Annotated in this window: 748 protein-coding genes, 1 tRNA gene, 1 other RNA gene and 13 pseudogenes (2 of these 763 running past the window's edge); 359 read left to right on the plus strand and 404 right to left on the minus strand. The window is 58.3% G+C overall.

Translation table 11 applies throughout. From position 1 onward, the window contains the following. Together C3938_RS04345 and pstS are read left to right on the plus strand one after the other, a co-directional pair. Nucleotides 1–1,478: the 3' portion of a PhoX family protein gene (locus C3938_RS04345; protein ID WP_105101994.1), read on the plus strand. The gene continues 475 nt to the left of window position 1, outside the view; the window shows 1,478 of its 1,953 coding nt (coding positions 476–1,953); the start codon falls outside the window, past its left edge; its stop codon occupies nt 1,476–1,478. An 84-nt stretch (nt 1,479–1,562) separates the two neighbouring features. Further along, nucleotides 1,563–2,690, plus strand: a complete 1,128-nt coding sequence (pstS, locus tag C3938_RS04350; protein WP_199775484.1) for a phosphate ABC transporter substrate-binding protein PstS — start codon at nt 1,563–1,565, stop codon at nt 2,688–2,690. Between the two features lie 137 nt (nt 2,691–2,827). Here the strand turns inward: pstS and C3938_RS04355 are convergent, their stop codons facing one another. Next, nucleotides 2,828–3,439 carry a protein-methionine-sulfoxide reductase heme-binding subunit MsrQ gene (locus C3938_RS04355; RefSeq protein WP_105101996.1) on the minus strand — a complete coding sequence of 204 codons (612 nt, stop codon included), beginning with the start codon at nt 3,437–3,439 and terminating at the stop codon, nt 2,828–2,830. Next, nucleotides 3,439–4,449: a protein-methionine-sulfoxide reductase catalytic subunit MsrP gene (gene msrP / locus C3938_RS04360; protein ID WP_105101997.1), complete on the minus strand. Its 1,011-nt coding sequence runs from the start codon at nt 4,447–4,449 to the stop codon at nt 3,439–3,441. Before msrP ends, C3938_RS04355 begins: the two co-directional genes overlap by 1 nt. 243 nt (nt 4,450–4,692) lie before the next feature. On the opposite strand from msrP, the gene C3938_RS04365 reads away from it, so the two are divergent. After that, nucleotides 4,693–4,839, plus strand: coding sequence for a lmo0937 family membrane protein (locus C3938_RS04365; RefSeq protein WP_105101998.1), 147 nt, complete (start codon nt 4,693–4,695; stop codon nt 4,837–4,839). A 167-nt stretch (nt 4,840–5,006) separates the two neighbouring features. On the opposite strand, the gene ybaL is transcribed toward C3938_RS04365, so the two are convergent. Next, complete coding sequence (ybaL, locus tag C3938_RS04370) at nt 5,007–6,725, minus strand: YbaL family putative K(+) efflux transporter (protein WP_105101999.1); 1,719 nt, start codon at nt 6,723–6,725, stop codon at nt 5,007–5,009. Nucleotides 6,726–6,839: 114 nt separating this feature from the next. Further along, nucleotides 6,840–7,448 (minus strand): MarC family protein, encoded by a 609-nt coding sequence (locus C3938_RS04375; RefSeq protein ID WP_105102000.1) that lies wholly within the window; start codon nt 7,446–7,448, stop codon nt 6,840–6,842. Between the two features lie 69 nt (nt 7,449–7,517). On the opposite strand from C3938_RS04375, the gene aceK reads away from it, so the two are divergent. Together aceK and C3938_RS04385 are read left to right on the plus strand one after the other, a co-directional pair. Then, entirely contained in the window at nt 7,518–9,281 is a 1,764-nt protein-coding gene (gene aceK, locus C3938_RS04380; RefSeq protein WP_105102001.1) for a bifunctional isocitrate dehydrogenase kinase/phosphatase, read from the plus strand. Nucleotides 9,282–9,394: 113 nt separating this feature from the next. Beyond that, on the plus strand, nt 9,395–9,904 hold the full coding sequence (locus C3938_RS04385; RefSeq protein ID WP_158681557.1) for a hypothetical protein: 510 nt from the start codon (nt 9,395–9,397) through the stop codon (nt 9,902–9,904). Nucleotides 9,905–9,981: 77 nt separating this feature from the next. Here the strand turns inward: C3938_RS04385 and ppk1 are convergent, their stop codons facing one another. Continuing rightward, complete coding sequence (gene ppk1 / locus C3938_RS04390; protein ID WP_105103218.1) at nt 9,982–12,030, minus strand: polyphosphate kinase 1; 2,049 nt, start codon at nt 12,028–12,030, stop codon at nt 9,982–9,984. Nucleotides 12,031–12,204: 174 nt separating this feature from the next. On the opposite strand from ppk1, the gene C3938_RS04395 reads away from it, so the two are divergent. Continuing rightward, nucleotides 12,205–13,695: a Ppx/GppA phosphatase family protein gene (locus C3938_RS04395; protein ID WP_105102003.1), complete on the plus strand. Its 1,491-nt coding sequence runs from the start codon at nt 12,205–12,207 to the stop codon at nt 13,693–13,695. After that, nucleotides 13,692–15,176, plus strand: a complete 1,485-nt coding sequence (locus tag C3938_RS04400; protein WP_105102004.1) for a protein adenylyltransferase SelO — start codon at nt 13,692–13,694, stop codon at nt 15,174–15,176. Before C3938_RS04395 ends, C3938_RS04400 begins: the two co-directional genes overlap by 4 nt. 372 nt (nt 15,177–15,548) lie before the next feature. Here the strand turns inward: C3938_RS04400 and C3938_RS04405 are convergent, their stop codons facing one another. Continuing rightward, on the minus strand, nt 15,549–16,748 hold the full coding sequence (locus tag C3938_RS04405) for an endo-1,4-beta-xylanase (protein ID WP_199775485.1): 1,200 nt from the start codon (nt 16,746–16,748) through the stop codon (nt 15,549–15,551). Nucleotides 16,749–16,934: 186 nt separating this feature from the next. On the opposite strand from C3938_RS04405, the gene C3938_RS04410 reads away from it, so the two are divergent. Both C3938_RS04410 and C3938_RS04415 read left to right on the plus strand, forming a co-directional pair. Further along, nucleotides 16,935–18,326 (plus strand): glycoside-pentoside-hexuronide (GPH):cation symporter, encoded by a 1,392-nt coding sequence (locus C3938_RS04410; RefSeq protein WP_105102005.1) that lies wholly within the window; start codon nt 16,935–16,937, stop codon nt 18,324–18,326. Between the two features lie 35 nt (nt 18,327–18,361). Next, nucleotides 18,362–19,966, plus strand: coding sequence for a glycoside hydrolase family 43 protein (locus C3938_RS04415; protein ID WP_105102006.1), 1,605 nt, complete (start codon nt 18,362–18,364; stop codon nt 19,964–19,966). Nucleotides 19,967–20,083: 117 nt separating this feature from the next. Here C3938_RS04415 and C3938_RS04420 read toward each other — a convergent pair whose 3' ends face one another. Further along, nucleotides 20,084–20,761, minus strand: a complete 678-nt coding sequence (locus tag C3938_RS04420; RefSeq protein WP_105103220.1) for an NUDIX hydrolase — start codon at nt 20,759–20,761, stop codon at nt 20,084–20,086. 237 nt (nt 20,762–20,998) lie between these two features. Between C3938_RS04420 and C3938_RS04425 the strand changes: the two genes are divergently transcribed. Continuing rightward, the gene (locus C3938_RS04425) at nt 20,999–21,424 is read left to right on the plus strand and encodes a DUF2147 domain-containing protein (protein ID WP_105102007.1); all 426 of its coding nucleotides are present in this window, start codon (nt 20,999–21,001) and stop codon (nt 21,422–21,424) included. A gap of 148 nt (nt 21,425–21,572) precedes the next feature. On the opposite strand, the gene C3938_RS04430 is transcribed toward C3938_RS04425, so the two are convergent. From C3938_RS04430 to C3938_RS04460, 7 genes are all read right to left on the minus strand, one after another. Next, a complete protein-coding gene (locus C3938_RS04430) occupies nt 21,573–23,093 on the minus strand; it encodes a DHA2 family efflux MFS transporter permease subunit (protein ID WP_233998643.1) in 1,521 nt (506 codons plus the stop codon). A 15-nt stretch (nt 23,094–23,108) separates the two neighbouring features. Beyond that, entirely contained in the window at nt 23,109–24,191 is a 1,083-nt protein-coding gene (locus tag C3938_RS04435) for an HlyD family secretion protein (protein WP_199775486.1), read from the minus strand. Beyond that, nucleotides 24,188–24,634, minus strand: coding sequence for a MarR family winged helix-turn-helix transcriptional regulator (locus C3938_RS04440; RefSeq protein WP_105102009.1), 447 nt, complete (start codon nt 24,632–24,634; stop codon nt 24,188–24,190). Before C3938_RS04440 ends, C3938_RS04435 begins: the two co-directional genes overlap by 4 nt. A 152-nt stretch (nt 24,635–24,786) precedes the next feature. Further along, the gene (gene parC, locus C3938_RS04445) at nt 24,787–27,036 is read right to left on the minus strand and encodes a DNA topoisomerase IV subunit A (RefSeq protein WP_105102010.1); all 2,250 of its coding nucleotides are present in this window, start codon (nt 27,034–27,036) and stop codon (nt 24,787–24,789) included. Nucleotides 27,037–27,198: 162 nt separating this feature from the next. Further along, nucleotides 27,199–29,181 carry an Ig-like domain-containing protein gene (locus C3938_RS04450; RefSeq protein WP_158681558.1) on the minus strand — a complete coding sequence of 661 codons (1,983 nt, stop codon included), beginning with the start codon at nt 29,179–29,181 and terminating at the stop codon, nt 27,199–27,201. A gap of 354 nt (nt 29,182–29,535) precedes the next feature. Beyond that, nucleotides 29,536–32,190 (minus strand): protein kinase domain-containing protein, encoded by a 2,655-nt coding sequence (locus tag C3938_RS04455; protein ID WP_105102012.1) that lies wholly within the window; start codon nt 32,188–32,190, stop codon nt 29,536–29,538. Between the two features lie 7 nt (nt 32,191–32,197). Next, nucleotides 32,198–32,740, minus strand: coding sequence for an ECF-type sigma factor (locus tag C3938_RS04460; RefSeq protein WP_105102013.1), 543 nt, complete (start codon nt 32,738–32,740; stop codon nt 32,198–32,200). Nucleotides 32,741–33,450: 710 nt separating this feature from the next. Here C3938_RS04460 and C3938_RS04465 point away from each other — a divergent pair. The 3 genes from C3938_RS04465 to C3938_RS04475 are packed head-to-tail and all read left to right on the plus strand — an operon-like array spanning nt 33,451 to nt 36,492. Continuing rightward, nucleotides 33,451–34,050 (plus strand): ABC transporter ATP-binding protein, encoded by a 600-nt coding sequence (locus tag C3938_RS04465; protein WP_105102014.1) that lies wholly within the window; start codon nt 33,451–33,453, stop codon nt 34,048–34,050. Beyond that, nucleotides 34,047–34,853, plus strand: coding sequence for an ABC transporter permease (locus tag C3938_RS04470; protein ID WP_105102015.1), 807 nt, complete (start codon nt 34,047–34,049; stop codon nt 34,851–34,853). The genes C3938_RS04465 and C3938_RS04470 overlap by 4 nt, the downstream gene beginning before the upstream one ends. Next, nucleotides 34,783–36,492 (plus strand): phytoene desaturase family protein, encoded by a 1,710-nt coding sequence (locus C3938_RS04475; RefSeq protein WP_267893017.1) that lies wholly within the window; start codon nt 34,783–34,785, stop codon nt 36,490–36,492. Before C3938_RS04470 ends, C3938_RS04475 begins: the two co-directional genes overlap by 71 nt. Before the next feature lie 101 nt (nt 36,493–36,593). On the opposite strand, the gene C3938_RS04480 is transcribed toward C3938_RS04475, so the two are convergent. From C3938_RS04480 to C3938_RS04490, 3 genes are all read right to left on the minus strand, one after another. Further along, nucleotides 36,594–37,196: a DUF899 family protein gene (locus tag C3938_RS04480; RefSeq protein WP_105102017.1), complete on the minus strand. Its 603-nt coding sequence runs from the start codon at nt 37,194–37,196 to the stop codon at nt 36,594–36,596. A gap of 29 nt (nt 37,197–37,225) precedes the next feature. Next, nucleotides 37,226–39,169 (minus strand): aconitate hydratase, encoded by a 1,944-nt coding sequence (locus C3938_RS04485; RefSeq protein ID WP_105102018.1) that lies wholly within the window; start codon nt 39,167–39,169, stop codon nt 37,226–37,228. A gap of 96 nt (nt 39,170–39,265) precedes the next feature. Continuing rightward, nucleotides 39,266–44,692 (minus strand): DUF748 domain-containing protein, encoded by a 5,427-nt coding sequence (locus C3938_RS04490; protein ID WP_105102019.1) that lies wholly within the window; start codon nt 44,690–44,692, stop codon nt 39,266–39,268. A 287-nt stretch (nt 44,693–44,979) separates the two neighbouring features. Between C3938_RS04490 and selD the strand changes: the two genes are divergently transcribed. After that, a complete protein-coding gene (gene selD, locus C3938_RS04495; protein WP_105102020.1) occupies nt 44,980–47,346 on the plus strand; it encodes a selenide, water dikinase SelD in 2,367 nt (788 codons plus the stop codon). A 271-nt stretch (nt 47,347–47,617) separates the two neighbouring features. Further along, nucleotides 47,618–48,928, plus strand: coding sequence for an NAD(P)/FAD-dependent oxidoreductase (locus C3938_RS04500; RefSeq protein WP_105102021.1), 1,311 nt, complete (start codon nt 47,618–47,620; stop codon nt 48,926–48,928). 199 nt (nt 48,929–49,127) lie between these two features. Here the strand turns inward: C3938_RS04500 and C3938_RS04505 are convergent, their stop codons facing one another. Together C3938_RS04505 and C3938_RS04510 are read right to left on the minus strand one after the other, a co-directional pair. Then, on the minus strand, nt 49,128–51,206 hold the full coding sequence (locus C3938_RS04505; protein WP_158681559.1) for a hypothetical protein: 2,079 nt from the start codon (nt 51,204–51,206) through the stop codon (nt 49,128–49,130). 240 nt (nt 51,207–51,446) lie between these two features. Continuing rightward, complete coding sequence (locus C3938_RS04510) at nt 51,447–51,929, minus strand: hypothetical protein (RefSeq protein WP_105102023.1); 483 nt, start codon at nt 51,927–51,929, stop codon at nt 51,447–51,449. Nucleotides 51,930–52,715: 786 nt separating this feature from the next. On the opposite strand from C3938_RS04510, the gene C3938_RS04515 reads away from it, so the two are divergent. Beyond that, on the plus strand, nt 52,716–53,162 hold the full coding sequence (locus C3938_RS04515; protein WP_233998645.1) for a CBS domain-containing protein: 447 nt from the start codon (nt 52,716–52,718) through the stop codon (nt 53,160–53,162). 142 nt (nt 53,163–53,304) lie between these two features. Here the strand turns inward: C3938_RS04515 and C3938_RS04520 are convergent, their stop codons facing one another. After that, nucleotides 53,305–55,326, minus strand: coding sequence for an SLC13 family permease (locus tag C3938_RS04520; RefSeq protein WP_105102024.1), 2,022 nt, complete (start codon nt 55,324–55,326; stop codon nt 53,305–53,307). 211 nt (nt 55,327–55,537) lie between these two features. Between C3938_RS04520 and mepA the strand changes: the two genes are divergently transcribed. Together mepA and C3938_RS04530 are read left to right on the plus strand one after the other, a co-directional pair. Then, nucleotides 55,538–56,425 carry a penicillin-insensitive murein endopeptidase gene (gene mepA / locus C3938_RS04525; RefSeq protein WP_105102025.1) on the plus strand — a complete coding sequence of 296 codons (888 nt, stop codon included), beginning with the start codon at nt 55,538–55,540 and terminating at the stop codon, nt 56,423–56,425. A 49-nt stretch (nt 56,426–56,474) separates the two neighbouring features. Then, the gene (locus C3938_RS04530) at nt 56,475–57,479 is read left to right on the plus strand and encodes a D-alanine--D-alanine ligase (RefSeq protein WP_105102026.1); all 1,005 of its coding nucleotides are present in this window, start codon (nt 56,475–56,477) and stop codon (nt 57,477–57,479) included. A gap of 11 nt (nt 57,480–57,490) precedes the next feature. On the opposite strand, the gene C3938_RS04535 is transcribed toward C3938_RS04530, so the two are convergent. Further along, the gene (locus C3938_RS04535; protein WP_105102027.1) at nt 57,491–58,081 is read right to left on the minus strand and encodes an HNH endonuclease; all 591 of its coding nucleotides are present in this window, start codon (nt 58,079–58,081) and stop codon (nt 57,491–57,493) included. 899 nt (nt 58,082–58,980) lie between these two features. Between C3938_RS04535 and C3938_RS04540 the strand changes: the two genes are divergently transcribed. Next, nucleotides 58,981–60,483, plus strand: a complete 1,503-nt coding sequence (locus C3938_RS04540) for a PQQ-dependent sugar dehydrogenase (protein ID WP_233998647.1) — start codon at nt 58,981–58,983, stop codon at nt 60,481–60,483. Between the two features lie 67 nt (nt 60,484–60,550). Here C3938_RS04540 and C3938_RS04545 read toward each other — a convergent pair whose 3' ends face one another. The 4 genes from C3938_RS04545 to C3938_RS04560 are packed head-to-tail and all read right to left on the minus strand — an operon-like array spanning nt 60,551 to nt 66,073. Then, nucleotides 60,551–61,099: a response regulator transcription factor gene (locus tag C3938_RS04545; RefSeq protein ID WP_105102028.1), complete on the minus strand. Its 549-nt coding sequence runs from the start codon at nt 61,097–61,099 to the stop codon at nt 60,551–60,553. Further along, on the minus strand, nt 61,096–62,379 hold the full coding sequence (locus C3938_RS04550) for a sensor histidine kinase (protein ID WP_105102029.1): 1,284 nt from the start codon (nt 62,377–62,379) through the stop codon (nt 61,096–61,098). Before C3938_RS04550 ends, C3938_RS04545 begins: the two co-directional genes overlap by 4 nt. A gap of 32 nt (nt 62,380–62,411) precedes the next feature. Continuing rightward, nucleotides 62,412–63,935, minus strand: coding sequence for a PepSY domain-containing protein (locus tag C3938_RS04555; RefSeq protein ID WP_105102030.1), 1,524 nt, complete (start codon nt 63,933–63,935; stop codon nt 62,412–62,414). A gap of 26 nt (nt 63,936–63,961) precedes the next feature. Next, nucleotides 63,962–66,073 (minus strand): TonB-dependent receptor, encoded by a 2,112-nt coding sequence (locus C3938_RS04560; RefSeq protein ID WP_105102031.1) that lies wholly within the window; start codon nt 66,071–66,073, stop codon nt 63,962–63,964. A 187-nt stretch (nt 66,074–66,260) separates the two neighbouring features. On the opposite strand from C3938_RS04560, the gene C3938_RS04565 reads away from it, so the two are divergent. From C3938_RS04565 to C3938_RS04580, 4 genes are all read left to right on the plus strand, one after another. Further along, a complete protein-coding gene (locus tag C3938_RS04565) occupies nt 66,261–66,521 on the plus strand; it encodes an exodeoxyribonuclease VII small subunit (protein ID WP_105102032.1) in 261 nt (86 codons plus the stop codon). Between the two features lie 36 nt (nt 66,522–66,557). After that, nucleotides 66,558–67,445, plus strand: a complete 888-nt coding sequence (locus C3938_RS04570; RefSeq protein ID WP_105103224.1) for a polyprenyl synthetase family protein — start codon at nt 66,558–66,560, stop codon at nt 67,443–67,445. 356 nt (nt 67,446–67,801) lie between these two features. After that, entirely contained in the window at nt 67,802–69,715 is a 1,914-nt protein-coding gene (gene dxs, locus C3938_RS04575; protein WP_105102033.1) for a 1-deoxy-D-xylulose-5-phosphate synthase, read from the plus strand. Nucleotides 69,716–70,117: 402 nt separating this feature from the next. After that, nucleotides 70,118–72,001 carry a DUF885 domain-containing protein gene (locus C3938_RS04580; RefSeq protein WP_233998649.1) on the plus strand — a complete coding sequence of 628 codons (1,884 nt, stop codon included), beginning with the start codon at nt 70,118–70,120 and terminating at the stop codon, nt 71,999–72,001. A gap of 196 nt (nt 72,002–72,197) precedes the next feature. Here C3938_RS04580 and rsgA read toward each other — a convergent pair whose 3' ends face one another. The 19 genes from rsgA to C3938_RS04680 all read right to left on the minus strand — a co-directional run bounded on the left by rsgA (nt 72,198) and on the right by C3938_RS04680 (nt 89,313). Beyond that, complete coding sequence (gene rsgA / locus C3938_RS04585) at nt 72,198–73,328, minus strand: ribosome small subunit-dependent GTPase A (RefSeq protein WP_105102034.1); 1,131 nt, start codon at nt 73,326–73,328, stop codon at nt 72,198–72,200. Nucleotides 73,329–73,990: 662 nt separating this feature from the next. After that, nucleotides 73,991–74,599: a GTP cyclohydrolase II gene (gene ribA / locus C3938_RS04590; protein WP_105102035.1), complete on the minus strand. Its 609-nt coding sequence runs from the start codon at nt 74,597–74,599 to the stop codon at nt 73,991–73,993. Between the two features lie 32 nt (nt 74,600–74,631). Then, on the minus strand, nt 74,632–75,273 hold the full coding sequence (locus tag C3938_RS04595) for a retropepsin-like aspartic protease family protein (RefSeq protein WP_233998651.1): 642 nt from the start codon (nt 75,271–75,273) through the stop codon (nt 74,632–74,634). A 12-nt stretch (nt 75,274–75,285) separates the two neighbouring features. After that, nucleotides 75,286–75,768 carry a phosphatidylglycerophosphatase A gene (locus tag C3938_RS04600; RefSeq protein ID WP_105102037.1) on the minus strand — a complete coding sequence of 161 codons (483 nt, stop codon included), beginning with the start codon at nt 75,766–75,768 and terminating at the stop codon, nt 75,286–75,288. A 20-nt stretch (nt 75,769–75,788) separates the two neighbouring features. Further along, entirely contained in the window at nt 75,789–76,766 is a 978-nt protein-coding gene (gene thiL, locus C3938_RS04605) for a thiamine-phosphate kinase (protein ID WP_105102038.1), read from the minus strand. Between the two features lie 8 nt (nt 76,767–76,774). After that, nucleotides 76,775–77,215 (minus strand): transcription antitermination factor NusB, encoded by a 441-nt coding sequence (nusB, locus tag C3938_RS04610; protein WP_105102039.1) that lies wholly within the window; start codon nt 77,213–77,215, stop codon nt 76,775–76,777. Between the two features lie 16 nt (nt 77,216–77,231). After that, nucleotides 77,232–77,702: a 6,7-dimethyl-8-ribityllumazine synthase gene (ribE, locus tag C3938_RS04615; RefSeq protein ID WP_105102040.1), complete on the minus strand. Its 471-nt coding sequence runs from the start codon at nt 77,700–77,702 to the stop codon at nt 77,232–77,234. 222 nt (nt 77,703–77,924) lie between these two features. After that, nucleotides 77,925–79,040: a bifunctional 3,4-dihydroxy-2-butanone-4-phosphate synthase/GTP cyclohydrolase II gene (ribBA, locus tag C3938_RS04620; RefSeq protein WP_105102041.1), complete on the minus strand. Its 1,116-nt coding sequence runs from the start codon at nt 79,038–79,040 to the stop codon at nt 77,925–77,927. Between the two features lie 223 nt (nt 79,041–79,263). Next, nucleotides 79,264–79,926, minus strand: coding sequence for a riboflavin synthase (locus C3938_RS04625; RefSeq protein ID WP_105102042.1), 663 nt, complete (start codon nt 79,924–79,926; stop codon nt 79,264–79,266). Next, nucleotides 79,926–81,035: a bifunctional diaminohydroxyphosphoribosylaminopyrimidine deaminase/5-amino-6-(5-phosphoribosylamino)uracil reductase RibD gene (gene ribD, locus C3938_RS04630; protein WP_105103226.1), complete on the minus strand. Its 1,110-nt coding sequence runs from the start codon at nt 81,033–81,035 to the stop codon at nt 79,926–79,928. The genes C3938_RS04625 and ribD overlap by 1 nt, the downstream gene beginning before the upstream one ends. 50 nt (nt 81,036–81,085) lie before the next feature. Beyond that, nucleotides 81,086–81,562, minus strand: a complete 477-nt coding sequence (nrdR, locus tag C3938_RS04635) for a transcriptional regulator NrdR (RefSeq protein WP_105102043.1) — start codon at nt 81,560–81,562, stop codon at nt 81,086–81,088. Between the two features lie 99 nt (nt 81,563–81,661). Then, complete coding sequence (locus C3938_RS04640) at nt 81,662–82,771, minus strand: extracellular solute-binding protein (protein ID WP_105102044.1); 1,110 nt, start codon at nt 82,769–82,771, stop codon at nt 81,662–81,664. Nucleotides 82,772–83,141: 370 nt separating this feature from the next. After that, nucleotides 83,142–84,404 (minus strand): serine hydroxymethyltransferase, encoded by a 1,263-nt coding sequence (gene glyA, locus C3938_RS04645; RefSeq protein WP_105102045.1) that lies wholly within the window; start codon nt 84,402–84,404, stop codon nt 83,142–83,144. Between the two features lie 229 nt (nt 84,405–84,633). After that, complete coding sequence (locus C3938_RS04655) at nt 84,634–85,416, minus strand: heme ABC transporter ATP-binding protein (protein ID WP_105102047.1); 783 nt, start codon at nt 85,414–85,416, stop codon at nt 84,634–84,636. A 10-nt stretch (nt 85,417–85,426) separates the two neighbouring features. After that, a complete protein-coding gene (locus C3938_RS04660) occupies nt 85,427–86,482 on the minus strand; it encodes a FecCD family ABC transporter permease (RefSeq protein WP_105102048.1) in 1,056 nt (351 codons plus the stop codon). 18 nt (nt 86,483–86,500) lie between these two features. After that, nucleotides 86,501–87,367 carry a heme/hemin ABC transporter substrate-binding protein gene (locus tag C3938_RS04665; protein ID WP_105102049.1) on the minus strand — a complete coding sequence of 289 codons (867 nt, stop codon included), beginning with the start codon at nt 87,365–87,367 and terminating at the stop codon, nt 86,501–86,503. A gap of 45 nt (nt 87,368–87,412) precedes the next feature. Beyond that, the gene (locus tag C3938_RS04670; protein ID WP_158681560.1) at nt 87,413–87,847 is read right to left on the minus strand and encodes an ExbD/TolR family protein; all 435 of its coding nucleotides are present in this window, start codon (nt 87,845–87,847) and stop codon (nt 87,413–87,415) included. Then, nucleotides 87,844–88,533, minus strand: coding sequence for a MotA/TolQ/ExbB proton channel family protein (locus C3938_RS04675; protein ID WP_105102051.1), 690 nt, complete (start codon nt 88,531–88,533; stop codon nt 87,844–87,846). The genes C3938_RS04670 and C3938_RS04675 overlap by 4 nt, the downstream gene beginning before the upstream one ends. A 66-nt stretch (nt 88,534–88,599) precedes the next feature. Beyond that, on the minus strand, nt 88,600–89,313 hold the full coding sequence (locus tag C3938_RS04680; RefSeq protein ID WP_105102052.1) for an energy transducer TonB: 714 nt from the start codon (nt 89,311–89,313) through the stop codon (nt 88,600–88,602). 224 nt (nt 89,314–89,537) lie between these two features. On the opposite strand from C3938_RS04680, the gene C3938_RS04685 reads away from it, so the two are divergent. The 3 genes from C3938_RS04685 (at nt 89,538) to C3938_RS04695 (ending at nt 92,813) form a co-directional block, all read left to right on the plus strand. Beyond that, nucleotides 89,538–91,574 carry a TonB-dependent hemoglobin/transferrin/lactoferrin family receptor gene (locus C3938_RS04685; RefSeq protein ID WP_105102053.1) on the plus strand — a complete coding sequence of 679 codons (2,037 nt, stop codon included), beginning with the start codon at nt 89,538–89,540 and terminating at the stop codon, nt 91,572–91,574. A 151-nt stretch (nt 91,575–91,725) separates the two neighbouring features. After that, nucleotides 91,726–92,238, plus strand: a complete 513-nt coding sequence (hutX, locus tag C3938_RS04690; protein WP_233998653.1) for a heme utilization cystosolic carrier protein HutX — start codon at nt 91,726–91,728, stop codon at nt 92,236–92,238. Nucleotides 92,239–92,252: 14 nt separating this feature from the next. Then, nucleotides 92,253–92,813 carry a HugZ family protein gene (locus tag C3938_RS04695; protein WP_105102054.1) on the plus strand — a complete coding sequence of 187 codons (561 nt, stop codon included), beginning with the start codon at nt 92,253–92,255 and terminating at the stop codon, nt 92,811–92,813. Nucleotides 92,814–92,893: 80 nt separating this feature from the next. On the opposite strand, the gene C3938_RS04700 is transcribed toward C3938_RS04695, so the two are convergent. Beyond that, nucleotides 92,894–93,583 carry an OmpW/AlkL family protein gene (locus C3938_RS04700; RefSeq protein WP_158681561.1) on the minus strand — a complete coding sequence of 230 codons (690 nt, stop codon included), beginning with the start codon at nt 93,581–93,583 and terminating at the stop codon, nt 92,894–92,896. 342 nt (nt 93,584–93,925) lie between these two features. On the opposite strand from C3938_RS04700, the gene C3938_RS04705 reads away from it, so the two are divergent. Then, nucleotides 93,926–94,330, plus strand: coding sequence for a hypothetical protein (locus tag C3938_RS04705; RefSeq protein WP_105102056.1), 405 nt, complete (start codon nt 93,926–93,928; stop codon nt 94,328–94,330). A gap of 56 nt (nt 94,331–94,386) precedes the next feature. Here the strand turns inward: C3938_RS04705 and mmsB are convergent, their stop codons facing one another. Further along, a complete protein-coding gene (gene mmsB / locus C3938_RS04710; protein WP_267893036.1) occupies nt 94,387–95,307 on the minus strand; it encodes a 3-hydroxyisobutyrate dehydrogenase in 921 nt (306 codons plus the stop codon). A gap of 534 nt (nt 95,308–95,841) precedes the next feature. On the opposite strand from mmsB, the gene C3938_RS04715 reads away from it, so the two are divergent. Next, nucleotides 95,842–98,505 carry an alpha-amylase family glycosyl hydrolase gene (locus C3938_RS04715; protein WP_105102058.1) on the plus strand — a complete coding sequence of 888 codons (2,664 nt, stop codon included), beginning with the start codon at nt 95,842–95,844 and terminating at the stop codon, nt 98,503–98,505. Nucleotides 98,506–98,590: 85 nt separating this feature from the next. Beyond that, nucleotides 98,591–101,110, plus strand: coding sequence for a type I pullulanase (pulA, locus tag C3938_RS04720; RefSeq protein ID WP_105102059.1), 2,520 nt, complete (start codon nt 98,591–98,593; stop codon nt 101,108–101,110). Between the two features lie 63 nt (nt 101,111–101,173). On the opposite strand, the gene C3938_RS04725 is transcribed toward pulA, so the two are convergent. The 4 genes and pseudogenes from C3938_RS04725 to C3938_RS04740 form a co-directional block, all read right to left on the minus strand. After that, a complete protein-coding gene (locus C3938_RS04725; protein ID WP_105102060.1) occupies nt 101,174–102,277 on the minus strand; it encodes an enoyl-CoA hydratase/isomerase family protein in 1,104 nt (367 codons plus the stop codon). A gap of 693 nt (nt 102,278–102,970) precedes the next feature. Then, nucleotides 102,971–103,692 (minus strand): annotated as a pseudogene (locus C3938_RS04730) (IS3 family transposase); the annotation flags it as partial. Between the two features lie 97 nt (nt 103,693–103,789). Then, nucleotides 103,790–113,578, minus strand: coding sequence for a hemagglutinin repeat-containing protein (locus C3938_RS04735; protein ID WP_105102061.1), 9,789 nt, complete (start codon nt 113,576–113,578; stop codon nt 103,790–103,792). 343 nt (nt 113,579–113,921) lie between these two features. Continuing rightward, entirely contained in the window at nt 113,922–115,682 is a 1,761-nt protein-coding gene (locus C3938_RS04740) for a ShlB/FhaC/HecB family hemolysin secretion/activation protein (protein WP_105102062.1), read from the minus strand. Nucleotides 115,683–116,314: 632 nt separating this feature from the next. Between C3938_RS04740 and C3938_RS18040 the strand changes: the two are divergent. Continuing rightward, nucleotides 116,315–116,526: pseudogene (locus C3938_RS18040) on the plus strand (IS3 family transposase); the annotation flags it as partial. A 217-nt stretch (nt 116,527–116,743) separates the two neighbouring features. Here the strand turns inward: C3938_RS18040 and C3938_RS04750 are convergent. The 12 genes from C3938_RS04750 to C3938_RS04805 form a co-directional block, all read right to left on the minus strand. Next, nucleotides 116,744–117,409: a response regulator transcription factor gene (locus C3938_RS04750; protein ID WP_105102063.1), complete on the minus strand. Its 666-nt coding sequence runs from the start codon at nt 117,407–117,409 to the stop codon at nt 116,744–116,746. A gap of 53 nt (nt 117,410–117,462) precedes the next feature. After that, complete coding sequence (locus tag C3938_RS04755) at nt 117,463–120,102, minus strand: ATP-binding protein (RefSeq protein WP_158681562.1); 2,640 nt, start codon at nt 120,100–120,102, stop codon at nt 117,463–117,465. Nucleotides 120,103–120,104: 2 nt separating this feature from the next. After that, nucleotides 120,105–121,529, minus strand: coding sequence for a TolC family protein (locus C3938_RS04760; RefSeq protein WP_105102065.1), 1,425 nt, complete (start codon nt 121,527–121,529; stop codon nt 120,105–120,107). After that, the gene (locus tag C3938_RS04765; protein WP_105102066.1) at nt 121,519–122,766 is read right to left on the minus strand and encodes an HlyD family type I secretion periplasmic adaptor subunit; all 1,248 of its coding nucleotides are present in this window, start codon (nt 122,764–122,766) and stop codon (nt 121,519–121,521) included. The genes C3938_RS04760 and C3938_RS04765 overlap by 11 nt, the downstream gene beginning before the upstream one ends. Nucleotides 122,767–122,972: 206 nt before the next feature. Continuing rightward, complete coding sequence (locus C3938_RS04770; RefSeq protein WP_199775487.1) at nt 122,973–125,264, minus strand: type I secretion system permease/ATPase; 2,292 nt, start codon at nt 125,262–125,264, stop codon at nt 122,973–122,975. 372 nt (nt 125,265–125,636) lie between these two features. Further along, nucleotides 125,637–126,761, minus strand: a complete 1,125-nt coding sequence (locus C3938_RS04775) for an OmpA family protein (protein WP_105102068.1) — start codon at nt 126,759–126,761, stop codon at nt 125,637–125,639. An 82-nt stretch (nt 126,762–126,843) separates the two neighbouring features. Beyond that, a complete protein-coding gene (locus tag C3938_RS04780; RefSeq protein WP_105102069.1) occupies nt 126,844–127,092 on the minus strand; it encodes a GlsB/YeaQ/YmgE family stress response membrane protein in 249 nt (82 codons plus the stop codon). 25 nt (nt 127,093–127,117) lie between these two features. Further along, nucleotides 127,118–127,846, minus strand: coding sequence for an aquaporin Z (gene aqpZ, locus C3938_RS04785; RefSeq protein ID WP_105102070.1), 729 nt, complete (start codon nt 127,844–127,846; stop codon nt 127,118–127,120). A 76-nt stretch (nt 127,847–127,922) separates the two neighbouring features. Continuing rightward, nucleotides 127,923–128,144, minus strand: coding sequence for a helix-turn-helix domain-containing protein (locus C3938_RS18365; protein WP_105102071.1), 222 nt, complete (start codon nt 128,142–128,144; stop codon nt 127,923–127,925). A gap of 256 nt (nt 128,145–128,400) precedes the next feature. Further along, nucleotides 128,401–135,276: an Ig-like domain-containing protein gene (locus C3938_RS04795; RefSeq protein WP_158681564.1), complete on the minus strand. Its 6,876-nt coding sequence runs from the start codon at nt 135,274–135,276 to the stop codon at nt 128,401–128,403. A 1,159-nt stretch (nt 135,277–136,435) separates the two neighbouring features. Next, nucleotides 136,436–143,404 carry an Ig-like domain-containing protein gene (locus tag C3938_RS04800; protein WP_158681565.1) on the minus strand — a complete coding sequence of 2,323 codons (6,969 nt, stop codon included), beginning with the start codon at nt 143,402–143,404 and terminating at the stop codon, nt 136,436–136,438. Between the two features lie 1,145 nt (nt 143,405–144,549). Then, nucleotides 144,550–145,188 carry a response regulator transcription factor gene (locus C3938_RS04805; RefSeq protein ID WP_105102074.1) on the minus strand — a complete coding sequence of 213 codons (639 nt, stop codon included), beginning with the start codon at nt 145,186–145,188 and terminating at the stop codon, nt 144,550–144,552. Between the two features lie 523 nt (nt 145,189–145,711). On the opposite strand from C3938_RS04805, the gene C3938_RS04810 reads away from it, so the two are divergent. From C3938_RS04810 to C3938_RS04830, 6 genes and pseudogenes are all read left to right on the plus strand, one after another. Continuing rightward, the gene (locus C3938_RS04810) at nt 145,712–148,642 is read left to right on the plus strand and encodes a response regulator (protein WP_418903570.1); all 2,931 of its coding nucleotides are present in this window, start codon (nt 145,712–145,714) and stop codon (nt 148,640–148,642) included. 643 nt (nt 148,643–149,285) lie between these two features. Next, a complete protein-coding gene (locus tag C3938_RS04815) occupies nt 149,286–150,137 on the plus strand; it encodes a formylglycine-generating enzyme family protein (protein ID WP_105102076.1) in 852 nt (283 codons plus the stop codon). 158 nt (nt 150,138–150,295) lie between these two features. Then, nucleotides 150,296–150,686, plus strand: a pseudogene (locus C3938_RS18045) (integrase core domain-containing protein); the annotation flags it as partial. An 827-nt stretch (nt 150,687–151,513) separates the two neighbouring features. Beyond that, a pseudogene (locus tag C3938_RS18370) lies at nt 151,514–151,652 on the plus strand (IS256 family transposase); the annotation flags it as partial. A 698-nt stretch (nt 151,653–152,350) separates the two neighbouring features. Further along, complete coding sequence (locus tag C3938_RS04825; protein ID WP_105102077.1) at nt 152,351–152,569, plus strand: DUF6500 family protein; 219 nt, start codon at nt 152,351–152,353, stop codon at nt 152,567–152,569. A 143-nt stretch (nt 152,570–152,712) separates the two neighbouring features. Beyond that, on the plus strand, nt 152,713–153,300 hold the full coding sequence (locus C3938_RS04830; protein WP_105102078.1) for a hypothetical protein: 588 nt from the start codon (nt 152,713–152,715) through the stop codon (nt 153,298–153,300). Between the two features lie 683 nt (nt 153,301–153,983). On the opposite strand, the gene C3938_RS04835 is transcribed toward C3938_RS04830, so the two are convergent. After that, nucleotides 153,984–154,943: a ricin-type beta-trefoil lectin domain protein gene (locus C3938_RS04835; protein ID WP_158681566.1), complete on the minus strand. Its 960-nt coding sequence runs from the start codon at nt 154,941–154,943 to the stop codon at nt 153,984–153,986. A 96-nt stretch (nt 154,944–155,039) separates the two neighbouring features. Further along, a pseudogene (locus C3938_RS18180) lies at nt 155,040–155,691 on the minus strand (transposase); the annotation flags it as partial. 1,678 nt (nt 155,692–157,369) lie between these two features. Between C3938_RS18180 and C3938_RS17760 the strand changes: the two are divergent. Beyond that, entirely contained in the window at nt 157,370–158,632 is a 1,263-nt protein-coding gene (locus C3938_RS17760; RefSeq protein ID WP_158681567.1) for a calcium-binding protein, read from the plus strand. Between the two features lie 232 nt (nt 158,633–158,864). On the opposite strand, the pseudogene C3938_RS18185 reads toward C3938_RS17760, so the two are convergent. From C3938_RS18185 to C3938_RS04865, 6 genes and pseudogenes are all read right to left on the minus strand, one after another. Next, nucleotides 158,865–159,347: pseudogene (locus C3938_RS18185) on the minus strand (integrase core domain-containing protein); the annotation flags it as partial. A 344-nt stretch (nt 159,348–159,691) separates the two neighbouring features. Further along, a complete protein-coding gene (locus tag C3938_RS04850; RefSeq protein ID WP_199775488.1) occupies nt 159,692–160,714 on the minus strand; it encodes a PPC domain-containing protein in 1,023 nt (340 codons plus the stop codon). Nucleotides 160,715–161,413: 699 nt separating this feature from the next. Beyond that, nucleotides 161,414–161,893, minus strand: coding sequence for an META domain-containing protein (locus C3938_RS04855; protein ID WP_105102083.1), 480 nt, complete (start codon nt 161,891–161,893; stop codon nt 161,414–161,416). Nucleotides 161,894–163,545: 1,652 nt separating this feature from the next. After that, complete coding sequence (locus C3938_RS04860; protein ID WP_233998654.1) at nt 163,546–164,190, minus strand: peroxiredoxin; 645 nt, start codon at nt 164,188–164,190, stop codon at nt 163,546–163,548. A gap of 937 nt (nt 164,191–165,127) precedes the next feature. Continuing rightward, the gene (locus C3938_RS17770) at nt 165,128–165,286 is read right to left on the minus strand and encodes a hypothetical protein (RefSeq protein ID WP_158681568.1); all 159 of its coding nucleotides are present in this window, start codon (nt 165,284–165,286) and stop codon (nt 165,128–165,130) included. An 86-nt stretch (nt 165,287–165,372) separates the two neighbouring features. Beyond that, nucleotides 165,373–165,558 carry an RHS repeat protein gene (locus C3938_RS04865; RefSeq protein WP_105102084.1) on the minus strand — a complete coding sequence of 62 codons (186 nt, stop codon included), beginning with the start codon at nt 165,556–165,558 and terminating at the stop codon, nt 165,373–165,375. A gap of 213 nt (nt 165,559–165,771) precedes the next feature. On the opposite strand from C3938_RS04865, the pseudogene C3938_RS04870 reads away from it, so the two are divergent. Next, a pseudogene (locus tag C3938_RS04870) lies at nt 165,772–166,671 on the plus strand (IS3 family transposase); the annotation flags it as partial. 533 nt (nt 166,672–167,204) lie between these two features. On the opposite strand, the gene C3938_RS04875 reads toward C3938_RS04870, so the two are convergent. The 6 genes from C3938_RS04875 to C3938_RS04895 all read right to left on the minus strand — a co-directional run bounded on the left by C3938_RS04875 (nt 167,205) and on the right by C3938_RS04895 (nt 171,588). Further along, on the minus strand, nt 167,205–169,241 hold the full coding sequence (locus tag C3938_RS04875; protein ID WP_105102085.1) for an AsmA family protein: 2,037 nt from the start codon (nt 169,239–169,241) through the stop codon (nt 167,205–167,207). Between the two features lie 112 nt (nt 169,242–169,353). Next, nucleotides 169,354–169,665: an integration host factor subunit beta gene (locus C3938_RS04880; protein WP_105102086.1), complete on the minus strand. Its 312-nt coding sequence runs from the start codon at nt 169,663–169,665 to the stop codon at nt 169,354–169,356. A gap of 90 nt (nt 169,666–169,755) precedes the next feature. Then, on the minus strand, nt 169,756–170,031 hold the full coding sequence (locus C3938_RS18050; RefSeq protein ID WP_199775489.1) for a DUF4197 family protein: 276 nt from the start codon (nt 170,029–170,031) through the stop codon (nt 169,756–169,758). After that, nucleotides 169,941–170,351: a M48 family metalloprotease gene (locus C3938_RS18055; RefSeq protein ID WP_199775490.1), complete on the minus strand. Its 411-nt coding sequence runs from the start codon at nt 170,349–170,351 to the stop codon at nt 169,941–169,943. The genes C3938_RS18050 and C3938_RS18055 overlap by 91 nt, the downstream gene beginning before the upstream one ends. Continuing rightward, nucleotides 170,306–170,632, minus strand: coding sequence for a hypothetical protein (locus C3938_RS04890; protein WP_105102087.1), 327 nt, complete (start codon nt 170,630–170,632; stop codon nt 170,306–170,308). Before C3938_RS04890 ends, C3938_RS18055 begins: the two co-directional genes overlap by 46 nt. Before the next feature lie 650 nt (nt 170,633–171,282). Then, nucleotides 171,283–171,588, minus strand: a complete 306-nt coding sequence (locus C3938_RS04895) for a hypothetical protein (protein WP_105102088.1) — start codon at nt 171,586–171,588, stop codon at nt 171,283–171,285. Between the two features lie 1,122 nt (nt 171,589–172,710). On the opposite strand from C3938_RS04895, the gene C3938_RS04900 reads away from it, so the two are divergent. Both C3938_RS04900 and C3938_RS04905 read left to right on the plus strand, forming a co-directional pair. Beyond that, nucleotides 172,711–172,896, plus strand: coding sequence for a DUF3012 domain-containing protein (locus C3938_RS04900; protein ID WP_105102089.1), 186 nt, complete (start codon nt 172,711–172,713; stop codon nt 172,894–172,896). Between the two features lie 220 nt (nt 172,897–173,116). After that, the gene (locus C3938_RS04905; RefSeq protein WP_105102090.1) at nt 173,117–173,665 is read left to right on the plus strand and encodes an SPOR domain-containing protein; all 549 of its coding nucleotides are present in this window, start codon (nt 173,117–173,119) and stop codon (nt 173,663–173,665) included. Nucleotides 173,666–174,717: 1,052 nt separating this feature from the next. Here C3938_RS04905 and C3938_RS17775 read toward each other — a convergent pair. After that, on the minus strand, nt 174,718–175,953 hold the full coding sequence (locus C3938_RS17775; protein WP_158681569.1) for a tetratricopeptide repeat protein: 1,236 nt from the start codon (nt 175,951–175,953) through the stop codon (nt 174,718–174,720). A gap of 153 nt (nt 175,954–176,106) precedes the next feature. On the opposite strand from C3938_RS17775, the pseudogene C3938_RS04920 reads away from it, so the two are divergent. Further along, nucleotides 176,107–176,516: pseudogene (locus tag C3938_RS04920) on the plus strand (integrase core domain-containing protein); the annotation flags it as partial. Between the two features lie 99 nt (nt 176,517–176,615). Here C3938_RS04920 and C3938_RS04925 read toward each other — a convergent pair. Beyond that, on the minus strand, nt 176,616–178,676 hold the full coding sequence (locus C3938_RS04925) for a S8 family peptidase (RefSeq protein WP_105102094.1): 2,061 nt from the start codon (nt 178,674–178,676) through the stop codon (nt 176,616–176,618). 303 nt (nt 178,677–178,979) lie between these two features. Here C3938_RS04925 and C3938_RS04930 point away from each other — a divergent pair. Beyond that, nucleotides 178,980–180,063, plus strand: a pseudogene (locus C3938_RS04930) (IS3 family transposase). 96 nt (nt 180,064–180,159) lie between these two features. Here the strand turns inward: C3938_RS04930 and C3938_RS17780 are convergent. The 11 genes from C3938_RS17780 to C3938_RS04985 form a co-directional block, all read right to left on the minus strand. After that, the gene (locus C3938_RS17780) at nt 180,160–180,465 is read right to left on the minus strand and encodes a hypothetical protein (RefSeq protein ID WP_158681570.1); all 306 of its coding nucleotides are present in this window, start codon (nt 180,463–180,465) and stop codon (nt 180,160–180,162) included. Nucleotides 180,466–180,971: 506 nt separating this feature from the next. Then, nucleotides 180,972–181,799: a calcium-binding protein gene (locus C3938_RS17785; RefSeq protein WP_158681571.1), complete on the minus strand. Its 828-nt coding sequence runs from the start codon at nt 181,797–181,799 to the stop codon at nt 180,972–180,974. Between the two features lie 552 nt (nt 181,800–182,351). Beyond that, the gene (locus C3938_RS18375) at nt 182,352–182,447 is read right to left on the minus strand and encodes a helix-turn-helix domain-containing protein (protein WP_418903572.1); all 96 of its coding nucleotides are present in this window, start codon (nt 182,445–182,447) and stop codon (nt 182,352–182,354) included. Between the two features lie 311 nt (nt 182,448–182,758). Beyond that, nucleotides 182,759–182,998 carry a hypothetical protein gene (locus C3938_RS04945; protein WP_105102096.1) on the minus strand — a complete coding sequence of 80 codons (240 nt, stop codon included), beginning with the start codon at nt 182,996–182,998 and terminating at the stop codon, nt 182,759–182,761. Between the two features lie 13 nt (nt 182,999–183,011). After that, nucleotides 183,012–183,713, minus strand: coding sequence for a L,D-transpeptidase (locus C3938_RS04950; protein WP_105102097.1), 702 nt, complete (start codon nt 183,711–183,713; stop codon nt 183,012–183,014). Beyond that, nucleotides 183,713–184,684: an RHS repeat domain-containing protein gene (locus tag C3938_RS04955; protein WP_105102098.1), complete on the minus strand. Its 972-nt coding sequence runs from the start codon at nt 184,682–184,684 to the stop codon at nt 183,713–183,715. Before C3938_RS04955 ends, C3938_RS04950 begins: the two co-directional genes overlap by 1 nt. Nucleotides 184,685–184,705: 21 nt before the next feature. Further along, nucleotides 184,706–185,173 carry a hypothetical protein gene (locus C3938_RS04960; protein ID WP_105102099.1) on the minus strand — a complete coding sequence of 156 codons (468 nt, stop codon included), beginning with the start codon at nt 185,171–185,173 and terminating at the stop codon, nt 184,706–184,708. Then, nucleotides 185,166–185,645 carry a hypothetical protein gene (locus C3938_RS04965; RefSeq protein ID WP_105102100.1) on the minus strand — a complete coding sequence of 160 codons (480 nt, stop codon included), beginning with the start codon at nt 185,643–185,645 and terminating at the stop codon, nt 185,166–185,168. Before C3938_RS04965 ends, C3938_RS04960 begins: the two co-directional genes overlap by 8 nt. Nucleotides 185,646–186,085: 440 nt before the next feature. Next, nucleotides 186,086–186,565 carry a hypothetical protein gene (locus tag C3938_RS04975; RefSeq protein ID WP_105102102.1) on the minus strand — a complete coding sequence of 160 codons (480 nt, stop codon included), beginning with the start codon at nt 186,563–186,565 and terminating at the stop codon, nt 186,086–186,088. Continuing rightward, complete coding sequence (locus tag C3938_RS04980) at nt 186,562–196,605, minus strand: Ig-like domain-containing protein (RefSeq protein ID WP_105102103.1); 10,044 nt, start codon at nt 196,603–196,605, stop codon at nt 186,562–186,564. The genes C3938_RS04975 and C3938_RS04980 overlap by 4 nt, the downstream gene beginning before the upstream one ends. 169 nt (nt 196,606–196,774) lie before the next feature. Next, the gene (locus C3938_RS04985; protein ID WP_158681572.1) at nt 196,775–197,308 is read right to left on the minus strand and encodes a PQQ-binding-like beta-propeller repeat protein; all 534 of its coding nucleotides are present in this window, start codon (nt 197,306–197,308) and stop codon (nt 196,775–196,777) included. 1,326 nt (nt 197,309–198,634) lie between these two features. Between C3938_RS04985 and C3938_RS04990 the strand changes: the two genes are divergently transcribed. Beyond that, on the plus strand, nt 198,635–198,973 hold the full coding sequence (locus tag C3938_RS04990; RefSeq protein ID WP_105102105.1) for a hypothetical protein: 339 nt from the start codon (nt 198,635–198,637) through the stop codon (nt 198,971–198,973). 477 nt (nt 198,974–199,450) lie between these two features. Here C3938_RS04990 and C3938_RS04995 read toward each other — a convergent pair whose 3' ends face one another. The 7 genes from C3938_RS04995 to C3938_RS05025 form a co-directional block, all read right to left on the minus strand. Next, nucleotides 199,451–200,239, minus strand: coding sequence for a CPBP family intramembrane glutamic endopeptidase (locus tag C3938_RS04995; protein WP_105102106.1), 789 nt, complete (start codon nt 200,237–200,239; stop codon nt 199,451–199,453). Nucleotides 200,240–200,873: 634 nt separating this feature from the next. Beyond that, nucleotides 200,874–201,056: a hypothetical protein gene (locus C3938_RS05000; protein WP_105102107.1), complete on the minus strand. Its 183-nt coding sequence runs from the start codon at nt 201,054–201,056 to the stop codon at nt 200,874–200,876. Nucleotides 201,057–201,089: 33 nt separating this feature from the next. Continuing rightward, complete coding sequence (locus tag C3938_RS05005) at nt 201,090–201,446, minus strand: ATP-binding cassette domain-containing protein (protein ID WP_199775491.1); 357 nt, start codon at nt 201,444–201,446, stop codon at nt 201,090–201,092. Nucleotides 201,447–201,505: 59 nt separating this feature from the next. Then, nucleotides 201,506–201,778 (minus strand): hypothetical protein, encoded by a 273-nt coding sequence (locus tag C3938_RS05010; protein ID WP_105102109.1) that lies wholly within the window; start codon nt 201,776–201,778, stop codon nt 201,506–201,508. A 116-nt stretch (nt 201,779–201,894) separates the two neighbouring features. Continuing rightward, a complete protein-coding gene (locus C3938_RS05015) occupies nt 201,895–202,131 on the minus strand; it encodes a hypothetical protein (protein WP_105102110.1) in 237 nt (78 codons plus the stop codon). Nucleotides 202,132–202,151: 20 nt separating this feature from the next. Continuing rightward, on the minus strand, nt 202,152–204,278 hold the full coding sequence (locus C3938_RS05020; protein ID WP_105102111.1) for a peptidase domain-containing ABC transporter: 2,127 nt from the start codon (nt 204,276–204,278) through the stop codon (nt 202,152–202,154). Further along, nucleotides 204,278–205,525 (minus strand): HlyD family secretion protein, encoded by a 1,248-nt coding sequence (locus C3938_RS05025; RefSeq protein WP_105102112.1) that lies wholly within the window; start codon nt 205,523–205,525, stop codon nt 204,278–204,280. Before C3938_RS05025 ends, C3938_RS05020 begins: the two co-directional genes overlap by 1 nt. A gap of 574 nt (nt 205,526–206,099) precedes the next feature. On the opposite strand from C3938_RS05025, the gene C3938_RS05030 reads away from it, so the two are divergent. Further along, nucleotides 206,100–208,211, plus strand: coding sequence for a S8 family serine peptidase (locus tag C3938_RS05030; RefSeq protein WP_158681573.1), 2,112 nt, complete (start codon nt 206,100–206,102; stop codon nt 208,209–208,211). A 102-nt stretch (nt 208,212–208,313) separates the two neighbouring features. Continuing rightward, the gene (locus tag C3938_RS05035; RefSeq protein ID WP_105102113.1) at nt 208,314–210,299 is read left to right on the plus strand and encodes a tetratricopeptide repeat protein; all 1,986 of its coding nucleotides are present in this window, start codon (nt 208,314–208,316) and stop codon (nt 210,297–210,299) included. Between the two features lie 101 nt (nt 210,300–210,400). On the opposite strand, the gene C3938_RS05040 is transcribed toward C3938_RS05035, so the two are convergent. Then, a complete protein-coding gene (locus C3938_RS05040; protein ID WP_105102114.1) occupies nt 210,401–210,640 on the minus strand; it encodes a hypothetical protein in 240 nt (79 codons plus the stop codon). Between the two features lie 179 nt (nt 210,641–210,819). Between C3938_RS05040 and C3938_RS05045 the strand changes: the two are divergent. The 3 genes and pseudogenes from C3938_RS05045 to C3938_RS05055 all read left to right on the plus strand — a co-directional run. After that, a pseudogene (locus C3938_RS05045) lies at nt 210,820–211,116 on the plus strand (integrase core domain-containing protein); the annotation flags it as partial. Nucleotides 211,117–211,975: 859 nt separating this feature from the next. Further along, complete coding sequence (locus C3938_RS05050) at nt 211,976–214,438, plus strand: hypothetical protein (RefSeq protein WP_158681574.1); 2,463 nt, start codon at nt 211,976–211,978, stop codon at nt 214,436–214,438. 178 nt (nt 214,439–214,616) lie between these two features. Further along, nucleotides 214,617–215,307, plus strand: a pseudogene (locus C3938_RS05055) (integrase core domain-containing protein). Nucleotides 215,308–216,453: 1,146 nt separating this feature from the next. Here C3938_RS05055 and C3938_RS05060 read toward each other — a convergent pair. From C3938_RS05060 to C3938_RS05075, 4 genes are all read right to left on the minus strand, one after another. Beyond that, the gene (locus C3938_RS05060) at nt 216,454–216,933 is read right to left on the minus strand and encodes an META domain-containing protein (protein ID WP_105102083.1); all 480 of its coding nucleotides are present in this window, start codon (nt 216,931–216,933) and stop codon (nt 216,454–216,456) included. A gap of 831 nt (nt 216,934–217,764) precedes the next feature. Beyond that, complete coding sequence (locus C3938_RS05065; protein WP_105102116.1) at nt 217,765–218,442, minus strand: hypothetical protein; 678 nt, start codon at nt 218,440–218,442, stop codon at nt 217,765–217,767. Nucleotides 218,443–219,462: 1,020 nt separating this feature from the next. Next, entirely contained in the window at nt 219,463–219,924 is a 462-nt protein-coding gene (locus C3938_RS18380) for an HAD domain-containing protein (RefSeq protein WP_105102117.1), read from the minus strand. A 46-nt stretch (nt 219,925–219,970) separates the two neighbouring features. Beyond that, nucleotides 219,971–221,443, minus strand: coding sequence for a DEAD/DEAH box helicase (locus tag C3938_RS05075; protein ID WP_105102118.1), 1,473 nt, complete (start codon nt 221,441–221,443; stop codon nt 219,971–219,973). Nucleotides 221,444–222,043: 600 nt separating this feature from the next. On the opposite strand from C3938_RS05075, the gene C3938_RS05085 reads away from it, so the two are divergent. Next, on the plus strand, nt 222,044–222,307 hold the full coding sequence (locus tag C3938_RS05085) for a helix-turn-helix domain-containing protein (RefSeq protein ID WP_158681576.1): 264 nt from the start codon (nt 222,044–222,046) through the stop codon (nt 222,305–222,307). Between the two features lie 115 nt (nt 222,308–222,422). Here C3938_RS05085 and C3938_RS05090 read toward each other — a convergent pair whose 3' ends face one another. The 4 genes from C3938_RS05090 to C3938_RS05105 all read right to left on the minus strand — a co-directional run bounded on the left by C3938_RS05090 (nt 222,423) and on the right by C3938_RS05105 (nt 227,804). Further along, entirely contained in the window at nt 222,423–222,812 is a 390-nt protein-coding gene (locus C3938_RS05090; RefSeq protein ID WP_105102121.1) for a hypothetical protein, read from the minus strand. Between the two features lie 2 nt (nt 222,813–222,814). Next, on the minus strand, nt 222,815–224,995 hold the full coding sequence (locus tag C3938_RS05095) for a hypothetical protein (protein ID WP_105102122.1): 2,181 nt from the start codon (nt 224,993–224,995) through the stop codon (nt 222,815–222,817). After that, nucleotides 224,992–226,404: a hypothetical protein gene (locus C3938_RS05100; protein ID WP_199775492.1), complete on the minus strand. Its 1,413-nt coding sequence runs from the start codon at nt 226,402–226,404 to the stop codon at nt 224,992–224,994. Before C3938_RS05100 ends, C3938_RS05095 begins: the two co-directional genes overlap by 4 nt. A 167-nt stretch (nt 226,405–226,571) precedes the next feature. Continuing rightward, nucleotides 226,572–227,804 (minus strand): site-specific integrase, encoded by a 1,233-nt coding sequence (locus C3938_RS05105; protein ID WP_105102124.1) that lies wholly within the window; start codon nt 227,802–227,804, stop codon nt 226,572–226,574. Nucleotides 227,805–227,965: 161 nt separating this feature from the next. On the opposite strand from C3938_RS05105, the gene ettA reads away from it, so the two are divergent. Then, nucleotides 227,966–229,657 carry an energy-dependent translational throttle protein EttA gene (ettA, locus tag C3938_RS05110; protein WP_105102125.1) on the plus strand — a complete coding sequence of 564 codons (1,692 nt, stop codon included), beginning with the start codon at nt 227,966–227,968 and terminating at the stop codon, nt 229,655–229,657. A 161-nt stretch (nt 229,658–229,818) separates the two neighbouring features. Here ettA and C3938_RS05115 read toward each other — a convergent pair whose 3' ends face one another. Further along, the gene (locus C3938_RS05115) at nt 229,819–232,710 is read right to left on the minus strand and encodes a TonB-dependent receptor (protein WP_105102126.1); all 2,892 of its coding nucleotides are present in this window, start codon (nt 232,708–232,710) and stop codon (nt 229,819–229,821) included. A gap of 1,080 nt (nt 232,711–233,790) precedes the next feature. On the opposite strand from C3938_RS05115, the gene C3938_RS05125 reads away from it, so the two are divergent. After that, nucleotides 233,791–235,623 carry an ATP-binding protein gene (locus C3938_RS05125; RefSeq protein WP_105102128.1) on the plus strand — a complete coding sequence of 611 codons (1,833 nt, stop codon included), beginning with the start codon at nt 233,791–233,793 and terminating at the stop codon, nt 235,621–235,623. Between the two features lie 102 nt (nt 235,624–235,725). Here C3938_RS05125 and katG read toward each other — a convergent pair whose 3' ends face one another. The 5 genes from katG to C3938_RS05145 all read right to left on the minus strand — a co-directional run bounded on the left by katG (nt 235,726) and on the right by C3938_RS05145 (nt 242,141). Further along, nucleotides 235,726–237,948 carry a catalase/peroxidase HPI gene (gene katG / locus C3938_RS05130; protein WP_105102129.1) on the minus strand — a complete coding sequence of 741 codons (2,223 nt, stop codon included), beginning with the start codon at nt 237,946–237,948 and terminating at the stop codon, nt 235,726–235,728. 177 nt (nt 237,949–238,125) lie between these two features. Continuing rightward, on the minus strand, nt 238,126–239,835 hold the full coding sequence (locus C3938_RS05135; protein ID WP_105102130.1) for a diguanylate cyclase: 1,710 nt from the start codon (nt 239,833–239,835) through the stop codon (nt 238,126–238,128). Between the two features lie 105 nt (nt 239,836–239,940). Next, nucleotides 239,941–240,093, minus strand: a complete 153-nt coding sequence (locus tag C3938_RS17790) for a hypothetical protein (protein WP_158681577.1) — start codon at nt 240,091–240,093, stop codon at nt 239,941–239,943. Nucleotides 240,094–240,096: 3 nt separating this feature from the next. Further along, complete coding sequence (locus C3938_RS05140; RefSeq protein WP_105102131.1) at nt 240,097–241,008, minus strand: SMP-30/gluconolactonase/LRE family protein; 912 nt, start codon at nt 241,006–241,008, stop codon at nt 240,097–240,099. Nucleotides 241,009–241,076: 68 nt separating this feature from the next. Beyond that, entirely contained in the window at nt 241,077–242,141 is a 1,065-nt protein-coding gene (locus tag C3938_RS05145) for an aldose epimerase family protein (protein ID WP_105102132.1), read from the minus strand. A 349-nt stretch (nt 242,142–242,490) separates the two neighbouring features. On the opposite strand from C3938_RS05145, the gene C3938_RS05150 reads away from it, so the two are divergent. Together C3938_RS05150 and C3938_RS05155 are read left to right on the plus strand one after the other, a co-directional pair. Next, nucleotides 242,491–243,318 (plus strand): MOSC domain-containing protein, encoded by an 828-nt coding sequence (locus tag C3938_RS05150; RefSeq protein WP_105102133.1) that lies wholly within the window; start codon nt 242,491–242,493, stop codon nt 243,316–243,318. 31 nt (nt 243,319–243,349) lie between these two features. After that, nucleotides 243,350–244,318, plus strand: coding sequence for a questin oxidase family protein (locus C3938_RS05155; protein WP_105102134.1), 969 nt, complete (start codon nt 243,350–243,352; stop codon nt 244,316–244,318). A gap of 47 nt (nt 244,319–244,365) precedes the next feature. Here the strand turns inward: C3938_RS05155 and C3938_RS05160 are convergent, their stop codons facing one another. Next, complete coding sequence (locus C3938_RS05160) at nt 244,366–245,073, minus strand: glutamine amidotransferase-related protein (protein WP_105103229.1); 708 nt, start codon at nt 245,071–245,073, stop codon at nt 244,366–244,368. A 195-nt stretch (nt 245,074–245,268) separates the two neighbouring features. Here C3938_RS05160 and C3938_RS05165 point away from each other — a divergent pair, with 195 nt between their 5' ends. Then, entirely contained in the window at nt 245,269–246,024 is a 756-nt protein-coding gene (locus tag C3938_RS05165) for an OmpW/AlkL family protein (protein ID WP_105102135.1), read from the plus strand. A 120-nt stretch (nt 246,025–246,144) separates the two neighbouring features. On the opposite strand, the gene C3938_RS17795 is transcribed toward C3938_RS05165, so the two are convergent. After that, entirely contained in the window at nt 246,145–246,342 is a 198-nt protein-coding gene (locus C3938_RS17795) for a hypothetical protein (protein ID WP_158681578.1), read from the minus strand. Here C3938_RS17795 and C3938_RS05170 point away from each other — a divergent pair. From C3938_RS05170 to C3938_RS05180, 3 genes are all read left to right on the plus strand, one after another. Further along, nucleotides 246,333–247,934: an AbgT family transporter gene (locus C3938_RS05170; protein ID WP_105102136.1), complete on the plus strand. Its 1,602-nt coding sequence runs from the start codon at nt 246,333–246,335 to the stop codon at nt 247,932–247,934. The two genes, C3938_RS17795 and C3938_RS05170, sit on opposite strands and share 10 nt — an antisense overlap. A 521-nt stretch (nt 247,935–248,455) precedes the next feature. Beyond that, nucleotides 248,456–249,448, plus strand: coding sequence for a family 43 glycosylhydrolase (locus C3938_RS05175; RefSeq protein WP_105102137.1), 993 nt, complete (start codon nt 248,456–248,458; stop codon nt 249,446–249,448). A gap of 61 nt (nt 249,449–249,509) precedes the next feature. Then, complete coding sequence (locus C3938_RS05180; RefSeq protein WP_233998656.1) at nt 249,510–250,829, plus strand: amidohydrolase; 1,320 nt, start codon at nt 249,510–249,512, stop codon at nt 250,827–250,829. Between the two features lie 59 nt (nt 250,830–250,888). Here C3938_RS05180 and C3938_RS05185 read toward each other — a convergent pair whose 3' ends face one another. Then, on the minus strand, nt 250,889–252,352 hold the full coding sequence (locus C3938_RS05185) for a DEAD/DEAH box helicase (RefSeq protein WP_105102138.1): 1,464 nt from the start codon (nt 252,350–252,352) through the stop codon (nt 250,889–250,891). Between the two features lie 480 nt (nt 252,353–252,832). On the opposite strand from C3938_RS05185, the gene C3938_RS05190 reads away from it, so the two are divergent. From C3938_RS05190 to C3938_RS05200, 3 genes are all read left to right on the plus strand, one after another. Beyond that, nucleotides 252,833–253,402 carry a GNAT family N-acetyltransferase gene (locus tag C3938_RS05190; protein ID WP_158681579.1) on the plus strand — a complete coding sequence of 190 codons (570 nt, stop codon included), beginning with the start codon at nt 252,833–252,835 and terminating at the stop codon, nt 253,400–253,402. Nucleotides 253,403–253,588: 186 nt separating this feature from the next. Then, complete coding sequence (locus tag C3938_RS05195) at nt 253,589–254,503, plus strand: bile acid:sodium symporter family protein (RefSeq protein WP_105102140.1); 915 nt, start codon at nt 253,589–253,591, stop codon at nt 254,501–254,503. Between the two features lie 80 nt (nt 254,504–254,583). Continuing rightward, complete coding sequence (locus C3938_RS05200) at nt 254,584–255,651, plus strand: alpha/beta hydrolase (RefSeq protein ID WP_105102141.1); 1,068 nt, start codon at nt 254,584–254,586, stop codon at nt 255,649–255,651. A gap of 18 nt (nt 255,652–255,669) precedes the next feature. Here C3938_RS05200 and C3938_RS05205 read toward each other — a convergent pair whose 3' ends face one another. The 13 genes from C3938_RS05205 to C3938_RS05265 all read right to left on the minus strand — a co-directional run bounded on the left by C3938_RS05205 (nt 255,670) and on the right by C3938_RS05265 (nt 268,842). Further along, nucleotides 255,670–256,206, minus strand: a complete 537-nt coding sequence (locus tag C3938_RS05205; RefSeq protein WP_105102142.1) for a YdeI/OmpD-associated family protein — start codon at nt 256,204–256,206, stop codon at nt 255,670–255,672. Between the two features lie 31 nt (nt 256,207–256,237). After that, nucleotides 256,238–257,953, minus strand: coding sequence for a phytoene desaturase family protein (locus C3938_RS05210; protein WP_233998657.1), 1,716 nt, complete (start codon nt 257,951–257,953; stop codon nt 256,238–256,240). Nucleotides 257,954–258,100: 147 nt separating this feature from the next. Continuing rightward, nucleotides 258,101–259,987: a DNA topoisomerase IV subunit B gene (gene parE / locus C3938_RS05215; protein WP_105102144.1), complete on the minus strand. Its 1,887-nt coding sequence runs from the start codon at nt 259,985–259,987 to the stop codon at nt 258,101–258,103. A 33-nt stretch (nt 259,988–260,020) separates the two neighbouring features. Further along, nucleotides 260,021–260,647 (minus strand): YqiA/YcfP family alpha/beta fold hydrolase, encoded by a 627-nt coding sequence (locus C3938_RS05220; protein WP_105102145.1) that lies wholly within the window; start codon nt 260,645–260,647, stop codon nt 260,021–260,023. 87 nt (nt 260,648–260,734) lie between these two features. After that, entirely contained in the window at nt 260,735–261,397 is a 663-nt protein-coding gene (locus C3938_RS05225) for a hypothetical protein (RefSeq protein ID WP_233998658.1), read from the minus strand. A 203-nt stretch (nt 261,398–261,600) separates the two neighbouring features. After that, entirely contained in the window at nt 261,601–262,404 is an 804-nt protein-coding gene (locus tag C3938_RS05230) for a phosphodiesterase (protein ID WP_233998659.1), read from the minus strand. 52 nt (nt 262,405–262,456) lie between these two features. Further along, nucleotides 262,457–263,029, minus strand: a complete 573-nt coding sequence (locus C3938_RS05235; RefSeq protein ID WP_105102147.1) for a DUF1249 domain-containing protein — start codon at nt 263,027–263,029, stop codon at nt 262,457–262,459. Nucleotides 263,030–263,174: 145 nt separating this feature from the next. Next, nucleotides 263,175–263,801, minus strand: coding sequence for an NUDIX domain-containing protein (locus tag C3938_RS05240; RefSeq protein ID WP_105102148.1), 627 nt, complete (start codon nt 263,799–263,801; stop codon nt 263,175–263,177). A gap of 32 nt (nt 263,802–263,833) precedes the next feature. Then, nucleotides 263,834–264,400: a DUF4136 domain-containing protein gene (locus C3938_RS05245; RefSeq protein ID WP_105102149.1), complete on the minus strand. Its 567-nt coding sequence runs from the start codon at nt 264,398–264,400 to the stop codon at nt 263,834–263,836. Between the two features lie 74 nt (nt 264,401–264,474). After that, the gene (locus tag C3938_RS05250) at nt 264,475–265,050 is read right to left on the minus strand and encodes a DUF4136 domain-containing protein (protein ID WP_105102150.1); all 576 of its coding nucleotides are present in this window, start codon (nt 265,048–265,050) and stop codon (nt 264,475–264,477) included. 62 nt (nt 265,051–265,112) lie between these two features. Continuing rightward, nucleotides 265,113–267,473 carry a PqiB family protein gene (locus tag C3938_RS05255; protein ID WP_105102151.1) on the minus strand — a complete coding sequence of 787 codons (2,361 nt, stop codon included), beginning with the start codon at nt 267,471–267,473 and terminating at the stop codon, nt 265,113–265,115. Next, nucleotides 267,470–268,141: a paraquat-inducible protein A gene (locus tag C3938_RS05260; RefSeq protein WP_233998660.1), complete on the minus strand. Its 672-nt coding sequence runs from the start codon at nt 268,139–268,141 to the stop codon at nt 267,470–267,472. The genes C3938_RS05255 and C3938_RS05260 overlap by 4 nt, the downstream gene beginning before the upstream one ends. Continuing rightward, complete coding sequence (locus tag C3938_RS05265; RefSeq protein ID WP_105102152.1) at nt 268,138–268,842, minus strand: paraquat-inducible protein A; 705 nt, start codon at nt 268,840–268,842, stop codon at nt 268,138–268,140. Before C3938_RS05265 ends, C3938_RS05260 begins: the two co-directional genes overlap by 4 nt. A gap of 451 nt (nt 268,843–269,293) precedes the next feature. Here C3938_RS05265 and C3938_RS05270 point away from each other — a divergent pair, with 451 nt between their 5' ends. Together C3938_RS05270 and C3938_RS05275 are read left to right on the plus strand one after the other, a co-directional pair. Then, the gene (locus C3938_RS05270; RefSeq protein WP_105102153.1) at nt 269,294–270,829 is read left to right on the plus strand and encodes a TolC family outer membrane protein; all 1,536 of its coding nucleotides are present in this window, start codon (nt 269,294–269,296) and stop codon (nt 270,827–270,829) included. 157 nt (nt 270,830–270,986) lie between these two features. Then, nucleotides 270,987–272,009: an NAD-dependent epimerase gene (locus C3938_RS05275; RefSeq protein ID WP_105102154.1), complete on the plus strand. Its 1,023-nt coding sequence runs from the start codon at nt 270,987–270,989 to the stop codon at nt 272,007–272,009. A 35-nt stretch (nt 272,010–272,044) separates the two neighbouring features. Here the strand turns inward: C3938_RS05275 and C3938_RS05280 are convergent, their stop codons facing one another. After that, entirely contained in the window at nt 272,045–272,776 is a 732-nt protein-coding gene (locus C3938_RS05280) for a 3-deoxy-D-manno-octulosonic acid kinase (RefSeq protein WP_105102155.1), read from the minus strand. Between the two features lie 136 nt (nt 272,777–272,912). Continuing rightward, a complete protein-coding gene (locus C3938_RS05285; RefSeq protein ID WP_105102156.1) occupies nt 272,913–273,812 on the minus strand; it encodes a glycosyltransferase family A protein in 900 nt (299 codons plus the stop codon). Between the two features lie 290 nt (nt 273,813–274,102). On the opposite strand from C3938_RS05285, the gene C3938_RS05290 reads away from it, so the two are divergent. Both C3938_RS05290 and C3938_RS05295 read left to right on the plus strand, forming a co-directional pair. Further along, nucleotides 274,103–274,939: a glycosyltransferase family 2 protein gene (locus tag C3938_RS05290; protein ID WP_105102157.1), complete on the plus strand. Its 837-nt coding sequence runs from the start codon at nt 274,103–274,105 to the stop codon at nt 274,937–274,939. A gap of 59 nt (nt 274,940–274,998) precedes the next feature. Then, complete coding sequence (locus C3938_RS05295) at nt 274,999–275,892, plus strand: glycosyltransferase (RefSeq protein ID WP_105102158.1); 894 nt, start codon at nt 274,999–275,001, stop codon at nt 275,890–275,892. A 75-nt stretch (nt 275,893–275,967) separates the two neighbouring features. Here the strand turns inward: C3938_RS05295 and waaA are convergent, their stop codons facing one another. Further along, on the minus strand, nt 275,968–277,305 hold the full coding sequence (waaA, locus tag C3938_RS05300) for a lipid IV(A) 3-deoxy-D-manno-octulosonic acid transferase (protein WP_105102159.1): 1,338 nt from the start codon (nt 277,303–277,305) through the stop codon (nt 275,968–275,970). A 158-nt stretch (nt 277,306–277,463) separates the two neighbouring features. Between waaA and C3938_RS05305 the strand changes: the two genes are divergently transcribed. The 3 genes from C3938_RS05305 to C3938_RS05315 all read left to right on the plus strand — a co-directional run bounded on the left by C3938_RS05305 (nt 277,464) and on the right by C3938_RS05315 (nt 280,737). After that, complete coding sequence (locus tag C3938_RS05305) at nt 277,464–278,885, plus strand: O-antigen ligase family protein (protein WP_158681580.1); 1,422 nt, start codon at nt 277,464–277,466, stop codon at nt 278,883–278,885. A 63-nt stretch (nt 278,886–278,948) separates the two neighbouring features. Next, the gene (locus tag C3938_RS05310) at nt 278,949–280,073 is read left to right on the plus strand and encodes a glycosyltransferase family 4 protein (protein ID WP_105102161.1); all 1,125 of its coding nucleotides are present in this window, start codon (nt 278,949–278,951) and stop codon (nt 280,071–280,073) included. 4 nt (nt 280,074–280,077) lie between these two features. Beyond that, nucleotides 280,078–280,737, plus strand: coding sequence for a YrbL family protein (locus C3938_RS05315; protein ID WP_105102162.1), 660 nt, complete (start codon nt 280,078–280,080; stop codon nt 280,735–280,737). Nucleotides 280,738–280,768: 31 nt separating this feature from the next. Here C3938_RS05315 and C3938_RS05320 read toward each other — a convergent pair whose 3' ends face one another. Together C3938_RS05320 and C3938_RS05325 are read right to left on the minus strand one after the other, a co-directional pair. Further along, nucleotides 280,769–281,869, minus strand: coding sequence for a glycosyltransferase family 4 protein (locus C3938_RS05320; RefSeq protein WP_105102163.1), 1,101 nt, complete (start codon nt 281,867–281,869; stop codon nt 280,769–280,771). Then, nucleotides 281,866–282,789: an ELM1/GtrOC1 family putative glycosyltransferase gene (locus C3938_RS05325; RefSeq protein ID WP_105103233.1), complete on the minus strand. Its 924-nt coding sequence runs from the start codon at nt 282,787–282,789 to the stop codon at nt 281,866–281,868. The genes C3938_RS05320 and C3938_RS05325 overlap by 4 nt, the downstream gene beginning before the upstream one ends. A gap of 217 nt (nt 282,790–283,006) precedes the next feature. Here C3938_RS05325 and C3938_RS05330 point away from each other — a divergent pair, with 217 nt between their 5' ends. Together C3938_RS05330 and C3938_RS05335 are read left to right on the plus strand one after the other, a co-directional pair. Next, complete coding sequence (locus C3938_RS05330; RefSeq protein ID WP_105102164.1) at nt 283,007–284,032, plus strand: glycosyltransferase; 1,026 nt, start codon at nt 283,007–283,009, stop codon at nt 284,030–284,032. 140 nt (nt 284,033–284,172) lie between these two features. Continuing rightward, entirely contained in the window at nt 284,173–285,516 is a 1,344-nt protein-coding gene (locus C3938_RS05335; RefSeq protein WP_105102165.1) for a UDP-glucose dehydrogenase family protein, read from the plus strand. Between the two features lie 51 nt (nt 285,517–285,567). Here the strand turns inward: C3938_RS05335 and C3938_RS05340 are convergent, their stop codons facing one another. The 3 genes from C3938_RS05340 to glnE form a co-directional block, all read right to left on the minus strand. Beyond that, complete coding sequence (locus tag C3938_RS05340) at nt 285,568–286,476, minus strand: hypothetical protein (protein WP_105102166.1); 909 nt, start codon at nt 286,474–286,476, stop codon at nt 285,568–285,570. Nucleotides 286,477–286,673: 197 nt separating this feature from the next. Continuing rightward, nucleotides 286,674–287,633, minus strand: coding sequence for a branched-chain amino acid transaminase (locus C3938_RS05345; RefSeq protein ID WP_105102167.1), 960 nt, complete (start codon nt 287,631–287,633; stop codon nt 286,674–286,676). A 198-nt stretch (nt 287,634–287,831) separates the two neighbouring features. Then, a complete protein-coding gene (gene glnE, locus C3938_RS05350; RefSeq protein WP_105102168.1) occupies nt 287,832–290,705 on the minus strand; it encodes a bifunctional [glutamate--ammonia ligase]-adenylyl-L-tyrosine phosphorylase/[glutamate--ammonia-ligase] adenylyltransferase in 2,874 nt (957 codons plus the stop codon). A 604-nt stretch (nt 290,706–291,309) separates the two neighbouring features. Here glnE and C3938_RS05355 point away from each other — a divergent pair. From C3938_RS05355 to C3938_RS05365, 3 genes are read left to right on the plus strand one after another with little or no spacing between them, the layout of a single operon-like run. Further along, complete coding sequence (locus tag C3938_RS05355) at nt 291,310–292,281, plus strand: ABC transporter ATP-binding protein (protein WP_105102169.1); 972 nt, start codon at nt 291,310–291,312, stop codon at nt 292,279–292,281. Beyond that, complete coding sequence (locus tag C3938_RS05360; protein WP_105102170.1) at nt 292,271–295,195, plus strand: Gldg family protein; 2,925 nt, start codon at nt 292,271–292,273, stop codon at nt 295,193–295,195. The genes C3938_RS05355 and C3938_RS05360 overlap by 11 nt, the downstream gene beginning before the upstream one ends. A gap of 21 nt (nt 295,196–295,216) precedes the next feature. After that, nucleotides 295,217–296,200, plus strand: a complete 984-nt coding sequence (locus C3938_RS05365; RefSeq protein ID WP_105102171.1) for a DUF4340 domain-containing protein — start codon at nt 295,217–295,219, stop codon at nt 296,198–296,200. A gap of 60 nt (nt 296,201–296,260) precedes the next feature. Here the strand turns inward: C3938_RS05365 and C3938_RS05370 are convergent, their stop codons facing one another. Next, entirely contained in the window at nt 296,261–298,063 is a 1,803-nt protein-coding gene (locus C3938_RS05370; protein ID WP_105102172.1) for a GspE/PulE family protein, read from the minus strand. Between the two features lie 211 nt (nt 298,064–298,274). Between C3938_RS05370 and C3938_RS05375 the strand changes: the two genes are divergently transcribed. The 3 genes from C3938_RS05375 to C3938_RS05385 all read left to right on the plus strand — a co-directional run bounded on the left by C3938_RS05375 (nt 298,275) and on the right by C3938_RS05385 (nt 301,169). Then, the gene (locus tag C3938_RS05375) at nt 298,275–298,952 is read left to right on the plus strand and encodes a TIGR00153 family protein (protein ID WP_105103234.1); all 678 of its coding nucleotides are present in this window, start codon (nt 298,275–298,277) and stop codon (nt 298,950–298,952) included. A gap of 12 nt (nt 298,953–298,964) precedes the next feature. After that, nucleotides 298,965–300,242, plus strand: coding sequence for an inorganic phosphate transporter (locus tag C3938_RS05380; protein ID WP_105102173.1), 1,278 nt, complete (start codon nt 298,965–298,967; stop codon nt 300,240–300,242). 129 nt (nt 300,243–300,371) lie between these two features. Then, nucleotides 300,372–301,169: a PhzF family phenazine biosynthesis protein gene (locus C3938_RS05385; protein WP_105102174.1), complete on the plus strand. Its 798-nt coding sequence runs from the start codon at nt 300,372–300,374 to the stop codon at nt 301,167–301,169. A gap of 105 nt (nt 301,170–301,274) precedes the next feature. Here the strand turns inward: C3938_RS05385 and C3938_RS05390 are convergent, their stop codons facing one another. Next, the gene (locus tag C3938_RS05390; protein ID WP_105102175.1) at nt 301,275–301,733 is read right to left on the minus strand and encodes a DUF6314 family protein; all 459 of its coding nucleotides are present in this window, start codon (nt 301,731–301,733) and stop codon (nt 301,275–301,277) included. A gap of 30 nt (nt 301,734–301,763) precedes the next feature. On the opposite strand from C3938_RS05390, the gene C3938_RS05395 reads away from it, so the two are divergent. The 3 genes from C3938_RS05395 to C3938_RS05405 all read left to right on the plus strand — a co-directional run bounded on the left by C3938_RS05395 (nt 301,764) and on the right by C3938_RS05405 (nt 305,589). Further along, the gene (locus C3938_RS05395) at nt 301,764–302,630 is read left to right on the plus strand and encodes a carboxylate/amino acid/amine transporter (protein ID WP_105102176.1); all 867 of its coding nucleotides are present in this window, start codon (nt 301,764–301,766) and stop codon (nt 302,628–302,630) included. Between the two features lie 227 nt (nt 302,631–302,857). Continuing rightward, nucleotides 302,858–304,399, plus strand: coding sequence for a TolC family protein (locus C3938_RS05400; protein ID WP_105102177.1), 1,542 nt, complete (start codon nt 302,858–302,860; stop codon nt 304,397–304,399). Continuing rightward, the gene (locus tag C3938_RS05405; protein ID WP_105102178.1) at nt 304,399–305,589 is read left to right on the plus strand and encodes an HlyD family secretion protein; all 1,191 of its coding nucleotides are present in this window, start codon (nt 304,399–304,401) and stop codon (nt 305,587–305,589) included. Before C3938_RS05400 ends, C3938_RS05405 begins: the two co-directional genes overlap by 1 nt. Nucleotides 305,590–305,599: 10 nt before the next feature. Here the strand turns inward: C3938_RS05405 and C3938_RS05410 are convergent, their stop codons facing one another. After that, on the minus strand, nt 305,600–306,082 hold the full coding sequence (locus C3938_RS05410) for a hypothetical protein (RefSeq protein WP_105102179.1): 483 nt from the start codon (nt 306,080–306,082) through the stop codon (nt 305,600–305,602). 362 nt (nt 306,083–306,444) lie between these two features. Here C3938_RS05410 and guaD point away from each other — a divergent pair, with 362 nt between their 5' ends. From guaD to ilvD, 9 genes are all read left to right on the plus strand, one after another. Further along, the gene (guaD, locus tag C3938_RS05420) at nt 306,445–307,782 is read left to right on the plus strand and encodes a guanine deaminase (RefSeq protein WP_105102181.1); all 1,338 of its coding nucleotides are present in this window, start codon (nt 306,445–306,447) and stop codon (nt 307,780–307,782) included. Between the two features lie 37 nt (nt 307,783–307,819). After that, nucleotides 307,820–309,106, plus strand: a complete 1,287-nt coding sequence (locus C3938_RS05425; protein WP_105102182.1) for an MFS transporter — start codon at nt 307,820–307,822, stop codon at nt 309,104–309,106. A 14-nt stretch (nt 309,107–309,120) separates the two neighbouring features. Further along, nucleotides 309,121–310,401, plus strand: a complete 1,281-nt coding sequence (locus C3938_RS05430; RefSeq protein ID WP_105102183.1) for an MFS transporter — start codon at nt 309,121–309,123, stop codon at nt 310,399–310,401. Between the two features lie 16 nt (nt 310,402–310,417). Further along, nucleotides 310,418–311,530, plus strand: a complete 1,113-nt coding sequence (locus C3938_RS05435) for a DUF2955 domain-containing protein (protein WP_233998661.1) — start codon at nt 310,418–310,420, stop codon at nt 311,528–311,530. Between the two features lie 4 nt (nt 311,531–311,534). Next, nucleotides 311,535–312,608 carry a calcium/proton exchanger gene (cax, locus tag C3938_RS05440; protein WP_105102184.1) on the plus strand — a complete coding sequence of 358 codons (1,074 nt, stop codon included), beginning with the start codon at nt 311,535–311,537 and terminating at the stop codon, nt 312,606–312,608. Further along, nucleotides 312,608–313,060, plus strand: a complete 453-nt coding sequence (locus C3938_RS05445) for a potassium channel family protein (RefSeq protein ID WP_105102185.1) — start codon at nt 312,608–312,610, stop codon at nt 313,058–313,060. The genes cax and C3938_RS05445 overlap by 1 nt, the downstream gene beginning before the upstream one ends. 101 nt (nt 313,061–313,161) lie before the next feature. Next, nucleotides 313,162–314,319, plus strand: coding sequence for an acetylornithine deacetylase (gene argE, locus C3938_RS05450; RefSeq protein WP_105102186.1), 1,158 nt, complete (start codon nt 313,162–313,164; stop codon nt 314,317–314,319). A 69-nt stretch (nt 314,320–314,388) separates the two neighbouring features. Further along, on the plus strand, nt 314,389–315,702 hold the full coding sequence (gene argA, locus C3938_RS05455) for an amino-acid N-acetyltransferase (RefSeq protein WP_105102187.1): 1,314 nt from the start codon (nt 314,389–314,391) through the stop codon (nt 315,700–315,702). A 163-nt stretch (nt 315,703–315,865) separates the two neighbouring features. Next, nucleotides 315,866–317,701: a dihydroxy-acid dehydratase gene (ilvD, locus tag C3938_RS05460; RefSeq protein WP_105102188.1), complete on the plus strand. Its 1,836-nt coding sequence runs from the start codon at nt 315,866–315,868 to the stop codon at nt 317,699–317,701. Between the two features lie 69 nt (nt 317,702–317,770). Here ilvD and C3938_RS05465 read toward each other — a convergent pair whose 3' ends face one another. From C3938_RS05465 to lgt, 10 genes are all read right to left on the minus strand, one after another. Continuing rightward, entirely contained in the window at nt 317,771–318,421 is a 651-nt protein-coding gene (locus tag C3938_RS05465) for an energy transducer TonB (protein WP_105102189.1), read from the minus strand. A gap of 240 nt (nt 318,422–318,661) precedes the next feature. Further along, the gene (locus C3938_RS05470; protein WP_105102190.1) at nt 318,662–319,996 is read right to left on the minus strand and encodes a tetratricopeptide repeat protein; all 1,335 of its coding nucleotides are present in this window, start codon (nt 319,994–319,996) and stop codon (nt 318,662–318,664) included. 12 nt (nt 319,997–320,008) lie between these two features. Further along, nucleotides 320,009–320,632 carry an energy transducer TonB gene (locus tag C3938_RS05475; RefSeq protein WP_105102191.1) on the minus strand — a complete coding sequence of 208 codons (624 nt, stop codon included), beginning with the start codon at nt 320,630–320,632 and terminating at the stop codon, nt 320,009–320,011. A gap of 6 nt (nt 320,633–320,638) precedes the next feature. Next, nucleotides 320,639–321,040 carry an ExbD/TolR family protein gene (locus tag C3938_RS05480; protein WP_105102192.1) on the minus strand — a complete coding sequence of 134 codons (402 nt, stop codon included), beginning with the start codon at nt 321,038–321,040 and terminating at the stop codon, nt 320,639–320,641. 158 nt (nt 321,041–321,198) lie between these two features. Continuing rightward, entirely contained in the window at nt 321,199–321,726 is a 528-nt protein-coding gene (locus tag C3938_RS05485) for a MotA/TolQ/ExbB proton channel family protein (protein WP_105102193.1), read from the minus strand. 14 nt (nt 321,727–321,740) lie between these two features. After that, the gene (locus C3938_RS05490) at nt 321,741–323,108 is read right to left on the minus strand and encodes a MotA/TolQ/ExbB proton channel family protein (protein WP_105102194.1); all 1,368 of its coding nucleotides are present in this window, start codon (nt 323,106–323,108) and stop codon (nt 321,741–321,743) included. After that, the gene (locus C3938_RS05495) at nt 323,105–323,887 is read right to left on the minus strand and encodes a DUF3450 domain-containing protein (protein ID WP_105102195.1); all 783 of its coding nucleotides are present in this window, start codon (nt 323,885–323,887) and stop codon (nt 323,105–323,107) included. Before C3938_RS05495 ends, C3938_RS05490 begins: the two co-directional genes overlap by 4 nt. A 257-nt stretch (nt 323,888–324,144) precedes the next feature. Continuing rightward, nucleotides 324,145–324,678 carry a dihydrofolate reductase gene (locus C3938_RS05500; RefSeq protein ID WP_105102196.1) on the minus strand — a complete coding sequence of 178 codons (534 nt, stop codon included), beginning with the start codon at nt 324,676–324,678 and terminating at the stop codon, nt 324,145–324,147. Beyond that, the gene (locus C3938_RS05505) at nt 324,678–325,511 is read right to left on the minus strand and encodes a thymidylate synthase (protein WP_105102197.1); all 834 of its coding nucleotides are present in this window, start codon (nt 325,509–325,511) and stop codon (nt 324,678–324,680) included. Before C3938_RS05505 ends, C3938_RS05500 begins: the two co-directional genes overlap by 1 nt. Before the next feature lie 26 nt (nt 325,512–325,537). Then, nucleotides 325,538–326,392 (minus strand): prolipoprotein diacylglyceryl transferase, encoded by an 855-nt coding sequence (gene lgt / locus C3938_RS05510; RefSeq protein ID WP_105102198.1) that lies wholly within the window; start codon nt 326,390–326,392, stop codon nt 325,538–325,540. 55 nt (nt 326,393–326,447) lie between these two features. Between lgt and C3938_RS05515 the strand changes: the two genes are divergently transcribed. The 5 genes from C3938_RS05515 (at nt 326,448) to C3938_RS05535 (ending at nt 333,609) form a co-directional block, all read left to right on the plus strand. Next, complete coding sequence (locus tag C3938_RS05515) at nt 326,448–327,275, plus strand: NRDE family protein (protein WP_233998663.1); 828 nt, start codon at nt 326,448–326,450, stop codon at nt 327,273–327,275. 308 nt (nt 327,276–327,583) lie between these two features. Then, entirely contained in the window at nt 327,584–329,533 is a 1,950-nt protein-coding gene (locus tag C3938_RS05520) for a L,D-transpeptidase family protein (RefSeq protein WP_105102200.1), read from the plus strand. 227 nt (nt 329,534–329,760) lie between these two features. Further along, complete coding sequence (locus C3938_RS05525; RefSeq protein ID WP_105102201.1) at nt 329,761–331,092, plus strand: L,D-transpeptidase family protein; 1,332 nt, start codon at nt 329,761–329,763, stop codon at nt 331,090–331,092. A gap of 15 nt (nt 331,093–331,107) precedes the next feature. Beyond that, a complete protein-coding gene (locus tag C3938_RS05530; protein ID WP_233998665.1) occupies nt 331,108–332,583 on the plus strand; it encodes a L,D-transpeptidase family protein in 1,476 nt (491 codons plus the stop codon). 492 nt (nt 332,584–333,075) lie between these two features. After that, entirely contained in the window at nt 333,076–333,609 is a 534-nt protein-coding gene (locus C3938_RS05535) for a DUF882 domain-containing protein (RefSeq protein ID WP_105102202.1), read from the plus strand. Nucleotides 333,610–333,683: 74 nt separating this feature from the next. On the opposite strand, the gene C3938_RS05540 is transcribed toward C3938_RS05535, so the two are convergent. After that, the gene (locus tag C3938_RS05540) at nt 333,684–334,901 is read right to left on the minus strand and encodes an imelysin family protein (RefSeq protein WP_233998667.1); all 1,218 of its coding nucleotides are present in this window, start codon (nt 334,899–334,901) and stop codon (nt 333,684–333,686) included. A gap of 91 nt (nt 334,902–334,992) precedes the next feature. Then, nucleotides 334,993–335,685, minus strand: a complete 693-nt coding sequence (locus tag C3938_RS05545) for an HAD family hydrolase (protein WP_105102203.1) — start codon at nt 335,683–335,685, stop codon at nt 334,993–334,995. 413 nt (nt 335,686–336,098) lie between these two features. Between C3938_RS05545 and C3938_RS05550 the strand changes: the two genes are divergently transcribed. Beyond that, on the plus strand, nt 336,099–336,602 hold the full coding sequence (locus C3938_RS05550; RefSeq protein ID WP_199775557.1) for an RNA pyrophosphohydrolase: 504 nt from the start codon (nt 336,099–336,101) through the stop codon (nt 336,600–336,602). 103 nt (nt 336,603–336,705) lie between these two features. Then, nucleotides 336,706–338,985, plus strand: coding sequence for a phosphoenolpyruvate--protein phosphotransferase (gene ptsP, locus C3938_RS05555; RefSeq protein ID WP_105102205.1), 2,280 nt, complete (start codon nt 336,706–336,708; stop codon nt 338,983–338,985). Between the two features lie 57 nt (nt 338,986–339,042). Here the strand turns inward: ptsP and gcvH are convergent, their stop codons facing one another. Next, nucleotides 339,043–339,432 carry a glycine cleavage system protein GcvH gene (gcvH, locus tag C3938_RS05560; RefSeq protein ID WP_105102206.1) on the minus strand — a complete coding sequence of 130 codons (390 nt, stop codon included), beginning with the start codon at nt 339,430–339,432 and terminating at the stop codon, nt 339,043–339,045. Nucleotides 339,433–339,514: 82 nt separating this feature from the next. Then, nucleotides 339,515–340,603, minus strand: a complete 1,089-nt coding sequence (gcvT, locus tag C3938_RS05565) for a glycine cleavage system aminomethyltransferase GcvT (protein ID WP_105102207.1) — start codon at nt 340,601–340,603, stop codon at nt 339,515–339,517. A gap of 359 nt (nt 340,604–340,962) precedes the next feature. Here gcvT and C3938_RS05570 point away from each other — a divergent pair, with 359 nt between their 5' ends. Beyond that, nucleotides 340,963–342,741 carry an SLC13 family permease gene (locus tag C3938_RS05570; RefSeq protein WP_105102208.1) on the plus strand — a complete coding sequence of 593 codons (1,779 nt, stop codon included), beginning with the start codon at nt 340,963–340,965 and terminating at the stop codon, nt 342,739–342,741. 95 nt (nt 342,742–342,836) lie between these two features. Further along, nucleotides 342,837–343,544: a 2OG-Fe(II) oxygenase gene (locus tag C3938_RS05575; RefSeq protein ID WP_233998669.1), complete on the plus strand. Its 708-nt coding sequence runs from the start codon at nt 342,837–342,839 to the stop codon at nt 343,542–343,544. A 29-nt stretch (nt 343,545–343,573) separates the two neighbouring features. Here C3938_RS05575 and C3938_RS05580 read toward each other — a convergent pair whose 3' ends face one another. From C3938_RS05580 to C3938_RS05615, 8 genes are all read right to left on the minus strand, one after another. Beyond that, nucleotides 343,574–344,140, minus strand: a complete 567-nt coding sequence (locus tag C3938_RS05580) for a CBS domain-containing protein (RefSeq protein ID WP_158681581.1) — start codon at nt 344,138–344,140, stop codon at nt 343,574–343,576. A gap of 169 nt (nt 344,141–344,309) precedes the next feature. Continuing rightward, the gene (locus C3938_RS05585; RefSeq protein ID WP_105102211.1) at nt 344,310–344,600 is read right to left on the minus strand and encodes a hypothetical protein; all 291 of its coding nucleotides are present in this window, start codon (nt 344,598–344,600) and stop codon (nt 344,310–344,312) included. A gap of 172 nt (nt 344,601–344,772) precedes the next feature. After that, the gene (locus C3938_RS05590) at nt 344,773–346,005 is read right to left on the minus strand and encodes a hemolysin family protein (RefSeq protein ID WP_105102212.1); all 1,233 of its coding nucleotides are present in this window, start codon (nt 346,003–346,005) and stop codon (nt 344,773–344,775) included. Nucleotides 346,006–346,029: 24 nt separating this feature from the next. Then, a complete protein-coding gene (locus tag C3938_RS05595; protein ID WP_105102213.1) occupies nt 346,030–347,058 on the minus strand; it encodes a rhomboid family intramembrane serine protease in 1,029 nt (342 codons plus the stop codon). A 146-nt stretch (nt 347,059–347,204) separates the two neighbouring features. Next, nucleotides 347,205–348,440 (minus strand): UbiH/UbiF/VisC/COQ6 family ubiquinone biosynthesis hydroxylase, encoded by a 1,236-nt coding sequence (locus C3938_RS05600; protein WP_233998671.1) that lies wholly within the window; start codon nt 348,438–348,440, stop codon nt 347,205–347,207. Nucleotides 348,441–348,537: 97 nt separating this feature from the next. Then, nucleotides 348,538–349,806 carry an FAD-dependent monooxygenase gene (locus C3938_RS05605; protein WP_233998673.1) on the minus strand — a complete coding sequence of 423 codons (1,269 nt, stop codon included), beginning with the start codon at nt 349,804–349,806 and terminating at the stop codon, nt 348,538–348,540. Next, nucleotides 349,803–351,137, minus strand: coding sequence for a Xaa-Pro aminopeptidase (gene pepP / locus C3938_RS05610; RefSeq protein WP_105102215.1), 1,335 nt, complete (start codon nt 351,135–351,137; stop codon nt 349,803–349,805). Before pepP ends, C3938_RS05605 begins: the two co-directional genes overlap by 4 nt. 13 nt (nt 351,138–351,150) lie before the next feature. Beyond that, the gene (locus C3938_RS05615) at nt 351,151–351,723 is read right to left on the minus strand and encodes a UPF0149 family protein (RefSeq protein WP_105102216.1); all 573 of its coding nucleotides are present in this window, start codon (nt 351,721–351,723) and stop codon (nt 351,151–351,153) included. A gap of 283 nt (nt 351,724–352,006) precedes the next feature. Here C3938_RS05615 and C3938_RS05620 point away from each other — a divergent pair, with 283 nt between their 5' ends. The 4 genes from C3938_RS05620 to C3938_RS05635 all read left to right on the plus strand — a co-directional run bounded on the left by C3938_RS05620 (nt 352,007) and on the right by C3938_RS05635 (nt 353,555). Beyond that, entirely contained in the window at nt 352,007–352,213 is a 207-nt protein-coding gene (locus C3938_RS05620) for a TIGR02449 family protein (protein ID WP_105102217.1), read from the plus strand. Further along, nucleotides 352,210–352,524, plus strand: coding sequence for a cell division protein ZapA (locus tag C3938_RS05625; RefSeq protein WP_105102218.1), 315 nt, complete (start codon nt 352,210–352,212; stop codon nt 352,522–352,524). The genes C3938_RS05620 and C3938_RS05625 overlap by 4 nt, the downstream gene beginning before the upstream one ends. 145 nt (nt 352,525–352,669) lie before the next feature. After that, a non-coding RNA gene (ssrS, locus tag C3938_RS05630) (6S RNA) lies at nt 352,670–352,849 on the plus strand. Between the two features lie 106 nt (nt 352,850–352,955). Continuing rightward, complete coding sequence (locus C3938_RS05635; protein ID WP_105102219.1) at nt 352,956–353,555, plus strand: 5-formyltetrahydrofolate cyclo-ligase; 600 nt, start codon at nt 352,956–352,958, stop codon at nt 353,553–353,555. 95 nt (nt 353,556–353,650) lie between these two features. On the opposite strand, the gene C3938_RS18060 is transcribed toward C3938_RS05635, so the two are convergent. Together C3938_RS18060 and ilvA are read right to left on the minus strand one after the other, a co-directional pair. Then, nucleotides 353,651–353,791, minus strand: a complete 141-nt coding sequence (locus C3938_RS18060; protein WP_166214653.1) for a hypothetical protein — start codon at nt 353,789–353,791, stop codon at nt 353,651–353,653. Nucleotides 353,792–354,140: 349 nt separating this feature from the next. Then, nucleotides 354,141–355,685, minus strand: coding sequence for a threonine ammonia-lyase, biosynthetic (gene ilvA, locus C3938_RS05640; RefSeq protein WP_105102220.1), 1,545 nt, complete (start codon nt 355,683–355,685; stop codon nt 354,141–354,143). 160 nt (nt 355,686–355,845) lie between these two features. On the opposite strand from ilvA, the gene rpiA reads away from it, so the two are divergent. The 3 genes from rpiA (at nt 355,846) to C3938_RS05655 (ending at nt 357,756) form a co-directional block, all read left to right on the plus strand. Then, entirely contained in the window at nt 355,846–356,523 is a 678-nt protein-coding gene (gene rpiA, locus C3938_RS05645) for a ribose-5-phosphate isomerase RpiA (protein WP_105102221.1), read from the plus strand. Between the two features lie 18 nt (nt 356,524–356,541). Beyond that, nucleotides 356,542–357,168, plus strand: coding sequence for a transglycosylase SLT domain-containing protein (locus tag C3938_RS05650; RefSeq protein ID WP_105102222.1), 627 nt, complete (start codon nt 356,542–356,544; stop codon nt 357,166–357,168). A gap of 243 nt (nt 357,169–357,411) precedes the next feature. Next, nucleotides 357,412–357,756, plus strand: coding sequence for a DUF4168 domain-containing protein (locus tag C3938_RS05655; protein WP_105102223.1), 345 nt, complete (start codon nt 357,412–357,414; stop codon nt 357,754–357,756). A gap of 11 nt (nt 357,757–357,767) precedes the next feature. Here the strand turns inward: C3938_RS05655 and C3938_RS05660 are convergent, their stop codons facing one another. Together C3938_RS05660 and C3938_RS05665 are read right to left on the minus strand one after the other, a co-directional pair. Beyond that, a complete protein-coding gene (locus tag C3938_RS05660; RefSeq protein ID WP_105102224.1) occupies nt 357,768–358,094 on the minus strand; it encodes a helix-turn-helix domain-containing protein in 327 nt (108 codons plus the stop codon). A gap of 254 nt (nt 358,095–358,348) precedes the next feature. Next, the gene (locus tag C3938_RS05665) at nt 358,349–360,328 is read right to left on the minus strand and encodes a S8 family peptidase (protein ID WP_105102225.1); all 1,980 of its coding nucleotides are present in this window, start codon (nt 360,326–360,328) and stop codon (nt 358,349–358,351) included. Nucleotides 360,329–360,658: 330 nt separating this feature from the next. On the opposite strand from C3938_RS05665, the gene C3938_RS05670 reads away from it, so the two are divergent. Continuing rightward, entirely contained in the window at nt 360,659–361,711 is a 1,053-nt protein-coding gene (locus tag C3938_RS05670; protein WP_233998674.1) for an AraC family transcriptional regulator, read from the plus strand. 63 nt (nt 361,712–361,774) lie between these two features. Here the strand turns inward: C3938_RS05670 and C3938_RS05675 are convergent, their stop codons facing one another. Continuing rightward, complete coding sequence (locus tag C3938_RS05675) at nt 361,775–363,019, minus strand: OmpA family protein (protein WP_158681582.1); 1,245 nt, start codon at nt 363,017–363,019, stop codon at nt 361,775–361,777. Nucleotides 363,020–363,262: 243 nt separating this feature from the next. Here C3938_RS05675 and C3938_RS05680 point away from each other — a divergent pair, with 243 nt between their 5' ends. Next, complete coding sequence (locus C3938_RS05680) at nt 363,263–363,505, plus strand: VF530 family DNA-binding protein (protein ID WP_105102227.1); 243 nt, start codon at nt 363,263–363,265, stop codon at nt 363,503–363,505. A 40-nt stretch (nt 363,506–363,545) separates the two neighbouring features. On the opposite strand, the gene C3938_RS05685 is transcribed toward C3938_RS05680, so the two are convergent. Then, a complete protein-coding gene (locus tag C3938_RS05685) occupies nt 363,546–366,437 on the minus strand; it encodes a M16 family metallopeptidase (protein ID WP_105102228.1) in 2,892 nt (963 codons plus the stop codon). A 224-nt stretch (nt 366,438–366,661) separates the two neighbouring features. Here C3938_RS05685 and C3938_RS05690 point away from each other — a divergent pair, with 224 nt between their 5' ends. The 4 genes from C3938_RS05690 to C3938_RS05705 all read left to right on the plus strand — a co-directional run bounded on the left by C3938_RS05690 (nt 366,662) and on the right by C3938_RS05705 (nt 369,967). After that, nucleotides 366,662–367,711 (plus strand): NAD(P)-dependent alcohol dehydrogenase, encoded by a 1,050-nt coding sequence (locus C3938_RS05690; protein ID WP_105102229.1) that lies wholly within the window; start codon nt 366,662–366,664, stop codon nt 367,709–367,711. 48 nt (nt 367,712–367,759) lie between these two features. Then, entirely contained in the window at nt 367,760–368,266 is a 507-nt protein-coding gene (locus tag C3938_RS05695; RefSeq protein ID WP_105102230.1) for a GNAT family N-acetyltransferase, read from the plus strand. A 269-nt stretch (nt 368,267–368,535) separates the two neighbouring features. Next, nucleotides 368,536–369,222 (plus strand): GNAT family N-acetyltransferase, encoded by a 687-nt coding sequence (locus C3938_RS05700; RefSeq protein ID WP_105102231.1) that lies wholly within the window; start codon nt 368,536–368,538, stop codon nt 369,220–369,222. Between the two features lie 46 nt (nt 369,223–369,268). Continuing rightward, a complete protein-coding gene (locus C3938_RS05705; RefSeq protein WP_105102232.1) occupies nt 369,269–369,967 on the plus strand; it encodes an aspartate/glutamate racemase family protein in 699 nt (232 codons plus the stop codon). A 29-nt stretch (nt 369,968–369,996) separates the two neighbouring features. Here the strand turns inward: C3938_RS05705 and C3938_RS05710 are convergent, their stop codons facing one another. Continuing rightward, a complete protein-coding gene (locus C3938_RS05710) occupies nt 369,997–370,401 on the minus strand; it encodes a GFA family protein (RefSeq protein WP_105102233.1) in 405 nt (134 codons plus the stop codon). After that, on the minus strand, nt 370,401–371,021 hold the full coding sequence (locus C3938_RS05715) for a glutathione S-transferase family protein (RefSeq protein ID WP_105102234.1): 621 nt from the start codon (nt 371,019–371,021) through the stop codon (nt 370,401–370,403). Before C3938_RS05715 ends, C3938_RS05710 begins: the two co-directional genes overlap by 1 nt. A 132-nt stretch (nt 371,022–371,153) precedes the next feature. Here C3938_RS05715 and C3938_RS05720 point away from each other — a divergent pair, with 132 nt between their 5' ends. The 6 genes from C3938_RS05720 to C3938_RS05745 all read left to right on the plus strand — a co-directional run bounded on the left by C3938_RS05720 (nt 371,154) and on the right by C3938_RS05745 (nt 376,437). After that, nucleotides 371,154–372,119: a helix-turn-helix transcriptional regulator gene (locus C3938_RS05720; RefSeq protein WP_105102235.1), complete on the plus strand. Its 966-nt coding sequence runs from the start codon at nt 371,154–371,156 to the stop codon at nt 372,117–372,119. Between the two features lie 95 nt (nt 372,120–372,214). Then, entirely contained in the window at nt 372,215–373,138 is a 924-nt protein-coding gene (locus C3938_RS05725; RefSeq protein WP_105102236.1) for a hypothetical protein, read from the plus strand. A gap of 118 nt (nt 373,139–373,256) precedes the next feature. Further along, nucleotides 373,257–374,540, plus strand: a complete 1,284-nt coding sequence (locus C3938_RS05730; RefSeq protein ID WP_105102237.1) for a DEAD/DEAH box helicase — start codon at nt 373,257–373,259, stop codon at nt 374,538–374,540. After that, entirely contained in the window at nt 374,537–375,430 is an 894-nt protein-coding gene (locus C3938_RS05735; RefSeq protein ID WP_105102238.1) for a hypothetical protein, read from the plus strand. The genes C3938_RS05730 and C3938_RS05735 overlap by 4 nt, the downstream gene beginning before the upstream one ends. Nucleotides 375,431–375,553: 123 nt before the next feature. After that, a complete protein-coding gene (locus C3938_RS05740) occupies nt 375,554–375,967 on the plus strand; it encodes a VOC family protein (protein ID WP_105102239.1) in 414 nt (137 codons plus the stop codon). A 95-nt stretch (nt 375,968–376,062) separates the two neighbouring features. Continuing rightward, nucleotides 376,063–376,437, plus strand: a complete 375-nt coding sequence (locus C3938_RS05745; protein ID WP_199775494.1) for a DUF1294 domain-containing protein — start codon at nt 376,063–376,065, stop codon at nt 376,435–376,437. 133 nt (nt 376,438–376,570) lie between these two features. On the opposite strand, the gene C3938_RS05750 is transcribed toward C3938_RS05745, so the two are convergent. Continuing rightward, nucleotides 376,571–377,014 carry an SRPBCC family protein gene (locus C3938_RS05750; RefSeq protein WP_105102241.1) on the minus strand — a complete coding sequence of 148 codons (444 nt, stop codon included), beginning with the start codon at nt 377,012–377,014 and terminating at the stop codon, nt 376,571–376,573. A 356-nt stretch (nt 377,015–377,370) separates the two neighbouring features. Between C3938_RS05750 and C3938_RS05755 the strand changes: the two genes are divergently transcribed. After that, on the plus strand, nt 377,371–377,886 hold the full coding sequence (locus tag C3938_RS05755) for a DUF1993 domain-containing protein (protein ID WP_105102242.1): 516 nt from the start codon (nt 377,371–377,373) through the stop codon (nt 377,884–377,886). A 47-nt stretch (nt 377,887–377,933) separates the two neighbouring features. Here the strand turns inward: C3938_RS05755 and C3938_RS05760 are convergent, their stop codons facing one another. Next, nucleotides 377,934–379,712, minus strand: a complete 1,779-nt coding sequence (locus C3938_RS05760) for an ABC transporter transmembrane domain-containing protein (protein WP_233998676.1) — start codon at nt 379,710–379,712, stop codon at nt 377,934–377,936. 380 nt (nt 379,713–380,092) lie between these two features. Between C3938_RS05760 and C3938_RS05765 the strand changes: the two genes are divergently transcribed. From C3938_RS05765 to C3938_RS05775, 3 genes are all read left to right on the plus strand, one after another. Beyond that, complete coding sequence (locus tag C3938_RS05765) at nt 380,093–380,302, plus strand: cold-shock protein (RefSeq protein WP_105102244.1); 210 nt, start codon at nt 380,093–380,095, stop codon at nt 380,300–380,302. Between the two features lie 164 nt (nt 380,303–380,466). Next, nucleotides 380,467–381,681: a DUF3667 domain-containing protein gene (locus C3938_RS05770; RefSeq protein WP_105102245.1), complete on the plus strand. Its 1,215-nt coding sequence runs from the start codon at nt 380,467–380,469 to the stop codon at nt 381,679–381,681. A gap of 155 nt (nt 381,682–381,836) precedes the next feature. Continuing rightward, nucleotides 381,837–383,441: an ABC-F family ATPase gene (locus tag C3938_RS05775; RefSeq protein ID WP_105102246.1), complete on the plus strand. Its 1,605-nt coding sequence runs from the start codon at nt 381,837–381,839 to the stop codon at nt 383,439–383,441. Nucleotides 383,442–383,487: 46 nt separating this feature from the next. Here C3938_RS05775 and C3938_RS05780 read toward each other — a convergent pair whose 3' ends face one another. Next, nucleotides 383,488–383,904, minus strand: a complete 417-nt coding sequence (locus tag C3938_RS05780) for a VOC family protein (RefSeq protein WP_105102247.1) — start codon at nt 383,902–383,904, stop codon at nt 383,488–383,490. 221 nt (nt 383,905–384,125) lie between these two features. Between C3938_RS05780 and C3938_RS05785 the strand changes: the two genes are divergently transcribed. Further along, entirely contained in the window at nt 384,126–384,572 is a 447-nt protein-coding gene (locus C3938_RS05785) for a DUF3574 domain-containing protein (protein ID WP_158681583.1), read from the plus strand. A 25-nt stretch (nt 384,573–384,597) separates the two neighbouring features. On the opposite strand, the gene C3938_RS05790 is transcribed toward C3938_RS05785, so the two are convergent. Genes C3938_RS05790 through C3938_RS05800 form a run of 3 tightly spaced genes read right to left on the minus strand, consistent with a single transcriptional unit; the run spans nt 384,598 to nt 387,362 of the window. Then, nucleotides 384,598–385,509 carry a DUF6999 family protein gene (locus C3938_RS05790; protein WP_105102249.1) on the minus strand — a complete coding sequence of 304 codons (912 nt, stop codon included), beginning with the start codon at nt 385,507–385,509 and terminating at the stop codon, nt 384,598–384,600. 33 nt (nt 385,510–385,542) lie between these two features. Further along, nucleotides 385,543–386,223, minus strand: a complete 681-nt coding sequence (locus tag C3938_RS05795) for an iron-containing redox enzyme family protein (protein ID WP_105102250.1) — start codon at nt 386,221–386,223, stop codon at nt 385,543–385,545. Nucleotides 386,224–386,234: 11 nt separating this feature from the next. Next, a complete protein-coding gene (locus tag C3938_RS05800; protein ID WP_105102251.1) occupies nt 386,235–387,362 on the minus strand; it encodes a StlD/DarB family beta-ketosynthase in 1,128 nt (375 codons plus the stop codon). A 276-nt stretch (nt 387,363–387,638) separates the two neighbouring features. Between C3938_RS05800 and C3938_RS05805 the strand changes: the two genes are divergently transcribed. Beyond that, nucleotides 387,639–388,034, plus strand: a complete 396-nt coding sequence (locus C3938_RS05805) for a hypothetical protein (protein WP_105102252.1) — start codon at nt 387,639–387,641, stop codon at nt 388,032–388,034. A gap of 26 nt (nt 388,035–388,060) precedes the next feature. On the opposite strand, the gene C3938_RS05810 is transcribed toward C3938_RS05805, so the two are convergent. After that, entirely contained in the window at nt 388,061–389,158 is a 1,098-nt protein-coding gene (locus C3938_RS05810; protein ID WP_105102253.1) for an acyltransferase family protein, read from the minus strand. Between the two features lie 65 nt (nt 389,159–389,223). After that, nucleotides 389,224–390,162 carry a LysR family transcriptional regulator gene (locus C3938_RS05815; RefSeq protein ID WP_105102254.1) on the minus strand — a complete coding sequence of 313 codons (939 nt, stop codon included), beginning with the start codon at nt 390,160–390,162 and terminating at the stop codon, nt 389,224–389,226. Nucleotides 390,163–390,344: 182 nt separating this feature from the next. On the opposite strand from C3938_RS05815, the gene C3938_RS05820 reads away from it, so the two are divergent. The 8 genes from C3938_RS05820 to C3938_RS05855 all read left to right on the plus strand — a co-directional run bounded on the left by C3938_RS05820 (nt 390,345) and on the right by C3938_RS05855 (nt 404,287). Next, entirely contained in the window at nt 390,345–391,631 is a 1,287-nt protein-coding gene (locus C3938_RS05820; RefSeq protein ID WP_233998799.1) for an aspartate aminotransferase family protein, read from the plus strand. A 72-nt stretch (nt 391,632–391,703) separates the two neighbouring features. Beyond that, a complete protein-coding gene (locus C3938_RS05825; protein WP_105102256.1) occupies nt 391,704–393,197 on the plus strand; it encodes a CoA-acylating methylmalonate-semialdehyde dehydrogenase in 1,494 nt (497 codons plus the stop codon). 279 nt (nt 393,198–393,476) lie between these two features. After that, nucleotides 393,477–394,361, plus strand: coding sequence for a transglutaminase-like domain-containing protein (locus C3938_RS05830; RefSeq protein ID WP_105102257.1), 885 nt, complete (start codon nt 393,477–393,479; stop codon nt 394,359–394,361). A 267-nt stretch (nt 394,362–394,628) separates the two neighbouring features. Then, nucleotides 394,629–397,319, plus strand: a complete 2,691-nt coding sequence (gene pepN / locus C3938_RS05835; RefSeq protein ID WP_105102258.1) for an aminopeptidase N — start codon at nt 394,629–394,631, stop codon at nt 397,317–397,319. A gap of 105 nt (nt 397,320–397,424) precedes the next feature. Next, on the plus strand, nt 397,425–400,130 hold the full coding sequence (gene pepN / locus C3938_RS05840) for an aminopeptidase N (protein WP_158681584.1): 2,706 nt from the start codon (nt 397,425–397,427) through the stop codon (nt 400,128–400,130). A 153-nt stretch (nt 400,131–400,283) separates the two neighbouring features. Then, complete coding sequence (locus tag C3938_RS05845) at nt 400,284–400,667, plus strand: RidA family protein (protein ID WP_105102260.1); 384 nt, start codon at nt 400,284–400,286, stop codon at nt 400,665–400,667. A 93-nt stretch (nt 400,668–400,760) separates the two neighbouring features. Next, entirely contained in the window at nt 400,761–401,591 is an 831-nt protein-coding gene (locus C3938_RS05850) for an ATP-grasp domain-containing protein (RefSeq protein WP_105102261.1), read from the plus strand. Between the two features lie 182 nt (nt 401,592–401,773). Then, nucleotides 401,774–404,287: a choice-of-anchor D domain-containing protein gene (locus tag C3938_RS05855; protein ID WP_105102262.1), complete on the plus strand. Its 2,514-nt coding sequence runs from the start codon at nt 401,774–401,776 to the stop codon at nt 404,285–404,287. Between the two features lie 74 nt (nt 404,288–404,361). Here C3938_RS05855 and C3938_RS05860 read toward each other — a convergent pair whose 3' ends face one another. The 6 genes from C3938_RS05860 to C3938_RS05885 all read right to left on the minus strand — a co-directional run bounded on the left by C3938_RS05860 (nt 404,362) and on the right by C3938_RS05885 (nt 409,043). After that, the gene (locus C3938_RS05860; protein ID WP_105102263.1) at nt 404,362–405,108 is read right to left on the minus strand and encodes a TerC family protein; all 747 of its coding nucleotides are present in this window, start codon (nt 405,106–405,108) and stop codon (nt 404,362–404,364) included. 82 nt (nt 405,109–405,190) lie between these two features. Then, entirely contained in the window at nt 405,191–405,580 is a 390-nt protein-coding gene (locus C3938_RS05865; protein ID WP_105102264.1) for an STAS/SEC14 domain-containing protein, read from the minus strand. Between the two features lie 108 nt (nt 405,581–405,688). Further along, a complete protein-coding gene (locus tag C3938_RS05870; protein WP_158681585.1) occupies nt 405,689–406,000 on the minus strand; it encodes a hypothetical protein in 312 nt (103 codons plus the stop codon). A gap of 11 nt (nt 406,001–406,011) precedes the next feature. Then, the gene (locus tag C3938_RS05875) at nt 406,012–406,740 is read right to left on the minus strand and encodes an SIMPL domain-containing protein (protein ID WP_233998677.1); all 729 of its coding nucleotides are present in this window, start codon (nt 406,738–406,740) and stop codon (nt 406,012–406,014) included. A 164-nt stretch (nt 406,741–406,904) separates the two neighbouring features. Continuing rightward, nucleotides 406,905–408,422 (minus strand): aldehyde dehydrogenase, encoded by a 1,518-nt coding sequence (locus tag C3938_RS05880; RefSeq protein WP_105102267.1) that lies wholly within the window; start codon nt 408,420–408,422, stop codon nt 406,905–406,907. Nucleotides 408,423–408,518: 96 nt separating this feature from the next. Beyond that, nucleotides 408,519–409,043 carry an asparaginase domain-containing protein gene (locus C3938_RS05885; protein ID WP_105102268.1) on the minus strand — a complete coding sequence of 175 codons (525 nt, stop codon included), beginning with the start codon at nt 409,041–409,043 and terminating at the stop codon, nt 408,519–408,521. Between the two features lie 201 nt (nt 409,044–409,244). On the opposite strand from C3938_RS05885, the gene C3938_RS05890 reads away from it, so the two are divergent. From C3938_RS05890 to C3938_RS18065, 3 genes are all read left to right on the plus strand, one after another. Further along, on the plus strand, nt 409,245–409,883 hold the full coding sequence (locus C3938_RS05890) for a Crp/Fnr family transcriptional regulator (protein WP_105102269.1): 639 nt from the start codon (nt 409,245–409,247) through the stop codon (nt 409,881–409,883). 176 nt (nt 409,884–410,059) lie between these two features. Continuing rightward, the gene (locus tag C3938_RS05895; protein ID WP_105102270.1) at nt 410,060–410,497 is read left to right on the plus strand and encodes a DMT family transporter; all 438 of its coding nucleotides are present in this window, start codon (nt 410,060–410,062) and stop codon (nt 410,495–410,497) included. Nucleotides 410,498–410,500: 3 nt separating this feature from the next. Next, the gene (locus C3938_RS18065; RefSeq protein ID WP_199775495.1) at nt 410,501–411,265 is read left to right on the plus strand and encodes a GNAT family N-acetyltransferase; all 765 of its coding nucleotides are present in this window, start codon (nt 410,501–410,503) and stop codon (nt 411,263–411,265) included. A 10-nt stretch (nt 411,266–411,275) separates the two neighbouring features. On the opposite strand, the gene C3938_RS05905 is transcribed toward C3938_RS18065, so the two are convergent. Next, nucleotides 411,276–411,938: a fumarylacetoacetate hydrolase family protein gene (locus tag C3938_RS05905; protein WP_105102271.1), complete on the minus strand. Its 663-nt coding sequence runs from the start codon at nt 411,936–411,938 to the stop codon at nt 411,276–411,278. 309 nt (nt 411,939–412,247) lie between these two features. Here C3938_RS05905 and serA point away from each other — a divergent pair, with 309 nt between their 5' ends. Both serA and rarD read left to right on the plus strand, forming a co-directional pair. Beyond that, nucleotides 412,248–413,480, plus strand: a complete 1,233-nt coding sequence (gene serA / locus C3938_RS05910) for a phosphoglycerate dehydrogenase (protein WP_105102272.1) — start codon at nt 412,248–412,250, stop codon at nt 413,478–413,480. A 174-nt stretch (nt 413,481–413,654) separates the two neighbouring features. After that, nucleotides 413,655–414,569: an EamA family transporter RarD gene (gene rarD, locus C3938_RS05915; protein ID WP_105102273.1), complete on the plus strand. Its 915-nt coding sequence runs from the start codon at nt 413,655–413,657 to the stop codon at nt 414,567–414,569. Nucleotides 414,570–414,586: 17 nt separating this feature from the next. Here the strand turns inward: rarD and C3938_RS05920 are convergent, their stop codons facing one another. Continuing rightward, a complete protein-coding gene (locus C3938_RS05920; protein ID WP_233998678.1) occupies nt 414,587–415,582 on the minus strand; it encodes an alpha/beta hydrolase in 996 nt (331 codons plus the stop codon). A 105-nt stretch (nt 415,583–415,687) separates the two neighbouring features. Between C3938_RS05920 and C3938_RS05925 the strand changes: the two genes are divergently transcribed. Then, nucleotides 415,688–418,225, plus strand: a complete 2,538-nt coding sequence (locus C3938_RS05925) for a S8 family peptidase (RefSeq protein ID WP_105102274.1) — start codon at nt 415,688–415,690, stop codon at nt 418,223–418,225. Nucleotides 418,226–418,284: 59 nt separating this feature from the next. Here C3938_RS05925 and fba read toward each other — a convergent pair whose 3' ends face one another. Both fba and C3938_RS05935 read right to left on the minus strand, forming a co-directional pair. Further along, entirely contained in the window at nt 418,285–419,349 is a 1,065-nt protein-coding gene (fba, locus tag C3938_RS05930; protein ID WP_105102275.1) for a class II fructose-bisphosphate aldolase, read from the minus strand. A gap of 190 nt (nt 419,350–419,539) precedes the next feature. Next, nucleotides 419,540–420,703, minus strand: a complete 1,164-nt coding sequence (locus tag C3938_RS05935; protein WP_105102276.1) for a phosphoglycerate kinase — start codon at nt 420,701–420,703, stop codon at nt 419,540–419,542. Between the two features lie 326 nt (nt 420,704–421,029). On the opposite strand from C3938_RS05935, the gene C3938_RS05940 reads away from it, so the two are divergent. Continuing rightward, nucleotides 421,030–421,845, plus strand: a complete 816-nt coding sequence (locus tag C3938_RS05940) for an alpha/beta hydrolase (protein WP_105102277.1) — start codon at nt 421,030–421,032, stop codon at nt 421,843–421,845. Then, complete coding sequence (locus C3938_RS05945; RefSeq protein ID WP_105102278.1) at nt 421,842–422,048, plus strand: CPXCG motif-containing cysteine-rich protein; 207 nt, start codon at nt 421,842–421,844, stop codon at nt 422,046–422,048. Before C3938_RS05940 ends, C3938_RS05945 begins: the two co-directional genes overlap by 4 nt. Nucleotides 422,049–422,140: 92 nt before the next feature. Here C3938_RS05945 and C3938_RS05950 read toward each other — a convergent pair whose 3' ends face one another. Next, entirely contained in the window at nt 422,141–423,808 is a 1,668-nt protein-coding gene (locus C3938_RS05950) for a flavin monoamine oxidase family protein (RefSeq protein WP_105102279.1), read from the minus strand. Nucleotides 423,809–424,235: 427 nt separating this feature from the next. On the opposite strand from C3938_RS05950, the gene C3938_RS05955 reads away from it, so the two are divergent. The 8 genes from C3938_RS05955 (at nt 424,236) to cyoE (C3938_RS05995) (ending at nt 434,782) form a co-directional block, all read left to right on the plus strand. Further along, a complete protein-coding gene (locus C3938_RS05955; RefSeq protein WP_105102280.1) occupies nt 424,236–427,058 on the plus strand; it encodes a M16 family metallopeptidase in 2,823 nt (940 codons plus the stop codon). A 454-nt stretch (nt 427,059–427,512) separates the two neighbouring features. After that, nucleotides 427,513–429,090, plus strand: coding sequence for a S8 family serine peptidase (locus C3938_RS05965; protein WP_105102282.1), 1,578 nt, complete (start codon nt 427,513–427,515; stop codon nt 429,088–429,090). 231 nt (nt 429,091–429,321) lie between these two features. Further along, nucleotides 429,322–429,723, plus strand: a complete 402-nt coding sequence (locus tag C3938_RS05970; RefSeq protein WP_158681586.1) for a hypothetical protein — start codon at nt 429,322–429,324, stop codon at nt 429,721–429,723. Nucleotides 429,724–429,912: 189 nt separating this feature from the next. Then, nucleotides 429,913–430,821, plus strand: coding sequence for a ubiquinol oxidase subunit II (gene cyoA, locus C3938_RS05975; protein WP_105103242.1), 909 nt, complete (start codon nt 429,913–429,915; stop codon nt 430,819–430,821). A gap of 2 nt (nt 430,822–430,823) precedes the next feature. Beyond that, nucleotides 430,824–432,884 (plus strand): cytochrome o ubiquinol oxidase subunit I, encoded by a 2,061-nt coding sequence (gene cyoB, locus C3938_RS05980; RefSeq protein WP_105102284.1) that lies wholly within the window; start codon nt 430,824–430,826, stop codon nt 432,882–432,884. After that, on the plus strand, nt 432,881–433,519 hold the full coding sequence (cyoC, locus tag C3938_RS05985) for a cytochrome o ubiquinol oxidase subunit III (RefSeq protein ID WP_105102285.1): 639 nt from the start codon (nt 432,881–432,883) through the stop codon (nt 433,517–433,519). The genes cyoB and cyoC overlap by 4 nt, the downstream gene beginning before the upstream one ends. Then, complete coding sequence (gene cyoD, locus C3938_RS05990; protein WP_105102286.1) at nt 433,519–433,860, plus strand: cytochrome o ubiquinol oxidase subunit IV; 342 nt, start codon at nt 433,519–433,521, stop codon at nt 433,858–433,860. Before cyoC ends, cyoD begins: the two co-directional genes overlap by 1 nt. Nucleotides 433,861–433,885: 25 nt before the next feature. Further along, entirely contained in the window at nt 433,886–434,782 is an 897-nt protein-coding gene (cyoE, locus tag C3938_RS05995) for a heme o synthase (protein WP_105102287.1), read from the plus strand. A gap of 86 nt (nt 434,783–434,868) precedes the next feature. Here the strand turns inward: cyoE (C3938_RS05995) and C3938_RS06000 are convergent, their stop codons facing one another. Then, nucleotides 434,869–435,258, minus strand: a complete 390-nt coding sequence (locus tag C3938_RS06000; protein ID WP_105102288.1) for a hypothetical protein — start codon at nt 435,256–435,258, stop codon at nt 434,869–434,871. 204 nt (nt 435,259–435,462) lie between these two features. Here C3938_RS06000 and C3938_RS06005 point away from each other — a divergent pair, with 204 nt between their 5' ends. After that, entirely contained in the window at nt 435,463–435,702 is a 240-nt protein-coding gene (locus C3938_RS06005) for a DUF350 domain-containing protein (protein WP_233998679.1), read from the plus strand. Nucleotides 435,703–435,714: 12 nt separating this feature from the next. Then, the gene (locus tag C3938_RS06010) at nt 435,715–436,527 is read left to right on the plus strand and encodes a transglutaminase-like domain-containing protein (RefSeq protein WP_105102289.1); all 813 of its coding nucleotides are present in this window, start codon (nt 435,715–435,717) and stop codon (nt 436,525–436,527) included. A 57-nt stretch (nt 436,528–436,584) separates the two neighbouring features. Here the strand turns inward: C3938_RS06010 and C3938_RS06015 are convergent, their stop codons facing one another. After that, nucleotides 436,585–438,975: a zinc-dependent metalloprotease gene (locus tag C3938_RS06015; RefSeq protein ID WP_105102290.1), complete on the minus strand. Its 2,391-nt coding sequence runs from the start codon at nt 438,973–438,975 to the stop codon at nt 436,585–436,587. A 209-nt stretch (nt 438,976–439,184) separates the two neighbouring features. On the opposite strand from C3938_RS06015, the gene C3938_RS06020 reads away from it, so the two are divergent. Both C3938_RS06020 and C3938_RS06025 read left to right on the plus strand, forming a co-directional pair. Continuing rightward, a complete protein-coding gene (locus C3938_RS06020) occupies nt 439,185–440,003 on the plus strand; it encodes a sulfite exporter TauE/SafE family protein (protein ID WP_105102291.1) in 819 nt (272 codons plus the stop codon). Nucleotides 440,004–440,056: 53 nt separating this feature from the next. Beyond that, entirely contained in the window at nt 440,057–441,205 is a 1,149-nt protein-coding gene (locus C3938_RS06025; RefSeq protein ID WP_105102292.1) for a pyridoxal phosphate-dependent aminotransferase, read from the plus strand. Between the two features lie 216 nt (nt 441,206–441,421). Here C3938_RS06025 and C3938_RS06030 read toward each other — a convergent pair whose 3' ends face one another. Beyond that, nucleotides 441,422–443,923 (minus strand): TonB-dependent receptor plug domain-containing protein, encoded by a 2,502-nt coding sequence (locus C3938_RS06030; protein WP_233998681.1) that lies wholly within the window; start codon nt 443,921–443,923, stop codon nt 441,422–441,424. 403 nt (nt 443,924–444,326) lie between these two features. Between C3938_RS06030 and C3938_RS06035 the strand changes: the two genes are divergently transcribed. Further along, complete coding sequence (locus C3938_RS06035; protein WP_105102294.1) at nt 444,327–445,124, plus strand: DUF2884 family protein; 798 nt, start codon at nt 444,327–444,329, stop codon at nt 445,122–445,124. A gap of 66 nt (nt 445,125–445,190) precedes the next feature. Here C3938_RS06035 and C3938_RS06040 read toward each other — a convergent pair whose 3' ends face one another. Then, nucleotides 445,191–445,859: a peroxiredoxin gene (locus C3938_RS06040; protein ID WP_233998683.1), complete on the minus strand. Its 669-nt coding sequence runs from the start codon at nt 445,857–445,859 to the stop codon at nt 445,191–445,193. Nucleotides 445,860–445,968: 109 nt separating this feature from the next. Between C3938_RS06040 and C3938_RS06045 the strand changes: the two genes are divergently transcribed. Beyond that, nucleotides 445,969–447,249 carry a hypothetical protein gene (locus tag C3938_RS06045; RefSeq protein ID WP_158681587.1) on the plus strand — a complete coding sequence of 427 codons (1,281 nt, stop codon included), beginning with the start codon at nt 445,969–445,971 and terminating at the stop codon, nt 447,247–447,249. A 16-nt stretch (nt 447,250–447,265) separates the two neighbouring features. Here C3938_RS06045 and C3938_RS06050 read toward each other — a convergent pair whose 3' ends face one another. The 3 genes from C3938_RS06050 to tkt all read right to left on the minus strand — a co-directional run bounded on the left by C3938_RS06050 (nt 447,266) and on the right by tkt (nt 450,951). Beyond that, the gene (locus C3938_RS06050) at nt 447,266–447,760 is read right to left on the minus strand and encodes a DTW domain-containing protein (RefSeq protein ID WP_105102296.1); all 495 of its coding nucleotides are present in this window, start codon (nt 447,758–447,760) and stop codon (nt 447,266–447,268) included. Between the two features lie 5 nt (nt 447,761–447,765). After that, nucleotides 447,766–448,788: a type I glyceraldehyde-3-phosphate dehydrogenase gene (gap, locus tag C3938_RS06055; RefSeq protein ID WP_105102297.1), complete on the minus strand. Its 1,023-nt coding sequence runs from the start codon at nt 448,786–448,788 to the stop codon at nt 447,766–447,768. Nucleotides 448,789–448,950: 162 nt separating this feature from the next. Further along, nucleotides 448,951–450,951 carry a transketolase gene (gene tkt / locus C3938_RS06060; RefSeq protein ID WP_105102298.1) on the minus strand — a complete coding sequence of 667 codons (2,001 nt, stop codon included), beginning with the start codon at nt 450,949–450,951 and terminating at the stop codon, nt 448,951–448,953. A gap of 328 nt (nt 450,952–451,279) precedes the next feature. Between tkt and C3938_RS06065 the strand changes: the two genes are divergently transcribed. The 5 genes from C3938_RS06065 to C3938_RS06085 all read left to right on the plus strand — a co-directional run bounded on the left by C3938_RS06065 (nt 451,280) and on the right by C3938_RS06085 (nt 458,355). Next, entirely contained in the window at nt 451,280–452,248 is a 969-nt protein-coding gene (locus C3938_RS06065) for a metalloregulator ArsR/SmtB family transcription factor (RefSeq protein ID WP_105102299.1), read from the plus strand. A 424-nt stretch (nt 452,249–452,672) separates the two neighbouring features. Continuing rightward, a complete protein-coding gene (gene metK, locus C3938_RS06070; protein ID WP_105102300.1) occupies nt 452,673–453,893 on the plus strand; it encodes a methionine adenosyltransferase in 1,221 nt (406 codons plus the stop codon). A gap of 71 nt (nt 453,894–453,964) precedes the next feature. After that, nucleotides 453,965–455,350, plus strand: a complete 1,386-nt coding sequence (ahcY, locus tag C3938_RS06075; protein WP_105102301.1) for an adenosylhomocysteinase — start codon at nt 453,965–453,967, stop codon at nt 455,348–455,350. A gap of 69 nt (nt 455,351–455,419) precedes the next feature. Continuing rightward, a complete protein-coding gene (metF, locus tag C3938_RS06080) occupies nt 455,420–456,262 on the plus strand; it encodes a methylenetetrahydrofolate reductase [NAD(P)H] (RefSeq protein ID WP_105102302.1) in 843 nt (280 codons plus the stop codon). Nucleotides 456,263–456,360: 98 nt separating this feature from the next. Further along, entirely contained in the window at nt 456,361–458,355 is a 1,995-nt protein-coding gene (locus tag C3938_RS06085; RefSeq protein ID WP_105102303.1) for an OPT family oligopeptide transporter, read from the plus strand. Here C3938_RS06085 and C3938_RS06090 read toward each other — a convergent pair whose 3' ends face one another. Then, nucleotides 458,356–458,991, minus strand: coding sequence for an OmpA family protein (locus C3938_RS06090; protein WP_105102304.1), 636 nt, complete (start codon nt 458,989–458,991; stop codon nt 458,356–458,358). A 225-nt stretch (nt 458,992–459,216) separates the two neighbouring features. Here C3938_RS06090 and C3938_RS06095 point away from each other — a divergent pair, with 225 nt between their 5' ends. Further along, nucleotides 459,217–459,969 (plus strand): hypothetical protein, encoded by a 753-nt coding sequence (locus tag C3938_RS06095; RefSeq protein WP_105102305.1) that lies wholly within the window; start codon nt 459,217–459,219, stop codon nt 459,967–459,969. A 3-nt stretch (nt 459,970–459,972) separates the two neighbouring features. On the opposite strand, the gene C3938_RS06100 is transcribed toward C3938_RS06095, so the two are convergent. The 5 genes from C3938_RS06100 to C3938_RS06120 all read right to left on the minus strand — a co-directional run bounded on the left by C3938_RS06100 (nt 459,973) and on the right by C3938_RS06120 (nt 466,531). After that, on the minus strand, nt 459,973–460,632 hold the full coding sequence (locus C3938_RS06100) for an HAD family hydrolase (protein WP_105102306.1): 660 nt from the start codon (nt 460,630–460,632) through the stop codon (nt 459,973–459,975). A gap of 33 nt (nt 460,633–460,665) precedes the next feature. Then, nucleotides 460,666–461,028, minus strand: a complete 363-nt coding sequence (locus tag C3938_RS06105) for a hypothetical protein (RefSeq protein WP_105102307.1) — start codon at nt 461,026–461,028, stop codon at nt 460,666–460,668. 12 nt (nt 461,029–461,040) lie between these two features. Next, nucleotides 461,041–461,781, minus strand: coding sequence for a 16S rRNA (uracil(1498)-N(3))-methyltransferase (locus tag C3938_RS06110; RefSeq protein WP_105102308.1), 741 nt, complete (start codon nt 461,779–461,781; stop codon nt 461,041–461,043). 398 nt (nt 461,782–462,179) lie between these two features. Then, nucleotides 462,180–465,314 carry an efflux RND transporter permease subunit gene (locus C3938_RS06115; RefSeq protein ID WP_105102309.1) on the minus strand — a complete coding sequence of 1,045 codons (3,135 nt, stop codon included), beginning with the start codon at nt 465,312–465,314 and terminating at the stop codon, nt 462,180–462,182. Nucleotides 465,315–465,316: 2 nt separating this feature from the next. Next, nucleotides 465,317–466,531, minus strand: coding sequence for an efflux RND transporter periplasmic adaptor subunit (locus C3938_RS06120; RefSeq protein WP_233998684.1), 1,215 nt, complete (start codon nt 466,529–466,531; stop codon nt 465,317–465,319). Nucleotides 466,532–466,925: 394 nt separating this feature from the next. On the opposite strand from C3938_RS06120, the gene C3938_RS06125 reads away from it, so the two are divergent. Then, nucleotides 466,926–469,271 (plus strand): Tex family protein, encoded by a 2,346-nt coding sequence (locus tag C3938_RS06125; protein WP_105102310.1) that lies wholly within the window; start codon nt 466,926–466,928, stop codon nt 469,269–469,271. Nucleotides 469,272–469,362: 91 nt separating this feature from the next. Continuing rightward, the gene (locus tag C3938_RS06130; protein WP_105102311.1) at nt 469,363–470,523 is read left to right on the plus strand and encodes a histidine decarboxylase; all 1,161 of its coding nucleotides are present in this window, start codon (nt 469,363–469,365) and stop codon (nt 470,521–470,523) included. A gap of 352 nt (nt 470,524–470,875) precedes the next feature. Here the strand turns inward: C3938_RS06130 and C3938_RS06135 are convergent, their stop codons facing one another. Beyond that, a complete protein-coding gene (locus C3938_RS06135) occupies nt 470,876–471,568 on the minus strand; it encodes an RluA family pseudouridine synthase (protein WP_105102312.1) in 693 nt (230 codons plus the stop codon). Between the two features lie 168 nt (nt 471,569–471,736). Between C3938_RS06135 and C3938_RS06140 the strand changes: the two genes are divergently transcribed. The 5 genes from C3938_RS06140 to C3938_RS06160 all read left to right on the plus strand — a co-directional run bounded on the left by C3938_RS06140 (nt 471,737) and on the right by C3938_RS06160 (nt 474,402). Beyond that, nucleotides 471,737–471,943: a ParD-like family protein gene (locus C3938_RS06140; protein WP_105102313.1), complete on the plus strand. Its 207-nt coding sequence runs from the start codon at nt 471,737–471,739 to the stop codon at nt 471,941–471,943. After that, nucleotides 471,936–472,715: a type I methionyl aminopeptidase gene (map, locus tag C3938_RS06145; protein ID WP_105102314.1), complete on the plus strand. Its 780-nt coding sequence runs from the start codon at nt 471,936–471,938 to the stop codon at nt 472,713–472,715. The genes C3938_RS06140 and map overlap by 8 nt, the downstream gene beginning before the upstream one ends. A gap of 94 nt (nt 472,716–472,809) precedes the next feature. After that, nucleotides 472,810–473,235, plus strand: coding sequence for a GFA family protein (locus tag C3938_RS18385; RefSeq protein ID WP_105102315.1), 426 nt, complete (start codon nt 472,810–472,812; stop codon nt 473,233–473,235). Nucleotides 473,236–473,288: 53 nt separating this feature from the next. Next, a complete protein-coding gene (locus C3938_RS06155) occupies nt 473,289–473,687 on the plus strand; it encodes a hypothetical protein (protein WP_105102316.1) in 399 nt (132 codons plus the stop codon). A 79-nt stretch (nt 473,688–473,766) separates the two neighbouring features. After that, entirely contained in the window at nt 473,767–474,402 is a 636-nt protein-coding gene (locus C3938_RS06160; protein WP_105102317.1) for a LysE family translocator, read from the plus strand. Nucleotides 474,403–474,456: 54 nt separating this feature from the next. Here the strand turns inward: C3938_RS06160 and C3938_RS06165 are convergent, their stop codons facing one another. From C3938_RS06165 to C3938_RS06190, 6 genes are all read right to left on the minus strand, one after another. Next, the gene (locus C3938_RS06165) at nt 474,457–475,272 is read right to left on the minus strand and encodes a DODA-type extradiol aromatic ring-opening family dioxygenase (protein ID WP_233998686.1); all 816 of its coding nucleotides are present in this window, start codon (nt 475,270–475,272) and stop codon (nt 474,457–474,459) included. A 129-nt stretch (nt 475,273–475,401) separates the two neighbouring features. Next, entirely contained in the window at nt 475,402–475,833 is a 432-nt protein-coding gene (locus C3938_RS06170; protein ID WP_105102318.1) for an acyl-CoA thioesterase, read from the minus strand. A gap of 60 nt (nt 475,834–475,893) precedes the next feature. Next, the gene (locus C3938_RS06175) at nt 475,894–477,057 is read right to left on the minus strand and encodes an iron-containing alcohol dehydrogenase (protein WP_105102319.1); all 1,164 of its coding nucleotides are present in this window, start codon (nt 477,055–477,057) and stop codon (nt 475,894–475,896) included. 102 nt (nt 477,058–477,159) lie between these two features. Continuing rightward, nucleotides 477,160–477,900, minus strand: coding sequence for a TetR/AcrR family transcriptional regulator (locus C3938_RS06180; RefSeq protein ID WP_105102320.1), 741 nt, complete (start codon nt 477,898–477,900; stop codon nt 477,160–477,162). 184 nt (nt 477,901–478,084) lie between these two features. Further along, entirely contained in the window at nt 478,085–479,929 is a 1,845-nt protein-coding gene (locus tag C3938_RS06185; RefSeq protein WP_105102321.1) for a hypothetical protein, read from the minus strand. Continuing rightward, a complete protein-coding gene (locus C3938_RS06190; protein WP_105102322.1) occupies nt 479,926–481,962 on the minus strand; it encodes a DUF3857 domain-containing transglutaminase family protein in 2,037 nt (678 codons plus the stop codon). Before C3938_RS06190 ends, C3938_RS06185 begins: the two co-directional genes overlap by 4 nt. Nucleotides 481,963–482,091: 129 nt before the next feature. Between C3938_RS06190 and C3938_RS06195 the strand changes: the two genes are divergently transcribed. Continuing rightward, complete coding sequence (locus tag C3938_RS06195; protein ID WP_105102323.1) at nt 482,092–482,529, plus strand: GNAT family N-acetyltransferase; 438 nt, start codon at nt 482,092–482,094, stop codon at nt 482,527–482,529. A gap of 88 nt (nt 482,530–482,617) precedes the next feature. Here the strand turns inward: C3938_RS06195 and ampC are convergent, their stop codons facing one another. After that, nucleotides 482,618–483,838, minus strand: a complete 1,221-nt coding sequence (gene ampC / locus C3938_RS06200; protein WP_105102324.1) for a class C beta-lactamase — start codon at nt 483,836–483,838, stop codon at nt 482,618–482,620. 194 nt (nt 483,839–484,032) lie between these two features. Here ampC and C3938_RS06205 point away from each other — a divergent pair, with 194 nt between their 5' ends. Continuing rightward, nucleotides 484,033–484,623, plus strand: coding sequence for an NUDIX hydrolase (locus tag C3938_RS06205; RefSeq protein WP_158681588.1), 591 nt, complete (start codon nt 484,033–484,035; stop codon nt 484,621–484,623). A gap of 122 nt (nt 484,624–484,745) precedes the next feature. On the opposite strand, the gene C3938_RS06210 is transcribed toward C3938_RS06205, so the two are convergent. From C3938_RS06210 to hutI, 3 genes are all read right to left on the minus strand, one after another. Further along, nucleotides 484,746–487,250 (minus strand): TonB-dependent receptor, encoded by a 2,505-nt coding sequence (locus C3938_RS06210; protein WP_105102325.1) that lies wholly within the window; start codon nt 487,248–487,250, stop codon nt 484,746–484,748. A gap of 386 nt (nt 487,251–487,636) precedes the next feature. After that, on the minus strand, nt 487,637–488,590 hold the full coding sequence (gene hutG / locus C3938_RS06215; protein WP_105102326.1) for a formimidoylglutamase: 954 nt from the start codon (nt 488,588–488,590) through the stop codon (nt 487,637–487,639). After that, nucleotides 488,574–489,803, minus strand: coding sequence for an imidazolonepropionase (gene hutI, locus C3938_RS06220; RefSeq protein WP_105102327.1), 1,230 nt, complete (start codon nt 489,801–489,803; stop codon nt 488,574–488,576). The genes hutG and hutI overlap by 17 nt, the downstream gene beginning before the upstream one ends. Nucleotides 489,804–490,052: 249 nt before the next feature. Between hutI and hutC the strand changes: the two genes are divergently transcribed. The 10 genes from hutC (at nt 490,053) to C3938_RS06270 (ending at nt 503,522) form a co-directional block, all read left to right on the plus strand. Continuing rightward, entirely contained in the window at nt 490,053–490,784 is a 732-nt protein-coding gene (gene hutC / locus C3938_RS06225) for a histidine utilization repressor (protein WP_105102328.1), read from the plus strand. 310 nt (nt 490,785–491,094) lie between these two features. Beyond that, on the plus strand, nt 491,095–492,768 hold the full coding sequence (gene hutU / locus C3938_RS06230; RefSeq protein ID WP_105103248.1) for a urocanate hydratase: 1,674 nt from the start codon (nt 491,095–491,097) through the stop codon (nt 492,766–492,768). 96 nt (nt 492,769–492,864) lie between these two features. Beyond that, complete coding sequence (hutH, locus tag C3938_RS06235) at nt 492,865–494,415, plus strand: histidine ammonia-lyase (RefSeq protein WP_105102329.1); 1,551 nt, start codon at nt 492,865–492,867, stop codon at nt 494,413–494,415. Nucleotides 494,416–494,577: 162 nt separating this feature from the next. After that, nucleotides 494,578–494,982, plus strand: a complete 405-nt coding sequence (locus C3938_RS06240; protein ID WP_105102330.1) for a MerR family transcriptional regulator — start codon at nt 494,578–494,580, stop codon at nt 494,980–494,982. Nucleotides 494,983–495,043: 61 nt separating this feature from the next. Next, a complete protein-coding gene (locus C3938_RS06245) occupies nt 495,044–496,213 on the plus strand; it encodes an isovaleryl-CoA dehydrogenase (protein WP_105102331.1) in 1,170 nt (389 codons plus the stop codon). A gap of 175 nt (nt 496,214–496,388) precedes the next feature. Continuing rightward, entirely contained in the window at nt 496,389–497,996 is a 1,608-nt protein-coding gene (locus tag C3938_RS06250) for a carboxyl transferase domain-containing protein (RefSeq protein WP_105102332.1), read from the plus strand. Between the two features lie 195 nt (nt 497,997–498,191). Continuing rightward, nucleotides 498,192–498,989 carry an enoyl-CoA hydratase/isomerase family protein gene (locus tag C3938_RS06255; RefSeq protein WP_105102333.1) on the plus strand — a complete coding sequence of 266 codons (798 nt, stop codon included), beginning with the start codon at nt 498,192–498,194 and terminating at the stop codon, nt 498,987–498,989. 229 nt (nt 498,990–499,218) lie between these two features. Next, a complete protein-coding gene (locus tag C3938_RS06260; RefSeq protein WP_105102334.1) occupies nt 499,219–501,231 on the plus strand; it encodes an acetyl-CoA carboxylase biotin carboxylase subunit in 2,013 nt (670 codons plus the stop codon). Then, entirely contained in the window at nt 501,228–502,148 is a 921-nt protein-coding gene (locus tag C3938_RS06265; RefSeq protein ID WP_105102335.1) for a hydroxymethylglutaryl-CoA lyase, read from the plus strand. The genes C3938_RS06260 and C3938_RS06265 overlap by 4 nt, the downstream gene beginning before the upstream one ends. Before the next feature lie 105 nt (nt 502,149–502,253). Further along, nucleotides 502,254–503,522 carry a DUF945 family protein gene (locus C3938_RS06270; RefSeq protein WP_105102336.1) on the plus strand — a complete coding sequence of 423 codons (1,269 nt, stop codon included), beginning with the start codon at nt 502,254–502,256 and terminating at the stop codon, nt 503,520–503,522. A 127-nt stretch (nt 503,523–503,649) separates the two neighbouring features. Here the strand turns inward: C3938_RS06270 and C3938_RS06275 are convergent, their stop codons facing one another. From C3938_RS06275 to alaE, 3 genes are all read right to left on the minus strand, one after another. Then, on the minus strand, nt 503,650–504,003 hold the full coding sequence (locus tag C3938_RS06275) for a DUF4870 family protein (protein WP_105103249.1): 354 nt from the start codon (nt 504,001–504,003) through the stop codon (nt 503,650–503,652). 99 nt (nt 504,004–504,102) lie between these two features. Then, nucleotides 504,103–505,401 carry a response regulator gene (locus C3938_RS06280; RefSeq protein WP_105102337.1) on the minus strand — a complete coding sequence of 433 codons (1,299 nt, stop codon included), beginning with the start codon at nt 505,399–505,401 and terminating at the stop codon, nt 504,103–504,105. A gap of 448 nt (nt 505,402–505,849) precedes the next feature. Continuing rightward, a complete protein-coding gene (gene alaE / locus C3938_RS06285; RefSeq protein WP_105102338.1) occupies nt 505,850–506,422 on the minus strand; it encodes an L-alanine exporter AlaE in 573 nt (190 codons plus the stop codon). A gap of 390 nt (nt 506,423–506,812) precedes the next feature. On the opposite strand from alaE, the gene C3938_RS06290 reads away from it, so the two are divergent. Next, a complete protein-coding gene (locus C3938_RS06290; RefSeq protein ID WP_158681589.1) occupies nt 506,813–507,379 on the plus strand; it encodes a PadR family transcriptional regulator in 567 nt (188 codons plus the stop codon). 55 nt (nt 507,380–507,434) lie between these two features. Here the strand turns inward: C3938_RS06290 and C3938_RS06295 are convergent, their stop codons facing one another. From C3938_RS06295 to acs, 5 genes are all read right to left on the minus strand, one after another. Then, complete coding sequence (locus C3938_RS06295; RefSeq protein ID WP_105102340.1) at nt 507,435–507,812, minus strand: VOC family protein; 378 nt, start codon at nt 507,810–507,812, stop codon at nt 507,435–507,437. An 88-nt stretch (nt 507,813–507,900) separates the two neighbouring features. Next, the gene (locus C3938_RS06300) at nt 507,901–508,317 is read right to left on the minus strand and encodes a hypothetical protein (RefSeq protein ID WP_105102341.1); all 417 of its coding nucleotides are present in this window, start codon (nt 508,315–508,317) and stop codon (nt 507,901–507,903) included. Nucleotides 508,318–508,341: 24 nt separating this feature from the next. Then, on the minus strand, nt 508,342–508,815 hold the full coding sequence (locus tag C3938_RS06305; RefSeq protein ID WP_105102342.1) for a YciI family protein: 474 nt from the start codon (nt 508,813–508,815) through the stop codon (nt 508,342–508,344). 49 nt (nt 508,816–508,864) lie between these two features. After that, on the minus strand, nt 508,865–509,716 hold the full coding sequence (locus C3938_RS06310; RefSeq protein ID WP_105102343.1) for a universal stress protein: 852 nt from the start codon (nt 509,714–509,716) through the stop codon (nt 508,865–508,867). Nucleotides 509,717–510,098: 382 nt separating this feature from the next. Continuing rightward, a complete protein-coding gene (gene acs, locus C3938_RS06315) occupies nt 510,099–512,036 on the minus strand; it encodes an acetate--CoA ligase (protein WP_105102344.1) in 1,938 nt (645 codons plus the stop codon). A 294-nt stretch (nt 512,037–512,330) separates the two neighbouring features. On the opposite strand from acs, the gene C3938_RS06320 reads away from it, so the two are divergent. Further along, a complete protein-coding gene (locus C3938_RS06320) occupies nt 512,331–512,684 on the plus strand; it encodes a cupin domain-containing protein (RefSeq protein WP_105102345.1) in 354 nt (117 codons plus the stop codon). Nucleotides 512,685–512,880: 196 nt separating this feature from the next. Here the strand turns inward: C3938_RS06320 and C3938_RS06325 are convergent, their stop codons facing one another. The 4 genes from C3938_RS06325 to panC all read right to left on the minus strand — a co-directional run bounded on the left by C3938_RS06325 (nt 512,881) and on the right by panC (nt 517,400). Continuing rightward, complete coding sequence (locus C3938_RS06325; protein WP_233998688.1) at nt 512,881–513,807, minus strand: histone deacetylase family protein; 927 nt, start codon at nt 513,805–513,807, stop codon at nt 512,881–512,883. A 3-nt stretch (nt 513,808–513,810) separates the two neighbouring features. Further along, nucleotides 513,811–515,676 carry a GNAT family N-acetyltransferase gene (locus tag C3938_RS06330; protein WP_105102347.1) on the minus strand — a complete coding sequence of 622 codons (1,866 nt, stop codon included), beginning with the start codon at nt 515,674–515,676 and terminating at the stop codon, nt 513,811–513,813. 452 nt (nt 515,677–516,128) lie between these two features. Beyond that, the gene (panD, locus tag C3938_RS06335) at nt 516,129–516,518 is read right to left on the minus strand and encodes an aspartate 1-decarboxylase (RefSeq protein WP_105102348.1); all 390 of its coding nucleotides are present in this window, start codon (nt 516,516–516,518) and stop codon (nt 516,129–516,131) included. A 33-nt stretch (nt 516,519–516,551) separates the two neighbouring features. Beyond that, nucleotides 516,552–517,400 (minus strand): pantoate--beta-alanine ligase, encoded by an 849-nt coding sequence (gene panC / locus C3938_RS06340; RefSeq protein ID WP_105102349.1) that lies wholly within the window; start codon nt 517,398–517,400, stop codon nt 516,552–516,554. Between the two features lie 226 nt (nt 517,401–517,626). Here panC and C3938_RS06345 point away from each other — a divergent pair, with 226 nt between their 5' ends. The 6 genes from C3938_RS06345 (at nt 517,627) to C3938_RS06370 (ending at nt 525,544) form a co-directional block, all read left to right on the plus strand. Next, on the plus strand, nt 517,627–518,313 hold the full coding sequence (locus tag C3938_RS06345) for a DUF6515 family protein (protein WP_105102350.1): 687 nt from the start codon (nt 517,627–517,629) through the stop codon (nt 518,311–518,313). Between the two features lie 323 nt (nt 518,314–518,636). Beyond that, a complete protein-coding gene (speA, locus tag C3938_RS06350) occupies nt 518,637–520,559 on the plus strand; it encodes a biosynthetic arginine decarboxylase (protein ID WP_105102351.1) in 1,923 nt (640 codons plus the stop codon). Nucleotides 520,560–520,965: 406 nt separating this feature from the next. After that, entirely contained in the window at nt 520,966–522,165 is a 1,200-nt protein-coding gene (locus C3938_RS06355; RefSeq protein ID WP_105102352.1) for a saccharopine dehydrogenase family protein, read from the plus strand. 64 nt (nt 522,166–522,229) lie between these two features. Continuing rightward, a complete protein-coding gene (nspC, locus tag C3938_RS06360; protein ID WP_105102353.1) occupies nt 522,230–523,423 on the plus strand; it encodes a carboxynorspermidine decarboxylase in 1,194 nt (397 codons plus the stop codon). Nucleotides 523,424–523,817: 394 nt separating this feature from the next. Beyond that, complete coding sequence (gene speB / locus C3938_RS06365) at nt 523,818–524,690, plus strand: agmatinase (RefSeq protein WP_105102354.1); 873 nt, start codon at nt 523,818–523,820, stop codon at nt 524,688–524,690. 212 nt (nt 524,691–524,902) lie between these two features. After that, on the plus strand, nt 524,903–525,544 hold the full coding sequence (locus C3938_RS06370; protein WP_105102355.1) for a DUF6515 family protein: 642 nt from the start codon (nt 524,903–524,905) through the stop codon (nt 525,542–525,544). Between the two features lie 15 nt (nt 525,545–525,559). Here C3938_RS06370 and C3938_RS06375 read toward each other — a convergent pair whose 3' ends face one another. Then, on the minus strand, nt 525,560–526,681 hold the full coding sequence (locus C3938_RS06375; RefSeq protein ID WP_105102356.1) for a winged helix-turn-helix domain-containing protein: 1,122 nt from the start codon (nt 526,679–526,681) through the stop codon (nt 525,560–525,562). Nucleotides 526,682–526,801: 120 nt separating this feature from the next. On the opposite strand from C3938_RS06375, the gene C3938_RS06380 reads away from it, so the two are divergent. Next, a complete protein-coding gene (locus C3938_RS06380) occupies nt 526,802–527,605 on the plus strand; it encodes a cyclase family protein (RefSeq protein WP_105102357.1) in 804 nt (267 codons plus the stop codon). A 24-nt stretch (nt 527,606–527,629) separates the two neighbouring features. Here C3938_RS06380 and bioC read toward each other — a convergent pair whose 3' ends face one another. Genes bioC through bioB form a run of 3 tightly spaced genes read right to left on the minus strand, consistent with a single transcriptional unit; the run spans nt 527,630 to nt 531,443 of the window. Then, nucleotides 527,630–529,171: a malonyl-ACP O-methyltransferase BioC gene (bioC, locus tag C3938_RS06385; protein ID WP_105102358.1), complete on the minus strand. Its 1,542-nt coding sequence runs from the start codon at nt 529,169–529,171 to the stop codon at nt 527,630–527,632. Then, a complete protein-coding gene (gene bioF, locus C3938_RS06390) occupies nt 529,168–530,367 on the minus strand; it encodes an 8-amino-7-oxononanoate synthase (RefSeq protein WP_199775561.1) in 1,200 nt (399 codons plus the stop codon). Before bioF ends, bioC begins: the two co-directional genes overlap by 4 nt. 8 nt (nt 530,368–530,375) lie before the next feature. Further along, nucleotides 530,376–531,443 (minus strand): biotin synthase BioB, encoded by a 1,068-nt coding sequence (bioB, locus tag C3938_RS06395; protein WP_105103251.1) that lies wholly within the window; start codon nt 531,441–531,443, stop codon nt 530,376–530,378. Nucleotides 531,444–531,646: 203 nt separating this feature from the next. Here bioB and C3938_RS06400 point away from each other — a divergent pair, with 203 nt between their 5' ends. Next, entirely contained in the window at nt 531,647–532,348 is a 702-nt protein-coding gene (locus C3938_RS06400; RefSeq protein WP_105102359.1) for a ComF family protein, read from the plus strand. Between the two features lie 173 nt (nt 532,349–532,521). Further along, nucleotides 532,522–533,667 carry a beta-ketoacyl-ACP synthase III gene (locus C3938_RS06405; RefSeq protein ID WP_199775562.1) on the plus strand — a complete coding sequence of 382 codons (1,146 nt, stop codon included), beginning with the start codon at nt 532,522–532,524 and terminating at the stop codon, nt 533,665–533,667. Nucleotides 533,668–533,715: 48 nt separating this feature from the next. Here the strand turns inward: C3938_RS06405 and C3938_RS06410 are convergent, their stop codons facing one another. Both C3938_RS06410 and dauA read right to left on the minus strand, forming a co-directional pair. After that, the gene (locus C3938_RS06410) at nt 533,716–533,946 is read right to left on the minus strand and encodes a hypothetical protein (RefSeq protein WP_105102360.1); all 231 of its coding nucleotides are present in this window, start codon (nt 533,944–533,946) and stop codon (nt 533,716–533,718) included. Next, nucleotides 533,915–535,681: a C4-dicarboxylic acid transporter DauA gene (gene dauA / locus C3938_RS06415; protein ID WP_105102361.1), complete on the minus strand. Its 1,767-nt coding sequence runs from the start codon at nt 535,679–535,681 to the stop codon at nt 533,915–533,917. Before dauA ends, C3938_RS06410 begins: the two co-directional genes overlap by 32 nt. A gap of 115 nt (nt 535,682–535,796) precedes the next feature. On the opposite strand from dauA, the gene C3938_RS06420 reads away from it, so the two are divergent. The 4 genes from C3938_RS06420 (at nt 535,797) to C3938_RS06435 (ending at nt 538,850) form a co-directional block, all read left to right on the plus strand. Next, a complete protein-coding gene (locus C3938_RS06420) occupies nt 535,797–535,985 on the plus strand; it encodes a CopG family transcriptional regulator (protein WP_105102362.1) in 189 nt (62 codons plus the stop codon). A 94-nt stretch (nt 535,986–536,079) separates the two neighbouring features. Beyond that, nucleotides 536,080–537,078: a serine/threonine protein kinase gene (locus C3938_RS06425; RefSeq protein ID WP_199775496.1), complete on the plus strand. Its 999-nt coding sequence runs from the start codon at nt 536,080–536,082 to the stop codon at nt 537,076–537,078. A gap of 26 nt (nt 537,079–537,104) precedes the next feature. Then, a complete protein-coding gene (gene cysE, locus C3938_RS06430; protein WP_105102363.1) occupies nt 537,105–537,923 on the plus strand; it encodes a serine O-acetyltransferase in 819 nt (272 codons plus the stop codon). Between the two features lie 63 nt (nt 537,924–537,986). Continuing rightward, on the plus strand, nt 537,987–538,850 hold the full coding sequence (locus tag C3938_RS06435) for a GNAT family N-acetyltransferase (RefSeq protein WP_105102364.1): 864 nt from the start codon (nt 537,987–537,989) through the stop codon (nt 538,848–538,850). Nucleotides 538,851–538,871: 21 nt separating this feature from the next. Here the strand turns inward: C3938_RS06435 and epmA are convergent, their stop codons facing one another. Both epmA and efp read right to left on the minus strand, forming a co-directional pair. Next, nucleotides 538,872–539,828 carry an EF-P lysine aminoacylase EpmA gene (gene epmA, locus C3938_RS06440; protein ID WP_105102365.1) on the minus strand — a complete coding sequence of 319 codons (957 nt, stop codon included), beginning with the start codon at nt 539,826–539,828 and terminating at the stop codon, nt 538,872–538,874. A 304-nt stretch (nt 539,829–540,132) separates the two neighbouring features. Continuing rightward, the gene (gene efp / locus C3938_RS06445) at nt 540,133–540,705 is read right to left on the minus strand and encodes an elongation factor P (protein WP_105102366.1); all 573 of its coding nucleotides are present in this window, start codon (nt 540,703–540,705) and stop codon (nt 540,133–540,135) included. A gap of 130 nt (nt 540,706–540,835) precedes the next feature. Between efp and epmB the strand changes: the two genes are divergently transcribed. From epmB to C3938_RS06480, 7 genes are all read left to right on the plus strand, one after another. Beyond that, nucleotides 540,836–541,885 carry an EF-P beta-lysylation protein EpmB gene (epmB, locus tag C3938_RS06450; protein WP_105102367.1) on the plus strand — a complete coding sequence of 350 codons (1,050 nt, stop codon included), beginning with the start codon at nt 540,836–540,838 and terminating at the stop codon, nt 541,883–541,885. Nucleotides 541,886–542,054: 169 nt separating this feature from the next. After that, entirely contained in the window at nt 542,055–543,821 is a 1,767-nt protein-coding gene (locus C3938_RS06455) for a hypothetical protein (RefSeq protein ID WP_105102368.1), read from the plus strand. Nucleotides 543,822–544,065: 244 nt separating this feature from the next. Further along, nucleotides 544,066–546,153, plus strand: coding sequence for an EAL domain-containing protein (locus C3938_RS06460; protein ID WP_105102369.1), 2,088 nt, complete (start codon nt 544,066–544,068; stop codon nt 546,151–546,153). 401 nt (nt 546,154–546,554) lie between these two features. After that, nucleotides 546,555–548,561 carry a M1 family metallopeptidase gene (locus C3938_RS06465; protein WP_199775497.1) on the plus strand — a complete coding sequence of 669 codons (2,007 nt, stop codon included), beginning with the start codon at nt 546,555–546,557 and terminating at the stop codon, nt 548,559–548,561. Between the two features lie 218 nt (nt 548,562–548,779). Continuing rightward, entirely contained in the window at nt 548,780–549,874 is a 1,095-nt protein-coding gene (locus C3938_RS06470; RefSeq protein ID WP_105102370.1) for an efflux RND transporter periplasmic adaptor subunit, read from the plus strand. Next, nucleotides 549,871–552,990 (plus strand): efflux RND transporter permease subunit, encoded by a 3,120-nt coding sequence (locus C3938_RS06475; RefSeq protein WP_105102371.1) that lies wholly within the window; start codon nt 549,871–549,873, stop codon nt 552,988–552,990. Before C3938_RS06470 ends, C3938_RS06475 begins: the two co-directional genes overlap by 4 nt. A gap of 152 nt (nt 552,991–553,142) precedes the next feature. Beyond that, entirely contained in the window at nt 553,143–553,322 is a 180-nt protein-coding gene (locus C3938_RS06480; protein ID WP_105102372.1) for a hypothetical protein, read from the plus strand. Nucleotides 553,323–553,325: 3 nt separating this feature from the next. Here C3938_RS06480 and serB read toward each other — a convergent pair whose 3' ends face one another. Continuing rightward, entirely contained in the window at nt 553,326–554,351 is a 1,026-nt protein-coding gene (gene serB, locus C3938_RS06485; protein ID WP_105102373.1) for a phosphoserine phosphatase SerB, read from the minus strand. A 172-nt stretch (nt 554,352–554,523) separates the two neighbouring features. Here serB and C3938_RS06490 point away from each other — a divergent pair, with 172 nt between their 5' ends. The 5 genes from C3938_RS06490 to C3938_RS06510 all read left to right on the plus strand — a co-directional run bounded on the left by C3938_RS06490 (nt 554,524) and on the right by C3938_RS06510 (nt 558,150). Further along, a complete protein-coding gene (locus C3938_RS06490) occupies nt 554,524–555,618 on the plus strand; it encodes a hypothetical protein (protein ID WP_105103255.1) in 1,095 nt (364 codons plus the stop codon). Nucleotides 555,619–555,804: 186 nt separating this feature from the next. Next, nucleotides 555,805–556,071 (plus strand): hypothetical protein, encoded by a 267-nt coding sequence (locus tag C3938_RS06495; RefSeq protein WP_158681590.1) that lies wholly within the window; start codon nt 555,805–555,807, stop codon nt 556,069–556,071. An 87-nt stretch (nt 556,072–556,158) separates the two neighbouring features. Next, complete coding sequence (locus C3938_RS06500) at nt 556,159–556,557, plus strand: hypothetical protein (protein ID WP_105102375.1); 399 nt, start codon at nt 556,159–556,161, stop codon at nt 556,555–556,557. A gap of 145 nt (nt 556,558–556,702) precedes the next feature. Further along, the gene (locus C3938_RS06505; RefSeq protein WP_233998690.1) at nt 556,703–557,488 is read left to right on the plus strand and encodes a 3-hydroxybutyrate dehydrogenase; all 786 of its coding nucleotides are present in this window, start codon (nt 556,703–556,705) and stop codon (nt 557,486–557,488) included. 41 nt (nt 557,489–557,529) lie between these two features. Next, nucleotides 557,530–558,150, plus strand: a complete 621-nt coding sequence (locus tag C3938_RS06510) for a response regulator transcription factor (protein WP_199775498.1) — start codon at nt 557,530–557,532, stop codon at nt 558,148–558,150. Nucleotides 558,151–558,587: 437 nt separating this feature from the next. Here the strand turns inward: C3938_RS06510 and C3938_RS06515 are convergent, their stop codons facing one another. The 3 genes from C3938_RS06515 to C3938_RS06525 all read right to left on the minus strand — a co-directional run bounded on the left by C3938_RS06515 (nt 558,588) and on the right by C3938_RS06525 (nt 564,201). Then, on the minus strand, nt 558,588–559,532 hold the full coding sequence (locus tag C3938_RS06515; protein WP_105102378.1) for an alpha/beta hydrolase: 945 nt from the start codon (nt 559,530–559,532) through the stop codon (nt 558,588–558,590). Continuing rightward, a complete protein-coding gene (locus C3938_RS06520; RefSeq protein WP_105102379.1) occupies nt 559,519–560,718 on the minus strand; it encodes an MFS transporter in 1,200 nt (399 codons plus the stop codon). Before C3938_RS06520 ends, C3938_RS06515 begins: the two co-directional genes overlap by 14 nt. A gap of 66 nt (nt 560,719–560,784) precedes the next feature. Beyond that, nucleotides 560,785–564,201: a PAS-domain containing protein gene (locus C3938_RS06525; protein WP_105102380.1), complete on the minus strand. Its 3,417-nt coding sequence runs from the start codon at nt 564,199–564,201 to the stop codon at nt 560,785–560,787. A gap of 168 nt (nt 564,202–564,369) precedes the next feature. Between C3938_RS06525 and C3938_RS06530 the strand changes: the two genes are divergently transcribed. The 4 genes from C3938_RS06530 (at nt 564,370) to C3938_RS06545 (ending at nt 568,326) form a co-directional block, all read left to right on the plus strand. Further along, nucleotides 564,370–566,529: a TonB-dependent receptor gene (locus C3938_RS06530; protein WP_233998691.1), complete on the plus strand. Its 2,160-nt coding sequence runs from the start codon at nt 564,370–564,372 to the stop codon at nt 566,527–566,529. 227 nt (nt 566,530–566,756) lie between these two features. After that, nucleotides 566,757–567,044 carry a hypothetical protein gene (locus C3938_RS06535; RefSeq protein ID WP_158681591.1) on the plus strand — a complete coding sequence of 96 codons (288 nt, stop codon included), beginning with the start codon at nt 566,757–566,759 and terminating at the stop codon, nt 567,042–567,044. A gap of 174 nt (nt 567,045–567,218) precedes the next feature. Then, complete coding sequence (locus C3938_RS06540) at nt 567,219–567,692, plus strand: META domain-containing protein (RefSeq protein WP_105102382.1); 474 nt, start codon at nt 567,219–567,221, stop codon at nt 567,690–567,692. Nucleotides 567,693–567,804: 112 nt separating this feature from the next. Further along, nucleotides 567,805–568,326 carry an META domain-containing protein gene (locus tag C3938_RS06545; protein WP_105102383.1) on the plus strand — a complete coding sequence of 174 codons (522 nt, stop codon included), beginning with the start codon at nt 567,805–567,807 and terminating at the stop codon, nt 568,324–568,326. Nucleotides 568,327–568,657: 331 nt separating this feature from the next. Here the strand turns inward: C3938_RS06545 and smrA are convergent, their stop codons facing one another. The 6 genes from smrA to C3938_RS06575 form a co-directional block, all read right to left on the minus strand. Beyond that, a complete protein-coding gene (gene smrA, locus C3938_RS06550) occupies nt 568,658–569,254 on the minus strand; it encodes a DNA endonuclease SmrA (RefSeq protein WP_267893022.1) in 597 nt (198 codons plus the stop codon). A 39-nt stretch (nt 569,255–569,293) separates the two neighbouring features. Then, on the minus strand, nt 569,294–570,157 hold the full coding sequence (locus C3938_RS06555; protein WP_105102384.1) for an SDR family oxidoreductase: 864 nt from the start codon (nt 570,155–570,157) through the stop codon (nt 569,294–569,296). 49 nt (nt 570,158–570,206) lie between these two features. After that, nucleotides 570,207–570,656: an acyl-CoA thioesterase gene (locus tag C3938_RS06560; RefSeq protein WP_105102385.1), complete on the minus strand. Its 450-nt coding sequence runs from the start codon at nt 570,654–570,656 to the stop codon at nt 570,207–570,209. A 147-nt stretch (nt 570,657–570,803) separates the two neighbouring features. After that, nucleotides 570,804–571,304: a protein-export chaperone SecB gene (secB, locus tag C3938_RS06565; RefSeq protein ID WP_105102386.1), complete on the minus strand. Its 501-nt coding sequence runs from the start codon at nt 571,302–571,304 to the stop codon at nt 570,804–570,806. A gap of 132 nt (nt 571,305–571,436) precedes the next feature. Next, on the minus strand, nt 571,437–571,688 hold the full coding sequence (gene grxC, locus C3938_RS06570) for a glutaredoxin 3 (RefSeq protein ID WP_105102387.1): 252 nt from the start codon (nt 571,686–571,688) through the stop codon (nt 571,437–571,439). 45 nt (nt 571,689–571,733) lie between these two features. Then, nucleotides 571,734–572,144, minus strand: coding sequence for a rhodanese-like domain-containing protein (locus tag C3938_RS06575; protein WP_105103258.1), 411 nt, complete (start codon nt 572,142–572,144; stop codon nt 571,734–571,736). Nucleotides 572,145–572,511: 367 nt separating this feature from the next. Here C3938_RS06575 and gpmI point away from each other — a divergent pair, with 367 nt between their 5' ends. The 4 genes from gpmI (at nt 572,512) to C3938_RS06595 (ending at nt 577,173) form a co-directional block, all read left to right on the plus strand. Then, on the plus strand, nt 572,512–574,056 hold the full coding sequence (gene gpmI, locus C3938_RS06580) for a 2,3-bisphosphoglycerate-independent phosphoglycerate mutase (RefSeq protein ID WP_105102388.1): 1,545 nt from the start codon (nt 572,512–572,514) through the stop codon (nt 574,054–574,056). Nucleotides 574,057–574,086: 30 nt separating this feature from the next. Then, the gene (locus tag C3938_RS06585) at nt 574,087–575,229 is read left to right on the plus strand and encodes a murein hydrolase activator EnvC family protein (RefSeq protein ID WP_105102389.1); all 1,143 of its coding nucleotides are present in this window, start codon (nt 574,087–574,089) and stop codon (nt 575,227–575,229) included. Between the two features lie 179 nt (nt 575,230–575,408). Continuing rightward, complete coding sequence (locus tag C3938_RS06590; protein ID WP_105102390.1) at nt 575,409–576,797, plus strand: S41 family peptidase; 1,389 nt, start codon at nt 575,409–575,411, stop codon at nt 576,795–576,797. Nucleotides 576,798–576,927: 130 nt separating this feature from the next. Beyond that, on the plus strand, nt 576,928–577,173 hold the full coding sequence (locus C3938_RS06595) for a DUF6316 family protein (RefSeq protein WP_105102391.1): 246 nt from the start codon (nt 576,928–576,930) through the stop codon (nt 577,171–577,173). A 309-nt stretch (nt 577,174–577,482) separates the two neighbouring features. On the opposite strand, the gene C3938_RS06605 is transcribed toward C3938_RS06595, so the two are convergent. From C3938_RS06605 to hisB, 5 genes are all read right to left on the minus strand, one after another. Next, entirely contained in the window at nt 577,483–578,448 is a 966-nt protein-coding gene (locus C3938_RS06605) for a helix-turn-helix domain-containing protein (protein WP_105102393.1), read from the minus strand. Between the two features lie 130 nt (nt 578,449–578,578). After that, nucleotides 578,579–579,349: an imidazole glycerol phosphate synthase subunit HisF gene (hisF, locus tag C3938_RS06610; RefSeq protein WP_105102394.1), complete on the minus strand. Its 771-nt coding sequence runs from the start codon at nt 579,347–579,349 to the stop codon at nt 578,579–578,581. Nucleotides 579,350–579,365: 16 nt separating this feature from the next. Beyond that, on the minus strand, nt 579,366–580,109 hold the full coding sequence (gene hisA / locus C3938_RS06615) for a 1-(5-phosphoribosyl)-5-[(5-phosphoribosylamino)methylideneamino]imidazole-4-carboxamide isomerase (protein WP_105102395.1): 744 nt from the start codon (nt 580,107–580,109) through the stop codon (nt 579,366–579,368). A gap of 304 nt (nt 580,110–580,413) precedes the next feature. After that, a complete protein-coding gene (gene hisH / locus C3938_RS06620; protein ID WP_105103259.1) occupies nt 580,414–581,058 on the minus strand; it encodes an imidazole glycerol phosphate synthase subunit HisH in 645 nt (214 codons plus the stop codon). A 9-nt stretch (nt 581,059–581,067) separates the two neighbouring features. Further along, on the minus strand, nt 581,068–581,655 hold the full coding sequence (gene hisB / locus C3938_RS06625; RefSeq protein ID WP_105102396.1) for an imidazoleglycerol-phosphate dehydratase HisB: 588 nt from the start codon (nt 581,653–581,655) through the stop codon (nt 581,068–581,070). 193 nt (nt 581,656–581,848) lie between these two features. On the opposite strand from hisB, the gene C3938_RS06630 reads away from it, so the two are divergent. The 8 genes from C3938_RS06630 to C3938_RS06665 all read left to right on the plus strand — a co-directional run bounded on the left by C3938_RS06630 (nt 581,849) and on the right by C3938_RS06665 (nt 590,012). Beyond that, nucleotides 581,849–582,109 (plus strand): hypothetical protein, encoded by a 261-nt coding sequence (locus tag C3938_RS06630; protein ID WP_105102397.1) that lies wholly within the window; start codon nt 581,849–581,851, stop codon nt 582,107–582,109. 72 nt (nt 582,110–582,181) lie between these two features. Continuing rightward, nucleotides 582,182–584,311, plus strand: a complete 2,130-nt coding sequence (locus C3938_RS06635) for a TonB-dependent receptor (RefSeq protein WP_105102398.1) — start codon at nt 582,182–582,184, stop codon at nt 584,309–584,311. 157 nt (nt 584,312–584,468) lie between these two features. Beyond that, nucleotides 584,469–586,589, plus strand: coding sequence for an AsmA family protein (locus C3938_RS06640; protein ID WP_105102399.1), 2,121 nt, complete (start codon nt 584,469–584,471; stop codon nt 586,587–586,589). Nucleotides 586,590–586,656: 67 nt separating this feature from the next. Next, nucleotides 586,657–587,778, plus strand: coding sequence for an A/G-specific adenine glycosylase (gene mutY, locus C3938_RS06645; RefSeq protein WP_105102400.1), 1,122 nt, complete (start codon nt 586,657–586,659; stop codon nt 587,776–587,778). Nucleotides 587,779–587,795: 17 nt separating this feature from the next. Then, complete coding sequence (locus tag C3938_RS06650; protein ID WP_105103260.1) at nt 587,796–588,077, plus strand: oxidative damage protection protein; 282 nt, start codon at nt 587,796–587,798, stop codon at nt 588,075–588,077. Between the two features lie 122 nt (nt 588,078–588,199). Continuing rightward, nucleotides 588,200–588,275: transfer RNA gene (locus tag C3938_RS06655), tRNA-Phe, on the plus strand. Nucleotides 588,276–588,789: 514 nt separating this feature from the next. Next, nucleotides 588,790–589,392 (plus strand): DUF924 family protein, encoded by a 603-nt coding sequence (locus C3938_RS06660; protein ID WP_105103261.1) that lies wholly within the window; start codon nt 588,790–588,792, stop codon nt 589,390–589,392. Next, the gene (locus tag C3938_RS06665) at nt 589,392–590,012 is read left to right on the plus strand and encodes a LysE family translocator (RefSeq protein ID WP_105102401.1); all 621 of its coding nucleotides are present in this window, start codon (nt 589,392–589,394) and stop codon (nt 590,010–590,012) included. Before C3938_RS06660 ends, C3938_RS06665 begins: the two co-directional genes overlap by 1 nt. A gap of 91 nt (nt 590,013–590,103) precedes the next feature. Here the strand turns inward: C3938_RS06665 and C3938_RS06670 are convergent, their stop codons facing one another. The 10 genes from C3938_RS06670 to C3938_RS06715 all read right to left on the minus strand — a co-directional run bounded on the left by C3938_RS06670 (nt 590,104) and on the right by C3938_RS06715 (nt 601,919). Further along, on the minus strand, nt 590,104–591,144 hold the full coding sequence (locus C3938_RS06670; RefSeq protein ID WP_105102402.1) for a FecR family protein: 1,041 nt from the start codon (nt 591,142–591,144) through the stop codon (nt 590,104–590,106). Beyond that, entirely contained in the window at nt 591,144–591,686 is a 543-nt protein-coding gene (locus C3938_RS06675; RefSeq protein WP_105102403.1) for an RNA polymerase sigma factor, read from the minus strand. The genes C3938_RS06670 and C3938_RS06675 overlap by 1 nt, the downstream gene beginning before the upstream one ends. Before the next feature lie 166 nt (nt 591,687–591,852). After that, complete coding sequence (locus C3938_RS06680) at nt 591,853–594,663, minus strand: TonB-dependent receptor (protein ID WP_105102404.1); 2,811 nt, start codon at nt 594,661–594,663, stop codon at nt 591,853–591,855. A 169-nt stretch (nt 594,664–594,832) separates the two neighbouring features. Further along, nucleotides 594,833–595,672: a 23S rRNA (adenine(2030)-N(6))-methyltransferase RlmJ gene (locus C3938_RS06685; RefSeq protein ID WP_105102405.1), complete on the minus strand. Its 840-nt coding sequence runs from the start codon at nt 595,670–595,672 to the stop codon at nt 594,833–594,835. 147 nt (nt 595,673–595,819) lie between these two features. After that, nucleotides 595,820–596,968, minus strand: a complete 1,149-nt coding sequence (locus C3938_RS06690) for a DUF3570 domain-containing protein (protein WP_233998692.1) — start codon at nt 596,966–596,968, stop codon at nt 595,820–595,822. Then, complete coding sequence (locus C3938_RS06695; RefSeq protein ID WP_105103262.1) at nt 596,955–597,158, minus strand: DUF4266 domain-containing protein; 204 nt, start codon at nt 597,156–597,158, stop codon at nt 596,955–596,957. Before C3938_RS06695 ends, C3938_RS06690 begins: the two co-directional genes overlap by 14 nt. Nucleotides 597,159–597,185: 27 nt before the next feature. After that, a complete protein-coding gene (locus C3938_RS06700; protein WP_105102406.1) occupies nt 597,186–597,671 on the minus strand; it encodes a TlpA family protein disulfide reductase in 486 nt (161 codons plus the stop codon). Nucleotides 597,672–597,714: 43 nt separating this feature from the next. After that, nucleotides 597,715–598,371 carry an outer membrane beta-barrel domain-containing protein gene (locus tag C3938_RS06705; protein WP_105102407.1) on the minus strand — a complete coding sequence of 219 codons (657 nt, stop codon included), beginning with the start codon at nt 598,369–598,371 and terminating at the stop codon, nt 597,715–597,717. Next, complete coding sequence (locus tag C3938_RS06710; protein WP_105102408.1) at nt 598,341–599,192, minus strand: SH3 domain-containing protein; 852 nt, start codon at nt 599,190–599,192, stop codon at nt 598,341–598,343. Before C3938_RS06710 ends, C3938_RS06705 begins: the two co-directional genes overlap by 31 nt. 3 nt (nt 599,193–599,195) lie before the next feature. Beyond that, complete coding sequence (locus C3938_RS06715) at nt 599,196–601,919, minus strand: hypothetical protein (protein ID WP_233998693.1); 2,724 nt, start codon at nt 601,917–601,919, stop codon at nt 599,196–599,198. A gap of 282 nt (nt 601,920–602,201) precedes the next feature. On the opposite strand from C3938_RS06715, the gene C3938_RS06720 reads away from it, so the two are divergent. The 15 genes from C3938_RS06720 (at nt 602,202) to C3938_RS06790 (ending at nt 620,708) form a co-directional block, all read left to right on the plus strand. Continuing rightward, nucleotides 602,202–603,422 (plus strand): hypothetical protein, encoded by a 1,221-nt coding sequence (locus C3938_RS06720; RefSeq protein ID WP_105102409.1) that lies wholly within the window; start codon nt 602,202–602,204, stop codon nt 603,420–603,422. Nucleotides 603,423–603,426: 4 nt separating this feature from the next. Further along, a complete protein-coding gene (locus tag C3938_RS06725) occupies nt 603,427–605,979 on the plus strand; it encodes a LamG domain-containing protein (protein ID WP_105103265.1) in 2,553 nt (850 codons plus the stop codon). Nucleotides 605,980–606,229: 250 nt separating this feature from the next. Continuing rightward, the gene (locus C3938_RS06730) at nt 606,230–607,801 is read left to right on the plus strand and encodes a general secretion pathway protein GspF (RefSeq protein ID WP_105102410.1); all 1,572 of its coding nucleotides are present in this window, start codon (nt 606,230–606,232) and stop codon (nt 607,799–607,801) included. Between the two features lie 6 nt (nt 607,802–607,807). Next, nucleotides 607,808–608,821 (plus strand): FAD:protein FMN transferase, encoded by a 1,014-nt coding sequence (locus tag C3938_RS06735; RefSeq protein WP_199775500.1) that lies wholly within the window; start codon nt 607,808–607,810, stop codon nt 608,819–608,821. Nucleotides 608,822–608,900: 79 nt separating this feature from the next. Continuing rightward, entirely contained in the window at nt 608,901–609,431 is a 531-nt protein-coding gene (locus tag C3938_RS06740; RefSeq protein ID WP_105102411.1) for an AraC family transcriptional regulator, read from the plus strand. A gap of 13 nt (nt 609,432–609,444) precedes the next feature. Then, nucleotides 609,445–611,592, plus strand: coding sequence for a tetratricopeptide repeat protein (locus tag C3938_RS06745; protein WP_105102412.1), 2,148 nt, complete (start codon nt 609,445–609,447; stop codon nt 611,590–611,592). Next, nucleotides 611,589–614,498 carry a tetratricopeptide repeat protein gene (locus C3938_RS06750; RefSeq protein WP_233998694.1) on the plus strand — a complete coding sequence of 970 codons (2,910 nt, stop codon included), beginning with the start codon at nt 611,589–611,591 and terminating at the stop codon, nt 614,496–614,498. Before C3938_RS06745 ends, C3938_RS06750 begins: the two co-directional genes overlap by 4 nt. 1 nt (nt 614,499) lies before the next feature. Continuing rightward, the gene (locus C3938_RS06755) at nt 614,500–615,150 is read left to right on the plus strand and encodes a tetratricopeptide repeat protein (protein WP_105102414.1); all 651 of its coding nucleotides are present in this window, start codon (nt 614,500–614,502) and stop codon (nt 615,148–615,150) included. Between the two features lie 3 nt (nt 615,151–615,153). Further along, nucleotides 615,154–615,432 (plus strand): cell division protein FtsY, encoded by a 279-nt coding sequence (locus C3938_RS06760; RefSeq protein WP_105102415.1) that lies wholly within the window; start codon nt 615,154–615,156, stop codon nt 615,430–615,432. A 424-nt stretch (nt 615,433–615,856) separates the two neighbouring features. Further along, complete coding sequence (locus tag C3938_RS06765) at nt 615,857–616,537, plus strand: MotA/TolQ/ExbB proton channel family protein (RefSeq protein WP_105102416.1); 681 nt, start codon at nt 615,857–615,859, stop codon at nt 616,535–616,537. Nucleotides 616,538–616,568: 31 nt separating this feature from the next. Further along, entirely contained in the window at nt 616,569–617,126 is a 558-nt protein-coding gene (locus C3938_RS06770) for a biopolymer transporter ExbD (protein WP_105102417.1), read from the plus strand. Beyond that, nucleotides 617,123–617,644 carry an ExbD/TolR family protein gene (locus tag C3938_RS06775; protein WP_105102418.1) on the plus strand — a complete coding sequence of 174 codons (522 nt, stop codon included), beginning with the start codon at nt 617,123–617,125 and terminating at the stop codon, nt 617,642–617,644. Before C3938_RS06770 ends, C3938_RS06775 begins: the two co-directional genes overlap by 4 nt. A 16-nt stretch (nt 617,645–617,660) precedes the next feature. Beyond that, nucleotides 617,661–618,665, plus strand: a complete 1,005-nt coding sequence (locus C3938_RS06780) for an AgmX/PglI C-terminal domain-containing protein (protein ID WP_105102419.1) — start codon at nt 617,661–617,663, stop codon at nt 618,663–618,665. A 339-nt stretch (nt 618,666–619,004) separates the two neighbouring features. Then, nucleotides 619,005–619,802, plus strand: coding sequence for a LuxR C-terminal-related transcriptional regulator (locus tag C3938_RS06785; protein WP_158681592.1), 798 nt, complete (start codon nt 619,005–619,007; stop codon nt 619,800–619,802). A 111-nt stretch (nt 619,803–619,913) separates the two neighbouring features. After that, nucleotides 619,914–620,708: a LuxR C-terminal-related transcriptional regulator gene (locus C3938_RS06790; RefSeq protein ID WP_105102421.1), complete on the plus strand. Its 795-nt coding sequence runs from the start codon at nt 619,914–619,916 to the stop codon at nt 620,706–620,708. Between the two features lie 338 nt (nt 620,709–621,046). Here C3938_RS06790 and C3938_RS06795 read toward each other — a convergent pair whose 3' ends face one another. From C3938_RS06795 to cysK, 9 genes are all read right to left on the minus strand, one after another. Continuing rightward, nucleotides 621,047–621,442, minus strand: coding sequence for a DUF2237 family protein (locus C3938_RS06795; RefSeq protein ID WP_233998695.1), 396 nt, complete (start codon nt 621,440–621,442; stop codon nt 621,047–621,049). After that, complete coding sequence (locus C3938_RS06800; protein WP_105102422.1) at nt 621,439–622,029, minus strand: DUF2939 domain-containing protein; 591 nt, start codon at nt 622,027–622,029, stop codon at nt 621,439–621,441. The genes C3938_RS06795 and C3938_RS06800 overlap by 4 nt, the downstream gene beginning before the upstream one ends. 31 nt (nt 622,030–622,060) lie before the next feature. Further along, complete coding sequence (locus C3938_RS06805; RefSeq protein WP_105102423.1) at nt 622,061–623,149, minus strand: M48 family metallopeptidase; 1,089 nt, start codon at nt 623,147–623,149, stop codon at nt 622,061–622,063. Next, nucleotides 623,146–624,579, minus strand: a complete 1,434-nt coding sequence (locus tag C3938_RS06810; RefSeq protein ID WP_105102424.1) for a YjgN family protein — start codon at nt 624,577–624,579, stop codon at nt 623,146–623,148. Before C3938_RS06810 ends, C3938_RS06805 begins: the two co-directional genes overlap by 4 nt. Nucleotides 624,580–624,805: 226 nt before the next feature. Then, nucleotides 624,806–625,396 (minus strand): outer membrane protein, encoded by a 591-nt coding sequence (locus tag C3938_RS06815; RefSeq protein ID WP_105102425.1) that lies wholly within the window; start codon nt 625,394–625,396, stop codon nt 624,806–624,808. Between the two features lie 103 nt (nt 625,397–625,499). Continuing rightward, a complete protein-coding gene (locus C3938_RS06820) occupies nt 625,500–625,775 on the minus strand; it encodes a type II toxin-antitoxin system HicB family antitoxin (protein WP_105102426.1) in 276 nt (91 codons plus the stop codon). Nucleotides 625,776–626,026: 251 nt separating this feature from the next. Further along, complete coding sequence (locus tag C3938_RS06825; RefSeq protein ID WP_105102427.1) at nt 626,027–626,239, minus strand: hypothetical protein; 213 nt, start codon at nt 626,237–626,239, stop codon at nt 626,027–626,029. A gap of 113 nt (nt 626,240–626,352) precedes the next feature. Then, nucleotides 626,353–627,189 (minus strand): 3'(2'),5'-bisphosphate nucleotidase CysQ, encoded by an 837-nt coding sequence (gene cysQ / locus C3938_RS06830; RefSeq protein WP_105102428.1) that lies wholly within the window; start codon nt 627,187–627,189, stop codon nt 626,353–626,355. Between the two features lie 100 nt (nt 627,190–627,289). Beyond that, the gene (cysK, locus tag C3938_RS06835; protein WP_105102429.1) at nt 627,290–628,207 is read right to left on the minus strand and encodes a cysteine synthase A; all 918 of its coding nucleotides are present in this window, start codon (nt 628,205–628,207) and stop codon (nt 627,290–627,292) included. Nucleotides 628,208–628,361: 154 nt separating this feature from the next. Here cysK and C3938_RS06840 point away from each other — a divergent pair, with 154 nt between their 5' ends. From C3938_RS06840 to C3938_RS06885, 10 genes are all read left to right on the plus strand, one after another. Then, nucleotides 628,362–629,060, plus strand: a complete 699-nt coding sequence (locus C3938_RS06840) for a lysoplasmalogenase (RefSeq protein WP_233998696.1) — start codon at nt 628,362–628,364, stop codon at nt 629,058–629,060. A gap of 75 nt (nt 629,061–629,135) precedes the next feature. Next, a complete protein-coding gene (gene yrfG / locus C3938_RS06845) occupies nt 629,136–629,792 on the plus strand; it encodes a GMP/IMP nucleotidase (protein WP_105102430.1) in 657 nt (218 codons plus the stop codon). A gap of 122 nt (nt 629,793–629,914) precedes the next feature. After that, entirely contained in the window at nt 629,915–630,295 is a 381-nt protein-coding gene (locus C3938_RS06850) for an RNA-binding S4 domain-containing protein (protein WP_105102431.1), read from the plus strand. 292 nt (nt 630,296–630,587) lie between these two features. Then, nucleotides 630,588–632,123, plus strand: coding sequence for a S1C family serine protease (locus C3938_RS06855; RefSeq protein ID WP_105102432.1), 1,536 nt, complete (start codon nt 630,588–630,590; stop codon nt 632,121–632,123). A gap of 28 nt (nt 632,124–632,151) precedes the next feature. Then, complete coding sequence (locus C3938_RS06860) at nt 632,152–632,586, plus strand: DUF4124 domain-containing protein (RefSeq protein ID WP_105102433.1); 435 nt, start codon at nt 632,152–632,154, stop codon at nt 632,584–632,586. Between the two features lie 246 nt (nt 632,587–632,832). Beyond that, the gene (gene hslO, locus C3938_RS06865; protein ID WP_105102434.1) at nt 632,833–633,711 is read left to right on the plus strand and encodes an Hsp33 family molecular chaperone HslO; all 879 of its coding nucleotides are present in this window, start codon (nt 632,833–632,835) and stop codon (nt 633,709–633,711) included. Nucleotides 633,712–634,069: 358 nt separating this feature from the next. After that, nucleotides 634,070–635,617 carry a phosphoenolpyruvate carboxykinase gene (locus C3938_RS06870; protein ID WP_105102435.1) on the plus strand — a complete coding sequence of 516 codons (1,548 nt, stop codon included), beginning with the start codon at nt 634,070–634,072 and terminating at the stop codon, nt 635,615–635,617. A 142-nt stretch (nt 635,618–635,759) separates the two neighbouring features. Further along, the gene (locus tag C3938_RS06875; RefSeq protein ID WP_105102436.1) at nt 635,760–636,440 is read left to right on the plus strand and encodes a D-Ala-D-Ala carboxypeptidase family metallohydrolase; all 681 of its coding nucleotides are present in this window, start codon (nt 635,760–635,762) and stop codon (nt 636,438–636,440) included. Between the two features lie 16 nt (nt 636,441–636,456). Continuing rightward, entirely contained in the window at nt 636,457–637,194 is a 738-nt protein-coding gene (locus C3938_RS06880; protein WP_105102437.1) for a D-Ala-D-Ala carboxypeptidase family metallohydrolase, read from the plus strand. Between the two features lie 89 nt (nt 637,195–637,283). Further along, the gene (locus tag C3938_RS06885; RefSeq protein ID WP_105102438.1) at nt 637,284–638,408 is read left to right on the plus strand and encodes an AI-2E family transporter; all 1,125 of its coding nucleotides are present in this window, start codon (nt 637,284–637,286) and stop codon (nt 638,406–638,408) included. Nucleotides 638,409–638,434: 26 nt separating this feature from the next. On the opposite strand, the gene C3938_RS06890 is transcribed toward C3938_RS06885, so the two are convergent. The 6 genes from C3938_RS06890 to glnA form a co-directional block, all read right to left on the minus strand. Further along, a complete protein-coding gene (locus C3938_RS06890; RefSeq protein WP_105102439.1) occupies nt 638,435–639,247 on the minus strand; it encodes a hypothetical protein in 813 nt (270 codons plus the stop codon). An 89-nt stretch (nt 639,248–639,336) separates the two neighbouring features. Further along, nucleotides 639,337–639,675, minus strand: a complete 339-nt coding sequence (locus tag C3938_RS06895; RefSeq protein ID WP_105102440.1) for a zinc ribbon domain-containing protein YjdM — start codon at nt 639,673–639,675, stop codon at nt 639,337–639,339. A 139-nt stretch (nt 639,676–639,814) separates the two neighbouring features. Further along, nucleotides 639,815–641,233, minus strand: coding sequence for a nitrogen regulation protein NR(I) (gene ntrC / locus C3938_RS06900; protein ID WP_105102441.1), 1,419 nt, complete (start codon nt 641,231–641,233; stop codon nt 639,815–639,817). Between the two features lie 62 nt (nt 641,234–641,295). Further along, complete coding sequence (glnL, locus tag C3938_RS06905) at nt 641,296–642,369, minus strand: nitrogen regulation protein NR(II) (RefSeq protein ID WP_105102442.1); 1,074 nt, start codon at nt 642,367–642,369, stop codon at nt 641,296–641,298. 309 nt (nt 642,370–642,678) lie between these two features. After that, entirely contained in the window at nt 642,679–643,359 is a 681-nt protein-coding gene (locus tag C3938_RS06910; protein WP_199775502.1) for a DUF4124 domain-containing protein, read from the minus strand. A 149-nt stretch (nt 643,360–643,508) separates the two neighbouring features. Beyond that, a complete protein-coding gene (gene glnA / locus C3938_RS06915) occupies nt 643,509–644,912 on the minus strand; it encodes a glutamate--ammonia ligase (RefSeq protein ID WP_105102444.1) in 1,404 nt (467 codons plus the stop codon). Nucleotides 644,913–645,287: 375 nt separating this feature from the next. On the opposite strand from glnA, the gene thiI reads away from it, so the two are divergent. The 3 genes from thiI (at nt 645,288) to typA (ending at nt 649,986) form a co-directional block, all read left to right on the plus strand. Further along, nucleotides 645,288–646,754, plus strand: coding sequence for a tRNA uracil 4-sulfurtransferase ThiI (gene thiI, locus C3938_RS06920; protein WP_105102445.1), 1,467 nt, complete (start codon nt 645,288–645,290; stop codon nt 646,752–646,754). Between the two features lie 41 nt (nt 646,755–646,795). Continuing rightward, entirely contained in the window at nt 646,796–648,034 is a 1,239-nt protein-coding gene (locus C3938_RS06925; RefSeq protein ID WP_105102446.1) for a TIGR03862 family flavoprotein, read from the plus strand. Between the two features lie 143 nt (nt 648,035–648,177). Beyond that, on the plus strand, nt 648,178–649,986 hold the full coding sequence (typA, locus tag C3938_RS06930) for a translational GTPase TypA (RefSeq protein WP_105102447.1): 1,809 nt from the start codon (nt 648,178–648,180) through the stop codon (nt 649,984–649,986). Nucleotides 649,987–650,050: 64 nt separating this feature from the next. Here the strand turns inward: typA and C3938_RS06935 are convergent, their stop codons facing one another. The 3 genes from C3938_RS06935 to C3938_RS06945 all read right to left on the minus strand — a co-directional run bounded on the left by C3938_RS06935 (nt 650,051) and on the right by C3938_RS06945 (nt 652,077). Further along, nucleotides 650,051–650,614, minus strand: a complete 564-nt coding sequence (locus C3938_RS06935; RefSeq protein WP_105102448.1) for a glutathione S-transferase family protein — start codon at nt 650,612–650,614, stop codon at nt 650,051–650,053. Nucleotides 650,615–650,752: 138 nt separating this feature from the next. After that, nucleotides 650,753–651,508, minus strand: a complete 756-nt coding sequence (locus C3938_RS06940) for a VIT1/CCC1 transporter family protein (protein ID WP_105103269.1) — start codon at nt 651,506–651,508, stop codon at nt 650,753–650,755. 17 nt (nt 651,509–651,525) lie between these two features. Then, nucleotides 651,526–652,077, minus strand: coding sequence for a macro domain-containing protein (locus C3938_RS06945; protein WP_233998697.1), 552 nt, complete (start codon nt 652,075–652,077; stop codon nt 651,526–651,528). Between the two features lie 98 nt (nt 652,078–652,175). On the opposite strand from C3938_RS06945, the gene C3938_RS06950 reads away from it, so the two are divergent. After that, nucleotides 652,176–653,282 (plus strand): GGDEF domain-containing protein, encoded by a 1,107-nt coding sequence (locus C3938_RS06950; RefSeq protein WP_105102450.1) that lies wholly within the window; start codon nt 652,176–652,178, stop codon nt 653,280–653,282. A gap of 66 nt (nt 653,283–653,348) precedes the next feature. On the opposite strand, the gene C3938_RS06955 is transcribed toward C3938_RS06950, so the two are convergent. Then, the gene (locus C3938_RS06955; protein WP_105101348.1) at nt 653,349–653,738 is read right to left on the minus strand and encodes an acyl-CoA thioesterase; all 390 of its coding nucleotides are present in this window, start codon (nt 653,736–653,738) and stop codon (nt 653,349–653,351) included. 236 nt (nt 653,739–653,974) lie between these two features. Between C3938_RS06955 and C3938_RS06960 the strand changes: the two genes are divergently transcribed. After that, nucleotides 653,975–655,654, plus strand: coding sequence for an NAD-dependent malic enzyme (locus C3938_RS06960; RefSeq protein WP_105101347.1), 1,680 nt, complete (start codon nt 653,975–653,977; stop codon nt 655,652–655,654). A gap of 78 nt (nt 655,655–655,732) precedes the next feature. On the opposite strand, the gene C3938_RS06965 is transcribed toward C3938_RS06960, so the two are convergent. The 5 genes from C3938_RS06965 to C3938_RS06985 form a co-directional block, all read right to left on the minus strand. Continuing rightward, nucleotides 655,733–658,051, minus strand: a complete 2,319-nt coding sequence (locus C3938_RS06965; protein WP_158681593.1) for a PKD domain-containing protein — start codon at nt 658,049–658,051, stop codon at nt 655,733–655,735. 203 nt (nt 658,052–658,254) lie between these two features. Next, entirely contained in the window at nt 658,255–660,147 is a 1,893-nt protein-coding gene (locus C3938_RS06970) for a DUF885 domain-containing protein (protein WP_105102452.1), read from the minus strand. Nucleotides 660,148–660,243: 96 nt separating this feature from the next. Further along, the gene (locus C3938_RS06975) at nt 660,244–661,077 is read right to left on the minus strand and encodes a mechanosensitive ion channel family protein (protein ID WP_105102453.1); all 834 of its coding nucleotides are present in this window, start codon (nt 661,075–661,077) and stop codon (nt 660,244–660,246) included. A gap of 196 nt (nt 661,078–661,273) precedes the next feature. Further along, a complete protein-coding gene (locus tag C3938_RS06980) occupies nt 661,274–662,326 on the minus strand; it encodes an NAD-dependent epimerase/dehydratase family protein (RefSeq protein ID WP_105102454.1) in 1,053 nt (350 codons plus the stop codon). Between the two features lie 3 nt (nt 662,327–662,329). After that, the gene (locus C3938_RS06985; protein WP_105102455.1) at nt 662,330–664,459 is read right to left on the minus strand and encodes a prolyl oligopeptidase family serine peptidase; all 2,130 of its coding nucleotides are present in this window, start codon (nt 664,457–664,459) and stop codon (nt 662,330–662,332) included. 126 nt (nt 664,460–664,585) lie between these two features. On the opposite strand from C3938_RS06985, the gene dtd reads away from it, so the two are divergent. Beyond that, nucleotides 664,586–665,032, plus strand: coding sequence for a D-aminoacyl-tRNA deacylase (gene dtd, locus C3938_RS06990; protein WP_105102456.1), 447 nt, complete (start codon nt 664,586–664,588; stop codon nt 665,030–665,032). On the opposite strand, the gene C3938_RS06995 is transcribed toward dtd, so the two are convergent. Further along, nucleotides 664,963–666,057, minus strand: a complete 1,095-nt coding sequence (locus C3938_RS06995; protein WP_233998699.1) for an aminopeptidase — start codon at nt 666,055–666,057, stop codon at nt 664,963–664,965. The two genes, dtd and C3938_RS06995, sit on opposite strands and share 70 nt — an antisense overlap. Before the next feature lie 79 nt (nt 666,058–666,136). Between C3938_RS06995 and C3938_RS07000 the strand changes: the two genes are divergently transcribed. Further along, nucleotides 666,137–666,373, plus strand: a complete 237-nt coding sequence (locus C3938_RS07000) for a hypothetical protein (RefSeq protein ID WP_105102458.1) — start codon at nt 666,137–666,139, stop codon at nt 666,371–666,373. Between the two features lie 8 nt (nt 666,374–666,381). Here C3938_RS07000 and tatC read toward each other — a convergent pair whose 3' ends face one another. From tatC to ubiE, 8 genes are all read right to left on the minus strand, one after another. Then, complete coding sequence (gene tatC / locus C3938_RS07005; protein ID WP_105102459.1) at nt 666,382–667,125, minus strand: twin-arginine translocase subunit TatC; 744 nt, start codon at nt 667,123–667,125, stop codon at nt 666,382–666,384. 45 nt (nt 667,126–667,170) lie between these two features. Next, nucleotides 667,171–667,833: a Sec-independent protein translocase protein TatB gene (gene tatB / locus C3938_RS07010; protein ID WP_105102460.1), complete on the minus strand. Its 663-nt coding sequence runs from the start codon at nt 667,831–667,833 to the stop codon at nt 667,171–667,173. A gap of 29 nt (nt 667,834–667,862) precedes the next feature. Further along, entirely contained in the window at nt 667,863–668,108 is a 246-nt protein-coding gene (gene tatA / locus C3938_RS07015; RefSeq protein ID WP_105102461.1) for a twin-arginine translocase TatA/TatE family subunit, read from the minus strand. Between the two features lie 60 nt (nt 668,109–668,168). Beyond that, nucleotides 668,169–668,516 carry a phosphoribosyl-ATP diphosphatase gene (locus C3938_RS07020; protein ID WP_105102462.1) on the minus strand — a complete coding sequence of 116 codons (348 nt, stop codon included), beginning with the start codon at nt 668,514–668,516 and terminating at the stop codon, nt 668,169–668,171. A gap of 20 nt (nt 668,517–668,536) precedes the next feature. Further along, nucleotides 668,537–668,935: a phosphoribosyl-AMP cyclohydrolase gene (gene hisI, locus C3938_RS07025; protein ID WP_105102463.1), complete on the minus strand. Its 399-nt coding sequence runs from the start codon at nt 668,933–668,935 to the stop codon at nt 668,537–668,539. A gap of 77 nt (nt 668,936–669,012) precedes the next feature. Continuing rightward, nucleotides 669,013–670,650 carry a ubiquinone biosynthesis regulatory protein kinase UbiB gene (gene ubiB / locus C3938_RS07030; protein ID WP_233998701.1) on the minus strand — a complete coding sequence of 546 codons (1,638 nt, stop codon included), beginning with the start codon at nt 670,648–670,650 and terminating at the stop codon, nt 669,013–669,015. Between the two features lie 4 nt (nt 670,651–670,654). Continuing rightward, nucleotides 670,655–671,329 carry a ubiquinone biosynthesis accessory factor UbiJ gene (locus tag C3938_RS07035; RefSeq protein WP_105102465.1) on the minus strand — a complete coding sequence of 225 codons (675 nt, stop codon included), beginning with the start codon at nt 671,327–671,329 and terminating at the stop codon, nt 670,655–670,657. 181 nt (nt 671,330–671,510) lie between these two features. Further along, nucleotides 671,511–672,260 carry a bifunctional demethylmenaquinone methyltransferase/2-methoxy-6-polyprenyl-1,4-benzoquinol methylase UbiE gene (gene ubiE, locus C3938_RS07040; protein ID WP_105102466.1) on the minus strand — a complete coding sequence of 250 codons (750 nt, stop codon included), beginning with the start codon at nt 672,258–672,260 and terminating at the stop codon, nt 671,511–671,513. 114 nt (nt 672,261–672,374) lie between these two features. Between ubiE and C3938_RS07045 the strand changes: the two genes are divergently transcribed. Beyond that, complete coding sequence (locus C3938_RS07045; protein ID WP_158681594.1) at nt 672,375–673,238, plus strand: CHAD domain-containing protein; 864 nt, start codon at nt 672,375–672,377, stop codon at nt 673,236–673,238. 8 nt (nt 673,239–673,246) lie between these two features. Here the strand turns inward: C3938_RS07045 and C3938_RS07050 are convergent, their stop codons facing one another. The 6 genes from C3938_RS07050 to hslV form a co-directional block, all read right to left on the minus strand. Next, nucleotides 673,247–674,803: an alkaline phosphatase gene (locus C3938_RS07050; protein WP_105102468.1), complete on the minus strand. Its 1,557-nt coding sequence runs from the start codon at nt 674,801–674,803 to the stop codon at nt 673,247–673,249. 222 nt (nt 674,804–675,025) lie between these two features. Then, the gene (locus C3938_RS07055) at nt 675,026–676,681 is read right to left on the minus strand and encodes a hypothetical protein (RefSeq protein WP_199775503.1); all 1,656 of its coding nucleotides are present in this window, start codon (nt 676,679–676,681) and stop codon (nt 675,026–675,028) included. Between the two features lie 79 nt (nt 676,682–676,760). Beyond that, the gene (locus tag C3938_RS07060; protein ID WP_105102470.1) at nt 676,761–678,629 is read right to left on the minus strand and encodes a PhoX family protein; all 1,869 of its coding nucleotides are present in this window, start codon (nt 678,627–678,629) and stop codon (nt 676,761–676,763) included. 153 nt (nt 678,630–678,782) lie between these two features. Beyond that, nucleotides 678,783–679,160 carry a gamma-butyrobetaine hydroxylase-like domain-containing protein gene (locus C3938_RS07065; RefSeq protein ID WP_105102471.1) on the minus strand — a complete coding sequence of 126 codons (378 nt, stop codon included), beginning with the start codon at nt 679,158–679,160 and terminating at the stop codon, nt 678,783–678,785. 181 nt (nt 679,161–679,341) lie between these two features. Beyond that, nucleotides 679,342–680,655 carry an ATP-dependent protease ATPase subunit HslU gene (hslU, locus tag C3938_RS07070; protein ID WP_105102472.1) on the minus strand — a complete coding sequence of 438 codons (1,314 nt, stop codon included), beginning with the start codon at nt 680,653–680,655 and terminating at the stop codon, nt 679,342–679,344. 238 nt (nt 680,656–680,893) lie between these two features. Continuing rightward, nucleotides 680,894–681,433: an ATP-dependent protease subunit HslV gene (gene hslV / locus C3938_RS07075; RefSeq protein ID WP_105102473.1), complete on the minus strand. Its 540-nt coding sequence runs from the start codon at nt 681,431–681,433 to the stop codon at nt 680,894–680,896. 119 nt (nt 681,434–681,552) lie between these two features. Here hslV and C3938_RS07080 point away from each other — a divergent pair, with 119 nt between their 5' ends. Further along, nucleotides 681,553–681,786, plus strand: a complete 234-nt coding sequence (locus C3938_RS07080) for a DUF2798 domain-containing protein (RefSeq protein WP_199775504.1) — start codon at nt 681,553–681,555, stop codon at nt 681,784–681,786. Nucleotides 681,787–681,822: 36 nt separating this feature from the next. Here the strand turns inward: C3938_RS07080 and C3938_RS07085 are convergent, their stop codons facing one another. Next, nucleotides 681,823–682,389: an SPOR domain-containing protein gene (locus C3938_RS07085; protein ID WP_105102474.1), complete on the minus strand. Its 567-nt coding sequence runs from the start codon at nt 682,387–682,389 to the stop codon at nt 681,823–681,825. 131 nt (nt 682,390–682,520) lie between these two features. Then, nucleotides 682,521–684,764 (minus strand): primosomal protein N', encoded by a 2,244-nt coding sequence (locus C3938_RS07090; protein WP_233998801.1) that lies wholly within the window; start codon nt 684,762–684,764, stop codon nt 682,521–682,523. A gap of 318 nt (nt 684,765–685,082) precedes the next feature. On the opposite strand from C3938_RS07090, the gene rpmE reads away from it, so the two are divergent. The 10 genes from rpmE (at nt 685,083) to rsd (ending at nt 693,016) form a co-directional block, all read left to right on the plus strand. Beyond that, entirely contained in the window at nt 685,083–685,295 is a 213-nt protein-coding gene (gene rpmE, locus C3938_RS07095) for a 50S ribosomal protein L31 (protein ID WP_105102475.1), read from the plus strand. Nucleotides 685,296–685,318: 23 nt separating this feature from the next. Continuing rightward, nucleotides 685,319–686,143: a thermonuclease family protein gene (locus C3938_RS07100; protein WP_105102476.1), complete on the plus strand. Its 825-nt coding sequence runs from the start codon at nt 685,319–685,321 to the stop codon at nt 686,141–686,143. Between the two features lie 177 nt (nt 686,144–686,320). Continuing rightward, the gene (locus tag C3938_RS07105) at nt 686,321–687,574 is read left to right on the plus strand and encodes a malic enzyme-like NAD(P)-binding protein (protein ID WP_105102477.1); all 1,254 of its coding nucleotides are present in this window, start codon (nt 686,321–686,323) and stop codon (nt 687,572–687,574) included. 334 nt (nt 687,575–687,908) lie between these two features. Further along, complete coding sequence (locus tag C3938_RS07110) at nt 687,909–688,382, plus strand: hypothetical protein (RefSeq protein ID WP_105102478.1); 474 nt, start codon at nt 687,909–687,911, stop codon at nt 688,380–688,382. A 129-nt stretch (nt 688,383–688,511) separates the two neighbouring features. Continuing rightward, nucleotides 688,512–690,119 carry a glutamate--cysteine ligase gene (gene gshA / locus C3938_RS07115; protein WP_105102479.1) on the plus strand — a complete coding sequence of 536 codons (1,608 nt, stop codon included), beginning with the start codon at nt 688,512–688,514 and terminating at the stop codon, nt 690,117–690,119. 48 nt (nt 690,120–690,167) lie between these two features. Beyond that, nucleotides 690,168–690,776 (plus strand): ACP phosphodiesterase, encoded by a 609-nt coding sequence (locus C3938_RS07120; protein WP_105102480.1) that lies wholly within the window; start codon nt 690,168–690,170, stop codon nt 690,774–690,776. 4 nt (nt 690,777–690,780) lie between these two features. Next, nucleotides 690,781–691,272, plus strand: a complete 492-nt coding sequence (locus tag C3938_RS07125; RefSeq protein ID WP_105102481.1) for a disulfide bond formation protein B — start codon at nt 690,781–690,783, stop codon at nt 691,270–691,272. Between the two features lie 6 nt (nt 691,273–691,278). Beyond that, complete coding sequence (locus tag C3938_RS07130; protein ID WP_158681595.1) at nt 691,279–691,698, plus strand: CidA/LrgA family protein; 420 nt, start codon at nt 691,279–691,281, stop codon at nt 691,696–691,698. Next, a complete protein-coding gene (locus tag C3938_RS07135; RefSeq protein ID WP_105102483.1) occupies nt 691,688–692,434 on the plus strand; it encodes an LrgB family protein in 747 nt (248 codons plus the stop codon). The genes C3938_RS07130 and C3938_RS07135 overlap by 11 nt, the downstream gene beginning before the upstream one ends. 114 nt (nt 692,435–692,548) lie before the next feature. Continuing rightward, on the plus strand, nt 692,549–693,016 hold the full coding sequence (gene rsd, locus C3938_RS07140) for a sigma D regulator (RefSeq protein ID WP_105102484.1): 468 nt from the start codon (nt 692,549–692,551) through the stop codon (nt 693,014–693,016). A gap of 87 nt (nt 693,017–693,103) precedes the next feature. On the opposite strand, the gene C3938_RS07145 is transcribed toward rsd, so the two are convergent. Further along, entirely contained in the window at nt 693,104–693,904 is an 801-nt protein-coding gene (locus tag C3938_RS07145) for an FKBP-type peptidyl-prolyl cis-trans isomerase (RefSeq protein WP_105102485.1), read from the minus strand. A gap of 465 nt (nt 693,905–694,369) precedes the next feature. Here C3938_RS07145 and C3938_RS17800 point away from each other — a divergent pair, with 465 nt between their 5' ends. Next, nucleotides 694,370–695,359 (plus strand): histidine kinase, encoded by a 990-nt coding sequence (locus C3938_RS17800; RefSeq protein ID WP_158681596.1) that lies wholly within the window; start codon nt 694,370–694,372, stop codon nt 695,357–695,359. Between the two features lie 19 nt (nt 695,360–695,378). Here the strand turns inward: C3938_RS17800 and C3938_RS07160 are convergent, their stop codons facing one another. Then, nucleotides 695,379–695,939 carry a TIGR02444 family protein gene (locus C3938_RS07160; RefSeq protein WP_233998703.1) on the minus strand — a complete coding sequence of 187 codons (561 nt, stop codon included), beginning with the start codon at nt 695,937–695,939 and terminating at the stop codon, nt 695,379–695,381. A 92-nt stretch (nt 695,940–696,031) separates the two neighbouring features. Between C3938_RS07160 and C3938_RS07165 the strand changes: the two genes are divergently transcribed. Next, nucleotides 696,032–697,939 carry an ABC-F family ATP-binding cassette domain-containing protein gene (locus C3938_RS07165; RefSeq protein ID WP_105102487.1) on the plus strand — a complete coding sequence of 636 codons (1,908 nt, stop codon included), beginning with the start codon at nt 696,032–696,034 and terminating at the stop codon, nt 697,937–697,939. Between the two features lie 51 nt (nt 697,940–697,990). Here C3938_RS07165 and C3938_RS07170 read toward each other — a convergent pair whose 3' ends face one another. From C3938_RS07170 to ftsY, 7 genes are all read right to left on the minus strand, one after another. Continuing rightward, nucleotides 697,991–698,815, minus strand: coding sequence for an outer membrane beta-barrel protein (locus tag C3938_RS07170; RefSeq protein WP_105102488.1), 825 nt, complete (start codon nt 698,813–698,815; stop codon nt 697,991–697,993). 89 nt (nt 698,816–698,904) lie between these two features. After that, nucleotides 698,905–699,642, minus strand: coding sequence for a tRNA (guanosine(46)-N7)-methyltransferase TrmB (gene trmB / locus C3938_RS07175; RefSeq protein ID WP_105102489.1), 738 nt, complete (start codon nt 699,640–699,642; stop codon nt 698,905–698,907). A 221-nt stretch (nt 699,643–699,863) separates the two neighbouring features. Beyond that, on the minus strand, nt 699,864–700,241 hold the full coding sequence (locus C3938_RS07180) for a DUF423 domain-containing protein (protein WP_105102490.1): 378 nt from the start codon (nt 700,239–700,241) through the stop codon (nt 699,864–699,866). Nucleotides 700,242–700,517: 276 nt separating this feature from the next. After that, a complete protein-coding gene (gene rpoH, locus C3938_RS07185) occupies nt 700,518–701,372 on the minus strand; it encodes an RNA polymerase sigma factor RpoH (RefSeq protein WP_105102491.1) in 855 nt (284 codons plus the stop codon). A 348-nt stretch (nt 701,373–701,720) separates the two neighbouring features. Then, nucleotides 701,721–702,731 carry a permease-like cell division protein FtsX gene (ftsX, locus tag C3938_RS07190; protein WP_233998705.1) on the minus strand — a complete coding sequence of 337 codons (1,011 nt, stop codon included), beginning with the start codon at nt 702,729–702,731 and terminating at the stop codon, nt 701,721–701,723. After that, nucleotides 702,715–703,398 (minus strand): cell division ATP-binding protein FtsE, encoded by a 684-nt coding sequence (gene ftsE, locus C3938_RS07195; protein ID WP_105102492.1) that lies wholly within the window; start codon nt 703,396–703,398, stop codon nt 702,715–702,717. Before ftsE ends, ftsX begins: the two co-directional genes overlap by 17 nt. A 218-nt stretch (nt 703,399–703,616) precedes the next feature. Continuing rightward, a complete protein-coding gene (gene ftsY, locus C3938_RS07200) occupies nt 703,617–704,855 on the minus strand; it encodes a signal recognition particle-docking protein FtsY (protein WP_105103274.1) in 1,239 nt (412 codons plus the stop codon). 147 nt (nt 704,856–705,002) lie between these two features. Here ftsY and rsmD point away from each other — a divergent pair, with 147 nt between their 5' ends. The 4 genes from rsmD (at nt 705,003) to sugE (ending at nt 708,386) form a co-directional block, all read left to right on the plus strand. Continuing rightward, complete coding sequence (gene rsmD / locus C3938_RS07205; protein WP_105102493.1) at nt 705,003–705,593, plus strand: 16S rRNA (guanine(966)-N(2))-methyltransferase RsmD; 591 nt, start codon at nt 705,003–705,005, stop codon at nt 705,591–705,593. A 97-nt stretch (nt 705,594–705,690) separates the two neighbouring features. Then, nucleotides 705,691–706,179: a pantetheine-phosphate adenylyltransferase gene (gene coaD, locus C3938_RS07210; RefSeq protein WP_105103275.1), complete on the plus strand. Its 489-nt coding sequence runs from the start codon at nt 705,691–705,693 to the stop codon at nt 706,177–706,179. Between the two features lie 101 nt (nt 706,180–706,280). Continuing rightward, nucleotides 706,281–708,044 carry a gamma-glutamyltransferase gene (gene ggt / locus C3938_RS07215; RefSeq protein WP_233998707.1) on the plus strand — a complete coding sequence of 588 codons (1,764 nt, stop codon included), beginning with the start codon at nt 706,281–706,283 and terminating at the stop codon, nt 708,042–708,044. Nucleotides 708,045–708,059: 15 nt separating this feature from the next. Beyond that, nucleotides 708,060–708,386 carry a quaternary ammonium compound efflux SMR transporter SugE gene (gene sugE / locus C3938_RS07220; RefSeq protein WP_105102494.1) on the plus strand — a complete coding sequence of 109 codons (327 nt, stop codon included), beginning with the start codon at nt 708,060–708,062 and terminating at the stop codon, nt 708,384–708,386. Between the two features lie 147 nt (nt 708,387–708,533). On the opposite strand, the gene mutM is transcribed toward sugE, so the two are convergent. The 4 genes from mutM to radC form a co-directional block, all read right to left on the minus strand. Next, nucleotides 708,534–709,349: a bifunctional DNA-formamidopyrimidine glycosylase/DNA-(apurinic or apyrimidinic site) lyase gene (gene mutM / locus C3938_RS07225; RefSeq protein WP_105102495.1), complete on the minus strand. Its 816-nt coding sequence runs from the start codon at nt 709,347–709,349 to the stop codon at nt 708,534–708,536. Between the two features lie 139 nt (nt 709,350–709,488). Continuing rightward, a complete protein-coding gene (rpmG, locus tag C3938_RS07230) occupies nt 709,489–709,644 on the minus strand; it encodes a 50S ribosomal protein L33 (RefSeq protein ID WP_105102496.1) in 156 nt (51 codons plus the stop codon). Between the two features lie 33 nt (nt 709,645–709,677). Then, nucleotides 709,678–709,914, minus strand: a complete 237-nt coding sequence (gene rpmB, locus C3938_RS07235; RefSeq protein WP_105102497.1) for a 50S ribosomal protein L28 — start codon at nt 709,912–709,914, stop codon at nt 709,678–709,680. A gap of 401 nt (nt 709,915–710,315) precedes the next feature. Then, the gene (gene radC, locus C3938_RS07240) at nt 710,316–710,990 is read right to left on the minus strand and encodes a RadC family protein (RefSeq protein WP_105102498.1); all 675 of its coding nucleotides are present in this window, start codon (nt 710,988–710,990) and stop codon (nt 710,316–710,318) included. Between the two features lie 129 nt (nt 710,991–711,119). Here radC and coaBC point away from each other — a divergent pair, with 129 nt between their 5' ends. The 4 genes from coaBC (at nt 711,120) to slmA (ending at nt 716,570) form a co-directional block, all read left to right on the plus strand. Next, nucleotides 711,120–712,334: a bifunctional phosphopantothenoylcysteine decarboxylase/phosphopantothenate--cysteine ligase CoaBC gene (gene coaBC / locus C3938_RS07245; protein ID WP_105102499.1), complete on the plus strand. Its 1,215-nt coding sequence runs from the start codon at nt 711,120–711,122 to the stop codon at nt 712,332–712,334. 95 nt (nt 712,335–712,429) lie between these two features. Continuing rightward, nucleotides 712,430–714,769 (plus strand): phosphomannomutase/phosphoglucomutase, encoded by a 2,340-nt coding sequence (locus C3938_RS18190; RefSeq protein WP_105102500.1) that lies wholly within the window; start codon nt 712,430–712,432, stop codon nt 714,767–714,769. 57 nt (nt 714,770–714,826) lie between these two features. After that, complete coding sequence (argB, locus tag C3938_RS07255) at nt 714,827–715,741, plus strand: acetylglutamate kinase (protein ID WP_105102501.1); 915 nt, start codon at nt 714,827–714,829, stop codon at nt 715,739–715,741. A 214-nt stretch (nt 715,742–715,955) separates the two neighbouring features. Then, nucleotides 715,956–716,570: a nucleoid occlusion factor SlmA gene (gene slmA / locus C3938_RS07260; RefSeq protein ID WP_105102502.1), complete on the plus strand. Its 615-nt coding sequence runs from the start codon at nt 715,956–715,958 to the stop codon at nt 716,568–716,570. Between the two features lie 15 nt (nt 716,571–716,585). Here the strand turns inward: slmA and C3938_RS07265 are convergent, their stop codons facing one another. Beyond that, entirely contained in the window at nt 716,586–717,182 is a 597-nt protein-coding gene (locus tag C3938_RS07265) for a hypothetical protein (RefSeq protein ID WP_105102503.1), read from the minus strand. A gap of 92 nt (nt 717,183–717,274) precedes the next feature. Beyond that, on the minus strand, nt 717,275–717,931 hold the full coding sequence (pyrE, locus tag C3938_RS07270) for an orotate phosphoribosyltransferase (protein ID WP_105102504.1): 657 nt from the start codon (nt 717,929–717,931) through the stop codon (nt 717,275–717,277). 122 nt (nt 717,932–718,053) lie between these two features. Between pyrE and C3938_RS07275 the strand changes: the two genes are divergently transcribed. Beyond that, nucleotides 718,054–718,821: an exodeoxyribonuclease III gene (locus C3938_RS07275; RefSeq protein ID WP_105102505.1), complete on the plus strand. Its 768-nt coding sequence runs from the start codon at nt 718,054–718,056 to the stop codon at nt 718,819–718,821. A 70-nt stretch (nt 718,822–718,891) separates the two neighbouring features. Here the strand turns inward: C3938_RS07275 and C3938_RS07280 are convergent, their stop codons facing one another. Both C3938_RS07280 and rph read right to left on the minus strand, forming a co-directional pair. Further along, complete coding sequence (locus tag C3938_RS07280; RefSeq protein WP_199775505.1) at nt 718,892–720,604, minus strand: hypothetical protein; 1,713 nt, start codon at nt 720,602–720,604, stop codon at nt 718,892–718,894. A 117-nt stretch (nt 720,605–720,721) separates the two neighbouring features. Next, nucleotides 720,722–721,441 carry a ribonuclease PH gene (gene rph / locus C3938_RS07285; RefSeq protein ID WP_105102506.1) on the minus strand — a complete coding sequence of 240 codons (720 nt, stop codon included), beginning with the start codon at nt 721,439–721,441 and terminating at the stop codon, nt 720,722–720,724. 207 nt (nt 721,442–721,648) lie between these two features. Between rph and C3938_RS07290 the strand changes: the two genes are divergently transcribed. After that, the gene (locus tag C3938_RS07290; RefSeq protein WP_105102507.1) at nt 721,649–722,518 is read left to right on the plus strand and encodes a YicC/YloC family endoribonuclease; all 870 of its coding nucleotides are present in this window, start codon (nt 721,649–721,651) and stop codon (nt 722,516–722,518) included. Nucleotides 722,519–722,558: 40 nt separating this feature from the next. On the opposite strand, the gene C3938_RS07295 is transcribed toward C3938_RS07290, so the two are convergent. Next, entirely contained in the window at nt 722,559–723,008 is a 450-nt protein-coding gene (locus C3938_RS07295) for a hypothetical protein (protein WP_105102508.1), read from the minus strand. Next, nucleotides 723,002–723,865, minus strand: coding sequence for a hypothetical protein (locus C3938_RS07300; RefSeq protein ID WP_105102509.1), 864 nt, complete (start codon nt 723,863–723,865; stop codon nt 723,002–723,004). Before C3938_RS07300 ends, C3938_RS07295 begins: the two co-directional genes overlap by 7 nt. Before the next feature lie 267 nt (nt 723,866–724,132). On the opposite strand from C3938_RS07300, the pseudogene C3938_RS18390 reads away from it, so the two are divergent. From C3938_RS18390 to C3938_RS07340, 8 genes and pseudogenes are all read left to right on the plus strand, one after another. Further along, nucleotides 724,133–724,267: pseudogene (locus C3938_RS18390) on the plus strand (hypothetical protein); the annotation flags it as partial. Between the two features lie 660 nt (nt 724,268–724,927). Continuing rightward, nucleotides 724,928–726,163, plus strand: a complete 1,236-nt coding sequence (locus tag C3938_RS07310; RefSeq protein WP_105102510.1) for a glycosyltransferase — start codon at nt 724,928–724,930, stop codon at nt 726,161–726,163. A gap of 420 nt (nt 726,164–726,583) precedes the next feature. After that, nucleotides 726,584–728,665 carry a S8 family peptidase gene (locus tag C3938_RS07315; RefSeq protein ID WP_105102511.1) on the plus strand — a complete coding sequence of 694 codons (2,082 nt, stop codon included), beginning with the start codon at nt 726,584–726,586 and terminating at the stop codon, nt 728,663–728,665. Nucleotides 728,666–728,875: 210 nt separating this feature from the next. Beyond that, complete coding sequence (locus C3938_RS07320; protein WP_105102512.1) at nt 728,876–730,120, plus strand: sterol desaturase family protein; 1,245 nt, start codon at nt 728,876–728,878, stop codon at nt 730,118–730,120. Between the two features lie 216 nt (nt 730,121–730,336). Beyond that, nucleotides 730,337–730,957: a guanylate kinase gene (gmk, locus tag C3938_RS07325; RefSeq protein ID WP_105102513.1), complete on the plus strand. Its 621-nt coding sequence runs from the start codon at nt 730,337–730,339 to the stop codon at nt 730,955–730,957. 169 nt (nt 730,958–731,126) lie between these two features. After that, nucleotides 731,127–731,390, plus strand: a complete 264-nt coding sequence (rpoZ, locus tag C3938_RS07330; protein WP_105102514.1) for a DNA-directed RNA polymerase subunit omega — start codon at nt 731,127–731,129, stop codon at nt 731,388–731,390. A 58-nt stretch (nt 731,391–731,448) separates the two neighbouring features. Beyond that, entirely contained in the window at nt 731,449–733,566 is a 2,118-nt protein-coding gene (spoT, locus tag C3938_RS07335) for a bifunctional GTP diphosphokinase/guanosine-3',5'-bis pyrophosphate 3'-pyrophosphohydrolase (protein WP_105102515.1), read from the plus strand. Between the two features lie 508 nt (nt 733,567–734,074). After that, nucleotides 734,075–734,458, plus strand: a complete 384-nt coding sequence (locus tag C3938_RS07340) for a RidA family protein (protein ID WP_105102516.1) — start codon at nt 734,075–734,077, stop codon at nt 734,456–734,458. 72 nt (nt 734,459–734,530) lie between these two features. Here the strand turns inward: C3938_RS07340 and C3938_RS07345 are convergent, their stop codons facing one another. Together C3938_RS07345 and C3938_RS07350 are read right to left on the minus strand one after the other, a co-directional pair. After that, a complete protein-coding gene (locus C3938_RS07345; protein WP_105102517.1) occupies nt 734,531–735,409 on the minus strand; it encodes an NAD-dependent epimerase/dehydratase family protein in 879 nt (292 codons plus the stop codon). Between the two features lie 213 nt (nt 735,410–735,622). Continuing rightward, nucleotides 735,623–735,874 carry a GlsB/YeaQ/YmgE family stress response membrane protein gene (locus C3938_RS07350; RefSeq protein ID WP_105102518.1) on the minus strand — a complete coding sequence of 84 codons (252 nt, stop codon included), beginning with the start codon at nt 735,872–735,874 and terminating at the stop codon, nt 735,623–735,625. A 233-nt stretch (nt 735,875–736,107) separates the two neighbouring features. On the opposite strand from C3938_RS07350, the gene C3938_RS07355 reads away from it, so the two are divergent. The 4 genes from C3938_RS07355 (at nt 736,108) to C3938_RS07370 (ending at nt 741,109) form a co-directional block, all read left to right on the plus strand. Then, the gene (locus C3938_RS07355) at nt 736,108–737,031 is read left to right on the plus strand and encodes a hydrogen peroxide-inducible genes activator (RefSeq protein ID WP_105103278.1); all 924 of its coding nucleotides are present in this window, start codon (nt 736,108–736,110) and stop codon (nt 737,029–737,031) included. Then, nucleotides 737,028–739,160: an ATP-dependent DNA helicase RecG gene (gene recG / locus C3938_RS07360; protein WP_105102519.1), complete on the plus strand. Its 2,133-nt coding sequence runs from the start codon at nt 737,028–737,030 to the stop codon at nt 739,158–739,160. Before C3938_RS07355 ends, recG begins: the two co-directional genes overlap by 4 nt. Before the next feature lie 278 nt (nt 739,161–739,438). After that, the gene (locus C3938_RS07365) at nt 739,439–740,131 is read left to right on the plus strand and encodes a hypothetical protein (protein WP_105102520.1); all 693 of its coding nucleotides are present in this window, start codon (nt 739,439–739,441) and stop codon (nt 740,129–740,131) included. Nucleotides 740,132–740,428: 297 nt separating this feature from the next. Then, complete coding sequence (locus C3938_RS07370) at nt 740,429–741,109, plus strand: hypothetical protein (RefSeq protein WP_105102521.1); 681 nt, start codon at nt 740,429–740,431, stop codon at nt 741,107–741,109. A gap of 83 nt (nt 741,110–741,192) precedes the next feature. Here C3938_RS07370 and C3938_RS07375 read toward each other — a convergent pair whose 3' ends face one another. Next, nucleotides 741,193–742,506, minus strand: a complete 1,314-nt coding sequence (locus tag C3938_RS07375) for a dicarboxylate/amino acid:cation symporter (protein WP_199775506.1) — start codon at nt 742,504–742,506, stop codon at nt 741,193–741,195. Nucleotides 742,507–742,871: 365 nt separating this feature from the next. Between C3938_RS07375 and C3938_RS07380 the strand changes: the two genes are divergently transcribed. The 4 genes from C3938_RS07380 to phoR all read left to right on the plus strand — a co-directional run bounded on the left by C3938_RS07380 (nt 742,872) and on the right by phoR (nt 746,717). Next, nucleotides 742,872–743,444, plus strand: a complete 573-nt coding sequence (locus C3938_RS07380) for a chorismate--pyruvate lyase family protein (protein ID WP_105102523.1) — start codon at nt 742,872–742,874, stop codon at nt 743,442–743,444. A gap of 21 nt (nt 743,445–743,465) precedes the next feature. Continuing rightward, on the plus strand, nt 743,466–744,353 hold the full coding sequence (gene ubiA / locus C3938_RS07385; RefSeq protein ID WP_105102524.1) for a 4-hydroxybenzoate octaprenyltransferase: 888 nt from the start codon (nt 743,466–743,468) through the stop codon (nt 744,351–744,353). A gap of 129 nt (nt 744,354–744,482) precedes the next feature. Continuing rightward, complete coding sequence (gene phoB, locus C3938_RS07390; RefSeq protein WP_105102525.1) at nt 744,483–745,187, plus strand: phosphate regulon transcriptional regulator PhoB; 705 nt, start codon at nt 744,483–744,485, stop codon at nt 745,185–745,187. Between the two features lie 216 nt (nt 745,188–745,403). Next, nucleotides 745,404–746,717, plus strand: a complete 1,314-nt coding sequence (phoR, locus tag C3938_RS07395; RefSeq protein WP_105102526.1) for a phosphate regulon sensor histidine kinase PhoR — start codon at nt 745,404–745,406, stop codon at nt 746,715–746,717. A gap of 48 nt (nt 746,718–746,765) precedes the next feature. Here the strand turns inward: phoR and C3938_RS07400 are convergent, their stop codons facing one another. The 4 genes from C3938_RS07400 to C3938_RS07415 form a co-directional block, all read right to left on the minus strand. Next, nucleotides 746,766–747,125 (minus strand): hypothetical protein, encoded by a 360-nt coding sequence (locus tag C3938_RS07400; RefSeq protein WP_105102527.1) that lies wholly within the window; start codon nt 747,123–747,125, stop codon nt 746,766–746,768. Nucleotides 747,126–747,224: 99 nt separating this feature from the next. Beyond that, on the minus strand, nt 747,225–747,857 hold the full coding sequence (locus tag C3938_RS07405) for a DUF938 domain-containing protein (RefSeq protein WP_105102528.1): 633 nt from the start codon (nt 747,855–747,857) through the stop codon (nt 747,225–747,227). Between the two features lie 2 nt (nt 747,858–747,859). Next, entirely contained in the window at nt 747,860–748,639 is a 780-nt protein-coding gene (yaaA, locus tag C3938_RS07410) for a peroxide stress protein YaaA (protein WP_105102529.1), read from the minus strand. Nucleotides 748,640–748,700: 61 nt separating this feature from the next. Further along, nucleotides 748,701–749,192 (minus strand): DUF4265 domain-containing protein, encoded by a 492-nt coding sequence (locus C3938_RS07415; RefSeq protein WP_105102530.1) that lies wholly within the window; start codon nt 749,190–749,192, stop codon nt 748,701–748,703. A 102-nt stretch (nt 749,193–749,294) separates the two neighbouring features. On the opposite strand from C3938_RS07415, the gene C3938_RS07420 reads away from it, so the two are divergent. Continuing rightward, the gene (locus C3938_RS07420; RefSeq protein ID WP_105102531.1) at nt 749,295–750,587 is read left to right on the plus strand and encodes a M48 family metalloprotease; all 1,293 of its coding nucleotides are present in this window, start codon (nt 749,295–749,297) and stop codon (nt 750,585–750,587) included. 82 nt (nt 750,588–750,669) lie between these two features. Here the strand turns inward: C3938_RS07420 and C3938_RS07425 are convergent, their stop codons facing one another. The 6 genes from C3938_RS07425 to C3938_RS07450 all read right to left on the minus strand — a co-directional run bounded on the left by C3938_RS07425 (nt 750,670) and on the right by C3938_RS07450 (nt 757,426). Then, nucleotides 750,670–751,473: a putative porin gene (locus C3938_RS07425; RefSeq protein ID WP_105102532.1), complete on the minus strand. Its 804-nt coding sequence runs from the start codon at nt 751,471–751,473 to the stop codon at nt 750,670–750,672. 447 nt (nt 751,474–751,920) lie between these two features. Continuing rightward, nucleotides 751,921–752,616, minus strand: coding sequence for a phosphate signaling complex protein PhoU (gene phoU / locus C3938_RS07430; RefSeq protein ID WP_105102533.1), 696 nt, complete (start codon nt 752,614–752,616; stop codon nt 751,921–751,923). 24 nt (nt 752,617–752,640) lie between these two features. Further along, complete coding sequence (gene pstB, locus C3938_RS07435; protein WP_267893037.1) at nt 752,641–753,381, minus strand: phosphate ABC transporter ATP-binding protein PstB; 741 nt, start codon at nt 753,379–753,381, stop codon at nt 752,641–752,643. Between the two features lie 171 nt (nt 753,382–753,552). Next, nucleotides 753,553–754,854 carry a phosphate ABC transporter permease PstA gene (gene pstA, locus C3938_RS07440; RefSeq protein WP_105102535.1) on the minus strand — a complete coding sequence of 434 codons (1,302 nt, stop codon included), beginning with the start codon at nt 754,852–754,854 and terminating at the stop codon, nt 753,553–753,555. Continuing rightward, a complete protein-coding gene (gene pstC / locus C3938_RS07445; protein WP_105102536.1) occupies nt 754,847–756,226 on the minus strand; it encodes a phosphate ABC transporter permease subunit PstC in 1,380 nt (459 codons plus the stop codon). Before pstC ends, pstA begins: the two co-directional genes overlap by 8 nt. A gap of 132 nt (nt 756,227–756,358) precedes the next feature. After that, complete coding sequence (locus C3938_RS07450) at nt 756,359–757,426, minus strand: PstS family phosphate ABC transporter substrate-binding protein (protein WP_233998709.1); 1,068 nt, start codon at nt 757,424–757,426, stop codon at nt 756,359–756,361. A gap of 280 nt (nt 757,427–757,706) precedes the next feature. On the opposite strand from C3938_RS07450, the gene C3938_RS07455 reads away from it, so the two are divergent. From C3938_RS07455 to C3938_RS07465, 3 genes are all read left to right on the plus strand, one after another. Further along, nucleotides 757,707–758,333, plus strand: a complete 627-nt coding sequence (locus tag C3938_RS07455; protein ID WP_105102537.1) for a TRAP transporter small permease subunit — start codon at nt 757,707–757,709, stop codon at nt 758,331–758,333. After that, nucleotides 758,330–759,691 (plus strand): TRAP transporter large permease, encoded by a 1,362-nt coding sequence (locus tag C3938_RS07460; RefSeq protein WP_105102538.1) that lies wholly within the window; start codon nt 758,330–758,332, stop codon nt 759,689–759,691. Before C3938_RS07455 ends, C3938_RS07460 begins: the two co-directional genes overlap by 4 nt. A gap of 187 nt (nt 759,692–759,878) precedes the next feature. Beyond that, nucleotides 759,879–760,268: an acyl-CoA thioesterase gene (locus C3938_RS07465; protein ID WP_105102539.1), complete on the plus strand. Its 390-nt coding sequence runs from the start codon at nt 759,879–759,881 to the stop codon at nt 760,266–760,268. Between the two features lie 137 nt (nt 760,269–760,405). Here C3938_RS07465 and C3938_RS07470 read toward each other — a convergent pair whose 3' ends face one another. Next, on the minus strand, nt 760,406–761,002 hold the full coding sequence (locus C3938_RS07470) for a hypothetical protein (RefSeq protein ID WP_105102540.1): 597 nt from the start codon (nt 761,000–761,002) through the stop codon (nt 760,406–760,408). Between the two features lie 222 nt (nt 761,003–761,224). On the opposite strand from C3938_RS07470, the gene groES reads away from it, so the two are divergent. Together groES and groL are read left to right on the plus strand one after the other, a co-directional pair. After that, nucleotides 761,225–761,551 (plus strand): co-chaperone GroES, encoded by a 327-nt coding sequence (gene groES / locus C3938_RS07475; protein WP_105102541.1) that lies wholly within the window; start codon nt 761,225–761,227, stop codon nt 761,549–761,551. Next, nucleotides 761,548–763,188 carry a chaperonin GroEL gene (gene groL, locus C3938_RS07480; RefSeq protein ID WP_105102542.1) on the plus strand — a complete coding sequence of 547 codons (1,641 nt, stop codon included), beginning with the start codon at nt 761,548–761,550 and terminating at the stop codon, nt 763,186–763,188. The genes groES and groL overlap by 4 nt, the downstream gene beginning before the upstream one ends. Nucleotides 763,189–763,290: 102 nt before the next feature. Here groL and C3938_RS07485 read toward each other — a convergent pair whose 3' ends face one another. From C3938_RS07485 to uvrD, 4 genes are all read right to left on the minus strand, one after another. Further along, the gene (locus C3938_RS07485) at nt 763,291–763,638 is read right to left on the minus strand and encodes a PBPRA1643 family SWIM/SEC-C metal-binding motif protein (protein WP_105103280.1); all 348 of its coding nucleotides are present in this window, start codon (nt 763,636–763,638) and stop codon (nt 763,291–763,293) included. Between the two features lie 127 nt (nt 763,639–763,765). After that, nucleotides 763,766–764,620, minus strand: coding sequence for a PA4780 family RIO1-like protein kinase (locus tag C3938_RS07490; protein WP_105102543.1), 855 nt, complete (start codon nt 764,618–764,620; stop codon nt 763,766–763,768). Between the two features lie 189 nt (nt 764,621–764,809). Next, nucleotides 764,810–765,946 carry a TRAP transporter substrate-binding protein gene (locus C3938_RS07495; RefSeq protein ID WP_105102544.1) on the minus strand — a complete coding sequence of 379 codons (1,137 nt, stop codon included), beginning with the start codon at nt 765,944–765,946 and terminating at the stop codon, nt 764,810–764,812. 101 nt (nt 765,947–766,047) lie between these two features. Next, nucleotides 766,048–768,279: a DNA helicase II gene (gene uvrD, locus C3938_RS07500; protein ID WP_105102545.1), complete on the minus strand. Its 2,232-nt coding sequence runs from the start codon at nt 768,277–768,279 to the stop codon at nt 766,048–766,050. Nucleotides 768,280–768,513: 234 nt separating this feature from the next. On the opposite strand from uvrD, the gene hexR reads away from it, so the two are divergent. The 3 genes from hexR to C3938_RS07515 all read left to right on the plus strand — a co-directional run bounded on the left by hexR (nt 768,514) and on the right by C3938_RS07515 (nt 772,539). Continuing rightward, nucleotides 768,514–769,368, plus strand: coding sequence for a transcriptional regulator HexR (hexR, locus tag C3938_RS07505; RefSeq protein WP_105102546.1), 855 nt, complete (start codon nt 768,514–768,516; stop codon nt 769,366–769,368). A gap of 12 nt (nt 769,369–769,380) precedes the next feature. After that, nucleotides 769,381–771,168: a DUF4153 domain-containing protein gene (locus C3938_RS07510; protein WP_105102547.1), complete on the plus strand. Its 1,788-nt coding sequence runs from the start codon at nt 769,381–769,383 to the stop codon at nt 771,166–771,168. Between the two features lie 126 nt (nt 771,169–771,294). Continuing rightward, nucleotides 771,295–772,539 carry a multidrug effflux MFS transporter gene (locus C3938_RS07515; RefSeq protein WP_105102548.1) on the plus strand — a complete coding sequence of 415 codons (1,245 nt, stop codon included), beginning with the start codon at nt 771,295–771,297 and terminating at the stop codon, nt 772,537–772,539. A 45-nt stretch (nt 772,540–772,584) separates the two neighbouring features. On the opposite strand, the gene gstA is transcribed toward C3938_RS07515, so the two are convergent. From gstA to C3938_RS07540, 5 genes are all read right to left on the minus strand, one after another. After that, the gene (gene gstA, locus C3938_RS07520) at nt 772,585–773,184 is read right to left on the minus strand and encodes a glutathione transferase GstA (protein WP_105102549.1); all 600 of its coding nucleotides are present in this window, start codon (nt 773,182–773,184) and stop codon (nt 772,585–772,587) included. A 33-nt stretch (nt 773,185–773,217) separates the two neighbouring features. Continuing rightward, nucleotides 773,218–774,189: a glutathione S-transferase family protein gene (locus C3938_RS07525; protein WP_105102550.1), complete on the minus strand. Its 972-nt coding sequence runs from the start codon at nt 774,187–774,189 to the stop codon at nt 773,218–773,220. 12 nt (nt 774,190–774,201) lie between these two features. Then, nucleotides 774,202–774,621: a DoxX family protein gene (locus C3938_RS07530; protein ID WP_325027378.1), complete on the minus strand. Its 420-nt coding sequence runs from the start codon at nt 774,619–774,621 to the stop codon at nt 774,202–774,204. 174 nt (nt 774,622–774,795) lie between these two features. Then, complete coding sequence (locus C3938_RS07535; RefSeq protein ID WP_233998711.1) at nt 774,796–775,803, minus strand: Gfo/Idh/MocA family protein; 1,008 nt, start codon at nt 775,801–775,803, stop codon at nt 774,796–774,798. A gap of 48 nt (nt 775,804–775,851) precedes the next feature. Next, on the minus strand, nt 775,852–776,739 hold the full coding sequence (locus C3938_RS07540; RefSeq protein ID WP_105102552.1) for a LysR family transcriptional regulator: 888 nt from the start codon (nt 776,737–776,739) through the stop codon (nt 775,852–775,854). Nucleotides 776,740–776,879: 140 nt separating this feature from the next. Between C3938_RS07540 and C3938_RS07545 the strand changes: the two genes are divergently transcribed. The 3 genes from C3938_RS07545 (at nt 776,880) to C3938_RS07555 (ending at nt 781,145) form a co-directional block, all read left to right on the plus strand. Further along, on the plus strand, nt 776,880–777,797 hold the full coding sequence (locus C3938_RS07545; RefSeq protein WP_199775508.1) for a pirin family protein: 918 nt from the start codon (nt 776,880–776,882) through the stop codon (nt 777,795–777,797). A gap of 92 nt (nt 777,798–777,889) precedes the next feature. Then, entirely contained in the window at nt 777,890–779,185 is a 1,296-nt protein-coding gene (locus C3938_RS07550) for a cation:proton antiporter (protein ID WP_105102553.1), read from the plus strand. A 46-nt stretch (nt 779,186–779,231) separates the two neighbouring features. Next, nucleotides 779,232–781,145 carry a monovalent cation:proton antiporter-2 (CPA2) family protein gene (locus C3938_RS07555; RefSeq protein WP_105102554.1) on the plus strand — a complete coding sequence of 638 codons (1,914 nt, stop codon included), beginning with the start codon at nt 779,232–779,234 and terminating at the stop codon, nt 781,143–781,145. A gap of 50 nt (nt 781,146–781,195) precedes the next feature. On the opposite strand, the gene C3938_RS07560 is transcribed toward C3938_RS07555, so the two are convergent. The 14 genes from C3938_RS07560 to glmU form a co-directional block, all read right to left on the minus strand. Continuing rightward, the gene (locus C3938_RS07560) at nt 781,196–782,515 is read right to left on the minus strand and encodes a c-type cytochrome (RefSeq protein WP_105102555.1); all 1,320 of its coding nucleotides are present in this window, start codon (nt 782,513–782,515) and stop codon (nt 781,196–781,198) included. Beyond that, complete coding sequence (locus C3938_RS07565) at nt 782,512–784,125, minus strand: GMC family oxidoreductase (protein WP_105102556.1); 1,614 nt, start codon at nt 784,123–784,125, stop codon at nt 782,512–782,514. Before C3938_RS07565 ends, C3938_RS07560 begins: the two co-directional genes overlap by 4 nt. A 2-nt stretch (nt 784,126–784,127) precedes the next feature. Further along, nucleotides 784,128–784,682, minus strand: a complete 555-nt coding sequence (locus tag C3938_RS07570; RefSeq protein ID WP_158681597.1) for a sugar dehydrogenase complex small subunit — start codon at nt 784,680–784,682, stop codon at nt 784,128–784,130. A 207-nt stretch (nt 784,683–784,889) separates the two neighbouring features. After that, a complete protein-coding gene (locus C3938_RS07575; RefSeq protein ID WP_199775509.1) occupies nt 784,890–785,492 on the minus strand; it encodes a cysteine hydrolase family protein in 603 nt (200 codons plus the stop codon). Continuing rightward, nucleotides 785,461–785,898, minus strand: a complete 438-nt coding sequence (locus tag C3938_RS07580) for an RHS repeat domain-containing protein (protein ID WP_158681598.1) — start codon at nt 785,896–785,898, stop codon at nt 785,461–785,463. The genes C3938_RS07575 and C3938_RS07580 overlap by 32 nt, the downstream gene beginning before the upstream one ends. A 384-nt stretch (nt 785,899–786,282) precedes the next feature. Then, entirely contained in the window at nt 786,283–786,693 is a 411-nt protein-coding gene (locus C3938_RS17805) for a hypothetical protein (RefSeq protein WP_158681599.1), read from the minus strand. Beyond that, nucleotides 786,690–795,875, minus strand: a complete 9,186-nt coding sequence (locus C3938_RS07585; RefSeq protein WP_158681600.1) for an RHS repeat-associated core domain-containing protein — start codon at nt 795,873–795,875, stop codon at nt 786,690–786,692. The genes C3938_RS17805 and C3938_RS07585 overlap by 4 nt, the downstream gene beginning before the upstream one ends. Nucleotides 795,876–796,990: 1,115 nt before the next feature. After that, nucleotides 796,991–799,378, minus strand: a complete 2,388-nt coding sequence (locus C3938_RS07590; protein WP_105102561.1) for a PQQ-binding-like beta-propeller repeat protein — start codon at nt 799,376–799,378, stop codon at nt 796,991–796,993. A gap of 291 nt (nt 799,379–799,669) precedes the next feature. Further along, on the minus strand, nt 799,670–801,499 hold the full coding sequence (glmS, locus tag C3938_RS07595) for a glutamine--fructose-6-phosphate transaminase (isomerizing) (protein ID WP_105102562.1): 1,830 nt from the start codon (nt 801,497–801,499) through the stop codon (nt 799,670–799,672). A 95-nt stretch (nt 801,500–801,594) separates the two neighbouring features. Next, entirely contained in the window at nt 801,595–802,356 is a 762-nt protein-coding gene (locus C3938_RS07600; RefSeq protein WP_105102563.1) for a DeoR/GlpR family DNA-binding transcription regulator, read from the minus strand. Between the two features lie 93 nt (nt 802,357–802,449). Beyond that, nucleotides 802,450–803,595, minus strand: coding sequence for a dihydrolipoamide acetyltransferase family protein (locus C3938_RS07605; RefSeq protein WP_105102564.1), 1,146 nt, complete (start codon nt 803,593–803,595; stop codon nt 802,450–802,452). Next, nucleotides 803,592–804,599 carry an alpha-ketoacid dehydrogenase subunit beta gene (locus C3938_RS07610; protein WP_105102565.1) on the minus strand — a complete coding sequence of 336 codons (1,008 nt, stop codon included), beginning with the start codon at nt 804,597–804,599 and terminating at the stop codon, nt 803,592–803,594. The genes C3938_RS07605 and C3938_RS07610 overlap by 4 nt, the downstream gene beginning before the upstream one ends. After that, the gene (gene pdhA / locus C3938_RS07615; protein WP_105102566.1) at nt 804,600–805,709 is read right to left on the minus strand and encodes a pyruvate dehydrogenase (acetyl-transferring) E1 component subunit alpha; all 1,110 of its coding nucleotides are present in this window, start codon (nt 805,707–805,709) and stop codon (nt 804,600–804,602) included. 418 nt (nt 805,710–806,127) lie between these two features. After that, complete coding sequence (glmU, locus tag C3938_RS07620) at nt 806,128–807,501, minus strand: bifunctional UDP-N-acetylglucosamine diphosphorylase/glucosamine-1-phosphate N-acetyltransferase GlmU (protein WP_105102567.1); 1,374 nt, start codon at nt 807,499–807,501, stop codon at nt 806,128–806,130. Between the two features lie 122 nt (nt 807,502–807,623). Here glmU and C3938_RS07625 point away from each other — a divergent pair, with 122 nt between their 5' ends. Together C3938_RS07625 and C3938_RS07630 are read left to right on the plus strand one after the other, a co-directional pair. Further along, the gene (locus tag C3938_RS07625) at nt 807,624–808,517 is read left to right on the plus strand and encodes a cation diffusion facilitator family transporter (protein WP_105102568.1); all 894 of its coding nucleotides are present in this window, start codon (nt 807,624–807,626) and stop codon (nt 808,515–808,517) included. A gap of 229 nt (nt 808,518–808,746) precedes the next feature. After that, the gene (locus tag C3938_RS07630; RefSeq protein ID WP_105102569.1) at nt 808,747–812,076 is read left to right on the plus strand and encodes an amidohydrolase family protein; all 3,330 of its coding nucleotides are present in this window, start codon (nt 808,747–808,749) and stop codon (nt 812,074–812,076) included. A 74-nt stretch (nt 812,077–812,150) separates the two neighbouring features. Here C3938_RS07630 and C3938_RS07635 read toward each other — a convergent pair whose 3' ends face one another. The 16 genes from C3938_RS07635 to mnmG all read right to left on the minus strand — a co-directional run bounded on the left by C3938_RS07635 (nt 812,151) and on the right by mnmG (nt 829,154). Beyond that, nucleotides 812,151–813,617, minus strand: a complete 1,467-nt coding sequence (locus tag C3938_RS07635; protein ID WP_105102570.1) for a tetratricopeptide repeat protein — start codon at nt 813,615–813,617, stop codon at nt 812,151–812,153. Between the two features lie 8 nt (nt 813,618–813,625). Next, a complete protein-coding gene (locus C3938_RS07640) occupies nt 813,626–814,654 on the minus strand; it encodes a patatin-like phospholipase family protein (RefSeq protein ID WP_105102571.1) in 1,029 nt (342 codons plus the stop codon). Nucleotides 814,655–814,746: 92 nt separating this feature from the next. Continuing rightward, nucleotides 814,747–816,936: a hypothetical protein gene (locus C3938_RS07645; protein ID WP_105102572.1), complete on the minus strand. Its 2,190-nt coding sequence runs from the start codon at nt 816,934–816,936 to the stop codon at nt 814,747–814,749. Between the two features lie 146 nt (nt 816,937–817,082). Continuing rightward, nucleotides 817,083–817,502 (minus strand): F0F1 ATP synthase subunit epsilon, encoded by a 420-nt coding sequence (locus C3938_RS07650; protein WP_105102573.1) that lies wholly within the window; start codon nt 817,500–817,502, stop codon nt 817,083–817,085. A gap of 67 nt (nt 817,503–817,569) precedes the next feature. Continuing rightward, nucleotides 817,570–818,967: a F0F1 ATP synthase subunit beta gene (gene atpD, locus C3938_RS07655; RefSeq protein ID WP_105102574.1), complete on the minus strand. Its 1,398-nt coding sequence runs from the start codon at nt 818,965–818,967 to the stop codon at nt 817,570–817,572. A gap of 38 nt (nt 818,968–819,005) precedes the next feature. Then, nucleotides 819,006–819,863 (minus strand): F0F1 ATP synthase subunit gamma, encoded by an 858-nt coding sequence (atpG, locus tag C3938_RS07660; RefSeq protein WP_105102575.1) that lies wholly within the window; start codon nt 819,861–819,863, stop codon nt 819,006–819,008. Nucleotides 819,864–819,928: 65 nt separating this feature from the next. Further along, nucleotides 819,929–821,473 (minus strand): F0F1 ATP synthase subunit alpha, encoded by a 1,545-nt coding sequence (gene atpA, locus C3938_RS07665; protein WP_105102576.1) that lies wholly within the window; start codon nt 821,471–821,473, stop codon nt 819,929–819,931. Nucleotides 821,474–821,521: 48 nt separating this feature from the next. Further along, nucleotides 821,522–822,055, minus strand: a complete 534-nt coding sequence (locus C3938_RS07670) for a F0F1 ATP synthase subunit delta (protein WP_105102577.1) — start codon at nt 822,053–822,055, stop codon at nt 821,522–821,524. A gap of 11 nt (nt 822,056–822,066) precedes the next feature. After that, on the minus strand, nt 822,067–822,537 hold the full coding sequence (locus C3938_RS07675) for a F0F1 ATP synthase subunit B (RefSeq protein ID WP_105102578.1): 471 nt from the start codon (nt 822,535–822,537) through the stop codon (nt 822,067–822,069). Between the two features lie 54 nt (nt 822,538–822,591). Next, nucleotides 822,592–822,840 (minus strand): F0F1 ATP synthase subunit C, encoded by a 249-nt coding sequence (gene atpE / locus C3938_RS07680; RefSeq protein WP_010131056.1) that lies wholly within the window; start codon nt 822,838–822,840, stop codon nt 822,592–822,594. A gap of 100 nt (nt 822,841–822,940) precedes the next feature. Further along, a complete protein-coding gene (atpB, locus tag C3938_RS07685; RefSeq protein ID WP_105102579.1) occupies nt 822,941–823,864 on the minus strand; it encodes a F0F1 ATP synthase subunit A in 924 nt (307 codons plus the stop codon). 121 nt (nt 823,865–823,985) lie between these two features. After that, nucleotides 823,986–824,375 carry an ATP synthase subunit I gene (locus tag C3938_RS07690; protein WP_105102580.1) on the minus strand — a complete coding sequence of 130 codons (390 nt, stop codon included), beginning with the start codon at nt 824,373–824,375 and terminating at the stop codon, nt 823,986–823,988. 291 nt (nt 824,376–824,666) lie between these two features. After that, nucleotides 824,667–825,575 (minus strand): ParB/RepB/Spo0J family partition protein, encoded by a 909-nt coding sequence (locus C3938_RS07695; protein WP_105102581.1) that lies wholly within the window; start codon nt 825,573–825,575, stop codon nt 824,667–824,669. Nucleotides 825,576–825,593: 18 nt separating this feature from the next. Beyond that, the gene (locus tag C3938_RS07700; RefSeq protein WP_105102582.1) at nt 825,594–826,409 is read right to left on the minus strand and encodes a ParA family protein; all 816 of its coding nucleotides are present in this window, start codon (nt 826,407–826,409) and stop codon (nt 825,594–825,596) included. Nucleotides 826,410–826,615: 206 nt separating this feature from the next. Continuing rightward, nucleotides 826,616–827,260 carry a 16S rRNA (guanine(527)-N(7))-methyltransferase RsmG gene (gene rsmG / locus C3938_RS07705; RefSeq protein WP_105102583.1) on the minus strand — a complete coding sequence of 215 codons (645 nt, stop codon included), beginning with the start codon at nt 827,258–827,260 and terminating at the stop codon, nt 826,616–826,618. Between the two features lie 4 nt (nt 827,261–827,264). Continuing rightward, complete coding sequence (gene mnmG, locus C3938_RS07710; RefSeq protein WP_105102584.1) at nt 827,265–829,154, minus strand: tRNA uridine-5-carboxymethylaminomethyl(34) synthesis enzyme MnmG; 1,890 nt, start codon at nt 829,152–829,154, stop codon at nt 827,265–827,267. 716 nt (nt 829,155–829,870) lie between these two features. On the opposite strand from mnmG, the gene C3938_RS07715 reads away from it, so the two are divergent. Next, on the plus strand, nt 829,871–831,046 hold the full coding sequence (locus tag C3938_RS07715; RefSeq protein ID WP_105102585.1) for an MFS transporter: 1,176 nt from the start codon (nt 829,871–829,873) through the stop codon (nt 831,044–831,046). 37 nt (nt 831,047–831,083) lie between these two features. On the opposite strand, the gene mnmE is transcribed toward C3938_RS07715, so the two are convergent. From mnmE to rpmH, 5 genes are all read right to left on the minus strand, one after another. After that, nucleotides 831,084–832,457, minus strand: coding sequence for a tRNA uridine-5-carboxymethylaminomethyl(34) synthesis GTPase MnmE (gene mnmE, locus C3938_RS07720; RefSeq protein ID WP_105102586.1), 1,374 nt, complete (start codon nt 832,455–832,457; stop codon nt 831,084–831,086). 158 nt (nt 832,458–832,615) lie between these two features. Next, complete coding sequence (gene yidC, locus C3938_RS07725; protein WP_105102587.1) at nt 832,616–834,280, minus strand: membrane protein insertase YidC; 1,665 nt, start codon at nt 834,278–834,280, stop codon at nt 832,616–832,618. Between the two features lie 7 nt (nt 834,281–834,287). Continuing rightward, the gene (gene yidD / locus C3938_RS07730) at nt 834,288–834,554 is read right to left on the minus strand and encodes a membrane protein insertion efficiency factor YidD (protein ID WP_105102588.1); all 267 of its coding nucleotides are present in this window, start codon (nt 834,552–834,554) and stop codon (nt 834,288–834,290) included. Next, nucleotides 834,551–835,060: a ribonuclease P protein component gene (gene rnpA / locus C3938_RS07735; protein WP_105102589.1), complete on the minus strand. Its 510-nt coding sequence runs from the start codon at nt 835,058–835,060 to the stop codon at nt 834,551–834,553. Before rnpA ends, yidD begins: the two co-directional genes overlap by 4 nt. Before the next feature lie 45 nt (nt 835,061–835,105). Beyond that, nucleotides 835,106–835,240, minus strand: coding sequence for a 50S ribosomal protein L34 (gene rpmH, locus C3938_RS07740; protein WP_105102590.1), 135 nt, complete (start codon nt 835,238–835,240; stop codon nt 835,106–835,108). Nucleotides 835,241–835,948: 708 nt separating this feature from the next. Here rpmH and dnaA point away from each other — a divergent pair. The 4 genes from dnaA (at nt 835,949) to gyrB (ending at nt 842,600) form a co-directional block, all read left to right on the plus strand. Then, entirely contained in the window at nt 835,949–837,643 is a 1,695-nt protein-coding gene (dnaA, locus tag C3938_RS07745; RefSeq protein WP_105102591.1) for a chromosomal replication initiator protein DnaA, read from the plus strand. 44 nt (nt 837,644–837,687) lie between these two features. Then, complete coding sequence (gene dnaN, locus C3938_RS07750) at nt 837,688–838,797, plus strand: DNA polymerase III subunit beta (protein ID WP_105102592.1); 1,110 nt, start codon at nt 837,688–837,690, stop codon at nt 838,795–838,797. 142 nt (nt 838,798–838,939) lie between these two features. Beyond that, entirely contained in the window at nt 838,940–840,046 is a 1,107-nt protein-coding gene (gene recF / locus C3938_RS07755; RefSeq protein ID WP_105102593.1) for a DNA replication/repair protein RecF, read from the plus strand. Between the two features lie 133 nt (nt 840,047–840,179). Next, a complete protein-coding gene (gene gyrB / locus C3938_RS07760; protein WP_105102594.1) occupies nt 840,180–842,600 on the plus strand; it encodes a DNA topoisomerase (ATP-hydrolyzing) subunit B in 2,421 nt (806 codons plus the stop codon). Nucleotides 842,601–842,773: 173 nt separating this feature from the next. On the opposite strand, the gene C3938_RS07765 is transcribed toward gyrB, so the two are convergent. Then, entirely contained in the window at nt 842,774–843,682 is a 909-nt protein-coding gene (locus C3938_RS07765; RefSeq protein ID WP_105102595.1) for a LysR family transcriptional regulator, read from the minus strand. Nucleotides 843,683–843,807: 125 nt separating this feature from the next. On the opposite strand from C3938_RS07765, the gene C3938_RS07770 reads away from it, so the two are divergent. From C3938_RS07770 to C3938_RS07785, 4 genes are all read left to right on the plus strand, one after another. Further along, complete coding sequence (locus C3938_RS07770) at nt 843,808–844,668, plus strand: pirin family protein (RefSeq protein WP_105102596.1); 861 nt, start codon at nt 843,808–843,810, stop codon at nt 844,666–844,668. 67 nt (nt 844,669–844,735) lie between these two features. Then, nucleotides 844,736–845,359 carry an isochorismate family cysteine hydrolase YcaC gene (ycaC, locus tag C3938_RS07775; protein WP_105102597.1) on the plus strand — a complete coding sequence of 208 codons (624 nt, stop codon included), beginning with the start codon at nt 844,736–844,738 and terminating at the stop codon, nt 845,357–845,359. 138 nt (nt 845,360–845,497) lie between these two features. Continuing rightward, on the plus strand, nt 845,498–846,412 hold the full coding sequence (locus C3938_RS07780; RefSeq protein WP_105102598.1) for a pirin family protein: 915 nt from the start codon (nt 845,498–845,500) through the stop codon (nt 846,410–846,412). A gap of 38 nt (nt 846,413–846,450) precedes the next feature. Next, nucleotides 846,451–847,644, plus strand: coding sequence for a low temperature requirement protein A (locus tag C3938_RS07785; protein WP_105102599.1), 1,194 nt, complete (start codon nt 846,451–846,453; stop codon nt 847,642–847,644). 44 nt (nt 847,645–847,688) lie between these two features. On the opposite strand, the gene C3938_RS07790 is transcribed toward C3938_RS07785, so the two are convergent. The 3 genes from C3938_RS07790 to C3938_RS07800 form a co-directional block, all read right to left on the minus strand. After that, nucleotides 847,689–849,095, minus strand: a complete 1,407-nt coding sequence (locus C3938_RS07790; protein WP_199775510.1) for a DUF1254 domain-containing protein — start codon at nt 849,093–849,095, stop codon at nt 847,689–847,691. Between the two features lie 54 nt (nt 849,096–849,149). Continuing rightward, nucleotides 849,150–850,097, minus strand: coding sequence for a SphA family protein (locus tag C3938_RS07795; RefSeq protein ID WP_105102601.1), 948 nt, complete (start codon nt 850,095–850,097; stop codon nt 849,150–849,152). Nucleotides 850,098–850,278: 181 nt separating this feature from the next. Next, the gene (locus C3938_RS07800) at nt 850,279–850,746 is read right to left on the minus strand and encodes a GNAT family N-acetyltransferase (protein ID WP_105102602.1); all 468 of its coding nucleotides are present in this window, start codon (nt 850,744–850,746) and stop codon (nt 850,279–850,281) included. A gap of 215 nt (nt 850,747–850,961) precedes the next feature. On the opposite strand from C3938_RS07800, the gene C3938_RS07805 reads away from it, so the two are divergent. Continuing rightward, the gene (locus C3938_RS07805) at nt 850,962–851,657 is read left to right on the plus strand and encodes a DUF2239 family protein (protein WP_105102603.1); all 696 of its coding nucleotides are present in this window, start codon (nt 850,962–850,964) and stop codon (nt 851,655–851,657) included. A gap of 13 nt (nt 851,658–851,670) precedes the next feature. On the opposite strand, the gene C3938_RS07810 is transcribed toward C3938_RS07805, so the two are convergent. Then, complete coding sequence (locus tag C3938_RS07810) at nt 851,671–852,894, minus strand: class I SAM-dependent rRNA methyltransferase (RefSeq protein WP_105102604.1); 1,224 nt, start codon at nt 852,892–852,894, stop codon at nt 851,671–851,673. 233 nt (nt 852,895–853,127) lie between these two features. Between C3938_RS07810 and rimO the strand changes: the two genes are divergently transcribed. After that, nucleotides 853,128–854,498: a 30S ribosomal protein S12 methylthiotransferase RimO gene (gene rimO, locus C3938_RS07815; RefSeq protein ID WP_105102605.1), complete on the plus strand. Its 1,371-nt coding sequence runs from the start codon at nt 853,128–853,130 to the stop codon at nt 854,496–854,498. 655 nt (nt 854,499–855,153) lie between these two features. Then, entirely contained in the window at nt 855,154–857,193 is a 2,040-nt protein-coding gene (locus C3938_RS07820; RefSeq protein ID WP_158681601.1) for a fibronectin type III domain-containing protein, read from the plus strand. Between the two features lie 26 nt (nt 857,194–857,219). Here the strand turns inward: C3938_RS07820 and gmhB are convergent, their stop codons facing one another. The 3 genes from gmhB to glyQ are packed head-to-tail and all read right to left on the minus strand — an operon-like array spanning nt 857,220 to nt 860,851. After that, entirely contained in the window at nt 857,220–857,768 is a 549-nt protein-coding gene (gmhB, locus tag C3938_RS07825) for a D-glycero-beta-D-manno-heptose 1,7-bisphosphate 7-phosphatase (RefSeq protein ID WP_105102607.1), read from the minus strand. Nucleotides 857,769–857,789: 21 nt separating this feature from the next. After that, the gene (glyS, locus tag C3938_RS07830; protein WP_105102608.1) at nt 857,790–859,871 is read right to left on the minus strand and encodes a glycine--tRNA ligase subunit beta; all 2,082 of its coding nucleotides are present in this window, start codon (nt 859,869–859,871) and stop codon (nt 857,790–857,792) included. Beyond that, the gene (gene glyQ, locus C3938_RS07835) at nt 859,871–860,851 is read right to left on the minus strand and encodes a glycine--tRNA ligase subunit alpha (protein WP_158681602.1); all 981 of its coding nucleotides are present in this window, start codon (nt 860,849–860,851) and stop codon (nt 859,871–859,873) included. The genes glyS and glyQ overlap by 1 nt, the downstream gene beginning before the upstream one ends. Before the next feature lie 79 nt (nt 860,852–860,930). On the opposite strand from glyQ, the gene C3938_RS07840 reads away from it, so the two are divergent. The 3 genes from C3938_RS07840 to C3938_RS07850 all read left to right on the plus strand — a co-directional run bounded on the left by C3938_RS07840 (nt 860,931) and on the right by C3938_RS07850 (nt 864,091). Beyond that, a complete protein-coding gene (locus tag C3938_RS07840; RefSeq protein WP_267893026.1) occupies nt 860,931–861,899 on the plus strand; it encodes a lysophospholipid acyltransferase family protein in 969 nt (322 codons plus the stop codon). 238 nt (nt 861,900–862,137) lie between these two features. Then, complete coding sequence (locus C3938_RS07845) at nt 862,138–862,707, plus strand: DUF2239 family protein (RefSeq protein ID WP_105102610.1); 570 nt, start codon at nt 862,138–862,140, stop codon at nt 862,705–862,707. Further along, nucleotides 862,700–864,091 carry an MATE family efflux transporter gene (locus tag C3938_RS07850; protein WP_105102611.1) on the plus strand — a complete coding sequence of 464 codons (1,392 nt, stop codon included), beginning with the start codon at nt 862,700–862,702 and terminating at the stop codon, nt 864,089–864,091. The genes C3938_RS07845 and C3938_RS07850 overlap by 8 nt, the downstream gene beginning before the upstream one ends. A 62-nt stretch (nt 864,092–864,153) precedes the next feature. Here C3938_RS07850 and C3938_RS07855 read toward each other — a convergent pair whose 3' ends face one another. From C3938_RS07855 to C3938_RS07870, 4 genes are read right to left on the minus strand one after another with little or no spacing between them, the layout of a single operon-like run. Beyond that, a complete protein-coding gene (locus tag C3938_RS07855; RefSeq protein WP_105102612.1) occupies nt 864,154–865,344 on the minus strand; it encodes an ABC transporter permease in 1,191 nt (396 codons plus the stop codon). 4 nt (nt 865,345–865,348) lie between these two features. Next, a complete protein-coding gene (locus C3938_RS07860) occupies nt 865,349–866,506 on the minus strand; it encodes an ABC transporter permease (RefSeq protein ID WP_105102613.1) in 1,158 nt (385 codons plus the stop codon). Then, the gene (locus C3938_RS07865; protein ID WP_233998714.1) at nt 866,503–867,201 is read right to left on the minus strand and encodes an ABC transporter ATP-binding protein; all 699 of its coding nucleotides are present in this window, start codon (nt 867,199–867,201) and stop codon (nt 866,503–866,505) included. The genes C3938_RS07860 and C3938_RS07865 overlap by 4 nt, the downstream gene beginning before the upstream one ends. A 51-nt stretch (nt 867,202–867,252) precedes the next feature. Further along, nucleotides 867,253–868,299 (minus strand): efflux RND transporter periplasmic adaptor subunit, encoded by a 1,047-nt coding sequence (locus C3938_RS07870; protein ID WP_105102614.1) that lies wholly within the window; start codon nt 868,297–868,299, stop codon nt 867,253–867,255. A gap of 237 nt (nt 868,300–868,536) precedes the next feature. Between C3938_RS07870 and C3938_RS07875 the strand changes: the two genes are divergently transcribed. Continuing rightward, nucleotides 868,537–869,178: a CDP-alcohol phosphatidyltransferase family protein gene (locus C3938_RS07875; RefSeq protein ID WP_158681603.1), complete on the plus strand. Its 642-nt coding sequence runs from the start codon at nt 868,537–868,539 to the stop codon at nt 869,176–869,178. A gap of 66 nt (nt 869,179–869,244) precedes the next feature. On the opposite strand, the gene C3938_RS07880 is transcribed toward C3938_RS07875, so the two are convergent. From C3938_RS07880 to def, 5 genes are all read right to left on the minus strand, one after another. Then, on the minus strand, nt 869,245–870,696 hold the full coding sequence (locus tag C3938_RS07880; protein WP_105102616.1) for a TrkH family potassium uptake protein: 1,452 nt from the start codon (nt 870,694–870,696) through the stop codon (nt 869,245–869,247). A gap of 32 nt (nt 870,697–870,728) precedes the next feature. Then, nucleotides 870,729–872,114, minus strand: a complete 1,386-nt coding sequence (gene trkA, locus C3938_RS07885; RefSeq protein ID WP_105102617.1) for a Trk system potassium transporter TrkA — start codon at nt 872,112–872,114, stop codon at nt 870,729–870,731. Nucleotides 872,115–872,362: 248 nt separating this feature from the next. Continuing rightward, nucleotides 872,363–873,676, minus strand: coding sequence for a 16S rRNA (cytosine(967)-C(5))-methyltransferase RsmB (rsmB, locus tag C3938_RS07890; RefSeq protein WP_105102618.1), 1,314 nt, complete (start codon nt 873,674–873,676; stop codon nt 872,363–872,365). Beyond that, on the minus strand, nt 873,669–874,670 hold the full coding sequence (gene fmt, locus C3938_RS07895; RefSeq protein ID WP_105102619.1) for a methionyl-tRNA formyltransferase: 1,002 nt from the start codon (nt 874,668–874,670) through the stop codon (nt 873,669–873,671). The genes rsmB and fmt overlap by 8 nt, the downstream gene beginning before the upstream one ends. Before the next feature lie 217 nt (nt 874,671–874,887). Further along, nucleotides 874,888–875,394, minus strand: coding sequence for a peptide deformylase (def, locus tag C3938_RS07900; RefSeq protein ID WP_105102620.1), 507 nt, complete (start codon nt 875,392–875,394; stop codon nt 874,888–874,890). A 304-nt stretch (nt 875,395–875,698) separates the two neighbouring features. Between def and C3938_RS07905 the strand changes: the two genes are divergently transcribed. The 3 genes from C3938_RS07905 to C3938_RS07915 all read left to right on the plus strand — a co-directional run bounded on the left by C3938_RS07905 (nt 875,699) and on the right by C3938_RS07915 (nt 879,289). Next, a complete protein-coding gene (locus C3938_RS07905) occupies nt 875,699–876,766 on the plus strand; it encodes a LysM peptidoglycan-binding domain-containing protein (protein WP_105102621.1) in 1,068 nt (355 codons plus the stop codon). 88 nt (nt 876,767–876,854) lie between these two features. After that, nucleotides 876,855–878,018 (plus strand): DNA-processing protein DprA, encoded by a 1,164-nt coding sequence (dprA, locus tag C3938_RS07910; protein WP_105102622.1) that lies wholly within the window; start codon nt 876,855–876,857, stop codon nt 878,016–878,018. A gap of 128 nt (nt 878,019–878,146) precedes the next feature. Further along, nucleotides 878,147–879,289 (plus strand): PQQ-dependent sugar dehydrogenase, encoded by a 1,143-nt coding sequence (locus C3938_RS07915; RefSeq protein ID WP_105102623.1) that lies wholly within the window; start codon nt 878,147–878,149, stop codon nt 879,287–879,289. Here the strand turns inward: C3938_RS07915 and rrtA are convergent. Beyond that, on the minus strand, nt 879,277–879,918 hold the full coding sequence (gene rrtA / locus C3938_RS07920; RefSeq protein ID WP_158681604.1) for a rhombosortase: 642 nt from the start codon (nt 879,916–879,918) through the stop codon (nt 879,277–879,279). The two genes, C3938_RS07915 and rrtA, sit on opposite strands and share 13 nt — an antisense overlap. A gap of 237 nt (nt 879,919–880,155) precedes the next feature. Between rrtA and C3938_RS07925 the strand changes: the two genes are divergently transcribed. The 11 genes from C3938_RS07925 to C3938_RS07975 all read left to right on the plus strand — a co-directional run bounded on the left by C3938_RS07925 (nt 880,156) and on the right by C3938_RS07975 (nt 888,554). Beyond that, nucleotides 880,156–880,758 carry an L-threonylcarbamoyladenylate synthase gene (locus C3938_RS07925; RefSeq protein WP_325027380.1) on the plus strand — a complete coding sequence of 201 codons (603 nt, stop codon included), beginning with the start codon at nt 880,156–880,158 and terminating at the stop codon, nt 880,756–880,758. A gap of 68 nt (nt 880,759–880,826) precedes the next feature. Further along, nucleotides 880,827–881,732, plus strand: coding sequence for an oxygen-dependent coproporphyrinogen oxidase (gene hemF, locus C3938_RS07930; RefSeq protein ID WP_105102626.1), 906 nt, complete (start codon nt 880,827–880,829; stop codon nt 881,730–881,732). A gap of 97 nt (nt 881,733–881,829) precedes the next feature. Further along, nucleotides 881,830–882,270, plus strand: a complete 441-nt coding sequence (locus tag C3938_RS07935; protein ID WP_105102627.1) for a hypothetical protein — start codon at nt 881,830–881,832, stop codon at nt 882,268–882,270. Between the two features lie 22 nt (nt 882,271–882,292). Then, the gene (locus C3938_RS07940; RefSeq protein WP_158681605.1) at nt 882,293–882,964 is read left to right on the plus strand and encodes a hypothetical protein; all 672 of its coding nucleotides are present in this window, start codon (nt 882,293–882,295) and stop codon (nt 882,962–882,964) included. 53 nt (nt 882,965–883,017) lie between these two features. Then, the gene (aroE, locus tag C3938_RS07945) at nt 883,018–883,860 is read left to right on the plus strand and encodes a shikimate dehydrogenase (RefSeq protein WP_199775511.1); all 843 of its coding nucleotides are present in this window, start codon (nt 883,018–883,020) and stop codon (nt 883,858–883,860) included. A gap of 437 nt (nt 883,861–884,297) precedes the next feature. Further along, the gene (gene purE, locus C3938_RS07950) at nt 884,298–884,789 is read left to right on the plus strand and encodes a 5-(carboxyamino)imidazole ribonucleotide mutase (protein ID WP_105102629.1); all 492 of its coding nucleotides are present in this window, start codon (nt 884,298–884,300) and stop codon (nt 884,787–884,789) included. Nucleotides 884,790–884,831: 42 nt separating this feature from the next. After that, nucleotides 884,832–885,947 (plus strand): 5-(carboxyamino)imidazole ribonucleotide synthase, encoded by a 1,116-nt coding sequence (locus C3938_RS07955; RefSeq protein WP_105102630.1) that lies wholly within the window; start codon nt 884,832–884,834, stop codon nt 885,945–885,947. Between the two features lie 102 nt (nt 885,948–886,049). Beyond that, entirely contained in the window at nt 886,050–886,451 is a 402-nt protein-coding gene (locus tag C3938_RS07960; protein WP_105103286.1) for a hypothetical protein, read from the plus strand. Nucleotides 886,452–886,480: 29 nt separating this feature from the next. Next, complete coding sequence (locus tag C3938_RS07965; RefSeq protein ID WP_105102631.1) at nt 886,481–887,404, plus strand: LysR family transcriptional regulator; 924 nt, start codon at nt 886,481–886,483, stop codon at nt 887,402–887,404. Nucleotides 887,405–887,510: 106 nt separating this feature from the next. After that, the gene (locus C3938_RS07970; RefSeq protein WP_105102632.1) at nt 887,511–888,005 is read left to right on the plus strand and encodes a DUF2938 domain-containing protein; all 495 of its coding nucleotides are present in this window, start codon (nt 887,511–887,513) and stop codon (nt 888,003–888,005) included. A 30-nt stretch (nt 888,006–888,035) separates the two neighbouring features. Next, nucleotides 888,036–888,554, plus strand: coding sequence for a hypothetical protein (locus C3938_RS07975; protein WP_105102633.1), 519 nt, complete (start codon nt 888,036–888,038; stop codon nt 888,552–888,554). A gap of 15 nt (nt 888,555–888,569) precedes the next feature. Here the strand turns inward: C3938_RS07975 and C3938_RS07980 are convergent, their stop codons facing one another. Next, nucleotides 888,570–889,172: a LysE/ArgO family amino acid transporter gene (locus C3938_RS07980; protein ID WP_105102634.1), complete on the minus strand. Its 603-nt coding sequence runs from the start codon at nt 889,170–889,172 to the stop codon at nt 888,570–888,572. Between the two features lie 99 nt (nt 889,173–889,271). On the opposite strand from C3938_RS07980, the gene C3938_RS07985 reads away from it, so the two are divergent. Beyond that, nucleotides 889,272–890,171, plus strand: coding sequence for a LysR family transcriptional regulator ArgP (locus tag C3938_RS07985; RefSeq protein WP_105102635.1), 900 nt, complete (start codon nt 889,272–889,274; stop codon nt 890,169–890,171). Nucleotides 890,172–890,184: 13 nt separating this feature from the next. Here the strand turns inward: C3938_RS07985 and C3938_RS07990 are convergent, their stop codons facing one another. The 3 genes from C3938_RS07990 to C3938_RS08000 form a co-directional block, all read right to left on the minus strand. Beyond that, nucleotides 890,185–891,096: a dimethylarginine dimethylaminohydrolase family protein gene (locus C3938_RS07990; protein ID WP_105102636.1), complete on the minus strand. Its 912-nt coding sequence runs from the start codon at nt 891,094–891,096 to the stop codon at nt 890,185–890,187. 79 nt (nt 891,097–891,175) lie between these two features. Further along, nucleotides 891,176–892,423 (minus strand): Zn-dependent hydrolase, encoded by a 1,248-nt coding sequence (locus tag C3938_RS07995; protein ID WP_105102637.1) that lies wholly within the window; start codon nt 892,421–892,423, stop codon nt 891,176–891,178. Between the two features lie 183 nt (nt 892,424–892,606). Then, nucleotides 892,607–893,155: a gamma carbonic anhydrase family protein gene (locus C3938_RS08000; RefSeq protein ID WP_105102638.1), complete on the minus strand. Its 549-nt coding sequence runs from the start codon at nt 893,153–893,155 to the stop codon at nt 892,607–892,609. A 101-nt stretch (nt 893,156–893,256) separates the two neighbouring features. On the opposite strand from C3938_RS08000, the gene C3938_RS08005 reads away from it, so the two are divergent. From C3938_RS08005 to C3938_RS08015, 3 genes are read left to right on the plus strand one after another with little or no spacing between them, the layout of a single operon-like run. Then, on the plus strand, nt 893,257–895,305 hold the full coding sequence (locus C3938_RS08005; protein WP_105102639.1) for a M3 family metallopeptidase: 2,049 nt from the start codon (nt 893,257–893,259) through the stop codon (nt 895,303–895,305). 38 nt (nt 895,306–895,343) lie between these two features. Further along, nucleotides 895,344–895,613: a YheV family putative zinc ribbon protein gene (locus C3938_RS08010; RefSeq protein WP_418903576.1), complete on the plus strand. Its 270-nt coding sequence runs from the start codon at nt 895,344–895,346 to the stop codon at nt 895,611–895,613. A gap of 18 nt (nt 895,614–895,631) precedes the next feature. Next, a complete protein-coding gene (locus tag C3938_RS08015; RefSeq protein ID WP_105102640.1) occupies nt 895,632–896,438 on the plus strand; it encodes a hypothetical protein in 807 nt (268 codons plus the stop codon). A gap of 74 nt (nt 896,439–896,512) precedes the next feature. Here C3938_RS08015 and C3938_RS08020 read toward each other — a convergent pair whose 3' ends face one another. The 3 genes and pseudogenes from C3938_RS08020 to C3938_RS18200 form a co-directional block, all read right to left on the minus strand. Further along, entirely contained in the window at nt 896,513–897,172 is a 660-nt protein-coding gene (locus C3938_RS08020; RefSeq protein ID WP_105102641.1) for a hypothetical protein, read from the minus strand. A gap of 135 nt (nt 897,173–897,307) precedes the next feature. Then, complete coding sequence (locus tag C3938_RS18195) at nt 897,308–897,796, minus strand: MATE family efflux transporter (RefSeq protein ID WP_325027381.1); 489 nt, start codon at nt 897,794–897,796, stop codon at nt 897,308–897,310. 61 nt (nt 897,797–897,857) lie between these two features. Continuing rightward, nucleotides 897,858–898,664 (minus strand): annotated as a pseudogene (locus C3938_RS18200) (MATE family efflux transporter); the annotation flags it as partial. Between the two features lie 374 nt (nt 898,665–899,038). Here C3938_RS18200 and coxB point away from each other — a divergent pair. From coxB to C3938_RS08045, 4 genes are read left to right on the plus strand one after another with little or no spacing between them, the layout of a single operon-like run. Further along, nucleotides 899,039–900,223, plus strand: coding sequence for a cytochrome c oxidase subunit II (gene coxB / locus C3938_RS08030; protein ID WP_105102642.1), 1,185 nt, complete (start codon nt 899,039–899,041; stop codon nt 900,221–900,223). 24 nt (nt 900,224–900,247) lie between these two features. Continuing rightward, nucleotides 900,248–901,798 carry a cytochrome c oxidase subunit I gene (ctaD, locus tag C3938_RS08035; RefSeq protein WP_105102643.1) on the plus strand — a complete coding sequence of 517 codons (1,551 nt, stop codon included), beginning with the start codon at nt 900,248–900,250 and terminating at the stop codon, nt 901,796–901,798. Nucleotides 901,799–901,816: 18 nt separating this feature from the next. Continuing rightward, on the plus strand, nt 901,817–902,386 hold the full coding sequence (locus C3938_RS08040) for a cytochrome c oxidase assembly protein (RefSeq protein WP_105102644.1): 570 nt from the start codon (nt 901,817–901,819) through the stop codon (nt 902,384–902,386). A 42-nt stretch (nt 902,387–902,428) separates the two neighbouring features. After that, on the plus strand, nt 902,429–903,319 hold the full coding sequence (locus tag C3938_RS08045; RefSeq protein ID WP_105102645.1) for a cytochrome c oxidase subunit 3: 891 nt from the start codon (nt 902,429–902,431) through the stop codon (nt 903,317–903,319). Nucleotides 903,320–903,376: 57 nt separating this feature from the next. Here C3938_RS08045 and C3938_RS08050 read toward each other — a convergent pair whose 3' ends face one another. Continuing rightward, nucleotides 903,377–903,601, minus strand: a complete 225-nt coding sequence (locus tag C3938_RS08050; RefSeq protein ID WP_105102646.1) for a DUF2909 domain-containing protein — start codon at nt 903,599–903,601, stop codon at nt 903,377–903,379. A gap of 33 nt (nt 903,602–903,634) precedes the next feature. Here C3938_RS08050 and C3938_RS08055 point away from each other — a divergent pair, with 33 nt between their 5' ends. The 6 genes from C3938_RS08055 to C3938_RS08080 all read left to right on the plus strand — a co-directional run bounded on the left by C3938_RS08055 (nt 903,635) and on the right by C3938_RS08080 (nt 908,873). Continuing rightward, nucleotides 903,635–904,468 (plus strand): SURF1 family protein, encoded by an 834-nt coding sequence (locus C3938_RS08055; RefSeq protein ID WP_105102647.1) that lies wholly within the window; start codon nt 903,635–903,637, stop codon nt 904,466–904,468. Nucleotides 904,469–904,568: 100 nt separating this feature from the next. After that, nucleotides 904,569–905,222, plus strand: coding sequence for a hypothetical protein (locus C3938_RS08060; protein WP_105102648.1), 654 nt, complete (start codon nt 904,569–904,571; stop codon nt 905,220–905,222). Between the two features lie 53 nt (nt 905,223–905,275). Next, complete coding sequence (locus C3938_RS08065) at nt 905,276–906,328, plus strand: COX15/CtaA family protein (protein WP_105102649.1); 1,053 nt, start codon at nt 905,276–905,278, stop codon at nt 906,326–906,328. 59 nt (nt 906,329–906,387) lie between these two features. Next, nucleotides 906,388–907,296, plus strand: coding sequence for a heme o synthase (cyoE, locus tag C3938_RS08070; protein ID WP_105103288.1), 909 nt, complete (start codon nt 906,388–906,390; stop codon nt 907,294–907,296). A gap of 2 nt (nt 907,297–907,298) precedes the next feature. After that, nucleotides 907,299–907,967 carry an SCO family protein gene (locus C3938_RS08075; RefSeq protein ID WP_105102650.1) on the plus strand — a complete coding sequence of 223 codons (669 nt, stop codon included), beginning with the start codon at nt 907,299–907,301 and terminating at the stop codon, nt 907,965–907,967. A 114-nt stretch (nt 907,968–908,081) separates the two neighbouring features. After that, nucleotides 908,082–908,873 carry a CPBP family intramembrane glutamic endopeptidase gene (locus C3938_RS08080; protein WP_105102651.1) on the plus strand — a complete coding sequence of 264 codons (792 nt, stop codon included), beginning with the start codon at nt 908,082–908,084 and terminating at the stop codon, nt 908,871–908,873. Nucleotides 908,874–908,886: 13 nt separating this feature from the next. Here C3938_RS08080 and C3938_RS08085 read toward each other — a convergent pair whose 3' ends face one another. Both C3938_RS08085 and znuC read right to left on the minus strand, forming a co-directional pair. Beyond that, nucleotides 908,887–909,696 carry an iron chelate uptake ABC transporter family permease subunit gene (locus C3938_RS08085; protein WP_105102652.1) on the minus strand — a complete coding sequence of 270 codons (810 nt, stop codon included), beginning with the start codon at nt 909,694–909,696 and terminating at the stop codon, nt 908,887–908,889. Then, nucleotides 909,693–910,520, minus strand: a complete 828-nt coding sequence (znuC, locus tag C3938_RS08090) for a zinc ABC transporter ATP-binding protein ZnuC (protein ID WP_105102653.1) — start codon at nt 910,518–910,520, stop codon at nt 909,693–909,695. Before znuC ends, C3938_RS08085 begins: the two co-directional genes overlap by 4 nt. Nucleotides 910,521–910,663: 143 nt before the next feature. Here znuC and C3938_RS08095 point away from each other — a divergent pair, with 143 nt between their 5' ends. Next, entirely contained in the window at nt 910,664–911,611 is a 948-nt protein-coding gene (locus C3938_RS08095) for a metal ABC transporter substrate-binding protein (protein ID WP_105102654.1), read from the plus strand. A 28-nt stretch (nt 911,612–911,639) separates the two neighbouring features. On the opposite strand, the gene C3938_RS08100 is transcribed toward C3938_RS08095, so the two are convergent. Continuing rightward, a complete protein-coding gene (locus tag C3938_RS08100; protein ID WP_105102655.1) occupies nt 911,640–912,065 on the minus strand; it encodes a hypothetical protein in 426 nt (141 codons plus the stop codon). A 200-nt stretch (nt 912,066–912,265) separates the two neighbouring features. Between C3938_RS08100 and polA the strand changes: the two genes are divergently transcribed. After that, nucleotides 912,266–915,010, plus strand: coding sequence for a DNA polymerase I (gene polA / locus C3938_RS08105; protein WP_105103289.1), 2,745 nt, complete (start codon nt 912,266–912,268; stop codon nt 915,008–915,010). A 799-nt stretch (nt 915,011–915,809) separates the two neighbouring features. Next, nucleotides 915,810–916,280 carry a hypothetical protein gene (locus C3938_RS08110; protein WP_105102656.1) on the plus strand — a complete coding sequence of 157 codons (471 nt, stop codon included), beginning with the start codon at nt 915,810–915,812 and terminating at the stop codon, nt 916,278–916,280. On the opposite strand, the gene yihA is transcribed toward C3938_RS08110, so the two are convergent. Beyond that, on the minus strand, nt 916,208–916,882 hold the full coding sequence (gene yihA, locus C3938_RS08115; protein ID WP_105102657.1) for a ribosome biogenesis GTP-binding protein YihA/YsxC: 675 nt from the start codon (nt 916,880–916,882) through the stop codon (nt 916,208–916,210). The two genes, C3938_RS08110 and yihA, sit on opposite strands and share 73 nt — an antisense overlap. 136 nt (nt 916,883–917,018) lie before the next feature. On the opposite strand from yihA, the gene C3938_RS08120 reads away from it, so the two are divergent. The 7 genes from C3938_RS08120 to C3938_RS08150 form a co-directional block, all read left to right on the plus strand. Continuing rightward, a complete protein-coding gene (locus C3938_RS08120; protein ID WP_105102658.1) occupies nt 917,019–917,669 on the plus strand; it encodes a c-type cytochrome in 651 nt (216 codons plus the stop codon). Nucleotides 917,670–917,862: 193 nt separating this feature from the next. Then, nucleotides 917,863–918,540: a thiol:disulfide interchange protein DsbA/DsbL gene (locus C3938_RS08125; RefSeq protein WP_105102659.1), complete on the plus strand. Its 678-nt coding sequence runs from the start codon at nt 917,863–917,865 to the stop codon at nt 918,538–918,540. Between the two features lie 138 nt (nt 918,541–918,678). Beyond that, nucleotides 918,679–919,875 (plus strand): hypothetical protein, encoded by a 1,197-nt coding sequence (locus C3938_RS08130; RefSeq protein ID WP_158681607.1) that lies wholly within the window; start codon nt 918,679–918,681, stop codon nt 919,873–919,875. Between the two features lie 222 nt (nt 919,876–920,097). Next, complete coding sequence (locus C3938_RS08135) at nt 920,098–920,643, plus strand: hypothetical protein (protein WP_105102661.1); 546 nt, start codon at nt 920,098–920,100, stop codon at nt 920,641–920,643. A 155-nt stretch (nt 920,644–920,798) separates the two neighbouring features. Then, complete coding sequence (locus C3938_RS08140) at nt 920,799–921,659, plus strand: hypothetical protein (protein ID WP_105102662.1); 861 nt, start codon at nt 920,799–920,801, stop codon at nt 921,657–921,659. A gap of 36 nt (nt 921,660–921,695) precedes the next feature. After that, complete coding sequence (locus C3938_RS08145; RefSeq protein WP_105102663.1) at nt 921,696–922,106, plus strand: ACT domain-containing protein; 411 nt, start codon at nt 921,696–921,698, stop codon at nt 922,104–922,106. An 85-nt stretch (nt 922,107–922,191) separates the two neighbouring features. Continuing rightward, on the plus strand, nt 922,192–922,746 hold the 5' portion of the coding sequence (locus C3938_RS08150) for a hypothetical protein (RefSeq protein ID WP_105102664.1). Its footprint extends 231 nt past the window's final position; the window shows 555 of its 786 coding nt (coding positions 1–555); its start codon is at nt 922,192–922,194; the stop codon falls past the right edge of the window.

A 922,746-nucleotide genomic window follows, 5' to 3' on the forward strand; every position in this document is an offset into this window, starting at 1 on the left:
CCAGCTCCATTCGCGGCACCAGTGACCACCACATCGCGGTGGAACAACAGGCCTGCGGCCACAGTGTGGTGGAAATTGAAAAAACCGACGAGGGCTGGAAGGCAGTACCCGGCAGCCCCTACAACCGTCGCCTGTCACTCACAACGGAAATGGACATCGTCGGTGCTGCCGCCGGTGATACACGCCTGCAGACCAATGAGGACCCAAGCGGCACCCGGGTATTCGGCACCGTCGGCAACTGTGCTGGCGGAAAAACACCCTGGGGTACCGTGCTGATTGCGGAAGAAGGTTTCGGCGGCGCCTTCCAGGGCGACCCCGACAGCGTGGCGGACGAGGTGGAAGCGCACAATCACCACGCGTTCGGCATCTCCCCGGATAACCGCAACTGGGGTGACTACGACCGCCGCTTCGATATCTCAGTAGAGCCAAACGAACCCAATCGTTTCGGCTGGATGGTGGAGTACGATCCCTACGATCCACAGTCCAAACCACGCAAACTGACCGGCCTCGGCCGCTTCGAACACGAGGGGTTCACCCTCGTAAGCAAACCCGGGCAGCCGATCGTGGCCTACGGCGGCGACGACGATGAGCATCAGTTTGTGTATCGCTTTGTGTCCTCTGGCATCTATCGCCCCGGGGAGTACCCACACAACCGCACACTGCTCACCGAGGGAACACTGTATGCCGGCCAGTTCCGCGAGGATGGCGCCGGGGCGTGGCTGCCTCTGGTGTTCGGCCGCGGACCACTGACGGAAGACAATGGGTTTCGCAATCAGGCGGATGTTCTGATCGACTGCCGGCGTGCCGCAAAGCTGATCGGCGCAACCCCGATGGACCGGCCGGAAGATGTGGAAACGAATCCGGTGAACGATTGCACCTATGTGATGCTGACGAAAAACACCAAACGTGCGGAAGGTGACGAAAACGCCGCGAATCCGCGAGCGCGCAATTCGGCGGGACATGTACTGGAGATTGTGCCCCCCGGGCGCGATGGCGAACGGGATCACGTAAGCGATACATTCCGCTGGAATACTTTTTTGCTGGGAGGAAACCCCAACGCGGAGGACCCGGCGAAGCGCGGCGCTTACGGACAACAGATTCCGGGTGCCATTTCCGCCCACGGCTGGTTTGCGAATCCGGATAATGTCGCCTTCGATACATACGGCAATATGTGGATCGCCACAGATGGCTGCGAGAGTTTCGGTTTTCACGATGGCCTCTGGGCAATGGCCACGGAGGGTGATCTGCGCGCGGCGCCGAAACATTTCTTCGGTTGCCCACAGGGCGGGGAAATCTGTGGACCGGAATTTACCCCGGACGGAACCACGCTGTTTGTTTCCGTCCAGCACCCGGCGGATGCAGAACATTCCACCTTTGATACTCCGCTGCACCGCTGGCCGGACAATGATCCAACGCTGCCGCCGCGACCATCGGTACTGGCCATTCGCCGCAAAGACAACGGGGTGATCGGCAGCTGAGTAGAGACGGCATGCTCCGGGGTTCGCTTCGAGCCCCGATCACCTACGTTTGACACCCAACCGCTCTCACCCCGAGGCCATCCCATGAACCGCAAACCGTCGCCTGCCCCAAGGATCGTCCACTCACTGGCCGCATTCGCGGCGATGATGGCAGTCACCCTGACGATCACGGCCTGCTCCGGAGACAACGTAAACACCGACAGCCCCGCAACGTCGGCGGAAAGCGCCGGAACCAACGTCAGGTTGAACGGCTCCGGCGCGAGTTTTCCTTTTCCGATTTACTCCAGGTGGTTCAAGGATTTTTCAGAAAAACAACGCCGCATCCGCGTGGAGTATCAGGTCAAAGGCAGCGATGCGGGCATCCGGGATTTCATCAATGGAACGGTGGATTTCGCCGCCTCCGATGCCGCCATGGAAGAGGACGAAATAGGCAAGATCAAACGGGGGGCAATCCTGCTGCCAATGACCGCCGGCGAAGTGGTGCTGGCATACCATCTCCCGGGTATCGACACTCTCAGACTTCCACGAAGTGTTTATCCGGAAATATTCCTCGGCAAAATCGATCGCTGGAACGATCCCCAACTTGTCGCGGCCAACCCCGGGATAGACCTCCCGGATACCAAAATCACCGTCGTCACCCGCTCCGATTCGTCAGGCACTACCTTTGTATTCACCGGGCACCTGAGCGCAGTGAATGCCAACTTCAAATCTGCGGTGGGTCAGGCGAAGGCACCCAACTGGCCACCTGCGGCCAATTTCGTCAAGGCGCCGAGAAATGACGGTATCGCAGCACAGATCAGACAAATCCCCGGTGCCATCGGTTACGTGGAATACGGATTCGCCAAACTTACCGGCTTGCCCTCAGCGCAGCTGGAAAACAAGTCCGGCAACTTTATTTCTCCGGGTCCGGAAGCCGGCGCCGCGGCACTGAGCAGTGTGAAATTCCCCGCGCGCACCCTGCCCGGTGGCCAGGTGCCAAATTTGATTGCCTGGGTCTGGGACCCCGGCGACGCGCAGGCTTATCCCATTGCCAGTTTTACCTGGCTGCTGGTTTACGCGGAACAGGACGACCACAAGGCGAATGCCATGCGGAAATTGGTGAATTACATGCTGAGCGACAGTGCCCAGGACCTGGCAGACAGCCTCGGGTATATTCCGCTGCCCAACACGGTACGCAACAAGGTACGCGAGGCGGCCGAGTTTATTCAGTAACATCATCCCGGCGGTGAAGATCCGCGCATACGCGGGGTGGATACGCTGTATTTTCCACCGGGCCATCTCAGGGCCCAGCAAGTACTTACCTGGGTATCCCTTTGCACGAATTCAAATAAGCGCCTGTCGAAAGCAGATCAGCGAAAACTCTTTATCCATCGCCCCAGGGCCTGGCGCCGCCAGACCAGGAGAGCCAGCGCGATCGCACTGTAGATCGCCGGCTCTATCCAGCCACTTTTCACCGACCACCAGAAATGCCAGCAGGCAAGTACCACCACCACATACAACAGGCCGTGTAATTTTTTCCAGCTCTTCCCCATTTTTCGAAGCAGCACCGGCAGAGAAGTTATCGCCAGCGCGAGCAGGATCAACCAGGCGGAGAACCCCAGCAGAATATACGTGCGCTTGACCAGCTCCACACTGATCAGCGACCAGTCGAGCCCGAGATCCAGTGCCAGCCAGGTACTGAAATGCAGCGTTGCCCAGGCAAAGCACCAGAGCCCCAACGGCCGGCGCAGGCGATTGAGCTGACCGTAGTGCAGCGTTTTCGCCAGCGGTGAAACCAGCAATGTAAGCAGTAACAGGCGGATGCTCCCCATTCCCAGGTAATGGATCAGCTCCTTGACCGGATCACCACCCAGGCGGCCGTCGTTGATGGCGTAGAACAACCAGAGCAACGGTAACAATGCCCCGAGGTGCACGCCAATCTGCAACAGGATCGCCGCATATTTTTTCCTGCTCGCGGCCACTAGTAAAACTTCCTCAGATCCATTTTGCTGTAGAGCGAGGCCACTTCCTCACCGTAACCGTTAAATGGCAGGGTCTCCTGGCGCTTGACCGCGAACAGACCGCCGGGACCAATAAAGCGTTCGCTGGCCTGGGACCAGCGCGGGTGATCCACCGCCGGGTTTACATTGGCGTAGAAACCGTATTCATTGGGGGCGAGTTTGTTCCAGCTGGTGCTAGGCATTGTCTCCACCAGCTTGATCTTCACAATGGACTTGATGCCCTTAAAGCCGTATTTCCACGGCACCACCAGCCGGATCGGGGCACCGTTTTGCGGGGGCAGGGTTTTGCCGTAGAGGCCTACAGACAGAATCGTCAGCGGGTGCATGGCTTCGTCCATACGCAGTCCCTCCACGTAGGGATAATCCACACCGCCACCGATATAGCGGTTGCGCTGACCGGGCATCTGCTCCGGATCGTAGAGCGTCTGGAAGGCCACATATTTCGCGCGGCTGGTAGGCTGGAAGCGCTGGAGGAACTTGCCGAGCTCGAAACCGATCCAGGGAATCACCATGGACCAGGCCTCCACACAGCGCATACGGTATATACGCTCTTCCAGGCCAATATCGTTCATCAGCCGCCATACATCCACGGTACCCGGTTTCTCCACCTCGCCTTCTACGGTAAGGGTCCAGGGCTCGATCTTGAGCCCCTGGCTGTTTTCCGCAGGGTCGGTCTTGCCGATGCCGAACTCATAAAAATTGTTGTGGGTGGTGATTTTCGCTTCGGGCGTGAGAGCCAGATCCGGGGCCGGCTGCTGGCGGGAGTAATCCAGCGGTTTGCGCGTGGCCTTGCCGGTGCTCTCCTCGGTATCGCGACCGAACAGATCCCATCCGCTGGCACCGCCCGACAGCAGCAGTCCACCCAGGCCGGCGCCGAGCCCCCGGATCACACTGCGGCGGGAAACATAAGCGGCTTCAGGGGTGGTCTGCGCTTCACTGAGGTCACTGCGCGCTGTTTTTTTGATCAGCATGGCTTAGCTCTCCGCTGGCGGTTTCATCCGATGTGCGTCTTAACACCGGCTCAACGCAATAAGAGCCCGGATTTCGGATTTTGTTCACTTTAGTCTTGTTCAAAATAGTTTCGCGCGAGCTTATACCCAATCGCAATGAAAAATCCTTTTCCTGGTGGAGGAATCAATGACAGATTATTGTTTCTCAATGCAGTCGGCTCACGTGCCGAGCTTCGACTGGTAACCGATATAGAGGTAGCACCGATGCTTGAAACGATCATCGTGATTCTGGTTGTGCTCTGGTTACTGGGGCTGGTGAGCTCCTATACCCTGGGTGGCTTTCTGCACATACTGCTCATCATCGCCGTAATTCTGTTGATCCTGCGACTGGTGCGGGGGCGGGGGCCGTAGCCTCCATCTGCAGAACCGCGCGAGAGGAGGGAGGTCAACCGGGAGCTGCGGGAGATCGCGGGTCGGACACGTCGTTGTGCCAGCGCCGCTTCCCTTGTCGACACTGACACTACATTGCGGATATAGACTGTGGCCCTGTGGCCAGAAGCAACTCAAGGCCCAGCCTGTTACGCACGATGGCATTCGAATAACTCAATGGCACTTTCGGAAATGGCTCGCGCCAGCGCCTGTTCGCGCACGAAAACCCCTGCGGCGCCATCCCGGGCGAGCATACGCGCATCCTCGTCGCCACTGGCTCGCGCCAGAACCTGAATGTCGGGCTTTAGCAGACTCGCGGTCTCAATCATGCGCCGGGCGCGCAGGCTATCCGGAATGGTTACAATCAACAGCCGTGCGCGCGCCACATGCGCCTGAATCAGTACCTCCGGTTCCGCCGCATCGCCGGAGACCGCAGCCAACCCGCGCTCCCGCAATTGTTCGACCAGCTCGCGGCTCTGTTCCGCCACCACTATGGAAATGCCGGCCCGCGCCAGTGAGTTCGACACCCGCGAGCCCACATCGCCGTATCCCACCACTACTGCGTGTCCGGTCAACTTGCGCAGGTCCGTGGTCATTGGTAACTCCGCCAACGGGTCCGACGAGCGCTCCATGAACCGTGCCAGCCTCGAGCGCCCGCGAATCCAGCGCTGCAATGGCTCCACCGCATTGAACAGCAGAGGATTTAGCGTGATGGAAATTAGTGCACCGGCGAGAATCAGGTTTTGCCCCTCCGCCGAGAGCAACCCCAGAGATGCGCCAAGACCCGCGAGGATGAAGGAAAACTCACCGATCTGCGCCAGACTCGCGGACACAGTGAGCGCGGTGTTGAGTGGATAGCGGAATAGCAACACCAGTCCAAACGCCGCCAGAGTCTTGCCGAATACGATGATAGCCACCACCGCCAGTATTTTGGCTGGTGCCTCAAGCAACATCGCAGGATCAAACAGCATACCCACAGAAACGAAGAACAGTACGGCGAATGCATCCCGCAGCGGCAGCGACTCCTCCGCCGCACGGTGGCTGAGCGCCGACTCCCGCAACACCATACCGGCAAAAAAAGCACCAAGCGCAAAGGACACGCCGAAGATAACGGAGGAGAAGTAGGCAATACCCATTGCAGTCGCCACTACCGCCAGAGTAAAGAGTTCCCGAGAACCGGTGCGCGCCACCTGCCACAACAACCAGGGGAACAGGCGGCGGCCACCCACCAACATCAGCGCGACGAAAATCCCGACCTTGCCCAAGGTAACAGCGACAGTGAACGCCAGATTGCCGGCTTCGGTATCCACTAGCGTATGCGGGGAATCCGCCGGTGTGCCGCCCAGCCACCCAGCCAGTGCCGGCAGAATCACCAAGACGAACACCATCACAAGATCTTCCACCACCAACCACCCAACGGCGATGCGCCCGTTAACGGTATCCAGTAATCCACGGACTTCCAAAGCCCGTAACAACACCACTGTGCTCGCAACCGACAAAGCTAGGCCAAACACCAGGCATGCACCAATATCCCAACCCCAGAGACGTGCGACGCTGAAGCCCAGCAGGGTGGCCACGGTAATCTGCGCAAGTGCACCAAGAATGGCAATACGCCGCACCGCCATCAGGTCGGAAAGGGAAAAGTGCAGGCCGACGCCGAACATCAGCAGGATCACGCCAATTTCCGCCAGCTGCTGCGACAGCGCTATATCGGCAACGAAACCCGGCGTGGAAGGGCCTATGATCACGCCGGCAATGATGTAACCGAGCAACGCTGGCAGACGCAGACGCGCCGCCGCGAAACCCAGCACCAGCGCTAACCCCAGCGCCACGGCTATGGTGGTAATCAGAGAAATATCGTGATGCAAAAGTCCCCCTCCGTGCCACTCGCGGATAGTTCAGGCTGAGCGCTCTTTGTGCCCCCAGAAACGCCCCCAAAAGCTTTATTAATAAGGCGGTAGTATGTGCTGGAACGCCGTGAATCACACCATGAAAAACTGCTGGAGCCCCAACAGAACATTGGTGGTCGCCACGGAAGCCAGAATCAACCCCATGACCCGGCTGACGATACTGGCACCGGTATCACCGATCCAGCGGTGGATCCGGTTGGCGGAGAGCAACAAGAGGAGAACGATCGCCAATACCGAAAACATGGCCGTGGCGGTATGGAACTGGTGTATGGGATCAAAACGGTGGTTATCCGTCAGCACCACCGCCGCCAGCATGGCGCCCGGAGAGGCAATGGAGGGAACCGCGAGAGGGAAAATCGCGGTTTCATGCCCGCTCTGGACGATTCCCATTTCCTGCTCGGGCTTACCCTCACCAAAAATCATGGTGAGGGCAAAAAGGAACAGCACTATTCCACCGGCAACCTGAAACGCCGACAGCGGGACACCGATCGCCTCCAGCAAGTACTGCCCGGCCAGCAGAAAGAACAGCAGAATGCCGGTTGCCACCGCTACCGCGATAAACGCAATCCTGCGCCTTTGCCACTCCGCGTGGCGGCTGGTAACAGCAATAAACACCGGCAGTGTGCCTACCGGGTCGATTACCGCAAAGAAAAAGACAAAGCTGCTGATCCAATCGTTCAATTGGCCTCCCGAAAGTCCGTGCTAACATCGGCTACATGGTATGAAAACGGATCCAATTGAGTCTAGTGCATGACCAATCACTCCCCGACCGCCCGCCGCATCGCCAAAACCATCCTCAATGGCTTTGATGCGTACTTCGCGGATTTCCAGAACATCACGCTGGGCGCCAAGGCGCGCTTCGAAACCGCGGCCTGGCCGGGGGTGCACCAGGCCAACAAGGAGCGTATCGACCTCTACAAGGTGAAGGTGAACCAGGTACTGAAACTGGTGCACTCTGTCACCAGTAAAGACACCACCCAACTGGAGCTGTGGGGCCAGGCCAAGGAAACCTACGCGCAGCTGATCGCCAACAACAACAATTACGAGATCGCCGAGACTTTTTTCAATTCGGTGTTCTGCAGCCAGTTCCAGCACGCACACATCCACGACAGCCACATTTTCGTAAAGTCCTCGCGCGCCCCGGATGAAAAACCACTGCGGGATTACAGTATCTATATCAGCTACAGCGGCCGCGACGGTCTGCGGGCGATGATGGAAGACATTCTCGCCGATTACAGCTTCTCTATACCCTGGGAAGACATGCAGCGAGACCTGGACCATATCTGCAGTGCCCTGCGCGACGGGCCGCTGGCGGGCAAACTGGAAACCGAGGACGACGAGCAGCGCCTGCGAGTGGACATGTTGGAGTCGGTGTTCTACCGCAACAAAGCGGCCTATCTGGTGGGGAGGTTGATGTTCAATGGCGAAGTGATTCCCCTGATCCTGCCCTGTCTGAACAATGGTCGCAGCCAGGTGTTTGTGGATACGGTCATCCACGACAACGACTCCGCCAGTATCATTTTCAGTTTCACCCGCTCCTACTTCATGGTGGATGCGCCGATCCCCTCGCGTTTTGTGCGCTTCCTCTCCACCATCATGCCGCTCAAGGAAAAATCGGAACTGTACAACTCCATCGGCTTCCACAAGCATGGCAAGACCGAGTTCTACCGCCATATCCTCGCGCACATGAAGGTGAGCAATGACAAGTTCATCATTGCACCCGGTATCAAGGGCATGGTGATGAGTGTATTTACCCTGCCCTCCTATCCCGTGGTATTCAAGGTAATCAAGGACCGCTTTGATGCGCCGAAAACCGTCACCGAGGAAATCGTCAAGGAGAAGTACAAATTCGTATCCCGCGCCGACCGGGTCGGGCGTATGGCGGATACCCAGGAATACACCAACTTTATTTTTTACCGCAACCGCTTCAGTGAGGAGTTACTGGCGGAACTGCAGAAGCTGGCACCGTCCAAACTTCATATTGACGACAAGTGGATCATCATCAAACACCTGTATGTGGAGCGGCGCATGGAGCCGCTCAATCTGTATCTCGACACCGCCGATGAACAGCAGACGGTTGAGGCCATGGAAGAATACGGCAACGCCATCAAGCAGCTCGCCGCGGCGAATATTTTTCCCGGCGATATGCTACTGAAAAACTTCGGTGTGACCCGTCACGGACGGGTGGTATTTTACGATTACGACGAACTCTGCCCGCTCACCGAGTGCAACTTTCGCAAGATCCCCGAACCGCACACGACAGAGCAGGAACTGGCAGACCGCCCCTGGTACACGGTGGCAGAGGCGGATGTTTTCCCCGAGGAGTTCCGCCTGTTTTTCTCCGGCAATCCCATTGCCCGCAAGGCGTTCGAGGATCAACACAGCGACCTGTACGACTACCGCTACTGGCAACGGTTGCAGGAGCGCATTCGCGCCGGCCGGGTGGAGAGCACCTTTCCCTACCGTCGCAAGGTGCGCTTTCGCCGCCTGCCCATCAAGCGTACGTCGCCGTAAACAGCCTCCGAGGGGTCGAGAGGTCTTGGGCCCAACTATGGCTATAGTTAGGGAAGTGGTTATCCGGTTATTGAATACTACCGGGTCAAGCAGGTACCGATGGAGGTCTGGAAGTGCGGTATTTAGGCGGTGGCGCCCTGTGCGTGGGTCTGGCGTTGTGGAGCGTAGCCTTGAGCGGTTGCGGCTACCTGCCCAGTGAGATGGAGGGCAAGCCCAAGTCCGGCAAGTCAATGCCGCCGGAATCCACTGCGGGTGTGGCAATGCACGCCGCTAGCTGTGAAGTTCGCGCCAAAGGCTACAAGCTACAGACCTTTGACGATCTCTACGAATTTACCGATGACCCCAGGCACCCGTTCCAACCCGCCACCAATCTCCCCGCCAAATACGATGTCCAGGCGTTTGTTTGGGGCTATGACAATTGCCTCGAGCGCGGCACCTGCCAGCACGGAGACCACTATTGGCTGATCAAGCGGGGCCCGGAGGAAGATTTTTCCACCTGGGTGGTCACCCCCCAGTTCCCCCGCATCACCATCGAATCCCGCTGCAAGGAAAACCTGAAAGTGGGCGAGCGCTATCGTTTTTCCTTTGAGGGTGGGAAGCTGGTGGGGTTCAGCAAAAATTAAGTCAAGAATCATTTCTTGACTTAATACTGTCCGAGAAGGTGCCGCTGCCGGGCACAGCCACCTGTGTATTCACCCCATCAAACGTCCCGCTTTTTCAGATACCGGTAAATGGCGTCCTGTGAGCGCACATTGCGCTTGCTGTTGCGGTTGGCAATCCGGCTGTTGCTCTGGTCCGCATCCATCACCCGCGCTTTCTGGTTGTCCTGCCACTGCAACTCAAGAATATCCAGCACGGTTTTGCGGTGTTCCGTTGACAGCAAGGGAAAGGTCACCTCCACCCGATGGTCGAGGTTTCTCGTCATCAGATCTGCGGAAGACAGATACACCTGCTGCTCACCACCATTGTGAAACGCGTAAATCCGGGCGTGTTCGAGGAACTTGTCCACCAGGCTGATGACTTCAATGTTGTCGGAAACGCCCCGGGTCTGGCACACCAGTGCGCACATGCTGCGCACGATGATACGCACCCGCACACCCGCGTCGCCCGCACGGTACAGGCGCTCGATCACTTCCGAATCCACAAGATTGTTGCACTTGATAAAAATATCCGCGGGCTTGCCGGCGACCGCCGCGGAAATTTCGCGATCGATGGCGGCGAGCAGGTTTGGCCGATTGGTGTGAGGAGAAACCCAGATATGGTGGTAATCCGGTTGTAAGTGAGACTGTTTGATGAAGTCGAAGACGCGGTAGGCGTCTTCACCGAGTTTACTGTCGCTGGTCAGCAGGCTGAAGTCGCAGTAAAAGCGCGCGGTGCTTTCGTTGAAATTGCCAGTGCCGAAGTGGCTGTAATAGCGCGCATGGCCATCTTCTTCGCGCACGATGGAAATGAGTTTGCAGTGCACCTTGAGGCCGGGCACTCCGTAGATAACATCCACCCCCGCATCGCTCAGCTCGCTGGACCAGTGCAGGTTGGCCTGCTCATCAAAGCGCGCCTGTAATTCCACCACCGCGGTTACCTGCTTCTGGTTGCGCACCGCGTTGACCAGTGCGGCGACCACACGGGAGTTTTTCGCCACCCGGTACAGGTTGATGCGTATTTCACGCACCTTGGGATCAATGGCGGCGGAGGCCAGCAGCTTGGTGATCACGCGAAAGTCGTGGTAGGGGTAATAGCAGAGGCGATCGCGCTCCCGCAGCCAGGCAAAAATATTGGCGCTGTCCGGCAGCGTCGGCAGCGGACTGATTCGACGATAGGTGTGCTGGCGACTGTCTGCCGGAAAGCTCATGAAGTCTTTTGAGTTGTGGTAGCGGCCACCGGGTGTGAAGCTGTCGTAGCTTCCCATCTTCAGTTTTTTCTTGATCAGCTGAATCAGTGCCTCGGGCATGGTGGAGTCGTACACCAGGCGCACCGGCTCCGCCTGCTTGCGTTTTTTCAGGGATTTCGCCACCCGGTCAACAATGTTCTGCGTCACATGCTCACCGAGTTCCAGCTCCGCATCACGGCTGATCTTGAAGGTGTAGGCAGACGCTTTTGCGATTGGCATGACATAGCGGAACACATCCACCAGACAGGCACGAATTACGTTGTCGAGCACGATGTAGACCTTCTCGTGCTTTTTCTCCCGGTGCGGGATGGCGATGAAACGGGGCAGAATGTCCGTGGGGATTTCCAGCGCCGCAAAGCGCAGCGTGCCGTCTTCCAGTTCAAGATAGATACCGAAGTAAATGCTCGCTTCATTCAACAGCGGCATGGTTTCTCGGTCATCGATGAAAAATGGCTCGAGTTCAGGCAGTACCTCGCGGCGGAAAAACTCCTCGACGTAGGCAAACTGGCCGGGCGTGAGTTGGCGCTCGTTGATCAGGTGGATATTGTGCCGCCCGAGATCCTTGAGGACCTTGCCGTACGCGTTGCCAAAGCGTGCCTGCAACCGCAGCACTTTTTCGTTGATGTTCCCCAGCAGTTCACCAAACTGCTCCTTCTGACTGCTGCCCTTGGCAAAGGTGGCCAGGCGCCGCACATCCGCCACGCGTACGCGGTAGAATTCATCCAGATTGTTGGAAAAGATGCCGAGAAAGCGTACCCGCTCAATAATGGGCACACTCTCGTCTTCCACTTCCTGCAGGACCCGGGCGTTGAACGAGAGCCAGCTCAGCTCTTTGGGGTACAGGGGAATGTCTTTTGCCATACTCTCTGCTGCTTTTTCTGCAAATTGTTCACCATTTCCCGGCATCTGCGGAGAGACGTGGTCAACGAATACTGCGGCTTCTATGGTTTTCAAGTTTATATGGACACACTGGTGGCAATCTGATGGCTGCGCAGTTTGCTACATTTTTGTTTCAGATATTTGACAAGCAAAAACATGACAAGTGATAACAACGCCGACGCCAATCCCCCGCGCTACGCCGCACTGGATCTGGGCTCGAACAGCTTCCACCTATTGTTAGCAGAATTCCGTGACCAACGCATGGTCCGCCTGCATACCGACCGCGCCATGGTAAGACTCGCAGAAGGCCTCGACAGAGAACGCAACCTGGCACCGGAGGTAGCGGAGCGGGCGCTGGAGGCCCTGCGACGGTTTGCGCCGGTGATCCAGGGGCTGCCCGCGGACAATGTGCGCATCGTCGGCACCAATACCCTGCGCCTGGCCAGCACCCAGGCGGATGGATTTCTGGAGGCGGCGGAAGCCATTCTCGGCGCCCCCATCGAGATCATTTCCGGGGTCGAAGAGGCGCGCCTGATCTATTCCGGCGTGATGGCCGCGGCGGAAGGTCCGCCGCGTCTGCGCTGTGTGGTGGATATTGGCGGCGGCTCCACGGAACTGGTGCGCGGTGTGGAGAGCCCCCGCCAGTTGCAGAGCGTGAACATGGGCTGTGTGGCGTTTAACCGCCGTTTTTTCGACGACGGCAAAATCGATGCCGGCAAGCGCAATAATTTCGTGCGCGCCCGTCGCGCCGCCCAGGCAGAACTGCAGGAATTACAACATATTGCCGATGAGGCGCTGGTGATTGGCGCCTCCGGCACCATCAAGTCGGTGGCGCGGGTACTCAACAACGGCGAACTTCTGCCGATTCATCGCAAGGATCTGGACAAGCTCGCGGACCGGGTGGCCGGCTGCAGGACCGTGGACGCCATCGATCTGCCGAATCTCGAGCCGCAGCGCCGCCCGGTGTTTGCCGCCGGCCTCGCAATTCTGCACGGTATATTCCGCGAGCTGGATATTGAGGTCATGCACATATCTCCCTACGCCATCCGCGAAGGTATCGTTCACGACCTGGCCGGCCGCGCCCACGGCGGCGACCGCCGCGCCGACACCGTGGCCAACCTGATGGAGAAAGGGGAAATCGACCGCAATCAGGCCAGGCGCGTCGCCAGCACCGCGCTGCAATTCTTTGCTCAGTTGAACCCGCATTCCATGATGAGCCAGCGCCGCCTTTTGCGCTGGGCCGCGGATCTGCACGAAATCGGTCTCGCCCTCTCACACAGCAGTTTCCGCAAGCTGGGTGCCTTCATGATTGAACACGCAGATATGGCGGGTTTCAGCCGCAGCGAACAGGAAAACCTCGCCTACCTGGTGCGCAATCAGCGTGGGGATATCAAGGCGGTGCAGGAACACTACGGCTTTCACCCCAACAACGATCTGCTGTTGTGCCTGCGCCTGGCCTGCATTGTGCACCGCGACCACGTCGACCGTGGCATTGACGGCCTCACCCTGTCGGCCGACGGTCCGGGCTACCGGCTGGGTATCCCCGGTCAGTGGCTGTACCAGTATCCCGCCATCGAAGACCTGCTGGAGCTGGAAGTCGAATGCTGGGCGGACAAGAACATCAAACTGACACTAGGTAACCCGTGACCAAATCCGATTTCCAGCCCCTGGAGCGGCTGACCCTTAAGCACCACTACGCCGACCTCGGCCCGGTCTTTGGAACCCCGGTCCAGCCTACTCCACTGCAAAACCCGCATACCATCCACGTCAATCCGGCGGTATTGGCACTGCTGGGCATCGCCCCACAGGAGGCACAGAACCCGGACTGGGCGCTGTTGGGCAGCGGGGCCAGGCTGTTCCGGGGCAGCGTGCCCTTCTCCATGAAATATACCGGTCACCAGTTCGGCAGCTACAACCCCGAGCTCGGCGACGGGCGCGCGCTGTTACTGGGGGAAATCGAACGCGACGGCAAACACTGGGATCTGCATCTGAAGGGCGCGGGCCAGACCCCCTACTCCCGCTTCGGTGATGGCCGCGCGGTACTGCGTTCCACCATCCGCGAATATCTCGCCGGCGAGGCTCTGACGGCGCTGGGTATTCGCAGTACCCGCGCGCTGTGCATTGTTGGCAGCCGGGAACCGGTGGCGCGGGAGAAACTGGAAACCGGTGCGGCGCTGATCCGCGTGGCGCGCAGCCATATCCGCTTCGGGCATTTCGAGTACCTGTTTTACACCCGCCAGTTGGATGCGCAGCACAAGCTGGTGGAATTTGTGTGCGCGCAGTTTTTGCCGGAGGTCGCGGATAAGTCGGTGCAGGAGCAGGCGGAGGCGCTGTTGCGGTTTACGGTAAAGCGCAGTGCGGAACTGGTGGCCGGCTGGCAGTCGGTGGGGTTCGCCCATGGCGTTCTGAATACGGACAATATGTCGATCATTGGGGATTCATTTGATTTCGGCCCTTATGGTTTTCTGGACGACTATGAGCCAGGCTTCATCTGCAACCATTCGGATCACACGGGACGCTACGCGTTTGATGCGCAGCCGGGTGTGGTGCTGTGGAATTTGAATGCACTGGCCCATGCATTTTCTTCGCTGCTGGATATCGAGACGCTGAAAGATTGCCTGGGGCAATATCAGCCGTTGCTGATCGAATGTTATGCCGGTCTTATGCGGCGCAAACTCGGGTTGGCCACGGAAGACGACGGCGATCAGCAGTTGTGTGCGGATCTGATGACGTTGCTGGAATCCGGACAGGTGGATTACTCGCTATTTTTTCGTGCACTCAGCCGGTATTTTGGGGAGCGGCCGGCCACTTCACTGGAGGAGCTTGTTTCCCCCTCCCAGCACGGCGCTCTGGGAAACTGGCTTTCGCGCTACGACCAACGGTTACAGAAAGAGCGCCAATCTCCGGAGGAGCGCTGCCGGAATATGTTGCGGACGAACCCCAAGTTTGTGTTGCGGAATTATCTGGCGCAGCGGGTGATTGAGGCGGCTGAGTCTGGAGATTTCCAGCCTTTACATACGTTTTTTGATTTGTTGCAGACGCCTTTTGAGGAGCATCCGGGGTTTGAGACTTGGGCGGCGGCGCCGTCGGAATCGGGCAAACATTTGCCCATCAGTTGTTCGTCTTGAGCCGGGCTTTCGTGGTCCGCTTTATTCTCGGTGTGTGGCGGCGGATCACTGGGCATTGGTTTTCGAAACCGCTGTGAATACATCCCTGTACGCTGCGTCGGCGACGTCCCTGTCGCCGACGCTTTCGAAAACCAATACCCAGCACTCCGCCTTCGCTTTGAAGTTCAGCACTTCGTTAGCAGACAGCGAACGTTCTTTTCGGGTCTTTTAGAAAACTGAACTATCCGATAAGGCGCCGATACCGGGGACAGCCTTGCCAGACCTTCCGCGAGAGGGACCTCGCGGAAGAGCCCCCATGGATGGGTTCACGGCGTGTCTGGCAAGGCTGTCCTCGGTAGCGGTGCTGCCACGAGGTCCGCTACAACGCACTCTTCAACTGGACTTGGAAAAACCCTTTAGTCCAGCAACAGCGTAATAAGCCTTCTTTGGCTCACCTTCCCGATCAAAAATCAGCGGGTAGTTGGTCCGCCCAACCACAGGCCAATCGTTCTTCCACGATTCCGCATCCGTAGTCCCCCACAGTGAAACCCGACGGACCTTGTCCCGGTGCTTCAGGAAAAGCTTGAACAGGGATTCATACCGCGCCGCCAGTTCATCGACGAGTTTTTCCGGCAACTGCTCGGGAAAAGGATTGAGTTCTTCCGAATAGGCAAAGTTGGTAGAGATCTCCGCGCCCATGTAATCGTAGGCCTTGGGCAGTACATCCACATCCAGTTCGGTGATATGCACATTGAGGCCAGCGGCGGCGATGGTCTCTATGCTGGCTTCCACTTCGGCAATGGCGGGTTCGCGCAAGTGAACATGGGCCTGCATACCGACACCGTCTATCGGCATACCCTGCCTGCGAAATTTCGCGATCTGCGCCAAAGCAAAATCCCGCTTCGCCGGGCTTGTCATGTTGTAGTCGTTGTAGAGAAGCTCTGCATTCGGGTCGACTTCGCGGGCGAGATGGAAGGCGCGGGGAAAATAATTTTCACCGAGGGCGTTGTACCAGTGGCTCTCGCGCCACTGGCCATTGTCGGTGACCGCCTCGTTCACCACATCCCACGCCTGAATTTTGCCGCGGTAACGCCCGGCCAGTGTGGCGATATGGGCTTCCATGGCCAGCTCGATCTCTTTGCGTTTGCGCAAACGTCCGTGCGCATCGACGAAGACCGTCTCCGGCATCTGCGAGTGCCATACCAGGGTGTGACCAATGGTGTACATCTGGTGGCGCTGACCAAAGTCCACCAAGTGGTCCGCTCGCTGCCAGTCCCAGGTATCCGCCTGCGGATGGACCTCCTCCCACTTCATCGCGTTTTCCGCGGTGACGGCGCTGAACTCGCGGGCGACCAGTGACTCAAGGCCCGGGTTCTGTGCACGCAGGGTGGTGTTGGAAAGTGCGGTGCCTACCTTAAAGTCTTTGGCAAACAGAGTTCCCAGGCCCGGCGCCGGGGGTTGCGGCTGGCCACTGAGCGCTTCCGCCAGCAGTTGCCGCGGGCTGGCGCTGCCCAAAACCAGGCCGACGCCGGCTGCGGTAAAGGCGCTGCGTAGAAACTGTCTCCGCGCTCCGTTCATCATCGCTTTTTTCATGTTCCCACCTTACTTATTCTTCTGTTTGTTTTTTAACCTGACCAGAACAATACAGTAGCGGGAGCAAAATGCTAGACAGCCCTCGCCGCTGTGTTATAGTCACTCAGACTATTAATATTGCTCGGCGAAAGCCAGTATAAAAAAATCAATATAAAGCCAATAACAATAACGAATGAGAGAAACACCATGCGCACATCCCGCATTGGCATCCGTGAGAAGATCGGTTATGGCCTGGGCGATACCGCCAGCAATATCGTGTTCCAGGTGGTCATCAATTTCCTGCTGGTTTTTTACACCGACGTGTTCGGCATCTCCGCCGCCGCCGCGGGTACCCTGCTGCTGGTGGTGCGGATCTTTGACGGCATCACCGATCCGCTGGTGGGTGGTATGGCAGACCGTACCCGCTCGCGCTGGGGACGCTACCGCCCCTATCTGCTGTTGATGGCTCTGCCCTATGCGGGTCTCGCAGTGCTGGCGTTTACCACCCCGGATCTCGGGGAAAACGGCAAGCTGGTGTATGCCTACATCACCTACACCCTGCTGATGACCGTCTATACCGCCATCAACATCCCCTACTCCGCTCTGGGTGGGGTGATTACCGAAGACACTACCGAGCGCGCGTCTATCCAGTCCTACCGTTTCGCCATGGCCATGGTCGGTGGTGCGCTGGTGTCAGCGCTGACCCTGCCGCTGGTGAACCTGCTCGGTCAGGGCGACAAGGCCTTCGGTTACCAGATGGCGATGGCGGTAATGGCCGCGATTGCCGCACTGTGCTTTTTTATCTGTTTCTGGAGTACCCGCGAGCGGGTTGCGCCTGAAATGGCCACCGAACCCAAGGGCAGCATCGCGAAAAATTTTGCAGCGGATTTTTTCAATCTGTTTCGCAACAGCCAGTGGGCGGTTATTGCCATCGCCACCTTCTTTCTGCTGGTGCTGGTCGCCATGCGCGGCGCGGTCACACCTTTCTACGTGACCTATTACTTCCAGTCGGAAAATCTGGTGAGTCTGTTCGTCACCCTGCCCATGCTGGCCGGCGTGGCGGGTGCGGTGAGCACCAACTTTCTGACCAAGCGTTTCTGCAAGGTGCGCCTGTTCAACTGGTCGATGATTGGAGTAATCCTCACCCATGCCGTGCTGCTGCCGCTGGGGCGCGATCAGGTGTACCTGGCACTGGCCCTCGCCATGGCCGCAAACTTCGTGCACATGATCGCCATTCCACTGATTTTCTCCATGGTGCCCGACACGGTGGACTGGTTTGCCCGCAAGGGACACCCGAAAAAAATGGCCATGGCCTACTCCGGACATCTGATGGCACTGAAGCTCGGCCTCGCCTTCGGTGGCGCCTGCGCCGGCTGGCTGCTGGGCTACTTCGACTATGTACCGAACGCCGAACAGAGCGAGCGCACCCTCGACGGCATCGTACTGATCTACGCCGCGGGCCCGGTAGTGTGCACCCTGATCACGATGGCTGTGTTCCGCTACTACCGGCTCACCAATACTTTTTTGACCACGGGCGCAGGTGAGGATGAACAAAGCGCGGCCGAGGCTACCGCTGCCGTAAATGCGGCCTCCCACTGAACCGATTGCGATTTAAGGATGTGACGAAAGACGTGATGAACAACCCAATTCTGAAAGGCTTCAACCCGGATCCCTCCATCGTGCGGGTGGGCGACGACTATTACATCGCCACCTCCACATTCGAATGGTATCCGGGTGTACAGATTCACCATTCGAAAGACCTGGTGAACTGGCGCCTGGTGAGCCGTCCACTGAACCGGGAGGCGCTGCTGGATATGCGCGGCAACCCGGATTCCTGTGGTATCTGGGCACCGTGCCTGTCGTATTGCGATGGATTATTTTATCTGGTGTACACCGACGTAAAACGTTTCAACGGCAGCTTCAAGGACGCGCACAACTACATCACCACCTGCGCCACCATCGACGGCGAATGGAGCGATCCGGTGTATGTAAACAGCAGTGGTTTCGACCCGTCCCTGTTTCACGATGATGACGGCCGAAAGTGGTTCACCAACATGGTGTGGGATCACCGCACCGGCAAAAACCCCTTCGGTGGTATTCTGCTGCAGGAGTACGATCCTGAAGCGAAGAAACTCGTCGGTCCGATTACCAATATTTTTCGCGGCACCGAGGCCGGCCTTACCGAAGCGCCGCACATCTACAAACGCAACGGCTACTACTATCTGCTCACCGCCGAGGGCGGTACCGGTTACGAGCACCGCATGACGTTTGCGCGCGCACAGAGTATCGAGGGTCCCTACGAACTGGATCCCCAGGGATATTTCCTTACCTCGGCAGACAATCCCGATCTCGTTCTGCAGCGCTCCGGCCACGGCGATATCGTGGAAACACCTCAGGGAGAAGTCTTCGCGGTACACCTGTCCACCCGCCCGCTGCCCGGTATCAAGCGCAGCCCGCTGGGTCGCGAAACGGCGATACAGCGCGCAGTATGGAGTAACGACGGCTGGCTGCGGCTCGCCCACGGCAACAATCAGCCGCAGGCCACCATCGATGCACCGGATCTGCCGCCGCACCCCTGGCCACAGGACGCCACACGGGACGAGTTCGATGCGGCGGAACTGCCGATGCACTATCAATGGCTGCGTACTCCCCATCCGGAACAGTTTTACAGCCTGCGGGATCGCCCCGGATTTCTGCGTCTGTATGGCAAGCAATCCATCGGCAACTGCGTCGAGCAGGCGCTGATAGCCCGCCGCCAACAAGCGTTCTGCTTCACCGCCACCACCAAAGTGGAATTTGTTCCGCACAGTTTTCAGCAGATGGCGGGGCTGACCTGTTACTACAACGGTCAGAAATTCCACTACCTGTATATCTCTTACGACGACGAGCACGGCAAGCACCTCGGTATCATGAGCCACAGCGATGGCGAGGTGACCAGTGTAGAGTTCCCGCTGGGAAATTACGGTTCCGGCTCGGAACAGGTCGTGTCACTGCCGGCAAGCACAGCCATTTTCCTGCGCGCGGAAGTCGCGTTTGAAAAACTGGATTTTCTCTGGTCGGTGGATGGGGAAAACTGGCAGAAGATCGGGGAAACGCTGGACTACAGTATCGTTTCCGATGAGGCGGGACGCGGCGAGGGTGCCAGTTTTACCGGTGCCTTTGTGGGTATGGCCTGCCAGGATATTTCCGGAGCCAACTGCCCTGCGGATTTCGATTTCTTCGAGTATCTGGAGCGGTAGCCCGCAGCTCCGAGACACAATTCCCCACAGAATGTTCCGAAGTTGGAATGGTGAGTAGTCTCTCCCACAATCCTTTGGCCCGGCGTCTTGTACTCCGGGCTTTTTTTATCTCGGCGCTCACACTTCGAACACAAACCCCTGTTCGGTGAGCTCGCGGTAAACCTTCAGATCAAAACGGTACAGGTTGGCGGCGCGGTAGCTGACGCCCGACTGCTTTTCATCCGTAGATATAAGCAGGTTCATTTTCATCATTTTGCGACGAAAGTTGGGTTTGTCGAGAGTAATATCCAGCACCGCTTCGTAGAGCCGTTGCAGCTCCAACAGGGTGAATTTTTCCGGCAGCAGGTTGAAACCTATCGGCTCGTGGCGAACCTTGTGCTTGAGCCGCGCCAGGGCTTTGCTGAGAATGCTGTCGTGGTCAAAAATCAGCGGCGGAGTTTCACGTACATTGACCCAGCGCGCGTCCAGCTCGGTTTTCCCCACGGAAAGCGCGTGGGCATCGGAGCGCACCAGGGCGAAGAACGCCACGGTGATGATACGCTCACCGGGATGGCGTTCCAGCTCGCTGAATGCATGCAGTTGCTCCAGGAAAATATCCCGCACCCCGGTGCGGTCCAGCAGCACCCGGCTGGCGGCCTGCTCCAGGGTTTCCCCCTCCTTCAACCAGTCGCCGGGCAGCCCCCAGTGACCGCGGCTCTCACCCTCGCCATGTTTGACGATCAGTACTTTCAGTTCGCCGTCGTCGAAACCGAAAATGACATTGTCTACGGTGAGTGCGTGCTTTTTGAGGGGCATAATTCGCTGTTTTTCCACGGTCAGTGCCTGGGTGTTTCCCTCACCCCAGCGCCAGATATTTTGCTTTACATTGGAGTTGCGGATTATTCCACAGAACTCGGAGCCCCGCAGTGCCAGTGGCCACCTGCCCAACCGGTGTTGAGAGGCGTACCATCTACACTAAAAGGGACTTCCCAATACGGAGTGTGACCTGAAAAAATGGTATGGTCACATACTGTTTACCTGTGAGATCCCATTATGAAAAAGCTATACCTTGCTATTGCTGCCGTTCTCGCCTCCCTGCTGCTGTCTACCCAGCTGGCATTTGCCGATGTGGTGGGACGCTGGAAAACCATTGACGATGAAACCGGCCAGCCGAAGTCGATCGTGGAGATTTACGAACAGGGCGGGAAATACTACGGCCGTGTGGTGGACCTGCTGATGAAACCGGACGATACCGTGTGCGATGCCTGCCCGGGTGCGTTGAAGGGGCAGAAAATCGTCGGTATGAATGTGATCACCGATATGGTGAAAGCCGGGGATGTGTACGAAGGCGGGAAAATTCTCGACCCGGTGAAGGGCAAGGTATACGACTGCAAGATGTGGGAAGAAGGCGGCAAACTGATGGTGCGTGGTTACCTCGGCTTCTTCTACCGCACCCAGACGTGGTATCCGGCGAACTAGTCCATCTCCAGATTCGAGCGCTCCAGATTCAAGAGGTCCTGGATGGTTTCCGTGGCGGCCCTGTGCAAATGATTGCCGATGAGGTTGTTGAGCACAGGACCACCAAGAGGTGGCCACGCAATTCACTGCCGTACCCCAACGCCCCGCGTTACCCCTTCCTATCCGGATTGGACAGCAAAAACACCAGCGGCATGGCCGCGATATTGATCCACATCAGCATCTGGAAATCATTTACGTAAGCGATCTCCGCCGCCTGCGCGGTGATGGTGCTCATCACTTCCGCAGGCAGTGCGGTGAGCAGATCGGCGGAAGGTAAGTTCACTCCCGATGGCATCTGCACCCGCTCACCCAATTGTTGCTGGTTGATCCAGATATTGCGTGTCAGTGCGGCCATCACAATGGACACGCCAATACTGCTGCCCAGGTTGCGCGACAGGCTGAACAGCGCCGTGGCTTCGCCGCGCAGACGAGGTTCGAGTGTGGCGTAGGCCAGGGTAGAAATCGGTACAAACACCAGCCCCAGCCCCAGCCCCTGCACTACGCCGGTCACGATCAGGTCGTGCTGGCTCACCTGCAGGTTGAATCCGGTCATCTGCCACAGGGACAGGGAAATAAACCCCATGCCCAGCAGGATCAGCGCGCGCGCGTCGAAGTGTTTCATCAGCTTGCTCACCAGCATCATGGAGATCATGGTGCCAATACCCCGAGGCATCAGGACCAGGCCGGTGGTCACTACCGGGTAGCCTTTCCACTGCTGCAGGAAGGAAGGCAGCAGCGCCATGGTGGCCAGCAGGGTGATACCGACCACGAAAATGAACGCGACGCCCGAGGCGTAGTTCCTGTCGCGGAACAGCCCCGGCGACAGGAATGGGTTGCTGGTACTGCGCGAGTGCACGACGAACAGGTACAGCCCCAGCGCAGAGGCGATAGCGTAAAGCTGGATTTCCAGTGCCTCGAACCACTCCACCTGCTCGCCGCGGTCCAGCAGCATCTGCAGCGCGCCGACGGCAAGCGCGAGCATAGCGAAGCCGAAGGCGTCGAAGCGCTGTTTACGGGTTTCAGTTTCCGGCACGAAGAAGTAGATACCGAGCATCGACAGGATGCCGAACGGCAGGTTGATATAGAACACCCAGCGCCAGGAATAGTACTCGGTGAGCCAACCGCCAAGCGTCGGCCCGAGAATAGGTCCGATCATCACCCCCACACCCCAGATGCCCATGGCCGACGCATGTTTCTCTTTCGGGAAGGTGTCGAGCAATGTGGCCTGAGACAGCGGCACCAGGGATGCGCCGAATACGCCCTGCAACAAGCGCCACAGGATCATTTCACTGAGGCTGCCGGCCTGGCCACACAGCATGGAGGTGATGGTGAAACCGCCCACCGACCACAGGAACAACTGGCGGCGGCCGAAGCGCTGGGCGAGATACCCCACCGGTGCCGTCATGATGGCCGCAGCGACGATATAGGAAGTGAGCACCCAGGTGATCTGGTCGCTGCTGGCACCGAGGCTGCCCTGCATGTGCGGCAGTGCCACGTTGGCAATCGTGGTATCGAGCACCTGGATAATCGTGGCCAGCATGACGCTGAGCGCAATCAGCAGCTCACTGCCAACGGCCCTGGCCTGAGGACCCGGCGCCGACATTGCGTCAGGTTGTGCCGTCTGACTCATATCCGCAACGCCCGTTTACAGCACAACACGGCTGTCGCCGCCGTTGGCGGCACGGGCGGAAACCAGCGTTTTGTCCTCGGCGGTGTCGATCACCACTTCCGCGCTCATGCCGGCGCGCAGTACCGGAGCCAGCTGGTCAGCACCGTGGTCCGCCGGCAGCAGGCGCAGGCGTACCGGTACCCGCTGTACCACTTTCACCCAGTTGCCGCTGGCGTTCTGCGCGGGAATCAGCGCGAACTCACTACCAGCGGCACCGCTCAGGCTTTCCACCAGCGCCTGGAATTTTACCCCCGGGTAGGCGTCCACGGTGATTTCCGCCTGCTGCCCCGCGCGTACATGTTCCAGCTGGGTTTCCTTCAGGTTCGCCTCGATCCACATGTCGTCGGTGCCGAGCAGCGTCACCACGGACATGCCGACCACCGCCAGTTCCCCCACCTGCGGGACTTCGTTGGCAATGACGCCGGATACCGGCGCCGTTACCCGGGTGCGGGAGAGCTGATAGCGGGCCTTGTCGAGCTGCGCCTGCGCCACCATCACGTCCGCCTGCTGGTCCAGCGGTACCTGGGAGTTACCGCCCAGCTCCGCGCGCAGACTGGCGAGTTTTTCCGAGTTGATGGCAATTTTCGCGCGCGCCTGATCCAGTTTCTGGCGCGACTCGTCCAGCTGGGATTCCGACAGTGCGACCTTGCCGAGCTTTTCGTTGCGATCCATCTGGCGGCGGTAAAATGCCGCATCTGTCTGCGCCTGCTGCAGTTCCGCTTCCGCCTCCGCGTAATCCGCCTGGCGCGCGTGCACCTGGTTTTTTACCTGCGCCAGGTGCGCTTCCGCTTCCGCTACCGCGAGACGAAAGGGGGTGTCGTCCAGTTGCACCAGCAGATCGCCTTTGTTGACGTGCTGGTTGGCCTTGATGGGCACCTCGGCCACAATGCCGCTCACTTCCAATGCCAGAGAGAGCTTGTCGGCTTTTACATACGCATTATCCGTATGCACACTGCTGCCGCCGCCCCAGATACACCAGGCGGCCACCACACCAGCCACTACCATACCAAGCCCAAGCGCCAGGCCACGGGATTTCGATGTCTCTTTCACCTCCGTCACTCAACAGTCTCCTCTCGGCTCAGGTTTTCACGTACCCGGCTCAGTAAATACATCAGTTGCTGCAGCTCTTCCGCACTGATCCCGGCCAGTGCCTGGGCGCGGGTGTCCCCGGCGAGCAGGTGCAATGTATCCAGCACCGGCGCGGCGGCCTCGGTAAGGAAAATCCGGAAACAGCGCCGGTCCTGGGGGTCGGGCCGGCGCTCCACGAGGCCCTCGGCCTGCAACAGGTCGATCTGGCGGGTCAGGGTAATCGGGGCCACATCCATACGTTCGGCCAATTCCGCCTGCTTCATCCCCTGGTTTCTGTTCAGGATCCAAAGCACCTGCCAGCGGGCACGAGTGAGGCCGTGGGACTTGGCGCGACGGTCAAAATTGCGTTTCAACAGACGTGCGGCGGTATGCAGCTCAAACCCCAGCTGCGCCGCGAGATCAGATTTGTTCATGGATTCCCGGAATGAAATGCGGCCGGTCGCCGCCGGCCTGTAAGTGGAGTTATTGTAAGGATGCTTACTATTTACTCAAGACTGAATCAGGGATTTCATCCACAAAAAAGGCGACTCGAAAGTCGCCTTTTGAGGATGGAGTACACCAGCTACTACTTCCGCTGCACTTCCACCTTGTCCACTTTCTGGAACCCCCGCGGGAGCTTGTTGCCGCGGCGACCCCGCTCACCCTGATAGTGCTCCAGTTCCGTCACCTTGATTTTGGTGTGGCGTTTGCCGGCGTGGATCACCAGCTGGTCGTCGCCTTCCAGAACCGCGATACCGACAAGAATTTCCTCGCGGCTGGCGGCGCGCGCCGACGGGATATTGATGATCTTGTTGCCCTTGCCTTTCGCCAGCTCCGGCAATTCGGAAACCGGGAATACCAGCATACGACCTTCGCTGGACACGGCGGCGAGCAGCGCTTTATCCGGATTTACGATTTCCTGCGGCGGCAGCACGCGCGCGTTCTGCGGCAGGCTCAGCATGGCCTTGCCGGCCTTGTTGCGAGACTGCAGGTCGGCGTACTTGGCGATAAAGCCATAGCCGGCATCGCTCGCCAGCAGTACCTGCTGGTCGTCGTTGCCCATCAACAGGCCTTCAAAAGTAGCCCCCGACGGCGGATTGATACGCCCGGACAACGGTTCGCCCTGGCCCCGAGCCGAAGGCAGCATGTGTGAGGCGATGGAATAACTGCGTCCGGTACTGTCGAGCAACAGCGCCATCTGGTTGCTCTTGCCGTGGGCGGCAAACTTGAAACTGTCGCCGGCCTTGTAGCTCAGTGAGGTGGGGTCGATATCGTGCCCCTTGGCCTGGCGAATCCAGCCCTTGTCGGACAGCACCACGGTGATCGGATCCGAGGTGAGCAGGTCGGTCTCGCTGAAGGCCCTGGCTTCCTCGCGCTCGACGATGGGCGAGCGGCGCTCATCGCCAAACTCGTTCGCCGCTTCCAGCAGTTCCTTCTTGATCAGGGTCTTGAGGCGACGCTCGCTCTCCAGGGTTTTGGTGAGGGTATCGCGCTCTTTTTCCAGCTCCGCCTGTTCGCCGCAGATCTTCATTTCTTCAAGGCGCGCCAACTGGCGCAACTTGGTCTCGAGCACGTATTCCGCCTGCACGTCACTCAGTTCGAAGCGGCGCATCAGCTCCTGCTTCGGTTCGTCGTGGGTGCGGATGATCTCGATTACTTCGTCGATGTTGAGGAAGGCAATCAACAAACCGGCCAACAGGTGCAGGCGCTTCTCGACCTTGTCGAGGCGGAACTGCAGGCGGCGTCGTGTGGTAACGGTGCGGAAGCTCAGCCACTCGGACAGGATCTTGTCCAGAGACTTTACCTGCGGGCGGCCGTCGACACCGATCATGTTCAGGTTGACCCGGTAGCTCTTCTCCAGGTCGGTGGTGGCGAACAGGTGATTCATCACCTGATCCAGGTCCACGCGGTTGGACTTGGGCACGATGACGAGACGGGTGGGGTTCTCGTGATCGGACTCGTCGCGCAGGTCGGTGACCATCGGCAGTTTCTTGGCCTGCATCTGCGCGGCGATCTGTTCCAGCACCTTGGCACCACTGCACTGGTGCGGCAGCGCGGTGATGACGATATCGCCATCCTCTTTGGTCCACAGCGCACGCATCTTCACCGAGCCCTTGCCGGTCTCGTACATTTTCACCAGATCGGACCTGGGGGAGATGATCTCCGCCTCGGTGGGCATATCCGGGCCGTGAATGAATTCGCACAGCTCGGACACCGTCGCCTTGGGGTTTTCCAGCATGTGCACGGTGGCATCCACCACCTCGCGCAGGTTGTGCGGCGGGATGTCGGTGGCCATGCCCACGGCGATACCGGTGGTGCCGTTCAGCAGGATATTCGGAACCCGGGCCGGCAGCACCGCCGGCTCTTCCATGGTGCCGTCGAAGTTCGGCTGCCAGTCCACGGTGCCCTGCCCCAGTTCCGACAGCAGCACCTCGGCGTATTTGCCCATTCGGGATTCGGTGTAGCGCATGGCAGCGAAGGACTTGGGATCGTCCGGCGAGCCCCAGTTGCCCTGGCCATCCACCAGCGGGTAGCGGTAGCTGAACGGCTGCGCCATCAGCACCATCGCCTCGTATACGGCGCTGTCGCCATGCGGGTGGTACTTACCGATCACGTCGCCCACGGTGCGCGCAGACTTCTTGTGCTTGGCGCTGGCCTTCAGCCCCAGCTCGCTCATGGCGTAGACAATACGCCGCTGCACCGGCTTCAGGCCGTCGCCGATATTGGGCAGGGCGCGGTCGAGGATCACGTACATGGAGTAATCCAGGTACGCCTTCTCGGTGTAAGCCGCCAGGTGCTGGCGCTCGGAGGCGTCGTAGACGGAGGGCTCGGTCATACTGCGAAGATCTCGTTATTCTGCTCGAAGGTGCCGATTATGGCGGGAGACGGGAGTCTGTTCAAAGAATTGGGGCAGGCAACAGCCGGAACCCACAAAAAGCGGCGGCGGCCTCCCACCGGAGACCGCCGCCCGGGCACCGCTCAAGCAAACACTGCAGGATCAATACGCAAACACGGCGCCGGTGTCAGTGCCATCGTTACTATCCCAGTCGCCACCGAGACCGGTAGCGCCCCCGTCTTCACCTGCACTCCCCACAAACAGAGTGCTGCCGCTGGCTGACAGAGCCACCGAGGAACCAAAGATATCTTCCATCTCCGTATTCGGCGCCTTCACGTAGCGCGTTTCCTGCCACTGCTCCCGGAATTGATAGACATAGACGGCGCCAGCCGCAACGGCGCTGTCACTGCCGGGATCGCCATTCAGGCCTGTGGAGTCGCTACTCTCATAAGGGGAGCCCACGGCGAGGGTTGTGCCATCCCCCGACATCGACAGGCTGTAGCCAAAGATATCGTCGGCATCAGGATTGGACGCGGTAAGTTGGGCCTGCTGACCCCAACCTGCGCCGTTGCGCCGGTAGACAAAGACAGCGCCGGCATTTGCCGCTGCGGCATCGTGGTAGAGCGCACTCGCCGCCAGCGTGTCGCCGTTGTCAGACAACACCAGGACACTGCCGAGCGCATCTGCATCGCTGGCGGACCCAGTCAGGTTTGCCGCCTCTACATCCCAGCTGCTTCCGTTGTAGGTAAACACATAGATTCCGCCCGGCGCCAGATCGCGCACGGCACCGCTGGCCAGGGTGTTGCCGTCTGAAGACAGGGCAAGTGAATAACCGAGCCCCCGCGCAGCAGTCACATCATTGCCTTTGAGATAGTCGCGCTCCACCCAGCCGGAGCCATCGTTGGCGAACAAATAGATAGCCCCGGAGTCCAGGGTACTGTTATTGCCGGGATCACCATCGCTGTCCTCGCCGTTGGCACCAACAGCCAGCACGGCGCCATTTGCCGAGAGCGCAACGCTCACCCCGAATTGATCCCCCTCTCCCGTATTGGCCCCCTTTATATACGCTTGCTGTGTCCAGTCTCCGGCATTTCTCCTGAATACATAAGCGGCGCCAGCATTGAAGCTGGCGTTGACGTTAATGGAGTCGTCACCATTGATACCCGTTGCACTGCTGTCCTCGTAGCGCGCCCCCACCGCCAGAGTGTTGCCGTCGGCAGACAGTGCCAGCGAACGAAATCCGAAGTAGTCGTTGTCGTCGGCCTCCAGCGGCACTATTTTTTTCTGGAATTGCCAACCCTCTGTATTTTTATAAAAAACGTAAACAGCTCCCCGCCGGTTACTCTCTTCCGCGGCAATAGCCAGCGTCGTGCCATCAGCGGAGAGAGCAGACGAGATACCAAAGTGGTGACTCGGACCAGGAGCCTTGAAGTATCCGATCATTTCCGCCACCGCCACCTGATCCAGCGGAATTTCACCGGAGCGCCCAAGCTCGATACCCGCGCTGTCCAAAGCCACCAGCTGTAAGCGCGCGCTCTCCCACGAGGTCAGGTGTAGTGACATATCGAATTCCAACGACGTCGCACCGCCGGCGATTTCACCGAGCTCGGTATCCGTATATCCAGACACGCCGTCCGGATTGATCTGGATGCGATAGTGGTCTGGTTCCGAGTCCACAGCCCAGGCCAGATGCAACCGTCTGGGGTGGGAGCCATCGCCACCGGCCTCGGCGCTGGCGGAAAGAAAATCGGTAACCGGGTGTACAGTAATGGTCAGTGTAGCGCTGGTGGCATCCCCATCCCGATCGGTAATCTGATAAGTAATCTGATCAGTGCCATTAAAATCGGCTTTCGGCGTATAACGAATTACGTCGTCTGTGAAATCCCCGGGTGTCCCACCGTCCTCTATTTCCGCCACACCGTGTTCCGGTGTCGTCACCAGGGTAAAACTTCCGGCACCGTCGTTACCGAAGTCGTCGTTGGATAGAACCTCTGCGATGATCGACGTATCTTCTTTCACTCCCGCCGTATCATCGGTCGCGGTGGGGAAATCATCCGTGGAGCTGTTGCCACCGCCACCGCTACTTCCACCGCCACCACTGCCACCGCAGGCAGCAACAGCCATCACCGCCAACAGCAGCGACACGATGCGAACCTTTCTAATCGTTGCTGAAAATTGATTTTTTACGCCGTCCATTGTTCCCCCCCCCAAACCTGTTTAGATAATCATCAACACCTGAACCTGGCGGATCGAATCCGGATACCCGGCAGCCGCCACTACATGAGACTCGATGGGTGCCGCCGAAAATCTTGGGGACGCTCAATAAAAAGAGCTGTACGGCAGCACGATCGATTTCTGCTCGGCTGGCGATCTTCTGGCTTAAGAAATACCCCACCGCTACCAGTACATTCGTATTTCGGGCACGAAAACTGACAGCAGCCTGGAAATAAAGTGGGATCGACAGGAAGGACACCGGCTGGCCAGCGCCAGCCGGGCGTATCAGGGAAAGGCGAGACAGCTTGCGGTATCTGAACCATCTGCAGCATCTGCACACTGGGCAATGGTGCTATCACGGCCAAAGGCAACCATCGCCTGTGTCACGCCTTCAGGATTTTCCTGGCTTAGCCGCCGGGCCAGCACCAGTGATAACATCCACGGACGCATCCAGCGCCGCGATGCCTGCTCGGGGGCGTATCTTTCCCGCAGACTGCTCAAGATGCGAGCACTGCGTTCCAGCTCTCCATCGGACAGGTACAGCTCGGCGCGCGCCTGCTCGTAATCCAGCGGAAGCTCATTTGCAGACGCGGCTTCGCGCTGCCCACACTCGTTCAGCACTCCAGCTGCATGAGATTTACGCCCCATGCGCAGTAACACCGACGTCTCCATGCCGCAATTTGCCAACCACTGTGGCGAATCGCCGCGGTCGAGAGAGACAAGCATTTCGCGGCTCTGTGAAAGATCCGCAAGGGCGGCTTGGTATTCCCCCCGGGCCGCACGGGCGTAGGCCCGCCCGCGCAGACAGGACTCCGCGTGCAGATCATTGCGATTCAGAGCTGTATCAACGGCAATACTCTCATCGTAACGCCGAAGCGCTTCCTCAAAATTCCCATCCTGCAGCAACACTGCGGCGTGATTACAAATGGCGACGGCCTTCACCAGATGCGGCGCCCGATATATCCGTTTTGCAACAGCCTCGGCGCGCTCGGCCAATTCGGTCGCCGCCCGGTTGAGCCCCATCTTGCGATAAGTGGGAACCGCGTCCGCCAGGGTATAGGCGTACCAGCCGTTGTCATCGCCATAGAGTTTGCGCGCCACCTCAAAACGCTTTTCGTGAACCGGCAACTGCTCTTCGGCACTGCGGCCCGCCAGGTAAATAACGGTAGAGAGGTGGTTCAGGGTATCCAGATGCAGGTGGGAAACCTCCAGGCCAGCGGCCGCAATATCCTGCAGAGACTGCCGGATCAAAACCTCAGCCTCTTCCACCTTGCCCGCCGCCATCAACGCGGAGCCGAGCGAACTTCTTGCTGCAATTTTTTCTTCCGCCGGCGCAGGCCACCGGCTCATGAGTGCCAGAGATTCCCGGTAGTGCTTGATGGCGCTGTCTATAGGCCCCCGGATCTTGAAGTAGCGACCGAGATTCCAGTGAATTCTCGACAGTTCGCGCGGCTCTCCCCCACCGGCATCTCGCAGCAGCTCCAGAGCCTCCCGCAGGTCTTTTGCGCCCTTATCCATCTGGTTCAGATCGAGGCGGGAGGATCCTGTCAGCAGTAAAATATCCGCCGCGGCCACTGGATCCACGCCGGCGATTTCCTCGCGGGCCCGACGGGCCCCTTCAGTCAACAGCTCGTGTGCGTTCGGCACACGCCCCTCGGCGGGGTCGGTGGACACCATAACAGTTTGCAGAAAATCCCGAACCAGTACTGCCCGACGAGCCTGGGACTGAGCGTTGTTCGCCTCTGACTTGGCCAGCCGGGCCTGCCACAATGTGCCAGTCACTCCCACGACGAGAGCCATCACCAGCGCAAAAGACATGGCCACCGCCGTCCGGTTGCGCTGAACAAATTTCTTCCACAGGTAAAACGGATTCGGCGGTTGCGCCAGTACCGGCTCCCCCTGTAGCCAGCGACGCAGTTCCTCGGCCAGGGCGTCGGCGGAGGCATAGCGACGGCACGGATCCAGATCCAGCGCCTTCTGTAGCACCTTGTCCAGGTCCTGCTTCAATGCCGGGTAGTGGCGCCGGTAACTGGCGCCGGCAGTCAGGGCACGGCCAGATGGAGCAGTCAGAGAAACATGGGTATCCATATCTCGACTGTCGCGCGGCGGACTGCCACACAGCAACCGGTACAGCAGAGCGCCAAGACCGTAGACATCCATGGCCGTGGATATGCCGCTACCGGTAAATTGCTCCGGGGCCGCGTAACCGGGCGTCAGCGCTCGCCACAGCGTCCGGGTAATGTCTTCCCCGTCATCGGCAAAACGTCCAATGCCAAAATCCAGCAGGCGAACATGTCCGCCCTTTTCCACCAACACATTGGAGGGCTTGATATCCCTGTGGACCACCAGAGCGCGATGGGCATAGGCAACGGCATCGCAGAGCTGCAGGAAAATTTTTACCACACTGCGGGTATCGAGCCTTTCGCAGTGACAGTCGATACGCTCGCCCTCTACCAGCTGCATAGCCAGCCAATAGGTGCCGTCGTCGCTAACACCAGAATCAATCAAAGAAGCGATATGAGGATGATTGAGCTTTGCCAGAATTGCCAATTCGCGCCGAAAGCGCTCGGCACCCAGATGGCACAAAGAGGCGAGGGTAAATATTTTGATCGCCGCTCGTTGCTCGACTCCCGGTGCAGAACGCTGCGCGCTGTAGACGACCGCGGACCCTCCGCTACCCAACTGTTTTGAGAGGCGCCAGCCTCCCAGCTCACGACCAGCGAGCGCATTGGACGTCTGGTGGCACGCGGTAAAAGCCGGGCGCTCGAGAAACGCGTCTGGTTGGCGGTGCGCCCGCAAAAGATCGCGGACTTTTTCCATCACTTCCGCAGGTGCGGAAAGCTGCTCCAACGCGGAGTCGCGCTCTGCTTCCGGTAATTCGAGCAACCGCTCAAAAATTTGATCGGCCGCCCGCCAGTGTTCGGTGTCACCGTTATTCATATTCCCCCTACGTCATCTGCACCTGCAGAAAGGCTCTTGCCCTTTCCCACTCGCGGTGCACCGTACGTTCAGCACACCCCAGCAATTCGGCAATTTCGGAGATTTGCAGGCCGGCAAAGTAGCGCAGCTCGACCACCAGGCGCCGCTGTGTACTGAGCTTGTCCAGATCATCCAGACTTTGATGCAGCGCGACAATCTGCTCTGAATAGCGCCGGTCTTCCAGTATTTCCAGAAAATGCGCGTCGACCTTCATTTCACAACCCCGCTTGCCAGCCATCCCTTTTCGCGCGTGATCCACCAGTATCCAGCGCATCGCCTGCGCCGCAGTGGCAAAGAAATGTTTGCGATCCGTTACAGAGGGAATTGCGCCGGAGCTCAGGCGTAAATACAGTTCATGCACCAGCACCGTGGGTGTGAAAGTATGGTCATCAGCTGCCAGCCGCGCGGCCGCCAGTCGACGCAACTTGGGATAGAGAGCGGTAAAGACCATCCCTAACTGCTCCGGTCTGCCGGCGCGGGCCTGAGCCAACAATTGGGTAATTTCGTCCACTTTGCTGCCTCTGAAGTCGCTGCGAATCCATGAAAAGCGCGAGACGAGTACAACGGCCTCCTCAATTTGACCGGCAGCATGGAATATTATTTTAGTAGTTTGCAATATCCGGTAGATCCGAATTATTGCAACGGGAACTACCGCTGTTTATATCACGCCAGTTAGGGGAATTGCGCAAGGAGGGCCATCAGGAATCGGCTACTTTCAGCCCGCATGTGCGCGCCATCAAATCAGAGCCGTGAACCAATCGGAAATTCGTGCATATCTGATATGCCGATGCATTTTTCCCAACCTTACGGCTTCGATCCCCGGCCACGGCTATCACATAGAACGGGTGCGGATGAGGGGAAAACCATCCCGGAGAGCGTGCAAACTGCTGTTCCACGCGCGTACACCGGATATCACCCCAGCGTGTTGCAAATGATGTACATCAATAAAAACACCAGCGACTCTTTCCACAGCAGTGCCTTTCAGACGAAACTAACCCTGTTTTGCACGAGCGGCTTCTGTCCATCTACCTGACGGTACGCACAATTCCCGGGCACCGCCCCCCTTATACGGAGTGGATGACCAAGTGTCAGCAATAGCCTGTGGAAACCGACATACAGAGTTGTAGGGATCAGGCTTATGGCGAGTATTTGCAAACAGCTTTTTATGGAAATCGTGCAAAGATTGGCTGATACCGTGACGACATACAGTGAATAGAAACATTGACGAAGCTAACCCTTGAAAGCGTCTCCGTTGGCAACCTGGAAAATATCGACCTGCAGATAGCTCCGGGAGAAATTGTCTGTCTTTCCGGTCCTTCCGGCGCCGGCAAGAGCCGCCTGCTCAGGGCCGTCGCCGATCTGGAACCCCACGGTGGTTCGGTGTCTCTGGATTCAACGGAGCAGGCTTCCGTGCCCGCCCACCGCTGGCGACGCCAGGTGATGATGGTGCCGGCAGAGAGCGCCTGGTGGTTCGATAGTGTCGGTGAGCACCTGTCCAAACCCGCACCGGAAATGTTGCATGCACTGGGCCTTGCCGACAGGGCCGGCGAATGGCCCGTATCCCGCCTGTCCTCTGGAGAAAAGCAACGCCTGGCCTTGTTGCGGGCGCTGATTTGCGAGCCCAGGGTCCTTCTCTTGGATGAGCCCACCGCCAACCTGGACGAGAGAACCACCCGGCAGGTGGAACACTGGCTGCAGTCCGTGGTCCGCGAGCGCCGCTGCCCCGTACTCTGGGTAGCGCACAGCGAAGAGCAGATTCGGCGTGTGGCGAAGCGGCATTTTCGCATTGAAGGCCCGCGCCTGCTGGAGGTACCGGTGTGAATATCATCGCCCTGTCCTGGTGGCAACTGGCCCTCGCCGCCACACTGGTACTGGCCCTGGCCACCTGCACTCATTTCGCGCGCCTTGGACTGGGCAGGGCGCTGCTGGTAGCCGCGGTACGCACCGCCATTCAACTGGCGCTGATCGGCCTGGTGCTGGAGGCGCTGTTCGCGGTGGATAGCTTTTTCTGGGTGGCGCTGATGGGCCTTGCGATGCTGCTGCTCGCCGGCCGGGAAGTGGCAGCGCGGCAGAAATATCGACTGCGCGGCGGCTGGAGTTTTGCCATAGGCACCCTGTCGATGTTTATCTCCGCCTTCAGCGTCACCATACTGACCCTGATGGCGGTGATCGGTCCCGAACCCTGGTACCAACCCCAATACGCCATCCCGCTTCTCGGAATGCTGCTTGGCAACACCATGACCGGCGTGGCTCTGGGGCTGGACCGCCTCACCGAAAGCGCACGGCGTTCCCGCGATATCATCGAAAACCGGCTGATGCTCGGTGAGACCTGGGTCGATGCCTGTGGCGACTTTCGCCGCGACGCCATGCGCGCCGGCCTGATGCCGATTATTAACGCCATGGCGGCCGCCGGAATCGTCTCGCTTCCGGGTATGATGACCGGCCAGATACTCGCGGGCACTGCACCGGCGCTGGCGGTGAAGTACCAGATCCTCATTATGTTCACCATTGCCGCGGGCACTGGCTTTGGTACTTTTGCGGCAGTGAGCATCTGTGCACGCAGATTATTTGACGGACGCGAGCGATTGCGTCTGGACCGACTGCACCGCGAGGGAAGCCACTAAATCGGCAAAGAGAAAACCAGTAAAGCAATTAGAAAATAAAGAAGTAAAAAGGCAGAAAATAATAATGAACGATTGTTTGATCATCGGCGGCGGCCACAACGGCCTGGTGTGCGCCTGCTACCTGGCGAAGGCCGGCAAGAAAGTCACCATTCTGGAACGCCGCGAACTCGTCGGCGGTGCCGCGGTAACCGAAGAGTTTCACCCCGGGTTCCGCAACTCGGTGGCCAGTTACACCGTCAGCCTGTTGAACCCCAAAATCATTCAGGACCTGAACCTGCACAAGCACGGCCTCAAGGTAAAGCTGCGCCCGCAAAACAATTTCTTCCCGCTGTCCGATGGCAACAGCCTGTCGTTCCATAAAAACCCGCGTGACACCCTCGCGGAAATAGCGCGCTTCTCCGAGAAAGACGCCGCTGCCCTCCCCGCATTTTATGAAATGCTGGAAACCGTGGCGGATGTGCTGAGAGAAGAACTGCTGCGCACGCCGCCCAATGTGGGCGGCGGTCTTGTGGACCTGATCCGCGCCGGCAGCTTCGGTCTGCGCGCCAGAAAACTCAGCATGGCCCAGCGCCGCGACACCCTAGACCTGTTCACCAAAAGTGCCACCGATGTGCTGGACGCCTGGTTTGAAAGCGACGCGGTCAAAGCCGCCTTCGCGTTCGACTCCATCGTCGGCAACTACGCCGCCCCGAGCACACCGGGCTCCGCTTACGTGCTGCTCCACCATGTATTCGGCGAGGTCAACGGTGAGAAAGGGGCCTGGGGTCATGCCATCGGCGGTATGGGCGCCATCACCCAGGCCATGCTGAAGGAAGCCGGGCAACTGGGTGTAGAGGTCATCACCGGCGCCGACGTGGAAGAAGTCTTGATTGAAAACGGCTGGGCCAGGGGCGTGCGCCTCGCCAACGGCGACGTCCACCGGGCGCACAAAATCATCTCCAACGTTGGCCCGAAACTGCTGTTCGGCAAACTGATCGGCGAGCAACACCTGGACCCGGAATTCCAGCGCCGGGTGCGGGGTTTCAAGGTCGGCTCCGGCACCTTCCGCATGAACGTCGCCCTGAAGGAGCTGCCGGACTTTACCTGCCGCCCCGGCACGCACCTACAGCCGCACCACCAGTCGGGCATCGTTATCGGGCCCAGCATGCAGTACCTGGAACAGGCCTACCTGGATGCCAAGCAGTTCGGCTGGTCGAAAAAACCCATTGTGGAAATCCTTATCCCTTCCACCGTGGACAACTCACTGGCACCGGAAGGCCAGCACGTCGCCAGCCTGTTCTGCCAGCAATTCGCCCCCGAACTTCCGGACGGTCGCAGCTGGGACGAAGAGCGCGAGCAGGCCGCCGATACCATCATCGACACCGTCACCGAATACGCCCCCAACTTCCGCGAAGCCATCATCGCCCGCCAGATCCATTCACCACTGGATCTTGAGCGAAAATTCGGACTGGTGGGCGGAGATATTTTTCACGGTGCGCTGGGGCTGGATCAGCTCTGGAGCAACCGGCCGTTTATGGGGTTCAGCGATTACCGCACGCCGATTAACGGGCTGTATATATGCGGTTCAGGAACACACCCCGGTGGTGGGGTGACCGGGGTGCCCGGGCATAATGCAGCGCGGGAGATATTGAAGGACTGAGCAGAGCGCTGGATGTCGACCTGTCCTTTTTAGATGCACGGACCTGCGCACAGTGAACGGGCTTGCAAATAAATCGACAGGTTGATCATCCAGGGACGGGGTTATTCAACGAGATTTTCCCCACCGTCATCCATTTTTCTGGGACGCTGCCAGTAGTTGTATTGCGGCGTCCACGAGTCGGCACCCGAACCCGCCATATTCAGCAGATCCCACATCACGCAGTAATTGTCACCCGGGCCGAAAACGCTGGCATTCTTACGGAAAATTCTGTTTTCCTCACGGACGTAAACTACCGCGCCGGGCATGTTGCCCTCGCCATCCACCACGCTCTGCTCCCGGATGTAATCGCCACCTCCATGACTGGCAAGTCGGAAGCGCCAGCCGCGACTGCTGGAAAAGCGACGCTGCACGTCGGGAGCATCCTTGGAGAGCAGCACCACGGACATGGCGGACTCCAGGTGCGGCAGCAGGCCGTTGAAGCCATCTGCCCAAAGGGTGCAGTAGCGGCAGCCCTGCCCCATGTTGTGAATGGCAAGCAGGGTGTCACTCTCACCAAACAGATTGAGCAGACTGACCTCACCCTGCAGGGTGTTGAAGGTGTAATTCGCCACTTCGACACCACTGGACTTTTTCTGCAATACCGCGAGTTTGTGTTTAAGCTCGCCGATCTGCTGTTGCAGTGCGGTAATTTCCTGCTGACTCATACTTATTCCCTCCGGTAAATGTTTACCTGCTATGGGCCGATATTTTTCACCCTGTTGATCAAACCACCCGCAATCACCGTCGCCACTTCTTCCTCGTTCATATTGTGCGTAACGGTTAGGGTTTTTCCGTCACTGAGTTGCACCACCACATCCCGCCCCTGGTTTAACTGCGCGGGGAAATTGTCCACTGCGAGCACATCGCCCTGTTTCAGACGCGCCAGGTCTGCAGGTTTGGAAAACAGCAACGGCACTATGCCAAAATTGATCAGATTGCGGCGATGGATACGCGCCATGGAAACCGCGATCACTGCGCGCACGCCGAGATAGCGTGGCGCAATCGCGGCGTGTTCACGGCTGGAACCCTGGCCGTAGTTTTCTCCACCAATGACGAAACTGTCACCATTGTGCGTCTTCGCCCGCTGGTAAAAACTGTCGTCGATACGGGAAAAGGTGTAGTGACTGATCGCGGGAATATTCGACCGCAGTGGCAGTATGTCAGTGCCGGCGGGCAGGATTTCATCGGTGGACACATTGTCACCGGTCTTCAGCAGGACAGGACCTGAAACGGTTTCCGCCAAGGCATCAAATTCCGGCAGTGGCTGGATGTTGGGGCCCTTTTCCAATTCGATGGCTACCGGAATTTCGCTGGAGAAGTCTCGCGGTGCCAGCATCAGCGAGCGCATGTCGTTGAGTCTTTCCGGCTCATTGAATACCGGATAGTCCATGTCCATATCCCGCGGGTCGGTAATTTTTCCGCTGAGCGCACTCGCGGTAGCCGTCTCCGGGCTGCACAGGTACACCTGATCTTCCTTGGTACCAGAGCGACCGGGAAAATTACGTGGCACGGTGCGCAGGCTGATACGGCCACTGGCCGGCGCCTGCCCCATGCCGATACAGCCATTGCAACCGGTCTGGTGCAGACGCGCCCCGGCCTGCAGCAAACGGTTCAGGTCGCCATTACGGCTGATTTCCTCCAGTAACTGGCGGCTGCTGGGATTGATATCAAGTGACACTTGCTCGGGAATCCTGCGTCCATCCACCATTTTCGCCGGCACCACGAAATCCCGCAGGCCGGGATTGGCGGATGAACCAATGTAGCTTTGATAAATCGGTTTGCCCGCGACTTCGCGCACGGTGACGACCTTGCCGGGGCTGGACGGACAGGCAATCAGCGGTTCGATAGTGGAGAGATCGAGCTGTTCGCGATGATCATAGCTCGCGCCCTCTTCCGCCTGCAGGGCCACGAAGTCCTGCTCGCGGCCCTGCTGCCGAAGAAAGGCGCGAACATTTTCATCCGCCGGAAATACGCTGGCGGTCGCCCCCATTTCCTGCCCCATATTGGCGATGACATGGCGGTCCATGGCCGTGAGGGTGGCGAGCCCCGGGCCGTAATACTCGAAAATTTTATTCACACCGCCTTTCACATCGTAGCGGCGCAACATTTCCAGGATAACGTCTTTGGCGCTCACCCAGGGCGGCAACCTGCCGGTGACCTCGACACCGACAATCTCCGGCATCACCAGTGAAAATGGCATGCCTGCCATGGCCAGTGCCACCTGCAGACCGCCCGCTCCCATGGCCAGCATCCCCATGGAGCCCCCGGCGCAGGTGTGGCTGTCGGAGCCGAGCAGGGTCTTGCCGGGTACACCAAAGCACGCCATGTGTACCGCATGACTGATGCCGTTGCCCGGGCGTGAGAACCACAGCCCCCATTTGCGCGCGGCACTCTGCAAAAAAAGGTGATCATCGGCATTTTTAAAGTCCGCCTGGATCAGGTTGTGATCCACATACTGCGCCGACACCTCGGTTTTCACACGCTCCAGGCCAAGCGCTTCAAACTCAAGCATGACCATAGTGCCTGTGGCGTCCTGGCACAGGGTCTGGTCAATTTTGAGCTGCACCGCCTCGCCGGCCCGCATGCGGCCACTGACGAGATGTTGTTCAATCAATTGCTGGGTGAGATTTTTGGCCATGGCTGACACTCCATTGAATTCGACACACGCCTTCGTCCCCGCGTCGACAGCATACTGAAACGACAACGCCCGATCGAGTGGGTAACCGGATAATTCTCAGTTGGAAAACTCCACGCGTGGGGCGCCGGAATCGTTCCCGATATAGTCCGGCGCGCACTGGATAAAATCTTCCTGGTCGAGTCCGGCGCCGATGAAAAATTTCTGTACCTGGCGGCTGCGGCGATTGGAAAGTTGCAGCAGCTCTTCGCGCAGCCCCCGCGGCGGATCGCTGTAGAAGTTCTTGCGTTGTTCCCGGCTTCCGTACATGGCGCCCGTTTCATAGGGGAACATTACTTCCATATCCTGCGCCGTTGCCACACCGCAGATTCCGGGTCTCGCTTTGGGGTTATCACGCATTTTTTCAATCATGCCGTTCAGACTGGCCTCGGCATCCGCGCTCAGCACATCGCTCCCGGGGGCGAATTCGATATCCGAAAAACTCACCGCGCGAAAACGCGCCCACGCGAGTTTCGCCAGACTGTAGAACCCCACCGGAGTGAAATAGGCAAACAGCGCTTCGAGGATAGCCCGTTGCAACAGATCACTGAAGATAAAACTGAAGTTGAATTTGGGATCGTAAAGTTCACCGGAGACCGGCATATTGAAATGCACGTCACCATTGCCGTCTTTTAACAACGCCAGCGCCAGACTGAGGGGAATGATGCTTCTTTTTACTTTCAGGTGGTCGGTGTCGCGCACACGGCGCACTTTGATTTTTTCCAGTTTCATTTTTGCCAGGGCATCCACCTGGTTGTCATCCACCTTGATATCCACCAGTGCATCCAACTGACCCTGCAGAATTTTGTAGCCAAGCAGAGCGGCGATATAGGGGGTTGTGGGAATGAGGTTGGCGCCTTCAACATAACCGAGCAGTGAGGCATCCCACTGGTTGTCTTCCAGAAGATTCACCTGCCCGGCCAGGTGCATTTCGCTGAAGCCTCCAGCGCGCCCGTTCAGGATCACCAGTGCCGGCGGGTCCTCGTGATAGTTACTGACACCCCGCAACAGCAGGTTGATACGGCGCAGGGGGAGCTTGGCATCGTAATCACTCGTGCTGTCGAGCCAGAGAAAGCGTCCACGATCAACCGTGATCTGGTTCACCCGGTAGTGGAAGCGATTGGCCTCGCGTGCGATATCTCCCCGCTGGTAGCGGTGGCGGTTCTCCTCCGGGGTCTGGCTGCGTAAGCGTTCCCACTCCCCAAGGTCGCCCTCGCGCCCACGCGCGAGCATGCTGTGGGGACGGATGAGGTCGATGGTGTCGATGTTGAGAATTTTCTCCGGCGGGAAATATTCAAACTGGTTTACCCGCAGCAGTTCGATTTCCGTGTTCCACTGGTGGTTGACGAATTCCTGCGCGCGCTCATCGCGACGAAACAGCTTGCCGCTGGCAATTTCCAGCGCCAGCAGACGAATGACGCCTTTCGCGACCGTCAGTCCCCGGGCGTCTGCGTATTCGGTTTCCAGCACGCGGTCGCCTTCGATACCCAGCACCGTCAACTGGTCCACGCGCGCCTGCGTCAACGCCAGGGTGCGCGTGGCAAAATCGTAGTGCCCGGTGGCGATCAGTTCCTGCACGTTTAAGCAGTGATTGAGATTGTTGATGTATCCGCGCGGCAGACAACTGCTGATATTTTTCAGTCGCAGATTGTCGCTGACCAGTTCGCGGGTACCGAATCCCAGCAACTCCGCGTCCAGGGTTTCAACAAGGAGCAGGTCCGACGGTACACCGGCGGAAAAATCCGCCTGGGTAACACGCAGGCCCTCTACGCGTACATCGCGAAAATAGCGCTGCGCATCTCCACTGCCCAGCGCTCCGAATCTGACCTTGTGCTGGCTGGACACGGAAATACGCCCCACCTCATAACAGGGCGCAAGGGACCTGTCGCCGAGTTGCACCGGACTGAAGCAACCGCTGAGCCCGCTCAGTTCGCCCTGCTCCAGTGCCAGTGCGCCACCGGAAAAGACCAGCCCACTCACCCCCAACCGGGTAAACCCAAGGCGCCGATGCTCTCCCTGGCGCAGGGCAACATCCTCCACCAGCACCTGCCCGTTCAAACGCAGGTCTTCTCCCTGGGCCAGGGTCTGCGACCCCGCTACCTGCAGCCGGCCAATGGCAACGCACAACGGGTCGTGTACCGGCTGGCCCGGCGTCGGCGGCAGACAGCCGGAGAAATCCCGAGCCGCGAGATCCTCCACCTGTATTCGGGCACCACCGGGCCAGTGCAGAGATTGCCACGCGAGTTGCGACAGCTGCAGGATGGGCTTCCGGGTATCCGCGGACATCAGCTTCAGATCCGCCGCCGCCAGCGGCCCGAGCCGGATCCGGCCGTCACCGCGGAGATCCCCGTCAGTACCGCCGCCCAGACGCACCAGATTGTCGCCGCTCAGTTGCAGTCGCCCGGACGACAGGCATCCACCCCAGCGCGCGCCAGCTGCGCTTGTGGCCAGCCAATCGTCAAGGCCGCAGCCATTCACGGCATCCAGACTCAGGTTGTGAAGATTGAGCTGGACCGGGTTGTCGTTGCCTGCGGCTCCGCGCTGCACCACGCCCAGGCTTTCGATGCGCAGCCGCTCAAGGGTCAGTTGCGCCGGATCCGACAGCCTGCGATGCAGCGCCAGCTGCGCGACGGCGACGCCGTCACCTTCCGATGCCACACCGCTACCGCGCACACAGCGAGGCAGGCCTCGATCGGGCGTTCCGCGCTCTGTCGCATCTTTCTGCGGCCAGCAGACCTCAAGTTCTTCGGCCTGCAGCTGTTGCAGTTTCCAGTCGGCGCGGGCACCGGCGATCCGCGGCAGGCTGACCTGGAGGGCGTGGCCGGCAAGCTGGTTTATTTCGACAGAGAACTGATCCTCACCACCGCTCAGTGAGAAATGTGACAGCGCCAGATCATTCATATCCGCATTGAAATGTCCGGGCGCATAATCCAGCGCGAACTGTGCTCCGGTGCGCAGGCTCGCCACATCCACACAGCGCTCGGGGCTCAGGCAGAACTCCGCCTTGTCCAGCGCCGCGCCAGGCAGCTGCAGGCGCGCGCGTGCCGGCTGCGTCTGCACACGAACATCCGCCTTTGGCATCGTGAATTGTGCCACGCGGAGCAGGGCGTCGCCGCTGGCACTGGTGATATCGGCGCTGTCCAGTGACAGGTCTGCGGCAGTAAACCCGAGACGCATGTTGCCGTCCGTTTTTCTCTGCGCTTCAGTACTACTTGCGATCTTCTCCATCCGCAGATGCAGAGGCTGCTGCTGGCGCAATTGGTGCACGGCAAAGCACGCTGGGCGCCGGGTACCACCACTGTTGAGCAGCATTTGCCAGGAGGTGGGCAGACAGCCATCCAGACTGGTGAGGGACAGGGAAGCGAGTTCCAGTTCGGTTTCACGCACACCGAGGGGTGTGCCGATGGCCGCTCTTGCCGCCGCGTCTGCGGACGCGCGTGCTGCCTTCAACTCTTCCGGCGAAAGGCCTTTTTCCGCGCCGTCGACACCCTCGTCCGCGGCCCTTACTTCTTCCCCCCACCAATGCGCGTCACCGCTGGCAAAGTACTCCCCCGGTTGCAGAGACTGCTGGCGCAGACGGAAAAATCCATTGCCGGTTTGCAGTTCGTTGAGGACAAGGCCCTTCTGTTGTGCCGGGTCCGCGCTCAGGTGGTCCGACAGCAGCAGCGTCGCCAGTTGCAGTTCGCCGAGAACCAGATAGGGAAATTCCTGCAGATCGAGAATGAAATCGCCGCGCCCGTCCAGTTTCCACACCCGTGCACACAGGGGGGACAGCCTCTGAGGCAACCAGCCATCCGGCACACATCCCCCCAGTCGCTCCAGCGCGATATCCTCCAGCAGGTAGCGCCGCTCCACCGGGGCGATCTCCGCACGCGCCCAATGGAATCCGCTCAGCAACAGAGTGGATGTATCGACGCTGCCTTCGCCCAACTGAAATTTAGCCAGCTGTAACGGTCCACTTTCCAGCTGCCACGACTGCGCCGGACGATTGCCCGCGGTGGACCTGCGCGGAAACTGCAGCGCAAATTGCTCCGGGAGCTGCAGACTGGCAACAGACACACACTGATCTTTACGCCCCCACAATGCCCCGGGCACACAGCCCGATGCACTGGCGAGGGAAAGCTGCTGCAGTTGCAGGCGGCGACTGCCATTGTGATAGCTGAGGGCACCAAGACGCAGGCTGCGGGTGTTGAGTGCATTGGCGGGCGGATGCGGTGCGTCCATGTCCAGCACCGTGCCCTGATCCAGGCTCGCTTCCGCTATCTCCACGCGGAAGCCGTCGCGCCACTCAAACCGCGTCGGTTGTGGCAGACGCAGACTGCCGGCGCGCAGACAATAGTGGTGCCGTGCACTGCGCAGGCGGCTTGGGCACCAGGAAAATCCGCTCGCCCCGGCGCTCTGCCACTGCAGGGATTTGTCCTCGCGGCGAAAATCAAAATCATTGATGGCGATGGTCGGCGCGTACCAGTTGGGGTGGCGACGGTTGTGGTAACGCACACGCACTTCCTGGCCATTGATTCGGTGCCAGGTAATTTCCGACTGCCTGCCGAAGGTAAAATTCGCGGGGCCCCGGACCTGTAACCGCCGCGCACTGGCGCAGTGACCGATGATGCGCCGGAATCCCGGCACCGCTTCCGCCCAACGCTCGGGAGGACAACCGGCAAACTTCCGCACAAAGGTGTCGGCGACGCTGAGCAGATTCCCCGGGTGTTCAAAGCGGATAGCGTCCGTTTTCAGGCGCACCAGCGCCACCGTGAGATTTTCCCCCGGTGTGCGCATCATGTCTCCCTCACCCGGCTCCTGTGCGCGGGCACCGGTGGACGACGGCGATTTCTTCTGCGGCAACTCGTCCCATGCCAACACGTTATCGAGGGAGAAGCTGTCGGCACCTATGGCAAAGCGCAGCGGCTCCTGCGCTTCGCGGAACCCACTGACAAAAAAGTCCTCCAGTGCCACCTGCCCCATCCGTATACAGGTGGGCGTATCCCACTGAGGCTTATGCTGGTAACAGATCACACCGTGGCGCACTTTGGCGGCAACCAGATCCACACGCCAGTTTTTTGGCGTTTTCTCCCCCTCTCCCAGCCGCCAACCACCGATCTCCCAAACCCGGCCGCGCTCACCCGGTTCGGATTCGAGGTCCAGATAAACACGCTCAAGCTCTGCCAGTTTGACGTGAATCCGACCGCGCAACAGATGCCACCAGCTGAGTCCGAGAGTCGCCTCACCGACCTGGAATCCGCGCTCGGATTTGTTGCGTACCTGCACACCGCGAAGGTGCACACGCAGACGCGGCAGGGAAATATCCAGGTACTCGATCTGAGCTTCCAGACCGCGCTCGTGCAGCCAGCGTTGCACGGCACCGGGAAGTACCGTGGCGACCACGATGTTCAATGCGCCAATCAACAGCAGAAAGAACACCAGCAGCCAAAGCAGCCGACGGGCCCCTCGGAATTCGGCGGAATTTTTATCTGCGGATGTGGACATCTAGCAGCCAGTCGGACTTAGGCGCACAGGAAACTTTGCGCGCGAACCGGGAAGCAACACGGCCCACACGCCTCCTACATTAAAGACCAGCCGCCATTCACCGGTTGGCGCACTTATTTCTATTGCACGATTTTTATCGGACTCCCTGCGCTTGTTCCGTTTTGAACTATTTTTTCAGGCGCCACATACCTCACGAACGGGCATCCCATCCGTGCTAAAGCGCCGCATCCCATTACACTGTTTATATTTCGATCGCAGCGGCGCTGATTAATCAGGAACACCAGATCATGCAGGAGCATCCACACTACCAGGACATAGTGTTGGTCGGCGGCGGCCACAGCCACGCCGTGGTGTTGCAGAAGTGGGCTGAACATCCACTGCCCGGCGCGCGCCTGACACTGGTTTCCCCCCAGGTACAAGGCGCCTACTCAAACATGCTGCCGGGTATGGTGGCGGGTCATTACAGCTTCAACGAGATGCACATCGACCTGCCGCGTCTGTGCCGCGCTGCCGGCGCCCGCTTTATCCAGGCCTGTGCACATCAGATTGACCCCGAGAACAATCGCGTTTCCCTGCTGGGACGGCCGGACCTCGAATTCGACCTGTTGTCGCTGGACGTGGGCGCCACTCCGAGCCGCGCCATCAGCGGCTCGGAACTCGCCATACCGGTAAAGCCCGTCGGCCATTTCCACCGCTACTGGCAGCAGCTGAAACAGCAGATCCAGGCCGTACACGAGCCGCTGCGCATCGGCGTGGTGGGCGGTGGTGCTGGCGGTTGCGAGCTCGCCATGGCCGCTGCCTGGGCGCTGGAGGAGCCGGTCTACAGCGGCCGTGTAGAAATCCATCTGATTCATGCCGGCAACAGGCTGCCCGACGGCTATCCACTGCTGGCACGAAAACTGATCGCGCGGGAACTCGCCCGCCTAAAGGTACAGGTACACCGCAGCTGGCAGGTAGCGGAAATCACCCAGAGTGGTGTGCACAGTGACGAGGGGCAGTTTCTGCCCGTGGACAAGGTGATGCTGTGTACCGAGGCCGCCGCGCCGCCCTGGCTGGCGGAATCAGGACTGATGCTGGACGGAAACGGCTTTGTACAGGTGGATGAGTACCTGCGCACCAATCACCCGCTCATCTTTGCCGCCGGTGACGCCGCCAGTCTGGTACCGGCCCCGCTTCCAAAATCCGCACAGCATGCCCTCGCGCAGGGCGACACCCTGTACCACAACCTGCGCGCCAGCCTGCTGGAACAGCCCCTGCGCCGCTACCAGCCGCGCAGAGAATTCGTCAGCCTGCTCACTTGCGGCGACCGGCGCGCCGTGGCTGCGTGCTGCGGTTTGGCAGCCGCCGGCAATACCCTGTGGCGCTGGAAGAACCGCCGCGACCGGAAATTCACCGCGCGCTTTCGCACACTGTCCACCCTCCCGCAACAGTGGCAACCCGCCTCCCCCCATCGATGGTTGCGCACCGCGGCGCACGGAATCACCCAGCGCAACAGTCACAGCGTGGCCGGTGTGCCCAGCAACGGCTGCGACGCCAATCCGGGAGCGGATATTCTCCAGCGCGCGCTGGCGGACCTGCCTCAGCAGCAGTCCCCCACCCTGCTGCACGGTACAGACGATGACGCCGCCGTGATCAAACTGCCCGCGGGCAAACTGCTGCTGCAGAGCTCTGATCAATTGCGCGCTCCAGTAGCGGATCCCTGGTTGTTCGGACGCCTCGCAGCCCTGCACGCGCTCTCGAACCTGTTCGCCATGCACGCGCAACCCGTTACTGCCCAGGCTCTGGTAACCCTGCCGCGGTCGGCACCGGAACTCACCGCACGCGACCTGCAGCAACTGCTGGACGGCGCCGTGCGCGAACTGAACCAGCACCACTGTGTACTGAGCGGCGGCCATACCGCCGAAGGCGCGGAGTTGCAGCTGGGTCTGACAGTAAACGGCATCGCCGACCCGCAGCAGCTGCTGCACAAAACCAATGTGCGTGCCGGTGATTGCCTGATTCTGACCAAGCCTCTCGGTATCGGCACTCTGTTCGCCGCCGAAGGATTGGGGCGTGCCCGCGCTCGCTGGTTGCAGCAGGCACTGGAAGTGATGCTGCAGAGCAATGCCGTGGCCGCGGATATTTTCGCGCGTAACCATGCCAGCGCACTCACTGACATCACCGGTTTTGGCCTGCTCGGCCACCTGCTGGAGATGCTGCAGTGGCAGGGGAGCAGTCACCCCGGGCAAACAGAAATCTCCAGCGGCCAGTACGCGTCCCGACTCGGCGCCAGCCTGTTCGCCGATGCGCTGCCCCTACTACCCGGGGCCACCTTTTGCGCCGAGCGCGGCCTGCTTTCGAACCTGCACCGACAAAATACCCACGCCTACCACGCACTGCAGAACCTCGCCGCCTGGCAGGCACAGCCGCATCTGCCGCTGTTGGTAGACCCGCAAACCTGTGGCGGCCTGCTGGCCTCGGTGCCCGCGGCACACGCGGACGAGTGCGTCACGTCACTGCACGCCGCCGGCTGCCGTCACGCCGCGGTCGTCGGCTTCGTCGACGAATTGCCGACCACAGACGAACCCTTTACCGGCCCTCAGCAACCGGTCTATCTGGCCCGCAGCGGTGACTGGAAAGCGCTGGCCCGGCGCTATACGGAAGTGGTGTCCTGAGTATCCCCCAGGCGCACCATTCAGGTTTCTATTTTTCAGTCCTCCAGCACCCGTTGCAGTGGATACCTTTTCCACTGTAACCATTCTTTGATTGCGAAATGCCCCCGGCCCGGTGATACTCGCCGCTAGCATGCGCGGCCGCGCCAAAGGCCGTAGGCAGCAACAACACAAACAACGAAAATCAGAACCGCAAGGTCATCACAGAGAACACGCCGCCCGGCGGTGGACGGGAAGAGCACAGAATTTTTTTAGCTCTACAGGAAACTCTGTCATGAAAAAAATCGTCATTGTCGGCGGCGGCGCCGGCGGACTGCAGCTGGCCACCAGTCTCGGTCGCCATTTTTCCTTCAATCGGTTTCACCGCCGTATCAAATCCCCCGCCGTGGAAGTCACCCTGATCGACAGAAACCGCACCCATATCTGGAAACCGCTACTGCACCAGGTAGCCACCGGTGCGCTGGATTCCAGTCTCGACGCACTCAATTACCAGGTACACGCCCGCGCCAATGGATTCCACTTCGAGCTGGGCAGTCTGTGCGGACTTAACCGCACGGAAAAAACCATTCAACTGGAAGAAGTGTGCGGCGAGGATGGCAAGCCATTGGTGCCGGCGCGCGAACTGGAATACGACTACCTGGTAATTGCGCTCGGCAGCCAAAGCAACGACTTTCACACTCCGGGGGTGCGTGACAACTGTCAGTTTCTCGACAGTGCCGAACAGGCGCAGAAATTTCACAACAAACTGCTGGATCGTTTCCTGCAACTGGAAAACCGCGTGCGCGACAAGGTGGAAATCGCCATCGTCGGCGGTGGTGCCACGGGTGTGGAGCTTGCAGCCGAGCTGGTGGACGCTGTACACGAGATGGGCCACTACGGGCGGATCAAGAACGGGGACCTCAAGGTGACTCTGATCGAGGCCGGTCCCCACCTGCTGCCGGCACTGCCGCCGCGTCTCGGCAACAGCTCCGCCAAGGAACTCACCAATCTGGGTGTACGGGTACTCATCGGCACTCAGGTGGCGGAGGCAACCGCAAGCGGGTTTGCCACCAAAGACGGAGAAGTGATTCCCGCGGATATCCGCGTGTGGGCGGCGGGGGTGAAAGCCCCGGATTTTCTCCAGCAACTGGATGGGCTCGCGCTCAACCGCCAGAACCAGATCGAGGTAGAAGCGACCCTGCGCAGCAAAAGCGACCCGGACATTTTCGCCCTCGGTGATTGCGCCGGTTGCGTGGATGCACAGGATCACAAGGTGCCGCCACGGGCTCAGTCGGCCCAGCAGATGGCAAAAACCGCGCGCGATAATCTCATCGCTCTGGTGGAAAAGCCGGACGCGCCGCTGCGGCCTTTTACTTACAAAGACCGCGGTTCCCTGGTATCACTGTCAAAATTCGATGCGGTGGGCAGCCTGATGGGCGGACTGGTAAAAGGCAGCCTTACCATCGAAGGGCGCCTCGCCGGTCTCGCCTACCGCTCGCTGTACCGCATGCATCTGGCCGCACTGCACGGTTGGCCAAAAGCAATGCTGCTGTACCTGATCGGCCAGGCGAACCGCTTCGTCAAACCGCGATTGAAAATGCATTGATGTCCAATGCATAAACTTCATCGCGTTCCACAGCGAAATAAGGAAAGACCTTAGTCGTCACGCGGCGAGCGATATTTCATCGCGGTCGGCAAAGGAAAAACCGATTGCGCCCTTCAGTGCCAGGCATTCATCCGGGAAATTTACCTGCCGGATGCATGCCGCATGTCCGCAACAGGCACTCACGTGACGAAATAGGCGATCAGGGCCGGATCACCACGGGCCCGCCGAGATTCACTCCCGGGGCCTTCCAGCGCTCGCGCCAGTGAAATTTCCACTCCAGCGGCCAGCTTACCGCGCACAGCGTGCCGCCCTCCGCGAAGCGGTAATTGATACACGGCAGATAGATATCGGTGATACCGACTTCCGTGTACGCCGGCTGACGATAGCGGTAGTGATCGATCAGGTAACGCAGGCCATCATCCAGCGGCAGATACTGCCAGTGCAAATGCAGCAGGGTGTTGGTGGTGCCGGTATACCCTTCGCCCTCTCGATACCAGTCCAGTAGTTGTCCGCTGGAGCCATATACGCGGGTAACCGTCAGCAGACTCTGGCGCTCACCGGCGCTGTTAAAGGTGGCGATGGCGGTTTCCCGCAATTGACCGCGGCTGTTGTAGCTATAGTCCGTCACTTCGCTGACATCGACCGCTCCATTGGCATCGCTATCCAGCTCCATCTTGATTTGCGTCAACAGGTCGCCGCTGTTGTAGCGATATGTGAAGGTGCGCCGGGACTCCATGCGCCCGTCTGCATCTACATCGAAGGACCACACCTGCTCGCGCAAACGGCCGCTGCTCAGGTAGGCAAACTCATAGGTGTTTTCGCTGTCTACCCGCCCATCGCCGTCATCGTCGATGCGCTGAACTTCCCGCAGCAGCCGCCCACTGGCACTGTAGCGGTAGTCGACCTCGATGCGGGCATCCACGACGCCATCTACCTCGATGGTTTCGCCGTCATCCAGAGTGTCCAGCTGTTCGAGTAGTAAACCCCCGCTGTTGTAGCCGAATTCGAAACGTCGGCGCCTCTCGAACAGGCCATCCGCGTTGAGGTCAGTCTCCTCTTCCCGCAACGTCAACAGACCGCGGTCGTCGTACAGGCTGCCCACGCGGAAAATGGTATCGACGATGCCATCGACCGCGCCGCCGACGCTGGCGTCAAGATCGCCGTCCTGTTCAAACAGGAACAGGGAATTGTTACCGCCCGCGTCATACTCGAACCGATACCGCCGGCGCTCGCTCACGGAAAACTGGCCGTCTTCCTCCAGGATTTCAACCAGAAACCCACTATTGCTGTAGAAATGCTCGGAGCGGTAGAAAAATTCCACCGTGCCGTTTTCGTCGGTATCGGTTTCCCTCAGCATGAATCTCCGACGTCCCTGGCTGTCGTACTCAAAATACAAACGCTCGCGCCAATAGTCGGTGCTGTCCGGCAGCAGGGAAAAGAAAATCTCCCACGGCAGGCCGAGGCCGTTGTAGCTCCAGCGCACCTCCTGCTCGATACGGCCGTCATCATTGAAATCGCGGGTCTCCCTGATGGGCACCCGCACCGGCACCACAATACCGAGTGCCTCGTAGAGATACAGTAGTGGCGCCTCCAGCGGCACCTGATATTTGATGTCGAACGCACTTGTGATCGCCGACAGGGCGTCCACCCCACGACGATAGGGAAATGCATACAGGTCGTAGGCGAAATCCACGCTGTAACCGACGAGGTCTGTATTCCAGTCGGTGAGGTCGATGCCGTTGTCGGGATCCTGATCCCGGTCGAGGGTGAGCAGCAGTAGCATCCTGTTCGACACGAAGTCCAGCGCATCCACCCGCTGGTGGTCTTCCAGCGCTACCCGCAGGTCCACTTCGGAGGTCAGCGGCGGGCTGCCCGCCAGGTCAAACAGGTCGAGCTCCGGCGCCCCGGGGGCTGTGCCAAACCAGATATCGCCGAGGGAAAAACTCACCTCCTCACCATCCCGGTAGCGAAAGGTTCCACTGGCGTCGGTAAGCCCGGAAAAACTCGGTGTTTCGTAGTACAACCCCTGGATGTCACCGGCAAATGTTCCGGTCAATTCCGGCCCACGGCCTGCCGCACCACCACTGCTCGAAGACGAGCTGGCGCTGCCGCCAGAGCTGCTGCCGCCGCCCAGGGCGCGGTCACTGCCGGACCTGCCAGAGCCACATCCTCCAGCAACCAGCAACAGGCACAGGAGCAGGCCGAATGCCGCGCGCACACGCCGGCGTAAGGGCGGGGAACGGTGGCCGACGGCCGCCAAAGCTAGCCTCACTGGCACAGGGTACTCCTTGTCACACCACAACATGACTCTCACAGTCGGGCACTCGCCGGCTGCAGACCCGAGACTCCCGAAAGTATTGTTGAAATGCCCTGCACGCGTTTGCTGGCTAGCGCCGGAATGCTCCAATTGGCGCACGTTGAGCGACATTGCCGGCTAAACCACCGCCAAACCAATAAAAAAGCCCCCGGTAGCTGGGACTACCGGGGGCTTTTTCGTACTGCCAGTAGGCGGCTGAAATCAGATTTTCCAGCTCTGCACTTTATCCAGGCCGTGCTCGGCAACCCACTGGTTCAACTGCTTGGGATTGCGTTTTTTCTTCTCGATGGTGGCATTGGTGTAGGGGTTGCGGTAGTGACCGGTTTCCAGCTTTGGTTCCGCTGGTTTGGCGGTCGCGGACGCCTTGCGACCGGCACTGCGACGCGGCGCGTCGTTTTCGCGCTTCAGACTGCGGGCCACTCGGGCCTTGAGGGTGCGAATGTAGTCCGGCGCATCCTCATTATTCAGCTGACCAACGAGCCACTCGACGATCTGCTCACCGCGCGCGGTGTACAGTTCTTCCTCGTCCACTTCGTATTCCGCCGCCAGATTGACCAGCGCCTTGTCGAAAGCAATCACGCCCTGCTTCTTGCGCTCGGCGCGCGCCATCTGCTCCTGCAGCTCTTCGATTCTGGCCTGATGCTCGGCAATTTGCTGTTCGATCTGATCGTATTCCTGGAACATATATATTGAGCCTCGATATATATAAAAATTTCTGTTTTTGATAGTGCGTTTTTAACGATGAATCATCGATTTAACGGCATTCATACCCGATAAGCTTCCCATCGAGCGAATTCAGCAGTCTCGATTCCACAGTCGTGAATCAATTACTGGCAATACACCTGAACCAGTGCACATATTCCAAATAAAGATAGACGCAAATGGAATATTCAAGGCGGATTCAAAACCCGATATCCAGTGAGCGGCAAAAAAAACGAGAGCACCGTTAGGCTCGCGAAACTCCAGCGCGTTAAACATCTCTCACATAAAGAATATCAATGAATAAAGTGCGTTCGAGCCGAAACTCACCCCGCCTTTGCACTGCAGACCAATGGCGTTCGGCGATGCCGTATATCTGCTTATCACCGCGACCGTCAAATAAACCAAATACTTTTACTAAATAACACGTATTAAAAGTGGTTCACTCAAATGGCAATGCACAGATATGGCTATAAATAATGCCTGATGTCGGCATTTCAACCCGAGTCCGGATATTAAACCCAAAATCACCCGATAAATGAACCCGATCCCACGGGATATGCAAGAGGGCCCCATGGCCGGGCGCTGCGCATAATACTGACTTGCCGGTAAATAGCCAACAGGGTGAATAACTTTTATTTAACGGGTATTCGCTTTCGCCCGATTCTATTCTTGTAGTGTCTTGACCTAGTAGCGTCTTGAAATGCCATATGCGGCTCCCGGCCACTGCCCGCCGCGCAAAAACCAGCCAATTACGGAGTACCCTGAGGTATGGCCAAAGTACGGGACATCCACCGTATGCCGACACTGGCGGCCCTGATGACGCCGTTCCCCTATCATATCGATATCGACGCCCCCATCGAGGACGCGGAAACCCTGATGGAGGAGCACGGGGTCCATCACCTCCCGGTGACTCGCGACGGCGACCTGGAAACCGTCATCTCGCGCGGAGACATCGAACGCGTGCGCTCTCCGGGCCATCGGCTGGAGGAGCAACAGCTGTACGTGCGCGACGTCTGCGCTCGCCGCCCCTACATCGCCGACATCCATGATCCGCTGGACAAAATCCTGCTGGCCATGGCGGACACCGGGATCGGCTCCGTACTCGTCATGAAGGAAGGAGATCTCGCCGGCATCGTCACGGTCACCGACGCGCTGCGATTCTGCGGTGAGTACCTGGCCGATCTGGCAGAGATACCAGACGACGACGTGGCCTAGCCGTCTGTTGAAAAACAGCCTGCCACACCGGGCCACGAATGATCCGGTCGCAAACCAAGCGCGCAAGAACCCGATTTGTCGTAGAGGGTTTGCGGACATGTGCCGCAACTCCGGGTCTGGGACGGCCTTTCTCAACAACCAGCTAGAGCGGCCAGACCCACAACAGCATGGGGACCGAAACCGCGATTACCAGTAATTCCATCGGCAACCCCATCGGCCAGTAATCGCCAAACCGGAACCCGCCGGGCCCCAGGATCAGCGTATTGTTCTGATGTCCCACCGGCGTCAGGAAAGCGCAGGACGCGCCGATCGCCACCGCCATCAGGAAACTGTCCGGATTCACCTCCAGCTGGCCCGCCACGCTGAGCGCAATCGCGCACATTACCGCCGCCGTGGCGGCGTTGTTCATGAAATCCGACAGTGTCATCGTCACCACCAGAATCAACACCAGCGCCACCACCGGGCTGCCCCGCGCCACCGTATCCAGCATCGACTTGGCCACCACATCCGCCGCACCGGATGACTCCATCACCTGAGCCACCGCAATCAGCGCACCGAGTAACACAACCACCGATCCGTCCACCGCATCGTACATGCTCCTCAACGGCACCACCTTCAGTGCCATGTACGCGAGCACACAGGTGGCAAAGGAGATGGCCGCCGGCAGCAGGCCAAACGCCGCTCCCGCCACCGCCAGCGCCATGGCGATCAGCGCAACATATGCCTTTTCCTTGTTGGGAATGGTGATATCCCGCTGTGCCAGCGGCACGCAGCGCTGCTCATTGGCAAAGTTGCGCAGATTCTCCTCGGTTCCCATCATCAGCAGCGCGTCGCCCCCCATCAGCGGCGTCGAGCGCAGACGCTTGACCGAGCGGCGCCCCTGACGGGACAGGGCCAGCAGGCTGATTTCATAGCGGCCGGCGAGACGCAGGTTCTCGGCGGTGCGCCCGATCAGAAAAGAGTCCGGCAGCACTACCAGCTCCCGCAGTACCAGATCAGGTCGATCCCGCGCGCGCTTTTCCTCCGACTCTTTCCGTTCCTCCTCCCGCTTCTTTTCCTCGTCCCGCTCCAGATTCTGCGCCGCGGTCTCCCCGCTCCGGGACTCAGGAGGAAGAGTGATATCGCCCGCTTCAACACGCTTTTGCGGCAAATCGGTATGGGCTTTCAATTTGGCCGGCGGTCTGTCTGCGGGTGCTTCCGCATCATCTGCCGGCGTGTTTGTATCGCCCGCCCCTTTCCCGGCGTTTTCCTTTTCCGTCTTGTCCTTGTCGCTACTGGGATCCGCCGCCAGCGTCAGCCCGAGGCTCGACAGCACCGCGGAGAGGGATTCCGGCTCGGACTCGATCACCAACAGGTCCCCCGCGCGCACCCTCAGTCCCGGCATGGCGGTGGAAACCCGCGCGTTGTTGTGCACAAGGCCAATAACCTGCGCGTCTTCATCACCGATCATTTTCACCAGCTCCGCCAGTGACTTACCGATGGCCGCACTCTTTTCCCCCACCAGTGCCTCCGTGAGATAGGTGCCGGTTTCAAACGTATTCGCACCCGCTTGTGTGCGCGCAGGCACCAGCCGCCAGCCGATCAAGGCGACAAACAACACCCCCACCAGGGCCACCGCCAGACCCACCGGAGTGAAATCAAACATGCCGAAACTGCCCGCACCAGCGCTGGCGCGGAATCCGGAAACGATAAGGTTGGGAGGTGTGCCAATCAGCGTCGTCATGCCGCCGAGAATGGTGCCGAATGACAGCGGCATCAGTACCCGCCCCGGCGGTAGCTCGTAGCGGTCTGCAAGATCCGTCGCCACCGGCATCAGCAGCGCCATGGCGCCGACATTGTTCATAAAGCCGGACATGCCGGCCCCGAGTGCGGTAAGTGCGGCGATGGCGAGGGTAACGCCCCCCCTCCGGGGAACAACTTTCTGCGCCAGCGCGTCCATGGCCCCGGTACTCTGCAATCCGCGGCTCAGAATCAACACACACGCCACGGTGACAACCGCCGGGTGGCCAAACCCTGTAAACGCGTCCTCGGGTTCAATCAGGCCGGTAAACACACAGGCCAGCAGTGATGCCAGCGCCACCATGTCGTGGCGCCATGGGCCCCAGATAAACAGGCAGATGGTGACGGCGATAATCGCCAGAATAACGATCTGATCGAGAGTCATGGATGAATGACATTCCGCGGCTGGCCCGACCCGAGGAAAATCCACAGGCCAATCACAAACATAGTGGATCGGCCTGAACTCGGCGGGGATATCGGCGGAGCGCGTCATCGCGGGAAAGCCAGAGAAAGAGGAATGTTCCATAGAACCAGCCCGGGGAACTTCTATAATTCTCCGGGCACAAAAAAATTAACCGACACAACCGCAGTACATCATGTCGCTCATTTTTCGATTCTGCTTTCAGTCCGTCATCATTGCGTTGCTGATGAGTACGGCCCTGCCGTCCATCGCCAAAAACCCCTGGGAGACCGTCAAGAAGCCGAGTAACCAGCTTCCTGAAAGCATCGGCGGCTACAGCAACGGCTGTCTCAGCGGCGCCGAGCAGATGCCGCTGCGCGGCGAAGGTTTTCAGCTGGTGCGCACCGGCCGCAACCGTCACTACGGCAACCCCTATCTGGTGGAGTTTCTCAAGGACTTTTCCAACGCGGTGGAAGAACAGCGGCTCGGCCGCCTGCAGATCGGTGACATGTCCATGGCGAGGGGGGGGCCGTTCAGCAGCGGGCACGCCAGCCACCAGATGGGTCTGGACGCCGACATCTGGTTTTCCCAGGATGAGCGGGCCGCCGAGCGCCCACTGACCGCCTGGGAGCGGGACCATATCTCCGCCATCCCTATGGCCGATGACCGCAAACATATCCTGTTGGAGAAAAACTGGGATCCACGTATCCCGGGTATCCTGCGCATTGCCTCCGAAGACCCGCGTGTGGCGCGGATCTTCGTGCACCCAACGATCAAGCGCAAAATGTGCGATATTGCCGGCGACGACAACCAATGGCTGCGCAAAGTGCGCCCTTGGTGGGGACACAACTATCATTTCCATGTGCGCCTGAACTGCCCACCGGAAGACAGCAGCTGCGTGCCCCAGCCCAAAGTGAGTGGAAAACCTTGTGAAGGCGGGCTGGACTGGTGGTTTAGCGATGAGTTTTACGCCATCCTGAACGGCACTGCACCGGCAAAACCCAAACCGGAGAAGCCGCCCAAAAAGCCGGAGATGCCCGCGCAGTGCGCGCAGGTACTCACTGCGCCCGCGGAGCCCAACTGACAGGTTGCCGAGAGACCCGTTCGATAAAAACCGGATTAATGAGAGCCCGATGAGCCAACAGAACAATATTCAGGTACTGCTGATCTGCGGCGGTGGTGGCAGCGAGCACGACGTGTCCCTGCGCACCGCCGATTTTATCCAACGCGAGCTGGCAAAAGCGCCGGACATTCAGCTCACCCGCGTCACCATGAACGACCATGGCCAGTTGCTGGACACCGACGGCACCGTACGCGAGCTGCGTTCAGACAAGCTGCTCTACCATGCCACCGGCAGCGCGCAGCCGGTGGATTACGTCATTCCGGCCATTCACGGTTACCCCGGTGAAACCGGCGACCTGCAATCGCAGCTGGACATTCTCGGTCTGCCCTATTACGGCTGCGGCCCGGAAGCGAGCAAGATCTGCTTCAACAAGATCACCACCAAGCTGTGGCTGACCGCTCTCGGCATCGACAACACACCCTATCAGTTTCTGTGCGCCAACACCGCGGAAGAAACGGCCAAAGCACGCGACGCTCTCCGGCAGTGGGGCGCGGTGTTTGTGAAGGCCTCCAACCAGGGATCGTCGGTTGGATGCTACAAGGTGAGTGACGAGAGTTCGCTGAACCAAGCGCTCGAGGAAGCCTTCACCCTTTCGCCTTATGTGCTGGTGGAGAAGTGTCTGAACGTCCGCGAGCTGGAAGTCGCGGCATACAACTACCAGGGCGCATTGGTGATTACCGCGCCCGGCGAAGTGTGCGCGCCGGCAGATACCTTCTACAGTTACGACGAGAAATACGCGGAGGGTAGCCGCGCACTGACCCACGTGGTAGCGGACGGGCTATCCGAAGGGCAGTTGGGATGGATTCACGAAGCGGCGAAGCGTGCATTTGTCGGCCTGCAGTTGAAAGACCTGTCGCGTATCGACTTCTTTCTCACCGACGACGGGGAAATTTACCTCAACGAGGTGAACACCTTCCCGGGAATGACCCCTATTTCGATGTTCCCGAAAATGTTGCAAAACCACGGCCATGATTTCTGCACCTATCTCACGGCGCTGATTCGAGCCGCGGTTTGAACACGGGGCAATCAACCCGCCTTGGGCAGCCCATCCGTCACTAACCACCCCTCCTGCCGCGGCCGGGAAAACTGGCCGCGGAGAAATTCCATCTGGTCACCGCGAATCCGCACGCTGTTGATGAGCGCCAGATACTCGGCCGCATTCGGCACAAATGGCAGCGCCAGCAATTCCATTTCAATATCCTGCAACAGCCGATTGCCTTTGTGCTGATTACAGCGGCGACAGGCGGTCACCACGTTTTCCCACGCATCGCGCCCGCCCTTTGATACCGGATGTACATGGTCCCGGGTGAGGTCGCGCAGTGGAAACCAGCTGCCGCAGTACAGGCAGGTGTGCTCGTCCCGCGCAAACAACGCGCGGTTGGTAAGTGGAGGACGAGTACGCGGCCGCGCCATGCGATCACCGCCACAGGCGATAATGGCCGCGAGATCCAGCTTTGAGCGCTCACCGCTGCGATTGACCCCGCCGCGCACCGTCTGCACCACGCCGCCAAGCGTCCAGGTGACCAGGTCCCGTACATACAGACAGGCCGCCTCTTCCCAGCTCAGCCACTCCAGCGGCTGTCCGGCGAGATTCAACCTCAGGATTTGTGCTTGCATGTGTTCACCTCCGGTGTTGGCGCACCCCAAGTGCTGTAGAGCCTCGCGGGACAAGCGGCGGGACTGGGATCTTGGAACCTGGGGGCCTGGGATGAAAAAAGACGCGGGAACGCGGAAAGGGATGAAAACAGGGAAAAGCTTGGAGTGTGAGAGTCGGGCCTGGGAATCCGGGGGAATGCGGTGGCGCAGAGAGAACGCGGCCAAATCTGAGGGCGATGAAGGCTCGACCACCAGTGATGCCAGGGTGGCTGCGCAATAAACAGGTACAGCGCTTGATTACTGAATGTATCATCCTCCGCGGCCACAATAATCGGACCGGCATGTGCTGATTAAAGCGGAGGTTTGTTACGATTTCCAGACAGGCTGCGGATTCCCGTGCTGATCTTTAGACGGCGAGCGGGGAAATGTCGGGGAAATGTCGGACCTGCTGAGGGAGGCAGGCAGTATTGAAGAAGAAAACAGGTCAGGAACCGGATTGCCGGGGAAAACGATGAAAATATCCGCGGCCCGAAATGTAAAACACCGCTTGAGCAGTCCGGCTCAAGCGGTGCGTCTCACAGGATGGTGCCCAAATCCTTTCAGGCTGGCAGCGCGGTCTCCAATCCTTGGAAACCAATCCTTGCCGCCGATGCAATCCGTTCTCCGTCCTTGCAATTACATTATGGTCGCTGGGAAAAATTCGGGTAGTGGGAAAGTGCTGAACTTGTTGTAGGAGATGTCTTACAAGCGAGTGACTGTCGTCACATTTCTCTTCAGCAGAATATCGGAGGGGGATATGGCGCGTATCGCAACTGGTACTACTGTGCGACATTTAACTAGCGGCTTACTATAGTTACTTTTGTTACGAGATCAAGACGATTGTGAGAACTCCGTCGAAAAACGCGCTAACTTTTCGGCGTATGGCGCTTATTGTCGCCATTGTCCTGTTTTTACTAGTGATTGCGGTTGCCCTGGGGCTCGTTCCCGGCATCAACCTACCCTGGGGACAATTGCTCGGTTCAAGTACCGACGAGACGACCGTGAAGCGCCAACTGCATCTGGCGCCGGGTTATCGACTGGACCTGTACAGCGACGACGTTCCCAATGCACGATTTATGGCGGTGACACGCAACGGTGATCTACTGGTTTCCCAGCCGAAACTCGGACAGGTGAGCCTGCTGCTGGCGGACCGCAACCGGGACGGCAAAGCCGACGGCCAGCGGATACTGATCGACGGCCTGCAGCGTCCCCATGGCCTGGCCCTGCACGAGGACTGGCTGTACATCGCCGAGAGCAATGGCGTCGGTCGCGCCCTGTTCGACCACTCCGACGGGCGTATCGCCGGCCGCTATCAGAGGGTCGTGAACCATCTCGCGGGCACCGGCAACCACTGGACCAAGACTATTGGCATGGGACCGGACGGCTGGATGTACCTGTCAAGCGGCTCCACCTGCAATGTGTGCGAAGAGGAAGACCCTCACCGCGCCACCATCATGCGCTTCCGTCCGGATGGCAGCCATTTCGAAATTTTTGCCACGGGCCTGCGCAACAGCGTGGGATTCGACTGGTCCCCGAGGGACGGCGCCCTCTACGCCACCGATAACGGTCGCGACTGGCTGGGCAACGATTTCCCTCCCTGCGAGCTGAACCGTATTGTGCGGGGCGGTTTTTACGGCTGGCCCTATGCCAATGGCAATCGGGTTCCGGATCCGGATTTCGGTGAGGGCAAGCACTCGGAAATCCAGCGGAAGATCGCGGCCTCCATCCCCCCGGTGTTCGAATTCCGCGCCCACAATGCACCTCTAGGCATGCGTTTTCTGCGCAGCCCGGAACAACCGGACGCCTATCGGGATGTGGCTCTGGTTGCACTGCACGGCTCGTGGAATCGGGATGTCAAAGATGGCTACAAGGTCGTGGCGCTGCACTGGGATGACCGTGGAGCAATTCATGCGGAAGATTTCCTGTGGGGTTTCCTCGGCGACGACAAGAATACGGTGTATGGGCGCCCGGTGGACATCGTCGAGGACCCGCGCGGCAATATCTACGTGTCCGATGATTATGCCGGCGCGATTTACCGGATTCAGCCGGGTACAACCAACCCGGTCGCTCCCGCGGCACCTGAGAAAAAACGCCCATCCATCACGGCCCCGAAAAAGCCCCTCGCCATCGACGGTGACGCCGCCCGCCAGGGGGCGCAGATATTCGAGCGCCGCAACTGCATCCGCTGCCACGAGCAGCTTCCACTGGAAAACCTGAGCCGCAAGTATTCGCTCAAACAACTGGCGGATTACTTCGACACCCCCACTCCCCCCATGCCCAACTATGGCTTCAGCAACAGCCAGAAACGAGCACTGGCGCACTATCTGATGGAGCGGGAAATTCATCAGGGTGGTGGACGGCAGATTCGGAATTTTTTGCCCTGACGAAGTGACACACCTCGGTGCTCCGCCGCCACCGGGCTCAATGCGAAACGGCACATCGCCGGTGACGTCATTGCCCCTTCGGCCGTTTCTGCAGTTTCCGCTGCAGGGTCCGCCGGTGCATACCCAGTACCCGGGCCGTGGCCGATATATTCCCGTCATTCTCCGCGAGCACGCGCTGAATATGTTCCCAGGCCAGCCGATTGACCGACAGTGGAGTATCGGTAATTTCCGGTAGTGGCGGCTCTTCTCTGGTGGTACCCAGGTCACCGATCAGCGCCGCCACCAGCTGATCTCCGCCCGCCGGCTTACACAGATAATCATCGGCGCCGAGTTTGATCGCCGCCACCGCCGTGGGAATACTCGAATAGCCCGTCAGCAAAACGATCCGCGCGCGCGGATTCGCCGAGCGCAGCGGCGCAATCAGTTCCAGACCACTGTGGTGATGAATTTTCAGATCCAGCAGCGCGCAGTCGAAGGGTTCCCGCGCGATCACACCCTGCGCGTCATCCACATCGGCCACGACCCGAACCTCGAAGCCGCGACGGGTCATGGCCCGCTGCAGCATATCGCGGGTACCGGTATCGTCATCCACGATCAACAGACGCGGTTTGTTCACGGTGGCGAAAGCTCCCTCGGTTTGGCAGAGAGAGGCAACTCAATCGTGGCCACGGTACCAGCCCCCTGCGCCCGCGCCTTGAGAGCCAGGCGCCCACCCAGTTGCGCCAATGCGGTTTTGCTCAGCAACAGGCCGATACCAAAGCCGGAAGAGGCCGGTTTGTCGGTGTCGATGCCCGGTCCGCAATCGGAGATCTGCACATTCAGGCGCTCCCCATCCCACTCCGCGACTATGTCCACCGGGGTATGGTTGCCCGCGGCCAGAGACGCATCGAGCGCGTTATTGAGCAGGTTGATGAGCGTCTGCTCCAGGGTGAGAGGAAGTCGCACCTCCAAGGCTGCCGGACCTCGCTGTTTGAGTGCAAAGCGCGCTTCCGGGCGCAGCAGTTGCCAGCGCTCCAGGCTGCGTTCAAGGAATCTCGCCACCGGCTGGAATTCATCGCGGCCCTCCGGGTCGCGGGCGCGACTTTTAAGCTGCTCCAGCGCCTGTTTGCAGAGCGAAACCTGCTGCTGCAGAAGCGCCAGGTCCTGCTCGGCAACATCGTTGCTGTGCCCGCGTTGCGCCTGTAATTCCTCCACCAGCAATCCGATGGTCTGCAGCGGCGAGGCCAGCTCGTGGGCGGTGCCGGCGGCGAGAGTGCCGAGCGACAGAACCTGATCCCGCCGTGCCTGTTCCTGCCGCAGTTTGTGCAGATGGCGGTCACGACTGCGCAGCGCTTCCGCCATGCTGTTGACGAAACCCGCAATCAGCAGTGCGGAGAAGGTAAACGTCGCCCACATGCCAATCAGATGGCGATAGAACTCGCTGCTGGCGGTCGGCATCTCCTGCGCGGCATGCCCCGTGTGGCCACCATCGACACCGGGAAAAAAAATCATCAGCCCGGTGTAGATGGCAATACTGATGGCGGCCATCAGCCACGCGTATACCCTCGGCTGGGTGGCGGCGGCGATGGTGAGGGGAACCAGCAGATAGGTAACGAACGGGTTGGCAGCACCGCCGCTGAAAGCGAGAAGTGGTGGCAACCACAACCAGTCCATCAGCAGGTGGCCGAAGAATTCGAGACGACCAACGGAAACACTGCCGCGGGCGCGCCAGGCACTCACCAGCGTGGTGAGCACCCCCAGCAACACGAACACCAGCGCGCCGCCACTGAGGACATCCGCCAGCCACAGGCTGACGCCGATATAGGCGCTGAGGGCTATAGCCCGCAGTGCCGTAAGGCGTCGCAGGTTGGTGATGACAGTTCTATCCCCATCGAATGGGGGTACGGCGGCAAACACTGGGCAATTCCGTTCCGGGAGTGATATCGACCCTATTGTGTCGCGGGCGCGGGAATGGGGCCAGCGCCAACAGGCCCCGCGCCCTTATTAACCGCTCGCTTTCTGCGTCCTGCAAGCATCACTCCGCCGATGGCGCCACTGACAAGCAGGATGAGCAGCGTAGCGACGATCAACAGGTCACGCGACTGCCGACCGATCAGCGGTGCCAGGTGGTTCCACTTATGCAGGAGGGAAAAGGACAGCCGCTCTGCGCGGTCGACACCACGGGACTGGTCCACCAGCACCCCGGTCACCGGGTCCACGAACAGCATACGCCGTTCAGCATCAGCGAGGTCGACTCGCCACACCGGCAGGCGCTTGTTGCGAAAATCGTAATCCGGACCATAGCCGGTTACCAGCTGCACGCGTTCAATATCCGTTGCGGAGATGCCCCCGTGGCGCGCGGCCAGTAGCTGCGCCTGCGCGCGATCGCCGAAGCTTTCCTGTATTACACCGCGGCGCGCGTCCACAAATACCGCACCGCTCTCCGATGGACGGCCGTCAAAGCGCTGGTTGCGGCTTGCGGGTGCATTGCCTTCCGCCGGCGCGAGGCCAAGTCGATAGTACGGAACACCCTCGGGACCGGCGATCAGTGACAGGCTGTTGATGGCGCGGCCATCGAGCGCCTGCACCCAGCGGAAGTCGTTACTCAACGGGCCGAATTCTCCGGTGGCGCCCAGTCGCAGCCCCTGAACCTCGTCCACCAGCGACGACTGCAGCAGGTGATAGAAACCACTGGTGGACCAGCCCAGCAGCGGCAGCCACAGGGCGTAGCCGAGAAGGCGGTGATAGCGGCGTTTGCCATCCCGGATCTTGCGGTTCTTCAGGGCGAACACCAGCGCCAGACCAGTGGCGGCAAATGCGGCCAGGGTCAGCATGAACAGCGCGATCAGAATCAGGCGGCCGTATTCCAGATCGTCCAGCCAGGCAAAGGTGTGCAACTGGCGGAAAATACCCTGCAATACAGACTTGCGGCTGTCGCTCATGGACGCCAGCGCGGCGGTTTCGGTGTGGATAAACAGGGTGAGGTTGTCTTGGCCGTGATAGGTCACCCGGTACACCGGCAGCAGGCGGTTGACCGAGGGATAATCGTTGTCGAAGCGGGTCTGCAACTGTACATCGGCAATCCGGTCGCCACCGCGACCGCTGTAATAGCCCGCCAGCCAACGCGCCTGCGCCATATCGCCGTCGATCACTTCACTGCCATCGTTCACGCGGTAGTAGCGGCGCGGGTCGGTTTCACTGTCGGTGACCTGCAGCAGCGGTCCGCTTGCGGACGGCACCACTTTCACCACTTTCGCCCCGGCTATCTTGCCGGAATCGCCGAGCAATTGCGGCAGTCCTGCGAGTTCCGCGGGTTGCAGGTGGATCGACGGAGGGAAGAATTTCGTCGCCTGCGGGCCGAACCAGGCCATCATCGGGTGGCAGATACCAGACAGCGCCCAGATCAAAATACCCGTCAGCGCCCACCAGCCCAGTCGGTTGTGCCACACCAGCCACTGTTTTTTCAGATTCATCGTTTTCTCTTCAGAGTTATTCAGCGTCAGAAGCGGTAGCGCACGCCGGCGAACAGGGAGCGTGGCAGGCCCGGGCGGTAGCTCAGGTCCTCGTCGCCCACCTGGTTGGAGGTGTAGGTGGAATAGCGCTCGTCGGTGAGGTTGGACAGGCGCGCGTACACCGAGAAATCGTCGCTGAAATCATGGGTGGCGCGCAGGTTCAACAGCTCGTGGCCGTCGTATTTCTGGGAGTTGCTTTCGCCGGTGAAGTAGCTGCCCATATGGGACCACTCCAGCTCCATACGCAGGCCCGCGAGCCACGCCGGTGTATAGGCCAGGGTCACGTTACCGAGATTTTCCGGCGCGCCGCTGATGTCGTTGCCGGCGAAGTTCAGATTCTCGCTGACCATACAGAAGCAGCCGCGATCAAACCGGCTGAGGACGTAGGAGAAATCCCGGTACTGCTGGCGCATGACCGCCCAGGAAATACCCAGCTGCCAGGAGTCTCCGATCGGCGCCTGCAGGCTCAACTCCACCCCTTTGTGGCTGGTCTCGCCGGCATTGGTGGTTTTGCGGTCGTTATCCTCGATGTAACTGACAATGTCGTCTTCAGTGGTCATGTCGTACACCGCCAGCTCGTAATTGAGCCGTTCCGCCAACAGACCGCGCAGGCCGATCTCCCGGCTGATACTGGTCACCGGGTCCAATTCGGTGGTGTCCTGGGTGGAACCGGGGCGAAACAGGGTGCCCACGGTGGGGGCACGAAAGGCGTGACGGTAGCTCAGGTAAAGCTGATGGCTGTCGGCAAACTGGTACACCGCCCCCAGCTTCGGGCTGAGGTTACCGTAGTCCCGCGACTGGGAGTCCGGGCGATAGTGGGAGACGTCGGTGTTGGGGGTATCCAGCCGGTCCTCATATTTCACACGGAACAGGTCATAGCGCAGGCCCGCACTCAGGCGCCAGCGATCACTCACTTCCAGTTCACCGTGAAGGTAGGGTGAAATGGAAGTCTGTTCGGCGTCGAAGTGGTAGGTGAGCACGCCGGTGCGCTGATAGTCGGTAAAAATTTCGCCCTCCTGGCGGACCGCAATGCGCTCTTCGGCGTACTCCGAGGGGGTGTAATCCGTATCTATTCCCACGATCATCTCACCGCGATCGAAGTTGCGGCGGTATTTCAGCAGCAGGCCGTAGGAGCTGAACTCGGTATCGCGGATATTCGGGTCATAGGTCACCATCCAGCTCGGCATCATCACCATGCTGTTGTGGCGCAGGAAGGGGGTTGCGGTGATCAGGCTGCGGTCATTCGGCGTGTAGGCGAACTCGGAGGACAGGCGCAGGGCTTCCACTTCACGGTAGCCGATATCACCGTGGTAGAGATTCTTCTCCACATGGTTGCGGTAGTCCTCTTCCTCGAGGCCGGAGACACCACTCTGGTCTATGGAGGACCAGGACAGCACGGTTTTACTCTGTAGCCCCTCCCCCAGTTTGCTGTCGAGACGCCCACTCAGGGACGTGCGGGTGTATTCCGCCTCGTCGCGGAAACCCTCACTCTCGGTGCGGTTGATGTCCACACGCAAGGCACTGCCGCTACCGATTCTGTTGCCGCCGGAAATCAGCGTCCGCCGCCAGCCGTCCGCACCCAGTTCGCCGTTCAGACTCACTTCTGCGGTATCCGGCGCGGCGCGGGTGACCGCGTTGATCACGCCACCAATGGCATCGCTGCCGTACAGCGCGGATGCCGGCCCCTTGGTAACTTCCAACTGCGCACTCTGAGGCACATTGATCTCGTACAGACCGTTGTGATTGAAAAACCCGGTGGGGCGGGTGGGGACGCCGTCTTCCAGAAACAGATAAACCCCGGAGGTGGAAATGGGCTGGCGGATAGACGTCATATGCCCCTCCCCGCCGAGGTTGTTCACATGCACTCCCGCCACCCGGTTCAGTGCATCGGAAGGATGTGCGGGCGCGATCTGTTCAAGCTCCGCTTCACCGATCACACCGACGGACTCCGCCAGCTCAGAGCGAGCCTTGGCCTCGCGGGTGGCCGTGACAATCACCTGTTCCAGGGCATTGTCGGTGTGGCGGTCGGATTCAGCCTGCACCGCCGCAGACATACTCAGGGCGAGAGGGCTGAACAACAGCGCGATCGTAGAGCGCACGGCATCTTCCTTGTGTGGCGTTTATTTTCGACCCGGAAATGCTACCGGAATCCTCCCGGACACAAGTGCGCCAAATTGTCGCAGGGGGCACGCGCACCGACGCTCCTCCCCGCCAATTGACCCTCTACCCCACAGCCGCTAAGGTTGCCCGCAATTGCCTACCCAAGCTATTTATCGGGATCACACCATGGCCGCCAAAAAGAAAGCCGCTACCTTCGAGAGCGCACTGGAAGAACTGGAACAGCTGGTGGAGCGCCTGGAAAGCGGCGACCTGCCGCTGGACGAAGCGCTGGCGGACTTCGAGCGGGGCGTGAAGCTCACGCGCGAATGTCAGCAGAAGCTGGCAAGCGCCGAGCAGAAGGTGAAAGTGCTGATGGAAGAGGAAGGCGGCAAAATTCAGGAACTGCCCTTCGATGCGCACGATGATTACCCTGGAGATGCGGAGTAAGTGAGCACTTCCACTCCTGCCACCCCCGCGGTCGCGATGCCAGCAAAACTCAAAGCCTTCCTGCAATCCTCTGGCCTCCAGGTCGAACAGACGCTGAAAGCTGCGCTGGCCGACCAGTCCAATGCCGATGCCCTGTTCGCCGCCATGAACTACGCCGCCCTCGGCCCCGGCAAACGCCTGCGCCCGGCGCTGGTGTACGCCGCCGCGCAGGCCCTGGGCGGGACGGGATCCGTCGGCCAGAGCCATGAGACCGCGGCCGCCCTGGAATGTGTACACGCGTACTCACTCGTGCACGACGACCTGCCGGCCATGGACGACGACGACCTGCGCCGCGGCCGCCCCACCTGCCATATCCAGTTCAGCGAGGCCACCGCGATCCTCGCCGGTGACGCCCTGCAGTGCCAGGCCTTCGAACTCCTCGGCCGCGCGCCACTGCCCGCGGAACTGCGCATCCGCCTGGTCAGTGAGCTGGCCCACGCCTCCGGCGCCCGCGGCATGGTCGCGGGACAGGCCATCGACCTCGCCGCGGTAGACCAGTCCCTGACACTGGAACAACTGAAGCAGATGCATCGCCTCAAAACCGGCGCCCTGATCTGTGCCAGCGCCAGAATGGGCGCCCTGATTGGCGGCGCCGATGAAACCCAGCTTGCCGCCATCACCCGCTACGCCGAGGCCATCGGCCTCGCCTTTCAGGTGCAGGACGATATTCTCGACGTAACCGCAGATACCGAAACACTGGGCAAAACCCAGGGCGCCGATGCCGCCCGCAACAAGCCAACATACGTCTCCCTGCTCGGTCTCGACGGCGCCCGCGCCAAAGCCGATGAACTCCACCGCGAAGCCAGCGATGCCCTGGCGCAACTGGGCGGCAACACCGCCGTACTGCAGCAGCTGGCGGACTATATAGTCCATCGGGATCACTGACTGCTTGCGCAGTAAAAATTCCCGAATCGAAGCCAGAACGGCGGGCACGGCTTTTTGAAACCGTCGGCGACAGGGCCGCAGGCGCCGTGAATACATGGAACGGCCGGGCCGTCGCCGCCGGAGTGTACATGGATGTATTGAGACGGGGCGCCTAGCCCGATTTCAAAAAGCCGTACCAGTCGATCTGGCGCCACAGTGCAAGTCGAAGCCGCCTTCCATTGGGATGCAATCTCGCGCCCGTGGGCATACAATCCCCTTCCATTATCAGTTGCAATTGATACTTTGGGCCCAATGCCGCCTGCCACTGCCAGGCCGCACCGGAAAACGGGCCCAAATGCCCGAATTCAGGACCCTAGATGTTCGACCAGATACCCCGCCAGCGCCCACACACGCCGCTACTCGACCAGATCGACGATCCGGCCCAGCTGCGCGCCCTGTCGGAAAAACAGCTGCCCCAACTGGCCACCGAGCTACGTGAATACCTGCTCTACTGCGTCGGACAGACCGGCGGCCACTTCGGCGCCGGACTCGGCGTTGTCGAGCTGACCATCGCCCTGCACTACATCTACAACACACCGGAAGACCGCCTGGTCTGGGATGTGGGGCATCAGACGTACCCGCACAAAATTCTCACCGGCCGACGCGAGCAGATGCTCAGCATGCGCCAGCAGGGCGGTCTGTCCGGCTTCCCCAAGCGCAGTGAAAGCCCCTATGACACCTTCGGCGTCGGGCATTCCAGCACCTCCATCAGCGCGGCGCTCGGTATGGCCCTGGGCTCACCGGATGAGCGCAGGGTAGTGGCGGTGATCGGCGACGGCGCGATGACTGCAGGCATGGCCTTCGAGGCTCTGAACCACGCGGCGCACACCGGCCGAGACATGCTGGTGGTACTGAATGACAACCGCATGTCCATTTCCAAGAATGTGGGCGGCCTCGCCACCTACTTCGCCCGCATACTCGCCAGTAAAACCTACCTCAACATGCGCGAGGGCAGCCGCAAAGTGCTGTCGGTGATTCCCAAAGCCTGGCAGCTGGCGCGTCGCGCCGAAGAGCATGTAAAGGGCATGATCACCCCGGGCACGCTGTTCGAGGAACTGGGCTTCAACTATGTAGGGCCGCTCGACGGCCACAACATGCAGGACCTGGTGCACACCCTGCGCAACCTGCGCAATCAGCGCGGCCCGCAGCTGCTGCATATCGTCACCACCAAGGGCAAGGGTTTTGGCCCGGCGGAAGAAGATCCGGTGGGTTACCACGCGCTGAATAAACTCGAGCCGGAACCCAAGGTTCAGGTGGCGGTACCGGAAGTGAAGAAGGGGCCGAAATACCAGGACATTTTCGGGCAGTGGCTGTGTGATGTAGCCGAGCAGGACGACAAACTCATCGCAATCACTCCGGCGATGTGCGAAGGCTCCGGCATGGTGGAGTTCGCCGAACGCTTCCCCGAGCGCTACCACGATGTGGCCATCGCCGAGCAGCACGCGGTCACCCTCGGCGCGGGCCTCGCCTGTGAAGGCCAGAAGCCGGTAGTAGCGATCTACTCCACCTTCCTGCAGCGCGGCTACGACCAGATGGTGCACGACGTCGCCATCCAGGACCTGGATGTGACCTTCGCCATCGACCGCGCCGGCCTCGTCGGCGAAGACGGCCCCACCCATGCGGGCAGCTTCGATCTGACCTTTATGCGCTGCCTGCCGAATATGGTGATCGCCGCCCCCAGTGACGAGAACGAATGCCGCCAGCTGCTCTACACCGCCTACCAGCACAACGGCCCCGCCGCGGTGCGCTATCCGCGCGGTACCGGCCCGGGTGCTGACATCGAAAAAGCCATGCGCGAGCTGCCGATTGGCAAGGGGCGGATAATCCGAGAGGGCGCTAATGTGGCGATCCTGAGCTTCGGCACCCTGCTGACACCGGCGCGCGAGGCGGCGGAAAGACTCGGTGCGACGCTGGTGGATATGCGCTGGGTAAAACCGCTGGACGAGGAGCTGATTGACCGCCTGGCGGACGACCACGATCTGCTGGTCACTCTGGAAGAAAACACGATTGCCGGTGGCGCCGGCAGCTCGGTTTCAGAATATCTCAACCAGAGAATCAGACCTGTTCCACTGTTGCAGCTGGGCCTGCCGGATAAGATCATCGAACACGGCAAACACCAGAAACTACTCGCGGAAATCGGCCTTGATGCCAAAGGTATCGAAGAGCAGATCCGCAAAAGAATCGAAGCCATGGCCAACGACAACTTCAACGGCCAGGCCGCTGCGATCTAAAGCTAAAGCTCACGCAAATACAAAACTAACGAAGCACAAAATCAGAATCGAAGGCCGGGCACCGAGGATGGGTTTTCAGGATCGTCGGCAACAGGGACGTTGCCGACGAAGCGTACAGGGATGTATTCACAGCGGTCCTGAAAACCCATCCTCGGTGACCGGCCGCCACAGCCGCCAGAACGGAGCGCAGTCTCGGTGCTCCGAATAGAGTTCCGTGGCGGCAGATCACAGGGTGGGACATTTGGAAACCGCTGTGAATACATCCCTGTACGCTCCGTCGCAAACATCCCTGTTTGCGACGGTTTCCAAATGCCCCACCCTGCGCTCCGCCTTAACATTTGAGTTAAGCGCTCCGAATTCAAAAATTATTTACAAATAGAACAATCAGAGACAGGAAGTACCATGCTTTTCCCCACTTCTTTCAAAAAAATCCTGAACTCTAGATCCTTCGGATTATCCGCTGCCATCCTGGCCGCGAGCCTCAACGTCCAGGCCATGGATCAGAAATCCTTTGAAAAGGATCTGAACGCACTCCCCAAAAAAGATGCCAGTGAAAAGCTCCGCGCCCTTCAGGACCTGCGCTACCGCTGGATCATGGAAAGCTACCCCGAGTCCGCCACCTACCAGGGTTACCGTGGGGTAGAACATAACTGGACCGACCAGACCATCAAAGGCATAGAACGACGCAAAGGCCAAACCCGCGACCTGCTCGCCGCCAGCCGTCACATCGATGAAAACAAACTTCCGGAAAGCGAAAAACTCGACTACCAGTTACTGTACCAAGACCTGCTACTGCAGGTCCGCGGCTACCAGTTCCCAGAGCACCTGCTGCCGGTAAACCATATGAGCGGCATCCAGCGCAGCGTGCCCGGAGTGCTGAATGCCATGCCCAGACGCAACCCCGCAGACTATGAAAATATTCTCACGCGTTTGGACAAACTTCCGGACCTGATTGAGCAAACTCAGATTCTGATGGAGAAGGGGCTAGGCCAGAACCTGACACCACCGCAGATTACCCTGCGCGACCTGCCCGGCCAAATCCGTGCACTGATCCCCTCCGATCCGCAGCAGAGTCCGCTGTTGAAAGCATTCTATGAAATGCCCGCGAGCATTCCCGCCGCGCATCAGGCGCGCCTGCGTCAACGCGCACTGACTATTTACCAGAAAGCGCTGATCCCGGGATGGCAGGGGTTCGCGGAATTCGTGGAGCGGGAATATATTCCCAAGGCAAATACCGAAACGGCATTTACCAAAAATGAAGATGGCGCGCGCTGGTACGCGCACAAGGTGCGCGAGAAAACCACCACCGAACTGAGTCCGGAAGAAATCCATCGTATCGGACTCATGGAGGTCCGCCGTATTCGCGAAGAGATGAACGCGGTCATCAAGAAGATTGGTTTTGCCGGAGGCCTCAAGGAGTTTAATGAATTCCTGCGCACCGATCCGCGCTTTTACTACGAGAGCAAGGAAGAGTTACTGAAAAATTATCGGGATATCGCCAAACGTATAGATGGTGAGTTACCGGCATTGTTCGGCACCTTGCCCCGCCTGACCTACGGGGTAAAGCCCATCCCCGCCTACTCGGAAAAATCCCAGACCACAGCGTACTACCAACCCGGGTCCGCCGACGCAGGGCGCGCGGGTGTGTTTTATGCGAACACCTATGATCTGAAAAGCCGCCCAATCTGGGAAATGGAGGCGCTGACGGTCCACGAGGCAATGCCGGGACACCATCTGCAGATTGCGCTGGCCCAGGAGCAAAAGGATATTCACCGGTTGCGCCGCCTGAAAACATACACAGGCTTCGTCGAGGGCTGGGGATTGTATTCTGAGAGCCTCGGCTACGATCTCGGATTGTACAAAGATCCGTACAGCGAGTTCGGGGCGCTGACTTACGATATGTGGCGTGCAGTGCGGCTCGTGGTGGATACGGGAATGCATCAGCTGGGCTGGAGCCGGGACGAAGCGATCGCCTATTTCATGGAGAACAGCCCGAAACCGGAGCACGATATTGTGGTGGAAGTGGATCGCTACCTGGTGTGGCCGGGGCAGGCGCTGGCCTACAAACTGGGCCAGTTGAAGATAAAGGAAATCCGCGCGCGCGCGGAGAAGACACTAGGGAACAATTTCGATATCCGTCGTTTCCACGATGTGCTGTTGGGCGCCGGCGCACTGCCTTTGAATGTGCTGGAAACCAGGATGAATAAATGGATTGAATCTCAGGGTGGAGAAATCAGTCAGACGGTTCCCGCGAGTAATCCGACGGGCCAAGCGGCACTCAATTAAATTTTTGGTGGTTTTGAAGCGGGTCCAGTGGCGGCAAGGCACCGTGTATCTGTTTTCAGAACCGCCATGAATACCCGCAAGTGGGCCCGGCCGCTTCAATGCGGCGCCGTCGGCCCTGCTTGCGACGCTCCTGAAACAAAGATACCCGGCACCCTGCCTTCGCACTCAAGAATTACACTTCGACATTAGCGTGCGTTTAGTGGTCTCCATTTTTTCTAGAACGCGCCTGCCCACCCACTTTGCGCACTAACTGACTGAATGCCCGCTCTTCCGCGCGGGTTTCCGCCAACGTCTGGCTATTCCGTTTGACCTCCCGCTCCAGCTTGCGCCAGTTGCGCACCCGTCGCTCGTCCAGCTCATTCGCATCCATCGCCGCGCGCACGGCGCAACCGGGTTCGGTTTCGTGGGCGCAGTCGGCGAAGCGGCACTGGGCGGCGAGTTCGCTGATATCGGAAAACGCCTCTGAGAGACCTTCGCCAATGTCGGCGAGGCCGAGTTCGCGCATACCGGGGCTGTCCAGCAGCAAGCCACCATCGGGTATGGCATAGAGCGCCCGGTGGCGGGTGGTGTGGCGGCCCTTGCTGTCGTCTTCGCGAATGCCGGCAGTGGCAGCGAGTTCCGTTCCGGCGAGGCTGTTCAACAGGGTGGACTTGCCAACACCGGAGGAACCGAGCAGTGCGAGGGTTTCACCGCTGCGGCAGTATTCCCGCAGGGGCTCGACACTTTCGCGGTCCAACGCGTTGACCAGTACCACAGGCAGGTCGCGGTAGCTTTTCAACGCTTCGCGGTACTGCTCGTGCTCGTCCACCAGGTCGGACTTGGTCAGCACCACACAGGCGCGGCAACCGGCCTCTTTCACCAGTGCCAGGTAGCGCTCGATGCGGGACAGATTGAAGTCGTGGTTGCAGGAGGTGACGATCAGTACATTGTCGATATTCGCCGCGATCAACTGTACCTGCTTGGCTCCCGGTGCCATACGCCGGAACAGGCTGCTGCGCTCCAGGCGACGAACAGGTTTGCGACTGTCGCGTTCGAGCAGGAGCCAGTCGCCCACAGTGGGTTTCTCCTGCGCCTCTTCAAACAGCGGGCCGTTGACCAGTATCACTTCGTCACCGTGCTCGCCGGAAACCTCTATCTGGCTGCGGTGTACCGCCATCACCCGCACAGGCTCACAACACACTAATTCGTCCAGCGACAACTGCTGCTGGAAGAACGGTTTCCAGCCGCGGGCGCGCAGAGGTGTTTGTGTGTTGACGGCTTTTTCCTGGCCGCCATTGGAAGCGCCGCGCCGAAATAGCGGGCGGCGTGAAATCAGGGATTTACTCAAGGTTCTGAACCCTCAATGGTGCTCTGCGTTTTCAACCACGCAGGCGCACGTCAATCGTGCCCACTGTCTGGGCAGTATCGGAAAGGGTTTCCAATCTTCGGGGAAACCCGACAAGAAAAATTGCCGGGCAGGAGGCGATGTCAGTCGCGGCTGGCCCGGCGGGGCTTGGATACAATCATCAACAATCCTCCGCTGGTGGAATTTCGCGCAATCTAGCAGGCAACCCCGCCGACCGCAATAGTTTGAACGTAGCAGACGACCAACGAAGTGCATGGCCGTGCAGGTCCGCGCGAGCCGTCAGAAACCCGGCAGAACGACGCTTCTGCGTCGGCGTTTTTTGACGACGTCGGAATTGGAAATGACATGGACGTCATTTTCAATTCCGGCACAGAAAAAACAAAAGCCGGCATATAGCCGGCCTTGATATCGGATCGCTGTGGGTACATCACCTTTCTCGACCTTCAGCGCTCAGATAGATTGAGTATAGACGCACTCTCTGATCCCGCCGTTCCGTACCTGACTGTTTTGCCCTTCCCTGGCAATCCGCGGGATCAGCGCCTTGCTCCAGCACAGAATGGCGTTGAATGGTTTCTCCCGGGTGACGGTTTTGTGAAGGATTTATGACGGCAGCAGGCGCCGCGAGCCCACACCCTTACGGCCCCTTACTGGTCAGAATGTCCGTCATCCTCCAGCAGGTGTCCGAGCTTGCCCTTCTTGGTGGACAGGTAATTCAGGTTATGCGGGTTGCGGCCACTCTGGTGTGGCAACCTTTCGGTGACTTCCACACCCAGATCCTGCAACGCCTTCACCTTGCGCGGATTGTTGGTCATCAGGCGGATGGATTTGATCCCCAGGTGCTCGATCATCGGCTTCAGGATCGAGTAGTCCCGCATATCTGCGCCGAAGCCCAGCTGCTCATTGGCTTCCACCGTATCCGCCCCACAGTCCTGCAGTTTGTAGGCGCGGATCTTGTTCAGCAGACCGATACCACGCCCTTCCTGGCGCAGATAGAAGACCGCGCCGCGCCCCTCGGTGGCAATCCGGTGGAGGGCGTACTGCAGCTGTGCGCCGCAATCGCAGCGCAGGGAAAAGAGCGCATCACCGGTCAGGCACTCGGAGTGAATACGGGCCAGTACCGGCTCATCAGTATCCAGGTCGCCCATGGACAGGACGACATGCTCCTTGCCGGTTTCCACTTCCTCGAAACCGTGCATCTTGAACATGCCCCAGGAAGTGGGCAGCTTGGAGGATTCCACATAGCGAATGGTCAAACCGATACCTCACGATCCATCAATGTATGTCATCAATCGCGCGCGCGCAGCAGTAACAGGCCATCCTGTTGCTGCATATCCACGCGGCTTAAAAAACTGTTACCCAGCAGGGTCACTCGCGGAAAATCATTGCCCAATACTGCCGCGTCCACATTGTGCACGGTGATCCCGCCGATGGTGACGCTGCTCAACTGCAGGCGGTAGGCCCGCTCCACGCCACTGGCCGTGGACACCGCCATGGGTTGCGCCTGGGCAAGATCGAGCCCCAGGTCTTTCGCAGTGGGGTAGTTGAACGCAATACTGGTCGCGCCCGTATCCACCATCACATCCACCCGACGACCATTGATCCACGCCACCGTGTTGTAGTGACCGCGGCTGTCCGGGCTCAAGCGGACTTCCGCCCGCTCCACCGTGGCATAGCTCGCCGCTACCGGCGCCGCCAGCGTCAGCTTCTGCTCGCGCCCGCCAACCGTTACCAGCGCGTAGTCGCTGGTAACCGACAGCAGCTTCACGCCCTCCGGTGAAGTTTTGCCGGCCTTTAACAACCGCTGTCTGCCGTCGATCTCGAACATGGCGCTGGTGCCGAAAATCGCCTGCAGGCGCACGTCCTGAGCAACGGAGAACGGCGATACGGCAACCAGAAGTAACGCGAGCAGCGGCAAATGCAGTTTCATGAGCATCCGGCCTCAGAAAATCGTTAACAGATACGCCGTGCCCTGCAACACCAGCGCGGCATAGATGCCGGCGAGTATATCGTCGAGCATGATCCCCAGACCACCATGTACTCTGCGGTCCGCCCAGCCGATAGGCTGGGGTTTGGCGATATCGAAAATGCGGAACAGCACAAAACCGTACAACGCCCAGAACCAGCCCGCTGGTGCCATGAACATGGTGAGCCAGTAGCCGACAAATTCATCCCACACGATACCGCCGTGGTCGTGCACACCAAGCGTTTTGGAGGCGGCGCCGCACAGGTAGCAGCCCAGTGCGAAGGTAACGACGAGCACGGCCAGATACAGCATCGGCGACAGAAACTGCAACCCGTACCACAGCGGCACCGCAGCCAGAGTACCAAAGGTACCCGGGGCCTTCCTGGCAAGGCCGGAGCCGAACCCGAAGGCGAGGAACAGCACCGGGCTACGCAACAGCTGGGAAAAGGTCGGGGTCATATTCTTTTGTTCTCCACCGCTCAGAAATGCCGGTAACCGGTGCCGCGCGGCAGCCAGGGCTCGTTGTTCAGCAGGCAGCGCACACCCTGCACTGATGTCATACGGCCTACGGCGGTAATCGGCAAATTCAATGCCGCCAGTAACGCCAGATGTTTTTCCGGCACGGTAAAACACAGTTGATAGTCATCACCACCGGTGAGTGCGGTTTCAAGTGCGTCTGTATCTTTAATTTCACCGGCGAGTTTCGCCTGCGGCAATTTTTCCAGAGTCAGCTCTACTCCGAGCTCACTCGCGCTGCAGATATGCGTGATATCACCGAGCAAGCCGTCGGAAATATCCAGTGCGGCACTGGCGTAGTTGCCAATGGCACGGGCGATACCAAATTGCGGCTCGGGAAAATAATACGCGGCATCGGCCAAGCGCTGCTGTTGCTCGCTCCCGTTTATCTGTCCGAGCACGATGGGCAGCGCCGCGGCGGCCGCGCCGAGTTCGTTGGAGACAAATACAATATCTCCCTCACTCGCGCCGTCACGTCGCAGCGGTTTATCACAGGCGCCGGTCACCTGGATGGTGATGGACAAAGGACCTTTGGTGGTGTCACCGCCGACCAGGGTAATGCCAAACAAACGCGCGGTATCCGCAAGTCCGCGCGCAAACGGTTCCAGCCATTCGGCGCTGCTCTCCGGCAGGGTGAGCGCGAGGGTAAACCACAGGGGCTCGGCGTTCATGGCGGCGAGGTCGGAGAGGTTCACTCTCAGTGCGCGGCTGGCGATGCGATAGGGGTCGGCATGTGCGGGAAAGTGCACGTCCGCCACCAGGGTATCCACGCTGGTGGCGAGCAGTTTGCCGGCAGGTGGAATCAGCAGAGCACAGTCATCACCGATGCCGAGTTCAACACCATTTTTGAATGTTGCGCCCGATGAAGCGCTTTCGGCACCAGTTTGAATGCGAGAGGAAAAATACTCCCGAATCAGCTCAAATTCACCGGGCCCGGCCATGGCGGGTGTCAGCCTTTGTCGGCTTTGACTTCGACACTGCGCTCTTTCGCCGCAACCTTGTCGAGGATACCGTTGATGAATTTGAAGGCGTCGGTGGGGCCGAATTTCTTGGCCAGGGCGACGGCTTCGTTAATCACGACCTTGTAGGGCACGTCGATACGGTTTTTCAGCTCGTAGGTGGACATGCGCAGCAGGGCGCGGGACACCGGGTCGAGTTCTTCCACGCTGCGGTCCAGGTACTGGGCGTAGGTGCCTTCGATGTCGTCGAGGTTTTTCGCCACGCCGTGGAACAGCTCGCGAAAGTAGGCCACGTCGGTTTTGCTCATGTCGTTGTCGGCATGGAACTCGGCTTCGATGGCATTGAGGCTGGCGCCGGCCATCTGCCACTGGTAAAGCGCCTGCATGGCGTAGTGGCGGGCCTTGCGGCGGGCGGATGCGGTTACGGTCATTTCAGTCGTTTCTCAATCAGATTTTGCCCAGCAGGGAGACCATCTCGAGGGCGGTTTCCGCGGCTTCGCAGCCTTTGTTGCCGGCTTTGGTGCCGGAGCGTTCGATGGCCTGTTCAATGGAGTCTACGGTGAGTACGCCAAAGGTCACAGGGATGCCGGTGTTCATGGATACCTGGGCGAGACCTTTGGTGCATTCGCCGGCGACGTACTCAAAATGCGGGGTGCCACCGCGGATGACGGCGCCGAGGGCGATCACGGCGTCGAACTTTTTGGTTTCGGCAATTTTTTGCGCGGCCAGCGGGAACTCGAAGGCGCCGGGGGCATAGTAGATGGTGATGTCTTCATCTTTGATGCCTTTGCGACGCAGGGTATCCAGCGCGCCGTCTTTCAGGCTTTCAACTACAAAACTATTCCAGCGGCTTACCAGCAGGGCGAATTTACCGGTGCAGCCTACGAAATCCCCTTCGATGACGTTGATATTGCTCATGATCTTTTCTTCCGTTTTCTAATTTTTTCCCGCTGTCAGATGCTAGTGCTTCGTAGCAGGTGCGGCGGCGGCAGAGCACCGGGGATACGTTTTCAGGACCGCTGTGAACCCATCCCTGGGCGCTGCGGCGCAAACATCCTGTTTGCGACGCTCCTGAAAACGTATCCCCGGCACTCCGCCTTTGATTTGAAGTTTTGAGGTTTTAATTACCCGTCAGATTTATTAAATCTCTTCCGCGTTCAAATATTCTTCCACTTCCAGGTCGAAGCCGGAAATTGCACTGAATTTGAACGGGGCGCTCATCAGGCGCATTTTGCGCACTTTCAGGTCGCGCAGGATCTGCGAGCCGGTGCCGACCTGTTTGTATACGAGGTCCTGGCTCGGGCGCTGTTGCTTACCGCTGATCAACCAGTCGATGCTCTCTTCGATTTCATCGGTGGTTTCGTTGTGGCAGATCACCACGACAACTCCCTTGCCCTCTTCCGCGACTTTTTTCAGCGCGCTGCGGAAGGTCCAGGGGGCGAACTTCTCGTCGCCGCGGCGCAGGCTGAAGACGTCGCGCAGGGTGCTGGCGACGTGCACGCGCACCAGAGTGGGATCTTCCGGTTTGAAGTCACCGAGGCAGAAGGCGAAGTGGCGTTCGCGGCGGGCTTTGTCGAGGTAGGTGCGCAGTCTGAATTCGCCGAATTCGGTGTGCACTTTGCGCTCGTTGACGCACTCGACGGTTTTCTCGTTGAGGGCGCGGTAGTTGATCAGGTCGGCGATGGTGCCGATCTTGAGGTTGTGGGCCTTGGCAAATTTTTCCAGGTCCGGGCGGCGCGCCATGGTGCCGTCTTCGTTCATGATTTCGACGATGGCGGCGGCTGGCTCAAAGCCCGCGAGGCGGGAGAGGTCACAACCGGCTTCGGTGTGGCCGGCGCGGCTCAGTACGCCACCCGGCTGCGCCTTGATCGGGAAGATATGGCCGGGCTGAACGATGTCGGACGGTTTGGCATTGCGGGCGACAGCGGCGCGTATTGTGCGCGCGCGGTCGGCGGCGGAGATGCCGGTGGTAACGCCCTCGGCGGCTTCGATGGAGACGGTGAAGGCGGTGCTGAACTGGGCGCCGTTCTCGCGGGACATCAGCGGCAGGTCGAGCTGCTTGCAGCGCTCGGCACTCAGGGTCAGGCAGATAAGGCCGCGGGCATGGGTGGCCATGAAGTTGATATCTTCTGGGCGGACCTGTTCGGCGGCCATGACGAGGTCGCCTTCATTCTCGCGATCTTCGTCATCCATCAGGATGACCATTTTGCCCTGGCGGATATCGTCGATCAGTTCTTCAACGCTATTGAGTTCCATAAAACCTCTAGTTCACTCGATCTACCGGAAAGGTAAATCTGAAATGTCGCAAGCTGCACCGGAACTTCGTCGAAAGCCCGTGGCGCGGCTGCTGCCGGGTAAAGCTTTGCGAGACACGCCGTGAACCCATCCATGGGGGCTCTTCCGCGAGGTCCCTCTCGCGGAAGGTCTCGCAAAGCTTTACCCGGCATCACCCGCTTCAGTTCAAACTACTTCGTCTTAATCAAGCCTTGTAAAACCCGTGCTGGGCCAGAAATTCCACGGTCAGGCCTTCGCCTTTGGGCTGGGCCGCGGCCCCCCCCAAGAGTAGTCGCTCGAGGTAGCGCGCGATCAGGTCCACTTCCAGGTTCACTTTCGTTCCCGCCCGATAACCACCGATAACGGTTTCCGCGATGGTGTGGGGCACGATGGTGAGTTCGAATTCGGCACCGTCGACCGCATTCACCGTAAGGCTGGTGCCGTCCACGGTGATGGAGCCCTTGTGGGCGATGTATTTGGCCAGTTCATCCGGCGCGCGCAGGCGGAACTGCTCGGCGCGGGCGGTGGTTTTGCGCCACACCACTTCACCGATACCATCCACGTGGCCACTCACCATATGTCCGCCGAGACGGGTCTGGGGCGTCAGCGCTTTTTCCAGATTGACCCGGTCGCCGAGCTTCCAGTTTTTCAGGGTCGCCACCGCCAGGGTCTCGGCGGAAACGTCCGCCCAGTAGCCGTCACCGGGTAAATCCACCACCGTCAGGCACACACCATTGGTGGCAATGCTGTCGCCGAGTTTGACGTCGGTCAGGTCCAGCTTGCCGGTCTGCACCCGCAGGCGCAGGTCGCCGCCTTTCGGTTGCAACCCGGTGATGGTGCCAACAGCTTCAATGATTCCGGTAAACATCAGCGCTCTATGTCGGTTGTCGCGGTGATACGCCAGTCGTGGCCGACCGCGCGCATGTCGGTAATGGTGATGGGCAGCATAGAGCCCATGCGGTCAATCGGCAGCTCAAACAGCGGCCTGGCGCTGGAGCCGAGAATTTTGGGGGCGACGTAGACGATGATCTCGTCCACATGGCCCTGGTACATGAAAGCGCCGGAGAGGGTCGCACCGCTCTCGATCAGCACTTCGTTGCACTCGCGGCGGGCCATCTCCTTCAGCAGCTCGCCCAGGTGCACACGTCCCTCTTTGTCCGCCGGCAGCACCAGCACCTCGGCACCGGCTTTCTGCAGGCGCGTGCGCCGCTCCGGGTCCGACGCCTCGGTAGTGACCACCAATGTGGGGGCGTCCCCCTGCAAAATAAAGGCTTTGGCGGGCGTGCGCAGTTTGCTGTCCACCACCACCCGCAGGGGCTGCTTGTGCGCTGCGGCGGCGGCCTCTTCCGCCGGCAGGCCCATTTCCTCCGGGCGCAGGTTCATGTTGGGGTTGTCGTGGCGGACGGTGTCGACGCCGGTGACGATGGCACAGCTGCGTGCGCGCAGGCGCTGCACATCGGCACGGGCCGCGGGGCCTGTAACCCATTTGGACTCGCCGCTGGCCATGGCGGTACGGCCGTCGATGCTCATGGCGGACTTGCAACGCACCAGCGGCAAGCCGAGGGTCATGCGCTTGATAAACCCGGGGTTCAGCGCGCGGCAGGATTCTTCCAGTAACGGGCCTTCCACTTCAATGCCCGCATCGCGCAGTTTTTGTAACCCTTTGCCGCCGACCTGGGGGTTCGGGTCTTCCATGCCGTACACGACCCTGGACACGCCGGCGGCGATCAGGGCATCGGCACAGGGACCGGTCTTGCCACTGTGACTGCAGGGTTCCAGGGTAACGTAGGCAATATTGCCTCTCGCCTTCTCACCCGCATCCTTTAACGCCTCCACTTCCGCGTGGCCTTCGCCCGCGCGCCGGTGCCAGCCCTCAGCCACAATATTGCCCTGCGCGTCCGCGATCACGCAGCCGACGCGAGGGTTCGGCATGGTGGTGTAGAGACCGCGCTCGGCCAGCTGGATGGCGCGGGCCATCAGTTCTCGGGGAGTCTTCAGCCCATCAGAAGTCTTCAACGCGCGAGAAGTCATTCGCGCCCCTCGCTTTCGGCCTTGCGGGTATTGAGGCGCTCGATCTCGTCGCTGAAGTCGCTGACGTCTTCAAACCGGCGGTAGACGGAAGCAAAGCGCACGAAAGCCACCTGATCCAGCTCCCGCAGCTGCTCCATAACCAGCTCACCGATGTGCATGGCGGGCAGTTCGCGCTCGCCGGTGGCCTGAAGTGCATGCTTGATCTGGGCGACGGCCGCTTCCACCCGCTCGGTGCTGACCGGGCGCTTCTCGACGGCGCGCTGGATGCCGGCGCGAAGCTTGTCTTCGTTGAAGGGCTCGCGATGGCCGTTCTGCTTAACGACCCGTGGCAACAGGAGTTCAGCGGTTTCAAAGGTGGTGAAACGTTCGTGGCACTGCAGACACTCGCGACGACGACGCACCTGGTCGCCATCGGCGACGAGACGGGAGTCTACGACTTTGGTTTCTTCCGCGCTGCAGAATGGACAGTGCATGGGGAGTGGACCCTTTGGAAAATGGGCGGCAGTTTACCACAGGGTGAAAATTTAGGCCTGCAGCGCCAAATCACCCGCCATGCACAGAGGATCTGCCGGTCAGATCTCCTCGCGCTCGATAATCCGCTGCCAAAGTTTGTGGCGCAGGGCCAGCACGCGGTTGTCGGTGGCGGCGGGGATCCAGGTGCGCTCGATTTCTTCGGGGCCGGGGTAAACGATGGGGTTGCCGAGCAATTCCGGGTCCACCAGCTCCTGGGCGGCCATATTGGCGTTGGCGTACTGGGTTTCATTGCTGATATTCGCGATCACGCTGGGCTGCATCAGGTAATTCAGAAACTGATACGCGGCATCCAGGTTCTGCGCATTGGCGGGCACCGATACCACATCGATCCACAGCGGAAAGCCCTCTTTTGGCATCACGTAACGGATGTCGAAATCCTTGCCCGCTTCCTCCGCCATCTGCTGGGCCACCAGCACGTCTCCGCTCCAGGCATGGGCGATGCAGCGCTTGCCACTGGCGAGGTCTTCCACATATTGGCCGGAATCGAAGTCGGTGATGTGCAGGCGCACCCTGGAGAGCAGGTTCGCCACCATGTACTGGTGGGCGGTGCTCATGGAATTGGGATCTTTGTCGAGGTATTTCAGTGCGACATCGAAGATCTCCTCCGGTGAGCGCATCAGGGTGGCGTTGCAATGGTCGAGTTTGGCGAGATTTTCCGGTTCGAACAGCAGGTCCCAGCTGTCTTCCGGCAGTGTGCCGCCGAAGGCTTTTTTCACCGCCTGCACGTTGTAGCCAATGCCCACCGTGCCCCACAGATAGGGAATCGCGTACTGGTTGCCCGGGTCAAACAACGCGATGCGCTGCATGAATTTGGGGTCGTTCTGAGACCAGTTGTCGATGCGGTTGCGGTCCAGCTTCTGCAACTGCCCCGCGGCGATATATTTGGGAATGTTGTCGGAGCCGGGGACGATAACGTCAAAGCGACGCCCCTCTTTCAGCCAGACTTCTTCAAGCTCTTCGATGTCGTCGAACTCGAAATAATGCACCTTGATACCGGTGGCCGCCTCGAAGTCGGCGATGGTGTCTTCGGCAATGGATTCGGACCAGTTGGCGAAGTGCAGCTCTTTGGTCTGCGCACTCGCCTGCGCGCTGAAATTGAGTCCGATAACGGCGGTCAGGGTGACCAATACTCTGGATATTGGACGCATGCTCTACTCTCGATTTGCAGCCTGGCTGCACGGTGGGTTCAGCGCCTTCGCGCGGCAGTCCCGCCACGACCGAAAGCATCGAATCCTGAAACCGCTTGGACCCGAAAGTAGCGACGCGCTCAAACGGGCCGCAGAATGCGCAACACATCCCTGATGCTGCAGTTACCGGGTGCAAAATCCGCGCCCGATACCAAAGCGGACACAAACTTGAAATCCGCTTCGGTTTTTCAAGGCCGCGTATTAAAGCAGAAACCGTGGGGGGATTTACAGGCCACCGCCCCCTTTTTCCTCTTCCGGCAGGGGAAAAAGAAAAAAGGCCCCAAAATGGGGCCTTTTCTAGTGCCGTGTCGCAGAGACGAAGGTCGTGAACTTATTTGTACACGGGGAACTTCGCGCAAATTTCCAGCACCTTGGCTTTCACTTCGGCGATGGTCGCGTCGGCATTGCCTTTCTCCAGTGCGTCCAGCACGTCACAGATCCAGTTGGTGAGCTGCTTGGTCTCTTCCACACCGAAACCGCGAGTGGTGATGGCCGGGGTACCCACACGCAGACCGCTGGTAATGAACGGTGAACGCGGGTCGTTGGGGACGGCGTTCTTGTTCACGGTGATGTTGGCGTTGCCCAGAGCTTCGTCCGCATCCTTACCGGTGTATTCCTTGCCGATCAGGTCCACCAGCATCAGGTGGTCATCGGTGCCGCCGGAAACGATGTTGATACCGCGGTCGAGGAAGGTCTCGGCCATGGCGCGGGCATTCTCTACCACTTTTTTCTGGTAGGCCTTGTACTCGGGGCTCATGGCCTCCTTGAAGGAAACCGCCTTGGCCGCAATCACGTGCATCAGCGGGCCGCCCTGGCCGCCCGGGAATACCGCGCTGTTCAGTTTCTTCTCGATCTCCTCATTGGCCTTGGCCAGGATGATGCCACCGCGGGGGCCCCGCAGGGTCTTGTGGGTGGTGGAGGTCACCACGTCTGCATGGGGGATCGGGGACGGGTAAACGCCAGCGGCCACCAGACCGGCAACGTGGGCCATATCCACCATCAGGTAGGCACCGACTTTATCGGCGATGGTGCGGAACCTGGCCCAGTCCATGATGCGGCTGTAGGCGGAGAAACCGGCGACGATCATCTTCGGCTTGTGCTCCAGCGCCAGGCGCTCCACTTCTTCGTAGTCCACTTCGCCGGTTTCCGGGTTCAGGCCGTACTGCACCGCGTTGTAGATTTTGCCGGAGAAGTTGACCTTGGCACCGTGGGTCAGGTGACCGCCGTGGGCCAGGCTCATGCCGAGCACGGTGTCGCCGGGAGCGCACAGGGCCTGGTAGACCGCGGCGTTGGCCTGGGAGCCGGAGTGCGGCTGGACGTTGGCGTAGTCTGCGCCGAACAGCTCCTTGGCGCGCTCAATGGCCAGCGCTTCTACCTTGTCGACGTACTCACAGCCACCGTAGTAGCGCTTGCCCGGGTAGCCTTCGGCGTACTTGTTGGTGAGGCTGGTGCCCTGGGCTTCCATGACCTGCGGGCTGGTGTAGTTCTCCGAGGCGATCAGCTCAATGTGTTCTTCCTGGCGGCGGTCTTCGTCCTGAATCGCACTCCACAGCTCGGCGTCGTAAGAGGCAAGAGTGACTGATTTATCAAACATGGTATTCCCTCGGATAAGGCGCAGATCGCGCAAGCATAATCTCGGCAAGGGCATTTACCGACCCGCTTGCGACCGGCCCGCCCCAGAAAGCGGCGCATTGTACACCAAGGGGATGGCCGCGGTGCAAAGGGTGCACGTGAAACAAATTCAATTCAGCGCCGGGTTTTATTCAAGTTCGACGGAGCCCGGTCGGTGGTTCAGGTTCGCGACGGTGACGCTACCGGCGGGGTTATAGCAGGGCTCGATAACCGGCAACATCCACCAACCGCCCGCGGTAACCGTAGACACGCTCCACCAGTTCCGGCTGCAACAGTTCCGCAGGCGCGCCGTCGGCCTGAATGCGACCATCGGCCAGCATCACCATGCGATCGGCATAGCGGGCGGCGAGATTGAGATCGTGGAGCACGGCGACCACGGCGGTGCCCTCGCCGGCAACCTCGCGGGCGAGAGACAGCACGTCGTGCTGGTGTTTGAGGTCGAGGGCCGAGGTGGGCTCATCCAGCAGCAGGATCTTGTCGTCACCGGGGTCGGCGAGGCTCAGTTGCGAGAGCACCCGTGCCAGCTGCACCCGCTGTTTTTCACCACCGGAGAGGCTCGGGAAAAGCCGGTCGCGCAGGTGCCAGACATCGGCGCGCTGCATGAAGTGCTCGACACGCTCCCCCTGCTCGGCCCGCGACAGACTGCCGGGGCCGAGCCCGAGCTGCACCACCTCGCGACAGGTGAAGGCAAAATTCAGGTTGGAGTGCTGCGCCAGCAGGCCGTAGCGCCGCGCCAGGGCGCGGTGCTCGCTCTGACTGCGGTACCAGTCCGCCTGCGGGCGGCCGAACAACCGGATATTTCCGCGGTAATCCAGCTCTCCACTGATGGCGCGCAACAGCGATGTCTTGCCGCAACCGTTGGGCCCGAGTAGCGCGGTGACCTCACCGCCGGCAAAGCCGAGGGAAATACGCTCCAGCAGTGATGAAGCCGCGCGAGGATAGCGAATCGAGAGATCGGAAATTTCTAAAAACACCTGCGCCCCCTTAAAAAATCTGCTGACGCTGTTGCCACAGCAGGAACAGAAAGAAGGGCGCTCCCAACAGAGCGGTGAGAATCCCCACGGGCATTTCCGCCGGCGCGAAGACACTGCGCGCGATGGTATCCGCCACCGTCAGCAACAGGCCGCCGAGCAGTGCGCTGTAGGGGATCAGAAAGCGGTGGTCCGGCCCGCGCAGCAGGCGCACGATATGCGGCACCACCAGCCCGACAAAGCCGATGATCCCCGACACGGAGACCGCCGCGCCCACAGCAATACCGTTCAGTACGATGATCTGCCGCTTCAGGCCAATCACGTCCACCCCCAGGTGGCGCGCCTCCGATTCCCCCAGCAGCAATGCATTGAGATCGCGGGCACGGTACCAGAGCAGGCCTGCACTGATGGCGAATATAAGTCCGGTCACCAGCACACTGGTCCAGGTGGCGCCAGACAGGGAACCCAGCTGCCACATGGTCATGTCCCGCAGCGCGGTATCGGTAGCCACATAGGCAAACATGCCAAGGGCTGCGCCTGCCAGCGCGGAAATCGCAATACCCGCCAGCAACATCATCACCACCGAGCGCCCGCGGTCACCGAGTACATACACCAGCCAGGTGGCAAAAATCGCCCCGGTGCTGGCGAAGGCGGGAAGCAGTAACCACTGCGCCCGCTCATGTAATGCACCCATCCACACACTGAGCGCAGAACCAAATACCAGCACGATGCCCGCGCCCACGGCGGCGCCGGAAGAGATACCGATGATCCCCGGCTCGGCGAGTGGATTGCGAAACATGCCCTGCATCACCGCGCCACAAACCCCGAGCGTACCGCCGACAATCAAGCCGAGCAGCAGGCGCGGCAGGCGGATTTCACCGAGCACCAGTGCATATTGCTCCGGCACATCCCGCTCCAGAAAGCCCGGCCAGCTCCACTGCACCAGGCCAGCGAGCACATCCCGCCAGCCGATGGTCACCGCACCCACCGCAAGGGAGATACCGCTTCCCAGCAGCAACAGCGCAACCAGCGCCGGCAGCAGACGTTTATCACTCAGGCGAAATTCCAACGGCGGGTTACCTCTGATTTATTGGCCGGCAAGTTTTTTATTCAGCTTCTTCGCTTCAGTGAGACTCGCGAGACCGATCCCCCCCAACAGCGCATAACCGTCCACCGAATAGAAGGCGCCGCGCTTGCCCGCGGGGGTCAGTTTCAGCAGCGGTTGCCATTCCAGCAGGGCGGTCCCGTCTTGTAACTGCTCCGCCTGGTCACTGGAGAACAGGATCCAGTCCGGGCGCAGCTCCAGCAGCGCCTCGTCCGTCAGCTGCTTGTAGCCGTCAAAGTCCACCGCATTCACACCAGCGGCGAGGCGGATCAGGCTGTCGGGGCTGGTGCCTGTGCCGGCGGCCTTCAATCCCCGCCCCTGCTGCGCACGCACGAACAGAATACGCGGCGGCTGCGCCAGGGCGGTGCGCGCCTGCATCAGCGCCTGCAGCTGTGCCTGAACGGCCTGCTTGATGGCCGCCGCCGGCTTGTCCAGCGCCCGCGCCAGGCGGTCGATATTCGCCAGCAGTGCCTCACCGTTTTCCGCCTCCGGCAATTGCAGAATTTTCACCCCGGAATCCCGCAGCAGCTTCAGGGTGTTCGCGGGTCCCATATGGTCGCCCCCGACCAGCAGTTGCGGGTTCTGGGCCAGCAGTCCCTCCACCGGCAACTGGCGGTAGTAGCCCACCACCGGCAGCGGGCGAAAGTCCGCCGGCAGACGCGTGGAGGAATCCACCGCGATCAGACTGTCGCCGCCGCCCAGCGCCAGCACCAGTTCGGTGATGGAATGCCCGGCGCTGATCACCCGCTCGGGCGTCGCAGCCCCGGCACTGCCAGCCAGCACCAGCGCCGCGGCGGAGAGAACGCGACAGAGTGTGCGCTTCAGCGCCTGGAGGTTGGAAAGGTTCATGGTTCGAATCCCGTCGATAGAAATGGGTTACTGCGGAGTCAGTGACTATTTGCGGCCCGAGGGTTGCAGGGCGATCTCCGCCACTTCCACCCCCTGCTTCTGCAGCAGCGCAAACAGATCCAGCATGCGCTGCACCGGCACGTTGCGGTCGGACGCCAGAGCCACCGGGCGCTCCGGCTCTGCGGCGAGCGCCACCATCAGCGCCTGTTCAAATTCCGCCTGGGTACTGTAGCCACGATCATCGATGCCCCACAGATCGGGGCCGCGATTGGACAGGGAAACCGCGAGCGGGTCCGCCGGCATTGCCGCGGCGACGTGCTCGCTCGCCGGCAGGTCCATCGGCAGCGATGCCAGACGCATGTTCGCGGTGAGCAACAGAAACACCAGCACGATAAAGATGATGTCCAGCAGCGGCGTCAGGTCCGGCGCAAGGGTCTCCAGGGAAAATTCCCGCCGGCTCGGGGGATTGATATTGATCACTGCGCCGGTACCGCCAGGTTGACGGCCTCGCGCGCGCAGGCGTCCGGACGCCTGCAGCAGGGATCCAGGCCTTCGAGCCACAGGTTGCCGCGATTGAACAAGTGCTCTAGGTCCGCCACCACACGGTCACTCCAGATCGCCAGCAGATGCGCGCCGGCGATAGCCGGCAGCGCCACGATCAGACCCGCGGCGGTGGTGCTGAGCGCCATGCCCAGACCGTCCGCCAGCAGCGCCGGGGTCACCGGCTCGCTGCTGCCGGAAAGGCCCGCGAACATGCCGATCAACCCCAGCACCGTGCCCAGAAGCCCCAGCAGTGGACTGATGATCCCGATCACCATCAGCAAACGAAGGCCGCTGTGCAGTTGGCGGCGCTGGTCCTGCAGCCACACCGCGGCAATTTCCTCGCGCTGTGGCTTGCCTGCATTGCGGTGCCGCAGCAGCAGCGCAGTGGCATGGCTCGCCAGCGCGCGTTCACGCTCGCACTGCTGCGCCAGCCGGTCCAAACCGGATGCGTCGGTGCACTGCAGGCGTCTGAAGGAACCGCTGATACCGCGGTGCGCGGTGCTCAGCAGGAGCCACAGACGCTCCCCCAGTAGCGCCAGCGCCAGCGCCGACACCAGCAGCAGCGGCCAGCCCATGGGGCCAAGCTGGGAGAAAAATTCAGACCAGGTTTGATGCTCGAACATATTGCACTCTTGTTTATACGGTCTCGTTTATACGGTCTTTTTTATTCGGGCAACGCCACCGATGCTTTACAGGGAAAAGCGAATCGGCAACCGCACCCTGGAGTGCCGCGCCCGCGCGCCTTCCCGGTAGGGCAGAAACTTCCAGCCCGCAACCGCCTTCAGGGCCGCCTCATCCAGGCTGTCGACACCGGAAGAGTGCAGCAGCCGGCGCACCACCTGCGCGCCGGTGTGATCCAGCTGTACTTCCACCACCACCGTGCCCTGCTGACGGCGTTGGCGCGCGAGTTCCGGGTACACCGGCGCACCGGGTGGACTGGCGAATGCCGGTCGCTCGATCAGTACCGGCGCCTCGCCCACACTCTGTTGCGCACTTCGCGGGGCAGTGGCGACATCGACTGCGTCAACCGCCATCTCGGAATCCGGATGGCGTTCTGCCTTGCGATCGGACGAGGGTGCCAGCGGCGGGTCGGCCGGCACGGATTTCTTCGCCGCTATTTCTTTGGCTGCACCGCGCTCTTTCGCCGGCTCTTTTTCAGCCACTTTTTCAACCGCCGTTGGCGCTGCCGGTGCGTTCGCCAACGCCGGCGGTTCAATCGGACTCGGCTCGGCTGGTGTTTCTCGCGACGGCGCTTCCACAGGCACCGCCGCAAGCTTCAGCGGCCCCAGCTTCAACGCCACCGCACCGGACGGCGCCTGCAACTCCTGTGCTGGCATTGCCCACAGAAGCCATGCGTGCAGCGCAACAGAGCCGATGAGCATCACTGTCAGGCGCAATTTCACGCTCCAACCTCGTTCGCGCCGATCGGCGCCACAGAATTTCTTTGGGGGAACCGGTACGGGCGCCCCACTTAAACCGTTAACGCGGCGAGATTACCAACTTGCAGATTCAATATCAAACGATAATAGTTTGCATTTACAATACGTTCCGCAATAACTATCATTCGGCGCGACCGTACCCGTCGCTATCCATAAACGAACAACTTCCAGACCAAGGGGGCACCGCCATGGGCCAAATCAAGACGCTTACTCTCCATCCTCTGGCTGTCGCTGTAGTTACGCTGAGCGCCAGCAGCGCGCTGGCGCAGACCACCACCAGCCAGCAACCGGTCATCCAGTTCGGCGAAGTGGTGGTAGCCGCCGAGCGCAATCTGGCCGCCACGGAAAAAGACGCGCGCACGGTGGTGGTAACGCGCGTACAACTGGAAGAACAACTGCCGGAGTCCATCGCCCAGGCGCTGAAATACGAGCCTAATGTGCAGGTGGAAGGCGGCCCCCGCTATTCCAACCAGTCTCCCAATATCCGCGGTCTGTCCGGCCTGCGTGTGTTGCAGACCATCGATGGCGCTCGCCAGAACTTCAATTCCGGACATCGCGGCACCTACCAGGTTGATCCGGAATTATTGAAGCAGGTGGAAGTGAAAAAAGGCCCCGCCTCCAGCCTGTGGGGCTCAGGCGCTATCGGTGGCGTGGTGGCGATGACCACCAAACGCGCCTCCGACCTTCTAAACAGCGGCGAGTCTTTTGGCGGTTACCTGAAAGAAGAGCTCGGCAGCAACGGCGACTCCACCGAGACCAGCGCCGCACTCTACGGCCAGTCCGGCCACCTTGATTACCTGGTAAACGGCAGTGTTTCCGACCACGACAACCTGGAGATCGGCGGCGGTGATGAACTCGCCAACAGCGCCAGCGAAAACGCCGCCCTGCTCGCCCGTGCCGGCTTCCAGCTGGGCGACCGCCAGCGCGTGGATCTCTCCATCCGCCACAACAACCGCGAGGAAGACGTCCCCTCCAATCCCAACGCCAATGTAGGCACCAGCTCTCCCCTTGTAGAGCGCGACATTACCGACCAGAACGTAACCACCAACTACTGGGTACAGGCGCTGGAAGGCAAACACACATCCAAATTCACGCTGTACCGCAACGACACCCAGTTCGACGAATTCCGCCCGACCCAGGGTGAGAACGGGCAGCAGGACAACACCGAAGTGCAGACCACCGGTATCGCCATCACCAACGCAACCCGGGGATTCGGCGGCGAGTGGGTGTACGGCCTGGACTGGTACAAAGACGATGTGACCACCGTGCGCGATGGCGACAGCCGTCCAGCCAATCTGAACGCCGACACCGACGTGCTGGGCCTCTACGCCCAGGCGGACTTCACCTTCGGCGACACATTCACCCTCACCCCCGGTGTGCGCTACGACCGCTTTGAGGCCAAGAGCCAGCAACTGACGGATTCCGCCCGCGACGACAGTGCGGTCTCCCCGTCCATTGCCGCCGCTGTCAAGGCCACCGACTGGATGACCCTCACTGCCAGCTACGCCAAGGCCTTCCGCGCGCCAGGTGTCGAAGAGATGTACACCCAGGGCACCCACTTCTGCTACTTCGGCCCTTTCTGCAACACCTTCGTCCCCAACCCCGAGCTGGAAGCGGAGGAAGCCCGCAACACCGAGTTGCGCGCGGATTTCGCGTTCAGCGGTCTTATCAGCAGCAACGACGAGCTGAGTGCGAGCGCATCGGTGTTCCGCAATAAAGTGGACAACTTCATCGAGCAGCTGGTGATAAACCCGCACCCTCAGATGGGTTTCCCCATGAACACCACCTACCTGAACGTGGACGAAGCGGAACTGAAAGGCTTTGAACTCGCGGCGGCCTATCTGGTAAACGACCTGGTGCTCGGCCTCTCCTACGGCCAGACCGAGGGCCGCGATCTCGCCGACGACAGCTACCTGGGCAATATCCCGGCAAACAAGTGGGTGCTGGATCTGGGCTACTACTTCCTGCAGCGCGACCTGAAAGCGGGCCTGCGCACCTCCGTGGTTTCCGCCCAGGACCAGTTGCCGGAATCCGAAACCCGCGAGTTCGACAGCTATACCCTGGCGGATGCCTATGTGACCTGGGAACCGGCCACCGGCAACATGAATGGCCTGAAACTTGGCCTGGCGCTGGACAACCTCGCGGACGAGGAATACCGCGTGGCCTTCCAGGAACTGTATATGCCGGGTCGCAACATTAAACTGTCTGCGAGCTACCGTTTCTAACAATTGCACTTCAACCAGGATCACCCGAATTTGGCTGGGCCTGAGCGCCCCCAGCGGGTGCCACCGCACAAACAACCTGTCGGCAATCGTTTGCGCAATGGCACCCGCCGCTTCGGCAGGGTATGTGGCTGCGGATATTTTGGATTTGCTTATGCAACAACAAGTACAGGAATTACTCGCCAGTGAATCCGGCTACACGCTGGAGCAGATGGCGGGAAAACTCGACACGAGTGTGCGCGAGATCATCGCCAACCTGCCGGCAGAAATGGCCTCGCTGGCGGGTAGCGAAACCGTCTGGCAATTGATCGAAGAACTCCCGAGCTGGGGCAAGCTTACCGCCATCGTGCAGAGCGAGGGTTCGGTGTTCGAGTTCAAGGGCGAGTTCCCAAAGGGGACCATCGCCCACGGTTACTACAACTTCATGCACCACAAAAACCCCTTCCACGGCCATCTGCTGGTGGACGGTATTGTGGAAGTGGCGCTGGTGAGCAAACCACACCGCGGTGCGGAGAGTCACTCCATGGTGTTTCTCGCCCCCAGTGGCAATTGTGTATTCAAGGTATTTCTGGGCCGGGACGCGGAGCGTCAGCTGATTCCGGAACAGGTGGAGCGTTTCAAACAGTTAAAGCAGCAACTGGCGGCGGCCAGTGCCGCGCATTCCTGAGGGGGAATTGAGACATGAGCGAACAGCAGATTTCTCAACAAGATAACCAGTCACCGAAAACGAACGACGGCGCGGATCTGGTGGCGGAGGTGCGCGATTTTATCGCCACGCGCAGGCTGCTGAACCTGGCGAGCCTGACACCGGAGGGGCACCCACATGCCAGCACAGCGCCATTTCTGGCCGCTGATGGCAATTTTTACCTGTTTATTTCCGATCTTTCCGAGCACGCGGCCAATCTGAAAGCGCACAGTAAGGCTTCTGTGATATTTAATGCGGACGAGGCGGATACCAAGCAGGCGTTCGCGCGCTTGCGGGTGACGTTCAATGTGGAGGCGGGAATGATCGGGCGCGAAGTGCCGCTGTGGCAGGAGCGTATCGAGCAGCTGCGCGAGAAGTTCGGGCCGGTGATGGATCACCTGAAAAATCTGGAGGACTTCCACCTGTTTGAATTGAAACCAAGCGCGGGCCGCTACGTGAAAGGCTTCGGTCAGGCGTACGCACTGGAAGGCATGGAAAAGCAGGTAGCCCTGCACTTGAAGGATGGGCACAAGGAAAAAAATAGCGACGCAGCGTAACCACCAGCCTCGCCGCTATCATACATAAGCCCGCAGTGAAGCACCTTCTGCTACTGCGGGCCCGATCTTAAAAGCGCTTGTTAAAAGCGGTAGCCCAGTCCAGCGGCATACACCAGCGGATCAAGTTCCACATTCGCAGTAACCGAACCCACGCCAGGAATGTCGACTGTGGCTTTGGTGTCGATGTCCATCCACCAGACAGCCACGTTAAACAGCCAGCGTTTGTCAGCCCCAAAAGAGAAGTCGACACCAGCTTCTGCGGCTATGCCAGATGAATTCTTCAGTTTGAGATCTGCGGAATCGGTTGCTCCCAAATCAGCGAATATGTCATTGGCGGTACCGCTGATTTTTTCTTCAAAAAAAACGGTGTAATTGAACCCAACCCCTACATAGGGCTGCACGGTGGATGAAGAAGCAAATGGGAAATATTGCAGCATAACGGTGGGAGGAAGGTGCTTCGTCTCGCCAAGGTCAAATGTCTCACCAAGCCCTGAAACTTTCAGATCATGACTGAACGGCGTCGCCGCTATCACCTCGAGCCCCCAGCTCTGGTTTAACATATACGTGCCAATGAGACTTATAGCCGAGCCATTATTCACATCTGCCGCAGTGCCATCGAGCGTTACATCGCCCAGAGCAAGCGCACTGGAATTCACATCGGGACTCACCGTAATTGCGCCGCTCCGCAATAGGAATTCTCCGGATTCATACGCGAGTACCGGCGCGGAAAGCAAAGAAGCGAGAAGGGATCCAAGAACCATTTTTTTCATCGTTATCTCCATATCCTTGATCGGTGTCGAGTGCCTCACCAGCGGAGATATCCCACGGGATACGCTGATACACCTTGAGACTCAACCAGAGTATAGACCGACCGGTCATACCGCAATAAAAATTTTCGCTTATATTTTGAGCTACCACAGTCGCTCTCTCTCAGTCTTCGCGGTCCAAACCAACAAAGGTACAGGTGACGTCATCAACAGATACAGAATCAGCACACCAATTATTTGCCTCAAAAGCAGCACCATCAGGCTTATGCAACGCAACAAAACTGCAACGCTACTGCAATCGTCGTTTGTTACTTTTTAGTAACAAATAACTAAAGAGTAATAAGTATGTTTTTTCGAAAAGGCTTTCTGTTTCCGCTTGTTTTCCTCGCGGGCTGTGCGGCCAATCCGGCGCAGCAGCCGCTGACAGCAACCGGCACACTGATGGAGGAGAACGGCAAGTATTTTCTGATCGGAGAGGAAGACCGGTTTCACCTGAACCGGATGCCACAACTGAACTACGAGAAATATCTCGGCCATAAGCTGGTGATTCAAGGAGAAATTCCCCGCTACTGTCACCAGGCGTGGGAGGATTCTATCGTCAAGGTGCACGGCGGTGCCGAGATGGTGGATCTGAACCGGGTGGACTGGTCCGATTGCCTGGTGGCGAACAAAGTGAGCCTTGTTACCACCGACGGTACCCGTTTGGTGTACGACTGGGAAAAAATAGATCTGGAAGATTACTACTTCTGATTTTCCCAGCCGTTCTCCATTCCCGCCGGTGCCTAGCCATGGCAGGCACCGGCGATTCAATCGCCCGCCGGACGACGAAACAGATTCTGAATACTGGAGAAATCCAGCGCCCGGTTGATGGGATCACCACCGTGCAGCTGATACAGGTTTTTCGCCAGGGCACCCAAGGGTGTAGACGAAGCACTGGCGGCGGCGGTGTCCATCGCCAGTCCAAGGTCTTTCAGCATCAGCGCCACAGAGAAACCACCCTGATAATCCCGCGCCGCCGGTACCTTGTCCATTACCCCCGGATAGGGGTTGTATTTTTCCAGTGACCAGTTGCCACCGGAGCTGGCCCGCATAATATCAGACAGCACCTTCGGGTCGAGGCCGTTATCCACGCCCATCTGCAATGCCTCGGCAGTGCCGATCATATGGATGGCAAGCAGCATGTTGTTGCAGATCTTCGCTACCTGGCCACTGCCAGCGGGGCCCGCGTGGAAAATATTCGCGCCCATGGCGTCGAGCACCGGCTGCGCCCGTTGCAGTGTCGCCTCCTCGCCGCCACACATAAACGACAAGGTACCCGCCGCCGCCGCCGCGGTGCCACCGGAGACCGGTGCATCCATGGCCTGAATACCACGCTCGCCGGCGGCGGCGATGACCTGGCGGGCGTCGTTGGCGGAGATGGTCGAGCATTCGATCAAAAGCGTTCCCGCCGCCATCGACTGCAACAGGCCGTGTACTCCGAGGTACAGTGCGCGCACCGCTTCACCGTGGGGCAACATCGACACCACCACATCCGCGCGATCAATGGCGGCGTGGGCATTCTCTGCTCTCACACAACCAAGCGCCACGGCCTTTTCCAGCATCGGCGCTGACAGGTCGAACGCGGTTACCGAAAATCCCTTTTTCACCAGATTCGCTGCCATCGGACCGCCCATATTGCCGAGACCGATAAATGCAATCTTCTCCATTTTTAACTGCCTTGTATTTATTGTTTAGTTATCTACACCAGCAGAGGTGTACCCTGAATAGTACCGGGCCCGCACGACATATAACAGTTTGGGTCGTGCCGTGCCCTGGTTTCCACGACAGCCATCACTCCGCACCTGTATTTTCTACCTCAACTGACTTTGCCCTCAGATTTCCATTTCGCACAAGATCAAATTTCAATCAAATCTGAAAACACTCCAGATAGCGTCATGTGCAGTGGCGTCGGGGGGCGAATGGACGACCACTACGCCCCAGTGGGGGCGGATGCGCGCGGTTACATCACTCGCTTAGCCTGTATACGCTCGCCGGTATTCAGTACCGCACAGGGCTGACGCCGGGCGCTAAAAATTCGATCAATAAAAAAATAATTAATAACGGTATACAGCGATGATCAAGCCCATATCTGGCGGCCGAACCCGGCTGGCGGCCGAACCCGGCTGTCTGTCATTCCCTGCCTGCTACTTTCTGCTTTTTCCTCTGGCGCATCGGCGGAATGGCATTTTCGCGGCACCCCCAACAACTGGTCGGCGGAAGCGATGACACAAGTCAGCGCCAACGAATTCCACACCTGCCAGAGTTTTGCCAACGGTGACGGCAATGGCGCACCCCGCTTCAAGATCGACCGCTATGGCGACTGGGCAGAAAACTACCCCTCTGCCGACTTCAGCGTAAGCGCAAACACCAATTACGAGATCACTTTTTTCAGCGACAGTCACAGTATTTCCGTCAGCGAAGTGGCCAGTTGCGATGACTCAGGCGGCTACACCGCCAATTTCCCCTCGCTCTATTTCCGCGGCACCCCCAACGCCTGGGGCACCACAGCCCTGCAACTGGTAGCGGACAACACCTGGGAGTTGACGATCGATTTCGACGGCCAGGCGGACCAGCGCTACAAACTCGATCTGTACGGCGACTGGAGCCAGAACTATGGCGACGACGGCGGCGATGGCCTGCTCGACATCGGCGGCGGTGATATCTATACCAGCGTTTCCGGCAGCTATCTGTTGCGGGTCAACGACAGCGACTTTACCTATGAACTGGTGGGTGGCGGTGGAAGCGGTAGTGGGGGAAGCAGTAGCGGCGGGAGCAGCAGCGGTGGCAGTGGCAGTGGCGGCGACAGCTGGTATTTCCGCGGCACCGCAAATGGCTGGGCGGCCACTGAAATGACCAGCAGCGACGGCAGTCACTTCTGCACCGAACAGAGCTTCGCCAGTGGCGATGCCGGCGGCGGGCCGCGCTTCAAGATCGACCACTTTGCCGACTGGACGGAAAGCTACCCCACGGGGGACTACGCGGTAAATGCCAACACGGATTACGCAATCTGCTTTGACGCCACCACACAGGCCATCACCGCCACGGCGCTCGGCGGCTCCTCCTCCGGAGGTTCATCCAGCAGTTCGTCCGGCGGCTCGTCGTCGGGCAGCGGCAGTGATTTCCGTGCGGAAACCATTTACTTCGTACTGACCGCGCGCTTCTACGACGGCGACCCCGGCAACAATTACTACAACCGCGACCGCATTATGCCCGGTGACCCGCAGTGGCGCGGCGACTTTAAGGGCCTGATCCAGCAGCTGGATTACATCAAAGACCTGGGCTTTAGCGCCATCTGGATCACCCCACCGGTGGAAAACCGCAGCGGTCTCGACTACCACGGCTACCACGCCTACGACTGGACCAAGGTTGACCCGCGTCTGGAATCCCCGGATGCCACCTATCAGGATTTCATCAACGCCGCCCACGCAAAAGGTATCAAAGTCATTCAGGACGTGGTGGTGAACCACTCCAGCCAGTACGGCATTCGCAACCAGGTGTGGATCGACCACCTGCCAATCAAGTACTACGTCCCCCAGGGCAGCAGCCAGGGCATGATCAGTAACGACCCCTACTTCGGCCATCTCGGCGACTACCAAAGCGCCTTCCGCGACGACAACGACAACCCGGTAGCGCCGCAGTGGTTCCGCGACCGCCACAACGCTGACCCGGATGGCACAGTGCCGCTCGTCGACCCGAACACCGGTGTCACCGTGCCGCTGGCGGGCTACGACCCCAACCGCTTCTTCGGCATCGATGCGCAAAACCTGGACCCGGCCTGGTATCACCAGGACGGCTTTATGTCCGGCGGCGACTGGGAAAACCCCACCGCCCTGCAGAGCAAACATATGGCCGGCGACACCATCGATCTCGCCACCGGCAACCAGAACGTGAAGGACTATCTGAACAGCGCCATCGAGCAGTATCTGGATATGGGCGTAGACGCCATCCGTGTGGATACGGTCAAACACGTGGAGCGCGATGAACTGCTGAGCTATGTGCACGACTGGCAGGCGCACAAGCCGGGGCTGTTCGTTTTCGGTGAGGCACTGGTGAAAGGTCTGGGCTTTGGCTCGGAACTGGGCAACGACAACGCTTCCGCGGTGATTCGTCCCTGGTGGTACACCCGCACCGGCAGTGACCCGGGAAATCCGCAGGGAGATTCCGATTTCGCAATGATCGACTTCCCGCTGTTCTCTACCTTCCGCGACAACGTCACCCGCGGCAGCTTCGGCGGTATCAAGGGCGCGCTGGATATGGACTGGACCTACGCCGACCCGACAGAACTGGTGACATTCTTTCAGAACCACGACGTGGGCCCGGATAACGACTTTAAATACCGCTTCGGCGGTGCCGAGTCGGATGCGGCCATGACCTACAACCTGCTGTGGACCATTCGCGGTATACCCACCCTCTACTACGGAGAGGAAATCATGTTCCAGGCGGGGCTACCGCAGGATATCCAGTCGTCCAACGATACCATCGACCAGACCGGGCGCGCCTACTACGGCCCGCACCTGGACAACCTGGCGGTCACCCAGAACCACAATCTGTACAAGCATATCCAGCGCCTGAACCAGATCCGACACGCCATTCCCGCATTGCAGAAAGGCCAGATGGAAAAGGTTAACGAGTGGGGCGCGGGCATGAGTTTTGTGCGCAATTACAGTGCCGGCAACTCTTATGCGGTGGTTGGTCTGGCGGCCGGTGGCGACCAGGGCATCAGCGTGTCAGGTATTCCCAATGGCACCTACACCGATGCGGTGACCGGTGCGCAGATCCAGGTGAGTAACGGCAGCATCAGCTTTACCGTCAAAGCCCACTCCGCCGGCGTCTATGTACTGAACGGCCCCGGCAAGATCGGCAGCGACGGCGTCTATTTGCGTTAAAGACCTGCACCAAAAAATATTTCACTACAGGGGCGCGGCTTCGGCCGCCCCCTTTCAACACATAAAAAATAAAGTGAAAAGAGCGATGAAAACAAAACTGATATTTACCGCATTGCTACTTTCCAGCGCGCACGCCAGTGCCGACTGGTATTTCCGCGGCACGCCCAATAGCTGGTCCCCGGAAGCCATGACATTTGTCAGCGGCACCCAATACAAAACCTGCCAACAATTTTCCGGGGGCGACGCCGGCGGCGGCCCCCGCTTCAAGATTGACCGCTACGCCAACTGGCAGGAGGCCTACCCCGCTTCCGATTACACCGTAGGCGCCAATAAAAGTTACGAAATCCTTTTTTACAGCGACAGCAAAACCATGCAGGTCACCGAGGTCGCCAATTGCGACGGCGGCAGCAGCGGCGGCCCCGCCAGCAACTTCCCCGGCCTGTCGTTCCGTGGCACCCCCAACGGCTGGGGCACCAGTGCAATGACCCTGACCGCGGACAACACCTGGCAATTACAGGTCAGCTTCGACGGCCAGGCCAACCAGCGCTTCAAGCTCGATGTGTACGGAGACTGGAGCCAGAACTACGGTGACAACAATAGCGATGGCGCGCTGGAGCTAAGCGGCGGCGATATTTACACGGGTGTCAGCGGCGACTATTTGCTGACGGTGAACGACGCCAACCTCAGCTACACTCTGGAGGCGGTTGCCTGCACGGGAAACTGTGGCGGCAGCGGGGGGAACGCCGAGACACTGGGTGCCCTCTACTCACCGGCGGAAACCACCTTCTCCCTGTGGTCTCCGGATCACAGTAATGTGCAACTGGTGCTGGACGGCCAGAGCCACACCATGAGCAAAGTCCCCGATGGTAATGGTCTCTCCGACGTTTACTCGGTGACCGTCAGCGGCGACTGGAAATTGAAACCCTACTATTTCGTGGTCAATGGCATCGCCGTGCGCGACCCCTACGGCAAAATGGTGGAGCCCAATACCAACAACAATATCGTGCTGGATCTCAGCAATACCGATCTGCCCGGCGGCTGGTCGCCGCGCCCGCAATTCACCGCACGCGAAGACGCGGTGATTTACGAGGTGCACGTGCGCGACTTCACCATCGCGCCAGAGTCCGGCGTCAGCAGCAACAAGCGCGGTAAATTCCTCGGCATGGTGGAAAGCGGCACCCAGTTTAACGGCGTTGCCACCGGCATCGACCACCTCAAGGAGCTGGGTGTTACCCACGTGCAGTTGATGCCCGCATACGATTTCGGTTCCTGCGCGAACCTGGCCGATACCAGCTGCTACAACTGGGGCTACGACCCGCGTAATTACAGCATCCCGGAAGAGCGCTATTCGCAAACGCCGTACGATTACGAAAACCGCGTCCGCGAATTCAAACAGATGGTGGACGAATTTCACAAGGCCGGCATTCGCGTGATTATGGATGTGGTGTACAACCACACCTACGCCAAGGAAATGTTCGAGCCCATTTCCGCCAGCTACTACACGCCCACCGACCTGTCGGGCACCGGTAACAGCATCGATGCCAATGTGCCCATGGTGAGCCGCATGATTCGCGATTCGCTGGAATACTGGGTGGATGAATACAACATCGACGGTTTCCGTTTCGACCTGATCGGTATTTTCGATTACGACGAGGTGGGCGAATGGGGCAGCTACCTGAACAGCAAATTCCCGGATAGAAACCTGCTGATTTACGGTGAGCCCTGGAATGGCTACGCCTCGGACCCGCGGGAACTGGAGCGGGTGCGGCTCGGCACCATCGGCCGTATTCACCAGTCTCACGTGGGCGTGTTCAACCCGAAATTCCGCGAGGCCATCAAGGGCCAGAACGACAACGGCGGCTGCAATTCCGGCGACTGCTTTGCCTTTAACAACAACCCGGATACCTGGCGTATCGAAGTGGGCAGCCGCGGCGCAATCCGGTACAGCAACAACCCCAACACTGCGATCGATTCCTGGGACCCGATGTTCGCCATGGACCCGGAACAGAGCATCAATTATGTCTCCGCCCACGACAACCTGACCCTGCGGGACAAGATCCTGCAGTGGGCGGATTTGAATGGCGTAAGCAGGAGCAGCGGCTACCTGCGCCGCATCCAGATGTTTGCCAATGGTATCGTCCTCACGAGCCAGGGTATTCCATTCCTGCACGGCGGTGTTGAATTGATGCGGGACAAAAAGGAAGACCACAACAGTTACAATTCACCGGATGCGGTCAACCAATACAACTGGCAGTGGAAAGTCGACAACGCCGATGTCTACGCCTACTACCGGGATGTTATCGCCCTGCGCCGCGCCCATCCGGCGTTCCGCATGACCAGCTGGGATGACATCGACCGGCATGTCATCAGCAACCGGCCGCGCTACGGTGTGGTGGTCAATCACATGGATGGCGCTGCGGTGGGGGACAGCTGGAGTGAAATTATCGTGATCTATAACAGCGCCGATAATTACACTTACAACCTGCCGGCGGGAGAGTGGAAGGTGGCGATGGAGAAGTCCGACCCCACTGCCGGCAATGGCCGTATCGTGAGCGATTCCGTAGTGGCCGAGGGTACGGCAGTTACGGTGCTGTACCGCGACTGAGGCGTTGCGCTGTGAACCTGTGGGCGGTATCCCGGTAGAGATACCGCCCTTGTTGTACCTGCCTCACAAATCCCGCAGAGGACTTTCGGACCAGGGCGAAGTAAAAAGGCGCTCCACATCGCCTCTGGAAACCGTCTCCAGGGAGGCGGGCTGCCACCGGGGATTCCGGTCTTTATCAATCAACAGTGCGCGAACCCCTTCCTTTACCTGGCCGCTGCTACACATATTCACCGCCAACGCCAACTCCATCCGCAACACATCGGCCAGCGACATATGCCGCGCGCGACGCAATTGCTCCCATACGATCCACGCCGTCAGCGGACAACCGGCCTTGAGGGTTTTCGCCGCGCGCAGCAGCCATTCATCATTCCCCTGGAAGTTCACGATGTTACGGTACACTTCGGGCAGCGTTGGGGCGTCGGTGAGATTCTGAATTGCGTCGTAGTGGGCGCGCACGTTGGATGGTGGGCGGGCGGGCTCCTCCATTTCCAGCGACTGCACAACGCGACTGACGAGGGTGCGATTGTGTTCCACATCGCTGCCAAACGGCTGTGCCGCGAGCGTCGCGCTCAACGTTTCTTTGCTCTCGCTCGGCAACAGTCTGTCCGCCATGCCGCAGTAGAGGGCATCTGCACCATTGAACTGGGCGCCGGTAAGACCGAGAAACAGGCCTGTGCGACCGGGCATGCGATTCAGAAACCAGCTGCCGCCGACATCGGGAAAAAGGCCGATGGTGATTTCGGGCATGGCCATGCGGGTGGTTTCGGTGACGATGCGGTGGCTGGCGCCGCTCATGATACCTATGCCGCCGCCCATGACGATGCCGCTGCCCCAGACGACAATGGGTTTGGGGTAGGTGTGGATACGGTAGTCGAGGCGGTATTCGCGACTGAAGAATTCCTCTACAAACCGGCTGGCACGCGGCTCCTCATAGCTGCCGGATTCCCGGTGAAGTGCCACTACATCGCCGCCGGCGCACAGGGCTTTGTCCCCTGCCCCGTCGATCCAGATACAGGCGATGGTGTCGTCTTTCTCCCACTCGTCCAGCTGTGCGGTCATCCGGTCGATCATGTCGAGATTGAGGGCATTGAGGGCTTTGGGCAGATTGAGCGTCAATTTGCCGAGAGCGCCCTGGCGTTCAGCGATGACGGGTGCTTCCTGGGTCATACTGGTTCCCGGTTGTCTGGTTTGGGGCAAAGTTAAACACAGATGGGTTGGTGGTGGCATTACCTCCTTCTTCCCTTCAAGTTCAGTGGTCCGTTTTTAAGCTGGCCCGGTGGTGACGAAGCACTGGGGATGGGTTGAGGGGGGCGCCTAGCTCGTGCCTCGCAAGGGGTTTACCGGTAGCAGTGCCGCCACCAAACAATCCAAGAACTTCCGCAGGACCCACGAGCAGAAACACCCCAAAAACCCAGGTTGAAGTTTCTCGCCAACCTGATAACTTGCGCCCAAATTCTGACCGACTGGAATCGAGCTCTAATGGCTGAATATGGGAATCTACCCTATTAAAACTACGTTAAGTATTGAGAAAGCATTGAAATTTCAGTTAAAAATAGGGGTTTTTGTCCCACATATAACTAGTAAAAGCGTAAAAATTGGGAACTCTTAGTATATTTAGTTAACTTTTAGTTATGTTGTATGCCAAAAGTTAACTTTTTAGGAGCTGGAATCCAGCCGTGCCAACAACCAGGTGTTCTAGGGTTTGCAGCCTGATCATGAGGGCGTTTGGTAGGGACATTTCTATATAATAGAACCCTGGTGTCCCCGTCTGAAGATGCCCCCTTGAGCTGGACTGATCGAGTATTGAGGTTTCATGGGGCTGTAATCCCCCCATTTTTAACCGCTCGTATTAGCAGAGAATTAGCCCACCTGTAGCAGTTGGGCTGGAGGTACTCCGCCGATAGCGGGATTCGGCCGCTCATTATTGTATTGCCACAGCCACTGAGTAGCTAATAGCTGGGCATGGGCAACGCTGGTGAATTCGTGCAGATCAAGCCATTCGTGTCTGGCCGTCCGATTGAATCGTTCAATGTAAGCGTTCTGAGTTGGCTTCCCGGGCTGGATATATATCAGCGTTATTCGCTTTTCGTTCGCCCACTCCACCAGTGCCTGAGAGATGTACTCTGGTCCATTATCGCAGCGAAGGGCGGCGGGCTTACCACGCCATTCAACGATCTGATCCAGTGCCCGTATCACCCGTGCCGAGGGCAGCGACAAGTCGACTTCGATGCCCAGCCCCTCGCGGTTATAGTCATCGATGACATTGAACGTACGAAGCGATTTTCCGCTGACGAGCTGATCGCTCATAAAGTCCATTGACCAGACCCGGTTCGGAGCCGTCGGTACATCCAGTTCGCCGGGGTAATCTCGCTTGATCCGCCGTCTTGGCTGGATGCGAAGGTTTAGCTCCAGTTCACGATAGAGGGGTATACGCGTTTGTGATTCCAGCCATAGCCTTTTACGTTACGTAGATACATAGAGCACAGCCCGAATCTCTACCGCTTGTGGGTCTGCGTCAGCTTAAGCAGCCAGTCAGCGATGACGCTGTTCTCGCTTATGCCGTAAACCTCGCAGGCCAGCCGTTTCCGACCAACCGAGGCATACTCGTGTCGCCAGTGCTACCTTGGCCGCGGACCAATCGCGAGCCAAGGCTCCCGGTAAAGATTCAACGCCACTGCTTCACAGTCTGGTCTCTTCCGATGTGGCCGCTTTCCTTTTAGTTGCTGGAGCCTCATCCTGAATGTCCTGCGAGGCTCGAAGCTCAACCTCAAAATCCTCGGGCCGCGGTGCCTGAGCAAACGGATCGGAAGCCACCCGTGTTCGACGCAATTCGAGCATCGCTTCAAATCCGCGCGCAACCGCCTGATCCAACACGGCCTTTGTCTCAGGATCATCCCTGAAGCCATTGATATACGCACTGTAGTCTGACTTGAATTTCGAAATGTCCGGCTCGACCGTCTGATGCCCCGTAAGGACACCGTGATTCAACGTCCCCTCTGTCTGGTTCAGCGTCCACAGCATTTCGTGCAACGAGTGTCCACCATCGTATGTCAGGAACATAGCAGCGCCCAGCATCGCATGATTTAAATCGATACCTGCTCCATTTTTATTCGCCTCATTCACATAGTGGATGATCAAGTTTGTCGACCCTGAAACACCGCTTCCGAAGGGGATGCCGTTTTCAAGTTCCAGCATCGCTTCAGCAGTCGGCTTGTCTGCTTCATTCCTACCAGACAGCTCCGTTAAGCGCTCACTGTCCGGGTAAATCGGTTCATTCCACAATGTAGGTCGCGTTGCTAGGCTCCCGTCTACAGGACCACTGGCCGCCTCTGGTTGATGCCCCAGCGTGAGGCCAGCTGTCCGACTCAAGGGTATTATCTTTGCCCGGGTATCCGGCTTTGCCGCACCTATGTTCGGCTTATGCCGGCCAACGGCAGACTGGAGCACATTCTTGTAGTTGAGATCCGCCTCCTGCACACCAGGCAATTTAATGCCGCCTTTGCGGAAACCGGCGGCCATTTTCACCGCTAGGAAAGGTCGTGCGATCACATCCGCGCCATTCTGTACCGGCCTGTTCAACATTGCCTGCAATAGCTCCTTACCTTGCTCAACGGCCTGCCTTTGCTTATCTGTGTACCCAGCCGGATCTACGTGATTGCCGGGAAATTTTAGTGACATGAACTCCTTGTATTCAGAGTTATTCTTCTCGAATTCGGCATCCCAGAAACGTTGGGCGTCCTTTTCCAGCAGCTCCTGCACAGAGTCCAGCGCCCCCCCCAAATTTTCATTGCTTTCATTATCCGCAATGGACTTCGACAAGGCGGCGCCAAGCTGATCCATGGACTTCTTAACGCCTTCCGGTGGGTTGCGCACTAGATGGTCGACCATCGCCGTCTCGAAAGTACGACCATAGATATTGTCATACAAGCGCGTCGCCGGTGGCTGCTTGTTCGGACCATAGCCGGCAAGTTCGCTGTCCAGGCGCTCGGCCAACCCCTTCAGCTTCTGACTTTGTGCATCATCGACGTTATCCAGTGACGCCACGGCATCCTTCAACATCGACTGCACATCACTGGCCTTCAGATCATGTCGCAGCCACTGGCGTTCGGCACTGTCCAGCAAGCTCTCCAAAGAAGTACGGGTGGGATCGGGCGGCAGCTCAGCGATGGTCTGCTGCAACCCAGCCATCCAATTCGTGGAAACTTCGGTCGGCACCCGGTCCATATCGCGCGGTGCGGGACTCACTGGTCTCTGGGCTTCAGCGACTAGCTTTGAAAGAGTGGCAGCGACCGCTGCCAACTCCTGCCCAGCAACCTTCTGCTGGAACTCTTTCGTCACCAAACCGTCAATCCGTGACTTCAGCGCGTTAAACGTAGTATCACCGGAAAGTGCATTCTCGTATCTGTCGAAAGTCTTGCTCCACACCTGTTCCCAGGCTTTCGCCGTTTTGGGCAACCCTGCCACTGCCTGGAGCTTAATTTCGTCACTAAGTGATTTCCAGTTTTCTTGCAGACTAGCTCTGGCTTCGGCTGTAGGCGCGTTAGCGATGGCAGAAAATGGAGGAGCTTGGGATATTGCACTGGCAATTGCTGTTCTTTCATTTTGTATAGCGAGCTTCTCTAATTTCCCATTCCGAACCTCATCCAAACGCTGCTTCAGCGCCGCAAACTCTGCAGCCGACACGCTTGACTTATTTCGGTCCAATTCATTCTTCACCCACTTGGTCAGTTGTTTAGTATTGTTGCCCGATACGGATGGAGACAATTTATTTTTAGGCAGGGGCCGCAACACCAAACTCACTGTGCTGTCCTCTTCGGGATCAATCTGCACTGTGTTTTCCAGAGAAGTGCCGGCCAAGTTTTCCACAGCCTGTACTGCATTGGCATCGTTAGCTACCTGGACAACTGGCCCATTACCACTCCCGCTTTCAACATCGCTCCCCACGCCGCGTACGGACTCACCTTCCTGACGGCTCCCTCCGGGTACCGGGACAATCCGTGTCCCCTCCTGATCGACTTCTCGCACAGGCGCACCATTCTCACTGTCTAACGCCACATCCACCGAGGTGGAGGGCAATATTGATTCCCTATGACCCGAATCCAGTGGAATGGACGAGTCGCCAGTTTCTTGCCCCGATGCTGTAACCTCCATGTCGTTCGCGGGGGAAAAGTTATCGGATACTCCATACTGTTCTGCCGCCCGCGCACCGTCATCGATGACATCTCCACCATCCGACAGGCCAACAGTGATGGTTTCCGGTTGAACCAAACTCTCGCTGTTACCAGCCATGAACTCCTCGGGCGCTCGCCTCGATGGCGCCGCCTGCTCAGGCTCCCCCCCGGACACCGCCGATGGGGTCACCTCTCCAGGCGAGGGAAGCGTTTGCGTCGGTGCTGGAGGCACATACGCCAAGCTATCACCACCCCGCTGGCTATCTGATACAACGCTGGTTCGCCGCTCCGGCCGATCAATGCTACTGCGCCTCTGGACATTTGCGGTGGGCTGCCCGGATTCTCCTCTACCGAGCTTGCTCTTTACTGTGTTCTTGAGGTCCCTGGCACCGTCTACATCAACGCTCGCCTCGAAACGGGTGCCTGCGATCTTGCGGTCCTCCTGGACTATCACCAACTGATCCTTGTCCTGATTGTATTCACCTACCGTATTGCCCGCGTTGACGCTGCCTACCGCGATGGTGGCATTCTGTTCGGCCTTGTATTTGATCTGATCTACCCGCTCCGCCTGAATGTTGGCTGTGGGCAGACCTGTCTTGCTCACACCGCCGCCGCCGCCGTAGAAGCCACCATCCTTGTCGTGGTAATCCTGCAGCTTCTCGGTGGTCAGCGTGCCATCTACCTCGACACTGCCCGCCCCCGTTTCCGATACGATATGTGCGCCTTTCAAGGTGGCGTCACCGCCTACCTTCAGGTTGAGCAATTCGGAGGCCTTGATACCAGATTGTTTCGCGGTCTTGGCGTAGTTATCCCAGCTCTGGCCGCCGCCGCCATCCGCGCTAATGGTCGGGGCGACGATGGAGGCGGTGGTCACTGCGGCGCCAACGGTGACACCCCAGTTGCCTTTTGTGGTCGTCGAGCGTTGGGTGTCCTGCACACTTTCAACGAGAGTATTGCCGGCGATGTCCACGTCCACAGTCCTGCCCTCGATATTGCCACCTTTGATATCGAGGTCACCCTTGCCCTTTACCACGACGTTGCCGCCAGTAATCGAGCTGTTGGTGTATTTGGTTTCCGTGGTTTCGGTTTTTTCTAGCGATCCGTTGTAGCCTGTGGACAAACCGACACCGGCACCGGTGGGTGCAACGCTTGCGCTCAGAGTCGCCTGGGCCTGGTGGGATTCGCTGGCTTCCGTGGTTACGGTGCTTTCCTTGGCAGCGTTGATCGCTATATCTCCGGCGACGTCCAGAACAACTTCTTTGTCACCCCGTATTTCCACTCCGTTCAGAGTGACGTCACCACTGGTGCCACCATCCTGCCGAGTGCGGAGACTCACGCTGCCGCTGGAGGTGATCGAACTGATGTTTTCCTTGCGGGTACTCACGCCACTGCTGGTCTTGGTGTGTTCACCGCCAACACCCACGGTGGCACTGCCGAGGTCGTTGAACGCCAGGTTGGCGGCATCGGCCGCGGCGCTCAGGGCAGTCAGACCAGCGTCAACTTCCATACCCTCGTGCTTCGCCTTGTAAGCAGTGTCAGCATGTTTGTCCACTACGGTAAGCACTGAGCTGGCACCATCCACAGTCGCACCGATAAAGGTGCTTTCCTCCTTGAATTTATGCGTGATGATATCTTCATATTTGGTGGTGGCAATTTCTCCAGCAACGATATCAATGGCAGCATCCTCGCCACCGGTAACTGCGATATCTGCACCACCGAAGTCGAAGGTTTCACCCACATCCACAACGAGCTTCTCTTCAAAGTTCAGTTGAGCGTTGGTGTAAGTCTTGCTTTCGGTGCTCTCTTCCCGAGTAATACTTTCAAAGCCGACACGGCCACCGATACCGGAGTTCAACGGGGCGCGCCCTTTACGTGGTGGTGCTCCGTTCAGCACCTTGCTGCTTTTGTATTCACCATCGGCATAAACGCCGGCCTCGACACCCGTGGCGCCGCCAACTGTAGCTTCGGCGCCATTGCCCGCCACACCGACATGCCCACCAATTTTAAGCTGGTTGATCTTTGTCTTGGTTTCTTCATGGGCATAGTCCGCCGCAGCCTCGATCGTGAAGTCTCCACCCGCAGTGATTTCACCCTCTTTACCACTGTACTCGCCCCCCACCAAGCGAATATCTTCACTGGCGTCCAATTTTAGCTTGCCACCAGCCTGAATCACGGTGCCAACGGCTGTTGCTGACACCTTGACGGTGTCGGTAACCGCCGAGCCCAGCACGGCAATATTCGCGTCCTGTGTGCGCTCGGCATCCACCACATACAGAGTCTCGCTGGTGATGTTTCCACCCGCCTCCAGGTTGACGTCATTGCCTGCAAGTGCTGTGGCAGAAGTCAGTTCGACGTCGTCACCCGCCGCAATGGAGAGATCGTTGTCAGCAAAGACGCCACCACCCTGAATGGCAATATTGCCGTCTTCGTCGAAACCCGCGATGCCACTGATCGCCACGTCGCCGCTTTCCGCCTCGAGGTTCACATCCCGACCGACGATATTTCCGCCGATATTGCGGATGTCACCGCTTCGGGAAACCAAGTCCACCCGATCATCTTCACCCGCGCCGCCGATGATCAGGGCGTGCTGACCCCCACTGTTGATATCGCCCTCGGCCGTGATTGAGACAGAGCCCACACCACGGATCAGGCCGTTGCTGTTGCGCAGAGAGTCCACGTCCAACTGCACGCTGCCACCCGCGTCTACCGTGGCCACCGCACTGGCATCAGCTTCCAGGGCCGCGAGGGTGTCAGTAGCCAGGTAGACCTTTGGTACCAGCAGGGTCTGGCCATCCACTTCTTCCCACACGTACCAAACGATATCCTGCTGCAAACCAGCCAGCTGTTCGGCACTCGGCTCGGCACCCACCTCAAGGCCCAACTCCGACGATACGATGCCGGCATTCTGGAATAGGTAGGACACCAGGTCCGCGCCCTGAAGGCCTCCACGGGTGAAGTAGCCACCTACCGCAGACTCGACCTGGTCGCTGATCAGCTTGGTGGTGAAGTAGTTATCCCCCAGCACCAACACGGTGAAGTCCGGGTCATAGCCCACCAGTTCGAAGAAATGCTCGGTGCCAAAATATTGGCTCTGATCGATAAATTCGAGCCGGGTCTCATACTTCGGCGCTACCTTGGAGGGGGCGGGATCGCTAAGCAGCAGGAAATCCTGGAACGACGAACTGGGCTCAAACAGGCCGTTGATACCTGCCAACTTCTTAACTCCATCCAATAGGTCGAGGCCGTCGGAAAAATCGCGGCGGTTGAACTCGATATCAACCTGAGGCACGGCGACATCGACTTCCTGATCACCAATATCGACTTTTTGTGTTTCCTGCCGCTCAAGCCAGCTTGAGCTATCCGTAGCGCCTAAATCGAGGCTGCCGCCGGTCTGTATGATATCGCCGCCGGCGATCATTCCAGCACGTTCGCCCGGATAGAATGCAAAGGCCCCACCCACGTTCTGACGTTTGGCCTGCCATGCGGAAACAAGTGCGTCATAGCTCAGGCTTCTCCAATCCGCACCAAATAACTCAGCGAATACCATATTGCTAAACGGACTTTGAACCACCTGCTGCAAAACCGGAGCGATATGGTCAGTGCTTCCCATATATGCCCCCCAAACAGTGTGCTGCTGACGGCCCTCACCGAAAGCAAAGTCCAGGAATTCCCGCAAACTGTTAAACGTAAATTCTTTCTCATACCACGATAACGCGGCCTTCACACCCATTTGAAGTTTGATGGTGGTTGGGCGATCGAGATAACTTGCAAGAGACTCTTCCTTCGAGGCAGTATGGTTTTTTACATTACCATTCACTTTCAAGTCCCGCCCCGCAAGTATCTGCCCCCCGAGGTTATCAACCAGAGGCTTATTATCATCGGTGTACAGCTTTTTCTGATTCAATAGAATATCGCCACCGGCTTGAATTTTCGCTTGTACGGCCGAAAGTTCAGAAGCCAAGGTATCCAGCTTGATGTCCAGTAAATAGCGGTCATTACGACAACAGTTCAGGTTTACCCAAAACTCCCCCAAATTACTCTCGTTACCGTTTTTGGAAATCGAGCCCTGCACTTTCGCCGAATTCGCCAGCCGATCTGTATCAATGCTGAGATCCCCTTCTGCGACTATCTCGCTGGCCACAGCCTCGCCATCACTACCTATGACCACTTGGTTATCAACCAGTTGGGCCTCAATAGATACATCTCCGTGTGCCCAGAGATATCCTCCTTGGTTCAACAGCGATTTGGTATAGACATAGTCACCCGCTTTGATGTCCCCCCCGGCCCAGATCAGCGCACGAAGCTGGTTGGTGATGGATTCAGCCTTCAAGGTGATATCCTTACCGCTGGCCAGCGTGTTCATATTGATCAGGTCTCTAGCGGCGTCTAGCACAATGCTGCCAGCGTTCTGTAGCTCACCTACAATAATGTCAGATGCCGACTTCATCGTCAGAGTGCCCATTGCGAACCAGGTACCCTCATTCTTGCCCTCCTCTTTCAGGTGCAAGGATTGCTCGCTCTCGACCGACACATCGCCATTGTTGCTAGTAACTTTACCGGCATTGTCCACCCACTTCGCTTTGATTCCAGCCAGCTCACCACCGATGAATTCTGCATCCTGTGCATTAGTAAACCCCTCCCCGCTCTCCACCTCGAGTTTGCCCAGGGAGACCATGCTACCGCGGTTCTCTATACTGCCCTTGGCTTTGAGACTCAGCTCTACGCCCGTCTGCCCCAAAATTTCACCCCCGGCGGTATTCACGATACTGCCAGTAGTATCGACATTCAGGGCATTCCAGACGGCCATAGTGCCGGCGTTCTCCAAACCGCCCTCTCTCAAAGCGAGTACCAACTCAAGGAAATCTATATCACCCTCATTGCGTATACCTCTCGCACTCCACGTGCTAGTAGTCCCGCCATAGATCTCTGCCTCATCCAGGATTTCAATAGTTTCAGCGTCAAGATCTAAAGTGCCATTGCTCTGGATCTTCGACTTACCGGCACTCCTCAGCATGCCGCCAGCGCCTAACTCTATACTGCTCCGGGCGGAAAGAAGCGCCTCCCCGAGGTTGTGTATATCCCCGCCTGCATTAAGGTTCAATGCCTCCCGGGCTTGTATTACTCCCTCATCCTGATTGACGATATCTAAACCCGCCGTTATCGTCACGCCACCACGCACACTGTTCAGCTGGCCGGAATTTGTTAGCGCTTCCTCCAGCTGAAGATTGAAGTTATCTTCCGCCTGCAGGTTGCCACCTGCGGCGTTTTCAAGATTCTTTGCTGCTATGTTCAAGGCGCCCATTGATTTCACATTGCCGGCATTTGTTAGATCCGCCCCGGCCTGAACCTGCATTCTTGCGCCCGACTCGATACTTCCACCCTTCGCATTCGAGAGCTTTTTAATATTGAGCAGTACCTCGCCCTCGGCCAAGAGAGCGCCATCGTTGGCTAAGTCGCCCTGCGCTTCCAGAGTCAGAGCCTCTCCGGCACTGACCAACCCTTGATTACCGAAATCTCCACCAGTGTTCAGGTTGACGTCCTGCCCCTGCAACAAACCGGTATTATCCAAGTCGCTGCCTGTGTGCAGAGCAAGATTACCGGAGGTCCGCACAAAGCCATCGACATTGGACAGCTTACCGGTAGTGACGATCTCTATATTACTTCCCGCATCCTGCGCTTGAAAAATCCCAGCGCTTTTCGCCAGCAGCTCCCCCGCTTCTAGCTTTAGGCCACCATCGCTGTACACTTGAGCTGAGGAAATGAGCCGATCGTACGGCTTACTTTTACCTTCTGAATCACGCGCTACATAAACCCCATTTTCCAGCGCAACAGTCACTCCTGGAATCTCATTGCCGGCTGCATCCAACACATAAAGGTGGCCGATAATCTCGTATCGACCCGCCACATCGACATGCAAACTGGAAAGATCCGAAGCCCCGCCCTCACGGCCAGCTACAATATCAGCGTCATCCTGCCGTATTTCCGCAGCCTTTACCGACACCTGCCGCCCCTGCAGATCTCCTTGCACTCGTGCCAGCCCCGAGGCTTCCAGGCTCAACTTGTTTCCTGCCCTGACACCCTGGCTGGAGGAGGTGACATCAACATTGTATCCCTCTAGAAGTGCGTCCCTTCCGGACTGCGCCTTACCCAGAGACAAATCCGCGTCTGCGGAAACTCGTAGGTCCTGACCTGCCAGCACTTGCTGAACATCTATTTGCGCCCCTCTCAGGGCAACATCGCGTTGCGATTGGGCATTAGAAATCGTCAGCTGCCTTTCTGCCGCAATCTGCAGATCCTGCCTCGCTAGTGCCTGATCGACAGCGATCTGCCGCCCCTTCAGCATGACATCGCGTTGCGATTGGGCGTTAGTAATCGTTAGCTGCCCATCTGCTGAAATTTGCAGATCCTGCTGTGACAGCAGCAGCCCCTTGTGGCGCACTCCTATACCAGACTCGGTACTAATCAACTCAATCTTGCCGCCGTACATGGAACCCATCGCAGCGCCATCGATACCAAACTGAGGGGAGGCACCCTGCCCTTGGCCTTTTTGGATATGCGCACGGGTCTGAGGATCGTATTCATTCACCCCCGCCAACACTTTGATATCTGCGTCGCCATTGATTTCAGCGGCCAGCTTAATAGCGCGACCAATCAAATCGAAATGAGAAAGACCTGTGGTATTGACGCCACTGCCTGTAACTTCGATTTCCCCACCGGAAACTAGGAAGCGCAAATCGTCTGCCGCAGACTCCACCCTGCCAGTAGTTAGAGCAAGGGCACCCATATTGACCGCCGAAACACCATTCACCAAGATTCCATTTTCATTGGCTATAAACACATCCGCCTTACCGCCGAATACTTCCATGGCCCCCAGAAGCTTTGTTTTTTCCGCACCGGTCACCTCGTTTAGAATTGCCCTAGCCTCCTTTGTGAGATTTTGATTTCGCAACAACTGACCGGCGAGCTGCGACCTCCCATCCTGCATACTATTGTTGAACACTAGGCCCAGCTCGGATACATTGAAGTCAGTGAACTGATTATGTGACAAGCCTTTTGCGTTTGGATCCACGATTTGTATAACTGGAACACCGTTGGGGCCATTAAGTACACCGGGGGAAGTAGTGCCCGGTGCTGGCCTTAACTTCAAGTCGCTGGCAAGCACCGCCCCAGGAAGAGCAACGGTCAACAGGAGGGCCGCACCGGACCGAGCGGATTTTTTCTTGCCTTTAGCCAATTCAGACGCCACCACCCAAGCTGATATGGCCGTATTCCAGATGATTCGGTAAATTTTATTCACAATAAAGATCTCAGTTATTGGCTCTTTCTCGAAGGGTCCATTTGAAAGCGCGAAAATCTATGGGTATTTCTCTTCCTGATATATTTCTGGATCAGGAGCCTCCGCTATCTGTACCTTTATAGATATAAATCGCCGTTTGACAATGATAGTGGAACCCCCAATACCGTTCTTTCAGTTCCGTGCTGCGATAATTTAGATGGCCACTGATCACTTAAATAGTGGGCTCCGTTAAAGCTCGCGGCGAAAATTGAAAATAGCAGCATCAGCTCTCGACAGCTTGTCAGCACCTGAATCGGCATAGGGCTCTCACGCACGCCATACCTGAAAACTTGCTAGATTCTTCTCAAAAGCTCATACCCACATCCATATACAGAACATATCCGGGATCAAAGTCATTCGGATTACTAACAGGGAAACCAAACGTTGACGAAAATTGGTAATTTGCACCATCAATCTTTAAACCAAGAGTTGCACCAGCAATTTTCCGCACTTCAGCACCTACACTTCCTCTGCGATGCTTTCGCGCCCAGCCAATATCGGCCCCAATAAATGGAGATACTTGATTCAGATATTTTTTACCGACCGGAAGAGAAAAGCTGACGGTATTTGAAAGATATCCGCCGAGATCACCTTCAATAGACATCGACGCCCCCTTAAACCCCCGAACGGTATATTCATCGCCAAGGATAAGACTGTCCTGGGCGAGCAAACGATCCGGAGAATACTGCCAGCCAGCGCTTAGCCTGTACTCAATTGGGGAACGAGCTGCGTTCCACGACCAATTGAAATTACCTTTGTACTTGCGGAAGCCTGCTTGTCCGGAATCATCCTGTCCGCGCCCTACATCAATATCCGCATTAAACCAGGAAGCACCCTGCACAATGGATAGATCGCCGTAGAGAAAGCCTCCTAAGGCCCTACCGACATAACGCCCACCAAGGGATAGATGTGTAAAAGCATTGCTCGAATCATCTAGGATGATTTCGGTATCGTCGTCAATTATGAATATATTTTCAGTACGCTTCTTGTCTATCCCTCCGAATACAGACCACTTTCCCGACTGTCCTCGGCGAAAAACTCGCTCAAGGCCAACTGACAGCTTCTCGGATTCTCCCTCACTGCTATAGTCGCCGACAGGGGTTTGGGTTTTTGAAAAATTACCTTTAAGAGAAAGCTTCCAAAAGCCTACTGGCAGACTGTATCCGAGATCATATATTTCTCTAAGATAAGTATCGCTATCTTTATAGTCTTGCCTAGCCAAATACAAGCTCAAAGTATCATTGACACCCATCGCGTCAGACATGGCCAAGCTAACGTTGTGCTGGTATTCCCCGGTCTCTTTATCGCCCGAATTATCTGCACCAAGGATAAACGCCCATGGCCGCAGCTTCTCCCGCCGCACATTCAGATAGGAATAGCCATCACGTTCCGAAGGAATCACTTTTACATTGACCGACTTGCCTTTCGTACTCAGGTTTTCAACCATTTGATCAACATCATGTATATTGAGCTTCTTCTCCTGGGCCCAAGGATAGGCACTAAAGAGACTAAGCCGGTCCCTTATAAAACTTGGGCTCTCCCCATTAAGCAAAACACCTTCAATCCTTCCCCACGAAACCTCAAGAGTTAAAGTACCAGAAGAAAGATTCTGGGGATTCACCTTGACAAGAGTTGTCGAATAGCCATTTTCAACGTAGTAATTAGTGAGATTTTCTACCAGTGAGAAAATCTCCGATACACCCAACTCAATCCCTACGTACGGAGTAATTATCTTGCTTTCATCCAAAGATAATGGGGTACCATCCCTTACAATCTCGATCTTCCGAATCAAAAATCGGCTTTCGGAAGAGATATCCACATGTCGCCCCTCTGCCACCACTGAGTCATCCTCAATCACTCTTTCGCGTTCACGCCCCTGAAATTCCTCAATTCTTTTTTGCAACTCTCTTTTTTCAAAGAGATCACGCCGCCTCTCGGCCTCACCGACCTGAGCCATCGCATAATCGGAGAAAGCAAAGCATGAAAGAAAAAAGACACGAATGCCTGTGTTACGCACCAAACCCAATGACTCTTGAGAGTTATCCGCAAAGAAGAATTGGCACATGTTTAACCTCACCCAAACTAAATGCCCCCATAACAGTACCGCAGCCTACACTTTCAAACCCGAACACTTCATTTCAACTTCCTGACCGATTCCTTCCAGAAAAGGCCGGCTTGAAGCTACCCAACAATCAGTAATTGACATAAACACGCTCGACACCACCCTCATGCCGATAACAAATAAAACTAAACGTCAAGATTTTTAATCTAAGAAAGCCCAAGAACCACACCACTACCGAAGACTAACGTTCGTCGAGGGAGATAGGTATACCAATGACAAGATCATTAGTAATAGCACTTTTTACAACAGTAAATTAAACGCCAACATTCTTCTGGCACTTCACATTAAAACCTTACTTCTTAGATATTTCTTAAAAGACAGGGTTTAGCAGAATAATTCAGGAGGATACTTGAGGGGAGCAGGAAAATTCTGATATTAATTTCTATTCTCGGTTCGACTTTGTAACAGTCTACTAACCTCGGACAACAACTTCGGTGGTAAGACTGCTACCTTAATTAGCTGTATTGCAATCTCCCCGAAATTTAATCGAGGTTTTGAGCAGAGACTATTAAAATGATCGCCTAAGGAGCGAATAATGAAGAAGTCTCGATTTCTCCGATAGCCAGATTCTGGCGATTCTGAAGCTGAAGCAGACCCACGAGCGGTGGGAATTCGAGCTGCGCTTTATGCATCTACGTCACTAAAAAGGCTATACCAGGAGTCACAAACGCGCATACCGCCTACATCGTGAACTGGAGCTAAACCTTCGCATCCAGCCGAGACGGCGGATCAAGCGAGACTACTCCGGCGAACTAGATGTACCGACGCTCCGAACCTTGTCTGGTCATCAGCTATCGGTCGAGTGCCTCTAACCCGACTGCTACAGATGGGCCAACTCTCTACTCATACGAGCGGTTAAAAATAGGGGAATTACAGTGTACGGGTTTAGTAGACCACTACGAAATTAAGGAACCAACACTTGCCCAAGAAATTGAGGCATAGCCAATCAGATACCAATAACTTTCAACTATTCCATACAAAGGCCATTTTTGGCTCCCAGAAGGTTACCTTGAGGTAATTAAGTGCGAAAATTTAAATAGCTCAGCCTCTGATCGTATACCCAACTTATTTAAAGCAGATTGCTTTTGAGTACTTATTGTCTTACAGCTTCGCGAGTACTTTTTCGCAATCTCCGTCACGGTCATACCACTCACATAACATCGAAGCACTTCGAGCTCTCGAGGAGAGAGATCATTTAATCTAAGTAAATTTTCGCCTTCATTTCCAGCTAGGGAGCTTTGGCTATTTGCATCCACGGCCCACGGGGGTATATATACATTACCTTTCCATAACTTGCGAACAGCTGCAACAAGCTCATCTGGAGATTGAGATTTACCAACAAACCCACTTGCACCCGCTTTTATCGCCAGACGAACAGTCACCGAATCCTCCGCAGAAGAAGATATCAATAATTTCATCAATGGAAACCGGATATGTAAACGCTTAATCAATGCCAAACCATCTAGTTCATCTTTTGAAAGCATGTAATCAAGTATAAGTAAATCCGGACAATTTTCAGAGATTGACGAAAAAAGCTCTTTACTAGAATCGAACACGCCACAGACGTCAAAATCCACTTCCCTATCTAGTCGAGCTGATATAGCTTGGCACATTAGTGGATGATCATCCAAGACCGCCACTCGCAACTTCTTATTAAACACAAAGGTCATAATTGCCTCAGCCTAAAGAATCCGAAACATATATTATTTATTAGAAGAAAAAATTAGAAACTATTCGCACTAAGCTCTCGATCAATCGCCATCATTACAACAACCAACCGCCTAATTAACGTGGTAACATGATCTCTGCCCAATCCTTCAAGGCAAGCATTCTCTAGCTGATCGCAAAGAGAAAACATAGGACTAACATGAATTAACTGCGCCGGACCCTTTAATTTATGCGCCATCTTCGCCAGTTCTTCGAGTTCGATTTCCATCGCGTAGGACTCCAATAACCTGTAAACATCCTCCCAGTTATTAGTACGAACCTCAGCAACTATAGCCTCAGAATCAAAACCTTGTGCGATCAAGCTATTTTTCACGTCAAAAAGTTGATACTCGGGATACGAATTGGAAACATCAAGATCCAAAAAAAGATCATTAAGCGCTTCCGACTTAATCGGCTTAAAAAGAACTTTATCCATTCCGGCAGTTCTACAGACTGAAACCTCGTCACTTAAAGCATTTGCCGTATAACCAACAATAGGCCTCCTTCTAATTCCTAGAATACTTTCGAAGTTGCGTATTTCACGCGCCAGAAAGTAACCATCTCCAATAGGCATACCGCAATCAGTCACAACTAAGTCATATCTCCCTTTCAAAAAGGCACGTAAAGCCAATACACCATTCGCCTCTTCTGATACCTCAAGCCCGAAACTTTCCAACTGCCGCCTTAGTAAAAGAAGGTTAGTCGGGTGATCATCAACAATTAACACCTTGAAAGAAGGGCCCTGATGCCTCACCAGTTTCACGCAATGGGGTTTGGGAATTTTAGTCGTATCGTCGGCCAATTTAAGATTAAATACAGCGCGAGCTTTGGTACCTGAACTAAGGACGCTAGTTAATTCAAGCTCACCGTCCATCAAGCGACATATTTCCCGACATAGAAACAGCCCCAATCCGGCACTAGTTCGCCCATCATTAGAAGACGGAAATGCAGAAAAACGCTCGAAGACCGACTTCATATTATGCTGCGAAATTCCACAGCCCGTATCTCTAACTGAAATAACTACCTCATAAATATTATCACTACATTTCGAGAATTCGACGCTTGTGCTTACATCACCCTCCGCAGTATTCTTCAATGCATTACTCAACAAATTAGCCACGACCTGCTTTACTCGAACAGGGTCGGCCATAAGCAATTTATCAAGTTTACAATTGAAAGACACAGGAAAACTCAGCCCCTTTTTACTTGCAATAGGCATAAAAGATCTGTGTACGGAATGCACCAGCTCAGAAATATTCACACGTTGAAAATCTAAGATTAAGCATCCTTCTTCGACCCGACTTAAATCAAGAACATCACCAATCATTTCTAGCATGTCGGATGCAGAATCTAGTGCTATCGGTAGCAGCTCATCATTATCTACAGTATCTTTAGGTCCTTTTACCAACAGCTCAAGAATTCCATACACCGAATTCATACGAGTTCGAATTTCATGACTAATTACTGAAACAAACTGGCTCTTCGCTCTGTTTGCTTGTTGTGCGATACTTTTTTGCTGCTGCAGAACCTCTTCCGCCTTCCTCCTGAGAATAATTTGCCGACGCAAGTAAATAGCCCACGCCAGCGACGAAAACACCACCAATAATGAAGAGACCAAGACTGGGAGTATCCAGTACCAATTGGCATGAAAAAAGGATTTAAGATCTGAAGGCTCTCTCCACCTCAACGCCATACTATACATATCTTGAGGGCTAATTTTAGTGATTACTGCATTCAATATAGAGAAGAGCTCTTCATCGCCTTTCATCCCAACAAACGACACAGGAAATCTATCTTCACTTAACACTCGAACAACACGCAAATCGTAATATGGAAACTGCCTTATATAGTAATCGGCTGTTGACTGTAACAAAGCCACGCTTTCAACCGATCCATCTAATAGCATTCTAATACCGCGCATTGCACTTTTTGGATATACTAAATCTGCTTCGGGGTATTCTGCGCTAACAACGGACCCTAATGTTTTACCAACTGCTATGGATATATTTTTATACTTTCCTACACCATGAACATTTCGCTGCCAACCATCTCCCCTAGAAACAAGAACAGCATAACCGTGATAGTATGGGACACTATATATAAGGTCACCACCCTTCATACCTAACTCTACACTTCCACTGATTAAATCAACTTCACCAGCACGTAAAGCGGAAAACGCAGCACCATCATTATCTACAACTTTGTATTTAAAACGGATTCCGGTCTTCGCAGAAATAATAGTCAAAACGTCATCACTAATTCCCGTGTATCTCCCACTATCTGAAACATAGCTAAATGGTGCCACCTCCTTTATGAATGCGACATGAATTTCAGGCATTTTTTGTAGCCATTCTTTCTGAGAATCAGAGAATAGAAGATCTTCACTGGCATCTTCGACAGAGATTGATTGACTTTTTTTACCATTTATTTCAGAAACATCTAGATAAGCTAGCGCCTCCTCGTGGTTACAATATAATTTATGTGAAACTTGAGTATTTATATCAGAGATGGGATGAGAAAAATGGGATAGGAAAGATGGACTACTTTGCTCTCTTAAATTGAGACGGGAACTTTCAAGCCCTGCGTCAAGTGAAGGTATATGTATCGAAAAAAATGGAATAAAACCTAGAAGACCATAAATGAAAGTCAATCTCACATTCATTCCTGCGGCTTCTTAATTTCATCAATTGACAACCAGCTTCTAAGTTCTCCAGCAGCAGCATATTGCATAATTATTGCAATATATGCATCAAAGCGCGACTCTATTTCTTTTACTTGATTATCATACAATCCTGTTTCAGCGGTTAAGACATCAAGTAACGTACGTTTTCCTAAATGGTACCATTGCTGATAATAGTCACGTCGCACCTTATCTGTCTCAATAACCAACTCGCGATACAGGTCAGCACGCGACTTTGCCTTCTCACCCTCAAGATTGGCTGACCTAATTCGAAATTCCAAATCTCTCTGTAAAAATTGTGCTTCATATTTTTGAGATTCAGACCTGTGCAGCGCCGCGCGCTTCGCGGAGCGGATAGAGCCACCGCTAAATGCCGCCCAATTTACAGATATATATGTCTGCCATGGCGTTTCATTTGCAAATACATCTTGCTCAGTACTCTTACTAACCTCCCAGGTCAAACTGGGAAGAGTCGAAGCTCGAATTGATTTTGCCTCGAGCATTGCCGCTTCACTACGGGACTTTGCTTGCTTCACCGTCGGGTGTAATGCGATGCTATCCAGAAGAGAATTTAGATCCGGATTCGATATCCCCCAAATACTTTTATTTGGAACATTGATATTTGAATTACCAATATACTTCTGCAAATTAATTGCTTCTTCATTTGATTTTGCTTCTGCAGCATCGCGTTGCCCCCTAGCTCCGAGAAGGCGAGCACGAGCTTGCGTCAATTCACTTGCTCGACCAGTATCAACTGCGACAACGCCAGAGAGCATCGTTACCAGTTCTTGCATGCGGTTGACATATGCTTGGCTAGATTCAACAATTAGCCTGTATCGTGCCAGATTTATTATACTGGAAAGAACGTTAAAGGCTGCATTTTCCCTCTCCGCCTCAACTTGCTCTCCGGCGGCTTCTGCAAGATTTTCCCTGCTCGCTATTGCTGATCGTATAGCACCCCAATCGTACACAGGTGTAACCATGGTAAATAGCCACCCGCCGGAGCTGCGATTATCAATACCTTCACCATATTCTTTTGATTTAGTTTGTGCACCTATATTCACTTGCGGCCAACGCTGCCCCTTAGCTTCTAAAACCTCTTCTTCTGACGCCGATTTATCGGCTAACGCTCTTTTTACCTCAGGGCTTCGCTGAAAAGAAGCGAGTACTGCCTGACGAAACAAGCTTTTTATTTCCTCAGCAGGCACCTCCACATCACTTGTACCATCAATTTCTTTAACTAGTGATGCGTCTAGATGAGAATCCTCCACACCAAATACATTTGACGTGAAACAAAAAAAAATAAAAAAAACAGTAGAAACAAAAACAGGCGACGAGAGCCTGCCAATGCATCCTCGAAAACCCCATACTGTATTACAGTACGCATTAAAATTATCTTTCACGAAATGCCTCTTTCCCTTTCAGTACAGGCTTAAGCAAGTAGTCGAGTATCGTCTTCTCACCGGTTCGAATTTCTACCGTTGCCAGCATTCCTGGAATAATAGGAAGCGACTTACCGCCCTTACTCAATTCGCTACTATCAGTGAGCACGATTACTCGATAGTACGTATCATCTGGCCTCCCTGCTGCAGCTTTCTTTGTATCTTCAAGAGTATCGGGACTAATATGCTGAACCGTTCCCTTTAGTCCCCCATATATACTGTAGTCATATGCTGTTATCTTCACAGTGGCGGGTAAGCCTGGAGAAATAAAAGCTACATCAGATGGTCGAATTTTTGCTTCTACTAAAAGTTGATCCTCAAGTGGAACTATTTCAAGAATCGGTTCACCGGCTTTAATAACACCACCCACGGTTGTAACTCTTACATTCTTGACCGTACCGCGCAGAGGAGCCTTTATCGTTGTACGATCGAGAACATCAGCGCGCCCAACTAGGTTTTCTTTAACTTGCGACAATTCAAGCTCAAGCTGGACTAATTCCGCATTCGCTTCTGCCCTAAACTTGTTAGTCCGCTCAACAATCTGGGACTTAATGTCATTAGCCTGCCTTCGCATTCGTAACAACTCCACCTCAGACATTAGTCCCTGTGCAGCAAGCGGTTCAGCCAACTCAATTTCTTGTATCGATAATACATAGCTTTTCTCCAATGCCGAAACTGCATCACTTAGTGCACGCTTTCTTGATTGATACGCCTTTTCTTCCTTTTGCACAATATCGGGAAACGCTTTTACTGCGTCAGTAAAACTTATGGGTTGATCGTAGGCCTCCGCTCTAAGACGCGAAATACTCGCTTCCAGTCCAATCATTTTTGAGTATGCTTCCCTGTATGTAGCTTTGGCTCTCGTAGGGTCAATTCGAAGCAACACATCACCCTTATCTACAATAGCCCCCTCTCGCACAAGCATTTCTTTTAGGATACCGCCTTCCAAACTCTCAATAACTTGCTCTCGACTTTTTGCAATTACAGTCGCTTCTCCAACAGTTATCTCTTCTACCCGCGCGAAGTATGCCCACACAACGCCAACCAAAAAAACGACGCCGATTAAATATAGAATTAATCGTGATCCCGGCGTTTTCTGCGCAATTAAAGAAGCTCTTAAGTCATCTAGAAACTCTTCATCACCAGATTTCAATCCGCTGTCATCGCGTCTACTTCTTTTAAACAATTTATTAAACATGGTAAGCACGCCTACTAATCACCAATACATCTTATTAATGTGCCATCACTTTCCACATTGACACATTGAAGCACTCGTGCGACTCCCAACTGCCTAATCATAGCAATACCTTTTAGTGCTAAAAGTGAAAATCGAGTCTCTCAAGTAATGAGTAACACAAAATTTAGAACAACAGCGACTAGCTTAGATCATGAATACGTTCTTCTCTATATAGTGGAATTAGTACAGTTTACTTGGCCAGATTTCGACGCTTTACGCATCTTGACACCAAACCCTACCGCCTCACGGTTGGAGCCAACAGTTTTTCCTAACGCTCTCGACTTTATTTGTGCCAGCACGTGGTCTTTTGCGCCATCCATTGCAATTTCGCCATTTTCGACAACTAAAACCCGATCAACCAATTCCAGAATGGACGGACGATGCGTGACAATAACGAGCGTGTGCCCATCAGTCGTCCGTTTCAGGCTAGAGAGAAATTCGCGCTCTGTCTGCATGTCCATGGCGCTTGTAGGCTCATCCAGTAAAAGAAGGTTAGGACGAGCTAATAGACTACGGGCCAGACAAACCAGTTGTCTCTGACCTCCAGATAGACCTTCCCCCATTTCTCCTATAGGCATATTTAAGCCTTCAGGATGTGCGGCTATAACTCTATCGAGACCCGTTAATTTCAGGACTCTTAATAACTCACTTGCGGTTACATCTTGGCAACCGATCATAATATTTTGCTTCAACGTTCCGTAGAAAAGTTTTGAGTCTTGCCCTACATAACTTACCGCTCTACGCCAGTCCGCGGGATCAATTTGCCTAACATCCAGATTTCCGGATAGGAGCTGCCCGCTTGTTGGTGCATATAACCGTGACATCACTCGCAGTAAGGTCGATTTACCACTACCTATACGCCCCAAAATTGCAACTCGCTCACCCGGTTCTACGGTCAAATTTATATTTTTCAAAACCTGCTGTTTTTGACCATCAGATTCACCAGGGTAGGAAAAACAAACTTCTTTTAACGTTAATTGCCCTTTAAGTTCCGGTTTCGCGAGGTAGTTTTGCTCGGAGTCCCGGTCTCGCGGCATTTCCATCAAACGGTTCAGTGTGCTCAGCCCTGCTTTAGCTTGCTGGAAACGTGTCGCCAACCCCATTACTTGCCCCAATGGTGCGCTTGCACGAGCAGCCAACATTACCGTAGCGATGAGCGCGCCCATTGAAAGCTCACCTGCGTCGATCATATACACGCCAATTACCACGAGCACGACAGTCTGCAATTGTTGTAGAAAGGTCATTACGCCTGTCGCCAAGCTATTTATACGATTTATCTTAAGTGATGTAGTAGATGCAAGAGCGCTACATTCATTCCACTTCCGCTGCATAAACGCTTCGCCACCTACGGCTTTCAAGCTTTCCAAACCTTCAACAGATTCTACGAGTATCCCGTGCTTTAATTGTGATTCACGCATGTTCTGCTTCATCACGCGCGCGAGGGGCCATTGAATAAAAATTCCCACCAAAAGAATAATCACTACAAGAGACAGCGATACCCAACCTAGCGCCCCACCCACAAGGAAAATCACGCCGACAAACATAAGAACGAACGGTAAATCCGCGATACTCGCCAGGCTTGCAGACGCAACGAAATCTCGAACAGACTCGAATTCTCGTAATTGACTCGCAAAAGCACCGGGAGAGGAAGGCTTGTGCTCCATACGGATAGATAGCGCTTGTCGATAGAGCATGCTTCCTATCACTAAGTCTGCTTTTTTCCCCGCAGTATCGATCAGATAAGCTCTCACGTACCTGACTATAGCTTCGAAGCAAAGAGCAATTACGACACCAACCGTCAGCGACCATAGAGTTACAAACGCCTGGTTAGGAATAACTCGATCGTAAACATTCATGGTGAAAAATATGCTGGCAAGTGCAAGTGTATTCGCAAGTACGGTGCCAATTGCCGCACTTCGATAGTAGCGGCGATATCGCCACAAAGTATCAAACAACCAACGAGAAGGTGGTTTCTCGAATTCTTCCCCCGAACGATTATCCGGCTCAGTCAAGGGTTTGATCAGGATCGCGTGGTTACCGTATATACCAGCAAACTCTTCCGCTGTAAGCGATACAGAGTCGAGGCTAACTTCAGGTAAAACCACGATATAGGACTCTACATTTCCCTTTTTACTTTTTTTTTCAAGTAGAACACCAGCTCCGCCACCTTTTCTAAGGAAAATCATCGGCATTAGCTGGTTAGGAAGTTTCTCACTCACACGTTCAACAACCCCACCAGATAGACCTGCGTTGTTTAACGCTCCGAGAGCGAGCGTAGGGGATAGCAACCTTCCTTTTGGTAAGCCTACGGTCAGCGCATCATCGGTACGACCAAGGCCATAGTAGTCACACACCCAGGAAACGCTAGCCAGTAGCGTATCTTCTACCTTGACCGATGAACACCGCATTACGGAGTCATCTACCCAAGAGCCGGCGGTATCATCTGGAACCATTTTCATCTTGTTCACCTATCTAGCGTCACAGGACGCACTACCACAATCAATCATGGTTAAATTTTACACAATTTTATTGTAAGAATTTCCCTAAATGGAGACGGGGGAATAATTAGATAGACGTAAGACGTGGCACTAGCCCTCTAGAATTATGACTGTAACAGGTCATGCAGTTTCAGAGAGAACAAGAGGAAATGTTCAGGCAAAAGAACAATCAATAAAACCAGAGTGCAAGATCGCCTCAATTGCATCAGCTGAATTGTGACATGCAATAAAAAAGCCGTGTGGGGCCTCCACACGGCAAGTGCCTGTCAACAGCACGCAGACACCTAAGCAATCTAACATTGATTCACTCAGGTTTTAGCTTGTCAACAAGTGTTATATTTTCACCTTCTCCGAGATTGTGACATCAACACGGCGGTTTGCAGCCCGGCCACTTGCTGTACGGTTGTCCGCTACAGGGCGATCCTCACCATATGCTTCAACTTGAATGCGGTCAGGAGCAATATTAAAGCTGTTGATAAGGAGGCTTGCCACACTCGCCGCTCGCTCTCGAGAGAGCTTGCGGTTGTATGCAGCAGAGCCTACCGAGTCAGTATGCCCCTGAAGTAGCACCTTAGTTCCTGGATACTGACGCATCGCATCAACAATCTTATTTATTTCACTAAAGCTTGTAATCTCGCTGCTATCATTCTCGAAAGCAGTCTGCACTTTTACATATAGTTCTTTCTCGAGCTTCAGAGCACAGCCATAAACATCCACTCTGGCTCCAGCCGGTGTATTCGCACAACGATCCTTCGAGTCCATTACACCATCGCCATCACTATCCATCTCTACCGGGGGCGTAATCACTGTCACTGAACGATCAGATGGTGAACTAGCGCCGCCAAACTTATAGGTAAAGCCAACACCTGCATAGGTGTCGTTATCATGAGTATCCAACCCATGAAAACGACGCACCTCAGCGCGTACGCCTACATCTTTGTAAAGAGCGTAATCAAAACCAACGCCAAGATTCAACTGAACCTGATCATCAAGCTCAAGATCATCGTCCCCCAAAAACTGTCCGGCACCCGCAGAAAGAAAGAATGGACGGCGCCCGTCTTGGCTTCGTGGGCCAAAATGCATAATACCATCTAGATGATATTGATCGGCATCAATGTCCCGGTAACCTACATTCCCATCGAAATCCAAATATCGGTATGTAGCCTCAGCAGAAAATCTCGAGTTAAAGCCATAGCGAACGCTTCCGCCCACAGCCCTATGCGTGTCAGTCTCACGCTCGCTCAGACCAAGACGCTCTTCTCCATGATCATTTTCAAGGAAATAGCGCCCACCAGAGAGGCTAACACTCCAAGGGTCATCTACCTTACCAAAATCCTCTGCAAAACTCGCAAGCGACAACACACCGCAAGTCACACCAATAGCCAATTGCAGTGTTCTGCTCTGCATTTTCATTTCTTGTACCTCAATCACACACTTAGTTAGCATTAGAGTATTCATCGTATATCTCTCAAAAAAATAGCACCTTAAGAATATCCTGATAAATACGTGTTTTTTTCAACAAAGATACGATCGACCCGATTCACTTCCTTTTCACAAGACCGATCAACAGCAATAGCAAAAGCGCCCCCATAAAGGCATGCAGTATTTCTCCAACCAACCCACTACCAAGGGAAACATCCAGCACTTTTGTGATCCAAGATCCCAGGTAGGCACCGAGTACGCCAACAACGATATTGCCTACAACACCAAGCCCCCGCCGCGCCACCACCAATGAAGCTAACCAGCCAGCTACAGCGCCCACTATAAGAATGTAAATTACATCTTCCATTATTTTTTCTCACATATAATTAGTTTTATTGCCTACCACTTCCACCAAACAATCGATACGCGCAGCCACCCAACACTGCGCCAGCAAGCGGCGACAACCAGAATAGCCATAGCTGGTCGAGCACTTCTTCTCCCGCCACCCATGCTACGCCAGTTGAGCGCGCCGGATTTACCGATGTATTGGTTACCGGAATACTTATAAGGTGCACCAACACCAGCGCCAAACCAATCGCGACCGGCGCAACATATCTCAGAGCGCGGTTGTCAGTGACGGCAAGAATGACCCCAACGAACATTGACGTCATCAACACCTCAACCAATATCGCGACTCCCATACTGTATCCACCGGGTGAAAGCTCACCATAGCCATTACTGGCGAAGCTACCCGCCACTCCGGGCTCCAGAGAAAAACCTACGGCCCCCTGTGCGATCCAGTACAAGGTTCCACCCGCCAATATACCTCCCGCCACTTGGGCCAAGATGTATGGCACCAGCTCGCGCGCAGGAAAACGCCCTGCGACCCAAAAGCCAAAACTCACTGCAGGATTAAAATGCCCCCCGGAGATATGCCCAAATGCGTAAATAGCCGACATCAAAGAAAGGCCGAACGCAAAAGAGACACCGAGTAGTCCAACCCCTAGAGGATTGCCCGTACCGCCGAACATCGCCGCAAGCACTGCAGTACCACAACCTCCTATCACCAACCAAAAGGTTCCGAGGAATTCCCCACCCATCCGGTAATATATATTCTTCATAAAATGATTACCCAAAGCTAAACGCCCAACAGAAATAGGTTTTAAAACTTCACTTAAATTAAATTACTATCGAGCCCTACCTCCAGAAGCCAACTTGACTCCCACCCTGATCCGCCACCGCTCGATCCTGAGCCAAAGCGATTGCAACAACACGCGCTGGAATTTGCCTTTCACCTGACAGATAGTAGCGGAGCATCCGCACGGAAATATCAAATATTTCCGCGGCAACCTCCTGGGTCAACTTATGTTTTTCTCGCCATTGATCTAACTGCTCCGGACTCATCGCCACCTCGAACATACCTTGATTATACGATTACGGAATTATCTTTTAGTAAGCGCCCCCTGTAGATTCAGCGTGAAATTATTTAACTATTACACGCAGGCGTCTTCAGGAAATTTCTTAAAATAAGTATTTGTAAATTTGGGGTGTCCGTATTCGCAAAAAAGCCCACGGAACCGAAGCTCACGTGGGCTTTGTAGGCAATCTAAATCTACCTTGACCCTTCCGAAATACCGCCCATACAGGCAAGCATGAAAGCGTCGAAGATGTGATTCTAGAAGTAGCTATTTAAAACAATCTCCTGTTGATCCTGTTGCGCAGTACCCTCCCCACCAGAGGGTGGATGAGGGTCCACTTCTGAAGCAGAAGATATAACTGGATCATGGTTTTCAAGTACGACCTCAATGTCTTTCTGAATCAGCAGCGTTGCATCCTCTCCATCATGATGGAATATATTATAGGTAATGCCATCTTTATCCAGCGTCTCCAAGGCTTGCTCCCAATTGCCACTATCAGAGCCATCAACAAGAAGATCATTCAACACGACCTTATCACCAATCTCTCCGTGAATAGTTAACTCAGTATTTCCATCGTCATCAGAAGACAAGCCCAGAGACAGCAAGTCACCCAGCGAGAGCTCCAGAGCATCACTGCCGCCCCCACTTAAATCGATCTGCTGCATTTGAGCATCATCACCCAGTTCCACCTTGATCATCTCCAGATCGATTACATCCTCACGCTCGAGTAACCAAGACAGTGCCGTTGGCTCTGCCAAAAACTGGGGCGCCACTACATCTGGCTCGGCAAACGAGCTGGAGACAACGGTTGCGGGCTCCCATTGAATTTCACAGAGTTCAACTCCGGAATATCCCCCAACCGTGCCAGTGACATTAAAACGCACACTTTCGAATACCACTCCAGGATCTAACGTGTGAGTATACCTTGAGAGGGGAATTTGTAATGAAGATAATACATTTCCTGCGGAATCCAAAAACTCAATACTTCCTTGGACGCTACTACTATATTGATAGAAGGTAAAAGTCGAAGCTGCCTCCGGCAACTCCAACAACATAGTGCTGCCAACATCAATTTGCATGTATCCGTCTTTCTTTTCATATAGCGAGCTCGGATTTCCGAGCGCCATTTTAGCGAATGCCCCAGAACCAGACTCGAGTGTAATTTGGGTACCCGTCAAAAATTCCAGCTTCTCCCCAACAGAGAGATTATATGCCCCCCCCTGAGGAGCCCAATCCCCTATTAAAAAGTCCACAACTTTAAAATCAATTTCACTGCTTCGCGCACTAACCCGGCCTACATCATCGATAACCTCAGCGGCAAAGCTATGCGACCCGCCGGAAATAGGGGTAACCGGGACAAAGCTCCAATTACCTTGAGAGTCACTTGTGACTCGACCTATTTCCACAGCATTGTCATAGATAACGACCGTACTGTTCGGATCACATTGCCCTTCTAGCGTAGGCGTACGATCATCGGTCTTACCCCCATTGATTTCTTTAAGAGTTTGCCCCCCCTGGTTATACCCCCCGTTATCGTCATAGAGCTTAAGCGCAAATGGCGGGTTAGGAACTACGGTATCAACCACGATGGTCCAGTCGTCGGAACGTGGACTGCTGTTACCCGCAGGGTCAACAAATTCAATGCTGAATTTGTGCTCGCCATCCGCCAGTGCCTGAGGTGGTGTGAAGCTCCACTTGCCATCCTGCCCCACCACTGCTTCACCCAGTTTTTGGCCGTCGTCGTAGATGATGACGGTGTTGCCCGCTTCACCGGTACCAATCAGTTCCGGTTGCGTGTCGTCGGTGGATTCACCGTCCAGAACACTGCCTGTCTTGCTGCCCACATCGTCGTGAATGTCGGTCAGACCATAGGTGTTGCCAGGCAGCGGGTCGGGATTGCCGTCCGGACCGGGGTTGCCGTTTTCATCGGTTTTGTCTTCACCGCTGACTTCCGGTTTGTCCGGGCCTGTCAGGTCAATCACAACCGCGGTAGACAGACTGCGGCCACTTTCGTTACCCGCCTTGTCACGCACCATGTAGTCGATATCAAAGCTGGCATCGCTCGACAGTTCCGCTGCGGGAACCGTGATACGGGCCTCCTGGACGTTCACATCCGCGGCCGTGACGGTGTACTCGATTTCAGTACCATTCCAGTCCAGAACAATGACGTCGCCTTCCGCCATGCCGTCGTAGCCAGGGATACGCACCACGGTGCCGTCCGCGGCTTCGGCTTTGTTGATCACACCATCGTTGTCCATTTCGTCGACGATTGGGGCTGCGAGGTTTTCGTTCACTGGTGTGGTTGAGTCATCGATACCACCACCAGGATTGCCCGGAGCTGCGGTATCAACCACGATGGTCCAGTCATCGGAACGTGGACTGCGGTTACCCGCAGGGTCAACAAATTCAATGCTGAATTTGTGCTCGCCATCCGCCAGTGCCTGAGGTGGTGTGAAGCTCCACTTGCCATCCTGTCCCACCACTGCTTCACCCAGTTTTTGGCCGTCGTCGTAGATGATGACGGTGTTGCCCGCTTCACCGGTACCAATCAGTTCCGGTTGCGTGTCGTCGGTGGATTCGCCGTCCAGAACACTGCCTGTCTTGCTACCCACATCGTCGTGAATGTCGGTCAGACCATAGGTGTTGCCAGGCAGCGGGTCGGGATTGCCGTCCGGACCGGGGTTGCCGTTTTCATCGGTTTTGTCTTCACCGCTGACTTCCGGTTTGTCCGGGGCAGTGGTGTCAACCACGATGGTCCAGTCGTCGGAACGTGGACTGCTGTTACCCGCAGGGTCAACAAATTCAATGCTGAATTTGTGCTCGCCATCCGCCAGTGCCTGAGGTGGTGTGAAGCTCCACTTGCCATCCTGCCCCACCACGGCTTCACCCAGTTTTTGGCCGTCGTCGTAGATGATGACGGTGTTGCCCGCTTCACCGGTACCAATCAGTTCCGGTTGCGTGTCGTCGGTGGATTCACCGTCCAGAACACTGCCTGTCTTGCTGCCCACATCGTCGTGAATGTCGGTCAGACCATAGGTGTTGCCAGGCAGCGGGTCGGGATTGCCGTCCGGACCGGGGTTGCCGTTTTCATCGGTTTTGTCTTCACCGCTGACTTCCGGTTTGTCCGGGCCTGTCAGGTCAATCACAACCGCGGTAGACAGACTGCGGCCACTTTCGTTACCCGCCTTGTCACGCACCATGTAGTCGATATCAAAGCTGGCATCGCTCGACAGTTCCGCTGCGGGAACCGTGATACGGGCCTCCTGGACGTTCACATCCGCGGCCGTGACGGTGTACTCGATTTCAGTACCATTCCAGTCCAGAACAATGACGTCGCCTTCCGCCATGCCGTCGTAGCCAGGGATACGCACCACGGTGCCGTCCGCGGCTTCGGCTTTGTTGATCACACCATCGTTGTCCATTTCGTCGACGATTGGGGCTGCGAGGTTTTCGTTCACTGGTGTGGTTGAGTCATCGATACCACCACCAGGATTGCCCGGAGCTGCGGTATCAACCACGATGGTCCAGTCATCGGAACGTGGACTGCGGTTACCCGCAGGGTCAACAAATTCAATGCTGAATTTGTGCTCGCCATCCGCCAGTGCCTGAGGTGGTGTGAAGCTCCACTTGCCATCCTGTCCCACCACTGCTTCACCCAGTTTTTGGCCGTCGTCGTAGATGATGACGGTGTTGCCCGCTTCACCGGTACCAATCAGTTCCGGTTGCGTGTCGTCGGTGGATTCGCCGTCCAGAACACTGCCTGTCTTGCTACCCACATCGTCGTGAATGTCGGTCAGACCATAGGTGTTGCCAGGCAGCGGGTCGGGATTGCCGTCCGGACCGGGGTTGCCGTTTTCATCGGTTTTGTCTTCACCGCTGACTTCCGGTTTGTCCGGGGCAGTGGTGTCAACCACGATGGTCCAGTCGTCGGAACGTGGACTGCTGTTACCCGCAGGGTCAACAAATTCAATGCTGAATTTGTGCTCGCCATCCGCCAGTGCCTGAGGTGGTGTGAAGCTCCACTTGCCATCCTGCCCCACCACGGCTTCACCCAGTTTTTGGCCGTCGTCGTAGATGATGACGGTGTTGCCCGCTTCACCGGTACCAATCAGTTCCGGTTGCGTGTCGTCGGTGGATTCACCGTCCAGAACACTGCCTGTCTTGCTGCCCACATCGTCGTGAATGTCGGTCAGACCATAGGTGTTGCCAGGCAGCGGGTCGGGATTGCCGTCCGGACCGGGGTTGCCGTTTTCATCGGTTTTGTCTTCACCGCTGACTTCCGGTTTGTCCGGGCCTGTCAGGTCAATCACAACCGCGGTAGACAGACTGCGGCCACTTTCGTTACCCGCCTTGTCACGCACCATGTAGTCGATATCAAAGCTGGCATCGCTCGACAGTTCCGCTGCGGGAACCGTGATACGGGCCTCCTGGACGTTCACATCCGCGGCCGTGACGGTGTACTCGATTTCAGTACCATTCCAGTCCAGAACAATGACGTCGCCTTCCGCCATGCCGTCGTAGCCAGGGATACGCACCACGGTGCCGTCCGCGGCTTCGGCTTTGTTGATCACACCATCGTTGTCCATTTCGTCGACGATTGGGGCTGCGAGGTTTTCGTTCACTGGTGTGGTTGAGTCATCGATACCACCACCAGGATTGCCCGGAGCTGCGGTATCAACCACGATGGTCCAGTCATCGGAACGTGGACTGCGGTTACCCGCAGGGTCAACAAATTCAATGCTGAATTTGTGCTCGCCATCCGCCAGTGCCTGAGGTGGTGTGAAGCTCCACTTGCCATCCTGTCCCACCACTGCTTCACCCAGTTTTTGGCCGTCGTCGTAGATGATGACGGTGTTGCCCGCTTCACCGGTACCAATCAGTTCCGGTTGCGTGTCGTCGGTGGATTCGCCGTCCAGAACACTGCCTGTCTTGCTACCCACATCGTCGTGAATGTCGGTCAGACCATAGGTGTTGCCAGGCAGCGGGTCGGGATTGCCGTCCGGACCGGGGTTGCCGTTTTCATCGGTTTTGTCTTCACCGCTGACTTCCGGTTTGTCCGGGGCAGTGGTGTCAACCACGATGGTCCAGTCGTCGGAACGTGGACTGCTGTTACCCGCAGGGTCAACAAATTCAATGCTGAATTTGTGCTCGCCATCCGCCAGTGCCTGAGGTGGTGTGAAGCTCCACTTGCCATCCTGCCCCACCACGGCTTCACCCAGTTTTTGGCCGTCGTCGTAGATGATGACGGTGTTGCCCGCTTCACCGGTACCAATCAGTTCCGGTTGCGTGTCGTCGGTGGATTCGCCGTCCAGAACACTGCCTGTCTTGCTGCCCACATCGTCGTGAATGTCGGTCAGACCATAGGTGTTGCCAGGCAGCGGGTCGGGATTGCCGTCCGGACCGGGGTTGCCGTTTTCATCGGTTTTGTCTTCACCGCTGACTTCCGGTTTGTCCGGGCCAGCCAGATCAATCACAACCGCGGTAGACGGACTGCGGCCACTTTCGTTACCCGCCTTGTCACGCACCATGTAGTCGATATCAAAGCTGGCATCGCTCGACAGTTCCGCTGCGGGAACCGTGATACGGGCCTCCTGGGCGTTCACATCCGCGGCCGTGACGGTGTACTCGATTTCAGTACCATTCCAGTCCAGAACAATGACGTCGCCTTCCGCCATGCCGTCGTAGCCAGGGATACGCACCACGGTGCCGTCCGCTGCTTCGGCTTTGTTGATCACACCATCGTTGTCCATTTCGTCGACGATTGGGGCTGCGAGGTTTTCGTTCACTGGTGTGGTTGAGTCATCGATACCACCACCAGGATTGCCCGGAGCTGCGGTATCAACCACGATGGTCCAGTCGTCGGAACGTGGGCTGGTGTTGCCCGCCGGATCGACGAACTCAATGCTGAACGCATGATCGCCATCCGTCAGAGGCTGATCCGGAGTAAATGTCCACTCGCCATTTTCATCCACTACCACGCGCCCAATTTCCTGGTCGTTGTCGTAGATGATGACGGTGTTGCCCGCTTCACCGGTACCAATCAGTTCCGGTTGCGTGTCGTCGGTGGATTCACCCTCCAGAACACTGCCTGTCTTGCTGCCCACATCGTCGTGAATGTCGGTCAAACCGTAGGTGTTGTCGGGCAGCGGGTCGGGATTGCCGTCCGGACCGGGGTTGCCGTTTTCATCGGTTTTGTCTTCACCGCTGACTTCCGGTTTGTCCGGGGCAGTGGTGTCAACCACGATGGTCCAGTCGTCGGAACGCTCGCTGGTATTACCATCCGGGTCAACAAATTCAAGGCTGAAGTCGTGCTCACCTTCGCTCAGCGGCTGGTCCGGCGTAAACGTCCACTCGCCATTTTCATCCACCACCACGCGGCCAATTTCCTGGTCATTGTCGTAGATGATAACAGTATCACCCGGCTCACCAGTACCAATCAGCTCGGGTTGACTATCGTCAGTAGCCCGTCCATTTAGAATGCTACCCTGAACATCCCCCACATCATCGAGAATATCAACAAGTCCGTGCGTACCTTCCGGGAGCGGATCCGGTTGACCATCCGGACCCAGGTTACCGCTTCCATCAGTCTTGTCTTCACCGCTGACTTCCGGCTTAGCAGGAGGCAAAGTATCTCCCGGCGACTGTCCAGCATCGCCATCCTTGCCCTTGCTGCTAGAGCTGCCACCGCGCGACAATGCAGCCAGCGCACCAAGTGCACCGATCCCCAAGAGAGCTGGAATAAACAGCGCCCCGAAGTCATCATCACTGCCAACCAACCGGCAAGAGCTATCACTTGCGTCCAGCACCAGCTCGGAGGATTCACCATCCATCAAAAATGGGGCTTCATCACCCTCTTCGCCACTCGCCGCAGCGTATTCATATAGATTACCGTCAGCCGTCATCCCAATGAGTTGACCACCAACTTTATAAAAGTCCTGGATAACTAAATGTGGCTTTACAGAAGAGTCACAACCAAAGGTAACATGCAGATCATCGCCCACTCGCTTGACGATGATATTGTTTGGACCAAGCCCAGCATCACCCTCGGTCAAACGGTAATACGCCCCCTGCACCGCCTGAATTTGCACCGGCGGCTTACCTGCAGAAACATTAATTTCATGCGTTTCAGACACAGAACCGTCTTTGACTACAACGATTCTGTTAGACAAACCTGAACTACTCACAATGACCTAACCTCAATTACTTCACACAAAATTTTCTGATTTGCTTAGATCCGCCACCCACAACACATAGAGAGGGGAGGAAAACCTATAGCGCTGCCGCCAGTGTCTAATTTTTAGCCAGAAAACAACATAGGAAGATTCCCAATATGAAAAGCCCCGCCACCCGAGCAGCCCTATTGCAACCAAATTCAACATGCCAGCAACATCTGAACCAGACACAAGTGGCCACAACCACCATGCGCTACTGAGTGAAGCAGCTTGAACCTGAACGTGGTGGTGAGACGCCAGCCAGCAAGGCCCACACAAATACAAGAAGACAACTGTTGACCAACCGAGTAACCGAACGGGCTTAGTCGCCAGCTCACGCTGGCGCCACCTTGCCACCGCTGTCGACCTATATGCCCAGCGCATCACTGGGGAGCCACCTCAGAACAACCAGATACCGCACTCACGGTAAAAGCGATGGAAATGACATGGGAGAGCCGAATGGCGCCATGCCCCACTCAGACCAAGGTGACCTGCATGCAAGCAGCTTGTTCCGGCAGCGGCTGCGGCGCTATCGGATGACTCAGAGCACGAGTCGTCATGGAATTGTGGGACAATGTCCCAATGGAAAGGCTGTTCCGCAGCTTAAAAAGCGAATAGACACCACTCTCGACTAGGCCTCCATACGGAGTCAAGGCGGGCCATCAGTCATTACTGATGGCCTACTACAACTGGGAATACCCCCATCATTACAACGATGGATTACCGCCTGGAAAGGCGGAAGAAAACCTTAACTTACCACCCGGAAAGAGTCGATCATCACATATGCGACTACTCTTCGCAGGATCAGTGTTTTGCCCTCGGCTCCCCTGGATACGAGGATATGAAAACATCTACTAGAAAGCCCATCGCAGACTTTGCCTTAGCATTATTTAATTATTCCAAACAGGCGACTTCAGGAGATTTCTTAAAATAAGTATTTGTAAATTTGGGGTATCCGTATTCGAAAAAAAAGCCCACGGAACCGAAGCTCACGTGGGCTTTGTAGGCAACCTAAAATCTACCTTGACCCTTCCGCAATACCGCCCACACAGGCAAGCATGAAAGCGTCGAAGATGTGATTCTAGAAGTAGCTATTTAAAACAATCTCCTGTTGATCCTGTTGCGCAGTACCCTCCCCACCAGAGGGCGGATGAGAGCCCTTTTCTGAAGCAGAAGATATAACTGGATCATGGTTTTCAAGTACGACCTCAATGTCTTTCTGAATCAGCAGCGTTGCATCCTCTCCATCATGATGGAATATATTATAGGTAATGCCATCTTTATCCAGCGTCTCCAAGGCTTGCTCCCAATTGCCAGTATCAGAGCCATCAACAAGAAGATCATTCAACACGACCTTATCACCAATCTCTCCGTGAATAGTTAGCTCAGCACTTCCGTCGTCATCCGAAGGCAGACCCATCGACAGCAAGTCACCCAGCGAGAGCTCCAGAGCATCACTGCCGCCCCCACTCAAATCCATCGGCTGCATCTGGGCATCATCACTCAGTTCCGCCTTGATCATCTCCAGATCGATTACATCCTCACGCTCGATCAGCCCAGACAGCGCCACAGGCTCCGCCGCAGACTGCGGGTTGGTTGCGTCCGAATCAACGAATAGGCTCGTTGTCGTGACTACCGAAGAGCTGGGAACCCAACTAAACGTATCTCTGAGCATAATCCAGCTCATATCATTTATACCACCACTAGCCACACCTTCGTCACCATTCTCGAAGCGGATGCTACTAAAACTTTCACCATTCGGAGCATCAAAAGTAAACACCCGGCTATTATCCTTTCCGTCCGCGCGTGGTGCCTGCGGTATTAGTTCCCGAGCCACCACCTGCCCATTCTCGTTCAAGAAAACTGCATAGGTGCTAGTACTGTCCAAAGCATAATATTCAAAGGAAACCCGCGTAGCAGGTCCCGACAGCGTAAAGATTGACACGCCCATCTGACCGCCTGCCCCTCGATCACCGTCTCCATTCGCGTCCGTATCGTGCATCCACATTTCATCTATCGCGCCAATCGGCACATAAATATCACCAGAATACGTAACCTGACTGATGTCGCCACTGCCGGGATTGCCCGGAGCTGCGGTATCAACCACGATGGTCCAGTCGTCGGAACGTGGGCTGCTGTTACCCGCAGGGTCAACAAATTCAATGCTGAATTTGTGCTGGCCATCCGCCAGTGCCTGAGGTGGTGTGAAGCTCCACTTGCCATCCTGCCCCACCACTGCTTCACCCAGTTTTTGGCCGTCGTCGTAGATGATGACGGTGTTGCCCGCTTCACCGGTACCAATCAGTTCCGGTTGCGTGTCGTCGGTGGATTCACCGTCCAGAACACTGCCTGTCTTGCTGCCCACATCGTCGTGAATGTCGGTCAGACCATAGGTGTTGCCAGGCAGCGGGTCGGGATTGCCGTCCGGACCGGGGTTGCCGTTTTCATCGGTTTTGTCTTCACCGCTGACTTCCGGTTTGTCCGGGCCTGTCAGGTCAATCACAACCGCGGTAGACAGACTGCGGCCACTTTCGTTACCCGCCTTGTCACGCACCATGTAGTCGATATCAAAGCTGGCATCGCTCGACAGTTCCGCTGCGGGAACCGTGATACGGGCCTCCTGGACGTTCACATCCGCGGCCGTGACGGTGTACTCGATTTCAGTACCATTCCAGTCCAGAACAATGACGTCGCCTTCCGCCATGCCGTCGTAGCCAGGGATACGCACCACGGTGCCGTCCGCGGCTTCGGCTTTGTTGATCACACCATCGTTGTCCATTTCGTCGACGATTGGGGCTGCGAGGTTTTCGTTCACTGGTGTGGTTGAGTCATCGATACCACCACCAGGATTGCCCGGAGCTGCGGTATCAACCACGATGGTCCAGTCATCGGAACGTGGACTGCGGTTACCCGCAGGGTCAACAAATTCAATGCTGAATTTGTGCTCGCCATCCGCCAGTGCCTGAGGTGGTGTGAAGCTCCACTTGCCATCCTGTCCCACCACTGCTTCACCCAGTTTTTGGCCGTCGTCGTAGATGATGACGGTGTTGCCCGCTTCACCGGTACCAATCAGTTCCGGTTGCGTGTCGTCGGTGGATTCGCCGTCCAGAACACTGCCTGTCTTGCTACCCACATCGTCGTGAATGTCGGTCAGACCATAGGTGTTGCCAGGCAGCGGGTCGGGATTGCCGTCCGGACCGGGGTTGCCGTTTTCATCGGTTTTGTCTTCACCGCTGACTTCCGGTTTGTCCGGGGCAGTGGTGTCAACCACGATGGTCCAGTCGTCGGAACGTGGACTGCTGTTACCCGCAGGGTCAACAAATTCAATGCTGAATTTGTGCTCGCCATCCGCCAGTGCCTGAGGTGGTGTGAAGCTCCACTTGCCATCCTGCCCCACCACGGCTTCACCCAGTTTTTGGCCGTCGTCGTAGATGATGACGGTGTTGCCCGCTTCACCGGTACCAATCAGTTCCGGTTGCGTGTCGTCGGTGGATTCACCGTCCAGAACACTGCCTGTCTTGCTGCCCACATCGTCGTGAATGTCGGTCAGACCATAGGTGTTGCCAGGCAGCGGGTCGGGATTGCCGTCCGGACCGGGGTTGCCGTTTTCATCGGTTTTGTCTTCACCGCTGACTTCCGGTTTGTCCGGGCCTGTCAGGTCAATCACAACCGCGGTAGACAGACTGCGGCCACTTTCGTTACCCGCCTTGTCACGCACCATGTAGTCGATATCAAAGCTGGCATCGCTCGACAGTTCCGCTGCGGGAACCGTGATACGGGCCTCCTGGACGTTCACATCCGCGGCCGTGACGGTGTACTCGATTTCAGTACCATTCCAGTCCAGAACAATGACGTCGCCTTCCGCCATGCCGTCGTAGCCAGGGATACGCACCACGGTGCCGTCCGCGGCTTCGGCTTTGTTGATCACACCATCGTTGTCCATTTCGTCGACGATTGGGGCTGCGAGGTTTTCGTTCACTGGTGTGGTTGAGTCATCGATACCACCACCAGGATTGCCCGGAGCTGCGGTATCAACCACGATGGTCCAGTCATCGGAACGTGGACTGCGGTTACCCGCAGGGTCAACAAATTCAATGCTGAATTTGTGCTCGCCATCCGCCAGTGCCTGAGGTGGTGTGAAGCTCCACTTGCCATCCTGTCCCACCACTGCTTCACCCAGTTTTTGGCCGTCGTCGTAGATGATGACGGTGTTGCCCGCTTCACCGGTACCAATCAGTTCCGGTTGCGTGTCGTCGGTGGATTCGCCGTCCAGAACACTGCCTGTCTTGCTACCCACATCGTCGTGAATGTCGGTCAGACCATAGGTGTTGCCAGGCAGCGGGTCGGGATTGCCGTCCGGACCGGGGTTGCCGTTTTCATCGGTTTTGTCTTCACCGCTGACTTCCGGTTTGTCCGGGGCAGTGGTGTCAACCACGATGGTCCAGTCGTCGGAACGTGGACTGCTGTTACCCGCAGGGTCAACAAATTCAATGCTGAATTTGTGCTCGCCATCCGCCAGTGCCTGAGGTGGTGTGAAGCTCCACTTGCCATCCTGCCCCACCACGGCTTCACCCAGTTTTTGGCCGTCGTCGTAGATGATGACGGTGTTGCCCGCTTCACCGGTACCAATCAGTTCCGGTTGCGTGTCGTCGGTGGATTCACCGTCCAGAACACTGCCTGTCTTGCTGCCCACATCGTCGTGAATGTCGGTCAGACCATAGGTGTTGCCAGGCAGCGGGTCGGGATTGCCGTCCGGACCGGGGTTGCCGTTTTCATCGGTTTTGTCTTCACCGCTGACTTCCGGTTTGTCCGGGCCTGTCAGGTCAATCACAACCGCGGTAGACAGACTGCGGCCACTTTCGTTACCCGCCTTGTCACGCACCATGTAGTCGATATCAAAGCTGGCATCGCTCGACAGTTCCGCTGCGGGAACCGTGATACGGGCCTCCTGGACGTTCACATCCGCGGCCGTGACGGTGTACTCGATTTCAGTACCATTCCAGTCCAGAACAATGACGTCGCCTTCCGCCATGCCGTCGTAGCCAGGGATACGCACCACGGTGCCGTCCGCGGCTTCGGCTTTGTTGATCACACCATCGTTGTCCATTTCGTCGACGATTGGGGCTGCGAGGTTTTCGTTCACTGGTGTGGTTGAGTCATCGATACCACCACCAGGATTGCCCGGAGCTGCGGTATCAACCACGATGGTCCAGTCATCGGAACGTGGACTGCGGTTACCCGCAGGGTCAACAAATTCAATGCTGAATTTGTGCTCGCCATCCGCCAGTGCCTGAGGTGGTGTGAAGCTCCACTTGCCATCCTGTCCCACCACTGCTTCACCCAGTTTTTGGCCGTCGTCGTAGATGATGACGGTGTTGCCCGCTTCACCGGTACCAATCAGTTCCGGTTGCGTGTCGTCGGTGGATTCGCCGTCCAGAACACTGCCTGTCTTGCTACCCACATCGTCGTGAATGTCGGTCAGACCATAGGTGTTGCCAGGCAGCGGGTCGGGATTGCCGTCCGGACCGGGGTTGCCGTTTTCATCGGTTTTGTCTTCACCGCTGACTTCCGGTTTGTCCGGGGCAGTGGTGTCAACCACGATGGTCCAGTCGTCGGAACGTGGACTGCTGTTACCCGCAGGGTCAACAAATTCAATGCTGAATTTGTGCTCGCCATCCGCCAGTGCCTGAGGTGGTGTGAAGCTCCACTTGCCATCCTGCCCCACCACGGCTTCACCCAGTTTTTGGCCGTTGTCGTAGATGATGACGGTGTTGCCCGCTTCACCGGTACCAATCAGTTCCGGTTGTGTGTCGTCGGTGGATTCGCCGTCCAGAACACTGCCTGTCTTGCTGCCCACATCGTCGTGAATGTCGGTCAGACCATAGGTGTTGCCAGGCAGCGGGTCGGGATTGCCGTCCGGACCGGGGTTGCCGTTTTCATCGGTTTTGTCTTCACCGCTGACTTCCGGTTTGTCCGGGCCTGTCAGGTCAATCACAACCGCGGTAGACAGACTGCGGCCACTTTCGTTACCCGCCTTGTCACGCACCATGTAGTCGATATCAAAGCTGGCATCGCTCGACAGTTCCGCTGCGGGAACCGTGATACGGGCCTCCTGGACGTTCACATCCGCGGCCGTGACGGTGTACTCGATTTCAGTACCATTCCAGTCCAGAACAATGACGTCGCCTTCCGCCATGCCGTCGTAGCCAGGGATACGCACCACGGTGCCGTCCGCGGCTTCGGCTTTGTTGATCACACCATCGTTGTCCATTTCGTCGACGATTGGGGCTGCGAGGTTTTCGTTCACTGGTGTGGTTGAGTCATCGATACCACCACCAGGATTGCCCGGAGCTGCGGTATCAACCACGATGGTCCAGTCGTCGGAACGTGGGCTGGTGTTGCCCGCCGGATCGACGAACTCAATGCTGAACGCATGATCGCCATCCGTCAGAGGCTGATCCGGAGTAAATGTCCACTCGCCATTTTCATCCACTACCACGCGCCCAATTTCCTGGTCGTTGTCGTAGATGATGACGGTGTTGCCCGCTTCACCGGTACCAATCAGTTCCGGCTGCGCGTCGTCAGTGGGCTCGCCATCCAGAACACTGCCTGTCTTGCTGCCCACATCGTCGCGAATGTCGGTCAAACCGTAGGTGTTGTCGGGCAGCGGGTCAGGATTACCGTCCGGACCGGGGTTGCCGTTTTCATCGGTTTTGTCTTCACCGCTGACTTCCGGTTTGTCCGGGGCAGTGGTGTCAACCACGATGGTCCAGTCGTCGGAACGCTCGCTGGTATTACCATCCGGGTCAACAAATTCAAGGCTGAAGTCGTGCTCACCTTCGCTTAGCGGCTGGTCTGGAGTAAACGTCCACTCGCCATTTTCATCCACCACCACGCGGCCAATTTCCTGGTCATTGTCATAGATAATGACGGTGTTGCCCGCTTCACCGGTACCAATCAGTTCCGGTTGCGTGTCGTCGGTGGATTCACCCTCCAGAACACTGCCTGTCTTGCTGCCCACATCGTCGTGAATGTCGGTCAAACCGTAGGTGTTGTCGGGCAGCGGGTCGGGATTGCCGTCCGGACCGGGGTTGCCGTTTTCATCGGTTTTGTCTTCACCGCTGACTTCCGGTTTGTCCGGGGCAGTGGTGTCAACCACGATGGTCCAGTCGTCGGAACGCTCGCTGGTATTACCATCCGGGTCAACAAATTCAAGGCTGAAGTCGTGCTCACCTTCGCTCAGCGGCTGGTCCGGCGTAAACGTCCACTCGCCATTTTCATCCACCACCACGCGGCCAATTTCCTGGTCATTGTCGTAGATGATAACAGTATCACCCGGCTCACCAGTACCAATCAGCTCGGGTTGACTATCGTCAGTAGCCCGTCCATTTAGAATGCTACCCTGAACATCCCCCACATCATCGAGAATATCAACAAGTCCGTGCGTACCTTCCGGGAGCGGATCCGGTTGACCATCCGGACCCAGGTTACCGCTTCCATCAGTCTTGTCTTCACCGCTGACTTCCGGCTTAGCAGGAGGCAAAGTATCTCCCGGCGACTGTCCAGCATCGCCATCCTTGCCCTTGCTGCTAGAGCTGCCACCGCGCGACAATGCAGCCAGCGCACCAAGTGCACCGATCCCCAAGAGAGCTGGAATAAACAGCGCCCCGAAGTCATCATCACTGCCAACCAACCGGCAAGAGCTATCACTTGCGTCCAGCACCAGCTCGGAGGATTCACCATCCATCAAAAATGGGGCTTCATCACCCTCTTCGCCACTCGCCGCAGCGTATTCATATAGATTACCGTCAGCCGTCATCCCAATGAGTTGACCACCAACTTTATAAAAGTCCTGGATAACTAAATGTGGCTTTACAGAAGAGTCACAACCAAAGGTAACATGCAGATCATCGCCCACTCGCTTGACGATGATATTGTTTGGACCAAGCCCAGCATCACCCTCGGTCAAACGGTAATACGCCCCCTGCACCGCCTGAATTTGCACCGGCGGCTTACCTGCAGAAACATTAATTTCATGCGTTTCAGACACAGAACCGTCTTTGACTACAACGATTCTGTTAGACAAACCTGAACTACTCACAATGACCTAACCTCAATTACTTCACACAAAATTTTCTGATTTGCTTAGATCCGCCACCCACAACACATAGAGAGGGGAGGAAAACCTATAGCGCTGCCGCCAGTGTCTACTTTTCACACAGGCATCAACATAGGAAAACTCCCAATGTGAGAGCCCCCATAACCCGAGCAGGCCCATTGCCCCATACCTAAGTAGCCATACCCCCAAAGACCCCAAGGCCGAAGCAGCACGGTAAAAACCACAGAATCAACCTACCGAAGAGTAAGTACTGAGAAATTACGAGGAAATATGTTCGCCGAAGAGGCTGATGAAGAATAAGCACTATTCGTAGCAGCTGCAGATACGACCACAACAGGCAACCCGCCGACTTATCAGGCCGCAAGATAGAGAAACCACTAACTCAGGGAAAGGCGGGAACTGAAATAACAGACATGAAAATGCGACACCACCTTAATTCAACCAAATCAAGTTAAACTCCAACCAAGGGCACCGATCAACCGCATAACCCCGCTTCTTATCGCGCCAACAATTATGAGCCCCAGTAATCGACTCGACTCACCAATCCAATGCACTTCCCTGGCCTTTCACCAATATCAACTGACGCATACCTCCACGCACAGAATCATCGAGAAATTCATCTCGAGTCACTGTCATATAAACCTTACAGGGTTCTCACTACTGCCGACCTTATATTCCGAGCAGCTGCTCCCAAGCCCGGCCAAGTCAAACTTTCTTACAATATAAAGGTCCGGCCGCCCCAAACCGGATACAACGCGTACAAATCTTAAAGTTTTTCATTATAGACTGCAGGATCTAGTGGGTAAGAAGATGCCCCAACATTGATGCCTTAGCCGGAAGTACTGAAGGAAAAATTTCGTAAGCGACAAAATTACACGGACTGAACCCACCTATATCTTATAGACACTCCAAAATTTACCGTTTCAGGCTTTCGACCGCCAGCATCCAAACCTTCTCAAAATGCGCCGCATGGTTACACAGAAATAGCACTTAAGGTACCAGCCAGAAAGCGGGCGCGAGAAATAAATCATCAACTCGTAAAAATACCCCAAAAGGCTAATAGTTCTTCAACGTTATCAGAGACCAAGCACTTTTACAGCATCGATCAATTCCGCGATAGTGCGAACTTTCAGCTTTTTCATAAGCCTGGTTTTATACGTACTAATCGTTTTTTCACTCAAAATCATCCTCTTCGCAATCTCTTTATTGGTAGCTCCCTTCGCAAGTTGCGTTGCAACCATTACCTCCCTATTAGAAAGAGAGCTCACAACACCAGAGAAATCCCCTACCGGCACTCCACTTAACGGTCGATTACTCGACGAAGGAAAATAAGATACGCCGGAACAAACTGATAAAACAGCGGATTCCAACTCTTTTAAACTCTGACTTTTTGAAACATACCCTGCTGCACCCGCGCAAGCACAGCGTATAGAAAAATAGCTAGATTCCTGCGCACTAAATACAATTATTTTAGTCGACGGGTCACGCCTAATCATTCGGGATATTACTTCCATGCCATCAAGGTTTGGCATCAACAAATCCATGATGACCAGCCCCGGGCTACACTCCCGATGGAACCTAAGCGAAGTAAGACCATCAGAGGCTTGAAGCACATCCCCAACGCCAAATGCTTCCAACAAGATTGCAACACCTGCTCTAATAACAGGGTGATCATCTGCAACTAAAGCACTTTTAGGAGCAATATCACTAGGCATCGACTCAATCACCTTTCACTTGCAAAGCATGGGCGATTCACTATCGCACGACATCCAAGCCCCCCCCATAGGAATCTCCCTATTCCCACCTACGCCCAGCCACAAAATAGGAAAATACCTACATACACGTTGAGGACCCTTGAATACGGTATAAGTTGTCTTAAAAATAGAACGGGATCGTTATATTAACATGCTTCAGAGAACGAGGATTCAGCCAAGATCATCTCTTGGCAATACCCCCCTATTAGTAGTAATGGCTCTAATATTAGTATTAGTGGCCAATCTAGTGTTGACTCGAGCATCTTATGCGAATGAACCCACCCACAAGCATATAGATTCGAGCAGCGATGCAATCGGTGAAACCAAAAAGCTTCGAGTCGGAATTCCTGCAATAAACTGGCCCCCACTCCAAATCACACACGGGGTAGACAGTTACACTGGCGCAAGTATTGATATAGTAGAAATATTCGCAGGCCAGCTAGGGAGAAAAGCTGAGTTTTTCCTCATACAAAACGATGAGGATATGAAAAAAAAGCTCGATTCAGGCGAAATTGACCTAGCCGTTCGCATACAGAATAGTGAAGAAGCAGTAAACAAAGTAGAAGGCTACATCTATGCTGCTGTAAGTCCAGCTTTCTTGGCGAGGCACGAATTTCGCAATCTCAGCGAATTAAAAAAAGTAGCCTTTCTAAAGGGGCAATACACTAAATTTCAACTTGAAAGGCTATACCCACACATTGATTTTATTGAGGTATCATCGCTGATGCGAGGGTTTTACTGGGTTAAATCAGGCGCACTGGATGCCCTCCTAAGTGATGAAACATATTCAAAATACACTATAAAACAAACCCGTTGGAAAGATGGTCGCTTACTGCAAGCCGAAAAGCTGCCGATCAAAAGACTACGCCTATTAACTAAAGATAGTCGTCTGGAATCTGAGATTGAAAGAATTTCCCAGTCAGAACGTTACATCTCTGACGCTAATACCGTACTCGCGCGCTGGAATATATATAACAGCAGAATAAATCTCAGCAATGAGGAACATCAATGGATTCTTAACAATCCTATCGTGAGGGTAGGGGCCCCCAGAAGCATAGCACCGTACGGGCAAATTTCTAAGCAGGGTGAGTATGAGGGCATAGACAACGACATTTTAAATATTGTACGCCGAGAAACAGGATTAGAATTTGAGTACGTAGAGGAGAGCGACTGGGGTAAAGGCATAGAAAAACTAAAGCTAGGAAAAATAGATCTATTAGGCGCCTCAATCCCTCACAAAAGAGACAGCGATATTATTTTTGGAATTCCCTATAGCTTGGGAATACCAGTAATTTTAGCAAAGAGTGGTTCGCCACTCAAAGACAGCGCATCTAGCCTTCGCAATCCCAGAATAGCCACAAGCAAAACGATATCAGAGCTAGTGCATGAAGACCTGCCTAATGCGCAATTTGTCTACAGCAAAAACTGGGAGAAGGGATTCGAACTACTTATCAGGAATCAGGTTGACGCACTGGTAATGCTTGAGCCCTCAGCAAACTACTACTTGAACTCATCAAAGGATAACGACATTCAGATTGTTGGTGCCGTTGGCGCCACTCCGGTTCACGTCTCATTCTCGACCACAAAAAATAAACGCATTCTTCTATCAATACTAGACAAAGTAATTTCAAACTTATCAGAATTTGAACTAGAACGCTTGGCATTCGCCTGGGAACCGCAAACCACCGAAGATCGTATATCTCGGAGGACATTTATAATAGTTCAAGCCATTGCCGCAGTATCTATAGCACTATTAGCAGCATCCTTCTTTTGGTTGAGATATCTAAATTCGCAAATTGAACGAAGAAAAGCCGCCGAAAAGAAACTAGAGTTTCAAATAGAACGCGAAGAGTCTGCAAACAAGAAAAAAAGCATTTTTTTGGCGACAATGAGCCACGAGATACGCACACGTGTTAGTGCAATCACAGGAATAATTGAACTTCTGTTAAATAGGGCGAGCACCACATCCGGTGATTACAATATGCTTTCCATTGCCCATGCATCATCAACAGATCTTGTCGATCTAATAGGAGATGTGATCGATATCAACAAGATTGATCAGAAAAAATTATCACTAAATGAAAGTCCGCATAGAATCGAAGACATTTTAAACCCCGTACTGAACTCTTTTGCAGTTAGTGCAGCCTCCAAATCGCTGAAGTATGAGGTACACAAATCACAACTACAAATAGAGAACTTTCTTGTCGACAGCGTTAGATTGAAACAGATATTATCAAATATACTAAGCAATTCAGTTAAATATACAAACAGCGGCAGCATAGATATTTACATAGACTACCATTCCATAGAGACCCCGAAGAATGTCCTCGAACTATCAATAATAGTCGAAGACACAGGGGTCGGAATACCGCATGAATTTTTGGGTTCTGAATCTTCTATTCTAGATAGCTCTTACTCAATGGCTCCAAATAGTTCCGGCTTAGGATTGGCTATCACAAATGAGCTATGTAAATTGATGAAAGGCCGGCTACACATCGAACGAATAGGTAAAAATGGTGGAACGCGAGCAAAAATTGACATACCACTAACTCCGTATATAAACGAGCATCCAGAAGAGAAATTTACACGATGCAAATTTAGAAACTCCCTCCCGAACAAAAGACAAGATGAGCTTTCTATACTCATCGTTGACGACCATCCTACAAATAGAATGATTTTGAGGGAACAGCTTTCCACACTTGGACACTCCGTTAGTGCAGCAAACTCCGGCGCCGAAGCAGTCCAAAATTGGGTACGGGGCAAGTTTGATCTGGTCATTACTGACTGCAACATGCCAAGTGGTGACGGCTATTTTCTTGCAGCACAGATGAGAGAGATCGAAGATCTATTGGGGCTTAACAACTGTCATATCATCGGATACACCGCCAATGCACTCAGCGATGAAGAGGGCCGTTGCCTTTCTAGCGGAATGAATCAAGTAATATTCAAACCAATCTCAATTGACGACCTTAATTCCTCAATTACTGTATCGCGGTTAACGAAGTACCCTATTCAGGCTATCGAAGATTCTGCGAACGCTGCACATATCGATCTTCAATTTGACGCATTCATGAAAAACGAAAAATTAGCGGAAATTTTTGGTCAATTAATAGAAACAAATGCCGCTGATATAAATGCTATCATACTGGAAGCCTCCAGCGGCAAATTACCTATGGTGCAAACACCTTCACTTTTACACAGAATTCGTGGCCCAGCCCAAATATTTGGCAATACCCCACTCGTTAACGCGTGTTTAGACTTTCAAAAAGTATGTGAAAATCGCCACTCGAAACATCACGAATTGCAAAAATCGATTGCAAGGCTATTAGTTGAAATAACTGCAATGGAGCTAAATTTAAAGTTAACGTTGCCGCCAGCAAGTAGTTCTCAACATAACGAAATCAGCAGCTTTTAGAATGAGCATCATTACCGTCAATTATATACATTTCAGCTAGAGACCCAGACTAGAAAATCATAAACTAAATCTGACCTAACTGAAAACTGCCTAAATTATTGGCGCTGTTAGGTCAGAAATTTTACGGCATCATCGCCACTACTTGAACTTGACTTTTTTAAACTATAGTTCTCAATGTAAGCACTCAACAAATCCGACCCAAGTCTGAAAGCCCTTCTGGTCACTACGCTCATAGGAAAACTCCCATTTATCCGTAAATGCTGGAGATTTTTCCGCAAACTATTCACCATAGAATCGAGGGCTGAGCACAGATTCAATTAGATTCTGCCTTTCTGTATCAACGAAAGAAGGGTGCTTGCACTAGTTTTACTACGAATACTCAGCAATATTTTATGATTTCGTCTTCGATTTTCCATCAAAATTTCAACCATGATAAGTCCACTTGAAAAGCGGGACCTTGTTAGCACATTGAAACCAGATGCTTCTATTTAAAGAAATAACTCACGATACGTAAATATACAAGCTGCAGAGCTTTCATAATTTCGATATCGATTTCTATTTGACCGACTCTAATCCCCCACAGTATAGGCTTTGAAAGTAGCAGCTGCTGATCAATCTATAAGTTAGCTTCCGGTATGTTTTTATGGTGAGTAGATTCGCATTCTTCTTTTTAACATTAACTGCTGTATTTGCAGGTCAGACATACATCTCTGGGCCATTTATACCAGAAGGAATGGCATATATACCCTCAGGAATTACTAAAATTGGAGAGGACTTTGATAGCGGGCCAAGGGTACATGTTCGGGAGTTTCTATTAGATTCACATCCGGTAACAGTGGGCGATTTCAAGAAATTTGCAAGCGCTACAGGTTATGCCACCCTTGCCGAAGTACGCGGCGGTGCAATGGTTTACGAAGATGAAACCGACACCTGGAAGTTTGTCGAGAATGCAAATTGGTTATGGCCTAGAGGGCCTGATAGGGAACGCGCCATAAGCAGCCACCCAGTTACACAGGTATCATGGTTCGATGCTGAAAAATATGCATCATGGGCTGGAAAGCGCTTACCTACAGAGTTTGAGTGGGAACACGCAGCTAGGAATGGAGAAAACTCTAGAAAGAAGTATTCATGGGGTGATAATTTCTTAGGATACTTCGGTAATTATCGAGGAAATACACGGCATCGAAAATATTTAGATAGTGGTAGGGGCGATGGATACCATTACACTTCACCGGTAGATGCCTTTACAGCGACCTCCCGTGGATTACTAGATATGACCGGCAACGTTCTCGAATGGACCGCAAGCAACTGCACTCCAGGACGAAGCTATGGCGGGTTAGACTGTAACAGGAATTCAGAAATTCGGAAAATTTTAAAAGGCGGGTCGTTTCTTTGTGAAAGAGAAGAATGCCGAATAGCGAAAAGCCACTCATTCCCTCCAGAATCTGTCTATTTTCATGTTGGATTTAGACTTGCTAAGGATATTGATCAATAAATTCATATTAGTTAGCTACATTTACTTCGCTTCACTATAATCCCCCCCGAAAATTAATCGAGGCTTTGAGTAGAGACTTCTACAATGATCGCCTAAGGAACGAATAATAAGATCTTGGCGACTCTGAATCTAACGCAGCCCCACAAACGGTGGGCGTTCGGGCACAGGATCAGATCATTGAATGGCGTGGTAGCCCGGCCGCCCTTCGCTGTAATAATGGACCAGAGTACATCTCTCAGGCACTGGTAGAGTGGCAAACGAAAAGCGAATAACACTGATCTACATCCAGCCCGGGAAGCTAACTCAGAACGCTTACATTAAACGATTCAACTGGACGGCTGACACGAATAGCTGATCTGCACCAATTCACCAGCGTTGCCCATGCTCAGCTATTAATTAACTACTCAGTGGCTGTGGCAATACAATAATGGGCGGCAGAATTCAGCTATCAGTGGAGTGTCTCCAGCCCAACTGTTGCAGATGGCTAACTCTCTACCCATAGGAGCGGTTAAAAATGGGGGGATTACACTCATTACGTCACTGAGATAGCCCTACTGCTAGCCGCAGATCGATCGAAACTTAACAGCACTTGACTTAAAGTGCAGATTCTTATCTACCCAACGCAGGGAACCGCTCTCAGTTCGCTCAATTTTCAAGCTAACTGAAGATTTACCAAGGGGAACAAGATTAATTGAGCCGCCACCATCGAGGTATTGTTCAATTTTTTTACTAATTTCCTGTTGCGCTTTAATACAACGTGAAAGTCTCGCCTCACCGATACACATTTTGCTTCTGAACCTCCATATATCATAGATTTTTATTTCATTAAATTTAGAGCTGTACTATGTAACAAAAGTGTTTGCTCTACTGCCTAACTTTCTCGATATAAGCTCCGTTACCTACCAGAAAAGGGATGAAATACAACTACTAGCTGATTTAAAATTCACTCACTACCTCACTCTATGGCAGCATGCTAGTTACCAATCAATAAGTCATGTTAATGTTGAACATATAGTTCGAGTACATATGTATTCGAAATTTAGACTTCGGCGAATTATATAATTGAAATACCCATTTAAAAGTAGAGGAGCAAAGATTGGGAATTTTCCCAATCTTTCGCACACAACCTTTAAGCGACGATTGGCTAGCTATAGACGAATCCGGAGTTTAAGGGGGGAGAGAAAGCGACGCATCAGGTTGATTTTCTATCGCCAAACAATAATGAAGCCAGCCGAGAGTACTTCGCTATCGATAAGAACACCGTTGTTGATATTTATAGGTCGATAGGAGGCCGCCGACCGATCTGTCGTAAAAGGTGATCAGGGCTGCGCTATCCAAGCTCTATGGATGGATTTGAAGGGTGTCGCCTGTAAGACGGACCGTGCTCAGTCGTTCGCGATGGCTACCTTCTGGAACGCGATATACACGCCGAGATTGGCCCAATCAAAGGTTCGAAGCAAGGCAGGACAGACAGTAACCCTCCGCTCAGCCCTGGTACCGCCGTATGTACGCAAGGCCTGTTCACGGAAGCCTCGCTACCGTAGCAATACCTGAAAGGCATTTAACCGGCTAGATGGAAGAGCCCGTCGTTTTTGGCCCAGAAGCAAAAGGCGCGTCAGCCAGATATCTGGCAGGTAGAGACTCGGGTGGATAAAGAGATGACCTTCGACACCTTTATCAAGACGTACGAGGACAAATTTCCATACATTGCTGCTGTAGAGATCAGACTCACCTGATCTGCTATTTCCAATTATCACGCGGCGAACGTATTATCCAAGCATCGTGTCATAGCGGATATTGACTAGGGCATTTCCACAAGTCATCTGCCGGCCTATCTGCTAAACGCTAATATTGGGCGATTCAACTTAACGGCGAGACGCAAGCGGCTTAATCTGCACGAGTTTAGCGGCATGGTTGTTTGCTGGAAAACTCAGGTGACAACTACCCTGACATATAAGCACCTTTCCCAGACCAATCTCGGTTCGCATATCGCACTCTGGCAGGTGGCGACTGCGGACGACTAAAGCGAGGTCATCGTCCCGACAACGGATCCTAAACCCGGTCAGCAATCCAGTAGCTACCTATCGACCTGGAAACTCAACAACGGTATTCTTATCCATAGTGGCGTACTCTCGGTAGGCTTTATTGTTTGGCGACAACAAATCAACCAGATACACTAATTTCTTTCAAACACCTAATCAAGGAGTAGTGATTTGCGAGTAGAACTTAGAGAAAAGATTATCGAAGTATGTGATCAGAAAATCGAGAAAAAAGGCGCGAGCGTGAGCTTATCCTTTTATGCATTCTTTAAGAGCAAAAACGATCAGCCTGAAGATCTTATGGAGACCGCCCGGTGGTGGATTGAAACTCACAAACTAGACCACTTCGAAAAAGCCAACAAGATTAAAGCTATGATTAAAGCTGGCGTATAGATAGCAACCGCGGAATTAATACCGCAATGAACGTTCTCGCACAGCGATATCAACTACGTGCACCCCATACATCCTGGCGGCGATGATGCCAAGCCAAAAACTGACCTGCCCCCTAAAAGAAGCCGTTATATTTAGGAGTTCAAATGAAAAAAATTTACACTATATTCTTAGTGGTACTTTTTGTATCGGCATGCATCTCATCTCAGAAAGTTTCTGATAACTTGACGCAAGGAGGCCCCCCTCGTGTCCAACCTGAAAAAAAGAAGGAAAGCATATTTTTTGAAACCTACAAAACGGATACAGAAAAATCATTCAAGGTAGAAGTAGAAGGAATTTCTGGTAGTTTGATGATGACAGTGAAAAGTCGGGGGTTCAATTTTAATGAAACCCATCGATTCGAGGGGATAGATCCTATCGAAAGCATATTTCAGAACGATTTGGATCGCGACGGCTTTCAGGAAATTTACATCACTACCCGATCAGAATCGTCCGCGGCAAGCTCTATGATTTATGGTGTGGCATCGAATAAAGATCGATCGACAAGCCGGATTTTTCTAGCTGAACTTGCCCGGGGGGAAGTTATGGGTGAAGGCTTTATCGGGAACAATAGATTTAATTTGGAGAATGGAGTTTTGATTGAAACGTATGGCCAACCTGATAACGAAAAACGTATTAAATACTCGCTTGTTAAGAGGGAGGCGGGATTCACACTAATTCCAATGGAAATATAGCATTGGGTTTTAGACTTTCGATTGAATCTCAAATATACGAAATCACTGACTTCACTGGCAACATTTATTTTTTAAGGCTGTGGATCAATATATGTCACTCATGAGAGCTCCTGTAGTGCAGAGCACACCCAAGATCTTACTAAGGGTTGAGCGGGTTTCAGAGCAGACCCAACAAATGCAAGGCATCCCCCTCGGTACGTACGGCACCGATTAATATGGCAGCTATGACCCACATGAGCCGGACATTGGAAATGTAGCTACTCACCTTGAGCGGCGAATCTTGCGGCAATCAAAAATGTCGCGAATTCAAAGAAACGTATCTATATCAAAGTTCCGGGCTGAGAGAGATTACTGTTATGTGACAAAAGCGACTAGTTTTGTTAATTCTTACGTAAAGAACGATATCGTGGCGCAACGCTCGATGACGACATAGAACGAAATACGGAAGCCCCCTACCGGCGGGACCGAAGGAAAAATCTCCGGTCTAATTTGCATTACCATAACCCCCCTTATATTCAATACCTCTTAGCACTGGACAGATTAAATTGCCAAGATGGCAGCATCCGGTCTGGTACGAATTGATATGACTCTTACGTGACAATGAAGCCCCGAATCTATTCAGCTTTCCCCACCCGTCTTGCGTTAGCACTTAGGGCGGGTTGGTTCACACTGAAGAGGTTTACCTATAGCTGTAACAATCCCCAAGACTGGTTATTCCCTCCGTGGCAAGCCCAAGAGCCTACTAAGCCAATACTATAGGCATCAAGACACTTCCCCGACGCGTGGTTTACTAAGGGCATACCATTGCTGAGCTGGCCCGAAGGAATGTGCCACAACTGACGTGCATCGCTTCGGTCACAGGGAACGGCTTCCGTTGCGTCAAGCGTCGACCCGGCCGCACCGTTCAGATTGGAAAGACAAAGCATATCTTTACCCTGATAAACGGTGATAAACATTTCATCTGTAGATCCTCGGAGCGTCCACATCTGGTTATCGCCACCATAGCATCTATAGTGAACCAAAGCGCTCCCAGGATTTTTTGATTCACGCCCCACATCAAGGCAATTTACGTATTCCAAGTTGACAAGGCTAACCTCCCGCCCCAGCACATCGATGTCAGGTAAGGTATGGATATACCAGTTTGAGCCAAATCGACTTTTAAAGGAAAGGTTAAACGGGTTACAGTTCTCCACCATCTCAAGCCCCCCCTCCTCAGATGTACTCATACATAGCTTTAGATCGTCTGTCGCGATCTCACCGGTCGATTCTACTCGCCATTTGGGGGCACTCTCACAAGACGTCGTAAATATACGCATAGGCTTTACACGTAGATAATCCAAGCATAGCTCTTCAGAGTCGCTATAGACCGCTATTCGAGAACTATTGAAGCTCAGATCTTTTAACCGAAATTTCTGATTACTTCCATTGTGGCATGGCCACATACCAATGCTCGCACCCGATTGTTTTGACTCCGCATGAACATCAACACATTGGCCTCTGGCCGGGCCGTGCTCCTTAGCCAATGCATTATTAACTAGGCGAGTCCACCCATAATATCCTTCTGTATCTACCTTGGCTGATACGAGTTGCGAATGAAACAGACTAATCATGATTAGACTTATAAATGAAACGAGCTTTTTCACAATTATTTTTCCTATCTTATAGGTAAATTTGTCCACCATTAAAATGAAGCAATGATGATTACTGGGATACAGCAATCGTTCTTGATAGTGTGATACTTATTCATGAAAAGAAACTGACAACCAATCAATAGGTAAATTCTTACAAGAAAGAGAGTGCTCAAAACTCTGTATCAGCCAACTAGTCCATAGGCTGATGTGTTTTTTCAAGCGCTCAGAGGCTTTGAGGATACCGGCGTACAAGAGCTTGAGTAAGCCGTTCTCGCTGGCGAAGCTGCCCTTAGCTTTGGTCAACTTGCAGAAGTGCCGGTGAACCGCCTCTACGGCATTGCTGGTGTATATCGAGATACGCACATGTAATCCGGGAATTTAAAGTAGGATGGCCGCGGCTCCCATTCACTGCGGCAAGGCTTGATCACCACCGGATACTTATCGCCCCACTTGCCCTCTGGTTCGTCCAGAGCGCCCTCTTCGGCATTCAGCATAGCCGATTTGTACACGCAGTTGAGATCAGCCATTGATACCCTCGATATTCAAGGCCAGAAGAGTGTAAATGGCCATGCTGACATGGCGGCCATTTCTTTCATTTTATAGTGGATGGGATCAAGCCAGACAATCGGGTAGATTCCCTTGCACACCATGCCTTCAGCTCCGGCAGCAGCTTGCCTGTGAGCGCGCTAATGGTGCCGTTTGGATGCTCCATGTCATACATGCCAGCGACGTGGGCACGAATGTCCCGGTAACTGTTGCCAGAGCGAACGAGGCGCAACCACGCACTCCAGCTCATCGGCAAGATGCGCTTGGCCCTATTTGACGGTCTGCGGCTAGAAAATGCCGGCCCGAAAATACACTCGAAGTTTCCCGCCGGGCTTTTCAGTGCACCATCACGCATTCCTTCCCGCTCTTTACGACTCTCAAGATCTCGCCATCTATGGCATGAAGTACATTCAAATCTTCCTTTGTCACAAATGAAGAAGAAAGGAAGTCCTTATGTAGATATCGGAATTTTCCTGCACAGCGGCAACCTTCTCCTGCGCTACATTGAAATAGGCCCTTCTTTACATGAAGATCCAAAATAAATCTGATAATTAAATTATATGAAAGAACAAAGTACTACTAGTAATGAGTCAGCCACGAGTACTCCGTCACTCGGCCACCGAAGGTTAGTCTTTGGAGTTGGTTCGGTTGCCGGTTCCGCAATAGGAGGAATGACGATAACGGTACAGGTATCGGCGATCTACTTAGATCCATCAACAAATTTCTCGCGGCTTTATATCAACTTGCCTCCTGATGCGTCGCTTTTATACCTGGTGAGGCAAGCTATGAAGCTTTAGCGCGCCATAATAATCACCAATTTTCGGGTGTACGCCCAAAAGCAATTTTACTGCCGGCGACGACCAATGATGTTAAAGCTGCTGTGCATTGGGGCCGCTCCATCGTTATAAACCCGAAGAAGGGATAACTATGTCGAATAGTTGAAATGTAATGGTCATATCTCGGCGACGTCGCGCTTCAAGAGTATTTCAATTGCCTCTAGTTTGAACGGATTGAAGACTGAAAGTTCCGCCATAAACCCGAATGTAGCGACAGTCAAACTCGGATCTGGCATTACAGTTGACGATGTACATCTACCCCTTGAATCGCAGGAATTAATTATTCCAACATGACGATGCCGAACAGCCAGAATTGCCGGCCTCGTACTGGATGGGGGATAGGACTTGCAGATACAACTTTAGGGTTACCATGTGATCGACTTGTATCAACGATTTTGTACTTTCAGATGGATGCACAGTTAGAGCAAGCAACGACAGCGAAATGAATCTATTTTTGAGGCGCAGGTAGTAATTTCGGTGTTCATACCGACTTTAATTTCACCGTGACCGAGTAGAGATATGGATTACGATCTATCAATTTTCCTGGCTTTGGATACGATCCTTGAGGCAATGGCAGAGCTCCAGCATATTTGTGAGGCATACCAATTAAGGTCGTAGACTTAATATTTCAATTCGCATGGGTACTGCCGGCACGGACAAAACTCAAGCCAAGGCTAGCATTACTAGCACTTTGATCATGTGCAGTTTTTTGTGACTACAGATGAATTTTCAAACATATTCGAGGAGGTATTGAGCAAGAGAAGCGAAATAATAGAAGAATCGTAACCGCGACAATACTGAGGAAATTCCAGAGGCAGAAATGAGCAAAAGATTCTGGAAGAAATATTTCGCGAGCAATTTACAGCGGCATTAGTCGTGCTGAAATTAAACCAGCCTATGCCCAAGAATTTTTTTGCATCCGCAAAGTATTGACCCTACTGGTTAACATGACCCCGGATTACCTTGGATTCCAATGGTACCCCACAAATCTAAGTAGACCCATTTATCGCAGCAAAAAGTTTTCCTTATATAAAGTACTCTTTCTGAGGTGAAGACATGAAATTTCTTTTCAAGCATCACACAATTTCGGCAACTCCTATTGTTCTAACTTTCCTATTAGGGGGGGCAATACCTGGGCTAAGCGCTCCTATCACGGGTACAGACGGGGATGACACTTTGATTGGAACTGATTTCGATGATGTATTTATAGGTACTCCAGGTTCTGACTACATTGATGGCGGTGCTCACACATTACTAGGTGATACGATTGACTACTCTGGTTCCAATGCCGCCATTGAATTATATTTTTCCGGAAACGGGGATGCAGTAGGTATTGGAGGGTATGCGGATAGCGATCACATTTCTAATATTGAGAAAGTTATTGGAAGTGAATTTGACGATATCATTTTTGGGGATGACCGCAATTTTTCCTTTTTCTTGCCAAGTAATATATACGAGGGAGGGGGAGGAAATGATTACATAGATGGTCGTGGCGGGAGCGACCTTATTATGGGTAATGACGGACGTGATGTATTAATTGGGGGCGACGGTAATGACACATTGATCGGGGGAAAGGGCGGTGATGCATTGGTTGGGGGAGAAGGTTTTGATACTGTAGATTATTCCGCCTCCGAGGATGGTGTAGTTTTAGCGTTAGAAGCCACAGATTCATATGGAATCGGAAGTCGCTACATGATTGATTCTCCCATTGGAGGTGTGTCAGGTGATGCTGAAGATGATTGGTTTGAATCTATCGAAAAGGTGGTCGGGTCTAGATTCAATGATGCAATCTATGGCGTGGCGGCACCTAATGGTAGCGGTACTTTAGCTTTTCTTGGGGATGGTGATGACATTTTTGATAATCACGAGTTTAGAATTTCTGCTGATGTTATTTGTGGTGGCAATGGAGACGACCACATTTGGACAGGAGATGGTCCTGATGTTATTGAGGGCGGGCCAGGAAATGAAATAATTTACGCGGAAGGAGGGAAGGATGAAATTATTGGCGGGGCCGGAGATGACTTCTTATCTGGTGGTGTCGGAGATGATTTTTTCAGTTACTACTCAACGGGATATGGAAATGATGTGATATCGGATTTCAATAGAGATGGGCACGGATCAGACACACTTTTGTTTAGCAGCAGCATTTTTAAAAATTCGACGGAGGTTTTGGAGGCTGCAAAACAAGTAGGCGGTGATGTTATAATCGTAGATCGCCATCAATCAAGCATCCGGCTTCGCGACTATCTACTTGCCTCTTTCTCTGAGAAAGACATCATCATTATTGGTGGTCAGCCCGCTAGCTCCTGCACACTATAGCTCTTTGGGTATAGAAATTCAGGTGGATGAGTTCAGACTAAATCTGAAATAATTCCTCTGAGCGCCCACCAAGTAGAACAATTCAGCTGTGGATGGGGGCCGTACGGTCGGTTGGGCCGGCGCCGAAACAGACGCACGGTAGCCGCTGTAGTCTCCCCATTTTTAACCATAGCTATGATTAGAGAGTTCACCACCTGTAGCAGTTAGGTTGAAAGCACTCCGCCTATAGCGGCTGAGCAACTAGTAGCTGAGCATGGGCAACAACTGGTGGACTCGTTTAGATCAAGCCATTCGTGTCTGGTCGTCCGCTTGAGTCGTTCAATGTACGCATTCTGATTCGGATTCCCGGGCAGGCTGTATTATCAGTGTTATTCGTTTTTGGGTTGCCCACTCCACCAGAGCAGTGCACTAGAGATATATTATCACAGCGAAGAGAGGAGTCTTTCTTCTCCATTCAATGATCTGACCCAACGCCTGCATTCCCAGTATCGAAGGCGGCGAGAGGTCGACTTCGATGCCCAGTCCGTCGCGATTGTAGTCATCGGAACGTGCTAAGCAATTTTCCGCTGGCGAGTTAGTCGCTCATGAACCCCATTGACCAGACCTGGTTCGGAGCTGTCGGCACATCCAGCTCGCCTAGATGACCTCGCTTACCCCGCCCCTTCGGCTGCGTAGAAAGATTCAGTTCCAGCGGATCGATAATAGCGTTAATTCTTATCCCACAAGCCTAGTTTCGGCCAGTTTCCTGCCTCCTGTGACGGCCTTATACCGCCAATCCGCTGTTGCTGGACGACTGCGTGGCCCGTGCGGGCCTGCAGCTACCAGGCACTCCTTTTCGACCGGGCATACCTTCCTCGTACTGGATCGCGCTCTGAGCCCCATCATGGGTGATGTGGTTAGACTGGCCGTGGCAGCTACCGTACGCCTGATCCTGCGTCGGACCGACCTGGTATCGAATCCATCCGGATTTCTGGAAGCAAGAGTGTCGACAGCAGAGGAAACTGGGAGCCTCATCCATAGTGCGTTGGGCATCCTTGCCCGCCGCAAATCAGTTAAAAGCTAGTAACCGACCTGTACCATTCTTAACTTGGTACCTGAGTACGAATTTCTACCTCGGACACTAACATACCAATGGCCTTCAGGTTTTTCGAAGTTACATTCCGCTACACTATATATCTGACCAGTTGTCGTGTGTGTGCGATGGCAGTCCGAACTATATTCGCTGGGCCATCGCCCCTGACTAACAAACAGGTCAATGTCGCCGTTACCATCCCTCCCCGAAACTTGTATCTTCAGTGCTGACAGCCCCCCCGAGAGAGCTTCAGGAGGAGGAGACAACATAAAGTGCTGCCATGAATCTTGCTCCCCCGACAAGACCTCCTCCCAGACAAACCCATTTTTGTAGTCGATCTCCATGGTTACTTTGTCGAAGTGGCTGGATGTGGACAGGGCGACATTGTAACTACGATTACCGTCATGGTCGAAATCGAAGCAAATTTCCTCTGTACCCGAGAAAGTGGAGGCGCACCGAAGTTCAGCTGTATCAGCAGAATACACGTATAAATCAGCCTCGCCGTAACTGCCTGACTCACCATAGGTGCGGATTACCACGTCCTGGGCACCCTCAGGGATCGAAATGGGCAGGGTTGTACTTTGGCCTAGTTGGCGGTGAAGCTGGCGGGGTGTAGTTGCCATCAAGCTTACCTTAGTGAAAGCTGTATATCCTCGCACCATCACATAATAGATTCCTGGCTCCGCATCACTGAAATAACAGCGTTCCTTGCTACCATTTAGCCATGGCCGACAATCGTAAGTACTGATGTTAGGGGGGGCACCACGGCGAACATATAAGTCCGCGTCACCTGTCGCTGGGCCAAAGGCATAGCTATCGGTTAGCAGGAAGTTTAGTACGGGGGCATCGCTTTCGAGTGTATAAGTAAAATGTAGCTCCTCACCTTGACTTGCAGTTAAGTCAAACTTCATTCCAAACTCATCATCACTCAAAATATTATCTGTCTGCGCCACGACCTGAAAACTGGCAAGCATGACTAGAGCGAATATCATTCTTCTAATATGTATCATTTTTCTCATCCTTAGTTAAGAGTGCCGAGGGTGTTGGGAATTATGGAAATACCTCCTTAGATGTGAATTGATTTATGAGCCATCTTAATTCTTCTTACCTTTGAAGAAGGTGTTAATTGCTGCACTGCACCACATTAATTATTTTTTGTGGCGCAGAGTAAAACTGCAATCCTCGTTCAGCCAACTAGCATACAGTCAAGCGGGACATATTCCTCACACAACAAGGAGCTAGCTAGTGTAATAATGTATTTGCCATCAATCTGACCACAGAGCCCAAATCGAAAACTAACGCTATACGCGCACTGAATACAGAGCACGCGCGTAGGAATCATCTTTAATTTAGCGCCAATCAAGACCCAGTCGACAGAGCATTGCTCGTGCGGAAACATCGCGACCCTTTCCCACAGATGATATAGAGGAAACGAAGAATGCTTCGGCATTAATGCGATGCGCCCACGGCCCACCCAGAACTATGCCAACTGACAATAGGCTCCACCCCTACACCCGCAGGCTCATGAGCAGGAAAAAAAGGCCGCGGATAGAGCGGCCAACAAGCATGGTCTGTATGGGAAAAGGCTCGGCTTCATGACATTGGGGAGACTGAAGCATGAGCGCGGAGGCACTATAAACTAAACATTTCGCGTATATCTATACATGCCTCAAAAATTAAGAAAACCCCCAGACAAAAATAAGACTTTCTCAACGAAGAAGCTCGACGTACTCGATATGGAATTCTCCAGAAGGGTCGCGCAATATCAGGTATGGCTCCCCGGCCCGGACAAAGGCTTCTGTACTGCTGGCCAATGCAAGCAAGTAATTATTTTCCTGCTCCATTAGCGCTTCTGGTCCGGCCATTTTCGTGGACGCAAAGCGGGAGCGATCCCATAGCAGTTGACCGCCATCAATGATTCGCATGGAACCACGGTATTGATTAATGCCACTGTTGCCCAGTACCTCTCCATCACGATTACAGCGAAAGGTGAAGCGACCCATTTCCTCAATACCAATGACATGACCATTGGCCGTGAGCTGATTCAATTCCCACTTCTTACCACAAACAGTATCCATTTCTCCAGCCAACAGAGTCGCGGCCGGATTCTTGACATCCACACCAACACAGCCACTGATCAAAGCCACTCCAAGAGAACAGAGCCCAGCAATATTTCTTAACTTCATCATTAAGCCCTTAACTCCTTTAAATTTTGAGATCCATCATTTCATAACGCTCCTATTTTCGAAAAGCCGTTTAGCATGAACAGGACATTCGCTGACTTTTCCATCGGAAAAATTTGTAGCTATAAACGCAAAATCAGATATCAGGCATCGCAAGGACAGCTCTAAAAAAAAGCCGCACGGTCAGAGTGCGGCAGGAAAGGAGTATTATGAAAATAGAACATTGCGGAGCATTCACAATATTATACATCTATATGATAATTAGATGGCTTGCCAATAGCACTGCCAAAGACATCCTTTCAGAATTTTCTTGCAAGCTGCGCTGTTCATGTAACAGGTGCTATGGGGCCGAGTCCGGACAAAAGAAATACGCGCATAGATACTTGGGACATACTGACAAAGTTAGATCTCTGTAATTACGTCGGTACCCACTCTTCTCATACCCAGGTTCGCAGCGAGATTCAGGCTCTTGATCACTAAGCTGTTGAGCACAAGTGGATACGGCACTATCGGAGCTACGCTGAGTCAGACGCCATTGCATGGCATCCGTGCTGGCGGTGCTGAGCATGCACTCACGGATATAATATTGGTCTGGGGCAGGAATATATCTTCCTGGCTTTGGACATCGTCCTGAAATGGATTGCGGAACAGTCCAAAAGCTTGTGGGCGGTCTGTGATAGTTCACGGCCTCCGGTAGTTGGATTTGTTGATCGGCTATCGGAGCGGCGGTGGTACCCGCGCGCTGTCTTGGCGGATAGAGCGCGACTGATACTGCCCCCCCATCTCAAGCTCGAAGCCTCGGTGATATCTTCTTCTGCGGCACCTTGATCGCGTAGAGTGGCCCCGACTTGCCGCTGTAGCTGGCGCTTTGATGTTCTGACTGGCCAAAGGCCCCGATTGAGCAGTCAGTTGATGATGGATACGCCGGGGCGGGCGTCATTGGCTAGGGTTAGATGATTCGCCAGCTCCGATTGTGAGAGACCTATCACGCTGAGATTCGCTTACACTTCAACGGTGTCGGCTTGTTGAACAAGCGCATCTACCGGGCTTCTACGATTTCTGCGTTTATGTGATTCCCATCACTTTGTTCACGGGTTAAGGTAATTCCCGGTGAATTATAAGAAAATGTAATCATCGTATATTTCAGTAGCTCAAATGTAGTAACCAGTTTATAAAATAAGACGAGTTCGGAGGCGCTATTTACACGGTGTAATTGAGTATATTTTAGTGTTCTGTTGGGGTGAAGATTACACATCACATAGAGATACGCCTATTTCAGGATTACTTCGATACATTCTGTCAGGCTGATCAGCCAAAAGACGTATCAACCTGCCCCGCCGTTGGCGGCCGGATCCCACCTTACTCGATTAACTGTAATTGACCGGAAGCGGGGTTGTAGACTTTCTCAGTGTGAACGCCATTGCACTGATTGATTAGTGATCTGCCCACGAACATCCCTAGCGAGAACGGTGTAGTAGTTCTCCCTGGCTAGGGTCAGGTAGATCTTCTCGCTGCTCATCCCAATGGATAAAGCAGTTGTACCGGCTCACCCTAACCTCTAGCGATGAATTTCCGTAGGTTTTTGAATCTGGGAATCAGGTTAGTATCAATCATGGGGTTTGCCGACATTAATAAAGATATTCGAAATTCGTAAACCACTACACTTCTGGCTGCTTTACGTAGCGCAAATATGGACACTGCTCATCCCACCCCTCAGGAAACAGCTCAGAGGCCTCCTCATCAGAGACACTCGGTAAAATGATACAGCGGTCGCCAAATTCCCAATTTACAGGTGTGGCTACCTTATTGCTGTCTGTAATTTGCAAACTGTCGATAGCACGCAAGATTTCTTTAAAATTTCTCCCCGTGCTTGGTGGATAGCTGATCGTCAAGCGGATTCTTTTCTTAGGATCGATAACAAAAACAGTGCGAACTGTCAGCGCAGTGTTTGCGTTTGGATGCACCATCCCATATTCCTTACTCACCTTTTGATCAGCATCGGCTAGTAACGGGAAGTTCAAGCTGCACTTCTGGGTAGCCTCAATATCTTTCATCCAATATTTATGGTCTTGTAATGAATCCACCGACAGTCCAAGGACTTTGCAGTGACGCCTGTCAAATTCAGGTTTTAGGCGAGACAATTCCCCAAGCTCTGTCGTGCAAACAGGCGTAAAGTCCTTAGGATGAGAAAACAACACACACCAGTCACTGCCCATCCACTGATAAAGAGAAATCGGCCCAATCGTAGATATCTGAGTAAAGTCAGGGGCTATATCGCCCAGTCGTAACGCTGTCGTATTCACCCACACCTCCAATTTCAATCATATTGAATACTTGCCAGCCTAGGGCCTGATTAAATCCCTGTGCAAGAGTCCAAGAATACGTCACAAGCAGGACTTTGACGTGCAGGAAAATTCCCAACCAATTCGAATGGGCAAGCTCAAAAGCTGGCCGGGCAAAGCGCCTTCCGAATTGCAATACATTCCAGATGAAATAAAATCTGGACTTATACATTTAACATTAACTGTCTTAGGATATACACATTCGGCAGGACTCAAAGGTTAACACATGCTCTTATTCACAATATTTTTTATTTTCATTATCTTAGTTAGTGTAGATTTAATTTTGAAAGCGCTTTCCACAAAACGATCCATTTTAGATAGGTCATGGTGCTGCATCGCATCCATCCTAATGTGGTCGGGAATTCTTGGCTGTGCTCACTTTACCTTTTTTCCTTCAGAAGTTTTAGGTCACAATGGCAATCTATCCGGAGAAATGCCCTTAGAGTTTGGGGCTGCTTTTGGGGTTTTCACTCTCGGCCTTATTGGTGCCCTCTCTTTTTATTTTATTTCCTTCTTTAATTTTCTCAGGCGCCGGCCTTGATATGGCCATGAGACGCGAAATCCCCCACATCTTTATAAATAGGACTTTAACCCAATCTAGTGTTTAAAGATTTGAAAGTGAGTTTTGGGTCCGATTATTTTTTCACCATTAAATGAAGCCTACCGAAAACATGAATGCCACTGTTGAGTTCATAGGTTGACAAAAGGCTACTGCCCGCTAACCGACCTGCTACGGGAATTGCTGCAGCGAGTGATTAGGTCGAGCTACCAACCTAAACGGTAAGGTACAAAGACCTCCGCCCGAGTGTCGGATACGGTGTTTGAGGTTGCCGATACTGTCCCACTGGTAGCTAAGGCCCAGGATGTGTGTGAGCCCCAGCACGTGGGCGGCCTGCTGTTACAGCTGCCCGGCGGCGGGATCGTAGACTTTTGCGGTGGTGACGCCGTTGCCACCGACCGATTGGGTGACGTTACCACGGGCGTCCATGGCAAGGACGGTGTAGTAAGTCTCTCCAGGGGCGAGGTTGATGTGCTCGGCGTCGCTGATCTCGGCCATGTAACCATACGCGTTGTAGCGGTGCTGGTTGGCACTGCTTTCCCAGGTGCCATCGACACCGCATCAAAAATCTGGAAAGGACGCTCTTATTGGTCGTAGTTGGCTTTTTCAAAGTGGTCGTCCACTGCGCCGAGGCTGGTAGCGGTTTCACTGGCGCGGCCGAGGGCGTCATATGTATTCTCGACTTTCTGGCCCTTGGCATCGGTCTGCTCGATGAGTTCATTGAACGGGTTATGCACGTTGCGCCAGGTGCCCTTGTCCGGGTCGGACATCTAGGTTTTGCGACCGCGGAGGTCATACACCATCACGGTTTCCAGGTCGCGGCTGCCGTCGCCCTTGTTGATGACCTTGGTGAGGTTGCTCTGGGCGTCGTGCTGGAACTGCTGCACTTTGCCGAGGTTGCCCTGGACCTGGATTGTAATCCCCCGAAAATTAATCGCGGTATTGAGTAGAGACTTTTACAATGATCGCCTAAGGAGCGAATAATGAAGAAGTCTCGATTTTCCGATAACCAAATTCTGACAATTCTGAAACAGCATGAAGCCGGGGTTCCGGTCGCTGACTTATCCCGTGAGCGCAATGTCACTAGCGCGCTGATTTATCAGTAGCGGGCTAAGTTCGATGGTATGGATGCGTCGCTCATGAAGCGCCTAAAGGAGCTGGAGGCTGAAAACGCCTGACTGAAGAAGATGTACGCCGAGGAGCGGCTCAAGCCCGAGCTGCGCCAAGAGACACTTGAGGGAAAGTGTAAGGCCGTCTCAGCGTCGGTAGATGGCCAAGAAAGGCGCTGCATCAGTATTCGATTGGCCTGCGAGATCTACGGCCTAAGCGAGACCTGCTATTGCTACCAGGCAAAGCGCAATGCTGAAAATATCGTCATTGCCGACTGGCTGATGAAGCTGACACAGTCCCATAAGCGCTGGGAATTCGGGCTGCGCTTCATGTGTCTACGCAGCGTAAAAGGCTATGGCTGGAACCACAAACGCGTATACCGCCTCTATCGCGAGTTGTGAACCTTCGCACTCAGCCGAGACGGCGGATTAAGCGAAATTACTCCGGCGAGCTGGATGTACCGGCTCCGAACCAGGTCTGGCCCATGGACTTTATGAGCGACCAGCTCGTCAGCGGAAAAGCGCTTCGTACGCTCAATGTCATCGATGACTATCGCGAGAGGTAGGCATCGAAGTTGACTTGTCACTGCCCTCGACACGGGTGATACGAGCACTGGATCAGATCATTGAGTGGCGCGGTAAACCAGCCACCCTTCGCTGTGATAGCGGACCTGAGTACATCTCTCAGGCGCTGGTGGAATGGGCAAGCAGAAACGAATAACACTGATCTACATCCAGCCTGGGAGGCCGGCCCAGAACACATACATTGAGCGATTAAAAGTGGGGGGATTACAAATACTCGATGAAATTTAAGATATTACGATTTTCGTATATTTCACTGCTTGACATGGACAGTTCAACAAATGGGACGATCCAAGCCGCGAAAGGAAGATCTGCCTGACGCGACTATTGGCCATATTTTGAACTGCGCAGAGTCATACTCAGTGCGGAGAGCCCGTTAGCTGTATATGCAATACTCCCGGTCACCGCACAAAAATCCCTACTGAAGCCTGCCGTAGCACATTCCTAGGAGGGGATGTGCTATGTGGGGTTGCAGGAAAACTAGATAGCGAGCCCATCACATATGCTTGCTCGGCACCTCCTACCCAACACGCCATTTGGCCGTTTGCAGAATGCTATGTAAGTCTTGCTCACAAGGGGATGTCGCAAAACCTGTACGCAAGTGTTAAGGGAGCAAACCCCCGAATTGGTTCTAAATCTCGGTTTTGTCCGCTGCGTAAATTGATGGAGTCGCAGCTGTTACACATTCCTCACAGAGCTTCGTGTGAATTACGCTGAAAAGGGCTTCAGTCGCGCTTGAACAGGTCTTTGAACTTGCTTTTCAGATCATCGACTTTCTCTTCCAACTTTTCGCCGTATTTCTTCTCCACCTTGTACTTGAGTTCGTCGCGCAGCAGGTCGTCGAGGCGGCGACTGTCAGGTTTGCAGCTGGTGGCGCCGGCGTCTGCGAAGCTGTCCTTGCAGCGCAGTGGTAGCGGGCGGTTGCGCCAGCGCTCGTTCCTGACGGTGCAACCGTCGGCGGAGGTGCGCTCCCCTACCAGGGACAGGCCGAGGGCGAAGTCGAATTTGCCCTTGTCTAGGTCGATCTTGCCGTCGCCGGCCATGGCGATGTTCTCCACGCCGGTGAGCACTTCTTTCACCGTGACCTTGTCACCCTCAATGACGATATTGGCGAGCAGGTCCTGCAGGCGGGTGCTCTCAGACCATTCCCGCTCCGGCAGTTCGCTCTTCTCGGCGTAGCTAACCAGTTGGCACATGCCCTTTTCCAGGTTGAAGGGAGCCAAGGCCAGTTGGTTACTGGATATCTGCATTGTGCCGTGCAGATTTTTCTGCAGCTGTGTGATATCGCCGCCGGAAGTCTGTGCGGCCCAAGTGAGATCGGCCCGACCAGAGAAGGTTATCCGCTCGTCAGGGAACAGCGCTTGCTGCACCTTTGAGATTTCCACCATGGTGAGGCCACCGTTAAGTTCCGCCCGCGCGGACTCGCCGCGGGCGTTGAAGCGGCCGTTGCTGCTCAACTGGCCGCCGTAGAAGTCAGCGGCCAGCTTGTGCAGCTGGTAGAGGCCGTTATCCACGGTTAGCTGTATCTGTGGCTGTTCCAACTGCAGATCGATGGCCTTGAGCTGCTCCAGGGACAGATCCAAGTTGGCGGTGAAGCCACGCATGGCGGTGAGCGGCAGAGGTATAGGCATCGCCGGGATCTCCGCTTCTTCTGCCGGCCGCTCCTCCTCCGATGGAGGAGGCAGGTAGTCGTCCAGCACCAAGGTGCCGCCGCGCAGGGCCAGGTCCAGCCCGGGTATTGCGGCGTTGCGCAGCTGGGCGCTTCCAGTGAAGCTGGTGTCGTCCAGTTGCAGCTGCAACGGGGTCAGATCAAGTTTCTTATCGGTGCCCTCGATGTTGGTTTCTAGGATGAATTTCTTCAGCGCGGCGCCGCTCTGGGTGACCAGGTCGGTGCCGGTGACCGCGAGCCATGGGCGCAGCGGCTCGGCGACGGCCTTGGCCTGTAGCTGGATCTGCCACGGTTTGTCGGCGCTGGCACGACTCAGGTTGCCGCGCAGCTGGATTTCGGCCGCGGCCTCACCACTGGATAGCCCCACCTGCAGCGGCTGCAGGCGCAGAACATTGAAGTCTTCGTCCAGGGACAGGCTACTGTGGATGTCGAGCTGCACCGGCTGTGCCAGAGTGCTGCCGCTGATCTGCGCGTTGGCGGAAACCTTACCAGGTTCACCGGACGCCAGGTTTTCGGCGGCCACGCGCAACTGCTCCACGGCGTACTTGGTATTGTTACTGGCGTCACGGTAGCGGATACGGCCGTTCTTGATACGCAGATTCTGCAGCGCAAATTGCAGGTCCTCGCCCGCGGTCCCTTCCCTAGGGGGGGCCAGCTTGGGCGGTTCCTCGGCCTGCAGTTCTTTCTGCGTCTCCATGGCATCCGTGAGCAGCTCCCAGTTGTGGCGGCCCTGTTCGTCCACACTGATATCTATCTGCGGGCCCAGCAGGGTGATTTCCTGCGCTTCCACGCGCTTCTTCAGCAGTGGTATCAGTGCCACGCCGATAGAAATGCTCTCCGCGCGCACCAGCGGCTGGTCCGACAGCGACAGCGGGGCCAACTGCACGCCGTCTAGCCTGAGGGCTATGTTCGGCCACAGCTGCCAGCCGATATCGCCGTCGAGCTTGAGGGCCACGCCCTGTTCCGCCGCCAGCTGTTCCAATTGCGGCTTGTACCTGTTCACATCGAGGCCGACTAGCAGCCAGGCGACAGCGCCGGCGAGTAGCAGGACTATGACGAGCAGGGAGATGAAGGTACGCTTGATCCAGGCCATGGAGAGGAGGTCCTTATTTTTTGTGGAATGGCCTCCGCCCGGGTGGCGTGGAGGCAGGTAAATTGAAGCAGATGTGGCCTAGAAATATAGACCCATACCTTATCCGGAAGCGCTACATGATTTCACCCTCATCGTACAGGTTACGATTGACCCGATCACGTAGCCCTTTGCCCGGCCTGAAGTGGGGCACATATTTGCCCGAAAGGACCACCGTATCCCCAGTCTTGGGGTTACGACCCATACGCGGTACGCGGTAGCGTAGGGAAAAACTGCCAAAATCACGAATTTCGATACGCCCTCTCTGGGACAAAACATCGGTCATGGTGCCCAGTATCACTTTGACTGCTAGCTCAACATCCTTCACTGGCAGTTGATCCAACACAGCCTTCAATGCAATTCTTTCGATCAATTCAGACTTGGTCATAACCCCCACTAAACCCGACTACATCTACTAAGCGTGCTCAGACAAATCCATTGCCCTTGTTTCTCAGACTTAAAATCGCCGCGGAGTAGGCTATTCCCCGCCCCCGAACACCTGTCCGATCAGCACAATGCCCAGAGCGTCATTCACACTCATACCGGTAATGGCCTGCTTGAAGAGCGGTGCCGCTTCGGCCACCGCCTGTTCGGCGCCACGATTCATGGCGGTTTCCAGTGGGTCCACGTAACGGCCAAAGCCAAGTCGACGCAAACTGCTAGTCACCGACAGGGCGGCTTCCGGTAACTGCAATCGGAAAGAGCCGGGCCGCGAAAGCTGCGTACTGGCGCGGTCGGTGCTGGTATGTAGCACCTCCTTGATACTGGTGCGAGCCGCGAATCGGTAGCGTAGCCCGCGTTCTTCGCCACCTGGTTGCTCACATCGACCCAGGGCGCCACGGCTTCCATATTCTGGCAAGCGTCCAGAGCCAGCGCACCGACCAGTACCCAATATTGCTTCATGAAAGTGATGGCGGATCCCTCGATGATGTGACGCAATGTGTGCTGGTGGTGCACGTGGCCCAATTCGTGGCCGAATACCGCAAGTATCTCGTTTTCGTGTTCGGCCCGCGCAATTAATTCGTCGATTAAAATGATGGTGCCGCCTGACAGCGCAAAGGCATTGGTCCCCATGTTGCCACCTGGTAGAAGCGCAGCTTGTCGATCGGATAATCGGGCACAATTCGCTGCATGCCATCTTTGATCTCCTGCTGTCGCTCGGCGCTGAGTTCCGTCCGCTCCAGGGATTCCTCGATCAGCAACAGAGTATCCCTCGCAGCCTGATTGAGCAGGTTGTCGGGCAGCCGCGCCGTGAGCAGCTTACTGCTCGCGGGGACACCCCATACGGAATAAGCGCTGGCACCACAAATCACCAGTAGCGTGCCCATCTCCATCGCCAGCAGGTTCTGTCCCAAGCCGTGCAGGAAGCCCAGCGAGACTTCCGATAGTGCTCCAGAATTTCGTGCAAATGGTATTCGATATCGAGGGTTTGTAGAGGTGAGAAATATCTGAAATTTGAGATCTCATCGGAATCTCAAAGCCTGAACGGCTACATCAACGCAGCATGGGCGCTTATGGAAAAACAACACGCTTACCTTCGATTTTCCTTTCTGTAGCGCTCTTCCTGGTTCCTGCGAAAATTGATCAAATAGGTGCGATTTATCCGGTCGTGTAGCAGGTTGCCTGCCGAGGCAACAATTGATCACCAACCTACCTTGAGCAGGGAGAAGCTCAGCAGAAAACTGGTGATTCGCAAAAGGCCTGCCAGTAGCCAGCGCGCCTAATAGCGGCGATTGGCCACACGATAGCCCAGCAGATATTTGGCAGGAGTCACCTGCCAGCGGGAGTTCTCGGCAACCTAGGCCAGCAGCAGATAGCCCGCGAAATAAATTACCAGCGACTCACATACGCCTCCGTCTCGTGTTTTTTCAGCACCACCAGAATGGTGATACCAACGGCTACATACACTAGGCATAACTCAAGTAGCAAGGCAGTAGTACGAGCTAACAGACCGCCGAAGAAATAGTGATCAGGGGTCGCTCGACGACCGCAGGCTTCTGGTCATTCAGATTTGTTCACCGCGCAGCCCCAGAGCAGGACCCAATGGCCGAGGCTCTTCCTGCAGCGATTCAAAAATGACATTGCACAATATCTTGCTGAACTCACGATAGAGATAGTCGCGATTACCCAACCAACCAAACAATATATCGCCGTATATCAGGATAATGGCTGTGATCTGAGGTCGGCATTTCTGCAGCACTTCGGTATTAAAGCGCGCAAAGCGCTCGAACGCCGCCAACCTCAGATACCAGTTGAATTCATCCTCAAGCAGATAGGAGCACTCGGCGAAACCGCGCCAGTTTTCCTCCATAACGCCCGCACAGGCTTGGAGTCGCGTAGACGCTTTCAAGAATCCGCGCGGGAAAGTCGATTTACTTGAAGCCTGGGATGGGCGGCTATTCGAATACTACCTGCGAAAGTAGCTTCGGCTCGCTTTTTTCTCTTTAACAACTTGCAAAAAAAATCACGGCCAGCCGGTTTCCCGGGGCTTGCTCGCCATGGGAGCACACCCTGCGTGATTATTTTGCGCAGGGAACGGAATTTCCCTCCATTCTCTGGAATTTTTTAGGGTCAGCGCTCGGTTGCTTGCAGATCAGCCCCGTCACGTATCAGTCAGCGTGCATTGAAGCGTCCAATCGTAATTCCCTAGTCATGAAGTAACCCTGTGATTGTTCGCTGCCAGCAGCATATGGCTACGCATGAAAATCTCATTGACCTTGGCTCGGGGCTGAACTCTGAATGCACCAATAACGTTCTTACTATTCTTGTGTTCGTCGTGGCATGACCGAGGCATTTCAAACATTTCACAGACCAATTTGACGGACTCCTGATCCACGACCAAGCGGGTAGCGTCCAGCTTGAGCTCGGGGAAAGGTTCGACGCTGCCTACTCATTGAACATCCCTATCTTAGGCGGCGACTTTACCCCTAAATTGGTGTTCGAGATTAGTATACCAATACAGTTTCTGCGCGCGGACGGAATAACGCCAAAATGCAAGGATTTTCTGATTTTTAGGCGGATCAATGGGCATACCCATTGATCCGCGCTAAGTTGTACTCCTGCTGTAATTAATACTGGCCTGCCATCATAAACGCGACAGAAGGGGGTGACCTAATCTTCCCGAGCCAAGAGCGTGCGCAGAGCTGTTGCGTAAACGACGTCGACTTTGTGTGCTACTGACTGGATGCACAATGGCTACGTCAATATCGGTAGCAAGACAGGGTAAAGTAGATATCCAGCTCCGAGGGCAACTTCCGCATGACCAACGACTTGCTCAAGTGGTGCCAAAGTGAAGTGCTGCGCTTCGCTGAACCTTCTCCCTGAAGCCTTGCAACGGGGAGGAGACCATATATTGGAAAATCGCAGCATGCCCACCGAACTCTGCTCATGGGCACGCTGAACTTCGCTCATCCTACAAAGAATATCGTTCACAATGAAAAAAGTATTTATCCTCACGGTATCTATCGCTGCCCTGGCAACCCTAACCGCCTGCGAACCCGAACGCGGTTCGAAAAAATGGTGCGAGAAACAAGAAGAAACCCCCAAGGGAAAGTGGACTCCGAACGATGCCAGCGACTACACCAAGCAGTGCGTATTCAAGCAGAAGCCCGGGAAATAGGCCCCCCATTTTCCACTGAGGAGCTACCACAAACTCCTGTAAATTCACCTAATTCATCTAGAAGCCTATTTCTATCCCATGCTGGAATAGGCTTCTCTCATACGGACCATTCTGGTTAGCCGCGTATAAATCGCGCGGCTTTTTTCAAATACACGGCTAACACCCGGCAAGGATGCCCATACTGCTAGCAACACTGCTGATCAGGCCCCAAGAGATTCTCATGAACCGCCGCAACGCCAGCCGCAGAAAAAGCCGTTCCCAGAGCAAGCCCATGTGGGCATGGTTTGTGCTCGGCAATTTCGTCGGCGGTTTCTTAGTTTTCGCGATATTCCTGCACAGCCTCAAACAGGACGACAAGCCCGCCGCCGATAAGGAACCGGAGGTGGTGCAGCAAGCAGAGGAGAAGTCCACTTCGCCGCGTTTCGACTTCTATACCCTACTGCAGGAAAACGAGGTTTCAGTGCCGCTCCCGAAAACTCCGAAGCTAGCGCGGCGTGTCCCATCGAAGAAAGAGCTCGCAGCTATAGAAGAGAATTCTGTGTACATACTTCAGGCCGCCTCCTTCAAGAAAGCCAGCGAAGCAGAACGGCTGCGCGCCCAACTCATCCTCGCGAACCTAAACGTAAAGGTGGAAACCGTCAGCGACAGCCGTGGCACTTGGCATCGGGTATTAGCGGGTCCTTACAGCAATCGCTCGCAGGTGGCCAAGGCGCGCGAGGTACTTGTCAACCACAAGCTGATGCCGATGGTGCTGAAGCGCCCACGCTAGTCTGTGATTGGCCATGGGATGCCCTAACAACATCAGATAGCCCGCTTTATGCACCCCTGGCTAGGATTGCTGCAGCGACCATGAAATTTTGGTTGTCGCCTGCACCGCCCAGGCCGAACCGCCACCGATACAGATACAAGACTCAAAGAGTCCTATAATACATGGGGATACGAGGTTCGGTGAACGATTGCCAGAACGGTACCTCCGCACCAATTTCTCTGCGGGCTTGACGCTGCTAATGCTCCGCGCACTCTTGGTTAACCGTCTCAAGCGAGATATTAGGCGGGAAGAGTAGTCATTACGACTAAAATGTAAATGCTACATCTAAAAACCATGAGCTACTTTCAAAGTTGTAAGCAACTGATGCGCACAGGCGCATCCAAATGTCACCATTGCGGCGCCTATATAAATTGTCTCCGGTTCTTGGGAGCCGACGTACTAGTGGCGGGTTTTGTTCTTACTTGGGCGCCAATTTGGCCGCATCCCCAATCAAGGAAATGCTTGAGGTGAAGCGGGCAGATATCAAAGTCTCAATTCTGGAGGGTAGCTTCTCCCACGTGATTTTCATGGTTTCGAACACAGGAAACCAACCCGCAGGAATGGCACAAATTGAATCCAAAGTTAAAGACGGCACAGGATCATGGTACCTCTACAGCGAGCTAGATAAGAAACCAATAGAACGGGCAAAGCGCATATCTTAAAAGCATCAAACGGATCTGTGCTCGCAGCCATTCCACACGGGATTCAAGCAGTATTGGGGAAAAAGATGTTGAAAAAACAATGACCTGCGATCTGGTTATTCAGTACATTCAAACGCGTGGTATGAAGGAATGCTTGTGCCCCCTGTAGTGGCCAACTCGTTTTGGCCACCAAACTCGGAGCATTCCAATATTTTTCCTCCGCCACATTCGGCGGCATTCCATCATTTTTCTGATGGGGTCGTATTGTAGTGGTCTACTAACTCCGGACATCATTTTAGGCGGCAAAGTTATCACCTGAGAAACTTAACCTACTGCCCGGAAACAGTTGACCACTACAATCACTACAGTAGTTTAATCCTGAGCTTTAATACTTACGGTCCAAAGTCCTTTCGACAATTTTTCCGCGTAGGTTGTCGGTAATACTGCTGACCAGTTGCCCTTTTCAACAACGCATTCATACCAACAAACTTGTTCGCCTTCTTCGTCCTTAAGGGTCCATTCTATAACATTGCCATTAGACACAGCTGTTTTCCCGCTCATTGTCACAATGGCATGATTAGCTCCAACATGAGACTCGCCGTCGTTTCTCGAAACAGGAAACTCACTATTCTCGAAAAAATCGAACTTTGAGTCATGTGAAAGTAGAGACTGCATCATCGTCGGCCAAACTTTGTGGCGAAGAAAATGTTGGTCAACATGACTTAGAGAATATTTCCCACTCTTCAGAAAGTTTATTATTTCTAATTTCATGTTAGGGATCACACCATGGCATCCACCCCACATGCCAGCCAAAATAAGTTCGGTATGGCTAAATTCATCACGCATCACATGAAACCACTTGTCCGACTTTACCCATTCGCAAACTGCAGAAGCCTCTCTTCTCCCAATAATCGAATCACAATCTCGAACCATAAATCGTAAAACACTATTATCGTCAGAAACCAAAAAACGCCACATCACTGGCGGGATACTGCACTTTGTCGAATCTATTATCTCTATTTCTGCACCATTTCTCTTTAATCTCGCTATAACCTGAGGAGGTACCGTTTTATCACAGTAAAAACGACACTTCCAGCTTGGTAGAAAGCTTCTCACTGCAGCAACATTCAATAAAGCACCTTCACAATATCGAGGACTACCACCAAAAAGGGAAAATGAAATTATGTTTCCACTCGGATCATTTTCATTGAAAACTGGAGGCATATTTGTAGGTAATGGATATTGAATTTCACCAGAAACAGACTCAAATTTAAGACGTAAGGATATAGACCCATAGTGACGAACTCTCTCGAGATTACCAATAAGGCCGTATAACTCACTCATAACATCGTTAAAATCAATATTATTCTTTAAAGATGTTAGATTTTTGCTGATCGTAATGGCCCGATCCAGCTTTCCAAGCCGAATAAGACATTTCATCTGATTAAGTTTTACAAAGGGGTCACGAGTACGCATGTATAAAACTTTCGAAATATCTAGCGCTTCAATATATTTGCCCTGATGATACAAGCTAAAAAAATAATCGTTTAAGCTTTGTATGCTTCCTCTGACTCTTTCATTACTAACTTTTTCTTTATATTTGCTCATTGTTGCACCTCTGTTAGATATTTACTGCCGCCCCTCTAGCGCCTGTTGATACTAATTTGTCTGTCGGCAATCAGAGAAAAATTAATGAAAAACTTAAAAATAACATCGAGCTTGTCAAAGCGCCTGAAAATCCTTCGAAATCCCTTCAAACGGCGAATCAGTCGGCACATGCGTACGGACTTTGTTCTGGATGTACTGGAGCAGGCCCTGAATGCGCGGCAACCAGCTCCGCACAGGCTTATACACCACAGCGACCGTAGCTCGCAGTATCTGCCCACCCGCTACGGAGAACGTCTCGACGAGGCAGGCATCAAGCCCACAGTTGGCAGTGTAGGTGAAAGCTACGATAACGCCCTAACTGAAACCATCACGGTTTGTACAAGGCCGAACTGGCCCACAAGCACGGACCTAGGAAAACCATAGAGGTGCTGGAATAGGCAACTCAGAACTGGGGGTCCTGCTTCAACCAGCAGCGCCTCCTTGAACCCATCGGCAATATCCCGCCTGCGGAGTTTGAGGCATTATACGAGCAGAGTCAGACCGCTATCCCGCAAGCCGCTTGACTCAAACCAATTAGCCTCCGCGAAATCCGGGGCGGTCCAGTTCAGTGATACTCCGAAAGGCACAAAAGCCAGTGCTGCTCTCTACAGCCTGATTGGCGCTTAATGAACCAAATGAAAATCATAGAAATACACAGGCTCTTCGCTATGATTTGATATACGGAGCGCCCAAACCCCATCTCTTAATTCGTCGGATAAATCAAGTGAACTAAACCCTCTCAAGTAATGAGCATCCATTTCATTTCTGAGAAGATATTCAGTACCATCTGGCGCAATAAGATCTAGCGCAGCGCTACCGCCCCCCCCGAGATGAAAGAAAACTGTAGAAGATGTTGCCGCGTACCCAATCCTTCCTGATACGTTAATTAACGCTTCTTTCGTTTCATTGGGGTCGACCCGGAATAAAGAAATATTTGTATGAGGCCTGTATTCCCGATGATGCTGGGAACCACTATCACTATCCCCCTCAGCTTGATAACTTGCAACCAAAGCTGATGGTAAGTATGTGCCCATGATCGAAGGTTTAATATAGTAGATCCCTTCTAGCGGGTTCTCAAAAGTACAGATATAGTCATTAAAATTTGATCCTGTGGCCTCAATCAGGCAGTCATATTCTTCTACCGTAGGTGTTGAACCATAACGCACATAGAAATTACGAGCGCCAACCCCCCGACCATAAGCCATAATTGACAGGTCTCGTGATCCTTTGGGGACTTCAATACGAAACTCTTCAGTATTGTTATACTCTTGAAGGCTTCTCGAAAATGGATTTCTTGCTACGCCATTGATAAGCGAATTATCTATTGGAGCATATCCGGAAATCAGATTATAGGCATCAAGGATCCCGCCTCCAACTGGATGATTTGGCTGGTCGGAAAATGGTTTAGCTCTATCTTTTAATAATATTTTGGTTTGCGCCGATGAAATAGTTGGATCATGTGCGCGCAACAATGCTATAGCGCCTGACACATGTGGAGCGGCCATTGAGGTTCCACTCATACTAGCGTAGCTTTCCGCTACTGGTTCTCTAGAACCAGTGTTATACGTGGAATAAATGTGTGACCCGGGAGCTGAGATATCTACTACATTTCCGTAGTTTGAGAAGCCGCTAAGAGAGCCTGCTTCCGTTGTGGCTGCAACTGTAATTACATTATTGCAGTTTGCGGGTCGTTGCTGAGAGGCATCTGCTCCGTCGTTTCCTGCTGACGCTACAATTACGGCACCGTTTTTTGTGGCAATATCAATGGCATTTTGCAGTGTTGGTCCGCACGCCCCGATGCCGCCCAGACTCATATTTATCACATCTGCAGGATGCTCATTCACCGGTGCTCCCGGCACAGCGCCGCCAGACGCCCAAATTATGGCATCACTAATATCCGATATGTAGCCTCCGCATTTTCCGAGTACGCGTACAGGTAAGATTCCAGCTTTTGGCGCAACGCCAATTCCCCCTCTATTATTATCTGCGACAGCGGAAATGATGCCAGCTACATGCGTGCCATGCCATGACGAGTTAGTTGGGTAGGCGTTGCATTCTCCAGGGGCACTGAAGTTACCAGGGTCTTCAGGGTTACTATCGCGCCCATCGCCATCATTAGCAACAGTTACGCTGCTGATAAAGTCATACCCCGCCAGCACATTTTTTGCTAAATCACTATGCGAGGTTATACCAGTGTCTAATACTGCGACTATTGAACCTTTACCACTCCCTATATCCCAAGCCCGGTGTGCGTTGATTCCCCCTGGACCATGTATCCCCCACAGATTGGCATAGGATGGATCATTTGGTACAAGGTCAGGTTGGAGCAACAAATCTGGTTCAACATATTCGATAGTCGGGTTGGCGGCTAATTCGCTCATGAAGCTGTCTGCTTCCCTACGAGTAAGTTTTTGATTACTCAGGATAACTTCACCCCCTCCTGATATCGTTTGTATCATCTGCATCTCAACATCTGTACCTAGGCTGCTAGCCCCCATAACAAGAGCTGAGCTCTTATTGGCTGAAAGGGATTCGGGATGATATTTCACAATAAAACGATTGATATATTGCACTTCTTCAGACTGGTCAGTTGCATACACTTTGTAAGTAATTGAAAAGGCTATAAGAAGTTTCAGGCTAAAACATACAATACCAGCGGCGACAGATCTTATAAAATTCGACATATAATCCCTTTGGTTTATTAGTTATTACTGACAAGCCTATTGAAAAATTCCAATTTCACCAAATGGCATCATGTGGGAATTTTCTCAAATAAATTAACTTCCCTATTGTAAATTCCTGCTCAGCTGATTGGCGTTTTTCAAACCGTTAAGGAACCTCTGATTAAATCCAGAATTTCCGGTAAAACAGCCTAAATCCAACTTCGTGCCGAATCCGATGTCTCAATTTGTAATTCTGTAATCCCCCCGAAAATTAATCGAGGTTTTGAGTAGAGACTTTTACAAGGATCGCCTAAGGAGCGAATAATGAAGAAGTCTCGATTTTCCGATAGCCAGATTCTGGCGATTCTGAAGCAGCATGAGGCCGGGGTTCCGGTCGCCGACCTATCCCGTGAGCACAATGTCAGTACCGCGCTGATTTATCAGTGGCGGGCTAAGTTCGGTGGTATGGATGTGTCGTTCATGAAGCGCCTTAAGGAGCTGGAGGCTGAAAACGCCCGACTGAAGAAGATGTATGCCGAGGAGCGGCTCAAGGCCGAGCTGCGCCAAGAGGCGCTTGAGGGAAAGCTGTAAGGCCGTCTCAGCGTCGAGAGATGGCCTGGAAAGGTGTTGCCAAGCATGGCATCAGTGTCCGACTGGCCTGCGAGGTTTACGGCATAAGCGAGACCTGCTATCGCTATCAGGCAAAGCTCAAAGGCGAGAACAACGCCATCGCTGACTGGCCACTGAAGCTGACACAGACCCACAAGCGGTGGGGATTCGGGCTGTGCTTTATGTATCTACGTAACGTAAAAGGCTATGGCTGGAATCACAAACGCGTATACCCCTCTATCGTGAACTGGAGCTAAACCTTCGCATCCAGCCAAGACGGCGGATCAAGCGAGATTACCCCGGCGAACTGGATGTACCGACGGCTCCGAACCGGGTCTGGTCAATGGACTTTATGAGCGATCAGCTCGTCAGCGGAAAATCGCTTCGTACGTTCAATGTCATCGATGACTATAACCGCGAGGGGCTGGGCATCGAAGTCGACTTGTCGCTGCCCTCGGCACGGGTGATACGGGCACTGGATCAGATCGTTGAATGGCGTGGTAAGCCCGCCGCCCTTCGCTGCGATAATGGACCAGAGTACATCTCTCAGGCCCTGGTGGAGTGGGCGAACGAAAAGCGAATAACGCTGATATATATCCAGCCCGGGAAGCCAACTCAGAACGCTTACATTGAACGATTCAATCGGACGGCCAGACACGAATGGCTTGATCTGCACGAATTCACCAGCGTTGCCCATGCCCAGCTATTAGCTACTCAGTGGCTGTGGCAATACAATAATGAGCGGCCGAATCCCGCTATCGGCGGAGTACCTCCAGCCCAACTGCTACAGGTGGGCTAATTATCTGCTAATACGAGCGATTAAAAATGGGGGGATTACATAATTACTCAGTATTTTAATAATCGCCGCGCCGATTTCGACGCAGCGAAAGTCAGGTTAGTTGGCTTGCAGTCTCAAGGGTGTATTAGAAGAGACACCCAATGCACTGCCGGCTCCAATCAAGGAAACGCCGGCAACGGCACTCCTTGCAAATATCCCTACTCCACTACCAATTAACGCTCCGCTTGCGGCACCACTGGCAAAACCGCCCACAAAGCTTCCGCCTCTCATAGCGTTGCCTGTGCGTTGAATCAATCCGCCGATAAACGCACCAGCTGCTATAGTAGCAACTCCACCGTTGACTTGATTAATCTCTTCATCAGAAAGAGAGCGCATTTGGGGAGTAACAGAAGAAGACTTCATATACCTTCCTTTGTATGACTATTTAGAAGTGAGCCGGCCTGATACCACACTGGCCCAATCCCATTGAATCAATGGGTAAGCACAAAAATCTACTGTAAAGCTTTAGCTTAAGATTTTCTTACTTCTGTGGAGTTATAATCGAATCTGGTGTTTGCAGGATTGAAAGAGAACTAAGTGTTCGAGAGTAACCTAGAAAAAAGATAGATTCAGACAGAGTGTATGGCTCTGCCTGAATCTAGGTGGGCATTCGCCCGAAGACAACAAACTTTGCTACGTAGGGACCGCAATGGAATCTATAGTGCAAAACTTCTTGGATTATAGGAACCCACCACCCCAAAGACTCAGAAAATTCTCAACTTGAGTGTTTTAGTGGCCTGACTCATTGAACACCTCTTGATCAACCCAAAAATAGCGTCTTGTTCACCGAAACAATGCCTGCGGTAAAGTGACAGAGTTAGCGCTATCACCAATGCTATAAATGAGGCTTGCGCGAGCAAGTAGATAAATTATCCGGCAAGAAATGCGAAGCTGTCTGCTGTCAACTCGGAAAGTTGGGTATTAATTAATGTAATAGAAGATCCATCATTTGCGAGAATAGAAACATTTGAACCGCTTTGCGTTGCTGCGCTGAGTACAGACTCCATACCACTGAAAATATCGCTATGGAAAATTAGCACATCTGAGCCACTCTGGAAGTCATTGACGGTGTCGGACCCAAAATCAAGGGCGGAAAAAACAAATAGATCATTACCCTCGCCCCCCTCAAGGAAATCATTCCCGCCCCCCCCATTCAGCGCATCATTACCACCCTCTCCTCGAAGAATATCATTACCGGTCCCGCCAAATAATTGGTCGTCACCACGACCCGCCCAAACTCTATCATTACCATCACCGCCATAAATGATGTCAATACCACCAGCGAGTTCGTTGTTATCAAAAATATCGTCGCCATCACCTAGATCGGCGTAAGTACCCAATGAGCTTCCGTAAATGATGTCGTCAAAGCTTGAGCCAACAATTCCCTCAATGGATTCGAACCTATCTCCGTCAGCATCTCCTCCTGTGCCGACAGCATCATTGGACCAGTAGGTTTCAGCTGCCCCATATTGATCTGTAGCCTCCAAGGTGAGAATCACACCGTCAGTGGATGATGAGTAGTCTGCGGTATCAAATCCAGCTCCACCTAGGAGATAATCAGCCCCCGCCCCTCCAACCAAGGTGTCATCTCCGAGGTGGCCAACAAGGTAATCATTCCCCCTAAGACCAAAAATTATATCGTTATTTTTTGTTCCTTCTAGAAAGTCATTTCCATCTGTTCCATTTATATATGACATGGAGCGCCTCAATTTATTAATCACTTTTTGTGGTGCAGAAATAGATATACCTTCTTACATAACAACCAATTTCGGACGCGAATGGAATGTATACCTAACTGCTCGAAGGCTATCTGGGTTGGAATTTACTCTAAGACAACAGCACTTTGCTACTTGGAAACCCTAGCGGGATCCATAGTGTAAGACTTCCAAGCTTATAGGAACCCACCACCTCAATAATTCAGAACCTTCTTAACTTGGTAGCTCAATTCATAGAGTGGATTGATCGGTTTGCGAGGATTGAAGACATACTCTCCTTTGTCATTATGAGCCGCACCATTGTTTTAGATCGGTACACCTGACGCAAGGTCGTAGTTCAGAAGCGATTTTCTCTTGGTACATCAACGGCTTGCAGCCATTTTTCCCGACAAAGATTGACTCTACCAAGATTTTTCCCTTGAGGCACTTTTCCGCCTTGTAGGCGATTTCCCTTAATACAGATACATCAAAGCCCCTGGGCGCCCAGCGGCCGGGGGCTTGTTGGTTTGGGGACTGCGGTGCGGGAGAACTGGCTCAGGCCAGCACGTCCAGGCCCTTGCGATCCACCAGATTCAGCAGCTTCAGAAACGGGCCGTTGGGCTTCTTCCCGCCCTGTTCCCACTTCTGCACCGTGGACTTTACGAGGCCCGGCGCTGGACTCGCGCCGGGTGACTAACAGCAATCAGCAGCTAATCACTATCAAAGCCGCTTCCGCTATCGAAGGCTGTATACCCGCTACCTATCGCGCTGAAGTTTGCATTTCCAAGGAAGAACGTATCAGCAACTTCCTGTTTTAGGTCTTCATAGGCGAGACTAGGTTCATTTTGATTTGTCATGGAGATGATTGAAACAGTGCTACAGCAGGCGTCTTAGCGCCTAAAAAGAAAAGCCCCAGCCATGATGGGCTTGGGGCTTTGGGTGACCACTAAAGAACAAGAGGGTTACTTAACGCGGAGAACAGACACCATGGATGTAAAGAAAGCCGCCAATCCAACAAGCCCTAAAAGACCATTAAAAAGCAAATAATTAACCGTTGAGTTGTATATCCATCCACCCACCTCTGTCCCAAAGACATGCTGACTGGAAGCCGACAATGCATCGTAAATGTCGGTAACTGCGATCAATGTAATGACCAGTCCTAGAAGAATAAAAAATATGTGCACGGCAATTTTTAATCTCATCAGCTATTACTCCCTAATACTTCACGGTCAAAATCATATCCTGCCCATAACTCTGAAATTTCTGGACAAAACTAGGCATCAAGCCACACAAGTCAATACAGCCTGCTGATCCAGGTATTACACCGCCGTGAATACTAAAACCTGATCGATCATAAGTATTTGTATTCCCCAATGGCTCCAACCAAACCCTGTAATCCCCCCAGGAATTGTGCCCTCCTGGCCATGTACCTAAGCCAAACATGCCCTTAAATTCCTGCCATGCGGATTGATCCCTCACCTGAAGACGCTCTTGTCTCACAGCCCAAATTCCTTCTGGTATCGGCCCTTTATCTTCCTGCCCCTGGAATTCGCCAGATTGATAGCCTTCCCGGCCAGACACGGCAGCCCACTCATTAACAACTTTTCCGTTTGCATCCAACCATTGCAGAGATTTTCCATTGAAGCTCAAGCTCTGCGCCTTTTGTGCATTTACACGTCTTTGCTCAGACGTCTCATGATTAAACGCCTGCGAGAAAACACCAGTCGCCGCCCCATTTGCAAACTTCCCACCGGACAACTTGGAGGCCGTACCGCCAATCACCGCAGCGACGATGACCCGCGTTACGCTGTAACCCGCCCCACCAATATGGTTGGAGTTGTTGAAACTAGTCCCCGCCGCTGTAAAGCCCGCGGCTGCGAAACCGTGCCCGAACTTGCCGCACTGTAGCTCCGCCATCACCCCGCCGGTGAGGCTATTTTCAGGGCATAGCCCGTGGTATTCAATCCTCCCGCGGCGGTCCCGTAGTTGGCGTTCAGGTGGCTGCCGATACCCGCAAACGCGGCGACACTGACACCGCCCCAGAGGGCGCCCTCTGCAATATTGCCTCCGTTCGCCGCCGCGCTACTTGCCCCACCGATCGCGCCATAGGAGATGCTTGCCCAGAGACCGCTGCCCCATGGTGCCACCGCAGTCAGACCGATCGCGACGATGGTACCTACCCACTCCCTTAGCCGGAAGTACCCACTGGGATCCGTCGCATTCAGCGGGTTGTTCCACACATACGCATAGCGGTTGTGGGACTGACTGTAGTCCGTGGCCTGGAGGTAGGGGTCTGCCTGCAGGAACCGGGCGAGTTTGGGATCGTAGATACGACCGTTCATATGGATCAGGCCACTTTGATCCAGCATCTCGTGCCCGGTGTAGCCGCGGGTGGTGATACGGGTATCGAAGTTGCTTCGTTCTCTGTGCAGCAGTGCGGTCCACTGGAGGGCGTTGCGCCGCTGGCCCCAAGCGTCGAACGAGAGGGCCTGTTCCACGGTACCGCTGGCATCGGTAATCACGTCGATGCTGCCCAAGTGGTCTTTGTGCAGGTAGCGTCGCTGTTTACCGTTGTTGCTGACGGTGATCAGGGCGCCGCCGGGGAGGTAGCGTTTGATCTCCGTGGTGCCATCGGTTCCGCGGATCTTTTCCACATTGCCGATGGTGCGGGTTTCGGTGCGCTTGCCCTGGGCGTCGATGTCGATATGCAGGTAGCGGGCGCGGTCCGGGCCGTATTTGAACTGGGTGGTGTGGCCGCTCTTTTTGATCTCCGTGGGTTTCTCGAAGGCGCGGTTGAGCTGGCGCACGCTGCGGGTCAGGGTATCAAAGCAGGTGATCTGTTCAGCGCCGCCGCTACTGTGCTCGAGGATCTGGCGCAGGTTTGACACAGAGTTTTGAACACAATCGTACTACCCGTACTTTTTGCAAATGCTCCATACGTAATTTATAACTGAACATTCCATCAGCCCATTGTCGATTATTTCTTTCAAGTACGGTATCAACGATAAACTGTTATATGACTTGATAAAAACAATCGAACTACCGCGGCTTAAAATCCCAGATGACCAATACAGAACTTCGAAGTAATCATCCTCAATATGATATTGAACCCCTGTACCAACATCTAAATCGTTCATTAACAATCGAATATCATTAACCTCCGGAATATGTGCTAAATCAATTGGAAATACTGAGTTATAAGCAACACGAACCAAACCGGACTGCTGCATTATTTCAGCCATCCGATTAAAATCTTTACCTCTCTCTTTAAGTGGTTTGCTCATCGAAAAAAGTGACGGTTCATTGTTCTCATAAAAACACCCCCCTAAAAGCATGACAAAAGAACAAATCATATACACGTATAATTTGCTAATCATTTCTACTCCCTAGCAGAGATTCACGATTTTGGAAATAGTAATTCCCGCCCATCCATATGTGGGCCCCATCTCTCCAGTTATCCCCGTAATTTGTACTTCCAGGATATTTGGCAGTATCACTGAACTCTCCATCCAATGGGTCATACTGCTTGGGCTGGCGATATTGCTGATACCAGCCGGCACCTCTAATCGCGAGATTTATCGAAAGCTTAGGAAATACTGTTGAAAGCCCTCCAGTAGCCCCATCAGCCCAAGCTTGCGCAGTTGAACCGAATGCAAAATTTCCAAACTCTTCGACCCCTGGAAGGGATTTATACTCAGCCCGGTTCTTAAAGTCCCAATCCCCATTGGTCTCAACTTTTTTAATATATGCCTGGTAGTCCCTATCGATCCCTATTTTGTAAGCTTCGGAAATTGATAGCTTGAATTCATCAACCATCTGCTTCCACAAGATTTTTCGGCGTTCATTCATTTCATTATTAAATGCCTGCGAGAAAGCCCCAGTCGCCGCCCCATTTGCAAAGACCGGTACACCTGACGCGAAGTCGTAGTTCAGAAGCGATTTTTCCTTGGCGCATCAACGGCTTGCAGCCATTTTTTCCCGACGAAGATCGACTCTACCAAGATTTTTCCCTTGAGGCACTTTTCCGCTTTGTAGGCGGTTTTCCTTAAAGCAGAGACAACAAGCCCCGGGCGCGCCAGCGACCGGGGCTTGTTGGTTTGGGGGGCTGCGGTGCGGGAGGACTGGATCAGGCCAGCACTTCCAGCCCTTTGCGGTCCACCAGATATCCTGATCCTCAAGTACGCGGCCAACCGGCTCTCGGCGGGGGATGCGGCTTAGCGGCTAAGAGAAAGCCAGAAGCACAAAGCCCCGGCAGATGGCTCTGCAGGGGCTTTGCTTAAAAATAACTTTTAAGGGTCATCTGGAAACTGCAATGCATCAATGCGCTCCGGAGAGAAAGGCTGAGATTTTATAAACTTAAATGCCTCGCCTTCTCGTAAGTAAAGAAGCTCTTCAACAGGTTCACTATAAAAATCGACTTTCGAGTAATCCTCATCTGTGACTTTTAAAAGTGAAAAGCCCTCCCGAAGAGCCTGAACCTCCATATCGGGAGACAGTAAAACCCGGCAAGCTATATATGCTTGATAATCCTTATCCCGCTCTCCAAAGCTCCCACCTTCCCCATGAGTGAAAAGAAGGTCAAGCATATCCACTCGAGCATCAACATAAGCTCGATCAATAGATTCCGGAAAGTCTTTCTGGCTCAACACCGCATACTCAGCTAAACATAGGCTAATTGCCTGTCCGCCGAGTTTCGCCTGATCTTCCTGTGCATTCATCGCACATGCCTGCATCGCAAAAATTGTCAGTAAAAATATAATCGTCTTCATTGAACAACCCGACTTGGCGGAGTACCCAACCTACCTACATGTGAGCAGTTTCCAGGATTACAAATTCCTATTCTTACAGCGCCACCATGCTGAACACCCAAGTAAAGCGGCTTGTTTGCCTTGGCAACCCAGCTAGAGTCACCACCAACAAAGCTCCCTGAAAAGTTATTCGACCTGTTTGAGAACATCAAATCACCACTAGGGTGCGTGTGATACCCGATATGTGTTGTGCTCACACTAACGGATCCTGGACCACCAATTTTTGGCATCGTATAACGCCAACCATTTTTCGACTTCCAAATATTGCCTCCGACTTCAAGGCCATACTTTTCAGACAACGGAGCGGTCACATCTAAAACCTCTGTAGCCGCAGCATCCGCACTATCAAATGCCTTATATGGATTCAGCGTTCTATCTGCAGCCAGTGCATCCAACTCCTCCTGGAAGGCAGCTATATTTTCTGCAGATGCGCTATCTCCATTGGTCGAGTGGACGTCCTGAACATCGTTGCGCCCTATGGAACTCATCGCCATAGCAAAGGCAGCCGTCGCCGCCCCATTTGCAAATTTCCCACCGGACAACTTGGAGGCCGTACCGCCAATCACCGCAGCGACGATGACTCGCGTTACGCTGTAACCCGCCCCACCAATATGGTTGGAGTTGTTGAAGCTTGTCCCCGCCGCGGTAAAGCCCGCAGCTGCAAAACCATGCCCGAACTTGCCCCCTTGCAGCTCCGCCATCACGCCACCGGTGAGGGCATGAGCGCCTATTTTCAGGGCATAGCCCGTGGCATTCAATCCTCCCGCAAAGGTACCGCCGTAGTTGCTACTCAGGTGACTGCCGATACCCGCGAAGGCGGCAGCACTGACACCACCCCAGAGGGCGCCTTCTGCGATATTACCACCGTTCGCTGCTGCACCACTCGCGCCAGAGGCTGCACCCACTAAGGTGTATCCGAGTTTGCTACAACCGGGACCACAGATGTAGGCACCTGCGACAGCGACGATGACGCCTACCCACTCCCTTAGCCGGAAGTACCCACTGGGATCCGTCGCATTCAGAGGGTTGTTCCACACATACGCATAGCGGTTGTGGGACTGACTGTAGTCCGGGGCTTGCAGGTAGGGATCCGCCTGCAGGAACCGGGCGAGTTTGGGGTCGTAGATACGACCGTTCATATGGATCAGGCCACTCTGATCCAGCATCTCGTGCCCGGTGTAGCCGCGGGTGGTGATACGGGTATCGAAGTTGGTCCGTTCGCTGTGCAGCAGTGCGCTCCACTCGAGGGCGTTGCGTCGCTGGCCCCAGGCGTCGAACGAGAGGGCCTGTTCCACGGTGCCACTACCGTCGGTAATCACGTCGATGCTGCCCAGGTGGTCTTTGTGCAGGTAGCGTCGCTGTTTACCGCTGTTGCTGACGGTGATCAGGGCGCCGCCGGGGAGGTAGCGTTTGATCTCCGTGGTGCCATCGGTTCCGCTGATCTTTTCCACATTGCCGATGGTGCGGGTTTCGGTGCGCTTGCCCTGCGCGTCGATGTCGATACGCAGGTAGCGGGCGCGGTCAGGGCCGTATTTGAACTGGGTGGTGTGGCCGCTCTGTTTGATCTCCGTGGGTTTGTCGAAGGTGCTGTATTTGAAGCTTCTACCAGTACCGTCACGGGTCATGTTGCCGTTGGCGTCGTAGTGGTAGGCCACCGTATGGCCGCTGGCGTCCTCGGTGGCACAGACGGCGTGGGGGCCGGCATTTTGGCTAGCGACACAGTCACTGCCGTACCGGTAGTCGCCCACATCGCTCTTGTGGGTGATGTTGCCGAGGTCGTTATAGTGGACGGTCTGGGCGGCTCGGCCCTGGACCTGGGAGCGGGTCAGCCGGTTGAGGCCGTCGTATTCGAAGTCTTCACGCAGGTTTTTGTCGCCACTGCGGTCGATGCGGTGCTCGAGGTTGCCGAGACTGTCCCACTGGTAGCGCTGGTCCTGGATGTTTGTGAGCCCGAGCACATGGGCGGTCTGCTGTTGCAGCCGCCCGGTGGCGGGGTCGTAGACTTTTTCGGTGGTGACGCCGTTGCCACTGACCGATTGGGTGACGTTGCCCCGGGCATCCATGGCGAGGACGGTGTAATAGGTTTCTCCGGGGGCGAGATTGACCTGTTCGGCGTCGCTGACCGCGGCCAGGTAGCCATAGGCGTTGTAGCGGTGCTGGATGGCACTGCTTTCCCAGGAGCCATCGCCACCGGCATCAAACACCTGGAAGGGACGCCCGTACTGGTCGTAGTTGGTTTTCTCAAAGTGGTCGTCCCCTGCGCCGAAGCTGGTGGCGGTTTCACTGGGGCGGCCGAGGCTGTCGTAGGTGTGGACCTTGAGGTAGCCGGACTGGGTTTCTTCCACGCGGGCCAGTGCGCCGGGGGGGACGCCGTTTTGCCAGGTGGTGTCGTTGTTGTAGTGCCAGCGGGTGTCGGCTTCGAGACTGCCGTCTGGGCGGTAGTCGATGCGGCGCTGCAGGCGGCCCAACAGGTCGTAGGTGTTTTCGACTTTCTGGCCCCTGGCGTCGGTCTGTTCGGTGAGCTCGTCGGCGCCGTTATATATATAACGCCAGGTACCCTTGTCGGGATCGGACATCTCGGCTTTGCGACCGCGGAGGTCGTACACCATTACGGTTTCCAGATGACGGCTGCCATCACCCTTGTTAATGACTTTGGTGAGTTTGCCCTGGGCGTCGTGCTGGAACTGCTGCACATTGCCGAGGTTGTCCTGAACCTGGATCTTCTCGCCGAGGACATTTACGGTCTCGCGGTGCACCTGGCCTTTGGGGTTGGTGGTGACGGTGGTGAGGCCGTCGTAGTCGATGGCGGTATCGTAGGGGGTACCATTGCTGCCCTGGATACCGGGCAGGTCGGTACCGATAACGCGGCCAGTGCGGTCGTAGTATTGGGTGCTCCAGTAGCGGGTGCCCCCGGTCTGGTAGGGCTGGGACTGGTGCTTGACCCGGCCGAGGGCGTCGTACTCGGTATCAACGATATTCCAGCTGCCGTCGAAGGCGCGGTTGAGCTGGCGCACGCTGCGGGCCAAGGCATCAAAACAGGTGATCTGTTCAGCGCCGCCGCTACTGCGCTCGGTGTGCTGGTAGGCACTGCCTGCCGGGCACTGGACGCTGGCCTGGGCAAAGAGGCTTACGTTGTGGGCGCCGGTGGCACTGTGCTCGAGGATCTGGCGGCCGAAGGCGTCGTAGGTGTAGGCGGTTTCCACACCCGCCATGTCCTGTACGCGGGTGGGTTGCCCATAGGCGTTGCGGGACAGAACTTTACGAGTGGTTTGGCCGAAGGTGTTTTCCTCTCGCTCGACGAAGCGGCCTCGGTCGTCGTAGTACCAGCGGCTCGTGCGCGATTTCGCAGCCTCCGGGGCGTAGTACGTGTAGACCTTGTTGCCGAAGCGGTCATAAGAGTTGTTGGTGAAAGAGCGCAGGCCTCTGCCCCAGGGGAGGTCACGATCGACGGACTTCTGCCGGAGCAGGCCAGCCTCGTTGCCGCTTAGGTGGTAATAAAAGTGATTTGAGCGTATCGCGGTACTGCTCTGGCCACCTTCCGTGCGGCTGTGGGTGACACGGGTGTAGTAAAGGCGGCCCAGCTCACGGTAGCCAGTGAAGTTGTGCTCCGGGTTCTCGAAGTTGATTCTCTTGCTGTGATACTGATTGAGCGTGTCGGTGCTAAAGGTGTCGCCGTTGGCCGCCTGTGTGGTAACCGTGATACGCGTGGCATTGCCGTGCGCATCCTGCTCGGTACTGGTGGTGACGGTTTTCAGAAGCTCACCGGCTGCCTGCCCGTCATTGCGGAGGGCGTAAACCTTTTCCACGCTCTCGGCGAGGTAGGGTTTGAGCGGGCCGAGGGCGGTGGTGCCATGCTTTGCCTGCGCCGGCCAGTCATCCTGCCAGCCATACAGCTGCCAGGTGTTGTCCGCTTCACTCAGTAGGTGACCCTGGGCGGTGCGCACTTCGGTGTGCGCCGGGCGCCCAATGTAGGGGAAGTCCTGGCGGTAGCGGGTGGTGGTTTCCACCCCGGTTTGCTCGTCCACGGTGCGGATACGATGGAAGCCCAGGTGACCGCGGCCGGCGGCCTGCAGTTGCGCCTGGCCATAGAAGTAGCTCACCGCACTCTTGCCGGTGGTGTCGACCATCCCAGGGGTGTCGTTGGCGGCCGGTGCACTGCTTTCAACGCGGGTGACGAGGAACTGGCCACCGATCTGTTCCAGTACCGGGGAGAGCTTGCCCAGGCTCTGAGGTTCGGACCAGTCGCGGTTGCGCTGACGGAAGAAGTCGCGGTAGTCCGCGGTGAGGTACTGGGTACACCAACGCTCACGGTGGGCGCTCTGGCTCTGGGCCCGCGCGGCATTCTGGCGACAGGCGGCTTCGCCGTTTTGTGTCAGGGCCAGATGGGCGTAGTGACCGGAGTCGAGCATGCCGCCGTAGGTGACGTCGGTACGCGCCCCCAGACCGTTTTCGATACCGTCGATCACGTTGTGCGGAAGATCCCAGCCCCGCGGGCGGTGCCAGCGCAGGTCGCGGTCGTCGAAGCGCAGGTATTCCCGTACGCCGTCGCCGTCGATATCCGCAAACAGATCGGTGCTGTCTTTATCCCCGCCGGTCAACAATAACTGTGGTGCGGTAAAGCGCTGCTTGTCCGGCTGCCACAGGCGCATGTTGAGACGGCCTTCGTCGCGCCAGATGAGGGCGAGCTGACCGTCGCCCTTGAGGTCGGCGTAGAGGCGACGCTCGCCAATCTTGCCGAGTGCATGACGCTCACCAAACCCATTGCCGGTGTTCAGCTGGTAGTAACCCTCTTCACTGTTTTTATTCCGGTAGAGGGCGTCCGGCAGGCCGTCGCTGTTCAGGTCCATCAGGTCCATGGGGACTTTGCGGTCCTGATTGCTGCTCCAGTAGTGGTAGAACTGATATTCCCCCGGGGTGCCGGTGGACACGAACGCGGTCTGCCCACTGCCGGATCCGAAGATCAGGTCGACCTGACCATCGCCGTTGAGGTCAGCGGGCTGGAGGTTGCTGTCGTCCCGGCCGCTCCAGCCGGTGGGGACGTTCCCTGGGGTATACACCAGCCGTATGGCATAGCTTTTCCCAAACTGGTAATAGCTCGCCGCGGCGGGGTCGCCCTTGGGTTCCAACAGCCGGTACTGGTGGGGGGTGACATAGTCCACGAGGCCATCGCCATTGATGTCGAAGAAGCGCGCTTCTTCATCGGTCAGACCGAGATCTCCCCACAGGGTGGACAGTACCCAGCCGTCACCGGACGGGTCCGGCTGGGACTGGTAGCGTTCCCAACGACCATTGCGGAACACGAGCAGGTCACTGCGGCCATCGCCGTTGACGTCGGCCATGTGCCACTTGTAGAAGTCGTTCTTATCGCGGTTATCCCCGTCGTCAAACACGGTGCGCTCTTCACCGAACCCATCGGCTTCCGCCAGGCGGTAACGGATACTTTGGTGGCGGATGGGCTCCTTGGGGTGACTGGTAATACGCGTTTCCATCCACACCAGGTCCTGGCGGCCATCGCCGTTGATGTCTGCGGTCTGCTGCCCGATCAATTCATTGCGTTCTGCCAGGGGCAGTGTCTGCTGCAGCTCGAAGCGGAACTCGGTGCTGGGAAGACGCCAATCGAAGGTGGTGGCCGGACGGCACAGGCCTCCGGCACATTCTTCAATCGATGCAAGGCGGCTCAGGGTGTCCCACTGGCGCGCGAGGTAGTGCAGCTGGTAGTGGCGCAGGGCTTCCCCCTGGCTGCCACGCACGGTCACGGTGGTCAGGCGCTGGGTATTCGCGAGAGGCCAGCCGGCCAGATAGCCGTGCATGGGGTCGGGCCGGGTAGCGTACTCAAATTCGACCGTAGCGCCCGGGGTCGTGGTGGCCCCGAATGCGTAGCCAATGGAGGCGATGCGGTGGCCGTCGCGGTCGTTGCGGTAGTGGAATGCAATACCGTTGCCGGCACTGTCTTCGTAACGATTGATGGCCCAGGTGAAGACCCGGCCGTCCGCCACCGTCTGTTGGGACTGGTTGCCCCGGCCATAGTAGCTGATGGAGCCGTCTTTCCGTTCCACGGTAAAGTAGTCCGGGTGCCCGGCACTGCCGCCACGGGCCGTGACCAGCAGGTACTGATCAATCTCGGTACGGTACTGGCTGCCCGGTGCACCATAGTCGCCATCGACCACGAGCAGGCGCTGGCCGTCGAGGCAGAAGCGGTCTTCGGCGCTCCAGGTGATCGGAGCGGCCTGGCCATCCTGGCTGAGGGTCTGGCGGCAGCGTCCGATGGCGGAGAGGCCACTCAGGCTCCACCCCTGCCCGGCAATGCCATTGCCACTGTGGCTGCTGTAACTCAGCGCGAGCTCTGGGGCTACACCGGCGGTGCCGGCAGGCACACTGATGGGCACGGTGTAACTGATGCCACCGCGTTCGTCCACCCGGAAGCTACCGGCCAATGCACCCAGTTCGGCAGACGCCTGCACCTCTGCCGGGTCCAGTGTGGGGGCGGGCGCTGGCGGTGGCGGTGTATCGGCGATGCCCCCAGAACAACCGGTCGCACAGGGACTCACCTTGCTCCAGAAGGCCTCCTCATTGGTGAGGCCATCGCCATCGGGGTCGTCCTTGGGACCCGAGTCGGTGTTGCCGAGGAACAGGATTTCCCACCAGTCGGGCAGACCGTCCTCGTCACAATCCCGGGTGTAGGCATCGCCGGTGTTGCATGCGGTGACGGCCCACTCGAAGTCCTGCTGATAGAGGTAGTCGAAGCTGTGGCTTAAGAGAGTGCTGGTGGCCTGGGTGTATTCCTGGGACTGGGTCATCAGCAGGGCAATTTGCGCGCGCGCGTGCCCCTCCGCCAGCCGCTGAATAAGCTGTTCCCGGGTATAGGTCACGCTGCCAAAGGTGATCGGCGGGTGGTTTTGATTGGGGAAAAGGCGCGCGTAGAGTACATCAACAAACTGCTGATCGCTCAGCCCCGCGGGGAAGTTGTCACGCCCGGTTTCGGAGGCCAGGAATGCTTCCGTTACCTGGAGGAGATTGGTGTGTCCGCTGAGAAGCTGGTAGGTCCAGAATGTCAGAATGCGCTCACTGAACGGCAATGGCGGCTGCAGCAATCCCCGGAACAGGCGGGCGATCGAGAGAAACTCGGCCTTCTCGGACGGCGCCGGTTGCCTGTTCCTGATGTCTTCCCACAGTTCGTCGTCGACGCTTTCCCACACGAGCTTGCCGGGCCCATCGGTACCCCGGGACAGGGCATACACCTGGCTGCTGCCAATGGTGGTGAAATACAGGTGATCCTCCCCGGCCAGCACCGGCGCTTCGGCAATCCCCGCACCGGCCGGGAAGGTCCACTTGAGGCGGCCGCTCTCGGCGTTCGCCGCATAGAGCACCCCATCCATGGCCCCCACATACAGAATACGCTGCTCATCGACTACCGCCGGCGACACGATCTTGCCTCCGGTTTCCAGACGCCACTTTTGTATGGCGTGTGGGGTGATCGCATACAGGCTGTGATCCAAAGACCCCACGTAAACGGTGCCGTCGAGGCCATCCACTCTCGGGGTGGCCTTAATCAATCCGCCGCTGCGCAGTGTGAACGGCCAGGCGGGTTTTACGCTGCCGTCGGTGGTATCCAGGGCAAACAGTTTGTCATCGGCGCCCACATACAGGGTGCCGTCCGGGCCGAGGGCCGGGCCAGACAGACTTTCACCGACAATCTCCGTGGCGCGATCGCCATACACAATCAGACTGCCGCGCGCGCCGTTCGGGTTTTCGACGGTGGCGCGTACACCCAATTCAAACAGGGCTTTGTACAGGGCACTGTTTTTCACAATCGGGACAGAAACATCCAGCATCGACGCCCACTGGAGTGCCGAGGCGGGGAACGTTTGCTGTGTACCCGGGTGGTGCACGGCGGTGAGTGTGATCTTGGCGGCAGGATCTATAGCCCAGCCCTGAAGGCGCACACAGGTGCCATTGCATTCCAGCGCACCCGCACTCAGTGCCGGCGCAAAAACGCTGACGGACGTTATCGCCCCAGGCTGACTACAGCCGGCCGGATTACAGGCGAGCACCCGATAGCTGTACGTGCCCGGGGACTTGTGGGCCGTGGAGAAGTAGGTACTTTCGCTGGTGGTCTTTATGGTTTTCCAGGTACCGGGCACTTCCGGGAAGCCGGGCTTTTCCTGCAGGCGGTAGGTCGGCGATACCGGACCACCACTGACGGTTCCCCAGCGCAGCACAAAGCGGCCACTGAAGGCCTCCGTCAATGCACTGTACCCCTGCGGAAAGAGGGTTTTCCACGCGGTGTCCGGTTCCGCCGTCAAGGTACTCGGGGCCACCGGGGTTTTCTTGACCACGTCCAGGGCAATTTCCGCACTGGGCGCACTGCAACCGCTCCGGTTACAGGCGTAAGCGCGGAAGCGATAGCGCCTCTCCTCCAGATTAAACAGGGAATGCCCCGGCACCTTATTGTTCGCCAGTGAGAGCGGCTGGAACTTGGTGTCCTTGCCGACCCGTAGCCACTCCAGCTCGTAGTAGTCGGTATTCGCCATGCTGTTCCACGACAGCGCAAATTGACCGCTGGTATTGGCCGGAATTGGCTGGAGTTTATTATCGATCATCAACTGTGAGGGCGCCGCCGGCGGCTTAAGCGCAGCGACCGTCACCGGGAAGGCGTTCGACAGCTTACTGCTCCCTTCGTTGTCGGTCACGCGTACCTTCAACTGGAAACTGCCCCCATGGGCCGGCGTCCAGGATTGCTGATAAGGCGCTTTGGTATCGATACCCAGGCGGCTGTTGTCCAGCAAAAACTCAACGGATTTTACCGAGCCATCCGCATCCTGGGCCTGCGCCGTGAGGGTTACGCTATCGAACTGTTTGATGCTGGTGGGCGGCGACACCAGCCAGCCCGTTGGAGATTTGTTTTCCTGCACCGATACGAAAATGTCGGAAGACGCTTTCTTCGCACCCAAATTATCCGTGGCCTCGGCCCAGATTTTAATCGAACTACTGAGCGGGCTGGACGTCCAGTTCACACGATAGCAGCCAGCGCACTTCGCGGCGTCTAATTTCACCTCACCCAGGGAATATCCTTTGCTGCCTTTCTTTCCATCATTGCGATAGAATTGCACCGACTTAATCCCATCAAGATCGGTGGCTTCGACATACAGCGTCGGCAACTGGTCTGGGCGATAGGAGCCGCTTGGTGGCTCCTCCCAAGTGACCTTCGGCGCCTCATTGGTACGCACCTTCACCGCAACGGCGGAAGTCCAGCCACTGCACTCCAGATCATTGCAGGCCTGGAGTCGGTAGTAGTAGGTATTGCCTTGTGGTTTTTCGTCGGGCTGGTAGGAAGAGGCTGTTGGTGAGGAAAGACGGACGGCTTTATAAGCTCCCGAGTTTTGTTTTTCCTGCAGCTCAAACCGTTTCACACCAGATGGGCGTGTCCAGTTCAGAGCGTATTTACCATCTGCTGCGTCGTTTTCCGTCGGCAAATTGGTAAACTCGGGTTTGCTAATCGGGTTGGCGACTTCGACCGAGTCGTAATCGATAGTGGATGAGGTGGTTTCGAAATAGGCAAAGCACGTGCGCCCGAAAGTGGATGTTTGCACGCTGGCCTCGGCACCTGGCAATGAGTAAGGCACTCCATTACAGGGGTAAGGCTCACGACCGTATCGACGATGCACTTCATACCGAAATCCCCAGGTACCCACCTCCGAGACTTCCAGCGAATAGGTGTTATTACCCAGATACTTGCCAAGGCTGGCCAGACTTCCCTTGCTCTTACCGTCGTGGGTAACCGTCAAACTGGTCCAGGAACTGACACAGCCACCACCATTGCAACCCCCGGTATACGCCTTGGTTTTAATGGTAAGCATACCCGTCGTACTGTTCGCGGGTGTCACGGTCAGATCACTTTCCGCGGCATGAACACCACGAGAGGTCAGCGCAAGTGATAACAGCAGCGCTACAACGAGCCAGGTATAAAAGGGACAGGACAATGACGTGCGATCAGTAGACATACAAACAGCTTCTGGGCAAATAATTTATTGGTTATTTTGGGAGGCAGAATCAGTGGCAGAGTGATTCCCACAGCGCGCCGCGTCTTCACAAGACAGTCTGCGGTAAATAGCGTTGACGATAGCGCGCTGCACATCGATCAAAAGGAAAACTATTAACACGCTGAACAGCCTAAAAATAGGTGGAGTTGGCGCTACCGATACTGCGCTGCCAAAGTATCGACGGGGACTGGGACTGCGCCCCGCCGGCACTTTGCAACACCACCTGTGAGGTATGGGGTGTTTGGAATGCAAAAACCTGATGGCTGTTGGTGTGTACGTAGAGGCTACCCTCGTCGGCACTCAAGACCGGGGCTGCACTGACGCGCTCCCCTTCCGGCAACGGCATACGCCACCGCTGCTCGCCATCTTCAGCGCGAAGGGCGAGCAAAACACCACCATAGGTCGCGACATACACAGTGGACGCATCTGCACTGAGCACCGGGCTGGCAATCACACCGCTCTCGGTGGTGACGCGCCAGCGAATGGCCCCGCTGTTATCCAGCGCCAATACGGAACCGCCCTCCTCGTGCACCGTGCCGACGAACACACGGCCGTCGGAGACGGCGGCCTGATTCATCGCCACGCCCACATTCGGTGACGACCACACCAAAGCACCCTCGGGAGAAAAGCGGTAGTAATTGCCGTTAAAGGCACTGAAGTACAAAGCACCGCTTTCCGTTGCCGTTAACGAGGCTGCGATCGATTCAGGAATCTGAAGAAGAGGCGACGGTCCCCAGGAGTTCGCCGGGGCGAGATTGGCTAATGCCGCGGGTGACAACAAACAGAACGTTAAAAACGTAAGGCATATGCGGCGAGGAAAGTGCGCCCAAAGTGCCTGGACGCGCGCAGAAAAATCATGTGACATTACTCGGGCTCGCTTCATTTTAGTTTTCCTTTTTATGCATCACGTCTTGCGTGTATCACTGCAAAAGCTTCCGCCAGAGATACGCACGCATTACATTCAATAGAGCCTGCATGCACTCTAGCAATGTTTTACTCGTATCAAACCTGCGAATTTGAAGGAATTTTCTGAAGATCACCCTGGAAGGGAAAGAACTAGCCCGGAGAGCGAAAAGCGGCATGAAGGAGATTATTGAGAAGTAACGAAGTGTGATTCAGAACAGAGCGGAAACTCTGCCTGAATCGTGAGAGTGTCCGCCCGACGATCAGGCAGTCTTCGGGATCCACTGAATCTCCAAGGTGCAAAAAAGGCATTCCGCTGGCTGACTACCCCAGCAGCTCCCACAACTGCTCAGATTTTGCTTCATCTGAAAGCCCCACCGCAGTCGCTGGAACGCGACACCCCTATGGTATTACTCACCCACGCTTCGAGAGAAGCATGATACCTATTGAGCATTTACTGACTGAAATCTCCTACCCGTTCAAAACAGGGAAAGCAACGAAAATATGAACCGGCCTGCTCAGTAGTCTTGGCGGGTAAACGTCACTGGCGCACGAAGATCGACAATATTATTGAACAAAAAAAAGCGACGAAAGTCTGGGTCTTTCGTCGCAGCCAAGTAGGAGTAATGAAAATAAAAACCGCTACAGCCGGCACTCAATAAGGTCGCCTGTCTTTAACGATAGATGAAATTTACGCCAAGCCACCCCAACCATCCATAGGAAACCTCTTATAATTTGTACCCTGGAAAACATTCTTTCAGGTCACTGAAAGGCTACTTAAGAGACCCTCTCAGTATTGCCCAGTAACCTCATGCTCTTTTAAAGCCAGCCGTATACGTTTAACGCCTCACAAGGGGGTCAAGCCGTATTTACGGGCCCCTCCGTAAAACTCTCCGTTGCCACATGCGGAATTTAAGATGATTCCGAAAGGGTATTTCCTGCTACACAGTTGAACCTCCCGCAAAAATGCATACCATACGCACAACTTCAAACTGACTACTTTTTGATCAACCCTGTGTTCGCGATCAAAAAGTGAGTTGAGATCCTATACCACACACTCTCTGTAAACATGACTGAAAGGGCTGCAATGATGAGAACTCAATATTGGGAGCCATGGACGCTCGACGACACCCACCGCGATCAAGTAATCGGTAAAGCCTTTGCAGAAGAGGTTCACCTGGTGACCAGCCTCCGGTTGGCGAATGAAGTAACCCGAAAGCTAGAACGTCAGTACAAGCCGGGAATGACATTGGACGCGCTTCGCGCTTTAGAATATCAAGTCCGTAATGTCGCGCTCTACGCCGAGGAGGTCATTAACGGATGTACTCTTCATTGCGAACGCGCTAAAACTCTGATGAATACCCTGGGAAAGCATTTTGAGGAAGCTGCAAACACGGGACCGGCCATAGAAAAGATGGCTGCTTAAATTCGTATCTCCGCAAGCTTGAAAGGCAGAGCATCCGAGTAGTCCACGATTGACTTGTAGGAATTTACCTTTTGAGCTCGCAATAGCTGGTAGCTTTATCTAAAGTGAAGCAATATTTGCGGGCTGCACAATTTTACTCCTAGTAAAGTTGTTGGCTGGGCAAGGATGCCCACTCCTATCACCGCTCTGCTTGGGTATTGTTTGAGCGGGTTCATATTGCCCTGAGGTACTCAGGAGTTTCCCTTTGCTGCTCCCCCGGGCAGCTTTTTTCATTTTGGTGCCTTAACTGGATTGTTGGTTCACCAGCTATACATGTCACCTTCCTATTCGTAACCATTCTTGTGTGCAGGTACTCTAACAAAGATCGCTTGAGGAGCAAGTAATGTAGAAGTTCAACTTTGACTATGCTCTCCGCCGATCCGCCAATGCCATCGCCGATTTTATTCCAGAGATGGCCTCGGCCTAATGAATGAGGCTTTACTGTAACCCCAGATAGATAACCGTTACCGCGCTGGCAAAGTTGTTGAGCGCGTGTAGCAGTATAGGTAGTAGCACAGAACCACTTTTCTCCCGCGCAAAGCCTAGCATCAGAGAAAGCACGAAAACGAAGCTCAAGTGTATCCAGTGATACTGACCGAGGTGCATTGCAGTAAACAGCGCTGAGGTCAACAGGAGAGTTCCGGAGAACCCTAGGCGCGTATGTCGCCAGGCACGAAACAAATAGCCGCGAAATATCAGCTCTTCCAACAAAGGTGCAACAAGCACGAAAACCAGTGCTAGTAGTAGGTGGCGACTACCGGCTATTCCCTGTAGGAATTCGCCTGGTTCAAGCTCTATCATCTGCAGTACAAAGCTCTGCGTGGCGAGAAATGCCAGCAGCAGTAGGACCCAAAGCCACAAGAACTTATAAGCAAAGGTACGCAGGTTCAGAGTATTCCAGTAAGACTGCTCTTTAAAGTTCGCCGCCCATAAGAGCACAGGCAATACCAGAAAAAACTGTGTTATATACATTCCAGCGAATGCAGCTGGCGTTTGTATATGAACGGCAACTTGCGACTGCATGGACGCCGGGTCAAGAACTTCGCCTTGAGCACCCAATTGTGCACCCAGATATCCACCATAACCGGCGATATAGAGAATACTCCCTAGGTTTTGAAAAATAAAAAATAAGCACAGCCATCCGGCAGCTGCCCAAGGTCTGGGTTGCATAGCTAACTGCGTTAAAATCATGGGTGACTGGGCACTACCAGCGGAATTGGATGTCATAATGTGTTACCTCATTTCTATTAACTCTTAGAGGGCAGCGATGCCCGCATGCAAAAATCTTAATAACCAGCAAGTGTACTATTTCTCACGCCTATCGACTTTCATTAAATAAAATATCGCGCAACAAACGAACAAAAATAAAATATATCCTTTTGCTATCTAATTAAAATTAGAAAACATGGTCGCCCCAAATAGGAGAGGAAAGACCATCGAGAATAGATAATAAAAAATCTATCTTTCATGATGTATTATTACAGTGAAAAAATGTAGCTCATAGGAGGTGAGCAAACCATCCTGACCGGCTCTATTTGCACGGCATGAAAACCCTGAGAAATCTCGCTCGATCATGCGGAATGCTTCTTCGTGCGTCGTCGCCAGCTATTGATAAGCTCTAAAGTAGTTACAAAAACAAAAGATAAAAATATAGGGGCAACGAACTCCAATTTCGTCATTTCCACTTTTCTTAAAAGAATGATCAACCACATGCAAAACAAAGGCATTAAGAAAGAGTCTAAGGATTTCATGTCTACTCACCTGCACTATTAACTCGGCAACCCAATAGGTATTCACACCTATTTGATTTCGGGTTGCTCGACGTACAGATCCTGTACACCGAGCAACCCTGGTTTTGCGCTTATTTCAAACTATAGGCTACGATGCCGATGAGGCATCCACCAAGCGCGCCTCCCGCAACACCCCAAGGGCCGAAACCAGCACCTGCGCTCATTCCAAGCCTTCCTACAGCCACACATGATCCAACATGGCCAATAGAGCCACCATTTACCTGTTTGATTTCGGTTGCAGTAAGTTCTTTCATAACTCTATCTCCAGATAGTTACTTAAAAACTGGCTAATCGCCAGCCAAGTTGATCTGCCTCCCTGCAGATTTGACCGTCTCCGGCCTGTGAGCCACCAGCACCCGAGTAAACGTAAACTGCTGGATGTGGTCATTGACCATTGTCTCGTTGTTCACATCGAGGTGACTGGTGGCTTCGTCCATGAATAGGATGCGCGGCGCGCGATACAGGGCACGTGCCAACACGATTCTTTGCTTTTGCCCGCCGCTGAGGCTGGTGCCCATATCTCCCACCAGGGTGTTGTATTGCATGGGCATGCGGAGTATTTCTTCGTGGATGCATGCCAAGTCAGGCCAGCTCAGATCACAATCCGTTGAATACCCATAAAAGCCCGCAATGTTATCCGCCAAAGTCGGCTCATCCTGTATGATTCCGGCGACCTAGCTCTATCTATTGACTGATACTTTGGCTAAAATTTTGAAAAATCCATTTTGGAATAGAGATAGATATGCATGAAGTAGCAACCGAAAATTATTGCGATGTATTTTTCTTGCCCTCCTGAAACGGCATGAAAAAATCCAACTATAAGTGTATACCCCAACAATGCGACAGGAAGGCTCCGAGAAAAGATTACTTTAATATATGCAGCCCTATATGCTCTCTTTGCATCGGATGTACTCAAATGAGACAGCTCCTTTATATCGCGAATTTTCTTCAAAATAAAAAATTCAGGAATTTTCATATCGCACTCCAGATAGATTGACTCTCTTTTCCTTTAAAGAAGCTGAGCTTCCAGTCATCAAGTCTAATAAATCATGTAAGCTCAGCTTAAAATCTTGTTAATACTTAAGCTGGAAACTAGGTTGCATTAATCATGCAGTCTTTATAAACAATACTTCCTACCCGGCCACCAATAAAGCCGCCAATCGACCCGCCGATTATCGAGCCGACACCCCCGAAACTAAACCCCAGAATTCCGCCCATTGCTGCGCCAGTGTACTCGCTAAAATCACGCAGGACTTCGCAAGTTTCCTTACTCGGAGCTGCACCACTAACCACCAGAATTTCATGAGCATTAAGTTCACGAATTTTCATACAACGATCTCCAATAATTACTAAGTTAATGTTATCTGCCGTCCCGCAGATTTGACCGTCTCCGGTCTGTGAGCCACCAGCACCCGAGTAAACGTGAGCTGCTGGATGTGGTCATTGACCATTGTCTCGTTGTTCACATCGAGATGACTGGTGGCTTCGTCCATGAACAGGATGCGCGGCGCGCGATACAGGGCACGTGCCAACACGATTCTTTGCTTTTGACCACCGCTGAGGCTGGTGCCCATATCGCCCACCAGGGTGTTGTATTGCATGGGCATGCGGAGTATTTCTTCGTGGATACATGCCAAACCTGCGCAGTACACAATCCGTTGAATATCCAGCTGGGGTTCAAAGCAGGCGATGTTGTCGGCAATGGTGCCCGCGAGCAGCTGGTCGTCCTGCATGACCCCGGCGATTTGGTTGCGGTAGTAAGGCAGCTGCTTCAGTGGCTGGCCGTCGATCAGGATTTCACCCTCCGTCGGCTCAAGCAGTCCCATGAGGCATTTCAGCAAAGTGGTTTTACCGCAACCACTGGGGCCGACAATAGCGACGGTCTCTCCCGCTTCTATGGTGAAGTTGAGGTTTTGGAAAGATGGGGCTTCCGCTTCTCCATAGCGGAAGCTCAGGTTGCGAACTTCTATTCTGCCCCTGAGTGGCTGGATACTCGGGTCGTTGTGCTCCAACAGTGCACTTTGCGGGTCGATCGACTCCGTTGGTGTGAAGACAATATCGGAGAGCCGGTCCAGGTGCAGGCCGAGCATCTTGAGTTCGATCCATTTGATGATCAGTGCATCCATGGATTCGACGAAGCGGGTCTTGTAGCTCATAAAGGCGTAGAGCATGCCCACACTGAGGATGTTGCCCATGACCGCGGTGGCGGCGAAGTAGGTCACCAGCAGATTTTCCAAACCGAACAGCAGACGGTTGATGGTGTCGTAGCCGATATTCCAGCGGGTGATACGGATTTGCTTGTTCAAGGTGTCGGCAAGGCGGTTGTGCCACTGGCCCTGGCGATCGTTTTCACGCTGGAACAGCTTGATGGTCTGGATGGCGCGCACGGACTCCATAAAGTGGGTGTCGTGCTTCGCCTGGGCGACGATCTGTTCCTCGGTGAGCAGGCGCAACGGGCGGTAGAGAAGCAGACGCAGAACGGCGTAGAGAAGGACTACCAGGATGACGATCAGGGTCAGCTTAACGTCGTAGAAGAACATGGCGGCAAGGGTAATCAGCGCCATGATGCCATCGACTACCGCGGCCACCAGGCCTGTGGTGAGCAGTTCCCGCACCTGATTCACTGAGCCAAAACGGGAGACAACATCGCCCATATGCCGGGTAGAAAAGTAGCTCATGGGGAGGCGAATCAGGTGCCGGAACAGGTTGGCCGCCATCTGCATGTTGAGCCGGCTGGAGATATGCAGGATCACCCAATCGCGCAATGCACTGGTGCCGGTCTGAATGATCAACAACAAACCGAAGCCAAGCGCCAACACCAGCAGCAGGTTGTCATCGCTGCGCAATATGACGTCGTCCACCACGGTCTGCATATAGAACGGCGCCACAATGGCGAACAGTTGCAACAGCAGTGATAACAGCAGGATTTGCACCAGGTTGCGCTTGAGCCCGGTGATGCGGGACCAGAAGTGGCCGAGGGTGAGGCGCTGGCGATCTGCACCGGCTTTAAAGTCGTCGGTAGGTGTCAGCTCCAGAGCGACACCAGTGAAGTGCTGGTCGAACTCCGTTCTCTCCAGTACGCGCTCGCCGATGGCGGGATCATGGATAGTCACCCGCTTGGCCTGCACGGACTTCAGTACGACGAAGTGATTCATGTCCCAGTGCAGTACACAGGGTAGCTGTAGCTCTCCCAGATGCGCCAGCTCAAGGCGCAGGGCGCGTCCCGCCAAGTGCAGGCGTCCAGCCATATCCATCAAGGTCTTGAGATTGGTACCGTGACTGGAAATGTGGAAGCGGCGGCGCAGACTGGCGAGGTCGGTATCATAGCCGTGAAAGCCGGCAATCATGGCCAGGCACACCAGACCGCATTCCGCAGCCTCGGTTTGCAGTATTACGGGCAGGCGACGGCTTGTGGAGAAGTGCAGGAGTTGCTCCGGACGCACCTGCGCGGTGGGCTTCTGCGTGGTTGCTTCCATTACAGGCGCCCTTTCAAGCTGTACAGCGGCTCCAGTAGCCACTGCAAGAGGGTACGCTCCGTCAGTTGCACATCCGCGGAGAGCGTCATGCCGGGCTTCAGGGCGAAGTCCTTGCCGTAGGCTTGTACCGATGGGCGATCAAGTCTGGCGGTAACCCGGTAGGCTGGCTCCCGAATCGCAACCGGGGCCTTGAGTAGCTCATCAGGCAGCAGCAGCGTATCGGAGACTTCCACGACCTCACCCGGGTAGAGGCCAAACTTCTGATAGGGAAAGGCATCATAGCGAATGTTCAGCTTTTGGCCCGGCGCCAGAAAACCAGCAGAGCGTACAGGCACCAGCAACTCCGCATTTAAGCCACTCCCTTCTGGTACCAAAGACAGTACCGGTATATTGGGTTGTGCTTGCTGCCCCTCGCGAATTTGTAAGTTATTTACAATGCCGTCTTTGGGGGCCTTGACAATATATGCGCGCTGTCCGTGGAGCTGAGCAATCTGCTGCGCAAGGTCAGACAGCCGTGTCCGTAGCTGACTAACGCCATTGGCGTGCTCTTCCGGCAACAGTGCTTTCTGACTTTCAACTTGCTGCAGCTGATTGATGAGATTCACCCGATTGCGCTCCAGTGCCTGACGCTGACCTCGCAACGCCAACTCCTGGGCGATGACCGCATCCAGCTCTGCCACCGAAATATGCCCTTCGAGCTTAAGTTCCTGGTGGCGCGCCACTTGCTCCTGCAGCAACTGGTAACGGTGATCTAGCGTCTGCCGTTGTTCCTGCAAAAGAGCAATATCTTCTTTGGTCGAGCTGATACGCTGCTCAATATCTATCAGCTTTCTGGCATGAATGACTTCACTCCGATGAAGCTGGTCTGAAAGCAGCGTTCTCTGACTCTCATATTCGGCTAGGAGCAGGGATTCGAGGTGCTGCCCATCGGATAGGATTCGATCACCGTTGACGACAATGAGCGGTTGATCTTTAACGACTCGCTGACCATCCTCAACTAAAATCTTTTTGATAATGCCAATACGTTCGGCATATACACGAACAACGCCAGAGGTGGGCTCTAACCAGCCTGCGACCGTTTCCTTACGCGCGTAGGAACTCGTGGTTAGCCACATCAATGTGGCGAAGAACCAAGTAAGAAGTGCAATAAGAATTAGTGCATGGGAAAAGCGTGGAAGTAGTAGCACTTCACCGTGAAGGCTATCCGCCTGCCGCTCGATGACTTGACGACGAAATAGCTTAGACATGACAGAGGCGACCGGACATCGTTTCAAGTGAGGCGACCATCGACTACTCCTTACCATGAAACATCTGATGGCAAGCCGAACTCCTAACCCCAAAAATTTAAGGGTTAACAAGTGCATAATCCATCAAACGGGAAGCAGAAATTTACAACTGAGCAGCCTACATATTTAGATCTGCTTCAGTGAAATCTCGAGCATTTAAGTAACCACAGAGCCTGATTCGAAACTTAGCGCTATTTGTTCAGTGAATACAGAGCACGGCGCGTAGGAATTATCTTTAATTTTGCCTCAAAAAATTCCTCGATGAAGAAGTTGATCGGCGCAGTTTAGGTGTGATTTTCGACCGGAGAGGATATTGTAGTGGTCAACTCTTTTTGGCCACTAACTACACGGTTCAAGAACCACAAGCGATCGGCAGTTACGGGCCTTTGGTAAGCATCCGGGAATCAAAACCGCTTTGTAGGAATTATCCTTTTCGTGTAAGGCGGTATACTTAATATATTTCCACGGCTGGATTAACCAATGAAAAGCAAACAATATTCCTAGTGCTCAAGTCAAACAGTAATAAGGAATAACTTTGAATAAAAATATCCGATTATCTAAAAATAGTCTTAAGTACCGAATCCAGACCCTGGCGGCCACTGTAGCCCTGTCTTCAATCTGTGCGAGCGCTACATGGGCGACACCTTCCATCAACGTCAGCGGCCTTCTGGACGATGCTCGATACGACCGTTTCATCGTCAAGTACCGCAGCAACAAAACAGCGACGAACAAGCAGGCCGCAATCGCCAAAGCCGCAAAAAAGGGAGTCGGCGGCAAGGCGGTTGCCCTGCAGGCACTCCGCCAAACCGCGACCGGTGATGATGTTATCGTCAGCAGCCAAAAGCTCGACCGCAGCGAATCCCAAGCGCTGATGCAGCAACTGGCTGCCGATCCCGATGTGGAATATGTCGAGGTGGACGCCCTACTCCAGGCAGGCCTAATCCCAGATGACCCCCAATACCCCTATTTGTGGGGACTACACGAGGAGGTCTCAGGCATTAACGCGCATCACGCCTGGGACAGGGGCAATGGCAAGAGCGCCATCGTGGCCGTATTGGACACGGGCATCACGGAGCACAGTGACCTGGTCGGCAACCTCTTGCCGGGCTACGATTTCATTGCCGAGCCAAACAACGCAAACGATGGCGACGGCCGTGACAGCGATCCCAGCGATCCCGGCGACTACCGCATCGCCGGCGAATGCAGCAATCGCTCGGCGGGCTCCTCCACCTGGCACGGCACCCATGTCGCCGGTACCATCGCAGCGGTTGCCAACAACGAAGCGGGTATCGTGGGGGTTGCCCCAGGCGCCGGGATAGTGCCAGTGAGAGTGTTGGGCAAATGCGGCGGTTACATCTCCGACATCAGCGACGCCATTATCTGGGCCTCCGGCGGCGCGGTGCCCGGAATTCCGGTCAATGAATTTCCAGCGGATGTGATCAACATGAGCCTGGGCGGCCTCGGATCATGCGGCACCACATACCAAAACGCGATCGATACCGCTGTTCAGAACGGAACCGCAATCGTGGTATCGGCGGGCAACGACGATACTGACGCCTCGGAGAAACGGCCGGCGAATTGCAACAACGTCATCGCCGTGGCCGCCACCACCAACATAGGTGCACGTGCCTATTTCTCCAACTACGGAACTGCTGTCGATATCGCCGCCCTCGGAGAATATGTGCTATCGACCCACAACACCGGTACCAACGGGCCCTCTGCGGAAACCTACAGCTACATGTCCGGAACTTCGATGGCGGCACCACACGTCTCGGGCGCCCTGGCACTACTGACCGAGCATTATCCAACCAGCGCCCCGGAACAAAAGGAAAACCTGCTCAAGAGCACAGCCCGTGCAATCCCCGTAACACCTATGCAGCCCATGGGCACCGGTATAGTTGATGCCCATGCCTTAACCACCCGTCTTCCCCAGCAGGAATTACTCAATGGCGTACTTCGCAGGTACAACAAACCCACCACTGATTACGAGAGCTATTGGATAGAGGTACCAGCTGGAGCCAGCACGCTGACCTTCGTGAACAATCCCTTCGGAACTCATTATGTCCAGTATGCCTCGCCACCTACCGACACCGATTACGACTGCAAGTGGGGTCCCGGCACTATCGGGGGAATACCTTCCCTCAAGGAAACTTGTACGCTCGATAATCCGCAGCCCGGCATTTATTACGTTGATACGAAATATTTAACAAGCCAAGGAATGAACGCGAACAACTGGATTATTGGGAGCTACTCTATGCCAAATGGAGGAGGAACTCAGATTTATCAAGACTTCGATGTAAAACCCTTCCCCGCAAGTGGAATACTAGAGCGATCCTTGGCTGTCTTTGGCCGTAACGGCAACGCACCCGTAAATGCATCCATTCACTACCAGGTCTTTCAGGATTACACGAATTCGAGTAAATCCTTGATTGTCGACCTTATTGCCCCCGATGGATCAGTTTACAATCTGAAAGATCAAACCGCAGGATTTTACTCGTGGAATGCGGGGAATGAAGTCAAAACCCTGGATCTTTCCGGCGAACTACTTAACGGCATCTGGACGATTCGGGTAACAGATACAGCAGTAACCGAAGGCAGGGTGGAAGATTCCAACAATTCCTTTGCGGGGTGGCTGCTCGTACTGTGAAAAAACCGTGCCGGCCTCACCTGGGCCTGGTGCACCTCCGCAGGAAAGATCCTTTCCCTTAAAAGCAGCCATTCTCAAACATCAAAATTTTATGGGCTCTCCATGACTCGACGCGAAATTCGCAATACCACTCCCCCCAACTCTCAAGGCTATGATGCCGCGCTTGCGGCCTATAACGGAGGCAAACTATCACGGGCAGAAGCCATTCTGAAAAAACTGCTCTTACGCACTCCACGGCACGCAGATGCGTATCATTTACGCGGGGTCATTTTTTATCAAACCAACCGGCTCCAGGCTGCAGAGAACTCTATTCGAAAAGCACTGGAACTAGGTGCATGTGGAGCCTTTTACGTAAACTTGGCTCTGGTCCTGAAGGCCACTGGCGATACCGACGGAGCGATCGATGCATACAAACATGCTCTCAGGATCGGGCCCGAATCAGCCAAGGCCTGTAATAACCTGGGAAATCTGTTGATGGAACAGAAGTGCTACCCAGAAGCCGAGGCACTGTACAACAGGGCCATCCAAAACAATGCCAACTATACGGTGGCCATCAAAAATCTCGGCGCCCTTCTCTCGAAACTGGGCCGTTATGATGAGGCGGAAAGGACGTTGCGCAGGGTGCTCTCGCTGGCCCCTAATTTTACTGAAGCGCGCCTGATACTCGGCAAGCTCCTGGAAAAAAACGAACGCCTTGACGAGTGTGAACAGGAATACCGCGCTGTGCACGCCTGGGGAAGATTACAATACATGCGCCGAAAAAATGCGGCATGGCACGGTCTGGATAGCATCGATACCGCCACTCTGAAGGCCGAAGAACCCTCCCCCCCTCCACCTTGGACATTACTCAATATTCTCGGCATGGAGCCCACTTGGCATCGCCGAGCGGCAATGAGGTTCGCAATGGCGGAAATCCCCGCGCTTACCAATCCTCGGAAGTTGCTTTCACCGGTACTTAGGCATCCGGGAGAGCCCCTGAAAATAGGCTACCTCTCCGCAGACTTTCATGACCACCCCACTATGCACCTGCTCGCAGGCGTACTTGAGGCACATGATTCAAGTCGGGTTGAAATCCATCTTTTCTCGTATGGCCCGAACAAGGAGGATAATTTTACCCGAAGAATCAACACTGCCGGGTTTGTTCCCACCGACCTCTCAGCCCTGTCAGACCAGCAGTCCGCCGCACGTATTTCCCAAGCTGGTATTCATATCCTGGTTGATCTTAAGGGCTACACGACCGGAGCACGATTGGGTATCAGCGCGCTGCGCCCAGCTCCCATCATCGTCAGTTGGCTGGGCTATCCTGGCTCACTGGGGCACAAGCGATTGGCCGATTATATTATCGGAGACCGAATCGTCACCCCCGCCAATAATGCGGAATCATTCAGTGAAAAAATCGCATTGATGCCGAATTGTTACCAGCCCAATGACAACCAACGCCCCTGGCCGGCATCAATTCCACGTACAAACGCCGGACTACCCGCGGAAGGCCTAGTTTTCTGTTCGTTCAACCAAGTGATAAAGATCAACCCCGCCTGTTTCGACATCTGGTGTCGCCTGCTCACCTCAGTACCCGGCAGCATTCTGTGGCTTCTTGACCCCGGCAAGCCTTTAGCACGTATCAATCTCCTGCGGGAAGCCAAACACAGAGGTGTTGATCCGACTCGTGTCATATTCGCACCTCGCGTGTCGCAACAAGATCATCTTGCGCGCTTAAAGCTCGCCGATATCGCCCTCGATACCTTTCCCTGCAACTCCCACACAACAGCCAGTGACGCTTTGTGGGCCTGTGTTCCACTGGTCACAACACCGGGCCAGGGATTTGCGAGTAAAGTGGCAGCAAGTCTACTAACTACGCACGGCTTTCCCGAGTTGATTGCAGATGATAGCGAAAGCTATTTCACGACTGCGCTTCACCTCGCAACCCAGCCGAAACAATTGGAATCACTGCGGCGGCGCTTACTCTCGGCAAGAGAGACATCGCCACTGTTCGATACCATCCGTTTCACCAGGGACCTCGAAAGCCTCTACGAAGCTATCTGGTCTCACAGTCTGAGGGGCTGTAATAGCTCCCGGGTGATTACGTAGTTTTTTCGGTAGTTAAAAAGCAACAAATAGCCCGCAGGCGAGAGGGTTTGTAATCCCCCCCAAAATTGATCGAGGTTTTGGGGGAATACATCTTAGTGGATTTAGAGGGTCGGCAGAGACTCTGGAAATTTTCGCCAAAAGTCAATCAACATGTTGTTTATAAAGGATTTTTGCGAACTCTTCCTTTCCTGGCTCTCTCCAATTCGTGATTCCCGCCACTCACTGTCGGCTTCGTGAATGAAATCACCCGCTACTTTTATACTTGGATCTTTCTTTGCCTGGACTTCGGGCTTTGCTGCAAGCGCGAAGGCGACCAACTCCGTTGAGGGTAAACCAACCATTTTTGCGCTCCTCCCCATCCCAAACGACCAGTCGGAGTCACCGTATATCTCAAAGCTGGAGAAACGCCGCAGGAGTTTAAAATGCGGACAACCCGGCGCCAGCCCCGCCTTCGCTCGACGGAAAAACTCCTTGAAGGCCTTCTCTAAGCCCGCCGTATCGTCGGCTGGGCGATCTCAGTCAAGGCAGCCAGTATAGGAGTCGCCTGTTCCGGCAGCGGCTGTGGCGCTACCGGATGACGCAGAGTATGAGTCGTCGTGGAAACTGCTGGGACAATGCGTCGATGGAAAGGTTGTTCCGAAGTTTGAAAAGCGAGTGGGTACCGTCTCTTGGATACGACTCAATTGCCGAGGCAAGCCGAGTCATCAGCTACTACCTGATGACTTACTACAACTGGGAACGTCCGCATCAGCAAAACGATGGTTTCCCGCCCGCAAAGGTGGAAGAAAATCTTAACTTACTGTCCGGAAACAGTTGACCACTACAAACCGAGTTTGCCATCGACCTGGCGACACTGGGCTTCTGGGAAGATCCGCCCAGATGCAAGAATCGCGATATGAACTGTAAGTCCACAGGCAAAGCCAGCACTGCAGTTGCTCCCAGCACCTGCGATCCCCTTGCAGGCAACTCTCAGGACTTCGTGAACTGCCAGCTGCAAGTCAGCAAAAAGTCTGGCCAGTCATTCAATTGCTCCCAGTATTCGGCCAACCAAACGCTCTATGACACCTGCTTGGCGCAACATCACAAAAATGGTGCAGCTCATAATGACAGAGGAGAGTATATCTGCGACCCACACAAACCGATCAATCCACTCTAAGAATTGAGCACCCAGATTAAGAAGATTCTGAATTCTTGGGGTGGTGGGTTCCTATAAGCCAGGAAGTTTTGCATTATAGATTTCGTTACAATTCTCACGTAGAAAAGTGTTGTTGTCTTCGGGCGAATGCTCACCTAGATTCAGGCAGAGCCATGCAGTCTGCCCGAATCTGCCTTTTCTTCCGGCTACCCTGAAATCTATACCTGTGATCTTTCAGCGAGACGATGTTACGCTGAGGGACATAGCAGTGTTTCTGCCTTTTCGCCTGGCTACAGTTAACCCATTCGCGCTTCAGAGATTTTAACGTATTGTCCGTTCCCTCGTTGTAAGCTTGGTCATAGAGAAAGAAGAGGAGTGGGTTAAATGAACTGATTTTTACAAATGCGAGAATTTCAAGGCTTTCTGGCGATAAAACGGTGATTAACCAAAAGTTCTGTAAATTTAAAACTTACTCTTCACCTGCCGCACACAGACAACTATTCGTAACACAGCTTTTTCAGTCAACCAAGGATAACATTGAGTGCCATCTTCCTCCTTTAATACTCTCATTTATTTATCGATGATTGTTTTCTCGATGCAGATTTCAGCTTCCGAATTTAGCAGCGTAACTTTTAGAAGTGACATAACAACTCAGAACATGCTTTTGCCAACCTATGAATTAAAAGATAGCGGTCTGTTGAGGGAAAGTGCATTACTGGATCCGACCTCGGGGCATATTCCGGATGATGCTTACACGGGGTTCTATGTAAATGATGTTCAGGTTTCAGCGACTGAGGACGAACTTGTGCGAATCGAAAACTACACGCCGCGTCATTTTTCAGGGATCGCTTTGTATAAAACTGGATTAGCCTTCTATTTGCCTGAGAGCCTACCACCATTCACTTTCGTAGAGTTGAGCATCGCGGATTCTATGGTGTCAGCAGGGGAGGGAGATAAGCTCGCATTCCTAGACCCCAACCCCCAGTTCCGGTCTTCACCCTCGGATTTTCATGCTTCCAACAAGCTGATAGACATAGAGAGCTATCGGTTAATCCTTAATCATATGAAACAGTTCTATGCCAGAAAATCAACCAGGGATGACTTTATGTCCTATTTTAAAGATCATCGAGATGAGACGAGTGCAGGCTCACTGGCGAAATGGCATAAAACTTTGACCTACAGGCTACAAAAGAGTTACCGGGTTAACCAGTCTGGATCTGCAGGAGTTGCGAGCAGTTCCTGGTTATCAATAAACTGGCCGATGTCCTACTTCAACGCAGATAGAAGTTACAACTTCGCCTACTCTAATTTTTCCCATGAAAATGCTCATACAATGGGTTACTCCCATTCGAGCGGGCTGGCATACGGGTGGGATGACTTTGTAAGCCGTGGCATCCCTCAAATGTTCTCTGAGGGGGTAATAGAGCCCGGTGAGACTCCGCATGAATCCGCAAATATCTATATGGCGGCGGACGGTAGAAATAAATCCGTTATTTTGTTTGCCAAGCCAGGATTTTCCGGCAATGTCCGTGAGATTCGAGTCGTTGGAGAAAAATCAGACTTGGAGTATGCGTATGTATCGGGAAGTAGGATTTATTTTGATCTCCTTGACCGGCAGTCACACCAACCGCTAATCATATCCGTAGAGGTCGAGGATAGCGAGAGGTTAGAATATTTGATATTGGAAGACTTCCTTAGCGTCCCCTCCCAGAAAAACCGGACCCCCCACTATCTGCTTCTGAACGAAACATCCACTATTGAGCATGATGTAAATGGAAAGATCTATTTTTATATTCCTTTTCAGGACGGTATTGCGTCGACGGATGGGCTCACCGATGCACACAGGTCGCACTGGAATGGCGTAGCTGGGCATACAAATATTTTGGCTTGGGTACGGAATATCAGTACTGGGAAAAGGTACCAAGTGAAAATAAGAGGTCGCAAGGGGAACTACAAGCTGGAGAACGGTGCTCCCTCGGACCGCCAAATCCGCTTCAACCTAGACCCGGATGAAATTTTGATGTTGCCAGCAGGTCAATACGAAGGAGAGTTTGAAGTGGTTGCGGCCGGCTGGAATGTAACGAGTTACAGAAAATCTATACATGTCAGAATTAGCTTTTCCAGCGACAGGGATCGACTTTTATTAAATGAATGGAGTAAAAATTACAGCCTAGAAACGCCTTCTGGGGATTCCTCCGTCTATTTCTTTACGCCAAGACATCAGGATGTGGAAACCGATGGCCCACAGCGAGAGTCGCGCCATCTTTGGTCGGGAGCCCCAGGAGAAACATCATTGCATATCAAGGTTGTCGGCGATGATGGAAAGTCTTACTCTGTTGACATTAAGGCGCAAAAGTACTTTATGCATGGACGTCGTGTGAAGATTGAGGATGGTGTACAGAGAGGCTACGGCCAAGTGATATTTACCCTCGACAAGGGCTCGGATCGATACTGGCAACTACCGGAAGGCCAGAATTACCGTGGAAGCTTTTATGTAATAGCACAGGGTTGGCACAATACTGGATATTCTAGGGCAATCGATGTATCCGTTGATTTCAGAAAGCCTGATGAGGACCTTTTAAAGCTCGATCAGTGGAGCAGGAACTACAGCCTGGAAACGCCCCAACGTTCTTCGGTTTATTTTTATGCACCGGTGCAACCGGGTCTGTCTACCGATGGCCCTCAGGAGGAATCCCGCGTGCTCTGGGCGGGGCAGCCCGGTAAAACGTCTCTCATTGTCGATGTGGTCGGCGAAGATGGGCAGGTCTATCCCATTGATATGATCGGGCAAAAGTTATTCTTTAATGGCCGCCGTTTGAAAATGGAGGATGGGGTCCAGCGCGGGTTTGGCCAGGTCATGTTCACCGTAGACAAGAACTCGCCTCGCTATCTTGATCTACCAAAGGATCAAGCCTATAGCGGTGCCTTTTATGTGATCGCCCATGGATGGCATGACACAAGTTATATCAAGATGTTAAAAGTTGTCATAGACGGAGCCCTATAGAGGGCGCATTGAACACTATGGGGCGCATTCTCCTCCCAATATAGTTGGGGGGGGAAGCCCCTTTCTGATTCTCGATGCACAGCTTGATCACCGACAGCGGCGCATCACCGTAATCCCCCCGAAAATTAATCGGGGTTTTGAGTAGAGACTTTTACAGTGATCGCCTAAGGAGCGAATAATGAAGAAGTCTCGATTCTCCGATAGCCAGATTCTGGCAATTCTGAAGCTGCATGAGGCCGGGGTTCCGGTCGCTGACCTATCCCGTGAGCACAATGTCAGTACCGCGCTGATTTATCAGTGGCAGGCTAAGTTCGGTGGTATGAATGCGTCGCACATGAAGCGCCTTAAGGAGCTGGAGGCTGAAAACGCCCGACTGAAGAAGATGTATGCCGAGGAGCGGCTCAAGGCCGAGCTGCGCCAAGAGGCGCTTGAGGGAAAGCTGTAAGGCCGTCTCAGCGTCGAGAGAGGGGCTGGACATCGAAGTCGATTTGTCGCTGCCCTCGGCACGGGTGATACGGGCACTGGATCAGATCATTGAATGGCGTGGTAAGCCCGCCGCCCTTCGCTGCGATAATGGACCAGAGTACATCTCTCAGGCACTGGTGGAGTGCGCGAACGAAAAGCGAATAACGCTGATATATATCCAGCCCGGGAAGCCAACTCAGAACGCTTACATTGAACGATTCAATCGGACGGCCAGACACGAATGGCTTGAGCTGCACGAATTCACCAGCGTTGCCCATGCCCAGCTATTAGCTACTCAGTGGCTGTGGCAATACAATAATGAGCGGCCGAATTCAGCTATCGGTGGAGCACCTCCAGCCCAATTGCTACAGGCGGGCCAACTTTCTACTCATGCGAGCGATTAAAAATGGGGGGATTACAAGGATGCGCGGCGCCCGATATAGGGCATGTGCCAGCACGATTCTTGCCTTTGACCGCCGCTGAGGCTGGTGCCCATATCGCCCACCAGGGTGTTGTATTACATGGGCATACGAAGTATTTCTTCGTGGATACATGCCAGGCTAGCGCAGTACAAAATCCGCTGAATATCCAGGTGCGGTTCAAGACAGGCGATGCTGTCGGCAATAGTGCCCGTGAGTTGCTGGTCGCCCTGTATGACCCCGACGATTTGGTTGCGCCAGTAAGGCAGCTGTTACACGAACAATGTCAGAGGTGGCTCCAACCAGCCTGCGACTGTTTCCTTACGCGAGCAGGAACTAGTGGTTCGCCACATAAATGTGGCAATGTGGCGAGGAACCAAATTAGAAGGGAAATAAGAATTAATGCATGAGAAAAGCGAGGAAGAATTAGAACTTCACAATCGAACCTATCCGTCTACCGCCCTGTGACTCGACGACAAAATAGTTTAGAGACGGAAGAAGTCACCGGACATCGTATCGAGTGAGGCGGTCATAAATCACTCCTTACCGTGAAAAATCTTATGGCAATCCGCACCTGCCTTCTCACACAATTAGGAACTCACCAGAGTATCCCCTATCAATCTGGAAGCAGAAATCTACAACTGAGCAGCCTACATATTTAGATCTGCTTCAGTGAAATCTCGAGTCTTTAAGTAAGCACAGAGCTCAAATCGAAAACTAACGCTATACGCGCACTGAATACAGAGCACGCGCGTAGGAATCATCTTTAATTTAGCGCCAATCAAGACCCAGCCGACAGAGCATTGCTCGTGCGGAAACATCGCGACCCTTTCCCGCAGATGATATAGAGGAAACGAAGAATGCTTCGGCATTAATGCGATGCGCCCACGGCCCACCCAGAACTATGCCAACTGACAATAGGCTCCACCCCTACACCCGCAGGCTCATGAGCAGGAAAAAAAGGCCGCGGATAGAGCGGCCAACAAGCATGGTCTGTATGGGAAAAGGCTCGGCTTCATGACATTGGGGAGACTGAAGCATGAGCGCGGAGGCACTATAAACTAAACATTTCGCGTATATCTATACATGCCTCAAAAATTAAGAAAACCCCCAGACAAAAATAAGACTTTCTCAACGAAGAAGCTCGACGTACTCGATATGGAATTCTCCAGAAGGGTCGCGCAATATCAGGTATGGCTCCCCGGCCCGGACAAAGGCTTCTGTACTGCTGGCCAATGCAAGCAAGTAATTATTTTCCTGCTCCATTAGCGCTTCTGGTCCGGCCATTTTCGTGGACGCAAAGCGGGAGCGATCCCATAGCAGTTGACCGCCATCAATGATTCGCATGGAACCACGGTATTGATTAATGCCACTGTTGCCCAGTACCTCTCCATCACGATTACAGCGAAAGGTGAAGCGACCCATTTCCTCAATACCAATGACATGACCATTGGCCGTGAGCTGATTCAATTCCCACTTCTTACCACAAACAGTATCCATTTCTCCAGCCAACAGAGTCGCGGCCGGATTCTTGACATCCACACCAACACAGCCACTGATCAAAGCCACTCCAAGAGAACAGAGCCCAGCAATATTTCTTAACTTCATCATTAAGCCCTTAACTCCTTTAAATTTTGAGATCCATCATTTCATAACGCTCCTATTTTCGAAAAGCCGTTTAGCATGAACAGGACATTCGCTGACTTTTCCATCGGAAAAATTTGTAGCTATAAACGCAAAATCAGATATCAGGCATCGCAAGGACAGCTCTAAAAAAAAGCCGCACGGTCAGAGTGCGGCAGGAAAGGAGTATTATGAAAATAGAACATTGCGGAGCATTCACAATATTATACATCTATATGATAATTAGATGGCTTGCCAATAGCACTGCCAAAGACATCCTTTCAGAATTTTCTTGCAAGCTGCGCTGTTCATGTAACAGGTGCTATGGGGCCGAGTCCGGACAAAAGAAATGCGTGCATAAATACTTGGGACATACTGACAAAGTTAGATCTCTGTAATTACGTCGGCACCCACTCTTCTCATACCCAGGTTCGCAGCGAGATTCAGGCTCTTGATAACTAAGCTGTTGAGCACAAGTGGATACGGCATTATCGGAGCTACGCTGAGTCAGACGCCGTTGCATGGCATCCGTGCTGGCGGTGCTGAGCATGTACTCACGGATATAATATTGGTCTGGGGCAGGAATATATCTTCTGGGCTTTGGACATCGTCCTGAAATGGATTGCGGAACAGTCCAAAAGCTTGTGGGCGGTCTGTGATAGTTCACGGCCTCCGGTAGTTGGATTTGTTGATCGGCTATCGGAGCGGCGGTGGTACCCGCGCGCTGTCTTGGCGGATTGAGCGCGACTGGCACTGCCCCTCATCATCAGGCTCGAATACCACGGTGATCACTTCTTCTTAGGTGCTGAGGGCCTTGTCCTACAGGTAATCAAACGGGTTTACCTTGCCACCGAATGCGGGCTCGCGCCGGACACGGGCTCGGTCCACGTTTTTGAGCATTTCTGCTCCGTGTATTTCTAGCCATCTGCTTGTGGTGACGGTCTGTATCAGTGTCGGGTGGGGCGGCGAAGCTTTCGCCGAAAACCGGGGTATCCACGTAAAAGCACTCTCATCGCAGGTCATCTGCGGCATGCCACGGAAAGGGCCCTGCTCATGAGAGCGCTCAGAGAAGGCTTCCATCAGGAAGTTGAACAGGGTCTGTTGATCTTCGCCCGCTACCTGGTAGTAGTGGACGTTGAAGGCGCCGGAGTAGTGGTCTGAGACCAAATAGAGTAGCACCTGCTGGTTGGCAACGCAGGCGATGTTTTGCGACTTGTTCTTGTCGATGCCTTTTTCGTCCATTACTGCCAGGACGCAAACAGAAACGTCGAACTGCCACACGTGATTGGGATACCGACTGCGCATTATTGTATGAGAGGCTGGCCGACTGATCTGGTCAGAGTGGACGCCGTTCTGACGCATGATATGCAAATAGGCCCCGAGCGGTGTACCGGCACGGACCATCCCCTTTCCCCAAGCGATCTCCAGAGCCGCTTGTGCCGAAAGCAGGCGCTTGCCGTTGGTGCGGGCGCGCTCCACTATAAAGGTGGATACCACCTTTGTATTCTCTAGGGATACCCAGCTCTTGCCGGAATCAACACGCCGCTTGCGGCCGGAGGTCCAACCGACCTTTTCAGGCCGCGATATACACAATCTTTGGAGCAGCCAACAAACGTGGCGATGCGCTGAATCAGGGCACTGCGCTGACCGCGCGGGAGAGCAAGCAGTTTCTCCGCAACCACAGCCAAATACCAAAACTCGTCCACCGAAAATGCCATTCGCATTACTCTGCCGTTTGCATCCAGGAATCGTCGATATCAAGATCGACCGGTTGCAACTGGTAATCGCTCTGGATTTCATCAAGGGCGATTCGCAAGTGGGCAATTACCTAGGCACAGGCGTGGCACGGGTCCCGGGGGCCTCCCAAGCCAAGATCTGCTAAATGATACTGCGCGGCCCGAACAGGGCGCTCTTCACCGTAAACACTTCTTTGTTCAGTCGCTCCGAGAGTGCCCGTTCCCGCTCTTCCCGCGACATGACAGCTTTGCGGTGAAGATCGGTCTCCAGTTCGATAATGTGCTTGATCTTATCCTCGACTACGCGACAGATAGCACCTAGGTCGCTCTGCAGCGGCGCACCTACCGCTCCAGGTCTGCACTTTCCTCAGCGTATCTAGAGACCAGAGCCCCCCTATCCTCTGCCGGTGCGACCCGATACCCAGCAAAAAGGATTTCCCTTCAGGCGTGCATAGGTGACCTTCGGGGTTACGCTCAAGCGATCTGGAAACAGCAGTCACCTCAGAGGCCTCGAGTAGTGACAGACTTTCCAACTACCGCTTTGTCAGTCCGGGCTTTGCGGCAATTCAAAAGCTGCTTCGGTGGGCTGTACTCTACTCATGCGATTAATTCCTTGTCGGGGGCTCGGTAAAACGCATCTTGACCTTCTGCAACCGCGAAAGTGCGCAGCACTCATAGGCATAGGCGATACCCACAATCCGGCTGCTCATCCACCAGCCCCCTGTTTCGTGTCGCCCATGCCCAACAATAGACCCACAGCCTCTATGAACGCCTCACCTCTTCAACCGCCGAGTATGGACAGAGCCAACTCGAAATCTCCCTCGAGGAAACCGGAGCGCGGGTCGGTAATAACAGTTCGAGGGTGGTCCACAGGGAAAAGGCCGGTCTGATCATCGATGATCACATATCTCAATGGCTTATCCTGGTCTGCTAAGAATGCCTGAATTTCCATCCAACGCATTGGCATGCCAGCCGGTATCCGACGCACGAGTGGAGTACAGCCTACTATCAAGTCACCAAATATCGGTTGAAATACCGAGATCGGAAATTCAAGGCGCCAAGTTGAAGTAACTACAATCCGGGCACCGGTCTGTCGACAAAGCGTACGAAGCTGTGCCACCGGCCCCGGGAGGAAAAACTGCACTCCAATTAATGGCTTGACCTGAATCCAGCGGAGAGGCACCACCTGGCCCGCCGGATGTACGACACCATCGAAATCCAAGAAAACAAACCGAGCGCCCATCAACCTGCAGCGTTTTCAGCCACTAGAACACAACGCAAAGATTTTCCTAGCACAATGAATGCCCTAATGGAAGGGACAATAGCTCAGCAGATAACGTTGCACTGGATCCAAAGCCACTATTACTTATCTCTACCAGCTTCTGAGTGAAGCTTCCGGAAACATCGATACTTGCCTCATATGATTGAGCCAGTGTCACCAAGGAATTGCTTGTCCTTAAGGATCCAACCAGCTCATCATCAGAATTAATAGAAATTTCTGCTTCCGACCGCTTATCACATCCTGTCCCATCTAGATCATAGTGAGATGAGTTCGAAACATAGCTTCCCTGGCTGTTCGAGCAAATGGAACTAAACGTTAGAATATTTGATTCTGGAATATCCTCAGATACCCTCCGAGCGTATTCGACTAAAGTCGGCTCGGCAGGCATAAAAAGATAGCCTTTTTCACCTGATTCCTCTGTAGCGCGAAGAATCCGCCCAAGTACTTGGCGAAAATATAGCTCCGTTTTTACACGAGTTAAATAGCAACATACTTTCAGACGTGGTAGGTTCGTGCCTTCGCTGATCATGCCGACAGAGATGATCCACTTATTGCTGCTATTACGGAAATTACGAATAGTCGCTAACGGATTATTATCGACATACGTTGCGATCTCCGCTGTCACATTGAGCTCTCTACGCAGCAAGTGAGCGATTTTTCGCGCGTGACTAACGGAAGTTGCAACGATAAGCCCCCCAGAATTAGGAGATTTAATTCGCAACCTTTCCAGTCTGTCGGCCGCTCTACGAAGCATTTCAGAGATTAGCGTTTCGTTATCAAGAAGATTCTGGTAACTACAGTCTGAGTCCGATAGCAACTCAGAAAAAGAGGAATAGCAATGGGAATCAGGGCCATCTGTAACACATATTTTAGAGTTATCGACCGCGATAATTCTCGGTTCCCTACAAACGCTATCATAGATTGCTTCAGCCAAACCATAACGATAGTCGCAATGTACCTTGCCCGACGCTTTACAGTAATCCGCCAATACAATAGGAATGTTATCCGACCTCCATGGAGTACCCGTCAAAGCAAGTGAATACAGAGCTCTGCCACGGATATTGCGGTGAATAGTTTCTCCCCAGCTATTACTCTTTCCTTCCTGGTCGGCTGCGCAGTGATGGATTTCATCGAAGATCACGAAAACTCGATAGCTGTCTAGGATATCCCAAAAAGAAGTATCCAAAGAGCTCATCGCTTGATAAGTCAGAGAGCAACCGCCAGCACCAATACGTCCACTCAAACTCCTGCCAGTACTGGCCTCAAGCTCTCGACGAAAATCTTCCGCTACCACAATCGCAGGCGAAAAACACAGCACCATGTCGATCATCCCAGCGTCAAACAGCCGTTTAGCGAGAACGGATGCCATTACAGTCTTTCCAGCCCCAGGTGTAGCCAAACACATGAAGTGGCGAAAGCCTGAGCAATACGATCCAAACGCCCGAGAGATACTCTCGGACTGCCAACGTCGTAGGTTCATAGTGATTAAGGGGCCGGGTTGAGGTCTATCAGAGACTCTAAAACTCTCACTTTCCCAAGAGTTTTAGCGTATTCCTCTCGGGTCTGGTCATACTGTCCCTGAATCCTAGATTTCAGGATCGGCTCTGCTTGGACAATAGCCTCATATTCCTCGAGAGCACCCGTTGCAGACAGCATATCTGTACGATATTTGTTCAGCTTTTGTCTGAGGGTACGCACTACCTCAGCAGATAATGACTCTGCCCTCGCTATCGGGGCACCATTTGTGCCAGTACAAGTATTCGTCAGCGACTCCAATCGCGAATGATCTTTTATACAGTACTCGATCGGATGAGGCTGGCCAGTATTGATCCGCTCGACAGCTCCGCACTCTTCAAGCTTACGTAGGTGTCGCTTCACTAGCTGACTGACTACTTTCTTTGGCTTGGAGGTATCGCCAACCAGCTCTTGATATGCATCCCTGAACCGGGGTACAGAAAAGGTCTCAAATCTCCCCGAACGTAGCAGGGAGACAATCTCGGGCTTTACCTTCAAGGCTTTCATAATACATCTACGTGTCTCGAATTTCGCGCCATTGTACTTCGTCTCTAACATCGAGACAATGAAGCGAACCCACTACTCATACGAACACGAGAAGCTCCGCGAATGGCTTAAACAGCAACGGGAGGAGCGGGGTTTGTCTATCCGCGCAGCAGCTGACCTCGTAGGCCGACATCACTCGATCATTGGAAAGATTGAACAGGAGCGGAAGCGGATTGACATCGCGGAATTTGTAGAGTATTGCCTGGTGCTACAGGCAGACCCCCATGAGGGGGTCGATGTTTTGATAGAGGCCCTAACAAAAAGTAGAAGAAAGAAGAGCTAATGCGCCCAGGTGTAGTGGTCGACTCTTTTTGGCCACTGAACTCTGAGTGATCTTCCCCCCGCTTTAACGGACACAGAATTTCTAGTCGATCCTCGCTGCTGAACCATCCCGATTGCTACCTAAGCGATGAAACGGGTTGCTCTAACTTTTCCAGCGACACCCCGTGCATATCCGCATTGGCCTGCCAAATCACAAAACGTTGCAGGAGCTGTTGGTTCACCGCTTGTAGCTGTTGCAGGGCTTTTGACAGCGCCTCAATCTGTTCGTTTGCCTTATGTATATCTTTGATCCAATCCGCCTTTTGAGTCGATTTTCTCAGCGCTGCCTTTCGGTCTTTGTAAGCCATATTAATAGCAGGAACTGCGGCCAGCGCCTGACGAGTGCGGCTGATACTTAGCTTGATCTTGCAGGCTTCCACTAGCGACGGCCAAGTGAGCTTAGAGTCGGACCAGTTGTTGATAATTTTGATGATTTTAACCACGTCTTTGTCAGTTAGGTGCCCCACTGTTAATTCCCAAACCGGTTGTTAAGTGCAATCAATTCATCGAGCGACGGCAAGGCTGTAGATTTTTTCTCAGCCTCGATTGTTTCGACCTCTATCAGGCCTGCCATAACGGCAGCATTATTGGTCAGATTCCAGCCATTGTCTCGGTTCCATACAATAGAGCCGTCCTCAAGCTCAGGGCTTTCCAGCAACGCAATGAGCGCATCACATTTAGCCAGGTCTTCCGCAGACTTCTTGATCCAAATTTCGGCCCCCAGAGCCCCCTCTGATTTCGCTTTTTCGGCCTTTTGGTGGGACTTGTTTATCGCCTCTCGCTCTCGCTTGAGGTTCGACAATTTCACATCATCCCCTTTTACACAGCCCAATAAACCGCAGGTAAGACAAGCGCCCATTTTTGGACAAGGAGACATTGCAAAGGAGTGCGCACATAGCCCAAGGTGAGTCTTGTGAATTAATCTGTCTGAATCGCCTTGCAGTTCGATGACGTCACTTAGCTTAAGTGGCTCGTTGGTTGTGATTTTCTCCAGCAGCTCAGTATTGCTGGTCTTAGTACCAGGGTGGAACTGAGCGACCCGCTGGGTCTTCTCTTCGATCGTCTCATGGTTGTAGACCGAGCCCATGCTGGTGCGCCCTGAAAAAGCGTCGATCAAAAACTGACTCAGCCCGGCACGGTGCATCTGTGTGTTCAGCTCATGGCGAAACGCATGTGAATTTACCGAGATCTCACCATATCCGTGGCGCTCGAAGATGCCTTCGGCACTGCCACGACCCCCAAGCTGTGCAGCCATGCGCGACTGGTTCGCAGCGATCTCCACACCAAAATCTTTTGCCTTGCAGACCGCACTCCTGCTCACAAGCGCCCCTATACGAACGGTGAACAAAGCTTTGCTGAACTTGATGCGCTCCTTGCCGTCTTCGTAAGGCGTCGTGTACGGAAAATGCTTTGGCAGGTAGCGATCACGAACCAGCACGTTGAGCATGCCTAATGTGATTGGGGTGTCGTTAAAGGTTAGCGAGACCAAGCGCCCTTCTGAGAAGTTCCGCCTGCCCTTGCTCGTATCCCAGCCCTGCAAGATTTGATCAAGAATCGCGCAAGCGTTCTCGCTCAAAGTATCGCGCTTCTTATTAAGCCTCTTCAGAAAGTCATTCTTAAATCTGGTTCGCGGAGTCCTCCCAGGTTCAATCTTAAGCGCCTGACATACCTCAGCATAGGTTAAAGGTTGATCGGACTCTTTGCTTGGCACGCCGTCATGTTTAGGAAATTGGTTGGGGTTATCTTCGAGCCACTGCGCGTACTCTCGAGCCTCCTTACAGATCGGCTCTAGCAAGCGCAATGCACGCTCGACTGCGGGCTCCATCCCCCGCACTACTGGCTTATGCATCCTCTTCTGCATCTTTTCGGCATAGCAGTGTAGGAACATGCGCTCATTACCGTCTGCGCCGATCTTGTGAAACACACAGTCGTGAGGCAGATCGGAAAGCTCACCGACGCGACTCGGCGCGCTTAACAACAAAACGCAAGCAGACGTCACAACGATGTCTAAAGGGTTCGTTTGTTTGTTGTTGAAAATCGTCCCCAGTGCTGTCAGAGACTCCCTACTGGGAAGCTTTTTCTCAGCATCTTTCTGCTGTTGCTTTAAGCTGCCTCGCTTAGGCCTCCGAACGGGGGAGACCCAACGAAAGTCTTCTTTGAGGAGCCTCTTTTCCCGCATGAGCGTGACTACCTGCCCTAGCCCAATGCTTGTCATGTAAGCGTTTTTCGGAGCATAGGTTTCGTTAAGGAAATCACAGGCGCGGTTACATACCGCAGCCGAAATCAACGTCGCATCGCATCCGTCGGTAAGCTCAACCAAGGCAGCCTCAAGCGCGCGCGCAGCGCCCAATATCGCATTGACGTTTTTGCGCAGTTGAAAACACTTCCTTCGAACCACAAGCGCCTTCACAAAATCAACAAATTGCGCCTGCATTTCAATGGTTTTTTTTCCAGTGGAGCCCAATGCGGTGAAGGCAGAGCCAGAAATGCCGTGTGCGTGCCAGCTATTAGCCTCCCAAACGATTGTGTCGTAAACCTGACCGGCCTGAATGGCATGATTTATAATCGTTTTTGCCCACTGGATGAACTCGGCCAAATTCACTTGTGCGTCCTTCTGTGATTTAGGACTAAAATCTACAATGTTGCTCACACTTCGCCCTTCCCATCAGACTCCCCAGCTTTAAGCGCCTTGCAATCCAAAATGACCTTTCGGCACGCCAGAATGGCTCGATCCCACAATACACCCGTGATCTTGTCTTCCGATATGGCTTGCGCGCGTCGCCCTTCCAGGTGCTCCAACGCTTCCCGATGGTTTCCGTCCAATAGCGGCTGAAACTTCGGGCAGGAATAACACGAATAGGGCACATCTAAGTGGCACATTGCGTCGGAACCACACACGGCCAAATCCTCGATTTGGCGGTCAGCTTGCTCACCGTTGATCGCCTCGCCCCGATCCCTGACGATACGCCCCGTAAAGGCATTAACCACCACCGCCAGGTGGTCGCTCATTTTCTCGTCGATTAGCTTCATCAGGTCGGCTGACACCTGACGGTACTTTCGGGTGGATCTGCCATCTTTTTGTAGCAGCGCGCTGGCAATCTCATACTCGGTACGCCCCTCGTTAGCGAGATCGGTACCAACCGTGTGGCGAAAGCGGTGTCCTTTGCTGATTATTAGGGGTTCTTTAGTGCGATGTGAAACGGGGAATCCCTCCATTGACTGCATGGATTTCAGCCATTTTATTGTTGTTCCTGCAGCGATGTGAAACCCCGGGCTAGGTGCCGCCTCCAGGTCTTTATGATTCGGTCGGTCAACCAGAACAGGCAGGTTGAAACCGCGTTTCTTATCGCGGTCGCGTTTCCGAGTAAAGATTGGGACATTGCCAATTGCCGTATCCCAATCTGCTGAATCGGGATATTGCTTCTTGAGCGTTTCAAGGGTCACCTTGCGGTAGGCTTGAATGAGGTTGTAGTGCTCCTTGCTTAGGTTGAAAGTCTCCGATTTGCCTCGCCACTGAGCATCCCTATCTTTTTCCTTCGCATAAAATATGCGGATTTTGTGCTTACCGTCTTCCACAAAAAAGTCGTCAAACACCCACATCCGTTGCTGGACACCTCGCTGGCCGTAAATCAGAAGCAACAGTACATAGAGAAAACGCTCGAACGCTAACTCTCCAGCACTAAACTGCTCATGAATCCACTGGTATAGCGTATCAGCTTCGGCCCTTGTCAGCGGGCCCTCTTCTGGATCGAGCCTCGTAATGACATCGCCTGACGACTGCTTTTTCCTGGGTGTATCGGTATACGCCTCCACCAAGGCTCTGCTGGGTTTGGAATCCAAATCCGATTCAGCCCAAAATCGGATGAAGCTTGCCAGGCCTGCAAACTCACTAGGAGTAGAGCGCCCCCTCAGACCGATTAAGTCATTTTGATTCAGCGGGTTCAGCCCGTCCTTTGCTCCGCGAGATAGGCAGTAAGTAAGCAGAACCACTGTGACCTGAGCGCGTTCAGACATGTAAAGCGCGAGTGCCGCCTGTAGCCAAGTCTGCATCTCGGGCATAACGCAAGCCACAGCGGCTTGCCAGTTCACGCTGGGCGCGGTCGGATCAGGCCGCCACATAGCCTCCGCAGGGATGAATGGCTTCCCGCACTTGGCAACTCGGGGCTCGGAGATCCATTGGCTGAACGACTCCTGCGTCGGACTGCAAAGCGCCGTTACCGAGATGCTCATAGGTCGGCCTCATTGATGCTGAATCGTTTAGCACGCCTCTGAATCGCTTTGTCCGCCTCTTCGCGCCAGAACTTCGCGCCATACAGCTCAGGCATCTTTGAATCAGGACTCCAGCCAAACATCCACGTCAATACCTTTTGAACCTTCGTGCTTCGGTCCTCGGGCGTCAAGATGTCCAACTCTTCTTTCATCGATGCCAAGAGGGTGTAAACACAGTCGTGCCGCAAAGTATGTGGGTGCACATCGTTCAATTCTGGCGCCACTGTTTTTACGCGCGCCAGAACTTCGTTAAGCCCGTTTTCACTCAAGGCGACGCCCTCGCTTTTGCCATGAGAAACCAACAAAAACGGGTGTTTGCGCGCTGCCGACGCCTTGCCCTTACGCTCACGATATTTGCTCATGTAGTTCTCGATAGATCGCGCCAATTCATCAGGCATATGAATCTCACGCTCGTGTGTTTTGAATTGCGGCGCTGACGTTCGAGCGTCGATTCTCGGGTCTTCCAGGTCAACAACCTTTAACCTGCTATTCCAGGCGGAGATATCGCTCACCTTCAGCAGAAGCATTTCTGAGCGCCTGAGCCCCATCGTCAGCCCCAACTCCAAGATGATGTAGTTACGCAATTTCAGTGCGTCACTAGAGAAGGGATTATCTGGGCCTTCAGGGTGCATCACCTCACGAATTCGTTTGCGCTGGCTATCAGTCAGCCCTACTGCATCCTGAAGCTTTCGCCGCTTAAAGCTGGGCCGATTCGCGTTGAGTTTTCTTTTCAGACGATTTTTAACATCGTCAATTGCCGAATGCTTGCTATCACGATCACCCGCCTTGTCATACAGAAACTCTATGTAGTTGCACACCACTTCAACACGCTGCTCAAAGTGCTTGCTGCTGACGTATTGATGCGCAGGACGTAACAAGCGGGCGCCCGCGTACTTTTGGGTCAGACTTGATTTCGCCAGCCCCGCATCCGCAACAAATTGGGAAAGCTCCTCATCAGTGAGATAATCAGAACGTGGGCGAGATTGCAGGCGCGCAACCAAGTCGATGCTGTACGCATCAAGAAAATCCTGAAACATCGCCAAGTGTGCCAAGTATTTCGCTTGCGAGGTTACCTTACTCTGTAGTTGTTCCGCGGTAATCCAAAGATTGGGGTAGTAGAGCGGCATTCCATCGCGAACGAGCAACTTACGCCTGCGCTCGTACAGTGGTATTTCGATCACTTGAAGCATCCTATCCCCCCCCTTAAACTCTAAGCTCTAAACTTTACAAGTTCCACTATAGTGGGAAGGCGGCAGGCGTCAAGAGAAACTTTACACTTTAGGATGGTGTGTTTTGAGTCATTACGCTCGCCCTAAATTCCTAAAAAACTGCAACTAAGAGGCCATAGTAGATGGCAAAACACAACGAACCTGGACAATCGGGCGGATACGTCTATACAATGCACCGCCTGGGCAAGGTTGTTCCTCCCAAGCGCGAAATTCTGAAAGATATTTCCCTGTCCTTCTTCCCCGGCGCCAAAATCGGCGTACTGGGCCTGAACGGCGCCGGCAAGTCCACCCTGCTGCGCATCATGGCCGGCGTGGATCAGGACTTTAACGGCGAGGCCCGCGCCATGCCCGGTATCAATGTCGGCTACCTGCCGCAGGAGCCGCAGCTGGATCCCGCCAAGAATGTGCGCGGTAACGTGGAAGACGGTATGCGCGAGGCCATCGATGCCCTCGCCGGCCTGGAGCAGGTCTACGCCGACTACGCCGAGCCCGACGCGGATTTCGATGCGCTGGCGAAGAAGCAGCAGAAATTTGAAGACGTCATCCACGCCTGGGATGCCCATAACCTCGAGCACCGCCTCGAAGTCGCCGCCGACGCCCTGCGCCTGCCCCCGTGGGATGCGGATGTGAACAACCTGTCCGGTGGTGAGAAGCGCCGTGTGGCCCTGTGCCGCCTGCTGCTGTCACGCCCCGACATGCTGCTGTTGGATGAACCGACCAACCATCTGGACGCGGAATCCGTCTATTGGTTAGAACGCTTCCTGCACGACTTCGACGGCACGGTGGTGGCGATCACCCACGACCGCTACTTCCTCGACAACGTCGCCGGCTGGATTCTGGAGCTGGACCGTGGTCAGGGCATTCCCTGGGAGGGTAATTACACCACCTGGCTGGAACAGAAAGAGAAGCGCCTTGAGCAGGAGCAGCGCGGTGAGCAGGCGCGCGCCAAGGCCATGCAAAAAGAACTGGAGTGGGCGCGCCAGAATCCGAAGGGTCGCCAGTCCAAGAGCAAGGCCCGCCTCGCCCGTCTCGAAGAAATGCAGTCCCAGGAATTCCAGGCCCGCAACGAGACCAACGAAATCTACATTCCGCCGGGTGAGCGCCTTGGCGACAACGTGATTGAATTTAACAACGTATCCAAGGGCTTCGGCGATCGCCTGCTGATCGACAACCTGTCGTTCCGCGTGCCCAAGGGCGCGATCGTCGGTATCGTCGGTGGTAACGGCGCGGGTAAATCCACGCTGTTCCGGATGATCAACGGTAAAGAGCAACCGGATTCCGGCGAAATCAAAATCGGTGAAACCGTACAGATCGCCAGCGTCGACCAGAGCCGTGAAAACCTCGACAACAACAAAACCGTGTGGGAATGCATTTCCGACGGCCACGACATTCTGAAGATCAACAACTACGAAGTGGGATCGCGCAACTATATCGGCCGCTTCAACTTCAAGGGCAGTGACCAGCAGAAACGCGTGGGCGAACTCTCCGGTGGTGAGCGCGGCCGCCTGCACCTGGCCTACACCCTGAAACAGGGCGCCAACGTGCTGCTGCTGGACGAACCGTCCAACGACCTGGACATCGAAACCCTGCGCGCCCTGGAAGAAGCCCTGCTGAGCTTCCCCGGCTGCGCCATGGTGATCTCGCACGACCGCTGGTTCCTCGACCGCGTGGCGACCCACATCCTCGCCTACGAGGGCGACAGCAGTGTGGTGTTCTTTGAGGGTAACTACACCGAGTACCACGAGGATTTCGTGAAGCGCAATGGTGAAAATGCTACACCGCACAGGATGCAGTACAAGAAGTTGAAAACCTGATTTTTAATCAGCAAATCAAAAATCAGAGCCCGCATATTGCGGGCGTTCTTTATTCTGGCTTTTGAAAAAAAAGCCAACCCGAAGAGGTTGGCCAAAGTAAGAGAGGCTTTCCGATTGATCAAGCACAGGACTGAGCAATCGGATTTTTTATTTCAGTTAGCTTAATTAAAGTCGTAACGAACACCGAAACGGATGCTACGCGGGGCCTGATACCGGAACGGCAAGCCGTAAGTCTCGCCACTCAGCTCATCTACTTCGGTTACGGTATCATTGTCGAAGATATTGAACACATCCAGAGACAACAACAGTTTCTGGTTGTTGGCGAACGCTAGCGGGTACTGAGCATTCAGATCCAAGTTCCAGTAGTTCTCGCCTGTACCCATGCTCGCACGCGGCACCAACTCTCCATCACAGTAGAAGGACTCTTGACCATAGGCTGCTGCGAAATCGTCATTCGGGTGAACGCCGAAGCAGTTCTGCGGGCGGCCGGTCTGCCACATGAAGTTGGCACCCATGCGAAGTCCCATGTCAAAGGCGTAAGTGCCAAAAGCCTTCACGGTGTGGCGACGGTCGTTCGGCAGATTTCCGTAACCACCATCCAGCAGTCCAGGCTGATCAAAGTTGGTGGTCAGACCAGCATCGTCCTGCCCATTATCGGAGCGCACGTAACCTTCGTTGTTACCCCAGCTATGCCCCCAAGTATACGAGGCATCCATGGACCACTTGCCATCGAACGGGCGCTTGAATGTAAACTCCAGCGCCCCGTACTGGCGCTTAGCTTCCGGATAACGCAGTTGGTCGGCAGACAGCGCCACAAACTCGTCCATTTCCGGGATATAGACGTTCATGTCATTGCCTGGGTTGGTCAGCACATACTGGTGGAAGCCAGTAAATACGTCTTCAACCGTATCGCCATCCACTTTAGACGCATCCCATGAGCCCGTGGAGTTGTAATAATCGATTACTGCAGCATCGATTGCCACATCCTCAATAGAGGTTTCCAGGTTACGGTAGATACCTTTGGCACCTAGGATGTAACCGGCATCCGTGGCAATCTCGTAACCAAGGATGAACTCAGATTGGTACATTGGCTCGATGTTGGTATCTACCAGACTGCGAGTATCTGGTACATCCCCATTGCTGTAGATTTCAGTACCTACCACGGTAGTGCCTACGTTACAGGGAGTTGCGTCAGCATTCTGACATTTTCCGTCCCAGTCGTAGAACTCGTGAATGTAAGTTTCCGCACCGGACATACGAATATTGGTATTGGACGCAATCGGCAGGTAATAGGTACCCCAATTGGCGAAAACCTTCTGGTTACCTGCACCGGTCGGATCCCAAACCACGGACAGGCGCGGCGCCCACTGGTCTTCCACCTTGATGAAGCTGGCACCTTCGGCATTCTTGTTATCGAAAGTTTCGTTACGCAGACCAGCTTGCAGGGTCAGGGTATCAGTAAGATCCCACGTGTCCTGAATATAGAATGCGTTGGATACCGTTTCGAACTCACCTCCCGACATGTAAATACGCTTACGTACGTTCGGGCCATCCGGGCATACTGAGGTTTTCTCACAACTGTAAACGCCGTATGGGTCCAACATCCAGTAAACACCACCGGAGTTAATGGTATCCGCTATAGAGGTATTCACCTCGTTGTCCACCCCTACTTCGATGAAGTGATCATTCAGATCCCAAGAAAAATCCACACGAGTCATCTGCCGCTTGTCTTCACCTGTCTCCACGGTAAAGTTACCCCAATTACCAGTTGCACTCAGCTGTGATTGGTCATTGGAAATATAAACGACAGGAATATCAGCAGTATCTGGAGAGGTTGTGCGGTTTGCTTCGTTTTCTCCGTAGGATACAGACAAAGTCATGGTGTCGGTCAGATTGCCGGTGTAAGTAGCAATCCAGTTTAAGCCACCCTCGGCATAAGTCGTATCACCAATATAATCGCCAACGGTTTCGGTCTCGTGGTCGTATACATAAGCGCTTTCAATTTCATCGCGCTCATCACTGAAAGCGGTCAGCTCCACACGGTGGTTTTCGGTGATATAGCCGTCCAGCTTAACACCCCAGAAGTCAGCTTCTTCCTGAGATTTGTAGCCGCGTGGGCTTAGGATGCCATAGTACTCTTCTTCGACATTCTGGTGGTTATATAGTGCATAAAAGAACAATTTGTCTTTAATGATCGGACCGGACGCGTAGATGTTGTAGTTATCCTGCTGGAACTCGTCTTGGTCGTTGTCCGCGGAAAAGGTATTTGGCGCAGTGGAGACATCCTGATCATAGTAAAAGCTAGACCCGAACTTGAATTCGTTAGTCCCGCTTTTGGTAGTGGAGTTCATTACACCACCAGTGGAACGACCGAATTTAGCCGAATAACCGCCGGTCTTAACCTGAATGCTGTCATAAAACTCGAAGGGCACTTCTGAAAAGCCCAAACCATTGCGGAAGTTAGTGGTGTTTAGACCATTAACGTAACTTACGTTTTCTGCAACGGACGCACCGGCGAAACTGGCATTATTACCGAATGCACTGTCCCCTTTGCTCACACTTGGAGCCAGCATAGTCACAGAGGTCAGGTCACGAGCAACAGGAAGCTCCATCAATTCGTCAGCAGACAATACCATGCCAGACTCAGCGATACCCACGTCTACCTGGGAAATACGCTCACCAGTGACCAGTACCTCTTCCACCCCAGAGCTATCACCCAGATAGATCGTAGTAGTTCCACCAAGGCCGACAACAGCATCCTGGGTATCAATAAGCTCGCCGTTTTCAAAAACCTGCAATTGATACTTACCTGGAGTCAGGTTACCAAAACGGAAACTACCATCCGCAGACGCACTAATTTCTTTGGTGATACCACGAGAGGTATCTGTCAACTTGATAACAGAGCTAGATTCAGCGCCAATAACAGAACCGCGAATGGTACCGGTAGTGTCGTCAGCAAACACAGCCGGAGCACTAGCAAATGCAGCCGTGCCAATGGCAAGTGCCAGAGCGCTTCTAGCGAGGTTGTGGCGCAGATTACGTGTAGAACTCATATGAGCCCCCCAAAGTTCGTCGTTTTATTTAGTTAGTGGTTTCTATGACCGCCCCCCAGCGGTCACAGTCCCAACACATAAGACTTAACGGATAAAACTGTCTATTCCTCAATAGTCAGGTGGTCGCTAATTGCTTATACCGGCTGATATACCGTGCGCCCGACCGGCCATGGCGCGTAAAATTAGAGCTGAGAATTAACAAAAAACTCTTAAAAAACATAAACTTACATAAAGCTTACAAAGTAAGCCGCTACAGCCAGTGCTTTTAGACCCAACTTCGGCCCTCGAAGAAATAAAAGAGGATGAAAAACTTTAAATTAAAGCAAATACTCAAGCCATCAGAATAAAATACACCATTAACATGATATGCGTCCCAAATTTTCATTATTTGCGATAAAATTTTACTAATTTTAATTTTTTGTTAAACATGCTGCATCCATCTCCAACAGGAGGTTAATTTTCATCCAAGAATTTCTTCACAGCGCAAGCTGCTCATAACTCAGGCGCCAGGCGTGCCCAACTTAGCAAAACGATCTCCCGATTCCTTTTAATGGCCTCAATGACGAGTGCAGCTGATACTATCTCCTGGACGCCCAAGCCCGATTTCGTTACTAGAAAACACCGTCTCAGAGTGAGGACCTCCACCGCACTCACTACCTCATAGATGGCGTGTTGCAGAGCCGTGAACAGGTGTCCACTCGAAAGCTGTCCCAATTCCCGCCCTATTTCAGTCCGGCCGTACAATGCAGGGCAAAGCCATTGCCCAATGGATTAAACATGCCTGAGTAACGCACCATTCTTTGGCTGTGGATGCAGGGGTAGGAGCAGGGTACGAAGATGTGTTGCGGATCGAGCCGCCATCATTATGGAAGATCATTATTTTTAGGGGAGGGTATCGCTATGTGCATTTGCAGAAGCAACTCTCTCATATAACCAGCACGCAATAAGTGCTTACCCCAACCCTGTGACCAGATTTTCGCTGTCGGCCACAGAAGCCACGGCAATGGATTACGGAAAGATTGCCGAGATCGCCGTGTTTGATTAGGGTGATGGAATATCGACGCCATTACAGACCTTGCCATGGATCTCTTACACGGGGCGCAATTACCGCTAAACCGCCGCTTTCTTTCTGGCAGCCTTGTAGTTCTGGCTGTATTTGGCGTCTGTGAATGGGGAATCACCCGGTGGGTCGCGCAGGAGTCGCAATTGATCGGCCTGGCGGCGAGGATATCGCTGGCAACCATGCTGGTGGGACTCGCCTGCTACCTCCTGTATCGTCGACAACGACGGCTCAGCAATCATCTGGCGGCCATGCTGGTCCACCAGGAAGATCTCAGCGAACGGTTACAACGGGAGTTGGCCCAACATAAAGCCACCGAGCAGGCACTCGCCGACCAGTTGCAGTTTCTCCAAATCCTGATCGATGCCATTCCTGCCCCGGTTTTCTACAAAGATGCCGAGGGTATTTATACCGGCTGTAATCGCGCATTCGAGGCTTTCCTGGGCAAATCCCGTACGGAAATTGTCGGCCGCTCCGTTTACGGGGTGTCACCCGGGCCACAGGCGCGGATTTATCACGAGAAGGACATCGAACTGATGCGCCAACGAGGGCATCAGGTTTATGAGTCCCAAGTGGTTTATGCGGACGGAACCCTGCACGATGTCGTGTTCAACAAAGCGGCGTATGAACTGGAAGATGGCCGTCTCGGCGGGCTGATCGGTGTGATTCTGGATATTACTGAACGTAAGACTCTGGAGCGGGATCTGGTTCAGGCCAAAGAAAATGCCGAGTTTTACAGCCGCTCCAAAACGCGGTTTCTGACAAACATGAGCCACGAAATCCGCACCCCACTCAATGCGATAGTCGGTTTTAGCCAGGTCCTGAACTACCGCAGTCGCGGATTCGAACTGCCGCAGGACTTTCAGGAGTTTCTGGAAAAAATCGCCATCAGCGGCCAGCAATTGGCTGAGCTGGTTAACGATGTACTGGATATTTCCCGTATCGAGGCCGGCAAGATTGAAGCGATAGATGAGAACGTCCGGCTGAGCGGATTGATTGACTGCATTCTGACGTCCTGTGAACCCCAGGCGATTCGCCAACGTCTGCGGATGAACTGCGACATAGATTCCCGCTTGCCCGATTTTATTCGCATTGATCGCGGCAAGCTTTCTCAGATACTAATCAACCTGATCGGTAATGCCATCAAGTTTTCTCCCGTCAATGAGGCCATTTTCATTCGACTGAAAAAGCAGGAAAGAGACAGTTTTTTGATCGAAATCTCGGACCGAGGGATCGGTATTGCACCGGACCAGCAGGCGATCATTTTTGAGCCCTTCGAACAAGTCGACAAGTCACAGAGAGGGCGGTCACGAGGCTCGGGGCTGGGGCTGCCAATCACTCGCAGCCTGGTGGAACTGCTTGGAGGAACCATCAGTCTGGAGAGCAACGAACACGCCGGTACATGTTTCAAAGTTGTACTGCCGCTTCGAGAAGGTAAGGGTGTAGATCCGCTGGTAGAAAACAACCGGGAAACGGTTCAGATACGAGACGGTATTCGCGTCCTGATCTTCGAAGACAACGCACTGAACCAGACACTGATGCAGGCATTTTGCGACGATCTCAGGCTTGAAGCCGCGTTTGTTGCCGATGGCCGCGAAGGGGTCCTGATGGCACAGGAAATGTGTCCGGACATGATTTTAATGGATGTGCAGCTGCCCGGACTCAGTGGCATCGAAGCGACCACGCAAATACGCCGGAATCCAAAGCTTTGCCACATTCCCATTATCGGCCTGTCTGCCGCCGCCTTCAGCGATCAGCAAAGCGCGGCCCTTGAAGCAGGTATGAACGACTACCTGACGAAACCAGTTGCCTTTCCACAACTGATATCCGTTATCAACAAACATCTGGGCTGACGCGTCGAAATAGAAATTGGGCGGCCGTGGGCCACCCATTTTTATCACATCCACAGACACGACGCCGTTCGCAACGATGTATCCTCTCTGTACACACTCCGATTACTGCAGATCGAAGCGATCCAGCGTCATCACTTTGCTCCACGCCTTGACGAAATCATTCACAAACTTTTCGCCATTGTCGTTAGTGGCGTACATTTCCGCCACCGCGCGCAGTTCAGAGTTGGAGCCGAAGATCAGGTCGACGGGAGTGGCCGTCCACTTCTTTTCTCCGGTCTTACGATCCACGCCTTGGTAGAGGCCATCTTCCTTGAAGGACCTGGACCACTTGGTATCCATGCTCAGTAGGTTTACAAAGAAATCGTTGCTCAAAGTTCCCGGCTTGTCGGTAAGCACACCGTGTGTACTGTTGTCATAGTTGGCACCCAGCGTACGCATTCCGCCCACTAGCACCGTCATTTCCGGAACACTCAACGTCAGCAGGTTGGCGCTGTCGATCAGCATGTCCACCGGCATCATGTGCGCCTCTTCGCTGTAGTAGTTGCGAAAACCATCAGCCTTGCGCTCAAGGAACGCAAAGGACTGCACATCAGTCTGTGCCTGAGTGGCATCGTTGCGGCCCGGTGTGAACGGCACGATAACGTCATAACCAGCCTTCTTCGCGCCCTGCTCGATCGCGGCCGCACCGCCCAGAACAATCAGATCCGCCAGAGAAACCTGTACCCCGCCTTTGGCCTCCCGGTTGAAGTCCTTCTGGATTTTCTCCAGCCGGTCCAGCACTCGGTCCAGCTCTTTCGGGTTGTTTACGGCCCAGTCACGCTGTGGAAGCAAACGTACACGCGCGCCGTTAGCACCACCGCGCATATCAGTACCGCGGAAGGTGGAGGCGGAAGCCCAGGCGGTACGCACCAGTTGTGGCACGGTCAGACCGCTCTTCAGGATTTTGCCCTTCAGTGCTGCGATGTCTTTATCATCGATCAGCTCGTAGTCTACTTCCGGAATCGCGTCCTGCCATATCAATACTTCCGCGGGCACCTCACTACCCAGATAGCGCGCGCGTGGCCCGAGGTCGCGGTGGGTCAGCTTGAACCACGCCTTGGCGAACGCCAGTTGAAACTCTTCCGGATTCTTATGAAAGCGCTCCGCAATTTTCTGGTAGTCGGGGTCAAAGCGCAGAGACAAATCAGTGGTGAACATCATCGGCGCGTGACGCTTGCCTTCAATATGCGCGTCCGGGACAAACTTTACCTGCTCGGCGTTTTTCGGCTCCCACTGCGTTGCACCTGCCGGGCTACTGGTTTTCACCCACTCGAAACCGAACAGGTTGTCCAGAAACTGGGAAGACCAGGCAATGGGGTTTGCGGACCAGGCACCTTCCAAACCGGAGGTGATGGTATCTTCCGAGTGGCCTTTGCCACACTTGTTTGCCCAGCCGAAGCCCTGCTCTTCAATCGCAGCGCCGCCCGGCGCGGCGCCCACACACTCTTCCGGCTTATGCGCGCCATGTGCCTTGCCGAACGTGTGGCCACCGGCGATCAGGGCTACGGTCTCTTCGTCGCTCATGGCCATACGCCCAAAGGTGTCGCGAATTCGCTCTGCCGCAAGTTTCGGGTCTGGATTGCCATTGGGGCCCTCCGGGTTCACATAAATAAGACCCATGTGATCCGCGGCAAGTGGCTTTTCCAGCTTGTCGCCATCGAAGCGTTTGTCGTTACCGACCCATTCACGCTCGGAACCCCAGTAGACCACGTCCGCTTCCCAGTCGTCTTCGCGACCACCAGCAAAACCGAAGGTTTTAAACCCCATGGATTCAAGGGCAACATTACCGGCCAGTACCATCAGATCCGCCCAGGAAATGGCGTTGCCATATTTCTGCTTAACCGGCCACAGCAATCGGCGGGCCTTGTCCAGACTTACGTTATCGGGCCAGCTGTTGAGTGGCTCGAATCGCTGCTGGCCACCACCGGCACCACCCCGGCCGTCGTATACACGGTAAGTGCCGGCACTGTGCCAGGCCATGCGGATGAAGAAGGGCCCGTAATGGCCATAATCTGCCGGCCACCAGTCCTGTGAGGTGGTGAGAACCGTCTCGATGTCGCTCTTGACTGCCGCCAGATCCAGCTGACTGAAGGCTTTCGCATAATCGAAGCCTTCGCCCATGGGATTGGACTTTTCCGCATTCATACGCAGTGGTTGCAGGTCGATACGACTCGGCCACCAGTCCTGATTGGACATCACTTCCGTGGCGGGGGCAGCATGTACATTGATGGCGATGGCTGTTGCCAGCGCCGGCATCAACAGGAGAGGGAAAGCTTTTTTGAGCATGGGATTGTGTTCCTTATTTTCTCATCAATAGGATGAGGAAATCCTATAGGCTCACACAATCACCTTGAAATTAGACGTTGTTATCGTCCTTATTAACAGGATTTATTTATATGGACAAAATAATAAATTTTTCATATCGACCTCATAGGTAGCAGCAATGTGCCGGACAAATGAGTATCAGAGATTTCCGCGGGGAAGTGCTTCACTATTTTCCAATATTTCGGCATCCACCGCGACAACACGGTTGCGCCCATCCCGCTTTGCTTTATAGAGCGCCCGGTCTGCCAGTTCAAAGAACTCAGAGGCCGACACTGCAGCGGCACCTTCCGTACTTGCTACGCCCACACTGATGGTCAGCCTCATGCTACCAAAGTCCATCTGCGCCACTTCCCGTACCAACCGCTCGGCCACCACCTTCGCAGCCTGGCTGGTAGTGCGCGGCAACAGCAGTGCAAACTCCTCGCCACCGTAGCGACAGGCCACCACGGGCTTTCGAACCAGTCGCTGGATCAGGTGCCCAATGGCTTTCAGGGCTTCGTCGCCACGAGCGTGACCGTATTCATCATTGATGGATTTGAAGTGATCGAGATCCAGTACCAACAACGCCAGCGGTGTACCGGTAAGAGTCGAATTTCCCAGCTCCCGCGGCAGCTGCTGATCAAAGTAGCCGCGGTTGTACAGGCCGGTAAGCTGATCGATGTACCCCCGCTTTTGTATTTCGTTGACCCGCGCACCCAGTGCCAGTGACAGCAATACCATCTCCAGTAGAGCACCGAACTGGAAGGCGTTGTGGGTCAGCGCATTGTGGGGCACCAGACCGAAGGTTTTCAGCATATACAGGATCACGCAAATAAGCAGCGTGGCCCACCCCACCAGAAAATAGCGCGCGGATAGAGATCCCCTCAGCAGACTGATCACACCCACCACCAGCAGCAGCACCGCCACCACCATCGTCAGCAATGCCAGACTCAGAATCATGGGGCCATAGCTGACAAATGGAGAAATGGCGGTCAACGGTACAATGGCATACAGCAGACCTCGGGAAACCCGATCGGTACGTGGCGCCAGCATGCGGCTGTTACAAAAGGTCCGGGTAAACTGGATGCCGAACACCAGGGTCATTCCCAGCAGAATCACCAGGCTCTGATTCGCCAACCAAGGATTCCCGGGCCACAGGTACTGGAATGATATGCCGTTATGCACACCGAAATAGAGACCGTAACTGACGGCATATCCCATGTAATAGACATAGGCTCTATCCCGTACGGCAATGAACAGGAAGAGGTTGTACATCACCAGTACCAGAAACCCGCCGTAGTATATCCCCAGCAGCAGTTGCTCCAGCCCCAGCTGTGACAGAAACGCGGTTGGTTCGCTGACGGAGAGCCCGATATTGAGCGCCCCTTCCGTCGCAAAGCGGAAATAGAAGGTGCGGTGACTGTTGGCCGGCAGCGTTACCGGAAAGACAAAATCTCTTAGGTTCAGTACTCGACTTGAAAACAGGCGGCGATAGCCGGTGGCGACCTGCTGCCACTGATCCGACGAGTCTTGAAACCAGAAATCCAGCCGATCAATCAGCGGGTAATCCTGCCGCAAGATAAGATCCCTCGGCACAGGAAGAGGATTATGCAAGGTAACCGCGACCCAGTATGCGGCATTGGTAAATCCGAAGTTGGCAGAGCGCCCGTGGAGAGGCTGTAGTTGTCGCTGATACTCGGCGGAGAGAATATCGTCGAAGTCGAGCTTCTGTTCGGCATCTCGCAACAAGAGCAGGTTATCCGTCAACGCGGATGGCTGCTGTCCCGCACTGATGGGAAATGGTCCCGACTGAGCGATGGAAGTCAGACACAGCAGTAACAGCCCCCAAATCCAGTAAGCAATCCGCATTACCGCACCTTCCTGCCTTTCCTGCAGTTCTTAACCAGGGTTTTCTCTACTCGACGGCGATATTATCACACAGCCGCGCCGGCCAGGCTTGTCATCAAACCGCGCCTAATTCATCGCTGGCTGCAGATACTTGTCGACAAAATCCACTACGGCTTCCACCGTCTGCAAGCGGGTTTCACTGCGAGCGAGATGATGGGTTTCATCTTCCAGCCCGATCAGTTGTACCATCTTTTTTGCCCGCTTGAGTTTCTTGTACATGCTCTACCGCCCAACCATTTCTTCCAGTAACTGAGCGGTGCCGAAGCGGAACCCCATCGCGCCCCGAAACGGTGTCTGAAATACAAAAAGATTACCCGCTTGCCATTCGCGATCCAGGGTCCACTCATTCAGGGATTCTCTGGCACTGGTAACAAACAACAGATCCATGTTCGGGCCGCCGAAAGTCACGCAGGTAGGCTGGCTGACGGGCACTGGTATCGCGCCGGCGAGCTTGCCATCGGGGCTGTAGCGCTGGATGCGGGCTCCACGCCATTGTGCCGACCACAGGTAGCCCTCCGAGTCCACCGTCGCACCATCCGGATAGACCCCGAGCATAGTGCGGGCGAAAATCTCCCGTCGGCCAAGATCCCCGCGCCGGGCGTCAAATTTGTAGCGGTAGATACTGCGATGTGGGGAGTCGGCAAAGTAAAAGTGGCTGGAATTGACGTCCCAGCAGCAGCCGTTGGAGATGTGTACTCCCGTCAGGTGCTCACTGACAACGCCGTTGGCTTCCAGGCAGTAGAGAGCCCCCGACGCTTCCTGTCGGTCGTCCTCCACCATGGTACCGGCCCAGAAGCGCCCCTGGCGATCGACCTTTCCATCGTTGAAACGAACTCCGCAGCCCCGTTCCAACAGGGTCTTTCGCCACAGAATCTCGCCGCGGCGGTAGTCAAACAGGGCGAATCCGGTTTCAAAAGCCGCAGCGATACAGTGTTCACGATCGGTAAAGGCAAACGCACACAGCCGCTCCGGGGTATCGAATACTTCGAGCACCCGCTCAGGCCAGGTGAGGCGATAGAGCTTGCACTCATGAATATCGGTCCACCAGACGCTCTGCTCTCTGTGGTTCCACAGCACACCTTCACCCAGGGTATTACGCACTTCAATAGCATCTATGCGCTGCACTTCCAGCATATGAGCCTCATTATTATCGCCTCGCTTCGATGTTCACATTGCCCCTTATCAAGCAGGGGTTACACCGTTCATTTCGCAGAAAACTGGTAGATGGTCGTCTGCCTGTACTCTTCGCCTTTTTTTAGTATGACGGAGGGAAAATGATGATGGTTGGGCGCATCCGGGAAACCGTGGGTTTCGAGGCACAGTCCCCCATGTTGATTCATGGGGAGGCCGCGTTCCTGATTGCGGCTACCGTCCAGAAAATTTCCGCTGTAGAACTGCACTCCGGCTTCGCTGGAAATTACTTTCACACAGCGCCCGGAGACGGGCTCGCTCAATAACGCGATGGGCTTTAAGCTCTTTTTTGCGCTTTCATCCACGACCCAGTAGTTGTCGTACCCGCCGGGCCACAAGCCAATGTCTCTGCCAATTTTTTTGCGCTTGCGGAAATCCACTGGCGTACCCGCCACCGGCAACAGATCCCCAGTGGGTATCAATGCCTCATCCAGTTGTAGCAACTGTTCCGCATAAATCTCCAGCTCATGTTCCAGAACGTTGTTCCGCCCCGCGAGATTCCAGTAGGCGTGGTTGGTCAAACTCACTGGTGTGTCCGCACTGCTCACCGCCCGGTATTCCAGCGAGAGCGCGTCGTCATCATCCAGGCAGTACCTCAAGGTCACTTCAAGCCGGCCTGGATAACCGCTTTCGCCATTCTCACTCACACAGTGAAATGTCACCGCCTGAAAGTGTGAGCAGGACTCACCGTGCACTATCAACCAGCGTTTGCTGTGCAAACCATGAGGGCCGCCGTGCAGGTGATTTGCCCCATCGTTGGCGGGCAATGGGTAGATATCGCCATTCAGTTTGAAACACGCTCCACCGATCCGGTTGGCCACTCGCCCCGCTGTCACCCCCAGATACCAGTGATTTTCCAGCCAATGCGATGCATCGGCATAGGTAAGCAAAATATTGTCGCTGCGACCGTGCCGGTCGTTGGTGTGAATGGAATACAGCGCGGCCCCCAGATCACACAATGTCACCCGCGTGCCGCGACGGTTCACCAGCGTGACACGCTGCAGCGGATCCTTGTTGCCGCCGGCACAAAGTGGTGAAGTGAGCATGCCTTCGGGCATCGTCGGTTCAGATTGCATTACTAGATTTTCCCGATAGCCTGATAGAGCGGCGTGTGAAATACCGTGATCGCCTATTGCCCGCAGCGCCCGGAGGGATACGCCACCATTCAACAGAGGTTGCCACAATTTCCCGCCCTTGGGGAGCGCATTGGCTGGGGTATACCCCAGCAGCGTCAGCTCACGATTGCCGGCATCCGCGGGCTCCGGTTCGGGAAACGGAGGAAATTTCCGGCGTTCGGCAAACCGGTAGAACCCTGATACGATTTCCAGCCAGTGTCATATCAAGGGTGTATGTTGGCTTCCATCGGGCTGCCGCCTGCCATATTGGCCCTTAGCGCGAGTTCGCATCTGTATACAGGAGCCCGCCGTGGAAATTTCCGCGCTTTATCACTTCCCGGTCAAATCCCTCCAGGGGCACAAGTGCAAGTCCCTGCCATTGGACGCGTTCGGCGCAGTCAATGACCGCCGCTGGATGCTGGTGGACGCCGATAATCAGTTCGTCACGCAGCGCCGCCTGCGCGGCATGGCGCAACTCAAGGCTACCGCCACCAGAGACGGCCTGCGCCTGGAAAACGCCGAGGGTGAACACGTCGAAATCCGCTCGCCGGGCGACGACGCGGAGCGGAAAACCGTGCGCGTATGGAGCGATGACGTAACCGCTCGGGACGCCGGCAACGATGTCGCGCTGTGGTTGAGTGAACAGTTGCAGACCCCGGTGCGCCTTGTGTCGATGGGCAGCGAATTTCACCGCCCCCTTGAAGCCCCCCGCGCTGACCGCCAGGTAAGTTTCGCCGATGCCGCGCCACTGTTACTGGTCAGCCAGGCGTCCCTCGATGACCTCAACAGCCGCCTGCCGGAACCCGTTTCCATGCTGCGCTTTCGCCCCAATCTGGTGGTAAGCGGCTGCGAACCATTCGCCGAAGACGGCTGGAAAACCCTCACCGTCCACACCCATGACGGCCCGCTGGTATTCGATTGCACCCACCCCTGCGCCCGCTGCGCCATTCCCGGCCTGCATCCGTTTACCGGGCGCGCGCAAAGGGAGCCGTTGCGCACGCTGGCCAGCTACCGCCGCCGGGAGGACGGGCAGATCTATTTCGGGATGAACCTGGCACCGACAGCGGCTACTGCCGCGCGGCTTGGGGAAGAGAATTCTCTGAGCATAAACTTGAACGACCGAGTGGAAGCCTGCTGAGGACTGACGATCAACGGCCGGGGGCCATACCATGAGCATCACCCGCGACTGCACACAGCTGCTGGAGGCTGGAAGCCGTTACCATGTGCATTACGGCGACCGCCTGGCCAACCATCTGCCCATGGTCCTGATCGCCCTGGACAGGCTGGGTGCAAGCCCCGCGCAACTCAAGTACGCCTTCGACCGCAGCACCCCACACCTCCACCCCCGCCCCGGCAGCCCCGTGGATGACATCGAAAATCCCGCCAGCCACCGAAACCGGGACGACCGTTTCCCCAGCGTATTGCATTATTACGAACAGCAACTAAAGCAGCACGGCATCGCCAGATGCCTGCAGCAGGAACTGCCCTCACTGCTGCCGTCCATCGCCACCTCCGCTTTCCACGGTCTGATCCGCACCGCCTACGGCGTCGACGCACGACACCTTGAAGAAATCGCCATGGGGTTGAGCTACTGGAATCTCGACTATCACGAGCTGAAAAGCAGTGATCAGCGAGCGCCCATCGCGGCAGCCAATATTCTGCCGCGCCTGGCGCAGCAGTATCCCGATATCGCTGTGGCACCTGGCAATATCGCCGACCACATGCAAGCGGTCACCGGTCAGCCGGGCTGGATGAACACCCCGATACAGCCACAATTACTCGGCCTTGAAGATATTGCCGCGGTCGCAATCAAAGCCTATCTCGGAACAAAGGATTTCACTCTGCTCCACGGTGTAACGGGCTGTCACGGGCTGCGTTTGATATTGCCCTACTGTGATGACAGGGAAGCAGCCCTGCGCTACTTCTGGCGGGGTCTCGTCATCGCGTATCTAAGCACCGGCCCAAAAATCATCAGGCCCGTTGAACAAGAAGAGATCAAAGACATTCCGCAACGACAGGCAGACATCAGGGACCGGGCACTGGACAGTGATGACGACCATGTCACCAAGCTCGCCTACAGTGCCCTGGAGGAGTTCCACTACTACGGAAACCGTGAATACCTGCAGGTATTCACCTAGCGGGCGGTTGAAATACAGCCTGCCAGGCTCTGAAAGAATCGAGCCGGTTACGAAGCGCTCTTCAAGAACGCCAGCATCCAGCGCGCCACCGCACTTGCATGGATATCGTTCTGCAGGGAATCCTTGCCCTTCTCCAGTATCTCCTCACCAAACGCCTCCCGACGCAGCTCCATCAAGCTGTGAGAATAGGGTTTGGTGAATTCCGGGTGCGCCTGCATGGTGAGCATATGCTCCCCCACCTGCAACATTGCATAGGGGCAGAAATCGCTGGACGCAATCACCTTCGTTCCCGGCGGCAGCGCAGTGACCTGGTCCTGATGACTCACCAACAGATTGAACTGCTCCTGTGGCTCCACCATCCACACCGGGGTCTCCTGCACTTCATAACTGTGCACTCCGATACCCCAGCCTTTCTCCGACTTGCGCGCTTCACCACCCAGTGCATGTGCGATCAACTGATGGCCAAAACAGATGCCCAGCGTCGGTTTCTCCCGCCGGTGCAGCTCCCGCACAAACTCCATCAGTGGCGCGATCCAGGGCTTGTCGTCATACACCCCGGTCTTGCTGCCGGTAATCAGATAGGCATCCACCTCGTCGATATCCGCCGGGTACTGACCGTGCTGTACCTCATAGGTTACAAACTGGAGCGACGGCTCCTCCCGCTGCAACAGCGCGGCGAACATCTCGGGATATTCGCCAAACTCCCCCACCAGTTGGGGGCGTACATCGTCGGTCTTGAGAACACCAATTTTCATCTTTTCACCCAGATCGCGGACACCATTGAAAGAGGAACAACGCATGCATTTGTGATCACATTATTGCGCCGGCGCCGTCAGGCCTCAACCCGCCCGGACTGACGCGGGAGAAAACGCAAAAATATTGCGTATTCGTGGTCCCGACTAGAATCAAAGTGTTGCGCCATACCGGCCACAAGTTCAAGGAGCGAACCTATGAAAGCTGCCAAGAAAGCTATCCGCGTGATCGCCGCCGCGCTGATCGCCAGCTTCGGCGCCGGCCAGTGCCTGGCGGATTACGAGCAGGGTGACTTCGTCCTGCGTATCGGTTGGGGCTATGTGGACCCCGATGACGACTCTGACTGGCTGGATATTGACGGGGTGGGCCAGCTGCCGGACACCCGCGTGTATGTAGATAACGGGGACAGCGCCACCTTCACCGCCACCTGGCTATTCGCCGACCACTTCGGCCTCGGCCTGCTGGCAGCACTGCCCTTTGAGCACGACCTGGAAGTGGCCGGCCTGCCCGATCCCCTCAACCCGGGGGGGAGACTCGGCAAGGTGGACCTCGGCAGCCTGGAGCACCTGCCACCGACACTGACCATCCAGTGGTTCCCGGTATGCAAGGAATCCTGGGTACAGCCGTATGTGGGTTTCGGTGTCAACTTCACCACATTTATGGACGAAGACATCAGTAACGTCGCCCAGGAATACTTCGAAGATGTGCTCGGGGCGGTCAGCAACGCGGATCTGAAGCTGGACGACTCCTGGGGCCTTGCCGGCGAGCTGGGTATCGACATCATGTTCGGGCGCGACAGCAATTGGCTGTTCAACGCCGCCGTCTGGTACCTGGACATCGACACCGATGCCAAAATCTATTTCCGCAATGACCAGGGTTACAACACCCGCATCTCCACCGATGTGGACGTAGACCCCTGGGTATATTCCGTCGGTCTCGGCTACAAGTTCTGAGGAATTCTCGCGGGCGCACCGCGCCCGCGCTCCTCTGTCATATCGCGACGCCCGCCGCTCCGCGGCAGGCTTCCAACTGCTGACATCACCAGATCACATATTGCGCACTCCACGACGCTTTCACCGCCAAGGGACTGGCGTCCAGCTCATTCCAAATCTAACAATTGAATCGATCGTTGCTGAAAATTCACGAATTCCAAGAATAAACAGCGGTTCTCCGCCAGCCAAAGGCATCACTGCCATTTTTTGTGTATGATGGCGCGCCAATTGACTATTTTTTGGCCTGCGGGCGACGCACAGGAGAAATAATGACAACATCCGCTTCCCCCGGTGATATCCAGCCCGCCGGCTCCGGTAAGAAAACCGCCTTTACCCGCTTCCTCGACACTGTCGAGTGGCTCGGCAACCTGCTTCCCCACCCGATCACCCTGTTTGCCATGTTCGCTCTGGGTGTAGTGATCCTGAGTGGCATCGCCTCATTCTTCGGTCTCTCCGTCATCGACCCGCGTCCACTCGGCGCCGCCGGGCGCTCCGTCGACGGCGTGATCCATGTGGTGAACCTGCTCTCCGGCGAGGGACTGCGCACCATCGTCACATCCCTCGTCACCAACTTCACCGGTTTTGCGCCGCTCGGTACGGTACTGGTGGCACTGTTGGGTGTAGGCATTGCCGAGCACTCCGGGCTGCTGTCCGCCGCAGTACGCGGCATGGTACTGCAGGCCTCCAAGCGCACGGTTACCGTGATCGTGGTGTTTGCCGGCATCATCTCCAACACCGCCTCCGAGCTCGGCTATGTGGTACTGATCCCCATGGCGGCGATGATCTTCCACTCCCTCGGTCGCCACCCGCTGGCCGGTCTCGCCGCCGCTTTTGCCGGTGTTTCCGGTGGCTACAGCGCCAACCTGTTCCTCGGTACGGTGGACCCGCTGCTGTCCGGCATCACAGAATCCGCCGCGCACATGATCGACCCTGACTATGTTGTCGGCCCCGAGGTGAACTGGTTCTTCATGATTGCCAGCACCTTCCTTATTACCGCCATTGGCAGCTGGGTAACCCTCGCCATCGTGGAGCCCAAACTGGGCAAGTACGACAAAAGCGAAGCTGCGGTCGACCTTTCCCAGGACAAAATGACTGACCTCACCGACACCGAGAAACGCGGCCTGAAATTTGCCGGCCTGGCGGTGCTTGGGGTGTGCGGTTTGCTGGCACTCACCATCGTTCCCGAGTGGGGAGTGCTGCGCAATCAGGCCACCGGCGAAGTGGCAGGCTCGCCGTTTCTGAAAGGCATCGTGGCACTGATCGTGGTGTTCTTTGCCATTCCTGGCTTTGTCTATGGCAAGGTGGTGGGCACCATGAACAACGATCGCGATGTCATCAACGCGATGTCGAAAAGTATGAGCACCATGGGTATGTACATCGTACTGGTGTTCTTCGCGGCGCAGTTCGTGGCGTTTTTCAAGATGACGAATCTCGGCACCATTTTTGCGGTACTGGGGGCGGAGGCGTTGCAGAGCATCGGCCTCACCGGTCCGTTGCTGTTCTTCTTTTTTATCCTGATGTGCGGCGTGGTGAACCTGAGTCTCGGCAGCGCATCTGCGCAGTGGGCGGTGACCGCACCGATCTTTGTGCCAATGCTGATGCTGGTCGGCTACGCCCCGGAGGTGATTCAGGCGGCCTACCGGATCGGGGATTCGGTGACGAATATCATTACGCCGATGATGAGTTACTTTGGCCTGATCGTTTCCTTTGCCACGCGCTACAAGAAAGACCTTGGGATGGGGACGCTGATTGCAACGATGATCCCTTATTCTCTGTTTTTCTTTGTTGGCTGGACGGCACTGTTCTTCTTGTGGGTGTTTGTGGCTGGGCTTCCGGTTGGGCCTGGGGCGGCCACTTACTTCTCGATGTAATTTGGCCCTGCGCTTTCTCGTTGCGCGAACCGGCTAAGCTGGTCCGGTGGCGGGAAATCACTGGGTACTCCTTTTTGAAACCGCCATAAATACATCCCTGTAGGCTGCGTCGGAAACATCCCTGTTTCCGACGCTTTCAAAAAGGGTTACCCAGCACTTTCCCTTCAATTCAGAGAACTGCGCTTCGTTAGCTTTTGGTACCGCAGTTTTTTATCACCCCCTATTCCTTGCCTCTTACCCCTCATTGCTAACGAAGTAATTTGCTCCAAATCGAAGGCAGAGATCCGGGGATGGGTTTTCAAAAGCGTCGGAAACAGGACGTTTCCGACGCAGGCTACAGGGACGTATTCATGCCGGTTTTGAAAACCCATCCCCGGATCTCTGCCGCCACCTCACCAGCTTAGAACCACCTCCAAACCTCAAGCCACAAAGTTACATTTCAAGCTCCGCCAAAGTACAATCCGGCCAGACCAAAAAAATAAATGGCCTGACAGTTACCTGACAGCGATGACGGAGCACCCATGAAAATAAACAAACTAGCCCTACTGGCACTTCTTCTAGGTTCCAGCGCCAGCCAAGCTCAGAACCCACTAGATTTCGGCAGTGACATCAAAACTGCAGATCCCTCCGGCCACGTGTGGCAGGACGGCAAGATGTATCTCTACACCTCACACGACGAAGAGTGTCAGGAAGACTTCTGGATGAAGAACTGGCACGTGTTCTCCTCCGAAGACCTGGTGAACTGGAAAGACCACGGTGCCGTACTGTCGGTGGATGATCTCAGCTGGGCCGACAACTACGCCTGGGCGCCGGACGCGGCGTATAAAAACGGCAAGTACTACCTCGTCTTCCCCGCTGGCACCGGCCACAAAGACCGAGTGAATCCGGAGAAAAGCACCAAATGGATGGGCATCGGCATCGCCGAAAGTGACACCCCCACCGGCCCGTTCAAAGACGTTATCGACGGTCCCCTGTGGCGCACCCCCTACGCCAACGATCCGTCCATGCTTGTAGACGACGATGGCAAGGCCTACCTGTATTTCCATGGCACCAACTTCGATTATTACGTCGTCGAGATGGCCGAGGACATGCGCAGCATCAAAGGCGACTTCCAGAAAATGGATATGGGCGGCTACGAGCCGAAAATGGAAGGTCCGTGGATATTCAAACGCGGTGGCAAGTATTACTTCACCATGCCGGAGAACAACCGCTCCCTCGCCTACTACATGTCCGACTCGCCAAAAGGCCCCTGGGCATACAAAGGGATATTTATGGACGAGGAGCACAATGCCAATAATCACCACTCCATCGTCGAATACAAAGGCCAGTGGATTCTGTTCTACCACCGCTGGCTGGAATCCGACCCGTCCAGCTGCCATAAGCGCCAACGCCATTCTGCCGCGGAATATCTGCACTTTGACGACGACGGTACCATCCGCAAAGTCGAGCGCAGTGAACAGGGCGTTGCCGACTTTGTCGCGCGCGTGAAAGCCGCGAGCACTCACAAGGATTGATTCTTGCAGCAGTGCATGGTTACCTCACTGCTGGCCATGCACTGCAACACAGGAAATCCTTGTGAATAATAATCCGATCCAAAAGGCACTCCTCACACTCGCCATATCCCTCGCCCCTGCATTCGCCGCCATACCCGCGGCTCAGGCTGCCGATGTGGACAAGCAGCTGGCACAGACCGAAAAAAATGTCATCCAATGGCGCCGCCACCTGCACCAGAACCCGGAGCTGGGCAATCGCGAATTTGAAACCGCCAAATACGTCGCCGCGCACCTAAAGTCTCTCGGTATGGAGGTGGATACCGGCATCGCCCACACCGGCGTAATCGGCTTTCTGAAGGGCGGCAAACCCGGCCCGACCGTAGCGCTGCGCGCAGACATGGATGCACTGCCGGTGACCGAGCAGGTGGATATTCCCTTCGCCTCCAAGGCCAAAACCGAATACAACGGCGAGACCGTCGGCGTGATGCACGCCTGCGGCCACGACACCCACGTGGCCATGCTGATGGGTGCAGCGCAGGTGCTGGCGGGTATGCGCGATGAGCTCGCCGGCAATGTCCTGTTTATCTTCCAGCCCGCCGAAGAAGGCGCACCGGACGGCGAGGAGGGCGGCGCGGAGCTGATGCTGAAAGAGGGGTTGTTCAAGAAATATAAGCCAGCCGTGGCATTTGGCCAGCACGTGACTTCGAGCCTGCCCATGGGCGTGATCGGCTACCGCTCCGGCCCGCTGATGGCGAGTTCCGATGAATTCCGTATCAACGTGAAGGGCCGCCAGACCCACGGCTCACGCCCCTGGGGCGGCGTTGATCCGATCACCGCCGCGGCGCAGATCGTCATGGGTACCCAGAACATCGTCAGCCGCCAGATCGACATTACCAAGGAACCTGCGGTGGTTTCCTTCGGCAAGATCGATGGCGGTGTACGCAACAACATCATCCCCGACAGCGTGTTCCTGAACGGCACCATCCGCAATTTCGACATGGACAACCGCCAGGAAATTTTCAAACGCTTGAAAGTGACGGCGGAAAACATCGCCGCAAGCAGCGGCGCCACCGCGGAAGTGGAAATCCTCGAGGGCTACCCGGTAACCGCCAATGATCCCAAACTGACCGAAGCCGCCATTCCCGCACTGCAGGCAGCGGCGGGAAAAGACAAAGTCATGGTGATCCCGAAAATCACCGGCGCCGAGGACTTTTCCTTCTTCGCCAATGAAATTCCCGGTTTCTATTATTTCCTCGGTGTCACCCCGCAAGGCACCGATCCGGCCACAGCGGCTAGCAACCACTCACCGCGTTTTTATGTACAGGAAGACGCCCTGAAAGTGGGAACCAAAGCCATCACGCAGCTGACCCTGGATTACTTTGCCAGCCAGGAAAAGCAGTGACGAAAAACTGACAGAAACAAAAAAGGCGATCAATGATCGCCTTTTTTGTTTCTGGTGATTTACGCCGTTTCCGGACGGCGCTGTGGACGACGTCGACGGTTCTGTTGCGAGCGGTTCTCGCCCTGGCCATCGCTGTTGCGACTGCGGTTTTGTCCGCCGCCATTGCTACCGGAGCCGTTTCCACCACGACGACTTCCACCGCGGCTGTCACCGGCACGCGCCTCGCCGCCACCATTGCCATTGCGACCGCCGGAGCGATTGCCCGTGCGGTTGCCGGACGGACGGCCGTTACCGGAGGCGTTTCCGTTACCAGAGGACTGCGGACGCGAGTTGCCACCGCGGCGCACCTGATTGCCTTTCCCGACCTTGCCGTTGGATTCGGGCAGCTGGTGATCCGGCTCAAAGCCCTCGATTTCCTCGCGCTCGATCGGCTTCTGGATCAGGCGCTCGATATCCCGCAGCTGCTTGAACTCGTCCGCGGACACCAGCGATACCGCCTGGCCACTGGCGCCGGCGCGGCCGGTGCGGCCGATGCGGTGCACGTAATCTTCCGGCACATTCGGCAGGTCGAAGTTCACCACCTGCGGCAGCTGGTCGATGTCGATACCGCGGGCGGCGATATCCGTCGCCACCAGAATCTGTACCTTGCCGCTTTTGAAATCCGCCAGTGCCTTGGTACGCGCATTCTGGCTCTTGTTGCCGTGAATGGCCGCGGCGGTGATGCGGTCTTTTTCCAGCTGCTGTGCTAAGCGGTTGGCACCGTGCTTGGTACGGCTGAACACCAGCGCCTGATGCCAGTTGTTCTCGCGGATCAGGTGGCTGAGCAGCGCGGTCTTGCGCGCTTTGTCCACCGGGTGCAGTTTCTGCTGCACGGTTTTGGTGGTGCTGTTGCGCGGGCTCACATCGATTTCTACCGGGTCCTTCACCAGCCCCTTGGCCAGGGTGCGGATCTCCGGGGAAAAAGTCGCGGAGAACAGCAGGTTCTGGCGCTGTTCCGGCAGCAGCTTCAGGACTTTCTTGATGTCGTGGATAAAGCCCATGTCCAGCATGCGGTCAGCTTCATCCAGTACCAGCGCCTCCAGGCGGTCGAACCGGATCGCACGCTGGTTGTACAGGTCGAGCAGGCGCCCCGGGGTCGCCACCAGAATATCCGCACCACCGCGCAGACGCATCATTTGTGGATTGATCTTCACGCCGCCGAACACACAGGTGTGACGTAGCGGCAGGTATTTGGAATAGCTCTGCACATTGTCGAACACCTGCGCCGCCAGCTCGCGCGTGGGCGTGAGCACCAGCGCACGCACCTGGTTGTTGCGCGCGCGCTCCCCGGTGCACAGACGGTGCAGCAGAGGCAGGGTAAAGCCCGCAGTCTTGCCGGTGCCCGTCTGGGCCGCGGCCATTACATCACCCCCGCGCATCACCACGGGGATGGCCTGCGCCTGGATCGGGGTCGGTTGGGTATAGCCCTGCTCCGCAACGGCGCGGGCAATTTCCGGCACGAGGCCGAGATCTTCAAACAACATAACGTTTCTTCTTACAGATGACCGGTGCCGGACGCCGAATCAGCGTGTGCAGCCGGAAAAAATTCGGATAACTCACGAAACAGAAGCGAAAAACTCCGATGTTCCACGGGTGAGCTCAGGTTGCCGCCAAAGGCTGTGGCCGAAAATTCCAATTCGGCCGGGTGCGGCATTCAGTAGAAAGGATTCAGACACACTGTTGAGTACAGTGTTCCAGAAATGAGCCGGAAAACATTCCAGCCTACAGATGACGCAACTGGCGCTCGCGCCAGCCGCGGCACTATACCACAGTGCAGCAGACTGCCCAGTTTTAACTTCAGTCATGCACCGCCTGCACCTTTTGCCAACGCGCGGTCCCAAATTGCCGTGGAACCTTGGGTGCGCCGTCGTCTCACCATAGTGTTGCAGGCAGACTGCGGAATACGCAGCTCTCAGGGTTTAACCAACGTGACTGCTTTACGTGAAAACGGGGAGGGTAACAGTATGACTGGTACGACGATGCGCGGGCGTTACGAGTCCACATCTGCATCCACATCGCCGTGGGAAGAAAATCACTACACTCTCAGGGATGGTCGCCAGGTTCTCATCCGGCCGGTAAGTCCGTCCGATGGTGACCTGGAAAAAGAGCTGATCGAGCATCTCTCTGCCGACACCAGTCGCATGCGCTTTCTCGGTGGTATCGGGCAGGTCAGTCGCCAATTGATCAGGATACTGACCGACAATGATGCGAACCACGAGGCCTTTATCGCGCTGACCGAATCCGGGGACGAAACCCCGCACGCCGTGGGGGTTGCGAACTTCGCCTGCGACCCTGACGGTCGCACCTGCGAATGCGCAATCGTGGTAGCCGATGACTGGCAGAATACGGAACTGGATAAATATCTGCTGCAGGAACTGGTGGACGCCGCCAAAGTGGATGGCCTGGATGAGATCTACTCCATTGAATCCGCCAGCAACTCCGCGATTGACCATGTAGCGAGAGAACTGGGATTCAACTGCAAATCCGACCCCCGCGACTACACCATGGTGCGCTACAGCCTGAACCTGCATTGATGCCGGTTTGACACAGGGAGATGACGTACGGCGTCATCTCCCTCGGCCCCTCGGCGTGCCGTTCAATCAAACGTAAATCCGTTGACATTCTCGCGCCGTGGGCGTTTCCTAGAATGCGTGAAGCGATGCGCCCACGCTTTGTGGGCTATATACAAGAAGAACAAATAATAACTCCCGGAGCTCCCCATGGAATCCAGCCCCCTGATCTCTATCGGCCTGCCGATCTCGCTGTTCATCATCATGATCGGTATTGGCATGACGCTGACCGCAAGGGACTTTCACCAAGTCACTGTAAAGCCCGCTGCCCTGATCCTCGGCACCGTCACCCAGATACTACTGATGCCCGCGGCGGCCTTTGCCCTGGCCTGGACGCTGCAGTTGCCACCGGCCATGGCCGTGGGTCTTGTGGTCATCGCAGCCTGCCCGGGTGGCACCACATCCAACCTGTTCACCCTGCTGGCGCGCGGCAATGTGGCGCTCTCCATCGTGCTGACGATTTCTGCCAGCCTGATCACCATCATGACGCTGCCGGTGTTTGCCAATTATGCCCTGGGACTGTATTACGGCACCCAGCAGGCGATTGAATTGCCGTTCGTAAAGACGGTATTGATGCTTTCAGTAATCGTACTGCTACCCGTCGCCATCGGCATGCTGATCAAAGCCTTTCGCCCATCCCTGGCGGCACGCGCGGAAGGCATAGTGAGTATTTTCGGTGGACTGGTGCTGGCGGCACTGGTCATCGGTATCGTGTATGGACTCCGCGACCGCTTCCTTGACCTGATGATCCAGGCCGGCCCGGCTACCATCATGCTGAACCTGTTAGGTATCGGACTCGGGCTTTTGAGCGCGAAACTGACAGGCCTCGGCAAACGGGAAGGGGTCGCCATTGCCACCGAGCTCGGTATCAAGAACGGAACCCTGGGCTTGATGGTAACCCTCACCCTGCTGCAATCCGGCGACATGTCGATTCCCTCAGCCATTTACGGCGTGATCATGTTCCCCATCGGGTTCCTGCTGGTTGCCTTCAGTCGCCGCTGGATAAAGGGCGAACAAGTCAGTCCGGACCAGCCAACAGAACGCTCGATGCCAGTCCCGGATTGAAAGTGGCATGCCCGATGACTGGCACCGTCTGACATAGCGCAATACAGTGTGCCTCTTCCATATTCGAGTGAGGCACACTTATGTTCACAGCGGCCAGAAATAGTCTTCTGATATTTTTCCTGGGCGTTTGCGGCCTATCATCTGCCGGTACTGCCCAAACGTCGCCAACACCCTCACTGGATGAGGCCAGCCGTCCCCTCAGAATCCAACGCGACGTACGCTGGACCACCGCGGCGGGAATGCCACTGACTGTGGACATAGTCGCCCCCGAGATTATCGAGAGATCACTGCCGGTCGTCGTGATCTATCACGGTGGCGGCTGGTTGATCAACGACAATCAGATCATGAACTCCACCGCCCGATATCTTGCAAGCCACGGAAATTTCGTTGTGGCAAACATGAACTATCGGCTGCTTGGCGACAATGACAACACCACCACAATGGACGACATCATTGGGGATGCGCTGGGAGGGCTATTATGGGTGAAAGAAAACATTGCACACTACGGCGGTGACCCTACACGTATCGCGGTGACCGGTGACAGCGCCGGCGGACATCTGAGTGCGATGGTATTACTGGCCGCGCGCAGACTCAGCAGCGAGAAATTCTCACCGTCGAATCTCGCCTTCAGGCCGAGCTATATTCCCCCCGGCAAAACCCCGGAGCAGATTGCGAAGGAAGACAGCCTGCGGGTACAGGCTGCAGTACTGAGTTACGGATCCTTCGATATTTTTCAGTCGGCATTGAAGGGATTTGAAAGCCCGAACAATTTTTTCTGGCAAATGGGGAACGCGAAGGCACGGGGAATATTCGGGGAAACTTACCGCGTAGAGAATCAACCGGAACTCTACAAAGCGGTCTCGCCGATCTACCTGGTTCCGGAGTCGGCAGACTACCGGCTACCGCCCGTATTCGCCCACGTTGGCAGCAGGGACACAACCACCCCACCAACCGCGGTAGAAGCCTTTGTCACCCGTCTGCGCGCCGCGGGCCAACCGGTAGAATACAAACTCTACCCGGGAAAGAATCACGCGTTTCTGGATAACGGCTGCAACGAATACCTCGGTACCTGCTTCGATCGGGATGCGCCGGATACCCTGGACGATATGATTGGTTTCCTGCAGCGGACACTCGGTGAGCAGGAGTAACGCTCGCGAGCGCGCAGTCTATTCGTGTTCCGGCGCGCGCAGTGCCTTGCTGTAGAAACCCGAGGTGTCAAAACAGCATACCCGCTTTTTCCCTTCCGCCAGCATGTTGCAGGCATCATTGATCCGCTTCATGCGGGTTTTGTCCTGCTTGGCGGAGACTATCCAGTGTATCCAGTCCATCCGCGCGATCGTGGTCGTCGCCTCCCAGACATTGCGCGCTTCGGGGTTGGCGGCCAGCGCCTGGGCCAGATCCACGGGGAGCTCAGGTTCCGGCTCCTTTTCCAGTGGCCATATTTCAAGTGTGACCGAATCGCCGGCAGCAATGTCCGCCGCGTGCTGCAGCGCCTCACTGACCTTTAGCCAGTGACTCAGTTTTCCGTCAGGCTCAAGTGTCGCCTGAAATTCACAGCCATTGATCGTTCCTCCAACCGTCGTCCTGCCCCGTCTGGGGAGTTTATCGCTGGCATCTTTTGGCAAGAGCACGAATGTCCATGGGCTCCCGCCGGCATTCAATGGGCGAAGCAGCACGGTTTGAAATCTGGATTTATTTTTCATCGGCAGTATCGCAACAGTATTCGAGGATCGACTATACGGGCCGTCTTTGCTCTGCGGGCAACGCATTTGTCGAATCTGGTTTTGTTTGAAAAATCCGGCGCAGCAAGGGTAAGCCACGTCGCCACCCAAGGATACTCTGCGCGGTGACGACACCGGCAAACATTGCACCGGCAACGCCACAGCTCATAATGTCCTGACCGGTAAGGTACAGCCCATCAATCCGGCTTTTCGGTCGCAGCCAGGCTTGGGTAAAGCGCTTGGGATCGTGATCCAGACCATAGATTTCACCACGACCGTAGCGGCAGAAATAGTCGGTGGACAGCGGTGTTGACAGTTCACAATAGTCAATCTTTCCACGCAGTTGTGGAAAGTGTTTGTAGAGGTGCTCCAGCAGGCGCTCACTGAGCTGCCGTTTCAGTGCCTCGTAGTCGTCTCCGCGCTTACCCCAGGGCTGCCCGTGCCACTGGGAAAACCATTCGTATTTTCCCGGCGCGACAATCTCGATGGTGGCCCGCCCAGGGTAACGCTGGGAAAAACTGGGATCTTTGGCTGAAGGAAAGGAAATGTAGACCAGAGGAATTTCTGCCTCGCGATCATTGAGAAAGCGCTGCATATCGCGCTCATACTCGGCACTCGGGTAAAGCCAGTAATTGGTCTTCGGCAGGCCCAATTCCTCGGCGGTATGCCGCAGGCCGATATACAGGCACAGATGAGCCATCGACGGCTTGACGGTTTTCAGATCGCGACTGTAGCCGGCGTATTCACAGGCACTCCGAGGCAGCAGTTTTTCGAACGTATTGAACACGCCCGCACCGGAGACCACCAGCGGCGCCGTGATCTCTGTACCATCGGCCATGCGCACACCGCGTGCGCGATTGCCATCCACGAGGATGGTTTCCACCTCGGCATAGGTGAAAACCTCACCGCCACCGGACTGTATCTGCGGGATAATCGCTTCGGCAATTTTGCTCGCGCCACCCACCGGGTAATAGCCGCCATACAGGTAATGTTTGGCGATCAGTGCGTGAATGATAAAACTGCCGGTCTTGGGCGTCATACCATTGTCGCCCCACTGACCGGTCAGCACCGCGATCAGTTTTTCGTTGTCGGTAAGTTCGCGCAGGGCTTCGTAGGTCGTCTTGTTCAGATAGCCCGGCCAGCGCAGCTTTTTCCACAGGCGTATAAACGGTGCACACCAGGACGGCAGCAATTTTTCCAGCGTGATCAGTGGCATGGCACTGCCCACCGCGGCAATCCGTTTCAGATACCGCTCGATCGCACCGCGTTCCTCCGGAAAGCACCGCGTCAACTCTTCCACAAACGCATCGCGCCCAGCACGCAAGTCAAACGGCTCATCGCCGAGGTAAATACGATCGTAGGTGTCGTCCATTGGCGCCCAGTGCAATGCACCGGCGGAGAGAAAGTCGAACAACTGGCGTGTCATGGTGGGATGCGCACCCACATCACCGATATAGTGCACCCCCACATCCCACTCGTAACCGTTGCGATCGTAGGCGTGGGTAAAACCACCCGCGGTATAGTGCTGCTCCAGAACCAGTACTTTCTTGCCCACGGCACTGAGCAGTGCCGCAGTGGTGAGACCGCCGATACCGGAACCGATCACGATCGCGTCGTAGTGGCCATCCAGCCGGCTTGCACGATAGCGCCTACCGATACGCAAGCGACTGGGTTTGGGGGTATTGCGCTCTTGCGCCTCGATGGAGAGGGTCATGGGGCGGCCTCGCATTTATTGCTTTCGTTATAGCCCTACCATAGCGCCGCCAACCCATATATACAACAAGTTGCATAGCGGGCTGTGGAGACCGGATTCCCGCAGTAACGCGTTATTGCGCTGGAAAAAACAAAGCCCCGTAACCGGGGCTTTGTTTTTCGTTCAACTCACTTCGGCAAGATTGCCTTTCGACTCCAGCCACTGTTTTCTGTCGCCGGCACGTTTTTTCGCGAGCAACATATCCAACAGCTGATTGCTGTCGTCGCCCGCATCGATATACAGCTGTACCAGGCGGCGAGTATTCGGGTCCATGGTTGTTTCACGCAGCTGCAACGGGTTCATTTCGCCGAGACCCTTAAAGCGGGTGACCTGGATCTTGCCTTTCTTTTTCTCCGCGGAGATGCGATCGAGAATCCCCTGGCGTTCGGCGTCGTCCAGCGCGTAGTAGACGTCCTTGCCGATATCGATACGGAACAGCGGTGGCATCGCAACATACACGTGGCCGTTGGTGACCAGTGGGCGGAAGTGACGCAGGAACAGTGCGCACAGCAGGGTCGCAATGTGCAGTCCATCGGAATCGGCGTCGGCGAGGATACAGATCTTGTTGTAGCGCAGACCTTCGAGATTGTCACTGCCGGGATCGACACCGAGGGCGACGGCGATATCGTGTACTTCCTGGCTCGCAAGAATCTCATTGGAATCCACTTCCCAGGTGTTCAGGATTTTTCCGCGCAGCGGCATGATCGCCTGGAATTCGCGGTCGCGGGCCTGCTTGGCGGAGCCGCCGGCGGAGTCCCCTTCCACCAGAAAGAGTTCCGAGCGGCTGGCGTCGCCACTGGAGCAGTCGGCGAGCTTGCCCGGCAGTGCCGGCCCCTGGGTGACCTTTTTGCGCGCGACTTTTTTCGCCGAACGCAGGCGTTTCTGCGCGTTGCTGATACACAGCTCGGCGAGTTTGTCGCCCTCCTCGGTGTGCTGGTTCAGCCACAGACCGAAAGCATCTTTTGCCACGCCGGAAATAAACGCCGTGGCCTCGCGGGAGCTCAGACGCTCCTTGGTCTGACCGGAGAACTGTGGATCGGCGAGTTTGGCAGAGAGCACATACGAGCACTGGTTCCAGATATCCTCCGGCCCGAGTTTGACGCCGCGGGGCAACAGGTTGCGGATCTCACAGTACTCGCGCATGGCATCCAGCAGACCGGCGCGCAGGCCGTTGACATGGGTGCCGCCCTGCGCGGTGGGGATCAGGTTGACGTAGGATTCCGCGGTAATTTCACCGCCTTCCGGCAGCCACTGTACCGCCCAGTCCGCGGCCTCGCTGGTGGCCGCAAAACTGCCGACAAAGGGTTCCGCCGGCAGCACTTCCCAGCCGCTATTGGCCGCCGCTAAATAGTCCTTGAGGCCATCTTCGTAATACCACTGGTCCGATTCCCCATCCTGTTCATTGATGAAGGTGACACTGAGCCCAGGGCAGAGTACGGCTTTCGCGCGCAACAGGTGGCGCAGACGCGGTACGGAGAATTTGTTGGAGTCGAAATACTGTGGATCCGGCAGGAAGCGCACGCTGGTGCCAGTGGTGCGCTTGCCGCACTCGCCGATCACCTCCAGATCCGACGCCTTGTCGCCGTTCTGGAAGCCGATACGATGCACCCGACCTTCCCGTTGGATGGTGACTTCCAGCACCTGGGACAGGGCATTTACCACCGAGATACCCACACCGTGCAGACCTCCGGAGAACTGGTAGTTCTTGTTGGAGAATTTGCCCCCGGCGTGCAGGGTGGAGAGGATGACTTCCACCCCGGGGCGGCCCTGTTCCGGGTGGATGTCCACCGGCATACCGCGACCGTCGTCGGTGACGGTGATGGAATGGTCCTTGTGCAGGATCACTTCAATTTTTTTGGCATGGCCGGCGAGCGCTTCATCGACGCTGTTGTCGATGACTTCCTGGGCCAGGTGATTGGGACGGGTCGTATCGGTGTACATGCCCGGGCGCTTTTTCACCGGGTCGAGCCCCGTCAATACCTCGATGTCTTCTGCGGAGTAATTGGCCATAGAGTTTTTATTCGCCGTACTGCTTTGTGATATTCAGGTCTTGGGAAAAAGGAAATCTACCAGCGCCTCGGTATAGCGGGCAAATCCCTGGAAACTGTGATCGCCACCGTCTTCGATGGTCTGCTGCTGGCCGGTGTAGAACTGCTCGGCGTCGCGACAGTCCAGAGTCTCGTCGCCACGCTGTGCCAGCAACCAGTAGCGGCCCTGCAAATCCGACGGGATCGAGGCCTCCAACTGGCGCATGTTATCCACATCCGCAGTCTGCAGGCGATAGGTGTGCATCTCGCCACTATAGGGCTTCAGATCCTGGTTTACATAGCCCGGCATAAAGCGGGAGGGCTTGATCGCGGGATTGATCACAACCGCTGGCAGTCCATGCTGTTCCGCCAGCCAGGTACACCAGAAGCCCCCCATGGAGCTACCGACAAGACCGATGGGACCGCGGTGATTGCTGCGGAAATCCTCCAGCATCCGACCGAGCGCCAAGGCGGCCTCACCCGGATTGGGCGAGATCTGGGGTGCACAGAATACGACGTGCGGGCGCGACTGTTGCAGCCAGTCTTTCAGCAACTGGCACTTGAAAGACTGCGGGGAGGACAGGAAGCCGTGCAGATAGATCAGCAGCGGGCGCTCACCGGTAGGGGGTTGTTGTTGTGACATGGCGGGGATTATAGCGGTGCCGCCAGTGGATGTACCGGCGGCATTCCCCGAATTGAGCCTGCAATCCCAAACAACCAGCTCAAACAGCTAGCGCAGGGATTCGTCCAGGCTGGCAAAAGCGCGACGCAGGTCCACTTTCATGTCGTGCCAGAAGGTCACACTGGTAAAACGATCCATACGGCCACCGGGCCCGAGACCACTGAAATTGTCGCCGATGTCGCGGCGGTCGCTGAAGCGCATTACCGCATTGCCATTGCTGTCCTGCAGCTCGCCGGACAGTACGCCGTAGGCGCTCTGGTCGGTGTAGACGCGCCACAGCCAGGGCTGCGGATCGAGCGGTGCGCCCACGGCAAAGCGACTGAGATCCATCTGCAGTACATAATCGGCCTCGGCCTTGTCTGCCACCAACTGGCTCTGACGCGGCGCGAGGAAGCGCTCACTCAGGGTTTCCCCCATCAGTTCCTGTAGTCGCGCCAGGTCTTTTTCACTCAGTTCATAGTCTTCCGCGCGCAACGGCGAGCCCGGATTGGGGTAACGCTTGCTGTAAGCGATGCCCACCGGCTCCAGATAGACTTTGGCGCCACTCAGGTCAAAGGCATAGGCGGCGCTGACACTGTCCATTCCGGTCTGGCGCGGCAGCAAGCCGTCTTCCGCGTCCTGCAGACTGAGCGCGGATTGCTGGGCGCAGCCGGCCAGCAGCGCCAGCGATAGCAGCAGTGGTGACAACAACTTGTTTTGGATTGTGTGCATGGTGACCTCACTTCCTGTTTCCGGGAGTTATACAGGCGGCCAACAGATAATCCGGCCGCATTCCAGATCCGCTACCACACATCCGCGGATTGAGATGCCATTCTACAAGTAAAGAACAGGCCGGGAAGTCATGAAAGTCAGGCGGATACACTGAGTCGACGAACGGTCACCCGCCGACCCGGAAGGCGGTCTGATGATTATCGTCAGTAGCCGGAAGACGCCAGATCGACGCTGTACTCAGCAACGGTAACCCGCTCGACACCGGTGTCGTAGGTACCATCGTCACGCAGCTCAAACCAGCGGTAGCCGGGCATCTCGCTGTCGACGGCAAACGGGCCGCTGCCGGGAGTGAACTGCACGGAGGTAGAGGGTGTGGCGTGCAGACCAATCTGCCCCAGCCGGGCATCGAATTGCTGGTGCACATGGCCCCAGCACACGGAGCGGACATTGTCGGAGCGACGGATCAAATCGACGAATGACTCGCGCCCTTCCCGCAACATATGGCCGTCGATCCAGTGGCTGCCAACGGGCACCGGCTGGTGGTGCATCATCAGCATGAGCGGGTGCTCGCGATGGCTGTCGATCAGGTGTTCGATACGCGCCAGTTCCTGCGCATTGAAACCGCCACAAATATGCCCGGGTACGCTGGTATCCAGTAACAACAGGCGCCAGTTGCCGAGCGCCACCACTTCCGGGCGGCGCTTCGGCGCAATTTCATCCATACGCTGAGGATTGTCGTGATTGCCGGGCAACCAGTACCAGGGACAGGAGACCGCCTGCATTTTATGCAGGAAACGGCGATAGGCGGCTTCGGAACCGTTGGCGGAGACATCGCCGGTGACCACCATGAGTTCCGGCGAGATGGGGGCGGCAGCAATTGCACCGAGCACTTCATCGAGAGTGTGGCCGGTATCCAGGCCCAGCAACTGGTAATCCGGCCGGCCGCCAACATGGGGGTCGGTTATCTGGATCAGCCGGTTTGCCGGTTGTACTGCCTCGATTTTCACTTTCTCACCTTGCCGAAACATCCATGTAATCTTTGCGATGCCCGGCGTGCACTCAACGTCGCTGATCACCAAAGGTGAGATCGACGTCAGCGCGGCCATTTGCCAGGCAGTGGGCCAACCATTCACTCAGAAAGCGGTTTACCTGTTGGCGCTCGTCCTCGTTGTGCATTGCCGGATTGGGGTAGCTGAAATTCAGACCATCGCCCCCGACCGGCCCCTGACCATCCACAGCAACCACTTCAGCCATACGCGCATCGTGGTAAAGGCGTACCGTAATAGGAGGTGGCTGCAGCCAGTCGTTACTCTCGCCAGCGTTATCCTTACCTGCGCTGTTTTTGCGGGCAGTGCCCGCAGAGGCCTGCAGGCAGACCTCGGTGGTGTAGCGACTGCGCTCAAGCACCGCAACTTCCAGGGTGCCGCCGGGGACCTGATAGCGCCAACAGTGATTACTCGCGAGCTCAGGCATCAGTTTGCATAAGCGCAGGTAGTTGGCGTCACAATCGGCGTGATAATTGGGCAGGTCGACACGGTAGCGCTCTCGCACACCGTTCTTCACACCCGAGCCCAGAGCCAGATGGGTCTGATCTGCCGTCCTGTTGCGGTCTGTGCCAGCCGGTACCGCCATTATCGACACTCCTGTTGAGTCCGCGCCGTGATTGATCTCTCAAATTGTCCGCGATTCGACGAATTCACGGTACCAACAGGCAAATTGTAGAGCCTGAAGGGGTGTGTGACGCAAATTTCATTTGTACCACCCGCTGATATGACCATCATCCGCCAAGGCGGTCACGGTTCATCTGCAGCCATTGCAGGCTGATGATGGTGGCCGCGTTATCGATGGTGGCATCACCACTATCGACCGCGTCGAGCACGGCCTGCAGAGGAAACACCCGCAGACGGATGTCTTCGTGCTCATCGGCAAGGCCAAAATACCCCTCGATACCCCGCAGATCCGCACAGGCGCAGAACAAGTGCATGCGTTCACAGCTGCCGCCGGGGCTTGGCAGGTAACTGCGGATGAAGTGCAGGTCGCGTACTTCGAGTCCGGCCTCTTCCTGCAGCTCGCGGTGGGCGACCTCCTCGATGGATTCGCCCTCCTCAACCATACCTGCCACCACCTCCAGGCACCAGGGGCCGGCTTCACGTTCCAGCGCACCGATGCGGAATTGCTCCGTCAGAGCTACCAGCTCGTGCTGGGGATCGAACAACAGCACCCCCACAGCATTGCCGCGCACGAACAGTTCGCGTTCCATTTCCGCCCCCCAGCCGCCGCGATACAGGCGGTGGCGCAGGCGCAGCTTGTGCATTTTGAAGAAGCCGTCGTACACCGTTTTGCGGGAGAGGATATCCACCGCGCCGCGGGTGAACTGGGGCTTCAAGTCCGCCTTGTCACTCATGAAATTCCCTCTCGCGTCAGGTCCGCGGCCGCTCAGTCGTAGCCGACATCGTTGTATGGCGGGAAACGCGCGAGGATCATGCCCGCCTCTTCCCGCAGGCGGAACATTTGCTGCTCCGGGGATTCATAGCGCGCCGCTGTGGACGGCATGCTGCCCCGCCACAGCGGCGCCTCTTCCGGCGACAGAACGTCGACAATCAGTGTCGACTCGCGGTATTCACGCACCCGCAGCGGCGCACGCCAGCCAAAACCGAAATAGCGATAGCCGCCGTAGATGCTGAAGGGGTCTTCATACACCGCCACCTTGTCGGCGCTGAACAGCTGCACCCGCACCAGGAAGTCCGCTGTTTCGCGACTGGCGGCGGGGGTGTAACTGCCCTTCAGCATTTCATCGACCGCCTGATTGGCGCGCTTGCTTTCAAACGGCGAAACCGGGCCGTTGGCCAGGGTATCCAGCAGGTAGTAGCTGCGGAGGTTGGCGAATTTGAAACCGGGGTCGTAATCGACCGCCACCGGGTTGGGGGCGGCACAGCCGCCGAGGCCCGCGGTCAGTAACAGGCCGATGGTGGCGACGGAAAAGAATTTGCGCAGTGAAGCCATGTGTTCTCCCGCTATTGCATTGAGAGGACGGCTTCCCTGCCGATCCGTTATTGGAAATATCCGGGCAGACTGTATCAGGCCGCCGGCGGCAAGTCCCTGAGCAGATCGCCGACGGCGTTGTTCAGGATACGCTGACGCTCGTTTTTGTCCTCGGGGCGCACCATCAGCTTGGTGGCGCTGCCGCCCCAGATGGGCATGCCGTTCTGTGGACCAATGCCCACCGAGAGGGTCACCCGCGGCGCACCGGTGCGAGCGGGCAGCTCCACCACACCGCGCTGGGCGTTGCTGTCGAATTGGGCGTCCCAGCTCTCATTCTGAGGGTCGCCGGCGAACTCCTCTTCCACGATCGCGATCTGGTAGTCCACCACCATCTGCGCGTTGTCGGCGCTCGGCACCTGACGGTATCCGCGCGCCAGCATCAGTGCGCCCACCACCTGGCGCAGCTCGCTGTCCAGTTCCACCAGTTGCGCGGGCGCACCGGACTCAGCACTCAGTGCCTCGCTGCCCCAGGCGTAGGTCTGAAAACTCACCGGCGCGCCGCGCGACTGAATCCGCTCTATCTGGGTCGGGGAGCTGCAGGCGGCAAGCCCCAGCGCAAGCAACAGGCTTAGCAGCAGGCCGGTGTTCTTGCGGTTGATTGTATTACGCATCCGTTCTCCCTATCTCGATGGTGAGCATTGATATCCAGTTAGACCTGCGCCCTGTCTGGGCGCTACTTGAAATTATCTTCCGGTGCCGGGAGCAGCTCGATTTTCGGGCTCCACAGCAGCCATTCATTTTCCGGCTTTCCATAGAGTGGATAGTGGCTGCCGGACTCCACTTCAAGCCCCATCTCCGGGTTGTTCGGGGTGGCGAAGGCAATGCCACCGGCGAGCAGCGCCTGGGCGGATTCGGTGTGCACATCCAATCCGGTCACTACGCCAAAATTCACTTCCACTCCGCTCGCATTCCAGAACCTGGAATGTTCCCGCACCAGGGTTCGGTACCCCGGTTCAATATAAACATAGATGTAAACCCGGTCCGCCAGTTCCCCAAGCTGATAGCCGGTTACCTGTCCCACCTGCACCTGACGGTAGTAGACCGGGCTGCCGCGCTTCAACGAGCCCCGCCGCGGCGCATCCAAAATCAGTGTCAGCCCAGGCATCATCATGGTGTCCGCCAGATCCGGCTCCGGCTTTGCCGCCAGCGCCACAAATTCGGTCTGCGGCTCACCGCCGGCACCGGGTTCCAGCTCGAGAAACGGCCCGGTTACCAGCGTATCCAGATGGTCGACACCACCGAGACCAATCTTCGGTCCCACCACCCACATCCGGGTGTCGCTGCGGGCAAAGCGCTCCGCACGCCGGTACAGGCGGGCCCTGGCACGCACGCCATCCAGATCAAGCGTGAGGCGCATGGCGGTGATTTCCCCCACCTGGATACCGCGGTAACGCAGGGGCGCACCTACCTTCAGCCCCTCATCACCGGAGAGGTCGATGTAGATATTGATCCCCTCTTCCATGGCCTCGTCGCGACTGCCATACAAACGAAAACTGTCACCACTGATGGCCTGCCCCGCGCTCTTGCTGTTGTGGGGGCCACTGCCGAAGGCGATGCCACCGCGCACCATCGACAACAGGGAGTCCGTCTCAACTTCAATGCCCTTCAGGCTGGCGCTGGCGCGCAGACCACTCACATTCCAGAAGCGGCTCTCGTTGTTCACCAGATAGGCGTAGGGTGGATCGATGACCACATACACTTCCACCCCGGAGCCGTCCTCTTTCAACGCCATCCCCTGTACGCGCCCCACTTCCATCTGCCGGTAGTAAACCGATGCACCGCGCTGCAGCGATCCTGTATTGCGCGCAGTGAGCGTCAGGTGTAAACCGGGCACCCGCGGATCCCGCGGCGGCGGCGCAGTGTGCGCATCGAATTCGCGCACCGAGCGCTGACCGCGGCGCAGATCCACTTCGATGCGATTTCCCTTGAGCAGATCGTTGACCCCGGAGCTGAAATCGAGGGTGGGCGGCGCCAGCCAGAACTGGGTGTTTTCGCTCAACAGGTCGTCGGTGATGGGGTCCATCAGCACCCTCACCGCCATGCCATCGATATTCTTGTTGGCCTTGACGCTGCTTACCTGCCCTACCTTGATTCCCTGATAGATCACCTGGGTAGAGCCTTCGGAAAGACTCACGCCGCGATCAAAGTTGAGTGTGATAGGAATGCCCGCGTCGGCCTCGGCGAAGTTCTTGTAAAGTTTGAACTCATTGCCATCCACCGCCAGCGGCGAGTGCTGCTGGGCATCGGGGGTGTAGAAACTCACGCCACCGGCGATCAGCGATGCGAGTGACTCGAGCTCTACGGTCACCCCGCTGATACTCCCCTGGATGGACACCCCGGAGGTATTCCAGAAACGACTGCCGCGGTGCACCAGATCCGCGTATTCGCGGCGGATAAACAGGTTGATTTCCACCTCGCTGGCATCTTCCGCCAGGTGATAATTCTCCACCTGCCCAACTTCCAGCTGGCGGTAATACACGGGTGAGCCCCGGCTCAGGGAGGCGAGACGCGGGGATTTGAGGGTGACACGCAGGCCGTCACCGCGCACATAGGCGGGGGGCTCGGTGACGGCGACAAAGTGTCTCTGCGACGGGCCACTCCCGGGTTCCACGGCGATGTAATTGCCGGACACCAGCGTCTCGAGCCCGCGCACACCGGTGAGAGACACTTCGGGGCGAACCACCCAGAACTTGCTCTCCTTGGTCAACAGGTAACCGGCGCTGCGGTTGAACGTGACTTCCGCCAGCACACCGTCCTGGCCATTCAGTTCTTTAGCGCTCTGCACCAGACGGAAATCGTTCACCACCCCGATTTCCACACCGGAGTATTTCACCGCGGTTTTACCCTTCACCAGGCCGTCGCCGCTGGAAAACAGGATGGTCGCGCGGATATCCCCCTGAGTGAAATCCTTGTACAACAACCACACGGCAATCAATGCCGCCACCAGCGGCAGCAGCCATACCAGCGAGAGACCGCGGCTGCGGCGTGCCACGCCCTCCGGTTGCGCGTCGAACTCCACCCGCGGGTCGCTCATACGCGCTCCTCGCCCTGCGCGTTATTGTTTTTTACGTCAGCCGCCATTTTTTCTTCGTAGACATCCCATATCAAACGCGGGTCAAAGGCCTGTACCGCAAACATGGTGACCACCACTACCGTTGCAAACGCCGTGCTGCCGGCACCGGCGGCCACCTCGGCGATGGCGCCCATATCCACCAGCGCCACCAGAATGGAGATCATGAACAGGTCCAGCAGTGACCAGCGACCGATGGCGTTGACCACCCGATAGATTCGCATCGCCTGGCGTGGAGACACTTCCAGCCGCAGCTGCACGATCAGGCACAGAATCACCAGCCCCACCAGTTTCATCACCGGTACCGCGACACTCGCCACAAACACAATCAGGGCAATTCCCCAGAGTCCGTTGTGATACAGCTCCAGGGTGCCCCCGACAATGGTGCTCGGCTCGCCGGAGCCCAGGTAGATCACCGTCATCACCGGCAGGATATTCGCCGGGATCAGCAGCAGTGCGCCGGTGATGGTCAGCGCCCAGGTGAGCATGATGCTACCGTCCACCCGCCCGTGCACGTGCGCGCCACAGCGCGGGCAGAGACAGGACGACACGTTGCGCGGCACCTTCACCAGCAGGCGACAACCCAGACAGGTCCAGAACCCCTGAGACAGGGCCCGCGCCGGCCGGTTCATTGCGCCGCCTCCGGATCACCGTTTTTTTTACCCGCCGTGCGCCGCGCCAGACGCGCCCACACGGTCTCCGCATCAAACGACACGGTGGCGGCACTGGAGATCACCATCATCGCCACAAAACAGTAGAGCCCGGGCTCAACGGTCATCTTGCCGAGATCCGACATTTTCACCAGCGCCACCAGAATGCCGAGCATATACACATCCAGCATCCCCCACTCCTGCAGATGGTGGTACCAGCGCAGCGCGCGCGCCACCGGCTTCGCCATCGAGGCCCAGCCACTGCCCCAACTGATAAACGCCAGCAACAGAAACTTCCCCAGCGGCGCCAGCACACTGCAAAAAAGGACAATGGATGCGAGCCACACATAGCCTGAAGCAAACAGTGCCCGCACACCGTTCAGCAGGGTGTTCTCGGCACCAAAGGAAAACAGAGAGAACTCCAGTAATGGCAGGGTGGCCGAGGGAATAAACAGCAGCAGGCCGCTCAGGCTTAGGGCGGCGGTGTGCGCGACACTCCGCTCCATATTGCGATGCAGGGTAGCGCCACAGCACGGACAGATCAGCCGCTGCCCCACCGGCGCATGGGCCCGGGTGAGCAACAGATCACACTGGTGGCAGGCGCGCTTCCAGAGATGGGGCCGCCCTGATTGCGGCTCACGCTGACGGTGCTGTTCTGTATCCTGCCCGGAGTCCTGCTCCATGTCCCACCGGTTTCCTGCTCGAATGATTATTTCGCCGCGACCGATCCCGGGCTGCATCCGCCAGCGGTCGATGCCGCGTCTCAAAGGTCGGGAAACACCTTGGCGAGCCGGTCAGTGGTTGAAATTTGTTACTGGACGCACATTCGCGTCAGTTTAACGAAGATATACCAATTTGCCGCGACCGTCGCCTCGACGCTCCCGTGGCCTGAAGGTACACTCTCGCGACCGCAGGCCCGGACTCCGTCTCGATTCGATGCGACCAACGGAAACAACAACGCCCCGGGCCAAGCCAGCGACGCCTTCAGAGCACATTACAGACTGGCTCCACTCCTTAACAAAAAGGAAAGCGGGGTTTACAGGAAAGCCGGGGGCAAAGTACCCCCTGAGCCCGGAGCGAAATCATCGCCGCCGGAAACTTGAAGACCGCAGCTGTCACAGGAAATCAACAGTAATGACAAGAAGTGCAAAAGGGCGCCTCGCTCACCAATTTGGCCGTCCGCTCAAATCTCTGCTCGCCGCCGCTGTCATCGGCCTGGGTACCGGTCTCGGCGCGGTGCAGGCCCAGGCGGACACCCTTTGGGAAATCTACCTGCAGGCCCTGGACAACGACCCGCAACTGGCCGCCGATCGCGCCGCCTACCGCGCCGGCCTGGAGGCAAAGAACCTGGGGCGCTCGGCGCTGCTTCCGCAGGTGTACGCCACTGGCGAAATCAGCCGGACCAGAACCGACTTCAACTCCACCGGCACCCAGTTTGATGACACCCTGGGGCTGGTAGAGACCAATAGCGACGGCAGCAGCCGTATCGACACGAAATCCTACGGAGCCAGACTCGACCAGCCGCTGTTCGACCTCCCCGCATGGTTCGGATACAAACAGGGCAAGACTGCCAGCGAGCAGGCCACGGCCGAGTTCAGCGCCAATCAGCAGGACATGATGATCCGCGTCGCCAGCGCCTACTTTGACGTACTGCGCGCGCACGACGTGCTGGAAGCGGCGGTCGCCGAGGAAGAAGCGCTGGCCAAGCAACTGGAGCAGACCCAGCAGCGCTTCGAGGTGGGCCTGACCGCAATTACCGATGTGTACGACTCCCGTTCCGCCTACGACAGCGCCGTCGCCCGTCGCCTCACCGCACAGGACGATCTGTTGAGCCGGTTTGACGCTCTGTCGGTACTCACCGGTGTGAACCACGACGTGGTCGCACCGCTGCAGCAGGGGTTTACCGTAACAGCACCGGATCCTGCGGATCGCGCGGCCTGGGTCGACTTCGCCCTGGTCAACAACAACACGCTGAAAGCCGCGCGTCTGTCCGCAGACGCCGCGCGCTACGGCGCCCGCGCCGCTGCCGCGGAGCATCTGCCCACACTGACGGGCTCCCTGTCGTACCAGAATATCGACGATGAAGGCAATCGCAGCACCACCACCGTGTTGCCCAATGTCATCGATCCAGACACCAACCTGCCGGTCACTTTCGGGTCTTCAATCCCCGCGGACAGCAACACCGAAATCAATGTGGCTTCCATCAACCTGTCGATGCCGCTCTACACCGGCGGCCGCCTCAGCGCCAGCCGCCGCGAAGCGCGCAACCTGGCGTTCCAGGCGGAAGACCTGCGCAATCTGACCGAGCGCAACACCATCCAGAACACTCGCACCCTGCACCGCGCGGTCACCACCGACACCGCGCGCGTAGAAGCTCGCGAGCAGGCGGTGATTTCCGCCAAGAGTGCGCTGGATGCCACCCAGGCCGGTTACGAGGTGGGTACCCGCAATATCGTCGACGTATTGCTCGCCCAGCGCACCCTGGCACTGTCGAAGACAGATTACGCCAACGCGCTGTACGACTACATTCTCAACACTCTGAACCTCAAGCTGACGGCCGGACTGCTGGGGCCGGATGACCTGCAGCAGCTGGACGCGCGCCTGAACCCGTCGATGCCGGTTTCCCGCGCCCATATCCTCGACGCCGGTGCAGCGCCGTTCACCAAGTAAGCGCAACAAAGCGGAAAGTCCGCGCAGAAATCAGAGGCCGGCACTGCTATAGTGCCGGCCTTTTTTATGGGCTGGCTACAATTGCGGGACATCGCCCGGGAAACACCCGGATGCATGTCTGCCATCTCCAACGGCTAACTGCGGTCTGATTCTATCCATGAAGTACCTGATTACCGGCAATGCGGGCTTTATCGGCTTCCATGTGGCAAACACCCTGATGGCGCGGGGCGATGCCGTCGTGGGTATCGACAATGTCAACGACTACTACGACACCGGTCTGAAAGAAGACCGCCTGCGTGCACTGGACAACGTCGCGAAACAGTGTGGCGTCGAGTACGAATTCGTGCGCGCGAATATTGCCGACCGCAGCGCCCTCGACCGCTGCTTCGAAAAACACCGCTTCGACCGCGTGATCCACCTCGCCGCCCAGGCGGGGGTACGCCACTCCATCGACCACCCGGAAGACTATGTGGAGAGCAATCTGGTGGGTTTTTCCAACCTGCTGGAAACCTGCCGTCAGGCCGCCACCCCGCATCTCAGCTACGCCAGTACCAGCAGCGTCTACGGCGGCAACACCAGCATGCCGTTTTGCGAGGATCACGGTGTTGACCATCCGCTGCAGTTCTACGCCGCTACCAAGCGCGCCAACGAACTGATGGCCCACAGCTACAGCCACCTGTTCCGCCTCCCCACCACCGGACTGCGCTTCTTTACCGTGTACGGCCCCTGGGGTCGCCCGGACATGGCACTGTTCAAGTTCACGCGCCTGATACTCGAAGGCAAGCCGATCCCGGTGTTCAACCACGGTCACCACAGCCGGGATTTCACCTATATCGACGACATCGTGCAGGGCGTGATCCAGTCCAGCGACCAGATCGCAACCCCGGACACCGAGTGGTCTGGCGCCGAACCCAATCCCTGTACCAGCAGTGCACCCTACCGTATTTTCAATATCGGCAACGGCGACCCGGCACAGCTGTCGGACTATATCGATGCACTGGAAGAGGCTCTGGGGAAAAAGGCAATCCGTGAGATGCTGCCGATGCAGCCGGGGGATATTCCCGATACCCATGCGGACACCCATCGGCTGCAGCAGGCCATAGGCTACCGCCCGGGCACCGGGGTGCGGGAGGGCGTGCTGAAGTTTGTGGAGTGGTACCGGGACTACTATGCCGTCTGAGACTCCCTCCGGCGGCTACTGGCGGCGGTTACCGGTTAGTCGTCCCCGCTGACCGCACTGCGGTAGGCGCTTTCCAGAGCCTCCCAGTTGTCTTCCTCGAAATGGAAGGCGGGATGCCGTTTTCGCAGCTTGTCGAGGGAGCGATGCAGGCGCGCCACATTGGCCTCCGCATCCTGGCGGGACAGAGAGGCGCGAATGGCCCCCTTGTCGAAATCAATCAGATAGAAGTCACCACACCCGGTGAGCAACACATTGCTGGCATTCAGATCCGCGTGATAGACATTGTCGCGATGGAAGCGCGCAATCAACGCTCCCAACCTCGCCCACAGTCCATTGTCCAGCGGGCGCTTACACAGGGTTTCCGTCAGGGTCCGCGAATCCGGTACCCGTTCGGTAATCAGCGCACCCCGGTAGGCCAGCGGCGGCACACTCACACAGCGCGCCGCCACCGGGCGCGGCACCGGCAGCCCCAGTTCGCGCATGGCACACAGCATGTTGAACTCCCGCCACACCCGGGTGTTGGGCAGACGGCTGTACAGATAAGACTTCTCGACCAGCCGGCCGGCGAGACCACCGCGGTGATACTGCTTGAAGACCAGCTCCCTCCCGCGATACGCGAACATCACCGCCTTGCCCCGTTCCACCAGGGCGCAGCGGCTGTTGGCCACAAGCCAGTCGCGATGAAACAATTTCTCGCAGTCGGAACCCACGACTTCATCGTCATAGATCACTTGGGCGAGTTTGCTTTTGAACTGCCGATACCCCACGAAATATTTACCCTAAGACGTTATCTTCCTGCTTTATATTGCAACCCGGTTCCATTCCAGGCCTTATTTTAGAAATCAAAATCCCGCGCATTCTAACGCTGCGCGTGGGAGCGCCCAATAGCCCCCTGCTTTAATATCAACCAAACAGGCCGCGCAGCTTGCGCTCAAGGCGGTCCAGTAACTTGAGCCAGCCGGCCCCCTGCATGGGGTCGTAAGCCCAGGGCTTTCCGACGTTGCCATGGGTGGTTCTGAGGTATTCCTCCGCCACCGGCAGACGCGCCGGGTCCGCCTGCTGCAGTGCCTGTACCTCCAGCGCCGACATGATCTGCAGCGGGTACAGACCGCAGCGACGCGACCACTCCCCGAAGCGCAACGCCAGGGATTTCTGCTTGCCGCGATAGGCGCGTCCATTGGGCAGCCACATGGAGAAGGGCGCACGCATGCGCGCCATACGGCAGAACAGCGCTGACGCCTTGCGATTGTTTACCGACTCGCCCACCTCAAACTGCCAGTTCACCTGCCGCAAGCGTCGGGGGTCGGCGATCAGCAACGCGGAAAACCAGGTGCCGGTGGAGCGCTTGCGTGGATACCAGAACCAGAAGTTGCGCTCGCGGTCGAAGCGGAAATCCCGATCGGCCTTTTTTCGCAGGGAAAAACCGCGCACGAAAGCCGGGGAGACGAAACCGAGATCCGGTTGCTGCTCGAAACTGTGGCGCAGCCCCTGGATATCGTCGTCGCTGAGCGCGCGCACCATCTGGGTATCGTCCTGCAGGAAGCACATCAACTGGTCGTCCGCGACCATTTCATAGGCCGCCTGCATGTTCGCGTAGAGGCCGCCAAGCTTGTGACCGGAATCCGCAGTCTTGTCGATAACCTGGTGGCGCGTGCCGATGTCCGCCAGTATCTGACGGGTTTCCGGGTCGTCGCTGCCGTCGTCGATCACCGTCAATTTGCACTGCGGCGCGCAGGCCTCGATAGAGCGGACACAGTTGTCCAGAAAGGGACCGCGGTTAAAAGAAAAAACAAAAATATGCATGGGTTCTCGGCTTACACAGTGCTGTTTCGCTAGGCTGGCGCAGCATACCAAAAGCCGCCTGCGGCTGCCGTGACTAATGCCCAGTGGCAGAACCCTCGTCGCGGCAGTGTGACTGCGCCGTATTGCACCGGAATGACATACCCCAGGAATAGCGGGGCACTTGGTGTCCGCGAGATATTCGCAATACCCTTGACGATGGGTTAAATTCCCCCGCCTCGACCCCAGACCCGCCCCCGTTACCGGCCGCGCCGGGCAGCGGCCCGGCAACAGCGAAACCACTCGGAATATTCATGAATCTCTCCGTCATCATGACCACTTACAACTCCCCCGTATGGCTGGAAAAAGTACTGTGGGGTTACAGCTGTCAGACGGAAATGCCGCTGGAAGTGATCGTCGCGGACGATGGCTCCCGCCCGGACACCGGTGCGCTGGTTGCGCGGCTGCGGGAGGAGACCGGGCTGGATATCCGCCATGTCTGGCAGCGAGATGACGGTTTTCGTAAATGCCGGATTCTCAACAAGGCGATCCTTCACGCCCGTGGCGACTATGTCGTTTTCACCGACGGCGACTGTATTCCACGCGCGGATTTCCTCGCCGTGCACAAGCGCCGCGCCGCGCCGGGTTACTTCCTGTCCGGCAGCTACTTCAAGTTGCCGATGACCACCAGCGAAGCCATCACCCGCGACGACATTCTCTCGGGACGCTGCTTCGACTACGCCTGGCTGCGCGCCAACGGCCTGAAAACCCGCCGCAAAACCCTGAAGCTCCGCGCCGGCGAACGCTGGGCCCCGCTGCTCAATAAACTCACCCCCACCGCGTGCAACCTCAAGGGTTCCAATGCTTCCGCATGGAAGGCCGATATTCTGAAAGTAAACGGTTTCGATGAGCGCATGGCCTGGGGGGGACTCGACCGCGAATTCGGCGTGCGCCTGGAGAACGCCGGTATCAAACCGCGCCACGTGCGCTTTGACGCCATCTGCGTGCATCTGGACCACCCGCGCGGCTATGCGGACCGTGAAATCGTTGCCCGCAACAAAGCACTGCGCCTGCGCGTAGCCAAGGAGGGGATCATTGAAACCCCACAGGGTATCCGTCAGCTACTGGAAAGCGGCTACTCTCCCGAATAGTCCACGCCCCGAAAAAACCGATCGCCAAAAGCCCCAGAATTCCACAAATCAGAGCCCCCATGACAAGCCACAAACACTGGTCCGACCCCATTGTCAGTCAGTTCCTGCGCCTCGCCGCCAGCGGCCTGGTGCCGCGATCCCTGTTCCAGAAGCCACTGCCCACGGAATCCCAGCGCGCGGCGCGCAGCGGCGTGCTGGACATCGAGATTGTCAGCCACTGTTGGCAGTACTCCCATTTCCTAATCTACCAGTTGAGCTCCCTGGTACTGTACCCGCCCACCAAGGCGACAGTGACCATGACGGTTTACTACAACAGTGAGGATACCCGCACCGCCGCGGTACTGGAGTTCATCGGTCGCCAGCAGGTGCCGGGGGTAACCTGGAACTGGTGTGAACTGCCGAAGGAGTCACTGTTCCGCCGTGCCATCGGCCGCAACCAGGCGGCGCTCGCCACCAAGGCAGACTGGGTATGGTTCACGGACTGCGACCTGATGTTCCGGGAGAACTGCATCGACCGCCTGGCGGAACTGCTGCAGGGCCGGCGTGACAGCCTGGTGTTCCCCTCCCGCGAGCGCATCACCTCGCTGCTGGAAGACGACGACCCCATGCTGAATTTCGACCCGGCGGAGCTGCGGGTAATCGAGATCGACGACGCGCGCTTTGTCGAGCAGACCCGAGACCGCGCCACCGGTCCACTGCAAATCGCCCACGGCGATGTCGCCCGCGCTGGCGGTTACTGCGACTGCCTCCGCTTTTACCAGAAACCTGCCGACAACTGGTGCAAGGCGCACGAAGATCGCGCCTTCCGCTGGCTATTGGGCACCCAGGGCACGCCACTTGAGGTCCCCGGGGTTTACCGCATCCGCCATATCAGCAAGGGGCGCTACACCGGCAGCAAGCTCAACACCCAGATCCGCAGCAGCGTGCGCAAGGCCACGGACAAGAGCGCCTAGCCCCCAACAAAAAAACCGATCGCATCCGCGACCGGTTTTTTTTATTCGGGGTGACGGCAGTGGAGACACCACGGATCACCTCGGCATTACGGCCTCCACTTCTTGCACCGTGCGGGCCAACGCACCACTGTTCTGCTCCGCCACCGCGCGCCCGCGGGCACCGGCATCACGGCGCCGCGTTTCATCCCGCAGCCACTCCGCCACCTGAGACGCCAGCTGGGTGGCGTCCTCCACCACCACCAGTCCGCCCGCCTCGCGCATCAGACTCGCTACGGTCACAAAATTGTGCAGGTGCGGGCCGCACACCACCGGTACGCCCCAGGCCGCGGGTTCGATCATATTGTGCCCGCCCACGGGCACCAGACTGCCGCCCACAAACGCCACATCGCAGGCGCCGAAAAAGCGCAGAAGTTCACCCATGGTATCGCCCAATAGGACCTGGTCGTCAGCCGCAGGGGCGCGGCCGTCGCTGCGCCGCGTCAGTGTCAGCCCGCGATCCCGGCACAGGCGCGCCACGGCATCGAAGCGCACCGGGTGGCGCGGCACCAATACCAGCAGCAGATCGGGAAACTCCCGCAACAGCACCTGATGCGCCTCCAGAATCAACTCGTCCTCGCCACTGTGGGTACTGGCGGCCAGCCAGACCCGGCGCTTCGAGACACCGCGCCACTGGTGCGACAACACCTGCGCCTCACTCTCCAGTCCGGAACCGATGGTCAGGTCAAACTTGATATTGCCGACGCTGATCACCCGCTCGGGCGGCACTCCGAGGGCAACAAAACGCTCCGCGTCCGCGGGATACTGGGCGACCACCTTGTTGAGGTGATCCATCATGTCCCGGGTCAGTCGTGAGAAATGCCCGTAGCCTTTGGCGGATTTCTCGCTGAGACGGCCGTTAACCAACACCACCGGCATCCCGCGCTTGTCGCAAGCTGCCAGCAGATTCGGCCACAGCTCGGTCTCCATACTCACGAGAATGTTGGGGCGCAACGCGTCCAGAAAGGGCGACAGGCACTCCGGCAAATCGAAGGGAAGGTAATAGTGCAACAGGCGCCCGTTGAGAACGGGTTCAAGGGCATCGTGCACCCGCTGCGAGCCGGTCGGTGTGGTGGTTGTAACCAGCCATTGCCAGCGCGGATGGCGCACAGCCAATTCTCTGATCAGAGGCACCGCCGCGAGAGTCTCACCCACAGACACCGAATGAATCCAGATCAGCGGTGCACGGCTGGCGCGGTCCGGCACCACCCCGAAGCGCTCGCGCCAGCGGCGGCGGGTACCGGGGCGGGAGGGTACCAATCCGAAGCGCTCGCTCCAGCGTTTGCGGTAGGCGGGATCCGCGCGACCGCGCCACCACAGATGCAGCAACATCAGCGGGAGGGTAAGGCGGAAAAACCAGGTGTAGAGGTAACGCATCAAATCGGGAATGAATACTGAATGATTGGGGGCGAAATGGGACGAATTCCGTGGAAATGAGCCCGACGTTTGGTAGCATTCTACCCCATCTCTGCGTCGCGCTGGCGCGACCGAAGTCCCGCAGTGTCGAACTCTGCTGTATCCGAGTCAACCGTTTTATGAGCAATCCCCCACCCCAGTCGGCCTCCCCCGCAGAGGCCATCGGTGCCGCGAGATTCAGCCTTCAGCCTACCCGCTGGTGGGCGCCCAATCGGCTGATGCACCCGCGTCCCTGGCTCCAGACTGCCGGCGTGCTGGCACTGCTGATATACGGCGCTTTTGGAATAAGCCTGGATTCAGTGCCGGACAAGGCCTCCCAGCTCGCCAACCTGTGCGGCCTGGTGATGCTCGCCCTGTACGGAAAACCTGTCGATGGCGTTTCCCTGCGCCGTTCGGGGATCGTATGGCTTGCCGTTGCGGCCATAGGGGTCTCCCTTATTTCCTGGATTGCGTCCTGGATACTGCACCCACAGTGGGCGGAGTCCTCGTTCAAGGTTCACCGGCTGACCAACTGGTTCGCAATGATCCCGGTGGCAGTACTGCTGGGTGGGCAAGCGCGCAATACCTATCTATTGTGGGGGCTGGCGGTGGCGGGACTGCTGCTCTCGCCGTGGATCTCTGGCGGCGGCCTCGCTGAGTGGCAACGGGGCCTTGCCGGCAACCGGGTGGACTTTGGCCTGCACAACGCACAACACACCGCCATGCTGTTTGGTACCGCCGCACTCGGCCTGCTGGCATTCGCGCCGCAGATCCTGCGCAAACGCCGAGGCTGCTGGCTGTATCGCACGGTCTGGGTACTGGCGTTGGCAACCTCCATCACCGCGGTGATCCTGACCCAGACCCGCGGCGTATGGGGCGGTATGCTGATGGCTCTGGCGGTTACCCTGTGCGCAGCCGCGGTGGCCTTGCACAAGCACTTCCGCAACCGCCGGCGCTATATCACCGCGGCCGTAATAACGGTCTGCGGTGTTGCAGTACTGGCCGGCTACCTGAGCGTCGGGGATATCGTCGATCACCGTTTGGACGACGAGCAGAAAACATTTGCACTGCTGGAACAGGGGGACCTGGACAAAATACCCTATACCAGTGTCGGCGTGCGTCTACACACCTGGGCCGAGGCCCTGGACTGGATCGCACAGCGACCGCTGGTCGGCTGGGGCGGCAACGGCCGCAGCCTGATTTTCGATCACTCCACCACACTGCCGGACGAAATAAAACGGAACTTCGGCCACCTGCACAACAGCTATCTGGACCTGGTGGTGAACTTCGGGCTTCTGGGATTGCTGCTGCTCGCGGCCCTGGTTTACTGGCTGCTGAACCGGTGTCTGCGCTTTTACCGCGCCGGCCTGTTGTCCGGCAGCAATCTGGTATTCGCGCTGTCGTTTGCGGTGTTTTTCGGCATCATCAACCTGTTTGAGTCCTACCTTTTCTACGAAAGCGGACGTCTGGCGCTGGCGCTGGTGGGCGGCGGCCTCCTGACCCAGCTGTGGGCGGCGAAGCGCCTACAGGCTGCGGGCGGACTTGTACCCTCGTCCCCATAAGCACCACAAAGTGGCGTGGCAGACCGACGCACATATCAGGGAGAACAATGTGAGGCTCACCCAGTGAGAGTCATTCAACTGCTGCCGGCCCTCAATTCCGGCGGTGTCGAGCGCGGCACACTGGACCTCGCCCGCGCGCTGGTGCACGCCGGTCACGAATCCGTTGTCATCTCCAGCGGCGGCCGCCTGGTACAGCAGCTGGAATCGGAGGGCAGCCGGCATATCACTCTGCCGGTGCACCGAAAGTCCCTTCTCAGTCTGTTGCAGGTGCGACCTCTGCGACGCCTGATCCGCGAACTGCAGCCAGACATCCTGCACGTGCGTTCGCGGGTACCGGCATGGCTTACCTGGCTCGCCTGGAAACCGCTGGATCCTCACGCCCGCCCGCGCCTGGTGAGCACGGCTCACGGCCTCTATTCGGTCAATCGTTACAGCGCCATCATGGCGAAGGCCGAACAGGTCATCGCCATCTCAGACTGCGTCAGGGACTACCTGCTGACAAATTACGCCTCCGATCTCCGCGCGGCCCCGGAGGTGATCTATCGCGGCGTGGACACCGCGGAATTTTCGGTCGACGCGCCCTCCCCGGTGAACTGGCTGGAAACTACTCTGGGAGAGTTTCCCGAGCTGCGCGATCGCCGCTGGCTGCTGTTGCCTGGCCGCCTGAGCCGCTGGAAGGGGCAGGAAGATTTCATCCGCATGATTGCTGCGCTATCACCACAACGGCCGGACATTCAGGGGGTTATTCTCGGCGGAGCGGAAAAAAACAAGGCGCATTTCGCCGAGGAACTGCACGCGCTGGCGGCGGAACTAGGCGTTGCCGACAGAATCACATTTACCGGCCACCGCGGCGATATCCGCGAGTGGTACCGCCACGCAGCCCTGGTGTACAACCTGTCCAAGAAGCCTGAACCCTTCGGGCGCACGGTCATCGAAGCTGCCGCCATGGGGACGCCGATCATCGGCTATGACATCGGTGGGCCGGCGGAGTCTCTGCGCGCCTGCTTCCCACAGGGGCTGGTGGCAAACGGCCATCCGGATCAGCTGCTGGAAAAAACCCGCACCCTGCTCGACCAGCCACAATCTTCGCACCTGGCGCCGGAGTTCACCCTGGATACTCTGGCGCGGCGCACCATGGCGCTGTATGAGCGCCTGCTGGCGCAACGCCCACTGGATAAACCGAGCTGACATTTTGATCGACCTCAACAACAGCCGTCCTTTCGCGTCCGGCGGCAACCGCCACTGTTATCGCCACCCGCAGTTTGCCGGTCGCTGTGTCAAAGTCATGCGTCCCGGGCGCGTCGCCGAACTGCGCCAGCGCGCCCCCTGGTACAAGACGCTGGGAAGCGATGAACAGTTCGACGACAATGCCCGTGAGCTGGCGGGTTACCGGCAGAGGGTTCTGCGCACTGCCGCCGCGGACAGCCCCCTGTGGGCCCACCTGCCGCGCTGGTACGGACTGGAAGAAACGAGTATTGGCATTGGTGCGGTATCGGAGTTGATTCTGGATGAGCGCGGCGAGCCCGCCGTTACACTGGAACAATACCTGCAGCAACACGGACTGGATGAAACCATTCGCGGCGCGCTGGAACGTTTTTCGCAATGGCTGCGCAGCTGCGGTGTACTGACCAAAAACCTGTTGCCGCACAATCTGGTATTGGGCCCTCGCGACGGCACCCCGGAACTGTTCCTGATCGACGGTCTCGGCAATGCGGCCTTCCTGCCACTTCCGGAGTATTTTGCCTTTTTCCGCCGTCGCTACATCGAGCGGCGCATCGAAAAAATGTGGAAGCGCATCCACTGGGAAATTTCTGACCGCGTCATTCCGTGGAAAAAAGCCGAACGGATGTAACAACGGAGAGTGAAAAGGAACAGCCGGATACTCAGCCCGCGTGATGCAGTTCGGCGATAAATCGATCCACCGATTCCGCCCACTGCGCGGGCCCCCGGGCGACGGCCTGCCCCTTTTCGGCGAGCCCTCGCCGGGTCTCATCGTCGCCCAACATATTCAGCAGCTGCGCGCGCACATCCTCCGCATCGGCACCGTCACACAGGCCACCGAGTTCACCGCCCGCCACCGCGTCCACAGCCCCGCCATCGCACCCGGCGAGTACCGGCAGGCCATACCATTGCGCCTCGCGATATACGATGCCGAAACCCTCGACGGAATTACCCTGGCGACGCGCCGGCATCACGAAGATATCCGCCACTTCGTAGAACGCGGGTTTATCACCCTCGTCCACGGGACCGATAAAATGCACGTACTCCGCGACCCCCACTTCCTGCGCAAGCGCTTGCAGGCGCGCCCGATCATGCCCGAGACCCGCCACCATATACGTGGCACCGGGGTATTGCGCACGAATGCTCGGCAGAGCGCGAATCACCATGTCCACCCCCTTGCGGGGCTCAAGGCGCGACAGGGTTGCCAGCACCGGGCTGCCCTCGCCAATCACACCGCGCAGCCGCGCCAGACTCGCGGCGGATGCCGGCGGCTGCGGCCAGATGGGAGGGTTGACCACGGTCAGACGGGTATTGCCCTGCAGATAGGGCGCCACCAGTGTCGCGGTATAAGCGGAATTGGCGATGACGGCGTCCGCCAGTGCCAGCGCCCGACGGATGCGAGCCGCTTTGCGCGGCGAGGGCTGTGCGGGAAACTCCATACCGTGGGCCAGCACCACCAGCGGTGTGTTGAGACGTCCGAGCAGCTCCGCACTTTTCCAGGAATCCGCAAACACCCCCTCGATCTGACCAGCGCGTATCGCATTCTTCACGGCACGCGCCTTGCGCCAACGCCGCAAAGGTTTCCAGCCGCCGAAATGCCGCAGCTCAAACGGCAATGCGTTCGGTATTGCGGCCACATGAGGGATGTCCGCCAGCACCTGCACCGGGCGTCCGCGGGCAGTCAGCGCTTCCGCCAGCCCACCCATCAGGTTTTCGATACCACCACGATCCGGCGGAAAGCACTGGGTGGCGATGAGAATCATATATCGATGTCCTCCGGCAACTGCGCCAGCGACCAGCCACAGCGGCGCAGCAGCGCCCGCGCGCAGCTCACCTGCTGGGAAAAGGGCGCACGCGGGACGGCCGGGAATGGCGTCATCTCGCCGCCGCGCCACTCGCGTACCAGACCGTCGTCCAGCAGGCGCTGTACCGCGCCGCGGATTTTGTTGCGGGGGCGGCGGCTTGGAAGCGTAATCACCCCCACGCGGGCGCGGCTCTGAAGCGCCTCAAAAATCATCGATATACTGTCGCCCGTTACCCAGATCTGTCCGGCGCGCGCCATCTGATCCGCCAGCCAGCCGCTTGGGCATTCCCGCCAGGGCCACAGTTCCGCGCCGCTGTCGGCGCAGTGCGCCAGCATCTGTTCCGGTGTGCGCCGGCTGTCGGAGACCACCCACCGCAGCGGCAGGCGCAAAAGCTGATCCGCTGCAGACGATACTTTCGCCGTATCCCAGTGAAAATGCTTACTTGGACCTCCAAACAGCAACAGTGCCCGCCCGGGTTCGAAGGGCTCTTCCGGCAGCGGTTCGGTAAGAGCGCCACGGGTGAGAATCACGTTGGGTAGCGGCGGCGGGCAGTCGTGCTCGGGAACAATAACGAAATCAAACCAGGTCAGCGGCAGACTGGGTTTGAGAATAATCACACTGCGACCACCAAACACGCGGCGTGCGCGCAGTACCGCCCAGTGGCTGCGATGGCCAACGCCGACAATCAGATCGGGCTTCGGCAACTGATGTAACTGCTCGGGAAGTTCGCCCCACAGGGGTACGGCAAACTCACTGCAGGACAGATCGCGGCAATCCACCGCGCCGGCACCCAGGCAGCTGCGCACACCGCTGACCAGCGCCGCACTCTGCTTTTCATGGGCACGATTGCCGTCCATAAAACGCCAGATTGTCAGCAACACCCGCCTCCACCGCATCGTTGCACAGAAAACCCGCATGCTACCGCAGCCTTCCGGGGGAGGACAGGCACACGGGCATCCCGCTGTAATTGAACAGGCGGGGGCCGGCAGTATAATGCCGGATTCATTCCGTTTTGCCGGTACGTCTGCATCCCGTGCGGCGCCCTGAATCCGCGGGGCCCGCCGAGCGTGTGTTGCTGCTGGTGTTGTTTACTTTATGCGCATTCTTCACGTCGACAACCATCAACAGCGAAAGTACGGCCAACTGCGCGTCAGCTGGGCACTCAAACTGTACGCGGGACTGGTCCGCGCGGGTCACAATGTGCTGGCGTTCAGCGACCGCGACGTCGCCCGGTTCGAAGCTCCTCTCGGCATCCGCGAACTGGGAAAAAAGAAGACCAACCGCCGCCTGTTGCAGACCGTCGAAGCCTTCGCCCCGGAGCTGATCGTATTCGGCCATTGCGACCTGATCGACAACGACACGTTCGCTGAAATCCGGCGCCGCCAGCCACAGATTTTGCTCGCCGCCTGCAACAACGACCCGCTGTTTGTACCACGCAACGCTGCCAATATCGCCATGCGCTGTGAAATCGCCGACGCCATGTTCGTGTCCACCGGCCCACGGGAGTTGGCACAATTTACCGGCAAGCGTGCGCGCCTCTGGCATATGCCGAATCCAGTGGACCCGGCGGTGGAAACTGCCGATGTCAGCAGAATCGCCACGGGTGACCCCGCATTCGAGACCGACCTGTTGTTCTGCAGTAACTCCCGTCAGTTCACTGAACGCGGCACGCTGGTGACGGCGTTGCAAGAAAACCTGCCGCGGGACCTGCGCTTCCACACTCCCGGACTGTTCGGGCAACCGCCATTGTGGGGACGGGACTACGACCGCAAGCTCGCGCACAGCAAAATGGGGCTGAACCTCAACCGCCAGGAGGGTTTCCAGTGGTACTCGTCGGCCCGCATCGCGCAACTGGCCGGCAACGGCCTGCTGGTGTTCACCCACGAGTCTGCCGGGTTCGACGATTTCATGCCTGCGGAAACCCTGGTCTACTTCCGCGATGCCGAATCCCTGCAACGGCAAATCGTCGAATTTCATGGTGACGATGCGCGGCGACGGCACTGGGCTTCCCGCTGCCGGGATTTTTTTCACCGCGAGATGAACAACACCCTATATGCGCAGTACATCGTCGAAGCCGCCACCGGTACCGACTTCAGCCACGACTATGTGTGGGCGCAGTGACAAGTAAATACAGCGACCGGTGGCAATGATCCGCCGCCGGCGCCAATACAGTATGCATCCGGAATTTAACGCTTAACCCGTTTGCCAGCAGTCCTGAAACAGTTGCCAGGCAACTCGGCAGACAAAGGAGAGAAACAACAATGAACGTTACCGTTTTTGGCACCGGCTATGTGGGCCTGGTGCAGGCCGCTGTGCTGGCGGAAGCCGGTCACCGCGTTACCTGTGTGGACATCGACGAAAGCAAAATCGAACGTTTGAAACAGGGACATATTCCAATATTCGAGCCGGGTCTTGAGCCCATCGTCAAACGCAACAATGAATCCGGCAATCTCAGCTTTACCACGGACGCCGCCGCCGGCGTGGCCCACGGCGATCTGATCTTCATCGCCGTAGGCACGCCCCCGGACGAAGACGGTTCTGCCGACCTGCGCTACGTACTCGCGGTGGCGCGAACCATCGCCGAGCATATGAGCGGCAAGAAATACATCATCAACAAATCCACCGTGCCGGTGGGCACCGCGGACAAAGTGCGCGAACAGGTAACCCGCACACTGCAGGAGCGCAATGCGCTGAATCTGGAATTCGATGTTATTTCCAACCCGGAATTTCTCAAGGAAGGCTCCGCAGTGGCCGACTGCATGAAGCCGGACCGCATCATCATCGGCACCAGTGAAAAAGCATCCGAACAGAAAATGCGCCAACTGTACGCGCCGTTCAATCGCAACCACGATAAGGTCATTGTGATGGACGTGCGCAGTGCGGAGCTGGCCAAATACGCGGCCAACTGCATGCTCGCCACCAAGATCAGTTTCATGAATGAAATGGCCGTGATCGCCGACCGCGTTGGTGCGGATATCGAATCCGTACGCCAGGGCATCGGCTCGGACCCGCGCATTGGCTACCACTTCATCTATCCCGGTATCGGCTACGGCGGTTCCTGTTTCCCCAAAGACGTGCAGGCCCTAAAAACCACCGCCGCACAGCTCGGGCTGGACCCGAAAATCCTGAACGCCGTTGAAGAGCGCAACCACAGCCAGAAACACTACCTGTTGGAAAAAATCGAACAGCGCTATGGCAGGGATCTCTCCGGCATGACATTTGCGCTGTGGGGTCTGTCCTTCAAGCCCAATACCGACGACATGCGCGAAGCACCCGCCCGCGTGCTGATGGAAAATTTGTGGGGAATGGGTGCCAAGGTGCGTGCGTTTGACCCGGAGGCCATGCACGAGTGCGAGCGCATCTACGGTAACCGCGAAGACCTGCAGCTGTGCGGCACCCGCGACAGCGCCCTGTCCGGCGCCGATGCGCTGATCATTGCCACCGAGTGGCAGCAGTTCAAATCCCTGGACCACAACACCGTGCGCGACAGCCTGAAAGCACCGGTGGTGTTCGACGGTCGCAACCTCTACCACCCACTGGATATGGCCGAGGCCGGATTTGAATACTTCTGCGTGGGGCGCCCGCAGGTGGCAGGCACCCGGTAGTTGAATGTCGCTTCTAGCCCGGTGGCCGGCCCGCCGGGCTGGAAGCGGCGCTTATCGGTCCAGTCGTTTGTACAAATCGTAGTACGCAAATACATCGCGGATCTTGCAATCGTTACCGCCGCGCTTGCGCCAGTTCTCCTTCTTCAATGCCGCCTCCTGGGTGCCACTCACGGTGAGGTAGCGCTCGGTCCAACTGCGATTGTCCGGCAGTCTCGCACTGGGCGTGCCCTGCAACAGGCTCATCGCCTTCAGCCATACATCGTCGGCCTTGGGACACAGCCTCAGGAATTTTTCCTTGTCGAACGCATCCGGGTGCAGTGAACCGGGGAAATACAGCACGCCCCCCACACCCGTGGGGAACACCAGTGGTGAAGGTTCACCGCCATTATCCGGCCAGCGCCAGTCGGAATCCCAGTTGTCATAGGGCTGCAGCCCTCCCTTCCCGTCCCGCTTCATGAAGTGCGCGCGGTGGCAGTGAATCCAGGTGGGGTTGCGCAGCCAGGCTCGGTACAGCTGGTCGATCATATCCGGCGGATACAGGGTATCGTCGTCCACCGTGATCACGAGACTCTCGGGGAACTGAGTGAAGGCGTAAAAGTACTTGGTGTAGGGCCCCAGGTCTTCCACGTAGAACACCTGCAACCCGCGCTGCTGCTGACGCACCAGGCTCTCTGGCAGCTGGCCGTCCGGGAACTGCTCCTTCGACAGCCACAGGGCGATGGCATCCGCCTTGACCCACTGCTGAAACAGGCTTTCCACCGTGTACACCACATTGTCGATTCGCTTGTCGAAGGACGTCAGGGAGACAACGATATGGTGCTCCTTGTCATTGCCGATACCCGGCGTGGCGCTCGTCAGTGCCTGCTGCTGGAGCAGCTGTACCCGCAGGATGGATTCCAGCTTGCGGTTGTTGATGGCGTCGTGCTTGCGCAGACGTTTCTTCATAAAGTAGGAAAACATGCGGTGACACCTGTCCTGCCCGGCGCCGGCTGCTGCGGCGCCCAATTACACTACACCGCGAGTTTAAGGGATATGGCTTGGTGCCTCCACCGCAGGGATCACACCTATCGGTAGGGTCCTGAATAAGAGGGTCCTGAAGGCAAAAAAAAGGCGGAGACCTTGCGGACTCCACCCTTTTGACCATACCGATCCGGCTGTCAGGCCGACGCTACCTGCGGCGGCTGGCAACTCTCGTGCACATCGCTGAGCCACCCCATATGCGCCGGACTCCTGCCCTGTACCGCATCAAAATACATCTGTTGCAGACGCTTGGTGATGGGGCCGCGGCGGCCCGCGCCGATGGTGCGGCCGTCGAGCATGCGGATCGGCAGTACTTCCGCGGCGGTGCCGGTGAAGAAGGCCTCGTCGGCAATGTACACCTCGTCGCGGGTGATGCGCTTCTCCACGACCTTGTAACCGCACTCCTCCGCGAGCTGGATCACCGACTTGCGGGTGATACCGTCGAGGCAGGAGGTCAGTTCCGGGGTGTAGATTACGCCATCGCTCACCAGGAAGAAGTTCTCTCCACTGCCCTCGGCCACATAGCCTTCCGGGTCCAGCAGCAGCGCCTCCTCGCAGCCATTGCGGATCGCCTCCTGCAGCGCCAGCATGGAGTTGATGTAGTTGCCGTTGGCCTTCGCCTTACACATGGCAATGTTCACGTGGTGGCGGGTGTAAGACGAGGTATTGACCTTGATCCCCAGCTCGCGGGCCTCCGGGCTCATGTAGCTCGGCCACTCCCAGGCGGCGACAATCACATGGGTCTGCAGCTTGTCGGCACGCAGACCCATACCCTCGGAGCCGTAAAACGCCATCGGACGCAGGTAGGCCTCCTTGAGGCCATTCTCACGCACCACCAGACGCTGGGCTTCATTCAGCTGCTCCACATCCCAAGGCATGGGCATATTCATGATCTTGGCGGAACGGAACAGGCGGCGGGTGTGTTCCTGCAAGCGGAAGATGCTGGTACCACCATCGGCGGTCTGATAGGCGCGCACGCCTTCGAACACGCCCATTCCATAGTGCAGTGTGTGGGTAAGTACGTGAACCCGGGCATCGCGCCACGGAACCAGTTCGCCGTCAAACCAGATAACGCCGTCTCTATCGGCAAAAGACATGGGAAACTCCTGCAAGAATTCAGTTACGCACTCTGTAGGAGTTTAGGCCTGGGGAGGGAAGTCGAGCCCGGACAAGCGGGAGGATCGAATCAGTTCGCCAGCAGGCTGGCTCCTACAGCACAGAGCCAGTGAAAAACAGTTTAAGCAGGCAGCGATAAAACACCGGCGACGGCCATACTCCCGGGAAGGGAAGGTGCGTCAGCCCAGTATCTGCTGCCAGGTTTTTTCAACGGTCTTTCTTTCCGCTTCGAAGTGGTCACCGGATACAACCCCCGGCAGCTGTTGTAATGCCAGGCGATGACCTTCTGATCGGTAGGCTTTGTAGGCGTCGATCAAATGCTCGGCTTGGTGGGCCGGCATCAGGCCCGCCTCGGTGAGGCTCTCAAGGATGCGGATATTGTCGGTATACCGCACGATTGATGGGGCGCGGTGCGCCCAGGCCAATGCGGCATATTGAACCATAAATTCAATATCGACAATACCGCCCCGTCCGTGCTTGAGATCGAATTCCCGATCATTGCTCTTATCCAGCTGTGCACGCATCTTATTGCGCATTTCCACCACCTCATCACGCAATTTCTGCTCGTCCCGTGGCGCGCACAACAATTCGGTTCGCAGGGATTCATACGCCGAGCCGAGCCGCTCGCTGCCGGCCACTGCGCGCGTGCGCACCAGGGCCTGGTGTTCCCAGGTCCATGCGCTCTCCCTCTGGTATTTTTCGAACGCAATGAGCGAGGTTACCAACAGGCCGGAATTGCCGGACGGCCGCAGGCGCGTATCCACCTCGTACAACGCGCCACTCAATGTGCGCGTCTGCAGGATGTGGATCAGGCGCTGGGCGAGACGGGTATAGAAACTCAGGTTGTCGATGGCGCGTTCACCATCGGTGTACTGCTGCCCGTCGGCATCGTGCACAAATACGATATCCAGATCCGAGCCATGGCCAAGTTCCAGCCCGCCGAGCTTGCCGTAGGCGACGATGGCAAAACGCATATCCTCCGCACTGGCCCCCGCAGGCGCGCCGTGTTTTTCCGTGACCTGCTGCCAGGCGAGACTCAGGGACTGCTGCAGAATCGCCTCGGCGAGCCAGGTCAGTGAATCGCTCACTTTCATCAACGGCAGCGCGCCGGTAATTTCCTGGGCGGCAATGCGCAGGCTCTGCCCCTGCTTGAAGTGGCGCAGCGCCTCCATCTGCGCCTCCAGATCCTCGGTGTCCACCCGCAACATATGCTGGCGCAGATCGTCGGCAATATCATCCGCACTAGAGGGTTGTAGCAGCCGACGCTGATCGAGCATTTCGTCCAGCAGGATCGGGTGGCGCGCCAGTTGCTCGGCGATCCACGGAGAAGCACTGCACAGTCGCAACAGCTGCGCCAGCACCGGCGGGTTCTCGATGATCAGCACCAGATAGGCGCTGCGGCGCAATATCGAGCGCAGCAATGGCATCACCCGCGCCAGTGCCAATAGAGGATCAAAGGGATCACGCACATCGGACGCCGCCGCCAGCAACAGCGGCATAGTCTGGTCCAGGCGCTGGCGGCCGGATGCAGGCAGTGCCGCAACGATGCGATCAGCGTGCAGTTCCGTAAGAATGTCCAACGCTTTCGACGCCGGCTGGAAACCGCCCTCATGGAGCAGTTCCAACCAGGAGTCCCGCTCTTCCGGACGCTCGCAGCCCGCCCACAGCATCTGCCACTGTTCGCCGGGACCAACCTCGCTGCTCTCCTCCGGCGGCGCAATCACTTCGTCGAATTCCCGTTCGATCTGCCCGCGGGCTTCCAGCAGTTTCTGCTCCAGCGACACCCAGCTTTCGTAGCCGAGGGCAAACGCCAGCTGCTCTCGCCGCGCCGGTTCCGGCGGCAGCGTCTGGGTCTGCTGATCCCTCTCCGCCTGCAGGGCGTGCTCCACCCGCCGCAGCAGCAGATAGGCTTCGCGCAGCTGTGCGGCAGCACCCTCTGGTAAATGGCCACCGGCTTCCAGCAGTGGCAGCACCTTCAAGATATTGCGCACCCGCAGATCCGGTTCGCGGCCGCCGCGAATCAGCTGGAAGGCCTGGGCGATAAATTCCACCTCGCGGATACCCCCGCGCCCCAGCTTGATGTTGTCGGTCATACCACGCGCGCGCACCTGACGCTGAATCAGGGTTTTCATTTCCCGCAGCGCGTCGATCACGCTGAAGTCGATATAGCGTCGATAGGTAAATGGCCGCAGCAGCTCCATCAACTCTTCCGCCGCCTCCGCAGCTCCCGCACCCACCCAGGCCACCGGGCGCGCCTTGATCATGGCGTAGCGCTCCCACTCCCGCCCCTGAGTCTGGTAGTAATCTTCCAGAGCAGCGAAGTGGCTCACCAGTGGACCGCTGTCACCGTATGGGCGCAGGCGCATGTCCACCCGAAACACGAAGCCGTCCGCGGTGGTGGCATCCAGGGTCTTGATCAGCCGCTGCCCCAGACGCTGAAAAAAAGCCTGGTTTTCCAGTGGGCTTTGCCCGTCGCTCTGGCCTGGCTCGGGATAGGCAAATATCAGATCGATATCCGAAGACAGATTCAGCTCCCGCGCCCCCAGCTTGCCCATACCGAGCACGATCATCGGCTGCACGGCACCATCGCGACTGCGGGGCGCGCCGTGGCGTGCCACCATCTGCTGCCAGTGCCAGTCGAGTGCCGTCTGAATACATACCTCCGCCAGGGCCGTCAGGCGCGCGCAAACAGCGGGAATATCCCACTGACCGGAAAAGTCCCGCCAGATCACTTCCGCATTCGCGCGGTTACGCAATCTGCGCAGGGCCCGCTCCAGCTGTTCCTCACCCTCCAGCTCGCCCACACTGATTCCCGGCAAACCAGCGTCGCTCCCCGCCAGCAATTCCGGCAGCAGGTCCGGATGGCGCGTGCACTGCTGCACAAAGAAATCCGAACCCACAAAGGATCTCACCACTCCGGCAGCCTTCGCCGGATCCATCAGCGAGGACTCGACCCGCCCCTCAATTTCGCTACCAACCGACGCACTCCAGGTATTCCAGCGCTGGAAGAACAGTGATTGGTGCCGGGGGGGACAGAGATCGGTCAGAGGCATCCGCGCTTCTCCTGTGAATGGGTTTTCAACCCATGTATGTGGTAAGTGCACGAGTATACATTGGCCGTCACGCTAATCCTCTCCGTCCCGTCCAGTCCCCATGATCTTGAACTTTCCCCGTGCGTCCCTATCTAACCCACGATCAATACCGAGCGATCTTTCGTCTGAACCTTGTTTTTATTGCGGGCAGCCCCGTTTTACGAGCATGACTATTTCGACTGATTACACAATTCATCACACACCCCTGCACTCCCCTCAGGCTGCGGCAATCTGTCGCCGCGCCATACGACGCGTCCCCATCTACCTGCCTATCTCGCGTCCACCACCGTAATCACTCTCGAATAGATACCAAATCACTTCGCGCGAAGGCGTCGATGTCCGGTACAGCTTTGCGAGACCGTCTGCGGCCAGGACGGCAGCAGCCGAGCCCCCATGGCAGATTTTTGCTCCTGCAAAATCTGCATTTCCGCCATCCATGGCGGTCAGATGGTGGTTCACCACGCGTCTCGCAAAGCTGTACCGGACAGCGGCGCCGCCACGGAGCCGATTAAAAAACCAAAGCGTTACCACCACCCCCTGACAACCAAACCAAAAGGAGGACAAGGTGCTGGAAGTCACCCACCTCAGTCGTTACTACGACGACTTCAAAGCCGTCGACGGCGTCAGTTTCAAGATCGGAAAAGGCGAAATTGTCGGCCTGCTCGGCCACAACGGCGCCGGCAAAACCACCATCATGAAAATGCTCTCCGGCTACCTGGAACCGGATACCGGCAGTGTCACCATTGATGGCATCTCAATGGCCGACAAGCCCAAAACCCTGCAACGGCAACTGGGCTATCTGCCGGAGAATCTGCCCGTATATGGTGAAATGACCGTCGCCGACTACCTCGACTACGCCGCCTCCCTCAAAGGTCTAGACGGCAGCGACAAAGTCAGCGAAATCCGCCGCGCCATTAAAGCCACGGAGCTTGCCGACAAACTCAACGCGCGCATTCACACCCTCTCACGCGGCTACAAGCAACGGGTCGGTGTCGCCCAGGCCATATTGGGTCGCCCGCGCCTGCTGATTCTGGATGAGCCCACCAACGGCCTCGATCCGACCCAGACCCGGCAAATGCGCGCGCTGATCAAAGAGATCGCCCGCGAAGCCACCGTCATTCTCTCCACCCACATCATGCAGGAAGTGGAAGCCCTGTGTGACCGGGTACTGATCATCCACGGCGGCCGCCTCGCAGTGGACGAAAAGCTCGAACACCTGCGCAACGCCAACAGCATCTGGCTGGAAACCTCCGCCACCGATGCCCGCGAAGTACTCGGCCGGCTCGGCGAAGACGAAGGTATTGCAGCCATCGAACCCATGGGTAAAGCGGGACACTTCCGCATCCCCCTCACCGAAGGTACCAATATACGCAGCACCAGTGCCGTTATTGCGCGCACCCTGATCGCCGCCGGCGGTGAGCTGTACCGCCTGCAACCGGAGCAGCGGGATCTGGAAAGCCTGTTCCGTCAGGTCAACGAAAACAACAAAGAAAACCACAAGGAAAAAAATTCGGAGGCACTGGAAAATGCGGCCTGAATCATCACCTCCCGTCAATGGCAAACGTCTGATCCAGCGCGTGGCCGGCAAAGAGCTCACGCTGTTTTTCGCCTCGCCAGTGGCCTACCTGTTCCTCGCCACCTTCGCCGCCGTCAGCCTGTTTGTGTTTTTCTGGGGCGAAGCGTTTTTCGCCCGCAATATCGCCGACGTGCGCCCGCTGTTCGAGTGGATGCCGCTGCTGCTGATCTTCCTCACCAGCGCGCTCACCATGCGCCTGTGGAGCGACGAGCGCGGCAAGGGCACCCTCGAGCATATCCTCACCCAGCCCGCGCCCCTGTGGCAGTTTGTGATGGGCAAGTTTGTCGCCTGCCTGGCACTGCTCGGGATCGCGCTCGCCATCACCCTGCCGCTGCCGGTCACCGTGGCCATCATTGGCGATCTCGACTGGGGCCCGGTGTGGGCGGGCTACCTGGCGACCTTCCTGCTGGGGGCGGCTTACCTCAGCATCGGCCTGTTTGTTTCCGCCCGCGCCAGTAACCAGATCGTCAGCCTGATTGTCGCCTCTGCCCTCTGCGGCCTGTTCTACCTGATAGGCACGCCGCTGCTCACCGACTTTTTCGGCAACACCGCCGGCGAATGGCTGCGCAATCTGAGCACCGGTGCGCGCTTTGATGCCATTACCCGCGGCGTACTCGACCTGCCAGACCTCTACTATTACCTGAGCCTGTGCGCCGTGTTCCTCTCATTGAATACCCTGGTGCTGGAGCGCGAACGCTGGGCCAATGGCGGCGACCGCAAACACCGCCAGGCCTGGCACACGGTCACCGCCCTGCTGGTGATCAACTCCCTGGGTGCCAATCTATGGCTGGGTCAGCTCAAGTCCCTGCGCACCGATGTGACCGAAGGCAATCTGTACTCCATTTCCCCGGCCACCGAGCAATACCTCAACCAGCTACAGGAGCCCCTGCTGATCCGCGGCTATTTCAGCGGCAAAACCCACCCGCTACTGGCGCCGCTGGTGCCGCAGATGCGCGACCTGCTGCGGGAATACGAAGTGGCAGGTAACGGTCGGGTACGGGTGGAAATCATCGATCCCACCCAGGAGCCAGAATTGGAAGAAGAGGCCAACCGTAAATACGGTATCGCGCCCGTCCCCTTCCAGGTGGCAGACCGCTACCAGGCATCCATCGTCAGTTCTTACTTCGATGTACTGGTGCAGTACGGCGACGAGTACGAAGTGCTGGGTTTCCGCGACCTGATCGAGGTGAGCGCGGAGCGGGAAACCGACGTGGACGTACAGCTGCGCAACCCGGAGTACGACCTGACCCGCGCGGTGAAAAAAGTCCTGCAGAGCTACCAGAGCGAGGGCAACTTATTCGATACGGTGCAGGGCTCACTGGAATTTACCGCCTACGTTTCCGCCGATGAACAGCTGCCGGAACAACTGGCCGAGTTCAAACAGTCCATCCGCGAGCGTGTGGAAGACATGCAGGCAGAGGCCGGCGAGCGGCTGTCGGTCAGCTTTATTGACCCGCAAGCAGATGGCGGCAAGGTCGCACAACAGATTGCAGAGGATTACGGCTTCCAGCCCATGGCCGCGAGCCTGATCGGCCGTCCCTTCTATTTTTACCTGACACTCGCCCGCGATGATCAGCATGACAAAGTGGTGCAGATTCCTCTCGACGATCTCACTGCCGACACTTTTGAGCGCAATCTCGAAGCGGGCATCAAGCGCTTCGCCAGCGGCTTCACCAAAACCGTGGCGCTGGTGACACCGGCGGACGATTTCAGCCACGGCATGGGCGGCGGTGCGCGCTTCAGTCAGCTGGAAACCCTGCTCGGTGCCGAGCTGAACGTGGAGCGGGAAGACCTCAGCGACGGCCGCGTATCCGGCAACGCGGATATTCTGATGTTGCTGGCACCGCGCAACCTGAGCGAGAAAGCCCTGTATGCGGTGGACCAGTTCCTGATGCAGGGGGGCACCGTGATCGCCGCCACCTCCCCCTACAGCGCCAACCTGTCGAACCGCAGCCTGAGCCTGAACCGGGTCAACAGCGGCCTGGAAAAATGGCTCGATCACATGGGCCTGAAGGTGGACAACAAGTTGGTGCTGGACCCGCAAAACAGCGCCTTCCCGGTACCGGTCACCCGCAACGTGGGCGGTTTCCAACTGCAGGAACTGCGCATGCTGGATTACCCCTACTTTATCGACGTGCGCGGCGACGGTCTCAATGCCGACAACCCCATCACCGGCAATCTTCCCCAGGCCACCGTCAGCTGGGCCTCCCCCATTCAGGTGGATGAAGAGAAGTCTGCTGCACGCAGCATTACCCAGCTGCTGCGCAGTTCCGACAGTGCCTGGCTGTCCAGCAACACCAACGTGATGCCACGCTACGTGGACGGTCAGATCAGCGCCTTCACCCCCGAGGGCGAACGCGCCTCGCACCTGTTGGGTGTGGTCAGTGCCGGACGTTTCGACTCCTACTTTGCCAATAAACCGTCACCACTAGCGCAAGCAGAAAGTGCCGCAGAAAACACGGCGGAAGGCGAAAGCGAAAACGACAGCGCAAGTGACGCCAGCCAGCTGGAGAACCTGCCCAGCCAGATCAGCCGATCACCGGAATCTGCGCGCATCATCCTGTTCGCCTCCAACGACTTCCTGCGGGATCAGGTGGTGCGCATGAGCGGCGCCGCAGCCGGCGGTGACTACCTCAATACCTTGCAACTGGCGGCCAACAGTGTGGACTGGTCTCTGGAAGATGCAGGCCTGCTCAGCATCCGCGCCCGCAGCCACTTCAACCGCACCCTGCCCCCCATGGAGCAGGACAGCCGGCTGTTCTGGGAATCACTGAACTATATCGCCGCACTGCTGGCACTGGGCATCGTCGCCCTGATCCAACAGCTGCGTAACCGCGCCCGCCAGCAGCGCTACCAACAACTGCTGGCCGGCTGAGGAGGATAGGAGAAATAGCGCATGAAAAATCTACAAATGGCGTTGAGTGGCGTGCTGGCCCTGCAGCTGGTCCTCGCCACCGGCCTGTTCTGGGAATCCACCTCCCGACAACAGGCACAGGCGCAGGCCACCCAACTGGTACAGACAGAAACCAATGCCCTGCAGCGACTGGAGATTGCCGGTGACGACGAACACGTTACCCTGGTACGCAAAGACGGACAGTGGCTGCTGCCCGAACTCCACGACCTGCCGGTAAACGGTGACAAGCTGGATACCCTGCTGGAAAAACTCACCGCACTGAAAGGCAACTGGCCGGTGGCCACCAGCAACAGCGCCCGCGAACGCTTCGAGGTGGCGGAAGAAAAATTCCGCAAGCACCTGAAGCTGTACTCCGCGGAAGGGGATAAGCCGGCGCTGGAACTGTTTGTGGGCACCTCACCGGGCTTCCGCAAGGTGCATGTGCGCCGCGCCGATGACGACGCCATCTATGCGGTGGAATTGAACAGCTTTGACCTGCCCACAACCACCGACAGCTGGCTGGACAAATCCCTGCTGGCCGCCGGTACACTGGAGCAGATTCAGGGCCCGGACTATGCACTGGAAAAAGCGGAAGACGGTTGGAAGTTTGCCGCTGCTGACTCGGGTGACGGGGAACAGACGCCCGCAGTGGACCCCGGCAAAGCCCGGGAACTGGCTGCGGCACTGGAAAAGCTGCGTATTACCAAAGCCGTCGACAACGCCAGCGAAAGTGCTCTGCAGGCGGAGGAGACGGAAATCGTGGTGCAGACCAGTGAGGGGGAGCGACGCTACCACTTCGCCAGCGCCGACGACAAATACTATGTGCGCCGGGACGACCGCGAACAGCTCTTTGAAATCAGCCAGCACGATTTCGATCGGGTAACGAATAAACGCCGCCAGGATCTGGTGCTGATTGAACGGGAAGAAGAGGAACAGACCGCGGAAGAGAAAGCGGAGTCGACGAAAGAGGAAGCCACTCAGAGCTGACATCGGGCGACAGCACGATAAAAAACCCGCGCAGCGCGCGGGTTTTTTATTGGCCGTCGTTTAAAAAGCAATATCCGGCGGCGGTGCCACCCGCAGTACTTCCTGCACAGTGGTAATACCCGCGGCCACCTTTCTCGCCCCCGATAAACGCAGGCTGTTCATGCCCTCACGCATCCCCTGACGTCGCACCTGCTGCAGGTCGCAATCGTGGGTGACCAGGGACTGGATGCCCTCACTGAATGGGAGAATTTCATAGATACCCTGACGGCCGCGGTAACCGGTATTGCGGCAATCCAGGCAACCCTCCGGCTGATACACCACTTCCGGCTTGGGCGCCTTCCAGGGTTTCACCAGCGCCTGCCAATCCTCGTCGCTCACTTCCGTTTTGCGTTTGCAGCTGGGGCAGAGGGTGCGCACCAGACGCTGGGCCATCACGCCGAGCACGGTAGATTTCAGCAGGTAGTGGGGAAGCCCCAGGTCCAGCAGACGGGTCACCGCGGTAGGCGCATCGTTGGTGTGCAGGGTGGAGATCACCAGGTGACCGGTGAGCGCCGCCTGTACCGCCATCTGCGCGGTTTCCAGGTCGCGGATCTCGCCCACCATGATGATGTCCGGGTCCTGACGCATCAGGGTGCGGATGCCAGCGGCGAAATCCAGGCCGATGCTGTGGTGCACCTGGGTCTGGTTAAAGCTGTCTTCCACCATCTCGATGGGGTCTTCGATGGTGGATACATTCACCTCGGTGGAGGCGAGCTGTTTCAGCGCGGTATACAGGGTGGTGGTTTTACCGGAACCGGTAGGACCGGTGACCAGCACAATGCCATTGGGGCGGCCGAGCATGGTTTGCCAGCGGGCCAGGTCGTCGCCGCCAAGGCCGAGATCGGTGTAGGACCGGGCCAGCACTTCCGGGTCAAAGATCCGCATCACCAGTTTTTCGCCGAAGGCGGTGGGCAGGGTGGAAAGGCGCAGTTCCACCTCGCTGCCATCGGGGCGCTTGGTCTTGATACGGCCGTCCTGGGGTTTGCGCTTCTCCGCCACATTCATACGGCCGAGGATCTTCAGGCGGCTGGTGACAGCGGCGTTGACCTGGTCCGGCAACTCGTGGATCGGGTGCAGGATGCCGTCGATACGGAAGCGGATGCGCCCGACGTCACGACGGGGCTCGATATGAATATCACTGGCGCGCTGATCGAAGGCGTGCTGTAGCAGCCAGTCGACAATATTGACGATGTGCTGGTCGTTGGCCTCCGGATCTTTGAGGTTGCCCAATTCCAGCAGCTGCTCGAAGTTGTTGGCAGCGGAGGTACCCTTGAGGCCACTGGCACCGGTGATCGAATGGGCCAGGGAGTAGAACTCGGTACCGTAGCGTTTGATATCCGCCGGGTCCGCCACCACTCGCTGCACGGTACGGCCACTGGTGTGCTCGAGCTGTTCCTCCCAGCCGGAGGTGTAGGGCTGAGCGGTGGCCACCAGCAGCATGTCCTTACTGGCCTCCACACACAGGATCTGGTGGCGCTTGGCGAACTGGAAACTCATCACCTCGGTGACCGCCGCCACATTCACCTTGAGCGGGTCGATGTGGTAAAGGCCGTGGGAGGAGGTATCCGCCAGCCACTGGGTAAGGATGGAGGCGTCCAGCACCTTGCCGGGCTTTTTCAGGTTGGGCAGCTCGCAGCTGGCAATATAGGTAAGCGGGTGCATCTGCGCCTGCTCGGCGGTGCGCGGTGTGCCGATCAGGCGGTTGGCATCCGGGCGGCTCACATATCCCTGGCTTACCAGGTCTTCCAGTAACCCCGGCAGGTCGAGAATCCTGTCCGCCCCTCTTGCCCCTTTTGTCCCGCCCGTCACAGTGCCCACAGCCATACCTTTGCACCCGTCTACGCTTAGTGTGAAGGCGCATTGTAGCTCTTATGACGGGTGGCAACAGTGCGTCAGGTCCACAGATAATCGCCGAAACTCCCTCGTCACACCGGTGTCACTGTGCCCTCGGCGGATGTTGGGGTACCATGCCGCCAAATTTGGCCGCCCCGGTGGCTTTTCATCCAACTGTCAGGACCGGAAAAAGGAACAAACCATGCCCCTGTCCAATATCGCCAACCTGTTCGGCCGCTCGCCGATCAAGCCCATCAAGGAGCACATGGCGACCGCCCACAAGGCGTCAGCGGATCTGGTGCCCTTCTTCGAAGCTCTTATGCAAGAGGACTTCGACACCGCCAAAACCATCCAGCAGCGCATCTCCGCCACCGAAAACCGCGCCGACGACATCAAAAAAGACCTGCGCCTGCACCTGCCGGACAGTCTGTTCATGCCGGTTTCCCGTACCGACCTGCTGGAGCTGCTCCACGCCCAGGACGAAGTGGCCAACACCGCCCAGGACATCGCCGGTCTCGCCATCGGTCGCCAGATGCAGGTACCCGAGGCACTGCGCACCCAGATGCAGACCTTCGTGGAGAGCGCCGTCGCCGCCTCTGCCCAGGCCCTCACCGCGATCAACGAGCTGGACGAGCTGCTGGAATCCGGTTTCGCCGGGCGCGAAGTGGATATCGCCCAGCGCATGACCGAAGAGCTGGATGAGCTGGAGCGCAAGTCCGACAAGCTCGAAGTACAGGTGCGCTCCGCCCTGTTCAAAATAGAAAAAGAACTGCCTCCCGTGGACGTGATATTCCTGTATCGCGTTATCGAGTGGGTCGGCGATCTGGCCGACCGCGCGCACGCCGTCGGCAACCGACTACAGCTGTTGCTTGCGCGTTAAAGGGGACAGACCATGGACATCATTGCTCAGTACGGCCACATCTTTCTGATTCTGGCCTGCGTCTTCGGCTTCTTCATGGCCTGGGGCGTAGGCGCAAACGACGTGGCCAATGCCATGGGAACCTCGGTAGGCTCCCGCGCACTGACCATCAAACAGGCGATCATCATCGCCATGATCTTCGAATTCGCCGGTGCCTATCTCGCCGGCGGCGAGGTAACCGCCACCATCCGCAAAGGCATTATTTCTCCGGACCTGTTTGCGGATAAACCGGAGCTGCTGATTTACGGCATGCTCTCCGCCCTGCTGGCCGCGGGCACCTGGCTGATGATCGCCAGCATCCTCGGTTGGCCGGTATCCACCACTCACTCCATCGTCGGCGCCATTGTTGGCTTCTCTGCCGTAGGTATTTCCGTGGACGCGGTATCCTGGGGCAAGGTGGGCAGTATTGTCGCCAGCTGGGTGGTCTCTCCGGTACTGGCCGGCACCTTTTCGTTCCTGCTGTTCCGCAGCGTACAGCGCCTGATCCTCAACACCGAGGATCCCTTCACCAACGCCAAGCGCTACATCCCCATCTACATGTTTGCTGTGGGCTGGATGATCGCCATGGTCACCCTCACCAAGGGTCTCAGTCACGTGCTGAAAGACGCGAACATCAGCCTCGCCTTCTGGCAGGACGCGCTGATCGCCGGGGTGGTCGGCCTTATCGTGATGGGTGTGGGCATGGTGATGATCAAGCGCATCAAACGCGACCCCGAGCGCGAGCGCGGCAATCGCTTCGCCAACGTAGAGCGGGTATTCGCCATCCTGATGATTTTCACCGCCTGTGCCATGGCCTTCGCCCACGGCTCCAACGACGTGGCCAACGCCGTCGGCCCGCTGGCGGCGATTGTAAACACCGTGCAGCAGGGCGCCGTGACCGCCAAGGCGGTCATGCCCTCCTGGATCCTGCTGCTGGGGGGCGTGGGTATCGTGGTCGGCCTCGCCACCTACGGTTTCAAGGTGATGGCCACCATCGGCCAGAAGATCACCGAGCTGACTCCGAGCCGCGGTTTCGCCGCCGAGCTGGGTGCCGCCTCCACCGTGGTACTGGCTTCCGGTACCGGCCTGCCGATTTCCACCACCCACACGCTGGTGGGCGCAGTACTTGGCGTGGGCCTGGCGCGTGGTATCGGCGCACTCAACCTGCGTATGATCACGACCATTGTCGCCTCCTGGATCGTCACCCTGCCCGCTGGCGCCGGCCTGGCGATCCTGTTCTTCTTCTTCTTCAAGGGCGTCTTCGGTTGGTAACAAGGGGCTGGTAACAACAACCTCGAGCGCGCCGGACGGAAATAGAAATTACCGGCGGCGCCTGTTAAAAAGGGAGCGCTGTTCAGCGCTCCCTTTTTTTGTGCTGGCAAAATTGAGAAGGAAACTCCCATGCAACTGCCCATTTACCAGGCCGACGCCTTCACCTCCGAACTGTTCAAGGGCAACCCCGCCGCCTACGTTCCGCTCAGCCACTGGCTCGACGATCAGCTGATGCAACAGATCGCCGCGGAAAACAATCTCGCGGAAACCGCGTTTACCGTCCCCGCCGACAACGGCTTCGAACTGCGTTGGTTCTCCCCCACCGAAGAAGTGCCTCTGTGCGGCCATGCCACCCTCGTCACCGCGCATCTGCTGTGGACGGAGCTGGGGTTCACCGACGACACCATTCACTTTTACACCCGCAGCGGCGAGCTGATGGTGCGTCGGGCAAACGGGTTGCTGGCGCTGGACTTTCCCGCGCAGAAAAACAGTGAAATTCCCTTAGCCGAAAGCTATGCACAAGCTCTGGGCGCGACACCTGTGCGAGCGCTGGAAATCACCGGTTCCAATCAGCAGCTGCTGCTGGAGTTCACCTCCGCCGACACCGTCGCCGGTCTTGCTCCCGACATGCGCGCGGTAAAAAACCTCCCCTACAAAGGCGTGATCTGCACCGCCCCCGGAGATGGCTTCGACTGCGACTTCGTCAGTCGCTTCTTCGCCCCGGCCATCGGTATCGACGAAGACCCGGTGACGGGCTCCGCGCATACCCGGCTGGTACCGTTCTGGGCGCAGAAACTCGGCAAGACGATATTGAAAGCGAAACAGGTTTCACCGCGGGGTGGTGAGCTGGAGTGCGAATTGAATGGTGACAGGGTGATCATGCGCGGCCGCGCGGTGACGTACCTCAAAGGACAAATCAACCTCTAAACTCAAGTTTGACCGGAGTGCTGAATTTTTCGCGAAGGTGTCGCTACCGGTGCAGTCTTGCAAGACCTTCTAAAACAGGAATGTTTTAAAAGAGCCTCCAAAAAACTACCAGTAATGGTAGTGAAGCTGTTCGTTTTTCCGCGGCCCATGGATCTGCCAGATCAGTTCAATCTCATCCGCATGAAGAATCAAATCCGCGGTGTAGGTGTCCTCCCCACACAAATGCGGCGACTGGTGACGAAACCCGTGCTCGGTGACGGGCACCAGATTGAACAGTAACACCGGCGCCTCCCGACGCAGATGCTCCAACCGCACAGCATCGAGACAGCGGGTCCAGCGGTAGGTGTTCTGCAGATCAATCCTGTGGCCATCAACATCGGTAAATGCCGCGCGCTCCGCAAACAGAATATGCGCACCAAAACTGGTAACCTCCACCTCACCGCGACCGTGCCCGCGCCAGTTGGTCTGTGAACCCGGACCATTGCTGGCAGTAAAGCTGAACGCGTGCACGTTCTTCAAACGCTCAATAAGCTGCGCCAACGCCGCCAGGGATCTGAAATCCATCGGCAAACTCACCGGTAAAACATTCCATTCATGATTCTGTTAATCCTCATCACCCTGCTGTGGGCCTTCTCCTTCAGCCTGATCGGCGTCTATCTCGCCGGCCAGGTCGACAGCTACTTTGCCGTACTCACACGCGTACTGCTCGCCACCCTGGTTTTTCTGCCGTTTCTCAACTGGCGAACCCCGCCACGCACCGCACTCACACTGATGGCCATCGGCGCCGTGCAGCTGGGATTGATGTACCTGTTCTACTACCAGTCTTTTTTGCTGCTGAGCGTGCCAGAGGTTCTGCTGTTCACCATTTTCACCCCGGTATACATCGCCCTGATCTACGATCTGTTAGCGCGGCAGTTTTCCCCCCGGAACCTGCTGGTGGCAGCCATCGCCGTGCTGGGCGCCGCCGTCATTCGCTGGGACAACCTGAGCGACGATTACTGGAAAGGCTTTTTCGTGGTGCAGGGTGCCAACCTCTGCTTTGCCGCCGGCCAGGTGGCCTACAGGCAGTGTATGCAATCCTCGCATACCCGTGTGCAATCGCTGCCACCACGACAGACCTTCGGCTGGTTCTTTATCGGCGCCAGCATGGTTGCCTTTGTCGCGTGGTTGGCGCTCGGTACCCCCAAATACCCCACCGCGCCGATTCAGTGGGGTGTGCTTGCGTGGCTCGGTGCGGTGGCCTCGGGGCTCGGTTTTTTCCTTTGGAACAAGGGCGCCACCCGGGTTTCACCCGGCACGCTGGCGGCAATGAACAACGCGCTGATTCCCGCGGGGCTGTTGGTCAACCTGCTGATATGGAACCGCGACGCAGACCTGCCGCGCCTCGCCATCGGTGGCGCCATTATCGTCGTCGCGGTATTAATGAGCGAGAGGCACACTCGCAGGCGAATTTCCCGCTAGTGGTCCACGTGGAAAGTTCGGCAACAAAGGCGCGCCGCCAACGCATTCAGATCGAGCTTTCTCAACGCGGAGCTGGAGACTTTGGTAAAGCGAGCTGTTGCACGACTTCCCGCAGGGACCGCCAGAGGCGACTGCTATAATTTTTGCCGAAGTACGCCCCGCATACGCCGCGCACAAGGAACGTTATTTATGGTCGCAGCGGACAACTCCAGCAACGATCTCGCGTAATGCGCCGCCCGGCACTGCGTTCCCGCTTTCTCCATACGCTCTCCACACTGTTGCTGTCGAGCCTCGTCGCCTGCGCCCCTCTGGGGCCTGACTTTCGCGAACCGGATATCGCCTGGCTGTCGGTGTGGCAACCGGATCTTTACGGGCAGACCTTCCGGGATCCCGACGCACCGGATTTGAGTCTTTGGTGGCAGCGCCTCGGCGATCCGACCCTCGATAACCTGATGACACTCGCGCGCCACGAAAACCCCAGCCTGCAGATTGCCGGTTTGCGCATTCTCGAAAGCCGCGCCGCGCTCGGTATCGCCATTGGTTTCAAATACCCCCAGTTGCAGCAGATCGACGCAGCCGGCGCCTATGTCTCCGAATACCTGCACGGCGGCCCCGACGACGACCACCGGGATTACCGCACCGGCGATATCGCCTTCAATATCCAGTGGGAAATGGATTTCTGGGGTCGCTTCCGCCGCGGCATCGAATCCGCCGACGCCTCCTTTTTTGCCTCCATCGCCAACCAGCGCGACGGCCAGGTATTACTGGCCGCGGAGGTGGCAACCCTCTACTACGGCTACAAGACCACCCTGCAACGCATCGACATTGCCCGGCGCAATATCACGCTGCAGGAACGCAATGTGGAAATCACCCGCAAGCTGTTCCAGAGTGGTCAGGAATCCGAGCTGGATCTGCAGCAGGCACGCACCCAATACCTGGCCACGCTGGCCACCATTCCCGTCCTGGAGCTGACCAGAACCCTGCAACGCAACGCCCTGTGTGCGCTACTCGGGCGAGCACCGGGGGATTTGCCGGAACTGGCCGGCGTCGACGACCACCTGCCGGATATACAACAGATTCCACTGAGTGAGGCTCCGGTCAATCTGCTGCTCAGGCGCCCGGATGTGCGCGCCGCAGCCTGGGAAGCCGCTGCGCAATCGGCCCAGGTGGGCGTAGCCATTACCGATCTCTACCCGGCCATCTCCCTGTTTGGCACCCTCGGCTGGGCCGGTACCAGCCTCGACAATCTTCCGGATGTTTCCACCATTGCCGCAGGCCCGGCGCTGCGCTGGAATATTTTCAGCTATGGGCGCATCGAAAATAACGTGCGAGTCCAGGACGCCCGCCTGCAGCAGCGGCTGGAAGTTTTCCGCGCGACGGTATTGCAGGCCGCGCGCGAAACCGACGACGCCGCCAGCCGCATCGCCCAGACTCACGCCCGCCAGGGTATTCTGGACGCATCCCTGGTAGCCGCGGAGCGTTCGCTGGAAATCGCTATGCGCCGTTATCAGGAGGGCTATTCCGATTTCCAGCGGGTGCTCGATGCACAGGCCGCGGTTTTTGCCCAGTCCGACCTTGTGGTGATCAACCGCGGTGACCATGTAGCTGCCATTATTGAATTGTACCGATCCCTCGGCGGCGGCTGGCGCGAAGCCAGCGTCGACGATCTGATCCCCGCGGATACGCGCTACCGGATGCAGGAGCGTGTCGACTGGGGGGATTTACTCGAGGAGCCGATTCCCGCAACGAGCGGGGAAGCACTACCGTAATGCACGAGCGAGAACCGCCCGCAGATAACCGGGATACCCTGGACGAAATAGCCGCGACGGAGACCGCCGCTGCGGATACCCCCGCGCCGCAACCGGCCCAGGCGGAAGATTCCGCCAGATCTGTAGGACGCGGCATCAAAATCCTGCTGGCACTGATTTTTGTATCCCTGTGTCTCTACCTGCTCGCTGACCGCTTCACCCCCTACACCTCCCAGGCCCGGGTACAGGGCTATGTGGTCGGGGTTGCCCCCAAAGTGGCCGGTGTCATTACCGATGTCTGGGTCAGCAACAATCAGCAGGTGAACGCGGGCGAAAAACTGTTTGCCATCGACCGTTCCGAGTACGAACTGGCCCTGCAGAGTGCACGCGCCAACCTGGACAACACCTGGCAGCAGATCGCCGCCGGCGACGCAGCGGTCGAACAGGCGCGCGCCAATCTGCGCGCTGCAGTCGCGGGCAGGCTGGAAGCCGAGCAGGACTACACACGTTTGAAACGCCTGCGGGACGACGACCCCGGCACCATTTCCCTGCGGCGTCTGGAAATTTCCCGCGCGAATCTGGAGCAGGCGCGCGCCCAGGTTGTCGCTGCGGAAGCGGCCATCCAACAGGCCATCGAGCAGAAAGGTGGCGACTCGGAACACAATAACTCTCTGCTGAAAGTCGCCCGAGCCGCGGTAAACCAGGCGCAACGGGATCTTGACAATACCACCGTGGTTGCACAGACCAACGGCATCATCACCGACCTGCGCACAGAGGCAGGCCGCTACGCCGGCACCGGCAGTGCAGTACTGACGCTGATTTCGCGCGAGGACTTCTGGATCAGTGCGGATTACACGGAAAACAATCTGGGGCACCTGAAACCGGGCACGCCGGTGGAAATTCTGTTGGATGCGCTGCCGGGACGGGTATTACAGGGGCGGGTGCGGGACATTGGCGTGGGGGTAAATGCCGGCCGCACACCAGCACCTGGCGATCTGCCGGAGGTACAGAACAACCGCGACTGGCTGCGTCAGGCACAGCGCTTTCCGGTACGCATAGAGTTTGCCTCAGCACCACCACCGGAGGTTCTGAAGCAGTTGCGCATGGGCGGCCAAGCCTCGGTGATTGCCTACACCGACGACCACCCGGTTCTGCGTCAACTGGGCAAACTCTACATCCGTGTCATGAGTTATCTGTCATACGCGTACTGAGCATCGGACACTAACTCTCACCCGTGTCCGGCTTCCCCACTTTGAAACGCAGCCGACGGAAAACGCGCACGATCAGCTCTTCCACCAGCAACATCACCACCACCACGACAATCAGCGTGACCACCCCGTGCCACGCGCCGTGAAAACGCACGTCTTCGTCAAATACAAAACTGATCGCCTCCAGAATTACGAACTTGGAACCGAACAACACCAGCCAGGCACAGAAGTAACGCAGGAATCTGGCAAATCCACCGGAATATTTTTTGAAGAATGCCGCGACTTTGTGCTCAAACGCGATCGTCAGCTTCAGCAGCAGCTGCAACAACATCGCCGCCAGCAGGGAGATACTGAAGGAGCGGATCTCGACGTTGTCGGAAAACTCCGCAAACAGATTCAGCACAACCAGATCCACCAGTATGCCGTTGTAATAGAGCAGAAACAGGCGCTGCGCATTGGTCGGAGTTTCCGCCAACTCCGCGCGCAGAAATTCCATTGTCGATGTCACTGTTCACCGCCCTCAATGTGAGAATTAACGCAGAGCTTTTCATTAAAAAAATACATAAAGCCCATAGGGCACCAGCCCACCACTTAAAAGCCGTTTACTGCTTTACTAAGAGAGTAGTCTCTCTGTGGCGCCCAATAGATTTCGTCCCTGATCAAATGGATGACAAAGTCGATTTTTGACGTATGGGACCACTTTGTTCCGCGCTACTGACCGAGGTACTGAACAGTCTCGGCCAGCACCTAGTGAGATTATTTTTTGCCGTCGCGAGGCATATTCCAGCCCACCACGGCTACCAGCCCGCCATTCAGACATTTCCTTTCACGGCGGCACGGAAGTAACGGAGGCCCGCCATGACTACTCCCAACCCTGTTCCGGACAGCGCCATCCGAGGCCCGGTTCTGACTTTTACCGGCGATCCCTTTGCATCCAGTGTGGAAGACACAATGCTATATGAACCCGATGCCATTGTGGCATTCGGCAAAGGTGTCATTACCCATTTCGGCCCCGTGGACCAGATCCAGCCACAGCTGCCCAAAGACCTGAAGATCCGCAACTATGGCCCGGACGCACTGATCACCGCCGGTTTTCTCGACAGCCATGTGCACTTTCCGCAGACGCCGATGATTGCCGCCTTTGGCGAGCAGCTGCTCGACTGGCTGAACAAATACACCTTCCCCACCGAACGCAAGTACGCCGACAAGGCCTTCGCGGCTTCCGTGGCCAACGTCTTTCTGAATGAGTGCCTGAAAAATGGCATCACCACCAGCTGTGTGTACTGCACAGTGTTTCCACAATCCGTCGATGCGCTGTTTGAAGAAGCCGAACGCCTGGGTATGCGCATGGCAGCGGGCAAGGTACTCATGAACCGCAATGCGCCAGACTACCTTCTGGACACGACGCAGAGCGGCTACGACGATTCCAAAGCGTTGATCGGCAAGTGGCACAATCGCGGTCGTCTGATGTACGCCATCACCCCGCGCTTTGCGCCCACCAGCACGGCCGATCAGCTGGAATCCGCCGGTGCTCTGTGGGACGAATTCCCCGACTGTTATATGCAGACCCACGTCTCAGAAAACCTGGATGAGGTCGCCTGGGTCAAGGAGTTATTCCCGGACCGCAAAGGTTATCTCGACGTTTATGACCACAGTAAATTGTGCCGCCCGCGAGCGGTGTTCGGCCACGGCATTCATTTGACAGAAGATGAACTCTGCTGCATGCACCACACCGGATCTGCCATTTCCCACTGCCCCACATCCAACTTTTTCCTTGGCAGTGGCTATCTCGATGTGTACCGGGCAAAAGATCCCAAACGCCCGGTGCGGGTTGGTATCGGCACCGACCTCGGTGCCGGCACGTCGTTTTCCATCCTGTCCACACTGAATGAGGCGTATAAGGCTGCACAGCTAAATGGCAAGGCGCTCACCGCCGGGCACGCGTTTTACTTCGCTACCCGAGGCACTGCGCGCGCCATGTATATCGATGATAAGGTCGGTAGCATCGCCCCGGGTATGGAGGCAGATGTCATCGTACTCGATATGAAATCCACCCCGATCATCGACTACCGTATGCAATTTGTTGAAGACATTCACGAGGCATTGTTTATACAGATGACCCTCGGTGATGACCGCGCGGTGCAGGCAACCTATATCGCAGGAAAACTGCAATACGAACAGACAAAAACCCGCTGAATTCGCATGTGTAAATTGACAAAGATGGAGGTCAGCCATGTCTGCCAGCCGTGATACATCCCCCCCCGTCGCGCCCCCGAAATTGGGCGGCGCCATGGCGTGGTGGGTATGGACGCTCTCCGTGCTGTTTGTGGTGTATCTGTTCAGCTTTCAGACCGGGTATTCCATCGTGAACCCCAGTGTTCAGGAGGATGTCGGCCTGACCATCAAACAGGTCGGAGGCATCGCTGCGGTGTACACCTGGGCTTTTGCCATTTCCCAGTTTTTTGGCGGTGCGCTGCTGGACCGGCTCGGTTCCCGCAAGGTTTTGCCCATTGCCATTGCACTGGTGGCACTGGGCATTTTTCTGTTCGCCAATGCACAGAGTTACAGCATGCTTCTACTGTCCCAGGTGGTGGTCGCCATCGGCTCCTGTGTTGGCTTCGTCGGCGCGGGTTATATCGGTGGCCAGTGGTTCGGCATGGCAAAGTTCAGCTTCATGTTTGGTCTGGTGCAGGTAGTCGCCGCACTCACTTCGGCATTCTCCGTCAACCTGATCAGCATGGCGCTGGACGCCACTACCTGGCGCACCCTGTTCAATGCCACGGCGGCATTCGGTGTTGTACTGTTCGTACTCGGTCTGATCTTTATCCGCAACCCTACGCCGGTTGTACATGCCGCTGACAGCAACACGGATAACTTTTTTGTTTCCGTACTGAAAAACCTCGCGAGCGTTGCCAGGATCGGACACGTTTGGGTGGCGGCACTGGTTGGCGCCCTGTCGTTTGGCATGCTGCTCGCGCTCGGCGTAGTCTGGATGCCCAAAATTTTGATGGCGCATGAACTAAGTGAAACCAGTGCGGCTCTAGGCTCCTCCCTGCTGTGGCTGGGATTGGCAGCGGGCAGTGCCATCGTTCCGCACTGGTCAGACGTGATCAAACGTCGCAAACGCACCATGGTGGTAGGTTGCGCCGTTCAGCTCGCGGCGCTGCTGGGACTGTTGTTTTTGCCGGGCATAGGCAGTGGTCTGGCGCTGACACTGTGTTTCCTCCTCGGCTTTGCCAACGCTACACATATGCTTGCATTCAGCACCGCCGCGGATGTTGTACAACCACACCAGATCGGCACATCAGCGGCCATTGTCAACGGCATCATGTTTATTTTCGGCGGCATTCTGATCAGTCGGCCGGGATTTCGTATTGGTATCGGGCTGGATAAGGGTCTGGAACCGGAGTCACTGACTCTGGCGCAATACGCCAGTCTGCCCCTGATTATTGCCGGTGTACTGGCGCTGCTGATCGCCCTGTTTATGCGGGAAACTTATCCGCAGCAGGGCCATGGCTGACAGGAGTGCGCAGGATGTTGGAAACGGACAGTGCAACGCCCAAACTGGGTGGGTGGCGAGCCTGGGGGGTGTGGCTGATCGGCGTCACTTTCGTGGTGTACTACTTCAGTTTCCAGACCGGTTACTCCATCGTGAATGCCCGGGTGCAGGAAGATGTTGGTCTGAGCATCGCCCAGGTCGGATTTATTGCCGCGCTCTACACATGGGTCTTCGCCATTTGTCAGTTCCTAGCCGGGCCGTTGCTCGATCGACTGGGTGCGCGCAAGGTGCTGCTACCCGCCATAGTTCTGGTGACCATTGGTATTTTCCTGTTCGCCAGCGCCAGAAATTTCAGCATGCTGCTGCTTTCCCAGGTGTTTATTGCTTTGGGTGCTTGTAGCGGGTTTGTGGGCGCCGGCTATATTGGCGGCAGCTGGTTCGGCTGGGGCAGATTCAGCCTGATGTTCGGCTTTGTACAGTTTTCCGCTTCATTATTTTCCGCGTTCAATCAGAATCTCCTTTCGCGAGCGCTGGAAACTTGGCCCTGGCGGGAGCTATTCACCTCGGTTGCGGGGTTCGGCGTAGCGCTGTTTATCATCGCATTTTTCCGACTGCGGGATCCGGTTCCAGTGGCAGTTGCCGGTGCCCGCGGTGTACGGCCATTTCTCCACAGTGTCGCCCGGTCCATGGCGGAAGTCGGCGCGGTGCCCATGATCTGGGTTGCGGCGGCGTTTGGCGCTCTGTGTTTTGGCGTAATGCTTGCGTTAGGTGTGGTGTGGGGGCCCAAACTGATGATGGTTCGTGGGCTTCAGCCTGCAACCGCCAATCTCGCCGCCTCATTGCTGTGGCTCGGTCTCGCTGCAGGGTGTTTTGTCACACCGTGGATTTCGGATCAAATGCGCCGACGCAAGCTGCCGACCATGGCGGGAATCGCAATTCAGCTGGTGGCACTCGCCCTTATCCTTTTTGCGCCCCCCATTGGAGCCACCTTTGATATGTTTCTCTGCTTCGCGTTCGGCTTCGGCAATTCTGCGCATATGTTGGCGTTCAGTAGTGCCGCCGATGTGGTAGAACCGGAAAATATTGGCACTTCAGCCGCCATCGTCAACGGCATCATGTTTATTGTCGGCGGTATTATGATCAGTCGCCCGGGCATGCGTATCGGTCTCGGCCAGGCCGAAGGGCTGACTCCGGCCTCGACTGAACTCGCACAGTTTGCGTCGCGCCCGCTATTACTGGCGATACTGATCGCGCTCCTGATTGCCATGTTCATGCGTGAGACCTATCCCGCCACTGCTGCCCATGCGGAGCACTGAGAGCTCCCCACAAGCGATGCTCGAAATGATTGCCGCCCCACCCCCACAAGAAGAAGTATCCCCCGCCTTACCGCTGGCGGCGCGACGTTGCTACCGCCTCGCATTCTGCACCAGTCTGGCACTGACATTGTGTTATGGATTCGATATCGGTATTCCGTTCGTGGCCCCGGTACTCGCGGTACTGGTGGCGGCAGTGCCGGCACCGCCACCAGGCGCGCGGGCGGCTTTCGGGCTGGTGCTGTTTATGGCCGTAGCACTCGGCGTTGGCATGCTCATCGGGCCGCTGCTGCAACAGGCGCCGTTTACCGCGCTGCTGGTCATTGCCCTCGGGCTTTTCTTCAGCAACCGCCTGGCGCTTGCACCCGGCAAAGCGCTGCCCGCCACACTGTTGGCACTGGGCGTTACCGCCATTCCCGCTGCCGACATAGCGGGGTCCGCGGTCGCATCGGCACTGCTGGAGGCACTGGTGTTGGGAATGGCGGTGGCCATTTTCTGCCTGTGGCTGGTCTATCCGCTGTTCCCGGAAGATTCTCATGCCGCGCGCCCCGCGCCACCATTGCCAGGCATTGCGCCGGATGAGGAAAACTGGCTGTCGTTGCGGGCCACGCTGATTGTGCTGCCAGCCTTCGCCTTTACCCTTACCAACCCCACCACCAACCTGCCCTTCCTGGTAAAGAGTATTTTGTTGGGACGGGAGGCCAGTGAGTTGAAATTGCGGGACGCTGGCGTTGAGCTTGTGGGCTCCACTCTGCTCGGCGGCCTGTGTGCGGTGTTGGTGTGGTGGTGCCTGGGGTTCGCCGTGGAGCTATGGTTTTTCGGCGCCTGGATACTGTTGGTGAGCCTGATCATCGCGGCGGGCTGCTACCAGGTGTTTCGCAATCGCTTCACGCCCGGGTTCTGGAGCAACACACTGATGAACATGCTGATTCTGCTGGGTGCTGCCGTGCAGGACAGCGTCGTCGGCAACGACGTGTATCAGGCATTTACCGTGCGCATGGCGTTGTTTTTACTGGTAGCGGTATATGCGTTGGTCGCCATACACCTACTGGAGAGGTTGTCTCGACGGTTTCTTAGGCGCAAAGCATCCCTCCGCGACCGTCTATCCTTGCTGAGGAACAAGCGAGGTTGAGAATTTGCTGAATCTTTTGTTGGTGTTTATTCCCATCGCCGTCGCTCTGGAGCATCTCGCGCCGGGGCAACACTTGCTGGTGTTTGTGGCTTCGGCATTGGCGATCCTGCCACTCGCGGGCTGGCTGGGGCACGCCACCGAGCACCTGGCGGAACACGCTGGTGAAGGTGTGGGCGGTCTGCTGAACGCCACCTTTGGCAACGCCGCGGAACTGATCATTGCGCTGGTGGCATTGAAGGCCGGACTGCACGATGTGGTGAAGGCGTCCATTGCCGGCTCCATCATCGGCAACATCCTGCTGGTGCTCGGCGCGTCCATGCTCGCCGGCGGCCTGAAGCACCACGAGCAGAAATACAGTTCTGAGGGCGCGCGCTCCCAGGCCACCATGCTGACACTCGCCACCATCGCGCTGATTCTGCCTGCAACTTACTCTTTCGCCATCGCCGAACAGGTACCGCGGGGACTGGGGTTTATCAGCATCACCATTTCCATTGTGCTGCTGTTGGTGTATGTCTTGTTCCTGCTCTATTCCCTGATTACCCACCGCGCACTGTTTACCGGCTCAGTCAATTTCGCGGACGACAGCGAACACCCAGCGCCCTGGCCAGTGGGTAAAGCGCTGGCAGTGCTCGCGGTGGCCACGGTATTCATCGCCTGGATGAGTGAGATTCTGGTGGGCGCGGTGGAACCCGCCGCCGAGGAGCTGGGGCTCAGCAATATTTTTGTCGGCGTATTTATTGTGGCGATTCTCGGCAACGCTGCGGAACACGCATCGGCCATTACGGTGGCGATGAAAAACCGCATGGACCTTTCCCTGTCTATCGCCATCGGCTCCGGCGTACAGGTGGCGCTGTTCGTCGCACCGCTGCTGGTGCTGTTGAGCCTGGTTGTCGGTCCCACCCCCATGGATCTCGCCTTCTCCGGCGGCCTGGTACTAAGTATGCTGCTGGCGGTACTGATCACCGGACAGATCGCCGGCGACGGACGCTCGGACTGGTTGAAAGGCGTGCAGCTGCTCACCGTCTATCTGATTCTGGCGCTGACCTATTTCGTGATACCTGACCAGATGGCGACCTGATGCTGCGCGACCTGCTGCTCGGAACAGCCACTACCTCACTGTGTCTCATACTGCAAAGTATTGCCCTGATCACCGCTCTGCGCTTTTACGCTCAACGCGAGTCCCAAGTTCGCGCGACATTCTTGCGCGCGGAAAAAGTCGTCATCGGGCTGGTGATCATTCTGATTTTCGGCTGCCTTGCGCAGATCACCATTTGGGCATTGATGTTTTATGCCCTCGATGAATTCGACTCCTTTGAGCCGGCCTTTTATCACTCCGCAGTAAACTTCGCCACCCTCGGTTACGGCGATGTAGTAATGTCCGACAAACATCGTCTGCTCGGACCGTTGGAGGCGATCAATGGCGCGTTGATGCTCGGCATATCCACCGCGGCATTAGCCAGGGCTTTCACCACCGTCATCCGCGGGCAGGTGAATTCCGACTGTCGCCAGGACAGTCCGCCATCCCGGTAAATGCAAACCCGGAATCGAGATGGCACAACACCAATGGATGCCGTACATTTCTGTTCAACCAACGTACGGAAACATCCGCAACAGTTTCAAGGATTCCCATCATGAACGCCCGCACGCTGCCCTCGCTGCAGCAACAGCTACAGCAGCTGGTCGCCAGCCCCAGCGTCAGCGCCACCAACCCGAAACTCGATATGGGCAACCGCGGGGTTATCGACCTGCTGGCGGCCTGGCTGGAAACCCTGGGCTTCCGTATTGAAGTCATGCCCATCGAGGGCCAACCCCACAAAGCCAACCTGATTGCGACCCTCGGCCGCGGCGATGGCGGCCTGGTGCTGGCGGGCCATACCGATACCGTCCCCTACGACGACAACCGCTGGCAGTCAGACCCGTTCAAATTGAGTGAGCGCGACAACCGTTTTTACGGCCTCGGCAGCACGGACATGAAAGGCTTCTTTCCCGTTGCCATTGAGGCCGCGAAGGATTTTGTCCACAAGCCGCTGCAACAACCACTGATCATCCTCGCTACCGCGGATGAGGAAACCTCCATGTCCGGCGCCCGCGCGCTGGTGAAAGCGGGCATGCCGAAAGCGCGCTACGCCATTATCGGTGAGCCCACCGGCCTCAAGCCCATCCGCATGCACAAAGGTATGATGATGCACGCGCTGCGCATCACCGGTCAGGCCGGCCACTCGTCGAACCCGGCCTATGGCGCCAGCGCGCTGGAAGCCATGCACGGCGCCGTTGGTGAAATCCTCAAGCTGCGCAGCGAGTGGCAGGCGCGCTACCGCAACCCGGGTTTCGCAGTACAGGTGCCGACCCTGAATCTCGGCTGCATCCACGGTGGCGACAACCCCAACCGCATCTGCGGCCACACCGAACTGCAGTTCGACCTGCGCCCGCTACCGGGCATGCCGATGGAGGAGCTGCGCGGGGAACTGCACCAGCGCCTGCAAAACACCATCCATGGCGAAAAAATCTCCTTCGAACTGAAACCCCTTATCGGAGATGTGGAGGCCTTTGAGGAGCCTGCACAATCGGAACTGGTCAAGGTTGCCGAAAAGCTGACCGGGCACAGCGCAGAGAGTGTGGCGTTTGCCACCGAGGCGCCGTTCCTGCAGCGGCTGGGGATGCAGACCATCGTGCTCGGTCCCGGAGATATCGACCAGGCGCACCAGCCAGATGAATACCTGGGGCTGGAGCGGATTGATCCGATGGTGGAAATCCTGAGAGGAATGATTGGTCGCTTTTGCCTCCAGTGACGATTGGAATCTGCAGAAAATGCGGTATATTGCGCCCCTAACGAATTTACCTGCTGAAGCAAAGAAATAGTGGAAACCGAAAACTCGACGCTCAACTGGTTCCGAAACGCCGCGCCCTACATCAACGACCTGCGCGGGCGAACCCTGGTGGTTGCGATTCCCGGCGAGGGTTTTGAGCACGAGAACTTCCGCAACCTGGTGCACGACCTGACGCTGCTGATCAGCCTCGGTATGCGCCTGGTACTGGTGCATGGCGCGCGTGCGCAGGTCAATCGCGCCCTCGAGAATACGGGCATCGAAAGCCGCTTTTACGGCAATACCCGTATCAGTGACCGCGACACCCTGGAAATCATCAAGGCCGCCATCGGCAAACTGCGCTTCGAGATCGAAGCCGCATTTTCCCAGGGGCTGCCGGATTCCCCTATGGCGCGGTCCGCGCTGAAAGTAATATCCGGCAATTTCGTTACTGCGCGTCCCGTGGGCATCATCGACGGCACCGATATGGGGTGGACCGGCAAGGTGCGGCGTATGGAAATACCGGCCATCACCCGCGCACTGGACGAGAGTTCTCTGGTGGTGCTTTCGCCGCTGGGGACATCGCTGACCGGCGAGCTGTTCAGCCTGAACTATCTGGATCTCGCCGCTGAAGCGGCGAAGGCGCTGAAGGCCGAAAAGCTGATCCTGTTCCGGGAACAGCCATTTCTCGAGATCGGCGGTGAGGCGGTATACGACCTCAGCATCAGCCAGGCGGAGGAAGCCGCCGAGTCGGTAGACAGTGAAACGCTCAACTGTGCACTGCTCGCCTGTAATGCCGGTACCCCACGTGCGCACCTGCTGAGTTACGCGGAGGACGGCGCGCTGCTGCAGGAGCTGTTCAGTCGCGAGGGCACCGGCACCATGATTTACCGCGACAGCTATGAGGTGGTAAGGCGCGCGCGTATCAACGATGTGGGCGGCATCCTCGGCCTGATCCGGCCGCTGGAAAAGCAGGGTATTCTGGTGCGCCGCTCGCGGGAAAAGCTCGAAGCGGAAATCGACCATTTCACTCTCGTGGAAGTGGATGGCACCACCGTAGCCTGTGCCGCGCTCTATCCGATTCTCGACGAGCAGGGCGACACCATTGCCGCGGAGATTGCCTGCGTGGCCATTCACCCGGAGTTCCGCGGTGGCGGCCGCGGTGCCAAGCTGTTGCAGCACATGGAGCGGCAGGCGAAGGCCCTGGATCTGCCGGAAATTTTTGTGCTCACCACCCAGACTGAACACTGGTTTATCGAGCACGGCTTCGCCCAGGTGGAAGTGAGTGACCTGCCCGCCACCCGCAAGTCCCTGTACAACATCCAGCGCAATTCCCGCGTATTACGCAAACGGCTGGTCCGGCAATAGAATTGCCGCGATAACTGCGCGTGACGGACAGTACTTTCGCCAAAGCCGGTACGGCCTGTCTACCGCGCAAAATTCTTTGCATTTTGCTACTCTGTTGCGCCTCCCGCCCCTGGGCGGCACCCGTAACCGAATGACGCATTGCACAGACGAAACAAGAGTCACTATGCCCCAGTACCGTTCCCGCACTTCCACCGCCGGCCGCAACATGGCTGGCGCCCGCGCCCTGTGGCGTGCCACCGGCATGAAGGATGAAGATTTCCACAAGCCGATCATTGCCGTGGCCAACTCCTTCACCCAGTTCGTACCCGGGCACGTACACCTGAAGGACATGGGCCAGCTGGTGGCGCGGGAGATCGAAAAGGCCGGCGGTGTGGCCAAAGAGTTCAACACCATCGCCGTGGACGACGGCATCGCCATGGGCCACGATGGCATGCTCTACAGCCTGCCCAGCCGCGAGATCATCGCCGACTCGGTGGAGTACATGGTGAACGCCCACTGTGCCGATGCACTGGTGTGCATCTCCAACTGCGACAAGATCACCCCCGGGATGCTGATGGCCGCACTGCGTCTGAATATCCCGGTGATCTTCGTGTCCGGTGGCCCCATGGAAGCGGGTAAAACCAAGCTCGCTGACCACAAACTGGACCTGGTGGACGCCATGGTGATTGCCGCCACCGACGACGCTTCCGATGAGAAGGTCGCCGAGTACGAGCGCTCCGCCTGCCCTACCTGTGGTTCCTGCTCGGGCATGTTCACCGCAAACTCCATGAACTGCCTGACCGAGGCCCTGGGCCTGTCGCTGCCCGGCAACGGCACCATGCTCGCCACCCACGCGGACCGCGAGCAGCTGTTCCTGCGCGCTGGCCGCGAGATCGTCGCACTGGCCAAGCGCTACTACGAAGAGGACGATCAATCCGCACTGCCGCGCGCCATCGCCAGCCGCGCCGCATTCAGCAATGCCATGGCGCTGGACATTGCCATGGGCGGTTCCACCAACACCATCCTGCATCTGCTGGCCGCCGCCCAGGAGGGCGAGGTGGACTTTACTCTTGCGGATATCGACCGGTTGTCGCGCAAGGTCCCGCAGCTGTGCAAGGTGGCGCCAAACACCCAGAAGTATCATATCGAGGACGTTCACCGCGCCGGTGGTGTCATGGCCATTCTCGGTGAGCTGGAAGCTGGTGGCCTGTTCGATGCCAACCTGCCCACCGTACACAGCCGCAGCTTCCGCGAGGCGCTGGAAGAGTGGGACATCCGCCGCACCGACAATCCGGAGGTACACAAATTTTTCCGCGCCGGTCCCGCCGGTATCCCCACGCAGCAGGCGTTCAGCCAGGACTGCCGCTGGAACAATCTGGACGGCGACCGCGAACATGGCTGTATCCGCTCTATCGAGCACGCCTACTCGGCGGAGGGCGGGCTTGCCGTATTGTTCGGCAACCTCGCGCCGGACGGCTGCGTGGTGAAAACCTCCGGCGTGGAAGAGGAGCTGTGGCACTTCGAGGGGCCGGCGCATGTCGTCGAAAGCCAGGAGGACGCCGTCGCCCATATCCTGGAAGGGAAGGTAAAGGAGGGCGAAGCGGTGATCGTGCGCTACGAGGGCCCGAAGGGCGGCCCCGGCATGCAGGAAATGCTGTATCCCACCAGCTACCTGAAATCCAAGGGACTGGGTAAATCCTGTGCACTGATTACCGACGGGCGCTTTTCCGGCGGCACCTCCGGACTGTCCATCGGCCACGTCTCCCCGGAAGCCGCCGGCGGCGGCAATATCGGTCTGGTACAGGACGGTGACCTCGTGCGCATCGACATCCCCAACCGCCTGATTGAAGTCGACATTCCGGAAGCGGAATGGCACCGCCGCCGCGAGGCCATGAACCACAAGGGCAGCGAGGGCTGGAAACCCGCCAAACCTCGCCCGCGCAAGGTCAGCAAGGCACTCAAGGCCTACGCGCTTCTCGCCACCAGTGCCGACAGAGGTGCTGTGCGCGAGATCGACTGAACCCTTATCGATCGCTTCAGACAAAAATCAGCGGGCAGTTACTGCCCGCTGATTTTCTTTGCTCTCCTTTTATTCAGCCAGCTTGAAGCTGATACGGTTGCGCACACCATGTTGCTCCACCGCCTGCCCTTCAGACATCGGCGGACGGTATTTAAACCGCTCCACCGCATTCAGCGCCGCACTGTTGAATACATCCGTAGGCATACCGGCACTGTCATAGCCGCCGACCACACGCGGATTTTTCACACTGCCATTACTGGTGATTGTGAACTCCACCACCACATAGCCCTCTATTCCCCGCGCCAGTGCACGTCGTGGATACTGCGGTGCCGGCTTATAGATGGGCAACGGATCCGCGGTTACCGGTATCGGCCCACGTTTTTCATCACTGACTACCGGAGGGCTGATCACTGTGGACAAATCCTGTGGCTCTACCTGACGGTTGACCTCCACCCGGGGCAGGGGTGGTGGTACGTCCTGTGGTTTCAGTGCCGGTTCAGACTGATGCACCGTTGTAGTCATTTTCGGCATGTGAATATCGAGTACTTTGGGGATGGGATCATCCGGTGGTACGCGGTAATCCGTGGCAATCAACTTGGTCATGCCAAACAACAGCAAGCCGGTTACCCCGAGCGCGAAGGCGCCACTGCGCACAAGGGCTGAAGTATTGGACGGAATGAAAAAATGAGGATTGGAAGGCAGCAGATAAGCTTGTTCCATAACACCTCTCCTTTTTATTTTCAGGTGTTGAAAGGTCGCACAACCGGTATGGGCACATAACCTTCCGGAAGGCGGTGGAAAAGCTGATCAGCTATTTACAGTATTTAGTTGATTTGAACGAAACTGCAAATAATTCTCAATAATTGTCTATATTTGCGCCAGCAATGGGCATGATTTCAAAAAAAAGGCCGCACATGTGCGGCCTTTTCGGATTGGAAAAATTTCCAGCGAATGCATGGATTACATCGCCAGTTGCTTTTCCCGCTCCTGCTCACTTTCAACGAAAGTAATCCACTGTTTGGCAAACTTCTCGGAACGCTTGTCATTCAGTGCTTTCTTGAAGAACTTCAGAGAGTCGTCGTACTTCTTCAGGTTGGCGTTGGCCATGCCGAGGACGATATAAAGCTGATCCTCACGCTTGACGCCGCCTTTCTTCAGAGCTTTGGCTCCCATGTCTACGGCTTGCTCATTCTTGTCCAGATCCAGATAGATGCTGGCCAGTCGTGAGTAAATATCGCCTTTGTCAGACATGCCCGCTGCCGCTTCCAGCTCGGGGATAGATTTCTGCAGCTCCTGAGCCATCTGGTAAGCCTGAGCCAGGGTTTCCAGATTCTTGGAGGTACGCTCGATCTTCTTCTCTTTGATGCCCTTGTCGATGACCTTGGCACCCTTGTACGGCATTTCCGCGCCCATGTAGAGATAGGCCATATTCAACAGCTCTTTCTCTTTCTGCAGGGCGCCGGCGATGTACGCCGCTTCCATCATGTGAAGCATGTCGTCTTCACGCTTGAGTTCGCCGTACATACCCGCCAGCTGCTTGTAGTACTCCCCTTTCGGGTAGTGCTTCACCAGCTTCTCGAGGATATTGGTCACCTGCTTGTAGTCGTTCTTGTCGTAGTACAGAAAACGCTGCAGGCCGTACCAGTTTTCCTTCGGAATCTTGCCTTCCTGCTCGTACATGGACACGGCTTTATTGATATCGGCCAGTGCCTTGCCGTTGTCACCCAACTGGTAGTAAGCCTGGGAGCGCAGGGCGTAGGAATCCGCGTTGATGTTATCGGCAACGGCAAACCACTTATTCAGGTAGTCCACCGCCTGCTTGTAGTCCTCGGTTACGAAGTACAGCTGAGCAATAGTCAGCAGGGTACCCACTTCCAGCGCCACCGGCAGGTTTTCTTCACCCTGCTGCAGCACTTTCTTGTAGTAGGTAATCGCCTGCGGGTACTTCTCCATGCTGTAGTAAACGTAACCGTAGAAGTAGTACATCTGCGCGGCTTCGTAGCCGTTCAGCTTGTCCTTGCCGGCTTCCATTTCTTTCAGCGCAGCAAGAGCAGCCTGCCAGTTCTGGGCATCTGCAGCTTCCTGCGCCTTACCCAGGTACTTGAACGCGCTTTCACGCATGGCCGGTGTCTTGCGGGTCTTCTGCTCCGCGGCCTGCACCTGAGCAAAGGAACCGGATACCCCGACGGCTTCCAGTACGGTCACACTCACGGCCGGTGCCAGCATCAGGGGCAGCGCTACGGACGTGCGCAGGACGAGTCTGGACAGGCCTTTCGTCACGGTCGTCATATTCATATGCGTCCCCTATCAGTTCTTGGCCAGGTTGAAGCTGATCTTGGTTTTTACACCAGGCACTTCAATCGGCTCACCGTCAACAACCCGCGGTTTGTACTTGTACTTCAGAGCTGACTTTACGGCAGCGCTATTGAAGATGGTGGTGGGGTTGCCATCAAGAGTGAAGGCTTCAACCACTACCGGGTCACGTACAGAACCGTTTTTGGTCACGGTGTATTCAACAACCACCCAGCCCTCAATACCGCGTTGCAGTGCGCGGCGCGGGTATTCCGGCTGAACTTTTACGATCGGCAAGTAGTCGCCTTCGGAGGCGAAGCCACCGATACCGCCCACCTTCAGATCGGCATTAGCGGCAGGTGCAGACATATTCAGAGCATTGTCCACATCCGGCTGGTCGAACTCCGGCTCCGGCATTTCCGGTGGCGGGGTTTCGGGCTCGTCAGGCTTGTCCGGTTTGCTGGTATCGTATTGTGTTTCGATCTTCTGCTCCGGCATGACGACGTCGGCCACCTTGATCTGCTCCTCTTCTTTGGGAGCACCCAGGTTCGCTTCAATCAGCGCATGCATGGTGAAGATCAGGGCAAAAGTGGTGGCTACCGCCAGCGCACCCGCCCCTGCAAGTCTTACCGGGTTCATAAGCTGTTAACTCTTCTCTGTAGCGACCGACACTTTCTCGATTCCGATCTTCCTGGCCGCATCCGCGATCAGGGCAACCTTCTCGATACTCGCCTTCTTATCGGGCTGAATTACCAACCACCCTTTCGGGTTCTCCGCGTAGAGACGCTCCAGGGTGTTCTTCACCAGGCGGTCATCTACCTGCTCTTTGGCAATCCAGATTTCGTCGTTGTCGTTGATCGCTACCAGAATAGAGGCGGCTTTGAGGTCAGCGGTAGTCGCTTCCGGCTTGACAACATCGACGCCCGGCTCCTTGATGAAGGTCGCGGTGACGATGAAGAAGATCAGCATGATGAACACTACGTCCAGCATGGGCGTGAGGTCGATCGCGCCGCCTTCTTCTTCCGCCGTAGTCTGTTTTCTGCTCATTGCAACTCTCTCTAGCGAAATGCTATTAGCGAGATTTGGCCTTCTGGAACTCTCACACCACCCGAAGTGATCGTGAAAGCTCCCTGAATTGGCTAAACCTTCCGGTTCACGGGCCCAGCTCCGGAGAGCGGAACCCGTGCACCTTTACTGTGGTGCCGTCAGTGATCCATCGTCAGATGGTCTTCCAGCAACTGGGTTTCACGCTGTGCGGTACGGGCGATGTAGGTGTTGGCAAATACCCCGGACAGTGCGGTCACCATACCCGCCATGGTCGGGATGGTAGCCATGGATACACCGCTGGCCATTTGCTTGGCATCACCACCGCCGGTAATCGCGAGAACTTCGAACACGTTGATCATGCCCCAAACGGTGCCCAGCAGACCGAACAACGGCGCGAGGGCAACACAGGTCTGGATCATGTCCAGGTTGGAATCGATCTTCTCGGATACCCGGGAAACCAGTGCGTAACGGATCTGATGGGCATTCCAGGATTTGCGCTCGGGGCGCGCCTCCCAGGTGTCCATGGCGGTCTGAACGTCACGCTTCAGACCACTTTTGAAGTAAAAGACCCGCTCGAAAATCAGCGTCCACATGAAGAAGGTCAGGCCGGCGATCAGGAGTAGTACTGGCCCGCCCGACGCCATAAAGGCGTTGACGGCGGCCCATGCGTCATTCAATGCGTGCATGTTGCCGCCTCCTCTTATTTACGCTCAGCGTTTTCTGCAACGATACCGGCACTCTGCTCGTCCAGGATGTGCAGGATACGCTTGGCACGGCCGTTCACGATGGTGTGCAGCAGCACAGTCGGGATAGCCACAACCAGACCCAGAACGGTGGTTACCAGTGCAGAGGAAATACCGCCGGCCATTGCCTTGGGATCGCCCGCGCCGAAGATGGTGATCGCCTGGAAGGTGATGATCATACCGGTAACGGTACCCAGCAGACCCAGCAGCGGAGCGACCATAGCGATGATCTTCAGCAGGTTCAGGCCGGACTCGATGGCCGGACGCTCTTTCAGCACCGCTTCTTCCATCTTCAGTTCCAGGGTTTCGCCGTCTACACCTTTGTTCTCTTCAGCCACGGCCAGAACACGACCCAGCGGGTTGTTGGTGTTCGGAGTGGAAGAACGCAGCTGGGCATTCACTTTGGAGTTCACGCCAGACAGCACCAGCAGACGCCAGATGGCCAGCAGCAGCGCCACAACACCAACCGCGCTGATGATGTAACCTACGATGCCACCCTGGTGCCAACGCTCGATGATGCTCGGGCTGGCAATCATGGCTTTCAGGTAAGAACCGCCAGTGGGGCCAGTCGGGTCAACACCGAAGGGGCTGAAGCCACTGGTAGCGGACTGCAGATCAGCCGCCATGCTCAGGTACTTGCCGTCGGGCTGACGGATCAGCTCGGCCATTTTCTGGTTGTCGTTCATTTCCAGGTATTTGCCGTTGGAAACCAGGTTGAAGTTACCAACACGCACGATTTCCTGCTCGGTCTGCTCGCCATCGGGCTTGATTACAGTACCGTTAAACTTGACAACTTTGCCGGATTCCACGGTTTCACGTTGCAGTTCGTACCACAGACGCTCGATTTCCTGGATGGTCGGCAGTTTGGTGGCGGAGTTCATTTTGTCGATCAGCTGATCGAGGAACTCGGCGCGGCCCGGGTACTGCGCGGAAACCAGAGAGGTATCCAGATTGGCGCGCATATCGCCAGCGGTAGAGGTCAGGTGGCCGAACAGTTCTTTCAGAGAGCCGAGGCGCTCATCCAGCTGCTGACGCTTCTGTTGAACCAGCAGTTCCTGCTCTTCGTACTTTTTCTCCAGAGCCGCGGAACGGGCTTCTTCGGAAGTACGGGTATTTTCCGCCTGGCTCAGCAGTGAAGCCTGGTTGGCTTTCTGACGACGGAAGTCGTCTTCACGCTTTTTGTGCTCGGCAGATTCAGCAATTTTGGAGCTCTGAACCATCTTCAGCAGTTGGTCCAGGGAGGTAGCTTTGTCCTGGGCTACAGCGGATACGCTGATCAGGCCAGCGGCAGCTACAGCTAATACGCGTTTGGCGATGGTTTTCATTGCGCAGCCTCCGGAGCCGGAATCGGCATAGTCATGATGTCGGTGGTAGCCTGTTTCTTGGCGATTTTCAGACCCTGCATGATGGCGCGGCGGAATTCACCGGAGTCGATCTCAACCCATGCCTTCTGAGCTTTGTCGTAAGCCAGGGAAATTTTGGAGTCGGTGGTCTGAGCTACCAGGGCGATACGACCGATCTGCAGCACGCTGACTTCACGATCCTGACCGTTGACGTTCAGAGTATCGTTGTAGGTGTCGATCTTGCGGGCGTATTCAGATTCGAAGTTGTACAGTTCCAGTACCTGACGGAATTTTTCCGCTACAGTTACATCAGAACGGTCCATAGCGCTCTTAACCTTTTCCAGGTTCTCTTTACGCTCGGCCAGTTTGAAGGGGGCGTCCAGTTCGATGAACTGCTCCAGGCCGTCGAGCATGCGCAGGATCAGCGGCTGGATCTGGCGCTCGATCACGGTTACCTGATCGATGGACTCGTCGAGATCCTTGAGTACGGCCAGCTGGTTGGCCAGCTGCTTCTCGAGCTGACGGTTGTATACGCGCAGACCGTCGATCTCTTTGTTCACAACCTTGAACTGCTGCAGCAGGTCAGAGGTTTCCTGAGCGATCTTGTCGATGCGCTTTTGGGATGCAGTTGCGGCAGCAGTTTTCTGCTCGCCGACCTTGAGTACGGTATCCAGTGTATCCGCAGTGGCTACGCTACCGTACAGTGCGCCGGCAGACAGCGCAGTGGTCAGCGCCACAGCCATGAATCGCTTGGTTTTCATTAGACCCCCCAGTGGGTTCGATATTTCACAACATGGTCGCGATGAATTAGCTGCCACAACGCGGTAGTTTTAGGCTTGAAGACAGCTAAGAGCCGCACATTGTAAACAGCAGATTTGATTATTCAAATGCCGATTGACTGCTCCACCTAAGCTGTGTAGCTGGGTAACACTCGGGTAACACCCTCGGGTTTCATGCACACAATTACGGCGAGGCACGCTGTGCAACAGTTGACCAAAACTACCCGATTGAGCAATTTTTAGTCAACCTGTTTTTTTTTAAACCTGTCGTACTGGACTAAGCAGTAGTTGTATTCGTCCCTGTCCGATACGGGGTAACAGTCCCGCCCCGACTCCCGCCAGCCGTCGTCCAATACAGGGAAGAAGGCGTCTCCATCCACCTCAGCATCCACTTCGGTAATATACAAACGCCGTGCCAGCGGCATGGCCTGGCGGTAAATCTCCGCTCCGCCGATCACCATGACTTCCACTGCACCATCACGTGCGGCCGCCTGCTGCGCCAGCTCCAGGGCCCGCTCCAGAGATGCGGCGACCGTCACGCCTTCAGCACGCCACGCGGGATTGCGTGTGATGACGATGTTCTCGCGCCCGGGGAGCGGGCGACCAATGGATTCGAACGTCTTTCGCCCCATCACCACCGGCTTGCCGAGGGTGGTGCGCTTGAAAAACTGCAAATCGCCGGAAATTCGCCAGGGCAGAGTGTTTTCACGACCGATAGCGCGGTTGCGTGCCATGGCGACGATCATCGCCACCGGTACTGCCTGCACCGACATTACACGGCCACCGGCGCAGGGATATGGGGATGAGCCTCATAACCCAGAAGCTCAAAGTCCTCAAAACGGAATTCGAACAGGTCTTTTACCTCCGGATTCAGCCGCATGCGCGGCAGCGGCAGCGGCTGTCGGGACAACTGTTCCTCCACCTGCTCCGCGTGATTGGAGTAGAGGTGGGCATCGCCGAAGGTGTGTATGAAATCGCCGGGCTCGAGACCACAGACCTGGGCAAGCATCAGGGTCAACAGACTATAAGAGGCGATATTGAAAGGTACGCCAAGGAAGATGTCCGCGCTGCGCTGGTACAGCTGGCAGGACAATTTGCCGTCCGCCACATAAAACTGAAAAAAGGCGTGGCAGGGCGCCAGCGCCATCTTGCCGGCACGGGCATTGTCGCTCGGCGAAACACCTTCATCCGGCAAGTCCGACGGGTTCCAGGCACTGACGATCAGGCGACGGGAATCCGGTCGGGTCTTGAGTTGGTGAACCAGCTCCTTGATCTGGTCGATATGACGACCGTCGGCGGTGGGCCAGGAGCGCCACTGGTAGCCGTAGACCGGGCCGAGCTCGCCATCTTCCGTGGCCCACTCGTCCCAGATACGTACGCCGTTGTCCTTTAAATAGCCGATATTGGTATCACCCTGCAGGAACCACAGCAATTCGTGGACAATGGAGCGCAGGTGGCACTTTTTGGTGGTAATCAGAGGGAAACCCTCGGTGAGGTCGAACCGCATCTGATAGCCGAACACACTGCGGGTGCCGGTGCCGGTGCGGTCGCTCTTGAGAGTACCGTTGTCGCGCACATGGCGCATCAGGTCGAGATATTGCTTCATCTATATACGGGTTTCTTGCATCCGGTTTATTTGGCGGCGCTCTTTTTCAGCTTGGCGGCGGATTTATCCAGGTCCGCTCCCTGCCCGCGCCCTTCAGGCAGCGGCTGGGTGCGGTAACTCCACACCATGAGGATGATACCGGCAGCGATCATCGGCAGGCTCAGCAGCTGGCCGCGTGTCAGCCAGCCGAACATCACCGGAATACCCACATCCGGCTGACGCACAAATTCCACCAGGAAGCGGAAGACACCGTACAACAGGACAAAAAGGCCGCCCACTGCCAGGCGCGGGCGCGGCTTGCTGGAGAAAATCCACAGCACCACGAACAGCACCAGCCCCTCAAGGAAGGCCTGGTACAGCTGGGATGGGTGACGCACCAGTTGCGCCGGGTCACGGGGGAATACCATGCCCCAGGGCACATCGGTCTCACGTCCCCAGAGCTCCTGACCGATAAAGTTGCCGATACGGCCAAGGCCGAGACCGATAGGCACCAGCGGCGCCACAAAATCAATCAACGCAGGGAAGGTGGTGCCGATCTTTCGCGCGTACAGGGTGGCCGCCAGCATCACACCGATCAGGCCGCCGTGGAAGCTCATGCCGCCCTCCCACACCTTGAACAGGCTGAGGGGATGGGCGATCAGCTCACTGAAGTTATAGAAAAACATGTATCCAAGGCGCCCCCCCACCACCACGCCGATGGCGCAGAACAGGATCAGGTCCTCCACTTCCGATTTGATGACCGGTGACCAGGGTTTGGCCGCGCGGCGCATGGCCAGCCACCAGGCGGCGGCGAACCCCGCCAGATACATCAGGCCGTACCAATGAATCTTGAGCGGCCCAATGGCCAGGGCGACAGGGTCAATCTCGGGGTAAGTCAGCATGCTCAAACCGCGGTTGTTCAAAGTGGGCGTTATTATGGCACTGACAAAATGACGAATGCGAGCTGACATGTGCCTGCTGTTGATTGCCTACCGCCAGCACCCCCGTTATCCCCTGTTGTTGCTGGCCAACCGGGACGAGTTCTATCGCCGCCCCACCGTCCCCGCGCACCCATGGGAACATCGCGATATCGTCGCCGGCATGGACCTGGAGGCCGGCGGCACCTGGCTCGGTGTGGCACCGGGCGGTCGCGTGGCGGCGGTGACCAATGTACGCGAGCCAGGCATGCCGGAGCCGTCACAGCCCCTCTCCCGCGGAGAAATTCCCGTCGATTTCCTCGCCGGCACGGCCAGTCCGCCAGCGTATGCCCGGGCATTACCGGGCGTACGCTATCGCGGTTTCAATGCGCTGCTGTTTGACCCGCGGGCGTCAGAGCCGCTGGTATGCGCCGGAAACCGCCATCCCCCTTTTGCCATGTCCCCCGGCTTTCACGGTATCTCAAACGGTGCGCCCGATGCCCCTTGGCCCAAGGTCACTCGCGGCTGCACATCCCTGACGCAACTGGTTGCGACACTTCCCGACCAGCTGGACACTGGCAACTTCGTCACCCCCGCTCTCCGTCTGCTCACAGACTCGAGCCGCGCGTCAGTGTCACAACTCCCGCACACCGGAGTCGGTCTGGCACTGGAATCCGCCCTGTCGTCAATTTTTGTGCGTATTGCACCGGAAGAGATGGTGAACGCTGCCATGGCGGACGGCTACGGTACCCGCGCCAGTACCCTGGTGGCGGTGGACTGCGACGGCGGCGTGCAGCTGTGGGAACAGAGCTATTCAGATGGCGAGATGAGCGGGGTACCGCGTCATTTTCGCCTCCCCCCGCGCTGACCTCTCCCCTCCCTCTCCTCTCCCCCAGATCCCACTAATGTGAAATGAAGTTGACGCCAAGCAAATTTCGCATTTGTTGCCATACTTAATTTCACAGGCAGGCGGATGTTGAGAAACGCGCAAAGCGCCCTTGAAATCCGCCTCTATAAAAGGAAGGTCGCGCGGGATGCTCGGCTTAGGTGCGCCGTCGACGGTGTTTATTTATCGTCGAAGGTCGGGAGAGGCGCGCCGAAGGTTGGGAAGGTATGAACGATCGGGCCCCGGCTTCCGCACTGTAATCCGGCGCCCTGCAGTATCGCTGAGGTACCATGTCATATTTCATTCCAGAGCGTCGCAAACGCAAATCTCCGCTGCCGGCAGTCTTCCTCGGCGGCCTCTGTGCCTTTGCGCTTTACTACGCCTTCAATGCCAATGAGCAAACGGTACCGGTGCTGCCGGAAAATGCCGTGCGCCCGCACCTGGTGAACTGGCTGGAGGACAATCCGGACGCATGGCCTGCCCAAGACCCGATCTTCAATCCGGTGGCGGTGCGCCGCATTTACCGTCGCACCGATTATCGGCTGTTATGGTTCGATAACTACAACCTGAGCGACACCGCCAACGACCTGCTCAAGCAGCTCACGGCTTCGAGCTCGGGCAATCCCAGCAGCATGGTGGACTATCGCTATCACCTGGGATACTTCGACCGCACCCTGCGCGATACCCCGCAGCGGCTGCAGATGGCGGCGGTGCTGGACGTGTTGCTCACCGACGCGTTCATTTCCTACGCCCAGGACATCCAGCTCGACAAACTCAGCCCCGATGCGCCGAAAAACCATCCGCGCATACGCGGCCGGGACATCACTCCGGTGAACCTTACCGAAGGCGGGTTCCAGATGGTCAGCGCCCGCGGCAACGCACCAGAGGAAATTCTCTACGCCGCCGCGGATAGCGGGCGCCAGTACTTCCGCGGCTATAACCGCGAGAGCCAGAACACGCAGGCCGTCAACCGCTCACGCTATGTCACCCAGGGTGGCAGTTATAGCTACGGTACCGGCAGCTACGCGCCGCGCTATTCGACCCGCGCTTACCCCCAGTCTTACCCTCGGGTAATGCCAAACTTCCGCAATCTGCAGAGTGAGGGCTCCGGAATCGCGCCATCTCACGGCGCCCCATCCCACGGCGAGGGTATGCTGCTCGAGGAAAACACCCCGTTCGGCAGCGACGCCCAGGCCCTGCGCGAGCAGCTGGCGCGCTATCGCGAGATGGCCAACAGCGGCCAGTGGCGGCCACTGCCGGCGGGACCGGCGATGACTCTGGGTGCCAAACATGCCAACGTCGTTCACCTGCGCAACATGCTTTCCCTGTACGGTGACTATCACAGCTACAGCGGCAACTTCGGCAGCAACAAGTTCGACCAGCCGCTGCACGACGCGGTGGTGCGCTTCCAGATACGCCACGGCCTCAAACCCGATGGCATCGTGGGCAAGCAGACCCGGGAGCGCATGAACCTGTCCCCGTCCGCCCGCGCCCATATCATCGAGACCAACATCCGCCGTCGCGAGAAACTGCCCGCGGATCTCGGCAGCCGCTTTATCCAGGTTAACGTGCCCGCCTACACCCTCAACTATGTAGAGCAGGACCGGATCAAGCTGTCGATGAACGTGGTCGTGGGCAAAAAGATCCACCAGACGCCGGAAATCAATACCCGCGTCGCCCGCGTGGTATTCAATCCCACCTGGACCGTGCCCCGCAGTATCCTGGTCAACGAGATCCTGCCCAAAGCCCGTGCCAACCCGCACGGTATGGAAAACATGGGCTACCGGGTCGTCAACGGCAGCGGGGACTATCTGCCACTGACCTCCCAGAACCTGAAATCCGCTGCTGCCGGTGGTTTCCTCATGCGTCAGAAGGGTGGGGAACAGAACATCCTCGGTCGGGTGAAATTCGAAATCCCCAACTCGGATGACATCTACCTCCACGACACCCGCGCCAAAAGTCTGTTCGGCCTCACCGATCGCGATTACAGCCACGGCTGTGTGCGTCTGGCGAAACCGCGCCAGCTGGCCGAGATTCTGCTGCGTGATGAACCCGGCGACTGGAGCCGTTACCGTATCGAGCAGCTGACCACTGGCGACGAGACCACCGAGGTGAAGATGAGCCAGAATGTGAAGGTCTACGTGACCTACTGGACAGCCTGGGTGGATGGCCAGGGCCGGATGCACTTCCGCCCGGACATCTACGGCAAGGACGGTCTCGCCGCCAACCAGTTCGACTGATCCCCGCGCCAGTCGCACTGTAACTCCACTTCTCTCACTGCCCACCGCACTGCCGGGTGGAGAAACCGCCCGGCAGTTATTCCGAAAGCACCCGAAGTTCTCCCCGCGCATATCCCAATCTTATTTGGCGCCAATCCAGTCACAAGTTACCAATTACGTACACAGACGTTGCCCTCGGCACTCCGTGTGGATTCATGGTTTTGTGGTTGACAGTTCAGGGGTCAGAGATGGGAAACAAACTGGGTCTTCCGTTGAGTTTCAGCGCCGCCGTGCTGCTGTCACTTACCGCGGAAGCAGTGGCTAACCAGTCATCGACACAGGGGAACACAACCGGCGCATTCGCACCCACAGCGGCAAGCCCGCCCATATCTTACAGCCCGTTCACGCCCTACGGGCGCCAGTACGCCCTGATGCGTGAAGAGCTCGCCCGCTACCGCGCACTCAGCGAGGGCGACCAGTGGCAACCGCTGCCCGATGGACAGACACTCGCCCCCGGTGTGCGCGACGCGCGAGTCAAGCTGCTGCGCAGCCTGCTGATGCAGTACGGCGATCTGCCCCTGGGAGAAGACATGGCATCGGCGATGCAGTCCACAGACGCTGCAAGCGCCGAGCGGGGAAAAGGTTCCGCAGAGCTCTATGACCAACCACTGCGCCAAGCCGTCGAGCGTTTTCAACGCCGCCATGGGCTGCGCGCGGACGGCATCGTCGACCGCGCTACCCGCGAACACCTCAACACACCGCCAGCGCGCCGACTCCTGACGCTGGAGGCCAACCTGCGGCGCTGGCAGAAAATGCCGAAGGATCTCGGCCCCCGGTACATTCTGGTCAATATTCCCGAGTACACCCTGCGCCTGATGGACGGTGAGCAGGAGCAGTACCGCATGCGGGTCGTGGTGGGCAAAACCGAACATCCCACCCCGCAGCTCAGCACCCGTATGACTCAAGTGGTGTTCAACCCCACCTGGACCGTGCCGCGCAATATCGCCGTGCGCGAACTGCTGCCCAAGGGCGGCGCCAGCCTCAGTGCGGGTGGTTATCGCCTGGTCAACAATCGCGGCAAATCCGTTCCGTTCAGCGGCGGCAACCTGCACGCCCTGCGCCTCGGCAGCGTGACGCTGCAACAGCGCGGGGGAGAAGGTAATGCTCTGGGGCGCTTCAAGTTCGTCATCCCCAACCGACAGGCGATCTTCCTGCACGACACCCAGAAGAAATCGCTGTTCAGTCGCAGCCAGCGCGCTTTCAGTCACGGCTGTATACGTCTGGAAAAACCCCAGGAACTGGCGCGGATCATTCTCGCCAGCCAGACCTCAGAGCCCGACAAGTGGAACGACGAGCGGCTGACCCAATACACCAGCGGCAGCCGCACCCGCTCCGTCACGCTGGAACAGCCTATCCCCGTCCACATCGCCTACTGGACCGCATGGGTGGACGAAGACGGCCAGTTGAATTTCCGCCCGGACATTTATGGCCGCGATCGCCCGGATGGCGACACAACCACTGAGAACACCGCCAGTGCGGATTCTGCAGACGGTGAAGATCCGCGCGCCGCAGAAGAGTGAAAAATGGGGGTATCCATGCACCAGAAGACCACGCGCGACAGCAACAAACCTGCTCAGCGCAACCCGTTAAGCATCCGCGCCCGGCATGTTTCAATGATCGCCGTGCTCGGCTACTGCGCCTTGCTGCCGCTGGCGGAATTCGCCCGCGGCGACACCCCACCGCCCCCTTCGGAAATCACTCAGGATGCGGCGGGTATCCCCGCACAATCCAGCCGGGCAACAGGTCTGGCTGCACACGCCGATGAAATAGTGAATGACCCCGACATTGCGGTGAATGCCGAAGCCGACGACACCTCCCCCAATTCAACGGGTGAGGCCGAATCAGAACCCGAGCCCAAAGCTGGCGATACCCCGGTGACTTCCGCCAAACCCACCTCCGGGCCTACACCTCATCCCCTTTCTGAAGCGACACGCCCCGGAGACAAAGACAGCGCCATTGACTTCGCCACCGCCGGAAATGCCCTGCGGGAACAGGCCGCGCGTTATCGTTCACTCGCGGACCACTGGCAGGCCATAGCACCCGGCGCGCCGCTGAAGCCCGGTGACCGGAGCCCCAGGGTGGCGCAGCTGCGCAAACTGCTGCAGCAGTTTGGGGACTACCATGGACAACCGGGACCGGTGAGCGCGCGCGATGACGATCTCCAGCGTTTCGACGCGGGGCTGCAAATAGCGGTGGAATCCTACCAGCGCCGTCACGGCATGGAGATTACGGGCCGCGTGGACAAAGCCACCCTCAAGGAATTGGCACGCACACCACAGGAGCTGGCGAGACAACTGGAACTGAATGCCGAGCGCTGGGACAAACTTCCAGCTGCCCCCGGCGACCGCTACATTTTCGTGAATGTACCCGACTATCAGCTTCAGCTGATCGATCAGAACAAGGTCGTGCTGAGCATGAAAACCGTGGTGGGGAAAAGCAGCAAACGCACCCCGGAGATGATCAGCAAGGTAGTGTCCGTGGTGTTCAATCCAACCTGGACCGTACCCCGCAGTATTCTGCTCACCGACCTGCTACCCAAGGCCCGCAACAATCCGGAAGCCATGCACAGGCGAGGTTATCGGGTGGTGAAATACGGTACCAACACCACCACCCCCATCAGCGAAAAAGGCATTGAGAGCGCCGCCAGTGGCAAAGCGACCCTGCGCCAGATCCCGGGGCCCGGCAACACTCTGGGACGGGTGAAATTCGTGATCCCCAACAAACAGGCAATTTTCCTGCATGACACCCAGGCCCAGAGTCTGTTCGAGCATCGCCATCGCGCCTTCAGCCACGGCTGTATCCGCCTGCAGCAGCCGGAGGAGCTAGCATACGCCCTACTCGGCCCACAGGGCTGGGACCGCACCCAGGTCGCACAGACCGCCATGGGCGACGAATCCGTCACCATCAAGGTAGAAAATCCACCAAAACTCTTCATTACCTACCTGACCGCCTGGGTGGACGCACTGGGGCGGGTGCAGTTCCGGCCGGACATCTACCACCGGGATCAGTGACCAGAACGGGGAGTCTGGTATCAAACGCGTACTACGGCATCCGTTGCTCGCAGAAGTGAGCATATTGTCCGTCCCGAGCATCCGCGTTTCACGTCATTTTTTATCACCGACGTGGCTTTGGCGGCTGGCCTGACGGCCGCCAAAGCCACGGCTCGGGCCGCTTCGGCAATCCGTTCTTCACTCCCCACCCGCAATTGCGGAAAAATTGAACCGCTCAGTCGCAAAAAAATAAAGTTCCGCAAATGACAACGTTGTCACTCCTTTTCACAGAGGTCCCCGTTGTTCTCGGGCAAAAATAGTCCACTACCCATAGGCTGCTAGAAAAAAATAACAAGTCTATTTTTTGATCAATGCGTCATTAGCAGCGGTCGGTTTGTAACCAAAGATTATTTTTTGTACAGTGCTGCCATGTCGAGTTGGCACGGGAAGCCACTCAAGATTCAGAGGATTTGACAGGACCACTCACTACTAAACCAAAGGCGGTAACAGGGTATGAAAGAACTTTCCAGACGCAGGTTTTTGGCAGTTTCTGCAGCTACCGCGGCGGCGGTTTCAGCCGGCCCCGCACTGGCAAAAGTAGGCACGTCGCGCAACCTCAAGATGCGCAACCTGCACACAGGTGAACGCCTGAACGCCGCCTACTGGGCGGAGGGCGATTACGACAGCAGCGGCCTGAAGCAATTCAACCGTCTGCTGCGGGACCACCGCGCCAATGAAGTGACACGTATGGACCCGAAACTGTTCGACATCGTGTACAAGCTGAAAGAGAAACTGAACTTCAACGGCGAAGTAGAGATTATCTCCGGCTACCGTTCGCCGAAGACCAACGCGAAGCTGCGTGCAGCGGGTCGCGGTGTGGCGCGTCGCAGCTACCACACCCGCGGAATGGCACTGGACATCCGCATGCCGGGTGTTCCGCTGGCCAAACTGCGCCAGGCGGCGCTGGATCTGAAGGCCGGCGGTGTGGGCTACTACCCGAAAAGCAACTTCGTACACGTAGACACCGGCCCGGTTCGCCGCTGGTAAGCTCTACGGCCAGACCGAAAACGAAAAAACCCAGGCAGTGCCTGGGTTTTTTTGTGTGCGGCCAAGGGCCTTTGTTATTCCACGGGCGCCTGCAGATTCACCGGTGTCATATCCTCGTCCCGCGCAGGGACTCGCGTATCACCGGAGATAAGACCAATCAGCGTATCTATCTGGTCACGGCTGCGCTGCAGCTCCGCAGGGGCGGCCAGTTCGATGGGGTCTTCCATCTTGAGCAACCGCTCTTCCAGCTCACCGAAGGCCTGCGCCAGCGCCGCGGTCTGGTGCTGGTCGAGCAACAGATCGGCGAGCCCATTACCACCTTCCGGCAACCAGCACGCCTGCAGGTTGCGCAACATCGCCAACAGCGCCTGTTTGGAATCCGCAGCGAGCGGACTTTCCACATCGCTCTCCGAGCTCTCCGGGATGCGCGGTAACACCTCGTTGCGCAACATACTCAGATGCGCCGAACGTATCCACTGCACCCGCGCCACCGGTGCCTGCGCCAGATAGCGCTGTGACAGGTCATTGGCAGTCAGCGGCCAACGCGCAGCGAGCGCGGCCATGTCTTCGTCGATGCCCTGGGCGATAAGGCGGGTCAGCTCGCGACGGCGGTTGGCCGCCTGAGCCAGCGGCTGCTCACCGCCGCTGGCGGCAACAAACTGTTCCGCACTGCGCTCACTGGTAGGCCCCCAGAGCATGACCTCCAGGGCGTGGAAGCCAGTACTCGCCTCTTCGTGGGCAGTGAGGCGGTGCTGTTTGCGCAGGTTGGCCAGTGTCAGTTCAATCGCGGTATCGTTGACGATGCCGCTGTTGGAGTAGCCCGGTACCGTGTCCAGATACCCGGCCTGAGCCGGCCAGCTATTCAGGGCCAGCAACAGCTCGTTGCCCTCCTGCTGCAGCTCGGCGGGAGAAAAGGCCACCTTGATAAACGGCATAGATGCCGCCAGTTCGCGGTGCGCGTCCAGCCATGCCAGTTTTGCCGCTTCCAGATGATCTTCCGTCGGCGACTCCAGCAACTGCGTTACCGCGCGGGCAAGAGCCTGGGCCGCGGCCTGGGCATCGGTTACCTGCACCTGTCCGGCCTGCCAGTACTCGCTGGAGAAGGCATCGGCCGCGGTCTCATTAATCGCGGCGGTGGGCGCCACCGGCGCGCTCTGTTCCACTTCGGTTTCCGCCGGTTTGCGCTCACAACCGGCGCCGGCAAACAACAGCGCGCACACGGCAACGGCCAGAGCTGCGCGAGGAAACAAAATTCTGCGGGTAGATAGATGCTTGTCGATTGCGTTTTTCACGTGCTTTTCCGAATCTATGGGTTCCGAGTGCCTAGTGGTCCATGCGGCGGCAGTTGTGTAACCGTTCGCTTTGTCTGACGGGTAAACCCGCTCAAATGTCCATCGCGCTGGCGAACGCCTCGCTGTCGCCGCGCAGGCTGATTACCTGCCAGCCACGACTCAGTGCCTCGTCGCGCAGCCGCGCGTCCGGGTCCACGGCGACCGGGTGTTCCACCCGCGACAGCAGCGGCAGGTCGTTGATGGAATCGCTGTAAAACCATTTCTCACCGCGGGCATACTGCGGGTGCTGCTCCAGCCACAGTTGCAAACGCACGACCTTGCCCTCCTGGAAACAGGGATGCCCCGCAACCTGGCCGGTAAACCGGCCATCCACTTCCTCCGGCTCCGTGGCCAGCAGCGTATCCACTCCCAGCCGTGCGGCAATCGGTTCCACCACAAAGCGATTAGTGGCAGTGATGATCATGATGTGGTGGCCGGCGTCGCGATGCCGCTGAATCAGCGTTTCGGCGTGGGGCAGCCAGATCTCGCTGATCACCTCCTGCATGAACTCCCGCTGCAGGTTCTGCAGCTGGCCGCGGGACAACTGTGCCAGCGGCTCCAGCGCAAATGACAGATAGGCAAAAATATCCAGCTCACCGCTCTGATAGTCGCGGTAGAAACGGTCGTTTTCACTGCGGAAACGCTCGCCGTCCACACAGTCGCGCGCCACCAGGAACTCTCCCCAGGCGTGATCGCTGTCGCCGCTTATCAGGGTGTTATCCAGATCAAAAATCGCCAGCTGCACAAAAATCTCCTTAATTGACTATAGGGCACAGGGGGCATTTTTGACGCCCGACATTTCCATTCTCGGCCAGCCCTATCGGGTACACCCCGCCAATTGCGGAGAAGTACCAAGGCGGGAGATTTTACCCCGACAGCGCCGGGCTGACACCGACCGGCTTCACTGAATTGCCGTAAATCAGTCCCTGTGGAACAATGCAGAACATTATGGTGTGCAGGGTATCCAATGAACCCTGAGAATCCGCACCGCGAAAATTTGAGGACGGCATTTTGGGCGACGGCAAGCAGACATCCGCCGGGCGAAAGAACCGCCGCAGACCCTCCAGTCCCTCCGCGCAACAGGATAAATCCGGCGGCAGACCAGCCCGCAGGCCGGGCGCGGAGACCACTGGTACCGTTTCGGACAACAGCAGCAACATCGACAGTGAGGGTTTTCGCCCCAACGTCGGCATTATTGTCCTGAACGAGCGCGGCCAGGCCCTCTGGGCACGCAGGGTGGGCGGCAAGGACGCGTGGCAATTTCCCCAGGGGGGCATCAACCCCGGAGAGACCGCGGAACAGGCGCTGTATCGCGAACTCTACGAGGAGATCGGACTGACGCGCAGTCAGGTCACCATGCTCGGCTGCACCCGCGGCTGGTTGCGCTATCGCCTGCCCCAGAGGCTGGTGCGCAAGCGCTCCGAGCCACTGTGCATTGGCCAGAAACAGCGATGGTTTCTGCTGCAGCTGAACGCCGATGAAAGCAACATCAGTTTCAACAACGGCTACAAACCGGAATTTGATCACTGGCGATGGGTGAGTTACTGGCACCCGTTGACCAAGGTGGTGACCTTCAAGCGGGAGGTCTACCGGCGCGCGCTCACCGAGCTTGCCCCCACTCAGTTACAACTGGAAAGACGCTGGCTGAATCGCCACCAGTAACTCCGTGCCCACCCCGGCGAGTGCCGGGCACCACAGGCAGGCACCGGCCCAGCGGGGCTCCGCCACAGCGCGGGGCCGAATGAAGACGGCGAGGAAAGCCACTTTGCTTGGATCACTGCGCAGTATCGTTCAGGAAGTCAACACCGCACGGGACCTGCCGTCGGTACTGGACATCATTGTCCGGCGGGTACGGGAGGTCATGCACACCAAGGTGTGTTCGGTATATCTGCGCGACAAACAGTCCGGCAATTATGTGCTGATGGCCACCGAAGGCCTGAACCCGGATGCCGTGGGTCAGGTTCATCTGGCACCCGGCGAAGGCCTTGTAGGTAACGTGGCCACCCGCGAGGAGCCCATTAACCTGGAGCAGGCCGAAGCCCATCCCGCCTACCAGTATTTCCCCGCCACCGGGGAGGAGCGGTTCTCATCGTTCCTCGGCACCCCCATTATTCACCACCGCTCGGTACTTGGTGTATTGGTAGTACAGCAGTCCGAACGGCGCCGTTTCGACGAGGGCGAAGAGGCCTTCCTCGTCACGCTGTCAGCGCAGCTCGCCGGTGTCATCGCCCACGCAGAAGCTACCGGCGCCCTGGCCGGCATGGGCCAGCAGCGCAGTGAAACCAAATTCACCGGCCTCGCCGCCTCGCCCGGCGTCGCCATCGGCCGCGCCCACATCATTGCACCACCGGCCAATCTCGCCACCGTACCCTATGCCTGTACCATGGATATCGACGCTGAACTGGCGCTGTTCCACCAGGCTCTGGGCGCGGCGCGCGATGAAATCCGCAATGTCGGCGAGCGCCTGAAAAACGATCTGAACAAAGAGGAGCGTGCGCTCTTCGATGCCTATATCAGCATGCTCGATGACAACTCGATCGCCGTCGAGGTGTGCGAGCGCATCCGCCAGCAGCTCACCGCCAGTCGCGCCTGGGCGGAAGTCATGCTGGAACACGTACGGCGCTTCGAGGCCATGTCCGATTCCTATTTCCGCGACCGCGCCGCCGACGTGCGGGATCTCGGTGCGCGGGTGCTGATGCATCTGCGCCAGCAGGAACAGAGCCAGCGCGACTATCCCGAAAACACCATTCTCATCGGCGAGGAGCTCACCGCGTCGGTACTCGCCGAAGTACCCCGGGAGAGACTCGCCGGGCTCGTGTCGGTCAAGGGTTCCGCCAATAGCCATGTGGCCATCATCGCCCGCGCCATGGGTGTACCCGCGGTCATGGGCGCCCAGGAACTGCCGTGGGAGCAGGTGGATGGCGTGGATCTGGTGGTGGATGGTTACCGCGGTGAGCTGTACATTCACCCGGGCCCGGAGCTGAAGCGTCGCTATGACGCCATCGTCGAAGAGGAGCGCGAACTCGCGCGCAATCTGGACCACCTCGCCAAACTTCCCGGCGAAACCGCCGACGGCCACCGCGTGCGCATGTGGGTGAATACCGGACTGATGGCTGATGTTGTGCGCTCGCTGGAGCGTGGCGCCGAGGGTGTCGGCCTCTACCGCACTGAAGTGCCGTTCCTGCTGCGCGACCGCTTTCCGTCGGAAGAAGAACAGCGCGAGATCTACCGCGAGCAGTTGCAAGCATTCGCCCCGCGCCCGGTCACCATGCGCACCCTCGACATTGGCGGTGACAAGGCGCTGGCCTACTTCCCCATCGAGGAAACCAACCCCTTCCTCGGCTGGCGCGGTATCCGCGTAACCCTGGACCACCCGGAAATCTTTCTGGGCCAGGTGCGCGCCATGATGAAAGCCAGCGTCGGCCTCGACAATCTGCGCATCATGCTGCCGATGATCAGCGGCGTGGGCGAACTGGAAGCCGCGCGCAAACTGGTGGACCGCGCCTATGACGAACTGTTGGACGAGGGCTACCAGATCCAGCGCCCGCCGCTGGGCATCATGGTGGAAGTACCTTCAGCGGTGTATCAGGCCCGCGAGTTGGCCAAGCGTGTGGATTTCATGTCCGTGGGCAGCAACGATCTGACCCAGTACCTGCTGGCGGTGGACCGCAATAACAGCCGTGTGGCGAGTATCTATCACAGCTTCCACCCGGCGGTGCTGCAGGCTCTGCTGCAGGTAGTAACTGCGGGTCACGAGACCAGCACCAAGGTGGGGATCTGCGGCGAGCTCGCCGGTGATCCGGGCGGTGCACTGCTGCTGGTGGCGATGGGTTACGACGTGCTCTCCATGAACGCCACCAACCTGCCGCGAGTAAAGGCAGCGCTGCGCGAAGTGAACAAATCGGAGCTGGACCGGTTACTGCAACAGGTGCTGCTCATGGAGTCACCGGAGCAGATTGAAGAAAAGTTGCACGGCTATCTGCAGGATCTGGGGATCGGAGGGCTGGTGCAGCCCAAGCAGACCGAGCCCACTCCGAACAGCTGACGTAAACAAAAACGCCGGGCAATTGCCCGGCGTTTTCGAATCCGCTCGAGAGGAAAATCAGTCCTCTTCGCTCTCCGCTTTATACGCATCGGCGTCCAGCAGCTTGTCCAGCTCGCTCTCGTCGCTCGGCTTGATACGGAAGAACCAGCCATCGTCATAGGGGCTGGAGTTGACGGTTTCCGGCGCATCGGCCAGCTCTTCGTTGACGGCAACTACTTCACCGGAGATAGGCGAGTAGATATCGCTGGCAGCTTTCACAGATTCCACCACACCCGCCTCTTCCCCGGCAGACAGGGTCTGACCCACTTCCGGAGTTTCCACATACACCACATCACCCAGTGCATCCTGGGCGTGGTCGCTGATGCCGACGGTCACGGTGCCGTCTTCTTCCAGACGCGCCCACTCGTGGCTGGAGGCATATTTCAGTTCGCTGCGAATCTCGCTCATGGGCTATTCCCTCAAAAAATTGGCTCTAATAAAGCGGCTAAACAGTGTATTCAGTCTTTCGCGTGGCGAGCGGCAACGCCGCTCACACCAGTGATTTGCCGTTGCGCACAAAACTCGGTTTCACCACACGCACCGGGATCAGTTTGTTGCGGATTTCAACCTGCGCCGTGTCGCCCACGCTCACCGGCACCCGGGCCATGGCAATGGAGTAGCCCAGGGTGGGGGAGAATGTACCGCTGGTGATGATACCGCGGGTTTCGGTACCGTCCACCACAACCTGTTGTCCCGCGCGCAGAACGCCGCGCTCTTCCAGCACCAGGCCCACCAGTTTGTTGGCGACACCCGCGGTCTTTTCCCGCTCCAGCGCATCGCGACCAATGAACTTGCGTTCCGCCGGCTCCCAGGCAATGGTCCAGGCCATATTCGCTTCAAGCGGAGAGGTATCGTCATCCATCTCGTGGCCATAGAGGTTCATGCCCGCCTCCAGACGCAGGGTATCGCGCGCGCCGAGACCGCAGGGGGCAACGCCAGCGTCCGCCAGGGCCTGCCAGAAACCGGGGGCATCCTCGTTGTTGAGCATGATTTCCAGGCCATCTTCGCCGGTGTAGCCGGTGCGCGCCACAAACCAGTCACCGCGGGCGACACTGCTGAACACCTTGAGACCGTCGAGGGCCGAAGCCCAGTCGATACCGAGAACGTCTTTCACTTTGGCAATGGCCTGCGGTCCCTGGATGGCAATCATGGCCAGATGTGGGCGCTCGGTAAGGGTGACGTCAAACGCTTTAGCCTGCTCGCTCATCCAAGCCAGATCTTTCTCGCGGGTCGCGCAATTCACCACCACGCGGTAACCGGGGTCACGCAGGTAAACGATCAGATCATCCACCACACCGCCTTTTTCATTCAGCATGCCGGTGTAGAGCGCCTTGCCGGGATTGCCGTCGAGTTTGGCCACGTCATTGGCGACGAGCGTGCGCAGGTAATCGCGTGCGCCGGCACCATCCACATCGACGACAGTCATGTGGGAAACATCGAACATACCCGCGTCTTTGCGCACCTTGTGGTGTTCTTCCAGCTGTGAGCCGTAGTGCAGCGGCATATCCCAGCCACCGAAGTCCACCATTTTGCCGCCCATGGCGACATGGGCATCGTAAAGCGCGGTTCTATTTCCCATTCTGTGCTGAATCCCCTGTCGTGAAATCAAGATGGCGGCCCGGGAGCCCGGCCCGCCAACAAAGCCGCGTATTCTACCGGCGCCGCACCGATGGACGCCAGATGCCAAACCTCTGCAAAGACTAGCAGCCGCAGTGAAAAATATTACCCGCAGCCCGCGGTGGAGCAGCCTTTGTGCCCTCATTGCCGCAGTATGTCGCATAACCCACCAGCGCTAGTACGGCGACGCCTCTCGGGCGCCGCGCGCCCCCGCTATATGGATATAGGAAAAAATAACTTTTGGTACCCATGCGATTGCAGTAGTTTTAGCCGTCATTCGATAACGACATTCACACTCAAATCACCTCGAACACACGCGCTATGGACTGGTCTGGCTGGTTTTCCCTGTTTCTCGTCTTCGCCGTACTGGCCACGCTGATATTCACCCGTATCCAGGCTTACCTGGTGATGATGGCGGCGCTCACCCTGCTGAGCGTCACCGGCATCCTCACTCCCGACGAGGCGCTGTCCGGCTTCGGTAACAGTGGCCTGATCACGGTTGCCGCCATGTTCGTGGTGGCCACCGGCATCCACGCCTCGGGCGGTATCGACATGATGGTGAAGCATCTGCTGGGACGCCCGAAGACTGCCCGCGGCGCCATGCTGCGGGTATTCGCGCCGGTGGTGGCGCTGTCCGGCTACCTCAACAACACCCCGGTAGTCGCCACCATGATCCCGGCACTGAACGCCTGGGCCAAACGCATCGACATTGCCCCCTCCAAACTGATGATCCCGCTCAGTTACGGCGCGATCCTCGGCGGCACGTTAACCCTGATCGGCACCAGTACCAACCTGGTGGTCAATGGCCAGTACCAGGCTATCACCGGCAATGAGGGCTTTTCCCTGTTCTCCATCGCCGCGGTTGGGCTGCCGGCGGCGCTGATCGGCGTGGCGTTCATGCTGATTTTTTTCCCCCGCTGGCTGCCAGACCGGCGCGAGAAAAAGCCCTTCGGCAACCTGCGGGAATTCACTCTGGAAGTGGCGGTGGACAACAGCGGCCCCCTCGTCGGTCAGACCGTGGAAGATGCGGGCCTGCGGGGCCTGCGCCGGGTCTACCTGGTGGAGATCGAGCGCGGCGACCGGGTCATCGCGCCGGTGCGCTCCGATGAAAAGCTGCGCGGCGGTGATCGCCTGGTCTTCGCCGGCGATACCGAGGCCATATCCGACCTGCTGCGCATGCGCGGTATCGTACCCTCGGATCACGACGGCGAAGCCACGCTGAAAACAGGCACGGAAGAGCGGCGCCTGGTGGAAGTCGTCGTGTCCCCCCACTGTGAAGTGATTGGCAGCAGCATCAGAGACGCCCAGTTCCGCAAACGTTACGGCGCCGCGGTGCTGGCGGTGGCACGGGAAGGCCAGCGGGTGCCGGGCAACCTCGGCAGTATCAAACTGAAAGCGGGTGATTCGCTGTTGCTGGAGGCGCGCCCGGGTTTCGTCCTGCGCCAGCGCTACAGTAAGGACTTCCTGCTGATCAACGACCTGGATGCGGAGAGCCCGCGCCACGAAAAAGGCCTCACCGCCTGGCTGATCCTGATCGCCATCGTGCTCGCCGCCGGCGCAGGTGCGATCAGCATGCTGAACGCGTCCCTGCTGGGCGCCGGCGCCATGTTGATCTTCCGCTGTTGTTCGGTGAACCAGGCACAGAAGAGTCTTGATCTGCCGGTGATCATCACCATCGCCGCCTCTTTCGCCCTCGGTGTGGCACTGCAGAAAACCGGTGTTGCCGGGGCAATCGCGGAAACCGTCATTTCCCTGTCCCAAGGGCATCCGTGGCTGATGCTGATTCTTGTGTACCTGTGTGTTTCCACGCTCACGGAGATGGTCACCAACAACGCCGCCGCCATCATCATGGTGCCGATTGTGTTACAGATGACCGCCAGCGCCGGACTGAATCCGGAGCCATTCATGTTTGCCATCATGATGGGCGCTTCCGCGAGCTTCGCCACCCCGCTGGGATACCAGACCAACCTGATGGTCTACGGTCCCGGCGGCTACCAGTTCTCGGACTACCTCAAAGTGGGCCTACCCATGAACCTGCTGGTGGGTGTGGTGACCATCACTATCCTGCTTACCGGCTGGGATCTGGCCGCGGCCACATAAACCGGAGCGTTTTTTTTGCTGGCGCGGTGGGTGAAGCGGCTGTATAAATAGCGACCGATTCAACCCGCCGCCCCGGCCCTTCCCGGAATACCCGCTTGAACGCTGTCTCCACTCCCTCTGTCTCCGCTGACGCAGCTCTTTCGCCTGTGGACGATATCTGGCGCCGCGGTCCCGATGGCGACGATCCCCTCGATCGCATTGCCGCCGCCCTGCGCGAAACCGGTTATATCATCCTGCCGGCGCCCCTGCCGCCTGCGTTGCTCGGCGCGCTACTGCGGCACTTCCGCTCGATCGACCGTGCCCGCTTCCAGGCCGCAGGTATCGGTCGCGACCAGGAGCACCAGCAGAACCAGTTTGTGCGCACCGATGAGATTTTCTGGCTGGATAAATCCAATCCGGCAGTATCGGCCTACCTGCACTGGGCGGAGACTTTACGCCTGGGGTTGAACCGTCGCTTGTTCCTGGGCCTGTTCGATTACGAATGCCACTACGCGCGCTACGATCGCGGCAGCTATTACAAAAAGCATATGGATGCATTCAAGGGCAGCACCAACCGCATTGTCAGTACCGTGCTGTACCTGACACCGAACTGGCAACCGCAGGATGGTGGCGAGTTGCAAATCTATGCTCCCGAGAGCGACACGGTGATCGAGAAGGTGGCGCCGCGGTTCGGGCAGATGGTGATTTTCCTCTCGGAGGAATTCCCCCACGAGGTACTGACGAGCAACCGGCCGCGCTATAGCGTCACCGGCTGGTTTCGGGTGAACAACAGCCTCGGTGAGACTATCGATCCGGCCCGTTAAGGGCCGGCCCGAAAATTTAAAAAAATCGTTTAGTGAACCGCCGCCACCGCGCGCAGCAGTTCGGCGAAATTCTCCGGTCTGTCGATGGGGTACTCCATGTGCAGGCGCGCGGTCACGTCTTCCGCACTGATCACCCCGCGTACATGGTGATTGTCCACATCCACCACCAGACAGTGGCGCTGACCGCCGCGACGCATGGTTTCCAGCACATCACGGATCGAGGCGCGGCGCAGTTGCTGGTAGCTCAACTGCTGCAGGCGGTTGCGGCGACGCATCAAGTCACCCACCGTCAGGTCTCCGCGATTCTGCCCCGCCGCCACACACTGCATTACGCGCTGATAGGAAACATCGTCCGCGGTGAGCAGGCCGATAAAATCCCCGCGATGATCCATCACCAGCACCCAGGAAAGATGGCCGGTGCGCAGCACCTGCGCGGCGTCCAGTGCAGACATGGAGGCCGTCAGTACCGCCGGGTGGTGTTTTTTGAAATCGGTAACAAATTTGAGCGCCGGGGAATCCAGAGTGAGTTCGTGAAATTCCTCCGGGAAAACCAGTTTGTCCGCGTCTTCCAGCGGAATCAGATCCAGTTTTTTCATAACAACAATTCTCTTCGGTTTTCGGGCGCAAACTGCCGCCATCGGAAGAAAGCGGAAACTCCCGTGCGTATGCAGCCCGATGATTCTGTTGGCGTCGGCGGCAAAGCAGTGCTTTCAGTTCGAAAGCAGAAGCACCGACACCCTTCGATAACACAGTCAGGAAAGAAAGTTATTGCCGGGCAGGTGGCCCGCGGATGGTGTGCGCGGCGCGAGCCGCGGAGGAGTGAAAGGCGACAGGGGCAGAATCCGGAACAACCGCCGCGGCCACGACAATGTGGGGTTGCGATGGAAGCGCGGCATGCGAGTCTTCAGTCTCGTCCTGCTGTTGCTGACTGCCATTTTGCAGCAGTACACGCACTACCTTGTCTTCGGAATCCAGCTGCACTGCCTGTGACTCCGCGCGGCCTTCGGCGCAGAGCAGCATGGATTGCAGCAATATCAGCAGGATTCCAAAACGCACGTTACATGCTCACCGTAAATCGTTGTAGTGGTGGGGTTGTTATCCGCCCGATGAGACCATTTTTCAAGGGGCTTGCGGTGAACCGTTGATATTTTCCGGTTTGGTGGCGGGGGAAATCCGGTTGTACCGATGACGCCATCGACAACTGAGACCCGAGATCCGCGCCAGGGTTCTAATTTTTTTCTCGATTGTCCGTGGATTTTTTTGCAGCCGATGCGTCACCGTCGTCCGATGGGGAATCCTGTTCCCCGGCTGATTCGTCGCCCGCGGCCTCGCCCTCATGCAGCTGTCGATGGATTTCTTCCCGCAATTTATCCTGTGGCTCAGGCCCTTCCTGTTCCCGCTGCGCCGCCTCATCCACCCGCAGGCCGTGGCGTTTGGCGCGCAAACGCCACAGGCGCTTGGCGAGTTCCTGACGATCGGGGGTCTTGTCTGCCTCATCTACGATTTCTTCACCGAGCAGGGTTTCGAGGATGTCCTCAAGTGTCACCAGACCTTCGAGGCCACCATACTCATCCACCACAGCGCTGATCTGCACCCGCCGCGTCAACATTTTGTGAAAAGCCTGATAAATCGCGGCAGTTTCCGGGAGCATCAGCAGATCCCGGTGCAGCTCACGCAACTGGCCATCGCGCTCACCGCGGCAATAGGCCTGCAACAAGTCCTGCTTCAACACAAAACCCACCACCAGATCCGGATCGCCCTGCTCAAAAATGGGGATACGTGAAAAGCGGCTTTTCTCCACCGCTTCATAGGCCTCGGCTAGCGTCATGTCCTGGGGCAGGGAAAACACCACCGTACGCGGCGTCATTACCTCCCGTACCGAGTGATCGCGCAGGGTAAAAAACAGGTTGTGCAGAATACTGGATTCATGGCGCTCGAGCTGTCCTTCCGCTTCACCAAGCTCGGCCATCACCGCAAACTCCTCGCGACTGAACCCGGTCATCACCGGGCCGCGGGCAAGTCCGCGTGTGAGCCATTCCGACAGCCAGACGAACGGTTTCAGCACTATGACCAGGTAACGCACGATATAAGCACACGCCGGAGCCAGTTGTCGCCAATACAGTGCTCCCAGAGTTTTGGGGATAATCTCCGAAAATACCAGGATCAGCAGCGTCAGGATGGCGGACGCGATACCGAGATAATGACTGCCGAACACCGCCGCAGCCTGCGCGCCGGCGCCGGCCGCGCCCACGGTATGGGCAACAGTATTGAGGGTAAGGATCGCGGCGAGCGGTGCATTGATATCGTCTTTCAACTGCTGCAGCAGACGCCCGGATTTTTTACCATCCCGCTGCAACAGCGAAATATATGGGCGGGTCACGCTCAGAATCACCGACTCCGCGATGGAACAGAGAAACGAAAATCCGAGCGCAATGAATACGTATACGATCAGTAGCAGCATGACAAATCAGAATGTTCTACGAGTTTAGGCGTTATCCGCCGAGTCGGCGCCGCAAGCGGAGAAATAGCGCCGAGCGCCGCCGGCGGCACTGAACAGAAGACCAAGAAGCAAGCCGGCGGCGAAGCCACCAATATGCGCGGCGTTGGCAATACCGCCGTCAATGAAATAGTCCACCACCCCCAGCATACACACCAACAGCCAGATCGCCGCCAGCCAGAGAAGTGACGCCGGCACATCGCGCCACTCCGGCTGCCAGCGTTGAATCACAAAAGCCGCACCGATCAGTGCGTACACCACACCAGACATACCGCCAAACAGATTTTGCGGCGACCAGAAGTACTGGGCGAGATTGGACACCGGCGCACTCAGCAGCACCAGTAGCAAAAACCAGCCGCTACCGGCACGGGCCTCGAGGGAGCGACCCACAATCCAGATGCCGAGACTGTTGAACAGCGCATGGGGCAGAGAGAAATGCACAATAGCCGGCGTCCACAAACGCCAGAACTCTCCCCGAGAAAGATGCCATGCGAGTGACGAGCGCGACAGTTCGAAATCGCCCGTCTGCTGTGGAAAAATCACCAGCGATTCTATCCACCCCTGACGCAGCAACAGCCAACCGATAAAACACAACGCGATCAAACACAGACAAACCGGCGTCTGTTGCAGCGGCCATTGGGGAATGACTGAGTGCGCTACCGGAGCTGCTTTGCTCTCGGCAGCAGTGGCTTCCCCCTCGGCACCCTGTTCGCCATTATCACGCGGTTCGCCGCCCATCTCAGTTCCGGCACCCGCTGTTGATACCGGGTTTTCCGTCCGCGCGGGCGTTTCTTCATATACATGTACGCTCAACTGCGCGAGGTCCACTTCCCCCGCCTGCCAGCGTGCAAGCAGTTGCTGCATAGGCTGCACCAGTTGCGGGGCCAGGCTCGCCACCCGCTGGTGGTTATTTTCCTCGCTGATACGCAGCGGCAGCTGATGGCGTTGAATGAACTCCGCCAGTGCGGAAAGATCCTGCTGCAACGGAAATTCACAGACGGTAATCCAGTTACTCAAACCCGGTCCTTTTTAATTGATGGCGAGAAATACGCATGGTTCGGAGACTGTAACAAAATATCGTGCGGGCTTCCGGCGCAGCGGCACTGTGGTGCACATAAAAAACGCGGCTGACACGCCGCGTTTTTTATACCGATGACGACACGTTACACCGACATGGCTCGCATGATGATGCGCTTCTTCAGCAGAGGGCTCGCGTCCACCACACTGAGGCCGGTGTTGCGCAACCAGCGCCAGTGCAGATCGCCGGCGCCAAACAGGGATTTGAACGTGCTCATGGCCTTGAGGGTGGCCGCGTTCTCTCCGCGACGACGCCGCTGGTAGCGCGACAGCACGGATGCGTGAGCCGGGGAGATATCGCGCTTCAACGCGCGACCGATCTCTTCCGTCAGTACCAGCGCGTCCATCATCCCCAGATTTACCCCCTGCCCCGCAAGCGGGTGAATGCTGTGGGCCGCATCGCCGATCAGCGCCGCACCGGGGCCGAAATAGGATTCCGCATGGCGCGCGCGCAGCGCGAAGGAGAAGCGCTCACTAACGGACTCGATGGCACCCAGGCGACTTTCAAACGCTTTCTCCAGATTCAGCGCAAAGGCCTTGTCGTCGAGCATCACCAGCTCGCGCGCGAGACTGTCGTCCGCGGACCACACCACGGCGCAATGGCGGTCGTCGCCGAGACCGGACAGCGGCAGGAAGGCCAGGGGGCCGGTATCCAGGAAGCGCTGCCAGGCGGTGGACTGGTGTGAGTGTTCGCACTTGGCCACACACACCAGCGCGGTCTGCTGGTACTCCACATCTCGCGTGCGGATGCGCAACAGATCGCGCACCCGCGAGCGGGCGCCATCGGCGCCGATCAACAGGCGGGTGGTGAACACCGGCGACTGGGTATCGAGCCCTTCCACCGCTTCCCGGTCCGGACTGCGGGATTGCAGATGCCACAAACCACAGTCGCGCCACCAGCTCTCCAGTTTGAAACCGGTCACCGTATCCACATTCGTGAGTTCAGCGAGGCGCGTGCGCAGGGCAGCGAGGATCACATTATTCTCTACGATATGCCCCAGGTTCGGCAGCTTGACGTCGCGACAGTCGAAATACACCGAGCCAGTGCCCTCCGCATCCCACACCCGCATCTGGGTATACGGGCACTCGCGCTTGCCGGCAATCAATTGCCAGGCACCCACCTCTTCGAGCAAGGCACGCGACGCCTCAGTGAGTGCGACGACGCGTGCATCATAACCTTCCGGGCTCACCTGCGGTTCCAAAGAAGAAGCCTCCAGCAGCGAAATCCGCAGCTGCGGGTAGCGCACCGCCAGCAGCGCCGCCTGTGCCATACCCACCATGCCGCCACCGACGATGGTCACGTCCATTCGCTGTCTGTTCATAGGCAGAAATTCTCCGGGCTGGAATGTTGTAGGTGCTCGCACGCCGGGCTCGAATTATCCCCAATCCGCGGCAGCGATCTGCACCGTTATAGTGTGCTTATGGCGCAAGCCCAGCAGCCTGGCGGGCAAAAGTTGTTCGCAGCGCCGGCGCGAGGACAAGTCCAAGCAGTCCCACCTGTCGCAAACCACCCGCCAGCAGGCTGCGAGATGCGAACAGTGGCGGAATCCGATCACTGAAGCCAATCGTAAGCTGCTGGTCATGTTGACGTTCGCGCCAATAAGCCTGTAGTAAGTCTAGCTCGCCGGGACCGGATTGCCCGGGTTCGGAACCTTTCGACGCCGCCCGCCCGATCGCTCGGGCCAGCGCCTCACAGTCGCGCAGAGTCAGATTGAAACCCTGCCCCGCCACCGGATGCAGGAAGTGGGCGCAGTTGCCTACCAGTGCGAGCCCGCGGCGTACCTGTTCGCGCGCCACCGACAGCTTGAGCGGATACCCCTGAATACGGCCCGCGCGCAGGATGCGGCCGGCGCGCCAGCCAAAGGCGCGGTGCAGATGCCGGATAAACTCCCTTTCCGGTAGCGCTTCGAGTCGCGCGCGGTCATCGCGCTCGCAGGTCCACACCAACGCCGCCCGGTGCATACCATCGCGCTGCGGCAATGGCAGCAATGCCATGGGGCCGCTGTCGGTGAATCGCTCGAACGCCACACCACCGTGGTCCTGTTGCAGACCAATGGTGGTGACCAGCGCCTCCTGTTGATAATCCACCTCCTCGGTGGTGATCCCCAGATGGCGGCACAGGGGTGAGCCGACACCATCGGCCACCACCAGCAGCCGGGTATGCAACGGTTCACTGCGGCCAGCCAGACCGAGTGTTGCGCCGGTGGCCGTCATGCTTACCGAGGAGACATCCGCCGGCGCCAGAATTTCTGCCCGCGTGTCCGCCAGCGCGCGGTAGAGCAGCGGCCCGAGGGCGGCGTTTTCAATCACCGCTCCCAACATGCCGTCAAAGCTCGCCGCCGTTTCCCGCCCGGCATCCAGGCTCGCGCCAACACTGTGGCCGCGGTCAGAGACCTGCACCCGCTGAATCGGCGCCGCAAACTCCCGCAGCCGGGGCCACAACCCCAGTTCATGGAAAATCCGCAGGCTGCCGGCCGCGATGGCAGTGGCGCGGGTGTCAAAGCTCGGCAGATTCAATACCGCACCGGAGTCCGGCAGTGGCTGTCGCTCCAACAGGGTCACGTGCAGATCAGGACAGTGACGGGCAAACAGCAGGGCCAGACAGGCGCCAGCCATACCACCGCCGACGATGGCGATATCGGTATGGGTAACCCCCAGCGGATTCACTTGAGATTGCGGGTCGGTCACAGCAGCGTCTCCTGGATCAGATCGCCTTCGCGCATCAGATATTCGATATCCGCCACGGCCTTCGGCGCGTCCGCGGAGAGCACCTGTGCCCCCTCTTTTAGCAGCGCCACATCGTCTTCGATACGAATGCCAATACCGCGGAATTTTTCCGCCACCGCGGCATCCTCCGCGCCAATGTAGATTCCGGGCTCCACCGTCATAACCATGCCGGTCTCCAGTTGTCGCCACTGACCGTGCACCTTGTAGTCACCCACATCGTGTACATCCATTCCCAGCCAGTGGCCGACACGGTGCATATAGAAACGACGGTAGGCGCCGGATTCGATCAGGCCATCCACATCGCCGCTCAGTAAACCCAGGTCTTTCAATCCGCGCACGATCACCTCGACGCTGGCGAGATGGGGGCGGTCCCAGTCATTACCCGCGGCAATACATTCAATCGCGGCCTGCTGGGCAGCCAGTACAATTTCGTACACCGCTTTCTGCGGGCCGCTGAAACGCCCGTTGACAGGAAATGTGCGCGTGATGTCTGAGGCGTAGCCTCGGTACTCACAGCCGGCATCAACCAGTACCAGATCACCGTTTTTTAATGGTGCACTATTGGCGATGTAGTGCATCACCAGCGCGTTGCGGCCACCACCGACGATGCTCGGGTACGCGGGCTCGCGGGCGCCGGCAGTGGCAAAGCTGTGCAGCAGCTCCGCCTCCAGCTGATATTCATAGATGCCCGGGCGGCAGCTCTGCATGGCGCGGCGGTGCCCCGCGGCACTGATCTCGGCGGCGCGCGCCATCAAGCGGATTTCCGCCGCGCTCTTGAACAGCCGCAGATCGTGCAACAGAGGATCGAGACTGACCATTTCCGGCGCGCCGCTGCTGCCAGGCGCCCCCTCGATGGCTTTCAGATAGCTTTGCAGACGGCGGTCCAGCTGCGGAAAACGTCCCATGCTGTAATAGATGAAATCCCGCCCCTCTAACAGGCCCGGCAAAATATCGTCCAGGTCGCTGATAGGAAAGGCATCAGACAGGCCGCAGTACTCGGCGGCGCGCTCCGGGCCGAGGCGCGGACCATCCCACATTTCCTTTTCCGCGTCCCGTTCACGGCAGAACAACAGTGTCTCGCCGGCGCTGCGCCCGGGAGCCAGCACCAGCAGGGACTCCGGCTCGTTGAAGCCACTGAGATAGAGAAAATCACTGTCCTGGCGGAAGGGGAAATAGGTATCCCGCGAGCGCAGCTGTTCGCGGGCGGCGGGCACGATGGCGAGACTATTGGGCGGCAGCCCCTCGATCAGGCGCAGCCGGCGGCGGGCGTATTCGGCCTTACTGATATTCATGGGCGGGGAAGGATCAGTGCAGCGTCGGGCCAGAGGCGGCCTCGTCACTCCCACCGGCGTGGGCAGGATTGCACTCGACAAAAATATTCAGTGCCGCCATACGTACATACTCCTGCACTTCGAACAGCTCGCGCTCCTGTTCCGCGCCGTTTTCCATCGCACCCGCATCCAGCTGGGCAATTTCCGCCAGATCTCTCAGGGCCTCGCTGCTGGTGGGCAGCAGTTCCCCGGAATATTTGCCGATGCCAAAGCCGTGTAGAAAGCCCTCACACCAGAGGCACAGGGTCTGGCCCCGCTCGGCCAGTTCATCACCGGTGCTCAACAGCGGCTGGAAGGAAAAATTTTTGTCTGCAAGATCCCGCTCGCTCTGCTCGGCAAGCATCAGGGCGCTGCGCGCGAGATCGGCGGGAATCGCGTCGAGGTCAAGAAACTCCGCCAGTTCTTTCTGCCAGCGCGACCGATCGGGGCGCGCCCCCGCAGCCAGCAGGCCACAGATAAAACCGTGCAGCTCACTCGGGCCGATTCTGCCCCCCGCCGCTACAATCTGATTGGCGAGATCGTCGAATGACAATTGCGGTGAGGACATAAAAACTCCTGGCAGCTGCGGTGTGCAGACTCGAAAACTGTTACACCATTTTTCTGCCGGAAATTTGAACGGTAACCGGGAAATGGCGCCGGCAATGCCGGACAATACAAGGGTAAAAAAGCAATGTGCGAATATTTCACCAATCTGGCGAAATAGTAACTGTTACACAGTTTTTTTGGCGCTACGGGAGAATTGACCCCCAAATACGCCGGCAATATAGTAGCGGAATCCCCCAGCTTGCGCAGGTCACAGGAGCAGGCGGCGCACCGAACACGCAGGAATTATGGACAAACTACAGGCGTTGGAACACAAGCTGGACTTCCTGATACAACAGTGCCAGCAGTTGGCGGCAGACAATCACGCTCTGCGCGCGCAGGAAAGTGAGTGGCAGCGCGAGCGCCAGCGGTTGATCAAAAACAATGAAGTGGCCCGCAGCCGGGTTGAGACCATGATCAGCCGGCTAAAAGGTCTGAGCCAAGAAACCTCATGAGCAGCAAACCCTATAACTCTTCCACCGTGGCCGTAACGATTCTCGACAAAGAGTATCGGGTTGCCTGCTCGGAAGAAGAGCAGGCCGGGCTACAGGCATCCGCCAAGCTGCTCAACGAGCGCATGGCCAAAATCCGCAACAGCGGTTCGGTGATCGGCGCCGAGCGCATCGCAGTGATGGCTGCGCTGAATATCGCCCACGAACTGATTCAGGCCAAGGCCGAGTTGGCGCGCCAGCCGGTGGAAGAACAAATGCTGGACCGCCTGCACGAAAAGGTTCAGGCGGCGCTGGCGAAAATCGAAAAAGCGTGAATTTCCACGTACCTTTCAGACGTTTACCCACCCCGCCGTGCAACACCTGAAACGCATCAAGCAACGCGCTTGACTATCTCAGAAAAGCCAGATTTGGCGCGAAAGTGCGTTTAGCCAAGTCTTACCTGAGGAGGTATACTTCTCACTCGCCCTGAAGTGTTGGCCAGTTGACTATGTCCTCGAGCCGATAATTCTACCCTGGAGGCTTCCAGCGGATGTTGGTGTGCAAGTCCGCCCTGTAGCGGAAAGCCTAATGCATTCCGGGAGCCCCCACCTTGAGCCTTACGGTTCAAGGCTACGTCTTCAGCCGCATTTCGGGGCTCCTAAATTGTCTTTCCGGTACCACTCCTCCCCGGTACTGGCTCCGCCAGGCAGCCGGGCCCTCGCGCCCGTATCCAGACTGCCGGTGATTCATGCTCGCTGGAACATCCATGCCGAACAGCAATGCCTCGCCCTCCAAACAGGAGTTGCGCCAGCAGATCCGCGCGGCGCGCCGCGCGCTCGGCCGCTACCACCAGCGCCTGGCCAGCCGACGCCTGTGCGCACGCCTGGCACTGTGCCCCGAATTGAGGCGGGCGCAGCGTATCGGTATCTACTGGCCGATGGACGGCGAGATTGACCCACGCCCGCTGTTGCAGCGTTTTCCCCATAAGCGCTTTTACCTGCCGGTGCTGCCGCGCGCCTCACGCAACACCATGACCTTCCGCCACTGGCCCGGCGCCCGCCTGCGCTTTCGCAACCGCTACGGCATTCCCGAGCCAGTGGCCGGCCGCGGTGAACAGTGCACTCCCGCGCAGCTGGATCTGGTACTGCTGCCGCTGGTGGCGTTTGACCCCAAGGGCGCACGCCTCGGTATGGGGGGCGGCTACTACGATCGCAGCTTCGCATTTAAACGGATAAACCCGGGCAAGGGCCCGGAGCTGGTGGGTATCGCGCACCAGTTGCAGTGCGTGGCTCAACTGCCGGTAGAGAGCTGGGACATCCCCCTGGTGCTGGTGGCCACCGACGAGCGCCTGTACCGCTGCCGCTGAGCGAGCCTCCCGGGGCCCAGCATTCCGGCGGGCACAAAAAAGCCGAACCTCAAGACTGGGGTTCGGCTTTTCTGGTGGCGTTCCGCCGGGAGTGGTCAGCGAGTGACCACACCCTGCTGCAGGGCTGACGGAGCTTCTTCCTGATCGGAAGAGAATACCTCAGTCAAACCGCTGCTGCTCAGCAGCACGCCCGCAACAAAGACAACTACTGCGAGTGTCAATGCGTCGGGTTTCATGGGGACCATCCTGTAATATCGAATTCTTGTTTTTTTGAATCGTTATCGAGCGCTTTGTGCCTGGCAATCTACGCCGCCAGTGCGATGCTTAGACCCAAGATAAGGGGGAAGTTCCATCGCAAACAGGGAAAACCCTTTGCGACAGCCCACCGCCATTAACTGACCCATTGGGGCTAAACAGCGCTCAAAAGATACTCGATCAGTGGCGAAATAGTAACCCGTCAAGCACTTTTTTTTGAGAAAAACCTCACAAATTGAGAAATGCAAGTTCGACAGATCCAAGCGTGTGAACTATTCACCGCAAATTCTGGCGACGCGGCCCCCAATTCATCGGTTTCTCCCTACCCGGTCACTCGCTCCGCGACAGAAAAAAGCGATAGGCGGGATTTTCGGTCTCCTCCCAGAACGGGTACTGCAGCTGATCAAGCAGAGCCCTCAGTGCCGGGCGCTCGGCCTCGACGACTTCCAGCCCCACCAACACCCGGCCGTAGGCGGCACCGTGGTTGCGGTAGTGGAACAGGGTAATGTTCCAGCGCCCCGCCAGCTGCTCGAGGAACTTGCGCAGCGCCCCCGGGCGCTCCGGAAACTCGAAGCGGTACACCACCTCATCATGGATGCCCGGTGCGCGCCCGCCCACCAGGTGGCGGATATGCAGCTTCGCCATTTCATTGTCAGTGAGATCCGTAACCCGGTAACCCCCACTCTGCAATTGCGATACCAGCTGCGCGCGATCCGCATCCGTCGCCACCTGCATACCGACGAAGATGTGTGCCTCGCCACTGTTGGCATTGCGCCCGGTGCCGCCAGCGAACCGATAGTTGAATTCGGTGATGGCGCGATCGCCCATGTCGCGGCAGAACTGCAGATAGCTGCCCGGCTTCTCAGGAATGGTCACCGCCAGCACCGCTTCGCGTTTTTCACCGATCTCGGTGCGCTCGCTGATATAGCGCAGGCGGTCAAAATTGGTATTGGCGCCACTGCACACCGTTGCTAGCGTCAGGTTCTGCTCACCCTGTTGCTCGGCGTATTTCTTGAGACCGGCAAGCCCCACTGCGCCGGCGGGCTCGGCAATGGAGCGGGTGTCTTCAAAAATATCCTTGATGGCCGCACAGATCTCATCGGTGGTCACGGTAAGAACGCCATCGATGGTCTCGCGCAACACCCGGTAGGTCTCCTCGCCAATCTGCGCCACCGCCACGCCGTCGGCAAACAGGCCCACCTGGGACAAACGCCCCTCGCGGTTGCCTTCATCCATCGCCAGTTTCAGGCAGGCGGCATCCTCCGGTTCCACCGCAAAGACCTTGATCTCCGGGCGCACGTACTTGATGTAAGCCGCCATACCCGCAGCGAGACCGCCGCCGCCCACAGGTATGAACACCGCATCGAGAGTACCCGGTTGCTGGCGCAGCAGCTCCATGGCCACGGTGCCCTGCCCGGCAATTACATCCGGGTCGTCATAAGGGTGAATGAACACCAGGCCGCGCTCCTCCACCAGCGCCCGCGCTCGCGCCGCGGCCTCGTCGAAGGTATCGCCGTGCAGGACCACCTCGGCGCCACGCATACGCACCGCGTTCACCTTGATCGCCGGTGTCGTCGATGGCATCACGATAGTGGCGCGCACCCCCAGCTGTTGAGCGCCCAGTGCCAGCCCCTGGGCGTGGTTGCCGGCAGAGGCGCAGATGACGCCCTTGGCGCGCTGTTCCGGCGCGAGCTTGAGCAGTTTGTTGTAGGCACCGCGAATCTTGAAGGAAAACACTGGTTGCAGGTCTTCGCGCTTCAGCAGAATGCGGTTGCCTAAGCGGTGGGACAGCTGGCGCATGGGCTCCAGCGGGGTTTCGATGGCGACATCGTAAATACGCGCGTCTAAAATGCGCTTGATATAGGACATGGGCATGGCAAAAACCGGCAGCCGGTGGATGTTTACAAGCCCGCCAGTTTAATCGCTCAACAGCACCAAAGCCACTTTAAAGCCGATTTTGCGCGAAAAAATATTCGCAAGCGGGTATTTTTACAGAAAAAATTGCGCTAACCCACAAATCAGGACTCCAAATCCCATGAATCAGGATCAGCTCAAACAGGCCGTCGCCCGCGCCGCCGTGGAATACATCACCCCCATGCTGGAGGCAGACACCATTGTGGGTGTCGGCACCGGCTCCACCGCCAACTACTTCATCGACTTCCTGGCGGAAAAGAAAGGCCTGTTCGACGGCACCGTAGCGAGCTCCGAGGCCTCCGCCGAGCGGCTCAAATCTCACGGCATTCCGGTCTACGACCTGAATGCGGTCGACGGCATCCGCGTGTACGTGGACGGTGCCGATGAAACCAACCCGCTGCTGCAGCTGATCAAGGGCGGCGGCGCCGCGCTGACCCGCGAGAAAATCGTCGCCGCCTGCTCAGAAGAGTTTGTGTGCATCGCCGATGAAAGCAAGTGGGTGGAAGTATTGGGCAAATTTCCGCTGCCGGTGGAAGTAATCCCCATGGCACGCTCGTATGTGGCGCGCGAAATTGTCAAACTGGGTGGCGATCCGGTGTACCGCGAGGGCGTGACCACCGACAACGGCAATGTCATCCTCGATGTGCACAATATGCAGATCGCCAAACCGCTGGAGCTGGAAGACGCCATCAACAACATCACCGGTGTGGTCACCAACGGCCTGTTCGCCGCGCGACCGGCTGATATCCTGTTGCTCGGCACTGCCGATGGTGTGAAGACCATCAAATCAAAAGTTTAATGACCCACTTGAGTTCTGATGACCTACAAAAATAAGAAACTGATCCTGGCGCTGCTCCTGCTGCCGACCCTGCTGGCCGCAGGCTGCGCCACCACACCACCCAGCAATACCGACGATCTGTGCGAAATTTTTCGCGAAAAGGACGGCTGGTATCACGACGCAGCCAAATCCGCGCGCAAGTGGAACACCCCGATCTCCACCATGATGGCCACACTGCACCAGGAATCCCGCTTCGTGCACGATGCCAAACCGCCGCGCACCAAAATCCTGTGGATTATCCCCGGACCGCGCCCCTCCGATGCCTACGGTTATGCCCAGGCACTCGGGACCACCTGGAAAACATACCAGCGTGCTTCCAGCAACTACGGTGGCGACCGCGACGACTTTGCCGACGCGATCGACTTCGTCGGTTGGTACCACAACGCCAGTCAGCGCCAGTGCGGCATCAAATCCAACGACACCTATCACCTGTACCTCGCCTACCACGAAGGCCAGGGCGGCTTTAATCGCCGCACCTACCGCAACAAGAAATGGCTACAGGATGTCGCCCACAAGGTGTCATCTCGGGCGCAGACTTATCAGCGGCAACTGAACAGTTGCGAGGCATCGCTGAAAAAACGAAAAAAATTCTTCGGAATCTTCTGACGCCACGCACCGCACAAACCGCCGGGCTGTCGCAGGGACGCGCAGACTGGCGGCAAAAATCGCAAGCGCGCCGGAATACCAACTACCCTTTGCAAGACAGCGCTTTGCTACACCGCCTAGTTATTGCCAGATAGTTATGGGCAGATAGTTATGGATAGATAGTTACCAAGGCTCTGTAGCCCTCACGCTACGCTGGGCGTGCACGATGCACAGAAGCGTTTTTTCCCTGAAACAGAGGTGCTCATGAAGCCAACCGCCATCTACTCCGCCGCACTCGCCCTGGCTCTCGCTGTTTCCAGTGCCTTTGCGGAAACCGCCGTAACCGACGCGCAACTGACAAAATTTGCCGACGCCTACCGCGCTATCGTAGTCCTGAGCCAGGAGTATGCCCCGAAAATCAAGGCCGCCGCCGATGCCGCCGCCGCCGAGGCAATCAATGTGGAAGCCCAGGCAAAAATGCTGTCTGCGGTACAGGGGGCGGGCCTCAGCAAGGAACAGTACCAGGAAATTGCCACGCAACTGCGCAACGATCCTGCACTGCTTCAGCGCGTAAACGATATCCTGCAGAAAACGGCCGCGCCCCAGTAGTATCCGTTTCTCTATGGCGCCGGCAATCGCTCCGGCGCCAGTTCCAGCACCTGTGCAATCGCGTCCAGATTGGCGCGTACCCAGCGACCATCAATAGACCCCCACGCCTTCAGCTCGTAAAAGCCATCATTGTTGCGCACCCCCTGTTGTACAAACTCCACCAGCGTGCCGTGTCCCGGCAGCCCCTTGGCAATAACATCCTGAATGGTGCGGCGAGGCCAACCGGTTATTTCTTCCAGCGCGGGATTGTTCGGGCGCGGCAGCTGTTCGATCAGGTAGGCGATCAGCAGGCGACGACAGATGGTGGGGTTGAGTTCACTATCGGAAACTTGGGCCATGGTTACTCCGACGGCAGGGAAAGGGTGTACTGAAATGGCGAATGCACATGTAGCACACGATCCTTCCAGAATTCCCAACGAAATTCCACTGCTCAGACGGATGCACGCCGGTGATTGGATCTCTGCCCCCTCGAGATACGGTCATGTCGAACGTTCGATTACGACCCGACCTCGAGTGGGCACCGCGAGATTTCACTGCCGGATAAACAAGACAAGAAATAACGCCGCAGTTCATCGCAACCGCGGCGGTTTCCTCAATTGCAACTCGATGGCCCGATATTGACCCAAACCCCGGCTACCCCCGGTTCGTCACCGCGCGTCCACCACTGGGCACGATAGCGACTCGCTCCATGATTGACCTCATCACCGCCGAGGTAAGTCGCGCTTGCACTCCAAGCGACCTCCACGTCACTAACAAGCGTCCATTGAGGCGCAGCATCGCCAGGCTCGTTATTCTGCGTCCAGTAATTTGCCCGCCACACTAACTGGTTGTGACTTACTTGGTCGCCACCCGTGTAGACGGTTCCGCTGTCCCAGCTCGGATAACTTCCCGCATTGGGGTCTGACATGTCACAGCTCTCCGCCGGACTGTCCGCAACGGTAACTGTCACTTTTGCGTAGGTGGTAGCTTTGCCATCGCTGACCGCCACGGTAACTTCGTAGACGGTATCGTCGTCCACCTGTGGCGCGATGAAGCTGGCGGTCGCTCCACTGCCGTCGACCAGCGTCAAGCCCGGCGCAGTCCACTGGTAGCCCAGTGGATCACCATCGGGATCCGTGCTATCGGCGATGAGTTCAAAATTCTGACCTTCAGCCACCACAATACTCTCGGGTACCGAGACCAGGGGGGCGCTATTGCCACCGACATCCGCCAGTAACAATTCTGCGGCTGCACGCAAATCAGGATGAGTCCCAATGGTGGAACCAATTCCATTCAACATCGGGTATCCGGTCATGGTAACCAGGTCTCGCATTTCCCCGGTTTCCAATGCGCCGATTCCAGCCGCTTTGGCAATACCCTGAAGACTGGCCACAGCACCCGCAACAATAGGGTTAGCGGAAGAGGTTCCGCTAAATGTAGCGGTATATTCAGCGTTGCTTTCGTTGTGCAAGCTACCGTAGCCGGTGGTAACAACATTCCACCCCCATGAGAACGCATTTACCCGCGAGCCATAATTGCTAAAACTGGCACGCAGACCATTTCCAGGATTTGCCGCGCCCACCAGGAAGCTGCCCGAGTCCCGGCGGGTCGAATCGAAACGGCCATTGAAATAACTGTGATCCAGGTTGATGCTGCCATTGCCCGCGGCAGCCACCACATGTATTCCCAGTTCCTGAGTGATATAGCGCACCGCATCGTAAGGGCCGTCATAATAATCGAGCGGCATATAGCAGCTACTGCCGCAGCCAAGATATTGATCCAGACTGTCGTGACGATAGTGAATTCCCACCTGCATGACACTGCCCCGCGGTAATTGCTCCGCCGCCTGAATCATGCGGTCCACGCCATATTGGGCATACCCCAGGCGGGCACCGTGGGCAATACCTGTAGTACCAAAGCCATTGTCCAGTGAGGCAATGATGCCGGCACTCGCCGTATCGTGACCATCGATCACATAGCTCCCGACGACCATAAATGGCTGCGGCAAATCCAAGTGGTTATAGTTGAACCCACCTATCTCGTTGCTCACTACATCTACGCCGCTTCCATCTCCCCCAGGCAGGGTCCACGCGTAGTGAGCATCAACACCACCGAGGATATAACTGCTGGACGGATTGCCCTCCCGGCCATACAGGTAGCCCTGCTGATCAGAAAAATCGGGAACAGCAGCCGGCTCGGCAACTGTGGCCGGTTCGGGTACTGGTTCGAAATACACCTCTTCCACTTCAACATTCCCCGAGAGGGTGGAGACCAGGTTGTTAATCTGCGCCCAACTGGAGCCCGCAGGAATCGGCATCTCGAAATAGCGGTCGAGCCGAAAACGCCGGTAGGCCTCGTTGCGCTTGATATCGCGCGGCGCCAATGTCGAACGACCAGCACGGCGAGGAAAGCGAGCCTTCAGCTCGCCACTGTGTTGTAGTCGGCTCGCGCGCTGGGAATAGCTCGGCTCAACATACGGGTGTGTCACTTCTTTGAATCGCACTACCAGTTTCCCTTCGGCCGCCCAAGCTCCACTGGAAAGCAGCCATACGGATGCCGACAGCGCTGTCATAACAAAGTATTTTTTGCTCACTATTTATTCCTTGTTGGGACTTTATTTTGAATGGCGCTTAAAAAAGCACCTTTTGCAAGGTAGTCCACATCTATTCAGGGAATAAAACTACTCGGCGAAACTGTGGAAACACGCACAGAAACGAGGTGAAAACGTTGAAAAGCCTTACCTCGATGACGGGTATATGACAAACCGGAAAGATAATGACGGAATAGACAGGCCAAGTTGGCTTTCCAACCAGCGGCGCCAGTAGCGTCCGAAGGTGAGTTATCGGCGCTGCAGAAGGAAGCGGGACTTTTTATGCACTCTTTTGCATAATCTGGTCACACACCGCCATCGGGAAGCGTGACCGTGGAGACAGAATCCATCAACGTAGAACAGGAAGCCACCAACGGCTTTGAGACCCGCGGTATTCTCGCCGCTGCCGTTTTCGCACACCTGGCCGGTGCCCGCGCCGCCGGAGTCGACTGTGAACAGTTACTACTGGATGCCGGCATAGCGCCCACCGAAGCGCGAGCATCCGAGGCCCGTATCGGCCGCGAACAGCTGGCACGCCTGCTGCGCCTGTTGTGGGATCAACTGGGAGACGAATCCGGCGGTTACCTGGCCCGCCCCTGGTTGCCCGGGACCTTCGCCATGATGGGCCACGCTACCCTTAGTAGCCCCACCCTGCGCCGTGCGCTGCTGCGCTCCTCGCGCTTTGTCGCCATGGTGAGTGACGACCTGCACATCAAACTGGTGGAAGACGGTGAGGAAGCCAAGCTGATCTTCCACCACGGCAATCACAAACAACTGCCAAACCAGAACTTTGTCGAATCCCTCTCCGTGATCTGGCTGCGTTTTTTCAGCTGGCTGATCGACCGCACCATTTTGCTGGAGCGGGTTCACCTCGCGTTTCCTCCTCCGGATTACGACGAGGAATACAACGATATGTTTCCCTGCCGGCACTACTTCAATCAGCGGGAAACCTGCCTGGTGTTCAATACCCGTTACCTCGGTATGCCGCTGGTGCGTGATGCCCAGCAACTGAGCGAATTCCTCGCGCGCGCCCCTGAGTGTCTGCTGGCCCAGTACAAATCCGACAACAGTTTCACCGGCCGCATCCGTCGCATGCTGCAGAGCCACAACAGTATCGAGAACCTGTCGCTGGACGATGTGGCCGAGCGCCTGTTCACCTCGCCGCAAACCCTGCGTCGACGCCTGAAAGACGAGGGCAACAGCTGGCAGGACATCAAGGATTCCGTGCGCCGCGACATGGCCATGTACCAGTTGAAGCAACAGGAAACCGCCGTGGCGGAAATCGCCGAGCGGCTCGGCTTTTCCGAACCCAGCGCGTTCAATCGCGCCTTTAAAAAGTGGACCGGTCTCGCTCCTGGCGCCTACCGCGAAAAACATCGCGGTTGACCCTCTTCGGCCACAAAAAAACCGCGGCGAGCCGCGGTTTTTTGTTTCCGTATCACATGTCGATTATTGCTGCTCGAAGGCAGTCACCTTCACCGCGATACGGCGATTTTTCTGCTTGCCCTCTTCGGTGCTGTTGTCCGCGACGGGGTTGGCAGAGCCGACACCTACCGCCGTCACACGGGCCGCGTCAATACCGGCACTCGTCAGCATCTGCATCACCGCCTGGGCGCGAGCTTCCGACAGTTTCTGATTCGCACCGGCATCGCCGTCAGAATCGGTGTGACCTTCGATGGCGATGGTCAGGCCGGGATTCTCCTGCATGATCGTAATCAGCGTCTGCACATCCGGCAGAGAGGCGGCGTTTGGCATGCTGCCATCGGTGGGGAACTCGATATTCAACGGGAACTCGCGGTTCGGATCGCGGCTGGCACTGGCCAGGTAATCCCGCAGTTGCTGGCCGAAATCTTCAACCACGACCGTATCCGTCTCTTCGGTAACTTCCGGAGCCGGTGTGGTATCCGTCTCTTCCGGTGGTGTCGCCGGGGTTTCCTCGACGATAACGTCGTCCTGCTCCGTGATCACCGCGCCGGTGCCGTCATCCACCCGCTCCTTCTTCGCACACATGTTCAGCGCCCAGAGTACGCCAAGTGCGATCAGCAGTGGCCACAGCCATTTTCCCCAGCCACTTTTTTTCACCGTCGGTGGAGGTGTCGCCGCTCTCGCGGTCTGACGCGGCGTGGTTTCCACTACGGTGCGCTCCGCCAACTCATCGAGATTGGAAGCGCCCAGTTCTTTCAGCAGGCCCGGAGGCAGTTTGTCTTTGATATGCGCTTTCTGTCCCAACAGCAGCGCCGCCAAACCCTCCATGTTCAGGCCCTTGCTTTTTACCAGCTTGCCCACCAGTGACATGATCACCGGTGCGGCAATACGCAGGAGACTGCTGCCCTTGGTCCCGTTCAGACCCAGTGCGCCGGTCAGCGCACTGAGTACGCCGTCTCGCTTGTCACCAAACAGGGACTCAACGATATTGCCACCCAGATCCTGCAGACTGGTCATCTTGTCCGGGCTGGTAAAAATATCCGCTGGATTGGAAAGATCCATGCCGGTGCTTTTGGTGGCCATATTCAACAGCGCACCCAACCCGCTCTCGCTGCCGGCCTTGTTCAACATGCCTGCGAGCACCGATGCCGCGCCGGTGGTGAACGCTGATTCACTTTTTCCGTCCGGCAGCCCCAGGGCATTGCCGAGCGCACCGAGACCAGATGAACCCAAATGGCGCACCGCCATTTCCAGTAGATTGTCAGCCATTTGCGTACCTCACGTTGCTTGCGGTGAAACCACTCTCAACAGTGTACGGCAGCTAAATCCTCCGGTTAGGCTGTTTCTGAATAAGCTTTTGAAGCGAGCATCGTGATTCGAAATGGCCGTGATGCGTCAGAGCCAGAGTGAGGGCCGGCAACATCAGCAAACGCGTCACGGGTGGATACCATCGCGGTGTACGCGCATAATTCCGCGCAGAGAACTTCCAGCCTTCGTTCACGGGAAACATACATGCAGGAATCACAGCCGAACAACCCACTGCACGGCGTCAAGCTCGCGGATATCGTCGAGGCGCTGGAAGCGCACTACGGTTGGGAGGGGCTGGCAGAACGGATTGATATCAACTGTTTCAAGAATGACCCATCGGTAAAATCCAGCCTGAAATTCCTGCGCAAGACCCCCTGGGCCCGCAGCAAGGTTGAGGCGCTATATATCGCCACATTCTGTCAGGAAAACCCCTGGATAAAATCCTGACAACCGGTAACCGAGGCGGCCACAGCCGCCTCGATAGCCATCAATCCGCGCTTTTCTGCTGTACCGATCCACTGTCCCACAGTACAACGTCCCCCTGTCCCAGCTTTTGCAAACGTTCAAACTGGCTCGCGCGGTCACCGACCACGACCCAGATCATTGAATCCGGCTGCATATATTCCCCGGCGATTCTCTGCACATCTTTTACCGTCATGGCCTTGGCGATGGCTTCACGCTGGCGCACATAATCCGCGGGCCAGCCGTAGTGGCTCATATTTTCCAGCAGACCGAGTTTGGCGCGCGCGGTTTCGAAGGCGCGGGCGTTACTGCGGACCAGATAGGAGCGCGAGGTTTCCAGATCCTGCTCGCTGTAGGTGGGTGCGTAGTCCTTGAGAATATCGTTGATCAACTGCACCGACTCCGCGGTGACATTGGCGCGCACACCGGAGCCAATCACAAAGGTACCCAGGTCTTTTTCACCATCGATCGCGGAGCGGATACCGTAGGTGTAACCCTTGCCCTCGCGCAGCTGTTGGGTGAGGCGCGAGGCAAAGCCGCCACCGCCGAGAATGTAGTTGGTGAACACCGCCGGGTAATAATCTTTTGACAGCGCGGACATGGCGGGGCGACCGATGCGCAGCACCGACTGTTTCGCATCCGGCACATCCACAAAATAAATGCCTGGTGCGGCGGCAACGGATTTCGGATCCGGCACGGTAACGTCGCGTTTGCCCCAGCTTTTGTTCAGGGTTTTCGCCGCCGTCATGAACTGCGTCTGGCTGATATCGCCCACCACATGAGCGCGACTCACCGTGGGCGACAGATAATTCCGGTGGAATGCCTTGAGGTCGTCCATGGTGATGGCCGCCACCGACGCTTCGCTGCCGAGAATGTCGTGCCCGCGAATGCTGTCCTTGCCATAGCGCAGCTGTGCAAACGCCTCGCTGGCGATGGCATTGGGCTCCGCCGCCGCGCGCCGGATCTGGCTGGCCACGTCGTTTTTCGCCAGCACCAGTTCCGCCACATCCCAGCGCGGCTCCAGCAACATTTCCTCCACCAGCGCGAACACCTTGTCGAAGTTGCGCGCGAGCGTGGTTACGTCAAAGCGGATGGCGTCGTCGGTGGCGGATACCGAAATCTCGGCGCCGAGGCTCTGGATCGCGGTTTCCAGCTCTTCCGGCGTGCGGTTTTTGGTACCGCGCTCCAGCAGCATGGCGGTGAGGTTGGCGACCCCGGGTTTGTCGGGACTGTCCTGCAGCTGGCCACCGTCGATCACCAGGCTGAAATTGACCACCGGCACTTCACTGTTCTCAATTCCAAAAATGCGCAGCCCATTGAGAAGCTTTTCCTCCCATACCGTCGGCACCGTGGTTTCCGCGGGAGCGCCGTAGGCGGGCTCGTGGGAGCGGTCGAAGCTGGACGGTGTCTTCTCGTACTCCGCCTGTGCGGTGGCATCGAACTGCTCTTCCGCACCGCTCACGATTTTTTCTTCCACGATTTCCGCTTTCGAGGAATCCGCCAGTGCCAACTCCACCTTGCCCTTGGGCACAAAGCTCGCCGCCACATACGGCTTGCCCTTGATGTACTTCTCGTACACCCGCTTCACATCGTCCGCAGTCACCGCCAGCAGACGCTGAATATCTTCGGAAACGTAGCTGGGGTTGTCGGCGTACACCTGATACTGCGCCAGCTGGAAACCCTTGCCGAGCACACTGGAGAGGCCCTCGTAAAACGCCACCTCCTGGCTGGCCTTGATGCGCTGCAGATCCTCTTCCGCAATGCCGTTTTTCTCAAACTGCGCGAACGCCTGCTGGATACCGTCGTAGACCTCGTCAAGGTCGCGCCCGGCAAACGCCTGTACTTCCAGCTGGATCTGGCCCGCCAGTTCGGATTCGTAACTGCCCATGGATACATCGGCGGTGAGCTGCTTGTCTTCCACCAGCACCTTGTACAGCGGCGCGCGCTTGCCATCCGAGAGATATTCCGTCAGCACCGCCAGCGGGTAACTGTCGGGGTTGTAGCGCTCCACCGATGGCCACGCCAACGTGAGTTGCGGCTCGCGTGCGAAAATGTCCTCGTGATAGCGGCGCACGCTCTGCTTCAATACCGCGGGCTGCTTGGCCGCCTGCTCGATGTCCTGGCCGGAGGGGATTTCCGCAAAGTATTTTTCCACCAGCTTGCGCGCCTGCACCGGATCGAAGTCACCGGAAACCACCAGCACCATATTGTTGGGCACGTACCAGCGGCGGAAGAATTCCTTCACATCATCCAGCGTCGCCTCCTGCAGATCTTCCAGTGAGCCGATTACCTGCCAGCTGTACGGGTGACCCTCCGGGTAGAGGTTGCGGTCGATCACGTACTGGGTGTGGCCATAGGGGCGGTTGTCGTAGCTCTGGCGCTTCTCGTTCTTCACCACCTGTTTTTCTTTTGCCAGCACCGGATCGGTCACGGTGTTAATAAACCAGCCCAGCTTGTCGGCCTCGGCCCACAGCATTTTTTCCAGCGCGTCTTTCGGCACCGTCTGGTAGTAATTGGTGACATCGCGAGAGGTAGAGCCGTTGGCGCCGGAGCCGCCGATACGCGCACTCATGGCATCCAGCCCGCCCTTGCCCAGGTTTTCCGACTCCAGAAACAAAAGGTGCTCAAACAGGTGTGCAAACCCGGTGCGCCCCTCCTTCTCCCGCGCGGAACCCACGTGCGCCGTCAGCGACACCGCCACCACCGGATCGGAGCGGTCCACATGAAAAATAACCTGCAAACCATTATCCAGCTTGAACTCGTCGTAATTGATGACGAACTGGGTGGATGGTTTGTTTTCAGGCTCATGGGCCGACCCGGGGTCGGACGGTCCCGAGCGGTCGCAGCCGATCAGCCCGAGGCAGGGAATGGATACCGCGGCCAGCACGGCCATGGAAGCGGTCAAGTTCCGGAGCATGTAGGGAATTCCTGTGCGTAGTTATGCACAGGAAGATAGCAGGCAGCGTGGGCAGAGGCGACCGGATAGGAGTCGCATTAACCGGAATACGCGCCCAACGGTCGAAGCCACATATCCGGCGGCAAAACTCCCGGCCAGACCCATTGCTTTTAAATCCACTTACCTACACTGAAGACACCCGGAAAACTCGCTTAACCCCCACCAAAACCCATCACGGAGCCCCCATGAAAACCATCGGTTACGCCGCACAAAGCGCCGGCGACATCCTCGCCCCCTGGGAATTCGAGCGCCGCGCGCTGCGCCCCAACGACGTGGCCATGGAAGTACTGTACTGCGGCATCTGCTACACCGACATCCACCAGGTAGAGAACGACTGGGGCTGGGGCATATTCCCGATGGTGCCCGGCCATGAAATCGTCGGGCGCGTGATCGACGTGGGCGAGGACGTCACCCAGTTCAAAAAAGGCGACACCGTGGCGGTGGGCTGCATGGTGGACTCCTGCCAGGAGTGCGACCAGTGCCACCACGGCGAGGAACAGTTCTGCCGCGAGGGCATGACCCTCACCTACGCCGGGCGCGACCGCATTACCGGCGAGATCACCCAGGGTGGTTACTCCAAGCACCTTGTGTGCCGGGAAGAATTCGTACTGCATATACCCGATGGCCTCGACCTCTCGCGGGTGGCGCCATTGCTGTGCGCCGGCATCACCACCTATTCCCCCCTGCGCCACTGGAACATCGGCCCCGGCAGCCAGGTAGGTGTGATCGGCCTCGGCGGGCTCGGGCACATGGCAGTAAAACTGGCGGTGGGTCTCGGCGCCGATGTCACCGTGCTGAGCCGCAGCGACGACAAGGAAGCCGACGCACTGGATCTCGGCGCCGACGGTTTGCTCGTCTCCACCGATGCCACGGCGATGGAAGCCGCGCAGTCCTCCTTCGACCTGATCATCGACACCATTCCCGTCAAGCACGACCTCACCCCCTACCTGCGCCTGCTCGATATCAACGGCGGGCTGGTGCTGCTGGGCCAGATAGGCCCAATTGAGGAAATCGACAGCGAACCGGTAGTGATGGGCCGCCGCTGCATCGTCGGCTCCGCCATCGGCGGCATCGCCGAAACCCAGGAGCTGATCGACTTCTGTGCCAAGAAAAATATCCTGCCGGAATGCGAGGTGATAGAAATCAGCGAAGTGAACGATGCGCTTGAACGGTTGAAGCGCTCCGACGTACGCTACCGTTTTGTCATCGACATGGCCTCACTGGCCGCGCCCTGAGCGCAGCAGCGGCCCTGGTCGATAACCACCTCAACCGCAGGCCGAGCATTGGAACTTCAGATTCGCACAGAAAACCCTGGTGACATTGACGCCATCCACCGCGTCACCGAGCAGGCATTCCGGGACGCCCCACACACGGATCATAACGAGCAATTTATTGTGGCCGCGCTGCGGCGCGCCGGTGCCCTGACACTCTCCCTCGTCGCAGAAGCCGATAAAAAAGTGATCGGCCATGTAGCCATCTCTCCGGTTAGCGTGAGTGATGGTGCCCGCGGCTGGTTCGGGCTGGGGCCGATCTCCGTGCTGCCGGAGTTCCAGCAGCAGGGTGTGGGCTCAAGATTGATGCAACGCGCACTCGCCGATCTCGAAGGAATGGGCGCGGCGGGCTGCGTGGTGCTCGGCGACCCCGGTTACTACGGCCGCTTCGGGTTCCAGGCGGTTGAAGGACTGATCTACCCCGGCGTACCACCGGAGTATTTCCAGGCTCGAGTCTTTACCGGCAAGTTCCCGCAGGGAGAAGTCGCGTACCATCGTGCGTTTTCGGCGCAAAGTTAAAGGTACACCGGGCTTCTTCAACTACTCCCGAACTCAGACCAATGCTATCGACAACAACGACTGCCTGCTGATCAATGCCTTCTAGCAGCCGGCCACCAACACCGGCTAGTGCGATACACTGGCGGAGCACGCCAAGCAGGCTTACTAAGCCCCGGCGGCCGAATAGCCAATCCCGGAAGGCGGCGTGTAGTGGTCAACTCATTTTGGCCACTGCTCTTTGAGCATTTCCCAATTGCAAGACGATGCAAAGTTTTTAGTGAGCCATAATCATGTATCTGAAAAGTGCGAATAAAACTGAGCCCAAGGAAGTATCTGATATTGGATTTCGTCCATGTCGTGCACAAGACGTAGATACCGCAGTACCACTGATTTACAGCTCTGGGCCGGCCGCCTTCGATTACGTCTTTTGTGATGGCGAAAAACAGCAGGCACAAGAATTTCTTCGTTATGCCTTTGTTCGCGGCAATTCGGAATTTGGTTATCGACAGCATATCGCCGCAGTGATTGATGATCAGGTGGTAGCCGTTGGTGCGGTGCGTAGAAGTAACCAAAATCTGCCTTTTACACTCTCTGCTTTCATGGACATTGTGCGCTTTTATTCCCCTTTTGCTGCGGCTCGTACCGTCGCTCGCGGCCTTCGTACCGAGATGGTTATCAGCCCACCGAAGGCCGGGATAGGTGTTATCTATCACCTCGGTGTAGCTGAGAGTCGCCGTGGCCAAGGGATCGGTCGCGCGCTGATCGCGGAGCTAACGGAAAATATACAGCAGCAGTCGCTGCCGGTTGCGGCTCTGGATGTTGCTGAAACGAACCCGAGGGCGAAGGAACTGTATTTACGACTTGGCTTTATCGCGAAACGCACGAAGCATTCGTCACTGCAGTCCAAATTTGGCCGGGTTACCGATCACACATATATGGAAATCAATTTTGGCAACGGCAACCAACTGAAGTTATAGATATTCCATTTACGATAAAGACAAGGAAAAAACCGAAACTTTTGATATGAAAACAATCGGGCTACTAGGTGGAATGAGCTGGGAGTCCACCCTCAGCTATTACAAAGCCATCAACGAGCAGGTAAAGAACCAGCTGGGCGGGCTGCATTCCGCCAGGATTGTTCTCTACAGCGTCGACTTCGCGGAAATCGAAAAGCTTCAGCATGAGGGCAATTGGACGACGTGCGCGGAGATACTGGCCCAGGCCGCCCAGTCTGTGGAGCGCGGCGGTGCCGATTTTCTGCTGATCTGTACCAACACCATGCACAAGGTGTTCGATGCCATCGAAGCGCAGATCTCCATCCCTGTCCTGCATATCGCGGATGCGACGGCGGATTCCCTGCTGCGCGACAACATAAAAACCGTAGGCCTTCTTGGTACACGCTTCACCATGGAGCAGGATTTCTACAAAGGCCGGCTGACGGAAAACTTTGGTATTGAGGTGATCACGCCAAGTCCAGAGGAGCAGGCCTTGGTCCACGATGTGATTTACCAGGAGCTGTGCCAAGGCATTGTGAAAGCGGGGTCAAAGGCGCGGTATCTTGAGATCATTGAGAGCCTCCACGAGCGCGGGGCACAGGCGGTGATCCTTGGTTGTACTGAAATCGCGCTGCTGGTGCAGCAGATTGATACTGATGTTCCGCTCTACGACACCACCGGGATTCATGCGAACCGTGCGGTGGCCTACGCGCTGTCATCCGAGTAGCGGGCGGCCGCGTTGGGCCGCCCTAGTGGTCACAGGTGACGGGTTTCCGCTGGGGTGTTGAACCAGTTATCGTCGCGCCCATCGAGATACCGGACCGGTGAATCGATCAGCTCCTGCGGGGTGACGTTGTCCAGCGTCGCCACATGGATGGCAACATAGTCGCCGCCGATTTCTTCCACATAGCCCTTGCCGAAAGAGCGCACACCGCAGTGTTTGCAGAACAGGTGATGGGCCTGCTTGCCGGCAAACTGATAGTCGCTGAGGGCGTCCTCTCCCTGCAGCAGCCGGAAGTCGCCGGGCTTGATCAGCGCGTTCCACTCGCGGGTTTTGGTGCAGATGGAGCAGTTGCATTTGCCGGTGCCGGCACTCAGGTCGATATCCGCTTCATACTGCACGGCGCCGCAATGGCAGCTGCCCTGGTAGGTCTTTTTCATCACGCTTTCTCCATCAGCGCGTCGTCTTTTTCCATGGCGCGGCGGTAGGCGTCGCGGTCGGTGACGCGGCGGGCGTAGTCGACGAATTCCACACGCTTTTCAATGGTGCCGAATTGCAGCCCCCAGTTGATCTGTGACCCCACATATACATCGGCCGCGGTGAAGCGCTCGCCGGTGACATAGGTGTGGCCCATAAACCACTGGGAGAGGTTGTCGAGCACGGCCGCGTAGCTGCCGTAGCCCACCATCATCTGTTTCTCGGCATCCGGCTCCACGCCGAAGGTTTTGAAGTCGATAATGGACGATTCCAGCGGCCCCGCGGCAAAGAACAGCCAGCGGTAATAGCTGGCGCGCTCTTCCGGCTTGGGCGCAAGGCCCGCCTGCGGAAAGGCTTCTGCCAGGTAGGCGCAGATGGCCGCGCCCTCGGTGACTACGTCACTGCCGTGCACGATGGCCGGCACTTTGCCCATGGGGTTGATCTTGCGGTACGCGGGCGCCTTCATGCTGCCGCCGTATTCGAGGATCTCTGCGCGATAGGGCGCACCCACTTCTTCCAGCATCCAGCGCGCAATGCGGCCGCGGGATTGGGGGTTGGTGTAGAGAATCACTTCGTCCGTCATAGGGCACTCCATTTCTTTGTTGGTATTTCATGTTCATTCGCTCGTGTCTGGGGGGCGTGTGACCCGAACGCGAGCACTGTAAATCCTAAATAGGCTATATTCCGCCCTAATAAATTGAGCGGGATGCAATTCATGTCGAATCCGACGACGCGCGTGCTGACACTGCTGGAACTGCTGCAGAGCCATGGCAACGCCAGTGGCAGCGCACTGGCGCAGATGCTCGGGGTGGATGGCCGCACGCTGCGCCGCTACATCGCGACGCTGGAGGAGATCGGCATTCCGCTGACCGCGGAGCGCGGGCGCCACGGCGGCTACAAGTTAGTGTCTGGTTACAAGCTGCCGCCGATGATGTTCACCAACGAGGAAACCCTCGCCATCTCCCTCGGCCTGCTGGCGGCGCGCAGCCTCAGTGTAGGCGAGGTCTCCACCGCTGTGGCCAGTGCCCAGGCCAAGCTGGAGCGGGTAATGCCACAGAAACTGAAGCAGCAGCTGCGCGCGCTGAATGAGAGCGTCACCCTGGACCTGGTGCCGCAAGAGGCGCCTGACACCTCCACCCTGGCCACCCTGGCTGCGGCCACCCAGAACCGGCACCGCACGGTGTTCGACTATATCGGCGGCAGCAAAAACGAAAGCGATGGAGAAGTCGCAACACGACGGGAGTTCGACCCCTACGGCCTGGTGTTCCGCCGCGGCCGCTGGTATGCGGTGGGCCACTGCCATTTGCGCACGGAACTCCGCACCTTCCGCCTCGACCGCATGCGGCAGTTGCGCGCGCTGGATATCCCGTTCCGGCGGCCGCAGGATTTTGATGCGAGCGCGTATCTCACCAGTAGCTTTGCCAGTATGGATTCGGGCTTTGAGGTGAAGTTGCTGCTGCACACGGACCTCGCGAGCGCCAGTGCGGTGCTCACCGAGGAAATGGGACTGCTGACCCCGAAAGGAAATGCCGTGGTATGGCGCACACACACCGGCTGCCTGAACTGGCTCGCCGCGCAACTTGCACGCCTGCCCTTCGATTTCGAGATTCTCACCCCAATGGCATTGAAAGTGGAACTGCGCCAACAGGCGCAGCGATTGCTGGCGATGACGGCAGATTGATAGGTTACCTAGCCACCTGTAGCACAGGCACACGCGTCCAGTCGCGAGATTGCCTTCGGCTAGTATTAGGAAGATCTCATTTCTGGTCGTGCTCTATGCTTGTAAAAGTACTTTTCCCAATTTTCGCGTTGTTGTTATCGGATATGGTCAGTGGTGAAACCATAGCTTCTCGCAGGCAAAACCTGGACAACGTGGCGATAGTCGACCGCTTTCGGATTTTTTACTCGCTGTCGGGAATAGATGCGCTTCCACCTGAAAGACGTATCGATCTGAATAAAAACGGGACGCCGGACTATATCGAGAAGCTGGCGCGTCGGTTTATCCACGTCGACCGGTTTTACAGAGAAGATGTGGGTTTGGTATCCCCACTGGATAGTGACCGCTACCGGGGGCATGCGTCTTACATAGACATAAACCTGATAGATCTAGCCAGGAATAAAAAAGGCCCCAAAAATGGTATTGCTTATGATGGAACGCCAAAAATAGACCGATCTGCCGCAAGCCAGAAATCTGTCAACGTTCTGTTGATTGACTTATCCAACGCTCTCAGCTGGGAAAACAGATCCGTGGAGCACGAGTTGTTCCACCTTTACCAGAATGGATATACGTATTTCAAAAACCCCTGGTACACGGAGGGTACTGCCAGATGGTCTGAATATGTGATGGATGGGCGCATAGGCGCAGGAGGTACACTTCCTCGCACCAAAGATCAGCTGCATATGTTGTTCGGGAAAAAGTACGATGCCAGTTCCTTCTGGAATGAACTGATACTGCGCTGCGACATGGCGGATCGTGGAAAAAATTTCATCAGACATTTATTGGAAGCACTCAAGGAACTCGATAGTGTCGCCGCCGAAGACCGGCAGATGAACACTACCAACTGGAAGGAATCTGAACAGCGGAGTAAAGACAACGATCCATATATATGGCGTGCGGTATTGAAAGCCATGGAGGCTATGGAATTCCCGGTTTCCAGTGACAAAGAGATAAGTGCCCTGTTCCAGCTTTCTGGCGGTTAATCATTCGATAAACGCCAGGCTACAAATACCCCCATCCGTTACCACATTTGCTGTTACCATGCCGCGCTGAAACCAGCCACCGATTATTTTTTGGCCAACACCCGTACAGAGAGTCCCGATGACATTCCGCACCCTGGGATTGAGCGAGTCGATCCTGCAAGCCCTTGAAGACAAGGGCTATGCAACCCCCACCGAGATCCAGCGCAAGGCGATTCCCGCCATTCTGGACGGGCGCGATGTGACCGCGACCGCGCAGACAGGCACCGGCAAAACCGCCGCGTTTGTATTGCCGATTCTGCAGTCACTGGGTGAGACACAAGGGCGCCGCCCCAAGCGCTTCCGCGCGCTGATCCTCGTGCCCACCCGCGAGCTGGCCATGCAGGTGCAGGACAATATCGAGCTGTATGGCAAGCATCTGGCCGTTTCCTCCATGGCGATGGTGGGTGGTGTCGACCTGGAGCCGCAGAAGCAGCGGTTGATCGAGGGTGTGGATATTGTGGTCGCCACCCCCGGTCGCCTGCTGGATCTCGCGTACCAGCGCGCACTCTACTTCGATGAACTGGAAGTCCTGGTGCTGGATGAAGCGGACCGCATGCTGGATATGGGGTTTATCGACGACCTTGAAAAAATCATCGCGCGCCTGCCGGCGGAGCGCCAGAGCCTGCTGTTCTCTGCGACCCTGTCGAACCAGGTAAAGTCGCTGGCCAGATCGGTGGTCAACGACCCGGTGGATGTCTCTGTTTCCGTCACCCAGAAGACAGCACCGAAAATCTCCCAGTGGCTGATCGCCGTGGACAAACACAACAAATCGGCGCTGCTCAGCCACCTGATCAACGAGCGCAACTGGACCCAGGCGCTGATCTTTATCCGCACCCAGCACGGCGCGGCGAAGCTGGTGAGCCAGCTGGAAAAGCGCGGCATCAAGGCGGAGGCGATTCACGGCGGCAAGAGCCAGGCCTCGCGCTCAAAAATTCTTGCGGATTTCAAATCCGGTGAACTGAGCATACTCGTTGCCACCGGCGTGGCCGCGCGCGGGATTGATATCGATGAACTGGCGCGAGTGGTCAACTACGATATGCCCGACGAGGCCGACGAATATATCCACCGCATCGGTCGCACCGGCCGCGCCGGTTTATCCGGCGAGGCGGTTTCCTTGGTATCCAAGGACGATTTCAAGCGCCTGTGTGCGGTGGAGCGTCGGCTGGGCAAAATCATCGACCGGGTTACTATCGAAGAATTCCCGGTGGTCAAAGATCTGCCGCCGTCCAATTTAAACTTTGTTTCCAAAAGTGCTAAAACACCCAAGCACAACAGAAAAGAAAACCACACCAAGAAAGAAAGCCACACCGCGAAGGCCGCAGAGCCCGCCGCCAAAACACCCTGGGGAGGCATCAGGAAATGATCGGTTCCAATTTCCGGAGCAAGGTGCGCATTCTCTTTGCCATCGTACTGACCGCTCTCAGCACTGCGGCCTCTGCCGCGTCGGATTTCTTTGCCAACCCGCAGCTGCAGCGCCAGGCGCCGGCGGCCTTTGCGCTGCAGCCGGAGGCGCGGGGCTTTTTACAACCTGCGTTCCAGCAAACCCTGACGCAGGGCGATGCACTGGTGGCCGCGATCCGCGAGGACAAGCAACTGGCAGAGGCCATTGCCCGTTGGCCCAGCCTGTCGATGGAACAGCAGGTTCCCTATCTCAAGAAGCTGTTTGCTCTGGAAACTTCGGTCATGGGTATCGAGCCCCCCAGGCTTCTGATCGACAACCACAGTTATCCGGGGCGCACGGTGTACTTCGACTTCGATCCGAAGGTGCCCTCTACGGGTACCGTGTACCTGAACCCGGAAAAGCTGGCTGAGCGCCCCAGGTACGAATCTCTGGCGTTTTTGCTGCACGAAACTCGCCATTCGTTCCAGTTCCAGCGGGCGTTTGGCAATGCCGCTCCCGCAAGTGCCGTTGAACGCGGCTTTGCGGCGGCATTTGAAGCGCAAAAGAGCCTGAAAGGTTTCTCGTTCAGCGATTTTCTCACGCTGTTGAATGAGTACGAGGCCTTCCAGTTTGCCAATTACGTACTGGGCCAGCTGACAAACTGGCAACTGGAAATGACGGACATGGGCACCTTTGCCAGCCAGTTCGACAAACACGGTGAACTCAAGATCGATTTGATTGCTTTGGCCGCGGAGCAATCCGACCTCAGCCTGCTGGAGCGCTACAACAGTCTGGCCGAGGCGCAGTACCAGTTGCGCCAACAGAAGTCAGCGGTGACCGGGGATTCCGGGAAGAAGAACGAAAAAGACTGATAGCGACCTCACGCAGGCAGATTTGGCCGCCAAAAAAATTTCCGCCGCTGTCGATTTCAGATCAGGCTCTGCGACTATTGGGTACCAACGCAATCCATCGTTGGATCAATTTGAGGAAAGACCATGTCCAGAATGATGTTTGTGAACCTGCCAGTAACCGACCTGGGAAAATCCATCGAGTTCTTCTCCCGGCTGGGCTTTGAATTCAATCCCCAGTTTACCGACGAGACTGCGACATGCATGATCGTCGGCGAGACCAATTTCGTCATGTTGCTGACCCGGGAAAAGTTCAGCAGTTTCACACCCGGCCTCGATATTTGCGATACCGGGAAGAGCACCGAGGTGCTGGTGTGCCTGTCCGCCGACAGCCGCGCTGAAGTAGACGCCCTGCTCGACAAGGCGGTAGTCGCCGGCGGCAGCAATTTCCGCGAGCCGGAAGATTACGGTTTTATGTACGGCCGCTCCTTCCGGGATCTGGACGGACATATCTGGGAAATCATGTGGATGGATGCTGCGGCGGTGCAGCAGGCCAACTGATATACAGAGAGAATGGGCAGTATATGTCTCATAGGAAGTCGCCGGCGGGGAAACGCAAACCCAATCGCACCTCCCCGGGCGGCTTTCCCCCGTCTTTGTTCGTCTTAATCTTTTTTGGTCTGCTTGCCGTTTCCGTGGCCATTGGAAAATTGCCCCCGGTGGTACTGCTGTTCTACCTCGGTATCAGCCTGCTGACCTACCTGATTTACTATTTGGACAAATCTGCGGCGCGCAGTGGCAGCTGGCGTACTAAGGAGAGTACTCTCCATCTGTTGTCTCTGCTGGGTGGTTGGCCCGGTGCGTGGTTCGCACAGCAGCAGTTCCGACACAAGACCCGCAAACAGCCGTTCCGGTTTATTTTCTGGCTGACGGTGCTCGCAAATCTCGGCGTGCTGGCCTGGCTACATACCGCGGAGGGTGGAAATTATCTCAGTACGCTGTTGGGCGCTTACCGCGACTTTTCTTTTTAACGCTGAAAGAGTGTTCACTCGGATACATAAAGGCAAACCAATATCTGGTTTGCCTTTATGTGCCTGTTGAGGCGGGAGCCACAATACGGCTTTCATTGCTTTTGCGGATTACACGCCGCGTCCTCAAGTAACGTCACTGATTGATTTCCGGCTCGACCAGGCGCGCCAGTGCCGCCAGGGATTCCTGCCAGCCGAGGTAACACATCTCCACCGGAATCACGTCGGGAATCCCCTCCTGCACGATGCTGAGTTCGGTGCCGCAGGATACGGCTTTCAACGTGACGGTCACTTCCATGGTGCCGGGCAGGTTCGGATCGTCAAAGGTGTCGATGTAGCGGATCAGTTCGTTCTCCACCAACTCCTTGAATTCCCCGCCAAACGAGTGGCTCTGCCCGGTGGTGAAGTTGGTGAACGATGCCTTGAAGGTGCCGCCGACTCTGGGCTCCAGATGCTCGTAGATGGCATAGAAACCGTCCGGTGGACACCATTTGGCCATGGCGTGCGGATTCATAAAAGCGCGATAGACACGCTCGGCGGGTGCGCGCAGGACGCGGTGCAAACGTACGGTGCCAGTCATGGTGTTTCTCCTGTGTATAAACGGTAGGGGTTTCTGTCGACTCTCTGAGCGCTGGTCGTTTGAAGTTAGTCGGACGGGGTTGGCGGATTTCGACAGCGCCCGAATATTTTTTTCACATTTTCAACTCGGGAAGCTCGCCACCTGACGGTTGTTTCATCACACGCGCCCAAATTGGTTGCGGTGAAAACTATGAAGAGATCCAACCTGATTGCAACGCGTAATTCGACGCAGCAGCAGGGGGTGAACGCTTCTATTCTCGGCGACGTCTATTCCGGCCCCGGCTTCCCTTGAAACACCAGAAGCAGCCTCCATAACCTGTGTGCGTTTTGTATTCCCCAACCTAATGAGAGTTCACTATGGCCAATCAGGAAATCAACGAGATCAAGCGCATATTTATATCGAGACTGGATGTGCTCGATCATATTCTCTCCATCGGCGAAAAGCATTTTGCCGATACCAATGCGCTGATGCAGGAGCGTCTGGCGGAAGATATGTACCCATTTGGTACGCAAGTCGCATTTGTGTGTAATCAGCCCCTGGGCTTCGCTCAGTGGTGTGCGGACCAGGCCATCGAAAACCTGAGCAAGGACGTCGATACTCTGGAGCAGGCGCGTGCGCATATTGCACTGACCAGACAGATGGTTGAACGCATTGCCGCAGACGACAGCAAGCTGGACGAAGTGAAGCACATCGGCCTTGGCCCGGGCCGCTACGCGGATCTTCCGGCACGTCAGTACATCAACGATTTCCTGATGCCGAATCTGTATTTTCACATTTCCATCGCCTACGCGATTCTGCGCAAGCTGGGCGCGCCGATCGGCAAGTTCGACTACATGACGTTCCTCGCGCCTCACGTCAAACAGGAAGCGTGATCCACAGGCCGCGCCGTAACGCGCGGCCCGCGTCGCTCAAAAGCCGGTCACGATTCATCGACCGGCTTTTTTATTGCGAAGTCCTGAAACTGCAGTTCCGCCAGCCGCTTGTACAGCGGTGATATTTTTATCAGCTCCCCGTGGGTTCCCTGCGCGATGATCTGCCCCTGATCCATAACGGCGATATTGTCCGCGTGCAGTATCGTCGCCAGCCTGTGCGCAATGACGATGGTGGTACGGTTCTGCATCAGGGTTTGCAGGGCCTGTTGCACGTGGTATTCGCTCTCGGCGTCGAGCGCACTGGTGGCCTCATCCAGCAACAGAATTTTGGGGTCTTTCAAAATGGCGCGGGCAATGGCGAGGCGCTGCTTCTGGCCACCGGAGAGACGCGTGCCCTGCTCCCCAAGATGGCTGTTGTAGCCGTCTGGCAGCTGCAGGATAAAGTCGTGGGCGTGGGCGGCCCTCGCGGCGGCAATGACTTCCTCATCACTCGCATCCGGCTTGCCGTAACGCAGGTTGTACCAGACATCCGCGGTAAACAGCGCGGGCTGCTGCGGCACCACGGCCATCTGACGACGCAGGGTGGCCGTGTCGAGATCACGAATGTCGGTACCGTTCAGGGTGATACGCCCGTGTTGCGGGTCGTAGAAACGTTGCAGTAGTTCCAGCAGAGTGGATTTGCCCGCGCCGGAGGGACCAACCAGGGCGAGGCTTTTGCCGGCGGGGACGTCCAGTTGCAGGTCGCGGATCGCCGCCTGCTCGGGCCGCGACGGATAACGGAATTCCACCGCAGCAAATGCAATGCGGGCACCAGCCTCACCGGCGATGGACTCCGGTTCGACACCACCGTTACCGCGGGGAATGTCCGCTTTTACATTCAGCAGATCCATCAGCCGTTCGGTGGCGCCGGTGGCACGCTGAAGTTCGCCATAAACCTCGGAAATCGTGGCAACGGCGGAGCCCATCATGATGGCGTAGAACACAAACGCCGCCAGGTCACCGCTGCTCATGCGCCCGGCAATCATGTCGTTGCCGCCTACCCACAGCAGCCCGCTGACGGCGCCGAACATCAGCAGTATGACCACCGCGACCAGTAACGAGCGCTGGCGTATACGGCGGCGGGCGACGCTGAACGCCGTTTCCACCTCTGCGGCGAAGGCCTGCTGTTCGTGTTGCTCACGGGTATAGCTCTGCACGGTTTTGATGTGCTGGATAATCTCACCGGCGTAGCTGCCTACATCGGCAATGGAATCCTGGCTCGCCTTGGAGAGTTTGCGCACCCGGCGACCGTAGAACACGATCGGCAGCAACACCAGCGGCACCCCCACCAGCACCATCAGGCTGAGTTTGAGATTGGTGAACAGCAGCAGGATCAGCGCACCGACAAACATCAGTGCACTGCGCAGCGCCATGGAGAAGGAGGTGCCGATAATGTGCTGCAGCAGGCTGGTATCGGTGGTGAGGCGGGACATGATCTCGCCGCTGCGATTGGTCTCGAAGTAGCTCGGGTGCAGGGTGACAATGTGGTCAAACACGGCCTTGCGCAGGTCCGCCACCACCCGCTCCCCCAGCCAGGACACAAGATAGTGGCGCGCATAGGTGCCGACGGCCATCAGCACGGCGAGCACCATGATGACCAGCACCGCATGGCTCAGGGCCTGGCTGGAATCCCCCGTCAGCCCGTGGTCCACCAGCAGACGCACGCCCTGGCCGATGGCCAGGGTAACGCCCGCGGTGAACACCAGTGCCACTCCCGCCCCCCACAGAACACCCCGGTAGGGGCGGACATAGCGCCAGAGCGCGGCGACCATAGCACCGGCGCTCATACTGGCCGCCCCTGGCGGGGCTGTGGCCGCGAGGGCTGCGGGAGTCGGAACGCTGGCAGTTTCGGGAGTCTCTGGCATTGGGGGCTACTTGTACGTCTGTCGGCAGATCGGGGGTGGATAAGCAGTATATGGGGCGGTGCCGGCCCGATACCAAGCCGGAGGGCCGACCGGCAGATAGAACATTTTGTAGACACTACCTCCACTTACCTATACAGTGTGCGGCTGCTAGAAACAAAGCCTCACATTTACACACTACATTTCGCTGTCTTACTCGTAACACCTCGTCCTGCAGTCATTAAATCGCGGCTAATTTTCCAAGCATTTTTTATCAGGCGTCTGTTTAATACGGCGCGAACCCGATTCAATCTCAGGATTCAACAATGTCCAATACCGTGAAAGGAACCGTTAAGTGGTTCGACGAAGCGAAAGGCTTCGGCTTTATCCAGCAGCAGTCTGGCCCCGATGTATTCGCACACTTCAGTGCCATCGCCAGCACCGGCTTCCGCACCCTGACCGAAGGCCAGGCCGTTGAGTTCACCGTAACTCAGGGCAAGAAAGGCCCGCAGGCTGAAAATATCGTTGTGGTTTAATCGCCACCGATCGCAAAAACGGGCCCTTCGGGGCCCGTTTTTGTTTGTGGTGCATACTTCGTAACGTGGAGATGAAGCGAGCCGCCATTTCGTGGCACCATCACGCTCTTCCCGCAGGTGACCGCGGGCACTTCCGATAAGAACAACCCGAGTCTCGGTAAGCCATGAGCGAAAGCGTTACACCGCCGGAACAGGATCTGACGGCACAGGATTCCCAATCGGTCGACTCTGCACCGCCTGCTGATACGGGGCAGACCACCGCGCGCACCGATGCCCGCTGTGCAAATTGCGACGAGCCCCTGCTCGGACCGCACTGTTACGCCTGTGGCCAACCGGAAAAGAGTCTGGTGCGGCAGTTCCCGGAACTGATCGGCGATTTCTTCAGTGCGGTATTCGGGCTGGACTCGCGTATAGCACGGACCTTCGGCCCGCTGTTACTGAACCCGGGCTTTCTCACCAATGAGTATTTCGCCGGCCGCCGCGTGCGCTATGTAAGTCCGGTGCGCCTGTTTGTATTCCTCTGCCTCACGGCATTCTTCGCCGCGAAACTCAGCAGCGACTGGGAAGCCACGCTCAACGTCAACCCTTCCACCACCTCCGAGGCGACCAACCGTCTCAACCTGAGCCAGGTGGAGAGCGCCATAACCAGGGCCACCACAGTGGAGGAAGTGCTGCGACTGCGTGATCTGGCGCTGGAAAATATTGCCGAGGTGGCGCAGGAAAGCGCTGATGTACCCGGTGTTTCCGGGCTGTTGAATGGCGTTGAGCAGATCGTGCGCAAGCACGCGAACCAGCGTATCGCGCAACTGGACCCGGCGGCGGCCGAGCGCCTGGCCCAGGAAGGACAGGTGAACATCCAGCCACCACACATCGAGGGGGCGCCATCGGCGGTCAACGCCTGGTTTGTGCGTCAGAGCGCGCGCCTGACGATGAACATTTCCCGCATCGAGAAGGATCCCAACCTGCTCAAGGATGCGCTGTTCGGGGCGATTCCCTCGGCGCTGTTTGTGATGCTGCCGTTCTTCGCGCTGTGTCTGGGTGTGGTGTATCTCTTCAAACGCCGCCTGTATATGGAGCACCTCATCGTCGCGCTTCACAGCCACGCGTTTATGTCTCTCACGCTGCTGCTGGCGGTGCTGCTGTTCGATCTGCGCGCCTGGCTCACCGAACCCCATACCTTGCCCCAGGCCCTGTTTAATCTGGCACTGCTGGCACTGACCCTGTGGGTACCGGTTTACCTGTTGCTGATGCAGAAACGCGTGTACCGGCAGGGGTGGCCGATGACCATTCTGAAGTACTCCGTACTCGGCGTGGTGTATATCACCCTGCTCAGTATCGCCACCGTGTTTGCGGGGCTGGCGAGTGTCGCCAGTTTCTGAGGAATCCGGGGCTGAGGCCCCGGCACTGCTCAATTAACAGACAAATTCCTCGACTCTTAGACGCGACCACCGTATAGTGCGCGGCCCGCCGTCTTTGTCTTTTACACACCAATACCGCGGCGCTTCCTTTCAGTAATACCCCCCGGGACAGACTCTTGATTACCACCGCCAACATCACCATGCAGTTCGGTGCTTCACCGCTGTTTGAAAACATCTCCGCGAAGTTCGGCAATGGCAACCGCTACGGCCTGATCGGGGCCAATGGCTGCGGCAAGTCCACCTTCATGAAGATTCTGAGCGGTGCGCTGGCGCCCACTGCCGGCAACGTCTCCATTGCCCCCGGCTGCACTCTCGGCATCCTGAGCCAGGACCAGTTTGCGTTCGAGGAATACACCGTGGTGGACGCGGTGATCATGGGCGATTCGCGCCTGTGGGAGATCAAGCAGGAGCGCGACCGCATCTACGGGCTTCCGGAAATGAGCGAAGAAGACGGCATGCGCGTGGCGGATCTGGAAGTGCAGTTTGCGGAGCTGGACGGCTACAGTGCGGAGAGCCGCGCGGGTGAGATCCTGCTGCAGGCCGGCATCGAGGAATCCTTCCACTTCGGCCTGATGAAGCAGGTCGCCCCGGGCTGGAAACTGCGGGTGCTGCTGGCGCAGGCACTGTTTGCGGACCCGGACATCCTGCTGCTGGACGAACCCACCAACAACCTGGATATCCACACCATTCAGTGGCTGGCGGAAGTGCTGAACCAGCGCAAGTCCACCATGATCATCATTTCCCACGACCGCCACTTCCTGAACCAGGTGTGCACACACATGGCGGACATCGACTACGGCGACCTGCGCATCTTCCCCGGTAACTACGAGGATTTTGTCGCGGCCTCCACCCTGATTCAGGACCAGCTGCACGCGGAGAACGCGAAGAAGACCGCTGAGTTGGAAGAGCTGCAATCGTTTGTAAACCGCTTCTCCGCCAACGCCTCCAAGGCCAAGCAGGCCAGTTCGCGCGCGAAGAAGATGGAAAAGATCCAGCTGGCGGAGATCAAACCCTCCAGCCGCGTGAAACCCTATATCACCTTCCAGCAGAGCAAGAAGCTGCACCGTCAGGCGGTGGAGCTGGAAGGTTTGAGCCATGGATTTGATGGGGAAACCCTGTTCCAAAACGGTGAGTTGCTGCTGGAAGCCGGCGCGCGCCTCGCGGTTATCGGCGAGAACGGTGTGGGCAAAACCACGTTTCTGCGCTGCCTGGTGAACGAGATTGAGGCCAACGACGGCACCGTAAAATGGTCCGAGAACGCGGCCATCGGCTACTGCCCACAGGACAGCAGTGCCGACTTCGACAACGACCTCACCATTTTCGAGTGGATGTCCCAGTGGCGCCAACCCAAGCACGATGACCTCACCGTGCGCGGCATGCTCGGCCGCCTGCTGTTCACCGCCGACGACGCCAACAAGAAGGCGCGCGTGTGTTCCGGTGGTGAGAAGAACCGCCTGCTGTTCGGCAAGCTGATGATGATGGACACCAATGTGCTGATCATGGATGAGCCCACCAACCACCTGGATATGGAATCCATCGAGGCGCTGAACAAGGCGCTGCTGAAGTACGAAGGTACGCTCATCTTTGTGAGCCACGACCGCGAGTTTGTATCCTCGCTGGCGACGCGGGTGGTGGAGATCAAGGATCAGAGCCTGATCGATTTTCAGGGAACTTATGAAGAGTACCTGGCACACCGGGAGCAGCAGGCGCGCGCCGCCTGATTACCGGCTCCAGTACACAACAAAAACGCCGCACCCGCGGCGTTTTTTATTTGAACATCAGTTCAGGGTTTTTCATCGACTTCATTTCCAGCACATTGCCGTTGGGGTCTTTGATGAAAAACGTTTCCTGTTCGTACTCGTTGCCGACAAAGCGGCGGTAGGGTTTATCCAGATACTCGAGGCCCGCCGCCTCGATGCGCGCCTTCAATGCCTGAAACTCGTCGTTGGGCAAGTGCGCGCCAAAGTGCGGTACCGCCACCGCCCCCATGTCCACTTCGTGACGCACGCTGGGGAGCTGTTCCCTGCTCTGATGCAGGGTGAGTTCATTGCCCCAGAAGTCGATATCCACCCAGTGGCCCGCTTCGCTGTTACCGGTCTTGCAGCCGAGTATGTCGCAGTAAAATTCTTTCGCGGCTTCCAGATCCCCGGCGGGAATCGCCAGGTGCATGCAGTTGGATTTCATAACATTTCCTGAATTGGGTTCAGGGAAGAAAACGAATGCGCCAGCAGCGCTTCCCGCAGAAAGTTTAGTTGAGCGGTACACGATTGGCCGTCGTAAAAAAATACGGATACCCCAAAACTGCACAAATCATCCGCCGACGCGCCACACCTTCCGGGGAAAAAGCATACGCCATCTATACTCAGTGCCATCTCCCCGACATCTACCTGTTTGCAGGAGGCGACTTGCCCCACAACCGGCGCCATTTTTTCCACGTTTCTGTTGTCGCCTTGTGCCTGTTGTTTGCCGGCTGTGCCGCATCACCACAATCGGGCGCTGGTACCACCGGTCTTGCGTGCAGCAACAGCGAACAAAGGCAAATTCAGGAGCACCTGTACTTCGGCACCCGCACGCCGCAGGGGTTGGTATCCGAGAATGCGTGGGCGACGTTTGTGGAACGCATCATCACCCCCCACTTTCCGGAGGGGCTGACGGTGCTGACCGGGTCCGGACAGTGGCAGGGGGCGAGCGGGAACATCGAGCGCGAGCCGAGCTATGTACTGTCGCTGATCTACTCCCAGGACCGGCAGAAAGATAGCGCGATCACGGAAATCATCCGCGAGTACAAGCGGCGGTTTCAGCAGGAAGCGGTGTTACGGGTGCGCAGCGAGGTCTGTGTTTCCTTCCCCTGAAACACGTCTCCCCTTCCCCCCTGTCTCATCCCTCGCTCTCGACGGCCGCGGTGGCCGCTCGCGGCAGCGCCGCTCGTTTGAGACTGCGCAGATAACCGTGCAGCAGCTCCGCATCAAGCCCGTGCAACATAAGGCGAAAACCCGCCTGCAGCGTCGAGTGTGGCACCATCGGGTGGCGGTTGCTGACCAGGGACAGGGCCATGCCGTCGTTCAGCAGCTTGCCGATGTAGATGGCGATGGTTTCGTCCAGTTGCAGGGAGTTGCTCGCGCGCCAGAAGTCGTGATCGGACAGAAACAGCGCGTACAGCGGTGTATACATTTCGATGGCGGTCTGCAGATCGATCACATTGGTAAAATGATCACCGCCCGGTTGCAGTTCGAATTCGCCATCGGTGATTGCAGAAAAATCCAGTCGCTCTGCCGCGGTGATATCGCGGTTTTCACGGCGCAACTGTTCATTCAGTTCGGCGATGAAGTTGTAAATATTCAGGTCGTGAATCAGGAAGGTGTCGTCGAGCAGGTCGCGCAGGTTTTTCGGGCGCAGGGGTTTGGTACTTTCGATGCGAACGCCGTGGATATTGTCGGCGATAAACTGCAACAGCTCGGACCCGATATTGAAATGGCGCAGGATCAGGTAATTGGCATCGCGGCGGACAAAGTACTTGAGGCCCCAGTAGATGGTTTTGTGCAGTAGCCGCGATGAATTCCAGCGCTCCGGAATCACAATCCGCAGCAATTGCACCAGCACGATACTGAGCCGCGCCAGCGGCCGTACCACCGGCAACAGCAGGCGCCGCGACCAGGTGTTGTTGCCTGCGAGCAACGCTTTTTTCGCCGGCTCATGAATGGGCAGGCTGCGGTCCAGATAGAGCGCCAGCCAGGGGTTGGGGTCGCGACGGTCTATTCGCTCCTGTTCGAAATCGCTGTTCCAGCTCATCTCACCAATTCCCCATTTCAGTAATTCCCTATCTCAGTAATTCCCGAGCTCTTCCAGTTGCAGCAGGTACAGGCGCCCGGTCACCCGCGCCGTTTCCAGTATCCGCTCCGCGAGGCCGTCATTCGCCAGAACACCGGATTCCAGCACTTCCTGTAACTCCCCAAGGTGGTCCTCATCGTGCTCGGCGTGATAGCGATAAAAAGAAACCTGGTGGGGACCGAGTTGCAGATGTTGCTGCAGGGCGCGGGCAAAAAGTCCGGCAAAGTGTTTACCCAACCCCTCGATGATGAACATGGCACCGAGCAAATCCAGCGGATCGGCGGCGCCGGCGCGCTGGAACATCCAGGCGGACAGCGCGCGGGTGCCGATATTCTGCCGGCCCGCGCGCAATGCTGCCGCATCCCCGCCGACGGATACGTAGTCTCGCGCGAGCATTTCGTAGTCGCGGTGTTCGGTACGCGCGTGCTCCAGAAAGCGCGAGCGAAGTTCCAGATGTTCGCTAGTGATGGACGATACCGCGCGGGCAATCCAGCGGGAGCCATCCAGTACCTGCTGGTAGTGATCGTGCAGCAGCAGCCGGTAATCCTCCAACCGCAGGGCGCCGCGCAGTGCACGGGCGACGATAGGCACCTTGACCAGCCGCCCCTCGAAATCCGCCCAGGTTTTTCCCAGTTCGCGAATGATTAACGCGGACTCGTTTTCTGCCACTTCCATATTTTTATCCCTTAAACCGCCGTCAGACACATGAAAGACGCCAGGCAGCGGCCACTCTCCGGCACGAAACACAATATACGGTCACCGCTCGCCAGCTTTTCCTCCCGCAGCAGCCGGTCGATCAGCAGGAAGATGGAGGCCGAACCCACATTGCCTACGTCCTGCTGGTGGTTGCGCCAGCGCTCCTCGGGAATCATGGCGGCGGCGCGGGTGAGCAGCGTTTTCATCCGCTCACCGAGAGAGCGGGCGGAGTAGTGCGGCAGGAAATAGTGGATATCCCGAGGCGACAACTGGTGCTTGTCCAGTACCTCCAGGAAATAACCCATCCACACCGGAAACATCTGATCCAGCAGGTCGAAATCCTGGCGCAACACCATGGCACCCTGTTCAAAGGCGGCACCGGGAGAGCCGTAGTGCCCCCATGGCCTGGAGTCCTCCGGGTGGTTACCGCGGGCACCGGCGTACATGCAGGTAGGGAAGCGGTCGGCGAAAGATTTCTGTTCGATCCAGTCGACTTTCAGACTGGGGCGCTGCGGGTCCGGTTCGGCTTCCATGACCAGGGCTCCGGCACCATCGGACAGCGTCCAGCGCAGAAACTCGTACTGCATCGCCTCGCCCGTGCTCATGGAGGAAAAGTCGATCGCACGATAGAAACCCGGCTGAAACCAGCGGCTGGAAAACTCACTGCCACTGGCGGCGGCGATGCGATGCTGGCCGGCGCGGACATTCAGCCAGGCGGACTTGATTGCCATCATGCTGCTGCCGCAGACACTCTGGTGGGAGCTGATCTCCATGGGAGAGCAACCCAGCTCTCCGTGTACCGCACTGGCGATACCCGGCACCAGCAGGTCCGCCTGGGTCGTGCCACAGGCGAGATACTGCAGTTGCACCGGATCCCGGCGCGCAGCGTCACAGGCGGCCTCCACGGCACGGGCTGCCATCTGCGCGTTGGTGAAAAGTGGGTTGCCCGCGTTGTCCACGGCGTAGTGGCGCTGGCGGATGCCGTTCTGACGCAGGGTCAGGGCCTTGAGTCTGCGGCTTTGCTCGCCGAGCAAACCGATGCGCGATTCCATTTCGCCATTGTCCACCGGCGCACCGGGCAGGAAACTGCCGCTTCCGGTGATAAATACATCCTGCATGTGCGTTCCTTTTCCTTCCGCGTTCCTTTTCGTTCCGCGTTCGTTTGCGTTCCGCGTTCCCTTTCCCTGATTTCCGTTCCCGTCTTGATTCCGGGCGGGCATCTTATCATCCGGGTTGTCGTGCGTCGCAGTTCACGCTCCCACCAAAAACTGCGCCAAATGTACTTGGAACCGCATTTCGAGTAGAGTTCGGGGCTTCCGTTTCGCCATCGTTCCGCCATCGCCCGTCGACCCCGGCGCCCAGAACACTCCCGAATTCCAACAAGCCAGCGCACCATGTTTTCGAGCCAGTGGTATCAACTGAAATTGCAATTCCGCGAGCACTCGGCAGATTTCACTGCGGGAGAATGCAGCTTTCGCGCGCAGCTGCACGCAGCATTCGTGCGTCTCGCCGCCGTCGGTGGTGAAGTCAAGGCCACCTTGATGGTGTACCACCGACTGCACGGCTGGCTGAAAGTGTGCGACACCGACCACCGCTACCCCATTATCCAGAATCCGCTGCGGCTGGACTGTGCGCGACTCTTCAAAGCCGTTCGCCACACACTCTCCGAAGCCGACCGCTGGCCAAGTGACGAGGAAAAACTACGCCGCCGAGTCGAACGCCAAACCCGCCGCCGCGCAGAGGATGCCGCGGCCCGGCGCAGCCGGTTTCATATTGTCAGGGATGATTGAGGGATCAATATTTGCCGTTAACAATGTCAGGCTACGGCAAGATCCCTGGCCACGGGATCCCGGCTCAGACGTCGCCCAATTCCAATGGCGGGACGCTCGATGAGATAGTAAGTCACACAGGCGATCGCAATGGTTAGCCCCGTTGCCGCAGCCATGTATCCCCAAAGCGCCCAACCTCCAGTAGAAGCCGCCCACGCTTTGCGGTGTAACCAGTGGACGATGGTCATTGCCACTGGATGGAACAGATACACGGAGTAACTCACCACACCCAGCCAAGCCAGCAATTTTGGCACTCGCCAGCGCAAACCGATAGCAACACAGAAGATACCGAGCGCGATCAGATATGCCGCGCCGAACCTTACAGGCTGGTCAACAATGCTGATACCTGCGGTATGCAGTAGTAGCGCAACCCCAGGAACCCCAAATACTGCAGCGGGCGCCATCAAGAGGAACAGTTTTGTCGTCGCGACATGCGCTCCAAACAGCACCTCCCGCAAAATCGTTCCACAAAACATGATTGCAAGGAAGTAGGGAATATATTGATGTTCTGGCGATAACGGACTCTGGTAACCAGATACTTTTTCAAGAAGTCTCTGCCCGACAAAAAGCGCGAGAAAAATGCCTGTTAATACAACCAGGAATCGGCCATTGTGTATTTTCCCTGTATAAAAAAGAAAACCACACAAAATATAGAAAATCAGTTCGACCTGTAGTGTCCAGTACAGTCCTTGTATATGCGGCATACCCAGCAGGGACTGGAACATCGTAAGGTTGGCACTTATCTCGGAAGCCGCCCATTGCTTACCGGAGAAAATTACTCCCGTGAACACTGCCAAAAAAATGGAAAACCAGTAGACCGGGTACAGCCTGAAAAACCGCCTGATTGCGAATTTTTTCACAGCGCCAGCACCGGTCGAAAAACTGTGCGGAATAATAAATCCCGAAATCAGGAAGAAACACGCAACACCTATCCGGCCAAAATCGACACTCCATGCCATATCGGCAAGCCAGGTTCCCTTGTCGGCCACTCCGGGAATTTTGACAAACGACTCAGAGGTATGCTGCCACACCACCAGTAGCGCGGCGATTCCCCGCAGCGCGTCGAGACGATCAATTCGCGTCACTACTTTACTCCCCCAAAATCCACAAACAACCCAGTGCGCTCACCGAGGTCGCCCAAGATACATGACTATCTCGGGTGACCCAAGCAATGCACTTCCACCAGACAATCCCACAACACCTTCACAATCCTCGATGGCCGCGGTGAAAGCCGCCGGATGGCGACAAAGTCGCATTCGTACTGGTAGCGCTGCGGGTGTATCGCACGGATCTCACCTCGCTTCAGAAATGTCTCCGCGTAGTGATCCGGGAGATAACCGATATAGCGGCCGGACTGCAGGCAGTGGACGATCGCTTCCTGGTCGTTGACGGTGATGTCACGCTCAAGGCCGAGGCGGTTGCCCACTTCCATGTTCGGTGAGTGATAGCCGAGACCGGCGTACTTGCTCGCGCGGATGGCGTCGTCGTCAATGGAAATATCCGCGGTGGAAAACAGCGGGTGCCGGTAACCACAGTAGAGATACATCTGCTCAAAAAACAGGTGCTGGTATTCGAGACTCGGGGAGGTGCGATGGGCGGGAATGACGCCGAGCTGGAAACGCCCCTCCATCACCCCGCGCTCGATCTCGTTGATAGGCTCTATGTGGATATCCAGACTCACTTCCGGTGCCAGGTCATCGAACCTGCGCAGGGCCTCGCCCACATGAGCGGCGGGGTTGGTGACCATCTTGTCGAACAGGGCGATGGATATGTGGCCGGTCATGCGCCGGTGTACATCCGCCACCTCGCCGCGGAAGGTATCCAGCGAGGCCAGCAAGCGCAGGGTGGCCTGATAGATCTGCTGGCCCTCGCGGGTCAGCGCGAAGCCACCGCGACCGCGCTGGCACAGGGTCACCCCCAAGCGCACTTCCAGATCCTTGATATGGCGGCTGATGGTGGAGCGCCCCACATTCAGCTCCAGCTCGGCGGCGGAGAAGCCACCGGCTTCGGCGACCGCACGGAAGACCCGCAGCAGGCGCAGGTCGATATCACTGAGCTGGCCCAGCAGGGCGGTTTGGGTGCGCGCCATGGCGTGTACTCACCTCTTACAGGTTAGTTTCATATTTGTGAAACCAAACATCTATTAATTGCAATTCATGAAACATTAAAGCTCATCTACAGTTACCGCAACTCAACAGTCGAACAAGCCGGAGAAGAAGAGTGAGCGACAAGTTTGCCGGGCTGAGCCAGTCTCAACTGGATGCCCACTGGATGCCCTATACCGCCAACCGCCAGTTCAAGAAGGACCCGCGGATCATCACCGGGGCGGAAGGCTGCTATTACACCAGCGCCGATGGCCGCCGTATTTTCGATGGCCTGTCCGGCCTGTGGACCTGCGGTGCGGGCCACAACCGGGTGGAAATCGCCGATGCAGTCAGTGAGCAGTTGCGTACCCTGGATTACTCGCCGGCTTTCCAGTTCGGTCACCCCAAGGCGTTTGAACTGGCGGAACGCATCACCCGTTTCATGCCCGAAGGCCTGAACCGGGTGTTTTTCACCGGCTCCGGTTCCGAATCCGCCGAGACCTCCCTGAAGATCGCCCGCGCCTACTGGCGCAAGAAGGGCTTTGCCTCCAAGACCAAGCTGATCGGCCGTGCCAAGGGCTATCACGGAGTAAACTTCGGCGGTATCAGTGTCGGCGGTATCGGCGCCAATCGCGCGCTCTACGGTACTGCCGTGGATGCCGACCACCTGCCGCACACGGTGCTGCCGCAGAACCGATTCTGCAAAGGCATGCCGGAGGAAGGCGCACATCTGGCAGACGAGCTGCTGGAAATGATCGCCCTGCACGATGCCTCGAATATTGCCGCGGTCATCGTCGAGCCCATGGCCGGTTCCGCCGGGGTGCTGCCGCCACCGGTGGGTTACCTCAAGCGTCTCCGGGAAATCTGCGACCAGCACAACATCCTGCTGATCTTCGACGAGGTAATTACCGCCTTCGGCCGTATGGGTGCCGCCACCGGTGCCGAGGCCTTCGGGGTAACCCCGGATATTCTCAATGTCGCCAAGCAGCTTACCAATGGTGCGGTACCCATGGGCGCGGTGATCGCGAAGCGGGAGATTTACGATACCTTTATGGAAAACGGCGGGCACGAGTATCTGCTGGAGCTGCCCCACGGTTACACCTACTCTGCACACCCGGTGTCCTGTGCCGCGGCACTGGCCTCACTGGATATTCTGGAGAAGGAAAACCTGTTTGCGCGCGCCGCGGAACTGGCAGTGGTACTGGAGGAGCGCGTGCACCAGCTGCGGGGCACGCCACTCATCAGCGACATCCGCAATTGCGGTGTGGCCGCGGGCCTCACCATCGAAGCAGCACCCGGTGAACCGCTGCTGCGCCCCTACCAGATCGCCATGAAGATGTGGGAAAAGGGCTTCTATGTGCGCTACGGTGGCGACACCATCCAGCTGGGACTGCCGTTTGTGGCCAGCCCGGAAGAAGTCGACACCCTGGTGAGCGCCCTGGGAGATACGGTAAAAGAGGTCGCCGCGGAGTAACAACACCAAACTGCCATACCCGACCTGCACCGGGATGACACAGAAGAACATCAGACTTGAGAGAGAAAAGCCATGAGCATTGTGGGCCACTTTATCAACGGCCAGATCGTTGAAACCGCCGAACGCACCCAGGACGTATTCAACCCGGCCACGGGCGAAGTCAGCAAACAGGTGGCCATTGCGGCCAAGAGTACGGTGGAGGACGCCATCGCCGCGGCCGAGGCCGCCTACCCGGCATGGCGCAATACACCGCCGGCCAAGCGCGCCAAGATCATGTTCAAGTTCAAGCAGCTGCTGGAAGACAACGCCGATAAAATCTGCGCACTGATCGGCGAGGAGCACGGGAAGATTTCCCACGACGCCCTGGGCGAGCTGACCCGCGGTATCGAAAATGTGGAATTCGCCTGTGGCGCGCCGCAGATGCTGAAGGGTGAACACAGCCGCAATGTTGGCCCCGGCATCGACTCCTGGAGCGAGATGCAGTCACTGGGTGTCGTTGCCGGTATCACCCCGTTCAACTTTCCCGCGATGGTGCCGCTGTGGATGTTCCCGCTCGCCATCGCCTGCGGTAACACGTTCGTATTGAAGCCCTCCGAACGCGACCCTTCCTGTGGATTGCTGCTCGCGCAGCTGCTGCAGGAAGCGGGTTTGCCGGATGGCGTACTGAACGTGGTGAATGGTGACAAGGTGGCAGTGGACACCCTGCTGACCTCTCCCACCGTGAAGGCCGTGAGCTTTGTCGGCTCGACCCCCATCGCCGAGTATGTCTACGCCACCGCCACCGCCCACGGCAAACGCTGCCAGGCGCTGGGCGGCGCCAAAAACCACGCGATCATCATGCCGGACGCAGACATGGACAACGCCGTAGCCGCGCTGACCGGTGCCGCCTTCGGCTCCTCCGGTGAGCGCTGCATGGCGCTGTCGGTGGCCGTGTGCGTGGGTGACGAAGCCGCCGATACCTTTATCGAGAAAATGTCGGCGGCCATGGCCAACCTGAAAGTGGGCGCTTACAGCAACAGCAGTAATGACTTCGGTCCGGTCATCACCGAGGCGCACAAGAACAAGGTGAATGGCTACATCGCCAGCGCCGAACAGCAGGGCGCTGCCATCGTGGTGGACGGCCGCAACCCGAAGGTTGAAGGGTTCGAGAATGGATTCTATGTAGGCGGCACTCTGATCGACCACGTGAAACCGGGCATGACCTGTTACGAAGAAGAAATCTTCGGCCCGGTACTGCTGGTGGTGCGCGCCGAGTCCATGGAGCAGGCGATGCAGATGATCAACGATCACGAATACGGCAACGGCACCTGCATTTTCACCCGCGACGGCGAAGCGGCACGCTACTTCAGCGACAACATCCTCGTCGGCATGGTGGGTATCAATGTACCGCTGCCGGTACCGGTGGCCTACCACAGCTTCGGCGGCTGGAAGCGCTCCCTGTTCGGCAGCCTCGGTACCTATGGGCCGGACGGTGTGCGCTTCTACACCAACCGCAAGACCATCACCCAGCGCTGGCCCTCCAGCGGTGTGCGAGAGGGGGCACAGTTCTCCTTCCCGAGCCACTGATACCAGGGATCCCGCCCGAAATGCCCGCGCTCACCGCGGGCATTTTTATTTCTCCACCGATTTACCACGCGGACCAACTACCCGCGCACTCGCCAATACCCCAGCACATCAACCGGTCACCGGCTGCGCGATTCACCCCACCGCGCACCCCACATCCCACCGCCGGCGTTCTACACCGCCCACCTCCACTGACCGCCAAATACAGCACTTTCGTCGATACGAAGCATCTGCGAAAGCATTTTCGTGCGTCCATATCGCCACAAACAGGAGGAACCTCTGATGCGATGGATGGCACTTTTGATCACACTGATCCAGTTCGGCTGCGCGAACAGCGCCGCCGAGCGGCAACTGGCGGCGCTAGAAGTGGACACTTCGGTCCTGCTCACCGCCGCGCAGGCGAGCGCAACGGCCACCGACGCCAACCATGCCAATGCGCTGCTGGCCGTAAGTGCAGAAATGCGCGCGTTTGTGGACACCATTGATCCCGACCTCACCCCCAACCAACGTTTCCGGCGCATCCTGCGCACACTGCGCATGGATCGCTTCGAGCTGGACTACGACCTGAATCACACCACCACTGCGGCAGAGGCCTTTGCCCAGCGACGCGGCAACTGCATCTCTTTCTCCGCGCTGATGGTGGCGCTGGCGCGGGAGGTAGGACTGGAAGCGCACTTCAATCTGGTGGAGGCACCGCTGGGGCGCAGCACGGTGAAAGGCGGTAACGGGCGCACACTGGTGCAAAATATCCTGCACATCAATGCAGAGGTGTCGTTCGGCTGGACTACGCGGGTGATTGAATTCAATTTCGGCTCCCATACGCGCTTCCCGCAGCGGCGGCTGAGCGACGCCACGGTGGAGACCTTTTACCTCAACAATCGCGCGCTGGAACTCTCCCGAGAACTGGCGATGGAGCAGGCCTTCGCCCTGCTGTACGAAGCGCTCATCATCGCCCCCAATTCGAGCCTGCTGTGGAACAGCCTGGGCTACCTGTACCGTCTCACCGGTGAGCTGGAACTGGCGGAAATGAGTTATACGCAGGCGCTGAATCTTGAGTCCGGCAATACTGCCGCCAAACACAACCTGCGCCGCATCTACGAACTGAAAGACCTGCGCGCACTCACTCGGGAGGGAAACACGGAGGTATCGAGCCGTCAGGGGTCCTAGCCCGCAAAAATTTTCACTCGACAATCGCGCCTCAACCAAAACAAAAAACGGTTAAAAACATTTTTGGCAGAACAAAATGTCAGCGCAATTTCCTCCGCGATAAAACGCCCCTGGAGTGGGATAAAGCGCCCTCGCCGTCAGCGGATGGCGTGATATAAGGTGCCTCGTCCCATACGGGGGTTCCCTGAGATTTTCAGCCGATAATCCGGTCGCCCGCGTTTACGAATAACCATAGAAGTGACCAATCTATTTGATCGAGGGGTTCCCATGAACAGATCCGGAAAATTCGCCGTCGGCGTCCTCTGCAGTGCGGTATTGGCCGCGTGCAGCCTGGAGCCGAACCAGCTGCAGACCACTGCCGGCGCCACTAACGTGCAGGCCACACCTGCCATCGCGCGCGACAATACCCCGGGTCTGTCGGAGCAGTACGCCAAGCTGCGCAAGCAGCAGATCGCACAGGTGGACTACAAACTGTCCGTCACCATCGCCAAAACCGGCGAGGCGTTTTCCGGCCGCGTGATCGCGGATACCCAGTTTCGCCGCAACCTGCTGCAACCACTGACCATCGACTTCGCCGGCGGTGAGGTACAGGGCGTACAGGTGGATGGCAAGACCGTACCATTCGAGTACAACGGTCACTTCATCACCATCGCCCCCGAGCACCTGAAAGGCCGCAAGCACGCGATTGCCGTGGATTACACTCACGCGTATTCCACCAACGGTTCCGGCCTGCACCGCTTCCAGGATCCGGTGGATGGCGAGGTGTATATGTACACCGATTTCGAACCCTACGATGCCAACCGTCTGTTCCCGCACTTCGACCAGCCGAACCTGAAGGCACACTACACCCTGGACGTGACCGCGCCCAAAGACTGGAGCGTGATCTCGTCCGTGCGTGAAACGAAAGTGGAAGAAGCCGGTGAGATGAATCACTGGGTCTTCCCGCAGTCGAAGAAATTCTCTTCCTACATTTTCTCCCTGCACACCGGCCCGTTCACCGTGTGGGAAGACGATGCTGACGGCATCCCGCTGCGCCTGTTCGCACGCAAGTCCATGGCGGAATACGTCAAGCCGCAGGACTGGTTCACCTTCACCAAGCAGTCTTTCGCCTTCTTCCAGAAGTACTTCGAGGTTGATTACCCCTTCGTGAAGTACGACCAGGTAATCGTGCCCGACTTCAATGCCGGCGCGATGGAAAACGTGGCGGCAGTGACCTTCAATGAAGGCTACGTATCCCGCGGCGAGAAAACCCAGGCCCAGCGTATGCGTCTGGCCAACGTGATCGCCCATGAAATGGCACATATGTGGTTCGGCGATCTGGTGACCATGAACTGGTGGGACGACCTGTGGCTGAATGAAAGTTTCGCCACTTACATGGCCAACCTGTCACTGGCCGAGAACAGCGAGTTCGACGACGCCTGGGAAAACTTCTATCTGGGCACCAAGCAATGGGCCTACGGTTCCGACCAGTTGCCCACCACCCATGCGATCCAGCTGCCGGTAAAAAACACCGATGAGGCCTTCGCCAACTTCGACGGCATTACCTACGGCAAGGGTGGCTCCATCCTCAAGCAGCTGCCCTACTACCTGGGCAAAGAGGAATTCCGCAAGGGCGTGTCCAACTACCTGAAGGATCTGTCCTACAAAAATTCCACCCTGGATGACTTTATGGGTCACCTGGGCAAGGCCGCCGGCAAGGATCTGGACCAGTGGCAACAGCAGTGGCTGTACAAGGCCGGTCTCAATACCATCGCCGCCAACTTCCAGTGTGAAGACGGCGTGATTGCGAGCCTGACCATCGAGCAGACCGCGCCGGAAGAGTATCCGACCCTGCGCGAACAGCGCACCCAGGTAGGCCTGTACAACATGGCCGGTGACAAGATGGTTCTGAGCAAGGCGATTCCGGTCACCTACGCCGGTGCCTCCACTGAAGTGACCGCGGCAAAGGGTGAAGCCTGCCCGCAGATCGTCTACCCGAATGAGGGCGACTGGGCCTTTGCCAAGGTAAACCTGGACAAGGTATCTGTGGACAACATGTCCAGGCACATCAACGACTTCGACAAGCCGTTCACCCGCCTGATGCTGTGGCAGAGCCTGTTCGATAGCGTTGTCGATGCCAAGTTGCCACTGGACCAGTATGTCAGCTTTGCCCTGAGCAATGCCGGCAGCGAAAGTGACATCAATGTGATCCGCCTGGTGTCCGGCCACCTGGATACTGCTTTCGTTTACCTGAACCAGATCGCAATGGACAACGCCAAGCGCACGCAACTGCAGCTGGCCATCGAAAACTTCGTATGGCAGCAACTGCAGCAGGCACCGGCGGGCAGCGATGCACAGAAGACCTGGTTCGGCACTTTCGCCGGCGTTGCCCACACCGACAAGGCGCTGGCCAATGCCCGCAACCTGCTGCGCGGTGAACTGACTGTCGACGGCCTGAAACTGGACCCGGACATGCGCTGGAGCCTGATTACCTTGCAGAACCAGCGTCTTTTCGGCGACTACGCGCAGGCGATCAAGTCCGAGCTGGCCAAAGACAGCTCCGACCGCTCCCAGCTGAATGCAATCGCCGCGGAAGCCATTCGCCCGCAGCAGGAAATCAAGGCCAAGTGGCTGGAAAACCTGCTGGACAAACGCGACGACTTCAAATTGGCCCAGCTGAAGTACGCCGCCAGCGCGCTGTTCCCCTCCGAGCAGAACGGACTGTTCGAAGCCAACGTGGAGCGCATTGTCGACGCCCTGGATGAAGTAAACGGAAGCGACGCGCCGGAGTTTATCGGCACCTATGCGCGCCTGTTCCCGATGAACTGCAGCGCCAAAGGCGTACAACAGCTGAGTGAGCTGCTCGACAGTGGCAAGGAACTAAACCCGCTGCTGGAAAAGGCGCTGAAAAACCGCCGTCACCTCGATCAGCGCTGCCTGAACATGGCCGCCGCCATGAATGGCCACAGCGCCGGCTGAGCAATCACCCGATAAAAAAGGCCCTGCGGGGCCTTTTTTATTTGCGTATATTGAACCCACTCGAAAACATCAGTCTGCCAAATGTACATCTCTCGGGAGAGTCGTATGCCCCGCCAAAACAACCATAAGATCGCTATCCGCACACTGCTGGCCGGCACCATTGCCGCGCTGCTCGCCAGTGGCGCTCTGGCCACATCTCCGGCCACCTCCCAGGAGCAGGACCGCGGAACCAACGGAATAGTCCCGCGTGCGGCGGCCTCCTCACTCACTGCGGAGTACGCCGCCCTGCGCCGCGCGCAGATCGCCGATGTGGATTACACCATCGCGGTGACACTCGACGGCGATGCCGACGGCTTTACCGGTGTGGTCACCGCCGATACCACCCTGGCCCGCGACCTGAGACAACCGTTGACCATCGACTTCGCCGGCGGTGAAGTAAAGTCTGTATCCACGAACGGCAAGCCGGTCAAGTTCGATTACAACGGCCACTTCATCAGCATCGCCCCGCGCAATCTGCGCAAGGGCGAGAACGAGATCGTTATCGAGTACAGTCACCCCTATTCCAGCGATGGCTCCGGCCTGCACCGCTTCAAGGACCAGGAAGACGGCAGCGCCTACCTGTACACGCACTTTGAGCCCTACAAGGCCAACCGCTTTTTTCCGCATTTTGACCAACCGGACCTCAAGGCCCGCTACACCGTGGAAGTCACCGCGCCGGCGGACTGGCAGGTAATCACCAGTGCGCGGGAAGACAAGGTTGAGGAACTGAAAGACGGCCTCAAGCGTTGGCATTTCCCCCAAACCAAAAAATTCTCTTCGTACATTTTCCCACTGCACGCCGGCCCCTATAAGGTGTGGGAGAGCGACGCGAATGGCATTCCTCTGCGCCTGTTCGCACGCAAAACCATGGCGGAATACGTCAAGCCGGAGGATTGGTTCAAGTTCACCCGGGAGTCCTTCGATTTTTACCAGAAGTATTTCGACATTCCCTATCCCTTCGGCAAATACGATCAGGTCATCGTGCCCGACTTCACCATCGGCGCCATGGAAAATGTGGCGGCGGTAACCTTCAACGAGGCGGCCTACGTCAGCCGCGGCACCAAAACCCAGGCCCAGCGCCAGCGTCTCGCCAATGTGATTGCCCACGAAATGGCGCACATGTGGTTCGGCGATCTGGTGACCATGAAGTGGTGGAATGGACTGTGGCTGAAAGAGAGCTTCGCCACCTACATGGCTTCGCTGGCGCTGGCGGAAAACAGCGAGTTTGGGGATGTGTGGCAGAACTTCTACCTGGGTTCCAAGCGCTGGGCCTACGGTGCAGACCAGCTGCCCACCACCCACCCCATTGAAGTGACGGTACCGAATACCGACGAAGCCTTCTCCAACTTCGACGGCATTACCTACGGCAAGGGCGGCTCTGTACTGAACCAGTTGCCCTATTACCTGGGCAAGGAAGCATTCCGACAGGGCGTGAGCAACTATCTCAAGCAGTACTCCTACGGCAATGCGGAACTCGCCGATTTTATGGGCGCACTCGGCAAGGCCGCCAACAAGGATCTGCACCAGTGGACCCAGAACTGGCTGTACAAGGCCGGCGTCAACACCATTTCCGCCAGTTTCCAGTGCGACAAGGACCGTATTACCGCGCTCAGCATCGAACAGACCGCACCGGAACAGTACCCGGTACTCCGCTCGCAGAAGGTGCAGCTGGGTATTTACCGCATGCAGGGCAACAAGATGGCCCGTGTGGCCAAGGTACCGGCAATCTACAGCGGTGCGCGCACGGAAGTGAAAGATGCCGTCGGCATGCCCTGCCCGCAGATCCTGAATCCCAACGACGAAGATTGGGCCTACGTAAAAACCAGCCTTGATGGCAACTCTGTGGCGGCCATAAACCGGCATATCAACGATATCGAAAGCCCGTTCACGCGCCTGATGCTGTGGCAGAGCCTGTATGACTCGGTCACTGATGCCAAGCTCCCGCTCACAGACTGGATCGACTTCGCCATCAGCAATGCCGGCAGGGAAACCGATATCAATGTCATCCGCCTGATTGCGGGCCACCTCGAAAGCGCGCGCGCCTATCTGTTCCGCCTGGACATTTCACAAACCCTGCGCAAGGAAAAACTGCAGGCCATCGAGGACTTTGCCTGGAAACAGCTGAACGCGGCGCCGGCTAAAAGCGACGCGCAGAAAACCTGGTTCCAGACCTGGTCCGATCTCGCCCAGAGCAAGACCGCACTCAAACGCGCCGAGCGATTGCTCGACAAGAAACTGAACATCAAAGGTCTGGAGATCGACAAGGACCGCAGCTGGCCGCTGATCGCGCTGCTGAACCGCAATCTGTTCGGCGACTATGAAGAGCGCATCAACCGGCAGCTGGAAAACGACAGCAGCGACCGCGCACAACTCGCCGCCATCAGTGCCCGCGCCGGCCGTCCGACCCTTGAGGCAAAAAACCTGTGGCTCAACAACATCCTCGACAAGCGCGAGGACTTGAAACTGAGCCAGATCCGCGCCGCCGCCGGCAGCCTGTTCCCCGCCGAGCAACTGGACCTCTACCGCAAACTCTCCCCGCGCCTGTTTGCCGCAGTGCCACAGGTCAGCAACACCGGCGACACCCTGTACAACAAGGCTTACGCCATGCTGTTCCCGGTGGTGTGCTCGAAGGAAGATGCAAAGGCCTACAGCAGCATCCTGGCCGAACATCCGGAACTGATGCCCGCTCTCGGCCGTGTACTGAAAGACCGCCGGCAGCAGAGTGAATGGTGCGAGGCAATGAACACCCTGCAGCACCAGGCGAATAACTGAACCACTGACAACAAAAGCCCCTGCCATTCAGGGGCTTTTTTTTTGTGTGCGGCCAGGCAGCACGGTGAACTATGGGATTATCGTGGCCTGTGGCATGATCCCGCTCCCAACTTCAGGGCTCCACCGCGGGCCCTCAACACAAGGAGAAGGTTTGTGAGTAGAAAACTGATTTCCAGCGGATCGGAGTTTGAGAGCAAGATCGGCTATTCCCGTGCGGTTGTGGACGGAGACTATGTGTTTGTCTCCGGTACCACCGGTTTCAACTACGCCACCAACAGTATCAGCGACAACGTGGTGGAGCAGGCGGACCAGTGCTTCACCAATATCGAACAGGCCCTTAAAGAGGCCGGTGCGGCGGTTGCCGACATCGTGCGCGTGACCTACATTCTGCCGAATCGCGACGACTTCGAACCCTGCTGGCCGGTATTCCAGAAGTGGCTGGGAGAAGTTCGCCCGGCGGCGACCGTGTTCGAGGCTCGCCTGCTGAACGACGCCATGAAGATAGAAATCCAGGTGACCGCCCGGTTACCGAAATAGGCAGGATTTTTATACACAACTGTGTAAATCCGCTTGACGAAAAACCCGGGCCACCGTACAAACGCGCATCTCAACTTGTGTGTGTTTTAACCATTGGCCTGGGTCTCCTTTGACGTATTCAGAACCCTCGGTTTCGCAGATACCCTGCAACTGAAATCCGAAGAAGTCTTCAAATACAAAACCGAAATTGCCGAAGCGGAATGGGTACTGTTCCCCGAGTACTGGCAATTGAACGCACTTACCTATGGCCTCAAGGCCCGGGTCTTTCCCAGCGAAGCCAGCTACCGGCTGGGGCACAACAAGATCGAAATGACCCGCGCCTTCGAACTGGTTGCTCCCGGTAATACCCCGAGCACGCGTATCCTCGCCAACACCCCGGAAAATGCCGAACACCTGTGGGAGGTCATGGATCACCCGTTTGTTGCCAAGCTGCCGAAGGCCGCCCGCGGTTGCGGAGTCTGGCTGATCGAAAACCGGGAAGACTGGCGCAGCTACCTGGAAAAAACCGATGTGCTGTATGTGCAGGAGTTACTGCCCATCGACCGCGATATTCGCATCGTGATTGTCGGCGACCAGGTGGTGACCGCCTACTGGCGTTTGCAGGCGGAGCAGGGGTTTTACAACAACGTCTCCAAGGGCGGCACCGTGGACCGCGCACCGATACCACAGACGGCCATCGACCTGGCATTGCACCTGGCGCGCACCCTCGATATCAATCACGCGGGCTGGGACATCGCCATGGTGGGCGAGCACCCCTACGTGTTCGAGTTCAACCGCATTTTTGGAAATCAGGGGATTGAAGGCGGTACCGTAAAATTGCGGGATGCGATCCTGCAATACCTGAAACAGACCTCCGAGCCCACCGGCCCGAATTTCCCGAGCCGCCCGAGCACACCGCGGCGGCGCCTGCGGCAGGCGGCCTGATCCCGGCCTGCCTTTCGCTACCGGCACCGCGCGCCGGTGCCGTACGTCAGTCTGGCTCCACTGGAACCCCCGAGCTGGTTCTATAGTTTGCTCCCGCGCTCCTGCATGTTATTCCCACGCAGGTTTACCCAGCAGCACCGGAGAACTTGCACCCTGTTAACAACAATAACCAAGGTGCATCTATGGAAACCCTATATCGCCAGCGACGTGGTGCAATCACCGCACTTCTTTTCCTCGCCGGTGCCGCCACGGCAGCGGCGGCCAACGCAGAGACAGTTTATTCCGACAGCTTTGCCAGTGGCGGCATCAGTGACTGGTCGACAACCGGCACCGCGGACGCCTACAACAGCACCCTGCGCCTGCGCGGCACCACCACGGCTACTCGCGCGATATCCACGGCAGGTTTCGCGGCGGTTTCCATCGACCTCACTATGTCCGCCAGCTCGTTGGAGAATGGTGAATACTGCTATGGGGAGATATCCCTGGACGGAGGAAGCAGCTGGATCACCGCACTCACCATTGCCAACGGTGACGACAACGGCACCCTGTTCAGCACAAGCAACGCACCAAACGGCGTGGACAACAATACGAATGTGCAGCTCCGTTTTCGCGGCACTGGCGCTACAACCGGCGACTATTGTTATGCTCACCAGGCACTGGTCACCGGCACCGGTGGCGCACCTACGGATCCCGATATCAGCGCGCCCACATCAGTCAACTTTTCCAGTGTTTCTCCCGGCGGCAGCGCCACACAGAGTATTAGCGTTTCCAATCTGGGCACCGCCACGCTCGTGATCAGCAACACCTCCAACCCCGCAGCGCCCTTTGCGATTTCCGGCAACACCTGCAGCACTGTTGCGGCAGGAGGCAACTGCAGCATAAGCGTGGACTTTACCCCAGTAGCGGAGGGAAACTACAACAGCAACCTCGTTATTTCATCCAACGATCCCGACGAGCCCACGGTATCCATCGGCCTCACAGGCACATCCAGCGCGGGCGGCGGCAGTGTGGAAAATTTTGATCCACTCAGTGGATCGGGCTCTGTGAGCCGTTCAGCACTATCGATGAACACATTGATCAATGGCAGTGATCCGGGCAGCCTGGTTGCGTATAGCCATTACGCGCTGCCCGCGCAGGCGGCGATGCCCACCAATCAGTTTGAAGGCTCACTGGAGCTGTTTGGCGAAGCCAGCGGCGGTGCGTTTGACAAACACAAGGATACCTTCCGCTATGTGGGCTCCCAGGACACCACCCGCAAACATCTCCCCGAGTTCAACTTCGAGTTTGTCCAGACCGGCAGCCATATTTTTCCGGTACAACGCGGCTCTATTCCCAGCACACATCCCGAGTGGGAGTATGTGCTGACCCCCGGAAGAGTCTGGAATGAAAACGGAGACGCCGGATACAGCCGGGTCGCCCTGCCGTTTGCACTGCAACAGAAAAATGCCAACTGCATGCACAACGGGGTGATGTCCTTCCTGTTCAAGGACGATGGCTCCGTCTCCGATGTGGCATATCAGATAGCCGGAGAAACCTGCCTCTATTTCCAGTTCGACATGTGGGGCCAGCTGTCTGCCAGCTACACTCCGCACAGTGTGACAAACCGTGCGCAGCTGGTGAGTGACTATCAGGCGGAGGTCAACGGCCGCATGCCGAGCAAACCCCTGAGTGCGCTCAATCAGGATTACCCGGGCACGGATTACACCCACTTCGCCGCGCCCAACGGCAAGAATCCAGCGGCGATTTCACTGGTGGGCTTCGTTATCGACGGTACCCACTATGTGGGAGGCTGCAGCTCCCGTCAGGGGAGTTATCCCTATTGTGAGTCGCTGGTTGTACCCTCCTATTCCAGTGCCAAATCGGTATTTGCCGGTAGCGTACTGATGCGGCTGGAGCAGAAATATCCGGGCACCTTCAACCAGTCCATTGGGAACTACATCAGTGAATGCAACAGCAATGGTAACTGGAACGACGTTACCTTCGGCAATGCACTGGATATGGGCACAGGTAACTACAAGCTCGCCGGTTACATGAGCGATGAAGGTGCCAGTCACACCAATGATCTGTTCCTGCCGGAAGACCACGCGAGCAAGATCAGTTACAGCTGCACCGAATACCCGCGCAAGGCCACGCCGGGTAGTAAATGGGTATACCATACCTCCGATACCTACCTTCTCGGCACCGCGATGAACGCCTATGTGAAAGGTATCGAAGGCAGCAGCAGTGACATTTTCACCGACATTCTGCTCGACGAAGTGCTGACGCCTCTCGGTGTCAGTGCAACCGCCGAATTCACCCGCCGGACGTACGATGGCGTACAGCAGCCGTTTACCGGCTGGGGGCTGATGTGGCTGCGGGATGACGTCGCCAAGATCGGCAGTTTCTTCGCCGGCACCAGTCAGTCCACGCTCAACCAGGCGCAGTTGAATGCCGCACTGCAGAAGGATGCGTCGGACCGCGGACTGGAACCACTGGCCAACTACAAATACAACAACGGCTTCTGGGCACACGAGGTCAGTGGCAACATGCCCGGCTGCAGCAATCCCCTGTGGCTACCGTTTATGTCCGGGTACGGAGGGATTTCGGTACTGATTCTTCCAAACAATACCGTGTACTACTACTTCGGAGACGATGACGAATATCTCTGGATGGAAGCTGCCCAGGAGTCCCACGGTATTCGCAGCCTGTGCCTGTAGGCGGATATCGAACGCATGTGTAGAAAAGGGGCGGTCATCGCCCCTTTTTCCTTTATGACGGGTACAGGAGGTTATTACTCCTCTCTCAACGGCTTGCGCAGCGCCACTGCATCGGTCTGCTTCTTGCGCAGGCGGATATTGAGCATTTCCACCGCCACCGAAAAAGCCATGGCAAAGTAGATATAACCCTTCGGCACATGCACATCAAAGCCTTCGATAATGAGAGTGACCCCAACCAAAATCAGAAACGACAGCGCCAGCATTTTGATGGTGGGATGACGGTCGACAAAATCCCCGATGGGTTTGGCCGCAAACAACATCACCCCCACTGCCAGAATGATGGCGATGGCCATAATGGAAACATGCTCCACCAGGCCCACGGCGGTGATCACCGAATCCAGCGAAAACACAATATCCAGCACCGCAATCTGTAACAGCACCATACCGTATGTAGCGGTGGCAACGCTGCTGTGCCCGCCCTCGGCGCCTTCCAGGCTGCTGTGGATCTCGTGGGTGGCCTTGGCCAGCAGGAACAGACCACCGCCGATCAGGATCACATCACGTCCGGAAATTTCCTCACCGAACAGAGTGAACCAGGGCTGGGTCAGTCCCATGATCCAGGCAATGGAGAACAACAGGGCCAGGCGAGTGAGCATTGCCAGTGCCAGACCGATAAAGCGCGCGGACTCACGCTGCTTTTCCGGCAGACGGCCGACGAGGATGGAAATAAAGATGATGTTGTCGATGCCTAGGACGATTTCCAGTGCGGCCAGAGTAGCCAGTGCAATCCAGGCCTCCGGGCTTGCAATCCATTCGAACATGCACAAGTTCCTGCGACGTTATTGTGAGGGAGCCGGGCGCGAAAACCGAACCCGGCTGGGACAATCAGAGACGGAAGGGAGTTTATGCGGTTTCCTGCAGCCACGCCAAGGCCGGCGCCCTGTCTTCGAAAAAGCGGGCTTCGCCACCGATAAACCAGCCGCCGATTTTGGTTGCGGTTTCCTGCCAGGATTTGTTACCCACCATGGCCACCCGATTGAACTGGCGCCCGTGTTTCAGCCCCAATTTGAGATCGTCCCAGGCCGCGCGAATCTCCCAGCCATCGAGCTCGCGCATATCCATCAGCACATCGATTTTTGGGTGTTGCATACCGGCAATCGCGGACTCCAGCATCGGCACCAGGGTTTCGTAGTCCTGGTGTTCGAGTTTGCCGCGGACGTGCATGGCGAGCATAACCCGCTCATTACCGGTGCGCTGAATACTGATGGAAAACCCGTGATGAAATTCACTCATAGCGGAGCCTTCAAGCAGAAATTGCTGTCATCCGGTTGGTATAGGGTGGTCTCCACCAGAAGGCAAGTTTTCGGGCCCCGCCCGGTGAGAGGGCCCAGCAGGAAAGACTCAGTGGGAGAGAATGTCGACGATTTCGTGGGTGGCGTTTACCAGCCGAACCAGTTCGCCTTCAATCCGCACGGTAATCAGGCCGTGACGGTCTACCGGTTGCACGATGACTGCATGGCTATAGATCGAGTCTTCCAATACGTGACCGCGCACCAGTTTTTTCTTCCAGCCGGGAGGCAACTCACCGCCGCGCTCTGCTTTCTTCTGTAGGCCCGGGGGAAGTTCGCCGTTTTTGTCCGGCTTGGCAATCGCTGCGGTTGCTCCCATTGCCAGAGACGCGATCAGAACTACCGAAAGAAGTGGATGTTGCATAGCACTAACCTTTAGTCTGCCAAGTAATATTCTATGGTGGATACTACCCGCACCTTCTTGATGTGCGGATTGTTTTTGTCGCGATCGTCGATGGTGAACTGGCCCTGTGAGGCGCGGCGGATCTTGCCGAGGCGACTGCCGGAGTCTTCGGCAAATTTTTCCGCGACGAAACGCGCCTGCTTGGTGGCCTCTTCCACCATCAGCGGTTTCACCTCATTCAGACGGGTGAAAATATATTCTGGCTGCGCCTGATAGTTGCCCTGCGAAAAAACAATGCCATCGCGCCCCAAATCCGCAAGTCCATTCATGGCGGTGCGGACCGTCTTCACCTGATCCGAGTACACGGTCACCGTCTGCAGCGCGGTGTAGCGGTATGGAAAATTCTGATTACCACCATACTGCTGCGCGGACAGGTCTGTGATCGCCGGCATCGAGACGGAAATGGCTGTGGCAGCGATTCCCTGCTTTTGCAGGAACTGCTGGATTTTATTGCTGCTTTCGGAAATGGTCTGATAAAGCGCGGCGAGATTGTTATCGGCCACTGTGAACTGGATCGGCCAGATCACGATGTCCGCAGGGAATTCACGCTCCGCCAGCCCCTTGACCGTCACCGTGCGCTCATAGCCCTTGAACCGCTCCACGGCCTTCACGGTAAAGCCGCCCAACACCGCCAGGCCGAGCAGCACACCAATACCCAGCAGGGCAGCGGCGGCAATATTGTTCCGGTTCAATTGAGTCACGGCAGCTCCCGATCCCTATACAAAGTTCTTGTAGCATGTTCGCCCGCGACAGCTGAATCAAGTCTGAACCACGCAAAATTTACCCTGGCCGCTGCACTCGGAGCTGACATAAAAAAGGGCCGCGATGGCGGCCCAAAGGAGTCAAATTCAGATAGATCCGCAGATCAGCCGATATCAATCCAGGTGGATTTCAGTTCACAGTATTTGTCCAGCGCATGCAGGGATTTGTCGCGGCCGTTACCAGACTGCTTGAAACCACCGAAAGGTACGGTGATGTCGCCACCAAAATAGTTGTTTACCCATACCGAGCCCGCGCGGATATCCCGCGCCATGCGGTGAGCGCGGCCAATATCCCGGGTCCAGACGCCAGAGGCGAGGCCGTAGATGGAGTCGTTGGCAATTTTCAGCGCCTCTTCCTCGGTTTCGAATTCGATTACCGATAGCACCGGACCAAAAATTTCCTCGCGGGCGATTTTCATATCGCCGTTCACGCCCTTGAAGATGGTGGGCTCGTAATAGTGCCCTCCTTCCACCGCGGACACGGGTTTGCCACCGCACACCAGCTGCGCGCCCTGCTCCAGACCTTTTGCCACATAGAATTCGACCGTATCGAACTGACTCTGGTCGATGAGCGCACCCATTACGGTGTTGGGGTCCTGCGGATGACCGGGTTTGAAACGCTCGGAAGCCTTTTTCACCTTCTCGATGAAGGTGTCGGCGATACTTTTTTCCACCAACAGACGGGTACCGGCGGTGCAGGTCTCTCCCTGGTTGTAGAACACGGCAAGCGCCGCGGCTTCCGCCGCCTTGTCCAGGTCGGCATCGGCGAACACGATGTTCGGGCTCTTGCCACCGAGTTCGAGGAAGGTGCGTTTGAGGTTGGACTGGCCGGAATATTCGGTGAGGGTTTTGCCCACCTCGGTAGAGCCGGTAAAGGTGAGCCCATCGATGTCCATGTGCAGACCGAGCGCCTTGCCGAGGCTGCTGCCGGGCCCCGGCAACACGTTCAGCACACCGTCCGGCAGACCGGCCTCTTTCGCCAGCCCCGCCAGTTTGATGGCGGTAAGCGGGGTGTTGGAGGCGGGCTTCAGGATCACACTGTTGCCGGTGGCGAGCGCCGGACCCAGTTTCCACGCGGTGGTGGAAAGCGGGAAATTCCACGGCACGATCGCCGCGACCACCCCCAGTGGCATGCGGGTGATCAGGCCGATTTCGGTGGGGCCGGTGGGCGCGATCTCGTCGTAAATCTTGTCGATGGCTTCTGCATTCCAGCGGATGGTGGTCACCGCGCTCGGCACATCCACATTCATGGTGTCGCTGATGGGTTTGCCGGCGTCGAGGCTTTCCAGCAGCGCGATCTCCACCTTGTTCTCTTCGATCAGTTCGGCAAACCGCACCAGGATTTTCTTGCGTGCCATCGGTGGCATATGGGACCAGACCCCGGACTCGAAGGTGTCGCGCGCCACTTTGACCGCGCGCTCGGCGTCTTCCGGGCCACAGTTGGCGATCTGCGCCAGTTCACGGCCGTCCGCCGGGCTGGTGCAGGGGCGGGTCTGGCCACTCAGGGCATCCACATATTCGCCGTTGATAAAGGCGCGACCTTCGATGGTCAGGGTGTCCGCCAGGGCGAGCCACTGCTCGAGTGTCTGTGGGGTCGGCTTCTGGGTCCGGTTGTCGGTCATGCGCACCTCGATTCCTGGGTTGCAAGTTAAACTGAAGGATTGTTCAGTTTATACCTAAAATGTGATCACAAATCAAAGCCCTGAGTTTAGCCTTGCTCAGATCGCTTCGAAAGTGCCGGCCTGCAGGTTTTTGCGCGCGCCGGGGATGGGGAAGACCCGGTTGTGGAAAGCGATGTAGAAACCGGGCTGCATCAGCCGCGCCGCCAGCAGCGCTTCGGTGAAGTTCTGGCGGGCGTCGGAGTCGATGAAGCCCATGGGTTTCATGGCACCGGTGAAAACCACCGGCACCTTTGGAGTTCCCATTCTGGCGTGGCAGTAATCCGCGGTGACGGACATGGTGTCGGTGCCGTGAAGGATGACGATGGAGTCGCCCTTTTCCGCGGTGCGGGCGATCGCGGCACAGATCAGCTCGCGGTCGCCGTCGTCCATCTCCAGGGAATCTTTGTTCAGCACACTTTCCAGCTCGAGCTGAGTGTAGGGCAGGCGCAGGCTGCTGATCAGGCCCTCGCGGATAATCGACGCGCGGTTTTTGAGGGTGCCATCGGATTCGCAGTAGCTTTTTTCGATGGTGCCTCCGGTGGTGAGGATGCGGATGGTGGTCTTTTGGTTGAGATCTGTCATCGTTTTTCCCGCTGAATGAGTACAGTTGCGCGCATCTTAGAGGGGGTTTTGGAACGGGACAATCTTAGTTTCAACCGGATCCTCTCGCACCCTGTGCCGCCCTTCGCGACAAGCCGACCGGCCCCGCCTCCGCGCGCTAGCCTTCTCCCTTTATACTCCTGGCACTTGGCCCCGCACTCCGCCATCCGGACATTTGCCCCTATGTATCCGATATACCCAGAGCAACCCGTTTCCGAGCCATGTGAAGGTGCCGCATTCTCGTCCCTGCGCAAACAGCTCGACACCTATTATCCGCTGACCCAGCACACCTGGACCGACTATCGCCGAATCTGCAGTCCGCGCCAGATGAAAAAAGGTGGGATTCTCTACCCGGCGGGAGCAACGCCGCGCTCCTTTGCCTATGTATACCGGGGTTTGTTCCGCGCCTATGTACTGGATAACAAAGGGACCGAATACAACAAGAATTTCTTCCCCGAAGGCCGCTTTCCCGGCGCCATGACTGCGCTTCTGCGCGGGGAACCTTCGCAGTTCACGATCGAAGCGCTGGAAGATTCGGAGATTATCGAAATCGATCACGCCGGGTATCGCCGCCTGCTTCAGGAACACGATGACCTCAAGCTGTATCACATCCAGTATCTCGAACGGCACTGGCTATTGGACAAAGATATCCGCGAGGTGACCCTGGTGCAGGATGACGCCGGCACGCGCTACCGGAAATTTCTGCAGGACTATCCCACACTGGTGTCCCGGCTGCCCCAGTATCACATCGCCTCCCACCTCGGCATCACGCCCACTCAACTCAGCCGCATAAGAAAAAAGCTGATCGATCAACCTATGTAAATGCTTCGACGACATCGGCTGCCTAAACTCGCCCGCATCACTCAGAGCCCCTCCGGCTCTACTGGATACCCGGGAGAAAACCATGCAACTGTTGTCCGCTCTACGCTGGCGCTACACGGCGCGCCGCTTCACCGAGGAGCGCCTGGCAGCGCGTGAATTTGTACAGGTGGTGTAGCGTGTGGTTCGCGACCCTGGCGATAACAGCCGGCGCGGCCATTGCCCTGCAGGCCGGTATGAATGCGCAATTGGGGATCCTGCTGCGCAATTCCCTGCTCGCCACCGCCATTGTGTTTGGCATCAGCTGCCTAGTGACGACAGGCGCCGCCTTCACAGCTTTGCGCCAACCCCTTTCCTATTCGACCCTCCAGACAGTGCCGTTTTACCTGTGGTTTGGCGGTTTGCTCAGCGCATTTGGTGTGGGGATGTTTTATTTCCTGATCCCCCGCATGGGTGTGGGACCGATGATGTCGTTTGCCCTGACGGGGCAGATTCTGGTGGCCATGATCAGCAGCCACTTCGGCTGGTTCGATCTTCCGCAACGACCAGTTACCCAGATTCGGGGGCTGGGTGTGGTGGCACTGGCGGCGGGTATATTGTTAATCAACTGGGAGTAGCACATGGATACGTTATTGATACCGGGCGGGGCTGATGCCCGCCTGAGCGACGACGCGCTGGACAATGCCAATCTGGACAACCTGACCGCGCTGTGGACGGCGATGGGCGCAAAGCCCCATCCAGGCCACGTCGGTATGCGTGCCTGCGAGCAGTGGCCAAACCGCTTCTGGTTTCCGCGAGAGGGCGCATTGCCGGCGGCCCACGCACTGAAGGCGCTGCTACATCAACTGCCCGCACGCGCGCAGGTGCCCGTTTTTACGCAAGACCCGCTTCTGGTACAGGGGCTGCGCGACGCGGGCTTCGATGTCTTTCTGGAACAGCGGGCGATGCATCTGGAGCTGGCGCAGTGGCAACCGACACCTGCCGCCGGGATGCTGCCGCTACAGCGCGTGCGCTCCGCCACCGAAGTATCGGGCTGGACGGGGGTGGCCAGTGCGGCGTTCGGCTACCACATCGACGTCGCGGTCATCGAGCAGCTCGCCCGGCACCCCGATGCGAGCCTGTGGTGGGCGGAGCTCGGCGGTGAGAGGGTGGCCACCGCGTTGCTGTTTCGCACCGGAGTGATCACCGGAATCCATTTGGTGGGCGTGCCCGCAGCCTTTCGCGGCCGCGGTATTGCCCGTTCGCTGATGCAGGCAGTGCTCGCCCACTGCCGGGACTCCGGGGCGCGCTACGTCACCCTGCAGGCTTCGAAAATGGGCGAGGGTCTGTACCGGCAACTCGGGTTTGCCTCGCGATTTGCGATCGCCAGCTACCGCCGGAATTAAACCGGTGCAACTAGACCATCGAGGTCTCCACCCGCAACCAGTCGTCCTCCAGCTCCATGGTGACCCTGTCGCCCGATTGCAGTTCACCCACGCCGGCGGGCGTGCCGGTCAGCACCACGTCACCGGGCAGCAGGGTGAAATAGCTGCTGATATAAGCCACCAGGTCCAGGATCGGCGTCAGCATATGGCTCGACTTGCCGCGCTGGCGGATTTCGCCGTTCAGCCACAGGGTGTAGGTCAGGTTGTCCCAGTCCGGCAGCCAGTCCAGCTTCACGAACGGCGACAGTGGGCAGGCGCCGTCGAAGCCCTTGGCCTTCTCCCACGGCTGGCCCTGTTTCTTCAGATCTGACTGCAGGTCCCGCAGGGTCAGATCCAGCGCCAGCCCCAGGCCGGCAATGGCCGGTGCCACCTGCGACGCGTTGGCATCGGTCAGTGTCTCGCCAATCAGCAGTGCCAGCTCGCCCTCGAAGTGACAGCTGCCACGCCCGCGGGGCAGATGCACCGGCTCGGCCATCGGCACCGCCGCGGTGGCAGGTTTGATGAACAGCAGCGGCTCCTCCGGCACCGGATTGTTCAGTTCTTCAGCGTGGGCGGCGTAATTGCGCCCGACACACACGATCTTGCCCAGGGGCAGGTCGACGGGAGATTTGCAGGTGAAAGTGTGTTTATACATGTGGGCACCTTTAAAAATCGTAGCGAGCGGGCGGCTGGTGGTGGCCGCCGGAGCGCAGGCAGCGGAGTGTATAGTTCATACATGAGCATGCCGAGTACCGCCGGGCACCGCCAGACGCACGCGCAGTAGATTATTGGAGGTGCTCATAACCAAAGTCGATATCTAGGATAGATATTGCGTATAAAGTTTTGGAAAGCCCTTGTGGTATGATGCCGCCCTCGCCGGGTCCCCGGCGACTCCCTTTCGGGAACCTCTAAGACTTTCGCAAATTCAGTCGCGTTCTTTTCGCGCTCGGCCAAGAGACTCGTTATGGCTTCTCAGACTTCTCTTCAGAAAGACAAAATCCGGATACTGCTGCTGGAAGGTGTTCACCAGTCCGCCGTGGATCTGCTGTCTTCCCGTGGCTACACCAATGTGGAATACGTTAAATCCGCACTGCCGGAAGACCAACTGATCGAGAAGATTGCCGACGCGCACTTTGTCGGGATTCGCTCCCGCACCCAGCTGACCCGCAAGGTACTGGAAAGCGCGCCCAAGCTGATCGCCGTGGGCTGTTTCTGTATCGGCACCAACCAGGTGGACCTGCAGGCTGCCACCGAGCTCGGCATTGCGGTGTTCAACGCGCCCTATTCCAACACCCGCAGCGTAGCCGAACTGGTGATCGGCGAGGCGATTATGTTGCTCCGCGGTATTCCGGAAAAGAACATGGTATGCCACCGCGGCGGCTGGCAGAAATCCGCCGTGGGCTCGTTTGAGGCCCGCGGCAAGACCCTGGGTATCATCGGCTACGGCGCTATCGGTTCCCAGACTTCCGTGCTTGCCGAAGGCATCGGCATGCGCGTGATCTTCTTCGATGTGGTCACCAAGCTGCCGCTGGGTAATGCGTCCCAGGTCCACAACCTCGATGAATTACTGGCGCAGTCCGATGTTATCTCCCTGCATGTGCCGGAACTGCCATCCACCAAGTGGATGATCGGCGCCGCGCAGATCGCGAAAATGAAAAAGGGAGCGATTCTGATCAACGCCTCCCGCGGTACTGTGGTGGAGATCGAGCCACTGGCGGAAGCCCTGAAAAGCGGTCACCTCGCCGGCACTGCCATCGACGTGTTCCCGGTAGAGCCCCGCGGCAATGACGACGAGTTCCTGTCGCCACTGCGCGGCCTCGACAACGCGCTGCTCACCCCACACGTGGGCGGCTCCACGGTGGAAGCGCAGGAAAATATCGGTGTGGAAGTGTCGGACAAGCTGGCGCTCTACTCCGACAACGGCACCACCACCAGCTCGGTAAACTTCCCGGAGGTGGCGCTGCCCGGTCACGCCGGCGCCCACCGGCTGCTGCACATTCACAAAAACGTGCCCGGCGTGCTCGGCGCCATCAACCAGGTATTTTCCGAAAACGGTATCAACATTTCCGCCCAGTACCTGCAGACCAACGAGAGCGTGGGCTATGTGGTGATCGATGTGGATGCGGAATACTCCGATCTGGCACTGGAGAAGTTGAAAAATATTCCAGGCACCCTGCGTTGCCGCGTTCTGTTCTGATTCCCGCGAATCTGACGGACACAGACTGACGGGCGCAAACGCGTCTGTTAGACTCTCCCGAACCCGGACTTCGCCCTGCAACAGCGGTGGCGAAGTCCGGGTTCTTTCTTTCCTGTCTTCCCGATTTTTTACGGCGCGCCGCGGTGCATTCCCGGTGGCCAGGGCTGCTTCCACGTGCAAAACCAGAATTCCGAATCTGCTGCCGCAGGACTGCTGGCGGGCATTGGTGCCTTTCTCATCTGGGGCTTGGCGCCGCTGTACTTCAACCTGCTGGACGGTATTTCCGCACCGGAAATCCTGAGCCACCGCAGTATCTGGGCATTTGTTCTCGCACTGCTGATGCTCGCCGCCATGGGCAAGCTGGCTGATTTATCCAGCACTTTGCGCTCCGGCAGGAAAATGCGCACGCTGCTTCTTTCGACCCTGCTGATCGGCAGCAACTGGCTGGTGTTTATCTGGGCCATTACCAATCAGCACATTCTCGACGCGAGCCTCGGCTACTACATCAACCCGCTGATCAGCGTGCTGCTGGGTGTGCTGTTTATGGGAGAGCGGTTGCGCCCGCTACAGTGGCTGGCGGTGGCGATCGCCGCAGTGGGTATCGGCTATGAACTGTGGCAATTCGGGCGAGTGCCGCTGATCGCGCTGTTTCTGGCTCTGACCTTTGGTTTTTACGGCCTGGTGCGCAAGCGCGCACCGGTGGACAGCCTGACCGGACTCGCGGTGGAAACCCTGTACATGCTGCCGCTTGCGCTCGGCTTCCTGATCTGGACCGACAGCCCCAGCAGCAATCTGCTGACCAACAGCTGGGAACTGAACGGCCTGCTTTTGTTCGCCGGTCCCGTCACCCTGACACCGCTGCTGCTGTTCAATATCGCCGCGCGCCGGCTCAATCTCTCCACCGTCGGCTTCCTGCAATACCTGGGGCCGACGTTGATGTTGCTGCTTGCAACGTTCTATTACGGCGAACCGCTAAGTGAGAGCAAGCTTGTCACTTTCGCCATCGTGTGGTTTGCGCTGCTGCTGTATTCCGCGGATGCGTTGATACAGCGCCGCATACGCCATCAGCTGCGGAAAACAGCGCTCTAGGAGATCCGAAAAGAGGTCTACTGGGCGAGCCAGTTGTCGAGGGCCGCGATGATCTGCTGCCGGTAGGGCTGGGTTTCGTTGATCATCTGGTGACGCGCGCCGCGCACGATGACCCGCTTGCTGTTGGGGAAACGGTCGCGGATCACACGCATGTTGTAGCGCCAGTCCACGGTTTTGTCGTCGGTACCCTGCAGTACCAGAATCGGCCGCGGATTGCGCTCGGATCCGGGGAACAGATGCAGCCAGTCCACCATCGCCCGCAGCCAGCGGATAGACATCACCGGTGACTGCAGCGGGTCGCGATGGGCCTGGCGGCGGGCGAACTCGGCGTCGTGGGTGTTGATATTGAAGCCGCGGTTGGGGTGCGGCAGCAGGAAGCGCCCGAGGTAGAACATCCACTTGCGCAGATGCCAATTGGCGGGGCGCACCAGCGGCGCCAGCAGCAGGACCTTGTCGAGCGGCTGCCACTGGCTGAACTGCAGATACGCCAGCAGCGTCGCGCCGCCGGTGCTCTGGCCGAGACCGTGCCAGGGAGCGGGCATCCGGTCGCGCGCCCGGCACAGCAGAGCCTCCAGTACCTCCCGGTACTGCATGAAACTGTCGATGGCCACCGGCTCACCGCTGGACAGGCCATGCCCGGGGAAATCCACCGCAACCACATTGAAACCGCGCTCGAGGCCGAAGCGGATCGCAGCGCCGTAGATACCGGTGTGGTCGAAGTAGCCGTGGCAGATAAACAAGGTGCCTCTGGGGCTCTTCGCCAGCCAGTACTGGGCGACGAGTTCGAATCCGGCGGCACAAAAGGTGCCGATGCCGGTGGCACTGGCTTCGTCAAAATTCAGGCGATAGAAATTCCGGTAGGAGATTACCGATTGCGGCAGGGGCTGGTCGCAGGCGAAGTCCAGTTCCGGCAGTTGACTGCGCAGGGCGGAGTAATCCGGCCGGCGGATAACCGGACTGATCTCGACGGCATTGAGGTCATTCAACAGATCCATGACCCAATGGTACTGCATTTACCCCCCTCCGCCACCCCAGACACCCCGGATCAGTGGGGGGACCCTTGAGCCGCCGGAGAGAATTTGGGAGCATCAACTCACATTTACTGACAGCCAATACCCATGTCCTTCGTTCGCTTCACTTCAGCCCTTACCCTGACGCTATTCCTGTGTGCCTGCGGCGGTGGAAGCGGATCCGATGGCGGCTACACATCAACCGGTGGCGACTCGCCGAGCGGATCTTCCAGCAGCTCATCAGGCGGCTCATCCGGAAATGCATCCGGCGGCAGCGCCGGGCCCTTCAACCTAAGCGGCACGATTTACGCACGCGCATTTTCCAGTAGCGACACGGACACCAATGATGAACTCGCCAACGCCACGTTGAACAATCAGGCAACCGAGGCACAACCTGTTGTAGTGCCGGCACTGATCGGCGGATTCGCCACCGCATCGGCCACCGGAGAATCCAGCGGCCGTTTCCGCACTCAACCCGATAGCGATGACTGGTTTGCATTCTCTGCAGAGTCCGGCACCCAGATACTGCTGCAGATCCACCGCTATCAGACACTGCTACCCCTGCAAAATGACCTCGACCTGTTTCTCTACGCACAGGGAAACCCCAATGAGCCCATCGCATCCAGTACCGATATCGATGAGTTCGAATCCCTCACGGTTCCGGAAAGTGGCGACTTCCTGTTGCGGGTAAATGCAGCGCGCGGTCACAGTAACTACACGCTGCGCCTGGACCGGCAACGCCTGTCCCACACCAGCAGCAGTCCTTCCGTCGCCGACCCCATGGTTCCCGGAGAGCTGCTGGTACAAAGTGGTGGCACCTCTCCCCAACACTGGCAGCGTCGCGTGGTGCCCGCAGCCGATCTGAACAACGTCTTGTCTCAGGTGCTGTCCGTTCATCCCGATGTCAGCGGCATCAAACTGGCACGCCTGCAGCTCCTGTATGCCCGCAAGTCACTGCTTGCAGACAACGACGTTCTACGGGTAGAGCCCAATTTCGTTTACCAGCGTACAACCACCCCCAACGACCCGCTGTATTTGCGACAGTGGCATTACCGCAATATCCACCTTCCGGACGCCTGGAGCCTGAGCCGCAGCGACAGCAACACAGTAATCGCAGTGCTCGACACCGGTATCTTCAGCGGGCACCCGGACCTCGCAGGTAAGCTTCGGGACGGATACGATCTGATCACTGACCCTGAGCGCGCCAGGGATGGAGACGGGCCAGATCCCGACCCGGAAGATCCCGGCGATCTCGCCAGCAACCCCCGCAGTTCTTGGCACGGCACCCACGTCGCCGGCACGGCAGCGGCGGACACAGACAACGCAGATGGCGTCAGTGGCAGTGGCTGGGACACCTCGATCATGCCGCTGCGGGTACTGGGTGTAGGTGGAGGCACCAGCTACGACGCGGCACAGGCGGTGCTGTATGCCGCGGGACTCACCAACGGAACGGGCGCCCTGCCAACCCGCAACGCCGATGTTATCAATATGAGTTTTGGTGGCAGCGGTTACTCTCAAATACTGCAAGACGCGTTGGATGCGGCGCGCAGTGTCGGCCTCATCGCAGTAGCGGCGGCAGGAAATAGCGCCAGTAGCGGGCCATCCTACCCCGCCGCTTTACGCGGCGTGATCGCTGTCAGTGCTACCGACGCCGCGGATGCTCTCGCCTACTACAGTAATTTTGGCGACTGGGTGGATATAGCCGCGCCAGGTGGCGACCTGACCGCAGATGTGAACGGCGATGGACACCAGGATGGCATCTACAGCACCTATGTGCTCGAAGCCGCGACAAACACGGCCAGTTACGGGAGCCTGCAGGGTACATCAATGGCTGCGCCCCACGTCGCCGGTGTCCTTGCACTGATGAAATCGCTCAATCCTGCCCTCACCCCTGACAACGTCGATGCGCTACTGGAAGAGGGAAAGCTCACCCGGGATGTTGGAGAACCAGGCAGGGACATACAGTTTGGCCACGGACTGGTCAACGCGGAATCCGCAGCACTCGCCGCCAATCGGGCACCAGAGCAACATATCCGCGCAGAACCTTCCCGTCTGGACTTTGCAGGTACCTACCGCAGACTCACGGTGGAGTTGTCCGATACCAGCGGGGGAGAGAATGTCATTGATGGAGCACCATCAGGCAACCAACCGTGGATTATCAAAACAGTTGCCGACGTGGTCGATGCGAATGGATTTGGTCGCTATACGGTGTGGGTCGACCGCAGCGCACTGGCTCCCGGGAACCATACTGGGGAGGTGATTTTTCCTCTCACAAATGCCGGACAGTTTTCACTGCCGGTGAATGTCACCTCTACTCCAGTAGGGTCCAGAACCAGCGCAGGGCGCCAATACCTGCAGCTGCTGAGCGTCGATGACAAAGGCAATTCCGCTCTTGTAGAGCAGATAGCGCTCGACGCAATGGACGGAATCTACTCCTTTCAGTTTTCCGATGTACCCGCAGGAAAGTATCAGCTCATCAGCGGGTCTGACCACAATGGTAACGGCGTGCTGTGCGAGGACGGTGAATCCTGTGGATATTATCCCGAAGCGGGCACCACACTCAGCGTCGATAGAAGTCGCAGCGACCTCGGATTCTTCTCGGACTACCTGAACCCCGCCGCGGAGCCTCGGCCAAAAGCCCCGTAACGACCCAAAATAAAAAAGCGGGCTCAAAGCCCGCTTTTTTATTTTGGGTACGTGCCGTCTCAATTGATCTTGGGCACCAGCTCGCCCTTCTCATAGCGCTGGAACATGGTTTCCAGGCTGAGGGGCTTGATCTTGCTGGCGTTGCCGGCGGCGTTGAATGCCTCGTAGCGGGCGATGCAGATTTCTTTCATGGCCTTGGTGGTGGCCGCGAGGAACTTGCGCGGATCGAATTCGGACGGGTTTTCCGCCAGGAAGCGACGCACCGCACCGGTCGAGGCCAGACGCAGGTCGGTGTCGATATTGACCTTGCGCACGCCGTACTTGATGCCTTCGCAGATCTGCTCCACCGGCACACCGTAGGTTTCCGGAATCTCACCGCCAAAGTCGTTGATCACCTTCAGCCACTCCTGCGGCACGGAGGAAGAACCGTGCATTACCAGATGGGTATCCGGGATACGCGCGTGGATTTCCTTGATGCGGTCAATGGCGAGGATGTCGCCCGTGGGCGGACGGCTGAACTTGTAGGCACCGTGACTGGTTCCGCACGCGATGGCCAGCGCGTCCACCTGGGTTTTCTTGACGAAATCCGCAGCTTCTTCCGGGTCGGTCAGCAACTGGTCGTGGGACAGTTTGCCCTCGGCGCCAACGCCATCTTCCTCACCGGCCATGCCGGTCTCCAGCGATCCCAGGCAGCCCAGCTCACCCTCCACAGACACGCCGCACGCGTGCGCCATGTCCACCGCGCGACGGGTCACGTCGACGTTGTACTCGTAGGAGGCCGGGGTTTTGCCGTCTTCCATCAGCGAGCCATCCATCATCACCGAGCTGAAGCCCAGCTGGATGGAGCGCTGGCACACTGCGGGGCTGGTGCCGTGGTCCTGGTGCATGACCACCGGGATGTGCGGAAATTCTTCCACCGCGGCCAGAATCAGGTGGCGCAGGAAGGGCGCACCGGCATATTTACGGGCGCCGGCAGACGCCTGCACGATCACCGGGGAGTCGGTCTGGTCTGCCGCCTCCATGATCGCGCGCATCTGCTCCAGGTTGTTGACGTTGAACGCAGGAATGCCGTAACCGAACTCGGCAGCGTGGTCCAACATTTGACGCAAGCTGATTAAAGCCATGAAAAAACCCTTTCTCGTCGAAATTTAGCTGGTATTGGGTACAACGGGTGTGCGATTCCTGAAGCGGGGCTCCGGTCGCATCTCTTTTTAATGATGGGTACTACTTACAACGGGTATTGCTTACAAAAGGTACGTTCCTGGTGCACATCCGGGGCTGCTTCGCGCCCCGGATACTCAAAGCCGCGGGCAATTACTCGCCAGCGCGGGTTTCCAGGATGGCTACCGCCGGCAGCACCTTGCCTTCCACGTACTCGAGGAATGCACCACCCCCAGTAGAAATATAGGAAACCTGCTCGGCAATGCCGTACTTGTCCACCGCGGCCAGGGTGTCGCCACCGCCGGCGATGGAGAAAGCGTCACTCGCGGCAATCGCACGGGACAGGTGCTCGGTACCGGCGCCAAACTGGTCGAACTCGAACACGCCCACGGGGCCGTTCCAGATGATGGTCCTGGCATTCTTGAGGATTTCCGCCAGCGCCACAGAGGTGTCCGGGCCGATATCGAAAATCATGTCGTCTTCAGTCACCGCGTCCGCAGACTTGGTTTCCGCCGCCGCGGATTCACTGAACTCCTTGCCGGTCACCACATCGGTGGGCACCGGGATATCGCACTTCTGCATCAGGCCTTTGGCGGTGTCGATCAGGTCGTGCTCGCACAGGGACTTGCCCACCGGCTTGCCGCTGGCAGCGAGGAATGTATTGGCGATGCCGCCGCCGACGATCAGCTGATCCACTTTGTCGGACAGGCTCTCGAGTACCGTCAGCTTGGTGGACACCTTGGAGCCACCGACGATGGCAACCATCGGGCGCTGCGGGTTCGCCAGCGCCTTTTCCAGCGCATCCAGTTCCGCCGCCAGCAGCGGGCCGGCGCAGGCGATGGGGGCGAATTTGGCCACACCGTGGGTGGAAGCCTGGGCGCGGTGCGCGGTGCCGAAGGCGTCCATCACAAAGATGTCGCACAGGGCCGCGTACTGCTTGGCCAGGGCCTCGTCGTCCTTCTTCTCGCCCTTGTTGAAGCGCACGTTTTCCAGCAGGGCCACATCGCCATCGGCCAGTTCCACGCCGCTCTGCCAATCCCTGATGACCGGCACGTCTTTGCCCAGCAGCTTGCCCAGGTGCGCGGCAACCGGCGCGAGAGAGAATTCTTCCTCGTACTCACCCTCGCTGGGGCGGCCCAGGTGGGACATCAGCAGAACCTTGGCACCCGCGTCTGCGGCGGCCTTGATGGTGGGCAGTGCCGCGCGGATACGCGCATCGGAGGTCACTACTCCGTCTTTTACCGGCACATTCAGGTCTTCGCGGATCAGTACGCGCTTGCCCGCCAGATCCTGGTCCTTCATCAATTTAACCGCCATAGCCAATCCTCTTTTGCTGGTTGCTGAATACTTGCTCACTCCACCTCTCCCGGCACATACCGGAAGAAAGCGGGCGCGGATTATAAGCTGTTGCGATTGTGCCTGCCCACACAGGGGCCCACTGCGCTTCCGGCGCGGAGTATATCAACCCGTTTTGTAAATGAATTACCGCACACTCTGTAAAACGAGCTGACATCGCTGTCATTTTTACAAGAACGAAAAAAAGTTCCCGGCGGCGCGTTGCCCACGCATTTAGCGCTCTCTACCATTGTCCCAACAGCGCACCGACCCGCGAAGGTGTGGGTCATTTCTCGACAGGAGTCGCCATGTCCAATACCGGCAACGATCGCAATCGCCGCCACAAGGTGACCTTCCCCAACATCCGCGGCGAGCAGCTGGCGGGCATTCTGGAAGTGCCGGCCGGTGCTCCCATCGGCTTCGCACTGTTCGCGCCCTGCTTCACCTGTGGCAAGGATGTACTCGCGGCTTCCCGCATCTGCCGACGCCTGGCGGATCAGGGTATCGCGAGCCTGCGGTTCGACTTCACCGGCCTCGGCGACAGCGAAGGAGACTTCAGCGACACCAATTTCTCCAGCAACATGGCGGATCTTGAGAGCGCCGCACGTTTTCTGCGCGACGAGTACCAGCCCGCAGACATGTTGATCGGCCACAGTCTCGGCGGTGCGGCGGTACTGGCCGCGGCGGCATCGGTGCCGGAGGCAAAGGCCATTGTCACCATCGCCGCGCCAGCGGATCCTGAGCATGTGCTGAAGCAGTTCTCCTGCGCACTCGACATCATTGAACGCGAGGGCGAGGCGGAGGTGCAGCTTTCGGGGCGGCCGTTCGTTATCCGCAAACAGTTCGTTGAGGACGTTGAATCCATCGCCGAGGGATATATCCACGGGCTGGGGCGGCCACTGCTGATCTACCACTCTCCCGTGGATCAGGTGGTTTCCATCGACGAGGCCGCAGATATCTACAACCGCGCCCTGCACCCGAAAAGCTTTATCAGCCTGGACCACGCCGATCACCTGCTCACCCGACGGGAGGACGCCGTCTATGTGGCCAATACCCTGGCGGCCTGGGCGATACCCTACCTGCAGGCCCCGCGCCCGCGAGCCAATCCAGAGAAGGAGCCATGAACATATCCACCGGCAAAATAGAAGAATTCAGTGATCGCTGCCCCTACTGCGGCGAAACCATTCTGATGCTGATCGATACCTCCGCCGGCAGTCAGCACTACATCGAGGACTGCGCCGTGTGCTGCCGACCGATTCAGGTGCTGGTGAGTGTGGACATGGAAGGGGAGTGGACGGTGCAATTCAAGCACGAAGGTGACGTCTGAAAACGGCGTATAGAGGGCAGCGGATACCCCAAAATGAAAAAGGCCGCGGCGAGAGCCCGCGGCCTTTTTCATTTTCTGTCAGGAGAACATCATCACGCGGACTGGTGAATTTCCTTCGCGGCCCGCTCGGCACTGGTCACGGCGCCGTCAATATAGCCAAAGGTCTCGAGCTCGGTATGCTCGCCACAGAAGTGGATATTACCCTCGGCCAAGGGATGCGCACCCCACCAGCCGGTGTAGCTGCCGAAGGTCGGGGTTGAGTAGGAACCTTTGGACCAGGGGTTGGCACTCCACTTGGACTGCATCGCGGTGCCCGAATAGGCCGCGGCAGTGCCCGGGAAGACATTGTCCACCTTGCCGAGGAAATGGTTGATGTCGCTCTGCTTGGGCGCAGCAAACGGTGTGCTGCCGCCGATTTCTCGACCGTAGGTACCACCGAAGAAATTTACCAGGATACCGTCCGTTGAACCGGTGACGGAGGTGGAATCCCAGGTGTCGAACAGCTCCGGGCGCCCCACATAAGTCACACCGTTTCCGGTAACCGGTTGGCCGTTGATGTACTGTGTCTGTGTCCAGGGGCGACTGTGGGCATGTATTGCCATCTTGCCGTTGGAGCCGAAAGCCATCTGTTCGATCGCCATGCGTTTTTCCGGACGGAAGCTGTTGTACAGCGCGGGTTCGATATCTACGTCCCGCAGCAGCGAGAAGGGCAGCGCCAGCACCAGTTTGTCACAGGTGTGTACGTAACCGTCTTCAAAGGTCAGGGCGTAGGGGCCGTTGATGTCCCCGCGGATTGCCACCAGCTTGCGGCCGGTTTCAATGGTGCCATCCGGCAGCTGCTCGACCATCTTGCTCCAGATCTGATCATTACCACCGGCAATACGGAAACGCTCGTCGGTACCCGCCAAAGGCAGGGCACTGTTGATTGGATTCCAAGCCAGCAGGTAAATCAGGTTCAGCGCGGTCTGATCTTCCGGTTGCAGGCCATATTCCGCCACCAGGTCCGCCTGGAACACCTGCCCCATATTGGAATTGGCTCCAATACCAACCTGATCCATCCAGGTATTGGAATCAACGTAATCCAGAGTTTTGTGGGTATCGTTGTGCCAGTCATAGGTGGGCAACCAGGGTGCCTGCTGCTGGGTCTTTTTGAACACCTTGTACACGTCGCGCCACTCCGCATTGAGCTGGTGCTCGCTGTAGTGCTGGCCATTGACGTAATAAAGCTCGCTGCCGCCGGGCACTGCGTTGCCGTTCACATCCTCTACATCGAGACCCAGTTCGTTGGCGAGATTGCGCACCGCGTTGTGCTCGGTAGAAATCAGTTCACCGCCACGCTCGACCGGACGCCCGAAAATACTGCGATTGGTATTTACCCGACCGCCGAGACGGGAGTTGCCTTCAAAAACGGTGCTTGCAATGCCGTATTGCTGCAGACGGTGTGCGCAGCGAATCCCGGCAACACCGCCACCGATGATGGCGACTCTACCGGGCACACCGTCGCCATTACCACCACCAGGCGCAGCCATGGCAGGGCGGGAAACAGAACCCGTTGCCGCGCCAACACCCACCGCAGCGGCGCCCAGGCCCAGCTGCTTGAGGAAACGGCGGCGCGCTTCATCCCCTTTCAGGCTGGCGCCTTCGGTCACGATATCCAGACTTTCATCGGCGGTGATACCGGTTTTGTCGGACAGCGCCTGGGCAACACGCATGCGGCGCAGCAACCCCGCGATGGGGGAGAGGGATTTGCGGCTTCTCATGATTTTTTCCTGTGAGTCGAGCGAAACTGGGAAATTCGTTCCGAAAGTTATTTTTTACGCCATTCTACAGACACCGCAGAAAATTGGAATATTTGTTCGGTTTTCCGCGAAATTTCAAAACTAAGCACTCACAAACATCGCAAGCCATTGGTTTAAAAGTATTTTTTCTTATACAGACGACAGGGAGTCCCAGGAATCGTTTGTTTTTCAAACAGGGAGGCGTGCAATAAATATCCCCCAGTGCGGAAATACCCTCCGCTTCCCGCCAGATTACCGAAGATCGTTGCCCTGTGTCGTTGCAGCGCCACCGACCGAAGGCTATAAACAGGCTTCGAATACATGCGCGGGAGATCTCCTCGGCGCTGTCTCGAACATTCGTCGCCGTACGCACTGAACGCAGAAAACCAACACAATAAGGAAACCTGTTATGGCAAACAGACTCTGGCTGCCAGCGACCCTGGCGCTCGCCATCGCTGCCTGTGGTGACACCACCGGCAATAATGACCACACCTCGACCACTTCACCCACGCCCTCCACGATGAATGTCAGCGACTCCGCTGCGGCATCTCCCCAGGCACTCGACATCGAGTACGAAAAGTTCACTCTGCCCAACGGCCTGCGTGTAATCGTGCACGAGGATCGCAAGGCGCCGATCGTGTCCGTGGGAGTGTGGTATCACGTGGGCTCCAAGGACGAGAAACCCGGGCGCACCGGCTTTGCGCACCTGTTCGAGCACCTGATGTTCAACGGCTCGGAAAACTACGACGACGAATACTTCAAACCGTTTGAGCAGGCCGGGGCCACCGGCATGAACGGAACCACATGGCTCGACCGCACCAACTACTTCGAGACGGTGCCGAGCAATGCGCTGGATATGGCACTGTGGATGGAATCCGACCGCATGGGCCACCTGCTCGGCGTGATCACTCAGGAAAAGCTCGACGAGCAACGGGGCGTGGTGCAGAACGAGAAACGCCAGGGACAGAACCAGCCCTACGGCAAAGTCTGGGAAAACCTGCAGGCCTCCATCTTCCCCGCCGGTCACCCCTACTCCTGGACCACCATCGGTTCCATGGAAGACCTGAATGCGGCCAGCGTGGAGGATGTGCACGAGTGGTTCAAAGCCTACTACGGCGCGGCGAATACCGTACTGGTGCTGGCGGGCGACATCGACGTTGCTACCGCAAAGGAGAAGGTGAGCAAATATTTCGGCGATATTCCCGCAGGCCCACCGCTGGCGAAACGGGATTCATGGATTGCCAAGCGCGACCAGTCCAGCCGTGAAACCATGTACGACCGCGTGGCCCAGTCGCGTCTGTACAAGGTCTACAATACCCCCAACCTCGGCCACGCCGATGAAGAAGCCATCAGCATCGCGGCCTCCGTATTGGGTGACGGCAAAAACTCCCGCCTGTACCAGCGCCTGGTGTACGAAGACCAGATCGCCACCAGCGTGAATGTCGCGCTGTACGAATTCGAGCTGTCCTCCATGTTCCAGATCATTGCCGACGCCAAGCCCGGCGTGGAACTGGCACAGGTCGAAGCAGCGATTAACGAAGAACTGCAGAAATTCCTCGAACACGGCCCCACCGAAGCGGAATTGGCGCGGGTGAACATGAGCGAGTACGCCTCCTACGCCCGCGACCTGGAGCAGGTGGGTGGCTGGAACGGCAAGGGCGTGATCCTGGCTCAGGGCGAACTCTACTTCGGCAATCCCAACGCCTATCTCGACAGCCTCGACAAGAAGCAGCAGCTGACCAGTGCGCAGGTCAAAGACGCGGCCAATACCTGGCTCGCCAGCGGCGACCACAATCTGGAAGTGCACCCCTTCCCGGAATACAAAACCGCTGAAAGCGGCGCCGACCGCAGCCAGCTGCCGGAACTGGGCGACTTCCCCTCCGTACCCTTCCCCCAGATCCAGACCGCGGAAATGGCCAACGGCCTCAAGATCGTACTGGCCGAACGCCACTCGGTGCCGGTGGTGAATATGGAGCTGCAATTTGACGCGGGTTACGCCGCGGACCAGGGCGCGCGCCTCGGCACATCCAGCTACACCATGTCCATGATGAAGGAGGGCACCAAACACCTGAGCGCCCTGGAAATCAGCGCGCGTGAAGAAATACTCGGTGCCACCATCGGTGCAGAGGCAGATCTCGACACCTCCAGCGTGAGCCTGAATGCCCTCACCAGCAATCTGGATGCGAGTATTGAACTGTTCGCCGATGTACTGCTGAACCCGGCGTTTAGCGACGAGGAAATCGAGCGCAAACGCAGCCGCTGGATAGCCGGCATCCAGCAGGAGAAGACCAAACCGGTACAGATGGCGCTGCGCAATCTGCCACCGCTGCTGTACGGCCACAACCATGCCTACAGCATTCCGTTTACCGGCAGCGGTACCGAGGAGTCCATCGCCGCGCTCACCCGCGACGACCTGGTGAACTACCACCAGACATGGCTGCGCCCGGACAACGCCACCCTCATCGTGGCCGGTGACATCACCATGCCGCAATTGCAGGAAAAGCTGCAGCAGCACTTCGCCGACTGGAAGGCCCCGCAAACCGCCAAACCGGTGAAAAACCTGGCGCAGGTGGCGCTGCCGGAAAAATCCAGTGTCTACCTGATCGACAAGCCCGGATCGGAGCAGTCCATCATCATCGGCGGACTGCTCGCGCCCTCGGAAAAAATTGCCGAGCGCGAAGCCCTGCACATGATGAATGACATTCTCGGCGGCACCTTTACCGCGCGTATCAATATGAACCTGCGGGAGGAGAAGCACTGGGCCTACGGTGCCTACTCTTTCCTGACTGGCGCCAAGGGGCAACAGCCACTGTTGGTGTATGCACCGGTACAAACCGACAAAACCAGCGAGTCCCTCGCGGAGCTGCAGAAGGAGCTGCGTGCATATATCGGCGGCAACCCCGCCAAAGCGGACGAGCTGCAAAAGCTGAAGGACAAACGCATCAACGAGCTGCCCGGGCGTTTCGAAACCATCAACGCCGTGGCCGGTGCGCTGTCTTCTCTGGTGACCTATGAACGCCCTCTGGACTATATGGACGGCTACGCCAATGAAGTGCGCAACATCGATCTGAAGCGTGTACACGAACTGGCGAAACAGACCGTGAAACCGGAACAGTTTGTATGGGTGATTGTGGGCGACAAGGAAAAAATTGCAGACAAAATCGTCGAATTGGGAATAGGCACCCTGGCCGAACTGGATGCCGATGGCAACCCGGTGGCCGGCGACAGCTGAACCGTTAGCGGAAAAATCCCTGCTGCAACAAACGCTTAACCACAAAAAGGTCGCGGCTTACACCGCGACCTTTTTGTATTTTTACCGCATCTGCAACGTGAAAATGCAGCGGATGCAGAGAATTCAGTCTGCCTCGCTACCCGGCAACCCCGACACGACCATGCCCTGCAGTAACCAGACCATCCAAACGGGAACGTTCGTACCAAATTGGTTGTTTCCCCATTTATATTAACGAGCAATTACCACTTCCCCTCCATCACATTGCCGCACTATTCATCTTCAAAAAAAGATTTTGATCACTTCTCCACACTTGCCTCACTCGGCCATTGGAGCGCGATTAAAAGCTGCTAGATTTTCTTCACCGGTTATACGCCTGTACCAAACGGATACAACGTTAGCCAGCAAAAACCATTCACTAATAAGAAGTACCAGCCCAAACTGGAGCCCCACAAAAATGACAAGAACCATTCCCACTCTGGTAGTCGGTGCACTGGCCCTGGCAATCGCCGCCCAGGCCAGCGCCGCAGATGAGCGCTATATCGTCAAATTTAAGGAGGGCAAGGGCCCGGCCGTGAAATCGATGATGGAAAAGAACGGCGGCCGCTCATCTCTCGCTCTCGACAAACACAATGCCATGGCCGTCAACCTGCCACAGAAAGCCCTCGCGGCACTGCGCAACAATCCCAACGTGGAGTTTGTGGAAGAGGATGTGAAACGGTACCCGATGGCGGAAACTCTGCCGTTCGGTATCCCCATGGTGCAGGCGGATCAGGTCAGTGATGTGCTGGCCGGTAACCAGACCGTGTGTATCATCGACTCCGGTTACGACCTCTCCCATGAAGATCTGTCCGGCAACAATGTCACCGGCAGCAATGATCCCGGAACCGGTTTCTGGTACACCGATGAAAACAGCCACGGTACCCACGTGGCCGGCACTATCGCCGCCATTGGCAATGGTAAGGGCGTGGTAGGCGTCATGCCCAACGCCAATATCAAACTCCATATCGTCAAGGTCTTCGGTGCAGACGGCTGGGCCTACTCCTCCTCTCTGGTTGCGGCAGCGGATCAGTGCGCCAGCAACGGCGCCAGTGTGATCAATATGAGTCTCGGGGGCACCCAGAAATCCCGCGCCGAAGAACGGGCGTTCGCCGATCTATACAACAACCAGAACATTCTCTCCATTGCCGCCGCGGGCAACGACGGCAACACCCGCCACTCCTACCCAGCGTCCTACGACTCGGTCATGTCCATCGCCGCCATCGACAGCAACAAGATGATTGCGGACTTCTCCCAACAGACCGATCAGGTAGAACTTTCAGGCCCTGGCGTGGACGTCCTGTCCTCCGTACCGGTGGGTATGGGACTTTCTACTTCATTCTCGGTAGCTGGAAATGCCATCGAAGCCTCCAGTATGGAGGGCAGCCCCCAGGGCAGCGCCAGCGGTACCCTGATGAACTGCGGCCTGGGTGAGTCCACCTGTGTGGATGCCAGCGGCAAGGTATGCCTGATCTCCCGCGGCAACATCAGTTTTGCCGAGAAGGTTCAGGCCTGTGAAGCCGGTGGTGGCGTTGCCGCCGTGGTCTACAACAATGAGCCAGGTATGCTGTTTGGCACCCTGGGGGAAACCGTTACCGGTATTCCCTCCGCCGGCATTTCCGACGCCGATGGTGCCGCCCTGCTCAGCCAGATTGGCAGCAGCGCCAGTCTCACCATCGAGTCCAGCGATTACGCCTATTTCAATGGCACCTCTATGGCCACGCCACATGTCGCTGGTGTCGCAGCGCTGGTGTGGAGCCACTTCCCGAGCTGTAGCGCCAGTGAAATCCGCACGGCGCTGAACAATACCGCAGAAGACCTCGGCGCAGCGGGGCGCGACAACGCCTACGGCTACGGTCTGGTGCAGGCGAAAGCGGCCGTGGATTACCTCACCGCCAACGGCTGCGGCGGCAGCTCCGGAGGAAGCAGTTCCGGCGGCAGCAGTGGCGGTGGTAGCGGCGGCGGGAAACCCTGCAAGGGTAAAAACTGCGGTTGATTCAAATCGCGAACGCGAAAGGGGCCTTAGGGCCCCTTTCCGCTCCCCCCAAAAAACATCGGGGCAACAAGCCGGGAAATTGCCCCAGATCAGTTTGAGCACCCCGGGATTGTTTGGTAGTCTTCGCGCGCAGCCGCCCGGGACCCGGGACCTCGAATCTGGTTGGCCAGAGCTGCGATATACCATTTCAGAATGCAGCACTGCTGCGCGCATTACCCGCTGGATGAGTTTTTGAAAGCGATCAGTTTTTTCAGCAATGCTCCCGGAAGCTTTCCGGCCAACCTGGACTCCCGGGTCAGGGCTGTACTGGTATTCTGGCTGCTGGGCAGTGTCTTTTTCGGCTTCTCCAGTCTGCTACTGCAATTCGGTTTTCCGCCCACACCTTCTGAGCTCATGCCGATCCTCGAAAGCGGCATTACTTCCGAGACCATCATCGCGCTTGCCAGCGCGGCACTGCTGATCACCAGCATTTTCATTTTCCGGCACTTCTGGCTGCAGTTGTTACTCAGCTTTTTCAGAAGCCTGCGCACCGTATTCAAACGTTTCCTTCGCGCTCTGCAACCGCCGACTCCGGCACTGTGCCCTGCACACCGCTCCGCCCACGCCTCCCGGGCTCCTCCGTTTCGCGCGTAACTCTTATGGCCTTCGCAGGTTCGGCCTGCTTGGTCCATTCGCGCTGATAGTTTTCGACGAACAATAAAACAGTGACCTGACTGCCTTCGGCATTGGACCGCGGTATCTGTTCGCTCTCAATTTATCAACGCATCGCCATCTGCCGCCAGGCAGGTGTTGTCAATCTCCATGCCGAGAGGAATGCTCCTCGTGTTAATTCGTAGCCTCAGAAACGCTGCGCTGTCTACTGTCGTGCTTGCACTGGCGGGATGCGACGGTGGCGTGCTCGACCCCAAGGGACAGGTGGGTGTCGACGAAAAAAATCTGATCATCATCTCCACCCTGCTGATGTTGCTGGTGGTAATTCCGGTGATCGTAATGACCCTGTACTTCGCGTGGAAATATCGCGAGGGGCGGGAACACGAAATCTACGCGCCCAAGTGGGCCCACTCCACAAAGATCGAAGCCACCGTGTGGCTGATTCCGGTGGTGATCGTGCTCATCCTTGGTGTCATCACCTGGCGTTCCACCCACAGCCTCGATCCTTACAAGCCGCTGGAACACGAGCGCGACCCGCTTACCGTTCAGGTGGTGTCGCTGAACTGGAAATGGCTGTTTATCTACCCGGAACAGGGCATCGCCGCGGTCAACGAGCTGGTGATCCCCACGGACAGGCCGGTGAATTTCAAGATCACTTCCGAATCCACCATGAACTCGTTCTTTATCCCGCAGCTGGGCAGCCAGATCTATTCCATGGCGGGCATGGAGACCAGACTGCACCTGATCGCCAACGAGCCGGGCACCTTCGAGGGCTTCTCGGCCAACTACAGCGGCGAAGGCTTCTCCGGTATGCGTTTTGAAACCAGGGCGGTAGATGAAGCGGCGTTTGAGCGCTGGGCAACAGATATGAAACGCAGTCATGGAACCCTCGACAGTGCCAGTTACGCCAGGCTCGCCGAGCCCAGCGAAAACCACCCGGTGGAGCATTTCAGCGCGGTCAGCGACGGGCTCTTCCACCAGATCATGTTCAAGTACATGCAGCACTACGACACCTGGAATAAAGCGCCGCTGGAACATCACGGACAGCACGGCTCACATAACAGCAAGGCGGAGGAATAAAAATGAATCTGCTCGGTAAATTATCCTGGGAAGCGATTCCCTATCACGAGCCCATCATCATGGGCACCCTCGCGGTCGTCGCTATTGCCGGCGTGCTTATCGCACTGGCCATTACCCGCGCGAAGCAGTGGAACACTCTGTGGTTTGACTGGATCACGTCGGTCGACCACAAACGCTTGGGCGTGATGTATATCCTGCTCGCGCTGATCATGCTGATCCGCGGCTTTTCCGACGCGATCATGATGCGCACCCAGCTGGCCATGGCTACTAACGGATCCGCCGGCTACCTACCACCGGAACACTACGACCAGATCTTCACCGCCCACGGGGTGATCATGATCATGTTCATGGCGATGCCGTTCATGATCGGCCTGATGAACATCGTGCTGCCGCCGCAAATCGGCGCCCGCGATGTGGCCTTCCCGTTCATGAACAACCTGAGCTTCTGGTTGGCCGCGGGCGGCGCTGTGCTGATCAATATTTCCCTCGGTCTCGGTGAATTTGCCAAGACCGGCTGGCTGGCTTATCCGCCACTGTCAGAGTTGTCGTTCAGCCCCGGTGTGGGCGTGGATTACTACATCTGGGCGCTGCAGATTTCCGGTGTCGGCACCCTGCTCACGGGTGTGAATTTCCTGGTGACCGTGTTCAAGATGCGCGCGCCGGGCATGAAGCTGATGGATATGCCGATCTTCACCTGGACCTGCACCTGGGCCAATGTGCTGATCGTGGCCTCTTTCCCGATCCTGACTGCGGTACTGGGCCTGCTGACCCTGGACCGCTACGCGGATTTCCATTTCTTCACCAATGACCTCGGCGGCAACGCCATGATGTATATCAACCTGTTCTGGGCCTGGGGACACCCCGAGGTATACATCCTGGTGCTGCCGGCCTTCGGTATTTTCTCCGAGGTAATTTCCACCTTCACCGGCAAGCGCCTGTTCGGTTACAAATCCATGGTGTGGGCGAGCGGTGCGATCTCCATTCTCGGCTTTATCGTGTGGCTGCACCACTTCTTCACCATGGGCTCCAGTGCCAATGTGAATGCGTTCTTCGGCATCATGACCATGATCATCGCGGTACCCACCGGAGTGAAACTGTTCAACTGGCTGTTCACCATGTACCGCGGTCGCCTGCGTATAACCGTGCCGGTACTGTGGACCCTGGGCTTTATGGTGACCTTCACCATCGGCGGTATGACCGGCGTTTTGCTCGCGGTGCCGGGCGCGGACTATGTGCTACACAACAGCCTGTTCCTGATTGCCCACTTCCACAACACCATCATCGGTGGTGCGGTGTTCGGTTACCTGGCCGGTTTCGCGTTCTGGTTCTCCAAGGCCATGGGCTTCCATTTGAACGAGCGTATCGGTAAGGCGTCTTTCTGGTGCTGGCAGATCGGTTTCTACCTGGCATTCATGCCGCTGTACGTACTGGGCTTCCTCGGCATGACCCGCCGCCTGAACCACTCCGACAACCCCGACTGGAATATCTGGCTGTATATCGCCTGCGCCGGTGCGTTCGTAATTCTGGTGGGTATCGCGCTGCAGTTTGTGCAGCTGTACCTGGCCTTCCGCAACCGCGAGCAGAACCGCGACCTCACCGGTGACCCCTGGAACGGCCATACCCTGGAGTGGTCCACCGCCTCGCCGCCGCAGTTCTACAACTTTGCGGTGCTGCCGCAGGTGCACGACATCGACGCGTTTACCGAAATGAAAGAAAACGGCACCGCCTACCAGCGTCCCGCCAAATACGCCTCCATCCATATGCCGAGAAATACTGCGGCCGGCATTCTGATCGCCGGTGCCGCCACCGCCTTCGGCTTTGCCGCGGTGTGGCACATCACCTGGCTGGCAATTGTTAGCCTGGTGGCCGTAGTGGCATTCCTGCTGCAGCGTGCCTATGCAAAAGATGTGGATTACTACGTACAGCCGGATGAAATCGCGCGTATCGAGTACGCCCATCTGCGCCACGTAAATCCTGCACCGGAGCAAGCACACGGCCCGGCAACGCCGGCCAAGCGCCGCAAAAAGGCAACTGAAGAATCCATCGAAGAGGTGTCCGCATGACCGCGATAGCTCACGTATCACAGGGTGCCGTTGCGGCACCCGATCACCACGGCGATCATCATCACGAACATCACCATGACTCAGGCGAGAACACCATCTTCGGTTTCTGGCTCTACCTGATGACCGACTGCCTGCTGTTCGCCTCCGTATTCGCCACCTACGCGGTGCTGTTTATGAACACTGCCGGCGGCGTTTCCGGGCGCGATATTTTCGAGCTGGATTACGTGGCGATTGAAACCGCGGCGCTGCTGCTCAGTAGTATTACCTACGGTTTCGCCATGATCGGCGCGCACCGCCAGAACAGGGCCGCCACCCTCGGCTGGCTGGCGGTGACCTTCGCCTTCGGCGCGGTGTTTATCGGCATGGAAATCAATGAATTCCATCACCTGATTACCCACGGCAACGGCCCGTCGCGCAGCGCCTTCCTGTCTTCCTTCTTCGCGCTGGTGGGCATGCACGGCCTGCACGTGACCGCCGGTCTGATCTGGATGGCGGTGATGATGATCGAAGTGGCCAGGCGCGGCCTGGGCAAGCAGACCATCACCCGTCTGTCCTGCCTGAGCCTGTTCTGGCACTTTCTGGACATTGTCTGGGTGTGCGTATTTACCGTGGTTTACCTGATGGGGGTTCTGTGATGAGCGCACAGTCTGATTTGCATTCCGGACATGAACACGCGGCCAATCACGGCAGTGTCAAATCCTACCCGGTCGGCTTTGTACTCTCCGTCATCCTCACTGCCATTCCCTTCTGGGCGGTGATGACCGGGCAATTCGACAAGGCCACCAGCATCTGGCTGGTGGTGGTAATGGCGATCGTGCAGGTGGTGGTACACCTGAAATATTTTCTGCACCTGAACTTCTCTGTCGAGGGACGCGCGAACACCTTCGCCTTCCTGTTTACCGCGTTGATCATCGTCATGGTGGTTGGGCTGTCGATATGGATTATCTACGCCTCCAACGCCATGATGATGCACTGACGCGTTTTGCGATTCGGTTAAAGACATGCTCAAGCATTACGTTAACGTCACCAAACCGGGCATCATCGCCGGCAACCTCATCTCCGTCGCGGGCGGATTTTTTCTCGCCGCCCGCGGCGAGATCGATTGGCTGTTGTTTGCCGCAACGGTGATCGGGTTGTCGCTGGTGGTCGCCTCCGGCTGCGCCATCAACAACTGTATCGACCGCGATATCGATGCGCAGATGCAACGCACCCGCAACCGCGTCACCGTTACCGGCGCCCTGTCGGCGCGGGCCGCGCTGCTGTTCGGCATCGGGCTCGGCATTGCCGGCTTTGCCCTGCTGGCGATCTACACCAATGCGGTCAGCGTTGCCTTCGCGGTGCTCGGGTTCGTGGTGTATGTGGGCATTTACAGCCTGTATATGAAGCGCAACTCCGTATACGGCACCTCGGTCGGCGCGCTGTCCGGCGCGGTGCCACCGGTGGTGGGCTACTGCGCGGTAACGGGAGTGTGCGACGGCGCCGCATTGATCCTGCTGCTGATGTTCTGCCTGTGGCAGATGCCGCACTCCTATGCCATTGCGATATTCCGCTACCGCGACTATGAGTCGGCGGGCATCCCGGTGCTGCCGGTGGCGCAGGGCATCGGCAAGGCGAAGCTGCATATCGTGCTGTATATCGCCGTGTTTGCGCTCGTCAGTATCCTGCTGCCGCTGAACGGTTACACAGGAATGTCGTTTATGGCGGTGGCCTGTACCGCCAGTTTCTGGTGGCTGGCGATGGCGCTGCGGGGCTACCGGCGGGATGTGGACGTCCACGGCTGGGCCCGGCAGGTCTTTGCGTTTTCGATTTTCATCATCACGGCACTCAGTGTCACCATGGCGCTGGATTTCAATGAAGTGGGAGGCAGTAGCGCAGCCCCCTGGTTTGCAGAAATCTGACTTCCGCTACGCCGTACCTGTCACCCCAATAAAAAAGGTTTGCCGGGAAACCGGCAAACCTTTTTCTCTCTCAGATCAGTGAGCGATTATTGCTGCAGATCCCTTACACAAGCGTTGTACTCACTGATATACACTTCACTACCACGGTTCGGCACAGCATTGGATTTATCCGCTGCGGTGTTACGACAACCTTCAATTTGGTCTCCGGTCAGATTGGTCGCAGGCACGGTCTGACTGCGCTGAGACATGTGCGCTTGATTCAGACGGTCTTTGTGAGCCTGCACGGTAGGTTGGGGAACCTCATAAAACAGACCGGTTTGCTCATTGAATTGATAGAAGTTATCGCCACTTCTCCAGTAGGTGGTACCCATGATCTGAACTTCCGAAGCACCAGCCGGCAGCTGGGACATCGGTTGATCCGCCAGGGCGGCACCGGAGAGTGAACAGAACAGTACTACAGGTATTAAGTAACGCATGGAAAACTCCTCCTCTTCCAACGTGCCACGAAGTCTACTCACGCCCGCCAGCCGTCCCCAACAAATTTCCCGATAATTTTTTAAACCCGTGAGCGTTAAAACGACTCCGTATCACCCCCCGGTTTTGTCAATACCGCGCTTCTTCAGAAAGCGGAAAACTGACCCTCAATATGCTCTAATTGAGCCCTGAATGGTTTCAACTGGATGAAAAACGTGCAACCGGAATTTCTGACCGCTACTCTCTTTAACCTCGGTATCAATCTGCTTTACACGGTGCTCGCCATCATCGTGGGTATGGTTGCGCTGCTGGTAATCGACAAAAAACTGCTGAAACATGTGGATATCGAGCAGGAACTCAAAAATGGCAATATTGCCGTGGCGATATTCGCTTCCACTATCCTGGTATTCGTAGCGATGATTATTTCCTTCGGCCTGAAGGGCTGAGGCTATTTTCCCATGCGTTTGTTACTCGCCGGAATCCTGTTGGGCATACTGCTGATGCTGCCGGAGCTGATTCAGCAGCGGAACCAGTTGCTGCGCGAAAACGCCCTGCTGGCCCAACAGCGCACCGCCGACAGCGAAGGCGAGAACCGCGAAGTCATCGACAATCAGCGCGGTACGGTGCTGGTAACCGGCAGCCAGTCACCGCTGACGGAACAAATGGTGCAGCAGGCGGTGGCCAAGCGCTCGGATGCCGAGAGCGGCTACATATCCATCTGGAACTGGCAGGGACTGGAAAACGTCACCGCTTCCGCTCGCGGCCTCGACAGACTGCACCACTTCGCCAACAGTTATCTGGTCGGTTTCCAGCCTTTTGAAACGAAAGAGTTGTGGATACCGCTATACACCCTCGCCATCCGCAAGGAATATCAGTACGACCATCTACAGTACGCCGGGCTTGCGGATATCTGGCAGACCTCCCGCCAAGCCTACTACCAGAAACGCGGCGATTGTGAAGACCACGCTATCCTGCTGGCCGATTGGCTGATCAATCTGGGGATAGACGCCCGGGTCGCCCTCGGCACTCACAAGGGCGAAGGTCACGCCTGGGTGGTGGCGGTCGTAAACGATACCGAGTATTTGCTGGAGGCGACCAGCAAACGCCGCCTGTCCAGCTGGCAAGCCATGCCGCTGGCGGCGCTGGCCGAAGGCTACGAAGTGGAATTCCAGTTCAACCGGGATTACTTCTGGGCCAAAACCACCTCCGCATCTACGCGCAGTTATCGCGGTAACCACTGGATCAAGAAGTCGCAGTTTGTGCGCGGATGAAAAGAAAAGCCGGATTAAAATCCGGCTTTTCTTTTCATCCGCGTGTGTACTTCACCACTATATCGGTGAGCCCGGCGGCATCGGCTTGATCTCACCCGCCTCTACCTGCAGATCACCCTCCATAAACGCGGCAATGCGTTTCGCTTCGTAGAAATAATGGGCGTTGTACCCCTGGGGATCGTCGCCAAAGAGTTTCATCGCACCGACAGCATGCTGGAATTTCGCCAGCTCAAAGTTCGCGCGGGCACGTGCGGACTCCGGGGCCTGCTTGTTGTCGGCCAGCAACATCAGTTGATGGATATACACATGGTTAACCCGCTGGTGAATCGCCGCCTGCAGTCCATGATATTCATCGCGCGCCAGTGCCTGTTCGGTAAGCTGCGCGAGCAGGGTATTGAAGCCGGGGCCCTCGCCGCGACGGGCCTGCTGTTCCTGCAGACGCGCGGCGCGCTCGGGGTTCAGCAGAATGGAATACGTGTGGCCAGCGGCGGCTTCGGCCATGGCAATGCCGTCAAAAGCGACGCCGGTGTAGGCGGGGAAGCTCTCATCGCTGCGCTCGTAGCCGTAGGATTTGGGCGGCAGCAATTGCAGCACCTTTTCCGGCAGGGTGAGAAATTCCGGCTTCAGTGTCTGCACCAGTGCATCCACGGCCTGTTGCTGTTTGTCCGCGGCGACCATCGTATAACTCGCGTCGCCGGCGTCGTTGTACAGATAATCGTAGTCGAGGCCGCCGATCAGTTTGCCCACGGCTTCCGCCTGGTATCGGTGGCCGTAATAAACCGGCACCAGGGTTTCATCGAGAGACGAACGCGCGCTGGATTGCGGATTGGCCGCTGCGCTGAAATGCTCCAGTGCATAGCGGCGCAGCTCGGTCATACGCGTAAACTCTTCCAGCACATCACCACCGTTATCCCACAAATGGGAGCCGGCGTGGGCATTGTTGATCGTGCGCGAGTCCGGGTCGGAGATGAAACGCAGTTTCTGCTTGCGGGCGTCGTCGATGACACTCGCAAGATATTCCCGCTCATCGCCGCCGGCAATACCGTAACCGTAACGCACCGCAAGCTTGTCCCACTCGTCAATGCCGGTGTCGTAGGCCTGGTTGATATCCAGACTACCGCCTTTCAGGGTAACCAGCGGTGCCGGGTAATCCATCACCGAGGCGCGCCCCTCGGTACTGGCGATAAAGTTGTGGGCGATGCCGAGGGTGTGCCCCACCTCGTGGGCGGAGAGCTGGCGGATACGCGCCAATGCCATCGCTTTCAGTTTTTCGGTGTCCGCATTTTCCCTGTCGTAAGGCTGTAGCAGCCCCTGGGCGATCAGAAAGTCCTGGCGCACCCGCAGGGAACCCAGGGTGACGTTGCCCTTGAGAATCTCCCCGGTGCGCGGATCGTAGATGGAGTAACCGTAAGACCAGCCGCGAGTGGAACGGTGCACCCAGTTGATCACGTTGTAACGCACATCCAGCGGGTCGGCGTCTTCCGGCAGCACTTTTACCTGAAAAGCATTCTCAAACCCCGCCGCCTCAAATGCCTGGTTCCACCAGCTGGCGCCTTCGATCAACGCGCTGCGCACCGGCTCCGGCACACCGGAATCCACGTAGTAGACAATGGGTTCCAGCGCTTCGTTGCTACTTGGTTTTTTCTGCAGGCGGTGACGGTAGATCAACCGTTGGTCCATGGGCTGATCGATGTCGGTGGCATAATCCCGGTAGACCAGCGGAAAATAGCCGCTGCGGCTGTGGAACCGGCGTGGCTGGTAGCCATCATCCGGCAATGCCACCAGAGAAATATGCTGGCGCAGAGTGACCAGATTCGGCGTGGGTACGACTTCCTTTACATAGTTGCCGGGTTCACTGCCCGCGAAGGTAAGTTGCGCTTCAAACTCAGTGTTCAGCGGGAAGCTTTTGGTACGTGGCAGGTAGACCGCGGATTTACCGGCGTCGACACTGAAACTGCCCTGTTTAGCGTCTCTGAGACGCTGGCCGATACCGTGCTGGTCGCTCAGCACAAATGGAGTGAAATCCACCAGTACTGCGCTGCCTTCTTCCGCGAGTACGTCAAACCCCCACAGTACCGAGGACGCGAATGCCTCTGCCACCGCGCGGCGCTCGGCCGTGTTATCGGACAGGGCGCGATATTTGAGATTCATCTCGTGCAACAGCACCTTGTTGCCCACGCGCTCGAACTTCACCACCCGGCTGTCGCCCACCTGATTGCGGTCCAGTCCCACCGGATTGGAGCCCAGGCCCTGAGCGAGCCCCGTGAGCAGTAACAGCTCGCGATCGAAGTGCTCGATTTCGAGAAGGACTTTTCCCTTCTGCTTATCCCAGTAAATATCGAACAGCCCCGGCTGTTGTTGCATCCCAGCCGTCTGGCTGCTGATGGACTCGGCCTGCGCCGCGATACTCAGCAGCAGTGAGAAGGCGATGATCAGCCTGTTGAACATGAATCCCCCGAACACGGATGTATTTGTTATTTCCGCCGGAAGAGTACCAGTTGTTGCGGCGCAGTAAACCGCATTCTGTCTTTGTTCCGTTACCCAACTCCATCGAGCTCCCAAATCCTTCGCTCTGCCTCCACTCACCGCGTCGGGCAACCCCTTGGCACGGTTAATGCTTTTCTCCACTTATTCAACGGGGAACAACGGGGGAATCTATGAGTTTCGAGGAAGTATCTCTGTTTATCCTGCTGCTGTGTGCTGCAGGTCTGATTGCGGGTATCACGGCGGGGCTGTTCGGCAATGGCGGCGGATTTGTGGTGGTACCCGCGCTGCTTGCGGTCTTCCCGTTCCTGCACAGCGCCTCGGATGAAATGATGCGTGTCGCTGTAGGAACCTCCCTCGCTTCTATCGTGATTTCATCCGCGCGTTCGGTGCAGGCGCACCACAAGCGCGGCGCAGTGGACTTCAAAGTATTGCGGGACTGGTCTATCTGGATCGTGATCGGTGTCGGCGCCGGGCTTTATATCGCCTCGTTCACCGACAGCAAAAGTCTGGTGCATGTGTTTGCCGGCGGCGTACTGCTCTACTCCATCTACTTCCTGTTTCCCAATCTGTTCGACGGACTCAAGGGCAAACTGGAAATGCCCACCGGGATTGCGCGTGTCGGGCTCGCGAGTTTTCTCGGCGGATTTTCTTCGCTGCTCGGCATCGGGGGCGGCACCATTACGGTGATGACCATGGTGCTGTGCAACCGTCCCGCGCACCAGGCGGTGGCAACCGCCTCCGGTATCGGCTTCCTGATCGGTCTTCCCGGCGCCATCGGCTTCCTCATCATGGGGCTCGGCGCACCGAATCTGCCCATGGGTTCCATCGGCTACATCAACATTCCCGCGCTGGTCGCCATTTCCGCCTTTTCCATTATCTCCGCCCCTATCGGTGCTCGCTGGGCGCACAGCCTGAATGAACTGCATCTAAAGCGCCTGTTCGGGGTCTACCTGATCGCCGTCTCCGTGGCGATGTTCGCAAAAGCCTGATTACAAAAAACCAACACATACACACAAAAACACACAACCAGGAGAGCAGAATAATGCACAAGTCACTGAGCAGACGGTTGTTTTTACAGGGTGCCACGGCGGCCTTTTCCGCCGCCACCATGGGAGGTATTGCCGCTACCGCCTCCGCCAAGGAAATTGTGCGGCCAAAGCCGCTGTATGGCCCTCCTCCCGGTGTCGCCAGACTCAATGCCAACGAAAACCCCTACGGCCCCAGCCCCGCGGCCCTGAAAGCTATTATGGAAGCGAGCCAGAAGGGGGCTTACTACGTTTACGACAGCGTGGCGCGTCTCAAGGAAATGATCGCGGAACGTCACGGGCTTACGCCGGATCATATTTCTCTTGGCTCCGGCAGCAGTGCGGGTCTCACTGCCGCGGCGATCGTCGCCGGCCGCAAAGGCAATATCCTCGGTCCAGACCTGTTCTGGGATACCACGTCGCGCGTAGTGGAAATCCAGGAACTCGGCGAAATCAAACGATTGCCAAAGCTGGAGTCCATGCAGATCGATCTGGATGCCATGTACGCCGCCATTGATGACACCGTCTCCATGGTACAGGTCACCAACCCGAACAACCCCACCGGGCTTCTGATCGACCCCATCGCCATGCGCAACTTCTGTATCAAGGCATCGAAAAAGTGCACGGTGCTCGCGGATGAAGCGTATAACGAGCTCACCGACAACAGCGACGCCAACACCGTTATCCCCTTGGTAAAGCAGGGACACGACATCATCGTCGCGCGCACCTTTTCCAAAATTTACGGCCTCGCCGGCATGCGCGTGGGCTACCTGATAGCTCAGCCGGAAAAAGTCGAGGAGATGGAGAAGTACGGTGTTGGCTGGTACGGGCTGAATCAGGCCGGCCTCGCCGCCGCCATCGCCAGCTACGAAGATCACACGTTCATGGATTACTGTCGCAACAAGGTAAAGGAGGCGCGGGAAATGGTCAGCGCCGCGGTAAAGGAAAACGGACTCACCGCGCTGCCTTCTGTAACCAACTTTATGTTCGTCAACCTCGGTGACCTCAATGCGGAGACCTTCCGCGCGGAAATGGAAAAGGAGAACGTGTATATCCGCGGCATCTACCGCGACTATACCAACTGGTCGCGAGTGAGCATGGGCTTTCTCGAAGACGTGCAGAAATACACTTCCGCGCTGCCCAAGGTCCTGCACCGCATGAGCTGACAGCACGCTCCGGTATGAATGTCGCTCCACTGGCCAGCCGTTGCTGGCCTTTTTTTTGGCTTTGATTTCACCCGAAAGCTACCACTCAAAAAAAATCCCCGCAGAGCGGGGATCAAGTCGTAGAAGACACCTCAGTTACTGCCTTATGAAAACGTAGCGAGTGTTCGCCTGGTGGTGACCGCCGGCCGCCGCCAGGCATACGCGCAGTAGTTTCCGTCAGAAATTGTGGTTCAGGCTCAGGTAGTAGAAGCTCCCCTGCCAGTCGACAATGGACCCGGTGGGGTAAACGGCACCGCAGCAGTAGTCGCCCAACAGGTCTTTGTCCGGATACTGGTCGAAGATATTGCGCCCGCCCACACTGGCACTGGTGGATTCGGTGAAGTGATACTTGCCTTCCATATCCACTTGCACCACCGAACCGTATTTCTGCACTTCGCCGGCCTCGTAGTTTTCCGAGGTGCCGTACCAGTTGGCACGGGCCATCAGGGAGACGGGGCCAATATCGTGCATAGCGGTTACGGCGCCGCGCAATTTCGGGTCGAAGTTTTCGAAATCGTACTGGTCTTCGTCGTTCAGATATTCGCTCGGGTCGGAGGTAAATTCCGATTTGTTGTAATTGAGCGAAGCGGTGATGTTAGTGGTGGTGTCTGCGGACCACTCCAACGGATAGGTCGCCACCACATCCACACCCTGGGTGCGGGTATCGAACGCATTGGTGAAATAGAACACGCCGCCGATAGATTCCGCTCCAACCACGCCGGCGTCTACGAGTGCAAGGTAATTCGTGTACGCGGCGGCATCGAATCCTTCACTTGTTTCATCACCATTCGCGGAAACATCCAGGGTGGAAATCGCGTAGGTACGGTCATCCACGTCGATGCGATAGAAATCCACCGTCAGGTTGAGCTTGTCGAAATTCGCGGTAAAGCCAAAGGTAACGTTTGTCGATGTTTCCGGTTTCAGTGCCTCGGCACCCAGAGCCTGGGCGACGCTGCTGCTGGCCGGGAACAGACCGGTGGCCACCGGGAAGCCATTGGGTAAACGTGTGGATACATTGGTGGTTCCTTGCTGGCCCGGCGTCGGTGCGCGGAAGCCTGTACCGATGGAGGAGCGGAAACCGATGCTGTCGGTAATGTCGTACTGCATGGCGAGTTTGCCCACCAGCTCAGAATCAAAATCCGAATAATCCTCGAAGCGCATTGCGGCCTGCACGAATAACTGGTCTGCGAGATCGGTACTCAGATCACCATAAACCGCATAGGAATCCCGCGAGTAGCTGCCACTGTATTCCGGGGAGTAACCGGGGAAACCGTTGGAACCCACACCTACCACCGTGTAAATCGGATCGGATCCATCGGCACAGTTCAGATCCGAGCCCGCGTCAATAACGGCCTGACCAGCGGCAGTGGCCACATCCCCATCACAGAAGCCCCAGGGATCTTGCGATGCATAAGGGCCTGCCTCATAGGATGCCGTATCGCCGCCGGTCAACTCGTAGGATTCATCCATGTAGCTGAAGCCGAATGCCGCCACCACCGGACTGTTCAAACCCAGCATCAACTCCTTGGAAAAATCGGCCTGGATCTGCACTTCCTCATTTGCCAGTGTGCCGGGTTTGAACGACGTCGGACTGTCCGGGCCCATGGACGGGTTAATGGTATTTTTCAGGGTGTATGCGATTTCGGAATAGCCGTAACGGGCGCTCAGGTCATAGGCGAGACCGGAGGTCATTTCCCCCTTCAGCCCGGACACCAGCGAGTAATCGGTGACATCACCAAAAAAACGCGGGGTAAAGCCACCGGGGAACTTTTCCAGCGGACTGTAAATCGAGCCGTCTTCAAGGCGCAGGTCTTCGATGGTGCCATTGCCGGGATAGCGGTAATAGAAGCCGCCATCCGCAGAACTTTCGGAATAGTTTCCGAACGCATACAGCGCCTTGCCTTCGCCGAGATCGTAGCCGGTATTGAAAAACAGTCGTGCACCTTCCGAGTTCGGCTGCCCCCAGGGCTGCACCACATCACCCTCGAGAGAGGCCTTTTTTGCGGCTTCGATATAGGCCGCATCCTGATCGTCGATACAGAACCAGCTTTCACAGTATTGCTCGGACCGGGATGTGAAATCCGCAGAGGACACTTCGCCGGAAATACTCAGGAAGCCGCTGCCGCCAAGCGGCATTCCCACGTTGCCGGTTGCCGTGGTCTGAAAGCCGTCGCCCTCGCTGTATTCGCCGGTACGCACGCCGAACGACCCGCCTTCGTCGTTGTCTTTCAGAATAAAATTAATCACCCCGGCAATAGCGTCAGAACCGTACTGGGCCGCTGCACCGTCGCGCAGCACCTCAACGGATTTCAGCGCAGAACTGGGAATGGTGGCAATGTCCGGTCCCTGGGTGCCGGAACCGCCGATCTCCACCAGGGCGGCGCGATGCCGACGCTTGGAGTTCACCAGCACCAGGGTTTTATCTGTAGGCATGCCGCGCAATTGTGCGGGACGGATAAAGGTACCGCCATCGCTGATGGGTTGCCGCGACAGACTATAGGAGGGAACCAGGGTCATCAGCACATCGTTGGTGTCGGTATGGGAAACCGACTCCAGCGCTTCAGAGCCGAAAACGTCCACGGGTACCGGCGAGTCGGAAACCGAGCGCGGCTTGCCACGTACCCCGGTCACCGCCACCTCTTCCAACTCATCGGCCATCGCCACAGACATTGGCGCCATGGCACCCCCGGCGATAATTGCTACCACAGCACAACTTAGAGACTTACGCTTCATGAGCTACCCCTCATTATTGAACAAATGCCAAGACCTTTATTTTGAATTCCTCATTCCGGGATTTTTTTCAGGCAAAGAAACCCCGTACCGCGTGCGCCATGGCAAACGCGGTGAAACTGGACATCGAATACAACGGATACTTCTGGTGTCGGGCCGATGCCGGTCATTGCGACCGGTGGCCCACATCTCTTGACGACGGCACAAAGTGCTTACCGGAGATGGAGCAATATGTGTGCCAGAAAATTTCTGGATTATTTCGCATCCACTGCATCCAGATCAGAACCGGGCTGCGTCATACCTGCAGATCACCCACCAAATGACACGTTGAACAATTTTGCTGGATACATTGATGAACAAGATTCGCCTGTTGACCGCCGCCTCTTGCATGCTCCTACCCCTGGCAGCCCAGGTGCAGGCCACCGAGATCAACCTGGCCGGCGGTGACGACCAGAACTGTAAAGTGGATATCCACCAGCACATTACCGTCGGGTCGGATTTCATGGAGGCCCGCGACGAAGACGACCACCAGCCGATGTTCGCCTATCACGCCCCGGATCAACTGGCCGTGGGCGACACCGGACTGGTTCTCGATCGCCAGCAACAGGAGTTGATGCTGTCCTACCAGCAGGGCCTGCACACGGCCGGGCGCCAGGTATCGGAAATAGCGGTAGATGCAATGGATATTGCGATGAACGGTGTGGGCATTGCTCTCGCCGTGCTCGCCGGCCCGGATAATCCCGACACTCAGGAGTTCCTGCAGTCGTCCGAAGCCCTACGGGAGAAACTGCTGGCGCAGACGAAGCAACAGGGCGATGTGTACACTTTCGGCAGCCCATGGATCAGCGATTCGTTTGGCGAGACATTCGAGCGAGAGCTGGAACCACAGATTGAAAAACTGGCGATGAAATCCGCTGGCAATATCACCTGGCATGCAATGAAAGCGGTATTTACCGGCGGCGCCAGTATCGAGCGGGATGCGGAAGCGGCAGCGGAGGCCGCGGAAGCCGCCATAGAAGAGAAAGCAGAGAGGCTGGAAACTCGCGCGGACGCGTTGTGTCAGCAACTACAAGCGCTGGATGAGCTGGAAGTTCAATTGCATCGGGCCATTCCCGCCCTGCAGGGAATGGAGCTGATTTCACTGAAATAGTTCTCCCCCCCCCATTTAACACCCCCCAAGTGTTCGGCCGCGAGATGCGGCCTTTTTTATGGCGGATTATTTTTTTGCCACCCCCAGCTCACCCAGGGTCCGCGCCATGTCCTCCGCGCTCGTGGCCGGCTTGATGTCTTCATCAACTTTCAGGATATTGCCGTCCTTGCCGATGTAGAAAGTAACCCGCTTGGCCATGTTCAATACCGGCATTTTTACACCGTATGCTTCGGCCACGGCACCGCTGGGGTCGCTCAGCAGCGGGAAATCGGCTTTCTGTGCGTCGGCGAACTTTTTGTTGTCCTCCAGCTCATCGGTACTTGCCATAAAGTAAGTGACATCGTACTCGCGGATCAGGTGGCCATTTTCCGCCAGGGATTTGCACTCGATGGTGCAACCCTTGGTAAAGGCTTTGGGATACCAGGCAATAACGACCGCCTGTTTATCTTTAAAGTCGGAAAGCGTATAGCTCTTCCCGTCCGATGCCTGCAGAGAAAATTCCGGCGCAGGCTCCCCCACTTCAACGGCCGTGACCGGAACGGCGACCACCAGCAGGATTATCCAAAAGAAAATTTTTCTCATGACCAGCTCCTCAAAAAGAATGTTCTCACGATGGTCGTCAACTCCCTCAGTATCTGACCGGTAATTCGCGTTCAGTTTCGATGTTTTCTTCACTGGCTTCAATTGTTTTTCGGTTTTAGAATCAGGTCCTTTTTCGCGCACCCCAAAGTTCACGGAAGCGGATACCAGTCAGTCACTCGTATCGCGGCGCAGGGATTAACAGAATAACCCCGTACGCCGCAGCATGATTTCGTCCACGTTTTTTTTCAGGTCACCCGAGTGTGTGACCGCACGCCGCCTGTATCTCTTTCTGGTTTTGCTCACGGTCTTCCTCCTGTCAGGATGCGGCGGTGGCGGCGGCAGCGATGCCAGTCCTCCAGAAGAACCGGTGGAGGCGCCACCGACATCTACCGCGCCCGGCTCCAGCAATACCTCGGGCGGCACCACGGGAAGTGTCGCCACCCCCAACGGCGCTATCGCGGTCGCCCCCGGCGAGTACGCCAGCCTGAGCAAGTGCACTCCGTTTGCCGGCAGTGAAGTCGCGGAGTTCAAGATTCTTTTTGCCAATCTGGATAACGCCCCCTATTTCGATGAAATCGTAAACGACGCCGTTGAAAATCAGTTTCGGGCCCTGCCACCATTTTCCGAGCATTTTTCCCGTTTCGCGTTTTACCGTATCGATCTGAAAGATTTCGCAACCATGGGCTGCAGGACCCAGACCGGATCGGCATTTTCCTGCGATGACAAGAAGGTCATTCAGGCGATGAACCAGCAGTGCGGTGCGGACGATATCTACGGGATTATCAAGGTTGTCGTGGCGGATGCCGGTTACGGGGCGTCTGGCGGAGAGGTCATCTATCTCGGCAGCGACCGCCGCTGGCCCGATACCACGACTGCACTGCAACATTTGCGCAATATCGTGGTTCACGAGGTCGCGCACAATTTCGGTCTCGCGGACTTATACGAAACCGGCATCGACAGCAGTGGCACGACCGTGGAGGGGTGGCCCAGCGAGCTGTCCAGGCAATGGCGCAACCTCGACGGCCCTGGCTGCAGCAAGTGGTGCGGGAGTTACAAGCCGGCGTCGGAGTATACCCTGACCACCAGCGCCACCTGTCCCACACTGACGACCAGAGACAGCTGCACCAGTTTCAATCGCACCGAAGCCGGCGAGTGCACCAAAGACGAGAATGGCAACTACCAGTGCTGTACCTGGTCCGACAACGCCAAAGACGATTATTTCGCGTCCCAGTGCACACCGGCCTGGGGCAGTGAAGACATAGGTATGGACTGCCTGGAAGGGGCGGGCTGCTACTACGGCGGTGCCTACGGCAACAATTCCTGGCGCCCGGTAAACACCTGGTCAGACAGCATCATGTACGGCGCGGGACACTCACAGGCGTTTGACAGTGTTTCTACCCGAGAGCTCGACGAAGCCATTCGCTGCTGCGGCAGCTCCGATGACGGCACAGCATCCTGTACGGCATATCGCGCGGAATACGCGGAGTTTCTCGCCAAACATCAGCCGTATAAACAGCGTGTTGGTTCATGCGGCGTGCGTTAGCCCCTGCACGCACTGGCTAAAAACTGCCGCTGGCGTTGAACGCAATAAATCGCTGTTCTAATTGATCGGCAAGCTCGGTGCGGCCTTTACTTCGCAGGATTTCCACCACGCATTCCGCGGTACAAAGGCCGCCGGACTTCTGATTGCGACGAAGGCGAAAACGCGAGGCCTGCTGCGGGTTCAGGGTTATCGTTTTCGCCGCTCTCAAGTAAGGACTGCGGTTATACATCTTGCGCGCCTCCTGCCAGGTGGCGTCCAACAGAACAAAGTGTTCACAGGCCGCCAGCGCTATTTCCCCCGCGCCCTGCGCATGACCGGTTTCGGTGCGCGGATATACCAGCCCTGCGCTTTCCTTTCCCAGCAGCTGTATCAATTCCTGGTCGGGAGCAACGCGACTCCACACCCTGCGGTGCACCAGCTTGCACTCGTCGCCGCTAACAGACAACACCAGATTTCCGGTATTGCTGGGGCGAGCCAGTTCGCGCTCATGCGTCAGCAAAATGATGTGCACGGCCGTCAGGAGAGCAGCTTTCTCGCCACGTCCAGCATACGGTTGGCAAAACCCCACTCGTTATCAAACCAGATCAACACTTTCACCAGCTTGCCGCCGGCGACTCGGGTTTGCCCGGCGTCGACGATGCCGGAGCGGGGGTCGTGGTTGAAGTCGCAGGAGGCGAGGGGTTCTTCGGTGTAGCCGAGTACGCCGGAAAAGCGGGTGTCGGCAGCGGTTTTCAGCACTGAGTTTACTTCGGCCTGGGTGACGGATTTTTTCAGTTGCACCGAGAGGTCAATGGCGGAGACGTTGACGGTGGGTACTCGCATGGCCTGGGCTTCGAATTTGCCGGCCATGTCGGGGAGGATGCGCTCGATGCCGCGGGCGAGGCCGGTGTCTACGGGGATGATGGAGTTCATCGCGGAGCGTGTCTTGCGCAGGTCGGTATGGTGGTAGGCGTCGTTTACCGGCTGGTCGTTCATGGCGGAGTGGATGGTGGTGATGACGCCGGCTTCGATGCCGAAGGCGCTCTCCAGCGCGGCAATCACCGGGATACTGCAGTTGGTGGTACATGACGCTGCTGAGATGATGGTCTCGTTGCCGGTGAGCGCGGTGTCGTTGACGCCGTAGACGATGGTGGCGTCGACGTCGCTTTGCGCAGGCTGGGAGAAAATGACTTTGCTGGCCCCGGCTTTTAAATGCAGTTCGGCGCGCTGGCGCTCGCTGAAACTGCCGGTGCACTCCAATACGATGTCGACCTGAGGGCTGCGCCAGTCGAGGTCTTCGAGGTCCCGGTGATGGGTGACGGCGATTTTATCGCCGTTGATGTGCAGGGTTTCGTTGTGCACGCTCACTTCACCGTGGAAACGGCCGTGGACGGTGTCGTATTTGGTGAGGTGGGCGATGGTGGCGCAGTCGGCCAGTTCGTTGATGGCGACGATCTGCAGCTGGTCGCGCAGGTTGGATTCGTAGAGGGCTCTTAAAACCGAGCGCCCTATGCGGCCGTAGCCGTTAATGGCGAGTCTGACAGGATTCTTTGGGAGCATGAATTCCTCGGGCTTTGTTCACCGCCCTCGGTCAGTGCTCTGTTCCAGTGCGGTGGCGGCCGGGCACGGGGCAAGGGGTTTCGGAACCCCTTGCCCCGTGCCCGGCCTTCAAATCCGGCTGCTGCACTTTGTAAGAAAAGTATCAGCAGTCAGAGTACTTTGTTACTTCAACAGTCCTTCAACCGCTTCCGCGACTTTATCGGCGGTGATGCCGAAGTGCTTCATCAGGTCACCAGCCGGGGCGGATTCACCGAAGGTGTCCATGCCGATGATGGCGCCGTCGAAGCCGACGAACTTGTACCAGTAATCCTTGTGACCGGCCTCTACCGCCACGCGGGCGCGCACGGAGGACGGCAGTACGGATTCGCGGTATTCAGCACTCTGGGCAGAGAACGCTTCGGCACACGGCATGGAGACGACGCGCACTTTGCGGCCGGCGAGTTTGTCGGCAGCAGCGGTGGCGAGCTCAACTTCGGAGCCGGTGGCGATGATGATCGCTTCCGGGGTGCCTTCACAGTCGCGCAGGATGTAACCGCCCTTTTCGATGGCGGCCAGCTGCTCGTCGGTGCGCGCCTGCGGGGCGAGGCCCTGGCGGCTGAAGATGAGGGCGCTGGGGCCGTCGTTGCGGGCTACCGCCATTTTCCAGCTCACCGCAGATTCGGTGGCGTCACAGGGGCGCCAGGTGTGCAGGTTGGGGGTTACGCGCAGGGCGGTGAGCTGTTCGACCGGCTGGTGGGTAGGGCCGTCTTCGCCGAGGCCGATGGAGTCGTGGGTGTACACGAAGATGACGCGCTGCTTCATCAGCGCGGCCATGCGCACCGCGTTGCGGGCGTATTCCATGAACATCAGGAAGGTGGCGCCGTAGGGCACCAGGCCACCGTGCAGGGCGACGCCGTTCATGATGGCGCTCATGCCGAATTCGCGCACGCCGTAGTAGACGTAGTTGCCGCTGGCGTCGTCAGCGCTGACGCCTTTGGAACCGGACCAGATGGTGAGGTTGGAACCGGCGAGGTCGGCGGAGCCACCGAGGAATTCCGGCAGCAGCGGGCCGAAGGCGTTCAGGGCGTTCTGGCTGGCTTTGCGGGAGGCGATTTTCTCGCCGTCGGCCTGGCACTGTTTGATGTACTCGTCGGCCTTGGCGAGGAAGTCCGCGGGCAACTCGCCTTTCATGCGGCGTACAAACTCTTCCGCGAGCTCCGGGTGGGCTTCTTTATAGTCTTCGAAGATCTCCTGCCACTCTTCCTCCTGGGCTTCACCCTTGGGGCGCGCGTCCCAGGCGTGGTACAGGTCTTCCGGAATAACGAAGGGTTCGTGTTTCCAGCCCAGGGTCTCGCGCACCAGGGCGATCTCATCCGCACCCAGCGGCGCGCCATGACACTCCTCGCGCCCCTGTTTGTTGGGGGAGCCGAAGCCGATCACAGTTTTGCAGCAGATCAGGGTGGGCTTGGCGGTTTCCGCGCGGGCTTCTTCAATCGCAGCCTTGATTGCCTGCGGATCGTGCCCGTCCACACCCGCAATGACGTGCCAACCGTAAGACTCGAAACGTTTCGGGGTGTTGTCGGTGAACCAGCCTTCCACTTCACCGTCGATGGAGATGCCGTTGTCGTCGTAGAACGCGATCAGTTTGCCCAGACCCAGGGTTCCGGCGAGGGAGCAGGCCTCGTGGGAGATGCCTTCCATCAGGCAGCCGTCACCGAGGAAGCAGTAGGTGTGGTGGTCCACCAGCTCGTAGCCTTCGCGGTTGAACTGAGCCGCCATGACCTTCTCGGCCAGCGCCATGCCCACGGCATTGGTGATGCCCTGGCCCAGCGGGCCGGTGGTGGTTTCTACACCGGGGGCGTAGCCGTACTCGGGGTGGCCCGGGGTTTTGGAGTGCAACTGGCGAAAGTTCTGCAGCTCGTGGATGGACAGGTCATAGCCTGTCAGGTGCAGCAGGGAATACAGCAGCATGGAACCGTGGCCATTGGACAGCACGAAGCGGTCGCGGTCCGCCCACTCGGGGTTGGCCGGATTGTGTTTCAGGTAGTCGTTCCACAGCACTTCGGCGATGTCGGCCATACCCATGGGGGCGCCGGGGTGGCCGCTATTGGCTTTCTGGACCGCATCCATGGCGAGGGCGCGGATGGCATTGGCCTTTTCTGTGCGAGACGGAGTAGAAGACATAGGGATCTCTCGGTTTGGGAGCTTCGGTTCATCAGATGTGCTGCGGGGCCAGGCTCTGACGGCCAGTTGCCGCGATTCCGCTGCCGGCCTCCGGTGCAACATTGGGAGCGACCAGGGCCGATGGCAAAACGGGGGCGTATTTTCCCGTAATCCCCCCGCCGGCGCAAAGGCCACGGGTTCAATTCCCCACTGCTGGCAGCAACATTTTCCTAGCGAATGGCAATCTCAGGGCCAACCTTCGGTCCGCCACCATCTTCATCAAAGTTTTTCGATTCATCTAAATCAAAAAATTTTGATATAGACCGGGGTCGCTGCTAGACTCCCCGCCATGTTTGACTCCAGCCATGCGCCAGACTGCCGCGAAATCCGCGCCGGCGATCAGATTCCGCAACTGGCGGCGACGTTCAAGGCCGCCGGCGATCCGCTGCGCCTGGAGATCTTGCGCCTGTTGAGTCAGGACTCTTACAGCGTGCTGGAGCTGTGCCGCATCTTTGACCTGCGCCAGCCGGCGCTGTCCCACCACCTGAAGGTGCTCGCTCAGGCGGGCCTGGTGAGCAAGCGACGCGAGGGCAACAACCTGTTTTACCGCCGCACCGCGGGCAGCGAACTGCTGCAACAGTTGTTTGCCGGTCTCGACCTGCTGCCGCTAACCGAGACCCGCGCGGACACCGTTGCCCAGATTGCGGCGGAGCGCGCGGAGGCCTCGCGCCGTTTTTTTGCGGATTACGGCAACCGCTTCCGCGAGCAGCAGGAGTTGATCGCCAGTTATAGCGTCTATGGCCCACAGGTGGCACAGCTGCTGAAACCGGGGCGTCACGCGTTGGAAGTCGGCCCGGGTGAGGGGGAGTTTCTGGCGGAGCTGGCGAACCGATTTGGCACGGTGACGGCACTGGATCTGTCGAAGACGATGCTGGAGCGTGCGCAGGCGTTTGCGGACGAGAAGGGTCTGCAGAATATCGAGTTTGTGTGCGATGACACCCGCGCTGCCGCCTCGCGCCCGGAGAGTTGCGATGCGATTGTGGTGAATATGGTGTTGCACCACACCCCGGAGCCGGCGCAGATTTTTCAGGATCTGCAGAAGTCTTTGAAAGTCGGTGGACAGTTGTTGATTACCGAACTGCACGACCATGAGCAGGACTGGGCTCGGGATGCCTGTGGTGACTTGTGGCTCGGGTTTTCACCGCAGCAGCTGGTTGCGTGGGCTTCTGAAGCAGGATTATCGAAAGGCCGCAGTGTGCACAGTGCTTTGCGCAATGGGTTTCAGATTCAGATTCAGGAGTTTGTTAAGGGAGCCTGAGCTTCGTAGCTCTTGGTGGGAGCTCTGTTTTTATTACCGGGCACCAGATCACCGGGTGGACCTTTTCGGAACCGCTGTGAATACGTCCCTGTACGCTGCGTCGGCAACATCCCTGTTGCCGACGCTTCCGAAAAGGTCCACCCGGTGCTCTGGCTTCGCGATGAAATAATTTACTTCGTTAGCTGAAATCAGGACGAAGTAGTGAAACTCAAATTGAAGGTCGGGTAGCGGGGGAAAGGTTTCAAAAGCGTCGCAAACAGGACGTTTGCGACGCAGCTCCCAGGGATGGGTTCACAGCGGTTTTGAAACCTTTCACCCGCTGCCCGGCCGCCACAGAACCAGGATCAGTGCTCCAAGAATTAGCTACGGAGCACAGAGGTAAAAATTTCGTAAACCGCCAGCAGCGGAAAAGGAGAAACTCACAATGAGTGAATACAGCATCTTTACTTCGGAGTCCGTTTCCGAAGGCCATCCGGATAAAATCGCCGATCAGATTTCCGATGCAGTTCTGGACGCACTGCTGGCGCGCGACAAAAACGCCCGTGTTGCCTGTGAGACGCTGGTGAAAACCGGTATCGCCATCATCGCCGGTGAAATCAGCACCTCCGCCTGGGTCGACCTCGAAGACCTGGTGCGCAAGGTCATCACCGAGATCGGTTACACCTCCTCCGACGTCGGCTATGACGGCGATACCTGCGGTGTACTCAACGTGATCGGCAAACAGTCCGTGGATATCGCCCAGGGCGTCGACCGCGTGAAGCCAGAAGACCAGGGTGCCGGTGACCAGGGACTGATGTTCGGCTACGCCACCGACGAAACCCCCACCTTCATGCCCTCCCCGATCTACTACGCGCACCGCCTGGTAGAGCGCCAGGCAGAAGCGCGCAAATCCGGCCTGCTGCCGTGGCTGCGCCCGGATGCGAAAAGCCAGGTGACCTTCCGCTACGACGAAGATGGCAAGCCCTGCGCGATCGACGCCGTAGTGCTGTCCACCCAGCACAACCCGGAAGTCTCCCAGGAAGACCTGCGCGAAGCGGTAATGGAACTGATCGTGCACCACGTGCTGCCGGCAGAACTGCTGCACGAAAATACCAAGTACCACATCAATCCCACCGGTAAATTCGTCATCGGCGGCCCGGTGGGCGACTGTGGCCTGACCGGGCGCAAGATCATCGTCGACACCTACGGCGGTTCCGCCCGTCACGGCGGCGGCGCGTTCTCCGGTAAGGACCCGTCCAAAGTCGACCGCTCCGCCGCTTACGCCGGTCGTTACGTAGCGAAAAACATTGTCGCTGCCGGCCTCGCCAATCGCTGTGAAATCCAGGTGTCCTACGCCATCGGCGTGGCCGAGCCGACTTCGGTTTCCGTAAACACCTTCGGCACTGGCAAGGTGAGCGATGACAAGCTGATCGAACTGATCCGCGAGAACTTCGACCTACGCCCCTACGCCATTTCCAGAATGCTGGACCTGCTGCACCCCATGTATCAGCTCACGGCCGCTTACGGCCACTTCGGCCGCGAGCCGTTCGAGCACACCTACAAGTGGATCGACAGCAACGGCAACGAACAGTCCGAAACCTTCACTGCCTTCCCGTGGGAAAAAACCGACAAGGCGGAAACCCTGCGCGCGCAGGCCGGCATCTGATTTGAACGAGCGGGCCACAAGCCCGCCTTGAATCGCTCAGCAAAACCATAGCGAATTTTCAGGATTTTTTAATGAACCAGATCAACACCGAATTCAAAGACTTTAAAGTTGCCGACATTTCCCTGGCCACCTGGGGCCGCAAGGAAATTGAAATTGCCGAGGGCGAAATGCCCGCGCTGATCACCCTGCGTGAAAAATACCGCGCAGAGCAACCGCTGGCAGGCGCCCGCATCATGGGCTGCATCCACATGACCATTCAGACTGCGGTACTGATCGAGACCCTGGTTGCACTGGGTGCGGAAGTACGCTGGTCTTCGTGCAATATTTTCTCCACTCAGGACCACGCTGCGGCCGCCATCGCCGCACGCGGTATTCCGGTGTTTGCCTGGAAAGGCGAGACCGAGGAAGAGTACGAGTGGTGCCTTGAGCGCACCATCGGTGCCGACGTGGACGGCTGGCAGCCGAACATGATTCTCGATGACGGCGGCGACCTCACCGAACTGCTGCACCGCAAATATCCCGACATTCTCGACAATGTTCACGGCATCAGTGAAGAGACCACCACCGGTGTACACCGCCTGCAGGACATGCTGAAAGCCGGCACCCTGAAGGTCCCCGCGATCAACGTGAACGACTCCGTCACCAAAAGCAAGAACGACAACAAATACGGCTGCCGCCACAGCCTGAACGATGCCATCAAGCGCGGTACCGATCACCTGCTGTCCGGCAAGAAGGCCCTGGTGATCGGTTACGGCGACGTGGGTAAGGGTTCCGCAGCGTCCCTGCGTCAGGAAGGCATGATCGTGAAGGTTACCGAGATCGATCCCATCTGCGCCATGCAGGCGTGCATGGATGGCTACGAGCTGGTTTCTCCGTATATCGACGGCATCAACACCGGCGATGCGTCCTGCATCAACCGTGAGCTGCTGGCCAACACCGACCTGCTGGTAACCACAACCGGCAACGTGAATGTGTGCGACGCCAACATGCTGAAAGCACTGAAGAGCGGCGCCGTGGTGTGCAACATCGGCCACTTCGACAACGAAATCGACACCGCCTTTATGCGCAAAAACTGGGAGTGGCAGGAAGTGAAACCGCAGGTGCACAAGATCGTGCGCAACGCGGAAAACAACGACCACCTGTTGCTGCTGTCCGAAGGACGCCTGGTGAATCTGGGCAACGCCACCGGTCACCCCAGCCGCATCATGGATGGCTCCTTCGCCAACCAGGTACTGGCCCAGATTCACCTGTACCAGGAGAAATTTGCCGAACTGCCGGCGGACCAGAAAACAGCCGCGCTGTACGTGAAGGTACTGCCGAAGCAGCTGGACGAAGAAGTGGCCAAGTACATGGTGCAGGGTTTTGGCGGCGTGATTACCCGCATGACCGAGGCCCAGGCGAAATACATCGGCGCATCCGTCGATGGCCCCTACAAGCCGGAAAGTTACAAGTACTAATTGACCCCCGTTTGCGGAATCCCGGATCGGACCCGGGACTCCGCAACGCCGAGGGAATGGAACCAAACCATGAGTGATTTACGCATCAGCTTTGAGTTTTTCCCCCCCAAGACCGAAGAGGGCCGGGAAAAACTGTACAGAACCCGCGAGAAACTTCAGGCATTCAACCCGGAATTTTTCTCCGTCACCTACGGTGCCGGTGGCACCACCCGCGATACCACCGCGAACATTGTGTGCAACCTGCGCCGCGACGGCGTCTCCATCGCGCCGCACCTGTCATTCGGCGGTGACAATGAAGAGACAGTGCTCGGCCTGCTGGAGCGCTACAGGGAAGCCGGCGTGGACCGCATCGTCGCCCTGCGCGGGGATATGCCTTCCGGTATGGGCTCGGTGGCGCAGCTGGTGTACGCCAACGAGCTGGTTGCGTTTATCCGCCGCCACACTGGCGACCACTTTCATATGGAAGTGGCGGCATATCCGGAAATCCACCCGGAAGCGGACAGCTACGATGCGGATATCCGCTTTCTCAAAGGCAAGTTCGAGGCCGGCGCCAACAGTGCTCTCACCCAGTACTTCTACAACCCGGATGCCTATTTCTATTTCGTCGACCAGTGCGAGAAAGCCGGCATCGATGCGCCGATCTACCCGGGCATCATGCCGATCACCAACTTCACCAATCTCGCGCGCTTCTCCCGCAACTGCGGCGCCGAGATTCCGCGCTGGCTGAAGTACCGCATGGAGAGCTACCGCGATCCGGAAGATGTGAAGAAACTCGGCCTGGAAATCGTGACCGACCTGTGTGAAACCCTGCTGGAAGGCGGCGCGCCGGGACTGCATTTCTATACCATGAACCAGGTGTCGCCGAGTGCAGACATCCTGCGCGCACTGGATTTCGCCGAGAGCGAGACCTGATCGGCATCGGTAAGCTGGTTAAAAAAAAGGGGCAATTTGCCCCTTTTTTTGCTATCTAAGGGGAAATAATTTTAAAACTCACCCACAGGGAGTTCCCCATGGCCGATCGTCCTCTGGTACCCGCCGATCAGGTAATCAGCGAAATCACCATCAAAGCGCTGATTCTCGGCGCTGTACTGTCGGCGGTACTCGCCGCCGCCAATGCCTATATCGGCCTGCTGGTCGGTCTTACTGTTTCCGCCTCCATTCCCGCCGCCGCCACCTCGATGGGGCTGTTGCGGCTGTTTCGTCGCTCCACCATTCTCGAAAACAATATGGTGCAGACCTCCGCCTCCGCGGGCGAGTCCCTGGCAGCGGGGATCATTTTTACCCTGCCGGCGCTGGTGATGATGGGGGCCTGGAGCGGTTATCACTGGGGCACCATGACGCTGATCGGACTTCTCGGCGGGGTGCTCGGTGTGGCATTTACCATTCCCCTGCGCCGCGCCCTGATCGTGGAGACGGAGCTGGCGTTCCCGGAAGGGGTAGCCACGGCGCAGGTCCTGAAAACCGGCGGTATCCAGACTGACAGGGATCATCCGGAATACCGCCCCAGTGATGAGGCCAAGCGCGGCTTCCGCGTATTGCTGGCGGCCGCGGGGCTCGGCGGCCTGATCAAGCTGCTGGAATCCGGGATCGGCCTGCTGGCCGGCGGTGTCGCCGCCACCAAAAGCTGGCTCGGCGGCAGCTGGCTGTTTACCGGAAATATCACTCTGAGTCCCGCGCTGCTCGGGGTCGGTTATATCGTCGGTCTGAACGTGGCGGTGCTGGTATTTATCGGTGGCGTGATCGGCACACTCATCGGTGTGCCGGTCAACTGGCTGATCAATAGCGACGAACTGATGCAACTGGCCGGGGTCAGTGGCGATATGGCGAACTGGAGTGCACAGGACTGGGAGAATCTCGCCGGTACCTCCTGGCAGCAGTGCCGGCGCATCGGCGTCGGAGCGATGATGGTGGGCGGCGTATGGTCGCTGATCACCCTCGCCAAACCACTGATCGCCGGCGTCAAAGCCTCGCTGCACGCCCACCGCCAGGCCAAGGCCGGCGAGGTGGCGCTGCGCACCGAACAGGATATGCCGATTCCCTATGTGAGCCTGCTGGTACTGCTGTCCGCAATACCGCTGTATTTCATCTTCCTACACGCGCTGGACGGCTTTCCGGGACGCTTCTGGATTGCCGCCATCATGTCCGGTCTGATGCTGGTGCTGGGATTTGTCTTCGCCTCCGTTGCCGGATATATGGCGGGTCTCGTGGGTTCCAGCAACAACCCCATCAGCGGCGTCACCATTGCCACGGTAATCGTCTCCGCACTGATTCTGCTGCAACTGATGGGCAACGAGGGCATCGCCGGCAAACTCGGCCCCATCGCGGTGATGTACCTGGCGGGTATGATCTGCTCCGCCGCCGCCATCGCCGGCGACAATATGCAGGACCTGAAGTGCGGCCATATCCTCGGCGCCACCCCCTGGCGCCAGCAGGTATTCCAGATTATCGGGGTTGTCGCCGCGGCGGGGGCGATACCTTTTGTGCTGTCGATTCTCGACCAGGGTTACGGCATCGGCCGGGTGAGCCCGCTGAATCCCGAAGCGACGCCGCTGTCCGCACCACAGGCGAGCCTGATGCGCGATCTGTCCACGGGTATTTTCGGCGCGGGCATCGAGTGGAATTACATTTTTATCGGTTTCGCCCTGGCGGTGGCGCTGATCCTGCTGGACGAATATCAGAAACGCCGCGGCGCCAGCTTCCGCTTCCCGGTACTGGCGGTGGCCGTGGGTGTGTATCTGCCTCTGGGACTTTCGATTCCGATCTTTCTCGGCGGCCTGCTGGCGCACTGGCAACAGAAAAAACGCGGCACCCATGAGGCGGAAGGCAGGGGTCTGTTACTGGCGTCGGGCCTGATCACCGGCGAGGCGCTGATGGGTGTGATCGTCGCGGTGCTCGCCGTGAGCGCGCCGGGCAAGGTGCCGTATCTCGGCGACTTTGCCCTGGCACCCTGGCTCGGCCTGGCGGGATTTGCGCTGTGCTTCTGGTATCTCGCGAAAAAGAGCTGATCAGTTCGCCCTGTCCCGCGTCTGACGATTTGAGCTCTCGCGATTCGAGTCGTCGCGGTTCAGGCGTACATTGACGGGCTTGCCGGCAAAGTCCACTACCCGCACCACCAGCCGGCGATTCTGCGCGCGCCCTTTCGGTGTACTGTTGTCTGCCACCGGATCGGTATCGCCCAGACCGGTGGCCTCAACCCGCTCCGCGCCGATACCGCGCTCCAGCAGGAATTGGCGTACCCAACTGGCACGCCACTCCGACAACTTGCGGTTTTTATCCGGATCGCCGGCGTTGTCCGTGTGCCCCTCGATCACGATTTTCAGTGCGGGGAAATCCCGCATGATCACCAGCAGTGCTTCGATATCCCCGAGGGTCTCCATCTTCGGAGCGAACCCGCCGGGCTCGAAATCCACATCCAGCACAAACAGCGCGCCCTGCTTGCGTGACTGTCCCATCAGGTAGCGCACCATCGCGTCGCCGAACGGTTCCGCCTCGCGCGCGACCTTTTCCCCGATCCCATTGCTCACCATTTCGAGCGGATCGAGCGTGTACTTTTTCGTGGGGTCGGGGCAGCCGCAGAGTGTCAGCGTGGAGAGCACTGCGAGTATCGGCACCCAACGGGGGCGCTGCCGAGTTACAGGCATGGGACCGGCTCCTTTTCGTTCAGAGGCTTTCGCGCCCGATATCGGGCGTCCGGCGGATTGTAGGATCGATAGTGGATGATCCGTAGGGGCCCAGTAGTCCATGCGTGGGGTGCGTGAACGACGGCATGGAATTAGGCGAATGGCACCATTTCTGAGAAGATCGGTTTCACCTTACGCTTGCGACATTTCCCCGTTGCACGGGATTCGTCTCCACGGGAGATCCGTATGAAAAAGAACATCCTGACCGCCCTCGGGGTTGCCGCAATCGGGCTGGCCACCCAGACCACCTCCATGCACGCCCTGGCCCAGCAGATCGTCACCGTCGACCCCGGCGATGCCTGGCTCGATGCCAGTGAGGGATATCGGCAGACGGTGACCTGGCGGGTAGCGAGCAGAGGCGGTGCAGCATCGCCGCGCGGGGTGTTCGTGAATCTGGATAACAATCAGGAGTTGGCGGTGGTGGACCAGATTCTGGAATTCAACGGCGACCGCGGAGAAGTTACCGAGGTGGTGCAGATATCACCGGTGCAGGCGCGCAGCTGGCATACCAAGGGAGTGCGGCGGGTAGGCTACCGCCGTGTATTCGCCGGGGCCGCCGGCAGCCTGTCCAACCATATCCTGTTTGACCTCGACGCCGGCGGCCGTCTGGCCCAGGTGGAGGCCTCGCCGCCCGTGCAAACCGCGAGCGGCAAATCCCGGCAGCTGATGATGGCCTGGAACCTGGACAGCGATATCGGTGAGATCAATGCCTATTCGGTCAGCGGCCAGTTTGTGGTGGGCGACCGGGTGGTGTACGAAGTGGTGCAGCCGATGACGGCGGAAGTGGGCAAGCCACTGAAAGAAACCGTGGAGTTACCACCGGGGCTGGTGGACGATCTGATTGCACAGGGCATATACGAAGTGCGCTACACCCGCACCTTTGTGGATAACAAAGATACCCGGCGCAGCGCGTCGGTACTGGTGCGGCTGACGCAATAGGCTTTAAAAGTAGTCCATCAACAGCTGCATATCGTCGATCACCCGCGCGCCCTCGGCCTCCAGCTGGCGCGCGCGCGCGCGATTGTGGCTGTAGCCGATCACCGGCATACCCGCGGCCACCGCAGCCTTGACCCCGGCAATGGAATCTTCGACCACCAGGCAGTGCTCCGGCGCTACGTCAAACTGGCGCGCGCTATGTAAAAACAGATCTGGCCAGGGCTTGCCGCGACCCACATCATCGGCGCTGTAAATGCGCCCGGCAAAATAATCCCACAGTCCGGTTTTGTTCAGCGTAATCTGCATTTTCGCATGCGGGCCGGAGGAGGCGACGCAGGTGTAAAGGTCGGTGGTCTGCAGTTTTTCCAGCACTTCGTGTATGCCTGCCACCGCTTCCAGTTCGGTATGGAAAGCCTCGCGGATGCGACTCTCGGTGGCATTGAAGTAGGACTGAGGCAGCGGCCCGCCGTAGCGGGTTTCAATATCGAGGATACAGTCTTTCGACGGTCGCCCGCTGAACTGTTCATCCAGTTCTTCCGCGGTCGCCGGCATACCGAGCCTGGTCATTTCCTCGGCCAGTACCCGGCAAACGATGGTCTCGCTGTCTACCAGTACGCCATCACAATCAAAAATAACCAGCCGGGTATCGGCGTAATGATGCTTCATCAGACTTCCACTATCGGTATTGCGTCACGGATATCAGGTGGCGGAGATCAGCAGAATCCCGATCAATACGCCAGCGGCGCCCGCAACCCGCACGAGGTTTTCATTGCCGTTGACGATGCCGAGCACAAACTCCCGCGTGCGCTCATAGCCGGACTGCAAGGCGAAGGCGCCCACCACGATCAGAAATACCCCCAGCACGTTGAACAGGGTGCCCCAGCTGTGGGTATCGGAGATCATGAGGAAGATCATGCCGATTACGATCCGTGCCCAGGCGCCGAAGTAAAACAACTGGGGATTCATCCGCTCGCCCAGATCCCGTGCGACCTGCGGTTTGAGAATGATGAGAATCGAGATGGCGGTGATGGCAGCGCCGATCAGCCAGACAAGTGCTTTCATAGTGTGCTCCGATTAAAAATCGCCCCATTGAAATTGCAATACGGAAAGCGCCGCGACAGGCGCCGTTTCCGTGCGCAGTACGCGCGGGCCGAGGCGCAGCGGGTGGAACCCCCGCGCCATGGCCAGTTCGATTTCTTCCGCGGAGAGCCCTCCCTCCGGGCCCACCAATAATAGCGTGGCGTGCGGCCGGCCCGATTGCTGTTCCAGCTCGACGAGCGTGGCTTGGGTGCGGTGGTGCAGCACCAGCTTCAGCGCGGTGTCCTCTTTTGCCCGATCCAGGAATGGGCTGAATTTCAGCGGCGGCAGGATTTCCGGCACGCGGTTGCGCGCGCTCTGTTCGCAGGCGCTGATGGCGATCTGTTGCCATTGGCTGAGTTTTTTGTCCATCCGCTCACCGCTCAGTTTGACTTCGCAGCGTTCGGTAAACAGCGGCTGGATGGCGGTTACGCCGAGTTCGGTGGCTTTCTGGATGACCCAGTCGAAACGATCGCCACGGGAGATGCCGATGGCGAGAGTGATGGCGAGTGGCGACTGGTTGTCTTCTGCGGAGTGCGCGCCGATTTTTGCCCGTGCTTTTTTACCGGCTTCGATCAACTCTGCTTCGTACTCTCCACCGCGGCCATCAAACAGGATCAGGGGGCGGCCGGGGCCAAGGCGCAAAACTTTGACCAGATGGCGGGAGGCGGCTTCGTCCAGCTGGACTTCGGATTTACCTGCCAGCGGCTCGGTGGAGAAAATACGGGGAATGCGCAAGAAAAATTCCTGATTCTAGGAAAAGAATTGCGTGAAGGGTAATACAGGCGGGGTAGAAGTTGTAGTTCGGAGTTTGGCAGTGCTCTGCTCGGAGTGCGGTGGCGGCGGAGCACCGGGGATGCGTTTTTGAAACCGCCGTGAACCCATCCCTGGGGGCTGCGTCGCAAACGTCCTGTTTGCGACGCTTTCAAAAACGCATCCCCGGCACTCCACCTTCAATTCGCAGTATGTTACTTCGTAAGCCTTTCGATCCTTTCAAGGACTCACGGACTTCAATGCGAAGCGCACTTATCGGGACCGGGTGATTCGGTGCGAAACGATTGCCGACAGGTTGTTGAGTACCGGATTACCCGGTCCCGATAAGGGCGCGCCACCAAACCGGTGGCGCGCCAATAACATCAGCCCTTCTCGAAACTCACCGGCAGTTCATCGGCAATCTTGTCGCCTTTGACCCTGATGCGGATGGTCTCGATGATCTTGTACAGGTTCGGCACCAGCAGCAGGGTGACGAAGGTGGCGCAGAGTACGCCGAACGCGAGGCTCACCACCATCGGAATCAGGAACTGCGCCTGAATCGAGCGCTCGAACATGATCGGCACCAGCCCGATAAAGGTGGTGAGGGAGGTGAGGATGATCGGGCGGAAGCGGTCGCGACCGGCCTGCACCACCGCGTCCATCACCGCCATGCCCTCGGCACGCAGCTGGTTGATGCGATCCATCAGTACCAGGTTGTCGTTCACCACCACGCCCGCCGCGGCGAGGAAGCCGAGCATGGACATGATGCTGATGTCATAGCCCATCAGCAGGTGGCCGAGGATCGCGCCGAAGAAGCCAAACGGTACCGCGGTCAGGATCAACAGCGGCTGCGAGTAGGAGCGGAAGGCAATGGCCAGCAACCCGTAAATGGCGAAGATCGACAGGAAGAAGAACGCAATGATGGAGGTGCTGAACTCTTCCTCTTCCTGCATTTCACCTGCGGTCTTCAGGCTGAAGCCGGGGTAGCGGCTTTCCCAGGTTGCCAGGTTCTTGTCGCGCAGCTCCTTCAGGATCTCGTTTGCCGGCGAAGTGCCCGGGATCAGTTCCGCGGTGATCTGCACGGTGCGCTCGCGGTCGTTGCGGCGGATGGTGGTGTAGCCGGGAACGTAGACGGCGTCCGCCACCGCGCTGAAGGGAATCTCACCCTGGTTGGTGCGGATTCGGATGCGGTCGATCTGGTCTTCACTGGCGCGCTCTTCCTGCGGATAACGCACCATCACGCGCACGTCCTCACGGCCGCGGGGAATACGCTGTACTTCTTCGCCGTAGAAACCCTGGCGCACCTGTTTGGCCACGTCTGCAAGGCCGATACCCATGTTGGTGGCGTGGGGCTTCAGCTGGATCTCGATGTCCTGGCGCGCAGCGATCAGGTTATCGCGCACGTCGTAAACACCGGAGAAGTTGTTGAGGGCCTGCTTCACCTCATCCGCGGCGCGGCGCAGCTCGTCCATGTTGCCGGACGAGGTACTGAGGTTCAGGGACATGCCCTTGCCGCCATCGTTGATGGTGTGCTGGATGTTCATCTCTTCAATGCTGGCAGGGAGCTCGCCGATGTACTCACGCCACTTCAGCGCCAGTTGCTCGGAGGTCACATCGCGGTGCTCGCCGTCGGTCAGCTGCAGCAGCACGGTAACATTGCCCCGCCACAGGAACACCATGGTGTTCTCGACGAATTCCTTGCCGCCGTTCAGCGCCAGCATCTCCGGGTCTTTCGCCAGGATTTCGCCGGCCTGCTCGAACTTCTCCATCACCCGCTTGGTCTCTTCGAAAGACTCGCCCTGGGCCATGGTGGTACGCAGTTCCAGCAGGTCGGAGGGCACTTCCGGCGAGAACGCCTTGCCGATATAGCCGCCGCCAAACAGCGCGAACGACAGGATCAGTGCCATGAAGAAGATCATCACCGTGGCGCGGCTGTTGCTCAGGGTTTTCTCCAGCAGCGGCAGGTAGTATTTCTCGCCGGCGGCTTTCATGCCCGCGGCAAACTTGCCGCGCACGTCCTGCAATTTCTTGCCGATACCGGAGGTCGCCGGCTTCTCCGGCTTCAGGCCCACCAGGTGCGCCGGCAGGATCAGCAGGGATTCGATCAGCGAGAAGCTGAGGCTGAGCAGAACCACCACCGGCAGCGACATCATCATCTGCGAGGTGTAACCCGGCAGGAACAGCATGGGCACGAAGAACACCATGGTGGAAACCACGGCGAAAATCACCGGCGCGGAGATGTTCTTCACTCCCGCTTCCGCCGCCTTCAGCCCAACCTCACCGCGGTCGTGGGCGGCGTGCACCGCCTCACCGACGATGATCGCATCGTCCACCACGATCCCGAGAATCATCAGGAACGCGAACAGCGACAGCATGTTCAGGGTGATGCCCGTGATCGGCAGCAGCCAGAAGGCGCCCATGAACGCGGTGAAGATTCCGATGGTGACCCACACCGCCAGCGCCGGGCGCAGGAACAGCATCAGCAACACGAACACCAGCGCGAGGCCGGTGACCGCGTTCCAGAACAGCATGCTCATGCGGCTCTCGTAGGCCTCGGAGAAATCGAACCAGGTCTCGAACTCCATGCCCGGCGGCAATGTCTCGCGCGCCTCTTTCATGAATTCGCGGATCGCCTCGGCGGTGGCCACCACATCCAGCGGCTCGCCCTGCATCACCCGCAGGTTCATCGCCGGCTTGCCGTTGAAGCGGATGACGGAACCCTCTTCCTCGAAGCCATCGTTGATGGTGGCCACATCGCGCAGCAGCAGCTGGGTGCCGTCGGCCCGGCTCAGTACCGGAATGCGCTCGAAGTCTTCGGCTTTGTAGGCCTGGCCGCGAGTCTGCACCTGGATGTCACCGCGATCGGAGCGCACCATGCCCGCGGGCAGGTCCAGCGACGAGCGGCGCACCGCACCGGCCACATCGTCAAACGACAGGTTGTAGCGGCGCAAGTCGATTTCGGAAACCTCGATGGAGACTTCATCGGCGCGGTCACCCCACACGTCTACGCGGCGCACACCGGGCAGCAGCATAAGCTTGTCGCGCAGGTCCATCGCGGTTTCTTTCAGTTGGCGCGGGGAGACGGGACCGCCGATGGCGATCATCATCATCTGCTGCTCCCACTCTTCCAACGCGATCACCGGGCGTTCGATATCACCGGGGAAGGTGTTGATGGAGTCCACCTGCACCTTGATGTCGTTCAGCAGGCGCAGCTCGTCGTAGCCATCTACCGCCTGGATACGCACGGTACTGTGGCTGCGGGCGGACCAGGAGTTGATCTCCTTGATCCCCTTCACTTCGGAAATGGCCTGCTCCACCCGCTGGGTGACCTGTTGCTCCACTTCCGCGGGGCCGGCGCCGGGGTAGCTGATATCGACCTTGACCACGCCGGGGTTAATGGCCGGGAATACCTCGCGGCCGATATGCATGATGCCGAAGATCCCGCCGATGATGATCATGAACATCAGCAGATTGGCGGCTTTACTGTTGCGGACGAACCATCCGATGATGCCCTGCATGATCAGTAGGCTCCCTGCGCGGAAACGGTGGTGCTGCCAGTGCCTTCTTCGGCGGTCTCTTCGGTTTCCTCACCCTGCGGCGCCTTGTCTCCCAGCATCAGGCCGGAAGTGGGCTTTTCGTTCAGCGGGTTGGGGCTGAGCACCATGCCTTCACGGGAGTAGCCGAGGCTCGAGATCACGACTTTGTCACCGCTGGCGATATCGCCGCGCAGCCACACCTGATCACCCACCGCCTGCAGCAGCTCCACATCGCGGAAGCCCAGCTGGTTTTCCTCGTTCAGCACCAGAATATGGTTGCCCTCGTGCAGCGCCTGACGCGGCAGCAGGGTGATGTCGTCGTAGGTTTTGCCGGCGATCTGGGCTTCCACGAACAGGCCGTTGATCAGCGGTGCCTCGCCCTGATAGGGGTTGGCCACCTGTGCCACGGCGTAGACAAAACGGCTGTTGGGGTCAATGGCGGCCTCGGTGCGCACGATCTGCCCGCGCCACTCGCGCTGCTGGCCGGCCAGGTTGGCGGTCAGGCGCACCACCGGGCCATTGTCGATGGCGCGGCCCAGGGGCAGCTCCAGCAGTGACAACTGGTGATCGGTCAGCGGCAGGCGCACTTCCGCCACGCCGGTGCTGTGGATACGCGCGAGTTTGGTGCCGGGGGTCACGTACTGGCCGATATCCACCAGGGTTTCCACCACACGGCCGGCAAACGGCGTTTTCACTGCGGTGCGCTCCAGATTCAGCTTGGCCTGGTCGCGGTCCGCCTTGGCCGCGGCCAGTGCGGCCTCCGCAGCGGCCAGCTGCGGCTTGCGCAGGAACAGGTCATTGGCGGTAGGCGTACCGAGATCGCGCCACTCGCGCTTCGCCTGCTTCGCCATACCCTGCTCCTGGGCCAGGGACGCGGCGGCGGTGGCCACCTGAGATTCGGCGCGAGTCAGCTGGTGACGGTAGTCCGCCGCTTCGATCTGGATCAGGGAATCACCCTGCCGGAAAAAGCCACCGGGCACGAAGGCATCGCTCACGCTCTCGATCACGCCGCCCACCCGGGCCACCACTTCAATTTCGTGACGCGCGTGCACCGAGCCCTGGCTCGGCACCAGCAAGGTGTGGCGTCCGGGCTCCGCATAGAGGACATCCGCCACCGGCGGCACCGCCGCTTCGGCAACTTTTTCCTCCGGCTTAGGGGCCATAAGGATCACCGCCGCTACCGCAGCGATGCCGAGCACAACAACGATCCCTAAAACTTTGTTTTTGCTTGTACTTTTCGTTGGGTTCACAGACGTGTCCATTGATCAAAATTTAACTAGCCGGGCATTTTACAGGTGTTGCGCAACAATGGAACTGTCCTCCGGTGCAGACCGTCGCAGCACAGTGCGCTTGACCGCAAAGCCATGCTGTGCGCAATTTTCGCGGCGCAATTTCCACGCCCTGTCAATGTTGGTCAGCGCTCGCGCTTGGCCCATAATGGCCGCCGCTTTCACGCCAGCAGACATTGACGGTCATTGGCTGTTGGACAGTTTCCGTTCTGCCCGGATCGGTTCCGCCGAGACCTGCCGCGACAATTTTTTGCGGCGCTGGCCACCGACCGGATCAGCACCACCGAGGATGTGAATAACAAAGATGTTGGATATCAACGCCCGTATTGCCGAAGAACTCAACGTGCGCCCGCAGCAAGTGGCCGCCGCCGTGGGACTGCTGGACGAGGGCGCCACCGTGCCCTTCATCTCCCGCTACCGTAAGGAAGTGACCGGCGAGCTGGACGACTCCCAGCTGCGCACCCTGGAAGAGCGCCTGCGCTACCTGCGCGAAATGGAAGAGCGCCGCGCCGCGATCCTGAAAAGCATCGACGAGCAGGGCAAACTGACCCCGGAACTGGCCGCGCAGATCAACGCCGCCGACACCAAGAACCGCCTCGAAGACCTCTACCTTCCCTATAAGCCCAAGCGTCGCACCAAGGGCCAGATCGCCATCGAAGCCGGCCTCGAACCGCTGGCAGACGCACTCTACGCCAACCCGAGCCTGAACCCGGAAGAGGAAGCGCAGAAATACCTCACCAGCGACAACGAAGACCCAGCGCTGCACGTGAAGGACATCAAGAGTGCGCTGGACGGAGCCAAATTCATCCTGATGGAGCGCTTCGCCGAAGATGCCGAGCTGCTCGGCAAGCTGCGCGACTTCCTGAGCCGCGACGGCGTGGTGAAGTCCAAGCTGCTGGACGGCAAGGAAGAGGAAGGGGCCAAATTCCGCGACTATTTCGAATACGCCGAACCCTGGTCCAAGGTACCGAGCCACCGCGCGCTGGCGATCTTCCGCGGCCGCAATGAAGGTATCCTGGCCATCAACCTGGGCCTCGATGGCGATGAGGAGCGCACCCCGAGCCAGGGTCACCCCTGTGAAACCATGATCGCCCGCCATGTAAATATCGAAGACCAGGGCCGCGCCGCGGACAAATGGCTGGGCGAAGTGGTGCGCTGGACCTGGCGTATCAAACTGCTGACCAGCCTGGAAACTGATCTTCTGGGCCAGCTGCGTGAGAAAGCGGAAGAGGAAGCCATCAAGGTGTTCTCCCGCAACCTCAAAGACCTGCTGCTGGCGGCGCCCGCCGGCCAGAAGGCCACCATCGGCCTCGACCCGGGCCTACGTACCGGGGTGAAAGTTGCGGTGGTGGACGCCACCGGCAAGGTGCTGGACCACACCGCCATTTACCCGACACCGCCGCAGAATCGCATTCAGGAATCCGCCGCGATCATCGCCGCCTTCTGCAACAAGTACGACGTTGGACTGATCGCCATCGGCAACGGCACCGCCAGCCGCGAGACCGACAAGTTCGTCGGCGACACCATCAAACAGTACAAACTCAACGTGCAGAAGGTTGTGGTCAACGAAGCCGGCGCCTCCGTGTATTCCGCCTCTGAATTTGCGGCTAAGGAGTTCCCGGATCTGGACGTGACGATCCGCGGTGCCATTTCCATCGCGCGCCGTCTGCAGGACCCACTGGCGGAGCTGGTGAAGATCGATCCGAAATCCATCGGCGTGGGCCAGTACCAGCACGACGTATCCCAGTCCCAGCTGGCGCGCTCCCTGGACGCGGTGGTGGAAGACTGTGTAAACGGCGTGGGCGCGGAGCTGAACTCCGCCTCCGCGCCGCTGCTGGCACGGGTGTCCGGCCTCACCGCCTCCATCGCCGCCAACATCGTGACCTATCGCGACCAGAACGGTGCGTTCAGGAGCCGCGACCAGTTGAAGGAAGTACCGCGCCTCGGGCCCAAGGCCTTCGAACAGGCCGCCGGCTTCCTGCGCATCAACAATGGCGAAAACCCGCTGGACAAATCCGGTGTGCACCCCGAGTCCTACATCGTGGTGAAACGCATCGCCGAGAAAAACGGCCGCGAGATCAACAGCCTGATCGGCGACTCCGCCTTCCTGCGCAAGCTGAATCCGGCGGATTACACCGACGAAAAATTCGGTCTGCCCACGGTAAAGGACATCATCGCCGAACTGGAAAAACCCGGCCGCGACCCGCGCCCGGAATTCCGCACCGCCAAGTTCGAAGACGGCGTGGAAGAGATCAAGGACCTGCGCCCGGGCATGGTGCTGGAAGGTACCGTCACCAACGTCACCAACTTCGGTGCGTTTGTGGATATCGGCGTGCACCAGGACGGCCTGGTACACATCTCCGCCTTGAGCGAAAGATTCGTCAAGGACCCCCACGAGGTGGTGAAGGCCGGCGATATCGTCAAGGTCAAGGTCATGGAAGTGGACGTGGCGCGCAAACGCATCGGCCTGTCCATGCGCATGTCTGACGAGCCTAGCGAACAGGGCAGCGGTGGTGTGCAGAAAGGCGACCACCGCGAGTCACGACAAGCACAGCGTCACAACAACAAAAATCGCCAGCAGCCCGCGGGCAACGGCGGCCGCGGCAGCATGGGCGACCTGCTGGCGGCGGCGATGAAAGGCAAGAAGTAACCGGCCGAGCAAGCGAAAGGGCGGTCTTCGGGCCGCCCTTTTTCATTCAGGGCCGTAAAACATTCCTATAAAAATAACGGTTTATTTACTAATGGCACTCTCCAAGCCCCTCTCCAAGTCCCTCTCCAGTTCCCTCTCCAATTCCGATCGCGCCCGCCTGCAGGCATTTCTGGAAAACACCCGCAAAAACACCCAGTCGTATCTCGGCTACCCCGTATCCAAGGATTTCGAATTCGAAGACCTGGTGGAATTCCTGAAATACCCGCTCAACAACCTCGGTGACCCCTTCGGTGAATCCACCTGGCGGGTCGACAGCCGCGGCTTCGAGCGCGATGTCATCACCTTTTTTGCCGAGCTGCTGCGCGCGCCGGAAAACGACTGGTGGGGCTACGTCACCAACGGCGGCACCGAAGGCAACCTGTACGGCCTGTACCTCGCCCGCGAATTGCTACCCAAGGGCATCGTCTACTACTCGCAGGACACCCACTACAGCGTGGCGAAAAACCTGCATTTTCTCGGCATGCGGCACATCATGATCCGCTCGCAGAAAAATGGCGAACTGGACTACAACGACCTGCGCGAAACCCTGCGCGCGCGCCGGGATATTCCGCCGATCATCTTCGCCAATATCGGCACCACCATGACCGAGGCCCGCGATGATCTGAAGAAGATCAACAACATCCTCGACGAGCTGGCCTTCAGCCAGCGCTATATCCACAGCGATGCCGCGCTGTGCGGCGGCATGGCGCCGTTCATGGAGCCGCGCCCGGCGTTCGATTTTGCCGATGGCGCCGACAGCATTTCCATCAGCGGGCACAAGTTTTTCGGCTCGCCCATCCCCTGTGGCATCGTGCTCGCGCGCAAATGCAATGTGGATCGCATCGCCCGCTCCATTTCCTACATCGGCAACCTGGATACCACCATCACCGGTTCCCGCAACGGTTTCACGCCGCTGGTGCTCTGGCACACCATCCGCTCCCAGGGTATGGAGGGACTGGCCGCGCGCGTCCGTCATTCACTGGATACCGCCAGCTACGCGGAAACCTGCATGCGCAGTGCCGGCATCAGCGCCTGGCGCAACCCCAACGCCATTACCGTGGTGTTTCCGCAGGTGGCAGAGTCGGTGAAGCAGAAATGGCAACTTGCCACCGCCAACGGCCAAAGCCATGTGATCTGTATGCCAAACGTAACCCGTGCGCAGATCGACGAACTGGTGGAAGACATACTGGCAACACCGGCAAACCCCAGTTAATTGCCACAGCCACTGGTATCGCAATAGCGTTAATCCCGGAATCGCAACTGCAGCGATGCAACCCCGCGTCACGCAAGCACGAACGATACTGGAGGTGGAACCATAAAAAGGCGTTATACCGCTTCGGCTACAGTGACCGATGGAGGCGACAGAAAAGCAGTTTCTGCAGCGGGTGTGTGAACCTCGCACTCACCACCCCGAGTGACTTGGGTGGCGCAGGCGCACAAGGTGTGCCCCTGCTCCAGCGCCACCCGCGGCGATATCGACGTCCGCCCGCATGTGACTACCTGAGAGAACACCCACCAGAAGTAAAAAAGGGCAATCACTGATCGCCCTTTTTTACTTCACTCGTTCAGCCTGAGGCCCCGAAATCCGGCGGACTGGCAAACAAAAACTCTGCGCCCGGATTGCACAGAAAGTGCATTTCTTTTCCCAATAGCGGATGCTCAAAACCCAGCTCCTGCGCATGTAGCAATAAACGCGGCGCGGCCGCGAGTGCATTTTCATGGGCGTAGAAAGGATCCCCCAGAATCGGGTGGCCGAGAGCCTGCATGTGCACACGCAGCTGATGGGAGCGGCCGGTGATGGGGGTCAGTTGCAGCAGGCTGGTGGCGCCATCACTGTCGAGTTTCTGCCAGCGGGTCAGCGACGGCTTGCCCGAGTCAAAACACACCTTCTGCTTCGGCCGGTTCGGCCAGTCGCAGATCAGCGGTAAATCCACCTCGCCACAATCGGCCTCCGGTTCGCCCCACACCCGCGCGAGGTAGCTCTTATCCACCTGACGATTCTGGAACTGCGCACTCAGCTGGCGATGCACTTCGGGCCCGCGGGCCATGACCACCAGTCCAGAGGTATCCATATCCAGGCGGTGTACGATCAGCGCATCCGGGTATTCCCCCTGCGCGCGACTGGCCAGGCAGTCTTTATGGGCCGCGTCACGACCGGGCACGGTAAGCAGACCGCTGGGCTTGTCCAACACAAGCAGAGAGGCATCGCTGTAGACGACATCCAGATAGGGTTCGGCAGGGGGATTGTAGGGGCGCAAAACTGAGCTCAGGGAACATCGGGGTTATGGTGGAGCCAGAAAGCTTACGCAATTTCTCGCTGGACTGCGCGCACAACAAAGCCGCCGTCACCAGATGTTACCCCGCAGAATATACGATTTATATATGATTCGTATACAATGAGGGCAGTCACAGCAGCGGAGACCACCATGGGAATCGTCAAAATATCCGATACACTGCACGATGAAATCCGCCAGGCCAGTACCGTCATGTCGCGCTCCATCAACGCTCAGGCCGAGTTCTGGGTGCGCATCGGTATGCTTGCGGAACTCAATCCAGACCTGACCTACAACCAGCTTTGCAAAATGCTGCTGCGCAACCCGACGCCCAGCCTGGAGGCGCTCACCCGTGACTAGGGTGCAACTTAAAACGCCGCAGGAGCAGGCGCTGATGCGTCAATCCGGTCAGCTCCTGAGCCAGGTTTTCCAGATGCTGGACAGCTTCGTCACTGCAGGCGTCTCTACCATGGAGATCGACCGCCAGGTGGACACCTTCATCACCAACACCCTGAAAGCCCGCCCCGCCAGCAAAGGCCAGTACGGCTATCCCTATTCCCTGAACACCTCCATCAACGAAGTCGTGTGCCACGGTATGCCGAGCGCTTCACGCAGGCTGAAGAGCGGCGATATCGTCAACCTGGATATCACTCTCGAGAACGACGGCTTCATCGCCGACTCCAGCAAAATGTACCTGATCGGCGACGTTGCCCCGGCTGCCCGTCATCTGGTGCGGGTCAGTTACGAGGCCATGTGGAAAGGCATTGAAACCGTGCGCCCGGGGGCAACGGTCGGCGACATCGGCCACGCCATCCAGCGGTATGCCGAGAAACACGGTTACAGTGTGGTACGGGAATACTGCGGCCACGGCATCGGCCGCGAAATGCACGAAGCCCCGCAAATCCTCCACTACGGACGCCCGGGTACCGGTGATGTGCTGGAAGCGGGCATGACCTTCACCATCGAACCCATGATTAACCAGGGCACCCATAAAACCAAAACCAAGAAAGACGGTTGGACGGTAATTACCCGGGACAGGAAACTGTCTGCTCAGTGGGAACATACCGTATTGGTGACAGTGGATGGCTGTGAAGTACTTACGCTGAGATCGGAAGAAAGCAATCGAACATAAACCGACGTCGCGGATATAGTAAGCAGACCGCCCAGACAGAATACCTGATACCGGTACCAGGAGCGGCTGAAAAATCTAAAACAGGGAATATTTAATGAGCAAAGAGTTGCAAGGAGCTTCCGGGCAGTGCCTGTGTGGAGCCGTTAGATTTGAAATAAACGGCACAATATCGTCATTTCATATTTGTTACTGCTCCAGGTGTAGACATTCTACCGGATCGGCCCACGCGTCGAACCTTTTCACGAACCCGGAAAACATATCCTGGATTTCCGGCCAAGACTTAATACAGCGTTTCGAGCTGGAATCCGCCAAAAGCTGGGCAAAACAATTCTGTAAAATATGCGGCTCCGGAGTTCCCTACATCAATCGAGCGGGTACTCGCCTGGTAGTCCCCGCGGGCAGTCTCAACGAAAACCTGCAAATGGCACCGGATGACCGGATATTTTGTGAAGATCGTTGCACCTGGGTTGACAACATTCCGGAAAGCCCCGAGTTTTCCACTCTCCCAGACAAGTTTTAACCATCCAGGCAGCTTTCTCTCTCACCTGGTAGATTCATAGGGAAGTTGAATTCATGAAAAAAATAGTTTCCGCTCTTCTGATACTTTTTTGGTGCCAAACTGCTTCGGCAAACACACTTGATGGTGTATGGGAGTTGATTTCTGGCGAATATGTTAATGAGAAAGGCGAACTCGTGGATTACGAGTCCATAGAACTGCACTCAATTAAAATAATTGCCAATTCCCACTTCAGCTTTACTTCCATGAAGGGCGACAGATTCTGGGCATCCGGGGCGGGCACCTACGAGATGGCCAACGGGAAGTACACCGAGAAGTTACAACACAATTCTTTCGGCGAGAAACCCGGGACCACGTTCACATTCGATACAAAAGTAGAAGAAAACTACTGGTATAACACACGCTGGAAAGGCGAAAAGCGCGTTGAGTATGAGGTCTGGCGAAAGATCGATTAACCCGCCTCTCCTCACACAAGAGTCTGGCCCGACATTACGGGCCGCGACAAAGAAAATTTACACGTTAGAGACTCGGGTCATGGAAATAGTGAATATCGCGACATTCATTTTAGTGGCAACACTCCTCGTGATTTCACCCGGCCCCAACAGCGCCCTGATCGCGAAGACAGTGCCTACTGCAGGACACAGAGCGGGGTTTGCGAACATCTGGGGATTCGTTGCCGCCTTTTATGTCCACGGCACCCTATCTGTGTTCGGAATTTCGGTTTTACTTGTGCAATCCGCACACGCATTCTTTGTTTTTAAAATGCTCGGCGCGGTATACCTGTGCTGGATAGGTGTAAAAGCCATCATATCCGCCTGGAAAGGTGCGTCGAGTGCAGGAACCCCATCTCCGGCCGCACCGAAAAACACCACCTCTATTGGTGCGGCTTTTTTCGAAGGTTTCATGACCAACGCACTGAACCCAAAAGTTTCCATGTTTTATCTGGCTGCTTTTCCACAATTCGTGCCATATGGTGAAAACGCAGCACTTGCTTACATACTGGTTTCTGCCCACGCCACGGTTAACCTGCTCTGGTTTTCCGCCATGGTCATCCTTTTGACCCGCTTGAGAAGGCTGTCAGTCAGTGCCCGCTTTTCCAGATGGCTGAAATCATTCACCGGCGTTGTGTTTCTGGGCTTCGGGGCCAAACTGGCATTTTTGAAGTCATAAACTACCGGAACAGGGCCAATCAGTAGCGCTCAAGCTGGCCAGTTACCTGATTTATTACTGTCTCCACAGATACATACTTGCGCGCTTTCCCAGAATATTTAACGAGAATATTTCGCTACAAGGTGCCTTCGCCATGCCGTAGCAGACGTGCAGTGGCAACAGGTGTTCTTCCCGGGGATGACAGAAGCGGGCACCCGGAGCCTCCGCCCAATGGACAAACCGCTGCGTCCGTTCGGCTTCCGTCAATGCCTCACTGCTACAGGTTTCCTGCAGCCACTCCTCAAACGCGGCGTTCAGCTGGAGAGACTCCGCTGTTTCCGGGGCAAAGAATGCCCGCATATTGTGGAATGAGAAGCCGGAGCCGATCACCAGCAGATCCTCGCAGGCCAGACCGGCGAGTGCGCCGCCGATGGCCAGATGTTCCCGCGCACTCAGGTTGTGCTTGAGGGAAAGCTGGACACAGGGAATATCCGCCTGTGGAAATAGAATTTTCATGGGCACGAACAGGCCGTGGTCAAACCCACGAGAGGCATCCATCGCATTCTCGATACCGGCGCTCGCCAGTGCGTTGCCTACCTGCTGCGCCAGTGACGGATCGCCAGGCGCCGGATACTGAATATGGTAGGACTCTTCGGGGAATCCATAGTAGTCGTGTATCAATTGTGGCTGGTGCGCGGAAGTGACAGTGGCCACCCGCTCTTCCCAGTGCGCGCTGACGACCAGAACCGCGGAGGGTTTGTGCAGGCGGGCAGCGATTTTTTGCAGACACGCCACCATTTCCCGATGCCCGGGATCGCCAAGTAACGGCAGCGGGCCGCCGCCGTGAGAAACAAACAGAATTTCCGCGCGCGGAACAACTTCCTGCATCATTTTTTCCAATCCCTGTCAGTCACAGCCAATTTGAGCCATCGGCAAAACATGTGTAATGCCAGCAGCTATTTATAACGGGAAATACCCGCAGATGGAGGATAGCTGAAGATACAGGCACAGCGGCGTCGCCTACGCAATCTTCTCCAATACCGCACGGATTCCGGCTGGAATCGGGGTCGAGCGATTATCCTCACGCGCGATAAACACATGGGTGAAACTGCCACTGGCGGCGGCCTGCGCTTTACCCTCCGCAAAAATTCCCACCCGGTACACTACCGAGCTGTTGCCAAGCTTTTCCACCCGAACACCCACTTCCAGTTGCTGCGGGTAGGCCAGGGGGGCGCGATAGTCGCAACTGGAGTTGACCACGAACGCCACCACGGGGGCACGGTGGATATCCAGACCACCCTCTTCGATCAGGTAGCGGTTCACGGCGCTGTCGAAGTAGCTGTAGTAGGTCACGTTGTTCACATGGCCATAGATATCGTTGTCGTGCCAGCGGGTGTTGATCGGGTAAAACACGCCGTAGTGCGTGCGGGCAAAATGGTCTTCGTGCTGCATGCCTGTTCTTGTCTCTCGTTTTTTTTAATTGCGAGCGCAAAAAAATTTCCGCAAACGTACTCAGAATGCAGCGCGGTAAACTGCCATGGCATCGGCCTCGGTGATGGCGCGGGGATTATTGGCCAGCAGGCGCTGCTGTTGCATAGCGTCCGCTGCCAGTCGCGGCAGGCTCTCTTGTGTCACGCCACAATCCCGCAGCCGGCTCGGCAGGCCCAGTGCGGCGATGAGATTTTCCAGCCAGCAGATCAATTGCTCGGTGACCTGCTCCGGTGTACCCGACGGATTTTCTTCTGCCATGATGAGCGGTGCCAGTTCCGCGTACCACGCAGCCGCAACAGGCGCATTGAATCGCAGCACCTGTGGCAACACCAGGGCGTTGCTGAGACCGTGGGGAATATGGAAATGGCCGCCGAGTGGATAGGCCAGCGCATGTACTGCGGCCACCGGCGCGTTGGCGAACGCCTGGCCGGCGTAGAGCGCACCGAGCAACATGTTGCCACGGGCCGTGAGATCCGCACCCTGGTGCGTGGCGGTACGAATATTGCCGGCCAACAGGCGCAGTGCCTCGCGCGCCAGCATGTCGGATAGCGGATTCTTTTTATACGCGCTGGTGTAAGCCTCGATGGCATGCACCATGGCGTCAATACCGGTGGCGGCGGTAACGCTCGGCGGCAGGCCCAGGGTGAGTTCCGGGTCCAGCAGCGCGATATCCGGCTGCAGCCGGGGTGAGACGATACCGGCCTTGGTGGTCTCGCCGGTGGTAACGATAGCGATGGGTGTTACCTCGGAACCGGTACCAGCGGTGGTGGGCACCTGCAGCAGGGGTAGCCTCGGTCCGCAGACACGATTAACCCCGTAGAGTTCACCGAGTGACTGGCGGCAGTCCGGGTGCGCCAGCACAGCGACAACCTTCGCCACGTCCATAGCGCTGCCACCGCCAAAGCCGACGATCATTTCCGCTCCGAGCGCACACGCCGCGTGCGCCGCCGCCTCTACCGTGGCGCTGCCCGGGTCCCCCTCCACCCGGTCGAAAACACCGAGGCGCAGATCCGGGCGATCAAAACCGGGCAATACACCGTTCAGCAGTCCGGCCTTGAGAATTCCGGCATCGGTAATCAGCAGAACTCTGCCGACGCCGGCAGCGAGACAGTGCTCGGCCAGCAGGGTGGCGGCACCGGTTTCAAAGACAATGGTTTTGGTGGTGGTAAATGAGAAACTTTGCATGCGGCCCCCCGTGTGCTGACGGGGAACCATTGAACAGCCAGGAGAGGTGAATTTGCCATTACCTCGGGTTTCGGGTTTCGGGCTTATACGGCGAATCCACCTTCAGCCGCGATTGCCCAGGGAAATACCCGGTGCATCCTGCCATTGAAAGCCGCGCAGCAATCTTCCGATGCACGCGGACATCATTGCACGGTCGGGGGGGAAATGACTTTTCACCGACATCAGCTCCAGCTCGCGCATGGTGAAGAGCAGTAGCTGGCCGTCGACACGCGGTGCCGAACTGCCGAGCCGGCGGCAGCTGATCTCGGCAATATCCCACAGGGATTCGTCCAGTGCGCGCACCTTCCCTCTCAGGGGCTCCGGCAAATTCTGCGCGAAGGCAAACTGGCACTCAGCGGAAATCATTTTCGCTTTTTCTGTCGCCTCTTCGAAAATGATTTCGACAATCAGCGCAGTAAGGGCTTCGGTAAACGCCTCGACATCTTCTACGGGTGTATGGCTGCCGGGATCGGAATCCGCCGTAAACTGCCGGTAAGTGGCATCGGCTCGCTGCACAATTTCTTCCCGCCAGGGCCTGACGCGCGCGCAGTGAAGATCAAATGCGGACTCGATCAGCTTTTCCAGGGTTCCGAAATAGTAGGTGGTCATCGCCAGCTGCACACCGGCGGCTTTGGCAATATTGCGATGGGACAGGGAAGAGAGCCCGTCCTCCGCAATCAGATTCAGGGTGGCGTTAAGAATTTTACCCTTGGCGATTTCGCGCTTCTCGGCCTTCTTGTTACTTGCGGCCTTGCGCTCACTGCGGTCAGAAGTCTTCTGTTCAGTTCCACTACTGGAAACCATGCATCGAGCCTCGGGCGATATTGGGGAAACCTTGTACTGAGGTACACGAAGGCGCAACCCTATACAAAGGTTATTTATTGGTCAAACGTGCAATAAAACGCCCATGACGCGGCATGGACCACACTCGTCACCGGCACAGTTACAGACGATAGTCCAAAAAACCAATACCGCTCCCCACCCGGGTTTACTGTCGTAAATTCCCCTTTTCCAGCGTCAATATTGCCTGCCGGTGCCCCTGCTGAGCGGCCTGACTAAATGCGGTACGCGCCAGCTCCGGGTTGCGCTCGACCCCTTCACCATTCAGAAACAACTTGCCCATCTGATAGAGGCACTCGCCATCGGCGGCGGTGGCGCACATCATGTACCAGAGCACGGCCAGCTCGGGATCAGCATTGGGCAGGCGCTGTTGCTGGTGCAGCTTCGCCATTCCCAGTTGCCCGGCGGGATCCGACATGGCCTGCCAGTAGGCCTGCTCCGCCCCGCGGTAATCGCGCTCGGCCCATTTCAGGTCACCCTCGAGGGCGTGGGCGGCATCGGAGTGAACTGCCAGTGCGGTATCGAAATACTTCTGTGCGAGCGCCGTGCGCGGTGCAGATTGTTGTGAAGGCGCGGTCAATACGCGGCGCGCGTAGGCGACCTGAGCACCGGTATCACCCGCCTCGGCAATGGCCTGCAGACGCGGCAGCAGGGCTTCCAGATCGGCGCTCTGCCAAGACTGTTTCAGGTCCGCCTGCAGTACCACCAGTTTTGCCGGGAGAAAACCTTCTTCCGCAGCCCGGCGCACAAACTGGATTCCCTGATACAGAGAGGCCTTTTCCCAGCGTTCGGAAATAAAATACGTAGACAGCAGCATCCATGCCCGTCCCGGCTCCAGGCGCTGGTCCGCCGCCGCCATAAACTGCTCGAACAGCTCTTCGCTCGCCTCCACACCCAGCCCCTGGCGATAGGCGAAGGCGAGCCCAACCATGGCGTTGGCACTGCCTTTTTGCGCGGCGGACATTAAAAAATCCACCCCGTCCGCCTGCGACAGCGAGGGTACTTTGCCGGTGAGCGCCAGTACGCCGAGCCGGAACTCCCCTGTCTCGCTACCCGAACCACTGGCATTCAGGAACTGCTGCGCGGCAGATTCCAGCTCGCCACCGTCTTCCAGCAACCGTCCGAGACCGACCTGCGCCGAGGGGGTCCCCCCCTCCGCCAACGGACGTACGATCTGTTCGACGTAGTTGCCGCCGACACCGGCAAATGGGTAGGTGGCACCGAGCAGGACATTGATCGCGCGCTCGTTCTCGAAAAAAACTTCCCGCTGAATTCCACTCTCCGGATCTTCCACATTCACCACATAGACCAACCCGACGCCACCCAATACCGGTTGCAGTGCAGCGTCGCGGACCTGGAGACCCGCGAGATGGAGGATTTCCTCCGCATGATCCAGCAATGCGATTTCATAGGCGGTATCGATACTCTTGCCATCTCCGCTGCCGAGCACGCCACGCAGAATGTATTGCACGGCATTCTCGTGCTCGCGCGCGAGTGCGGCATCGCCGAGAAATTCGTAGCACTCCTGCGCCGCCAGGTGCGGTTCCAGCTCGAAGAAATTGCGTGCGCTCCACCGCTCCCAGTCCATGGCGGAACAGTCGTTGTCCGGGTCATTCGCCAGCTCTGCCATTTCCGCGCGAAAAGTTTCCCGGTCATCTATCGCGGTAATCAGCTTCGAACTCTGTAAATAGGCCGGCCAGAAATCCGCGAACGGCACGGAATCAGGATCGCGACGGATGCTCTGTGCCAGAACGGCGAGGCGGGCGTCGGCTTCGGCGTAACTCTCCAGAGATAACAGCTCTGCTGCCGCCTCCTCTTCCCTGGAAATTTCTGTGTTCCGCACGCTGACGGTTTGTGCGCTGTGTTGTACGCCCGGCGCGGTGCAGCCGCTCAACAGGGCCGCCATCCCCGCCCACAGCCAGCGCTTTGTGTATTTACCCATATCGAACCCCACCGGTTTCCTGTTATCCGCGTATTTGTCTGTATCACTCATTTGCGTTCGAGCAGGTCCCGCGCCAGATTGCGTGCGCGGTCGCGCCGCTCGCTTGGCGTTACGGAGACCGGCGCCAACCACACGGAATAGGTCAGACTGGGGTCGAGCCGGTCAATGGCTTGCAGATATTCAGCAAACTGTTCCGGCGCAACCGATTTATCCAGTGACTGGTAGCGGTAATTCACCGTTACCTGTTGGGGAGCCTTTTCCACCTCGCGGGAAAACTCAAACCAGGGATTGGCGATCGTTTCTGCGTTTTGCCCATTCAGCCAACGCAGGTCACCGCTGTTTTTCGCAATCACGGTAAAGCGTTCGTCCACCTCCAGCTTACCGGGCAGGCGGAATGGATAGGTGCGCTGGCGGGCTTTCGGCAGGGAGATGTTCGCCACCACACTGGCAGCGGCGAGCTTCAGCAGATTCTGCGCACCACCGCTCTCCCCCACATTGCGCAGGCGGTATTTTTCCCGCACGCGCAGCTCGTTGCGGCCATCCACCTCACTGATTTCCACCGGGTCCAGTTTTTCAATCGCGGGAAAATAGCGCGCGTAAAATTGCAGGAAATCGTTGGTGATGGTGTCTACATCGCGGTAACCGGCGTAAGCACGCATGTCTTCCGCACTCCAGCCAACATAATGGCTTACAACTTCGAGCACTGCGGACTGGCGGTTGTCATCCAGGATCAGCGTCTCCTCTACGGAAATACGTGCACTCAATTGTTCCGGGGTCACCGCTTCGATCCTGGTGAGTTGTTCCCCCTCCCCGTTCACCACCAGCGCCCAGTTGAAATCCGGCAGCGACATGGCCTCCAGTTCACCGTTCTGGCTGGTGGCGGTGGGGTCGACCCAATAGCGCTTGCCGTCGAGCAGGAAGGTGGTGATCACGTGGTCAAACTGGCCGGGAGAGGGCAGACGCACATCCAGGTCCAGGTTCTCCACCGAAGACACCAGCGCCGGGTGCGCCTCGATACCGAGGTATCGCAAGGCGGCGATCAGCAGCACGGTCTTGTCCTTGCAGTCGCCGAAACGGCGCTCATAGGTTTCCAGTGGCGACGACGGCAGATGGGAATTGACCCCGTGCTCGATACCGAAATAGCGGATGTGCTCCTGAATCCACTGGGTCGCCATCGCCGCCTTGTACGCTGGAGTGCCGCGCAGTTCCTGTAACCAGCGGGCGAATTCCGCCGGGACCGGATCCGCGGTGGCACCGTAGAGGGTATTCGCCCAGCCGTTCACCTGCCGCCAATCGGCATACTGGGTGTATTCAAGGTAGGGATAGGGAGAGAGCCACTCGGGCACACCGTCTTCCTGACGCAGCGCTGCGCTGTTGCGGATATCCACCCAGTAGCGGGTAAGCGAACCCTCGTGGCGCTGACGCACCCTGGTCGCGCCGTCGCTTGTGCGCACATACAGCGGTTGCGCCTTCGGACTGAGCAGTCCGATGTACATCTGCTCAATCGCCACGCCCCACGCCAGCAGCTCGCGGCCGAAATACTTGTCGCCCAGCACCGGGTTGCTGCCGCGCACGGTGTAGCTGTACTCGACGATATCGCCGATGCGCAGGTCCTTCAGGAGCAGCATCGCGGTCCAGCGCTCCGCATAGAGGTCCCGGTCCAGCTCCTCTTCCCGCTGGAACAGTTTGATATCGGCCGTCGCCAGCCGGTCGCTGCGCACACCGTCGCGCACCACGCTCACATCGTGAATGACCAGTTCTTCATAGGCGGGAGAAAAACCGAGGCTGATACTGGAAATCTGCTGCAGACCCTGCTGGCGCAGTGGCTGCATCACGAAGCGGAAAAAGCGCTCCTTCCGGTCACCGGAGAGATTGATCTGGCTGTCCAGCAGCAGGTTGCGCAGGCCATCGTCGACCGGTCCCGCACCAGCCTTGCCCTTCGGCACCTCCACCGGCTGTACCCAGTCGGGGCGCGGCGCCGTGGTGTACTCCGCAGGTGCAGCCAACGCGGGGGACATGACCAGAAGAGCAACCATCGACCACAGGGTGCGCGCTACACTGCGCGCCAGGAGTATCTGCTTCATTATTTTTCACTGCATACAGCCCATATAATGGCCAGAGTACCACAGCTCCAGGAGAGACGGGCGCGGCCATTTTATGGGTGCGATACTCGGCAGATCGGGTCAGGAAATTCTCAGGCGGCCACAACCAGCATGCAGATCGAATACAAAACCAACGTGACCATCAGCACGGATCAATTCATAGATTTGTTAAAACGATCGACGCTGGGGGAGCGCAGGCCCGTGGACGACAGGGCCTGCATGGAAGGGATGCTAAAAAATGCCAACCTCACGGTCTCCGCCTGGATCGGCGGCGAGCTGGCGGGGATCGCTCGCAGTGTCACCGACTTCACCTACGCCTGCTACCTTTCTGATCTCGCCGTCAGTGGTGAGCACCAGAAAACGGGTATCGGCAGGCAACTGTTGACCATCACCCAGGAAAATCTTGGGCCGCGATGCAAATTGATCCTGCTCGCCGCGCCGGCGGCAAACGCGTATTACGAGCATCTCGGTTTTTCCAGCCATCCGCGCTGCTGGATTCTGGAACGCGATGAAACAATCCAGACTCAGGACAACAGCCCGGCGCGCTGACCTTTGACATCACGCGGCGCAAACGGTCCAAGCAGGCAGAAACTTTGACACCGCGATCAAAAACACTACGCGGACAGGTATATCCGATTCACTTCTGTTTCACGGGTGCTACTGTTGCATCCGGGACTAATGAGGCAAGAATTTCATACAACACCGCCACGCGCTCTTCGTTGGGAAAATACTTGTTGGCGAGCAGTACAAAGCCGAAGCGCTTTTCCGGGATAAATGCCACGTAGGTGGAGAAGCCACCGGTAGAACCGGTCTTGTTGATCAGAACATTTTTCTGCGGCGGCAGTGCGGGCACAATCGCACGTACCGGGTGGTCGCCGATCATCTCGCGCGAGTTACCCGCAAGTAACGTCGCCTTGTCCACCGGCAACGGGTACTGTTCCCACATCATGTCCTGTACATAGAAATCCGTTTTGAAGTAGCCGTGGCGGGTTTGCCACAGCGCCCGCTCGAGATCCGCCCCCACCTTTACCAGCTGCATCTGCGCCGCCAGGTAGCGGGTCAGGTCCGCGGCGCTCGAACGCACGCCATAGGCCTCCTTCCCCAACAGCCCCACATCCACCCGCACCGGCTGCTGTGCACTGTTGTGGCCCTCGGCATAGCCCGCCATTTTTTCCTGTGGCACATCGATATAGGTATCGGCCAGTCCCAGCCCGCGGAAAATATTGTCTTGCATCGCCCTGGCGAAGGGCTGATTCAGACTGCGCGCTGCCACCAGCCCCAACAGGCCGCTGCCGGGGTTGGAGTAGGTGCGCTTACTGCCCGGCGTGTATTGCGGCTGCCAATCGCGGAAATAGTCCAGCAGTTGTTCGTCATTGCGCACTTCCGCGGGCACCTGCAGCGGAAAATGCCCGGCGGTGTGCGTCGCGAGATTGAGCACCGAGACCGAATCCATGGCGCTGCCGCGCAGCGGCGGCAGGTAGGCACTGACAGGCTTGTCAAAATCCAGCGCACCTTTCACTTCCGCATAAGCGGCGAGCGTGGCGGTAAAGGTTTTGCTCACCGAGCCGATCTCAAACAGAGTGCGCTCAGTCACCGATACGCCACCCTCCAGCGCGGTTTCACCGACATTGAAAAAATAGGGTTCACCATCAATCGTCAGGGCAAGCGCCATTCCCGGAATCTGATACTTTTCCACCAGTGGTTCGATGGCGGTGACCACAATGGATTCCAGGCGAGCGGGCTCGATGGTGGCCGTCGCCGGGTTCTTCACCGCCGTCTCGGCGGAGGCGATACCGGCCACCAACAGGCCGGTGAACACGGACCAGACAGAGACCGATCGGGAAGGATGTGACGGCATAGAGTGATTCCTTTGCGGGCTTCCACGGCCGGGGCCACTGAAACCGCGGGTTATTATTGCTGTCTGACCCCTGTACGGGCGATTAGTGCACTATAGCCCCAAACCGTGCCCGGGCTGCATCAGAACTCGAAAGCCCCGGCCCAGGTCGGATACACTCTACCTGTCATTGTTGTGAAAGAAGCCGTCCCGGGACCATGCGATCACTCCTGAAGAAAGCCATTCTCCTGCTGTTGGCACTGGGTCTGCTGATGGCGGGGGCGTTTGTGGTTTTTCCCGGGCTCAAGTACGAGCTCTATCGCAAGTTACCTCCAAAGATCCGCTGGAACATTTCCTATGCCCTGACCGACAAATTTGTAGTGGGGATGGTCTATTTCGTTGAGCGCAATAACCAGCTGCTGCTGGTGCGCCATACCTACCAGGACAAATGGGCACTGCCCGGGGGCTGGATGGAGCGCAACGAATCCTTCGAGGAGTCAGCGCGGCGGGAGTTGCGCGAGGAACTGAATATCCGGATCGACGAGTTCGAGGTGCTGGAGGTGAACAAGGTACCGCGCTCGGGGATTATCAATATCGCCATCCGCGGGCGCCTCAAAGACCAGCACATCGCCATCAATGACGGGGAAATCTACGGCTATCGCTTCTTTGATCTGCACCGGCTGCCAGAGGATGTGATCTACACCCACAAGCCCTACCTCAAGCGCTATCTGGAAACGCGGCGCCCGCCGCGGCAACAGCCAGCGGAACCCGAGCCGCAGCGCAGCGAGCCGGCGGTGCCCGAGCGCTGACCTCCACACGCTTTCGCAAAAACCTTTCACACTTAAAAAACGAAAAAGCCGCCCACAGAGCGGGCGGCTTTCTGGCACTTCCGGATTGCAGGCTGTGCCCGCAACCACATGGATCAACGTCCTCAGAAGTTGTAACGGACCTCGGCGCCGTAGGTGCGCGGTTCCGACACGGAGGTGTAGGGCGTACCGAACACGGCCATGGTTCGGCCACTGGGGATATTGGTGCGCTCGTTGTCCAGCAGGTTGCGCCCCCACAGTGCCAGCTCGTACTTGCCGCCGCTGTTCATCCACGCCAGACGCCCGTTGAGACGCCTGTCATCCTCACCCACCCCGTCGATATCGCTGAAGCTGGCCAGGAAACCGGGCTCAAGGGCATCGCTGTTCTCGACAAAGATGTAGTCGAGGTGCAGATTCAGATCGCCCACGGAGATCGTCGGCGCCCAGTCGAAGGTGACCGTGTAAGCGGTATCCACGGAGGATTTCTCCCGCTCGGATTGCAGCTCCCCGTCTGCATCGTAGTAGGGATCCCATTTGGAGTCCGCGTCGCGCACGGTGGTGACCAGACCGAAGCGCACGGACTCGGTCGCCATCCAGTCCACGGTCACTTCCACGCCGTTGAACTGCTGGTCGCCATTGATCACGGTCGGCAGCGCATTGGCGGATTCCGGGCGTTTGCTCTCCACACTGCGCTGGCGGTTGTCGACGGTCATATCGAAGTAGCTCAACTGCACGCGCAGGTTGTCCAGCAGGTCGCCCTTGATGCCCAGCTCGATATTGTCCACTTCTTCCGGCTCGATCGGGTTATCCGCAGTGAGCAGGTTGAGAGAGTCGAAGCCGCCGGACTTGTAGCCGGTGGAGTAGGACAGGTAGGCCATGGCATCTTCGGTGAAATGGTACTGGCCGACGAGACGACCGGTGGTGGCGCTCCACTTGTCGGAGGCGCGGCGCACGCCTTGGCCCACGTTGTAGGCGTCATTCTCGGAAAAAATCACCTCTTCAAGACCGTCGCGCAGGTCGCGAAAGCTGGTTCCGGGTGTCTCCCAGGTAAAAGACTTCTTGTCGGTGCTGTAGCGCAGGCCGGCGAGCACATTGAAGTTGTCGGTCAGTGCATAGTCGAAGTCGGCATAGACGCCGTAGTTGGTGAAGTCACCGGTATTTTCCACCGACTCGGTCCAGTACTTGCCGGCGAACGCCTGTGGGCCGAACAGCATACCGGTGCCGAGTTCACCGGCGATCATGTCGTAGACCATATCGGCCTGGGGCAGCGGGCCCGACATGCCAACGGCAGGCGCAACCAGCGTGGTAAAGGTGGCCCAGTCGCCTTCATCCCACAGGTGATCGACGGTATCCAGCATACCCAGTGCGTAGGCTGCCGCCGCGTCGCCGTAACCGCCATCTCCCGGCATACCGCCCACTTCCAGGGCGGCACCGTAGGCGATCATGTCGCGCAGGTCCTGGTTATTGACGATATCCGCAGTCACCAGTCGGGTGATGGATTCCGCCGAGGCGGTTACATCGGTGCGCTGGTAGATGTCTTCACGGGAGTAGTTCGCGCCCATTACCGCGCTCAGACGATCGCTGCTGAAATTGACCTGCAACTCGTGGTAACTGATATCGGAGTCAAAGGTGTTGTTGGTGTCCAGGTAGCGCGTGATGTCCGCGGTGCCGTCTTCCTCCTCGCGGTTGGACGTTTCCCACTGGCGGTAGTTGGACACCCACTTCATGCTCCAGGCATCGCTGAAGGTATGGGTCAGCTTGGCGTTGATGGACGACATCGTGCGGGTTTCACCCCCATTAACGACATCGTTTTCCACTTTGTGATCAAACGGATTGGTGCTGTAGGCGTATTCGCTCACACCGATGGCCTGGCGCGCGGCGTTGTCCACATCGTCCCAGTCGTAAGACAACTGGGCGGCGGTTTTGTCGGTGATCTGCCAGAGGGCGGCGAGGCGCCCGGTGACAATCTCTTCCGCGCCGCTGTCGTCGCCACCGGGGAACGCATTCTCGATGAAGCCGTCGCGCTGGTAACTCATCAGGTTGCCGCGCACGAAGAAGTTATCCGCCAGTGGCGCGTTGACCATACCCTCAAGCTGGGTCAGACCGTAATTGCCCACGCGAGTGGATACGAAAGCATCAAATTCCGGCTGTGGCGGATTCGGCACCAGATTCACGGTCCCCGCCGCCGCGTTGCGGCCAAACAGGGTGCCCTGCGGGCCTTTCAGGACTTCCACCCGCTGCATGTCGGCAAAAGACATGGAGGTGGCCGCGGCCGGCACATAGGCATCGTCGTAGAACACCGCAACGGAGGGGTCGCCGCCGGCGCTGATATTGGAACTGCTCACGCCGCGGATGCCGATGGAGGACTGGGTGACACCGGAGCCGACATCGAAACCGGGAATGAAGTCATCCATGTCGCTGAGCTTCAGCGCATTGGTGTTTTCCAGATCCGCGGAGGAGAAGGTGTCAACGGTTACCGGCACTTCCAGCGCGTTCTGCTCGCGCTTCTGTGCGGTAACAATGACCTCGTCCATCTCCACCGCACTGGCAAAAGCCGGCACTAGCGCGCCCGCGGCAAAGGCGACCGCAAGCGCAATGGGGCGCCGCCCGTTCAGTTGGAACTTCGTCATAAATATCCCCTAAAAGTTTTTTTTATTGCTCTGTCGGAATTCGCAGCTACCTGGAGCTTCGCTACACGTCGCCCCACAGCTCCTACCCGGGATCATTCTCAGAGTTCTGCGACTTGAAATTACACATGGATTGCGGCGCGACTAAGCGCCCACGAAATTTATTTCACAGGTTCACCGGAAATGTCGACATTGTTGCGGGCTTTTCCCATACAACCGCAACAGACTGCGACGCGCGTCACATTTCTGAAACGAGCGTACCAATTAGCGTGGATGACGTGTAGGGATGGCACGCCATGCGCGTGGAGAGTGGATAACGAATCGGGAAACGTAAGGGACGGGAAAGGGCTGGATGGCGCCCGCGAGCGAGCGCCAACTGGCGGTGTCTATCAGCCCTTGATGCCGTTGGCGATCTGAAAAATCACCCGCGCGGCGGTGCGGGCGGCGTGATCCTCAATGTCGAAATAGGGGTTGAACTCGGCAATATCTGCCAGACACACCTTTTTCGACTCCAGCACCGTATCCAGCAGCGACTCGAACAGTTCAAAGGTCACACCGCGTCCGGCGGGCGCACTCACGGCGGGCATGATCGCCGCCGGGAACACATCCAGATCGATGGTGAGGTAGACGAAATCCACCCGGTCGATGAAGTCGGCGATCTGTTTCTGCACCAGCTCAATGCGCCAGGGCACAATCTCGCGATCGGAGATCACCTGTACGCCGAGCTCCTCGGCACGGTGATACAACGCGGGCGTATTGGCGGTGGCGGCGGCGCCCACGCACAGGTAGTTGAAGGAGCGGCCGTTCAGATCACACTGCTCCGCAATCTGGTAGAACGGCGTGCCCGAAGAACCCCGGGGGGCCGGCAGGCGGATATCCAGGTGGGCATCGAAGTTGATGATGCCGAGGGTCTTGTCGCGGTGCTGCTCGCGCATCCAGCGCGCAATGCCCTGGTAACTGCCGTAGGCGATCTCGTGACCGCCGCCGAGCACCATCGGAAAATGGCCCGCGCCCATCAGCTCGGTAATGCGCGCGCCGAGCATGGCCTGGGCCGATTCCAGATCCTCTTTTTCCACCCGCACGTTGCCGGCGTCATACAGCGGTGCACCGAACGTTTTGGGCAGGTTGGCCAGCGCGAGACGCAGAATTCGCGGCCCCTTGGCGGCGCCAATGCGGCCCTTGTTGCGGCGCACACCTTCGTCGGAAGCAAAGCCGAGAATGGCGAAACCGGGCGGGCTGTCGAGGTGCAGAGGCACGATATCCTGGTGCCAGCGGCGACCGGCCTTGCCGTCCTCGCTGTCGATCCGACCGCTCCACAGGCGCATATCAGCCAGCTGTAACATGGCGTCCCCCCACAAAAATCTCTACAGGTTGCAGCGCGCCCACTTCATAGGCGAGCTGATCCGGGCTGTCCATCGGCCACAGCACCATGTCGGCGCGCAGGCCCGCGCGCAGCACACCGCGCGAACAGCAGATACCCAGTGCGCGAGCGGCGGCGCGGGTGACGCCGGCGAGGGCTTCCGCCGGGGTGAGGCCGAACAGATTGCAGCTCATGTTCATCATCAGCCGCAGGGAGGCGATGGGGCAGGTGCCGGGATTCAGGTCGGTGGAGATGGCCATGGGCACGCCGGAAGCGCGCAGTTTTTCTACCGGCGGCACGCGGGTTTCTTTCAGGGTGTAGAAGGCGCCGGGCAGCAGTACCGCGGCGGTGCCGCTCTCGGCCATGGCGGCGACGTCCTCATCGGTGATGTATTCGATATGGTCGACGGACAGCGCGCTCGCTCTGGCAGCCATGCGGGTAGCACCGGTACTGGCGAGCTGTTCGGCGTGGACTTTTACCGGCAGGTCGAGCTTGTGGGCGGCGTCGATGACGCGCTGGCACTGCTCGACGGAAAACGCGATGTTCTCGCAGAACATGTCCACCGCATCGGCCAGTTGCTCTTTGGCTACCGCGGGCAGGATTTCCTCGCACACCAGGGTAATGTAATCGTCGGCACGGCCATCGTACTCCGGCGGCAATGCGTGGGCGGCGAGGCAGGTGGTGGTGATATTCACCGGGTGGTGCTGGGCGAGACGGCGGGCCACCCGCAGCTGCTTGAGCTCGGTGTCGAGGTCGAGGCCGTAGCCGGACTTGATTTCGACGGTGGTGACGCCTTCACGCATCAGGGCTTTGAGGCGCGGCTCGGCACTGCGGTACAGGTCGGCGGCGCTGGCGGCACGGGTGGCGCGTACGGTGGAGAGGATACCGCCGCCGGCGCGGGCGACGTCTTCGTAACTTTCACCACCGAGACGGCGGGCAAATTCACTGGCGCGATGGCCGCCGTATACCAGGTGGGTATGGCAGTCGATCAGCCCCGGGGTCAGCCACTGACCCTCGCCATCGACGATCTGGTCGGCGGCACACTCCGGCAGCTCGCGGCGCGGGCCTATCCATACGATCTTGTTGCCGGTCACCGCCACCGCGGCATCCTCAATCGCCCCATAGGCACCCGGCAGAGACGGGTCCATGGTGGCCGCGTGGACATTGGTAATCAGCAGATCACAGCGTTCGGTCATCTTCGCTCACTGAGTTGGCGTTAATTCTAACAATAGCCCGGGTTGGGATTTTTGGCGCGGATTCACGCTCAAGGCCTTTTTCCGGGCTGGTGGCGGCCAGTCACTGTAGGAGCCTGCCCGCAGGCGAACACTCACCCTCTATTGACAGCCGACGAGCCTGAATCCATAGTTGCGCCTCAACAAACTTGTATATACAAGAATGTACAACCCGGCAGGCACTTTACCCGAGCAGGCGAAGACCACACAAGTATGAGCAGTCAGACATTGGCCCCGGAAAGCAGCAGTCAGCCCCGCTACGCCGCGATCAAGGCGCACATCCGCGCGCAGATCGAAAGCGGCGAGTGGCCGGCGCACTTCCGTGTGCCCTCGGAAAACCAACTGTCCCAAGACTTCAACGTCAGCCGCATGACCGCCCGCCGCGCGCTCTCCGAGCTCACCGACGAGGGCGTACTCATGCGCTCCCAGGGCCTCGGCACCTTCGTCGCCGAACCCGTCGCCGCCGGCTCCCTGCTGGAAGTCCGCAATATCGCCGACGAAATCGCCGCCCGCGGTCACAGTTACAGCAACCGCATCCTCACACTGGAGCAGACCGTCGCCAACACCGAAGTCGCCCGCGCCCTCGGCCTGACCGAAGGTGCCGCGGTGTATCACTCCATCATCGTGCACCTGGACAACGGCCTGCCGATCCAGTTCGAGGAACGCTATACCAACCCGACACTGGTGCCGGAATACCTGCAACAGGACTTCAGCGCAGCCACCCCCAACGAATACCTCACCCGCGTCGCGCCGCTGACGGAAGTGGATACCACCGTTGAAGCCACTGGTGCCGATGAAGCGGTCGGGAAGGCACTGGAAATCAAACCGGGCACTGCGTGCCTGCAGATCTGGCGACGCACAAAAAGCAGTGCGGGCACGGTGAGTTTTGCGCGGTTGGTGCACCCAGGAAATCGGTACCGACTTGGCGCGCAACTCAGGTTTTAAATCCGGGGTCATACCGGCGTATGCCGGTATCCAGCTTAAGGACTCCGCTCGACCACTGGATCCCGGATCAAGTCCGGGATGACGAGAAACGAAGCACAGAAATTTGAATTGAAGGTGGGGTACCGGGGGCGGGTTTTCGGGAGCGTCGCAAACAGGGACGTTTGCGACGCAGCGTACATGGATGTACTCGCAGCGGTCCCGAAAGCCCGCCCCCGGTGCCCCGCCGCCACCGCACCAAAACCAGAGCTCCGGGGCCAAAAACCCACAGACCGTAATTTCAAACCAAGAATTTGGAAAAGACGAGGCAACCATGACCGACAAACGTCACGACCCCAGCCGCAAAATCATCGCCCCCATCGGCACCCAGCTGAATGCGAAAAGCTGGCTTACCGAAGCCCCCCTGCGCATGCTGATGAACAACCTGCACCCCGACGTCGCCGAGCGCCCGGAAGACCTCGTCGTCTACGGCGGTATCGGCCGCGCCGCGCGCGACTGGGAGTGCTACGACAAAATTGTCGAAGTACTGAAGCGCTTGGAAGACGACGAAACTCTGCTGGTCCAGTCCGGCAAACCCGTCGGCGTATTCAAAACCCACGCCGACGCCCCCCGCGTCCTCATCGCCAACTCCAACCTCGTCCCCCACTGGGCCAACTGGGAACACTTCAACGAGCTGGATAAAAAAGGCCTCGCCATGTACGGCCAGATGACCGCCGGCTCCTGGATCTACATCGGCTCCCAGGGCATCGTCCAGGGCACCTACGAAACTTTTGCCGCGGTCGCACGCAAACACTTTGATGGCGTCGCCAAAGGCAAATGGGTGCTCACCGGCGGCCTCGGCGGCATGGGCGGCGCCCAGCCTCTCGCAGCCACCATGGCCGGCTTCAGCATGATCGCCGTCGAGTGCGATGAAACCCGCATCGACTTCCGCCTGCGCACCGGCTACGTGGACAAAAAAGCCACCAGCCTCGACGAAGCCCTGGCAATGATCAATGAAGCGATGGAAAAGGACGAGGCCATTTCCGTCGGCCTGCTCGGCAACGCCGCTGACGTATTCCCGGAAATTGTCGAGCGTGGCATCCTGCCCGACTGTGTTACCGACCAGACCTCCGCCCACGACCCGCTGAACGGCTACCTGCCGAAAGGCTGGACCATGGAGCAGGCTGCCGAGATGCGCAAAGCCGACGAAGCACTGGTAGTGAAGGAAGCCAAAAAATCCATGGGCATCCAGGTGGAAGCCATGCTGGAACTGCAAAAGCGCGGCGCCGCCACCCTCGACTACGGCAACAACATCCGCCAGATGGCGTTCGAAGTGGGCGTGAAAAATGCGTTCGACTTCCCAGGCTTTGTACCGGCCTACATCCGCCCGCTGTTCTGCGAAGGCATCGGCCCCTTCCGCTGGGCAGCACTCTCCGGCAACCCGGAAGATATCTACAAGACCGACGCCAAGGTAAAAGAACTGATCCCGGACAATCCGCAGCTGCACAACTGGCTGGATATGGCCCGCGAGCGCATCCAGTTCCAGGGTTTGCCGGCGCGTATCTGCTGGGTCGGTCTTAAAGACCGCGCGCGCCTGGCGCAGGCATTCAACGAAATGGTAGCGAACGGCGAACTGGAAGCACCGGTAGTGATCGGCCGCGACCACCTCGACTCAGGCTCCGTGGCCAGCCCCAATCGCGAAACCGAATCCATGATGGACGGCAGTGATGCCGTCTCCGATTGGCCGCTGCTGAACGCCCTGCTGAACACAGCCTCCGGCGCTACCTGGGTTTCGCTGCACCACGGTGGCGGCGTGGGCATGGGCTTCTCCCAGCACTCCGGTGTGGTCATTGTGTGCGACGGCACCGAAGCCGCCGCCAAGCGCATTGGCCGCGTACTGTGGAACGATCCGGCCACCGGTGTCATGCGTCACGCGGATGCGGGTTACGACATCGCCAAAAATTGCGCACGTGAGCAGGGCCTGGACCTGCCGATGCTCAAGGACTAATGGAAGCCGTCCCACGAATACTGCCAGCCACCCGCTCGCTACGTCGTGAAACGACTTCCGGCCTGAATTTAAGAATTTATTTTCGGTGAGAAATTTATGTACCAACTGGAAATCACCCCCGGCCAATTGAGCCTGGAACAACTGCGCCGCGTCGCCCGCGAGCCCGTGCAGCTGAGCCTTGCCAAAGACGCCTACCCGGCCATCGAAGCCTCCGCCAAAACTGTGGCACTGGTGCTGGAACAGGGTCGCACCGTGTACGGCATCAACACCGGTTTCGGTCTGCTGGCCAACACCCGCATTGAAAAGAAAGACCTGGAAACCCTGCAGCGCGCCATTGTGCTCTCCCACGCTGCCGGCACCGGCAACTTCATGACCGAAGACACGGTGCGCCTGCTGATGGTGCTGAAGATCAATTCCCTCGCGCGCGGTTACTCCGGCGTGCGCCCGGCTGTGATCGAAGCGCTGATCAAGCTGGTCAACGCCGGCGTTTACCCGGCGATTCCGGAAAAAGGCTCCGTGGGTGCCTCCGGCGACCTGGCACCACTCGCGCATATGAGCGTGGTGCTGCTGGGTGAAGGCGAATGCTTTATCAATGGCGAACGCAAGCCGGCATCCGAAGGCCTGCGCTTTGCCGAAATGCGCCCGCTGGTACTGGCGCCGAAGGAGGGCCTGGCCCTGCTGAACGGCACCCAGGCGTCCACCGCCTTTGCCCTGCAGGGTTTGTTCTCCGCGGAAGACCTGTTTGCCGGCGCGGTGGTGACCGGCGCGCTGACCCTGGAAGCCGCAAAAGGCTCCCGCCGCCCATTCGACGATCGCATTCACATGGTGCGCGGCCAGAGAGCCCAGCGCGACGTGGCCGCGAGCTACCGCGAGCTGCTGGGTGACAGCAGTGAGATCGGTGAATCACACCATGACTGCGCCAAAGTTCAGGACCCCTACAGCCTCCGCTGCCAGCCCCAGGTGATGGGCGCCTGCCTGCAACAGATCCGCTTTGCCGCCGAAGTGCTGCTGGCGGAAGCCAACGGAGTTTCCGACAACCCGCTGGTCTTTACCGACGAGGAAAACCCGGAAAACTCCGACATCATCTCCGGCGGCAACTTCCACGCGGAACCGGTGGCGATGGTGGCCGACAACCTGGCGCTGGCGATCGCGGAAATCGGCTCCCTGTCCGAGCGCCGCATGGCGCTGCTGATCGACTCCAACCTGTCCGGCCTGCCACCGTTTTTGGTGGACAACGGCGGGGTAAACTCCGGTTTCATGATCGCCCAGGTCACCTCCGCGGCACTGGCCAGCGAGAACAAAACCTTCGCCCACCCGGCAAGCGTCGACTCCCTGCCGACGTCCGCCAACCAGGAAGACCATGTGTCCATGGCCACCTTCGCCGGCCGTCGCCTGCGCGATATGGCCGACAACACCTGCGGCATCCTTGCGGTGGAACTGCTGGCCGCCTGCCAGGGCCTCGACTTCCGCGCCCCGCTGAAGACCACCGAAAAGCTGGAGAACGCCAAAGCCGCCCTGCGCGAGCGCGTGCCCTTCTACGACAAGGACCGCTACTTCGCACCGGATATCGAGGAAGCCAAGCAGCTGCTGGCGAGCGCTTACTACCGTGAATATCTGACTGCCGAGATGCTCCCTAGTAACCGGTAACTTCTTCTCAAGCCCTCCACCCTATCCGGCCGAACAGCGCTGGATAGGGCCTCGCCGCGCCATGCGGACTATCTTTTACATTTCAGTCACCTTTTGGCCCAGATTGACGTTTACGTTAACGTAAACGTCAACTATCCTTCAGGCACATCTGAGGAATGGCCCATGAACGCCCCAACCACAACTACAGGCCCCACCAGCCACAGCATCTCCGAGCTGGCCCAGGAGTTCGGGATTACCACCCGCACCATCCGCTTTTATGAGGACAAGGGGCTGCTCAGCCCGGAGCGGCGCGGGCAGACGCGGGTTTACTCGCCGGAAGACCGGGTGCGCCTGAAGCTGATCCTGCGCGGCAAGCGCCTCGGGTTCTCCCTCGACGAGAGCCGGGAAATTATCGACATGTACGACCCCAGCAAGGGCAATGTGGACCAGCTGAACCGCCTCCTCGAGCGTATCGACGCCAAACGCCAACAGCTGCGCCAACAGCAACGGGATATCGAGAAGATGCTCGCGCAGCTGGACGAAGCGAGCGCCCGCACCCAGGCGGCGCTGAAAGAACAGACATCCTGAATCTGACTGTTTTAACCCTTTACCGATTTAAACCTCTGACTGATTTCAAGCGGAGCACGCCATGAATACACCTTACCCAACCCTCAACTTCGACCTCGGCGAAGACATCGATATGCTGCGGGACATGGTCTACAAGTTCTGCCAGGCGGAGCTGGCGCCGCGCGCGGCCCAGATCGACGAGGACAATCTTTTCCCCGCCGATATGTGGAAGAAGTTCGGTGAGCTGGGTCTGTTGGGCATGACCGTGGAGGAGGAGTACGGCGGCTCGAACATGGGCTACCTGGCCCACGCGGTGGCGATGGAGGAGATTTCCCGCGCGTCCGCTTCCGTCGGTCTGTCTTACGGTGCCCACTCGAATCTGTGCGTGAACCAGATCCGCAAGAACGGCACCCCGGAGCAGAAGGCAAAATATCTGCCGAAGCTGTGTTCCGGTGAGCATATCGGTGCGCTGGCGATGAGCGAGCCAAACTCCGGTTCCGATGTGGTGAGCCTGCAGTTGAAGGCGGAGAAGAAGGGCGACCGTTTTATCCTGAACGGCAACAAGATGTGGATTACCAATGGTCCGGATGCAGACACCTATGTGATCTACGCGCGCACGGAGCCGGGCATCAGTTCCGGTGGAATTACGGCGTTCATTGTGGAGCGCGGTTTCAAGGGATTCACTCAGGCGCAGAAGCTGGACAAGCTGGGGATGCGCGGGTCGAATACCTGTGAGCTGGTGTTTCAGGACTGTGAGGTACCGGAGGAGAATATCCTTGGTCAGCTGAATGGCGGTGTGCGGGTGCTGATGAGCGGGCTCGATTATGAGCGCACGATTCTGTCTGCTGGCCCGGTGGGAATCATGCAGGCGTGCATGGATATCGTTGTGCCGTACATTCACGAGCGCAAGCAGTTCGGCAGGGCGATTGGTGAGTTCCAGCTGATGCAGGGCAAGGTGGCGGATATGTACGCGGATCTGAATGCGAGCCGCGCGTATCTGTATGCGGTGGCGAAGGCTTGTGATCGCGGTGAGGATTCGCGCAAGGATTCTGCGGCGGTGATCCTGTTTACTGCGGAGCGCGCGACGCAGATGGCGCTGCAGGCAATTCAGACGCTGGGTGGCAATGGGTATATCAATGAGTACGCCACCGGTCGGCTGTTGCGCGATGCCAAGCTCTACGAAATCGGCGCCGGCACTTCCGAGATTCGTCGCATGTTGATCGGCCGCGAGCTGTTTAACGAAACTCGCTGAGTTCTTTTTTATTTTGGTGGCAGTGCTGCTGCCGGGGCGGGTTTGCCAGACACGCCGTGAACCCATCCCTGGGGGCTCTTCTAAAACATCCCTGTTTTAGAAGGTCTGGCAAACCCGCCCCGGCAGCAGCACCTTCGCATCCAGGTTCTGACTACGAATTGGCCTCGTACTTTTTATGAATCAGATTCAGAGCAAAATTAATTCCCGCGATCCCGCATTCGCCGAAAACCGCGCGCAGATGCAGAAGATCGTCGACGATCTGCGGGAAAAGCTGGAAACCATCGCCAAGGGTGGTAGTGAACGCGCGCGGGAAAAACATGTATCCCGCGGCAAGTTGTTGCCGCGGGATCGCATCGATGCGCTGCTCGACCCGGGCAGTCCGTTCCTGGAATTTTCCCAACTCGCCGCCTATGACGTGTACGGTGAAGACGTCCCGGCGGCCGGTATTCTCACCGGTATCGGTACCGTGTCTGGCCAGCCCTGTGTGATCGTGGCCAACGACGCGACGGTGAAAGGTGGCACCTATTACCCGCTGACGGTGAAAAAGCACCTGCGCGCGCAGGCGATTGCGGAGCAGAACAATCTTCCCTGTATCTATCTCGTCGATTCCGGCGGTGCCAACCTGCCGCGTCAGGACGATGTATTTCCGGATCGCGAGCACTTCGGGCGCATCTTCTTCAATCAGGCCAATCTGTCGGCGAAGAACATTCCGCAGATCGCGGTGGTGATGGGCAGCTGTACCGCGGGCGGTGCTTATGTGCCGGCGATGGCGGATGAGTCGATTATGGTGAAGGAGCAGGCGACGATTTTCCTGGCGGGCCCGCCCCTGGTGAAGGCGGCGACTGGAGAAGAGGTTTCCGCGGAGGATCTCGGTGGTGCGGAGGTGCACTGCAAGATTTCCGGGGTTTCCGACCATTTTGCCAATAACGATACCCACGCATTGCAGATCGCGCGCAATTCGGTGGCGCGTCTGAACCGGGTGAAAAATCCGGGCCTCGATATCACCAAGCCGGTGGAGCCGATTTATCCACCGGAAGAGATTTACGGCATTGTGCCAAAGGATTCCCGCCAGCCGTACGATGTGCGCGAAATCATTGCGCGGGTGGTAGACGGTTCGGAGTTTGATGAATTCAAGGCGATGTACGGCACTACGCTGGTGACCGGTTTCGCGCGCATCCACGGCTATCCGGTAGGCATCGTGGCCAACAATGGCATCCTGTTTGCCGAGAGTGCACAAAAAGGCGCGCACTTTATCGAGCTGTGTGCGCAGCGCAATATTCCGCTGGTATTCCTGCAGAACATTACCGGTTTTATGGTGGGCAGGCAGTACGAGGCGGGTGGTATTGCCAAGCACGGGGCAAAGATGGTGACCGCGGTGGCGACCGCCAAGGTACCCAAGATCACCATTCTGATCGGCGGCTCCTTCGGTGCGGGCAACTACGGTATGTGTGGCCGCGCTTACGATCCGAATTTCCTGTTTATGTGGCCCAATGCGCGTATTTCCGTGATGGGCGGCGAGCAGGCGGCGGGGGTGCTGGCGCAGGTGAAGAAGGATCAGATGGCGGCACAGGGCGAGGACTGGAGCGCGGAAGAAATTGCCAAGTTCAAGCAGCCGATCATCGACGACTATGAACACCAGGGCCACCCCTATTACGCCTCCGCGCGCCTGTGGGACGATGGCGTTATCGACCCGAAAGATACGCGCACCGTGCTGGGACTGTGTCTGGCGGCGGCGACGCACAAGGAACCGGAAGAGACGAAGTTCGGGGTTTTCCGAATGTAAAACAGTGCACAGGGAAAGTTCTGCGCGGGTCCTGCTGCCGGTATTGCTTTGCTGGACACGCCGTGAACCCATCCCTGGGGGCTCTTCCGCGACATCCCTGTCGCAGAAGGTCCAGCAAAGCAATACCGGCATCAGAACCTTATCGACTCCGTAGTTATTGCCGAAATCCAAGGACCTATTTTGAGCGAGAAAGCCATGACCGAAAAAATGCTGTGCGAAATCGACAACGAAGGCGTGGCCACGGTTACCCTCAACCGCCCGGAGATTCACAACGCCTTCGACGATGACCTGATCCGCCAGCTCGGCGAGACCTTTGACAAGCTCGCCCGCAGTGGCGGTGTGCGCGCGCTGATCCTCGCCTCCAATGGCAAGAACTTCTCCGCCGGTGCCGACCTCAACTGGATGAAGCGCATGGTGGAGTACAGTGAGGAACAGAATCGCAGCGACGCCGCCACACTCGCCGCCATGCTGCACAAACTCGACCAGTTCCCGGCGCCCACCATCGCCCGTGTGCAGGGTGCCGCATTCGGCGGCGCAGTCGGCCTCGTCAGCTGCTGTGACATTGCCGTCGCCGCCGAGCGCGCCAGCTTCTGCCTGAGCGAAGTAAAAATCGGCCTGCTGCCAGCCACCATCAGCCCCTACGTCATCAACGCCATCGGCGCCCGCCAGGCACGTCGCTACTTCGTTACTGCCGAGCGCTTCTCCGCGGAACGCGCCAAGGAAATCGGCCTGGTTTCCGAAGTGGTGCACGAAAGCGATCTGGATTTGACCGTGCAGAAGCTGGTGAACAGCATCGTCGACAACGGCCCCAACGCCGTCACCATGGCCAAGCAGCTGGCGATGTCCATGTCGAACAGAGTGATCAATGAAGAGCTGCAGGGACAGACCAGTGCGCTGATTGCTGCAGTTAGAGTTTCCCCCGAGGGACAGGAAGGATTGAGCGCATTTTTAGAGAAGCGTGCACCCAGCTGGATGAACACCAGCGAAGAGTAAACAATCACTACTAATGCTTACGAAGTACCAAAACACGAATTGAAGGTCGGGCGCCGGGGATGGGTTTTCAGGAGCGTCGGCAACAGGGATGTTGCCGACGCAGCGTACAGGGATGTATTCACAGCGGTCCTGAAAACCCACTCCCGGCGACTGGCTGCCACGGCCGAAGGACAGAGTTCCCGAGGCAGTGACACAAGCCAAACTCAGCGATGAAAAACCAGAGCCAGCCATGATTCGCAAACTGCTGATCGCCAACCGCGGCGAAATTGCCTGTCGTATTATCCGTACCGCGCGCCGTCTGGGCGTCGCTACCGTTGCGGTCTACTCCGACGCAGACGCCAACGCCCTGCACGTCCAGCAGGCCGACGAAGCCGTATACCTCGGCCCCGCACCGGCCCGGGAATCCTACCTCGACATCGACAAAGTCCTCGCCGCCGCCAAGCAGACCGGCGCCGACGCCATCCATCCCGGCTACGGATTCTTGAGCGAAAACGCCAAATTCTGTCGCGCCTGTGAAGAAGCCGGCATCATCTTTGTCGGCCCACCCGCCGCCGCCATCGAAGCCATGGGTTCCAAATCCGCCGCCAAACGCATCATGGAAGAAGCCAAAGTACCGCTGGTACCCGGCTACCACGGTAACAACCAGGATCCCGGCATCCTCGAAGGCCACGCCAATCGCATCGGCTACCCCGTACTGCTCAAAGCCGCCGCCGGTGGCGGTGGCAAGGGCATGCGCCGGGTCGACAACCCCAAGGACTTCCACGAAGCCCTCGCCGCCGCCAAGCGCGAAGCGCAAAACGCCTTCAGCGATGACCACATGCTGATCGAGCGCTACGTGGTCAATCCCCGCCACGTGGAAATCCAGGTGTTCTGCGACAAGCAGGGCAAGGGTGTGTACCTGTTCGAGCGCGACTGCTCCGTACAGCGCCGCCACCAGAAAGTGGTCGAAGAAGCACCGGCTCCCGGCCTGTCTGCGGAAGCCCGCAGGAAAATGGGTGAAGCAGCCCTGCGTGCCGCGAGTGCCATCGGCTATGTGGGAGCCGGTACCGTGGAATTCCTGCTGGATGCCAGCGGCGCATTTTATTTTATGGAAATGAACACCCGCCTGCAGGTGGAGCATCCGGTTACCGAGATGATCACCGGTCAGGATCTGGTGGCCTGGCAGCTGGCGGTCGCCGCTGGCGACGGCCTGCCGCTGGAGCAGGAAGACCTGCACATCGTCGGCCACGCCTTCGAAGTGCGCATCTACGCGGAAGACCCGGATAACGATTTCCTGCCGTCCACCGGCAAACTGCTGCGGCACCAACCACCGGCGGAAGACAAATCCGTGCGTGTAGACACCGGTGTACAGACCGGCGACGAAATCAGCGTGCACTACGACCCGATGATCTCCAAGCTCATCGTGCATGGGCGCAACCGGCGCGAGGCGCTGGCCAAACTCGACCGCGCACTGCAGCAGTATCAGATCGCCGGGCTGCGCCACAATATCGAATTCCTGCGTCGGGTGATCAATCACACCGCGTTTGTGAACGGCCGTGTCAGCACCCATTTTATCGGCGATCACGAACAGGAAATTCTCCAGCAGGAACAACAGCTGCGCTCGCAGCAGTGCGCCGCCATGGCCGCGTTCCTGCACCACCGAGAGACCCGCGCCCAGCACCGCGCCGCCCCCAAGGCCGATCCTTTTTCCCCATGGCACAGTGGCAGCAACTGGCGCAACGGTCTGACCCTGTGGCGCACCCAGAAAGTGGAAGTGCACGGGCGAGAAATCGAGATTCGCTTTGCCGGTGACGCGACCCATCTGCAGTGGCAATGCAGCGCAGCGCTGGACGCACAGAGCGGCACCATCGCCGTACCCCACGGCCAGAATGTCGCGGTGCTGGACGGCCGCAGGGTGAACTACTCCAGTGTCGCCAACGGCGACGATGGCACGGTGTTTATCAGTGGCGAACAACTGGACTTCAAAATCCTTTCGGCGGATATCGGCGAGAGTGCGGACGCCGCGCACGGACTGGAAGCCCCGATGAACGGCACCATCGTCACCCTGCTGGTGGAACCTGGGGCGACGGTGGAAAAAGACCAGCCACTGCTGGTGATGGAGGCAATGAAGATGGAACACACACTGCGCGCGCCCGCCGATGGTACCGTGAACCAGTTCTTCTGCGCCGCCGGAGAACTGGTGGACGGCGGCAGCCTGCTGATCGACTTCGCCCCCCAGGAAGCACAGGGGAATGCCCAATGAGCCTGCCGCAACGGGTAAAGATCGTCGAAGTGGGCCCCCGGGACGGCCTGCAGAATGAAAAGCAACCGATATCGGTTGAGACCCGGGTACAACTGATCGATCTGCTGAGTGACAGCGGTCTCCGGGTGATCGAGGCCGGCAGCTTCGTCAGTCCCAAGTGGGTACCGCAGATGGCGGCCAGCGAAGAAGTGCTCGCCGGTATCCAGCGCAAACCCGGTGTCATCTACAGCGCACTCACCCCCAACATGATCGGTTATGAGCGCGCGCGGGATGCCGGTGCGGATGAAGTCGCCGTGTTCGGTGCAGCGTCCGAGAGCTTCACCCGCAAAAATATCAACTGCTCCATCGAGGAGAGCCTGGAGCGCTTCCGGCCGCTGGCGGAGCAGGCCCGCGCCGACGGTGTTCCGGTGCGCGGTTATGTTTCCTGTGTGCTCGGCTGCCCCTACGAGGGCGAGATCCGTGCGGAAAAGGTTGCGGAAGTGAGCCGCGCGCTGCTGGATATGGGCTGCTATGAGATCAGTCTCGGCGACACCATTGGTGTCGGTACCCCGGAAAAGGCTCGCCATATGATCGACACCGTGGCCCGGCAGGTGCCCATAGAAAAACTCGCTGTGCACTTCCACGATACCTATGGCCAGGCACTGGCCAACATCTACGCGGCGCTGCAAACGGGCGTGACGGTGGTGGATTCTGCTGTGGCGGGCCTCGGCGGCTGCCCCTATGCCCGCGGCGCGTCCGGCAATGTGGCGAGTGAGGATGTGGTGTATATGCTCGACGGCCTCGGCATTCACACCGGTGTGGACCTGGGCCGGCTCGCGACGGCAGGCAACTTCATCTCCCGCGCGCTGGGGCGCGAAAGCAACTCAAAAGTGGCCAGGGCCATTGCCGGCGAGAGCGGAACGATAAAAGGGGATTAGCGGTCTCTGGTTTCTTCTCGATCTGCTAACATCGGGCGCTCTCCATAAACCGGGGAACGCCCGTTTTTATTTGCCCTCGATCTGACTCGAAGATTTCACCGAAACATGAAAGCCCTACGTTATATCCTCATCGCCCTGTCTGCCCTGCTGCTGCTCGCGGCCATTATTGCCCCGCGCCTGCTCGGCCCCAAGGTTGAAGAAGTGCTGCAACAGCAACTGGCCAGCCAGCCCAATATCGAGCTGACCGGCTACCAGCGCGGCTGGTTCAGCGCCGAGGCCCTGGCCCTGCTGAAGGGTAAGGATGGCGCCACCGAAACCTTTACCGAGATCAAACACGGCCCGGTGCTCTTCACAAGCCGCGGGCCCCGTATCGGCGTGCTCTACGCGAAAACGCGTCTCACCGGGAACGAGCTGGAACCGGCATTGCGTCGCCAGTTGGAGGCCTATTACGGCTCCCTAGACGACCTGGGTCCGGGGCTCCAAAACAGCCCGATCCTCGTGGAGACACTGGTCGGTGCCAACAACCGCGTGACCAACACCCTGCGCCTGCTGCCCATCGACCGCAACGAGGGCGATCAGCAAATCCGCTTCAAGGGAGCCAGTATTCGACTGGTCACCGACTTCCAGGGGCGGCAGCAGGACAGCAGCTTCAAGCTCGGCGAATTCGTGCGTATGGATGGCCACCGCGAGGCACTGTACCTGCAGTCAGGCCGCGGGGAATTCAAGCTGGACCCGAGTGGTGCCGGCACCCTGCAGCTCACGCTGCCGCTGGTGCGCGCCAATAACGATTCCGGCCCCCTGGAGCTGCGCGATGTGACCTTCGCCTACACCGGTGAACTGGTGGCCGACCGCACCCTGCATGTGCAGACCGAACTCAAGCTGCCGGAAATCCAGTCCTCCACCCCTGCCAGCAGCCTGACCCAGCAGATCAACCTGCCGGCGATCGGCTACGACGACCTGCACCACTACCTGTACAGCCTGCTGCTGACCCCGTCGGCCCAGCGCCGCTGGCCGCAGGTGTTCGATCGCCCGCTGAAAATGCAACAGCAACTGGATATCGCCACCGCCAACGGTCCAATGCAACTGCAACTGGATGTGGACTGGAAGGGCATGCCGAAAAAACGCCCGGCGCAGAACGACAAGCTGTTCTGGCTGGACTATCTCAACGGCAGCGCCAACCTGAGTGGCGCCGAACAGGCGATGCTGCAGTCACCACTGATCATGCAGGCCAGCGCTCTGAAACAGTACGGGTTTCTGAAAGAGCAAAATGGCCAGCTGAACATGCACCTGCAACTGGACCGGGGCAACCTGCAGGTGAACGGCCAGCTACTGCCGGCGGATCTGTTCCTGCTTGCAATGACCAGCGGCTTCTGAAACCCGGCCAAGGAACCATAAAAAAAGAGCGGCCTTGGGGCCGCTCAACGTTTTCTCACATCAAATTTCTATTCGGGTTTGTCTCGCCGTTTTCCGGCGTTACTTTGCATTCCTTACACCCGCGGACCTATGAATAGGCTGGCCGGTTATCCGCAAGCGTCAGCCAGCCGCGAATCACGCGGTAGACCATCCAGACCCAACTGATCGCCCACACGGCGAAACCCACCAGAATCCACACGGTGGCCCAACCGATCACAAACCACAGCAAGCTGTACCAGAAAGTGCGTATCTGCCAGCGGAAATGGGATTCCGCCAAGGTACCGCGCACGTCACCGCGCTTGACGTAGTTGATGATTACACCCACAAAGAAGGGCACCGCCGTAAACAAGCTGATGGCCTGGATCAAATACACCAGGGTGGCGATGTCGCGGCCGGCACGTTCGCGCTCGGCCTGTTGAGGGGCGGGGTACTGCTCAGACATGGGCAGGGATTCCATTGTGAACGTGAGCGCTAAGTGTAGGCGTATTTTGCGGCAGCGATAACCGCACCCAGCCACAGCCGGTCGCGGTTATCGCGGTGTTTACCTCAACGCCCACTCCGTATGGACATTATTCTCACGCCAGGCTTTCAGCTGCTGAATGGAGTTGCGCATCAACCCCAGTATCTCTGTGCGCTGGTGGCGGCAATAGTCCCGTTCACTGTCGATGGACAACCGCGCCGAAAGGGCCTTGAGCCGGCTGGCCACCACTTCAAGCCCGACACTTTCCGCTTCGGCGGCGATGGCCTGGGCCTGGTGTTGGGCGTCGAGCCAGTGGCGGCCGGTCAGCGCGCTGGTGAAGGCGGTAATCTTTTTCGGCAAGTTGGCGAGGCGATCGCCCAGCAGCTCGGCAAAGGCGAGGTGGCCCAGGGTGTCACGTTGGCGCTCCAGAGTACTGGCATTGAGTACCTTGGCGGCGCGGGCGGGTTTGCCGTTACCAGTGGCGCGGCTGCGTGTTTTCTGTTCCACCCAATTCAACAGCTGCAATAGCTGGCTGTCGCTGGGCTGCGATGGCAGCACGCCGGAGAGACCGCGCCCCGCATAGCGCTCCTTGTCCCCCGGGTCCAGCCGGTCGAGCATGCCGAAGATGATCAGGCTGTCGTTGGCCAGCTCTCCGCGGATCTTACGTGCGGTTTCCACTCCGTCGATCAACGGCAGCCGCACGTCGATCAGCACCAGATCGAAATTGCCCCTGAGCGCGGCCTCAGCGCCGTCTACACCGTTGGTTTCTCGGCGCACCTTGTGTCCGCAGGCCTCCAGGCGCGGACGCAGGCTGGGATGGGAATCGTTCTCCACCAACAACACATGCAGCTCTCGCATGGTATCTTCACCGGCCGCCATGCGCCCCGATGCGGCAGCCCCCGGGGCTTCGGGCGTACCCTGCCCGGCGCGCTGAATCTCCTCGATACAGCTGCGCAGGTTGCGGCACTGGGCGAGAGCGGCTTCCGCCAGCTGGCGCGCTTCTGCATCGCCGCCGCGCGCCAGCAGACTCATGGTGCTGACCAGCGTCTCCAGTGGTTTGCGCATACGATGGCCACTGAGTGAGAGGAAATCCCGGTGCTCTTCGTCCACCTGTTCCGCGGACACCCGGGCCTCTTCAAGTTGCCGGTCGCGCTCCATCAGCTCGTGCACCCGCGCCTGTACCTGGCGGAACAGCTTGGCATTCTCAGCCTGCAGATCAACCACTCGGGCGCCGCTGGCCTGCGCCGATGCCTGCAGCCGGGCACGCAGGCGCAACCACGCCACCACACTGGCTATGGCCGCGAGACTGGCGAGCAGTACCCACACCAGCGGCAGCCGGGTTTCCAGTAACAGGGACTCCCCGGGAAAAGCGAATACCACCGCCGGGGTTCCGAAAAACAGAGCGAATTGGGTAATCTGCGGTAGCCCTGGCGCCAGGGAGCGGCGGGACGGGGGATTGGGTCCAGAGCTTGTACTAGTGTGGCGACTACTCGCCGAACGGCAGTAGGTCATGGCGTACCTTCCTTGTAACCATGGGTAAATTTCGGGTCAATCCTGCGACCCGGTCCAAATTCCTTGCTGATAACCTCTGTGCCCTTCATGGCGTCAGATACGGTTATCCGGAATTCTGTTCTGCCTGTCACAACCTAACGGGCAGAGCTCGTGTCCAAGGGGCTCCTTGTTCCCAGATGGTTTCTAAAGGAAAGCATCCGGTGACACAAGACAATTCTACGCCATAAATTCCAATGGCGCAGGCAAAGGCCCGCGACCTTTTTAGTGACTCGGCACATCCAAGTCAAGCGCGCCCCGTTGGCGGCGAAGCACGCTCTCAGTTGGCGACGGCACTATCCGCCGCCGTCCGCCGCTCGAGCCACAGGTGACGCAGGCAGTCGAGGTACATACCGTAGGGACGCCCCAGGGCACCGGCAATCAACATAAAGGTGATACACGCCGTGGCAATTTCGCCACTGGAAGCCCCGCCCAGCACCATGTTCAGGATGTACAGGGGCAACTGGAAGCTCAAGAAAACGAAGGTGTCCAGGGCGTAGTTGCGGAAGGCGCCACCGCGACCAATACGCGCCACCACCCAGTTGCGATACACGCTGAACGGACGCGCGATCAGGGTGTTGAATACGACCGCCAGCAGGCGCACCTTCAGGTGTTCGTTCCAGCTCATACCCGCCAGCATCACCTCAATCGGAATCGCAATGGCCCAGGAGAAGCTGTTCATGGCGAATACATCCAGCAGCCACTCATTCCAGCGGGTGCGGCGATTGCGACGCCGGTTGAGTCGGGTGTTGGTGGATTGCGGAGTCTCAACCGGCTGTTCGTCTTCCAGCACCATGACGGGTGGCGATACGGGGATGGCGTCGGTGGCCTGAGACAATGATTGCGGCGACATGGTAACGGGTGACCTGGTAGGCGGCGTACGCTTGTGGCGGACGGCCGCGAAACTGCTCTGGGGGCGGTAATTGCACATTATTCAACCACTTTTGGTGGCGCCGGCGATTATATCCACCGGCGCAACAAATACTAGTGGTCATATATTAATTTTTTGTTTAAGCCTTCTTTTTCATCCTAACTTTCGACCATTGCCAGAAGGTTTCTCATAGATAACAGGAATTACCGGTCTACCCATCCCCATGGGATGCACTTCTGGTCGGCGGCGCCCATGTCAGCGGACGGGGTGAGCCAGTACACTGCGGGGCACACGAAACCAGGCTGCGCACCGGCGGCGATTCCGTCTCCGGCAACAGGTTTCTTACTACCACCCTGTGTGATCGCCCGAACCATGTCACTGAGATTTGCCGTACTGAGCCTGCTGGACATCGAACCCGGCAGTGGCTACGACCTGAAACGCCGCTTCGAGCGCAGCGTCAACCACTTCTGGAGCGCCAGTCACCAACAGATGTATCGGGAGTTACACAAACTGCATGGGGAGGGGCTGCTGGATTGTGTGGAAGAGGTGCAGGACGGTCGTCCCGACAAAAAAGTCTACAGCCTCACGGCCGCGGGACGCCAGGCACTGGAAGTCTGGGCGGCGAAGCCCGCGGCCGCGCAGAAGATCCGCGACCCCTTCCTGATCCAGGTATTCGCCGGTCACCACCTGCCGTTGGCGCAGATGCGCGCGGAACTGGAGCGCCACATCGAGGAGCACCGCCACAAGCTCACCACCTATGAGACGCAGAACGCCCGCTTCTACCGGCGCCCGCTGGAACAGCAACAAAAGTTGTGGATATCCCACCAGCCGCTGCTGCTGGGTATTGAAACAGAAAAAACGTGGCTGCGCTGGGCGGAGCAACTGCTGGTGAAACTGGACAGGGAGATCGCTGAGGGAAGCGAACCCAACGCCCATTGACCGGACTGTCGCTTCACTGCAGCGGCTCCCGTGTCCGCGCGATAACCCGTATGGATTACTGGAAGGCATCCGCCGGAATATGGCACACGACCTCAATGTTGTGCCCATCCGGGTCCAGAACATAGGCGCCGTAATAGTGATCGTGGTATTCCGGTCGCAATCCCGGTGCACCGTTATCCTTGCCTCCGGCTTGCAGTGCCGTGTCATAAAACGCGTGCACCGTATCCCGATCTTCCGCGCTGAACGCAATATGCAAGGCCGGCGCAGTGCTGGAGCCGCCCTTGATCAACAGCTGGGGCTTACCACCCCAGCCAAAACCCGCCCAGTCACCCATCTCCATCACCAGCTCATAGCCGAGCGGTAACAGTGCAGCCTGATAGAACGCTTTGCTGCGCTGGTAGTCGTGCACAATCAGACCGATATGGTCCAGCATGGGAATCTCCTGTCGCCAACCTGGTGGTGTGTCGGACACTCAGTATAGAAGCGGGGGGAACGGGAGGAGATGAGTAGAAAACAGGAATCTACAGGGAGCCGGAGTACGACATCAGACCATACAGTACCACCGCGGTGCCGCAGATGAGCTGCCCCACAATCAGCGCGCGAATGGCAAAGGTGTAACGGATAAAGCGGCTGTGGGAATTCAGGTCGCGGGTAAATACCCGTGCCTGTTCCGGCAACTGCTGTTCCATGGCGCGCAACCCCGGTACCGCCAGGCTCAACAGCTGGCGGCTGCGCAGGTCCATCACCCAGAATACCGCGGACACAATGACCACAAAGCCGCCCAGCAGCATCACGATCAGGGGGTGGAAACTTTTTTCAACCGCGGTGAATACACCACCGTCGACAAACATGGACAGCACCACAAAAAAGTTGAAGGCCTTCAGGCGCTGCTCGGCGTTGAAACGGTAGTGCTCACACAGGTACTGCTGTTCATTCACGATAGTGACTGTCCCGGTTACCGCTTACGGCGATTGCTTGGCGAGGGTGCCGTGCAGTTGATTGATTTTCTTGAGCGCGGCGGAACCATACCAGGGGTGCAACTCCATCACCAGTCGCCCGGCCTGTACCGCGGGATCGGTTTCCGTCAGTTTCTGCGCTTCTTCCACGGTATCCACGTCGAATACATAGATTCCGCGCAACTCAACGCCATCAAGAAACGGGCCCGCAAGTACCAGCACGCCCTCATCTGCCAGCCTCTGGATATTCGCCATGTGCGCCCGTTGCAGCTCCGCAGCCGTGCCCGGGTCCTGATCGCGATGGGGGCCGGCCTTAAGCAGCGCCATCACATACTTGTGCATACCGTACTCATCGGCGCCCAGTTCTTTTGCCAGCTGTGGATCGAAGGCCGGCTTTTCTTTGGTAACTTCCGCTGACAATGCACCAGTCGACAGTGACATCAGGGTCAGGATCAGGGCGGTAGCGCGACGAATATTCATGGCTTGGCTCTTTTATTGTTCTCTATATCTTCCGGGGTACGAACTGGGATCAGGGCACAATCAGCACATCGGTGTTCGCGCGGCCGAGGATTCGCTCGGCGGTATTCCCAAGTACAAACCCCTTGGGGCCTTTGCGCACCCCGCGCCCGACCAGAATGGCCCGCGCCTTGTTGCGGTCCACCACACGATTGACTTCAGCGGCGGGTTTGCCCGTAACAAAGTGCGTTCGGCTGCAGGTGATGCCACTATCGGCGATGACTTTGTCCACCGCCTGGAGCAACGCCCCGGCCTGTTCACGAAACTCCGCGAGGTCTGCAACTTCACTGGGCACAGGCACGCAGGCAACGGACTCAAGTTCGGCTTCCAGTATCTGGGAGAGTGTGCCGCCGAGGTGCAACACCCGATGATTCAGCGCTACATGCAGGGGGTTGTCAACGGCGGGGTCGAGGGCCGCGACAATGCGCTCGCGCTTGACCCAATGGGTGCTGACAGCAAGCCACAGGGGGGTGGGGAGGCTTTCGATCATGCGCCAGTCGATGGAGCCAAAACCGCCGCGGCCGAATTGTTTCTGCGCGGTTTTCACCACCAGATCGCAATCATTTGCGTCGAGGTATTCGAGGGTCCAGAAGGGAATGTCGTGATGCCAAACCACTTCTGCGGTCGAGCCGGCGGGCAGTGTATGCTGCTGCTGTAGCTCTTGCAGCCACTGACTGCGCGCGTTTTTCATTTCCCCGCTGATATTGAGAATGGAGCCAGCGAGCAGGGATATGGAGACCACCGGTTCGTAAACCACGCTGACCAGATGCAGCGCCGCCCCTGATTTCTTCGCCAGTTCCAACGCCCGCTCCAGCGCTACCTGTTCGTGCTTGGGCTTGTCGAGGATGACGAGAATATTCTGCATGCGGCCTCCGGTGCTGCTGGGATCAACTTAATACCTTTAGAGGTAATTAAATCACCGGATCTTGGGTTTGTCTTGGGTTCAGCTCAATTCGCATATTGAAGGATTGAGGTATGCACTGTTGTCGTTCGGTGGCGGTGGAGCACCGGGTATAGCTTTTCGAAACCGGGCTAGCCCCCCTGGGGATACATCCCTGAACGCTGCGTCGGCGACGTCCTTGTCGCAGACGCTTTCGAAAAGCTATCCCCGGCACTCCACCTTCGCATTTAGCAAAGCACTTCGTGAGCTGGCGAGGAGCGAGTCTTACGCGCTTACGAAGTCGGGGAGTGAAAACTGAAGGGGAAGCACTGGACCCACAACAGAGCACCCGATGACGGGCACAAATCTATTTATTGGCCCGGTGATCCACGAGTTCATCTACCACGGAAGGATCAGCAAGCGTCGAAGTGTCGCCCAGTGAATCCAGCTCATTACACGCAATCTTGCGCAGAATGCGCCGCATGATTTTGCCGGAGCGGGTTTTTGGCAGGCCCGGCGCCCACTGGATGATATCGGGTTTGGCAATGGGGCCGATCTCCTTCACACACAGGTCGATCAGTTCCTTGCGCAACTCCTCGGAAGGCTCGCGACCGTTCTTCAGGGTCACATAGCAGTAAATACCCTGCCCCTTGATATCGTGCGGATAACCCACCACCGCCGCCTCGGCGGTATCCTCGTGCAACACAATCGCACTCTCAATTTCCGCGGTACCCAGACGGTGGCCGGAGACGTTCAGCACATCGTCGATGCGCCCGGTAATCCAGTAGTAGCCATCCGCATCGCGGCGCGCACCGTCGCCGGTGAAGTAGTAACCGGGGAACGTAGAGAAGTATGTGTCGATCATGCGCTGATGATCGCCGTACACACTGCGGATCATGCTCGGCCAGCTGGCCTTCATCACCAGTGCGCCTTCGCCCTGCCCCTCAATTTCCTGCCCCTTCTCATCCAGCAGCGCCGGCTGCACACCAAAGAAGGGGCGTGTGGCCGAACCGGGTTTGAGGGTGGTGGCACCGGGGAGCGGGGTGATCATGTGGGCACCGGTTTCAGTTTGCCACCAGGTATCCACGATCGGGCAGCGCTTCTCACCCACCACGTGGTAGTACCACTCCCAGGCCTCGGGGTTGATCGGCTCGCCTACGGTACCCAGCAGTTTCAGGGAGCTGCGGTCGCACCTGGTGACGAAGTCATCACCGGCGCCCATCAAGGCGCGGATCGCAGTAGGGGCCGTGTAGAAGGTGTTTACCTTGTGTTTTTCCACCACCTGCCAGCAGCGCGAGGCATCCGGATAGGTGGGCACGCCTTCGAACATCAGGGAAATGGCGCCTGCACACAGCGGGCCGTATACGATGTAGCTGTGGCCGGTGATCCAGCCCACATCCGCGGTGCACCAGAACACATCGCCTTCCTTGTAATCGAAGGCGTACTTGAACGTCATGGTGGAAGCCAGCAGGTAACCGGCAGTGGTATGCAGCACGCCTTTGGGCTTGCCGGTGGAGCCGGAGGTGTAGAGGATAAACAGCGGGTCTTCCGCATTCATCGGCTCCGGCGCACAGTCAGTACTTTGCCCGGCAACGGATTCGGCGTACCAGATGTCGCGCTTGCTGTCCCAGTCGATATTGGCTCCGGTGCGCTTGACCACGATAGCGGTATGCACATCGGGGCAGTGAGCCAGAGCCTTGTCGACGTTGGCTTTGAGCGGCACCTTGCGGCCGCCACGCACGCCTTCATCGGCGGTGATCACCAGGCGGCAGTTGGAATCGAGGATGCGGTCCTTGAGCGAATCGGGGGAGAAACCACCGAACACCACCGAGTGCACGGCGCCGATACGGGTACAGGCGAGCATGGCGTAGGCCGCTTCAGGGATCATGGGCATATAAATGCACACGCGATCACCCTTGTTCACGCCACGGGCCTTCAACAGGTTGGCCAGGCGGCATACCTGTTCGTACAATTCCTGGTAGGTGATGTTCTTGCTGTCGGCGGGGTCGTCGCCTTCCCAGATCAGGGCAGTCTGCTCGGCGCGGGCCGGCAGGTGACGATCGATACAGTTGACGGAGACGTTCAGTTCGCCGTCGGCAAACCAGGCGGCGTGGCCTTTGCTGAGATCCTCTTCCACCACATTGGTGAAGGGCTTGCTCCACTGCAGGAAGTCGTTGGCCTGCTGGGACCAGAATGCTTGCGGGTCTTCCACCGACTGGCGGTACATCCGCTGATAGTCGTCGTTATTGACGAGGGTATTCGCGGCAAAGGTTTCGGGCACCGGATAGGTGTGCACTTCAGACATCGTTTTCTCCCTTATTAGTATTATCGGGTGCTGCGCGGCCCCACTCTTTGAGACCCGTTGGCGGCAGACATCGCTGTGTGCACCATCAGTCAATGCGGGTGCACGAATCCCGATAAGTTATACCACTGGCAGCCGCTGAATGACAACGCTGTCACTAGTCCTGTCGTACCATCATAGCCTGACAACTTTTTGGTTTCCCACCCTGAGTCTGGAATCCCGTGCCTTTTTTAGTCTGGACAGGCAAAATGCTGGCAATTAGTGATCACATTTTTGTTCAAGCACCGAGGAGGCCATATGGCGGCGAAGTTATTGCGGATTGTGGAAGGAGCAGCTGCGCGTGAGGCGGGGCCGGTGGCACCGGAGAAGATATTGGCGGGGAGTCCACAGCAGTGGACGGAGCACTTCTTCACCAACCGGAAAGAGAACTTTTTCTGCGGTATCTGGGCTTCGGATACGGGCAAGTGGTCGCTCACTTACACCGAGGATGAATTCTGCTACATCATCGAGGGCGAAGCGGTCATTACGGATGCCGAGGGTGTCAGTGAGCGGGTTCGGGCCGGCGATGCGTTCTGTATTCCCGCCGGTTTTACCGGGACCTGGGAAACGATCGGTTCGGTGAAAAAGTTCTATTCGATTTATGAGGAGTGATTCTTGCTCCGAGGCATCTAGTTGCCAGTTCTGTGGCGGCGGAGTAGCGGGCGCGGGCTTTCGGGACCGGGCTAGGCGCCCCCCCCCCTTTGAATACGCCCCTGTACGCTGCGTCGGCAACATCCCTGTTGCCAACGCTCCTGAAAACCCGCACCCGCTACTCCACCCTATCTTCACGTTTTGAGCGTTCGATCTCTTAACCGCCGATTAGTCCTTTTAGATGCGCGACCACGCTGCGCCCCAATGCGGAAAGCGCGTAACCTCCCTCCAGCATGGACACCAGTCGTCCCTCACAATGGTGGTCGGCGTATTCCCGCAGTTTTTCCGTCACCCAGAAATAATCCTCCTCCCGGAAGCGCAACTGTGCCATGGGGTCCTCGATATGACCGTCGAAACCGGCGGAGATGAACAGCATTTGCGGCCGGAAGCTTTCCAGGGCCGGCAGCCAGTCTTGCTGTACCACTTCGCGCAGTGCATCGCCGCCGGCACCGGCTTCCAGGGGAGTGTTAACGATATTGTCGGGCAGCGCTCCGGTTCCGGTGAAGGGGTAATAGGGGGACTGGAAGCTGGAGCAGAGCAGGTAGCCCTCGCGGCCGGCGATAAAATCTTCGGTGCCGTTGCCGTGATGGACGTCGAAGTCGAGGATCGCGACGCGCTCAAGACCATGGTGCTCGCGGGAGTGGGTGGCGGCGATGGCGATGTTGTTGAACAGGCAGAAACCCATCGCCTTGTCGCGCTCGGCGTGGTGGCCCGGAGGGCGCACGGCACAGAACGCGGAATGGATTTCACCTGCCATCACCCGATCGACCGCATCGATACCGGCGCCGGCGGCGTGCAGCGCGGCCGTAAGTGAATACGGGCACATGCGGGTGTCCTCGTCGAGAACTTCGACCCCCTCAAGCGGTACCCGCGTAAAAATGGATTCAATGTATGCCGCGGTGTGCACCCGCTCAAGCTGCTCTCGCGCAGCCTGGGGCGCATCGAAGAAACGCAACACATATTCCATGCCACTGGTGAGCAATTGGTCCTGAATCGCGTCGAGACGCGCGGGACTCTCGGGGTGGTCATCGCCCATATCGTGGCGGTGACAAGCGGGGTCGGAGAAGAATCCTACATTGGCCATGACTCAGTCCTTTTCTCCGTCGAGCATCAGCTCCAAATAAAGTTCGTCCATACTGTCGCCGGCGCGCGTGGAAAAGCCATTGCTTTCAAAAATCGACAACATCGGCTTATTGTCACGACGCACACAGGCGAACATTTTGGAAATACCACGTTTGCGCGCAATGCTTTCCATTTCTTTCAGGAGCGTAGACGCGATACCCTTGCCACGCCGACTCTCCTTGATAACAAAAGCCACTTCGCAACTGTTGTCCGCTTCGTAAAAATAATACCGCCCCACCCCCTGGATCACTTCCCGGGCGCCATCGCGGTCGGTAAAGCACAATGCGAGATCACGCCCCTGATCGACACTTACCAGACTGCAGGATTTTTCCCTGGACATCTGCGTTACGTGGTGGTTGTAGCGCATCAACAGGGTTTCTTTGTTGTGGGTGTAAAAAAACTCCTGCAACAGTCTCTCGTCTGCTGGCCTCAGCGGACGCAGCGTGTAGGTAATGCCGCCGAAAATATATTTTTTCTGCTCGACCGGTCCCAGTTCGGGAATCGAGGTAGGTGCCTGCTCCTGATATTCAGGTACCCAGTAAAACTCCCGCACTTTTTCCAGGAGCTCACGACGAAACTCCGGGTGGGCGATCCGGATCATTTCCAGAGTCCGCTCGCGAATACTTTTCCCGCGCAGGGAAGCGATGCCGTATTCGGTAACAACGTAGTGCACATGCGCGCGCGATGTAACCACGCCACTTCCGGGGGTAAGAGAGGCAACGATGCGGGAAATCAACTTCCCGTTTTTATCCCGCGCGGTCGAGGGGAGCGCGATTATCGGCTTTCCGCCCTTGCTCAGGGCCGCACCCCGAATAAAGTCCACCTGCCCCCCGATACCGCTGTACAACAAGCGTCCGATGGAATCGGAAACCACCTGCCCGGTCAGATCAACCTCGATGGCACTGTTGATGGCGACCATTTTTTCATTGCGGGAAATATTGACCGGCGAGCTGACATGCTCTGCGGGATACAGCTCCACATGAGGGTTACCGTCGACAAAGTCGTACAGCATTTTCGACCCCATGCAGTAGCTGGTGATAGTTTTTCCTCTGTGGAAGGTTTTCCTGCGATTGTTGATAACGCCACTTTTCATCAGGCGTGCAACGCCATCAGAAATCATTTCTGAGTGCACGCCGAGATCCTTGTGGTTCCCCAAATAGCGCAGTACCGCATCGTGCACCTTGCCCATGCCGATCTGCAGTGTCGACCCGTTTTCCACCAGTACGGATACGTATTGACCGATCTGTTCAACGGCCTGATCCATTTCCGGCGGTGGCGATTCCGGAATCGGCGCGTCCGCGGTCATCCATGCGTGAATCTGATCGCGGTGAATAAAACTGTGGCCGTTGGTGCGAGGCATGCTCGGGTTGACCTGGGCGATGACGGTTTTCGCATGCTTTACCGCAGAGGAGACCACATCCACACTGACCCCAAGGGAGCAGTAGCCCAGCTCATCCGGTGGACTGACCATGATGAGTGCAGCGTCCAGTGGCAGAACATGATCACTGAACAGTTTTGGCACTTCCGAAAGAAAGGTGGGCGTGTAGTCCGCGCGCCCTTCAGCGACGGCGTTGCGCACCGTGGTTCCGCCGATGTACAGGGCATTGACGGTAAACAGTCCGGCGTATTGTCGCTCGGCCCAAAAGTTGTCGGAGAGGGTAAATACCTGTGTAACTTCGATGTCGTTGAGAGTGCGACCATTGGCGATCAGGTCGGCCATCAGTTGGTTGGGAACGGCGGCGTGGGACCCGAGAAATATCCGACAGCCGCTTTTTAGCAGTTGATCCCAGGAAATCGGGTCACCGGTTTTGGGGTGGGAGAGGGATGACATTGTTCTGGCTGGCTTCCTACCTTGTGATGGCTTCATGGTAGGCGGGTGGCTTTGTGGTCACAAGCCTAGTCCCCTCATCCTTGGTCCTCTCTAAGGAAGTTGGGTGGCGGCCAAGCACCGGGTGGACGTTTTCAGGACCGCTGTGAATACATCCCTGTACGCTGCGTCGGCGACGTCCATGTCGCCGACGCTCCTGAAAACGTCCACCCGGCACTTGGCCTTAACTTCAACTACAGCGCTCTGATCTGAAATAGCTAACGAAGTGCAAAACTACGAATGGAAGGTAGAGTGACGGGGATTGGCTTTTGGAAGCGTCGCAAACAGGGATGTTTGCGACGCAGCGTACAGGGACGTATTGAAGGGGGGCGCCTAGCCCGGTTCCAAAAGCCAATCCCCGGCGCTCTGCCGCCACCGGACCAGCTTCAAATACGGAACCACTGAACCCCAAAAAATCAAGCAGGCTCAGCCATCTGCACAGGAATGGTATTGGTACTCCGCTCAACCCGGTTTTTCTCAGTCAAGTAAACCAGCTTGGGCTTGAAAGATTCCGCCTCGGCTTCAGACATCTGTGCATAGGCCGCAATGATCACACGGTCACCCACCTGAACACGCCGCGCCGCCGCACCGTTCATGGAAATGATGCCAGAGCCGCGCTCGGCAAGAATCACATAGGTGTGAAAACGCTCGCCGTTGGAAACGTTGTAGATATCGATTTTCTCGAATTCCCGCAGGCCCGCCAGCTCCACAAGATCTTCGTCGATCGCACAGGAACCGTCATACCAGAGCTCCGCCTGGGCCACCGCTGCCATATGCAGCTTGCCCTTCAGCATTTCGATGTGCATCAGCAGAAACCTCCCGTTACATACTCAGGGAAACTATATTTTCAGAGAAACGTTGTCGATCAGGCGCGCACTGCTCGTGTACATCGCACCCAGCAAGGTGATTTCGCGATCGTCGTGGGCCGCCGGTTGCAGATCGCGGCTGTTGCAGATGGAAAAGTAATCCACCCGGAAACCCGCATTCGCAATACGGGATTTTGATTCCGCCTCCAGCGCAGCAAAATCCCGCCGGCCTTTTTCAATTTCCCCTCGTGCCCAGTTCAACGCCTGGTTCAAAATCGCCACCTTCGGCCGCTCTTCCTCGGTGAGATAACCGTTGCGCGAACTCATCGCCAGGCCATCCGCCTCGCGGTGTACCGGAGCCGCTACGATATCCACCGGCATGCACAGATCCTCCACCATACGGCGGATGACCGCCAACTGCTGGAAATCCTTGATACCGAAAATCGCTTTATCCGGCTGCACGATATTGAACAGCTTCGCCACCACCGTGGTCACACCCTCGAAGTGCCCCGGGCGACTGGCCCCACACAGCACGTCGGTCATCGCCGGGCAGATCACCTTGGTCTGCTGGTCCATGCCGTTGGGATAGATCTCGCTCTCGTCCGGGTGGAACAGGAAATCGCAGTTGGCGCCGCGCAGGCGCGCCATATCCTGCTCCATGGTGCGCGGGTATTTGTCCCAGTCCTCATTCAGACCGAATTGCAGGCGGTTGACGAAAATGGATACGACCACCACGTCACACAATTGCTGGGCGCGCTTGACCAGCTCGATATGCGCGTCGTGCAGGTTGCCCATGGTGGGCACGAAGCCAACGGTCTTGCCGTCGCGGCGAGCCGCGGTCAGCGCTTCGCGCAGGCTGGTCACATGGTGAAAGACTTGCATTGCCGGAGTTCCGCCAGAGGTTGCTACGGGCGGCATATTACCCCCGGGGGCGGGTGGGAACAAATACGCGGCGGGCTGCGAAAACCGCAGTTGAATTCGGTTTTTCTCATCGTCTCGACAAAAAAATGATGATGATTCAGGAAGGATTCAGTGTGCAGAGAACAGAATGGCTCCCACAGTAAGCGAAAACACACTGATGCCGCCCAGGCGGCCGTGGAGAGCGACCATGAAAACACTGATCTCAGCCTTTGCCGCCGCCAGCCTGCTGCTCTGTGCGGCTCCGGCGCTGGCGGACCGGGACGACCGCCACCACAGCAACGACCACAGCCGCAAGTTCGCACAGCAAGCGCGCGAACGCGGCGACCGCCAACAGAAGCGGCACGAAGACCGGCGCAGAGACCGGTATGAAGATAAACGCGATGACCGCCGTGATGACAAGCGCGGAGATCGCGGCAACCACCACAAGGACAAGGACGACCACAAGTTCGTGAAGTACGTGGGATACGATTCTCGCTATGACAAGAATCGCCATGGCGGTCACGATCACAGGGATCGCGGACACGGGCACGGCCACCACAAGCCCCACCGCCCGGTGCATCTGCCGCATAAACACCGCTACCGCCCGGCGCACTATGGATACGGCTACCGCTGGACACGTCTGCCCAGAACTTACGTGAGCCTCACCTTTGGCGGCCTGGGCTACTACTTCAGTGAGGGGATCTTCTACCGCCCCTACGGCGCGGGTTATGTGGTTGCACAGGCACCGGTCGGCGCCTTTGTACAGGCCCTGCCGGGTACCGCGGTGAGCGTCAGCTTCAACGGTCTCAGCTATTTCGTGGCCTACGACACCTACTACCGCTGGGACAACCACCGCCGCGGCTATCTGGTGGTCGCCAACCCCGGCTTTATCTGAATGGTACCTCCCGGTACGCGCGCTGCATCACGGGACAGTTTGTCACACCCAACCCCAACGACCGGATAGATATTCGGTTATTGCCCCTGGCGACTCCTCGGAGTCGCCTTTTTTATTACCGTACCGAAAGCTTTTTCCTATTGGGGTGGCACACTCCCGGCTCTATAGTTCATTTTGGACTAACAAACCGAATAAAAATTTAGTTTTATCCTTTAAAAAACGGCCATTTTTCTTTTCTATAGTTATTGCTTTCCACATACTCAGGCCCCAAGATTCGCGCCCCTGAATATCCTTACCGTCCCTCATTTCACGAACGAGGCGCCATGAAACAGCAACAGATCAAAAACTGGACCTGCGAAGACTCCGCAGATCTCTACGGTATCCGCAATTGGGGTGCCGGCTATTTCAATTTGAACGACGCCGGTGAAATCACGGTTCAGGTAACCAATACCGCTGGTACGACGCACTCTGTATCGTTGATGGACATCGCCCACGGCGCCAACGAGCGCGGTCTCGGCATGCCCCTGCTGGTGCGTTTCGAGAACTTGCTGGAAGCCCAGGTGGCGCGCATCAACAACTCGTTTCGCAGCGCGATCGAGAGCTGTGGCTACCGCAACAAGTTCCGCGGTGTGTTTCCGATCAAGGTGAACCAGCAGTGCCAGGTGATCGAGGAGATCGCCAAGGTCGGACGCCAGTTCGGTCACGGCCTGGAGGCGGGCAGTAAGGCGGAACTGATCGCAGCGCTGTCGATCCTCGACAACACCGAGGCACTGATCGTGTGCAACGGCTATAAGGATGAGGAGTTCATCAACCTGGGTTTGCAGGCCCAGCGGCTCGGCGTGCAGGTGTTCTTCGTGGTGGAAACACCCTCCGAGGTGGACACCATTATCCGCTGCGCCGAGCGCGAACAGGTGGAACCCAATATCGGTGTACGCGTGAAGCTGGCGAGCAAGGTGGGCGGCTACTGGAACGCCACCAGCGGCGACCGCAGTATCTTCGGCCTCGGCAGCAACGACCTGATCGCGATGGTGGACAAACTGCGCGACCACAACATGCTGCACTGCCTGAAACTGCTGCACTACCACCTGGGCTCCCAGGTGCCGAACATCCGCGACATCCGCACCGGTGTGCTGGAGGCCTGCCGCTACTATGCGGATCTGGTGGAAGAGGGCGCGGCCATGGGCTTCCTCGACCTGGGCGGCGGCCTGGCGGTGGACTACGACGGTTCCAAGACCAACTACACCCACTCCAAGAACTACTCTCTGGACGAGTACTGTGTGGACGTGGTGGAAGCCATCATGGGCACCCTGGACAGCGAGGGTGTAGAGCACCCGGTGATCATTACCGAGTCGGGCCGCGCGACGGTAGCCTATTCTTCGGTGCTGCTGTTCAACATTCTCGACACCACCAGCTTTGAGCCTATCGAGCTGGAAGAAGACCGTATCGGTGAAGATTCGCATCCGATGCTGAAGTATCTTCAGCATGCGCTGAAGACGGTGACATCGAAGAATGTACAGGAGAGCTATAACGACGCGCTTTACTACCGCGATGAGATTCGCGCGCTGTACCTGCACGGTCAAGTGAGTCTTCGCGACCGCGCACTGGCGGAGAACCTGTTTTTGCAGTGTGCACAGAAGATCCGCAAACTGCTGGATGAAGTGGACAGTATCCCGCTGGATCTGCAGGCACTGCCGGAGGTGCTGTCGGATATTTACTACGCGAACATGAGCGTGTTCCAGTCACTGCCGGATATCTGGGCGATTGACCAGCTGTTCCCGCTGGCGCCAGTGCATCGTCTGGACGAAGCGCCAACGCGCTCGGCGATCATTGCGGATATTACCTGCGACTGCGACGGCAAGATCGACCGTTTCATCGACCGTCAGGATGTGCGCAAGACGCTGCCGCTGCACGCGTTGAAGGAAGGCGAGGAGTATATTCTCGGTGCCTTCCTGGTCGGTGCGTATCAGGAAACCCTGGGCGATCTGCACAACCTGTTTGGCGATACCAATGTGGTGAGTGTGCACATTGAGGAAGACGGCCATGTGAATTACAGCCGTGAGATTCACGGTGACAGCATTGCCGATGTGCTGAGTTATGTGGAGTACTCGCCGCAGGATCTGTTCGAGCGTTTCCGCAAACTGGCGGAGAGCGCAGTGAAGAGTGGCAGAATTACCGCGCAGCAGCGTAAGGAAATTCTGCACACGTATACGGCGAGCATGAGTGGGTATACCTACTTCGAGAAGTGATCGTTTGTTTTCTGCTGGGCCAGTGGAGGGTTCTTCCGCTGGTCCGGTGGCGGCCAAGTGCCGGGTATTGGTTTTCGGAACCGCTGTGAACCCATCCCTGGGCGCTGCGGCGCAAACATCCTGTTTGCGACGCTTCCGAAAACCAATACCCGGCACTTTGCCTTCAATTTTGATTTCGCACTTCGTAGCCTTTTTACTCCTTGGTTACTTCGAAGTGTTGAACTTGATGGGAAGAGTCTGCTGACGGGACCCTTTTGCTGGACCGTCTGCGGCCTGGATGGCCGCAGCCGAGCCCCCAGGGATGGGTTTACGGCGTGTCCAGCGAAAGGGTACCGCCAGCAGGCTCGCCACAAATCTGTCTACCAGGTTCCACAAAACCTGAAAGAACCCAAAAAGGGAGAAATAAATGGCCAACGTTCTGATTGTCGGCGCCGGTGGCGTCGGTCAGGTGGTAGCACACAAGTGTGCGCAAGTAGAGGAAGTGTTCGAGAACATTACCCTCGCCAGCCGCACCAAAAGCAAGTGCGACAAAATCGCCGAGATGCTGCCGCGTAAAATCGACACCGCGGAAGTGGATGCCGATAACGTGAGCGAAATGGTCGCGCTGATCGAGAAGGTCAAGCCCGACATGGTCATCAACGTGGCACTGCCCTACCAGGACCTGCACATCATGGATGCGTGCCTGGAAACCGGCGTGCACTACCTGGATACGGCCAACTATGAGCCGCTGGACGAAGCGAAGTTCGAGTACAGCTGGCAGTGGGCCTACCAGGATCGTTTTGAAAAAGCCGGTCTGATGGCACTGCTCGGCAGCGGCTTCGATCCGGGCGTCACCAGCGTGTTCACCGCCTACGCGAAGAAACACCACTTCGACCGCATCAAAACCCTCGACATCCTCGACTGCAACGCCGGCGATCACGGCCTGCCGTTTGCCACCAACTTCAACCCGGAAATCAACATTCGCGAAATCACCGCGAACGGTCGCTACTGGGAGAACGGCCAGTGGGTAACCACCAAGCCGATGGAAGAGAAGCGCGTATTCGAATTCCCCGAAGGCATCGGTGAGAAAGACTTGTACTTGCTGTACCACGAGGAACTGGAGTCCCTGTCCAAGCACTTCCCGGAAATCGAGCGCGCGCGATTCTGGATGACCTTCGGTGCCAGCTACCTCAAGCACCTTGAGGTGCTGCAGAACGTGGGCATGACCGGCATCGAGCCGATCGAATTCCAGGGCCAGCAAATTGTGCCGATCCAGTTCCTGAAAGCACTGCTGCCAGATCCGGCGAGCCTCGGTCCGCTGACCAAGGGCAAAACTTGTATTGGCAACATCATCAAGGGCACTCCCCAGGGTGGTGGCGAAGACAAGATTTACTACGTGTACAACATCTGCGACCACCAGGAGTGCTTCAAGGAAGTACAATCCCAGGCGATTTCCTACACCACCGGCGTACCGGCCATGATCGGCGCAAAGATGATGATGGAAGGCAAGTGGATGAAACCCGGTGTGTGGAACATGGAGCAGCTGGATCCGGATCCCTTTATGGACGACCTGAACAAGTACGGCCTGCCCTGGCAGGAGACATGGCTCGACAAGCCGTTCGTCTAAGACCGCCAATCCCGGGCCGCAAGGCCCGGGATTTTTGCCAATTGCAGCTGTAAGAAAATTTGTTATGGATCTGACGCCCCGCAAAGACTACTTCGGTGAATTCGACCCCAGCCGAGTCTCCACACCCTGCTTCGTGGTGGATGAAATCGCCCTGCGCGACAACCTCGAAGTCCTGGCCGATGTGCAAAAGCGCAGTGGCGCCAAGGTACTGGCTGCGCTGAAAGCGTTTTCCATGTTCAGTATCGGTCACATTGTTGCCGAGTATCTCTCCGGCACCTGCGCCAGTGGAATCAACGAGGCCAGGCTGGGTTTTGAAGAATACGGTGGTAAGGATCTCGGCAAAGAGGTTCACGTGTTCAGCGCCGGCTACAAAGAGCAGGAGCTGAAGGAAATCCTCGAATTCGCCCACCACGTGATTTTCAATTCCTTCTCGCAGTGGAAGCGCTACAAGTCCCTGTGCCTGGAAGCACAGAAAAAGCGCCCGGCGCTACAATTTGGGCTGCGCATCAATCCGGAACACTCCGAGGGACACACACCGATCTACGATCCCTGTGCACCCTGCTCGCGCCTGGGTATCGTGCGCTCGCTGTTTGACGGCGAAGATCTCACCGGAATCAGCGGTCTACATTTCCACACGTTGTGCGAACAGGATTTCAAACCGCTGGAACGCACGATTGCGGCGGTCGAGGAAAAATTTGGCGATCTGATTCCGCAGATGGAGTGGATCAACTTCGGTGGCGGCCACCATATCACCCGCTGTGATTATCAGGTGGAGGAGCTGATTGCGGCGGTGAAGGCGTTTTCCGAGAAACACGGTGTGCAGGTTTATCTGGAACCCGGTGAGGCGGTGGCACTATTCTGTGGGGTGCTGGTTGGCGAGGTGGTTGACCTGACCTGGAATGGCAAGAACCAGGCGATCCTCGATGTTTCTGCCACCTGCCATATGCCGGACGTGATCGAGATGCCGTACCGTCCGGAAATCACCGGCGCTTCACTACCGGGTGAGTTACCGCACAGCTACCAGCTGGGCGGGCAGAGCTGCCTCGCCGGCGATCGCATCGGCGAATACAGTTTTGCCGACCCGCTGAAAGTCGGCGATCGAATTGTGTTTGAGGAGATGGCCTACTACACCATGGTCAAGACCAACACCTTTAACGGTATTCCGCTGCCTTCGATTGCTCTGTGGAACTCCGATACCGATGAACTTCGGATCGTCAAAGAATTTGGATACGAGGACTTTAAGGGTCGTCTTTCTTAATTTTTGATAGCCCGCCGCTTCTCGCTTGGTAGAGGGCCCGGTGGCGGAAAGCACCGGGTACAGGTTTTCGGGACCGCTGTGAACCCATCCCTGGGCGCTGCGGCGCAAACATCCTGTTTGCGACGCTCCCGAAAACCTGTACCCGGTACTTTTCCTAAAATTCCAATTTAAAGACTTCGTTAGGTCGTCTAGAGGCTACGAAGTAGTAAACGTGACGCGAAGGCCGAGTGCCGGGGATCTGTTTTCAAAAGCGTCGGCGACATGGACGTCGCCGACGGAGCGTACAGGGATGTATTCACAGCGGTTTTGAAAACAGATACCCGGTGCTCGGCCGCCACAGCAGGTCAACCAAGGCCCCCAACAGGGCCAGACCGCAGCACCAGAGATTAAAACCATGCACACAGAAGACCCCAACATTTTCCTCGGCTCCGAAATCGAACAACCGAATCCGGAAGAAGCCCTGTTCCACATCCTGCCAATTCCCTACGAAGAAACCGTCTCCTACGGCGGCGGCACCGGCAAGGGCCCGGCGGCGATCATCGAAGCCTCCCACCAGCTGGAAACCTTCGACAACTTCTCCTCCCCCTGCGAACTCGGCATCTACACCCGCGAAGCGGTAGATGTCAGCGGCCCCGCCGAGCAGGTCATGGAGAACATCTCCAGCGCCACCCGCGAGATCCTCGCCCTCGGCAAAATGCCCGTCGGTATTGGCGGCGAACACTCGGTCACCTGGGGCATCATCAAGGGCTACCTGGATGCCGGTATCACCGACTTCGGCGTGGTGCAGATCGACGCCCATGCCGACCTGCGCGACCGCTACGAAGGCCACAAGCACAGCCACGCCAGTGTCATGCGTCTCGTGTGTGAGGCGGGCATACCCCTGTTCCAGCTGGGCATCCGCGCCTACTGCGAAGAAGAGATGGAAGCGCGCAAGCAGTACAACGTCGGCTATCTGGACGCGCACCAGTTGGTGCCCACCCAGGTACAGTCCTTCGAACTACCGGAGAACTTCCCCAGCAAAGTGTTCTTCACTCTGGACATCGACGGCATGGACCCGTCAGTCTTCCCCTCCACCGGTACTCCGGTACCCGGCGGGTTGGGCTGGTATCAGACCCTGAACCTGTTTGAATCGGTGGCGAAGCAGCGCGAAATCATCGGCTTCGACCTGCTGGAGTTTGCCCCCATCGAAGGCTTCCACGCCTATGAATTCGGCGCCGCGCACCTGCTGTACAAGCTGATGGGTATCGTTCAGCGCAATCGGCGCTGAACGGAAAACCCGGCTCAGCGAAACCAGCACTGATCTTAGGGAGCAACACCGCATGGTCAGAAAAGTGGGACCCCACCCTGCGCCGCCCTTGTGGATAACTTCTGCGGCGATCTGACAATTCTTAACGTTCAAGCGCTACCAGTACGTAGCGCGCCCCCGGGAATACGGTTATTATTTATCCAGATAGTAAGTACTCGCTCGCGGGGGATTTCATGAACAGGACGGTCAAATTCCTTTTGTTTGGAACAGGACTTGTCGCGCTACTCTCATTTGCCTTTGCCGCACCCGCAGACGCGCACGGTGGTCACCGGGGGCATTACCACGGCCATGGCTACGGCGGCTACTGGGGCCCGCGCTATCGTGGTCCACGCATCGGTATCGGCGTAACCGTGCCCATTCTGCCTGCGGGCTTCGTCAATGTGGCGGTGGGAGGAGTGCCCTATTACTACCATGGTGGTTATTACTACCGCCCGGCGCCCGCTGGATATGTGGTCGTGAATGCACCGCTGGGCGCATCCGTGCTGACTCTACCTGGAAGCGCGGTGCAAGTGCAGATTGGCGGTTTCACCTACTACCAGTACGGCAGCGCCTATTACCAGTGGCAGCCACACGTGGGCCGCTACGTGGTGGTACCGCAGCCGACCACCGTAGTGGCAAGTGCCGGGCCGGTAGCCGTCGCACCCGTTGTGGGCGCCACCCAGCCCGCCTATACACCGGGGCAGGTGGTCAGTGAACTGCCCGTGGGTTACACCGCAGAGGTCATCAACGGCATCCAGTACTACCGCTATGGCGGTCACTATTTCATGCCCACCCAGCGCGATGGGCGCGAGGTATACGTGGTGGTGCAGGTGTGACCTGATACTTGCTGATCAAGAGAGGCCCTCGGCGGCTAGCCCGTGGTAGCGGGCGAAGTCGCCGAGGGCCTTGTTGTATCCGCTCAGCAATCCCGTCTTTGGCTCTTGCCGCCAGTGCAGCGCCTTTACCCGCAACACCCTCTCCTCCCGATCCGCCTTCAGGTCCACTACCCCCGCGAAGCCGTCCCGGTAGAGGATCGGCAGGCAGAAGTAGCCAAACTTCCGTTTCGGACCGGGTACATAGCACTCCAGCTGATAATCGAAGCCGAACAGCCGCTTCAGACGTTTGCGCTGCAATACCAGCGGGTCAAAAGGCGACAGCAGGCGCACCTTGCGGGGCGCCACCGGCGGCTCAATTTTCAGATCTTCCGCGAGGATCAAATCCTTGCCCACTGGCACCAGCTCTCCCGACTTCAACATCGCCGCAACCGCATCCGATACCGGCGATCGATCGTGCTTGCGCAGGTAACTGATTTCCTCGATGCGGCCCACACCCTGCGCGCGCAGGAAGCTGCGCACCAGATACCGCCCGTACTCCGCCTCACTGGCCGCGGCCGTCACCACACCTGCGGGCAGCAACCGCTCCGGCAGGTCGAACACCTTCTGGAACCCCTCGCGGTGGCTCACCATCAGTTCACCTTCGTGAAACAGTTGTTCGAGCGCTTTCTTCTCTTCGCTCCAGCTCCACCAACCGCCCTTGGCGCGTACAAAATCGCTGGCTTTCAGCGGGCCTTCGGCGCGAATCCGGTCCAGCACGAAGCGGCACAGCCTGGCATTTTTCTCGAACCAGTGCTTCTGACCTTCGCGGATGCGGTCCATACGGATGCGCGCATAGCGATAGTTATCTACAGGCAGGTAGGCGGCAGCGTGAGACCAGTATTCAAAAATCTGCCGCTCGCGCTCGGCGCGCTCCAGTGCACCGAGCAGCTTTGCCTCCCGCAGCCGCGGCATGCGGGTATGCAGTTGATGCAGATGCGCCCGTGTAATCACCTGGATCGCATCCAGTTGCAGGGCGCCCAGGTGTCCGATCAGGTCGGCAATGCCTCCACCCCAGGAGGAGTGGACATGTTGGCGCGCAAGCACCAGTGCACGAGCCCGCTCTACTGGCAGGGGAGGCGCTTTGGTATAGGCTTTCAACTGCGGTTGCTTCCGTTACTGGCTTGGTGAATTTGGTGATGCCACTCACTATGGCGCTGAGGTTTATCGGGTTCAAGCACCGCCCGCCGCAAAATAACGGATATATCAGGGAGGCATCCTATGCACCGCAAGACGCGCCGTTTCAGTACCCTGGGGTTCACGTTCTGTCTTCTGTGTAGCGCCGCCACCGCCGGCGAATTCCCGCAGGGGCAATGGATCGACCTCTCCCACGACTTTGCCGACGACACGCTCTACTGGCCCACCTCGGACAAGTTTGCCAAGACCACGGTTTTCGCCGGAGAAACCGACAAGGGCTACTACTACTCCGCCTACAATCTGGCGGGAGCGGAGCACGGCGGCACCCATGTGGACGCGCCGGTGCATTTCGGGCGCGGCCGTCAGAGTGTGGACAAAATTCCGCTGCAACAGCTTATCGGCGCCGGCGTGGTGATCCGGGTAGCGGACCGCATCGGCAAGGATCGCAATTATCTTGTTTCCACCGCGGATATCGAGCGCTGGGAAAAGCAGCACGGCACCATTGAGAAGGGCAGTATCGTGTTGTTCGATACTGGCAGTGCGCAGTTCTGGCCAGACCCGGTGAAATATCTCGGCACCTCGGAGCGCGGCGAGGCGGCCGTAGCCAAGCTGAACTTTCCCGGTCTGTCGCCGGAGGCCGCCGTATTTCTGGTTGAGCAGCGTGGAGTGAACGCGGTGGGATTGGATACGCCAAGTATCGACTACGGCGCCTCACAACAGTTTGAAACCCACCGTGCACTGTTCGAGCGAAATGTCCCGGCGCTGGAAAATGTCGCCAACCTGGCAGAATTACCGGCGAGAGGATTCACACTGATTGCACTGCCGATGAAAATTCGCGGGGGCAGTGGTGGGCCCACGCGAGTCGTGGCGTTTTTACCGGAGAACTGACGGTTCAACCGGAGAAGTGACGGTTCAACCGGAGAGCGCCGTATCCAGAGCGGCGATCTCGCCTTTTCGCTGCACCAGCTGCAGATACAGTACCTGATAGGTGGCCGGCAGACCGGCACCCGTGCGTTTTTGTTCGTAGGTATCGGTAAACCTGCGCAGTTTTTCCCGGCTCAGCAAACCCTTGCCCGCAGCGCGATTGACGTTGTGGGCGCCGATACTTTTCAGCTCGCGCATCAGGCTTTTTACACTGTCAAAATGCAGTACTCGCTGCTCAACACTCGCGATGTACTCTAGACCGTTGCTCTCACAGGCCTCGCCCCATTCTTCCGCGGGAAGAAAGCGATTGACGTGTACATCGCTGTCCACTGTCGCCCAACTGTCTTGCAATTCATACAGAGTGCCGGGCACCAGTGTAGAGATAAGAGCGTGTGCACCGGGCGCCATCACCCGGCGAATCTCCGCAAACAGCTGCGGCAGCCGGTAGCACCACTGCAGCGCGAAACTGGAAAACACCAGGTCGATGGATTTGTCCGCCAGTGGCAATTGCTCCGCATCGGCGGCCACATAGCCATTGCAGACCGGGCGGTGGGTAAGAGCATATGCCAGCATTTCCGGTGCCAGATCCAGCGCTATGATTTCCGCCTCGGGAAAGCGTTTGCGCAACAGCTCACCGCCATAACCGGTGCCGCTGCCGAGATCCAGAATCCGCTTTGGCGACCAATGTTCACCGGCGCGACTCAACAGGTCGCGACAGACCGCGCGCTGCAGATGTGCGGCGGCGTCGTAGCTGGCGGCGGCACGGCCGAACGCGCGCGCTACCGAGGATTTTTTCAGGGGCGCCGCTTGATGACTCAGTGACTCAGAAAATTCCCGCAGCAGCGTGACGATTTCCAGCGGGCGGCTCAGGTGCGGACAGTGCCCTGCGCTGGCGATGATTTTTACTTTACCACCGGCATGTTCAATCTGCTCCGCGGCCGTCACCGGTACCAGCGCATCCCCCTCGCCGAAAATATGCAGCGCGGGCACTGCAAAACCAGCCAGTATTTCGCGGTTGTCCAGATCGCCAAGACAGTCCAATGCATCGCTCCAGCTGTCTGGTATCGACAACGGCTGCCAGCTCTTCAGAGTTTTCAGCAGGCCGCGCATTTCCGCATCCCCGCGCGCCTCCAGTCCGCAGAAGCGCGACCAGTTTTTTTCCGGTTGCGCGCGCTGAAGGCGACAGAATTCCGCAAACATTTCCGCTTCCATCCCGGGCCAGTCGCGCTGTGCGACAAAGCGCGCATTGGTGGCGATGGTCACCAGCCCGCGGACTTTTTTACTGACCGCCGCCAGTTGCGTCGCCAGCATTCCTCCCAGCGACCAGCCCAGCAACAGGCAATCCTGCGGCAGCTGTGCCTCCAGTTGCGCGAGCAGTGTTTCCGTGTCCGGCCAGGAATCCTGCGCGCGCGCGCCGAAACCGGGAAGGTCGATGCTCACCACCTGCCCCGAGAAATTTTTCATTTCATTCAACAGTGGAGACCAACAGCGGGAGTCACCGCCCCAGCCGTGGATCAGCGCGAGATTCATACCGCTGCCTCCGCGGATTCCAGCGCGGTAGCCAGCGCATTCAACAGACCGTCGATCTGAGTTTCACTGTGGGCCGCGGACAGGGTAATACGCAGGCGCGCAGTACCCGCCGGTACCGTGGGTGGGCGAATGGCGCCAACAAGATAACCCGACTGCTGCAACAGTTCGCTGACCGACAATACGCGCTTCTCGCAACCGAGCAGCAATGGCTGAATCGCACTGGTGGAATTCTCCAGTGGCAGGCCGCGCTCCGCCGCGCGCTGACGGAAATAGTCGATACGCTGTTGCAGCCTCTGCCGCAACGGCAGTTCCTGCATCAATTCCAGCGCTCTCCGGCAACCGGCGGCCACCGCAGGCGGCATGCCCGTGGTGTATATGTAGGTACGGGCAAATTGGGTGAGGTAGTCGATCAGGGCACGCGAACCGGCGACAAACGCGCCGCCGTTCCCGGCGGCTTTACCGAGGGTGCCCATGACAATCGGTGCCGCTTCCTGATCGAGCCCCGCGGCAGCGGCACTGCCGGCACAGGGAAAAGCGTCACTGCCCATGACACCAAAGCCGTGGGCCTCATCCACCATCAGCCAGGCGTCGTACTTCTGGCAAAGTTCGGCCATCGGCGCGAGCGGTGCGATGTCGCCGTCCATGCTGTAGACGCCGTCCACCGCCAGCAGGATTTTCCCGTCATTTTTTTTACGGGCCCGCTGTAGCTGCGTTTCCAGAGCGGTCAGATCACTGTGCGCAAAACGCAGGTACTGGGCACCGGAAATGCGACCGCCATCGATCAGCGAGGCGTGGTTGAGTTTGTCCTGCACCACAAAATCCCCGCGACCGACCAATGCGTTGATCACACCGACATTCGCCATATAGCCACTGCCAAACAGCAGTGCGGCCTCGCGACCGGTGATCTCGGCGATCTTGTCTTGCAGTTGCTGGTGGATGTGAAAATGGCCGTTGACCAGATGGGACGCGGTGGCACCGGCACCGAGCTCAGCGCCGCGCTGCTGCGCGGCAATCACTTCGGGGTGGGTGGCCAAACCGAGATAATCGTTGCTGCTGAATGTGACCAGCTCGCGCCCGTCCACCACCGCCACCGGGGCCGGTGCGGTATCGAGGAGCTTGTGCTGGCGGTACAACTGCTGCGCCCGGCGCTCGGCCAGGCACGTGTTCAGAAAATGCTGCAGGCTGGACACAACAATCGGCGCACTTACGCCTTGGCGGCGTCGTAGAAGAACCGGTCGTTCTGCTGTTCAGTGATCTGCGCCTGCAGCTCCGCTTCCACCGCGGATTCGTCCGCGTACTGCTGGTACTCCTCCGGCTTTATGCCGAGGCGCGCGAACAACTGCATGTCCTTGTTGGCTTCCGGATTGGCGGTGGTCAGCAGTTTTTCCCCGTAGAAAATCGAGTTGGCTCCGGCGAGAAACGCCAGCGACTGCATCTCGTCGTTCATGGATTCGCGGCCGGCAGACAGGCGCACATGGGATTTCGGCATCATGATGCGCGCCACGGCGATGCAGCGGATGAACTCGAACGGATCGAGATCCTTATTATTCTCCAGCGGGGTGCCGGCCACCTTCACCAGCATATTGATCGGCACCGATTCCGGGTGCTCGGACAGATTCGCCAGCTGCATCAGCAGGCCCGCGCGGTCTTTTTCCTCTTCACCCAGACCGATGATGCCACCCGCACAGACTTTCATGCCCGCCGCGCGCACATTCGCCAGTGTATTCAGGCGGTCTTCGTAGGTGCGGGTGGTGATGATATCGCCGTAGTATTCCGGCGAGGTATCCAGGTTGTGGTTGTAGTAATCGAGGCCGGCGTCCGCCAGGTCTTTGGCCTGGTCGTCCGTGAGCATGCCCAGGGTCATACAGGTTTCGAGGCCCAGCGCCTTTACTTCCTTCACCATCTGGGTGACGTAGGGCATGTCTTTTTTCTTCGGTGAACGCCAGGCGGCGCCCATGCAGAAACGGGTGGCGCCGCTGGCCTTGGCCGCACGCGCCTCTTCCACCACCTTTTCCACCTTCATCAGTTTCTCGCGCTCCAGGCCGGTATCGTAGCGGGCGCTCTGCGGGCAATAGCTGCAGTCTTCCGGGCAGGCGCCGGTCTTGATGGAGCAGAGCGTGCTCACCTGGACGCGGTTGGCATCGAAGTGCTGACGGTGCACCAGCTGCGCGGTGAACATGAGATCGCTGAACGGCAGCGCGAACAGGTCCAGCACCTGCTGGCGGGTCCAGTCATGGCGGATCTGACCGTACTGGGAGGAAGCGGAAGACATTTGCGGGTTGGCGGTCACTGGGATTACTCTCCTCGAAGGCCGCGAGACTGAAGCGTCATTTTCGGCCGGGGATCGGACTTTCGATCGGTGAAGGCCTGCCAGTGTAGCGGTGGCCCTTTCGCTGTCAACCAACAGAACCCATTGAGGTTTACAAGTCCGCACAGGGCCAGTGCCGTCGCGCCGCCAGGGAGGATTGCATCGCGATGCTGAGACTTTTTCGTCAGTTGCTCGAACGCAGCCTGAGCCGCTGCCTGCTATGCGGCAGCGGCGATCAGGTCCACGCCGGCATCTGCGCGCCCTGCCAGCGCGATCTGCCGATTATCCACCACGCCTGTGACCAGTGCGCGCTGCCGCTTGAGAACATCAGTGACCGTACATGCCCCCAGTGTCTACAGTATCCGCCACCCCAAAGCCGCAGCCGCGCCAGCTGGAATTACGCCTATCCGGTGGCACAGCTGATTCAGCGCTTCAAGTACCGGCGCGATTTCGCCGCCGGCCGCACGCTCGCGGAACTGACCGCAGAAACGATCGGACGGCAGCTCCGGGCTGAAGCTCCCCCGGATCTGCTGGTACCGGTACCCCTGCACTGGCGCAAGCAGCTCTCCCGCGGCTACAACCAGGCTCAGCTGATTGCGGACATCCTCGGCCGGCACTGGCAGATCCCGGTGGATCACCGCACCCTGCGCAAGGTGGCTCACACCGGCAGCCAGCAGCAGCTGCGCCGCAGCCAGCGGCTGAAAAACCTCGCGCGCAGCTTCGCTGCCTCCTCGCGGGTGGCAGGACTGCATATCGGCCTGGTGGACGACGTCATCACCACCGGCGCCACCGTGGAGGCGGCGGCCCAGTCACTTCTGCGCGCCGGCGCTAGTCAGGTGAGTGTCTACGCTCTGGCCAGAACCCCCTAACACTCAGCCAATTCCCCCCAATGACCACTCGGTACCCACGTACTGATTCCTAGACCGGGGTGACCCTCGGCGTCACAATAGTCGCCCTTTACGGCCGCTGTGCAAAAAATCACCGGCTGCTAACGTTATAAAAGAAGCTCGCCGCGCAGGCGTGAAGTACGGGATCTAGCATGATGAGCGAATACAAAATGCCCCGGGGCATCGTAATCAGCGGCACCGGCCTGTGGACTCCTCCGGAAGCCATCAGCAACGACGAGCTGGTAGCGGCGTTCAACGCCCACTCGGAGAAATTCAACCGCGACAACGCCGCCGCCATTGAGGCCGGCGAGGTGGAGGCCAAGCCCTTTTCCTCCGCGGAATTTATTGAAAAGGCATCCGGCATCAAGAGCCGCTATGTGATCAGTAAAGAGGGCATCCTCGACCCGGAGCGCATGCGCCCCTACCTGCCAGAGCGTGCCGACGACGAGCTGTGCCTGCAGGCGGAGATGGGTCTGAAGGCGGCCAAGCTGGCGCTGGAAAAGGCCAACAAGAAGCCCGAGGACATCGATGCAGTGATCGTGGGCGCCTCCTATCTGCAGCGCGCCTATCCGGCGATCGCCATTGAAATCCAGGGCGCACTGGGCATCGACGGCTTCGCGTTTGATATGGAAGTGGCCTGTTCCTCCGCCACCTTCGCACTGCAGCGCGCGGTGGATGCGGTGAGTTCCGGTTCCGCCCGCGCGGTGCTGGTGATCAACCCGGAGCTGGCATCGCCACAGGTGGATTACACCGACCGCGACAGCCACTTTATTTTTGGCGATGTGGCGGTGGCCAGCGTGGTGGAGCGCCGCGAATTCTGCAACGCGGATACCGCCTGGGAAATTCTCGGCACCAAAGCGAAGACACTGTTCTCCAACAATATCCGTTCCAACTTCAGCTACACCGCCCGCGCCGCCGATGTGGACGCCTTCGGTCCCGGCAAGCTGTTCCGCCAGAACGGGCGCAAGGTGTTCAAAGAGGTCTGTCCCATGGCCGCCGCCCATCTGGAAAGCCAGGTAGAAGCGCTGGGCATCGAGCCCAATGCGGTGAGCCGCTGGTGGCTGCACCAGGCCAATATCAATATGAACCAGCTGATCGCAAAGAAACTGATGGGCGACGATGCCACGCCGGAACGCGCGCCGATTGTACTGGACCGCTACGCCAACACCGGCTGCGCAGGCTCGGTGATCGCGTTCAACCTGCACAATGATGATCTGCCGGTGGGCAGCAAGGGCGTGATCTGTTCATTCGGTGCCGGCTACTCCATTGGCAGCCTGGCGATGGAAAAGATCGCGATTTAAACCCGACACGAAGCCGGGGTGCGGGCGAGCCCCGGCTTCGGCCAGTCGTCAGAGAAAAACCCGCACTTCCCTGCAGCCGATGCCTTTTAACATTTCCACCAGACGTGCCAGATCATCGTCGACGATCGGCTGATCCTGCTCGTCCGCCAGCATCAGCGATTTGCCGTTGACCTTGCACAACATCACGAACCACTGGCGCACGTCGCCGGGGTTCTTGCGCAGTTGAACCTCCTCCAGCAGGCCGGACTTAAACTGCTCGGCAGCCTGACAAATTTTCATGCTCTGATCCTGAGGGTTCATTAAACTGGGCCAGCGCGGCGGACAGGCTCGGGTAGATCCGGCAGCCCTCGGTCTCCGGCTGGAAGCCGGCCTTGGCGAGAGTTTTCAGCGGCTGGTACTGGAGATCCGCCAGGCACACCTCCACCCGCGCCTCCGCGCATTTGCGTAAAAAGCCACTCAGTGCCGACAGTCCGCCAGCGTCGAGGATTGGCACCGCGTCCAGGTACAGCACCACCCCACGCTGCCCCGTGCACAGCGCAGACAGCTCGGCAAAAACCCGTTCGGCGGCGGCGAAAAACAGCGGCCCGTTGATTTTGAAAACCTTCCAGCCCTCGGGCACGGTGACATCCACCAACCTGGGGTTGCCGCCCACCTCGGTTACCCGGGTCATCTCGGCGATATTTTTCATAAACAGCAGTGAGGCGAGCACCACACCCGCGGTGATCGCCACCACCATGTCCAGCATCACCGTGAGCACAAAACACAGGAAAAACACCATCACATCACTGAGCGGTGCGCGGCGCACCAGCCGCAGCGCCTTGGGCGCCTCACTCATATTCCACGCCACGATCACCAGCAGTGCCGCCATACTTGGCATCGGCAGATAGCCCAGAAGTCTGGACAGAAATACCAGCGCGACCAGTACCACCACAGCGTGAATCATCGCCGCCTGCGGCGACTGCGCCCCGGCTTTGACGTTGGCCGCAGAGCGTGCAATGGCGGCGGTTGCAGTGATGCCACCGAAGAAGGGCGCCACCACATTGCCGATCCCCTGTCCCATCAATTCACTGTTGGCGCTGTGCTTTCGGCCGGTCATGCCGTCCAGTACCACTGCGCACAGCAGCGACTCGATCGCCCCCAACATGGCGATGGCGAAGGCCGCAGAAAGCAGGTCCTGCAGCAGCGACCAGCTGAACGTCAGCGCGCGCTCACCCGCCTGTGCACGCGCCCATGGCCATTGGAATTCCGGCAGTAGCGGCGGAATGCCCGCAGCTTGCGAACCATCGGGCAGGGTGAACTGAAAAGTGGTGTTCACCGTGGCCACGTCGAACCCGCGCTGGTTGAGTGCCATCGCCAGCAACGTGCCCACCAGTACCGCCGGCAGGTGCGGCGGCAGTGGCGTTCGCAGGCGCGGCCACAGCAGCATCACGCCCAGGGTCACCAACCCCACACACAAACTCGCCGGCGCGAAGTCAGGCAGCGCCTGCAGCAGCAACAGCACCTTGCCGGCGAAGCTGTGTGGCATCTCCGCAATATCCAGCCCTGTGAAATCTTTCAGCTGCAGCACCGCAATGACCACCGCGATCCCTGCGGTGAAGCCGAGGGTTACCGACTCGGGGATGTATTGGATGTAACGCCCGAGGCGCATCAGTGCCATCAGCATCTGCATGGCGCCGGCGAGAATACTGGCAATCAGCAGCCCGGCGAGCCCGTACTGCTGCACCACCGGCACCAGGATGACCACAAACGCGGCGGTCGGTCCGGAGACGCTGTAGCGGGAACCGCCCAGCAGAGGGATCAGGAAACCGGCAATAAACGCGCTGTACAGGCCGTACTGCGGTGCCACCCCGCAGGCGATCGCCAGCGCCATCGACAGCGGGATGGCGATGATGCCCACGGTGATACCGGCGATCAGGTCCCTGGCGAATCTGGCGCGGTCATAGCGAGATTCACTCAGCACTTCCCGCAGCGCATGTCCCAGACGCAGGGAAAACAGATGTCTGCGGTGTGCCATAGCGAGCGATCCCCGGGGTGTCGATTGAGGGTGAACAAGATGTGTATTATCCTCCCATCAAATACACCTTCAATGTTAATTTGATTAACATACAGACAACCTTACAGACGCCGCCATGGAAAACCGCACCGCCAGACTGACGCTGCTGATCGACCCGAAAAAGAAAGCCATGTTTGAAAAGCTGTGCGCCGCCGAAGACGTCACGCCCTCCCAGAAGGTACGCCAGTTCATCCGCGAATATATCGAGGCGCGACTCGGCACCGAGTGGCGCGAACAGGTGTTTGATGACGACCACAGGCGCTGATTCGCAACGCCGTACCACCCCCGTCGTTCAGGCGAGGTTTCTCGACGACCGCCAACCGCGTTAGCATAGCGCCCCACGCCAATGGAGCGCCCCCATGACCGATTTCGTGAATGTCGATTCACACCCTTACGACACCCTCACTCCCGACCGGGTGATCGACTGCGTGGAGAGTGTCGGCCTGCTGTCGGATGCGCGTATCTTTCCCCTCAACAGCTACGAAAACCGCGTATACCAGGTGGGTATTGACGACGGGCAGCCGCTGATCGCCAAGTTCTACCGCCCCGGGCGCTGGAGCGACGAGCAGATTATTGAAGAGCACGCATTCGCCCTCGAACTGGCGGCTGCGGAAATTCCGGTGGTGGCACCGCTCGAGTACAACGGCAGCACCCTGCATGAGGCCCACGGCTTCCGCTTTGCACTGTTTCCCCGTCGCGGCGGGCACCAGCTGGAGCTGGACAATTTCGAACACCTGGAGCAGGTGGGCACCATGCTCGGGCGTATTCACGCCGTCGGCGCCGCACGCCCGTTCAAGTATCGCCGCACCCTGAGTTTGCAGACCTTCGCCCGCGACAGCCGCGACTTTATTCTCAACGGCAATTTCCTGCCGCGGGAGAATATCGACGCCTACGCGACCGTGACCGAACACCTGATCGAGCGCATCGCGCCGCTGTTCGAGCGGGACTGGACCACCCTGCGCCTGCACGGGGACTGCCACAGCGGCAACTTCCTGTGGCGCGACGACACCCCCTGGTTTGTGGATCTCGACGACTGCATCCAGGGACCGGCGATTCAGGATATCTGGATGCTGATCTCCGGTAATCGCGCGGAGCAGACCGCCTACCTCGACGCGGTGGTGGAAGGCTATGAGACCTTTTATGCTTTCGACCCGCAGCAACTGCAGTTGATCGAGCCCCTGCGCTGCCTGCGACAGATGCACCACGCGGCATGGCTGGCGCGGCGCTGGCAGGATCCGGCGTTTCCGCGCGCCTTCCCCTGGTTCAATACCCCGCGCTACTGGGCGGAACACATTCTGGCACTGCGCGAGCAGCAGGCCATGCTGAACGAACCGCCGCTGACCCTCGGCGCGGTGTAAGCGACACAAAAGGAAGAGGTGCAAAAATGGAAAGCGTCAAAGTCCGGGCGGAAACAGATACCCTGTGGCAGCGCATCCGCGCCGATGTGGCGGTGCAGGTCGAGCGCGAGCCGATTCTCGCCAGCTTTCTGCACGCCACCATCCTCAATCACTCGACACTGGAAGCGGCGCTGAGCTTCCACCTGGCCAACAAGCTCGACAGCCCGGTGGCGCCGGCGCTGTTGATCCGCGAAGTCATCGACGAGGCGCTGGAGGCGGACCCGAATATCGGCGCGGCCGCGCGCGCGGACCTGACCGCCGTCGATCAACGCGACAGCGCCTGCCACTCCCTCTACGAACCCTTTCTGTTCTTCAAGGGCTTCCACGCATTGCAGGCCTGGCGCGTGGCGCACTGGCTGTGGCAGCAAAACCGTCGTTCGCTGTCGCTGTTTATCCAGCACCGCATCTCGGTGGTATTCGGAGTAGACATTCACCCGGCGGCGCAGCTGGGCCAGGGCATTTTGCTGGACCACGCCACCGGCATCGTCATCGGTGAAACCGCGGTGGTGGAAGATAACGTATCCATCATGCAGTCGGTGACTCTCGGCGGCACCGGCAAGGAATCCGGCGACCGCCACCCAAAGGTGCGCTGCGGTGTATTGATCGGCGCCGGCAGCAAGATCCTCGGCAACATCGAAATCGGCCGCTGCTCGCAAATCGCCTCCGGCAGCGTGGTGCTGAAAGCGGTACCGGAGAAATCCCTGGTGGCCGGCGTGCCGGCCAAAGTGATCGGCACCGCCAGCTGCGAACAACCCGCGCTGTCCATGGATCAATGCGCACTGTCGCAGGTGGATCAATCGGGCTGATTCTGCTGTCACAGGATGCGAACAAAAAGATACGCCGGGCAACGGCGGGACTATCCTGTAACCATGAAATACAGTCTCAGCGCCAAAAACCTCGTATGCCGCAACCTGGAAAACAAAGCCGGGTATTGCGCCGACCTGCTCAACCCGAAACAGAGCAAGGAAATTACCGGACTACTGCGCACCGACAGCGGCCTGCTTTCCACCCGCTTCAACCAGGTGATCAGTAACGCGGTGATGCAACCGCGTATCCTGCAGCGATTCGTGGTGGATTATTTCGCCGAGCGCCACAGCCCTTTCTCCCTGTGGCACTGTGCCAGCAAGCCCCTGGACGACGCGGAACTGGCGGAGCTCAACCTGACCCGCCAGGCGCCGGTCATTGCGATGGCGGCAGAAGTGAAGCAGCTCGCCACCGATGAAAAGAAACCGGACGGGCTCGAAATCAAGGCTGTGCACACCGCGGAAGAGTTGCTGGCCTACGGCGATCTGGTGGCGGAAATGCAGCGCTGTCCGCGGGAAACTGCTCAGATAAAAAAATTCTATCACCAGCTCGCCGAGCTGCCGGAGCACAAGCACAGCCGCCTCAAGTATTTCCTCGGTGAATTCCAGGGCGCGCCCGCCGCCACCGGCTGTCTGTTTTCCTCCGCCGATGCCCTCGGCTTCTACGACCTCGGCACCCTGTCCGACTACCGCGGTCGCGGTATCGGCAGCACCATGGTGCAGCATCTGATCAACGAGGTACTGCACAGCCATCACAAGCACGCAGTGGCCCTGGTGGGCGAGGAACAGCAGGACATCTGGCTGAATGCCGGCTTCTACGCCGTCGGCGAAGTCGCCCGCTACGATTTCATCCCCGAACGCGGCGGCGCCCACATCAGTAACGCCGATACAGAGAACAAACTCCTCGACGACGACCGCCAGAGCGCCTGACCCCAGCCCCGTCGAATCTCATCAGGCGCGATCGATGGGAAACGCAATCACCTCATCGATGCGGCTCGCCCCACTGGCCAGCATCAGCAGACGGTCAAACCCCAGCGCCACCCCGGCGCAGTCCGGCAGGCCCGACTCCAGTGCCTGCACCAGACGCTCCTCATACGGATACACCGGCTTGCCGCTGTCCTCCCGATAGCGGTGATCCGCTTCAAAACGCCGCTGCTGCTCCGGCGCATCCGTCAGCTCCCAGTAACCGTTCGCCAGCTCCATACCCTTCACATACGCCTCAAAGCGCCGCGCCACCGGCACCCCCAGCTCGTCCTCCTCCACCCGTGCCAGCGCCGCCTGGGTCGCCGGAAAATCGTACACCAGCGTAATCCCATCACCCATGATCGGCTCGATGTGATGGCTCATCAGCAGGTCCAGACACTCATCCCGCCCCGCCGGCTCAAACGACAACTCCAGCACCCGCGCCACCGCCTCCCGCAGCTCCTCGAACGGCGCCCGATGCGGGTCCACCCCGACATGCTGCAAAAACAGCGCGCGGTAACTGTAGGAATGCACCTGCGGAATCTTCAGTACCCACGACAGCAACTCCCCCACCTCGATCATCAGGCGGTGGTCATCCCACCCCACCCGGTACCACTCCAGCATCGAAAACTCGGGATTGTGCCGCCCGCCGGCCTCGCCGTTGCGAAACGCCTTGCCGAGGTAGTAACAATCCCCAATCCCCGCCGCTACAAGACGCTTCAACCCAAACTCCGGACTCGTCGCCATATACGCCGGTTCGCCACTGCAGTTGGCAGCAATCGAATCGATATGCGGGTCACTGGTCGCGCGCCGGGAAAGGATCGGCACATCCATCTCCAGCACCTGGCGCTCACTGAAAAAGCGGCGGATATCCGCAAGCAGGGCAGCGCGGCGGCGGAGATTGTCGAGGGAGGCAGTAGGCTGCCAGGAGGAAGTTTCAGACATGCAAAAAAATCCAAAAGTCTGGATGCGGATTCATTTTAGTTGCCGACTGGCACAAACCGGGACGTGAAGGCAGAGTGCTGGGGGCGGATTTTTCAGGAGCGTCGCAAACAGGGCCGAAGGCGCCGCGTTGAAGCGGCCGGACACTTTGCGCCGCAGCGCCCAGGGATGGGTTCACAGCGGTCCTGAAAACCCGCTCCCAGTGCTATGCCGCCACCGGGGTTGCCAAGCAAGTACCACGGATCCCCAAAAGACAAAGGGCGGATACCAGAAGTACCCGCCCCCAAAAAAGTAAAACCGAATGAGATCAGTCTTCTTTGGCGCGACCGAGGTATTCCGCAGAACGGGTATCCACCTTGATCAGATCGCCAATTTCCAGGAACAGCGGCACCTTCACCACCGCACCGGTCACCAGCGTCGCCGGCTTGTTACCACCCTGCGCCGTATCACCGCGCACACCCGGATCCGTCTCCGCAATCTCCAGAATCACATGGTTCGGCGGCGTCACCGCCAGCGGCGCACCGTTGTACAGGGTCACAGTGCAGATATCCTGCTCCTTCAGCCACTTGGCCGCATCACCCACCGTATTCACATCGGCCTGATGCTGCTCAAACGACTCCGGCTCCATGAAGTGATAGAACTCACCATCGTTGTAGAGATATTCCATCTCACGGTCCATCACATCCGCGGACTCCAGGCTCTCGCCGGAGCGGAAGGTACGCTCCCACACACGACCCGTCTTCAGGTTGCGCAGCTTCACACGGTTGAAAGCCTGGCCCTTACCGGGCTTCACGAACTCATTCTCCACAATGGAGCAGGGGTCGCCGTCCAGCATCACCTTCAGACCGCCTTTGAATTCGTTAGTGGAATAACTAGCCATGGGTTCCTCGAAATATCAGCATTCTGCCGTCAGATTGATTAAACTTCGCGCGCCCCACACCGGGTCAGACCAGTAAAGATACCCGTCACAAAAGCAGTACCGCCGCCGACCGCGCCAAAAATAGCCGCCTATGATACAGCACCCCCAGCCCACCCGTGAAATCCGTCCTGTCGAAATCGCCCGCGAGGGCGGCGCCGATCCCCAGCCGCATCGCTGGCAGGACGAAATGGCCGACCTGGTCACCGATCCACAGGAATTGCTCGCGCTGCTGCAACTGACCCCCGAACAACTGCCACAGTTAAGCGCCGCGTCCCGGCTGTTCCAGCTGCGCGTACCGCGCCCGCTGCTGGGCCGTATCGAGCGCGGCAATCCGCGCGACCCCATACTGCTGCAAGTATTGCCCACTGGCGCCGAGCTGCAGCCCACCCCAGGTTTCAGCGACGATCCGCTGGAAGAGGCCAATGCCAATCCGGTGCCGGGTGTCGTACACAAATATCGCGGCCGCCTGCTGCTGATTGCCGCCGGTCAGTGCGCGGTCAACTGCCGCTACTGCTTCCGCCGCGCCTTCCCCTACGGTGACAATCACCTGAACCGGGCTCAGTGGCAGCAGGCACTGGACTATATCCGCAGTCAGCAGGACCTGCGTGAAGTGATTCTGAGCGGCGGCGACCCACTGGTGATGGGCGATCGCCAGCTCGCGTGGCTCGCCGGTGAACTGGCGCAGATCCCGCAACTCGACAAACTGCGCATCCACACCCGCCTGCCGGTCGTCGCGCCGTCCAGGGTGAACGACGAACTTCTCGCCTGGTTCGCCGGCAGTCGCCTGAAACCCGTGCTGGTACTCCACTGCAACCACGCCAACGAAATCGATACCGACGTGCGCACCGCCCTCGGCCGACTCAGGGCCGCAGGCGTTACCCTGCTGAACCAGTCGGTGTTATTGAAAGAGGTGAACGACAACGAGGACACCCTGGCGGAGCTGTCGGAAGCCCTGTTCGACAGCGGCGTGCTGCCCTATTACCTGCATCAGCTGGACCGGGTACAGGGCGCGGCGCACTTCGAGGTAAGCGACGATCGCGCGCGCGCACTGGTGGAAAGCCTGCGCCAGCGCCTGCCCGGTTATCTGGTACCAAAACTGGTGCGCGAGGTCCCCGCGGAAAAATCCAAAACCCCTCTGTGAAGCACCCCGAAGGGCTAGCCCCAAGGAGCTAATTCACACGCAGTTTCGGAATTTTACGAACATTTTTCGCGATTTAACGCACACTTTCGTCGCATTTCCCTTTGACCGCTGTTGTCTGCTTCGGGGCGCTCCGTATACTGAAAGCACATAACACCCCGGTTACGCCACGATGCAGGACGCAACAGAATCAGAAATCGGGCGCCGCGCCACCGGCGGAACGGCACCCACATCCAGCGCGCGGGAAAAGCTCACCACCGGCCCCCGCGACCTCCCACTCCTCAGTTGCGGTTGCCGCAATCACCGCCAGCTGCGACGCTGGCTCGACGCTCATCTGCAACAGAGCCCCATCGACAACCGGGCACCGCGGAGTGCGGGCACACTGCGCAGCCTGCTGGCAGAGATGACCCGATGGAATGCACCGGTGCGCAAGCGCCTGGCGAGCCTTGAGGTGCTGCGCCCCATTGTGGCCGCTCACTGTCGCGCACTTTCGTCTTCCTCCACCGCGAGCGGTAATCCCGGCGCGCACACCCAGGAACAGCGACGCGACCTGCTCACCGCCGCGATCCTCTATCAGCATCAGGCCCTGGCCTACACCAGTGTGTGCCTGCAACTGAGCGCCGCGCCCCGCCCGCTGTTTTTCCGCCGGCGCATGGCACGCGCGCTGCACCGCGCTATCGACAGCTATCGAAGCCTGGTTCAGATCAGCAGCCACTTCTATCTCGCCACCCCCAAAAATGGCTGGAGCCGCATGCAGTACCTGGTCCGGCTGGCGCGCGAACATCAACTGGACCAGCGACGGGTTCCGGATTCCCTGGCGCGCACTCGCGTCGGCGGCAGTCGCTTTACCTCCCGGGAGAAGGTTGTACAGCCGTATATACAATCCGCGTTGTTCGCCAGCGCCAATCCCCTGCAACTCGACACCGGCGATCAGCACCTGCTGTGGACCCTCTGCACCGGTTGGGCCGGCAAAGCCGTTCTGCAGGACCAATACAACCCCGCCGGCAAAAGTCTGCTGGCGAGCCTCAGGCTGGACCAGGCCCCCATCCCCGCGGTGCGCCTGCAGCAGACCCGTGTAGACCCCAGGCATTTCTGCGCGCCGCTGGGCTGGTCCATCGACCTGACGCGCCCCTTGCAGCAGGTGCAACGATCCCTGCGGCGCCCGGGAAAGCGGCCCGCGGAGCTTCTGCAGCGGGTGCTGGCCCTGTGGGCGGGGGAACAAGGCCGCGGTGGACAGCGCACGCCGGTGAACATCCGCTGCGAAGTCATTCTTGGTATCAGCGCCATCAGTCGGCATCTGAAACAGGGTGGTGATGCGGTATCAAGTCTTGGGAGCGCGGGCGACGCCTATGCCGGCGAAATCCTGGTAATGGAAGTGGACGCCATCGACTTTCGCTCCGGCCGCGCGTTAAAAGAGTACGAGGTATCCGCTCCCGATGCGTATTCCAGCCCGCTGCCGAGCGCCCCATCCACCACGCGCCGCGGCGACGGCATCGGAGCCCAAAAGCGCTATCAGCCGATTCCCGCGACCCTGCTCAACACCAGCAGCGGCGGCGCAGGTCTGCGATTGCCGACGGACATTCAGGGCCGTCTTCACAGCGGTGATCTGATCGCCGTGCGCGTCGAGGAGCGCTGGGAAGTGGCACTGGTGCGCTGGCAGTACGGCCTCCCGGATCAGTGCCGCGCAGGAGTGGAATTTTTTGGCGGTCACACCAGTGCGGTACGGGTACACCGCTACACAAAAGAAGGGCGCCGCACCGACCCCATGGCGGGGCTTCTTACCGGCGACACCGGGTTGCCACCGGAGCTGGTACTGCCCACACCTCTGTTTCAGAACGGAGATACCGTGGATATCGTCACCGCCGGCCAGACCCGCACCGTCACCCTCGGTCAGTGCAGCATGCGTACCGGGAGCGTCGCGATATTCGAGTTTTCCTGAACGCCGTCGCGGCTCCAGCGGTCCGCGGTCCGATTTATGCGCGGAATTGGGGAACCGTATCTCAGAGTCAGGTCTCCGCACTTGTGCCCGCGGCCCGCGGCAGACAAACTACCGGGTTCGCGGCTGATCGCAGGAGCGCCTGGGCCGCCCTGCGCGGCTGATCTCAGACGGACCCCAGGTACGGCAAGGAAGCGGTATTACACGAACTGACAGCACCGCCGCAACGCAGTACAACAGGAACACAATGAGCAGCGACAACACCATCCGTCTTCTTCTGATCAACGACAACCCGACCGAAGCCCAGCGCCTGGTGAGCATGCTGCAGAATGCCGGACGCCCCAACCGCGCCCAACACGTCGCCAGCGAGGCGGCCCTGACCAAGCTCCTGCAGGAACACACCTGGGACCTGCTGATCGCCACCGAGCAGAGCAGGCAGGTAGATGCGGCCAACGCCATCCGCACCATCAGCAAGCTCCAGAAAGACGTTCCCGCCATCCTGTTGAGCGAGCGCGAGGGCTCGCAGCCGACTGTGGAAGGGCTCAAGATCGGTGCCCGCGATGTGGTCACGGTAGACGACGACCAGCACCTGCTGCTGGTCATCCAGCGCGAACTCACCGCGCTGGAAGAGCGCCGCAAGTCGCGCCTCAACGATCGCCGCTACCACGCCACCCTGAAGCGCACCCGCGAGCTGCTCGACAGCTCCAAAGACGCCATCGCCTACGTCTCCGACGGCCTGATTGTCTACGCCAACGACTCCTTCGCCGAGCGCTTCGGCTACAAGGACCGCGACGATGTGGAATACCAGCCGCTGATCGATATGCTCACCGACGGTGAACAACCGGACGCGCGCGAGTTCCTGCGCCAATGCAGCATCAACAACAACGAGGTGGAGGCCCAGGAATGGCAGTTCACCGCGCGCACCGTCGGCGGCGCACCGCTGCCCACCCGCGCCGAAGTGCTCTCCACCGTGTATGAAGAAGAACGCTGCCTGCAGGTGCGTATCGCCGCCAGCAGCGGCAATACCGAGGAGCTGGAAGCCCAGCTCAACGAAGCCAAATTCCGCGACGCCGCCACCGGCCTGTACAACCGCCAGCGCTTTGTGCAACTGCTCGACAACGCCATCCAGTCCGCCGCCGGCTCCCAGCGCACCGGCGGCCTGATGTATATCGAAATCGACCGCTTCGAGGAATCCGTACAGCAGATCGTCGGCGTCGCCGGTGCCGACGACCTGCACAGGAAGTTCGCCGAACTGCTGCAGTCCAGCGTGCGCCGCGGCGACATCATTGCCCGCTACGGCGAGCAGAGCTACTGCCTGCTGATGCCCGAAACCACTCCGGACAGCGCCGAATCCCGCGCGAAGGAACTGCTGCAGAAAGTCGCCGACACCATCTTCGAAGCCGCCGGCAAAACCCTGCACATCACCGCCTCCACCGGGATCTCCCTGTTGAGCGAGACCTCCGGCAACGCCGACAAGGTGCTGGAACAGGCCACCAGGGCCCACAATCAGGCGGTAAGCAAAGATGCCAGCGGTAACACCTTCGCCCTGTTCGAGCCCGACAGCGAAACCCAGGGCGACGCCGATACCTACCACCGCGCCCGCGTCACCCAGGCGCTGGAGGCCGGCAACCTGAAACTGCTGTTCCAGCCGATCCTGAGCCTCCAGGGCAGCGGCGAAAAGATTTACGAAGTGCTGGTGCGCCTCATGGACGGCAAGGACGAACTCGCCCCCATCGCCTTCCTGGAAGCCCTCGGCGACGCCGGCCTCTCCACCAAAATGGACCGCTGGGTGATCCTCGCCGCCGTCAAAGCCGCCGCCGCGCAGATCGCCAAGGGGCAGAGCGTCTCCCTGCTGCTGCACCTCACCGCCGCCTCCCTCAAAGACCCCAGCCTCCCCGCGTGGCTCGGCGTCGCCTTCAAGGCCGCCAAGGTGCCCCCCAAAAGCGTCGCCTTCCAGATGCGTGCGGAAGACATCAGCAGCAACCTCCACGCCGCCCGCGACTTCGCCAAACAGGTCCAGGACATGGGCTGCCGCGTTGCCGTATGCCACTTCGGCACCGGCCTCAGCCCCTTCAAGGCACTGGAACACGTCAACGTCGACATCGCCAAGATCGACGCCTCCTTCGTGCGCGAAGTACAGGACGAAGGCGAGGGCGCAGATGCGCTGGTCAAACTCGTCGGCCAGCTCAAGGAGATCAACACCCAGGTCATCGTCCCCCACGTCGAACAGGCCAGCATGCTGCCCACCCTGTGGCAGACCGGCACCGACTATATCCAGGGCTACTATGTGCAGCCGCCGGGGGACGAGATGGATTTTGACTTCAGCCTGGATTGATCGAAGGTCTGTTCAACAAGCAATTTTTGATGCGAAGGTGCCACTGCCGGGTATGGCCTTGCGAGACGTTGATTCGGGCCTGGGGCCCTCCCCCTTCGGGCGCCTGCGGCGTCCTAAGCGATTACGCTTAGTCTAAAACAGGGATGTTTTAGAAGAGCCCCCATGGGCCAAGGCGCCGCGTTGAAGCGGCCGGACTGGGTTCACGGCGTGTCTCGCGAATGGATGCACGGTAGTTGCTCCGCCACCACACTTGAACAGCCCACCGTGTCACCCGATTTGGGTCTACCTTAAACGGCAAAGCCGAAACCGGATTTCCACGTCGCCCCCTCAATTGGGTATTCTGTGCCGCGACGAATTTACCCAATTCCAATTTCCCCATTACAACAATCATGGAGCCCCGAATGCTTCCCCAATTGTTTACCCCAGGCCTCGGCCGCCTGATCGGCGCCGGACTGCTCGCATGCAGCCTCGCCACCCTCAGCGCCTGCAGCAAATCCGAAGATCCATCGCAGCAAAAACAGATCGAAGAGCGCCCTGAAGCCGGCCAGATCTCCGACAGCGCCACCGACTACAAACCCGAAAACCTGGAAAAAGACGCACCGCTCGCCGCTGACGCCGAGCCCAAATCCGGCGTCGACTACCACTCCTTCGCCAATACCAACGACTATCGCGTCAAGCACCTCGACCTCGACCTCACCGCCGACTTCGACAATAAAGTGCTCAAGGGCGAAGCCATCCTCGACATCCAGCGCCTCACCCAGAAAAATCCGCCGCTGCTGCTCGACACCCGCGACCTCGACATCAAGGCCGTGCGCGCCGGCGTGGGCAACAACCTCAAAGAGGTGAAATTCAGCCTCGGCAAAAAAGACCCACACCTCGGCACCCCGCTCAAGATCGCGCTGCCGAAAGGCGCCAACCGGGTCGCCATCCAGTACCAGACCTCCCCGGACGCCTCCGGCGTACAGTGGCTGGACCCGCAGCAGACCGCCGGCAAAAAACACCCCTTCCTGTTCACCCAGGCCCAGGCCATTCACGCGCGCAGCTTCATTCCGCTGCAGGATTCCCCCCAGGTGCGCATGACCTACAAGGCCACCATCCGCACGCCGAAGGAACTGCTGGCGGTGATGAGCGCCAACAACGATCCGACCACCGAAAAAGACGGCGTGTATGAATTCGACATGCCGCAACCGATCCCGTCCTACCTGATCGCCCTCGGCATCGGCAACCTCGAGTTCAAACCCATGGGCGAGCGCACCGGGGTCTACGCCGAGCCGGAACTGCTGGACGCCTCTGCCAAGGAATTCGAAGACACCGAGGACATGCTCGAAGTCACCGAGAAGAATTACGGGCCCTACCGCTGGGACCGCTACGACCTGCTGATCCTGCCCCCGAGCTTCCCCTTCGGCGGCATGGAAAACCCGCGCCTGTCGTTCATCACTCCCACCGTGATCGCCGGTGACAAAAGCCTCGTAGCCCTGATCGCCCACGAGCTGGCCCACTCCTGGTCCGGCAACCTGGTCACCAACGCCAGCTGGCGCGACCTGTGGCTGAACGAGGGCTTCACCACCTACCTCACCAACCGCATCATGCAGTTCGTGTATGGCGATGAGCGCTACAACATGGAGATGGCGCTGGGCTACGACGACCTGCAAGCGGACCTGGACGACCGTGAAGACAAGGACGAGATCATGGCCATCGACATGCGCGGCCGCGATCCGGACGAAGTGTTCTCGAATATTCCCTACGAGAAGGGCTCCCTGTTCCTGTACGAACTGGAACAGAAAGTCGGCCGCGAGAATTTCGACAAATTCCTGATGGGGTATTTCAACAACTTCGCCTTCCAGAGCATCACCACGGAAGATTTCCTGAAGTACCTGGATGAAACCCTGTTGAAGCAGTATCCGGACAAGCTGAGCCGCGAGCGCATCAACCAGTGGGTATTCGAGCCCGGCATTCCCGAGGGCGCCCCGCACCCCATGTCCGACGCCTTCAGCAAGATCGACCCGCTACGCCAGCAGTGGCTGGACGGCGAGATCAAGGCGAGCGATATCGACACCAAGGGCTGGACCTTCCACCAGTGGAAATACTTCCTCGACGGCATGCCGGAAAAACTGAGTGAGGAGCAACTGAAAGAGCTGGACAGCACCTTCAAACTCACCCAGTCCAAAAACAATGAAGTGGCGTTCAGCTGGCTGATGATCGCGGTGCGCAACAACTACGAGCCCGCCAATGCGCGTCTGGAGGAATTCCTGGTGGGCATCGGCCGCAACAAATTTGTGCGTCCGCTGTACCGCGCCATGATGGAAAATGGCAAGGAAGACGAAGCCAAGCGCATTTTCGAAAAGGCCAAGCCGGGCTATCACCCGCTGACCGTGAAGGTGAACAGCAAGATTATTTACGGGGACTGATCCCCACCTCCTGCACTCCCCGTCGGGCAATCCCGGGGAGTGTGCCGTTCATCGAATTGCCTCCCGGTTTTCATCCACCGGGAGGTAAAACTATGTAAATATCCCCCGCCTGTATTTCCACCCTTTTAGACTGGCCCGAAAGTTGCGGCACCCTGTACCCGACCTTTGCCCACTCGCACCAGAATAACGCACCAGACCACCAGGTAATCTCCAGCATTATGAACACAACCCGCGCCCTCAAATCCACGCAGGGATTCTCCCCCGCCACTGTCGGAGCGAGCTTCGCCGTGCTCTTCTCACTCCTGTTGCCCGCATCACTGCAGGCCCAGGGCGGCCCGGACAATTCCGCGGTGCCGGTGCGCGCGGCCGAGGTACAGCTGGAGCAGATTTCCAATCCGGTGGAAGCGCTGGGTACCGCCAACGCCTGGGAATCGGTGTCGGTACGCGCGGGCGTGACCGAGCACATCAGCCGCATCGCCTTCGAGAGCGGGCAGCAGGTCAAGGCCGGTGCGGTGCTGGTCGAGCTGAGCCACGCGGAAGAGCTGGCGGAGCTGGCCCGCGCCCGTGCCACCCTGGCGCGCTACGAGCGGGACGAAAACCGTCTGCGTGGACTGGTGGGCAAAAATCTCTCTACCCGCGAGCAGCTGGAAGTGGCGGAAACCCAGGTGGCGGAAACCCGTGCACTGATCGACGGCCTGCAGGCGCGCATCGACGACCGCATTATCCGCGCACCGTTTGCCGGCCAGCTCGGGTTGCGCAACATCAGCCTCGGCAGCCTGGTGTCACCCACCACGGAGATCACCACCCTGCAGGATATTTCCCGTCTGAAACTGGATTTCACCGTGCCCGAGCGGCAACTGTCCGCCATCAGCGGCGGCATGAAGGTCGAGGCCGTCAGTCAGGCCTACCCCGACCGTATATTCAATGGTGAGGTGATGATTGTGGAGGCCCGTGTAGACCCCCAGACCCGCGCCTTTACCGTGCGCGCGCGTCTCGACAATCCGGACCGCCAGTTAAAACCCGGCATGCTGTTGCGGGTGCGCATCATCAGCAATGCGCGCGAAGCGCTGACCATACCCGAGGCGGCGCTGGTGCCGCTGGCCGGCGATCAGTCCGTATTCGTGGTGGAAAAAACCCAGGGCGGCCACGTGGTGCGCCAGCGGGATGTCGAGATCGGCCACCGCTACCCGGGCAAGGTGGAGGTGCTCGCCGGGCTCTCCCGGGGAGACCTGGTGGTGACCCGCGGCACCCTGAATGTGCGCGACGGCCAGGCGGTAGCAGTACAGACTGAGCGCGAGGCAGGCAGCCAATGATCATCAGTGATACGGCGGTCAAACGCCCGGTATTCGCGCTGGTACTGTCGCTGCTGCTGGTGGTGTTCGGCCTGATCAGTTTCGACCGGCTGGCGCTGCGGGAGTATCCGGACATCGATCCGCCCATCGTTTCCATTACCACCAACTACCCCGGCGCCTCCGCGGATATCGTGGAAACCCGTATTACCCGCCAGATCGAGGACCGCATCGCCGGTATCGAGGGCATCAAGACGGTGAGTTCGTCGAGCACCGACGGGCGCTCCTCCATCTCCATCGAGTTCAACATCAACCGCGATGTGGACGGCGCGGCCAACGATATCCGCGACCGCGTCTCCGGGGTGCTGAACAACCTGCCGGTGGAGGCGGACCCGCCGGAAATCGAAAAGGTCGACAGCAGCGACGATGTGGTGATCTGGCTGAACCTCACTTCCGACCGGTTATCGGTGCCGGAGCTCACCGACTACGCCAACCGCTATCTGGTGGACCGCTTCTCGGTGCTGGACGGTGTGGCGCGGGTGCGGGTGGGCGGCGCCAAGGACTTCGCCATGCGCATCTGGCTGGACCGCGCGGCGATGACTGCGCACAACGTCACCAGCGCGGATATCGAGCGGGCGCTGCGCGCGGAAAACCGCGAGTTGCCGGCGGGTTACATGGAATCCACCGATCGCCAGTTCACCCTGCGCCTGCAGCGCCAGTTCCAGAGCGCCGAGGATTTCGCGCGCCTGGCCGTAGCCACCGGCGACAGCGGCCATGTGGTGCGGCTCGGCGACATGGCGCGGGTGGAGCTGGGCTCTGCGGAGGAGCGCTCCACCTTCCGCGGCAATGGCGAGCCCATGGTGGGGATCGGCATCACCCGCCAGTCCACCGGCAATATCGTCGCGGTGGCGGAGGCGGCCAAGGCGGAGATGGACAAGGTCAACAAGACCCTGCCGGACGGCATGCGCTTAAGCCAGAGTTACGACGCCTCGGTGTTTGTCTCCGAAGCGATCAGCGAGGTATACACCACACTCGCGATTGCAGTGATCCTGGTCACCCTGGTGATCTACCTGTTCCTCGGCAACTGGCGCGCTACGCTGGTGCCGGCGGTGACTGTGCCGGTATCGCTGATCGCCACCTCCATCCTGCTGTACGCCTTCGGTTTCAGCATCAACCTGTTGACCCTGCTGGCGCTGGTGCTCGCCATCGGTCTGGTGGTGGACGACGCGATTGTGGTGCTGGAAAACATTTTCCGGCGCATGGACGAATACGGCGAGCCGCCACTGCTGGCAGCCTACCGCGGCACCCGCGAGGTGGGCTTTGCGGTGGTGGCGACCACCCTGGTTCTGGTGGCGGTGTTCGTGCCCATCACCTTCCTCGAAGGGGATATCGGCCGGCTGTTTTCCGAGTTCGCGCTGACCATGTCCGCAGCGGTAATCTTCTCTTCCATCACCGCGCTCACCCTGTCGCCGATGATCGCCGCCAAGCTGATCCGCCCCAGTGATCAGCAGAGCCCGGTCACCCGCTTTATGGACGACAAGCTCACCCGCATCCAGCGCCGCTACCGCCGCGGGCTCGACGTGATCCTGCGCCATCGCTGGATCGCCGGCACCGTGTTTGTGGCTGTGATGGCCTTCGCCGCGCTGTCGTTCCGACTGATTCCCAGCGAGTATGCGCCGCGGGAAGACCGCGGCTCCTTCTTCCTGCTGGTCAACGGCCCCGAGGGCGCCAGCTACCAGTACATGCAGGAATATATGGACACCATCGAAGCGCGCATGATGCCGCTGGTGGAAAAGGGTTACGTCAACCGCCTGCTGGTGCGCTCACCGCGCTCTTTCGGCACCTCCGCCACCTTCAACACCGGCATGGTGATCTTCACTCTGGCGCCCTGGGGCGAGCGCCCGTCCGGGTTTGAGCTGATGAATCAGGTGCGCGAGGCGGTGAGCGACCTCTCCGGCGTGCGCGCCTTCCCGGTAATGCGCCAGGGGTTTGGTGGCGGTCTCGGCAAACCGGTGCAGTTTGTGCTGGGCGGCAGCAGTTACGAACAACTGACGCAATGGCGCGACCAGCTCAATCGCGCCCTGGAGACATCCAACCCGGGCCTGCTCGGCGTCGACTGGGATTACAAGGAAACCCAGCCACAGCTGCGTATCAATGTGGATTACGAACGCGCCGCCGATCTCGGCGTGCAGGTCAGCGATGTGGGCACCACCCTGCAGACCATGTTCGGCTCCCTGCGCGCCACCACGTTTATCAACAACGGCGAGGAGTACGATGTGATTCTGGAGGGGGAGCGCGACCTGCAGCGCACCCCGGACAGCCTGGAAAACGTCTATGTGCGCTCCTCCACCAACGGCGCCCTGATTCCATTGCAGAGTCTGGTGGACGTCAGCGAGTACGCGGATTCACCGCAACTGCAGCGCTACAACCGGGTGCGCTCCATTACCCTCGATGCCAACCTGGCAGACGGACTGGTGCTGGGGGAGGCGCTGGAATACCTGAACCAGCTGGTGGACGAAAACCTCGACGGCACACCGGTGATCGACTACAAGGGCCAGTCGAAAAGTTTCCACGACTCCGGCAACACCATCCTGTTCGCCATTCTGCTCGGCGCACTGGTGGTGTTCCTGGTGCTCGCCGCGCAGTTCGAGAGCTTTGTGCACCCGCTGGTGATCATGTTCACGGTGCCGCTGGCGATGGCCGGTGCGCTGGCGGGGCTGCTGCTGACCAACCAATCGCTGAATATCTACAGCCAGGTGGGGCTGATCATGCTGGTGGGGCTGGCGGCCAAGAATGGCATTCTGATTGTCGAATTTGCCAATCAGCTACGGGATCGCGGTGTGGAATTCGGCCAGGCCCTGCGCCAGGCCGCGGAGATCCGCCTGCGGCCGATCCTGATGACCGGTATCACCACCGCCGCGGGCTCGCTGCCGCTGTTGCTGTCTTCCGGCGCCGGCTCGGAAACCCGCGCGGTGATCGGCACCGTGGTGCTGTTCGGAGTGCTGGCGGCAACCCTGTTCACGGTCTACATCGTGCCGGTGGCCTATGACGTGCTGGCGCGCCGCACCGGTTCGCCGGGGCAGGTTGCGCGCGAGGTGGCGGAGATGGAATCCAGGCATCCCATGGCAAAGCAGGACTGAAGCCGGAGTAAGTGGCGGACCTTTCTGCGCCGGACTATCAAGTCCGGCGCTTTTCTCTTAATCTCGTGCGCCCGGCCGCAACTATTTCGCGCTGCGGATCGTCTAATTGGCACCAATCTGGAAGACACTGCCACTCGCACACAGGGAATCCCATGCGCAAGCTCATCGTCACGGCACTGGTAATACTCATGGCACTGGCCGCCGTCGCCTGTGACCGGGATGTCTGCTATCGCGACAGCGATCGGGAGCGCAAACCGAGTATTCCCTTCGCCAGTATCGGCAACGACTTTAGCGACATAACCCCGATTCTGGCCCTCGCCCATCCCTACTGAAGATTACCCGGCCGATTCGCCGAGCAGTGCATTGATCTGGCGGTCGTTCAGGCCAAACAGATACAGCGCCGCGTCCAGCCCGAAACCGTCGATGGCCTGTGGCGCTTCCGCGCGCACTTTCGGTTTGGCGTGGAAGGCAATACCCAGCGCACCTAGCGCCAGCATCGGCAGGTCGTTGGCGCCATCGCCCACGGCGATCACCTGATCCAGCGACAGCCCCAGGTCAGATGCGATTTCCTGCAACAGCTGCGCCTTGCGCGCGCCGTCCACGATCGGGTCGATCACGCCGCCGGTAAGGGCGCCGCCGTCAAATTCCAGCTGGTTGGCGTGTACGAAGTCCACCGCCAGGTGATTGTCGCGCAGGTAGTGGGCGAAGTAGGTAAAGCCACCGGAGAGGATCGCGGTCTTGCAGCCGAGCGCGCGCAGCGCCTGAAGCAGGCGCTGCGCGCCCGGCATCAGCGGAATGCGCGGGGCGATTTCCGCGAGACTGGCCTCGGTAAACCCTTTCAGCAGGCTCATGCGCTTGCGGAAGCTCTGCTGGAAATCCAGCTCACCGCGCATGGCAGAAAGAGTGATCTCCGCCACCTGGTCGCCAACACCGGCGATCTTGGCCAGTTCATCGATGACTTCCGCCTGAATCAGGGTGGAGTCCATATCGAAACACGCGAGTTTCGGCGCGCGCTGGGTGTGGCCCGCCTGCAACACCAGTTCCAGGCCGAGTTCCTGCCCCAGTTCCAGCAGTGCCAGGCGCGCCTCGTTGAAGGCGATATCGCCCTCCAGTTGCAGCCGCACCACACTGCATCCCGGGCGCGCGGCGAGGATATCCACCGCCGCGATATTCCAGCGGCATTCGCGCAGGAATTCCGCGAGCTTTTCCAGCTGCACGGCGTCAACCTCCGCCGTCAGCAGAGTCAGGCACCAGGGCGCGGTGACCGCTGCCGGATCGACACCGGCCACAGGCAGGGAAAACGTCTGCTGGCACAGCGCGGCGAGCGAGGAAAAGAGCGGGGTGTGAGTAGTTGCTTCCATGTCGGACTCTTGGAGTGATTCTTGCTGGGTTCAGCGTGGCGGGCCACTGGAGCCGAGAGGGCACCAGCGGAGCAATTGGCCGCGCATTATAGCCCGGCGCCTTTTTTCGCTGAAGAATCCGCGGGCGAATGCGCTAAAATCCCCTCCTGTACTGATCGCGGTCGATAACAAGATGAAAAAACTCCTCGCCAGTCTGTCCGAATTCGCCACCGGCCTGCCCCAGTGGTTCGCCGGCCTCAACCGCAACCAGCAGCGCCAGCTGCTGGCCGCCGCCATCTGGCTCACCCTCGCCGGTTTCTGCCTTGCCACCCTCGGTCACGCCTGGGGCCAGCAGAAAGCCGCCGCCACCCAGCGCGACCGCGCCAGCGCCACCGCCGCGGCCAAGCTGCTGGCGAGCCAGAGCCTGGAGCAGATCGTCGCCGGCGACCGCATCAGCCTGCAACTGCTGGCGCAGCAGGCGCTGGCACTGCCATCGGTGCGCGGCGTGACGATTCAGGATGTGGATTCGAGCCCGCTGGCACAGGCGGGCGAGCGCGACCGCGGTGAGATGATCACCGAGCCCGTGGTGCTGCACGACAGCCTCGCCGGCAGTGTGGCCCTGAACATCCAGCCCGGCGCATCCGCCGGCTATCCCTGGGCGAGTCTGCTGTTGTGCCTGATCTTCGCGCTGCCATTCAGCGCCGCCTGCGCACTGGCCGTCACTCAGCTGCAATCCGCAAGCCCGCAGAAGCGCAAACCTTTACTGGTACCGAAAGCCCAGCCCAAACCGCCACCGGAAGTGACCGCAGGCCTGTACCTGCGTCCACTGAACTGGGCCCAGCTCGGCAATCAGCTGTCGCGCAATGCGCTGGACAATCTGCAGTCTGAGCTCGAACAGCGCCTGCAACTCCTCACCCGCATCTATGACGCCCGCCCGCTGCCAAGTGCCGGCCCCTTCGTCGGCCTCGGCTTTGCGGGCGACGACGCCGCCTTCCGCGCAGTGTGTGCCGGCCTGCTGCTGCGCGGCCTGCAGCAGGCCAGCCGCGCCACCGGTTTGCAGCTGGCACTGGCGGTGCTGCCCACAAGAACGGATCAGTTCGACCTGAATGGCGAACAGCTGCTGAGCCAGCCCCGCGGACTCACCCTGCACCCGCAGTTGCAGGAAGATGACTCGCTGGAAAATCGCATCCAGTGCCACACCACCAGCTGGGGTGCCGAGGTCACCGGCCTCAACCCGAAACTGCAACAGCTTCTGGATAATCAGCTGCAACAGTTGGTTTCCGCCTAACGCGCCTCGTCTTAATTACTTTTTGGTTGTTGATATTCGTCGAAAATCTTCGTGATCGCGGTTTCGCGACCCTTAAATAACTTCCACTTGGGTTTCGGTTTGTTGCCAGCGGGTTATTCCAGGTCATCAAATCGAAAATTTAAGAAAGTTGAAAAGGTACACCCGCCATTCGGCGTGGAGGTTTTCATGACGCGTTCATTCGCAGGATTAGCAGGTGCTCTGGGGGCTGCGACGTTATTGACGCTGTCCGGTTGCACCAGTATGGAAGACATGACCGGCACCACAACGGCCACCAACCCGGACAAACGACCGGGTTACTACAGTGTCCAGGGCCGCTACTACCACTGCCATCAAAACGGTCGCTGTCACAACGTGCGACACCCCAACTACTACATGCGCGGTGGCAACTACCGCATGGACACCCCTCCATCACGTATCAACCAGCCACGCTGAAACGTACTTTTCATCACACATCAAATTCCGATGTAACAGTGCATTGCACACTTTGATGCATCGGCTTTCTGTCCGCGGAGGTCTCGCATGAACAGAATCGTCAAAAAGGGCCTGCTGGCCGCAACTGTGTTTGGCTCACTTACCCTCGGTGCCTGCGTATCCGATGGTTATTACAGCTCCGGCAGCGTCGGTTACTCCAGCTATCCCTACACCACACCCTATGTGTACCCATCCGGTAATGTTTCCTTCTACTACTCTTCGCCACGGTATTACCGGTATGGGTACTATCCCCGCTACTACCGCGGCGGCTACTATCGTTACCACGGGCGTCACTATTACAACCGCCCGGGATACCGTCCCGGTTATGGTCCAGGGCACCGCCCCGGCTACCGTCCGCCGCATGCCTCCCACCGCCCGGGATATCCTGGCCATCGCCCAGGTGGCGCGGGTCGCCCCGTACATCGCGCCGGTGGACGCCGCCGCTAACCGTCACCGCGGTTGACGCGAACACCAGAAAGCCGCCTGCGGGCGGCTTCTTTCATTGCATACTCATACCTTGGTCATACAGACCGGCAACTCCAGCCACTGCTAGGATTTCCGCAAAGAATGAATAAGCATGCGGGAGTTTGTCGTGCAACCCAGTCAGCCACACACTGTTCTTATCACTGGCTCCACCAGTGGGATCGGCCTCGCCATTGCCCACTGCTTTGCGCGCGCTGGCCACCACATCATGCTGCACGGGCTCGCCGACGCCGATACCGGACGGGCGCTGCTGGCTGATTTCGCGGACTACACAGGTCGCACCGGCTTCAGTGCTGCGGACATTTCCAGCGAGTCCGGCTGTGCACAGTTGGTCGAGGATACCCGCGAGGCCATCGGCAACCCTTCAGTGCTCATCAACAATGCCGGCATCCAGTTCACCGCACCCGCCCACGATTTCCCCGCGGAGAAATGGCAGCAGATACTGGCCATCAACCTGAGCGCCGGCTTCTTTCTCGCTCGCGACCTGCTGCCGGCCATGCGTGCCGCGAACTGGGGGCGTATCATCAATATCGCATCTGTGCACGGCCTGGTAGCCTCGGAACACAAGGCGGCCTACTGCGCCGCCAAACACGGTCTGGTTGGGCTCACCAAGGTGCTGGCACTGGAGAATGCGGACTGCAATATCACCGCCAATGCGATCTGCCCCGGCTGGGTGGAAACACCCCTGATCCAGCCACAGATTGAGGCCATCGCTCGCGAGCAACAGGTGGATATGGAGACCGCGCGTGCAGAACTTGTCGGCGCCAAGCAACCGATGGCAAAAGCGACGAGCCCGGAGGCGATCGCCGAGCTGGCACTGTATCTGTGTGGCAACTTCGCCGGCACCATTACCGGTGCGGCCCTGCCGGTGGACGGTGGATGGAGCGCACAGTAGTATCCTTTGCACCCGCTTCTTTCATTCTCCAGGGTGCTGCCGTGAATTATCAGTTGCTGATTGCCGACGATCATCCGCTCTATCGCGATGCGCTGGCGACAACACTTTCCAGCCATTTCCCCAATTCTGATCTGTTGCAAAGCGAGGATCTGGATTCGACGCTGCAACGGCTTTCCCAGTCTGAAGTTGATTTGCTTTTGCTGGATCTGAATATGCCGGGCAGTGAGGGTTTCAGCGGCCTTGCGCGTATCCGCAATGATTTTCCGGCGGTGCCGGTTGTGGTGGTTTCCGGTAGTGACCGACACTCGGTGATACAACAGGCGGCGGGGCTTGGGGCCAGCGGTTTTCTCTCCAAAACAGCACGACCGGACGAAATTCTGCAGTGTATCGAGTGTGTACTGGCGGGAGACCAATGGTTCAGTGAGGAGGCGTTACAGGCCGAATCGGAATCTTTACTGGCCGAGAAACTGAATCAACTCACTCCGCAGCAGTTGAAGATTTTTCAGATGATTGCGCAGGGAATGCTGAACAAGCAGATTGCGTTTGATCTCGACATTACCGAACCCACGGTGAAGAGCCACGTCACGGCGATTCTGCGCAAGCTTGAGTTGCGGGATCGGAAGCAGTTGATTCGCGAAGCTCAGGCTCTGATTCAGATCTAGTCTGGTTTTGCGCTTCGTAGCCTTTGGTTTGAGCGCTGTTCTGGCTTCTGTAGCGGAGGATTACCGGGTACGGGTTTTCAGGACCGAGCTAGGCGCCCCCCTTCAACCCATCCCTGGGCGCTGCGGCGCAAACATCCTGTTTGCGACGCTCCTGAAAACCCGTACCCGGCACTCCACCTTCACATTTAAGTTCCGCGCTTCGTAAGCAATCTTCAATCAGCGCTCCATTGACTTACGAAGCAAACCGCTTCGACTTGAAGGGCAGGTAGCGGGGATCCGCTTTTGAAAGCGTCGGCAACAGGGATGTTGCCGACGCAGCGTACAGGGATGTATTCACAGCGGTTTCAAAAGCGGATACCCGGTGCCTGGCCGCCACCCATGTCAAAACAGAGCATCGCCGGACCTCCAAACCAACAACGGAGCAGCAAGCAAAAAACTCAAACGCCCCGCAAGTACTCAGCAACATGGCGATAAACCCGTCCACAAGCCTCCGGCACCAGGCTCTCGATATTCAGAAACGCATGAATCATGTCGGCAAAGTGCAGATGCTCCGCTTTGGCGCCACCATCACGCATCTTGCGAATATACTCCAACCCTTCATCCCGCAAAGGGCAAAACCCCGCAGTAACTACCAGCGTTGCCGGCATATTTCCCGTGAACTCTCCATGCAGCGGTGACGCCAGATAAGGATTCTCAGCGTTGCGGAAATAGTTCTCGAAGTACCAGAGAATTTTTTCTTTCTCCAGCAAATAACCCCGTCCATTTTCTTCAATGGAAGGCGTCTGCATGGTGTAGTCGAGACTCGGGTAAATCAGCACCTGCGCGTCAATCCGGTGCGGCTGGTGTTGTAACAAACGCGAAGCGGAGGCACAGAGTGCACCACCACCGGAATCACCCATCAGAATCCAGCGGCCGTTATGTCGAATGTCTTTACGATCCAGCGCAACACCCAGATTTCGCACCACACTGATCAGATCATTCAATGCCGCAGGGTAGGGGTTTTCCGGAGCACGGCGATATTCCACGGAGATTACCGAGCGCTTGCAGGCGGCGGCGACGCGACGACAGATCGGATCGTAAACCGTCACACTGCCAGCCATATGGCCACCGCCGTGGCAGTAGATGATCATTGCTCCATCGACGGCATCTTCAGGCTGGTAAACACGCACAGGCACTGAGTACTCGCCACCGGTCACCAGCGTATCCGACACCGCCATTTCCGGGCCGGGGTCGACGAAGTTGCGCGTGAGATTGGCCAGGCTTTCCCGCGCATTTGTCGGCGTCGCCTCAAAGCCCGCCGCCTTCAGTTTCGCGACCTGTGCGTTTACCGCCACCAGCCATTCTGCAAGCTTGGGATTAAGTGCCGAATCACGCGGTTGCATTGTCAGCCTCCAGGTTTTCCGTCTCAGGTTTTTTACCGCTTTCCGGCAGTAAAAATGAAAACACAAACAGCGAGGCGGAGCAGGCCACGGCAAAATATGCCGCCGTCGCCGGCTCACCGGTAATATCCGCCAGCACACCGGCACCGTACATCAAGGCCGTTTCCACTCCGTAGGAAATGGACCAGAACATGGCGAAGGTAACGGTGATTTTCGCCGGGGTCATACCGGGCAATTCCTGCGGCAGCGTTACCAGCGCCGTCATCGGCAGGAACATGCAGAAGCCGGCGAGTGCGGCGGCGGTGTAGGCGATGACCGGGTCGCGACTGGTGACCATCAGTGCCGCGAAAACCACCAGTGCAAGGCCACCAAAGCGCAGCACCGGCAGGCGCAGTGCATAGCGCCTGGTAACCATGATGCCCGCGATGGTGCCCAGCATACCGGCGGCAATCATGACCGCGGAAAGGTGATGGCTCGCCACTGCGAAACCGTCGATCAGTGGGAACAGCGCAAACACCGCGATGTAGCAGAACAGCACCCCACAGTAGGCGAGCGGCAGCCACCAGTTGACGCTTTCCTTCACGCCCTGCCCGAATCCGTAGTTCTCCTCCGGCTTGTCGCCGCCGCCAGACAGCGGGAAGTTTTCGGCAGTCATCCACCACAACACCCCCAGCGCCAGCACCATCACGCCATACAGCACCATGACCGACTGCCAGCTGCCGAGCCAGCTGAGCAGCGTCGTCGTGGTGAGCAGCGCAAGCAGGTTGCCGGTGTTGAAGGCAGCGGCGTTGATGCCGTTGATCAGTGGGCGTTCACTGGCCGAGAAGTAGTGCAGTACCACCGGTGCGAAATACACAATCGCCAACGCGCCACCGAGCCCCAACGCCAGGCGCGACAGCAACCAGCCGCCGTAACTGCCCGCGAGTGCGCCGAGGCCGCCAGCGGCAATCAGCACAATGGCTATGGCAAAAGCGCGCTTGGCGCCGAGTCGCATCAGCAGGGCCGCGGCGGCGAGGTTACCGACGATCTTGGCGAGGGTGATGACGTTGCTGCCCCAGGTGGCACTCGCAAAACCCTCTTCACCAAAGGACGACTGGATCGCCGGGGTGAGAATCGCCCCCGAAACCCAGCTCGCGGCGAACAGCGCGTAGGCGCCGAACATCAGGATTTCCAACAGGTATTTTTTCATTGCGGGATACCACTTTTTATTCTAGAAATTGCCATTTGCCAGACTGCGTCGGTTGCCGCCGCTTGCCTATACGACCTTGGTCGCAACGACCGCCGCAAGGGTCTTCTGCCGCTGCTGCAGTAGCGCGCGCAGCGCCGCAGGGCGCAGAGGCTTCTGCAGAAACTGCCAGCCGGCGTTGTGCGCCCGATTCTTCACCGTATTGGTGTTTTCCGCGGAAATGATCACACAGGGCACGCGATAACCGCGCCCCCCGTCCCAGTGGGACAGCAGCTCGGCCGCCAGATCGATGCCGTTGTCGCCGTCGTCGAGGTGGAAGTCCATCAGCAGCAGATCGGGCTCCGCGGCAGCCAGCGCCTCCGCGCGGTTGCGCGCGCTGTGCACGGTGCAGCCCCAGCCTTCGAGCAGAGCGGCCATGGCTTCGAGGATCGAGGGTTCGTTGTCCACGCACAGCACCTGCAGATCCAGCTTCGCACCGCGCCCGGAAACTGCACTCAACGGCAGGCGGGGCTCCACACGGGCGCTGGCGCGCGCCAGACGCACACGGAACACACTGCCGCGCCCGGGCACAGAGGAAAGGCTGATAGGGCTGTTGAGCAGCCGGCAGAGACGCTCCACGGTGGCGAGGCCGAGGCCATAGCCGTGCTGGCGGGCGCTGTTGTCGGCATTATGGGATGACGGCGGTGTGAGACGGCAGAACTCGCGGAAGATGGCCTGCTGCTGCTCGCGCGCGATGCCCTCACCGGTATCCCATACTTCGAGGGAAATGTCCGCTCCACGCTTGCGTGCGGCCACCAGCACGCCACCGAGGGTTGTGTATTTGACCGCATTGTCCAGCAGATTCTGTATCACCCTGCGCAGCATTTTTTCATCGCTGTGCACCCACAGGCAGCTGCGGCGGTAGCGCAGGCGGATGCCGCGGCTGCCGGCGGCGAGGCGCGCCTGAGCCACGGCGTCATCGAGAATGCTGTCGAGTGACACCGCGGTGAAACTGGGACGGATATCCCCCGCATCCATACGCGCGATCTGCAGCATGTCGGTGATCAGCTGTTCCGCAGATGCCAGCGCGCGGTCGGCGCGGGTCAGCAGCTGACGGCTTTTGTCCTCCAGCGGGTGCGCGGCCAGCGCATCGATGAAAAGACGGCTGGCGTTCAGCGGCTGCACCAGGTCGTGACTGGCGGCGGCGAGGAAGCGGGTCTTGCCGGCGCTGGCCGCCTGCAGTTCCTGATTCAGCCCCTGAAGCTCATCGTTGACGGATTCCAGCTCGGCGGTGCGATGCACCACCTTCTGCTCCAGCGAGTTGCGGATTTCGGTGAGTTCCGCGAGCGCCCGCTGGTAGTCGGACACATCGGTATACGTGGTGACGAAGCCACCACCGGGCAGCGGGTTGCCGCGGATTTCCAATACGGTGCCGTCGGTGCGGTTTCGTTGCACCCGGTAGGCGGTACCGTTGCGCAGGTGCTCCACCCGCTTTTGCACATGGTCCTCAACCTCCCCTGGGCCGCACTCGCCACGGCTGGCGTTATAGCGCACCAGTTCCGCCACCGGGCGCCCCACGTAGATCATTTCTTCCGGGTAGTGGAACAGCTCCAGGTAACGACGGTTCCAGGCGACCAGGTTGAGATTGGCATCTACCACCGAGATCCCCTGGTCGATATTGTCGATGCTGCTCTGCAGCAGGCCGCGGCCGAACTGATAGATATCGGAGGCCTGCTCCAGTTGCTGCGCAGCGACCTCAGGCTCGCTCAACTGGCGCACCAGGCGCTGGGCGCTGGTACTGCCGACGATACCGGCGAGGATTTTTTCCACGGTTTCGCGGTAATCGGTGGTTGCGGGTTTACCCTTGGCGCCTTCGATCAGCGTGCGGTCTGCCGCGTCTTCCCCCACGAAACGGGCCAGCAGTTGGCGCAGCCGCGCCTTGTCCACCGGCGCGGATTCCACCGGCGCGACCCCGGGCTGCCAGCGCCCCTGCAGGAGCGAAACCACAACCAGCGCCGCACTGTTCAGGCCAAGACCGAACAGGCTACAGGTCGTCAGCGCATTCCACTCGAGCCCCAGCGCAGCGGCGATCAGATCTTCCTGCCCAAGCGCCGCGGGCAGCGCGGAAAGTGCCCACACCAGGGAGCCGATCAGCAATCCGCCAATCACGCCGGCGGCGCGCAGCCGCGGCCAGCGGGCCGGCCAGGTCACAGCGGCAACCATGGCCGGTGCCAGCTGTGCCACCAGTGCCAGCGACAGCAGACCGAAGGTGCCGAGGCTGACACCCGAGCCGATCAGCTCGCTCACACCGAATGCCGCCAGCATCAACAGGCCGATGATCACCCGCCGCACCCGGCGCAGGTCGCTGCCGAGCGCCACGCCCGCCGGGCGCTGTTGCAAGCGCTTCAGCCACCAGGGCACCACCATGGTGTTGGCGATCATGGTGGACAGGGCAATGGTGGCGATAATCACCATGCTGGAACCGGCAGAGAGACCGCCGATAAACGCCAGCAGCGCGAGCCACGGGGTAGCGCTTTCCAGCGGTATACCGAGCACGAAGCGCTCCGCATTGGCGTAGCTGTCGGGTAGCCACAGCAGCCCGCCGTACCCCACCACCAGCACCGCCGCCGACACCAGCGCCAGGTACAGCGGAATGAGCTTGCGCACCGGGCCGATGTCGCGCTCGCCATCGCTCTCGATCATCAGGATATGGAACTGCCGCGGCAGGCAGAAAATCGCCGCCATACCCAGCACTACCACCGCGAAATAACCGGTATCCGCCGGGCGGGCGTCACTGATGGCCGCCACCCGCTCGCTCGCGAGCGCGGTACGCGCCAGATCCGCGGTGCCGTCGAAGGCGGAATCAAGAACAAACCAGGCCACGGCCACCAGTGCGCCGATCTTCACCAGCGCCTCAAACGCCACCGCCAGCAGCATGCCGTTCCTGTGCACGCTGCTGTCGATATGACGGGTGCCGAACAACAGCGCGAACAGCCCGAGGGTCGCCCCCACGACCGCGGTCACCACCGAGGCACTGAGTTCGCGGTGCTCGGCACCGCCGGCCAGCAGCAGGAAACTGTCTGCCACCGCGCGCAGCTGCAGGGACAGATAGGGCACGATGGCCACCACCGCCAGTAGCGCCACCGCCGCCGCCAGCCACTGGGAGCCGCCGTACTGGGCACTGATAAAGTCCGCAATGGAGGTGGAGCCCTGCTGTTTGGACAGGCGGACAAAGCGCATCAGCAGCGGTGCACCAAAAACAAGCATCAGACAGGCGCCGACAAACGTCGGCGGCAGCAGCCAGCCCTCCGTCACCGCCTGCGCGGGGACCCCGAAGAACATCCAGGCACTGGTATAGGTACCGGCGAGCGCCAGCAACAGGGGTTTGACCGGGCGAAGTCGGGCCGCCGGCAGCCGGTCGCCCCAGAAGGCGATGGCGAACAGCAAGAGCAGATAGGTCAGGCCCACGACGGCCAGCAGGGTAAGGCTGAACAATTGGCGCCTCATTCGTTATTCTGTTTATGATTGAAAGCCTAACCCATCGGGTGTTTTTTGTCCTGCTTGCGGTGGCGCCCGTACGTCATACCTTGGTCTAGCAGGCAAGACCCCGGTCAACCGATACAGTGCAGATCCGAAACTTACATAAAAACCATAATCTGGTGATCGGAGAGAGCCATGCGCAAAACAATCAAGTTCAATCCCCTCGCCGTGGGCGTCATGCTCGCCTGCGGTGCCAGCTTTTCCTATGCGGAAGCCGCCCTGGAAGAGGTTACCGTCACCGCGCAGAAGCGCGAGCAGTCGCTGCAGGAAGTACCGATTGCTGTGTCCGCGATCAGCGAAACACAGCTGATCGAAAACGGTATCACCGACATGACTGAAATCCAGAAAATGTCCCCAAACACCACACTGCAGGTGAGCCGCGGTACAAACTCCACCCTCACCGCCTTTATCCGCGGTATCGGCCAGCAGGATCCGCTGTGGGGTTACGAGCCCGGTGTCGGTATTTATATCGACGATGTCTACGTGGCTCGCCCCCAGGGTGCGGTCATGGATGTGTTTGATGTGGAGCGCATTGAAGTACTGCGCGGTCCCCAAGGCACCCTGTACGGAAAGAACACCATTGGCGGTGCCGTAAAATATGTAACCCAGAAAATGACAGGGGATACCGAGATTTCCATCGGTTCAGCACTCGGCAGCTACAACCAGCGCGACCTGAAACTCAAGGCCTCTACCGGACTCACTGAAAACCTGAACATTGGCGCCGCAGTAGCGAGCTTCAACCGCGACGGATTCGGAGAAAATATCCGTACCGGTGAGGATCAGTACAACAAAGACATTCTGGCCGCTCGGGTGAGCCTCGAATACTCCCCGACTGACAGCCTGTTCTTCCGTCTGGCCGCAGACAAGACCACCGACAAGTCCGCCTCCAGGCATGGACATCGACTGGGTATTGGCGCCAATGGTGAGCCAGTGTTGGACAATGTTTACGATACCGAGTCCAACCTTCCGTCCGACAATCTGGTTGAAACCAGTGGTATGTCATTTACCGCGGAGTGGGAATTGTCCGACAGCATCACGGTGAAATCGGTTACTGCCAGCCGTGAAGGTAAAACCGAAACCGTCATCGATTTTGACAGCGTCAGCACCGCGAGCTTCGATGTTCCCGCCATCTACGACGACGAGCAGCTTAGCCAGGAAGTCCAACTGATCTGGCAAGGTGAAAACGCAGATCTTGTCAGTGGTATCTACTACTACGACGGCACCGCCGCCGGCGCATACGATGCCGTTATTGGCGGAGGCACTACCGCCGTGAACGGCAGCGTAGATACCCAGAGCCTCTCCGCCTATGCACACTACAACTGGCAGTTTGCGGACCAGTGGAATCTGAACCTCGGTGGCCGCTACACCCGGGACGACAAAGAAGCCGACGTGTACAACGCCACCCTGATTGGGCAAGGCAGCGATTTTTCTCACGACAAGTATTACAGCGACACCCCCGAATCGGTGTTGAATACACTTCGTACCGATTACACCAACAGTGACTCCTGGGGCGAGTTCACTCCGCGTGTAGGTGTCGATTACCAGGTCAATAACGATGTCATGTTGTACGCCAGCTACAGCACCGGATTCAAATCCGGCGGCTTCGATATGCGAGGTGTCGAGACGGCCAACCCCAACACGAGAAACGGCTACGCTCCCGAAACCGTCGATACCGTCGAATTCGGCTGGAAGCTGGACATGCTTTCCAACCGCCTGCGGTTGAATGGTGCCCTGTTCCGCGCGGACTACACCGACATGCAGCTGACCACCCAGCGCCTGCTGCCTGACAACACCACTGTTGGCGATGTACTCAACGCCGGCAAGTCCCGCATTCAGGGGATTGAGCTCGAAGCGTCCCTGGCATTGACCGATAACCTGTCCGCAAATGCGAATCTTGGATGGGTCGATGCAGAATTCATCGAATATATGTCCGGGTCCACCAATATCGCCGACACCCGCGATATGCAGAACACCCCGGATACCACCGCGATGGTGCAACTGAACTGGTCCCTGCCAATGGCCGGCGGCGAGATGGTCATCGTGCCATCCGCTTCCTACCGGTCCGACACGCAGATTTTCGAGTACCCCAGCGCTCTCGACCAGGAAGGCTACACACTGGTTGACCTGACCGCGACTTATTACAGTGCCGATGGCAACTGGAATCTGGGTTTACAGGGCAAAAACCTGACGGATGAAGAGTACCGTATCGCGGGTTACGTCTTCGGTGGTGCATTCGACACAGCCTTCTACGGCGCCCCGCGCACCATCGCCCTCACCGGCAGCTACAACTTCTGAGTCGCGTCTCCTTCCTTTGAGATTTGCATTGCACTTCTACTGGGGCCCCATGGGCCCCTTTTTTTGTTTCGCCTTCTCTACCAACAGTCGCTGTCGCAGCAAACACCATTCGGGCGCGGACTTAAACAAAATGGCGCCGATTTTCACACTTTGGCGGAAGCCTCTTCTAACCTGAAAAAAGGAGCGGCAGTGACGCCGCTTCTCGAACCAGCCATCGAGGTATCAGCGTGCAGAAATTGAGTAGTATTCTGCTGGCTGCGGCGATCGCGACAGGAACTGTTGCCGGTTGTACATCAACCGCGCCTATGGAAAGTCACGCAGACCGCGCTTTCAGCAGCGCCGTCCCCCCCCATATGAATCCGGCGCACCTCTCGGTGAGATCCTCCGATCGCCGGCCCCGCAGCGGCAGTCGCGAGGCGCCGCGAACCCTGAACGTCAACGGCACCCGTTTCCGCTGCTTCGAGCAGGAGCTGGACTCTAAAACCGTGGTGCGCTGTGTGCGCCAGTCCGATTAGGTCGTTTCCTTCACGACAGCGGTGCCCACGCCTCGCGGCGCGGCGCGGAAAAATTCCGGTATAGGCGACCGCTTCCGCGTCCGGTTGGCGCACCAATCCTCTCACCCGCTGGCGAACTGACTAAGCTTGATCTATCTGTCAGAGATCGGCCAACACCAGGGAAAGGGGAAAGGCATGAGCAAAGTGGTTCCGGTGTGGTTTCTCGGCCTCGCCATCGTCATCGCGGGCTGTATGAATATGGGTGACAAGGATTCTGGTCCCAGCCAGACCCCGGGCACCATGAGCAGTGTGTGTGGTGACAAATGGGAGCTGCGGTTGCTGCGCATCAACGGCCAGGCGGTGCCCGTCGACCAGCCGCGGGAGTTCACCTTCCTGTGTAATGCCGGTGGCGAGGCCATGGGCAAGAGCGGACTCAACACCTACCGCGGCTCCCTGCAGATTACCGCCAACGGCGGTCTGCTGTGGGATACCGCCAGCTTTGCCTCCACCAAGATGGCCGGCCCACCACAACTGATGGATCAGGAAAACCAGTATCTGCGGGCGCTGTCTGGCACCCGCCAGGCCTTTGTGAAAAGCGGTGGCGGACGCCTCATCCTGCGGGACGTCTCCGGCGATATCTATCTCGAGTACATCAAAGCGGGGCTGTAAAAGCCCCCTCCCCATTTGCACTGACATTCCCAGCCACTATTGAGAACGGTTGGGTCACAGACGCCGGGGGCCAATTGGTGTTAAATGGCGCAAACGGCCACCGGATGGAATCATGCTTCCCCTGTTTCAGTTCCCGCGCTTCCCGATTCGCTCTCAGCACCTGACCGCGAGCCTGCTCGCAATGTCTCTGACGTTTACCGGTTGCGCGGGAAACAGCGGCCCACCGGCGGCCGCGACCGAAACCGGCTTAATGAGTGTGTGCGAACGGGAGTGGATTCTGGACAGCCTCACGGTGGATGGGCGCGAGCACAAACCGCGTATGTTCTGGCAGAAAATGTGGCGCGACCGCCCCTATTTCACCTGCGACAAACTGGGATTTGTACGCGGCAACGCCGGCTCCAACCCCTATCTCGGCAAATTTGAACTGCGGGACGGTGGTGACGTGCACTGGCTCAAACCGCCAAAAATCTCACGCATGGTCGGCCGTCGCGACAGCGGCGAGCTGGAAAAGGATTTCCTGCTGGCCATGCCCCGTATCTCCCAAGCCCGTACCCGCGGCGACACCCTGATCCTCGAAGGCAGTGACGGCACCCGCCTGGAATTCAGGCAGGTAGGCGAACAAGCGACCCCCTGAGTCCAATTTTTTGGCGGTAGTCTCATAAAAAAGGCGGCCACTGGGGCCGCCTGAACCATTCAAGAAGGGTCTTCATTCGCAACGCGAATGTCGATACCAGTCCTCCAATCGGAGGAGCCTCCAAGCTCGGAAGCATAAAATCACCAATAACATTGGTGTGATGCAAAGAGAGAAGAACAACGAAAACTTAAACGGCTGTGCGATGAATCAACCGGACAAGCAGAATTTCGTTGTGGGATCAGCGTAGTTGTCAGACGTGACAAACTGATTACGAAACAGGAATTTTTCCCGTTTCCCGGTAAATTTTTTACAGGTTACCGAAAAGATCGCTTCAGGGGCGGGTTCGCCGCTGGTGCTGTTCGAGATTCTGCTGGCGTTTACGCTCGCTCTTGCGCAGCAGGATATAGGTGGCGCCCAGACCGCCGTGCTGTTTCTGCGCGCTGTGGAACGCGAGCACTTCCGGCAGTTGTGGCAGCCAGGCGTTGACGCAGCTTTTCAGCATTGCCGGGGTTTTGCGCCCCTCACCCTTGCCGTGGGTAATCAGCGCGCAGCGTACATCCGCGTCCATACAGTCGCGTACAAACTGGTACAGGGCACTGCGGGCCATATCGACGGTGTGGTGGTGGAGGTCGAGACGCGCGTCGACGGTGTACTTGCCGAGACGCAGGTTGCGATAGACGCCGTTTTGCACGCCGTCGCGCTTGAATTCGATGGGATCGTGAGGCTCTACCGGCTCGACAAATTCGCCACCGAGCGGGTTCAGTTCACGGTGTGTCTGCGCAGTCGCCGCCTCGCGGCGGGCGCGTTGATTTAGGGGGTCGGCAATGTCTTTCCTGAGGGCGCTTTCCTGCTGCGCGGGCGCCAGCGGCTTTACGTCGCCGAGCGCGCCCATGGCGCCGCGAAAATCATCCAGTTCAGTCTTTTCCACACTTTCCCCCGCATACCTCTCAGAAGCGCCAGCGACCAGTCAGGGATCGAGGAACAGATCCACCGCCAGTTGGCCGGCCTTGGCGGGATTGTGCGCATATTGCGTAAAATCTTCCACCCCGCGTTCGTGCAGCAGCTCCTCGTCAATCAGCTGGGCACCGTTCAGCCCCTGGTTGCGGGTGATCAGCACCTCGTAAGCGGCATCCGCCATCACCATGGGTTTGCGGCTCTGCTCGAACATCTCGCGACTGCCGACGGCAAATTCGATCGCCGCGGTCGCCACCAGGGTACGCGGCCACAGGGTGGCGACGCTGATATTCGTGTCCCGCAGCTCCTCGGCAAGCCCCATGCTGAGGATGGTCATACCGAACTTGGACAGTGCATAGGGCGCGAAAGGTCCCAACCAGCGGGGTTCGAGATTGAGCGGTGGCGACAGGCTGAGAATGTGCCCGCGCTCCGCCTGCTTCAGGTAGGGAATGGCGAGGTGCGCCGTGAGGTATACGGCGCGAGCGTTGATGCCCAGCATCAGGTCATAACGCTTGGGCGGAGTATTTTCGACGTTGGTGAGGTTGATGGCACCGGCGTTATTGATCACCGCGTCGATACCGCCGAAGGTATCGGCAGTCTTTTTCAGCGCCTCCGCTACCTGGTCTTCCTCGCGCACGTCCACTTGCATCGGCAGGGCCTTGCCGCCAGCGGCTTCAATTTCCTCGGCAACACTGTATATGGTGCCGGGGAGCTTGGGGTGTGGCTCGGCGGATTTGGCGGCGATGGCGATGTTGGCGCCGTCGGCGGCACATTTCAGCGCGATGGCACGGCCGATGCCGCGGCTGGCACCGGTAATGAAGATGGTTTTGCCCTTGAGGGCGCCGGTGTTCTGGGTGAGGGTGATCTCTTCGGTCATACGGGCGCTCCGCTGGCAATGGTTGGCTGTACGGGTTGTTATCGCGGTGTCATTGCCCCGGCTGCGTTTCCGTCACCACCGCAGGGCAGTAGATGTCCTTGAAGGTCTGTGGCATCCGTTTGGGTTTGCCGCTGGAGAGTTCGATGCACACCATCTGCCAGGTGGCACGCAGGATCAGCGCCTCATCAGCGGCGCGATACACCTGGAATTTCCGGGTCATGTTCAGCCGGCCGTCCACCATGGTGAGCCAGGTGCCGATCAGCAGTTCGTCGCCCTCTCTGGCGGCCAGTATATAGTCGTACTCGGCCTGACGGATTGCCATTCCCCGGTCCATCGACTGGTAATTAGTGACATCCAGACCCAGTTCCACACTGTGGGACCAGGCGGCGCGCTCGCACCAGCGCACGTATTCTGCGTTATTGGCGTGGTGCAGGCCGTCGACGTGCTCCTGCTCCACGCGGACCTTGTAGATGTATGGTTGGGGGAGATCCCAGTTCATAAGAATGTGCTCCGTAGATCGGCCTGTGGCGGTGCAGCTACCAGGTCTCGCGGACGCGCACCTGGCATCAGCACCTTCGCCCTTGACGGTGGGGGCCACAGAAACAAAAAAGGCCCCCGAAGGAGCCTTTCTCTGAAAAATCGCGACTTAAGCGTCGGTTTTTTCCGCGTTCTGCGCGGCGGCCTGTTGCTGGGCCTGCTGCATGGCAGCGGCGAACAGGGCGTCGAAGTTGATCGGCGGCAGCATCAGGGCCGGGAAGGAGCCCTTGGTCACAACATTGTCCACCACTTCACGGGCATAGGGGAACAGGATGGTCGGGCAGGCGGTGTTCAGGGCCTGCGCAAGCTGGGCGCCTTCCAAACCTTTGATACCGAACAGGCCAGCCTGCTGAACTTCCACCAGGAAAGCGGTCTCTTCTTCCAGCTTCACCGTGATGGTCAGGGTCAGTGCCACCTCGTACAGATCTTCGTCGATCTTGGCGGTTTTGGTGTTCAGCTCCTGATTTACCTGGGGTTTCCACTGCTTTTTGAAAACCTCGGCACCCATCGGGGTTTCGAAAGAGAGGTCTTTCAGATAGATGCGCTGCATTGCGAATTGGACTTGTTGCGCTTCTGCGTTCGCCGCGGCGCCGTTGAGTTCTTCAGCCATGTTAAAGCCTGTTATCAAATTAGTGTTTGACTGCCTTCCCTGAAAGAAGACTCCCTGTATGAGCCTTACTTATGGGGGCCTCGAAAACTCCTTTCAAGGCACGGGTGTAAATTTCCGAAACGGAATGGCGCGTTACGCCAGCAGCTTGTCCAGCTCGCCACTGCGCTCGATCGCCATCAACTCATCGCAACCGCCCACATGATGGCCGCCAACCCAGATTTGCGGCACCGTGTGCCGCCCGGCCCTGGCGGTCATCTCCGCGCGCAGCTCCGGTTTACCATCGACAGAAATTTCCTTGTAGGAAACGTTCTTGTTGTCCAGCAGGTACTTGGCGCGGATGCAGAAGGGGCAGAAACGGGTAGTGTAGATAACGACTTCTTTCACGACCGGATAACCTCTTCGCGTTTCAAATCTATGACGGTGGGCGGATCAGCCCTTCACTACGGGCAGCTTCTGATTTGTCCACTCGGACATGCCACCCTCAAGACGGCGTACGGTGTAGCCGGCCTTTTTCAACTGGCGACCCACGGGGCCCGCGTGCTGGCCCATCTTGTCGGCCAGAATCAGCGTCTTCTCTTTATAGGGTGCCAGTTCACCCATGCGTTTCTCGACCTCACCGTGGGGAATGTGGATCGCATCCACGATATGCCCGGCGGTGAACTCGGCGCGGTCGCGCAGATCGATGACCCTGGCGCCGTCGCTGTTGATCAGCAGAGTGGCCTCGTGCGCCGACGCGGGCTTGCCCGCCTTGATCCGCTCGGTAATGGCCAAGGCGTATATCAACGCCACCAGCAGGCTCACCAGCAGCCACTGCTCGCTGATAAAGACGAAAAAATCCAACTCCGCCCCCAAAAAATCTGATTTGTTGTTCTTTCTACGACTATTGACCAAATGGTCGGTCGCGTTTAGGCCGGGTATTGTAAATCAATAGTGCCGGCAGTGAGCGCCTGCGGTCCGGAAACGGAGCGCCTGCGGCCCGATCTGTGAAAGCGGCGCAGTATACATGAAGATGGCGATTTCTTAATCAACCTTTTTGCCCGCTTTCTCCCGTCGATCGTTGCGCAAATACTGACCTCAGACACACAAACAGGTTAAAATCCGCCACCTGCGGTACAACTCACACAAGAGTTCCGTCTTCCGGCAGTGACGCCGAACGATCCTCCATTACACGCGCATTACGAACACCCAACACAGGAAGTCTGATCCCATGGCAACCGAGTCTTCGTCCAAACGCCCCTTGGTACTGCTGATTCTGGACGGTTTCGGCCACAGCGAGCACACCGAGCACAACGCCATTGCCGCGGCGAATTCCCCGGTGTGGGACCAGATCTGGGCCACCCGCCCGAAAACCCTGATTCACACCTCCGGTATGGCAGTGGGTCTGCCGGAAGGGCAGATGGGCAACTCCGAAGTCGGCCACATGACCCTCGGCGCCGGCCGCGTGGTGTATCAGAATTTCACCCGTATCAACAAGGCGATCAAGGACGGTGACTTCTTCACCAACCCGGCCTACACCGCGGCGGTAGACAAAGCCGTGGCCAGCGGCAATGCGGTGCACATCATGGGCCTGCTGTCCGATGGCGGCGTACACAGCCACGACGACCACATTGTCGCCATGGCCACTCTGGCCGCCCAGCGTGGTGCCAAGGCGGTGTATATCCACGCCTTCACCGACGGCCGCGACACCCCGCCGCGCAGCGCGGAGACCCCGCTGGCGCGCCTGACCCAGGTGTGTGACGCCCTCGGCACCGCGCGTATCGCCAGTATTGCCGGGCGCTACTACGCCATGGACCGCGACAACCGTTGGGATCGCGTGCAGCCGGTGTACGACCTGATCACCCAGGGCGCGGCCAAATATCAGGCGGACGATGCGCTGGCCGGCCTCGCCGCCGCCTATGCGCGCGACGAGAATGACGAATTCGTGGCCCCAACCCTGATCGGCGCACCGGCACCGATGCAGGACGGCGACGCACTGATCTTCATGAACTTCCGCCCGGACCGCGCCCGCCAGCTCACCCGCGCCTTTACCGAGGCGGATTTTGACGGCTTCAAACGCGCGCTGACCCCAAAGCTGGCGGACTTCGTAATGACCACCGAATACGCCGCCAGTATCGATGCCGCCTGCGCCTTCCCGCCGGAGAGCCTCACCAACACCTTCGGCGAATACCTGCAGAATCAGGGCAAGACCCAGTTGCGCATCGCCGAGACGGAAAAGTACGCCCATGTGACCTTCTTCTTCAGCGGCGGCCGCGAAGAGCCCTACAATGGCGAGGAGCGCATCCTGATTAAATCTCCGGACGTGGCCACCTACGACCTGCAGCCGGAGATGAGCGCCCCCGAAGTCACCGACAAGCTGGTAGCGGCCATTGAGAGCGGCAAGTTCGACGCCATCATCTGCAACTACGCCAACGGCGACATGGTGGGCCACACCGGCGTATTTGAAGCCGCGGTAAAAGCGGTGGAAGCGCTGGATGCGTGTGTGGATCGCGTCACCAGAGCGGCATTGGCTGCCGGCGGCGAGGTACTGATTACCGCCGACCACGGCAACGTGGAAGAGATGTTCGACGGCGCCTCCGGCCAGGTCAGCACCCAGCACTCCACCCTGCCGGTGCCGTTTGTGTACATCGGCGAGCGCAGTGTCACTATGCGCGACGGTGGCAGCCTCGCGGACGTGGCACCTACCATGCTGGCATTGATGGGTCTGCCGCAGCCGGTGGAGATGAACGGCGAACCGCTGGTCAAGATCAATTGAATCACTCAACAGGAAACCGCAGCTGACGCCATGAAATTTTCTGCATTTGTTATCGCAGCCCTGCTGTCACTGGTACTGATTCCCGCCTGCTTCGCGCAGGCGGATGATGAGGCGCAGCAGGCGCGGCTCGCGGAAATCAAACAGCGTATCGCGACGCTGCAACAGGAGCTGAACCAGGTAAAAAGTGAGCGCGACCAGCTGCTCAAGGACCTGGAAGCCAACGAGAAAGACATCTCGGAACTGTTGCAGCGCATCGACAAGATCAAGGCGGACATGAAAAGCCGCGGCGACAAGCTGCAGGAACTCAAGCAGGAAGAGCGGCAACTCGAGGATTCCCGCCGAAGTATGCAGCGGCGGGTCGAGCAGGAAGTCGCCGCCGCTTACCGACTCGGTCGCCAGGAGCAGATCAAGCTGCTCCTCAATCAGCAAGATCCGCAGCACATCGCCCGCCAACTCCGCTACCACGATTACTTCCTCAAGCAACGCAGCCGCGTCATCGACGATTACGTCAGCACCCTCGACCAGCTCTCCACCGTCAGCTCAGGTATTCAGCGCGAACAGGACACCCTCGCCCGTGAACGCAGCCAGCTGGAGGAAAAACACCGGGCGCTCGCCAGCGCACAGAAAAACCGCCAGCGCACCCTGGATAAACTGGCCGCGCAGCTCGCCAGCAAAAGCGGTGAACTGGACCAGCTGCACAACGACCGCAGCCGCTTGCAGCGATTGGTGGACGAAGTGGGCCGCGCCATTTCCAGCCTGATCAACCCCAGCGACCAGACACCCTTCGCCAAACAGCGCGGGCGCATGCAGTGGCCCACCTCGGGACGACGCGCCAATGCCTACGGTCAGCGTCGTGCCAACGGCATTACCTGGACCGGGGTAACCCTGCGTGCCAGCGAAGGTGCTCCGGTCAATGCCATCCACCGCGGCAGGGTCGTGTTTTCCGATTATCTACGCGGACACGGCATGCTGATCATCCTCGATCACGGCGATGGCTATATGAGTCTCTATGGGCACAACCAGTCTCTCACCCGCGCCATTGGCGAATGGGTAGAGCGCGGTGACACCATCGCCAGGGTCGGCAACACCGGCGGCATGAGTGAGCCGGGCCTGTATTTTGAGATCCGCCGTCACGGCAAACCTCAGGACCCTACCGCCTGGTGCCGCGGCTGATTCCGCCCACATTCGCCTACCACACTTTCGCCGGCAATTTTCACCCTGTGGTTCCACGCCGGAACACTTCTCCGCCAACTTCAAACCCGGCCGCAGTGCCGGGTCTACAATTCCTGTGAACACCCGGAGTTTGCAGCCGAGTTCCCGACACTACGATAAATGCCAAGGACGTGCAGAATATGTTCACCCGCAAAATGCTTGCCAGCCTGATCGGCGTGGCAGCTCTCACCGCTCTACCGCTGACAGGACTCAGCCAGGGCGGCAGCAGCGAGCGCACCTCGCTGGAAGCCGAGGCGCGACTGCCTCTGGAAGACCTGCGCAGTTTCGCCAAAGTGTTCGAGCAGATCCGCCAGGGCTACGTCAACGAAGTCGACGACAGCACCCTGCTGGAGTACGCCATCAAGGGCATGCTGCAGGGGCTCGACCCTCACTCCGCCTATCTCGACAGCCGCTCCTTCGACGACCTGCAGGCCAACACCACCGGTGAATTTGCCGGCCTCGGTATCGAAGTGGGTGTCGAAGACGACTACATCACCATCATCACTCCCATGGACGACACCCCCGCCGAACGCGCCGGATTGCGCGCCGGCGATGTGATCCTGCGGCTTGCAGGCAAATCCATGCGCGGCGTCAGCCTTGATGAGGCGGTGGAGAAAATGCGCGGACCGGTAGGCTCCGCGGTCACGCTCACGATCGGGCGCAAAGGACACAAGGAACCCTTTGACGTGACCCTCAAGCGCGACAAGGTGCGCGTGTACAGTGTGCGCGGGGAAATGCTCGAAGACGGCTACGGTTATGTACGCATCAGCCAGTTCCAGCTGGATACCGGCGGCGACCTGATGCGGGCGATGAAAAAACTCAAGCAGGAAGGTGACATCAAGGGTCTGGTGATCGACCTGCGCAACAACCCCGGTGGCGTACTGCAATCCTCGGTGGAAGTGGTGGATGCCTTTCTGGAAGACGGTCTCGTGGTCTATACCGAGGGCCGCAATGAATCCTCCAACCTGCGCTACTCCGCCAGTCCCGGAGATGTCACCAACGGTGCGCCGCTGGTGGTACTGATCAACGATGGTTCCGCCTCCGCCGCGGAAATCGTCGCCGGAGCCCTGCAGGATCACCGCCGCGCGGTGGTGATGGGAACCGACAGCTTCGGCAAGGGGTCGGTGCAGACAGTGATTCCAATCACCGACGACCGCGCCATTAAACTCACCACCGCGCTCTACTTCACGCCCAAAGGGCGTTCGATCCAGGCCCAGGGAATCAAACCGGATATCACCGTCGAGCGTGTCCAGGTAACCCGCATGGACGGCGTGGCCCGCACCACCGAGGCAGACCTGGCCGGACATTTGGGTAACGGTAACGGCGGCAAGGAGAGCGGGGCAGAAGATCGCAAGCGCGCCAAAGCCGGCAATGATGACTGGTACGGCCGCGACAACCAGGTGTTCGAAGCGCTGAATGTCCTGAAGGGATTGAACCTGTACGGACATCGCGCACCGGTTAAAAGCGAAGAGAGCGCTGCACCGGTAGCAAAGGACCAGGTAGCGCGAATTCGCGCGGAAGACTTGTAATCATCGAGTGACGTTAGTCCAATCGTCCCCGCCGCAGGCAGACTTTCTGGCGGGGACGGGTTCCATTGCAGGATTGGCGACTACGGAGGCGTAGCCCCCGTACAGTCCCCACAGTAGTAGCGAGGTAGTCATGCAGCGGTATCGTCGTGGCGAACAGGGAAACCCCATTCCCCCTCGAGCCGATCGCTTCTTCAAAGTCGACAACGACTGGTTCTTCACCGTGCGCGGTGGCAATACCTTCGGGCCTTTTTCCTGCCGCGAGGAAGCGGAAAAGGCCGTGGACAAGTATCTCAATCCCCTTCAGGAATACTCCGGCAACGTGCGCCCTTTCGGCAGCCTGCGCGCCCGGCGTTGGCGCAGCGCCAACAGATTCTAAAAAAAAATGCCAGGGAGGGAACCTGGCATTCAAGAATATAGAAAGGGCTGCTGGATACAGCATGATGAGCCCGGTATCAGCAAATCCTTTTGCTGAACATCTCACTCCAAATCCTTTGAAGCGCCGGGGCAGGCAGTGCTACCGTCAGTGCAAAGAAGCAAATCAAGTTGCCCCTAAAGTAAAGCGCATTCAGGGTACCCCCCCTGATAGTATTCGCCACCAGGGCAGATACTAAACGCATACCTTCCAGATCAGCCTCCATGTCCCAAATCCAGCCAACAACGAATTCCCGCGACCATTTATCCGTGACTACGGAATCTGCTCGGTGGCTTTCTCGCGAACCTCCGAGGGGGAGAGGCCAAACCGCCGTTTAAACGCCCGATTGAACCAAGCCAGGTTGCTGAAACCAGCGCGATAAGCAAGCGTCGAAATATAGTCCCGACCACTCGCGGGATTCGCCAGATTTCGATACACCCAGTCCAACCGGATGCCATTGAGATAATCGGTAAAAGTGAAGTTGAATTCGCCGAAAATTTTGCGGAGATATTGAGGGGAAATATTGAAGTGACGGGCGACCACATCTGAGTTCAATTCAGGATCGAACATGCGCAACCGGATGTAATTACGCATGGCCTGGTAGCGAGCCTGACGGACACCACGGTTACCCGCAATGACTTCATTCTCACCATCGACTCCGAGCACCAGTGCGGCCAGATCCATAAGCTGGATTTCCGCCAGTTTGGCCGCGGAGTCGGAAAGCGAGTCTCCGGATTGATAGAGATTTTCCAGGTACCCGAGCAGCAGCTGGTAGGCACTTCTATCCTGTGGATGAAAATTTTTCCCGATTACCCGGCCGGGTGCAGCGAGTCGGCTTTCCAGAAATTGCCGAGGCAAACCGATACTGGTGACAAACAGCGCGCCCTGATTCCGGCTGATATAGGGGTCTTCCAACGGCAATAAATACATTTGCCCAGGCTTGCAGATAGACTCACTCGTCGAGCCGGAGGTGATACCCAGCGCGCCCTGCCGTGGAATGACCAGCATCATGGAATCGTCGCCGTCGGCAATATGAGCGTGGGTGCGCCAGGCTTTGTGGTCGAGAAGATAGGAGTCCGCAACCACCGCGCGAGGGAAAGTCCTCACGGCGACATTGACGTCCAACTGCTCGCAACCGACGTCCACATCCAGGCCGCACAATGGCGCATAGGTTTCCGCCAGTGCCGTACGGCGCTCACTTTCGGAGTAGTCCTGCGAATTGAATCGAAAATAGCCCATAGAGAACCAGCCGTGTGCCGAACCCTTACTTATAGCACTATTTTCACAGGTTGCCGCTAGCCTCCAGTCTCAATACCAAAAACGGCGTCCACATTTTCCGCCAGGAACCAATAGCGGAAACGTCCTCATGCTACAGACGCATTTCGATACCGGCATCCTGCATAAAGTGTTTTGCCTCACTAACGGAGTATTCACCGAAGTGGAAAATACTGGCGGCGAGCACTGCATCGGCACCGCCCTTCAATACGCCATCCGCCAGATGCTGCAAATTACCCACACCGCCGGAGGCAATCACCGGTACGGAAACTGCGTCGGAGATGGCGCGGGTCAGCGCCAGGTCAAAACCGTTTTTGGTGCCATCGCGGTCCATGCTGGTGAGCAGGATTTCACCGGCGCCGTAGCTGTCCATTTTTTTCGCCCATTCCACCGCATCAATTCCGGTGGGTTTGCGACCGCCATGAGTGAAAATCTCCCACTTGGGCTCTTTGTCATCGCCCACCTGCTTGGCGTCGATGGCGACAACAATACACTGGCTGCCGAAACGGTCGGCGGCCTCGCGCACGAAGTCGGGATTGAATACGGCGGCAGAGTTGATGGCGGTTTTGTCGGCGCCGGCATTCAGCAGGTTGCGGATGTCCTGGATCTCCCGCACGCCGCCGCCGACGGTGAGCGGAATGAATACCTGTGAGGCCATTTTTTCCACGGTGTGCAGGGTGGTGTCGCGCCCTTCGTGGGTGGCGGTGATGTCGAGGAAGGTGATTTCATCGGCGCCGGCTTCGTTGTAGCGGCGGGCAATTTCCACCGGGTCGCCGGCATCGCGGATGTCGACAAAGTTGACGCCTTTGACGACACGGCCGGCGTCGACGTCGAGACAGGGAATGATACGTTTGGCGAGGCCCATGGATTGATCCCTGCGGTTATTGGTTCCAGCTGTCGCACAGTTCCTGCGCGGCGCGCAGGTCGAGCTTGTCTTCGTAGATGGCGCGACCGGTGATGGCACCGAAGATTGCGGTGCTGTCGTCGCCGGCTTGCAGCAGCTTTTCAATATCTTCGATACAGCTGACGCCGCCGGAGGCGATGATGGGAATCTGCACGGCGCGAGCGAGATCCATGGTGGCTTCGATGTTGACGCCCTGCATCATGCCGTCGCGGGCGATGTCGGTATACACAATGGCACTGACACCGCAGTCCTGGAACTGTTTGGCGAGTTCGGTGGCCTGTACGTCGGAGACTTCGGCCCAGCCTTCGGTGGCGACGAGCCCGTCTTTGGCATCGAGGCCGACGATGATGTGGCCTTCGAATTCACGGCAGGCTTCTTTGACCAGTTTGGGATTTTTTACGGCGGCGGTGCCGATGATGGCCCAGGTGACGCCGGCGTCGATGTAGCGTTCGATGGTTTTCAGGTCGCGAATTCCGCCACCGATCTGGATCGGGAATTTGGGAAACTGGCGAACGATGGCGTTGACGGCGTAGTCGTTGACCGGGTTGCCGGCGAAGGCGCCGTTGAGGTCGACGATGTGCAGACGTTTGGCCCCCTGGCTGAGCCAGTGTTCGGCGGTGGCGACCGGGTCGTCGGAGAAGACGGTGGCGTCTTCCATTTCACCCTGGCGTAGACGCACGCACTCGCCGTCTTTCAGATCAATGGCTGGGATTACGATCATTTGATTTAACTTCCTGTAGCGGGGGACCTTTTTTATTCAGGACCGGTGGCGGTGGAGCACCGGGTATAAGTTTTCAGAACCGCTGTGAATACGTCCCTGTACGCTGCGTCGGCAACATCCCTGTTGCCGACGCTTCTGAAAACTTATACCCGGCACTCCCCCTTCGCATTTAGATTTGCACTTCGTCAGCCGCTTTGGTACTGACCTGTAGGAGCCTGCTTGCAGGCGAGCCCGGGAACGCCGAGCTGGGGCTCGGCAATTCGCCTGCAAGCAGGCTCCTACAAAAAAAACGGTTTTTCAGCCTTTACGCCGCACCATTCCAACCGACAAAATTCTTCAACAACTGCATTCCTGCTTCCGCACTTTTTTCCGGATGGAACTGGGTCGCAAAAATATTGTTGCGGGTGACCGCCGCCGCAAATGGCACACCGTAGTCGCATTCACCGGCAATGGCTTCGTTGTTTTCCGCGGGCACGTAATAACTGTGCACAAAATAAAACCGGCTGCCGCTTTCAATCTCATTCCACAGCGGGTGTCCGACCTTCTGCTGCACCCGATTCCAGCCCATATGCGGGACCTTCAGGTGTTGTCCGTTTTCATAAAGATCTTTGCCGAAAAACTTTACCGGTTGCGGAAACAGGCCCAGGCAGTCGATACCGCCATTTTCTTCGCTGCTGGCCATCATGATCTGCATACCCACACAGATACCGAGGATAGGCATACCCGACTCTATGCACTGGTTCAGCAGGGGCACGAAACCGGGACGGATAAAACCTTCCATGCAGTCGCGGATGGCGCCGACGCCGGGGACAATCAGCCGGTCTGCACCCTGGGCTTCTTCCGGGGTAGTGGCGAGGACGACTTCGTCAGTGGGCGCGACTTTTTTCAGGGCGCTGGCTACGGAGTGGAGGTTTCCCATACCGTAGTCGAGGACGACGATTCTTTGCATGCCCATTTTTTACAGAACACCTTTGGTGGAGGGCATGGCGCCTTCCATTCTCGGGTCCGGAGTCAGGGCCATGCGCAGGGCGCGGCCGAAGGCTTTGAATACGGTTTCGATCTGGTGGTGGGCATTGAAGCCGCGGATGCAGTCGATGTGCAGGGTGACCAGGGCGTGGTTGACGAATCCCTGGAAGAATTCGTAGAACAGCTCGGTGTCGAAGTTGCCGATGCGCTTCTGGGTAAACGGTACGTTCATGGTGAGGCCGGGACGGCCGGAGAAGTCGATGACCACGCGGGAAAGCGCTTCATCCAGCGGTACGTAGGCGTGACCGTAGCGGGTCATGCCTTTCTTGTCGCCCACGGCCTGGTTGATGGCCTTGCCGAGGGTGATGCCGATGTCTTCCACCGTGTGATGGTCGTCGATGTGCACGTCGCCGTCACAGGTGATGTCCATGTCGATCATGCCGTGGCGGGCGATCTGGTCCATCATGTGCTCAAGGAAGGGGACACCGGTGTTGAATTTGCCGGTGCCTTTGCCGTCGAGATTGACGCTTACCTGAATCTTGGTTTCCAGGGTGTCGCGATTGACGCTGGCGGTGCGCATGAGGTCTACATCCTTGGTTGCGAGCTTGTTTGCCTGTCAGGGCGACCCCGTTGGTCGTCCCTTGCGATAGAAGGCGCGAATTATACGCCCAAACGCGCCCGAATTTGGCCGTTAGTCTCAGATGAAACTTGATTCGTCACAGAGATCAAATATCATACCGCGCATGACTATGACCTCCCGCCATAAGACTCCAATGTGGGTCACCTTCGTGCTGCTGTTCGCGCTCACGCTCGCGCAGCCGGTACTGGCGGAGCATATTCACATCGACGATCGCTCGCATCAGCTCTGCGATCTGTCCCACAACCACACGCCCGCGCCCGTGGGCAGTGAGTTCACCTTCGCCAGTCTGAACCTGGCAACGCTGTACACCGAGCAGCAGGCGCCGGTGGCCCTCGACTGCCAGCCGGAACGTCAGACTGCCCGCGGCCCACCCGCACTCCTGTCACTTCGCTAATAACCAATTTTTTACATAGCCGGCACCGGCCTTTGGGTGGCCGCTGCCCGTCCGTGACAGGAATAAACAACAATGTACCGAGTAAACACTCTGGCGCTGGCTATTGCCTGCGCGCTGTCTTCCTCCGTTTCCGCTCAGACCGCTGCCGACAAGCGGGACAACCTTGAAGAAGTGAACGTCACTGTTTCCCCCCTGGCCAAACCCGCCGACGCGGTGGCCGCGCCGGTTTCCGTGTTAAAGGGCGACGAGCTGCGCAAATCCGCCGCCGCCACCCTGGGCCAGACTCTCAACAGCCAGCTGGGTGTGGCCAATGCCTCCTTCGGTGGTGGCGTGGGCCTGCCGGTCATCCGCGGCCAGAGCGCCAACCGGGTGAAGGTACTGAACGACAACCTCGACGTTGCTGACGCTTCCAACACCAGCTCCGACCACGCCGCCAGCATTGAACCCCTGCTGGCCAGCAGTATCGAGATCCTGCGCGGTCCCGCTGCTCTGCGTTACGGCAGCGGCGCCATTGGCGGTGTGGTGAACGTGATCGATGGCCGTATTCCCACCCGCCTGCCGGAAGAACTCGAGGGCGCCGTGGAGATGCGCCACGACACCGCCAACAAGCAGGATGCCGGTGTCTTTCGTCTGCAGGGTGGCGCGGGCAATCTGGCCTGGTATCTGGACGGAGTCTACCGTGACAACAGTGACACCCAGATTCCCGGTCTCGCCATCCGCGAACACGAAGACCACGAGGAGCACCCTGAGGAAGAACACCACGAGGAGGAGTTCAACACCGACGGCTTCGTCGGCAACACCAGTGCCCGCGCCAAGAGCGGCAGTGCCGGCCTGTCCTGGATTAGCGATAGCGGCTATGTGGGCTTCTCCGTCAATCGCCTGGAGAATAACTACGGTATTCCCCTCGGCACGCACGAGCACCACCACGAAGAAGACGAAGACGAGGAGCACGCGCTGGAAGACGGTCATGAGGAGGAGCACGAGGAGCACGGCGCCGAGGCGGTGCGCATCGATCTGGCGCAGACCCGCTACGACCTGAAAGGTGAACACGACTTCAACGGCGACTACTGGGACAAACTCAGCTTCCGCCTCGGCCACAACGACTACGAGCACGTCGAGCTGGAGGCCCACGGCGATCATTTCCACGAGGGTACCCGCTTCACCAACAAGGCCTGGGAGAGCCGCGTGGAACTGACTCACGACGACGGCGGTGAGTGGCGCGGCGCTTACGGTCTGCAGTTATCACGCAAGGATTTCGCCGCGGTGGGCGACGAAGCCTTCATCCGCCCGTCTGTTACCGACAGTATCGGCGCCTTCACCATGAAGGAGCGCGAGTGGGGCAAGTGGCACATGGACCTCGGCGCGCGCCTGGAAAACGTTGCGATCGACCCGGAGTACGGCGATGACAAGGACTTCGACCTGATCGGCCTGTCCGGCGCCATCCAGTATTTCCTCGCCGAACACCAGCACCTGAGCCTCGGCCTCACCAGCGCCGAGCGCGCGCCGGTGGCGGAAGAGCTGTTTGCCGACGGTGCGCACCTGGCGGAATCCCGCTACCTGATCGGCAGCGAAAACCTCGACAAGGAAAACTCGCTGAATCTGGAGCTGGGTTATCACCACCACAACCAGGATGCCAGCGGCTGGCACGCGGCCAGAGTAGAGGCCAATGTTTTCTACAACCGCATCGCCGACTACATCTACGCCGCCAATACCGGTCTGGTAGACGACGAGAGCGAGTTCGATATTTACAGCTATCAGAACCGCGACGCCACCTTCTACGGTGCAGAGGCCTCGGTGCAGTTCCCACTGGCAAATGGGCTCAGTCTGACCCTGTTTGGCGACAGCGTGCGCGCAAGCTTTGACGATGCCATCGCCGGCCAGTCCAGCGAAGTGCCGCGCCTGCCGCCACTGCGCTACGGCTTTGCCCTGGGCGGTGACTACGCCGACTGGAACTGGCAGTGGCGCAACACGCACGCCACAGCCCAGAACCACCCCGGCGCCTTCGAGGAAACCACCGACGCCTACACGCGCATGGACCTCACCGCCCAGTACAACCTGAAACTGGCAGGCAACGATGTGGTGCTCTTCGCCAACGCGCGCAATCTCCTCGACGAGGAAATTCGCAACGCCACTTCCCTGCTGCGCGACTTTGCCCCAGAAGCCGGGCGCAGTATTGAAGCCGGAGTAAGGTTTCATTTCTGACCGGCAACTGCTTCAATAGTCCGCATCTGCGGCGCTCGCAATCATCTCGCGGGCGCCGCTCTTTTCTCGTCCATTCCTGGGCATCTCTGAAAATCGCAGCCCGGCGTATACGCAGTAGATTTTCAGTGGTGCCCGCCAGATATAAGGATGCTTCTGCATGGCCTGGATCAAACGCGGACTTATTACCCTCGTTGTTCTGTTTATCCTCTTCGCCGGCGTGATCGCCTGGTTTCTCTCCGGTCTCGACGCCAACCAGTACAAATCGAAAATCGTGCAGTTGGCCGCGGACCAGGGTGTTGCCCTGACGCTGGACGGCGATATCGGCTGGCAGCTGTGGCCAAACATCGCGCTCAAGCTCGACGGTGTGAAAGTGGCACCTCTCGCACTGCCCCGTGAATCGCTGCTGGAAGCTGACAGGATGGCGGTCGGCGTGGCACTGATGCCGCTGCTGGACAAGCGTATCGAAGCCAAAGAGATCGTATTGCTGAGCCCGCAGGTAGCACTTACCGTGGACAAGAACGGCAAGGGCAACTGGGAGCTGATTACCGACGCCATCGAGGCCAAAGCGGAACAGGACGCGAAAGCCCAGCGCGAAACGCCGCCGACCCTCGACATCCCCAAAGAGGACGCCCCGGCTTCCGGCGGCCTCGAACTGGCGCTGGAACAACTGCGACTGGAAAACGGCGTATTGCGTTACACCGACAAACAGGCCGGCAGCGAATACGCCATCAACAAGCTGAATATCAGCGCAGACAACCTGGTTCCCGGTGGCAAACCTGGCGATATCCGCCTGAAAGCGGAACTTGCGGGCAGCGGCTTCCCGGAACCCGTCAATCTGGATATCCACAGCAGCCTCGCCATTGACGAGGGCCTCAACGGTCTGCGCGTACAGCCCGCCAACATCAGGCTGACTGGCGCCCAGGGTGCGGAAGCGGAGATCAACCTGCGCGGCAACGTGCGCCGCGCCAAAGCAGACGCGCCCTGGCAGATCCAACTGAATCTGAATATGGACGTGAATCCCCTCACCGGCTGGCTCGCCGCCGTCGGCAGTGCGTACACGCCCCAAAGTACCGACGCCCTGAAAAAACTGCATATCGAAGCCGACATCAGCGGCACCGACAAACAGATGAACCTGGAACCGCTGCAACTGGCACTGGACAGCAATACCTTTAGCGGCAGCGCCAGTTATCAGGCGGGCGACGTGCCCAGCGTCTCTCTGACCCTCAAAGGCGGTGATCTGAATGTGGACGACTACCTGCCGCCCCCCGTCGCCACCCCGGAGCAGAGTGAACTGAACGCCGATGTGGCCGCGGCGCAGCCGGTACCCCTGCCGCTGGAATCCATGCGCGGCTTTAACGCCAAACTGGATCTGACCCTCGACAAACTGCACGCACTGGACTTTGACATCGACAAGCCACAGCTCGCGGTCAATGTGAACAATGGCTTGTACCAGCTGAACAAACTCGCCGCCGGCCTCTACGGCGGCACCCTGAACAGCACCGGCGTATTCAATGCTCGCGGCAATTCCGCCCGCGGTGAGCTGAGCGGCGGACTCACCGGAGTGGAAATTTCCAAGGTGCAGGAGGCGCTGTTCGCCAGCGACGAACCGGAAACGGCGAACCAGAAAAAGGTCACCCTGTCCGGCAAGACCGATCTTACCTGGGTGGGGCAAACCAGCGGCGCCGACACCCTGGCACTGCAGAAAAACCTGCGCGCTGCAGTGCAGATGAATGCCGCAGAGCTGGCCCTCGCCCCGTTCAACCTGGAAAAGGGCATGTGCCAGCTGGTGAGCTACGCGGAGAAAACCACCCTGCCGGAAAAAGAGTGGCCAGCACAGACCCGCCTGCAGGACCTGCGCGCCAGTGTGAATCTGAATGGTGACGTGGCGAAAGTGGAGGGCATCAACGCCGGTATCGAGAACATCGCGCTCACCGGTGACGGCACCGTCAATCTGGAGCAGCAGGATTTCGACTTCGCTCTCGGCCTCGCGCTGGTTGGCGAGAAGACCTCCGGCAATGGCTGCTCAGTGCAGAACGACCGCTGGCGCAACCGCCCGCTGCCCCTGCGCTGCAACGCCAAATTCTCGGAGGCCGGCGCCACCACCTGCAAACCCGACAGCCGCCGCCTGGATGACCTGATCCGCGACGAGCTGAAATACAAGGCGGAGAAGAAATACGGTGACAAGGTGGAACAAAAAACCGAGGAATTGAAAGACAAGCTGAAAGACAAGTTCAAGGGGCTGTTCAATCGCGGAGAGAAAGAAGAACCGACGCCGTAGGCTATATCTCACCGTCCTATCCCGCTAGCATGGGCACCCTTCGCGGTGCCCATTTTTATTTCAGTCCATGCCCAATTCCAACAACAAGCCCAAAACCCCCGCCCGCTTCCAGCAGGCCCTGCTCAAATGGTTCGACCAGCACGGCCGTCACAACCTGCCGTGGCAGCAAAACATCAATCCCTACCGGGTATGGGTGTCGGAGATCATGCTGCAGCAGACCCAGGTGACGGCAGTTATCCCCTATTACCTGCGTTTTATGGAATCTTTTCCCACGGTGCAGGCACTGGCCGCTGCCAGCCAGGACCAGGTTCTGGCTCACTGGAGCGGTCTCGGCTACTACGCGCGCGCGCGCAACCTGCACAAGTGCGCACAGGCGGTGGTCGATGAGCACAACGGTGAATTTCCGCGGGATGTGGAGGCACTCGCTGAACTGCCCGGTATCGGCCGCTCCACCGCCGGCGCCATCGCGTCGATCAGCATGGGACTGAAAGCGGCCATTCTGGATGGCAATGTAAAGCGCGTACTGGCCCGAATCCACGCCGTGGAGGGCTGGCCGGGGCAGACGGCGGTGGCGAACCGGATGTGGGAGATCGCCGAGCGCTACACACCCGCGGAACGCACCGGGGATTACACCCAGGCGATGATGGATCTGGGCGCGACCCTCTGCACCCGCTCCCGCCCGGCCTGCGAGCGCTGTCCATTCGAGCATCACTGTATCGCCCGCGCCCAGGGCAACCCCACCGCTTACCCGGGCAAGAAACCGAAGAAGGAAAAACCGGAGCGCCAGACTACCCTGCTGCTGATCGAGCACGACGGCGAACTGTATCTGGAACAGCGCCCGCCCACTGGACTGTGGGGCAGGCTGTGGATTCCTCCGCAGCTCGAAGGCGACGACGGCGGCGAAGCCAGCGCCCAGGAATGGCTGGCGGCTCAGGATCTGGACGCCACCGAAATCCAGGCCCTGCCACTGCTGCGCCACACCTTCAGCCACTTCCACCTGGATATCCACCCCGTGTGGATAACTCTGCCGCAGAAGCCCGCGCGGGTAGCAGAAGGGGCCAGTGGCTGGTATAAACTGCGCCAGCTCGACCGGCCCAGATCCGGCCAGGATCTCGGATTGCCGGCGCCCATTGCCAGGCTCGTCAAACAGCTTGTGGCGCTACGGGAGCCATTGTTGGCCCCGTGCTAGAAATGTTAGGAGAACCCATGTCCCGCACCGTCTTCTGCCGCAAATACCAACAGGAACTGGAAGGCCTCCCCAACCCGCCTTTCCCCGGCCCCAAAGGTCAGGACATTTACGACAACGTCTCCGCCAAAGCCTGGCAGGAATGGATGGCCCACCAGACCATGCTGATCAACGAAAAGCGCCTGAATATGATGGAGCCGTCATCCCGCGCCTATCTCGCCGAACAGATGACCAGGTTCTTCAGCGGTGAAGACTACGACGCCGCAGACGGCTTCGTTCCTGAGCAAGGCAACGACAAGTAAGCGACCGCTCACAAACCCTCCGATCAATCGCAAAAACTATTTATCAATCAAGGGGTTGACTCCCCCCAGCAGAGCAGGTTTAATACGCGCCTCGCTGCCGGGGACACCCCGAATAAAGCGAAGCCCAGATAGCTCAGTCGGTAGAGCAGGGGATTGAAAATCCCCGTGTCGGTGGTTCGATTCCGCCTCTGGGCACCATACAAAATAAGCCTCACCCGCAAGGGTGGGGCTTTTTTGTTTGGGGTCTCGAGATGGTTAAGAACCACCGATGTGGTTCGACTAATCGCGCCAGCGATTTGCACCAAACGCGCCAGAGCGACTGACTTGGCGGCACGCCGATCAGCAAAGCGAAGTTGCCCGAAGGGCGCTCGCCCGACTGGGCTGGCGTAAACCCCGCAGGGCCATAATGATCTTCCGCCGCTCGGTTCCTGCGCTGCTATCGGGGCTTTTCAGATTTATGCATAGGCTCACTTCCCCCCGCGCCCGTTGAACCGCCCTTCGACATATACCTCAACAGAGGCTCGCACCGTTATTGGCTCAACGGTAATTTCCTAAAGTAGTGCATCGATGTTTTCCCGCACGTAGTGTTCAAATATGCGCGGTAAAAGGCGGTGGGAATTGCGTGCAAACTTTCCTTTTGTTGCCATTTATTAATGGGGAGAATACCCACAGCCGTCATTTGCATGCCGCGGTGAAAGAATTGGGAGAATTTATGGCTACCCCCTCAGAAATACTGCAGTTCTGGTTTGGCACAGATCAGCTGGAAGCGACGGTGGATGACGCGCATCAACGACGGTGGTTTACCCGCGATGAGGCCTTTGATCAGAAGATTGAAGATCGATTCGGCCAACTGGTGGAATCTGCCATCGCCGGCGATCTGCAGAGCTGGCGCGAATCCCTGTCCGGTGAACTGGCGCTGGTGCTTGTGTGTGACCAGTTCCCGCGAAATATTTATCGGGCCACCGCCCGCGCATTTGCCGGAGACTACCTGGCCCTGGAGGTCGCCCTCGCGGTGATCGAGAGAGGCGATGACGCCCGGTTGGGACTCTGTCAGCGCGCTTTCCTGGGCATGCCGCTGGAACACGCCGAAAGCGCGCAGATGCAGCGCCGCTCTGTGGACTATTTCAACCGTCTGCGTATGGACTATGTCGACGGCGCCAGTGGCGCTGCCCAAGCCGAGAATTTCTATCAATTCGCCGTTGCCCACCAAAACGTCATCGACGAATTCGGACGCTACCCGCATCGCAACGCGGCACTCGGCCGTGAATCGACCAGCGCGGAGCGGGAGTGGCTGGATCAGGGAGGCGGTTTCTGATGGATATGCTCTCCTGGCTGTCTCTGGCTGGAATCTGTGCCCTGGGCGCTATGAGCCCCGGCCCCAGCCTGCTGATTGTGCTGCGCTGTGCTGCTGCCGGTATTCGCCAGGGGCTGGCGTGTGCCATTGCCCACGGCGGGGCCATCGCGCTCTATGCTTGCCTGACTGCTTTCGGGCTGGCGGCGCTGGTCACTCACACCCCCATGCTCTTTACCATTCTCCAGTGGGGTGGCGCGGCCATGCTGGTGTATCTCGGCTGGAAGGCCCTGCGCGCCCCCACCCCGAGCAACACGGCGGCAAAAAATCCGACCCCGGAGTTCGTTTCCGTATCGCGGGCGGCGCTGCAGGGTTTCGGGATCGCCTTCTTCAATCCCAAGGTGGCAATCTTTTTTACCGCCCTGTTCAGCCAGTTTGTGTCAGCCGAGCAAATGCTCAGCACAAAACTTGCCATGGCCGGCCTGGCCGCCGGTATCGACGCGATCTGGTATGCGCTGGTTGCACTGCTGGTAACCCTGGGCAGCGGGCGTGGCTGGCTAGGTGCAAAAGCCGCTCACCGCCTGCAACAGGTATTTGGCGTTCTGCTGCTGGGGCTCGCCGCGCGATTGGTGTTTAGCCTCTAATAAACATGCGCGATGGAAAAAGAGGCTGCAGGAGTGCTGCTTCCACAAAAAAGCCCGGAAAACTCCGGGCTTTTTTATTAGATAAGCGTTATCACTCTGCAACCGTACCCGGCCAGATCACCACGCGCCCATCCGGTTCTCTGAACACCCGCACCGGCAGTGACTGCTCCAGCATGGCAACCAGCGTATCCGCCTGGTCCGCGGTAAATGCCGTGGTCACACGCAGGTTTTCCAACTCGCGGGTGCCGATGACGATGCGATCCTTGCGGTAGCGGTTGGCGTCGGCGACGATTTCCGACAACGGCGCATCGCGGTAGCTGAATTTGCCCTGGCGCCAACCGGCGACCTCGGTGGCATCCACAGGGTTGATACGGCTCAGCTGTTGCTCAATCACACTGACCTGCTGTCCGGCCACAAGACGTACCTTCTCCTCTTTAACTGCACCTTCAGAAGCAAGCTCACGGCTGACGACGTCGACGATGCCCTCCTCCACGGTAACTTTCACTTCCGGATTCAGTGTGCTGCCGGCATTAACATCAAAGCGGGTGCCTACCACGCGAATCTCGGCGTCGCGGACGCGGACAAAGAACGGCCGCGCGGGATCTTTGGCGATGTCGAAGAAGGCCTGACCGCGCAGGAGTTTTACGCCGCGGCGCTCGCCGCTGAAATCGCTCTCGATAGCGGTGTCTCCGCCGAGTGTGATGCGACTGCCATCCTGCAAAGTGACGGTGCGTACCTGGGCGAGTTCGGAGGCATACGCCTCCACCACCGGTTCCCCCTGCCAGGGGGCGAGATAAACCAGACCAACCGCAAGCATCAGGGTGCAGGCAAATGCGAAGCCGCTCATGGGCGTTATGCCAACATAGCGGTTGAAGCTGCCGAGCAGGGCTGTGAGACCAGCGGGCCTCCGCAGGCGCGCGCCCTCACTGCCCGCGGCGAGCACGGCGAGGCTGCGGTCGATCTGCTGCAGGCGTTCATAGGCGCTGCGGTTTACCGCCTGTTGCATCCAGCTGTCATATGCGCTCTGTTCATCGGCTTCAAGGCTGCGCTCGCTGCGCAACATAAACCAGGCGCGGGCTTCCGCTTCCACCTGCCGGATACCGGGCTGCGGGTGACTGTTGCCAGTCGTCATCACACTTCTCCATCGTGCGCACGCAGCGCTTCCTGGCACCCGGCCAGGGCTTTTGCCACATGCTTTTTCACTACTGTTGCCGAAAGCCCTTCCCGCCGCGCAATTTCCGCGTAGGAGAGGCCGTCGACACGATTCATCAATAACAGCCGTCGGCGCTTGTGCGGCATGTTCCACAGGGCGCGGCTCACCAGCCCGAGAACCTGTCGGCCAACGGCCACGCGCTCCGGGCTTCGACTGTCCTGCTCACGGTCGGGGTCATCCTGCACCGTCTGTGCATAACTCTCGCGCACCTGCCCTTTGCGCAGGGCATCGATGGTGGCGTTGTGCACCGAGCGGTACAGAAAGGCCCTGACATGCTCAATATCGCCGACGCGAAGCTGTGGAGCCATACGTGCAAACGCTTCCTGCACCAGGTCTTCCGCTTCGCTGTAGGACAGTCCGAACTTACTCACCGCGTATCGACACAGCTCCTGCTGATATTCGCGGTAGTAGTGATCCAGAGCCCTATCGCTTGCCAATGGGCTCGCCCACGCTGTCGCCATGGATTCTCTTCACCATCATTTTTATGTATTTGTTCTGATCAGCACTGAGCGCCTCTTGCCCGGTGCAGGCAACGGGCGGGCGCCGGATGTTTTTCTCTCGTCGATAGGACGCGAGAGGAGGCCGAATCGTCCCCCTTGAGCAAGAAAAATCCCGGCTGCCTTTCCCTCAGTCAAACGGCAGCCCGAAACGCAGGCCAAACGTGCGCGGTGCGCCGTAGTAATACTCGGGGCTCGCGATGTCCGTCTCGTGCACATCGTTGGCCACGGTCTCACTGGTGAGGTTGTCGCAGTACAGATCGAACCACCAGCGCGCGGACGCCGGTTCGAACTTGATACCCGCACTCCACTGACTCCAGGCGGGCTGGCGATCGATATTGCGCGCGGGGCCGGCGGGATCCGGCTCCCATGCGCCGCTATCGTTGTTGAGCAGCCACCCACTGCGATCGCCGCGGTTGGCCTCATCGAAATACATGTCGCCGGAATAGCGCAGGCCCACGCGGGCGGTGGCGAGCCCCCAGCTACCGAGCGTCACACCGTGGCGATAGTTGAGACCAAGACTGATCTCCGGTACCTGCTTGAGGCGATTGCCGCTGAAGTCCACCAGGTTGGGAATCCCCGGCTCACCGACCCCGGGATTCCAGGTCTGGCCGTGCTGTGGGAATTCATTGTCCACGGTGAAGAATCGGTTGTAGCGGGCGTCCAGCAATGACAGAAAACCAGTGAGGCGACCGCTGGCACTGCTGGCCCAGTTGAGCTCCAGTTCCAGGCCGCGAATGGTGGCGGATGGGGCGTTGATACTGCGGATCAGTTCGGTGCCATCCTCCTCTACCGCGAGGCCGGATACCTGAAGGTCGCGGTAGCGGGTGTCGAACAGCGCACCGTTGAGGGTCATGGTCCCGCCCCGCAGGCCCAGCTTGAAGCCGAGTTCCACGTTGGTACTGGTCTCCGGGCCTACGAAGGCCGCGCCACTGTTGTTGCGTGCAATCAGTGCGGCCAGCGCGCTCCGGTACGCCGGATCTTCCGCGCCGCTGTAGACACCGTGCAGGCTGGCACCATCCTGCACAATGCCCGGCTTGAAGCCCTCGGCGTAGTGCAGGTACAGCATGGTCTGGTCGGTGGGACGGTAGGTGAGACGCGCCATGGCGGTCGTACTGTGCCAGGTGCGGTCGACATCGTTGTAGTTGGCGATGAAGCACTGGCCATCGGCGGCCGATTCCCGGTTGACCGCGATCTCGCCCAGTTCGCCATGGCGATCGCTGCGAATCAGGTCCGGGCAGGCGATATTGCGCCCACCGCGGTCGTAGCGCTGGTCGCGCCCACTTCTGGCACCGGCACTGATTTCCCACTCGGAGGTGAGGGCGTAGTCCAGCTGCCCGTAAACGGCGCCGAGACGGGTGCCGCGGTTCGGCTGCTGGAAACTGTGGGCGGGGGCCCCGCCCCAGCCGCCGCCATCTGCCTCCTGGTGTTCCAGATCGAAGCGGATGGCATTTCTCTCCGCAAAGCTGAAATACGCCAGCAGCCAGCGCAAGCGCTCATCGTCGCTGCTTTTCAGTTGCAGCTCGTGCTGGCGGGCGCGGGATTCCGACCAGACGGTGCGGTTGCTCTGGTGGTAAATGGCGGGATCGGTTTCACTGCCAACCGCGCCACTGCGGTCCTCGTCCCAGTCCTGACGGCGCTCATTCAGGCCGTAACCGGCAATATACGCCAGCGATACGCCGCCCGGCAGTGCCAGTTCGAGGCGGCTGCGCAGCGCGTCCTGGTCGAGCAGGGTACGCCCGGGAGTATCGATGGTGATGGCCGTGTCAAAGTCCACCAGTGGCACATTACCGGCGCCGCGATCCTCGAAGTATTCGTAACTGATCCACCAGTTCACCCCTTCGCTGATCCGCCAGGCGGAACTGAGACGGTGACTGAACAGATCGGTGTTGTTGTACCGGTCGGCGCGCCTGGCCCAGGCGGAGCCTTCCGCGTAATCCAGATAGCTGTCGACATGCTCGGCCACCGCCGCCCAGCGCAGGGACCAGTTATCGGCGACCGGAGCATTGGTGACCACATCGAGCTTGCGCTGGCGGTAGCTGCCGAGGGTAACGGACACATCGGAGGACCACTCGGCCTGCGGCCGCGCCGTGTGGTAGTTGATTACACCCCCGGTGGAATTGCGCCCGAACAAGGTACCCTGTGGGCCCCGCAGCACCTCCACCCGGTCGAGGTCATACAACAGCGCTGCCGTGCCCTGTACGCGGCTGCTGAAAATACCGTCCACATGAGTGGCGACACCGGAGTCGCCGGCCTCGGTGTGATTGTCGGAGCCAACCCCACGCAGATACAGCAGGGACGTGGTGTGATCGCCATTTCTGGCGACCTGCAGGCTCGGCACCTCCGCGGCGAGCTGCTCCAGGCTGTCGATGTGATGCTCTTCCAGGGTACTGCCGCTAACAGCGGTAACGGTCATGGGTGTGCGTTGCAGATTGGTGCGGCGTTTGCTCGCCACCACTTCCACTTCTTCCAGCAGGGTGCGGGCGGGTGTTACCACGTCCTCCGGTGGCGGCTCCAGTACGGGTTTTCGCGGCGGCAGGATCACCAGGCCCTGGCCATCCACGCGCCGATAGCGGAAGCCGGTATGCGCGAGCAACAGGTCCAGCGCGGCTTCAGCGGAGAGATTGCCTTGTACCGGCGGTGCCGACGCGTCCGCGAGCGACGACGACCGCGCACCGGAGGTCGCCACCATCACCGCGAGGCCAGTCTGGCGGGACAGCGCCAGCAGTGCCTGGTCCAGTGGCTGCGCCGGAATATCCAGGGAATAGGTGAGTGCGGGGATGGAAGCGACCGCTTCGCTTCCGGACCGCGCAGGGGATTCCGCGGTTGCCGCAGGTGACACCATCTCCGCGGCGGCAGCCACGGGCACGGCGCAACAGTGAGTCGCCAGCACTAGGGCGCGGAGCGCCCCGGGGCGGGTTATGGGCATAGGTGTCGTCATCGCTGTATCCCGCACGCCGGCGGGGTTACCGGTTACGCGATGACGGCCGCTCTGTGCTCGCAGCCGCGCCGGTCACGCACCCGATTGATTATTGTTTTGGCTGTAAAACATACGACAACAATCCACGGGGTGACAAGATAGGACGCGCGGCGGCATCAGGGCCAACCCCCTATTCCGCAACCAGTGTGTCACAGCGGTAGTGGCTGTCGCCATCGGCACTCAGTTCCGCCGCCAGCGGCGGCAGCAGCGCGTCCATCTGGCTGCGCAGGGTCCAGGGTGGGTTGACCACAATCATGCCCGCAGATGTCATACCATGGCCCGCCTCATCGGCGCGCACACCCAGTTCGAACAGCTGGATATTGCGTATACCTGAGCTGCCCAGTTGCTTTTCAAGCCCGTCGATGCGGTGACGCTCCACCACCGGGTACCAGAGCGCGGTAACCGCATTGGGCATTTTGCGGTGGATCAGTTTCAGAGCATCCACTACCCGCTGGTAGTCATCCTTTTGTTCGTAGGGGGGGTCGATCAGCACCAGTGCCCGACGCGAGCGGGTAGGCAACAGCGCGGATAGCCCCTTGAAGCCGTCTTCCTCGCGCACTTGGCACTGACGCCGGCGCGCGAGGTTTTTGCGCAGATGCTCGGCATCCGCCGGGTGCAGCTCGAACAGCCAGGCCTTGTCCTGGGGGCGCAACAGCTCGGCCGCAATCAGGGGCGAACCCGGGTAGAGCTTCAGCCCCTTCTCGGCATTCAGGGCCGCCACAAGTTGCAGGTAGCTCCGCAGCCCCGGCAGGTCACTGTGATTGAACAGACGGCCGATACCGGTCATAAACTCGCTGTTCTTGCGCGCCATGTCCGAGCCAAGGCTGTACAGGCCCGCGCCGGCGTGGGTATCGATGTAATCGAACGGTGTGTCTTTCTTCTGCAGGTAGGCAATGATTTCCATCTGCACACAGTGTTTGAGCACATCCGCGAAGTTGCCGGCGTGAAAACCGTGGCGGTAACTGAGCATGTAAAGACACCCCGAGAAGATTGTGGAAAACCGGTAACTGCAGAGACGAGCCTGGGCAAGCCCCAGGCGAGAGAACGGCGGGCGCCGCAGGGGCGGCGACTTTAGGGGCCTTTGCGGCCCCTGACAATCACTTTCTGTCCAGTTCCCTCAGAACCACATGGACCAGAACAGGCGCACAACATGGGCGTTGAAGCTGTAGGTGGGCTCCTCCCCGGGCAGCGCTTCCGTCGCGCGCGCGTCGCGGAAGTTATCGTAGTCAAACATCATGTAATCCCAGTAGAGATTGATGCTGCTGCGGCGGTCAAACAGAGACCAGCGCTCCGGCAACTGGTAGGACGCACCGACACCGATGGCGGTGCTGGTGAAATCACTCAGTTCCTTGTCGCGGGCGCGGAAACTGGTGGCATTCACATAGGGAAACAGGTCGCTGTAAAAATCCGCCCCGGTCTGCTGGTAGAACCGCAGTTTGCCTTCAAGGATGAGATTTTCCGCTTCCAGCGGATGGGTGTAACGGAATTCAAGGTTGTCCGCGTCGACCCCCCAGCTGTCCGCGTAACGGCGGTATTCGCTTTTGATCGCGGCGCGGTATGGCAGGCGATATTTGGCCCGCAGTGCTACCGCGTCGCTGTTGCGGGTGGTGGGGTACAGTTCTGCCTGGTAGCTGAATCCGGTACCGGAGCTCGCATCGAGATAGCGCACGCTGCGGTAGGGATTATTCAGAAAACCGTCATCCGCCACGGTTTCCACGCTCAGCTCAGCAATCAGTTTGGTGGTAAGTATCTGGCTCCAGCCGAGGGTATAGCGGCGGTGCTCGGCCTGTTGGAGAAAATCCTCATCGCCGTTGCGCATCACATCGTCGCTGCCGTAACTCACGCGCATGGACAGGGTGCTGAGATCCCCGAAGAAATCCTGCTTGATGCCAAACCCTACGGTCTCCGCTTTATAGTCATCTTCGCTGGAATTGGTATAGCTGAGGCTCATGGTGGTTTTGTCCACCAGGTAATCCGCCCCCAGAGAGAATTCGTCGCGCTGCTCGGAATAAGGACTGGCGGTGGCCTGCACGTCGATGGAGGCCCCCGAAATCATGTCCACGTAATAGTTCGCGGACAGGGAAACCTTGTTGCCCACATTCTTGCGCACCAGCACCGACGGGCCGTCGATGGTGACACCGCCGCCGCTGTAGGAGTGATACATGGTATCGGCGCGCTCTTCTGGCAACACTGCGGCTGTGGTTGCAACAGAACACAGGAACAGCGCTATCGCGCCGAAATATTTTCTGCAATCAGTTACAGCCACAACCACCTCCGGAACCTCCCTCCGCACCCCTTGCGGCCTCACGCGCTTCGTACACGTGGTTCATGTACCCTGCAGCCACCGGATCGCGCTCGAAGCTCATGATCGGGTCGGCGAGATAGTGCCGCTCGTAGGGTTTTACCCAGGGTTCCGGCATCAGGGTTTCACAGCCCGCCAGAAACAGCAGAGGCATCAGCAGCAGCGCGCGCTTGAACATGGCTTATTCCCGGATCAGTTCCTTGATGATTTTCTTGTACTCGGCTTCGTCGCCACTGCGATAGCCTTTGTGCACGTAACGCACATTACCGTCGCGGTCGATAAACACCGAGCTCGGCATGGCTTCCACGCCGAACAGCCGGCTCACGCTGCTCTCGGCATCGAACAGCACCGGGAATTCCACCGGGATTTTGTTCAGCATAGCCTGCGCGTCCTCGCGATTGGCGTCCACGTTGACACCCCATACCTTGAAGCCCACGGATTCGTAGCGCGCGTGCAGATCGTTCAACAGCGGCATTTCCTCGCGGCAGGGACCGCACCAGGAGGCCCAGAAGTTGAGCATGATTACATCGCCACGCTGCTCACTGAGTTTCAGATTGCCGTCTTTCAGGGAGGCGAGAGTAAAGTCAGCGGCGGGAGCGCTGGCGGATACGGGAGCCCCCACGAGCAGGGCAGCACTGGCGCAGAGGGCGGCGATAAAGTTGCGCATGGAATTCTCCGGAGTATGCGATTTTTTATTGTCGATTCGATGTTTAGAAATAGATCGAAACACCCAGTTGGGCGGAAATATTATTGGCATTCTGCGGTTCGCCGAAGATTTCATGTTCGAAAATGTGATCCCTTACATCAAATCGCAGAGCCAGCCAGTCCCGCGCCAACATGCGAATACCAACCCCCACGTTGTAGGTGAAATATTCCTCATCGCCAAAGCTGGTATTGCCGACTCCGCCGATCAGATAGAGGTTGCTGTTGAGCGCCCAGCGATCGAGGATGAAAATTTCCCCGGGCAGGAAATTCCAGGCGAGCGACAGGTTGTACATGGAAAGATCGCGCTCATCATCGGTGAACAGCGGCGCGCTGCCACTGAGCTTTTCATAACTGGACAGGCCCAGTTCGGACTCCGCGTAGGCGGCCTCCATGAAAAAGTCTTCACTGATATGGTAGGCGAGACTGCCTCCGATCATGCGATTGGTGCCGAAGTCTTCCATGCTCAGCACGCCGCCCATGTACACGGTGAACTCGAAATCCTCACTGTCGATCTTCGCTTCGCGGATTTCCCGGCGCTCCAGGTCTGGAGAGATGATCTCATCGATCGTCTCATCCCCTTGAGCAAGCGCCGCCGTGGAAAATGCAGCGAGGGAGAGCGCGCAGGCGAATTTTACATAAGCACGTCGAATCCCAACTTCCATTCGACTATCTCCTGATTATTTTCCCGCGAGGTAAGCAGGTAGTGATTGGCAACTTCCGCGCGCAGGGCAAAGCGGCGGGACAAATAGGTGGTCACGCCGATGCCGGTAAGCATGGTGGTGTCCTGGCGATCTTCGGTGGCAACGATGGTGGCATTCGGGGAGGTGATATTGATCCCGCTGCCAAGCAGGAAATAAGGCGAGACAGTCCACTGGGGGAATGGCTGGTGCAATACCGCAACCTGGTAGGTTTCGCTATTGGAGTAGGCGCCAATCGTCTGCGCCACGCGCAGTTCCGCGGAAATATTGCCGGTAAATCGGTAACCCAGGGACACTCCCAGGGAGTTGGCACCTTCGAAATCGCCGTAGGTGAAACCGAAACGCAGGCCCTGTTCGCGGTAGTCGTCGATGCCCGGGGTGGGCACCGCAACCGGCTCACCATCGGGAGCGACGATGCTGTCCAGCTCGGCAATTTTTGCCCAGCCGGTTTTGCCGCTGCGGGTCATTACCTTGACCCAGCCGGTGCGGCGTTTCAGCAGCCACAGCGGCTCGCCGTACTCCACCACATGATCGATCACATAGCCGCGTCCGGGACCGGTGTAGAGATTGAGAAATTCGGCCCCTACGATTACCTGCTCGGTATCGAAGGGCAGATTGTCCGGAAAACGCTCGCCGAACTGACCCGCGGTAAAACTCTCGGTTACAGGTTGTTTTTTGTCCTGCTCACTATTGTCGTATTCGGCCGCGCTGGCGGCTCCCGCCAGGAGGAGGCCGGCAATCAGCAGTGCCCACTCGGAAGCTTTTCTTTTCGACAGCCTTGTCATACGTCAGTTGACCGGTGCATCAAAGGGATTGTTGTAGTACTGCGCACCGATATCCAGCCATTCTGAAATCAAACGCAATTCCGCCGCGGACAGCTCGCCGGCGTGCACACCACCCGCGTCAAACACGCTGAAGAATCGGCTGGCGTTGGCACCGGCGGTATTCATGATCCGCTGGATGTCGATGGTAACCAAAACCGGGATGGGGTTGCCATCGGAATCGAGAACGGGATCACCATTTTCATCCACTTCGAACAACGGGTTGCCGTTGTCGTCCGTGTCTTGTACCAGCACATTCTGTACCGCACCGTCGCGCAGCTCCTGCGTCGGATTGTCAAAAATCAGTTCGACATAGGAGGTGCTGAAGTTGGTGTTGACCCCGGACTGATCTGCCCGCAGGTCCAGCTGGCCCGGCGGCACCTGTGCCATACCGGCGGCGTCGCGGCTGCTGTGACAGCCACTACAGGTTTTGTCTTCCAGCACATTGTCGAACTCATCGGTGACCAGTCGCGGCAGATCCCAGATGGGCTGGATATGGGTCGGGTAGTGGATGACTGTGCGGCAATCGGCGCTCCAGGCACTCTGGCAGGCGACGCTGGTGGGGGCCGGGGTTTGCAGCTCGCTCATCAACAGTTCGCTGCTCGGATCCTTGGGCCGCGCGGCGGAGTCGGTCCACTGATCAGAGAATTTCAGATCACCTTCGAGGGACGGATTGCCGGCGATACGCGCCAGCAGTTGTGCCATGGTCTCGCCCATGTTGGCACTGAGCGCGGGTTCGGTGTTGGCGAACGGTGCCCCGCTGGTGGGGGCGCCCGCCCAGGCGGATGCCGGCTCCTTGTCGGTGCGACCGTGGGGAATCTCGCTGTCACGGCTGTGACAGCCCTGACACTTGCGGATTTCACCGGCGCGGAACTGCAGCCAGTTGTTGTGGCGTCCGACGATGCGGCGGCCATCGGCATCCACCATGGAAATGGCGAGCGGCATATCCGCCGGTACTTTCACCCGTACCGAGCCGTCTGGCTGAATCGGGGTATAGCCAATGATCTCTCGCATCAACTGCGCACGGCTGCGGCCGAAGGCGGCGCGATCAAAATCCAGGGTGTCGTCATCGGGAATACCCACCGCCTTCACCACCCGCAGGAAGCGCGCGGGGCGCTCGGCGGCAGTGGTTTGCAGCGGGTCCGCCAGCGCGGCGATATCCACAGCAGCGACACCGTCGAAGTCGTACACGCTGCGGATATCCAGGATAGCCATACCGGCGTCATACAGGTCGCGGTCAATGTCGATGCCGGGAATAGGCTCGGGAATAAACGCGGGCACGGGGCGTGTGTCGGCGGTAACTGCCTCGGAAATCATCTGCCCCTCAACGGGCTGGATGATGGGGCGCTGGGTGCCCTCGGCGTAGTCATAAATCCACAGACCATACAGCGGGTCCGCGGGTACGACGCCCTCCGTCGCCAGCCACTCATCGGTGCAGGGTTGCGGCAATTCGGTTTCCGGATCAATCACCCGGCACTCACTCCAGCTCACCAGTAAGCGGCTGGTGCCATCGTGAAAGGCCCAGGCATTGGCGAACAGCCCGTGGGGAGACAGGCCACCGTCGGTGATCACCTGTTTCACCGAGAGAGATTCCTGCCCCTGCAGCAGGCCCTGCTGTTCCGGCTCGCTGTAGGCTTCGGTAAAGTTCTCCGCGTCGATCACCACCATATCACCGCCGTAGGTGATGCCCTCCGGCGCACGCAGGGTGACGAGAATACGACCGTCCGGCATCTGCTGCGGTTTGCTGAAGGCCGCCGGCACCGGATCGCTCTGCGGATCCGCGCTCGTACCGGTGTGCTGGCTGTGATAACCGTAGTGGAACTGAAGGTCGGTGCCGTCCGGCTTGACGGTATACAGGCTGAGCCGGTCCACGCCCCCCATATTGTCCCAGCGGCTGAACAACACGCGGCCGCTGGCGAGCACCGTGGGCGAAAGATCGTGGCTCTGGTTGTAGGAAATCTGCCGGATATTGCTGCCATCCGACTCCATCACATGCAGCACGAAAGCGGGCTCGTCCAGGTTTTCGGCGAGGGCGGAAAACTGCGGTTTGTTGTCGTCCAGCAGCAGCGCGCGGGAGCGGCGCTGGCGGGTGGAGGTAAACACGATGCGACCATCCGGCAAAAACGCGGGGGCGATATCGTCACCCTCTTCGGCGATCAGGTCAGACTGTATCGCGCGCTTCAATTCCGCGGATTCGAAATCGTACAGCCAGATATTCCAGCTGGGTTGCTCGTCGTCATCCAGACCTTCGATATCCGGTGCGCGCATGGCGAAGGCGAGGGTTTTGCCATCGTGGGAGACGGCCAGATCCTTCACGTCGTAGCCGCCCTCAAACACGATACCGGCGTCGATATCGCTAACGAACAGATCCTCGGTGAGTACCCGTTCCGGCGCACTGGCGGTGGCGCGGTCGCGCAGCACCAGTTCCGCACCGGGGTTGAAGGTGGAGGGCGCGTAGATATCGCTGCCCATCAGCTCGCCCTCTTCATCGCGATTGAGAGAGCGGCGCACATAGACTACGGGGTAATCCACCACCACCGGATCTTCCGCCTGCTCGCCGCCGGGTCCCGAGCTTCCGCTGCCACCGGAACAGCCGGCAAGTATTGCCAATGCCAACGGCGCGAACGAAACGAACAGCGAACGCACAGGAACCCGCCCGGCGCGATCGAGAGACGAACGAAATTTGCTCAAGGGAGTTTCCTCTTTCCCACCGGCTTCGCAGTGCTCACTTACCGTGTCTGCAGCGGGATAACTGGACCTTTGTCTGGCGATATTCGCCAACGTTATTGCCCTGAATTCTCGCGACTGACGGCGCCTGCCTCAAGTCGCGCACACGGTTTTTGCCAACCAGAACACGCTTTAAATTTTTGCCGCTGGCGAAACATTCCGCATTCTTTACTATCGGTAGCCGGTGACACGACACACAAACCGCGCGCCCAGAATCCGCGGCGAGAACCTACACGAATAAACCACATGAAAAGAACATCGCCCGCCGCGCGCCTGCTGCTCGCGGCGACCGCCTGTGCCGGTGCCGCACTTTCTTTTCCCGCCCTGGCGGGCCCGGAAGAGCAGGCAGCCCAGCTACACAGCCGCATTACCGGAGTAAAACCCGACGTTGCGACACTGACGCAGATGGCCGAGCTGATCGCTGGCAACCAGGCCCGGGATGCCGCCTACCTGGCGATGCAGAACGACGCATTCTATAACGTCACGCTGAAAAATCTGGTCACCCCCTGGACCAGCCGCGATGGTGACAACTTCGCCCCACTGAACGATTACACCGCAACCGTGATCGGTATTGTGCGCGACGATGTCGACTTCCGTGAGATCCTCTCTGGCGACATCCTCTACACCGGCGCATCCGGCCTGGGGCTACCCGCCTACAGCAACAGCAACAACAACCACTATATCGAGCTGGAAAACAGCGGCTACCCGCTGCAGACAACTCTGGAGCGCAAAACCCAGTCCGCCGTTACCGGGCTGCCCAGCGATGCCACCGCCGGTGTCATTACCACCCGCGGCGGCGCCAAGGCATTTTTCTACGCCGGCACCAATCGCGCCATGTTCCGCTTTACGCTGATGAATCATCTGTGCCGCGACCTCGAGCAGGTGCACGACACATCAAGACCGCCGGATCGCATCCGCCAGGATGTGAGCCGCAGCCCCGGTGGCGACAGCCGCGTTTTCCAGAACAGCTGCATCGGCTGTCACAGTGGCATGGACCCCATGGCCCAGGCATTCGCCTATTACGATTATGTCTACGATGTGGACAACGACCCCACGGGTGAAAACGGACAGCTCGATTACAACAACACCGGCGAAACCGATCCCGTCACCGGCACCCGGGTCAAAGCCAAAAACCATATCAACAGCGCAACCTTCCCCTACGGTTTTGTGATCCCCGATGACAAGTGGGACAACTACTGGCGCGAAGGGCCGAACATGTACCTGGGCTGGAGCAGCGAACTGCCCGGCTCTGGCAACGGGGCGAAATCCATGGGCCGCGAACTCGCCAACAGCGAAGCCTTCGCCCAGTGTCAGGTGACCAAGGTGTTTGAACAGGTGTGCCTGCGAGCCCCGGAAGACCAGCAAGATCGCGACCGGATCGAAAGTATCACAGCGAGTTTCACCGGCAATGGCTACAAGCTGAAACAGGTGTATGCAGATGCGGCTGTCTACTGTGCGGGAGAATAAAAAGATGAAAGCCAAACCCGCGCAAGTTCAATTGCACCTGGGCACACTGTTTGTGCGCCCCTATCTACGCAGAGCGACACTGTTGTCAGGGGTTTTTGCCTCGGCGCTACTGGTTGCCTGCTCTGGCGGCAGCGGCCAGTCCACGGAAGATTTGCCAAACACCAATCCGGATACCGGTGATACCAGTTATTCCGGGCCGGCACCGGAAAGCGAAGACGTCCAGAACTACAAACGCTACATCTGGGACAACCTCGCCGCGGAGAACCGCTGTGGCAGCTGCCATATTCAAGGCAACCAGAGCCCGCGCTTCGTACGCAGTGACGACATCAACCTCGCCCACGGCGAGGGCCGCGATCTGGTCAACCTCGGCAGCCCCGCGGATTCCCGTTTCGTCACCAAAGTGGCGAGCGGTCACAACTGCTGGCTCGCCAGCCCCGACGCCTGTGCGGAAATCATCACCAACTACATCGAAGAGTGGGCCGCAGCCGCAGGTTCCGTGGTCAGCACCATTACGCTGACACCACCCCCTGAGCGCGACGTGGGCGCAAGCAAAAGCTTCCCCGCCAGCAGTGGCAATTTCGCCACCACGGTCTATCCACTGCTCGAGGAATACTGCTCTGCCTGTCACAGCGAGGACGCGCCCACCGCGCAGCAGCCTTACTTCGCCAGCAGCGATGTAGACCAGGCCTACGAAGCATCCAAGGCACGGATGGATCTGGACAACCCGGAACAATCCCGTTTCGTCGTGCGTCTCGGCAGTGACTTCCACAATTGCTGGAGCAACTGCAGCGAAAATGCCGACACCATGACCGCAGCCATACGCAGTTTCGTCGATGGCATTGCAGTCACCGAAGTGGACCCCGAGTGGGTAACCAGCAAGGCACTGTTCCTCACCGATGGCATCGTCGCCAGTGGCGGCGGGCGTATCGAGAACAACGCCATCGCCCTGTACGAATTCAAGACCGGCAGCGGCACCACCGCCTACGACACCTCGGGCATCAACCCGGCCATCGACCTCAATCTCTCCGGTGACGTGGAGTGGCTCGGCTCCTGGGGTATTCAGCTGAATGGCGGCAAGGCCCAGGCGGCCACCGCCACCAGCAAGCGCCTGTTCGACACATTGAGCGGCACCGGTGAATTCACCATCGAGGCCTGGGTCGCTCCCGCCAACGTGGTGCAGGAAGGCCCGGCGCGGATCGTCAGCTACTCCGGTGGCAATAACATCCGCAACTTCACCCTTGGTCATGCGATGTACAACTACACCTTCCAGAACCGCAACGACGCCAGCACCAATGCCGACGGCATGCCCGCGCTGATTACCGACGATATGGCGGAACGCGCGCAGGCGACCCTGCAGCACGTAGTAGCCACCTTCGACCCGATCAACGGCCGCCGGCTGTATGTAAACGGAGAGTTCACCGGCGACGCGGACCCGGTGGCACCGGGGCTGCTGTCCACCTGGGACGACACCTTTGCACTGGTACTCGGCAGCGAGGCCTCGAATGAATTTGCCTGGGCCGGCTCCATCCGCCTGCTGGCAATTCATTCCCGCGCCCTGACCCAGGATGACATCCTCACCAACTATGAAGCCGGCGTAGGTGAAAAATACCTGCTGCTGTTCAAAGTGGAAGAACAGACCGACGTGCCCCAGGGCTACGTCATGTTCGAAGTGCAGCAGTACGACAACCACGGTTACCTGTTCAGTGCGCCGAAGTTCATCACCCTGGAAGACGGCGTGACGCCGGACGGTGTGGTAATTCAGGGCATGCGCATCGGCATCAACGGTCGCGAGGCCGTCGTCGGCCAGGCCTGGGCCAACCTCGACACCACTGTTACCGCCAACTTGTACGATCCTGCGAGCGGACAGAAACTCTCTCCTCTCGGCACCATCATCACCCTGGAAAAAGGTCCGACCGCGGATGAATTTTTCCTGACCTTCGAGCGACTCGGCAGTGAGGAATTCGTACGCGTGGAAGCCACTCCGGCACTCCCCGCCGCGCCCGCGGACCTCACCCCGCAACCGCGCATCGGCATCCGCCGTTTCGAGCAGATCCATGCGGCACTCTCCGCGGCCACCGGAATTTCGAGTGCGCACCCGGCGGTGGTGGACACCTGGGAGAAAGTGAAGCAGCAACTCCCGGTGGAAGCGGACATACGCGGATTCCTCGCCGCCCAGCAGATGGGCATCACCCAGCTCGCGGTGAAATACTGCAGCACGCTCGTAGACGATACCTCCAAGCGGGCGGCCTATTTCCCCGGCTTCAATTTCTCCGCCGGTGCCGCCTCGGCATTCGATAGCAGTGCCAAGCGCGCACAGATCATCGACCCACTGCTGGAGAACCTGCTCGGCCGACCAATCACCTGGCCCGCGGCCATGGGCGGACATACCGCGCAACTTGCCACCGCGCCGGATGAGAGCGCGGTACGCACCGAACTGAATGAACTGATCGACACGATGACCGCGTGCGGTGGAAGCTGCAGCGCAGATCGCACTACCACGACCGTGAAAGCCACCTGTGCCGCAGCCATGGGCAGTGCGATGATTTTGATTCACTGATTTATTTGCGTTTTGTACTTCGTAGCTTGGGAGCTTCGTAAGCGGGACGGGGCCAGCGGTAAGACCCCGGCAAACAACCTGTCGGCAATCGTTTGCCGGAATCTTCCCGCTGACCCCTTGCGAGAAGGCGGCGAAGCATAAAACTTTTAACGAAGTAGAAGTATTCGATGTGAAGGGGCTGCTGTCGGTGGCGCCGCCACAGAATCAAATAAAGCGGAAATCCCAAAGCTGCGGGAACCCGGAAAGAGCCATGAGCAAGAAAAAACATTTCGAATTGGACCAGCCTCTGCGTCACCCGGACCATCACCGTCCGGTGAGCCGGCGGGATTTTCTCGGGCAGGGCTTTCGCGCCGGCATGGCCACGGTACTGGGCGGTTCGGTTTTCAGCCTGTTCGCCAACCCGCGCATGGCCCAGGCCGCGCTATCTCCCGACCTCGAAGCCATGCGCGCAACTTGCGGCGTCAGCGCCAACGGCGCCGGCAAAATCCCGTTTATCTGCTTCGACCTCGCCGGCGGCGCCAACATAGCGGGCTCCAACGTATTGGTCGGCAAGCAGGGCGGTCAGCTCGACTTTCTCAGCACCGCCGGTTACAGCAAACAGGGCCTGCCCGGCGACATGGCGCCCTCCGTCACCGACGCCGCCGGCAACTCCTTCATTAATACCGACCTCGGCCTCGCCTTTCACAGCGACAGCCAGATGCTGCGCGGTATCCTGGAAAGAATTGCCCCCGGCACCGCCGGCGCCATCAACGGTGCGGTAATCCCCGCGCGCTCGGAAAACGACACCGGCAATAACCCCCACAACCCCATGTACGGTATCAACCGCGCCGGCGCCAATGGCTCATTACTTGCATTGATTGGTTCGCAGACCAGCGAATCCGGCGGCAACTCCATGGCGCCCATGGACCTGATCAATCCCGAAGTGCGCCCCACCAAAATTGACCGCCCGTCAGATGTGACCGGCCTCGTAGACGTGGGCGATCTGGTGGGCCTGCTAAGTCAGGAAGATACCGTGGCGGTGATGGAGTCCATGTACCGTATTTCCAACGCCAAGCTCGGCAGGGTCAACACCCGGGTCAGTAACGACGCGGTGATCAAAGACCTGGTCAAGTGCGGCTACATGAAGAGCGCCGATCTCGCCGACCGCTTCGGCAATCCCAGCGCACTGGACCCTGCACTCGACCCGGACATTGTCGGCCCCGCCGGCATTTTTTCTTCCGATGAGTTTTTTAACGATCGCGAATTCCAGAAGACCGCCTCCACCATGAAACTGGTGGTTAACGGTTACGCCGGCGCCGGCACCATCACCATGGGCGGCTACGACTACCACACCGGCGACCGGGCCACTGGCGAGATGCGCGATCTGCGCGCAGGTCGTTGCATCGGTGCCTGCCTGGAATACGCCGCGCGCGTCGGCCAGCCGCTGATGATCTACGTCTTCAGCGACGGCTCTGTATTCAGTAACGGCATGGTGGACGATTCGCCACAGGGCCGTGGCAAAGGTGTGTGGACCGGAGACAACCAGCAGACAGCAGCCTCCTATTTTCTCGTTTACAATCCCGCCGGTCGCCCGCAGCTGCTCGGCGGCACGGCGGATGAACAGGCACGTCACCAGCAGATCGGCTACATGCGCCCATCCGGCGATGTGGAGACCGCGGGCAGCCCGGCCGCCAACAACGTCAACCAACTGGTGCAGACGGTAGTGCTCAACTATATGGCACTGCACGGCGAGCAAGGCAGTTTCGCCAGCCTGTTTCCCAACCACGGCCTCGGCAACGCCAGCCTGATGGACAGCCTGACTGCATTTGCACCAATCAGATAACGAACAATGATGTACCCGGTCCGCCCACTACTGTTTCTCATCGCGCTGCTTGCCTGTGGAGTCTGTAACGCCGACTGGCACTACGACAAACAAGCCATCATGGGCACCGAGGTGCACCTGCAGTTCTGGACCGATGACGACAGTAAGGCGGCGGAAATCAATCGCGCGGTGATGGACGAATTCCGCCGTATCGACGCCGCCCTGTCCCCGTACAAGGACAACAGCGAGCTGTCCCGGGTCAACCGCGAGGCCGGCAAGGGTGAGGTGAACATTTCTCCGGAACTGGCGACCATCATCGACAAGTCGCTGCACTACAGCGACAGGACCGGCGGCGCCTTCGATATCACCTTCGCCACCCTCGGCAGTCTGTACGATTTCCGCGAGGGCCGGAAAGCGGACATGGAGACCACACAAGCGTTGTTGCCTGCCGTCAACTATCGGCATATCGCACTGGATCAACAGAAACACCGCCTGGCATTCAAAGATCCGCGTACAAAAATTGACCTTGGCGGCATTGCCAAGGGCTATTCCGTGGACCGCGCTGTCGCCATTCTGCAAAGTTTCGGCGTGCAGAATGCCAGTGTCAGCGCCGGCGGCGATGCGCGCCTGCTGGGCGACAAACGCGGCAAACCCTGGCTGATCGGTATCCGCCACCCGCGGGACAAAAGTAAAAATGCCGCGGTGATCCCGCTGGAAAATACCGCCATCTCCACCTCTGGCGACTATGAGCGTTTTTTCATCGACGGCGACGACCACCGGGTGCACCATATTTTCAACCCGACCACGGGCCAGCCGACCGATACCGATGCCAATAGCGACGGCCAGAGTCCCGAGCAGGACAAGCTCATCAGCGTCAGCATCATTGGCCCCGAGGGCTTCGATACAGACCCCCTCTCAACCAGTGTGTTTGTACTGGGCAAGAAAAAAGGGCTGGCGTTGATCGAAGAACTGGACAATTTCGAGGCAATTGTGATCGACGCCGATCACCGGATGTTTTTCAGCAGCGGCCTGCAACAATAAATGCCAACTGCGTCACACCCAAAATGAGGAACCCTGCCATAATCGCGGGGCTTAACGACAACGAATTTCAGGCTTCAACATGTTTTCCCTGCGCCGTTTCAGCATACTTATCGCCACTCTTGTCTTCACCGGCGCAGCATCAGCCTATGCACAGAGTGATGACTTCGCCGCTGCCGATCTGGAAAACCTGAAGCAGGAAGTCTTGAAACTGAACCGGGATCTCCTGGTGCTGGAAGAAGATCTGCTGTTTCCCGCCCAGAGCCAGGTGGCGGTCTACGTGTCCATGGATGTCGGCCATTTTTTCGACCTGGACTCGGTCAAGCTGCATATCGACAACAAGCTGGTGGAAACCCACCTCTACACCGACCACCAGAAGCAGGCCCTGATCCGCGGTGGCATCCAACCACTGTTCAAGGGCAACCTGAAATCGGGTGATCACACCGTTACTGCGTTCTTTACCGGTTTCGGCCCGGAACAACGCGAGTTCAAGCGTGCCGCCACCCTGGAACTGAAAAAAACTGATGAGCCCGCGGTTATCGAGCTGCGCATCTCCGATTCCGGCGGCAAGCAGCAGCCGGAGTTCGAAGTGATCGAATGGCCGGCACCCTGAGCCGGACACCGCCATGCTGTTTCCCCCCTCCATAAAACGCGCCCTGCACCGATCATCATTGGCGCTGGCCATTGCCTCCGCGCTGATGTCGACCGCGACGGTGTCTGCCGATAACGCTGCAGAAGCGGAGCCTGTCGAAAAACACAAAACCGGGGCGCCTGCACAAAAATTCCAGCAGGCGCAGGACATGCGCTACGGTGCCGCGCTGTATCACTACTTTCAGGGCAACAGCTTCGAAGCGCTGAGTACCCTGATGGTATCGGACCTGCGCGGTGGAATCCGCTATCACGCCGACAATGCGGATCTGATTCGCGGCGGGATCAGCCTTACCTTCGGGCTTGAGCAACAAGCCGCGGAACTGTTTGAGAAGCAGCTACTGAAGGCCGGGGAAGAAGACCAACAAGAGCGCCTCGCCCGCTACCGGGAAATCGCCTGGCTGAAACTGGCGGAACTCAACTACCGTCACCAGGACTGGGACACCGCTGCGCAGCAGTTAGAGAAATCCGGCGCGATGCACCAGAGCGCCCTGACGCTCAACCTCGCGATTCGCCGCGGCGATCTGCAACAGGCGCGTCAACTTCTGAACATGGCCGATCTGCCCGTGGCGGAGCGCGCCCTGGCGCTCAGCAATCTGGCCGCGGCGCAGGCACGTTCACAACAATTTGAGATTGCCGCTCAGGATTATCGCCGAGCGGCTCTGCTGGTAGAGCAGGCGCTGAGCCGGCCGGACATGTCTTCGGAATCGGAAGAAGAGCTGCGCATTCTGCGCGACAAGGCGAGAATAGGTGCGGGTTATGCCATGGCCCTCAGCGGCGACCTGATCGCGGCGGCGGAAGAATTCCGCGGCGTGCGCCTGGATACGCCCTGGTCCGCAGATGCGCTGCTGGGGCTTGGCTGGGCCTCCGTAAATGGTGGCAACCATCAGCAGGCCGTTGATGCGCTTGGTTATCTTATTCGAGAAAACCCTCTCTCCCCCCAGGTACAGGAAGCGCTGCTGGCGTTGCCGTTCAGCTACGAACAGCTGCGCCGGCCCAAACTCGCACTGCGCGCGTACCAGAATGCAGAGCGCAAGTACGAACAGGCGCTGGACGATCTGCACAAATTGCACAGTGCCGCCGCACATCTGCAATTTGCCGAAGTCAACGCCGAGTCGGACATTGAACTGCGCCGCTATGGCTGGCTGGAGGACGCAACCACTCCAGCGCTCATCCGGATGAACCAGCAATACCTGTTACAGATGATGCAGAGCGACCGCTTACAGCTGCAGTTGTCTGAACTGCGTGACCTGCGCCATCTGGACCGGGTGCTGGAGCAGTGGCAAGAACGATTGCCAGAACTCCACACCTTGATCGACGAGCGCGAGCAGCGCCGCATCGACATCGTGCAGCGGCACAGCAGCGCGCAGTACGACCAGCAGGTGCAGATTGCCGAGCAGGAACTGGCGAAATTAAAGCGGGCACTTGCACGTATTGAAGCGGATGCAGACGGACTCGCCATGCTCGCCACCAGCGACAGTGAGGCTGCCGGGTTATTCCAAATGGTACGCGAGGCCGAAGCCCGCTACGCGCGCCTTATGGCAGCGGGCAAGACCAGCAACTATCAACAGCAGACACTGGCGCGAGCCCGCGGCATTCTGCAGTGGCAGGCGGCCGAACAGTATCACGACAACCTTTGGCAGAAGCGCAAGGCCATCACCTCGCTGGAACAGGAACTCACAACCGCGGCGCGCCGCGAGCGCAAGGTCGCGCGTATCGCTGCCGAAGCACCACAGCTGAATCTGCTGGCGGGCAGCGTGGATGACGCCGGCCTGCGTCTGCAGCAGCAACGCAACACGATCCACCGTGCAAGCAGTATTCTCGAAGCGCGAATCCGCGAAGATATGCGCACAGCGCTGGTGCAGGCGACGGAACGTGTCGAGCAATACATGGCGCATACCCGGCTCGCCATTGCGCGCATCCAGGATGCCGCCATGCAGGGGATGTACGACCTGCCACCGGAAATTGACACTCCGTCGGTCTCCGGTGCCGCGTCCGCACCGGGCGATATGAAGACCGAAACCGGCAGCGCACCTGATATCCACAGTGAAGCACAACCCAGCGAGCCATCTGACATATCCGAAGCGGAAGCCGAGCCCGACACCGCGACCGAGGTGCCATTGTGAAGTCCGCCCATCTCCGCCAGCGACACAAACTGCTTGCACTGGCCATCTGTGCCAGCACCACACTGGGCGGCTGCTCCGGCATATTCAACCCGGGCACGGGTAAGTTTCACCCGGGAACCACACTCGCGGACCTACCAGCCAGCGCTCTGCCCAACGAGCCGCTGGTGACCATGCCGCGGGTGGAGCTGCCGGTACTGATCGAGAGCTATGAAAAGGCGCTCGCTGCCAACAGCGATCCCAAAACCCGCCGTCAGATCCAGCTGCGCCTCGCCGACCTGGAGATGGAGCGCCTGGAACAGCTGCAGGCAGACAATCCCGCCATGGCCGTCGCCTACGGCGATGCGGTGCGCCACTATGAGGCCCTGCTGCAGACGTCCGCGGACGACGACTACCTCGCCTATCGCCTGGCGCGCGCACGTGCTCTGGATGGCAATACCTCCGGCGCCCTCGCCGCACTGGAAAATATTGTCGATACCACACCCGATTCTCCGTTTATCGCCGAGGCACTGTTCCGCCGCGGTGAGGCAGCATTCGGACGCAAACAGTATCGCGCGGCGGAGCGTGATTTTGCGGCGGTGCTGGCGGAGGGCGACACGCCATTCGCGCGCAATGCACGCTACATGCTCGGTTGGAGCCAGTTCAAGGATGCGCGTTATCGCGAGGCCAATGAAACCTTCCTCGCATTGATGGACGAGTTATTGGCGGAGAACGAACCGCGCCGACGCCTGCTCGGACAACTGGAGCAGGGCGAGCGCCGGCTGGCCAACGATACGCTGCGCGTGCTGGCTCTGGGATTCAACTACCTGGGCGGTGCCGGAGTCATTGAATCTTTCAACCCGGAGAAAGGACCGCGGGCTTACCAACATCAGCTCTATCACGGCCTCGGCGACTGGTATGCGGAGAGTGAGCGGTACCGTGACGGGGCACAAACATTCCTCACGTTTGTAGAACATTACCCGCTGAGTGAAGAGGCTCCACACATGCACGTGCGTGCGGTGGAAATTCTGCAACAGGGTAATTTCCCCAGCGAAGTCATTCCCGCCAAACGCAATTTCGTTACCCGCTACGGTATCCGCAGCGCGTACTGGCAGAAAGCCAAGGACAGCCAGCGCGACCTGCTCAAACTACAGCTCAAGCCCTGGCTCGAGGAACTCGCGCGCTTCGATCACGCCAGAGCTCAGGCACTGGCAAAAGAAGCACACGGGGCACGCACTAACGCGAAGGTCGCCGATAAAACGCAGCGCGATTCCCGCGAAGCGTTTATGTCTGCCGCGTCTTTGTACGGTGAATTTGTCGAAACCTTCCCATCCGATGAAAAAGCCCCCGAACTCACCTTCCTGATGGCGGAGAGCCTCAACGAATCCGGCCAGTACGTGCAGGCATTTGGCGCCTACCGCAGAGTTGCCTGGGGCTATACCGCGGAAAAGGGTATCGCACCCGCCCGCGCGACTGAAGCCGGCTACGCTGCCATCCTGATGGCAAGCGAGGTGCACAAGCGGGAACGGGAACCGGAGCGAATGAAGTACTGGCTGGACGTAAAGATCGAGACCGGTCTGCGCTTCGCCGATACCTGGCCCCAGGACCGGCGCGCGCTGGCGGTGCAGCTGGATGCGGCCAACCACCTGTTCGAGCAGTACCGACACCAGGAAACCATCGCCGCGGCGGAGAAGGCCGCAGCCTGGCAACCGGCACCGGATGCTGCGCAGCGCCGTAGTATCCTCATGCTGCTCGGCCACAGCTATTTTGAGATCGACGATTTTGCCGCGGCCGAAAACGCCTACACACAGTTGTTGTCCAGCATGGCATCCACGGACCCGGAGTATCTGAATACTCGCGATCGGTTGCAGTCCGCTATCTATAAACAGGCGGAGATGATTCTCAGCCAGGTGCAGCTGACCAGCGACAGTATGGAGTTTGCCGCGCCCACAGAAGAAGCCATCAGCCTTCTGTTGAAAGTTCGCCAGAGCGGTCGCTCTGCCATCGCCGCTACTGCCCAGTACGATGCCATCAACCAGCTGGTGCGTCTGCAACGCTGGTCGCAAGCACAGTCGGAACTGGCAGACTTCCGTCAGCACTACCCCGACCACAAGCTGACCCCATCCCTCGCCGCCAAAGCAGTGGCGATTTATCAGGGAATGGATATGCCGGAGGCTGCCGCCGGCGAGCTGATGACTCTGGCCAACAGCGATCCCAACGCCGAGGTACGCCGCAGTTCGCTGTATCTGGCGGCGGAGCAATTCGAGCAGGCCGGGAACCATCCGAAAGCCATCGACGCCTATCGTCAGTACACGAGGCAATGGCGTGAGCCGGCACTGCAAAATCTGGAAGCCCAGTACCAACTGGTGTCCCTTTACGCTCGGGCCGGCAATGACCGCGAGCGCAATCTGTGGCTGAAAAGCCTGTCGGGCAACAGGGTTTCCGAGCCCCGCGGCCGCTACCTGGCCGCCTTCGCCCAGAACGAACTGGCGGATCAGAGCTACGCGCGCTTCGAGCGCTTGTCCCTGACCCTGCCGTTGAAGCAGAGCCTGAAAAACAAAAAGCAGGCGATGGAAGTCACGGTGGCGGACTACAAAAAAGTGCTGGATTTCGGTATCGCCGAATTTACCACTGCCGCCAACTTCCGCCTCGCGGAAGTCTACCGCCAGCTAAGCCGCGACCTGATGGACTCCCAGCGCCCGAATGGTCTGAATCCACTGGAGCTTGAGCAGTACGAGATCCTGCTGGAAGAACAGGCCTTCCCGTTCGAGGAAAAAGCCATCGAGCTGCACGAAGCCAATATCCAGCGCACTGCGGACGGCGTGTACGACAAATGGGTGAGGAGCAGTTTCTCTTCTCTGGAAAACCTGCTGCCAGCACGCTACCGCAAGCCAGAGTCGACCCTGGAGTGGAGTGAAGAGGCATACTGATATGACCGTTACGTTAAAACGCTTCTTCCACTTCGCCATCATCACAAGCCTTGCAGCACTGCTCGCTGCCTGCGGCAGCAATCCGGCACAGCGGGGAGACGCTACTGCCGCGGAGCCGGTGCTGGACGGAAGCGGCAAGCGCGTGGCTACCCCGAATCCGTATTTCGCAGATCCCACGGATGTACCGGCGGCGGCACTGGAGGCCATTTCACGCGCGCGCGGATTTTACGACCAGCAGCAGTACCCGTCGGCGGAAGCCGAACTGCAGCAGGTTGTAACCCAGTGGCCGAATCTCTCCGGAGCCTGGCTGAACCTTTCCAGGGTACAACTGAAGCTGGCGCAACCTGGGCAGGCGGAATCCAGCCTGCGCCAGGCCGTTGCGGCGAACGAGAAGAATGTTTTTGCCTGGAATTCACTCGGCGTTTTGCTGCGCGATCAGGGAAAATTCGAGGATGCCCGCATCGCTTATGAAAGCGCTCTCACCCACTGGCCGGATTTCGCCATGGCGCACCTCAATCTGGGTATCCTGTTCGACCTGTATCTGCACAAACCGGAACAGGCTTTGCATCACTATCGCGAAGCGAAGGCGCTGGAAGAAGTGGAAGACCGGGTGCTGGCGGGCTGGATTGTGGATCTGGAACGGAGAATGTAATTCATGCAGAAGCTGACTCCGCTATTTGCGCTGTTACTGCTCGCACTGTCTTTTGCTGCGGCGGCGCAGGAGGAGGGCGAGGTGATCTCGCTGGAGTCCACGATTGTGGGCAGCCAGGAACAACCCAAGGTGCTGTACATCATCCCCTGGAAGCAGGCTTCGAGCCTGGAAAAAATCGAGAGCACCATCCACACCGCCATCGACCACAGCTTCCAGCATCAAGAGTATTCGGAGTTGAAGCGGGAAATTAAGTTGGTGCAGGAAAGCGAAAACAACAACTGATAGCACCTACTTAACCCAAGGCTAACGAAGTACAAAATACAAATTGAAGGCCGAGCACCGGGTATGGCTTTTCAAAAGCGTCGGCGACAGGGACGTCGCCGACGCAGCGTACATGGATGTATTGAAGGGGGGCGCCTAGCCCGGTTTTGAAAAGCCATACCCGGTGCTCGGCCGCCACAGTGCCAGCTTCAAAGTACTTTATCTCTGAAGCTGGCGCAGTGGCGGCGCTGCTACTGGGAACAGGTTCGCGAGACACGCCGTGAACCCATCCATGGGGGCTCTTCTAAAACATCCCTGTTTTAGAAGGTCTCGCAAACCTGTTCCCAGTAGCAGCGCCTTTACACCTAACTTTTTCGCTTCGGAAGAAGCAAGTAAGTAACCCGATTAATACAATTAAAAATCTTTACGTCCCGGAGATTTGACCATGGAGTTTTTCAACACACTGCTGCGCTTCTTCCAGAACGGTGGCGCATTCATGTATCCCATCGCACTGGTGCTGGTGATCGGACTGGTGCTCGTCGTAGAGCGCTGGGTATTTCTGTCCCGCGCCAAGCTCGCCAACCGCCGGGCCTATGGCCAAATCCTGCCCATGATGCAGCAGCGCAACTTCGCCGCCGCACTTAAATTCGCGCAGAGCGAAAAGGCCCCCATGGGCCAGATCGTCGCCGCCGGCATCAGCACCGCCCAGCATGCGCGCAAGGATGAAAATATTGCCATGGCCATCGAAGAGAGCATCCTCGAAGCCGTGCCGCGCCTGGAAAAACGCACCAACTATCTTGCCACCCTCGCCAACATCTCCACCCTGCTGGGGCTGCTGGGAACCATCATTGGTCTGATCGCCGCGTTTACCGCCGTGGCCAACGCCGAGCCCTCAGAGAAGGCCTCCATGCTGTCCTCCAGTATCTCCGTGGCGATGAACACCACCGCCTTCGGTCTTATTGCCGCGATTCCTCTGCTGCTGGCCTACTCCATGCTGCAGAACAAGACCAACGAAATCATCGATAGCCTGGAAATGGCCGGGGTGAAATTTCTCAACCTGATTACCCTTACCCGCGGTCAGAAAGCAGAACAGGCAGCCGCAGCGCGCCAGGCCACCACTGCCTGAGTCCACCCTCATCAGATAACAAGAGATTGCCATGGCTATCCGACGCAGGCTGGAAACCGATCCCGAGCTGGACATCACCTCGTTCATGAGCCTGATGACCGTTCTGGTCCCCGTATTGCTGCTGAATATGGTGTTTTCCCATATCTCCGTGCTGAATCTGAATCTGCCCGGTCTGAGTGACCCGAGCACAACGCAGGACCAGAAAGAGAATCAGCAGCTGGAATTGGTGCTACGCGCCGATTACATCGACATCAACTATCCGGCAGGAATTCGCGTTAAGCGTATTTCCAACCGGGACGGCGCGCCGGATTTCAAGCTGGTGTCCGATGTATTGCAGGAAGTGAAGCGCAGCCTGCGTGAGAAGGATATCGACAAGAAAGACCTGGTCATTCTGTCTGAGCCCGGTACTCCATACCGCACCCTGGTAACCGCCATGGATACCGCACGTTCATTCCGTGCGGTAGTAGCGGCATCAGTGGTGGATGCGGAACTGTTTCCGCAAATTTCCCTCGGTGACGCGCCCGTTGAAAGTGAGCAAGCGCAAGCCCAGGCGGAACAAACACAGCAGCTGGCAGGCAACGGATTATGAAAGCGACGATCGGCGGCAAGCTGAAAGGGCGCAAGCAGCGCCGGCATAAGGAAACCAAGCTGAACCTGGTTTCTCTGATGGATATTTTCACCATTCTGGTGTTCTTCCTGCTGGTGAACTCTTCCGACGTGGAAGTGCTGCAGGCAGACAAAACCATAAAACTCCCGGACTCCACTTCCACCCAGAAACCGGAGACCACCACCATTGTGCGGGTCAACGGCGACCAGCTGCTTGTAGGTAACCGTATGGTAGTCAAGGTCGCGGATATTTCCGCGGACGATGAACAGATCAAAGCACTGTTTGACGAGCTCAGTTACCTGGCTAGCCGCGCAGAGCCACTGCCGGAAGACAAGCTGGCGGTCGGTCGTCCCATCACTATTCTCGGTGACGAGGAAGTGCCGTACGCGCTGTTGAAACAGATCATGAACACCTGTGCCGCCGCGGACTATCGGGATATCGATCTCGCGGTCACACAGACGTCAGCGCAGGACCCGGCCACGCCGGTCGCCGGCCAGTAAAAAGGGGAGGTTAGCCATGTCGACGACTACTGCCCCGGCGCTGATGCCCTGGCACTACTACAATTCACTACTGCCCTGGTCCTCCACCGAAGAAGAAGACCAGCGCTTTGTAAAGTTCCTCAAGGCCGGCATTGTCGCCTTTGTGATTGTGGGCGCACTGTTCACATTCATTCCAGCCCCGGAGCTGACACGGGAGCAAAAAGAACAGCTGCCACCGCAGTTGGCGCGGGTGATTCTCGAGAAAAAAGAACTGCCGAAACCGGTGGAAAAACCGAAGCCCAAGCCCTTGGAGAAAAAGCCGGAACCCAAGGAGATCAAAGAAGAAAAACCCAAGCCGGTTGAGAAACCAAAACCGGAGCCGGTAAAAACGGTGAAGCCCAAACCACTTACGGAAAAGGCACCGGCGGAGGAAGTGGCCAAAGCACGCGAAAAAGCGGCAAACAGCGGTCTGATGCAATTGCAGGACGACCTGATGGATATGCGCGACAGCCTCGATGTATCCCAGGTGGCCAATGCCAACAGCCTCGCCAGTGGAGCAGCCAATGCACAGAAGATTGACCGCTCATTGATCTCCGACAAGTCCAAGACATCCAGCGGCGGTATCAACACCGGCCAGCTGAGCCGCAATACTGGAGGTTCGGCACTGTCCGGGCGCGAAACCACCCAGGTGGAAGTGGCCGAAGCCACGGCAGCAGCCAAGTCCAGCGCCAAGGAAGCCCGTCGCGAGCGCGGAACACGTGGTGAGGAATCCATTCGCCAGATCATGGAAGCCAACAAAGGGGCCATCTTCGCCATCTACAACCGCGCCCTGCGCCAGAACCCGACATTGGCGGGTAAGGTCACGGTAAGGCTGGTAATCGAGGCCAATGGCACTGTTTCCGCAGTGACACTGGTAAGCAGTGAACTGGGGGATGAGGATCTGGAGCGCAAGCTACTGGCCCGTATCGGTCTGATCAACTTCGGTGCCGCAAGTGTAGAGAAGTCTACGCTCAACTATTCCATCGACTTCCTGCCATCCTGACCCACTGGGTAAACGCGCAATCGGACGGATTTCGATTGCGCGTTCGCTATCCGTGCTACACCCTGCCATTCCCGCCAGCCGCAGATCCGGATTTGCCAGCAGCCACCCCACAAACAGCCGAACTTTCCTGCCCCACATGCCCTTCGGTCGAGAGGTGAGACAGAAAACTTCTAGCTAATGCGCGAAGACCATGAAAGGCAATTGCAATTCCCGCCCCGCATCTGGTACAAAAGTCTCAAATAATTTGTGATTCGCATCGCAATAAATGAGTGATCCTTAGTCCATCTGTAGTTACGCTCACTTCCGCAAGCACGAACAGCAACTATTCAGGACAAACCAGTGGTCAACGAAACGCAAGTCGGCAAACCCAAGACCGAGCTTCTAAAGGGAGTATGGGAAAGCCGGAACGAAATGGTCGCACAGGGCAATACCGTACTTTCCGAGCTTCAGATTGATGAACTGATGGGGCACATATTCAGCAATGGCCCGTGCTACCACTATGTATTTGATGTGTTCGACCTGAGTTTTTTGTACATCAGTCCACAGGTGGAGCGACACCACGACCTCAGTATTGAGAGCATTACCTTTCAGGATATTCTGGATCAGATCCATCCCGACGATATGGAGTTTGTAGCCAGAGCAGAGGCCACGGCATTCCGCCTGGTGCAGGATCAGATCGGCCTTTCGAAGATAACCGACTACAAATTTTCCTACTGTTTTCGCTTCAGAGTACGGGATGGCAGCTACCGACTGTTCAATCATCAGTCCATTATTCTCACTACGGATGATGAAGGCAGAATAGGTAAGTCCCTTAATGTACACACAGACATATCCCACCTGAGTGCGGAAAACAATTATCGCCTTTCCCTGATCGGTATGAATGGAGAACCTTCCTATCTCAATATCGAGGTCGACGGTAATGTCAGCGCTCCTCAGCCAAGCCCTCCAGCATTCAGCGCACGGGAAATTTCCGTTATTCGTTTGATCTCTCGTGGCCTCACCAGCGCGGAAATCGGGCGCGAACTGATGCTTTCGGAATTCACCATAAAGAATCACCGGAAACGTATTCTGAAAAAAGCGGGGTGTCAGAATATGGGGCAACTGTTTGGCAGCTGTATCGTCGAAGGACTTATTTAAGTCGGTGTATAACCGGTTTTGTTATACACGCCCGGTATAATCGCAATAATGCTCACGTGAGCTTCGTGAGTTTTTTATCAATGACGAAGAGTGAACAAAAGGGCTATTTGGATGGAGCCAGGAGATCTGCAACCGGAAAAAAATCTGATTCATCGCGCCTGGCGCAATGTGCCGGATTTCTTCGCCAAACACGACGTCTCCGTGCAACGCAAGGAAATTGACGAGTTCATCGCTACCACATTCAGTACCGGTGCGGCCTACTACTACGTATTGGATTTCTTTAACATCCAGCAGCCCATGCTGGTCAGCAAATCGGTAGAACAGATTCTCGGTCTCGACCCCTCCAGAACCACCATTCAATCCATTATTGAGCGCGGGCACCCAGAAGACCTTTCCTTCGCGTCGCGCGCCGAGGAAACGGCGCTCAAGATTCTGAATAATCAGATTGGTCGAGAACAGGTCAAGAACTACAAAATTTCCTACTGTGGCCGACTGCGCACTCGCGATGGAAGTTATCGTATGTTCAACCATCAGGCATTGATTCTGGCCACCGATGACGACAATCGGGTTTCCAAGGTTTTGAGCATACACACCGACATTTCTCATATCACAACCCGCAACAACTACAAGTTGTCGCTGCTGCACCTGTTCGGCGGTGAGAGTTACCTTAATATCGACGTCTTTGATAAAGACATGCAGATCATCGGTGCTCCATCTCTGTTTACCGAGCGGGAAATGCAAATCGTCCGCCTGCTGAGCGATGGAAAGACCAGTATAGAAATCTCGGAGATGCTCAAAATCTCCCAGCACACGGTGAAAAATCACCGGAAAAATATTCTTAAAAAATCCGGCTGCAAAACAACAGGACAACTTGTATCAAAGGTTCTTGTAGAAGGCCTTGTCTGATCCAATATATTGGCAGGAGTATCTTTTGCGCACGCCGAATGCAATCCGAGCGCATGGCGCGTCAGTCAGGTATTTTTGCGGACGTTTTTAACTTCCCAGTCGCAAATTGTTGCAGGTATTGCCCGCTTTTGACCCCAAGGGGCTATTGTCCACCTCGCCAAGGAAGCGCAAGCTAACTCCTGAGCACGCTGGTTTATGGAACCCGAGTCCGCCGGCGGGAATGGATACCGCGCTCACCAACAGAATCCCATCCTGTGAGTTGGTTGCAGCCGTAAGGCTGGCTCTGTGGCAAGCCGGGAAGACTTGCCACAGAGCGTTTTCATTCGAAGAAGTTCGACTCAGTTAAGGTCCGCCGCATATTGTCGCAATAACTCCAGCGGCACAATTTCCAGCGCCCTTACGTGGGTGCGCTGCAGGTAAACCCGTGGGGCCATGTCCGCCTTCTGTGCTTCCAGCCAGCGTGCGGCGCACAGACACCAGCGGTCACCGGGGTGTAATCCGGGAAAGCCAAATTCTTCCATTGGTGTACTGAGATCGTTGCCGCGCTCGCGGGAGAACTTCAGGAAACTTTCAGTCACCTGTACGCACACAGTGTGAGATCCCAGATCCTGATCATTGGTGTTACAGCAACCATCGCGAAAAAATCCGGTCAGTGGATCCGTGCTGCACGGAATCAGCGGATCACCGAACACATTTTTCGAGTCGTGCATTTCCAGAGTGATTGCCACCTTCATTCTCCCGTTCCAGCTATCAAACGAATATCCACCAACCTCCAGTGCAACCCCTTGCGCAGCAGAAGCAGTTGCACCTCGGGCTCTTCATTGCGATTACCACAGATCACTTCTACGGTATTCAATCCGGTGAAACGCCAATGTTGCAGCTGCCAATGGCGCTCGTGCTCATCAGGGGATTGCCCTGGCGGCACCGAGGGAGGGGAAGGGCGTGAGCTGCCACCAAAAATGCCTTCCAGTTCCCGCTCAAGCGCACTCCAGTCTTTCTGGCCCTGAATCAAGTCAGAGATGCCGCGGGGACTGATCAAGTGGTCCAGTAGAGGAGCAAGCAAAATATCCGCGCCCGCGGAAAAGAGTTTTCCCAGTTCCGGCGACAGCTCCCGCTCCATGGAAACCTGCAGCTCCTCCAGAAGATGCTTCCGCATATTGCTTCGCAATTGCGGAAAGTCCACATAGCGCTCCATGGTTTCCAGATCCTGGTGGTGCGCAGCCTCTATCAGCTTGTGCGCGGAATACCAGGGCAACGCCATATATACCGCCAGAAGCACCACGGGCAGCGCACAGGCTGCCCAGATCCATTTGTTGCGCATTCAACGGATTCCTTTCTTCCCGATAGAGTTCTTACTCCCCCATCCCTCTGGTCAGCGCGATACGCTCTTCGAGGTGGGGATGGGTACTGAGATACCTCAACCAGCTGGCATGATTTCGGTGTTCGGAATCTGAATTTGCATCCTCACCGGGAACTTCGCGACAGTCGTGTTTATCCTCACAACGCTTGCTGTGATACAACTTGCTGAGGATATCGGCCAACGCCTTTGGGGAACGCCCATTCTCGCGCAGTAATTCGACCGCGTATGCATCCGACTCCAACTCAAACTGACGGGAATAGGAGAGTTGTGTAAAAACCAGTGGTGCGGTCAGCAACAGATCACCGAGAGCGGAGACTTCACCGGTGACCAGTGCAATGGTGAGGGAAAATGCCGAGCCCTGGATCACCTGACGCAGCGAGTGGCGGTATTTCACATGGCCCAGTTCGTGGCCGAATACCGCCAATAGCTCCTCACTGGAGTTCGCCAGCGCAACGATTTCATCGGTGAAAATGATGGTTCCATTCGGCAGTGCGAATGCGTTGGCACCCTGATCACCGCCGCGATAGAAACGCAGTTTCTCGATCGGGTAGTCCGGTGCAAATGCACCGAATTCTGCGCGGATTTCCGCCTGTCTCTGCGGACTGAGCGCCGACGGCTCGAACGAATACTCTTCGAGAAACTCCAGGGTTTCCTGTGCGGAGCGATCCAGCAGATCCGGAGGAAGACGGTTAGCCAGCGCCTTACTGCCCGCCGGAACCCCCCAGGTGAAATATCCCCAAACGATGACCACCACCATCAGTGTGGCCAGCACCACCATTCCCAGATGATTTTCCAGTCGGTGAAGAATACCGTAACCGCGGCTGCCGACCAGACGATCAAGACGGTCGAGGTTGTCGTGATCACTACTCTCCAGCTGCCCCGCTCGATCGCCGAAGCTGAGATAACGGGGCGTGCGCCCCAACTTGGGGGAAAGCGCCACTTGCGTGGCGGGCGCACGCAGCAGTTCGCGCCCGTCCGCAAACAGGTATACCTGCCCACCCACGCAGCGGAGCTGTGCGGGCAGGACGGCACTGGTTGTGCCGTCCTGCCAGGTTCCTTGAATCGTCAGGGAGTCACTCAAAATCCGACTTCCATATCGAATACATCACCAAATTCTTCACCAAACGCGGACTCGTCCGGCTGACTGATGGCTGCAAATTTGTCCAGATCCTGCGCCACATCCACCGCGGTGTGCTCTGCGGCGTACTGAGCAACACGCACTTTGGCCCAGGGAATATACAGACCGAGAGTGACGACCGTCAGCAGAAAGTTGGAGACCATCAGCCATCCAAAGGATTTGATTTCATACCGCGCCTTGAAGTCGTGAGATGACAGACTGGTATTGTTGAAGATCAGATTCTGCATGTTGGTGATGAAGTACAGGATGCCGATGGCATACCCGATCATCGCACCGATACCGGACAGGATTCCCAGAGGTTGATAGATCAATCCCAGTATCACACCGATCAGGGCGCCGGCGATAACGCCCACCAAGCCGACGCCGAATGCAATCAGCACCAGACCATAGAAATCGCCTACCCGTGCACGAAAGGAAAAACTCTGGTTGCCATAGCGGTGATTCTCAATCAAATACTGCTTTTGCTTGAACATCATGAACGGTGTCAGCAGGCCCAGGCTCAACATCGCAATAATCGGCCAGCCCAGATAATTGATCAGCGCATCGGTGTATCTGCCGACAAAGCGGAAACGTATGTTCCGGTAGGTGCTGTTACGCGCGTAAAACGCGAAGGTGCGATTGAGTACCCAGGGAAATACAAACATCAGACTGAATGCAAGCAGCAGTCCAATCAGGGGCATGAATGACTGGACCACCATGAACACCACCAGCAGACCGACGGCGATCAGGCGGCCGATCAGCATCTTCACCGGATCAGCGGTAAACGCGAAACTGGCGTTATCCAGGCTGGTATTGCCGTAGAAATACTGTGTGTTGCGCACCTTGGCCCAGGGGGCATAAATACCGAGGGTAACGATGGTCAACAGGATATTTACAATCCAGATCTTGAAGTACTCGTATCCGTTGCCGGAAAAAACAAATCCCACGTGGCGTTTCTGCCCCGCCTGATCCGCGGATCCGGAACCGCCGTTACCCCGCCCATGTCCTCCGGAGTGGCCACCGCTCGCGGATTGCCGGGAAACTGGGGTGGCAGAGGAAGGAGCCGTTGCGGATGAGGCCGTCGACGAAACGGATGCTGTCTCGCCCGCCACTTCCACACTTGAATCGACCGCTACTGCGTCGACCGTTTCCAGTTCCAGCACGGCGGCAGGTACCCGCCTGGCACCGATCCCCAGGTCAGCCAGTTTGCGCTCGTAGCGAATGGCAAGATCTTCCGGAACATCCCGCTTCACAATCGCGGGCGCGCGCGCAAACATTTCCCGCGCGCGTTCTTCAGTAATACCCGCGTAACGCGCCAGTGCGGCGATCGCCTGCTCCTGACTCTTCCCCCCAACAGCAACGCCGGTGATTTCGATATGATATTTTTCTGTCACTGATCATTCCTTGTGCGATTTTTCAGTTTTTTTATGCACGGTCATGATGCCACAAGGAATCACCGACACCTATCCGCGAATGGTAGTGAACGGTTTGAACAGGCTATCCGATCAGAAAAAATCAGGAAGTGAATGAAAGGCAGGATCTACATGTATCGTGGAGGGGCAATCCCTTCGACTCAGTGCGTCGAGCCGGGAGATTGCCACTGGCTTCCGTCGTGGAATTTCAGAAGCGATAGCTGAAGTTGACCGTCAAGGTACGCAGATGACCGAGATCAAAGCGGTACTCATAGTCGGTATCGTAATCGTAAAAGCGCACGCGGTTATCGACGTTGTTGTAGTTGTACTCGATGGAGGTGTCGAAATCCTGGGTCCACTTGTAGCGGTAGCCGACCCCGGCATTCCAGTAGTTATCGCTGCTGTCGTCATCGATGTCGTACAGGATGTCGTGTTTCTCGATCGTATCCACGTCGAATTCGCCGTAGTTCCAGCCCACCATCCAGTAGAAACACTGCACGTCACAGGTTACGGTAAAGTCTACCTTGGCGCCGATGCCCCACTGATCCACTGACACACGACCGTCGTCGAAGCCGGTATAGCGCAACTCTACCTGCCACACGCCCGCGGCCGGAGTAACGCCAATACTGGCATAGCCGGCGAAGTCCTGGTCATCGTTGATCTGCAATTCACCCACACCGAGACCGAGGGTGCCGATTACACGATATTCACCGTTACAGTAGCCGTCGAAGGGATTGTTCCACTGGGCCAGTGCGGCGCTGGAAGCAAACAGGGCCAGAAGGAATACCAGACCTTTCATTGTCACCGTCCTTGGTTAACACGTTGGAAGTTCTTCCAAACGTTCATTTTTACTGTTGTGGCGCCGCCTTATCCGGCGACAGAATTTATATTCGTTGTGGCATTCAGATATTCGGTCGCAACTCATTGCGCTCAATGTCGATGATTGCCCACACACCACCGACAAAGGCGGGGTTTTTGCGCAGCTTGTCGAGCTCGCCCGGTACCGGCATCGGATCGCCAGCGGCCTGCAAATCATCCAGCCGTTGGGCGATGGTTTCCGCCATTTTCTGTAGCGCGCCCTCAAGGGTTTCACCATGGCAATGGCAGTGGGGAAGGTCCGGCGCGATGGCGCCGTAACCGGCAAATTCGATGTTGTGAACCACGACCGGATAGCGCATGGGACTTTCTCTTTTAGCTTAAATTTATATCCCACAAGCGTAGACCCAATTGTCGAAACTTGAACAAATTTCTACACAAGGGAAATATTTTCGCGTCGGCGGAATCCAGGACGCGCGAATACAGAAAAATAATTCACAAATTTGGGCGGACATACGGCACAGGTTCCACCGGCGTGAAACCGGTAGTGTGTTTATTCCAGAAGATGTTTCCGGCGCAAAATCGTGTCGACTGTAGCGAAGTCAAACCACAGTCAACGGGGTATACGCCCGAGTAGAGCGCGGCGGGAAAAGATCATTTCCCGGTAGGTCTGGATCAGCGACAGATCGCGGGATTCATCCGCGCCCTGCAGATCTTCCATCTGCCGCGAGAGCCAGGTGATCTCGTTCTGCAAACGAAAGCGCAGCGCGCGGTTGTCCGCCTCGCTGATATTGGTGTGGCTGGAAATCGTATGGCTGCAGGGCATAGCTCACCTCCCGGTCAGGCTCCGATCACCCGGCCGTCGCGCAAACAAACCACACGACAGCCGGATATAAGATTAAGCCTAGACCAGATTTGTCCCACCAGCCCGTCCCCGACTCAGGACAGCAGGAGTGATTTCCAGTCGTAGGACGGGTCACCGATCACGTAAAAGAATGGATTCAACAGCTCCTCTTTGCGGTTGTAGCGCAGCAGCGCAAACTGCTCGTCCACCACAATGCCACCGGCGGCCTCCACCACGGCCTGGGCGGCCGCGGTGTCCCATTCGCAGGTGAGGGCTAGACGCGGGTACAGATCTGCGGCGCCTTCTGCCACCAGACACAGCTTCAACGAACTTCCCATGTTCTTGAGTCCGGTCTCGCCGAGGCTGCTCTCGATACGCGCGAGCAACGCATCCACCGCACCGGCACCGTGGCTGCGACTCGCCACCACTTCGATCGGCAGCCGGCGGTCAAGGCGGGGCTGCACGGCCCGTACAGCAATGGTCCTTTCCCCCTCCGCATCCTGCTTGATTGCGCCGAGAGACCGGGCGCCGGCATAGGTAATGCCGAGCACCGGCACATGTACCACCCCCAGTATCGGCTCGCCGTGCTCGATCAACGCCACGTTCACGGTGAACTCGCCGTTGCGTCGGATGAATTCCTTGGTGCCATCCAGAGGATCGATAATCCAGTAACGGTCCCACTGGCTGCGGATATCATACGGGGGCAGCTGGCCTTCTTCAGACAATACCGGCACACCGTCGAGCAATTGCTCCAGCGCGGGCAGTAGAATCCTGTGCGCCGCCAGATCCGCGGCAGTGACCGGAGAATCATCGGATTTGGTATCCACCTCCAGCTCCCCACTGGCGTTGTATACCTCGAGAATTGCTTCTCCAGCCTCGGCCGAGATGGCGATGACTTTGTCCAGCAGTTCCCTGCTCACTACGTTTTCCATGATTCCCCCGGATTCTGAATTCTGTAAAACCAAAGCGGGGGATTATACGCAGAGCGCAGCGGGATGGGGCATCCCGCTGCGCGCTTTGAAGGAGGGAGGATCAGGCGGAAAACAGGTCTTCGATGGAGAGATAACGTTCGCCAGTATCATAACTGAACAGCAGCACCCGACTGCCGGGCGCCAGCTCCTGCTCCTTCTGTTTCAGCGCGGCAAGGGAGGCACCGGAGGAGATTCCCACAAAGATACCCTCCTGCAGTGCGCACTGACGCGCCATCTCAAAACTGTCCTCTTCGCTGACGGGAATGGTGCCATCCAGAATGCCCTTGTTCAGAACCTCCGGCACAAAGCCCGCACCGATCCCCTGCAAACGGTGCATGCCCTTCTCCTTGCCCGCAATTACCTGGGACTTCTCCGGTTCCACCGCAAACACTTTCAGATCTTTCATGGTTTCTTTGAGCACTTCGCCGCAGCCGGTGATATGCCCGCCAGTACCGACGCCGGTGATGAGGTAATCCAGGCCCTCGGGAAAGTCCGCCAGAATCTCTCTGGCCGTAGTGGTGCGGTGCGCCGTCACATTGGCCGGATTGTTGAACTGCTGCGGCATCCAGCCGTTGGCATTCTGCGACAGGATTTCCTCCGCCTTGGCGATGGCGCCGGGCATACCGTTTTCCTTGGGCGTGAGCACCAGCTCCGCGCCCATCGCCTTCATCAGCTTGCGCCGCTCCACAGACATGGACTCCGGCATGGTCAGGATCAGCTTGTAGCCCTTCACTGCCGCCACCATCGCGAGACCAATGCCGGTGTTGCCAGACGTGGGCTCGACGATCACGCCACCGGGCTTGAGCGCGCCGGACTTCTCCGCATCCTCGATCATGCCGAGCGCGATGCGGTCCTTGATACTGCTGCCCGGATTGAAGCGCTCCACCTTCATCCACACCTCAATATCGCCCCGGAACAGGCGATTGATACGCACATGCGGGGTGTTGCCGATGGTTCCGAGGATATTGTTGGCTTTCATCTGGTCGCTCCCTGAAAAGACGAGAAAAAGAATGGAGACCGGCTGGGCGGACAGGCGATTTGCGCCACCACCGGCTTTCGCGAATACTCGCGCAAGAATACTCTTCCCACTACAAAGATAAAAACCGGCAGCAAGATAAAAACCAGGAGATACCATGAACGATGCAGCGATGATCACAGCCCCCCACGCCCAACCCGCCCCTGCCGCGCTGCCCAACGCGGCGGCGCTGCTGTTTCTGCTGGCAGCCACCCTGTATATGCTGCTGGATGCCTCCGGCACTAAGGCCCTGTGGATGGCAGCGCTCAAGGTCGTGCCCATCGGCCTGCTGTTCTGGCTGGCGGCGAACCGGCTGAGCGGCGCGACCCGTACGCTGGCGCTGCTCGCCCTCGGTTTCTCCGCCATCGGCGATGTACTGCTGGCGGTTCCCTTCGCCAACCACTTCATCTTCGGTCTGGGCGCCTTCCTGCTGGCGCAGCTGACCTACACGGCAACCTTTGTCCGCCGTGGCAAACTCAGCCTTTGCCTGGCAGGGCGAGCCTTCGCGGTGCTGGTGGCGGTGATCCTACTGGGCAGACAGGTGCTGCCCGCCGCCGGCGAGCTGGCGCTGCCCGTGGGGCTCTACATACTCGCGATCAGTGCCATGGCGCTGAGTGCCGCCGCCCACCGCAGCGGTTCCTCGCTGCTGTTTGCCGGCGCGCTGACTTTTATGGCTTCTGATGCCCTGATCGCCATCAACCGCTTTGTCGACCCTGTGCCGCTCGCCGGTACCTGGATCATGCTGACCTATTACGCGGCGCAGGCACTGTTGGTGGTTGGGCTGATCCGCGCGGATTTGGCGCCGCCGCGGGCATAGTGGATAATGGTCGGCGTTTTTTTGTACAGCCCCGATTCGGGCGGAATTTGACTATAGCGGTTTGATGAGGTGGTCATGCTGGATTGGAGCCGGATCGATACGGTGCTGCTGGATATGGACGGCACCCTGCTGGATCTGCACTACGACAATCATTTCTGGATGGAGCACCTGCCGCTGCGGTATGCGGAGGCGAATGGTATTTCGGTGCCAGAGGCACGCGATATGGTGATTCGGCTGACCGATGAGTTGCGTGGCACCCTGGACTGGTACTGCCTGAGTTACTGGTCCGATGCGCTGAAGATGGATATTCCGGCGATGTACCGCGAAATTGAAGACCGTATTGCGCTGCGCCCGCACACGGACAATTTCCTGCGCAGCCTGCGGCAGATGAACAAGCGCGCGCTGCTGGTGACCAATGCACACCCGGATGGCCTGGCACACAAACTGGAGATTACCGGGATTGACCAGTGGCTGGATGAGATCATTTCTTCCCACGATCTGGGGCATGCAAAGGAAAGCGTGCTGTTCTGGCACTCACTGCAGGAACGCCAGCCGTTTGATCCGGAGCGCACGCTGTTTGTAGATGACAATCTGCATGTGCTGGGCGCGGCGCGGGATTACGGCATTGCAAACCTTCTGTGTATTCGCCAGCCGGATAGCAAGCACCCAGCTCGAGAGATTTCCGAGTTTCCGGCGATTCACGATTTTGATGAGATTTTGCAAGCCCGCTAGTTCTCATAGGTGACTCCGGTTTTACCCAAAGTGGCAGCCGGGCGCCGGGCCTTCGCTTCACGAATTTAGCTCCGTAGTTACGCGTTTTTGCGTGGCAATTTTTTTGGTTTGAAACTTAATTGATGGATAAAGTTCGTATTGATAAGTGGCTCTGGGCCGCGCGATTTTTCAAAACCCGCAGTCTTGCGAAACAGGCGATTGAGGGCGGAAAAATTCATGCTGATGGTCAGCGCATAAAAGCCAGCAAGGAAATTTCTCTCGGAATTACCCTCACCATTCGCCAAGGCTTTGACGAAAAAGTTGTGGAAGTCATTGCACTGTCCGATCAGCGCCGCGGTGCCGATATTGCACAGACGCTGTATCGGGAAACAGAAGAAAGTATTGCGAAGCGCGAGCAATTTGCAGCCGATCGCAAGGCAAACAACGCAATGATCCAGAGCGAACGCCCCAACAAAAAGCAACGCAGACAGATCCACAAATTCATCCGCGAATCACAGGACTAGATTGGAGCACGATGCTTACGTAGTGCAGGAATTGGATGCGAAGGGCGGGTGCCGGGGGTGGGGTTTCAGGATCGTCGGCAACAGGGGCCGAAGGCGCCGCGCTGAAGCGGCCGGGCCATGTTGCCGACGAAGCGTACAGGGATGTATTCACAGCGGTCCTGAAACCCCTTACCCGGTGCCCGACCGCCTCTGTGCCCCAAAACAGAGCGCAAACAACCCCAGCGGCCTGAAAATGCACAGATGAGCCAAAGTGCTAAACTCCCGAAAACCAACGAATAACCAAGAAGCCGCAATGAAACACCTGCTGAAACCCTGCCTGTTAAAACTGGGCCTGCTGATCCTCTGCTTTACCCAGCTCGCCCACGCCGACAGCCGTGAGCACGAACAACTCAAGCGCTCGATCATCAAGATCTACACCACCGCCGCCGCCCCCGACTACTTCAACCCCTGGGCCCTGCTCAACGCCCAGCAACTGTCCGGCTCCGGCGCTGTCATCAAAGGCAAGCAGATACTCACCAATGCCCACGTCATCGCCAATGGCAGCTTCATCCAGGTGCAGCGCCACGGCGATGCGCAGAAATTCCGCGCGCGGGTCAAATTCGTCTCCCACGACGCCGACCTCGCCCTGCTCAGCGTTGACGACGAATCCTTCTTCGACGACACCCGTCCCCTCGCCTTTGGCGACCTGCCCGAACTGCAGGAAGAAGTCACCGTCTACGGCTACCCGATCGGCGGCAAATCCCTGTCCATCACCCGCGGCGTGCTGTCGCGGGTTGAGCACCAGTACTATGCCCACGCCGAAAGCTACCTCATGGCCGGTCAGATCGACGCCGCCATCAACCCCGGCAACAGCGGCGGCCCGGTGATATCCAACGGCAAGATCGTCGGTGTTGCCATGCAGACCAACAACAGCAACGGCGCCGAGAACCTCGGGTACTTCGTGCCGCCGAGCGTCATCGAACACGTGCTGGAAGACGCCGAAGACGGCGTGCACCAGGGCTTCCCGGAACTGGGTGCGGTCACCCAGAGCCTCGAGAGCCCGTCGATGAAGGCCGCCGCCGGCCTCGCGGAAGACCAGGAAGGCGCACTGGTGGTGCGCGTGTTTGAAGATGCGCCGGCCGCACACGTTCTGCAGGCGGGCGATGTGCTGCTGCAGGTAGACGGCTTTGACATTGCCGCGGACCGTACCATCGAGTGGCGCGAGCACCAGCGCACCAACTATCACTACGCAGTGGACCACTATCACGTGGGCGATCAGCTGCCGGTGCGCTTCTCCCGTGACGGTGAGATCCACAATGCCAAAATCACCCTGGCCGCGACCCCACCCTCGCGCTCGCTGGTACAGGGAGAGAAGTTCGACCAGCGCCCCCGCTACTACATATACGGCGGCGTGGTGTTCGTGCCGCTGAACATGAACCTGATCAAGCGCTGGGGCAACAACTGGCACTCCAAAGCGCCCATCGAATACCTCTACGCCCGCAACCAGTGGTCGAGCCCTGAGCAGCAGGAGCTGGTAGTGGCCCTGAAAGTACTGCCGGCACCGGTGAATCTGGGTTACCACGACTGGAAAAACTGGATCATCGAATCCGTGAACGGCGAGGCAATTCACGATTTCCAACAGTTCGCGCAGCTGATGGAATCCACCGAGGGGGAATTCGTGGAACTGAAGGACAGCTCCGGCTACCGCATGGTGCTGGACACCGCCGCCGCACAGGAAGAACAGCCGCTCATCCTGCAGACCTACCAGATCCCCGAGCGCCACTCCCAGGGGCTGTTCGGCACACTGGCGGAGCGAGAGGCCGCGGAAACCCTCGGCCAGGTACAGTAACCGACAGGATCGTCCAGGGAGGGAAATCATGCACCGTGCATTGCTGTTACTCGCCGGCGCGGCGCTGGCCATCAGTGCCGACGCGCAGGAGCTGTATCGCTGGGTGGATGCCGACGGCAAGGTCCACTTCGGCGACCGCCCGCCGGCAGAGGCGAACGCCGAGTCGCTGGACGGCCGTCTGAAACCCGTCAACGGCGCCGACCCAACGCTGCGCCAGGATTTTCCGGACACCGCTCGGGCGCAGGACATTGAGCGCGAGTACGCTGCGCGCAAAGAGTCTCAGCAGTCGCGCAACCTGCGACAGCAGCAGATCGCCTGCCATGAAGCGCGCCGGCAACTACAGATACTGCAGGGGCGTGTGTATTTCGTGAACGAGGACGGCAAAGAGTCCACCATCAGCGAGCGCCAGCGGCAGCAGGAAGCGCAGAAACTCGAGGCCCGGATTCGCCAGTACTGCGGCTGACCCGTTTCCCACGTACGGTATCGGTAAGGCATCGTCACTATCATTCAACACCATCGTATCTGGGCGCGGCAGGCCCCGGCAGCCTTTAGGGCTTGCACACCCATCGCGAGGGAAAGCCCGGCTCGAGCTATTTAACGAGGTTTGGCGCATAAATTAGTCGAATCCGGCTTTTCCGCAGCAGAGCTGGCCTAAGTCCGAGAGGCTGCTAGAATCGCCACCCCCGGATTTTCAGCGAGGCACTCAGTCATGTCGGACCAGTTGGAACGCTTTATCTTCTCCAGGCACGATGTGCGTGGCCAACTGGTCACGCTCTCCAAGGCCTACCGCGATGTACTGGAACACAACCAACTGCCGATACCGGTGCAGCGCCTGCTGGGCGAGTTTCTCGCCGCCGCCTGCCTGCTCTCCACCACACTCAAGTTCGACGGCATCCTGATGCTGCAGGCCCGCGGTGAGGGCGACGTGCCCCTGCTGGTGGCCGAGTGCACCCACCACAGTGACGTGCGCGGCCTGGCGCGGGTAGCGGAAGGCGTGGAGATCAAAGAGGGAGCGACCCTGCGGGAACTGGTGGGCAACCGCGGTGCCCTGGTCATTACCGTGGATCCGCAGGAGGGCGAGCGCTACCAGGGCATAGTGCCGCTGGAAAAAGACACCCTGGCGGAGTGCCTGGAGGATTACTTCACCCAGTCGGAACAGCTGAAGACCCGCTTCTGGATCGAGTCCAGCGCGGATACGGTGGGGGGCATCATGCTGCAGGTACTGCCGGGCAACAACGCCGCGAGTGCAGAGGAAAACGCGGATGCGTGGGAAACCGGAGTGCATCTGGCGGCGACGGTAACCGCGGAGGAGCTGCACAGCCTGCCCCACGATCAGTTGCTGGTGCGTCTGTTTCACGAGCTGGCGCCGGCGAGTCTCGGCACCGCGAATATCCGCTTCAAGTGCAGCTGTTCGGCGGAGCGCAGTGCACGGGCTCTGATCGCCATGGGGCCGGAGGACGTATACACGCTGCTGGAAGAGCAGGGTGGGGAAATCACCGCGGACTGCCAGTTCTGCAACCGCACCTACCGTTTCGATCGCGACAAGATCGAAGCGCTGTTCAACGCTCCGCCGCACACCCTCCACTGACGATCACCGATCGAGACGCGCCTCCGGGCGCGTTTTTTATACCCGCCTGTCCGCCGCGGTGGTACCCCTTGTGCAGGCGCCCCGGTCAGACGCCTTGTGTAGTCAAAACTACAGAACCACCAATATTCCCCAAAACTATGAAGTAAAAAAACTACATCATAATTTTGAATGTTTTTTTGCAAAAAACTTCTCGAAAATTTGCCTGACAACGCTGTCTTAGATCAAATTTTGTGCATTTTTTCTGTGATCGGAAATTGAAGTTTGCCATAATGCGCGCGCCAGCAGGGTCCGGTCGCGGATTTGCGCGGCTCCCCCTACTATTTATTTCATTGATACAAATTGCATGGGTAATAAGCGAATGGCACAGCAAGTCGAAACGGTGCAGGTATTTTCCAACCTTTCCGCCGCACAACTGGTGGAGCAGGCACTGCAGCGTGGCGAGGGCCACCTCACGCACACAGGTGCACTGTTAGCCGTTACCGGTGCACGCACCGGCCGCTCACCGGCGGACCGTTTCGTGGTGGAAGAGCCATCCACCGCCGACAGCATCGACTGGGGCAGCGTCAACCGCCCATTCCCGGCGGACAAGTTCGACGCGCTGTGGAACCGCGTGGAAGATTACATCGCCAGCCATGACAGCTTTGTGCAGCAGCTGCATGTGGGTCAGGACGAAGACCATTACATCCCGGTGAAAGTGACCACTCAGACCGCGTGGCACAATCTGTTCGGTCGCAACATGTTTATCCGCGCCGAGCAATACAACCCGAAAGGCAAGGAAGAATGGCGCATCCTGCACGCGGCGAACTTCGAGTGTGACCCATCCCGCGACGGTACCAACTCCGAGGGCTGCGTGATCATCAATTTCGCGAGCCGCAAGGTATTGCTGGCCGGAATGCGCTACGCCGGCGAAATGAAGAAGGCCATGTTCTCCGTGCAGAACTTCCTGCTGCCGGAAAAAGACGTAATGCCGATGCACTGCGCCGCCAATGTGGGTAAAGACGGCGATGTGTGCCTGTTCTTCGGCCTCTCCGGCACCGGCAAGACCACGCTGTCCGCCGATCCGGAGCGCTACCTGATCGGCGACGACGAGCACGGCTGGGCCAAAGGCGGTGTATTCAATATGGAAGGCGGCTGCTACGCCAAGACCATCAACCTGAGCCAGAAAAACGAGCCAGTGATCTGGGACGCGATCCGTTTCGGATCCATCGTCGAGAACGTGGTGACGGACGAAAACGGTGTACCCGACTACGACGACACCAGCCTGACCGAGAATGGCCGCTGCTCCTACCCGCTGGAACACGTGGAAATGCGCCAGCTGGAGAACCGCGCCGGCGAGCCGAAAAATGTAATCTTCCTGACCTGCGACGTGACCGGCGTACTGCCACCGGTAGCGATCCTGTCCAAGGAAGCGGCCGCCTACCACTTCCTGTCCGGCTACACGGCGCGCGTGGGCTCTACCGAGCTGGGCGCGGAAGCGGGTATCAACCCCACCTTCTCCACCTGCTTCGGGGCTCCGTTCATGCCGCGCGCGCCGCGCGAATACGCGGATCTGCTGATGAAACGCATCGAGGGCTTCGGCTCCAAGGTCTACCTGGTGAATACCGGCTGGACCGGTGGCTCCGGTGACAAGGGCAAGCGCTTCCCGATCCCCGTGACCCGCGCGGTGGTTGCAGCGATCCAGAACGGCGCGCTCGACAGTGTCGGTACCGAGCACCTGGACATCATGAACCTGGAGATCCCGCTGGAAGTGCCGGGCGTGGACAAGTCCTACCTCAACCCGCGCAACGCCTGGGCCGATACCGCGGCCTATGACGCGGCGGCGAAGAAGCTGGCAGCGCTGTTTGCCGACAACATCGGCAAGTTCGCGGTCAGCGACGAGATCCATGCGGCCGGCCCCAAAGGCTGACGGCAACCCGATCCGGCGATAAGGCGGTCTCTGACCGCCTTTTTTGTGCCCGACGCTCCCGCACCGGAAAGCTATAGTTTTTTGGAGGACCGGTATTCAGCGGGTTTTCCGCGCACAACATCAGGGCAAACAGGCAGCGGGCATGCCGTCGGGCAATCCACTTTCCATATTCAAACGTCGCTATGACCATCTCCCCGCCAATCAGCAAACCAATTGGTGGGTAATCGCCGGCGTGGCCGCACTGCTGCTGTTGCTGCTGCTGGGCCTGTGGGTCTACCTTCTGTACCAGGCGCGGGAAAAGCCCTATATCGAACTCAAGGGCTACCGTGTCGCAACGCCGGCGAGTTTCAGCGCGTTCCTGAGCAGCGGCGCCAACCGCCGCGAGTTTGAGCAGTTCGAACGCTTTCTCGAGAGCGCTGGCGTCGCCGATGCCACCGAGCCCGCCAACCTTCTGCGCCAGGGCTCTGACTGGCTGGATATCAACGAACCGCCTTTCGCCATTCCACCGCGCAAATACTGGCCCAACATGGTGGCCACCCTGAAGCTGATCCGCGATGAACTGGTGCCCAGCATCGGTCCCGTGGATATCGTTTCCGCGTTCCGCACGGAAACCTACAACCGCAAGGCGGGCGGCTCAGAAACGAGTAAACACCAGAGCTTCTGCGGCGTGGACCTGGTACCGCGCGCCAATATCAGCCGCAGAGAACTGATCGAAGAACTGCGCAGCCTGCACGCGCGCCTCGGCCCCGACAGCAAGATGGGGCTCGGCATCTACAGCGGCGTGCGCTTCCACGTAGACACTTGCGGTTTTCGCCGCTGGTAGTTGGGTCATTGTCAGCATGGATATCAAAGAAAGCCCGGATCACGAGTTTGTCGACATTCACATCGAGCGCCGGCGGGTGATATGGATCACCGCGCTGGTGCTCGCCTGTACCATCGCACTTGTTGTGCTTACCGTGGAAAAAGTGCGCGAGCTCGCGGAGCGAGCGGTGAGCCCGGTGAAATATATACCGGTACCGGAACCCGAAAGAATTCCCATCGATCCGGACGCGCCGAAGGTGTTCAAGATCAAGGGCTATTTTGCGGCTTCGGTCGGCGCGTTTGAGCAATTTCTCAACGAGGGCAACAATCGGGAAGAGTTTGACGAATTGAAATTCTTCCTTGTCTCCAAGGGCGTCGGCGATGTCGTGCCGGTTTATGCCCTGCTGCGTCAGGGCAGTGACTGGCAGGAGGTTGGTGAGCCGGCGTTCGCCATCCCGCCAAAGCGCGACTGGAAGACCATCGTGAATACGCTGAAGGTCATCAAAAACTTTGTGGTACCGGAAATCGGCCCGGTGGTGGTGCTCTCCGGCTGGCGAACCCCCAAATACAACGCAAAAGCCGGCGGCGCGCGCTCAAGCAAGCATTTGCATTTCTGCGGCCTGGATATGATTCCGGAGGCGGATTACACCCGCCAGCAACTGCTGCCAAAGCTGCGCAAGATCCACCAGCGCCACGGTCGCAAATGGAACATGGGGCTCGGCATCTACAGCGGCATCCGTTTTCATATCGACACCTGCGGATTCCGGCGCTGGTAAGCACCGCACTATCTGGGTACATTAGCCGCATCGCCTACAGGGCGTTCCAATAATGAAAGCGCGCTAAGAACAAAAACCGGGGGCAGGCAGTGCAGGAAAAACTGGAAAGACGTTCATTCATTTTCACCCTGCTGCTGGTCACGATCGCCTTCGTTCTGCTGTTACAACCTTTTTTTACCGCGATTTTCTGGGCTTGCGCGGTGGCACTGATATTTCATCCGTTCTACCGCTATCTGCTGAACCGCTTCCCAAAATGGCCAAACCTGACCGCACTGCTCACGCTGTTGCTGTGCCTGATCGTGGTCGTGATCCCGGTGCTGCTGGTCGCGAGCTCGTTTATCAGCGAAGTCGCAAACCTGTACCAGAAGGTGCAGTCCGGCGAGATCAATCTCGGCGCCAAAGTGGAGCAGGTGCGCGCGGCATTCCCGGGGGTCAATGCTGCGCTTGAGCGCTTTGGCATGGATTTCGAAGGGCTCAAGCAACGCCTGCTGGGAGGGCTGATGACCGCCGGCAGCCTGATCGCAAAGAATGCGCTGGCGCTCGGGCAGAACACCCTCAACTTTTTTGTCAGCCTCGGGCTGATGATGTATCTGACGTTTTTTCTTATTCGCGACGGCAACTCCCTGGTGGCGCTGCTGATCCGCGCGCTGCCACTGGGCGATGAGCGGGAAAAACTGCTGCTGGCAAAGTTCGCTGAGGTCACTCGCGCCACCATCAAGGGCAATCTTGTGGTCGCGGTCACCCAGGGCACCCTCGGTGGATTGATCTTCTGGGTGCTGGGATTGCCCGCACCGCTGCTGTGGGGGGTGGTAATGACGGTGCTGTCGCTGCTGCCAGCGGTGGGAGCGGCAATCATCTGGTTCCCCGCCGCACTCTACCTGTATTCCACGGGCGAGTCGGTCAAGGCCACGATACTGATGCTGTACGGTGTATTGGTAATCAGCCTGGTGGACAACATCCTGCGCCCGATACTTGTCGGCCGCGATACCAAACTGCCGGACTATATCGTGCTGTTTTCCACCGTCGGCGGCCTCATCATGTTCGGCATCAGCGGCTTTGCCATAGGCCCGCTGCTGGCAGCCCTGTTCATGGCATTCTGGGAAATCTTCATGCGCGAGTTCATCCGCCGGGATGAGCCGCTATTGCCACCGCGGGACGAATCCCCGCTGGACGAGGTGCGCGGAGATCGCCTCGCCCCCCCACCGCACGACTAGTCCTCCATACGATAGCCGCGCGTGCGTCACTGCGGCGCGGCCTGCCCATCCTGCTGCAGCTGGCGGGCCAGCTCGCGCATCGGCGACTGATCTACCAGCAGCATGCCCTCGCTGGCGCGATCCAGATCCGCAATGAGGAGGATCACCAGCGCAAATGCCATCGCCATCGCCAGCGCCACCAGCTTTGAGCCACTGCCGCTCACCCCCAGCTGGAATCCGATACCGAATACCGCCAATGCCGAAATGACATATAGAGCGGCCCAGATGGGCGCCGGTATGTGGTAGGCGAGCCCGACCTGCACTCGCTCCGTGTGCAGGTCGATGACATTGTTCAGGGGCTCGTAGAAGGCGCGCAGACGACTGCTGTCGGTGCCACCGGCAACCTCCATCGCCACCAGTTGCCACAGTGCGCGATGAATCTCCTCACTACGCCAGATATCGCGCTCGAAACTTTGCGGGGTCATGGTATGGGGATCGAAACTGCGCAGTGAGGCGTATTCACGCAGCAGTTCCCGCGCGCGGTTGCGGTTCTCCGACTGCAGAAAATCCGCGCGCAGGTAGGTGGTGCCGATAGCGTTCACTTCATCCAGCAACAGTGCCTTGCGCTGCCCGAAACGCTCCGCCGACATATTGAATGTAAGCGCCAGCATGAACGCCAGCAGGCCGAGAGTGGCTGCCACCGCGCTACCCATGGAGGCGTCCTCTTCGCGCTCCTTGCGGCGACGCCTTGCGCGGCGCCCCACCAGATAGCCGCAGGACAGCGCGGCGAGCACCAGCGCGATAGAGGCAAAGTAGACACCGGTCAAGGAGACCGCAGAGAACGATCCGATGGTGGCCATGTAGATTCCAGACTAACGGTGGCTAATGCCAAGTCTGGACCAGCAGTGGGCGGTCTGCCGGGGCGTTGAGCACCGCCGGCAGCGAGAGATCAGGCTTTTTTGACAAACTCGGACTTCAGTTTCATCGGGCCGATTCCATCCACCTTGCAGTCGATGTCGTGGTCGCCCTCCACCAGGCGGATATTCTTCACTTTGGTACCCACCTTCACCACCAGTGATGAACCCTTCACTTTCAGGTCCTTGATGACGGTCACTGTGTCACCATCCTGGAGCGGGTTGCCGTTGGCGTCGGTCACCTTAGGCCCACTGTCCACTTCCGCCGGACTATCCGCCGACCACTCATGGCCGCACTCCGGACACACAAACAGGTTGCGGTCTTCGTAGGTATAGGTGGACTGGCACTGGGGACAATTGGGGAGGTCGCTCATGGAAGGCTCCTGGTAATTCCTGACTTGCCTTTATCTGGCAGTAAAGCAGGCAGTAAAGCAGAGAGGGCGCGAAGTCGCGCACAAATGAAAACGGGCCCCGCAGGGCCCGCCGTAATGATATCGCCTGAGGTGTCGGGTGTCAGTCTTCGCCTCCGCTCATCCCCAGCTCCTTGAGCTTGCGGGTAAGGGTGTTCCTGCCCCATCCCAGCAGCTCAGCGGCGTCGCGTTTGCGGCCGGCGGTGTGCTTGAGGGCAATTTCGATCAGCGCGCGCTCGAACGCCGGCACCGCCTGGCCAAGGATTTCCCGCTGGCCGGTGGCCAGCGCCTGGTCCGCCCACAGACGCAGCGCCTTCTGCCAGTCCTGTGGAGCCTCGCTGCTGGTACTCTGCTGGTGCAGTTCCGGCGGCAGGTCGTCGACGTGTACCTCGCGACCGGACGCCATCACGGTAATCCAGCGACAGGTGTTTTCCAGCTGGCGCACGTTGCCCGGCCAGTCGAGGCTGGCGAGGTATTCCTCGGTTTCCTTGAGCAGGATTTTTGGCTCTACCCCGAGATCCTTGGCGGCGATGTTGAAGAAGTGGCGTACCAGGCGGGGGATGTCTTCGCGGCGATCGGCGAGACGCGGGATATGGATGCGGATGACGTTGAGGCGGTGGAACAGGTCTTCGCGGAACTTGTGCTGCTCGACGAGACGCTCGAGATTCTGGTGGGTGGCGGCAATGATGCGGACGTCGACTTTTACCGGGGTGTGGCCGCCCACCCGGTAAAACTCCCCGTCTGCCAGCACCCGCAGCAGACGGGTCTGCGTCTCCGCGGGCATGTCCCCGATCTCATCCAGAAACAGGGTGCCGCCGTTGGCCTGCTCGAAGCGGCCGGCACGCTGGGCGCTGGCGCCGGTAAAGGCCCCTTTCTCATGGCCAAACAGCTCGGATTCCATCAGGTCGCGCGGAATCGCCGCCATGTTCAGCGCGATAAACGGCTGGCTTTTGCGCGGGCTGTGGTTGTGCAGCGCCGCCGCCACCAGCTCCTTACCGGTACCGGATTCACCGTTGATCAGCACGGTGATGTTGGAGTGGGACAGGCGGCCGATTGCGCGGAACACCTCCTGCATCGCCGGCGCCTCGCCGATGATCTCCTTGTTGCCGGTGCCGTTTTCGATCACCACCGGCTCTTCCGGTTTCTGTTCGTTGGCGTGGGCCAGCGCACGGCGGGTGACCGCCACCGCCTCGTCCACATCAAACGGTTTCGGCAGATATTCGAAGGCACCGCCCTGATAGGCCGCCACCGCGCTGTCGAGATCCGAGTGCGCGGTCATGATGATGATCGGCAGCGACGGGCGCTCGGACTGGAAACGCTGCAGCAGCTTGAAACCGTCGGAGCCCGGCATACGGATATCGCTGATCACCACATCCGGGGTTTCACTGTAAAAATCATCCAGGGCGCGATCGCCATTTTCGTAACAGGTCGTGTCGATACCCGCCCGGGAAAGGGCGCGCTCCAGCACCCAGCGGATGGAGCGGTCGTCATCAATGATCCATACGCGATTGTTCATAGTAATTTTCCGGCTCTGTGATTACTTTCTAATAATTCTGGTTTTGTGGTTCTCGTTGCCGCGGACCTTTAATCGTTTGCCAGCGGCAGATAAATCTGAAATTCCGTCAGTCCCGGCTGGCTCTCGCATTTGATGAGTCCCCGGTGCTGGTTAATGATGTGCTGGGAAATGGAAAGCCCCAGTCCCGAGCCCTCGGCGCGCCCGGAAATCATCGGGTAAAAAATCCGTTCGCGGATGTCTTCGGGAATGCCCGGGCCGTTGTCGACGACGTCGATGCGGCACACCAGCGCACAGTGGCGGCGGCCGATGGTGAACTGCCGCTGCACCCGGGTGCGGATGGTGAGGTTGCCGTCCGCCAGCCCGACATTCTCCGCAATGGCCTGCATGGCGTTGCGGGCGATATTCAGTACCGCCTGGATCAGCTGCTCGCTGTCCGCGGGAATGTCCGGGATCGAGGGGTCGTAGTCGCGCTTGATTTCCAGCGCCCCGTCGCACTCCGCCTCGATCAGCTGCGCCACCCGCTCGGTAATCGAGTGCACGTTCACCGGCTGCAGCTTCACCGGTTTGCGCGGCCCGAGCATGCGATCTACCAGATTGCGCAGGCGATCCGCCTCTTCGATGATGATCTGGGTGTACTCGCCGAGGCCGTCATCATTCAGATCCACAAGCTCTCTTTGCAGCAACTGTGCCGCGCCGCGAATACCGCCGAGGGGATTTTTCACTTCGTGGGCCATGCCCCGCACAAGGTTGCGGGTAGTCTCCTGGGCAGAGAGCAGTGCATCCTCGCGGGCGATGCGCAGCAGGCGGTCCATGGACTGCACTTCCAGCAACAGCAGGCCGAGATCTGTGAGCGGTGTCACCGAGTAATCCACGGTGCACTCTTCCAGGTTGTGCAGGAACCACAGCGCGCGCCGCACGGTGTACTTCTCTCCGCTAGCCAGTGCCGATTGCAGCGCCTGCTCCGCGGAGCGGGACTCCCGCACCACCTCTTCCAGCGGCAGGCCGATGGCGCGGGCACTGGAGGCCGCCACCAGGTCTTCCGCCGCCGAGTTCAGGTAGCAGAGCGACAGGTTTTCATCCAGCACCAACACAGCCGACGTTAAATTGTCCAGCAGCAGGCGTAACTGGCGGTCGTTGAGCATTCAGGCGTCCGAGGTTGAGAATTCCAAAGTTGTGAGTTCCTGGGTAGAGAGTCCCGATTTGGTTCACTTCTCCGCTTCGCCTAATGGCAGTGCAAAAAGCAAACCAAAATGGCGCAAAAACCGGATTCACCGGAAACTTTCGGGGGCACCGGGAAAAGATACCGCCAGCGAACGCACCATTATTGTGCGCAGAGCAAAAAATAGCCAGATTTAGCGTTCACAATTGGGCGGCAGGGGGAGTGGCGCGGTATGGGGAGGATGCCCGATACGGGCGCCCGGGTGGGCGCCCGTCGGAATCACCCAGGGAAATCAGCGGGGCTGCGGCTTGGGCGGGTTGGCAATACCGGGCACCTGGGGCGCCTTCGGCATCTGCGGCGCCTGCTCGGCGGGGAAGTCCGGGACCTGTCCCCCGGGGCGTTTCACATGCACCTGGATCATCTGGGACTGGGCCAGAGGCCGCCCGGCGGTATCCACCAGAACGGCCTGGATCGTGTGCGTACCGCGCTCCAGCGCGGAAATGTCCAGACTGGCACCGGAGGAGGTACCGGACCAGCGCTGACCGTCAATCACCGCGTAGAAGGCATATCCATCCCGCGGCACCGGATCCATGGCAACCTGCAGCACGATGAAACGCTGCCCCGGAGGGATGGTGGCGTCGTTGGCGGGACTGACAATGGCAAAGTTCACCGGCCCCTGTGCGTAGCTTCGCTCCTCTCTTTCCCCGTCATCGCCTTCCCGTTCTTCGCGGTCCCGTGGCGATAGCTTGCGCTCGGGCAGAGGTGTGGGCTGCACATTGATCGGCCCTATCCTGATCTTTTCCGCCTTGGACCCCGCGGGCGCGGTGTCGCTGAAGGTGACGCGACCATCCGGGCCGACTATTTTGTAGACACTGGTCCCGGCGGGCGCCTTCTCGCCCTGCGTCTCCGCTTCCTGAAACGCCATCACCGGCGCCGCCAGCAGCAGTGCCAGCAGTGCAATCCGTCTTGTCATGGGCATTCCCGCCTCTTGTTCCTCTATCTGTTGTTAAGGCTAGCCATCTGGCGCGCAAAAAAAAAGCCCACACCAGGGTGCGGGCTTTCTCGTCATCTTTGCGCCGCTCTTATGTACAGCAATGGCGGCGCGCCGATGATACCTGCTTGTTAGCAGGAGTAGTACATATCGAACTCGACCGGGTGAGTAGTCATGTTCACACGCTGTACTTCTTCACGCTTCAGGGCGATGAAGGCGTCGATGGCGTCGTCAGTGAATACGCCACCTTCGGTCAGGAAGGCGCGGTCCTGATCCAGTGCGTCCAGAGCCTGTTCCAGGCTGGAAGCAACGGTCGGGTACTCGGCCAGCTCTTCCGGCTCCAGGTCGTACAGGTCTTTGTCCGCAGCATCGCCGGGGTGAATCTTGTTCTTCACGCCGTCGAGGCCGGCCATCAGCAGTGCGGAGAAGGCCAGGTAGGGGTTGGCGATCGGATCCGGGAAGCGGGTCTCGATACGCTTGCCTTTCGGGCTCGGCACGAACGGAATGCGGATGGACGCAGAGCGGTTGCGCGCGGAGTAGGCCAGGATTACCGGCGCTTCGAAGCCAGGTACCAGACGCTTGTAGGAGTTGGTGCCCGGGTTACAGATGGCGTTCAGGGCGCGCGCGTGCTTGATGATACCGCCGATGTAGAACAGGGCAGTCTCAGACAGGCCAGCATACGCGTCACCGGCGAACTGGTTCACGCCGTCTTTGCTGAAGGACTGGTGTACGTGCATACCGGAACCGTTGTCACCTACCAGCGGCTTGGGCATGAAGGTGGCGGTTTTGCCGTAAGCGTGGGCAACGTTATGCACGGCGTACTTCAGGATCTGAACTTCGTCAGCCTTCTTGGTCAGGGTGTTGGCGCCAACGCCGATTTCACACTGGCCGGCAGTACCCACTTCGTGGTGGTGCACTTCGATTTCCAGGCCCATGGCTTCCATGGCGGAACACATGGCGGCGCGGATGTCGTGCAGGGAGTCGACGGGCGGAACCGGGAAGTAGCCGCCTTTCACGCCCGGACGGTGACCCATGTTGCCATCGGCGTAGGTGCTGCCAGAGGACCAGGCCGCTTCCTGGGAGTTGATCTTGTAGAAGGCGCCACCCATTTCGGCACCCCAGGTGATGTCGTCGAATACGAAGAACTCAGGCTCCGGGCCAAACAGCGCAGTGTCGCCGTAACCGGTGGACTTCAGGTATTCCTCGGCGCGCTGAGCGATGGAGCGCGGGTCGCGCTCGTAGCCCTGACCGGTGATCGGGTCGACGATGTTACAGCGGACAATAACGGTCGGCTCGTCGGTGAAGGGGTCCAGGAACGCGGTCTCGTCCACCGGCATCAGCACCATGTCGGACTCGTTGATGCCTTTCCAGCCAGCGATGGAGGAACCATCGAACATCTTGCCGACTTCGAAGAACTCGCCATTCACTTCCTTGGAAGGAATGGAAACGTGCTGTTCCTTACCTTTGGTATCGGTGAAGCGCAGGTCTACCCATTTGGCTTCGCTCTCTTTGATCAGTCCGAGCGTCTTTGACATTACAGTCCTCCAAGAATGAAAAGTTATGTGTCGCGCCAATTCGCTTTATCTTGTGGCAACTGTAAAAGCAAGGAGTGTGCCAAATTGGGGCAAACCGGCAATAGGCGGTGACTGGCGTGCTGAATACGGCGGCAGAGGCCCAATTTGGGGCCAAATCCGCCGGGCAGCTCCCAGGACAACCCCACGATAGTCCCAAAACTGGTGCTTTCAAATCCCAGACCGCACCAAATTGGGGCTGAAAAATCACGGGCGGCACCAATTTGGTGCCGCAAGCAAAATCCCGGTAGCGAGTTTATAATTCGCCACCTTTTCCGGGAAGCGGCGGACGCGTTCCCGGCCTTATATTTCTGTCAATTGCGGTTCCGGCACTTCCCTATGCACTTTGTCGTCAAGTTTTTCCCAGAGATCACCATCAAGAGCAACCCGGTGCGCAAGCGCATGTCGCGCCAGCTCGCGGACAACCTGCGCAAACTGCTGCGCGCACTCGACGACCGCATCGAGGTGCGCAAGGACTGGGAAAAAATCGAGGTGGTCGCGCCGGATGCAGTATCCCACCTTTCCGAACGCATTGAAGAGGTACTGGCGCACACTCCCGGTATCGCTAACTTTGCGCGGGTGCAGCAATTCCCCCTCGGCGACATGGACGACATCTATCAGAAGACGCTGTCTGTATGGGGCGACAAGCTCACCGGCAAAACCTTCTGTGTGCGGGTGAAACGTACCGGCCAGCACGATTTCCAGTCCCTCGAGGTGGAACAGTATGTGGGCGGCGGACTGAACCAGAACACCGACGCGGCCGGGGTGAAACTGAAAAACCCCGATATCACCGTCAAACTGGAAATCCGTCACGACAAACTGAATGTGATCGAGCAACTGCACCAGGGCCTCGGCGGTTTTCCCCTCGGCACCCAGGACCCGGTGATCTCGCTGGTGTCCGGCGGCTTCGATTCCACCGTGGCCAGCTACCTCACCATCAAGCGCGGTATCCGCACCCACTTCCTGTTCTTCAACCTTGGCGGGCGCCAGCACGAACTGGGCGTGAAGGAAGTGGCGTTTTACCTGTGGGAAAAATACGGCGCATCGCACCGGGTGAAATTCATCACTGTACCCTTCGATGAAGTGGTGGCGGAAATCCTCGAGCGCATCGACGATTCCTATATGGGAGTGACCTTAAAGCGCATGATGCTGCGCGCGGGATCGGTGATCGCGAAGGAACTGGACGTGGATGCACTGGTGACCGGCGAAGCCATTGCCCAGGTCTCCAGCCAGACCCTGAAAAACCTGTCCGTCATCGACAGCGTTACCGACACCCTGGTGCTGCGCCCGCTGATCACCTCCGACAAGACCGACATCATCCGCACAGCGCGCGAAATCGGTACCGAGGAATTCGCCGCGAATATGCCGGAGTACTGCGGGGTGATTTCAGTGAAGCCCACCACCCGCGCAAAAATGGAAAAAGTGGAACACGAGGAGACCCGTTTCGACTTCACCGTGCTGGACCGCGCCATCGGCAACCGGGTGATGCAGAACATTGATGAGGTAATGGAAGACCTGGGCGAAGACGCGCCGGCGGTGGAAGAATTTGCCGAGCCCGGCGATGCCATCGTCATCGATATCCGCCACCCCACCGAAGAGGAAGTGAATCCGCTGGAACTCGACAACACCAGCGTGGAGACGATTCCCTTCTACCGTTTGAGCACCGCCTTCAAAGCACTGGATAAGGACAAGCACTACCTGCTGTATTGTGCCCGCGGTGTGATGAGCAAGCTGCACGCCTCGCACCTGCTGGATGAAGGCTACAAAAATGTGGGGGTTTACCGGCCGCAGGCGCCGAAACACTGAGCCATCACCTCACCCGTACCATTTCCCGCAGGGTTCGCGCTATGCCGACCACTAATTCCATCGCACCGCGCGTGGCCGTCATTGGCGGCGGTCCCGCCGGGCTGATGGTGGCGGAGGTTCTGGCAACCGGCGGCGCGCGCGTCGCGCTGTACGACGCGATGCCATCGGTGGGGCGCAAGTTCCTGCTGGCGGGGGTGGGTGGCATGAACATCACCCACTCCGAACCCAAAGACGCGTTTCTGTCGCGCTACGGCGAACGCCGCGCGGAAGTAGCGCGGTTACTGGAAGACTTCGATGCTGAGGTTCTGCGCAACTGGATTCACGGTCTCGGTATCGACACCTTTGTCGGCACTTCCGGGCGGGTATTTCCCACGGATATGAAGGCCGCGCCGCTGCTGCGCGCCTGGCTGAAACGGCTGCGCGAACAGGGGGTAGTGATCCACACTCGCCACCGCTGGCTGGGCTGGAGCGAGCTCGGTGCGCTGCGCGTGGCGACGCCGCAAGGAGAGCAGCAGGTCAACGCCGACGCCGTAGTACTGGCCCTCGGCGGCGGCAGCTGGCCGCGACTGGGCTCGGACGGAAGCTGGACCTCACTGCTGCAGGCCCGCGGCGTGGAACTCACCCCGCTGGCACCGAGCAACTGCGGTTTCGAGGTTGAGGGATGGAGTGAACATCTCAGGCAGAAATTCGCGGGCGCACCGCTGAAAAATGTGGCGCTCTGTGTCGATGGCGAACCGCCTCGCACCGGCGAATTCGTGCTTACCGAAGGCGGTATCGAGGGCAGCCTGGTATACGCCCTGTCCGCGCCCATTCGCCGGCGTATCGAGCAGCAGGGCGCGGCCAGGGTACTGCTCGATCTGCTGCCGCAGATACCGCAGGACAGACTTACGACCGCACTGGCAAAGCCCCGCGGCAAGCAATCCCTCGCCAAACACCTGCATCGCCAGGCCGGACTCGGCGGCGTCAAGGCGGCACTGCTGCGCGAACTCGCCCCCCGTGAGGCGTTCACCGATCCTGCCAGCCTCGCCCCCTGGATCAAGGCATTGCCTGTCGATCTGGTGCGGGCACGGCCAATAGAAGAAGCCATCAGCAGCGCCGGCGGCGTGCCCTTTACGGAGCTGGACCACGGCCTGATGCTGAAATCCCTGCCCGGGGTCTTCTGCGCCGGCGAGATGCTCGACTGGGAGGCCCCCACCGGTGGCTACCTGCTCACCGCCTGCTTCGCCAGTGGCCGTGTCGCCGCGCGGGGCGCACTGCGCTGGCTCGCACAGCAGGAATGAGCCGATAACAACCCGGCTAATTTTTATCCAGCAAACACTGCCAATTGACACATATCCCCCCTATAATGCGCCCCCAATTTCATCTGCCCGCGCCCAGATAGCCTGCCGCGCGCGGCACCCGACCACTTTCGAGAGTTCCCCCAGTGATAGACAACCTTCGCAATATCGCGATCATCGCCCACGTTGACCACGGCAAGACCACCCTGGTGGACAAACTGCTGTCCCAGTCCGGTACCCTGGACCGCCGCAGTGCCGATTCCGAGCGGGTGATGGACTCCAATGACCAGGAGAAAGAGCGCGGTATTACCATCCTCGCCAAGAACACCGCCATCCGCTGGAACGACTACCGCATCAACATCGTCGACACCCCCGGACACGCCGACTTCGGCGGTGAGGTGGAGCGCGTACTGTCCATGGTGGACTCGGTACTGCTGCTGGTAGACGCGGTGGACGGCCCCATGCCGCAGACCCGCTTCGTGACCCAGAAGGCGTTCGAACAGGGCCTGAACCCGATTGTGGTGATCAACAAAATCGACCGCCCCGGTGCGCGCCCGGACTGGGTGATGGACCAGGTGTTCGACCTGTTCGACAGCCTCGGTGCCACCGATGAGCAGCTGGACTTCCCGGTCATCTACGCCTCCGCCCTGAACGGCATCGCCGGCATGGACGAGACCGACATGGCGGACGACATGACCCCGCTGTTCCAGCTGATCGTCGACAAGGTCAAGCCGCCACAGGTGGACCTGAACGGCCCGTTCCAGATGCAGATCTCCGCGCTGGACTACAACAGCTACGTGGGCGTGATCGGTGTGGGCCGCATCAAACGCGGCACCCTCAAGCCGAACCAGCAGGTGGTGATCCTCGACCGCGAAGGCAAGTCCCGCAAAGCCAAGGTGCTGCAGGTGATGGGTTACCTGGGCCTGGAGCGTGTGGAAGTGGAACAGGCCAGCGCCGGCGACATCGTGTGTATCACCGGTGTGGGCGAGCTGAATATTTCTGACACCCTGTGTCACCCGGACAACCCGGAAGCACTGCCGGCGCTGACCGTGGACGAGCCCACCGTGAGCATGACCTTCCAGGTGAACGACTCCCCGTTCGCCGGCCAGGACGGCAAGTACGTCACCAGCCGCAACATCAAGGAGCGCCTGGAGCAGGAGCTGATCCACAACGTCGCGCTGCGTGTGGAACAGGGTGATACCCCGGACAAATTCAAGGTCTCCGGCCGCGGTGAGCTGCACCTGTCGGTACTGATCGAGAACATGCGTCGCGAAGGCTTCGAGCTGGGTGTATCCCGCCCGGAGGTGGTACAGAAGATCGTCGACGGCGAAATCCAGGAGCCCTACGAGCAGGTCGTGATCGACGTGGAAGAGCAGCACCAGGGTTCCATCATGGAAGAACTGGGCCTGCGCAAAGCGGACCTGACCAACATGGAGCCGGACGGCAAGGGCCGCGTGCGCCTGACCTTCATCGTGCCGTCCCGCGGCCTGATCGGTTTCCGCAACCAGTTCCTGACCCTGACCAGCGGCTCCGGCATCATGACCAGCATCTTCGACCACTACGGCCCGGTCAAAGCCGGCGAAGTGGGCAAGCGCATCAACGGTGTGCTGGTATCCATGGTGAAGGGCAAGACCCTGGCCTACGGCCTGTTCGCCCTGCAGGACCGCGGTCGCCTGTTCCTGGGCCACGGTGAGGAAATCTATGAAGGCCAGATCGTGGGTATCCACTCCCGCGGCAACGACCTGGTGGTAAACCCAACCAAGGCCAAGCAGCTGACCAACATCCGCGCCGCCGGCACCGACGAGGCCCTCACCCTGACCCCGCCGATCCGCCACACTCTGGAACAGGCGCTGGAATTTATTGAAGACGACGAACTGGTGGAAGTGACCCCGAACCACATTCGCCTGCGCAAGAAAATCCTGCAGGAAAACATGCGCAAACGCGCGAAGAAATAATTCTTTGCAAGAAACAACAAAGGGCCCTCTCGGGCCCTTTGTTGTTTCTGATCTTGCTGATTTCTTACCCGACCGGCGGCGCGGTCTCGACAAAAACCGGATCCTCTCCGGCAATTTCCAACAGGCGCTGCAGGTTGTTGTGCGGCGCAATGGAAAATCGATGGCGGAACTGGCCCCAGGCTGCGGCAACCGCCACGCGGTAATCAGCGTCGTTCAGTTTTCCGCGCTCGGGCAACGGCGCAGAATCCAGCTCACCGAGGATCAGCTCGATACGTTTCTGTTGGCGACGGGCATAAACATTCGCACCGATATCAACACCGCTGCGCTCCAGCAGGAAAAGATTAATCGCCGCATCCAGCAGGGTATTGGCAAGACAGTAGCGATCGAGTTCCCGGACGTCGGCGATAAATTCACGGCCGGATTTTTCGCGCACATATTTCACGATCGACGTGGAATCGGTCAGCGTCAGGGCGCCATCTTTCAGAAAGGGGACTCTCAGAGTGGGCGTACCCGGGTCCTTGCTGGTGTGAATATCCAGCTCCACCATTTCCCAGTCGAGCCCGGACTGCATCAGGGCGATGCGGCAGTGACGCACGTAGGGCGATGTATAGCTACCAAATAGTTTCATCTTCGATGACTCCTGCTTCTGGAATTCGCGATTTCCAATCGAGAAGGGATCATGGCGAAAAAATGACGTCGCGGCAAAGATAATTTGGTGAGGGTCTGCACTGACTGAAGACAGATCCGCGCTTACTCCGTACGGTGACTACGCGACACCGACAACGCGCTGGAGCGTGTATCCAACCGCAAAGGCAATACCGGCTGCACAGCTGCCCAGCAGAAAAGTTCCCAGCCCGGCGCGCAAAAGAGAGCCGCGAAACACCCAACCCTTCAGCACACCAATGAAAAAAAAGACCAGCCCCGCGAGCCCAGTGCTGATCGCGAACTTCTGCGAGAAATTTCCCCCACCAAAGAAAAATGGCAGCAGAGGAACCAAGCCCACCAGTACGAAGGCGACGAAGGTCCACCAGGCAGATGCCAGCGGATTGGGCGCAACAGGACTGAGGCCATACTCCTCGCTCAGCATGGTGTTTATCCACAGCGCACGGTCCGCCGTCACGGTATCGACAATGTGCTCAAGGTGCTCGCCACTGAAGCCTTTGTTGGCAAATATCTGCCGGATCTCCTCGCGCTCTCCCTCCGGCACCATACGGATATGCTGCTCCTCGGTACGGCGCGCGTGTTCGGCAAATCGCTGCTGTGCATTGACTGCCTCAAAATTACTGACCGCCATACTGACGCCGTCCGCCAGCAGGTTGGCCACTCCCATGACGAGAACCACCAGCGGCGAGAATCCCGCACCGAACGCGCCGGAAACGATCGCAAAGGTGGTGATACAGCCATCTATGGCACCGAGCACCAGATCGGAAATGCGCTCCCCCCGGGGTGGTCGCTGCAGGCGCCTGGCAATATTTTCCGGGCGGTGTTCGCGGATCAGCTCCTGCTGGCGGGATGTTTTCACGGGTTCCACTTCATTGTTTAGCCTGCACCGAAAAAGCGCTGATCAACCGCGCGCCACGCCCCCAACGCAGGATCGGTACGCAGACATACGGTAATCAGTGCAAAATCCCGCACTGCGTCGTGTAAAACCTCCAGCCCCTGATGCGCGGCCAACTCGTGGGGGAAGCGGTTGGTGCCGGCGCCCAGCGCCGGAAACAGCAGCCGCGGCAATCCGTGCTGGCGCGCAAGCGCCAGTGCACTTTCATAGCACTGGCGCAGTTGCTCCAGTCCGCGTGCACCCCACTGGTCGCCACTGCTCCATTGCGGCGTGACGGTGTGGAGCAGATAGCGCACCGGAAGGTTGGGCGCGCCGGTGATGCAGGCCTCACCCACTGCGCACTCCGGGAGCTGCGAGCACTCACTCACCAGCGCCTCACCGGCGCGGTCATAGACCTGTGCGGAGAGCCCGCGACCGCGTATCAGGTGCTTGTGCGCCGGGCACACAAGCGCATCGGCCTCGATAGTGAGAATGTCGTCACAAATCAATTGCAGCTGTCCCATGCCGGTCTCCGCGCCAGTCCTGTTCGCCATTACTATAGCCCGCTGGCGTCCAGGCACTGTCCTGCAGCCAGGGGGTATGAAGGCCGAGGGAAACGGCCGCAATGACAATTCAAACAAGACCAGGAAAGATGGAAACTTCTGTATCGCTCAATCAGCGCGCCAGCGCCAATTCACACAGCCCGGATTTTGATGATCCCATTGCCCAGGTGATGGGCCTGGAGTTGCGCCGCCGTATCCAGGCTTCCGGTTACATGCTGATCTTCGCCCTGGCGATCACCGGCGCCATGGGGGTAATCGCGCTGATGGCGCCGGACCTGTTTCTCGCCGGTACCCTGTTTGCGGTAACTGCGGTCATCCTCGGTGCCTATGTGGGTGTGAATATCGCCGGCCCCAGCCGCAAGACCCCCGTTCTCGTCGGGGCGCTGCTGCTGGTGCTCTATTTCTACCTGCTGCTGTCCGGCGGTGTGAACAACACCGGCCTGATGTGGGCGGTGATGCTGGTGCCCGGGTTCATCAATCTGTACGGCTACAAGTGGGGTACGGTTACCCTCGGCTTTGTCGGCGGCGCCACCGCGCTGATTCTGTTCTATCCGGATTTCCCCGGCCTGCTGGCCCACTACGACACCGGCCACCGCGCGCGCTTTATCGCTATTTTTGGGGCCCTGACCGCACTCACCGCGATTCTTGACAGCAGCCGTCACCAGACCCAGCAGATGCTGCACAAGCTCACTGCGGAACTGGAAAACCACGCCTGTACCGATGCCCTCACCGGTCTCGCCAACCGTCGCGAGGCCTACAAAGCCATCAATGAGCTCGAGCGGCGCAACCGCGAGCTGGCGGGCCGTTACACGGTGCTGATCGGCGATCTCGACAGTTTCAAGGCCATCAACGATACCTTCGGCCACAGCTTCGGCGATCGGGTATTGCGGGATGTAGCGCAGGTGTTGCGGGACAATACACGCGCAGATGATGTGGTTGCGCGCTGGGGCGGAGAAGAGTTTCTGGTCCTGCTGCCGAACACCGACGTGCAGGGTGGCGGCGTGCTCGCGGAGAAGCTGCGCCAGAGAGTGGAGGCGCTGAGCGAAACCTATACAGAGGGCGTGATGATTTCCATCAGCTTTGGCGTCGCCGAGGGCAGCAGCGGAGTGGACGGACAGAATCAGTTGCTGGCGGAAGCGGATGCCCGTATGTACCGCGCCAAAAATGCGGGGCGCAATCAGGTGATCAGCGCTTGAAGCGCACACCTGACGGCGACCTTGCCCGTTAGAGTCTGTTAATACCGAGGCCTGTTAACACGACATTCAGATCAGGTGCTGAAGCAGTTTTTCCCGGACCGTGTCGGGAATCGGCGCCTTACTCTGCTTTTCATAATCGAAGTGCACCATCACGCAATCCCCCTGAGCCACCAGCTGCCCCTTCTGCCAGACTTCCTGATGGATGGTCATGGACGTATTGCCTACCGCGCTCAGGCTCGTTTTCACTTCTACCGGTGAGAACAGATAGATCTGGGCAACGAAATCCACGTCCATTTTTTTCAGGATCAGGTTCCATTTACCCAGGGAAAGATCCGGATTGAACAGCTGGAAGATCGGCGTGCGCCCCTGCTCGAACCATACCGGCACCACCGTGTTGTTGATGTGCCCGAGGGCGTCAGTTTCGCTGAAACGGGGCTCTACCTGATAACTGAACATCGAATTTTCTCTCGCTGAATCTGGTTGAAAACGCCAGCACAGATTTAATCAGCCGGCGCCCCCATCATCCAGAGATCATCTGCCATAAATCGCGAAAAACCCGGACAAATGTTGGCATTTGCAATCCACTGCGGCATATCTGGTCAAGTGCGCGTAAAATCCCCGGTCAAATCCGCTACTCTGATTTATTGCTTCCCGCACCCGATAAGCGGCAATTTACCGACCAGAATAGATTTATGAGTCAGAAAGACAAACGCCCCCTGTACATCCCCCACGCCGGTCCCTCGCTGCTGGAAATCCCCCTGCTCAACAAGGGCAGCGCCTTCACATTGCAGGAGCGCATCGAGTTCAACCTGATCGGTCTGCTGCCAAACAATGTGGAAAATATCAACGAGCAGGTGCGCCGCGCTTATCACCAGTATGAGCAGTGTCGTACGGATCTCGAACGCCATATCTATCTGCGCGCCATTCAGGACGACAACGAAACGTTGTTTTTCCGTCTGATCGAGCAGCACATCGAAGAAATGCTGCCGATCATCTACACCCCCACTGTGGGCGCGGCCTGTGAAGAGTTCTCCAATATTTACCGCAATCACCGCGGTCTGTTTGTGTCCTACCCGGACCGCAAACATATGGACGACATCCTGCGCAGTGCCACCAAGGAAAATGTAAAAGTCATCGTAGTCACCGACGGCGAGCGCATCCTCGGCCTTGGCGACCAGGGCATCGGCGGCATGGGTATTCCCATCGGCAAGCTGTCCCTGTACACCGCCTGCGGTGGTATCAGCCCCGCCTACACTCTGCCGGTGATGCTGGACGTGGGCACCAACAACCGCACCCTGCTGAACGACCCCATGTATATGGGCTGGCGCAACGAGCGTATTTCCCAGGAGGAGTACGACGAGTTCCTGGAGGAATTCATCGCCGCGGTGAAACGCCGCTGGCCGAAGGTGCTGATCCAGTTCGAGGATTTCGCCCAGACCAATGCCATGCCGCTGCTGAAGCGCTATCGCGACAAGGTGTGCTGCTTCAACGACGATATTCAGGGCACTGCCGCGGTGGCACTCGGTACCATGCTCGCCGCGTGCAAGGCCAAGGACGAGAAGCTGTCGAAACAGAAAGTACTTGTGGTCGGCGCCGGCTCTGCCGGCTGCGGTATTGCCGAACAGGTGGTGGCGGCCATGGTCAACGACGGTTTGTCGGAGGAGAAAGCACGCGAACGACTCTTCATGTTCGACCGCTACGGTCTGGTCATGGACAACATGAAGGGCCTGCATGACTTCCAGCAGAAACTCGCACACAGCCCCGGGAAATACCCTCAGGCACCGGAGTGGGATCTGCAGACCCTGATCGAGCAGGTGAAACCCACCATCCTCATCGGCGTATCCGGCCAGGGTGGCCTCTTCACCCAGCCCGTGATCGAAGCACTCCACAAAGGCTGCAAGCGCCCGCTGGTGATGCCGCTGTCCAACCCCACTTCGCGCGCCGAAGCCACGCCTCAGGAGGTACTGGAGTGGACCCGAGGCGAGGCCATGGTCGCTACCGGCAGCCCGTTTGAACCGGTACAGCTGGATGGCGAGAAATACCCCATCGCCCAGTGCAATAACGTGTACATCTTCCCCGGTATCGGCCTCGGTGTCGTCGCCGCCGGCGCCAATCGGGTAACGGAAAACATGCTGATGGCCGCCTCCAACGCACTCGCGGAAAATGCGCCGGTGGTGAAAGAGGGCAGCGGTGCACTGCTGCCGCCACTGTCGCAGATCCGCGAAGTGGGCAAGGCCATCGCACTGGCTGTTGGCAAACAGGCGCAGGCCGACGGTGTGGCACCGGGTATTACCGAGGAAAAACTCGAGAAAAACATCGAAAAGAATTTCTGGCATCCGGATTACCGCCGCTACCGTCGTCGGGCCTTCTGATTTCTGCCAGGACGCATAGTGCAAACAAAAAACCCATGGAATTCCATGGGTTTTTTGTTTCGACAAACTTGGATGCTATTACTGACTGATGGGATAAGGTCGTTCCGACACCCGCTCATAGTAGGTATTGGAAATGATTGCATCCATCAGGAGGTGTTCGTCATCAACTGGGCTCGAATGCTCATCCATACCGAAATGGAAGTAGCGATGATAGTGGCGCAGGGCAACACCGCCATCTGCTGATTCCTGGTGCAACACCCACTCCCGCTCATGATAAAGAACGCAGTCTTCCGTCGGTGCGGGATTCCAACTGACCGGGGCACAAAACCCTCCATATATTGAGACGTATCGCCGAATGATCAGATTTCCTTCGGAGTTGATCTGCCAGAGCCCCGGCATTTTCGCAAACTCATTCTCGGTCAGTTCTCCGTCATTGTTTTCGTCCCAGCCGGAAACCGTTAACGCGCTTCCATCTGCATTGACTTCAAACCAGAAGGGTTGCAGCGGCCAGAAAAAATTCACAGAGTACTGATAAATTCCAATTGCGCGTTCAGCAGTCCAGGCCGGTGCTTCCCTCAGATAAGCCGGTTGGACAATAGAAGCCTGCTCGGCACCGAAATTCAGTTCCACAAACATGATCGGCGCCTTCGGTTTACTTTGCTGCAGGAACACCAGCTCTGCAGGGTATCCGAACAGGTCTGTAATTTGGAGATGTCCCCTTTCGTCTATTGTCCATGAGGAAATCAGCTGTGTTTGAGAAGGCTTACCACTGCCGGAAATGGAATCCTTGTTGATGGTGACACTACCACCGGTTTCTACGCTGCCATTAAAAATTAACTGAACCGCCTGGACAGATAACTCGGGCGTTGGATATTCCGTTGACGGGTCGGTGACTTCCCCTTGAACAAATGGCAGCGGCACACTGATCGCCAAGCCCATCGGCAGTACGTTTTTTGCTTCGACAATTCCTTTCTCGCGTATCGCCACCGTCGCACCCGTGATGAAATCCGGATCCGTAGAGGGATATTCGCCATTAGGGTAGCGGATAAATTTTTCCAGGGTGATAAGCAGCCAATCAACATCGGAACCACTGGCAAGCCACTTGATGGAACGTGGGCGGACAACGGTTTCTTCAACTACATCCCGGATAAAATAGCTGTCATACCACTGCCGGGTATCCACCACCACTTCGCCCCCGGAAATCACCATTCCGTCGGCATTGATATTCCAGTTTATTTCTCGTTTTCTCTGACGACCGGAAAGGATGCCTTTACCATCTGCATCCACCTGCAACCGGTAACCGAAATGCTCAGAAACTGCGTTTTCAAAAGGCATCTGCATAATGGACGTCGTGGTGAAGTAGTAAGTGTCCTCTGTAGTACTACTGGTTGGGGGCTGTATTGCCACCAGCTCGTTATCGGCGGCTATCGCATTCATTGCGGCCTGATAGACGGAGGCGTCTTCTCGCTGAACACGCGCTACCAGCTCGGCCGCTACCAAGTTGTCAGAAGCGAGCGCATAGGTGTCGGCGATATTCTCCGGCATTGCGACTGCCGTATTGTCGGAATAGTCCAGCACAAGTTTGATCAGCGTCGCCAGCTGGAAAACCATATTTCCGTCAAGCGTTTTTGTGCGCTCGATCATTTCACGTTGAGAGGTGATACTGCCTGGCACGCCTCTTTCTAGTTGTGCCGCCAACGCCGTGGTGAGATTGGAAATATTTACCGACAGATTTTCGCCACGGGTCAGAATGCCATCTTCGCCTGCGTCCTGCAGCACCGACGCCACATCTCCCAGCAGCGATACCAGCTTCAGTTCGGGATTACTGCTGGTTGCTTCCGCACGGATGACTTCCGAGAGGTTACTGTCATCAACATCAAGCGCAATGGAGTAACGCCCCGAGGCGTCCGCCCTGGTGGAGAATACCTGGGTTCCCACATGAAACTCGATCTCGGCATCCGCTACCGGATTATCGGTGACAAGACCGGTTACGGTGAAGCTGGTGGTGCCCGCGAGAATGGTGACCACTAATTCAGCGGTTGCCTGTGCGCCGTCATTGTCGGTTACGGTCACGGCCAGCACAGCCGTTGAATCGGCAGTGACCTCAGGTGCAGTAATCGAAATGGTCGCCGTATCCGTGGCACTCAAGGCGAGGGCAACACCAGATTTCTGTTGCCAACGGTACGAGGCAATGCTGCCATCAGCGTCGGAAGCCGTCGCAACGACGGAGACTGTCGCACCTTCCGGTATCGAAACCGGAGCGGCCGTCACTGTCGGGGGCAGGTTTGTGGACGCCGGATCTCCGCCACCATTACCGCCTCCACCGCCGCAGGCAGTGAGCAGTAGACCGGCAAGAAGCAACGCCGCGCACCCAAAGTGTTTGTTATTTACCCTCATTGTTCACTCTCCAACCACCTCGGGTATCTATGAATTTCTTGATGGCGGCACACGGGCAGGGGTACAGAGCCATTGAGTCGCGCCTATCCTTTTTTAAACGAAAATGGCGCCAAATACCTCAGAAGCATGGCGTCGCAGGCTATTTTTTAGGCAAAAAAAATGGCGGGCACTATGGCCCGCCATGTACATCACATATGCTGCTATCAGCTATTCACACTGGCAATCCAGTTATCCACACGCTTTTCCAGCAGCGGTAACGGCAGCGCGCCGCCACCGAGCACGGTATCGTGGAAGGCGCGGATGTCGAACTTGTCACCAAGCTGCTGTTCCGCCTTGCCGCGCAGTTCTTCGATTTTCAGCATGCCGATTTTGTACGCGGTGGCCTGGCCGGGGACGGTCAGGTAGCGGCGCACTTCGGAGCGCACGGCGCCCTCCGGAATCGCGGAGTTATCCAGGAAGTACTGTACGGCCTGCTCCTGGCTCCAGCCTTTGGCATGCATGCCGGTATCCACCACCAGGCGGATGGCCCGCCACATTTCTGCGGTCAGGCGGCCGAAGTCCCGGTAGGGGTCCTGGAACTGGCCCATCTCTTTGGAGAGCTTCTCGGAATACAGCGCCCACCCCTCCACGTACGGCGTGAAGTGGGCCTGGGTGCGAAACTGTGGAATACCCTCCAGCTCCTGGGCGATGGAAATCTGCATGTGGTGACCGGGGTTGCCCTCGTGATAGGTCACGGTTTCCATATCCGTAGTGGACAGGGCGCTCATGTCGGACATATGCACATAGTAGGTGCCCGGACGCTTGCCATCGGGGGTACCGGGCACATAGTGCTGGGCGCCGCCGGGCACTTCACGGAAGGCTTCCACACGCTTCACCACCAGATCCGCCTTGGGCAGAATACCGAAATACTCCGGCAGTTTTTTATGTACATCGGCGAGGTATCCGCGGGTTTCTTCCAGGTATTTCTCCCGGCCCTCATCGGTGTTGGGATAGTAGAACTGGTCGTCGGTACGGATGAAGGCGAAGAACTCCGGCAGCGTGCCCTTGAAGCCCACCTGGTCTTTGATGCCTTCCATTTCCTTGCGGATACGCGCCACTTCATCGAGACCGATCTGGTGGACTTCCTCTGCCGTCAGCGGCAGGGTGGTGTAGTTGGCCAGGCGGTTGCTGTAGAAGGCTTCGCCGTTTGGCAGTTTGGATACGCCCTGCGGCTCCTCGTCCGCATTGGCGCGATCCTGTTTCAGCCAGGCAATATAGGCATCGTAGGAGGGCTTCATCTGACCGGTGAGAGCTTTTTCCACCTGCCCCTGCAGGTCCTTGGCGGTGGCGTCGTCGATCGTGCCGGCATCTTTCAGAGCAGCGATTTTTTTCTTCGCGTCCGCCATCAACGGGGCGTCATCTCCGTCGCCGAACGGTTGGCCTGAGGTGACCTTCTGCGCGCGCTCGATGGCGAGATCATAGGCGAAACGCGGCGGGCGTACGCCGGCCTTGGCGGAGTCCTGCGCACGCACCAGCATCTGACCGAGTGCGCTGCTGATACCGCCGATACGGGTAATGTAGTCCCGCATGTCCTGTTCACTGTCCACCTTGTGCTGGTTGATCAGGAAGGTGGGGAACTGCGCTTCCGGACCGCCCAGTTCACTGGCGAAATAGCTGTAATCCCAGAATGGCTGATTGGCCGCTTCCTGCTCGTACTGCTGGATCCACAGGTCGTAGGACTCCTTGCCGATGGTGCTCAGCTTGTCGTAGTCGAACTTCTGCTTCATCTCCTCGACGGTGGCTTTTTTCCAGGCCAGTTCGCGCTCGTCGGCGGCCTTGCTCATATCGTCGATCTTGTCGTACTGCTCCTTGCGGCCTAAGTAGCTGAGCTGCACCGGGCTGAACTGCAGCTCCTCTTCATATTTTGTGTCGAACCATTCGCCGAGGCGCTTGGTCTCCGCCTCCTGCTCGCTTTCCGCAACCGAAGCCGGGTTGGCCGCCTGCTGCTCCGTCGCTACCGCACCGGATTCCAGCTGTGCCTCTTTTTTAGGTTCTTCTGCCTGCTGACAACCTGCAACCACGGATGCAATCACCAGACTCAGGAGCGCTTTGCGCATAATTTCTGCCTCTTTGCTCAGGAATGAAATCGAGAAAAATCTTTTGGATATTCTATGGATATGCTCGCGGGATCAACCGCGCTCATCGCCCCGCGCCTACTTCGCCAGCTGTTTCTGCGCGGCGTCCACGATATGCAGTTCACGCTGCGGGAATGGGATGGTCAGGCCTTCCGCTTCCAGTGCCGGCTTGAGTTTTTTCATCAGGTCCCAGTACACATCCCAGTATTCCTCGGTCTTTGCCCAGGCGCGCAGGTGCAGATTCACCGAACTGTCCGCCAGGGCGCGCACCGCGTAACTCGGCTCGGGGTCGGCGAGAATACGGGCGTCATTGGCCACCAGTGTGCGCAACACATTCATACCGGTTTCAACATCATCGCCGTAGGCAATACTGGCGATGATCTCGATGCGGCGGCTCGAATTGCGGGTAAAGTTGGTCAGGGTCTCCCCCCACACCTTGTCATTGGGTGCGGAGATGCGCAGGCCATCCGGGGTATCCAGCTCAGTGGTAAACAGACCGATCTTGCGCACGGTACCGATGGTGCCGCCGAACTGGATGGTTTCACCCACGCGGAACGGACGCAGTCCCAGCAGCACGAAGCCGGCGGCGATACACTGCAAGGTGTCTTTCAGAGCGAGACCGACGGCCAGGCCAGCGGCGCCCAGCAATGCCACCAGGGAGGTGGTGTTGGCTCCGAAAATATCCAGCACCACCAGGCCACCCACCACATAGGTGCCCCATACCGCGAGGGTTTCCAGCACCGGGATCAGAGTCTCATCGATGCCGCGCTCGCTCAGGCGATTGACGCCGCGGGCGACAATCTTTGCCGCAATCCAGGTCACCAGAATCGCCAACAGGGCCCACAGCACATTGAGCCCCACATCCATCACCAGCGGCCACAGCTCTTCCAGTTGCGCTTTCAGTCCATCCACCAGTACACCTCCCCTAGCGATTGCCAAAAATTGACACAAGGATACGGTAACAATGCCGACGCCGACTAGTCACAACGTATGCGCGTTTTCCCACGGAAATTTTCCGCCTACTGTGCGCCGCCGGAAAAGAAATAATGCTGGATCAACTGCAACACCAGCAGGGTCGCAACGAGGATGAAAATGAGATTACTGCGATTCATGTACCCTTCCTGATTCCGGTGTGTGGCGACTCTCGCCCCGCGAGCTGCAGCAAACCCTCTGCCACCAGCCAATCGCGGGACTCGCGCAGCATCTCTTCCAGGCTGACATCGCTGCGGTAATCCAGCTCACGCTCGGCGCGACGGCTGTCCGCCACCATGCGACTGGTGAGCATACTGGCTTTCTGCGGCGTTACCGCCGGCTCGCGACCGGTTACCCGCGATGTGAGATCTGACAGCGCAGCGATGATGTGGATGGCGAATGCGGGAGTCGTGCGGCGCGGCGCCGGAACACCCACCAGACGGGCAATGATGCCGAAAAATTCGAGAAAACTGGCGTCGGTACCCGCGAGGATATAGTTCTCACCGCGGCGCCCGCGATGGAAGGCATTGATATGCGCGCGCGCCACCGCCCCCGCGTGACAGAAAGAACCGCTGCCCGGTGGAACCCCCGGCAACCGGTTTTCCGCCAACAGGAAAAATGTCTGTGCCCAGCTCGATACATCGTATTTACCGACGATCGCACAGGGGTTCAGGAACACCGCATCCAGTCCGCGCGCGATCTCTTCCTGCACCGCGAGCTCCGCGTGCATTTTGGAGTAGTGGTAGTGGTGGTTTGAATCATTGGCGAGTTTCGGGCTTGCCTCGCTGATCACACTTTGCTGCTTGCCGTAGGCGGAAATGGAGCTGGTGACGATCATGCGACCGGGCGCTTTACCGGCCGTAACCTGTGCGGTGAAATGTTCGCGCGCGGCGCGCGCCAGATTGGCCGAGCCCTGTACATTGTCCCGCCACTGCTGCGCATTGCCGCCGCGCCACATACTGGTGTTGCCAGCCAGATGAAACACCGCGTTCAGCTCCGCCGGCAGGGCCGCGCGCAGCGCGTCGATATCGTCCAGTGACGCCTCTACCGGAGCGGCTCCCAGCGCGCGCAGCCGCGCCACATTCGAGCCGGGACGATGCATGGCGGTCACCTGCCAGCCATCGGCAACCAGCTGTTCAATCAGATTGGCACCGAGAAAACCGGTACCGCCGGTGACAAAAGCGTGCATGACTTATTGAACTTCCAGACCGAGTTCATGAGCGAGGAACGCGTACTGATTGGTGAAATCCTCCACCTGCATCCACACCGGTTTGCCGGCGCCATGGCCTGCGCGGGTTTCCACTGCCAGGTAGATTGGATTGTCGCAACCCTGGTCCCGTTGCAGCGCGGCGGCGAATTTGTAACTGTGCCAGGGCACAACGCGGTCGTCGCGATCGGCGGTGGTAATCAGGGTTGCCGGATAGCAGGTTCCCTTTTTGGTATTGTGCACCGGTGAATAGGCATAGAGCGCGTTGAACTCATCCCTGTTTTCGGACAGGCCGTAATCGCTTGACCACTGACGCGCGTTCGCGGACGCGGTGTGATAGCGCAGCATGTCCAGCACTCCGACGATAGGTAACGCCACTTTGAACAGTTCCGGGCGCTGCACTTCGGTCGCGCCGACAAGCAATCCGCCATTGGATCGGCCCATAATGCCGAGTTTTTCCGCTGAAGTAATTTTTTCGTCAATCAGCCACTGGGCCGCGCCGATAAAATCGTCGAACACATTTTGTTTCTGCAGTTTTGTGCCCGCCTTGTGCCAGTCGCCGCCGTATTCGCTGCCACCGCGCAGGTTCACCATGGCAAAGGTGCCACCCATATCCAGCCAGCCCGCAAAACGCGTGTAAAACTGGGGCAACTGCGCCGCGTTGAAGCCGCCATAGCCATACAAAAGTGTGGGATTGTTGCCGTCTTTTTTCTGGCCTTTTTTCTGCACCAGGAACAGGGGCACGCGGGTACCGTCCTTGCTGGTGAAGAAATGCTGGCTCACATTGAAATCGGAAAAGTCCGCCGGATATTTCGGCTGTTTTACTTTTTCACTTTTACCGCTGGCCACATCCAGTTTGTAGATACTGGGAGGCGTGAGGAAATTGCTGAATTCGTAGTAGGTTTCACCGTCATCCGGTTCGCCGTAAAAACCCCGCACGGTACCCATACCGGGAAGCTTCAGTGCGTACTGCTGTTTGCCGGTGAGGTCCGTCACCACCACCTTGGATTTCGCGTCTTCCAGGTAGTGCAGTACAAAACGACCACCGATCAGGCTGGCACTCTGCAAGGCATTTTTCTGCTCTGGCACCAGGGTTTTCCAGTTGGATTTTTCCGGTTTATCCAGATCAATGGCAACAACTTTGCCGTTGGTGGCCCCGGCATTGGTTTCGAAATAAAACGTCTCGCCGTCATTGCCGAGATAGTTGTAGAGCGCATCCCAATCGTTCAGCAACTTGACCACCGGGGCCCCGGGATCGCGCAGATCCTTGTAATACACGCCGTTGCTGTCGTAGCCGTCAAAGATACCAAAGATCAGGTAGTTGCCGTCGTCACTGACCTGAGCCTCCGGATTGCGGGTGGGGTGGTCGGTGATTTCGTATATCCGCTGGTCCTTGCTCTGGGGCTCACCGACCTTGTGGAAATACACCGCCACCTGCTTGCTGTCGTCCGCGCTGCCATCCTTGTTGAACGGGTACCGGCTGTAATAGAAACCGGATTCGTCCTTGGCCCAGCTTGCGCCGCTGAACTTGATCCCGGTCAGATGGTCGGGCAGCAGGCGGCGGGTTTTCAGATCGCGCACGCGGTAATCGGTCCAGTCGGTACCACCGTCAGACGTACCGTAGGCGAGGTAGCGGCCATTGGGGCTGACGGAGTAATTCTTCGCGGCGATGGTGCCATCCTTGCTCAGTGTGCGCGGGTCCAGCACCACACCGCCGTCTTTATGGATATCGCGGGTGCTGTAAAACACACTCTGGTCCCAGCTGCCGTCGTTGTATTCGTAAAACACCTGGCCGGCTTTTTTATACGGTACCCCGTACTGTTCGTACTGCCACAGCTCGGTGAGGCGGTCGTTGATCTTCTGCCAGCCCGGCAGTGCCTTTAGTGCGGGCAGGGAGTACTCATTCTGCGCGTTGACCCAGTCCTTCACCGGTTTCGAGTCCTGGTCTTCCAGCCAGCGAAAGGGGTCGCTGACGCTGGTACCGAAATAATCGTCCTGCTGAGCGACGGCTTTGGTCTGCGGGTAGTGGCTGGAAGATTTCTCACTACCGGCGACGGCAATGGTCGCGGCGGCGGCAACACCGGCGGCGAGCAGGGCAAATCCGAATTTGTTCATGGGTGGCTTCCGGGTCTTTGTATTGCAAAAAAAGCGGTCGGGTCGATGGTCCGGGGTCGAACCGGTACACTAGGCGATTCGCCGCCGGGGTTCCAGTTGCGCACAGCAGTTTAGAAGAGGATTACGATGAAAGGCCTGATTCAGCGGGTAAAACACGCGAAAGTGGAGGTGGGCAGTGAATCCGTCGGAGCCATCGACCACGGCATTTTACTGCTACTCGGCGTGGAGGCGCGCGATACGGAAGAGAGCGCCGACAAGCTGCTGCACAAGGTGATGCACTACCGTATTTTCAGCGACCCCCAGGGCAAGATGAACCTGAATGTTCAGCAGGCCGGCGGCGGGCTGTTGGTGGTGAGCCAGTTCACCCTGGTGGCAGAAACCGCGAAGGGCCTGCGTCCGAGTTTCAGCCGCGGAGCCAGCCCGCAACAGGCGGAGGCTCTGTACGACTATTTCCTGCGGCGTGCGCGCACCGCAATGCCCGCCGAGCTACCCGTCGCCGGCGGTCAGTTCGCCGCGGACATGCAGGTATCACTCTGCAACGACGGCCCGGTGACATTTTTACTGGAGGCCTGATCAGCCCCCTGCGCGCGTTTGCCCAGCGCCTTCAATTGCGTATTGCGCTGCTCCTTCGGCAGCGCGCCCAGCTGCTCCACCGCAGTGTAAAACGCGTCCCAGTTGCTGCCGCTGTCTTTGTACAACTGCACAAACGCCGGCACTTGCGACTGATACTCGCTCACCAGTGCCAGGGTGGCGTTATTGGTTTTTTCCACCAGCTTGGTGAATTGCTCATCCTGCTGCCAGCCAGCGGATGCTTCGCGGTAACAATGGCGCAACTGTCGCAGGGTGCGTGCTTTTTTTTCCCGCTTTTCAGCATCGCTCAGGTCCGAACCGTAGATCTGCTGCAGCTGCTTGCGCGCGCTCACCATCAGGCTGTTGACCCGCTGAGCCTGGGCAACACTCTCCACGCCGGGCGCGGGAATGCCCTGGCGCCGGCGCCAGTCTGGCAGCGCGATGCGCGATACCGCGGTGGCGAAACTCTCGTTGAACTGGGTATCCCCGGAGATATACACGCGCCGGTGGGCGAGCTCGTGAAACAGCAGGCTGGCGAGACGCTCCGGTTGCCAGTCTACAAAGCTCGACAACACCGGGTCATCAAACCAGCCCAGCGTGCTGTAGGCGGGCACCGGCCCCAGATACACATCGAAATTTTGTGCACGCAGGCGACCGGCCTGCGCCTCCGCATCCGCCTTATCGAAGTAACCGCGATAGCTGGCACAGCCGGCAATGGGGTAACACCAGCGCTTTGGCGACAGCGAAAATTCCGGCGCCGCCACCAGATTCCACAGGGCATACTCCCCCTCAAGCTGAGTAAACTCACTGTAGGCACTGCCCACCGGCAGATGCAGTTCTGCTCCGGCATAGGCGCGGATGGACTGCACCCATTGCAGCTGACGGCGAAGTTTCGGGTCGGTCTGCTCATCCGCAAGCAACCGGTCGATGGGCTTGCGTCCCGCCAGGATCTTCAACTGGCCGGTCGCCGCCTGGGTATAGAAATGGACGGTTTCGCAACCGCTGAGAAGAAGGCAGGCGAAAAGCAAAAGCCTGCGCCAATGTCGGCTAAACCCAGGGAAAAGAGCTAGTTTTGTCTGCAGTAGGATATTTTTCAGGGAGTCGTCCATGCCACCTGTTGCCGCTGTATCGCTGGTATTTGCGCTGGTGCTGGGTGCCGTGTTGTGGATTTACCTGCTGCGGATCAGCTTTGCAGATTCTACTCTGTTCGGCATCATCGCCCTGCTGCTGCCACCCCTCGCCCTGCTTTTTCTGATACCGCGGTGGCAATCTCACCGGGAGCTGTTTGCCCTGGCCCTCGCGGTGCTGGGCTTAATCAGCATAGCGGGTATCGCGACGGGTTGAGACCTGACTCAGGGCTCCTCCGACAATTCCTCTCTGTTGCCGCGTCTGATCCAGCGCCCAAAGAACACTCCGATTTCGAACAACAGCCACATGGGTACGGCCAGCAGAGTCTGGGAAATGACATCTGGCGGCGTCAGCAGCATGCCGATGGCGAAACAGGCCACGATGACGTAGGGACGTTTTTTGGCCAGGTCCTGCGCCGATACCACGCCACTCCAGATGAGCACGATGGTGGCGATAGGAATTTCAAAGGCAAAACCAAAGGCAAAAAACAGCTTCAATGCCAGATCGAGATACATACGGATATCCGGCATTACCTTGATGTCCGCATCCGCCGAACTGATGAAAAATTCGAAGATCAGCGGGAATACCACGTAATACGCAAACGCCATACCGGCGTAAAACAGCACGATACTGGAAAACAACAGCGGAGCGATCAGACGTTTTTCGTGCTTGTACAGACCGGGAGCGATAAATGCCCAGAACTGATAGAGCACAAACGGGATGGCGGTAAAAAACGCCAGCACAAATGTCGTTTTGAAGGGGGTGAGAAAAGGCGAGGTGACCTCAGTGGCAATCATGCCCGCGCCTTCCGTAAGACGCGCCTGCAGCGGGTCGGCGACGAAATCGTAGATCTCATTGGCGAAGGGTGCCATACAGGCAAAAATCGCAATCACCACCAGCAGGGTTTTCAGCAGACGATCGCGCAGCTCGATCAGGTGCTCGATAAAAGGTTGTTCCCTGTCAGTCATTGCTGGTCACTCGCGGGAACGTATTTATCACTCGTGAAATGTCGCTCATTGAGGCTTATCTTCCGCCGGACGCGATTTGTTTGTGGGTGGTGTGTCGGCGGCGTCCCTCACGGGAGCCTCTTGCGGGTCGACGCGGTCCACTTCCGCCCAGGTGTCATCTTCTTCGTGTTTGAAGTGGTCCGGATGATGAGGGTTGTACTCCGGATCACCGTGGTCGTGTAGATGTTCGGGATATTCCGGGTCTTCCAGATCCTCGTCGCTTTCATCGTCTTCCGGCAGGTATTCTTCGGCGCGCCGGGTTCCGGTTTCCTGCTCTGGCAGATAATCCTGCGCGACGCGAAGCTGGTCGGCCTGGGGATCCGGCTCCGATGGCGGTGCAGCTTCCTCGGGATGTTTGAGTGCGTCCGCCTGCCGCTGCACGTCTTTCAGATCCTGCGCAAATTTTCTTTCCGCCTCACTGAAGGTGCGTTCCATTTCCGCCTTGCTTTCACGCAACTCGCGCAATACGCGCTCATTGTGCAGTTCGCGGCGAATATCGTCGGCACCCACTTCGCGCTCCAGCTCCTCGCGGGCACTGCCGAGTGTATGCTTGATCTGGGTCCACCAGCGCACCGTGGTACGCACGGCATCCGGAAGACGCTCGGGGCCGATCACCACAAGTCCAACGATTCCCACAACCAGCAGCTCAAAAAATCCGATATCAAACACGCGTCAATCGCTCAATGGCCTGCGAAGGATTATTTGTCCTGGGACTGCTTTTCATCCGAGGTGGTTTTCTGCTGAGGTTTCACGTTGTCGTCCTTGCCCAGCAATTCCGGGTCCTTGTCGTCCTCATCGTCTTTCTTGCCATCTTCCTTCATGGCTTTCTTGAAGCCCTTGATGGCACCACCGAGGTCGCCGCCGAGGTTGCGCAGGCGCTTGGTGCCGAAGATCAGCAGTACGATGACCAGCAGAATCAGTAATTGTTGCCAGCTGATGCCCATGTGAAATGCTCCTGAAAATGTTCTCTGTTTCGTGTCTGTCCCGCGTTTGCGGGCGTTGGATCAATCCTGTGGGCGCGCGGCCTTTTCTTCCAGCCCCGACAGGCCGAAGCGACGTCCCAGCTCGTCCAGTACCTCGCGGGAGTCCCCCCCAAGATGTGCGAGCATTACCAGCGAGTGGAACCAGAGATCGGCGGTCTCGCCGATCAGCGCCTTGTGTTCTTCACTCTCGCGACCCTTGCCCTCTGCGTCCTTGGCGGCAATCACCAGCTCGGTGGCTTCCTCGCCCACCTTTTCCAGAATCTTGTTCAACCCTTTGCGGTGCAGACTCGCCACATAGGAGGACTCCGCATCCCCCTGTTGCATGCGCAGCCGGAGCACCCGGTCCAGTTGTATCAGCATGTTGCTCATGTCGACGTCTATTACCCTGGCTATTTCTTCTCTGCGTAAATCATTTCCGGATCAACAAGCACCGGTTGGCGGATCTGCCAACGGCCGTTTTCCAGTACCTGATAAAAGCAGCTGGTGCGCCCGGTATGACAGGCGATACCGCCCAACTGTTCCACCAGTAATACGATGGTATCGCCGTCGCAGTCGAGGCGGATTTCCCGCACCTGCTGCACATGCCCGGAGGACTCGCCCTTGCGCCACAGTTTGCCCCGGGAGCGCGACCAATAGACCGCGCGGCCTTCCTCAACCGTCAGGCGCAGGGACTCGGCGTTCATCCATGCCATCATCAATACCCGCCCGGTTTTGACATCCTGGGCTATGGCGGGTACCAGGCCGTCGCTGTTCCAGCTGACCGCCTGGGTAAAATCGGTTTTGCTCACGATTCGCGTCCTTACTGCATTCGTTATTGTAGGCTGGCCGGTCCGCTTCCCGGCTCCGGTTTTGCCAACAGGGTTGATCAGGGCCAGAGCAACAGTGCCAGCCCCACCGCCCCCAGCGCCCAGCTCGCCGCCGGAATCTGCGCCAACAGCCCGGGCGATGCCACCAGTGCCGCGCCCGCCGCCAGCAGGCCTCCGACCAGCATGCGCGCATAGCGCGCCCGCCCGCGGCGCCGGCTGCCCGCCAGCTGCTCACTCAGTTGCTGCAACTGCGGTCCCAGCTCCCGCCCCTGCTCCAGGGCGGAGAACGCCAATTGCGGCAGTTGCGGGAATTTTTCCAGCCATTCCGGCCCATACCGTCGAATTTCACCGACGATGGTCTTGGGGTGTATACGCTCGCGCATCCACCGCTCCAGAAATGGATGAGCAGTCTTCCACAGATCCAGTTGCGGATAAAGCTGGCGCCCCAATCCCTCAATATTCAACAGCGTCTTCTGCAACAGCACCAACTGCGGCTGCACTTCCATGTCGAACCTTCTCGCCGTCTGGAACAGGCTGATCAGCACCCGCGCGAACGAAATCTCGCCCAGCGGTTTCTCAAAGATCGGCTCGCACACCGAGCGGATCGCCGCCTCAAACGCATTTACCGGGGTATCCCGCCGCACCCAGCCGCTCTGCACATGCAGCTCCGCCACCATGCGGTAGTCGCGCCGGAACATAGCCAGCAAATTGCGCGCCAGATAGTACTGGTCCTCACGGGTCAGGCTGCCGACGATGGCGGTGTCGATGGCGATGTATTTGGGGCGGTCCGGGTGTTCGCGGGACACAAAGATGTTGCCCGGGTGCATATCCGCGTGGAAGAAATTGTGCTCGAACACCTGCTTGAAAAAGATCTCCACCCCGCGTTCCGCCAGTAGCGGCATATCCGTGTTCTGCGCGCGCAACTGCGCCAGGTCCGTCACCGGAATACCGTCGATACGCTCCAGCACCAGCACATTCTCGCGGGTGTAGTCCCAGTGCACCTCCGGGATATACAGCAGGGGGGAATTGGTGAAATTGCGCTTTAGCTCCGAGCCATTGGACGCCTCGCGTACCAGATCCAGCTCGCCCTCGATGGTGTGGCGGTAATCCTCCACCACCTCCACCGGGCGCATGCGACGACCGTCCGGCAGATAGCGCTCGATCCAGCGGGCGATGTAGTGCAGCAACTCCAGATCCTGCTGGATCACTTTATTGATGCCGGGGCGTAGTACCTTCACCACCACCGACTGGCCGGGTGCACCCTGTCTGTCTTTCAGCTTCGCCGCATGCACCTGTGCCACCGAGGCAGAGGCCAGCGGTTCGCGCTCAAACTCCGCAAACAGCTCGTCCACGGTTGCACCCAATGCCGCCTCGATACGCGCAATACACTGGTCTGCGGGGAACGGCGGCACATTGTCCTGCAGCCGGTTCAGCTCCTGCACCATATCCACCGGCAACAGGTCCGGGCGGGTGGAAAGCAACTGACCGAACTTCACATAGATCGGCCCCAGATCCTCCAGCGCCCGCCGCAACCGCTCACCGCGGCCCATATTCTTCGTTTTACTGCTCTGCGGCAGCAACTTCGCCGGCGCCCACAGCGCCCGCAGCCACAGGGGCTGATGCTCCGCGGGAATCAGTTCATTCAGGCGATAGCGCAGGAATACCTGCGCGATGGTCAGACTTCTGGCAATTGGCACGTTCCTACTTCTCCCCGCCATCGTTCTGGTTCCGGCCTTCAACTTTGCGGCGCAGAATCGCGATGCGCGCCTCCAGCCGGTCCACCCCCTGGGCAAACCCGGCCACATCCTCCGCAAACGCCTCAAACTGCGCCTGCGGCGGCGTCATCCGCCACTCCTCACTCACCGCCTCAGCGCTCGCCTTGGGCGCCGCACCCAGCGCGTCTTTCAGCCAGCTCGCCGCCATGCGAATACCGGTGCCGAGCTGGTGCGCCGGTGCATCACCGATCAGCTTTGCCAGCGGCTCCTCCCAGTCGATATCCAGATCCCGCAGGATGGATTGCAGCTCCGCCAGCAGCGCACTGGAACCACGCACCGTCACCCCGAGCTTCGCCGGCGTGGCATCGCGGTTTTTCAGCAGTTGCAGGAAGGCCAGCGCCGAGCCGGACAGCTCCGTGGTCACCTCACCGCTCCAGCGGCTGTGCACCTCGATACAATTTCCACCAAACTCAGCGCCTTCATCATCCTCGTCGTCGATGACCAGAAACAGGTTCATGGCCGGCGCGGTGAGATTAACCCCCAGCACCTTGCCCGCCAGTTTTGTCAGGCGCGCGCGGCTGCCCGGGTCGTAGCGGAGTGCGGTATTGATGGCGGTTTCCAAGGTGGCGTCGAAGCCGGCGCGGAAGGTAGGGTCGGTCATTATCGAGGCTTAATCCGTGCGATGTACGCTGATGCGAAGGTCCGGGCGGCGGGAACCCCTCGCGAGACCTTCTAAAACAGGGATGTTTTAGAAGAGCCCCCAGGGATGGGTTCACGGCGTGTCTCGCGAGGGGTTCCCGCTGCACGGGCCGCCACGGACTGCGAAAGAACGTTCGGAGGAACTACGGCTTGATGCCCTTGTGCAAAGCTACAATGCCACCGGTCATATTGTGGAACTCGCAGTCCACAAAACCCGCGTCGCTCATCATGCCTTTCAGGGTTTCCTGATCCGGATGCATCCGGATGCTCTCCGCCAGATAGCGGTAGCTGTCCGCATCGTCCGCCACCAGCTTGCCCATAAACGGCAGCAGGCGGAATGAATACTGGTCGTAGACCTTCTCCAGCAGCTTCGACTCCGGCTTGGAAAACTCCAGCACCAGCAGGCGGCCACCGGGCTTCAATACCCGCAGCATCGAACGCAGCGCCAGATCCTTGTCGGTCACATTGCGCAGGCCAAACGCGATGGTGATGCAGTCAAACGTATCGTCCGGAAACGGCAGATACTGGGCGTCCGCCTGCACCGTCTCCACATTGCCCGCAATACCGCGGTCCAGCAGACGATCGCGCCCCACCTTCAACATGGACTCGTTGATATCCGCCAGCACCACCTTGCCGGTGGGCCCCACGATACGGGAGAACCGTGCCGTCAGATCCCCGGTGCCCCCGGCGATATCCAGGATTGTCTGTCCCGGGCGCGCCGCCGACAGCTCGATGGTGAAGCGCTTCCACAGCCGGTGTATCCCCCCGGACATCAGATCGTTCATCACATCGTAACGGGCCGCCACCGAGTGAAAAACATCCGCCACCCGTCCGGCCTTCTCTTCCACCGGCACCTGCTGGTAGCCGAAATGGGTCGTCTTGCGTTCGGTCATCTTGCGCCTGCTGTACCAAATTCAGGGCGGTATTGTACATGGGGCGGGCCCCGTGGGCACTCGCCGGGACAGTGCAGCCCTACACTAAAGCCAGTACGGAAATTTGGAATTACCATGAGCTACCGCTTCCACCCCCAGGAACCACCGGGCAGGGAAATGCAGCGGATTGGCGGAGAGCAGATTTCTGCAGCGCTCCGGACCTGTACTCAACCGGACAAGGAAGGAGCCACCCACCAGATCCGCAAACACTGCAAAAAAATGCGCGCTCTGGCACGTTTGCTGCAGAAAACCGACGACCGGACCGAGAAATACTACCGCTTCGAGAATGCCCACTATCGCCGCATTGCGGAGCTGTTATCCGCTAGTCGCGATGCCGTTTCCCTCCACGATGCCCTGGTCAGGCAGTTGGGTGGCGAGCGGTTTCCCGAGACGGCGGCGCTGCTCCAGTCCCGAATCGACACCGGCGATACGCAGGATGCACTGCAACAGGCGAGAGAATTGCTGCAGCAGGGTGCAGAGCATATCGGCAACCACGCATTTGGCGGGCTCGACAGGAAGGATCTGAAGCGCGGTTACGCGCGCAGTTATCGGCGCACGTTCAAAGCCGCACAGAAGGCACTGGATAAGTACGATGACACTGCCATCCACACCCTGCGCAAGCGAGTCAAGGATCAGTGGTACCACACCCGACTGCTGCAGACACTCCAGCCGAAAAAAATCGGCCGCCGCCGGGCGCGGTTGAAAATTCTGGCCAGTGCGCTGGGCGACTGGCGCGATCTGCGCCTGCTGTGCGCCTATCTGGCAACGCACAAAGCTACCCTGGACGCAAAGACGGAAAAGGAACTGATACCACTGCTGGATAGTGCCCGGCAACGGCTGGAGGCGCTGCGGACAGTGATTGAGCGGGAGTGCCGCTGTCTGTTTGAGCACAAGCGCTGGAAGTCCCAGCGCAAGTGCAAGCTTCCCACAGCCGAATAAGCGCGGAATTACTTGTCCGCCAGCAACCCTGCGGCGTGGGCCATCACATGAAATACATAATTCTGCTCGTGTGTGCCGGATATCAGCTGTGAACCTGGACCGCGCGCCCAGATGCCCACATCTTCACCGCCGTGGGTTTCCCCTGACGTAGGCACCAGCGCCTCCTGGAAAAACCCCGGATTCTGCGTATTCACCTTGCTGATATCCGCACGCCCGGCGTGGGTGTGGGTGTCGCGGCGGTTGTCGGAATCGGTTTCCTTGCCCAGGTCCGCAAAACCCTGGCCATTGGCGTAGCCGACGGTGGTGTAGGGTTTGCCGTCGCCGGCGAGATCCGGGGTCTTGTTAGGTTCGCCACGCTCGTCATTGCCCACCACCTTGCCGAGAATCGGGTTGCCGCGGGTGGGGTAGCCGGCGATGGTGAAGGTGTGGCTGTGGTCAGCGGTGACGATAATCAGGGTGTCCCTGGCATCGGTGTTGTCCATCGCCACCTGCACCGCGTTGGCAAATTCCACCGCATCGTGCAGCGCGTTGTAGGCGTTGCCGGCGTGGTGACCGTGGTCGATGCGCCCACCCTCCACCAGCAGGAAATAACCATCCTTGTTTTTCTGCAGCAGCTCCAGGCCCTTCGCGGTCATCTCACTGAGGGAGGGCTCACCGGCCTTGTCGTTCTTGCGGTCGGATTCGTAACGCATGTGGGAGGGCTGGAACAGGCCGAGCAGCTTGTCGCTGGAGCCGCCCTTCACTTTGTCGAAGCCGGCCCGGTCTTCGATATACACCGCGTTCTTGCCGTAGCGCTTCTGCCACTCATTCACCAGATTGCGGCCATCCTCACGCTTGCCAGCAGTGCCTTCCAGATCGACGACATCTATGGGCAGAAAGCCGCGGCGCCCACCGCCCATGATCACATCGATGCCATCGCCCACCGGCATTTCCACCAGTTGCGCGGCTATGTCGCGACAGCCTTCCGGTGCGGTGTATTCCCAGTCGCGCTCCGGCACCTTGGCGTAGCTGGCGGCGGGAGTGGCGTGGGTGATGCGCGCGGTGCTGATGATACCGGTGCTCTTGCCGCGGGCTTCCGCGAGCTCCAGAGCGGTGGTCAGCGGGCGGGCGAGGCTCGCCTTACAGTCTCCGCGGGCGACGGATTCATCCACGCCGATAAACCCGGCTTTGGTTTTCACGCCGCTCAGCAGGGCACTGGCGGTGCCGGCGGAATCCGGGGTCTGCTGGTTGGTGTTGTAGGTTTTGATCAGCCCGGCAAAAGGCATCTTCTCGAAACTCAGGAAATTTTCCTCGCCGGTGTTGCCCTGCATCTGGCCGGCGAGAATACGCGCGGCAGTGACGGTGGAGATACCCATGCCGTCACCGACAAACAGAATCACATTCTTTGCCGCACCGCGTTTATTGTTGATCTCGACCTCAGCGGCCTGTTGCAGGCGGCTCTGGGCGCCATTGAACCAGTGGCTGTTGCGCTGGCTGTCGGGCAGCTTTTCAGCCGCGAGCGCGGCGGACAGGGTGGCGGTAGAGAGAACACAGGCGAGCGCTGCGGCGATGGATTTGCGGATCATTACGTTACCCCCGGGCAAATCAGGCAAAAAGAACGGCGCCAATTAGACTGGGGGCATATTACAGAATGGTGACGAGTCCTTCGATAACTGAATGTCCAACCGTGTGCGCCTTGTAGGCAAATTGGAAAGGCGCAACTCAAGCAGCCGTCCATGGAGCTAAAACCTGCCAGGCCATCCTTGGCCTGGCGCCAATACAAGCTGGCTCCTGCAGGGTACTCGGAATCAGCGGTAGGAGAGAACCTGCTCCACGCCGGTTTCCTGCCCCTCGCTTACCTCGCGCAGGAGGTTTGCGCGCGGTGCCAGCACCGCATCGCGGCCCTCGCGGTAGCTCTGCTCTTCGACGATCGCGCGGTAGGCCTTGTTCAGGTCCAGTGCGCGGCGCGGCGACGGCATGATCAGGGCGTTGATATCAGCGGCCAGGCGTTCGAGCATCGCCGTTTTCAGACTGCCGGTTTCATCAAAGAAATTCGCGCGCACCTCGTCATTGGAGCGGTACTCGTCGGCATTGCCCACCTGCTGCAGGTAGAACGCGTATTCGCCGCGACCATCCTCGCGCAATGGCTCACGGATACCCGCCAGCGGCTTCTGGCTCCAGTGGTACCAGCCGCGCTGGAAGCTGTCGGCCGCATCCAGCTTGCGGGTCATGGCGAAACCTCCATCCATATTGGCGCCGATGGCGCCGTGGCAACCGGTACAGGTGGCGAGTTCTTCAAACGACTGCGGGCGCAGATCACCGTCAGCATCCTCGATAAATCCGCTGTAGCGCCAGCCGCGTCGGTTGCTGACACCGCGCTCGATATCGCCCACCACCGGCTCCAGACGATCGGGAAAATCGTGCGCGTCCTTGAGCTCATCGGCGGCGAGTTCACGGTGCTGAAAATAGGTCACCCAGCGTACCTTTTTCGCGTAGCGCAGCTCTTTCATACGTGGCGCCATACGCACCTCGCCATCCGCACTGACATCGAGGTAGCGCACACTGTGCAGGAACTCGGTACCGAGTGGATAGGAGCCTCCAGACAGCGGAGCTGCTTTGCTCAGCTGGGCGAGACGTGCTTCGCCCACGTAGGACATGAAGCGCTGCTTGAGCGGTTCCCAGTCATATACGATGTGTGTCGCGGTGGTGAGCTCACCATTTTTGTCGAGATCCACGTTTAGGCGGCTTTCATCCACCGGGGCAATGGCGACATCCGCTCGCTTGATCAGCGCCTCGACAATGGCGAGATTCACCCGGTACACGTCGCGGCTGTAATTGCCCTTTTCGTCACGCTGATACATAACCGGCAGGCGGATCAGTACGTCGTCGGTGGATCCGTTGGTGGGAAAGAAGGTGCCGGGAAACGGCGTATACGCCAGTGCGCGCCAGCCGGTCGGTTTTCCTGCGCTGTCGCGATCAAAGCCCTCGCCATCGAAATCAAACCCGACATCGGGAACATAGCCATCCCAGATACCGTTTTGATTGCCGTCCCAGGACGCCGGCAATTGTTGCGTGAGTTTTTCCGCGAGCGGAATACGGCCATCCTGCGTGCGGAAATTGTCCTCGCGTACATAGTCGAGAATCGCCTTGTCGCTCACAGACGCGAGATAGTCGCTGCGATCCTTGAAGGAATTAAGCCAACGATTCGCACGCGCGGGTTCGGCAAAGTCGTACACCAGCTGCAGATCGAGATCATTGGTGAAATTCGGGGCCTGACTGCTGGTGTGGCAGACGTAGCAGGGATTGCTCGCGGGCCCGCCGGCATTTTCCGTATTGGTGTAACACTGAGGCGGGGTGACCGCGGCGGGGTTGGACAAATAGAGTCGGCCCAGGTTGTCCGTATCCATGGACACGGCATTGCCACTCAGCATGGCGGCAACCACCGCGGGAAAAAGGGTGCGCATGACTTTCACTCGACGATTGGATCAGACCGTCATTCCCGCACGGGCGGGAATGACGGGAGGACGGGCTCAGAGAGATCGGTTACTCGGCGGCGACATCCATTGCCGGGAAGGGGCCGACGTAACCGGTGTAGGCGCGGTGTTCCAGCGAGCCCGGGGCCAGCTGATTATCATCGGATTCGCCGTAGGGGTGCTGGATTACACTCATGAGGTAACCGAAGCCGTTGATGTTCGGGTACCAATAGGGGGAGGTGGTCTCGGAGCCATAAGGGGTCGTCTGGATACGGGTCAGGCCGGCCTTGGAATCCGCCGCGTCCACGTCGTCCAGATTCAGCGACCAGATCACGTCGTTCTGGTGACCGGAACCGGTGTCCTCACCGATGATCAGGGTGTTGTAGCCCGTGATGAAGGTGACGTTGTCCGGGTTGGCGATGGCGTCGATATCGCAGGTGTTACCGGCGAAGGTGCTGCCTTTATCGTATTGCGCGGGAATACCGCCGATCAGGCCGTACATGTTGGTCGCCACATACTCTGAGCCGATGTCGCTGTCGGCGGCCACGTCCAGCTGGTACACCGCGCCACAGGCATTGCTCTCGGCAATCTGGATATGCCCGGTGCCGTCGGTCATGCCACTGCGCACTTCACTCATGGCCACGTACAACTTGCTTCCGTCGGGATCGAAGGTAACGCCTTCTTCCTTGCGGAATTCCGTGGTGGCACCCATCAGTGCCGCATAGCGGCGGGTCTCGAGACGCGAGGCGATTTTTTCCATACCCGGTTTCAGGCTCAGACACTCGCTGTTGCCGTTGGTGGCGGTTGCCACACAGCCTTCGGCGTCCACTTCGAAAATATCGTCAAATGTGACCGCGGGAACGCCTTCACTGCCGTGCACCGCCGCGCGGATTTCGTCATCGGTGGCGTGGCCGAGAGACACCCACTGGAGGTCGGCACTGCCGAGGCCCTCGGCAGAGGTCTGGTTCCACTTGGCCGCGTACACGGTACCCGCGCTCAGGTCGCCAGCGGTATCCGCGACGAACATGAACAGGCCAACGTTGGTGCCGTCGTCGGTCATGTAGACGGTCTTGCTGTCGGGCATCACGTAGGACAGTTCGAATGCGAGGCGCCCCATGGCGTAGTGCTTGACCAGATCGGTGGAGGGGGCGGCATCGCCCTCGGCGTTTACATTGATCTCGATATTCCAGCCGTAGAAATAGGGGTTCCACTGGCCATCGTCGGCGTAGTACTCCAGCATGCCAGCGGAGTAAATGTCGGCTGCCGCTTCGGCCCCGGTGGGCAGAGCGCGCGCGTCCGGCTCGTATTCTTCCGACGCGAGATGCGCATTCCAGGGGGTGACCGAGGCCGCGCAGTGCACCCAACCGCCATCCACGCCGGACTGGTCGATCTGCCACAGGTCTTTGGTCCTGAGCACACCGGTTTCCGGATTCTGGTCCAGCTCCAGCAGGAACATGGCACCGGGACGGGTTTCCATCTGCGACACGGAGAACAGGCGATCGCCCACCGGCAGCAGCGATGTGTGTTCGTTGGCGTCGGTGACCTTCAGCAGACCATCTTCGTCGTACAGCGGTTGGCCGGCGGCATCCACCAGCTGGCCGAACACCACCGTGCTGTTGACCGAGTCACCGGAGCGCAGCAGGGTGTGGAAGCCGATTTCGTATTCCTCGCCGTCCACGGTTACCTTCGGCGAGGCGAGAATCTGACGCTTTTCCATATCGGTGGCCGGGGCCGCGACGCCGGTGAAACTGAGGGTACGCACCGTGGGTTCGTCGCTGCCGTCGCCGGGGTTTGGATCCGGGGTGACTACCGGCGGATCGTTGCGGTCGTTGTCGTCACTGCAGGCGGGAAGCAGCACAATGGCGGTGAGCAGCAAACCCAGTTTTAGCGCCAGCGGTGTTTTTGAAAGCACCTGCGGCGGATTGGATAAGGAAATCATCGTTCAAGCCCCCAAGCTCAAAATTATTTTGCGCAGGGATTTAAACGACCGGAAGTGACAGGGGCGTGACAGGTAAACCCGTCCGTGTGACGGGTGGATGAAGATTTCGTGAATCGGGATTCGGATCACAACCCGGGGCAGGGCGCTTTTTACTCAACCGATAAATTTTACCGCGCTTTCGTCGGGGTCCCGGCCTCTGCCTTCCCGCTGCAGGCGCTCGAGATAGGCCCGCCATTTTTCCTCGCGGGTGTCGCACAGTTCGCGCAGGTAACTCCAGGTGTAGATGCCGCTGTCGTGACCGTCATCGAAAAAAATCTGCAATGCATAGCGGCCGGCGGAGGCGACCCTGTCGATACCAACATGCATTTTGCCACTGACCAGGGTGCCTTCGCCGATACCGTGGCCGCGCACTTCCGCGCTGGGAGAGTGGACGCGGAGGTATTCGGCGGAAAGCTCGAACTCGGCATCGCCGTAGTGCAGGATGAGTTTTTTACTAGCTTTGTCGAGGCGGATTTTTTTGGGCGGCTGCATGGAAAATTCCGGGGTGATTTTCTTCTCGGCAAACTTGCAAATTTATTGCTAGCAGCCATCCACGGGGAGACGTCCGGCCAGACCATCCTTGGTCTGGCGCCAACTTGAGCAGCGAGCCGTGCTCGCTATGCGCTCAAATTGGCCCTGCAAGCAGGCTCCCACAGGGTGCAATACCATCAGATCAGAGGATAAAGCGCGACAGGTCTTCGTCCCTGCTCAGTTCCCCCAGGTGTTTGTCCACATAGGCCGCGTCGATCATCACTTTGGATTCTCCGTCGCCACCGGCAAAGGAAATTTCTTCCAGCAACCTTTCCAGCACGGTGTGCAACCGGCGCGCGCCGATATTTTCCGTGGATTCATTCACGTCATACGCCACTTCCGCGATACGGCGGATGCCATCGTCGGTGAAGCTGAGATCAACGCCTTCGGTAGCGAGCAGCGCTTTCTGCTGTTCGGTGAGTGAGGCGCTGGGCTCGGTGAGGATGCGCTGGAAATCGTTGGAGGTGAGTGAACTCAGCTCTACGCGAATCGGCAGACGCCCCTGCAGTTCGGGAATCAGGTCGGAAGGTTTGGCCAGGTGGAAGGCACCGGAGGCAATAAACAGGATGTGGTCGGTCTTCAACATGCCGTATTTGGTGGTGACGGTGCAGCCTTCGATCAGCGGCAGCAGGTCGCGCTGCACACCTTCACGGGAGACGTCGGCTCCGCTGTTGCCCTGGCGCTTGGCGACCTTGTCGATCTCATCGATAAATACGATACCGTTCTGCTCGGCGGACTGGATGGCGCGGGTCTTGATCTCTTCGTCGTTGATCATTTTCGCGGCTTCGTCGTCGGTGAGCTGCTTGAGGGCTTTTTTGACGGTGAGTTTGCGCTTCTGGGTTTTGCCCTTGGACATGTTGGAGAACATGCCCTGCAGCTGATTGGTCATTTCCTCCATTCCAGGGGGTGCCATGATTTCGACACCCACGGGCGCGGCGGACACGTCGATTTCGATTTCCTTGTCGTTAAGCTCACCCTCGCGCAATTTTTTGCGGAAAACCTGGCGGGTGCTGGAGTCTTTGTCGCCGGGCTCGGTGTTGCGCGCGGGGGGCAGCAGGGCGTCGAGTACGCGCTCTTCGGCGGCGTCCATGGCGCGCTGTTTGACGGACTCCATGGCGCGTTCGCGTTCGAGTTTCACGGCCATTTCGACGAGGTCGCGCACGATGGATTCGACATCGCGGCCGACGTAGCCGACTTCGGTGAATTTGGTGGCTTCGACTTTGATAAAGGGTGCACCGGCGAGTTTGGCGAGGCGGCGGGCGATTTCGGTTTTGCCGACGCCGGTGGGGCCGATCATGAGGATGTTTTTTGGGGTGATTTCCACACGCAGTTCTTCGTTGACCTGCATGCGGCGCCAGCGGTTGCGCAGCGCGATGGCGACGGCGCGCTTGGCGTCGTGCTGGCCGACGATATGGCGGTCGAGTTCGTGGACGATTTCTCTGGGGGTCATGGACATGGTCTTTACTCGGATTCTTTTCGCATTGCTCTAGCGTGGTTCGCTTTGAGGCTGGTGCGGTGGCGGCGGGGCACCGGGTACAGGTTTTTGAAACCGCTGTGAATACATCCCTGTACGCTGCGTCGGCGACGTCCCTGTCGCCGACGCTTTCAAAAACCTGTACCCGGCACCCCACCTTCAATTCGTAGTCAGTTACTTTGTAATCAAGTATTGAATTACGTCGTCAGCAAACTGATATTCAGTTATTCAATTCTTCAATCGTGTGATTCTGGTTGGTGTACACGCAGATATCACCGGCGATTTTCAAACCCTGTTCGACAATGCTGCGCGCATCCATATCGGTGTTGTCGAGCAGCGCTCTCGCTGCCGATTGCGCGAAGGGTCCGCCGGAGCCGATGGCGATCAGGTCGTCTTCCGGCTGGATGACGTCGCCGTTGCCGGTGACGATCAGGCTGGCGGTTTCGTCGGCGACGGCAAGTAAGGCTTCAAGGCGGCGCAGGGCGCGGTCGGTGCGCCAGTCTTTGGCGAGTTCGACGGCGGCGCGGGTGAGCTGGCCATTGTGGGCCTGGAGTTTGGCTTCGAAGCGCTCGAACAGGGTGAAAGCGTCGGCGGTGCCGCCGGCGAATCCGGCGATGACTTTGTCGTTGTAGAGGCGGCGCACTTTGCGGGCGTTGCCTTTCATGATGGTGTTGCCCATGGAGACCTGGCCGTCACCGCCAATGACGACTTTGCCGTTTCGGCGCACGGAGAGAATGGTTGTGCCGCGATACTGTTCCACTGATGCCTCTGTGTTTGGGGGGTCAGAAGCTCTAAGTGTGGTCGAAGGGGTTAAATTTCAACTTTGATTTGCGGCGCCTATAATCCGCGCCATCTTCTGAGGTTCTGTGAGGACTGCCTGTGACCCGCCTGAAACGCCGCTATTACACCCTGGTTTTCGCGCTGTTCATGTCGCTGTTTATGTCGGCGCTGATGTCCGGGGTGATTACGGTGATCAACACCGGCATCACCGAGGGATTTCTGACCCGCTGGTTCCATGCCTGGTTGGTGGCATGGGTGGTGGCGTTTCCGCTGGTGTCGCTGATTGCGCCGGTCGCCCACTGGATTACGCGAAAGCTGGTGGAGACCGAGTAGTTCCGGGCTACTCCTTTTATCCCTGCGCGGGTCCTTTTATCCCTGCGCGGGGCGTTTCAACACCAGTGGCATCAGCCGGTGTTCGGCGAGGATGCTGCGGGCCTTGGCGACTTTGGAGCGGTTGGTATAGGGGCCGACGAGGACCCGGTGCCAGGTACCGCGGCTGTCGGTGGCGGATTCCACTTTGACGTCGAGGTTGGCGAGCATCAGCTGCGCACGCAGGCGCTCGGCTTCGTCTTTGTCGCGGAAGCTGGCGGCCTGGAGGATGTACACGAGATCCGGCTGCGCCTCTTCCTGCTGTGCCGCAGGGCTGTTTTCACTGCTGTCTGCCCCACGCGCGCGCACCTGCTGGTTTTTCGGCGGCGCGACCTTCACTTCATTTTCTTCCAGCAATTTGTAGAAATCGAATTTCGGCTTGGACTCCGCCGGAGCCTGCGCCTGGGGCTCCGGTTTGCTGCCGGCAACGACCTTGTTTTTTTCCGCCTTGATGTCGTCCAACAGGAAGATAAACACCGCGAAGCCGCCGACGAAATTGCCGAGCACGAACCAGACCCAGGCGGGTTTGCCGGAGGATTGCGGGCGGCGGGAGTTGCGGCGGGCCATGGTATCTCTCAAATCTTTTTATGCGGTGCGGGCGGCAAATTGTAACGCCTGCATTGGAGGCTGTCCGCCTCGCATGTATGAAAAGGCATCGTCGCGGGCCGGACGCCGCGAGGGGCACGCGCAGCAGGTTCCTAGGACAATTCCTGCGCGTCCATATCCACCGCCCATCGCAATCGCCGATTGCGATTTCCCTCCGCCCATTGGCAAAAGCGGGTGAGCAGTGGCTGGAGCAGGCCGCGCTTGTCGGCGGTGATCTGGATATAGAAGCGGAAGCGCCCGGATTTGCGCTCCAGCAGTGCCGGTACCGGCCCCAGATACTGCAATTCCGGCGAACCCGGCGCCAGCGCTTCTAAATAATTGCGGGCGTTGGCGAGAAACTCCTCGGCCCAACGCGGCTCCTCGCACTCGGCACGCACCAGTGCCATGGCGCGTATCGGGGGCAGTTGGGCGATCTTGCGCTCCTCCATCAGCTGGCGGGCGAAGGCACCGTAGCCGCGGTTCAGCAGCAGCTGCAGCAGGGGGTGCTCGGGGTAGCGGCTCTGCACCAGCACGTGGCCCGGCAGATCGCCGCGGCCGGCGCGGCCAGCCACCTGTTCCAGCAGCTGCCCCATACGCTCGGGAGCGCGGAAATCGGCGCTGAACAGGCCGCCATCGGCGTCCTGGATCACCACCAGGGTGACCTTGGGCAGGTGGTGGCCTTTGGCGAGCATCTGGGTACCCAGTAACAGGCAGGGCTCGCCATTGCGCGCCGGTTCCAGCAGTTTGTCCAGCGCCTGCTTGCTGGCGGTGGTGTCGCGGTCGACGCGGATCACCGGAAAATTTCTGAAGCTGTGGGTAAGGAAGTCCTCACTGCGCTCGGTGCCCGCGCCCAGCGCATTCAAATTGCGACTGTGACACTGGGGGCAGCTGTGCACTTCGCGCATGCGGTAGTCGCAGTGGTGGCAGCGCAGATGTCGGCTCCGGCGGTGCAGGGTGAGCTTGGCGGAGCAGTGGGGACAGTCGGCGAGCCAGCCGCAGTCGTCGCAGGTAAGCGCGGGCGCGTAGCCGCGGCGGTTGATGAACACCAGTGCCTGTTCGCCGCGATTCAGGGTATCGCCGATATGCCGCAGTACCTGGGGGGCGAAGCCCTCCTGCAACTGCTGGTGCAGGGTCGGCACCACGCTGATTTGCGGTGGGCGCGCGTTGCCGGCGCGATGGCGCAGACGCAGGTGCCGGTAGCGGCCGGAGAGCGCGTTGTGCAGACTCTCCAGCGACGGTGTCGCCGACCCCAGCAGCACCGGTACGCCAGCGCTTTTTGCCAGCACCACGGAGAGATCGCGGGCCGAATAGCGCACGCCGTCCTGCTGTTTGAAGGAGCCGTCGTGCTCCTCGTCGATCAGAATCACGCCGAGGCGCGGCAGCGGCGTGAAAATCGCCGAGCGGGTGCCGATGACGATATCCGCCACCCCGCTCGCGGCGGACAGCCAGGCGCGGGCACGCTCGCCGTCGGCGAGGCCCGAGTGCAGCGCAGCAATGCGGAAATCCGGGAAGCGCGCGGCAATACGGCGCAGGGTCTGCGGGGTGAGGCCGATCTCCGGCACCAGCAACAGTGCCTGATGGCCCTGAGTGAGCGCGCGTTCCATCAGCCGCAGGTAGACCTCGGTCTTGCCGCTGCCGGTGGTACCTTCCAGCAGTGACGCGCTGAAACCGCTGGCGGGGACGCCGTCGATTACTTCGCGCTGCTCGTCGTTCAGCTCTGGAGCGGGCTGCGGTTCCACATCTTCCAGCGGTGGTGGCGCGGTGGGGCCGCTGACCCAGCGCGCCAGATTGCGCTCGATCAGCGCCTTGCACACGGCGCTGTTGAGGCCGCGGGCGTTCAGCGCGGTGCGGCTCTGGCGGTTGGTTCTCAGCAGCAGTTGCAGCAACTCCTGCTGTTTTTTCGCCCGCGCCAGCGCGGTCTCCGGCAGGCCCTTGCCCTCTGTCGTCAGCTCCAGCCACTGCTCGGCCCAGTGGTCCGCCGGCTTGCCCTTGCGCAGGGCGACGGGAAGGGCGGCCGCATAGAGTTCGCCCACCGGCGCCTGGTAGTAATCCGCCGCCCACTGCAGGAACTGGCGGCTGCGGGCGTCAAAGATGGGCTGGCGGTCGATGCGCTCGGTGGCGGGTTTCAGCTCGGCGAGCGGCGACTCCGCCACCACGTCCACCAACACCGCCACCAGATCGCGGTTGCCGAAGGGCACCAGAAAGCGCTGGCCCGGCTGCAGGTCGTCGGCGCTCAGGCCCTGTGGCGGCAGGTAGTCGAACAGGCGACGCAGGGGCACCGGCACCGCCAGGCGCAGAATCGCACTCGCGCCCCGTGGTTGCACATTTCCCTGTTGCATGTCCTGCTGCGCCCCCACTACCGTCAAGCTGCCTCCGCGTGTGTCGCCTGTTGATTTATCCGCATGGAACTTGCAAAGCGCGCTAGTGTACCGGCTCCCGCCCGCGGGTACAGCGGCGCCGGAGTCTGGGGCATGTGCCGCCACCGGCCGATACCTGCCGCGCCAAAGCCGCAGGCCGCGCCGGACGTGACTTTGCGGGCACATTTGAACTTGTATCGGCAGACTAATCTGGTAGTATGCGCCGACTTTTTACACAGCCCGGGGAGTCATCCCCTGAACCAATGACGATTCCGTGCTCAGCAGATGACTGGGTGGCGGTGTCGAAAAGAGGCCATCATGAAGACCGATATCCACCCGAATTACGTTCAGATCACTGCCACCTGCTCCTGCGGCAACGAGTTCAAAATGGGCTCCACCCTGGGCAAAGACATCCAGCTCGACGTCTGCTCCAACTGCCACCCGTTCTACACCGGCAAGCAGAAGCAAGCGAGCACCGGTGGCCGTGTGGACCGCTTCAAGAAGCGTTTCGGCAGCCGCATCTCCAAGTAAGCATCGGCGCGCCGCGCACCGGAATGATCCGTTCGTTGCCGGTGACCGAAAAGGCATTCAGGGCTTCCCTGAGTGCCTTTTTTTATGCCTGTATTCTGCTGCTGGCGACACTTCTCCCGGCTCACGCCGACTGCGTACTGGGGGAGGCGGACGAGATTGTCGCCCTGAAGAAGGTGGTGGACGGCGACACCCTGCGCCTCAAAGACGGCCGCCGGGTGCGCCTTATCGGCGTCAATACGCCGGAGCTTGCCCACGGCGAGCGCCGGGCACAGCCGCTGGCGCGCGAGGCGAAGGAGTTCACCGAGCGTTTCCTCGAGGGCGGCGATCTGGAACTGGTGTACGACCGCGATCGCCGCGACAACCACGGCCGCGTGCTGGCCCATGTCTACAACCACCGCGGCGACAGCCTGGAGTCGGCCCTGCTGTCCGCCGGGCTCGCCTTCCATATCGCCATCGCGCCCAATCTCTCCCTGGCCGAGTGCCTTTCCACCCGCGAACAGGAAGCCCGGGACGCCCATCGCGGCGTCTGGGCCCCCGGGGTGTGGCCGGTGCTGAATGCGGCGGATATCCGACCCGGCGATGGCGGCTTTGTGTTGCTCACCGGCACGGTGAAGAAAGTGGAGAAAAACCAGTTCCTGTGGCTGGAACTGGACGGTCCGGTGGCGGTGCGCCTGCGAACCGGGCGGGATTATGGCCACTTGGACGGGCGCAATTGGCAAGGGCGCAAAATAGAAGTAAAAGGCTGGCTGGTAGACCGCGGACAGAAATATCTATCCCTGAATAAGAAAAATAAACGGTGGTTTATTTCATCCGACTCAGAATTCACCATTGAAATTAGTAGGAAATAACTCAACAGATCGTTTTTTGAGCTTGTGAATTTCCGGTCGTCTCGGCTATTCTTCGCGCCTCGGATAGGAAGGCAAACAAACCGCCCTCCCCACAATAAAATCAATACATCCGCCGTAACCCGCGCCCAGCCGCAGAATGTTGGCCGCGCTTTCCAGACCAAAAGAGATGACATCCCAATGACCTATTCCCTGCGCCAGGCAGCGCTGGATTACCACGCCCTGCCAACACCGGGCAAACTCTCGGTGGAGCTGACGACCCCCGCCCAAACCCAGGAAGACCTGTCCCTCGCCTACAGCCCCGGCGTGGCGGAGCCCGTGCGCGAAATCGCCAAGGACCCGGAAGCGGCCTACCTGTATACCGGCAAGGGCAATCTGGTGGCGGTCATCTCCAACGGCACCGCCATTCTCGGCCTCGGCAATCTGGGCCCACTGGCCTCCAAGCCGGTGATGGAAGGGAAATCCCTGCTGTTCAAGCGCTTTGCCGGTATCAACTCGGTGGATATCGAAGTGGACACCACCAGCCCCGAGCGCTTTATCGAGACGGTCGCCGCCATCGCCAACACCTTCGGCGGCATCAACCTCGAGGACATCAAAGCGCCGGAGTGCTTCCACATTGAAGAGGCGCTGATCCAGCGCTGCTCCGTACCGGTATTCCACGACGACCAGCACGGCACTGCCATTGTCACCGTGGCGGGTATGCTGAACGCACTGGAGATTCAGGGTAAGAACATCGGTGACGTGCGCATCGTGTGCCTGGGCGCCGGCGCCGCCGCCACGGCCTGCTGCAAACTGCTGTTGGCCGCCGGAGCGAAAAAGCACAACATCACCATGCTCGACAGCCGCGGCGTGATCCATTCCGGGCGCACGGACATCAATGCTTACAAAGGCGAGTGGGCGCGGGATACGGAAATGCGCACCCTGGACGACGCCATCGAGGGCGCCGATGTGTTTCTCGGTGTGTCCGGCCCAGACCTGCTGACGGCAGAGCAGTTGGCGCATATGGCGGACAGACCCGTGGTGTTTGCCTGCTCCAACCCGAATCCGGAAATTTCTCCGGAACTGGCCCACGCCACCCGCGACGATCTGATCATGGCCACCGGCCGTTCGGACTACCCGAATCAGGTAAACAATGTGCTGTGCTTCCCATTCATATTCCGCGGTGCGCTGGACGTGCGCGCGACGCGCATCAATGAAGACATGAAGCTGGCGGCGGTGGAGGCCCTGCGCCGACTGGCCCGCGAACCGGTACCCGACGAAGTGCGCGCGGGTTACGGCGGTGTAGAGCTGAGTTTTGGCCCCGGCTACATTCTGCCAAAGCCCACCGACCCGCGCCTGCTGCCGGAAGTGGCGGCGGCAGTGGCTAAGGCGGCGGTGGACAGCGGCGCGGCGCGATTGCCGTATCCGGCGCACTACCCGCTGAAGGCGCTGTAAGGTTTTGGTTTGCGCTCTGTGCTTGCTGCGAAGGTGACGATAGCGGGTGCAGCCTTGTGAGACCTTCCGCGAGAGGGGCCGAAGGCGCCGCGAATACTTGGAGCGGCTGGGCCACCTCGCGGAAGAGCCCCCAGGGATGGGTTCACGGCGTGTCTCACAAGGCTGTACCCGCTAGCGGCACCGCCACCGGGGCCACATCGAAGCGCGGTTCGCCTGCAAGCAGGCTCCTACTGTCGAAATCCTTCACGTCCCGCCCTAATCCCGACACAATTCTTGAGCCCCACCCCCACCGCCGCTAAACTCCCCCCATGTCTGAAAAGAGTTCCCTCCCCGCATGAGTCACGTTTACGTGCTGACCAATCAGCACCAGCAGTTTCTGAGTAAAAGCAACGACTGGATCGACGGCCGCGACAGCGCCCGATTGTTCCGCACCGAATACAAAGATGTCGCCATCAACCAGATGTTCGAGGCCAACACCCGCGACGTCGCCCTGCGCATCGAACTGCTGGAATGCGGTCTCGACAGCAAGAAAAACCCTCAGATTCCCGCCGATGCCCTGAGTGACGAACCGCTGTGTGCGGATGACAACGATACCGGCGAAGCCGCAGAAGAGAGCGGCGATCCGGAGGAACTGCCACAACCGGACCCGAGTGAGGCACCGCCGGAGTACAACCCGGAAGTAGATCCCGAGCCGGCGCCGGAGGTGGAGCCGGATTCGCAGCCGGAGATCGATCCGGACGAGTACCCGGGCGACACACCGGAAATTGAACCAGGGCAGCCGCCGGAGTCCATCGTCGGTCAGCCCTGACGCGCTTCTTTATCAAACACATGTCCCTTGAGTTGTGACTCTGCGCCCCCACCTAGGCGGAATACGCAGACACCCCCGATCGCGGCATATCCGGCAAAATGGCCGACCGGCTGCGCACAGGAGATCCCAGTGCCCACATTCAACCTGGCCGAACTGGCCCAGCCGGAAGCCCTGTCCCTGTTAAAGGGCATTCGCCGCGGCATCGAAAAAGAAAGCCTGCGGGTGACCCCCGAAGGTGAACTGGCGCAGACCGACCACCCCCAGGGCCTGGGCTCCGCGCTCACCCACGACTGCATCACCACCGACTTCGCCGAAGCCCTGCTGGAGTTCATCACCCCGCCAGTGGCGACACCGGAGCAGGCGCTGGAAAAGCTCGACCAGATCCATCGCTACACCTACAGCCAGATGGGTGACGAACGCCTGTGGGTGAACAGCATGCCCGGGCGTATCGGTCGCGACGCGGACATCCCCGTGGCCCGCTACGGCAGCTCCCACAGCGGCACCATGAAGACCATCTACCGGCTGGGCCTGGGTCTGCGCTACGGGCGCGCCATGCAGACCATTGCCGGTATCCACTACAACTTTTCGCTGCCGGATGCGTTCTGGCAGTGGTTACAAGAAAAAGAGAGCGGTAGTGACCAAACAGGCAATAAAGAGTCGTTAAAAGACTTCAAAACCCGCCGCTACTTCGACCTGATCCGTAACTTCCGTCGCCACTACTGGCTGCTGATCTACCTGTTCGGCGCCGCGCCGGCGGTGTGCGGCACCTTCGTGCAGAACCGCCAGCACAACCTGCAGCCCTTCGATGGCGACGGCCGCAGCCTCTATTCGCCCCAGGCCACCTCCCTGCGCATGGGCGATCTCGGCTACACCAGTGACGCACAGAAATCCCTGATCGTCTGCTACAACGACCTGCAGAGCTATCTCTCCACCCTGTGTACCGCCATCAGCCTGCCGTACCCGCCGTACCACGAGCTGGGCGTGAAGGACGCCGACGGCGAATACCAGCAGCTGTCCACCGGCCTGCTGCAGATCGAAAACGAGTTTTACTCCGCGATTCGCCCCAAAAACCCCGCCGGCATGGGTGAGACCGCACTCTCTGCGCTGGACGCCCGCGGTGTCGAATACATCGAAGTGCGCTGTCTTGACCTCAACCCCTTCGTGCCGCTGGGCATCGAAGCGCCGCAAATGCGCTTCCTCGATGCCTTCCTGCTGCACTGCCTGCTCAGTGACAGTCCACAGACCGACAACGCCGACTACCGCGCGGTACAGGAAAACCAGGCGCGCATCGTCTACCGTGGCCGCGACCCGGAACTGCAGCTGATCCACAACGGCGGCGAGCGCAGACTCACCGACTGGGCCGGCGAACTGCTGGACCAGATCGCCCCCATGGCCGACCTGCTGGATCAGACCTGGGCCAGCCACGACTACCAGCGCGCAGTCACCGCGCAGCGCGACAAGATCGCCGGCATTACCCCGACACCCGCGGCGCAGATACTCGCGGAAATGCACGAGCACGGGCAGACGTTCTTCCAGTGGGCCAAAGCCAAGGCCGAGCAACACCGCCAGTACTTCCTCGAGCGTCCGCTGGATGCGGCGGAACAGGCGGAGTTCGAACGCCTCGCGCAGGAATCCCTGCAAAAGCAAAGTGAAGTGGAGGAGTCGGACAAGGGCAGCTTTGAAGACTTTCTCGGCCGCTATTACGCGCAGTATGTGTTCTGCCAACGAGACCTCTGAGCCTCGACGCGAAGGCGCTGCTACCGAACTCATTCAAAGAGCCCAAAAATGAACTACCTCGCCCACTTGCTTCTCTCCGGCCCCGATCCGGACTGGCAGCTGGGCGGATTGCTCGGCGATTTCGTCAAAGGTCCGCTGAAGGGTGAGCGACCGCAGGCCATCGAAGACGGTATCCGTCTGCACCGTCGCATTGATCTGCTGAGTGACCAGCATCCCGCCTACCTATCCGCACTCGCCCGCCTCGGCCCCCGGTGGCGCCGCCTCGGTGGCATCGCTCTCGATATTTTTTTCGACCACCTGCTCGCCGTTAGCTGGCAGCAATGGACTCCGATACCGCTGGAAACCTTTGTCGACACCTGCTGGTCCAACTTCCACCAGCGTCGGCAGTGGATACCGGAAAACGCCTGGGCATTTATTCAGCGCGCCGAGCAATTTACACTGCTGCCCGGCTACCGCGACGTCGATGTCATCCAGCGCACGTTAGAACGTGTCGGCCAACGCCTGCGCCGACCGCAGCCACTGGCCGATATGCTGCCACTGCTGCAGACCGACCGCGTATCGCTGGCGCGCGAATTTAACGCGCTGTTTGCCGACCTCACACAGCAGGCGACGCTGTTCCGGCAACAGCACCCGAATCAGATTGACCCCGGAAAATAATTACATGACCTTGCCCAACCCACGCACCACCTTCCTGCTGATGTTCCTCACGGTCATCGCTGTACTCACTACCGCGTTTTACATGGAATACGCCATGGGGCTGGAACCCTGCCCGCTGTGCATCACCCAGCGTGTCATGTTTCTCAGTATCGGCCTGGTCTCCCTGATCGCCTTCCTGCACAACCCTCACACCATCGGCCGCCGCATCTACGGCCTGCTGGTATCGCTGTGCGCCCTCGGCGGCCTGTATTTCTCCGGCCGTCAGCTGTGGCTGCAGAGCTTGCCCGCAGACCAGGTGCCCGCCTGCGGCCCCGGCATTACCTACATGGTGGAAATGTTCCCCATGTCCGAGGTACTCAAGACCCTGCTCACCGGTGACGGCAACTGCGCCGAAGTGAAATGGACCCTGCTCGGCCTCTCCATTCCCGGCTGGGCCGCAGTGAGCTTCGTCGGACTGATCCTGTTCGGACTGTGGCAGGCCTTCCGCAAGCGCTGAATGTTCGTGGCGCTGCTCAAACAACTTCCGCGCTGGGTGCTCGGCGCCGCTCTGCTGGTGGCCTTCGACCTCGCGGGGCGCAGCCTCAGTGCCACCTTTGCACTGCCCGTTCCCGGCCCTGTGCTCGGCATGATTCTGCTGTTACTGGCGCTGATGCTTTACGGGCGTGTGCCCACCGGGCTCGCCAGGGTGAGCGAACGGATATTGCGCTTACTGGTACTGATCTTTCTTCCCGCCTCTGTGGGGGTCTTCTTTGTGCGCGACCTGTCCGGCGGTGACTGGTTCGCTCTGATCGTCGCCATGGTCATCGGAACCCTCATCAGCTTTGCCGTCACCGCGCTGTTGCTGCAGCGCCTGATCCAGCCCACCCAGAGACGATCCACGCCGGGTAGCCACCTCGGAGAGGGGCAGCACAATGGGGAGTGAGGTCAAACTCTGGCTGGAGCAACTGACGCAGGTGAGCGAAGCCTTCCTGCAGCCGCTGTCCACCACCCATCCGCTGGTGATCATGCCGCTGAATATCCTAGCCTTCTGGCTGGGGCTGAAACTCTACCGCCGTACCGGCACCCCACTGTTGCATCCCGTGGTCGGTGCAAGCCTTCTGGTATTCGCCGGCTTGTGGCTTATGCAGGTGGATTTTTCCGGTTACCGCCAGGGCAGCGGGTTGTTGTACCTTTTGCTCGGCCCGGCCGTGGTGGCACTGGCGATCCCGCTCAAGCAGAACCTCGCGACCGTGCGCCGGGCGGGGTGGCCGCTGATGCTCGGGCTGCTGGTGGGCGCGATCCTGGCACCACTGGTAGCGGTGATCATCGCCGCGCTACTCGGCGGCAGCCGCACCGTCATCATTGCACTCACCACCAAATCGGTGACCACACCGGTAGCCCTGGCCCTGGCCCAGGAGCTGCACGGTATCCAGAGCCTTGCCGCGGGCGTGGTGGCATTTACGGGGATTGTGGGCGCAGTGGGCGGCCCAAGCCTGCTACGGCTTCTGGGAATCTCCGACGAACGCATAGTGGGCTTTAGCCTGGGTATCAACGCCCATGCCATCGGCACTGTGCGCGCCCTGGAAGTCAGCGCTCTGTGCGGCGCTTTTTCAGCGCTGGCAATGGGTCTTTGCGGCGCGCTGACTGCTTTGCTGTTGCCGGTATTCGCAACGCTGTGAGGTGTTCAGCGAAGTGCCGTTGTGGCGTATTTTTCCGCGTCTTTCTTGCCCGCGGCGGCATAAGCTTCTACATTCCATTAAGCGGTTGTAGAAGTCACAAAAGGAAACTTGGAGATGTTGGAAAACTGTAAAAACGCGCAGGAGCGCTGGGGCGGTGTCAGCCAGATCATCGATCGCTGGTTGCAGTCCCGTCAGGCTCTGCTGGTGAGCTTTTGTCACCTTTCGGAGAAGAAGGAATTTGCCGATGGCGACCGCGAAGCAGAAGCCAGCGTGCGCATCCTGTGCCAACAGCTGGTGGACTATGTATCCGCCGGACACTTCGAAGTCTACGATCAACTGATCCTGGAGGGGCGGGCATTCGGCGACAACGAGGGCCTGCAACAGGCCAAGGCCCTGTATCGGGAAATCGATGGCACCACCGATGTGGCCGTGGACTTTAACGACAAGTACCAGGAAACCGACGATCTCGAATCCCTGGCCCAGGACCTCTGTGATCTGGGTGTGGCACTGGAAACCCGCTTCGCGGCGGAGGATCGCATGATTGACACACTGCATACCGCGCACAAGAATCAGCTGGCCTGAGTTCTCTCTCGGGCGGGAAAACAAAAAAGGGGCCATCGGCCCCTTTTTTTGTTTTACACACGCTCGAACAACGCGCGGTAAACACCTTTAGTGGTTGTGCCCGTCGTCTGCCTTGCCCTCTTCCGCAGCACCCTGTTCCGCAGCACCTTCGTCGCTGTTGACGTCCGCTTTGTGCAGTTCCACTTCAAAAACCAGGGTGGAGTTGGGGCCAATCAGCCCGCCCGCACCGCCCGGACCGTAAGCCAGGTCAGAGGGAATATAAAGCTCCCATTTGGCGCCTTGCTTCATCAGCTGCAGCGCTTCGGTCCAACCCTTGATCACGCCATTTACCGGGAACTGTACCGGTTTGCCGTTTTTGTAAGAGCTGTCGAATTCGGTTCCGTCGATCAGAGTACCTTTATAGTCTACTTCCACCACGCTGGTTTCGCTGGGGCTCGGGCCGGTACCTTCGGTGATCACCTTGTACTGGAGGCCGGAGTCGGTGGTTTGTACACCTTCTTTCTTGGCGTTTTCTTCCAGGAATTTCTTGCCGTCTTCCAGATTCTTGTCCGCGGCCGCCTTGAACTCAGCCTCCTGCTTGGCCATCAGCTCTTTCTGCTTGGCCTGCATGTTTTCCTGGAATACCTGAATCACCTGCTGCTTGTCTTCTTCACTCAAGCGGGACTCGCGACCACTGGCCACATCTTCCAGTGCCATAGCGACAATTTTCGGATCCAGTGCCACATCCTGGGACTTGAGGCGGTTGGCCATATCTTCGGCGATGATATAGCTGACTTTCTGCTCCTGGGACTCGAGCTTGATATCCGCGGTCTTTGCGGATTCCTGTTTGTTACAGCCGACCAGTGCAATACCCAGTGCAATCGCAGCAGCCAAAGAAGTTTTATTCATGAGAGTGATCTCTTTAATTTCTGTGAATCAAAATATGTAACGAGCTGGGCTACTGATCCTTCCACCCCTCTCTACTGTTGTACACCCAGACCACTGTGCGCAGTGTGCGGCAGATCACAGTTGCGTCGAGTCCGGCCAGCGACAAGGAGTCTAACCCATGCGGGTTGCGGCTGCACACTGCCCGGTAAGACGCCAAATCGCGCAAGATGTTTCAGTTCCGTGTAATTTTTTCTCACCTCTCGCGAGGCCCCGGGTCGCACACTCGGCAGAAAAATACAGACGCACGATAGTGCACCGGATTCGCGGGACCTCAGGGATGCACTTCCCAAATAACAGCGCTATTATCAGCGTTCAACCCTGATTTTTTTCTCCGGAAGATAGGTGGTACTGCGCTACCGGGAGTGAGTCCAGGGCCCAGATCAAAACCGATTCCGACAACCCGATTCAACCGCAGGATTTCGACCCATGGCCGCCAAACGCAAAGCTGCTGTATCCATTGCCGATCTCGAAAAGCAGATTACCTCAATCATCAATCAACTCGACAAGGCGCGGGCCAAGGAAGCGGCGGATGCCGAAAAAGCCCTGAAAAAAGCCACCAAGGACGCCGCTGCCGCACAGGCGCAGGTGAAGAAGGCGAAAGATAAACTGACCGCTGCACGCGCCGCCGCAAGCAAGGCCAAAACCGCCGCGGCAAAAGCCTCTGCCAAGAAAAAAGCCGATGCCGCGAAGGCCGCGGTTGTCAAACTCGAAAAAGCGGCCAAAGACGCTGCCAAGCTGGCTGCCGATGCCGCCGCCACTCTGACGGCCGCCAAGCTGGCCGTGAAGACCGCCGAAACCATCCGCAAAGCTGGTGAAGCGGCCGGCAAGAAAGCCCTTGGAGCGAGCAAGCCGAAGAAGAAGGCGGCCGGCAAAAAGGCCGCTACCAGGAAATCTGCGGCAAAGAAAGCAGGTCCGGCCAAAAAGACCAGCACGGTAAAAGTCGAAAAGGCACCGGCTAGCGAGAAAAAAGCCAGCGCGAAGAAGGCCGCTGCGAAAAAGGCTCCCGCCAAGAAAGCCACCGCGAAAAAAGCACCCGCCAAGAAGGCAGCCGCGAAGAAAACCCCGGCTGCGGAAGTGAAAGCAAAAGCGGCGGCGAAAGCACCGGCTAAAAAAACCTCCGCCAAAAAAGCCGCGCCGAAAACCAACGCCAAGCCCGCACAGAGCAAAGCCGCCAAATCCAACGGCAGCAAGCCGGTGACAACCGCTCAGGAAAAGATGCCGGCAGCCACCGGGGTCACTTCACCGGAACCCATCATGAGCAAGACCTCGGAGCCCAAGCCACTGATGCCTGAAGCCAGTGCCGTGGCCATCAATCCCATTACCCCGAGCATCACTCCCAGCACTCCGGCCAACAGCCTGTTTGCCACGGAGGAGAACCCGCACTATGGTCCGGAAGAGCACAAACACAAGTACTGAGTTTGTGCGCAGCGCCCGCTCAACCGGGATCGGGCGCCGTACCGGGAGTCGAACCTGAGGCAGCCCTCAGAGAAGACGCAGCACTGGTAATCCCGGCACTGGTACTGTATGCATCGATCAGGCCCGCCCAGCGGGCCTGATCCTTTTGCAGCAAACCATATTGCTGCCCCGCCAGCTCCAGTGGTGAGCGGGTTTCCGGCCAGGGTTCACCGTTCAATTTCCACAATGCCGCCAATTGCCGCTGCTCCATACGCAGCTCACAACGCTTGCACCACTCGTACAATCCTCCGCCTTTGTTAACCCGCGCGAGCCAGCGTCGCAGGTTCCGCATGCTGCTGATCATGCGCCGGCGCGGCGCCAGACCACGGTCTGCCACCCGCCAACTCTCGTCACTCAACTGGCGCCCGCAGGCACTGGCATAACTCGCCCACAACAGCAGGCACACATCTGCGCCGCGGGCGTCCTGGCATTCGAGCAGAAAATCGGCCACCTGCGGCTGGCGGTAAAATTCCAGGCTGAAATCCCACAGTGGATTCTGCAGCGGGGAGGGCGGCGAAGATGGAGGTGCGGTACCTGTCACGATAGAATCCCGGCGTTTTGTTTTTGGATAGCCTAGTGTCCCGAGGCATAAGTTGCTATTTGATTTTGGCGGCGAATTAAAAGAGGTTCCCATTGATCAATCTACAAGGCGTATCACTGCAGGTGGGCGGACGCGACCTGCTGCGCGACGCCAACTGCCGCATTTTCCCCGGTCACAAGATCGGCATCATCGGCGCCAACGGCTGTGGCAAGTCCACCCTGTTCAAAATGCTGCTGAAGCAGCAGGAAAGCGACACCGGCTCCGTCGAAGTGCCCTCCGGCTGGGAGGTCGCACACATGGCCCAGGAGGTCTCCGCCAGTGAGCAGAGTGCTCTCGACTACGCCCTCGACGGTGACCACCGTCTGCGCCAGCTGCAACAGGAGCTGGATGCAGCGGAAGCCGACGGCAGCGATGGCAAACTGATCGGTGAACTGCACGAGCGTATGGCGGCGATCGACGGCTACTCCGGCCCCGCGCGCGCGGCGCAGCTGCTCGACGGCCTCGGTTTTTCCCACGCGGACCAGCAGCGCCCGGTAAAGAGCTTTTCCGGGGGCTGGCGTATCCGCCTCAATCTGGCCCGCGCGCTTATGTGTCCCGCGGACCTGCTGCTGCTGGACGAGCCCACCAACCACCTGGATCTCGACGCAACCCTGTGGCTGGAACAGTGGCTGCAACGCTTTCCCGGCACCTTGCTGATCATCTCCCACGACCGGGATTTTCTCGACGCGGTGGTGGACGGCATCGTCAGCTTCGAGCAACAGTCACTGGTGCTGTACAGCGGCAACTACACCGCGTTCGAGCGCACCCGTGCCGAGCGTCTGGCACAGCAGCAGGTGCAATATGAGAAGCAGCAGGCCCAACGTGCGCATATGGAAGATTTTGTGCGCCGCTTCCGCGCAAAAGCGTCCAAGGCCAAGCAGGCCCAGAGCCGCCTCAAAGCGCTGGACCGCATGGCGGAAATTGCCCCGGCGCACGTGGACTCTCCATTCCGCTTCCGCCTGCCATCAGCGGACAAGGTCTCCAACCCGTTGGTGGACCTGCGCGAGGCGGTCATCGGATACCCCGGCAAGACCATCCTGCCGCGAGTGGAACTGGGGATTCAGCCCGGTCGCCGCATCGGCCTTTTAGGTCCAAACGGCGCCGGCAAATCGTCCCTGATCAAGACCCTCGCGGGGGAGCTGCCCCTGCTCGGTGGCGAGCGCCAATGCGGTGAGCACCTGAAGATTGGCTATTTTGCCCAGCATCAGCTGGAGGCTCTGGACTCGAAAGCGTCACCGCTGTTGCATGTGCAGCGGCTCTCTCCCGACGCCAGCGAACAACAGCTGCGGGATTTTCTCGGCGGCTACGGTTTTGTCGGCGACCGCGTGTTTGAACCGGTGGGCGGCTTCTCCGGTGGAGAGAAGGCACGGGTGGCACTGGCGCTGCTGGCGTGGCAAAAACCCAACCTGCTGTTACTGGACGAACCGACGAACCATCTGGACCTGGAAATGCGCCACGCCCTGACCATGGCGCTGGCGGAGTTCCCCGGGGCCATGCTGCTGGTATCCCACGATCGCCACCTGCTGGCCAACACTACCGACGAATTCATTCTGGTGGCAGAGGGTCGCGCCGAGCCATACGATGGCGATCTCGACGATTACAAACGGTGGCTGCTGAGTTTCAAACGCGAGGAAAAACGGCAGGGTACCGAGTCACAGACCACTGAAGGCAAACCCGGCGAAGATAAAAAAGCGCAACGTCGCGCCGCTGCTGCACTGCGCGAACAACTGAAGCCGCTGACCAACAAGCTCAAAACCGTTGAGCAAAAAATGGCGAAGGTGGAAAACGAGGTGCGGGAGATTGAGCGCAGGCTCGCCGACGAAAACCTCTACAGCGGCGGCCAGCAGGACGAGATTGCGCGCCTTACCCAGGCGCAGGGTCAGGCACGCGAGACGCTGGAAGAACTGGAGTTGGAGTGGCTTGAAATTTCTGAACAATTGGAAGCCGCGCGGGACGCATAATTCCGACGGGTTCAGATCAACAGGGCGGCGATGCCGCCCCGACAAAACGGGTTACTTGGAAAATTCCGCCGGGTTGTAGGGCTCATGGGGGCAACCCTCCTGGTTTACCGCCATACCCATGGGAGTTGCCGGGCACTGATCCAAATAGTCCGGCACCCCATCGCCATCGCTGTCGATGGGGCAGCCGCGGGCGTCCACATCAATGCCCGGAGGGGTTTGCGGGCACTGATCGATATTGCTGTAGATCCCGTCGCCATCCCAATCCCTCGGCGTCACTTCGTCCCCCCACTGATACCCGATGGCAAGACTCACAAAACCGTCCAGGCCGCCCTCTTCAACCCCCTGAAACCCGCGCGCGTCTCCGCGCAGTTGCCAGCGTGGGCCCAGGCGGTATTTGATACCGGCGCCAAAGTTGACCATGGTCTGGCGGTTGTGCCAGTTGTCCGGATAGCCGAAGGAGTCCTCATCGATTCTGATTTCACCAGCACCGGCCACCACATAGGGCTGCCAGAGATAATTGCCACAGAATTGACCGGCGAACTGGTACATCAGGTCGAGGTGATAGTTCTGTACGCCCACGTCTTCCCGGGTGTCTTCGACATTGACACTGAAATAGTCGTATACCCCTTCCAGGGCCCAGCGGTCGGTGAGGTTGTAGCCGAAACCGAAGCCCCCACCCGCACTGTCGTCCAGTTCATAGCCGAAGTAGGGCGTGCCATCGAGGCGCGCGTCGTCGAACCAGTACTGACCACCATTCAGGTACAAATTGAGGGTGCCTTCGCGGTCGGCGAGGGCCTGTGCACTGCACAGCAGGGTGAGACCGCCCAGTAAACAGGTGCGCATGAATATTGCGGCAGGGAAGGGGATTTTTGTCATTGTGGCTCCGGGCGTCCGTTTACCGGTAGTCTTGAAGATAGCACAGCGAGCCCGATGGTCGGGTCCGCTGTGACTGTGCCATGCGGCGTTTATTTTTTCCTGTACAACAGGTCCCACACGCCGTGTCCGAGACGCTCACCGCGGCGCTCGAATTTGGTCTGCGGGCGGAATTCGGGGCGGGGGGCGTAATTGCCTTTGCCGGCCGTGTTTTCCAGCATGCTTTCCGCTTCGAGTACTTCGAGCATCTGTTCGGCATAGTTTTCCCAATCGGTGGCCATGTGCATCAAGCCGCCCGGCTTCAGTTTGTTGCAGAGGAGTTTTACGAACTCGGGCTGCACGATACGGCGCTTCTGGTGCTTTTTCTTGTGCCAGGGGTCGGGAAAATACAGCTGGAAGCGGTCGAGGCTGCCATCACTGATGCAGTCGTTCAGCACATCGACCGCGTCGGCCATATAGACGCGCAGGTTTTTCAGTTCGTCCTTGCCCGCATTGTTGATCAGGCGGCCGACACCCGGTGGGTGCACTTCGATGCCGATAAAGTCTTTGTCCTGTTCGGCTCGCGCCATTTCCAACAGGGAATCGCCCATGCCAAAGCCGATCTCCAGCACCACCGGTGCTTCGCGGCCGAACACTTCCTTCGGGTCGATGCTGCCGTCGAACAGGGACAGACCGTAAGGTCCCCAGTAGTTATCAAACGCGCGGCGCTGGCCTTCGGTCATGCGGCCGGCGCGAATCACGTAGCTGCGGATGGATTTCTTTTTGAATTCGGTACGGTAGGGGAAGTCTTCTTCCTCACCACCCTGTTCGTTGATGGGTTCTTCTTGCATCGCTGTTTGATTACCTCGTGGCTTCGGAGCACTGTCCATTGACTGCTTCGTAGCTAGTGCTGTGGCGGCCCAGCACCGGGTATGGGTTTTCAGAACCGCTGTGAATACATCCATGTACGCTGCGTCGGCGACGTCCCTGTCGCCGACGCTTCTGAAAACCCATACCCGGCACTTGGCCTTCAATTCTGGGTTATGAGTTTCTTTCCAGCTTTCAGTGAAGGTTATTTCGAATAGCCAAGTGCTGCGAAAAATAACGCTATCCACCCGCCGATCATCAGGGCGCCCCCCAGAGGGGTGATCGGGCCCAGCCATCGCGGGCCACCGAAAGTGAGGCCGTAGAGGCTTCCTGAGAAAAACAATATGCCGACGGCAAACAATGCGCCGCTTACGATCAATGAGGTTTTTGCGCCGAGCTGCTGGATCAACAGCGCAATGCCAATCAGGGCCAGCGCGTGGATCATCTGGTAGTGCACCCCGGTTTTATAGGCTTCCAGCAGGTTTTCCGCGACCTTGTTGCGAAGACCATGTGCGCCAAAGGCACCGAGGACTACACCCGTGCCGCCAAAAAGTGCAGCCAGCAATAAATACAATTTAGCCATTCAAATTTTCCTTTCTCAGATGGCTTACGAAGTACAGAAATTGGAAGAGAAGGGGCGGTGCCGGGTATGGGTTTTCGGAAGCGTCGGCAACAGGGATGTTGCCGACGCAGCGTACAGGGACGTATTCCCAGGGGGGCGCCTAGCCCGGTTCCGAAAACCCATACCCGGTACCGAACCGCCACAAACCCGCTTCAGAGCACCAACACCATACCCTCAGATAAGAAAAAACCGCGCGTAGAGCGCGGTTCTTACCATCCGGCTGAATCAGGAGGGCTATCAGGCCTCCATCGCCACCCGGACTTTCTTCATGGCGTTCTTTTCCAGCTGGCGGATACGCTCGGCGGAAACGCCGTATTTATCAGCCAGCTCGTGCAGGGTGGCTTTGTTGTCGCTCAGCCAGCGCGCCTCGATGATATCGCGGCTGCGGTCGTCCAACTGCTCCATTGCCATCGCCAGGTTATTCACACTGGTTTCTTCCCAGTTGTCCTGCTCCAGCATCGCCGCCGGATCATAGCGGCGGTCCTCCAGGTAATGGGCCGGTGCCTGCCAGGCGGAATCGTCATCATCGTCCACACCGGCATCGAACGCCGCATCGTGGGCCGCGAGACGGCCTTCCATATCGTGCACGTGCGCCACGTCCACATTCAATTCTTCCGCCACCCGCTTGGCTTCCTCATTGGTCAGCCAGGCCAGCGACTTCTTGTGACCGCGCAGATTGAAGAACAGCTTGCGCTGCGCCTTGGTGGTCGCGATCTTGACGATGCGCCAGTTGCGCAGGATGAACTCGTGAATCTCCGCCTTGATCCAGTGCACCGCGAAGGACACCAGACGTACCCCCTTCTCGGGGTTGAAACGCTTCACCGCCTTCATCAGGCCCACATTGCCCTCCTGAATCAGGTCGCCCTGGTTCAGACCGTATCCGGAGTAGGACTTGGCGATGTGCACAACGAAGCGCAGGTGAGACATGACCAGCTGGCGGGCAGCTTCCAGGTCATTGTTGTAGTAGAGATCTTCCGCGAGCTTCTTTTCTTCCTCGGCGGACAGTACTTCAAAGCCGCTGACTGTCTGGATATAGGCGTTCAGATTACCGCCCGGAGACAGGGTATGGATCGGCTGCAGACTGGTTCCCATTCAGGATTCTCCTCGTAACTCTTGTTACTGCTCGTGGCAGTTGCCCCGCTTGGCACTTGCTGCCCGGACTGTTTCTTACCGGGACCAGTAGTTTGCGGCGGCTTGCCCCCCCCGGCCCTTGGCTGCATCAGCCTCAAAGCGGCACCGGACGTGCAAAGTTGGCCACAGTTTAGCACCCACAGGCGGAAATGGAACCCCGTTTGGGAGCCGCCTGCAAACCGCGCCAAGCCTTGATTTCCGTTGGGTTAGAGCAGTTATCCACAGGGGAAGTTCCGGGCTTTACGAAACTTGACTGACCACCGGGTCGACGCAGTTATTCGTCTTTACAGGGATACGCACGGAGACGGTCTATCGGGGCTGAATGGCCGAGATATGCCGCGCCACCGCCAGCCACGCCCCGGTCAGCCCGAGCAGCGCCGCGCCACCGGCCAGTCCCAGCAGATAGGTGACTCCCGGTCCATCAAGCTGGAAACTGCTGCCGTACGAGCCCGCCAGCCCACTCACCGGCCCCGCCAGCAACCAGACCCCGACACTCACCAACAGCCAGGCAATCAGCCCTCCGACCAGGCCATAAACCAGCCCCGTATACAGGAAAGGCCGGCGCACAAACGCATCCGTACCGCCCACCAGCTTCACCACCAGAATCTCCTCCCGGCGGCTCTCGATATGCAGACGGATACTGTTCACCACCACCAGCAGCACCCCCAGCGCCAGCAAAAAAGCCAGCCCCAGGCTCATGCGCCTGCCAAGCTCGGTGAGCTGCGCCAGCCGCTGTACCCAGGCCATATCCAGTACCACCGAGTCTGTCAGCGCACTCTCCCGCAGGCGCGCCGCCAACGCCTCCAGCGCCACACTTTCGGCACCGGATGGACGCACCAGCAACACCGCCGGCAGCGGATTGCTCTCCATACCGGCGAGCGCATCCCCCAATCCCGACGCCTGCTGGAACTCTGCCAGCGCCTGCTCCGGTGAAATGTAGGTCACCTCCGCCACCAGCGGGTCTGCGCGCAGCCTGTCGGTCCAACCGGACACCGCCTCGTCCTTCGCGCCCTTATGCAGGAATACCGAAATCTGCGGCTGCCCGTCCCAGCCCGCCACCGCGCGCTGAAAATTGGTGAGCCCCAGCTGCAGGGCCGCCGGCAGCGCGAGCGCGATCGCAATCACCAGCGCGGTCATACCGCTGGACATGGGCGACGCGAAAAAACGCACCCAGGATTCATGCCACATCTCTTTGTGATGCCCCAACCAGCTGCGCAGGCGATCACCGCCACTGGTGCGCGCGGTCACCGCGCCGGCAGCGCGCGGGCGCTCCGCCTGGGCCTGAGAGGCTCGTGAGGGAGAATTAATACGCTGGTTCACGGCTCGGGTATCCGTCGTAAATCAGTTGCCCCTGCTGCAGGGTGAGGACGCGCTGTCTCATGCGCGCGATCAGTTCGAGATCGTGGCTCGCGATCAGCACCGTAGTGCCCACCGCATTGAAATCGCGAAACAGCCCCATGATCTCCTCCGACAGCTTCGGATCCAGGTTACCGGTGGGTTCGTCCGCCACCAGCACCGCAGGCTTGTTCACCACCGCGCGGGCAATACCCACCCGCTGCTGCTCGCCCCCGGAGAGCACGATAGGGTTCTGGTTTTCCTTGTGCAGCAAACCCACCTTGTCCAGCGCCGCACGCACCCGGCGCCCGACCTCGCGCTTGCTGCAACCGGAAACCGACAGCGGCAGGGCAACGTTGTCGAACACACTGCGGTCGAACAGCAGCTGGTGATTCTGGAACACGATGCCGAGATTCCGGCGGTAGTAGGGGATCTGGCTGTTGCGCAGCCGGTTGAGATTCTGTCCACCGACAATGACATTGCCGCGGGTGGGCCGCTCGATGGCGGTGAGGAGCTTGAGCAAAGTGCTCTTGCCGGCACCGGAGTGACCGGTTAGAAACACCATTTCCGCGCGCTCGATTTCCAGGCTCACGCGCCCAAGCGCGTCCTGCCCGGACTCATAGCGTTTGTTGACGTTATCGAATTGGATCATGAGCGCGTTTTTGTTGTTCTTTGATTCTTCGAACTCTGATCGAAGTGATCAGCTCGACGCGAAGGCGCTGATGCCGGGTACGGCCTTGTGAGACCTTCCGCGAGAGGGACCTCGCGGAAGAGCCCCCAGGGATGGGTTCACGGCGTGTCTCACAAGGCCGTACCCGGTAGCAGCGCCGCCACCCAACATGTTCTGTGCAATTTTTTTGTTCGCTGCAATCAGCCCTGAGCCCGGTTAAACAGCGCGGCGACAAAGTCCTTCGCCACAAACGGCTGCAGGTCTTCCGACTGCTCGCCGACGCCGATAAAGCGTACCGGAATCCCCAGCTTCTGTGCCAGCGCGAAAATCACCCCACCCTTGGCGGTGCCGTCCAGCTTGGTCAGTACCAGACCGGTAACCCCGGCGGCATTCTTGAAGGTCTCCGCCTGGGAAATGGCATTCTGTCCAGTGCCCGCATCCAGCACCAGCAGTACCTCGTGGGGCGCGGACGCATCCAGTTTGCCCATCACCCGACGCACCTTTGAAAGCTCTTCCATCAGGTTGGACTTGTTGTGCAGGCGGCCGGCAGTATCGGCGATCACCACATCCACGCCGCGGGATTTGGCGGACTGTATCGCATCAAAGATGACGGACGCACTATCGGCGCCAGTGTGCTGCGCCACCACCGGTACATTGTGACGCTGCCCCCACACCTGCAGCTGCTCCACCGCCGCTGCGCGGAAAGTATCACCGGCGGCCAGCATCACGGACTTGCCCTCGTTCAGGTAGCGGTGCGCAAGCTTGCCGATGGTGGTGGTCTTGCCAACACCATTGACGCCCACCACCAGAATCACGAACGGCTGTTTGGCCTCGTCGATAACGAGCGGCGCCTCGACCCGGTCCAGAAGGCTCGCCAGCTCTTCCTGCAGCGCGGCATACAGCGCTTCGCCGTTGGACAGCTCACGGCGAGAGACGCGCTCGGTGAGGCGGTCGATGATCTCGGTGGTGGCATCCACGCCCACATCCGCCATCAGCAGCTGGGTCTCCAGCTCCTCCATCAGGTCTTCATCGATTTCCTTGGCGCCGAGAAACAGGTTGCCCATGCCCTCGGCAAACTGACTGCTGGTGCGCGCGAGACCACGACGGATGCGAGCAAAGAAACCTTCTTTTTTCGGCTTTTCCTGAGTGACCGGCTGCTGCGGCACAGGCTCTTCTGCCACAACAAGCGGCGCGGGCTCTGGTGTAGCCGGGTCGAAGGTCGCCTCCGGCGCCTCTTCCACGGAGAGTTTTTCTTCCACCGCCTCCACGGCAACAGCGGGTTCCTGAACCGCCTCAGACTCGACGGGCGCCGCCTTCAGATTGTCCGGGATCTCAAATACGGGCTCGCCCACCAGAGGACTGGCGGCACCCACCTGGGTGGATTCGTTATCGCCGGATTCGCCCTCGGGCTTCTTCTTGCGCAGAAAATCAAAAATCATCGCGTGTGGATTCTTCGACAGGAAATCAGTGACTGGCGGGTGCCGACTGGCAGCCGGCCGCGGAAAGGCGGTAATCTTAGCACCGCTGACCATTTAACACACAGTCATACCCCCGCCCAATTTTTCTGCAGTAAAGATCCGAGTCCGATGCCCAAAAAAACCCCACATACGAAGTCCCGATCCGGCACCAGCGCCATATCCCAGCTGCGCATCATCGGCGGGCGCTGGCGCGGGCGCAAAGTGGCCTTCGCGCCGATCGAGGGACTGCGCCCCACGGGCGACCGGTTGCGGGAGACACTGTTCAACTGGCTGCAGTTCCACCTGCCCGGTGCCCGCTGCCTGGACCTGTTCGCCGGGTCCGGCGCACTCGGACTGGAGGCCCTGAGCCGCGGCGCGGCAGCGGTGGATTTTGTCGAGCTCGATCGCGGCGCGGCACAGATGTTGCGCCAGCAACTGGACCTGCTCAACGCGGAGGGCGCACAGGTGCACAACTGCCCGGCGGAGGTCGTGCTGACCCAGCCCGGCGATACCTGGGATCTGGTGTTCATCGATCCCCCGTTTGCCGGCGACCTGTGGGCCAGCACCATACAGTGCCTCGTCGACAGCGGCCGCATCGGACCCGGCACACTGGTGTATGTGGAGTCCCCGCGGGACACCCTCATCCCGACGCCGCCGGGCTGGCAGCTGGAAAAGGAAAAGCAGGCCGGACAGGTATGCATGCGCCTGTTTTCCGTCTGATTCCCCACGCACTGCCCGTGCATTCCGGGACTTTTTGAGGGAAAGGGCTAAATTGTTTAAGATGCGCGTCCCCCTGGCCGGCAAGACGATTTGGCTTATGAAAAAAGTGGTTTACCCGGGTACCTTCGATCCCATCACCAACGGTCATATGGACCTGGTGGAGCGGGCCTGCCGCCTGTTCGATCACGTGGTGGTCGCCGTTGCCGCCAGCACCCGCAAAAACCCCCTGTTCACCCTCGACGAGCGCGTGGAACTGGCGCAGCAGGAGCTGGCACACCTAAAGAACATCGAGGTGATCGGCTTTGACATTCTGCTTGCGGACCTGGTGCGTCAGCTGGACGCCAATGGCGTGGTGCGCGGTCTGCGCGCGGTATCCGACTTCGAATACGAATTCCAGCTCGCCAACATGAACCGCCAACTGGCGCCGCAGATGGAAAGCCTGTTCCTTACCCCGGCCGAACACCTCTCTTACATTTCCTCCTCCCTGGTGCGCGAGATTGCCTCTCTCGGTGGCGACGTCACCAAATTTGTTCCGCCCGGTGTACAGAAAGCCCTGCAGGAAAAGTACAACCGCCAGGCACCGTGATCACGGGTTAACACCCGGACCTGGGTGCCATTAGAGTCAGGTCTGATACACTCGGGCGATCCCGCGCAAGCGTCAGCGGATCAACAACTCCGGATCGCCCAGTGAACAGAAATCTGCCCCTCTCGCTCTCCGCATTCCTCTTTTCCGCCACCACCACTCTTTTCTCGGCAGCGGTCCTCGCATCGCCCCAGCGCGCGCAGGAAGTACAGCCGGAAATTGCCACCGGGCGCAGCGAGATCAAGTCCGCGGTCGCCAGCCAATATATGGCGGTCACCGCCAACCCCCACGCCTCTGTCGCCGCGGAACAGATGCTGGCGAAAGGCGGCACTGCCGTGGACGCGGCAATCGCCGCGCAACTGGTGCTCGGGCTGGTGGAGCCGCAGTCCTCCGGTATCGGAGGTGGCGCGTTCATGCTGAGCTACCGCGCCGACCAGAAAAAGCTCTTCTCCTACGACGGTCGTGAAACGGCGCCCATGGCCGTGGATGAAGACTATTTCATCCGCGACGGCCAGCCCCGCGGTTTTCTCGACGCCGTGATCGGCGGGTATTCCGTGGGTGTGCCGGGTGTCATGCGCATGCTCGCGCTCGCGCACCAGCGCGATGGCAGGCTGCCGTGGAAAGACCTGCTCCAACCGGCGATTCAACTCGCCGAGCAAGGCTTTGAAGTTTCCCCCCGGCTGCATCAACTGCTGGTGCAGATGCCGCGGGTGGCGGTGCGCCCGGCGATTCGCGCATACCTGTTTGATAAGGATGGCAAGCCGCTGCCAGTTGGCTATCTGCTGAAAAATCCGGAATACGCGGCGACGCTGCGGCAACTGGCGGAAAAGGGTGTACAGCCGTTTTATGACGGAGACATTGCCGAGGCCATCGTGGACGCGGTGCGCAACGACCCGGAAAATCCGGGCCTGATGACCCGCGAGGATATGGCCAGCTACCGCGCCAAGGTGCGCGAACCAGTGTGCAGTGCCTTCCTCACCTATGAAGTTTGCGGTGCGGCGGCGCCGTCTTCCGGTGGCACCACGGTCGGCGCACTGCTGGGTATGTTGCAGTATTTCCCGCTGGACAAGTTTGATGTGGGCAGCGCCGCGCTCACCCACCTGTTTGTGGAAGCTTCTGAACTTGCCTTCGCCGACCGCAATACCTACTCCGCCGACCCGGATTTCGTGGACGTGCCAAGCGGAGCGATGGTCGCCGCAGACTATCTCGCCGCGCGCGCGAAGCAGATCAACCCCTCAAAGGCGCAACCGGCAACTGCCGGTGACCCGGCTGGTTTTGCTCACAAACGCCAGGTAGCGCAGTCGCCGGAGCTGCCGAATACCAGCCACCTGTCCATCGTCGACCAGTACGGTAACGGCGTGAGCATGACCACCAGCATCGAAACCGGCTTCGGCTCGCGATTACTGGTGAAGGGATTCCTGCTCAACAACCAGCTCACGGATTTTTCCTTCGTGCCCACCAATACCGAAAAGCAAAAAGTGGCGAACCGTATCGAACCCGGCAAGCGTCCACGCTCCTCCATGTCTCCCACCATCGTATTCAACGCCGATGGCAGCCTGCGTCTGCTGGTGGGATCACCCGGGGGTTCGCGCATCATCGACTACACGGCGCGCACCATCCTGTATCACCTGGCCAAGGGGATGCCCATCGCGGAAGCTATCCACGCCGGCAATATCACCGCGATCGGCTTCCAGGTGGAAGTGGAGCCCGAAGCGCTTTCCGATGCCGAATTGAGCAAACTGGAAACCCTCGGCCACAAGGTTGTGCGCAAGGAGTTGAACAGCGGCATCCACGCGATCGCACTGATGGACGGCAAACTGCACGGCGGCGCGGACACCCGCCGCGAAGGCAGCGCTGCCGGGCGTTAAACAAGGTAAATGGTTATGATCAACCCCTGGTTTCTTTTACTCATTGCCGGCCTACTGGAAGTGGGCTGGGCCATCGGCCTCAAGTACACCGAAGGGTTCAGTAAACCCCTGCCGAGCCTGCTCACGATCATCACCATGATCGCGAGTTTTTACTGTCTTGCGCAGGCATTGAAGACCATACCGGTCGGTACCGGCTACGCGGTATGGACGGGCATCGGCGCGGTGGGCACGGCCATTCTCGGCATCGTGCTGTTTGCCGAATCCACCGCGTTGCCCCGCATACTCTGTATCGGGCTGATCGTGGCCGGCATCGCGGGCCTCAAACTGACCTCACCCGTCTGATTTCGGAGATACCCAACCGCCTCTTGTCACCGCGGCAGCTAAACCAGGCGGAAACGAGTGCGGCCAGGAAAGGCAATATCATAATCATTGGCGAGAGCCGGATGGGACAACGGCTCAAACTCAGGGTTGTGACGAACAGGTTCCCAATCAGCGTTGGCAGCGGGGGCAGAAGAAAGTGTTGCGCTGGCCGATGATCTGTTCGCGGATGGTGCCGGGGCAGCGGGGGCAGGGCAGGCCGGCGCGGCCGTAGGCATTCAGTTGCTGCGCGAAGTAGCCGGGTTTGCCGTCGCCGCCGACGAAATCCTTGAGGGTAGTGCCGCCCTGTTCGATGGCGGCGGCCAGTACCGTCTTGATCGCTTCGACCAGACGCTCGTAGCGGGTGCGGGTAATTTTGCCTGCGGGCGTCTGCGGGCGGATACCGGCCATGAACAGAGCCTCGCTCGCATAAATATTGCCGACGCCGACGACGATGCGGCCGTCCATGATGAAGCTCTTTACCGGGGCCTTGCGGCCGCGGGACCGGCTGAACAGGTAATCTCCGTGGAAGTCGTCGCTCAGCGGCTCGGGGCCGAGGTGGGCGATAAGCTCGTGGCCGGCGATGGCCTCAGTGGTCCACAACAGGGCACCAAAGCGGCGGGGATCGTGGAAGCGCAGGCGCTGGCCACTGTCGAGCAGCCAGTCGATGTGGTCGTGCTTCTGTGGCAGCAGATTGCCATCGACGATGCGCAGGCTGCCGGACATACCCAGGTGCCAGATGGCCATACCCCTGTCGGTCTGCACCAGCAGGTATTTGGCGCGACGCTCGAGATGCTCGATGCGGGCGCCTTTGATTTTCTCGGCGAAATCCACATCCACCGGCCAGCGCAGGCTGTGCTGGCGGATTTCGCACAGCTTCACCCTGCGACCCTCCAGATGGGGAGCCAGGCCACGTTTGGTGGTTTCTACTTCTGGTAACTCGGGCATTGACTGGGTACCGGGGGTTGCCACTAGTTGGTTCTGTGGCGGCTCCGCTATCGAAGCCTTCGCATTGGAGTGTGGCGCTTCGAACAGGCACAAAAAAGCCCGGAAAACCGGGCTTTTTCGCGAACAGGACGGCAATCAATTACTTGATTTTGCCTTCCTTGTATACAACGTGCTTGCGAACAACGGGATCGTACTTTTTGATCTCCATTTTCTCAGGCATGTTGCGCTTGTTCTTGTCGGTGGTGTAGAAGTGGCCGGTGCCGGCGCTGGAATTCAGACGAATCTTGTCACGCATTGCTCTATCTCCAATCTGCTGTCAGGACAGCAATTAAACTTTTTCGCCGCGCGCGCGCAGCTCGGCCAGGACGCTATCGATACCTTTCTTATCGATAATGCGCATGCCTTTAGTGGATACACGCAGTTTAACGAAGCGCTTCTCTGCTTCCACCCAGAAACGGTGGGACTGCAGGTTCGGCACGAAGCGACGCTTGGTGCGGTTTTTGGCGTGAGAAACGTTGTTTCCGGTTACCGGGCGCTTACCGGTTACCTGACATACCTTGGACATCTGATTGGCCTCTTTAAAACTCTCGTGCCCTCTGCACTGGGGCGGGGCAGGGACTAAATTCGTTATCCAGCGGTCCGCGGGATCTGTACAGAATCTGGCCCGGCCGCAAAGAGCGGCGTTTTATACCAGAACACCCTATGGGGGGCAAGTTTTGATCAATCTTTTTGCTGTCTGAATGGCCACTGGGCGCCGAGATCCAATAACGAGCTAGCCTCAGAAGCTTCGAAGCGCGTGACGTGACGCGAAGGTCGAGTGCCGGGGGCGGGTTTTCGAAACCGTCGGCGACAGGAAGTCGCCGCCGGAGCGCCCAGGGATGGGTTCACAGTGATTTCGAAAACCCGCCCCCGGCACTTGGCCGCCACAATGCGACCTACGAAGTTCAGCGCAAGGGACTCCGGGGGTTAAATGAGACCTCGCTCAGCAAAAGAGCATCCTCCCCCCTCACCGACAATCAGATGGTCCAGCACCCGGATATCCACCAACGCCAGCGCATCCTTCAACCGCTGCGTAATATGAATGTCAGCCTGACTGGGCTCACTCACCCCCGAAGGATGGTTGTGCGCCAGAATGACCGCCGCAGCCCCCTTGGCCAGCGCCGCTTGCACCACCTCCCGGGGGTACACGCTCGCCGCATTCAGGGTGCCCTCAAACAGCTCTTCATACGCAATCACCCGGTGCTGACTGTCCAGAAACAGACAGCAGAATACCTCCCGGGTGCGATGCCGCAGCTGCGCGGATAAATAGTCACGCACCGCCTGCGGACTCGTCAGCGCATCCGAACGCTTGAGGCTTTCCGCCAGATGACGGCGGCCCATCTCCAGCACCGCCTGCAACTGCACAAACTTCGCATCCCCAAGCCCCTTGCCGGCACAGAACGCCTTGCGATCCGCCTCCAATAAAGGCCGCAGCCCGCCAAAGTCCGAGAGCAGCTGCCGCGCCAGATCCACCGCCGACACCCCCGGCAACCCCGTGCGCAGGAAAATCGCCAGCAATTCCGCATCCGACAGCGCCTCCGCGCCGCGCGCCAGCAGCTTCTCCCGCGGACGCTCCTCCGCCGGCCAGTCCGTAATCGCCATCCCTCCCCTCCCTGGAAACAGTAATCGCTCACTTCCATTGCGAGCCCGGGTGCACACCCAATGGGCCATATGGCCTCGGGCGCTAAAATGGTAATCTTACGCGTTCTCAGAGTTCCGGAACCACCGAATATGCCCTCTCTGACCGACAAACGGATACTGCTTGGCGTCACCGGCGGCATCGCCGCCTACAAAAGCGCCGATCTGGTACGCAGGCTCCAGGATCGCGGCGCCACCGTGCGCGTGGTCATGACCGCCGGTGCCCTGGAGTTCGTGCGCCCGCTTACCTTCCAGGCGCTCTCCGGCAACCCGGTGCACACCGACCTGCTGGATCCGGCCGCCGAAGCCGCCATGGGACATATCGAGCTGGCCAAGTGGGCGGACGTGATCCTGATTGCTCCGGCGAGCGCCAGTGTGATGGCAAAACTCGCCACCGGCATGGCCGACGACCTGCTCACCACCCTGTGCCTCGCCAGCGAGGCCCCCCTGGTGCTCGCCCCCGCCATGAACCAGGCCATGTGGCGCCATCCCGCCACCCAGAACAATGTGCAGACGTTACAACGCCGCGGCGTTACCCTGCTGGGACCGGACGCCGGCAGCCAGGCCTGTGGCGACGTGGGCCCCGGGCGCATGCTGGAGCCGCTGGCAATCGTCGACGGGCTGATCGCCCACCTTGCGCCGGAACAGGTGCTCGCCGGGAAAAAAGTGACCATCACCGCCGGCCCCACCCGCGAGGCCCTGGATCCGGTGCGCTATCTCAGCAATCACAGCTCGGGGAAAATGGGTTTCGCCATCGCTGCCGCCGCCGCCCGTGCGGGTGCCGAGGTCACGCTGATCGCCGGCCCGGTGCGCCTGGAAACACCTGCCGGGGTGCACCGGGTGGACGTGGTCAGCACCGACGAGATGCTCGCCGCCGCGGAGCACGCGGCGGATGACTGCGACCTGTTTATCGCCGCCGCCGCGGTGGTGGATTTCCGCCCCGAAGTGGTGTCTTCGCAGAAAATCAAAAAGAGCGAGGGCGACGACCACGACGTACTGCAGCTGGTGAAAAACCCGGACATCGTCGCCACCATCGCCGCGCGCACCGACAAACGTCCGTTCGTGGTGGGGTTTGCCGCGGAGACGGAAAAAGTGGTCGAGCACGCCGAGGGCAAGCTCGCGCGCAAGCGTCTCGACATGATCGTCGCCAATGATGTGAGCGACCCGGCGGGAGGCTTCAACAGCGACCGCAATGAAGTGATCCTGATCGACCGCAGCGGTCGCCAGCCGCTGCCGGCGGCGCTGAAAACCGAACTCGCCGGTGAACTGATTGCGCGGATTGCGGCCAGGGCGTTCCCGGCACATTAAATACAAGCGGTAAAACACAACAACATTCACGCTTCAGGGGTTCCTGAACCGGTCAGGGTACTGATCCGGAAAGGTTGGGGAGACGTAAAACCGTCGTGGCTTCACACAATCAAACTGCAAAGAAACCGCTGTGGCACAGCGGCCTCACGCTGCCCGCGCTACTCGCCGCGGCAGTATGGCTGGGCGGCAGCCACCTGCTGGTGACCAAAGTGGTCGAGAGGCACAATGCCGACAGTGTAAATACCGCTGCACAGCGAGTCGCTGATGCACACGCACTGCAACTGCAGCAGTTTTTCGCCCAGCGCCAGCAACAACTGCGCGGGCTGAAATCTCCGCAGAAATCGACGACCAGCGTCACCGGCCTCAACCAGACCTCCCTGCAGTTTTTCACCCCGGAGCAGTTGCACGTGGGTGCAGGGCAACCACCGCTCAATTTCGCCCTGGTGGACCTGCTGAAGCGCAGCCGCGAAGAGGGTAATCCAAAACCGGAATTCCTGCGCGATGACCAGAACCAGTGGCAACTCTACAGCGCGCGCGCAGAGGCCGATGGCACACTGCTGATGAGCCAGCCCTTCGGCGTGTTCGAGCGGGCACTCAGCCAGCTCGACCAGAGCAGTGGCAGCATCCAGATCAATCAGCAGTTCCCTGACGGCCCGGCGCGGCCGCTGTGGAACTCGCCATCCCAGACCGGGGATACACCGCGTGGCGGCGCTGGTGCCTCGGTTCCCGGCACCTACCTGAAAATCACTTTTACTCCATCAACTGCATTCGCCGCCGATCACAGCATTCCTCCCGGTCTGGTTTACGGCATCGCTTTGTTGGGGCTGCTGGGCAGTCTGTTGGTATTGTGGAAACTGATGCCCGCAGAAGGCGGCGCGGCGCCGTGGGAGAAATCTGCGCGCAGCGGTCGCACACCGGTGAAAAAGGGACTGCGCAAGGAAGAGCTGCAGAAACCGCCCGCCATCGTGGAGCAGGTCAGTACCGCAGTCGCCGCCGCACCGGCACCGGCGGCTGCGCAGGCAGAGGAACCCGACCGCGGTGAGCTGATGCGCACCCCGAGCACAGAAATTCCCGCCCACGTGTTCCGTGCCTACGATATCCGCGGTATCGCCGGCGAGGAAATCAATGAGCCCTTCGCCTATCAGTTGGGTCGCGCGCTCGGCAGCATCGCCAAACAGTCCGGTGAGGACGTATTGCTGGTAGGCCGCGATGGCCGCAACAGCAGCGAGCTGCTGCGCGACTGCCTGATCGAGGGAATTCTGGAAAGCGGCTGCGACACCGTGGACCTCGGCCTGGTACCGTCACCACTGCTCTATTTCGCCTGTGCCCGCAGCAAGAATGCCAGCAGCGGAGTAATGGTGACCGCAAGCCACAACCCGGCGGAATACAACGGCTTCAAAATCGTGATGAACGGTCGCCCGCTGGCGGAAGAAAAACTGCGGGAACTGCACGCCATGATGCAGACCATCCAGTTTGCCAACAGCCGCGGCAACCACAACTTCCAGGATGTGAACGGCCTGTACATCGACGAGATTTTCAACGACGTGGCGCTGGCGGGGCAACCGCGCATCGTCATCGACGCCGGCAATGGCGCCACTTCAGAACTGGCGCCGCAGCTGTTCGAACAGCTGGGCTGTGAGGTGGAAACCCTCTACTGCGAGGTGGACGGTAATTTCCCCAACCACGCACCGGATCCGTCGCGCCCGGAAAATCTGCAGGACCTGATTGGGGTGGTGAAAACGGAGCGCGCCGATCTCGGTATCGCCCTGGATGGCGACGGGGATCGCGTCACGCTGGTCACCGGCAGCGGGCGCATCGTGTGGGCGGACCAGCTTGTCATGCTGCTGGCGCGGGATATTCTCGCGCGCAACCCGGGGTCGGATATCGTATTCGACGTGAAGAGTTCGCGTGCACTCGCCAACCTGGTCACCCAGTACGGCGGCCGCCCGGTTATGTGGAAAACCGGCCACGCACCGATGAAGACCAAAATGCTGGAAACCGGCGCGCTGCTCGGCGGCGAGCTCTCCGGGCACATTTTTATCAAGGACCGCTGGTACGGGTTTGATGACGGCATCTACGCCGCCGCACGCATCCTCGAGATCATGGCCCTGCGCGAGCAGAGCCTGGATGAACTGCTCGATTCCCTGCCGCAGATGGTCAACACCCCGGAAATCCTGCTGCCGGTGCCGGAAAGTGCTAAATTCGCGCTTATCGAGCGCCTGCGTAAAGAAGCGAAATTTGCCGACGCGGACCTCAACACCATCGACGGTCTGCGCATAGAATTCGCCGATGGCTGGGGCCTGGTGCGCGCCTCCAACACCACGGCGGCACTGACCCTGCGCTTCGAGGCCGACAACGAGGCGGCACTGGCACGCATCCGCGCTCAGGTGGCCGCACAGCTCCAAAAACTCGATCCCGCCCTGGCACTACCCTAGGTACATCCGAAGGTGTTACCGGGCTGATCCTCCCGCTCATGCAGTAAGGAAAACGCTATGTCTCTGGATCAGAAATCCGCCCTGCGCGTCGCGCAGGTGCTCAACGAGGCGCTGCCCTACATCCAGCGCTTTATCGGTAAGACCGTGGTGGTCAAGTTCGGTGGCAATGCCATGGTGGACGAGGAGCTGCAAAACAGCTTCGCCCGCGACGTGATCCTGATGAAACTGGTGGGTATGAACCCGGTGGTGGTCCACGGCGGCGGCCCTCAGATCGGTGACCTGCTGAACAAACTCAGCATTGAGTCCCGTTTCGTCGACGGTATGCGTGTCACCGACAGCCAGACCATGGACGTAGTGGAAATGGTGCTCGGCGGCACCGTGAACAAGCAGATTGTCAACCTGATCAACAAGAACGGCGGTCGCGCCGTGGGCGTCACCGGCAAGGACGGCCTGCTGATCCGTGCCAGGAAGCTGCGTCGCCAGGAAGAATCCGCCGGTCTGCACGCCTCCGAAATCATCGACATCGGCCACGTGGGTGAGGTGGAAAGTGTCAACACCGACGTGATCGAGATGCTGATCAACAGCGATTTCATCCCGGTGATTGCCCCTATCGGCGTGGGCAAGCAGGGCGAGTCCTACAACATCAATGCCGACCTGGTGGCGGGCAAGATCGCCGAGTATTTGAAGGCGGAAAAACTGATGCTGCTCACCAACGTGGCGGGCCTGCAGAACAAGGATGGCAAGGTACTCACCGGCCTCTCCACCCTGGAAGTGGATGGCCTGATTGCCGATGGCACCATCTACGGCGGTATGCTGCCGAAGATTGCCTGCGCGCTGGATGCGGTCAAGGGTGGCGTCACCTCCGCCCACATCATCGACGGTCGTGTACCCCACGCGGTACTGCTGGAGATCTTCACCGACAGTGGCGTCGGCACCCTGATCACCAATAACAAGGCACAGGAAAACGCGTGACCCCAGTCACAAACCCACTGTTAACGGTCACTAACAATTGATGCCGCGGCGCCGAATCGTTAGGATTCTGGCGCCGGTTAACAGGTTTGCAGCCACTTTCCGCGGGTTTCTGACGCGCCCCATCCCGGAGTGGCTGCTGCGCCAAGCAATGAAAACAAATCCGGCACAACAACAAAATCAGGTCCCGGCTGAATTCTCCGGGTAAAGGCAGTTAATGAGCAGCGAAAAAATCAATCGGCGCCAGCAGATACTGCAGGCCCTGGCCCACATGCTGGAAGCCAGCCCCGGTGCCCGTATCACCACCGCGGCACTCGCCAAGGAAGTGGGGTTCTCCGAAGCGGCGCTCTACCGCCACTTCCCCAGCAAGTCCAAGATGTTTGAAGGTCTGATCGAGTTCATCGAAGAGACCATCTTCAGCCGTATCAAAATCATCCTGCAGGACGAGCCCACCGCGCTTGTCCGCTGTCAGAAAATCCTGCATCTGGTGCTGGCCTTCTGCGAACGCAACCCCGGCATCACCCGCCTGCTCACCGGCGACGCCCTCACCGGCGAGACCGAGCGCCTGCACAGCCGCATCCTGCAACTGTTCGACCGCCTGGAAACCCAGCTCAAGCAGATCCTGCGCGAAGCGGAGCTGCGCGAGCAGCTGCGCCCCGCCATCCCGCTGACTGCTGCCGCCAACCTGCTGTTGGCCAGTGCGGAAGGTCGCATCGTCCAGTACGTGCGCAGCGGCTTCAAACGCCGCCCGACGGAATTCTGGGCAGAGCAGTGGCCGGTGCTGGTTGCTGGTTTCTTCCGGGAGAGTGCGCTGGCTGCGCAGAACGGATAGAGATAGAAAGCCGGCTTATTTGCCGGCTATTTCCTGATAGCGGCTGGCCGCTTCATCGAATTCACTGTTGATCGCCAGCGCTTCTTTTTCCCGCAGCGCCAGGCGCTCGCTGACCACGCCGATTTCCTGGCGCAGGTTCGCGATCCGCTCCAGTAGCTCCGGTGCCACCGCACCGCCGTTGCGCTGGGTGCGCGCCGCGGTGGATTCTTCACTCTCGATCTGGCGGTTCAGGGAGGCGATATTGGAGCGCAGGATCGCCATATCCTGCTGTACGATGGCGAGCTTGCGCTTGCGCGCGGATTCGATGTCGGCAACGCTGTTGTAGCGCTTGAGCAGCTGTAGGTCCGCCGCCTCGCGGGCCTCGCGACGCTCCTTTTCCGCCAGCTGTTTGCCGGTAAGCTCCGGCTCCACCACCTCCAGCACGCGCCCGGTCGGGGTCAACACCTCGTAACCACCGGCCACGTAACGGGGAGGCACCTGGTCATCCAGTACCTGCACACCGTGTTCGTTGGTATAGCGATACAGCTTCTTGCCGTCCCACCCCTGTTCGGAAGCTCCAACATCCAGTGTCAGAAGGGCGCCGGCCAGTGCCAGCGCAATTGCGGTTTTCACGCTTGCCTCATCATGATTACTTGCGCATCGTTTACTTTTCGACCAACCAAAGTCTGCCCATGCGCCTCTATACCTATGACGAGCTCCGGAGCTTAACCCTCAGAACTGACACCGTAACGCTGGCGGTAGTCGATAATCCGCTGCAGCAATTCCGCGCTGGCAGCCTGCGACTTAAGATAGGAAATAATATCGTCCAGTTCCACAATGCCGATCACAGGAATACTGTGTTCCTTCTCCACCTGCTGGATCGCGGAGAGTTCGGAGTCTTCCCCGGCCTTTTCCTGACGATTCAGGCCGATCACCACACCGGCGGGCTCGGCGCCCTGGGCATGAATGATTTGCATCACCTCACGCACCGCGGTGCCGGCAGTAATCACATCATCGATAATCAAAACCTTGCCTTTAAGCGGCGCACCCACTAAGGTTCCGCCCTCGCCGTGGTCCTTGGCCTCTTTCCGGTTGTAACAGAAGGGCTTATCAACCCCTTTCTGCGCCAGTGCCACCGCGGTCACCGCACCCAGCGGGATGCCCTTGTAGGCCGGCCCGAAAATGACATCAAACTCCACTCCCGAGGCAATGATCGCCTCCGCGTAGGCATTGCCCAGTGCGGCGAGCGCCGCACCGCTGTGGAAACGGCCGGCATTGAAGAAGTAGGGACTCTGACGCCCGGATTTCAGCGTAAAATCTCCGAAACAGAGCACATCGTGCTCCAGGGCCAGTTCAATAAAGTCGCGCTGGTACTGCTGCATGGCAATTTGATAACTATTGGCTAAGGTGAAGGATAACCCCCGGAAATTGGGGGCGACGATCATAGAATGTTCAGACGAATAACGACTGCAATTTTACACAGTCCGCTGGTAAGGGGCTAATAATGCGAATAGTGAGTTTGTCCGTAGATGGAGTGCACCAGGCGGCACAGCGCGGACTCTACGACTGGTTGGCGGATCAGGATGCGGACATCATCTGTCTGCAGGATCTGCGCTCACTGGAACCGGAACTGGATCACCCCATCTTCCATCCAGACGGCTACTACAGCTATTTCTTCGATTCCGGCACCCCTCACGAAAACGGTGTCGCCATTTATACCCGCGCCCAGCCAAAAGCGCTGATTTACGGCATGGGCTTTGCCAACGGTGTAGACATGTACGGCCGCTACCTGCAGGCGGATTTCGAGCGCCTGAGTATCGGCTCACTGCTGGCCCCGGTAGCGACCGACGAAGCTTCGCTGGAGGTAAAAGTGCAGTTCTTCGACGACATGCAGGCACACCTGGCCAAGATCAGCCGCAAGCGTCGCGATTTCATCTTCTGTGGCAACTGGGGCATGGCGCACCGCCGCGCCGATGTGGAGAACTGGCAGGACCATCAGGATACCCCAGGTTTCATGCGCCACGAGCAGCGCTGGCTGGACCAGTTGTTCAACGAGATCGGCTATGTGGACGCCTTCCGCCGTATCGTGAAGGATCCCGATGAATTCACCTGGTGGCCGAGTGGCAAAGTGGGCGAGGGCGACGGCTGGCGTACCGATATGCAGATCGTGTCCCAGACCCTGAAAAACAAGATCGAATACGGTGCCATCAACAAGAATGTCGATTTCTCCAGCCACCTGCCGGTGATCATGGATTACGACCTGGAAGTGTAAGCTTCAGCGCTGCCTTTACGGGATACACAGGGTGCGCCGGGAAACCGACGCGCCCTTTTTATTGCCGTACTTATTGCATACGTGAGGCCGTGAGTTTGATGTCCGCATCGCGCCACGCACGCTGGAAGCGGCCGTCAATCAACCCCGCCTCATCGGTTTTGTCCTGAGCGCGCAGCGCTTCGGCAAGCCCGAACAGGCCCCAGCCGTTGTCCGGATAGCGCGACAGGTTCTGCCAGTACACCGTTTCCGCCTCCGCCGGGCGCCCCGCCGCCAGTAACACAGCCCCCAGGGCGAGACGCGGCGGGTAATGCCATTCGTTCGGCTCGGTATATACAAGTCCTTCCTCCAGGCGCACCGCCCGCTCCAGATGACCTACCGCGGTAGCGTAGTCCTTTCTCGCCGCGGCCAATTCCCCGGCGAGTACTTCGGGCGCGATGGCCAGAATCTGTTTGGCGCTGTTGGGTGAAAACATCGGGTACTCAAGTGCAGGGCTTGCGGCAATGCCCTGCACCTCCCTGAGTTCCGCTTCGGCCCGATCCAGTTGCCCCTTGCCGATGAATGCGAGGCCGCGCACATAGTGCCAGGCGCCGGTGAGGAATGGATCCTGTGTCGGCTTCGGCAACGCCAACACCTGATCCCATCGGCCAAACCGCGCAAGTGACCAGTAGGGAATCACGCGAAAACCCGCCAGCATCGGCATCTGCGCGAGCGCTTCATCGCTGACCTGCGCCGCGGTCTTTTCCGCAGCTTCTATCGCCGCTGCGCTGCGCCCCTGGGCGGTGGTGGCAAACCACAGGAAATGGAGGTTGTGCGGGTAATAGGCCATGGGGTACAACCCCTGGGCGCGGCACTGACTGATGTAGTTCTCGTCCGCGGCGATGGCGCGCTCATTGGCTCTGGCAGAGTCCGCATAGCGTCCGACGCGCTGATAGATATGCGCCGGCATATGCACGATATGTCCGGCCCCGGGCATCAGGTCGCGCAGGGTATCCGCGGCTTTTTCCGCGCGCTCCGGGGTATCGGTGGGTTCAACAAGATGGATATACAGATGCAGGGCACCGGGGTGCTCCGGGTTGCGCACCATGACCTTTTCCAGCAGTGCAACGATTTCCCCGGTGCCTTCATACGGTGTCCCATCGCGCATCCAGTAGTTCCACGGCCGCAAGTCCATCATCGACTCGGCATACAGGGTGGCAATATCCAGGTCGTCGGGAAATTTTCGCGCAACCTCGGCCATGGCCGCTGAATACGCCGCGTCCGCCTTGCTGCGGTCGTCGGGATCGCCGGTATAGCGCGCTGCCAGCGCATCGATCAATGCGCGCTCCCGCGCATTCACGCGGTTACCCAGGGATTGCGCCTTCAGCACCAGCTCGCGCGCCTGCGGCTCCGCTTCCGGGTCCATCGGCGCATTGATGTTCGGCCCGAGCACCAGCGCCTGCCCCCAATAGGCCATGGCGCAGTCCGGGTCGAGGCGCTCTGCTTCCCGGAACGAACGACCCGCTTCCGCATGATTGAAACCGTAGGCGAGATTGACGCCCTGATTGATGTACTGCTGGCCTTTTTCCGAGGCGCAGCTCACCGGAAAGGTATGCTTGCCGAGGTTCTGCAGACGGGGCGCTACACGACCGCTGGGCGAAGGTTTACCGCCGCCCTCCGGCTCGCGGTAATGCCGGTGGTGAGGGGTGGATTTCTGAGGGGCTTTGTGTACGGCTTCCTGTGCGGCGACGAGTCCGGTGCCGCTCACCAGCACCGCAAAGACAGACGCCAGACAAACTCTTTTCATCGGCTCTCCCGCTACTTTGGTTGTAGGTGGACCTGGAGAGAAGCCTATGACAAATCAGGCAGCGCCCGACCACCCGGGGTGGCAAAGCCTGCCTGTTTTGAGCAGAGGGCGCGCCGGCTATTCCGCCAGCGCCTTTTTCTGCAGCTCAATCAGCTCGCGAATACCCGCTTTGCCCAGCGCCAACATTTCCGCGAACTGCTGTTCGGTAAAAGGTGCGCCTTCCGCGGTGCCCTGCACCTCGATCATGCCGCCGTCTTCGGCCATCACCAGATTCATGTCCGTATCGGCGTTGCTGTCTTCCGGATAATCCAGGTCGAGCACCGGTACGCCGTCATAGATGCCCACGGAAATCGCCGCCACCATATTTTTCAGCGGATCGGTGGAGATCATTTTCTCCCTCTGCATGTAACGGATCGCATCCACCAGCGCCACACAGGCACCGGTGATGGATGCGGTGCGGGTGCCACCATCCGCCTGGATTACATCGCAGTCGAGGGTGATCTGGTGTTCACCCAGCAGCTTCAGATCCACCGCCGCGCGCAGTGAACGGCCAATAAGACGCTGGATTTCCACCGTGCGTCCTCCCTGCTTGCCACGCGCTGCCTCACGCCCCATACGGGAGCCGGTCGAGCGGGGCAACATGCCGTACTCCGCGGTAATCCAACCGCTGCCCTGGCCGCGCAGGAACCGCGGGATATCCGCCTCAACCGACGCATTGCAGAGCACCTTGGTATCGCCGAACTCCACTAATACCGAACCCTCCGCGTGGCGGGTGTAGTGGCGGGTGATGCGCACATCGCGCAGTTGCTCTGGTTTGCGGCCGCTCGGTCGCTGCATATAACACCTCATCTTCTGAGTAAGAGAATATCGGCGCCTCCAAAACAGCGTAGTGAGCGGATGCCGTCAGGCGCACGCGCAGCGGATTTGAGAGATGCCAAAGGGATCCTTCACGGCCGGCCATTATAGCCAGCAAATCCGGCAATCACCCTGTGCTATGCTGTGCCGCTCTTTTTCCATCACCCAGCTTTTCCGGAGCACGGCAACATGGCCAACAATACAGTGCGCAGTATGACTGCCTTCGGGCGCGCGGAAGTGAACTACTCCACCGGCACCGCCGTGTGGGAGATGCGCTCGGTCAACCATCGCTACCTGGAACCGCACTTCCGCCTGCCGGAAGCTGCCCGCGCACTGGAACCGAAACTGCGCGAGCTGCTGCGCAAGACACTGAACCGCGGCAAGGTGGAAATGACGCTCAACCTGAAAGCCAACAGCGGTGAAGTAGCCGGCCTGCAGATTAATCAGGCGCTGGTGGACGAGCTGGTCAGGGCCGCGCAACAGGTGGCCCCGGAAAGCCAGCCGCTCAATCCCCTGGAGGTACTCAAGTGGCCGGGGGTCATTGCGGAGCCGGAAACCAACGCGGAGGAACAGGCCAGTGCCATCCTCGAGGGCTTCCAGCAGGCGCTGTCTCAGGTGGTGGAAAACCGCGAGCGCGAGGGTGCGGAACTGGCGGGCTTTATCGAAACACGCATCAAAGGCATCAGCGAACAGGTCACGCATGTACGCGCACTGCTGCCACAAATATTGCAGAACCAGCGGGAAAAACTGAAAACCCGTCTGCAGGAACTGCTGGAAGAAATCGACAAGGATCGCATCGAGCAGGAGATCGCGCTGCTCGCGCAGAAAGCCGATGTGGACGAAGAACTCGACCGCCTCGACGCCCACATCACCGAAACCCGCCGCGTGCTGAAAAACGGCGGGCCGATAGGCCGTCGTCTGGATTTCCTGATGCAGGAATTCAACCGCGAGGCGAACACCCTGTCTTCAAAGGCTGTGGTGACCGACACCACGCAGGCGGCGGTGGAATTGAAAGTGCTGATCGAGCAGATGCGGGAGCAGGTGCAGAACATCGAATAAACGCGGCAACGCTCGCCACCTCAAGCGTTAAACTCGGCCCTCAGTCACATGTACCCGGTGCGGCATACACAATATCTCGCACAAATAGCCACTGACTGGAGGCCGAGTCACATACACGATATCCCCGCTGCTCAAGTACATATGCGGATACATAATGCACAGCCGGTGGCAGTATCAGCACTAATCCCACACCAGAAAATATCGCTACGCTCACTAATTTTTTTAACTTTGCAGGAATGGGGCGTCGTATCAACGTGTTATAGACACCATCCAGCAACAGGAATGATAGAGCAACTCCTGCCCCCAAAAGGTAGAAAACACCCTTGTTAATCAGAATTGAAATCGCCCCAGCGGATATCTGGCCCACCAACTCAATCAAGCTTTTAGTCGGTAACAAAACACATGTCACCACTACGGCCGAAAAAATCAGTAAAATTATGGCTGCAGCCGGTCGAGAGACCGTCGCGGTGCTCACGACTCTATCTACCATTGCGGTAACCTCCTCGGTAGATAGTGTCTGGCGGTGTTTATAAGAATACGCCTTGCTTCATCCACAGCATAATCGATAACGCTATCGGCCAATTCGCCCACCCTTTCGAGAGCATCTTGTTGTAAACGTTTCAGCTTTGAATTATTCCGCCGCTCCAACTCATCCAGAGCTGCGATCACTTTCGTGGTTATTTCGTAGTGATCATCCAATTTCGATAGCCCGTAAGACACCAGCAACCCCACCCCAATTGCGGCAACCGTTGGACCTATTGCTACCGTAAAAACAGCAGCAGCACCGACCGCCGCAATAATTGAGGCGCCGGTAGCAATTCCAATTTTCACGACGTCTGTAGCCAAGGTACCAATCAGTTGGTTCAACGTCATTTGATCGGTAAGGATGAAATCCGCGATGCGAAATGCACTAACCAGAACGATGGTCAGTATGCCGCCACTTCTCGCGGCACTAACAGCACCACTACGACCGATACCCATCTGGACAACCTTGGCGTTTTGAAGCCCATAACGGGTACCCGTGAATATTCTGCGCAATGCGGGACTTCCCTTGAATATTACGTATGGGCGCCCTTTATAGTATTTGATATAAGCCTTGGTTCCTGAGAAGCCGAGATCTGCGAACAGCTTGGTTAGCGTCCCCAAGTCTTTGCCTGTCGCCGTGTAATTCGCACCAACTTCCACCCCGCTCTTCAAAGTTTCCCAGGTCGATCGTTGAGACACGTATCGAGGTGATTCAGCCATGATTTTGAATGCATGATCAAATTCCTCCAGTGATAACGCATAGAGCTCTTGGGAATTATGACGAATCGTGTTTTTTCTCAAGGCTCGATCGGCTTGATTCATTGTTCAGGTCATCCGTGACAGTTTTCTGAAGTCTGACCAGACGTGAGTTTGGCGAGTAGATCGAGGATATGAAATGCAAATAGCCCTTACAACCGCAGCTTGAAGTACGTATGTTCCAATTACCTGAGATTACGGCTATTTACGCTGCCCAATTCTCCGACAGCACCAAGGCCTGCTCGTCGTCACTCAGGCGCAATTGCTCACCGCACTTGGTGACGACCTTGAGCTCCTTGGGCATAGCGATCAGTTCTTCGATCACCCGGTGCAGGCAAGACGGAAGCGGCGGAGGCGATAATAGGAGGCCTTACGCGAGAGGTTGGACCAATAGTCCACATTGACCCTGACCCGCTTCGCAGTCAATTCGCAGACTATAACGGCAGCAACCGTTGGCTGTGTTTTTGACAGCACCCTTTCGGATTATGCGCGAGGGCGGAGATAGACGTAGAGCAGTCAGTCAACAAGGACCGCGGTGTTCTGATCCTGTATGTATATCGGGACCCGGTAAAAGCGTGGGAGTTCGTCTTGGAGCGAGAGGCCGCCGAGGGCCGGCGAGTGCTTAAAAAAGCTTCATAGAAAGTTTCTTTCTTCCAGAGAAACCGCAAACAGAATAGAACGCGACTTTAAAGACAAAGTATAAGTTTGATCCGCTAATACGCGATGGGGATCGTCGTCCGGAATTTAATATACTCAAAATTGACTCGCACCTACGCGAAAAGTACACTTCGCTCGACCTCAAGTTACTGCTACGAGAGATCTAAGCGGGATAGGGATTTGTGGTCAAAACGTCTAGCGACACAAAGTCATTAGCAGAAGTGTTAATTAACACGTCTGCTAAGGATATGAGAAGGCTTTATGAGTTGATCCTCCGGGAAGTTGGGATCATCAGGAAGCGATTCTCCAGCAAGCTGGCACCCTATCCGGTAATTACCCCGGTCGAACCGCACTCTCCCAATAGCTGAAATGGCCCGACGGGTCTTTTTCGTATCTGCGCCGTTACCACACCCATTACTGCTGACTTTCAATGCCACCGCCGGCGCACCAAGGTCGGAGCCTAACTGCACAATGTACCGTGACGCGCCCCCCAAATGCGCACTGCTTATCGCCAAGCAGTGGCCCGAGCCCGCATCCACAGCCGCAGGACGACGCACACTGGATATTCTGGACCTGCTGGCCGAAGCGGGTTACCGGATTGAGATCGCAAGTCCAGCCCAACCCACACCATTCCAGTCCAGCACCGGTTACGGTGAGCACCAGATTGCCGTCAACGATGAAAGCTTCGATCACTGGGTGCGCGCACAGAATCCCTCGCTGGTGATCTACGATCGCTTCGTAATGGAGGAGCAGTTCGGCTGGCGGGTGCGCGAGCAGTGCCCCCACGCCGTTACATTGCTGGACACCAGCGATTTTCACAGTCTGCGCGAGGCGCGACACTTGGCGTTGAAAAGTGGACAACCCCTGAATCTGTTCCACCCCATCGCCGAGCGCGAGGTCGCGGCCATGGCGCGCTGTGATCTCACCATAATGATTTCCCGGGTCGAGGTGGCGTTGCTGAAGCAACACTTCTGCCTGCCGGACTGGCAATTGCACTATCTGCCTTTTCTGGTGCGCGAACTACCCGATACACATACGCTACCCGACTTCGACACGCGCCGGCATCTGGTCATGATTGGGGGATTCAAGCACGCCCCCAACCGCGACGCGACCACCTGGTTTGCCAAGGAAATCTGGCCGCGATTGCATGAGTTGCTACCCGGTGTGGAATGCCACATTTACGGCGCCTACTCCGATCACGCCATGCACCGCCTCAGTGCCCCATCCACCGGGCTCCGGGTAATCGGGCGCGCCGAGGATGCGCTTACCACGCTTTCAAGGTACCGCCTGAATCTGGCGCCACTGCGCTTCGGTGCCGGGCAGAAGGGGAAAATTCTGGACGGCTGGCTCTCCGGTACGCCAACGGTTACAACGCCCGTCGGCGCGGAGTCCATGGCTGCGGAAAACGATTGGGGATATTCCCTGAGCGATGATCCAGATCAGTTTGCCGAAACCGTAGCGCATCTCTACCGGGACAAATCCGCATGGCATCAGGTGCGCAATGCCGGCACCCGCGCGCTCGCCGCCGGGTTTTCCTACCCACAACACGCCACCGCATTTATTGAGCGACTCGAAAGTATCGCCGCGGACCTGGACGCCCATCGCAACCGCAATATCTGGGGGCGGATACTGCGGCGCACCGAGCATCGAGCCGAAGAATTCATGAGCCGCTGGATTGAAGCGAAAAATAAATTGCTGGACCCGTAGCGTGCAGTGCTCGGACTTTTGATTTCCATAAAGCCGCGAAATTGTCGCGGCTTTTTCATCTTCAGAAACGTTTTTCCCAGTGGCTGATCGCTGTTGCCGATTTTCGGATAGCAGGAAAATAGCCTGCCAAACATGAAAACGCTTTTCACGCCAGCGCGTGAGACACCCATCGCACAAAATCCCTAAAGGGTTACGATCGTACCAAATAGATCCTAATTTTGGCGCGAATTCCAAAGAGTTGTCCCGTTTTTTGATTGTGGGCGCAACCCACTTCCTCGTTAAACCAAAGCCCGGAAACAGACGCCCAACAAAATTGGGCCTCGATTTCCAGGTCCGCTGCCCAGGAGTTCCGCAGTGTGTTTGACGACGGCTCTCTATCCAGCTCCGTCGATAAAAATAATTAAGGAGAAATTCGCAACAATGAAATTTTCAGCATTATTGAAACAGCGTCCCGGTGCCGTGCTCGGCGCCGCAACGCTTCTGTTCAGCGCCACATTCGGTGTGAGTTTTACCGCGCACGCAGTGGAGCCCGAGCTGTCCGCCATGGCGGTTGCACCGGACGAGGTGGTGACGGATCGCATCATCGTGAAATACAAGAACACCATGGCCGGCGCCAATGCGATGTCCATGTCGCAGACCGCCATCGACCGGGTGGCGCAAACCGCCGGCCACCGCTTCCAGCACATGCGCCGCCTCGCGACCGGGGCGCAATTGATGAAGCTGGAACGGCGCACCAGCAAAGCGGAGCTCGATGCGATCATTGCCCGCCTGCAACAAGACCCGCAGGTGGAATACGCGGAACCCGACCGCCTGATGCGGCCCATGGCCGTCCCCAACGACACCAACTACAACCAGCAGTGGCACTACTTTGAAGCCACTGGAGGCCTGAATCTGCCGGCGGCCTGGGATGTGACCCAGGGTGAAGGGGTTGTGGTGGGTGTCATCGATACCGGGTACCGCCCGCACGCCGACCTGAACGCCAATATTCTGCCCGGCTACGACATGATCTCAGACACCAGCGTGTCCCAGGATGGCAACGGTCGCGACAGTGACGCCAGCGATCCCGGCGACTGGTCTCCCGCCGGCGCCTGCGGTGCCGGGCAACCGGCCTACAGCAGCAGCTGGCACGGCACGCACGTGGCCGGCACCATCGCCGCGGTAACCAACAATGGCACCGGTGTGGCAGGCGTCGCGTACAAGTCGAAGATCGTTCCCATCCGTGTACTGGGCCGCTGCGGTGGTTACACCTCCGACATTGCCGACGGCATCATCTGGGGCGCAGGCGGCAGCGTCAGTGGTGTCCCGGCCAACGCCAACCCGGCGCAAGTGCTGAACCTGAGCCTCGGCGGCAGTGGCAGTTGCGACACTACCACCCAGAACGCGATCAACACTGCGCGCAGCCTCGGCACTACCGTGGTGGTGGCGGCGGGTAACTCCAACGCGAATGCCGGTAATTACAGCCCCGCAAGCTGCTCCGGTGTGATTTCCGTGGCATCCACCAACCGCGCCGGCAGCCGCGCCTACTACTCCAACTACGGCAGCGTGGTGGATGTGGCGGCGCCGGGTGGCGAAACTTCCGTGAGCTCCAACGGTGTGCTGTCTACGCTCAATAGCGGCAGCCAGGGCCCCGGCAGCGACAGCTACGCCTTCTATCAGGGCACAAGTATGGCGGCACCTCATGTCGCCGGCGCGGCGGCACTGCTGTACGCGGTGGACAGCGGTATTACGCCAAACGAAGTGGAGTCGATCCTGAAAAGCACTGCACGTAGCTTCCCCGGTAGCTGCAGCCAGTGTGGTTCCGGCATCGTGGATGCCGCGGCGGCAGTGGCGGCAGCCAATGGCGGTGGCGGTGGTGACCCTGAGCCCGGTGACGGCGAGCTGACCAACGGTGTGGCCAAAACCGGTCTCTCCGCCAGCAGCGGCCAGGCCCTGTACTTCACACTGGAGGTTCCGGCCGGTGTCAGTAACCTCAGCTTCAGCATCTCTGGCGGCAGCGGCGACGCGGACCTTTACGTGCGCTATGGCAGCCAACCCACGACCGGCAGCTACGACTGTCGACCCTACCTGAACGGCAACAACGAAACCTGCAATATCAGTAATGTGCAGGCGGGCACCTACCATGTGATGCTGCGCGCTTACAGCAGCTTCTCTGGCGTGAGCCTGACTGGCAGCTTCGATGAGGGTGGCAGCGGTGGCGGCGCCACCGGCTGGACCGAGACCAATCTTTCTGGCTCCTCCGGCTCCTGGCGGCACTTCACCCTGGACGTGAACAGCGGCATGTCTGCACTGGAAGTCCTGATGAGTGGCGGCAGCGGTGACGGCGACCTGTATGTGCGCTACGGCGCCCAGCCCACCACCAGCAACTACAACTGTCGCCCCTATCGCTACGGCAACAACGAGAGCTGCAGTATCAGCAACCCGCAGGCGGGGACCTGGTATATCAGCATCCGCGGTTACAGCGCCTACTCCGGGGTTACTCTGCAGGCTGAGGCCGCACCCTGATCGGGTCCGCGAATTGCGGAATTTCTGATCCGTAATTTCCCCCTTGTTTTGGCCGGCATTTGCCGGCCTTTTTTATGGGGAACCGCTTCCGAAAAGCTCACGGATTTCGGAATCCGGTCTCTGCGGGACATGGTTCGCGTCGCGGCTTGTGGCAACATTACCCACAGCTGAAAACAACGATAACGACACAATCCATATTCCGAGGTACCCGTGGGTCTCGTCACTGCCGCCATTCCATTTTTTCTGCTCGCCGTACTGATCGAACTGGCTCTGGACCGCTGGCGCGGCTGGGGTCTGTATCGCCTGAACGATGCCATCGGCAGCCTCGCCGCCGGCATTCTGAGCCGCATCCTCGGCCTGGTACGCGTGGGCATCCTGGTGTTGCTCTACATCCCCCTGTACCAGTGGCTGGAACCGGTTTACCAGAACCTCGGTATCAGCTGGTCGCTGGACAACCCCTGGCACCTGGTGCTGGCGGTGATCGCCTACGACTTCTGCTACTACTGGAAGCACCGCATCTGCCACGAGATCAATATCTTCTGGGCGGAGCACCTGGTGCACCACCAGAGCGAGGACTACAACCTCACCACCGCGCTGCGGCAGTCCAGCGATCTGGTGCCGCTGGGATGGATCTTCTACTTGCCGCTGCTGTTGATCGGCATGCCTTGGGAGCTGCTGGTCACCGCCGGCGCCATCGACCTGATCTACCAGTTCTGGGTCCACACCCAGAAATTCCCCAAGGTGCGCTGGATGGAGTGGATTCTGGTCACCCCTTCCAACCACCGGGTACACCACGCCCAGAACAAGGTGTATGTGGACCGCAACTACGGTGGCGTGCTGATTGTGTGGGACCGCCTGTTCGGCACCTATCAGGAGGAGCTCGAAGAAGAACCCTGCATTTACGGCGTGCGCAAGCCGCTCAATACCTTTGACCCGCTCGCCGCCAACCTGCAGCACTTCCGGCGTATGTGGCTGGATGCGGTATACACCAAGAGCTGGAAGGAAAAACTTACCCTGTGGTTCCGGGCCACCGGCTACCGCCCCGCGGACGCGGAGGCGGCGATGCCCGTGCCCAGTTGCGACCTGGACAATTTCCAACGCTTTGACCCGGCCATTGCCCGGGGCCTGCGGTGGTATGCCCTGGCGCAGCATGTGGTTTACTCCGTCGCCACACTGGCATTGCTGCAGTACAGCAAAACCCTCGACTACGGCACCACGGCGCTGCTGGTTTTGATACTGGTGGTGGGGCTGGTGATCAACGGGCGCATTCTGGATGGAGAAGCGCGCACCCGCTTCTGGGAAACGGGCAGGCTGATTGCCCTGGCCGTCGCGCTACCACTGTTGCCACAGGCAATCTGGACCGCGGTCGCCGGTTACTGCATCGTCAGTGTAACGTTGTGGTGGTGGTTGGTTTTTACTGGCAAAGACGATACAGTCACTTCCGTTAGTCATTAACGCTAGGAATCCGCAGTAGCCCGAACTTCCCCTGAGTCCGGGTTGAGTTTCCGCAGGCACTCCCGGCCGGCTTCGGTCCGCCCGTCCCCCCGTGACAGGCGGCTCGAAAAAGCCCAACACCTTTGCCCCCCAGCACCGGCCGGGGGACTGCCTGTCTCGCATCCGTTATAATCCCCGCCCACCATCCCACTTACCACCACTGCAGCAAGGTTCGCCGTGTCCACAGGTACTCTCTATACGGTCTCCGCGCCATCCGGCGCCGGTAAAACCAGTCTCGTGAAGGCGCTGATCGAGGCCGACACCCAGGTCACCGTATCCGTGTCCCACACCACCCGGCCCATGCGCCCCGGTGAGATCGATGGGATCAACTATCATTTCGTGGACCGCGATGGCTTTGTGGCGATGCTCGGAGAGGGGGCGTTCCTGGAGCACGCCCAGGTGTTCGAGAACTACTACGGCACCTCCAAGGCCTGGGTAGAGGAAACGCTCGCCTCGGGGCGCGATGTGATTCTCGAAATCGACTGGCAGGGCGCCGCGCAGGTACGCCGGCTGATGCCGGAAACCGTGGGAATTTTCATCCTGCCGCCGTCGCAACAGGCGCTGCTGGAGCGCCTGACCGGGCGCGGCCAGGACGACCAGGCGGTGATCGACAAGCGCATGGCGCAGGCGATCAGCGAGATGTCCCACTATGTGGAGACCGATTACCTGGTCATCAACGACGATTTCACCACGGCGCTGGCCGAGCTGCGCGCCATCATGGTGGCCGAGCGCCTGCGGCTGGTGCGGCAGCAGGAACGGCACTCCGGGCTTCTGCAATCGTTACTTCGCAGCCTCTAGCCCCAAACAGTTTCGGTGGCGGTGCCGCTGTTCGATTTGCGTACACCGCGCGCTCCGGTAGAATAGCTACCCCCAATCTGTCCGGGCCCGTCTCCAAACCCGGCCGGCAGACAACAGAATTTGCCCAATCTCGCCCACCCGGGTGAACCCACACTGGAACAGAAGACCTATGGCACGTATTACCGTTGAAGATTGCCTCGACCACGTAGACAACCGCTTTGAGCTGGTGATTGTCGGCAGCAAGCGCGCCCGCCAGATCGCCACCGGCGGCCGCGATCCCTTTGTACCGGAGGAAAACGACAAGCCCACCGTGATCGCCCTGCGCGAAATCGAAGAGGGCTTCGTGGACGCCAGTATCCTCGACGAGCCGGAAGAAGAGCCCGTGCGCCGCGCCCCGCCGGCACCGGTGTTCCTGTCCGAGCAGGACCTGTAATTCAGATACCGACCTTTTGATGCAGGACTTGCAGGAAATCTAAGAGGCGAGCGCGGCTTTGCATACGATCGACAGTCTGGCCCATCGCCTCTCATCCTACCTTCCCCCCGACCAGATCCAGTTTGTCCGCCGCGCCTACTTCTACGCGGAGCAGGCTCACGAGGGCCAGACAAGGCGCTCCGGGGAACCCTACATTACCCATCCCCTCGCCGTCGCCACCATCCTGGCGGGCATGCACATGGATGCCCAGAGCCTGGCCGCGGCCATGCTGCACGACGTGATCGAAGACACAGGCATTCCCAAGGCCGCGCTGGCAGAGCAGTTCGGGGTTGAAGTGGCGGATCTGGTGGACGGTGTGTCCAAGCTGACCCAGTTCGAAACCGACAGTCCGGCGGAAAAGCAGGCGGAAAACTTCCAGAAGATGGCGCTCGCCATGGCGCGCGATATCCGTGTGATTCTGGTGAAGCTCGCCGACCGCCTGCACAACATGCGCACCCTGGGTTCGCTGAAGCCGGAGAAGCGCGCACGCATCGCCCGTGAAACTCTGGAAATCTACGCCCCCATCGCCAATCGCCTGGGTATGAACGATGTGCGGATCGAGTTCGAGGACCGCGCCTTCTTCGCCACCTATCCGCTGCGCGCCAGCCGTCTGCGCGCGGCGTTGGTCGCCGCCCGCGGCAACCGCAAGGAGCTGCTGGAAAAGATCCAGAACGCGATCGAACTGCGCCTGGAGCGGGAAAAGATCGACGCGCTGGTGATCGGTCGCGAGAAGCACCTGTTCAGCATTTACCAGAAGATGCGCTCGAAGAAGAAGTCGTTCAAGGAAATCATGGACGTCTACGCCTTCCGCATCATCGTCGACAGTGTGGATACCTGCTATCGCACCTTCGGGGTTATCCACAACCTGTACAAGCCGGTCATCAGCGAGTTCAAGGACTACATCGCCATCCCCAAATCCAACGGCTACCAGTCATTGCACACGGTGCTGCTCGGTATGCACGGGGTGCCGATCGAGGTGCAGATCCGCACCAAGGAAATGGACGAGATGGCCAACAGCGGCATCGCCGCGCACTGGCTGTACAAGTCCTCCGGCGATGAGGTGCTCAACACCGGCGGCACCAGCCAGGTGCGCGCGCGCCGCTGGGTGCAGGGCCTGCTGGAGATGCAACAGCGTGCCGGCGACTCGCTGGAATTCATCGAAAACGTGAAGATCGACCTGTTCCCGGACGAGGTTTACGTATTCACCCCCAAGGGCAAGATCATCGACCTGCCCGCCGGTGCCACCGCGGTGGACTTCGCCTACTCGGTACACACCGATATCGGCAACTCCTGCGTGGCGGTGCGTATCAACCAGCGCCTGGCGCCGCTGTCACAGCCGCTGGAAAGCGGCCAGAAGGTGGAAATCCTCACCAGCAAAAATGTGCAGCCGAATCCCAACTGGCTCAATTTTGTGGTGACCGCCAAGGCCCGCAGTGCCATCCGCCACTTCCTCAAGCACCAGCGCCACCACGATTCCATCGCGCTGGGCCGGCGGCTGCTGGAGAAGGCACTGGTCAAATTCCACCTCAAGATTTCTGACTTGGCGGAAGACCAGATCCAGCGCGGCGTGAAGGAAGCCCGCTGTGAGAGCTTCGACAACCTGCTGGAAGAAATCGGTCTCGGTAACCGCGCTGCGTTCTCCGCCGCCAAACTGCTGGTGCCACCGGGCACCACCGAAACCGAAGCCAGCCATATCTCCTCACCGCTGACCATCGATGCCCAGGAGGGCATGATGATCAGCTTCGCCCGCTGCTGCCGCCCGATCCCTGGCGATACGATCATGGGCCATATCAGTTCCGGCAAGGGTGTGGTGGTGCACCGCGATACCTGCCGCAATGCAGCGGAACTGCGCGAACACCCGGAAAACATCATGGCGGTGAACTGGTCGCCGGATGTGAAGGGGGAGTTCCTCGGCGATGTGCGGGTGGAAGTGGAGTCCGAGCGCGGCATCATCGCACGCCTGGCCACACGCATCACGGAAGAGGGCGCCAGCATCGAGCAGATCCACGTGGATGAGAAAGATGCCCAGCACAGTGTGATCGCTCTGACGCTCGAAGTTTCCAACCGGGTGCACCTGGCGCGGGTAATGAAACGCCTGCGCAACCTGCCTGCGGTCCTGAAGATCGCCCGTCCTTGATCACCTCCATCGGCCCAAATTAAGTACACGAAACGTCGATGCGAAGGCACGGCTACCGGAGACCATCCGCGAGATCTTCTAAAACATGGATGTTTTAGAAGAGCCCCCAGGGATGGGTCTACGGCGTGTCTCGCGGATGGTCTCCGGTAGCCGTGTCGCCACAATACCTGCAACGGAGTTCATCTGAACTTCGCAGTAGCACGAGTGCCCGGATAGTCCGGCCCGCCATCGGTGCCCACCCGCCAAACAACCTGTCGGCAATCGTTTGTCGGGTGGGCACCGATGGCAGGCCTCAATGGTTACTTTGAGTCCGTCGCGACTGGCGGATGGGCGTTGCGGGTGTTTTGAGGGATTCGGTAGGGATTTGCGCGATTTTTTGCGGATTGTGGATGGGTTCGCATATCGCAATCGACAGCCCGGCATTGCTCCCCAAACCCCGGGAACCGCGCTATATTCTCCCGCTTTCTTTTTCAGCAAGCAGGCCCCGACGGGCCCGGAGAAGTAACCCATGCCCAATCGCGCCGTGATAAAAACCGATAAGGCACCGGCCGCCATCGGCAGCTACTCGCAAGCCGTTAAAGTCGACAACACCATCTACCTGTCCGGCCAGATCCCGCTGGTACCGGAAACCATGGAGCTCGTCTCCGAGGATTTCCGCGAGCAAGCCCTGCAGGTCTTCAAAAATCTGCGCGCGGTGTGCGAAGCCGCCAACGGCTCCCTGGACCACATCGTAAAACTGAACCTGTACCTTACCGATCTCAGTAACTTCGCCACCGTCAATGAAGTGATGGATGAGCTCTTCACCAAGCCGTTCCCGGCACGGGCTGCCGTAGGCGTGAGTCAGTTGCCGCGCGGTGCACAGTTTGAAGCCGAAGCGGTGATGGTGATCTAGACAGGATATGACGCGTCGCGTCGAAAACGCGGCGCGTATTGTGGAAGTCCGGGCAGGGCGCCAGGCGAGGGGTCAGTCGTTCTCCAGCAGGGTGCTGTACCCCGCGCGATAGTCCGGATACAGCAGTTTGTAACCACTGTCCAACATGCGTTTGTTGCTCAGTTTCTTTGAGCGGCGCTCGCTGGTGGGTACCTCTTCACGCAGGTGGGCGCTGGTGTACCCCATAGACTTGGCCAGCCAGCTCTGCAGTTCGTACATGGGCACCGGCGTGCAGTCGGCTCCGATATACAGCTTTTCTATCGCTCTGCCTTTCTTCTGGCCGTCGATCAGATGCGCCAGAAATCCCACCGCATCGTCTACATGAATCCGGTTGCTGAATTGCGGCGGGGAGGGCGGTGCACAGCGGCCTGCCCGGACCTGCGACAGCAGGCGGTCGCGACCGGGGCCGTAGATGCCGGCAAACCGCACCACACAGGTTTCCACCGCGCTCTGTTGTACGATTTTCTCCGCCGCCAGTAAGGCTTCGCCCTGATAGCTGCTGGGCAGGGGCTGTGAGCGCTCGTCCAGCCACTGGTCACCACTCTGGCCATAAACACGCGATGAGGAAATCCACAGGAATAGACGGGGTGGCCTCTCCATGTCTGCGAGGGCCTGGCGCATGGCGCTGGCGGTTTCCACATAAGCGCGCTGGTAAGCCTGCGGAGTGCTGGCCCCGGGGGTGAAGGTAGCGATGACGATGTCCGCGCCCTGGTTCAGATGCCTGTGGATATCCTCTACCCGGGTGGCGTCGCCGCGGCGCCAGTTGACCACATCGGCCCGGCGTTTGCGTGCCAGCGCCTGCAGCGGATTGCGACGCACGCCGAATACATCGTACGCCTTGCGATCCAGCTTCAGTGCCAGACGAGTCCCCAGATCACCACAACCGAAGATCCAGACTTTTTCCTTTGCCATAACCGCTTGAACAATCCCCCAGGTCCGAACTCCGGCCCCAAATGCCCAGTGCCAGGAATCCGTCGGCACTTATCTTTTTGAAATGTGAGAATAATTGTGAATGACTGCGAATACCCAGTCAGTAAAGCTATTTATAACCTGTTTGCCCATCGCAATCTGTGAACGGGGCCTACAGCGCGCTGTGTGACCCCGCACTTATCGCTCAGGGCTGCGTCAACGCTTTTTCACCATTCTGAATATAAACAGCAGAACAATGGCGCCGACTACGGCGGTGATGATACTGCCGAAGGACAACCCGCCCACCGTGCCGAGCCCCACAAAACTGCCCAGCCATCCGCCAAGGAAAGCACCGACGATACCGATGATCATGGTGACAATCCAGCCACCCGGGTCCGGACCCGGCATGATCCATTTGGCCAGAGCGCCTGCAATCAGGCCGAGAATGATCCAAGACAAGATTCCCATAGCGATTCTCCGCTTTGTGTGTTTTGAACACTTGCCCTTACACGTATAGCAAAAAAAGCGCCACGCCACCGCGCAATCGCCAAGTTAATAGCAAAAATTACTAACTATAAACCTCGTTAATAGCATTTTTTTCTGGTTTGAGACTTTTACACATCTGCCCGGCGGTTTTGCTGGCCGCTCAGGGGGGTTTATGAATAAACTCTATCGCCAAGTTTTCCTTGATTGCGTTTGCCATGACACTGAACGAGTTGCGCTATATCGTCACCCTGGCCCAGGAGCAGCACTTCGGTCGCGCCGCTGAGCGCTGTTTTGTGAGTCAGCCGACCCTGTCCATCGCCGTCAAAAAGCTGGAGAAGGAATTGGGTGTGGCCCTGTTCGAGCGCTCCAAGACCCGAGTGCAAGCCACGCCACTGGGTGAGCGTATCGTCGCTCAGGCCCAGCTGGTACTCGAGCAATCGGCGGCGATCAAGGACATCGCCAGCGCCGGCAAGGACCAGCTGAGCAGCCCGCTGTCGGTGGGTGCCATTTTTACTATCGGGCCCTACCTGTTCCCGCATTTCATCCCGCAGCTGCAACAACTGGCGCCGCAGATGCCGCTGTATGTAGAGGAGGGCTACACCTCCACCCTGCGCGCACGCCTGCGCAAGGGAGAACTGGACGCGGTGATCATCGCATTACCATTCACCGAGCCGGACGTGGTCACCCAACCGCTGTACGACGAACCCTTTGTGGTCCTGATGCCGTCGGACCACCCACTGGCCAAGTACGACGCCCTGAGCCCCGAGCAACTGTGCGAGGACAATGTACTGCTACTGGGTGAGGGCCACTGCTTCCGCGATCAGGTGCTGGAGGCCTGCCCGCAGCTGCAGCAGTCCATCGAGAAAGAGGCCGGCAGCGGCCATATCCGCACCGCCGCCGACGGCAGTTCGCTGGAGACCCTGCGGCACATGGTGGCCTCGCGCCTCGGTATCACCGTGCTGCCGTTGTCCGCGGCTGCGGCCTCTCAGTACGCTACCGGCGTGCTCGTTACCCGCCCGTTTGTGGCACCCGCTCCTCAACGTACCGTAGCCCTGGCCTGGCGGGCGAGCTTCCCGCGCCACCGCGCCATTGACATGCTGCGCGATGCCATCAATCAGTGTCAGCTGAAGAGTCCGTGAGCCCCAGTTCCGACAACAGTCAGAAACCGCCAGCCCCGAAAACCCTCGCGGAAGTGCCCGTCACCGCGCTCAAAGGTGTCGGCGCCAAACTGGCGGAAACACTAGCCAGACTGCACATCAGTTCCCTGCAGGACCTGTTGTTTCACCTGCCGACCCGCTACCAGGATCGTACCCGTGTGGTGCCCCTGACCGGGCTGCGCCCGGGCATGGACGCGGTCATCGAGGGCGAGGTGCGCGCCGCAAATGTGGTCCTCGGTCGCCGCCGCAGCCTGGCGGTGCGGCTGCAGGACAGCACCGGCAGCGTCACCCTGCGCTTCTTTCATTTCACCGCCGCACAGAAAAACCGCCTGGCGCCGGGAACCCGCATACGCTGCTACGGCGAAGCGCGACGCGGCAGTGCCGGTATCGAGCTCTATCATCCGGAGACAGAAGTCCTCGGCGAAGATATCTCCCCCACGGCCGACACCCTTACCCCCATCTACCCACTGACCGAAGGGCTTGGGCAGGGACGACTGCGCGCCTTGATCGGCCAGGGGCTGGACTGGCTCGCGGAGGGCAACGTCACCGAGCTGTTGCCGGCGGAACTGCTGCCGCGCGCGCTGCAGATGCCGCTCGCCGGCGCCTTGATGTATCTGCACCAGCCGCCGGCGAACGCGGATCTGGCGCAGCTGGCGGAGGGGCAGCACCCCGCCCAGCAGAGGCTGGCACTGGAAGAACTGCTGGCACACCACCTGAGCCTGTTGGAGCTGCGCCGCAGCGCCTCCAGAGTTGCAGCGCCGGCACTGGCACCGAGCACTGCACTGGAGAGGGATTTTCTTGCGCGCCTGCCGTTTTCTCCCACCAATGCGCAGAAACGTGTAGGCAGGGAAATTGCGGACGACCTCGCCCGCAGCGTACCCATGATGCGCCTGCTGCAGGGCGACGTAGGCGCCGGCAAAACCCTGGTGGCGGCACGCGCCGCACTGCAGGCTATCGGCGCGGGGTACCAATGCGCGGTGATGGCGCCCACGGAAATTCTCGCCGAGCAGCACCGCATCAATTTCTGCAGCTGGCTGGAGCCGCTGGGGATCACCGTGGCCTGGCTCAACGGCAGCATGAAAGTATCGGAGCGACGCGCCCAGCTTGCGGCCATCGCCAGCGGTGATGCACAGCTGGTCGTCGGCACCCACGCGCTGTTTCAGGAGGGCGTGGAGTTCCACCGCCTGGCCCTGGTCATCATCGACGAGCAGCACCGCTTCGGCGTGCGCCAACGCCTGCAGTTGCGGGAAAAAGGCTCGATCGAGGGCGCTCCCGGAGACCAGCAACGCACCCAACCCCATCAGCTCATCATGACCGCCACCCCCATTCCGCGCACCCTGGCCATGTCGGCATTCGCGGATCTGGACTGTTCGGTGATCGACGAACTGCCTCCCGGACGCCAGCCCATCAACACCGTGGCCATCTCGAATGAGCGCCGCTACGACGTCATGGAGAGGGTACAGAACGCCGTGCGCGAGGGCCGTCAGGCCTATTGGGTCTGCACCCTGATCGAGGAGTCGGAGACGCTGCAGGCGCAAGCGGCGGAATCCACCGCCGAAGAGCTGGCGGATACTCTCGACGGCGTGCGTGTGGCACTGGTGCACGGGCGCATGAAGCCAGATGCCAAGGAGCTGGTAATGGACGCCTTCAAGGCCGGAGAAGTCGATCTGCTGGTCGCCACCACGGTCATTGAGGTAGGTGTGGATGTGCCCAATGCCAGTCTGATGATCATCGAAAATCCCGAGCGCCTCGGCCTTTCCCAGCTACACCAGCTGCGAGGGCGCGTCGGCAGGGGCAGTATCGCCAGCCACTGTGTGCTGATGTACTCCACACCGCTGTCCGCCAACGGCCGCGCGCGCCTGCAGGCGCTGCGCACTCACGCCGATGGCTTCGCCATTGCCGAGGAAGACCTGCGCCTGCGCGGCCCCGGGGAAATCCTCGGCACCCGACAGACCGGCGAGATACAGCACCGCATCGCCGATCTTCAGCGAGACGCCCACCTGTTACCTCTGGTACAGAAGATTGCCGCGACCCCCCGCCTGGATCAGGCCGCGCGTATGGCACTGGTGAGGCGCTGGCTGCACAACAAGCCACTCTTTGCGGAAGTTTAGTACGCTGGTACCACAAATAATTTTTCCGCCAAATTCCTCGACTCTTTTTCCAAATTCTGTGAACCGCGCCGCCTTTCCCAGGGCGACCAATCGTTGTTGCGACTGACTGGTCAAACGCAGTCACCAATATTTTTGCACTTGTGCCGCGGCGATGGCAGCCTCATCCAAAAGGGTGTTTTACGCCCCGATAACAAGCCGACCTCATCACCAGAGCCGCCCCTGAGCGCGCCGAGCGAACGGCGACACCCCACGATCGCGCAAATCACAGGAAGATTCTCTTGATCAGCTTCTTCAGGCACCGCCTCGCCACCAACCACCTTGTCCTGTGCACCCTCATGGCGCTTGCTACGTCGCCCGCGGTGGGCCAGGGTCTGTTCGGCGGCGAAGCCGGTCCGCTCCCCCAGATCGCCCTGGCACGCACGGAAATCGCCGCGGACATTCCCACGCCGCTACAGGGCAACGACATGGAAGCACTACTGGCCCAGGCCACCTCCGGCCAGGGACTTACCGCCGCGCGCGACGCCGCCACGCGCGCATTCAGTGATCAGCTGCGCGACAAGCTCGACACCGCACTGCGGGCGTTCTTCATCGATGAACAGGTACCACTGGGTGCCGGCAACGGTGCACTGGCGCTGCACAATTTCATCGATATCTCCGTGGTCAAACAGCTGAACGGGCTCAAGAACAGTGGCCGTTTTGAACTGGAGCGCGGCAACCTGAGTGCCAGCGGCGACTACCACTTCCGCCTGCAGGCGCCCGACGGCCGCATACTCAAGGAAAGGCGCGTGGATATCGCGGACCTGCGCATCAAGGGCAATTACCAGATAAAGACGTACAACAATGGCCAGGATGCCGAAGACACGACACCGGCCGAACTGGATAAGCTGCTCGATATCCTGGTGGTGCGAATCCTCGACCGCATTGAAGACGACCTGGAAGCCGACAGTCTGCGGGAAATGACCAGCGGCTGATCCTCACCGGGCAGCCGATACGGGTTATCGGCTGCCACAAGCCCTCACCACCGGAGTCCCGACCCCACCTTATCAGCCCCTCACCTATCACCGCCGGCCCTAGCGCAATCCATAAATTCCCGCTGAGACGCCCCGCACAAAAAAGACTGCTACTGACGCACAAGTCACGGAAAAATTTTGCTCTGTGCTGTGATAAATGGCAGCCTGTCATGGATATCCCATAAATCCCGAGCGGCGTCGCCCGCTGAGCTGTACCCAATACAATCCCGGTATAAAAAATAAAACAGGGAAATATGCATGAGAACCTCAACAATACGCAGACTGGCGCTGGCCGGCCTGCTGACTATCGGTTTCACCACCCAGGCCCAGGCGCAGGGCGGCTTCTGGGGTGGTGACGAACACATCCCGAGCCTGGTTATCGCCCCCAGCCAAATCCAGATCGATGTGCCCATGCCGGTTTCCAGCGGCAATCTGCAACTGATGCTGGCCCAGGCCGGCGACGGCGGCGGGCTTGCCGGATTAAAGCAGCAAGCTGTGCGCAATTACACGCAGCATCTGCACAGTGAGCTCGCCAGAGAACTGTACGAGTACCTCGAAGACGAGGACGTACCACTGGTTAAGGAAGACGGAGTGCTGAACCTGCAGAACAGTCTGGACCTGAAGGTCATCAAACACCTGGCGGGAATGAAAGCGAAAGGGGATTACGATCTGGAACAGGGCAATGTCGCCCTGAGCGGCGAATTCCGCTACACCCTCACCAACCGCGGCGGGGTAGCACTGCGCGAGCAGCGAATCAAAATCGACGACCTGAAGATCACCAGAAAGTACCTGACCCGTATTTATATGGATGGTCGCGAGAGCGAAGACAACACCGAAGAGGCGATCAAAAAGGCGTTGAGTGAACTGGTGGAAAAGCTGGTGGAATCCATGGAAGACAACCTGGAGGCGGACCAGTTGCGGGAAATGGCCGCACTCTGATACCTCTCTGCGGGTGTTTTTCTACGATCAAACCAAAAGGGCCGCGGATGCGGCCCTTTTGGTTTCCAGTGTAGCGCCCGTCATCAGGAGGCCGCGGATCGGCCATCGCCCTCGCGACCCACAACGCTGTTGTAGTTGTCGTCGTTAAACGTCTCCAGATCCAGCGCCCCCTCGCTCTTCGCCACGATCGCGCTCACCACGGAATCCCCGGTGATGTTCACCGCGGTGCGCACCATATCCAGCAGGCGATCCACCCCCATCACAATGGCGATGCCCTCCAGTGGCAGGCCCACCTGCTGCAGCACCATTGCCAGCATAATCAGACCCACACCGGGCACACCGGCGGTACCGATGGAAGCCAGGGTGGCTGTCAGGATCACCGTCAGGTAACCCATCAAACCAATCTCGATCCCATACAACTGGGAAATAAACACCGTCGCCACACCCTGCATGATCGCGGTGCCATCCATATTGATGGTGGCCCCCAGGGGAATCGTGAACGATGCCACTTTATTATCCACTCCCAGACGCTTTTCCACGGTCTGCAGGGTGACAGGTATCGTGGCCGCGGAAGATGCGGTGCTGAAGGCGAACACCATCGCCGGGCGCATTTTCTTCAACAGCTTCAGCGGGTTCAGGCCCGAAAGCAGCTTCAACAGAATGGAGTAAACACCGATTGCGTGCAGCAGCAACGCCCCCAGCACCACCATAAAATACTTGAGCAGTTGCACAATGGCATCCAGACCCAGCTGCGCGATCTTGTTTGCCAGCAGCGCAAACACCCCGTAAGGCGCAAACACCATCAGCACGCCCACCATGCGCATGATCACTTCATTCAGGTCGTTGAAAAAACCCGCAATTCGCTGTCCCGGCTTGCCACTGCGGGAAATCGCGTAACCCATCAGCAGCGCAAACACGATGATCTGCAGCATATTGCCCTTCGCCATCGCCTCCACCGGATTCGTGGGGAAAATGCTCACCAGCATGTCCGACAACGGTGGTGCCGGCTGCGGCTCAAATGCCGCATCCCCGGCCATCCCCTCCATACCCGCACCGGGCTGGATCAGCAGCGCCAGTATCAGCGCCAGCGAAATCGCCATCGCGGTAGTCACCAGGTACAGCAGCAGCGTCTTGCCGGCCAGTACTCCGACCCGGCTGCCTTCCGACAGTGCACAGGCTCCGCAGATCAGAGAAACCAACACCAGCGGCACCACCATCAATTTCAGAGAGGCGATAAAGATCCGCCCTATGACGTCGAACAGGCCATTGGTCAGGTAGCTATTGATAAACCCGGTAACGCCCTCGCCAAGAATCTGGCTGGTATTGAGAACATTGAACACCAGGCCGACCGCGATACCCGCGATCATGGCCAGTACTATTTTTTTTGTGAGCCCCATGGTCCGTCCTGTTTTTACTGCCAGCTATTTAGCTGGCCTTCAATTATTCGTTGCTGATAAATAGTGATGTAATCGGGGCGAAGGTGACGCTACCGGGTACAGCCTTGCGAGACCTTCCGCGAGAGGGGCCGCAGGCGCCGCGAAAACTTGCAGCGGCTGGGCCACCTCGCGGAAGAGCCCCCAGGGATGGGTTCACGGCGTGTCTCGTAAGGCTGTGCCCGGTAGCGGCGCCGCCACTAAATTTATTTCACACCCCTAACAGTTAGCGCCACTATATCGGCAGCAACCACAAGGGGCAAAGCGCGTTCCCCGATTGGCTCGCTCGGGTACAATGCGGGCATATTTGAACCCGCGTGGAGTCAGCGTTGTACCACTCCCCCTTTGAACCCGTTGGCGACTGGCACCCCCATCCGCTGGACACCCTCCACGGATCGACGCCACCGGAGCCCCTGTTGCCCTGGCTGCTGCATCCCGGCTCCCTCACCGCCGCCCTCAAACACCACAGCGGCGGCGAGTTTCGCGTACAGATACTCAACCAGGGCTGGCAGCAACCGCGCCTCGAAGAGCGCCGCGCCCTCAACCTGCGCGACAAATCCCTCGCCCTGGTGCGCGAAGTACTCCTCTGCGGCCACGGGCAGCCCTGGGTCTACGCCCGCAGCATCCTCCCCGAGCGCTCGCTCGCCGGCAAACACCGTCACCTGCGCAGCCTCGACAACCGCCCGCTGGGCGAGCTGCTGTTCAGCCGACCGGACATGAAGCGCGGCCCCATCGTCCTCAACCAGCTCGCACGCAATCCCCTGTGCACCCTGGAACTGCTCGCCGGCATGGCACCCCGCGCCTGGGGACGCCGCTCCACCTTCTGGCTCGGCGACAAACCCCTGCTGGTTGCAGAAACCTTCCTCAGCAGTTTCAATCCCGCTGAACCACCCAAGTCCTGAAGGGAACAACGGAAGCACGCAATGCAAATGATCAGCCAACAGATACAACAGCGCTGGCCGCAACTGTTGCCCTACTGGCAACTGGCCCGCCTCGACCGTCCCATCGGCTCTCTGCTGCTGCTCTGGCCCACCTGGTGGGCACTGTGGATTGCCGCGGATGGCTGGCCGGGGCTGCACCTGTTCTGCGTCTTCACCCTCGGTGTCATCCTCACCCGCGCCGCTGGCTGCGCCGTCAACGACTTTGCCGATCGCAACATCGACGGCCATGTGAAACGCACCAACCAGCGCCCCCTGGCCACCGGCGCGGCCACCGCCAAAGGCGCTCTGCTGCTGTTCGCGGGCCTGATGCTGCTGGCGTTCCTGCTGGTGCTCACCACCAACAGGCTCACGGTTCTGCTGTCGCTGCCGGCGCTGGCGCTGGCCTTCTGTTACCCCTTTGCCAAGCGCCATACCCATCTGCCCCAGGTGGTGCTCGGTGCGGCCTTCAGCATGGGCATCCCCATGGCGTTCGCGGCGGTGCGGGGAGAAGTGCCCGCAGTGGCGTGGCTGATGTTCACCGCCAATCTGCTGTGGACCGTGGCCTACGACACCTTCTACGCGATGGTGGACCGGGACGATGACCTCCGGATCGGTGTCAAATCCACAGCCATCCTGTTTGGAGATATGGACCGGGTGATGACCGGCTGCCTGCAGGGGATGGTGATTGTGGCACTGTTGATGCTCGGCAGCCGCGAGGCGTTGGGCCCCCTGTTTTACAGCGGTGTGGTCGCGGCGGCGGCACTGTTCGCCTATCAACAGTGGCTGGTGCGAGACCGGCAACGAGATCCCTGCTTCCAGGCGTTTCTCAATAACAACTGGGTTGGAGCAGCTATTTTTGCGGGTATTTTTTTCCATTACCTTGCTAACTGAATCCGCATCCTGCCGGTAAAGTCGTGATTGGCGAACGGCTGTCATATATTTGTCACTAAAGTGACGTTAAATGGCCACTCTAAGAAAAGTCAGTTAAATGACACCAACCAGTTAGGGTATGGCAGGCAGATGCACAGCAAGACGATCCTCATAGTCGACGACGAAGCTCCGGTCAGGGACATGCTGCGAATTGCGCTGGAGATGGCGGATTATCGCTGCCTCGAGGCGGAAAACGCGCAGGCGGCGCACGCGCTGGTAATCGACGAAAAGCCGGATCTGGTACTGCTGGACTGGATGTTGCCGGATGTTTCCGGGGTCGAGCTGGCGCGTCGCCTGAAGCGCGATGAACTGACGGCGTCGCTGCCGATCATCATGCTGACGGCGAAGGGCGAGGAGGATCACAAGATCAAGGGGCTGGAAACCGGCGCTGACGACTACATCACCAAGCCATTCTCCCCTCGCGAGCTGGTAGCGCGCCTGAAGGCGGTGCTGCGCCGTGCGGGCCCGACGACGCCGGAAGAGCCGCTGACCGCGGGTGGCCTGGTACTGGATCCGATCAGCCATCGGGTAACGATCAATGGCCAGCCGGTGGATATGGGCCCGACGGAGTTCCGCCTGCTGACGTTTTTCCTGTCTCACCAGGAGCGCGCCTATACCCGTACACAGTTGCTGGACCATGTCTGGGGCGGCAATGTGTACGTGGAAGAGCGCACCGTGGATGTACATATCCGCCGCCTGCGCAAGGCGCTGACCATGGACGGGCACGAGCGCTACATCCAGACCGTGCGCGGCACCGGCTACCGCTTTTCTGTACAGACTGTGGAAAGAGTGTAACCATTCCCCCACCCGTTTTTCGGGCACTCTGTTGAGGGTCCGGTGGCGGCAGAGGCCGGGTGAAGGGATTCGGAGCCGGACTGGGCGCCCCCCAGTGAATACATCCCTGTTAGCAACGGTTCCGAATCCCTTCACCCGGCGCTCTGCCTTCGCATCAAGTCCGCAGGCACTCTGAAAACTTCTTCCGTTTGCCCAAAACAAGATGGCCCAACCATCATGCTCGATCGCAGTATTGGCGAGTTCTCGCGCTTTATCGTCATCGCCCTCGGCACCACCATACTCGGTTTTTCCACCGACAACTGGTGGCTGGCTCTGTGTGTCGGCCTCGCCGCCTATCTCGGTTGGCTGCTGTGGCAACAGAATCAGTTCGACCGCTGGCTGAGTAATGGCCGCCGCGGGCCGGCACCGACCAGCTTCGGCGTATGGGGGGATATTTCCGACGATTTCTATCGGCTGCAGCGCCGCCATCGCAAAGAAAAGCAGAAGCTCCACTCGATGTTGCGCCGGGTGCAGGACAGCACCAGCGCGCTGCGCGAGGGGATTGTGGCGCTGGAGGACGAGGGCAATCTGGCGTGGTGGAATCCCGCCGCGGGGCAGATGTTGCGGTTGCAGGCGGACGACGCTGGGCAGCCGCTGGTCAATTTTGTGCGCGATCCACGCTTTGTGGAGCACATGTATAACCGCATGTTCGGGCAGGGGCGCGCGTCCCAGGAACCAATCACACTGCCGGCGCCCGGCGACGATTCGCGCATTCTGACCATGGAGGTGACGCGCTTTGGCCAGGACGAGGCACTGGTGATCGTGCGGGACGTGACACGGCTGCATAACCTCGAGCAGATGCGGCGGGACTTTGTCGCGAATGTGTCTCACGAGCTGCGTACACCACTGACGGTGATCGCGGGCTACCTGGAGACACTGCAGATGAGTGGCCAGGCACCGCGCAACTGGGAGCGCCCACTAGCGCAGATGAGTGAGCAGACGGTGCGCATGACCGGGCTGGTGAATGATCTGTTGCTGCTGGCGAGGCTGGAAACCTCCGAGCGCGACACTGGCCGCGACAGGGTTTCCGTGCGGCAGTTGATGGAGCAGGTGGCCGGTGAAGCGCGCTCGCTGAGTGGCGGACACCACGAGATCACGGTCGAGTGTATCGAAGACTGCACCATTACCGGCACCGCCGGTGAGCTGCACAGTGCCTTTGCGAATCTCGCGTTCAACGCGGTGAAGTACAGTCCGGATGGCGGGCCTATCGAATTGCGTTGGCGTCTCGACGCCGCAGGTGGACACTTTTCCGTGAAAGACTGCGGTATCGGTATCGACTCCGTGCACATCCCCCGTCTGACCGAGCGCTTCTACCGTGTAGATGCCGGTCGCTCGCGGGAGAGCGGCGGTACCGGACTCGGTCTCGCCATTGTCAAACACGTACTGCTGCGCCACGGTGCCAACCTTACGGTCAACAGTGTGCCGGGCCGCGGCAGCACCTTTACCCTCAATTTCCCCACCCAAAAACTGACACTGCCCAACTCCGTTTGATGCGCGGCGTCTGCGAAAAAGGCCCACAAGGGCCTTTCTGCATTGGGCTCAGTTCAGTTCCTCAAGGGTTCGCTCTTCGCCACCGGCGCAATAGCGCACGGCTTCACCATCCATAACCGGCGTGGCATTTCTGATCATTTTTATGTGCACCAGCTTGCGTTCACTGTTGGGTATCAACAGGTGCTCGTGGCCGTCGTCGTCCACCGGCAGACTGCGTTCACCGGTGAGACTGTCGCGCAGGGCGCGCAGCTGCGGCATATCGCGGTAGCGGTCCAGATCTTTCGAAAGCTTGTGCTTGATGCGCTCGGACTCCTCCAGCGCGGCGGCAGTCTCACGATATTTGGCAAAGAAGAACACCGCGGCAATACCGGCAAAAATGGCGAGGGCTGTTTCGAACCATGGGGGCATATTCAAAGATCCTTGTATTATGTGGTTTGTGCATCCTGTAGGAACCTGCTTGCAGGCGAATGATCCGGAGCACGGAGATGCTCGCCTGCAAGCAGGCTCTTACAATGCGGGTTGACCTGTCATCTGCCACACCAACAACTGGTTGTTGGCGGGCAGGAAATTGTTTTCGGTTCTGCGCAAACCTCGTGATTCGGCGAGCTGATCCAGCCACTCGAGATCGCGAATGCCCCGCAGCGGATCCTGCTCTTTCAGCCACACGTCGAAGCCGGCATTGCCCGGTCCAGCGTCGCCGGGGCTGGCGACGTAGTCACCGGCGATCTTTACCGGGCCGTAGACGATCAGCTGGCCCGCGGGCTGCAACACCTGTGGCAGGCGCGCGAAGAACGTCGCCACCGCGCTGGCGGGCATGATGTGTAGTGTATTCGCGGTAAACACCGTATCCACACGCAGTTCCGGCCAGTCACCCGTCACATCCAACAATAACGGCGGCGGCAGGTTATCCGCGGGGCTGTTGGCCAGCCAGGCCCGTACTTCATGCAGGTTCTGCGCGCGCTCGGACGTCTGCCAGGTGAGATGCGGCAGACGCGGAGCGAAGTAGACTGCGTGCTGACCAGTGCCACTGCCGACCTCGAGCACCTGCCGGCTGCCCGCCAGCAAGCGCCGCAACTGCGCGAGAATCGGCCCGCGGTTGCGCGCCGTGGAAGGCGCATCTGGCAGAGGTTGATCCGTCATTTTCAGGTGGGCTGCTCGTCGCGCAGGAATACCCAGTCGTTACCGCTGGAATGCTCCGCACTGAAATAGTAGCCGGCCACATTGAAATCCTTCAGTCGCTCCGCTTTCCTGACGCGATTGTCGATGGCCCAGCGGCTCATCATGCCGCGGGCTTTTTTGGCGAAGAAACTGATCATCTTGTACTGACCGTTTTTGCCGTCCTTGAAGTGCGGAGTAATGACGTCCGCATCGAGGTGTTTCGGCCGTACGGATTTGAAGTATTCGTTGGAGGCGAGGTTGATGAGTTCACGGCTTTTCAATGCCTTGAGCTGCTCATTGAGCGCGGCGGTGATTTTTCCGTCCCAGAATTCGTACAGGTTTTTACCGCGACTGTTGGCGAATTTCGTAGCCATCTCGAGGCGGTAGGGCTGCATCAGATCCAGTGGGCGCAGCAGGCCATAGAGACCGGAGAGCATACGCAGATGTTTTTGCGCAAAGTCGAAATCGCGCTTTTTTAATGTCTCCGCCTCGAGCCCGGTGTATACATCGCCCTTGAACGCCAGCAGTGCCGGGCGGGCGTTATCGACGGTGAACGGGCGCTTCCAACAATGGAAGCGGTCGTAGTTGAGTACACCCAGCTTGTCGGAAATTTTCATCAGCGCCGATATGTCCTGCGGGCTGAGAGCCTTGAGCTCCTTGATCAGAACGGCAGAGTCCTTGAGGAAATCCGGTTGAGTGGTCTCCAGTGTGGGGATTTCACTCTCGTAATCGAGGGTTTTCGCAGGAGAGATAACGATCAGCATACAGCACACTCTTAAACACTATTCTGCTCTGCGGGAGGCCGAGAGCACAAGCACAACAGCTTTATTCTGGTTTCAAAATATCCTGCCACCAGTTCAGCGGCGTCTGTCCATCCTCCGGGTCATATACATTACCGTAGTACCAGACACTGTTGGCGCCGTCGCACGCGCCGTTCAGAATTTTTTCGATTTCCTCAAAACCGCAGCTTACATGGATGCTGTACACCAGCAGTCGCGGGCTCTCCATATCCAATTCGCCGCCGAGCTTTTCGATCTGCGGGGTGAGCTGGTCGGAGAGCCAGGTGCTGTCGCCGCGGCAGAAAACCCGCACGGCGAGATTACCGGATCGCTTGATCAGATCGAATCCGGGCTTTTCCGGATCCTTGCGGTTGATCTTGATGGTATCGCCACTGGCAATGCCCTTGATGAACGCCGGGGAACGCACCAGCTGTACGCTGTCATCGTCATTGACCCGCACCTGCAGCCGCTCCACCACCGGCTCCCCATCGGGGTTGGTACCGGCAAATAACTCGATAATCTGCAGTGCGCTCGACATAACCTCGCTCCCAGGACTGTGTACAATAATCGGCCTTGAACCCGGCCCGGCGCGCTTCGCGGGGCCACGTCAAAAGATCAAGCATTATACAGGGAGTGATCCATGATTCGTCGCTCAATCGCAAAACGGCTGCTGGCCGCCGCTGTCGCGGCCTCCGTAACCGCCGGAATCACCGGCTGCGCGGTCAACCCGGTAACCGGCAAGAAGGAACTGTCGCTGATGTCCCAGAGCCAGGAGGTGGCACTGGGCGCAGAGCAGTACCCGAAGGCACAGCAGACCCAGGGCGGTGAATACCTGATCGATCCGGCGCTGCAATCGTATGTCAGCCGTGTTGGCCAGAAGCTTGCCAAAGTCTCCGACCAGCCACAGCTGCCCTATGAATTTGTGGTACTGAACAACTCGGTGCCAAACGCCTGGGCGCTGCCGGGGGGCAAAATTGCCGTGAACCGCGGTCTGCTGGTGCTGCTGGAAGACGAGGCGGAGCTGGCGGCGGTTCTGGGACACGAGATCGTACATGCCGCCGCGCGCCACTCCGCCGCTGCCATGTCACAGCAGCAGATTCTCGGTGCCGGTATCGCCATTCTCGGCGCCACCACGCAGAACACCGGTTACGGTGACCTGATTTCCCTCGGCAGCCAGTTCGGTGGTTCCGCCTACATCGCCAAATACGGTCGTGACAACGAGCTGGAATCCGATCAGTACGGTATGAAGTACATGGCCGCAGCCGGCTACGACCCCCAGGGCGCGGTGCGCCTGCAACAGAAATTCGTCGAGCTTTCCAAGGGCAGGCAATCCAGTGCTCTCGACGCCCTGTTCGCCAGCCACCCGCCATCCCAGTCTCGGGTGAATGCCAATGTTGAACACGCAAAGAAACTGCCGGCGGGAACTGCCAACCGCGCCCAGTATCAAAAAGCCATCGCACAGCTCAGGAAAGATGCGGCGGCGTACAAGAGCTATGACGACGCCGTAGCTGCGGTACAGAAAAAAGAGTACGACCGCGCCCTGACACTCACCCGCCAGGCGCAGAAACAGCAACCCAAAGAGGCTTCGTTCTATGCACTGGAAGGGGACCTGCTGGCACAGAAAAAACAGTACCAGCAAGCCCTCGCATCATACGAGACCGCGGTACAGAAAAATCCGTCACTGTTTTCCAACTGGCTGATGCGCGGCATGCTGAACGCGCAGCTGAAAAACTACACCGCCGCGGAGCGCGACCTGCAGCGCTCTACCCAGTATCTGGATACCGCGCACGCGCATTACTACCTGGGACAGGTATACGAGCAACAGGGCAACACAAAAAATGCCCTGAGCCAGTACCAGATCGCGGCCCAGGACAGTGGCGATATCGGCACCAAGGCCCAGGCGCGGGTGCAGGCGCTGGGCAATCAGGGATAAAATTTTCCTGATAGCAAAAAAAGCAAAAAAGCGGGCGAATTCCTTCGCCCGCTTTTTTTATGGCTGATTTTCCCGAAGGAAATTACAGCTGAACGGTTACGCCGATGCGGAACATGTCCAGATCGTCGAAATCGCGATTGGAGCCATAGGCAACCTTGGCCGCAACGTTGCGATTGAAGAAATGGGTGGCATTGACTTCATAGTCCTCAACAAGTTCATCGTACGCCACACCCACGGAAGTGTTTTCGTTGAAGTAGAACTCCACTTCACCATTCCAGAAAAAATCAGCGCCGTCGGTATCGGCTACACCCAGCTCCGCGGTCAGGTACTGGCCGCCAGACAGTGCCGTAAAATACTTGGAAGAAACGTGGCGGTAATCAAAGCCATCGTCAATTTCCGCGGTGAAACCGATGTAGTCGGTGCCACTCAGCTGATGGTTGTATTTACCGCGCACAAAAAATACGGTGTCTTCGTCTTCTACTTTCTGCGCTTCCACTTCGGCGAGCAGGTCGGGAGAGAACAGGAAGCCAGCACCCGCGCTGTATACGTTGGTGGAGAAAACGTCGCTGAACTCACCAAATACTTTCCACTGACCGGTGTAGTACTCGCCACCAAAATTTACGATTTCATCTTCGAACGAACCCTGATCGAAAGATGCAACCCCACCGTAGATGTTGCTCACCGGCAGGATGTAGTTGAATTCTTTGCGCGGTCCCAACGTATTCAGGGCACCGAAATAGTACTGAGACTGGACGCTCAGCGTATCGACATCATAACCACGGTAATCGCGGTTTTCGTAGTCAGCGTCGGTGAATGAATTGTACTGCTCCGCAGAGGCAATGGCGGAGACCAGCATAAGAGGAAGAGCTGCAAACTTGAACTTCATAGAAGTGTTCCCTGTTTAAATTACATCTGTACGTTTAACTCTGTACTTTCGTACCCGTACCCACTGTTCACCCATTGGGGCAAATGCGGCGCGGATTCTAAGCAAAGGAAAATTTCAGTGCAACGATAACTGCCAATTGTGACCATCGTCTCAAATGGCGCGTGTATTCCGTAATTCGATTACAAGTGGAATCACGGAAGTGCGCGCATTTTGGGGAGAGAGAACTGAACCGATGCTGAATGATGTGCGAGGAGATGCGTTTTTACCGCCGCGGGAAAATTTGCGGTATGCCATACTCATTTGAAATTGGTACGGATATAAAAAAGGCTGCGATTGCAGCCTTTTGTAAAATTATTTCCAGCGAATTTATTCCGGATTCGATCTGCGAAACGTATAAACGCTGAACCCAATATTTGAACCAGCGCACAGTTTCAAACACATTGACCGTCAGCGCAGATTCTTTTTGTTGCCGTGGCGAATGTCTGCACCTTTTACCAGATACACCACCTGCTCACAGATATTCTTCGCGTGATCGCCAATGCGTTCCAGTGAACGCAGGGTCCAGAGCACATTCATCACCCGGGAGATACTGCGTGGATCTTCCATCATGTAGGTGACCAGTTCGCGAATTGCGCTGCGATAGTCCATGTCTACCTGATCATCCTCGGCGAGCGTTTTCAGTGCGGACTCCACATCAAAACGGGTATAGGCATCGAGGGCGTCGTTCATCATCTTGCGCACGGCATTGGCGATGTGGCGGATCTCGGTATAACCGCGGGGTGCGGTGCCCTCGTCGGTGAGGGCGATGGCCATTTTCGCGATCTTGCTGGCCTCATCGCCCATGCGTTCGAGATCGCGGGCGATGCGGATGACCGACATCACCATGCGCAGATCGGACGCCGCCGGCTGGCGCTTGGCGATGATCAGGGTGGCGTGTTCGTCCAGCTCCATTTCGCAGCGGTCGATTTCCTCTTCCACCTGCAGCACCTTTTCCGCCAGCTCGCTGTCGGCGTTGGCCAGGGCATCCACTGCATCCGCTACCTGGCGGGCTACCAGGCCGCCCATTTCCAGCATTTCCGTCTTGAGACTTTCAAGCTCTTCGTTGAACTGGCGGGAGATGTGTTGATCGAAATGCATGTCCATATTCTCTGTGGGCTCCCCCCAACCTTAGCCGAAACGGCCGGTAATGTAGGCTTCGGTGAGTTCGTGTTCGGGATTGGTGAACACGGTCTCGGTATCGTTTACTTCCACCAGCTTGCCGAGGTGGAAGTAGGCCGTGCGCTGGCTCACCCGCGCGGCCTGCTGCATGGAGTGGGTGACGATGGCGATGGTGTAGTTCTCGCGCAGCTCGTCGATCAGCTCCTCGATACGTGCGGTGGCGATCGGATCGAGGGCGGAGCAGGGCTCGTCCATCAGGATCACTTCCGGGCTAACGGCAATGGCACGCGCAATACACAGGCGCTGTTGCTGACCGCCGGAGAGGCCGGTACCGGGTTTGTCGAGACGGTCTTTTACCTCGTTCCACAGGCCGGCGCGGCGCAGGCTGTTCTCGACGATCTCATCCAGTTCCGCGCGGCGGCTGGCGATACCGTGGATCTTGGGGCCGTAGGCGACATTGTCGTAAATGGACTTGGGAAAAGGGTTTGGCTTCTGGAACACCATGCCCACGCGCGCGCGCAGTGGCACAACGTCTACCTTCGCGCCATAAATCGGTTCGCCATCGAGGCTCAACTCGCCCTCTACACGGCAACCCTCGATGGTGTCGTTCATACGATTGAGGCAGCGCAGGAAGGTGGATTTACCACAACCGGACGGGCCGATCATGGCCACCACCTGGTTGCGACCGATATCCAGGCTTACATCGTGGATTGCCTGGGTCTCGCCGTAAAACACATTGACATTGCGCATGCGCAGCTTGGCGTCGTCACAGAAGGGGCTGCCGACGGTGTTGACGATTTCCGCTCTGGTTTTCACAAAATTCTGCTCCGCGGCCTGGTCGTTTGCCGGAACGGATTCACCGGCACTCAAAGTCATGGAAGTCATGGCTCTATCTCGCTCGCTATCTTACGCGCTTTCGCTTCACCAGCGGCGCTCAAGTTTTTTGCGCAGCCACACTGCGCAGGTATTCATGGTGATCAACACCGCCAGCAACACCATGATCGCGGCGGAAGTGCGCTCCACAAACGCGCGCTCCGGGCTGTCGGCCCACAGGAAAATCTGCACCGGCAGTACCGTGGACGGGTCGGTAACGCCGTGGGGTACGTCGACAATAAACGCCACCATACCGATCATCAGCAGCGGCGCGGTTTCACCCAGTGCCTGCGCCATACCGATGATGGCACCGGTCAGCATGCCGGGCATGGCCAGCGGCAGTACGTGGTGCAACACCACCTGCATGCGCGAGGCTCCCATACCCATGGCCGCCTCGCGGATGGACGGCGGCACGGATTTGAGCGACGCGCGGCTGGAAATGATGATGGTTGGCAGCGTCATCAGTGTCAGCACCAGACCACCCACCAGCGGCGCCGAGCGCGGCAGCTCGAAGAAGTTGATGAAGATCGCAAGGCCCAACAGACCGAACACGATGGAAGGCACCGCGGCGAGGTTGTTGATGTTCACCTCGATCAGATCGGTCCAGCGGTTTTTCGGTGCAAATTCCTCAAGGTAAATGGCCGCGGCCACCCCGATCGGAAAAGACAGTGCCAGTGTCACCAGCATGGTGAGCAGAGAACCCACCAGCGCCGCGCGAATACCTGCCTGTTCCGGCTCGCGGGAATCGCCATTGGTGAAGAAGGTTTTATTGAAACGCTTTTTTAGTTCGCCGGAGTCGCGCAAGGTGTTGATCCACACCGCCTTTTGCTCGGAGGTGCGACCGAGAAATCCGTCCTTGCTCTTCGACAGGCTTTTCACATAGGTGTCGACATCGTCGTCGGCATTCACCCACACGGTTTCACTCTGCCCCAGCAGCGCCGGATCGTTTTTCAGACGTTCGCGAAGGTAGAAACCGGCACCGCTGGAGACCAGCGAATACAGCTCGCGTTTTTCGGATCGGCTGGTGGCTTCCGGGAAGCGTTCGCGCAGGGCGGCACGGATCACACCGTCGAAATTTGCCCATGCGAGACTCTCCTGGTCCACCTTGTCGATACCGAGTTCCACCGGATCGTAGTTCACCTGCAGCTGGATCTGGCTTTGTACAAAAGCACTGCTGCCCTTGCTGATGATATCGGTGAACAGCACCAGTACCGCCAGTACGCCAAAGGCGATACTCGCGATACCAAAGCCGCGGAATATTTTTTCCTTGCGGTGGCGACTGGCGAGCCGGGTGGCGATGCGCTCGCGTACCTGCTGCTGTGTCAGGTTGGTATGGTTCTGATCAGTCATACTGTTCCCGGTATTTTTTCACTACGTGCAAGGCGATAAAGTTCAGAATCAGTGTGCTCACAAACAGCATCAGGCCGAGTGCAAAGGCGGCGAGGGTTTTCGGGCTGTCGAACTCCTGGTCGCCCACCAGCAGGGTCACGATCTGTACCGTCACGGTGGTGACGGATTCCAGCGGATTGGCGGTGAGGTTGGCGGCGAGACCCGCCGCCATCACCACGATCATGGTCTCGCCGATCGCGCGGGACACCGCCAGCAGCACACCGCCGACAATGCCGGGCAGCGCAGCGGGAATCACCACCTTGCGCACGGTTTCGGATCTGGTGGAACCGAGGCCGAGCGCACCGTCGCGCAGGGACTGCGGCACCGCGTTGATCACGTCGTCAGACAGCGATGAAATGAACGGGATGATCATCACCCCCATCACTAGCCCCGCCGCCAGCGCGCTTTCGCTGGATGCCTCGAGGCCCACGGACTGCGCCAGATCGCGAATGAACGGCGCCACCGTGAGCGCGGCGAAAAAGCCGTACACCACCGTGGGCACACCGGCGAGAATTTCGATCAGCGGCTTGGCAAAAGAGCGCACCCGGTTGCTGGCGTACTCGGCGAGATAGATGGCCGACATCAGACCAACGGGGACCGCTACCAGCATGGCGATGGCGGAGACCATCAGAGTGCCGGTAAACAGCGGCACCGCGCCGAAGGCGCCGCTGGAGCCCACCTGGTCGGCGCGCATCGCCATCTGCGGGCTCCAGTGCAGGCCGAACAGGAACTCGCTCACCGGCACCGCCTGGAAAAAGCGCAGGGATTCAAACAGCACCGACATCAGAATGCCGACCGTAGTGAAGATCGCCGCACAGGCGCACATCAGCAGGATCGCACGCAGCACCTTCTCCACCTTCTCCCGCGCGCGCAGTTCAGGCGTCACCCGCATCAGCGCGTAGGCACCGAGGCCGACGGCGAGAATCAGGATCAGTGCGGTCTGCAGCCACTGACCGCTATTGCGCAGGCTGTTCAGATGCGCGGCGGCGGCACTCAGCTGCGGTGTGGACTCGCCCACGAGATTGCCTGCGGCCAGGTTCTGAATCTGCGCGTACAGCAGGTTTTGTCCGGACAGGGACTCGGGTCGGTCGGCGACACCGCCCAGCACCAGCGCGCGAATGATGGCGTCGTCGAACGCCAGCCACACGCCGAGGATCACCAGTGCCGGCAGCCCGCACCAGAGTGCGGTGTGCACGCCGTAATAACTGGGCAGGGAAGCCAGGCTGCGGATACCGCCACGGCTGCGGGCGGCACCGATGGCGCGACTGAAGCCGGTGCCGTAGGCCACCAGTATCAGCAGCAGCAGCAGGGCGAAAAGAGTGGGAGTCTGCATCGAATCGCTCGGTTGTCGGTTTTGCCGGCCATTATCCGGTCTTGTGGCGGCAATTTATATGGAAACGGCCAAGCCCCCTGTTTTATGAACGGGAGCTTGGCCGGTAATTCCATCTACCTCGTTGCTTTTGTATTACTTGGCAGCGAGATTGGTCAGTGCATTCAGCTTGCGTACGTCGGTGGCCACCTGCTGACGCTTGCTGTCGTGCAGCGGAATCATGCCTTTGTCGGCCAGGTAGCCATCTTCACCCCAGGCGCGCTCGCTGGTGAACTCCGCCAGGAACTGCTTGATGCCGGGTACCACGTCCACGTGCGCCTTCTTCACGTAGATGAACAGCGGGCGGGAAACCGGGTAGCTTTGGTCGGCGATGGAATCAAAGGTCGGAGCCTGTCCCTCGATCAGGGAGCCCTGCACCTTGTCGGCGTTCTGGTCGAGGAAGCTGAAACCGAAGATGCCGAGCGCGTTGGGGTTGGCCACGAGCTTGTTCACAATCAGGTTGTCGTTCTCGCCCGCCTCAACATAAGCACCGTCTTCGCGCAGGTTGTGGCAAATGGCTTTGTAGCTGCTGCTGTCGCTCTTTTCCTTGGCGGCAACCCACGGGAACTGCTTGCAGCCACCCTCCATCGCCAGTTCGGCGAAGGCATCGCGGGTTCCGGAAGTAGGGGGCGGGCCCAGTACTTCAATTTTGTGCGCCGGCAGTGCCGGGTTCACGTCTTTCCAGGTCTTGTAGGGGTTGGCTACCAGCGTTTCGGAACCGTCCGGGTTCGGTACATCTTTGGCCAGGGCCAGGAAGATGTCTTTGCGGGACAGCTCGAAGCGCTTGTCGGTCTTGGCGTTGGCCAACACGATGCCGTCGTAGCCGATCTGGACTTCTACCACGTCCACACCGTTGCCGTTACACATGTCCAGCTCGGACTGCTTGATGCGACGGGAGGCACCGGTGATGTCGGCGGTGTTCTCGCCCACGCCCTGACAGAACAGCTTCATGCCGCCGCCGGTACCGGTGGATTCCACCACCGGGGTCTTGAACTGGGTGGCGCGGCTGAAACGCTCGGCCACAACAGTGGTGAAGGGGTAGACGGTGGATGAACCGACGATGCTGATGTGATCACGCGCCGCCAGAGCGGCATTGGATGCCGCGATGCTCAGGGCCGCCAGGGCCGAGGCCAGTACTTTTTTGCTTGCAGAACGGTTGTTCATTGCTATCTCCAGAAGTGGTCGCCAAATTGGCCAGAATCTCTGCACGCGGCGCATGCTATGTCGGATTGGTGACGATTCTATGAATGAAAAGTTACAAACAGATTACAGTCTTGAACCCAATGCCTATCCCCCCCGATACGTCCCGGTTGCGCGGTGACAGCCCACCATCGGAACCACCGGAACCGCAGGGTTCGCCGCCAGTGCTGGCGCGATTCCTGACCAGCAGGTACGCTCACAGCCATTGATAACAGAACAATAAAGATGATTTGAGAGAGCTCCCATGACGTTTCTGTTGCGCGCCGCCAATGGCCTCGATCGTTTTTCCCGCGGCAGTGGCCGCCTGCTGGGCTGGCTGACCCTGGCCATGGTCCTTATCCAGAGCCTCGTCGTGGCCCTGCGCTACGGGTTTGACGGCGGCTCCCTCGCCCTGCAGGACTCGGTCGCCTACCTCCACGGTGCTGCCTTCATGCTGGGTCTCGCCTACGCGCTGCAGGCCGGTGCCCACGTGCGGGTAGACGTGTTCTACCGCACCCTGTCTATCCGCGGCAAAGCCTGGGTGGACGCGGTGGGCTGCCTGATATTCCTGCTGCCGATTTGCCTGTTCATTGCCGTGGGCGGCTGGCACTTCGCCGCCAACAGCTGGGCCGTGCACGAGAGCAGCAACAGCGCCGACGGCCTCGGCGGTATCTACCTGTTGAAAAGCCTGATCCCGCTGGCCGCCACCACCCTGGCACTGCAGGGTGTCAGCCAGTTTGCCCGCGCGCTCCACACCCTGATGCAGGTGGAAACCGAGGCCTCACACCAGCACGCTCCGGTCGCGCAAACACCGGTGAAGGAGCAGACCCAGGCACTGGTGCGGGAAGCCGCCGGGGCGTTGCGGGAAACCGCCGGGGAGATACGCGCATGATGGAACTGATCCCGCTGCTGATGTTTGTCGCCGTGTGCGGCGCACTGATGCTGGGCTATCCGGTGGCCTTCACACTGGGCGGCACCGCGCTGCTCGCCGCCGGTCTCGGCGTCGTCGCCGGCGTATTCGACGCGGAACTGCTGCGTGCCTTCCCGGATCGCCTGTACGGCATCATGCAGAACGGAACCCTGATGGCGGTGCCGCTGTTTGTATTGATGGGTGTGATGCTGGAGCGGGCGCGTATTGCCGAAGAACTGCTGGTCAATCTGGCGCGGGTCTTCTCCGGTATTCCCGCCGGCATGGCGGTGTCGGTGGTGGTGGTGGGCGCACTGCTCGCCGCAAGCACCGGTATCGTCGGCGCCACTGTGGTCACCATGGGACTGATGTCCCTGCCCACCATGCTGAACCGCGGCTATTCACCGAAACTCGCCACCGGCACCATCTGCGCCACCGGTACCCTCGGCCAGATCATCCCGCCGTCGATAGCGCTGGTGCTGCTGGGAGACACCCTGTCCAATGCCTATCAGCAGGCACAGCTGAGCCAGGGCATATTCAATCCCAAGCCGGTGAGCGTCGGCGACCTGTTTGTGGGCGCGATCATCCCCGGCCTGCTGCTGGTGGCGGCCTACATCCTGTATCTGCTGCTGATCGCCCGCCGCGAGCCCGCCATGGCGCAGGAGCGGCACGAGGACGTGGACCTGACGGAAACCCTGAAAAGCCTGCTTCCACCCATTGCACTGATGCTGCTGGTTCTCGGTTCCATCATCACCGGCGCCGCCACGCCCACCGAGGCCGCCGCCGTCGGCGCTTTGGGCGCCGGCGTTCTGGCCTGGAGCCGCGGTGCGCTGAACTGGGCGCGCGCCGGCGAAGTGGGGCAGAGCACCCTGCAGGTCACCGCCATGGTGTTCGCCATTTTGATCGGCGCGTCGCTGTTCTCCCTGGTATTCCGCGGCTTCGGCGGCGAGGAAGTGGTCACCCACTTCTTTGAGAACCTGCCCGGCGGCGTCATCGGCGCCACCCTGCTGGTGATGCTGGTGATCTTCCTGCTGGGCTTTATCCTCGACTTTATCGAAATCACCTTCGTCGTGGTGCCCATCGTCGGCCCGGTGCTGCTGGCCATGGGGCTCGACCCGGTGTGGCTGGGCGTGATGATTGCACTGAATCTGCAGACGTCATTCCTCACCCCACCGTTCGGCTTCGCGCTGTTCTACCTGCGCGGCGTGGCCCCGGTGGAAGTGACCACCGGCGCCATTTACCGCGGGGTGGTGCCGTTTATCGCCATACAGCTGCTGGTACTGTCTCTGCTGGCGTTGTGGCCGAGCCTGGCGACCTGGTTGCCGGGTTATCTGGCCTCGTGAAACGGATCTGAGCGACGCGCACGCGGTCAGCAGAAAATGCTGAATCGGGGGAAGAATTTGCGCGCTCAGCTCTGGCTATTTTGTACCCACATTGTGCTAGAATGCGCCACCCCGACGCCGGGCCGCCACAGAAGAGCGCCCCAAGACCCGTCTGGTCAATAAATCTAAGAATTTGTGAGCACTTGCGATGTCCGCCATTGATGAAGAACCGCAACCCAGCGGCACCCTGACCCTGCAGACCCAGTCCATGCCCCGCGACACCAATCCCCAGGGTGACGTTTTCGCCGGCTGGCTGATGTCGCAGATGGATCTGGGCGGCGCCATTCTCGCCCAGAGCATCGCCCGCGGCCGCGTCACTACCGTCGCCGTCGGCAGTATGGTGTTCCTGCGCCCGGTACCGGTGGGTTCCACCGTCAGCTGCTATGCCGAAGCCATCGAAGTGGGCCGCTCCTCCATCAAGACCATGGTCGAAGTCTGGCTGACCCGCGTAGACACCGGTGAGCAGGTGAAAGTAACCGAGGGCGAATTCGTCTTCGTCGCCATCGACGACCGCGGGCGCACGCGACCGCTGCCCTGATCGTTACCTACACGCTGAACACAAAACGGGGCCGCAAAGGCCCCGTTTTTATGCTCAGCAAAGTGGCAGTTACCGTTTGGTGGACAGCCAGATGGCGAATTCCGTCGCTCTGCGCTCCACCCATCGGGGTCACAACCTCAATGCAGCCCGCCCACGTCAGGCAATACCACACCCAGCCCCCGCAACTGCGCCGCCAGTTGCGGATCATTGCTCTCCCGCCAGCGCTGATACAGCTGCAATATATCCGCGGCATCTATCACCTGCCCCCTGCCACACACCAGCGCCACCAGTTCCAGCAGCCGGCCAAAACGCCTCGACAATTCGCTGAACACGGAGCGGTTGTGGCACGCGTTCTCGCCGAGGTAATCGTAGGCGCCACCGCCCATGCCGATGAAGTAATCGCGGCCGATACCGCGGCGGGAGTAGTTTTCCGGAAAAAGAGCGCCCAGAAACAGGGCGAGGTCGCCCAGCTGGCGCAGCAGCAGGCAGCGGTGGTAATGACTCTCGACCTCCAGGGCATCGCGATAGAGCAGAGCCAGCGGGCGGATGTCCAGCTCGCCGCGGTCGTAGCTGAATACCTGGCCGCTGTCGCCGAAGCGCGCCAGCAGGTTACCGATATACCAGAGGGTGTCTTCCTGCGGACGGGGGGCAAGGCTCGCAGCCTCATCCTGCAGGCGCTCGCGGAAGAAGTCCGCGAGGGTGTGTTCAAAGGTGGCTTGCGATACAGATGGCATCTGCTCCTCCTTCAACGGTCTGTCTCTGAAACTATAAATCCGCCGTTATCGCAGTTCTATTTTTGTGGCATTAATTTTTATAAAAATTTTTTATAAAAAATCCGGTTTTTGTCCCCTTGAAATCTGTTTTACCGCTCTTATTTCCGCGCTTGTCAGGGCAACATTCCCTGAATCCCAACCCTTAACCATTGATTTTCCAAATGCTTATTGGGAGGAAATCCGATGAGTATCAAACCGCTCTACGACCGGGTGGTTGTCGAACGTCTCGCGGCGGAAACCACCACCAGTGGTGGCATTGTCATTCCGGACAAGGCCGCGGAAAAACCCACCCAGGGAAAAGTGATCGCCGTAGGTAACGGCGCGCAACTGGCAAATGGCGAGCTGCGCCCACTGGCAGTCAAGGTGGGAGACCGGGTGCTGTTTGGTCAGTACGCCGGCACCGAAATCAAACACGACGGGGAAACCTATCTCATCGTCAGGGAATCCGACATTTTCGCCGTGCTCGAAGATGTGCGGGAACAGAAGCAAGAGAAGGAGAAAGCCGCATGAGTGCCAAAACCGTCAAATTTTCCGACGATGCCCGCGAGCGCATGCTCGCCGGCGTGAACATTCTCGCCGATGCCGTGAAAGCCACGCTCGGCCCGAAAGGCCGCAATGTGGTACTGAGCAAGAGCTTCGGTGCACCGCGCATCACCAAAGACGGCGTGTCCGTGGCCAAGGAAATCGAGCTCAAGGACAAGTTCCAGAATATGGGCGCGCAGATGGTGAAAGAAGTCGCGTCCAAAACCGCCGACATCGCCGGCGACGGCACCACCACCGCCACAGTCCTGGCACAGGCACTGGTGCGCGAGGGCCACAAGGCGATCGCCGCGGGCATGAATCCGATGGATCTGAAGCGCGGTATCGACACCGCGGTGAAGGCCGCGGTGGACGAGCTGGCGAAGCTCGCCAAGCCCTGCGAAGACGCCAAGGCCATCGGTCAGGTGGGTACCGTATCCGCGAACTGGAACACGGATATTGGCCAGATCATCGCCGAGGCAATGGAAAAAGTCGGCCGCGATGGCGTAATCACCGTGGAAGAGGGCAAGTCTCTGCAGAACGAGCTGGATGTCGTTGAAGGCATGCAGTTCGATCGCGGTTACCTCTCGCCCTACTTCATCAACAACCAGGAAAAAATGCAGGCGGAACTGGATAACCCGTTCATCCTGTTGTTCGACAAAAAGATCAGCAATATCCGCGATCTGCTGCCGCTGCTGGAATCCGTAGCCAAGGCCAGCCGTCCGCTGCTGCTGATTGCCGAGGATATCGAAGGCGAGGCCCTCGCCACTCTGGTCGTCAACAACCTGCGCGGCATTCTCAAGGTGGCCGCCGTGAAGGCGCCGGGCTTTGGCGATCGCCGCAAAGCCATGTTGCAGGATATCGCCACACTCACCGGCGGTACGCTGATCTCCGAGGAGGTGGGTCTCACCCTGGAGAAGGTCAGTCTGGAGCAGCTCGGCAGCGCCAAACGCGTGGTGATCGGCAAGGACAACACCACCATTGTCGACGGCGCCGGTGACAAAGCGGACATCGATGCCCGCGTGAAGCAGATCCGTGCGGAAATCGAAGCTTCCACTTCCGATTACGACAAGGAAAAACTGCAGGAGCGCGTGGCCAAGCTGGCCGGCGGTGTTGCGGTGATCAAAGTGGGCGCCGCCACCGAAGTGGAAATGAAGGAGAAGAAGGACCTGGTGGATGACGCCTTCCACGCGACCCGCGCGGCGGTGGAAGAGGGCATCGTTGCCGGCGGCGGCCTGACCCTGGTGCGCGTGGCCGACAGCCTGCGCGGCCTTAATGGAAAAGACGGCTTGAAAGGCGCCAACGACGATCAGCAGGTGGGTATCAACATCGCCCTGCGCGCGATGGAAGAGCCCTTCCGCCAGATTGTCGCCAACGCCGGCGTCGATGGCAGTGTCGTGCTGAACAACGTGCGTTCAAATGACAGTGCCAATTACGGCTACAACGCCCAGACCGGCGCCTACGGCGATATGCTGGAATTCGGTATCATCGACCCGGCCAAGGTGACCCGTTCTGCACTGCAGAACGCGGGCTCCATTGCCGGGCTGATGTTGACCACGGAAGTGATGATCGCCGACAGCCCGGAAGACAAAAAACCGGCTGCAGCGGCGGATGCTTACGACTATTGAGTCTGGATTCCGCTGCATACGCCGCAAAAAAAAGAGGCCGACATTGTCGGCCTCTTTTTTTTGCCTGCGGATTTATCGTTCAGACTACACCGCCTATCAGACTTACTGACTACAGCACTTTTTGTATTTTTTACCACTGCCACAACTGCAGGGGTCGTTGCGCGCCGGCACCTTGTCCAGCGTGACCGTTCCCTGTTTGTTCAGTAGTGTCGTCAGTTCCACAATGGACTCCTCCGCACCCTCGCTGCTGTCCACTTCAATGACTGCGTATAACTCCGCTTCCGCAACCAGCGCCTCCACTTCACGCTTGCGTTCTTCGCTGGTCACCACCAGCGACAGCGGATATTTCTTGCTCCCGGCTTTGTGGGTTCCCCGGTTTTCATATCCGAATTTGACATGGTTTTGTCGCGGATCCTGGCGGCCTTTGTAAAAAAACTTGCGGTTTGACATGAAACGATCCAAATAAAAATTAACCGACTGCAAGCAAAATGTTGCTCACGGCCAAACAGATTCAAACTGGCGCGCTGCACAGGGGCGTGTTAAACGCGATACATTCCAACGGGTGTGCAACAGGGCCTCATGCAAGCTCGGCTTCGCGCAGTCGCTGTTGCCGTTCCTCTTCTTCCCGCATCACCGCCTTGATTTCTTCCAGCACGCCATCCACATCGGCACTGCTGTTATCGTCTGCGAATTCACCGGTGAGCTCCGTGTCCGGTGTCAGGTTGCCTTCCGCATACAGTGCCCAGATTTCTTCGGCGTATGCCGTTTGCAATAACCCGGGCGCAAATTCGCCGTAGTAACGCCGCATATTATTGACATCGCGGGCAAACATTTCCCGGGCGCTGTTGTTGGCGGCGGCGTTGATGGCCTGCGGCAGGTCGATGATTACCGGACCGTATTCATCCACCAGCACATTGAATTCCGACAGGTCGCCATGCACGATGCCCGCGCACAACATGAGCCGGATGTAGTGCATCATCAGCGCATGGTCTTCCAGCGCCTGCTCTTCCGACATGATCACTTCACCCAGCCGCGGGGCCACATCTCCCGCCTCATCCGTAACCAGCTCCATCAACAACACGCCGTCTACGCAGCCGTAGGTTTCCGGCACGCGTACGCCGGCGCGGGCCAGGCGGGACAGGGCGTCGATTTCGGCGTTCTGCCAGATTTCTTCCTGCTGCTTACGGCCGTAATTCGAGCGCTTCTGCATGGCCCGCGCCTGGCGGCCGCCGCGTACTTTCCGGCCTTCCTGGTACTGGGCGGCGTTTTTGAAGCTGCGCTTGATCGCGTCCTTGTATACCTTGGCACAGCGAATATGGTCGCCGCAGCGGACGATGAAAATATCGGCTTCCTTGCCGCTCATCAGGCGGCTGATCACTTCATCGATCAAGCCGTCATCGACGAGGGGTTGCAGGCGTTTTGGGGCTTTCACGGGTTTCAGCTAGCCAGGGGAGAGAGCGGGCGTGGATTATGACATCAAATTCGCTCGATAAATAAGCGGAATTCGCTGTCTGCCCGCGGGGATGTCAACGATGGAATGGCAGCCAGCGAGGCATTTTTGCACCTCAACCGGCTGGATTTTTTTCCTATATTGTCTTCGGAAACGAGTCACTTCTGACGATCAAATGCCGGTTTCGCGATCCCGGGTTTCGTAATACGCCTCTTCACTGATCCTGTGGTACGGAATGACCTGGGATTCGAATTCCTTGAACGCCTTGTATACCCGGTTGAACTGCGGATCTTTCGCCGCGGTCTCCTGCATGATCTGGTCGTTGATGGTTTTCAGATGGGCGATGACATCGTCCGGCAGTTTGCGCAGCTCGACGCCGTGCTGTTCCACCAGTTCTTTCAGCGCGCGGTTATTGCGTGCGGTGTACTCGTCGAGCATGTCCTGATTGGCGTCGCGGGCCGCGGTGCGGACGATGGCCTGCAGGTCCTTCGGCAATTTCTCGAACGCGGTTTTGTTGATGATGATTTCGAGGATCGAGCCGGGTTCGTGCCAACCGGGGTAGTAATAGTATTTGGCAATCTGGTGGAAGCCGAAGGCGAGGTCGTTGTAGGGGCCGACCCACTCGGTGGCATCGATGACACCGGTCTGCAGCGCGGTGTACAACTCGCCGCCGGGAATGGTTACGGCGGTACCACCGGCGCGGTTCAGCACGTCGCCGCCGAGGCCGGGGATACGCATCTTGAGGCCCTGCAGATCGGCGACGGAATTGATTTCGCGGTTGAACCAGCCCGCCATCTGCACGCCGGTGGAGCCACCGGCCATGGGGATCAGATTGAACGGCGCATAGAGTTCTTCCCACAGTTGCAGACCGCCACCGTAGTGCAGCCAGCCATTCATTTCCTGGGCGTTGAGACCGAAGGGTACCGCGGTAAAAAACTGCGCGGCGGGGATCTTGCCCTTCCAGTAATAGGCCGCGCCGTGGCCGACCTGGGCGGCTCCGTCGGAGACCGCGCCGAACACGCCCATGGCCGGCACCAGCTCACCGGCGCCGTAGACTTTTATCTTCAGGCGGCCGTTGGACATCTCGTCGATTTTTTTCGCGAAGCGCTCCGGCGCGCTGCCGAGGCCGGGGAAGTTTTTCGGCCATGTTGTTACGAGCTTCCACTCGAAGGTCTGTTGGCCTGTGTTCTCTAACGTTGTGATTTGCTGCTCCTGCGTTGAGCGGGATACCACGAGGGCACCGAAGGTAAGCACCAGCAGGGCGAGCAGACCGAGAATGACAGGGGGGTACCAGTTTATTTTTTTCATACGCTTTCTGTTCGTTTTTATTTTTTCCGCCCCGGGGCCGGGGCGGCTCGCCTGCAGGCAGGCTCCTACATTCCGTGTATTTTGCAGAGCACGAAAGTGAATCAGAGAGGTTGCAGTTTGGCCATGGAAACCACCAGCCATTTAGCGCCGGCATCGTCGAAGTTGACCTGCACCCGCGCGCGCGGACCGCTGCCTTCAAACTGAACCACGGTGCCCTCGCCGAATTTGGCGTGGTCGACACGACCACCCAGAGCCAGCGGTGGCAGGTCGTCGTCGAAATCGGGGGCGGCGTCGGAGTAGGGATTGATACCGCCGCCGAACTTTCCATAATGTGGCTGAAATAACGGCTTGGAAATTTCGGTCTTGAGGCGCACCTCGTGGATAAATTCCACCGGAATTTCATTCACAAACCGCGACGGCTTGTTGTAGGTCTCGGTACCAAATAACCGGCGGCTCTCGGCGTAGGTGATATACAGCTTCTGCATGGCGCGGGTGATGCCGACGTAACACAGACGGCGCTCCTCCTCCATACGCCCGGGTTCCTGCGCGGACATCTTGTGCGGAAACAGGTTTTCCTCCACACCGGCCATGAACACCAGCGGGAACTCTAATCCTTTGGCCGAATGAAGGGTCATCAGCTGCACCGCGTCCTCAAACTCATCCGCCTGGCCCTCGCCGGCATCCAGTGCGGCGCTGTCGAGGAACTGGTTCAGCAGCGGCACTTCCTCTTCCTCCACCACTTCGCCGTCGGCATCGGTGGCCTGGGGCGCGCCGTCGAAGGCGCGGCAGGCGCTCACCAGTTCCTGCAAGTTCTCCACCCGAGTCTGGCCCTTCTCACCCTTTTCCTTGCTGTGGAAATCCACGAGGCCAGTCTGCTCAATGGCCAGCTCGGCGATATGGTCGAGGGTCTTGTCGGTGCTCTCTTCGTCCAGCGCGTCGATCAGGCTGAGGAAACTGGCCAGCGCACCGCCCGCGCGGGCCGCCAGCACTTTCTGCTGCAGCATTTTTTCCGCCGCCGCCCACATGGAACTGCCGTGCTCGCGCGCGAACTCGCGCACCATATCCACGGTGCGCGCACCGATGCCGCGGGTCGGGGTATTCACCACGCGTTCAAAGGAAGTGTCGTCGTGGCGGTTGGTGATCAGGCGCATGTAAGCGAGCGCGTTCTTGATCTCGAGGCGCTCGTAGAAACGCTGGCCACCGTAGATGCGGTAGGGCACCTGTTCCCGCAGCAATCCTTCTTCCAGCACCCGGGACTGGGCATTGGAGCGATACAGGATGGCGACGCTGTCGCGGCGGTTGCCGTCGCGCACCCAGTCGCGGATGCGCTCGACGATAAAACGCGCTTCGTCCTGTTCGTTGTAGGCGGAGTAGAGCGCGATGGGCTCGCCCTTCTCGCCCTCGGTCCACAGCTCTTTCCCCAGGCGCCCGCTGTTGTGGGCGATGACCGCGTTGGCGGCGTTGAGGATGGTGCTGGTGGAGCGGTAGTTCTGCTCCAGGCGCACCGTCTGCACGTCTTTGCGATCGACTTCAAAGTGCTGGATGTTCTCGATTTTGGCACCGCGCCAGCCGTAGATGGACTGATCGTCGTCGCCAACCGCGGTGATATGGCACTCGTCCCCGGCCAACAGGCGCAACCAGGCGTATTGGATGGTGTTGGTGTCCTGGAACTCGTCCACCAGGATATAAGGGAAGCGGCGGCGGTAGTGGGCCAGGATGCCGTCGTTGTCGCGCAACAGCTCGTGGGCGCGCAGCAGCAGCTCGCCGAAGTCGACGAGACCGGCGCGCTGGCAGGCCTCCTCGTACGCCGCGTAGATACGCACCATGGTGGCGAGCCAGGGGTCGCCCGAGAGCTGGATGTACTGGGGGCGGATGCCTTCATCTTTCTGCGCGCCGATCCACCACTGGGTCTCCCGCGGAGCCCACTTCTTCTCATCCAGTCCCAGTTCGTTCTGCACCCGCTTGATCAGGCGCAACTGGTCGTCCGAGTCGAGAATCTGGAAATTCTGCGGCAGCCTGGCCTCCTGCCAATGGGCGCGCAACAGGCGGTGGGCGAGACCGTGGAAGGTGCCCACCCACATACCGAAGGTGTTCACCCCCAACAGCTCCTCGATGCGCCCGCGCATCTCGCGCGCGGCCTTGTTGGTGAAGGTCACCGCCATGATGGAGTAGGGCGATGCCCCCTCGACCATCATCAGCCACGCGATACGGTGCACCAGCACGCGGGTCTTGCCCGAGCCGGCACCGGCGAGAACCAGTTGGTTACCCGGCGGCGCGGCTACGGCCTCGCGCTGGGCATCGTTTAGGGGGTCTAAAAGTTCTGATACGTCCATGGGCGGCGATTGTATCAGGGGTTGCGGGATAACTGGGTATATAAACAGGTTTTGAACAGCCTGTGGTTGCCTGTAAGAGCCTGCTTGCAGGCGAACACTCACGGAGACCTTGACGGTTCGCCTGCAAGCAGGCTCCTACAGGGTGTATCGACCGCCATGCAAAGTACTGCCAACGCTCGCCAGCACCCCGCCATGCCGCTAAACTGCACAACCTGAACCAGAGAAGGTGTTGTCGTGAAGCCAGCGGAAGTCACGCAAAAAATCAGCGAACAGCTGAGTTCCATGCGCAAATCTGAGCGCAAGGTCGCGGAGTATATCCTCGCCAACCCCGGCGAAATCATCCATATGCGCATTGTCGACCTCGCCACAGAAGCCCAGGTGAGCGAACCCACCGTGGTGCGTTTCTGCCGCGCCGTGGGCTGTTCCGGATTCCAGGAGTTCAAGCTCAACCTCGCCCAGCAACTGGCATCAAGCCCCAGCTTCGGCCAGATCGCCGTTACCGAAACCGATACCATCGCCGAATACAAGCGCAAGGTGTTCGACTCCACCGTCGACACCCTGCTCAACGTGCGCGACAAGATCGACAACCGGGCGCTGGAAGCCGCGGTCACCGCCATCGCCGCCGCCAAGCGCGTGGAGTTCTTCGGCTTCGGCGCCTCGGGTGCTGTGGCCGCCGATGCCAAACACAAGTTCTTCCGCCTACAGCTGGCCGCCGCCGCCCACTCCGACCACCACATGCAGAGCATGTCCGCGATGAGCATGGAGCCGGGCGACGTGGTGGTGGCCATCTCCCAGAGCGGGCGCACCTCCTCGCTGTTGCGCTCGATGGAAATGGCCAAAACCCAGGGCGCCACGGTGATCGGCCTCGGCCCCAGCGGTTCCCCGGTAACACGCAAGTCCACCATTCCCCTTGAGGTGGATGTGGAAGAAGACATCGAGCTGTACACGCCGTTGTCGTCCCGCATTGCGCATCTGGTGGTGATCGACGTGCTCGCCATCGGCGTGGCCCAGCGCAAGGGCCCGCAACTGCAGGAACACCTGCTGAAACTGAAGAAGGGGCTGTACAACCTTCGCGAAGAGAAGCACTGATCAGGACGCGATATGCAGGGAAGCAGCGACCAACAGGCGGAAAATATCTCTGACTCAGACAGTCTCGGCACCCCCGAAAAACGCCTGATTCTCGCCGCGGCCCTGATTCAGGGGCTCGCCCTCTACACCCTCAAGTTCTTCACTGCCGTCGACGGCTGGTCTCCGGTCTGGCAGTACCTGTGTTACACCATTGCCATCGCCATTCCACCGCTGGTGATCGTCACCGTCGCGCCGCGCCTGGCGCGGGGTTACTGGTGGCTGATCGCTGGCTACGCTGTCGTGCTGGCGCTCCTCGCCGGTTACCGCGGGTACCAGTGCACCCCCGCGGACCAGGTGTACTGCGGCAATCCCCATGAGTTTGTGCCGGCGATTGCCATCGCCACCTTCGTCGTCGCGTTTCTGCTGCGCGCCTGTTCCACCGGGGCAGCGCGCCTGCAACAGCCGCAGTATCCCGCGCTGTTTCACTTCTCCTGGGACAATGCCCTCACCATCGGCCTGACACTGGTGTTTACCGGTACCTTCTGGCTGATTCTGTTTCTGTGGCAGGCGCTGTTCAAACTGGTGGGCGTGGACTTTTTCCACGAGCTGTTCCGCAAAGACTGGTTCTGCTACCCGGTGACCTGGCTTGCGGCCGGTAGCGGTGCCATCCTGTTCCGCTCCCAGCAGAGCTTTGTGCTGACCCTGAAGCGACTGCTGCGTACCATGCTGGTGGCGCTGCTGCCCCTGCTGGCGGTGCTCACCATCGTGTTCCTCGCCACCCTGCCATTTACCGGCCTGCAGCCCATCTGGGATACCGGCCGCGGTAGCGCTTTACTGCTGTGGCTGGTAGCGCTGCTGCTGTTTTTCACCAACGGCGTGGTCCAGGACGACTTCCCGTTTGCGCGCTACCCGCGCTGGATCAACCGGGTGCTGCTGCTGGCGCTGATCGTCGCTCCTTTTTACACCGCCTTCGCACTCTACGGCCTGTGGTTGCGGGTAGCGCAGTACGGCTGGACCCCGGAGCGCCTGTGGGGCTTCGTGGTGGCGCTGACCCTGGCGCTGCTGGCCACCAGCTACAGCCTGTCGATCCTGCGCCGCGGTGCGCACTGGTCGGAGTGGTTGCGGCGGATCAATACCGGCCTGGCGCTGTGGGTGCTGGCGGTATGTCTGATTACCCAGTCGCCGCTGGTGAACTTCTGGCGTATCAGCGCCGGCAGCCAGCTGGCGCGCCTGCAGGACGGGCGCGCGGAGCTGGCGGATTTTGATTTTTTCTTCCTGCGGGAAAAATTGGGGCGGCCGGGACTGGAGGCGCTGCGGGCGGCAAAAGCGTTTCCCGCCATTCAGCAAAATGCCGACGTCACCAGCCACATTGATGCACTTCTGGCACAGCCCGACGCCATCTGGGAGCTGCGTAAAAACCCCCTGCAGACACAGGCGGAAATACAGAAGTTACGGGAGATCGAAGTCATTCCCGCCGGCAGCAGCCTGCCCGCGGACTTCAGCAACCAGAGATTCAGCGAGAGCTGCCAGCTGCCCGAGCGGCAATGTGTGTGGCTGGCAAAGGACCTGGATCGCGACGGCAACAGCGAGTTTTTGCTCTTCTCCTACCGCTCACGGAGCGAACAACAGCACTTCCTGCAGGTCGTGGCGTTCGCCAGGTCGGATGGCCACTGGCGTCAGATCGGAGTCAACAACCGCAGCACCGATGAGGATTTCGACGCGCTCAAGCGGCGCCTGGCCGCGGGAGAGACCGAAACGCGCGCACCGCGCTGGCCCGCGCTCTATCTGGGTGATGAGTTGCTTCTCGATCCCACCCAGTAGTTTTCGCCGAGACGATCCCGCGGTCATGGAATACACCCTCGCGGCCAGCTAAGATGCCGCGCTGGCCTGCGGCTATGCTTAGGCAGACCCCGCGCGCCCCATTCACCCCGCAGTACCCGAGTTGCCATGCCTTCACCCTCGACAAGCGCCCAGAGCCATCCTCCCCGCTGGCTGGCGGTGTACCTCGCCGCGCTGGTGGCGCTCACCCCGTTTTCCATCGACACCTATCTGCCGGCCATTCCCTCCATGGCGCATGCCCTCGGCGTGACCGTGGCGGAAGTACAGCGCTCGGTATCCAGCTACCTGCTCGGGTTTGCGGTGGGGCAGATCTTCGGCGGGCCTCTTTCCGACCGTCTCGGCAGAATTCTGATCGGCACCATCGGGCTTGGCATCTTTATCGCCAGTACCGCGCTGATCCTGTTCATCAACAACGCCGAGCTGCTGGTCGTGTTGCGCTTCTGTCAGGCCGTCGGCGGCGGCTTTGCCACGGTGATCTGTGGCGCCATTGTGCGCGACCTGTACCACGGTCGCGACGCCGCGCGCATCATGTCGATGATCGCCACCATGATGCTGCTGGCGCCGATGGTGGCACCGGTGATCGGTTCTACCCTGCTGACCTTTAGCGACTGGCACGCAATTTTCATTTTTCTGCTGGTGTACGCGCTGCTGATGATGGGGGTCGTGCGCTCGATCTTGCCGGAGACGGTATCGAAGTTCCGGCGCGCACGCCGCCAGCGCCAGTCGCGGCGCAGTATGTTCAATGGCTACGGTGAGATTTTTCGCTGCCGGCGCGCGCTGGGCTTTCTGTTTGCGCAGGCACTGATCAGCGGCTGCATGTTCATCTATATCACCACCGCGCCGTTCGTGTTCATGGAGCGTTTCGGGGTATCGTCGGCGCACTTTCCGCTGATGTTTGGCAGTTGCGTACTTGGGCTGGTGCTGATGGTGCAGGTGAATATCCGCCTGCTGAAGGTATTTGAACCGCGCCAGATTCTGCTGGTGGGCATGTCCCTGCAACTGATGTCCTGCGCGCTGCTGCTGGGAAGTACGCTCTATTTCGGGCGCGAATTGCCACTGCTGGGCTGGATGATTCCACTGGTCATGGCGATGGGGTTCAACGGCCTGATCACCCCCAACAGCGCGGCCTGTTACCTGGAGTTTTTCCCGAAAATCAGCGGTACGGCCAACGCGCTCTACGGCGCCACACTGTTTATTGCCGGCGGCGTGCTGGGTGGACTGGTGAATGGCTTCCACACCGGCACCCTGGTGCCGATCGCGGCGGGGATGGCCGCGTGCTCTGCCGCGGCCCTGTGCTTCGTGCTGTTTGTCGCCAGGGCGCGGCGGCCGATCGACGTAGACGGCCGGCGCTGAGGGCGCACAATCCGCGCGGGGTGTCTCGATTACCGGGCGCTGGACTCAGACAAGCCCCTCTTCCTGCATGGCTTTTTTTACGCCCGGGCGCGCGGCCATGCGCTCGGCGAAGGCCTTGAGCTTCGGCCAGGTTCCGGTGTCTACCCCCACCATGCCGCACCAGTTGTACACGGTGAACAGATAGGCATCGGCAATGCAGAAGTCGTCGCCCATCAGATAGTCGCCGGCCATATGCTCTTCCACATACTGGAAGCGCTTGCTCACGGCCTTTCGCGCGCGATCCTTTTCCTCTTCGGAGCCGTTCCAGAACAACGGGACGAAGGATTTGTGCACCTCGGTAGAGAGGTAGTTCAGCCACTCCAGTACCCGGTAGTGATCCAGCGACCCGTACTCCGGCGCCAGCTTCGCGTCCGGCTTCTGTTCCGCCAGAAACTGCACGATGGCCGGCCCCTCGGTCAGCACCTCGCCGCCCTCCAGTTGCAGTGCCGGCACATACCCCTTGGGGTTGACCTCGGTGTAATCGCCACCGCTCTCGGTTTCCTTTGTCTTGAGATTTACCTGGCACAACTCGAGATCGATGCCCGCCTCGCAGGCGACAATGTGCGGAGAGAGGGAGCAGGCGCCGGGTGCGTAAAACAGCTTCATGGTTTCTCCTGAAGGTGTATTGGGGGAAGGGGGTCAACCGCGACCGTGAGGCGCGGCGTAATCCAGTTCCGGCCCCACCGGCACGATACCGGTGGGATTGATGTTTTTGTGGCTGGCGTAGTAGTGGGTCTTTATGTGGTGGAAATCCACGGTCTCCGCCACCCCCGGCCACTGGTACAGCTCGCGCACGTAGCCCCACAGATTCGGGTAGTCCGCCAGCCGCTGCTTGTTGCACTTGAAGTGGCCGTGGTACACGGCGTCGAACCGGATCAGTGTAGTAAACAGCCGCCAGTCCGCCTCGGTGATGCGCGCACCGGTGAGGTACCGATTGTCGCCCAGCCTGTGCTCGAGTTTCTCCAGCGTCTCGAACAGGCGGTGGTAGGCAGCCTCGTACGCCTGCCGGCTGGTAGCGAAGCCCGCGCGGTACACGCCGTTGTTGACGTTTTGATAGACGAGATCATTGGTCGCGTCGATATCACCGCGCAGATCCTGTGGATAAAAGTCCTGCTCGTCGCCGGTGAGTCCGTCGAACGCCGAGTTGAACATGCGGATGATCTCCGCCGACTCGTTGTTGACGATGCACTCGCGCTGCTTGTCCCACAGTACCGGAACCGTGACACGGCCGCTGTAGTCGGAGCGGTAACGGGTATAGATCTGGTGCAGAAATTCCCCACCGTAGAGATCGTCGCCGCTGCTGCCCTCGTCCGTATCGAAGGTCCAGCCGTGCTCCAGCATGTACGGGCTCACCACCGACACGCCGATATACGCTTCGAGTTTTTTCAGCTTGCGGAAAATCAGCGTGCGGTGCGCCCAGGGGCAAGCGAGAGAAACATACAGATGGTAGCGGTCTTTCTCCGCGGGAAAGCCACCCTCGCCACTGGGGCCGGCGGCGCCATCGGCGGTGATCCAGTTGCGCAGCTGTGCCGCCTCGCGCTCGAATTCACCGCCACTTTTGTCGGTATCGTACCAACGGTCTTTCCATTGGCCATTGACCAGTAATCCCATGGCGCGCCACCGTCAGTGTCGGTGTTTCGACCGCGCCATGGCGTGATCGAAACTGAACTTGCCGGCACCGGCGCAGGCCAGGATCAGGAAACCGCCGGCAATGGTGAGGTTCTTCATAAACATAATCTGCTGCACCTGATCGCCCGGTACGTTGTGGAACAGCCAGGCACTGAGCAGACAGAAGGCGGCCAATGCGAGAGCCACCCAGCGGGTGCAGAAGCCAAACAGGATGGCGAGACCACCGCCGAGTTCCAGCAGGATAACCAGCGGCAGCAGCAAGCCGGGCAGGCCGGCGGACGCCATGTATTCCTGGGTGCCGGCGTAGGCGCCGATCTTGCTGTAGCCGGCGACGATAAACATCACCGACATGAGAATACGCCCCAACAGCTTGGTGAAATCGCAAAGAACACCGTTGTGCATGTCTGAATGCATGTCTCAGCCCTCGTGTTTCCAATCCGGAACGGTATTGGGTGGCAAAGTGGTTCGAGTGACAACGCTGATCAGTGTAGTTCGGGTTTTCGCGAATAAAACCGCATATTTTCGCTGGGATTGGTCGGATTTTTCGATCCGTTTCGACGGCGTCCCCGCCATCGATGCGCCGGTGGCCTATGCCAGCGCGGAAGAGGAGAGAATCTGATCCATCACCCAGGAGGCCTTGTGCGCCTCACGCCCCGGAGACGGGTGTTCTCCCTCTCCGCGCAGATGCCGGACCATGCTTTCGATGTGGAAATACTGGATGTTCTCCGGATGGTCTATTTCCGAAACCTCGGCACCCGCGGCGCTCTCCAGCACAAACGGGCTGTCGCCGAAAATCGAAAACCGGATACGCCCGTCACTGCCGTCGATCACAACCTCATCGCTCCTCTCACTGGCGCCGAAATTCCAGAAACCGGAGCCCGTCACACCGTTTTCAAACAGCCAGCAGGCTGCCACCGCATCCTCCGCCGGGTACAGCCCCTGCTGATTGACGGCCACACCGCTGGCGCGGGTGATGTCGCCCAACAGATAGATGAACAGATCCAGACCGTGACAGGCGAGATCCACAAAGTGGCCTCCGCCAGAGACGGCGGGATCGGTGTGCCAGTCGTATTCCTCTGACAGGTCGCGGGGCGAGGGCGGGCGGGTGAAGCGCCAGCTGATATGCCGGAGCGCACCGATGCGGCCGGCCTCCAGCCACGCCCTGATTTTCAGAAAGCGCGGCAGGGAGCGGCGATAGTAGGCGACGAACAGCTCGCCGGCGCTCGCCTCGAAGGCCGCCAGAATGTCCTGACACTCGCGGTGGTTGAGCGCCATGGGTTTCTCGATACAGCAGTGCTTGTTGGCGCGGGCGACCTGCAACGCGTACTCGCGATGGCTGCCGGGAGGGGTGGCGATATAGACGGCGTCGACATTCGGGTCGTGAATCAGCTGTTCGGCGCTGGTGTAGGCGTTCGGCACACCGTGGCGGCGGGCGTAATCCGCGAGCTTTTCCCGGTCCCGTCGCATCACCGCGTGCAGTGCGGAACCGGCCACCCGCTGGAACGCCGGCCCGCTTTTGACCTCGGTCACATCGCCGCAGCCGATGATGCCCCAGCGGATCGTCTCGCTCGTTATCCTTGTCTCGTCAGCTGCCACCGGCATCTCCCCTCTCAGTAATTTTCGCTGAAACGTCCGCGCGGACCGTTACTCGAACGGCGGCAGACCGTCCCGCAACGCCTGCAGCAACAGACAGGCTGCGGGCCCGGCGCGATCCTTGTCCGCATACACCAGATACACCGCCACATCCCGCTCCCAGGGCTCCTCAGTGCGCAGCGGCAGCAGGCGATCGGATGACAGTGAATCGCGGATACGGGTCTGTGGCAGCCAGGCAAAACCCAGACCGCGCTCAATCAGTTCAATGGACGTGTGCACGTTGGTCACGGTGATGCGCTGGTCCGAGCCGAGCCAGCCGGCATCCTGACGGTTTTTCAACGCGGAATCCCGCATCACAATCTGTCGCGCCGCCTTCAGATCCTCGCGGTTCACCGGACGGCCCAGATGGTGCAGTGGATGGTCCGGGTGCGCAACGGGCACGAACTTCACCCGCGACACCGGTTCCCCCACAAACCCCTGGGGCACCCGCGCCGAGAGAATGAAATCCACTTCCTGCTGCAGCAGCAGTTCCTCACCGCCGGACAGCACCGTCTCACGGATCTCCAGGCGGGTGTGGGGAAATTCAACGGCAAAGCGCTCCACCGCATTCAACAGTGCTTCGTAGTCGAACAGGACATCTACCGCCAGGCGCAGTCGCGCTTCGGTGCCGGCGGCGAGGCTCGCGGCCACCGATTCCAGCGCCTCCGCCTCGTCCAGGAGACCGCCGGCGCGGTTCAACAGTACGCGCCCGGCGTCGGTAAGCTCCGCCTTGCGCCCGCGCACCTCCAGCAGATTGACGCCGAGACTCTCCTGCAGCTTGTGCACCGCGTGATTGATGGAGGACTGGCTTTTGTGCACCGCATCCGCAGCCTGAGAAAAGCCCCCATGCTCCACCACCGCCTGAAACATGCGCCACTGTTCCAGTGTTACCTTGGCCATAGACTATCCTTCGTCCGGTTTCGATTTGTAAATGGATTTCCGGTTTTAATTTATCGAGCAGTTCGAATGTTAGCTGCGATTATTTACCATTTTCTGGCGATTTTATCGGCCTATACTGCCGGAAATGGAGGAATAGAACCATGCACAATTTCACACAGAATGGTGCGCAGAACCGCACAGACATGGCCGGCGTACGCCCCGCCGTTCGGGTGGTGGCGGGACATCCATCCGCCGATGGCGCCGGAGTGAAGATCCACCGGGTGGCGGGCTTTCAGTCCCAGGACTTCAGCCCTTTCCTGATGGTGGACGAGATCCGCTCTGAAAATCCCGACGATTACATCGCCGGCTTTCCGCCACATCCCCATCGCGGTATCGAAACACTGACCTATATGCTGAGTGGTGAGTTCGAGCACCAGGACCACCTGGGCAATCGCGGCGCCATCCGGCAGGGCGGGGCGCAGTGGATGCGCGCCGGACGCGGCATCATCCATTCGGAAATGCCGCATCAACCCAAAGATGGCGGCGCAGTGGGCATGCACGGCTTTCAGCTGTGGATCAATATGGCGGCGAAAGACAAGCTGAGCAAACCCGACTGGCGGGATATCCAACCGGAACAGGTGCGGGAAATCCCACTCGACGGTCATGGCTCACTGGCCCGCCTGCTCGCGGGCGAATGGCAAGTGAACGGTGAAACCGAACGCGCACCGCTGCTGGATGCGGCCGCGCACGCTTCCGTCGCGGATATCCGTCTTGCACCTGGTGCGCAGATAAACCTGCCGCTGCCGGAGGAACACTCGGTGCTGGTGTACATCTACAGGGGCGCACTGGATAGCGGACGTGGCGTGGTCGATCGCGGCAATCTGGTGTTGTTCGGCGCCGGCGAATCATTACAATTGCGCGCGCCTGAGAACGCGCCAGAGGCGGGCACAGGGATGCTGGTACTGCACGGAAAACCGCTCAATGAGCCGGTCGCCCACTACGGCCCCTTTGTGATGAACACCCGCGAGGAAATCGAGCAGGCCGTGCGCGACTACAATAACGGCACACTGACCGAGTAGCTGCACCTTCGCCAAGCCTTTTTGTAGGAGCCTCTTGCAGGCTCCTACAGTTATAGGTAATTCCCGCATCGCACCGGAGCCCCCGCGCTTACATGGACGTCTATTACACTTTCTGTTTTCTCGCCGCCGTATCCGTTTTTCTCGGATTCCTCAATCAATACGTATTGCGCACCCAGACCACCATCGCCATCACCGCGGGTTCGCTGGCGCTGTCGCTCATTGTTATCGGTCTCGGCAAGCTGGAAATCGTCGAGTTGCGCGACTGGGCCGATCAGTTGCTGCCGCTGATGAATCTCGAAGACCTGCTGCTGAAAGGTATGCTCGGCTTCCTGCTGTTTGCGGGCAGCCTGCACATCGACCTGCTGATGCTGCGCAATCAGAGGGTGGAAATTACTCTGCTGGCGATACTCGGCACCCTGATTTCCACCTTCGCGGTGGGTTACATGCTGCATTTTTTCTTCGGCTTCATCGGGATGCCGGTAGAGCTGGTTTACTGCCTGCTGTTCGGTGCACTGATCTCTCCCACCGACCCCATCGCGGTGCTGGCAATCATCAAGAGCCTCAAGGCACCGGAGCAGATTTCCATTCAGGTGGAAGGGGAATCGCTGTTCAACGACGGCTTCGGCATTGTCGTGTTTGCCGTCATCTATGCTCTGGCATTCGAAGGCACCGAACCCACACTGCCCGCCATCAGCCACCTGTTTATGGTGGAGGCGCTCGGTGGCATTGCCCTCGGCCTCGCGGTTGGCGCGTTGTTCCACTGGCTGATCTGTTCCACCAACGACCACAGCCTGGAATTGCTGCTGACCCTGGTCATTCCCACCGCGGGTTTCGCCACCGCCAATATTCTCGGCGTTTCCGGCGCGCTGGCGATGGTGGTGGCCGGCATCATCATCGGTAACTTCACCCGTGAACGCGGCTTTTCCCGGGTGAGCCAGCACGAGCTGGACAACTTCTGGGCCATCACCGAGGAATTCCTAAACGGCATTCTGTTCCTGCTGGTGGGGCTGTTCATGATCACCATCAACTTCCAACCCATCGACTATGTGCTGATTGCTGTCGCGATCGTCATCGTACTGCTGGCACGCACCCTGGCGGTGGGAGTTCCGTTCATGCTCCTCAAGCGTCGGCGCAAGTATCACCCCTATACCGAGCGTATCCTGATCTGGGGTGGCCTGCGCGGTGGTCTGGCGCTGGCGCTGGCGATGTCGATTCCCGCCGGTTACACGATTGCCGGCGATCACGACCTGCGCCACCTGTGGGTGGTGATGACCTACGGCGTGGTACTCTTCTCCATCGTGGTTCAGGGCTCCACCATTTCGCCGCTGATTCGCAGAAGCCGCGAGGCGGAATTCCCGGAGGGCGACCCCGCCATACCCGCAAGCTGACCCTGCCGTGGCGGCCGTCAATAACCCATAACGCCGAACAATCTCCATGCCGCACGACAACTACCTTTTACAGGCCGTCATCTTTCTCGCCGCCGCGGTGATTTCCGTGCCGCTGGCCAAGCGCCTCGGTTTTGGCTCAGTACTCGGCTATCTGGTGGCGGGCGTGCTGATCGGCCCGCACGCCATCGGTCTCGTCGGCGACGCCAGCGACGAACTGCACTTCGCGGAGTTCGGCGTTGCGCTGATGCTGTTCCTGATTGGTCTGGAGCTGCAGCCGCGCAAGCTGTGGTCCCTGCGCGGCGCCATCTTTGGTACCGGCGGCGCCCAGGTAGTGGTGACCGCCGCCGTTATCTGTGGCCTGGCCATGGCGCTGTTTGGTCTTAACTGGCGCACCGGCACCGCCGTGGGTCTGATTCTCGCTCTGTCTTCCACCGCCATCGTGCTGCAGTCCCTGTCGGAGAAAAACCTGCTGAAGACCGAGGGCGGGCGCAATGCATTCAGTGTGTTGCTGTTTCAGGACATCGCCGTTATCCCCATTCTCGCGATACTGCCTCTGCTGGCGACGGTGGAAGTGGCCAGCGATCCCGATCACCTGCAGGGCTGGACCTACGCACTGGCGGTACTCGGGGCGATTGCCGCGCTGGTGCTGGCGGGACGCTTTCTGCTTACGCCACTGCTGCGGCTGGTGGTGGGTGCCCGCACCCGCGAACTGTTTACCGCCTGCTCGCTGCTGATCGTCCTGGGCGCCGCCGCGATCATGGCCTGGCTTAATCTGTCTCCGGCACTCGGCACCTTTATCGCCGGCGTGGTGCTCGCGGACAGCGAGTTCCGACACGAACTGGAAGCGGACATCGAGCCCTTCAAGGGCCTGCTTCTGGGGCTGTTCTTCCTCGCCGTCGGCGCCAACCTCGACCTGGCACTGGTCATGCAGAAGCCGTTGCTGTTACTGGGATTACTGGCGCTGCTGGTGGTGGTGAAGTTCGCGGCACTGTTCGCGCTGGCGCGGGTGCGCGGCATGGCGCGGGGTGAGGACTGGTTGTTTGCGGTTTCCCTGGCGCAGGCGGGGGAATTTGGCTTCGTACTGCTCGCCTTCGCCAGCCAGAACCAGGTGCTGCCCGGCGATGTGAGCAGCCTGCTGATTGCGCTCGTCGCCCTCTCCATGGCATTCACGCCGCTGCTGTTGCTGGCCTACGAACAGCTGATTCAGCCGCGCTATTTCACCGGCCCGCGCATACCGGATATCCCGGACAGTGAGCCTCAGGACGACGGCTCGCCGGTGATCATCATCGGCTACGGCCGCTACGGCCAGATATCCGGGCGCCTGTTGAACGCCTGCGGATTCGATACCACGCTGCTTGAACACAACGCCGAGCAGCTGGAGCTGGTGCGCCGCTACGGTATCAAAGCCTATTACGGCGACGCCTCGCGGGAGGATCTGCTGCACGCCGCCGGTGCCGAGAATGCCAAAATTGCCATCCTCACCCTCAGTGACCAGGTGGCGTCGCTGGAAATCGTCAGCAGGATCCAGAAACACTTTCCTCATCTCACTATTCTGGCGCGGGCACGCAACCGCATGCACCAGTACGCGCTGATGGAAGCCGGGGTGCACCATATCTATCGCGAAACCGTGGACAGCGCACTGGACATCGGTGCCGGCGCCCTGCGGGTGATGGGCTGGTCCAAACACCGCGCCGCGCGTGCCGCGCGCAAATTCAAACAGCACGACCAGCGCATGCTGGAATCCCTGTTTCCCTACTGGCGCGACGAATCCCAACACGTGGCGCAGACCAAAATCTATCGCGAGCAGCTGCTGCAGGCCCTGCGCGAAGACCGCCGCGATCCCGACCTGCACCTGGATCACCACTGGGACAACAGGCGCGCAAACGCCGCAAAGGAAAAGCAAAACAAGAGCGGCAAAAAAGGTCAGGAGAAAACATCGGTTATCCGGCCGGGGCTGTGAGTTCCGGCCGCGATCTCCGGTGCTCATAAACACGCCGCGCTGACTGTCGGTCAGCTTTCGGAATCACCGCGCTCTTTTGCCGGGGTCGCAAACTGGCGGCGCAAATACTCCAGCAGCTTTTTAAGTTCGTCTTCGTTCAAGGTGCCGGCGAAGCCCGGCATCATTTTTTCTTTTCCATTGACGGTGCGACGAACGCCCTGAAGGATGGCCTGGCGCAGATTGTGGTCGCTGCGGGCGCCCACAGTGGAGTTGTGCACAAGTGAGGGGTAATAGCCATCCCGGCTGCCGGTACCATCCACGGCGTGGCAGCTGGCACAGAGCCCGAGATACAGGCGCGCACCGTCGGAGCGGAGATTCGGGTCGCGGTCTGCCGCGATCGGATTGCCGCGCTTGATGACCACATCGGTAGCCGGCGATCCCAATTGCTGGCGCGGATACCTGGCGCCGCTGTCAATGGCAGGAATACTGCGCAAATAGGTGACCACGGCGGCGATATCGCGGTCGGTCATCTTCGCGAAGCTGTTTTCCACGGCTTCCGCCATGGGGCCACCGGCCTGGGCGAGGCGGTTCACATGGCCTGTTTTCAGGTATCGGGTGAGTTCCTCCTGGCTCCACAAACCAATACCACTGACACGGTCGGGAGTGATGTTGTAGGCCTGCCATCCATCCAGAACCGGGCCGCCCGCGAGAAAGCCTTTTTCGGTTTCGTTGTAGGCTTTTTCCTGGAAAGCGAGGCCTCGCGGTGTATGACACTCGCCGCAGTGGGCGAGCCCCTGCACCAGATAGGCGCCGCGATTCCACTCTTCGCTCTGCTCGGGATCCGCTGCAAAGGGCTCGTCCGGCGCAAACAGAAAATTCCAGACTTTCAGTGGCCAGCGCGCGTTGAGCGGCCTGGGTATCTTATTGGCAGGCGGCGTTTCGTGTACCGGCGCGACCCCAAACAGGAAGTAGGCGTAGAGGGCGCGGATGTCCTCGTCGGTGATTCTGGCGTAGGACTCATACGGCATTGCCGGGTAGAGGTTGCGCCCGTCCCTGCCAATCCCCCGGCGCAGGGCGCGATCAAACTCTTCCAGGCTCCAGGCGCCGATTCCGGTGTTGATATCCGGTGTGATGTTGCTGGTATAGAGCGTGCCCAGCATGGGAATTTCCATGGGGCGCCCGCCGGCGTACGGAGCGCCCTCGGGCAGGGTATGGCAGGCCTTGCAGTCACCCACGATGGCGAGATAACGGCCTTTTTCGATCAGCTCCGGGCGATTCAGCTCCCGGTTGACCTCCTCTTCCGCCGCCTGATCCCAGATTTCCTGCGCATGTATTCCTGCGCATGGCGTGAACAAAGCCAGAAGTACAGCGAAGGCAGTGTGCCGTCTCATCCTCCGCCCTCGCGGATCAGGGTGTCGGCCAGGCGCAGGGCGAGCGCGGCGATGGTGAGAGTCACATTGACGGTGCCGACGGTGGGCATCACCGAGCTGCCGGCGATGAACAGATTGGGGTGATCGAATACCCGACAGTCCCGATCCACCACCGAGTCCTCGGCCCGCGTCCCCATGATGGTGGTGCCGGTGATGTGGTTGTTGGGGGCGAAATCCTCGGTGAAGCTGACCTCGCTGCCGCCCATGAGTTTTGCAATTTCCGTGTAGGTCTCGCGGGTGTGCGCCGCACTGCGCACGACATAGTCATCGATGTTGTAGGTGATTTCCGGTCGCGGAATGCCACTGGCGTCGTTTTCTGAGGTGCTGGGACGAATGCGATTTTCCGGCCGCGGCAGTATCTCGTGAAAACTGTTGAACTCCACATAGCGCGCGGCGCGGTCGCGGATGCGCTCGGTGAGCTCAGGCGCGTCGATGGGCGCGCGCTGCAAGAGTACCTGCCGCGTGGCCTTGTCAATGGCGGACATGTTTGACAGATGCAGCTTCTTACCCGCATAGCGCGCGCGAAAGTCACCATCGCGAAAGCCGATCACCGAGGTCATTTCCTGCGGTCCGCGTCCGGGCCAGAGACGTTCATCGGCGTAAAATCGCACCCCGGTGCCGGGGTGGTCCATCAGGTGGCGCCCCACCATATCCGAGCGGTTACCCACACCGGTGGGATGGTGGCGACCGTACGACATCAGCATCAGTTTCGGGGTTTCAATACCGTTCGCCGCCAAAATGAAGTTTTTGCCGGAAACCCGGTAATTGTTCCCGGACGGGTCTTTATATTCGGCGGCGATGATGCGGTCACCCTCACTCACCAGCCGGTTCACCACCGCACTGTGGATAAGTTCCGCGCCATTCGCCTCCGCCTTTTCCACATGGACGATGCCGTTGTACATGGCGCCGATGGGGCAGATGGGCATGCAGTTGTTGTTGCCACAACAGGTGGGGCGACCGTCGTAGGGGCGGCTGTTGCGCGCCACCGGCTCGGTCACCACGCGCCACGCCGGGTTGTGTTGATTCATGCGCGACTTAACCCGCGCCTCGTTATAGGAAAGCGGCAGCGGTTTCATGGGGTAGGGCGCGCTGCGGGGTGAACCCAGCTCCTCATCCCTGGGGCCCCACACACCCAGCTCCTGCTCCGCGCGCAGATACCAGGGCTCCAGATCCGAATATTCCAGCGGCCAGTCGCGCCCCACACCGTACAGTGTTTTCAGCTTGAAATCGTTCGGCAGGAAACGCCAGCAGGACGCCGCCCAGTGCCAGGTGGTGCCACCCACGGCGCGAATGTACTGGGATTTGAACGGATGGCTGCCCTTGAAGATCAGGTAATCGTTGGCAAACGCACCGTACTCCGGATGGGGCGCCCAGGACGCCGAGCGATAGGCCGCCATAAAATCGGATTTGTCCGACTGATTGCGAAAGCGCTCCACGGTTTGCCAGCGCGGCACCCGCGGGCCGGCCTCCAGTATCAGTACCGACTTTCCCGCCCTGGCCAGCTCGTTGGCGACCAGTGCACCGGCCACACCGGAACCGATCACCACATACTCCGCATCCTTGCCCGCCAAAACTACGCGCCTCCTTTATTCGGTATCGGTTCACTGGCCCAGTCACCGGGTTTACCGGTGCAGTAGGAGGGGACGGGAAGCACATCGGCGGTGAGCCGGTACATCAGGGCGCGCTCGAAGGTCACCAGGGTTTTGCCCACGGTGCCGAGATACCAGGCGGCGACAATAAGTTGCGCCACCGGCGAGTGGCGGTCGGCCGCACCGGGATCATCCGGCAGCAGGTCCAGCTGCCGCGGGAAGCTCGGATACTCGCTGTTGAGCGCCACCAGCAAACGCGCCGCCACGCGCTGGTCCAGGTGCGTGTTCACCGGCATCGGGCTCAGCAACTTTTGCGATACCGCGTAGAACTTGCTGAGCCGGCTGGCCGCCTCCCTCACTTCGGGGGGCTCCGCGCGCAACAGCGCCGCGGGCAGTGCCATCAGTCCTCCGCCCACCAACATGTGCGTACACACAAACCGGCGCCGGCCGGGAGAAAGCGGTCGCGACGAATCGGGCGCGGCGCCGCGCTCCTCTCCATCGCTCCCGTCGATCTCGTTTTTGCAAACACCAGAGTCCACACCGCCCCCAACTGCACAGGTTTCAATCAGCTACTGGCAGTATAGATAAGGCCCGGCGGTCGGCAGCGGGAGGATTGTCCGCCGGAACATAGTTGCCACACCGGGCCCCGACAGCGCGCGCTCATACAAAAACAGCCCGGCAAGAACTCGCCTGCCGGGCTGTTTTATTTCGGCGAAAACGGCTTGGGGTGAATTCCAGCCTTTGGGTCAACAACGCTTCCCGCTTGTATCGACATAGCGAATCAAGTCTTCCGCAGAGCAAACCCGACAATATTCACCGTCAAGATTGCTTAAGAAAATCCAGTGCACATCTTCAGCGGCAACAACCTTCCCATCCAGGCGCTTTAGCGAAAATGCCGCCGCAGCATCTTTCGGTAAGAAAATACTGTAACCCAGCCCCGCTGCGACTCGCACCGTGGCGTCCACCGAGTTGTTGGTCAGTACACCGCACACCACCATTTCGGTAATGTCTTGATCGTTTAGCCAACTCTCCAACGTGGTACCGATAAACGCACAATTCTCTGACTTGGTGAATATCTTCTCCCCGGGCGCCGGCATAACTTCTGCTTTGAAGGCGAAATACGGTGAATCCGGGTGATATGGCGAGTTCGGATACTTCGAACCATGGCGCACGTGCACAACAGGCAACCCCGCACCGCGCCAGCAAACCAGCAGATTGGCAATGACCCGCTCCGCATCTGGGTTGTTTCGAGTACCCTGCGAAAAATGATCGATTGCCTGCTGTACATCGATGACTATCAGGGCGGGTTTATTGCTCTCAAACAAAGAAAAATCCTGTAGTTCGCTCAAGTTGATTTGCGAGAAGGATACAGGATACTGGCGACAGAAAATCAATGGCACTGGTTGTCATCCGCCAGGCGGAAATCCCCATGTCCGATTTGTGGGTGATATTGCCAAAGCCATCGTAGTCCAGCGTCTGCGCGGTTCTGCCGGTAACCTGGGCGCGCTTCAGACGGTTGAGGCCGTCGTATTCAAAGTCTTCGAACAGGTCCTTGCCGCCGCTCTGGTCTTTGCGCCAGTCCAGATTGCCGAGGTTGTCCCACTGGTAGGTGAGATCCTGGATCTGGGTGATGCCGAGAATGGAGGCGGTCTGGTGTTCCAGGCGGCCGGTGGCGGGGTTGTACTCGCGGGTAGTGACTACACCGTTGCCCTGGCGGGATTCGGTGACGTTGCCGCGCTCGTCCATGGCAAGCACGGTGTAGTAGGTTTCCGCGCTGGCCTGGTTGATGTTTTCCCCGTCCTGTACCGCCGTTAGGTGGCTGAACGCGCCACCAAGTCATGTCGAAATACTGTTATGTCTAGACCTGACCGCTTTGCTCCTTTGCTTCGCAGCGGTTTGTCGAAGGTGCAGTAGTTCAGGCTTCCGCCACCGCCGCTGATCACATTCCCTGTCATCCGCATAGTATTAATCTCCCACGTCGGATTTATGGGTGATATTACCGAAGCCGACATAGTCTGGCGTCTGCGCGGCCCAGCCAGTGACGTGGGAGCTCCTCACGCAGTTAAGACCTGAATACTGTTACGCCTAGACTTGGGCCCTTCGCTCAGCGCACCGAGATCTGAGCCTTTTCTACTTCTTTTATCTTGAAACTCTCAGTAGAACTTGCTCATCCAAAATTTCAGAGACAACACCATTTGAATTGCAAGGTGGGAAACGCCACATAGAAAATTCTTCTTTGAAATAATTTTTCAATTTTTTCGGAAATTCACCTACCACAGAGATATTTTTTGGTGCAGCGTCCACACCAACATCAAACTTAATTATCACCCAAAATATTTCTTCGTTTTCTGCCGCCAAAAATTCAGGGTACTTAACTGGATTTTTTAAAATCGGCAATAAAACCCCATCATCACTTCGAACCTCTTCACCACAATTAGATGTTTTTGCCAACCTCACACCAGGCGGTACGATATTCTCCTGAAAACTATATATTGAGCAGGAAAATAGACCAAAAAGTGGAAATGCCAAGAAATTTCTGAACTTTCTCATTGCGAACAACCTTCGAAGTAAGGATTACAGTAAGTGCCCCTGACTGTTCCGTTTATTCCACTCATAATCCCATCTGTGAATCTAACTACAGGATATGTGTATTTAGTTCTCCCGAAAATTTCCATTGGCATACCGATATCTTTGTACCCAAATACGGAATGCCCCATTTCATGCGCCAATTTACGGGATAAACTCATATTTACAATTTTTTGCGTATTCTGATCCAAAAATTCAATTTTATTATTGATATCAACAGTTAATTTAAAACCGTTAAGTTGACCAAAATTTTCACCGATATCATTAACATAAATATCCAAGGGTTTCTCAGCAGAAAGGGCGTCGTACAATGCTTTTCCACCTTCCCCACCATTCGTGAAGATATCATTCAAGCTGGCCTTAACAGCCTCAAGCTCTGCCTTACTTAAGGTAGCATCATCACTCCCCCATTTTGAAACCCTCACTTTGCCATCGTAAATTTCTGTACTCTCTCCAGAATTAGAAGTATCACCCAAAACTTTTGACTCAGGCCCATCTGTAGTTCCCTGCGATCCACCCAGTGAACTTGCTTCAACAGCCACCGCAAACGCCGCATAAGCCGCCGCATTCCCGAACTTACCACCAGTAGCCCGGGAAACCGTACCCGCAATCGTAATCCGCACCGCGGCACGGCCTGCATTGGCCCAGCCACCTCCGGACTGCAACTTGAGTCCTTTACTTGCGCCAACTGCGGCGCCAATACCAGCGCTCACAAAGCCGTGACCGAATTTGCCACCCTGAAGCACGCTGGTGATACCGCCGACAACACCGGAGGCCGCCACCTTGATAGGCACACTGCCAAAATCCAAACCGAAGTAATTGCCCGATGCCTGTCCAATTCCGGCAAAGGCCGCGGCCGATACCCCCTGGATAAACCCGGCTTTAAGCGCGTCTTTGAAGCTGGCCCCCTGAGATAGAGCATCCAGGAAGCCGGCGACACCCATGATCAGTCCGGCGACATACCAGGTCACGGTGTTTGCCGCCAGATAAACGGCGGCGGCCAGGGTAAAGATGAAGTACCCACTCGGATCCGTCGCATTCAATGGGTTGTTCCGCACGTAGCTGTAGCGGTTGTACATCTGCGTGTCGGAAGCAGCCTGTACGAATGGATCCGCCTGCAGGAACCGCCCCAGTCTCGCATCGTATATCCGCCCGTTCATATGGATCAGCCCCACCTGATCCAGCATTTCATGGCCGGTGTAGCCGCGGGTGGTGATGTCGCTGTTGAAGCCGGTGAGCTCCGAAGCGATCAACGCTTCCCAGCTCTGGGCGTTGCGGCGCTGGCCCCAGGCGTCGAACGACATGGCCTGCACCACGCTGCCGCTGGCATCGGTGATGACATCCACCGAGCCCAGGTGGTCCTTGTGCAGGTAGCGGTTTTGGCGCTCACCGCCGGTGATGGTGACCACGGCGCCGCCAGGCAGGTAGCGCTTGAGGGTTTTGGAACCATCCGGGTTGGTGATCTTTTCCACATTGCCGAGGTAGCGGGTTTCGGTGCGTTTATTGCTGCTGTCGATGTCCACTCTCAGGTAGCGGCTGCGATCCGGCCCGTACTGGAACTCGGTGGTGTGGCCGTCTTTTTCGATGCGCAGCGGTTTGTCGAAGGTGCTGTAGTGCAGGCTTCGGCCACCGCCGCTGATCATGTTGCCGTTGGCGTCGTAGCTGTACTGGGTGGCTTCTCCCATGTCATCCACGGTGGCACACAGGGCGTGAGGGCCGGCGACCTGATCACATTCGTTGTCGTCCGCGTAGTAATAGTCCCCCACGTCGGATTTGTGGGTGATATTGCCAAAGCCGTCGTAGTCCAGCACCTGCGCGGTTCTGCCGGTAACCTGGGCGCGCTTCAGACGGTTGAGGCCGTCGTATTCGAAGTCTTCGAACAGGTCCTTGCCGCCGCTCTGGTCTTTGCGCCAGTCCAGATTGCCGAGGTTGTCCCACTGGTAGGTGAGATCCTGGATCTGGGTGATGCCGAGAATGGAGGCGGTCTGGTGTTCCAGGCGGCCGGTGGCGGGGTTGTACTCGCGGGTAGTGACTACACCGTTGCCCTGGCGGGATTCGGTGACGTTGCCGCGCTCGTCCATGGCGAGCACGGTGTAGTAGGTTTCCGCGCTGGCCTGGTTGATGTTTTCCGCATCCTGCACGGCGACCAAATACCCGTACTGGTTGTACTCGTTTTCCGTGGCGTTGGAGCGCCAGGTGCCATCACCGGCGGCGTCGAACTGCTGGAGCACGCGACCGTACTGGTCGTAGGTGGTTCTGGTCCAGTGGTCATCACCCTCGGCCAGGCTTGTAAGCAACAGGCTCTGGCGGCCGAGCTGATCGTAGCCGGGGATCTGGGCATAGCCGGATTCAAGGTCAATCACACCAGACAGCGCACCCGGCGGGATGTCGTCCTGCGTGGCAGCGCTGTTGTTGAAGGTCCAGACGGTTTCACCTTCTATATTGCCGTCGGCATCGTAGTCGATGCGCAGTGTCTGCCGCCCCAGGTTGTCATACTGGTTGACCACCTGTTGATCCTTAGCATCTTGCTGCCACACCAATTCGCCAAAGCCGTTATAGCGATACTCCCAGTGTTTACCATCCCAGCCGCCCTTATCAGGATCCTGCATCCAGATCTTGCGCCCGAGGAGGTCGTAGCGCATTTCCGTAACCGGGTTCAGGCTGCTGTCGGCGGCGGTACGGCTGACGAAGCGGAGGTTGCCCTGGGCATCGTAGCGATAGCTGATCTCGCCACCGAGGTGATCCGTGACCAGGGTGAGCTCACCCTTGGCGTTCTTGACCTCGGTTTTGGTGTGGCCTTCCGGGTTGGTGGTCACGGTGGTGTAGCCGTTGTAGGCCATATGCACATCGTAACCGGTGCCGTTGTTGCTGACGGTGCCGGGCAGGTCGGTGCCGACGACGCGGCCGAGAATGTCGTAGGACATTACCGTCCAGTACTGAGCGCTGCCGGCGGTTCCACTGTAGGGTTCGGATTTGCGGTATACGCGACCGAGTTTGTCGTATTCGGTATCGGCGAATACCCAGTTACCGTCGAAGCCACGGGTGGCGCTGCGGGTGGTGCGCGCCAGCACATCGAAGCAGGTGAAGGATTCACCGCCACCGGCGGAGCGCACGGTTTGCTGATATGCACTGCCCGCGGGGCAGTGGCTGGACGGCGCCGCCAGCAGGGTGATGCTGTGAGCACCGGTGGGGCTGTATTCCAACACCTTGCGGCCGAAGGCGTCGTAGCGGATCTGGCTTTCGTTGCCGACGATATCCATGACGGCGGTGGGCAGCCCGAGTTCGTTGCGCGCGGTCACCGTGCTTACGATCTGGCTGTAGGCGTTTATCTCCCGTTCAACATAGCGGCCGGTGTTGCCCTGGTAAACCCAGCGGCTGGTGCGGACTTCCGCGACATCGCCCGCACGTTGTTCTACCAGTATCTTGTTGCCGTAGCCGTCGTAATCGTAGCGGGTAGTCAACGTCAGGTTGGGGGCGGGGTTGCCCTCTTCGTCTTTGGCATCCGGCTCGATGGTCTCGGTTTCCAGCAGGCCCGCCTTGTTGCCGTTCTGGTGGTAGGTGAATGCGCTGGTGCGGGTCTCGGTATCGGTTTCACCGTTTTCCGTGCGCTCGTGCACCACCACAGTTTTGGTCAGGCGCCCAAGCTCCGTGTAGCCGGAGAGATGGTGATCCGTATTGGCAAAGTTGAGGCTTTCACCCTGACCGTAGGTACTGGTGGTGTGGGTGACAAAGGTATCGCCGGCGGCCTCCATGGTGACCAGAATGTCCGTCGCATTGCCATGCTGGTCGAAGGTGTTCACGGTGGTTACCGTTTTGACCGGCTCGGCACCCACGGCGCTCTCCAGCGCCCAGGTTTTTTCTACGCTGGTTTCGAGCCAGGGTTGCAGCGGGCCGAGTTGCGCGCTGCCGTCTTCCATGGCAACACTGCCCCAGCCGGACCAGGCGCTGCCGTCAGCTTTTTTCAGCTTCCAGGTATTGACGGATTCACTGAGCGTTTTGCCCTCCGCGGTTTTCACCACGGTGCTGACCGGATAGCCCTGGAACGGGAAGTCCTGCCGGTAAGTGGTGGCGGTTTCCACGCCGGTCTGCTCATCGACGGTACGCAGCTCTTCAAAGCCGAGCAGACCGCGGCCGCCGGCCTGGATCTTCGCCTGGGCGTAGAAGTAGCTGATTTTGCTGGTGGCTTGGATGCCATCTGGATCGACATTGGAAGACGTGGGCGCACTGCTCTCCACGCCGGTGACCAGATACATTGGCCCCATCAGTTCCAGCGTGGGCGACAATTTGCCCAGGCGATGGTACTCCTCACTTCCCTCCCAGGGGTCATTCAGGTAACCGTAGTAATCGGCCAAATCCGCTACCGCATAATCGCGGCACCAGGGGCTGTAGTCACCATCGTCCGGTGCCGGATAGGTATCGCCGTACTTCGCATACTCGCAACGCCGTTCGGTGGTGGGGCTTATGTCGCGCCGCGTGTAATGGCCGCTGTGGGTCAGAGATCCGTAGGCGATGTCTGTCTCGGCACCCAGGCCGTTAGTGATTTTTTCCACCACGTTGACCGGTACGCGGAAATCGGTAGCGGGATACAGCGAGGCCCGATCGCTGGTAATACGGACATAATCGGCAACGCCATCGCCATTCATATCCGTAAAGAGATGCAACTGATTGTCCCCGCCACTGGTGGAGCGGAATACATTGGCGGTACCGAATTTTTTATCGTGGCTGTTCCAACGGTTGACCTTCAGGCGCGCGTCATCTTTGTCGTGCCAGACGAGATCGATGTCGCCGTCGTTGTCATAATCGAAGTACTGGCGCTGCTTGGCGAGCTTGCCGACGCTGACTTCGTCTTCAAATCCGGCACCGTTGTTCATACGGTAGTAGCCGTTTCCTCCTCTGACATACACCAGGTCGGGCAGGCCGTCGCCGTTGATATCTACCGTGTCCGGCGCACCGAGACCGCTGCCGAGATAGAAGTAATTCGCGTACTCACCCACGGCACCCGTAGAGGCCATCACCATCATGCCGCCGGTATATTGGCAGCTGCCGCCACCGACGGTCGGTAAACAATCCGAGTACATGGAGAGGCTGACGATCGGATCTACCACGCCATCGCCGTTGAAATCCGCGGGGGCAACGCTGCTCTGAATCCGCGCGCTGCGCATGGTAACTTCGCCGCCCATCGGATTGTTCCACTGCACCGCGTCCCAGTCTACGTCGAGTACCGCTTCGCGGCTTTGACCAAAGCCGTAATAGCGGTTGCTACCCGGCGAGCCGATGGGCTTCATCAGGCGATAGTGGTTGTGGGTCAGGTAGTCCACCAGGCCGTCGCCGTTGATGTCCGTGAATTTGGCGCTGCGCTCCGTCAGCTCACTGAGCGGTTGTGGATGCCCGGACAGGCTCCAGTTGCCCTGTGCGTCCGGTTCAGACAACACCAATCCCCAGTAGCCTTTGTCTTCCAGGTAAGCCACGAGATCGGCGCGGCCATCGCCGTTGTAGTCGATCATCTGCCACTCGTAGGGGCGATAGGTGTTGTCCGACTCACGATAGACGGTGCGCTCAGTACCAAATCCAGTTTCCTTCGCCAGAACATACTTAAAGGTCTGGAACGCGATTTCACCCGAGCCATCGTCATACCAGTCCGGCTCCAGCCAGACAAGATCCATACGACCGTCGCCGTTGATGTCCGCCGGGCGGGTACCGACCGCGGTGCGATCCGCCTGCGTACTTAAGGTAACCGTACTACTCGCGGCAGCACTAAAACTTCCAGGCAGGGGCAGGCGCCAATCGAACAGCGTATCCGACTGACAGAGGCCGCCTACACATTGTCGTATGCGCTCCAGGCGACTCAGATTGTCCGCGGGATAATTTTTATAGCCGAGCTCGTAGCGGCGCACCTCCGTTGAATCGTTGTATACCAATATATTCTGGAGACGTTGCGTGGTTTCCAGGTATTCCCCGGCGAGATAACCGCCGATGGCGTCCGCGCGGTTCTGATACTCGAATACCACGGAGGCGGCGTAATCGCTGTCCCTGTCTCCCTCCGCGTTCTCATAGGCATAGCGGATTTCGCCAATCTTGTGGCCGCCGCCATTCTGATAAATAAATTCGATGCGGTTGCGGGCGCTGTCCTCGAACCTGTTGATCGCCCAGGTGAGCGTGCCCTGGCCCGTTGTTTGTTTGGCATCCTCGGTGACGCCAAAGTAGCTGATGGAGCCGTCCTTGCGCTCAACGGTAAAGTACATGCCGCTCTGGTTGTTGCGCAGCTGGATCAGCGCAAAGCTGTCTATCTCCGTGCGGTAGAGGCTGCCCACCGCGCCGTATTCGCCCTCGACCACGAGCAGACGCTGGCCATCGAGGCAGAAGCGATCTTCACCACTCCACGTGATTGGGCGGGCCTGACCGTCCTGACCGAGGGTCTGGCGGCAGCGCGTGATCGCGGATAATCCGCTCAACGCCCAGCCGTGGCCCAAAAGCCCATTGCCGCTCTGGCTGGAATAGTTGATGGAAAGTTGTGGCGCTACACCCGCCGTACCAGCGGGCAGGCTCAGCGGTATCTGATAGGTGGCCGCGCCGGATTCGCTCACCCGGAATTCACCGGGCAGGCTGCCGATCTGGCCGGAAATGTCGATCTCCCCCGTATCCACGGTGGGCATCGGCGCGGGATCAGGCGCTTTAACGGTGACACCGTAGCTGCACAGGTTTGCGCAGGGATCGAGATTGGCCAGGAAGGCTTCCTGGTTGCTGACACCATCGCCATCCGCATCGGTATCGCCGCTTTCTGTATCGGTGCTACCGAAGAACTGGATTTCCCAAAAGTCCGGCAGGCCATCCCCGTCGCAGTCGCGGGTGTACTCATCACCCTCATCGCAACTGAATACTGCCCAGCTGTAATCCTGGGTATAGAAGTAATCAAAACTGCGGCGCAGGGAGACGTTTGTGGCTCCGACGTATTCCACCGACTGCGAGAAGAGTACAGCTACTTGCGCGCGCGTCATGCCACCCGTCATGGCATCGACCAAGCCGTTTCGTGTATAGGTTTGCCCGGCGTAGGTAAGCGCTGGTTGAGCCAGCCCGGGGAAGGCGCGTGCGTAAAGCTTGTCGATAAAGCCTTCGTTGGTCAGTGACTGCACGGAAGGGAAGTTCACCTTGCCGGTGTCGGACTGCAGGAAGGCAATCGCCACTTCCTGTGGATTCGCGCCTTTGACCAGCGCGTAGGTCCAGAATGTAAGGACATCGCGCGAGAGGTTGAGTGGCGGTTGCAACAATAGGCGATACAGCCGCGCGACGGTTTGATATTGCGGGAATTGGCTTTCATTGGGCTGCCAATTTTCATCGTCGAGTTTCTCGCGCAGCAGAGAGTCATCGGCACTCTCCCACACGAGTTGGTCCGGCCCGAGATCCCCACGACCAAGCGCATAGACCTGGCTGCTGGCGACGGTGGTGAAATACAGAGTGCCGTTACCAGCCAGTACCGGCGTTTCGGCAATGCCCGCCCCAGCGGGATAGGTCCACTGGACCGCACCGTTCTGCGCCTGCACGGCGTAAAGCACGCCGTCCATCGAACCCTGATAAATAATGCGGTTCTCGTCCAGAACGGCTGACGCCAGCAGGTCGCCCCCCGTCGTCATGTGCCACTGTTTCAGCCCGAGAGGATTCAAGGCGTAGAGCTTGTCGTCCAGGGAGCCTACATAGATGTTGCCGTTCACAGAGTCGATCACGGGCGTCGCTTTGATCAGATCGCCGGTAGCAAACGGCCATCCAGAAACGATGGAGCCGTCCTCAGGATTCAGCGCGTAGACGTTATTACCCGAGCCTACGTAGATCGTGCCATCCGCGCCGACCGCAGGTGCGGAATCAATCTGGCTGATGCGTTCCACTGTGTCACTGCCGTAGGCATCGATACCCGCGCGGGCACCATTGGCATTTTCCATGGCGACATGCACACCCTCGGCGAAGAGAGCTTCAGACATCGCACCGTTGAGTGTCAGTTGCGCATAGGTGGTCGGATCCTGCTCGGCGCCTTCACGCACCGGCGCTGTCCAGATAATTTCACCGCCGGTCAAGGTCTGCTGATTGCCGTTGCGACGATCGGTCAAAGTAATGAGTGTACCCGGATCCACGCCGCCGCCAGCGAGCCGCAGGCAACTCTTGTTGCACCCCGGCGATGCGTCCACCACGATAGGTTGCAGCACATTGACGGTGATGATTTCCGCGGTTTCGTTGCAGCCTTTGTTATTGCATGCGGTAACCCGATAGCTGTAACTACCCGGTGCCTTGTTCTGAATGTCAAACTCCGTTTCGAGACCACTGTGAGACAATGAGACCCAATCGAATCCGGAATCCAGGCCGCCAATTTTTTCTTCGAGTTTGTAATTGAGCGGTTGCGGGAAGCTCTCAACCGCATCCCACCGCAAGGTATAGCTACCGGTAAAGTCGTAGGCTTCATGCTCCGCGCTTGCACGCAGGTTTTGCGGCGCCTGCGGCACGATCGTTTCCACCGTCACTGGGAATACCGTGCTGGGGTCGCCACAACCCGATTCATTACACGCTCTTACCCGGTAGTCATAGCGACCATGAGATTGGTTGGGACGCAACCAGGATAAGCCGCTCACGCTGAACGCACAGTAATCCGACGCATCATCGAATTGTTCAGGGCAAGCGTCACCACTGACTCCCGCTTCGCGCTCCTCCAGTACATACCCATTGGTGGCACCCTCGACCTCCAGCCACGAAACGGTGTAATAACCCGTAGTATTTACCGGAAACGGCGCGGGTAGGTCGTCGATCAACACCTGAGTCGGTGGATTTGGCGGTAGCGCGGGATTAACGGTTACCGTCTGTTGCGCCGAGGTTTTGAGGCCACCTTCGTTATCCATCGCCTGTGCATAGATGGTGTATTGACCGGCATTGTTTGCCGTCCATTCATACTGGTAGGGCGAGCTGGTGAGATGGGCAACCTCCGTATTGACGAAAATCTTTACCCATTGAATGGATCCGTCCGGGTCACTCGCAGATGCCTGCAGATTCAGAGTTTCAAATTGATCGATCGTGGCTGGGAGGGCCGGCAGCGACACGATCGGCAACTGGTTTTCCGCGACGTTGACATCAATAGAGCGCGTGGTGGCGTTGCCCCACTGATTTTCCATTTTTGCAACAAGTTCGACATTGCCGAGCGGCGCGGCCGTCCAGTTAGCGTTCCAACAGTCACAGGCATTGTCGTAGTTGACAGGAAGATTGAGGGGTTGGTCGCTACCGCTTACTCGCCGGTAAAAGCTGACAGAGGAAACGCCCTGGCTGCCATTATTTCCAATTCTCAGAGTTTGGTTTTGCTGGTAACGAATCGTGGCGCCATCCGCCGGTGTCAGCCAGGAAAAGCTCGGCGTGGGAGGAACTTGAACGTCGACCGTTAAAATCTCTGAGGATTTGTGCTCATCACTGCACTCGAGCGCGTTACAGGCGAATACGCGATATGAATAACTGGATCCTGCCTCTCTGTCGTTGACCGAATAACTGGGGTCTGTACCTTTTTGCGCGTAGCAGTAACCGTGGATGCTGCCTTTTTGATTAAAACACCAGTTTCCTTGGTCTTTTTTTTCCTGAACTAAAAAGTAGTCGAAATCTCCACTTGTGGGTGTATTCCAGTTTACTTGGTAGCTTCCGTCGTACGCATCATCTTGGCCGGACTTTTTGAGATTGTTTGGCTTGGATGGCCTTTCCGGCTTATCTACGATAATGGTTTTAACTTTCAGAAAATCATGAGTATCCGACCAACCAGCATCATTCGCATAATGAATAGTGACCAAAAGTTCATAATCATATGTTCCATTTTCACGCTGAAGATCTATTGAAATAGATTCGGACAGTAAATTTGACCCCCAACCACCTGACTGCTCGGATCTTAAAACCGTCCACTCGCCCCCATTTACTCTTTCTCTAAATCTATAAGCATCTACGCGACAAATGATGGGAATGGTCACGCAATTATCAATACTTACTGAGTCAATTGTTATCGTGAAATTACCATCCAAACTTTCAGGACCGTCACTGATAGAGAATTCACCAGGGGGCCAGCTGGCATGAGAACTGTTTGAATATACTAAGCAAAGCAACAAAGAAAAAATTAATTTGATTGCACTCTTCCCGCAATTACTACAAGAGTAATTTATATTTTTCATAATTAGTATCTTACTTTCACGCCAATCAAATTAGCTTTTAATATTGGATAAGTTATTCGATCCGAATAGCGAAATTTTTGTGATACTTATTCTAGCAATTTTTCCCAAATAATTCGGTTTTCATTAGTTGACAAACTGACATCCAAAGCATAGATATTATTTTGCTCTGTATGAACGATCAGTTTCTGCTGTACTAATGCAGGAGAGGAGACTACCTTTTGGTTGTTCGGTAGCTGGTAATCCCAATACAGTTCACCCGTCTGTGCATTTAGCGCGTAAATGTGACCATAATATGTAGCAATATATGCCGTGGTTTTATCAATATTGAGAACAGGGCCGGCAACCACAGCACCTTGGGTATCAAAGTTCCACACAACCGTTTTATCAGATCTCAGGGAAAAAGCTCTACCTAGACCTTCGGGGTGACTGCCATTAGAAAAATTCGAGCCGACAATAATTTTGTCCCCAGCGATTACAGCTTTACCCATCACTACTCCGGCATTTTCCAGCTTCCACTCCACCTGACCGCTGGAATTCACCTTGTAGAAATTGCCATCGAAGGCGCCCACATACGCACTGCCGTCCTCCGCTACCGCGAGAGAGGTGGCAATTTTTTCTTGTACGGGGATGTCGGGCGCCGTCCACATTGGCGGTGGCGGTGGCAAATCCAGGGTTATGGTCAGTTCCTGACTGCTTTCACCTCCGGGGCCTGTGGCAACGAGCGTATAGCGGGTGGTGATTTTCGGATTTACCGCGAGGGTTCCCTCGCTGGCGAGATTCGTCTCTACCTCTTCCTGTAGATCGTTGCCAATCGAGACGGTACTGGCTCCTTTTACCTGCCAGCGCAACTCTACCTGTTGCTCTTTGTGATCCATCACGGTGGGAGACGCCGAGAAGGCTTCGATCAGCACGGGGGGAAAACTGGTTTCATCTTCCGGGTTGCTGCCGGAGGCAATCTCTTCCGCATCGCTTATCCCGTCATCGTCGCTATCCAATTGATTCAGGGCACAACCGTTTTCATCAACGCTCTGTGAGGTGGTGGTCTGTGGGCAGTGATCCAGATAATCGGCCACTTCATCTTTGTCGGTGTCTATCCCGGTAACGAGGGATACCTGAGCGGAGTTGCCAGCGCTGTCATTTATACTCGCGCTGATAACGACTTCTGTATCTATGGGTAGCGGCTGCGGGAAGCCGCAGGTTGCTATATTCCCAGCAATCGTGCATTCAGCGGTGTTTTCGCCGTTGGCGGTAATGACGAGAGATTCACCGTCGACTTGAATATTGTCGGACAAAAGAAGCTGCATCACAGGCTGAGCGTCAGCTAGGAGTGCGCCACTGTGTGGCGAAATAAAACTGATCTCGGGTGCTGTGGTATCCAAGTTGATGATCTCCCGGGCTTCCGCACTGTTACCCGCGACATCGTAAACGGTGGCCAACACTTCGACCCCTTCACCCTCGCCGGTTACGGTGACGGCTTCCGGGCAGCTGGCTACCCCGCTCAGGTCGTCTGAGCACTGATAACTGACGGTCACCGGTTCCCGGTACCAGCCCGAAGTGCCGGGGGCTGCCGACAATTGAGAAATAATTTGCGGAGGCGTTTTATCGATGCGGACCTGGGTTTCCACGAAAGTGCTATTTCCGGCCAGATCGACTGCCTGTACGCTCACGACGTGATTGTCACCTTCGCTCGTAAGTGAAACCGCTTCAGGGCACTCGGAAATGCCACTGAGTGCATCAGCACACGCAAACTGGACCAAGACATCGCTGTCATTCCAGCCGCTTGCATTTGCCGGTGGGACCAACGTCGATTGCAGCTCGGGCGCGGACCTGTCGAGACTGATCAGCGTTTCGTATTCCGCGGTATTCCCGGCCCGATCCACCGCCGTACCGATAATTTCCTGGTCGGCGCCTTCTGTCTCAACCAGTACCGGTTGACTGCAACTCTCGATACCACTCAGATCATCACTACACGTATAAGTGATGGTGGGACTACTGCTGTACCAGCCGTTTTCATTAGGGGGGAAATCAACGGTTCCGGAAATTTCGGGGGGGACTTCGTCGTAACCAACAATCTCAATGCTCAGGCCGCGGTTCTCGAAGTCATTGATTTCGATAATCAGCGTATTGTTGATGGCGAGGGTGACGGGCTTTTCAATCAGGGGGGAGGATTGCTGAAGATCAGTAACGGATACTACAACCTGCCCGTTCAGCAGTATTCGGCTGGCATTCTCTACCGGAGCCCCGTCTACGCCATTGTGGACCCGCAGTAAATATTGTTCTTCCGGGGCGTTGAACTGGAATTCGCGGATTTCATGCACCGGGATTCCCGCATTTCGGGCAAAAACCTCGTTGTCGAATACCGTGAACTCGCCAGCCAGAGACTCCGCGGAAGCACCCAGACACAGCGCAATGGAAATGCCGGAGTTACCAATCCATGCCGCGGACTTTCTTCCCGTGGATAACAAATTCCACATACTTCCCCCCAGAAAATATGATCGGCCACTAATGCATGACCAACAAAGTCAAAGGGGGATGTGTTTTCCCCCAAATTTTATGGCGGGGAATGTGAGCACAATCACAATTTCTGGGGCAATAAGAAAATTGGCGCCACGTAGGATATGGCGCCACTTCATTTTAAAAACGTGAACTGAAACAAGGAAGGTTTCTTGTGATACTTTTTTTGATTGCCGGATTCCGTTTTTCGCTCCTTTGTTTCTCCACGCTCGGGAGTTTTACAGATCCTGTTTGAGAAGTTGTTGAATTGGTTACTCTACCGTTACCGACTTGGCCAAATTTCTCGGCTGGTCCACATCCGTGCCTTTCAGCAGTGCCACGTGGTAACTCAACAACTGCAACGGCACGGTATACAGAATCGGCGACAGGCTCTCCGGTGCATCCGGCACTTCCACCACCGTCACCCCCGACTCGCTTTTGAACCCCGCCTGAGGGCTGGCGAATACAAACAATTCCCCACCGCGGGCGCGCACTTCCTGCAGATTGGATTTCAGCTTTTCCAGCAGCTCGTCATTCGGCGCGACGACGATGACCGGCATATCCGCGTCCACCAGCGCCAGCGGGCCGTGCTTCAGTTCGCCGGCGGGGTAGGCTTCGGCGTGAATGTAGGAAATTTCTTTCAGCTTTAACGCGCCCTCAAGCGCGATCGGAAATTCCACCCCACGCCCCAGGAACAGCGCGTGATTTTTTTCTGAAAAGGCTTCACTGGTAGCTTTTACCAGCGCATCGAGACCGGTGAATTTTTCCATCAGCTTCGGCAGCTGGTGCAGGGCGCTGACGAGTTCCGCCTCGCGCTCGCTGCTCATGCCGTTGGCCTTGGCGAGTGCGATACAGAATATCTGCAGTGCGACCAGCTGGGTGGTGAAGGCCTTGGTGGAGGCGACACCAATTTCCGGGCCGGCTTCGGTCATCAGGTGCAGTTCGGATTCTCGCACCAGGGAACTGTTGGGTACGTTGCAGATGGTCATGGAGGCGAGATAGCCGAGTTCCTTGGCCTGACGCAGCGCGGCGAGGGTGTCGGCGGTTTCGCCGGACTGGGAGATGGTGACAAACAGGGTGCCCGGGCGCACCGCGGTTTTGCGGTAGCGGATTTCGCTGGCGACTTCCACGGAGCAGGGTACGCCGGCCCAGTCTTCGATCCAGTAGCGCGCGACGAGACCGGCGTGATAGCTGGTACCACAGGCGACGATCTGCACCTGTTTTACCTGCGGAAGAATTTCATTGGCGGCGGTGCCAAGTGCCTGCGACAGCACGGAGTGCTCACCAATGCGACCGGCCATGGTGGCTTCCACCACTTTGGGCTGCTCGAAAATTTCTTTCTGCATATAGTGGCGGTAGCGGCCCTTGTCGGCGGCGTCGTGGCCGCCCTGCAGTTTGTTGACCGGGCGGCTGACCTCCTCGCCGGTTTTATCCCATACGGCGATGCTGTCGCGGGTGACTTCGGCGATGTCGCCTTCTTCCAGAAAGATGAAACGGTCGGTGACCTGTTGCAGGGCCATGGGATCGGAGGCGATGAAGTTTTCGTCATAGCCGACACCGATCACCAGGGGGCTGCCGAGGCGCGCACAGACAAGACGCTCGGGTTCGGTGGAGCAGACGACGCCGAGGGCGTAGGCGCCATGGAGTTGTTTGCTGGCGGCGGAGACGGCCTGCAGCAGGTCGCGGTTGTCTTTGGCGAGGTCGTGGATCAGGTGGACGACGACTTCGGTATCGGTTTCGGACTGGAATTCATAGCCCTTGGCGATGAGCTGGTCGCGCAGCTCCTGGTAGTTTTCGATGATGCCGTTGTGTACCAGGGCGAAGTTGCCGGAGGCGTGCGGGTGGGAGTTTTTGTCCGAGGGCACGCCGTGGGTGGCCCAGCGGGTGTGGGCGATGCCGAGCTGGCCGGCGGTGGGGCTATCGTCCAGTGCCGATTCCAGGTCCGCAACCTTGCCCTGGGTTTTGCGCAGCTGCAGCCTGCCGTCGCCGTTGACTAGGCACACCCCGGCGGAATCATAGCCGCGGTATTCCAGTCGGCGCAGGCCTTCCAGCAGTATTCCGGTGACGTTGCGTTGGGCGAGGGCTCCTACGATTCCACACATATTTCTTACCTCGGTATTTGGCTTGGTGCCACTTTTGGGTTTGGTAGCGCCGCCTTCTCGTCAAATTTCAGAGTATTGAATACACCCTGTTTTCTTTAATTAACTTCGGCACAGATGACCCGCAGGCCCCTGTTTTCCAGCTGTGTACAAACCTTGTCTTCGATGCCGCTATCGGTCACTAAAGTGCCGAACATTTCCCAGCTCAATTCCAGATTGGGGATTCTTCGTCCCACCTTGCTGGACTCCGCCATGACGATCACTTCGCGGGCGACTTCGGCCATGACCCTCGACAAGCCGATCTGTTCGTTGAAGGTGCAGGTGCCGCGCTCGAGGTCGATGCCGTCGGCACCGATGAAGGCCTGGTCGAAGTCGTAGCCGCGCAGTACCTGTTCGGCGACCTGACCCTGGAAGGCTTCGAAGTGCGGGTCCCAGGTGCCGCCGGTCATGAGCAGGGTGGGTTCGTTTTCCAGCTCGCGCAGTTGGTTGGCGACGTGCAGGGAGTTGGTCATGACGACGAGACCGCGCTTTTTGTCGAGTTCGGGAATCAGGCCCGTGGTGGTGCGGCCGTAGTCGATGACAATGCGGTTGTGGTCGCGGATAAGTTCGGCGGCGGCGCGGCCGATGGCGCGCTTGGTCTGGGACAGGGGATCTTCGACCACCAGTTCCCGCGGCAGGGGGATCGCGCCGCCGTGGCGGCGCAGCAGCAGACCGCTGTCCTCCATGGCCGCCAGATCCTTTCGGATCGTAACTTCGGAGGTTTCGAACTGGCGCGCAAGTTCTTCGACACTGGCCTCACCGGCGTCGTTGATCTGGTTCAGTATCTGATGGCGTCGCTGTTGAGTGTTGCGCTTTGACATGTTGCTTTAAGTTTCGATTCGTAAGAAAATCATAGCAAATCGAAACTTGTGTTCCCACCCCGATTTTGTGAAACCCCTGCACATCGAGACCAGTCAGGACTCCAGGTGGTCTTTCAGGGCCTTCAGGAACCTGGCCAGTTCGCCGCCGGTAACGGCGCGGTGGTCGGCGGTGATGGAAAGCGGCAGCAGTTTGCGCACCCGGGCCTTGCCTTTGTGCGGCAGCACGGCCTTGTGACTGCGACCGGCGCCGACAATACACACCAGTGGCGGCACCACCACCGGGGTGGCGAAGCGCCCGCCCAGGCTGCCGAAATTGGATAGATGGATGGTGGCACCCTGCAGGTCGTTCCGGGGAATGGCGCCCTGTTGTGCCTGCTGTTTGAAACGCCGAATCACCTCCAGCAACTGCTCGTCACTCTGCGCGTCCACATCCCTTAGTACCGGCACAAACAGTCCCCTGGGGGCGTCGACCGCGAGACCGATGTTCACCGAAAGCTGTGGCCGCAGATTTTCCTGCTGGAAGTGGGCGTTCACATTGGGGGATTCCCGCACGGCGGCGGCAATGGCGCGCACCAGCATCACCGTGGCCGGGGTGGATTTTCCCCAGTGGCTGATGTCCGCCTCGTCACACAGGGTCATGGGGCAGACTTCGTCGCGGCTGCGACCCATGGCCAGCGCCATGGCGCGACGAACCGGTTCGCCGGCCGTCGAACATGCTGGCGCCGATTCTGGACGGGCTGCCGGTTCTACGTCCCTCGCCGGGGGCGGGCTCGCGGCAGCGGCGCGCACTTCCGCTTCGCTGAAGCGGGACCCGCTGGGATGCAATCTGGAAAGATCCACGCCCAGTTGCCGCGCCAGCGCGCGCACGACGGGGGTGGCGCAGCGGGGGCGATTGAAAACCGGACGCTGTTCGCGCGCGAGTGCTTCGCCGCCGGATTCGATTTTGCCGACCACGGTACCGGAATCGGCGGGAGGGACGGAAACCCCGGCGGCGGCCTCATTTGCCGACGGCAGAAAGCCGATCAGCGGCTGGCCGGTCTGCAGGGTTTCCCCCTCGGCGGCAAACCGTTTTTCCACGGTGCCGGAATAGGGAGATGGTACCTCTACCAGTGCTTTCGCGGTCTCCACGGTGACCAGCGCCTGGTCTGTCGCGACGCTGTCACCCTCCCGTACCAGCCACTCGCGGATAGTGGCATCCGGTAGTCCCTCACCGAGATCCGGCAGTCTGAAGATTTTCACCGCTGCCCACCCCGCGCATAACCGAGTGCCGCGCGCGCGCCGCTGAGTATGCGCTCCACGCCAGGCAGATATACATTTTCCAGCTGGTAATAGGGCATGACGGTGTCGTAGCCGGTGACCCGCTGCACCGGTGCCTCCAGCAGGTCGAAAGCGTACTCCTGGATCTGCGCGGTAATCTCGGCGCCGAGTCCGCCAAAGCGCGCCGCCTCGTGCACCACCACACAGCGGCGGGTCTTTTCCAGCGAGTCGATAATGCTGTGGATGTCCAGCGGTTTGAGAGTGGCGGGATCGATAACTTCCGCCTCGACGCCCTCTGTGGATAACAGCTCGGCGGCGGCGAGCGCCTCCTTCACACTGGCGCCCCAGGCGATCAGGGTGAGGTCACTGCCCTCGCGCAGCACAAAGGCACGGTCCAGTGGCAGCGCCTCGCCGTCGTCCGGCACCGGCTGTTTGGCGGCGCGATATATGCGCTTGGGTTCGAGAAACAGCACTGGGTCCGGGTCGCGGATGGCCGCCAGCAGAAGGCCATACGCGCGCGCAGGGGAGGAGGGCACCACCACCCGCAGGCCGGGAATATGCGCAAATATCGCCTCGGTGCTTTCACTGTGGTGTTCCGGGGCGTGGATGCCCCCACCGTAGGGGGCGCGGTAGACAATGGGACAGCTGAGGCGCCCGCGGGTGCGATTGCGCATGCGCGCGGCGTGGCTGAGGATGTGGTCGAGACCGGGATAGATGAATCCCATAAACTGGAATTCGGCGATGGGGCGCAGGCCCTGCGTGGCCATGCCCACGGCAATGCCCGAAATCATGTTCTCCGCCAGTGGCGTATCCAGCACCCGTGCGGGTCCGAAGCGCTTCTGCAGTCCGTCGGTTGCGCGGAATACGCCCCCATTCGCACCGATATCCTGTCCAAAGAGCACCACTTCGGGGTCGTTTTCCAGCGCATAGGCCAGCGCCTGGGTGACTGCTTCCACCAGGGTGATGGCATTTACTTCGTCCGCCATCTAGCTTTGTGCTCCCCGAGCCTGCTCGTCGCGCAGCTGGTCGTACTGCTCGTACAAGCCTTCCGGCAGCTGCGCGTACAGGTGGTCGAAAATGGCGGTGGCGGGCTCCGGCGCGCGGGACTCCCAGTTGTTCAACGCCGTCTCCATCACCTGTGCCAGCTCCCGGTCCAGATCCTGCTGCCTGGCATCACTCCACAACCCTTCGCTACGGAGATACCTGTCCAGACGCCGAACCGGCTCCCGCTGCCAGGCTTCATCCAGCTCTTTCTCACTGCGGTAGCGGCCGGCGTCGTCGGCGGTGGTGTGATCGCACAGGCGGTAGGAGAGGGCCTCGATCAATGCGGGCCCCTCGCCCGCTCTGGCACGAGCGATGGCGTCGCGCACCGCCCAGGCCACGGCAATTACATCGTTGCCATCCACCTGCAGCGCGGGAATACCTGCGGCGATGGCCTTCTGGGCGATGGTCTGGGTGGCGGTCTGCGCCGTTCTCGGTACGGAAATCGCCCACTGGTTGTTGTTTACCACAAACACCAGCGGCAGCTTCCACACCCCGGCGAGGTTCATGGCCTCATAAAAGTCCCCCTTCGACGAGGCCCCGTCGCCGGAGGTAGTAACAGCTACCTGCTGCGGTATGCCCTGTTGCTGATGGCGGTATTTGAGCGCGAAGGCGACACCGGCGGCATGCAATGCCTGGGTGGCGATGGGGATGCAGATGGGCAGGTCTTTGGGCGCGTGCTGGTAGTTCTGCCCGCGTTCATCGCCGCCCCAGTTGGCGAGGATTTCCTCGATCAGCACGCCGCGCTCCAGAAAGGCGCCGGTTTCGCGGTAGTAGGGACAGTAGATATCTTCGGGCATCAACGCATTGCCTACAGCGACGCCGATGGCTTCCTGGCCGAGGCTTGAAGGATAGGTGCCGAGACGACCGGTGCGCTGCAGTTTTACCGCGCGATCATCCACCTGCCGCGCCAGCTGCATCTGGCTATAGCAGTGGGTGAGCCAGTCGGGACTGGCAAATTCCGGCAATGCCTGAGTAGCGCGGCCCTGCTGATCCAGGTACTGCAGCCAGGCGATATCGAACGAGGCCTGTAGTTGCAGGCGAGGTTTGTGCATCGGCTGGATTCCTTGGATTCCGATGCTTTCAGTGTAGTTCTGTGAGGCGGCTTGTTTCGGGCGGGATTTTTTCTAGCGCGGTGGCGGTGGATCACTGGGAGGGGATTTTCAGGACCGGGCTAGGCGCCCCCCTTAAACCCATCCCTGGGCGCTGCGGCGCAAACCTCCTGTTTGCGACGCTCCTGAAAACCCCCTCCCAGCGCTCCACCTTCAATTCCGGCCCGGCACTTCGATTAAGCATTGCTAACGAAGCTCAAAGTTTTGGCGGAAGGCAAAGTGCCGGGTATGACTGTTCGAAAGCGTCGGCGACAGGACGTCGCCGCCGCAGCGCCCAGGGATGGGTTTACAGCGGTTTCGAACAGTCATACCCGGTGCTTTGCCGCCACGGAACCTAGAACAGAGCTCCCGAACTGGGAGATCAAGTCCTCTTGGTCGGCCGCTGCCAACCTGAGATATTTCGCTGCTTGCCACGGGCCACAGCCAGTTCGTCAGCACTCACTTCTCGGGTAATCGTGGAGCCGGCCCCAACGGTTGCGCCGGCACCAATCTCCACGGGTGCCACCAGCGCGGAGTTGGAGCCGATAAAGGCGCGGTCGCCGATGATGGTTTTGGATTTGTTTACGCCGTCGTAATTGCAGGTGATGGTGCCGGCGCCGATGTTCACGTCTTCGCCCACCTCCGCATCACCGATGTAGGACAGGTGATTCACCTTGCTGCCGAGGCCGATTTTTGCCTTTTTGGTTTCGACAAAGTTACCCACCTTGGCACCATTGGCGAGCTCCGTGCCTGGGCGCAGACGGGCAAAGGGGCCTATGGTGCAGGCTTCGCCGACGCTGGCATCCTCGATGATCGAGTTGGCTTCCACCACAGTACCCGACGCCAGCCGGCAGTTTTTCAGCAGACAGTTGGGGCCAACGACAACACCGTCGCCGAGAGATACGTCCCCCTCAAAAATGCAGTTGATATCGATGGTGACATCGGCGCCACAGACTAGCGAGCCGCGCACGTCAATACGGGTCGGATCCAGAAGGGTGACGCCGGCGTCCATCAGAGTGTCGGCGTTATTGCGCTGCAGCGCACGCTCCAGCTCCGCCTGCTGGGCGCGGCTGTTAATACCGGCGACTTCCACCGGATCTTCGGCAATCACACCGGTAACGGCAATCTTCTCGCGCACGGAGCGCGCGATCACGTCGGTAAGGTAGTACTCACCCTGGGCGTTGTTGTTGGAGAGTTCCGGCAGCCACTGCGCCAGCAGATCGGCGGGTGCGGCGAGAATGCCGGTGTTGATCTCGTCGATCTTGAGGGTCTCCGCGTCGGCATCTTTCTGTTCCACAATGGCCTGCACCTGACCGGCCGCGTCGCGCACGATGCGGCCATAGCCACTGGGATCCCCCATCACCACCGACAGCAGCGCGGGACCGTTCTCGGAGGCGTTCAGCAGTGTTTGCAGGGTGGAGGTTTTGATCAGGGGTACGTCGCCGTAAAGCACCAGTACCGTGGCGCCCCTGCGGAAATTGGGGATGGCCTGAGCGACAGCGTGGCCGGTACCCAGCTGTTCGGTCTGCTCGACGAATTTCACCCCGCGGTCGGCAAAGCGCTCACGCACCCGTTCCGCCCCGTGACCGATAACCACAGTGATTTCAATATCGCCCAATGCCCCGCCCAGGGCTTGGGCCGCATCGATCACCCGCCCCAACATGGGCACACCGCCGATGGGGTGCAGAACTTTGGGCAGGTCAGAGCGCATGCGGGTGCCTTTGCCGGCAGCGAGGATGACAACATCGATGGTCATGGGAAATCCGTTCAATTCACTAAAATCGCGGCAATTGTCGCGACTTCAGGATAGCTCCACAAGTTGCCGCTAGAATCCCGGAGTCTACCTTCCCTGTTTTTCAACGCGCGCGGAGTCTGAGAATGGAGGCACGGGGGCTTGTACTTTCCATCCTGGGTTGCCTGAGTATGGCGATTCTGGGCTTTGCGTTTGCCCACTGGACGGGTTCCGAAGCCATTTTTCTGGACGGGGTTTTTTCCCTGGTGAGTTTCGTCATGTCGCTGGTGATGCTGGTGGTGTCGAGAATCATCCGGCGCGACGCCGATCGCCACTTTCCCTTTGGTTACGCCAGTTTCGAGCCGGCGTTCAATGTTCTGCAGAGCATGGTCATACTCGGCGTCATGCTGATGGCGCTGTCTTCCGCGGTAGCGGCACTGTATCAGGGTGGCCGCACCCTGGATGCCGGCCGGGCGGTGGTCTACGCCTCCATCGCCAGCGTCGGTTGTCTGGTGGTGTATCTGGTGTTGCGGCGCATTGCAAAACGCACCAACTCCAGCCTGATCGAGGTGGATGCCTTTGCCTGGATGATGGACGGGGTGCTCAGCGCGGTGGTGCTCTGCGCCTTCACCCTGGTGTGGCTGTTTGGCGACGCACTGGGCGGGTGGCTGCCGTTTGTGGACTCGTGGATGGTAATCGCCATGGTGGCGGTCATGTTGCCGGTGCCGGTGAGAATCCTTTACCGCAACCTGATGGAGGTGCTGTTGGCGGCGCCGCCCATCGATATCCAGCGCGACATCCGCCGCGCCTTTCGCGATGCCATGGTCGACATTCCCGGTGAAAACTGGTCCCTCAGTATCAGTAAAACCGGCCGCTCCGTGTACCTGCACGCCCGGATTCTGCTGGACAGAGAGCACCATAACGCGGGCATTGTGCAGGTGGACGAGTGGCGTGAACTGCTCACGGAGCGCATGGCGGACTTTGTGGCGGAACAGGCATTCGATGTGGTGTTCACCACGGACGCTTCCTATATCGGCTGACAGCCCCATCAACATATCAGCCGGTTACCCCTCCGCCGACAGTGTTTTATCCGGCGATATTTCCCCACCCCAAAGATTATGCCGTTCGGCGCAGATCCATTGCCTTTTCCTTGTATTCCCGTAATTTGAGCCTCAGGTTCATGTCGTGAACCCACATTCAGCAAAACGAGAGCGGCGCCATGAGTGCCGCCAGGGGCGTCACCGCACCCCACGCACCCGAGAGCCATTCATGATCAAACCATTCAAAGCCAGAACCCTGGCGCGCCTGTTTGGCAGCGCCGGTGTCGCCCTGACTCTCCCCCTCGCCGCCATCGCCGAAGAGGCCAAAAAGGAAGCGGACAAGTGGGATGTGAACAAACCGCCCTACGAATTCAAATCCATCCCGCTGGACACCCGCGAGACCACATGGAGCAACCTGGATATCAGTCCAGATGGCAAGAGCCTGATTTTCGATATGCTCGGGGATATCTATGAAATGCCGATCGCCGGCGGTGAGGCAAAGGCGATTACCAGCGAACTCGCCTGGAACACCCAGCCGCGTTTCAGCCCGGATGGCAAATCTGTCGTTTTCGTGAGCGACCGCGACGGCGCCGACAATATCTGGGTGATGGACAGCGATGGCGGCAACCTGCGCCAGCTGACCACCGAAAAGGAAAATCTGGTGCACGGGCCGAGCTGGTCCCCGGACGGCCAGTACCTGGTGGCGCGCAAAGGATTCATGAGTGGCCGCAGTATTCCTGCCGGAGAAATCTGGATGTACCACCACGGTGGTGGCGAGGGGCGCCAGATCAAGGCGCGTTTGGGCGGTGACATCGCACAGAAGAACATTTCCGACGCGGTGTTCTCACCGGATGGACGCTATATCTATTACACCATCGACACCACCCCGGGCACCGTGTGGGAGTACAACAAGAACTCCACCCAGCAGCTGTTCGCCATCAACCGCTACGATCTGCACGACGGCAAGGAGGAGACGTTTGTCTCCGGTCCCGGCGGCTCTATCGCACCCATGCCTTCACAGGATGGCAAGAAGCTGGCGTTTGTGCGCCGCCAGGATTTCCAGACCTCGCTGTTCGTAAAAGACCTTTCCACCGGTCTCGAAACCCCGATCTATTCAGGTCTCGAGCGCGACCTGCAGGAGACCTTCGGCTCCCACGGCAACTATGTACAGTACGACTGGATGCCGGACGGCAAGTCCCTGATCGTTTGGTCAAAGGGCAAATTCCAGCGCATTGCCGCTGACGGCAGCAGCCTGGACACCGGCGCGCGCGAGATCGTCGCGCATATCAAAACCGAGAAGAAAGTGGCCAATGCGGTGCGCTTCCCGGTGGATGTGGCACCGGAACAATTTGACGTGAAGATGATCCGCTGGGCGCAGACCTCGCCGGACGGCAAACAGATCGCCTTCCAGGCTCTGGGTAAAATTTACGTTCAGGACGCCAACAGCGGCGAACGTCGCCGATTGACCAATCAGGAGGAACACTTCGAGTTTTATCCCAGCTGGTCCCGTGACGGTAAACAGATCACGTACGTGACCTGGGACGACGAGAAACTCGGCCAGGTGCGTGTGGTCTCCGCCCGCAACGGTCGCGGCAAAACCATTACCCGCGAGCCCGGTCTGTATGTGGAACCGAGTTTTTCTCCCGATGGCGAACAGGTCACCTTCCGCCGCTTTACCGGTGGTTACCTGCTGAGCCCGGAGTACTCCCTGGAACCCGGCATCTACCTGGCCGATGCCGATGGCGACTGGCAGCGCCGTATTGCCAAATCCGGCTACGAGCCGCACTTCGGCGCCGACGGCGAGCGCATCTACTTCTCCGAGTACGTGTACGGCGACGGCGGCAAGCGCGTGTTCAAGAGTGTGGACAGCAATGGCAAGGACGAGCGCGAGCACTTACATGGCGCAGAGATTACCTCCTTCCGCCTGTCTCCGGACGATCAGTGGGTGGCCTTCACCCAGGACTTCAAGGCCTATGCCGCGCCGTTTATGCACACCGGCAAATCCGAATCCATCGGCCCCAGCGCCACCGCGGTGAAGGTCACCCAGGTGTCCGCACGTGCCGGCGAGAACCTGCACTGGTCCGCCGACAGCCAGACCCTCGGCTGGGCCCACGGGCCCAAGCTGTACCAGCGCGAATTGAAGGACGCCTTCGACTTTGTCGCCGGGGCACCGGAGCAACTGCCGGAACCAGTGAGTGAAGGTATCGACCTCAGCTTCAAACAGCCCTTCGCCCACGGCGACAAGCTGATTGCGCTGACCGGTGGCACCGTGGTGACCATGCGCGACGCTGAAACGACACAGGAGATCATCCAGAATGGTGTGGTGCTGTTCCGCGGCAACCGCATTGTCGCGGTGGGTGCCGCAGCAGAGGTGGAAATCCCTGCGGGCGCCCAGCGCATCGACGTCACCGGCAAGACTGTACTGCCGGGCCTGATCGACGCCCACGCCCACGGCGCTCAAGGCCGCGAGGAGATCATCCCGCAGCAGAACTGGAACCTCTACTCCAGCCTGGCATTCGGCGTGACCACCATTCACGATCCATCCAACGACAGCAGCGAGATCTTCTCCGCCGCGGAAATGCAGAAGGCGGGCCTCATCAATGGTCCGCGTATCTTCTCCACCGGCACCATCCTCTACGGCGCCAAGGGCCCCGGCTACAAAGCCAAGATCAACAGCCTGGAAGACGCCGAGTTCCATGTGAGCCGCCTGAAGGAAATGGGCGCAATCTCGGTGAAGAGCTACAACCAGCCGCGACGGGAGCAGCGCCAGCAGGTGCTGGAAGCGGGTCGCAAGCACGGCATCATGGTGGTGCCGGAAGGTGGCGGTAAGTACCAGCACAATATGAATATGATTGTGGACGGGCACACCGGCGTAGAGCACTCGCTGCCGATCGCGAATATCTACGCCGATGTGGAACAGCTGTGGAGCCAGACCGATGTCGGTTACACCCCGACCTTCGTGGTGGCCTACGGCGGTCTCACCGGTGAGTACTACTGGTACGACCACACCGAGGTGTGGAAGAACGAGCGCCTGACCCGTTTTACTCCGGACTTCATCGTCAACCCGCGCTCCATTCGCCGCGAGCGCTCCCCGGATCATCACTACAACCACTTCAGCGTGGCTCATCACGCCAAGCAGCTGCGCGACAAGGGTGTCACCGTGCATATCGGTGCCCACGGCCAGCGCGAGGGTCTCGGTACCCACTGGGAACTGTGGATGATGGAGCAGGGGGGCTTCACGCCATGGCAGGCGTTCCGCGCCGGCACCATCGACGGCGCCCGCTATCTCGGGATGGACGGGGATCTCGGCAGTCTGGAGCCTGGCAAGCTGGCGGACATCATTGTGGTGGACGGCAACCCGCTGGAGAATCTGCGTCTGTCGGAGAACATCAAGTACACTGTCATCAACGGCAAGGTATTCGATGCGGCCACCATGAACGAGGTGGATGGCGACGAACGCCTGGCGTTCTTCCACGAGCGTTTACCCGTGAGCGCCATGCCGACGCCGACCGCGGAAGCGATTCAGGAGAAGCAGGAGCGGCACCACTGGGTGCACTGATTTTTCTGATTGCTTAAACAAAAAACGCGGCCATGTCCGGAAAACATCGCTGCGTTTTTTTCGATCTCAGTAAATCATTCTCCGCGCTCTAACAGCGCCTGTGCGTCGGAGCGCAGCTGATCGGAATGACTCCAGGCCACCACCCGCTCGAGATATTCCCGCGCGAGTGTGTTCTTGCCGAGATGCACCAGATAAAAACCGATAGCCGCGTTCAGGTTCAGGTGATTGGGTTCCTGCTGATAGGCAGCCTGCATGATCTGCAGCGCCTCCTCACTTTTTCCTTTCAGTTGATAGGCAGTCCACAGGGTGCGGTAGCCAGGCAGATAATCCGGGCCCATCTGCACGGCGATTTTTCCGTATTTCACCGCCTGCTCATAAAATTCTTCATTCCATTCGCGAGTGAGTGAAAGCGCCTGCAAACGCAACAGAAAATATTGGGCGAGGTTGACGGCGGTAAGGTGGCTGACCTGGCCGTGTTCGCCGATTTCCTTCACCGCCTTTTCGCCGTGCTTGAATTTTTTGTCCCGTGCGTCGATCACCGCCATGGTGGTGAAATTTTCCTGCCAGCCCAGGCTCTGTTGTTCACTTCTCTTTAAATAGTCCATGGCGAGTTGCGGCTTGTCGAAGTCCATGGCCTCGTCCGCCAACAGAAACAGACATTCGTTTACGCTGAGTGCACGTCGCGGAATGGAGTACTGGTACTCGGGGATATGGAGTTTGTGGCGCTGAATCTCGTCGCGCATATAGGCGAGCAACTCGCGCTGCATTTCCTTGATGGATCTGCCGAAATGCTCCTCGAAAATGCCAGAGGGATGCTCGCCCGCGGCAACGGCCTTGAGGTAGTTTGTGGTGGCCGCGCGGTAATCCGGATGGCCGGCATTGTGTCCGAGCTGCAGGTAGTGCGTGAACAGCCATGCACTAGCGTAGTAGTTGTTCCAGTAGCGACTGTTGTCCTCGCCGTTCTGTGCCGCGAGCGGTGGCGGTGCCAGCAACTGCTCAATGGTCAGGGGGTCGTCGTCCGCCCAGGCACCAAGGCGCCATTCCGGCAGGCCGCCGACAATCACGTCTTTTTTGCGCAGTTCGGCACTCGCCAGTAATTCCGCAAATCCCTCGGAGTACCAGCGTGGGTAGGTCATGCCACTGCGCTCGCGCATCAGGTGGTGGACGTACTCGTGGAAGATCAACCCGGAACCGGTAATGCCGTGGCCACCGTCGCGGGAAAAGATGATCGGTCCCTCCCAGGTTTCCCGGTAAAGGCCGGCGATCTTGCGGTCATTGGTGAATCTTTCGAACTCGGCGGATTCGCGGAAGTGGAAAACCCGCAGATTGCGGTTCTCCGGGATCTCCTCCTGACCAGTAAATGAAAGTGCGGCGCGGCGGAAGCGCTCCAGATCTTTCATCAGGACATTTACCCGCTGTTCAGGCACATCGGAGTAGACGGTAAAGTTTTCCGATTGATATTCGTACCAGTCGCCGGCGCAGACACCGGCGGTGCCAAGGGTTGTGGCAAGTGCCAGCAGTAATCGCAGTACCCGAACCATTCGCGGCTTCACGCTTTCGCCACCATGTCCTCAATCCAGGTGCGCAGCCTCCGGGTTTCCACCTGCCCGGCCTCGATGGCTTCAGACGCGCGGGCATAGTCGGAACCGCTGATGTCGCCCACTTTGGGCATGATCAGCACATCTGGCGGTGCCCCCATCATGCGCGTGCGCTTGTGGCGACGCTCTAGAATTTCCATGGCGGTACGCATGGTGTCGAACATGCCCGGGGGGGTGATTTTGGGCTCGCGTCGGATACGGATGTGACTCAATTGTTCCCGCCCCTGTTCCACCAGCCGGGTAAAACCGGAGAGCGTTGGCGCCTTTTCATCCCGGCCCCGGGTCACTGCCAGCTCGGTTTTTGCGCGATCGGACATATCCTCGCGCTCGTGCTCCAGTTCCGACTGCTGGTGGCTGGGAGTGGGCTTGCTGACAACGCGTTTTACTTCTCCGTGTTCGCGCCCCAGCGGCGGACGCCCATCTTCGGTGACATCCACCGCGATCACGACGGTGGCTCCCATGGCACGGCACACGTCCACCGGCACAGGATTAACCACTGCGCCATCCACCAGCCAGCGTCCGGCCAACGCTTTAGGGGAGAGCAGACCGGGAATCGAGCAGGAGGCGCTGACCGCATCCTGCAGATTGCCCTGCTGCAGCCAGATTTCCTGGCCGCTGTGCAGGTCGGTGGCAACCGCAGTGAAGGGCAGGGGAAGGTCTTCGATATTTTCGTATTCGAATCCCTCGAAAAAGGCGCGAAAAGGTTTGATACCACCGATGACACCGCCACTCAGTGTCCAGTTGATATCCAGTAGGGAGAATACCTTCCAGTTGTCCAGTAGGCGCGCCCAGTCTTCCAGTTTGTCCAGGCAACCGGCGGAATAGGCCGCACCGACAAAAGCACCCATAGAGGTACCGGCAATAACTTGTGGACGGACTCCCATTTCATGGAGTTCTTTCAGTACGCCGATATGAGCAAAGCCCTTGGCGGCTCCACTGCCAAGGGCTATTCCGATGCAAATTTCACCCCTGTTGTTCATTTGCCGTTCTCCATAGCCTTGCGTCGCTTCCTTTCCGTGTAAAACCGGGTTACAGCTTGTGCCAGCACCCGGTGGCACCGTTCAGACCAGTACTACTGTGAAATTATCAAATGCTGTTTCGACTCGCGATCAAAAAGGGCAATACCGAGGTTAGACAGCCCCAGGTAAATGGCTCCGGTTTGCTGATCGACGGCCGGCGCTACCGATAGTTGCTCATTTTTCTGTCGGGTGATACTCATTGCAACCACTCGGTGCCCGGTAATTACATCTACGGATACCAGCGCCAATTGCGATTTTCCTGTGACCGGATCCTTGCCCAGGAAGTTTTCCACAAGCAGCTGTCCGCCAGCCTTATCCAGTGCAATTTGCCCAAGTTCTATCAACTCCGGTCCGCTGCCGACGCCGAGACCTGAAAGCAGTTCCTGCTCTCCCGTTTCCAGATTGACGGCCACGATCGCCCCTTCTACATCCGCTACATAGGCCCGGTCGTTCGCGCTATCTAAGGCTATGTCACCCGCGATTCTCCAGTGATGATCCGTTCCACTCTCCTGCGCACATGCGAGGATGCTGTGCTCGCTGGTAGCGGGATCGATCCGCATCAAACAGCTGCCACGATCGGGTACAAGCGCCGTTGCCAGCAGCTGATTACGGCTTTTATCGAAGGCAATGGCCCGGGACCATGAAGAAATCTGTGGGCCGGCACCCTCGGTGCCCGCGGAAACAACTCGCCATTTTTGAGTGTTGCGGGAGAGGGCAATGATCGAACTTCCGGTCGGATCGAACAGAACTGCAAAAATGGTTCCATCGCGGGGATCGGTTGTAATAGACCTGATCCGTCCCATGAGAGGCTCCGGGTGGCCAAATGGAGTACTTAGGGATGTTCTATCGCCACTGTTCGGGCTAACAGAAATCAACTGCTGGGCATACGCGTTATTGAAATGATGGCCATCGCGTCCGTCGCGATATATCTCATTAACAGCTATGAGCTCACCTCCGAACTCGTCGAAATGGAATGCTTCGATACCGGTAAACAGCGGACCTGTGCCACGGGTAACTCGACTGACAAGCTGCCGCTGTCCGGTCTGTTTGTCGATGGCGAATGTACGGCCAGACAGGCACGAGTTAACCAGTATCCTGGAGCCGGCATCAGCAAAACCGTGCAGCAGCCACTCAAAAATTTGGTTGTCCGCCGCACCCTCGGTCCAGGAGGAGGTGATTTGCCGGTTGCCGGTGGACAGATCAATTTCCAGTATCTGATTGTAGAAGTCTCCGATATAGGCTTTGCCTTCGGTGAGATTGATCGACAGGCCAGCAGCATTGATCAATTGTGGCCCGTCTCCTATGCGGGGTCCGGACAACTCCACAGCCGTGCCATTCTCTGGATCCAGCTCGTACAATGCCGTCTCTGTGGACACAAAAAGCCGGCCGGCAACCACCTGGAAGCCGGGTGTCGCCAGATTCACACTATTACCGCCGGCATCCTTCCAACTACCGATTCTGCTCCTAACTCCCGTGACCGGGTCGACGGCAACAACATAGGAGGCCCACCAATCCATCACATAAATCGTCCCTGTCGCATCATCGATGGCGATTTGCGGATGGCTGCCAAAAGATAGGGATGCTGCCGGTGATACGACCACACGATTCTCAAATGCACTGTCGTAGGAAATCAGGTCGTCATTCTGGATCAATAGGAAGTTGCCGCTGGCCGGATCAAAGGCGGCACCGGTGATATCCGGTAGGTTGGCATTCAGGGGAGACTCTTCGCCTCTGGAGAGGCTGAGCGCCCTGGGCGGGTTGAAAGTGTAGGCCACGTCCTTTGCGGAATCGTAGGCAATGGGGCTGCAGAAGCGGTAGCCATTGTATTGGTTATATACATTGACTGCGGTGGTCGCCGCTTCGTAGGTTGTATTTCCACTGGTATCAGAGACCTCGACACTGAATTGTGTGTGAGTGCCAGCGTGAAGTGGGAGCTCTGCACTCCAAGTGTCAAAACCGTCGGTGCTTTCCGCCTCCACGCCATTGACAGTAACGCGGGCGATCCCTGCGTTGTCATGGGAAGTCCCCCTGATGACGATTTTTTGCTGATCAGTCCACAACCCCGGTTGCGCGGGAAAAAGAATGCTTGCAGAGGGAAGTTCGTTGTCGATAACCCCTCCAGGGTTATTTTCTCCCGGCTCCGAGTCAACGGTATCCCGAGAGCCCGAACCGCCCCCACCTGAACAGGCAGTAACGGAAAACAATAGCAGTGAAAGGGATACCGCTTTGACTTTATTCTTCATATTGGCCTGCCCAAGAAATACAGATACTTTGCTGGCGCAAAAATTATCATATTCTTGGTACGCGCGGTGAAACTTACCGACGATTGATTTCAGGGCACAAAAAAAAGCAGCCGAAGCTGCTTTTTTGAATCTGCACGAACGCAGAATTACTTGCCGGCCGCCTTGCGGATTGCCTGCATGGTGCGCAGGCGCGCTTCGGCTTCGGCCAGTTGCGCGGAGACGCGGGCGTAGTCGATATCCGCCGGGGCGCTGCGCAGGGCGTGTTCCGCTTCTTCGCGGGCCTTGCGTGCCGCTTCCTCGTCGATCTCACGCTCGGCGGTATCGGCGAGCACGGTCACCACGTTGGGCTGGATTTCGACGTAGCCGCCGCTCAGGAAGTAGACCTCCTCCTCACCGCTGTCCTTGATGATACGGACAGGGCCGGGCTTGAGGGCGGTGAGCAGGGGAGCGTGACCATAGGTAATACCCAGTTCACCTTCCACGCCGCTGACAACCACCATCTTCACCAGACCGGAGAAGAGGGACTCCTCTGCGCTAACGATGTCGCAATGTACAGTCATAGCCATAAGGCTACCTCACATTCAGCTGATTGCCTTGTGAGGCCCGAATAAATCCGGGCCTCACTCGCGTGCCTTACTTCTTGTTGGCTTTCTCGACGGCTTCGTCGATGGTGCCGACCATGTAGAAGGCCTGCTCCGGCAGGTGGTCGTAGTCGCCGTTCAGGATGCCCTGGAAACCGCGGATGGTTTCTTTCAGGGACACGTATTTACCCGGTGCACCGGTAAATACTTCCGCAACGTGGAACGGCTGGGACAGGAAACGCTCGATCTTACGCGCGCGCGCTACGATCTGCTTGTCTTCCTCAGACAGTTCGTCCATACCCAGGATCGCGATGATGTCCTTCAGCTCCTTGTAGCGCTGCAGAACAGACTGAACGCCGCGGGCAGTCTCGTAATGCTCCTGGCCGATCACCAGCGGATCCAGCTGGCGGGAGGTGGAGTCGAGCGGGTCAACCGCCGGGTAGATACCCTTGGCGGCGATGTCACGGCTCAGTACTACGGTGGAGTCCAAGTGCGCGAAGGTGGTCGCGGGGGACGGGTCGGTCAAGTCATCCGCCGGTACGTATACCGCCTGGATGGAGGTGATGGAGCCGGTCTTGGTGGAGGTAATACGCTCCTGCAGAACGCCCATCTCTTCCGCCAGGGTCGGCTGGTAACCTACCGCAGACGGCATACGGCCGAGCAGTGCGGATACTTCGGTACCGGCCAGGGTGTAACGGTAGATGTTGTCGACGAACAGCAGTACGTCGCGGCCTTCATCACGGAATTTTTCCGCCATAGTCAGACCGGTCAGGGCCACGCGCAGACGGTTGCCGGGCGGCTCGTTCATCTGGCCGTAGACCATCGCTACCTTGGACTTGGAGAACTCTTCGACGTTTACAACGCCGGCTTCCTGCATCTCGTGGTAGAAGTCGTTACCTTCACGGGTACGCTCACCCACACCCGCGAACACGGACAGACCGCTGTGCTCGGTGGCGATGTTGTTGATGAGCTCCATCATGTTTACGGTTTTACCTACACCGGCACCACCGAACAGGCCAACCTTACCGCCCTTGGCGAACGGACATACCAGGTCGATAACCTTGATGCCGGTCTCCAGCAGTTCGGTGGAGCTGGACTGCTCTTCGTAGGTCGGCGCCGCACGGTGGATAGAGGAGCGCTCTTTCTCACCGATGGGGCCACACTCGTCGATGGGGTTGCCCAGTACGTCCATGATGCGGCCGAGGGTTTCTACACCTACCGGTACGGAAACCGGAGCGCCGGTGTTGGTTACCGCGAGACCGCGGCGCACACCTTCAGAAGAACCCATGGCAATCGCGCGAACCACGCCATCACCCAGCTGTTGCTGCACTTCCATGGTGAGGTTCTTTTCCTCACACACGAGTGCATCGTATACGTTCGGTACGGCATTACGCGGGAATTCCACGTCGATGACCGCGCCGATAACTTGCACAATTTGCCCGTTACTCATTTCCCGATCCTCAAATTTCAAATCTTTACTCGGCCGCCTCAGACTGCCGCGGCGCCGCCAACAATTTCGGACAGCTCTTGGGTAATCGCTGCCTGGCGCGCCTTGTTGTAAACCAGCTGCAGTGCGTCGATCAGCTCACCGGCGTTGTCGGTGGCGCTCTTCATCGCAATCATGCGCGCAGCCTGTTCACACGCTTTGTTCTCTACTACCGCCTGGTACACCTGGGAACGGATGTAGCTCACCAGCAGACCGTCGAGCAGCTCGACCGCTTCGGGTTCGTACAGGTAGTCCCACTGGTGCTGATGCTCGTCCTCTTCCTTCTGGAGCGGCAGCAGCTGCTGGATTTGCGGCTTCTGGGTCATGGTGTTCACGAACACGTTGGACACCAGATAGAGACGGTCGATTTCACCGGCGGCGAGACGATCGATCATCACCTTTACAGGGCCGCGCAGTTCAGCGGCTTCCGGGGCATCGCCCACGTCCCGCTTGGCCGCGACCACATTGCCACCAATGTTTTTGAAAAAGCTGACCGCCTTGTTGCCGATCGCGCAGATATCCACGCCCACGCCCTGTTTGCTCCAGGACTGCATATCGCGGATGGCCGCCTTGAACACGTTGATGTTCAGGCCGCCGCACAGGCCGCGATCGGTGGATACCAGGATGTAACCCACGCGCTTGACTTCACGCTCCTGCAGGTAGACATGCTGGTATTCCGCCGAGGCATTGGCCACATGGCCAAGCACTGCGCGGATGCGGCTTGCGTAAGGGCGCCCCAGTGCCATGCGATCCTGAGCCTTGCGCATTTTGCTCGCCGCGACCATTTCCATGGCCGAGGTGATTTTCTGCGTGCTCTTGATGCTGGCAATTTTTGTGCGTACTTCTTTTCCGCCTGCCATAGTCAGTTACCTTTTGCCGGATTAGTCCTGCAGGAGCAGGCGAGCCCACTCCTGCACACGGGTACTTACCAGCTACCGGTAGCGACGAACTTCTCGATGGCGGCCTTAAAGGCGCTGTCGATTTCGTCGTTGTAGTTACCGGTGCTGTTCACTTGCGCCATCAGCTCTGCGTGTTCGCTGTTCATATAAGCGTGCAGGGCGGATTCGAAGTCCAGTACCTTGTTGACTTCCACGTTCTTCAGGAAACCTTTGTCAGCAGCGTAAACGGAAACCGCCATCTCGCCGATGGACAGCGGAGAATACTGCTTCTGCTTCATCAGCTGGGTTACGCGCTCACCGTGGTCCAGCTGGGCCTTGGTGGCTTCGTCCAGGTCAGAAGCAAACTGGGAGAAGGCTGCCAGCTCGCGGTACTGAGCCAGAGCGGTACGGATACCACCGGACAGTTTCTTGATGATCTTGGTCTGCGCGGCACCACCTACACGGGATACGGAGATACCCGGGTTGATGGCGGGGCGAACACCGGCGTTGAACAGGTCGGTTTCCAGGAAGATCTGACCGTCGGTAATGGAAATTACGTTGGTCGGAACGAATGCGGAAACGTCACCCGCCTGGGTTTCGATGATCGGCAACGCGGTCAGGGAGCCGGTTTTGCCTTTCACTTCACCGTTGGTGAACTTCTCTACGTACTCGGCGTTTACACGTGCGGCGCGCTCCAGCAGGCGGGAGTGCAAGTAGAAAACGTCACCGGGGTAAGCTTCACGGCCCGGGGGACGCTTCAGCAGCAGGGAGATCTGACGGTAGGCCCAGGCCTGTTTGGTCAGGTCATCGTAAATGATCAGGGCATCTTCACCGCGGTCGCGGAAGTACTCGCCCATGGTGCAGCCGACGTAGGGCGCCAGGAACTGCATCGCCGCCGGGTCAGCAGCACCGGCGGCAACCACGATGGTGTGGTCCATGGCGCCGTGCTCTTCCAGCTTGCGTACTACGTTGGCGATAGAAGACTGCTTCTGGCCTACGGCAACGTAGATACATTTAATGCCGGTGCCTTTCTGGTTGATGATCGCATCGATCGCAACCGCGGTCTTACCGATCTGACGGTCGCCGATGATCAGCTCGCGCTGGCCGCGACCAATCGGAATCATGGTGTCGATCGCTTTCAGACCGGTCTGTACCGGCTGATCAACGGACTGACGGGCGATAACGCCGGGAGCTACTTTTTCTACCGCGTCGGTCAGCTTGTTGTTCAGCGGACCTTTGCCGTCGATCGGGTTGCCCAGTGCGTCCACCACGCGGCCCAGCAGTTCCGGACCAACCGGCGCCTCCAGGATGCGGCCGGTGCAACGGCACTTCTGACCTTCAACCAGGGACTTGTAGTCACCCAGTACAACAGCACCAACGGAATCGCGCTCCAGGTTCAGCGCCATACCGGTGACGCCGCCCTCGAATTCGATCATCTCACCGTACATCACGTCGGCCAGGCCGTGGATGCGGATGATACCGTCGGATACGGAAACAATGGTGCCCTCGTTCTGGGCTTCGGTGCTCACATCGAGATTGTCGATGCGGCTCTTGATGATTTCACTGATCTCGGAGGGATTCAGTTGCTGCATGCTCTGTTCCTCGAATCCCCGGCGGGCGCCGCCTGCCGGGAAGGTAATTTAGGAGTTCATCGCCTCGGCGAGTTTGGCCAATCGGCCGCGCACGGTACCGTCGATCACCGTGTCGCCAGCGCGAATGATCGCGCCGCCCAGCAGGCTTTCATCCACCGCGCTGTGCAGGTGCACCTCGCGGGAAAACTTCTTGCTGAGTGCCTGGGTGAGGCGCTGGGCCTGCTCGTCACTGAGGGCGCGGGCGGTAAGTACTTCCACTTCCAGAGTGGACTCCGCATCCGCCTTCAGGGCTTCGAACAGGTGGGAAATTTCCGGCAGCAGTGCCATGCGGTGGTTTTCCGCCAGCAGTTTGATGAAGTTCTGTTGCGACGCGTTGAAGTCGCCACACACCGCCAGGAATTTTTCCGCACGCGCGTCACTGGTCTGCTGGGGATCATCCAGCAGTTCGCCGATCTTTTCGTTCTGGCTGACCGCCGCCGCGGTTGCCAACGCAGCACTCCAACCTGACAGGTCGGAGGCTTGCTGTGCGTGGGCAAATGCCGCTTTCGCGTAGGGCCGGGCCAGGGTGCTGAGTTCCGCCATGGGTTCCTCGCTTACAGCTCGGCTGCCAGTTTCTCAATCATGTCATCGTGCACTTTGGCATCGATGTTGACCGAAAGGATTTTTTCGGCGCCGGCAACAGACAGGGCGGCAACACGGGTGCGAAGCTGTTCCTTCGCGCGGTTGATTTCCTGTGCAATTTCCGCCTGCGCAGCGGCCTTCAGGCGATCGCCCTCAGCACGTGCGGCCACTTTGGCTTCCTCGACAATCTGGTTGGCGCGCTTGTTGGCACCATCCAGGATCTCGGCAGCCTGGGCTTTGGCTTCTTTCAGTTGCTCGGCAGCTTTGCGCTGGGCCAGCTCCAGGTCTTTCCCGGCGCGCTCGGCTTCCTGCAGGCCGGTCGCAATTTTCTGCTCGCGCTCCTGCATAACGCCCATCAGGGCCGGCCAGACATATTTCCAGCAGAACCACACGAAGGCGAGAAAGGTGATCGACTGGCCGATCAGAGTCAGGTTGATATTCACACCGACACCTCTTGCTCTTTCAAAAAAGGGTTAAAGGGCAATTGGAACGGGGAATTAACCAGCCAGACCAGGAGCTACCGCGAAAATCAGGTACATGGCGATACCAACACCGATCATCGGAACGGCGTCGAGCAGACCGGCCATCAGGAACATTTTGCCCTGCAGAGCGGGAGCCTGTTCCGGCTGACGAGCAGAACCTTCCAGCAGCTTGCCACCCAGGGTGCCGAAACCGATAGCAGTACCCAGAGCGCCCAGACCGATCAGCAGTGCAGCAGCTACGTATACCAGACCTAATGCTTCCATTGTTTTCTCCAAAAGTAAGTTGAGAGTTGTTGAAGTTGAAAGTGAATGAAAAAGTTAAAGTACGAACGAAATCTTTTCTTTCGACAATCGGAGAACGACCTCAGTGGTCGTTCTCGTGCTCATCTTCCCGGTTGTGCGCCATGGCCATGTACACCGTCGTCAGCACCATGAACACGAACGCCTGCAGGGTGATCACCAGGATGTGGAAAATGGCCCAGCCCATCTGCAGCAGTGCAGCACCCACAAAGCCCAACACACCCACGCCAAACACGATGGCGATTAGGATGAAGATCATTTCACCGGCGTAGAGGTTTCCGAACAGACGCAGACCGAGGGAAACCGGCTTGGCGATCAGGGATACCGCTTCCAGCAGGAAGTTGAACGGGATCAGGAAAATATCCACGTACCACTTGCCGGAGTGGAAGGGGTGCAGGGTCAGCTCTTTAACGAAGCCCATCAAACCCTTCTCCTTGATGCTGAAGAAGATCATCAGTACGAATACCGCCAGAGCCATGCCCAGGGTGGCATTGAGGTCGGTGGTTGGTACAACCTTGAAGAAGAAGTGATCGTTACCCGCCATCTTGGCGGCAGCCATTGGCAGCCAATCCACAGGAATCAGATCCATCAGGTTCATCAGGAACACCCACACGAAGATGGTCAGCGCCATCGGGGCGACCATGCGGTTGGTGTGAGGGAACGTTTCGCGGACCAGTTTGTCGATAAATTCGGTGACCAGCTCGACGAAGCTCTGGAAGCCGGAAGGTACGCCGACCGTGGCTTTCTTGGCCGCGCGGGCGAACAGGAAACAGAACAGCAGGCCGAGACCAATGGACCAACCCAGGGTATCCAGGTGGATAGCCCAGAAGCCCATGTCGGCAGCTTCCTGACTGCTGTGAGCAATGGTCCAGGTGGAATCGGTCAATACGGTCCCGTCAGCGCGGGTGTAGCCCGCGGGAAGTTTACCGTACGCAAGATTTTGCAGGTGGTGCTGGATATACCCCGTCGCGGTTTGTTCGGCAGCCATAGTTCCTCAACACGTTCTAAGATAAAAAACCTTTTCGGGAACCCCTGTCTGCGCGGGCAATCAATCCACTTGCCGCTGTCTCGACGCAGTCACTTTTTATCGGGGGTTCCTGGGCCCGCTGCTACTTCGTTGCATGCAGCCGGGCCACGAGAATCCATTGCAAAATCACACACAAGCCGTAGCTGACAAACAGCACCGCCGGATTCAGCGGCTTGACGGTGGCGAACACCGCCGCAAATCCCGTCAGGGTCAGCACAAACTTGCCGGTTTCGGCGCGGTAGAAACTGGCTACCGCGCGCTGGCTTGCACGCGCGCCGCGCATCTGGCGGCGACCTTTCATCAATTCGAAGGCGCGCAGGCCAAAATACAGGTTCGGCAGCACGCACAGCAGGCCGCCGAGCAGGGCGGAGATTGCGACTACCCGCCCCTGAGTCCATTCGAGCGCGAGCGCAACCAGCAACACAACAGCCAGTTGGATCAGCGAAATCTTGACTACCGGGGGATTACGCATAGGCGGGTACGGGGCCGGCCGGATCTTGTTCTCCGCCCAAATTTTGGGCGTGCGAATTATGTCGGAACGGGGCCGCCGATTCAACTGGCAAATCCCGTCAGATGGTGTGGCGTTCGCGGTCTTTTACTACAGAAAATCGCGATAGTAAGCACACACTTACACGACGATTTTTCCGACACTGGAAACCTTTGAGGCGCCATATTGGCGCCTCAATTTGGTGCATTTTATCGCCGGGTGGCGCTGGATTTGTTGCAAAACCGTTGCAGCAGTAACGTTTGCCGAGCGTCCGGCTCAGTCTTCGCTGTAGCCCAGGTGGGCGAGAATGCCATCCAGTTCGTCGAGACTGGTGTATTTCAAAACCAGTCGGCCGGCGCCTTTCTCGCCGTGATCAATGGTCACCGGTACGCCGATTTTTTCCGCCAGGCGCTCGGTGAGTCGGCGGATGTTCGGGTCCACATCCGGTTTTTTCGTTTTCGGCTTGCCCGCTTCTTCCTGGATGCGACGCACCAGGGCCTCGGTCTGGCGCACGGTCAGCCCGCGATCCACCACTGTGCGCGCAGCTTCGCGCTGTTCGTCACCGGCAAGGCCGAGTAACGCCTTGGCGTGGCCGGTTTCAATATCGCCACGCTCGAGGAAGGTGCGAACTTCATCGGTGAGCGTGAGCAGGCGCATCAGGTTGGTAACCGCGGTGCGGGATTTGCCCACCGCCTCCGCCACCTGCTGCTGAGTCAGTTCGAACTCGTCCTGCAGGCGCTTGAGCGCAACAGCCTCCTCCACCGGGTTCAGGTCTTCGCGCTGGATATTCTCGATCAGCGCCATGGCAATGGCGGCTTCGTCGGACACATCGCGGACCAGGGCGGGCACCTGGTCCAGTTCCGCCAGCTGTGCGGCACGCCAGCGGCGCTCGCCGGCAATGATCTCGTATTTGTGTTCGCCGACAGGGCGCACCACGATCGGCTGCATGATGCCCTGGGCGCGAATGGAGTCGGCAAGCTCCTGCAGGGATTCCTGCGGGAAGTCGCGGCGCGGCTGGTAGCGGCCGCGCTGCAGGAATTCAATCGGCAGCTGTTTCAGTTCCCCGTCCACGCGCTCGACGATATCCCCCTGGCGCTCGCCAGTGGCGACGGCAATGGCCTCGCTGACATTGTTGCTGATCAGGTGGGAAAGTCCTTTCCCGAGGCCTTTGCGTTTCGCGGCCATAAGTCTCTTACCTCAGTCTCAAACCGCTTCCGCTACCGGGCGGGGACCACTGTTGTGATTATCGTGTCTGGCCGCACTTTCGCGGCGGGTGATCTCGCCGGCCAGGGCGAGGTACGCGATGGCGCCTTTGGAGCTGCGATCGTACTCAAGCGCCGGTTTGCCAAAACTCGGAGCCTCGGCCAGGCGCACATTGCGCGGAATGCAGGTGCGGTAAAGTCGGTCGCCAAAGTATTCGTTCAACTGGTCGGAGACGTCGCCGGTCAGGCTGTTGCGCGGGTCGTACATGGTGCGCAGGATGCCCTCGATCCTGAGGGACGGATTCGCCGCTTTCTGGATCTGGGTGATGGTGTCGATCAGCGCCGAGAGCCCCTCGAGCGCGTAGTACTCGCACTGCATCGGGATCAGCACACTGCCAGCCGCGCACAGGGCGTTGACCGTAAGCATGTTCAGAGATGGCGGGCAGTCGATGATGATGTAGTCGTAGTCCCCGCTGATTTCTTCCAGCGCCTGGCGCAGGCGGGACTCGCGGCCGTCCATTTCCAGCAGCTCCACTTCCGCGGCGGTCAGGTCGATATTCGCCGGCATCAGGTCGTAGCCGCTGGAGGTGGGGACAATGGCCTTGCGCGGCGGCAGCAGGCTGGCGAGCACGTCGTAACTGGAGAGCTGCAGGTCGCTCTTGTCGATACCGCTGCCCATGGTGGCGTTACCCTGGGGATCCAGGTCGATCAGCAGTACCCGCCGCTTGTTGGCGACGAGAGACGCCGAGAGGTTGACGCAGGTGGTGGTTTTGCCGACACCGCCTTTCTGATTCGCTACCGCAAAAATCTTGCTCAAGGTTCTGGTCCTGTTATTCCCGGCGGCACAGCTTCCTCTGTGTGGCCGGGCTCACCGCTGGGCCGGATACACCGGAAGACGCGGCAGCTAAGCGCACGCGCGAACATCGGCCCGGTGCGCTGGTATTGAATTTACGTTCTGTTTTTACGTTCTGGGTCTATATCGTCTGACGGCGCATTCTGGCGGCTATTCCGGAACTTTCCGGCTTATTCCGCGCGGGAGAGGACGATCAGATGGCGCTCTGCATCACAGCCCGGCACTCGCAGGGTGTGCAGTTCGTCGACCTTAATCCCTTTTGGCAATGCACTCAACTCATCTTCCGGCAGCTTGCCTTTCATCGCATAGAAGCGACCTCCCGGGACGAGTAAATGCTCACTTCCAGCCACCATGTCCTGTAGCGAGGCAAAGGCTCGGGAGACGACACCGGTGTAGCGCTGCTCGGGCTGGTAGGCCTCCACGCGCTGGTTGACGACGTTGATATTGGCCAGCTTCAGCTGGCTGGCCACTTGGAACTGGAACCGGGATTTCTTGCCGTTGCTGTCGAGCAGGCTGATGGGACGCTGCGGATGCACGATGGCCAGCGGAATCCCCGGCAGACCACCGCCGGAACCGACGTCGATCAGTGGCGACAGGTCGTCGGCACTGGTACCGCACAGGTTCACCACACTCAGACTGTCGATGATGTGGCGCTCCAGCATTTCCGCCGGGTCGCGCACCGCGGAGAGGTTGTAGGCCGCATTCCAGCGCGCGAACAGGTCGAGATAGGCCAGCAGTCTGTCCTGCTGTTCACGGCTCAGATTCAGATCCAACTGCTCTGCGGCCTGTTGCAGGCGAGGACGGAAGTGTTCCATCAGCTCACACCGCCTTCTTGCGGGTCAGCAGGCCGCGTTTTTTCAGCTGGATCAGCAGCAGGGATACTGCTGCGGGGGTCACGCCTGGCACGCGACCAGCGCGGGCCAATGTGTCCGGGCGCGCGTCACTCAATTTCTGGATCACCTCATTGGAGAGACCGGATACCGCCGAGTAATCGAAATCGACGGGCAGGGGGGTGTCCTCGTAGGCCTGCAGGCGCTCGATTTCGTCCCGCTGACGGTCGATGTAGCCGGCGTATTTCGCGGAGATTTCGACCTGTTCCGCCACCTGCTCATCGGTCACCGGCTCTCCCCTGAGGCCGGCCACGTCTCCGTATTCCAGCTCCGGGCGCTTCAGCAGATCCATCAGGCTGTACTCGCGGGCCAGCGCCTGCGGCAGCTTCTGCTCCACGATGTGGGCGGCCTCGGTGCCGGGCTGAACCCAGGTCTCCTTCAGGCGCTGACTCTCACGCTCGATGGCCTCGCGCTTCTCGCAGAAAGCAGCCCAGCGCACGTCGTCCACCAGGCCCAGCTCGCGGCCCTTTTCGGTCAGACGCAGATCCGCGTTGTCCTCCCGCAGCAACAGGCGGTATTCCGCGCGGCTGGTGAACATCCGGTAGGGCTCTTTGGTACCCAGGGTGACCAGGTCATCCACCAGCACTCCCAGGTAGGCCTCGTCGCGGCGGGGCGACCAGGCGTCTCTGTCCTGCGCGCTGAGCGCGGCGTTGGCGCCCGCCAGCAGCCCCTGGGCGGCGGCTTCTTCGTAACCGGTGGTGCCATTGATCTGGCCGGCGAAAAACAATCCGGCAATGAATTTGGTCTCCAGCGACGGCAGCAGGTCGCGCGGGTCGAAGAAGTCGTACTCGATGGCGTACCCCGGGCGGGTGATATGTGCGTTTTCAAACCCCTTGATGGAGCGCACCAGGTTCATCTGCACATCGAACGGCAGGCTGGTGGAGATGCCATTGGGGTAGAGCTCGTGGGTGGTCAGTCCCTCGGGCTCGATAAAGATCTGGTGGCTGTTCTTGTCCGCGAAGCGGTGCACCTTGTCTTCGATGGACGGGCAATAGCGCGGCCCAATGCCCTCGATCACCCCGGAGTACATGGGCGAGCGGTCCAAACCACCGCGAATGATGTCGTGGGTGGACTCGTTGGTATGGGTGATCCAGCAACACACCTGGCGCGGGTGCTGGTCGCGGTTGCCGAGGTAGGACATCACCGGGATTGGCTCGTCACCCCACTGTTCCTCAAGGCCGGAAAAATCCACCGAGCGCGCGTCGATACGCGGCGGGGTACCGGTCTTCAGGCGTTCCACGCGAAATGGCAGCGCGCGCAGACGCTGGGCGAGGGCGATGGAGGGGGGATCCCCGGCGCGACCGCCAGAATGGTTCTCGAGGCCGATATGAATGCGGCCGCCGAGAAAGGTGCCGGCAGTGATCACTACGGTCTTGCCACGGAAGCGGATACCGGCGTTGGTCACCACACCGGATACGCGGTCGTTTTCAACAATCAGGTCGTCCGCGGCCTGCTGGAAGATGTCCAGATTGGGCTGGTTTTCGAGAATGTTGCGGATCGCCGCCTTGTACAGGGCTCGGTCGGCCTGGGCGCGTGTGGCGCGCACCGCCGGGCCTTTGCGGGCATTCAGCACGCGGAACTGGATACCCCCCAAATCGGTGGCGGTGGCCATGGCGCCACCGAGGGCGTCCACTTCCTTCACCAGATGGCTCTTGCCAATGCCGCCAATGGCCGGGTTGCACGACATCTGCCCCAGGGTCTCGATATTGTGGGTCAACAGCAGGGTACGGCTCCCCATGCGCGCTGCCGCCAGGCACGCCTCGGTGCCTGCGTGTCCGCCGCCAATCACGATCACATCATATTGGGTGGGGTATTCCATAGGTTCTGCTCTGATCCACTCTGAAAGATTCTGGCCGGAGGCCCATGCACGCCAAAATCCGGGCGCACATTATAGGCAGCTTGTGCTGTGCAAAAAAGCGGCACCGCAAAATTTCGTTTTCCCGCGTTCTACTTTGATTAACTAATTAACTTATACATACCCATGTATATGAGTGTTTTGTATTTGATGTTGTTATATAGGGGGCGCATTTCCGGTATAAGCTATAAAAACTCATATATATCAAATACTTAGCTCGATGATAAGTACCCGTTTAACCCCTGCTTTTGTACAGGGGTATGTGCGGTAGGGCGCTGTGGATGGGCGGGATAACTTTTCCGGTTTGTCGTCACTGCTGAACTTATCCCCGTTTCCCCCGATTGTTTGCCACCCGGTTTTCCCTCGAATAGTCCACAACGCCCGATACCGCTCGATATTGGCGGGGCGCCTGTGCATGAATCTGTGAATTGCCGGAGTAATTTGCTGTGGCGTGAATGTGAGCGACCTTGAATTGTGGATAACCCTGTGTGCGGATGTGAGCAACTCATGTGCAGTTGATGGGGGAGTCCTGTGTCTGCTTTCTTCCCCGGTTCGAGTTTCTTGTCTCCCGGCGATAGAATGCCTTGTTTAAATGACTTTCCTGTCTTTTTTCATGGGGCTCATCGCGGTGACTATGCCTTGCGCGGCGATCAATTCAGGCTGCCGATCGGGAACGACTGATGCCTACCAGTAATAATGCGGTGCCACAGACCGGGGTGTGGATTTTGTTTGCCGGTCTCTTTCTGGTGGCCGGGTGCCTGCGGGCTCCGGTGACCGGGGTCGGGCCGGTGCTGGGGATGCTGCAGTCGGATCTGGGTTTGAGTGCGGCTACCGCAGGTCTGCTGGTCACTCTGCCGCTGTTGATGTTTAGTCTCGGATCGCTGTTCGCCCCAGGCCTGGCGCGGCGCTGGGGGCTCAATACCATTATCCTGGCGGCGCTGTTGATCATTGTTACCGGTGTTTTGTTGCGCTCCGCTGGCTCAATCGCACTTCTGTTTCTGGGAACGGCGGTGATCGGGATGGGTATCGCCCTCGGCAATGTACTGCTGCCCAGCCTGATCAAATCGGACTTTTCTGCGCGAGTACCGCTGGCGACCAGTCTCAGCGGTGTGGCTATGAGTGTGGTGGGGGCCCTGGTTTCCGTGACCGTGGTGCCGTTGTCGCTTCAATTCGGCTGGCAGTCGGGGTTGGCGACGGTGGCGGTTTTCCCTCTGTGCGCGCTCTTTATCTGGGTTCTGCGCACGCCGGCCGCTGGCGGTTCCGGGCGCGCGGAGCGCGGGGGTAACCGCATATGGCGTTCCATTCCGGCCTGGCAGATCACCCTGTTTCTGGGGACTAATTCCCTGATGTTCTACTCCATGGCCAGCTGGTTACCGGAAATTCTCACGGAGGCGGGGTTCTCCGCAGCGTATGCCGGCACCCTGCACGGGGAGATGCAGCTGGCGGCCGCGCTGGCTGGACTGTCACTGGCACCGCTGATGGCGCGCTTCAGGGATCAGAGGTCGGTGGCTGTGGCAATGGCGTCGCTGATCGCGGTATCCCTGGTGGGTTTGCTGTTGCTTCCCTCGTGGGCTGTTGTCTGGGTAGCGCTGTTCGGTTTCGGTTCTACGGCGTGTTTTCTGCTGGCGATCATGTTTCTGGCGTTTCGGACACGAACGCCGGCGCAGGCGGCCGGGCTTTCCGGTATGGCACAGTTTGTCGGCTATCTGCTTGCGGCGGGCGGCCCCCCTCTGTTGGGGATACTGCGTGAGTGGGGCGGGGGGTGGCAGCTGCCACTGCAGGTGGGTATCGCCATCACTCTGCTGATGGCGATTTGCGGTGCCTGTGCCGGACGGGAAAGTAAAATCGACCTCTAGTGTCAACGGGGCCCGTTTATATCTGTGGTTTCTCTCGTCATTTGCCGATACAGAAACTGCCGAAAATTTTGCCCAGCAGCTCGTCTGCCGTCATCGCCCCAGTGATTTCTCCCAGCGCCTGTTGAGCCTGGCGCAGATCCTCCGCCAGCAGTTCGCCGGCGCCGCTGGCGTGGAGCTGGGCTTCACCCTGAGTAATGAAAGCCCGTGCCCTGGCCAGTGCATCCAGGTGGCGGCGCCGTGCGCTGAAGGCACCCTCATTACCGGCCTGGTACCCCATACACTGTTTCAGGTGCTGCTGCAGCGCCTCGATGCCGGCGGAGGTTTTGGCGCTAATCGCCACTACCGGCACACCGTCGCTGTGGGCCTGCAATCCCGGGCTGTATTCGGTGAGATCGATCTTGTTGGCTACCAGTGTGAGTTTCTCGGGATCCGGCAACTGGCGGGTGAATTCCGGCCACGCGGCGTCGGGATCGAGGCTGTGCAGCTCTGCCGCGTCCACAACCAGCAAGACCCGGTCCGCCTTGCGGATTTCCTCCCAGGCTCGCTGCATCCCTATCTGCTCCACCTGATCGGGTGAATCGCGTAATCCGGCAGTGTCGGCAATGTGCAGTGGCATACCGTCAATATGGATATGTTCCCGCAGGACATCCCGCGTGGTGCCGGCGATGTCGGTGACGATTGCCGTGTCTTTGCCCGCCAGCGCATTCAGCAGGCTGGACTTGCCCGCGTTGGGCCTGCCGGCAATGGCCACCTGCATGCCTTCGCGCAGGATGGTTCCCTGGCGCGCTTGCGCCTCGACCTTGTCCAGTTGCGTCAACAGCGCCTCGATATCCGCCGCAACCTTGCCATCGGCGAGAAAATCGATTTCTTCTTCGGGAAAATCAATGGACGCTTCGACGTAGATACGGAGATTTGTCAGTTGTACGGATAATTCTTCGATTTTTTCGGAGAAAACGCCCTGCAGAGAACGCAATGCATTCTGTGCCGCCTGCGCACTTCCGGCGTCAATCAGGTCCGCAATGGCCTCAGCCTGGGCCAGATCCAGCTTGTCATTGAGAAATGCCCGCTCGGAAAACTCCCCTGGGCGCGCCTGCCGTGCCCCCATATTCAACAGTGCCGACAGCAGCGTATCCAGAATCACCGGGCCGCCGTGCCCCTGCAGCTCCACCACGTCTTCACCGGTAAACGAATTGGGGCCGGGAAAAAACAGCGCCAGCCCCTGATCCAGTAACCGGTCATCAAAAGTGAAATCGCAGTAGTGGGCAAAGCGCGGCTTGAACGCCTTGCCCGCCAGCCGCTCGCCGATCTCCCGCGCCTTGGGGCCTGAAAGCCGGATCACGCCGATGCCGCCGCGACCGGGTGGAGTGGCGACGGCGGCGATGGTGTCTTGGTTGAGGCTTTGCTGGGACATGTTCTGAGTGTATCCAAATGTCAGATAGACGAAGGGCCGCGAGATGCGGCCCTGACGGATTCGACGTACTGGTGGTTGATGCGAAGGCGAAGGGGCGGGTGGACGCGTTCAAAACCGCCCACCCGTGGCTTCACCGCCCGGCACCGGGGTCAAAGCAACTACTTGTCAGCCGCCTCAACCTGCCGGTTGATAAACCAGGTCTGGGCGATCGAGATCAGGTTGTTCGCAATCCAGTACAGTACCAGGCCAGCCGGGAACCACAGGAAGAAGAACGTCATCATGATCGGCATCAGCTGCATGATCTTGGCCTGGGTCGGATCCGTTGGCTGTGGGTTCAGCTTCTGCATGAACCACATGGTGACACCCATGAACACCGGCAGAATGAAGTAGGGATCCTTCACCGACAGGTCGTGGATCCAGAGAATCCACGGCGCATGGCGCAGTTCCACCGTCTCCATCAGCATCCAGTACAGGCCGATAAACACCGGCATCTGCAGCAGCAGCGGCAGACAGCCGCCCACCGGATTGATCTTCTCCCGGCGGTACAGTTTCATCGTCTCTTCCGCCAGTTTCTGGCGGTTGTCCTTGTACTGCTCCTGCAGCTTCTTCATCTGAGGCGCGAACTTGCGCATACGCGCCATGGAACGCAGACCGGCGGCGGACAGAGGGTACAGCAGTGCCTTGATGAACACCGTCAGCAGAATGATGGACCAGCCCCAGTTATCGACGACGTGCTCGTGAATCCAGTTCAGCACTCGGAACATCGGCTTTGCCAGCCACCACAGCCAGCCGTAATCCACCGTCAGGTCCAGATAGGGGGAAATTTTCTCCAGAGTGAACACGTCTTTCGGCCCTACATAGAAAGACGCTTCAACCGTACCCTGCTGGCCGGGCTCCACGCGCAGCTGCGGGCTGGTAAAGCCCATACTGTACAGGCCGTTGCCGATTGGGCGCAGGTTGAACGTATTGCGCTCTTCCTGGTTGGGTACCCAGGCGCTCAGGAAATAGTGCTGCACCATGGCCACCCAGCCGCCCTGAATCGTCTCGGTGGTGGGTTTCTTGGCAATGTCTTCAAAGTCCTGCTTGAAGTAGTTTTCGTCACTGGTGTGCAACGCGGCACCGAGGAAGGGGGAAACACCGATGCCCACATCCACCGGCGGCTCCAGGCTGTCGCGTACGATCTCGCCACAGATACCTGCCAGCAGCGGTTTGTCACGACCGTTGTCGACCAGGTAGGAAACCTTGATCAGATAGTTGCCGCGGGTGAAGGTGAAGCGCTTGGTAAAACCGATACCGCCCTGAGATTGCTTCAGGTCCACGGTCAGCGTGTCTTTGCCTTCCTGCAGCGCGTATTCGCTGGCGTCGCTGGAAAAGAGCGGGCGGCCGGCGGAACAGTTGCCCTGGCCACCGACCAGACCGCTTTTGGAAATATAGGTATGGCTGCGTGTCTGGTTCAGCAGAATCAGCGGGCGATCCGGTGTGTGCAGTTTTTCGTAGTACTTGCGCAGCGCGACCTTGACGATATCACCGCCGTTGGGGTCGATCAGCAGGCTGAGGGTGTCGGTGTTGACGGTGATCAGTTTCGGCTGAGTGCTGCTGCCCACTTCCGGTACCGCGCCGTCTTCTGGAAGATTGCCGCTGCCGTTGTCGCTACTGGCACCGGACTGGCTCGGCAGTGCAGTGGTGTCACTCGCCTGGTGGTGGACCACGGTTTTCTGGTCCAGAGCCGGCGCGTGCTGCTCCTTGAATGCATTCCACTGGTAAACCAGCGCGAGGAGGACTGCGGCGATGCCGCCGACCAGCGTGTAGCGTTGCCAATCCATTATGTTGTTAGCCTTGTTGCGGCGGCTTTGACTCTGCCGCCGAAGTTTTTGATGGGTGTGCGGCGGGGGGGACGTAGTCCAGGCCGCCCGGATGCCAGGGGTGGCATTTTATAAGGCGGAGCAGGGTTAAATAACCCCCTTTGCAGAATCCGTGGGTTTCAAATGCCTGCTCAGAATAATGGGAGCAGGTTGGATAGAAGCGGCACTGGTTGCCGACCCAGGGGCTGGCGACAAGCCGGTAGAAATGAATCAGACGGATTGCCAGCCAGCTCATGAGCGGCTCCCGGAATCCGTAGTGGGCTTCTGTGCCGGAAGCGGAGCCGGATGATTGCCCGTCTTCTTGCCTGCCGGGGCCTTGCGCCCGCGACCTCGCTGCACGCGCGGCGGTTGCGGGTCCTTTTCCGGCTGCGGATTGCGCGCGCGCTGATCCAGTCGGCGCCACAGCTTATTGAATATTTTTGCCAGCGCGTCCTTGTCCAGCTCGCCGGCCCCGGCGCGCGCCAGCACTACCGCATCCAGCGCAAATAACTGGTGTTGCTGCAGGCGGAACGTTTCGCGGGCAATGCGTTTGATGCGATTGCGGTCGGTGGCGTTGCGGACGTGTTTTTTGGCAATGACGAGGCCCAGCCGCGGATGGCCGAGTTCGTTGGGGCGGGCGAGAATCAGGAATTGGGGCTGCGCCGCACGGACGGGCGCGGAATCAAAAACGGCGCGATACTGCGCCGCATTGAGCAGCCGCAGCGGCTTGGCAAACCCGAAGTCGCTGCGTGGGCACTGCATGATGATTCAGATGCGATCTGTAAGGTTGCTCGCGAAGCGGCAAACTCAGGCGCACAGAACCTTGCGGCCTTTGGCGCGGCGACGAGCCAGTACCTTGCGACCATTCTTGGTGGCCATACGGGCACGGAAGCCGTGGGTGCGCTTGCGCTTCAGATTGCTGGGCTGAAATGTACGTTTCATGTTGTTACTACCTGGAGTTATGTCCGGGAGTCAGGTCCTGGAGGTTTTAAAATCTGGGCCGCTTACGGCTTTCGCGGCTGCTCGAGCGCAACTGCTACAAACCCTCGTCGCGGCGTGCCTCCGGAATTTGCCTGGCATTCTGAGAATTGCCCGGTATCCAGGAAGCAGACTTCGAAGCGGGCTATGCGCTGCGAAGGCGGCGGATTGTATAGAAAGAAACCAGCCAAAGCAATGCACCAGCCCGATTCCAGCAAGGGAAAATTCAGGTTTTCCGTATCTATATATATGAGAGCCGGAGGCGCTTCCTTGTATAGGAGGTTGTAGGCTACTTGAGGGCAGTATGGAACCCGTCCACGCAAGCCGTTGTATTGTCTCGGTTATTTAGGAGAGTGCACTATTTGACCCCAAGATATTCACAGATTGTCTGTGGATAACATTCTGGCCACTCTCGCTCTCGCCGCTCAATTTCTATTCAAACCTTTGATATTACTGGGCTTTTTCCAGCGTGCTCGCTGTGTATTTTCAGATTATTTGTGGATAACCCAGAGGGCAACCGATATACTGTCCGCCTTCTTTTGAGGTGCTGCCCGCGGGCTTTTCTGGGGTTTGCTCAGGGGCCGGAAAGCGTGTTCTTGGGGGCCGCTTTTCGACCTTGCTCGTCGTCAATCCGGGCGCAGTTGCACCTCTATCCGTCTTTTGGGGGGTTCCTTGTCTGATTCCGTTTGGAAGCAGTGCGCTGCTTGTTTGCAGGATGAGCTGCCACCGCAGCAGTTCAGTACCTGGATTCGGCCGCTGCGTATCAGTGACGACAGTTCCGAGGGTGAGCTGCGTCTGGTGGCGCCCAACCGCTTTGTCCTGAACTGGGTGAGTGACAAGTTTCTCGATCGTATCCGCGAGCTGGCACAACAGTTTTCCGGTCGCTCTCTGTTGGTAGAGGTGGTGGCTCTCGATCGACGTACCTCGCGGTTTCGCCGCAGTTTCTCCAGTGAAAGCGCGCCAGCGCAACCGGCCTATTCTTCGGCCCGGGGCTATGCGGCACCATCGCCAGGCCCGGCGAGCGTGGACACCGTCGCGACGCCTTTTGGCGGAGCCGGAGCGAACGGCGGTAACGTGTATCGCGATAGCGCCAGAAACGTCCCTACGAATGGGTTTCCCGCTTCCAGGGTGGATTCCGCGCCATCCCCTGTGCACCAGCCTGTTGCGCGCAGTGCGCGTATGTCATCCGAGGTGCATAGCAATATCGCCGCGGAGGAGGCCGGGGTTGAGGCGCTGACGGCAGCGGAACGGCTCCCGGCGGATCTGCACACGGGCGGCGATCTGGTGGTCCCGTCACAACCGGTAGGCGGTCAGCGCAAGGTTGAAGTTGAGGGCGCCATCAAACACGGCAGTTCGCTCAACCGCGGCTTTACCTTTGCCTCGTTTGTGGAAGGGAAATCCAACCAGCTTGGTCTGGCGGCGGCGCAACAGATCGCAGACAACCCCGGCGGCGCCTACAACCCGCTGTTTATCTATGGTGGTGTGGGCCTCGGCAAAACGCATCTTATGCACGCGGTGGGCAACGCGCTGGTGGATCGCAACCCCAACGCCAAAGTGGTGTATCTGCACTCCGAGCGCTTTGTGGCCGATATGGTGAAGGCGTTGCAGTTGAATGCCATCAGCGACTTCAAGCGCTATTACCGCTCGGTGGATGCGCTGTTGATCGACGATATCCAGTTTTTTGCCGGCAAGGAGCGCTCCCAGGAAGAATTCTTCCACACCTTCAACGCACTGTTGGAAGGTGGCCAGCAGATTATTCTCACCTGTGATCGCTATCCGAAGGAGATCGACGGCCTCGAAGAGCGCCTCAAGTCCCGCTTTGGCTGGGGCCTCACGGTCGCGGTGGAACCGCCCGAGCTGGAAACCCGCGTCGCCATTCTTATGAAAAAGGCGGAACAGGTGGGTGTGGACCTGCCGCACGATTCCGCGTTCTTTATCGCCCAGCGTATCCGCTCCAATGTGCGTGAACTCGAGGGCGCATTGCGCCGGGTTATCGCCAACGCCCAGTTCACCGGTCGCGCCATCGACGATATTCTGGTGCGCGAGGCGCTGAAGGATCTGCTGGCGCTGCAGGACCGCCTGGTGAGCATCGACAATATCCAGCGGGTGGTGGCGGAGTACTACAAGATCAAGGTGGCGGACCTGCTCTCCAAGCGGCGCAGTCGCTCTGTTGCGCGGCCGCGACAGGTGGCGATGGCCTTGGCGAAAGAGCTGACCAATCACAGCTTGCCAGAGATCGGCGATGCGTTTGGCGGGCGGGATCACACCACGGTGCTGCACGCCTGCCGCAAGATCCGCGAGCTGCAGGAGTCCGATGGTGATATCCGTGAGGATGTACGCCTGCTGACCCGCTCCCTGACGACCTGATTTGCGAAAACCAGAACAACGAAATTGAGATCAAGGCAATAAATATGAAATTCAGTGTAAGCCGCGATGCCCTGTTAAAACCGCTGCAACTGGTTGCCGGTGTGGTGGAGAAGCGCCAGACTCTGCCGGTATTGGCCAACGTTCTGCTGCAACTGCAGGGGCAGGAGTTGTCGCTCACCGGTACCGATCTCGAGGTGGAGATCGTCGGCCGCCTGCAACTGGACCAGCCCGCCGAAATGGAGGGTGAAGTGACGGTTCCTGCGCGCAAGCTGTTGGATATCTGTCGCTCACTGCCCGACGGGGCGGAACTCAAGTTCGAGCGCGATGCAGAGCGCCTGGTACTGCGCAGCGGTCGCAGTCGCTTCCAGCTTTCCACTCTGCCCGCGAGTGACTTCCCCAACCAGGAAGAGACCTCCGCCCAGAGCCGCTTCAGCATTTCGCAGCGAGAAATCCGCCGTCTGATCGAAGCCACCAGCTTCGCCATGGCGCAACAGGATGTGCGCTACTACCTGAACGGCCTGCTGCTGGAGTGCCGCCCGCAACAGTTGCGCGCCGTGGCCACCGACGGTCACCGTCTGGCGCTGTGTGACCGCGATGCCCCGGGGCTGAACGTGGAAGCTCCGGTGCAGGCTATCGTTCCGCGCAAGGGGGTGCTGGAGCTCGCGCGCCTGCTGGAGGATACCGATGCCAGTGCCGAAGTGGTGCTTGGCAACAACCACATCCGTGTACACAGCGGCCCATTTACCTTCACCTCGAAGCTGGTAGACGGCAAATTTCCCGACTACGAGCGCGTGCTGCCGCGCAGTACCGGCAATGAGGTATTCGCCGATCGCCTGATGCTGCGCCAGGCTTTCCAGCGCGCTGCCATTCTCTCCAATGAAAAGTACCGCGGTGTACGGCTGCAGCTGTCCGAGGGGTTGTTGCAGATTGTGGCCAACAACCCGGAGCAGGAAGAGGCCGAAGAGCAGTTGATGGTGGATTACCACGGTGATCCGCTGGAGATAGGGTTTAACGTTGGCTACCTGTTGGACGTAACCGGTGCCATCCACAGTGAGCAGATCCGTATCGGCCTCGGCGATGCCAACAGCAGTGCGCTGTTACAACAGCCGGAAGAAGGCGATTCGTTGTACGTGATCATGCCCATGCGGCTCTGATTTTCCTGATTGGATCGGGTTCTACGGGAAATAGCGTATTGAGTCAGCTCCATCGTCCCGGACACTTTCTGAAAACCGCCAACTCCGAGAGTTGGCGGTTTTTTCGTATTTGTCGCCGCCGCTATTTTGCAGGAGGTTGCCCTTGTCCTCACTGAATCGGCTGGTTCTGAGTCATTTCCGCAACATTGTGTCCTCGGATTTGCAGTTGGCGCCGGCGGTGAACCTCTTTTGTGGTGCCAATGGCAGCGGCAAAACCTCTCTGTTAGAAGCGGCGCATATGCTCGCCAGTGGCCGTTCTTTCCGTTCTCGCCAGAGTCAGACGGTCATACGTTACGACGCTGATTCTCTGGCGGTATTCGGGCGTCTCGCCAGTGGTGTCACCCTTGGGGTGGAGAAGCGACGAGACGGTCATGGGCGTATTCGTATCAACCAGACTGCGGCGGAGAGCAGTTCCCAACTGGCTGCCTGTCTGCCACTACAGGTAATAAATAGCGAGAGCTTTTCCGCGCTTGATGGCGGTCCCGGGGTCCGTCGGCAGTTGCTGGACTGGACAGTGTTCCACGTGGAACATTCCTTCGCACAGCACTGGAAGGTGTATCAATCGGCGTTGAAGCAGCGCAATGCACTGCTTCGACGTGGTAAAATCGAGTCCAATTTGCTTGCTCCCTGGGAGCAACACCTGATACAGAGCGGCGAGAGAGTCGATGCGCTTCGCCGGAGTGTATTTGAACGGTTGTATGTCCTGTTTCGCGCGCGTCTTCGGGATCTTCCCGCTGATGTATTTGAATCGCTCGAACTGCACTACCGCAGCGGCTGGAAGAAGGACACGACATTGGCGAATGCGTTGCGAGATGCTCTGGAAGGGGATCTGGCGCAGGGTTTCAGCCGGGTAGGTCCTCACCGGGCTGATCTCCGCTTTACCATCCAGGGGCAACCCGCTCACGCCGTCTTGTCTCGGGGCCAGCAAAAAATGGCGGTATGCGCTCTGCGAACAGCGATGGCGGCAGCGGTTTCCGGGGCGGAGAAACCGGTGTTTCTGGTGGACGATTTGCCCTCGGAGCTGGATGAAGAAAATCAGCTGCGCTTCGCGCGCTGGGTAAGTGATTGTGCCAGTCAGGTCCTGGTTACTGGCATCGAAGATCAGGTGACTGCGCGTCCCTGGTTGGCACTGCCGAAACCGTGGTGTGAGCCGAAAATGTTCCACGTGGAACATGGTGTGGTGACCCCCGCGGTTCAGGACCCGAAATAGCGATATGTTTTACGGCCGGTGTGCGCCTTGTGTGGCCGGGCCTCTCGGGCGGATGAGGCCGAGAAGTGTGTACATGGATAAAAGTTTGAATATGAAAGGCCAGGCTCAGTGCCGGCGTTAATGGAGCAACAGAATGTCGCAAGAGAATAACTACGATTCCAGTAGCATCAAGGTACTCAAGGGCCTGGATGCGGTGCGTAAGCGCCCGGGAATGTATATCGGCGATACCGATGACGGCACTGGCCTTCACCACATGGTGTTTGAGGTGGTGGACAACTCGATCGACGAAGCGCTCGCCGGTCACTGCGACGAAATCCGCGTGATCATCCACCCGGATGAGTCCGTTAGTGTTGCCGATAACGGTCGCGGCATTCCCACGGAAATACACCCGGAAGAGGGTATCTCTGCGGCGGAAGTGATCATGACCGTACTCCACGCCGGTGGTAAGTTCGACGACAACACCTATAAGGTGTCCGGTGGCCTCCACGGCGTGGGTGTGTCTGTAGTAAACGCCCTGTCGGAAGAGCTCAAGCTGACCATCCGCCGCGGCGGCAAGATTCACGAGCAGATATACCGCCACGGCGTGCCGGACGAGCCTCTGAAAGTCATCGGCGACACGGAAGCCACTGGCACCACCGTGCACTTCAAACCTTCTCCGGCCACCTTCAGCAACATCGAGTTCCACTTTGAACAGCTGGCCAAGCGCCTGCGCGAGCTGTCGTTCCTCAATTCCGGGGTACGTATCGTGCTGAAAGACGAGCGCAGCGGTAAGGAAGAAGTGTACGAGTACGAGGGCGGCCTGCGCGCCTTTGTCGAGTTCCTGAATCAGAACAAAACGCCGATCAACAAGGTACTGCACTTCCAGAATCAGCGCGAAGATGGCATTTCCGTGGAGGTGGCGCTGCAGTGGAACGATTCCTTCCAGGAAAACATCTACTGTTACACCAACAACATTCCTCAGCGCGACGGCGGCACGCACCTGGCGGGCTTTCGCGCGGCGCTGACCCGCGGCCTCAATACCTATATCGAGAAGGAAGGGGTGGGTAAGAAGGACAAGGTCAGTACCACCGGTGACGATGCCCGCGAGGGACTGACTGCAATCATCTCGGTAAAGGTCCCGGACCCAAAGTTCTCCTCCCAGACCAAAGACAAACTGGTGTCCTCGGAAGTTAAACCGGCGGTAGAGCAGGAGATGGGGCAATCCTTTAACGACTATCTGCTGGAAAACCCGCAGGACGCCAAGGCTGTGGTGGGCAAGATGATCGACGCCGCACGCGCGCGTGAAGCGGCGCGCAAGGCGCGGGAAATGACCCGCCGCAAGGGTGCCCTGGATATCGCCGGTCTGCCCGGCAAACTGGCGGACTGTCAGCAGAAAGATCCGGCGCTGTCTGAACTCTACCTGGTGGAGGGTGACTCCGCCGGTGGCTCCGCCAAACAGGGCCGCGACCGCCGCACCCAGGCGATTCTGCCACTGAAGGGTAAGATCCTGAACGTGGAGAAGGCGCGTTTTGACAAGATGCTGTCCAGTGCCGAAGTGGGGACCCTGATCACCGCACTGGGTTGCGGCATCGGCAAGAGCGAGTTCAATCCGGACAAGCTGCGCTATCACTCCATCATCATCATGACCGACGCCGACGTGGATGGTGCGCACATCCGCACCCTGCTACTCACCTTCTTCTTCCGCCAGATGCCGGAGCTGATCGAGCGTGGGCATATCTACATTGCCCAGCCGCCGCTGTACAAGATTGGCAAGGGCAAGCAGGAGCAGTACCTGAAGGATGAGGCGGCGCTGACCCAGTTCCTGACCAACGCCGCCCTCGAGAGCGCGACCCTGTACGTAAACCCTGAGGCCCCGGGCCTGTCCGGCACGGCACTGGAGTCTCTGGTGAAGGAATACCGCTCGGTAATGGCCACCATCGACCGCCTTTCGCGCCTGTATCCACAGGAGGTGCTGAAGGCCATGGTGTATCTACCGAGCCTGAAATCCGACGCCCTGCAGTCCCGTGAATCCATGGATCAGTGGGTTACACAGATGCAGAATGAACTGGAGCAGGCGGGAGAGGGCGGTGGTCGCCGCCACCAGGTATCGGTATCCCACGACAGCGAGCGCAATCTGCATCTGCCCACCGTGGACATCGTCGCCCACGGTGTTAGCAGCCGATATACCATCAGCCATGAGTTCTTTGATTCTGCGGAATACCGCGCCATATGCCAGCTGGGCGAAAAGCTTCAGGGGCTGTTGGAGGAGGGAGCCTTCATTCAGCGCGGCGACAAACAGCAACCGGTTAGCAGCTTCCCGGACGCATTGGTGTGGCTGATGAACGAGAGCCGCCGCGGCTACAGTATTCAGCGCTACAAAGGTCTGGGAGAAATGAACCCGGAGCAGCTGTGGGACACGACCATGAACCCGGAAACCCGGCGTATGCTGCAGGTGACCGTAGAGGACGCCATTGCCGCGGACCAGATCTTCACCACCCTGATGGGCGATCAAGTGGAGCCTCGCCGTGAGTTCATCGAGAGCAATGCTCTGGCGGTAGAAAACCTGGACGTGTAAGTCGTCATACAAATTGCAGCGGGACAAATGCGTTCGCGCGCGAGTCCCGCATGCGTACTTCCTCCATTGAAACTGAAGCAATGAAGGCTGTCGCTAAACGACACTAATTAATACGTCATCTAAACGGCTAGAAACCAGTGCGTATGTTTGTAACTGGCCAATCATGAGAGCGTTTAGTCTTCCTCGAAAGACTCATAAAACTCAACCAGGGCATCTATCAGCGCACGCACGGAAGGTAATAGCCCCCTTCTCGACGGAAATACTACATGGATGATATCTCGGTGTAGCGACCAATCTGGCAGTAATCGCACCAGCGAGCCACTTCGTAACTGCTCTTCCACCACAAGAATAGGTAGCTGAACCAACCCAACTCCGGCTATAGCCGCTTGGCGCAGCGCAATCATGTCGGTGGTTACGTAGCGCGGCGTGTGGAATATCGTGGATTGAGAATCGCCCTCCCCGCGAAGGGTCCAACTGTACCCCGTCTGCGGGGCACCCCCGATGGCCAGACTTGGCCAGCCCTCAAGATCCGCGGGAACTCGCGGACATCCAAATTTTTTCAATAGCGTCGGGCTGGCAACGAGACAAAGCCCTCTATCAGACAGTACACGCAATACGAGATCACTGTCTTCTAGGGGGGGCGGGCGGACACGAATTGCAACGTCAATACCCTCACTTAACAGATCTACCCGCCTATTGGTTGCTTCAAGATGAACTGTTATGCGTGGGTAGCGCGCGAGAAATCCCGCGAGCATATCTCCAATATGCGCATTCAGAAGCGCGATCGGGCAAGTCATCCTTATAACCCCCGCGGGCTCCGCCTGGACGGAATCTATTGCCTCCTGTGCGGCATTGGCTTCAATCAGCATAGCTTTGCAGTGCTGATAGTAGGTCTGCCCAATGTCGGTAACCGAACAGTGACGAGCGCTGCGCTGCAGCAGGCGTACGCCTAGACGCTCTTCCAATGCGGCTATACGCCTGCTGAGTTTCGACTTTGGAATTCCCAAAGCGCGTCCCGCCGGGGCAAAGCCCCCGTGTTCCACGGCTTGCACAAAGTAGTAGAGATCGTTCAGGTCTTGCATAAGTACAATCGCACCGTTCTAAAAATGGAACGCTATGAATGAATTTTACTATCTAGTGCGGTGTTCGTCCCATAACTAACATTGCACCTATCAAAGAGTTCGGTCTGATCGAGGAGACTGAGAAAGTGAAAAAAGTTCTGGGAGTTTACGGCGCACCCCGACAACACTGGGTTGGGAATGGGTTTCCCGTGCGTTCGCTATTTTCCTATCACTCGCATGCCGAGCAGATGAGCCCGTTCTTGTTACTAGACTACGCCGGGCCCACTGACTTCCAGCCCAGCAAGAAGCCCCGTGGCGTTGGGCAACATCCCCACCGGGGCTTTGAGACCGTAACTATCGTATACCAAGGCGAAGTGGCGCACCGGGACTCCACCGGCAAAGGCGGTGTAATCGGCCCCGGCGATGTGCAGTGGATGACTGCCGGCGCCGGCATTCTGCACGAGGAATTTCACTCCTCCGAATTTTCAGCCAGCGGTGGGACCCTGGAGATGGTACAGCTGTGGGTGAACCTACCATCCAAATACAAAATGACGCCGCCTGGATACCAGGCTATTGAAAAGCGCGAGATCCCGGAGGTCCCTCTACCGCAGGGGGCGGGATACGTCCGGGTAATCGCAGGGGAGCTAGCTGAAAAAACCGGTCCGGCCCACACCTTCACGCCAATGCAGGTGTGGGATCTCAAGCTGCTGTGTGGTCGATGTACCGAGTTCACCTTGCCAACGGGTTGGTCAACGTCGTTGATTGTGCTGGAGGGGAAAATCAACGTGAATGGCACAGCTGACGTTGGCGCTGCGGAAATGGCAGTACTGGCTAGAACCGGTGAAAGCGTTACTTTGAGTGCCAGTGTAGATACAAAAGCGCTTCTGCTGGCCGGTGAACCAATTGATGAGCCCATCGTTGCACAAGGGCCATTCGTGATGAATAGCCGAGAGCAGATTTATCAGGCGATTACCGATTTCCAGATGGGACACTTTGGTCAAATGTGAGCAAGTACCCAAACCTGATTTCAATAGGTCCAATCACGCACCTAACATCAAAGAAAGGAGCCATTAAATGAGCAAACCCTACGTACGTCTCGACAAAAATGACGCTGCTGTACTGTTGGTCGATCACCAGTCCGGTCTACTGTCGCTGGTACGGGATATTGATCCCGACAAATTCAAAAACAATGTTCTCGCGCTGGCGGATCTGGCCAAGTACTTCAACCTTCCAACTATTCTTACCACCAGTTTTGAAGATGGCCCAAACGGTCCCTTGGTCCCGGAACTGAAAGAGATATTCCCAGATGCACCGTACATAGCACGCCCAGGACAAATCAATGCCTGGGACAATGAAGACTTTGTTAAAGCGGTAAAAGCCACCGGGAAAAAACAGTTGATCGTTGCCGGAGTTGTGACGGAAGTCTGCGTTGCATTCCCAACCTTGTCTGCATTGGCTGAAGACTTCGATGTATTTGTAGTAACAGATGCTTCCGGAACCTTCAATCCGCTTACCCGTGACGCTGCTTGGGATCGTATGTCCGCCGCCGGTGCTCAGCTAATGACGTGGTTTGGTGTTGCCTGTGAGCTCCACCGTGATTGGCGCAATGACATCGAGGGACTGGGTAACCTGTTCTCCAATCATATTCCGGACTATCGAAATCTGATTACCGGATACAGCACTTTGAAGGGAAAATAACCCTCGTATCATGATGGTGACAATAGGCCACCTGGTTGATATAGCCGGTGGTCTGTTCATCCCCTCCGAACCGTATCAGCACATAAAGAATATTGCTGCAGTCTACAACTCTAACCCGTGGCCGAAAAGGAACGCTCAATGAGTAATATGGCAACGCATACCGAACAGGAATGCAGGTTTGAACAGGGGTGTGGTGCACTGAGTCTCATAATTCACCCAAACGACAAAGACCTGGGTGGTTTTACGGTACGCCGCTGCCTTCCGAATACTGCGTGCCGTTCTGTTGGTCCATGGATTTTTTTCGATCATATGGGACCTGCAGAATTTTCTCCCGGAAATGGAATTGATGTTCGGCCACATCCTCACATCAACATTGCAACGGTATCCTATCTATTTGATGGAGAAATTTTGCATCGTGATTCACTCGGTAGTGAACAAGTGATTCGCCCGGGAGACATTAACTTAATGGTTGCAGGAAAAGGGATTGTGCATTCCGAGCGAGAGCGACCAGAAGTGCACGATTCCCAACACCGGGTACATGGCCTGCAGCTATGGCTTTCATTGCCTGAGTCCGAAGCGGAAATGGAGCCTGAGTTTCACCATTACCCCGCTGAGCAGATACCACATGTCGACGTTAATGGAGCCAAAGCCAGGGTCATCATGGGATCTGCTTTCGGTGTGATATCACCGGTAAAAACGTTTGCTGAAACTCTTTATGTCGAGATGCATTTGCAGCCTGGTCAGCAGGTGACGCTACCTATGGCGCAAGAACGTGCGGTTTACGTAGTCAGCGGCAGTTTGTGCGCCCGCGATATCGTAATCCCAATGCACGCAATGGGTATATTCAACGATGATAGCGGTGTTGTAATTGAGGCTACATCCGAAAGTCGAATTGTCATTATTGGCGGCGCCAATCTCGGCGAGCGTAAAATCGTGTGGAACTTTGTGGCTCAAAAGGAGGAGCGTATCAATTCCGCCGTTGAAAAATGGAAAATGGGACTTTTTCCGAAAGTACCCGGAGACACTGAAGAGTTTATTCCGTTTCCCGGATAGATCGGAAATGACTAAAAGATTCGATATAGGACCAAAGCATGATCTCGATACTGTCCTCAAATCTATTCCGTGAAAAGGGTGGGGGAAGGGAGCACAAGGTAGAATTTGTCGAACTGTTTTTTGACCTGGTGTTTGTATATGCAATCACACAAACCGCACACCTTCTGATTGAGCATCCTACCTTCATCGGAACATACAGTTTCTTTTTGATGCTGCTTTCGGTTTGGTGGGTATGGGTATTTACATCCTGGGTAACCAACTGGCTTGATCCACAGAAAACTTCGGTCAAGTTGCTTTTATTTACGCTAATGTTCGCCGGGATGCTGATGGCCATCGCTATCCCTCACGCACTGACGGATTATGCGCTACTGTTTGTCGCCACATACGTATTCATGCAACTGGGAAGAACCCTGTTTATGTGTTTCGTCTGCCTGAAAAGCAGGCCGGCTTTACACTCGACATTTGTGCGCATGGCAATATGGTTCGGAGTGTCGGCTTTTATATGGGTGGTCGGCGCGGTGAGCGACCCAGAGAGCAGGTTGGCATGGTGGACGGTAGCGATTCTAATGGAATACCTGTCAGCGGTGACATCATTCTATGTGCCGTTCATGGGACGATCGCGCAGCAGTGAGTGGAATATTTCCGGTGAGCACATGGCGGAACGCTGTGGCCTGTTAATCATCATTGCGTTAGGAGAGTCACTGTTAGTCAGCGGCAATACCTTCGCGCAACTGCACTGGGATGTCGGCACCTTCAGTGCCTTTGTTAGCGCTTTTCTGGCAACACTGGCGATGTGGTGGATTTACTTTAACCTGGCAGCAGAGCATGCCAGCAAAAACGTTGGGAAATCGGCTAATTCTGGTGCCATAGGGCGCCTAGTTTACACCTACGTGCACTTCCCGATTATCGCAGGAATCGTGGTTTTTGCGGCCGCGGATGAGTTCTTTATGGCCCACCCGCTGGGGCACACGCCGGCAAAAGTAGTTTGGGCCACCTTAGGCGGGGCAGGTCTTTATCTGCTGGGTAACATATTGTTCAAGTGGTTTGTATTCCGCAGCCATCCCAAGTCTCATTATGTTGGCTTGTTAATGATGTTTTTGTTGATTCCTGCGAGCTTGGTATTGCCACCGGTTGGCGTCGCTCTATCTACCGCCATGGTTCTCGTACTGGTGGCCATTTGGGAAACTATTGTGGTATCGAAAGGAGTGAATCGGCAATCGGCCGAAACTTAGCCATAACAATCCCTCCCCACATCTGGTGGGGAGGGATGGGTAAGCTATTTACTACCGGCGCTGGTGTTTTTTACCGGTGGTGGGGCCCAGGATCCATCTATCACTTCCATAGCGGGCGAGTACAACCGCAGCATCAAAGAAAAATTGCCTTCCGCGGGAGAGGGCAACCAGTTGGGTTCTTTATCTGGACCGGGAGATTTTCGCTGTATATAAATATCAAGAGAGCCATCGGAATTGAATATCAATTTATCTCTATCACCGATTGCGTACCTGTTGATGGGGTTGTCCGTAAAAAGTTGGCGATCGTTGTACATGGTCATGGACCAGAAAGCGTTCGCCGGAGGAATCTGATCTTTGGAAAAATGCACGGTATAGTTATTGTCACTGTTTAACGGGTTGCCATTTTCGTCAGAAAAAGCCGTCGGATACACTGCGTCCGATGGCACATTGGCGCCCAGCCCACCGTAGGCTACCGCTGCCCGCCGTAGATAATCGGTGCCGTAGTTCCCCATTCCAGAAAGGTTCATATTCCAGCCGTTTTTTGATACTCCGGAATCTTTCCATGCGTGTTTGATTTTGGGTAACGCCTCATTGGCTGCAGCCTCCAGAGCATCTCGGGTGAGAGCTGTCTGGTTTTCCATGCGAAACGTTTTTCCTGGCTCCATACCTAGACGTTTCATCCGGTCGAGTATCGGATAGTCGGACGCATGGGGCGGGTTGTCTTCCAGAAGTTTCACGAAGGTAGAGAAAAACTGAGCAGGTTTCATGCTCTCCACCTGATCCACCGGTGGGCGCATATCCTGATTTGGATTTACCGGACCCTTAGGGGCGACGTAGGGTTTTCCATAGGCGCTGAGAGGAACCGCCTTCAGGCCCTTCTGAAATTTGTATACGGCTTCGTAGTCTGAGGGCCCATTGGTCTGTACTCGACCGCCCATCCAACCGTGCGCCGTAGGGCTGTCATAACGAGTGATTCCTGAGGGCAATTTACCCTGCCACCCCGGACCGACAATGGCAAAGGTTTGTGCTGCGGTGCCTGTTGTGCGCTTTCCTGGTACGGTAAATACATCAGTCCACTGGTCGAGGAAGGGCAACAGATAGTAGCGACCGCCAGAGTCCGGAACGATAACAACCAGCGGTTCTTTGCTGACATCGAACGTCATGGAGCTGTAGAGAGTGTCAGCATTCGGGCTGGCGATAATATCCATGCTGGCATCGGGAAAGCTGCGTGCGTGTGCGATCTGATTTATCGGCGCATTGGGAAACGACGGCTTCTCCACATTGGTGGCCACATCTTTACTCACGTTCATAAGAACCAAAGGATAAGCGTAAATATAGATATCTCTCGCTATTTCCCTCGCTTCCTCAGGGCCCACATCGTCGGCAGCGTTACTCAGCGGCGAGAACAGAATGCTCAAACTGATAGAGCAGTAAACCAAGAAATTTTTCACCATATTTCTCCCTACGAAATTGCAAGTGCGCTATAGCGCATGCTGTCTGGTCGCCTAAAATGTCACGCTAAATGTCAAAAGAAGTGGATCACCTTCCAGCCGCCGCCGCACATTTAATTCTTTCATCCAGCGCGCCGACACTGTTACCTGCTGTTGACTCTGCATCTTCCTGCTATAGGTAATTAAAGGTCCAAGAGCGAGTGCTCGCCCTCGAAAACCATCCAGGCGATCCACCAGTGGACCCTCATCATTCTCGAGCTGGTTGATCCACCCCCCAGCTACACCGTAGCCAAGTCCGTTGGCGCAGCGTTTAACCAGAATCGAATCCAAACGTAACACAGCGCCATTTTGGATCTTGGTGTCTTCATTTTCGGTATAGAAATCTACGGCGGTAAGCGTGCTCCACTCCAATGATCCGCCTTGCATCAACTGCGTATAGCCCACTGTCGGCGAAACGGTCCAGGTGTTTAACCCTGGATTGGCCAGCCGCCCTAGCGTGTAATCACCCGTAGGAGCGTAGATGTAGACCGAAAGAGAGACGTGGTTGACCTCACTGAGGTGTAGCCCTGCGATGACGGGGGCAAAGTAAATATCGAAAAGGTCTCTGGTATGGTCTCGGTTCACACCTGTGAATGGACCTATCTCCAACGTCGTACGCGCATCGAGTGAGATGTAGGGAACCGTAATCATTGACGCGAAATTCCACGTTGTGGAATCTGTGTCCCAGATATAACTGCCGGTGAGTGACACGATATCCAGAGATGTATCGAGGCCGACTGCCAAATCACCGGCAATCGGGACTTCGCGCTTTCCCCGGATTTCGCCGTTAAAACCCAGATAGCTGAGCTGTGCGCTGAACCCCGGGTCTGGAGGTACCAAGCCCGCATAAAATGTGCCCTGGGCGCCGGTGACGGCTCTGCCTAAGCCACCTTCAGTAGCCTGACAAGGGTAGTGCGTAGTAAAGGAAATTAGGATGAGAATTCCGCGAAGATAGTTGACCATATCAAGCTGCGATCAAAAGGTGGAACACAACTATAGGTACGCCAACCGCTATCTGTGCCCAATAGTGCGCCAGTTGTCACATGATTCTGGTTGAGTATTCGGCGCTTGGGGACTGTAGGGCTCGTAATACCGACGACTCGATTTTGGCGGTGTTTACCGATTTCCTACATCACAGCGCAGCTCAGGCCACGCGACAATTCATATAAATTTCATCCTGATTGGCGGCCTTGTTGTGCTTCCGCGCGGTTTCCGCAAAGCCGTGCTGTTGCAGAAAGTAGCGGCCACGCAAGTTCTCTTCCAGAACACAAGCTTCCAGCTGGACGCGACCGAACTTGGCCTGTTCCATCAGCGCACTGCCTACACCGTGGCCCTGTTCACCGGGAGATACAAAAATAGTCTCCACCCGTCTGTTGTTGCTGATGGTAATCAGACCCTCGGCCACATCGCTACCGGGGCGGGTATAGACCCAATGGCTGGTTCCATCCGAACCGACCCCGCGACCGCGACACTTCGCGGATAGTTCTCGCCGTAGAATGCGGGCCTGGGCCATCCAGAACTTCACCGGCAAGCTTGGGTGACTACTACAGGCAAGATGCAACCACAGTTGTGACAGGCGCTCTACATCGGATTGTTGAAGCGGTCTTAACATAGACCCTCCGTTGCGGTGCGGATGTAACGCCAAATTTTAATCTGCTGGACGTGGGCTTCCCACACGGCGCGAACTCAGAGCGGCGATCAACCAGGTAGCGATTCCACGCCAACAGACAAAAGGAGTGGCGTCACTCTCCACATAATAGTGATCGGCGGGGTTTGGTTGTGATTCAATGCTGGGTAAAATTCTGACCAAAAGGTTAGGAAACGATAATGGCAAACACCCAAAACTCTCCCCATACCAGCGCACACAGCGTGAGCGCCTTCAGTGGCCACCAGCGTATTGCCCAGGGGCATATCAGCCGTGTCGCTCTGCAACTGAAACGTACACTGAGTCAGTCGGCACTGGACTCTGTCATGATCTTCGACGACGAGAACAGCTATCCGGTGGAAGTCGATTTCAGTGGCAGCGAAACAGAAATACTCGCGCGTCTGCCTGCCCTGCCGGGAGGTAGTGTGGAGGGAGACCGTGCCGGCGGTACGAACCGCGATACCGGCGATAGCGAGGGTCAAACCGCAACTGAGCTGAGCCAGCTGCTGGGACTGAACGAGCAGCAACAGAAATGGCTCGACGCCCGCCTGCAAAGCCCTGCCGATACGATCAAAAGCCTGATTGATACGGCGATAAGAGCAAACAGCGAAGCCGTGACCAGCGTGGCGTCACTACGGTCGTCTGCGCTTCAGGGAGCCGTGGGAGGGAGGACGTCACAACACGCACGCGAAGCGATACAGCGCTCGATTGTCGCCCTCGGAAAATCTCTACCGGGCTACACCGACGCGCTCGCCGCGCTGCAACATGGCGATGGGAGGGGCTTCCTTCACATCATTGAACAGTGGCCGCGCGGGCTGGCCTCCCACCTGAAGAAATTGGCCAGAGACGCTTTCTCTGGCTCGTTCACCGTCAAGTGAAGGTAGCGTTGAACTAAACGTTGCCGCCCGCCGCCAGGTGTACGAAATGCGCTTTGAGATAGCGGGTTTCCGGAATGGACGGGTGAACCGGGTGGTCGGCGCCCTGACCGCCGCTGCCGATGATACTGATGTTTTTATCCAGGTGGCGGCCGGCACCGCGCAGGATTTCCAGCAGCGTATCGGACTCCAGGTGCATGGAGCAGGAAGCGCTCACTAACAACCCATTCTTCTCGAGCAGGCGCAGTGCCAATTCGTTGATATGGCGGTAGGCGGCCTCACCGGACTTCTGGTCCTTGCGGCGTTTGATGAACGCCGGTGGATCGAGCACGATGGCGTCGAAGCGCTGGCCCTCGTTGATCAGCTCCTTCATGGCGTCGATCGCCTTGCCCTGAATGGTCACCAGGTCATCCTTGCGGTTGTTGAGCGCTGCATTCTCCTCGCACCAGTCCAGTGCCTGGCCGGAGGCATCCACACAGGTCACCTGCTTCGCGCCGTGAGCGAGCGCTTGCACACCCCAACCGCCCACATAGGAGAACAGATCGAGCACATTCAGCCCCTTCACCCACTGGTTCAGGCGTGCCCGGTTGTCGCGGTGATCGTAGAACCAGCCGGTTTTCTGGCCGAGGTATACCGGTGCCAGCAGGGATACGCCGTTCTCTTCGAAGGGCACCATCTGCGGTACCTCACCATGGGCCACCTCACATACCTCCGGCAGCTCCTCCACCTTGCGGCCCTGGTGGTCGTTGCGCAGCAGTACGCCTTTGGGTTTTACCAGGGTGATCAGCGCGTCGACGATATCCCCGAGCATGCGCTCCATACCCCAACTGCTGATTTGTACCACCAGATAATCGCCGAAGCGGTCCACCACCAGACCGGGAAGACCATCGGAGTCACCATATACCATACGGTAGCTCGGGTGAGGAAAGTAGCGCTCGCGGAGCGCCAGCGCGCTCTCCAGGCGCCGCAGCAGCTGTTTGCCGTTGAACGGATCTTTGCGCGACACCAGACGGCCGCAGATAAGCTGGTTCGGGTTCACCAGCGCGTAGCCCAGGCCCTTGCCGTTGCTGTCGAGAATCTCACACTGCTCACCGGGCTCCAGGCCCTTCAGTGGACTGCGCTTGGTATCGACCTCGTTGCTGTAGATCCACAGGTGACCCATCTTGAGTCGTCGTTCGGCGCGGGGGTTGAGAATCAGCTGTTGCACGGCAGGGCTCCGGTGGTTGAGGCGGGGCGCCATTGTTGTTATGCGGCCCGAAGAACACAAGTACAAAAAAGGGAATACAAGCACCAATTGCATTCCCGCCCGGGGATTCATGACGGCAGCGACAAACATAGCGCGGCGCATTCCGGTTTCCCCGTTTCCCGCCCAAAGTGACCGGTCATCGTGCTATGCAAGCCGGTCGCCGCCCGTTAGAATTGCCCGCTTTTTAATCAACGGTGACGGTGCCCACGGCGCCGGCAGAGGACTTCATGAGTAGTGCAGACAATACAGTGGCTGGTGCGACCGTAGTGGAGCCGGGAAAAACCGGATCTGGCAAGGTGGGGTTCGTTTCCCTCGGCTGCCCCAAGGCGACGGTGGATTCCGAGCGCATCCTCACCCAGCTGCGCATGGAGGGTTACGAAGTTGTTCCCTCCTATGAAGACGCCGATGTGGTGGTGGTAAACACCTGTGGGTTTATCGACAGCGCCAAACAGGAATCCCTGGATGCCATCGGCGAGGCCCTGCACGAAAACGGCAAGGTGATCGTTACCGGTTGCATGGGCGTGGAGGAAGACACCATTCGCCAGGCGCACCCGAGCGTGCTGTCGGTCACCGGTCCGCAGCAGTATGAACAGGTAGTCAATGCGGTGCACGAAGTGGTGCCGCCCAAAGCCGACCACGACCCGTTTATCGACCTGGTGCCGCCGCAGGGCGTCAAGCTGACCCCGCGTCACTACGCCTACCTGAAAATTTCCGAGGGCTGCAACCACTCCTGCTCCTTCTGCATCATCCCCAGCATGCGCGGCAAACTGGTGAGCCGCCCGGTGGGCGAGGTACTGGGCGAGGCCGAGCGCCTGGTCAACGCCGGTGTGCAGGAGTTGCTGGTGATTTCCCAGGACACCAGCGCCTACGGCGTAGACCTGAAATACAAGCTGGATTTCTGGGACGGCCGCCCGGTGAAGACCCGCATGCTGGAGCTGTGCGAGGCCCTGTCCTCCATGGGTGTGTGGGTGCGCCTGCACTATGTGTATCCGTACCCCAATGTGGACGATGTGATCCCGCTGATGGCCGAGGGCAAACTGCTGCCGTACCTGGATATCCCGTTCCAGCACGCCAGCCCGAAAGTGCTGAAGGCCATGAAACGCCCGGCATTCGAAGACAAGACCCTGGCGCGCATCAAGAAGTGGCGCGAGATCTGCCCGGAGCTGACCATCCGCTCCACGTTCATCGTTGGCTTCCCCGGCGAGACCGAAGAGGATTTCCAGTACCTGCTGGACTGGCTCTCCGAGGCACAACTGGACCGCGTGGGCTGCTTCAAATACTCCGCCGTAGACGGCGCGCCGGCCAACGAACTGGACGGTGCGGTGCCGGAAGAGGTGAAACAGGAGCGCTGGGAGCTCTTTATGGCCCACCAGCAGCAGATCAGTGCTGCGCGCCTGCAGCAGAAGATCGGTCGCAAGATTGAAGTGTTGATCGACGAAGTGGACGAGGAGGGCGCCATCGGCCGCTCCTGGGCCGACGCGCCGGAAATCGACGGCATGGTGTACCTGAACGGTGAAACCAATCTCGCCCCCGGCGACAAGGTGTGGGCGGAAGTCACCCACGCGGACGAATACGATCTGTGGGCGGAGCTGTTGTAAGCGTTGTTGTAACTTATCGAGTGATATGCAAGCTCAACAAAAACGGAGGTCATAGAGCCTCCGTTTTTGTGTGTGCCAGAATCCAAACGGGGATGCGCGTCAAAGATGCGGAGATATCTATAAGAACAACCGCAGACAACAACTGAAAAAGCAGCTTTTCAGCGGTGCAATGATTAACTTGCCTGAACCAAAAATATTTCAGATTAAGCGGGGAAGCCGGAAAATTCTGACGGTTACTCAAAAACAGGAGCGCGTGCACATACGAACACATCCGGGAGAAAATTGACGCCACTCAACCAACATTCGTTGGCCGCGTAACCAGAGATAAACAAATCTACCTTAGCCTCGGGCCATCCGCATTCTGACACCCATAGGCCACCCGACAAGGTAGAACAACATGAGAAGCCTCGAAAACACGAGCACTATTTTATTCTCCGCCCTCCTGGCTTTACTCAGTCTTCCGGCAGGGGCTCAACGTGTTTCCACCGACAAGCCGGTATATTCCCAGGGTGAAACGATCGAAGCCATATTTACCAACGGGCCCGGCAACGCTACAGACTGGTTGGGCATCTATCCGCGGAATGAAATACCGGATGGCAATCCCGCATCTACAAGCTGGTTCTATGTAAATGGAAGCAAAAGTGCAGGCGGCGGTTTGAGTGCCGGACAGATTACCTTCAATGACGCGCTCCCTGTGGGTGACTGGACCATCTGGTTTCTGGCCAACAATGGCTACAGCTCGCTGGCCAGTAGCGATTTTTCAGTTTCTTCTCCTCAAGGCATTACCACCGACAGTGTGACTTATACCGTGGGTCAGCCAATCACGGCCACCTTTTCCGGCGGGCCAGGCAATCCGACGGACTGGGTCGGTATCTATCCGCAGGGAATCGTACCCGATGGCAACCCTGTATCCACGGCGTGGTATTACGTAAACGGCAGCAAAACGGCCGGACAGGGCGTTAGCGACGGCCAGGTGGTATTTAATGAGATCCTTGCGGAAGGTGCCTGGACGGTGTGGTTCCTTGCCAATGATGGCTATACGGTGATTAACAGCAGTGACTTTACCGTAGTGGGTTCCGGAAGCGCCGGCATTGTGGTTGGCCCCTATCTGCAAAGCGCGACCAGCGACAGTATGGTGATTATGTGGGAAACCACCACCGGAACTGAGAGCCGTGTGGATTTCGGTACCACTACCGCGCTTGGCACAACCGTTTCGGGCGGTACGCAACCGGGTAACGCCGGCTCGCAAATTCATACCGTGGAACTCACCGGGCTGACCGCGGATACCTACTATCACTACCAGGTCACCACTGGTGGTGCGTCCAGCGACTTACACAGTTTTCGCACCATGCCCACCGACCGCGACGCCGATACCAACTTTGTCGTTTACAGTGATATGCAGGAACAGGGTGGTGCGGCTACCAATATTCACGGTCGTATCGTAAATGAGAGCATTCCCCACCACGTCCATCAGTGGACCGGGGAGAGCGATATGAGCAACGCGCTGGATTTTGTCCTGGTACCCGGAGACCTGGTAGATTCCGGGCCCACCTACACCGACTGGAAAAGCCAGTTTTTTGACGAGGCCAAGCCCCTGATCCAGAAGGTGCCGTACTTCACCGCGTTGGGCAACCACGAACAGAACCACGATAACTACTACAAGTACATGCACAACCCCGGCAACGGAACGGCGGCGGGCGACGAGCAGTGGTATGCCTTCGACCATGGCAATATCAAAGTCATTACCCTGAACAGTAACAATGGTGACGGCAACCAGCTCAGCTGGTTGGAAGACATACTGGCCGAAGCCTGTACAGACCAGGAAATTGATTTTGTGTTTGCGCAGTTCCATCACGCCCATATCAGTGAAACCTGGCTGGAAGGGCAGTCGAACATCGCCGCAAACTTTGTCTCGCGGCTGATCGATTTTTCCAAAGAGTGCAATAAGGCCAGCGTGCACTTCTATGGGCACAACCACAGCTATCAGCGCGGACAAACCAGAGATCATTCGCACTTCTATATGGACGTTTCTGGAGCGGAAGGTGATCTCGCCTACTGGGGCGAATACAACCAGGCCAACTCGGATATTATCCAGAAAGCCATTGTGGAGTGGGGTTGGAGCTTTGTTGAAGTGGAAGGCGGGGAAGATCCGAAATTTGTGATGCGCCGAATCGGCCTCGGCGGCGAAAATCAAGATTACACGGTAAATTTCCCCGGTGCGGAAATTGATACCGTAACCTTTCGGCCGGGCAGTGCGGCACCGGTAGCGCCAATAGCGACAGCACCAAATGGATCGCTCGTAGCTCCGGAAAATGTTGTGCTGGAAGCATCACCATTCCATCCAATGGAAGTCGGCAACTCACATCTGGCATCGCACTTCCAGGTCACGACTACCGCGGGCAATTACGAAAATCCGGTAGAGGAGCAATGGTTCCGGTGGGAAGACCGCTATTTTAAGATCAATCAAAATCAGGGCGTCGATCTGACCAAAACCAAAGATCAGTTTGATCTGGAACCGGGCACCACCTACTTCTGGCGAGTGCGCTATCGGGATTCCGGATTCAAGTGGAGCCCGTGGTCCGCCGAAGCCTCATTTACCACGGCACCAGGGGTGTGTCTTGCCAGAAATGAACACTGTTCCAGTGATGAGGAGTGCTGTTCAAACCGCTGTCGTGCCAACGGCAGTTGCCGCTGAAAATAAACATACCGTTTGCGGCTTTCTTATTGCAGCAGGAAGTCCGCAAACTGTGCCAGGTTTTCCATTACCCGTGTTTCGACGAGACTTGCGTCGGGATTCTGCAGCAGCGCGGCGAGGGTCTGCTCACCGCGTCCGGTTCTTACCAGAACGGGCTTGCAGCCTTTCGCCACCGCACACTGCAAATCCTTTCTCTGGTCGCCGACAAAATAGCAGTCGTGCAGACTGATATCGAACTCCGCTTCAATCGCATCGAGCAGGCCCGGTTTGGGTTTGCGGCAGCGGCAGTGGTCATGGTCAGAATGCGGGCAGTAAAAAATCGCGGCGATCTCGCCACCGGCATCTTCAACGAGTGCCCGCATTTTTGCATGCATGTCTTCCAGGTCGTCGAGGTCGAAGCAGCCGAGTGCGAGACCGCTCTGGTTGGTGGCAATCACCAACTGGTGTCCCGCCTGGCTCAACTGCGCCATGGCTTCAATGCTGCCGGGGATAGGTAGCCACTCATCGGCACTGCGGACATGTGTGTCCGAGTGCTGATTGATGACGCCGTCGCGGTCGAGAATGATGATGGCCATGGTGCAGTTATCGCCAGGTAATTACTTGGCGGGTGCCAGCTGGGAAATGTCTGCCACTTCCAGGAACAGGCCACGCAACTGCGCCAGCAGCGCCAGACGGTTGTTGCGCAGCTGTTCGTCGTCGGCCATCACCATGACGCCGTCGAAGAAGTTGTCGACGGTTTCGCGCAGGCCGGAGAGACCGGCGAGACCTTCCTCGAAGCGCGCTTCCGCGTAGAGTGGCGCAACCGCATCCTGCGCATCTCTGAGTGCGAGGTACAGCGCTTTTTCCGCATCTTCCTGCAGCAGCGACTGCTCCACCTGGCTCGGCGCCGGGCCCTCCAGTTTGGCGAGAATATTCGACACGCGTTTGTTGGCCGCAGCCAGGGCTTCCGCTTCCGGCAGCTGGCTGAAGCTGTGCACCGCTTTTACGCGGTTGTCGATATCCAGCGGACGCGACAGTTTGCGTGCGGATACCGCCAGGAACACCTCTGCCTTGATGCCGGCATCCTCATAGCGCGCGCGGAAGCGTTCGATCATGTACGCCAGCGTCTGCTCGACCACATTGTCGTACTCGGCGAGCGCGGCGCGCGGGTAGCCATCGCGAGCCAGGGTGAGCAGTTCGCGCAGATCCAGGTCGATATTTTTTTCCACCAGCAAACGCAAAACACCGAGGCTGGCGCGGCGCAGCGCGAAGGGATCGCGCGAACCACTCGGCGGTTGGCCGATACCGAAAATACCGACCAGCGTGTCGATACGGTCGGCGAGGGCGACGATGGTACCGGTTTCGGTAGCCGGCAGCTCGTCACCGGCGAACTTCGGCATGTACTGCTCGTACATGGCCTTGGCCACGTCCAGCGGTTCACCGTCATTTTCCGCATAGTAGTAACCGGCAATGCCTTGCATGTCCGCAAACTCAAACACCATTTCGGTAACGAGATCGGATTTGCACAGCTGCGCGGCGCGTTGCGCCAGTGCGGAATCGCCCCCGATTTTTCCCGCAATTGCCGCTGCCAGTTTTGCCAGGCGCTCGGTTTTGTCAAAGACGGTTCCCAGCTTCTGCTGGAACACGATGGTCTTGAGTTTTTCCCGACGCGCTTCGAGGCTGGTCTTTTTGTCGGTCTCGAAGAAGAAGGCGGCATCAGACAGGCGCGGGCGGATGACCCGCTCGTTACCCTCGATTACCTGCTTGGCGTCGGTGCTCTCGATATTGGATACGGTAATAAAGAACGGCAGCAGCTGGCCGTCTTCGTCCACCACGTGGAAATATTTCTGGTGCTCCTTCATGGAAGAGATCAGCGCTTCCGCGGGCACGTCAAGGAAGCGCTTTTCGAAGCGTCCGGTCAGTGCGACGGGCCACTCCACCAGTGCGGTGACTTCGTCCAGCAGTGCGTCGTCGATCACCGCTTCGCCGTTCACATTGTTGGCTTCCGCCTGTACCTGCTCGCGAATCATTTCGCGGCGCTCGGCAAAATCCACCACCACAAAACCCGGCTCGCGCAGCTGTTGCACATAGTCATTGGCGGAGGCAACGGTAAGTGCGCTGTCGCAGTGAAAGCGGTGGCCGCGGGTGGTGTTTCCGGCTTTCAGGCCGAGCACTTCCGCATCCACCACCTTGTTGCCGAACAGCATCAGCAGCCAGTGTACCGGACGTACGAATTCTTCCTTGCGCGCACCCCAGCGCATGCGCTTCGGAATCGGCAGTTGCGCCAGGGATTTACTGACGATCTCGCCCAGCAGCTTTTCGGTGGCTTCGCCCTTCTGCTCGCTGATGAATGCCAGGCGCTCGCCCTTGTCGGTCTGCACCCGCGCCAGTTGATCGACAGTGACGCCGTTACCGCGGGCAAAACCCTCGGCGGCCTTGGACGGCTTGCCGTCTTTATCGAATGCGGCGGCCACGGCTGGGCCGTGTTTTTCGATCTGTTTGTCCTGCTGTTGCTCGACCAGGTCGCTCACGGAGACCGCGAGGCGGCGGGGGCTGGCAAAAGCCTTGATCTCGCCGTAGGAAAGCTCGGCGTCTTTGAAACCCTGCTCGATGCCATCAGCAAAGGCCTGCATGAGCGTGTTCAGCGCTTTTGGGGGCAGCTCTTCGGTGCCCAGCTCAACCAGAAAATCCTGAGCCATTACTTCTTCTCCTTCTGCGCTTCAATTTGAGCCAAAACATCGTTGCGGGCCTGTTCGGTAGCGAGCGGGAAGCCGAGGGCGTGGCGCGCATCGAAATAGGCCTGGGCGACCGCGCGGGCCAGAGTGCGCACGCGCAGGATGAAACGCTGACGTTCGGTGACGGAAATCGCGTGGCGCGCATCCAGCAGGTTGAATGCGTGAGAGGCTTTCATCACCTGCTCGTAGGCCGGCAGCGGCAGGCCGAGGTCGATCAGCCGCTGGCTCTCACGCTCGCAGTGATCGAAGGTGTGGAACAGGAACTCCACATCCGCCTGCTCGAAGTTGTAGTGGGACATCTCCACTTCGTTCTGATGGAACACATCGCCGTAGGTGACGGCCGTACCGTCGGCGCGACGGGTCCAAACCAGGTCGTAAATGGATTCCACTCCCTGCAGGTACATGGCGATACGTTCGATACCGTAGGTGATTTCGCCGGTGACCGGATAGCACTCGAGACCGCCAACCTGCTGGAAGTAAGTGAACTGGGTGACTTCCATACCGTTCAGCCACACTTCCCAGCCGAGGCCCCAGGCGCCGAGGGTTGGGGATTCCCAGTTGTCTTCCACAAAGCGGATGTCGTGAATCGCCGGATCGATGCCCAGTGCGCGCAGGCTGTCCAGGTACAGATCCTGGATATTGGCGGGGGAGGGCTTCATCACCACCTGATACTGGTAGTAGTGCTGCAGGCGGTTGGGGTTCTCACCATAGCGACCGTCGGTAGGGCGGCGGCAGGGCTGAACGTAGGCGGCATTCCAGGTTTCCGGGCCGATGGCGCGCAGGAAGGTGGCGGGGTGAAAGGTGCCTGCACCCACTTCCATATCCAGAGGCTGTAGAATGACGCACCCCTGGCGCGCCCAGTATTCCTGCAGGGTGAAAATCAGTCCCTGAAAGGTGCTCAGATCCTGCGCGGGGGCAGAACCGCTGGTTTGTTGCTCGGACACCACATTCTCCGGTTTCAGCTGGGTGAAAAGACAAGGGGCGCAATTATAGCGGCAGGTGGTTGCGCACTAAACAGCGCGCGTGACAAAAGCTCTCCGCCGGAGAGCCATACTGAAACGTCGCTGTAGCGATGGATTTGAGAAGGAAGTACGGATTTTGGATATCAAAGGGCAATTGGCGGCGGGCGCACTGAAACTGGTGGGCCGGCTGCCCCTGCGCTGGTCGCGCCGTCTCGGCGGGGCGGTGGGACGCGTGGCGGTGTGGAGCCGCGGCGATAACCTGCGTATCAGTCGCATCAACCTCCAGCGCTGCTACCCGGAAATGCCCTCGGCGGAGCGGGAAAAGCTCGCCCGCGACAGCGTGGTCAACACCGCCATTACCGGCTTTGAGGTCGCGAGTCTTTGGCGGCAGCCGTGGAGCCGCGCCGAAGACGTGATTGTGCGGGTGCGCAACCAGCAGCTGCTGACCGAAGGGGTCAGCGAAGGTCGCGGGGTACTGGTACTCGCGCCGCATATAGGAAATTGGGAGATATTCGGCCAGTTTCTCGCCACCGTCGGCCCCACCACCAGCCTGTACGCTCCCCCTAAAATTACCGCGCTGGACCCGTTGATCCGCGAAGGCCGCGAGAAAACCGGCGCCCATCTCGTGCCCACCAACGTGCGCGGCGTACGCGCGCTGCTGAAGGCACTGAAGGACGGCGGCATCGTCGGTGTGCTGCCGGACCAGGAGCCAGACCTCTCCGGGGGCGACTTTGCGCCGTTCTTTGGCCACCCGACGCTCACCATGACCCTGGCTTACAACCTGATCCAGCGCACCGGCTGCAAGGTGGTGTTCGGGTTCGCCAAGCGCCTCGAGGACGGTTTCGAGCTGGTGTTGTTGCCGGCGGAGCAGGCGATCTTCAGCGAGGAAGTGAAAGTGTCTCTGGCGGCACTGAACCGTGGAGTCGAATCCTGTATTGCCGAGGCGCCGGAGCAGTATCAGTGGGAGTACAAGCGCTTCCGGCGGGTGCCGGAGGGCAAAAGCCGTATCTACCAGAAAGCGCGCCGCTGATTCGAGCGGCATCTTCCGTCCACCCTTTTCCCCCGCCCGTTTTGCAGGGGGCCTTGCAGCGCGAGGCCCCCACCACCGATTTCCCCAATTCCCCCGACCTGCTGGCAGGGCGCCCTCCAGAGCGCGGCTGCGCGGTGCTTTGCACGGATGATGCGCAACTCTTTTTACCCGGGTAAATTGATTTCAATTAATATCCGGGTAATAATCAATCCACAAGGCGGATTCAGAGAGAGAAATCATGGCTGAGGAATATGTTGCGATACACGACAGGACGGTGATTGCGAGAGGGGATCTGGAAACCATCGTGCGGCAGACCAAAGCCATTGGCGGCGAGATTGAGCCGGTGGTGTTTGAACTGGAGACCTGCAAGCGGGTCGACCTCCATTGGCGCGGCGACGTACAAACCGTTATCGACAACCTGCCCGGTACAGGCGCGCGGACTGCCAACAAGCGCGGTCGCCCCAAGCTGGGCGTCATCCCGAAAGAAATCACGCTGTTACCGCAGCACTGGGAATGGTTGGCCACCCAGCGCGGCGGTGCCTCGGTGACCTTGCGGCGGCTGGTGGACAGTGCAATGAAAAACGCGTCCACCGAAGAGCGCGTCAGTATGCAGCAGAATCAACTGCACGGTTTGATGTCGGTGCTCGCCGACGAGGCCGGGTTTGAAGAGGCGGCGCGCGCGCTGTATCGCAACAGCCGGCGAAATTTTGAAGCGGCGATCAGCGCCTGGCCCGAGGATATCAAAGGGTTGGTGATGGAAAAATTCGATGCCATCGACACACTTCAGCGGAAAAAAACCGATGACTGAGCACAGTGAAGAAAACAGATTTCTGAGCGGATCCCTCGGCTCGGTCTTTGTAAAAAACGCGGCACCCATCATCCTGATAATGCTGGTCAACGGGTCCTTCAATTTGGTGGATGCGTACTTTTTGGGTGTCTTTGTCGGTGCCGATGCACTGACGGCGGTAACGTCGATGTTTCCGGCGGTGATGTTGGTCGTCGCCCTGTCCACCCTGGTTTCCAACGGTTTCGCCAGTGTTATGGCGCGTACGCTCGGCGCCGGGGATAAACCGGCTGCGAGAGAAGCATTCGCGCAGGCCATTAGTCTGTCGTTGCTGGTCTGCGTATTACTTGTCGGGTTGTTTCTGATATTCGGGAAACCGGTTTCGCTGTTGGCGAACGGTGGCTCGGCAGAGCTGGCGCACATGAGTTACACGTACATTTCAATACTGATTCTGTGCTCACCGCTGATGTTTATTCTGAATATCAATGGCGACTCCCTGCGCTGCGAGGGCCAGGTCGGCTTTATGGCGCTGATATCGCTGGCATCCGTGCTGTTCAACGGGGTGCTCAATTACGTGTTTATTGCGCAACTGCACATGGGCGTGGCGGGGTCCGCCTGCGGCACCGTTGCGGCTCAGTTTTTGTCTTTGCTGGTGGTATTTGGCTTTCGCCGCACGAGGAAAAATCCTGTGCGGCTTCAGGTTGTACTGCTCTCATCTGAGCGAAGCCGCTGGCGAGCGTTTCTTGCGCTTGGCGCGCCTTCAAGTCTGACCTATGTTGGATTGGCGCTGTCATCGGCCGCCATATTGTACAACCTGCAAATCTGGAACCATGGAGATTACGCAACCACGGTCGGCGCCTACGGAATTATTACCCGCTTGATGACGTTTGTATTTTTACCGCTCCTTGGCCTCAGCATGGCATTCCAAAGCATTACCGGAAATAACGTTGGTGCGAAAAAATTCCAGCGCACTAATAGTGGAATAAAAATTGCGATTCTTTCAGCGCTGGTTTACTGCCTGCTGATCCAGGCATTGATATGGTTGATAAAAGATTACTTTGGAAACTGGTTTGTTGACGATATCGGTATCGCCAAAGAAGTCGCGCGTATTCTGCCCCTTTCAACGCTCGCACTTTTTTTGCTGGGCCCATTAATGATGGTCAACATGTTTTTCCAAAGTATTGGTGATGCCGCTCGCGCGAGCTTTTTGAGCCTGTCAAAAACCTATCTGTTTGCGCTGCCGCTGGTATTTCTGTTGCCTGTGCAGTTTGGTGAAACCGGTATCTGGCTTGCCGGCCCGGCGGCGGAGGGGTTGGCGCTGTTGCTTACGCTGGGGGTATTGGTCCACCGCGCTCAACGGCATCGATATCGCATGGGGCTGTTTTATCCCGGGGCAGACGCGGCATAGCGTGTGTTGCTCCCCCTCCGGCGCGGGAGGGGGAAGATACTGAGGAAAACGAAAGCTGGTAATCAGGTTGCCGCGCGGAAGGCCACAATCACCGGCAGCCGCGCCGCCCGCCAGGCGGGGAAGAAGCCGCTGACGAAGCCGATCAACAGTGCCAGCTGCGCGCCCTGCGCGAACAGGTCTGGGGACATTTCGAAACTGAACACCACCTGGGTAAAGCTGCCGCCGAGGGTCGATGCACTCAGGCCGTCGAAGAACAGAAAGGCGGCGGCGGAACCGAGCAGGCCGCCGGCAGCGGCCAGTACCAGTGCTTCAATCATCGTGCCGCAGAACGCGGAAAAGTTGCTGAAGCCGAGGGTGCGCAATGTGGCGATTTCCTTGGCGCGGTCAGAGACCGAGGTGTACATGGTGTTCAGTGCCCCGGCGAGCGCGCCGAGTGCCATGATGGCGCTGATTACGCGCCCGAAAATGGCCATATACTCGAGCTGCTTGCCCTGGGCGGCAAAGTAGGCGTTTTCGGTTTGCACCTCGAGATTGAGGCGCGGCTCCTGCTCGATGGTTTTTTCCAGGCCGCTGATATCTCCCGGCGTTTCCAGTTGCGCACGGATGGTCTGGTAGCTGCTGCCGCGGTCGTAGTGGCTTTGGATGACCTTGATATCCGCCCACAGTTCGCTCTCGAACACATTGCCACCGGTGGTGAATACGCCCACCACCGTCCACACGTTCTTGCCAAAGCGCACTTCCTCGCCGATGGCAAAGCCATCGAATTCCCGCAGTACGCCGGCACCCACAATCAGTTCATTGGTACCGGGTGTGAACATGCGGCCTTCAATCAGGCGCATGTTTTCACGCATCGCCATGCCGTTGGCGTTGATGCCGCGCAGGGGAATATTGGCCTCAGTGGCAGTGGATTTTTTCAGGCCATCGACAATCACATAGAGCTCCGCCGAAACCAGCGGTGCGCCCTCGGCGTCGCGCGCGATGCCGGGAGACTCCTCGATCAGGTTGACCTGTTCACGGCTCACCACACTGTTCAGCTCCGCCGCCGATCCCTCGCGCATCAGCACCGCGATACGGTCGGAACCGGCACCGTTCATGGTTGACTCGAAACCTTTCGCCATAGCGAGAAATGCAAGCAGTATGGCCACCACAACCGCGGAGGCGAGCACCATGGCCAGCGACATCCACAGACGCCGGGGCAGGCTGCGAATGTTCATCATCGCCACGGTGCCAATCTGGGCAAAGAGTGAAGTCATGATGTCAGCTCCGGTTGAACGCGGTGATGATATTGAGACGCAGAGCGTTGTAGGCGGGAATCAATCCGGTCACCAGCCCCAGCAGGATCATGTACAGCACGGCCTGGGCGATGATGTCACCTCCCATCGACAGATTCGGCAGGAACTGGGCCATGGAGGACTTGGCGCCCTCAATGACAAGCCAGCCCATGGCGAGCCCGAGAAAACCCCCGATCAGCGCGACCAGCAGGGATTCCATCAGCACCATGCCGAATACCCTGGGCGCTGAAAAGCCGAGGGTTTTCAGTACTGCGATCTCGCCGGTGCGCTCGCGCACCGCCAGTGCCATGGTGTTACCGACCACGATAAGAATGGTGAAAAAGGCCATAAACACCACGCCAAAAATAATCAGGCCGATATTTCCGATCTGTTCGATAAACGCTTTATTGAAGGCCTTTTCGGTGCTGGTATCGGTTTCGTTCTGCGAGTTGGCGAAGGACTCGTCGATGGCATCCGCCACCCGCTGGTTGATGGATGGGTCCTCGGTGACCAGTGTCATCCAGCCTATCCAGTCGCCGCCAAAAGTCTGGGTTTCCATAAAGTACTTGTAATGGAACACGGCGTAGCGGGTATCGTAGTTTTCGTCGACACCGTCAAAAATACCGCTCACCACAAATTCCCAGCTATGGCCGCCATCTTTGTGGGAAAAAATGTTGGAAGAGAGGGGAATCTTGTCGCCGACTTTCCAGCCCTGGGCGTCCGCGAGCTTTCTGCCGATCAGGATCCCCTGGCGGGTCTGCAGCCAGGCGGCCTTCTGCTCGGGGCTTACCACCACTTCGTTGTAAACCCGCAGGTAGGATTCCGGTTCCACCGCCATGGTGATGATCTGGTTTTTGGCATCCTGGTAATAACCGCCAAACCAGTTCAGGTGGGTGACTTCCTTGACGCCCTCTATGGCCGCGACCTTGCGGTAGTAGGCAATAGGCAGGGATTTGGTGAAATTGATACTGTTCACTACCACCAGGCGGTCGTCCGCAGCGAGGTCGACGCCGGAATCCAGTGCGCCTTTCAACGTCGTCACCGCGCTGAAGATCAGGAAGGCAATGAATATCGCAAAGCAGGTCAAAAACAGACGCAGGGGTTTGCGCGTCATGTTTTTATAGATGAGATAGAGATCGTTCATGCCGCCACTTCCTTGTGCACGAATTTCCCCTTATCGAGATGCACGGTCTGTTTCGCGTAGGAGGCGGCGGCCGGGTCGTGAGTGACCATCACGATGGTCTTGCCGTGCTCGCGGTTGAGCAGCTGCAGCATTTCCAGGATTTCGTCGGCGGTCGTCCGGTCGAGGTCACCGGTGGGCTCGTCACACAGAATCAGTTTTGGGTCAGACACAATGGCGCGCGCGATGGCGACGCGTTGCTGCTGGCCGCCGGACATTTCGCTGGTCATGTGTTTGGCGCGATCGGAAAGTCCCACCAGTGCCAGCGCGGCTTCTACGCTGCGTTTGCGCTGTGCGCGCGAAAGTTTTGTGAGCAGCAGCGGCAGTTCCACATTGCGCGCGGCGTTCAACATCGGCATCAGATTGTAGAACTGGAATATAAAGCCGATATTGTGGGCGCGCCATTTGGTGAGTTTGCTCTCGCTCAGATTGTCCATGCGCGCGCCGTCGAACCAGATTTCGCCACCGCTGGGCTGATCTACGCCGCCGAGCATATTCAGCAGAGTGGTTTTACCGGAGCCCGAGGGACCCATGATGGCGAGAAAGTCGCCGCGCGCGATCGTCATATTCAGGTCGTTGAAGATGGAAATGGTTTCTTTGCCTTTGACAAAACTCTTTTCCACCTGTTTGAGTTCAAACAGCGCTTCCTGTGACATCATCAAACCCTCGGTTAATTATCGGTTTACGCGTTTGTGCGCGACTTGTGACGGCTACGCGTCGTTTCTGAGAAACGCCACTTTCACACCCATATCCGGCAAAATTCTCGGATCTTTGTCATCTATGCCGATGCGTACCTGTACCGTTGCCTTGGCGCGGTCGGCGGTGGGAATGATGGCGATCACCGTCGCGGGAATATCCCAGTCCGGGTAGGCATCGAGATTCGCGCGCACCTTCTGCCCGGCCTTCACGCGGCCGATAAAGGCTTCGTTCACATCCACTTCGATTTCCAGGGAATCCATATCCACGATGGTGCAGATGCCGGTGCGCGTATAACCGCCGCCGGCGGAGCTGGGGGCCACGATCTCACCGGGCTGGGCATTCTTCTGGGTGACAATGCCGGAAAAGGGGGCGCGGATGGTGTGGTCATCCAGACGTTCCTGCTGTCTGCGTACTTCGAGTTTCGCGACGGCGATGTCCGCCTGTGCGCTCACCAGGTTCGCCTTCAGGCTGGCAACATTTGCCTGGGACTGTGACAACTCGGCACGGCTGGAATAATTGCGGTCGATCAGCCCGGCAAAGCGCACCTGTTGGCGCTCGGCTTCGGCGAGATTTGCCTGAATACCGGAGGCGCGGGCCTCCATCACACGCACCTGGGCGAGGGCGAAGTCGCGGTTCACTGTGGCTACCGCCGCGTCGAGGGTGGCGAGAACCTGGCCCTGCTCCACGCGCATGCCCTCTTCGACATCCACGCTGGTAATCAGGCCCATGACCTCGGCGGACACCGTCGCCATGCGCCGCGCGGTGATATAGCCCGAAGCATTGAGGATGGCGTCAGAATGGGGGATTTTGGCCGGCGGAGGCAGATCGAGTCGTGATGATGCCACGGAGACTTCGTCCGTGGCGGGTGCCGAGGCCGGCAGGGCGGCCGTGTTGGGCTCAGCGCCGTCGCCGGCAAACAGCAGACCCGCCAGCAGCCCGGTGGCGATAACACCGGCGCCAATCGCCAGTGTGGCTCGGGAACCGAACCTGCTGGATTCCGCGGGCGCATCGCGCTCGATCTTCAGTTGAGCCAACAGCTCACTGGTATTTTTTGCCATCTTGCCCTGTCGTTATTTTTACTTCCGTGAACGGGCTACTTTGGCAGAATTCAATGACGCTGACTATTGCCATACAGTCGCGCAAGCGCCATTTGTCGCGAATGACCACCACGGAGCTGTGGGTAGGGCGATCGTGCAACGACGGCCGGTAGCGGATTTGTCTCTTCGATGGTCTATGTTTGTACAGGTCTACACGCGTCCGTAACGGATGCCAGAGTTTCACAGTGCCATGTCGCGATGACCAGACAAATCAGACCCAAGGCTGCGGAGGAAAACGTCGTACCGGCATCCCGCTGGCGTCACTTGCCCAATCTGCTTTCCAGCGTGCGCATCGCGCTGATCCCCGTAATCATCTGGCTGACCCTGACACATGAACACCAGTGGGCGCTGGGCGTGTACTGCGTGGCGGCGTTGACGGATCTGATCGACGGCCTGCTGGCGCGACGCTTTGGCTGGATATCCCGCCTGGGTTCATTTCTGGATCCCATCGCGGATCGGGTTTTTGTGCTCTGCCTGATCCCGCTACTGTGGTATTTCGATGCCATAGGAGCCGCTTACACGGTGCTGGTGGTTGTTCGCTACACGATACAGTTAAGTGCACTGCCGGTATTGATGCTGTGGTTGAAAAAGCCCTTCAGGGTCGCGCCGGACTGGATTTCCCGAATGGCGGCACTGGTGGTGTTTCTGGTGCTGGGAATGGGGTTTGCGGATCTGGTGGCGATTGAGATGTTCGAGGAGGGGTCGGGGGCAGAGAATATCTTCGACCATACCCTCGAGGCGCTGACGTTGCTCGGCTGTCTGCTGGAGATCCTGGTGTTGTACCGCTTTGTGCCGCGTTACTGGCAGATTATCCGCGCGCGCCACGACACGCTCGAATGATCTTTATTCAACAACGTTTGGACACCTCTAGAAATCGTCGCTCGCGAGCAGATTTGTAGTGGGTCCTCAGTGGCGCCAGAACGCGGGGGTGAGCAGCACCAGCAGGGTAAAAATTTCCAGGCGCCCGGCGAGCATTGCCAGAATCAGAAAACACTTCGCCATCTCGTTTACCTCACCATAGTGCGCCGCCGCATCGCCCAGTGCCGGGCCGATATTACTGAGGCAGGAGGCCACGGTGGAAAAGGAGGTGACGAAATCCTCCCCCGTCGCCATCACCACAATGGTGAGCACGAAAAACGAGAGAATATAAATCGCAAAAAATCCCCACACCGCGTCGGTAACCCGCGGCGGTACACTCTTGCGGTTGACCTTGATGGGCACCACTGCGCTCGGGTGCACCAGGCGGTTCAGTTCCCGCAGGCCGGACTTCACAATCAGCATCACGCGCACCGCCTTGATCCCCCCGGAGGTGGAGGCGGCGCAGGCGCCCATGATGCCCAGCATCAGCAGAATATAGGGCAGGAATGCCGGCCAGGAGGCAAAGCTCTCGGAGCCGAAACCGGCGGTAGTGCCGATGGAAACCACCTGGAAAACCCCGTGCAGGAAACTGCCGCGCATATCGAAGGTACCCGAAATATACAGATAGCCGACGATGATGGCGCAGGCGGCGAGGGTCACCAGAATATAGAAACGGAACTCGGAATCTTTCCAGTAGTGTTTGACGGTGCGGTTGCTGAACGCATAGAAATGCAGGCCGAAGTTGATGGCTGCGGTCAGCATGAAAATGATGGCGATGGCCATGATCGCATTGTTGTGGGCGTAAAAGCCCATGCTGGCGTCGTGGGTCGAGAAGCCCCCGTTGGCGACGGTAGAAAAGGAGTGGCCGATGGCATCAAACACACTCATCCCCGCCCACCAGTAGCCGATGGCGCACAGCACCGTCAGCGCCACATAAATGACGATCAGGGCGCGGGCGGTTTCGGCGATACGCGGCGTCAGCTTGGTGTCTTTGACCGGCCCGGGAATTTCCGCCTTGTACAGCTGCATACCCCCGATACCGAGCATCGGCAGGATCGCCAGCGCGATCACAATTACCCCGATACCGCCGAACCACTGTAACTGCTGGCGGTAGTAGAGGATTGCCGGTGGCAGTGTATCGAGGCCGACGATGGTGGTGGCGCCGGTCGTGGTGAGTCCGGAAATGGATTCAAAAATTGAATCGACGATGCTCAGGTCCGGCTGGGGACTGATAATCAGTGGCAGCGCGCCGAAGCTGCCGAGAATCAGCCAGAACAGGGAGGTCACCACGAAACCGTCACGGGTGCGCAGATCCTGTTTCAGGTCGTGCACCGGCAGCCACATGAACAGACCGGTGAGCAGGGTGATGCCGAAGGCGATGCTGAAGGCGACATGCGTGTCGTCGTGGTACCACAGTGACACACCGATGGGCGGCAGCAGGGTAAGGCTGAATACGGTCAGCAGAATGCCGAAGACCCGTGCAATGACTGCCAGACGCATTTAACGGTTCACCATCATCGAAAAAGTCACCATCAGAAAAACCCGAAGCCCACCTGGAACAGCTGCTCCACATGGCGGGTGTGGCGGCGGTCGACCAGGAAAACAATCACATGGTCATCGGTTTCGACAATGATGTTGTCGTGCGCGATCAGAACCTGGCTCTCGCCGTTCCGCTCGCGCACGATGGCGCCGATGCTGGCGCCTTCCGGCAGGTCGATATCCTCTATTTTCTTGCCCACCACTTTCGAGGTGCGGCTGTCGCCGTGAGCGATCACCTCGATGGCCTCCGCGGCGCCGCGGCGCAGGGAATGCACATTGACCATATCGCCGCGGCGCACGTGGGTGAGCAGGCTGCCGATGGTGTTCTGTTGCGGGGAAATGGCGATGTCGATCTCGCCGCCCTGCACCAGGTCCACATAGGCGCGGTTGTTGATCAGTGCCATGACCTTGCGGGTGCCGAGGCGCTTGGCCAGCAGCGATGACATGATGTTGGCTTCGTCGTCGTTGGTGAGTGCGAGGAATACGTCGGTGTCTTCGATATTTTCCTCGAGCAGCAGGTCCTGGTCGGAGGCGCTGCCGTGCAGCACGATGGTGTTGCTGAGTTCCTCGGACAGGAACAGGCAGCGGTCGTGGTCCCTCTCGATGACCTTCACCGAATAGCGGTTTTCCAGCCGGTGTGCCAGGCGCAGGCCAATGTTGCCGCCACCGGCGATGGTGATGCGTTTGTAGCCGTGTTCGAGCCGCCGCAGTTCACTCATGACGGCGCGGATATCCTGACGTGCGGCGATAAAGAAGACTTCGTCGCCGGCTTCGATGACGGTGGAGCCCTGGGGGATGATGGGGCTGTTTCTGCGATAAATGGCGGCGACGCGGGTGTCGACTTTGGGCATGTGTTCGCGCAGGTAGCGCAGTTGGTGTCCTACCAGTGGGCCGCCCTGGACGGCGCGCACGGCGACGAGCTGTACGCGACCATCGGCGAAGTCGAGTACTTGCAGGGCGCCGGGGTGTTCGATCAGCCGGGAGATGTATTCGGAGACGATCTGCTCGGGGCTGATGAGGACGTCGATGGGGATGGCGTCCGTGGAGAAGAGTTCCGGGTATTGCAGGTAGGCGGCGGCGCGTACGCGGGCGATTTTGGTGGTGACGCGGAACAGGGTGTGGGCGATCTGGCAGGCAGCCATGTTGGTTTCGTCGTTGTTGGTGACGGCAACCACTATGTCGGCGTCTTCGATACCGGCTTCCTGCAGTACGTCGGGGTGCGAGGCGTGGCCGTGGACGACACCGATGTCGAGCTTGTCGCGCAACTCGCGCAGGGTTTTCTCGTCGCTGTCCACCAGAACAATGTCGTTGCGTTCCGAGGCCAGACTTTCCGCCAGAGATCCGCCGACCTGGCCGGCGCCGAGAATGATGATTTTCATATTGGGTGTTGTGGGCCCGTGTTATCTGGCCTTTGTGCCTTGCCCACCAGAGTCTTTTGAAGCTGGTGCGGTGGCGGCCGAGCACCGGGTACGGGTTTTCAGGACCGGGCTAGGCGCCCCCCATACACCCATCCCTGGGCACTGCGGCGCAAACTTCCTGTTTGCGACGCTCCTGAAAACCCGTACCCGGCACTCAGCCTTCAATTTTCACTGTTGTGCTTCGTAAGCGACGGTTTCGAGCACCGTCTTCAATTCTTCGGAAGCAGTTTTTCCAGCTTCGCGTAATAGAAGCCGTCGCCCGCATGAATGCCGGGCAGCAATTGCATACCCGCTTCCTGCGGCAGCCCCCAGGGCTGATCGTTCATTAATTGCGGCGTATTGTCCCTCGCATCCGGTGTCTCCGCAATGAAGCGCGCCACCTGTGCGCTGTTTTCCTCGGGGAGTATGGAACAGGTGGCGTAGAGCAGGGTGCCACCAGGCTTCAGCAGGCCCCACATGGCGCGAAGAATACGGCCCTGGAGCTCGGCCAGTTCGGGGATGTCGTCGGGGCGGCGCAGGAGTTTGATGTCCGGGTTGCGGCGGATGACGCCGGTGGCGGAGCAGGGGGCGTCGAGGAGGATGCGGTCGTAGCGCTGGCCGTCCCACCAGTGTTCCGGTTCGGCGGCGTCGGCGCAGATGAGCTGGGCGCTCAAACCCAGGCGCTCGAGGTTTTCGATGACGCGGTCGAGGCGCTCTTCTTCGATGTCGAGGGCGCTGAGGTCGAGATTCGGTTGCCGCTCGAGCAGGTGGCAGGTTTTGCCGCCGGGGGCGGCGCAGGCGTCGAGGATTTTCTCACCGGGCTGCGGGTCGAGCAATTCGGCGGCCAGTTGTGCGGACTGATCCTGGACGCTGACGAGGCCGTGGTCGAAGCCGGGCAGGCGGGTGACGGCAACGGGGTGTTCCAGCACCAGGCCGGCCTCGGAGTATGCACAGGGTTGGGCGGGGATGCCGGCGTCGGCGAGTTGCTTGAGATAGTCGTCGCGGGTCAGCTTCGACAGGTTCACCCGCAGGGTCATGGGCGGGTTGCTGTTGTTGGCGGTGAAGATGGTTTTCGCCTCCGCTCCCCAGGCGTTCTTGATTGCCTGCTGCAGCCACTCCGGGTGTGCGGAGCTGAACTGGGGGTTGCCGGAGAGTTTGCGGGTGAGCGCTTCCTTATCCCGCAGGGCATTGCGCAGCACGCCATTGACGACACCGGTGGCATGCCCGAGCTTGAGCGCGCGCGCGGCTTCGACGGTGGCGCTGATGGCGGCGTGGTCGGGGATACGGGTATATTCCAGCTGATACAGTCCGACCAGCATCAGCGCTTCCAGCTCTTCATCTTTGATCGGCTTGCGCAGCAACTTGGTTAGCAGCAGTTCCAGGCGCGGGGCAAAGCGGGCGGTGCCGTAGCACAGTTCCCGCAGCAGGCCGCGGTCTTTTTCCTCCACCTGCTTTTCCGCCCACGGCAGCAGCCGCTGCAGCGAACCGCGGTCCTGGTACAGGCGGCTGATCACACGCGCCGCCAGCGCTCTCGGGTCATTCATGGCCAGTACCGATATTGCCGGTACCAATACTGTCGTCGGTACCCAGTCTGGTGCCTTTGGCGAACAGATCGCGGTAGCCCTTCAGTATTTCTGCCACCGGCAGCATTTTCTTGCCCGGCAATTGTAGTTGAGTCAGGCGCAGCGCCTCGCGCCCACAGGCCACCAGAATACCCTCGTCATCCGCCGACAGAATCGTTCCCGGCGTATCGTTGTGGCAGCCCTGTTCCAGCTGCGCACTGTACACGCGCAGCCGCTCTGTATTGCCCTTGCCACTGGCAAACTCGGTCCAGCACACCGGAAACGGGTTAAATGCACGAATCAGGCGCTCAAGCTCCGCCGCCGGGCGCGCCCAGTCGATGCGCGCCTCTTCCTTGGAGATCTTGCCCGCGTAGTTGGCGAGTTTGTCATCCTGCACCTGCGGCTTGGCCGCGCCGGATTCCAGTTGTTCGAGTGCGGTCAGCAGCGCGGGTCCACCGATTCCCGCCAGCTTGTCGTGCAGACTGCCACCGGTCTCATTCGCCGCAATCGGCGTGCGCGCCTCCACCAGCACCGGTCCCGTATCCAGCCCCGCCTCCATCTGCATGATCGCCACCCCGCTCTCTGGGTCCCCGGCCTCCACCGCCCGCTGAATCGGCGCCGCCCCGCGCCAGCGCGGCAGCAGCGACGCGTGCACATTCACACAGCCGAGCCGCGGCGTATCCAGCACCACCTGCGGCAGGATCAGCCCGTAGGCCACCACTACCATCAGGTCCGCATTCAGCGCCGCCAGCTGCTGCTGCGCGTCTTCATCGCGCAGCGACAATGGCTGATATACGGGAATCCCGTGCTCCAGGGCCAGCTGCTTTACCGGGCTCGCCAGCAGCTTCTTGCCGCGCCCCGCGGGGCGGTCGGGCTGGCTGTAGACGGCAATGACGTTGTGCTCACTGTCGAGCAGGGTCTGCAGGTGAACGGCGGCAAAGTCGGGGGTGCCGGCAAAGATGATATTCAGGCTCATGAAAATTCTTTCAGATAAGAAGAGGGCGGACTCGATACGAAGTCCAAATACTGGACGCGAAGGCGCGGCGCCGGGGACCTGCTTTCAGAAGCGTCGGCAACAGGGATGTTGCCGACGCAGCGTACAGGGATGTATTCCCAGGGGGGCGCCCAGCTCGGTTCTGAAAGCAGGTCCCCGGTGCCGTGCCGCCACCGGACCCGCTTCAAAGCGAACTGGATCACGCCCCCTGGCGGTGGGCTTTCTCCAACTTGGAGCGAATGCGATTGCGCTTCAGCGGAGAGATGTAATCCACAAACAGCTTGCCATCGAGATGGTCGATCTCATGCTGAATGCACACCGCCAGCAGACCCTCGGCCTCCAGCGCATAGGCCTCGCCATTGCGATCCAGCGCCTTCAGGCGGATCTTGCGCGGGCGCTGCACCGTCTCGTAGAAACCAGGTACCGAGAGACAGCCCTCATCGTACTTGTGGATCTCCGGGTCCAGCACCTCAACCTCCGGATTGATCAGCACCAGCGGCTCACTCTGATCCTCAGAGACATCGATCACCACAATGCGCTCATGCACATTGATCTGCGTCGCCGCCAGCCCCACACCGGGCGCGTCATACATCGTTTCGAACATATCCTCGATCAACGCGCGGTGCGTATCCGTCACCTCAGCGACAGCAACCGCCACCTTGCGCAGACGGGGATCGGGAAATTCTAGGATTTCAAGTTTGGCCATAACACCTGTGACAAACTTCTAGTCTTAGTGGAACTTGCGCTGATAACATAATGATCGCGCTTGAAATTTGCTGAACTATGTTGCTGATTTGGGGGCCCATACCGCATTCTGGCCACAGAGCCAGTTGGCGTCCTATATACCCCTTTCACAGGCGGCCATTGCCGCTACCGGTCCAGCGCTGAGAGATTATAGCGATATAAACCCCCAGCGATAGCGATCGGTAACCAGGATCGGTAATCAAATAGTCCCGCAGCAAACGATAAGGCCGAAAGCGTTAGCGACAAAAAAGCATAGGAATGCTTCCATGAAAAAAATAATTCTGGCCGCCGCCGCCACCCTGCTGGTGGCCTTCGGCCTGCAGGCGCAAGACGTACGCCTGAAGCCTGACCACCCGGACACCTACGTGGTGCAGAAGGGCGATACCCTCTGGGACATCTCTGGGCGCTTCCTCTCTCAGCCCTGGTACTGGCCGGAAATCTGGCAGGTAAACCCCCAGGTTGAGAACCCCCACCTTATCTATCCTGGCGATCGCCTGAACCTCGTGTATATCGACGGTCAGCCGCGCCTCGAGCTGGAGCGCGGTCCAACGGCGTACCGGCTGAGTCCGGTCGACAACAACCGCCTCGGCCCGTCTGTGCGCCGTGAGCCCATCGACTCCGCCATCCCCGCCATTCCGCTGGATGCCATCAACGCTTTCCTGTCGCGTTCTCGCGTTGTCGGCCCGGGCGCCTTCAACGGCGTGCCCTACGTGATTTCCGGCCAGGACCAGCGCATCCTCATGGGCGCCGGTGAGAAGATCTACGCGCGCGGCGATTTCCGTCAGCCGCTGCCGTCCTACGGCATCTACCGCCCGGGTCCGGTTTATGCCGACCCCTACACAGGTGAACATCTGGGGCAGCAGGCGCTGGATGTGGGCTCCGTGGACCTGCGTCAACTGGATGTGGACAACGCCAACACCGAATTCGCCGTCGCCACTCTGGATGTCACCCGCACCAGTCGTGACATCCGCCTGCAGGACCGCCTGTTGCCGGTAGAGGAGCGTGCCATCGCTGCCCTGTTTCAGCCCGGCGCTCCCGCCGTGCCGGTGGAGGGCGTGATCCTTGGCGTGGAAGAGGGGGTAACTCAGGTCGCGAAATACGACGTGGTGGCCATCAACCGTGGTCTGCGCGAAGGCCTCGAGCCCGGCCACGTTCTCGCCATCTACAAGCGTGGCGCCACCGTACGCGACCAGCTGGCCCGCCAGAATGTCAAACTGCCGGACGAGCGCGCCGGCGTGCTGATGGTGTTCCGCAGCTTTGAAAAAATGAGCCTCGGCCTGGTGCTGGAAGCGGACAAGCCGCTGGCAGTGATGGACCTTGTCAGGAACCCCTGATTCCCTGGAATGCTGCAACGCGGGCGGTTGATCTCCCGCGTGCAGCGCGCCCTTCTGAGTTAACTCTCTTCGAAACACAGGAACACGCATGGATGCGTTGACCGCTACCCTCGCTCTTCTCCGTTTAGAGGGAATAGGCCCCGGTCTCTACTGGCAACTGGTGGAGCGTTTTGGCTCCGCTGCCTCCGTTCTCCAGCAGTCTCCGCAAAACCTGAACCGCAAACTGCCGGAGCGCGCCCGTATGCAGCTGGCAGAGTTCCAGCGCCTCGGGCTCTCTGGTGAGCTGGGACAGTGGGCGCTGGCCGAGCGTGAGCGCTGCGCCGAGCAATGTATCTTTCTGATATCCCTGGATGACGACGCCTATCCCCCACTGCTGAAAGAAATCCCTCGCCCACCGCCGGTGCTGTATATAAGCGGCAATCTCACGACCCTGTCACTGCCTCAGGTGGCAGTGGTCGGCGCGCGCCGCGCCAGCCGGGCCGGGCTCGATAATGCGCGGGACTTTTCCGCGGATCTGGCGGCTGCGGGTTTCGCCATTACCTCCGGGCTGGCGCTGGGCGTGGATGCGGCGGCGCACAGCGGGGCGATGAAGGGCGGCGGCAAGACCATCGCCGTGCTGGGTACCGGCGTTGACCGCATTTATCCGGTGCGCAATGCGGTTCTCGCCGAGCAGATCCTCGCTGCCGACGGTGCGATCGTCAGTGAAATGCCTCTGGGCACCGCGCCGGAAGCCGGCAATTTCCCCCGTCGCAACCGCATCATTTCCGGCCTGAGTCTCGGGACCCTGCTGGTGGAGGCGGCGGTGCGCTCCGGTTCGCTGATTACCGCGCGCCTGGCGCTGGAGCAGAACCGCGAGGTATTTGCCATACCCGGTTCCATCCACAACCCGCTGGCGCGGGGCTGCCACCACATGATCAAGCACGGCGCCCATCTGGTGGAAACCAGCGGCGATATTGCCGCGCAGCTCGGCGGCATGCTGTCGGGGATGGCAAGTCAGTCGGGCCTGTTCGACGAATCCACCGGGTGTGCACCGGAGCTCACTGAGGAACAGCGGAAGATCGTACATGCCCTCGGCGATGATCCGCGCAGTATCGAGCAACTGGCGGGGGACACTGGTGGCGAAACCGGCGATCTGATGGCGAGTCTGCTGTATCTGGAGCTGGAAGGCTTGGTGGAGCAGATCCCCGGTGGCTATCAACTCACCGGCAGTGGCGCACGTGTCGCTTCTGCACTGATGACAGTACCAGGCTGAGGGCTTTTCCTCTGTAGCCAATGGCTGATGGCTTCTAGTGGCTGAAGGCTCTCGGTGGCTGAAGGCTCTGGCCGGATGACCAAAAAGCCGATAGGGTCACTCCTGTCATTTTCAGGGAGTGTCCATCCATGGGGCCGTTCAAGCACCGCACATCATCGCGCCACACCTTCGCCGCGCTCGCCGGCACACTGGCACTGGTCTTTGCCGCCGGCGCCAGTGCCAAAAAGGGCGATATTCATCTCGACAAACTGAAGCTGCCGGACGGTTTCAAGATTGAGGTTTACGCCAAAAACATTCCCAACGCCCGCCATATGGTGCGCGGTGACAAGGGCACTCTGTTCGTGGGCTCCATGGGCGAGGGCAAGGTGTACGCGGTGCTGGACAGCGATGGCGACCAGAAGGCAGACGAGGTAAAAGTCATCGCCGAGGGACTCACCCGCCCCACCGGCGTCGCCTTCAGGGACGGCGACCTGTATGTCAGTGCCGTCACCAGCATCCTGCGTTTTGACGATATTGAGTCGAGCCTCGATAACCCCCCGGCACCAGTTACCATCACCAGTCAGTTTCCGGACAAACACCACGGTTGGAAATACATCGCCTTCGGCCCCGATGGCTGGCTCTATGTGCCCATCGGCGCGCCGTGCAATATCTGCGATGAAGAAGATTACGCCAATATCCAGCGTCTCAAGATTGAGGGTGACAAGGTGGTGGCGACCGAGACCTGGGCGGAGGGAGTGCGCAATACCGTCGGCTTCACCTGGCACCCGGTCACCAAGGAGCTCTGGTTTACCGACAACGGCCGCGACATGCTGGGAGACGATATACCGCCCTGCGAGCTGAACACCGCGCCGGTGGCGGGCAAGCACTTCGGCTATCCCTACTGCCACGGTGGCGACATCCTCGATCCGGAATTTGGAGGCGGCAAGCAGTGCAGCACCTATGTGCCGCCGGCACAGAAGCTCGGCCCGCATGTGGCGCCGCTGGGTGTAAAGTTCTACACCGGCAGCCAGTTCCCGGAAGCGTACAAAAATCAGATTTTCATCGCCGAGCACGGCTCCTGGAACCGCAGCAAGAAGATCGGCTACCGGGTGACGCAGGTGAGCCTGGACAAGAACGGCAGGGCCACCGGCTACAAACCGTTTATCGAGGGCTGGTTACAGGATGAGGATGTGTGGGGCCGCCCGGTGGATGTGCTGGTGATGCCGGACGGCGCGCTGCTGGTCTCTGACGACTACGCCGGTGCTATCTATCGGGTCAGTTACGAGGGTTGAACCGTCGCGTCGCCGGACTTTTTGGCCGGGCCTGTCGTGTACAGCAGCGCCACCAGGCCGAGCACCGTTCCCGCCACCGACCCCCACAGGTGGCCATCCACCGCCACCGCTGCATTGATCATCTGCGCGGTGGCATCGCTGGCGCCGTAAAGCTGTTCCCACCCCACCTTGATCCAGGTTCCCGCCACCAGCAGGTAACCGGTGCGCCAGCGCGCGCGGATATCCAGGCAGCCCCCCCAGATGATCAGCCCGTGCAGTACCCCGGAGAGGCCGACATAAACGTCGGTTTGCGGTGAAAACAGCAACAGACCGAGACCGGTGCCCAGCGCCACCGCGGCGGTGGTGACCACAAAACGTCCAACGCGATAATGTGGGCCGTGAAGAATCCACAGTAACAGGAGACCAGCGCCGTTCAACAGCAGGTGTTGCAGATTGGTGTGGGGCAGGTGTCCGCTGACCAGCCGCCAGAATTCTCCGCCCGCAATCGCGCGGTGATCGTACTCGAGCAGCGGTGTCAGCACCGGCGCCATCAGCCAGCAGCCCAGCACGGCGGCAAACAGCAGTAGCGGTCCACCGAGGCCCTGCTGTCTGAGCAACACGCGGCCTATATGCAAAAAAGGTGCTGGCATGGAGTACATCTGTCGCTGTGTAAAGTTTGCGCAGTATCCCACACTGGGATACCCGGGTCAGCTGCAAAGTGCGGTTGTCCGGCGATCAGGTCGATCCCGGCAGTGGGCCGGGCCCGGGGCGGTTCGCATGCCCCGGCAGCCTTGTCTAGGCTGGTACTATCCGATACATTGCGGCGCTCCCCGAGAGCTGCGCTGTCGCCGGATTACTGCGCCACAAGACCCGAAAGAGTCCCGCCCTTGTCAAAAAACAACCCCCCAACAAGTAACGTTCGAATGGTGCACGGCGCCGGCCTCACTATGGCTACCGCTGTGCGCGTGCTGGCCGCCGGTGGGGTGATCGCGCATCCAACCGAATCCGTATGGGGTCTCGCGTGTGACCCCGCCAATCCAGAAGCCGTCGCCCGTCTGCTCAGGCTCAAGAATCGTCCGCTGGAAAAAGGGCTGATTCTGGTAACCGGCGATGTAAAGCATTTCTCTGATCTGCTGCACAACCTGTCCGGCGATCAGCGTGCGCGTATTGACGCCACCTGGCCGGGGCCAGTCACCTGGCTGGTGCCACATTTCGATCAGGTGCCGCCCTGGGTGACGGGTATCCACCACAGTGTGGCCCTGCGTCACACCGCACACCCGTTTACCGCGGCGTTGTCGCGGGCGTTTGGTGGCCCCATCGTGTCCACGTCCGCCAACCCCACCGGCAGTCAGCCGGCGCGGCACAAGTTTCAGGTGCTGCGTTATTTCGGGGATGAGCTGGATTTTGTCGGCGGCGGCAATACCGGCGGACGCGCATCGCCCAGTGAGATCCGCGATGCCGCCAGTGGACGGATTGTGCGCGCTGGCTGAGTCGCGCTCGTTTGTGATCGATGATCTAATTGTCCATCGCCCCTCCTGAAAAATTGCATAAAACGCCCATGACCGAAGTGAATATCCAAGCTGTAAAAGACTATCTGCTGAATCTTCAGGACCGCATCTGTACGGCACTGGCAGACGTGGATGGCAACGCATTCCACGAAGACGCCTGGGAGCGCGAGGGTGGTGGCGGTGGCCGCACCCGGGTGCTGGAAAATGGCCGTGTCATTGAAAAAGGCGGCGTGAATTTCTCCCATGTTCACGGCGACAAACTGCCTCCTTCGGCCACGGCTGCGCGCCCGGAATTGGCCGGCCGCTCATTTGAGGCGATGGGCGTGAGCCTGGTGATCCATCCGCGCAATCCTTACGCGCCCACCAGTCATGCGAACGTGCGCCTGTTTGTGGCGCAGAAGGAGGGCGCTGAGCCGGTCTGGTGGTTCGGCGGCGGTTACGACCTGACGCCCTATTACGGTTTTGAGGAAGATGTGGTGCATTGGCACCAGACGGCGAAAAATGCCTGCACGCCGTTTGGCGAGGATATTTATCCGCGCTTCAAGAAATGGTGTGATGAGTATTTCTATCTGAAACATCGCGACGAGGCACGCGGTGTGGGCGGACTGTTTTTTGACGATTTCCACGAGGGTGGATTCGACAATGCGTTTGCTCTGATGCGGGCGGTGGGTGACAGTTATCTGGATGCGTATCTGCCGATTCTGAACCGGCGCAAGGATTTGGAGCACGGTGAGCGCGAGCGGGATTTCCAGCTGTATCGCCGCGGGCGTTATGTGGAGTTCAATCTGGTGTTCGACCGCGGCACGCTGTTCGGATTGCAGAGCGGCGGGCGCACGGAGTCCATTCTGATGTCGCTGCCGCCGGAGGTACGGTGGCGGTACGACTGGCATCCAGAAGCGGGTAGCCCGGAAGAAAAGCTTTATACAGACTTCCTGCCACATCGGGATTGGGTATAAAAGTTTAACTAATCCTGCGGCGGTGCCACTGCCGGGTGGGCCTTTGCTTCACGTTCAGTGGTATTTTTCTGAGTAGTATTTTTTCAAGGAAATCGCCATGCGCAAGGCTCGTCTGGAAGACATCAACAAACTGTTCCTGGAATACCGCCGCCTGTTTGAAGCGCGCGATGCAGATAACATCGCAGACTTCTATCGCTTCCCCATTCACTACTATTTTTCCGATGGCAAAAAATCCGAACTCAGCCGCGATTACTTTATCGGCCGAGTGAAAAAACTTCTTAACCTATATACAAAGCTTGGTGTAAACCAGATCGTCGGTGCGGTGACCGATGTGATTGAACTGAATGAAAACACCAGCCTTGCAACCCTGAACTGGGTGCTTCTGAATACCAGCGGGGACAAACCGAAGCAGGTCTACAGTGCAATTACCCGATATATCGTGTCCGAATATGGGGCTGAATTGAGAATTGATGGATTGATTGGGGTGGATGAGACTCGGAAGTTGAAGCAGTCTCTAAATTTTTACAACCGGCAGTAAAAATAAACAGGGGATAATGATAATGAACAAATTGATAGTAACGCTTATTTTAATGTTGGTCGTTTCTGTGGGCGGCGCTGTTTATGGGTATGTGCAATTTTCATATAAGCTGGATCGGGCGGAAGAGCTGGTAAAGCAGGAGCGGGACCTGCGTAAAATCAATGTAAAAAATTCCATGCTCACTAACGTAACGGAGTTCGTGTTTACGAAAATCACCAATCAATACACCTATTATTACGATACGAGCTTTGTCACGGGGTTGACGCAACTATGGGGAGGAGACAAGGTCCGGATTGTGTATGAATGGCCCTACACATTCAGTTTTGGAGTGAAAATTCCTGACGGCTGGAACTGGTGCCCGAAAGAGGTCGATGGAAAACCCGGCTTTGTCAGCGTGCAGGCTCCAAAGCCTTCACTCATCAGCAAAAATGATCCGAGTCCGAAATATCTGAAGGTGATAAAGGCGCCGAGCCATCGAGTCAATGACGAAACGGTATCCGAGCAGATCAATGAAATTGCCAAAAAAAGAATAGAGGAAGATGCAGAGAGTTATCTTCAGGCGGAGAGCGTTTCAAAAAATATTTCTCTGGCCTTTTCCAAGCATCTGCAGGACATATTAAATATGGCGCATGCCAACTCCAATCCTGTGGCCGGTGTCGAGATTGAATTTGTGGATGACAACAGCTGCGGTTAAGGCTGCGGGTTGTATTTTCTGGCTGCCGCGTAACGAGAAGGGGTGAATGCAGCGTGATTGACAGATATGCCGTGATAGGCAACCCCATCAAGCAATCCATGTCACCGGTGATACACACTGCCTTTGCCAAAGAGACCCGTCAGGATCTGGAATACGGCAAACTCTTTGCGGAGGTAGATGGTTTCAAGGCGGTGGTGGATGAATTTTTTTCCGCAGGTGCCAAAGGACTGAATGTCACGGCGCCGTTCAAACTGGATGCGTTTGAATACGCCGATGAGCTCACCGCGCGCGCGCGTACCGCGGGTGCGGTGAACACTCTGGCGCGGCAGCCCGATGGGACGCTCCTGGGTGACAATACCGATGGGCCGGGGCTGGTATCGGATATTCGCGATCACCTGGGTTGGACCATTGCGGGCAAGAGGGTGCTGGTGCTGGGTGCCGGCGGTGCTACCCGAGGCACCCTGTTGCCGCTGCTGAACCAGAAACCGGCACTGTTACATATCGCTAACCGCACCGGGTCCAAGGCGCAACAGCTGGCGGAAGACTTTGCGACCTACGGCAATCTGACCGCTGGTGGATTGGACGATATTCCCGCGGGCTTCGAGCTGATCATCAACGCCAGCGCTGCGGGTCTGTCTGGCGAGCGTCCGCAGATTGCTGAGACCGTGATTGGAGCCGATTGTTGTGCTTACGACATGGTGTACGGCGCCGAACCCACGGTCTTTATGCGCTGGGCGGCGCCACTGGGAGCGAAAACCGCCGATGGCCTGGGTATGCTGGTGGGGCAGGCGGCCGAGGCGTTTGCCCTGTGGCGCGGCGTGCGGCCTTCGGTGGCACCGGTGTTGGCGATGTTGCGGGACGAGCTGCGCCGCAAACAAAATGAAAAAGGCCGCTGAGCCCGCCAGCCCGAATCATTCCGACCTTTAGTGGGCTGTTGAAAAACAGCCTGCTGAACCGGGCGTCGGATGGCCTTTTTCAACAGCCTGTTAATACTCTTCAATACATCGTGGTCACGGGCAGGTGCTGTGACCACCGCGCCACACTATCGTTTCCGAGGCACAAGCCGCACAGAGCCGCTACATCCGCGCGAAGATCCGGCCGGCCCGGCCCCCGAACGCTGGAAAACGCGGCTAAATCTGGCGGAAAGCCCCGTACTGCGTGCTTTCTCGCTGAGTTTTGGTATCCTCACGCCCCTAATTTTTGGGCCCGGTCGGCGTTTACTGTCGTTTACGGCCAGGCGAGATAGGCGAGGCCCCGTTTTCGCGGGCCCTTTCCCGCTGCCAACGGCGATTTCCGATCCCGCAGCACCGGCGAACACTGGAGTTATCCACAAGTGAAACAGCTTCCCTTTGAGAAAGTCACCATCGTCATGGGCTCCCAGTCCGACTGGCCGACCATGCAGATGGCGACCAAGCCCCTCACCGAGCTGGGAGTCCCTTTTGCCACTGCAGTGGTTTCCGCCCACCGTACGCCTCAGCGCATGGTGGAGTTTGCCACCACCGCTCATGAGCGCGGCACCAAGGTGATCATTGCCGGCGCCGGCGGCTCCGCGCATCTGCCGGGTATGATTGCGGCCATGACCCCGCTGCCGGTGATCGGCGTGCCGGTGGAAAGCAAATTCATGACGGGTATGGACAGCCTGCTGTCCATCGTCCAGATGCCCAAGGGCGTGGCCGTGGCCACCCAGGCTGTGGGTCAGTCCGGTGCCTACAATGCGGGGCTGATGGCGGCGCAGATGCTGTCCCTGTCTGACCCGGAGCTGCAGAAACGCCTGATCGCGTGGCGTGAAAGCCAGAGCGCCGGCGTGCCGTTCGAAGTGGAATAAGGCTGGCCAGCGAAGACGGAAGCATTCAGAGGTATACCGGAAATGACAGCGAGACGAGTAGGTATTGTCGGTTGCGGCCAGCTGGCGCAAATGATGGCTCAGGAAGCGCGCCCGCTGGGCATCGAGTTCAGTTTTCTGGCGGAAGGCGGTGAGAACACCACCTGCGTGGAAGGGCTGGGCAACGTTGTTCACATTGCCGAAGGGGCGGAAATCGCAGACCTTTACAAAGCCATGGGGGAGCCCGAAGTGATCACCGCGGAGCGCGAGGGTGTGTCCGCGGAGCTCCTGCGCGCGCTGGAAAAATTCTGCCCGGTGTACCCGCGCCCGGATGCATTTGAAAAAACCCAGCACCGCCTGCGGGAAAAAACCGCGATCACCGCTGCCGGCCTGCCGGTAGCGCCTTTCCGCCCGGCCAACAATTACGCCGAAATCTGTGCGGCCGTCAAAGAGCTGGGTTACCCGTCGTTTATCAAAAGTTGTGAAAACGGCTACGACGGCAAGAATCAGTGGCGAGTGGACAGCGACGAAGATCTCGCCGCAATCGCCGATGATGTCCCCGCGTCAGAATATGTGGTGGAAAAGGGCATTCATTTTTCCCGCGAAGTTTCCCTGATCGGCGCCCGCACTGCCGACGGTGCCGTGGTGACCTATCCGCTGGCCGAGAACGATCACTACAGGGGCACCCTGCTGGTTTCCACCGCGCCGGCGCCACATGTCAGTGAAGAGCTGCAGCACACCGCCGAAACCTACCTGGCCACGCTGATGAACGCCTGGGATTATGTTGGCGTGCTGGCGATGGAATGCTTCGTCACCGACGATGGCCTGCTGATCAACGAGCTGGCCCCGCGGGTGCACAACAGCGGTCACTGGACCCTGGCCGGTGCCAAAACCAGCCAGTTCGCCAACCATGTGCGTGCCATTCTCGGCATGCCGCTGGGCGAAACCGGCTGCGATCGCGTGGCGGTGATGATCAATATGCTGGGTGTGGACAAAAAGCCTGCGCTGCAAAATGAAGGTGTCTGGTCCTACGGCAAGGAACTGCGTCCGGGCCGCAAAATGGGTCACGTGATTCTGCTGGACGAAACCCAGGACAGGCTGGCCACCCGCATCGACAGTATGCTGGAAGAACTCTACGGCCCCAGCAAACGCCCCGCCTGATATTCAAACCCGTTAGCGGTCTTTTCTTTTCGTTCTGGCATACTTCTCCCATGTCCCCGTCAGGAAATTTCCTGGCGGGGTGCGAAAAACCGGGGGATGTACATGCGCGAATTTATCAAAAATCTTTCCATCTGTTTTGCCGCCGGCGGCGTGGCCGGTTTAGGGTATGCGCTCGGGCTTTGGGCGCTGGGTCACTACGGCATTACCCGCGCGCTGTCGGTCGATATCGCGCCACATCTTTCCAATGCATACATTTACCAGCGTGTGGTGTGGGGCGGTATCTGCGGGCTGATTTTCCTGCTGCCATGGCGCAAGAGCTGGATCACCCGCGGCCTTCTGCTCTCCCTGATTCCCGCCGGAATTCTGCTGCTGGTGTTGCTGCCAATGCACGGTCTCGGCATCGGGGCGCTGGCGCTCGGGACCCTGACGCCGTTGGTGATCATTCTGGCCTGTGCCGCAGGTGGCATTGCCGGGTCCGGATGGCTCAGGGCGCAGGGAAAATAATTTTTTAGAAGTGGCAGGGAGCCAGCCGGGTGCGCAATCTCAGTCTCGATCAGCTGCAGTTGTTTGTCAGCGCCTGTGAACTCGGCTCTTTTTCTGCCGTAGCGCGTGACAGCGGCCGTGCGCAATCCGCGGTGAGTGCGCAGATCCAGAATCTGGAACTGGATCTCGGCCTCGAACTGTTTGATCGCAGTGGCAAGTTTCCAAAACCCACGGACGTCGCGTTGGCGCTGCTGCCCCTGGCCCGCCAGTCCATCGGCCAGATGCGCCGGTTGCAGCAGGCGGCGGATTCCTACGAGCGGGGCGAGGAGTCGCAGCTGCGCATTCTGTTCGAGGAGCAGGTGATGCCGGATCGGCTCAACGATATGCTCGCGGCCTTTGCCGAACAATTTCCCAACACGTTGATCCATGCCAGCAGTGTCGACGGCGATACGGCCGTCGGTCGGATAGGCCGGGGCGAAGCGGATTTTGCCTTTGTCACCGCCCGCGATGGCTATCCGGGTGAAGTGCGCTCCAACAATCTCGGGCAGCAGCAGATCCTCACCCTTGTCGCGCCGGACCACCCCCTTGCACAGATGCTCTCTGCCAGTCTGGCGGAGGCCGCCGACCACCGGCAGATTCTGATCGCCAGCGGCACCGCCACCCCGTCGATGGATAGGGATCACACAAGCCCGCAGAATCAGGTTGCCACCCAGTGCTGGCGTACGGATTCCCTGTTACAGGGGCTGGAGCTGGCCAGCAAGGGAGTGGGGTGGGTCAATGCGCCATTCGAGCTGGCGCGGCCATTCCTCAAGAGCGGCCGTCTGGTGGAGCTGAATCTCACCAGTGCGCTCTCCGCCTGGAGCCTCGGTGTCGATCTGCTCTGGTCCAATCGCACGGCCCAGGGGGTCGCCGGGCGTTGGTTTGCGCGCGAGGCACACCGTCTTTACGGCAACTACTACAGCCCTCCTCAGTAGCCTGCCTCGCTATCTATCTGTATTTCCGATAGATACCAACTTTTCCTCAAGTATTTTCCAGTAGAAACTGCCTTCCAATCTTGGATGAAAGCAGTGAGGTGCATGCGTGAATGAATTCTGGCCCTGGCTTGGCGACAGCCTGGTATTGGGGATCGGTGCGACGTTGATCTGCGATCTCTGGGGTCAGCTGGTGCGTCTGGTTACGGGTATTCCCCCTCTGGATTGGCGCCTGGTGGGGCGCTGGATCGGGTATATGCCGCGCAGGTTCGTCCACGACAGCATCGGTGTGGTTCAGCCGATCAGGGGGGAGAAGGTTTTAGGCTGGAGCGTGCACTATCTGACCGGCGTTGTACTGGCGGCGGCCATGCTTGGGCTGTTTGGTGTTGCTTGGTTGGAAAAACCAAACCTGCTGCAGGCGCTCGGGTTTGGCCTGATAACCGTCGTGCTGCCATTTTTTATTATGCAGCCCGCACTGGGTGCGGGCGTTGCCGCCAGTCGTACCCCGCGACCGACACGTGCGCGATTACTGAGCCTGTGTACCCACGGTGCTTTTGGCCTGGGGCTCTGGGCGAGCGCGATCGTCATCAATTTCCTGTGTTGAAAGAGTTCCGATGAAATTTCGAGGTGAATCATGGATCGCAAAACCGTGCAGCAACAAATCGCGGCGTTTGGTGAACACTACCGCTACGACGTGGGGTATCTGCAGGATTTTCTACAGATAGCGCCGGAGTGTTATGAAGCGTTTCTGGGTTTCCAGTCTCTATCCAGTTATCGCGGCAAGTTACCGCTGGATATCTACTGGGTGAGCCGGCTGGCTTCCATGCAGATCGCCGATTGTGGTGAATGCCTGCAGTTATCCGTGCGCATGGCCCTGGAAGCGGGCGTGGACAAGACGGTGGTGAAGTCCTGTATCGAGGGTGGCAGCCGCTTGCCGGAAAACCTGAAGGACATTTTTGATTTCGCCAGCGCGGTGGCGAGCTACCGGGTGATTGACCCCCAGCTGGATGCACGTATCGACCAGCTGCTGGATAAAGCCCAACGTATCGAGCTGGGTATTTGTGTGGCAACAGCGTCGGTTTACCCGTCCATCAAACGGGCGCTGGGGATTGCCCAGCGCTGCAGCCTGGTAGAAATCGAATACGCGGCTTGAGCGGGAGGCAACGGCTCACTGCTGCATCACCAGCCCTGCAGCGATGGTCAGCATCATTGCGGCAATCCCCAGGTCGATAAACCGCCATACCGTCGGGCGGGCCAGCCAGGGGGACAGCCAGGCGGCACCCATCGCCAGGCCAAAAAACCAGGTGATGGAGGCGCTGACCGCACCCAGGGCATAGGCGCCGGGTTCCGTTTGCTGCGCGCCGAGTGATCCGATCAAAAGCACCGTATCCAGATAGACATGGGGATTGAGCAGGGTCACCGCCAGCGTCATCATCATTACGCTGGCCAGTGACCGGGCTCTTTCTTCCTTGCCGTTTTCCAGCCCCGCCGGGCGCAGCGCGCGGCGCAGTGCCTGGACGCCGTACCAGCCGAGGAAGGCGGCACCACCCCAGCGGGCGACACTGAGCAGCAGTGGACTTTCCGCCAGCAGTACCGCCAGCCCGAATACCCCGGCACAGACCAGCACCGCATCGCAGAGTGCACAGACCGCCGCTACCTGAAAGTGGTATTCCCGCCGCACCCCTTGCGCGAGCAGAAATGCATTCTGCGCGCCAATGGCAATGATCAGGCCCGCGCCAAGCATCAGGCCGTTCAAATAGCTGTGGAACATCGTGTTTCTCTACCCGCTAAGTCAATTCGGTGGCCAGTTTGGCTCGACCTCTGGTATAAGAAAAACGACTTTTCCTAATCCTGCATTAGTAAAACTGATATGTTCGATTACAAGTTGCTGGCCGCGCTCGCGGCGGTGGTAGAGCAGGCGGGGTTTGAGCGGGCGGCGTTGGTCCTGGGGCTGTCACAGTCCGCGGTTTCCCAGCGCATCAAGTTGCTGGAGGCGCGGGTTGGCCAGCCGGTACTGCTGCGCGGATCACCGCCGAAACCTACGGAAGTTGGTCGTCGCCTGCTGAACCATGTGCAACAGGTGCGCCTGCTGGAGCGGGATATCCAGGGGCAGATTCCCGCGTTGATGGAGGCGGGGTCGGGCCCGGAAAGACTGAGGATTGCCATCAATGCCGACAGTCTGGCGACCTGGTGGGGGCCGGCGATTGCGGAATTCTGCAGCGCGCGCAATCTGGTGCTGGATCTGGTGGTGGAGGATCAGGAAGTGGGGCTCAAGCGCATGCGCGCCGGCGATGTGGCGGCGTGCGTGTGCGGTGCGGAGAAGGCGGTGTCAGGGGCGCGCAGTATTGCCCTTGGCGCCATGCGCTACCGCGCGCTGGCGAGCCCGGCATACCTGGGTCGGTATTTTCCAGACGGGGTCGATACCTTCACGCTGTCAAAATCCCCGGCGGTGGTATTCGGGCCGGATGATTCCCTGCAGCACCGTTTCCTGGAATCCCTGGGTTTTAGCGGGAGTTTTCCCTATCACCTGTGCCCGTCTTCCGAGGGGTTTGTGCAGCTGGTGGCCAATGGTCTCGGCTGGGGGCTGGTGCCGGAGTTGCAGGCCCAGGAGGTGCTGGCGCGGGGTGAGCTGGTAGAACTGTTACCCCATCGGCCCATTGATGTGCCGCTCTACTGGCACCATTGGCGCACCGGCGGGGAGTTGCTGGAGGCACTCACCGGCGAGCTGTTGCGCACCGCCGGTAAGCTGCTGATAGCCGGGGACGGCTAGCCGATCTTCGGTCTCACCCCGGTTTGCGCGCGAGCGGCTGGCACATGCAGTGCACGCCGCCGCCACCGGCGGTGATCATGGAGATATCCGGGTCGATCACCTCTAACCCGTGGGCGCGGCACTTTTCTTTCAGTTCGGTGTTGTCGGCGGGGAGCATGACACGGTCGTTGCCCAGCGCCACGACGTTGACGCCGAGCTCCATCACCTGTGGGTAGGAGATGTCGATAATCTCGAAGTTGCGGGATTTGAACCATTGCACCAGTTCCGGCTCTACGGCATCCACACACACAGCCACGAGCTTTTCCGCGAGCGCCGCTACCAGCACGTCGAGGTGCAGGAAGTAGGGATCGAATTCGTAACCTTTGACTTCCCAGCCTTCTTTTTCGATCCAGCTTTTCATCTGGTTGAAGCCCTGGGGTGAGGTGCGCTCGCCGCTGTAGCCGCACAGGATGACGCCGGGTTCCAGCACCATGAAGTCACCGCCCTCCAAACTGCCGGCGGTGATGATGTCGTAAATGGGGATGTCGAGCTTCTGGTAGGTCTTTACCACGTCGACCCATTCGCCGCGGCGCCAGGGGGAGTACATCTGGGTGACGATGGGGCCCCAGGGGGTCATGACGCTGCTGTCGCGGGCGTAGAGCTGGTAGGGGAGGTTGCTGTCGGCGGGCAGCAGGTGGGTATTTACGCCGGCCTGTTTGTAGGCGTCGAGCATTTCCCGATGCTGTTGTTTGGCAACAGCGGCGTCGAACTGGCGGCCGAGGCGCACGGAGCGGCGGCTGGCGGCATTGCCCATTTGCCAGGTGTAGTTGTCGATGGGGCCGACGAGGAGGTCGGTGAGCACGCCGTATTCGGAATCGATACCCCAGTTTTTCAGTGGCGCAGTGTTGCCGTTTTCGTTGCGGTGTTTGTAGGTAAATTCGGTCATCTTCTTTCTCGAAACTTTTTCAGTGGAGCCCTGTTTGGGGTCCGGCAGCAGCCGCTTAGCATTTAAGTTGGTCGCTTCGTCAGCCGCTTTTGTTTGCCATCTTCAGCATCGCGTGCAGCAGTACATTCGCCCCCGCTTCCAGATCTTTCGGTTCCGCATTTTCCGCTTCGTTGTGGCTCAGGCCTTTTTCGCAGGGCACGAAGATCATGCTGGTGGGCGCTACGCGGGAGATGTACACGGAGTCGTGGCCGGCGCCGGAGACCATTTCCTTGTTGCTGTAGCCGAGATCGGCGACGGCGCTGCGTACGGCTTCGACGCATTTCGTATCGAAGGCGACGGCGGGGGAGCGCCATTCTTCGCGGATATCGTGTTCCAGGCCGGTTTCCCCGGCGACGCTGGCGGCGATTTCGCGGAAGCGCTGGTCCATGGCGTCGAGGGTTTTCTGGTCCGGGTGGCGCAGGTCTACGGCGAGGACGAGTTTTTCCGGGACGGTGTTGCGGCTGCCGGGTTCGACGCGGATGTCACCGAAGGTGGCCCTTGCCCAGGGGGCGTGTTCTTCGGCGAGTTTGTAGAGCTGGTCGAGGATGCGGTGCAGCCCCATAAACGGGTCGCGGCGGCCTTCCATGGGGCTGGGGCCGGCGTGGCAGGGTTGGCCGATCAGGGTGAGGTCGTACCAGTTCATGCCCTGGACGCCGCTCAATACGCCGATGGTTTTTTCTTCGGCCTCCAAAATGGGGCCCTGCTCGATATGGACTTCAAACGCGGCGGCGAGTGGGCGCGGTTTGGCGGGGGCCTGGCCTCTGTAGCCGATACGCTCGAGTTCTGCGCCGAAGGTCTTGCCCTCTTTGTCCTGGCGGGCGTAGGCGTAGTCGAGGTCGAATTCGCCGGCCCAGACGCCGGAGCCGATCATGGCGGGGGAGAAGCGGGCGCCTTCTTCATTGGTCCACACGGCCACTTCAATAGGGGCCTCGGTTTCCACATTGGCGTCGTTGAGAGAGCGGATGACTTCGAGGCCGGACAGTACGCCGTAAACACCGTCAAACTTGCCGCCGGTGGGCTGGGTGTCGAGGTGGGAGCCGGTGAGTACCGGTGGCAGTTCCGGGCTTTTACCGGGGCGCTGGGCGAAGATATTGCCCATTTCATCGACGGTGACGCTGCAGCCGACGTCTTCGCACCATTTCACGAAGAGGTCACGGCCCTGTTTGTCGAGATCGGTAAGGGCCTGGCGGTTGCAGCCGCCTTTTTGTGTGGCGCCGATCTGCGCCATCTCCATCAGGGAGTCCCACAGGCGCTGGCCGTTGATACGCAGTTGCCGGTAGTCGGTCATCGAGTCGTCCAAAAGCAGAAGTTACTGTTCACGCAGGTTTTTGTGTATCAGGTTCTGTACATCAGGTTTAGTACAGTTGCTCGATACATTGTGCCGCGCGGCAGAACTTGTGACTGTTGAACTCGATCGTCGCGCGCGGTGATCCTGCGGAATCCGCGCGCGCGAAGTGCAGTTACTGCAGGATCAATCGGCGAGGTATTCGTCTTTGAGTTTTACGTAGTTGCCGGCGGTATAGGTAAAAAAACGTTTTTCCTTTTCCGACAGCGGACGCGCCTGTTTTGCCGGAGATCCCACATAGAGGTAGCCGCTTTCCAGTCGTTTGCCCGGCGGCACCAGCGCGCCGGCGGCGAGCACGACTTCGTCTTCGATCACCGCGCCATCCAGAACGATCGCACCAATGCCGATCAGCACCCGGCTGCCCACGGTGCAGCCGTGCAGGCAGGCTTTGTGGCCGATGGTGACGTCTTCACCAATGGTCAGCGGCCAGCCGCCCTCGTTGAAGTCACTGGCGTGGGTAATGTGGAGTACCGAGCCGTCCTGCACGCTGGTGCGGGCGCCGATGCGCACGCGGTGCATGTCGCCACGGATCACCGCCATGGGCCAAACGGAACAGTCATCGGCCAGCTCTACGTCGCCGATGACGCTGCTCTGTGGATCGATATAGACCCGCTCGCCGAATTTTGGGTGGTGGCCGCGATGTGTGCGTACTGAACAGGAATCGGATTGGGACAAGGCTGACCTCCGCTGGGGCAATCCACTAAAATACGGGCGTATGTTAACCCGTCTGTGCGATCACCGCTCCGGCGTCGCTCGCCCACCGACAAGGAATTCCCATGTCTGACACGTCGTCGTCCAATCCGTTGCTGGCCGCCCCGATACTTCCGCCATTCGACACCCTGAAGCCGGAACACGCCGAGCCTGCCATTGCGGCTTTCATCGAGAAATGTCGCGATCAGCTGCAAATATGCCTGGAAAAGGCGGGGGATACCCCGTTATGGGACGAAACACTGGCACCACTGGAAGAGGCGCAGGACCTGTTGAGCAAGGCCTTCTCGCCGGTGTCGCATCTGAACAGTGTGCTGAGCGGCGGCTGGCGCGCACCGTACGAGGCCTGTCTGACGCGGGTAACCGAGTACTGGACCGAGCTGGGTCAGAATAGCGAGCTCTACGCGGTCTACCGCGCGCTGGCCAAGTCACCGGATTTCGCGTCCTGGCCACAGGCGCGCAAGCAGGCGGTGCGCCACGGTCTGCGAGATATGCATCTCGGCGGTGTCAGCCTCGAGGGAGACAAGCGTGCGCGCTATGCCGCGATCAGCAAGCGCCTGGCGGAACTGAAAAGCACATTCGCCAACAACGTGCTGGACGCCACCAATGCCTGGACCCTGAACGTCACCGAGGAATCCGAACTGACGGGTATCCCGGATTCCGCACTGGCTGCCGCGAAGTCACTGGCGGAATCCAAGGGCAAACCGGGTTGGCTGCTGACGCTCGACGGCCCCTGCTTCCTGGCGGTGATGACCCACGCGGAGAACCGCGCACTGCGTCAGAAAATCCACTACGCCTATATCACCCGCGCTTCCGACGTCGGACCCAACGCCGGCGAATTCGACAATGCCAACGTAATGGCGGAGATCCTCGCCCTGCGCGCGGAACAGGCGCATCTGCTCGGGATGAAAAACTACGCCGAGCGCTCCCTGGCCAGCAAGATGGCGGAGTCGCCGGAGGAGGTGGAACAGTTCCTGTGGGATCTGGCCAAGCGCGCCAAGCCCGCCGCCGTGAGGGAGTTTGCGGAACTGCAGACCTTCGCGACAGCGGCGCTCGGTCTCGAAAAGCTGCAGCCATGGGATATTGCCTGGGCGGCGGAAAAGCTCAAGCAAGACCGCTACGCGGTAAGCCAGGAAGAGCTGCGCCCGTATTTTCCCTACCCGAAAGTGCTGGCGGGTATGTTTGCGGTGGTGGACCGGCTGTTTGGCGTGGTGGCGGAGCGGGACGATTCCGTGGCGAGCTACCACCCGGACGTACACTTCTACTGGCTGAAGCGCGGTGGCCAGCCCATTGCCGGTTTCTATCTCGATCCCTATGCCCGCGAGAAAAAACGCGGCGGCGCCTGGATGGACGATGCGCGGGTGCGTCGCCAGACCATCGCCGGGCTGCAGTTGCCGGTGGCCTATCTGGTATGCAATTTTTCCTCCCCGTCCGAAGGCAAACCGGCGCTGTTGACCCACTACGAGGTCACCACGCTTTTCCACGAGTTCGGTCACGGCCTGCACCACATGCTCACCCAGGTGGATGTGGCCGCGGTATCCGGTATCAACGGTGTGGCCTGGGACGCGGTGGAGCTACCCAGCCAGTTTCTGGAGAACTGGTGCTGGGAACCGGAGGCGCTGGCAATGATTTCCGGTCACTACCAGACCGGTGAGCCGCTGCCGCAGGCCCTGCTGGATAAAATGCTCGCGGCCAGGAATTTCCAGTCGGCGATGTTTACCGTGCGTCAGCTGGAATTTGCCCTGTTCGATTTTCTGCTGCACTCGCGCCCGGAGGGGGCCAATGCCGAGGAAATACAGCGGCTGATCAACGAGGTGCGCGCGCGGGTATCGGTCGTGCCAGTGTCACCGGACAACCGCTTTCAACACAGTTTCAGTCATATTTTTGCCGGTGGCTACGCGGCGGGTTACTACAGCTACAAGTGGGCGGAAGTATTGAGTGCGGATGCGTTTTCCCTGTTCGAGGAGAACGGCATCTTCGACCCGGATACCGGCAGAAAATTTCTTACCACGGTACTTGAGCAGGGCGGCAGTCGCGATGCGCAGGACCTGTTCACGGAATTTCGCGGCAGAGCCCCTAAAATAGACGCGCTGTTGCGCCACTCAGGAATCGAGTGAACCTGTATTCACCGGAAAGGTTTTAAAAGAGGTAGACCTTGAGCGAAGAATTTGAAAAACCCGTGAAGCGCCGGTTTATTGCCGGTGCGGTGTGTCCGCGTTGCAGCGCCATGGACAGAATCGTGAATTACAAACTGGGCGATAAAAATTATCGCGAATGTGTGGCCTGTGGTTTCAAGGACGAGATTCGACTGCAGGCGTCGCCGCGGGAACTGGATACCCGCGTCAATCAAACGGAAGACAGGGAAGTGGAAGAAACCGCGGTGAAAATATTGCTGCCGCCCGACAGCACCGCCAATAAAAAATAACGCAAAGAATCCACGCTCTTGAAAAAATTTTACCCGCTGATCGCGCTGGCGATCGTTCTTGCGATCGCCGGTTCTTACGGCCTTGATCATTACCGCCAACTGCGCGAGCAACAACAGGCTCAGACCGCTTATCTGATAACCCGCTGTGTGAACCAGGGACTGTTGTCGCTGTTTGCATTGCAGGCCAACGACTGGGCGAAAGATTCCCGGCAGCTGGAAATCGAGGAAAAGCGTCTGCGAGAGCGGGTGGATGCTCTACCCGATGCGGTGGGTGTGGAAAAGCCTTTTGCCGACTGGCAGGGGGCCTTGGAAGTGTGCGATCGCCTTACCATCAATTCCAATCGTCAGCACAGCACGATTTTCCGGCCCTTGACAGAGATGGCAAAAAAGGAGATCTGGAGCCTGGAAACCGCCAAAAGTGAACCTTTTCAGGAGCGGCGCAAGAAGGCCATTTACCGCACAAAAATCGCCGCGGAGGCGGCGGACCGTTACCTGGATGACCTGAAGGCGGATGTAAGCAGACTGTTGGATATCAGCCGTATTTCACCTGCGGCGCGCGCGCTCACCGAGCAGCAGCTGCAGGAAGCCATTTTTACCAAATACCGCAAGGGGGCATTCAGCAAGCGCCGTGTGCTGCAGTATCTGGAGTGGCAGGAAACCTTCTATCAGCTGCTTACGGATAATCCCAAAGGGTTTACCCTGCGCGGTGGAAGTCTGTTTTTTTACAACAAGAATCTTCATCGTCAGGCCGATGACCTGAACCGTTCCCTTTTGCAGGGAGAGGTGGATTTTTTTAGCAATTGGCGTTTACTGGTCCAGCACTGATGAGCTCTTCGTGCGTTGATCGGTGATCCACGTGCAGAACGATTCTGCGAACGCATAACTTGGAGTTAACCGGCCTAGTGTGACAGGTCAAATTGTCGTGCCAGGTTCGGTGTCCGCAATTCGATTTGCATTTGGCTGGCAAAATCAGGCCACTCACCGGGCGCGTCATCAAAACGCTGTTTGTATAAAATCATCGATACCAGGCGCGCGGGGTCCAGCGTGGCCGGTTCAAATCGCTGCAGCAGCACCTTGGCGAGGTCGTCCAGCTGACACCCCAGTGCCTCCCCCAGCAGTTCCCGTATCACCAGGTTTGCAACCAATGGATCCATGGGCAATAACGGCGTGCCGCACAATGGCTGCAGCATATCGTTGATTTCTTCCATGGTTCGATGAGCAAGATACGCCTCGTCCAGAATCGAACCCAGGCCGTGCTCGTAAGGTTGGCGCTCGGGAATTTCGCTGAAACTGTGCAGTACCAGTTCTCGCACCGGAAAAAAATCGAGACCACCGGCCTGGCACAACTGCTCCAATCGTTGTAACCAGCCGGGAATAACCTGGATGTAGCGAATTACGAAACAGGTCAGATGGAGGGGGGCATCACGCTGAGGCAATTGGATGCTGCGGTGGAGATCGGGAAGGGTATTGTGCAGTGAGCGGCGGAAGCGGCCTCTGGCCTGTTCCGCGGCGACCGCACGATCGATGCACTGTTGAATCAGTTGGTAATGGTCAGACATACATCAAAACGAAAACGGCGAAACCGCCTCCCCGTTTCTTTGTCTGCTGAACCCCCGTGGCTCATATTTGAGCCTTGCTCTAGAGAGCGGACAAGACTGCTTAACGTTGGAAGAGGAACCTATACCGTGCTCCAATTACAGCCAATAGTTGTTTTTAGTGTAGTTGTAAAAATAGACCATTAATCCGAGAGATCGTGCGACAAACCACAGAAACAGGCTGAGCCAGACGCCAGTGTTGTCAAATTGTCGGGTAAACCACCAACAGGGTAGAAACACGATGACCGTGGCGACAAACATGGTGTCACGCATCTGCCGGCTTTTGCCGGCCCCGATGAACACTCCGTCCAGCTGATAGCTCCAGACCGCCACCAGGGGCAGGGCACAGAGCCAGGGGTAAAACGCGTTTGCCGTATCCAATACCGCGGGAATGTCTGTAAACAACGGCAAAATCCAGCTCCCGCCAAACAGGAGCGCGGCGGTGACTACCAGCGCCGATCCCAGCGCCCACACGCCGGCAGCGGTAGTGGTGCGCCGGAACTGTACCGCCGAACCGCGCCCGATCGCGCGCCCCACCAGGGATTCGGTAGCGTGGGCGAAACCATCCAGTGCGTATGACGTCATCATCAACAACTGCAGCTGCCAGTACGGTATCGCCCTGTGCCGCGCCCTGGGCAGTGAAAAATGCCAGGGTGAACAGCAACAGGCAGGTTCGGAAGAACAGATCGCGGTTGATTCGCAACAGTTCTCGCCAGGGTGCCACCGCCTGCCAGGGCCAGAAGTCGGGTGAGGCCAACACTTCCCCCATCTCCCGCTGCACATCGCCGTGGCGCTTCCCCAGCAACCACCACCCCAGGGTAAAACTGCACAGATCGGCGCCGACGGATGCCCAGGCGGCACCGCGCGCGCCCATACCAAGCGCCAGGATCAACAGAAGGTCTAACAGGATGTTCAGCAGGTTGGCGGTGACCAGAATGGCCAGTGGTGTGCGACTGTCCTGGCGGCCGATGAAAAAACCCAACAGGGCGAAATTCGCCAGTGCAACCGGCGCGCTGAGCAGTCGGATCTGCAGGTAGTCGCGGGCGTGGGGCGCCGCCTCGGCGCTGGCATTCATCCACTGGGTTATCAGGGGTAACAGTGGCGATGCCAGCAGCAACAGCCCGCTGCCCAGCCCGCCGGCGAGGCACAGGGAGCGGAGCAACCAGCGGGTACCGCTGTCATGGGCGCGCGCGACCAGCCCGGTGGTCCCCATGCGCAGAAAACCGAAGGCCCACAGCAGCATCGAAATCACGCTCGCACCGATGGCGACACCGGAAAGATATTCCGGGCTCGGCAGGTGGCCGAGCACCGCGGTATCTACCGCACCGAGAAGCGGCACGGTGATGTTGCTCAAAATCATGGGCCAGGCGAGATGCCAGACCCTCCGGTAGGGGGCGGAGGCGCGGCGCGAAACTCCTCTCTGTCGCAGCGGTAAAAAAGCCGGAAATTTTTTCATGCGGCGTGGCGGTTAATTGACTTTCTTCTGGTGATGTGTTTCTTTTGGTCAGTGCTAGATGCGACAAAAAGACACAGGTTGTTGGTTGTACCTTCCGGGCGACGACATCTGAAGTAAAAATAAACAAGTTGCACTGACGGCAGTATCGCGCAGCTGCGGCCGCCCCCGGTTGTGCGAACAGTGTATGTAGTCTTGGTTTACTACAGCATGTCCACATTTTCGTGTGTGGATTCCCCTCGATTTTCCGATCGGGGCAGACTCCAGTTCTCCCTGCAGCCAACCGCTGTTACAGGGCTTTGCTATCTTGATGGTTGCAGCAATGCCACCGCGGGAAAGCGGCTCGTGAGAATAACAAACATGGAGATCTGCAGGCGATGTTGATTGGCTTCAAACGGCTGTTCGCCTTCCTGACCCTCTCGGCCATTGCACCAGTGATTTTTGCCCAGGAAGCTGCGCAGGAAATCTCACAGGAAGCATCACCGGAAGCTTCCGAAGGTGTCGCGCGCTGGGGGGTCAATATGACCCAGGGGGTAACCGAAGTTTCCCGTACCACTTACGATCTGCACATGCTGATTTTCTGGATCTGCGTGGCGATCGGTATTGTGGTGTTCGGGGTGATGTTTTACAGCATGTGGCGTCACCGCAAGAGCAAGGGGTATCAGGCCGCGCAGTTTCACGAAAGCACCCTGGTGGAACTCGCCTGGACTATTGTGCCAACCCTGATTCTCATCGGCATGGCGATTCCGGCCACCAAAACCCTGTACGATATCTACGACACCAAGGAAGCCGATCTCGATATCATGATCACCGGCTACCAGTGGAAGTGGAAGTATGACTACCTGGGGTCCGACGTTTCCTTTTTCTCCAATCTCTCCACACCCCATTCCCAGATCAGCAACCAGCAACCGAAAGGTGACCACTACCTGCTTGAGGTAGACGAGCCGCTGGTGGTGCCGGTGAATAAAAAAATCCGTTTCCTGATTACCGCCAACGACGTGATTCACGCGTGGTGGGTCCCGGCACTGGCGGTGAAGAAGGACGCAATACCCGGTTTTGTGAATGAATCCTGGACCCGTATTGACGAGCCCGGCATATACCGCGGTCAGTGCGCCGAACTCTGCGGCAAGGACCATGGCTTTATGCCCATCGTGGTGAAGGCGGTACCGGAAGACGAATACCACTCCTGGTTGGGCGAGCGCGCGGAACAGGCAGCCCTGATCAAGGAGTTGACCAACAAGACATTCACCTTCGACGAACTCTACGAGCGCGGCAAAAAAGTCTATGCCAGCACCTGCGCTGCCTGTCACCAGCCAAACGGCCAGGGTGTCCCCGGCACCTTCCCGGCCATCGCCGGCTCCAAGGTTGCCACGGGCGGGATGGATGGCCACATGAGTATGGTTGTGAATGGCTCGCCGAGAAATCCGGCGATGCAGGCCTTTGGCGCGCAGCTGAATGAAGTGGACATCGCCGCGGTCATTACCTACCAGCGCAACGCCTTCGGTAACAACATGGGCGACACCGTGCAGCCCATCGACATTCTCAATTTCAAGAATAAGTAAGCAGGAGCCGAAAGGAGTTTAGTTATGGCACACGGTCCGAAACCCGGTTTTACCCGCTGGCTCTACACCACCAACCACAAAGACATCGGTTCGATGTACCTGTGGTTCAGTTTTGCGATGTTCCTGCTCGGCGGATGTATGGCGCTGGTAATCCGCGCCGAATTGTTCCAGCCCGGCCTGCAGATCGTGCAGCCGGAATTCTTCAACCAGATGACCACCATGCACGGCCTGATCATGGTGTTCGGTGCGGTCATGCCCGCGTTCGTCGGTCTCGCCAACTGGATGGTGCCGATGATGATCGGCGCTCCGGACATGGCGCTGCCGCGCATGAACAACTGGAGCTTCTGGATCCTGCCGTTTGCATTCGCAATGCTGGCGTCCACCCTGTTCATGGAGGGCGGCGCACCGAACTTTGGTTGGACCTTCTACGCACCGCTGTCCACGGAGTACGCGCCACCGAGCGTCACCTTCTTCATTTTCTCCATTCACATCATGGGCGCATCGTCGATCATGGGGGCGATCAATATCGTCGCCACTATCCTGAACATGCGCGCACCGGGCATGACCCTGATGAAAATGCCGCTGTTCGTGTGGACCTGGCTGATCACCGCCTACCTGCTGATTGCGGTGATGCCGGTGCTCGCCGGTGTGGTGACCATGATGCTGATGGACATCCACTTCGGTACCAGCTTCTTCAGTGCGGCTGGCGGCGGTGACCCGGTGCTGTTCCAGCATGTGTTCTGGTTCTTCGGCCACCCGGAGGTGTACATCATGATCCTGCCGGCCTTTGGCATCGTGTCGGCGATCATCCCTACCTTCGCGCGCAAGCCGCTGTTCGGCTACAGCTCGATGGTGTACGCCACGGCGTCCATTGCGTTCCTGAGTTTTATCGTGTGGGCGCACCACATGTTTACGGTGGGCATGCCCGTCGCCGGTGAACTGTTCTTCATGTATGCCACCATGCTGATCGCGGTACCCACCGGGGTGAAGGTGTTCAACTGGGTGACCACAATGTTCCGGGGCTCGATGACCTTCGAAACTCCGATGTTGTTCTCCATCGCCTTCGTGATTCTGTTTACTCTGGGTGGTTTCTCCGGACTGATGCTCGCCATTGCACCGGCGGACTTCCAGTATCACGATACCTATTTTGTGGTGGCGCACTTCCACTACGTGCTGGTGCCGGGTGCCATCTTCTCGATCACCGCGGGTGTCTACTACTGGCTGCCGAAGTGGACCGGCAACATGTACAACGAAACCATGGGCAAGGTGCATTTCTGGCTCGCATTCATCGGCCTTAACGTCACCTTCTTCCCGATGCACTTTGTCGGGCTCGCCGGCATGCCGCGGCGGATTCCCGACTACGCCCTGCAGTTTGCCGATTTCAATCAGATCGCCAGTGTGGGTGCTTTCCTGTTCGGCGCCGCGCAGATCATGTTCCTGTTTAACGTGATTCGCACCGTGCGTGGCGGCAAGAAAGCCACCGATGAAGTCTGGGAAAACCCGCAGGGTCTGGAGTGGACTGTGCCCTCACCGGCCCCGTATCACACCTTCAGTACACCTCCGGTTGTGCGCTGATTTTGTGAAGCATTGATCATGGCAATGAGCGCAAACGCCAGAACCACCGCCAAGCTGCTGACCCTCGCGGTCAGTATGCTCGGCTTTGCGCTCTTCGTTATGCCGCCACTGTACGACGCCTTCTGTGAAGTTACCGGCCTCAACGGAAAAACCGGCGGCCGTTACGAGGCGGTGCCCGCGGCTGTGGATATTGAGCGAACGGTGAAAGTGCAGTTCGTTGCCAGCAACAATGAAAACATGCCGTGGGAATTCCGGCCTGGGGTCGTGGAATTGAAAGTGCACCCGGGTGAGGCGGTGGATACCGTATTCCACGCGTATAACCCTACCGACCGCGACATGGTCGGTCAGGCGATTCCGAGCCTGGTGCCGTTCAAGGCCGCCAACTATTTTCACAAGACCGAGTGTTTCTGCTTCAACCAGCAGACACTGGCCGCCGGCGAAGCTGCCGAACTGGGTTTGCGTTTTATCGTTGATCCGGAGCTGCCGCCGGGCGTAAACACCATAACGCTCTCCTACACCCTGTTTGATGTCACGGACCGGATAGCGCAACAGACACAAAACAAGAAAGCGGATGCCTCCCCAATTTGAGTCCAATTTAGGACAGGCACCAAGCGAGAGGGATAGATAAATATGGCCACCGAAAGCAGCTACTACGTTCCCGAGCAGTCCCGGCTGCCTATCTTCGCCACCATCGGTATTTTTCTGACGGCCTTTGGCGCCGCCAACTGGGTCAACGGCGGTAGTTCGTATATCTTCTTCACCGGCGCTCTCGCCATGGCCACGGTATTGTGGTTCTGGTTTGCTGCGGTGATCAGGGAAAACATGCAGGGGCTCAACAGCGACCAGCTAAAACGTTCCTATGTGTGGGGCATGGGCTGGTTTATTTTCTCCGAAGTCATGTTCTTCGCCGCCTTTTTCGGTGCGCTGTATTACATTCGCACCTTCACCCTGCCGTGGCTCGGTGGTGAGGGCGACCGCGGCTCTTCCAATATGTTGTGGGAAGGCTTCCAGAATACCTGGCCGCTGATGGTCACTCCGGATCAGGCCGTAAGTGGCGACGCCGCCAAAGTGGTGGGTCCGAAGGGCATCATCGACCCCTGGCATCTGCCGCTGCTGAATACACTGTTGCTGCTCGCTTCCAGTGTCACCGTGCATGTCGCCCACGTATTTCTGAAAAAGAACAAACGCCAGGCCTTTAACATCTGGCTTGGTATCACCATTGCCCTCGGTGCCGCCTTCCTGTTCTTCCAGGTCGAGGAATATCTGGAGGCTTACCAGCATCTTGGTCTGACGCTGGAATCCGGCATTTACGGCACCACCTTCTTCATGCTCACGGGTTTCCACGGTGCCCACGTAACCCTCGGTACCATCATGCTGTTGATCATGCTGCTGCGCTCAGTGATCGCGCACCACTTCAAGCCGAATGACCATTTCGGCTTTGAAGCGGCGAGCTGGTACTGGCACTTTGTGGATGTAGTGTGGGTGGGGCTGTTTATCTTTGTCTACGTTCTGGGTGCGTAATTCACGGGCGTTGGAAGGATGTCATAGAGGATCATCCTTCCAACCTGTTTTCAATGTTCAGTATTTGTTGGCCCACGGCGCAGTATTGGAAAGCATGCCGCTGTAAAATCCATACCAGATGGCGAGCAACAACAATGCCGCGAGTGTGATACGAATACCCAGCGCGTAAAGCGTGCGCTTTGACTCCGGCGCGCCCATATCGCGAAGCAGAAACACCAGTGCGCTGGTCAGACTGGCCAGCACAGCGAGAAACAACACCACAATTATTGCTTTTAGCCACATAATCAAACGCCATTTATTGAAGTACTTATTGGCATGACAGCTCCCAGAAAGTCGCAGGCATTGCGCGACAAGGCATTATCAAGCGGGACCGAAAACCACTCCACGGATACCGGGGAACCATCGCGAGCCGCCAGTGTAGCATTTATCCGCAGCTGGCCACTCAGCATCCTGTGTTTGTGTTTTTTTCCACTACTGATTGGCCTCGGCCACTGGCAATTGCAGCGCGCCGAGGAAAAGCAGCAGATACTCGACGAAGTCGACTCGCGTCTCAGTGCTCAGCCGAAAAAAATATCCGAGCTGCACCAGGTGCAGACGTATACCCCGGTGCGCCTGCTCGGTTTCTATACCGACGAATATTTCTACCTCGACAACCGTACCCGCAACGGTCGTGTGGGCTACGAAATACTGCAGGTATTCGAAACCGGCAGCGGCGCTGCCAAGTCGCGATGGCTTATCAACCGCGGCTGGCTTGCGGCCGCGGCCGACCGCTCGCAACTGCCGGAGGTGGCCTATCCACTGGCCGCCAGGGTGATTACCGGTTTCCTGTATCCCAGCGATGTAAACGCAGCGAAGCGCGGTACCGGGCCGATCGCCCCGCACAGCCGAATTCAGCAACTGGACAGTATGCTGGCAGACAACCTGAACCTCACCCGGAGTGCCTGGCACATCCGTCTTAGCGCCGATTCCGATACCGCGCTCACCACCGGGTGGCAACTGGTCAACGTAAACCCCGAAAAGCATCGCGGTTACGCGTTGCAGTGGTTCTCCATGGCCGTGGCCCTGGTCCTGCTGTGGTTACTTGCCGCGACCAATATCAGGCGGATAGTGCGAGAAAAGTGGTTTAAAAAAGCGGCGAAACAGACATAATCAATCCATAACAATAACGAGCGCGACACGGGGCACCGCTACTGTAGCAACAGCGATGAGATGCGGCCCGAAGGCGTGGCGCTGTAGCGAGGTAGACGCAATGGCAGAAAATATTCACTCGCAGACGTTGCCGGCTGAAGCGCGGGCCGCAGGCGGCCAACAGGGCAGGCGAGGGCTCGGTCGCAGTGCTGGACTCGCGGTGTTCGGCGCGGTAGCTCTTCCGATACTGGCTGCGTATATCGTGTTTTATACCGGCATCGGTATACCGACGGCGACGGTCAATCAGGGCGAGTTGCTTGTGCCCGCAAAAAATGTCGCGGATATTGAACTGTCGTCTGTTCAGGGAGAAAGCATTTCCCTCGCAAATGAAGAGCCGAAATGGCGCTACCTGGTTCTGGGGGGGGAGGGCTGTGCTGAAGAATGTGAGAAGCTGCTTTACACCACCCGGCAGGTGCATATCCGCCTCGGCGACAAGGCCCATCGGGTCGAGCGCATGCTGGTCACTCCCGGGCCCCTCGGCGAATTGCGTCACACCGAACTGCAAAGCCAGCATCCGCGCCTGCATTTCGCCACCGTTGACCAGCGGCAGCTGGAGCAGTGGCTCGCGGACAGCGACCACCCGCAACTGGCGCGCCCCAGTGCACTGCTGGTAGATCAAAACGGGTTCGCCATGATGGTTTATGACAATCATCACTCAGGCAACCAGTTGCTGAAAGACATCAAGAGACTGCTGAAGTACTCCTACGAAAAATAGAATCAGAACGATAACCGCGGCAAGGCGGAGCAGAACAGGCAGGAGAGAGCGCAATGGATGTGGAATCCGACATCACTGAGCTGAGAAAAAATTACAAAAAAGACTGGCGTTTCCGCCTCGCGCTTGTCGGCACCGGGCTTGCGCTGGTGGTAGTGGTACTCGGTGCCTTTACCCGTCTGTCACATGCGGGTCTCGGTTGCCCGGACTGGCCCGGTTGCTATGGCCATCTGCTGTGGCCCACCCAGGGTCATGAAATCGAGGCGGCCAATCAGGCCTTTCCGCACGCGCCGGTGGAGACCGATAAAACCTGGCCGGAAATGGTACACCGCTATTTCGCCGGCATGCTGCTGTTGCTCGTTGCAGGGCTTACCTACATGTTCTGGCGCCGCCGCGGCCACCGCGGTTTTGTTCAGAGTCATATATTGCTGGGTCTGATCGTACTGCAGGCCGCTTTCGGTATGTGGACCGTTACTCTGAAGCTGTGGCCACAGGTGGTTACTGCGCATTTGCTGGGCGGCATGGCGACGCTGTCGGTGCTATGGATGCTGGCGGAACGGCTGCGCTACCGGCGGCGCCTGATACCACCGCACGAATTCACCGCGTTGCAGAAGCTGCGTCCCCTGGCGGTGGCCGCCGTGGTCGCAGTAGCGCTGCAGATCGCACTCGGCGGTTGGACCAGTTCCAACTACGCGGCGTTGGCCTGCCCGGACTTTCCCACCTGTCACAACCAGTGGTGGCCCGCGGCCGATTTTGGCGAAGGCTTCAATGTCGCCCAGCAGATAGGCCCCAATTATCTCGGCGGTGCGCTGGAGGGCGAAGCCCGTACCGCGATTCATCTGAGCCACCGGCTCGGCGCCATCATTGTCAGCCTGCTGGTGTGTTTGCTGGCACTGGGCGCATGGCGAGCGGGTTCTCCGCGCTGGGCCCAGGGACTGCTCGCGGTGCTCGGGCTACAGGTCAGTTTGGGCGTCGCGAATGTGGTGATGTCGCTGCCGCTGCCAATCGCTGTGGCGCACAATGCCGGCGCGGCGCTACTGCTGTTGAGCCTGCTGACCTTCTGTTATCGGATTAATACCGTGCAACCGGCGATAAAGAGCTACACGTAAGTAAACGATTCCGCCAAATGGAATTTGGCCAAAATAATAATCACAACGAGGTGGTAACCATGAGTACCCAGGCAGTAAGTGTGCAGGGCGCCGGCTGGCGCGACTACTATGAGCTCACCAAACCGCGGGTGGTGATGCTGATGATCCTCACGTCGGTGATCGGCATGCTGCTCGCGGTACCTGGCATGGTGCCTGTGGATGTTCTGGTACTGGGCAATCTGGGCATTGCGCTATGCGCGGGGTCCGCGGCAGCGGTGAATCACCTGGTGGACCGGCACGTCGACATCAAAATGGCGCGCACCACGAACCGACCGGTTGCCCGCGGGCGAGTCGAGCCGCAAAAAGCGCTGCTGTTTGCGCTGGTGCTCGGGTGTCTCGGTATGGCAATTCTTATCACCTTCGTCAATCCACTCACCGCCTGGCTCACGCTATTTTCCCTGCTTGGATACGCGGTGGTTTACACCATGTTCCTGAAGCGTGCGACCCCGCAGAATATCGTTATTGGTGGTCTCGCCGGCGCCGCGCCGCCGCTGCTGGGGTGGGTCGCTGTCACCGGTGATGTACACGGCCATGGCCTGCTGCTGGCGCTGATCATTTTTGCCTGGACGCCGCCGCATTTCTGGGCGCTGGCGGTGCACCGCCGGGACGATTACGCCAAGGCGGAAATTCCGATGCTGCCGATCACCCACGGCGTGCGCTACACCAAGATCCATATCCTGCTGTACACCATCATCCTGTTTGCCGTCAGTCTGCTGCCATTTGCCACTGCCATGCTCGGTTGGTTGTATCTGCTCGGCGCGGTGGTGCTCGGTATCGGCTTCCTGTACTGGGCGGTGGAAATGTTGCGGGACAAAAATCCCAAAGCGGGTATGGAAACCTTCAAGTACTCCATCGTGTACCTGATGGCTCTCTTTTGCATCATGTTGCTGGATCACTATCTGGTGGCACTGCCGACCAGCGGAGTGTAATGATGAGCGCGAATCTGCAGCACACGTCGGAACAGAAGCGCGGCATTTTCATCACCGTCGCCGTCATGGTGCTGTTTATGCTGGCAGTACTGGCGGGCTTTCTGCACAAGATGGGACAGCCGCGGGTGATTACCGATGCGGAGCTGCGTGCCAATGGCGCCATTAAATTGGAGCGCCCGCGGATTCTTGACGACTTCGAACTGTTGGCGGACAGCGGAAATGTGTTCAACACCGCGCAGATGACCGGTCGCTGGACGCTGGTGTTTTTCGGCTTTACCCACTGCCCGGACGTGTGCCCCACAACCCTCGCCACTCTGAACAGCTTTTACCAGACGCTGGACGAAGAGACGCGCAGGGACACCGATGTCCTGCTGGTGTCCGTCGATCCGGAGCGCGATCAACCGCAGCAGCTGCACGAGTATGTACGGTATTTCAATCCGGATTTTGCCGGTGTTACCGGGGAATTTCTCAATCTCAAGCGTTTTGCCAACCAGCTGAACGTGCCGTTCAACAAGGTGCCGCTGGAGAGTGGGGGCTATACCGTTGACCACGGCTCACAAGTGGTGCTGATCAATCCTCGCGGTCACTACCACGGCTTCTTCAAAGCGCCCCTCGATCCCGCGAAAATGAAACTGACTTACCGATCAATGCGTGCAACCTACAACGGCTAGAAATGGATTTTCCGGATACAGGTCTCATCGCGGGCACCGGACACTGAATTTGATCACCGCAGACGCTAAGATGGCGCGCAAACTCAAATCAACAATGATGAAAATGGATTTTCTATGTTTTCACTCAACGTTCAACAGGGGGCACCGGTAATCCGCGCCGCCGCACCTTTTGACAACAAGAGCCTGTGGTTGCCGGCGGCCTTCCTGTGTCTGCTCGCAGTTCCCTTCGGCTGGATCGGCGTGTTTGCTCCGGCCATCTGGCTCGGACTGGTGGCGATCGAAAATACCGCGGGCTGGAAGAAGGCGCTGAGCTTTTTCATCACCGGCCTTCTGATGCTGGTGGTCAACAGCGGTGTGATACCGGACAACGGTCATATCACCATCTTGCCTCCCTACAGCGACGCCGACGGCAACCTGATTTACGCGAGTTTCCGTCCGGCCAAAGCGGTTATTGCGCTGACCATCGTGCTTTTCATGCTGATGCGACCCCAGCCCCTGAAGCGTGCAGACCTGCCGTTGATACTGGCCGCGATCGCGGTACCGGTTGTGGCCGGAACCCTGCTGATCGGTGTCGATCCCAAGCTCAACGCCACCATCGCCATCGCCGCACTGATCAACCTGCTGGTGGTTTGTATCGCCGAAGAGGGGTTTTTCCGCTGGGTGTTCCAGCGGGGGCTGGATACCTGCCTGAAACGCTGGAAATGGGTGGGCACGCTGATTGTTGCCGGAGTGTTCACCAGCCTGCATACCGGCTGGGCCGCGTCGCCGACCCTGCTGGTACTGGTCGGCGTGGCGGGGCTGGGTTATGCACTGGTATGGCAGTTGCGCGGGAGCTTCTGGGCCTGCGTGCTCACCCACTGGGGCGTGAACCTGCTGCACATGACGCTGCTCAGATATCCCGGATGATTTCCCGGCTGTTTTACGCCGCTTCGCGGTGAAAAAATTGTCCCAGTAGAAACAAAATCCCCGCCGCCAGCACGATGGATGGCCCCGCGGGGCTGTCCCAGATCACCGAGGCGGCGAGGCCAAGCAGTACCGATACGCACCCGATCAGCGCGGCGAAGCCGGCCATCTGCTCCGGCGTCGATGAAATCCGCCGTGCGGTGGCGGCCGGAATGATCAGCAGAGCGGTGATCAGCAGTACCCCCACCACCTTCATGGCGATCGCGATCAGTAGCGCCAGCATCAGCATCAGCGCCAGGCGAACCCGCTCTATCTTTACCCCTTCCACTGCGGCCAGTTCCTCGTGCAGGGTAAAAGCCAGCAATTTGGGCCACAGCCTCCAGAGCAGCAGGGCGATCACAGCCGCGGCCGCGGCCATCAGAAGCAGATCCCGGCCCGACACCGAGAGCAGGTCGCCGAGCAATAGCGACAACAGATCCACATTGATGTTGAGCAGGCTGACGGTGACGATCCCGAGCGCGAGCATGGAGTGGGAGAGAATACCCAGCAGCGTGTCCACCGACAGGTTCTGGTGGCGATGGAAGTACACCAGCAGCAGCGCCAGCAGGCAGCTGCTGGCGCCCACCGCGAGAGTGGGCTGGATATGCAGGACGAAGCCAAGAGTTACACCGAGCAGCGCGGAGTGGGCGAGAGTGTCACCGAAATAGGCCATGCGCCGCCATACGGCGAAACAGCCGAGGGGGCCGCTGACCAGCGCGACCAACAGGCCGGCGGCGAGGGCAAACCAGAGAAACTGACTGTAGAGCAGCTGGGAAAATTCGTTCACGGCGCGTCCTGGTCTGATTTGTTCGCGGTGCGGTCGGTTACTTTGTGCGGGTGGTCGTGATGATGGTGAATATCATCGCGACTGTGACTGCAGCCGCTGTCGTCCACCACTTCGCCGCCGAGACCGTGGTGGTGATTGTGCTGGTGGGTGTAGAGCGCGAGCTTGTCGCCGAACATTTCCAGGTAAACCGGGTCTTTGCTCACCTGTTCCGGATGGCCGTGACAGCAGATGTGCTGGTTTACACAGAGTACGCGGTCGGTGGCGGCCATTACCAGGTGCAGGTCATGGGAAACCAGCAGTACACCGCAGTGCAGTTCGTCGCGCAGTTGCGCGATCAATTGATATACCTCGCTCTGGCCACCCACATCCACCCCCTGAGTGGGCTCATCCAGCACCAGTAGCTGCGGCTTGCGCGCCGCGGCCCGCGCCAGCAGTACCCGCTGCATTTCGCCGCCGGAGAGATCGGCCAGCCGCGCACCCGCCAGTTGTGGCGCACTCACACGGGCGAGGGCGTCCTCCACTTTCACACCGTCGATCCCCAACTGCAGGAAGCGCCCCACGGTCATTGGCATGGTGGCGTCGATCTGCAGGCGCTGGGGCATATAACCAAGACGCAGACCGGGGCGGCGTTCCACGCGGCCACTGGTCGGTTTGGTAAGTCCCAACAACAGGCGCAGCAGGGTAGTCTTGCCGGCGCCGTTGGGGCCGATGACGGTAACGATCTCAGACGGGTGCAGCTCCAGGGAAATATCCCGCAGCAGCTGTCGCCCGGCGATTTCCAGGCCGAGATGGTGGGCGCGGATAAGCGGTGCGGATGCGCTCAGGGGAGACTCCAGATCGGGTGACGAGGTGGTTGTACCAGGTGGATTGACGGGTGAATTCGGCTGGCGAGTGTAAGCCGGGTGTGATTATATCGCACTATTTTTCGCCAGCCCGAGCGCCCGGTGTCGGGTCGAACCAGGTAGTCATGTTGAAGTTTCTGTCGCAGCGTGCGTCGCTGAAAACCGTTGTTACCCGTCTGTTTATTCTCGCACTGAGCGCACTCCTGTACGCGTGCGGGAGTCCGGAATCCGATCCGCCGGCCAGCGGCGCTGAGATCGTCGTGAGTATTGGCCCTGTGGCGCTGATCGCCCGCGAAATTGCCGGGGACGAGGTTCCGGTGCGGCAGCTGGTACGGGGCGGTGACCCCCATCACTACGCGCCCAGGATTGCCGACCGCATGGCGATGGAAAACGCGCAGCTGGTGATCTGGATGGGGCCGGCGATGGAATCGGTGCTGGCGCGGCAGATGTCGCTGCTGCCGGCGGATCGTCAGCTTGGTCTGCTGGAAGCGGGAGGTTACGAATTCGATGGCGCGGAGGAAGACGATCCCCATCTGTGGCTGCGCCCGCGCAATGCCGCGGTGATGGCGGCGCACATCGCTACCCGCCTGAGTGAGCTGAACCCCGGGCATGCGGATGCATATCGCACGCGCGCGCGGGATTTCTCGCGGGCCATGGCGAACCTGCAGAAGGTACAGGATCGCGCGTTGTGGGCCTATCGAGATGTGCCCATCGTCTCCACCCACAAGGCCTACGGGCAGTTTTTTGGGCCCGCCGGAGTGAAGGTGGAGAGTCTCGGTGGTTCCGCCAGCCATCAGCATGGCGCCCGTGCCATGCTGGAAAAAAGCGAGACATTATCGGCTGAAAAACATGTCGACAATATGGGGCGAGAGGTCGTACGTGGTTGCCTGTTTGGGGAGGTCCCGGCCAACGACCGCGATCGCCAGACCGCCGCGCATCTGAACCTGGGCTACCAGGCGCTCGACCCGTTGGGTACGGCCCTGCCGGCGGGAGCGGACTATCGCCAGCTGATGGAGCAACTGCTGGCAGATGCGCGCCTGTGCCTGGCCCGGGTGCCCGATCGCGGTCGCTGACGCGCCGGGAAGGGTTGAGACTGACGAATCAGGACGGTTCCTGTAGCGCTTCTTCATCCTCGTCCACCGGGGCCGGCTGCATATCGCCGGTGTTTTGCTCCAGCTTCAGTGGCTGCTCGAGTTTCACAGGTGCGCTCTCTGCACTCGCCGGCGCCAGCTGTTCCTGCTGCTGAGCGGGTGTTTCCCGGGCGACGGTCTCCTCGCTCGCGGTTGCGCCCTCAAGGCGCACGGCTTCCAGCTGTTTGCGCTGGGTTTCCTGCATGCGCTGCAGCAGTTCCTGGCGGTGTTGCGTCAAAAGCTGCGCGGCGTGTTTTTCGCCATCGCTCGCCTGTTCCGCCGCTTTCGGCGCCGGATAGCCGATGACTTCCACATGTTCCATGGTGTGATCCGAGGCCTGCGCGCCGACGGCCAGCGCCGCAGCCAGCAACACCGCGGAATAAAGGCGGGGTTTCATGGTGATTACCTCTGTGCGTCTTCCCTGATACAAGCCTAGAACCCCCGGCGCGGACGGTGGTGACACTGCGATGACTGGCGCGATGGAGGCGGCAGAAAGAAGCCGAGGCGAAAAGAGTGAGTACCGGCGCAGCGAAAACCGGCGATCGCGGTTATCCTGTCGCCCTGCCATTCACCAGCAACCGATTTCCCCGATTCCCTATGAGCAATGACAAAAATACCGCCGCACCGCTGATCCTGGTCGACGGCTCCTCCTATCTCTATCGCGCCTTCCACGCCCTGCCGCCGCTCGCCACCAGCAAGGGCCAGCCCACCGGTGCCGTGCGCGGCGTGATCTCCATGCTGCGCAAGCACCTGAAGGAGCACCCGGACAGTCCGGTGGTGGTGGTGTTCGATGCCAAGGGCAAAACCTTTCGCGACGAGCTGTTCGCCGAGTACAAGTCCCACCGTCCGCCGATGCCCGACGACCTGCGCGCGCAGATCCAGCCGATCCACGACATCATCGACGCCATGGGCCTGCCGCGGCTGGTGATCGAAGGCGTGGAAGCGGACGATGTGATTGGTACCCTGGCGCTGCAGGGCGCAGCGCAGGGCATGGACGTGATCATCTCCACCGGCGACAAGGACATGGCGCAGCTGGTGCGCCCCGGCGTAACCCTGGTAAACACCATGTCCAACACCGTGCTGGATGTGGATGGTGTGAAAGAAAAGTTTGGCGTGGGCCCGGAGCTGATCATCGACTTCCTCGCGCTGATGGGCGACAAGGTGGACAACATCCCCGGCGTACCCGGTGTGGGTGAGAAGACCGCGCTGGCGTTGCTGCAGAATCTCGGCAGCCTCAAAGATATCTACGCGAACCTGGATGCAATCGCCTCGGTCAATGTGCGTGGTGCCAAAACTCTCGGCAAGAAAATGGAGGAGCACCGGGACGCGGCGGAGATGTCCTACGTACTTGCCACCATCAAGACCGATGTGGAAATGGACTATCAGCCACAGGCGCTGGCCAATGGCGATCCGGACACGGACAAGCTGCGCGAGCTGTTCACCGAGCTGGAATTCCGCAGCTGGGTAGATGAGCTCGGCGGCGGCGAAGCGGCGGAGTCCGCGGTGGAAGCGCTGACGGTAGAGCGCAACTACAGCGTCATTCTCGATGAAAAAGAACTGGATACCTGGCTGGAAAAATTGAAGCGGGCCGAGGTGTTCGCGTTCGACACCGAGACCACCAGCCTCAATTACATGCAGGCGAAGCTGGTGGGTGTGAGCTTCGCGGTGGAGGCCGGTGAGGCCGCTTACCTGCCGCTTGCGCACGACTATATGGGTGCACCCGCGCAGATCGACTTCGATAGTGCGCTGGCCAAACTGAAGCTCATTCTCGAAGACGAGCAATACCGAAAAGTCGGCCAGAATCTCAAATACGACAGCCATATCCTCGCCAACTACGACATCGAACTGCGCGGTATCGCCCGCGACACCATGCTCGAATCCTACGTGTTGAACAGCACCGCCAGCCGTCACGATATGGACAGCCTGGCGCAACTGTATCTCGGTGAAACCACGATCAAGTTCGAGGATATCGCCGGCAAGGGCGCCAAGCAGCTCACCTTCAACCAGATCGAACTGGACAAGGCCGGTCCCTACGCGGCGGAAGATGCGGATATCACTTTGCGTCTGCACCGCGAACTGAGCGCTCGTCTCGACAAGGAACCGAGCCTGGCGAGGGTTCTCGACGAGATCGAAATGCCGCTGGTACCGGTTCTGACCCGCATCGAGCGCAACGGGGCCTACATCGACGCAGCGATGCTGAAAAAGCAGTCGGTGGAGCTGGAGCAGAAAATGCGCGAACTGGAACAGCTGGCGTACGCGGAGGCGGGCGAGGAGTTCAACCTCGGTTCCACCAAGCAGCTCGGCACCATCCTGTTTGAAAAACTGCAGATTCCGGTGATCAAGAAAACCCCGAAGGGCGCGCCCTCCACCGCGGAACCGGTACTTCAGGAACTGGCGCTGTCGCACCGCCTGCCCGCGCTGATCATGCAGTACCGCGGAATGGCGAAACTGAAAAACACCTACACCGACAAGCTGCCGCTGATGATCGACCCGGCCACCGGCCGCGTGCACACCTCCTACCATCAGGCGGTAGCCGCCACCGGCCGTCTGTCATCGTCGGACCCGAACCTGCAGAACATTCCGATCCGCACCGAAGAGGGCCGTCGCATCCGCCAGGCGTTTGTGGCCGACCCGCGCATCAATGGCGGCAGCGCCATTGTGGCTGCGGACTACTCGCAGATCGAGCTGCGCATCATGGCGCACCTGTCCGGTGACAAGGGGCTGCTGGATGCCTTCGCCGAGGGTGCGGATATTCACCGCGCGACTGCCGCGGAGGTGTTTGAAGTGCCGGTGGATGAAGTCAGTGATGAACAGCGTCGCCGCGCCAAGGCGATCAACTTCGGCCTGATCTACGGCATGAGCGCATTCGGCCTCGCCAAGCAGCTGGATATTCCGCGCGCGGACGCACAGACCTATATCGACCGCTACTTCGCGCGCTACCCCGGGGTGCTCGCGTACATGGAAAATACCCGCAAGCAGGCCGCGGACAGGGGCTATGTGGAAACGCTGTTTGGCCGCCGCCTGTATCTGCCGGAGATCAATTCGCGCAACGCCATGCAACGCCAGGCCGCCGAGCGCACCGCGATCAACGCACCGATGCAGGGCACCGCAGCGGACATCATCAAGCGCGCGATGATTGCGGTGGACGGCTGGTTGCGGGAGAAAAAACTCAAGACCCGTCTGATCATGCAGGTGCACGATGAACTGGTACTGGAAGTACCGGCGGATGAGCGCGAACAGGTGGTGCAGCGGATTCCGGAACTGATGCAGGGCGCGGCGAAACTGGATGTACCACTGATTGCAGATCTGGGAGAGGGTGCGAACTGGGATGAGGCGCATTAAATGTAAGCGTCCCGGAACTTGGATGCGAAGGCGCCGTCACAGAGTCCTGTTTCAGGGCGCCACAAAAAATTTTTAGATTTTTTTCAGAATCGGCGGAACTACCCGAAAACGGGGCTCTCTAAGAAGCAGATCGTTGGATTGCAACATCATCCCCAAAGCTTAGTCAGAAGCCCCTCGCCCCGAGACTACCCCCATCGGGGCTTTTTTTTGCCTGAATTTTGATCCCTCGCCGATGCCTGCGTTTACCAATTGCACGCGAGCGCGGGTTTTTGATTATCTGCGAGGAATAAAGTCTCAGAACAGAAATAATTTGCCCTCTATAAGGGCAGTTGTGGGATATAGTTTCGGGATCCGAAAGCGGCGAAAAAAGTGGGGAACCTTCGCCGGTTAGCTTAGTCTTTGTACTGAAGGAAATGCATTGGGATCAATGCATCGGATGCAGTGGAATTTGGGTGAGAACCCAAGGATGCGCCCGTCCCCCTGGGCGCATTCCCCAAGTGCCCATCCCCAAGGGCACTGACCCCTGGCCGGCAGCTGCAATCTGCCGGCTTTTTTTTGCCCGTTTTTCTCTACCCATCTTTCCGCAAGGTCATACCCTGCCCGATTTGTCGCATGTCCGTGAGTCGCCTCACCGGGCCTGTCCTGATAATTCGGGCGCTCAGTTTCAGTTTAGTAGAAATCTGGCGGCGCAAGCCTCGCGCGCGGTGATCTGGCTATTTCCTATCATTGTAAATGATAATATTTCTCATTAACATGGTTGGTGATTTGGCTATGTCAGTGTTTGCAATGAGGAGCTGCCGTGAACCTGAGATTTCTGTGTGCCAACCACCGCCTGTGGTTGATGAGTGATACCCGCCGCGCGGAACAGGCGTGGCAGGACTGGCTGGAGCGGGGGAATCTGCTGTGCGAGGAGGGGCAGTACGCACAGGCGGTGCCGTTTCTCGGTTGCGCCTTTGAACTGGCGGATTTCCTGTTAAGCGAGCGTGCGCCGGGTTTTTCGGTGGCGGTGATGCGCTTTACCGATAGCGCGCGTCTGCTGATGGAAGCCTATCGCCAACGCGGCGAGAGCGGTCACGCCAACTACGTGCTGGTGACATCCAGTTCGCGACTGGCGCGGGAGCTGGCAGATCGATCCCACTACCAGCTGACCGCCGATTGCATCCGCACCCTCTCGGCAGGCGCTGCGATTGCGAGCGCTTACTCCGCGCCGCCGTCCTCCCGATCTCCCTCCGTACTCCCGGCTCCCTCAATGGGCAGCGCCAGCCAGTGATTCAACCGCTGTTCGAGCTTTTCGAGGCCCTGGCGTTTGGTGGCGGAGAAGGTCTGCACCGTGACGTTGGTGTAGAGATCGAGCGCCTTCAGCTCCTTTTCCACCGCGAAGCGCGCGTTATTGGCGGGGCCATTCTTCAATTTGTCGGCTTTGGTCAGCAGGATATGCGCCGGCAGACCAGAGCTGACCGCCCAGGTCAGCATGTGCAGGTCAAATTCCTTCAGCGGCTGGCGGATATCCATCAGTAACACCAGGCCCTTGAGGCAGCGGCGCTGCTCCAGATAGAAGGCGAGGTGGCGCTGCCACTCATCCTTCATGGAGCGGGTGACCTTGGCATAGCCGTAGCCGGGCAGGTCCACCAGACGCTGGCTTTCCCCCAAGGAGAAGAAGTTGATCAGCTGGGTGCGCCCTGGGGTTTTTGAGGTGCGCGCCAGCTTGCCGTTATTGGTGAGCGCGTTGATGGCGCTGGACTTGCCCGCATTGGAGCGGCCGGCGAACGCCACTTCGGCACCGGAATCCTCCGGACACTCGGCGATGGTGGGCGCGCTGGTGAGAAATTGCGCGCGGCGGTAATTGATTTGTTCTGGATTGGATTCGGACATGAGCCTTCCCGGTACACTCAGATGGCGCGCAAGTATATAATGCCGCGGTTTTATCGTCGCTGATGGCTGCCGGGCGTATGGTTGCTGCCAGCAACGAAGATCGGATGCAAAACTTCAGCGCGCAACAGGACGACGTATGAACAGCATTATAAAGAAGGCCGCTCTGGCTTTGGGGATGGTGGCATTTGCCCAGGTAGGGCACGCCGCCGGTGACGCCAGTGCGGGGCAAGCCAAGGCGGCGGTTTGCGCTGCGTGCCACGGTGCGGACGGCAACAGCCCGGCACCGACCTTTCCGAAAATCGCCGGCCTCGGTGAAAAGTATCTGCTCAAGCAAATGCACGATATCAAGGATGGCGCGCGCAAGGTGCCGGAAATGACGGGCTTGCTGGACAACCTGAGCGATCAGGACATGGCCGATGTGGCCGCCTACTTTGCCTCCCAGAACATCCAGTTGTCCGGTTCTGAGTCGTTTTCGGTCATGCTGAACAACGGCGATAACGTCGATGGCCTGGCGCTGGGCCGCAAGGTTTTCCGTGCGGGTAACCCGACCACCAACGTACCCGCGTGTATGGGCTGCCACTCTCCCACCGGCCAGGGCAATGCCCCCGCAGGCTATCCGCGCCTGTCCGGCCAGTACGCCGAGTATGTGGAAAAGCAGCTGAAGGCTTTCCGCGAAGGTACTCGCGCCAATGACGGCGACACCCGCGTCATGCGCAGTGTGGCGCAACAGTTGTCCGACGCCGAGATCAAGGCGGTCGCCAACTATATTGCCGGTCTGACCGAGTAATCGAGAGTCTGTCAGCGCACAAAGGCCGGTCACTGACCGGCCTTGCTGTTTCTGGAGTCGCCGTTTACGGGCGTCGGGTTGCACCGCCACCGTGGAACTTCAATAATTCGCACGGTCTATATTCAGGCTGGCGTCAGCTACCCAAGCGGACAATGCCCGCCGTAAACAGAATAAAAGTTTGGAGTAACTACCTATGAGAGCCGTTGTCGCCCTTTTTACCATGCTGTTGAGCCTCGCGGCCTGCGCACAGGATACCCCGGGAAAATTCAATGCTGGCGAGTACTATGAAGTACTGCCCCAGGCCGTAGCCCAGGACGACAAAAGCAAGATCGAGGTGACCGAGCTCTTCTGGTATGGCTGTGGCCACTGCTACCACTTCGAAGCACCACTGAAGAAATGGCAGAAAGAGATGCCCGCCGATGTGGCACTGGTGAAGATCCCGGCGATCTGGCAGCCGGTTATGGAAATCCACGCGCGCCTGTTTTACGTCGCGGAAGCCATGGGCGTGTTGGACAAGGTGCACGATCCGATCTTCAGCGCCATCGCCCAGCAGCGCAAAATGTTTGCCACCCGCGACGGTCGCGAATGGAAAGCGGACGATGCCGCCATCGCCGAGCTGTTCGACAAGAACGGCGCCGACGGCGCCAAGGCCGTGAAGCTGATGAATTCCTTTGCCATCAACAGCAAGATCAAACAGGGGCAGGCCAAACAGCGCGCCTACAAGCTCTCCGGAACCCCGGAGATGGTGGTGGCGGGTAAATACCGTGTCAGCACATCCCTGCCGGGCTACAAGGGCAAGTCCGACGGCCAGCAGATCATGTTGCAGGTGGTGGACTACCTGGTGGAGAAAGAGCGCGCCGAGAAGGGCTGATCGCTCCCCACACCGAAACCCCGCCTCGCGCGGGGTTTTTTGTATCCGACCTCCTGACTCCCCTGCGGGTGTGGCGGCTGCTACGCTAAAGCGGGGTACCGTAAAAAATTCCGCCAGCATGGATTTCGCGTTCTTCGCATGACCCGACACTGCCCGTCACCCACCGTCGCATTGCTGTTGTCCCTGTGGATCTGGGTCGCCCCGGTGTGGGCACAGCAACAGCTTCCCGACAGAAAGAGCGAGCAGGACAACGCCGCAAAAGCGGTGAGCCTGCTGTCGTTTGTCGCCGTCGATTATCCCGAAGCGGTGGAAGGCGATGTCATCCGCGATCGCAAGCTGTATCGCCAGCAACAGAACAATGTCGATGTCGCCGGTGCCCTGCTGCAGCAGTTGCCGGACAAACCCGGTCGCGCCCAGCTGCAGGACAGCCTCCGGGAACTCACCCAGTTGATCGCCGACCGCGCCGCACCGGATCTGGTGCGGCGGCGCGCCAATACCGCTGCTGACCGCCTGGCCGCGTTGTACCAGCTGCCGCGCTCGCCGGCGGAATCCCTGCCATCCAGCGACGAGGCCCGGGTGTTGTACCGGGATCGCTGCAGCCAGTGCCACGGTGTACAGGGTGACGCCGCACAACCGGAGCGGCGCCTCGACGATCCGGTACGCATGGCCAATCTGAGCCTGTACGACTTCTATAACGTACTCGAACCCACCCGCAACGACGCCCACGACGCGGCCATCGACAGCGATCTCAGCAGTCGCCAGCGCTGGGCGCTCGCGGTGATGGTCGCCGGCTTCTCCGCACCCGAAATTGCGCCCGCCCCGCGGCTCGCGGAAAAATACCCGGCGCTTGTGGGGCTGCCGGGCATGGCCATCCTGCGGCCCGCTGAACTTCCGGAAGAAGCGCGCAACTCGCTGATGTGGTGGCGCGCCCATCCGGTGGAAACGCGCCACCTGCAACACCCCCTCGCGCGTGCCGCCGGTTTGCTGTATCTGGCACAGACCGCCTACCGCGGCGGTGACATCGCCAGCGCTTACCACCAACTGATGCTCGGTCTGCGTGATGGCTATCTCGAATCCCGCCCGCAGCTGGCGGAGAGAAACCCCGCGCTCGCCGCGCAACTGGACGAACAGTGGCGGGATCTGCGCGGTGCCATTCTGGACCAGGCGCCTACCAACGAAGTCATCGAGAAATTCCAGCGCCTGCTGAGCAATGTCGTGCGCGCCCGTGAACAGCTGCAGCCGAGCTCTGGCAGTGGGATTTACGGCTGGGGTGCGCTGCTGTTCATCGCCGCCCTCTGCCTCGGTGCGCTGCTGTGGTACCGGTTGCGGCGATGAGCGCGCGGCGTGAAGAACGGCAAAAAAATTGATGACGGGGAGGAAGATACCGCCGAGAAACCGTTCGAAAACGGAGCCCTGTTCCATGCGCCATAGTGTGGTCTGGCGCGGAAACAAAGAATTTTGTCGTTTCCGCTGCCACAGTTGAGATTTGCGTCTAGGCTTTTAATTAGGTTGTGCAAATAACCGCCAGTCGTAGAACCCAACAGAGAAGAGTGCCGCATGAAGTTGTTGCGTCAGATGTCCTTCCGTCCCGTTCTCCTATCCCTGCTGCAAGCCTACGCTCTCGTGCTGGCAGTGTTTCTTCTCCTTCCCGCCGTCACCTCCGCCCAGGAGCAGACCGAAGACCAGGCCGCTGCCCGCCAGTGGGCCGGCAACTGGCTTGTGGTCGGGCAGGGCGACGAACAGCTCGTATGGCAGCTCAAGGCCGATGGCACCGGGTTTGCCCATGGCTTCCGCAAGGATGGCCAGCTCACCCACGGCTTCGCCATCTCCTGGCGTATCGAAGGCGATACCGTGCGCATCCGCACCGGCGGCACCCTGCACTGCAACAGCGGTATGGTGTATGCGCAATTTACCGGTTGGAGCCCTGTCACCCTAGACTTCAACGTGATCGACGGTCGTCACTGGCGCCAGCACAACGGTGGCATTCTCGCCTTCCAGCGCCGCCTGCCGAACTGGGAAACCCCCAACCATGGCGCCGAGTGTCCCAACCTGTACCGGGCAGACGACAAGGACACCCAGCAGACGGCCTCTGCGGGTAACTGATACGCCGCCTGGCTTTACAGGTCATGGCAACAGTGGCGCCGCGGTCAGAGTCCCTTCGCCAGCGCGGTCAGGTAAGACCCACCGGCGATGGGGAGCTGCGGCTCCATCGACGAATTGAGTTTCAGGGACGAATAAAGCGCAAGCGGAGACCGGTTGTGAACCAGCAACGCTTTATTCCCACACTGCTGCTGGCGGTACTTGCCGCCTTCGCCCTGAGCGCCAGTGCGGCAGCCCAGGGCAAGGACCCGGCCAGCAAGGCGCCCGTCGACAAGGACAAGCGCACCGAACGTCCGGAGCAGAGCGAAGAGGATGTCGAGGCCCAGTACCGCGGCTGGCAGGCCAAGTCCCGTCTTGAGGCGGACCAGTGGGTGGGCAGCTGGCTCATCTCTCGCGATGGCGAGGCCCAGCACGTCTGGAGCCTGAATCGGGATGGCACCGGCCGTTCCTACGCCTTCTCCGAGCAGGGCGGCAAGATGGCGTTTGCCTACGGCTATGACATCCGCTGGTACTTCGACCCCTTCACCCAGATGGCCAACATCAAGACCGAGCGTCGCATCGTGTGCCGCGGCGGCAAGATCTATCCCTACTTTCTTACCCTGAAATCCTACGAAAGCGATTACGCGGTAAAGGGAAAATACGCCTGGCAGACCACCTGGACCGAGGCCAGCATCGGCACCAACTACCTGCACAAATCGCTGGTGGTGTTTATCGCGCCGCTGTCCGGCTGGCGCAATCCGGAGAAAGACGCCCCCTGTCCCGAATTCCCGCGTATGGATATCGAAAAAGACATCGACCTGGCGTTGGACCGCTGGGATGCGGAGGCCGCGCGCGAGGAGGAACTGGTAGACACCACTCCCGCGGAGGGTGAGCCGGAATTTGACGGCGAGGACTTCGGCCCGGCGCCGGAAAAACCGAAAGGCAAACTGCCACAGCAAGGCAAGCACAGCGCCAAGGCACGGGTAAAAGACCGCGCGGTAAAACCCGGCAGCAAGCGCAAGAAACACCGTGCCAACTGACCCGAATCGACCGCAGAGCAACTCCGGAGACCGCCGATGAACGCACAGGTAAAGATCGAACAATTACTGCAGCGACTGAGCCCCATTCTCGACCGGCAACAGCTGGTGATGTGCTCGCTGACCGAAGAGCAGCTGCAGACGCTGCTCGCCGAATGTCTGTGTGTATTCCGCGAGCGTGAGGGCCTGTGCGCGTTGCTGCCGGAGCAGGTCGCCAAGCGGGAGAAGTTGAGTAACGTTGGCAGTTTCCGGCTGATCACCCTGCATTTCTCCCCCTGTCTGCAGGTACCGGGGGTAATCGCGAATGTGGTTCGGGAACTCGCCGACGCCGGCATACAGGCCAATGTGGTGTCCGCCCGCTATCACGAGCACATCCTCGTCAGCGAGCACGATGCCGCCCAGGCCATGCAGATACTCAACGGCATCAGTAACCGGTTGCACTACAGCTGACCGTACCGGGCCATTCGGGCAAATCAGCCTGCGTAAATCAATGCAGAGACGGCAGGGAGTGCCGCAAAGGAGCTCCCTGCCGACCATGCATATCGCTTATCCCGCGCCGCAACCCCACGGCCGCATCCGCCAGTTGCTGCCGGACTTTTTTGTGGTCAGGGGCACCGCGCGAATTGCCCCGGGCATCGCCGTCAATCGCAATATGGGAATCGTGCGCAGCGGCGACGATCTGCTGCTGGTGAACCCGGTACGCCTGTGCCCGGTGGGGGAGGAGCGAATGTGCGATCTCGGCCGTGTGCGTCAGGTGGTCCGCCTCGGGTTTTATCATGGCTGCGACGATCTCTATTATCGCGACCGCTTCAACGCCTTCTTCTGGCGTCAGGCCAACTCCGACCACTACCCGCTGCCCCCCGCGGACCAGATGCTCTGTGATGGTGGCCCGTGTCCCATCAGCGGTGGGCGCGTGTTCGAATTCAGTAACAGCCAAGTGCCGGAAGCGGCGCTGCTTATCCCCCAGGCCGGCGGTCTGTTGCTCACCTGCGATGCACTGCAGTACTGGACCGGGTGGACCGGGTGCAGCTGGGCGGGCAAGTGGATGCTGCGCTTCAGCGGCGTGCACCAGGGGATGCAGGTAGTGCCG

Origin of the sequence: Microbulbifer pacificus (assembly GCF_002959965.1) — a bacterium.
Classification (GTDB): domain Bacteria; phylum Pseudomonadota; class Gammaproteobacteria; order Pseudomonadales; family Cellvibrionaceae; genus Microbulbifer; species Microbulbifer pacificus_A.

Bases quoted from the DNA above. Each gene is read 5' to 3' on its own strand.
- pstS (WP_199775484.1), top strand. From the start codon at position 1,563: ATGAACCGCAAACCGTCGCCTGCCCCAAGGATCGTCCACTCACTGGCC.
- msrP (WP_105101997.1), bottom strand. From the start codon at position 4,449: ATGCTGATCAAAAAAACAGCGCGCAGTGACCTCAGTGAAGCGCAGACC.
- C3938_RS04365 (WP_105101998.1), top strand. From the start codon at position 4,693: ATGCTTGAAACGATCATCGTGATTCTGGTTGTGCTCTGGTTACTGGGG.
- aceK (WP_105102001.1), top strand. From the start codon at position 7,518: ATGACCAATCACTCCCCGACCGCCCGCCGCATCGCCAAAACCATCCTC.
- ppk1 (WP_105103218.1), bottom strand. From the start codon at position 12,030: ATGGCAAAAGACATTCCCCTGTACCCCAAAGAGCTGAGCTGGCTCTCG.
- C3938_RS04395 (WP_105102003.1), top strand. From the start codon at position 12,205: ATGACAAGTGATAACAACGCCGACGCCAATCCCCCGCGCTACGCCGCA.
- C3938_RS04405 (WP_199775485.1), bottom strand. From the start codon at position 16,748: ATGAAAAAAGCGATGATGAACGGAGCGCGGAGACAGTTTCTACGCAGC.
- C3938_RS04410 (WP_105102005.1), top strand. From the start codon at position 16,935: ATGCGCACATCCCGCATTGGCATCCGTGAGAAGATCGGTTATGGCCTG.
- C3938_RS04415 (WP_105102006.1), top strand. From the start codon at position 18,362: ATGAACAACCCAATTCTGAAAGGCTTCAACCCGGATCCCTCCATCGTG.
- C3938_RS04420 (WP_105103220.1), bottom strand. From the start codon at position 20,761: ATGCCCCTCAAAAAGCACGCACTCACCGTAGACAATGTCATTTTCGGT.
- C3938_RS04425 (WP_105102007.1), top strand. From the start codon at position 20,999: ATGAAAAAGCTATACCTTGCTATTGCTGCCGTTCTCGCCTCCCTGCTG.
- C3938_RS04430 (WP_233998643.1), bottom strand. From the start codon at position 23,093: ATGAGTCAGACGGCACAACCTGACGCAATGTCGGCGCCGGGTCCTCAG.
- C3938_RS04440 (WP_105102009.1), bottom strand. From the start codon at position 24,634: ATGAACAAATCTGATCTCGCGGCGCAGCTGGGGTTTGAGCTGCATACC.
- parC (WP_105102010.1), bottom strand. From the start codon at position 27,036: ATGACCGAGCCCTCCGTCTACGACGCCTCCGAGCGCCAGCACCTGGCG.
- C3938_RS04455 (WP_105102012.1), bottom strand. From the start codon at position 32,190: ATGAATAACGGTGACACCGAACACTGGCGGGCGGCCGATCAAATTTTT.
- C3938_RS04480 (WP_105102017.1), bottom strand. From the start codon at position 37,196: ATGAGTCAGCAGGAAATTACCGCACTGCAACAGCAGATCGGCGAGCTT.
- C3938_RS04485 (WP_105102018.1), bottom strand. From the start codon at position 39,169: ATGGCCAAAAATCTCACCCAGCAATTGATTGAACAACATCTCGTCAGT.
- C3938_RS04490 (WP_105102019.1), bottom strand. From the start codon at position 44,692: ATGTCCACATCCGCAGATAAAAATTCCGCCGAATTCCGAGGGGCCCGT.
- selD (WP_105102020.1), top strand. From the start codon at position 44,980: ATGCAGGAGCATCCACACTACCAGGACATAGTGTTGGTCGGCGGCGGC.
- C3938_RS04500 (WP_105102021.1), top strand. From the start codon at position 47,618: ATGAAAAAAATCGTCATTGTCGGCGGCGGCGCCGGCGGACTGCAGCTG.
- C3938_RS04510 (WP_105102023.1), bottom strand. From the start codon at position 51,929: ATGTTCCAGGAATACGATCAGATCGAACAGCAAATTGCCGAGCATCAG.
- C3938_RS04515 (WP_233998645.1), top strand. From the start codon at position 52,716: ATGGCCAAAGTACGGGACATCCACCGTATGCCGACACTGGCGGCCCTG.
- C3938_RS04520 (WP_105102024.1), bottom strand. From the start codon at position 55,326: ATGACTCTCGATCAGATCGTTATTCTGGCGATTATCGCCGTCACCATC.
- mepA (WP_105102025.1), top strand. From the start codon at position 55,538: ATGTCGCTCATTTTTCGATTCTGCTTTCAGTCCGTCATCATTGCGTTG.
- C3938_RS04530 (WP_105102026.1), top strand. From the start codon at position 56,475: ATGAGCCAACAGAACAATATTCAGGTACTGCTGATCTGCGGCGGTGGT.
- C3938_RS04535 (WP_105102027.1), bottom strand. From the start codon at position 58,081: ATGCAAGCACAAATCCTGAGGTTGAATCTCGCCGGACAGCCGCTGGAG.
- C3938_RS04540 (WP_233998647.1), top strand. From the start codon at position 58,981: ATGGCGCTTATTGTCGCCATTGTCCTGTTTTTACTAGTGATTGCGGTT.
- C3938_RS04555 (WP_105102030.1), bottom strand. From the start codon at position 63,935: ATGAATCTGAAAAAACAGTGGCTGGTGTGGCACAACCGACTGGGCTGG.
- C3938_RS04565 (WP_105102032.1), top strand. From the start codon at position 66,261: ATGGCCGCCAAAAAGAAAGCCGCTACCTTCGAGAGCGCACTGGAAGAA.
- C3938_RS04570 (WP_105103224.1), top strand. From the start codon at position 66,558: ATGCCAGCAAAACTCAAAGCCTTCCTGCAATCCTCTGGCCTCCAGGTC.
- dxs (WP_105102033.1), top strand. From the start codon at position 67,802: ATGTTCGACCAGATACCCCGCCAGCGCCCACACACGCCGCTACTCGAC.
- C3938_RS04580 (WP_233998649.1), top strand. From the start codon at position 70,118: ATGCTTTTCCCCACTTCTTTCAAAAAAATCCTGAACTCTAGATCCTTC.
- C3938_RS04595 (WP_233998651.1), bottom strand. From the start codon at position 75,273: ATGAAACTGCATTTGCCGCTGCTCGCGTTACTTCTGGTTGCCGTATCG.
- C3938_RS04600 (WP_105102037.1), bottom strand. From the start codon at position 75,768: ATGACCCCGACCTTTTCCCAGCTGTTGCGTAGCCCGGTGCTGTTCCTC.
- thiL (WP_105102038.1), bottom strand. From the start codon at position 76,766: ATGGCCGGGCCCGGTGAATTTGAGCTGATTCGGGAGTATTTTTCCTCT.
- nusB (WP_105102039.1), bottom strand. From the start codon at position 77,215: ATGACCGTAACCGCATCCGCCCGCCGCAAGGCCCGCCACTACGCCATG.
- ribE (WP_105102040.1), bottom strand. From the start codon at position 77,702: ATGAGCAATATCAACGTCATCGAAGGGGATTTCGTAGGCTGCACCGGT.
- ribBA (WP_105102041.1), bottom strand. From the start codon at position 79,040: ATGGAACTCAATAGCGTTGAAGAACTGATCGACGATATCCGCCAGGGC.
- C3938_RS04625 (WP_105102042.1), bottom strand. From the start codon at position 79,926: ATGTTTACCGGAATCATTGAAGCTGTTGGCACCATCACCGGGTTGCAA.
- ribD (WP_105103226.1), bottom strand. From the start codon at position 81,035: ATGGCCCGCGCCATCCAGCTGGCCGAGCGCGGTCTCTACACCACCATG.
- nrdR (WP_105102043.1), bottom strand. From the start codon at position 81,562: ATGCACTGTCCATTCTGCAGCGCGGAAGAAACCAAAGTCGTAGACTCC.
- C3938_RS04640 (WP_105102044.1), bottom strand. From the start codon at position 82,771: ATGCGTCCAATATCCAGAGTATTGGTCACCCTGACCGCCGTTATCGGA.
- glyA (WP_105102045.1), bottom strand. From the start codon at position 84,404: ATGTTTGATAAATCAGTCACTCTTGCCTCTTACGACGCCGAGCTGTGG.
- C3938_RS04665 (WP_105102049.1), bottom strand. From the start codon at position 87,367: ATGAACCTTTCCAACCTCCAGGCGCTGAAGCGCACACTCTGTCGCGTT.
- C3938_RS04675 (WP_105102051.1), bottom strand. From the start codon at position 88,533: ATGTTCGAGCATCAAACCTGGTCTGAATTTTTCTCCCAGCTTGGCCCC.
- C3938_RS04685 (WP_105102053.1), top strand. From the start codon at position 89,538: ATGGGCCAAATCAAGACGCTTACTCTCCATCCTCTGGCTGTCGCTGTA.
- hutX (WP_233998653.1), top strand. From the start codon at position 91,726: ATGCAACAACAAGTACAGGAATTACTCGCCAGTGAATCCGGCTACACG.
- C3938_RS04695 (WP_105102054.1), top strand. From the start codon at position 92,253: ATGAGCGAACAGCAGATTTCTCAACAAGATAACCAGTCACCGAAAACG.
- C3938_RS04700 (WP_158681561.1), bottom strand. From the start codon at position 93,583: ATGAAAAAAATGGTTCTTGGATCCCTTCTCGCTTCTTTGCTTTCCGCG.
- C3938_RS04705 (WP_105102056.1), top strand. From the start codon at position 93,926: ATGTTTTTTCGAAAAGGCTTTCTGTTTCCGCTTGTTTTCCTCGCGGGC.
- C3938_RS04715 (WP_105102058.1), top strand. From the start codon at position 95,842: ATGACACAAGTCAGCGCCAACGAATTCCACACCTGCCAGAGTTTTGCC.
- pulA (WP_105102059.1), top strand. From the start codon at position 98,591: ATGAAAACAAAACTGATATTTACCGCATTGCTACTTTCCAGCGCGCAC.
- C3938_RS04725 (WP_105102060.1), bottom strand. From the start codon at position 102,277: ATGACCCAGGAAGCACCCGTCATCGCTGAACGCCAGGGCGCTCTCGGC.
- C3938_RS04740 (WP_105102062.1), bottom strand. From the start codon at position 115,682: ATGTGCCAATTCTTCTTTGCGGATAACTCTCAAGAGTCATTGGGTTTG.
- C3938_RS04750 (WP_105102063.1), bottom strand. From the start codon at position 117,409: ATGACCTTTGTGTTTAATAAGAAGTTGCGAGTGGCGGTCTTGGATGAT.
- C3938_RS04765 (WP_105102066.1), bottom strand. From the start codon at position 122,766: ATGTTTAATAAATTGTTTAAAAGAAGTAGACGCGATGACAGCGGATTG.
- C3938_RS04770 (WP_199775487.1), bottom strand. From the start codon at position 125,264: ATGAAAATGGTTCCAGATGATACCGCCGGCTCTTGGGTAGATGACTCC.
- C3938_RS04775 (WP_105102068.1), bottom strand. From the start codon at position 126,761: ATGAATACTCTAATGCTAACTAAGTGTGTGATTGAGGTACAAGAAATG.
- C3938_RS04780 (WP_105102069.1), bottom strand. From the start codon at position 127,092: ATGGAAGATGTAATTTACATTCTTATAGTGGGCGCTGTAGCTGGCTGG.
- aqpZ (WP_105102070.1), bottom strand. From the start codon at position 127,846: ATGAAGAATATATATTACCGGATGGGTGGGGAATTCCTCGGAACCTTT.
- C3938_RS18365 (WP_105102071.1), bottom strand. From the start codon at position 128,144: ATGTTCGAGGTGGCGATGAGTCCGGAGCAGTTAGATCAATGGCGAGAA.
- C3938_RS04805 (WP_105102074.1), bottom strand. From the start codon at position 145,188: ATGCCTAGTGATATTGCTCCTAAAAGTGCTTTAGTTGCAGATGATCAC.
- C3938_RS04810 (WP_418903570.1), top strand. From the start codon at position 145,712: ATGAAAAAAAAGCTCGATTCAGGCGAAATTGACCTAGCCGTTCGCATA.
- C3938_RS04815 (WP_105102076.1), top strand. From the start codon at position 149,286: ATGGTGAGTAGATTCGCATTCTTCTTTTTAACATTAACTGCTGTATTT.
- C3938_RS04830 (WP_105102078.1), top strand. From the start codon at position 152,713: ATGAAAAAAATTTACACTATATTCTTAGTGGTACTTTTTGTATCGGCA.
- C3938_RS17760 (WP_158681567.1), top strand. From the start codon at position 157,370: ATGAAATTTCTTTTCAAGCATCACACAATTTCGGCAACTCCTATTGTT.
- C3938_RS04850 (WP_199775488.1), bottom strand. From the start codon at position 160,714: ATGATACATATTAGAAGAATGATATTCGCTCTAGTCATGCTTGCCAGT.
- C3938_RS04855 (WP_105102083.1), bottom strand. From the start codon at position 161,893: ATGATGAAGTTAAGAAATATTGCTGGGCTCTGTTCTCTTGGAGTGGCT.
- C3938_RS17770 (WP_158681568.1), bottom strand. From the start codon at position 165,286: ATGGCCGAGATCAGCGACGCCGAGCACATCAACCTCGCCCCTGGAGAG.
- C3938_RS04865 (WP_105102084.1), bottom strand. From the start codon at position 165,558: ATGTCCGACCCGGACAAGGGCACCTGGCGCAACGTGCATAACCCGTTC.
- C3938_RS04875 (WP_105102085.1), bottom strand. From the start codon at position 169,241: ATGGCCTGGATCAAGCGTACCTTCATCTCCCTGCTCGTCATAGTCCTG.
- C3938_RS04880 (WP_105102086.1), bottom strand. From the start codon at position 169,665: ATGACCAAGTCTGAATTGATCGAAAGAATTGCATTGAAGGCTGTGTTG.
- C3938_RS18055 (WP_199775490.1), bottom strand. From the start codon at position 170,351: ATGGGGACCAATGCCTTTGCGCTGTCAGGCGGCACCATCATTTTAATC.
- C3938_RS04895 (WP_105102088.1), bottom strand. From the start codon at position 171,588: ATGGAGGAAAACTGGCGCGGTTTCGCCGAGTGCTCCTATCTGCTTGAG.
- C3938_RS04900 (WP_105102089.1), top strand. From the start codon at position 172,711: ATGAAAAAAGTATTTATCCTCACGGTATCTATCGCTGCCCTGGCAACC.
- C3938_RS04905 (WP_105102090.1), top strand. From the start codon at position 173,117: ATGAACCGCCGCAACGCCAGCCGCAGAAAAAGCCGTTCCCAGAGCAAG.
- C3938_RS17775 (WP_158681569.1), bottom strand. From the start codon at position 175,953: ATGAGCAAATATAAAGAAAAAGTTAGTAATGAAAGAGTCAGAGGAAGC.
- C3938_RS04925 (WP_105102094.1), bottom strand. From the start codon at position 178,676: ATGTCGAATTTTATAAGATCTGTCGCCGCTGGTATTGTATGTTTTAGC.
- C3938_RS17780 (WP_158681570.1), bottom strand. From the start codon at position 180,465: ATGAAGTCTTCTTCTGTTACTCCCCAAATGCGCTCTCTTTCTGATGAA.
- C3938_RS17785 (WP_158681571.1), bottom strand. From the start codon at position 181,799: ATGTCATATATAAATGGAACAGATGGAAATGACTTTCTAGAAGGAACA.
- C3938_RS04945 (WP_105102096.1), bottom strand. From the start codon at position 182,998: ATGAGATTAAAAATTGCCGTGCACATATTTTTTATTCTTCTAGGACTG.
- C3938_RS04950 (WP_105102097.1), bottom strand. From the start codon at position 183,713: ATGGCGGAGCTACAGTGCGGCAAGTTCGGGCACGGTTTCGCAGCCGCG.
- C3938_RS04960 (WP_105102099.1), bottom strand. From the start codon at position 185,173: ATGATTAGCAAATTATACGTGTATATGATTTGTTCTTTTGTCATGCTT.
- C3938_RS04965 (WP_105102100.1), bottom strand. From the start codon at position 185,645: ATGAATGAACGCCGAAAAATCTTGTGGAAGCAGATGGTTGATGAATTC.
- C3938_RS04975 (WP_105102102.1), bottom strand. From the start codon at position 186,565: ATGAAGACGATTATATTTTTACTGACAATTTTTGCGATGCAGGCATGT.
- C3938_RS04980 (WP_105102103.1), bottom strand. From the start codon at position 196,605: ATGTCTACTGATCGCACGTCATTGTCCTGTCCCTTTTATACCTGGCTC.
- C3938_RS04990 (WP_105102105.1), top strand. From the start codon at position 198,635: ATGATGAGAACTCAATATTGGGAGCCATGGACGCTCGACGACACCCAC.
- C3938_RS04995 (WP_105102106.1), bottom strand. From the start codon at position 200,239: ATGACATCCAATTCCGCTGGTAGTGCCCAGTCACCCATGATTTTAACG.
- C3938_RS05000 (WP_105102107.1), bottom strand. From the start codon at position 201,056: ATGAAAGAACTTACTGCAACCGAAATCAAACAGGTAAATGGTGGCTCT.
- C3938_RS05010 (WP_105102109.1), bottom strand. From the start codon at position 201,778: ATGAAAATTCCTGAATTTTTTATTTTGAAGAAAATTCGCGATATAAAG.
- C3938_RS05015 (WP_105102110.1), bottom strand. From the start codon at position 202,131: ATGAAAATTCGTGAACTTAATGCTCATGAAATTCTGGTGGTTAGTGGT.
- C3938_RS05020 (WP_105102111.1), bottom strand. From the start codon at position 204,278: ATGGAAGCAACCACGCAGAAGCCCACCGCGCAGGTGCGTCCGGAGCAA.
- C3938_RS05025 (WP_105102112.1), bottom strand. From the start codon at position 205,525: ATGTCTAAGCTATTTCGTCGTCAAGTCATCGAGCGGCAGGCGGATAGC.
- C3938_RS05035 (WP_105102113.1), top strand. From the start codon at position 208,314: ATGACTCGACGCGAAATTCGCAATACCACTCCCCCCAACTCTCAAGGC.
- C3938_RS05040 (WP_105102114.1), bottom strand. From the start codon at position 210,640: ATGGTTGGTTTACCCTCAACGGAGTTGGTCGCCTTCGCGCTTGCAGCA.
- C3938_RS05060 (WP_105102083.1), bottom strand. From the start codon at position 216,933: ATGATGAAGTTAAGAAATATTGCTGGGCTCTGTTCTCTTGGAGTGGCT.
- C3938_RS18380 (WP_105102117.1), bottom strand. From the start codon at position 219,924: ATGGGCGCTCGGTTTGTTTTCTTGGATTTCGATGGTGTCGTACATCCG.
- C3938_RS05075 (WP_105102118.1), bottom strand. From the start codon at position 221,443: ATGAACCTACGACGTTGGCAGTCCGAGAGTATCTCTCGGGCGTTTGGA.
- C3938_RS05085 (WP_158681576.1), top strand. From the start codon at position 222,044: ATGAAGCGAACCCACTACTCATACGAACACGAGAAGCTCCGCGAATGG.
- C3938_RS05100 (WP_199775492.1), bottom strand. From the start codon at position 226,404: ATGCCCGAGATGCAGACTTGGCTACAGGCGGCACTCGCGCTTTACATG.
- C3938_RS05105 (WP_105102124.1), bottom strand. From the start codon at position 227,804: ATGCTTCAAGTGATCGAAATACCACTGTACGAGCGCAGGCGTAAGTTG.
- ettA (WP_105102125.1), top strand. From the start codon at position 227,966: ATGGCAAAACACAACGAACCTGGACAATCGGGCGGATACGTCTATACA.
- C3938_RS05115 (WP_105102126.1), bottom strand. From the start codon at position 232,710: ATGAGTTCTACACGTAATCTGCGCCACAACCTCGCTAGAAGCGCTCTG.
- C3938_RS05125 (WP_105102128.1), top strand. From the start codon at position 233,791: ATGGATCTCTTACACGGGGCGCAATTACCGCTAAACCGCCGCTTTCTT.
- katG (WP_105102129.1), bottom strand. From the start codon at position 237,948: ATGCTCAAAAAAGCTTTCCCTCTCCTGTTGATGCCGGCGCTGGCAACA.
- C3938_RS05135 (WP_105102130.1), bottom strand. From the start codon at position 239,835: ATGCGGATTGCTTACTGGATTTGGGGGCTGTTACTGCTGTGTCTGACT.
- C3938_RS17790 (WP_158681577.1), bottom strand. From the start codon at position 240,093: ATGTACAAGAAACTCAAGCGGGCAAAAAAGATGGTACAACTGATCGGG.
- C3938_RS05140 (WP_105102131.1), bottom strand. From the start codon at position 241,008: ATGCTGGAAGTGCAGCGCATAGATGCTATTGAAGTGCGTAATACCCTG.
- C3938_RS05145 (WP_105102132.1), bottom strand. From the start codon at position 242,141: ATGCAATCTGAACCGACGATGCCCGAAGGCATGCTCACTTCACCACTT.
- C3938_RS05155 (WP_105102134.1), top strand. From the start codon at position 243,350: ATGAGCATCACCCGCGACTGCACACAGCTGCTGGAGGCTGGAAGCCGT.
- C3938_RS05160 (WP_105103229.1), bottom strand. From the start codon at position 245,073: ATGAAAATTGGTGTTCTCAAGACCGACGATGTACGCCCCCAACTGGTG.
- C3938_RS05165 (WP_105102135.1), top strand. From the start codon at position 245,269: ATGAAAGCTGCCAAGAAAGCTATCCGCGTGATCGCCGCCGCGCTGATC.
- C3938_RS05170 (WP_105102136.1), top strand. From the start codon at position 246,333: ATGACAACATCCGCTTCCCCCGGTGATATCCAGCCCGCCGGCTCCGGT.
- C3938_RS17795 (WP_158681578.1), bottom strand. From the start codon at position 246,342: ATGTTGTCATTATTTCTCCTGTGCGTCGCCCGCAGGCCAAAAAATAGT.
- C3938_RS05175 (WP_105102137.1), top strand. From the start codon at position 248,456: ATGAAAATAAACAAACTAGCCCTACTGGCACTTCTTCTAGGTTCCAGC.
- C3938_RS05185 (WP_105102138.1), bottom strand. From the start codon at position 252,352: ATGTTGTTTGAAGATCTCGGCCTCGTGCCGGAAATTGCCCGCGCCGTT.
- C3938_RS05190 (WP_158681579.1), top strand. From the start codon at position 252,833: ATGACTGGTACGACGATGCGCGGGCGTTACGAGTCCACATCTGCATCC.
- C3938_RS05195 (WP_105102140.1), top strand. From the start codon at position 253,589: ATGGAATCCAGCCCCCTGATCTCTATCGGCCTGCCGATCTCGCTGTTC.
- C3938_RS05200 (WP_105102141.1), top strand. From the start codon at position 254,584: ATGTTCACAGCGGCCAGAAATAGTCTTCTGATATTTTTCCTGGGCGTT.
- C3938_RS05205 (WP_105102142.1), bottom strand. From the start codon at position 256,206: ATGAAAAATAAATCCAGATTTCAAACCGTGCTGCTTCGCCCATTGAAT.
- C3938_RS05210 (WP_233998657.1), bottom strand. From the start codon at position 257,953: ATGCGAGGCCGCCCCATGACCCTCTCCATCGAGGCGCAAGAGCGCAAT.
- parE (WP_105102144.1), bottom strand. From the start codon at position 259,987: ATGGCCAATTACTCCGCAGAAGACATCGAGGTATTGACGGGGCTCGAC.
- C3938_RS05220 (WP_105102145.1), bottom strand. From the start codon at position 260,647: ATGTCACAACAACAACCCCCTACCGGTGAGCGCCCGCTGCTGATCTAT.
- C3938_RS05225 (WP_233998658.1), bottom strand. From the start codon at position 261,397: ATGCACACAATCCAAAACAAGTTGTTGTCACCACTGCTGCTATCGCTG.
- C3938_RS05235 (WP_105102147.1), bottom strand. From the start codon at position 263,029: ATGGCGGTACCGGCTGGCACAGACCGCAACAGGACGGCAGATCAGACC.
- C3938_RS05240 (WP_105102148.1), bottom strand. From the start codon at position 263,801: ATGAGTGACAAGGCGGACTTGAAGCCCCAGTTCACCCGCGGCGCGGTG.
- C3938_RS05245 (WP_105102149.1), bottom strand. From the start codon at position 264,400: ATGGCTTCACTGCGCAAATTCTTTTCCGTCGCCACCATCGGCCTGTTA.
- C3938_RS05250 (WP_105102150.1), bottom strand. From the start codon at position 265,050: ATGCGTAATACAATCAACCGCAAGAACACCGGCCTGCTGCTAAGCCTG.
- C3938_RS05255 (WP_105102151.1), bottom strand. From the start codon at position 267,473: ATGAGCGACCCGCGGGTGGAGTTCGACGCGCAACCGGAGGGCGTGGCA.
- C3938_RS05260 (WP_233998660.1), bottom strand. From the start codon at position 268,141: ATGAACCGGCCGGCGCGGGCCCTGTCTCAGGGGTTCTGGACCTGTCTG.
- C3938_RS05265 (WP_105102152.1), bottom strand. From the start codon at position 268,842: ATGGAGCAGGACTCCGGGCAGGATACAGAACAGCACCGTCAGCGTGAG.
- C3938_RS05270 (WP_105102153.1), top strand. From the start codon at position 269,294: ATGACAAGAAGTGCAAAAGGGCGCCTCGCTCACCAATTTGGCCGTCCG.
- C3938_RS05275 (WP_105102154.1), top strand. From the start codon at position 270,987: ATGAAGTACCTGATTACCGGCAATGCGGGCTTTATCGGCTTCCATGTG.
- C3938_RS05285 (WP_105102156.1), bottom strand. From the start codon at position 273,812: ATGCATATTTTTGTTTTTTCTTTTAACCGCGGTCCCTTTCTGGACAAC.
- C3938_RS05290 (WP_105102157.1), top strand. From the start codon at position 274,103: ATGAATCTCTCCGTCATCATGACCACTTACAACTCCCCCGTATGGCTG.
- C3938_RS05295 (WP_105102158.1), top strand. From the start codon at position 274,999: ATGACAAGCCACAAACACTGGTCCGACCCCATTGTCAGTCAGTTCCTG.
- waaA (WP_105102159.1), bottom strand. From the start codon at position 277,305: ATGCGTTACCTCTACACCTGGTTTTTCCGCCTTACCCTCCCGCTGATG.
- C3938_RS05305 (WP_158681580.1), top strand. From the start codon at position 277,464: ATGAGCAATCCCCCACCCCAGTCGGCCTCCCCCGCAGAGGCCATCGGT.
- C3938_RS05320 (WP_105102163.1), bottom strand. From the start codon at position 281,869: ATGATTCTCATCGCCACCCAGTGCTTTCCGCCGGATCGTGGTGGTATC.
- C3938_RS05330 (WP_105102164.1), top strand. From the start codon at position 283,007: ATGCGCATTCTTCACGTCGACAACCATCAACAGCGAAAGTACGGCCAA.
- C3938_RS05335 (WP_105102165.1), top strand. From the start codon at position 284,173: ATGAACGTTACCGTTTTTGGCACCGGCTATGTGGGCCTGGTGCAGGCC.
- C3938_RS05340 (WP_105102166.1), bottom strand. From the start codon at position 286,476: ATGTTTTCCTACTTTATGAAGAAACGTCTGCGCAAGCACGACGCCATC.
- C3938_RS05345 (WP_105102167.1), bottom strand. From the start codon at position 287,633: ATGTCTTTTGCCGATAGAGACGGCGTTATCTGGTTTGACGGCGAACTG.
- glnE (WP_105102168.1), bottom strand. From the start codon at position 290,705: ATGCCTCTGACCGATCTCTGTCCCCCCCGGCACCAATCACTGTTCTTC.
- C3938_RS05360 (WP_105102170.1), top strand. From the start codon at position 292,271: ATGCGGCCTGAATCATCACCTCCCGTCAATGGCAAACGTCTGATCCAG.
- C3938_RS05365 (WP_105102171.1), top strand. From the start codon at position 295,217: ATGAAAAATCTACAAATGGCGTTGAGTGGCGTGCTGGCCCTGCAGCTG.
- C3938_RS05370 (WP_105102172.1), bottom strand. From the start codon at position 298,063: ATGGCTGTGGGCACTGTGACGGGCGGGACAAAAGGGGCAAGAGGGGCG.
- C3938_RS05375 (WP_105103234.1), top strand. From the start codon at position 298,275: ATGCCCCTGTCCAATATCGCCAACCTGTTCGGCCGCTCGCCGATCAAG.
- C3938_RS05380 (WP_105102173.1), top strand. From the start codon at position 298,965: ATGGACATCATTGCTCAGTACGGCCACATCTTTCTGATTCTGGCCTGC.
- C3938_RS05385 (WP_105102174.1), top strand. From the start codon at position 300,372: ATGCAACTGCCCATTTACCAGGCCGACGCCTTCACCTCCGAACTGTTC.
- C3938_RS05390 (WP_105102175.1), bottom strand. From the start codon at position 301,733: ATGGATTTCAGATCCCTGGCGGCGTTGGCGCAGCTTATTGAGCGTTTG.
- C3938_RS05395 (WP_105102176.1), top strand. From the start codon at position 301,764: ATGATTCTGTTAATCCTCATCACCCTGCTGTGGGCCTTCTCCTTCAGC.
- C3938_RS05400 (WP_105102177.1), top strand. From the start codon at position 302,858: ATGCGCCGCCCGGCACTGCGTTCCCGCTTTCTCCATACGCTCTCCACA.
- C3938_RS05405 (WP_105102178.1), top strand. From the start codon at position 304,399: ATGCACGAGCGAGAACCGCCCGCAGATAACCGGGATACCCTGGACGAA.
- C3938_RS05410 (WP_105102179.1), bottom strand. From the start codon at position 306,082: ATGGAATTTCTGCGCGCGGAGTTGGCGGAAACTCCGACCAATGCGCAG.
- guaD (WP_105102181.1), top strand. From the start codon at position 306,445: ATGACTACTCCCAACCCTGTTCCGGACAGCGCCATCCGAGGCCCGGTT.
- C3938_RS05425 (WP_105102182.1), top strand. From the start codon at position 307,820: ATGTCTGCCAGCCGTGATACATCCCCCCCCGTCGCGCCCCCGAAATTG.
- C3938_RS05430 (WP_105102183.1), top strand. From the start codon at position 309,121: ATGTTGGAAACGGACAGTGCAACGCCCAAACTGGGTGGGTGGCGAGCC.
- C3938_RS05435 (WP_233998661.1), top strand. From the start codon at position 310,418: ATGCTCGAAATGATTGCCGCCCCACCCCCACAAGAAGAAGTATCCCCC.
- C3938_RS05445 (WP_105102185.1), top strand. From the start codon at position 312,608: ATGCTGCGCGACCTGCTGCTCGGAACAGCCACTACCTCACTGTGTCTC.
- argE (WP_105102186.1), top strand. From the start codon at position 313,162: ATGAACGCCCGCACGCTGCCCTCGCTGCAGCAACAGCTACAGCAGCTG.
- ilvD (WP_105102188.1), top strand. From the start codon at position 315,866: ATGCCCCAGTACCGTTCCCGCACTTCCACCGCCGGCCGCAACATGGCT.
- C3938_RS05465 (WP_105102189.1), bottom strand. From the start codon at position 318,421: ATGGAACAAGCTTATCTGCTGCCTTCCAATCCTCATTTTTTCATTCCG.
- C3938_RS05470 (WP_105102190.1), bottom strand. From the start codon at position 319,996: ATGAATATGACGACCGTGACGAAAGGCCTGTCCAGACTCGTCCTGCGC.
- C3938_RS05475 (WP_105102191.1), bottom strand. From the start codon at position 320,632: ATGAACCCGGTAAGACTTGCAGGGGCGGGTGCGCTGGCGGTAGCCACC.
- C3938_RS05480 (WP_105102192.1), bottom strand. From the start codon at position 321,040: ATGAGCAGAAAACAGACTACGGCGGAAGAAGAAGGCGGCGCGATCGAC.
- C3938_RS05485 (WP_105102193.1), bottom strand. From the start codon at position 321,726: ATGCACGCATTGAATGACGCATGGGCCGCCGTCAACGCCTTTATGGCG.
- C3938_RS05490 (WP_105102194.1), bottom strand. From the start codon at position 323,108: ATGAAAACCATCGCCAAACGCGTATTAGCTGTAGCTGCCGCTGGCCTG.
- C3938_RS05495 (WP_105102195.1), bottom strand. From the start codon at position 323,887: ATGAAAACCAAGCGATTCATGGCTGTGGCGCTGACCACTGCGCTGTCT.
- C3938_RS05500 (WP_105102196.1), bottom strand. From the start codon at position 324,678: ATGTCGGTGCAGGCAGTACCGGTGGCGATGATCGTCGCCATGGCACGC.
- C3938_RS05505 (WP_105102197.1), bottom strand. From the start codon at position 325,511: ATGAAGCAATATCTCGACCTGATGCGCCATGTGCGCGACAACGGTACT.
- lgt (WP_105102198.1), bottom strand. From the start codon at position 326,392: ATGCTGACTTACCCCGAGATTGACCCTGTCGCCCTGGCCATTGGGCCG.
- C3938_RS05515 (WP_233998663.1), top strand. From the start codon at position 326,448: ATGCGAGCTGACATGTGCCTGCTGTTGATTGCCTACCGCCAGCACCCC.
- C3938_RS05520 (WP_105102200.1), top strand. From the start codon at position 327,584: ATGTCATATTTCATTCCAGAGCGTCGCAAACGCAAATCTCCGCTGCCG.
- C3938_RS05525 (WP_105102201.1), top strand. From the start codon at position 329,761: ATGGGAAACAAACTGGGTCTTCCGTTGAGTTTCAGCGCCGCCGTGCTG.
- C3938_RS05530 (WP_233998665.1), top strand. From the start codon at position 331,108: ATGCACCAGAAGACCACGCGCGACAGCAACAAACCTGCTCAGCGCAAC.
- C3938_RS05535 (WP_105102202.1), top strand. From the start codon at position 333,076: ATGAAAGAACTTTCCAGACGCAGGTTTTTGGCAGTTTCTGCAGCTACC.
- gcvH (WP_105102206.1), bottom strand. From the start codon at position 339,432: ATGAGCGAGATTCGCAGCGAACTGAAATATGCCTCCAGCCACGAGTGG.
- gcvT (WP_105102207.1), bottom strand. From the start codon at position 340,603: ATGGGAAATAGAACCGCGCTTTACGATGCCCATGTCGCCATGGGCGGC.
- C3938_RS05570 (WP_105102208.1), top strand. From the start codon at position 340,963: ATGGACTGGTCTGGCTGGTTTTCCCTGTTTCTCGTCTTCGCCGTACTG.
- C3938_RS05580 (WP_158681581.1), bottom strand. From the start codon at position 344,140: ATGAAAAAACTGGATCTGATTCCGCTGGAAGACGCGGACAAACTGGTT.
- C3938_RS05590 (WP_105102212.1), bottom strand. From the start codon at position 346,005: ATGCTGCTACTGATCGTATACGTATTCATTGCGCTCGGATTTTCGTTT.
- C3938_RS05600 (WP_233998671.1), bottom strand. From the start codon at position 348,440: ATGAACAGACAGCGAATGGACGTGACCATCGTCGGTGGCGGCATGGTG.
- pepP (WP_105102215.1), bottom strand. From the start codon at position 351,137: ATGAATATCAGTAAGGCCGAATACGCCCGCCGCCGGCTGCGCCTGATC.
- C3938_RS05615 (WP_105102216.1), bottom strand. From the start codon at position 351,723: ATGTCCTCACCGCAATTGTCATTCGACGATCTCGCCAATCAGATTGTA.
- C3938_RS05620 (WP_105102217.1), top strand. From the start codon at position 352,007: ATGGACAAACTACAGGCGTTGGAACACAAGCTGGACTTCCTGATACAA.
- C3938_RS05625 (WP_105102218.1), top strand. From the start codon at position 352,210: ATGAGCAGCAAACCCTATAACTCTTCCACCGTGGCCGTAACGATTCTC.
- C3938_RS05635 (WP_105102219.1), top strand. From the start codon at position 352,956: ATGCCGAACAGCAATGCCTCGCCCTCCAAACAGGAGTTGCGCCAGCAG.
- C3938_RS18060 (WP_166214653.1), bottom strand. From the start codon at position 353,791: ATGAAACCCGACGCATTGACACTCGCAGTAGTTGTCTTTGTTGCGGGC.
- ilvA (WP_105102220.1), bottom strand. From the start codon at position 355,685: ATGCCCATGTCCTATATCAAGCGCATTTTAGACGCGCGTATTTACGAT.
- rpiA (WP_105102221.1), top strand. From the start codon at position 355,846: ATGAATCAGGATCAGCTCAAACAGGCCGTCGCCCGCGCCGCCGTGGAA.
- C3938_RS05650 (WP_105102222.1), top strand. From the start codon at position 356,542: ATGACCTACAAAAATAAGAAACTGATCCTGGCGCTGCTCCTGCTGCCG.
- C3938_RS05655 (WP_105102223.1), top strand. From the start codon at position 357,412: ATGAAGCCAACCGCCATCTACTCCGCCGCACTCGCCCTGGCTCTCGCT.
- C3938_RS05660 (WP_105102224.1), bottom strand. From the start codon at position 358,094: ATGGCCCAAGTTTCCGATAGTGAACTCAACCCCACCATCTGTCGTCGC.
- C3938_RS05675 (WP_158681582.1), bottom strand. From the start codon at position 363,019: ATGGCTGACAATCTACTGGAAATGGCGGTGCGCCATTTGGGTTCATCT.
- C3938_RS05680 (WP_105102227.1), top strand. From the start codon at position 363,263: ATGCAGGAATCACAGCCGAACAACCCACTGCACGGCGTCAAGCTCGCG.
- C3938_RS05685 (WP_105102228.1), bottom strand. From the start codon at position 366,437: ATGCTCCGGAACTTGACCGCTTCCATGGCCGTGCTGGCCGCGGTATCC.
- C3938_RS05690 (WP_105102229.1), top strand. From the start codon at position 366,662: ATGAAAACCATCGGTTACGCCGCACAAAGCGCCGGCGACATCCTCGCC.
- C3938_RS05700 (WP_105102231.1), top strand. From the start codon at position 368,536: ATGTATCTGAAAAGTGCGAATAAAACTGAGCCCAAGGAAGTATCTGAT.
- C3938_RS05705 (WP_105102232.1), top strand. From the start codon at position 369,269: ATGAAAACAATCGGGCTACTAGGTGGAATGAGCTGGGAGTCCACCCTC.
- C3938_RS05710 (WP_105102233.1), bottom strand. From the start codon at position 370,401: ATGAAAAAGACCTACCAGGGCAGCTGCCATTGCGGCGCCGTGCAGTAT.
- C3938_RS05715 (WP_105102234.1), bottom strand. From the start codon at position 371,021: ATGACGGACGAAGTGATTCTCTACACCAACCCCCAATCCCGCGGCCGC.
- C3938_RS05720 (WP_105102235.1), top strand. From the start codon at position 371,154: ATGTCGAATCCGACGACGCGCGTGCTGACACTGCTGGAACTGCTGCAG.
- C3938_RS05725 (WP_105102236.1), top strand. From the start codon at position 372,215: ATGCTTGTAAAAGTACTTTTCCCAATTTTCGCGTTGTTGTTATCGGAT.
- C3938_RS05730 (WP_105102237.1), top strand. From the start codon at position 373,257: ATGACATTCCGCACCCTGGGATTGAGCGAGTCGATCCTGCAAGCCCTT.
- C3938_RS05735 (WP_105102238.1), top strand. From the start codon at position 374,537: ATGATCGGTTCCAATTTCCGGAGCAAGGTGCGCATTCTCTTTGCCATC.
- C3938_RS05740 (WP_105102239.1), top strand. From the start codon at position 375,554: ATGTCCAGAATGATGTTTGTGAACCTGCCAGTAACCGACCTGGGAAAA.
- C3938_RS05750 (WP_105102241.1), bottom strand. From the start codon at position 377,014: ATGACTGGCACCGTACGTTTGCACCGCGTCCTGCGCGCACCCGCCGAG.
- C3938_RS05755 (WP_105102242.1), top strand. From the start codon at position 377,371: ATGGCCAATCAGGAAATCAACGAGATCAAGCGCATATTTATATCGAGA.
- C3938_RS05760 (WP_233998676.1), bottom strand. From the start codon at position 379,712: ATGAGCGCCGGTGCTATGGTCGCCGCGCTCTGGCGCTATGTCCGCCCC.
- C3938_RS05765 (WP_105102244.1), top strand. From the start codon at position 380,093: ATGTCCAATACCGTGAAAGGAACCGTTAAGTGGTTCGACGAAGCGAAA.
- C3938_RS05770 (WP_105102245.1), top strand. From the start codon at position 380,467: ATGAGCGAAAGCGTTACACCGCCGGAACAGGATCTGACGGCACAGGAT.
- C3938_RS05780 (WP_105102247.1), bottom strand. From the start codon at position 383,904: ATGAAATCCAACTGCATGCACCTGGCGATTCCCGCCGGGGATCTGGAA.
- C3938_RS05790 (WP_105102249.1), bottom strand. From the start codon at position 385,509: ATGAGCTGGAACAGCGATTTCGAACAGGAGCGAATAGACCGTCGCGAC.
- C3938_RS05795 (WP_105102250.1), bottom strand. From the start codon at position 386,223: ATGGAAGTGGCAGAAAACGAGTCCGCGTTAATCATTCGCGAACTGGGA.
- C3938_RS05800 (WP_105102251.1), bottom strand. From the start codon at position 387,362: ATGCAGGATGTATTTATCACCGGAAGCGGCAGTTTCCTGCCCGGTGCG.
- C3938_RS05805 (WP_105102252.1), top strand. From the start codon at position 387,639: ATGTTTTCGAGCCAGTGGTATCAACTGAAATTGCAATTCCGCGAGCAC.
- C3938_RS05815 (WP_105102254.1), bottom strand. From the start codon at position 390,162: ATGGCGCGCACCCAAACCGCCCTGCTGGGCCAGCTCAGTGATATCGAC.
- C3938_RS05820 (WP_233998799.1), top strand. From the start codon at position 390,345: ATGCCCTATACCGCCAACCGCCAGTTCAAGAAGGACCCGCGGATCATC.
- C3938_RS05825 (WP_105102256.1), top strand. From the start codon at position 391,704: ATGAGCATTGTGGGCCACTTTATCAACGGCCAGATCGTTGAAACCGCC.
- C3938_RS05830 (WP_105102257.1), top strand. From the start codon at position 393,477: ATGCGATGGATGGCACTTTTGATCACACTGATCCAGTTCGGCTGCGCG.
- pepN (WP_105102258.1), top strand. From the start codon at position 394,629: ATGAACAGATCCGGAAAATTCGCCGTCGGCGTCCTCTGCAGTGCGGTA.
- pepN (WP_158681584.1), top strand. From the start codon at position 397,425: ATGCCCCGCCAAAACAACCATAAGATCGCTATCCGCACACTGCTGGCC.
- C3938_RS05855 (WP_105102262.1), top strand. From the start codon at position 401,774: ATGGAAACCCTATATCGCCAGCGACGTGGTGCAATCACCGCACTTCTT.
- C3938_RS05860 (WP_105102263.1), bottom strand. From the start codon at position 405,108: ATGTTCGAATGGATTGCAAGCCCGGAGGCCTGGATTGCACTGGCTACT.
- C3938_RS05865 (WP_105102264.1), bottom strand. From the start codon at position 405,580: ATGAGTGAATTTCATCACGGGTTTTCCATCAGTATTCAGCGCACCGGT.
- C3938_RS05870 (WP_158681585.1), bottom strand. From the start codon at position 406,000: ATGCAACATCCACTTCTTTCGGTAGTTCTGATCGCGTCTCTGGCAATG.
- C3938_RS05880 (WP_105102267.1), bottom strand. From the start codon at position 408,422: ATGACCGACAACCGGACCCAGAAGCCGACCCCACAGACACTCGAGCAG.
- C3938_RS05885 (WP_105102268.1), bottom strand. From the start codon at position 409,043: ATGACAGATCTCAACCAAAAGACCACCATCCGCATCCTCACCACCGGA.
- C3938_RS05890 (WP_105102269.1), top strand. From the start codon at position 409,245: ATGTATCCGATATACCCAGAGCAACCCGTTTCCGAGCCATGTGAAGGT.
- C3938_RS18065 (WP_199775495.1), top strand. From the start codon at position 410,501: ATGGATACGTTATTGATACCGGGCGGGGCTGATGCCCGCCTGAGCGAC.
- C3938_RS05905 (WP_105102271.1), bottom strand. From the start codon at position 411,938: ATGTATAAACACACTTTCACCTGCAAATCTCCCGTCGACCTGCCCCTG.
- serA (WP_105102272.1), top strand. From the start codon at position 412,248: ATGGCTTCTCAGACTTCTCTTCAGAAAGACAAAATCCGGATACTGCTG.
- C3938_RS05920 (WP_233998678.1), bottom strand. From the start codon at position 415,582: ATGCAGTACCATTGGGTCATGGATCTGTTGAATGACCTCAATGCCGTC.
- C3938_RS05925 (WP_105102274.1), top strand. From the start codon at position 415,688: ATGTCCTTCGTTCGCTTCACTTCAGCCCTTACCCTGACGCTATTCCTG.
- fba (WP_105102275.1), bottom strand. From the start codon at position 419,349: ATGGCTTTAATCAGCTTGCGTCAAATGTTGGACCACGCTGCCGAGTTC.
- C3938_RS05935 (WP_105102276.1), bottom strand. From the start codon at position 420,703: ATGGCGGTTAAATTGATGAAGGACCAGGATCTGGCGGGCAAGCGCGTA.
- C3938_RS05940 (WP_105102277.1), top strand. From the start codon at position 421,030: ATGTCCAATACCGGCAACGATCGCAATCGCCGCCACAAGGTGACCTTC.
- C3938_RS05945 (WP_105102278.1), top strand. From the start codon at position 421,842: ATGAACATATCCACCGGCAAAATAGAAGAATTCAGTGATCGCTGCCCC.
- C3938_RS05950 (WP_105102279.1), bottom strand. From the start codon at position 423,808: ATGAGAAGCCGCAAATCCCTCTCCCCCATCGCGGGGTTGCTGCGCCGC.
- C3938_RS05955 (WP_105102280.1), top strand. From the start codon at position 424,236: ATGGCAAACAGACTCTGGCTGCCAGCGACCCTGGCGCTCGCCATCGCT.
- C3938_RS05965 (WP_105102282.1), top strand. From the start codon at position 427,513: ATGACAAGAACCATTCCCACTCTGGTAGTCGGTGCACTGGCCCTGGCA.
- cyoB (WP_105102284.1), top strand. From the start codon at position 430,824: ATGAATCTGCTCGGTAAATTATCCTGGGAAGCGATTCCCTATCACGAG.
- cyoC (WP_105102285.1), top strand. From the start codon at position 432,881: ATGACCGCGATAGCTCACGTATCACAGGGTGCCGTTGCGGCACCCGAT.
- cyoD (WP_105102286.1), top strand. From the start codon at position 433,519: ATGAGCGCACAGTCTGATTTGCATTCCGGACATGAACACGCGGCCAAT.
- cyoE (WP_105102287.1), top strand. From the start codon at position 433,886: ATGCTCAAGCATTACGTTAACGTCACCAAACCGGGCATCATCGCCGGC.
- C3938_RS06000 (WP_105102288.1), bottom strand. From the start codon at position 435,258: ATGCGTTACTTAATACCTGTAGTACTGTTCTGTTCACTCTCCGGTGCC.
- C3938_RS06005 (WP_233998679.1), top strand. From the start codon at position 435,463: ATGAAAAACGTGCAACCGGAATTTCTGACCGCTACTCTCTTTAACCTC.
- C3938_RS06010 (WP_105102289.1), top strand. From the start codon at position 435,715: ATGCGTTTGTTACTCGCCGGAATCCTGTTGGGCATACTGCTGATGCTG.
- C3938_RS06015 (WP_105102290.1), bottom strand. From the start codon at position 438,975: ATGTTCAACAGGCTGATCATCGCCTTCTCACTGCTGCTGAGTATCGCG.
- C3938_RS06020 (WP_105102291.1), top strand. From the start codon at position 439,185: ATGAGTTTCGAGGAAGTATCTCTGTTTATCCTGCTGCTGTGTGCTGCA.
- C3938_RS06025 (WP_105102292.1), top strand. From the start codon at position 440,057: ATGCACAAGTCACTGAGCAGACGGTTGTTTTTACAGGGTGCCACGGCG.
- C3938_RS06030 (WP_233998681.1), bottom strand. From the start codon at position 443,923: ATGGCGCCAATGTCTGTGGCGATGGCCGATGAGTTGGAAGAGGTGGCG.
- C3938_RS06035 (WP_105102294.1), top strand. From the start codon at position 444,327: ATGAACAAGATTCGCCTGTTGACCGCCGCCTCTTGCATGCTCCTACCC.
- gap (WP_105102297.1), bottom strand. From the start codon at position 448,788: ATGCTCCCAAAGAATCCTGTCAGACTCGCCATTAACGGCTACGGCCGC.
- tkt (WP_105102298.1), bottom strand. From the start codon at position 450,951: ATGTCTTCTACTCCGTCTCGCACAGAAAAGGCCAATGCCATCCGCGCC.
- C3938_RS06065 (WP_105102299.1), top strand. From the start codon at position 451,280: ATGTTTGACTCCAGCCATGCGCCAGACTGCCGCGAAATCCGCGCCGGC.
- metK (WP_105102300.1), top strand. From the start codon at position 452,673: ATGAGTGAATACAGCATCTTTACTTCGGAGTCCGTTTCCGAAGGCCAT.
- ahcY (WP_105102301.1), top strand. From the start codon at position 453,965: ATGAACCAGATCAACACCGAATTCAAAGACTTTAAAGTTGCCGACATT.
- metF (WP_105102302.1), top strand. From the start codon at position 455,420: ATGAGTGATTTACGCATCAGCTTTGAGTTTTTCCCCCCCAAGACCGAA.
- C3938_RS06085 (WP_105102303.1), top strand. From the start codon at position 456,361: ATGGCCGATCGTCCTCTGGTACCCGCCGATCAGGTAATCAGCGAAATC.
- C3938_RS06090 (WP_105102304.1), bottom strand. From the start codon at position 458,991: ATGCCTGTAACTCGGCAGCGCCCCCGTTGGGTGCCGATACTCGCAGTG.
- C3938_RS06095 (WP_105102305.1), top strand. From the start codon at position 459,217: ATGAAAAAGAACATCCTGACCGCCCTCGGGGTTGCCGCAATCGGGCTG.
- C3938_RS06100 (WP_105102306.1), bottom strand. From the start codon at position 460,632: ATGAAGCATCATTACGCCGATACCCGGCTGGTTATTTTTGATTGTGAT.
- C3938_RS06105 (WP_105102307.1), bottom strand. From the start codon at position 461,028: ATGAAAGCACTTGTCTGGCTGATCGGCGCTGCCATCACCGCCATCTCG.
- C3938_RS06115 (WP_105102309.1), bottom strand. From the start codon at position 465,314: ATGCAGGGCATCATCGGATGGTTCGTCCGCAACAGTAAAGCCGCCAAT.
- C3938_RS06125 (WP_105102310.1), top strand. From the start codon at position 466,926: ATGTTGGATATCAACGCCCGTATTGCCGAAGAACTCAACGTGCGCCCG.
- C3938_RS06130 (WP_105102311.1), top strand. From the start codon at position 469,363: ATGGCACTCTCCAAGCCCCTCTCCAAGTCCCTCTCCAGTTCCCTCTCC.
- C3938_RS06140 (WP_105102313.1), top strand. From the start codon at position 471,737: ATGGGAATCGTCAAAATATCCGATACACTGCACGATGAAATCCGCCAG.
- C3938_RS18385 (WP_105102315.1), top strand. From the start codon at position 472,810: ATGAGCAAAGAGTTGCAAGGAGCTTCCGGGCAGTGCCTGTGTGGAGCC.
- C3938_RS06155 (WP_105102316.1), top strand. From the start codon at position 473,289: ATGAAAAAAATAGTTTCCGCTCTTCTGATACTTTTTTGGTGCCAAACT.
- C3938_RS06160 (WP_105102317.1), top strand. From the start codon at position 473,767: ATGGAAATAGTGAATATCGCGACATTCATTTTAGTGGCAACACTCCTC.
- C3938_RS06165 (WP_233998686.1), bottom strand. From the start codon at position 475,272: ATGATGCAGGAAGTTGTTCCGCGCGCGGAAATTCTGTTTGTTTCTCAC.
- C3938_RS06170 (WP_105102318.1), bottom strand. From the start codon at position 475,833: ATGCAGCACGAAGACCATTTTGCCCGCACGCACTACGGCGTGTTTTAC.
- C3938_RS06175 (WP_105102319.1), bottom strand. From the start codon at position 477,057: ATGCAAAGTTTCTCATTTACCACCACCAAAACCATTGTCTTTGAAACC.
- C3938_RS06180 (WP_105102320.1), bottom strand. From the start codon at position 477,900: ATGGTTTCCAGTAGTGGAACTGAACAGAAGACTTCTGACCGCAGTGAG.
- C3938_RS06185 (WP_105102321.1), bottom strand. From the start codon at position 479,929: ATGAGTGATACAGACAAATACGCGGATAACAGGAAACCGGTGGGGTTC.
- C3938_RS06190 (WP_105102322.1), bottom strand. From the start codon at position 481,962: ATGAAGCAGATACTCCTGGCGCGCAGTGTAGCGCGCACCCTGTGGTCG.
- C3938_RS06195 (WP_105102323.1), top strand. From the start codon at position 482,092: ATGCAGATCGAATACAAAACCAACGTGACCATCAGCACGGATCAATTC.
- ampC (WP_105102324.1), bottom strand. From the start codon at position 483,838: ATGCCGTCACATCCTTCCCGATCGGTCTCTGTCTGGTCCGTGTTCACC.
- C3938_RS06205 (WP_158681588.1), top strand. From the start codon at position 484,033: ATGCGATCACTCCTGAAGAAAGCCATTCTCCTGCTGTTGGCACTGGGT.
- C3938_RS06210 (WP_105102325.1), bottom strand. From the start codon at position 487,250: ATGACGAAGTTCCAACTGAACGGGCGGCGCCCCATTGCGCTTGCGGTC.
- hutG (WP_105102326.1), bottom strand. From the start codon at position 488,590: ATGTTACAGCTGGCTGATATGCGCCTGTGGAGCGGTCGGATCGACAGC.
- hutI (WP_105102327.1), bottom strand. From the start codon at position 489,803: ATGACCGAACGCTGTGATCTGCTGATTACCAATGTCCACGCGGCCACC.
- hutC (WP_105102328.1), top strand. From the start codon at position 490,053: ATGAGCAGTCAGACATTGGCCCCGGAAAGCAGCAGTCAGCCCCGCTAC.
- hutU (WP_105103248.1), top strand. From the start codon at position 491,095: ATGACCGACAAACGTCACGACCCCAGCCGCAAAATCATCGCCCCCATC.
- hutH (WP_105102329.1), top strand. From the start codon at position 492,865: ATGTACCAACTGGAAATCACCCCCGGCCAATTGAGCCTGGAACAACTG.
- C3938_RS06240 (WP_105102330.1), top strand. From the start codon at position 494,578: ATGAACGCCCCAACCACAACTACAGGCCCCACCAGCCACAGCATCTCC.
- C3938_RS06245 (WP_105102331.1), top strand. From the start codon at position 495,044: ATGAATACACCTTACCCAACCCTCAACTTCGACCTCGGCGAAGACATC.
- C3938_RS06250 (WP_105102332.1), top strand. From the start codon at position 496,389: ATGAATCAGATTCAGAGCAAAATTAATTCCCGCGATCCCGCATTCGCC.
- C3938_RS06255 (WP_105102333.1), top strand. From the start codon at position 498,192: ATGACCGAAAAAATGCTGTGCGAAATCGACAACGAAGGCGTGGCCACG.
- C3938_RS06260 (WP_105102334.1), top strand. From the start codon at position 499,219: ATGATTCGCAAACTGCTGATCGCCAACCGCGGCGAAATTGCCTGTCGT.
- C3938_RS06265 (WP_105102335.1), top strand. From the start codon at position 501,228: ATGAGCCTGCCGCAACGGGTAAAGATCGTCGAAGTGGGCCCCCGGGAC.
- C3938_RS06270 (WP_105102336.1), top strand. From the start codon at position 502,254: ATGAAAGCCCTACGTTATATCCTCATCGCCCTGTCTGCCCTGCTGCTG.
- C3938_RS06275 (WP_105103249.1), bottom strand. From the start codon at position 504,003: ATGTCTGAGCAGTACCCCGCCCCTCAACAGGCCGAGCGCGAACGTGCC.
- alaE (WP_105102338.1), bottom strand. From the start codon at position 506,422: ATGTCGCCGCAATCATTGTCTCAGGCCACCGACGCCATCCCCGTATCG.
- C3938_RS06290 (WP_158681589.1), top strand. From the start codon at position 506,813: ATGTCACTGAGATTTGCCGTACTGAGCCTGCTGGACATCGAACCCGGC.
- C3938_RS06295 (WP_105102340.1), bottom strand. From the start codon at position 507,812: ATGCTGGACCATATCGGTCTGATTGTGCACGACTACCAGCGCAGCAAA.
- C3938_RS06305 (WP_105102342.1), bottom strand. From the start codon at position 508,815: ATGAATATTCGTCGCGCTACCGCCCTGATCCTGACCCTGATGTCACTG.
- C3938_RS06310 (WP_105102343.1), bottom strand. From the start codon at position 509,716: ATGCAGAATATTCTCGTCATCCTCGACAAGCCCAAGCACGAACAGGTA.
- acs (WP_105102344.1), bottom strand. From the start codon at position 512,036: ATGTCTGAAGTGCACACCTATCCGGTGCCCGAAACCTTTGCCGCGAAT.
- C3938_RS06320 (WP_105102345.1), top strand. From the start codon at position 512,331: ATGGCGGCGAAGTTATTGCGGATTGTGGAAGGAGCAGCTGCGCGTGAG.
- C3938_RS06325 (WP_233998688.1), bottom strand. From the start codon at position 513,807: ATGGCCAATGTAGGATTCTTCTCCGACCCCGCTTGTCACCGCCACGAT.
- C3938_RS06330 (WP_105102347.1), bottom strand. From the start codon at position 515,676: ATGTCATCCCTCTCCCACCCCAAAACCGGTGACCCGATTTCCTGGGAT.
- panD (WP_105102348.1), bottom strand. From the start codon at position 516,518: ATGCACATCGAAATGCTGAAGGGCAAGCTGCATATGGCAGCGGTGGCC.
- panC (WP_105102349.1), bottom strand. From the start codon at position 517,400: ATGCAAGTCTTTCACCATGTGACCAGCCTGCGCGAAGCGCTGACCGCG.
- C3938_RS06345 (WP_105102350.1), top strand. From the start codon at position 517,627: ATGAAAACACTGATCTCAGCCTTTGCCGCCGCCAGCCTGCTGCTCTGT.
- speA (WP_105102351.1), top strand. From the start codon at position 518,637: ATGAAACAGCAACAGATCAAAAACTGGACCTGCGAAGACTCCGCAGAT.
- C3938_RS06355 (WP_105102352.1), top strand. From the start codon at position 520,966: ATGGCCAACGTTCTGATTGTCGGCGCCGGTGGCGTCGGTCAGGTGGTA.
- nspC (WP_105102353.1), top strand. From the start codon at position 522,230: ATGGATCTGACGCCCCGCAAAGACTACTTCGGTGAATTCGACCCCAGC.
- speB (WP_105102354.1), top strand. From the start codon at position 523,818: ATGCACACAGAAGACCCCAACATTTTCCTCGGCTCCGAAATCGAACAA.
- C3938_RS06370 (WP_105102355.1), top strand. From the start codon at position 524,903: ATGAACAGGACGGTCAAATTCCTTTTGTTTGGAACAGGACTTGTCGCG.
- C3938_RS06380 (WP_105102357.1), top strand. From the start codon at position 526,802: ATGCACCGCAAGACGCGCCGTTTCAGTACCCTGGGGTTCACGTTCTGT.
- bioC (WP_105102358.1), bottom strand. From the start codon at position 529,171: ATGAATCTCGCGCTGATCCACGGCTGGGGCGGTGACTCCCGCTGTTGG.
- bioB (WP_105103251.1), bottom strand. From the start codon at position 531,443: ATGTCTTCCGCTTCCTCCCAGTACGGTCAGATCCGCCATGACTGGACC.
- C3938_RS06400 (WP_105102359.1), top strand. From the start codon at position 531,647: ATGCTGAGACTTTTTCGTCAGTTGCTCGAACGCAGCCTGAGCCGCTGC.
- C3938_RS06405 (WP_199775562.1), top strand. From the start codon at position 532,522: ATGAGCGAATACAAAATGCCCCGGGGCATCGTAATCAGCGGCACCGGC.
- C3938_RS06410 (WP_105102360.1), bottom strand. From the start codon at position 533,946: ATGAAAATTTGTCAGGCTGCCGAGCAGTTTAAGTCCGGCCTGCTGGAG.
- dauA (WP_105102361.1), bottom strand. From the start codon at position 535,681: ATGGCACACCGCAGACATCTGTTTTCCCTGCGTCTGGGACATGCGCTG.
- C3938_RS06420 (WP_105102362.1), top strand. From the start codon at position 535,797: ATGGAAAACCGCACCGCCAGACTGACGCTGCTGATCGACCCGAAAAAG.
- C3938_RS06425 (WP_199775496.1), top strand. From the start codon at position 536,080: ATGACCGATTTCGTGAATGTCGATTCACACCCTTACGACACCCTCACT.
- cysE (WP_105102363.1), top strand. From the start codon at position 537,105: ATGGAAAGCGTCAAAGTCCGGGCGGAAACAGATACCCTGTGGCAGCGC.
- C3938_RS06435 (WP_105102364.1), top strand. From the start codon at position 537,987: ATGAAATACAGTCTCAGCGCCAAAAACCTCGTATGCCGCAACCTGGAA.
- epmA (WP_105102365.1), bottom strand. From the start codon at position 539,828: ATGTCTGAAACTTCCTCCTGGCAGCCTACTGCCTCCCTCGACAATCTC.
- efp (WP_105102366.1), bottom strand. From the start codon at position 540,705: ATGGCTAGTTATTCCACTAACGAATTCAAAGGCGGTCTGAAGGTGATG.
- epmB (WP_105102367.1), top strand. From the start codon at position 540,836: ATGATACAGCACCCCCAGCCCACCCGTGAAATCCGTCCTGTCGAAATC.
- C3938_RS06455 (WP_105102368.1), top strand. From the start codon at position 542,055: ATGCAGGACGCAACAGAATCAGAAATCGGGCGCCGCGCCACCGGCGGA.
- C3938_RS06460 (WP_105102369.1), top strand. From the start codon at position 544,066: ATGAGCAGCGACAACACCATCCGTCTTCTTCTGATCAACGACAACCCG.
- C3938_RS06465 (WP_199775497.1), top strand. From the start codon at position 546,555: ATGCTTCCCCAATTGTTTACCCCAGGCCTCGGCCGCCTGATCGGCGCC.
- C3938_RS06470 (WP_105102370.1), top strand. From the start codon at position 548,780: ATGAACACAACCCGCGCCCTCAAATCCACGCAGGGATTCTCCCCCGCC.
- C3938_RS06475 (WP_105102371.1), top strand. From the start codon at position 549,871: ATGATCATCAGTGATACGGCGGTCAAACGCCCGGTATTCGCGCTGGTA.
- C3938_RS06480 (WP_105102372.1), top strand. From the start codon at position 553,143: ATGCGCAAGCTCATCGTCACGGCACTGGTAATACTCATGGCACTGGCC.
- serB (WP_105102373.1), bottom strand. From the start codon at position 554,351: ATGGAAGCAACTACTCACACCCCGCTCTTTTCCTCGCTCGCCGCGCTG.
- C3938_RS06490 (WP_105103255.1), top strand. From the start codon at position 554,524: ATGAAAAAACTCCTCGCCAGTCTGTCCGAATTCGCCACCGGCCTGCCC.
- C3938_RS06495 (WP_158681590.1), top strand. From the start codon at position 555,805: ATGACGCGTTCATTCGCAGGATTAGCAGGTGCTCTGGGGGCTGCGACG.
- C3938_RS06500 (WP_105102375.1), top strand. From the start codon at position 556,159: ATGAACAGAATCGTCAAAAAGGGCCTGCTGGCCGCAACTGTGTTTGGC.
- C3938_RS06515 (WP_105102378.1), bottom strand. From the start codon at position 559,532: ATGCAACCGCGTGATTCGGCACTTAATCCCAAGCTTGCAGAATGGCTG.
- C3938_RS06520 (WP_105102379.1), bottom strand. From the start codon at position 560,718: ATGAAAAAATACCTGTTGGAAATCCTGATGTTCGGCGCCTACGCGCTG.
- C3938_RS06525 (WP_105102380.1), bottom strand. From the start codon at position 564,201: ATGAGGCGCCAATTGTTCAGCCTTACCCTGCTGGCCGTCGTGGGCCTG.
- C3938_RS06530 (WP_233998691.1), top strand. From the start codon at position 564,370: ATGCGCAAAACAATCAAGTTCAATCCCCTCGCCGTGGGCGTCATGCTC.
- C3938_RS06540 (WP_105102382.1), top strand. From the start codon at position 567,219: ATGAGCAAAGTGGTTCCGGTGTGGTTTCTCGGCCTCGCCATCGTCATC.
- C3938_RS06545 (WP_105102383.1), top strand. From the start codon at position 567,805: ATGCTTCCCCTGTTTCAGTTCCCGCGCTTCCCGATTCGCTCTCAGCAC.
- C3938_RS06555 (WP_105102384.1), bottom strand. From the start codon at position 570,157: ATGACCGAAGAGATCACCCTCACCCAGAACACCGGCGCCCTCAAGGGC.
- C3938_RS06560 (WP_105102385.1), bottom strand. From the start codon at position 570,656: ATGAACTGGGATCTCCCCCAACCATACATCTACAAGGTCCGCGTGGAG.
- secB (WP_105102386.1), bottom strand. From the start codon at position 571,304: ATGGCTGAAGAACTCAACGGCGCCGCGGCGAACGCAGAAGCGCAACAA.
- gpmI (WP_105102388.1), top strand. From the start codon at position 572,512: ATGGCAACCGAGTCTTCGTCCAAACGCCCCTTGGTACTGCTGATTCTG.
- C3938_RS06585 (WP_105102389.1), top strand. From the start codon at position 574,087: ATGAAATTTTCTGCATTTGTTATCGCAGCCCTGCTGTCACTGGTACTG.
- C3938_RS06590 (WP_105102390.1), top strand. From the start codon at position 575,409: ATGTTCACCCGCAAAATGCTTGCCAGCCTGATCGGCGTGGCAGCTCTC.
- C3938_RS06595 (WP_105102391.1), top strand. From the start codon at position 576,928: ATGCAGCGGTATCGTCGTGGCGAACAGGGAAACCCCATTCCCCCTCGA.
- C3938_RS06605 (WP_105102393.1), bottom strand. From the start codon at position 578,448: ATGGGCTATTTTCGATTCAATTCGCAGGACTACTCCGAAAGTGAGCGC.
- hisF (WP_105102394.1), bottom strand. From the start codon at position 579,349: ATGGGCCTCGCCAAACGTATCATTCCCTGTCTCGACGTCGACGCCGGC.
- hisA (WP_105102395.1), bottom strand. From the start codon at position 580,109: ATGATCGTAATCCCAGCCATTGATCTGAAAGACGGCGAGTGCGTGCGT.
- hisH (WP_105103259.1), bottom strand. From the start codon at position 581,058: ATGCAAAGAATCGTCGTCCTCGACTACGGTATGGGAAACCTCCACTCC.
- hisB (WP_105102396.1), bottom strand. From the start codon at position 581,655: ATGCGCACCGCCAGCGTCAATCGCGACACCCTGGAAACCAAGATTCAG.
- C3938_RS06630 (WP_105102397.1), top strand. From the start codon at position 581,849: ATGTGGGTCACCTTCGTGCTGCTGTTCGCGCTCACGCTCGCGCAGCCG.
- C3938_RS06635 (WP_105102398.1), top strand. From the start codon at position 582,182: ATGTACCGAGTAAACACTCTGGCGCTGGCTATTGCCTGCGCGCTGTCT.
- C3938_RS06640 (WP_105102399.1), top strand. From the start codon at position 584,469: ATGGCCTGGATCAAACGCGGACTTATTACCCTCGTTGTTCTGTTTATC.
- mutY (WP_105102400.1), top strand. From the start codon at position 586,657: ATGCCCAATTCCAACAACAAGCCCAAAACCCCCGCCCGCTTCCAGCAG.
- C3938_RS06650 (WP_105103260.1), top strand. From the start codon at position 587,796: ATGTCCCGCACCGTCTTCTGCCGCAAATACCAACAGGAACTGGAAGGC.
- C3938_RS06660 (WP_105103261.1), top strand. From the start codon at position 588,790: ATGGCTACCCCCTCAGAAATACTGCAGTTCTGGTTTGGCACAGATCAG.
- C3938_RS06665 (WP_105102401.1), top strand. From the start codon at position 589,392: ATGGATATGCTCTCCTGGCTGTCTCTGGCTGGAATCTGTGCCCTGGGC.
- C3938_RS06670 (WP_105102402.1), bottom strand. From the start codon at position 591,144: ATGACGACTGGCAACAGTCACCCGCAGCCCGGTATCCGGCAGGTGGAA.
- C3938_RS06675 (WP_105102403.1), bottom strand. From the start codon at position 591,686: ATGGCGACAGCGTGGGCGAGCCCATTGGCAAGCGATAGGGCTCTGGAT.
- C3938_RS06680 (WP_105102404.1), bottom strand. From the start codon at position 594,663: ATGACGACACCTATGCCCATAACCCGCCCCGGGGCGCTCCGCGCCCTA.
- C3938_RS06685 (WP_105102405.1), bottom strand. From the start codon at position 595,672: ATGCTCAGTTACCGCCACGGTTTTCACGCCGGCAACTTCGCGGATGTG.
- C3938_RS06695 (WP_105103262.1), bottom strand. From the start codon at position 597,158: ATGCCTCTGCTGTTTCTGGCGGGCTGTGAAACCCTGATGCCGGAACCC.
- C3938_RS06700 (WP_105102406.1), bottom strand. From the start codon at position 597,671: ATGCGCAACTTTATCGCCGCCCTCTGCGCCAGTGCTGCCCTGCTCGTG.
- C3938_RS06705 (WP_105102407.1), bottom strand. From the start codon at position 598,371: ATGGAAGTTGGGATTCGACGTGCTTATGTAAAATTCGCCTGCGCGCTC.
- C3938_RS06710 (WP_105102408.1), bottom strand. From the start codon at position 599,192: ATGACAAGGCTGTCGAAAAGAAAAGCTTCCGAGTGGGCACTGCTGATT.
- C3938_RS06720 (WP_105102409.1), top strand. From the start codon at position 602,202: ATGAAAAGAACATCGCCCGCCGCGCGCCTGCTGCTCGCGGCGACCGCC.
- C3938_RS06725 (WP_105103265.1), top strand. From the start codon at position 603,427: ATGAAAGCCAAACCCGCGCAAGTTCAATTGCACCTGGGCACACTGTTT.
- C3938_RS06730 (WP_105102410.1), top strand. From the start codon at position 606,230: ATGAGCAAGAAAAAACATTTCGAATTGGACCAGCCTCTGCGTCACCCG.
- C3938_RS06735 (WP_199775500.1), top strand. From the start codon at position 607,808: ATGATGTACCCGGTCCGCCCACTACTGTTTCTCATCGCGCTGCTTGCC.
- C3938_RS06740 (WP_105102411.1), top strand. From the start codon at position 608,901: ATGTTTTCCCTGCGCCGTTTCAGCATACTTATCGCCACTCTTGTCTTC.
- C3938_RS06745 (WP_105102412.1), top strand. From the start codon at position 609,445: ATGCTGTTTCCCCCCTCCATAAAACGCGCCCTGCACCGATCATCATTG.
- C3938_RS06755 (WP_105102414.1), top strand. From the start codon at position 614,500: ATGACCGTTACGTTAAAACGCTTCTTCCACTTCGCCATCATCACAAGC.
- C3938_RS06760 (WP_105102415.1), top strand. From the start codon at position 615,154: ATGCAGAAGCTGACTCCGCTATTTGCGCTGTTACTGCTCGCACTGTCT.
- C3938_RS06765 (WP_105102416.1), top strand. From the start codon at position 615,857: ATGGAGTTTTTCAACACACTGCTGCGCTTCTTCCAGAACGGTGGCGCA.
- C3938_RS06770 (WP_105102417.1), top strand. From the start codon at position 616,569: ATGGCTATCCGACGCAGGCTGGAAACCGATCCCGAGCTGGACATCACC.
- C3938_RS06775 (WP_105102418.1), top strand. From the start codon at position 617,123: ATGAAAGCGACGATCGGCGGCAAGCTGAAAGGGCGCAAGCAGCGCCGG.
- C3938_RS06780 (WP_105102419.1), top strand. From the start codon at position 617,661: ATGTCGACGACTACTGCCCCGGCGCTGATGCCCTGGCACTACTACAAT.
- C3938_RS06790 (WP_105102421.1), top strand. From the start codon at position 619,914: ATGGAGCCAGGAGATCTGCAACCGGAAAAAAATCTGATTCATCGCGCC.
- C3938_RS06795 (WP_233998695.1), bottom strand. From the start codon at position 621,442: ATGAAGGTGGCAATCACTCTGGAAATGCACGACTCGAAAAATGTGTTC.
- C3938_RS06800 (WP_105102422.1), bottom strand. From the start codon at position 622,029: ATGCGCAACAAATGGATCTGGGCAGCCTGTGCGCTGCCCGTGGTGCTT.
- C3938_RS06815 (WP_105102425.1), bottom strand. From the start codon at position 625,396: ATGAAAGGTCTGGTATTCCTTCTGGCCCTGTTTGCTTCCAGCGCCGCA.
- C3938_RS06820 (WP_105102426.1), bottom strand. From the start codon at position 625,775: ATGCGCTATCCGGTCGTGGTTCACAACATCGAATTTGCCGGTTACGGC.
- C3938_RS06825 (WP_105102427.1), bottom strand. From the start codon at position 626,239: ATGCCCTGCAGCCATACGATTTCCAGCCACACCAATATCAGCGAGGCG.
- cysQ (WP_105102428.1), bottom strand. From the start codon at position 627,189: ATGGAAAACGTAGTGAGCAGGGAACTGCTGGACAAAGTCATCGCCATC.
- cysK (WP_105102429.1), bottom strand. From the start codon at position 628,207: ATGAAAGCCAACAATATCCTCGGAACCATCGGCAACACCCCGCATGTG.
- C3938_RS06840 (WP_233998696.1), top strand. From the start codon at position 628,362: ATGAACGATGCAGCGATGATCACAGCCCCCCACGCCCAACCCGCCCCT.
- yrfG (WP_105102430.1), top strand. From the start codon at position 629,136: ATGCTGGATTGGAGCCGGATCGATACGGTGCTGCTGGATATGGACGGC.
- C3938_RS06850 (WP_105102431.1), top strand. From the start codon at position 629,915: ATGGATAAAGTTCGTATTGATAAGTGGCTCTGGGCCGCGCGATTTTTC.
- C3938_RS06855 (WP_105102432.1), top strand. From the start codon at position 630,588: ATGAAACACCTGCTGAAACCCTGCCTGTTAAAACTGGGCCTGCTGATC.
- C3938_RS06860 (WP_105102433.1), top strand. From the start codon at position 632,152: ATGCACCGTGCATTGCTGTTACTCGCCGGCGCGGCGCTGGCCATCAGT.
- hslO (WP_105102434.1), top strand. From the start codon at position 632,833: ATGTCGGACCAGTTGGAACGCTTTATCTTCTCCAGGCACGATGTGCGT.
- C3938_RS06870 (WP_105102435.1), top strand. From the start codon at position 634,070: ATGGCACAGCAAGTCGAAACGGTGCAGGTATTTTCCAACCTTTCCGCC.
- C3938_RS06875 (WP_105102436.1), top strand. From the start codon at position 635,760: ATGCCGTCGGGCAATCCACTTTCCATATTCAAACGTCGCTATGACCAT.
- C3938_RS06880 (WP_105102437.1), top strand. From the start codon at position 636,457: ATGGATATCAAAGAAAGCCCGGATCACGAGTTTGTCGACATTCACATC.
- C3938_RS06890 (WP_105102439.1), bottom strand. From the start codon at position 639,247: ATGGCCACCATCGGATCGTTCTCTGCGGTCTCCTTGACCGGTGTCTAC.
- C3938_RS06895 (WP_105102440.1), bottom strand. From the start codon at position 639,675: ATGAGCGACCTCCCCAATTGTCCCCAGTGCCAGTCCACCTATACCTAC.
- glnL (WP_105102442.1), bottom strand. From the start codon at position 642,369: ATGCTCAACGACCGCCAGTTACGCCTGCTGCTGGACAATTTAACGTCG.
- C3938_RS06910 (WP_199775502.1), bottom strand. From the start codon at position 643,359: ATGACAAGACGGATTGCACTGCTGGCACTGCTGCTGGCGGCGCCGGTG.
- glnA (WP_105102444.1), bottom strand. From the start codon at position 644,912: ATGTCAAAGACGCTCGGACTGATCAAAGAGAGCGAAGCCAAATGGGTA.
- thiI (WP_105102445.1), top strand. From the start codon at position 645,288: ATGCACTTTGTCGTCAAGTTTTTCCCAGAGATCACCATCAAGAGCAAC.
- C3938_RS06925 (WP_105102446.1), top strand. From the start codon at position 646,796: ATGCCGACCACTAATTCCATCGCACCGCGCGTGGCCGTCATTGGCGGC.
- C3938_RS06935 (WP_105102448.1), bottom strand. From the start codon at position 650,614: ATGAAACTATTTGGTAGCTATACATCGCCCTACGTGCGTCACTGCCGC.
- C3938_RS06945 (WP_233998697.1), bottom strand. From the start codon at position 652,077: ATGGCGAACAGGACTGGCGCGGAGACCGGCATGGGACAGCTGCAATTG.
- C3938_RS06950 (WP_105102450.1), top strand. From the start codon at position 652,176: ATGGAAACTTCTGTATCGCTCAATCAGCGCGCCAGCGCCAATTCACAC.
- C3938_RS06955 (WP_105101348.1), bottom strand. From the start codon at position 653,738: ATGTTCAGTTATCAGGTAGAGCCCCGTTTCAGCGAAACTGACGCCCTC.
- C3938_RS06960 (WP_105101347.1), top strand. From the start codon at position 653,975: ATGAGTCAGAAAGACAAACGCCCCCTGTACATCCCCCACGCCGGTCCC.
- C3938_RS06965 (WP_158681593.1), bottom strand. From the start codon at position 658,051: ATGAGGGTAAATAACAAACACTTTGGGTGCGCGGCGTTGCTTCTTGCC.
- C3938_RS06970 (WP_105102452.1), bottom strand. From the start codon at position 660,147: ATGCGCAAAGCGCTCCTGAGTCTGGTGATTGCATCCGTGGTTGCAGGT.
- C3938_RS06980 (WP_105102454.1), bottom strand. From the start codon at position 662,326: ATGCACGCTTTTGTCACCGGCGGTACCGGTTTTCTCGGTGCCAATCTG.
- C3938_RS06985 (WP_105102455.1), bottom strand. From the start codon at position 664,459: ATGAACAAATTCGGATTTGCCCTGCTCGCCGCCGGTGTTGCCGCCGCC.
- dtd (WP_105102456.1), top strand. From the start codon at position 664,586: ATGAAAGGCCTGATTCAGCGGGTAAAACACGCGAAAGTGGAGGTGGGC.
- C3938_RS07000 (WP_105102458.1), top strand. From the start codon at position 666,137: ATGCCACCTGTTGCCGCTGTATCGCTGGTATTTGCGCTGGTGCTGGGT.
- tatC (WP_105102459.1), bottom strand. From the start codon at position 667,125: ATGACTGACAGGGAACAACCTTTTATCGAGCACCTGATCGAGCTGCGC.
- tatA (WP_105102461.1), bottom strand. From the start codon at position 668,108: ATGGGCATCAGCTGGCAACAATTACTGATTCTGCTGGTCATCGTACTG.
- C3938_RS07020 (WP_105102462.1), bottom strand. From the start codon at position 668,516: ATGAGCAACATGCTGATACAACTGGACCGGGTGCTCCGGCTGCGCATG.
- C3938_RS07035 (WP_105102465.1), bottom strand. From the start codon at position 671,329: ATGACCGACCCTACCTTCCGCGCCGGCTTCGACGCCACCTTGGAAACC.
- ubiE (WP_105102466.1), bottom strand. From the start codon at position 672,260: ATGACCGAACGCAAGACGACCCATTTCGGCTACCAGCAGGTGCCGGTG.
- C3938_RS07045 (WP_158681594.1), top strand. From the start codon at position 672,375: ATGAGCTACCGCTTCCACCCCCAGGAACCACCGGGCAGGGAAATGCAG.
- C3938_RS07050 (WP_105102468.1), bottom strand. From the start codon at position 674,803: ATGATCCGCAAATCCATCGCCGCAGCGCTCGCCTGTGTTCTCTCTACC.
- C3938_RS07055 (WP_199775503.1), bottom strand. From the start codon at position 676,681: ATGCGCACCCTTTTTCCCGCGGTGGTTGCCGCCATGCTGAGTGGCAAT.
- C3938_RS07060 (WP_105102470.1), bottom strand. From the start codon at position 678,629: ATGATTTCCTTATCCAATCCGCCGCAGGTGCTTTCAAAAACACCGCTG.
- C3938_RS07065 (WP_105102471.1), bottom strand. From the start codon at position 679,160: ATGCAGCCGCCCAAAAAAATCCGCCTCGACAAAGCTAGTAAAAAACTC.
- hslU (WP_105102472.1), bottom strand. From the start codon at position 680,655: ATGTCCATGACCCCCAGAGAAATCGTCCACGAACTCGACCGCCATATC.
- C3938_RS07085 (WP_105102474.1), bottom strand. From the start codon at position 682,389: ATGGCCCGCCGCAACTCCCGCCGCCCGCAATCCTCCGGCAAACCCGCC.
- rpmE (WP_105102475.1), top strand. From the start codon at position 685,083: ATGAAGACCGATATCCACCCGAATTACGTTCAGATCACTGCCACCTGC.
- C3938_RS07100 (WP_105102476.1), top strand. From the start codon at position 685,319: ATGATCCGTTCGTTGCCGGTGACCGAAAAGGCATTCAGGGCTTCCCTG.
- C3938_RS07105 (WP_105102477.1), top strand. From the start codon at position 686,321: ATGACCTATTCCCTGCGCCAGGCAGCGCTGGATTACCACGCCCTGCCA.
- C3938_RS07110 (WP_105102478.1), top strand. From the start codon at position 687,909: ATGAGTCACGTTTACGTGCTGACCAATCAGCACCAGCAGTTTCTGAGT.
- C3938_RS07120 (WP_105102480.1), top strand. From the start codon at position 690,168: ATGAACTACCTCGCCCACTTGCTTCTCTCCGGCCCCGATCCGGACTGG.
- C3938_RS07125 (WP_105102481.1), top strand. From the start codon at position 690,781: ATGACCTTGCCCAACCCACGCACCACCTTCCTGCTGATGTTCCTCACG.
- C3938_RS07135 (WP_105102483.1), top strand. From the start codon at position 691,688: ATGGGGAGTGAGGTCAAACTCTGGCTGGAGCAACTGACGCAGGTGAGC.
- rsd (WP_105102484.1), top strand. From the start codon at position 692,549: ATGTTGGAAAACTGTAAAAACGCGCAGGAGCGCTGGGGCGGTGTCAGC.
- C3938_RS07145 (WP_105102485.1), bottom strand. From the start codon at position 693,904: ATGAATAAAACTTCTTTGGCTGCTGCGATTGCACTGGGTATTGCACTG.
- C3938_RS17800 (WP_158681596.1), top strand. From the start codon at position 694,370: ATGGCCGCCAAACGCAAAGCTGCTGTATCCATTGCCGATCTCGAAAAG.
- C3938_RS07170 (WP_105102488.1), bottom strand. From the start codon at position 698,815: ATGACAAAAATCCCCTTCCCTGCCGCAATATTCATGCGCACCTGTTTA.
- trmB (WP_105102489.1), bottom strand. From the start codon at position 699,642: ATGCAAGAAGAACCCATCAACGAACAGGGTGGTGAGGAAGAAGACTTC.
- C3938_RS07180 (WP_105102490.1), bottom strand. From the start codon at position 700,241: ATGGCTAAATTGTATTTATTGCTGGCTGCACTTTTTGGCGGCACGGGT.
- rpoH (WP_105102491.1), bottom strand. From the start codon at position 701,372: ATGGGAACCAGTCTGCAGCCGATCCATACCCTGTCTCCGGGCGGTAAT.
- ftsE (WP_105102492.1), bottom strand. From the start codon at position 703,398: ATGATCCAATTCGATAACGTCAACAAACGCTATGAGTCCGGGCAGGAC.
- ftsY (WP_105103274.1), bottom strand. From the start codon at position 704,855: ATGATTTTTGATTTTCTGCGCAAGAAGAAGCCCGAGGGCGAATCCGGC.
- rsmD (WP_105102493.1), top strand. From the start codon at position 705,003: ATGCCCAAAAAAACCCCACATACGAAGTCCCGATCCGGCACCAGCGCC.
- coaD (WP_105103275.1), top strand. From the start codon at position 705,691: ATGAAAAAAGTGGTTTACCCGGGTACCTTCGATCCCATCACCAACGGT.
- sugE (WP_105102494.1), top strand. From the start codon at position 708,060: ATGATCAACCCCTGGTTTCTTTTACTCATTGCCGGCCTACTGGAAGTG.
- mutM (WP_105102495.1), bottom strand. From the start codon at position 709,349: ATGCCCGAGTTACCAGAAGTAGAAACCACCAAACGTGGCCTGGCTCCC.
- rpmG (WP_105102496.1), bottom strand. From the start codon at position 709,644: ATGCGTGACAAGATTCGTCTGAATTCCAGCGCCGGCACCGGCCACTTC.
- rpmB (WP_105102497.1), bottom strand. From the start codon at position 709,914: ATGTCCAAGGTATGTCAGGTAACCGGTAAGCGCCCGGTAACCGGAAAC.
- radC (WP_105102498.1), bottom strand. From the start codon at position 710,990: ATGGCGATTACGGACTGGCCGGCGGAGGAGCGTCCGCGGGAGAAGCTG.
- coaBC (WP_105102499.1), top strand. From the start codon at position 711,120: ATGCCCTCTCTGACCGACAAACGGATACTGCTTGGCGTCACCGGCGGC.
- argB (WP_105102501.1), top strand. From the start codon at position 714,827: ATGTCTCTGGATCAGAAATCCGCCCTGCGCGTCGCGCAGGTGCTCAAC.
- slmA (WP_105102502.1), top strand. From the start codon at position 715,956: ATGAGCAGCGAAAAAATCAATCGGCGCCAGCAGATACTGCAGGCCCTG.
- pyrE (WP_105102504.1), bottom strand. From the start codon at position 717,931: ATGCAGCAGTACCAGCGCGACTTTATTGAACTGGCCCTGGAGCACGAT.
- C3938_RS07275 (WP_105102505.1), top strand. From the start codon at position 718,054: ATGCGAATAGTGAGTTTGTCCGTAGATGGAGTGCACCAGGCGGCACAG.
- C3938_RS07280 (WP_199775505.1), bottom strand. From the start codon at position 720,604: ATGAAAAGAGTTTGTCTGGCGTCTGTCTTTGCGGTGCTGGTGAGCGGC.
- rph (WP_105102506.1), bottom strand. From the start codon at position 721,441: ATGCAGCGACCGAGCGGCCGCAAACCAGAGCAACTGCGCGATGTGCGC.
- C3938_RS07290 (WP_105102507.1), top strand. From the start codon at position 721,649: ATGGCCAACAATACAGTGCGCAGTATGACTGCCTTCGGGCGCGCGGAA.
- C3938_RS07295 (WP_105102508.1), bottom strand. From the start codon at position 723,008: ATGGTAGATAGAGTCGTGAGCACCGCGACGGTCTCTCGACCGGCTGCA.
- C3938_RS07300 (WP_105102509.1), bottom strand. From the start codon at position 723,865: ATGAATCAAGCCGATCGAGCCTTGAGAAAAAACACGATTCGTCATAAT.
- C3938_RS07310 (WP_105102510.1), top strand. From the start codon at position 724,928: ATGTACCGTGACGCGCCCCCCAAATGCGCACTGCTTATCGCCAAGCAG.
- C3938_RS07315 (WP_105102511.1), top strand. From the start codon at position 726,584: ATGAAATTTTCAGCATTATTGAAACAGCGTCCCGGTGCCGTGCTCGGC.
- rpoZ (WP_105102514.1), top strand. From the start codon at position 731,127: ATGGCACGTATTACCGTTGAAGATTGCCTCGACCACGTAGACAACCGC.
- C3938_RS07340 (WP_105102516.1), top strand. From the start codon at position 734,075: ATGCCCAATCGCGCCGTGATAAAAACCGATAAGGCACCGGCCGCCATC.
- C3938_RS07345 (WP_105102517.1), bottom strand. From the start codon at position 735,409: ATGGCAAAGGAAAAAGTCTGGATCTTCGGTTGTGGTGATCTGGGGACT.
- C3938_RS07350 (WP_105102518.1), bottom strand. From the start codon at position 735,874: ATGGGAATCTTGTCTTGGATCATTCTCGGCCTGATTGCAGGCGCTCTG.
- C3938_RS07355 (WP_105103278.1), top strand. From the start codon at position 736,108: ATGACACTGAACGAGTTGCGCTATATCGTCACCCTGGCCCAGGAGCAG.
- C3938_RS07370 (WP_105102521.1), top strand. From the start codon at position 740,429: ATGAGAACCTCAACAATACGCAGACTGGCGCTGGCCGGCCTGCTGACT.
- C3938_RS07375 (WP_199775506.1), bottom strand. From the start codon at position 742,506: ATGGGGCTCACAAAAAAAATAGTACTGGCCATGATCGCGGGTATCGCG.
- ubiA (WP_105102524.1), top strand. From the start codon at position 743,466: ATGCAAATGATCAGCCAACAGATACAACAGCGCTGGCCGCAACTGTTG.
- phoB (WP_105102525.1), top strand. From the start codon at position 744,483: ATGCACAGCAAGACGATCCTCATAGTCGACGACGAAGCTCCGGTCAGG.
- phoR (WP_105102526.1), top strand. From the start codon at position 745,404: ATGCTCGATCGCAGTATTGGCGAGTTCTCGCGCTTTATCGTCATCGCC.
- C3938_RS07400 (WP_105102527.1), bottom strand. From the start codon at position 747,125: ATGCCCCCATGGTTCGAAACAGCCCTCGCCATTTTTGCCGGTATTGCC.
- C3938_RS07405 (WP_105102528.1), bottom strand. From the start codon at position 747,857: ATGACGGATCAACCTCTGCCAGATGCGCCTTCCACGGCGCGCAACCGC.
- yaaA (WP_105102529.1), bottom strand. From the start codon at position 748,639: ATGCTGATCGTTATCTCTCCTGCGAAAACCCTCGATTACGAGAGTGAA.
- C3938_RS07415 (WP_105102530.1), bottom strand. From the start codon at position 749,192: ATGTCGAGCGCACTGCAGATTATCGAGTTATTTGCCGGTACCAACCCC.
- C3938_RS07420 (WP_105102531.1), top strand. From the start codon at position 749,295: ATGATTCGTCGCTCAATCGCAAAACGGCTGCTGGCCGCCGCTGTCGCG.
- C3938_RS07425 (WP_105102532.1), bottom strand. From the start codon at position 751,473: ATGAAGTTCAAGTTTGCAGCTCTTCCTCTTATGCTGGTCTCCGCCATT.
- phoU (WP_105102533.1), bottom strand. From the start codon at position 752,616: ATGGACATGCATTTCGATCAACACATCTCCCGCCAGTTCAACGAAGAG.
- pstB (WP_267893037.1), bottom strand. From the start codon at position 753,381: ATGCGCAATGTCAATGTGTTTTACGGCGAGACCCAGGCAATCCACGAT.
- pstA (WP_105102535.1), bottom strand. From the start codon at position 754,854: ATGACTGATCAGAACCATACCAACCTGACACAGCAGCAGGTACGCGAG.
- pstC (WP_105102536.1), bottom strand. From the start codon at position 756,226: ATGCAGACTCCCACTCTTTTCGCCCTGCTGCTGCTGCTGATACTGGTG.
- C3938_RS07450 (WP_233998709.1), bottom strand. From the start codon at position 757,426: ATGAACAACCGTTCTGCAAGCAAAAAAGTACTGGCCTCGGCCCTGGCG.
- C3938_RS07455 (WP_105102537.1), top strand. From the start codon at position 757,707: ATGACGTTTCTGTTGCGCGCCGCCAATGGCCTCGATCGTTTTTCCCGC.
- C3938_RS07460 (WP_105102538.1), top strand. From the start codon at position 758,330: ATGATGGAACTGATCCCGCTGCTGATGTTTGTCGCCGTGTGCGGCGCA.
- C3938_RS07465 (WP_105102539.1), top strand. From the start codon at position 759,879: ATGTCCGCCATTGATGAAGAACCGCAACCCAGCGGCACCCTGACCCTG.
- C3938_RS07470 (WP_105102540.1), bottom strand. From the start codon at position 761,002: ATGCCATCTGTATCGCAAGCCACCTTTGAACACACCCTCGCGGACTTC.
- groES (WP_105102541.1), top strand. From the start codon at position 761,225: ATGAGTATCAAACCGCTCTACGACCGGGTGGTTGTCGAACGTCTCGCG.
- groL (WP_105102542.1), top strand. From the start codon at position 761,548: ATGAGTGCCAAAACCGTCAAATTTTCCGACGATGCCCGCGAGCGCATG.
- C3938_RS07485 (WP_105103280.1), bottom strand. From the start codon at position 763,638: ATGTCAAACCGCAAGTTTTTTTACAAAGGCCGCCAGGATCCGCGACAA.
- C3938_RS07495 (WP_105102544.1), bottom strand. From the start codon at position 765,946: ATGAAAAAAATAAACTGGTACCCCCCTGTCATTCTCGGTCTGCTCGCC.
- uvrD (WP_105102545.1), bottom strand. From the start codon at position 768,279: ATGGACGTATCAGAACTTTTAGACCCCCTAAACGATGCCCAGCGCGAG.
- C3938_RS07510 (WP_105102547.1), top strand. From the start codon at position 769,381: ATGCAGGGAAGCAGCGACCAACAGGCGGAAAATATCTCTGACTCAGAC.
- C3938_RS07515 (WP_105102548.1), top strand. From the start codon at position 771,295: ATGCCTTCACCCTCGACAAGCGCCCAGAGCCATCCTCCCCGCTGGCTG.
- gstA (WP_105102549.1), bottom strand. From the start codon at position 773,184: ATGAAGCTGTTTTACGCACCCGGCGCCTGCTCCCTCTCTCCGCACATT.
- C3938_RS07525 (WP_105102550.1), bottom strand. From the start codon at position 774,189: ATGGGATTACTGGTCAATGGCCAATGGAAAGACCGTTGGTACGATACC.
- C3938_RS07530 (WP_325027378.1), bottom strand. From the start codon at position 774,621: ATGCATTCAGACATGCACAACGGTGTTCTTTGCGATTTCACCAAGCTG.
- C3938_RS07540 (WP_105102552.1), bottom strand. From the start codon at position 776,739: ATGGCCAAGGTAACACTGGAACAGTGGCGCATGTTTCAGGCGGTGGTG.
- C3938_RS07545 (WP_199775508.1), top strand. From the start codon at position 776,880: ATGCACAATTTCACACAGAATGGTGCGCAGAACCGCACAGACATGGCC.
- C3938_RS07550 (WP_105102553.1), top strand. From the start codon at position 777,890: ATGGACGTCTATTACACTTTCTGTTTTCTCGCCGCCGTATCCGTTTTT.
- C3938_RS07555 (WP_105102554.1), top strand. From the start codon at position 779,232: ATGCCGCACGACAACTACCTTTTACAGGCCGTCATCTTTCTCGCCGCC.
- C3938_RS07560 (WP_105102555.1), bottom strand. From the start codon at position 782,515: ATGAGACGGCACACTGCCTTCGCTGTACTTCTGGCTTTGTTCACGCCA.
- C3938_RS17805 (WP_158681599.1), bottom strand. From the start codon at position 786,693: ATGAGAAAGTTCAGAAATTTCTTGGCATTTCCACTTTTTGGTCTATTT.
- C3938_RS07585 (WP_158681600.1), bottom strand. From the start codon at position 795,875: ATGGAAAATCAGTGGGGCAACGCCACCACGCGCTCTATTGATGTCAAC.
- C3938_RS07590 (WP_105102561.1), bottom strand. From the start codon at position 799,378: ATGTGGAATTTGTTATCCACGGGAAGAAAGTCCGCGGCATGGATTGGT.
- glmS (WP_105102562.1), bottom strand. From the start codon at position 801,499: ATGTGTGGAATCGTAGGAGCCCTCGCCCAACGCAACGTCACCGGAATA.
- C3938_RS07600 (WP_105102563.1), bottom strand. From the start codon at position 802,356: ATGTCAAAGCGCAACACTCAACAGCGACGCCATCAGATACTGAACCAG.
- C3938_RS07610 (WP_105102565.1), bottom strand. From the start codon at position 804,599: ATGGCGGACGAAGTAAATGCCATCACCCTGGTGGAAGCAGTCACCCAG.
- pdhA (WP_105102566.1), bottom strand. From the start codon at position 805,709: ATGCACAAACCTCGCCTGCAACTACAGGCCTCGTTCGATATCGCCTGG.
- glmU (WP_105102567.1), bottom strand. From the start codon at position 807,501: ATGACCATCGATGTTGTCATCCTCGCTGCCGGCAAAGGCACCCGCATG.
- C3938_RS07625 (WP_105102568.1), top strand. From the start codon at position 807,624: ATGGAGGCACGGGGGCTTGTACTTTCCATCCTGGGTTGCCTGAGTATG.
- C3938_RS07630 (WP_105102569.1), top strand. From the start codon at position 808,747: ATGATCAAACCATTCAAAGCCAGAACCCTGGCGCGCCTGTTTGGCAGC.
- C3938_RS07635 (WP_105102570.1), bottom strand. From the start codon at position 813,617: ATGGTTCGGGTACTGCGATTACTGCTGGCACTTGCCACAACCCTTGGC.
- C3938_RS07640 (WP_105102571.1), bottom strand. From the start codon at position 814,654: ATGAACAACAGGGGTGAAATTTGCATCGGAATAGCCCTTGGCAGTGGA.
- C3938_RS07645 (WP_105102572.1), bottom strand. From the start codon at position 816,936: ATGAAGAATAAAGTCAAAGCGGTATCCCTTTCACTGCTATTGTTTTCC.
- C3938_RS07650 (WP_105102573.1), bottom strand. From the start codon at position 817,502: ATGGCTATGACTGTACATTGCGACATCGTTAGCGCAGAGGAGTCCCTC.
- atpD (WP_105102574.1), bottom strand. From the start codon at position 818,967: ATGAGTAACGGGCAAATTGTGCAAGTTATCGGCGCGGTCATCGACGTG.
- atpG (WP_105102575.1), bottom strand. From the start codon at position 819,863: ATGGCAGGCGGAAAAGAAGTACGCACAAAAATTGCCAGCATCAAGAGC.
- atpA (WP_105102576.1), bottom strand. From the start codon at position 821,473: ATGCAGCAACTGAATCCCTCCGAGATCAGTGAAATCATCAAGAGCCGC.
- C3938_RS07670 (WP_105102577.1), bottom strand. From the start codon at position 822,055: ATGGCGGAACTCAGCACCCTGGCCCGGCCCTACGCGAAAGCGGCATTT.
- atpE (WP_010131056.1), bottom strand. From the start codon at position 822,840: ATGGAAGCATTAGGTCTGGTATACGTAGCTGCTGCACTGCTGATCGGT.
- atpB (WP_105102579.1), bottom strand. From the start codon at position 823,864: ATGGCTGCCGAACAAACCGCGACGGGGTATATCCAGCACCACCTGCAA.
- C3938_RS07690 (WP_105102580.1), bottom strand. From the start codon at position 824,375: ATGCGTAATCCCCCGGTAGTCAAGATTTCGCTGATCCAACTGGCTGTT.
- C3938_RS07695 (WP_105102581.1), bottom strand. From the start codon at position 825,575: ATGGCCGCGAAACGCAAAGGCCTCGGGAAAGGACTTTCCCACCTGATC.
- rsmG (WP_105102583.1), bottom strand. From the start codon at position 827,260: ATGGAACACTTCCGTCCTCGCCTGCAACAGGCCGCAGAGCAGTTGGAT.
- mnmG (WP_105102584.1), bottom strand. From the start codon at position 829,154: ATGGAATACCCCACCCAATATGATGTGATCGTGATTGGCGGCGGACAC.
- C3938_RS07715 (WP_105102585.1), top strand. From the start codon at position 829,871: ATGCCTACCAGTAATAATGCGGTGCCACAGACCGGGGTGTGGATTTTG.
- mnmE (WP_105102586.1), bottom strand. From the start codon at position 832,457: ATGTCCCAGCAAAGCCTCAACCAAGACACCATCGCCGCCGTCGCCACT.
- yidC (WP_105102587.1), bottom strand. From the start codon at position 834,280: ATGGATTGGCAACGCTACACGCTGGTCGGCGGCATCGCCGCAGTCCTC.
- yidD (WP_105102588.1), bottom strand. From the start codon at position 834,554: ATGAGCTGGCTGGCAATCCGTCTGATTCATTTCTACCGGCTTGTCGCC.
- rnpA (WP_105102589.1), bottom strand. From the start codon at position 835,060: ATGCAGTGCCCACGCAGCGACTTCGGGTTTGCCAAGCCGCTGCGGCTG.
- rpmH (WP_105102590.1), bottom strand. From the start codon at position 835,240: ATGAAACGTACATTTCAGCCCAGCAATCTGAAGCGCAAGCGCACCCAC.
- dnaN (WP_105102592.1), top strand. From the start codon at position 837,688: ATGAAATTCAGTGTAAGCCGCGATGCCCTGTTAAAACCGCTGCAACTG.
- gyrB (WP_105102594.1), top strand. From the start codon at position 840,180: ATGTCGCAAGAGAATAACTACGATTCCAGTAGCATCAAGGTACTCAAG.
- C3938_RS07765 (WP_105102595.1), bottom strand. From the start codon at position 843,682: ATGCAAGACCTGAACGATCTCTACTACTTTGTGCAAGCCGTGGAACAC.
- ycaC (WP_105102597.1), top strand. From the start codon at position 844,736: ATGAGCAAACCCTACGTACGTCTCGACAAAAATGACGCTGCTGTACTG.
- C3938_RS07780 (WP_105102598.1), top strand. From the start codon at position 845,498: ATGAGTAATATGGCAACGCATACCGAACAGGAATGCAGGTTTGAACAG.
- C3938_RS07785 (WP_105102599.1), top strand. From the start codon at position 846,451: ATGATCTCGATACTGTCCTCAAATCTATTCCGTGAAAAGGGTGGGGGA.
- C3938_RS07795 (WP_105102601.1), bottom strand. From the start codon at position 850,097: ATGGTCAACTATCTTCGCGGAATTCTCATCCTAATTTCCTTTACTACG.
- C3938_RS07800 (WP_105102602.1), bottom strand. From the start codon at position 850,746: ATGTTAAGACCGCTTCAACAATCCGATGTAGAGCGCCTGTCACAACTG.
- C3938_RS07805 (WP_105102603.1), top strand. From the start codon at position 850,962: ATGGCAAACACCCAAAACTCTCCCCATACCAGCGCACACAGCGTGAGC.
- C3938_RS07810 (WP_105102604.1), bottom strand. From the start codon at position 852,894: ATGGCGCCCCGCCTCAACCACCGGAGCCCTGCCGTGCAACAGCTGATT.
- rimO (WP_105102605.1), top strand. From the start codon at position 853,128: ATGAGTAGTGCAGACAATACAGTGGCTGGTGCGACCGTAGTGGAGCCG.
- gmhB (WP_105102607.1), bottom strand. From the start codon at position 857,768: ATGGCCATCATCATTCTCGACCGCGACGGCGTCATCAATCAGCACTCG.
- glyS (WP_105102608.1), bottom strand. From the start codon at position 859,871: ATGGCTCAGGATTTTCTGGTTGAGCTGGGCACCGAAGAGCTGCCCCCA.
- C3938_RS07845 (WP_105102610.1), top strand. From the start codon at position 862,138: ATGGCTGAGGAATATGTTGCGATACACGACAGGACGGTGATTGCGAGA.
- C3938_RS07850 (WP_105102611.1), top strand. From the start codon at position 862,700: ATGACTGAGCACAGTGAAGAAAACAGATTTCTGAGCGGATCCCTCGGC.
- C3938_RS07855 (WP_105102612.1), bottom strand. From the start codon at position 865,344: ATGACTTCACTCTTTGCCCAGATTGGCACCGTGGCGATGATGAACATT.
- C3938_RS07860 (WP_105102613.1), bottom strand. From the start codon at position 866,506: ATGAACGATCTCTATCTCATCTATAAAAACATGACGCGCAAACCCCTG.
- C3938_RS07865 (WP_233998714.1), bottom strand. From the start codon at position 867,201: ATGATGTCACAGGAAGCGCTGTTTGAACTCAAACAGGTGGAAAAGAGT.
- C3938_RS07870 (WP_105102614.1), bottom strand. From the start codon at position 868,299: ATGGCAAAAAATACCAGTGAGCTGTTGGCTCAACTGAAGATCGAGCGC.
- C3938_RS07875 (WP_158681603.1), top strand. From the start codon at position 868,537: ATGACCAGACAAATCAGACCCAAGGCTGCGGAGGAAAACGTCGTACCG.
- C3938_RS07880 (WP_105102616.1), bottom strand. From the start codon at position 870,696: ATGCGTCTGGCAGTCATTGCACGGGTCTTCGGCATTCTGCTGACCGTA.
- trkA (WP_105102617.1), bottom strand. From the start codon at position 872,114: ATGAAAATCATCATTCTCGGCGCCGGCCAGGTCGGCGGATCTCTGGCG.
- rsmB (WP_105102618.1), bottom strand. From the start codon at position 873,676: ATGAATGACCCGAGAGCGCTGGCGGCGCGTGTGATCAGCCGCCTGTAC.
- fmt (WP_105102619.1), bottom strand. From the start codon at position 874,670: ATGAGCCTGAATATCATCTTTGCCGGCACCCCCGACTTTGCCGCCGTT.
- def (WP_105102620.1), bottom strand. From the start codon at position 875,394: ATGGCCAAACTTGAAATCCTAGAATTTCCCGATCCCCGTCTGCGCAAG.
- C3938_RS07905 (WP_105102621.1), top strand. From the start codon at position 875,699: ATGAAAAAAATAATTCTGGCCGCCGCCGCCACCCTGCTGGTGGCCTTC.
- dprA (WP_105102622.1), top strand. From the start codon at position 876,855: ATGGATGCGTTGACCGCTACCCTCGCTCTTCTCCGTTTAGAGGGAATA.
- C3938_RS07915 (WP_105102623.1), top strand. From the start codon at position 878,147: ATGGGGCCGTTCAAGCACCGCACATCATCGCGCCACACCTTCGCCGCG.
- rrtA (WP_158681604.1), bottom strand. From the start codon at position 879,918: ATGCCAGCACCTTTTTTGCATATAGGCCGCGTGTTGCTCAGACAGCAG.
- hemF (WP_105102626.1), top strand. From the start codon at position 880,827: ATGACCGAAGTGAATATCCAAGCTGTAAAAGACTATCTGCTGAATCTT.
- C3938_RS07935 (WP_105102627.1), top strand. From the start codon at position 881,830: ATGCGCAAGGCTCGTCTGGAAGACATCAACAAACTGTTCCTGGAATAC.
- C3938_RS07940 (WP_158681605.1), top strand. From the start codon at position 882,293: ATGAACAAATTGATAGTAACGCTTATTTTAATGTTGGTCGTTTCTGTG.
- C3938_RS07955 (WP_105102630.1), top strand. From the start codon at position 884,832: ATGACAGCGAGACGAGTAGGTATTGTCGGTTGCGGCCAGCTGGCGCAA.
- C3938_RS07960 (WP_105103286.1), top strand. From the start codon at position 886,050: ATGCGCGAATTTATCAAAAATCTTTCCATCTGTTTTGCCGCCGGCGGC.
- C3938_RS07975 (WP_105102633.1), top strand. From the start codon at position 888,036: ATGGATCGCAAAACCGTGCAGCAACAAATCGCGGCGTTTGGTGAACAC.
- C3938_RS07980 (WP_105102634.1), bottom strand. From the start codon at position 889,172: ATGTTCCACAGCTATTTGAACGGCCTGATGCTTGGCGCGGGCCTGATC.
- C3938_RS07985 (WP_105102635.1), top strand. From the start codon at position 889,272: ATGTTCGATTACAAGTTGCTGGCCGCGCTCGCGGCGGTGGTAGAGCAG.
- C3938_RS07990 (WP_105102636.1), bottom strand. From the start codon at position 891,096: ATGACCGAATTTACCTACAAACACCGCAACGAAAACGGCAACACTGCG.
- C3938_RS07995 (WP_105102637.1), bottom strand. From the start codon at position 892,423: ATGACCGACTACCGGCAACTGCGTATCAACGGCCAGCGCCTGTGGGAC.
- C3938_RS08005 (WP_105102639.1), top strand. From the start codon at position 893,257: ATGTCTGACACGTCGTCGTCCAATCCGTTGCTGGCCGCCCCGATACTT.
- C3938_RS08020 (WP_105102641.1), bottom strand. From the start codon at position 897,172: ATGTCTGACCATTACCAACTGATTCAACAGTGCATCGATCGTGCGGTC.
- C3938_RS18195 (WP_325027381.1), bottom strand. From the start codon at position 897,796: ATGATGACGTCATACGCACTGGATGGTTTCGCCCACGCTACCGAATCC.
- coxB (WP_105102642.1), top strand. From the start codon at position 899,039: ATGTTGATTGGCTTCAAACGGCTGTTCGCCTTCCTGACCCTCTCGGCC.
- ctaD (WP_105102643.1), top strand. From the start codon at position 900,248: ATGGCACACGGTCCGAAACCCGGTTTTACCCGCTGGCTCTACACCACC.
- C3938_RS08040 (WP_105102644.1), top strand. From the start codon at position 901,817: ATGGCAATGAGCGCAAACGCCAGAACCACCGCCAAGCTGCTGACCCTC.
- C3938_RS08045 (WP_105102645.1), top strand. From the start codon at position 902,429: ATGGCCACCGAAAGCAGCTACTACGTTCCCGAGCAGTCCCGGCTGCCT.
- C3938_RS08050 (WP_105102646.1), bottom strand. From the start codon at position 903,601: ATGTGGCTAAAAGCAATAATTGTGGTGTTGTTTCTCGCTGTGCTGGCC.
- C3938_RS08055 (WP_105102647.1), top strand. From the start codon at position 903,635: ATGACAGCTCCCAGAAAGTCGCAGGCATTGCGCGACAAGGCATTATCA.
- C3938_RS08060 (WP_105102648.1), top strand. From the start codon at position 904,569: ATGGCAGAAAATATTCACTCGCAGACGTTGCCGGCTGAAGCGCGGGCC.
- C3938_RS08065 (WP_105102649.1), top strand. From the start codon at position 905,276: ATGGATGTGGAATCCGACATCACTGAGCTGAGAAAAAATTACAAAAAA.
- cyoE (WP_105103288.1), top strand. From the start codon at position 906,388: ATGAGTACCCAGGCAGTAAGTGTGCAGGGCGCCGGCTGGCGCGACTAC.
- C3938_RS08075 (WP_105102650.1), top strand. From the start codon at position 907,299: ATGAGCGCGAATCTGCAGCACACGTCGGAACAGAAGCGCGGCATTTTC.
- C3938_RS08080 (WP_105102651.1), top strand. From the start codon at position 908,082: ATGTTTTCACTCAACGTTCAACAGGGGGCACCGGTAATCCGCGCCGCC.
- C3938_RS08095 (WP_105102654.1), top strand. From the start codon at position 910,664: ATGTTGAAGTTTCTGTCGCAGCGTGCGTCGCTGAAAACCGTTGTTACC.
- C3938_RS08100 (WP_105102655.1), bottom strand. From the start codon at position 912,065: ATGAAACCCCGCCTTTATTCCGCGGTGTTGCTGGCTGCGGCGCTGGCC.
- polA (WP_105103289.1), top strand. From the start codon at position 912,266: ATGAGCAATGACAAAAATACCGCCGCACCGCTGATCCTGGTCGACGGC.
- yihA (WP_105102657.1), bottom strand. From the start codon at position 916,882: ATGTCCGAATCCAATCCAGAACAAATCAATTACCGCCGCGCGCAATTT.
- C3938_RS08120 (WP_105102658.1), top strand. From the start codon at position 917,019: ATGAACAGCATTATAAAGAAGGCCGCTCTGGCTTTGGGGATGGTGGCA.
- C3938_RS08125 (WP_105102659.1), top strand. From the start codon at position 917,863: ATGAGAGCCGTTGTCGCCCTTTTTACCATGCTGTTGAGCCTCGCGGCC.
- C3938_RS08130 (WP_158681607.1), top strand. From the start codon at position 918,679: ATGACCCGACACTGCCCGTCACCCACCGTCGCATTGCTGTTGTCCCTG.
- C3938_RS08135 (WP_105102661.1), top strand. From the start codon at position 920,098: ATGAAGTTGTTGCGTCAGATGTCCTTCCGTCCCGTTCTCCTATCCCTG.
- C3938_RS08145 (WP_105102663.1), top strand. From the start codon at position 921,696: ATGAACGCACAGGTAAAGATCGAACAATTACTGCAGCGACTGAGCCCC.